This window comes from Burkholderia sp. EMB26 (assembly GCF_024730645.1).
GTDB classification, from domain to species: Bacteria; Pseudomonadota; Gammaproteobacteria; order Burkholderiales; family Burkholderiaceae; genus Burkholderia; species Burkholderia cenocepacia.
Window position 1 is genome coordinate 171649 of the sequence record NZ_CP078070.1, and the last position, 903631, is coordinate 1075279.

Genomic DNA, 903631 nt, shown 5'->3' on the forward strand with positions numbered 1-903631 from the left:
GGGTATTGCAGCAGCACGCCGAACGCGTTCGCCTGCGCGGCGTCGGCCGCCGGGCCCGTCTTGACTTCGATGCCGATCGGCAGCGCGCGCGTGCGGATCACTTCGAGCGTTTGCGGCAGCACGTCGTCGGCCACGTAGAACACGTTCGACTTCGGCTTGCCGGTACGCTGCAGCAGCGTCATCGCTTCGGCCGCGGCCGTCGCTTCATCCAGCAGCGACGCGTTCGAGATCGCGAGGCCCGTGAGGTCGGCCACCATCTGCTGGAAGTTCAGGAGCGCCTCGAGGCGGCCCTGGGAAATTTCGGGCTGGTACGGCGTGTAGGCCGTGTACCACGCCGGGTTTTCGAGCACGTTGCGCAGGATCACGGCCGGCGTGTGCGTGTCGTGATAACCCTGGCCGATATAGGAGCGGAACACCTGGTTCTTGTCCGCGAGCGCACGCAGCGCGGCGAGGGCTTCGGCCTCGCTCTTCGGCTGTGCGAACGGGCCGAGCGGCAGCGTTTCGGCGCGGCGGATCGAGGCCGGGATCACGGCGTCGATCAGGGCGGCGCGCGACGCGAAGCCGAGCGTGTCGAGCATGGCCTGCTGGCTGGCGGCGTCGGGGCCGATGTGGCGTTCGGCGAACGCGTCGTGCGTTTCGAGCGCGGCGAGCGAGAGGGGCGTGCGGTTCATCAGGCGGTCCGGGTGTTCGAGCTTCATGGCGTGACTCTGGTCCCGCGCGCGCCGAGGCCGGCGCCGCGCGGTTCGGGTAGGGAAATTAGTCGATCAGCTTGCTGTAGGCGTCGGCGTCGATCAGCTTGTCGGTCGACGCGCCGGCCGCGAGCTTGATCTTGAAGAGCCACACGCCGTACGCATCGCCGTTCACTTCTTCCGGCGCGTCGGTGGCTGCTTCGTTGATGGCGACGATCTCGCCGGACACCGGCGAGTAGATGTCGGAGGCCGCCTTCACCGATTCGACGACGCCGACGGCGTCGCCCGCGTTCACCGACTTGCCGACTTCGGGCAGCTCGAGGAAGACGATGTCGCCGAGCGTGCTCTGCGCGTGATCGGTGATGCCGACCGTCAGCGTGCCGTCCGCCTCGGTGCGGATCCACTCGTGTTCGTCGGTGTATTTCAGCTCGGCCGGGACGTTGCTCATCGGATGCTCCTGGATAAAAGGGTGTGTTCGTTCTGCTGGCGCGCCGCCATGGCACGCCGGATAGGGTTGCGCCGGGCGCCATCTCCCGGCTTGCCGGGAGGCGGCCCCGCGGCCGCTTCTCGGTCGTTACGCAGCGAGGACCTTGCCGTTGCGCACGAACGGCAGTTTTACCACGCGCGCGGGAAGATTCTTGTCTCGAATTTGCACCTGGACGGTGTCGCCGATCTGGACGGCCGCCGGCACCCGCGCGAACGCGATCGATTCCTGCATCGACGGCGAGAACGTGCCGCTCGTGATCTCGCCTTCGCCGTGCGGCGTGACGACCTTCTGGTGCGCGCGCAGCACGCCGCCCGCCTTGCCGTTTTCCTTCTGCAGGATCAGGCCGACGAACGCGGCGCGCGTGCCGTTGGCTTCGAGTGCGGCGCGGCCGACGAAGTCGCGCGGCGCGGCGAGGTCGACGGTCCATGCGAGGCCCGCGTCGAGCGGAGAGACGGTGTCGTCCATGTCCTGGCCGTACAGGTTCATGCCGGCCTCGAGGCGCAGCGTGTCGCGCGCGCCGAGCCCGCACGGACGCACGCCGTGTTGCTGCAGCGCATTCCACAGCACTTCGACGTGCGCGGCCGGGACGATCACTTCGAAGCCGTCTTCGCCGGTATAGCCGGTGCGGGCGATGGTGAGATCGCCGAACGGCGTGCCGGCGACCTGCGCGGCGTTGAACGGCTTGAGTTCGCTGGTGGCGGCGCGGACGGAAGGCACCGTCGCCCAGACCTTTTCGCGGGCGTTGGGACCCTGGACGGCGACGATCGCGAAATCGCGGCGCGGCGCGATCGTCAGGCCGTAGCCGCCTTGCTCGTTCAGCTGGTTGAACCACGCGATGTCTTTCTCGGCGGTGCCGGCGTTGACGACCACGCGGAAGAATTCTTCGGTGAAGTAGTAGACGATCAGATCGTCGATGACGCCGCCCTGCGGGTTGAGCAGGCACGAGTAGAGTGCCTTGCCGGGCGTCTTGAGCTTGCCGACGTTGTTCGCGATCGCATGCTCGAAGAACGCGCGCACGCGGCTGCCGGTGAAATCGACGACGCACATGTGCGACACGTCGAACATGCCGGCGTCGGTGCGCACGGCAGCGTGTTCTTCGATCTGCGAGCCGTAGTTGACGGGCATGTCCCAGCCGCCGAAGTCGACCATGCGGGCATTGAGCGCGCGGTGCGCGGCGTTGAGCGGGGTGTGATTCAGTGCAGTCATCGAGGCCTCAGGCAAGGCGCTTGCGCGCGGATCAGAACGGCCATGTGCCGACCGCCGCGGCCGATGGCCTCACGCGATCCGGTACATGCCCCTCTGTCCTCGATACCTGAGAGATTGCGCTGCGGGCCAAGCCCGGCGAACGCGCGCCCCTTCGGTGGGCAGCCTGCCCGCGCAGCCAATGCGCTGCGGGCTACTGCCGCTCTCCAGAGTGCGGGAAACGTATTGCTCGCGCGGTGCGCGGATGCGGTTTCCCGACGCGGTCGGTCCTTTTGCCTGAGAGTTTGCGGGTGTGCCCCTTCGGCGGCGCAACCGGTGTCGGAACAACCCGGTCACACGCTCTCCCGACGCGTGCGGGCGACTGTACGCGAGCAGGTGGGCATTGTCAATTTGAGCAAAAGAATGTCGCTTCGCGACAAGCGGCGGCGGCCGGCGCCGCCGCTTCATCCGCGCCGGCAGGTGCCGGCGCGTTACTCGCCGATCGCGCGCGCGGCCGTGTCGAGTTCCTGGTTCAGCACGCGCTGCTCGTCGCCGGACAGGCCGCCGTTGTGCTGGGCCGACATGTCGTTCGCTTCCTGGCGGATCACGTCGAGGCGATGGTGCAGCTGCGCGCCGTAGGGCGGCGGGTAGTAGCCGCCGTTCACGCGCGCGTCGATCCGGCGATGCAGGTTGTCGATCCGTCCCTGGACCTCCTGCATGCGGTCGTTCGCGACGACCTGCGGATTCGGTCGCGGCGGGGGCGCCTGCCGGGCCGGCCGCTGCGGCTGCACGATACACGCCGCGAGCGAGGAAACCAGGACGCAGCATGCCGCTGCGCGAATCAACCGTTGCATCACATTCTCCTGACGGATGGGTGTCGGATCGACTTTTTGAGAAACGCGTCAGACCGAACGACCGCTGACTTTCGTTCCCGCACCATTTGTAACGGAATGTTCGGCGCCGAGCGGGCGGGGCGGCACCGACCCGGCCGGCGGCGTCAGACCGGGCGGCGCACGAACGGCACCCGGCGGCCGTCGTGTTCGCTCTGCGCGGCGAGCTCGATGATCGTCATCACGTCGACCGCGTCCTGCGCGGTGACGGGGAACGGCGCGCCGTCGCGGATCGACGCGGCGAGCGCGCGGTAGAACTCCGCGTACTGGCCGTCGAGCGTCGGCACCGGCCGCTCGACCTCGACGTCGCCGTCGAGCACGCGCAGCAGGCCGGGCGGGTTGCCGCCACCGAATTCGACGTCGTCCGCGGTGAGGCCGGCCTTGAGCTGGTCTTCCTGCGTGTCGAGCCCGAACTTCTGGTAGCTGCCGCGCGTGCCGTGCAGCGTGAAGCGCGCGGGTTCGATCGCTGACAGCGCGCTCGCATGCAGCGCGACGTCCTTGTCCGGATAGCCGAGCAGCAGGTGCACGAAATCGGGCGCCGTACCGTGGTCGCGGCGCGTCTTGACGGTGGCGCTCACCGTTTCCGGCGTGCCGAACAGCGCGAGGGCCTGGTCGATCAGGTGCGGGCCGAGGTCGAGCAGCAGGCCGCCGCCGCGGGCCGGCTCCTCGCGCCAGCGCGTGCGCGGCGTCGGCCGGAAGCGGTCGAAGTGCGACGCGAAGTACGTGAGGCGGCCGAGCTCGCCCGATTCGACGATGCGGCGCACGGTGAGGAAATCGCCGTCCCAGCGGCGGTTGTGGAACGGCGCGAACAGCCGGCTGCGCGCGTTCGCGAGCCGCGCGAGCGCGAGCGCCTCGTCGGCGGTGAGCGTGACGGGCTTGTCGACCACTACGTGGCGGCCGGCTTCGAGCACCTGGCGCGCGAGCGCGAAATGGGTGTCGTTCGGCGTGGCGATCACCACGCATTCGATATCGTCGAGGCCGAGCAGCGTGTCGAGGTCGGGGACGATGCGCGCGCCCGGATACGCGGCCTGCGCGCGTTCCCCCTGGCCCGTCGCGATCGCGGCGACTTCAGTGCGGCCGCTCGTGGCGATCACGGGCGCGTGGAACGTCGCGCCGGCGAAACCGAAACCCATCAAACCAATCCTGAGCAATGACGACATGGCAATTCCTGGCTGCGAAGGAAACTAAAGGATGGCGCGCCGGAGCGGCGCGAAGACGACCGGCTATTTTGGCATGGCGCTGCCGCTTGCACAGACGCGTCGGGCGAAATGCACGGAGCGATGCGACGCTTGCGCAAGGAATACCGGCATTTTGCGCAGGAGCGGGGGCGCGCGGTGCGACTGTCGAACGCGCGGCACCCGGCTCTTGGCTCTTGGCGCCCGGCACCCGGCACCCGGCACCCGGCACCCGGCACCCGGCGCACCGCCCGGTGAGCCGGGGCGGCCAGCCGGCCTCGGCATGTGCCGCATCATCCGTCCATCCGCTGCCGCACCGCAGCCGCAACCTGCGCGGCCCACACCGCGCAGGCGGCTGCGCCGGGGTGGAAGCCGTCGGCGGCCATCAGGTGCCGTTCGAGCGGCAGGTCGACCCGCAGGAACGTGCAGTGCGGCTGCGCGCCCGCCCAGCCGGCGAGCGCCGTGTTGAGCCGTTTCGCGCGCCGCCCCAGATACCACGCGAGCGGCTGCGGCAGCGCCGGGAAGCGCTCCATCGGCGGCACCGCCGACAGGATCGCGTGCCCGACCTGGAAACGCGCGGCGAGCAGCCGCACCAGCTCGGTCTGCTGCGCGAGCCAGCGTGCGGGCGGCACGCCGCCCGTCACGTCGTTGACGCCGAGCGACGTCACGGCCACGTCGAACGGCTCGGTCGGCTCGGCGGCGAGCCAGTCGACGAGCTCGCGCGTGGTCAGGCCGGTGCGCGCGAGCAGTTTCCAGCGCACGCGGTGCGTGGCCGCCAGCGCGCTCGCCAGGTGCCCGGCGAGCGCGTCGTGCTGCGTCGCGACGCCGACCCCCGCGGCGGCCGAATCGCCGACCACCAGCACGCGCAGCGGCGGGCCGTTGCCGACTGAGCCGTCGCGCGGCCCGGCCGCTTCGGGCAGCCGCGGCGTGACGCGGCGCACGTAGCGCCCTTGCGCGAACAGCAGCGGGCCGAGGGCGGCGGTGGCGAACGGGTATCCCATGAGGTCGATCCGGCGGTGGTTGAAACGCATTGAAGCGGCCGGCGCGGGTGGCGCCAGCGGAGTGCGTATTGTGTCCGATCACGGCGCGGACCGGGCCCGATTGGCCGAACGGACGGCCACGACAACGCCGAACGGACGGGGGGCGCCCGCCCGGCAAGCCTGCGCGCCCCGTCCGGCGGCGCGCCCGAAATACCCGCCGCCGACGTGTTAACATGCGCGTCCTGCCTGCGTGTCCGCCTGCTTCGCCAGCCTGCCGCGCACGGCATCCTCCCGGCGTTCCGCCGTCAACCCGCAACACCATCCGCCATCATGTCAGCAGGCCTCAATCCCGCTCAGAACGAAGCGGTGCGCTACCTCGACGGTCCCTGTCTCGTGCTCGCCGGCGCGGGCAGCGGCAAGACCCGCGTGATCACGCAGAAGATCGCGCACCTGATCGAAGCGAAAGGTTTCGAGCCGCGCCACATCGCCGCCGTCACGTTCACGAACAAGGCGGCGGCCGAAATGCGCGAGCGTGTGTCGAAGCTGCTGGAAGGCAAGACGCTGACCACGCCGGGCAAGGAAGGCCGCAAGGTGCCCGTCAACCAGCTCACCGTCTGCACGTTCCATTCGCTGGGTGTGCAGATCCTGCGCCAGGAGGCCGAGCACGTCGGCCTGAAGCCGCAGTTCTCGATCATGGATTCGGACGACTGCTTCGGGATGATCCAGGAGCAGCTCGGCACGACCGACAAAGGGCTGATCCGCAAGATCCAGAGCATCATCTCGCTGTGGAAGAACGGCCTGATCATGCCCGACGAGGCGATGGCGATCGCGGCCAACGAGGACGAGCACCAGGCCGCGCTGGTCTACCGCAACTACGTGGCGACGCTCCACGCGTACCAGGCGGTCGATTTCGACGACCTGATCCGCCTGCCGGCCGAGCTGTTCGCGAAGAACGAGCAGGTGCGCGACCGCTGGCAGAACAAGCTGCGCTACCTGCTGATCGACGAATACCAGGACACCAACGCGTGCCAGTACGAGCTGCTGAAGCAGCTCGCGGGCCCGCGCGCCGCATTCACGGCGGTCGGCGACGACGACCAGGCGATCTACGGCTGGCGCGGCGCGACGCTCGAGAACCTCGCGCAGCTCGGCAAGGATTTCCCGAAGCTGCACGTGATCAAGCTCGAGCAGAACTACCGGTCGACGGTGCGGATCCTGACCGCCGCGAACAACGTGATCGCGAACAACCCGAAGCTGTTCGAGAAGAAGCTGTGGTCCGAGCACGGGATGGGCGATTCGATCACCGTCACGGCGTGCAACGACGAGGAACACGAGGCCGAGTCGGTCGTGTTCCGGCTCTCCGCGCACAAGTTCGAGCGGCGCGCGCAGTTCCGCGACTACGCGATCCTGTACCGCGGCAACTTCCAGGCGCGCATCTTCGAGCAGGTGCTGCGGCGCGAGCGGATTCCGTACGTGCTGTCGGGCGGCCAGTCGTTCTTCGACAAGGCCGAGATCAAGGATCTGTGCGCGTACCTGCGGCTGATCGCGAACGCCGACGACGATCCCGCGTTCATCCGCGCGGTCACCACGCCGCGCCGCGGCATCGGCAACACGACGCTGGAAGCGCTCGGCTCGTTCGCGGGGCAGGCGAAGGTGTCGCTGTTCGAGGCCGTGTACATGGGCGGGATCGAGGCGCGGCTGTCGGCGCGCCAGGTCGAACCGCTGCGGATGTTCTGCGACTTCATCCAGCGCCTGACCGAGCGCGCGGACAAGGAGCCCGCGACCGTCGTGCTCGACGACATGATGGAGGCGATCCACTACGAGGCGTACCTGTACGACGCGTTCGACGAGCGGCAGGCGCAGTCGAAGTGGCAGAACGTGCTCGAATTCCTCGAATGGCTGAAGCGCAAGGGCACGAAGCCCGAGACGGAGGCCGTCGACGGCGAGGCCGACGGTTTCCACAACGCGGACGGGCTCGCCGACACGGGCAAGAACCTGCTCGGCCTGATCCAGACCGTCGCGCTGATGTCGATGCTCGAGGGCAAGGACGAGGACCCGGACGCCGTGCGGCTGTCGACCGTCCATGCGTCGAAGGGGCTCGAGTATCCGCACGTGTTCCTGGTCGGCGTCGAGGAAGGCATCATGCCGCACCGCGGCGGCAGCGAGGACGACGGCCCGATCGACAACGAGCGGATCGAGGAGGAGCGCCGGCTGATGTACGTCGCGATTACCCGTGCGCAGCGCAGCCTGCACCTGAACTGGTGCAAGAAGCGCAAGCGGGCGCGCGAGACGGTCGTGTGCGAACCGTCGCGCTTCATCCCGGAGATGGGGCTCGACGAAGCGCCGCCGCCGACGCCGGAAGAGGCGCCGATGTCGCCGAAGGACCGGCTCGCGAGCCTGAAGGCATTGCTGCAGAAGTGACGCGGCGCCGCGCGCACGATGGCGCGGCGAACCGGCAACCCAAAAACGAAACCCCCGCGATGCGCGTGCGTCGCGGGGGTTTTTGACGGAGGGCCGGGCGACGTCGTTACTTCGCCGCGTTGACCATGTAGTCGACGGCCGCCTTCACGTCGGCATCCGACGCGTTCGACCCGCCCTTCGGCGGCATCGCGCCCTTGCCGTGCAGCGCGTAGTTGTAGACCGTATCCATCGAGTCCTTCAGGCGCGGCGCCCAGTCTTCCTTGCTGCCGAACTTCGGCGCGCCGAGCACGCCGGCCGCGTGGCAGGCCTGGCAGGTCGACGCGTACAGCGCCTTGCCGGCCGTTGCCGCATCGGCGCCGGCCGGGGCGGCCGCGGGCTTTTCGCCGGCCTTCGGGATCGCGGCGATCGCGGCCATGGCGGCCGCGGCCTGCGCGTTCGACGCATCGGCGCCCGACGCGGGCGCGCCGCTCGCGGGCTGCGCCGCGTTGGCGGCCGGCGCAGCCGGTTCGGGGAAGTTCGCGCCGTCGTTGTTCGCCATGTAGACGATCGCGCGGGCGATTTCATAGTCGCTGACGTCGTCGGGGCTCGTGCCGCCGCGCGCCGGCATCGCGCCCTTGCCCGCGAGGGCCGTCTTCAGCAGCGTGTCGAAGCCTTGCGAGATGCGCGGCGCCCAGTCGTCCTTGTTGCCGAACTTCGGCGCGCCGGCGGCGCCGGTGCCGTGGCAGGTCACGCAGACGGCCTTGTAGACTTCCTCGCCGGTCTTGTACGTGCGGGGCGCGTTGGCGTCCTTCACGTCAACCTTCGCGATCGGGGCGATCCGTGCGGCGACCTGCTCGTCGGATAGCGCGTCCGTGCCGGCGCCGGAACGGAACGCATGGTTCGCATAATTGGCGAACAGGACGATCAGGATGATCGGAATCGCGAACGACGCGATGATGACGGCAATCAACTGCCCGGGGGTTTTGACGGGAGATTCGTGGGGTGCTTCGCTCATGCTTGCCTCGTCTCCATGAATAGGAATTGTGAGCGCGGTGCAACGGCAAAATGGCAGTCCAATGAAGCACGGACGATTATAGACGGAACGTTTACATCACGGCGAGCGGCGCGATGGCGCGTGTTTACCCGCACGCAGCACGGCCCGGCGGCGATTCGGCAGGCAAGGTGGACGCGTCATGGGAAACCGGGTATCCTTGCCGTCTTGCCAATCGTGGGCGGCCTGTATATGGGGTCGCTTCACTGTCACACGCGCCCGTAGCTCAATGGATAGAGTACTGCCCTCCGAAGGCAGGGGTTGCTGGTTCGATCCCAGCCGGGCGCGCCAAGCCTGACAAGGCTTCCAGCGGTTTCGTTACTTCATCGTGTCCCCCCGTTACAGTGAAATTACAGTTAGCCGGCTGCGGTCAGCAGTGTGTCCGGCGGCGCTGACACTGTTTCGCGCGGCAGCTCGATCGCCTGCGCCACCGGCAAGTGCGGCTGCACCCATTGCGCCAAGTGCGCCGCCGACAGGTGCGCGTAGCGCTGCACCATTTCCAGTGTTTCCCATCCGCCCAGCTCCTTTAACACCTGTAACGGCGTGCCGCGCTGCACGTGCCAGCTCGCCCAGGTGTGACGCAGATCGTGCCAGCGAAAATCACTGATGCCGGCGCGTTTCAACGCCTTGCGCCAGGCTTCGGTCACGGTCTGATAGACCGGCCGGCCGTGGTAGACGAACACACTGTCGACGAACTCGGGGGCGCGCTTCTTCCCGCGCTGACGCAGCAGCACGGCGATCGCCGTATCTGAGAGCGGCACGGTGATCGCTTTTTTCGCCTTCGCCTGATCCGGATGAATCCAGGCGACACGCCGCACGATGTCGACCTGCGACCACTGCAACCCGGTCACATTCGAGCGGCGCAAGCCCGTCTCAAGCGCGAAGCGCGCCATGTCGGCCAGGTGGTCGGGCAACTCGGCGAGCAACCGTTCGGCCTGGGCCGGCGTGAGCCAGCGGATACGCTTCTGCACGACCTTCGTGCGCTTCGTGACCGGCACGCGGTCCAGCCATTCCCACTCGACGGCCGCGTTCAGCACGGCCTTCAGCACGCCGATGACGCGCGTCACGGTGCCGGCGCTGACGCACTCGCCGGTGGTCACGATCCCGTGCTTCGTGCGGATCACCTTCGGTTCCCTCCGTTTGGCGAGGGCGATCGCGTCGATGCGGTTGCGGTCGATGTCGGCCAGCGCGACGCCGGACAGGTGTTGGTCAAGCCAGCGAAGGTGCGTTTTCGACGTTTCCAAGCTCGACAGCCCCTCGCGGTCGCTGATGTAGCGCACGACGGCATCGTTCCAGGTGTAGCGCGGCTTGTGGCCGAGCCGCGCCTGGTTCCACAGATCGACTTTCAGCCGATCGTGCAGTTCTTTCGCTTGGGCTTTGTTGCTGGTGCCAGTGCTGCCTTGTACGACCGGACCGCCGCCAGGCGGGGTGAGCCGGTAATACCAGTTGGGACTGTTACTGCGTTTATAGAGCGACATGATTCAAATTTCTCCTGCGGGTCGCCCTGCACAACTCGCGGAATCCATTCTCCGGCGAGGTACCGCTGCAGGGCAACTGTCGAAAACATCCAGCGCTTGCCGACCTTGCGGCCGGGCAGCTCGCCGGCCTTCGCCTTCAGGCGCACCGTCTCTGGATGTGCGCCGAGTATCGCCGCCGCGCCGAGCAGGTCGACCGTGCTCGGCGAGGCCGTGCCCATGTCTCGCATGGGGGGAGCACACGCAGCGCAACTAGGGGATTGGGGGCTAACGCCGAATTCGCGCATAACTGATTGAATTTATTGGACATTACATGCCCCCATTTGCCCCGAATGAAGCTGGGCGCGCGTTTTAACTCGGGGCACAAAAAATGGGCAGCATCCGCAATTGAGGGCAAAACGGGCATGACTCGGGGCATTGCGTTCGAGTCGATTCCTTGCCTCTCTTCGTATTCTTTCTTCTTCTTTTTCAATGAATTAGAGAGAGAAGAGAAAGGGGCGACGGCGGCCGGCGCAAAAATTGAACTAGGGGCAAAATCACCCCGAATGGGGGCAAACGTGATGCCACACGGGGCGGGTGTCTTCTCAACAATCAATGACTTACAAGCGAAGAGGCCCAGAATCCCCGAGTTTTCTGCGCTGCCTGCCGGTTCCCTGTGGAAAAACGGGCCCGCGCGGCCCCGCTCCCTCAAGGGCGGCGTTGTTGCCCGGCCGTTTCGACTCGCGGGGGGTACGGGGGGAAGCGGACAGCACCGCGGCCGCGTGACGACGTGCGCCGATTGCTGCGCGCATCGGCGCACGCACCGGAAACCCGAATGCAGGGCCGCTGCGCGGCCGGAAAGAATGAGGGAAGGGGTACGGCCGCAGGGCGGCCGCATCAGCTGAGAGGGCGTCACGCTGCGGCCCCTTGCAGTGCGTCGGTGGCCAGGTCTTCCCGGATGGATACGTGCAGGCCGAACGCGGCCAGGCGTTCGAGCGAGATCGGCGTGAGGTAGCGCACGCGGCGCGTGTAGATCCGGCGCTCAACCTCCTTGTCGCCGACGATGACGCCGGCGTGCTTGAGCTGTGCCTTGAATACGCGATCGGATTTCACGGGCAGGCCGTTCCATTTGTCGCGCAGCGCGCTTGTGTGGGCGATGTGGTCCATCACGTGGCCGGTGTTGATGAGCAGGCAGAACTCGCCGTCGACGGTGTCGAAGGTGTACGGGTGCTTGTAGTTGCCGCAGTCCATTTCCGACAGCGCGGTTTCCATGATCCAGACCCACGGCTCGCGGTCGGCGCTCGTCTCGGCGATGTGGCCGTTCATTTCGGCGAGCAGGTCGCGTGGGAAGTCGCCTTCGCTCGGGTCCATGCCGGCGAACTCGCACAGGTAGCGCCAGGCGAGCGCGACGGCCGCGTAGTTGCCGGCCATGCGCTTGGCGCCGTCGTCCTCGCCACTCGCGCGGCAGTTGGCCAGCGCCTTGTCGCGCAGCGTCGCGTAGTGGTCGGCCACGGCGCGCTTGTCCAGGCCGGCGAGGAATTCGAGCCACTGCCGAACCGGGAAGCGCGGCAGATCGTCCGGCATCAGCGGGCCGCGCTTGCCAGTCAGCGTCGTGCGCACGAGCTTGCCGAGCAGGCTGCGCACGGGCACGTCTTCGCCGGCCAGCATCACGGGCGCGCACAACAGATATTCGGTCATGTCGGTGCCGCGACGTGTCACGGTGTATTGGTAGTTCTCCTGCAGCAGGCCGACCGCCTTGTCGATCACGTCCTGCCGGCGCGCGGACAGCTCTTCCCATCCGACCGGGTGGCTCGTGTGGCTGATGCTGGTCAGCAGGCGGAACTCGGTCTGCAGTGACTGCCCGGAGAACATCGTGAACGCGAGCGAGCGTTCAAGCCGCTTGATGAGCGTCGACTTACCGGCGCCCTTGTTCGCCTGGATCGTGATGTGCGGCCAGAAGCCGAGCAGTGCCTTCAGGTGGCCGCCGAGCGCCCACACGAGCGGGATCGTCGCCGCGTTCTGCTTGAACGTCGCCTGGTACGCGGCGATCACGCGGCGCGCGTCGCTGGCCGGGCCGGTCGGGAAGGTCAGGTTGTGATACGGGCACTGCTTGTCGGCTTCCGTGAAATAGCAGTCCGGCCCCTCGTTGACGATCAGGCGGCCGTCGCGCCAGGCGAGCCCGACGAAGTTCGCCGCCTGGCGCGCGCCGAGGTCGGCGCCGCGCTCCAGGATGTTCACCATGCGCTTGAACGGCGCCGGCGCCCAGATCGGGCCGAACTTGCCCCACTGGTCGACGTTGTGGAGCTGGTCGTCGAGCATGACGCGGCGCACGAGCTGCGCGCCGTGGCGCGGCGCCTGGACCGACACGGCGAAATAGACGGTGGGCGCCTGGTCGGCGTCGCCCGTCATCGTCGACGTCGCGCTCGCCACGGACACGCGGCTGATGCCGGCGATGCGGAAGCCGCACAGGTCAGTCATGACGGGCGTCTCGACGCCGCTTTCCTCGTTCTTGTCCATCTTCGTGATGTAGCTGGTGAAGTCCGGCCGAACGCGGAAACGCCAGTACTGCGCGAAGTCGTGCGACGGCAGGAAGATGCGCGGCCGGCCGCGACGCGTGGCGTCGCCGGCGAGGCCGGCGATGAGCCACGGCTCGAGCTGGTCGAGTGCGCGCTGCAGATCGGCCGGGCCGCGCAGTTGCAGATAGTCGTTCACGTCGTTGATCGGCTTGACGGCCTTCTCGCAGTCCGCGAGGTCGGCAAACCAATTCGCCTGGTCAACGAGCACGGCACTGATGTTCAGCGCCGTGAGCCGTTCGTAGAGCGCCCAGGCAGCTTCCGGCCCAGGGCGGCGGCCGGCGCGCGGGTGGCCGTCCGCGAACGGCTCGTCGTTGTCCAGGCAGATCACGACCTGTTTGCCGCGCAGGAACGCGAAGTCGATGCCGTCGACGTTCGCCAGGCCGCGCAGCGCGAGCGCGGCGGCACCAGGCATCGCGCAGGTGTCGATCGACAGCGCGTTGATCGCGCTTTCGACGATGAACACGCGCTTCGCCTTGTCGAGCCGGCGAGGATCGGCGGTCCAGCCGTAACCAGCTTTGTCGCCCTGGGTTTGCGTCTTGACGCCGCCGTTGAGCGCCGGATCGACATAGCGCATGTCGACGGCAACGACGCGGCCGTCGCCAGGCGCGCGCACGATGAACGCGGCGGCCGGGCCGGCGTGACCCACTTCGCCGGCCGCGACCTTCGAGCTGGTCCACGTGTTGAAGCCGAGCGAGCGCGCGGCGATCGCCGCGTCGATCGCGGCTGCGGAAATACCGCGGCCAGCGAGGTATTCGCGCACCTGGTCGCGCTCCGCGAAGCATCGATCGGCGATGTATTCGACGGTCGTTTTCTCTCGGCGCTCGGCCGGCGCCTGGCGGTCGAGCGGAATACCGTACGCGTCGTGCAGGTAGCGCACCGCATCGGCGACCGTGCCGCCGCGCGCGTGAATGACCAGGTCGATACACGAGCCGCCGACGTCGGCGCTGTGGTCGCGCCAGCCAGTGCCGTGCTTCGGGTGGTTCACGTAGATCGACAGGGACGGGCTCTTGTCGTCGTGCTGCGGCGAGTGGTACAGCGCGCGGTCGCCGCCGCGACCGCGCTTCAAGCCGAGGCGATCGGCGAGGTCGTGCAGGTCGATGCGTTGTTTCAGTTCGTCGATCGAGGCCATCGTTATTGCTGTTGCTGTTGATGCAGGGAGAGGGCGGCAGGGTTGCCGGGTGTCGCGGGGCTGTCGACGAGCGCACGGAGCGCGCCGGCGGACGCAGGGAAGGCAAGCGCCAGACGATCGCCGAGAACGCTGACGAACAGCGCGAGCACCGCGACGCGCTGCAGGCCGCCGGGTTCATGGTCGAAGCGAAGGGCGTCGGCGGCCGCCGCGATGGAAGCCGCGAGTGCGGCATCGTGAGGGGTAGTCGTGCGCGTCATGCTGCTGCACCTCCGAGGATGTCGTGATGGTTCTGCTGCAGGCGTTGAACGGCGTGCTGCAGCTCGTAGCGCGAGGTCATCGCCTGGTCGAGCGTGGCGCGCAGGCGGTCGCGGTTGCGATCGACGTTCGTCGTCGCGTTGGCACGCGCCGCGTCGTGCGTCACGCCGTGGCCGATGCGGATGCCCGAGGCGAGGTGGGTGACGACCCACTTTTCTGGATGGCCGTCGCGCAGGTGCGGCTCGACGTGGATGCCGAACGTGGCGCCGGCGTCGTTCGGGATGACGACGTGATCGCCGGCGACGGTGCGCAGGCCGGCCGGCGTCAGCAGCTCGTAGCGGATGGTGGGCTCGTTCGTCATCGTGTCAGCCCCGCGGCGGAACGGACCATGCCAGGGCCGCGACCAGGACGACCATCGCGACGACGCCGATCGCAAAAGCGATCGGCCGGGCAGGCCGAACGTCGAACAGGCGCAGCACGTCGGCGGCCAGGTAGTAGACGCCGGTGAGGGACAGGGAAAGCATCAGCAGCACGCCGATGCTGAAAACGTAGGGCTTCATGGTGTGGTTCCAGGCAAGTGCGCCGGCGGCCGGCGCGGATGGGTCAGTCGAAGTCGTTCGCGGCGCGGCGTTTCCCGTCAACGGCCGGCATCTCGACCACGGGCTCGCGATCGCGCCACACGTTCGCCGTGCACTCGAAGGCGTGACGGGCGGCCGGGCACAGGGCGTCGAAATTGCCGACCATGCGCAGGCGGCGCCACATCGCGCGCAGGTCGACGTCGGTGAGGGGCGCACGCATCGGATCAGTGCAGAACGATGGGCGTCAGGACGGGCATGCCGGCATCGGCGTCCCAATGACAGCCCAATGCGTAGCCGAGTCGGCGGGCGGTGCCGACGAACACGAACGGATCGATGTCGGCGCACCACAGTGCGCGCAGGTATTCGCGGCGCTTATCGAGCGACAGGCGGGCCGGATCGAACGGCATAACGACGGCGGCGGAAGCGAGGGTGGCCATGCTGATCTCCTTTTTTCGGGCAAAAAAAGCCCCTCGCGCCGCACAGGCACGATGCGAGGGAAAACAGGGGAAGGGGTTAGGTCGCTAGACGGGCAGTTCGAGCTGCTCGACAAGACGCTCGCGCACGTTCGGTGAGAGCGGCAGATGTAGCGACAGATTGGGGGTCGCGGACGGCGACAAGGTGCGGGCGAACTCCATGTTCACGATGTACGTGTGGCCGCACTCGACGTTGTTGCACTGGAAGGTGACTTCCCGGAAGGTCTGGGACATTTCGCGACTGCTGCGCGCGGTCGCGCGCGTGCGGCAGTGCGGGCAGCGGTTCAAGATTCGCATGTCGGCTTACTCCGGACGAGGTACAAGGCGCGACCGCGGCCGTTCATCTGCTTGGCGGTGCGGCGAAGGCGGCGCTTGGCGAGCCACTCGACTGTCGCTTCCAGGGAGGGCAGGTCGTGCAAGGTGCGCACGCGTTCCAGCACGTCGCGGTCGGCGTCCGAGAGGGCAATTTCCGTGCTGGTTTCGGGCATCGGTGGAGCTACTCATTGTTGGCGGTTCGGTGCCTTCGTTCAGGCGCCGGCGCGGTCCAGAATCGAGGTGTTGCGCTCGGCGAGTACAGCGGTCGCTTCGCGCATCACGATGTCGCGGATTAGCACGGCGAGCTGCTCGCCCTGGTAGTTCGCGAGCGCCGTGAGAACGGCCTGCTCGTAGTCATCGAAGCGGACGGTGTGCTTGTTGTTGCGGATGCGCTTGGGATCGGGATACATGCAGGCTCCTCAATTCACGAGCGGGCGGAACGGGAACGGGGGATGACGCGAAGTTGGCTCGCGCCGATGCGGATCAGCTCGCGCGCCATGCTGGAAATCGAGCGATTGCGCTGCACAGCGAGCTGTTCGAGCTCGTCGCGTTCGGTAGACGTGAGTCGGACGTAGACGGGCTTGTCCGACAGGGTGCCGCGTGGTGATCGGCGCGGGCCTTTGGCGGTGGTCATGGTCGGTATACTTTGATAGTTAGCCTTGCGTTACGGTTAGGCTAGTGTAATGGACACAAAAGTACACGTCAACAAAAATGGGTACAAATGGAAACTGTCGGTAAGCGCCTGCGTGAAGAGCGGCTGCGCATTGGTTTGAGCCAGGACGAGTTCGCCGCGATCGGCCAACTAGGGCGGAAGACATTGGCGTTCTACGAATCGGACGAAAGAGCGCCCGATACCAGCTTTCTTTTGGCACTGCGCTCGATTGGCGTCGACATCGTCTACGTGCTGACCGGCGAGAGATTGGAGATGGGGCGCCAGAGCGATGAGCGGCCAGAAACTGATGCAGAGGAGGCCGAACTCGTCGCCATATATCGGCAACTCAACGAAACAGGCAAAGCGACCCTGCAGTCGTTCATTGGTAGCGTTCTAAATCAGGCCGTGATGCTCAAGACTGGCGCGCCGCAGCGAGCTAAGCGGCTGCCGGAAAACCGGCGCGCAGCACTCGACGAACGCATGGCGGAGAACGTCGATCGTGCGATGGCGGAAATCGAACGCTTGCGCGCCGACCGGGCTGCCAAGGGCGGCAAGAAGTAGTCCAGGCGCGTCGTCGCGCGCCAGCCATTCTTCACACGAACACTGTATATCCATCCAGTATTGGGTTAGCATCCTGAAAGCCGGCGATGCTGGCGACGTGGGGTATTCCGAGGCAACCGCGTCGTGTTGAGTGCCGCCGGTCCGTGAACGTGTTTGTGAGGGACCAGAAGAATGAGCATCGACATGAAGCACAACAACCGCACGATCGGCGTATTGATGGCTGCTGACCGTCAGGTGAACACGCGCTGCCGAGGAATGGGCGGGGGACGATATCGTTTGGACCTGACCGGATGTCAGCGTGATGACCCGCGTGCTGCCATTGACGATGCCATGCAGTCGGTTGGCCAAGTGCTCGAAGTCGTACTTCAGGTGATGGGAGACCTGCGTACCGCCAGGGACGCTTTGACGCAGTCCTATCAGGATTCAGGAAAGGCTGGGAAGGCAGGCTGAGATTCTGCAACGCAGGCGAGGGTGTGCTACCTTCGACGCCTTCAATTTCCTAACAAAAACCAAGGATCAGAAATGGCCTGTTTCGGGGGACGCCGCGCGCGCGGCGCGTCTTTTGTTGCTCTCATTGCGTTGTCCGCTGCGCCGGGCGTTTTTGCTGCAGGTGACTATCGAATCGCCGTGAGCACTGACGAGTCGCGTTATCTAGCTGACCAAGGCTGTCTAGACGAGAGCGAATGTTACGGGCCGAAGCGCTTCCAACGCGATATCTTCAAACGGTACCCGGATGTTGCCCGAATCGGATATAAGCCCCTTCCCGTGGATGCCGACGACCGCGACACGGTGGCACTCAGGAAAGAGCAGTTTTACCAAGGACTCTATTTCGCAAAGCAAATAAAGCTTGCAAACGGGCAAAGCTTGTTTGATTTCATGCGCTCATGCAGCCGTGGCTTCACATCGCTTGATGGGGCAGAAGTGGGTTACGACGCAAACACGAAGGCGTCATACTTCGACTTGCGATATTTCCCGACGCTACGCCGAATCGATACGGGCGAGCCGGTGGAACTGCAGATTCTCTTCGAGCGTCGCGGCGACAAGCTGATTGCCGGAAGTGCATTCTTCACGTCGAACGCACTCCGCGATCCGGATTTTCTGAAGCGACACCGAGTGGCCTGTTGGAACAACAAATAGCGCTCGACTAACAGCTATTTTCCACGGCGGAAATGCGACCGGTGCCGGTCGGTCGTTGGATCATCACGCATTTCGAGGTCGAGCCCGGTCGTGAATCCGCCGTCACTGTCGATGGTGTGCGTCGCCTTCTTCACCAGCCACGCGGTGTCGTCGATTTCGGGCTTGAAGCCCGACAGCGTGACTGGCATTTCCGGGAACAGGTCGGCGCGGCCGCGCGCGAGCGAATAGCGCATCGTCGCCTGGCTGCGTTGCATGCGCTTGAACTCGGCTTGCGCCGCGGCTCGCGCTTCGGCTTCGTTCGCATAGTCCTCCGGCAGGACCTTCACATTCTTGTTGTTTTCCCCGCCGACAATCACCGACTTCCGCTTCGCCTTGCCGTTCGAATGGTAATGCGCGCGCACGGCCGAATAGTTCTCGCGTTCGGACACGTGGTACGCGTGTTGGTCGCCGCTCGCGCGCGTCAGGTTCAACACCTGGAACGACTTCCCGCTGACGGTCTTGCCGGTGCCAATCGGCGTGAAGAGCAACCGCAAATCCTTGACGTTCATCACGGCGTCGTAGCGCTTCGCCAGGCGCGTCAGAAACGACATGTCGCTTTCGTGTGTCTGGTCGATATGCGCGATCACGATCTTCGCCAGCGTGTCGGCGACGGCGGGCGTCAGCTTGTAGCGGCCGGCAATCGCGCGCACGATCGAGCCGATCGTCTGCTTGTGCCAGCTCTTCTCACGACGCTCCTGCATGCCGTTCGACATCGAGGCCGAGCGTGCGCGCACGGTCAGCGTGTCGGGTGCGCCGCTATGTTCGAACTCGGTCACGACGAACGTGCCCTTGTCGACGAGCTGCTCGCCGGCCCAGCCGATCGATACCTTGATTTCGTCGCCGCGCTTGGGCAGCGCCAGATCGCCGCGCGAGTCGTCGAGCACCAGGTCGACCGTATCCGCATCATCAGAGCGCGATTCCGTGAGGGTCAGCGATTCGAGCCGCGGCAGGAACCGCCGCGAGATGTCGCGGCCGCCGAGCGTGATGCGGTAGTCGGCCATCGGCTCGACACGTTCGAGCCGATACACGGCAGCGTTCGAGTGTTCGGTCGCGCGCGTCGTCATGCCTTCGGCTCCGCGTTCGCTGCATCATCGGCTTCCGCATCATCGACAAGCGCTGCATCCTGGTCGATGCGAAGCGCGTCGTCGTCGACGCATTCGAGCGTCAACGTGAATTCGATCCTGCGCGCCGTGCCTTCACGGGTGAAGTAACGTCGCGTCTCGTCGAGGCCCACGATGAGGTACGCGCCGTAGACGGTCCCGAGACCGTCGACCAACACGTACGCTTCGCCGATGTTCGCCATCTGCACGAGCTGGTCGAGCGACGCGCTCGTGCCGATTTGATCCGGCGCGATGAGGCCGTCGAGCGTGATGACATCGTCGCCCTGGCCGGTGTACTGGCGAGCATCGCGCGCGCCGATACGCGACTTCTTCGGATGCTTCCAGTTCCGGCGGCGCTTCAGCTCGTGGAAGGGGGCGGTAGTCAGGCTGAACACGAATTGATCCAGCGACAGCAACATGGGACAGATCCTCCGTGAATGTCAGTCGGACAGGCGCGAGCCGGCGCGCGCACGCTGCGCGCGTTCGCGCCGATCCAGCTCGGCGGTCACGGCGCGTGCGATCGCGCGCGGATCGTCGCCGGCCTGCGGGTAGATGTTGATGATGATCGACGCGGGAGCGGCGGCCGATGCAGACGACGCTGCGGCCGGACCCGATGCCGCGATCGGCGGCCGCCGATCGATTGGCACGAGCGGTGCGGCCGTCGACAGCGCGGGTGTACCGAACCCGGTTACGGCAGCCGTCGCGAGCCCGAGCGCCGCGCGCGCGACGCTCGGCGCTTCGCCCGCCATGCCGAGCGCCGCCCCCTCGCCGACGAAACCGCCCAGCTCGGCGAACACGCGACTCGGGCTGTGAATCCCGAGCTTCTCCTTGAACCACGTCACGGTCGAGTTCGCGACGTTCGTGATGGCTTCCTTCACCGCGCCCAGGCCGTTCGTGATGCCGTTGACCAGGCCGGAAATCAGATTGGCCCCGAATTCGGCCATCTTCTCGGCAACCTTGGCGGCCACGACGATGATGTTCGCGAGCCATTCGCCAAAGCCCCGGCCCGCGTTGCTGGCCTTGTCCAGACTTTCCTTGCTCGCGTCTACCGGCCCCAGGAGACGGGAAATCCAGTCCCACACGCCCTTGACTGCATCCATCAGCCAGTTGAACGCAGGCTTGAGCGGCTCGAACATCGCGCCGAGTACGCCGAATACGCGGCTGAAAATCGGCGCGAGCGGTTGCAGCCCATTGGTCAAGCCCTGCCAGAAGCCGGCGAAGAACGCCTTGATCGGCTCCCAATATCGAATGATGAGCAGCGCGGCTAGCGCGATCCCGGTGATGACGAGGCCGACCGGGTTCATGAGCGCGATGCGGCCGACGAACATCAGCATTTGCGCGAGCCCGCCCAGCGCGGCGCCGACGCCGTTGATTGCGCCGACCGCACCGCCCCTGATGAGACCGCCTGCACCCTTGAGCGCATCGACCGACATCCCGGCGACGCCGCGGCGGCCGGCGTACTGCCGGGCGGCGGTCCAGCGCGAGGCGACGGCCGCGCGCGACGCGGCCGCCTGAGCGGCGACAGCGCGCCACACCTGGGCGGTGTATTGCCGAGCGGCGACCAGGCCGTTTTTCATCGACGAGGCGGCCGCGCGGCCCCACTGCGCGACGGTCGACACGGCAGCTCGGCCGGCGGCCGGAATGCCTTCGCGCAGCGTCCGCGCGTAGCCGCGCAACGTCGCCCAGGCCGCGCGCGGAGACGAAGCCGACCAGGCTGCGGCCAGTGCGGTGCGCATGCGCGCGGCGGTTCCGGGCGCGGCGTTGCCGACGACCGAGAACCGGGACGCCGCACCGGACAACCGGCCGAAGCCTGCGGCGCTTGCGCCGAGCGTGCGCGCCAGGAACCCGCCCTGGATGCCGAGCGTCGCCATGCTGAATCGGACGAGCGCGAGCGGCCCGAGGATGCCCGCGAGTACGATCGTGAACGTTCCCATCACGACGAGCAGCGCGGCGAACGCGGCGAGCACGGACAGGATGACCTTCGCCGCGGCGCCGTGGCGCTGGATCAGGCCGATGAGGCCGCTGAGAATCTCGCGCGTCTTGTCGAGCGCCGCGTTGTACAGGGGGGCGATGCGCTCGCCGATCTCGCGGCGCAAGTCGCGACCCTTCGCGAGCAGGTCGTTCTCCTTGCCCTGGGTTTGCAGCGCGCCAAGTTTCGCCGCGTCGTCGATGCCGTACGCGCCGCGGTTGAGCTTTTCGTTCTTGTGAATCTGGTCCCGCTGCATGTACATGGTCGAGAACAGGTTCGCGGCCGTCCGGTTGGTGAAGATCGTCGAAATCATGTCTTTCACCTTGTCCGGATCGGTGATGCCCTTCTTCGCCATCTGCGGGAGCAACACCTTTTCCAGCCATTCGAGCGGCGACGCCTTGAACAGATCACCGCCGAGCAGCGCGCCCGGCTTGATCCGCTTGATCATCCCGATTTTGTTGTATTCGACGTTCTTCTTGTCGACCAGGCCGAGATTCATCATCTCCTGCGCCGCGCGCACGGTCGTCTTGCCCTGGTAGACGTTGCTGTACGCTGACATGAGGCCGGTGCCGACGCCATGGCCGCCCATTTCCTGAATCAACGGCTCCATCTGGTAATAGAACGCGTCCTGGCGCATCTGCTTTGCCGCGACGCCGCCGGTCTGGATGAAGTTGCGCCACTCGTCGCCGCCGACGCGACCGCCGGTCGCCGACAGCACTTTCTGCACCATGTTCGCTTCGTTCTTGAACGTCGCTTCGTCTTTCGTGCCGCCGCGCAGCTCGATCACCTTCAGCATGTTCATGAACTTCTCTTCGTTCGCGTGCGCGTCCTCCGCGCCGAACAGCGCTTCGTTGGCGAACTTCATTTTCGCGAGCGTCGGCATGACCATCTGCGCGTGATGCTCGTCCGCGAAGATCGACAACGCGTCGCGCATCAGCGTCATGTTGTCGGACGTGCTGACACCCATCATGTTCATCGCGCGCACGTACTTCTCGGCGTCTTGCGTCGCATGGTCGCCGAGGCCGAGCGCCGTGATGCGCGCGCGCTCGTTGGTCATTTTCTTGGCTTCGTCGAGCGTGCCGCCGAGGCCGCCGAGCATCCGCATGCCGGTCGAGCGAGCGGCGTAGCCGCCGATCGCCATCCCGCCGGCGACGCCCTGCATCGCCTGCATCTTGCCGCGCGCCGCGGCGAGCTTTCGATCGCGTTCAGTCAGTGCTTCGAGCTGGCGCGTCTGTGCCTGCATCGTGGCCGTTGTCGACGCGATGTTCGAGCGCAGCGAGCGCTCGTGCTGCGCGAGGTTGCGCGTCTCGATGCCGGCCTGCGCGAGACGGCCGCGCATCTCGTCGACGGCGGCCGCCTGCTTCTTCTGCTCGGCGCGCAGGCGCGACGCCGCCTGACGCGCGCGCGCCATATCGGCGACCATCTGCTTCGTGGGTGGGCCGAACGCGTGCAGCGAGCCGGCGAGCGCCTTCACGTTGGATTGCGCCGCGCCGAGCTTCTTCGTGGTGTCGGCGAGCCCGGCACGCATTTCGCGGAACGAGGCAACGGCCTTCTGTTGCTTGCCGAGTTCGGCAAGCTCGCCGCGCGTCGCCTTCAACGACTGCGCGAGCCCCTTGTTGCTGTTCAGCATGTTTCGCAAGGGCTTCGTCCAGTTGTCGACCATGTCGAACATGACGCGCAGTTTCAGTGCGTTGTCCATCGTTACTCGTGTCCGCTTCGTATCCGGGCGCGCTCGCGCCAATCCATCAGTTCGGTCAATGTGAAGGCGTCCATCATCGGTGGTGTCCAGCCAGTGAAAACCGCCGCGATGTCGGCCATCGCATCCTCTACGCGTTCGGGGATTCCATGCCCGCTTTCAGCGCCTTCGGCATCAAAAAACCGGCGAAGATACCTCCCAATGCAACGAGGTCGGCCGGGTCCATCAACGTGACATCCATCTCGGTCAGCGTTGGCGTGCTGATGCGCGGCAACACCTTGCGCAGCGCGTCCACGTCGAGGTTCACGAGCGCCGCGAGCGACGTGCCGCGCAGGGCGCCGGCGGACGGCTTCGCGAGCGTCACGTGCGTGATGGTCTGTTCGCCGCGCACGATCGGCGTGTCGAAGGTGTGCGTGTTGGCCGTGATTGCGTCGAGTACGGCGCCGCCGGTGGGGGTGTTGTCGGTGTCGATGGTCGTCATGTTGCGTGTCCTGATGATGATCTATAGGGGGATGCCCGCGGCAGGCGCGGGCGGGTGAGAACAAGCGGCTACAGGCCGATCGCCTGGCGCAGACCCGCGAGCAGGTCGTTGCCGTTGATCTTCTCGATCATGTTGATGAAATCCATCTCGATCAGATCCTGGCCGTTGATGGACAGCTTGTAGTAGCTGGCCGCCGTCGTGACCTTGAAATCGGTGTCTTCCTTCGGCTTGGCCGTGCCCATGTCGATTTCCTTGTGGCGGCCGCGCACGACGATTTCGACTGAATCGTAGGTCTTCGAATCCTCGCGCTGGTAGCCGCCCGAGAAACGGAGCTGCACGCCGTCGTGCGTGGTGATGCCGTACATGCGAATGACATCCTCCATGAAGCCGCCGCACGTCCATTCGAGCTGGATAGCCTCCTGGCCGAAGTCGATCGGGATCGGGCCACTCATGCCGCCGCCCTGGTAGTCCTCCATCTTTCGCGACAGCTTCGGGAGCTGGATTTCCTTCGTCTCGCCGACGAAGTTGGTGCCGTTGTGAAACAGGTTGAAGCCTTTCAGCTTGCGGGGCATACCCATGTGTGTGACTCCTGGTTAGGCCGACACGCGCGAGGCGAAATCGGCGAGATAGCGATCGGTGATGCGCTGGCGAAGCTTCAGGTTTTCGAGCGGCGGGACCGGCGTGTAGTCGTAGTCGATCCACGTGCCGCCCGACGTCAGCTCGTCGGTCGTGTTCGGCTCCGGGTCGTACCAGGCGCCGCCGCCGATCAGTTCGCCGACCGAGACTTCGCGGCGGAACCACGCGTTGATGTTCTCGATGATGTCGCGCGCGAGCGACGGGTTGAGCGGCCCGTCGACGACGCCCATCTGCGCTTCGGCAATCGTGTCGGCGATCACCTGCGCGGAACGCGTGTAGTTCTCGAAGAAGAACTTGCCGTCCGCGTCGCAGGTGCGCGAGCCCCAGAAGCGGAAGCCGTTCCGGTTGACGAGCGTGGTGACCTGGTTCTCGTTGAGATAGCCAGCGTCCGTCGCCGGGTCTTGCAAATCCCACGACACGTCCGCGCTGATGCCAGTCACGCCGTTGACGACGACGTTCGACAGCGTCTTGTGCCAGCCGATGTCGTTGTCGATCTTCGCGCGCAGGCCCGCCGCGATCGCCGGCGCCGGGATGGTGACGGCCGAGTTCGTTACGTCGTCCCAGCCGAGCCAATCCGGCCAGATCACCATGATTTCGCGCTGGCCGAACTGCTTGCGGTACGCGACCGCCTCTTCCTTCGTCTTGCAGCCGTGCGCGGCGACGTACACCATCGCGCGCAGCGACTGCGCGACGGTCGCGAATGCCGCGGCGACGGGCTGCGTGTCGAGGCCGGGCGCGACCAGGATGCGCGGCTTCACGGCGAGCTTCCCCTGCGCGGCCAGCAGCGCCTTCATGCCGGTGTATTTGCCGTCCGGCGTGACGGTGCCGATGACATTCGAGGTGGTCTCGGCTTCGTCCTTTCCTTCCGCGACGCGCACGACGACGGTGACGGGCTTCGTCTGCTTGCCGATCGCGTCGAGCGTGCGGCGCAGCGTGCCCTTCGTGCCGGCGCGGCCGACTGCGGCGATGACGTTCGTCAGCAGCACCGGCGTGTCGAGCGGGAACATCGTCGGGTCAGCGTCGGCGCCGGTGCAGACGATGCCGAGCACGGCCGTGGAGACCGTGCGAATCGGCCGGCCGCCTTCGTTGATTTCGATGACGCGTACGCCGTGGTGGTAATCCTGCGGCATGGTGTGCAGCTCCTATAGGTATACAGGTGAGAGGAAACGGGGGAACCCGTTGTCAGGTTGATGCGACGGGGGCCGTTTGTTGCGGTTCGATCGGCTCGCCCGGCGCAACGTATGGCGCGGGCGTCGCGGGCCACGCCACGGCGTCCGGAAACGTGTCGGCGTTGATCGCGGACACGAGCGCCATCTGGTACGCGGACCAGGCTTTGAAGTAGTAGGTGCCTTCGTCGTCGAGCAGGCCGGCGGCGTACGCGTCAGCTTTGCCCGCGTTCGCGCGGCGCGCGATGTCCATCCGCCGTTCGAATTCGGCCATTGCTGCGTCGCGCTTTTCGCGCGCGATCAGCTCGGGCGGCACCGTCCATGCACCGTCGATCCACGCATGACGCGGCGACGGTCGTGGCTCGGTCGTCAGTTCCAGATCGTCGGGTGTCTTGCCCGCGATCGCAATTTCGACGGGCTCGCCGGTGTCGGTGCGGTAGCAGACGCGTCCGCGGAAGTCCGGCAGCAGGAACCAAGCGCCGTCGCGATAGAACGGCCAGGTGGTCGGCGTGCGCGGCGGCGGCGCATCGATCGTCGCGGACGACGGAATGAGCCAGCGGCCGTTATTGCGCGGATCGGCGTCGGGCTGGCTGCTGGTCAGGTATTCGCCGGTCGACGGGCTGTAGTGGTGAATCAGCATGTTTCGAGGTCCGTAAGTTAGTAGGCGCGGATCATGGCGAGCAATGCGATGTTGCGCGGCCGCGCTTCGCTGCCGCCGTCCGCGTTGACGGTGATGCCGTGGCTGTGCCGACCGGCCCCGCCGATGCCGACGTTGTGGCCGTGGTTGCCTGCACCTTCCGTGTCGAATTGGTGGTTGTGATTGCCGGCTGGGCTGGTGAGGAACCATTTGTTGTCCCAGTCTTCCGTCGATGCCCCGAATCGGTTGTTCTCCCCATCAGTTCCCCACGGCGGAACAAACGATCGATCGTTTTGCCCGAATGGGACGATGTGCTGGTGGTCACCACTACTGGTGGTCCACCCGTGATGACCGTGCCAGCCTTGCGAATCCGTCCATGCCGAGTGCGCGTGATCGCCGACTTCGGATGCGCTTGCACCGTGCGCGTGCGAACGGTTCTGGTCACCTTGGTACGAGCCGATGGCGCGCTGCGGATCGATGTCGTCGCGGCCGTCCGCCCAACATCGGATGAACTCGCCGCGCATCTCGGGCAGGCGGAACGTCGACGCGCCGTCACCAGTCGAGAAGCAACCCCAGCGGCCGTTCATCCATTCGGCTTCGGACACGAGTGAGCCGCTCGCCTGGGCGTAGGCCCACAGCGCCGGATAGTCGGCGCGATTCACGAGGACGCCGTTGGCTTTCAGGAAGCCGGCACGCGCCAGCGTGCGGGGTTCGAAGACAATCTGGCCGACAGTCACGGTCGAAATTGCGGACAGCACCCATTCCGTCGTCGCCAGGCGCGTCGAGCGATCGCCCTGCGGCGGCGTCGGCCCTTGTACCGGCCTTTCGAAATTCGTACCGGTCGGAGTGAACGCCACCTGGGGGAGAGAATTGCACGTGATCCCGAACGATCCATCGCCGATGTGATAAAGCCCCGTATCCGGCGCTCCGTCGTTTTGGAACGTGAGCGAAGGAGAACCGGCACTACCTTCCGATAGGAAAATGCGCTTGCCTGGATCGAACCACACGTCCGCGGCCATCGTTCCGCCCTTCAGTCGATCGAGCGGCGTCACGTTGCCCGAGTGCCAGACGGGATTACCGTCAATGCGGAAGGTGCGATCGGCGATGTAATACTGGAACGCGCCCTGCGTCGGTGTCCACCATCCGTAGGTGTCTTTGTTCGAATAGAGGAAGCCATCGACGGGGCCGAGGCGAATTTCCCCCTGGTTCAGGCGGGTGCCGACCCACAGATTGCCGGCCACATTGGCATTACCGCCAAAGTCGACTCCCGCGCCGGTGCCGTCGATACTGACCTTGCCCGTATCGAGTGCCCACGAGAACGGACGCAGTGAATTCCATGATCCGTCCGGGTTGCCTTTGGCCGTCGTCAGAAACCAGGCGCGGTCGTCGTCGTTGCGCAGAATCACGCCGTAGTTCGACGCGCTTGCTCTGAACTGGGCTCCGCCGTTGTCGGTTCCTGCACTCTTGACGCCGGCCGAGGACGTGACCCTACCTTTGACCTGCACGGCATTCAAACCGTCGTCGTCGATATCGCCGACGACCAGGCGCTTCGCGAGCGAAAAGACCTGCGTGCTGCGGTCGACGCGAAACGCTGGGAACTGCGTGACGCCATCGTCGGCGAACGCGTTCAATCCGAAGTTGTTGCCGGCATTTCCGCCGGTGGCAGCGCCATCTCGCTTGAACAGAGACCAGCGAATCTTCCCGCCATCGGCAAAGAACAGCGTCGAGAAACTGCCGGCCCCGCCGTCGATCGAAACGGCCTTCGAATAGCTGGTGCCTTCGGTGACGGTATTGCCACCGACGAGCAGCCGTGAGCCGCCGTCGTCGTTCTTCACGTCGCCGATGAGAACGCGGCCGCCGTAGGTGATGCGCACGGCCCGCGCCTGGTTGGCGTCGGTCTGCGCGTCGTTGCCGGTCTTGTTAAGCCAGATATCGAGGTACTCGCGCCCCCACACACCACCGTCGAACCCGGAACGGAGGGTCGCGATCAGACGTGTGCCGGTGTCGACGGCGTTGCCGCCAAACGTGCCGTACAGGCGAACGCGACCCTCGCGGCCGGTCTTGCCGGACGGTGGGCGAATCGTGACGTGCGCAGCGTCCGGACCCGCGTCGAACTCCGCGACGACGGGGCCGGTGAATTTCGCGCCAGTCAGCGCGGCGTACCGGGCTGCGGCAGTCTTCGGCGTGATGGCGCGCGAGTCGTCCGCGCCCGCGTCGACTTCGGCCTGCGTGGCGAGTTCTACGACGCCCTTGCGTTCGGTCGTCGCCGGCGGGTTCAGAAACGTGGCCGGGCCGAACTGAAGCTGCGCCGCGTCGATCGAAGCGAACACGATATCGCTCGCGAGCAGCAACATGGCGGCCGGCGACTTTTCAAGAATGGGCGTGCTCTGCACGTAGACGCCGAACAGCACGCTGTTGTCCAGGTACAGGCCGAACGCGTACAACGTGTACTGGTCGTTCGTGTCGTCCTGGATGACGACGTGCACGGTGTCCGGCGCGACGTTTTCGCCGCCGAACGTCGTCACGCGCTTGCGCTCGTTCGGCAGGGTCTTCATGCCCTTGTCAAAGGTGAACGCCGCGGTGCCGAGACCGATTTCGGTGACGCGGCGGGCGACGGTGCCGGTATTGCCTGCTGCGACGAGCGCTGCGCGGCCGGCGTCGGTGATTTGGATGAGGTTTCCAGCCATGTTCAGGTATCCGAGAGGGACAGGCGGCAATAGACCGCGGCGCGCACTCCGGCGCCGACGCGCTGCGAGCCGGTCGCACCAAAGCCCTGCTTGAAGATGTAGTGCGCGGTACCGCGCTTCGCGCGATCGACTTCCGCGCGGATGTCTGCGACGTACTCGGCGGTCGCGGGCACGCCGTCGCGGCTACCGACCGTCAGCACGATTTCGAATGTGCCGGCCTTGCCGCGCGGCGTCATCTCGAACCACTCGCGCATCGCCACGTTCGCGCCGAACGACGCGCAGACCTGGCGCACGGCTTCGGCCGTGCCCTTGATCCGGGCGATGCGGATCGCGGTTTTCACGCGTGCGCGCTTGACCTGCTCGGGCCAGTAGTCCTTCCAGGTCTCGACGCCGACGTGCCAGGCGAGCCACGGCAGGAACACCAGCGGGATCGCGTCCGGGTCCATCAGCGTGCCGATGTCGACCGGGATGCCGCTGATACGCGCGTTGGTCTCGGCGAGCCGCCGCTCGAGCGCGGTCGCGTTCGGCGGCAGCAATGAGGGCATCGGCTTATTCATCCGCGACCCCGCCGTCGATCAGCTCGATTTCCGTGCAGTACGGCGCCTGCTCGCCCGTTACGGCGACACCGCCGGCCGGCGAGTCGAGCAATACCTTCTGCACGCCCGGCACGCGCATCGCCGCGTGCAGGCCGTCGACGGTCACTTCCATGCCGATGCGGTGCATGTCGGCGGCGAACTTCGCCGTGCGCTTGTTCGCTTCCGCGAGCGCGACGGCGCGATCCGGGCCGGAGAAGAAGCGCAGCGTCGAGCGGATCGCATAGCGCACGATCTTCGCGCTCTGCACGATCACTTCGTCGGTCTGCGGCCGCTTGCCCTCCAGATTCTTCTTCACGATCTTGATCAGCTCGTCGCTCGCCGTGCCGTCACCTTCACGCGACAGGATCGTGACGACCATCACGCACGGCTCCGGGCTGAACGCAGCGGCAGACAGCACGCGGCCATCGGCCGAACGCGCATGGAACACGTACGCCTCTTCAGGACCGGCGACGGAGAAACCGCGCGGCGCGAGCTGCACGCGCTCGCGCAGGCTGTCGTCGTCTTCGTAGACCGGATCGACACCGTTTTCAGGATCGCCGGCCGAGATGACCAGGCGCTCTACATCGAAGAGGGCGGCAATGTGTGCGAGCGTCGTGCCGCGTGCATACGCGAGCAGGATGCTCCGCGCCTTGTCGTTGATGAGCTGGCGCAGCAGCACTTCGCGGTAAGCGTTCTCCTGCAACGATCGCGTCAGCGGTTCGGATTCGAGCGCGAGCGTCGCGGCGATCTCGGCCCGTTGGTCGGCCGGGTACAGGGAAATGAGCCGCGCCTGGCGTTCAGCAAAAACCGTTTCGAAGTCGAGCGGGTCGACGATATCGGGTGCCGGCAGTTGCGACAGGTCGATCGGGGTCGTTCTCATGCGCCGACTCCGTTCGACACGGGCACGCGCAGCGATACAGGTTCGTCGCGCTCGTCGGTCCATCCTTCGATGTCGACGAGCTGGTGACCGGCGAACGCCTCGTCGGCACCCGCCACGAGCTGCACGCGCGTGACGGTCAGACGCGGCTCCCAGCGCATCAGCGCGGTAGCGGCGGCCGCATACAGGCGAATGCGCGTCGCGCCATTGGTCGGCGCGTCGATCAGGTCGGGCAGTTCCGAACCGAACGAGCGGCGCTGGATGCACGAGCCGAGCGGGGTCGTCAGAATCCGGCCGACCGACTGCGACAGGTGGTCGATGCCCGAAATCACCCGACCGGTGACCGCGTTCATACCCTTCATGCGCCACCCCGGATCGGCTTCGACGTAACGGCGAACTCGCCCTGCGCCTGGTGCGGGTGATTGATGAGGCTGACGCCGCCGGCGAGCACGTCGCCGGTGAAGTCGGCGCTACCGTCGATCTTCATCACGGCGCCGCCGTCGCCGCCCTTGCCGGTCATGCCGGATTCGAACGCGAACGGACCTTTCACGGTCAGCGATTTCGTCACGGTCGCGTCACCGTCGAGCAGGATGTTTTCGGCGTGTACCGTCGCATCCTTCGTTTGCACGACGACGGCGCCCGGTGCAACAACGCGCACGGTCGCGCCGGCCGGCAGCTCGGCCGTCAGCGCGTGCGCCGCATGGTCGTAGCTGACGCACGCGCCGTCCGCGTAGACGCGAGTGTGGGTGTTCGGGGAGTTGTCCGGCGCGGGCGCGGCGTCCGAGTAGATACCGCGCAGTGCGACGGCCTGCGCGAAGTCGCCCATCGGGCCGAGCAGCACGACCTGTTCGCCCTTCGTCGGCGGAAGCCATTCGCGTGTGCCGCCGGCCGCCGGCGTGAGCCAGGGAATCCAGTTGGTTTGCAGGCCGTCGTCGGCGGATTCGCCGACCGCGACGCGACAGAGGCCCGTGCCGTAGTCGACGTCGAGAATTGAGCCCTTGCGCACGGCGTTGCGTGCCTGCCGTTGAATTTCGTTCGCATCCATGCCGACCATGTTGCCGGTCGCCCTCGCGTGACGCGAGCGAATGCAAATGTCGTGCTCGCGGGTACAGCATGCTCGTCGCGCGCGCGAGCAAACGTGCGTCGACAATCGGCGTTACACGCTCAACGACGTGTGTCGCACACGTCGCGGGTGTCCCTTTCACGCTGCCTCTGAACCATGACGATTCACATTTCCGACGCCGCGCCCGCGGCCGACATTACCCCAATGCTCAACCGGCTTCATCGCGTCGACGCGCTCGCCTTGGCGCGCACGCTGCCGGATCAGTCCGTCGACCTGGTATTCACCGATCCGCCGTACGCGTCGGGCGGCCTGCACCTGTCCGCGCGAACGCGTGCGCCGAGCCAGAAGTACATCAACAGCGACACGAAGGCGGTCTATACAGACTTCGAAGGCGACAACATGGACCAGCGCGCCTGGGCGTTCTGGTGCCATGCCTGGCTGACTGAATGCCGCCGCGCGATGAAACCCGGCGCGCTGCTCGTTTGCTTCATCGACTGGCGCCAGCTCGCGACGTTGACGGACGTGGTGCAGGCGGCCGGCCTGACTCTGCGCGGTATCGCCGTATGGGACAAGACGCCGGGTCGTACGCGGCCGCGTCGAGGCGGGTTCGCGCAACAGGCTGAATTCATCGTATGGGCGAGCCGCGGACCGATGAACGACAGCGACGTGTACCTGCCGGGCGTGTTTCCGACGCGCCTGGCACTACCGAAGCAGCACGTAACGGAAAAGCCGATCGAGCTGGCGCGCGACGTGGTGCGTCTGGTGCCCGATGGCGGTGTTGTGTGCGACCTGTTTGCCGGTTCCGGGACGTTCCTGGTGGCCGCGCGCGAAGCCGGCCTGCAGTGGGTCGGATGTGAGACGAGCCAGGCGTATCACGCGATCGCGTCGACGCGCCTGGCTGCCGTAAATGATTCAGCGGTTGAGGTAGCGTAGTAGCCGGTCGCGCACGAGTTCGCGATCGGCCGAGCTAAAGCCGAGCACGACACGAACTGGATATTGCGCGAGCGGGCCGCCCGGTTCGACGGGGGCCTTCTGGCCTTCCTGGTGAACGCGCACGATGCGCGACAGGCGGTCGTCGAACCCGATCGCAAGCCCCGTGTCGTCGACATCGATCCTCAGATAGCGGGCGGTACGCAGCTTGCGAAACATCGCCTGCCGCTTGATGCGGCCGACCTTGGCGCGCAAGCCCTTGCCGCCCTTCTTGATCTTGCGCGGTACGTACGCGCTGCCGTCCGGGTTCTGCTGCGCGGCGACGCGCGACTGCTGCGCGCGACGCATATCGCGCCCCAGCTCGCGGAATAGTCGCCGGCGAGCTGCCGGCGCCAGCTTCGCGAGCAGCCCGCCGGCCCATTTCTCAAGCGCACGCAGATCGTTGTCCATCACGTCACCCATTGCTCGGCCGCGTCGTCGACGTGTTCGACCGTGAGGCGGCCGCCTGCGTCCGTACTGACCACAACGCTTTCCGTGAGCTTCAGTTTGATCGCGAGGTCGACGGCATCGTTTGCGAGGATGTCGGCGATGAACGTCATGCCGTCGCGGCGCTGGTCGGCGTTGGTTACGAGGTCGGGCTGGTTCGCGCGTGCCCATTCGACGACCGCGATCATCACGTCGTCGGCGCTGCCGATGAAGTCGCGAATGAGAATCTCGCATTCGTACCGGTATTCGAACGACGGCGTGCGGGTGCCGGTCGCAACGATGTGGCCGTCGTTGATGAAGACGACGAGCAGGTCGGGCGCAGCGGCGAGCTGCGGGAGCGCCGCGACGAGCGCGGCGCGTAGGCTGGTCGGCTTAATCATGGGCGGCCGCCTGCGGATTCGTCTGACTGCGCGCCTGGCACGCAGCAATCATGTCGACTTCGGCCGCACAGCGCGCCCATGCCGCCCGCGCGACGGTCAGCGCGTCGCTCAGATCACCGTTCGTCTGTGGATGCGTCTCGGGCAGGGTGCAGCGCGTCACCGTCGCGCACGCGTTGAGCGTAATCGTCGGCGCCGGCGAAGGCGGGGCTGCTGTGCAGGCGCACAACGTCGTCAGGCAGGCGAGTAGCAGCCCACGCGCGAACGGCTTCGTTCTCATCGATGAGTCTCCGGAGTTGCGATTGATACGCGGCGAGAGTCGTGTCGACCGCGCCGCGTGTGCGGTCGAGCTGCGCGCGCTGCTGGTCTTTCTCGCGGGCATCCGTGAGCAGCCGGCCGATGATCGCGTCACGCGCGCCTACGTCCTGTTTCGCTTGGCGGGCGGCATCCTGTGCCGTGGTGAGGCTTCCCTGCAGCGCGCGCACATACTGCGCGCCGGCGGTCGCCACGACGAGCGCCGCGAGCGCCAGCCAGAAGCGAAGGCCCGGCATACTCACGCGGCCGCCTTCGTGCCGGCGTAGCGCTCGTACGCCTGGGCGAGCTTCGCGTTGTAGAGGTTGCGGGCGTAGTCCGGGCCGTTGTAGCCCTTCGCGAACGCCGCCCACTTCCGGTTCTTCAGGGCGGACAGCAGCGACGAGTCGGCCGCGACGAAGCGCACAAACCCGTCGAGCTGGTCGCCCTCGCTCGTCTCCATCCGTGCGACGAACTCGTCGATGCTCGCGTAGCCGAGGCGCTTCCAGTGGTAGCCCATCACCTGGAACGCGCCCCAACTCGCCGATTCATATGCCGATGCCGCGTGGATGCGCGCGGCGGTGTCGAGCCGCACGTATTCGGCGCCGCCGCCCTGGTAGCCGCCCGGCTTCTGGCTGACGACGTTCGGAAACTGCGCGGCGTATCGGGCGGCGTCGTCCGCGCCGATGCTGTCGACGAGCTGCCGGTACATGACATGCCGCTCGAACAGGATCACGGGCCGACCGTCCGCCAGGAAACCTGAGCCGCGCGATTCGACTTCATTGACCGCGCGTACGCACGCGGGGGACACGCCGAGCTTGTCCGCGGCGCGCGCGATGTCCGCTTCCGTCAGGTGTTTGCGGTCGCGCTGGCCAGCCGACAGCACGGCATACGTGTTCGGCCCGGCGATCCCGTCTACGACGATCCCGGCCGCGGCCTGTAGCGCCTTCACGGCCTGCTCGGTCGCTTCGTCGTACAGGTGGGATACGTCGAGCGCGTAGCCGGCGCGCGCGAGACGTTGCTGCAGCAGGCCGACTTCGGCGCCGCGGTTGTTGAAACGGAGAATATTCATGATTCGGTGCTCCGAAGAAGGCGCGCGACGTTGCCGCGCGCGAGGTAGACGAACAGGGCCAGCAGCACGGCCTGCACGGCTTGGAAGAAGCCGACCGGCTTCGGATGGATGAGCAGCTCGATGGCTGAACCGCCGGAAATCGCGACGATCAACCAGGCGGTCCAGGCGACGTGCAAACGGTGCCGCGCGCCGTTCTTCCGGTAGGTCAGCACGCGCAGGATGACGGCGAGGTGCGCGGCGAGCGCGACCAGGGCAAACGACAGGTGCATGTCATTTCCCCCTGCGGATCAGCGCGCCGAAGTCGATGTCCTTCACGCGCTCCATCAGCGTCAGCGTGACCGTGATGACGAGCGCGGCGGCGAAGAACGCAGCGACGCCCGACGAGCGGACCGGCACGAGGTGGGTGATTTCCGGCGCGGTCAGATAGCCCATCACGAGCGAGATGAGCATGTACGCTGCGCGCCGGCCGATGCCGAGGTCTTTCGACGTGACGACGACGAGCGCCGCGCCGGCGAACGCGCCGATCAGCGCGTCGCCGTCGATGCCCGGCGCGATGCCGGCCAGGCCAATCGCGGCGGCCAGCGCTGCGGCGGTAGTGGTGTTCGGTTCAGCCATTCGGACAATTCCAGGTCAGTCAAACAGTTGCAGGAGGGTCTTCGTCTGCTCGATCGTGTTCAGTTCGGGCATGTCGACGACGATTCCCATCGGCAGCACGACGCCCAGCTCGGCGAGGCCGGGATTCATTTCCAGGACCGCTTCGACGGTGCCGGCCGTGCTGGCGTAGTGCCGCCAGCAAAGGGCGTCGAGCGTTTCACCCTGAAGCGTGGCGACCTTCATCAGATCAGCTCAACCGTCGAGCGCGCGACGCCCAGGATGTCGCTGATGGCCCACCGTGCGTTGCGGCGCGACTCGTCGGCGGTCACGGCCAGCTCGGCCGCCACCTGGCCGCCGCTCTTCGTCGAGTCGAAGCCGCGGTATTTCTCAGTCACGTCCGCGTGCGCCAGGTGGTAGACGGCGCGCCGGTAGCGGAACACGTGCACGGATTCGCCGTCGACGCGCTCGGCCGGCACGTCGGCGAGCGACGCGGCGCCCGCTGCCCGTTGCCGGGCGCGCCACGCGGCCAGCTCGTCGTTGACGGTCAGCATTGCGTCGCGCGCGGCGTGGTGCAGGCGCTCGCGCGTCACGGTGCCGTCCAGGCGCATCGCGTCGCGCAGCGCCGACAGGTCGATGTCCGGGAAGAATCCGTCGTTCGTCAGCGTGCCGTCGATCGGCGACGCCGCGACGGCAGGTGCAGCAGTGGCAACGAAACTGTTCATGGTCGATTCGGGGAGTGATGGCGGTGGACCGAAGGTCAGGACCTGTGTCCGTCAGGCGTTGGGCCGTGCCTTCGGTGCCGCCATGCCGGGGTGGGCTCTTTACGTGCCTTCGGTGCCGTCGCCCGGACGGCCCGCGGCTTCGATCAGCTTCGAGAGCCGATCGATGTCCTTTTTCACGCCGACGCGGTCGTTCAGCGACAGCGCGCGGCGCAGATAGTCGAGGGCGCGCGGCAGGTCGGCGTCCTGTACGGCGTAGCCGAGCGCCTTGCAGAGCTTCGCGCGCACCTGGTCGTGCATGTCCGCGTCGGCCGTCAGCTCGTCGACCAGTTGGAGGCTGGCGGCGTCGAATGTGCTGCGCTCCAGGAACGCGGTCAGCGCGGCATCGGCGAACTGCTCGGCGACGACGGAGGCGAGCGACCGTTCGAACTGGTCGGGTAGGGCGAGGCCGTGCGTGAGCGCGTAGGCGGCTATCGCGAGAGCGCCGTCATAGTCGCCGGCGTCGATGCGCCAGACCATGACGGTCACGAGTACGTCGTCCTGGGCGCCGCGGCCGCCGTTCAACACGCCCGCCACGTAGTCGGCATACTCCGGCAGCAACTTCCGCTTCAGTTCGACCTTGCGGGCGACCGACTGCACACCCTTCAGGGCGCGGCGGTCGGCCGCGAGCTTCGCGAGCATCAGCTCGTACGGCGTCGCGCCGGCCATCGTCTGGCCGGGCGCCGTCGCGGCCGCAGCGCGGGCGGCCGACACACGCGCGAAGTGCGCGCGAGCGGGCGTGTTGATCGTCATGCAGCCACCAGTTCGATGTTTTCCGCGACGCAGCCGCAACCGAAGTCTTCGACGACATACGCGTCGTTCGACGACTCGTAGTTTTCGATGCGGTCGCGTTCCGGCACTTCCTTCAACGTGCGCCGGCGTGCACCTTCCTGGTAGTAGATCGACAGATTCGACAGCTTCGTCACCATCAGGGTGCGTTTCGGGACGAATGGCACACGCACTGCAGGCAGGTTGCCGATGCGCTTCTGGCTGACGATCAGGTCGGCTGCGAGCCGCTCGGTCGGTGCCTGCGTCGCATTGACGATCGGAAAATACTTGTCGTGCAGCAGCTCGCGGCCGCAGATCACGACGAGCCCGGTGTCTTCCTGGAACCACGGGTCGATCATCGACGACACGATGTCCATCACGAGCGCGTCGATGTTCTCGTAGTCGCCGCCCTTGCCGACGACCACCTTGCCCTCCGTCTTGCCTTCGTGCAGCACGCGTTGCGCCGCGCGCTCGCGATACTGCTGCAGCCAGCCGATGTTCACGTCCTGCAACAGCGGGTTTGCCGTCTTGTCTGTGGTGGCCGCCGCCTTCACGCCGTTCCAGCCGATCATGATCCGGTCGAGTGCGGCCTGGTTCACGATCACATCGCGGATGCGCTGTTGGAAGTCGGGGAACTTCGCCCAGGCGTCGAGCTTGCGGTACGGGATGGCCGTGTCGTAGTCGGTTTTCTCGCAACGGTAGCGGTTGCTGTCGAGCGCCGTCGGGTCGACCGGCTGGCGCGCGGTCTTCGTGGTGTCGGTGCGGCTCGCGATCGGGCCGGATACCGACAGGCCGAGCTTTTCGCCTTCCAGCTCGGTCACGGGCAGGATGTTGATGCTCTTCAGGAACGCGCTCGATTCCTGGATTTTGGTTTCGAGCGTTTGCTGGACGGACGGTTCGACGGCGAACTTATTCGACACGTCGTCGGTGTCATTCAGCTTGGCGATTTGCGCGGCGTACTTCCGGTACGCCTGGCGCGTTTCCTTCTTCATGAGGTGGATTCTCCGGGGTGTAAGCGTGGAAGGGGTCAGCAGTCGGTCACGAGCTCTCCGGTCGAGCCGGTGGACGGCTGGCGCCGGGGCGCGCCGTTGTCGGTGGTAGAGAGCTTTGCGGTCAGCGCTTCGACGGCGGCGACCGCTTCGTCGGCGCGCTTCTGTGCGGCGGTGAGATCGACGCGCAGCGCAGCGATGTCGCGGCCCTGCTGGCTGGCGAAGCCAGCGACTTCTTCGACAGCGCGGCGCACGTCGGCGTCGCGCTGGTCGTCGGTGGTGCGATTGCGCGCGAACATGCCTTTCACGATGGACAGCAGGCTCGTCGATTCGGGCTCGCCTTCGAACTCGATCGCCGTTTCGCATGCGGCTGAGAAGAGGTTGTTTGAACGGCGTGCAGCGAATTGCAGGGCTTCGGTGCCGAGGCTTGCCGGGTCGTCGGTTGCGGCCAGGCCGACCAGATACGCTTCGCCGATGTCGGCGAAATCCGGGTTGACTTCGATCGACGTGAAAATCTTCTGCCGCTTCTTCGACAGCGCGACCAGTTCGTCGGTCGGATCGAGCTGCGCGTACAGCCCCATCTTGCCTTTCAGCGGGCCGTCTTCGATCTCGGTTGCCTTCAGCGCGATCACGTCGCCGTATGCGCCGAAGGGCGAATTCGTGGACATCGGTGCCCAGCCCTTGATGTGCTCGACATTCAGACGTGCGCCGTACAACTCGCGGTTGTAATTCTTCGCCATCTGCGTGAGCCATTCGCGCTTGATCTCGCGACCGTCGACGGTCGCGCCTTCGACCGCGACGCGGAAAAACTTCGTTTTGTTGGTTGCCATAGAGAGAGGTCGAACCGTGGGTCAGTGAATGTGGTTCTCATGTTCGACCTTCACGCGCTACGGCTCAACGAACGGCGTGTGTTGCTCGCACGGGTACGTAGTGCTTCGCGTGATCGCGCGCGCGCGTCGCCCTACGCTTGCCGCATGCTCGAAACGACCAATCCAATTCAACGCGAAGCGAATGTGCGCCAGATCGCGCGTTCGCTCTACTGGCAAGGCTGGCGCATCTCATCGATCGCGCGGCATCTCGAACTGAAGCCGGCGACCGTGGCGTCGTGGTGCCGTCGCGACAAGTGGAAAGAGGCGACGCCGATCGAGCGTATCGAGGTTGCGGCCGAAACGCGTCTGATGGTCCTGATTGCGAAGGACAAGAAGGACGGCGCGGACTACAAGGAAATCGACCTGCTCGGCCGACAGATCGAGCGACTCGCACGCGTGCAGAAATACGGAGAGACGGGGAAGGAAGCCGACCTGAACCCGAACATCGCGGCGCGCAATGCCGGGCCGAAGCGTAAGCCGCCGCGTAACGAGATCAGCGAGGAACAGCACGAGCGGATCGTGGCGGCGTTCCGCGAATCGCTGTTCGACTACCAGAAGGTCTGGTATCGCAACGGCGATCAGCGTACGCGCAACATACTGAAGTCGCGGCAGATCGGCGCGACCTGGTATTTCTCGCGCGAAGCGTTCGTCGACGCGCTCGAAACCGGCCGCAACCAGATTTTCCTGTCGGCCAGCAAGGCACAGGCGCACGTCTTCAAGCAGTACATCGCGCAGTTCGCGCGCGACGCGGCCGACGTGGAACTGACCGGCGATCCGATCATTCTGCCGAACGGTGCGATTCTGTATTTCCTCGGGACGAACGCGCGCACGGCGCAGTCGTATCACGGCAATTTCTATTTCGACGAATACTTCTGGGTTCCGAAGTTTCGCGAGCTGAACAAGGTCGCGTCGGGTATGGCGATGCACAAGCGCTGGCGCAAGACCTACTTCAGCACGCCGTCGAGTATCACGCACGAAGCGTACGCGTTCTGGAGCGGCGCGCACGCGAACCGCGGCCGCGCGGCCGGCGATCGCATCCAGATCGACACGAGTCACGAAGCGCTCGTGCGCGGCATGCTGGGCGCGGACGCGCAGTGGCGCCAGATCGTGACGATTCTGGATGCGATGGCGGGCGGCTGCGACCTGTTCGACATCGACGAGCTGCGCCGCGAATACAGTGCGGAGGAATTCGCGAATCTGCTGATGTGCGCGTTCATCGACGATTCGCTGTCGGTGTTCAAACTGGCCGACCTGCAGCGCTGCATGGTCGACTCGTGGGAGGAATGGGCCGGCGACTTCTCGCCGCTGCTGCTGCGTCCGTTCGGCTATCGCGAGGTATGGGTGGGCTACGATCCGGCGCTGACCGGCGATTCGGCAGGTCTCGTCGTCGTGGCGCCGCCGCGCGTCGAGGGTGGGGCGTTCCGCGTACTCGAGCGTCACCAGTTCCGCGGCAACGACTTCGAGGAACAGGCCGCGGCGATCGAGCAGATCACGCAGCGCTACAACGTCGGTTACATCGCAATCGACACGACAGGCATGGGGCAGGGCGTCTATCAGCTCGTGCGCAAGTTCTACCCGGCCGTAGTCGCCTTGAACTACTCGCCCGAGGTGAAAACCCGCCTCGTGCTGAAGGGGCAATCCGTCATCCGCAATGGCCGCCTGCAATTCGACGCGGGCTGGACCGACCTGGCCGCCGCCTTCATGGCGATCAAACAGACCATGACGCCGAGCGGTCGACAGGCGACATTCACGGCCGACCGAAACGACGAGACCGGCCACGCGGATCTAGCCTGGGCCTGCCTGCACGCGATCGACCGCGAGCCGCTCGCCGGCGGCGACATCAATTCTTCATCTTTCACGGAGTTCTATTCATGAGCAAGCGCCGATCGCGCGCGCCGCGCACGTTCGCGGCCGCGTCGGATTCGAGCGCCGCCGGTGTTGCGCCGGCGCGCGCCGAGGTCTTCACCTTCGACGATCCCACGCCGGTCATGAACCGGGCCGAGATTCTGGATTACGTCGAATGCTGGTCGAACGGCGATTGGTTCGAGCCGCCCGTCAGCTTCGCCGGCCTGGCGAAGTCGTTCCGCGCCAGCACGCACCACAGCTCCGCGCTGTACTTCAAGGCGAACGTGCTGGCGTCGACGTTCCGGCCTCACAGGTGGCTGTCGCGGCATGCGTTCGAGCGATGGGCGCTCGACTTCCTGACGTTCGGCAACGGCTACCTGGAACGCCGCCGCAATCAGCTCGGCGACACGCTGCGGCTGGAACCCGCCCTGGCGAAGTACACGCGGCGCAAGGCCGATTTCAGCGGCTTCGTGTACGTGAACGGCTGGCAGGACAAGCACGAGTTCGAGCCGGGCAGCGTGTTCCAGCTCATGCGACCGGACATCAACCAGGAGGTGTACGGCCTGCCCGAATATCTCAGCTCGCTTCATTCGGCCTGGCTGAACGAGTCGTCGACACTGTTCCGGCGGAAGTACTACGAAAACGGCAGTCATGCGGGCTTCATCCTGTACATGACGGACGCGGCGCAGAAACAGGAGGATGTCGACAACATGCGCACGGCGTTGAAGAACGCGAAGGGGCCGGGCAATTTCCGCAACGTGTTCATGTACGCGCCAGGCGGGAAGAAGGACGGCATCCAGCTCATTCCCGTGTCGGAGGTCGCGGCGAAGGACGAGTTCTTCAACATCAAGAACGTGACGCGCGACGACCTGCTCGCCGCGCATCGCGTGCCGCCGCAACTGCTCGGCATCGTGCCGAGCAACTCGGGCGGGTTCGGCACGCCGGACACTGCGGCGCGCGTGTTCGGCCGGAACGAAATCAAGCCGCTGCAGGCGCGCTTCGCCGAGCTGAACGACTGGATCGGCGAAGAGGTCGTGTCGTTCGACGATTACGAGATTCCGCCGGCGCCGGCGGCCGGGTAGCGCACTCGGCGATTCGAAGTCGTGCGGCAGGGCCGCGCACCGGGCAACCGGGCGCGGCCCTTTTTGCGTTTGGGGTCGGCGCGATCAGAGGCGCTACAGCGGGTTGGTCGGCGCGGGGTGCGTTAGGGTCGGACGCCGTCCGACGAGGGCCGCAGGGAGGCTGTCGTGCGGCCGTGCAGGGCGTCCGGCGGGGTGGGGAGGGGGCAGGGAAGCCCGCGCCGAGCCGGCCGCTGCGCGGTCCCCTCCCCGCCTGCGGGCTTCGCTTGACAGGGCGGTTTTAGTGCACTGGGCCGACCAGCTCGGCGGCCCTTGTGGTGTGGGGTTCCGGGAGATTCGCGGCGCGCCGAAATCGTGCGTTCTGGTGCGCGGCGATGCGAACTCATGCGCCGATGCGCGCAGTTGTGACCCCGCCCCCCTACCCGCAAAAATGAACGGCTTTTATGCATTCATGCGCTCGGCGCTCGGGGCCGCCGGGCGCGGGCTGCGTCGAGGCCAGCGGACCGATTCGTCTATGCAGTTTTATGCGCCTTGGTTATGCAACGTCGTGCGGATGCAAACTTCATGTACGCTCCAGCCATTCAAATACGTGCGGGGGGATTATGTTGGCAGCGTGCGAGGCGCAAGCCATTTATTTTGCATTGACCGGGCGTACGCCTGCGTCGGCGGTCACATTGGCAATCGGTCACTCGGACTTCACCGGAGCGGGAATGCCTGTGGCGCAATCCATCGGCTTTGAACTGGTGAAGGGGCTGCCGGCGGCAGTGGTAGCGCTACTCGCTGCCATCATCGGCGGACTGATTGCATGGCGGCAATATCGCGTCGCGAGGGCGAAATTGAACCTCGACCTGTTCGAGAAACGCTACGAACTCTTTATGGTCGTCTGGGCCTTTGCATCTACTGTCGTTCAAGGTGGGTGCGACCAGCTTCACGCACCGGAGCGGCGCGAGATGACGAACCTCATACCCAAGATCGAGTTCTTGTTCGGCCGAGACCTAGCGGAATACGTGCGCCATCTCAATGCCCAACACGCTTCCTTGTGGGCCATCCACCAGGAAGCGAAGACAAATAACAATGTCATCCCGCCTCAGCATATAGAAGCCCACAATGCCATCATGAAGTGGTTTGCTGACGAGGCATTGGAGGGCGTGAAGCAGAGGTTTGGCCTGTACCTGAATTTCGAACAGTGGCATTGAACGGGGCAGCGCCCCAGTATGCAATTACCCGCCCCGGTTAAGCGGGCCCCTGAGGTTGCGCGAAAATCATAATTTGCTGCTTTCGCGGGCAGATCGTATTGAGAGCCGTGTCTGCAGAAGCGGCCCCCACCTGAACGTCGGCGTGGACAGCAGGGCGTTGATTTGGCGGGAGTAGCGCAGCTCCAACAGCCTCATACGGCCGCACTCGGAGGCCTCCGACGTTTTTGCGTACTGCATCCACATGTTCTTGGGACGCCCCACGACGTGCGAGTTCCGTGCATACGGTTTCGCCCCACGCCACATTTGCTGGATCGGAGGGCCAATTTTGGTAGTTCACAAGCGGGATTGAAGCGGCCCGAAACACCTCCACAACAAAAGTCGTGCAGGTCAGCCCATCGCTACCTCGAGGCGGCTTATAAGAACCATTGGCGGAAAATGATCCTTTCGCTGCGATTGCTGCTAAGCCGTAGTTTATTTGCGGTTTTTTTTTGGATACTGCGCGGACGACGGCCACCAACTGCTTGGATGCGCTGGGCGGCAAGGTAACGGTCGCGCATGCCCAACAACCCTGTACTTCTTGCGGGATGGTGTCGACCTGCAATTGCTGATGCCAAGCAAGGTGTGTGACTTTGGGGCCGTCATGCGCGGAATGGAACGCGATACCAAGATGCCCGGTGCCAAACGCCCCCCGAGTAAAAGCGATCGCGACTTGATCCCTCGTAAAAGTGGCGCCCTGTAAGCTCTCAAATGGCATGCGGATTAAACGTTGATCAGACCATACAACGCATCTTCAGGCGGAACGCCCGAATTCCCAAGTGCAATGCGCGCGCTTTCCAGTGCCGCATGCCACCCAGCAATTTCGTCGCGCCATGGCGAAGTGGCGCGCAAAGCCGCAGCCAAATGCTCACCTTGAATCTTGGATGCATCCACATGCTCGAACGAAATTACTGAAGGTCCGAGCGTATCGATAGCTTCGTACACAGCGCTAACGGTTTCCGACAGATCGTCGACATCAACCGAAGCAGTCGGATCGAAAACGAACCGTTGCCATTTCTGCGTAACCGACAGGCGAACAGGCACTTCTACCACTTCGGCCAACATCGATTCGTCGAACGAGTCCGAAGTACCCTGCTCGAACGTGACCATCCAGTCAATGTGGTCCGTCCATATGGGCGCAGTAACAAATTGCCTCAATGAAATGTTAGGCCTATAGGCATTAGCAGTCTGCCGTGAACGCACATATTGAAGCGGTTGAGAATCACTTAGGTTGTGGGCTAAGAGCATCGTGTAATCTCCCCGTAATGCAGCGTCGGAACAAGGCGCCTGCGTTGTTATGTAGCTTTTCGAGCGTGTCTCGAATGACCGCGGAATCGCGAACCATATCCGCGCAAATTGCATCTTCGGTAAAGAAGTCGGCGTCAATCAGAAATGCACGACGCTGACGATCGATGGACCAAAGCATCGAACTCTGCAGCAGGAGCATGCAATCATCCAATCGGAGTATCGACTGGGAAAGCATGTTTCCTACATCGCCGTCATCAGGCGCAAACTCATCAACCAGTGCGTTGGGAGCCAACGGTCCAAGCAGGAATGGCTTCACCAACTCGTGCCATGGCACGCCGGCTAAATTCAAATTTTCTCTTTCTATCAAGTCCTTGTAACGCAGCCCGAGCCGCTTGGGGACCGCGTTCGGGTAACAGCTCGCGAGGATCGCAATTACTTCAAGAAGGCGAGGAAGAAAATCTTCCCAGCTTTCATACTTCGTCGTCGTAAGCGCCACGAAGTCCGAACATAGAGTTACTTTCGTAGTGCTGTCAGCGGTCGCGAAGTGATAGAGCTTCCCTGGTTGTGGCGGCAGGACAGGTACGTTTACCGGACCCGAAGTATGCAGCGTTAAGGCGAACGACTGTTCGATGCTTCGCTCAGGGTACGAACTGCTGGAGAGCGAGTTCTGAAATTCAACCGGTTCACGAGACTCCCAATCGGGAAGGCGATCGAACCGCAACTGACATACAACCTCCGCAAGGGGGTTGTTGGCATACCGAACCCTATCGGATCGAGCAATTTTCATTCTTGAATGTACGAAACCAAGGGGCGGGAAGGTGCGCAGAACGTCGTCTTCGACGCACACAGCATCAGATGTTACGAAAAATGTAGCACAAGTTCGCGACGATTTTAGTGCGATATCGGGCCAATCCTGCCTCCTTTTCGGAGGACTGCGGTCGGATTCGACGAATTCGGGCGTCCGTGAAGTACATATGTGGACGCAATCAACAAAAATATCCACTTTCGACGCGCGTGAATGGGAGAGCAGCGCGGCAGCGGCCTGGCGTCCAAGCGCTTAACACTACAGTCAAATTGCACCTTGGTTGAGCTCGATTGGCCTTGATTGACCTTGTGCAGCCTTGGGTTTGCAGTTTGCGAGTCGCGCAAGGCCTTGATTTTAAAGGGGGTGTTGTGCGCCGGTAGAGCTCCGAAGGCAGGGGTTGCTGGTTCGATCCCGGATGCGCTCGCGATTGCCGCACGGCGATTTTGCGTGGGCGTGCCGACGCATTTGCCGGTGTGCGAGAATCGCCCACAACGACCACTCCAAGCGTCGATCGCGGCGGCCGTCCGCGCATCGCGCCGACTCCCGATGGCTGCCATTCCGTCTACCTCGACCGCAGTCGCTGCCTGCCCGCTGACCGATGCGCAGCAGGCGCTGCTCGCGCGTCTGCACGCGTATTCCCCCGACGATCCCGACGCGCCGCTGCCGTACAGCCGGCGCCTCGCCGACGCCGAAGGCTGGTCGCACGACCACGCGCTGGCCGTGATCGACGAATACAAGCGCTTCGCGTTTCTCGCGCAGGTGGCCGGGCATCCGGTCACGCCGTCGGTCGCGGTCGATGCCGCGTGGCATTTCCATCTGCAATACACGCTCGAATACTGGGACGTGTTCTGCGCCGGCGTGCTGCGCGCGCGGCTGCACCACATGCCCGGCACCGGCGCGCCGGACGAGGCCGCCGTGTACGCGCAGCGCTATCGCGACACGCTCGACAGCTATCGCCGGCTGTTCGGCTGCGAGCCGCCGGCATCGATCTGGCCGCGTCCCGTCGACCGGGCAGTCGAGGGCGGGGCGGAGGTCGAGACGCAGCAGCCCGAGCGCATGGTCGCCGTGGCGCCGCGCCGTGCGTGGCGCGACCGTCTGCCGAAACTCGTGTGGCCGGCGGCCGCCGCCAGTGTCGCCGCGACCTGCGCATCGGCGCAGGATCTCGACGTGCTGGACTACACCGGGCCGCAGTTTCTCGCGTTTTACGTTCCGGCCTGCGTTGTCGCGTTGTTGTTGATCGTCGCGTTGCATGCCATCGAATTTCGCATCCGGCGCTGGGGCCGGCGCACGCGCAAGGCTTCGTCCGGGCTGAGCGCCGACGAAGTCGCCTATCTCACCGGCGGCGAAGCACGGGTCGCGCAGGTCGTGACGATGTCGCTCGCGCATGCGGGCGCGGTCGATCTGTGGAGCGTTCACCTGCAAGGCAGCTACGTGAAGATCGCGGATCTGGAACGCGCGGGTCGGTACGACGACTACTGCGCGTGGCTCAACGAGCAACCGTCCGGCACCGTGCGCTACGGCGTGTTTCGCGAGCGGCTCGCGAGGTATGCGCAGGAGGTCGTCGACGGGATGCGTGCGCAGGGCTGGTTCTGGGCGCCCGGCGAGTTGCGCGCGTCCCGGACGGCCGCGCGCGCGATCGCGCTGCTCGTGTTCGGCACGGGCGCCGCGAAGCTTGCGGTCGGTTTGAGCCGCGGGCGGCCCGTGCTGCTGCTGTGCATCTGCATGGCGGTGTTCGCGATCGCGTACCGGATCGTCGCTGGAAGGCTGACCGGCTTCCGGCGCGGCGGCCCAACGGCGGCCGGGCGCGCCGCGTTGCTCGAGCGCAGGAACGCGCACGATCCGCGGGCTGCGCGCGACGCGCGGCACGTACGCAGCGCGCAGGGAGCGTCCGGGACACGCGACGCCCAAGGTGACGATCCGGATCCGTTGCTGTGGACCGCAGCGCTGTTTGGCGCAGGCGCGCTGGCCGGTACCGTATGGTCGGCGTATGCAGGCCCGGTGCTGGCCGCGTCGCGGATGCCGTCGGTCGCCGCGGCGAAAGCGGGCGGTGGCACTTCGTTCGACTCGTCCGACGGCGGCGGCGCGTCGTCGAGCTGCAGTTCGTCGAGTTCGTGCAGTTCCAGCTCGTGCAGTTCGAGCAGTTGCGGCGGGTGTTCGTCGAGCTGAGCGGACGGCCGGTGTCGTTCAGCGAGGCCCCGCCACGCACGGGGTGACGGGGCCATCGCCCGAACAACCGCATGGAATGGGCTCAGATCGTCGCATCGCGTGCGTGCATGCTTCGGTAACCTGTCAATCGACGCTCTCCGTGCCGAAACGGTCGCCCGGGCGCGACACGCGTCGCGCATGCCGGGCTGCCGCCGTGGCGGCCGGACGCGATGACTGTCCGCCGCTTTGCCCAGCCCTCCATGACGACGCCAGCTTCCGACGTTTCCGCGTGCGTTCGACACGCCGCGACCTTGTGCCAGAACGGACAGTTTGCCGACGCACTGTCGCTTGTCGCGCCGCAGCTCGACGCGCCAGCGGTGGACGTCGCGGCGCTGCACGTCGCGGCCGTCTGCGCGCTCGGCCTGAACCATCTGGCGGACGCAGAAGCCTCGTGGCGGCGCGCGATCGATGCGATGCCGGCGTTCGAGCCCCCCTACGACGGCCTTCACGCGCTGCTGATGTCGCAGGGTCGCTTGCCCGACGCCGAAGTGATCCTGCGCCGGCAGCTTGCCTGCGTCGCGCCGTTGCGCGCGTCGCACCATCACCGGCTCGGCAAGGTACTCGAAGCGCTCGGCCGGCTCGACGAAGCCGAGCAGGCGTTCGGGCAGGCCCTGTCGATCGAGCCGCGGTCGCCCGACGTGCTGACCGATTTCGGCAACCTGCTTCGCGTCCTTGCCCGGTCGGCGGAGGCGGAACTCGCGTACCGGCTCGCGATCGCGGTTCGCGCCGACCACGTACTCGCGCACGCGAATCTCGGCGCGATCCTCGTCGACATGCAGCGGCTGCCGGAAGCGGAGGCGGCGAGCCGGCAGACCATCGCATTGTGTCCCGATCATCCGGAAGCGCATTACAACCTCGGCGTCGCGCTGCAGAACCTCGATCGCCTGCCCGAAGCGGAAGCGGCCTATCGCGACGCCATCCGCTGCCGGCCCGGCCTGCCGCAGGCGCACAATAATCTCGGCTGCGTCCTGCGTGCGCAGGGCCGCCACGACGAAGCGGCCGTCGCGTTTACCGACGCGCTGGCACTCGCGCCGCAGATGGCCGAGGTGCACTACAACCTCGGCACGACCTTGGCGCATGCGGGCCAACTCGACGAAGCCGAACGCGCATACCGTCGCGCGCTCGAACTGCGTGCCGATTATGACGACGCGCGCTTCGGGCTGGCGACGCTGCTGCTCAGCCGTGGACGATTCGAGGAAGGCTGGCGCCGCTACGAATCGCGCTACGAGCAGTCGACGTTCGTGCACCGACGAACCCGCGAGGTGCTGCGGTGCGCACAGTGGCGAGGCGAGCCGCTGGCCGGCAAGACGCTGCTCGTGTGGCAGGAGGACGGCCTCGGCGACATGCTGCAGTTCAGCCGTTATTTCGCGGAATTTCGCGCGCGGCAGGCGGCGCGGGTGGTGTTTGCGTGCCAACCGGCGTTGCATCGGCTGATGGAGACGGTCGATGGCGTCGACGCGGTGCTCGATCACGAGACGGCTACCGCGCAGGCCGCGCAATTCGATTACTGGACGAGCCTGTTGAGCGCGCCGATGCACGCGGGCACGACGCTCGACACGATCCCGCCACCGGTGCGGTTCGTACCCGATCCGGCGCGCGTCGCGCACTGGGGCGCGCGCCTCGATGCGCTGCCGCCCGGCCCGCGCGTCGGACTCGTGTGGAAAGGCAATCCGAAGCATCACAACGACGCGCACCGTTCGCTGCCTTCACTGGCATTGCTGACGCCGCTGTGGAGCGTGCCGGGCGTGAATTTCGTGAGTCTGCAGAAAGGGCAGGGCGAGGACGAAGCGCGCCAGCCGCCGGGCGGGCTGCCGTTGCTGCACCTGGGCTCGGAACTCGACGATTTCGCCGATACGGCCGCGATCGTCGCGCAACTCGATCTCGTGGTGTGCGTCGACACGTCGACCGCGCATCTGGCCGCATCGCTCGGCAAGCCCTGCTGGGTGCTGCTGCCGAATCAGGACGTGGACTGGCGATGGATGCACGACCGCGACGATTCACCGTGGTATCCGGGTACGGTGCGGTTGTTCCGGCGCGGGCGCGGCGACAGCTGGATTCAACTGGCCGAGCGGCTGCGGGCGGCGTTTGCCGCGCATTTCACGGAGCAGTTCGTAAAACCCGACGCCCCGTTGCCCGCGTCCGTCAGTGCGCGTCGAATGCCCATGGCATGCGTCGGCGGAAATGTCGGCGGAGACGGCTTGCGATAGCGTGGGCCGGTCAAGCTGTTGCTCGTGGTCGATGCACCCATCGACCTGTCGCGTCAGCGCACCTTCAACTGATAGACGCCGAGCCACGAGGCCGTCACGCCGATATGTCCGCGCGATACCCGCCACGCAACGTCGAGCAGCCGATTGTAGGTGCGTGTCAGTGCGCGTTTGACGCCGCCGCCGGTGTAGAACGATCGCCACATCCGGGTGCGGTACGGATCCTTGAAGAAATAGATGTCCGTCATTTCGAGCAACCCCGCCTCGCCAAACGAGATCGGCATTCCCGTCGTGCCGAATGCATGACGGAAGCTCTGCGGCAGATAGGGGCGCACGTGAGTGAAGTCGTGATAGAACCGATCGCCGGGGGTCGGGCTGACGACGATCAGTCGGCTGTCCCGGTGCATCAAAGCGCAAAGGCGCGGCACGAGCGCGAACAGCGCGTCCGGCGTGACGTGCTCGATGAGGTGACTCAGGAACACCACATCGAACGGTGCGTGCTCGGCGGCGAAAAAAGCCTCCGGCTCGTATGCCGCGAATCCATTGGCACGCGCGCGTTCGACGTAGTCGACGTTCGCGTCGACGCCAGTGACGGCGCAACCCAGCTTGCCGAAGCCGTCGAGAAATTTTCCGGGTCCGCAACCGTAGTCGAGTACGCGGAGCGCGCGCTGTCCTGGATGCTGGAGTTGCCGCATCAACGAAAGGATGCGGCCGTACTCGAGTGACTGGTAGTGAGCAGGGGTCTTCATTGGGCGTCTCGATTCGCGGCGAAGCGGCAGGGCACGCGTTCGGGTTGGACAATCGACGGGCGTATCGCCGCGCATGTGTGTCTGTTCTGGTTGCAGGCGGGTCGGATATCGCGATGCGTCATGTCGATTTCAGTGCTTGCCATTGATTCGGATTGCGCTTTCCCCGCCGAACATCGCGCCGTCCGGGTGGGCCGGAGGTTCGCCGATTTGGCCGATCGGGGCGATGGGCCGATTCGACGGCGCGTGGCGCGCGGTGCGCGGGTGCGCAAGCGAATCGGGAGATCAGAGCAGCGTTGTCCATGCGGACGCCTTTACCGGATGAGGAATTCGACGGAGTCGACGTCGAACACCGGCACCGCGCACTTGCGTGCGACAGCGAGCCGCTCGGGAAAGTGGTTGTCGATGAAAATCGAGCGCGGCGTCACGTGATCGGCCTTGGACTCGCCGTTACGCAGGACGATGATGCGATCGAACAGTCCGGCATCGATCCGGGCGGCGGCGAGCGTGCGCGCGACGTCGTGCGCATGGCGTGTCAGCAGGACGACCTGCTTGCCCGCCGCGACCGATTGGTAGAGAAACGCGATGGTCTGCGGGACGGCGTGGCCGTTCAGTATCAGCGTGTCGTCGAGATCGACGCAGACGGTGTCGTATTCCCAGTCGAGCGCTGCCCGTGTCGCGATGTTGCGATCGACGAGCGTGACGTGCGGGTTCGGCAGTGCAACGAGATCGCGTCCGAGGTAGTCCTGGATGGCCATCAGCGGCAGGTTGATGCCGGCCGCGCGTTGAGCGGCCATCGTGCCCGCGACACGACAGGAAATCTCCAGCAGCTTCCACGCACCGTGACGGTCGCGCTTCAGTTGAAAGAACCAGGGGCCTCGCAGGGGCATCCCGTCGTTGATCTGATGCGCGATTTCGGTGATGCGCGGAGACTGCGGCAGCAGGCGCGAGCGCATCGAAATCCCGGCCTTCACGCGCTCGCGCGTGCGCGGCCCGATCCACAGGAGGCGGCGCGAACGGTCGGTGAAGCAATCGACGGTCACTTCGTCGCCGGGCAGGTACTCGACGAGCAGCGGCTGTTCGACGCGCTGCATCGCTTCGGTGGCCTCACGCGCATCGTCGACGCGCGTCACGCCTTGACCGCCCTGGCCGAGATCGGGCTTCACGATCGCCGGCCACGCGTCGACGTCGTCGACCGATGCGTACACCCGCGGTACCCAGTCGCGATCGGCGAAATGGCGGTACGTCATGCTCTTGCGGCGGGCGATGGCCGCGCTTTGTGCTGCGCCGTTGATGAGCGTGATGCCCATCCGGGAAGCGCGCGTCGACAGATATTCGTGCACCGTGTCGTGTGTCGCAAACACGACATCGATTTCATGGCGCGCGACGAACCGGGCGAAGTCGGCATCGAACGTAGCGTCGGCGATCTTCGGTAGCCCGCCGACATAACGCGGGAAGCGGAAGCGGCCGTGATCGTCGACGCTCGATGCACCGATTAGCTCGACGTGCAGCGAATAGCGTAACGCCTGGTGGATTTCCGATGCGTTTTCGGATCCGCAGGGAAATACGAGTACGTTGATCTTGTCGTTCATGGTGGTGGACGCACGTGTCGGCGCGCAACGTGTGATGACGGAATCCATGGAGTAGTTACTCGTCCAGCACGCGTGCGACGACCTCGTCCAGCTGCGCGCGATCCAGCCGCTGATCGCACGGCAGGAACAGCGCGCTGCGCGCAAGCTGCGCGTCGAAGTCCGGCACGGTGTCGTCCGATGCGACCTCGGGCCAGTAGCAGGGGGTGTAGATGCGTTGCGCGATCAGAGCGGCCCGCGTGGCCGCGGTCGTGCCGAGGAACGGGTAGCACAGGGGCACGCTGGCGTGGTCGAGCGCGACGGGCAGGCGATTGCGCTCGCCGAGCCGATCGTGCAGATACGAGAAATTCGCGCGTCGCGCGTCGCGGACGGACTCATAGTCGATCGCTGCCAGCAGGCGTTGCGTGAGGAACGACATCCTGCGCGGCGGCTGCCGGTCGAGGCTCGCTTCGGCCGCTTGATAGTCGGCGAAGCCGGCTTCCGCTCCGGCAGCCAGGCGCTTGAGCAGGTGTGTCGTGCGCTGCAGCGATGCGTGGTCGGTTTCGTCGGGCAGCGCAACGGCATGATTCGAGATCAGGTACCCGCCGTCGGGCACGCCGACGAACTTTCGCGGCGAATACAGGTTGGCGAGACAGTCGCGCGGCGCGGCAAAGAACGCCTGCGCGTTGTCGATCACGACGCGCTCGCGCGGGTAGCGCTCGAGTACCGAATCGACATGGCGGTCGCAGACACCGAAATAGTTCACGTAGAGCAGCCACTCGCCGGGACCGAGTTCGATGTCCGGGCACCCGAAGTCCTGGCCGATCGCGTAGCGTCGGCATGTGACGCCCGATGCGTGAAGCGAGTCGGTCATGCTCTCGCAGAGATACCATGGCGCCCAGACGGCCGTGGGCCGACGATACTGCAGCAACGCCAGGAATGCGGCACGGGCGGACTGGAATCGCAGCGCATTTGCGTGAAATTCCTGTCCGTGCATCGGGAGTTCGAATCCGGCATAGCCGCCGATCGCGTCGGCGTTCATGCGACGGCTCCGGCATGCAACATGGCGCGCACCTCGTCGACGTGATTGAACATCAGCACGTCGAGAATCGACAGCCCCGGCACGAATGTCGCGCCGAATTGCCGATAGGCGGGCAGCGCGGGCTCGATGAATTCGAGGCGGAGCCCGGCTTCGGCGAATGCCGTTCGATCGTACAACGCTCGCCCTCCGGGCAAGTTGACATAGGTGCGCGCGCGTTCGCTCGCGCAGATGTCCAGCACACGCGCCTGTCCCTTGAGTGCGTTGTTGCCGTAGCCCGACGATGTCGCAACGAACTCGGGGCCGATGCCGACGAACCGACAGACTTCGGCGACGCTGTGTGCGGCGAGGCAGCCGATCGAATCAGTCTCGTACGACATGACGCGTTCGAACAGCGCGCTGATGCGCGGGTAGTGAGGCGCCCGCGCGTACGCATGACGCAGCGACTCGCGCAGCCTGGGTAGCCAGCGTTCGGACGGCTGCACGCGCACGTCGTCGATCCGCTGAGACGAACCGGCACCGGCGAGCGGTACGGTCAGGTAATGGGCACGCCCGTTCAGCAAGACGCGGTTGCGGTTGATCCAGCCGTTCTTGATGAACGCGACGTCGTCGTAGAACACGAACCTGTCGACCGCCGCGGCGAGCTGGAAATAGCCGACGTAAGGGAACAGGTACGGTTGCATGATCGCGAGCCGCATCTTACGGCTGTCGGATTACGTCGACGATGCGGCGCAGATCGTGCTCGGTCAGCGCCGGATACATCGGCAGGCACAGCACCTTGCGCGCGGCCTCGGCCGCGACCGGGAGGTTCGCACGGTTCGCGGACGGCAAGCCGCGGTACATCGGGAAATCCGAAATCAGCGGATGGAAATAGCGGCGCGCCCAGATGTTGTTTTCGCGGAACGCCGTGTACAGCTCGTCGCGGCCGAGCGGATAGTCGGATTCGACGAGGATCGGAAAGTACGCATGGTTGGCGGTGTAATCGGGCGCATCGTTGACGCAGCGGATGCCGGGAATGTCCCGCAGCAACTCGCGGTAACGTGCGTCGAGCGCCTTGCGGCGGCCGAGCGCGTCGTCGATGTGCTTCAGCTGCAGCATGCCGAACGCCGCATTGACCTCGCTCATCTTGCCGTTGATGCCGGGCGCGACGACGGTCACTTCGTCGACGAAGCCGAAGTTCTTCAGGTGATCGATGCGCTGCTTCGTTTTAAGGTCGGGGCAGATGATCGCGCCGCCTTCGAACGTGTTGAACACCTTGGTGGCGTGAAAGCTCACCACCGACAGGTCGCCGTGCCGCAGGAGGCTGCCCTCGTGCGTACGGACGCCGAACGCATGCGCGGCGTCGTAGATCACGCGCAGGTTGTAGTTGTCCGCGATTTTCTGGATCGCGTCGACGTTGCACGGGCGGCCGTAGCAGTGGACGGGCAGGATCGCGCTGGTCTGCGGCGTGATCGCCGCTTCGATCTTGGCCGGATCCAGATTCAGCGAATCGGGTTCGACGTCGACGAAGACCGGCTTGATGCCGTTCCACAGCAGCGAGTGCGCGGTCGCGACGAACGAGTAAGGTGTCGTGATCACCTCGCCGGTGATGCGCAGTGCCTGCAGCGCGGTGACGAGCGCCAGCGTGCCGTTCGCGAACAGCGACAGGTGCGGGACACCGAGGTATTCGCATAGTGCGCGCTCGAACTGCTGGTGAAACGGGCCACCGTTGGTGAGCACGCGGCTGTCCCAGATCTGCTGGAGATACGGCAGGAATTCGTCGAGCGGGGGCAGGTGCGGCTGCGTGACATAGATGTTCTCGCGCGGCAGTTGCGCGACGGACGACATGGGCAGGCTGGCGGTCATGGTGATTTTTCTCGCTATCGCGTGGAAATCAGGCCTCTACCGCGGCCTGTGCGGTCGCCGCGTCGTCGAACAACGGCGTGTCGAATGCGGTGGCAGGCTCGCCCGCGCACCAGCGTGTCCACATCGTGCGTAGTGCCGACGACAGTCCGGCTGCGACGATCTCCGGGCGGAATGCGGCCGATTCGGCGCAGCGCGCGCGCAGGCCGCTGCGCAGGGTTTGCAGCGCGGTGACGTCGCGGCCGAGCGTCAGTGCCTTCGCGACAAAATCGTTCTCGTCCGTCGCGATGTACGCGTCGAGTCCGACGTGCTGCTGCCAGGCCGCGCCGCCACATCCTGCCGGCGTCGCGCCGGCGATCGTCACGGTCGGTACGCCCATCCACAGCGCGTTCAGCGTGGTGGTCGAGCCCGCGTACGGGAACGTGTCTAGACAGAGGTCGACGCCGTGATGCTGCTGCATGTAGAGCGGAATGCTCGAGCGCCGGTGAAACGTCAGGCGGCCGGTGTCGACACCCGCGGCGGTAAACCATTCGATCAGCGTACGCTGATCGTCGTCGTTGCCGATCGCACCCAGCGCCATGCGCGCGGTCGGATCCGCGTGCAGCACGCGGGCCCAGGCTGCGATGACCTCCGGGCTCAGCTTGTTCAGGCGGTTGAAGCTGCCGTAGGTCGTGTAGCCGTTGTACAGCGCAGGCAGCCCGTTGACGGGCGGGCAATGCGGCGGCGGCATGAACGTCGCGATCGCGGGTAGCCGCACGATCTGCTCGACGAACTGGTCGTCGAATTTGCCATGCGGCGTGACGAATCGGTCCGACAGGTAGTAGTCGATTGCGGCAACGCCCGTCGTGGCCGGGTAGCCGATCCACGAAGCCTGTACGGGAGCCGCGCGCTGCGCGAGCGCTACCAGCCGGTTGCGGCCCGTGTGGCCGGACAGATCGATCACGATGTCGATCTGGTCGTTGCGCACGCGCTCGAGAAATGCGCGATCGTTCAGGCCGGTGATGTTGCACCAGCTGCTCGCGTATGCCTTGACGCGTTCGGAGACCTGATCTTCCGCGAGGTGATTGTGATAGAAGTACATCGCGATGCCGGGATCCGTCGCGAGATGTTCGATCACGGGTACCGCGTAGGACGCGACCGCGTGGTTGAACAGGTCACCTGACACGAAGCCGACACGAAGCTGGCGCGCCGGGTCGCGCGTGTTCGTGAACGCGGCCGCCCGTTTGCGGTTACCGTAGCGCAGGCCGAACGCGCGATGCTGGTCGACGAGCGATTGCGGGTCGGCGTCGGCGCTGTGCGCGAGGCAGAACAGCATGTTGCTGTGGGCCACGCTGTCGGTCGGATCGAGTTCGAATGCGCGTCGCAGCCAGCCGAGCGCTTCCTGGGTGGCGCCCTGTTCGAGCAGGATGAATCCGAGCGTGCTGTTCACGGCGGCACTGCCTGGCGCAAGCTCGACCGCGCGCCGGCAGGCGGCGTTCGCTTCGGCAGTTCGACGTAGCGCAAGCAGCACCTGGCCGTGGATTCGCAATCCTTCCGGGTGATCGGGTTGAAGCTGGAGCAGGCGGCGGCATTGTTCGTCCGCTTCTTGGAAACGCAGTGCCGCGCGTAGCGTATCGGCGAGCAGGATACGCACGAGCACTTCGTCTGGCAGCAGCTCGACCGTACGCAGCCCCGCATCGATCATCTCCGTATAGCGGCCTTGCTTGTGCAACGACGCAGACAATGCGCGCCAGCACGCGCCGTCTTCCGGATAATCAGCTGTAAGTCGCTTTGCGAGTGCGGTGCATTCGGCGTACTTGTTTTTCTGGAACAGCGCCGCATGCCTTTGCAACAGATGCGGGTGAGCCCGGCGGGCTGGCTTGCCGGGATGATCCCGCTCGGTCGAGCCGGTGGCGGTTTCGGCGACAATCTGTGCATCGATGCCGCTCGATACGACGGCGGTAGCCGGGGCCGTTGCGAGCACGACGTCGGGCATCGACATTTGCGTAATCAGCCCGTCCAGTGCGGGGCCATGTACGCCGCGTTGCTGCGCAATTTCGACGGCGATCCAAGCGGCGGGCGTTTGTCCGCTGTGGTGCAGTGCGTGGATGTAGCTGACCCAGTAGTAGCCGTTGGCCGGGTTCACGCCGAGAGCGGCCTCGAAATGCGGCAGCGCATCGGTCGGCCGGCCTGTATCGACCATCAGCACCGCGAGGTTGTAGTGCGCATCCGCATGCGTGGGCATCGCGTCGACGATCGCCTCGTACAGCGCCCGCGCGTCGTCGAATGCGCCGCTGTGCTGGCGTTCGAGCGCACTTTCCATGACGAGCGCAATGTCCTGCGCGAACTGCTGTTCAGGCGTAAGCACGGCGGGATCGGGCGATTCGGACGGGAGCATGATGAAATCTGCGGAAAGTCGGTCGATACCATTATGGGTAGCGGGCCGTCGCGCCGATGCCGCGAGGTGACGGGAAAAGCCCGGTCAGTTTGGTCGATTGACCGGTCGGCCGACGGAGGGGCGGTGCGGCTGGCGACACCCCAAAAAAACGCCCGCACGAGGCGGGCGGGGAGGCGAACGAGCACGCCCTCACATCAGCGTGTAGTTCTTGTTGTCGGGTTGGCGGCGCGCATTGCGGCGCGCGGCCGGATGCGGATCAGCGGTTCGCGATGCTCTGGTACTGGCCGACGGCCTGCACGCGGGTCATCGCCGCCTGGTATTCGTCGGTCAGCTCCTGCTGCGCGCGTTGCGCGTCGGCGAAGATACGGTCGTTGCTGGCCTGCATGCGGCGGATCGCCGCGATGCCGACGGGCGGCTGGTCGGTCAAGAGCAGTGCGACGAGCGACCAGCGCGCATCGACGAGGCGTACGGCCTCGGCCCAGTCGGCCATCGCGGCCGCATGTTCGATCCCGTCGGTGAGCGCATCGATCTGCGCAATCAGTTCGGTCTGTTCCATCGGTGCTCTCCGGTCCGGCCAGCGATCAGCCCTTGTTGTTCGACATCGCGCCGGCGCTGTTCGCGCCGCCGAACAACTGGGTCAGGTATTGCGAGTTGCTGTTCATCGTCGCCATCAGCGTGTTGAGCGCGGTGAACTGCGCCTGGTACTGGCTCGTCAGCTGGGCTGCGTAGTTGGACAGCGTCGTCTGCTGCTGCGCGACGTTTTTCAGATCGTTGCTGAGCGCGGTCGTGCGCGCGGCGATCAGTCCGTTCGTCTTCGTGTAGTTCGTGATGTTCGTCGTCAACTGCTCGCCGATCCCGTTCTTCGAGTTGAACAGGGACGCGACGCCCGTCGGGTTGTTCTGCAGTGCGCCGTTGAGCGCCGTGCTGTCGACCTTCAGCGTGCCGTCGGCCTGCAGCGTGACGCCGATCGACGCGAGGTTGACCGTCGAGCCGTTGCTGTTCACGCCGCTCGCGACGATCGATGCGAGTGCGTTCTTGATCGTGTTCAGCGTCGAGTCGCCGAGCAGCGGGCCTTGCGACGACGCTCCGGACGTGAAGCTCGACAGCGAGCCCATCGTCGTGACCAGCGTGTTGTAGAGCGTCGCGAAGTTGTTGATCGCGGTGGCCTGGGATTTCGTGTCGGTCGCGACCGTCAACGTTTGCGGCTGCGTGGCGCTGACGGCGGCGCTGGTCAGGTTCAGCGTGACGCCGGTGATCGCGCTCGTCACGGTGTTGCTCGCGCTGGTGCCGGCGATTCCGTTGATCGTGAACGCGGCGTCCTGCGCGGCGGTGCTCTGCTTCCACGCGGCGCTGCCGTTCGCGGACGTGATCGTCGACTGGCCGCCCGTCGTGCTGGGCGTCGACGTGACGCCGAGGCTGGACAGGCCGTTGTCGCCGGCGACGTTGCTGAGCGCGACGCCGATCGTGTTCGCCGCGCCGGTCGGCGTCGAGCTGAGCACGAGGTGCGCGCCGTCGCTGCCGTTGACGACCGATGCGACGATGCCCGGGTTGCCGGTCGCGGTATTGATCGCGGCGGCGATGCCGGACAGCGTGTTGTTGGTGCCGTTCACGTCGACGGTGAACGACTGGCTGCCGAGCGACAGCGTCATCGTGCCGGTGCCGAGCGCGGTCGACGCGCCGAACGCGGCCGACGACAGCGACTGCGACGTCGCGATCTGCGTGACGCCGACCGAATAGCTGCCGGCTACTGCGCCGGCACCCGCGGTCGCGGTGAGGCCGGTGCCGCTCGCGGTCGCGGTGAAGGTGTTCTGCAGCGAGCCGTTCGACAGCGTGGTGAGGCTGGCCTGCAGTGCGCTCAGCGCGGCCGACAGCGCGCCGTACGCGGAAATCTGGGTGTTGTCGCTGCTTTGCTGCGCGTTGAGCGCGGCGGCCTGGCCGGCGGTTTTCGCATTGACGAGTGCCGTCACGAGCGAGTTGACGTCCATCGACGAGTTGCCGGTCGAACCGCTGATGATCGATTGGGCGGCTTGCTGCAGCGCGCTGTTGGCCGAGTTGTTGGCGGCGGTGACGGCGGGATTGATCGTCGACATCGTGTTGCTCCGTGCGGCGGGTGATCCGGGAAGTTCTGGATGAAGACCTGGCGGCGGAGCAACGCCCCGCGCGCCAAGTGACTGCGGCCGGGCCGCGCGTTACGCGGGGCCCGGCCGTCGGTTGCTACGCGATTACTGCAGGAGCTTCAGGACCTGCTGCGGCAGCGAGTTCGCCTGTGCGAGCACCGAGATGCCTGCTTGCTGCAGCACCTGGTTCTTCGACATGTTCGCGGTTTCCTGCGCGAAGTTCGCGTCGGTGATCTGCGACTGTGCCGACGACAGGTCGGTCGATTCTGCCTGCTGCGCCGTGGCGATTGCCGTGAAGCGGTTTTGTGCCGCGCCGAGTGCCGCCTGCACGTTGTTCACCGTCTGCAGCGCGTTGTCGATCGACACCATCGCGACGTTCGCCCCGCTGACCGTGCTGATGTCGAGGTTCGACACGGTAGCCGGCTTGTTGACGGCGTTGATCTGAGCGATTGCGTTGGTGATTGCGGTCTGTTGCGCGGCGGTGGTGCCCGCGCCCGTCACGCCCGAGCCGAGCACCAGAGCTGCGACCGGCGTACCCGTGCCGGACGTTGCGCCCGAGCCGAACACGGCCGTTGCAGCACTCCCCGAAATGCCCTGACCGTTCTGATCCGTGAACGTGTAACCGCCCTTGCCGTCCGAAATGACGTTGATCGCGGTGATCGTTGCGCCCGAACTGGCGTACGCGCCGTTGTTGTCGAGCGACAGACCCGTCACCGTACCGACCGTCTGGCCCTTCTGCACCAGGCCGCCGCCAATCTTCGCAGCCGACATGCTTTGGCTCAGGTCCAGCGAAATCGTCTGGCCGACGTTCGCGCCGACCTGGAACGACACGATGCCTGCCGAGCCGTCGAGAATATTCGTGCCGTTGTACGTCGTTTGCGACGCGATACGGTTCACTTCCTGGATCTGCTGCGAAACTTCCTGCTGCAGTGCGGCCTGGTCGGTCGTGGACATCGTGCCCGTCGACGCCTGGACGGCCAGCTGGCGGATACGCTGCAGGCTGTTCGTCAGCGACGACAGTGCGCTCGAAGCCGTCTGGATCATCGACACGCCGTCGTTCGAGTTCGACACGCCCTGGTTCAGACCGTTGATCTGGGTCTGCATCCGGGTCGAGATCGCGAGGCCTGCTGCGTCGTCCGCTGCGCTGTTGATGCGCTTGCCCGACGACAGGCGCGTGATGGCCTGGGACAGGGCGTTTTGCGAGCCGTTGAGGTTCTGCTGTGCAACCAGCGAGTTGATGTTGCTGTTAATTCCGAGCATGGAAAAATCTCCTGTATAAGCCGAAAGCCCTGGAAAGCCGTTTTGGCGTCGGCGGAAGCACTCGTTCATTGCTGGCCGCCTCAGAGCAGGATTTCGGCGCACCAAAACAAAACTTGAGGGGCACGTGGAGATTCGGCCCGATTTTTTATCCTTCTTTGTCATTTCGGACCGGCCCGGCACGGCGCCGGATTAAACGGGGGCAGAAACCGGCCCGATGCGGCTCCGGCACTCAGTCGTGACGCTGTGCACACACAACCGACAAAAGGGTGGTTTTGTCTGTGATTCCCTGCTATGATGGCGGGCTGAATTGAGATTTTCTGTCACGCCTTTGCCGGTTTCGGCATGTCTGCTGGCAGTCAAACGCGGCGCTGCACGCGGTTGTGAAGCGTACTCGCGGTGCTTTCCGCCTCTCTTTTCCGGCCTCCGAGGCCGTATTTCCGCTCGTTTCGCCTGTTGTGGGGACGCTCGGATGGCCGGTGCGTGGCGCTTGGCCGCTACGTTTTTGACCGTTTAAGCAATTTAGGAACGACATGACGACGATTCTTCTGAAAGAAAACGAGCCGTTCGAAGTGGCGATTCGCCGCTTTCGTCGCGCTATCGAAAAAAATGGCCTGATCGCTGAACTGCGTGAGCGCCAGTCTTACGAAAAGCCGACTGCAGTCCGCAAGCGCAAGAAGGCAGCAGCCGTCAAGCGCCTGCACAAGCGCCTGCGCAGCCAGATGCTGCCGAAGAAGCTTCACTAAGCGCGTCTGACGGTTCGCCGCGAAACGGCGGAGTGTGCCTCGAAAGAGGCCGCTCCGCCGTTTTGCTTTGGCGGGCCGGGAAAATCCCGAGGCCATTGCGGCGCGGGTGTTCCCGCCAGCTGGCGAGACCCGGCGGCCAGCGGGTTGCGGCCGCCGGCCGCGGCGTTCAGAAATCGATCTTCGCGCTCAGGCTCACCGTGCGCGGGTCGCCCGGCTTCACGTAGTCCGCGTACTGGTATTCCCAGTAACGGCGGTTCAACACGTTGTCGATCGATGCGCGCAGCGTCACGTCGTGCCGTCCGACCCGCGTCAGGTAACGCGCGCCCGCGTTGACGACGAGAAAGCCCGGTGCGTCGAGGCCGCCGGCCGCGCGCAGCGGCGTCGCGCCGGTGAATTTCGCGTCGACGCCGAGCGTCAGCCCCGGCACGCCCGGCACCGCATAGCCGAGGTCGCCGGCGAGCACGAAGCGCGGCGCGCCGGCCACGCGGTTGCCGTGGTTGCCGATCCCGTTCGCGTACCACGCGTCGAGCAGCATCGCGTCGACGCCCGCGTTCCAGTGCGCGCCGAATTTCGCGCGCGCGCCGACCTCGATCCCCTGAATGATCGATTCGCCATCCTGCACGTAGACGTTCGCGGCGTTCGCGTATTCGGCGCTGCGCTCGATGCGGAACAGCGCGGCCGTCGCGCTCCAGCGCGCGCGCTCGCTCTTGATCCCCAGCTCGTACTGCTTGCTGCGCAGCGGCTTGAGCACCTGGCCCGCGTTCGCGTAGACATCGTTCACGCGGCTGCCGGGCTCGAGCGACTCGGCGTAGCTCGCGTACGCGGTGGTCGTCGGCGCGAGCTTGAACATCACCGCGAAGGTCGGCGTCACCACGCCGTTCTGGCGATAGCCGGGGTCCTCGGCGCCGCTCGCCTGGAACGCGCGCTGCGCGTAGTTCATGTAGCGCACGCCGGCCAGCACCGACCAGCGCTCGGTCAACTGCACGGTGTCGCTCGCGAACAGCGATTTCTGCACGATCTCGCTCGTGCGGTACTGGATGAAGCCGTGCGGACTCTCGTAGCGGTATGGATTCGGCGCATAGAGGTTGCCGGCGCCGAGCGGCACGAACACGCTGTTCGCCGAATAGTCGTTCGCCTGCTTCTGCCACGACGCGCCGAACACGATCTGGTGGCTGAACGGGCCCGTGCGCACCTTCCCCTCGACCATCGCGCGCCACTGGCTGAAGCGGTGATCCTCCATGCCGACGTAGCGGCTGTCGGTGTAGTTGCCGGCCGCGTCCTGCAGGTAGAGCGTGCTTTCGTTACGCCGGCGCGTCGCCTTGCTGTAGCTGTACGCGACGTCGAGCTGCCAGTCGGGCGCGAGCTGGTATTGCAGCCCGGCCGTATAGAGCTGCAGGTTCGTGTTCAGGTACTGGTCCTTGCCGCCCAGGTTCGTCGACCCGCCGCTGATCGTCGCGGGTAGCGCGCCGCCCGGATAGCTGCCGGTGAAGATCGACGGCGTCTGGCCGGTCGTGCGGCGGTCCTGGTACAGCGCACCGAACGACACGGACAGGTCGCGCGTCAGGTTCGCCTGCAGCGCGAGCGACACGCTGTCGCGGCGGATGTTGCCGTCGTTGTACGTCTTGCCTTCCTCGTGCGTCGCATTCAGCCGCGCGCCGAACATGTGGTCGGGACCGAAGCGCTGGCCGAGATCGACATGCTCGGTCCACACGTTGGTGCTCCGGTAGCCGATGTCGACGCTGCGCACCGGTTCGGCGCCCGGCTGCTTCGTCACGTAGTTGACGACGCCGCCCGGCGTCACGAAGCCATACAGGAAGCCGCCGAGCCCCTTCAGCAGTTCGACGCGATCGAGCTGCTCGTACGGCATCGTGATGCCGTACGTGACGAACGGCAGTCCGTCGATCTTGTAGCCGTTCTGCCAGTCGAGCTGCATGCCGCGCACCGTCATGTAGCTGGCCCAGGCGCTGTAGGCGCCGCTGTTGTCCGACACCGACGCGTCGTTCGCGAACACGTCGCCGAGCTTGTACGGCTGGCGGGCCTCGAGCTCTTCCGACGTGACGATGGTGGTCGAGAACGGCGTGTCGAGCTGGCGGCGGGTGCCGAGCGCACCCGTCGAGATCGTGTCGGTCAAGTGTTGCGGCGAATCATGCGCGGCCGTGATGTTGAGGGCGGGCAGTACCGCGGCGTCGCCGGGCGAATCGTCCGCATGCGCGAGCGACGCGGCAAGGCAGGCGAGGGCGGCGGCCACGCGGCGTGGACGGACAGGCGGGCGGGCGAGGCAGACGGTCATGGCGAGCGAGTAAAAAATGCGAGTAAGAATCATTCGCATTGCGTTAAAATGTCGCGCATCGTATCAAAACCCGCCAACCGCGCAACAATTCCATGCCGCGTACAAGGGCATCCGGCCTCGCCGGGCCCGACCGGGAGACCGTTGCGCGGTGCTCGACATCAAATGAACTGCATCCCGTCGAATCGGGGCCGCCGCTCGTGCCGGCCCGCCTTCCTTTCGCTGCGCACGCGATGAATGCGTTCCTGCGACCGTTTCTCGTGCGCCTGCACCGCTGGTTCGGGCTCGCCATCGCGCTGTTCCTGTTCGTCGCGGGGCTCACCGGCGCATTGATTGCGTGGGACCATGAGCTCGACGCGGTGCTGAACCCGGATTTCTACACCGCGCGCAGCGGCGCGGCGCCGCTGGCGCCGCTCGAACTCGCGGCGCGCATCGAGGCCGCCGATCCGCGCGTGCAGGTGACTTATCTGCCGCTCGCGATCGAACCGGGACACACGCTGCAGGCGGGCGTGATGCCGCGTACCGATCCGGCGACCGGCCAGCCGTACGCACTCGGTTTCAGCCAGATCGCCGTCGATCCCGCGACCGGCGCGGTGCAGGGCCGCCGCGAATGGGGCGCGCTGTCGCTCGCGCGGCTCGACCTGATGCCGTTCATCTACCGGCTGCATTACTCGCTGTTCCTGCCCGTGTACGGCGGGATCAACTTCGGGTTCTGGGTGATGGGCGTCGTCGGCATCGTGTGGGCGATCGACAGCCTGATCGCGCTGGTGCTGGCGTTTCCTAACGTGAAAAGCTGGCGCAAGTCGTTCGCGTTCCGCGTGCGGCGCGGCGGCTACCCGCTCGTGTTCGACCTGCACCGCTCGGGCGGCGTGTGGGTGTGGGGGCTGTTGCTCGTCGTTGCGATCACATCGATCTCGATGAACCTCGCCGTTCCGGTCGTGCGCCCGCTGGTCTCGCTGGTGTCGCCGCTTGCCGAAACGCCGTATACGAATCCGGAGCATTTCCCGCCGGCCCCGCCGGGCAGCCAGATCCTGCCGCGCGAGCGGATCGTCGAGATCGCGCGCTCGGCCGGCCGCGACGCAGGGATCGCCGCGCCGCCGGGCGCGCTGCTGTTTGCGCCGGGGATGAACGCGTATGCGGTCGGGTTCTTCACGCCGGGCAACGACCATGGCGACGTCGGACTCGGCAATGCGTGGCTGTACTGGAATGCGGTGACCGGCAAGCCCGTCGCGGCTCAGGTGCCGGGCCGCGGTTCGGCCGGCGACCTGTTCATGCAGGCGCAGTTTCCGCTGCACTCGGGGCGAATCGCCGGTGTCGCCGGACGTGTCGCCGTGAGCGTGCTCGGCATCGTGATCGCGATGCTGAGCGTGACGGGCGTGTGCATCTGGGTGAAGAAGCGCGGCGCACGCGGGCGGGCTGCGCGGAGCGCGCGACCGGCCGTGCCGGCATCGTCGCGCGCCGCGCGATAAGGACCGCGGGGCAAGCAGCAAGCAGCAGGCGGCAAGCGGACGGCGCAACCGCCGCCGGGCAGCGGCGCGGCACCCGCGCCGGGTGTGCGCCCGCGCCGTCAGCCCGCCTTGCGCCGGCGGGCCGGCTGCTTGCCGCCGAGCGCCGCGCATCGCGCGTGGCACGGGCAGCCGGCTTCGTGATCGTTGACCATGCCGGTTGCCTGCATCAGCGCATAGCAGATCGTCGAGCCGACGAACTTGCAGCCGTACGCCTTCAGCGCCTTGCTGAGCGCGTCGGACTGCTCGGTCGAGGCGGGCGCGTCGCGGTACGACTGCCACGCGTTCTGGACCGGCGTGTCGCCGACGAACGACCACAGGAACGCGGCGAGCGACCCGTGCTCTTCGCGGATGCGCTGCACGGCGCGCGCGTTGGTCACCGCCGATTCGACCTTCGCACGGTTGCGCACGATGCCCGGGTTCTCCAGCAATTTCTCGATGCGCGTGGGCGTGAAGCGCGCGACGGCATCGACGTCGAAATCGGCGAACGCTTCGCGATAGCCCGCGCGCTTGTTCAGGATCGTCGACCACGACAGCCCGGCCTGCGCGCCTTCCAGAATCAGCATTTCGAACAGGTGGCGATCGTCGTGCGAGGGCACGCCCCACTCGGTATCGTGATAGTGAGCGTCCGCTTCCGTCTTCACCCAGTTGCACCGCTGCGACATCGTCTGCCTCGTTTTCAGTGTCGATTCGATCGCGCCAGCATAGCGGAAGCCCTTTTGGCGGGATAGCCGGCCGAACGGCAGATGGGCGCGCGGCGCCGATCCGGTTAAGCTTGGCGCCTGTTCGAATCAGCGGGATGAAGCATGGCGGCATTACTTTTTGCGATCGGCATCGACGGCGGCGGCACGGGCACGCGCGCGGTACTGGCCGACCGGGACGGGCGCGAGCTGGCGCAGGGGCGCGGCGGCCCGTCGGGGCTCGGTCTCGGCATCGAGCGGGCATGGGCGTCGATCGGCGCGGCGTGCGCGGACGCGTTCACGCAGGCCGGTCTCGCGTTCGACTGGTCGCAGTGCACGCTCGGCTGCGGGCTGGCCGGCGTCAACAACGCGGCGTGGCTCGCCGCATTCCGCGCGCAGGCGCCGCTCGGCGCGCTGGCGATCGAAAGCGACGCGTATACGACCGTCGTCGGCGCGCACGGCGGCGCGCCGGGGCTCATCGTCGCGCTCGGCACCGGCAGCATCGCGGCGGCGCTCGACGCGGCCGGCGCGTGCCGGATCGCGGGCGGCTTCGGCTTTCCGTCCGGCGACGAGGCGAGCGGCGCGTGGCTCGGCGTGCGCGCGCTCGCGTATGCGCAACAGGCGCTCGACGGCCGCGTGCCGCGCGACGCGTTCGCCACGGCGCTGCTCGCGGAAACCGGCGCGCACGATCGCGATGCGCTCGTCCAGTGGTCGTGCGACGCGAACCAGACGATCTACGCGCGTCTCGCGCCGATCGTGTTCGCGCACCGCACGCATCCGGTCGCGCGCGCGCTGATCGCGCAGGCTGGCGACGAGATCGGCAAGATGATCGACGCGCTCGATCCGCAGCACGCGCTGCCGGTCGCGCTGTGCGGCGGGCTGGCGGACGCGCTCGCGCCGGCCGTGCCGGCGCGGCATGCCGCGCGGCTGCGCGCGCCGCTCGACGATTCGGCGCATGGCGCGCTGCGGCTCGCGCTCCAGGCGTTGCGGGCGGCGGAGGGAGCCTAAGCCGAGTGGAGCGCGCGCGGCGAATGCCGCATCGCAGCAGCGCCGCAGGCGGCGCCCGGCCGGTAACCGCGAGGCAACCACCCGGCAACCGCCCGGCGCGCTGCCGGGCCCGACGTTAAAATGACGCTTCCTCCGTGCCCCGAGCGTCACTCTCCCGTCCCATGTACAAAGTCATCGCCACCGATCTCGACGGTACGCTGCTGAACAGCGACCACCAGCTCGACCCGTACACGATCGACACCGTTCGCCGGCTCGACCGCGACGGCGTGCAGTTCGTGATCGCCACGGGGCGCCACTATGCGGACGTCGCCGGCATTCGCGACGTGCTCGGCATCCGGCCGTACCTGATCACGTCGAACGGCGCACGCGTGCATGCGCCGGACGACACGAAGATCCACGGGCAGGACATCGACGCAGCGATCGTGCGCAGCCTCGTGCAGCCGGAAGTCGTCGGCGCGCACGGCCGCGTGATCGTCAACCTGTTTACCAACGACGGCTGGCTGATCGACCGCGAAGCGCCGCACCTGCTCGAATTCCACCAGGATTCGGGCTTCCGGTACGAGGTGATCGACATGGCCGCGCACGACGGCGCCGATATCGCGAAGGTGCTGTATATCGGCGAGCCGGCCGATCTGGCGGTCGTCGCCGAGCAGATGCGCGTGCAGTTCGGCGATACGCTGTACGTCACGTACTCGCTGCCCGACTGCCTCGAAGTGATGACCGCGAACGTGTCGAAGGGCCGCGCGCTGCGCACGGTGCTCGCGCGGCTCGGCGTCGACACCGGTCACTGCATCGCGTTCGGCGACAACATGAACGACATCGACCTGCTCGAAACGGCCGGCCATGCATTCATGATGAACAACGCGAACCCCGACCTGATCGCGCGGCTGCCGCACGTCCCGCGGATCGGCAACAACTTCGACGCGGGCGTCGCCCGCCACCTGCGCACGCTGTTCTCGCTGGAAGACGACGTCGTCGCGTCCTGAGCGTCCTGAGCGCCCGCCCGGGCGCGTATTCCGCGCGGAAATGAAAAACGGGCGCCAGGGGCGCCCGTCGAAATTGCCTGCCTCGATGTTCTTCGACAGCGTGAGGCTCGCTGCTCTGCTCGCTTGACCCCGTAGTGTTTTATTCGCTTGTGCGAGCGGATGCCGGCAGCAGGTCGACGGCGTCGTCACGCCCGGCGACCAGCGGGTAGATGATCCCCGCGAGTACCGCGCCGATCAGCGGCGCGACCCAGAACAGCCAGAGCTGGCCGATCGCGTCGCCGCCCACGAACAGCGCCGGGCCGGTCGAGCGCGCCGGGTTCACCGACGTGTTGGTGACCGGAATCGAGATCAGGTGGATCAGCGTCAGGCACAGCCCGATCGCGATCGGCGCGAAGCCGGCGGGCACCCCGCGCTTGTCGGTCGCACCGAGGATCACGAACAGGAAGAAGCCCGTCATCACGACTTCGCAGATGAACGACGCGGCGAGCGAGTAGTGGCCGGGCGAGCGATCGCCGAAGCCGTTCGTCGCGAAGCCGCTGCCGACGACGTCGAAACCCGGCTTGCCGGTTGCGATCAGGTACAGCACGAATGCGCCGAGCGTGGCGCCGACGACCTGCGCGACGATGTACGGCGCGAGGTCGCGTGCCGGGAAGCGGCCGGCAACCGTCAGGCCGACGCTCACCGCCGGATTCAGGTGGCAACCCGAGATGTGGCCGATTGCGAATGCCATCGTCAGCACGGTCAGGCCGAAGGCGAGTGCGACGCCGGCAAAGCCGATGCCGAGGCCCGGAAAGGCGGCGGCCAGCACGGCGCTTCCGCACCCGCCGAGCACCAGCCAGAACGTGCCGAATACCTCTGCAGCGAGACGCTGAGAAAGATTCATGTAAGGACCTCGTCCAAGTGGGTTGAAGACCCCGGCCGACGCAACGGATTTATTTCGTCGTCCGGAATTGGTCTGGATTATAGGAAATGAATCGGGTCCGGGAGGGTAAACGATTGTTAAATTTGAATGGCTGACGAATGCCTTTTATTAGAATAAGTCCGCATTCTCGATATAGACGATTCGGTTAAAGATGGCAGCATTAATTTCGAAGGGCAGGGCGGCAGTGCAGACGACGTAACGGATGTTGGTGTCCCGGCCGGATTCGCCGGGGCCGCATCATCGAAAAGGGGAGTCGAAAAATGTCTCAATACGCGAAACTCAAGGCGCAGATCGCCGATCTGCAGGCCCAGGCGGACGACGTGCGCCGCCAGGAAGTGGCAGCGGTGATCGCCGATGTCCAGCGAATGATTGCCGAATATGGCCTGACGGCCCAGGACCTGGGCTTCGCGGAACGGGCACGGCGCGGGCGTCCGCCGAAGAAGGCGCCGTTGCCGCCTAAATACCGCGATCCGAAGTCGGGTGCAACCTGGAGCGGGCGTGGCAAGCCGCCGAATTGGATCGTCGGCAAAAACCGCGATCGTTTCCTGATCGAGTGACCGAAAGCCCAATAGAAAGAGCCGCATCGACGATGCGGCTCTTTTGTTTTGCGCGCCGATTTCGGCGCGGATTTTACGGTCTATTTCGGCGCGGATTTCCGTGTCAGGCGCCCGCGACCCGGCGCAATGCCGGTTGCTTGGTTGCCGCGCAAAGCGATTCGTAAGTTTCGACGTAACGCCGCGCCATTGCCTTCGAGCTGAAACGCGTGTCGAAACGTTCGCGGATCGCGGGGCGCGACAGGCTGTCGATCCGGTGCAGCGCGCCGACCGCGCCCTGCACGTCTTCGACGATGAAGCCGGTCACGCCGTCCTCGATCACTTCCGGCACCGAGCCGCGGTTGAACGCGACGACCGGCGTGCCGCAGGCCATCGCCTCGATCATCACCAGGCCGAACGGCTCCGGCCAGTCGATCGGGAACAGCAGCGCCTTCGCGCCGGACAGGAACGCGGGTTTTTGCGCTTCGTTGATCTCGCCGATGAATTCGACATGCGCCTGGTCGAGCAGCGGCTCGATCACTTCCTTGAAGTAGTCGGCGTCGGCCTTGTCGACCTTCGCGGCGATCTTCAGCGGCAGCCCGCTTTGCGCGGCGATCCGGATCGCGGTGTCGACACGCTTTTCGGGACAGATCCGGCCGAGGAACGCGAGGTATTCGGGCTTCACGTCCGGCTGCGGCGTGAGCAGCGTGTCGGGCAGGCCGTGGTACACGGTGCCGGCCCACGCGGCCTGCGGCAGCGGCTTGCGCTGGTTGTTCGAGATCGACACGACCGGCGAATCGGGGAACGCGTCGAACACGGGCTGCAGTTCCGGCAGGTCGAGGCGGCCGTGCAGCGTCGTCACGTACGGCGTGTCGAGGCGCGACATCAGCGGGAACGGCAGGTAGTCGAGGTGGAAGTGCAGCACGTCGAATTCGTGCGCGACCCGCGCGACCTGCTCGAGGAGCCGCATATGGGGCGCCATCGAATCGCGGACCGACGGGTCGAGCCGCAGTGCGCGCGGCCAGGCCGCCTCGAGACGGGCCGACGTGACGGAGTCGCCGCTGGCGAACAGCGTCACGTCATGGCCGAGTTCGACGAGCGCCTCGGTGAGGTAGGACACGACACGCTCGGTGCCGCCGTAGAGTTTCGGCGGGACGGCTTCGTAAAGCGGCGCGATCTGGGCAATTCGCATGGGTGTTCTCCTGTGTCGATCCATGGGCGCGACGGCGCCGATGCGGATCCCGTACAAGGTTGCGGAACTTGCCGACACACGCGGTTGGCGGTACGTGGCCGGGCCCTGGGCGGATGCGCGGAGCGCCGGACGGCAAGCTGCGGGGCGGGCCGGCACGGCTCGCGCCGCCGCCCATTGGAGTCCATTATCGATATCGCCCTGAGGGGTTCGAGTGTTTTTTCAAACACTTAAGGCTTGTTACACGATGAAATACGCAAAAACCCCGAGAAAAAGGGCGCGGAATCGTGAATCGAGATGGCCACAACTATTGTTGCGCTATCGTGAAAAAGCACTATAATTTTTACCGATCCGATTGCCGGCAGCCTTGCCGGCAAGCCTTCCACGCCTGGTGCGACGGCCGTCGGGCGTCTCGCAACCGAATCCGCGTTGCAACCCGTTTTTCCGAATCCCCTTTCAATCCGCCTTGTCGGAAAAATTCCTACACGGTTTACAGACAAATCCTGCACGGCATACGCCACTTCGCTGATACCGGCATAAATGCCGTTTGGCCAAAATTCGCCCTGTAAGACTATAAACGAGCCGGCTGAGCGTCCAGTGCGCACTGACCGAGCAAACGTTTTCATAACATGAATGGCCAAAGCAAAGCTCTTTAACGGGGGAATCATGAGCGCTACCAGCGAAATGCTCAGTGAGATCAAAGAGGTCAACCTGTCGTACCTCCTCCTCGCGCAACGACTGCTGCGGGAAGACAAGGCGATGGGTATGTTCCGCATGGGCATTTCCCAGGAACTCGCCGACGTGCTCGCCAACCTCACGCTCGCGCAGACCGTGAAGCTGGCCGCGTCCAACCAGATGCTGTGCCGCTTCCGCTTCGATGATCACGCGCTGCTGTCGTCGCTCGCCGACAAGGGCCGCAGCGACGTCGTCGCGCACGCCCACTCGGCCATCCTGATGGCCGGGCAGCAGGTCGAAGGCGTCCGCTGATCCATCCCGCCTTGCGTCTGTCCCGGCGTGTCGCGCCGGCCGGCGGCGTATTGGCCATTCATTCGAATAACGTCAAGCGGACGGTTATCACCATGGCAAGCAAAAGCGTCGTGATCGAGGTGAAGGAAATCACCCTCGCCATCGAACTGATCGAACTGGGCGCCCGGCTGCAGCTGCTGGAGGCGGAGACGAGCCTGTCGCGGGACCGTCTGATCAAGCTGTACAAGGAACTGAAGGGCGTGTCGCCGCCGAAGGGGATGCTGCCGTTCTCGACCGACTGGTTCATGACGTGGCAGCCGAACATCCACTCGTCGCTGTTCTACAACATCTACCGGTTCATGCAGGACCACGGCCGCTGCGAGCCGATCCAGTCGATCGTGAAGGCGTACCGGCTCTATCTGGAGCACGTGAACCTGTCCGGCGACGAGGCTGCGCTGAGCCTCACGCGGGCATGGACGCTGGTGCGCTTCTTCGATTCGGGGATGCTGCAGATGACCCCGTGCACGCGCTGCGGCGGCCATTTCGTCGCGCATGCGCATGATCCGCATCAAGGTTTCGTGTGCGGCCTGTGCCAGCCGCCGTCGCGCGCCGGCAAGACCCGCAAGGCCGCCGCCGCGCGCGCCGAACTGGCTGCCGCCGTGGCCTGAGCGCCCGCCGGGCAGGGCCGGACGGGGCGCGAGCGGCGCCCCCGGGGCCGCACGAATCGTCTGCGCATTGCTGGTAAACACCGTCGGGCCGCCGCCGGGCGGCCGCGAAAGTTTTCCTGCCGACTGCCGTAAACCTGTTTAACGGCGGTCTCCCCGCCGGTCTTTCGTGAGGGACAGGCAGTGCTGATTATCGTGGGAACACTCGTGACGCTGTTGTCCGTCTTCGGCGGTTATGCGCTGGCAGGCGGGCATCTGGGCGCCTTGATCCAGCCCGTCGAGATCCTGATGATCGCGGGCGCCGGCGTCGGCGCGTTCATCCTCGGCAACGGCGGCAAGACCATCAAGGCCACGCTGCGCGTGCTGCCGACGCTCTTCAAGGGCTCGAAATACACGAAGGATGTCTATATGGAGCTGATGGCGCTTCTTTACGTGCTGCTCGCGAAGGCACGCAAGGAAGGCACGCTGACGCTCGAGGCCGACATCGACGATCCGCAAAAGAGCCCGATCTTCACGCAATACCCGAAGATCCTCGCCGATCACCACATCGTCGAATTCCTGACCGACTACCTGCGCCTGATGGTGGGCGGCAACATGAACGCGTTCGAGATCGAAAGCCTGATGGACGAGGAGATCGAGACGCACCACGCGGAAGGCGAAGGCCCGGCGCACGCGCTGATGCGCGTCGGCGACGCGATGCCGGCGTTCGGGATCGTCGCGGCCGTGATGGGCGTCGTGCACACGATGGCCTCGGCCGACAAGCCGCCGGCGGTGCTCGGCGCGATGATCGCGCAGGCGCTGGTCGGCACGTTCCTCGGCATCCTGCTGTCGTACGGGCTGATCGGGCCGCTCGCGAGCCTCGCGGAGCAACGCGTCGCCGAGTCGACCAAGATGTTCCAGTGCATCAAGGTGACGATCCTCGCGACGCTGAACGGCTATGCGCCGGCGATCGCGGTCGAGTTCGGCCGCAAGGTGCTGTTCTCGACCGAGCGCCCGTCGTTCTCCGAGCTCGAAGAGCACGTGCGCCGCGTGAAGGCGAAGTGACGCGGAGCGACCGATGAGCAAGAGCAAGGATCGCGCGATCGTCGTCAAGCGGGTGGCCCCGGCGAAGAAGGGCCACCACGGCGGCGCATGGAAGCTCGCGTACGCGGACTTCATGACCGCGATGATGGCGTTCTTCCTGCTGATGTGGCTGCTGAGTTCGGTCACGCCGGTGCAACTGAAGGGGATCGCCGAATACTTCAACATGCCGCTGAAGGCCGCGATTCTCGGCAGCGGCGATCGCAGCTCGCAGGATTCGAGCATCATCAACGGCGGCGGCCGCGACCTGTCGAGCGTCGACGCCGGCACGCTGCGCCGCACCGACGGCACGACCTCGCTCGCCGAGCGCCTCGCGAAGGCGGGCGACGAAAATTCCCGGTCGCAGGCCCAGGGCGCGCAGGACCGGCTCGAGCAGACGCGCCTGCACGATCTGCAGATCAAGCTGATGGCCGCGATCGAGGCCAATCCGACGCTGCGCCAGTTCAAGCAGCAGATCCGCATCGATTCGACGCTGATGGGGCTGCGCATCGAGATCGTCGATACGCAGAAGCGGCCGATGTTCGCGATGTCGAGCGATCGCGTCGAGCCGTACATGCGCGACATCCTGCGCGAGATCGGCAAGACGCTGAACGACGTGCCGAACCGGATCATCGTCCAGGGCCACACCGACGCCGTGCCGTACGCGGGCGGCGAGGGCGGCTACAGCAACTGGGAGCTGTCGGCCGACCGCGCGAACGCGTCGCGCCGCGAGCTGATCTCCGGCGGCATGGACGAGGCGAAAGTGCTGCGCGTGCTGGGCCTCGCGTCGACGCAGAACCTGAACAAGGCCGATCCGCTCGATCCGGAAAACCGCCGGATCAGCGTGATCGTGCTGAATCGCAAATCCGAAGAAGCGCTGATGCGCGACGATGCGACGACGACGACGTTGTCCGCCGACGCGGCCGGTTCGAAGCTGCTCGCGCAGCAGCTCGGCGGCCCGACGCCGGCGGTGCGTCCGGTCGTGGCGAGCGCCGTCGCCGTGGCGCCGAAACCCTGACGTTTCCAAGATTCCGAGACAGACATGATCCGAACCATTCTCGCCATCGACGACTCCGCGACCATGCGTGCGCTGCTGCAGGCCACGCTTGCGCAGGCCGGCTACGACGTGACGGTGGCGCCGGACGGCGAAGCCGGCTTCGACATGGCCGCGACGGCGCCGTACGACCTGGTGCTGACCGACCAGAACATGCCGCGCAAGAACGGGCTCGAGGTGATCGCGGCGCTGCGCAAGCTGACCGCGTACGCGGACACGCCGATCCTCGTCCTGACGACCGAGGGCAGCGATGCCTTCAAGGACGCCGCACGCGACGCCGGCGCGACCGGCTGGATCGAAAAGCCGATCGATCCGGGCGTGCTGGTCGAGCTGGTCGCGACGCTGTCCGAACCGGCTGCCTCCTGACATGAACGCGACGAATTCAACCGGTGACCGGGCATGACTCTCGACATCACTCAGTTCTACCAGACCTTTTTCGACGAAGCCGACGAGCTGCTCGCGCAGATGGAGCAGCTGCTGCTGAACCTCGACGTCGATGCGCCCGATCCCGAGGATCTGGCGGCGATCTTCCGCGCCGCGCACTCGATCAAGGGCGGCGCGGCGACGTTCGGCTTTTCCGCGCTGACCGATACGACGCACATCCTCGAATCGCTGCTCGACCGCGCGCGCAACCATGAGCTGACGCTGACCAAGGACATGGTCGACGCGTTCCTGGAAACCAAGGACGTGCTGTCCGACCAGCTCGTCGACTACCGCGCGAGCGCCGAACCGGACGCGGCCGCCGCCGCGGCGATCTGCGCGAAGCTCGAACGGCTGAAGGCCGAAAGCGGCGCGGGTGCGCCTGCCGCCGCCGAGGCCGCGCCGGTTGCGCCGGTCGCCGCCGCGGCCGTCGCGCCGGCTGCCGAACCCGCCGCTGCCGGCGACCGTGCGCCCGATCACGTGGTCGAACAGGCCGTCGCGGCCGCGCATCCGGCGGCCGACGCCGGCGCCGGCGGCCCGCACCTGAAGATCACGCTGGTCGGCGTCGATGCGAAGGACCAGGCGCTGCTCACCGAAGAACTCGGCAACCTCGGCCGGATCGTCGGTCGCGAGGAAGCGGGCGCGGATCTGTCGCTGTGGGTCGAATCGGACGTCCCGTCGGACGACATCGTCGCCGTGTGCTGCTTCGTGATCGACGAAAGCCAGATCCGCGTCGCGCACGGCACGGCGCCGGCCGCGCAGGCGGCACCGGCCGCCGCGCAGGACGCGGCCGCCGCGGTGGCCGCCGAACCGGCCGCCGCCCCGCCGCCCGCGCGCGTCGAGGTGTTCGCGCCGCAGGCCGCCGCCGCGCAGCCGGTTGCTTCGGCGCCGGCCGAGCCGGCGGCCGCAGCCGCCGCGCAGCCGCAGCCGCCGTCGCAACAGCACGCGCAACCGCAGCCCGCCGAGCACGCGGCGCCGGCCGCCGCGCATCACGACGACAAGCGCGCGCGCCCGGCCGCCGCGGCCGCGGCGGGCGCCGAAGGCAGCTCGATCCGCGTCGGCGTCGAGAAGGTCGACCAGCTGATCAACCTCGTCGGCGAACTGGTGATCACGCAGGCGATGCTGGCCGAGACGGCGAGCGCGTTCGATCCGGCGCTGCACGACCGCCTGTTCAACGGGATGGCGCAGCTCGAGCGCAACGCGCGCGACCTGCAGGAAGCGGTGATGTCGATCCGCATGATGCCGATGGACTACGTGTTCAGCCGCTTCCCGCGGCTCGTGCGCGATCTCGCCGGCAAGCTCGGCAAGCAGGTCGAACTGGTCACGTTCGGCCAGGCGACCGAGCTCGACAAGAGCCTGATCGAACGGATCATCGATCCGCTCACGCACCTGGTGCGCAACAGCCTCGACCACGGCATCGAAACCGTCGACAAGCGCGTCGCCGCCGGCAAGGACGCGGTCGGCCAGCTCGTGCTGTCGGCCGCGCATCACGGCGGCAACATCGTGATCGAGGTGAGCGACGACGGCGCGGGCCTGAACCGCGAGCGGATCCTCGCGAAGGCCGCGAAGCAGGGCATGCAGATCGCCGAGAACATCAGCGACGACGAAGTCTGGCAACTGATCTTCGCGCCGGGCTTCTCGACCGCCGAGACGGTGACCGACGTGTCGGGCCGCGGCGTCGGCATGGACGTCGTGAAGCGCAACATCCAGTCGATGGGCGGCCACGTCGAGATCACGTCGCTGGCCGGCCGCGGCACGACCACGCGGATCGTGCTGCCGCTCACGCTGGCGATCCTCGACGGGATGTCGGTGAAGGTGGGCAGCGAGATCTTCATCCTGCCGCTGAACTTCGTGATGGAGTCGCTGCAGCCGTCGAACGACGACATCTACACGGTCGGCAACGGCGAGCGCGTGGTGCGCGTGCGCGGCGAATACCTGCCGCTGGTCGCGCTGCACGAGGTGTTCTCGGTCGAGGACGCGCGCACCGACCCGACGCAGGGGATCGTCACGATCATGGAAACCGAGGGGCGCCGCTTCGCGATGCTGATCGACGAGCTGGTCGGCCAGCAGCAGGTGGTCGTGAAGAACCTCGAAACCAACTACCGCAAGGTCCATGGCATCTCGGCGGCGACCATCCTGGGCGACGGCAGCGTCGCGCTGATCGTCGACGTCGCGGCGCTGAACCGCGAAACCCGTGCGACGCACGGCGCCCGTGCCGGCGCCGAGCTCGCCGTCTTCTGACTCTCGCCATCAACCGATTGGGGGCAAACGTGTCTGCTGAAGTCCAAATGATCAATCCGGCCGCGGCGAACGCGGCAACCAGCCGCCGCGACGCGGAACAGGGCGACGCGACGGGCCAGGAATTCCTCGTGTTCACGCTCGGCGACGAGGAATACGGGATCGACATCCTGAAAGTGCAGGAAATCCGCGGCTACGACAGCGTCACGCGCATCGCGAACGCGCCGGAGTTCATCAAGGGCGTGATCAACCTGCGCGGGATCATCGTGCCGATCGTCGACATGCGGATCAAGTTCCACCTCGGCCGGGTCGAGTACGACCACCAGACCGTCGTGATCATCCTGAACGTGTCGAACCGCGTGGTCGGGATGGTGGTCGACGGCGTGTCGGACGTGCTGACGCTGCAGACCGACCAGATCATGCCGGCGCCGGAATTCGGCGCGACGCTGACGACCGAGTACCTGACGGGCCTCGGCACGGTCGACGGCCGGATGCTGATCCTGATGGACATCGAGAAGCTGATGTCGAGCCGTGAAATGGCGCTGATCGAGACGCTCGGCGGGTAAGCGCGCCGCGCGCGCAGCAATTTCGGGAGAATCTGCAATGTTGCATAACTGGTCGATCCGCACGACGCTCACGGCGGTCGGACTCATCCTCGTGTGCCTGGCCGCCGCGGTCGGCGGGCTCGGCCTCTACGCGCTGAATCACGCGAGCCGTTCGCTCGACGAGATCGCGCACGTCGACCTGCCGGCGATCCACACGCTGGACGACACGGCCGCGTACCTGCTGCGCTCGCGCGTCGCGCTCGATCGCTTTCGTACGCTGACCGAAGCCGGCAATGCGGCCGACGCGGCGAAGGTGCTCGATCGCGCGCAGGAGCTGTATGCGAAGTCGAACCAGAACTGGCAGACGTTCCAGTCGACGCCGAAGCTCGGCGTCGAGCAGGCGCTCGTCGACGAGCTCACCGCGCGTTACACGACGATCATGAAGGAAGGCGTCGAACCGGAATTCGCCGCGGCACGCGCGGGCGACATGGCCGCGTACCACGCGATCGCCGACGCGAAGATCAGCCCGATGTTCGTCGCGTTCGACCAGACGGCGGCAGCCGTGATCGCCGCGCTGCAAAAGCGCGCGGAAGAACGCCAGGCCGCGACGCAGTCGCAGATCTCGATGATGATCGCGCTGATCGCGGCCGGCATCGCGATCGCGTTCGTCGTCGTGATCGCGATCCGCTTCGCGCTGCGCGGGCTGATCGTCAAGCCGCTGGAAGATGCGATCGCGCACTTCGAGCGCATCGCCGGCGGCGACCTCACGCAGCCGGTGAACGTGTTCAGCACCAACGAGATCGGCCGCCTGTTCGGCGGCATCAAGCGGATGCAGGACGCCGTCACGACGATGGTGCAGGCCGTGCATCGCGGCACCGAATCGATCGACGTCGGCGCGCGCGAGATCGCGACCGGCAACATCGACCTGTCGCAGCGCACCGAGGAGCAGGCCGCGTCGCTGCAGGAAACCGCGTCGAGCATGGAGCAGCTGACCGGCACCGTGCGGCAGAACGCGGAAAACGCGCGGCAGGCGAGCCAGCTCGCGGTGAACGCGTCGGACATCGCGACGCAGGGCGGCGACGTGGTCGGCCAGGTCGTATCGACGATGCAGGACATCGCGGCCAGCTCGGGCAAGGTCGTCGACATCATCGGCACGATCGAGGGCATCGCGTTCCAGACCAACATCCTCGCGCTGAACGCGGCCGTCGAAGCGGCGCGGGCCGGCGAGCAGGGCCGCGGCTTCGCGGTGGTCGCGGGCGAGGTGCGCTCGCTCGCGCAGCGCAGCGCGAGCGCCGCGAAGGAAATCAAGCAGCTGATCGGCGATTCGGCCGAGAAGGTCGACAGCGGGTCGGCGCTCGTCGCGCGCGCCGGCGCGACGATGGAAGAAATCGTGCAGGCCGTGCGCCGCGTGACCGACATCATGGGCGAGATCAGCGCCGCGTCCGACGAGCAGTCGACCGGCATCGAGCAGGTCAACCGCGCGGTCGGCCAGATGGATGCGGTCACGCAGCAGAACGCGGCGCTCGTCGAGCAGGCGGCCGCCGCGGCCGCGTCGCTCGAGGAGCAGACGCGCCAGATGAAGGCGATCGTGTCGGGCTGGCGCGTCGCGGGCGGCATCGTGCTCGCGCCGGCGCGCAGCGTCGCGCGGCCGGTGGCCCATGAACCGGCGGCGCTGCCGTCGGACGCGCGCCACGACGCGCCGGTCGCCGCGCTGCCGGCGCCGCAGGCCGCGGCCCAGCCGGCGGCACGGCGTGCCGCGCCGGCGTCGCGCGCGGCCGCCGCGGGCGCCGACCACGAACCGAAGCGGGCGGCCGACGCCACTGCGCGTACGCAGAAGGACGCACCGGCTTCCCGCGGCGGCGCCGCCGCAGGCGGCTACGGCCCGCGTCTGGCGAAGACCGCCGCAGCGGCGGACAAGCCGGCCGCGAAACCCGCGCTCGTGCGCCCGGCGCTGAACGGCGAGAAGCCGGCGCTGGCGGCCGCCGGCACGTCCGACGACGACTGGGAGACCTTCTAAGCCATGCAGCACGCGCGTGCGCCGTTTCGACCCGATGCACCGGATGCCTCGCCTCGCGCGGGCGAGCCGGGGCGCGACTTCGCGTTCACCGGCGCGGATTTCGCACGCATCCGCGCGCTGATCCATCAACGCGCGGGCATCTCGCTGTCCGAGCACAAGCGCGACATGGCGTACAGCCGTCTCGCGCGACGGCTGCGGGCGCGCGGCCTCGACACGTTCCGCGACTACCTCGACCTGCTCGAGCAGGAAGACGATCCGCTCGAGTGGGAAGCGTTCACCAACGCGCTGACGACCAACCTGACCGCGTTTTTCCGCGAGTCGCACCATTTCCCGATCCTGTCGGAATTCGTGAAGGGGCGGCCGGCGCCGGTGTCGGTCTGGTGCTCGGCGGCGTCCACCGGCGAGGAGCCGTACTCGATCGCGATCACGCTGATCGAGGCGCTCGGCGAAACGGCGGCGCGCAGCGCGTCGATCCTCGCGACCGATCTCGACACGCAGGTGCTCGCGAAGGCCGAAGCCGGCATCTATACGTACGACCAGGTCAAGCACCTGTCGCCGGAGCGGCTCAAGCGCTTCTTCCTGAAGGGCACGGGCGCACAGGCCGGCCGCGTGAAGGTGCGCCCCGAGCTGCGCGCGATGATCCGTTTCGAGCAACTGAACCTGACCGATGCCGACTACGGGATCGGCAAGCCGTTCGACGCGATCTTCTGCCGCAACGTGATGATCTATTTCGACAAGCCGACGCAGGGGCAGGTGCTGTCGCGCTTCGAGCCGCTCGTGAAGCCGGGCGGCCTGCTGTTCGCCGGCCATTCGGAGAATTTCACGTACGTGACGCAGGCGTTCCGGCTGCGCGGGCAGACGGTGTACGAACTGACGCGCGACGCCGCTCAGGGCGCACGGTCGCGCGGCGCACAGGCGAGCACGGCGGCCGCGACGTCGTCGCCTGTGCGTGCGCGGGCCGCGGGCAGCGCGCCCGCCTATGGAGAGCGCGGATGAGCGCACTGCCGATCGCGACCAATCGCTACTTCGACAACCACTTCGAGCGCCCCGGCGTGAAGCTGTTGCCGAACGAGTTCTACACGACGTCCGAGGACATGGTGCTGATGACCGTGCTCGGCTCGTGCGTCGCCGCGTGCCTGCACGACCCGTATGCGGGCATCGGCGGGATGAACCACTTCATGCTGCCGGACGACGGCGCCGATCCGGGCGCCGCCGCGTCGGAATCGATGCGCTACGGCGCATATGCGATGGAAGTGCTGATCAACGAGCTGATCAAGGCCGGCGGGCGCCGCGAGCGCTTCGAGGCGAAGGTGTTCGGCGGCGCGGCCGTGCTGGCCGGGATGACGACGATCAACATCGGCGATCGCAACGCGGATTTCGTGCGCCGCTATCTCGCGCTCGAGCGCATCCGCATCACCGCGGAAGACCTGCAGGGCGTGCATCCGCGCAAGGTCGCGTTCATGCCGCACAGCGGGCGCGCGATGGTGAAGAAGCTGCGGCTGCAGGTGCCGGGCGTCACCGAGCGCGAAGCCGCGCTCGCGCGCGAGGCCGATCGCCTCCGCACCGCACGCACGCGTGCGCACGTCGAGCTGTTCGCCGCGAAGCGGCCTGCCGCGCCGCAACCGGCGCGCCCGCGCATCGAGCTGTTCGGCGCGCGTGGCGCCGCGCCGGCCGGCAGCGGCGGTGCGCGGACGGCTGGCCCGCAAGGGAGCCCGTACGCGGCGAACCTATCAAGAAAGCAGGAGGCATGACCGCAGTGCAGAAGATCAAAGTATTGTGCGTCGACGATTCGGCGCTGATCCGCAGCCTGATGACCGAGATCATCAACAGCCAGCCCGACATGACGGTGGTCGCGACCGCGCCCGATCCGCTCGTCGCGCGCGAGCTCATCAAGCAGCACAACCCCGACGTGCTCACGCTCGACGTCGAAATGCCGCGCATGGACGGGCTCGACTTCCTCGAGAAGCTGATGCGCCTGCGGCCGATGCCGGTCGTGATGGTGTCGTCGCTGACCGAGCGCGGCTCGGAAATCACGCTGCGCGCGCTCGAACTCGGCGCGGTGGATTTCGTCACGAAGCCGCGCGTCGGGATTCGCGACGGGATGCTCGACTACGCGGAAAAGCTCGCCGACAAGATCCGCGCGGCGTCGCGCGCGCGCGTGCGCCAGGCGCCGCAGCCGCAGGCCGCCGCGCGCACGGCGGACAGCGCCGCGGCCGCGCCGATGATCAACAACCCGCTCGTCAGTACCGAGAAGCTGATCATCATCGGCGCGTCGACGGGCGGCACCGAGGCGATCCGTGAAGTGCTGACGCCGCTGCCGCCGGATGCGCCGGCCGTGCTGATCGCGCAGCACATGCCGCCGGGCTTCACGAAATCGTTCGCGCAGCGACTGAACGGCCTGTGCCGGATCGCGGTGAAGGAAGCCGAGCATGGCGAACGCGTGCTGCCGGGCCATGCGTACATCGCGCCGGGCCACGCACACCTGTTGCTCGCGCGAAGCGGCGCGAATTATATTGCGCAACTGTCGGACGAGCCGCCGGTGAACCGGCACCGCCCGTCGGTCGACGTGCTGTTCCGCTCGGCGGCGACGCATGCGGGCAAGAACGCGATCGGCGTGATCCTCACCGGGATGGGCCGCGACGGCGCGGCGGGCCTGCTGGAAATGAAACGCGCGGGCGCCCACACGTTCGCGCAGGACGAAGCGAGCTGCATCGTGTTCGGGATGCCGCGCGAGGCGATCGCGCTCGGCGGCGCGGACGAGATCGCGCCGCTCGCCGACATGAGCCGCCGCGTGATGGCGCGCCTGGCGACGATGGGCGACCGCGTGCAGCGCGTGTGAATGGAATGTCACGGGGCGCGTGCCACGATACGCGTCCCGACGGAAACGAATCTGGAAAGGAACGACGATGGACAAGAGCATGAAAATCCTGGTGGTGGACGATTTCCCGACGATGCGCCGGATCGTCCGCAACCTGCTCAAGGAACTGGGCTATTCGAACGTCGACGAGGCCGAGGACGGCCTGGCCGGACTCGCGCGGCTGCGCGGCGGCGGCTATGACTTCGTGATCTCGGACTGGAACATGCCGAACCTCGACGGCCTCGCGATGCTGAAGGAAATCCGCGCGGACGCGACGCTCACGCACCTGCCGGTGCTGATGGTCACGGCCGAGTCGAAGAAGGAGAACATCATCGCGGCCGCGCAGGCCGGCGCGAGCGGCTACGTCGTGAAACCGTTCACGGCCGCGACGCTCGACGAGAAGCTGAACAAGATCATCGACAAGATGGCCAAGGCCGGGAGCTGAACGTGAACGAGCCGATCCATGCGGCGCTCGCCGGCGCGGCGATCAACGCCGACGGCCATGCCGAAGGCGCCGATTACGCGAGCGACCGGATCCTCGCGCGCATCGGCCACGTCACGCGCACGCTGCGCGATTCGATGCGCGAGCTCGGGCTCGACAAGCACGTCGAGCGCGCGGCGGAAGCCGTGCCGGATGCGCGCGACCGGCTGCGCTACGTCGCGACGATGACCGAGCAGGCCGCGGTGCGCGTGCTGAATGCGATCGAGATCGCGAAGCCGATGCAGGAGCGCATCCAGAACGAGGCCGAGGCGCTCGACGTGCGCTGGGCGCAGTGGTACGCGGCGCCGATCGAGCACGCGGAAGTGCGCGAGCTGATGGACGATACGCGCACGTTCCTGCGCACGCTGCCCGAGTCGACGTCGGCGACTCGCGCGCAGCTGCTCGAGATCATGCTCGCGCAGGATTTCCAGGATCTGACCGGCCAGGTGATCAAGAAGATCATGGACATGGTCTACCTGATCGAGCAGCAGCTCCTCACGGTGCTCGTCGAGAACATCGCGCCGGAGCGGCGCGAGCAGTTCGCGGCCACCGCCGCCGCGTTCGCGGCCGAGCAGATGAGCGCGACCGGCAGCCCCGAATCGCTGCTGAACGGCCCGCAGATCGCGCCGGAAGGCAAATCCGACGTCGTCCAGGACCAGGGGCAGGTCGACGACCTGCTCGCCAGCCTCGGCTTCTGACCCGGTCGCCACGCATCGGCGCGCCCCCTTCCGCGGGGGCGGCCGATGCGCGCATTCCCCGTTCCCGCCGCGTTTTCCCGTGTCCGCCGCCGATGCGCCGCGCGGCGTGATCCTGCGTCGAATTGACACGTGGCCACACTCAGCAGGCATACTACGCGTCAGCAGCAACGTAGCGTCATTCGTAAGATTCATAAGTTGGCAGGCGGCGGGGGCCGACGGCGGCGCCGTCGGCAACGAAGCCAGTCCCTTGGGGGGGAACGTGAAGCTGAAACGCTTGGGCTGGACCGTCGCGCACGCGACGGCTGCAATGAGTGTGCTGTGGGCCGTCCACGCACATGCGGAACTGGGCGGCGCACCGATGTCGCCGCCGGCGGACGATCAGGCCGCCACCGTGCGGGCGCTGCAGCGCGCGATGCGCTCGGCGGACGGCGTGCAGACGAGCACGGCCGCCTATACCGTCCGCGAGATCACGCTCGGATCGGGCACCGTCATCCACGAATACACGTCGGCCGCCGGCAGCGTGTTCGGCCTCGCATGGCGCGGGCCGACGATGCCGGATCTCGCGTCGCTGCTCGGCAGCTATTTCCCGCAGTACACCGCCGGGGTCCAGGCGGCGCACCAGGCGCGCGGCTGGCGCGCGCCGGTGGCCGTCGAGACGAGCGGCCTCGTGATCCGGACGGGCGGCCACATGGGCGCCTTCTCCGGCCAGGCATGGCTGCCGTCGGCGCTGCCTGCCGGCGTGGCCGGCACCGATATCCAGTGACAGCGGGAGAGCGACCTTGAGCATTCCTCGTACATTCAAGCGCTGGCTCGGCGTGCTGGGCCTCCTGGCCGCGACGGCCGTACTCGTGACGGCATGCGGCGGCGGCGATGGCGGCGGCGGCAGTGCGGGCAACGGCGGCAATACGGGCGGCAACGGCTCGGGCGGGTCCGACGGCAACAGCGGCAACACGGCCGTCATCACGGTCGGCGCCGGCGCCGCGAACGTGATCAACATCCCGACCATCAGCTTGAAGGTCTGCGTGCCGGGCACGTCGAACTGCCAGATCGTCAACAACGTGCTCGTCGATACCGCGTCCTACGGGCTGCGGCTCGTCGGCAGCGCGGTGGCGGGCGTGCACGACAGCCTGCCGCAGGTGACGAGCGGCGGCGCGCCGGTCGCCGAATGCGGCAAGTTCGTGTCGAGCTACACGTGGGGCTCGGTGCGCACCGTCGACCTGTCGATCGGCACCGAGCAGGCGAGCTCGCTGCCCGTGCAGATCATCGGCGACCTCGGCACGACCAACGTGCCGAGCTCGTGCACGAACGGCGGCGCGTCGGCCAACTCGACCGGCGCGCTCGGCGCGAACGGGATCCTCGGCATCGGGCCGGCGCCGTACGACTGCGGCACGACCTGCGCGACGTCGACGTCGACGAGCAACAACTACTACGCGTGCCCGAACGGCGACAACGCAAGCTGCACGGTCGCGCTCGTGCCGCTCGCGCAGCAGGTGGCCAACCCCGTGCATCGGTTCGCGAACAGCGACGGCGTGAGCGTGCAGATGCCCGACATCTCGTCCAGCGGGCAGGGGAGCGCAACCGGCACGCTGACGTTCGGCCTGCCGAACCTGAGCGGCAAGACGGTGATGACGTCGACCACGACCGGCGACGTCAGCGCGACGTTCCAGGGGCGCAACGTGACCGCGTTCTTCGATACGGGCTCGAACGCGTATTTCTTCAACGATTCGGCGCAGACGGTCTGTTCGAGGAACACGGAGTTCTACTGCCCCGCGACCACGACCTCGTACTCGGCCACGCTGAGGGGCCAGAACGGCGCGTCGGGTACCGTGTCGATGCCGGTCGCGAACGCGGATTCGCTGTTCTCGAACCCGTCGACGTTCGCGTTCAACGACATCGCGGGCCCGTTCGGCTCGTCCAGCTGGCTCGACATCGGCATGCCGCACTTCTACGGCAAGACGATCTACTTCGGGATGGACAAGACCGCGAGCGGCGGCGCGCAGCCGTTCGTCGCGTTCTGACGCGGCACGGCCGGACGCAGGAACGAAGGGGGCGAGCGATCGCCCCCTTTTTTTATCCGGCGTGCGGTGCGCGCGCTACGAGCCGGCGCGCCGCCAGGCGCCGGCGCAGCGGCTACGATGTAAGACCGGCACCGGTGCCGGCACGACATCGAGGAGACAGCGCCATGACCCAGCGTATCCAGCGCATCACGCCGTTCCTGTGGTTCGACCGCGACGCCGAGGCGGCGGCCGCTTTTTACGTATCGGTGTTCGACAACGCGCGCATCGTGCACGTCGCGCGCTACGGCAAGGCTGGCGCGCACGCGTCCGGCAACGCCGAGGGCGCGGTGATGACCGTGGCGTTCGAGCTCGACGGGCAGGCGTTCGTCGCGCTGAACGGCGGCCCCGTGTTCCAGATGACGCCGGCCGTGTCGTTCGTCGTCAACTGCCGCGACCAGGACGAGATCGACCGTTACTGGGCGCGCCTGTCCGAAGGCGGCGACGAGCGCGCGCAGCAATGCGGCTGGCTGCGCGACCGCTTCGGCGTGTCGTGGCAGGTCGTGCCGGTGCAGATGGCCGAGCTGATGACGGGCGACCCGGCCCGCGCCGAGCGCGTGATGGCGCAGGTGATGACGATGAAGAAGCTCGATCTCGACGCGCTGCAGCGGGCGGCGGCTGGCTAGGGCCTGTTCACGCCAATAACGGGCTTGCGCTGGCCCCGGAAAGGGCCGGGCGCAAGGATTGCGACGAAGCGAAGACTCGACGTATTCGCGACGAGCATGACGTGGCGATCGGCCCGTCCGGGGGCCGTTGCGTCGGGGCCCGCTTTCCCCGCCTCTTCCCGTTTTCCCGCCCGTCGTTTCACCGTCCCCCCGCACTCAGCCGGTGCCGTCCCGCCTGCGAGCGCCGCCGCCCCCATGCGCCGGCCGGCCGGTTTTTCCGCCGCGCCGCGCATCGTTCCGCCCCCGCTCCGGCCGCGTTCGCGGCGGCTCGTCCGATTCCCCGAAATACCCCCCTTTCCCGGCTTTGCTCGACCGATCGGCGTTTGACGCCTCCATGAATAATCGGTGTCACTGGAAAACGGCATTCCGCCGTAGCCGACTGGAGGCCCCGTGGCAGACGAGAGCGATCTCGACAAGACCGAAGCCGCCACTCCCAGGCGCCGCGAGAAGGCGCGCGAGGAGGGGCAGGTCGCGCGTTCGCGCGAACTGGCTTCGTTCGCACTGCTCGCGGCGGGGTTCTACGGCGCATGGCTGCTCGCGGGCCCGTCGGGCGCGCATCTGCAGGCGATGCTGCGCGGCGCGTTCACGTTCGATCGCGCGACCGCGTTCGACACCCACCGGATGCTGTCGGCGGCCGGCAGCGCGAGCCTCGAGGGCTTCGCCGCGCTGCTGCCGCTTCTCGCGCTCACCGGCGTCGCCGCGCTGCTCGCGCCGATGGCGCTCGGCGGCTGGCTGATTTCGCAAAAGACGTTCGAGCTGAAGTTCGACCGGCTGAACCCGATCTCGGGCCTCGGCCGGATCTTCTCGATCCAGGGGCCGATCCAGCTCGGGATGTCGATCGCGAAGACACTGGTGGTCGGCGGGATCGGCGGCATCGCGATCTGGCGCAGCAAGGACGAACTGCTCGGCCTCGCGACCCAGCCGCTCGGCGCGGCGCTGCCCGATGCGCTGCATCTGGTCGCCGTGTGCTGCGGCACGACGGTCGCCGGGATGCTGGTGGTCGCCGGGCTCGACGTGCCTTACCAACTCTGGCAGTACAACAAGAAGTTGCGCATGACGAGGGAAGAAGTGAAGCGCGAGCATCGCGAGAACGAAGGCGATCCGCACGTGAAGGGGCGCATTCGCCAGCAGCAGCGCGCGATCGCCCGCCGCCGGATGATGGCGGCCGTGCCGAAGGCCGACGTGGTCGTCACGAACCCGACCCACTTCGCGGTCGCGCTGCAATACACGGATGGCGAGATGCGTGCGCCGAAGGTCGTCGCGAAGGGCGTGAACCTCGTCGCGGCGCGCATCCGCGAACTCGCGGCCGAACACAACGTGCCGCTGCTCGAAGCGCCGCCGCTCGCGCGGGCGCTGTATCACAACGTCGAACTCGAGCGCGAGATCCCCGGTTCGCTGTACTCGGCGGTCGCCGAAGTGCTCGCATGGGTGTACCAGCTCAAGCGTTTCCGCTCGGAAGGCGGCGCGTTCCCGGCGGTGCCGGTCGATCTCGACGTGCCGGCCGAACTCGACAAGGGCACGTCGGTCGCCGCCGACGACGAACGTGAAGAAGCCGAGGACACGCTCGGCAAACGAGGGACCGCGGCATGAGCACCCCGACCACCGGCCTGTTCGCGAAGCGCCCGAACCTGCTGGCAGGCACGAACCTGCGCGCGCTCGCGGGCCCGATCCTCATCTGCATGATCCTGGGGATGATGATCCTGCCGCTGCCGCCGATGCTGCTGGATCTGCTGTTCACGTTCAACATCGCGCTGTCGGTGATGGTGCTGCTCGTCAGCATGTACACGATGAAGCCGCTCGACTTCGCGGCGTTCCCGAGCGTGCTGCTGTTCTCGACGCTGCTGCGCCTGTCGCTGAACGTCGCGTCGACGCGCGTCGTACTGCTCGAAGGCCATACCGGCCCGGACGCGGCCGGCCAGGTGATCGAGGCGTTCGGCCACTTCCTGGTCGGCGGCAACTTCGCGGTCGGCATCGTCGTGTTCGTGATCCTGATGATCATCAACTTCATGGTGATCACGAAGGGCGCGGGGCGGATCGCCGAAGTGTCCGCGCGCTTTACGCTCGACGCGATGCCCGGCAAGCAGATGGCGATCGACGCCGACCTGAACGCGGGCCTCATCAACGAGGAACAGGCCCGTAAGCGGCGCCTGGCCGTGTCGCAGGAAGCGGAGTTCTACGGGTCGATGGACGGCGCGTCGAAGTTCGTGCGCGGCGACGCGATCGCCGGCCTGATCATCATGGCGATCAACGTGATCGGCGGGCTGATCGTCGGGATGGTCCAGCACGACATGAGCTTCGCCGCGGCCGGCACCAACTACACGCTGCTGACGATCGGCGACGGCCTCGTCGCGCAGATCCCGTCGCTCGTGATCTCGACCGCGGCCGGCGTGATCGTGTCGCGCGTCGCGACCGACGAGGACATCGGCACGCAGATCACCGGCCAGCTGTTCACGAACCCGCGCGTGCTGACGATCACCGGCGCGATCATCGTGCTGATGGGGCTGATCCCGGGGATGCCGCACTTCGCGTTCCTCGCGCTCGGCGGCGGCGCGATCTGGCTGGCGCGCACGCAGACCAGGCGCGCGGCGGCCCGCAAGGCGGCCGGCGACGTGACCGACATCGCACCGCCCGCCGTGCTGCCGGCCGACAGCCACGAAGCGACCTGGGACGACGTGCAGCTGATCGACCCGCTCGGCCTCGAAGTCGGCTACCGGCTGATTCCGCTCGTCGACAAGAACAGCGACGGCGAGCTGCTCAAGCGCATCAAGAGCATCCGCAAGAAATTCGCGCAGGAAATCGGCTTCCTGCCGCCGGTGATCCATATCCGCGACAACCTCGAGCTGCGGCCGAACGCGTACCGGATCGCGCTGAAGGGCGTCGAGATCGGCGCGGGCGAAGTGTTCCCGGGCCAGTGGCTCGCGATCAACCCGGGCCAGGTGACGGCCGCGCTGCCGGGCGCCGTCACGCAGGACCCCGCGTTCGGGCTGCCGGCCGTGTGGATCGACGTCGCGCTGCGCGAGCAGGCGCAGGTGTACGGCTACACGGTGGTCGACGCGAGCACGGTCGTCGCGACGCACCTGAACCATCTCGTCGTCCAGCACGCGGCCGAGCTGCTCGGCCGCCAGGAAGTGCAGGCGCTCGTCGAACGCACCGGCAAGGATGCACCGTCGCTCGTCGAGGACCTCGTACCCAAGACGATCTCGCTCACCACGCTGCAGAAGGTGCTGCAGAACCTGCTCGAGGAAGGCGTGCCGATCCGCGACATGCGCACGATCCTCGAGGCCGTGTCCGAGCATGCGGGCCGCGGCGACGCGTTCGAGATCACCGCCGCGGTGCGCCTGTCGCTCGGCCGCGCGATCACGCAGCAGTGGTATCCGGGCAACGGCGAAATGCAGGTGATGGGCCTCGACGCGAACCTGGAGCGCGTGCTGTCGCAGGCGCTCGCCACCGGCGCGAACCCGGGCCTCGAACCCGGCCTCGCGCACAACCTTCTGACCGGCACGCAGCAAGCGATGCTGCGTCAACAGAATCTCGGGCTGCCGCCGGTGCTGCTGGTGCAGCACGCGCTGCGCGCGATGCTCGCGCGCTTCCTGCGCCGCAGCCTGCCGCAATTGAAAGTGCTGTCGTATGCCGAAGTGCCGGACACACGCACGATCAAAGTCGTTAACGTCATCGGGGGTTCCGCTTGAACATTCGCAAATTCACCGGCGCAACGAGCCGCGACGCACTTCGTCTCGTGCGCGAGGCGCTCGGCGCCGACGCGGTCGTGCTGTCGAACCGCACGCTCGATGACGGCAGCGTCGAAATCGTTGCACTCGCCGATTCGGAGCTCGCCGCGGTGGCGCCGCCGGCCGCGCGTCCGCGCGTCGCCACGTCGCGCGTGCCGGAGTCGGTGCCGGCCGCCGCCGTGCCGGGCATCGTGTCGCGCCCGGGCATCGCACCGCGCCCGGGCATCGCACCGCGCCCGGCCGTCAATCCGTACGCGGCCGGCGAAGGCGGGCTGCCGGACGTGTTCTCGTCGGTGTTCGGCGCGAGCGCCGACGCGCACGACGCGGATGCGCATTCTCCGTCGAGCGATGCGGACGCGCCCGCCGCGACAGCGCCGTCGATCGCCGCGCCGGCCGCCGGTACGCCCGCGCCCGGATCGCCGGCCGCCCCTTCCGAACCCGCACCGTGGCTGGTCGAGCACGCGAAGCGCCTCACGCAGCAGCGCGACGCGCTGATCGCCCGGGCGCAGGCGCCGGCCGAGCCGCAGCCGAGCGCGCCCGCGCCGCGCGCCGCGGCCAGCGCGACGCCGCCGGACTGGGCGCGCGACATCGTCCGCGACGCCGAACGCCGGATGCCGGCCGCCGGCGTGACGGCCGCGGGATCGCCCGCCGCCGGATCGCCGGCCGCCGCGAAGCGCGTACCCGACACGGGTGCCGCGTACGCCGGCAGGGCGACGGAACGCACGCGCCTGTCCGCCGACACCGCCGCCGCGGTGGCCGATGCGGTGAAGTCGCGCCTCGAGCGGATCGTCAACGACACGGTGATGCAGGAGCTGGGCGAGCTGCGCGGGATGATGCAAGAGCAGTTCGACAGCCTGATGTGGCACGACCGCCAGCGCCGCAGCGCCGTCCACGGCGCGCTGACGAAGCACCTGTTCGCGGCCGGCTTCTCCGCGCAGCTCGTGCGGATGCTGGTCGACAACCTGCCGTCCGGCGACGGCGCGCAGACCTTCGGGCAGGCCGCGGAATGGGCGCAGTCGGTGCTTGCGTCGAACCTGCCGGTGCTCGACAGCGAGGACGCGCTGATGGAGCGCGGCGGCGTGTTCGCGCTGATGGGGCCGACGGGCGTCGGCAAGACGACCACCACCGCGAAGCTGGCCGCGCGCTGCGTGATGCGCTTCGGCGCGAGCAAGGTCGCGCTGCTGACCACCGACAGCTACCGGATCGGCGGCCACGAGCAACTGCGCATCTTCGGCAAGATCCTCGGCGTGCCGGTGCACGCGGTGAAGGATGCGGGCGACCTCGCGCTCGCGCTGTCCGAGCTGCGCAACAAGCACATCGTGCTGATCGACACGATCGGCATGAGCCAGCGCGACCGCGCGGTGTCCGACCAGATCGCGATGCTGCACGGCGCGAACGCACCGGTGCAGCGCCTGCTGCTGCTCAACGCGACGAGCCACGGCGACACGCTGAACGAAGTCGTGCAGGCGTACCGCAGTGCTGGCGAGCATCCCGACCTGGCCGGCTGCATCCTCACCAAGCTCGACGAGGCGACCCACCTCGGCGGCGTGCTCGACACGGTGATCCGCTACAAGCTGCCGGTCCACTACGTGTCGACCGGCCAGAAGGTGCCGGAGAACCTGTACGTCGCGTCGACCAAATTCCTGCTGAAGAGCGCGTTCTGTGTGCCGCGCGACGGCTCGCCCTTCGTGCCGCAAGACGAGGACATGCCGACGCTGCTTTCCGCACTGACCGCACGTTCCACCGCCGAGCTGCACGAGGTGCGATTTGGATAAACGGATCATCGATCAGGCCGAAGGGCTGCGGCGCCTGCTGGCCGGGCGCGCGTCGCGCATCGTCGCGGTGACGGGCGGGCCGGCGGGCGTCGGCTGCACGTCCACCGTGGTGAACCTCGCGGCGGCGCTCGCGTCGCTCGGCAAGGACGTGCTCGTCGTCGACGAGCGCGCCGACGTGCACTCGGCCAGCGCGACGCTCGCGGGCGCGTGGCTGCGCGACGGCGAACGCACGCGGGTGGCGGCCGGCTTCGGCCTGTGCGGCGCCGCGCGGCTCGCGCGCGCCGGCTACAGCGACGCGCAACTGAGCGACTTCATCGACGGCCCGGCCGACATCGTGCTCGTCGACGCTCAGCTCGGCGCCGACGGCTCGTTCTCGGCGCTCGCGCGCGAAGCGCACGACGTGCTGGTCGTCACGCGGGTCGCCGCGCAGGCGATCACCGAGGCATACGCGTGCATGAAGCGGCTGCATTTCGCGCACGCGTTCGCGCAGTTCCGCGTGCTGACCAATCAGGTCGGCAGCCACGCGGACGCGAAGACGGCCTTCGACAACCTCGCGGGCGTCGCAAGCCGCTACCTGACCGTGTCGATCGCCGATGCGGGCTGCGTGAGCGCCGATCCGCTCGTCGAGCACGCCCGCGACCTGATGCATGCGGTGGTCGACGCGTTCCCGTCGTCGCCCGCCGCGCGCGACTACCGGCAGATTGCCGCCGACCTGTTGTACTGGCCGATGCGCCCGCGTTCGGGTGCGGGCCGGGCGGTCCACGCCGGCGGCAAGCCGTCGTACGAGGCGGGCGCGGCACACGCCGCGTGAGCGCCACCCGAAGGAGAGAGCCATGATGTACAACGCTCAAGGAAAGATGTCCCAGGCCGACGTGCTCGCGCAATATGCGCCGCTCGTGCGCCGCCTCGGGCTGCAACTCGTCGCGAAGATGCCGGCGAGCGTCGATCTCGACGACCTGATCCAGGCCGGCATGATCGGCCTGATGGACGCGGCCGGCCGCTACAAGGAAGACCAGGGCGCGCAGTTCGAGACCTATGCGACGCAGCGCATCCGCGGCGCGATGCTCGACGAGCTGCGCAGCAACGACTGGCTGCCGCGCAGCCTGCGCAAGACGTCGCGCGAGGTCGAGCACGCGGTGCACCAGGTCGAGCAGCACCTCGGCCGCTCGGCGAGCGAGACCGAGATCGCGCAGCACCTGAACATGCCGCTCGACGAATACCAGGGGATGCTGCAGGACCTGCACGGCAGCCAGCTCATCTACTACGAGGATTTCGACCGCGCGGCCGACGACGAGCCATTCCTCGACCGTTATCGCGTCGATCACGCCGATCCGTTGTCGGCGCTGCTCGACGAGCACCTGCGCGAGGCGCTGGTCGAGGCGATCGAGCGGCTGCCGGAGCGCGAGAAGCTGCTGATGTCGCTGTACTACGAACGGGGTCTGAATCTGCGCGAGATCGGCGCGGTGCTCGAAGTGAGCGAATCGCGCGTGTGCCAGCTGCACAGCCAGGCCGTCGCGCGCCTGCGCGCGCGGCTGCGCGAACAGGCGTGGGTCGGCGCCGAGTCCTGACCCCTTGTCGACGGCCGCGCGCGCCGGCGCCGCGCGCCCGTGCCGCGCTCGTGTGCGGGTCCTTGCGCATTCCGCGCGCCGATTTGCTACAATCCCCTCCGTTTTCCGAGGAGCGTTGCGACGGACCACCAGCGTCCGCCAGGCTCGGAGAGCTTCACCAAGCAGCCGTGCGGCGATTTTTTCGCGCCGGCCCCGCTTCCTGAACGGCGCTCACGTCACCAATCTAGAAACTTTTTAGAAAGGAGGGCGTGATGAACGCCATTATCGATTCCAAGGCATCCACCGATTACGTCGTCGCCGACATGGCGCTGGCCGGCTGGGGCCGCAAGGAACTCAACATCGCCGAGACCGAAATGCCGGGCCTCGTGCAGATCCGCGACGAATACAAGGCGCAGCAGCCGCTGAAGGGCGCGCGCATTGCCGGTTCGCTGCACATGACGATCCAGACGGGCGTGCTGATCGAGACGCTGAAGGCGCTCGGCGCGGACGTGCGCTGGGCATCGTGCAACATCTTCTCGACCCAGGATCACGCGGCGGCCGCGATCGTCGAAGCCGGCACGCCGGTGTTCGCGTTCAAGGGCGAATCGCTCGACGAATACTGGGAGTTCTCGCACCGCATCTTCGAATGGCCGAACGGCGAATTCGCGAACATGATCCTCGACGACGGCGGCGATGCAACGCTGCTGCTGATCCTCGGCTCGAAGGCCGAGAAGGACCGTTCGGTGATCGCGAAGCCGACCAACGAGGAAGAAGTCGCGCTGTACAAGTCGATCGCGAAGCACCTCGACGTCGACGCGACCTGGTACTCGAAGCGCCTCGCGCACATCAAGGGCGTGACCGAAGAAACCACGACCGGCGTGCACCGCCTGTACCAGATGGAAAAGGACGGCCGCCTGCCGTTCCCGGCGTTCAACGTGAACGATTCGGTCACGAAGTCGAAGTTCGACAACCTGTACGGCTGCCGCGAGTCGCTCGTCGACGGCATCAAGCGCGCGACCGACGTGATGATCGCGGGCAAGGTCGCGGTCGTCGCGGGCTACGGCGACGTGGGCAAGGGCTGCGCGCAGTCGCTGCGCGGCCTCGGCGCGACCGTGTGGGTCACCGAAATCGATCCGATCTGCGCGCTGCAGGCGGCGATGGAAGGCTACCGCGTCGTGACGATGGAATACGCGGCGGACAAGGCCGACATCTTCGTGACGGCGACCGGCAACTATCACGTGATCAACCACGATCACATGAAGGCGATGCGCCACAACGCGATCGTCTGCAACATCGGTCACTTCGACTCGGAAATCGACGTCGCGTCGACGCGCCAGTACCAGTGGGAAAACATCAAGCCGCAGGTCGACCACATCATCTTCCCGGACGGCAAGCGCGTGATCCTGCTGGCCGAAGGCCGCCTCGTGAACCTCGGCTGCGCGACCGGCCACCCGTCGTTCGTGATGTCGAACTCGTTCGCGAACCAGACGCTGGCGCAGATCGAGCTGTTCACGCGCGGCGAGCAGTACGAGAACAAGGTGTACGTGCTGCCGAAGCACCTCGATGAAAAGGTCGCGCGCCTGCACCTCGCGCGCATCGGCGCGAACCTGTCGGTGCTGTCGGACGAGCAGGCCGCGTACATCGGCGTGCAGAAGGACGGCCCGTTCAAGCCGAACCACTACCGCTACTGATACTGATGCGCGGCCGCCGCCGTGCCGTGCGCGCCCGTCGCGGGCGCACGGCGCGGCGGCGCTCACCGATCGTACCGATCGACAACCGAACCGGAGCACTCCATGAGCGTCATCCTCACCTGGGTCATCAACGCGCTGGCGCTGCTGATCATCACGTACCTCGTGCCGTCGATCCACATCAAGAGCTTCGGCACCGCGCTGATCATCGCGGTGGTGCTCGGGCTGATCAACACGGTGATCCGGCCGGTGCTGATCCTGCTGACGCTGCCCGTCACGATCGTCACGCTCGGGGTGTTCATCCTCGTCGTGAACGCGCTGTGCTTCTGGTTCGCGTCGTCGCTGCTGAAGGGCTTCGAGGTGTCGGGGTTCTGGTCCGCGTTCTTCGGTTCGATCCTGTACAGCATCGTGTCGTGGCTGCTGTCCGCCCTGATCTTCGGCCAGCGCGACATCGGCTGAGGGCTGGCGGGCGCAGGCCCAACCCCATCGAATCATGAAACCGATCGAACTCTCGTTTGAATTCTTCCCGCCGAAGACGGCGGACGGCGTCGAAAAGCTGCGCGCCACGCGCGCGCAGCTGCTGCCGCTGAAGCCGAAATTCGTCTCCGTGACGTTCGGCGCCGGCGGCTCGACGCAGCAGGGCACGCTCGATACCGTGCTCGACATGCAGAAGGACGGCCTCGAGGCCGCGCCGCACCTGTCGTGCATCGGCTCGTCGCGCGACAGCCTGCGCGCGATCCTCGACCAGTACCGCTCGCACGGCATCCGGCACATCGTCGCGCTGCGCGGCGACCTGCCGTCGGGGATGGGCGAGGTCGGCGAGCTGCGCTATGCGTCCGAACTCGTCAGCTTCATCCGCGCCGAGCATGGCGACTGGTTCCACATCGAGGTCGCCGGCTACCCGGAGTACCACCCGCAATCGCGCTCGCCGAAGGCCGATCTCGAGAATTTCGCGCGCAAGGTGAAAGCCGGCGCGAATTCCGCGATCACGCAGTACTTCTTCAATGCGGATGCGTATTTCCGCTTCGTCGACGATGCGCGCAAGCTGGGGGTGGACGTGCCGATCGTGCCGGGCATCATGCCGATCACGAACTTCTCGCAGCTGATGCGCTTCTCCGAGATGTGCGGCGCCGAAGTGCCGCGCTGGGTCGCGCGCCGGCTCGAGAGCTTCGGCGACGATCGCGAGTCGATCCGCGCGTTCGGCGCGGACGTCGTCACGAGCCTGTGCCAGCGCCTGATCGACGCGGGCGTGCCGGGGCTGCATTTCTACACGCTGAACGCGGCGACCGCCACGCGGACGATCTGCGAACGGCTCGCGATGTAAGCGCCGTCACGCAATTGCATGCGTGAAAGCCCCGCCGGTTTGCGCCGGCGGGGCTTTTTTTATCGTGAAGCGCCGCGCATGCCGCGTGGCGGAAGCCGCTGAATCAGCGCTGCGCCTGCATCAGCGGCGGGCGGCGGTCGAACCACGGCCGCGCCTGTTCGAGCTGCCGCGCGAGCTTCAGCAGCAACGCTTCGTCCGCGTGGCGCGCGGCGAACTGCACGCCGATCGGCAGCCCGCGCGCGTTCCAGTACAGCGGCACCGACATCGCCGGCTGGCCGGTCAGGTTGAACAGCTCGGTGCAGCCGGCCCACGCGAACGCCTTCTCCGACGACTTCGCGAGCATCTCCTTCAGCAGCGGCTTCACCGGCAACGCGGCGACGAGCTTCATCTGCGCGGATTCGAACGGCGTCGGCTGCAGCTCGCCGATCTTCACCGGCGGCCCCGCGAGCGAGGCGCACAGGATCGCGTCGTAGCGCGACACGAGACCGGCGACCTGCACGGTGAGCTGGCGCTGCCATTCGAGTACGTCCGGCAGGCGCGTGCGCGCGAGGCGGCGGCCGACCACGGCCATCGCCCACGTCGCGGCCTCGAATTCGCCGCGCCGCGGCGTGCGCCCGGTCAGCTCGCGCGCGCCGAGCACCATTTCTTCGGCGATCGTCGCCCACAGCGTGAGGAAGGTTTCGGCCGCGCGCGCATAGTCGATCTGCAGCGTCGTCGGCTCGACGTGATGGCCGAGCGATTCGAGCAGCGCGGCCGCGTCGTCGAGCGCCGCGCGCGTGTCGTCGGCGAGCGCCGGCGCGAGCATCGGATCGACGACGAGGCCGATCCGCAACGGGCCGGGCGGCGTATCGAGCGCGCCGAGGAAGGTGCCGGGCGCGCCGGGCGGCAGCGTCTGGCCGGTCGTCACGTCGAGCAGCAGCGCACTGTCGCGCACGCTGCGCGACACCGCATGCTGGACCACGAGTTCGCCGTTCGACGGCAGGTCGACCAGCACCGGGTTGCGGCTCGGCTTCAGGCCGAACAGCCCGCAGCACGACGCCGGAATGCGGATCGAGCCGCCGCCGTCGGACGCATGCGCGAGCGGCACGATGCCGGCCGCGACGGCCGCCGCCGCGCCGCCGCTCGAGCCGCCGGGCGTGTGGTCGAGATTCCACGGGTTGCGGCACGCGCCGAACAGTTCGGGTTCCGTGTACGGCATCTGGCCGATCTCGGACGTGTTGGTCTTGCCGAACACGTTCAGACCCGCCGCGCGGCTGCGCGCGATCACCGGCGAATCGTCGGCCGGCACGAAGTAGCGGTAGTGCCGGCTGCCCATCGACAGCGGCAAGCCGGCGACCGCCGCGCCGAGATCCTTGACGAGATACGGCACGCCCGCGAACGGCGTGGCGGCGCCCGGTTCGGGCGCGCTCGCCGCACGCTGGCGCGCGGCTTCGTAGTCCTGCAGCACGATCGCGTTGATCGCGCCGTTGACCGCTTCGGCCTGGCCAATCGCGGCGTCGAGCAGTTCGCGCGGGCTGGCCTGGCGGTCGCGCACGAGCGCGGCGAGTCCGATGGCGTCATGCGCGAGATAGTCCGAGTGCATCGCGGTCACCCCCGTTGTGACTCATGGCGATGGTGCGAGCATAACGCGGGCCCGGCGTGGCGGGCCCGCGGCCGGCGCTTTTAGAGGTGCTCGGCGAGGAACGTCAGCGTGCGGCCGTGCGCGAGCGCCGCGGCACGCTGGTTGTACGACGCGCGGTCCGTGCAGTTGAAGCCGTGCTCGGCGCCCGGGTACACGTGGAACGACGCATGGCCGTGGCCGGCGAACGCGGCCTTCACCTGGTCGACCGCGGTGAGCGGAATGCCGTGGTCGTTTTCCGCGTAGTGGAACAGGATCGGCTGCGTGACCTGGCCGGCGAGGTCGAGCGCGTTCTGGATGCCGCCGCCGTAATAGGACACCGCCGCATCGAGCTTGCCGGTTGCGGCCGCGCGGTACGCGAGCTGGCCGCCGAAGCAGTAGCCGATCGCGGCGAGCTTGCCGTCCACTTCGGGGCGGGCGCGCAACGCGTCGGCCGCCGCGCCGATGTCCGCGACCGCGAGCCCCACGTCGGTCTTTTTCATCAGCTCGATGCCCTTGTCGCGATCCGCGCCTTCGTAGGTCAGCTCGACGCGCGGCTGCGTGCGCCAGAACACGTCGGGCGCGAGCGCGACGAAGCCGTCGGCCGCGTACTGGTCGGCGACCGCACGGATGTGCGCGTTCACGCCGAAAATCTCCTGGATGATGATGACGGCAGGGCCCTTGCCGCGCTTGGGCAGCGCGAGATAGCCGCCGAAGCTGTCGTTACCGGTCGGGATGTCGATCCATTGGGCAGTCACGTTCTGAACTCCTGGCGTGCGGGGTGCGCAATGCGCGCCCCCAGGGTGAAAAGAGGGCGGCCTAGTGTGCCACCAATCGTTCGATGCTGCAGTGCACGCGCCCGTTTCTCGCGCAGCGATCGTTTCGATCTCGATTATTCATTTTTCGGCGCCGCGCCGCTTCGATAGAGTCGATGTGTCGGCCTTTACAAAGCGCTTTCGCGCATCGTCATCGAAGGATTCGCCATGTCTGCCCGCTCGTTGTCCACCCCCTTTTCCGAACGCTTCGGCCTGCGTCTGCCGCTCGTGCAGGCGCCGATGGTCGGCGCGACCACGACCGCGATGGTCGCCGCCGCGTCGAATGCCGGTGCGCTCGGCAGCCTCGGCGCCGGCGCGCTCGCGCCCGAGCGCATCGAGGCCGAAGTCGCCGCGATCCGCGCGGCGACCGATCGCCCGTTCGCGATCAACCTGTTCGTGTTGCCCGATGAAGCCGCGCCCGATGCGGCGACCGTCGCGCGTGCGCTGGCCGCGATCGACCCGCTGAACGCGACGCTCGGCTTGCCGCCGGGCACGGCGCCCGCGCGCTATGCGCCCGATTTCCGCGCGCAGCTCGATGCGCTCGTTGCGCTGCGCGTGCCGGTCGCGAGCTTCACGTTCGGCGTGCTCGACGCGGCCGACGTCGCCCGCCTGAAAGCCGCCGGCACTTATGTGATCGGCACCGCGACGCACGTGGCCGAAGGGCTCGCGTGGCAGGCGGCCGGTGCCGACGCGCTGTCCGCGCAGGGCGCCGAGGCCGGCGGCCATCGCGGCACCTTCATCGGCTCCGCCGACGACGCGCTGATCGGCACGCTCGCGCTCGTCCCGCAACTCGTCGACGCGACGGGGCTGCCCGTGCTGGCCGCGGGCGGCATCATGGACGGCCGCGGGATCGCGGCCGCGCTCGCGCTCGGCGCGCAGGCCGCGCAACTCGGCACCGCGTTCCTCACGTGCGCGGAAAGCGCGATCGCCGCGGACTGGAAGGCGCGTCTGCTCGCGAGCGCCGATACGTCGACGCAGGTCACGCGCGCGATCACCGGCCGTCACGCACGCGGGCTGCGCAACACGCTGATGGCGCGGCTCGGCGAGCACGTGGTCGACGCGGCACCGTATCCGGTGCAGAACGCGCTGACCCAGCCGCTGCGCCAGGCCGCCGCGCGCGCGAACGACGGCGACTATCTGTCGCTGTGGGCCGGGCAGGGCGCACCCCTCGCGCGGCGGCGCGGCGACACGCTGACGACGTCGCAACTGGTTGCCGCGCTCGACGCCGAATGGCGCGCCTCGGCCGCCTGAACCCCGCATCGGCCGCCAGAAATCGTTCATGTCGGACGACGAAACGCGTGTGCCGTCACACGCGTTTCATTCAACGATCCCGGGCACAAAATACCGAATCGAAATACCCCGGGAATGCGTTGAAACGACCTTTCAAAAGATCGCCGGGAATTAGCGGAAACCCTTATCCGGCGGGGCTTGCGGCGATATTCGAGTCCTCCTTCCAAAGCGCGCGTATCGGTAGTGTTACCACTACCCCAAAAAAGTCCCACAAATTAATTTGATCACCTACACTTGCGCGCAAGTACGGGCGGGTGGCCGCTAAAAGCGGCTGTTTTCACGTGCTTGAGGCCAAGTGCATGAACGATGCAACCGGCGAATCGTCCAGTGATTGCAAACACGGGGATGGCAGCGGGGCACCGGGCGATGGCGTTTATTGGGACCGAACTGGAGACTTACATGAATATCAAGATGCAAAAGCTGTTGCCGATCACCGCCGCGGCGATGCTGTGTGCTGCAGCTGCAAGCAACGCGTCCGCCGATCAAGTCGTCAAGATCGGCCACGTCGCGCCCTTGACGGGCGGCATTGCACACCTGGGCAAGGACAACGAAAACGGCGCACGTCTCGCAGTCGAGGAGATCAACGCGAAGGGTCTCACGATCGGCGGCCAGAAGATCACGCTGCAACTGGACCCGCAGGATGACGCCGCCGACCCGCGGCAGGCGACGCAGGTTGCGCAGAAGCTCGTCGACGACAAGGTCGTCGCGGTGGTCGGCCACCTGAACTCGGGCACGTCGATCCCGGCCTCGAAGATCTACAGCGATGCGGGCGTCGTGCAGATCTCGCCGTCGGCGACCAACCCGGCTTACACGCAGCAGGGCTTCAAGACCACGTATCGCGTGGTCGCGACCGATGCGCAGCAGGGCCCGGCACTGGCCGACTACGCGCACTCGAAGGGCATCAAGAGCGTGGCGGTGGTCGACGATTCGACCGCGTACGGCCAGGGTCTCGCGAACGAATTCGAGAAGAAGGCGAAGGCGCTCGGCCTGAAGGTGATGTCGCATGACGCGACGAACGACAAGGCAGTCGACTTCCGCGCGATTCTGACCAAGATCAAGGGCGAGAACCCGGACGCGATCATGTACGGCGGCATGGACGCTACCGGCGGCCCGTTCGCGAAACAGGCGAAGCAGCTCGGCCTGCGCGCGAAGATTTTCGCGGGCGACGGCGTGTGCACGGAAAAGCTGGCCGACCTGGCCGGCGACGCGACCGACAACATCGTGTGCTCGGAAGCCGGTGCTTCGCTCGAGAAGATGCCGGGCGGCGCGGCGTTCAAGGCGAAGTACGAGAAGCGTTTCGGCCAGCCGATCCAGATCTACGCACCGTTCACGTATGACGCCGTGTACATCATCGCCGACGCGATGAAGCGCGCGAACTCGACGGACCCGGCGAAGATCCTCGCGGCGATGCCGGCGACGAAGTACACGGGCGTGATCGGCACGACGACCTTCGACTCGAAGGGCGACCTGCAGCACGGCGTGATCTCGCTGTACAACTACAAGAGCGGCAAGAAGTCGCTGCTCGACGAAGTGAAGATGTAACGCGACAAGCGGTCAACAGAAGGGGTGAAAGCGCGCATGCGGCAACGCATGCGCGTTTTCTTTTTGGGCCGGCGTGCGCCGCCGTGCCGTCAGATCTTCAGGTGCGACAGCACCTTCGGCGCGACGAGCGCAACGAGCGCCGCGCACAGCGCGACGACCGACAGGCCGATCGTCAGGTTCGCGGCCTGCGCGACCGCGCCGATCACGACCGGACCGAACAGCAGTCCGAAATACGCGAGCCCGGCCACGTGCGCGAGCCCTTCGGCCGCGTGGATGCCTTTCACGCGCGCGGCGGCCGCGAACAGCACGGGCATCATGTTGGCCAGCCCGAGACCCATCAGCGTGAAGCCGGTCAGCACCGCGGCCGGATACGGCAGCAGCAGCGCGCCGATCATCCCCGCGCACGCGAGCGACGCGCTCGCGAACACGAGCTGCGGCGCGCCGAAGCGGGCGCGCACGGCGTCGCCCGCGAAGCGCGCGAGGGCCATCCCGCCCGAGAACGCCGCGTACGCGGCGCTCGCGAGCGCCGGGCTCGCCGCGACGACGTCGCGCATGTAGACCGTCGCCCAGTCGTACATCGCGCCTTCGGCGATCAGCGCGATCAGTGCGATGCCGCCGAGCATCCACAATGCGGGCGAGCGCCAGCGGTTGCCGCCGCCGTGCGCCTGTTCGTGGTGCGGCACGTGCGGCAGCACGGCCGGGCTCGCGGCCACGAGCACCGCGGCGCTTACCGCCGCCGCGAGCGCGAGATGCGCGACCGGCGCCATGCCGGCCGACAGCAGCGCGCCGCCGGCCGCTGCGCCGGCCATCCCGCCGATGCTGAACATCCCGTGCAGCGACGACATGATCGGCTTGCCGAGCGCGATTTCGACCGCGCTGGCCTCGGCATTCATCGCGACGTCGAGTGTCGCCATCGAGAAGCCGAACAGCGCGAGCACCGCGAGCAGCATCCAGTAGTCGGGCACGACGAGGATCAGCGCCGCGCACGCCGACATCACGAGCCCGCCGGCGAGGCACGCGGTGCGCGAGCCGACGCGCGCGATCCAGCGCGCGATGGTCAGCATCGCGGCGATCGACCCGCCGGCGACCGCGAACAGCGCGATCGACAGCAGCCCGGGGCTCAGCGCGAACTTGTCGCGCACGGTCGGCACGTGCACGCCCCACGACGCGTACATCATGCCGGCGACGAAGAACAGCGCCATCGACGCCGTGCGCGCACGCTGGCGGGCCGGCAGCGGCAGCACGCGGTGCGCGTCGGGCGGCGCGGCGAACGGGGACGACGATTCGGGGGAGGAGGATTCGGACACGGGAAGGCTCGTCAGGAAAATGCGCGGGCGCACGCGGCGCCCGTCGGACCTGTCCGATTCTATCGAACCGCTTACGATCCTGCCGGGCGATGGCCGTTCGGTCGATGCGCTGGAGAGCGGGTCGTCTCGCGGTGGCGCCCCGGTGACGGACTGGCCGTTCGGCCGATGCGCGGCACGCGGCGTGCGCGGGTAACATCGAAACCGATGCGCCCTTTCGACCGCAGGAGTCCCCTTGAACATCGATCCCGCCTTCGCCCTGCATCTGCTGCACCGCTGCGCGCTCGGCACGCTCGCCACCCATGCGCGCGAACCGCTGGGCTTTCCGTATCCGACCGTCGTGCCGTTTGCACCCGATGCGAGCCATCGGCCCGTGATCCTGGTGAGCGGCCTGGCCGAGCACACGCGCAATCTCGTCGCCGATCCGCGTGCGGGTTTCCTCGTCGTCGATGCCGGCGACGGCGACGTCCTGAACGCCGAGCGCGCGACGCTGTTGGGCCGGTTCGTGCCGCTCGGCGACGATCCGCACGTCACCGCGCGCTACCTGCGCTATGAACCGGACGCCGCACGCTATCTCGCGCTCGGCGATTTCGCGTTCTGGGCGCTCGAGATCGAGCGGCTGCGCTACATCGGCGGGTTCGGGCGAATGGGCTGGGTCGACGGCACGCAGCTCGATGCGCTGCCGCCGCTCGCGTTCGACGACGAGCAGGCGCTGTGGCACGCGTACGAGGCGGGCGACGCACGCCGCGACGGGCTCGACCTGCTCGGCGTCGATCGCCATGGCGCGGACTGGCGATGCGACGGCCGCCGGGTGCGCACGCCGTTCGACGCGCCGTCGGCCGACATCGGTGCGCTGCACGACCGGCTGATCGCCTGCGCACAGGATGTGACGTGACGTCGCGGGTCAGTGATGAGTCCGTTTAGCAAACCGCGTCATGTGGTTTTCGCAAAACTGTCGTCCGATGAAAGCTTTGATTTTTTCGAATGCAGGGTAATTGCGTATGTTGATAGACCTAATAGTCAATCGCTAATGTCCTAATCTCTGTGTAGGAGCGTAAAAATTTGAGAAAAGGCCGCGGCCGGTCAAAATGACATGTGTGAATTACAATGGGTCTCGGTATTTTCATGAATCTCGCTTCTATCAAATCTTTTTTGTGCTAATCTCTGCCTTCGAAAATCCGAGGCACATATATTTCATGAATGGTGAGCTGGCTGCAGACCGGCGCCATTGGTCAGATAGAAAGGGAAACTATGTCTTCTTACAAGGACCTGCTGGCCCAGCGGGAGAAGCTGGAGAAGCAAATCGAAGAAGCGAAGTCGCGTGAATACGCTGAAGTGCTGAATGACGTGAAGCAGAAAATTGCCGACTACGGCTTTTCGCTCGCCGAACTCGGTCTCAGCCGCGCGAAGGCCGGCAAGGTCGGTCGTCCGCGCGCAGGCGTGGCGGCAAAATACCGCGATCCGGAAACGGGCGCGACGTGGTCGGGCCGTGGCAAGCCGCCGCGCTGGATCGCCGGCAAGAACCGCGAACAGTTTGCGATTTAAACGTTCGTTTAGGTTGCCCGCTCTTCAAAAGAGCCGCGTGTCCGTCGAGGAGCGCGGCTTTTTTGTTTTCCGGGCGCCGGCGGCCCGCTCGACGCCGTCATAAAAATGTAAGAAACGCCGTGTGAATGAAAATGCGACACGTTCGTATAAGCGGTTGATTTAAATGAGAAATTTGTGGGTATTGGAAGGGCTTGCGGGGCGCTTTTGATAGAATTGCGTATCGCACACCGATGCGCACACCGATATCTCATATTTCATGTCTACGTTTTCCGGCGACGCGCAGAGCGCAGATAAGCACGCAGTTGCGCGCAAGAGCACGCTCGTCAGTATTGTCCTGAATGTCGTGCTTGCGACATTTCAGATCGTCGTCGGCGTGATTGCGCATTCGCAGGCATTGATTGCTGACGGTGTGCATTCGATTTCCGATTTGATCTCGGATTTTGTCGTGCTGGTTGCGAATCGGCATAGCGGTGCCTCGCCGGATGCCGACCACAATTACGGCCATAGCCGCTACGAGACGGTCGCGTCGCTGTTTCTCGGCGCGATCCTGATTGCAGTCGGTATCGGCATGCTCTGGCGTGCCGGCGATCGCCTCGTTAATCTCGAAAACATTCCGGCCGTGCATTTTTCCGCGCTGATCGTTGCGCTGACGGTGCTCGTGTCGAAGGAAGCGCTGTTTCGCTACATGCTGCGCGAAGCGCGGCGCGTACGCTCGGCGATGCTCGTCGCCAACGCGTGGCATGCACGTTCGGATGCCGCGTCGTCGCTCGTCGTCGCGATCGGCATCGTCGGCAGCCTGGCCGGCGTGCGGTTGCTCGACCCGATCGCGGCCGCGATCGTCGGCTTCATGGTCGCGCGCATGGGCTGGACGTTCGGCTATGACGCGTTGCAGGACCTCTCCGACCGCGCGCTCGATACGGCCGACACGGCCGAGATCCGCGCGCTGCTCGCCGCGACGCCCGGCGTGCGCGACGTGCACGACCTGCGCACGCGCAAGATGGGTGATGCCGCGCTCGTCGATGCGCACATCCTCGTTGATCCGAAGATCTCCGTCTCCGAAGGGCACTACATAGCCGAGACCGCGCGGGCGCGCGTGCTGTCCGACCCGCGCGTGCTCGATGCGCTGATCCACGTCGACCCGGAGAACGATGCGGCGCGCCGTCCGGCGCTCGCGCTGCCGCCGCGCGGCGAGCTCGCGGCGCGGCTCGAGGCCGCGCTCGCGCAGCGCGGCCTGCGCGCGGCGGCGATCAACCTGCATTACCTGAGTACGGGGCTCGAGGTCGACGTGACGCTCGACAGCGATCCGCACGACACCGATGCGGCGCTGGCCGGCCGGCTCGACATCGAGACGCTGAAGCGCGAATTCGGCGCGCGCCGGATCGGCTTCACGCGCACGTTGCCCGCGCGGACGTGACCGGCAACCGGCAACCGTGAACGCGGCCCGCCGCGGGGGCGGGCCGGCGCGTTACAGCGGCAGTTGCGTGTCGAACTTGATTTCGCGCAGCACGACGCTCGTGCGCACCTGCGACACGGCCGGGATCTTGAAGATGCGCTCGTGCAGGAACACGTCGTAGGCCTTGATGTCCGGCGCGACGATCTTGAGGATGTAATCGGCTTCGCCGGTCGTGCTGTAGCACTCGGTGACTTCCGGGCAGGTCGCGATCTCGCGCTCGAACTGCTCGACGCCGCCTTCGTTGTGGCGCGTCAGGTGCACGTGCGCGAGCGCGCAGACGTGCAGGCCGAGCTTCTCGCGATCGAGCAGCGCCGTATAGCGCTGGATCACGCCCGACTGTTCCATGTCCTTGATGCGGCGCCAGCACGGCGTGCTCGACAGGCCGACCTGGTCGGAGATTTCCTGAACGGAACGGCGCGCGTCGAGCTGCAACAGGCGAAGGATTTTTTGCGAAAAGGAATCGAGCGTCACCTGCGCCTCCATGCGGCAGCTACAACACGCTGAATGTTAGAGGGCCGGGAAAGGAAAGGCAATCTGGCGACGCGCTGTTGAGCGAGATTCGCTAATTTGCCCGCGGATCCGTGGGATTTTGTCCTGCCCCCGCGCTTTCCGACCGATCGGTATCCGACACGGCCAGGCCCGCCAGCGCGGCCTGCTGCCGGCGCAGGTCGGCGAGCATGTTGCAGAACAGCGCGCCTTGCTCGATCGCATCGTCGAGCGCGACGTGCGTGTGCGGATGATCGTCGAACCAGTGCTTCGGAAAGCGCGGCTTGATCGCCTTGCGGTACGGCAGGCCGGTCATCGCGAACGCGAGCGTCTTGATGTCGAGCGCCGACCACGAGAACGGGCAGCGCCCGGCGAAGCGCATCATGTACCAGAACATGAACGTGAAATCGAAGCCGGCCGGCATCGCGACGAACACCGGCTTGCCAGGCAGCGCCTCGACCCATTCGACGTAGGCGACCAGCGCCGCCTCGGGCGTCTGCAGATCGCGCCGGCACGCGGCCCAGGCTTCCGGCTCGGTCTTCCACCACGCTTCCTGCACCGGGTGCGCGTGCGCGCCGGGCAGCGTCTCGAGGTTCGCCGAGAACGTCGCGATCAGCTGCTTGTCCTCGGTATAGGCGGCCGACGCGAAGCTCAGCATCGAGTGCGGACCGGGAATCGGGCCGTCGGCCTCGACGTCGGTGCTGACGTAAATTTCGGGGATGGCGGTCTGGTTCATCCGAATACCTTGTCGGACACGAACGGATTCGTGCGGCGCTCGTCGCCGAACGTCGACACCGGGCCGTGGCCGGGGACGAACGTGACGTCGTCGCCGAGCGGCCACAGCTTTTCCTTGATCGAACGGACGAGGTCCTCGTGATTGCCGCGCGGGAAATCGGTCCGGCCGATCGAGCCCGCGAACAGCACGTCGCCGACGATCGCGATGCGATGCGCGCGGCTGAAGAACACGACGTGGCCCGGCGTGTGGCCCGGGCAGTGATAGACCTCGAGCGTCTCGTCGCCGAACCGCACGGTGTCGCCGTCGTTCAGCCACTGGTCGGGCTCGAAGCTGTCGGCGGCCGGGAAGCCGAAGCGCTCGCTCTGCATCGGCAGCTTCTCGATCCAGAAGCGCTCTTCTTCCTGCGGCCCTTCGATCGGCACGCCGTAGTGCGTCGCGAGCGTCTTCGCGCCCGCGCAGTGATCGATGTGCCCGTGCGTGAGCAGCACCTTCTCGACCTGCACGTTCTGCCGCGCGACTTCCTGTTCGATCCGGTCGAGATCGCCGCCCGGATCGACGACGGCCGCGCGGCCCGTCTTCTCGCAGACGAGCAGCGAGCAGTTCTGCTGGAACGGCGTGACCGGAATGAGCGTGACTTTCATGGGGGCACCGGCGGCTAAAAGGAGCGATTGTACCGGTCGCGCGTGCGGGCTGCCGGGCGTGCGATGCATGCCGTGGCGCGCGGATGCGGGCATTCCCGGAGCATGTCGATTGTTACAGCCATAGCGAGAATCAATGGTGCGTCGGGGGTGCTTTTCGAGACAAGGTTTTGATTTATGTATAATGCGCCCCATTGCGCGTGAATTTCACGCAATTCGCTGGTGTTTCGGCCCCGTTAAATGAGGCGTCCGATTCACCGTCAAGCATCGGCCGCCGGGGAGTCCGGCGGTGTATCCAGCACCGAGCATTCGGTGCTCACGTCTTGTCCGGCCGGGTGCTGCGCGCCCGCCTGCGGCCCTGCTGCCGCGCCGCCGGATGAGGCCTGTGCCGCCGTTCCTGTGCGTTGGTCGTATCGACGCGCGCGAACGTGAAGCCATGTTCGATGGCGGCATGTGGGGTCTGGTCAGGCTGTTGGGGACAGGTTGCGCCAGACGTGAAAACTAATCAGGACGGTTGCGGCCTAGACGAACGCCGCGCCCATGCTAGCCGCCTGCTCGCCTTCGAGCGGGGCGTGCACGCATTTGCCGTCCGGGCCGCATCTCTGCGTTGTGTAGCAGCGTTGTATCGATGCGGCCCGAACCAGAAGGCGACACGTCGATGAATTTACGTTTTCCGAGCCGATTCGGAACCATTGCATTGTTTTTTGCGCTGACGGGCTGTGCGGTGCCACCCAGCCAGACCACCGGCAGCGTGAACCAGAAGAAGGCGGTCGACAAGACGGCCGCTGCCGCGAAGGCGGACGACGACAAGCAGCCCCTCAGTTTCGATTCCGCGCTGGCATCGATGCCGGCGGCCGACAGCAAGGACGCGAAGAAGTCGTCGCTGGCGGACGCCGAGCCGATCGACGGCAAGGATGTATCCGATTTCCGCCAGACCGGTCGCGCATCGTGGTACGGGCGGGACTTCCACGGCCGCCGCACCGCGAACGGCGAACGCTTCAACATGAACGCGTTTACCGCCGCGCACCGCACGCTGCCGCTGTCGTCGTACATCAAGGTGACCAACGCATCGACCGGCAAGTGGGTCGTCGTGAAGGTCAACGATCGCGGGCCGTTCAAGCGCGGTCGCGTGCTCGACCTGTCGTACGCGGCGGCCAAGGTGATCGGCCTCGTGCACGCCGGCACGGGCCGCGTGAAGATCGAAGGGTTGTCGCCGCAGGAAGCACGCGAGGCCCGCGACGAAATGTTCGCGTCGATCTCGGCGAAGTAACGCGGCCAATCGTCCGCTCATGTACAAAGGGCTGCCTTCCGGCAGCCCTTTGTCGTTTCCGCGCGGCGGCGGTGCGCGTCAGCCTTCCGTGCCTTCCTTCAGCACGAGCGCACGCGCATACAACGCGTTGCGCGATGCGCCCGTCAGCGCGGCCGCGAGCTTTGCCGCGCTTTTCACCGGCACCTCTTCGAGCAGCAGCCTGAGCAGCGCGTCGTGCGCGGCGTCGTCGGCTTCGCCGCTTGCCGCCGGCGCACCTTCGACGACCAGCACGAACTCGCCGCGCTGCCGGTTCGCGTCGCCGGCGAGCCAGCCCTGTCCTTCGGCCAGGGTGCCCTGGAACAACTGCTCGTGTAGCTTGGTGAGTTCGCGCGCGATCAGCAGCCGGCGCGCGGGGCCGAATGCGTCGGCGAGCGCGGCGACGGTTTCGGCGATCCGGTGCGGCGCTTCGTAGAACACCAGCGCGTACGGGTGCGACACCAGCGCCTGCAGCGCGCTCGCGCGCTGTTTCGCCTTCGGCGGCAGGAAGCCCGCGAACGTGAACGCGCCGGCCCAGTCGCCGGCCACGCTGAGCGCGGTCACGGCCGCGCTCGCGCCAGGCAGCGGAACCACCGCGAAGCCGGCCGCGCGCACGGCGTCGACGAGCCGCGCGCCGGGGTCCGAGATGCCCGGCGTGCCGGCGTCCGACACATAGGCCACGCGTTCGCCGCCGCGCAGCAGCTCGATCACGCGCTGCGCGGCTTCGCGTTCGTTGTGCTCGTGCACGGCGACGAGCGGTTTCGAGATCCCGTAGCGGGCGAGCAGCTGGCCCGTGTTGCGGGTGTCTTCGGCCGCGATGCGGTCGGCGAGGCCGAGCACGTGCAGCGCGCGCAGCGTGATGTCGGCCGTATTGCCGATCGGCGTGGCGACCACGTAGAGCGTGGCGTCCGGGTAGTGCTGCGTATGCGCGAGTTCGAGGAGGGCAGTCATGGCAGGCAATGCACGCAATCGCGGCACGAGCGGAACAAGGACGGCATTGTGCCACGCGGCGCCGGCGCGGCCGGAGGGCGCGCGCGGTCGGCCGCGTTCGGGCGACAACTTTTCCGGCGCGGCGCGATCCAAACCGGTCGGCGCCGCGTTCGAGCAGCGCGCGCGGCAGTTTCTCGAGCGTCACGGTCTGGGGTTCGTCGCCGCGAACGTGACGATGCGCGGCGGCGAGCTCGATCTCGTGATGCGCGAGCCCGACGGCATGCTCGTGTTCGTCGAGGTGCGCGCGCGGCGCAGCACCCGGCATGGCGGCGCGGCCGCGAGCGTCGGCTGGCGCAAGCGGCGGCGTCTGGTCGCGGCCGCGTTGCAGTTCTGGTCGCGGCACGGCGCCGGTGCCGCGTGCCGTTTCGACGTCGTCGCGTTCGAGGCCGGCCGGCTTGCGTGGCTGCGCGACGCATTTCGTACCGACGACGCGTAGCGGCGAGCTGTGACGAGATGTAAAGAGTTCTTGCCGGACCCCCGGAGAGGGCGCCGGAGTACGGTAAACTCGCCGCACCCACGATGTCGCGCGAGTGGTGCCACGCGCCCAGTTCACCAGGAATCGATGTCAGTCGAACGTATTCAGCAACAATTCCGCGACAGCGCCGCGCTTCATGCCGAAGCGGCCGACGCGCTGTCGCTGCCGATCGCAGCCGCGGTCGATGCGATGTTCGCCGCGCTGGCGAACGGCAACAAGATCGTCGCGTGCGGTGACGGCCCGTCGGCCGCCGCCGCGCAGTACCTCGCCGCGTCGCTCGTCGGCGGTTTCGAGCGCGAGCGTCCGGGCCTGCCCGCGATCGCGCTGGCCACCGACGCGTCGCAGGCCGGCCTCGCCGGCGCGGCCGCCGCCGAGCAGTTGTTCGCGCAGCAGGTGCGCGTGCTGGGCCAGACGGGCGACATCCTGCTGGTGCTCGATGCGGGCGGCGCATCGCCGCGCGTGCTTGCGGCGATCGATGAGGCGCACGAGCGCGAGATGACCGTCGTCGCATTGACGGGCGGCAACGACCACACGGTCGCGGCCGCGCTGTCCGACACCGATATTCCGATCAGCGTGCCCGCCGTTCGCGCGGCGCGCATCCACGAAGTCCATCTGCTGACCATCCACAGCCTGTGCGACGGCATCGACGCGATGCTGCTGGGTGAGGATTGAACGAAGGAGAGCCGTCGATGAATCAAAGCCGCGTCAAACAGACGCTCGTCAGAACCACGCTGCTTGCTGCGCTGACGGCGGGCCTCGCCGTGTCGCTGCAGGGCTGTGTGCTCGGGGTCGTGGGGGCCGCGGCCGGCGGCGGCGCGCTGATCGCGACCGATCGCCGCACGCTCGGCGCGCAGACGGAGGATCGCGAGATCCAGGTCAAGTCGCTCACGCAGATCAACAACGGGCTGCCGGACCAGTCGCACGTGAACGTGACGGTGTTCAACCGCCGCGTGCTGCTGACGGGCGAAGTGCCGAACGATGCGTCGAAGCAGCGCGCCGAGGAAATCGTGCGCGGCATCAACAACGTGAACGGCATCGTCAACGAGCTGTCGGTCGAGCCGGCGTCGTCGCTGTCGTCGCGCGCGAACGACTCGTACCTCGAAGGGCGCGTGAAGTCGGAGCTGATTGCGACGAAGGGCATCTCGGCGAACTACTACAAGGTCGTCAGCGAACGCGGCAATCTTTACCTGATGGGCCTCGTGACGGTGGACGAAGGCAATCGCGGCGCGGAAGCCGCGAGCCAGGTGCCGGGCGTCGAGAAGGTCGTGAAGGTGTTCCAGTACGTGAAGCCGCAGGACGCGCAGGCGCTGCAGGACGCGTCGCCCGCGAGCGGCGCCTCCGGCGCGCAGGCGGCTGCCGCACCGGCGGACAACGCGACGGTCGGCGCGGTGCCCGACGCGTCGGTGCAGTCCACGCCGCTGCAGCCGCCCGCGCCGATCTCGAATTCGTCGAGCGTGCATCCGGGCAATCCGAAGGCGAAGGCGCAATGACGGGCATGCAGATCAAATCGATGAAACGCCGGATGGTGCAGGGCGCCGCGGCCGCGGCGCTCGTGGCCGGCACGCTGGGCGCCGCGCATGCGGACGTCGGCGACGGCCTGAAGGTTGCGCGCAGCAACGCGTGCATGGGCTGCCATGCGGTGGACCGCAAGCTCGTCGGCCCGTCGTTCAAGGATATCGCCGCGCGTTACAAGTCCGATCCGCAGGCCGTCGCGAAGCTGTCGAAGAAGGTGAAGGACGGCGGCTCCGGTGTGTGGGGCGCGATTCCGATGCCCGCGCATCCGCGCATGAGCGACGCCGACGTCCGGTCGGTGGTCGAATGGGTGCTGGCTGGCGCGCCGTCAAAGTAACGCGTCGGGGGTGACGTAACCCCTATTGCCAAGCGCGGAAATGCGTGTGTATGATGATTGACTGTTGGGGCGGTAGCTCAGCTGGGAGAGCGTCGCGTTCGCAATGCGAAGGTCGGGAGTTCGATCCTCCTCCGCTCCACCAACGGAATTCGAAAGGCCCGATCGCGAGATCGGGCCTTTTGTTTTACCGTGGCGACCGCGGCCTGTTGCTCGACCGTCTCGCCACCCCGCCCTAGACCCGCCCCAAACTCGGCCGCTTCGGGTCATACGTCCACCCCGGCACCAGATACCGCATCGCGACCGCATCATCGCGCGCCGTACCACCCACCGCGTTGTACAGCGCATGCGCGGCCTCGACCTGCGCGATGTCCAGCTCGATGCCGAGCCCCGGCCGTTCGGGCACGGCCACCTTGCCGCCGACGATCGCGAGCGGTTCGCGCGTGAGCCGCGCATCGCCTTCCTGCCAGATCCAGTGCGTATCGATCGCGGTGATCGTGCCGGGCGCGGCCGCCGCCGCATGCGTGAACATCGCGAGCGACACGTCGAAGTGGTTGTTCGAGTGCGAACCCCACGTGAGTGCCCAGTCGCGGCACAGCTGCGCGAGCCGCACCGAGCCCTGCATCGTCCAGAAATGCGGATCGGCGAGCGGGATGTCGACCGCCTGCAGCCGCACCGCGTGATCCATCTGTCGCCAGTCGGTCGCGATCATGTTGGTCGCGGTCGGGATCCCCGTCGCGCGGCGGAATTCGGCCATCACCTCGCGGCCCGAATAGCCGCCTTCCGGCCCGCACGGATCTTCCGCGTACGCGAGCAGGTGGCCTTGCCCGCGGCACAGCGCGACGGCCTCGTCGAGCGACCACGCGCCGTTCGGGTCGAGCGTCGTGCGCGCGTCGGGAAAGCGCGTCTTGATCGCCGCGATCGCTTCCATCTCGTCGGCGCCGGCCATCACGCCGCCCTTCAGCTTGAAATCGGCGAAACCGTAGCGCTCGACCGCGGCTTCGGCCTGCCGCGCGATCGCGGCCGGCGTGAGCGCCGCCTCGTTGCGCAGCCGGAACCACGGGTCCGGCGCCTGCGCCTCGTCGCGATACGGCAGATCGGTGCGGCGCCGGTCGCCGATGTAGAACAAATACGCGAGCATCGGCACCGCGTCGCGCTGCTGACCTTCGCCGAGCAGTGCCGCGACCGGCACGTCGAGGTGCTGGCCGAGCAGGTCGAGCAATGCGGCTTCGATCGCGGTGATCACGTTGTCGAGCCGCAGGTTGATCTCGTGCGGCTGGCGCAGCACTGCCGCCTCGCCTGCCGACGTCACTTCGTGGCGGATCGTGCGGCCGGCACCGGCGCCTGCGCCGGACAGCGCCGCGCGCACCGCGTTGAGCGTCGCCTGGTAGCGCCCGATCGACTGGCCGACGACGAGATCCGTCATGCGTTCGAGCGCGTGGCGGATGCCTTCGCCGCCCGGTACTTCACCGACGCCCGTGTGCCCGCTGCTGTCGTCGAGGATCACGAGGTTGCGCGTGAAGTACGGCGCATGCGCGCCGCACAGGTTGAGCAGCATGCTGTCGCGGCCGGCGACGGGAATCACCTGCATGCGCGTGACGCGCGGGGTGCCGGCACGGCTCGGTTCGGACATCGGTTCGCTCCTGGTTTCGGTGGCGTGCGGGCCGCCGGACCCGCCGGCGCGGCCCGCGCCGTTCATTGAAGCTCGACGCGGCGGATCTCGCCGACGACGAACAGGTAGCAGATCACGGCGACGAGCGCGTGCGCGACGACATAGACGAGCGCGCCGTTGAACGAGCCGCTGCGGTCGACGATATAGCCGATCGCGATCGGCGTCGTGATGCTGGAAAGGTTGCCGCAGGTGTTGAGCAGCGCGCCGCTCAGGCCGGCGATCTGGCGCGGCGCGGTGTCGGCGTTGACGGCCCAGCCGAGCGCGCCGAGCCCCTTGCCGAAGAACGACAGCGCCATGAACACCACGACGAGCACGTGCGAATCGGTGTAGTTGCAGACGATCATCGACATCGACAGCAGCATGCCGATCACGATCGGCACCTTGCGCGCGACCGACAGCGACCGGCCCTGCCTGAGCAGCGCATCGGACACGACGCCGCCCAGAATCCCGCCGAGGAACCCGCACACGGCCGGGATCGACGCGACGAGCCCCGCGTTGAGGATCGACATCCCGCGCGCCTGCACCAGATAGACGGGAAACCACGTGATGAAGAAGTAGGTGAGGGCGTTGATGCAGTACTGCGCGACGTACACGCCGACCAGCATCCGGTTTCTCAGCAGCGCCTTCACGTGATGCAGCGACGGGCCGCCGTCGCGTCCGCCGATCGCCTGGTCGATGTTCACGAGCGCGCCGCCTTCGGTGAGATAGTCGAGTTCCGCGCGATTGATGCCCGGATGATCCTTCGGGTCGTACATCGTGCGGTTCCACACCAGCACGAGCGCGAAGCCGAGCACGCCCATCACCGCGAACACCGACTGCCAGCCGAACGCGTGCACGAGCCAGCCCATCAGCGGCGCGAACACGACGGTCGCCGCGTACTGCGCGGCGTTGAAGATCGCCGACGCGGTGCCGCGCTCGGGCGCGGGGAACCAGGTCGACACGATCCGGCTGTTGGCCGGGAACGACGGCGCCTCGGCCGCGCCGACCAGGAAGCGCAGCCCGAACAGCAGCGCGAACGCGGCTGCACCGCCGAAGAAGCCGATCCCGCCCTGCAGCAGCGTGAACAGCGACCAGAAGAAGATGCTGAATGCGTAGACGATGCGCGATCCGAAGCGGTCGAGCAGCCAGCCGCCCGGCAGTTGCGCGACCACGTACGACCAGCCGAACGCGGAGAAGATGAAACCCATCTGCACATGCGTCAGGTGCATCGAGCGGGCCAGCGCCGGGCCCGCGATCGCGATGGCCGCACGATCCGCGTAGTTGATCGTCGTGACCGCGAACAGGACGGCCAGCACGAGCCAGCGCACGCGGGTGCGCCGGGCCGTTGCCGACGCGGACGCCGGCAGCGCGTGAAGCGGATTCATGACTCGTCTCCTCCGAAGGGCGGAAGGTGCCGTCGTGCGGCACGCGCGTCGGTGCGCGCGTTGTGTGTATCGATGCCGCCGGCGGGAGACCGGGCACCGGACGCCGAGGCAGGCGGGGCGTCCGGGCCATTCTGTCATGTCGAAATTTGCGCTTTCATGCCAATTGCTGACTTGATCGATTCAGCATTTGAATCGATCGAATGGACGCATGCGGTCACGCGCGCGCGTCGTCCGGGCCGCTGCCGTGGTGACGCGCCACGTGCTGCGCGAGAAACTCGACGGCGGCGCGCACGCCGGGCAGCTGGCCGCGCCGGTGCGGCATCAGCAGCGTCGTCGTGACGGTGCCGGCGCACCAGCCGGGCAGCACGCGCACGAGCGTACCGGACGCGAGCGCGGCGCCGGCGATCCAGTCGGGCAGGCACGCGAGGCCGAGGCCGGCCGTCGCCGCCTGCAGCAGCAGCGTCGATTCATCGGCCTGCAGCCGCAGGCGCGGCGTCACGTCGACGGCGTCGCCGCCGCACTGCAGCCGCCACGGCTGCGGGCCCGGGTGGAGCCCGTCGTGCTGCGCGAGATCGGCCGGCGTGTCGGGCGTGCCGGCCCGCGCGAGATAGGCCGGCGCGGCCACGACGACGATCGGGGACGCCGCGAGCGGCCGTTGCACGAGCGCGGAATCGGGCAGCGGCGCGAAATGGCTGCGCACCGCGATGTCGAAGCCTTCCTGCGCGATGTCGACGAGTCGGTCGCTCGCATGAATCTGCAGCAGCAGCTTCGGGTGCGCGATCGCCAGCGCCGGCAGGCACGGCGCGAGGATGTGCTGCGCGACCGGCACCGAACTCGTGATCCGCACGACGCCGGCCGGCTCGGCGGCCTGCCGCAGCACCGCGTCGCGCGCGCTGTCGGCCTCGATCACGGCCGCGCGCGCATGCTCGAAGAATTCGGCGCCGACCGGCGTGAGCCGGAAGCTGCGCGACGTGCGATGCACGAGCCGCGCACCGAGCGTGCGCTCGAGCTCGGCCACGCGCTTGCTGACCGTCGATTTCGGCAGGTCGAGCCGGCGTGCGGCCGCCGACATGCTGCCGGCATCCACCGCCTGCACGAACAGGTAGAGATCGTTCAGATTCACTTCCAGCGTCCACATGAAGAAACGAAGGGTTTCGATTTTAGCGGCTACTGCGTCATCGTTCGTCATGGGAGCATGACGGCTCGTTCAACTTTCACGGAATGTCCCGATGTCTCCGATCCTTCTCTACGGTATTCCCGCCGGCTGCTCGTTCGGCTCGATCGTCGCGCTCGAATGGACCGGCCGCCCGTACCGGCTGTCGCGCATCACGATGCCGGGCGCCGTGACGAGCGACGCGTTCCTCGCGCTGAACCCGGTCGCCGAAACGCCGGCGTTCGTCACCGCGAACGGCGACGTGCTGACCGAAAGCATCGCGATCCTCGGCCATATCGGCGCGCAGGCGCTCGACAGCGGCCTCGCGTTTCGCCAAGGCAGCGCGGCGTTCGACCGGCTGAACCGGATGCTGGCGTGGCTGAACACGACGTTCTTCAACGCGTTCGGCGCGCTCTGGTACGTGTACGAACACGACACCGAAGGCGCCGAGAAAGCGGCGCTGCAGGCGTACGGTCGCGGCAAGGTGCTGAAGGCGCACCGTCAGCTCGAAGCGCTGCTCGAGCGCGGCGAAGGCCCGTGGCTGCTGGGCGCGCGGCGCACGCTGGCCGATGCGTACTTCACCGGGATCGCGCGCTGGGCCGACTATCACGCGGTGTTCGAGCCTGATGCGTTCCCGCGCGTCGCCGCGCTGCGCGCGCGGCTCGCCGACGATGCCGGCGTGCAGTTCGCGCACGCGATCGAGGAAAACCTGCCGCCGCCGGCGTCGTCGGCGTTCGAAGGGCATGTGTCGCTCGACGACGCGCTGGCCAGCGCGCGCGGCATCGTGGTGTCGGCGCGGGCAGCCTGACAGGCGGCACCGGCCACGCGCGCGGCCCGGCAGGGTGGAATCCCGAGGCAATATTTCTACCCGGATAATATTGACATCCAATTAATACCCGGATAAAAATAGCGTCATTCCGATTCCAGCCTGCGGGCGACCACGATGACCTCTTCCACACTCCTTCCTTCGTACACGGCCTTCGACGGCCACCGGCGGCTCGCGTCGGGTCCGCTCGCGACGGTCGCGCTTGCCGTCCGGCAGGCGGCCGGCGACGCGATGCCCGGCACGATCCTGATCTTCGACGACGCGACGGGCCGCTCGATCGACCTCGACCTGCGCGGCACGGCGGACGACATCCGCGCGCGCTATGCGGCACCGGCGGCCGACGCGTCCAGCGGCGCTGGCGAACCGGCAGGCGCTGGCGCTGCCGAACAGCGCGGCCGCGGCCGGCCGAAGCTCGGTGTGGTGTCGCGCGAGGTCACGCTGCTGCCGCGTCACTGGGAATGGCTCGGCGCACAGCCGGGCGGCGCGTCGGTCGCGCTGCGCAAGCTCGTCGAGGACGCGCGGCGCACGCACGCGGCGGCCGACCGGCAGCGCGACGCGCAGGCGCGCGCGTATCACTTCATGTCGGCGATGGCGGGCGACCTGCCCGGTTTCGAGGAAGCCGCGCGGGCGCTGTATGCGAACGATGCGGCGCGGCTGGCCGAGCTGATCGCCGGTTGGCCGGACGACGTGCGCGACCATGCGCTCGCGCTGGCGCGCGGCGATCTGCCGCCGGCCGCCGAAGACTGCTGACGGAGCGCCGACGCGATGACCGTATTCGACCTGAACCGCGGCGCGCTCGCGCCGGTCGCCGACGAAGTGGACGTCGTCGAGCTGCGCGTGACGGGCGCCATTCCGCGCGAACTCGACGGCACGTTGCTGCGCAACGGCCCGAACCCGCCGGGCGGCCGCTTCGACGGCAACGACATGCTGTCGTGGTGGCCGGAGGCCGCGATGCTGCATGCGATCGCGTTCGACGACGGCCGCGCGGCCGGCTACCGGAACCGCTGGGCGCGCACGCGGCGCTGGGCGGCCGTCCACGCGCCCGGGCAGGCGCCGCAGCTGCCCGACACCAATCCGAACGTGAACGTGCTGCAGCATGCGGGCGAACTGCTCGCGCTGGCCGAGGGCGGTGCGCCGCTCGCGATCACTGCCGCGCTCGATTCGTTCGGCGCGCCGACGCGGCACGCGGGCATCGACGGCGGGATGACCGCGCATCCGAAGGTCGACCCGGTGACCGGCGAGCTGATCCTGTTCCGTGCGGACTGGCGCGCACCCTGGCTGCGCTACGGCGTGATCGACGCGACGGGGGTGACGCGCGTCGACGTCGAGATCGAACTGGGCGCGCCGGCGATGATGCACGACCTCGCGATCACCGAAACCCGCAGCCTGCTGCTCGACCTGAACGTCGGCTACGACTTCTCGCTGCTGCAGCGGGGCCACCGGATGCCGCTGCGCTGGCACGACGACCGGCCCGCGCGCATCGGCGTGCTGCCGCGCCACGGCGGCGACGTGCGCTGGTTCGGCGTCGAGCCGTGCTTCATCCAGCACGTCGTGAACGCGTACGACTGCGACGCGTCGTGCATCGTGCTCGACGCGGTGCGCTATCCGTCGTTCCTGCGGCTCGACGCGCGCACGGGCCGCTTCGCCGACAACCCGGTCGGCGAGCTGTGGCGCTACGTGATCGATACCGCGAACGGGCTGATCGACGAAGGGCCGCTCGCCGACGGCGGCATCGAGCTGCCGCGCATCAACGAAAGCCGCACGGGGCGCCGCTACCGCTATCTGTACGCGGTCGAGCAGCCGAACAACGCGGAAATGCGCGGCGTGATGCGCTTCGACCACGCGCGCGGCACGACGACGCACTACGCGGTGCCGGCCGGCGACCAGAACGGCGAGCCGGTGTTCGTGCCGCGCCCGGGCGGCGCCGACGAGGACGACGGCTGGCTGCTGGTGATGGTCTACCGCGCGGCGACGGATACGAGCGACGTCGTGATCCTCGATGCGCGCGCGATCGACGCGGGGCCGGTCGCGACCGTGCACCTGCCGCGTCGCGTGCCGGCCGGGTTCCACGGCGCGTGGGTGCCGCGCGAACGTCGAGCGTGAGCGGCGGCGCGCGTCACTGCGCGCGCAGCGCGTCGACGATCTTCAAGCGCGCGGCGCGCATCGCCGGCAGGAACCCGCCGACGAGCCCCATCACGAGCGAGAACACGAGCGTCTTCACGACGATCGCGGGCGTCAGCACGAAGCGGAACGACAGATCCGAGAAGGTCTGGAAGTTGGTCGTCGAGAACGACGCGAACTGCATCAGCGACGCGCACGCGAGCCCCGCGACGCCGCCGACGAAGCCGAGCAGCAGCGCCTCCAGCAGGAACGCGACGAGCACGCTGGTGCGCTTGAAGCCGAGCGCGCGCAGCGTGCCGATCTCGGCCACGCGGTTCGCGACCGACGCATACATCGTGATCATCGCGCCGATCATCGCGGCGATCGAGAAGATCGTCGACAGCGTGATGCCGAGGATGTTGATGAAGGTCGACAGCGCCTTCGACTGGTCGCCGTAGAAGGTCTGCTCGCGCTTCGCCTCGTCGGTCAGCCGCGGGTCGACGTCGATGTCGGCCTTGAAGCGCGCGAAGCCGTCCGCGCTCGGGATGCGCAGCACCATCGACGAATAGCTGGTGCGCCGGAACGACTGCATCAGCTGGTCGACGTCGCCCCAGATCTCCGAATCGAAGCCGCTGCCGCCCGCATCGAAGATGCCGACGATGGTCCAGTCGCGCTGCGCGAAATGCAGGCGGTCGCCGAGCTGCGTGCCGCTGAAGCCTTTCGCGATCGCGCTGCCGACGACGATTTCCGACGAGCCGGGCGCGAACGGGCGGCCGGCCACGAGCTTCACGTGCGGACGCAGCGCGAGGCCGGCCGGCGATACGCCGCGGATCACGACGTTCGACGGCTTGCCGGTCGACGTCTTCACGAGCGAGATCAGCACAACGGCTTCCTTCGACACGAGCGGCCGGCCGTCGGGGCCGAGCGCGACGGCCGGGTGCATCTCGAGCGCGTTGGCCTGCTGATGGTCGATCGAACTCTGGATCTCGGTCTCGGCGCCCTTGCGGATCACCACCGCGTTGTCCGGTTCGCCGGTCGACACGAGCGTTTTCGTGAGTCCCGCATCGAGCATCTGCACCGTCGCGAACACGAAGATCACGAGCGCCATCCCGCCCGCGGTGAGCGCGGTGGTGAGGCGCCGGGTCCACAGGTTGCGCGCGATGTAGGTGAGCGGGATCGCCATGCGCGCCTCTAGCCGATCGCCCGCAGGCCTTCGACGACGCGCACGCGCGCGGCCTGCCACGCCGGCACGAGCGCGGCCGCGAGGCCGACCGCGACCGAGCACGCGGCCTGCAGCGCGATCGTCTCGGTCGACACCTTGAACACCGGGAAGATGCCGCCGGCCGCCTGCTTGAACAGGCTCGCGGCGGGCGGCGTCGCGAGGATGCCGAGCCCGCCGCCGGCCACCGCGATCACGACCGATTCGCCGAACACGATCAACGCGAGGAACCCGGGGCCGAAGCCGAGCGCCTTCAGCGTCGCGTATTCGGCCGTGCGCTCGCGGGCGCTCATCGCCATCGCGTTGGCCATCACGGCCATGATGATCAGAATCACCACGTACGACACCAGGCGGATCGCCGCGATGATCTGGTTCGACATCGCGACGAAGCCGAGCTGGAACGCCTGCTCGGTCTCGGTCAACGTTTCGGCGAGCGAGTTCCTGAACACCGCGTCGACGTTGCGCGCGATCGACGCGCCGTCGTCGGGGTTCGCGACGCCGAGCACGAACACGCCGACCTGGTCGGCCTGCCTCGGCGTGCGCTTGCGCACCGTCTCGTTCAGGTAATCCCAGTGGAACACCAGCTGGCGCGTGATCGTCGAATCGTCGCGGCCGTCGAGAATGCCGCGCACGACGAAATCCCACGTGCCCGGATAGATCGTGCCCTTCAGCGGAATCACGTCGCCGACCTTGAAGCCGAACTGCGTCGCGAGCTGGCGGCCGACGAGGCAGCCGCGGCGGTCGCGGTTGTAGTCGGCGCGCTGTTGCGCCGGCAGGATGAATTCCGGGTACAGGTCGAGATAGTTCTCCGACACCGCGAAGCTCGCGAAGAAGTTCTTCGGGTCGCGATAGATGCCGCCGAACCAGTTCGAGCGGACCACGGCCGTCACGCCGTCGACGCCGCGGATGCGGTTCTCGTAGCTGACCGGCAGCGGAAACACCAGCGAGATCGCGTTGCGCGTGACGAGCCGCCCGCTGGACGCGGCCGCCGCGCCCGCGTACCACGCGTCGACGACGGTGTGCAGCAGCCCGAACGCGAGCACTGCGATCGTGAGCCCGAGCACGGTCAAGAGCGTGCGCAGCCGGTGCCGCAACGCGTTGCGCGCGATCAGCTTCAGCACATACATCGCGCGCGCTCCCGCCGCCGGTCAGCCGGCGTGCCCATCGATCAGCTCCCCTTTTTCCAGATGGACGAGCGAGCGCGCGGCGCCGGCCGCATGCGCGTCGTGCGTCACCATGATGATCGTCTTGCCGAGTTCGGCGTTCATCCGCTGCAGCATCGCGAGCACGTCGGTGGCCGACGCGCGGTCGAGGTCGCCGGTCGGCTCGTCGGCGACGATCAGCACCGGATCCGTGATCAGCGCGCGCGCGATCGCGACGCGCTGCTGCTGGCCGCCCGACAGCTCGGACGGGTAATGGCTCGTGCGATCGCCGAGATTCACCATGTCGAGCACCAGCTCGACGCGTTCGCGCCGCTCGCGGCGCGACAGGTGTGTGAGCATCAGCGGCAGCTCGACGTTCTCGAACGCGGTGAGCACGGGCATCAGGTTGTAGAACTGAAAGATGAAGCCGACGTTCGCCGCGCGCCATTCGGCCAGTTGCGCCTCGGCGAGTTGCGAGATGTCGAGGCCGCCGACGCGCAGCTCGCCGCTGTCCGGCCGGTCGATGCCGGCCACGAGGTTCAGCAGCGTGCTCTTGCCGGAGCCCGACGGCCCCATCAGCGCGACGAAATCGCCTTCGCCGATGTCGAGCGTGATGTCGGTCAGCACCGGCACGATCTGGTTGCCGCGCCGGTACGACTTCGCGACGTGGCTGAGCTCGACGAGGGGCGGCGGGGCGTCGTTCACGCGCGCTACTTCTTCGCGACGGTCACTTTCGCGCCGTCCTTCAGCTTCGCGTCCGGCGCGAGCACGACCGTGTCGCCCGGCTTCACGCCGCGCACCGCGACCAGCTCGCCGATCCGCATGCCGTGCGTCACGGCCACCGCGTGCGCGCTGTCGTCCTTCACGACGAACACGACCGGCCGGCCGTCGCGCTCGACCACCGCGCTCGCCTGCACGGCCGTCACCGGCTGCCGGTCCTGCGGTGTCGCGGGTTTCGACAGGAATGCGATCTTCGCGCTCATGTCGGGCAGCACGCGCTCGTCGCGGTCGACGAAGCGCACCTTCACGAGCACGGTGGCCTTCGAGCGGTCGACGGTCGGCACGATGCGCGACACGCGGCCCGCGAAGCGCATGTCCGGCAGCGCGTCGAGCTGGATCTCGCACGGCTGCTCGGCGCGGATTTTCGCGATGTTCGATTCGGCGACGTCGGCCTCGACCTCGAGCGTGTCCATGTCGGCGATCGTCACGACCGCGCCCTTGCTGTCCGACGCGGACGAGAACGGCGTGATGTTGTCGCCGACGTTCGCATGCTTCGCGAGCACGATGCCGTCGAACGGCGCGCGGATCACCGTCTGGTCGACCGCGACCTGCGCGGCCTGCGCGTTCGCTTCGGCCGACACGATCGCGGCCTGGTCGCTGGCGAGCGTCGCGCGCGCCTTGTTCACGCGGGCCGTGTCGGTGTCGAGCTGCGCGGCCGGCACCGCGCCCTTCGGCGCGAGCGCGGACGTGCGGCGCAATGCGATCTCGGCGTCCTTCAGTTCGGCCTGCGCGACGCCGAAGTTCGCGCGGGACACCTGCACCTGCGCGCGCGCCTGCGCAAGCGACGCTTGCACGTCGTTGCTTTCGAGCCGCGCGATGATCTCGTCCTTCTTCACGCGTGTGCCTTCGAGCACGCCGAGCCATTCGACGCGGCCCTGGCCCTTCGACGCGACCGCGGCCTTGCGCTGCGGCACGACGTAACCGGTCGCATTGAGTTGCGTGTCGTTCTGGTACGGGTAGGCGGACGTGACGGAGGTGGTGTCGACGGTCGGCCGGCCGGTGAGGGCGAGGCCGGCGACGATCGCGACGACGATCAGCGCGGCGGCGACCGCATAGCGCGCCCAGCGGCGCCGGCGCGGCACCGGGGCGATCGGACGCCGGTCGATTTTCAGTTTGTCCAGATTGTGGTCGGGCAATTTGAGCGCCTCGAGACGGCGGGGGTCGTGTGACCGGCCGCGATCCGGTTTCCGGGAAAGGGACGGATGGACGCCAGTATAAGCGTCGCTCCGGCGCCGCGCGAGCCGGTTTGCGGCGCCGTGCGGCGGCGGCCCGTTGGGCCGGCCGGCGCCGGCCGACAAGCCCGCCCCCGGGGAAACCCGAGGACGCAAGCAACGTGTCAACTTGCCGCGAAGGCGGTGCGTTATGGAACCAGTGCGTCAGGTTTTGTCGCGACGGCACGGCGCAAGCCGTGCCATGCGGCCTGGGGCTCCGATGCGAATGCCTCGCATCTTTAATTACCGGTACGTTTGATTTTTTCTCCGCTAAAGGAAGAACAATGAAGAAGACGCTCGCTTCGATCATCGCCGCAGCATTCGCTCTCGCATCGGTTTCGGCATTCGCACAGGCGTCCGCGCCGGCAGCCGACACGTCGGCCGCCGCTCCGGCACCGGCCAAGAAGGATCACAGCAAGCCGAAGCACCAGCTGAAGCACCACGGTTCGAAGAAGGGCCAGGCGAAGGCTGCAGCCGCATCGGCCGCCGGCACGAACGACGCAGGCACGCAGAACTAAGCGGTTCTGCCGCCACGGCCGGCGTTGCCGGCCATCGGTCGGCCAGCCCCGCATGCTTCGGCATGCGGGGTTTTGTTTTTTCAGGCACCGGATTCACCCGGTTCGTCGGCCCGGACGGGCGGCGGCGCGCGCATCGCGTCGACCACCGCGCGCATGCGCCGCCAGTGCGAGCCTTCCCAGAACACGCGCCGGCACACGTCGCACGCGGCGAAGCGCCGGTGCCGCAGCCGGACGCCGGCCGGCACGCGCGGCGCGGCGGCGGCTGCATCGAGCGGATGCAGCGGCGCGTTGCAGCGCAGGCACAGCCGGAACGGTCGCATGTGCGGCGCGAGATCGAGCCGCTCGAACAGCTCGTGCAACTGGTCGGCCGGCCGCTGCGCATGCAGGTAGCAGCCGCGCACGACCGCACGCCGCTTGAGCAGCTCGCGGTCGCGCGTCAGCACGATCCGGTTCTCCCGCTCGGCGAGCGCCGCGAGTTCGTCGTCGCGGTAGTGGTTGTCGTAGCAGGTGTCGAACCCGGCGAGGCGCAGCAGTTGCGCGAGGCCGCCGAGATGCGCGTCGGCGACGAAGCGCCATGCCGCCGGTGGCGGCCCCGTTGCACCGTGGGCCGCCGGCCCGGCGCGTTCGGGCAGGACTTCGACACGGTCGCCGTCGTCGAGCGGCCGGTCGAGTGCGGCCGGCGCGTCGTTCACGTACAGCCGGCCGATTTCGGTGTGCGGGACGCCGAGCGCCTCGATCGCATGCTTGACCGTCGCGTCGCGGGCGCATGCGTGCGCGAACGCCCGGTCGCGCTGCGGGCGCGCGAGAAAGGCGTTCAGTTCGCCGTGAAAGCGGAAGGTCGCGGTCGCCATCCGTGCAGTATCGCACCGCGCCCGGCCGGCGGCAGGCGCTGCAGACCGCCGGCATCTGTGTTTAACTCGCGGCTTCACGGAGCGAAGGAGCAGGACATGGATCTCGGGTTTATCGGGCTGGGCGAAATGGGGCAGGCGATCGCGACGAACCTGCTGAAGGCGGGTCACACGGTGCGGGTCTGGAACCGGTCGCGCGAGCGGGCCGAGCCGCTCGCGGCATTCGGCGCGCAGATCGTCGACACGCCGGCCGACGCGTTTCGCGGCGACGCCGTGTTCTCGATGCTCGGCGACGATGCGGCCGCGCGCGCGGTGTTCGACGATGCGCTGCTGGCCCAGGCGCCGCGCGGGCTGATCCACGTGAACATGGCGACCGTGTCGGTCGCGCTCGCCGAATCGCTCGCGCACGCGCATGCGTCGCGCGGCATCGACTATGTCGCCGCGCCGGTGATGGGCCGGCCCGACGTCGCGGCCGCCGCGCGCCTGACCATCATGGCCGGCGGCCCGGCCGAGGCGATCGACCGCGTGCAGCCGCTGTTCGACGCGATCGGCCAGAAGACCTGGCGCTTCGGCTCGCTGCCGCAGCACGCGAACGTCGCGAAGATCGCCGCGAACTTCACGCTCGCGTCGGCGATCGAGACGCTCGGCGAGGCGTCCGCGCTGCTCGGCGCGCACGGCGTCGCGATGCGCGATTTCCTCGACGTGATCACCAGCAGCGTGTTTCCGGGGCCTGTCTACGAAGGCTACGGCGCGATGATCGCCGAGCGGCGCTACGAGCCCGCGCGCTTCAAGGCGCGGCTCGGGCTGAAGGATGTTCGCCTCGCGCTGGAGGCGGGCGACGCGACGTCGGTGCCGCTGCCGGTGGCGAGCGTCGTGCGCGACAGTCTGCTCGACGCGCTCGCGCATGGCGGCGGCGACCAGGATTTCGCGGTGCTCGGCGAGGCCGCGCTGCGCCGCGCCGGCCGCTGACCCGCGACAGGAACGCGGTGCGCACGGCATAATCGCGTTCGGTTTTCCTCCATTCATTTCAGGCAGAGGCAGTCATGAATTTGCATACGTGGTGGCTTTTCGTGGCGACGGTGTTCGTCGTGTCGGCGATTCCGGGCCCGAACATGCTGCTCGTGATGACGCACGGCGCGCGGCACGGGCTGCGGCGCTCGTCCGCGACGATGGCCGGCTGCCTGAGCGCGCTGGTGCTGATGCTCGCGGTATCCGCGGCGGGCCTCGGCGCGGTGCTCGAGGCATGGCCGGCGATGTTCAATGGGTTGCGCTTCGCGGGCGCGGCCTACCTGATCTATCTCGGCGTGAAGGCATGGCGCGCCCGCGTGGACGACACGCCGGCGGCCGACGTCGATGCCGTGTCGCACGGGGCGTCGGCGTCGCGCGCGGTGCTGTTCCGCAATGGCTTCCTGGTCGCGGGCAGCAACCCGAAGGCGATCCTGTTCGCGGCCGCGCTGCTGCCGCAGTTCATCAACGCGGCCGAGCCGACGCTGCCGCAGTTCGGCATCCTCGTCGTCACGTTCGCGGTGATCGAGGTGAGCTGGTATCTCGTCTACGCGTCGTTCGGCACGCGTATCGGCGCCACGTTGAAGAGCCAGAGCGTCGCGAAGGTGTTCAACCGGCTGACGGGCGGGCTGTTCGTCGGCTTCGGCGCGATGATGGCGCTGGTCCGTCACTGATTCCCGGCCGGCTCCGGCGTACCGAACGCCCCGTCCCTTGCAAGAGGGCGGGGCGTTCGGCTTTTGGAAGCCGCTTCACCGCGTTGCCTGCTCACGCACGCGGCCGATCCAGCGCCGCCGCGCCGGCCCCGCGTCCAGCCACCAGCCCGAACACGGCGTCGCGCCGGCGAACGCGAACCCGACACCGCATACCGCGCTCCAGCCGCCCCATGCCCATGCACTGCCCGCGAGCGCCGCACCCATCGCGCCGCCGCAGAAGAACAGCCCGACGAATAGCCCGTTCAGGCGTCCGCGCGCGGCCGGGTTCAGCAGGTTGATCTCGCGGCGGCCGATCGTCTGGTCGACGATGACGCCCGCATCGAGCAGCGCCGCGCCGCCGGCCAGCAGCGCGAGCGCGACGCCGCGATGCGCATGCGCATCGAAGCCGAACCAGCCGGCGCCGGCGACGCCGAGCACGACGAGCGCCGCGAGCATCGTGCCGTGCGCGAGCCGCTGCGCGGCCGGGCCGTGGCCGCGGTCGCCCGCGCGGCCGGCGAGCGGCGTGACGATCGCGCCGCTCGCGCCGGCGAACGCGAACAGCGCAATGCCGTGCAGGTCGAGCGCGAACGGCGGCTGCGCGAGCCGCAGCCCGACGGCGGTCCAGAACGCGCTGAACGCGGCCATCGCGAGCGCGGCCGACAGCGCATGCCGGCGCAGCACCGGCTCGTCGGCGAGCAGGCGCCCCATCGACGCGAGCAACGCGCGGTAGCCGGCCGTGATCGACGGCGTGCGCGCCGGCAGGCGCAGCGCGAGCACGACGGCGATCGCCGCGTTCGCGAGCGCGGCCAGCAGATAAAACGCGCGCCAGCCGGCCGACCCGGCGATCAGGCTCGCGAGCGGCCGCGACAGCAGGATCCCGAGCATCAGCCCGCTCATCACGTTGCCGACCGCGCGGCCGCGCTGCGCTTCGGGCGCCATCGACGCGGCCATCGGCACCAGCATCTGGATCACGCTCGACGCGGCGCCGGCCACGAGCGTCGCGAGCAGGAACACGGTGCCCGACTGCGTGAACGCGGGCAGCGCGAGCGCCGCCGCGCAGACGGCGAGCGTCGCGACGATCAGCCGGCGGTTCTCGAGCAGGTCGACCAGCGGCACGAGCAACGCGAGTCCGGCCGCGTAGCCGAGTTGCGGCAGCATCGCGACGAGGCCGGCGAGACCGGGCGGCAGGTGCAGGTCCGCGCTGATCGGGCCGGTCAGCGGTTGCGCGGCGAACAGGTCCATCACGATCACGCCGACCGTCGCGGCGAAGAACAGCGTCATGCCGGTGCTCAGCGCGGGCGGCGCGGCGACGGACGGGGAAACGGGGGCGGAGCAACGGTGGGCAGGGCAGTTCATCGGAAGCCTGGAAGGAGATCGAAGGAACTCCCATCGTAGGTGCCCGATGTTTATGCGACAATTGAAATATGTCTAACATGATTATGCGAGTTTGTTTTGAATACGCGTGATCTCCAGGCGTTCGTCGCGGTCGTCGACAGCGGGTCGATGGTCGCCGCGGCCGCGAAGCTCCACCTGACGCAGCCGGGCCTGACGCGGCGCGTGCAGAACCTCGAAACGCTGCTCGGCGTGCCGCTGCTCGAACGGCAGAGCAAGCCGCTGAAGCCGACCGCGGCCGGGCGCGACGTCTACGCGCTCGCGCGCAACGTGCTCGGCGCGGTCGACGAGCTGATGGCGGCGGGCGCGCCGGACAGCGAGCCGTCGGGCGAGCTGCGCATCGGCGTGCCGCCGTTCCTGTCCGAGCTCGCGCTGGAGCGGCCGATCGACCGGCTGCGCGATGCATTCCCGCGCCTCACGCTGCGCGTGACGGCCGGCTGGTCGCCTGCGCTGGTGCAGGGCATCGAGCGCGGCGCGCTCGACGTCGCCACCGTGATGGTGCCGGCGAGCGCGACGCTGCCCGACGCGCTGACCGCGACGCTGCTCGCCACGCAGCCGACGGTGCTCGTCGCCGCGCGCGATTTCCCGCTGCCGGACGGCCCGCTGTCGCTCGACACGCTGTCGGGTTTTCCGTGGGTGCTGAGCCAGGACGGCTGCGGAATGCGCTCGGCGCTGAGCCGCGCGCTCGGCGCGGCCGGGCTGCCGTTCGACGTCGCGGTCGAGGCCTTCGGCTCGGAGCTGCAGTTGTCGCTCGTCGCGCGCGGCGCCGGCATCGGCATCGCGCCGCCGAACGCGCTGGCGCGCAGTGCGCATCGCGATGCGCTGCGGGTCGTGGAAACGGCGGGGCTGGAAACGCGAATCAACGTATGGATTGTGCACGGCACGTTACCGGGCCGGCTGATGCGGCCGGTCGCGCTGCTGCGCGACGCGCTGGGCGAGGTGCTCGAGCGGGAGAATGGAACGGGGTCAGGTGCCGTTACGGCGGACTAGAGGCCGCATTCGAGGGAAAATCCTTATTTTCTCTACGGAAATGTTGCATTGCGGAAACCGATTCGATATGATTGGAACTGTCTCCTCCATGTCTCCTCTGATATGGATTCAGCCCGCCACTTAGGCGGGCTTTTTTTTGCGTGCGATTTTGTCGCGGCGCTTCCGTTGCCGACTGTCGCCGCGCTCAGAACTTGTACGTCATCCCGACGTAGCTGATGATCGGGTCCGCCTTCAGGTCCGATTTCGACTCGGCGAGCACCGAGCCGTCGGCCGCCTTGATCGTCACCGTCGACGTCGTCTTCAGCGGGATGTAGGTGACCGACGCCACCAGCCCGAAGTGTTCCGTCATGTTGTACTGCAGGCCCGCGTTGAACACCGGCTGCCAGGACGACGACGCCTTCGCTTCCACCGAGGTCGTGCCCGGCTTGCCCGCGCCCGCCGCGAGAATCGCGCCGAGGTTGTCCTGCGTCTGCTTGATGAAGTTCGTGTTGAGCTGCAGGTCGCTGAACCAGTTGTACGACACGCCGAGGCCGAGGAACGGCCGGAACTTCGCGGTGGCCTGCCCGAAGTAGTACTGCAGGATCACCGCGGGGCTCCACTGCCGCACGCTCTTCACGATCGGGTTGACCGAGCCCAGCCCGATGTTCTGCGTGCCGAGCGCGCCGGCCGGGCCGGGCGGCTTGATCGTGCCCTGGCCCGACACCTTGAACACCGGCGGCACGCCGGCCACCGACGTGACCGCGATGTGGTCGGTCAGGAAGTGGCTGACCGTCAGGCCGACGGTGTCCGCGCCGCTCGTGTGCAGCCCGGTGCCCGGCGACGTGAACGACGGCGGCAGCCGCAGCGGCGTGTTGATCGGCGTCGGCGCGACGTTGGTCGTCATCGGCGTGCTGCTCTGCTGCGGCATGATGTGGAACCAGCCCAGCGTGACGACGTTGCTGCCGGCGCTCTGCGCGTGCGCCGCGAGCGGCGCCACGGCGGCGGCGCCGGCCGCCGCGCAGAGAAGGGTTTTCTTCATCACGGCTTTTCCCTCCGCTTACTGGACGAATGCGCCGATCGTGAAATACGGCGTCGATCCCGCGTTGTCGAGGAAACCGAACACGCCACCCGTGAAGATGAACTTGCCGGTCGGCGACGTGCTGCCCGAACCCGTGTGGATCGTCGTGACCGTGCCCGGCACCTTCTGCGTGTAGTCGAGATCGAGCGCGGTCGCGAGCGACGCCTGCGACGGCTGGAACGGATCGAGCAGCGTGGCCTGCTTGTCGATCAGCGCGGTGGTCCGGTAGTCGAACTGGCTGTCGACGCCGATGTACTCGCCGTTCTGCGAACCGGCCGCCACCGCCGTCTGCGGCGCGAGGATCGAGATGCTCGATTCGTCGTCGGCTGTCAGGCCCGGCACGCCGTTGCTGTCCGGCGTCGGGTTCGGGTTCGCGACACCCGTGCGCACGAGGATCGGCACGAGCTGGTTGCGCAGCTTGCCGACGATCATGAAGCCCTTGCCCTGCGGCGTGGCCGACAGCGTCGGCTTCAGCTGGCTCCGGTAGTTGTTCGACTGGAACGCGCCGCTGCCGTCGGCCGACTGCACGAAGTTCGTGCCTTGCTGCACGCACGCGCCGCCCGCGAACTGGCCCGTCGTGTCGCACTTGGTCCACGTGCCGTCCGCGTTGATCGTCACCTTCGCGTCGATCGACGCCGGCGCGAATTTCTGCGACGGCACTTCGCCGAAGCCGATGTGGCTGTACGTGCCCGCGACCTTCGTGATGTCGGTTTCGATCGACGAGAAGCCGATGAACGGGTAGTACGGGAATTTCGTGTCGGGCACCGCCGCCTGGCCGAGCACGCCGTCGAACTGGATCTCCTTGCCGGGAATCGTGCCGCCCGCGACGCCGAAGCCGACGAAGATGCGCGCCGGACGCGACGCGTCGAGGCTCGCGCCGTTCAGGCGGAACGCGCACTGGTTCAGCTTGTTGGTCGGCAGCAGCGTTTCCTGCGTGAGCGTGCCGCTGTCGACGGTGCCCGCGCGGGTCGGCACGACGGTGCCCGTCTTTTGCGGCACCGGCGATTCGACATAGGTGACCTGCCAGGTCATCTTGGTCGTGTCGAGCTGCACCTTCGCGAGTTCGCCGCTGCCCGCGCCGCCCGTGAACACGGTGTTGTAGTCGAGCGTGGCCGGGCAAAGCCGGTCTTCGACGAGCGGGGGCGGATTGTCGCTGCCGCCGCCGCAAGCCGAAAGAAGGGGGGCGGCAAGGGCCGCCGCCAGAATGAGGTTGCGCTTCATGTTGCTCCTCCAGATTTGTCTTTGTGCGGCGGCCAGCTCCCTGTCGGCCGCTTCTGTTGGTCGTGCTCGTCCTGCTTGCGCCGTGCCGAGCGCCTTCGTGCCTTCCCTGCAATGCGCGGCGGCGGGCCGGCCGCCGCGTCCTCGATCGCTACTTGCTGATCTGCGCGCCCACGCCGAAGTACGGGGTCGACGACGTCGTCGAATTCGCCGACGTCGGCGTGACGCCGCCGTTCACCGTGCCCTGGATCAGCGCCGCATACAGGCCGCCCGTCGCGATCACCACGCCCGATGCGGACGGGTAGCTCGCGCCGCTCGGCGGGGTAGTCTTCGCGTTCAGCAGGCCCGGCGTCGCCTGGCTGTAGTCGAGCGTGAAGCCGTCTTCCTCGGCCTGCGTGGACGGGTTGATGAACGACGCGTTGCTGCCGCGGATCAGCGCAGCCGTGTACTTGAAGTTCGAGTCCGCGCCCGCGTAGCCGCCGTCGATCGCGCCCGACGTGATCGCCGTCGCCGCGCCGAGCACCGCGATGCCCGATTCGTCGTCGACCTTTGCGTCGGTGTGCAACGGCGGCGTGCCGAGGTTCACGTAGCCGGTGCGCACGATTACCGGCACCGTCGCGCCGTTGAGCTGGCCGATCACCATGTGCGCGGTGGCCGACTTGCCGGTCGCGCCGATCAGGGGCAGCTTCGTTTGCGGCAGGATCTGCGGTGCCTGGGTGCTGTCGAAGTAGCCGCCGTTCGCGCTCGTCTTCCATGGATCGCCGGTGGTCTGGCAGCCGCCCGAACCGCTCGACGTGCACGCGCCGTTCGCATCGAACGTCTCGCTGGAGTTGACGCCCTTCGTTGCATAGTTGCCCGACGGCACGAGGTGATAGAGCAGCGCGTTGTACGTGCCCGGCAGCTTCGTGAGGTCGGTCGTCGTGTTCGCGAAGCCGAGGAACGGGTAGAAGTCGAAGTGGCGATTGGGCACCTGGCCGACGTTCTGGAATACGGGGAGGCCGATCACGCTGATCGTCAGCCCGTCGTACTGAACCGTCGCGCCGGGAATGCCACCGCCCGCCACGCCCATGCCGACCAGCAGCATCGGCGGGTTCGCCTGGTTGAAGTCGGCGGCCGTCGAATAGGTCGAACCGTCCGGCGCGGTGCCGGTGCCCGGCGTGAGGACGAACGCGCAGCGCGTCTGCTCGGCGGTCGGCAGCGTGCCGGTCGGCGGATGGACGACCTTGCCGGTGATCGTCGTGCCGGCGCGGCTCGGCGTGACGGTGCCCGTCTTCAGCGGAATCGGCGATTCGAGCCACTTGAGCGTGTACGTCATCGCGACCGCGTCGATGTTGACGCTGACGATCTCGCCGCTGCCCGCGCCGCCGAGATACGTGCTCTTCACGATATCCGCGTTGGCCGGGCACAGTGCGCCGTTGATCGGCTGCGAAGGCGGCGGCCCTTGCGTGCCGCAGCTCGAGCCGGAACATTGGGGCGCATCGATCGGCGCGAGCGCGCCGCCAGAGTCCCCCCCACCACATGCAACCAGGAAAGGGGCAATGGCAAAGGCCGTTGCCACCCCCTTCGATAAGGCGTGCGACATGCCGCTGTCTCCAATCGTTTAATTGTGCGAGCTAATGTCGCTGCCTGGATTTTTGCTGTCAATTGATGAACCCGTCTAAAAAAGGCGATTGAAACGGGATCGGCAATTTGAATCCTTGCCCGATAAGGCGGTTGGTAAGAATTAAAACGCGCGGCGGGCCGTCGAAAGCTGCCGGAGTGGGGGCTGCGCGACGCCTGGCACGCTCGCGCCGCGCCTTCCTGCGTATAACGGCAGCGTTTAAATCGACGGTATCCGGTTTATCCCTATTCGGGATTGACTGGATAAAGAACAGGCTGGATTAATTCACTGGTAATCGCGCAATGGAAAGCTTGTAAATATTTGTAAATGCGCGATCCGGTGTTTTTATATTGCCTGATACGGGTAAATAAAAAGCCGGCCAGTGGCCGGCTTTGCATGGCATGCGATGCTGAATCAGCGTTTGAGACCGGCGTCCTCGGCCGCGCCGATGTTGAGGTTCATGCACTGGATCGCGGCGCCCGACGCGCCCTTGCCGAGGTTGTCGAGGCGCGCGACCGTGACGAAGCGCTCCGCGTTGCCGAACACGAACAGGTCGACGCGGTTCGTGTCGTTGTTCGCCTGCACGTCGAAGAAGCCGCTGTCGAGGTTCGCATCCGCGTCGAACGGTGCGACGCGCACGAACGCTTCGTCCGCGTAGTACTCGGCGAACACGCGCTGCACGTCCTGCGGCGTCGCGCGCTTCGCGAGCTGCCCGGGCGTGAAGTAGGTCGTCACCGCGAGGCCTTTCAGGAACGGGCCGACGATCGGCGTGAAGATCGGTGCGTTCGCGAGGCCGGTGTGCGCGGCCATTTCGGGCAGGTGCTTGTGCGCGAGGCCGAGCGCATACGGGCGCGGGCTCGCGAGCTTGCCGCCCGGCGCGGCGCTTTCGTACTCGGCGATCATCGACTTGCCGCCGCCGCTGTAGCCGGTGATCGAGTAGCTGTGCGCGGCGAACGTCGGCGCGACGATGCCCGCATCGACGAGCGGCCGCATCGCGAGCACGAACGCCGATGCGTGGCAGCCGGGCACCGCGATGCGCTTCGACGTACGAATCTTCTCGCGCTGCGCGCGGGTCAGCTCGGGCAGGCCGTAGGCCCAGTCGGCATGGGTGCGGAACGCGGTGCTCGCGTCGATCAGCGTGGTGTTCGGGTTCTCGACGAGCGACGCGGATTCGCGCGACGCGACGTCCGGCAGGCACAGGAACGTGACGTCGGACGCGTTGATCAGGCGACGGCGCTCGTCGACGTCCTTGCGCTTCGCTTCCTCGATGCGCAGGATCTCGATGTCGCTGCGTGCCGACAGGTATTCGAAGATCTTGAGGCCGGTCGTGCCTTCCTGGCCGTCGACAAAAACTTTGGTGCTCATTTCGCTCTCACTGAATGAAACGGGAGCCGCGGCGCCCTGAAACCGCCATTTTAAGACGTCATCCGGCGGGCCTGTACCGCACGGGGCGAAAAAAAGACGGCCCGCGGGCCGTCTTGTGTCCCTTTGGTGCACCCCCACGCTGCGCGGCCACGCCAGCGGCCGGTGCGAGCGGGCGGGTGCCCCGGGCGCGCTCAGCGGCCGCCGGCCACCCAGCGCGCCGTCGCTTCGGCGACGCGCCGGCCGAACGCCTTCGCGGTATCGAGGTCGCCGGGCAGCGGGCCCTCGTCGGGCGTCGCGTCCGCCGGCGACTGCGCGAGCAGGCCCGTGAAGCCGCCGACGTAGTTGATGTCGTTGCGCGTGGCCGCCTTCGAGTTGGCCGGCATCATGCCCGTGCCGACCCACACCATCCCATGTTGCATCGCCAGCGTGACGAAATACTGAATCGTCGAGAACTTGTCGCCGTTCATCGTCGCGGAGTTCGTGAAGCCCGCGGCGATCTTGTCCTTCCATTTCTGCGTAAACCACGGTTTCGAGGTCGCGTCGGCGAATTGCTTGAACTGCGCGGACGGGCCGCCCATGTAGGTCGGCGCGCCGAAGACGATCGCGTCCGCCGCGTCGAGCGCGGCCCAGCCCGCGTCGTCGAGCTCGCCGACGGCGAGGAGGCGTGCGGCGGCGCCGGCATCCTGCGCACCGGCGTGCACGGCCTCGGCCAGTTTCTGCGTGTGACCGTAGCCGCTGTGATAGACGATGACGATGTTCGACATGAAGCGTTCTCCGGAAAGGGACGGGAACGGCGGCCCGCAGGCTCGCCGCGACACGCGCCGCAGTTGGGCGGCGCGACGGATGCGCGGCGGGATGCCGCGACCGGTGCAGCCGAGTCTAGCAAGCCGAAATGACCGGAAGAAAGCGCGCAGGCCGCGCACAGAAATTCGCGGGCGCGGGCAATCGCGACCGCCACGGGCGGCGGCGCGCGCTTACCTACTGCCCGTAAGTGACCGTGAGTCGCGCGGTGCCGATCGCGAGCGTGCCGATCTCGTGCTCGAACATCGGCGCGGGGCGGCCTTGCGAGATACGCAGGTCGGTGCCTTTCAGCGCGTAGACGGTGATCACGTAGCGATGCGGTTTGCCGGGCGGTGGGCACGGGCCGCCGTAGCCGTCGATTCCGAAGTCGTTGCGCGCCTCGCTCGCGCCGATGCGGCGCAGGAAGCCGGACGCGCTCGCATCGGCCGGCAGGCTCGTGACGGTCGCCGGGATGCCCGCGACGGCCCAGTGCCACCAGCCGTGCCCCGGCGCGTCGGGATCGAAGATCGTGACCGCGTAGCCGCGCGTGCCCGGCGGCGGGTTGTGCCATGCGAGTTGCGGCGAGCGGTTCGCGCCCTTGCAGTCGCCGCGGTCGAACACGTTCGCGGGCCGCACGCGGGCGCCCGCCGTCAGGTCGTCGCTCGTCACGGTGAACGGGCCTTCCGCATGCGCGGGCAGCGCCGCGAAGACGGCGGCGCACAGGAGGGCGGAGAAACGGAGCGGAGAAGGGCGACCCGATGGCGCAGGCGGAGTGATCCGGCGATCCACACGCATATGGCGCTTCTCCCGTCACGTGGGCCGGGCCGAGGCTCCCGGCATTGTTGGCGTTGTATGTTGCCCGCGCAGCTGAGGGCGGCGATGGATCAAGTCTAGCATTAGGGTTCGATGAGCGACGCACACCGGCGCCCGCGATTGCGCGCGGTCGGCGCGCAACGCGACGGACGAAAAAAAACCGCCTGCGATGAAGCAGGCGGCTCGTTCAGCCAGTGCGCCGGCATGCGTGCCGGCGGGGCGTCATTCCTTCGGGGCCGTCGCGCCGCCGTGCGCGGCCGACCATTCGGCCGGTGCGTGCAGGAATTTCTCGACTTCGTCGAGCGTCTTCGTCTCGAAGTAGCCCGACGCCTTCGCGACGCGCAGCACGTCCCACCACGTCGCGAGCGCGTGCAGGTCGACGTCGATGTCCTTCAGGACCGACACGCTTTCCTTGAAGATGTTGTAGTGGAACAGCACGAAGCAGTGGTTCACCGTCGCGCCCGCGGTGCGCAGCGCGTTGACGAAGTTGATCTTGCTGCGGCTGTCGGTGGTCAGGTCTTCCACCAGCAGCACGCGCGAGCCTTCCTCGAGATGGCCTTCGATCTGCGCATTGCGGCCGAAACCCTTCGGCTTTTTGCGCACGTACTGCATCGGCACCATCATCCGGTCCGCGATCCATGCCGCGAACGGGATGCCGGCCGTCTCGCCGCCCGCCACCGCGTCGATCTGCTCGAAGCCGATGTCGCGCGTGATCGTCGTTTCCGCCATTTCCATCAGCGCACGGCGCACGCGCGGATACGAGATCAGCTTGCGGCAGTCGATATAGACGGGGCTTGCCCAGCCGGACGTGAAGATGAACGGTTTTTCGGCATTGAAGTGCACCGCCTGCACTTCGAGCAGGATTTTGGCGGTCGTATCCGAGATCGACTGACGATCGTAGCCTGTCATGGGCATTCCTTGGGTGATGAGCGAGGAGCGGGCGCGGGCCCGGTGGCGCAGCAAGGGGAACCTGCCCGAAGGGCCGGGGTGCGATCGGCGGGCCGATCGCATCGCTGCGCGCGTAGCCCGCTATTTTACCCGATTCAGGCAGGTTTTCGGCGGAATTCGCGCGGGTTCGCTGCCCGGCTCACCACCGGCGAAACAAACGGGGGCAGACCGTCCCGGCGCTGATGCCGGAGATGCGGCGTCGCAGCAACGGACGTCATTTAGGGGGTGTACACTAGGCGACCCTTAGAAATCGTTCAGTACTTTGTACTTTCCTCTTGCCATCCGCCAAGGTTCGATGGCGTGCCGATCCGGTGCGTCGCGGGCCGTCTCGCAGTCGACCATCCCCTCGATTCAAGCAGACGCGGCCGAAGGTGCTGTGTACTGAGTCGTCAATATTCCGCATGTCTCTCGCAGGTCAATCATGGACGAACAACTGAAGCAGGCCGCTCTCGCTTATCACCTGAACCCGAAACCCGGCAAGATTTCGGTCACCCCGACCAAGCCGCTGTCGAACCAGCTCGATCTGTCGCTCGCGTATTCGCCGGGCGTCGCCGCCGCGTGCGAGGCGATCCACGCCGATCCGCTCGACGCGCAGAAGTACACGTCGCGCGGCAACCTCGTCGGCGTCATCACGAACGGCACCGCCGTGCTGGGTCTCGGCAACATCGGCCCGCTGGCCGCGAAGCCGGTGATGGAAGGCAAGGGCTGCCTCTTCAAGAAATTCGCGGGCATCGACGTGTTCGACATCGAACTGTCGGAGTCCGACCCCGACAAGCTCGTCGAGGCGATCGCGATGCTCGAGCCGACGCTCGGCGGCATCAACCTCGAGGACATCAAGGCGCCGGAATGCTTCTACATCGAGCAGAAGCTGCGCGAGCGAATGAAGATTCCGGTCTTCCACGACGACCAGCACGGTACCGCGATCATCGCGTCGGCCGCGATCCTGAACGGCCTGAAGGTCGTCGGCAAGAAGCTGTCGGAAGTGAAGCTCGTGTGTTCGGGCGCGGGCGCGGCGGCGATCGCGTGTCTGGACTTGCTGGTGAATCTCGGCCTGACGAAGTCGAACATCCTCGTCGCCGATTCGAAGGGCGTGATCTACGAAGGGCGCGGCAACCTCGATCCGTCGAAGCAGCGCTATGCGGCCAACACCGACGCGCGCACGCTCGCCGACGCGATCGTCGGCGCGGACGTGTTCCTCGGCTGCTCGAGCGCGGGCGTGCTGAAGCAGGACATGGTCAAGACGATGGGCGACAAGCCGCTGATCCTGGCGCTCGCGAACCCGGAACCGGAAATCCGCCCGGAAGACGCGAAGGCCGTGCGCCCGGACGCGATCGTCGCGACCGGCCGTTCGGACTACCCGAACCAGGTCAACAACGTGCTGTGCTTCCCGTTCATCTTCCGCGGCGCGCTCGACGTCGGCGCGACCACGATCACGGAAGAAATGAAGCTCGCGTGCGTGCGCGCGATCGCCGAGCTGGCCGAGGAAACCGACCAGAGCGAGGAAGTCGCGAAGGCGTATGAAGGCCATTCGCTCGAATTCGGGCCGGACTACCTGATCCCGAAGCCGTTCGACCCGCGCCTGATCATCAAGATCGCGCCGGCCGTCGCACAAGCCGCGATGGATTCGGGCGTCGCGACGCGCCCGATCCAGGACATGGACGCGTACCGCGAGCAGCTCGGCGCGACCGTCTACCGTACCGGCATGGTGATGCGCCCGGTGTTCGCGGCGGCGAAGCAGAAAGAGGCCCGCATCGTGTTCGCCGAAGGCGAGGACGAGCGCGTGCTGCGCGCCGCGCAGTTCGTGCTGCTGGAAAAGATCGCGAAGCCGATCATCGTCGGCCGTCCGTCGGTCGTCGACATGCGCTTGCAGAAGATCGGCTCGAAGCTGAAGGCCGGCGTCGATTTCGAGATCGTCGATCCGGAAGACGATGCGCGCTACCATCGCTACTGGCAGGCGTATCAGGAGATCGGCGCGCGCGACGGCGTGACGCCGGAAGTCGCGAAGGCCGCGATGCGCAAGTTCAACACGCTGATCGGCGCGATGCTCGTGCATCTGGGCGATGCGGACGGGATGATCTGCGGGATGATCGACACGTTCCACAGCCACCTGAAGTTCATCGAGCAGGTACTGGGCCGCGCGAAGGGCGCCGAGCACTTCGCCGCGATGAACCTGCTGATGCTGCCGGGCCGCAACCTGTTCGTGTGCGACACGTACGTGAACGAGCTGCCGAGCGCCGACCAGCTCGCCGACATGACGATCCAGGCCGCGGCCGAGATCGAGCGCTTCGGCATCGCGCCGAAGGCCGCGCTGCTGTCGAACTCGAACTTCGGCAGCGCGCCGTCGGCGTCCTCGCGCCGGATGGCCGAGGCCCGCAAGCTGATCGTCGAGCGTGCGCCGAACCTCGAAGTCGACGGCGAAATGCACGGCGACGCGGCGCTGTCGGAACTGATCCGCAAGCAGGCGTTCCCGGGCACGACGCTGTCGGGTGAAGCGAACCTGCTGATCATGCCGAACGTCGAAGCGGCGAACATCGCGTACAACCTGCTGAAGATGGTCGGCGGCGAAGGCGTGACGGTCGGCCCGTTCCTGCTCGGCGCCGCCAAGCCGGTCCACATCCTGACGCCGGCCGCGACCGTGCGCCGGATCATCAACATGACGGCCGTTGCCGCCGCGAACGTGAACACGAAGTAAGTCCACGCCCGCGTGTGCCGCGCGTCAGGCGCGGCGCAATGAAAAACGCCACGGAACCTGGGTTCCGTGGCGTTTTTTTTGCGTGAACCGCGACGGGCGGCGGCGCGGGCGGGCGTTCCTGCTTCGAACGCCGCGCCGCGACCGCGCGTTACGCGACCTGCTGGTGCGACTGGCCGCCTGCCGGCGAACGCCACTTCGCGAGCAGCGTGTCCCACTTCTGGCGTACCGCGCGCAGGTTGTTCTCCTTCACGTGGCCGTAGCCGCGAATGCCGTCCGGCAGCGCCGCGAGTTCGAGCGCGAGCGGCCGGTTGGCCGCGTTCAGCCTCGCCAGCACCTCGCCGATCAGCGCTTCGTACTCGCCGATCAGCGCGCGCTCGGTGCGGCGCTCCGCGGTGCGGCCGAACGGATCGAGCGCCGTGCCGCGCAGGAACTTCGCCTTCGCGAGCAGCCGGAACGCCGACATCATCCACGGGCCGTACGCCTTCTTCACGAGATGGCCGTGGGCGTCCGTCTTCGCGAACAGCGGCGGCGCGAGGTGGAATTTCAGCTTCCAGTCGCCTTCGAACTGCGCGCTCAGGCGCGCGAGGAACGCGGGGTCGGACTGCAGCCGCGCGACCTCGTACTCGTCCTTGTACGCCATCAGCTTGAACAGGTTGCGCGCGACCGCTTCGGTCAGCGGTTCCTGCACCGTGTCGCCGTCCGCCAGTGCGCGCTCGGTGGCGCGCACCTTGTCGACGAACGCCGCATAACGCGACGCGTACGCGGCGTTCTGGTACGCGCTCAGGAATTCGACGCGCTTCGCGATCAGCGCGTCGACCGCCTTCTTCGTGTGCAGCGAGATCACCGTGGCGCCTTGCGCGGGCCGGGCGTCGCCGGCCGCCGCCTGCTTCACGCTGGCCAGGTCGTACGCGGCGCGGCGGCCCCAGTCGAACGCCGCGCGGTTCTTGTCGACCGACACGGCGTTCAGCTCGATCGCGCGTTCGAGCGACGCGAGCGTCAACGGCAGCCAGCCCTTCTGCCATGCGTAGCCGAGCACGAACGGGTTCGTGTAGATCGCGTCGCCGAGCAGCGCGACCGCGAAGCGGTTCGCGTCGATGAAGTCGACCGCGACACCGGCCGCCGCGCGGATGTCGTTCTCGGCGGACAGGCCCGGGAACGCCCAGTTCGGGTTCTTGATGAACTCGGCGGTCGGCGTCTGCGCGCTGTTGACGACCACCCGCGTCGTGTCGTGCCGCATCCGCGACGTGCACTCGTCGCCGGCCGTGACGATCGCATCGCAACCGATCACGAGATCGGCTTCGCCCATCGCGATCCGCGTCGCGTGGATGTCGGTCGGCGCGTGCGAGATCTGCACGTGGCTCATCACGGCGCCGCCTTTCTGCGCGAGGCCGGTGACGTCGAGCACGGTCACGCCCTTGTTTTCCAGATGCGCGGCCATCCCGAGCAGCGCGCCGATCGTCACGACGCCCGTGCCGCCCACGCCGGTGACGAGCACGCCGTACGCGCGATCGATCGCCGGCAGCGTCGGTTCCGGAATCGGCGGCAATGCGCTGCCGTCGACCGACACCGCCTTCGGCTTCTTCAACTGGCCGCCCTCGACCGTGACGAAGCTCGGGCAGAAGCCCTTTACGCACGAAAAGTCCTTGTTGCAGCTCGACTGGTTGATCTGGCGCTTCGTGCCGAATTCGGTTTCCAGCGGCTCGACCGACAGGCAGTTCGACTGCACCGAGCAGTCGCCGCAGCCTTCGCACACCGCGTCGTTGATCACGACGCGCTTGGCCGGGTCCGGATACGTGCCGCGTTTGCGGCGGCGGCGTTTCTCCGTCGCGCAGGTCTGGTCGTAGATCAGGATCGTCGTGCCTTCGATCTCGCGCAGCTCGCGCTGCACGTCGTCGAGCTGGTCGCGGTGATGGATCGTCACGCCGGGCGCGAGCAGCGCCTTCTGGCTGTCGTACTTCTCCGGCTCGTCGGTGACGATCACGATCTTCTTCGCGCCTTCGGACGCGAGCTGGTGCGTGATCTGCGGCACCGTCAGCACGCCGTCGACCGGCTGGCCGCCCGTCATCGCCACCGCGTCGTTGTAGAGGATCTTGTAGGTGATGTTCGCCTTCGACGAGATCGCCGCGCGCACCGCGAGCAGGCCCGAGTGGAAATAGGTGCCGTCGCCGAGGTTCGCGAACACGTGCTTCTCGTCGGTGAACGGCGCCTGGCCGATCCACGGCACGCCTTCGCCGCCCATCTGGCTGAAGGTGCTCGTGCTGCGGTCCATCCACACGGTCATGTAGTGGCAGCCGATGCCGGCGATCGCGCGCGAGCCTTCCGGCACGCTGGTCGACGTGTTGTGCGGGCAGCCCGAGCAGAACCACGGCTTGCGCTCGGTCTGCACGTGCGGCTTCGCGAGCGCCATTTCCTTCGCGTTGATCACCGCGAGCCGCGCGGCGATGCGCGCGCGCACGTCGGACGGCAATTCGAACTTCTCGAGCCGCGTCGCGATCGCCTTCGCGATGATCGCGGGCGACAGCTCGTAGTGCGCAGGCAGCAGCCAGTTGCCCATCGGCACCGACCATTCGCCGCCGGCGCCATCCTTCTCGTCGAACTTGCCGAACACGCGCGGGCGTTGCGCGTCGGGCCAGTTGTACAGCTCTTCCTTGATCGCGTATTCGAGGATCTGGCGCTTTTCCTCGACCACCAGGATTTCGTCGAGGCCGCGCGCGAACGCCTGCGCGCCCTGCGCTTCGAGCGGCCACACGCAGCCGACCTTGTAGAGTCGGATGCCGATCCGCGCGCAGGTTTCGTCGTCGAGGCCGAGGTCGGTCAGCGCCTGGCGCACGTCGAGATACGCCTTGCCGCCGGTCATGATCCCGAAGCGCGCGTTCGGCGAATCGATCTCGATCCGGTCGAGCTTGTTCGCCCGCACGTACGCGAGCGCCGCGTACCACTTGTAGTCGAGCAGCCGCGCTTCCTGCACGAGCGGCGGATCGGGCCAGCGGATGTTCAGCCCGCCTTCCGGCAGGATGAAATCGGTCGGCAGCACGATCTCGGTGCGATGCGGGTCGATGTCGACCGACGCCGACGATTCGACGACGTCGGTCACGCACTTGAGCGCCACCCACAGGCCCGAGTAGCGGCTCATCGCCCAGCCGTGCAGGCCGAAATCGAGATATTCCTGCACGTTCGACGGGAACAGCACCGGCAGCCCGCAAGCCTTGAAGATGTGTTCGGACTGGTGCGCGAGCGTCGACGATTTCGCCGCGTGGTCGTCGCCGGCGAGCACCAGCACGCCGCCGTGCTGCGACGAGCCGGCCGAGTTCGCGTGCTTGAAGACGTCGCCGGTGCGGTCGACGCCCGGGCCCTTGCCGTACCACATGCCGAACACGCCGTCGTATTTCGCGCCGGGGTACAGGTTCACCTGCTGGGAGCCCCACACGGCGGTGGCGGCGAGATCTTCGTTGAGGCCGGGCTGGAACACGATCTGGTGGGCGGCCAGGTGCTGCTTGGCTTTCCAGAGCGACAGATCGAGGCCGCCGAGCGGCGAGCCGCGATAGCCGGAGATAAAGCCGGCCGTATTGAGACCGGCGGCGCGGTCGCGTTCCTGCTGGAGCATCGGCAGGCGCACGAGGGCCTGGATGCCGCTCATGTACGCGCGGCCGCGTTCCAGTGTGTATTTGTCGTCAAGCGTGACGGACTTCAGCGCGGCTTCTAGCGACGCGCGTTGGTCTGCGTCTAGCGGGGCATTCATTAACTGTCTCCTCCACCCGGTCTGGGATCACCAAAACTTCGGTTGCGTCGGCATCTTTTGGACGCGTCTGCAGTGGCCGGCATGTTCGCCGGTTTTAAGGGATGGTAGCACTGGGGCAAACCCGCCGCCCATCGGTTGCAACGCGGGGAATGCGCGGCGGCGCCCCGCGAAAACGGGGCGGATGATGCGTTACATCATGTAAAAGCATGTAAAGCCGCGTTGATCTTCGGGCAAATGCCGTTAATCTTGTCGGCCTGCCGGAGGTGCCCGGCCGCGTGGGTTCGTTCCGACGCAGTCGGGGAGGCGCCGGCAGTTTTACAGGAGGTGCAATGAACACACGTCATATCCAGAGTTTCCTGATCGTGTCCGCCGCGTTTTTCTCGATGACCGGCCCGGTGCACGCGCGAGGCGCGAGCGCACTGGCGGCAGCCGGCGCGCAGATGCAGCAGATCGTGCCGGCCCAGGACGCCGCAGCCCAGCCGTCGGCCGAGCGTGCCGCCGAGTCGAAGGCGAACGTGCGTTGATGCGATCGCGCGGCTTGCGGGCCGCGCCGAAATACAAAAGGGCGGGAATCCGAGGATTCCCGCCCTTTTTCTTTGTGCGGCCGGATCGCGCGGGCGGCCCGGCTGCCGAGCCGCTGCCGCGCGGTGCAAGCGTCAGGCCTTGTCCTGCACGACGCCGCGGCGGATCTGGTCGAGCTCGATCGATTCGAACAGCGCCTTGAAGTTGCCTTCGCCGAAGCCCTGGTTGCCCTTGCGCTGGATGATCTCGAAGAAGATCGGCCCGATCTGGTTCTCGGTGAAGATCTGCAGCAGCAGGTCGTCGCGCGCGCCGTCGATCAGGATCTTGCGTTTCTTCAGCTCGGCCAGCGATTCGCCGTGGTTCGGCACGCGGCGGTCGACCAGTTCGTAATACGTGTCGATCGTGTCGAGCAGCTTCACGTCCTTGCTGCGCAGCCCGTCGACCGCCTGGTAGATGTCGCTCGCGCCGAGCGCGATGTGCTGGATGCCTTCGCCGTGATACGCGTCGAGGTATTCCTGGATCTGGCCGGCCGTGTCCGAGCCTTCCTCGTTGATCGGGATGCGGATCTTGCCGCACGGCGACGTCATCGCCTTCGACTTCACGCCGGTCACCTTGCCTTCGATGTCGAAGTAGCGCACTTCGCGGAAGTTGAACAGGCGCTCGTAGAACTCGGCCCATTCCTGCATGCGGCCGCGATGCACGTTGTGCGTCAGGTGGTCGATGTAGGTGAGGCCGTGCCCGACCGGGTTCGGGTTCGCGCCGGGAATCGGCTCGAAGTCGACGTCGTAGATGCTGATGTCGCCGATCGCGCCCGGCTGCGCGCCGTTCTTGCCGCGCCAGCGGTCGACGAAATAGATCAGCGAATCGCCGATCCCCTTGATCGCCGGGATGTTCAGCTCCATCGGGCCCGTCTTGTTGTCGAAGCCCCACGCGCCGAGTTCCAGCGCACGCTGATACGCCTTCGCGGCGTCCTGCACGCGGAACGCGATCGCGCAGATCGACGGGCCGTGCAGGCGCGCGAAGCGTTGCGCGAACGAATCGGGTTCGGCGTTGATGATGAAATTGATGTCGCCCTGGCGGTACACCGTCACGTCCTTGTGGCGGTGGCGCGCGATCGCGGTGAAACCCATCCGTTCGAACAGGTGTCCGAGCGCTTTCGGGTCCGGTGCCGTGTATTCGATGAATTCGAAGCCGTCGGTGCCGACGGGGTTGTCCCAGGTGGGGATCTGCATGTCGTGTCTCCTGTGCGGGGCGATCGGCCGGGGCGGCGTGCGCGTGCTCGGCCTGGTTCGATGTCGACGGCCGCCTCCGCAATGAGCGTGTGCGGCGCGTCGAGACATGCGACAGAGTGTAGCGGGCGGCCGCGAGCGGAAACTTGCGAACTTGATCGCCCGCGCCTACGATGGCGCAATTTCCAGTCTCAAAATAATCAACGGAGGGCAGAAGATGGCGCAAGCCGAATTGGATGCCATCGATCGGCGAATTCTCGCGATTCTTCAGGAGAACGGGCGCCTGTCGAACCAGGAGATCGCCGAGCGCGTGAACCTGTCGCCGAGCCCGTGCCTGCGGCGGATCCGGCGGCTCGAGGACATCGGCGTGATCACCGGCTACGTCGCACTGCTGAATCCGCAGAAGCTCGGGCTCGACCTGCTCGCGTACGTGAGCGTGCGGCTCGAAAAGCGTGGCGGCCTCGCGCCGGTCCGGGTCGACGAGACGTCGGCGCGCGCGGGCGCGACGCACGCGGAGCTGTTTCGCGCGGCCGTGCAGGCCTGGCCGGAAGTGGTCGCGTGCCACGCGATGACGGGCGACATGGATTACCTGCTGCGCGTGCAGGTCGAGGACATGGCGCATTTCTCCCGCTTCGTGCAGGAGCATCTGCTGCATCACCCGTCGGTGATCGACGTGAAGACGAGCTTTTCGCTCGACTGCTTCAAGGAAACGACGGCGTTGCCGATTCGGTCGGTGCGCTAGCGGGCGGGGAAAGGAGGGGAGCCGGGTGCGCCACAGGCGCGGCCCGGCTGGCCGACGCCGTCGACGTCAGGCCGTCAGTGCGGCGGGTATCAGCGATTCGATGAACTTCGTCGTGCGGCGCGCCTGGCGCTTCATCGCGTAGTCGAACACCGCGGCCTGTTCCTGCAGCATCTCGGCGATGATCGTCGAGTGGTCGGCGGGCGGCAGCGACAGGTACGCATCGGCTTCGCCGTACGCGTACTCGATCCGCATCCCGGATTTCTTCGCGATGTGCATCATCGTCGCGTTACGCGACAGGCAGTGCATGTACAGCATCGTCACGTGCGTGTTGCGGCTGCGGATCGCCGCGCGCTCGAACAGCTTCGAGCCGACGCCGCGGCCGCGTGCGCGTTCGAGCACCGACACGCCGAATTCGGCCGTGCGCTTGTCGCCTTCGGCCGGCAGATAGGCCAGGTGGCCGACGCCGATCAGTTCGAGATCGTGGTCGAACACGCCGAATACGGTATCGCGACCGAAATCGATCGTGCGGACATAGTTCTCGATCACGTGGTCGGGCACCATCTGGCCGAAGCGCAGCAGGCGGTCCTCTTCGTCGAGCGAGAGAAAGTGGGTGAGCATCTGCTCACGGTCTTTGGAAGCCAGTTCCCTGACGAGAACCGGCGCAGTACCGGCGTGGCCGACAGCATCGGCACGGCGGTTGGATCGCGTGTTCATCGTGGGTTCCTCAGTGTGTGGCTGCACAAGCGGCTTGTGCAATGCAACAGCATTCTACCCGACCGAGGTAAGGGAAAACCCGCATTTGACGTTATTTGTGCCGAGGGTGAATTCTAAATCCGCTTAATTATTCGTCTATCTATTTGATTTTTAATGGATTTAAAATTCATCATATGAAACGCGCGACGGGCGGTCGCACTGTGCCCGCCGCGCAACGCATGCTGCAGCGCGGCATCAGGCCGCTGTCGACAGCCCGCGTTCGATCAGGTCGATTACCTGTTCGGCGAAGTCGCGGTAGCCGAGGCGCCCGCCCGGCTTCAGCCATGTGAAGGTCCAGTTGATCATCCCGAACACCATCATCGTCACGGAGGTCTGGTTTTCCTTCGAGATGCGGTCGGGATACGCGCGCGCGAGCTGCCGCGTGAACGCCGCGACGATGTCGCGCTGGCGGTCGAGCACGATTTCGCGCTGCGCATCCTCCAGATACTTCACGTCGTTGAGCAGCGCGACGTGGCGGCTGTGCGACGTCTCGTATTCGGCGAGGAACGCGCGCACGAGCTCGGCGAACGCGTCGCGCTCGCTGAGGCCGCGCCGCTGGCTCGCACCCTCGACCTCGGCGATGATCAGCATCAGCCGTTTGGTGTAGCGATCGAGCAGGTCGAACAGGATCGCTTCCTTGCTCTCGTAATAGTGATAGAGCCGCGCCTTCGACGTACCGCTCGCGGTCGCGAGATCGGACATCGACGTGCTCGGGTAGCTCGTCTGCGCGAATTTCTCGGCGGCCAGGTCGAGGATCTGCTCGCGCTGGGATTCGTGGTCGGGCGCTCGGGTTCGGGCCATGGTCGAAGGAAGATTAGCGGTGCGCGGCGGCCGGGGCCGCGCGCACCTGCGTGGAAGAGAGGGCCGCGGGCGCGTCGTCCTGCAGCTCGAGTCGGCCGGTGGCCGCGAGTTCGCGGCAGCGCCACCACGCGATCGAGTCGCTGACGAACAGCCCGCCGCGGTCGGCGGCGGCCATGATGCTGCCGACGAGGCGCCGCGCGGGCTGCCAGTCGGTTTCCGCGCGCGCGACGATCAGCGCGTCGAGATCGGCGTAGTGGCCGCTCTTGATCGTGTTGCTGACCCAATAACGCAGCTCGGCGTTCAGGTGCTTCGCCTCCTGCCACTCGAGCGCAAGGCGGCCGATGCGCAGGACCGAGATCGGCGCGGCCACCGGCCGCTTGCGCGCCAGTTCCGCGGGCGAGAACATCCCGGTCGCGCAGGCCTGGTCGGTACGCGACAGCGATGCGCGCTGCGCGGCGTCGAGGTCGGCGGCCGACAGCCGTACCTCGTTCAGGCGCTGCGGCACGTTGCGCAGGTGATAGGCGACGCGGCGCAGCAGCAGCTTGTCGCCGACGCTCGGCGCATGCCACACGACGACCTGGCCGGTATCCATCGCGAGCTGGTCGAGGCGGGCGAATTCGCCTTCGATTTCCGCGTTCCAGTCGGGAATCTGGTCGCCGAGCACGTGCTGCCAGAAAGCGGCGCGCGTGTCGGGCGTCTCGTCGGCGCCCTTCAGTGGCCCGACGCCGAGATCGTCGAGCAAACCGACGACGCGCTCGTCGCGTCCGGCTTGCACGAGAGCCTCGCGCAGCGACGCGGCGGCGGTGCCGCCCTGAATCACATGAATGGTACTCATCGGCCTGTCGTCAACAAAAGAAAACCGCCGACGGGCGGACGTTGCGATGTCCAGCCGGCCGGCGGCCCCTAGTGTAAGCGAGATGTGTGACGGCGAGAAACCGTCGGGCGCCGCGACGCGATGCCGCTCAACGTTCGTCGAAGCTCACGACGACCTTGTCGCTGATCGGGTGGCACTGGCACGTCAGCACGAAACCATCCTTCACCTCGTGCTCCTCGAGCGTGTAGTTCTTCTCCATCCGCACTTCGCCTTCGACCACCTTCGCGCGGCATGTGCAGCACACGCCGCCCTTGCACGCATACGGCAGCGCGAGGCCCGCGCGCAGGCCCACGTCGAGCAGGCTCACGCCTTCGTACGGCAAGCGCAGCTTGCGCTTCTTGCCGTCGAGCACGATCTCGAGATCGGCGGCCGGCGTCTGGTCGGTGATCTCGACGACCGGTGCGCCGGCCTGCGGCAGCGGCGTGCCGAAGCGCTCGACATGCACCTTCGCCTGCGGCACGCCGGCCGCCTTCAGCGCGGCTTCGGCGGCGTCCATCATCGGCGCCGGGCCGCAGATGAACGCCTCGTCGATCGCGTCGGCCGGTGTCAGCGTGGCGAGGAATTCCGCGCATTTCGCCTGGTCGAGCACGCCGTTGAACAGCTCGACGTCCTGCAGATCGTCCGACAGCACGTGGTAGAGGACGAAGCGGTTCATGTAGCGGTTCTTCAGGTCCTCGAGCTCCTCCGCGAACATGATCGCGTCGACGCTGCGGTTGCCGTAGATCAGCGTGAACGTGCTGCGCGGCTCGAGTTCGAGCGTCGTCTTCACGATCGCGAGCACCGGCGTGATCCCCGAGCCGCCCGAAAACGCGACGTACTGCTTGCCGTGGTCGGCGTTCAGGTGCGTGAAGAAGCGGCCATCCGGTGTCATCACGTCGATCATGTGGCCGGGCTTCAGCGTATCGAACGCGAAGTTCGAGAAGCGGCCGCCGCGCACGCGCTTGATGCCGATGCGCAGTTCGCCGTCACGGTCGTAGTCCGTCGTGCCGACGCAGATCGAATACGAGCGGCGCGTCTCCTCGCCGTCGATGTGGGTCTTCAGCGTGACGAACTGGCCCTGCGTGAAGCGGTACGCGTCGCGCAATTCGGGCGGCACGTCGAACGAGACGGTCACGGCGTCGGCGGTCTCGGGCCGCACGTCGCGGATACGCAGCGGGTGAAATTGCGGGGTCGCCATATTCAGTAGGGTTTGAAGTAGTCGAAGGGTTCGCGGCAGTCGACGCAGCGATACAGCGCCTTGCAGGCCGTGGACGCGAATTGCGCGAGACGTTCGGTGCGCGCAGAGCCGCAGCGCGGGCAGGTGGGTGCCGCGACCGGCCGCGGCACGAAGCGCACGACGTTCTCCCGCGGCGCGGCGCTGCCGCACTGGCCGACCGGCGGCGCGATACCGTACGCGCGCAGCTTGTCGCGCGCTTCCTGCGTAATCCAGTCGGTCGTCCACGCGGGAGCGAGCACCGTCTCGATCCGGTGCGGCGGCAAGTCGGCGGCCTGCAGCGCGGCGGCGATGTCCTCGGCGATCTGCGACATCGCCGGGCAGCCCGAGTAGGTCGGCGTGATCACGACTTCGAGCTGGCCGTCGTCCGCGCGGCGGACGTCGCGCAGGATGCCGAGCTCGCGGATCGACACGACCGGGATCTCCGGATCGGGCACGGCTTCGAGCACGTCCCACGCGCGGGCGAGCAACGGATCGTCGCGGTGCGCGGCGGGGGCAGGGGCGGCGGTCTGGGCGGACATCGTCGGGCTCCGTGGCGTGGGCCGGTTACCAGCTCGCGCCGGGATGCTGGCGCGCGAGGCTCTGCATTTCGGCGAGGAGGTAGCCCATGTGCTCCGAGTGCTCGCCCTGCTTGCCGGTCGTCACATGCTTCACCGGCGCCGGCAACGCGAGCGTGGCTTCCGCGAGCGCGTCATCCACGTCCGCGCGCCACGCGGCCTCGATCGCGGCCGGCGCCGGGCCGATGCCCGGTGCGACGATCGCGTCGTCGATCGCATCGGCGGCGAAAAATTCGCGTGTGTACGGCATCAGGTAGTCGAGCGCGGCCTGCGCGCGGCGGTGCGATTCGTCGGTGCCGTCGCCGAGGCGCACGAGCCACTCGCGCGCATGCTGGACGTGATAACGGGTTTCCTTCACCGATTTCGCGGCGATCGCCGCCAGTTGCGTGTCGGTCGACGTCTCCAGCGCGCTCCATACGTGCAGCATCAGCGCCGCGTACAGGAAGTTGCGCACGATCGTCACCGCGTAGTCCTTGTCGGCGTGCGCGGTGCCGGAGACCGGGCCGTAGTGCGGCAGTTCGGCGAGCGTGAAGTTCGCGAACTCACGCTCGGTGCGGAAGTACGCGTAGTCGTCCTCGGTCTTCGTCGCGCCGGTGAGCTGGCGCTCGAGCTCGGCCGCGTGCGTGTACAGCATGCGCGCCTGGCCGATGAGGTCGAGGCTCATGTTGGTGAGCGCGATGTCTTCCTCGAGGATCGGGCCGTGGCCGCACCATTCGGCATTGCGCTGACCGAGGATCAGCGCGTTGTCCGCGAGGCGCAGCACGTAGGAGAGGTGTTCGGGCGTGATCGTCATGGCGCGGGCGTTACATGTGGTTGACTTCGTCGGGCAGCGTGTAGAACGTCGGATGACGGTAGATCTTGTCGCCCGCCGGTTCGAACAGTTCGGCCTTCTCGCTCGGGTCCGACGCGGTGATCGCCGACGACGGCACCACCCAGATGCTCACGCCTTCCTGGCGACGCGTGTAGACGTCGCGCGCCATGCGCAGCGCCATCGTCGCGTCGGCCGCGTGCAGGCTGCCGCAATGCTTGTGGTCGAGGCCCTGCTTGCTGCGCACGAACACTTCCCAGATCGGCCATTCCTTGTTCATCGTTTTCTCCTGATTCCTGAATTCGAGGGGGCCGCTCAGGCGGCCTGCTGTTCGGCGCGGGCGCGGCGCTTCGCTTCGTGCGCGAGCGCGGCTTCGCGCACCCAGGCGCCATCCTCGTGGGCTTTCACGCGCGTCGCGAGGCGTTCCTTGTTGCACGGGCCGTCGCCGTTGACCACGCGCCAGAATTCGTCCCAGTCGATCGCGCCGTAGTCGTGGTGGCCACGCGCTTCGTTCCATTTCAGGTCGGGGTCGGGCAGCGTCACGCCGAGCACCTTCGCCTGGTCGACCGTCGCGTCGACGAATTTCTGGCGCAGATCGTCGTTCGAGATCCGCTTGATGCCCCATTTGGCGGACTGGCTGCTGTGGACCGAATCGGCGTCGCTCGGGCCGAACATCATCAGCACCGGCCACCACCAGCGGTTCACGGCCTGCTGGACCATCGCGCGCTGCGCGTCGGTGCCCTTCATCATCGACAGCAACGCGTCGAAACCCTGGCGCTGATGGAACGACTCCTCCTTGCACACGCGAATCATCGCGCGCGCGTACGGACCGTACGTGCAGCGGCACAGCGGGATCTGGTTCATGATCGCGGCGCCGTCGACCAGCCAGCCGATCACGCCGACGTCGGCCCAGGTCGGCGTCGGGTAGTTGAAGATGCTCGAGTATTTCGCCTTGCCGGCGTGCAGCGCGTCGATCAGCGAATCGCGCGATACGCCGAGCGTTTCGGCCGCGCTATAAAGATAGAGGCCGTGGCCGGCTTCGTCCTGCACCTTCGCGAGCAGGATCGCCTTGCGCTTCAGGCTCGGCGCGCGCGAGATCCAGTTGCCTTCCGGCAGCATGCCGACGACTTCGGAGTGCGCGTGCTGCGAGATCTGGCGCACCAGCGTCTTGCGATACGCGTCGGGCATCCAGTCCTGCGGTTCGATCTTGCCGTCCGCGGCCATCACCGCATCGAACCGCGCCTGTTCGGGCGACTCGGCTGCGGCGTCGAGCGGCGCGACGTTGCCGGGGATGTCGAGGGATTGCGTGTACATGGCGAAGGCTCTCGTCCGGTTGAGTGTGTGCGAAGTATAAACCAACCGACCGGTCGGTTAATAAATTTCTTGTGGATTTGCGGCGGGACTCGGGTAAACGAGGGACATCGGGGCGCGATCAAGCGGAGCAAGTGCGGCCCCGCACGTGGGGCCGGCATCTTCTGCGGCACAATGCCCGCTTTCCGATGAGGATTTTGCCGATGTCATTTCGAAGCAATTTCGCCGCGGCTGTGCTGGGTGCGGCCGTTCTCGTGTCGCCGCTTGCAGCGTCGGCCGCGCCGGCCGGGTGGGTCGCTGCGTGGGCGACCGCGCTGCAGCCGATTCCCGACCTCGCCGCACCGCCGCCGCTCTACCGCGCGCCAGACGTGGCCGGGCGAACCGTGCGTCAGATCGTCTACCCGACCGTGTCGGGGCGGGCGGCGCGGATTCGCGTGAGCAACGCATACGGTCGCGCGCCGCTGGTCGTCGAGGCCGCGAGTCTCGCGCGCGCCGGCGAAGGGGCCGCGCTCGCCGGTGGTGCGGCGGTGCCGGTCCGGTTCGGCGGCAAGGCGTCGGTGACGCTCGCGCCGGGCCAGGAACTCGAAAGCGACCCGGTGGCGATCGGCGTGACGGCCGCGCAGCCGTATGCGATCAGCCTCCAGATGGGGCCGAACCAGCGGATGACGGTCTGGCATCGCGTGTCGAACCAGTTCAACTATGTGTCCGGGCCGGGTGATCACGTGAACGATCCGGGCGCCGCGACGTTTCGCACCCGCTTTACCCAATATGCGTGGGTGACCGAACTGGCCGTCAAAGCTGGTCCCGCACACGCCAGCGTCGCGGCGATCGGCGATTCGATCACCGACGGGCTGCGCTCCAGCGTGAACCGGAACCGCCGCTGGCCCGACGCGCTCGCACGCCGGCTGGCGGCAGCGGGTGCCGATTCGGTCGGCGTCGTGAATCTCGGCATCAGCGGGAACCGGCTGCTCAGCGATTCCGCGTGTTACGGCACGTCGCTTGCGTCGCGGTTCGAGCGTGACGCGCTGTCGCGATCGGGCGTGAAGGCGGCGATCGTGCTGATCGGGATCAACGACATCAATTTCGCGGCGATGCCGCCGCGCGCGGGGCTCGATTGCGATCACCCGCATACGCCGGTGACGGCTGCATCGCTGATCGATGGCTATCGCCGGCTGATCGAGACGGCGCACCGACAGGGCGTGAAGGTCTTCGGCGCGACACTCACGCCGGCGGCGCTGCCGGCCGGGCGCGAGGCGATCCGGCTCGAGGTGAACCGGTGGATCCGCAGCGGCGGCGGGTTCGACGGCGTCGTGGACTTCGACGCGGCGCTGCGCGATCCGGCGCGCCCGAGCGTGCTGCAACGCCGATACGATAGCGGCGACGGTATCCATCCGAGCGACGCCGGCTACACGGCGATGGCCGACGCGGTGCCGGTCGAGCGACTGCAGGCTGCTGCGGGCGGCAGCTGACACGCTCTATATATAGAAGGGAACGTTGCCGACGGCTGGTGGATCGTCCGCGCTTCCCGGCCCGTCGAGCCCAAAGCCTCCGTGCGCGTGAGCGCACGGAGGCTTTTTCAAACTTTCTTCACAAAGCGCTTGCATGGATGGGGACAGGTGCTTAGAATCACGCCTCTTTCGCGCTAACGGAAACGCGGCGCGGAAGGAAGGGAAGCGGTGCTGTTGGGGTTCGGAAGTAGCGAGCCTCGGCGGTACGGAAGTTGAGCCCCGCAGTCGCAACGAAGTCGTTCAGAAAGTTGTTGACGAATTGCGAAACACGGTTCATAATCTCGCTTCTCTGCTGCTGAAAACGCAGCGCTGCTGAGGGGTTCAAGATCCCTCGCAGACATGCTCTTTAAAAATTAACAGCCGATAAGTGTGGGCGCTTGATGGCAGCGAGCTGATCCTCGGATCAGATGGCAAAAGTATCAAGAGTCTCACACTAAAGTAAGTCAGGTTTATGAAGTGATTCATATTCCTGTCAGCTTTGAGTGAGCGACCGGTTCTTAACTGAACCGAAAACAGTAACAGGTTTGAACTGAAGAGTTTGATCCTGGCTCAGATTGAACGCTGGCGGCATGCCTTACACATGCAAGTCGAACGGCAGCACGGGTGCTTGCACCTGGTGGCGAGTGGCGAACGGGTGAGTAATACATCGGAACATGTCCTGTAGTGGGGGATAGCCCGGCGAAAGCCGGATTAATACCGCATACGATCCACGGATGAAAGCGGGGGACCTTCGGGCCTCGCGCTATAGGGTTGGCCGATGGCTGATTAGCTAGTTGGTGGGGTAAAGGCCTACCAAGGCGACGATCAGTAGCTGGTCTGAGAGGACGACCAGCCACACTGGGACTGAGACACGGCCCAGACTCCTACGGGAGGCAGCAGTGGGGAATTTTGGACAATGGGCGAAAGCCTGATCCAGCAATGCCGCGTGTGTGAAGAAGGCCTTCGGGTTGTAAAGCACTTTTGTCCGGAAAGAAATCCTTGGCTCTAATACAGTCGGGGGATGACGGTACCGGAAGAATAAGCACCGGCTAACTACGTGCCAGCAGCCGCGGTAATACGTAGGGTGCAAGCGTTAATCGGAATTACTGGGCGTAAAGCGTGCGCAGGCGGTTTGCTAAGACCGATGTGAAATCCCCGGGCTCAACCTGGGAACTGCATTGGTGACTGGCAGGCTAGAGTATGGCAGAGGGGGGTAGAATTCCACGTGTAGCAGTGAAATGCGTAGAGATGTGGAGGAATACCGATGGCGAAGGCAGCCCCCTGGGCCAATACTGACGCTCATGCACGAAAGCGTGGGGAGCAAACAGGATTAGATACCCTGGTAGTCCACGCCCTAAACGATGTCAACTAGTTGTTGGGGATTCATTTCCTTAGTAACGTAGCTAACGCGTGAAGTTGACCGCCTGGGGAGTACGGTCGCAAGATTAAAACTCAAAGGAATTGACGGGGACCCGCACAAGCGGTGGATGATGTGGATTAATTCGATGCAACGCGAAAAACCTTACCTACCCTTGACATGGTCGGAATCCTGCCGAGAGGCGGGAGTGCTCGAAAGAGAACCGGCGCACAGGTGCTGCATGGCTGTCGTCAGCTCGTGTCGTGAGATGTTGGGTTAAGTCCCGCAACGAGCGCAACCCTTGTCCTTAGTTGCTACGCAAGAGCACTCTAAGGAGACTGCCGGTGACAAACCGGAGGAAGGTGGGGATGACGTCAAGTCCTCATGGCCCTTATGGGTAGGGCTTCACACGTCATACAATGGTCGGAACAGAGGGTTGCCAACCCGCGAGGGGGAGCTAATCCCAGAAAACCGATCGTAGTCCGGATTGCACTCTGCAACTCGAGTGCATGAAGCTGGAATCGCTAGTAATCGCGGATCAGCATGCCGCGGTGAATACGTTCCCGGGTCTTGTACACACCGCCCGTCACACCATGGGAGTGGGTTTTACCAGAAGTGGCTAGTCTAACCGCAAGGAGGACGGTCACCACGGTAGGATTCATGACTGGGGTGAAGTCGTAACAAGGTAGCCGTATCGGAAGGTGCGGCTGGATCACCTCCTTTCCAGAGCTATCTCGCACAAGTTGAGCGCTCACGCTTATCGGCTGTAAATTAAAGACAGACTCAGGGGTCTGTAGCTCAGTCGGTTAGAGCACCGTCTTGATAAGGCGGGGGTCGTTGGTTCGAATCCAACCAGACCCACCATTGTCTGGCGGTAGGTACACCTGAGGCAAGTCTGTACATGGGGGCATAGCTCAGCTGGGAGAGCACCTGCTTTGCAAGCAGGGGGTCGTCGGTTCGATCCCGTCTGCCTCCACCAATCCTCAATGACAAACATTCGAATGACGATTGTTCGAGTCTTTGTCATTGGCGATTGAGCCAGTCAGAGCGGTACGAAAGTATCGGCTGTCGTTCTTTAACAATCTGGAAGAAGTAAGTAATTTGGATAGCGGAAGCGTCTTGAGATGGACGTGGAAACTATCCGGGTTGTGATTGTATCGATGTATCTCAAGATGATTCGAACTTAATGTTCGGCTCAATTGGAATACGGCACAACGCGAGAACTCAACCTGTAACGAGACAGACTCGTTATAGGGTCAAGCGAACAAGTGCATGTGGTGGATGCCTTGGCGATCACAGGCGATGAAGGACGCGGTAGCCTGCGAAAAGCTACGGGGAGCTGGCAAACGAGCTTTGATCCGTAGATGTCCGAATGGGGAAACCCACTCCTTTTGGAGTATCCATGGCTGAATACATAGGCCATGTGAAGCGAACGCGGTGAACTGAAACATCTAAGTAACCGCAGGAAAAGAAATCAACCGAGATTCCCAAAGTAGTGGCGAGCGAAATGGGATGAGCCTTGCACTCTTTATTTGTATTGTTAGCCGAACGCTCTGGAAAGTGCGGCCATAGCAGGTGATAGCCCTGTAGGCGAAAACAGTATGAAAGAACTAGGTGTGCGACAAGTAGGGCGGGACACGTGAAATCCTGTCTGAAGATGGGGGGACCATCCTCCAAGGCTAAATACTCGTGATCGACCGATAGTGAACCAGTACCGTGAGGGAAAGGCGAAAAGAACCCCGGGAGGGGAGTGAAATAGATCCTGAAACCGCATGCATACAAACAGTCGGAGCCTCGCAAGGGGTGACGGCGTACCTTTTGTATAATGGGTCAGCGACTTACGTTCAGTAGCAAGCTTAACCGTATAGGGCAGGCGTAGCGAAAGCGAGTCCGAATAGGGCGTTCAGTTGCTGGGCGTAGACCCGAAACCAGGTGATCTATCCATGGCCAGGATGAAGGTGCGGTAACACGTACTGGAGGTCCGAACCCACTAACGTTGAAAAGTTAGGGGATGAGCTGTGGATAGGGGTGAAAGGCTAAACAAACCTGGAAATAGCTGGTTCTCTCCGAAAACTATTTAGGTAGTGCCTCGTGTCTCACCTTCGGGGGTAGAGCACTGTCATGGTTGGGGGGTCTATTGCAGATTACCCCGCCATAGCAAACTCCGAATACCGAAGAGTGCAATCACGGGAGACAGACATCGGGTGCTAACGTCCGGTGTCAAGAGGGAAACAACCCAGACCGCCAGCTAAGGTCCCCAAATATAGCTAAGTGGGAAACGAAGTGGGAAGGCTAAAACAGTCAGGAGGTTGGCTTAGAAGCAGCCACCCTTTAAAGAAAGCGTAATAGCTCACTGATCGAGTCGTCCTGCGCGGAAGATGTAACGGGGCTAAGCTATATACCGAAGCTGCGGATGCGTGCTTAGCACGCATGGTAGGAGAGCGTTCCGTAAGCCTGCGAAGGTGCCTTGTAAAGGGTGCTGGAGGTATCGGAAGTGCGAATGCTGACATGAGTAGCGATAAAGGGGGTGAAAGGCCCCCTCGCCGTAAGCCCAAGGTTTCCTACGCAACGTTCATCGGCGTAGGGTGAGTCGGCCCCTAAGGCGAGGCAGAAATGCGTAGCTGATGGGAAGCAGGTCAATATTCCTGCACCATTGTTAGATGCGATGGGGGGACGGATCGCGGAAGGTTGTCCGGGTGTTGGAAGTCCCGGTCGCTGCATTGGAGAAGGCGCTTAGGCAAATCCGGGCGCAGGATTCAAGGGTGTGGCGCGAGCTCCTTAGGGAGCGAAGCAATTGGAAGTGGTTCCAAGAAAAGCCTCTAAGCTTCAGTCTAACGATGACCGTACCGCAAACCGACACAGGTGGGCGAGATGAGTATTCTAAGGCGCTTGAGAGAACTCGGGAGAAGGAACTCGGCAAATTGGTACCGTAACTTCGGGATAAGGTACGCCCTTGTAGCTTGACTGGCCTGCGCCAGGAGGGTGAAGGGGTTGCAATAAACTGGTGGCTGCGACTGTTTAATAAAAACACAGCACTCTGCAAACACGAAAGTGGACGTATAGGGTGTGACGCCTGCCCGGTGCCGGAAGATTAAATGATGGGGTGCAAGCTCTTGATTGAAGTCCCGGTAAACGGCGGCCGTAACTATAACGGTCCTAAGGTAGCGAAATTCCTTGTCGGGTAAGTTCCGACCTGCACGAATGGCGTAACGATGGCCACACTGTCTCCTCCCGAGACTCAGCGAAGTTGAAGTGTTTGTGATGATGCAATCTACCCGCGGCTAGACGGAAAGACCCCATGAACCTTTACTGTAGCTTTGCATTGGACTTTGAACCGATCTGTGTAGGATAGGTGGGAGGCTATGAAACCGGAACGCTAGTTTCGGTGGAGCCGTCCTTGAAATACCACCCTGGTTTGTTTGAGGTTCTAACCTTGGCCCGTGATCCGGGTCGGGGACAGTGCATGGTAGGCAGTTTGACTGGGGCGGTCTCCTCCCAAAGCGTAACGGAGGAGTACGAAGGTACGCTAGGTACGGTCGGAAATCGTGCTGATAGTGCAATGGCATAAGCGTGCTTAACTGCGAGACCGACAAGTCGAGCAGGTGCGAAAGCAGGTCATAGTGATCCGGTGGTTCTGTATGGAAGGGCCATCGCTCAACGGATAAAAGGTACTCTGGGGATAACAGGCTGATACCGCCCAAGAGTTCATATCGACGGCGGTGTTTGGCACCTCGATGTCGGCTCATCTCATCCTGGGGCTGTAGCCGGTCCCAAGGGTATGGCTGTTCGCCATTTAAAGAGGTACGTGAGCTGGGTTTAAAACGTCGTGAGACAGTTTGGTCCCTATCTGCCGTGGGCGTTGGATATTTGAAGGGGGCTGCTCCTAGTACGAGAGGACCGGAGTGGACGAACCTCTGGTGTACCGGTTGTCACGCCAGTGGCATCGCCGGGTAGCTATGTTCGGAAGAGATAACCGCTGAAAGCATCTAAGCGGGAAACTCGCCTTAAGATGAGATATCCCTGGGGACTAGATCCCCTTGAAGGGTCGTTCGAGACCAGGACGTTGATAGGTCAGGTGTGTAAGCGCAGTAATGCGTTCAGCTAACTGATACTAATTGCCCGTAAGGCTTGATCCTATAACAAGTCTGCCTTGTAGATCGGCGCCGTGCGCAAGCACTGGCCGCGATCCAGAGCGACAAGTTGGATTCTCGTGTGTGATACACACAACCTAAATTACTGCTTCTTCCCAGATTGGTTCTGTTGGCCACGCCAGCAGAACAACCCCCTTTGCCTGATGACCATAGCGAGTCGGTCCCACCCCTTCCCATCCCGAACAGGACCGTGAAACGACTCTACGCCGATGATAGTGCGGATTCCCGTGTGAAAGTAGGTAATCGTCAGGCTCCCTAAGCCAGAAACCCCCGCCCGAAAGGCGGGGGTTTTTGCATTGGCGCGCCAGAAAAGCGTGCGGCGAAGCGCCGTGTGGCACGAGTTGGGTGTCGAAGGCGTTGGCTCAAATCGAAATCGTCTCCTCGAGATTGGCCAAATGCATCTCGCCCGTCGGGATGCCTGTACGCCAGCAACTAATGTTGCTGAAATCACGAACCTTCTATTTTTCGTTTGTGTCGGCGGCCATCAGGGCCGCGGCGAGAAATCGCCTTGGACAACTTCGCCAGAGTAATCTTCCGGCCGGCCTTGTTCGACACAGGCGCCCGCCAGGTCTGGCTACCCCACGTCACCCGATAATCGATCAACGCGCCTTGATCGCCGGTGTATCGAGCGCGTCTTCTGCCTCGGTGCGCTGCGCATATCGCGTGGCAGCGGGTGCGCCCTGCGCTCGCTCTATCTCCCGCGGGTTGGTGGCAAGAACGGGTGGGATGTCCGCGCTTCCGGCTCTCTTGTCGCAAGTGCCAAATGTGCGTGCGTTCCTCGCGAAACCACGCGACCGAGCTGCGTCCCGCCAGGGAGGCGCGGCGTTGCTATTAGGCGACATTTCCGTTCTAACTCGCTATATCTTCGCCTGAAATAGCCCTATCGGGCCGCGATCTACGCTTGAGTCGCGGTCGACGGTCCGCCGAGCCGTGTGCGTATCGCGGGGCCAAAGAAGATCAAAAAGCGGTGCGATTCCTCTCGACGGCCGCCCGTTGACCGTTCCGTAACGCGTAAATTTCGCCGATGAGCGGATAGGTAGCCTCACCTCCGTGGCCTAGGCCTTTTCCCATCGATGTGAAGGATGTGCTGTCGGCGTCGACGCCTAGAGCGCGTTTTGTGCGACCGTATTCGGATCGCCGGGCAGAGAGTCTCCTGCAGATGGAGACTGCGGTGCCGTGTTCCGGTCGTGAGTCCGGGGCAGCTCGAACACTGCCGGGCAGCGCACTTCGGATGTCGACGCTCCTGCGCCATCTATACGCTTTCCACTGTCTTTGGGCGCGTGTGGCGTGACGGCGGCTCATCCGTGGAGCGCGGCGCCGAAATTGGGAGCGCAGCTGGACGTGGCGGGCACCATACGAACAGTTGTGATGTCTCGGTGTACGCCGAAGATTCGCCGCGATGCCGATTCGATGCTGACGCTGAGCGGTTTGCACGACGAGACACAGCGATGCCGGCCGGCGGAACGTTCGACGCGGCGGTAGCAAGGCCAGAGAGAGGCCTGGACCAGGGCGCGCGTCGCCAGCAGTGCCCGCAAGCAGGGCAGCGGGACGTGCAGAACCGTCGCGTTCATCGCTCGAGACGGCATCGAGCCATCGCTTCCCGATTCCGCTGTTGTGCCGCGAGAGAGCCGGCGCGTGCCGACCCACACATCAAGGAATCGAGCGCGGGCTGCAATCGTTGATGCTCCCCAACCGCGGAGCACGGCGCCGGTAACGGCGGTGCAGCCGAGAGTCATGCTGGCTGTCGAATCGTCCTGATCGACCTCGAGCGGCACCAAGAGTCTGCCGAAGCCGCGGCATGTCGCTGCACCACAAAGGAATGCCGTTACAGAGCAAGCGCGGCATATGAAGGAAGCAGGCTGGCGCGTGGAGATGGGCACCGGAGGGAGGCCGGCGATTCGGGACGATATCGTGCCCCCGGGAAAGTCGTCGAACGCAACAGGGTGATCGAATTCGGCAATGAGGCCGGTTCGCCCCGATTGCGGAAGGGGGCGCGAAAGCATTTGTCCCCATGTTGGCCTGGATCGGGGCGGGCAGCCTGCAGTGCCCGCTGCAAAGCCGCTATTTCCTGCAAGAAGCGCTGACGAACCTCCCGTGAACCCCCGACGCCCTGCTGGCCGAACACGCCCGGCACGAAATTTGCCGAAATTTTGTGTCTACCCGCTTGGCATTGTGCGAAAGAGGCCGTATGATGGCGGTCTTTCGTTTTTAGCGCAGATGCAGATCCGCGCTGAAGGCGGAGTCTGACGAAGATGTGGCGCCGGTCGGCAACATCTCGCGCTTGCCTTAGCCGGGCAAGGGCGGGGATCGGCGGGAAGCAGGAGTCGGGAAGAAAGTGAAAATAATCTTCCGGATATGCTTGACAGGAGTGCGATGCACCCCCATAATCGTCAGTTCTCTACGGAGGGGTGCCCGAGTGGCTAAAGGGGGCAGACTGTAAATCTGTTGGCTTACGCCTACGTTGGTTCGAATCCAACCTCCTCCACCAAGATATCAGCGCAGTGAGCGGCAAGGAATCGTTAGTGGCCCGTGCGGGTGTAGCTCAATGGTAGAGCAGAAGCCTTCCAAGCTTACGACGAGGGTTCGATTCCCTTCACCCGCTCCAGACCGCTAAGTTGAAGCGTAGCGCCCATGTGGCTCAGTGGTAGAGCACTCCCTTGGTAAGGGAGAGGTCGGCAGTTCGATCCTGCCCATGGGCACCAGCAGTAAAAAGTCAGTGTCTTGTTTGCGCGCGGCGCAACCTGTGAAATTCCTTTTGGGAGTTGAAAATGGCCAAGGAAAAGTTTGAGCGGACCAAGCCGCACGTGAACGTTGGTACGATTGGTCACGTTGACCACGGCAAGACGACGCTGACGGCAGCGATCACGACGGTTCTGACGAAGAAGTTCGGCGGCGAAGCGAAGGCATACGACCAGATCGACGCGGCACCGGAAGAAAAGGCGCGCGGCATCACGATCAACACGGCGCACGTCGAGTACGAAACGGCTAACCGCCACTACGCACACGTCGACTGCCCGGGCCACGCTGACTATGTGAAGAACATGATCACGGGCGCGGCGCAGATGGACGGCGCGATCCTGGTTTGCTCGGCAGCAGACGGCCCGATGCCGCAAACGCGTGAGCACATCCTGCTGGCGCGTCAGGTTGGCGTTCCGTACATCATCGTGTTCCTGAACAAGTGCGACATGGTGGACGACGCTGAACTGCTCGAGCTGGTCGAGATGGAAGTTCGCGAACTGCTGTCGAAGTACGACTTCCCGGGCGACGACACGCCGATCGTGAAGGGTTCGGCGAAGCTGGCGCTGGAAGGCGACACGGGCGAGCTGGGCGAAGTGGCGATCATGAGCCTGGCCGACGCGCTGGACACGTACATCCCGACGCCGGAGCGTGCAGTTGACGGCGCGTTCCTGATGCCGGTGGAAGACGTGTTCTCGATCTCGGGCCGTGGTACGGTGGTGACGGGTCGTGTCGAGCGCGGCATCGTGAAGGTCGGCGAGGAAATCGAAATCGTCGGTATCAAGCCGACGGTGAAGACGACCTGCACGGGCGTTGAAATGTTCCGCAAGCTGCTGGATCAAGGTCAGGCAGGCGACAACGTGGGTATCCTGCTGCGCGGCACGAAGCGTGAAGACGTGGAGCGTGGCCAGGTTCTGGCGAAGCCGGGTTCGATCACGCCGCACACGCACTTCACGGCTGAAGTGTACGTGCTGAGCAAGGACGAAGGCGGCCGTCACACGCCGTTCTTCAACAACTACCGTCCGCAGTTCTACTTCCGTACGACGGACGTGACGGGCTCGATCGAGCTGCCGAAGGACAAGGAAATGGTGATGCCGGGCGACAACGTGTCGATCACGGTGAAGCTGATCGCTCCGATCGCGATGGAAGAAGGTCTGCGCTTCGCGATCCGCGAAGGCGGCCGTACGGTCGGCGCCGGCGTCGTCGCCAAGATCATCGAGTAAGCCAGTTATTCGTTGATCGACAGTTTTGGGGCTGGCATCAGCCGGCCCCAACATGGTTTAGGGGTATAGCTCAACTGGCAGAGCGTCGGTCTCCAAAACCGAAGGTTGGGGGTTCGATTCCCTCTGCCCCTGCCAAAAATCGCCACGTGTCCCACGTGGCATTTGTTTTAAGGTGTTATGGCGAATCCATCCGTCGAAACTGTAAATACCTCCGGCGATAAGCTGATGCTGGCCCTGGGCGTATTGCTGGTGTTGGCCGGATTCGTGGGCTTCTTCTGGCTGGCCAATCAGCAGTGGTATGTCCGCGGTGCCGCGTTGGCGGTAGGTATCATCGCCGGCGTGGCCGTCGGGCTGATGTCCGCCCCTGGCAAGAGCCTCATCGCGTTTGCCAAGGATTCGTACAAGGAAGTCCGGAAGGTCGTATGGCCCACCCGCAAGGAAGCAACGCAAACCACACTCGTCGTGTTCGGTTTCGTGCTCGTGATGGCGATTTTCCTCTGGTTGAGCGACAAATCGATCGAATGGGTGATTTTCTCGGCGATTCTGGGTTGGAAATGATATGAGCGATACTCCGGCATCCCCGAGCGGAAAGCGTTGGTACGTCGTGCACGCCTACTCCGGTATGGAGAAGAGCGTGCAACGCGCGCTTCAGGAGCGCATCGAACGTGCTGGCATGCAGGACAAATTCGGTCAGATCCTGGTCCCGACCGAAGAAGTGGTCGAAGTCAAAGGCGGCCACAAGGCAGTGACCGAGCGTCGTTTCTTCCCCGGCTACGTGCTCGTGGAAATGGAAATGACGGACGAAACGTGGCACCTCGTGAAGAACACGGCGAAGGTCACCGGTTTCGTCGGCGGTGCGCGTAACCGCCCGACTCCGATTTCCCCGAAGGAAGTCGAGAAGATCATGTCGCAGATGCAGGAAGGCGTCGAAAAGCCGCGCCCGAAGACCCTGTTCGAAGTCGGCGAGATGGTGCGCGTCAAGGAAGGCCCGTTCACGGACTTCAACGGCACCGTCGAAGAAGTCAACTACGAAAAATCGCGTGTGCGTGTGTCGGTCACAATTTTTGGCCGATCCACCCCGGTCGAACTCGAATTCGGCCAGGTCGAAAAAGTTTGATCCCGATTCGGTGGGCAGCCTCGGCTGCCCACCTTCGCGCTTACGGCCCGCGTCATGGCCGTTGAGGAGCGTCAGTAGCCAGCGGCGAAAGCGCGTTATCACTCACCGAACGCCTTCTCCGGCGTTCCAATGAGGTTTCAAATGGCAAAGAAGATTATCGGCTTTATCAAGCTGCAGATCCCTGCAGGTAAAGCCAACCCGTCGCCGCCGGTCGGTCCGGCACTGGGCCAGCGCGGCCTGAACATCATGGAGTTCTGCAAGGCGTTCAACGCGCAGACTCAAGGCATGGAGCCGGGTCTGCCGGTGCCGGTGGTCATCACGGCATTCGCTGACAAGAGCTTCACGTTCGTGATGAAGACGCCGCCGGCGACCGTCCTGATCAAGAAGGCGGCGAAGGTGGACAAGGGCTCGAGCAAGCCGCACACCGACAAGGTCGGTTCGATCACGCGCGCTCAAGCCGAAGAAATCGCGAAGACCAAGATGCCGGACCTTACGGCAGCTGATCTGGACGCAGCCGTTCGCACCATCGCTGGTAGCGCACGCTCGATGGGTATCACTGTGGAGGGCGTGTAAATGGCTAAGATCTCCAAGCGCCGTCAGGCATTTGCCGCCAAGGTCGACCGTCAGAAGCTGTACGCGATCGAAGACGCACTGAGCCTCGTGAAGGAATGCGCGAGCGCGAAGTTCGACGAGTCGATCGACGTCGCAGTCCAGCTCGGCATCGATGCGAAGAAGTCGGACCAGGTCGTTCGTGGTTCGGTCGTTCTGCCGGCAGGTACGGGCAAGTCGGTTCGCGTTGCCGTGTTCGCGCAAGGCGAAAAGGCCGAGCAGGCTCGTGCAGCAGGCGCGGAAATCGTCGGTATGGAAGACCTGGCTGAGCAGATCAAGGCTGGCCAGATGGACTTCGACATCGTGATCGCTTCGCCGGACACGATGCGTATCGTCGGTACGCTCGGCCAGATCCTCGGCCCGCGCGGCCTGATGCCGAACCCGAAGGTCGGTACGGTCACGCCGGACGTCGCCACCGCCGTCAAGAACGCGAAGGCTGGTCAGGTGCAATTCCGTGTCGACAAGGCCGGTATCATCCACGCGACCATCGGCCGTGCATCGTTCGAGCCGACCGCGCTGCGTTCGAACCTGTCGGCGCTGATCGAAGCGCTGCAGAAGGCAAAGCCGGCAACGAGCAAGGGCGTGTACCTGCGCAAGATCGCACTGTCGAGCACGATGGGCGTCGGCGTGCGTGTCGACCAGGCTACGCTGGCAGCACAGTAAGCAAGTATTCGGGCCGTTTCGTTCGCGAAGCGGCCCACATGGGCTTTGGGCGGTTGTTCGCGCAGCAGGGCGGACAACCGGTTATCAAAGACCGTTGGTGGGGCGCAGCAGTCGGGTGATCCCCTTAATTCAAGCCAACGCAGATGGCGAACCCGAAAAAGTTTTGCAGTGGTGAAGCCGCAGGCCGCGAAGCGATTCGCGGCGTGAGGTGGAAATACTCCTAACGAGGTCGGACGCCGTTGTTGAACGAGGTACGTGAGGTTTCGGCCATGCCGGCCATGCCGAACGTATCGTTTCTGGAGGCTAACCGTGCCGCTTAATAGAGAAGACAAGCAAGCCGTCGTCGCTGAGGTTTCCGCGCAAGTCGCGAAGGCCCAGACCGTTGTGCTGGCTGAGTATCGTGGAATTGCGGTTGGCGATCTGACCAAGCTGCGCGCGCAAGCGCGTGAGCAAAAGGTTTACCTGCGCGTGTTGAAGAACACGCTGGCGCGTCGCGCCGTCGAAGGTACGCCGTTTGCTCCGCTGGCAGAGCAGATGACTGGTCCGTTGATCTACGGCATCTCGGAAGATGCAATTGCTGCTGCTAAGGTCGTCAACGACTTCAGCAAGAGCAATGACAAGTTGGTCATCAAGGCTGGTTCGTTCGATGGCAAGGTGATGGACAAGGCTGGCGTGCAAGCGCTGGCAAGCATCCCGAGCCGCGAAGAACTGCTCTCGAAGCTGCTGTTCGTTATGCAAGCGCCTGTTTCGGGCTTCGCGCGTGCTCTGGCCGCGCTGGCCGAGAAGAAGCAAGCGGAAGCTGCATAAGCGAACGTGCATCAGCGTTACTGATCGCTGGCTGTATCCGAATTCAATTTAGGAGTATTTCAAATGGCAATCGCAAAAGAAGACATCCTGGCAGCAGTCGAAGGGATGACCGTTCTGGAACTGAACGAACTGGTCAAGGCGTTCGAAGAGAAGTTTGGCGTGTCGGCAGCTGCAGTGGCAGTCGCTGGCCCGGCAGGCGGCGGCGCTGCTGCTGCTGCAGAAGAGAAGACCGAATTCACGGTCGTCCTGGCTGAAGCCGGCGCCAACAAGGTTTCGGTCATCAAGGCCGTTCGCGAACTGACGGGCCTGGGCCTGAAGGAAGCGAAGGACCTGGTTGACGGTGCACCGAAGCCCATCAAGGAAGGCGTCGACAAGGCTGCTGCTGAAGAAGCCAAGAAGAAGCTGGAAGAAGCTGGCGCGAAGGTCGAAGTCAAGTAAGTTTCGGCGCGCTGTGCGAAGGCTGGCGGTATTTTCACCGCCGGCCTTTTTGTGCTTTGTGGGGACGTTATTCTGGCACTCATTCGGGAGCCCGAATAATCGGCCCCAGAAGCCAAAGAAAACCGCCTGATCGTTGTGATGAATCACGCACGATTGGCGGTTCTCTTTGTCTTCTGAAGCGACTGCAGAAGGCAAGTTTGGTCGGGTAGCGGGCAACACAGGCATCCGCTGCCGTCAGCCAGCGGTTGGTAGCGGCCAACCACCAAGCTTCTCGGCTCGTTCAAGCCGTCGAACGGCCATCGGGTCTCAGTCGGTGAACACTCGGGTTTGAAACGTCCAGGTATTCCGCCTCGATAGCACCCGCCGTGATTCGGAGATCGTATGCAATATTCCTTCACCGAGAAGAAGCGCATTCGCAAGAGTTTCGCGAAGCGCCCCATCGTTCACCAAGTTCCGTTCTTGCTGGCTACTCAGCTTGAATCATTCAGCACGTTTCTGCAAGCCGATGTGCCCGCGACGCAACGTAAGCCTGAAGGTTTGCAGGCGGCGTTCACATCGGTATTTCCCATTGTTTCGCACAACGGTTTCGCGCGCCTCGAGTTCGTGAGCTATGCGCTGTCCTCGCCGGCATTCAACATCAAGGAATGCCAGCAGCGAGGCCTGACGTACTGCTCCGCGCTGCGCGCGAAGGTCCGCCTCGTCATCCTCGACAAGGAATCGCCGAACAAGCCGGTCGTCAAGGAAGTGAAGGAGCAGGAAGTGTACATGGGCGAAATTCCGCTCATGACGCCGACGGGCTCGTTCGTCATCAACGGCACCGAGCGTGTCATCGTCTCGCAGCTGCATCGTTCGCCTGGCGTGTTCTTCGAACACGACAAGGGCAAGACGCACAGCTCGGGCAAGCTGCTGTTCTCGGCACGGATCATTCCGTACCGCGGTTCGTGGCTCGACTTCGAATTCGATCCGAAGGACATCCTGTACTTCCGCGTCGACCGTCGCCGCAAGATGCCGGTCACGATCCTGCTGAAGGCCATCGGCCTGACGCCGGAACAGATCCTCGCGAACTTCTTCGTGTTCGACAATTTCACGCTGATGGACGAAGGCGCGCAACTCGAGTTCGTGCCCGAGCGCCTGCGTGGTGAAGTCGCGCGTTTCGACATCACGGATCGTGATGGCAAGGTCATCGTCCAGAAGGACAAGCGGATCAACGCGAAGCACATTCGCGACCTCGAAGCCGCGAAGACCAAGTTCATCTCGGTGCCGGAAGACTATCTGCTCGGCCGCGTGCTGGCGAAGAACGTCGTCGACGGCGACACCGGCGAAGTGATCGCGAGCGCGAACGACGAAGTCACGGAAAGCGTGCTCGAGAAGCTGCGCGAAGCGGGCATCAAGGACATCCAGACGCTCTACACGAACGATCTGGATCAGGGCCCGTACATCTCGTCGACGCTGCGTGTCGACGAAACGACCGACAAGACGGCCGCGCGCATCGCGATCTACCGCATGATGCGTCCGGGCGAGCCGCCGACCGAAGAAGCGGTCGAGGCCCTGTTCAACCGTCTGTTCTACAGCGAAGAAGCGTACGACCTGTCGAAGGTCGGCCGCATGAAGTTCAACCGCCGCGTCGGCCGTGACGAGATCGTCGGCCCGATGACGCTGCAGGACGACGACATCCTCGCGACGATCAAGATCCTCGTCGAGCTGCGCAACGGCAAGGGCGAAGTGGACGACATCGACCACCTCGGCAACCGTCGCGTGCGTTGCGTCGGCGAACTGGCGGAAAACCAGTTCCGCGCCGGTCTCGTGCGTGTCGAGCGCGCGGTCAAGGAACGCCTCGGCCAGGCCGAAAGCGAAAACCTGATGCCGCACGACCTGATCAACTCGAAGCCGATTTCGTCGGCGATTCGCGAGTTCTTCGGCTCGTCGCAGCTGTCGCAGTTCATGGACCAGACCAACCCGCTGTCGGAAATCACGCACAAGCGCCGTGTTTCCGCACTGGGCCCGGGCGGTCTGACGCGCGAACGCGCAGGCTTCGAAGTCCGCGACGTGCACCCGACCCACTACGGCCGCGTGTGCCCGATCGAAACGCCGGAAGGTCCGAACATCGGCCTGATCAACTCGCTCGCGCTGTACGCGCACCTGAACGAGTACGGCTTCCTCGAGACGCCGTACCGCAAGGTCGTGGACAGCAAGGTGACCGATCAGATCGACTACCTGTCGGCGATCGAGGAAGGCCGCTACATGATCGCTCAGGCGAACGCCGCGATCGACGAAGACGGCCGACTCATCGACGAACTCGTGTCGTCGCGCGAAGCCGGCGAAACGATGATGGTCACGCCGGACCGTATCCAGTACATGGACGTCGCGCCGTCGCAGATCGTGTCGGTGGCCGCATCGCTGATTCCGTTCCTCGAGCACGATGACGCGAACCGCGCGCTGATGGGCTCGAACATGCAGCGTCAGGCCGTGCCGTGTCTGCGTCCGGAAAAGCCGGTCGTCGGTACGGGCATCGAGCGCACCTGCGCGGTCGACTCGGGTACGACGGTCCAGGCGTTCCGCGGCGGTGTGGTCGACTACGTCGACGCAGGCCGTATCGTGATTCGCGTGAACGACGACGAAGCAGTCGCGGGTGAAGTCGGTGTCGACATCTACAACCTGATCAAGTACACGCGTTCGAACCAGAACACGAACATCAACCAGCGTCCGATCGTGAAGATGGGCGACAAGGTCTCGCGCGGCGACGTGCTGGCCGACGGCGCCTCGACGGACCTGGGCGAGCTCGCGCTCGGCCAGAACATGCTGATCGCGTTCATGCCGTGGAACGGCTACAACTTCGAGGATTCGATCCTGATCTCGGAGAAGGTGGTCGCGGACGATCGCTACACGTCGATCCACATCGAAGAGCTGAACGTCGTTGCACGCGACACGAAGCTCGGGCCGGAAGAAATCACGCGCGACATCTCGAACCTGGCGGAAGTCCAGCTCGGCCGTCTCGACGAATCGGGCATCGTGTACATCGGTGCTGAAGTCGAAGCAGGCGACGTGCTGGTCGGCAAGGTCACGCCGAAGGGCGAGACCCAGCTGACGCCGGAAGAGAAGCTGCTGCGCGCGATCTTCGGCGAGAAGGCTTCGGACGTGAAGGACACGTCGCTGCGCGTGCCGTCGGGCATGAGCGGCACCGTGATCGACGTCCAGGTGTTCACGCGTGAAGGCATCCAGCGCGACAAGCGTGCGCAACAGATCATCGACGACGAACTGAAGCGCTACCGTCTCGACCTGAACGACCAGCTGCGCATCGTGGAAGGCGACGCATTCCAGCGTCTCGCCCGCATGCTCGTGGGCAAGGTCGCGAACGGCGGTCCGAAGAAGCTCGCGAAGGGCACGAAGATCGACCAGGCTTACCTGGAAGATCTCGACCACTACCACTGGTTCGACATCCGCCTCGCGGACGACGAAGCAGCGGCATCGCTCGAAGCGATCAAGAACTCGATCGAAGAGAAGCGTCACCAGTTCGATCTCGCGTTCGAAGAAAAGCGCAAGAAGCTCACGCAAGGCGACGAACTGCCGCCGGGCGTGCTGAAGATGGTCAAGGTGTACCTCGCGGTGAAGCGCCGTCTGCAGCCTGGCGACAAGATGGCAGGCCGTCACGGTAACAAGGGTGTCGTGTCGAAGATCGTCCCGATCGAAGACATGCCGTACATGGCCGATGGCCGTCCGGCAGACGTCGTGCTGAACCCGCTCGGCGTGCCGTCGCGGATGAACGTGGGTCAGGTTCTGGAAGTGCACCTCGGCTGGGCCGCGAAGGGCCTCGGCTGGCGTATCGGCGAAATGCTGCAGCGTCAGGCGAAGATCGAGGAACTGCGCACGTTCCTGACGAAGATCTACAACGAGTCGGGCCGCCAGGAAGATCTGGAAAGCTTCACCGACGACGAGATCCTCGAACTCGCGAAGAACCTGCGCGAAGGCGTGCCGTTCGCGACGCCGGTGTTCGACGGTGCGACCGAGGAAGAAATGGGCAAGATGCTCGACCTCGCGTTCCCGGACGACATCGCCGAACAGCTCGGCATGAACCCGTCGAAGAACCAGGTCCGTCTGTACGACGGCCGCACGGGTGAAATGTTCGAACGTCGCGTGACGCTCGGCTACATGCACTACCTGAAGCTGCACCACCTGGTCGACGACAAGATGCACGCGCGTTCGACCGGCCCGTACTCGCTCGTCACGCAGCAGCCGCTGGGTGGTAAGGCGCAGTTCGGTGGCCAGCGTTTCGGTGAAATGGAAGTGTGGGCACTCGAAGCGTACGGCGCGTCCTACGTGCTGCAGGAAATGCTGACGGTGAAGTCGGACGACGTGACCGGCCGGACGAAGGTGTACGAAAACCTCGTCAAGGGCGACCACGTGATCGATGCAGGCATGCCGGAATCCTTCAACGTGCTCGTGAAGGAAATCCGCTCGCTCGGTATCGATATCGATCTCGACCGCAATTAATCGGACTACGGAGAGAAAGCAATGAAAGCTCTGCTCGATCTATTCAAGCAAGTCCAACAGGAAGAAGTTTTCGACGCGATCAAGATCGGTCTGGCCTCGCCCGACAAGATCCGTTCGTGGTCGTTCGGCGAAGTGAAGAAGCCGGAGACCATCAACTACCGTACGTTCAAGCCGGAACGCGATGGTCTGTTCTGCGCGAAGATCTTCGGGCCGATCAAGGACTACGAGTGCCTGTGCGGCAAGTACAAGCGCCTGAAGCACCGCGGCGTGATCTGCGAGAAGTGCGGCGTCGAAGTGACGCTGGCGAAGGTGCGTCGCGAACGGATGGGCCACATCGAGCTGGCCTCGCCGGTCGCGCACATCTGGTTCCTGAAGTCGCTGCCGTCGCGTCTGGGCATGGTGCTCGACATGACGCTGCGCGACATCGAACGCGTGCTGTACTTCGAAGCGTACGTGGTGATCGAACCGGGCATGACGCCGCTGAAGGCGCGGCAGATCATGACCGAGGAGGATTACTACAACAAGGTCGAGGAATACGGCGACGAATTCCGTGCCGAAATGGGCGCGGAAGGCGTGCGTGAACTGCTGCGCGCGATCAACATCGACGAGCAGGTCGAGACGCTGCGCACCGAGCTGAAGAACACGGGCTCGGAAGCGAAGATCAAGAAGTACGCGAAGCGCCTGAAGGTCCTCGAGGCATTCCAGCGTTCGGGCATCAAGCCCGAGTGGATGATCCTCGAAGTGCTGCCGGTGCTGCCGCCGGAACTGCGTCCGCTCGTGCCGCTGGACGGCGGCCGTTTCGCGACGTCGGACCTGAACGACCTGTATCGCCGCGTGATCAACCGTAACAACCGGTTGAAGCGTCTGCTCGAGCTGAAGGCGCCTGAAATCATCGTCCGCAACGAAAAGCGGATGCTGCAGGAAGCCGTCGACTCGCTGCTCGACAACGGTCGTCGCGGCAAGGCGATGACGGGCGCGAACAAGCGTCCGCTGAAGTCGCTCGCCGACATGATCAAGGGCAAGGGCGGTCGTTTCCGTCAGAACCTGCTGGGCAAGCGCGTCGACTACTCGGGCCGTTCGGTCATCGTGGTCGGCCCGACGCTGAAGCTGCACCAGTGCGGCCTGCCGAAGCTGATGGCGCTCGAGCTGTTCAAGCCGTTCATCTTCAACAAGCTGGAAGTGATGGGGGTAGCTACGACCATCAAGGCTGCGAAGAAGGAAGTCGAGAACCAGACGCCGGTGGTGTGGGACATCCTCGAAGAGGTGATCCGCGAGCACCCGGTGATGCTGAACCGTGCGCCGACGCTGCACCGTCTCGGTATCCAGGCGTTCGAGCCGGTGCTGATCGAAGGCAAGGCAATCCAGCTGCACCCGCTCGTCTGCGCGGCGTTCAACGCCGACTTCGACGGTGACCAGATGGCCGTTCACGTGCCGCTGTCGCTCGAAGCGCAGATGGAAGCGCGCACGCTGATGCTCGCGTCGAACAACGTGCTGTTCCCGGCCAACGGCGATCCGTCGATCGTGCCGTCGCAGGATATCGTGCTGGGTCTGTACTACGCGACCCGCGAAGCGATCAACGGCAAGGGCGAAGGCCTGTCGTTCACGGGCGTGTCGGAAGTCATCCGCGCGTACGAGAACAAGGAAGTCGAGCTGGCCTCGCGCGTCAACGTGCGGATCACCGAAATGGTCCGCAACGAGGACACGTCGGAAGGCGCGCCGGAATTCGTGCCGAAGATCACGCTGTACGCGACGACCGTCGGCCGCGCGATCCTGTCGGAGATCCTGCCGCACGGCCTGCCGTTCTCGGTGCTGAACAAGCCGCTGAAGAAGAAGGAAATCTCGCGCCTGATCAACACGGCATTCCGCAAGTGCGGTCTGCGCGCGACGGTGGTGTTCGCCGACCAGCTGATGCAGTCGGGTTTCCGTCTCGCAACGCGTGCCGGCATCTCGATCTGCGTGGACGACATGCTCGTGCCGCCGCAGAAGGAAACGATCGTCGGCGACGCCGCGAAGAAGGTGAAGGAGTACGACCGCCAGTACATGTCGGGTCTCGTCACCGCGCAGGAACGCTACAACAACGTGGTCGACATCTGGTCGGCGACGTCGGAAGCGGTCGGCAAGGCGATGATGGAGCAGCTGTCGACGGAGCCGGTGATCGATCGCGACGGCAACGAGACGCGCCAGGAGTCGTTCAACTCGATCTACATGATGGCCGACTCGGGCGCCCGGGGTTCGGCGGTTCAGATTCGTCAGCTGGCTGGTATGCGAGGCCTGATGGCGAAGCCGGACGGCTCGATTATCGAGACGCCGATTACCGCGAACTTCCGCGAAGGTCTGAACGTGTTGCAGTACTTCATCTCGACCCACGGTGCACGTAAGGGTCTGGCTGATACGGCACTGAAGACCGCGAACTCGGGTTACCTGACGCGTCGTCTGGTCGACGTCACGCAGGATCTGGTCGTGGTGGAAGACGATTGCGGCACGTCGAACGGCGTGGCGATGAAGGCGCTGGTCGAAGGCGGTGAAGTCGTCGAAGCGCTGCGCGACCGTATCCTCGGCCGCGTCGCGGTCGCGGACGTCGTGAATCCGGAAACGCAGGAAACGCTGTACGAATCGGGCACGCTGCTCGACGAAACGGCGGTCGAGGAAATCGAACGCCTCGGCATCGACGAAGTGCGCGTGCGCACGCCGCTGACCTGCGAAACGCGTTACGGCCTGTGCGCAGCCTGCTACGGCCGAGACCTCGGCCGCGGCTCGCTCGTGAACGTCGGCGAAGCAGTCGGCGTGATCGCGGCGCAATCGATCGGTGAACCGGGCACGCAGCTGACGATGCGTACGTTCCACATCGGTGGTGCGGCATCGCGTGCGGCAGTGGCTTCGTCGGTCGAAGCGAAGAGCAACGGTATCGTCCGCTTCACGGCGACGATGCGCTACGTCACGAACGCGAAGGGCGAGCAGATCGTCATTTCCCGTTCGGGCGAAGCGATGATCACCGACGACTTCGGTCGCGAGCGCGAGCGTCACAAAGTGCCGTACGGCGCGACGCTGCTGCAGCTCGACGGCGCGACCATCAAGGCCGGCACGCAGCTCGCCACGTGGGATCCGCTGACGCGCCCGATCATCACCGAGTACGGTGGTACGGTGAAGTTCGAGAACGTCGAGGAAGGCGTGACCGTCGCGAAGCAGATCGACGACGTGACCGGCCTGTCGACGCTGGTCGTGATCGACGTGAAGCGCCGCGGTTCGCAGGCTTCGAAGAGCGTGCGTCCGCAGGTGAAGCTGCTCGACGCGAACGGCGAGGAAGTGAAGATTCCGGGCACGGAGCACGCAGTGCAGATCGGCTTCCAGGTCGGCGCACTGATCACCGTGAAGGATGGTCAGCAGGTGCAGGTCGGTGAAGTGCTCGCACGTATCCCGACGGAAGCGCAGAAGACGCGTGACATTACCGGCGGTCTGCCGCGGGTGGCGGAACTGTTCGAAGCGCGTTCCCCGAAGGATGCCGGCATTCTCGCGGAAGTCACCGGTACGACGTCGTTCGGCAAGGACACGAAGGGCAAGCAGCGTCTCGTCATCACGGACCTCGAGGGCAACCAGCACGAGTTCCTGATCGCGAAGGAAAAGCAGGTTCTGGTTCACGATGCACAGGTCGTCAACAAGGGCGAAATGATCGTGGACGGTCCGGCCGATCCGCACGACATCCTGCGTCTGCAGGGTATCGAGGCGCTGTCGCGCTACATCGTCGACGAAGTGCAGGACGTGTACCGTCTGCAGGGCGTGAAGATCAACGACAAGCACATCGAGGTGATCGTTCGCCAGATGCTGCGTCGTGTGCAGATCACCGACAACGGTGATACGCGCTTCATCCCGGGCGAACAGGTCGAACGTTCCGACATGCTGGACGAGAACGATCGCATGATCGCCGAGGGCAAGCGCCCGGCTTCGTACGACAACGTGCTGCTCGGTATCACGAAGGCATCGCTGTCGACCGACTCGTTCATCTCCGCGGCATCGTTCCAGGAAACGACCCGCGTGCTGACCGAAGCGGCGATCATGGGCAAGCGCGACGATCTGCGCGGCCTGAAGGAAAACGTGATCGTCGGCCGTCTGATTCCGGCCGGTACGGGTCTCGCGTTCCACAAGGCACGCAAGGCGAAGGAATCGTCGGATCGCGAGCGTTTCGACCAGATCGCAGCGGAAGAGGCATTCGACTTCGGCACGCCGAGCGCGCCGGCGGAAGAGCCGCAACACCCGGCAGCCGAGTAAGCGCGGGGCGGCGCAAGCCGCGTTGCCTTGCTATCATCGCTGTCACCGAAACCGCCCGGTTCTGCCGGGCGGTTTTTTTTCATCCTTCGTTCACGCGCATCACGTGCCTGCGCAGCGCCGCGGCACATGCCCGGCGATCGCGTCCGATCCGGCCGCGGCAGGCCCGTGATGCACGCGAACGAACCCTGACCGAACGGCCAACATCGCGCGATTCGCCACGCGTCGCGCGAGCGGGTTGTTAAAATTGCGGTCATCGCTTAGCCGTCCCAGTTCTCATTCATGTCCCGCGCCCTCGAAATACTCGACGAAGTCTTTGGTTATTCCGCGTTTCGCGGCCAGCAGGGCGAGATCGTCGAGCACGTCGCCGGCGGCGGCGATTGCCTCGTGCTGATGCCGACCGGCGGCGGCAAGTCGCTGTGCTACCAGATTCCCGCGCTGCTGCGCCGCGAGGCCGGGCAGGGCGCCGGCATCGTCGTGTCGCCGCTGATCGCGCTGATGCAGGACCAGGTCGCCGCGTTGAGCGAAGTCGGCGTGCGCGCGGCCTACCTGAATTCGACGCTGTCGGGCGCCGAGGCCGCGGCCACCGAGCGCGCGCTGCGCGAAGGCGAAATCGACCTGCTGTACGTCGCGCCGGAGCGCTTGATGACGGGGCGCTTCCTCGAGCTGCTCGAGCGCGCGAAGATCGGCCTGTTCGCAATCGACGAAGCGCACTGCGTGTCGCAATGGGGGCACGATTTCCGCCCGGAATACATCCAGCTGTCGGTGCTGCACGAGCGCTTCCCGTCCGTGCCGCGCATCGCGCTGACCGCCACGGCCGATGCGATCACGCGCGACGAGATCATCCATCGTCTCGCGCTCGACGACGCGCGCGTGTTCGTGTCGAGCTTCGACCGTCCGAACATCCGTTACCGGATCGTCGAAAAGGACAACGCGCGCGCGCAGCTGCTCGACTTCATCCGCGCCGAGCACACGAATGCCGACGGCACGACCGATGCGGGTGTCGTCTATTGCCTGTCGCGCCGCAAGGTCGAGGAAACGGCTGAATGGCTGAAGGCGCAGGGCGTGCGCGCGCTGCCGTATCACGCGGGGATGGAATTCGAGGTGCGGCAGAAGCACCAGGAAATGTTCCAGCGCGAGGAAGGCATCGTGATGTGCGCGACGATCGCGTTCGGCATGGGCATCGACAAGCCCGACGTGCGCTTCGTCGCGCACCTCGATTTGCCGAAGAGCGTCGAAGGCTATTACCAGGAAACCGGCCGCGCCGGCCGCGACGGGATGCCCGCGAACGCGTGGATGGCGTATGGGCTGGGCGACGTCGTCCAGCAACGCAAGATGATCGACGAGTCCGATGCGGACGACGCGCACAAGCGCGTGCAGACGTCGAAGCTCGATGCGCTGCTCGGGTTGTGCGAGACGATCTCGTGCCGCCGCGTGCGGCTGCTGAACTACTTCGGCGAGGCGAGCCAGCCGTGCGGCAACTGCGACACGTGCCTCGAGCCGCCCGCGTCGTGGGATGCGACGCGCGAGGCGCAGATGGCGCTGTCGTGCGTGTTCCGCGCGCAGCGCGCGAGCGGCTTCAATTTCGGTTCGAGCCACCTGATCGAGATCCTGCGCGGCGGGCGTACCGAAAAGGTGTTGCAGCGCGGCCACGACCAGCTCAGCACGTTCGGCATCGGCGCGGCGCTGTCCGAACCCGAGTGGCGCGCGATTTTCCGGCAGCTCGTCGCGTACGGCTACCTGGCGGTCGACCATGGCGGCTTCGGCGCGCTGATGCTGACCGAGGCCGCGAAGCCCGTGCTGAAGAACGAGGAAAAAGTCACGCTGCGCCGCTACGTGAAGCCGCAGCGCACCCGCCAGTCGTCGAGCCGCAGCGGCACGCGCGTCGACCCGACGGCCGGCATGGGCGCCCGCGAGCGTGCGCGGTGGGACGCGCTGCGCGCATGGCGCGCGGAAACCGCGAAGACGGACGGCGTGCCGGCCTACGTGATCTTCCACGACGCGACGCTCGCCGAAATCGCACGCAACGCGCCGGAGACGATCGACGACCTGCGCCACATTCCCGGCATGGGCGTGCGCAAGCTCGAGCGCTTCGGCGACGAGATCATCGACGTCGTCGAATCGGCCTGACACAGCGTTCCGACCCCTCACGTAAACCGCGCGATCGGCCGGCAGATCACGCAAGCCGTTGACTTAGTTGGCATTTCCGGAATATCATGCTGGGTTCCGGTATTCGGTGGGCCGAGTCGCGTTCAATAGTTCGCGCCCGATTCGCCGGTTCGGAAGTCAACTGTGCGTCGATTCTCGCTTTGCCCGAAATCGGCGTGCAGATTTTGTTCAATTTCAGGAATAAACAATGCCAACCATCAACCAACTGGTTCGCAAAGGCCGTCAGTCGGAAACGACGAAGAGCAAGAGCCCGGCCCTGCAGGACTGCCCCCAGCGTCGCGGCGTGTGCACCCGTGTGTACACGACGACGCCGAAGAAGCCGAACTCGGCACTCCGTAAGGTCGCCAAGGTTCGTCTGACGAACGGCTTCGAAGTGATTTCGTACATCGGCGGTGAAGGCCACAACCTGCAGGAACACTCGGTTGTGCTGATCCGCGGCGGCCGTGTGAAGGACTTGCCGGGTGTGCGTTACCACATGGTTCGCGGCTCGCTGGATACCCAGGGCGTCAAGGACCGTAAGCAAGCGCGCTCGAAGTACGGCGCGAAGCGTGCAAAGGCTGCCAAGTAAGCAGTTTTTGATCAGGGATCGCCGCAGGGCGGTCAAGGCGGGAGTGCCGGATTGCCGGTGCTGTCGAGTAAGTGGTCACCCGGCCAAGCTGGTTAGTCGTGAAGATGTGATCGGGTTTGTTGGTGGCCGCGGAGCTGAATCCAGCTCCAACTGAACAAGTAAAGGAAGAATCATGCCGCGTCGTCGCGAAGTCCCCAAGCGGGAAGTGTTGCCGGATCCGAAGTTCGGCAACGTTGATGTTGCCAAGTTCATGAACATGCTGATGCTGTCCGGCAAGAAGTCGGTCGCAGAGCGCATCGTTTATGGCGCATTCGAACAAATCCAGACCAAGGGTGGCAAGGACCCGCTGGAAGTGTTCACGGTTGCGCTCAACAACGTGAAGCCGGTGGTCGAAGTGAAGAGCCGTCGCGTTGGTGGTGCCAACTATCAAGTTCCGGTCGAAGTGCGCCCGTCGCGTCGTATGGCATTGGCGATGCGCTGGCTGCGTGAGGCTGCGAAGAAGCGTAGCGAGAAGTCGATGGCCCTGCGCCTGGCAGGTGAACTCTCCGAAGCGGCCGAAGGCCGTGGCGGCGCGATGAAGAAGCGCGACGAAGTTCACCGCATGGCAGAAGCCAACCGCGCGTTCTCGCATTTCCGTTTCTAAGCGCCTGGCTGGGCTGTTTGCGGAAATAAATTCCGGGCGGGTGCGCTTTTCAGGCGCCTCGCCCGTTTGTGTTGAGGCGTGATGCAGCAGGGCTGCGTCACGTCATCCCAGTAGAGGATCAAAGTGGCTCGCAAGACTCCTATCGAGCGCTACCGCAATATCGGTATTAGCGCTCACATCGACGCCGGCAAAACGACGACGACCGAGCGCATTCTGTTTTACACCGGTGTGAACCACAAGATCGGTGAAGTCCACGACGGCGCAGCCACGATGGACTGGATGGAGCAGGAACAGGAACGTGGCATCACGATCACGTCCGCTGCTACCACGGCCTTCTGGAAGGGCATGGGCGGCAACTATCCGGAACACCGCATCAACATCATCGACACCCCGGGCCACGTCGACTTCACGATCGAAGTGGAGCGTTCGATGCGCGTGCTCGACGGCGCGTGCATGGTGTACTGCGCAGTGGGCGGCGTGCAGCCGCAGTCGGAAACGGTGTGGCGTCAGGCGAACAAGTACAAGGTGCCGCGTCTCGCGTTCGTCAACAAGATGGACCGTACCGGCGCGAACTTCTTCAAGGTCTACGACCAGCTCCGTCTGCGCCTGAAGGCGAACCCGGTTCCGGTCGTGGTGCCGATCGGCGCGGAAGAGAACTTCAAGGGCGTCGTCGACCTGATCAAGATGAAGGCGATCATTTGGGACGAAGCGTCGCAAGGCACGAAGTTCGACTACGTCGACATCCCGGCCGAGCTCGCGGAGACCTGCAAGGAATGGCGCGAAAAGATGGTCGAAGTGGCTGCCGAAGCCAGCGAAGACCTGATGAACAAGTACCTGGAAGAAGGCGATCTGCCGGAAGCCGACATCGTCAAGGCGCTGCGTGATCGTACGATCGCGTGCGAAATCCAGCCGATGCTGTGCGGTACCGCGTTCAAGAACAAGGGCGTGCAGCGTATGCTTGACGCCGTGATCGACTTCCTGCCGTCGCCGGTCGACATCCCGCCGGTCAAGGGCGAACTCGAAAACGGTGAAGAAGCAGAGCGCAAGGCATCGGACGAAGAGAAGTTCTCGTCGCTCGCGTTCAAGATCATGACCGACCCGTTCGTCGGCCAGCTGATCTTCTTCCGTGTGTACTCGGGCGTCGTCAACTCGGGCGACACGCTGCTGAACTCGACCAAGGGCAAGAAGGAACGCCTCGGTCGTATTCTGCAGATGCACGCGAACCAGCGTGAAGAAATCAAGGAAGTCCGCGCAGGCGACATCGCTGCTGCGGTCGGCCTGAAGGAAGCAACCACGGGCGACACGCTGTGCGACCCGGCGAACCCGATCGTTCTCGAACGCATGGTGTTCCCGGAGCCGGTGATTTCGCAGGCGGTCGAGCCGAAGACCAAGGCTGACCAGGAAAAGATGGGCCTCGCCCTGAACCGTCTGGCTCAGGAAGACCCGTCGTTCCGCGTGCAGACCGACGAAGAGTCGGGCCAGACCATCATTTCGGGCATGGGCGAGCTCCACCTCGAAATTCTGGTCGACCGGATGAAGCGTGAATTCGGCGTGGAAGCGACCGTCGGCAAGCCGCAGGTTGCGTACCGCGAAACGATCCGTTCGACGGCGAAGGATGTCGACGGCAAGTTCGTCAAGCAGTCGGGTGGTCGCGGCCAGTACGGTCACGCGGTCATCACGCTCGAGCCGAACGAACAAGGCAAGGGCTACGAGTTCTTCGACGAGATCAAGGGTGGTGTGATTCCGCGTGAATACATCCCGGCGGTCGACAAGGGTATCCAGGACACGCTGAAGTCGGGCGTGCTGGCTGGCTTCCCGGTCGTCGACGTGAAGGTTCACCTGACGTTCGGTTCGTACCACGACGTTGACTCGAACGAAAACGCGTTCCGCATGGCCGGTTCGATGGCGTTCAAGGAAGCGATGCGCAAGGCGAATCCGGTCGTCCTCGAGCCGATGATGGCTGTCGAAGTCGAGACGCCGGAAGACTACATGGGCAACGTGATGGGCGACCTGTCGGGCCGTCGCGGTATCGTCCAGGGCATGGAAGACATGGTTGGCGGCGGCAAGATCGTTCGCGCCGAAGTGCCGCTGTCGGAAATGTTCGGCTACTCGACGTCGCTGCGCTCGCTGACGCAAGGTCGTGCAACGTACACGATGGAGTTCAAGCACTACGCTGAAGCTCCGCGCAACGTTGCCGAAGCGATCATCAGCGCGAAGTCGAAGTAAATCTGTAGCTACCAACTGATTATTTTTTGAAAGAAGAGAATCATGGCAAAAGAAAAGTTTGAGCGGACCAAGCCGCACGTGAACGTTGGTACGATTGGTCACGTTGACCACGGCAAGACGACGCTGACGGCAGCGATCACGACGGTTCTGACGAAGAAGTTCGGCGGCGAAGCGAAGGCGTACGACCAGATCGACGCGGCACCGGAAGAAAAGGCGCGCGGCATCACGATCAACACGGCACACGTCGAGTACGAAACGGCTAACCGCCACTACGCACACGTCGACTGCCCGGGCCACGCTGACTATGTGAAGAACATGATCACGGGCGCGGCGCAGATGGACGGCGCGATCCTGGTTTGCTCGGCAGCAGACGGCCCGATGCCGCAAACGCGTGAGCACATCCTGCTGGCGCGTCAGGTTGGCGTTCCGTACATCATCGTGTTCCTGAACAAGTGCGACATGGTGGACGACGCTGAACTGCTCGAGCTGGTCGAGATGGAAGTTCGCGAACTGCTGTCGAAGTACGACTTCCCGGGCGACGACACGCCGATCGTGAAGGGTTCGGCGAAGCTGGCGCTGGAAGGCGACACGGGCGAGCTGGGCGAAGTGGCGATCATGAGCCTGGCCGACGCGCTGGACACGTACATCCCGACGCCGGAGCGTGCAGTTGACGGCGCGTTCCTGATGCCGGTGGAAGACGTGTTCTCGATCTCGGGCCGTGGTACGGTGGTGACGGGTCGTGTCGAGCGCGGCATCGTGAAGGTCGGCGAGGAAATCGAAATCGTCGGTATCAAGCCGACGGTGAAGACGACCTGCACGGGCGTTGAAATGTTCCGCAAGCTGCTGGATCAAGGTCAGGCAGGCGACAACGTGGGTATCCTGCTGCGCGGCACGAAGCGTGAAGACGTGGAGCGTGGCCAGGTTCTGGCGAAGCCGGGTTCGATCACGCCGCACACGCACTTCACGGCTGAAGTGTACGTGCTGAGCAAGGACGAAGGCGGCCGTCACACGCCGTTCTTCAACAACTACCGTCCGCAGTTCTACTTCCGTACGACGGACGTGACGGGCTCGATCGAGCTGCCGAAGGACAAGGAAATGGTGATGCCGGGCGACAACGTGTCGATCACGGTGAAGCTGATCGCTCCGATCGCGATGGAAGAAGGTCTGCGCTTCGCGATCCGCGAAGGCGGCCGTACGGTCGGCGCCGGCGTCGTCGCCAAGATCATCGAGTAATATCGACGATCCGCGGATCCCGGTGGGGTCCGCGATTCCCGCGGTACGCCGTTGTACCGCCGAAACCGGGTGCCCAGCTTGTGCTGGCGCCCGGTTTTGTTTTTGCGGCCGCGCGTTGCGCGGGCCGAGAAACACGCCACACTGCTCCAGAATTTCGTGTAGAATCGCGGGCTTAGCAGTGGAAGTACCGTCCGGAACCTGATGCTTCGCTCCCCGCTGGTGTCATGTTTCACGTTCTTTTAGTGTCCGGCGATGCAATATCGCCTCGCTCTTTTCAAGGAATTGTCATGCAGCAACAGAAAATCCGCATTCGCCTGAAGGCTTTCGACTATCGTCTGATCGATCAATCGGCTGCCGAAATCGTCGATACCGCGAAGCGGACTGGCGCAATCGTCCGTGGCCCGGTGCCGCTGCCGACGCGCATCCAGCGTTTTGACATCCTGCGTTCGCCGCACGTCAACAAGACGTCGCGCGATCAGCTCGAAATCCGTACCCACCAGCGCCTGATGGACATCGTCGACCCGACGGACAAGACCGTCGACGCGCTGATGAAGCTCGACCTGCCGGCTGGCGTCGACGTGGAAATCAAGCTGCAGTAAGGCTTTCGGCGCCGACCGGCGTGCCGGATGGCGCTAAGTCTTTGTATTGCTTGCGGAAATCGAGAAGTCGGGCTATACTGCTTGGCTTTTCGCGTATTCGCGTAAAAAAGTTGGGCCTTGCGTGCCCGGCATTTTGTAAATCAGCCCCGACCAATCGCAGTCGGGAATGGAGAAAATGATGAGCCTTGGACTCGTAGGTCGCAAGGTTGGCATGACCCGTATCTTCACGGCGGAAGGGGATTCGATTCCCGTCACCGTGCTGGACGTGTCGGACAACCGCGTGACGCAGATCAAGACTGTTGAAACCGACGGCTACACGGCCGTGCAGGTTGCATTCGGCTCCCGCCGCGCATCGCGCGTGACGAAGCCGCTGGCAGGTCATCTCGCCAAAGCCGGTGTCGAAGCCGGTGAAATCCTCAAGGAATTCCGCATTGACGCGGCCAAGGCAGCCGAGCTGTCGAATGGCGCCGTGGTTGGTGCAGATCTTTTCGAAGTGGGCCAGAAGGTCGACGTGCAAGGCGTGTCGATCGGTAAGGGCTACGCCGGTACGATCAAGCGTTACAACTTCTCCTCCGGCCGTGCCACGCACGGTAACTCGCGCTCGCACAACGTGCCGGGCTCGATCGGTATGGCGCAGGATCCGGGTCGTGTTTTCCCGGGTAAACGCATGACGGGTCACATGGGTGACGTGACGGTGACGGTGCAGAACCTCGAAATCGCTCGTATCGACGCAGAGCGCAAGCTGCTGCTCGTGAAGGGTGCGATTCCGGGCGCGAAGGGCGGCAAGGTCTTCGTGACGCCGGCCGTCAAGACCAAGGGGGCGAAATAATGGAACTCAAGCTCCTGAACGAAAATGGTCAGGAAGGTGCAGTGGTCAACGCATCGGACGTCGTGTTCGGTCGTGACTACAACGAAGCGCTGATCCACCAGGTCGTCGTCGCTTACCAGGCGAATGCTCGCCAGGGTAACCGCGCACAGAAGGACCGTGAGCAAGTCAAGCACACGACCAAGAAGCCGTGGCGCCAGAAGGGTACGGGCCGCGCTCGTGCCGGTATGTCGTCGAGCCCGCTGTGGCGTGGCGGTGGTCGTATCTTCCCGAATTCGCCGGAAGAAAACTTCTCGCACAAGGTCAACAAGAAGATGCATCGCGCAGGTCTCTGCTCGATCTTCTCGCAGCTGGCCCGTGAAGGCCGTCTGTCGGTCGTCGAGGACATCATCCTCGAAGCGCCGAAGACCAAGCTGCTGGCCGACAAATTCAAGACCATGGGTCTCGACTCCGTGCTGATCATCACCGACACGGTCGACGAGAACCTGTACCTGGCTTCGCGCAACCTGCCGCACGTGGCGATTGTCGAGCCGCGCTACGCTGACCCGCTGTCGCTGATCTACTTCAAGAAAGTGCTGGTCACGAAGGCTGCGGTCGCCCAGATCGAGGAGTTGCTGTCATGAGCGAGATTCGCAAGAACGATCATCGTTTGATGCAGGTCCTGCTCGCACCGGTGATCTCGGAAAAGGCGACGCTGGTTGCCGACAGGAACGAGCAAGTCGTGTTCGAAGTCGCACCGGATGCCACGAAGCAGGAAGTGAAGGCGGCTGTCGAGCTGCTGTTCAAGGTTGAAGTTGATTCCGTCAACGTGCTGGTTCAGAAGGGCAAGCAAAAGCGCTTTGGCCGTTCGATGGGCCGCCGCAAGGACGTGAAGAAGGCGTACGTCTGCCTGAAGCCCGGCCAGGAAATCAACTTTGAAGCGGAGGCCAAGTAATCATGGCAATCGTTAAAGTTAAGCCGACATCGCCGGGTCGCCGCGCGATGGTCAAGGTGGTCAACAAGAACCTGCACCAGGGCAAGCCGTTCGCGGCACTGCTCGACTCGCAGAGCTCGACCGCCGGCCGTAACAACAACGGTCGTATCACCACGCGTCACAAGGGTGGTGGTCACAAGCAACACTACCGTATCGTCGATTTCCGTCGCACGAAGGACGGCATCCCGGCAAAGGTCGAACGTCTCGAGTACGACCCGAACCGCAGCGCGAACATCGCGCTGGTGCTCTACGCAGACGGCGAACGTCGCTACATCATCGCCCCGAAGGGCCTGACCGTCGGCCAACAGCTGATGTCGGGTTCGGAAGCGCCGATCCGTGCAGGCAACACGCTGCCGATCCGCAACATTCCGGTCGGTACGACGATCCACTGCATCGAGATGCTGCCGGGCAAGGGCGCGCAAATGGCGCGTTCGGCTGGCACGTCGGCCATGCTGCTGGCGCGCGAAGGCGTCTACGCGCAGGTTCGTCTGCGTTCGGGCGAAATCCGCCGCGTGCACATCGAGTGCCGTGCAACGATCGGTGAAGTCGGCAACGAAGAGCACAGCCTGCGCCAGATCGGCAAGGCTGGCGCGAACCGCTGGCGCGGTATCCGCCCGACGGTGCGTGGCGTTGCGATGAACCCGGTTGATCACCCGCACGGTGGTGGTGAGGGCAAGACGGCTGCAGGTCGCGACCCGGTGAGCCCGTGGGGTACGCCGGCTAAGGGTTACCGCACCCGCAGCAACAAGCGCACGACGACGATGATCGTCCAGCGCCGTCACAAGCGTTAAGGAGTAGGCAATGGCACGTTCTGTTAAAAAAGGTCCGTTCTGCGACGCCCATTTGCTGAAGAAAGTTGAGGCGGCTGCAGCTTCGCGCGACAAAAAGCCGATCAAGACCTGGTCGCGTCGCTCGACGATTCTGCCGGATTTCATCGGCCTGACGATCGCTGTTCACAACGGCCGTCAACACGTTCCGGTGTACATCTCGGAAAACATGGTCGGCCACAAGCTTGGCGAGTTCGCACTGACCCGTACGTTCAAGGGTCACGCAGCCGACAAGAAGGCCAAGAAATAAGGGGCAATCAAGATGGAAGTGAAAGCAATTCATCGCGGTGCCCGCATCTCGGCGCAAAAAACGCGCCTTGTGGCTGACCAGATCCGCGGTTTGCCGGTCGACAAGGCGCTGAACGTTCTGACGTTCTCGCCGAAGAAGGCGGCTGGCATCGTGAAGAAGGTTGTGCTGTCGGCAATCGCGAATGCGGAGCACAACGAAGGCGCTGATATCGACGAGCTCAAGATCAAGAGCATCTACGTCGACAAGGCTGCATCGCTCAAGCGTTTCACCGCGCGCGCAAAGGGCCGCGGTAACCGCATCGAGAAGCAATCCTGTCACATCACTGTGACGGTCGGGAATTAAGGAGCCATACGATGGGACAGAAAATTCATCCGACTGGCTTCCGCCTGGCTGTCAGCCGCAATTGGGCTTCGCGTTGGTACGCGAACAACAACAATTTCGCGGCGATGCTGCAGGAAGACATCGGTGTTCGTGAATACCTGAAGAAGAAGCTGAAGAACGCTTCGGTCGGTCGGGTCGTCATCGAGCGTCCGGCGAAGAACGCGCGCATCACGATTTACAGCTCGCGTCCGGGCGTGGTCATCGGCAAGAAGGGCGAGGATATCGAACAGCTGAAGACGGAACTGCAACGCCGCATGGGCGTGCCGGTTCACGTCAACATCGAAGAAATCCGCAAGCCGGAAACCGATGCTCAGCTGATCGCTGACTCGATCACGCAACAGCTCGAGCGCCGGATCATGTTCCGTCGCGCGATGAAGCGTGCGATGCAGAACGCGATGCGTCTGGGTGCCCAAGGCATCAAGATCATGAGCGCAGGCCGTCTGAACGGTATCGAAATCGCTCGTACGGAGTGGTATCGCGAAGGTCGCGTGCCGCTTCACACGCTGCGTGCTGATATCGACTACGCGACTTCGGAAGCGAAGACGACTTACGGGATCATCGGCGTCAAGGTGTGGGTCTACAAGGGCGATACGCTCGGCCGCAACGACGCACCGGTGGTGGAAGAAGTAGCCGAAGACAAGCGTCCGCGTCGCAATGCGCGTCCGGGCGACCGTCGTCCGCGCCGTGACGGCGAAGGCGGCGCTCCGGGTGCTCGTCGTGGCGCACCGCGCCGTGGCGCCGGCAAGCCCGAAGACGGCAAGACTGGAGAATAACGATGCTGCAACCGAAACGCAGAAAGTATCGTAAAGAGCAGAAGGGTCGTAACACCGGCAAGGCGACGCGCGGCAACGCAGTGTCGTTCGGTGAATTCGGCCTGAAGGCGATCGGTCGCGGTCGTTTGACCGCACGTCAGATTGAAGCGGCGCGTCGTGCAATGACGCGTCACATCAAGCGTGGCGGCCGTATCTGGATCCGGATCTTCCCGGACAAGCCGATTTCGCAGAAGCCGGCCGAAGTGCGTATGGGTAACGGTAAGGGTAACCCGGAGTACTACGTCGCCGAGATTCAGCCGGGCAAGATGCTCTATGAAATGGACGGCGTAACCGAAGAACTGGCACGCGAAGCGTTCCGTCTGGCTGCAGCCAAGCTGCCGCTGAAGACGGCATTCATCGTGCGCCAGCTCGGCGCCTAAGGAGAAAACATGAAGGCTTCCGAACTTCTCCAGAAAGACCAGGCCGCGCTCAACAAGGAGCTGGCGGACCTGCTGAAGGCGCAATTCGGCCTGCGCATGCAACTCGCGACCCAGCAGCTCACGAACACGAGCCAGCTGAAGAAGGTTCGTCGCGACATCGCACGTGTGCGGACCGTCATGACTCAGAAGGCGAACCAGAAATGAACGATAGCGTGAAAACCTCGCTGAAGCGGACGCTGGTCGGTCGGGTCGTCAGCAACAAGATGGACAAGACCGTCACCGTGCTGATCGAGCACCGCGTCAAGCACCCGATCTACGGCAAGTATGTCGTGCGTTCGAAGAAGTACCACGCGCACGATGAAGCGAACACCTACAACGAAGGCGATCTCGTCGAAATTCAGGAAACGCGTCCTGTTTCGAAGACGAAGGCCTGGACGGTGTCGCGCCTCGTCGAAGCCGCTCGCGTCATCTAAGCGGGCAGCGCAGTAGGCAGTAACGGGCACTTCTCCACGAAGTGCTTGAAATCGCAAAGTTTTTGCTTGCGTGACCGGGATTATTTGTTATAATCCCGGTCTTCCCTCTTTATGGGAGCCCCGTCGCGGGCGAAGTTGGTGGGGGAAGCGGACTGGCGCCTGCCTGTCCGAAAGATTCACCGAATTGCGATGGCGGGTTTCGTTTGCCGTCGCTGCTGTTCCAACCCAAGCAGCCGATTGGCTGACGGGACCAAGACTGACCGAATGCATCATGGTGGTGCATCCGGATTAAGTTGGGAAAGACAAACCATGATCCAGACCGAATCTCGGCTCGAAGTAGCCGACAACACGGGTGCACGTGAAGTCCTGTGCATCAAGGTGCTCGGCGGCTCGAAGCGTCGTTATGCCGGCATTGGCGACATCATCAAGGTGAGCGTCAAAGAGGCAACGCCGCGCGGGCGCGTGAAGAAAGGCGAAATTTACAACGCCGTGGTGGTCCGCACCGCCAAGGGCGTGCGCCGTCAAGACGGCTCGCTGATCAAGTTCGACGGCAACGCCGCTGTGCTTTTGAATAACAAGCTCGAGCCGATCGGCACCCGTATCTTCGGGCCGGTGACGCGTGAGCTGCGTAGCGAACGATTCATGAAGATCGTTTCGCTGGCGCCGGAAGTGCTGTAAGGAGTCGCGATGAACAAGATTCGCAAAGGTGACGAAATCATCGTCGTCACTGGCAAGGACAAGGGCAAGCGCGGCGTCGTGCTGGCTGTCGGTGCTGAACATGTGACGGTTGAAGGTATCAACCTCGTCAAGAAGCATGTGAAGCCGAACCCGATGAAGGGTACGACGGGCGGCGTGGAAGCGAAGACGATGCCCCTGCATATTTCGAACGTCGCACTGGTCGACGCGAATGGCAAGGCGTCGCGTGTTGGCATCAAGGTCGAGGAAGGCAAGAAGGTTCGCTTCCTGAAGACGACCGGTGCCGTACTGAGCGCCTGACGCAGCGGAGTAAAAAATGGCTCGTTTTCAAGAGTTTTACAAAGAAAAGGTTGTGCCCGGCCTGATCGAGAAGTTCGGTTACAAGTCGGTCATGGAAGTGCCGCGCATCACCAAGATCACGCTGAACATGGGTCTTGGCGAAGCGATCGCTGACAAGAAGATCATCGAGAACGCCGTTGGCGACCTCACGAAGATCGCCGGCCAGAAGCCGGTCGTCACGAAGGCCCGCAAGGCAATCGCAGGCTTCAAGATCCGCCAGGGTTACCCGATCGGCGCGATGGTGACGCTGCGTGGCCGCGCGATGTACGAATTCCTCGACCGTTTCGTGACGGTTGCCCTGCCCCGCGTGCGTGACTTCCGCGGCGTGTCGGGTCGTGCTTTCGATGGCCGTGGCAACTACAACATCGGTGTGAAAGAGCAGATCATTTTCCCCGAAATCGATTACGACAAGATCGACGCACTGCGTGGGCTGAACATCAGCATCACGACGACTGCGAAGACCGACGACGAAGCAAAGGCTCTGCTCGCCAGCTTCAAGTTCCCGTTCAGAAACTGAGGTTACCGTGGCTAAACTGGCACTGATCGAACGTGAAAAGAAGCGCGCCCGCCTGGTCGCGAAGTTCGCAGCAAAGCGCGAAGCGCTGAAGGCGATCGTCGAAGACCAAAGCAAGTCGGAAGAAGAGCGCTACGAAGCACGCCTGGAGCTGCAGCAACTGCCCCGCAACGCAAACCCGACCCGCCAGCGTAACCGCTGCGCGATCACGGGCCGTCCGCGTGGCACGTTCCGTAAATTCGGCCTCGCGCGTAACAAGATTCGTGAAATCGCATTCCGTGGCGAGATTCCTGGCCTGACCAAGGCGAGCTGGTAATAGGAGAAACGTAAATGAGCATGAGTGATCCTATCGCCGATATGCTGACTCGCATCCGCAACGCGCAGATGGTCGAGAAGGTATCGGTCGCGATGCCCTCGTCGAAGGTCAAGGTTGCAATCGCGCAAGTCCTGAAGGACGAAGGTTATATCGACGATTTCGCCGTGAAGGCGGAAGGTGCGAAGTCCGAACTGAATATCGCGCTGAAGTACTACGCAGGTCGCCCGGTCATCGAACGCCTCGAGCGCGTGTCGAAGCCTGGTCTGCGCGTGTACCGCGGCCGTAACGACATTCCGCAGGTCATGAATGGCCTCGGTGTGGCAATCGTGTCGACGCCGAAGGGCGTGATGACCGACCGCAAGGCGCGCGCTACCGGCGTCGGCGGCGAAGTCATCTGCTACGTCGCTTAAAGCCGAGGAGAGAGAAACATGTCTCGAGTAGGTAAGAGCCCGATCGCGCTGCAAGGCGCGGAAGTCAAGCTGGCCGACGGTGCAATCACCGTCAAGGGCCCGCTGGGCACCATCACGCAAGCGATCAATCCGCTCGTGAACGTGGCGAACAACGACGGCACGCTGAATCTGTCGCCGGTCGACGAAAGCCGCGAAGCAAATGCACTGTCGGGCACGATGCGCGCGATCATCGCGAATGCCGTGCACGGCGTGACCAAGGGTTTCGAGCGCAAGCTGACGCTGGTTGGCGTCGGTTACCGTGCGCAAGCGCAAGGCGACAAGCTGAACCTGTCGCTGGGTTTCTCGCACCCGGTGGTGCACCAGATGCCGGAAGGCGTCAAGGCTGAAACCCCGACGCAAACCGAAATCGTGATCAAGGGGATCAACAAGCAACAAGTCGGTCAAGTGGCTGCGGAAGTCCGCGGTTACCGTCCGCCGGAGCCGTACAAGGGCAAGGGCGTGCGTTATGCCGACGAGGTTGTGATCCTCAAAGAAACGAAGAAGAAGTAAGGGTGCGCAATCATGGATAAGACTCAATCTCGCCTGCGCCGCGCTCGCCAGACGCGTATCAAGATCGCTGAGCTGCAGGTCGCGCGTCTCGCCGTGCATCGCACGAACACGCACATCTACGCTCAAGTGTTCTCGCCCTGCGGCACCAAGGTGCTGGCCAGCGCGTCGACGCTCGAAGCGGAAGTGCGCGCAGAACTGGCCGACAAGTCGGGCAAGGGCGGCAACGTCAATGCCGCGACGCTGATCGGCAAGCGTATTGCCGAAAAGGCAAAGGCTGCCGGCATCGAATCCGTCGCCTTCGACCGCTCGGGCTTCCGCTACCACGGCCGCGTCAAGGCGCTGGCTGAGGCAGCTCGCGAAGCTGGGCTCAAGTTCTAAGGAAGGAATTCGTCATGGCAAAGATGCAAGCGAAAGTTCAGGCTGACGAGCGCGACGACGGCCTTCGCGAAAAGATGATTTCGGTCAATCGCGTGACCAAGGTCGTGAAGGGTGGCCGTATTCTCGGCTTCGCCGCACTGACCGTGGTTGGCGACGGTGATGGCCGCATCGGTATGGGCAAGGGCAAGGCGAAGGAAGTGCCGGTCGCTGTCCAGAAGGCAATGGAACAAGCTCGCCGCAACATGTTCAAGGTGCCGCTCAAGAACGGCACGCTGCAACACGAAGTGCACGGCAAGCACGGCGCATCCGCTGTCCTCCTCGCTCCGGCGAAGGCAGGTACGGGCGTGATCGCCGGCGGCCCGATGCGCGCAGTGTTCGACGTGATGGGCGTTCAGAACGTCGTGGCGAAGAGCCACGGTTCGACGAACCCGTACAACCTCGTTCGCGCCACGCTGGACGGCCTGCGCAAGCAGTCGACCCCGGCAGACATCGCGGCGAAGCGCGGCAAGTCCGTCGAAGAAATTTTGGGCTAAGCCCGGGTGGTCACCATGTCTGAAAAAACTGTCAAGGTTCAGCTCGTCAAGAGCCTGATCGGGACCCGCGAATCGCACCGCGCGACCGTGCGTGGCCTGGGCCTGCGCCGACTCAACTCGGTTAGCGAGCTGCAGGACACGCCGGCGGTCCGCGGCATGATCAACAAGGTCTCGTACCTCGTTAAGGTCATCGCGTAAGCGGCCCTACGGATCAAGGAGTTGATATGGAATTGAATAACCTGAAGCCGGCAGCTGGCGCCAAGCACGCCAAGCGTCGCGTCGGTCGTGGCATCGGTTCGGGCCTCGGCAAGACGGCTGGCCGTGGTCACAAGGGTCAGAAATCGCGTTCGGGCGGCTTCCACAAAGTCGGTTTCGAAGGCGGTCAGATGCCGCTGCAACGTCGTCTGCCGAAGCGCGGCTTCACGTCGCTGACGAAGGAATTCGTCGGTGAAGTGCGCCTGGGCGACCTCGAGAAGCTGCCGGTCGACGAGATCGATCTGCTCGCACTGAAGCAAGCCGGCCTGGTCGGCGAGCTGACGAAGAGCGCAAAGATCATCGCGACGGGCGAACTGAAGCGCAAGATCGTCGTGAAGGGTCTCGGTGCCACCAAGGGTGCGCGCGCTGCGATCGAAGCGGCTGGCGGTTCGTTCGCCGAGTGACACGCGTAGCGCGTCGTCACTTGCATTCATCGGAGAAGGTACTTGGCTAACAGCCCGAGTCTTGCAAAACCCGGTCGAAGCACGGCGAAATTCGGCGATCTGCGCCGGCGAGCGATGTTCCTGCTCCTGGCGCTGATCGTCTATCGCATCGGCGCGCACATTCCCGTGCCGGGCATCGATCCGGATCAACTGGCTAAGCTGTTCCAGAGCCAGGCGGGCGGCATCCTGGGCATGTTCAACATGTTCTCGGGTGGCGCGCTTTCCCGCTTCACGATCTTTGCGCTGGGGATCATGCCGTACATCTCGGCGTCGATCATCATGCAGTTGCTGGCGATCGTTTCGCCGCAGCTCGAGGCGCTGAAGAAGGAAGGGCAGGCAGGGCAACGGAAGATCACGCAGTACACGCGGTATTTCACCGTGGTGCTCGCGACCTTCCAGGCATTCGGTATCGCGGCTGCGCTGGAAAACCAGCCGGGCCTCGTCACCGATCCCGGCATGCTGTTCCGTCTGACGACGGTCGTGACGCTGGTAACGGGCACGATGTTCCTGATGTGGCTCGGTGAGCAGATTACCGAGCGTGGTCTGGGCAACGGTATCTCGATCATCATCTTCGGCGGGATCGCAGCAGGGTTCCCGAATGCCGTGGGTGGGTTGTTCGAGCTGGTGCGTACGGGTTCGATGAGCATCATTTCGGCGATCATCATCGTCGTTCTGATCGCCGCGGTGACTTACCTGGTCGTGTTCATCGAACGCGGTCAGCGCAAGATCCTCGTGAACTACGCAAAGCGTCAGGTCGGCAACAAGATCTACGGTGGGCAGTCGTCGCATCTGCCGCTGAAGCTGAACATGTCGGGCGTGATTCCGCCGATCTTTGCATCGTCGATCATTCTGTTCCCGGCAACGATTCTCGGCTGGTTCAGTACCGGTCAGCCGACAGGAAGCTGGATTTCCAATACGTTGCATAACGTTGCGGAAGCGCTGAAGCCGGGCCAGCCGGTCTATGTGCTGCTGTACACGCTGGCAATCGTGTTTTTCTGCTTCTTCTACACCGCACTGGTGTTCAACAGCAGGGAGACCGCAGACAACCTGAAGAAGAGCGGCGCGTTTGTTCCGGGCATCCGTCCGGGCGATCAGACCGCACGATATATCGACCGCATCCTCACGCGTCTGACGCTGGCCGGTGCGATCTACATCGTCTTCGTGTGTCTGCTGCCGGAATTCCTGGTGCTGCGCTGGAACGTGCCGTTTTATTTTGGTGGAACGTCGCTGCTGATCATTGTCGTCGTCACGATGGACTTTATGGCGCAGGTGCAGTCGTACGTTATGTCGCAACAGTATGAGTCACTGCTCAAGAAGGCTAACTTCAAGGGCGGCAACATCCCGATGCGTTGAAAGGACTATGGCCAAAGACGATGTAATCCAGATGCAGGGTGAGGTGATTGAAAACCTCCCGAATGCGACCTTCCGCGTGAAGCTGGAAAACGGCCATGTCGTGTTGGGGCATATTTCCGGGAAGATGCGGATGCACTACATCCGCATCCTGCCGGGCGACAAGGTGACGGTTGAATTGACGCCTTACGATCTGTCTCGTGCGCGGATCGTGTTCCGGGCGAAGTGATTTGAAAAAAGGGTATTATCATGAAAGTGATGGCATCGGTTAAGCGCATTTGCCGCAATTGCAAGATCATCAAGCGCAAAGGCGTCGTTCGCGTGATCTGCAGCTCGGATCCGCGCCACAAGCAGCGCCAAGGCTGACCGCGCGTTTGTTTGCGCTTTTTGTTTGAGGAAAAACAATGGCTCGTATCGCAGGGGTTAACATCCCGAATCACCAGCATACCGAGATCGGCCTGACGGCTATCTTCGGTATCGGCCGCACCCGTTCGCGCAGCATCTGCGTGGCAGCTGGCGTCGATTTTTCGAAGAAGGTCAAGGATCTGACCGACGCAGACCTGGAAAAGCTGCGTGAAGAAGTAGGCAAGTTTGTCGTCGAAGGCGATCTGCGCCGTGAAGTGACGATGAACATCAAGCGCCTGATGGACCTCGGTTGCTACCGCGGCGTCCGTCATCGCAAGGGCCTGCCGATGCGCGGTCAGCGTACGCGTACGAACGCACGTACCCGCAAGGGTCCGCGTCGTGCAGCGCAAGCGCTGAAGAAGTAAGCGGAACTGACAGTTACAGGAAAACGTAATGGCTAAGGCTTCGAACACCGCGGCGCAACGCGTTCGCAAGAAGGTTAAGAAGAACGTCGCTGAAGGCGTGGTTCACGTTCACGCGTCGTTCAACAACACGATCATCACGATCACCGATCGCCAAGGCAACGCTCTGGCATGGGCGACGTCGGGCGGTCAGGGCTTCAAGGGCTCGCGCAAATCGACGCCGTTCGCTGCTCAGGTCGCAGCCGAGTCGGCTGGCCGCGTCGCGATGGAATACGGCGTGAAGAATCTGGAAGTGCGGATCAAGGGCCCGGGCCCGGGTCGCGAGTCGGCAGTGCGCGCACTGCACGGCCTCGGCATCAAGATCACCGCGATTTCGGATGTCACCCCGATTCCGCACAACGGCTGCCGCCCGCCGAAGCGTCGTCGTATCTAAGGATGTGCTGGCACGTTCGTGCTAGCGCATTGCCTGTCGCCGCTCAGCGTCGACGGGCGTTGCTTTTTTGATTGACTAAGCCCACCGTTCGCCCCAAAGGGAGCGGACTAGCGCGGATTTCGATCCGCGTGACTGATTGATAAAGGAATGCAAAGTGGCACGTTATATCGGCCCCAAAGCCAAGCTGTCCCGCCGTGAAGGCACCGACCTGTTCCTGAAGAGCGCACGCCGCTCGCTCGCCGACAAGTGCAAGCTCGACAGCAAGCCGGGTCAGCACGGCCGTACCTCGGGCGCACGTACGTCCGACTACGGTACGCAGCTGCGCGAAAAGCAGAAGGTCAAGCGTATCTACGGCGTGCTGGAGCGTCAGTTCCGTCGTTACTTCGCCGAAGCCGATCGCCGCAAGGGCAACACGGGTGAAAACCTGCTGCAACTGCTCGAGTCGCGCCTCGACAACGTCGTGTATCGCATGGGCTTCGGCTCGACCCGCGCTGAAGCGCGTCAGCTGGTGAGCCACAAGTCGATCACCGTGAACGGCGTCGTCGCGAACGTCCCGTCGCAGCAAGTGAAGGCGGGTGACGTCGTCGCGATCCGCGAAAAGGCGAAGAAGCAGGCGCGTATCGTCGAAGCGCTGTCGCTGGCCGAGCAAGGCGGCATGCCGAGCTGGGTTGCAGTCGATGCGAAGAAGTTCGAAGGCACGTTCAAGCAAATGCCGGAACGCGCTGAAATCGCAGGCGACATCAACGAAAGCCTGATCGTCGAATTGTATTCGCGTTAATCCGATTGACGGCCGAGGTACCCCGATTGCGTTGCGCAAGGAGGGGCCTCGGCTGTTTATTTTCTGGTTGTTACCGGTCAGCCTTATCGGTGTAACGAGCCGAGGGTATTGAAAAGGAAAGCCCATGCAAACCAGTTTGCTGAAACCCAAGATCATCGCCGTGGAATCGCTGGGCGAGAACCACGCGAGGGTGGTCATGGAACCGTTCGAACGCGGTTACGGCCACACCTTGGGCAATGCGCTTCGCCGCGTGCTGCTATCGTCGATGGTAGGCTACGCGCCGACCGAAGTCACGATCGCAGGCGTGGTGCACGAGTACTCGACGCTGGATGGCGTGCAGGAAGACGTCGTCAACCTGCTGCTGAACCTGAAGGGCGTGGTGTTCAAGCTGCATAACCGTGACGAAGTGACGGTTACGCTGCGCAAGGAAGGCGAAGGCGTCGTGACGGCCGGCGATATCGAGCTGGCTCACGATTGCGAAGTCATCAACCCGAATCACGTGATTGCGCACCTGTCGAAGGGTGGCAAGCTCGACGTTCAGATCAAGATCGAAAAGGGTCGCGGCTACGTGCCCGGCAACGTCCGTCGCTACGGCGAAGACACGGCCAAGATCATCGGCCGCATCGTCCTCGACGCCTCGTTCTCGCCGGTTCGCCGCGTGAGCTACGCGGTTGAAAGCGCACGTGTCGAGCAGCGTACCGACCTCGACAAGCTCGTGATGAACATCGAGACGAGCGGCGTGATCACGCCGGAAGAAGCGATCCGCCAGTCGGCCCGCATCCTGGTCGACCAGCTGTCCGTGTTCGCGGCGCTGGAAGGCACGGAAACGGCAGCCGAAGCGCCGTCGCGTGCACCGCAGATCGATCCGATCCTGCTGCGTCCGGTGGACGATCTCGAGTTGACGGTTCGTTCGGCGAACTGCCTGAAGGCCGAGAACATCTACTACATCGGCGATCTGATCCAGCGCACGGAAAACGAGCTGCTGAAGACGCCGAACCTCGGTCGCAAGTCGCTCAACGAGATCAAGGAAGTGCTCGCTTCGCGCGGTCTCACGCTGGGCATGAAGCTCGAGAACTGGCCGCCGGCTGGTCTCGACAAGTAAGTCCGGTTGTTGCTGTAGTTGGCAAAGATGCGGATTTTCCTTTAAAATCCGCATCTTGCTTTTTTTCGTTACCGGCCCGTGCACCCTCCGAGGTGCGATAGAAGAGCTGGATCAAAACTTTGAATCAAGGAAACTGAAATGCGCCATCGTCATGGTCTGCGGAAACTGAACCGCACGAGCAGCCACCGTCTGGCTATGCTCCGTAACATGTCCAACTCGCTGATCGAGCACGAAGTCATCAAGACGACGCTGCCGAAGGCGAAGGAACTCCGTAAAGTCGTCGAGCCGCTGATCACGCTCGGCAAGAAGCCGTCGCTGGCAAACCGTCGCCTGGCGTTCAACCGCCTGCGCGATCGTGACTCGGTGGCGAAGCTGTTCGACGTGCTCGGTCCGCGTTTCGCGAACCGTCCGGGCGGCTACCTGCGCGTGCTGAAGTTCGGCTTCCGCGTGGGCGACAACGCACCGATGGCACTGGTCGAACTGCTCGACCGTCCGGAAGTCGACGAAACGGAAAACGTGCAAGAAGCAGAGTAAGCTTCCGGTACGCAGCAGGATCTGAAAGGGGCCGAGCGAATGCTTGGCCCTTTTTGTTTTTGGGATGTCGGCTGCGATCGATTGTCGCAGGCCGACGCCGGCAGCGTCGCGCGGGCTGCGCTACGATACGGGGCAACCGGTGCGGCCCCTGAACGGGGGTGACCGGCGCCGGCAGGAGCCGGCAGACCAGCGAGGAGGGCGCGGATGATAGTGGTGCTGATGCTGACGACGGTGCCCGATGCGGCGACGGCTGCGGCGCTTGCCGACGGCGCGCTCGACGCGCGGCTGGCCGCATGCGTATCGGAGCTCGGCACGATCAAGTCGCGCTATCACTGGCAGGGCAAGGTCGAAACGGCCGAAGAGATCCAGTTGCTGTTCAAGACGAGCCCCATGCGGGCGCTCGAACTGGAGCGATTTATTGTCGCGCATCATCCTTACGAGACGCCTGAAATCGTCTCGTGGCAAACGACGGCATCGGCCGCGTATGGCCAGTGGGTGACCAACGAAACTCAACGTCTATTTCATGTTTAACGGTATGGCGCTTTCGGTGCGCGTGCGCGCGCTGCGGTTTCTTGCGGTCCTGTTGTCGTTCGTGTTCGTGCTGGGCGGTCTGTCCGTCGCGCGCGCGGCCGACGATTTCCTCGATCCGTCGGTCGCGTTCAAGTTCAGCGCGAGCGAATCGCCGGGACAGGTGGACGTCCGCTTCAAGATCGCCAACGGCTATTACATGTATCGCGAGCGGTTCGCGTTCGCGGTGAAGAGTGGCCAGGCGACGCTCGGCGAGCCGCAGTTCCCGGCCGGCCACGTGAAGTTCGACCAGACGTTCCAGAAGGACGTCGAGACCTATCGCGACGAAGTCGTCGTTCACGTGCCGGTGAAGCAGGCGGCCGGGCCGTTCGAGCTCGCGGTGACGTCGCAAGGCTGCGCGGACGAAGGGATCTGCTATCCGCCGGCCGAGCACGTGATGAAGGTCGATGGCGCCGCGCTCGGCGCCGCATCGTCGTCCGGCGACACGGCTGCCGCGGGTAGCTGGTTCGACAAGGTCACGAGCGCCGATTTCGCGCAGTCGCTGCTCGAAGGCCACGGCTTCTTCACGATCGTCGCGCTCTACTTCGTCGCGGGCGTCGTGCTGAGCCTGCTGCCGTGTTCGTATCCGATGATTCCGATCGTGTCCGCGATCATCATCGGCCAGGGCACGCGCGCGACGCATGCGCGTGGCTTTGCGTTGTCGTTGACCTACGTGGTCGGCATGGCGCTGGTCTACACGGTGCTCGGCATCGCCGCCGCGCTGGTTGGCCAGAGCCTCGGCGCGTGGCTGCAGAATCCGTGGGTGCTTGGCGCGTTCGGCGTGCTGCTGACCGCGTTTGCAGTGTCGCTGATCTCGGGCAAGGACATCGCGTTGCCGGAGCGCTGGCAGAACGGCGCGGCCGAGGCATCGAGCGCGCGCCAGGGCGGCCACTTCGTCGCGGTCGCGGCGATGGGCGCGTTGTCGGCGCTGGTCGTCGGCGCGTGCATGACGGCGCCGCTGTTCGCGGTGCTCGCGTTCATCGCGCATACCGGCAACGCGTTGCTCGGCGGCGCGGCGCTGTTCGCGATGGGGCTCGGCCTCGGCGTGCCGCTGCTGGTGGTCGGCGTCGGGGCCGGGACGGTGCTGCCGCGCGCCGGCGCGTGGATGGACGGCGTGAAGGTGTTCTTCGGCATCGTGCTGCTCGCGGCCGCGCTGTGGATCGTGTGGCCGGTGCTGGCCGGCGGGCTGAAGATGGTGCTCGCGGCGTTGTGGCTGCTGATCGCGGCGGCGGCGCTCGGCCTGTTCACGCCGAACGCCGGCGCCGCGTCGATCTGGCGTCGCCTGGGCCGCGGCGTGGGCGCCGCGCTCGCGATCTGGGCCGCGACGCTGCTCGTGGGCCTGGCTGCGGGCTCGACCGATCCCGTCAAGCCGCTGGCCGTGCTGGCGGCGCGTACGGTGGCGTCCGGCGGTGCGGCGACGGCCAGTGCGGCGGCTGCGGACGGCTCCGCGTTCGCGCCGGTGCGCTCCAGCGGCGAGCTCGACGCGTTGCTGAAGACGTCGGGCCGGCCCGTGATGCTCGACTTCTATGCCGACTGGTGCGTGAGCTGCAAGGAGATGGAGCATCTGACGTTCACCGACGCGCGCGTGCAGGCGCGGCTCGCGCGGCTTCACCTCGTGCGCGCGGACGTCACCGCGAACAACCCGGACGATCAGGCGCTGCTCAAGCGCTTCAACCTGTTCGGGCCGCCGGGCATCATCTTTTTCGATCGCAACGGCAACGAGATCGGCCGGGTGGTCGGCTATCAGGCGGCCGACACGTTCCTGCGCAGCCTCGATCGGGCGGCCGTGCCGACGGTATGACGATGGCTTGCCGGGGCGAACCGGCGAATCGCAGATTCGGGCCGGCTGACAGCTTCGATCGGCGATAAACAAAAAACGGCGGGACACCGAAGTGTCCCGCCGTTTTTGCTGATGCGCGCCGGTGCGCGATCAGCGCTGCGCTTTCAGCAGACGCGCGGCATCGAGCGCGAAGTACGTGAGCACGCCGTCGGCGCCCGCGCGCTTGAACGCGAGCAGCGATTCGAGCACGACCTTGTCGTGGTCGAGCCAGCCGTTCATCGCGGCGGCCTTCAGCATCGCGTATTCACCGCTCACCTGGTACACGTAGGTCGGGAAGCGGAACTCGTCCTTCACGCGGCGCACGATGTCGAGATACGGCATGCCGGGCTTGACCATCACCATGTCGGCGCCTTCGTCGATGTCGAGGCGTACTTCGCGCAGCGCTTCGTCGCTGTTCGCCGGATCCATCTGGTAGGTCATCTTGTTGCCCTTGCCCAGATTGGATGCCGAACCGACCGCGTCGCGGAACGGGCCGTAGAACGCCGATGCGAACTTCGCCGAATAGGCCATGATCCGCGTATGGATATGGCCGTCGCTTTCCAGCATCTCGCGGATCGCGCCGATGCGGCCGTCCATCATGTCCGACGGCGCGACGATGTCGACGCCGGCTTCCGCCTGCGCGCGCGCCTGTTCGATCAGGATCTCGATCGTGTCGTCGTTGATCACGTAGCCGTTCTCGTCGAGCACGCCGTCCTGGCCGTGGCTCGTGTACGGATCGAGCGCGACGTCGGTCAGCACGCCGAGCTCGGGGAAGCGCTTCTTCAGCTCGCGCACGGCGCGCGGAATCAAGCCTTCGGGATTGGCCGCCTCGCGGCCGTCGGGCGTCTTCAGCGACGGCTCGATGGCCGGGAACAGCGACAGCACGGGCACGCCGAGTTCGACGCACTGCTCGGCGACCTGCATCAGCAGGTCGACCGACACGCGCTCGACGCCGGGCATCGACGGGATGGGCTGGCGTTGCTGGGTGCCTTCGACGACGAACACCGGGTAGATCAGGTCGTCGGTGGTCAGGCGGTTTTCGCGCATCAGGCGGCGGGAGAAGTCGTCGCGGCGCATCCGGCGCGGACGATGAAGCGGATGGAAGCTCATGGCGATTTGGCAGAAATCAGGGCAAGAAGACCTTACGGAACCCTTAGGTCATTTTCGAGATCGTTGGTATATGATAGCGATCGAGCGGCACGCGTTGCGTGCAGCTCCCCGCTTCTCCTCCCTGAGCGGGTGCCTGTCGTTTTTCGATTAGGCTGTTTGACCCGCCGTTCAACGGCGGGTTTTTTTATGAGCCGGCCGAATCCGCAGGTGCCGTCAGGTGCGCACAGCCGATCCCAGCCGCGCGTTGCCCGCTCATTGTGCTACAGGCTCGCTTTTTTCGTCGGCGACGGACGGCCGCAGCCAGCTCTCGATCAGTTCATGGGCCTCGTCGAGCCCCGTACGCTTCAGCGCCGAGAACAGCTGGACCGTCAGCTTGCCCTTCACGCCCTGGTCGCGATACGCGTCGAGCCCCTTCTGCGTGTTGCGCAGCGCATTGATGCTTTCCTGGCGCGTCAATTTGTCGCACTTCGTCAGCAGCGTGTGGATCGGCTTGCCGGTCGGCGCGAACCACTCGATCATGCGTCGATCGAGATCGGTCAGCGGACGGCGCGAATCCATCATCAGGATCAGGCCGCAAAGCTGCGAGCGCGTCGCGAGGTAGGACGACAGCAGCATTTCCCAGTGCGCCTTCGCGGCACCGGGCACTTCCGCGTAGCCGTAGCCGGGCAGGTCGACGAGGTTCGCGACGGGCTCGGCGGCGGGGCCGACGGAGAAGTAGTTGATATGCTGCGTGCGGCCGGGCGTCTTGGACGCAAAGGCCAGCCGCTTCTGGTTGCACAGCACGTTGATCGCCGTCGACTTGCCGGCATTCGAGCGGCCCGCGAACGCGATTTCCGGCTGGACCGTCGGCGGCAGGTCGCGCAGATGGTTGACGGTCGTGTAGAAGCGGGCTTGATGGAGCAGAAAGGCCATGGGAACCGGAAGGACGGGCGGCGCGAGCCGCTTGGTGGAGGCGGGGTAGCCCCGATAGGCGCGGGAGCTTTCAGCACGATATTGTACAATACGGCGGTTTTACCGAAGGCCAACGGGCGCCTGCCTCGCGCTTTTATGTGGCTTCTGCGGTAGACTGAACGCCGTCGTTTTTTGCAGAACCTCAAATTCCCACAAGACGAAACAGGGTGTGCGAATGAATCGACTGTGCAAGTCTCTGATGGTGCTTCAGGTTGCAGCAGGGTTCGTAGGTTTCGTAGCGGAGGCAAACGCGGCAGATGCGGCGAAGCCGGATCTGGACCGCGGCAAGGCGATTGCCGGGCAGGTCTGCGCGTCGTGTCACGGCGCCGACGGCAATAGTGCGTCGGGCAGTTTCCCGAAGCTTGCCGGCCAGCATCCCGAATATCTGGTCAAGCAGTTGAACGACTTCAAGACGCAGCCGGGCGCGAAGGGGCCGGTGCGTAACAACGCGGTGATGGTCGGATTCGCGAGCGCGTTGAGCGCGGACGACATGCGCAACGTCGCCGCGTACTACGGGTCGCAGACGACGAAGCTCGGTACCGCACGCAATGCGGCGACCGTGCCGGTCGGCCAGAAGATCTATCGCGGCGGCATCGCGGAGAAGGGCGTACCAGCCTGCGCGAGCTGCCACGGGCCGACGGGGCAGGGGATCCCGGTCCAGTACCCGCGTCTGTCGGGGCAATGGGCCGATTACACGGTCGCGCAGTTGACCGCGTTCCAGCAGGGTGCCGGCGCGCGCAACAACAACGAGGCGATGCATCAGATCGCGTCGCGGCTGTCGGATACCGAGATCAAGGCCGTCGCCGATTACATCGCGGGTCTGCGTTGAGCGGTCAACCGCGCATGGAATGACCGGCCGCCCGAAGGGCGGCCGGAGTCAGAACAAGAAAAGGGTGGGGCGCCGCTGTTCGCGGTCGCCTTGCCCTTTTTTGTTGGCACTCGCCGGGCCGTCCCGAGCGTGCCGATCGCCCGTTGGGGCGCAGCGAACATAGTGAGTGTGGGGGCTGTTTCCCCTGAGTCGGAGTTTGAATGAGCGTTACCACGTCGGGGTTGCAGTCGAAGTCGAGTCAGGGTGCGTCGAAACGCGCGGTCGAGCTGCTCAGCTCGATGCGCTTCGCGATCGCGCTGCTGGTGGTGCTGTCGATCGCGAGCATCATCGGCACGGTCCTGACCCAGGACGATCCGTATCCGAACTACGTGAACCAGTTCGGGCCGTTCTGGGCGGACATCTTCCGCTCGCTGGGCCTGTACAACGTGTACAGCGCGTGGTGGTTCATGCTGATCCTGATCTTCCTCGTCGTGTCGATCTCGCTGTGCGTGATCCGCAATGCGCCGAAGATGCTCGCCGATGCGAAGAGCTGGAAGGACAAGGTCCGCGAAGGCAGCCTGCGCGCGTTCCACCACAAGGCCGAGTACACGGCGTCGGGCACGCGCGCGACGGTCGCGGCGACGCTCGCCACGTTCGTCACGAAGGCCGGCTACAAGCACGTCGTGCGTGAAACCGACGGCGCGACGCTGATCTCCGCGAAGCGCGGCGCGATGACCAAGTGGGGCTACATTTCCGCCCACCTCGCGATCGTCGTGATCTGTATCGGCGGCCTGCTCGACAGCAACCTGCCGATCAAATTCCAGATGTGGATGTTCGGCAAGAGCCCGGTCAACACGAGCGCGACGATCAGCGAGATTTCGCCCGACCATCGCCTGTCCGCGTCGAACCCGACGTTCCGCGGCTATGCGTGGGTGCCGGAGGGCCAGTTCGTGTCGACCGCGATCCTGAACCAGCCGAGCGGCTCGTTGATCCAGGATCTGCCGTTCTCGATCCAGCTCGACAAGTTCATCGTCGATTACTACACGACGGGCATGCCGAAGCTGTTCGCGAGCGACATCGTCGTGATCGATCGCGAGACCGGCCGGAAGATCCCGGCGCGGGTCGAGGTCAACAAGCCGTTCACGTACAAGGGCGTGTCGATCTACCAGTCGAGCTTCCAGGACGGCGGCTCGCAAATGCAGATGACGGCCTACCCGATGACGGGCAGCCATGCGGCGACCGTTCCCGTGAAGGGCACGATCGGCAGCTCGGCGCCGCTGCAGGTCCCGGGCGCCGACGGCGACACGATCGAATTCTCCGATTTCCGCGCGATCAACGTCGAAAACATGGCCGACGCGAACGGCAAGCCGGACGTGCGCGGTGTCGCGACGACCAGCTCGCTGAAGGAAGTATTCGACGAGCGGCTCGGCTCGGGTGCGAAGACGTCGAAGCCGACGCAGCTCCACAACATCGGCCCGTCGGTGCAGTACAAGATTCGCGGCAAGGACGGCCAGGCGCGCGAATTCAACAACTACATGCTGCCCGTCGACATGAACGGCGAACGCGTGTTCCTCGCCGGCGTGCGCGCGAGCCCGAACGATCCGTTCCGTTACATGCGGATCCCGGCCGACAGCCAGGATTCGATCGGCGAATGGATGCGCCTGCGCGCCGCGCTCGAGGATCCGGCCGTGCGCACCGAAGCCGCCGCGCGCTTCGCGCAGCGCTCGCTGCCGGGCGACGCGTCGCTGCGCGGCCGCCTGCAGGACAGCGCGTCGAAGGTGCTGACCCTGTTTGCGGCGAGCGACGACAGCGTCGGCCGCGGCGCGGATGGCCAGCCGGTCGGCGGCTTTCAGGCGGTGGCGACCTTCATCGACCGCTCGGTGCCGAAGGGCGAGCAGGAGAAGGCCGCGAGCCTGCTGCTGCGGATGCTCGAGGGCTCGATGTGGGAGGTCTGGCAGATCGCGCGCGAGCGTGCCGGCGAGCCGGCCGCGCAGCAGGGCACCGACACGATCCGCTTCGTGCAGAACGCGATCAACGCACTATCCGACAGCTTCTTGTATGGATCGCCGGTCTATTTGCAGCTTGATTCCTTCAAGCAGGTGCAAGCTTCGGTATTTCAGCTGACGCGCGCACCCGGCAAGAATCTGGTGTATCTTGGCAGCCTGCTGCTGGTCGCCGGCATCTTCTCGATGTTCTACGTGCGCGAGCGGCGACTCTGGTTCTGGCTGAAGGACGCCGGTTCGGGCGTCGATGTGGTGATGGCAATGTCCACGGCCCGCAAGACCTTCGATTTCGAGAAAGAATTCGTGCAGACGCGCGACGCGGCCGGCGCCGCCTTGCGCGCCGCACCTCGCGATGCCGCGCCCGCCGGTGCGGCTTCGACGGCCCGCCCGCCTGTCGGCGGCGGTTCCGATTCCGAGAATTCCACCCGGTAACATCATGGATCTCACGCAAGTTTCCTCTTCCCGTACGGCGTCGGCCCCGGCGCCGGCATCGTCGCCGTTGTTCGACGAGCGTCCGTTCCTCGCGCGCCTGTCGCTGTTCGACTGGCTGTTCGCCCTGGCGCTCGTGGCGGGCGCGGGCTATGCGCTCGTGCACTACAACGCGCACATGGATTACTACGACAAGGCAGTGATGATCGGCACCGTGCCGGCGCTCGTCGCGCTCGGCTGGCGCTGGAAGCCTGCGCGGCTGATGATGGCGTCGATCGCCGTGCTGTCGCTGTTGTCGATCCAGATCTACCAGGGCGATCTCGCCCGCGCCGATTCGGCGTTCTTCCTCAAGTACTTCCTGTCGAGCCAGTCGGCGATCCTGTGGATGAGCGCGATGTTCGTGCTCGCGACGATCTTCTACTGGATCGGGCTGCTCGCGCGCGCCGAAACGGGCGCCGCGATCGGCCAGAAGCTCACGTGGGTCGCCGTGCTGATGGGCTTCACGGGGCTGATGGTGCGCTGGTACGAGTCCTACCTGATCGGTGCGGACGTCGGGCACATCCCCGTATCGAACCTCTATGAAGTGTTCGTCCTGTTCAGCCTGATCACGGCGCTGCTTTATCTGTATTACGAAGGCCACTACGGCACGCGTTCGCTCGGCGCGTTCGTGCTGCTGGTCATCAGCGCGGCGGTCGGCTTCCTGATGTGGTACTCGGTCGCGCGCGATGCGCAGCAGATCCAGCCGCTCGTGCCGGCGCTGCAAAGCTGGTGGATGAAGATCCACGTGCCGGCGAACTTCATCGGCTACGGCAGCTTCGCGCTGTCGGCGATGGTGTCGGTCGCGTACCTGATGAAGGAGCGCGGGATCCTCGCGGATCGCCTGCCGACGCTGGAGGTGCTCGACGACGTGATGTACAAGTCGATCGCGGTCGGTTTTGCGTTCTTCACGATCGCGACGATCCTCGGCGCGCTGTGGGCGGCCGAAGCGTGGGGCGGCTACTGGAGCTGGGACCCGAAGGAAACCTGGGCGCTGATCGTGTGGCTGAACTACGCGGCGTGGCTGCACATGCGGCTGATGAAGGGCCTGCGCGGCGCGGTGGCCGCCTGGTGGGCGCTCACCGGCCTGCTGGTCACGACGTTCGCGTTCCTCGGCGTCAACATGTTCCTGTCCGGGCTGCACAGCTACGGCAAGCTGTAAGATTTCCGCCGCTCGTCCGACCATAGACCGCCGGTGCACTGCGTGCCCGGCGGTTTTCTTTTGTAATGAGCGGGCGAACCGGGCGTCGAACGGCGCGCGACGGGCCGGGTCGAACGCTGATGAAGCATGCGCGTCGCGCATGCGGGAGGAACTGCACGATGTGGATCAAACGCCCTTTGCGTAACGTACTGACCGGCGCGGATATCGCGCCGAGCGAGATCACGCCGCGCGCGGTATTCGAGAATCGGCGGCGCGTGTTGCAGGCGGCCGGCCTCGCGGCCGCGGGCGGCCTGTTCGGCACCAGCGGCGCGGCGCTCGCCGCGTATGCGTCACCCGACGCGCGGGCGGCGAAGCTCGCGGCAAAAACCAACCCGACATTCGTCGCCATCGACAAGGTGACGCCGTTCAAGGACATCACGTCCTACAACAACTTCTACGAATTCGGCACCGACAAGAGCGATCCGGCGCAGAACGCGGGCACGTTGCGGCCGCGCCCGTGGCGCGTGAGTGTCGAAGGCGAGGTGCAGCACCCGAAGGTGTTCGATCTCGACGAGTTGCTGAAGCTCGCGCCGCTCGAGGAGCGCGTGTACCGGCTGCGCTGCGTCGAGGGCTGGTCGATGGTGATCCCATGGATCGGCGTGCCGCTGTCCGAGCTGATCAAGCGCGTGCAGCCGACTGGCAACGCGAAATACGTGCAGTTCATCACGCTGGCCGATCCGTCGCAGATGCCGGGCCTGTCGACGCCCGTGCTCGACTGGCCGTATTCGGAAGGGCTGCGCATGGACGAGGCGATGAATCCGCTGACGCTGCTGACGATGGGCGTCTACGGGCAGGTGCTGCCGAACCAGAACGGTGCGCCGGTGCGGATCGTCGTGCCGTGGAAATACGGGTTCAAGAGCGCGAAGTCGCTCGTGAAGATCCGCTTCGTCGACAAGCAGCCGAAGACGAGCTGGAACACGTACGCGGCGAACGAGTACGGCTTTTATTCGAACGTGAACCCGAACGTCGATCATCCGCGCTGGAGCCAGGCGACCGAGCGGCGCATCGGCGAGGACGGCTTCTTCACGCCGAAGCGCAAGACGCTGATGTTCAACGGCTACGGCGACTTGGTCGCATCGATGTATCAGGGCATGGACCTGAAAAAGAATTTCTGAGCGCGACCGTGAGAAACGACATGCATCCTTCGACGCTCACACCCGCGCGCGCCGCGGGCGCCGGGCAGGCTGCCCGCACGGCGCGTGCCGGGGCGAACCGTCCTGCCGCGCCGCGCTGGCTCGCGCCGGCCAAGGTGCTGGTGTTCGCAGCCGGCCTCTACCCGCTCGCACGCATCGTGCTGTTCGGGCTGACCGACCGGCTCGGCGCGAACCCGATCGAATTCATCACGCGTTCGACCGGTTTGTGGACGCTCGTCCTGTTGTGCATCACGCTGGCCGTTACGCCGCTGCGGCGCATCACGGGCTTCGCGCCATTGCTGCGCTTTCGTCGGATGATCGGGCTGTTCGCGTTCTTTTACGCGACGCTGCACTTCACGACCTACCTGTGGTTCGACAAGTGGTTCGACGTCGTCGCGATCCTGAAGGATGTCGGCAAGCGCCCGTTCATCACGGTCGGTTTCGCGGCGTTCGTGCTGTTGATTCCGCTCGCCGCGACGTCGCCGCGCGCGATGGTGCGCCGGCTCGGTCGCCACTGGGCGACGCTGCACAGCGCAATCTACGCGATCGCGCTGTTCGGCGTGCTGCACTTCTGGTGGATGCGGGCGGGCAAGCACGATCTGGCGCAGCCGAAGCTCTACGCGGCGATCGTCGCCGCGCTGCTCGGCTGGCGGCTGGTGACGTGGGGCTGGCGGCGCGTGCGCGCGTGACGGCGCGGCCGCTGAAAAACAAAAGGCGATGACCGGGAAGTCATCGCCTCGTTTCGTGCGCCGCGCGGGCGGCAGTGCGTCGTTACTTCGTCGCGGCCGGGCCCGATGCCGGGGCGGGCATGGTCGATGTGCTCGACAGTTCGGGCGACAGCGTGAGCGGCGAGCCGGACGTGTCGGGCGACTCGTCGGACGACGCGTTTTCGTCGGTCGGTTTCACGTCCGACGGCGGCGTATTCTGCGGCTGGATCGGCTTGGGCATCGGAGGCACGGTGGGCAGATAGAGCGCGCCGCTTTGACCGCAGCCGGCAAGAATCGCCAAAGCCGCTACAATCGCGCTCATCCGGAAAACGACTCGCATGATCGTCCCTGAACAATTTAACCGATAGAGTTTAGCATGTCCGATACTGAATACCTGGCCCGTGCAGAGGCCGTGCTGGCGGCCGTCGAGCGTACCGTGGACGTCGCGAACGACGGCGATCACGACATCGATCTGGAACGCAATGGCAGCGTGCTGACGCTGACGTTCGAGAACGGCTCGAAGATCATCGTCAACCTGCAGCCGCCGATGAAGGAGGTGTGGATCGCCGCGAAGGCCGGCGGATTCCACTACCGTTTCATCGACGGCGAATGGCGCGATACGCGCACGGGCACCGAGTTCTTCTCGGCGCTCACCGACTACGCGACCCAGCAGGCCGGCTTGCCGATCACGTTCAGCGCGTAACGGCGGGAGCGCAGCGCTCCGCGCGTCGTGCCCAAAGAAAAAGCGCCCCGCGGGGCGCTTTTTTCATGGCCGGGCCGCGGGTCAGTGGCCGCGGAACAGGTTCATGATGTCCTGCTTCTCCTGCTCGTCGACGTGCGGCACGGCCTCGTCGACGTTCTGCGCAGCGGGCGCCTGCGGCACGCCGACCGTCGACACGAAGCCGTGGCCCGGCGTGAACTCGGTGAAGTACAACTCGCCGCCGAGCGATTCGACGCCTTCCGGCACCGTCGGCTTGAATTCCGGCACGCCCTTCAGCGCAGCGCCCATGTAGTCGATCCAGACCGGCAGCGACAGGCCGCCGCCGGTTTCGCGATCGCCGAGGCTGCGCGGATTGTCATAGCCGATCCATGCGATCGCGGCGAGCGTGTGCTGGTAGCCGGCGAACCACGCGTCGTGCGAGTCGTTCGTCGTGCCGGTCTTGCCCGCGAGATCGGTGCGCTTCAGCACGTTGGTCCGCGCGCCCGTGCCGCGCTGCGCGACGCTCTGCAGCAGGCTGTTCATCACGTAGGCGTTGCGCGCGTCGATCGCGCGCGGCGCGTTCTGCTCGGCGACGAGCGGCTGCGCGCGCGCGACGACCGCGCCGTTCGGATCGGTGACTTCGGCGATCAGGTACGGATTGACGCGATAGCCGCCGTTCGCGAAGACCGAATACGCGCCGGCCATCTGCAGCGGCGTGACCTGGCCGGCGCCGAGTGCCATCGGCAGGTAGGCCGGATGGCGCTCGGCGTCGAAGCCGAAGCGCGTGATGTATTGCTGCGCGTATTTCGTGCCGATGTGATTCAGGATCCGGATCGACACGAGGTTGCGCGAGCGCTGCAGCGCGGTGCGCATCGACATCGGGCCTTCGAAGCCGCCGCCGTAGTTCTTCGGCTCCCACGGCTGGCCGCCGGTTTCCGCGGCGCTGAAATACAGCGGGCCGTCGTTGATCACGGTGGCGGGCCCGAGGCCCTTGTCGAGCGACGCCGAGTAGATGAACGGCTTGAACGACGAACCGGGCTGCCGCCACGCCTGCGTGACGTGGTTGAACTTGTTCTTGTTGTAGTCGAAGCCGCCGACGAGCGAGCGGATCGCCCCGTCCTGCGGGACGATCGACAGGAACGCGCCTTCGACCTGCGGCAACTGCGTGATCGACCATTTGCCGGCGTCGTTCTTCACGACCCGGACGATCGCGCCGGGGCGGATGCGCCGGTTCGGCTGCGCGTTGGCCGACAGCGCGCCCGACGCGAAGCGCAGGTTGTCGCCCTCGATCGTCGCCGTGCTGCCGTCGATGAACGCCACCGTGATCTGGCGCGGGCTCGCGGCCGTCACGACCGCGGCGATCAGCTCGCCGTTGTCGGGATGCTCGAGCAGCGCGTCGTCGATCGCCTGTTCGCGATCGTCGGCGCCGGCCGGCAGTTCGATGAAGCCTTCCGGCCCGCGATAGCCGTGGCGGCGCTCGTAATCCATGATGCCCTTGCGCAGCGCGGTGTACGCGACCTGCTGGTCCGCGGAGTCGATCGTCGTGACGACGTTGAAGCCGCGCGTGTAGGTTTCCTCGCGATACTGCGCATACATCATCTGTCTGACCATTTCCGCGACGTACTCGGCGTGCACGCTGAAATCGCGGCCCGGACCCTTGACGACGAGCGGCTGCGCGGCGGCTTCGTCGTACTGTTCGCGCGTGATGAAGTTCAGCTCGAGCATCCGCTGCAGGATGTATTCCTGGCGCACCTTCGCGCGCTTCGGATTCACGACCGGGTTATACGCGGACGGCGCCTTCGGCAGCCCCGCGAGCATCGCGGCTTCCGCGAGCGTGATGTCCTTCAGATCCTTGCCGAAATAGACGCGCGCCGCGCTCGCGAAGCCGTACGCACGCTGGCCGAGATAGATCTGATTCATGTAGACCTCGAGAATCTGATCCTTCGTCAGCGCGCGCTCGATCCGGTACGCGAGCAGCATTTCGTAGATCTTGCGCGTGTAGGTCTTCTCGCTCGACAGGAAGAAGTTGCGCGCGACCTGCATCGTGATCGTGCTCGCGCCCTGCGACGCGTGGCCGTTCGTCAGCGCGACGAAGCCGGCGCGGATGATGCCGGTGAGGTCGACGCCGCCGTGATCGTAGAAGCGCGCGTCCTCGATCGCGAGGATCGCCTTCTTCAGCGAGTCGGGCACGTCCTTGAAATGAACGACGTCGCGGCGCTCCTCGCCGAATTCGCCGATCAGCACGTGATCGGACGTATAGATGCGCAGCGGTACCTTCGGCCGATAGTCGGTCAGCGCGTCGAGCGACGGCATGTTCGGCCAGGCCACGACGAGCGCATAGCCGAGCACGAGGCCGCCGGCCACGACGAGGGCCACGCACATCGCGGCGAAGCCGAGCAGGACTTTTTGCCACCAGGGCCGCTTCTTCGGCTCCGGGGCGGGAGGCGGGGACGTAGGAGTCGTGGATTGCATAGGCATACCGGAAAACAGTCCCGCGATTATAGCTGCCCGGTAAGACCGGTCCTGACGCGGGGGCCGCCCGTCGGAGAACCGCGGGTCGGCGTGCCGTCAGCATAGTCCGCGCATGGCCACCGCGAGCGGATGCTGGCCGTTTGGCCGACTGTCGGCCGCATGCGTCGCTTTGCAGAATCAGGTCTCGGAAACGCGGCGTGGGCCGCGACGATCTCGGGAGGCTGGGATGGCAGGACGATGGGTGGCGCGGTTTGCACAGGGCAGGCACCGGTCGACGGGAATCGACGTCGGTGCGCACGAGGTGAGGGTGGCCGTGCTGAGCCGGCGCGGCAGGGACGCGGACGTGCGCGTCGAGGGGCTCGAGCGGGAGCCGGTCGGGTTGGCGGGCGGGCCGGAAGACGCACGCTGGGCGGCGGTCGCGCGATCGCTGGCGGCGGCCGTGTCGCGGCTGTCGGCGGCCGAGGTGCGGTGCGACGCGTGCGGCGTGATGGCGCTGCACGATGACGAGATGCGCACCGCGACGCTCGATCTGGCCGGGCGCGGCGACATTCCGGACGCCGCGCGGCAGGCGGCCGAACGCATCTCGGGGCTGGCGCCGGACAGTCTCGCGTTCGACTGGCGGCACTACGGCGGCGTGCGATCCGGCGAGATCGCGGTGGCGGTGGCGCCGCTGGCGTTGCTCGAGCGGCGCATCGACGTGGCCGCGCAGGCCGGTATCGACCTGACCGTGATCGACGGCGAGTCGGCCGCCGTGCTGCGTGCGCTGCGCTATGCCGCGCAGTTCGAACTCGACGCGCAGGGTGCCTACGCCGCGCTGTGGTTCTGCGACGCGGGCGTGCGCGGCTGGCGAATCGAGGGTTCGTCGGCTATCCCGGTGCTGACGCTGTCCGGCACGTTGCCGGAAGCACTGCCCGATGCGTTGCGGCGGCGCGCGCTCGGGGCCGTGCATTGCGTATTCGTCGCCGGGGACGAGCGATGTATCGCCCGCTTCGACACGTCCGTCGCCGAGATCGGCGACGTGCTCGGCACGGCGGTGGTCCCGTTCGACTGCACGGGCTGGGACGGACAGCCGTGCGCGCGCGCCGGCATGCCGGGCGGCCCGGCGTTTGCCGTCGCATTCGGGCTGGCGTTGCGCGGGGTGTGGGAATGACGGCCGCTCACGTGTCGGCAAGCGAAGGCGCGGCGGCGGCCGAGCAGGCGATACTCGGCGACTTCAACCTGCTGCCGTACCGCGAGCGATTGGCGCAGGCGTTGCGGCGTCGCCGGGTCGCGCAGTGCGGTGTGGCGATGCTGCTCGGCGTGCTCGGTGCGGGGCTGTGGACGGGCGCCGCCGTGTTGTCGCGGTGGCGGGTGGATGCCGAGCGCGCCAGCGTGGAGACGCGGCTGCGGCAGTTGCAGCCCCAGGTGGCGGCTGCGACGCGTGCGGTCGATGCCGCCGCCGCCATCGCGCGACGCGACGCACAGGCGGCTGCGCTGGCCGCGCCTTACCGGCGCATGGCAGGGCTGTTGGCGACCTTGAAGCAGGTGCGTGCCGATCGTATCCGGCTCGACGCGCTGCGCATGACGTCGACCGGCGCGGTGCTCGAAGCGCGCGCCGAGAGTTACCGGGCCGCTGCGCGATGGCTCGCCGCGATGGCGCGCGAGCAGCGCGACTGGCGGATCGATATAGAGACGTTGAAGCCGGCCTCGGATGCGCCGGCTCCCACGGCCGGGATGCCGTTCCGCTTCTCGGTGCAGTTGCGCTGGCACGACCCGACGGCGTCGCGGACGATGTCGGGAGGCGGCGCATGACGACGCTCGTGCATCGGCCGGCGCTGGGTGGCGGCGTCGGGCCAGGCGGCATGCCGCGCGTGTCGCCGGCGGCCGCGCATGCCGCGGGTTGCGTGCTGGCATTCGCGGCCGTGCTGGGCGGCGGCATTCATCTGGCGAATGCGGCCGACTGGAGCGGGCTTGCCCATAGTCGCGCGTTGCTCGCCGCAGCGCAGGCGCGCGCGGCCGACGCGCAACGCGTGCTCGCTTCCACTGGACAACGACGCGACGGGCATCGTGCGTCGACGCGCGACGATCGTTCGCCGCATGCGCCGGAATGGGCCGCGCTGATGCTGGAACTGGCCGATCTCGCCGCGTCGAGCGGGCTGAGCGGCGTATCGGTCGAACCGCAGCGCGCCGATGGCGCGGCACCGGACGGCCGGCGCACCGTGCACATCGCCGCCGATGGTGGTTTTCGCGCGCTGCTGCACATGGTTGGCGGCCTGGCGCGGTTCCCGGTGCTGGCCGTACCGTCGGCGCTGCGTATCGAGCGTGGCACGTCGGCGGCGCGGGTCGACATGTCCGTCGACGTGTTTCCGGCGCTGCCGGCGACCACGACCGCGGACGGCAACACGACGGTTCGCGTCGCTGCGCCCGACGCCGATCCGTTCGGCGACGCCGGCGCGGCCGAAGCGGCGGGTCACGCAGCCCGCTTCGCCGGCACGATTCGCGACGCGCGGGCCGGCCTCGCGTTGTTCGACGACGGCGACGGCGCGTTCACGGCCGTCGCGCCTGGCGACGTACTGGGTGCCGCGCGCGTGGTGCGCATCGATCGCGCGGCCGTGACGCTTGCGACGGCGGACGGCTCGCAGCGGCTCGTCCTGGACGACGGAGGTCGGCCATGACGAAACACCGTTGTTGGGTGCTTGCCCTCTGGGCCGGCGTGACGGCGGCCGGCGCAAGCGCGTCGTTGCCGCCGCTGCCGGCGGTCTGGCCCGCCGGGTCGACGGATGTGTCGGTGCCGGGTCTGCCGCTGCGTGTGGCCGACGGCGTGGATAGTGCGGCAACGGAAGACGCCGGCCCGCCACCGTTCAATCATGCGGCGCGCGCGGCACGGCAGACGGAAACCGCCGCACCGGGCCCCGCGCTGGAGGGACCGCCGATCCCGCTGGCGCCGCCGGCCCGGATGAGCGACGCCGCAGCCCGCCAACCGGGCGATGCGGACGACGCACGGCGGATCTCGCTGAATCTGCAGGGCGTCGGGCTCGCGGCGGCATTCGACGCGATCGCGCGGTTCACCGGGCTCAATATCGTCGTCGGCGAGCAGGTGCGCGACACGGTCACGTTGCGTCTGAACAATGTTCGCTGGCGCGAGGCGTTCGACACGCTGCTCGACATGCACGGGCTTGCGATGTCCCGGCGCGGCAACGTGATCTGGGTCACGCCGGCAGCCGAGCTGGCTGCGCGCGAACGCGAGCGCTTCGACATGCACGCGCGGGCCGCCGATCTCGAGCCGCTGGCGAGCCGTACCTTCATGCTGCACTATCCGCGCGCGCAGGACGTACAACGGCTGCTGGCCGGCGCGACCGGCCAGCGCCTGCTGTCGAAGCGCGGCGCCGCAGCGGCCGATCCGCGTACCAACCTGCTGTTCGTCACCGATCTCGCACCGCGTATCGTGCAGATCGCCGGCCTGATCGACGCGATCGACCGGCCGTCGCGGCAGGTCCGGATCGAGGCCCGCATCGTCGAAGGCGAGCAGGGTTTCTCGCGCAACCTCGGCGCACGTGTCGCGCTGCGTGCGCAGGGGCGGCCGCCGTCAGCCGAGGGCACGTCGTTCACGGCGGACGCGCGCAACGCGCTCGACCTTGCCGCGCGGCCGCTCGGCGGTTTCGACGCGGCCACCGCCGGCTTCACGCTGTTCGCCGCGCCGCTCAGCCGCGTACTCGACATCGAGCTCAGCGCGCTGGAGGCGCAGGGCCGGGGCCAGATCGTTTCGCGTCCGCGGGTGGTCACGGCCGATCGCGTCAAGGCCATCGTCGAACAGGGTTCCGAGCTGCCGTACCAGGCGAAGGTCGGCAATGGCATGAGCGGCGTGCAGTTCCGCCGCGCGACGCTCAAGCTGGAGGTCGAGCCGCAGATCACGCCGGACGGGCGCGTGGTGCTCGATCTCGACGTGACCAAGGACAGCGTCGGCGAGCCGACCGCGGCCGGCCCCGCCATCCATACGAAGCATGTGCAGACGCGCGTCGAGGTCGAGAATGGCGGGACGGTCGCGATCGGCGGTATCTATGAACAACTGAACCGGAACGATGTGACGCGCGTGCCGCTCTTGGGCAAAATACCCATTCTGGGCGCGTTTTTCCGGCACCGCGCGCAGCGCGACCAGCGCAACGAACTGGTCGTCTTCATCACGCCGACCGTCGTCGATCCGCGGTGCGGCGCACCCGGCGCGGGCGACGAGGATGCCGAGAAAACGGGGCCGGAAGCCGCCGGCGCAGGCTCGACAAGGCAGCCGCTTTGCCAGTAAGCTGCGCCACACACCAGCAAGATTGAAGCAGAGGAAGCCGTTGCAAGCGCGGGACCCACATGCAAACGTATTTTTCGTCGGCCTTATGGGAGCGGGTAAGACCACCGTGGGCCGTGCGGTCGCGCGTCGTCTCGACAGGACGTTCTTCGACTCCGACCACGAAATCGAGGCCCGTACGGGCGCGCGCATCCCGGTGATCTTCGAGCTGGAGGGCGAGGCCGGGTTTCGCGACCGCGAAACGCAGGTGATCGCCGATCTCACGCAGCGCGAGAACATCGTGCTCGCGACGGGCGGCGGCGCGGTGCTGCGCCCGGAAAATCGCGACAGCCTGAAAACCAACGGCATCGTCGTCTACCTGCGCGCCAATCCGCACGATCTGTGGCTGCGCACGCGCAAGGACAAGAATCGCCCGCTGTTGCAGACGGACGATCCGAAGGGGCGTCTCGAAGCGCTGTACGAAGTGCGCGACCCGCTGTACCGCGAATGCGCGGATTTCGTCATCGAGACCGGCCGTCCGTCGGTCAACGGTCTCGTCAACATGGTGCTGATGCAACTCGAACTGGCCGGCGTCATCGCCAAGCCGCTACAAGCATGATTACTGTCAACGTCGATCTGGGCGACCGCGCCTATCCGATTCATATTGGCGCCGGCCTGATCGGCCGCACCGAGCTGTTCGCGCCCCACATCAAGGGTTCGTCCGTCACGATCGTCACGAACACGACGGTCGATCCGCTCTATGGCGACGCGCTGCGCGCGGCGCTCGCGCCGCTCGGCAAGCGCGTGTCGACGGTCGTGCTGCCGGACGGCGAGGCGTACAAGAACTGGGAAACGCTGAACCTGATCTTCGACGGCCTGCTGACGGACCACGCCGATCGCAAGACGACGCTCGTCGCGCTCGGCGGCGGCGTGGTCGGCGACATGACCGGTTTCGCCGCCGCGTGCTACATGCGCGGCGTGCCGTTCATCCAGGTGCCGACGACGCTGCTGTCGCAGGTCGATTCGTCCGTCGGCGGCAAGACGGGCATCAACCACCCGCTCGGCAAGAACATGATCGGCGCGTTCTACCAGCCGCAGGCCGTGATCGCGGACATCGGCGCGCTGACGACGCTGCCCGATCGCGAGCTGGCGGCCGGCGTCGCCGAAGTCATCAAGACCGGCGCGATCGCCGATGCCGAGTTCTTCGACTGGATCGAGGCGAACGTCGAGGCGCTGAACCGTCGCGAGCCCGCCGCGCTCGCGCATGCAGTGAAGCGTTCGTGCGAGATCAAGGCGAGCGTCGTCGCGGCCGACGAACGCGAAGGCGGCCTGCGCGCGATCCTGAACTTCGGCCACACGTTCGGCCATGCGATCGAGGCCGGGCTCGGCTACGGCGAATGGCTGCACGGCGAAGCGGTCGGCTGCGGGATGGTGATGGCGGGCGACCTGTCGGTGCGGCTCGGCCTCCTCGACGAAGCATCGCGGCAGCGCCTCGATGCGGTGATCGCGGCCGCACATCTGCCGACCCGCGCGCCCGCGCTCGGCGATGCGCGCTACATGGACCTGATGCGCGTCGACAAGAAGGCCGAGGCCGGCGCGATCAAGTTCATCCTGCTGAAGCGATTCGGCGATACGCTGATCACGCAGGCGCCGGACGAAGCGGTATTCGCTACACTGGCGCAGACGACCCGCTAACGGCGGCCCGGATGCGCCGGCGCCCCTGACATGGAGGAGACGTGAGCGAGACATCCAGCAGCACATTGCCCGAAGCCAGCCGCGCATCCGCTGCGCCGGTGGCCGAGCCGCCGACGCTGGCGGCGCTGGAAGCCCATCTTGCTCCGTATGCCGCGCACGCGTCGCAGTCGCGCGGCCGCCGCTATCCTGAAACGCCGCCGGCGGCGCGCACCGAATTCCAGCGTGATCGCGATCGGATCGTCCACTCGACCGCGTTTCGCCGGCTCGAATACAAGACGCAGGTCTTCGTCAATCACGAAGGCGACCTGTTCCGCACCCGCCTCACGCACAGCCTCGAAGTCGCGCAGATCGCGCGCTCGGTCGCGCGCAACCTGCGCCTGAACGAGGATCTCGTCGAAGCGATCTCGCTCGCGCACGACCTCGGCCATACGCCGTTCGGCCATGCCGGGCAGGACGCGCTGAATGCGTGCATGCGCGAGCACGGCGGCTTCGAGCACAACCTGCAGAGCCTCGCCGTGGTCGACGAGCTCGAGGAGCACTACGGCGCGTTCAACGGGTTGAACCTGTGCTTCGAGACGCGCGAAGGCATCCTGAAGCACTGCTCGCGCGAGAATGCGCGCAAGCTCGGCGCGCTCGGCGAGCGCTTCCTGCAGGGCCGCCAGCCGTCGCTCGAAGCGCAGCTCGCGAACATCGCCGATGAAATCGCGTACAACAACCACGACGTCGACGACGGCCTGCGCTCCGGCCTGATCACGATCGAGCAGCTCGCGGAGGTCGAGCTGTGGCAGCGTCACTACGAAGCGGCGCTCGCCGAATTCCCGCACCTCGAAGGCCGCCGTCTCGTGCACGAGACGGTGCGCCGCATCATCAACACGCTGATCGTCGACCTGATCGACGAGACGACGCGCAATCTTGCCCGCGTCGCGCCCGCATCGCTCGACGACGTGCGCGCCGCGCCGCCGCTCGTGTCGCACAGCCCGGCAGTCGCCGCGCAGGCCGCCGCGCTCAAGCGCTTCCTCTTCAAGAACCTGTATCGCCATTACAAAGTGATGCGCATGGCGAGCAAGGCGCAACGCGTCGTCACGGGGCTGTTCGACGCGTTCATCGACGATCCGCGCCTGCTGCCGCCGCCGTACCAGTCCGACGACGCGGCGCAGCAGCCGCGTCTCGTCGCGCACTACATCGCCGGCATGACCGACCGCTTCGCGCTGAAGGAATATCAGCGCCTGTTCGTCATCAGCGACAACTGACTGTCATAAACGATCACTAGACTTCGCCGGTTCAATGGCGACGGGAATGTTGCACACGCTGTTGGTAACGTTTTCATAGGAGAGGTCGATGAAGAAGAAGCCTGCGGGGACACTGGTTCGTTCGATCGCGCTCGGCGGCGCGCTGATGTTCGGGGCGCAGCACGTCGCGCTCGCCGCGACGGAAATTCAGTTCTGGCATGCGATGGAGGCTGCGCTCGGCGAGCGGGTCAACGCGATCGCCGACCAGTTCAACGCGTCGCAAAGCGACTACAAGATCGTGCCGGTCTTCAAGGGCACTTACGACCAGGCACTCGCGGCGGGCATCGCGGCCTATCGCAGCGGCAACGCGCCGGCGATCCTCCAGGTCTACGAAGTCGGCACGGCGACGATGATGCAGGCGAAGAAGGCGGTCGTGCCGGTCTACGACGTGTTCAAGCAGGCGGGCGTGACGCTCGACGAGAAGGCGTTCGTGCCGACCATCGCGAGCTACTACAGCGATGCGAAGACGGGCCACCTCGTGTCGATGCCGTTCAACAGCTCGACGCCGGTGCTGTACTACAACAAGGATGCGTTCAAGAAGGCGGGCCTCGATCCGAACCAGCCGCCGAAGACGTGGGCCGACGTGAAGGCCGATGCCGAGAAGCTGCGCAAGGCGGGGATGGCGTGCGGCTTCACGACCGGCTGGCAGGGCTGGATCCAGCTCGAAAACTACAGCGCGTGGCACGGGCTGCCGTTCGCGAGCCGCAACAACGGCTTCGACGGCACCGACGCCGTGCTCGAGTTCAACAAGCCGCAGCAGATCGCGCACCTCTCGTTCCTCCAGCAGATGGCGAAGGACGGCACGTTCACGTACGCGGGCCGCAAGGACGAAGCGTCGGCGAAGTTCTACAGCGGCGACTGCGGGATCCTGACGACGTCGTCCGGCGCGCTCGCGAACGTGCAGAAGTTCGCGAAGTTCAGCTACGGCACGGGGATGATGCCGTACGACGCGAACGTGAAGGGCGCGCCGCAGAACGCGATCATCGGCGGCGCGAGCCTGTGGGTGCTGGCCGGCAAGGATCCGGCGACCTACAAGGGCGTCGCGAAATTCCTCGCGTACCTGGCTTCGCCCGCCGTCGCCGCGAAGTGGCATCAGGACACCGGCTACCTGCCGGTCACGACCGCCGCGTACGACCTGACGCGCCAGCAGGGCTTCTATGCGAAGAACCCGAGCGCCGAAACCGCGATCAAGCAGATGCTGAACAAGCCGCCGCTGCCGTACACGAAGGGGCTGCGCCTGGGCAACATGCCGCAGATCCGCACGGTCGTCGACGAGGAGTTCGAACAGGTCTGGGCGCAGAAGAAGGCGCCGAAGGACGCGCTCGATTCGGCCGCGTCGCGCGGCGACGAACTGCTGCGCCGCTTCGAGAAGTCGGGCGGCTGAGCGCGCATCGCTGCGTGCCGCCGGCGGTGTCGCGCGCCAGCGCGTGCCGTCCGGCGGTGCGGTTTCCTTTCCGTTTCGCCTGACCGGATATCCGCGATGCAATCCCGTTCCCGTTTCGGTACGAGCCCGGTGCCGTACCTGCTGATCGCGCCGCAGCTCGCGATCACCGCCGTGTTCTTCCTGTGGCCGGCCGGCGTCGCGCTGTGGCAGTCCACGCAGATGCAGGACGCGTTCGGCACGTCGAGCGAATTCGTCGGCTTCGCGAACTTCACGCACCTGTTCGCCGATCCGCTGTATCTCGATTCGTTCCGCACGACCCTCGTGTTCAGTTCGCTCGTCACGGTGAGCGGGCTCGTCGTGTCGCTGCTGCTCGCCGCGTGCGCCGACCGCGTGATCCGCGGCGCGCGCGCGTACCGCACGCTGCTGATCTGGCCGTACGCGGTCGCGCCGACGATCGCCGCCGTGCTGTGGGCGTTCCTGTTCAACCCGAGCATCGGCCTGATCACGTATGCGCTCGCGAAGGGCGGCATCGTGTGGAACCACGCGCTGAACGGCGGGCAGGCGATGTTCCTCGTCGTGCTGGCGTCGGTGTGGAAGCAGGTGAGCTACAACTTCCTGTTCTTCTACGCGGGGCTGCAGGCGATTCCGCGCTCGCTGATCGAGGCGGCGGCGATCGACGGCGCGGGGCCGGTGCGGCGCTTCTTCAACATCGTGCTGCCGCTGCTGTCGCCGACGAGCTTCTTCCTGCTGGTCGTGAACCTCGTCTACGCGTTCTTCGACACGTTCCCGGTGATCGACGCGGCCACCGGCGGCGGCCCGGCGCAGAGCACCAAGACGCTGATCTACAAGATCTTCGCGGAGGGCTTCCAGGGGCTCGACATCGGCAGTTCGGGCGCGCAGTCGGTCGTGCTGATGATCATCGTCGTGGGGCTTACGGTGATCCAGTTCCGCTTCGTCGAACGCAGGGTGCAATACGCATGATCGAGAATCGCAAGGGCTTCGACCTGTTCTGCCACGCGGTGCTGATCGCGGGCGTCGTGCTGATCGTGTTCCCCGTCTACGTCGCGTTCTGCGCGGCGACGATGAACGCGCAGGAAGTGTTCACGGTGCCGCTGTCGCTGGTGCCGAGCACGCACCTGTTCGAGAACATCGCGTACATCTGGGGGCACGGCAGCGGCGGCACGACGGCGCCGTTCGGCCGCCTGCTCGTGAACAGCTTCGCGATGGCGCTCGGCATCGCGGTCGGCAAGATCGCGGTGTCGATCCTGTCCGCGTATGCGATCGTCTACTTCCGCTTTCCGTTTCGCAACACGGCGTTCTGGCTGATCTTCGTCACGCTGATGCTGCCGGTGGAAGTGCGGATCTTCCCGACCGTGCAGGTCGTGTCGACGCTGCACCTGACGAACACCTACGCGGGGCTCACGATGCCGCTGATCGCATCGGCGACCGCGACGTTCCTGTTCCGCCAGTTCTTCATGACGCTGCCCGACGAGTTGATGGACGCGGCGCGCATCGACGGCGCGGGGCCGCTGCGCTTTTTCTGGGACGTGGTGCTGCCGCTGTCGAAGACGAGCATCGCCGCGCTGTTCGTGATCACGTTCATCTACGGCTGGAACCAGTATCTGTGGCCGATCCTGATCACGACGGAGGCGTCGCTGTCGACGGCGGTGGTGGGCATCAAGACGATGATCGCGAGCGGCGACGCCGCGACCGAATGGCAATACGTGATGGCGGCGACGCTGCTGGCGATGCTTCCGCCGCTTGTCGTCGTGCTGGCGATGCAGCGCTGGTTCGTGCGCGGCCTCGTCGATTCCGAGAAATGAACGACCGACGTAACCGGGAGAAGGACCAGGTATGGCTGCGCTGAGCTTGAAGGGCGTCAGGAAATCCTACGACGGCAAGCAGCACGTGCTGCATGGCATCGACGTGGAGATCGCCGACGGCGAATTCATCGTGCTGGTCGGCCCGTCGGGCTGCGGCAAGTCGACGTTGCTGCGGATGATCGCGGGTCTCGAAACCGTGACGGACGGCGAGATCGCGATCGGCGACCGGGTCGTCAACACGCTGGAGCCGAAGGACCGCGACATCGCGATGGTGTTCCAGAACTATGCGCTGTATCCGCACATGACGGTCGCGCAGAACATGGGCTACGGGCTGAAGATCCGCGGGATCGAGCGCGCGACGATCGATGCGCGGGTGGCGGCGGCCGCGAAGATCCTCGAGCTCGAGCCGCTGCTCGCGCGGCGGCCGCGCGAGCTGTCGGGCGGCCAGCGGCAGCGCGTCGCGATGGGGCGCGCGATCGTGCGCGAACCGTCGGTGTTCCTGTTCGACGAGCCGTTGTCGAACCTCGACGCGAAGCTGCGCGTGCAGATGCGGCTCGAGATCCAGCGGCTGCACGCGCGGCTCGCGACGACGAGTGTGTACGTGACGCACGACCAGATCGAGGCGATGACGCTCGCGCAGCGGGTGATCGTGATGAACCGCGGCTACGCGGAGCAGATCGGCGCGCCGGTCGACGTGTACGAGAAGCCGGCGACCGTGTTCGTCGCGGGCTTCATCGGCTCGCCCGCGATGAACCTGATGCACGGCCGGCTGTCGGAAGACGGCGCGACCTTCACGGTCGCGGGCGGCGGCCCCGCGCTGCCGGTCGCCGGCGCACCGGGCATCGGCAGCGAGATCGCTACCGGGCGCGACTGGGTACTCGGCGTGCGTCCCGAACACATGACGCCGCAGCCGGGCGTCGCGCAGGCGACGCTGCCGGTCGATTCGTGCGAGCTGCTCGGCGCGGACAATCTCGCGCACGGCCGCTGGGGCAATCACGACGTCGCGGTGCGCCTGCCGCACGCGGACCGCCCGGCGCGCGGCACGGCGCTGGCGGCGGCGCTGCCCGCGCACCGGCTGCATTTCTTCGATCCCGAAACCGGCAAGCGGGCCGGCTGAAACCGTTTGACTGCGGGAGACCGACGATGACGATCCGTACCGACTGGCCCTATCCGCGCGTCGTCGCCCATCGCGGCGGCGGCACGCTCGCACCGGAGAACACGCTGGCCGCGCTCGACGAGGGCGCGCGGCGCGGTCACCGGATGGTCGAGTTCGACGCGAAGCTGTCGGCCGACGACGTGACCTTCCTGCTGCACGACGACACGGTCGACCGGACCTCGAACGGTCACGGAGCGGCGGCGGGCATGCGTTATGCGGCGCTGGCCGCGCTCGATGCGGGCGCGTGGCGCGACGCGCGTTTCGCGGGCGAACGGATGCCGACGCTCGAGGCGGCGGCGGCGCGCTGCATCGCGCACGGGCTGGCCGCGAACGTCGAGATCAAGCCGTGCCCGGGGCGCGAGCGCGAAACCGGGCAGCGCGTGGCGGCCGATGCGGCCGCGTACTGGCGCGATGCCGCCGTGGCGCCGCTGCTGTCGTCGTTCTCGTTCGACGCGCTGCGGCAGGCGCGCGCGACGGCGCCGGCACTGCCGCGCGGGATGCTCTACGAAGTCGTGCCGGACGACTGGCATGCGCAGGTCATCGATGCGCTCGACTGCGTATCGTTGCATGCAGACCACACTCGGCTCGACGAATCCCTGGTGCGTGCGATCAAGGCCGCCGGATTGCGCATCCTGGTTTACACGGTGAATGACCTCGAACGGGCGCGCGAACTGGCGCGTTGGGGCGTCGACGCGGTCTGCACGGACCGCATCGACCTGATCGCGCCCGACGCGCTGGACGATATCGACGTCGTCTGACGGCCACGGCCGCGGCGGCGTCCGGTAAAACCCTTGCGCCGAACGTGCCTGACGCGAAAAAACGACGCCCCGACGGGATTTCCGTCGGGGCGTTTTGCATCGTGGAGACGTTACGCCAGGAAAAATCCGCTACAAATTGCAGCAGGATTAACCATTCCCCAAATATTCGACTACGCTTAGAAGCGGTAGCCGACGTTCAGGTACGTCACGATCGGGTTCAGCGAGATGTGGGCCTTCGACGTTTCCGTCAGCGTACCGACCGGGGTCCGGCGCGCCGTCGTGAAGGTCGCGGTCACGCTGACCGGGATGTACGACATCGAGAAGCCGGCGAACCAGTGCTTCGTGAAGTTGTACGTGAAGCCGGCGTTGAACACGGGCGCCCACTGGTTGCTGGTCGTGGCGCTGGTCGGGCCGCCGAGCACGCCGTTCTCGAACGTGCTGTTCGTGATCTTCGCGCCGGTGAACCAGATATACGTCGCGCCGACGCCGACATACGGACGGAACTTCGCGTTGGCGTCGTTGAAGTAGTACTTGAGGAGGAGCGCAGGGCTCCACTGGTACGCGCGGCCAAGCGTACCGAACTTCGAGAACTGGCCCTTGCCGGTGATGTCGAACTTCGGCGGGATGCCGGCGATGAACTCGGTGGCGATATGGTCGGTCACGAAGTAACCGGTCGCCAGCGCGAGCGTGTCGGCATCGCTGATGCCGGCGCCGGTGTTGGGAATCGACTGATTGACGGGCGTGCCGCCTACGCCGTAGACGAACAGCGGGTCGCTGCTGTCCTGCGGCGCAAGGTGCAGCCAGCCGGTGCTGACGTAGAAATCACCTGCGGATTGTGCATGTGCCGTACCGCCCGCGAACGTGAATGCGAGCGCTGCGGCCCCCGTAATGGCCAGTTTTCGTTTCATTGTGTCTCCTCCGATCAAAGGCGTGCTCATTATGACGACTGCGTTTAAAACCAAACAAGCTCGTAAGTTAGAGTTTTCTCCCTAGGATTCGCACGACCGTACGCTTACGCGCGCCGCTGGGGCAGGCATTCTACGCAGGTGCGCATTTTCGGACCTCCGGGTATTTCCTAACGCGTTCAAACGGACATTCAGCATGGCACGGTTAGCACGACTCTACGTTCCCGACCAGCCGCAGCACGTGATACTGCGCGGCCTGGATCAGCAACCCGCGTTCGTCGACGACCAGGACTACGAACTCTTCATCGATTGCCTGAAGGCCGCCGCACGCGATCATCACCTGGCGGTACACGCCTACGTGCTGCTGCCGCGCCAGGTGCAACTCCTCGTGACACCGAGCGACGAGGCGAGCCTGCCGAAGGCGATGCAGGCCGTCGGCCGTCGCTACGTCGCGCATTTCAACCGGCGCTATTCGCGGCGCGGCACGTTGTGGGAAGGCCGCTATCGCGCGACCGTGATCGAAGGCGAGCGCTATTTCCTGCTCGCGAGCCGCGTGGTCGAGATGAGCCCGGTGCGCTCGCAGCTCGTCGCGACGCCCGAGGCCTATCGCTGGTCGAGCTACCGGCATCACGTCGGGCTCACCGTCGACAGCCTGATCACCGACCATCCGCTCTACTGGGCGCTCGGCAACACGCCGTTCGACCGCCAGCGGGCGTACAAGGAGCTGTGCGAACAGCCGCTCGACGAGCGGCAGGCCGATCAGCTGCAGCAGGCCACGCTGAAGGGGTGGGTGCTCGGCGGCGAGAATTACCGCGAGTGGGCGGCGCGCACCGCGAACCGGCGCGTCTCGCCGTTGCCGCGCGGGCGCCCCAGAAAGGTGCGTGAAAACACGCCGCCGATCCAGCAGTAACGCCGGAAAGGCGGGCCAGAAGCGGCGCGGCGGGCGCCGCTTCTTTTTGCACCAAAACGATACGGCCCCAATAAAACAGCACCAGATCGAGGCATTCGTTTAATTGGGGTTCGATCAAGCGGTTTTTGTTGCTATTCCCTTGATTCGTCGCGTATATTCCGAATTCCGGTGGCCCGGGCGAAGCCTGCCCAACCACTGTCGGCCGTGCCGTCTCCTGTCGGGAGCGGGCTCGACGGCAACAAGAAAACGGTTCAACGGCCTCCAGGCCCCCTTTACGACGGTGTCCCCATGAACGACCACCAGCAGCCGCTCGCCGCGGTGCCCGCCGCACAAGGTCTGTACGACCCGCAAAACGAACACGACGCCTGCGGCGTCGGCTTCGTCGCTCACATCAAGGGCAAGAAGAGCCACGAGATCATCCAGCAGGGTCTGAAGATCCTGGAGAACCTCGATCACCGCGGCGCGGTCGGCGCCGATCCGCTGATGGGCGACGGCGCGGGCATCCTGATCCAGATTCCGGACGCGTTCTATCGCGAGGAAATGGCGAAGCAGGGCGTGAACCTGCCGCCGGCCGGCGAATATGGGGTCGGGATGATCTTCCTGCCGAAGGAGAACGCGTCGCGTCTCGCGTGCGAGCAGGAGCTCGAGCGTACGGTGAAGGCCGAAGGCCAGGTCGTGCTCGGCTGGCGCGACGTGCCGGTCGACCATGCGATGCCGATCTCGCCGACGGTCAAGGCGAGCGAGCCGCTGATCCGCCAGATCTTCATCGGTCGCGGCAAGGACATCATGGTGACGGACGCGCTCGAGCGGAAGCTGTACGTGATCCGCAAGACCGCGAGCCACCGCATCCAGGCGCTGAAGCTCAAGCACGGCAAGGAATACTTCGTGCCGTCGATGTCGGCGCGCACCGTCGTCTACAAGGGGCTGCTGCTGGCCGGCCAGGTCGGCGTGTACTACCGCGACCTGCAGGACGAGCGTGTCGTGTCGGCGCTCGCGCTCGTGCACCAGCGCTTCTCGACCAACACGTTCCCGGCGTGGGAACTGGCTCACCCGTACCGGATGATCGCGCACAACGGCGAGATCAACACCGTGAAGGGCAACGTGAACTGGCTGAACGCGCGTACCGGCGCGATCGCGTCGCACGTGCTCGCCGACGATCTGCCGAAGCTGTGGCCGCTGATCTACCCGGGCCAGTCGGATACCGCATCGTTCGACAACTGTCTCGAACTGCTGGTGATGGCAGGCTACCCGCTCGTGCACGCGGTGATGATGATGATCCCGGAAGCGTGGGAACAGCACACGCTGATGGACGAGAACCGCCGCGCGTTCTACGAATACCACGCCGCGATGATGGAGCCGTGGGACGGCCCGGCCGCGATCGCGTTCACCGACGGCCGCCAGATCGGCGCGACGCTCGACCGTAACGGCCTGCGCCCGGCGCGCTACATCGTCACCGACGACGACCTCGTCATCATGGCGTCGGAAGCCGGCACGCTGCCGATCCCCGAATCGAAGATCGTCAAGAAGTGGCGCCTGCAGCCGGGCAAGATGTTCCTGATCGACATGGAACACGGCCGCATCATCGACGACAAGGAACTGAAGGACAACCTCGCGAACGCGAAGCCGTACAAGAGCTGGATCGACGCGGTGCGCATCAAGCTCGACGAGATCGAGCCGAAGGCCGAGGAAGTCGCGGCCGGCCGCACGCAGGGCGCCGCGCTGCTCGACCGCCAGCAGGCGTTCGGCTATACGCAGGAAGACCTGAAGTTCCTGATGGCGCCGATGGCGGCGCAGGGTGAGGAAGCCGTCGGTTCGATGGGCAACGATTCGCCGCTCGCGGTGATGTCGAACAAGAACAAGACGCTCTATCACTACTTCAAGCAGCTGTTCGCGCAGGTCACGAACCCGCCGATCGACCCGATCCGCGAGAACATGGTCATGTCGCTCGTGTCGTTCATCGGCCCGAAGCCGAACCTGCTCGACACCAACAACATCAACCCGCCGATGCGTCTCGAAGTGTCGCAGCCGGTGCTCGACTTCAAGGACATCGCGAAGATCCGCGCGATCGACCAGTACACGGGCGGCAAGTTCAGCGCGTACGAACTGAACATCTGCTATCCGGTCGCGTGGGGCAAGGAAGGCATCGAGGCGCGCCTCGCGTCGCTGTGCGCGGAAGCCGTCGACGCGGTGAAGTCGGGCTACAACATCCTGATCGTGTCGGACCGCAAGACGGACGCCGAGCACGTCGCGATTCCGGCGCTGCTCGCCACGTCGGCGATCCACACGCACCTCGTGCAGCAAGGGCTGCGCACGAGCACGGGCCTCGTCGTCGAGACGGGTTCCGCGCGTGAGACGCACCACTTCGCGCTGCTCGCGGGCTACGGCGCGGAAGCCGTGCACCCGTACCTCGCGATGGAAACGCTCGCGAAGATGGCCGAAGGGCTGCCGGGCGACCTGTCGCCGGAGAAGGCCGTCTACAACTTCACGAAGGCGGTCGGCAAGGGCCTGCAGAAGGTGATGTCGAAGATGGGCATCTCGACGTACATGTCGTACACGGGCGCGCAGATCTTCGAAGCGCTCGGCCTGTCGAGCGACCTCGTCGAGAAGTACTTCAAGGGCACCGCGTCGAAGGTCGGCGGCATCGGCCTGTTCGAGGTCGCGGAAGAAGCGATCCGCCTGCACCGCGACGCGTTCGGCGACAACCCGGTCCTGCGCGACATGCTCGACGCGGGCGGCGAGTACGCGTACCGCGTGCGCGGCGAAGACCACATGTGGACGCCGGATTCGATCGCGAAGCTGCAGCACGCGACGCGCAGCAACTCGTACCAGACGTACAAGGAATACGCGCACCTGATCAACGACCAGACCAAGCGTCACATGACGTTCCGCGGCCTGTTCGAGTTCAAGGTCGAGCCGACCAAGGCGATCCCGATCGACGACGTCGAGCCGGCGAAGGAGATCGTCAAGCGCTTCGCGACCGGCGCGATGTCGCTCGGGTCGATCAGCACCGAGGCGCACGCGACGCTCGCGATCGCGATGAACCGGATCGGCGGCAAGTCGAACACCGGCGAAGGCGGCGAGGACGAGAAGCGCTATCGCAACGAACTGCGCGGCATTCCGATCAAGTCGGGCGAGACGCTGAAGTCGGTGATCGGCGACGAGATCGTCAGCGACATCGCGCTGAAGGACGGCGATTCGCTGCGCTCGAAGATCAAGCAGGTCGCGTCGGGGCGCTTCGGCGTCACCGCCGAGTACCTGGCATCGGCCGACCAGATCCAGATCAAGATGGCGCAGGGCGCGAAGCCGGGCGAAGGCGGCCAGCTGCCGGGCCACAAGGTGTCGGAATACATCGGCAAGCTGCGTTACTCGGTGCCGGGCGTCGGCCTGATCTCGCCGCCGCCGCACCACGACATCTACTCGATCGAGGATCTGGCGCAGCTGATCCACGACCTGAAGAACGTGAACCCGAGCGCGAGCATCTCCGTGAAGCTCGTGTCGGAAGTGGGCGTGGGCACGGTCGCGGCCGGTGTCGCGAAGGCGAAGGCCGATCACGTCGTGATCGCCGGCCACGACGGCGGCACGGGCGCGTCGCCGCTGTCGTCGGTCAAGCACGCCGGCACGCCGTGGGAACTCGGCCTCGCCGAAACGCAGCAGACGCTGGTGCTGAACCGCCTGCGCGGCCGCATCCGCGTGCAGGCCGACGGCCAGATGAAGACGGGTCGCGACGTCGTGATCGGCGCGCTGCTCGGCGCGGACGAATTCGGCTTCGCGACGGCGCCGCTCGTCGTCGAGGGCTGCATCATGATGCGCAAGTGCCACCTGAACACGTGCCCGGTCGGCGTCGCGACGCAGGATCCGGTGCTGCGTGCGAAGTTCAAGGGCCAGCCCGAGCACGTCGTGAACTATTTCTTCTTCGTCGCCGAGGAAGTGCGCGAGATCATGGCGCAGCTCGGCGTCGCGAAGTTCGACGACCTGATCGGCCGCGCCGATCTGCTCGATACGCGCAAGGGCATCGAGCACTGGAAGGCGAAGGGCCTCGACTTCTCGCGTGTGTTCTACCAGCCGGAAGAGTGCGAGGACGTCGCGCCGCGTCACGTCGACGTGCAGGATCACGGCCTCGAGCGCGCGCTCGACCACGTGCTGATCGAGAAGGCGAAGGCCGCGATCGAGAACGGCGAGCATGTGTCGTTCATCCAGCCGGTGCGCAACGTGAACCGCACGGTCGGCGCGATGCTGTCGGGCGTGATCGCGAAGAAGCACGGCCACGACGGCCTGGCCGACGACGCGGTGCACATCCAGCTGAAGGGCACGGCCGGCCAGAGCTTCGGCGCGTTCCTCGCGAAGGGCGTGACGCTCGACCTCGTCGGCGACGGCAACGACTACGTCGGCAAGGGCCTGTCGGGCGGCCGGATCATCATCCGTCCGACCAACGACTTCCGCGGCAAGTCCGAGGAAAACATCATCTGCGGCAACACGGTGATGTACGGCGCGATCGAAGGCGAAGCGTTCTTCCGCGGCGTCGCGGGCGAGCGCTTCTGCGTGCGCAACTCGGGCGCGACGGCGGTCGTCGAAGGCACGGGCGACCACGGCTGCGAATACATGACGGGCGGCACGGTCGTCGTGCTCGGCGAGACGGGGCGCAACTTCGCGGCCGGCATGTCGGGCGGCCTCGCGTACATCTACGATCCGGAAGGCACGTTCGCGGCCAAGTGCAACAAGTCGATGGTCGCGCTCGAGCCGGTGCTGCAGCAGGCCGAGCAGGAGCGCACGGTCGACCGCGCGCTCTGGCACGCCGGCACGACGGACGAAGCGCTGCTCAAGGGGCTCGTCGAGCGTCATTTCCAGTTCACGGGTTCGCCGCGCGCGAAGTCGCTGCTGGAAAACTGGGACGCGGCGCGCCGCCAGTTCGTGAAGGTGTTCCCGCACGAATACAAGCGCGCGCTGGGCGAGATCGGTGCGAAGAAGGCGGCGAAGGAAGTGCTGGCCGCCTGAGCGACGAACGACATAGCGAATGCCGCGCGCGCCTGATGGCCGCGCGCGGCTCCCCCACCCGATACACCGAACAGAAGAGCACCTTATGGGCAAGGCAACCGGTTTTCTGGAGTTCGAACGCCGCCACGAGGCGTACGAAGCACCGCTCACGCGCGTGAAGCACTACAAGGAATTCGTCGCGGCGCTGACCGACGCGGACGCGAAGGTCCAGGGCGCGCGCTGCATGGATTGCGGCATCCCGTTCTGCAACAACGGCTGCCCGGTCAACAACATCATCCCGGACTTCAACGATCTCGTTTACCGCCAGGACTGGCAGCAGGCGATCGAAGTCCTGCACTCGACCAACAACTTCCCGGAATTCACGGGCCGCATCTGCCCGGCGCCGTGCGAAGCGGCCTGCACGCTCGGGATCAACAACGATCCGGTCGGCATCAAGTCGATCGAGCACGCGATCATCGACAAGGCCTGGGCGGAAGGCTGGGTGAAGCCGCTGCCGGCCGAACACAAGACGGGCAAGAAGGTCGCGGTCGTCGGTTCGGGCCCCGCGGGCCTCGCTGCCGCGCAGCAGCTCGCGCGTGCGGGCCACGACGTGACGGTGTTCGAGAAGAACGACCGCATCGGCGGCCTGCTGCGTTACGGGATTCCCGACTTCAAGCTCGAGAAGTGGCTGATCGATCGCCGCATGCGCCAGATGGAAGCGGAAGGCGTGACGTTCCGTACCAGCGTGTTCATCGGCAAGGAGCCGCTGCCCGAATCGATCGGCAGCCTCGCGAAGGAAACCATCTCGCCGGACACGCTGAAGGAAGAATTCGACGCGGTCGTGATCGCCGGCGGTTCGGAAACGCCGCGCGACCTGCCGGTACCGGGCCGCGAGCTCGCGGGCGTCCATTTCGCGATGGACTTCCTGCCGCAGCAGAACCGCGTGAACGCGGGCGACAAGCTCGCCGACCAGCTGCTCGCGAAGGGCAAGCACGTGATCGTGATCGGCGGCGGCGATACGGGTTCGGACTGCGTCGGCACGTCGAACCGTCACGGCGCGAAGCAGGTCACGCAGTTCGAGCTGCTGCCGCAGCCGCCGGAAGAGGAAAACAAGCCGCTCGTGTGGCCGTACTGGCCGATCAAGCTGCGTACGTCGTCGTCGCACGAGGAGGGCTGCGAGCGTGACTGGGCGGTCGCGACGAAGCGTCTCGAAGGCAAGAACGGCAAGGTCGAGAAGCTGATCGCGGTGCGTGTCGAGTGGAAGGACGGCAAGATGCAGGAAGTGCCGGGTTCCGAGTTCGAGATGAAGGCCGATCTCGTGCTGCTCGCGATGGGCTTCACGCAGCCGGCCGCGCCGGTGCTCGACGCGTTCGGCGTCGCGAAGGATGCGCGCGGCAATGCACGCGCGACGACCGAAGGCGACCGTTCGTACTACACGTCGGTCGACAAGGTGTTCGCGGCAGGCGACATGCGTCGCGGCCAGTCGCTCGTGGTGTGGGCGATCCGCGAAGGCCGCCAGTGCGCGCGCTCGGTCGATGCGTACCTGATGGGCCATTCGGAACTGCCGCGCTGAGCTGAATCGCGCGAGCGGGTTTCGACCAAAGCCGGGCGTCCGAGAGGGCGCCCGGTTTTTTTATGGCTGCGCGCGGTCGATGTCGTTGCCGCGGCGTCGGCCCGGATGGTCGGGGCGCAAGCATTCGAAGCGCCCTGACGCTCACCGGCGGGTGCCGGGCGAGCGTGAACCGGTCGGCCGGGCCCGCAGCGGCGCCGCATCGTCGCCCCGCATTTTCGCGAAGCGTCGTCTAACCTGATGACATTCGGCCTCGATTTTTCGTCATCTCAATTCCTTTCGTTTTGTAATAATCCTTGAAAACTGTCATATCATGTCGCCCCTCGGGCCGCGTTCGCGGTCGCCGCACATGACTGACCCTATTTACAAGGACTCTGGATGGAAGCATTCGTGCATGGGCTGATCGACGCCGTCAATGGCGTGTTGTGGAACTACGTGCTGATCGCGCTGCTGCTCGGCGCCGGTGCGTGGTTCACGTTGCGGTTCCGGATGATCCAGCTGAAGGCGCTGTTCCTCAGCATGAAGCTGGTCGGCAGCAAGGGCGAACCGGGCAGCATCTCGTCGTTCCAGGCGTTCGCGACCGGGCTCGCGAGCCGCGTCGGCACCGGCAATATCGCCGGCGTCGCGGTCGCGCTGACGGTCGGCGGGCCGGGCGCGATCTTCTGGATGTGGATGACCGCGCTGGTCGGGATGTCGTCCGCGTTCGTCGAGGCTACGCTCGCGCAGATCTTCAAGGTATCGCACCCGGACGGCAGCTATCGCGGCGGCCCCGCGTACTACATCCAGACGGGCCTGCGCTCGCGCGGCTTCGGTGTGCTGTTCTCGCTGTCGCTGATCCTCGCGTTCGGCTTCGTGTTCAACGCGGTACAGGCCAATGCGATTGCCGATGCATTCCATACGTCGTTCGGCTGGCGTCGCGAGACGGTCGGCCTCGGTCTCGTGCTGCTGTCCGCGCCGATCATCTTCGGCGGCATCCGCCGCATCGCGACGGTCGCGCAGGTGATCGTGCCGCTGATGGCGATCGGCTACCTCGCGCTCGCGGTCTACGCGGTCGCGACGCACATCACGCTGGTGCCCGGCGTGATCGCGTTGATCGTGAAGAGCGCGTTCGGCCTCGAGCAGGCGGCCGGCGGCCTGACCGGCTACGCGGTCAGCCAGGCGATCGCGATCGGCGTGAAGCGCGGGCTGTTCTCGAACGAGGCGGGGATGGGCAGCGCGCCGAACGCGGCCGCGACCGCGAGCACGCGCCATCCCGTCACGCAGGGGCTGATCCAGATGCTCGGCGTGTTCGTCGACACGATCGTGATCTGCAGCGCGACCGCATTCGTGATCCTGCTGTCGGGCCAGTACGAACTCGGCACCGGGATGGAGGGCGCGGCGCTCACGCAGCGCGCGATCTCGAGCCACGTCGGTGACTGGGGCGGCATCTACATGGCCGTCGCGATCTTCTTCCTCGCGTTCTCGTCGGTGATCGGCAACTACGCGTATGCGGAAGGCAACGTCGAATTCATCACGAAGCGGCGCGGCGTGCTGCCGCTGTTCCGCATCGCCGTGCTCGGCATGGTGATGTTCGGCAGCGTCGGGCAACTGCCGCTCGTGTGGGCGATGGCCGATACGAGCATGGGCTTGATGGCGATCATCAACCTGATCGCGATCCTCGCGCTCGGCAGGTACGCGCACGCCGCATGGGCCGACTATCGCCGCCAGCGCGCGGCCGGCGTCGCCGATCCGGTGTTCACGCGCAACACGATCCCCGAACTCGCGCGCGTGCTGCCGGCCGACGTGTGGGGCGAGCACGGCCCGCTGCCGCAGCGTCCGCCGTCGGCCGACGCGGTGGCCGAAGTGCGCGTGACGGTGCGCGAGTCATGAACGGCGACCGGCTCCGTGCGTTCGTCGCGCTGATGCCCGATGCGGCATCGCGCGACGCGCTGCACGCGTTGCCGGTCACCCGTGGCGCGCGGCGCCCGCCGCCCGCGCAACTGCACATGACGCTCGCGTTCATCGGCGCAATCGAGCGGGAACGGTGCGACGCGCTGGCCGCGCACCTGCCGGCGCTCGCGGCCGCGCATGCGTTGCCGCCGATGCCGGTCGAGCGGATCGCGTGGTGGCCGAGCCTGCCGCGCGCGAGGCTGATCGTCGCGGAACTCGCGGTCGATGCTGCGTGCGTCGCGTTGAATGCGGGACTGGCCGCGCTGCTGCGCGAACTCGGCGTGCCGGCCGACCGCCGGCCGTTCCGGCCGCACGTGACGCTCGCGCGGTTGCCGCACGATGCGGTCGGCCAGCCCGCGCACGGCGGCGCGCCGGGGCGGCCCGTCGACGTGCGTGTCGAAGCGCTGACGCTGTTCGAAAGCCGGCTGTCGCATGAAGGCGTGTCGCACCGGCCGATCGTGTCGGTGCCGATCGCGCGTGCGGACGACAGCGTCGGCGCGTAGGGCGCGTCCGCAAGCCTGTCCCTGGCGCGGCCCTAGCGGTCGTAGCGCGCGAGCGTCAGGCCCGCCAGATCGATCTCCGGCGCGCGCCCGGTGACGAGATCCGCGACCACCTTTCCCGAACCCATCGACATGGCCCAGCCCGTCGAGCCGTGGCCGACGTTGAGCCAGAGGCCGTCGATGCCGCTCGCGCCGAGCAGTGGCGGTCCGTCGGGCGTCATCGGCCGGCGGCCGACCCAGAAACGCGCCGACGCGCGATCGGCCGCATGCGGGAACCAGTCGTCGAGCACCTTCATCAGCGTGTCGAGCGCCTGCTGCCGCAGCGCCGCGTGGCGGTTGCCGAGCTCCGCGGTGCCGGCGACGCGCAGCGTCGGGCCGAAGCGCGTGATCGCCGTCTTCAGCGATTCGTCCATCAGCGCGGCGCATGGGGCCTTTTCATCGTCGACGACCGCGAGCGTGGCCGAGTAGCCCTTCACCGGATACAGCGGCACGTCGATGCCGAGCGGTCGCAGCAGGCCCGCGCTGTCGACGCCGAGTGCGACGACGATCGCATCGGCGGCGAGCAGCGCATCGCGTCGGGCGGCGGCGCCCGCGTCGAGCGAGTCGATCCGCACGCCGCGCACCTCACCGCCCGCGACATCGAGCGCTCGAATCGCGGTGCGAAACCGGAACGTCACGCCGTTCGCTTCGCACCGCGCCCGCAGTTCTCGCGTGAAGCGTGCGCAGTCGCCCGCTTCGTCGTCGGGCAGGTAGATGCCGCCGACGGGCGCCTGCCGCGCCCAGCGCAGGCCTGGCTCGATCGCGGTGCAGCCGGCCGCGTCGAGTTCGCGAAACGCGATGCCGGCATCGCGCAGCACCTTCAGCGCGGGCTGCACCATCTCGACGTCGAACGCGCTGCGCAGCAGTTGCAGGTAGCCGCGGCTCGCGCCGTAGTCGAACGGATAACGGTCGCGAAACGCATGCAGGCACGCGCGGCTGTAATACGCGATGCGCTGCATCCGCTGCTTGTTCACGCGGAACCGCTCGAATTCGCATTCGCGCAGCCAGCGCGCGATCCAGCGCCACTGCGCGGCGTCGAGCGTCGGCCGGAAGATCAGCGGCGACGCAGGCTTGAACAGGTACTTGAGGATCTTGCCGGGCATCCCGGGCGCGGCCCACGGCGTCACGTAGCCGGGCGCGATCACGCCCGCGTTGCCGAGGCTCGTCGCTTGCGCGACGTCGGCCTCGCGTTCGATCACGGTGACGTCGCAGCCTGCTTCGCGCAGGTGCCAGGCGGTGGTGACGCCGATCACGCCGGCGCCGAGAACGATCACGTGCATGCGGTGTCCGGAACGGGGCGGTGGCTCACGACGCGATGGCCGGATCGTCGGCGAGCGACTTGCCGCGCGTTTCCGGCAGCACGAGCGCCGCGACGATCACGAGCAGGTAGCCGCCGCCCGCGACGAGGCCGATCGCCTTCACGAGCGACATCGATTGCGACAGCGCGCCGACGAGGATCGGGAAGAACGAGCCGAGCCCGCGGCCGAGGTTGTAGCAGAAGCCCTGGCCCGAGCCGCGGATCGCGCCCGGATACAGCTCCGACAGATACGCGCCGACGCCCGCGAAGATGCCCTGCACGACGATGCCGAGCGGAAAGCCGAGCAGCAGCATCGCGGTATCGGTGATCGGCAGCATCGTGTACGCCATGCCGAGCGAGAACGAGCCGACCGCGAACAGGATGAACGACGCACGGCGGCCGAGCCGGTCAGAGAGCATCGCGCCGACCACGTAGCCGACGAACGAACCGACGATCAGCACGACCAGATAGCCGCTCGTGTTGAACACCGACAGATGGCGCACGGTTTTCAGATAGGTGGGCAGCCACGTCGTGATCGCGTAGTAGCCGCCGAGCATGCCGGTGCACAGCGCGCTGCCGAACAGCGTCGCGCGCAGGTGCGGCGGCGAGAAGATCTCGAGGAAGTGGCCCGACACGCGGCCTTCGTCGCGCGCGCGGCGGGTGGCCGTATAGATGTCGGGATCGCTGACGTTGCGGCGGATGTACAGGATCCACAGGGCGGGCACGATGCCGATCCAGAAGCACGCGCGCCACGCGATCTGCTCGGGCAGCAGCGCGAAGAACGCCCAGTAAAGGATCGCGGCCGCGCCCCAGCCGAACGACCAGCTGCTCTGCACGGTGCCGACGGCCTTCGCGCGATGCTCGGGCGAGCGGATCGTCTCGGCCATCATGATCGTCACGACCGACCATTCGCCGCCGAAGCCGAAACCCTGCAGCGTGCGCGTCGCGAGCAACTGCCAGAACGAATGCGTGAAGCCGGACAGGCACGTGAACAGCGCGAACGTCGCGATCGTCCACTGCAGCATGCGCACGCGGCCGTAGCGGTCGGCGAGGATGCCGGCGACCCAGCCGCCGATCGCCGACGAGATCAGCGAACTGGTCGCGATCATCCCGGCCTCGCTCTTCGTCATGCCCCAGGTGGCGATCAGCGTCGGAATCAGGAACGAATAGATCATGAAGTCGAACGCGTCGACCGCATAGCCGCCGAATCCGGCGTACAGCGTCCGGCGCTCGCGCGTCGACAATTCGTTGAACCACTGGAATGCCTGCATGCTTGTCGCCCCCTCTCGTCTTGTCTCGTCCCGCGCTGCCGCGTCGCGGTTATTTTACGGGCGCGCTCGCGCACGCCAAAAAGGCGGATGCAGGTTCGTGCGGAACGGCAGGCAGACGGGGCGACGCATCAGAGCGTCAGGCCGCCGTCGACGTGGATGACCTGGCCGGTGATCTGTCGCGCCGCGTCCGACAGCAGGAACGCGATCAGCGCGGCGACGTCGTCGGGTTCGGCGATCCGGCCGAGCGGCGTCGCCTGTTCGGCCTGCGCCCAGGCCGCGGCGTTGCCGGCGCTCGGGCCGTGGTCCTTGCGCGTGAAGCCCGGCGCGACCGCATTGACGGTGATGCCGCGCGCGGCGAATTCGGCGGCGGCGGTACGCACCAGCGATTCGAGCGCGGCTTTCGCGGCGGCGGTCGCCGCGAACGGCGCATCGGCGCGGTAGCGGTGCGCGACGAACGAACTGACCGCGACGATCCGCGGCGCGATCGATGCTTCGAGCAGCGGCCGCGCGCGGCCCGCGAGCGCGGAGAACGCACCGGGCATCGCCGCGAACGCGGACGCGAGCGCATCCGCCGAGAGTTCGGAAAAGGATTGCCGCGCGGCGAAGCCGGCGTTCGCGACGAGCTGGTCGAGCCCGCCGAAGCGGGTGGCGACGGCATCGACGAGCGTGGCAGCCACGCCGGGCTCAGCGAGATCGCCGGTCAACGTCACGCATTCCGCGCCGGCCGCCGTGCACGCCTGGGCGACTGCTGCGAGCCGCGCGCGTGCCGCATCGTCCGCGCCGCGCGCATGCAGCGCCAGCGCGACGCCGGGCGCCGCGAGCCGCCGCGCGAGCGCCGCGCCGATCCCCGACCCCGCGCCGGTGATCAGCGCGATCCGGGCGACGTGCGCGGCGCGTGCGTTCACGCGGCGACCTTGTCGTCGCTGCTCACGCGCTCGACGTTGATCGTGCCGACGTGGAACGCGGCCAGCGATTCGCGGTGCGCGATGCTGACGATCGCGGCCTTCGGCAGCCGTTCGGCGAACAGGTGATAGAGGCGGGCTTCGTTGTCGGCGTCGAGCGCGCTGGTCGCCTCGTCGAGGAACAGGAAGTCGGGCTTGTGCAGCAGCACGCGCGCGCCGGCCAGACGCTGCTGTTCGCCCGGCGACAGCACGCGGGTCCAGTGCGCGGTTTCGTCGAGGCGCTCGACGTAATCCTCGAGACGGCACGCGCGCAGCGCATCGCGGCATGCTTCATCGCTGAACGTGTCGGGCGTCGCCGGGTAGGTGAGCGCGGCCTTCAGCGTGCCGATCGGCAAATAGCTGGTTTGCGGCACGAACATCATCCGCGCACCGACCGGCGCGTCGATCGCGCCGTCGCCGAACGGCCACAGCCCCGCGAGCGCGCGCATGAACGTGCTCTTGCCGGAACCGGACTTGCCGACCACGAGCCAGCGCGAGCCGGGCTCGATCGTGACGTCGCCGATGTTCGCGAGCGCGTTGCCGTTCGGCAGCGCGAGCTTGAGCGACGACGTGGACAGCTTCGCGGCGTCGATGTAGTGCAGGTTGATGCCGCCGTGCTCGGTCGCGGGCGACAGGCTTTCCTTCAGGTGCGACGTGCCCATCACGCGCTTGAATTCGCGCAGACGGTTGACGGTGGCGCGCCATTCGACGAGGGTCGAGTAGCTGTTGATGAACCACGAGAACGAATCGCTGACGGTGCCGAACGCGGACGAGATCTGCATCAGCACGCCGAACGAGAACGCACCGGCAAAGTAGCGCGGCGCGGCGACGACGAGCGGGAAGATGATCGCGATCTGCCCGTAGAAGCTCAGCACGAACGTGAGCCGCTTCGTGTACTTCATCACGCGCCACCAGTTGTCGCGGATGCGCATGAAGAGGCTCTGCGCGTTGCCGGCCTCGGTCTTCTCGCCGTCGTAGAACGCGATCTGCTCGGCGTTCTCGCGCACGCGGATCAGCCCGAAGCGGAAATCGGCCTCGACGCGCTGCTGCTGGTAGTTGATCGACACGAGCGGATGACCGACCTTCTGGATGATCAGCGAGCCGATCACCGCGTACAGCGCGGCCGCCCACACCATGTAGCCGGGAATCGCGATCGGCGTCGCGCCGAGCGTGAACGTCAGCGCGCCGGCGAGCGACCACAGGATCGTGATGAACGACACGAGCGTGACGACCGTCGACAGCAGGTCGAGCGACAGCGCGAGCGTCGTGGTCGCGAACGACTGGAGGTCGTCGGTGATCCGCTGGTCGGGGTTGTCGGCGAGGCGGTCACGCTCGATCCGGTAGAACGCGCGATCGCCGAGCCACTGGCCGAGAAAGCGGTCGGTGAGCCACTGGCGCCAGCGGAAGCCGAGCATCTGGCGCAGGTAGCGGCCGTAGACGGCGAGGATGATGAAGCCGAACGCGAGCGCGGAGAACTGCATCAGCAGGTTCGGGAAGTCGTGGACGTCCTTCGACTGCAGCGCGTTGTAGAACTGCGCGTTCCACTTGTTCAGCTTGACGTTGATCCAGACCACGCAGAGGTTGATCGCGATGATCGTGACCAGCAACCCCCACGCGATTTTCCATTCGGACGATACCCAGTAGGGCTTGATGAGGCTCCATGCGGATACCGGGCGCTCGTCCTGCGGCGCGTCGGAGGCGGAGCGGACGGGATCGATCGATTGGGTCATGTGCTTCCTGATGATGAGCCGGCGCGCGGGCCGGGCGAAACCGGGCGCGCGCCGCGATACGGCATGCCGGGGCGCGGCGCCGACGGACGGCGGGCGTCCGGATGGTCGCCCGTGCGTCTTAAACGGCACTTAAAAACCGGCGGTGACGCGGCAACCGGCCGCTCGCGCGGCCGGCCTGCGGGCATTGTGCCAGAGCGGCGCGGCGCGCCGGCGAATTTGCCGCAAGGGGGACAGTTTGCGGCGCTTTCCGCTTTTATGGTCTAATGGCCGACGACGAAACAGGGGTGCTTCGTGGCGCGGCCGGCAGATGTTCCGGGCAGCGCGGCGAGGCTGAGAAAGACCCTTCGCACCCGATCCGGGTAATACCGGCGAGGGAAGTTTCTGATCCCGCCGGGCCGCGCTGGCCGCCATCCCACATGGTCAGCGCCCGAGTCCCGCCCGGCCGGCCTTTGCTGCCGGTTTCGTCCTTTTGGGTACGCGCATTGCGCGTTACGGAAGGAATGATGACCGCACAATCTTCAGTCTTTTGCATGGCTCCCGGCCCGATGTCGCGTGCGTTCGCATGCGGTGGCGCGTGCACGTCGACGCTCGTCGCGCGTGACCGCGCGGAGGGCGCGCGATGAACGTCCGGGATGCACGACCCGATTTCGCGGTACTCGGCGGCGGCCTCGCCGGCCGCCTGATCGCGTGGCGGCTCGCGGGTGACGGGCATCGCGTCGCGCTCTACGAGCGCGGCGGGCCGGACGGCGAGCAGTCGGCCGCGTGGATCGCGGCCGCGATGCTCGCGCCGCTCGCGGAAGCGGCGAGCGCGGAGCTGCTGATCACCGAGCTCGGCGCCGCGTCGCTCGCGCGCTGGCCGCAGTGGCTCGCGGAACTGCCCGAACCCGTCTTCTTCCAGCATCGCGGCACGCTCGTCGTCTGGCATCACGCGGACCGCGCGGAGGCGCCGCTGTTCGAGCGGCGCGTGCGCGCGAACGCGCCGGCCGAGTTGTTCGACGGCGGTTTCGTGACGCTGGCCGGTGCGCAGGTCGACGCGGCCGAACCCGCGCTCGCGGGCCGCTTCGCGCGCGGGCTGATGCTGCCGCGCGAAGGCCAGCTCGACAACCGCCAGGCGCTGCGCGCGCTCGCCGCGGGCCTCGCCGAACGCGGCGTCGCGCTGCACTGGCACGCGGCGGTCGACGACGCGAACCTGCCCGCCGCGCATGTCACGATCGATTGTCGCGGGCTCGGCGCGAAACCCGCGCTGCCTGCGTTGCGCGGCATCCGCGGCGAAGTCGCGCGCGTGCGCGCGCCCGGCATCGGGCTCACGCGGCCCGTGCGGCTGCTGCATCCGCGCTACCCGCTGTACATCGCACCGAAGCAGGACGATCTCTATGTGATCGGCGCGACCGAGGTGGAGGGCGAGGACATGTCGCCCGTGAGCGTGCGTTCCGCGCTCGAACTGCTGAGCGCGGCGTTCTCCGTGCATCCGGCGTTCGGCGAGGCGCGCATCCTCGAACTCAACGCGCAGTGCCGGCCGACGCTGCCCGATCATCGTCCGGCGGTGATCTGGGACGGCGCGTCGACGCTCGCCGTCAACGGCCTGTACCGGCACGGCTTCATGATCGCGCCGGAAGTCGCGCAGGCGGCCGTCGCGTGCGCGCAGGCCGCGCTCGGCGGCACGCTCGGCGATCCCGACGCATTTGCCGCATGGCGCGCCACCGCGCGCTGGCCGACGCTTCTCCATCACCGCAACGACGCGCACCAGCCGGCCTGACGCGCGCCGCCGACCGAATTCGACCCAGCCTCATGGATATCCAGATCAATCAACAGACCCTGACGTTGCCCGACGGCGCGACGGTGGCCGACGCGCTCGCCGCGTACGGCGCGCGTCCGCCGTACGCGGTGGCGCTGAACGGCAATTTCGTCGCGCGTACGCAGCATGCGGCGCGCGCGCTCGCGGCGGGCGACCGGCTCGACGTCGTGCACCCCGTCGCGGGCGGCTGAGCGCCGCCGGTTCGTCCCCGCTCTTCCAGGAAAACGACATGACGTCCCCCACCTCCGCCGACACGCTGACGCTGTACGGCGAAACCTTCGCAAGCCGCGTGCTGCTCGGCACGTCGCGCTATCCGTCGCTGCAGTCGCTGTCCGATTCGATCGCCGCGTCGCGCCCCGGGATGGTGACGGTCGCGCTGCGCCGCCAGATGACGGGCGGCACGGCCGAAGCCGGCTTCTTCGACCTGCTCAAGCGCCACGCGGTGCCGCTGCTGCCGAACACGGCCGGCTGCCAGACCGTCGCCGAAGCCGTGACCACCGCGCACATGGCGCGCGAGGTCTTCGGCACCGACTGGATCAAGCTCGAGCTGATCGGCGACGACTACACGCTGCAGCCCGACCCGGTCGGGCTGATCGATGCCGCCGCGCAACTGGTCAAGGACGGGTTCAAGGTGCTGCCGTACTGCACCGAGGATCTCGTGATCGGCCGGCGCCTGCTCGACGTCGGCTGTGAGGCGCTAATGCCGTGGGGCGCGCCGATCGGCACCGGCAAGGGCGTCGTGAATCCGTACGGCCTGCGCGTGCTGCGCGAACGGCTGCCGGACGTGCCGCTGATCGTCGACGCGGGGCTCGGCGTGCCGTCGCACGCGTGCCAGGTGATGGAGTGGGGTTTCGACGGCGTGCTGCTGAATACGGCCGTGTCGCAGGCGACGCACCCGGAGATCATGGCGCGCGCGTTTGCGCAGGGCGTCGAGGCCGGCCGTGCCGCGTATCTCGCCGGCCCGATGGATGCGCGCGAAACCGCGCACGCGAGCACGCCGGTCGTCGGGATGCCGTTCTGGCACCAGGACGGAGGCGGCGCATGAGCGCGCGCTTCGCCGATGCGTTCTGGCCGCCGGCCGACGAGCTGGCCGAAGCGGCCGAGCGGATTCGCGCGCGGCTCGGCGACTGGCCGGACGGCGCGGCGCCGTGGCGGCTCTGCGTGGCGGCGCCCGACGTGCCGGCCGATGGCGACGTGCTGATCGTGTCGGCCGGCGATCGCGCCGCGCAGGCGCGTGCGTCGGCCGTGTCGCGGCCAGCGTCGCCCGATGCGGTGGCGATCGAATTCGACGAGCGCAGCGCCGTGCTGCATGCGGCGGGCGTGCGCTACGCGCTGGACGCCGCGCATCCGCTCGCGGACGACTGGATCGCGGCGCTTGCCGCATTCCTCGATTGCGGCTTCGCACCGGTCGACGCGCTGGTTCTCGCGCTGGCGTGGCGCGACGGCGACGAGACGCACGCCGCCGACGCATGGCCGGTCGATGCCGAGCGATTCCCGCGCGTCGCCGGGCTGCCGCCCGCGCCGGAGCCGGCGTTCCCGCCGTGCCCCGCGCAACTCGGCCTCTATCCGGTCGTGCCGAGCGCCGAATGGGTCGAACGCGTGCTCGATGGCGGCGCGCGAACCGTGCAATTGCGCGTGAAAGATGCGACGCCGGACGCACTCCGTCAAGAAATCGCGCGCGCGGTCGCGGCCGGGCGCCGCTATCCCGATGCGCGCGTGTTCATCAACGATCACTGGCAGATCGCCGCAGAAGAGGGGGCGTACGGGGTACATCTCGGTCAGGAGGACCTCGAAACGGCCGATCTGGCCGCGATCGCGCGCGCGGGCCTGCGGCTCGGACTGTCGAGCCACGGTTATTACGAGATGTTGCGGGCGCTGCACGAACGGCCGAGCTACCTCGCGCTCGGCCCCGTGTACGCGACCGCGACCAAGGCCGTCGCCGCGCCGCCGCAGGGTTTGGCGCGGATTGCCCGCTACGCGCGCTTCGCCGGCGCGCGGGCGCCGCTGGTCGCGATCGGCGGGGTGGGGCTCGACCCGCTGCCGGCCGTGCTGGCGACGGGCGTCGGCAGCGTCGCGGTGGTCAGCGCGGTCACGGGCGCGGCCGACTATCGGACGGCGCTTATTGCACTGCAGCAGTGCTTTGCCGGACAATTTGACAATCGTTGACCGGAGGGCCCGGAACGGCGTCACGACATCATTCCAATGCAGGCCCTATAATTCGGCGTTCTGCGTAAAAGGACTGTCAGCTCCGTGAGCCCCACTCCTACCGAGACCCTGCTGGAACTTCGCGACGTCGACTTTGGCTACGGCGACCGCCTCGTCCTGTCCAACCTGAACCTGCGCTTCGGGCGCGGGCAGGTCGTCGCGGTCATGGGCGGCTCGGGTTGCGGCAAGACCACCGTGCTGCGCCTGATCGGCGGCCTCGTGCGCGCACGCCGCGGCCAGGTGCTGTTCGACGGCGCCGATGTCGGCGCGCAAACGCGCGACGGGCTGTATGCGTTGCGCCGCAAGATGGGCATGCTGTTCCAGTTCGGCGCGTTGTTTACCGACATGTCGGTGTTCGAGAACGTCGCGTTCGCGCTGCGCGAACATACCGATCTGCCCGAAGACCTGATCCGCGACCTCGTGCTGATGAAGCTCAACGCGGTCGGGCTGCGCGGCGCGCGCGACCTGATGCCGTCCGAGGTGTCGGGCGGGATGGCGCGCCGCATCGCGCTGGCACGCGCGATCGCGCTCGATCCGCAGCTCATCATGTACGACGAGCCGTTCGCGGGCCTCGATCCGATCTCGCTCGGCATCACCGCGAACCTGATCCGCACGCTGAACCAGGCGCTCGGCGCGACGTCGATCCTCGTCACGCACGACGTGCCGGAATCGTTCGCGATCGCCGATTACGTGTATTTTCTGGCCAATGGCGGCGTACTCGCGCAGGGTACGCCCGACGAGCTGCGCGCGTCGACCGATCCGAGCGTGCGGCAATTCATCGACGGCGCGCCGGACGGCCCGTTCAAATTTCATTACACGAGCCCGCCGCTCGCGGCGGATTTCGGGCTCGGCGGAGGGCGCGCATGATCAGCGCGATCGGACGTTACGTCATCGGCGGCCTCGAGCGTGCGGGCTACGGCACGCGCCTGTTCGTGCGCCTCGTGCTGGAATTCTTCCCGCTGCTGCGCCGGCCGCGGCTGGTCACGAAGCAGATCCACTTCCTCGGCAACTATTCGTTCGTGATCATCGCCGTGTCGGGGCTGTTCGTCGGCTTCGTGCTCGGGCTGCAGGGCTATTACACGCTGAACCGCTACGGTTCCGAGCAGGCGCTCGGCCTGCTGGTCGCGCTGTCGCTCGTGCGCGAGCTCGGGCCGGTCGTCACCGCGCTGCTGTTCGCGGGCCGCGCGGGCACGTCGCTCACGGCCGAGATCGGCCTGATGAAGGCCGGCGAGCAGCTCACCGCGCTCGAGATGATGGCGGTCGACCCGATCAAGAACGTGATCGCGCCGCGCATGTGGGCGGGCATCATCGCGATGCCGCTGCTGGCCGCGATCTTCAACGCGGTCGGCGTGCTCGGCGGTTATTTCGTCGGCGTCGTGCTGATCGGCGTCGATCCGGGCGCGTTCTGGTCGCAGATGCAGGGCGGGGTCCAGGTCTGGGCCGACGTCGGCAACGGCGTGATCAAGAGCATCGTGTTCGGCTTCGCCGTGACCTTCATTGCGCTGTACCAGGGGTATGAAGCGAAGCCCACGCCCGAGGGCGTGTCGCGCGCGACCACCAAGACGGTCGTGTTCGCGTCGCTCGCCGTACTCGGCCTCGATTTCCTGCTGACCGCGCTGATGTTCAGCTAAGCCTCAGCCAAGCCAAATTTTGGGATGACGATGAAAAAGACTGCTCTCGACTTCTGGGTCGGCCTGTTCGTGGTGGTGGGCTTCCTTGCGGTGCTGTTCCTGGCGCTGAAGGTCGGCAACATGAGCTCGCTGTCGTTTCAGCCGACCTACTCGGTGAGAATGAAATTCGACAATATCGGCGGGCTGAAGCCGCGCGCGGCCGTGAAGAGCGCCGGCGTCGTGGTCGGCCGCGTGAAGTCGATCGGCTTCGACACGAACACGTACCAGGCGCTCGTCACGATCGACGTCGACGGCCAGTACCAATTCCCGAAGGATTCGTCGGCGAAGATCCTGACGTCGGGCCTGCTCGGCGAGCAATATATCGGCCTCGATCCGGGCGGCGACACCGAAATGCTGAAGGCGGGCGATACGATCACGATGACGCAATCGGCGATCGTGCTCGAGAACCTGATCGGCCAGTTCCTGTACAGCAAGGCCGCCGATGCGGGCGGTGCGAAGCCGGCAGCCGGCGCATCGGCCGCGCCGGCCGCGCCTGCGCCGGTGGCGGTGCCGGCGTCGGCGGTGTCCGGTTCAGCCGGCCAATAACCACACGAGAGAAAACAAGAGGGTAATGACCATGCACACGATCCGCATCAGGCGCGCCGCGCTGGCGGTAGCGGCAGTCGCCGCGTTGAGCGGCTGCGCGACCGTGCAGACGCCGACCAAGGGCGATCCGCTCGAAGGCTTCAACCGGACGATGTACAAGTTCAACGACACGGTCGACACGTACGCGCTGAAACCGGTCGCGAAGGGCTACCAGTACGTGGTGCCGCAGCCGGTGCGCGACAGCGTGACGAACTTCTTCTCGAACATCGGCGACGTCTACATCGCGGCGAACAACATCGTGCAGCTGCGCATCGCGGACGGCGTCGGCGACATCATGCGCGTCGTGATCAACACGGTGTTCGGCGTCGGCGGTCTGTTCGACGTCGCGACGATCGCGAAGCTGCCGAAGCACACGGCCGACTTCGGGATCACGATGGGCCGCTACGGCATGCCGTCGGGCCCGTATCTCGTGCTGCCGCTGCTCGGCCCGAGCACGCTGCGTGACACGGCCGGCCTCGGCGTCGACTACGTCGGCAACCCGCTTACCTACGTGAAGCCGGATGGCCTGAGCTGGGGCCTGTTCGGCGTGAACCTCGTCAACACGCGTGCGAACCTGCTCGGCGCGGGCGACGTGCTGGACGCCGCGGCGCTCGACAAGTATTCGTTCGTGCGCAACGCGTACCTGCAGCGCCGTCAGGCGCTGATCAGCAACGCCCGCGGCGAGGCCGCCGTAACGTCGAACAACGACGCGCTGCCGCAGTACGACCTGCCGGAAGACGGCGCGGCACCGGCGGCAGCCGGCGCGGCCGGTACCGCGGGTGCGGCGGCGGTGGGCGGTGCGGCGCCGGCGGGCGCATCGGGCGCGGCGGTTGCTGCGCCGGCGTCGGGCACGGCCGAATCGCCGAACCCGGCCAGCGAGACGAACGTGCCGGCGATGCAGGTGGCGCCGCCGTCGCCGGGCGGGTTCCGGTTCCCGAGCATCCGGCTGCACTGACGGACTTACATTCGTTACAGCCGGAAACGATTCAGTCGGTAGCGTACGCGAACTTGCGCGTAAGCTACCTGCTCCAACCTTCGCATCGACTCATTCATGCAGGCCACTATGATGAAAAAACTGTTCCTGATCCCCGTTTTCGCGGCGCTGTTCTCGTTCGGCAGCGCAGCTCACGCGCAAGTCGACCAGTCGAACCCGCAGGCGCTGATCAAGACGGCGACGCAGCAGGTGCTCGACGAAGTCAAGCAGCAGACGATCAAGCAGGGCGACACCAACCGCATCATCTCGATCGTCAACAAGGACATCCTGCCGTACACCGATTTCCGCCGCACCACGCAGCTCGCGATGGGCCGCAACTGGCGCACGGCGACGGCCGAGCAGCAACAGCAGGTTCAGGAGCAGTTCAAGCTGCTGCTGATCCGCACGTATTCGGGCGCGCTCGCGCAGCTGAAGCCGGACCAGCAGATCCAGTACCCGCCGTTCCGTGCGGATCCGGCCGATACCGACGTCGTGGTCAAGACGGTCGCGATGAACAACGGCCAGCCGGTCCAGATCGATTACCGCCTGTACAAGACGGCGAACGGCTGGAAGGTGTATGACCTGAACGTGCTCGGCGCATGGCTGATCCAGACCTACCAGCAGCAGTTCAACGAGAAGATCCAGCAAAGCGGCGTGGAAGGGCTGATCCAGTTCCTGACGCAGCGCAACCAGCAACTTGCCGCCGGCAAGCAAGCGTCGTGAGCGGCTTCGAAGCCGGCTCCTCGCTGACCGTCGCGAGCGCGAAGTCCGCGCTCGCGGCCGGTCTTGCGCGCATCGGTGCGGGCGCAACCGCCGTCGATTGCGCGGCGCTGACGCAGTTCGACTCGTCCGCGCTCGCCGTGCTGCTCGCATGGCAACGTGCCGCCAAAGCGCGCGGCGCGACCCTCGACATCCTCAATCTCCCTCCGAAGCTCGCCAGCCTCGCGCACGCCTACGGCGTCGACGCGCTCATCGAAGGCACCGGGCGACATTGATCCTGTCCGACCGAAGCCTGCCGCGCCAGCCGGCGCGCGCATGCTTCAGGCCGCGCGCCCTCGGCGCCGGCTCCCCCAGCCGGTTTGCCCTATAATCAAGCGTTTTGCGGGGCAGCCAATCGGCGTCCGGCCCCCATTTTCTTTCGCAGCAAGCACAGAATAGGCGTCGCGGCCCTGGCGTCGCGCACAGTCATGTCAGCCATAGAAATCCGTCACGTCAAGAAGCGCTACAAGTCGCTTCAGGCGCTCAAGGGCGTCAGCCTGTCGGTCGAGGAAGGCGAGTTTTTCGGTCTGCTCGGCCCCAACGGCGCAGGCAAGACCACGCTCATCAGTATCCTCGCCGGGCTCGCCCGGGCCGACGAAGGCAGTATCTCGGTGCGCGGTCACGACGTCGTCCAGGACTTCCGCAATGCGCGCCGCGCGCTCGGCGTCGTGCCGCAGGAACTCGTTTTCGACCCGTTCTTCACCGTCCGCGAGACGCTGCGGATCCAGTCCGGCTACTTCGGGCTGCGCCGCAACGACGACTGGATCGATGAAGTGATGGCCAATCTCGATCTCACCGAGAAAGCCGACGCGAACATGCGCGCGCTGTCGGGCGGGATGAAGCGCCGCGTGCTCGTCGCGCAGGCGCTCGTGCACCGGCCGCCGGTGATCGTGCTCGACGAGCCGACCGCCGGCGTCGACGTCGAATTGCGCCAGACGCTGTGGAAATTCATCTCGCGCCTGAACCGCGAGGGTCACACGATCGTGCTGACCACCCATTACCTCGAGGAAGCCGAGTCGCTGTGCGACCGCATCGCGATGCTGCGCCGGGGCGAAGTCGTCGCGCTCGACCGCACCGACGCGCTGCTGCGCCGGTTCGCGGGCCTGCAACTGTACCTGCGGTTCGCGACCGGTGCGCTGCCGGCCGAGCTGCGCGGGCTGGAGACCGATCCGGCCGCGCGCGCGCCGGGCGAGCACCTGCTGCGTCTCGGGAGCTACGACGAGGTCGAACGCATCCTCGCGCAATGCCGCGCGGCCGGTTGCACGTTCGACGAGATCGAGGTCCGCAAGGCCGACCTCGAGGATGTGTTCGTCCAGGTGATGAACGGGGCCGAGGTGATCGAGGGGCTGGCATGAATCAACACTCCCCACGCGAACTGCGTTCGCTGACGTCCGAGGGGACGGCCCGGCGCGTGCCGGGAAGCGGGTTTCGCACGCTGTTCTACAAGGAACTGCTGCGTTTCTGGAAGGTGTCGTTCCAGACGGTGCTCGCGCCGATCGTCACCGCGCTGCTGTACCTGACGATCTTCGGCCACGCGCTGTCGGGCCGCGTCGAGGTCTATCCGGGCGTCGAGTACGTGAGCTTTCTCGTGCCGGGCCTCGTGATGATGAGCGTGCTGCAGAACGCGTTCGCGAACAGCTCGTCGTCGCTGATCCAGTCGAAGATCACCGGCAACCTCGTGTTCATGCTGCTGCCGCCGCTGTCGTACCGCGACATCTTCGGCGCGTACGTGCTCGCGTCCGTGGTGCGCGGGCTCGCGGTCGGCACCGGCGTGTTCGTCGTGACGATCTGGTTTATCCCGATGCACTTCGCGGCGCCGCTGTTCATCATTGCGTTCGCGCTGCTCGGCTCGGCGATCCTCGGCACGCTCGGCCTGATCGCCGGGATCTGGGCCGAGAAGTTCGACCAGCTCGCCGCGTTCCAGAACTTCCTGATCATGCCGCTGACGTTCCTGTCCGGCGTGTTCTATTCGACGCACTCGCTGCCGCCCGTGTGGCGCGAAGTGTCGCGTCTCAACCCGTTTTTCTACATGATCGACGGCTTCCGTTTCGGGTTCTTCGGCGCGTCCGACATCAACCCGTTCGCGAGCCTCGCGATCGTCACCGGTTTCTTCGTGCTGCTCGCGCTGATCGCGATGCGGCTGCTCGCGACCGGCTACAAACTGCGTCATTGATATCGTCAGGCCGCGGCCGCCCAGGGCGGCGCGCGCCACAGGAGCCTTACACCATGTTGCCGACTCCCGAACAGGTCAAGCAATACATCGCCGGCGGTCTCGCCTGCACGCATCTGGAAGTCGAAGGCGACGGCCAGCATTTCTTCGCGACGATCGTGTCGGCGGCCTTCGAAGGCAAGCGGCCGATCCAGCGGCACCAGCTCGTCTATGCGGCGCTCGGCGATCGCATGAAGCAGGAAATTCACGCGCTCAGCATGAAGACGCTGACGCCCGCCGAATGGCAGAACGCATAAACGGAAATCACTGAGTGCAAGTCACCGTCAACGAGCGCGACGCCGTCCAGAGCGTCGCCACGGCACACCCGGCCGCCAACGGGGAATCGCAGGGACAGGGGATGGACAAACTCGCGATCGAAGGCGGTCGCCGCCTGTCCGGCGAGATCGTCGTGTCGGGCGCGAAGAACGCCGCGCTGCCGATCCTGTGCGCGGGACTGCTCACCGCCGACCCGGTCGATCTCGACAACGTGCCGAACCTGAAGGACGTGCGCACGACGCTGAAGGTGCTGAACCAGATGGGCGTGAAGAGCGAGACCGACGGCTGCCGCGTGCAGCTCGACGCGTCGCGCGTCGACAACCTCGTCGCGCCGTACGAGCTCGTGAAGACGATGCGCGCGTCGATCCTCGTGCTCGGACCGCTGCTCGCGCGTTTCGGCGAGGCGAAGGTGTCGCTGCCGGGCGGCTGCGCGATCGGCGCGCGACCGGTCGACCAGCACATCAAGGGCCTGCAGGCGATGGGCGCCGAGATCAGCATCGAGCACGGCTTCATCGAGGCGCGCGCGAAGCGCCTGAAGGGCGCGCGCATCGTGACCGACATGATCACGGTGACGGGCACGGAAAACCTGCTGATGGCCGCGACGCTCGCCGACGGCGAGACGGTGATCGAAAACGCCGCGCGCGAGCCGGAAGTGAGCGATCTCGCACACTTGCTGGTCGCGATGGGCGCGAAAATCGACGGCATCGGCACCGATCGCCTCGTGATCCAGGGCGTCGAGCGGCTGCACGGCGCGCGTCATTCGGTGATCCCCGACCGGATCGAGGCCGGCACGTTCCTGTGCGCGGTCGCGGCGGCCGGCGGCGACGTGATGCTGACGGGCGTGCGCCCGCACATCCTCGACGCGGTGATCGACAAGCTGCGCGAAGCCGGCGTGTCGATCGAGGAAGGCGACAGCTGGCTGCGCGTGAAGATGGATCGCCGCCCGTCGGCGGTGACGATCCGCACGTCGGAATACCCGGCGTTCCCGACCGACATGCAGGCGCAGTTCATGGCCCTCAATACGGTTGCGACGGGCACCGCGCAGGTCGTCGAGACCATTTTCGAGAACCGCTTCATGCATGTGCAGGAGCTGAACCGGCTCGGCGCGAACATCACGATCGACGGCAACACGGCGCTCGTGACGGGCGTCGACAAGCTGTCGGGCGCGAACGTGATGGCGACCGACCTGCGTGCGTCGGCGAGCCTCGTGATCGCCGGGCTGCGCGCCGACGGCGAAACGCTCGTCGACCGCATCTATCACCTGGACCGCGGCTACGACCGCATGGAAGCCAAACTGACCGCCGTCGGCGCGAACGTGCGCCGCCTCTCCGGGAGCCAAGCATGACCGCGCCGCTGACCCTCGCCCTGTCGAAGGGCCGGATTTTCGAGGAAACCCTGCCGCTGCTGGCCGCCGCCGGCGTGCAGGTGGCCGAGGACCCGGAAACGTCGCGCAAGCTGATCCTGCCGACGACCGATCCGAACCTGCGCGTGATCATCGTGCGCGCGAGCGACGTGCCGACCTACGTCGAATACGGCGCGGCCGATTTCGGCGTGGCCGGCAAGGACGTGCTGGTCGAGCACGGCGGCTCGGGCCTGTACCAGCCGATCGATCTGAACATTGCGCGCTGCCGGATGTCGGTGGCCGTGCCGGCCGGCTTCGACTACGCGAACGCAGTGCGCCAGGGCGCGCGCCTGCGGGTCGCGACCAAATACGTCGAAACGGCGCGCGAACACTTTGCCGCGAAGGGCGTGCACGTCGACCTGATCAAGCTGTACGGCTCGATGGAGCTCGCGCCGCTGGTCGGGCTGGCCGACGCGATCGTCGACCTCGTCAGCTCGGGCGGCACGCTGAAGGCGAACAATCTGGTCGAGGTCGAGGAGATCATGGCGATCTCGTCGCGCCTCGTCGTGAACCAGGCCGCGCTGAAGCTGAAGCGCGCGGCGCTCAAGCCGATCCTCGACGCGTTCGAACGCGCGTCGCAGAATGGCGGTTGAGCGCATCACCGTAACGGAACTCCCATGTCCATCACCATCCGCAAGCTCGATTCGACGAACGAAGGCTTCGGCGCCGCGCTGCGCGCCGTGCTCGCGTTCGAGGCGAGCGAAGACGAAGCGATCGAGCAATCGGTCGCGAAGATCCTCGCCGACGTGAAGTCGCGCGGCGACGCCGCGGTGCTCGAGTACACGAACCGCTTCGACCGGCTGAGCGCGAACAGCGTCGCCGCGCTCGAATTGCCGCAGGACGCGCTGCAGACGGCGCTCGACGGCCTCGCGCCGAAGGCGCGCGCGGCGCTGGAAGCGGCCGCGGCGCGGGTGCGCGCGTACCACGAGAAGCAGAAGATCGAGTGCGGCACGCATAGCTGGCAGTACACGGAAAGCGACGGCACGGTGCTCGGCCAGAAGGTCACGCCGCTCGACCGCGTCGGCCTGTACGTGCCGGGCGGCAAGGCCGCGTATCCGTCGTCGGTGCTGATGAACGCGATTCCCGCGCGCGTCGCGGGGGTCGGCGAGATCGTGATGGTCGTGCCGACGCCGGACGGCGTGAAGAACGACCTCGTGCTGGCCGCAGCGCTGCTCGGCGGCGTCGATCGCGTGTTCACGATCGGCGGCGCGCAGGCGGTCGGCGCGCTCGCATACGGCACCGAGACGGTGCCGGCCGTCGACAAGATCTGCGGCCCCGGCAACGCGTACGTCGCGTCGGCGAAGCGCCGCGTGTTCGGCACGGTCGGCATCGACATGATCGCCGGGCCGTCGGAAATCCTCGTGCTGTGCGACGGCACGACCGATCCGAACTGGGTCGCGATGGACCTGTTCTCGCAGGCCGAGCACGACGAACTCGCGCAGTCGATCCTGCTGTGCCCGGACGGTGCGTTCCTCGATCGCGTCGAAAAGGCGATCGACGAGCTGCTGCCGACGATGCCGCGCCAGGACGTGATCCGCGCGTCGCTCGAGGGCCGCGGCGCGCTGATCAAGGTGCGCGACATGGCCGAGGCGTGCCGGATCGCCAACGACATCGCGCCGGAACACCTCGAAATTTCGGCGCTGGAGCCGCAGCAATGGGGCCAGCAGATCCGCCACGCGGGCGCGATCTTCCTCGGCCGCTACACGAGCGAGAGCCTCGGCGACTACTGCGCGGGCCCGAACCACGTGCTGCCGACATCGCGCACCGCGCGCTTCTCGTCGCCGCTCGGCGTGTACGACTTCATCAAGCGCTCGAGCCTGATCGAGGTCAGCGCGGAAGGCGCGCAGACGCTCGGCGAGATCGCGTCCGAGCTCGCTTACGGCGAAGGACTGCAGGCGCACGCAAGGAGCGCCGAGTTCCGGATGAAGGGCTGACCGCGCATTTTTGGAGCGGGGCAGGAGACGAGTGCAGGGCGGCAGCCGCCGCCCTGCCGACCCTTTGACGCCGGCGCGACGCACGCCGGCTTGAGACCATGACGACGCCACAAGACATCATCCGCCGCGACGTGCTCGCGATGACCAGCTATCCGGTGCCGGACGCGAGCGGGTTCGTGAAGCTCGACGCGATGGAGAACCCGTATCCGCTGCCGGCGCCGCTCGCCGCGGCGCTCGGCGAGCGGCTCGCGCAGGTCGCGCTGAACCGCTACCCGGCGCCGCGCCCGGCCGCGCTGCTCGACAAGCTGCGCCACGCGATGCGTGTGCCGGCCGGCTGCGACGTGCTGCTCGGCAACGGTTCCGACGAAATCATCAGCATGATCTCGGTCGCGTGCGCGCAGCCGGGCGCGAAGGTGCTCGCACCGGTGCCGGGCTTCGTGATGTACGAACTGTCGGCGAAGTTCGCGCAGCTCGAATTCGTCGGCGTGCCGCTGCGGGCCGACCTGACGCTCGACGTCGACGCGATGCTCGCGGCGATCGCCGAGCACCGGCCGGCGATCGTCTATCTCGCGTACCCGAACAACCCGACCGGCACGCTGTACGACGATGCCGACATCGAACGGATCGTCGCGGCCGCGTGCCACAGCCTGATCGTGATCGACGAGGCGTACCAGCCGTTCGCCGAGCGTTCGTGGCTGCCGCGCGCCGCCGAGTTCGACAACGTCGTCGTGATGCGCACGGTGTCGAAGCTCGGCCTCGCGGGCATCCGCCTCGGCTATCTCGTCGGCTTGCCCGCGTGGCTGAACGAGTTCGACAAGGTGCGCCCGCCGTACAACATCAACGTGCTGACCCAGGCGACCGCCGATTTCCTGCTCGATCACCTCGACGTGCTCGACGCGCAGGCGGCCGAATTGCGTGCGGAGCGCGCGCGCCTCGCGCAGGCGGTGACCGCGCTGCCCGGGGCGACGGTGTTCCCGAGCGCCGGCAATTTCCTGCTGGTACGTGTGCCGGACGCGGCCGTCGTGTTCGATGCGCTGCTCACCGAGCGGGTGCTGGTCAAAAACGTGAGTAAAATGCATCCATTACTGGCCGAATGCGTGCGGCTGACCGTCGGTTCTCCCGACGAAAACGCCCGCCTGCTGGCCGCCTTGAAACTCGCGCTGCCCGGTTGAGCCCAGGGCGCGGCGGCGCGCGATGATCAATCCCCATTTACATCAGACTCAATCAAGGAATTGCCATGCGTGTGGCGGAAGTCGTTCGCAATACCAGCGAAACGCAGATCCGTGTGAAGCTCGATCTCGACGGCACCGGCCAGCAGAAGCTGGCCACCGGCGTGCCGTTTCTCGACCATATGCTCGACCAGATCGCGCGACACGGTCTGGTCGATCTCGAGGTCGAAGCGCATGGCGACACGCATATCGACGATCACCACACGGTCGAGGATGTCGGCATCACGCTCGGTCAGGCCGTCGCGAAGGCGATCGGCGACCGCAAGGGCATCCGCCGCTACGGCCATTCGTACGTGCCGCTCGACGAGGCGCTGTCGCGCGTCGTGATCGACTTCTCGGGCCGGCCGGGCCTCGAATTCCACGTGCCGTTCACGCGCGCGCGGATCGGCACGTTCGACGTCGACCTGTCGATCGAGTTCTTCCGCGGTTTCGTGAACCACGCGGGCGTCACGCTGCACATCGACAACCTGCGCGGGATCAACGCGCACCACCAGCTCGAGACGGTGTTCAAGGCCTTCGGCCGGGCGCTGCGCGCGGCGGTGGAGCTCGACGAGCGGGCGGCGGGGCAGATTCCGTCGACCAAAGGCAGCCTCTAACTTCCGAACGGACGACGCCAAGGACGACCTCACGGCTTCGGCGCGGCGCGCCGGCGTGCGATGGATCTGCTCAAATCGTTCATTTCGCTGCTCGCGCTGATCAACCCGGTCGGCGCGGTGCCGTTCTTCCTGAGCCTGACGGCGCAGCAGACGGACGACGAGCGGCGGCGCACGATCCGGATTGCATCGGTGTCGGTGTTCTGCGTGATGACGGTGACCGCGCTGCTCGGGCAGCAGATCATCAACTTCTTCGGCATTTCGGTCGGGTCGCTCGAAGTGGGCGGCGGGATCATCATGCTGCTGATGGCGATCAACATGCTGAACGCGCAGATCGGCAATACGCGATCGACGCCGGAGGAGCGCCACGAAGCCGAGCTGAAGGACAACATCGCGGTCGTGCCGCTGGCGATTCCGCTGCTCACGGGCCCCGGCTCGATCAGCACGGTGATCATCTATGCGGCGAACGCGCATCACTGGTATGAACGGGCCGGGCTGGTCGCGATCGGCGCGGTCCTGGCTTTTCTGTGTTTCGTCGCGATGCGGCTCGCCGAGCCGATCGCGAACTGGATCGGCCGCACCGGCATCAACATCGCCACACGGCTGATGGGTCTGATGCTGTCGGCGCTGGCGGTGGAATTCATCGTCAATGGACTGAGGGCGCTACTGCCTGCACTGAGATGAAAACTTCGATTGCGATTGTGGATTATGGGATGGGCAACCTGCGCTCGGTCGCGCAGGCGCTCAGGAAGGCCGAACCGGCCGCCGACGTGGCGATCGTCGACACGCCGGCCGCGATTCGCGCGGCCGACCGTGTCGTGCTGCCCGGCCAGGGCGCGATGCCCGACTGCATGCGCTGCCTCGGCGAATCGGGCCTGCAGGAGGCCGTGATCGAGGCGTCGCGCACGAAGCCGCTGCTCGGCGTGTGCGTCGGCGAGCAGATGCTGTTCGACTGGAGCGCGGAAGGCGACACGAAGGGCCTCGGCCTGTTGCCCGGCAAGGTCGTGCGCTTCGCGCTCGACGGCCGCGTGCAGGACGACGGCTCGCGCTTCAAGGTGCCGCAGATGGGCTGGAACCGCGTGCGCCAGGCGCAGCCGCACCCGCTGTGGGACGGCGTGCCCGACGACGCGTATTTCTACTTCGTGCACAGCTATTACGTGACGCCGGACAACCCGGCGCACACGGTCGGCGAAACGGCCTACGGCGCGCCGTTTACGTCCGCGGTCGCGCGGGACAACCTCTTCGCGACCCAATTCCACCCGGAGAAAAGCGCGGAGGTCGGGTTGCGTCTGTATCGCAACTTCGTACACTGGAAACCGTAAACGTGGTGCGCGAGCCACAGTCGCCCTGGCCGAAAGGCCTGTCGCACGGGGCTTGCCCGCCTAAGCGCCGAAAGAGTTGTACTAAACTAGCGAGACGGCGCGGCACCGGTTTGGCCGGTACGCGCCGGATTCTTTTCTTTTTCCACGACGACACCCGATTGCTATGTTGCTGATTCCGGCCATCGACCTCAAAGACGGTCAGTGTGTGCGCCTCAAACAGGGCGATATGGACCAGGCCACGATTTTTTCCGAGGACCCGGCGGCGATGGCCCGCAAGTGGGTCGATCTCGGCGCCCGGCGGCTCCATCTCGTCGACCTGAACGGCGCATTCGCCGGCAAGCCGAAGAATCTCGAGGCGATCGAAGCGATCCTCGACGAAGTCGGCGACGAAATTCCCGTCCAGCTCGGCGGCGGCATCCGCAGCCTCGAGACGATCGAGAAGTATCTCGACGCCGGCCTGTCCTACGTGATCATCGGCACGGCGGCCGTGAAGAACCCGGGCTTCCTGCAGGACGCGTGCACCGCGTTCTCCGGCAGCATCATCGTCGGGCTGGACGCGAAGGACGGCAAGGTCGCGACCGACGGCTGGAGCAAGCTGACCGGTCACGAGGTGATCGATCTCGCGAAGAAGTTCGAGGATTACGGCGTCGAATCGATCGTCTACACGGACATCGGCCGCGACGGGATGCTGCAGGGCATCAACATCGACGCGACGGTGAAGCTCGCGCAGGCGGTCGGCATCCCGGTGATCGCCAGCGGCGGCCTGTCGAACCTCACGGACATCGAGAGCCTGTGCGAAGTGGAAGAGCACGGCGTCGAAGGCGTGATCTGCGGCCGTGCGATCTACTCCGGCGATCTCGATTTCGCGGCCGCGCAAAAGCGCGCGGACGAACTGAACGGCGAACTCGACAACGCGTAACCGCGGTTGTCCCGTTCGCCGGGGCTGCCCGCAGGCGGCCCCGACCGGAAGCCTCGCGCGAGGCTTCCGCAACCGGCCGTCCCAGCGCGGCATTTGGCGCAACATCATGGCTCTAGCTAAACGCATCATCCCCTGCCTGGACGTGACCGCCGGGCGTGTCGTCAAGGGCGTCAATTTCGTCGAGCTGCGCGACGCCGGCGACCCCGTCGAAATCGCCCGCCGCTACGACGACCAGGGTGCCGACGAACTGACCTTCCTCGACATCACCGCGACGTCCGACCAGCGCGACCTGATCCTGCCGATCATCGAAGCCGTTGCGTCGCAGGTGTTCATTCCGCTGACCGTCGGCGGTGGCGTGCGCGCCGTCGAGGACGTGCGGCGCCTGCTGAACGCGGGCGCGGACAAGGTCAGCATGAATTCGTCGGCGGTCGCGAACCCGCAGCTCGTGCGCGACGCGGCCGACAAGTACGGCTCGCAGTGCATCGTCGTCGCGATCGATGCGAAGCGCGTGTCGGCCGACGGCGAGGCGCCGCGCTGGGAAGTGTTCACGCACGGCGGCCGCAAGAACACGGGCCTCGACGCGATCGAATGGGCGCGCAAGATGGCCGAACTCGGCGCCGGCGAGATCCTGCTCACGAGCATGGACCGCGACGGCACGAAGTCGGGCTTCGACCTCGCGCTCACGCGCGGCGTGTCGGATGCGGTGCCGGTGCCGGTGATCGCGTCGGGCGGCGTCGGTTCGCTGCAGCACCTGGCCGACGGCATCAAGGACGGCCGCGCCGACGCGGTGCTGGCCGCGAGCATCTTCCACTACGGCGAGCACACGGTCGGCGAGGCGAAGCGCTTCATGTCCGACCAGGGCATCGCGGTGAGGCTGTGATGAATACGGAAACGAAATCCCTGCCCGCGTGGCTCGACAAGGTCCGCTGGGACGACAACGGCCTCGTGCCGGTGATCGCGCAGGAAGCGTCGACCAACGACGTGCTGATGTTCGCGTGGATGAATCGCGAGGCGCTCGCGAAGACGGTCGAGACGCAGCGCGCGGTCTACTATTCGCGTTCGCGCAAGCGCCTGTGGTTCAAGGGCGAGGAGTCGGGCCACGTGCAGCACGTGCACGAAGTGCGGCTCGACTGCGACGAGGACGTCGTGCTGCTGAAGGTCGAGCAGGTGTCGGGCATCGCATGCCACACCGGCCGGCATTCGTGCTTCTTCCAGAAATTCGAAGGCAACGTGGACAGCGGCGACTGGGTCGCGGTCGAACCGGTGCTGAAAGACCCCGAACACATCTACAAATGACGCAATCGACCGAAGACACGCTGCTGCGCCTCGCGGCCGTGATCGATAGCCGCAAGGGCGGCGACCCCGACCAATCGTACGTGTCGCGCCTGTTCCACAAGGGCGACGACGCGGTGCTGAAGAAGATCGGCGAAGAGGCGACGGAAGTCGTGCTGGCCGCGAAGGACGTGCGCCAGGGCGGCGCGCCGACCGCGCTCGTCGGCGAGGTGGCCGACCTGTGGTTCCACTGCCTCGTGATGCTGTCGCATTTCGACCTGAGCCCCGCCGACGTGATCGCCGAACTCGAGCGTCGCGAAGGCTTGTCGGGCATCGAGGAAAAGGCGCTGCGCAAGCGTCGCGAGCGCGAGGAAAACGGCGGGTGACGGGCACGCCCCGCCGCGGTGGCAACAGTGCGGTAAGCTGTAAGAATTGTCATCTAACGGGGGTAGCATCATGAACGATACGTCGAACCAGTTTCCGACGCCGGCGGTGCCGGGAGCCGCGGATGCCGAACGCCTGAACGGGCTGCGCACGCTGACCCACGTGCTGTACGGCCTCTATGCGATTCACTGGCTGACGGGTGGCGTCACGGGCATCATCGCGATCATCATCAACTACGTGAAGCGCGGCGACGTGGCCGGCACGCCGTACGCCGATCACTTCGAGTGGCAGATCCGCACGTTCTGGCGCGCGCTGATCGCATACGTGATCGGCATCGCGCTGCTGTTCGTGGGGGTGGGATTCGTGATCATGTTTGTCACATGGATTTGGACGCTGTACCGTATCATCAAGGGTTGGCTGTACCTGAACGACAACAAGGCGCTCGATCCGCAGGCATGGTTCTGACCGGCCGCGCGCGGGCGTCTGCAGGAGCAACATGAGTCACGATCCGAATTGCCTGTTCTGCAAGATCGCGGCAGGCGAGATCCCGAGCACGAAGGTGCACGAGGACGACGAATTCGTCGCGTTCCGCGACATCCGCCCGGCGGCCGACACGCACGTGCTCGTGATTCCGCGCCAGCACCTGCCGACGCTGTCGGCGGCGAGCGACGCCGATGCGCCGATGCTCGGCCGGCTGATGCTGCTCGTCGCGCGTCTGGCCGACCAGCTCGGCGTCGCGTATACGGGCGGCGAAACCGGTTTCCGTACGGTGATCAACACGGGCCCGGGCGGCGGGCAGGAGGTCTACCACCTGCACGCGCATATCCTGGCCGGCCCGCGCCCGTGGCAGCGAATGGGTTGACGCAGCGGGGCGTTTCCCCGCATCGATAGTCGAAGCCGGCGTGCCGCCGGCGATTTGCGCCGCGACGCGGCGTGGTTGAGGAGAGGTTTCATCATGGGTGGATTGAGCATTTGGCACTGGCTGATCGTGCTGCTGATCGTCGCGCTGGTTTTCGGTACGAAGAAGCTGCGCAACATCGGCAACGACCTCGGCAGCGCCGTGAAGGGTTTCAAGGACGGCATGAAGGAAGGCGAAACGCCGGCGGATGCGCAGCAACTGCCGCGTTCGGGTGCGGTCGACGTCAACGCGAAGGAAACGACGCGTTCCGATTCGAACAAGGCGTAACGCCGGCACGCTGACAGGCATTCGCGATGCTGGATCTCGGTCTTTCGAAGATGGCGCTGATCGGCGTCGTCGCGCTCGTGGTGCTCGGCCCCGAGCGCCTGCCGCGCGTCGCGCGCACGGCAGGCGCGCTGTTCGGCCGCGCGCAGCGGTACATCAACGACGTGAAGGCCGAGGTCTCGCGCGAAATCGAACTCGACGCGCTGCGGACGATGAAGACCGATTTCGAATCGGCCGCGCGCAATGTCGAGACGACGATTCACGACAACTTGCGCGAGCACGAGAAGGCACTGAACGACACGTGGCATTCCGCGGTCGGCGGTCTTGACGGGGCTGCCGGCGACGCCGGGTCCGTCGGCTCCGCTGGTTCCGATACGCCCGCGGCGCCGTCGTGGCGCGGCAGTTCGGCCGCGCTTGCGCCGAAGCGCCGCAACTGGCGCATCAAGCAGGCGGCGGCGCCCGTCTGGTACAAGCGCGCGACGACCCGTCGCACGCACGTGCAGTCGGGCGCCGCGCGTGTCGCGCGTCATCAGCCGGCCAGCCTGCGCCGGCCGACGCGCTTCTTCTGAGTCGAGCGCATGCTCGCTCGTCAATCCTACCGAGGGCCGGTGTGAGCGACCCCCAGCAGAACCCGGGCGACGCCCCGGAAGAAACCTTCATTTCCCATCTCGTCGAGCTTCGCGATCGCATCATTCGCGCGGGGTTGGCCGTGATCGTCGTGTTCCTCGGGCTCGTCTACTGGGCGCCGGACATCTTCAAGCTGCTCGCGCGGCCGCTGATGGACAACCTGCCGAAAGACGGCAAGATGATCGTCACCGACGTCACCGGCTCGTTCTTCGTGCCGATGAAGGTCACGATGCTCGTCGCGCTCGTGATCGCGCTGCCGATCGTGCTGTACCAGATCTGGGCGTTCGTCGCGCCGGGGCTGTACCAGCACGAGAAGAAGCTCGTCGCGCCGCTCGTCGGCAGCAGCTACTTCCTGTTCCTGTGCGGGATGGCGTTCGCGTACTTCCTCGTGTTCCCGACGATCTTCCGCGTGATGGCGCACTACAACGCGCCGCTCGGGGCCGAGATGACGACCGACATCGACAACTACCTGAGCTTCGTGCTCGGGATGTTCATCGCGTTCGGGGTCACGTTCGAGGTGCCGATCGTCGTCGTGCTGCTCGTCCGGATGGGCGTGCTGTCCCTGAAGAAGCTGAAGGAGATGCGGCCGTACGTGATCGTCGGCGCATTCGTGGTCGCGGCGGTCGTCACGCCGCCGGACGTGTTTTCGCAACTGATGCTGGCGCTGCCGCTCGTCGTGCTGTTCGAGATCGGGCTGCTGGCCGCACGGTTCTTCGTGCCGAAGAAGCCGGCCGAAGAGGGCGAGGCGGGGAACGGCGAAGCCGCGGGTTGACGGCGCGGCGCCGGGCGGCTTTCCGGTCAAGCTGGAGGGGCCGGTACCTGCTGCGGTTGGCTCCGGCCAGCGCGTGCCCACGCCGCCTTCGCGGCACCCGACATCGTTTTGAAGCAAAGCAAAAGGGCAGCCAGCCGGCTGCCCTTTTCCATTTCCGCGGCGCATCACGACGCGTCGCAACCGGCAGGCGGCGCGCCGCCTGCCCAGCCTCATTCGCTATCGCTGTCCTGCTCGTCGAGCGTCTGCTTCGGCGGCGGCGGGCGCTTGCCGATCACGACGTTCACGTCGAACTGCTTGCCCTTGCGTACGACGTGCACCTTGGTCGGCGTGCCCGGCTTGATCTGCGCGACGACGTTCAGCAGCTTCGTGGTGTCGGTGATGTCCTCGCCGTTGACGCTCACCAGGATGTCGCCCGGCTTGATGCCGGCCTTGTCGGCCGGGCCGCCCTGCAGCACGCCCGCGACGATCGCGCCCGATTTCTGCTGGAGCCCGAACGACTCGGCGATCTCCGGCGTGACGTCCTGCGGCTCGACGCCGATCCAGCCGCGCGTGACCGAGCCCGTCGTGATGATGCTTTCGAGCACCGTGCGCGCGGTCGAGACCGGAATCGCGAAACCGATGCCGAGCGAGCCGCCGGAGCGCGAGTAGATCGCCGTGTTGATGCCGAGCAGGTTGCCGTTCACGTCGACCAGCGCGCCGCCGGAGTTGCCGGGGTTGATCGGCGCGTCGGTCTGGATGAAGTTCTCGAACGTGTTGATGCCGAGGTGGTTGCGGCCGAGCGCGCTGATGATCCCCATCGTGACCGTCTGGCCGACGCCGAACGGGTTGCCGATCGCGAGCACGACGTCGCCGACGCGCGACTGGTCGGAGCGGCCGAGCGTGATCGTCGGCAGGTTCGTCATGTTGATCTTGAGCACGGCGAGATCGGTTTCGGGATCGCTGCCGATCACCTTCGCGGTGGCCGTGCGGCCGTCGGCGAGCGCGACTTCGATCTGGTCGGCGCCGTCCACGACGTGCTGGTTCGTTAGAATGTAACCTTCCGGGCTCACGATAACGCCCGAGCCGAGGTTGGCGGCCGGCTCGTCCTGCTGCTTGCGGGCGTTGCGGTCGCCGAAGAAGTAACGGAACAGCGGATCCTTCGCGCGCGGGTCGGGCGGCAGCGAGCCGTCCTTGCTGGAGAACACGTTGACGACGGCCGGCATCGCCTTCTGCGCGGCTTCGGCATACGACGTGGTCGCCGGTGCGCCGCCGATGCCCGGCGCGACTTCCCGCAGCGCGACGATCGGCGTGGCAAGCTGCTTGCCGAGCTGTCCTTGCCGTTGCAGCCATTGCGGCTTGAGCGTCACGACGATGAACATCAGCGCGAGCAGTACGGTCACCGCCTGCGCGAAGAACAGCCAGAAGCGTCTAAGCATCTGAATGGATTAGAGGTTTATATGGATCGGATCGAACTTGAATTGTACTTGAACAATACCCTTGAAACCGCGCGCTTCAAGGACTATTGCCCGAACGGCCTGCAGGTCGAGGGGCGCCGCAAGATCGAGAAGATCGCCACCGGCGTGACGGCGTCGGTCGCCTTCCTCGAAGCCGCGCTCGAATGGGGTGCGGATGCCGTGCTCGTCCATCACGGCTATTTCTGGCGCAACGAGGCGCCGCAGATCACCGGCCGCAAGTATCAGCGCCTGAAGCTGCTGCTCGCGAACGACCTGAACCTGTTCGCGTTCCACCTGCCGCTCGACGCGCATCCCGAATTCGGCAACAACGCGCAGCTCGGCGAAAAGCTCGGCCTGATCGGCGAGCAGCGGTTCGGCGAAGGCGATCTCGGCTGGATGGCGACGCTGCCGATGCCCGTCACGCTCGAGCACTTCGTCGCGAAGGTCGAGAACACGCTGGGCCGCACGCCGCTCGTGCTCGGCGATCCGGACACGCAGTTGCGCCGCATCGCGTGGTGCACGGGCGCCGCGCAGAGCTATTTCGACGCGGCGATCGACGCCGGCGCCGACGTGTTCCTGACCGGCGAGGTGTCCGAGTCGACCACCCACGCGGCGGCGGAGAGCGGCGTCGCGTTCGTTGCGGCGGGGCACCATGCGACCGAGCGCTACGGGATCCAGGCGCTTGGGCGCCACTTGTCCGAAGAATTCGATCTCGAACACCTTTTTATCGATATTCATAATCCGGTCTGAGCGCCGGATTTGCGGCAGTGCATCGAAATTTCACAATGTAGCATCCGCTTAAAAGTGAAATGATTTAATCGCTCCGATAGTGGGGGATAACCCTTAACTATCAATCACTTCGAAGGGATTTTCATCTCCGGGCCTTGTAAATGGCGACTCCATTCGAGCAAACTAGCGGCGGAATGGAAAGTCGTGACGGAAAATCCAACTCAGAAGTGGGGCGTGTGATGCGAGACAAGGAAGAGAAACGCGTCGACAGCGGCCGCCGTACCTGGCTGATTGCGACATCCGTAGCAGGTGGCGTAGGAGGCGTAGCCACCGTCATACCTTTCGCGGCGTCGCTTGCGCCGTCCGCGAAAGCGAAAGCGGCCGGTGCGCCGGTCGAGGTCGACATCAGCGGCCTGAAGCCCGGCGAAATGGTCACCGTGCCGTGGCGCGGCAAGCCGGTCTGGATCCTGAATCGCACCGATTCGATGCTGGCCGACGTGGTCAAGGCCGACAAGGAAGTGGCCGATCCGGCCACGAAATCCCCGTATTCGATGCCGTTGCCCGCGTATTGCGCCAACGAATATCGGTCGCGGGCCGATCGCAAGAACATTCTCGTCGTGATGGCCGTGTGTACGCACCTCGGCTGCACGCCTAGCCAACGCTTCACGCCGGGTCCGCAGCCGAACCTGCCGGACGACTGGCCGGGCGGTTTCCTGTGCCCGTGCCACGGTTCGACCTACGACCTCGCCGGCCGTGTGTTCAAGAACAAGCCGGCGCCTCAGAATCTCGACATCCCGCCCTACATGTTCACGTCGGCGACGACCCTCGTGATCGGCAAGGACGAGAAAGGAGAAGCGTGATGGCCGCCGACAACAAGGAAGTCTCCACCACAGGTTTCACCGGCTGGATCGACCAGCGCTTCCCGCTCACGTCCACCTGGAAGAAGCACGTATCCGAGTATTACGCGCCGAAGAACTTCAACTTCTGGTACTTCTTCGGCTCCCTCGCGCTGCTGGTGCTCGTCAACCAGATCGTCACGGGCATCTTCCTGACGATGAACTACAAGCCCGACTCGATGCTCGCGTTCGCGTCGGTCGAGTACATCATGCGCGAGGTGCCGTGGGGCTGGCTGATCCGCTACATGCACTCGACCGGTGCATCGATGTTCTTCGTGGTCGTCTACCTGCACATGTTCCGCGGGCTGCTGTACGGTTCGTACCGCAAGCCGCGCGAGCTCGTGTGGATCTTCGGCTGCGCGATCTTCCTGTGCCTGATGGCCGAAGCGTTCTTCGGCTACCTGCTGCCGTGGGGCCAGATGTCGTTCTGGGGCGCGCAGGTGATCGTGAACCTGTTCTCGGCGATCCCGTTCGTCGGCCCGGACCTGTCGCTGTGGATTCGCGGCGACTACGTCGTGTCCGACGTCACGCTGAACCGCTTCTTCGCGTTCCACGTGATCGCGATTCCGCTGGTGCTGGTCGGCCTCGTCGTCGCCCACCTGGTCGCGCTGCACGAAGTGGGGTCGAATAACCCCGACGGCATCGAGATCAAGGCGAAGAAGGACGAGAACGGCATTCCGCTCGACGGCATCCCGTTCCACCCGTACTACTCGGTCCACGATTTCCTCGGCGTGTGCGTGTTCCTGATGGTGTTCGCGCTGATCGTGTTCTTCTCGCCGGAGATGGGCGGCTACTTCCTCGAGGCGAACAACTTCGTCCCGGCGAACCCGCTGCAGACGCCGCCCGAGATCGCGCCGGTCTGGTACTTCACCGCGTTCTACGCGATGCTGCGCGCGACCACCGACCCGTTCAAGATCGTGCTGATGATCGTGATCGCGCTGCTCGGCGTGCTCGCGCTGATCCGCGCGCGCGGCAAGTGGAAGGTCGGGCTGCCGGTGCTGGCGGCCGCGATCGTCGTGTTCATGTACCTGACGGAGTCGAAGTTCTGGGGCGTCGTCGTGATGGGCTCGGCGGTGATCTCGCTGTTCTTCCTGCCGTGGCTCGACCGCAGCCCGGTGAAGTCGATCCGCTACCGGCCGCTGTTCCACAAGGTGTTCCTCGGGATCTTCGTCGCGGCGTTCCTGACCCTCGCGTTCCTCGGCACGCGGCCGCCCTCGCCGGCGGCGACGCTGATCGCGCAGTTCTGCGCGTTGATCTACTTCGCGTTCTTCCTCGGCATGCCCGTCTGGACGCCGCTTGGCACGTTCAAGCAGCCGCCGGAGCGGGTGCGCTTCAAGCCCCATTAACGTGAGCGAGGAGAGAACGACATGAAGAAACTGCTTTCGACACTCGCGCTGATCGGGGCGACCGCCTGTGCGCTGCTGGCGGCGCCGGCCGTGCGGGCGGAGGGTAATTTTCCGCTCGACCGGGCGCCCGATAACACGGAAAATCTCGTTTCGCTTCAGCACGGCGCGCAATTGTTTGTAAACTATTGCCTGAACTGCCACAGCGCGAACCTGATGCGCTACAACCGTCTGACGGATCTGGGCATATCCCAGAAGGAGATCGAAACGAATCTCCTGTTCACGACCGACAAGGTCGGGAACACGATGTCCGTTGCGATGCGGCCCGACGACGCGAAGAACTGGCTCGGCACCACGCCGCCCGACCTGTCGGTCGAGGAGCGCGCGCGCGGCCGCGACTGGCTGTACACGTATCTGCGGAGCTTCTACCGCGACGATACGCGGCCGACCGGCTGGAACAACGCGGTGTTCGAGAACGTCGGCATGCCCCATGTGTTGTGGCAGCTGCAGGGGCAGCGCGTTGCCAAATTCGAAGACAAGACGGACGAGGAGACGGGCGAGCAGGCCCACGTGCTCGTCGGCTTCCAGCAGGTCACGCCGGGCACGCTCTCGTCGCCCGACTACGATGCTGCGGTCGCCGACCTGGTGGCCTATATGACATGGATGTCCGAGCCGGCCCAGCAGACCCGCAAGCGCCTCGGCGTGTGGGTGCTGATCTTTCTCGGTGTCCTGACTTTCCTGGCCTGGCGGCTGAATGCCGCGTACTGGAAAGATATCAAGTAAACACGCCTGACCGGCGTGGGGCCGGCGCAAGGCGGAACCCGTGAAAGGGGTTGCGCCGCGTGCCGGCCCTCGGCTTTTTTGAGGAAACGCAAATATGATGGTTCTGTATTCCGGCACAACTTGCCCGTTCTCCCAGCGTTGCCGGCTGGTGCTGTTCGAGAAGGGCATGGACTTCGAAATCCGCGACGTCGACCTGTTCAACAAGCCGGAAGACATTTCGGTGATGAACCCGTACGGTCAGGTGCCGATCCTGGTCGAGCGCGACCTGATCCTGTACGAATCGAACATCATCAACGAGTACATCGACGAGCGCTTCCCGCATCCGCAACTGATGCCGGCCGACCCGGTGCAGCGCGCCCGTGCGCGCCTGTTCCTGCTCAACTTCGAGAAGGAACTGTTCGTCCACGTCAGCACGCTCGAGAACGAGAAGGGCAAGGCGGCGGAGAAGAATCACGAGAAGGCCCGCCTCGCGATCCGCGATCGCCTGACGCAACTCGCGCCGATCTTCGTGAAGAACAAGTACATGCTCGGCGAAGAGTTCTCGATGCTCGACGTCGCGATTGCACCGCTGCTGTGGCGCCTGGATCACTACGGCATCGAGCTGTCGAAGAACGCCGCGCCGCTGATGAAGTACGCCGAACGGATCTTCAGCCGTCCGGCCTACATCGAAGCACTGACGCCGTCCGAAAAGGTCATGCGTCGTTAATGTTGCAATGAAGGCATGACGGAGCGGGTGGCGCGGCGTGCCGCGCGCCCGCTCCGGGTTCGAGGATTGTGATGCAAGAGATTTCAACGAAGCCTTATCTGCTGCGCGCGTTGTACGAGTGGTGCACCGATAACGGTTACACGCCGCATATCGCGGTGAGGGTCGACAACTCGACGCGCGTGCCGCGTCAGTTCGTGCGTGACGGCGAGATCGTGCTCAACATCAGCTTCGAGGCGACGAGCCAGTTGCAGATGGGCAACGAGTGGATCGAGTTCACGGCCCGGTTCTCCGGGAAGGCGCACAAGATCGAGATTCCGGTGGCCAACGTGCTCGCGATCTATGCGCGCGAGAACGGGCAGGGCATGGCGTTCCAGGTCGATGCGGTCGCGGGCGAAGGCGAGGATTCGGGCGCGTTCGACGATGATGCCGCGCAAGCCGATGACGCGCAGCGTGACGAGTCCGTCTCGCCGTTGGCGCCGGTCACCGATAGCGGTGCGAACGAGGAGCCGTCCGAAGGGGCCGACGAACCGCCGAAAACCGACGGCGACGGCTCGAAAGGCGGCAGCAGACCTCGCCTCAAGATCGTGAAATGAGGTAGAATCTCGCGCTACGCCGGCTTAGCTCATCTGGTAGAGCAGTTGATTTGTAATCATCAGGTGGCGGGTTCGAGTCCTGCAGCCGGCACCAAACACTAGTATCAAGTAGTACCGGGAAGTCCCAAAACCCGCGTCCGGCCTAGCGCTGACGCGGGTTTTTTGTTTCTGGAAGTGCCGAGTGGAACCGGTGCATCCCGAAAATTTGGGGGTAAGATTCGGGGTATGACTTCCCGGATTTGGGGGTATGCCGTACCCCCGACGAATAATGAAAACCAAACCTCTTACCGACGCCAAGTGCCGCAACGCTAGATTCGATGAGGCCGGGGGAAACAAACTCTTCGACGGTGGCGGCCTGTATCTCGATCTGCGCTCCAGTGGTTCGAAGAAATGGCGGCTCAAATACCGGTTCAATGGCAAAGAAAACCTGCTGACGTTCGGCGACTATCCCGCGACGTCGCTCGCTGATGCTCGGTCGAGGCGTGACGAAGCGAAGCGGCTGTTAGCGGAAGGGAAGAACCCTGCGTTCGAGCGTGACGTCGAGAAGCAGACTCGCGCCATTGCCGCACAGAACACCTTCGAGGCCGTCGCGCTGGAGTGGTACGAGGCGCAGCAAGCGACATGGAGCGCTTCGCACGCGAACCGAGTCAAGAAACAGCTCGATCGCGAGGTGTTTCCCCTGATCGGCCAGCGCCCGATTTCTTCGATCGGCGCCCCGGATTTGCTCGCGGTCATTCGACGAATCGAAGGACGAGAGGCGTTCGAGACGGCGCGCAAGACGTTGCAGACATGCGGCCAAGTCTTTCGCTATGCCGTTGCAACGAGCCGTGCCGAGCGAGATCCGTCGCCGGACCTGCGAGGCGCATTGAAGGCGGTGCCCGTCAAGCATATGGCGCGAGTCGGTGAAAGCGAGCTGCCGGAGTTGCTTCGCTCGATCGCTTCCTATGAAGGCGAGCCCGAGACCCGGCTCGCTCTGCGATTCCTGGCATTGACGTTCGTTCGCACCATCGAGCTGCGGCAGGCCGAATGGACGGAGATCGATTTGGAGCGCCGAGAGTGGCGCATTCCGGCCGAGAAGATGAAAATGCGCCGCGTGCATATTGTGCCGCTCGCCGAGCAGACGATCGCGCTGCTTTCCGAGCTGCACGCGCTGACGGGCCACCGTCGCTGGCTGTTCCCGAACAGCCGCAGACCGTTGCAGCAGATGAGCGAGAACACGATTCTGTATGCTCTATACCGGATGGGCTATCGCAGTCGCATGACCGGACACGGGTTCCGCGGCCTTGCCTCAACGATCTTGAACGAGAAGGGCTTCAATTCCGACTGGATCGAGCGTCAGCTCGCGCACTCCGAGCAGGACGGTGTGCGGGCGGCATACAACCACGCGGAGTATCTGTCCGAGCGCCATCGCATGATGCAGTGGTGGGCGGACTATCTCGACAAACAGGGCGGGGCGAAGATCATCTCTATCGCGGCGGCAAGATAGAACCGTGCCCCCACGCGTATGACCCCCTTCCCGGGCACCTCCCACCGATTTTTCAGAGTTGGCACCGCACTGCCCACTCCCTGCAATTCGGTATGAATATGACCCCCCTTGGGGTGTCGCGGCTAGAGAGAAAACGCGGGTGTGAGCCCCCGCGTCTTTGCCCTAGACGCAGGGTCCCCCGCTTTCTGGCCGCCCTGACACTTGCGGCAGGTGCAACAATGCCCGATCGGGGCGCATCGCGGACACCCCCCTCGAAAACGCGTCTCCTACACCCGTCGATTCCCGGAGAGCCGCACCCCGTCTAACTTCGCGGTCGACGCAGACGGTCGACGCCTGTCCGCTCAGTGCAAAACAAGTTGGAGATTTGGAGATAAACGCCTGAATCGGCCGCAAAGCCTTGTGGGGTAAGGCTTCGTGTGTCTCCAAACGATTTGGAGAACGCTGGAGATACTGGAGATAAGCCGGGCTGGATTGTTACGGCTGAGGCAAGATTCGCGGCAGCCGCCCGCCCGGTTCCATCTGGAGCGTATCGCTCAAAGTAACTTTGACGCACGGGCCAAAAATGCCGCGCAAAGGAATGCCCGCCACCGCCCTCCCGGACGGCGGCGGCGCTTTCACAGCTCAAGCGTGAAGATGGACGGCAGCACGCGGTAGACCATGAACTTGCCGTGGCCGGGGATGTATTCCTGCCGGTACGGATAGCCATCGCTACGCGGCATCAGCACGCCGCGCTTCATCAGTGCCTTGGCAACGATCTTGTGATCGAAGCCGGCGCACACGTCCTTGCGAAACACGGCCGCTTCGATCAGGTACTCCGTCTCGACGCTTTCGGCATCGTCGGCGCTCATCTTGCCGCCGAACTCGGCGTAATACTCGCGATCGGAGGCGATGGGCGTGCGGCGCTCGTCGCGTTTCACGTGCTGCTTGAAGCCCGCTCGATGCGGCACGTTCGGTCGATGGTCGTCCTGCGCCCGGTTCATCCACACGAAACGGTTGTCGCCGTGTGCGGCGAGGAAATGCTGTACCTGCCGCACGGCTTCGGCCTCGTCCGAGTTGCCCGTGCCGCCGCGCAGTTCGAGCCAGCCTTCGAAGCAGCGACGCGCAGCCTCGACCGCTTCGCCCTGCGGCCAGCCGGTCAGTCCGTGCGCCGTCGCCAGCTCGCCGGCCACCGCAACGAGGCAGAACCGTTTGGCGACGCGCGCGACCTGCGAATGCGAGCCGTCCGGCACCCATTGCCCGACCAGCTCATCGACACGCATGCGCAGATGCTCGGCCAGCTCGCCGGCCTGCGACGACGCCCACTCGATGAACGCGGGGCCGGCCGTGCCGTAGTGCATGCCGGTGTGCCGCTCTAGATGCTCGATCAGCGCGGCCGGCGTCGGGAAGCCGTGCAGCTTCTCCACGACGCCCATTTCGCCGACCTCGGCGGGGATCGCGGGCAAGCGCACCTCGATACCGCCTTTCATCGGCTTGTTGCCCTCGGCCATCAGCGCGGACACGCTCTTTTCGCCGTTCGACAGGAACAGCAGACGCCACGTGAGCACGGGCTTGGCCGAGCCGCTACGCGACGCGCGGGCCTTGCCCGACTCGTTCGCGAGCATGTAAATCACATCGCCGACCAGACGCGGCTCGACCTGCCCGATTTCATCGAGGATCAGCAGGGCGTCGCTATGCTGCGTGGCGACGGCTTCGAGGGCGTTGTCGGTCGCTTTCCAGCTCCGCACGTAGTCCGGCGAGCCGAACACGGACGCCGCGATGACGCCGCCCGTCGACTTACCCTTGGACGTCGTGCCGAGCAGGTGGAAGCCGCCCGACTGAAGCCCGGAGAAGTGCAGCAGCGGGCCAGCGAAGGCGGTAGCGACGCAGAACGCCAACCGGCTATTTCCGACGCAGTACGCCGCGACCTCGCGTCGCCAGTCGTCCAGCGTGCCGCGCTCCTTGAACTGACTCTGGATCGGCGTATCGGCCTGATAGATCAGCGCCTCTTTGCCGGTGCCGATTACGCGATCGGGCAGCACGAACGCGCCGTGATGCCAGCCGACGCGCGGCACGCAGCGCACGCGCTCGTCCGGCTGCGCCATCTGGATATAGTTGGCGATCTGCGTGCGGGCGATCTGCGTCACGCCAAGCTTCACGCCCATATCGAGCAGCATCCGGCGCAGCTCCGTGCCGTCGCCGGCAAAGAGGCCGGCCGGCACCGCCCACCGCTTCAGGATGCCGTCGCGGTCCGTGAATTCGAGCAGGTAGCCCCACTCGCTGTTCATCTCGTTGCGCGTCTCTGCGATCACGTCGATACGTGTGCTGACCCAATGCGGCGGCAGCGGATCGCCCTGATTGTTGAAGCCGTGAAACCACACGCCCTTGTCGTCGACGACGAACCGCGACTTGCCGTCCTGCGCGCGGGCTGTTTTCGGGCGCTTGGCGGGCTTCGCGGCGGCTGGAGCAGCCTTGCCCTTGCCGGCATCCGACGACCCGGCCGGCGCGAGCGCAGCGCGCACGGCGGCGGCCACCGCATCCGGACCGAGGTGCGCAGCCAGGTCGTTGAAGTCGGTGCCGGCTGCCGGGCGGTTCGGACCGAAGTCCGGCACGGCGACGATGCCGGCGATGGCGTCGGCCGCCGCGCGGGCCTTCGTCACTCCCGGATTGCCCTTCGTCGTGTGGTCGTCGTCCGCGCATACGACGATACGGGCGTCCGGATACTGGCTGCGCAGTGCCGTCGCCACGGCGTGCAGGTTGCCTGCATCGAACGCGACGGCGACCGGATAGCCCGTCGCGGCCGCGAGCGTTGCGCACGTGGCGTAACCCTCGCCAATCAGCAGCGTGGCCGGCGCGGAAGACAGCGGGCCGCCGATCAACGAGAAGCAGCCCGCCTTGCGGCCGTTTGGCAGATAGCGTTTCTGGCCATCCGTGAGGATGAATTCCAGCGTCCACAGCTTGCCGTCCGCGTCGCGCGCCGGGATGGCGAGCGCACCGTCGCATGCGGCCGTGCCGATGCACAAGCCGCCGCGATAGACGCGCAGCGCGTCGACCGGGATGCGCTTGCGAACGAGGTACGGGTGATCGGCCGGCGCGGGCTCGGCCGCCGACCAGATCGACTCAGCGAGCGCCGACGCGGCTTGCTGCTTCTCGGTCAGTTCGGCCAGCTCGGCCGCTTCGCGTGCCGCACGCTCGGCCTTCTGCCGCTCGCGCTCCGCTGGATCGATGGGCTTGGCTCGATGCGCACGCGGATCGAAGCCGCCGAGCTTGGCGAGGTGAAACAGCGTGTTGATGGTGATCTTGCCGCCCTTGAACGACTTCCACACATCGCGCGCGTCCTTGCCGTTGTAGTTCTGCGCGCCTTGGCTCCATTCGTTCCAGAGGGCGAAGCCCTCCTCGCCAAACTCGGCCTTGAGCGCCATTCCCACCTGACGCCACGTGTCGCGGTCGTCGGGCGGAACATAGCCGAGCGCGACTCTCGCCCGCTCGAATTCGGACATGGGTGCGTTACTCATAGGTTCCCACTGGACGCGCGTCGGTCGGCTTCCGATTAGTAGTCCATATCGGGAAAGCAGCTACCCGACGCGCGAAGAATTGAATGATGCGATGATGCCTAGCGGCGCAGCGTCAGCCGGCCGCGCGAGGCACCGACAAAACCGCACCGCCCGCCGTGACGTCGTTGCTGTAGACGTAGCGGCCGAGCCGCGACTCGCCAAGGGCGTCGTTCGCTGCCTCCAGCGCCGCGCCGATCGACGGCAGGGACGCGCGGAACAGGCTCAGCACAAGCCAGTAATCGTCATCGGACATGGCTTTGTCGGCCGCCCAATGCAGGCTGTCCAGCAGCTCCATGGCGTCACTGATTCGCGTCCCGATGCGGTTGCGATCGGGGCGGTTCACCTCGGCCACGAAGTGCGACGCGAGCGGTTGCACGGCATTCTTGTTCGTCTTTGCCATGACCGCCCCTCAGTGCGTCGTGCGTGGTTCGCGCGTGACCAGACCGAGCGCCGCGAACAGGTGCTGTTGCACGCGTCCCATCAGGCCGGCCGCGAATGCTTGGCGGCTGATCGTCACGCGATGCGCGTCGACGTCGCCCGCATCCTGCATGGCAGCTTCCATGCCGCGCGCGAACGCGGCGGCTTGATGCGCCGCATAGTCGTGCAGCCGCACGTCGCCTTTCAGGTCGAGCCATGCGTCGGCGCAGATCGCGCCCAGGTCGACAGCGAATTGCAGCTCGATCGGTGCGCCGGTATCCAACGGCGGTGCGTTGTCGAATCCGTCGACAACCGCGGTTCGGATGCGCTGGTCAGTCATGGCACACCTCCGGCTGCGCGGTACGGCGCATTTCGGCCGAATACCGGCTTGCAACGCTTTGCCCCATGTCGACGAGCGCGCGCTCGTAGGTACCCTCAGCAAGATGCGAACGGACGGCATCGAACAGGGCTTCGAGCTGGGCGAACTGATGGGCCGCACACATGGCGATCATCGTGACTTCGTTCGGCAGGCGGTATTTAGACATGGCGCACCTCCAGAATCGACGCGAGGAGTTGCCCGATGTCGATCGTGCAATCCAGCTCCGCTTCGCCGCGAATCGGCGTGAGGTTCCAGTCGTGGACGGCTGCGTGCGTGAATTCGCCGGACCGCCGACCGTAGACACTGCGCCCCGTGACGGGACCGCCCAAGATCCGCACGCGCCAATCGTGATCAGGCGTCGGACGAGCCGATGCGACCTCAACCAGCATGCCGATACGCGTGCGAGCATCGCACTGCGTGACGATCGCCAGATCGCCGATCTTGCAGCGCAGCTCAGCCATGACGCACCTCCGCACGGACGAGCGCGGCGATTGCGGCCAATGCTGCGCCGGTTGCATCGAGCGCGTCTTGGTACGTGTTGGTCGTTGCTGCGTCGCGCAGTGCTGCGCGGACGATGGATTGAATGAGGCGGGATTGCTGCCCGGTATGGGCGTGCATGGACTGGCGCATGGATTGCGACCTCCTCTGGTGGGTTGAACCACCCGGACCTCAACGCCAATTGAGGTGGCCGGGCGCATGGCGGCGTTGGCGTACCGGACCCAGAGGAAACCGGCGAGCGCGAGCGCTCCACCACCAAGGCCCGACCGTAGAAGGCGCTTAGTGTGCGGACGTAAAAAAACCGCGCTGAGGCGGTCATCCGCCTCTGGAGATTGCCGGACGCCAATCCGGGTCGCTGTTGTCTCAGCGACGCGCACAGGATACCGCGCGATGCTGGACGACGCAAATCGCGACGCCCCTCGCCGCGTATTGCCCAGTGCAAAGTGACTTTGGGGGAGCATCAGACCGCCTCTCCCTTGAGCACGGCGGTCGCCAGCTTGAGCTGTTCGATATCCAGTCGCGAGCTGCCCTGCGCCAGTGATTGGCCGAGCGCGACGCCCCGCAGCAGGGCGCTAGCTTCCAAACGGCGCGTCCCGTCCGTGCACTGCGCATCGATGTCGTTGTAAAGCGCACGATAGGCTTTCCGCAGCTGTCGATACTGCCGACGACGATAGTTGGCCGAATCCTCTTCAGCGGCGGCGATCGCCTGGACGAACTTCTCGCAGGCGGTGCCAAGTTGCTTTGTCGTCAGGTGCGGGGCTTCGAGCGCGAGCGTCGAGGCGAGCGTGACGGCGATCGCGACGAGCTTCCCGGCGTCGTCGCCACGGTTCCAGAAGCAGCCCTCGATGTCATCGAGGATTCCTGCGAGCTTGCGGAGTCGGGCGTCGCGGCAACGCACGAACGCGGCGTCGCGGGCCGTGACGGCTGCGCCCATCGCGCGACCATACGGGCCGCCGCGATCGATCGTAAGGGAGGGCGCGCTCATGCTTGCTCCCGCGTCGATTGGCGGGATTCGACCCAGTTCTGGACGTCTTGCGCGCGCCAGCCGACGCTCCTGGCACCCAACTGGACCGGCGCTGGAAACTTGCCTTCACGAATCCAGCGATACAGCGTCGTTTTCTTGACGCCGACGCAATCCAGCACACCAATAAGTCGAAGAATCTTAAGAGCCATTTTCTGTTCAGAAATGGCCTGTTCCGCAAGAAGGTGGAAAGCGGCGGCAATAAACCACGCCGTACTATCAAAGTACGGGCGCAATGAAGTTCGGGGGAGACGCGCAAAGTAACTTTGCAAAGTTACTTTGCACGGCGCGCCGCGCGCGGTATCATTCGTCCTAACAAGAGCTATGCGTTTCCTAGGCGCGGTGGCTCTTGTGGTTCCTCCAATTATGGAACAGGCAGCCAAGCCAAAAATCGCCGGCGGGATGTGTTGGTAGCACACCCCCGGCACCCTCTCGTCAGCGCGACGAAATATGCTCAACGATTGAGCATTCCCCGCCTTTTTCCTTGCATCGCCCACAGATTCCTAGAACCGTGTTCGATTAGGTGCTAACAAGCACCGCAATTATATCGAAAGGTCTGCCCCCATAAAAGGTTTCTCTCGGATTATCTAAAACTGCAATATGTGGCGCCACTGTTCAGCCACTAACGGTCGCCTGATCCAGCGATGTCTTTGACTCTGAAGAGTCAGTAAACGGCGCAACCAATCATTCGCTGTTACCAACTTCAACTGCCATCGAGTGTGGATCACGCAAGTACCCGGCTTATGCGGTCCGCCAGTCGCCGATGCCTCCTGATCGCACCGCGCGTAGGCGAAAACCTATAGCTACGGCTCGCGCCTTCGGTTTGAAAACGATTTGACGGCTACGTAAGTGGCATAATGACCGCGCAGTTGCAGCCGCCGACAGCGCTTACGGCAACTTGTCGAACATGAAGCGGCGCTAGCGATTCCAGTAACGGGGGGGCGACCATGGATAGCGATGTAGAGAATCTGGTTCGATCGATCGGCTTGCCGGCAAAACGAGCAATGATCCCGTTGTTCGAAGCTGTTTCAAACAGCATGCACGCGATCGAAGAGCGCTTCAACGGCGACACGCGGCAGGGTGTTATCGAAATCGAGATATATGAACGCCGCGATTTATTTGACGCTCCTGAAGCGGAAGGCGTCGCGTGGCCGGTTGATGGACTTGCCATTGTCGACAATGGCTCGGGTTTTCATGCTGATAACCTAGCATCGTTCACGAAAGTGTACAGCAATCGCAAACTTGGAATCGGCGGGAAAGGGTTCGGGCGGTTCACGTTTCTGAAAGTGTTCGCCGATGCAAGAGTTGAGAGCGTATACGCGGTTGAGGATCAATCCTATGAGCGTATCTGCTTTACCTTCGACGCTGCCAGCGAAGTCCAGATTGAGTCAAAGGCAACGCACGTTGGTCAACATCAGACTGTCGTCCACCTGCGAGGAGCTCGCGAAACGTACATTAAGTATCTAACGTCGGATCCTATGGTAGTAGCGGAGCGCATTATTGAACACTTCTTGCCGCTATTCGCTCTGGGCAGAATACCAAAGATCTCAGTGCGCTGTGGTGGTAGAACGGTGGATTTACGCGCATTGTATGAGGAGAGCATTGGTTTACGTACGGCGCGGGATACGATCAACTACTTAGGGCATCCCTTCGAGCTAGCTTACATCCGGAATTACCGAGCCAACGCCGTTCCGCGCATCGTACTCTGCGGAAATGGGCGCGCTGTAATCGAAGACGAACTGGGCAAGATCGCTACGGAGATGCCGGAGCGTTTGCTTGATGAGGACGGCAAGCCGTATGGACTTCGCGTGTTGGTAAGTGGTGACTATTTGGATCGCCACTTGGACCTAACGCGGACGAGTGTTATTTTCCAGAGTGACGATGGTGATCTTGAAGACGAGCAGCTGATTAACAAGGCTGATCTTTTTGAGAAGATTGGCACGGCGGTGCGCGACAGATTCAGCAAAGAAATCGGTGAGACCGTTGCCAAACGGGAGGCCCAGCTCCATGAGCTTGTCCGTGACATGCCGGAATATCGAATCCTGACCCATACGAAATACCGCGACCGTGTTCTTCGACGGGTGCGTTTCAGCGGCGGGAAAAACGCCATTGATGCAGAACTATGGCGCGAACTTCGCGAGATTGAATCCGAGCACCGTGTGGAAGGTTCGCGAATTCGCAAGCTGCTAGACGATGGCCTGGAGGCAGAATATCGCCAGCGGATTGAAGAGTATACAGAAACTGAAAACGAGCTTGGCAAGTCGCAGTTAGCCAAGTATATCGTGCACCGCCGCGTAATCCTGGATCTCCTGGAGCGCTCGTTACAAAAGCTGGCCGGCGACGAAAGCTATGCGCTGGAGCAAGACCTGCACAACCTTGTGTTCCCCATGGGCAAGACGTCTGTCGACATATTCCGAGACCAGCAAAATTTGTGGGTGATTGACGAGGGTCTTAGCTTCCATTCGATTCTCGCGTCAGACAAGAAGATGAAGTCGATTCCTGGACTCGAAAGCAATTCGAACAAGGAGCCGGACATTATTGGTTGCTTTTACGACAGGGCGATTACGGTTGGACCGGATTCAGATGACGCGACAGGTGCCGCCGTCGTAATCGAATTCAAGCGGCCGAAGCGGGACGATTTTTCGACTACTGATCCCTTGCGGCAGATTACGGATCGATTCTTTGAGTTACGGGAAGGATCCGTAACTTCAGTGACAGGCCGTCAGATCAACGGCAAGAATTTGAGGTTCGTCGGTTATTTCATCGCTGACCTGACACCGTCCCTTAGGCGATGCTTGCGGAGCTTCGCTCACGAGACGTTCGATGGAGAGGGATATTATTTTCAGCCGCCTAACCTGCCCGCATACATTGAGGTTATCTCGTACGATCGACTGCTGCGAAACGCCCAGCGGCGCAATCGCATTCTCTTTGACAAGCTGGGGTTAGGTGGGTAACTCGCGATCGCTTCGCATCACCAGTCAGGGGGAAGCGGCTTCGTCGCCCGGGAACGGTGCATTCCATTTGTTCGCCGTGGTTTGCCAAGAACCGCTGACTCTTCGTTTCGCCGCCTCGGAACCGGCGTCGCAGGACTAGCCGAAGTCAACGGCGGAAATCGGCTGCGGAAGCTGCTGTTTATGTCAGGGCGGGTTGGCCGGCCGAAATGGCTCGACACGCGCTTCCGCCAGTCCAAGCGTAACGTCGTCGTCGTTGGGCCGCGTTCGGCCGTCTACGCCCGTTCGCTCGCGCTTCCGCGCGCGCATTCGAGCGGTGCCAACGCGCCAGATACTAGAACATTGAGGTACAAATTAGATCCGGCAAATCGTCTGCCGGAGCACTCACAGCTTTGTGCCGTCAACGATATTCCCGATACGCTGAGTCAGCTTGGAGACCTCGACTGAGAGAAGTCGATACTCATCAGTGACTTGTTCCTGACTTTTGTTTGCCAAGAAAAAGAGTTTTTCGGCCGATTCGAAGACAGTGCACGCAAGTTCGGCGGACGGGTCAATTCCGTTAACTCGGATCCAGCGGTCGATCGCCCCTTTAGAGAGGCCGTATAACTCCTCGTTCCAACGTTTGCCATTGACTAGGCTTAGAATAACGCGTTGCGCATCAATGCGATTGTTGAACTCGCTCATATCAGCCTCTGATTTTTTAGCGCTTCCATCCATTGAGGGACGATCGCAGCTGCTTTAACGGCAATGGATATCTCTTCGGGTAGGATGCTCTCTCCGTAGCCTCGTGTCGACAACAACCGAGCACGTGTCAGGATCGAGAACGCTCTAGGATCTATGTGAAGACATGGATTCACCATTAGAGGAGAGTTTCTCGAGAAGATAGGGTGTCCGAGTGAAAGCGAATGACAGGTCGCATAATTTCGGATCGCTAAAAACATGCATGACAGATGAAACACTGCGCTGTTGGACGAAAGTTCTAACTCTCGATAAGATCGATCAAATAGTTTTTTGAACTTATCGCAATCAGCAACGACGCCGCTATAGTGTGCAGGCTTTCCAAGGCTGGCCAGAAAATCGGAGCCATCCCATGAGAACAGCAACTTTGATTCCAGATACAGGTGCCAGGCGAAGGGGTTGCCGTCTTCCCACAGAGTCTGTAGCCGCTCGTATCGATAAATGGAATACTTCTCCGGATCAATCTGAGGAGAGAGCCCCTCGACGCATGCTAGCAGGTCGACATCAGACCCGCGATCGATCTCGCCGCGGCATACGGATCCAAAGGCGTAGATATGCATTTTCATCTCCGCCCAAACCGCTTGACGAGAATTGCTGTGAGGAAGGCGAATCCGACCAGACGAGTAGCGGCGATGATGGAAGAGAGCCAGATTGGATACGGGTGTGGGCTAGCGATTCCGAAGAATACTCCGGGTGATGCGGCTAAGCTCGCGAGATAGTTGTTCAAATCCCACACGTTGCCAAATCGGCCTGTATCATATAAGGCGATTAGAATGTGAGCCACGAAAATAGTGCGCATTAACTTAAGAGTGCTTTCCCCGTTGCCCCATATAAAATCTAATATCTTGAACTCAACCCACTTAAAAAACTGAGGCAATTTTTTCCAGCCGGGATATTTTTTCTGATAATACGTCTCTTTTGAGGACCAAGACTTTTTCAAATATCTTTCGGTGGCTTCAAGCTCCAGTGAGATGGCGCTATTGACAGCCTTCGCGTCGCCGATTTGCTGGAAGTTCATTCTCAGCGATCTGGCAAATCGCATTTTCAGATTTTCCTCGTTCGGAGCTTCTCGTTGCAGAATGTCGTCGTCGATCTGGCAGCGTTCAAAAACCGCGTACTTGAAATTGCAGCCGGAAAACGCGGACTGGTGAAAATTGCAGCCAACGAACCGGCAGCCGGTGAAGTCGCAGGAATCGAAAGAGCAGCTGTTGAAGTAGCAACCTTCGAATACACTGTGCTGGAAAGAAACCTTCCGGATCGTCTGCTTCCTGCCATTTAATCGGACGTAAACCTTGAACGCATAATCATTGGGTTTGTTCTCAATAGCGTCGCCGATATAAAGGTCAGTGATTACTTCACGGTTGCCCGGCAATAGTTCTTTGCGAGGCCTTTCCCCTTGGCTACCGAAGGTCTCCGCCGAGGTCTCTAACCGCGTGGGTGAGTTATCGTTCGTCATTTTTTGCTTATGTAGCTTGAGGTAAGCAACCAGCAGTATATTGATCGAATATCAAACGGTCTTCAATGGCAATTTGAGTGAACATTGGGTTCGATAAAACGTTGCACTGACGCACTGGATCCGCAGTCTGCGAAGTCTAGCACTCCATCGCTCACGCATCAGTTTCGCACTGGGCGCACTTTAGCGTGGCCCCTCGTGCTCTGGGTCTGCTTACGCAAGCATACATTCGAACGCATCTCTGAGTAGGGGCGGCGACGCCCGCTCTTGGCGATGACCTAGCGAAGGACTCGAAGGAACGAATAAATTCAAAACCTGCCATTAATGTGTAGTAGGTTCCGGTGACCCGATTGGGTCGGTCGTTGTCGTTCGAATTGTGGCGCCCTCCTGTCTGTCCCAGCGACCGACCAGAAGGCAATCGGCCTCCAATCAAATTGCGCCTGTCCGAAACCGATCCCTTGCGGACATGGGAGCTCAGTCATGTCCGAAAATAAGGCTTTCATACTTCCGGACATGCGGTATGATTCGGACATCCTTTTCGAACATATTGAGAGTGCAGCATGTCCCGGACCTTCGCATACGCCCGCGTCAGCACGACCGACCAAACAGCAGCTAACCAACTCCTTGAGATCGAGGCGGCCGGCTTTGCGGTCGACAAGCGTCGGGTGGTTACGGAGAGCATTTCCGGTAGCGTCAGTGCGCAACAGCGCCCGGGGTTCGCCGAGTTGCTTCTCAAGATGGAAGAGGGGGATGTGTTGATCGTGACCAAGCTGGATCGACTCGGTCGGAACGCGATGGACGTGCGGGAGACGGTTGAAGTGTTGGCAGATCGCGGCATTCGGATTCACTGCCTTGCACTGGGCGGCGTTGACCTGACAAGCGCGGCCGGCCGTATGACGATGCAGGTCTTAAACGCTGTTGCGGAGTTTGAACGCGATTTGTTGATCGAGCGAACGCAGGCCGGCATCGCGCGCGCAAAGGCGGAAGGCAAGGCGATGGGCCGCCCGTCCGCACTGAGCAAGCAACAACAGGACGAAGTGCGCCAGCAGTTGAGCCAAGGTGCGAGCGTCGCGAGTCTCGCGAAGAGCTATGGCACGAGCCGCCAGACGATCATGCGGGTGCGCGACGCAGTCTAAGCGGCGAACACCGTTCAACTCACGACCTGCTAGAGCCCGGCTCGCTCGGTGGTGGCGGAGCGAGCAGCTTAAAGGCGCGAGGAGGTGCATGCACGGTTCCGGGCTGGATGTCGGTCCGCATTGCCCAAATGGCCGCACTCAAAAGTGCGTCATGCCTCTCGTCGCTTCGCTCGGTGTTGCGGTAGGAGATCTCGCGTTGAAACGCTTGGACGGCATCCAAGACGGTCGGGGATGCGACCAACGTCAAAGCATTCACCGCGTCAGCGTAGCGCTCTTGCGCAGCGGGTGTTGATCGGCCTGAGACAATAGCAGACAGCGCGGCCATGTACTCTTGGTACCGATCTATCTTCACTTGCCGCCAATCGGACGCGTGCTCGCGCTTTTGAGCAAGTGTCGACGTAACTACCACACCGACTAGGGCGAATAAGCCGGATGCGAGCGCGGCGAGCACCGCCGATACCACTGCGGTGTTTGTCATGGTCAGCCCCCGAATTAACAATCACGTCGCGATTATGCCGCAGTCACTTGTGCCAATCAGCGGCACCATGGGGCGATGGCAAAGTAACTTTCTTGGATTACGGTACCGGAAGCTGTAGAGGCGCGTGCGCCGCCATGTGCATGCCGTCCGGCCGCCCTACGGCGTCAGCGATACGTGTACCGATGCGGTTACGTCCCGGTCCTAGGTCGGGTGCCAACGTAGCGTTACACAAGCGATTGAGCAGCATTCTTGTCTTCTCCGCCTCGTCCGACTCTCGCCGCGTTATTCGTGGCTTTTGCGTTAACTGCCCGAGCGCTGCAGCAGATACTACTTTCGCGCCTCGTTACGCCGGCCGCGAACACTTGAGGAATGATCCTGACGAGATTCGCATGCTACTAGCTGCGACGTGCCGTTATCGATCGCGTCCTGAATAAATGATCGTCGCTGCCATCAATCTGTCATGCATTCGGCGAACGATTGCCATTCAAGGTGGGTCGTTGGAGCGTGATCATGCAGCACTCGCTAGCGATTGAAGAAGAGAGCGCGGACAGACGGATTCCAGTCGCGCAGTACACGCGTATGTCCACCGAGCATCAGCGGTACTCGACTGAGAATCAGGCGCAATTCATTGCCGAGTTTGCTAGTACGCACGGAATGGATATTGTCCGGTCGTACCAGGACGACGGAAAGAGCGGACTGAATATCGAGGGCCGGCAAGGGCTCCGAAGTTTGCTTCAGGACGTACAGAGCCGAAACACAGATTTTGTTGCAGTACTCGTCTACGACGTCAGTCGTTGGGGGCGTTTCCCTGATCCGGACGAAGCTGCTGTTTATGAACAAACATGCAAGCGCAACGGCGTCCAAGTCATCTATTGCGCGGAGCAGTTTGGAAGCGATACGTCGCTCGGTTCCACCTTGCTCAAGAGCTTGAAGCGGAGCATGGCTGCGGAGTATAGCCGCGAACTTTCCGTCAAAGTATTCGCCGGCCATCGCAACCTGGTTCAACGCGGCTATAGGCAGGGAGGCATTCCGGGCTTCGGTCTGCAACGGCAGTTGATCGATGAGAATCACGTCGTCAAGGGGCTACTACATCACGGCGAGAAGAAGAGCATTCAGACCGATCGCATAGTGCTGGTGCCTGGGCCTGCGGAAGACATTGCCACGGTACATCGTATCTATCGGCTCTTTCTTGACCAAGGTATGCCCGAACGCGTAATCGCCTCGCACATGAATCGCGAAGGCGTTTTGAACCACTGCGGCCGACCGTGGACGCGGGGAACGATTCATCAGATTTTGACGAACGAGAAGTACATCGGAAACAACGTATACAACCGCACGTCGTTTAAGCTCAAGATGCAGCACGTGCGGAATCCGCCGGAGCAATGGATTAGGAAGGATGGGGCGTTCGACGCTATTGTCCCCGCTGACTGGTATTACAGGGTACAAGCCATCATCGCGAACCGCTCTCGTCATCTGGATGACGGCGAAATGCTTGCGGCGCTTGCAAGCATTCTGGACAAGTACGGCGCCTTGTCTGGATTGATCATCGACGAGGAAGACAACGCACCGTCAAGCGCGGCATATCGCTCCCGCTTTGGCAGCCTTCTACGGGCATACAGCCTCGTGGGTTTTATGCCCCGACGTGATTATTCGTATCTGGAAATAAACCGCGTACTTCGGCAACGCTATCCCGCTGTGCTCAACGAGATCCAGGTAGGCATCGAAAAGTCAGGCGGATTCTCGCGTCGCGACGGTGAAACGGATCTTCTCGACGTCAACGGCGAATTCACCGTGTCGCTTGTGATAGCGCGATGCAAGGTGACGCCCGCTGGAAGCTATCGCTGGCGTGTCCGCCTTGATACGAGTTTATCGCCGGACATCACGATTGTTGCGCGCATGAACCACGACAACACGAAGCCATACGATTTCTATCTGCTGCCATCGATCGATTTCACCCCAGCTTTGTTGCCTTACGCGGAGTACAACGGTTTTGCCTTGGACGTGTACCAGTTCGAGACGCTTGATATGTTCTATCGAATCACGGCCCGACTGCCGCTTGCGGAGGCGATATGAGCGACGCGACCGGAGAAGTTGTGATGATTCCCGTCGAAGCAATCGTAGTCGTCAATCCCCGAATACGGAACAAGAAAAGCCATCGCGACATCACGGAGAACATTCAGCGGATAGGGCTAAAGCGTCCGATTGAGGTAAGGCGCATGCCCGGCGAACCGGGGAAGTATGCTCTGGTGTGCGGCCAAGGCCGGTTGGAGTCCTTCAAAATTTTGGGGCAGAGGGAGATCCCAGCGATTGTCCTAGATGTTGATGAAGACACGGGCCTGATTATGGGCATTGTGGAGAACGTTGCTCGGCGCAATCCTCTGGCGAGCGAGATGCTGGCTCAGGTCGACATACTGCGAAAGAAGGGATATTCGGATGCCGAGATAGGGAAGAAGATTGGCTATACAGCATCGTGGGTGAACATGGTTGGCACACTGCTGGAAAAAGGAGAGAAGCGTCTGCTTGTCGCAGCGGAGGCCGGGCATATTTCACTGCACTTAGCTATAGAAATTTCGCGTGCATCCGATTCGGAGGCCCAGCATTTGTTGCTCGCCGCAGTGAACAGTGGCGAGATCAAAGGGAAGAAGGTGGCAGTGATTCGACGTATTCTCGAGCAGCGATCACTGACTGGTAAGGCACCTCATGACGCAACCAGTCGCAGCACTAAGCGGAAGAAGCTCAGCTCTGAGGATCTGATGCGTCTGTATCAGCGAGAAGCTGATCGGCACAAACTCATTCAACTGAAGGCGGAACGTGTAAGCACGTCGTTGTTAGTCGTCAATGAAATTTTCAAGGACTTGTTTGCCGACGCAGAATTTGTCGATCTGATCAGGGATGAGGGACTTGTAACCGTTCCACAACCACTGGCCGCCACTGCCAGCCGCGGAGGGTTGATCTGATGGAAAGACTACGCGCCAAAGTCGTCGACAGCGGCTTCAACCACGAATGGTTCGACGTGCCGCTCGCGGTACTGCATCCATCGAAAGCGCTGCCGCCCAAAGTTAAGGAAAGTGCGAAATACGTTCAGATCCGATCATCGGTGAATGTCGTCGGCCTTGTTGAGCCGGTAATCGTCGTCCCGCATTCGTCGATTCCCGGGCACTTCTCGATTCTCGACGGTCATCTTCGAGTCGAAGCGTTGATGGAGCTCGGACGAGGGCACGCTCGATGTTTGATCGCAAAAGACGACGAAGGACTCACATACAACAAGAGAATCAGTCGCGTGACTGCAATTCAAGAGCACAACATGATTCTGAAAGTGTACGAAAGCGGGGTGCCGATCGAACGTTTGGCGGCGGCGCTTGGTCTGACAGCGGCAACGATCCGAGCTAGGTTTCGGATGCTGGACGGAATTTGCGACGAGGCAATCAAGTTGCTGGCCGACAAGCGAGTGCCATGCCGCGTTTTTCCGATCCTGCGGCAGATGAAGCCATTTCGTCAGATTGATGTCGCGCTAGCAATGAACAACCTCGACAACTACTCAGGAAAGTTTGTGCTAGCAATGCTAGAGACGACCCCAGATGACCAGCTAGTTGACGGTCCTAGGGACCACGCAACGAAGCCTGGAACGTTCGAAGCTGTCCGGCGTTTGGAGCGAGAGTTGGCCGTTCTACAGGCCGATACCAAGGTTATCGAGGAAAATTACGGCCCAGACAGTTTGAAGCTGGTCGTCATTAAAACCTACATCACCAGTCTTCTAGATAACGCGCGAGTCGTTCGATGGCTGGCTCAGTTTCGGCCGGACTACCTCAAGCAACTGCAGGCAATTGGTGAGGTGAAGGCACTGACGCCGGCAAATGCAGAAGGGAAGGCTGCGTGACGGACGCGGTGCACATGTTGGGGGCAATCGCATCGTATTCGTCACGTTATGCCGTGTTGCCATGCAGCTTTGGCGTTTTGTGCAGCTCGATCCAGATGCTGTTGAGTTGGTCATCTTGTACGGTGAGCCGACGCAGCCAACCTTCGGTCGCTACGACCGTATTTAGCAGGGGCGCGGTACTGTCCAGTGTCCCGTCTTGCAGCGTATCGACCTCATCCGCGATGATCGGCCGCAACGCGCGGTTCAGAATGACGTACGCGGCGGGTGGAGATACGGGAATGCCTGGTCCATTGGATACGCCGGCCTGCGGCGCGACGCCGGCCTGAATAATCAAGCCCCCGTTCCCCAGGGGAATACGGGCGAACCAATCTGGCGGAAGTCCGAGCGCCGATGCACCACCAACAGCCGCGACCAAGTCCGCATCGAGCGCGTTGAGCCAGTCAACGGTCTTGATCTTCGTGTAAAGCTTACGAACGGTGGAACGCATTGGATCGCCGACGTCGATGCCAGGCCCGAAACGGCGCGCGTAGAAATACTCGCTGGCTTCGTTTGGTCGCCGCCCCATTGGAGGCACGTTCACGGCCAGCCCGCCGTGACCGCTAACTATCGGCAACGCTTCTGCGAACGCGCGGAACATCGCCTCGAACACGCCGGGGCGGTGGGCGATAAACGCACGCGGTACCGTGAAGACCAGTCCGTCGAGACCGCGTTTCCGTGCAGCCTTCTTTTCGCTAAGCGCGAACACCGTGAATTCATAGAAACCGGTCGCGAGCTTGTGCTCGGCGCTGGTGATCGCGACCGCAAGGGTCTCGTCGGAGGGAACGCTCGTCGCGAGACTTTCGAATCCCGGAGACTTGTCGTACTGGATCGGTTCTTCTCCCTCGGAATAGAACCAGCGCAGCGGCCCGGACTTCGACGGCGTCTGGCCGGCCGCCACTTCGAGCGCGTGTTGATATTCCTCGATCGCCGCGTTGTACTGCTTGAAGCAGCCCACCAGCGCTTGCCGAACCTCCGACGTGAAACCGTTGCGGAAGTAAAGCACGCCCCGCACTACAAGGGCGGCACCCGTGATCCCTTTTTGGTGCGTGGGCTCGTAAAGCCCGAAAGGCATGGTGTCCGCACGGCGCGGATCTTTGGCCCAAGCTTCAATTTCGTCGTTCGTCATGGCGTCAAAGCGGGAGCGGGAATGCAGGTGGCGGCAATGAGGGCGCGGTCGGGAGCGGTGGGCCTCCGGGCGCGGTGCTATTCCCGCCGAACAAGTCGTCAAGCTCGGATTGTCGCGCGGATTGCTTCGAGCGCGAAGTTTCCTTCTGGCCGTCGTCGTCGCCGCATCCGCAATCAGCCGCGCCGAGGTGAACAAACTTCGACGGGCCGCCCGCGATTTCGATGTAGTCGTCTTCCTGATCAGGGCCGTATCGATCGCCTGGGAATTTCATTTCCACGACGGTCTTGATATTCGATTGCTCCGGAGGTTTCGACGGGTCGTTCACGATGACGACGTCAGGGCGGCGGACATCGCCTTTCTCGTATTTCCTGCCCTTGCTGGGCCACACATCCTTGATCCACTGGCGAATGCCCGAATTGGGCTCCAGCGGATCTTCGTAGTCCATGATCGGTTGGGGTGGATTCGTCGTCATATCGTACGGTTGCTCCGGCCGGTATTCCGTTGGAACGCCCGTCTGCATCTTCGACACCTCATTGGGTAGCCCGAGGCGCATTTCGACGCAGCGCTGCCGCTGGATTGTTCCGGCTTTCGTCGCGACGCCGATCCGACGGCACTCGCAGAACGTGTGACACAGAACTTTCCGATCCTTCGGGGAGAGTTTGGAGGCGCTTAAACCTACCTGCGTTGTCTGACCGGCCGAGCTTGAGCCCCCAGTCGACGACCCAGGGGAATAACCACCGTTCCCCGGAGAATAATCGCCACTCACGCGTCGCTCCCTGGCTGACTGAACGATAGCGACGAGGCTTGTTGACTGCTGATCCAATCGGTGTGGCCGCTCGCGTCCGTCGTGCCTTGAATCGTTTGACCGTCCGCTGACGTGACCGTGTATGGGTGATTCGGGATCGGCGCGCGTGTCTTGTCGTCGACGAGCTGGAAGCGGCCGCGATATGTGCCATCGTCTTGCGCGGCCGTCTGCGTGACTACACTTTTGCCTGCGCCAACCGAGCCGCCTGCGCCGGAGGTCGGCTCTACCGTCGCCATGCCTTGCGATGCTATCAGCGTCGCACCGCATGCAGTCTTGTCGCCTTCGGTCGCAACAGCCCGGCCGCCAAATGTCATGCTGCGAACGCGGACGCCGATGATTGGGTAGACGCCGCTGCACTTGGGACACGACACCATGTCGCCTTCGAGCGCAAGTGGCTTGCCGAAGACGATGTTGGTAGACGTGCAGGCGAGCACCCGGCCACCGTGCGAAGTCGTATCGCCTTCCCGAATGAACGCAGAACTCATGCCGAATCCTCTGTTGAAATTTTGCGAGGACTGTAGCACGCACCGAATACGGGTAACTACCCTGTCAAAGTTGCCGGGAGGCTTCGCAGGTGAATGGCGTGGTGCAATTTTTGCCCGCCCAAAGTCACTTTTCATTGAACACAAGGCCAGCTTTTGCCGTTGCCTCGGGGAGGGCTGCGGGACGGGAGTTTCTTTGCGCGCTGCGTTCCAGACCGCAGGGTGCTTCTCGACACGGCTGGCGTCATGCGGCGTATTTGCCGGCTGTCTCCAACTTTGTCTCCAAGTAAATGAGTGTTTTGGAGATACACTTGGAGATAGCCGGACCCTTGACCAGTAAGGCTTCTGGGGGGGAATCGAGCATATATCTCCAAATCTCCAGAAGTTTTCTGTTCGGGCGGCCGGCACTCGGCGACTTACGCCACAATTTTTCGCGCGGTGGCCTCATGCACATGGGCGCAACCGATTGGGGGTATGTTTGGGGGTTCAGATTCCAATCGCCGATTCAATTTTCTTTTTTAATCAATAGATTGGATAAGGATTGTTGATCCTGCAGCCGCACCAAATCCGAAAAAGGGTTACGGAGTTTTCCGTAACCCTTTTTTCGTTCATGGAGTCGCGCGCCGCGATGGCGCGGGCGCCATCGCCATCCCCATCCCCATCCCCATCCCCCTTTTCTCGTCACACCCGCGTCACGCTGCACCGCTAACGTTGCACGCTCCCGTCGCGGCAGTATTGTCGCGATCGGGGTGTACGTGACCGCGTCCGACGCCGTGCCCGCGTCGCGCAGGCTCACCCGGGATCTCGCTCCCGTCAGCGCATTGGCTGCTGCCTCGCATCCATTCCATTCGAAAACGCGATCGACGTCGATCAAACTGCATCGCGTACGGTCAGGAGACACGAACCATGCTGAGCCCGCATGAATTCTCGATGCTGTTGCGCATTGCGCGTGCGCCCGACAGTGTCGACCTCGCGAACCCTGCCTTTGCCGTGCTCGTCGAAAAGCGGCTGGTCGACGACGCGCAGGTGCGCATGAATGCGATAGCGGCGCGCCCGGCGCTGACGCCGATCGGCCAGTTGCTGCTCGCCCGCTTCGACGAGGCGGCCTGAAGGAAAAAGGAAAAGGGGAAGAAGGGAAGAAGGCGAGGAGAACGCTGCAACTGCGCGTCACGCCTTCGCCGCAGCGAAAACGTGACGCATTGAACACGCGCCGAACCGCTTACTGCGCGACCGGCACCGTCACGTCGCTGCCGAACCAGTGCGTCGAGATCTTCTTCAGCGTGCCGTCCTTGCGCAGCGACTCGAGTGCGTCGTTGATCGCCTTCTCGAACTTCGGATTACCCTTGCGGAACGGGATCGCCATTTCCTGCTTGCCGCCGTTCAGCACCGCCCCCGCGCGCAGCGGCAGGTTCGACGTCTTGATCATGTACGGCAGCATCAGGCGGTCGTCGAGCGTCGCCTCGATCCGGCCCGCGGCGAGGTCGCGCAATTTCTCCGGTGCGCCCGGATACGTCTGCACCTCGATGCCGGGCACGGTGCGCGCCATCTGGTCGTAGTTGGTGCCGAGCGTCACGCCGAGCTTCTTGCCCTTGAAATCATCGAGCGACTTGAAGTTGCGCGTGTCGTCCTTGCGCTGAATCAGTTGCGCGGCCGAGTACGTGTACGGCTCGCTGAAGTCGAGCGCTTCCTTGCGCTGCGGCGTGATCGTGACCTGGTTGACGATCACGTCGAACTTGCCGGCCTGCAGCCCGGCGATGATGCCGCTCCATTCGGTCGGGATGAACTGCGTCTTCACGCCGAGCTTGCCGGCAACGGCGTTCGCGACGTCGACGTCGAAGCCCTCGAGCTGGCCAGACGTGCCGCGCGAGTTGAACGGCGGATACGTGCCTTCGAGGCCGACGCGCAGCACGCCGGCTTTCTTCACGGAATCGAGCAGGTCTTCCGCATGGGCGGCGACGGCCGTGAAGCCGAGGGCCGACGCGAGCAGGAGGCCCGACAGCAGGAACTTCGAACGTTTCATCGCAGATCTCCAGGGTTCAGTATCGTGGGGTGGGCGCCGGGTATCGGTCGGACCCGGGGCCGGCCGGAATGCGGGCACGTAGACACTACTCGCAACCGCGCCGCGCCGGAAGTCGAATTGGCCCTGATTGCAATCGATTTCACCGCGAACGAGTGACGCGATGCGTCATCTGACGCGCGCCGGGAGGCGGGCGGGCGAGGAATTGGCATAATCACGGCCTGCCGCGGGTGGCTCGCGGCCGATGCAACGCAATCATCAATCCGGATCCCACCGCAATACTCATGTCGACCGACTCCCCGACCGCAGCGTCGCTCCACCATATTCTCGAACGTCCCGGCGATTTCTCCGGGTGGCTTTACCTGCCGCCGATGCCGTGGACGCTCGACACCGAGGGGGCGTTCCTCGAAGACGCCGATGACGCGGAAGCCGACGTTGCGCCCGCCATCGCGGCCCAACCCGGCTGGAAAGCCACGCTCGACAGCGCGACGATCGAGGACATCGTGATCAACGCACACGATCAGGTCGACGAGCCGAGCGTCGCACAATTGCTGGACGCGTTTGTCTTCTACGTCGAGAACGACGCGTTTATCCTGTTCTGATGCTGCGCCGCCGGCACGGCGCCGATCCACGGTTATGCTGGCAACCTGGCTGACTCGCTGCACGGCAGAAAGGAAATGAACATGGCCGACGATCCGGCAGCATTGCGCACGCAACAGGAAGCGCTTTGCGCACGCTACGGCCTGCAGGCCGTCGAACCCGAAGAGATGGTTGCCGTCGCGATGTCGACGCTCCGACGGATGCCCGTTTATGGCACGCGTATCGCGCTGTCCGAAGGCGACAACGTCAGCTGGTTCTTCCACTGCGGCGAATACTCGGACGCCGACGATTTCTATCAGCCGCTGCATGCGGCGCACCTGTCGACCTATTTGCCGTCGGTTCTGCCTTATCTGCGGCTGCCGCCCGGCGCACGCTTCATCATCGACGACGCCGGCTATGAAGACATCTGGATGGCGTGACGCGTTGGCACACCATCGATCTTTTTCAGTTGTCCGGAGGAAGCGCGCAAAAGCAGAAAAGGACCGCCAGGCGGTCCTTTTCTCGTGAAGCGGCGTTCGAAAAACGCGCGCCTGTTTACGGCAACGAGATCGTCAGGTTGGCCGACTCCGGCCCGACCTTGATCACCTGCGAATACGGCGAGAGCGCTTGCAGCGTCTTGTCCTTCAGGTACGTGTTGAGCCCGAGGTACCCGAGCAGCGCCACCAGCGCGAACACGGTCCCGATCGCCCACACCGGCACCTCGCGCTTCAACCGGTGCGCGATCTGGTCCGGCAGCGGCCAGTGCGGCGCGAACGGCGCGCGCTTGCCCTTCATGTGCGCGATCTCGTCGCCCAGCCGCGCGGTCAGGTAAGCGAGCTTTTCCGGCCCTTCGAGCAGGTACTTGCCCTGGAACCCGAGCAGCAGGCACATATGGAACACCTCGAGCGACTGCAGCCGTGCCGCACCCTGCGCACGACCTTCCTCGAGATACTGGAAGAACTTCTCGCCGGCGAGCTGCTCGCCGAACAACACGAGCTGCAGCGGCCGGCGTTCCCAGTCCGCGCGGATCTTGAACTGCGACGACAGCACCATCTCGTCGATGGCCGCGCAGAACGCGAACTTCGCGCCGTACACGTCCTCGGCGGCGATATTCAGCTTCTTCGCGCCGCGCTCGAAATCCGACAGGAATTCCTGGATCCGCGTGCTGAACTCGCTGGCGCTGTCCGGCTCCCGTCCGTTCTTGAGCAGGAACAGCATGAAGAACCCGTCGTACAGCAAATCGAGCAGCGAACGGGCCTGGAACGCGGAGTCCGTCGACGCCGGGGTGTGCAGCGGTGCCGGCGCGTTGTCGCCGAACAAGGAAGGCGCGTAGCTCATGATGTGACCGCGATCAGTTCGAATTTCAGGTCATTGATACCAGTCGGCGCGTAGATCATCGCGGACTGGGCCTGCAGCATGCGCTCGTACAGCGGGCTGCGCGAATCGAGCGCGAAGTAGCACGCGCCGGGGCGCACCGGAATCGCGGGCGGCACCTGCGGCGTGTACGACAGCCGCACGCCGGGCATTGCCGACAGCACGAGCTTGTCGACGTCGTCCGGCGCGCCGACCTTGAAGCGGGCCGGCACCGCATCGACGAGCTCGACGCTCGGCATGTCCGCGGACACTGCGAGGTAGAACTCGGTCTTGTCGTCGATCTTGCCGGAATCGAGGCGGCCGAGGTGGAACGACGGGCGCACCTCGTCGAGCGTGATCGCGAAATAGCGCGTCGAGATCACGGTGTCGAGCAGTTCGCGCAGCATCAGGTCGAGACGCGCGAAGCTCGGGCCCGGATCGTCGTGGCGGTACACGGGCAGGTCGGCGAGCGTATAGCCCTTCGAGAACGTCATCAACTGGCCGGCGAGGCGCAGCAGCTCCTGGAACAGCCGCTCCGGATGCAGCGCCGCATGCTGGTGCAGGTGCGCGAGCGTCGCGAATGCGGCGTTCGCCGTGTGCAGCAGCCAGAACGACGCGATGTCCCCCGAGCGGAACTCGATGATGTTCTTCGACGGCTCGCGGTGAAAGCCGTACAGCGCGTTCACCTTCGCCTGCAGCGCGTCGACCAGCTGGCGCAGCCGCTGGTGCAGGATCGGCGACGCTTCGATCGCGAGGCACGGCGGCACGAAGCTGTCGTCGATCTCGAAGCCGGACGTCGCGGTGCGGCGCACGCGTACGAGCGGCACCGACAGCAACTGGTCGCGCGGCTCGCTGTGTGCGATCAGCTTGACCTGCGTCTTCAGGAACGTGATGTCGGCTTCGGCGGCGTCGGTGAAGTTGTCGGCGACGCTCGTCTGCTCGCTGACGAACCGCGTCATGAAGCCGGCGGCCGGATCGTCGCTGTAGTTGGTGCCGTTCTCGCGCAGCGGGTGCAGCGCGAGATAGAACACGAATTCGTTGATGCCGTCGGGCAACGTATCCAGTGCGATCGGCGGCGGCAGGTCGTCGGCCTGCGGCGCGGCATACAGCGCGCCGTCCGGGAACACGAGCGCGAGTTCGGCCACCCGCAGCACGTTGCTGCCGAGCGCGTCGCGGTCGATGCGCACCGAGCGCACGCCCCAGTTGTATGGCTGGATCGCCTGGATGGACTCGAACAGGCGCGCCTCGTGGTACGCGTCCTGCCGCTGAAAGTGTTGAGGCCGGAGGAACAGCCCTTCCCCCCACAGCACCTTGGCCGAATAACTCATGTCAAATCCGGTTAATGTGGCGTTTGCGATGTAATCGATTTGGTCGTGCCCGAATTAAATCGCCAAGTGTGTTAACTCTTGTTAATTGACATTCGTGCGTCATGTTTAACCGCAGGAGACCGAAGACAGCATATTCAGCGGTTGCGAAGGCGCACCCTGTTGCGGTGCGATGACCGTGCCGTCGGTGACCGTCATCGCGCAATTATGCAGGCCGATGATTATGCCGGATTTCTCCGACTTCACCGGATCGAACGTCAGTTTCCAGCGTTGCAGTGCGGGATCGCGGAACAGCGCGACAATGCCGAATGCCTGCGCTTCGCGCGATACCTTCTCGGTTGCCGTATAGCGCTGGCCCGGAATCAGCGTGATTTCACGCACGTTCAGCAGATCGGCGCCGAGTGCGGTTTTTTCCTTGGCCGGGTCGGTAAATGCGTCGAACGGCGCTTGCTGGAACGAGGTCGGGTCTTTCAGCGCATAGAGGCGCACGACGAGCGCGAGCGGCTTGTTGTCGGTCGCGGCATTCAGGTTCGGTGCGGCGGCCAGCGTGAGGCCGATGTTGCGCGGCGGCTTCTGCGCGTCGGGCACCTCGGGCTTGCCGATGCCGGCCGCGGACATCACGGCGCTCGCGGCCGAGCCGAGCAGCGGAGCGGCCGCGCATCCGGCCAGAAGGGCGCACGCAAGCAGCGGCAGCGCGTAGCGAATCATGGACGATCTCATCGTTTTTTCCGGCGTGCCGCCTTTATCCCTGTCAAAACTGCCGGGATATTGCCGCGTTCGCTGCGTATCCCCCGACATTGCACCGTTCAACTATTAAGCACGCCCGCGTCAGGCGAGCATCCGGAAATTTTTTCCGCCATCCGGGCGGCGCGTCGTGCAACCAGTAAAACTTGCGCATTCCGGTCGAAAGCAAAACCGCTGCGAGCCCGCAGCGAGCGGCCATTCGAGGGGGTGGCGCCCGGTTTTAAAAGGAATTACTCTTCACACGACGATTGAATTATGAAAAATTGATCGGTACTATACCCGCGCGCTTCTTGCAAAGCAAAAGAACCAGATTCTCAACGATTTAAAACTCACGCGCCGGTGGATATAACGATGAAAGACCGTCTCTTCGCAAAACTGTCTGGGGTAGTGGTGGCTTGCGGCGTGATCGCCGGTTGTGCGAGCCAGCCTCCCGCGCCGCCGACTGCGGAAGTGTTCAACAAGTCGCTGGCCGATGCAGACGCCGTCGCGAAGGCGGGGGACCAGGACAAGGCGCTCGGCCTGTACCAACAGCTCGCGAAGTCGGACCCGACGCGCGAGGAACCGTGGTCGCGCATCGCGCAAATCCAGTTCGCACAAAACCATTACGGGCAGGCGATCGTCGCTGCCCAGGAAGCGCTGCAGCGCGACGCGACCGATCGTCAGGCGAAGAGCGTGCTGGCCGTCGCCGGCCTGCGGATCGCGACGCAGTCGCTCGGCGAGCTGCGCCAGGATGCATCGCTCGCGGGCGATGCGAAGTCCGACGCGCAGGCGCTCGCGAAGCAGTTGCGCGACACGCTCGGCGAATCGGCGCTGTTTCCGCCAGAAACCAAGATCGCGAAACCGCGCCCGCCGCGCCGCGTCGTCCATCGTGCGAAGGCCGCGGCCGCACCGGCGGCCGAAGCGGCCGCGAGCGCCGCCCCGACGCCGCCCGCGGCGCAAAAGGGCAGCGCGGATCCGTTCGGCGCACTGCGCAACTGAAACCGCAACTGACGCGATAACCACAACTAACCTGGGAGCCGTCGAGATGGCCAAGAAAGAAAGCATTCAGAAAAGCTTGCAGAAAATACGGCCGCCGCGCGTCCAGCTGACCTACGAGGTCGAGAAGGGCGATGCGATCGAGGTGAAGGAACTGCCGTTCGTCGTCGGGGTCGTCGGCGATCTGGCGGGCCAGTCCGAAATCGAGCAGCCGAAGCTGCGCGACCGCAAGTTCGTCAATATCGACCGCGACAATTTCGACGACGTGATGAAGGCGATCGAGCCGCGCGCCGCGTTCCAGGTGGAAAACCGCCTGAGCCCGGAAGGCGGCAAGTTCGCGGTCGACCTGAAGTTCCGCTCGCTGTCGGATTTCAGCCCGGACGAAGTCGTCGAACAGGTCGAGCCGCTGCGCCGCCTGCTCGAGGCGCGCTCGAAGCTCGCCGACCTGCGCAACAAGCTTGCCGGCAACGACAAGCTCGAGGATCTGCTGTCCGAGGTGCTGAAGAACACGCAGCAACTGCAGGAGCTCGCGAAGGGCACCGGCGGCGACAAAGACGGCGAATGACGACGGAGTGTTGAGATGAACCAGCAAACGGCTGCGGCCCAAGCGAGCGGCGCGGAATACGCCGCCGGGACTTCGTTGCTCGACGACATCGTCGAGAAGAGCAAGGTCGCGAAATCCGATTCCGAGCATGCGCGCGCGAAGGACCTGATCGGCGAACTCGTGCACCAGGTGCTCGACGGCACGGTGATCGTGTCGGACAACCTGTCGGCCACGATCGATGCGCGCGTCGCGGAACTCGACCGCCTGATTTCCACGCAGCTTTCCGCGGTGATGCACGCGCCGGAATTCCAGCGCCTCGAAAGCACGTGGCGCGGGCTGGACTATCTGGTCAAGGAAAGCAACACGGGCCAGACGATCAAGATCAAGGCGCTGCACGCACCGAAGCGCGACCTCGTGCGCGATTTCAAGGGCGCGAGCGAGTTCGACCAGAGCGCGCTGTTCAAGAAGGTCTACGAAGAGGAATTCGGCACGTTCGGCGGTTCGCCGTTCGGTGCGCTGATCGGCGATTACGAGATCTCGCGCCAGCCGGAAGACATGTATTTCATCGAGCAGATGTCGCACGTCGCGGCGGCCGCGCATGCGCCGTTCATCGCGTCGGCGTCGCCGGAGCTGCTCGGCCTCGAGTCGTTCTCCGACCTCGGCAAGCCGCGCGACCTCGGCAAGGTGTTCGACACCGTCGAATACGCGAAGTGGAAATCGTTCCGCGACGCCGAGGATTCCCGCTACGTCGGCCTGACGCTGCCGCGCTTCCTCGGCCGCCTGCCGTTCAATCCGAAGGACGGCCAGACCGCGGAGAACTTCAACTTCGTCGAGGACGTCGACGGCACCGACCACGACAAGTACCTGTGGTGCAACGCGGCATGGGCCTTCGCGGCACGCCTGACGGCCGCGTTCGACGACTTCGGCTGGTGCGCGGCGATCCGCGGCGTCGAAGGCGGCGGCCTCGTCGAGGATCTGCCGACCCACACGTTCAAGACCGACGACGGTGAAGTCGCGCTGAAGTGCCCGACCGAAATCGCGATCACCGATCGCCGCGAGAAGGAGCTGAGCGACCTCGGCTTCATCCCGCTCGTCCATTGCAAGAACTCAGATTACGCCGCGTTCTTCGCTGCGCAGTCGGTGCAGAAGCCGAAAAAGTACAGCACCGACAGCGCGAATGCGAACGCCGTCCTGTCCGCCCAGCTTCAGTACATCTTCTCGGTATCGCGCGTCGCGCACTACCTGAAGGCGATGATGCGGGACAAGATCGGCAGCTTCGCATCGGCGCAGAACGTGGAGACTTTCCTCAACCGGTGGATTTCGCAGTACGTCCTGCTCGACGACAACGCCTCGCAGGAACAGAAAGCGCAATTCCCGCTGCGCGAGGCATCCATACAAGTGTCGGAGATTCCGGGCAAGCCGGGCTCGTATCGTTCGGTCGCGTTCCTGCGTCCGCACTTTCAGCTCGACGAACTCTCGATTTCTCTGCGACTTGTCGCTGATCTGCCCAAACCGGCAAATTCATAAGCGAGTAAATCGCCCGGGCGGGCCGCCTGGGTAGGACGTTAAAACCACCTCTTTGGGGAGTCGAAGGGCCATGTTACATATGCACTTGCAGTTTGGTAGTCCCGCGGTGAAGGGCGAATCCGCGGACAAGGACCATCAGGGCTGGATCGAACTGAAATCGTGGGATCACTCGATCGTTCAGCCGCGTTCGGCAACCGCATCGACCGCTGGCGGTCACACGATGACGCGTTGCGAGCACGGCGACATGATCTTCACGAAGGAAATCGATTCGTCGAGCCCGCTGCTGTACCAGCACGCTTCGGGCGGTACCACGTTCGACGAAGTGACGGTCCATTTCTCGCGCGCGGACGGTGAAGGCAAGCGCGTGCAGTATCTGGAAGTCAAGCTCAAGTACGTGATCATCTCGAGCATCGCCCCGAGCGTCCGCGAGGAAGGTCTGCCCCTCGAGACGTTCTCGCTGAAGTACGCAGCCGTGCAGTGGAAGCAAACCCAGCAGAAGATCGGCGGTAACCAGGGCGGCAACACGCAAGGCGCCTGGAGCCTGACGAAGAACGACAAGACCTACGCGGTCTAAGGTCGGTTGCGGCAACGGGGCGCTCGGCGTCCCGTTGCCGTTTTCGCTGTCAACACCGGCCGATGAAACGATTCGAACCCAGTTTTCTCGACAAGCTGTTCGACGACGAACCGCATCTGCCGGCCTCGGCCGCGATGCGGCAATTGTCGCTGGACGAGCTCAAGAACACGGTCGCCCGCGACGTCGAGGCGATCCTCAACACCCGTATCGCGCATACCGAGAACGAGCTGGCCGCGCTGCCGGAATGCCAGAAATCGGTGCTGACCTACGGGCTGAACGATTTCGCGGGGCTGAGCCTCGCGAGCCACTACGACCGCGCATTCATCTGCAAGTCGATCCAGCAGGCCATCGCGCGCCACGAGCCGCGCCTGCAGCAGGTGCAGGTGACGTTCGAGCTGAACGAGCAGGCCACCAACGCGCTGTACTTCGCGATCCAGGCGCTGCTCGTCGTGCACCCGGCCGAGGAGCCGGTGAGTTTCGACGCGATGCTGCAACCGTCGACGCTGCAGTATTCGGTCACGCGCGCACGCGCGGCACGCATGCAGTAAATCAAGCCGCCGAGCGGGCCGGACCGCCCGGTGGTGAATCAGGTCCGGCAGGAAATATTGAGGTTCGGGGTCGTCGATGGAAGAATTGCTGCCGTATTACGAACGCGAATTATCGTTTTTGCGGCGCTATTCGCGAGATTTCGCCGAACGCTATCCGAAGATCGCCGCGCGCCTTGCGCTGTCCGGCGAGCATTGCGAGGATCCGCACGTCGAGCGGATGATCGAGTCGTTCGCGCTGCTCGGCGCGCGCATCAACAAGAAGCTCGACGACGACTACCCCGAATTCACCGAAGCGCTGCTGGAAGTGCTGTATCCGCACTACCTGCGGCCGTTCCCGTCGTGTTCGATCGCGCAGTTCACGCCGGCTTCGCCCGGCCAGCAGACCGAACCGGTCGTGATCGAGCGCGGCACCGAGCTGAAGAGCCGTCCGATCCGCGGCGTGCAATGCCGGTTCCGTACCGCCTACGACGTGACGCTCGCGCCGATCCGCATCTCGGAAGCACGCTATACGCCGGTCGCGCTCGCGCCGAGCGCGACGGTGCTGCCGTCGAACGCGACGGGCGTGATCTCGATCACGTTCGAATCGCTCGCCGCGCAGCTCGATCTCGGCGCGCTGAAGCTGTCGACGCTGCGCGCGCACCTGCACGGCGAGCAGTCGTTCGTCGCCGCGCTCACCGACTGCCTGTTCGTCAACGTGCTCGGCGCGTACGTCGAACCCGAACGCAACGGCCGCTGGACCGCGCTGCGCAAGCTGCCGATCGCGCAGGCCGGCTTCGCCGAGGACGACGCGCTGATCGACTATCCGGCGAAATCGCATCCCGCATACCGGCTGCTCACCGAATACTTCGCGTTCCCCGACAAGTTCGATTTCGTCGACTTCGACCTCGCGGCGATCGCGCGCGCGTCGGGCCGCTGCCAGCGCGCGACGCTGCATCTGGTGCTGCAGGACGTGCGCAGCGATTCGCATATCGCGCGCCTGCTCGAATTGCTGACGGCGAGCCATTTCCGGCTGTTCTGCACGCCGATCGTGAACCTGTTCCGCCAGCACGGCGAGCCGATCCGCATCACGCACCGCGCGGTGTCGTATCCGGTGATCGCCGAGGCGCGGCGCGCGTTCGCGTACGAGGTGTACTCGATCGACTCGGTGAAGCTCGTCCGGCAGCAGGCGCACGAGGAATCGGTGATCGAGTTTCGGCCGTTCTATTCGCTGCATCACGGCGAAGCGGCGCGGATCGGCCACTACTGGTTCGCGCGGCGCAACGACTGGGTCGCGCAGAAGAGCCCCGGCTACGAAACCGAGATCTCGATCGTCGACATCGACTTCGAGCCGACGTCGCCGCAGACCGACACGCTGAGCCTCGATCTCACCTGCACGAACCGCGACCTGCCTGCCATGCTGGCGTTCGGCCTCGAAGGCGGCGACCTGTTCCAGGAAGGCGGCGCGCAGACGAGCGGCATTTCGCTGCTGCGTCGCCCGACGCAGAGCGTGCGCTTCGAGCGCGGCCGCGCCGCGCACTGGCGGCTCGTGTCGCACCTCGCGCTCAACCACGTATCGCTCGTCGCGCACGGCCTCGCACCGCTGAAGGAAATGCTGACGCTGTACGACCTGCGACGCACGGCGGTGTCGATGCGCCAGATCGACGGCCTGGTCGGCGTCGAGCAGCGCGGCGCCGTGCAGTGGCTGCCCGGCAAGCCGTTCGCGACCTTCGTGCGCGGCATCGAGATCCGGCTGACGATCGACGAGGAACACTTCGTCGGCGCGAGCCTCGCGTCCTTCGTGCGCGTGCTCGACAGCTTCTTCGGGCTGTACGTCCACCTCAACAGTTTCGTTCAATTGGTCGTCGTGTCGAAGCGCACCGGCGAGGAGATCATTCGATGCAAGCCCCGAACCGGCGAATCGATCCTGGCGTAGTCGACGCGCTGCTCGACGAGCCGCACCGCTTCGAGTTCTTCCAGGCGGTGCGCGTGCTCGAAGGGCTGTTTGCGCGGCAGGCGTCGGATGCGCCCGGCGCGTGGCGGCAGGGCGACGTGGTCGCGCAGCGCATCGCATTCCGCAACACGCTGTCGCTCGGCTTTCCGCCGAGCGAGATCGAAGGCGCGCGCTCGTTCGACGACGACGGCGCGTCGCTGAGTTCGGGCGAGCAGCGCGGCGCCGCGCTGGCCGCCGGCGAGCTCGGCCGCGTCGAACTGACGCCCGCGTTCTTCGGGCTGCTCGGCGGGCAGGGCGCGCTGCCGCTGCACTACACCGAGCAGATCGTCGCGCGCGAGCATCTGCGGCGCGACCATGCGGCGCGCGCGTTCTTCGACGTGTTCTCGAACCGCGCGACCGCGCTGTTCTACGCGGCGTGGAAGAAATACCGGCTGCCGTTCCACTACGAGCTCGACCGCGACGAGCGCTACCTGCCGCTGTTGCTCGCGATCGCGGGCGTGCCGAGCGACGAGGTGCGCGACAGCCTCGCGGCCGGCGCGGGCGGCGTGCTCGACGAGGCCGTGGCCGGCTACGCGCTCGCCGCGCGGCACCGGCCGATGTCGGCCGCCTACCTGCAGCGCACGCTGTCCGATTACTTCCGCGTGCCGGTGAAGATCGACCAGTTCGTCGGCAAGTGGTACGACGTGCCGCCCGATCAGCTGAGCGTGCTCGGCGAAGTCAATGCGGTGCTCGGCGCGACGGCGCTCGTCGGCGAGCGCGTGTGGCAGCGCGACATGCGCGCGCGAATCGTCGTCGGCCCGCTGTCCAAGCGCGACTACGAGGCGTTCCTGCCCGGCGGCGCGCAGGCCGTCGCGCTCGAGCGGATGCTGACGCTGCTCGCCGGCGTCACGCTCGAATACGAGGTGAAGCTCGTGCTGAAGCGCACCGAGGTCGGCGCGAGCGTGCTCGGCGCGGGCTCGCGGCTCGGCTGGGATGCGTTCCTGTGCACGCGCGACGCGGCCGAGGACCGTTCGGACGCCCGCTACGAACTGCACGTGATTCACTGAGACCCTAACAACAACACGCAATCGAACCTGAGATCGACGCCATGAGCACGCCTCTGAAGACCCTGATCACGAAACTGAACCCGCTGTGCCGCCACGCGACCGAGCGGGCGGCGAGCGCGTGCCTGGCGCGCGGCCACTACGAGGTCGATCTGGAACACCTGTTCCTCGCGTTGCTCGACGAGGCGACGGGCGACCTGCCGCTCGCGTTGCGCGCGAGCCGCGTCGATCCGCATGCGCTGCACGCCGATCTCGAACGCGAGCTCACGCGCCTGAAGACCGGCAACACGCGCACGCCGGTGTTCTCCGTCCATCTGATCGCGCTGTTCGAGCAGGCGTGGCTGATCGCGTCGCTCGATTCGCAGCTCGGCCGCATCCGGTCGGGTCACCTGCTGCTCGCGCTGCTGACCGCGCCGGATCTCGCGCAGTTCGCGCAACGGATGTCGTCGCGCTTCGCGGAAATGAACGTGACGGACCTGAAGCACAAGTTCGACGAAATCATGGCCGGTTCGAGCGAAGCCGAGCCGCGCCAGACGGACGACGAGGGCAGCGACGTCGCGCCCGCCGCCGACGGCATGGCACCCGCGGCCGGCCCGTCGAAGACGCCCGCGCTCGACACGTACACGACCAACCTCACGCAGCGCGCCCGCGACGGCAAGATCGATCCGGTGATCGGCCGCGAAGCGGAGATCCGCCAGGCGATCGACATCCTGATGCGCCGTCGCCAGAACAACCCGATCATGACCGGCGAGGCCGGCGTCGGCAAAACGGCGGTCGTCGAAGGGCTCGCGCTGCGGATCGCGGCCGACGACGTGCCGCCGCCGTTGCGCGGCGTCGCGCTGCACGTGCTCGACATGGGGCTGCTGCAGGCCGGCGCGAGCGTGAAGGGCGAGTTCGAGAACCGGCTGAAGAGCGTGATCGACGAGGTGAAGAAGAGCGCGCATCCGATCATCCTGTTCATCGACGAGGCGCACACGATCATCGGCGCGGGCGGCCAGGCCGGCCAGAACGACGCGGCGAACCTGCTGAAGCCGGCGCTCGCGCGCGGCGAGCTGCGCACGATCGCCGCGACGACGTGGAGCGAATACAAGAAGTATTTCGAGAAGGATGCGGCGCTCGCGCGGCGCTTCCAGGTCGTGAAGGTCGAGGAGCCGAGCGAGCCGCTCGCGGCCGCGATGCTGCGCGGGATGTCGGGCCTGATGGAGAAACACTTCAACGTGCGGATTCTCGACGACGCGATCACCGAGGCCGTGCGCCTGTCGCATCGCTACATCAGCGGCCGTCAGCTGCCGGACAAGGCGATCAGCGTGCTCGACACCGCGTGCGCGAAGGTCGCGCTCGCGCACAGCGCGACACCGGCGGCAATCGACGACACCAAGAAGCGCATCGAGCGGATCGATGCGGAAATCGCGTCGCTGGAGCGCGAAGCGGCGGGCGGCGCGGCGCACGACGAGCGGCTCGGCGAGCTGCGCGGCGCGCGCGACACGGCGCTCGAACAACTGGCAAAGGACGAGGAACGCTACGAAGCCGAGCGCGTGATCGTCGCCGAGATCACCGAGCTGCGCGATGCGCTCGACCGCGCACGCGGCCCGTCGGAAGACGGCCAGCCGGTCGACGTGCAGGCCACCCGCGACAAGCTCGCGGAGTGCGTCGCGGCGCTGCACGCGCTGCAAGGGGGCGAGCCGATGGTGCCGCTGCAGGTCGACGGCCACGTGGTCGCCGAGATCGTCGCCGCGTGGACCGGCATTCCGCTCGGCCGGATGGTGAAGGACGAGATCGACACCGTGCTGAACCTGCAGCCGCTGCTGACCGCGCGCGTGATCGGCCAGGACCATGCGCTGGAGGCGATCGCGCAGCGCGTGCGCACCGCGACCGCGAACCTCGAGGATCCGAACAAGCCGCGCGGCGTGTTCATGTTCGTCGGGCCGTCGGGGGTCGGCAAGACCGAGACGGCGCTGGCGCTGGCCGACATCCTGTACGGCGGCGAGCGCAAGATGGTCACGATCAACATGAGCGAGTACCAGGAAGCGCACAGCGTGTCGGGCCTGAAGGGCTCGCCGCCGGGCTACGTCGGTTACGGCGAAGGCGGCGTGCTGACCGAGGCCGTGCGCCGCAACCCGTATTCCGTCGTGCTGCTCGACGAAGTCGAGAAGGCGCACCCCGACGTGCTCGAAATGTTCTTCCAGGTGTTCGACAAGGGCACGATGGACGATGCGGAAGGGCGCGAGATCGACTTTCGCAACACGCTGATCATCCTGACCTCGAACGTCGGCTCGGCCGCGGTGATGCAGGCGTGCCTGAACAAGCCGGCCGAGGAACTGCCCGACCCGGACACGCTCGCCGAGACGCTGCGTCCGCAGCTGTACAAGACTTTCAAGCCGGCGTTCCTCGGCCGGATGAAGGTCGTGCCGTACTACCCGATTTCCGACGACGTGCTGGCCGAGATCATCGAGCTGAAGCTCGAACGCATCCGCCGCCGGATCGAAGCGAACCACAAGGCCGCGTTCGAGTGGGACGAGTCGCTCGTCGACGCGGTGCTCGCGCGCTGCACCGAGGTCGACTCGGGCGCCCGCAACGTCGACCACATCCTGAACGGCACGCTGCTGCCGGAGATCGCGGGCCACGTGCTGGGCCGGATCGCCGACGGCGCGGCCATCGCGCGCATCGCGGTGCGCGCGGACGAGGCCGGCGAATTCGCGTACACCGTCGAATGAGTCCCCGCACGCGACATCTCATGCATCAACGGATTCACTGAACCATGCCGATCAATCTCCCCGAGCTGCTGACGCCGATCAGCGAGGCGTCGCCCAGCGGCGACGACCTGCTGTTCTCGAACGAATTCGACGCGATCCAGGACGCGCGGCGCTACGACGACCCGACGCTCGACCAGGGCGAATGGGTGACCGAGATCAAGGAGGCCGACTGGGGCTTCGTCGTCGACCATGCGGGCGAGCTGCTGCGCACGCGCACGAAGGACCTGCGGCTCGCCGTGTGGCTGACCGAGGCGCTCGCGCTCGAGGACGGCATCACCGGCCTCACCGAAGGCTATGCGCTGCTCGAGGGTCTGTGCCGCGAGTTCTGGGACACCTTCCACCCGCTGCCCGAGGACGACGACATCGAGCACCGGCTCGGCAACGTCGCATGGCTGTCCGGTCGCACGGCCGAGCTGCTGCGCGCGGTGCCGCTGACCGACGGTGCATCGAATGCGTTCAGCACGCTCGACTGGGAAGTCGCGCAGCACGTCGCGCAGTCGATCAAGCGCGACCCCGAGCATGCGGACGACATCGCGCGCGGCAAGCCGTCGATCGAGCAGATCGACGCGTCGCGGCGCGTGACGTCGATAGCGTTCTACACGGCGCTGCTGGCGAACCTGAAGGCGTTCGAATTCGCGCTCGATGCGTTCGAGGAGCGGCTCGTCGAGCGCGCGGGCGATTCGGCGCCGAGCTTCCGGCAGGCGCGCGACGCGTTCGAGACCGTGTACCGGCTCGCCGAGCGCTTCGCGCGCGAACAGGGCTATACCGGCAGCGCGCCGCACACGCAGGCGGCGCAGCAGGCCCAGCCCGAGCGCATCGAGCCGGTGTTCGGCCAACCGATCCAGACCGAGGAGACTCACGTGCAGCAGCAGACCGCTTCGCGTCCTCCGGTGACGCAGACGATCGCCGGCATCCAGAACCGTGCGCAGGCCGTCGACCAGTTGCGTGCGGTGGCGCGCTATTTCCGTCAGACCGAGCCGCACAGCCCGGTCGCGTATCTCGCCGACAAGGCGGCCGAATGGGCCGACATGCCGCTGCACAAGTGGCTCGAGAGCGTCGTGAAGGACGACGGCTCGCTGTCGCATATTCGCGAACTGCTGGGCGTGCGGCCCGACGAGCAGTCGTAAACGCAAGACGGGCGGTGCATCGCTGCCGCCGCCCGTCGTATGCCGTGCCGCCGCCGCGCTCCGTCATGGAGACGGCGGCCGGTCGAGGTCCCGTTACTGCCCGACGCGGAATTCGATCCGCCGGTTCCGCGCCCGCCCGTCGGCCGTATCGTTCGGCGCGATCGGCTGATCCGGCCCGACGCCCGTCGTCGTCATCTGCTGCGGCGGAATGCTCTTCGTGATCAGGTAGCCCTTCACCGCATCCGCGCGCGCCTGGCTCAGCGCGATGTTCGACGTCCGGTTCCCCGAGTTGTCGGTGTGGCCGATGATGTCGACCGTGCGGTTCTGCATCTTCGCGAGCGCGGCCGCCATCTGGTCGAGGATCAACTTGCCCTGCGGCGTCAGCGTCGCGCTGCCGGTCTCGAACTCGATCGTCCGGTTCGCGAGCGTCTGGTCGAGCACGCCCTGCTCGGACGCCGACACGCGCAGCCCGTTCTTGATCGTGTACGTCGGGTTCAGCGTGTTCGCCATGTCGCTCGCGAGCTGCTGGCGCTGCGCCTCGTTGTGCACCTCGCCCTTCATCTCGATCTGCGTGCCGTTGATCTTCAACTGGCCCTTGCTGATCTGCTTGAGCTGCGCGCCGAGCAGTTTCTGCACGTTCGCGCTCCAGTTCGGCGGCGTCGCGACGTCGCCCACCTCGATCTGGTCGACGACGTTCGTCGCGCCGTAGGTATCGCGCAGCTTCTGCAGCACGGCGGCCTTGGTCGCCTCGTCGGGCACCTTGCCGCCGACCACCACCTGGCCGGGCGCCGCGTTCGCGGGCGGCGGCGTGAGCGTGCCGGCGGTGCCGTGCACCACCGTGCCGGACGCGCCGCCGGCGTTGGGGTTGGCCTGCGGCAGCGCGGTCGTCGCGACCGTGCCGTTGCCGACCGGCGTGACGGTCGCGCCGGTGTTCTGCGCGAAGGCCGCGCCGCTCGCGACGAGGCCGGCCGCGAACAGCGCGGCGAGGGTGGGCGAGACGGCGGCCGACAAGCGTGCGCGCCGGACCTGAATCGTGCGATGCATGCGGTCAGCCTCCGATGAACGCTTCGCGGAACGCGTCGATGGCGACGCGCAGCGAGAGTTGCGGTTGGTCGAGGTAGCTGACGAGCTTGCTGATCTGGTGATCGTTTTGCGCATGGGCGTCGATCCACTCGGGATCGTCGATGTCGATGTTGTGGGCGGCGTAGGTCTGCGGGTCGACGACGCTCAGCAGCGTCTTCGCCGACGCGCCGTTGAAGCCGATGACGAGCCGTTCGCGTTCGGCGATCGTGCCGATGAAGATCGCGAGCTCGAAGTCGGCCTGCGCGACGAACGGCGCGATCAGCTCGAGCCAGAACGCGGCGACGAGGCTGCGGTAGAACGGATCGACCGGCAGCGGCAGCGTGAGGCCGCGTTCGATGTGCGACGAACCGCTCTGCATCACCGGCCGCAGCAGCGAGCCGAGCGCGAGCATCGCGCCGCGCAGCCGCACCGGATGACCGCTTTCGAGCAGCATCTCCTGCAGGCCGTGCAGCGTCTGGTGTTCGACGAAATCGTTGAAGGTGCCGTCATGCGACGTGCCGGGGCCGCCGATGTCGATCGGCACCTGCGTGTCGCCGAGCGCCTGCAGCGCGCCGGGCGGCTCGTCCTTGCCGAGCAGCGGCGGGATCTGCGCGGCGACGCGCGACCACAGCCGCGCGAACGCGAGCGGGCTGCGCGCGAGGAACGCGACCGGCCGGTCGACCTCCAGCGCGGTGGCGCCGAGGAACGGGAAGCGGCGCATCGACACGTCGTGGCTCGCGACCATGTGGCCCGCGATCGCGAGCTTGCTGCGCGAGCCGAGGAACGCGAAATGCATCGGCTTCGCATCCTCGTAGACGATCTTCCAGCGCGGATCTTCCGCGAGCAGCTCCAGCGCCTGTGCGATCCAGCGATCGAGCGTCTGCAGCAGTTGCGGATTGTGCGCGCTCTTCACGAAGTCGCCGCGCGACGGAATCTTGCCGAAGTAGGCGATTTGCGCCTGTACGGTTTGCGTCATTGCGCCCTCTGTGCATTCGTTGCGTTGGCGGCCGCGACCGCCGGCGCGGCGCCCGGCGTGCCGGTGCCGGCTTGCGTCGCGTTCTGCGCGGCGCCCGCGCTCGCGTCGGCGACCGACGACGGCAGCTGCAGGCCGCGCAGGCTTTGCTGCTGCGGCTGGTCGCCGCCACCGGCCGACGGTTGCGACGTGCTGATGATGCGCATCGTCACCGACACGTTCACGCTGCCCTGTGCCCACGTCAGGTCGAAGGTGCCATCCGGACGGCGCTTGCGCTGCGCCGAGTTGATCAGCTTCTCGAGACCGTAGCGGCCCGGCTCGTTGACGAGCTGCACCGTGCGGCCGTCGAAGGTCGTCGCGGACAGCGTCGCGCCCGGCGAACCCTGCGGGTTCGGCCACACGAAGTTGGTCCACTGCGGCGGCGTGTTGCGGTAGCGCAGCTGCTGGCCGTCGATCGCGATCGTGTATTCCGTCGTGCCCGTGCTCGGTTGCGGCAGGATCTGGAACACGGTCTGCGGCTCGGCCGACGCGGCTGCGCTGCCGGCCGCGCCGCCCGCGAGCGGCGCGACCCAGCGGGCGAAGCCGTTGGTGAAGTCCGGCGTGAGTCCGATGCCCATGTCGCCCCACGTGCGGGCGGCGAGCGTGTCGCCGCGGCGCACCGCGAGCGGCCCGAGCGTCGTCCCGACGAACTTCGCGATCGAGCCGTCCGGACCGAACACCTGCGCGATCTCGCCGGCGCCGGCCTCGACCTTCGCGTTCGCGGCGAACGGGTACTTCGTCGCGAGCGAGCTCTGGAACGGCTGGTAGACCTGCGCGTTCCACACCTTGTTGACTTCGGCGCTGGCCGGCTGGATCACGACCGCGAACGCCTGCATCAGCGGCCGCACCAGCAGCGGACGCAGCGACTTGCGTTGCGAATCGGTCAGGCCCGTCAGCATCTGCTCGTCGACGAGCTTCAGCGAATCGGCGAGTTCCGAACCGCTGCCGTCGAGCGTCTGCTGCATCAGCTGGCGCGCGCCCGGCCCCGGGTCGCCCTGATTCTTGATCACGTTGAAGCGCGTGCGGACCTTCGACAGCGACTCCATGTAGCCCTTCAGCATCGACGTGCCGTCGTGCGTCGCGACGATCCGCGCGAGCCCGACGAACTCCTGGCCGATCGGACCCATCGGCACCTCGGCCGGATTGCCGTTGATGTCGATGTTGGCTGCCGCCACCTGGCCGGCCTGCGAGCGCGAGAACAGCTGCTTGACCCAGTTCACGACGCCCGTCTGCGCCTTCTTGATCGTCACGTTCGCGAGCGACGGGTTGTCCCACGACGTCTGGTCGTACGCGGTCTCGAGGATCTTGCGGATCGGCGAATCCTGCGGGTCGCCGAGGCGGTTCATCCCGTCGACGGCCTGGCCGAAGCTGGTGAAGCCCTGTACCGCGATGCCCTGCATGAACTTCTGCCAGTGCTGCGCGTACTCGGTCTTGTACATGCCGACGAGCGTCTTCTGGATCTGCTCGGGGCTGCCCTCGAGCGTCAGGTCGTCCTGCGTCGACGTGTTGAGCACCCAGTCCTTCGCCTGCAGCTCCTTGGTCGCCGCATCGCGGATCGCCGGCTGCACGTAGTCGAACCACGCTTCACGCGTGAACGTGCCCGGAATCGCGTAGCTGCCTGCCACGAGCCCCTGGTTGCCGTCGCCGACGATGCGCGCGATGGTCATCGGCGCGAAGCGGGTCGACGCGCGGGCCTTGATTTCCTCGTAGACGCGCTGGCGGGCCGGCATGCCGCGCACCACGCGGCGCAGGTTCTCGCGGGTCTGGTCGACGAGCGCGAGGTTCGCGTCGATCATCGGCCAGTCGTTGTCGTTCACGCGGGACAGGTAGAACGAGATCATCCGCTCGGCGCTCCGGATCATCTCGTCGCGCGGCATGTTGCCGCGATTCGTCTCGAGCCAGCCGCGCCAGAAGCGGGCGAGCTGGTCGGTCAGGTGCGCCTGTTCGACGTGACGCTTGTCGGACAGCATCAGGTACGTCTTGAGCGCGTTGTACGCATCCTGCACGTTGGTTGGCGACGCGTCGCTGTAGAGGCCGCCTTGCGGGGCCGCCGCCTGTTGCGGTGCGGTGGCCGGCGCGGTGCCGGACGCGGCCAGCGCGGCGCCCGGCTGCGGGGCGGCGCCTGCCGCGTTCGTCGAGACCGGTATCGTGCCGCCCTGCACGGCGCCCGATTCGGGCGGGCGCGTCATCGGCACGAGCTGCTCGGGGTGCGCGTTCACGTCCTTCATGAACGACGCGAGGTTTTGCGAGACCGGCGCGAGCAGGATCTGGCGCACGCCGTTGTAGTACTCGGTCAGCAGATGCTGCTCGAGCCGGTCGCCCTGGTACAGGCCGAGCGACACCGACATCGGCTTGTCGCGGCGGAACTGTTCGAGCTGCTCGATCCGGTCCTCGAGGATGTCCATCGCCTGCAGGCGCGACTGCAGGTCGTTGCGGCCCTGCTGCAGGCGCGTGACGTTGTCGAGGTCGGCCTGCACGTTCGCGACCAGCTGCTGGTTGCCGATCGTCGACCAGGTCCAGCCGCCCAGCGCGAGCGCGAGCGCCGCGACGAAGCCGAAGAAGGTCGCGTAGCGCAGCCGCGTCTTGGTCGGGCTCGCGAACTGGCGCACCGTCTGGCGGTCCGCGAAGATCACCTTCGAGAACAGGTCACGCAGGAAGAAGCCGTTCTTCGAGAACGCGCTGTGCGGTTTCGGCAGCGCATTCCCGTCGAGGCCGAAGCGGTGCGCGATGCGCTGCGCGGCCGCGCTGTTGGTTTCGCCTTCCTGCAGCGCGCTGGTGAAGTAGAAGCCGCGGAAGATCGGCTTGTACTGGAACGGGTTGTTCTCGAACAGCGTCGCGAGGAACGCGCGCAGCGACGGCTTGATCGTCGAGAATTCGAGCGGGAAGCTCAACTGGCCCGGCGACAGCTGGTTGCCGCGCGACAGCGACAGCTGCGCGACGCTGATTTCCTTCAGCCCTTCGTAGAGTTCCTCGAAGTGCGTGTCGAACTGCGCGACGACGTCGCGCTTGTCGTCGGGCTCGTAGGGCAGGGTGGCGCCCCACACGCGGTCGTACTCGTGCTTGTCGCTGCTGCTGAAGAATTCGGTGAAGCCGGTGATCAGGTCGGCCTTCGTGAACATCACGTAGACCGGCGCGAACACTTCCAGCTTTTCCGTCAGCTCCTGAACGCGCTGACGGAGGTTTTTCGCGAGGTTGATCGCGAATTCGGGGCGGTTGCCGGTGAGTTCGGCGATGCTGGCCGTGACGATGATGCCGTTGATCGGCGCCTTCGGACGGTAGCGCTTGAGCAGCCCGAGGAAGCCGAGCCACTCGCTGCGGTCTTCCTCGTGCACCGAATAGCGGCCGGCCGTGTCGAGCAGGATCCCTTCGGTCGTGAAGAACCAGTCGCAGTTGCGCGTGCCGCCGATGCCGTGGATCACGGCGCTGTTCTTGTCCGCGAACGGGAACTGCAGGCCGGAATTGAGCACGGCGCTGCTCTTGCCCGCGGCCGGGTTGCCAATCACGATGTACCACGGCAGTTCGTACAGCGCGGAGCCGCCCGACACCTGGCCGATCTTCGACGTCTTGATCGTCTTCACCGCATCCGACAGGCGCGTGCGCAGCACGTCGAGGTCGGCGGTCTTCGCGTCCGGTGCGAGCGCGGCAGCGGCCGGCGCGGCGATCTTGCCGGTTTCCGCCTGCTCTTCCAGCACCTGGCCGAGCTGCTGGTTCGCACGCTTCACGCGCCAGCGGCGCCACAGCGCGACCACGAGCCACAGCGCGAGGATCGCCGCGAACGCGGTCGCCGCCCACAGGAGCGGCAGCTGCAACATGTCGGCGACGATGAACAGAATGGCCGCTAGCGCGACGATCCCGACGATCGAGAGCGTACGCGGATGAGTCAGCACGTTGAGGATGCGTTGCATAGGACGTTCAGGTTCCGGTGCGATTCGGTGAGGCGACGCAGGCGCGTCGAGCGGCAAGGGTGGCGCCGCGATGTGTCGCCATGCTGTCAAACGGGATGAAGGGGGCTGGCATCAATGCGCCCGCGGCATCGGAGAAGGCGCGCGCATTAACGAAAGGACGCTGTGAGATTTAAAACGGAAGCGGCGGCCGGAAAAAATCGCGCACCGGAATGCCCGATTTTCTGCGTCGCCCATATCGTTTCCTGCCGGGATATTAAAAAGCCCCATGCCGCCCTCATTATTTCCTGTCCGGCAGCCCTGGCTAGCTGCCGCGTCCCAGTTTAAAACCGGGTTTATGGTATTCCACGTGCCCGAGATCCATCATTTTCCATCGGCCGCCCCAGGTCAGGCCGACTTGTTCGGCGACCTGGCCGTACAACTGGTAGCCGCGCATCGCCCACGGATCTTTCTCGGAAATGACCAGCTTGCCGTCGCGCAGGAATGCGTTATCGGCCGCCAGCCCGAATTGGTGATAACTCTGGAAGGCTGCCGCGTTGGTCACGTTGCTGCCCATCTGCGCCAGCCGGTTCTGCCGTTCCGGGCTCCGGTAACCTTCCAGCAACGCCATTTCATAACCGTGCTGTTCGTGCATGATCTTGTAGACCAGCAGCAAACGCGTACGGAAATCCGGATCCAGCAGGTTCCAGTCGCGGCTCGCATCCTTCAGCGCCGGGCGGACCTGTTCGACTTCCTTGGTGGCGAAGACTTCCGGCGGCAGCGGCGGGGGCGGCACGAGTTGCTCGCCCTGCAGCAGCGCGGCGATCTTCTCGTCGGGCACGCGCGCCGTGTCGTCGTACTGGAACAATTGCCGGCCGCGTAACGCAATGGCGACCAATGGCGGCGTCGCAAGAATACCTGCCGATACCATAATCATCAAGCGCCGCCGAACCAGTAAATTTTGCACATCGTTTAATGCGCCGCGCGTAACGCTTGCCGATTTAACAATCTGACTCCGCGTGCGCGCGGCGCGATCGTTCGCACGGCGGGTAAGACGGCCGTGAAACTGGGCAACGGATTCGAAAACGGTCGCGCGGATACCCGGTAAAAGCAACAGTGCCGCAACGGCGACGGCAAGGGCGAAATAGGCGACGAGTGCGACGGCAATCAACGATATCCCCGGAAATTGGAATTGATTGTGTTTTGCAATGCTTGCTCTTAGAATCAGGCTGCTTCGAGAGGCCGGGCTATATTATCGCGGTGAATTAAACCAGGATTCAATGAGACGCTGAATGAGTGCGCCGGAAAATTCAAATTCGAAAACTCCGCCCAGCCTGCTGTCCGATACTAAACCGGCGGGCGAGGGAGGGCCACGGCAGTCGCGCATTCTCGCGGATCTGGAAGGGCGTGTCACGCCGCCCGCCGAGCCGCCGCGCCGTTCGCTGAAGGCGCCGATCGCCGCGGTCGTGGCGTTGGTCGTGGCCGTCGGCGGCTGGGGCGCGTGGCGCATGCAGCAGTCGTCGGGCGAGCAACCCGCGGTCGTCGCGGCCGCGACGGCACCCGCGGCGGCTGCGCCGGACAAGGTCGCGCCGGCCAGCGGCGCCGCCGCGCAGGTCGCGCAGAACGGGGCGTCCGCTGCGTCGGCCGTGCAACCGGCCACGATCGTCAACGACGATTCGGCGTCCCAGGCCGTTGCATCCGCATCGGCTTCCGCCGCCTCCGCGGCGGACAACAGCCGGCTGTCGCGCGCGCTCGCCAACGGCGCCGAAGAGGGCTCGGGCGGGGCGGCCGCGGCCGGCGTCGCCGCCACTGCGGCCGCCGCAGCGGCGACGTCCAAGACCGCGAAGGCCGACGCGTCGAAGAGCACGAAGGTCGCGGCTCACGGCAAGACCGACACGAAAACCGAGGCGAAGGTCGACACGAAGGCCGAAGCCCGCAAGCATCGCAAGGAACAGCAGGCCGAGCTCGCGCAGGCGAAGAAGCGCCGCGAAGCGACGTCCACCCGAACCGCGAAGGCGGCCGGGAAGGACGATCCGGATGCCGATCTGCTCGCGGCGCTCGTCGCGCGCACGAAGCCGGCCGACAAGAAACTCGCCGCGCAGAAGGGGCAGGCCGTGCCGACCAAGACGGCGGCAACCACCGGCGGCTCGCTGGCGTCGCGCGTGAAGGAGTGTTCGGAGCGCGGTTTCTTCGAGGATCAGCTGTGCCGCTGGCGCGTGTGCGACGGCCACTGGGGCAAGGACCCCGCGTGCCCGAGCGCCGCGCAGTCGGAGACGCGGCAGTAACGCGTGCCGCGCCCGTCACGAGGTCTTTCCGGTCAGCGCCGCCCATCGGGCGGCGCGTTGTTTTTGGGGCAGGAGAAGCTGCCGGTATGATGTCGCGTGACACTGTCACGCGCGCGTCACGCCCGTCGGGCATACGTCTCCTTTCCTTACCCGGCGCGGGCCCGCGACCCGCGATGTGCGGCGCGCCGCGTGCCGCACCCCCCTTCGACACGATGGACCTGATCGTACAGACTTACGGCGCCGATACCTCCGGCATGGTGTGCGGATTCCGCTTCGATCCGGGCGGCGCTGGCGCGCTGCTCGATGCCGACGCGGCCGCCGCATGGCTGCGCACGTGCCGCGAGCACGGCGCGGCCGCATCGGGCGATTTCGTCTGGCTGCATTTCAATCTCGCGCACGGCGCGAGCGAGCGCTGGATGCGCACGCATCTCGGGTTGCCCGACAGCTTCTTCGAATTCCTGCACGAAGGCTCGCGCTCGACGCGCATCGAGCAGGAAGACGGCGCGTTGCGCGCGATCGTCAACGACGTGATGTTCAACCTCGAACTGACGCCGTCGGAGATCGCGACGCTGTTCGTCCACGTCGAGCGGCGCATCATGGTGACCGCGCGGCTCAAGCCGCTGCGCTCGGTCGACACGCTGCGCGCGTGCGTGCGCGACGGCGAGCAGTTCCGCTCGCCCGCGGAGCTGCTCGTGCACCTGTTGCGCGACCAGGCCGACCTGCTGATCCAGATCATGCGGCGCACGAGCATCGACGTCGACCGCATCGAGGATCGCTTCCTGTCGCAGCGGCTCACGTCGAGCCGCATCGAACTCGGTGCGATGCGCCGCACGCTGACGCGCCTGCAGCGCATGCTCGCGCCGGAGCCCGGGTCGATCTTCCGGCTGCTCGCGAAGCCGCCCGCGTGGCTGCACACGGAAGACGTTCAGGAGCTGCGCGAGTCGACCGAGGAATTCTCGCTGGTGCTCGCCGATCTGGCGGGGCTCAACGAGCGCATCAAGCTGCTGCAGGAAGAGATCGGCTCGCGCCTCGACGAGCAGAACAACCGGACGCTGTTCACGCTGACGCTCGTCACCGTGATCGCGCTGCCGATCAACATCGTCGCCGGCTTCTTCGGGATGAACGTCGGCGGCGTGCCGTTCTCGGAGAACAAGCACGGCTTCTGGCTGATGGTGCTGCTCGTTGCCGGCTTCACCGCGCTGGCCGCGTGGTGGGCGTTCCGGCGCCGCGACGATCGTTAGCGCGGCATCGGGCGTTGCATCGACGCATCAACGCAGCAGCGCGATCGCGCGTTCGCCGATCACCATCCCGAGCAGGCCGACGAGCGCAACGAGCGGCGGGGCCGGCGAGCGCACGTGCAGCAGCGCGTACAACACGCCGACACCGACGCCCACCGCGAGCGAGGTCACGTAATCCATCATGGCGGTCTCCCGTGGGGCCGGTGTCAGGGCTTGAGGATGACGCGCTCGCGCGCGCCGGCCAGCACCGCGCGATACGCGTCGTGCGCACGCTCGAGCGGGTACACGTAGTCGTCACCGATCGGGAACGGGCGCAGCGTGCCGTTGCCGAAGCCGGGCGCGAGCGTATCGAGGATCTGCGCGACCGCGGCCGCGCCGAGCTGCAGCGAATCGATGCCCACGAACGTGTGCTGGCCGCGATAGAACGCGAAGATGTCGAACGGCACGCTGCGCTCGATCGTCGAGATGAAGATCTGTCGCGCGCCGATCGCCATCGACGCGTTCGCCGCTTCGAAATACGGGCTGCCGACCGTGTTGTAGACGATGTCCGCGCCGTGGCCGCCGGTCAACTCGCGTACCGCGTCGGCCACCGTCCGGCTCGATGCGTCGATCATGGGGACGTCGCCCGACGCATGGCCGCGATAGGCGCCGGGCCCGCGCTCGACGCCGATCACGGTCGCGCCGCGTGCGGTGGCGAGCTGGATCGCGGCCTGACCGACCTTGCCGTTCGCGCCGAACACGAGCACGACGTCGTCGGCCGTCGGCATGCCGGCCCGGCGCAGGCCTTCGTACGCGGTGACGAACGGCACGCCCACGCCGGCCGCCTCGTCGAGCGTCAGCACGCCCGGCTTGCGGCGCACGTGCGCGGCGTCCAGTACGAGCCATTCCGCATGCGAACCGTCGCGCCCGACGCCGAGATCGCCACCCGAGCCCCACACCGGCGCGCCGATCCAGTTGTCGGGGCCGCTGCGCACGATGCCGGCCCAGTCGCGCCCCGGCGTGCGCGGCCACACCGCATGCGGCATGCGGCCGAGCGCGGCCTTCACGTCGCTCGGGTTCACGCCGGCCGCGCGCACCTCGATCAGCATCTGGCCGTCGGCCGGTACGGGCGGGGCGATGTCCCGGACCCGCGCGTCGAGCGACTCGATGTCGGCGGCGGGGCTGTCGAAGCGGATGCTGCGCATGATGATCTCCGTGAACGATGGCGGCTGCCCGGCCCGGCGGGCCGGCGCGTGCGGTGGATGAAACCGGTCAATGCAGTCTAGTGGGCCCGGTTTGACGCGGAAACGTGCAAAGGCGGATGATTGTTTTGCGTATTCCGCATAGCCCATCCACAGGCTCACGAATGAACGACTTCCTTTCCCCGCACCTCGCGCTGTTCGTCGACGTGGTCGACCAGCAGAGCTTCTCGGCGGCCGCGCGCCGGCTCGGCGTCGCCGCGTCGTCGGTCACGCGGCGCATCGACCGGCTCGAGACGCAGCTCGGCATCCGTCTCCTGCATCGCACCACGCACGCGCTGCGGCCGACCGAGGCCGGGCAACTGCTGTACGGGCGCGCGACCCGGATGCTGGCCGAGCTGCGCGGATTGCAGGAAGACCTGCACAGCCAGCACGACGAACCGGGCGGGCTGCTGCGCGTCGACTGCCCGGCGCCCTTCGGCCGGCGGCACCTGATGGCCGCGCTGGCCGCGTTCATGCAGCGCTATCCGGCGCTGCAGGTCGACCTCGTGCTGACCGACAGCATGGTCGACCTGCAGGGCGCGCGGCTGGGTTCCGACGTCGATCTCGCGGTGCGCATCGGCCCGCTCGAGGACACGCGTTTCGTCGCGACGGTGCTGGCGCCGCAGCGGCGCGTGCTGTGCGCGAGCGCGGCCTACCTCGCCCGGCGCGGCGAGCCCGCATCGCCCGACGCGCTCGCCGGCCATGACTGTCTCGCATGGCATGGCGCGCCGCCGCCCGGCGCGTGGCGCTTCGGCGAGCGCCGTCACGTGCCGGCGCAGCCGCGGTTTCGCAGCAATCATTCGGAAGCGTTGCTCGAGGCGGCCATCGACGGGCTCGGTCTCGCGCACCTGCCGACCTGGCTCGCGGCGGACGCGCTGCGCGACGGACGGTTGCGCGCGCTGCTGCCGCAGTACGCGGCGGCGCCCGAGCCGGCGACGATCCACGTGCTGCGTCAGCAGGCGCGCGGCAGTGCGCGCACGTCGCGGCTCGTCGCGTTCCTCGCCACGTGGTTCGCGCAGCCGGCGTGGGACGCCGCGTGGGCGTGACGACGGGCGAACGTCGCGCCCCATGAAAAAAGGGCCTCGCATGCGAGGCCCGTCAACAGGTCGGAGAAACCGGTACGCCGGCCGGCGCCGCGGGTCGCGCGGCACCGGCCGGACGCGCACCGTTACTGCGTGACTACCTTGCGCGGCTTGAAGATGCCCTGGTATTGCAGGGCCGGGCGTTGCTTCGTCACCGGTTCGATGCCGCCGAAGCTCGGCGTCTGGCGCAGCTTCATCGCGGCCGGCGAAGCGACCGAACCGATCGACGTCGAGCGCGAAGCCGGCGCGAGGTTGTTCGCGACGAGCAGCGCCGCTTCGCTCTTCAGGTTCGCCAGCAGCACCGGATCGGTGGAGCTGTTGATCTGCGTGAGCAGCCCGCTCCAGGCCGCGTCGCTGTAGTTCACGACGTAGTAGTCGAGACCGCTCGGGTCGGCGACCACGCCCGTGCAGCCGTCGATCCGCGTCTGCGTCTGCGTGTCCTTCAGCGCGAGCGTCGTGCGTTTCGCGAGACCCTGGCCGTACGCGAGCGTGAGCGGCACCGTCCACTGCAGGCCCGGATACGCGTTCTTGTTCGGGAACGGCTGCTGTTTCAGCGTGACGACCGTCTGGTTCTTCGTCAGGTCGCATTGCGTGTCGAGCGAGATCAGCGGCACGCCGGTCTGGCGCACGTAGCTGTCGCCGATCGGGCCGACCGCCTGGCCGCTTTCCTTCGACAGCGCATCCCACAGACGCTTCGGCGTCCCGTTGCCGAACGAGTAGTCGACCAGGTACTGCTGCAGGCCCTTACGCAGCGTCTGCTCGCCGAGATAGTTCTCGAGCGTCTTCAGCACGTGGCCGCCCTTGTCGTACGTGAACGCGCTGGCGCTCAGCACGAAGTCGTTCGACGCCCAGTCGTTGAAGTTCGGCGCGACCGGGAATGCGTTCGGGCCGATGTCACGATTGATCACGCGATACTTGTTCTTCACCTGGTCGAGCCAGCTGAACTCGTCGGGGAAGAACTGGATCGTCGTCTTCGTCTCGAAGAACGTCGCGAACGATTCGTTGAGCCACACGTTGTCCCACCAGTCGGTGGTCACGAGATCGCCGAACCACTGGTGCGCCACTTCGTGCGTCAGCACTTCGTTGCCGTAGTGCGACATCGGCTGACCCGGCTGCGGCAGGATGTCGTCGGCGAACTCGAGGATCGAGCCCCAGTTCTCCATCCCGCCGAAGTTCAGGTCCTTCTGCTCCTTGAACGCATCGTTCGCGGCCACCGTGTCGAACTTCGTGAGCGGCAGCGGGATGCCGGTGTAGCGGTAGTAGTAGTCGAGCGCCTGCTTGGTGCGGTCCATCGCCGGCTTCGCCCACTCGCTCATGCCCGGCGGCGTGAACACGCGCAGGTGCAGGCCGCCCTTGCCGCCCGGCAGCGGGCTCGTGAAGTCGTCCTCGTAGGTGTCGAACATGCCGCCGCCGAAGAACAGCAGGTACGACGGCATCGGCGGGGTCTTCTCGAACTGCACGAGCTTGTAGCCGCCGCCGACGTTGGTCGACGGCTTCTCGGCCGCGTTCGACACGACGCGCCAGCTTTGCGGCACTTCGGCCGTCACTTCATAGGTCGGGCGGAACGCCGGCTCGTCCCAGCCGGGGAACCACTGGCGCGACAGGTTGGTTTCGCCCTGCGTCAGGATCGCGCCGCTCGTCTTGCCGTCGGTGCCCTTCAGGTCGACGCGGAACACGCCTTCCGCGGCCGAGCAGCCCGGATACGGATCGTCGCCGCAGCTGCCGCCCGTGTGGTTGACCGGATCGTCATACGACTTGAAGTTGATGATGCCCGACCACTCCATGTGCAGCGAATAGTTGCCCGGCGAGATCGAGCCGCTCACGGGGCGCAGCTGATAGAAGTCGCCCTTGTCCTGCGGCGTCGCGATCAGCTGGATGTTGCCCGGCTGCAGCGTGATGCGGCCGTTGGTGAACTTGATCCGGTGGCCGGCGATCACGATGTTGTTGACCGGCTTGAGCACCTTGATCTCGACGTCGGCGCGGCCGTCGAACGCGTTCAGCGCTTCGTTCGGGCGGAACCACAGCCGGTAGTTCACGGGCACCACGGTGTCCGGCAATTCGACGGGCGAGACGCTCTTGTCGACGTTCGATGCGCTCGGCGGCGCGGCGACGGTGGGCGACGAGCCCGTATGCGGCGCGCCGGCGGAGCTGAGCGCGGAAGCGGAGCCCGCACCGCCGTCGTCGCCGCCGCACCCGGCGAGCGCGAGTGCGGCGACGAGCGGCAGATAACGCATCTTGCGAATATGGATCGACATGACTGAAACCTCGATTGTTGAAAGAATCGTTCAGTGCTGCGAAAACGCCGGCAAAAGCAATCCCCTCGCCGTTTAATCAACAGCGAAAAATGCCAATGACGGATTATTCGAAAAGACGGCGGCCGACTACGTGAAGGTAATCATGGTTTACTGCCCCCTCTGGATTTCCGGATGTCGGTTAACTTGCCGGTTCAAAATGGCCGGGCGCGTGTTGTACTGAATTGATTTCGCGCGCACGACACGGGGCAGCACGCCCGGCGCAGGCGCGCAATCCCTTTGAACCGACGACCTACGGGGCTGGCCGGGCCAGGCCGCAGGACGGAAGGACAGCGTGTCGCCGTCCCGTAAATTCGCCGTCATGCGGCTTCAAGGTTTGTCGGCTTGCTCCAAGGATGCGTAAATATACTTGATGGTTTTGGGTAAAGGAAACGAAAAATTTAGAAAGAGCATCTATTGAATTCCGAGCGCTTCATTGAATGCTGAAAGTCATTAATGCGCTTTCCGTTTAGCCGGAAATTTCGTAGTTTTAATCTATTAACGATCTGCCGGTGCCATGAAAACTACGAAGTCCGGCGAGAGGCTGCATGGTCGGTACAATGCGTCGACGACCCGTTCACCGATCGCCACGAGGAGGCCTCCCCATGCCACGCGCCCTGTTCCGTATCGCGCCGCTGCGCGCCGTGCTGCTGCTGTTCGCGACCGTGTTCGTGCTGGGCGGTTGCGCGGCGCTCACGCGCGAGCCCGTGCGCGTGTCGGTCGCCGGACTCGACCCGCTGGTCGGGCAGGGTCTCGAGATGCGCTTCAGCCTGAAGTTGCGCGTGCAGAATCCGAACGACGCGCCGATCGACTACGACGGGATCTCGGTCGCGCTCGACCTGAACGGCGCGCCGTTCGCGAGCGGGGTCAGCGACCGGGCGGGCACCGTGCCGCGGTTCGGCGAGGCCGTGCTCGACGTGCCCGTGTCGGTGTCGGCTTTCGCTGCCGCACGGCAGGCGTGGAACCTGCCCGGCGCGGCCGCAAACGGCGAGCTGCCGTATGCGTTGCGTGGCCGGCTCGCCGGCAGCGTGCTGGGCACGGTGCGCTTCAACGACGCGGGCACGCTGCGCCTGCCGACCATGCCGGGATGGGGCGGCTAGATCGTTCGGCCGGATTCAACGTCGGTCAAAGATGTCTGAAAATTCACCATTTGACAGTCTTTAACGCTTATCTCCGCGAAATGTCGATTTTTGTCGGCATGCCCCTTACACTTGCCGATGTCCGAGGGTCGGACATTTTTTTAGGGGAACGCCATGGCGGCAAAATTCGAACTCAAGAAGGCCACGAACGGCCAGTACTACTTCCACCTGAAGTCGGCGAACGGCGAGATCATCCTCGCGAGCGAGCGGTACGAGGAGAAAAGCGGGGCGAGAAACGGGATCGCGTCCGTGCGGGAAAACGCGCCGCTCGACGAGCGTTACGAACGGAAGCTCGCCCACAACGGTGAGCCCATGTTCAATCTGAAGGCGGCCAACCACCAGGTCATCGGCACGAGCGAGACGTACAGCAGCGTGCAGGCTCGCGAGAACGGCATCGCGGCCGTCAAGCGCGATGCACCCATTGCGGAAACCGTCGATCTCGCCTGATTGACGAGATTGCGCCGCGATGAACGCTTCCGGGCGATTGTCGCGGCGCCTGTTTTGCCGGGTCGGGCAAAGCGCGGTATGGTGTGGTCCGCGCGGCGAATTCTCGCTGCCGCTGAGCCAACCGTAACCGAGTTCGCGTGACCGATTCCCCCGTTTTCCACTGGACCGACGCCGACGGCGTCGATCATGCCGTGCGCTGGCGCTCCGAAGCCGGCGTGCAACCGCCGAAGCGCGCGGTGCCCGCCGACGACCGCCTGCCCGCCGACGCGGCCTACCGCCTCGCGTGCGAGGGCACCGCGCTCGTCTGGCAGGGCGACTTCCAGAATGCACGCCAGCTCGTGCAGGCGATGGCGCGCCGTGTCGAACGCAAGCCGAAGAAGGCGAAAGCCGCGGCCGGCGTCGATGCGTTCAACCTGCATCGTCTCGCGCAATCGCAGCGCGCCCGCACGCTTGGCATGCTGCTGATCCCGCTCGACGCCGATTACACGATCCCGCTGCGCCGCGCGCCCGACGTGCGCGCGGCCTGCGAGGAAGCGTACGGCCCCGGCGGCGCGCCGTCGGTGGTGTCGCTGCGCGAACTGCTCGGGCTCGTCGGTGCGCATGAGTGGCGCAAGAAGGGCGTGCCGATCCCGGCGCTCGGCGGCGCGCCGATCCACCCGCATTACGGCGTGTTCTCGCCGGTGCGCGGCGAATACGTCGAGCTCGTCGCACGCGCGCCGCTGCCGGCGACGTCGCTCGCATTCGACATCGGCACAGGTACCGGCGTGCTGGCCGCGGTACTTGCCTCGCGCGGCGTCGAGCATATCGTCGCGACCGATCAGGATCCGCGTGCGCTCGCTTGCGCGCGCGAGAACGTCGCGCGGCTCGGTCATGCGGGCCACGTCGATATCGTCGAGGCCGACCTGTTTCCCCCCGGCCGTGCGCCGCTCGTGGTCTGCAACCCGCCATGGGTGCCGGCCCGGCCGAGCGCGCCGATCGAATACGCGGTCTACGATCCGGACAGCCGCATGCTGCGCGGTTTCCTCGCGGGGCTGGCCGCGCATCTGGAGCCGGGCGGCGAGGGCTGGCTGATCCTGTCCGATTTCGCCGAGCATCTCGGCCTGCGGCCGCGTGAAACCCTGCTGCAATGGATCGACGAAGCCGGCCTCGTCGTGCTCGGCCGCGACGACATCCGTCCCGCGCACCCGAAGTCGACGGACGCCGACGATCCGCTGCATGCGGCGCGTCGTGCCGAGATCACGTCGCTGTGGCGGCTCGGCGCCCGGGCCTGACCGCGTATTTTCGGTAAACTGTCGCCATTCCTCACGAATTTCCGCCGCCGGGCCGTGGTCGACCGACCGTGGCCCGGCGGCGCTTCACGATGTCGAACAAGACCCACGAAATCCGCCCGGAGCAGTCCGTCGAGCTGCTGAAGGAACTGCACATCCTCACCCGCGACGGGAAGCTGAACCAGGACAGCCGCCGCAAGCTGAAGCAGGTCTATCACCTGTTCCAGTTCATCGAGCCGTTGCTCGCCGGCGTGCAGGCCGACAAAGGCCATGTGACGCTCGTCGATCACGGCGCCGGCAAGTCGTATCTCGGCTTCATCCTGTACGACCTGTTCTTCAAGCAGCAGCCGGGGCACGGCACGCCGGCGTTCGCGTCGCACGTGTACGGCATCGAGACGCGCGAGGAACTCGTCACGCGCTCGACCGAGCTCGCCGTCCGGCTCGGGTTCGGCGGCATGTCGTTCCTCAACCTGTCGGTCGCCGATTCGATCACGTCGCCGCAATTGCCCGACACGGTCGACGTCGTCACCGCGCTGCACGCGTGCGACACGGCGACCGACGACGCGATCCGCTTCGCGCTCGCGAAGCGCGCGCAGCACATCGTGCTGGTGCCGTGCTGCCAGGCGGAAGTCGCGGGCGTGCTGCGCAAGAACAAGGGCAAGTCGCTCGCGAATGCGCTGACCGAGGTGTGGCGCCATCCGCTGCATACGCGCGAATTCGGCAGCCAGATCACCAACGTGCTGCGCTGCCTGCAGCTCGAAGCGCACGGCTACCAGGTCAGCGTGACCGAACTGGTCGGCTGGGAGCATTCGATGAAGAACGAGCTGATCATCGCGCAGTACAAGAACCTGCCGCGCCGGCGCCCCGGCGAGCGGCTGAACGAGATCCTCGGGATGTTCGGGCTCGCCGAGCTGAACGAGCGCTTCTTCGTCGCGCAAGCCGCTCCGGCGAGCGACGCCGCCGTCGAGCCGGCCGAAGGCTGACGGCGCGCGTGCGCGGGCATGGCGCCCGCGCGGCACGTTGCACGCCGCACGTGACACGCCGCGTCACACGTCGTCGCCCGGCCGGCGCATCCATTCGCGCCAGCCTTCGTGGCCGAGGCGGCGCAGCGTTTCCTGATTCTTTTCGTAGATCGCGGACGCGTCCGGAAACGCGTCGACCGCGCGCGCGATGCTGTCCTCGCGCAGCAGGTGCAGGATCGGATACGGCGCGCGGTTCGTGTAGTTCTCGATGTCGTCGGGTTCGGTGCCGTCGAACCGGTATTGCGGATGGAAGCTCGCGATCTGCAGCACGCCGTCGAGCCGCAATTGCTGAACGAGCCGCTCGGCGAAGAACAGCGCATCGTTGTAGTCGACGAAATCGGCGAACGCATGCGGGTAGATCACGAGCGTCGTATCGATCTGCTGCGGGTCCGCCGCGTCGAGCAAGCGCAGCTCGGTTTCGAGTTCGGCGAGCGCATCCTCCAGGGTCGTCGCTTCGCTGATCGCGTAGCGCACCTGTTCCTTCACGTAGACGCTTTTCGCGAACGGGCACAGATTGAGCCCGATCACCGCGCGCGCGAGCCAGTGCCGCGTGGCGGCGAGGATGTCGTCGTGCGAGTCGGGGCGGGTGTCGGTCATCGTGATACCAGTCGGGCGGAGGAGCGGCGAGGGCCGCATTGTAGCGGGCACGCCGGCGACGGGCGGGCGCGGCCCGTCACGCGCAGGCGGCTTCGATCAGCTGCGTGACGAGCGCGGGCGCGGTGCCGATCGGCGTTTCGCCGTGCCGGTAGGTCTGGCTCGCCGCATAAATGCCTTCGACCACCAGCGCGAGCGCATCGGCGAGCGCCTTCGGCTGCCGCGCGCCGGCGCCTTCGCACAGCGCGACGAGCCGTTTCATCAGCTGTTCCTTGTTCTGCGCGACGCGTTCGCGCGCCGGATGCGACGCATCCGGGAATTCGGCGGCCACGTTGACGAACGGGCAGCCGCGATAGTCCTTTTGCGTCGCGCGTTCGGCGAGATCGACGAAGTACTGGATCAGCTGCGCCTTCGGCTGCCCCGGATGCTTCGCGGCGCTCGTGTCGAGCCGCTCGAAGAAGCACGCGTCCATCCGTTCCAGATACGCGAGGATCAGCTCGTCCTTCGACGAGAACTGGCGGTACAGGCTCATCTTGTTGACGCCCGCGCGCTCCACCACCGCCTCGACGCCGACCGTTCGCACGCCTTCCTTGTAAAACAGCTCCTCGGCGGCGCGCAGCAGGTGCTCCTGCGCGGTGGCGCCGTCGATCGGCCGGCGCGTGCGCCGTGCCGGCGGTTTGGCGACCTCGATGCCCGACATGATGACCCTCGACTTCGTGGTGAATTGCTTGACATGTTACCGACTGGTCACTACGATCGCAACACACTTGTGACCGGTCGGTAACAATCGCGGCCGGATCAACAGACGAATGCCAAGCGTCGGCCCGGGTCAGCCGATGTTGAAATGCGCGGCGGAGGTGGCCTGGTTGGGACGGAGCGGGTGCGACGACACCGGAACCGTCAACTGGAGAACATGAAGATGAACTGGGCAGTGACACGAATCGGCGGGCGCTTCCATTACGGATGGCTCGCGGCGGCGGTGGTATTCCTGATCCTGCTGGCGGCAGCCGGCACGCGCGCGACGCCGAGCGTGCTGATGGTGCCGCTCGAACGCGAGCTCGGCTGGAGCCGCGCGGCGATTTCGCTGGCGATTTCGGTGAACATCGCACTGTACGGCCTGACGGGCCCGTTCGCGGCCGCCGCGATGCAGCGCTTCGGGCTGCGCCCGACGATCCTCACCGCGCTCGTGACGATGAGCGCGGGAGTCGCGCTGTCGTCGATGATGACGCAGAGCTGGCAGATGGTCGTGATCTGGGGGCTGATGGTCGGCTGTTCGACGGGCGTCGTCGCGCTGACGCTGTCCGCAACCTTCGTCACGCGCTGGTTCCACGCGCGGCGCGGCCTCGTGATGGGGATCCTGACCGCGAGCACGGCCACCGGCCAGCTCGTGTTCCTGCCGATGCTCGCGGCGATCGCGCAGCGCCACGGCTGGCGGCCGGTCGTGCTGGTCGTCGCGGTGGCGGCCGCGATCGTGATTCCGCTCGTCGCGTTCCTGCTGCCCGAGCGGCCGGCCGACGTGCGGCTGCGCCCGTACGGCGAGCCGGCCGATGCGCCGCCCGCGCCGGACGCGACGAAGGAGAATCCGCTCGCGGTCGCGTTCCGCACGCTGCTGATGGCGAGCCGCTCGCGCGATTTCTGGCTGCTGTTCTTCAGCTTCTTCATCTGCGGTGCGAGCACCAACGGCTATGTCGGCACGCACCTGATCGCGATGTGCAGCGACTACGGGATGACCGAGGTGCAGGGCGCGTCGCTGCTCGCGGCGATGGGCGTGTTCGACCTGTTCGGCACGACGTTGTCGGGATGGTTGTCGGACCGTTACGACAATCGCGTGCTGCTGTTCTGGTACTACGGGCTGCGCGGGCTGTCGCTGATCTACCTGCCGCATGCGTTCGGGATCGATTTCTTCGGGCTGCCGTTGTTCGCGATGTTCTACGGGCTCGACTGGATCGCGACCGTGCCGCCCACCGTGCGGCTCGCGACCGACGTGTTCGGCAAGGCCGCGGCGCCGGTCGTGTTCGGCTGGATCGTCGCCGGCCACCAGCTCGGCGCGGCATTCGCGGCGCTCGGCGCCGGGCTGCTGCGCGCGAGCCTCGGCACCTACACGATCGCGTCGATGATCTCGGGCGGGTTGTGCATCGTCGGCGCGCTGATCGTGCTGCGGATCAACCGCGGCCCGTCGCGCGCGGCCGCGCAGGCGGCCTGATCGCGGCGGACCGGCCGGCCGCACCGCCGCGGCCGGCCATTGCACGCACGCAGATTTGCATAGCGCGGCGGGATCGGGCGCGCTGTCGCTCAAGCGGGTATGCTTGCGGTTCGCCGGGCGTTCGCGCCCCTTCATCGATGTCAGCGAGGAACCGCATGTCCGTCAAACCTGCTCCCACCACTGTTTCGATTCACGATCTGATCGCGGGCCGCTGGAGCCCGCGCGCGTATTCGGATGAGCCCGTCAGCGCCGGCGATCTCCACGCGGTGCTCGAAGCGGCACGCTGGGCCCCGTCCGCGTACAACGCGCAACCGTGGCGTTTCATCGTATTCGATCGCACCCAGGACGAAGACGCGTTCAAGCGCGCATTCGCGACGCTGGTGCCGTTCAACCAGGGCTGGAATGCACCGGCGCCGGTGCTGATCGCGGTCACCGCGCACACGCTCACGCCGAAGGGCGAGCCGGCGCCGACCGCGCTGTACGACGCCGGCGCCGCCGCGATGTCGCTGGTGCTGCAGGCGCACGCGCTGGGCCTCGCCGCGCACCAGATGAGCGGTTTCGACCCGAAGGCATTCCGCGACGCGTTCGCGATTCCGGCGGACGTCGCGATCGTGTCGATCATCTCGCTCGGCCACTACGGCAACGTCGACAAGCTCGATCCCGTGCTGCGCGATCGCGAGAAGGCGCCGCGTACGCGCCATGCGATCGGCGAAGTCGTCTACGCCGGTGCGTGGAAGAAGAGCTTCGACGCGGCAGCCTGATCCTGCGGGCGGGCAGGCTGCGTCGCGCATCCTGTCCGCGCATGTTCGCGGCGCGCCACGGCGCGCGCCGTCGCCACCGGGCGCCCGTTGCGCGGCGCCGCTGGCCGGCCCCGGTTGTGATCCCGCGGGCTTCATGTTAAAAAGCCCGTCCTTTCCGTTTTCGCGCCGGCCCTGCTGCGGCAATTTCCCATGACTTACTGCGCGATCGATTTCGGCACGTCCAATTCCGCCGTGGCGCTGCCCGACGGCGATGGCATGCGCCTCGCGCCCGTCGAGGGCGACCACCTGACGCTGCCCACCGCGATCTTCTTCAACAACGACGAAGAGACGGTCGAATACGGCCGGGCGGCGCTGGCCTCCTATATCGACGGTTTCGACGGCCGGCTGATGCGCTCGATGAAGAGCATCCTCGGCTCGCCGCTCGCGGAAACGACGACCGATCTCGGTGACGGCAGCGCGATCGCGTACACCGACATCATCGCGCGCTTCCTGACGCACCTGAAGCGCAAGGCCGAAGCGCGCGCGGGCGCGCCGATCGGCCGCGCGGTGCTCGGCCGGCCGGTGTTCTTCGTCGACGACGATCCGCGCGCCGACCGGCTCGCGCAGGATCAGCTCGAGGCGGCCGCGCGCTCGGTCGGCTTCGCGGACGTTCACTTCCAGTACGAACCGATCGCCGCCGCGTTCGACTACGAGTCGCGCCAGCAGGCCGAGCGTCTCGTGCTCGTCGCCGACATCGGCGGCGGCACGTCCGACTTCTCGCTGGTGCGCGTCGGCCCGCAGCGGATGGCGCGGCTCGAACGCAAGGACGACGTGCTGGCGCACCACGGCGTGCACGTCGCGGGCACCGACTACGACCGGCGGGTCGAGCTGGCGGCGATCCTGCCCGCGTTCGGCTACCGTTCGCTCGACCCGGAAGGGCGCGAGCTGCCGAACAAGATCTACTTCGATCTCGCGACCTGGCACCTGATCAATACCGTCTACACGCCCAAGCGCGTCGGCGAGCTGAAGCTGATGAAGCACCTGTACCAGGATGTGCGGCAGTACGACCGGCTCACGAGCGTGGTCGAGCAGCGGCTCGGGCATGCGCTGATGGCGCGCGCGGAAGAGGCGAAGATCGGTGTCGCGGCGGGCGGGGAGACGATGATCGACCTGAACGACGTGGAAGAGGATCTGCTGATCGCGTTCGACGCGGATCGCCTCGTCGACGCGAGCCAGGACGATACCGCGCGCATCGTCGATGCCGCACGCGAAACGGTGCGGCTCGCGGGCGTCGCGCCGCGTGACGTCGGGGCGCTGTATTTCACCGGCGGTTCGACGGGGCTCGCGTTCCTATCGGGTGCGCTCGCCGGCGCGTTTCCGGATGCGCAGCCGGTGTTCGGCGATCGCTTGGCGAGTGTCGCGACGGGGCTCGGCATTCACGCGCAGCGCCTGTTCGGCTGAGCGGCGCGGGCGGCTATAAGCCGCCATGCCGGACGAGCGGCGCGCAAAAACAAAAAGCCCCGCCGAAGCGGGGCTTTTTTACACGAATTATCGCGCCAAGCTTAGACCGGACGGATGTTCGCAGCTTGCAGACCCTTCGGGCCCGTCTTCACTTCGAATTCAACCTTCTGGTTTTCTTGCAGCGTCTTGAAGCCTTCGACGCGGATTTCCGAGAAGTGCGCGAACAGATCGTCGCCGCCGCCTTCCGGGGTGATGAAGCCGAAGCCCTTTGCGTCATTGAACCACTTGACGGTACCGGTTGCCATGTTACTTGTTCCTAAAAAGATAAAACGGGGCCGAAGCCCATGGGGTGCGGAAAATCAAGGAAGGGGTAATAGGACCAACCGGAGTACCGTTGATGGGCGAACTACGAAAGAACCAATTCACTCGCCACTTGAAATCCTGCGAAGTCCTTTATACGGCTAATCGGTCTGATGGTCAACCGTATTCCCATGCTCTCAGGGTTATTGCGGAGATCGGGTTTACAAAGCTTGCAAGCGATGCGAATTTTTTGTAGGGGCCGATCGATTTTGGCGCCACGTTCGAGGTGCAACCGTTAAACTACGCGCCGCGTGGACGGGTTGCCCCGATCGGGTTGACCGTCCCCCCAAGAATGCGTGCGCGGTGCTGTCCGAGCCGATCCCGGACCGCAGGCCGACCATGCTTTTTGAGACACAGGAGAGGATGTGAAGAGTTCTATTCAACGGAACATCGGCCCGTTTGCATTGATGCTGACGGGGCTGGGTTCGATTATCGGCTCGGGCTGGCTGTTCGGTGCCTGGAAAGCCGCGAAGATCGCCGGTCCGGCGGCGATCTGCGCATGGATCATCGGCGCGGTCGTGATTCTGGCGATTGCGCTGACGTATGCGGAACTGGGCGCAATGTTCCCCGAGTCGGGCGGCATGGTGCGTTACGCGCGGTACTCGCACGGTTCGCTGGTGGGTTTCATCAGCGCGTGGGCCAACTGGATCGCGATCGTATCCGTGATCCCGATCGAGGCGGAAGCGTCGATCCAGTACATGAGCACGTGGCCGTATCCGTGGGCGCATGCGTTGTTCGTGAATGGCGAATTGCAGACTCTCGGTCTGCTGCTGTCGGCCGTGCTGGTCGTCGTCTACTTCCTGCTGAACTACTGGGGCGTGAAGGCTTTCGCGCGGGCGAACACCGCGATCACGATCTTCAAGTTCCTGATTCCGGGCCTCACGATCCTCGGCCTGATGCTGACGAGCTTCCACGCGGAGAACCTCGGCACCGCGTCGAATACGAGCTTCGCGCCGTATGGCTGGTCGGCCGTGCTGACCGCGGTCGCGACGAGCGGCATCGTGTTCGCGTTCAACGGCTTCCAGAGCCCGGTGAACCTGGCCGGTGAAGCGCGCAATCCGGCGCGCAGCGTGCCGTTCGCGGTGATCACGTCGATCCTGCTCGCACTCGTGATCTACGTGCTGCTGCAAATGGCGTATATCGGCTCGGTGAACCCGGCCGACGTCGCGAAGGGTTGGGCGCACTTCAACTTCTCGTCGCCGTTCGCGGAACTCGCGATCGCGCTGAACCTGAACTGGCTCGCGATCCTGCTGTACGTCGACGCGTTCATCAGCCCGAGCGGCACCGGTACGACCTACATGGCGACGACCACCCGCATGATCTACGCGATGGAGCGCAACAACACGATGCCGAAGATGTTCGGCAACGTGCACCCGATCTACGGCGTGCCGCGCCAGGCGATGTGGTTCAACCTGCTCGTGTCGTTCATCTTCCTGTTCTTCTTCCGCGGCTGGAGCTCGCTCGCGGCAGTGATCTCGGTGGCGACGGTGATCTCGTACCTGACCGGCCCGATCAGCCTGATGGCGCTGCGCCGCTCGGCGACCGACATCGAGCGCCCGCTGTCGATTCCGCTGATGAAGCTGATCGCCCCGTTCGCGTTCGTGTGCGCGTCGCTGATCCTGTACTGGGCGAAGTGGCCGCTGACGGGTGAAATCATCCTGCTGATGATCGTTGCGCTGCCGGTGTACTTCTTCTTCCAGGCGAAGTCGGGCTGGACCGGCTGGGGCGCCGACCTGAAGGCCGCATGGTGGCTGGTCGCGTACCTGCCGACGATGGCCGTGCTGTCGCTGATCGGCAGCAAGGAATTCGGCGGTTATGGCTTGCTGCCGTACGGCTGGGACATGCTGGTCATCGCGGCGATCTCGCTGGTGTTCTACTTCTGGGGCGTGAATACCGGTTACCGGACCCAGTATCTCGACGAGCGCGAGTCGCACGACGAGATCCTCGAAGGGGTCGGTGCCTGACGCCCGACCTGCCGCCGGATTCGGCGGCGGCAGGATGCAGCGAAAAAAGCCCGCCCGAGCGATGCTCGGGCGGGCTTTTTACTGGCCCGGCGGTGGCGCCCCCGTTCAGGTTCAGGCGCCGGCGCTCGCGAACACGTAGTTCGTCATCGCGAGCACGCGCTGGTAAGTGCCGAGCGACTGGATGCCGAGCCGGTAGTCGTCGTCCGCCGCGCCGAGCGCCGTGAAGACCGGCAGCAGATGTTCGTCGGTCGGATGCATCAGCGCCGCGTGCGGCGCCTGCCGGCGGTAGTCGAGCAGCGCGTCGACGTCGCGTGCGGCCAGTTTCGCCTCGAACCAGTCGGTGAATTCCGCGACGCGCGGGTCCGCATCCTCGGGCGCGGCGCCGAAATCGGCGGCGCGCAGGTTGTGCGTGATCTGCCCCGAACCGATCACCATCACGCCTTCGTCGCGCAGCGGCCGCAGCGCGCGGCCGAGCGCGAAGTGATGCGCGGCGTCCGCGCGCGGCTGGATCGACAGTTGCGCGACCGGCACGTCGGCTTCCGGAAACATCAGCAGCATCGGCACCCACGCGCCGTGATCGAGGCCGTGTTCGGTCGTCGCGGTCGCGATGCCGGCTGCGTTGAGCAGCGCGGCCGCGCGTTCGGCCACGTCGGGCGCGCCCGGCGCCGGATAGCGGATGTCGTACAGCGCCTGCGGGAAACCGTAGAAGTCGTGAATCGTGTCCGGATGCGCGGCGACGCTCGCGACTGGCCGCTGCGTGCCCCAGTGCGCGGACAGCATCAGTACCGCGCGTGGGCGCGGCAATTCGGCACCGAGGTGCGTGAACGCGCCGGACGGCAGCGCCGGGTCGATCGGCAGCGTCGGGGCGCCGTGGGACAGGTACAGCGAAGGCAAGCGGTTCATGGTGGTGACCTGCGAAAGAGTTTGCCTGTGACTATAGGCGCGCACCACGCATTGATAAATCGGCACGCTGGAATTTGATTGACGCCTGATTGTTGATAATCGTGGCGATAGCGGGCTTCCGACTGCCGACTGGCATCGGAAGGCGTGGAATCGACGGAGTTGTGGTGAGGATCGGTGGAGATGCGCGCAGAAGAGGCGTGACTTACTGCGCGTGCCGGATGCCGGCCCACGGTGTCGTGAGCGGCGCGCTGAGCGCGAACAGGTCGAGCACGCGCGTGACGGTCTGATCGACGAGTTCCTCGATCGTCTTCGGCATCGCATAGAACGCCGGCAGCGGCGGAAAGACGATGCCGCCCATTTCGGTGACGGCGGTCATGTTGCGCAGATGCGCGAGGTTGAACGGCGTTTCGCGCACCATCAGCACGAGACGGCGGCGCTCCTTCAGCGTGACGTCGGCCGCGCGCGTGATCAGGTTGTCGGACAGCCCGTGCGCGACGCTCGCGAGCGTCTTCATCGAGCAGGGTGCGATCACCATGCCATCGGTCGCGAACGAGCCCGACGCAATCGTCGCGCCGACGTCGCGCACCGAATGCACGACGTCCGCACGGCTTTCGACGTCGGCCTTCGGCAGCTTCAGTTCATGCTGGATGTTGAGCCAGCCGGCGTTCGAAATCAGCAGGTGTGTTTCGACGCCGCCGGCGGCGCGCAGCAGGTCGAGCAGCCGCACACCGTAGATCGCGCCGGTGGCGCCGGTGATCGCGACGATCAACCGGCGTGGCGGCGCGCTGGAAGATGCCATCGAAAGGGGGACGGGTGCCGCGTGTTACGCGGCGGCGAACAGTTGCTGCAGTTCGCCCGACTGGTACATCTCCATCATGATGTCCGAGCCGCCGATGAATTCGCCCTTCACGTAGAGCTGCGGGATGGTCGGCCAGTTCGAGAAGGCCTTGATGCCCTGGCGGATTTCGTCGTCCTCGAGCACGTTGACGGTCTTGAACTGGTCGACGCCGCAGGCCTTCAGCACCTGCACGGCGCGGCCCGAGAAGCCGCACATCGGGAATTGCGCGTTGCCCTTCATGAAGAGCACGACCTGGTTTTCGTCGACGATTTGCTTGATACGTTGTTGGGTGTCCATGACTGACCTTGCGTTTGCGGGGCGTTAGATCGAAATGATAGCGGATTTCAACCGGGCGGGCCGGGCATCAGCCCGGCAGGCGGCCGCCGGTCGTGCGTTCGATGGCGGCGAGATCGGTCAGCGATTCGACCGCGACGAAGCCGTGCGACACCAGGATCGCGCGCACGGCTTCGGCCTGGTCGTAGCCGTGCTCGATCCAGAGCGTGCCGCCCGGCTTCAGATGGGCGCCGGCGCCCGCGACGATCGTGCGGATCGCGCTGAGGCCGTCGGCGTCGTCGGTGAGCGCGCCGCGCGGCTCGAAACGCAGGTCGCCCTGGGCGAGATGCGGATCGTGCTGCGCGATGTACGGCGGGTTGCTGACGATCGCATCGAACGCGAGCGCGGGATCGAGCGCCGCGTACCAGTCGCTCTGCAGCCAGTGCAGCGGGCCGCCGGGGCGCTGCGCGTCGAGCAGCTTGTCGGCGTTGCGTTGCGCGACCGCGAGCGCGGCCGGCGAACGGTCGAGCGCCCACACGCGCGCATCGGGGCGCTCGGCCGCGATCGACACGGCGATCGCGCCGCTGCCGGTGCCGAGGTCGAGCACGGCCGCGTGCGGCAGCCCGTCGATCGCATCGAGCGCGGCTTCGACGAGCAGCTCGGTTTCGGGGCGCGGGATCAGCACGTCGGGCGTCACGTCGAACGGGCGGCCGAAGAACTCGCGCATCCCGACCAGTTGCGCGACGGGTTCGCCGGCGACGCGGCGCGCTTCGAGTGCGCGGTAGCGTTCGACCGCGGCCGCGTCGAGCGGCGCGTCGCCGCGCGTGATCAGCTGTGTGCGGGTCCAGCCGAGCGCGTGCGCGAGCAGCACGCGTGCATCGACCGGGTCGAGCGGCGAGGCGCGCAGCAGGGCGTCGGCGGTGGTGTCGGGCATCGTGGCCTCAGTCGGCTTCGCCGAGCGACGCGAGCAGCTCGGCCTGGTGCTCGGTGACGAGCGCGCCGATCAGTTCGTCGAGATCGCCGTCCATGATCGCCTCGAGCCGGTACAGCGTCAGGTTGATCCGGTGGTCGGTCATCCGGCCCTGCGGGAAGTTGTACGTGCGGATGCGTTCCGAACGGTCGCCGGAGCCGATCAGGCTCTTGCGCGTCGCGGCTTCCTTCGCATGCTGCTCGTGATACTGCTTGTCCTTGATGCGCGCGGCGAGCACCTTCAGCGCGCGATCCTTGTTCTTGTGCTGCGAGCGATCGTCCTGGCATTCGACGACGATCCCGGTCGGGATGTGCGTGACGCGCACCGCCGAATCGGTCTTGTTGATGTGCTGGCCGCCCGCGCCGGACGCGCGGAACGTGTCGATGCGCAGGTCGGCCGGATTGATTTCGACCTCGCCGATCTCGTCGGCTTCCGGCATCACCGCGACCGTGCACGCGGACGTATGGATGCGCCCCTGCGTCTCGGTGGCCGGCACGCGCTGCACGCGATGGCCGCCCGATTCGAACTTCAGCCGCGAATACGCACCCTGGCCCGCGATCCGCACGATCACTTCCTTGTAGCCGCCGAGATCCGACGCGCTCTCCGACATCATTTCGACCTGCCAGCGCTGGCGTTCCGCGAAGCGCAGGTACATGCGCAGCAGGTCGCCCGCGAACAGCGCCGATTCGTCGCCGCCCGTGCCCGCGCGGATTTCGAGGAAGATGTTGCGGTCGTCGTTCGGATCCTTCGGCAGCAGCATCTTCTGCAGCTCGGTCTCGAGGCGCGCCATGCCCTCGCGTGCACTGCGGATTTCGTCTTCCGCGAAATCGCGCATCGACGGATCGGCGAGCAGTTCCTGCGCGGCCGCCTCGTCGCTGCGCGACTGGCGCCATAACGCGTATTGCTCGACGACCGGGCCGAGTTCCGCATGTTCGCGCGTCAGCTTGCGGTACTGGTCGAGGTCGGCCGTGACGTTTTCGCGGCTCAGCAGGTCGTTCAGTTCGGCCAGCCGTGTGGACAGCTGGTCGAGCTTGCGTTGCATGCTCGTCTTCATGGTGTGGAGCGGCGCTCCCGGGCAAGGGTATTCGGAAAGGATAGGCCGGCGGCAGGGCAATGCGCGGCCGCCGGCAGGGCGACCGGCCGGCGCTAGTGGCCGGACTGGTCGTTCGAACGCGGCGCGTGCTGGTAGAAGCCGCGCATCAGGTCGATCAGCGAATCGCGATCGGCGCCGTTGACGCGGTTGAGCGCGCTCGTCGGGCCGTGGATCAGCTTGTTGGTCAGCGCCTGCGACAGGGCTTCGAGCACGGCGGCCGGATCGTCACCGCGTGCGAGCAGCTTCTGTGCCTTCTCGACTTCGGCGCGGCGCAGCGCGTCGGCCTGCGTATGCATGTGACGGATCACCGGCACGACGCTGCGCGTGTCGAGCCATTGCATGAAATTCTGCACGCGGGTTTCGATGATCGCTTCGGCCTGCGCGACCGCGGCCTGACGCGACGCGTTGCCTTCGCGCACGATCGCGCCGAGATCGTCGACGGTGTACAGGAACACGTCCTTCAGCTTGCCCACTTCGGGCTCGATGTCGCGCGGCACCGCGAGGTCGACCATGAAGATCGGCCGGTGGCGACGCGCCTTCACCGCACGCTCGACCGCGCCGAGGCCAATGATCGGCAGCGTCGACGCGGTGCACGACACGATGATGTCGAATTCGTGCATGCGGGTGGGCAGGTCGGCCAGCGGCATTGCGCGGCCGTTGAAGCGTTCGGCGAGCCGCTGGCCGCGTTCGGCCGTGCGGTTCGCGACGACGAGTTCGCGCGGGCCTTGCGCGGCGAAGTGCGTCGCGCACAGCTCGATCATTTCGCCTGCGCCGATGAACAGCACGCGCTGATCCGACACCTTTTCGAAGATGCGCTGCGCGAGGCGCACCGCGGCCGCGGCCATCGACACCGACTGCGTGCCGATTTCGGTCGTGCCGCGCACTTCCTTCGCCACCGCGAACGTGCGCTGGAACAGCTGGTTCAGATAGGTGCCGAGCGCGCCGGCTTCCGTCGCGGTGCGAACGGCATCCTTCATCTGGCCCAGGATCTGGGTTTCGCCGAGCACCATCGAATCGAGGCCGGAGGCGACGCGGAACGCGTGCCGGACCGCTTCCGACTGCGGCAGCGCATAGACGTGCGGCGCGAGTTCGTCGACCGGAATCCGGTGATACTCCGACAGCCAGCGGAGCGCGCCTTCGCGGGCCGCGCGATCGTCGGTCGCGCAATACAGTTCAGTGCGGTTGCAGGTCGAGAGGATCGCCGCTTCGGGCGTATTGGGCGCCTGCGGGCCGAGAAACACGTTCTTGAACGTGACGAGAGCCGGTTTGATTTGCTCGAGCGGAAACGCCACGCGTTCGCGCAGGGCGACAGGCGCAGTGTGGTGGTTGATTCCGATCGTGAGGAGTTGCATATCGAGGGCTATCGTTTAGCCCCATATTATAGCGTTTCAGCGATTTCCTCACTCGCCGCATACCGGGCATCAGCGTGGCGGGGGCGCGAATTTGGGGGCTCGATCGGTACGCGGTCAAGCTGGTAGCCGAAGCCGTAGAGCGGCAGCAGTCGGTAGCCGCGCTCCGGAAGCAGCTGCAATTTGCTGCGCAGCCGCGACGCGTGGGTATCGAGCGTGCGCGACTTCATGTCGCGGCGGCGCGCCCATACCGTTTCGAGGATATGGGCGCGCGACACGGGCCGCGACAGGTTCGTGAACAGCAACTGCGCGAAACGGAACTCCTTCGGCGTAAGTGAAACGATTGCGTCGCCGAAACGCACGAGGCAGTGTGTGGCGTCGAACGCGTATTCGCCGTACATTTCGCGCGAGCGGGTGGGCGGCCGGCGAACGCCGGCGCGCCGGCTCAGCGCGTTGACGCGCGCGAGCAGCTCGGGCCCGCTCACGGGGCGCACGAGGCAATCGTCGGCGCCCGCGTGCAGGCACGAGACGATTTCGCTTTCGCGTGCCGACTGCATCACGGCGATGGCCGGCAATCCCGGCAGGACCGCCTGCGCGCGCGGAATGACTTCCTGCGCCGGCTGATCGCCGGCCCAGTGGCCGGTGACCAGCATGTCGCAGGTGTTGTCGGCGGCGAGCCACTCGAAGAAAGCGGCGCTGGATGGAAAAGCATGGCACACGTGACCGCCGGCAAAGAGCAGGCGGTTCAGGAGTGCGGTGTGACGCGACTCCGGATCGATCAGCGCGATTCGCATGAGAATTTCTTCAATACGGCAGCCGGTGTGCGCTTGCCATAACGTCGAGTCGGCCCCTACACTCGAATGTTCGCGGCGCCCGGCTGGTCTCGGGTTCGATGGATGAATCGATGCTAGCCGCTGGCAACGTTCACGCCTATGGGACGAATCTGAATTTATAGAAGGCGTCGAATGAACTGGTTTGGAATCCTTGTCCTGGGAGCGGCCGTCGGGTTGTTCGGCCGCTGGCTGCATCCGATGCGGCGCACGGGCCGGCCGGCGTGGTGGATCGCGGTGCTCGTCGGCATCGTGGGCGCGGCCGCCGCCCGCATGGTCGGCAATCTCTCGGGACTGTTTTACGATGGCGAGACGCTCGAATGGCCGGTCTGCACCGGCGTCGCGTTCCTCGCCGTAGCCGTGACGGTCGCGCTGTCGGCCCGTCGCTGAATGCTCTCAGGTGAAATCATGAATGCCCGTCTCCCCGAAGTCTCGCCGGTGCCGGCCCGTCTCGCGCTATTGCGCGACGCCATGGTCCGCGAGAACCTGGCCGCCTATCTCGTGCCGTCCGCCGATCCCCACCTGTCCGAATACCTGCCCGAACGCTGGCAGGCGCGCCGCTGGCTGTCCGGCTTCACGGGTTCGGTCGGCACGCTGGTCGTCACCGCGGACTTCGCGGGGTTGTGGGTCGACAGCCGCTACTGGGTGCAGGCCGACGCCGAACTGGCGGGCACGGGCGTGCAACTGATGAAGATGACGGGCGGGCAGCAGAGCGCGCCGCACGTCGACTGGCTCGCGCAGAACGTGGCGGCGGGCGCGACGGTCGGGGTCGACGGCGCCGTGCTCGGCGTCGCGGCCGCGCGCGGGCTGACGGCCGCGTTGAGTGCGCGCGGCATCGCGCTGCGTACCGACGTCGACCTGCTCGATGCGATCTGGCCCGAGCGGCCGGGGCTGCCCGGCGATGCGGTGTTCGAGCACGTGGCGCCGCAGGCCGACACGACGCGCGCGAGCAAGCTGGCCGACGTCCGCCGCGCGATGCACGCGCAAGGCGCGCAGTGGCATTTCGTGTCGACGCTCGACGATCTCGCGTGGCTGTTCAACCTGCGCGGCGCCGACGTCAACTTCAATCCGGTATTCGTTGCGCACGCAATGATCGGCACCGATCGCGCGACGCTGTTCGTCGCCGACGGCAAGGTACCGCCGGCGCTGGCCGCGTCGCTCGCGCAGGATGGTGTCGACGTCCGCGCGTACGACGCCGCGCGTGCGTCGCTCGCGGCGCTGCCGGACGGCGCGACGCTGCTGATCGACCCGCGCCGCGTGACGTTCGGCACGCTCGAGGCCGTGCCGGCCGGCGTGAAGCTCGTCGAGGCCGTGAATCCGTCGACGTTCGCGAAGTCGCGCAAGACGACCGCCGAGATCGAGCACGTGCGCGTGACGATGGAGCATGACGGTGCCGCGCTCGCCGAATTCTTCGCGTGGTTTGAACAGGCCGTCAATCGCGAAACGATCACCGAGCTGACGATCGAGGAGAAGCTCACGGCCGCGCGCGCGCGGCGCCCCGGCTATGTGTCGGCGAGCTTCGCGACGATCGCCGGCTTCAACGCGAACGGCGCGATGCCGCACTACCACGCGACGCGCGAGTCGCACGCGACGATCGCCGGCGACGGCCTGCTGCTGATCGATTCGGGCGGCCAGTACGTGACGGGCACGACCGACATCACGCGCGTCGTGCCGGTCGGCACCGTCAGCGACCTGCAGCGGCGCGATTTCACGATCGTGCTGAAGTCGATGATGGCGTTGTCGCGCGCCCGCTTCCCGCGCGGCATCCGCTCGCCGATGCTCGACGCGATCGCGCGTGCGCCGATGTGGGCGGCCGGGCTCGACTACGGCCACGGCACCGGGCATGGCGTCGGTTACTTCCTGAACGTGCACGAAGGCCCGCAGGTGATCTCGCACTACGCGCCGGCCGAGCCGTACACGGCGATGGAAGAGGGGATGATCACGTCGATCGAGCCGGGTGTGTACCGTCCGGGCCAGTGGGGCATCCGGATCGAGAACCTGGTCGTGAACCGCGCGGCCGGGCAGACGGAATTCGGCGATTTCCTCGCGTTCGAGACACTGACGCTGTGCCCGATCGACACGCGCTGCGTGCTGATCGAGATGCTGCACGACGAAGAGCGCGCGTGGCTGAACACGTATCACGCGACGGTGCGCGAGCGCGTCGGCCGGCATGTGAGCGGCGACGCGAAGGCGTGGCTCGACGCGCGCACGCAGCCGATCTGACGCAACGCGCGGCAGGGCCGGATAGCGGCTGATCGCGATCGGACAGCGATCGGATAGCGATCGAACGACGGCCGGACAATAACAGCGAGGGCAGGCAATGGCGGACACTGCGGTGATCGTGGTCGACATGCAGCGCGGGCTGGTGGAGCGGGCGCGGCCCGCGTACCGGCTCGACGACGTGGTGTCGGGCATCAACCGGTTGACGGCGGCGGCGCGCGCGGCGAACGCGCCGGTGTGCTTCGTGCAGCACGACGGCGACGCGGACGACGACGTCGTGCCCGGCACGCCGGGCTGGGAACTGCATGCGGGGCTGGTCGTCGGTCGCGACGACTGGCGCGTGCGCAAGCAGGCGAGCGACGCGTTTCACGACACGCCGCTCGCGGCGCAGCTCGATCGCCACGGCATCCGCTCGGTGCTGATCTGCGGCTATGCGACCGAGTTCTGCGTCGATTCGGCCGCACGCCGCGCCGCGTTGCTCGGCTACCGGACGACCGTCGTGTCCGACCTGCACACGACGAACGAGCGCGTCCACCTGTCGGCGGCGCAGATCGTCGCGCACCATCACTTCATCTGGAACAACAATTCGCTGTCGGGCAACGCGGTGACGCCGCGTCCGCTCGCGGACGTGCTTGCTACGGAGTTCGCATGACGATCAAGGCAGTGGTGTTCGATTTCGGCGGCGTGCTGATCGACTGGAGCCCCGAGTACCTTTACCGTGAACTGATTCCCGACGACGCCGAGCGCCGCTGGTTCCTCACGCACGTGTGCGCGATGGACTGGGTGGTCCGTCAGGACGGCGGGCAGACGATCGAGGAAGGCACGGCCGAACTCGTCGCGAAGTTTCCCGAGCACGAAGCGCTGATCCGCGTGTTCTATGCGCGCTGGCACGAGATGATCGGCGGCGTGCTCGAAGAAGGCGCGGACCTCGTCGACCGGCTGGACGCGCAGGGAATGCCGCTGTTCGGGCTGACGAACTGGTCCGCGCAGACGTTTCCGTATGCATGGGACAACTTCCCGGTGCTGCGCCGGTTCAAGGACATCGTCGTATCGGGCCGCGTGAAGCTCGTGAAACCCGATCCGGCGATCTACCGCGAGATGCATGCGCGGATCGAGCCGCACCTGCCCGGCATCGCGTCGCACGAACTCGTGTTCATCGATGACAACGCGAAGAACGCGGCGGCCGCCACGGCGCTCGGCTGGCACGGCATTCATCACACGAGCGCGGCGGCGACCGAGGCGCGGCTGCGCGAGCTGGGCGCGCTGGTGTAAGCGGCGGGACGAGCGCCAGGCGAAAAAAAGCGGGCCATGGGCCCGCTTTTTCGTTGTGCCGTTCCGGATGCGGCCTCCTTCGATCACCTTCGGCGTCCAGCCCCGCGTGAGCGCGAGGCCGGATGCCCGGGCCGCGCCGGTCAGCGGCTGATCGGCTTGTAGCGCAGTCGCTTCGGCTTCGCGGCTTCCTCGCCGAGGCGCGCGCGCTTGTCGGCTTCGTACTCCTGGTAGTTGCCGTCGAAGAACGTGACCTGCGAATCGCCTTCGAACGCGAGGATGTGCGTCGCGATCCGGTCGAGGAACCAGCGATCGTGCGAGATCACCATCACCGAGCCCGCGAATTCGAGCAGCGCGTCTTCCAGCGCGCGCAGCGTTTCGACGTCGAGGTCGTTCGACGGTTCGTCGAGCAGCAGCACGTTGCCGCCCGAGATCAGCGTCTTCGCGAGGTGCAGGCGGCCGCGTTCGCCGCCGGACAGGTTGCCGACGATCTTCTGCTGGTCGCCGCCCTTGAAGTTGAAGCGGCCGATGTATGCACGCGACGGCGTTTCGTACTTGCCGACCGTCAGCACGTCGGCGCCGCCCGAGATTTCCTCGAACACCGTCTTCGAACCGTCGAGCGCGTCGCGGCTCTGGTCGACGTACGCGAGCTTCACCGTCGGGCCCATTACGACTTCGCCCGAATCCGGCTGTTCCTTGCCGGTCAGCATCTTGAACAGCGTCGACTTGCCGGCGCCGTTCGGGCCGATGATGCCGACGATCGCGCCGGCCGGGATCTTGAAGCTCAGGTTGTCGATCAGCAGGCGATCGCCGAACGACTTGCTGACGTTCTTGAACTCGATCACTTCGTTACCGAGGCGTTCGCCGGCCGGAATGAAGATTTCCTGCGTTTCGTTGCGCTTCTGGTATTCCTGGCTGCTCAGCTCCTCGAAGCGCGCGATACGCGCCTTCGACTTCGCCTGACGCCCCTTCGGGTTCTGGCGCACCCACTCCAGTTCTTTCTTGATCGCCTTCTGGCGTGCCGATTCCGACGCTTCTTCCTGCTTCAGGCGCTCTTCCTTCTGGTCGAGCCAGCTGCTGTAGTTGCCCTTCCACGGAATGCCGTGGCCGCGGTCGAGTTCGAGAATCCACTCGGCCGCGTTGTCGAGGAAGTAGCGATCGTGCGTGACGGCGACCACGGTGCCCGGGAACCGCACCAGGAACTGCTCGAGCCAGTCGACCGATTCGGCGTCGAGGTGGTTGGTCGGTTCGTCGAGCAGCAGCATGTCGGGCTTCTCGAGCAGCAGCTTGCACAGCGCGACGCGGCGCTTCTCACCGCCCGACAGGTGCTCGATCTTTGCGTCCCACGGCGGCAGGCGCAGCGCGTCGGCGGCCACTTCGAGCTGCTGCTCGGGGCTGCCGCCGTCGCTCGACGCGAGGATCGCTTCGTATTTCGCCTGTTCGGCCGCGAGCGCGTCGAAGTCGGCGTCCGGTTCGGCGTAGGCCGCGTAGATTTCTTCCAGCTTCTTGTTCGCCTGGAACAGGTCGCCGAGGCCTTCCTCGACGGCTTCGCGCACAGTCTTCGTCGGGTCGAGCTGCGGCTCCTGCGGCAGGTAGCCGATGTTCAGGTTCGGCATCGGCGTGGCTTCGCCCTCGATGTCCTTGTCGACGCCCGCCATGATGCGGATCAGCGTCGACTTGCCCGAGCCGTTCAGGCCGAGCACGCCGATCTTCGCGCCGGGAAAGAACGACAGCGAGATGTCCTTCAGGATCTGGCGCTTGGGCGGCACAATCTTGCCGACCCGGTTCATCGTGAAAACGTATTGGGCCATTTCGGTGTGAAAGTCAGAAGTGGTTGAGACGGCCGCGCAGCGCGCGCGGGCGTGGCGGCGTCGGGTGATTCGGTACGGAGCGTGCCGCGCGGGGCGCGGCGGTGCGAGCGCGTATTGTACTTCGCCGCCGGCTGCCGCTGGCACCGCGCAGGCCATTCGGCCGACCCGCGCTCACAGCCACGCGGCGACGCCGCCATGCCCGGAGCAGGTGCCGCGCCGGTGGCGGCTGAAGCTATACGTGCCGTCTCGGCAGCGCGCGCTCGCGCCGTCCGGCACGCGGCCCGATTTCGAATGCGCGGGCGCATGCACGGTTTCGCCGTCGCGGTTGCGATAGGTGTCGTGACGGTCGAGATCGGCTTCGTCGCCGTAGCCGGGCGACGCGCGATAGGCGTGCGCGGCAGGCGGCAACGCGGTGCACGCGACGAAAAGCGCGGCGGACAGGGTCGCGACGTGGGTCGCGCGGCGAAGCAGGGCACGCATGGTCTCTCTCGTTCTGTTCGTTGTTATCGATGTCGGGCCGACGGCCCGCGCCGCATGTTAGCGGATCGGCGCCGGGGCGCCGCGCGACGCTACGCCGCGCCGGCCATCGACGCCGCGCCGTCGGCCTGCGCGGCATCGAGAATCCAGCGACGGAACGCGGCAACCTTCGGCCGTTCCGCGTGATGCGGCGGATAGACGAGGTAGTACGCGAAATCGTCGAGCCATGCGACGTCGGCAAGCTGCACGAGCCGGCCGCTCGCCAGTTCGCCGCGCACCATCGCCGCCGGCAGCAGCCCGGCGCCCTGGCCGGCGACGATCGCCTGCAGCAGCAGGCCAGAGTCGTCGAACGCGGGGCCGCGCGGCGGGCCGAAATCGTCGATTCGCTGCGCGCCGAACCAGATGTGCCAGCCCTTGCGTTCGGCGTCGTGCAGTTGAGGCCAGCCGACGAGCTCGGCCGGCGTCGCCGGCATGCCGAGCCGCGCGACGAGGTCGGGCGACGCGAGCGCGACGATTTCCACCGTCAGCAGCCGTTCGCTGCAGAGCCCGATGTAGCGCCCGAGGCCGTGACGGATCGCGACGTCGACGCCGTCGCGCGCGAAATCCGCGAGCGCGTGGCTCGTGACGACCTGCAGGTCGACGTCCGGGCAAGCCTGCCGGAACTGCGCGAGGCGCGGGACGAGCCACGCGGATGCGAAGAACGGCGTCACGCTCACGGTCAGCACGCCGCTGTCGGCGGCGCCCGACACGCGCTGCGACGCGTCGGCGATCTGCCGGAACGCGTTGCGCACGGGCGGCAGGTAGTCGCGGCCGGCGGCCGTCAGCAGGATGCCGCGGTTCACGCGCTCGAACAGCTGCACGCCGAGATGCGTCTCGAGCGTGCGGATCATCTGGCTCACCGCACCGGGCGTGACCGACAGCTCCTCGGCCGCCGACTTCACCGACAGGTGGCGGGCGGCGGCTTCGAAGGCGCGCAACGCATTGAGCGGCGGCAGGCGCGAACGGTTCATTCAGTTTTTCTAAAGCGAAAGGTCGACGAAATATCGTTTGAGACGACGCGTACGCGCGAGTACCGTTGACGCATCGGATCGCCCGTTTCACGGCTGCCCGCCGGCGGCCGATGCGATCAACATAGTTCAACTATATCCACGAGGCAATCCGGACGCCGCCCGGCAGCCGGTGGAACCCGAAAGGAGCATCGTCATGAACCGCCCGGGCGCATCGCGCCTTTTCTACGGCTGGTACGTGGTGGCGGCTGCGTTCGCCGTCACGTTCGTCGGATTCGGCAGCGCGTACACGTTCAGCGCGTTCGTCGAGTCGCTGCAGCGGGATTTCGCCGCGTCGCGTGGCCAGATCTCGCTCGTGTTCTCGCTCGCCGGCTTCCTCTACTTCGGCTTCGGCATCGTCAGCGGGCCGCTGGCCGATCGTTTCGGCTCGCGGCGGCTCGCCGTGCTCGGGATGTTGCTGACCGGCGCGGGGCTCGCGGCCGCCGGCGCGGCGCGCACGCTGCTGCAGGTCTACGTCGCGTACGGGCTCGGGGTTGGGTTCGGCGTCGGCTGCGCGTACGTGCCGGCCGTCGGCGCGGTGCAGCGCTGGTTCGTGCGTCGGCGCGGGTTCGCGTCGGGGCTCGCGGTCGCGGGGATCGGCGTCGGCACGCTGGTGATGCCGCCGCTCGCTTCCGCGCTGATCGCGCAGGTTGGCTGGCGCGGCGCGTATTTCACGCTGGCCGCGATCGCGCTCGTGCTGGGGGCCGGCATGTCGCTGCTGATCGAGAACGACCCGCGCGGGCGCGGATTGCTGCCGGACGGCAAGGTCGCCCGTGACGGCGGCGGCCGGCATGCCGGTGCTTCCCCGGCCGCCCCGAACGCGCCAGCCGGCGCGACGGTGCGCGAAGCCGTCACGTCGCGGCCGTTCGCGAGCCTCTACGCGGCCTGCCTCGTCTGCTCGTTCGGCGTGTTCGTCCCGTTCGTTCACCTTGTGCCGTACGCGCTCGATCATGGCGTCGCGCCCTCGACGGCCGTGCTGTTGCTCGGCGCGATCGGCGTCGGCAGCACGGCCGGCCGCTTCTTCCTCGGTGGCCTCGCCGACCGCTTCGGTCGCCGCGCGTCGCTGCTCGCGATGTTCGCGGGCATGGCCGTCGCGCTGGTCGCGTGGGCCGGCGCCGGCACCGTTGCGACGCTCGCTGCGTTCGCGCTCGTGTTCGGCGTGTTCTACGGCGGCTGGGTCGCCGTGCTGCCGGCGGTCGTGATGGACTATTTCGGCGGGCGCAACGTGAGCGCGATCATCGGCATCCTGTACACGAGCGTCGCGTTCGGCACGCTGGTCGGGCCGGCCGCCGCCGGCTTCGTCTACGATGCGGGCGGCGGCTATCTCGTGCCGATCCTCGCGAGCGCCGCCGCGAATGCGATCGCGTTCGCGATCGTCGCGACCACCGGGCGTGCGCCGGCCGCCGCCCGCGCGGCCGGCGGATAGCGCCGCGAGGCTGGGTGCGTCGCGCGATTTCCGGTAGGGTGGCCGGATCGTCAACCATCGACGCATGGTCGGGGAGGCATCGTGACATTCGACGAAGTCCGGCAGATCGCACTGGCGTGGCGCGGCGTCGAGGAAGGTACGTCGTACGGCACGCCCGCTCTCAAGGTGAAGGGCAAGCTGCTCGCGCGGCTGCGCGAGGACGGCGACACGCTCGTCGTGAAGGGCGTCGGCCCCGACGAGCGCGCGTGGCTGATCGAATCGGCGCCCGACGTGTATTACGTGACCGATCACTATGTCGGCTGGCCGATCGTGCTGGTGCGCCTGTCGGCTGCGCATCCGGACGCCGTGAAAAACCTGCTTCTGCGAGAATGGCACGCAATCGTGCCGGCGCAGTGGCGGAACGAAGCCGCCGCCCGCGACGCGAACTGAACGGCGCGCCCGGCGCGCGAGGCGCGGCCGAACCGGAGCAAGCGTTGCATCGGTTCGCATCGATGCAACGAGTGGTTCCATCGAAATGCTTCAATTGGTTCTTAGTGAAGAACCGTTTGATGCTTACACTCCTTCGCTTCGAAGGCGGCTGACGACAGCCGACGGAACGGGCGTACGCGATGCGCCGGCGCCCGGTGCGCCGCATCGCACCCGCAGCTTCGCAGACTGCGCGGACGACCCGGCCGGAACGGCCCCATCCGGCCCATGCCCGCGTGCGACGCACGCGCGGTCGCAGCCGGATTCAAGAACGACAACTCCCCGCGCCGCCTTCACGCGACACCCGGTCGTATCGGAACCGTTTTTTGGAGAGAGACAGATGAGTGGAAGCAACACAGGCCTCGGCACCGGCCTGAAGCAGCGTCACGTGACGATGATGTCGATTGCCGGCGTCATCGGCGCGGGCTTGTTCGTCGGCTCCGGCCACGCGATCGCGGAAGCCGGGCCGGCATCGATACTCGCGTATGCGATCGCGGGCGTGCTGGTCGTGCTGGTGATGCGCATGCTCGGCGAAATGGCCGTCGCGCATCCGGACAGCGGGTCGTTCTCGACCTATGCCGATCGCGCGATCGGCCACTGGGCCGGCTTCACGATCGGCTGGCTGTACTGGTGGTTCTGGGTGCTGGTGATCCCGATCGAGGCGACCGCCGCCGCGACCATTCTCAATGCGTGGTTCCCGGGCATCGCGACGTGGATCTTCGCGCTCGGCATCACGCTGCTGCTCACCATCACCAACCTCTTTTCCGTCAAGAACTACGGCGAATTCGAATTCTGGTTCGCGCTGATCAAGGTCGTCGCGATCGTCGTGTTCCTCTGCATCGGCGGCGCGGCGATCGTCGGCATCATTCCTGCGCCGTCCGTGTCGGGCGTGTCGAACCTGTTCGTGCACGACGGCTTCATGCCGCACGGCGCGAGCGCGGTGCTCGCGGCGATGCTCACGACGATGTTCTCGTTCCTCGGCACCGAGATCGTGACGATCGCGGCCGCCGAATCGGACAACCCGCAACGCCAGATCGTGCGCGCGACGAACTCGGTCATCTGGCGTATCACGCTGTTCTATCTCGGCTCGATCCTCGTCGTCGCGGCCATCGTGCCGTGGAACGACCCGCTGCTGCCGAAGCACGGCTCGTATCAGCGCGCGATGGAGCTGATCGGCATCCCGAACGCGAAGGCGATCATCGACGTGATCGTGCTCGTGTCGGTCGCGAGCTGCCTGAATTCGGCGCTGTACACCGCGTCGCGGATGCTGTTCTCGCTGTCCCGGCGCAAGGACGCGCCGGCCTTCCTGCATCGCACCGATTCGACCGGCACGCCGCGCGCGGCCGTGCTCGCGTCGACCGCGTTCGGTTTCCTGACCGTGATCGCGAACTACCTGATGCCGGAGCAGGTGTTCGGCTTCCTGCTCGCGACGTCGGGCGCGATCGCGTTGCTCGTGTATCTCGTGATCGCGATCTCGCAACTGCGGATGCGCAAGACGCTCGAAGCGGGCGGCGCCGACCTGACGCTGCGGATGTGGCTGTTCCCGTGGCTCACGTGGGCCGTGATCCTGTTCATCTGCGGCACGCTGACCGTGATGTTCGTCAGCGAGGAGCACCGGATGGAAGTCGGCGCGACGGCCGTGCTCGCGTTGATCGTGCTGTTCGCTTCGTGGCTGAACAAGCGTGGGCGCGATGCGCAGGCGAACGCCGGGCGGCGGGTGTCGGCGACGTGAGCGCGCGAGCGGCCGGATGCGATAGCACCTGAGTGATACGGCCCGGAAGTATCGTGGCCCGACCGGCGTGTGCCGGCCGGGCTTTTTTTGTTCATCAAGGATTACCGGGTAACGGCCCGGCCGGCGTCCGCTCAGACGGCCGCGTCGCGGTCGATTCATTCCTGTTGGGAGATAAATCATCGACAAGCGGGATATTTGTTACCGAGACAGTTTCATTTATTCTACGGGCTCACCACCAATCAAGAGTCCGACCATGTCGATCCGTCATCTGTTTTCTTCCGCACTCGCGGCGACTGCGCTGCTCGGCGCCGCATCCGCAAGCATCGCTGCCCCGCTGACCGTCGATGTCTACAATCCGGGCGCGCATGCGATCTTCCCGGTTTCGTCCGAAATCGTTTCGGGCAAAACGGAGGCGATTCTGATCGACGCCCAGTTCCAGCGCAACGATGCGCAGGCGCTGGTGAGCCGGATCAAGGCGAGCGGCAAGACGCTCAAGGCCGTCTACGTGAGCCACAGCGACCCCGACTATTACTTCGGGCTGGAAACCATTCACGCGGCGTTCCCGGATGCGAAGATCGTCGCGACGCCGCAGACCGTTGCCGCGATCGAGGCCAGCAAGGACGGCAAGCTCGCCTACTGGGGCCCGATCCTGAAGGACAACGCGCCGGCTTCGGTGATCGTGCCGCAGCCGCTCGACGGCAATACGCTGCGCGTCGACGGCGAGCCGCTGCGCATCGTCGGGCTCGACGGCCCGACGCCCGATCGCACGTTCGTGTGGATTCCTTCCGCGCGGACCGTGGTCGGTGGCATCCCGGTCGCCGCGAACATTCATGTCTGGATGGCCGACACGCAGACGCCGCTGTCGCACGCGAACTGGCTGGCGACGCTCGACCGGATCGATGCGCTGAAGCCGGCGCGCGTCGTGCCCGGCCATTTCCTGCCGAATCGCGACGGCGGCCAGCCGTTCACCACGGGCGTCGCGTTCACGCGGAATTACGTGAAGGCGTTCGACCAGGAAGCGGCGCGCGCGAAGGATTCGACGACGCTGATCGCGGCGATGGAGGCGCGCTACCCGGATCTCGGCGAGAAGCCGTCGCTCGAGCTGAGCGCGAAGGTTGCCAAGGGCGAGATGCAGTGGCCCGCGCCGGCGCCGTTCCCCGCGGCGGGCAAGACGGTGCGCGTGCAGTTCGGCGCTACCGCGTTCGACCTGAACTTCAAGGACGACAAGACGATGTCGTTCGTCGGCACGGCCGGCCAATTCAAGGGCGTGACGGATACGGTGCAGTACACGGCGCGCGAGGTCCGTCCGCAGGTGTACATGGTGTACTGGCATGAGCCGTCCACCGGCTCGAACGTCGTGCACGTCGAGGATTTCGAACGCGGTGCGGTGGATACGAACATCGCGATGAAGGATGGACAGTTCCTGCATCTGTCCGGGACGCTGAAGGTCGTCGGTCGGGAATGAGTCGGTCTTCCGCCATCGAAAAGAAAAAGCCCGCATTCAGCGGGCTTTTTTACGCTCGATGCGACAGCAACGCTCAGACGTTGAACAGGAAGTTCATCACGTCGCCGTCGTGCACAACATATTCCTTCCCTTCCGCACGCATCTTGCCGGCTTCCTTCGCGCCTTGCTCGCCCTTGTACGTGACGAAGTCGTCGAACGCGATCGTCTGCGCGCGGATGAAGCCGCGCTCGAAGTCGGTGTGGATCACGCCCGCCGCTTGCGGCGCGGTATCGCCGATGTGGATCGTCCACGCGCGCACTTCCTTCACGCCCGCGGTGAAGTAGGTCTGCAGGCCGAGCAGCTTGAAGCCCGCGCGGATCACGCGGTCGAGGCCCGGCTCTTCCATGCCCATGTCGGCAAGGAAGGCTTCCTTGTCCGCGTCGTCGAGATCGGCGATTTCCGCCTCGATCGCCGCGCATACGGCGACCACCGGCGCGTTTTCGCTTTCCGCGTACTTGCGCACCGCCTCGAGGTGCGGGTTGTTCTCGAAGCCGTCGTCCTTCACGTTGGCGACGTACATCGCCGGCTTCGCGGTGATCAGGCAGAACGGCTTGATCAGCGCCTGTTCGTCGTCCGACAGCGCGAGGCCGCGCACGGCCTTGCCCTGGTCGAGCTGCGCGCGCACCTTTTCGAGCACCGCGACGAGCTTCGCCGCTTCCTTGTCGTTGCCCGACTTCGCCGCCTTCGAATAGCGCGTGAGCGCCTTCTCGATGGTGCCGAGGTCGGCGAGCGCGAGTTCGGTGTTGATCACTTCGATGTCGTCGATCGGGCTGACCTTGCCGGCGACGTGAATGACGTTCTCGTCCTCGAAGCAGCGCACGACGTGCGTGATCGCGTCGGTTTCGCGGATGTTCGCGAGGAACTGGTTGCCGAGGCCTTCACCCTTGCTCGCGCCCGCGACGAGGCCCGCGATGTCGACGAACTCGACGACGGCCGGCACGACACGCTCCGGCTTGACGATCTCGGAGAGCGCTTTCAGGCGCGTATCCGGCACTTCGACGATGCCGACGTTCGGCTCGATCGTGCAGAACGGGTAGTTCTCGGCGGCGATGCCGGCCTTGGTCAGCGCATTGAACAGGGTGGACTTGCCGACGTTGGGCAAGCCGACGATGCCGCATTTGAGACTCATGGAATCCTTCGGACGGGTGAGGCGGCGCGGCCGGACAAGGCACGGCGGCGCGGGAAAAAAGGGCGGCCGGCGCGTGGAGCGCGGCGGGCCGACGGTCAAAGACGCTATTGTACCGTGCCGGCGGCCCGGATTCCGGGCTGGCGCCGAACGGCCGATGCGGCGGGCCGCCGCGCCGGCGCACCGGGCTGCGATTCTGCTGATTTCCCGCAAAGTCCGGCCGCGTAAGGGTTTGGCCCCGCGGCTATAATGCCCGCCATGACTGCCCACCACTCCTTCGACGTCGCCGTGGTCGGCGGCGGGCTCGTCGGCAAGACGGCCGCGCTCGCGCTGACCCAGTCCGGCTACAAGACCGCGTTGCTCGCCCAGCCGGCCACGCCGCGCCCCGCGGATCTCGCGTTCGACACGCGCGTCTACGCGCTGTCGTCCAGCTCGCAGGCGTTGCTCGAGCGGCTGCGGGTCTGGCAGGCGCTCGACCACAGCCGGCTCGCGCCCGTCTACGACATGCGCGTGTATGGCGATGCGCATGCCGAACTGCATTTCTCCGCGTATCAGGCGTCCGTGCCGCAGCTCGCATGGATCGCCGAATCGTCGCTGGTCGAGGCGTCGCTCGACGCCGCGCTGCGCTTCCAGCCGAACCTGACGTGGTTCGACGCGCGTGCGCAGGGCTTCGACGTGCGCGACGACGCGGCCGTGCTCACACTGTCGTCGGGACAGGTGCTCGAAGCCGATCTCGTCGTCGGCGCCGACGGCGCGCATTCGTGGGTGCGCTCCCAAATGGGGGCCAGGGTAGAGCGGCGCGACTACCGGCAAACGGGCGTCGTCGCGAATTTCAAGGCATCTTTGCCGCACCGCGAGACCGCGTACCAATGGTTTCACGAAGGCGAGATCATCGCGCTGCTGCCGCTGCCGGACGGCCACGTGTCGCTCGTGTGGTCCGCGCACACCGCGCACGCGGACGCACTGCTCGCACTCGATCCGGCGCAGCTCGCGGCGGAGGTGGAGCGCGTGTCGCACGGCCAGGTCGGCGCGCTCGAATGCGTGACGCCGGCCGCCGGCTTCCCGCTGGCGCTGCAGACGGTCGACAAGCTGATCGCGCCGCGCGTCGCGCTGGTCGGCGATGCCGCGCACCTGATCCACCCGCTCGCGGGGCAGGGGATGAACCTGGGATTGCGCGACGTCGCCGCGCTCGCCGATGCGATCGCGGGCAAGGAAAGCTTCCGCAACCTCGGCGATACGGTGCTGCTGCGCCGCTACGAGCGTTCGCGTCGCGAGGACATCCGCGCGCTGATGGTCGCGACCGACGGCCTGCAGCGGCTGTTCGCGGTGCCGGGCTCGCTCGCGAAGGCGGTGCGCAATGCGGGCATGGCGTTCGTCGGCGCGCAGCCGCTCGTGAAGCGCTGGCTCGTGTCGGCCGCGCTCGGCTGAGCGAACCTTCCGCCACCGCGCCGGTCGGAGACGGTTCCGTTACGGCGTACACTGTGCCGTGCACTCCGATTGAGCTGAAGGAAGATTTCAATGAAAAAAACGATCCGCATCGCATCGCTGGCGCTGGCCGTCACGATGGCGACGCTTGGCTGCACCGCGCAGGCCGACCAGACCACCGACAAGCTGAAGGCCACGCTGCAGGCCCGGCTGGGCAACGACGCGCCGATCAAGAGCGTGTCGAAATCGCCGGTTGCAGGCCTTTACGAAGTGAACCTCGGCTCGCAGATCATCTATAGCGACGCGGCGGGCGACTACGTGCTGCTCGGCGATCTCGTCGACGCGAAGACGCACAAGAACCTGACCGACGCCCGCCTGTCCGAAATCAACAAGATCGACTTCGCGAGCCTGCCGTTCGCGAATGCGATCAAGGTCGTCAAGGGCAACGGCGCCCGCAAGATCGCGGTGTTCTCCGATCCGAACTGTCCGTACTGCAAGAAGCTCGAGACGACGCTGCAGTCGGTCGACAACGTGACCGTCTACACGTTCCTGTATCCGGTGCTGTCGCCGGATTCGACCGCGAAGTCGAAGGCGATCTGGTGTGCGACCGACCGCGCGAAGACGTGGGAAAGCTGGATGCTCGACCACCGCGCGCCGTCCGGCGCCGGTACCTGCGATACCAGCGCGCTGGACAAGAACCTCGCGCTCGGCCGCGGGATGAACGTCACAGGTACGCCGACGATCTTCCTGCCGGACGGCCGCCGCCTGCCGGGCGCGGTATCGGCCGACCAGCTCAACCAGGCGCTCGCCTCGAGCAAGTAACCGACTGCACGCCGGGCGCATGGCCCGGCCAGCGAGGGGCGCCCGCATGATCTGCCGGCGCCTCTCTTCGTTTTCGCCGCCGTATTCGACCGACCGATTGCCACGATGACCCAGCCGATCCGCTATTCGATTGTCCCGAAAGATCTTGCCGCGCACCTGTTCGAAGTGACGGTGACGGTTGCCGATCCCGATCCCGAAGGCCAGCGTTTCTCGCTGCCGGTATGGATTCCGGGCAGCTATCTCGTGCGCGAGTTCGCGCGCAACATCGTGACGCTGCGTGCGTTCAACGACGCGGGCCGCAAGGTGCGCATCGCGAAGACCGACAAGCACACGTGGCAGGCCGCGCCCGTGACCGGCGCGTTGACGCTGCGTTACGACGTGTATGCATGGGACCTGTCGGTGCGCTCCGCGTATCTCGACGAATCGGGCGGCTTCTTCAACGCGACGGCCGTGTTCCTGAGCGTCGCCGGTCGCGAGGACGCGCCGTGCGAAGTCGATATCGCGAAACCGGCCGGCGCGGCGTTCCGCACCTGGCGCGTCGGCACCGCACTGCCCGAAGCGGGCGGCACCCGGCGCTACGGTTTCGGCGCATATCGCGCGGCCAACTACGACGAGCTGTCCGACCATCCGGTGACGATCGGCGAATTCGCGCTCGCGACGTTCGACGCGCACGGCGTGCCGCACGACATCGTGATCGCGGGGCGCGTGACGCAGCTCGACCTGGAGCGGCTGCGCAACGACCTGAAGCGGGTGTGCGAGGCGCAGATCGCGTTGTTCGAGCCGAAGTCGAAGAAGGCGCCGATGGACCGCTACGTGTTCATGACGCTCGCGGTCAGCGACGGCTACGGCGGCCTCGAGCATCGCGCGTCGACCGCGTTGATCTGCAACCGTACCGACCTGCCGGTGAAGGGGCGACCGGAAACGACGGAAGGCTATCGCACGTATCTCGGCCTCTGCAGCCACGAGTATTTCCACACGTGGAACGTGAAGCGCATCAAGCCGGCGGCGTTCGTGCCGTACGACCTCACCCGCGAGAACTACACGTCGCTGCTGTGGCTGTTCGAGGGCTTCACGTCGTATTACGACGACCTGATGCTGGTCCGCAGCGGGCTGATGTCGCAGGACGACTATTTCGCGGCGCTCGGCCGCACCGTGGGCGGCGTGCTGCGCGGCACGGGCCGGCTCAAGCAGAGCGTCGCGGAAAGCTCGTTCGACGCGTGGATCAAGTACTACCGTCAGGACGAGAACGCGACCAACGCGATCGTCAGCTATTACACGAAGGGCTCGCTCGTCGCGCTGGCGTTCGATCTCGCGATCCGCGCGCAGACGCGCAACCGCAAGTCGCTCGACGACGTGATGCGCCTGCTGTGGCAACGCTACGGCCGCGACTTCTATCGCGGCCAGCAGGCGGGCGTCGAGGAAAACGAAGTCGAGACGCTGATCGAAGAGGCGACGGGCGTCGCGCTCGGCCGCCTGTTCGCCGACGCCGTGCACGGCACGCGCGACCTGCCGCTCGCCGAACTGCTCGCGCCGTTCGGCGTGACGCTGACGCCCGATGTCGCGACCGGCGCGGCCGCGAAGCCGACGATCGGCGCGCGCCCGCGCGGCGGCGCGGACTGCACGTTGGCGGCGGTCTACGAAGGCGGCGCCGCGCATCGCGCGGGGTTGTCGGCCGGCGACACGCTGATCGCGGTCGACGGCCTGCGCGTGACGGGTACGAACCTCGATGCGCTGCTGGCCCGCTACCGGCCGGGCGACAAGGTCGAGGTTCACGCGTTCCGCCGCGACGAGCTGCGTACCGCGAAGCTGAAGCTCGACGGCCCGGAAGTCACCCGCTACCGGCTGACGGCGGCCGCGAAGCCGGCTGCGGCCACGAAGGCCCGCGAAGCCTGGCTGAAGGGGTAAGCGGACGCACGCGGGTATCGGGGCGCGATCAAGGATTGTTCCGTTGCTGCAACAATCCGTCGCCCTGAACCCGCTTTTTCGCGGTCATATGGCCACGCACAATGGCGTCACTCGCGCTACCGAAGCGCAACCCCACTGGAGCCTGACATGACGACCATTCTGCAAATCAATTCCGCCGCGCGTTCGCAAGGTGCGCAATCCACGCTGCTGGCCAACGAACTGACGGCAAAGCTGCAACAATCGAATCCCGGCGCGAACGTCGTGGTTCGTGACCTGCTGGCCGATGCGCTGCCGCACCTCGACGAATCGGTGCTCGGCGCGTTCTTCACGCCGGCCGACAAGCGCACCGCGGAACAGAATGCGATCGTCGCGAAGAGCGATGCACTGATCGCCGAACTGCAGGCTGCCGACATCATCGTGATCGGCGCGCCGATGTACAACTTCGGCGTCTCGTCGCAACTGAAGACGTATTTCGACTGGATCGCCCGCGCAGGCGTCACGTTCCGTTACACCGAGAACGGTCCGGAAGGCCTGATCAAGGGCAAGAAGGTTCACGTCGTGACGGCCCGCGGCGGCAAGTACCTCGGTACGCCGAACGACAGCCACACGCCGTACCTGCGTTCGTTCCTCGGCTTCATCGGCCTGACCGACGTGAATTTCATCCATGCGGAAGGCCTGAACCTCGGTCCGGATGCGCAAAGCGCCGCACTGGCCAGCGCACGCGAAGCGATCGCCGCCGCGTGACGCGCAAGCTCGACGCGGGTGCGACGCACCCGCTGCGTCGCCCGATAAAAAAACGCCGCGCCCCGAAAGGGACGCGGCGTTTTTGCATGCGGTGGGGTAGCTGGCGAACCGGCTGCCGAGGCCGTTACGCGAACGTTTCGGCCACGTCCGGCAGGCGCCAGTCGATCGGTGCGCGGCCCGCGCCGACCAGATAGTCGTTCGCGAGCGCGAAATGGCGGCAGCCGAGGAAGCCGCGGTGCGCGGACAGCGGCGACGGGTGCGGCGCCTCCAGCACGCAGTGTTCGCTCGGATCGAACAGCGCGCGCTTGGCCTGCGCATGTGCGCCCCACAGCATGAACACGAGCCCGCGATGGCGGTTGGCGAGTTCGCGGATCAGCGTGTCCGTGCATTGTTCCCAGCCGCGCTTCGCGTGGCTCGCGGCCGCGCCGCGCTCGACCGTCAGCACGGTGTTGAGCAGCAGCACGCCCTGCCGCGCCCACGTATCGAGGCAGCCGTGGCGCGGCGTGTCGTGACCGAAGTTCGCGGCGATTTCCTTGAAGATGTTGCGCAGCGACGGCGGCGTGCGCACGGCCGGCGGCACTGAGAACGCGAGGCCGTGCGCCTGCGGCGTGCCGCGATCGTCGCCGTGGTACGGGTCCTGGCCGAGGATCACGACCTTCACGTCGTCGGGATGCGTCAGGCGCAGCGCGCGAAACACGTCGGTCGGGTAGACCGTCTTGCCGGCCGCGCGCTCGTCGTCGACGAAGCGGCACAGCGGCGCGTACGCGTCGCTGTCGATGAACGGCTTCAGCACGTCGCGCCAGACGGCCGGCAGCGCGTCGAATTGCGCGGCGAGATGCGGTACGTCGGCGGCAACGGACTGCGGTGCCGCGGCGGCCGGGGCCGGCGCGGACGCCGGTTCGGCGGTTTTCTTTGCGGTTTTGCGCGCGGCCGCGGGTGGCTCGGAAGCCGGGGACGGAAGATCGGCCGGTGCCGTTTCCGGCACGGGATCGTCGAACAGCGACGCCTGTTGCGGCGCGCGGGAAGTCTTGCGGGTTGCCATGCGTGATGCGTGTTTATTGCGCGCGCAGCCGGTAGCCGCGCTGCGCCTTGCTGATATTTTCGGGAACGAGGCCCGGCAGCGCCTGCTGCAGTTCGGCGGCGAGCGTCGCGAGCGCCGTTTCCGGGCCGTCGATCAGTTCGAGTTCGATTTCGCTGATCGGTTCGCGGCGCGTGTCGCGCTCCGCCTGGACGACGATCTCGCCGAGGTCCACCGCGGCTTCGACGGTTGCGCCGCCGATTGCGATGCGCCACAGCGTACGCGAAAAATCCGTGCGGAACAGCGCGTACAGGGCGCCGGCCGCGTCATTCAGCGCGGCGGCGGCTTCCGGCACGTCGCAAGCCGCGACGAGCGCGTCGATTTCGAGCGCGTCGCCGGCGACCGGCAGTTCCCATTCGTGGCGGCTATGCAGGCCGCCTTCCGCGCTGCCGACGGTCTTGAACGTCTGCAGCCAGCCGTCCGGCGTGCGGCGCACGCGCACGGCGCTCTTCGAGCGCGCCAGCGCGAGATCGGGCGTGTCGTAATAGACGTTCGCGAGCGTGATCGCGTGGCCGGGTTCGCCGGTCAGCGTCTCGAAGAAGCGGCGCGCGGCGTCGGCCTGGCCGGCCGGCAGCGCGAGCTTGATTTCCTTTTCGATCGCCATCAGAAGAACATCCGTGCGAGTTCCTCGCCCGGCTGGTCGGCGCGCATGAACGCTTCGCCGACGAGGAACGTGTTCACGTTCGCCGCGCGCATCGTGTCGACGTCGGTGCGCGACAGGATGCCCGATTCGGTCACGACGATGCGGTCCGCCGGAATCATGTCGAGCATGTCGAGCGTGGTCTGGATCGACGTCTCGAACGTGCGCAGGTTGCGGTTGTTGATGCCGAGCAGCGGCGTCTTCAGCGTCAGCGCCTGTTCCATCTCGTGGCGGTCGTGTACTTCGACCAGCACCGAGAGCCCGAGCGAATGCGCATACGCTTCGAGATCCTGCATCAGCGGCGTGTCGAGCGCGGCGGCGATCAGCAGGATCGCGTCGGCGCCCATCGCGCGGGCTTCGACGATCTGGTATGCGTCGACGATGAAGTCCTTGCGCAGCACCGGCAGCGAGCAGGCCGCGCGCGCTTCCTCGAGATAGCGCACGCCGCCCTGGAAGAACTGCTCGTCGGTCAGCACCGACAGGCACGCGGCGCCGTGCGCCGCATACGAACGCGCGATGTCGGCCGGCACGAAATGCTCGCGCAGCACGCCTTTCGACGGGCTCGCCTTCTTGATTTCGGCGATCACGGCGGCGTTGCCGGCCGCGTGCTTCGCCCGCAGCGCGCCGACGAAGTCGCGCAGGTCGCGCGCCGATGCGTCGAGTTTCAGTGCCTCGAGGGGCGTGCTGCGCATGGCCGCCGCGACTTCTTCGCGCTTGACGGCGATGATTCGGTCGAGAATGTCGCTCATGTGGGTTCCTGCTGGATTCGTAAGAGGGTCAGCGCTTGAACTGCTGCGTGAAGCGCACGAGTTCGTCGACTTTCGCGCGGGCCTTGCCGCTCGCGATCGCTTCGCGGGCGAGCTGGATGCCGTCCGCGATCGATTCGGCGACGTTCGCCGCATAGAGCGCGGTGCCCGCGTTCAGCGTGACGATCTCGCGCGCGACGCCCGGCTGGTTGTCCAGCGCGCCGAGCAGCATCGTGCGGGATTCGTCGGCATTTTCCACCTTCAGCGTGCGGTTCGACACCATCTGCAGGCCGAAGTCCTCCGGATGGATCTCGTATTCGTGCACCTTGCCGTCGCGCAATTCGCCGACGAGCGTCGCGGCGCCGAGCGATACCTCGTCCATCCCGTCCTTGCCGTACACGACGAGCACGTGCTGCGCGCCGAGGCGCTGCATCACGCGCACCTGGATGCCGACGAGGTCGGCGTGGAACACGCCCATCAGCTGGTTCGGCGCGCCGGCCGGATTGGTCAGCGGGCCGAGGATGTTGAAGATCGTGCGCACGCCGAGCTCGCGGCGCACGGCCGCGATGTTCTTCATCGCCGGGTGATGGTTCGGCGCGAACATGAAGCCCATGCCGGTTTCGGCGATCGACGCGGCGACCTGGTCCGACTGCAGGTCGATGTTCACGCCGAGCGCCTCGAGCACGTCGGCGCTGCCGGACTTGCTCGATACGCCGCGGTTGCCGTGCTTCGCGACCTTCGCGCCCGCGGCCGCCGTGACGAACATCGACGCGGTCGAGATGTTGAACGTGTGCGAGCCGTCGCCGCCGGTGCCGACGATGTCGACGAAGTTCGAGTTGTCCTGCACCTCGACGTGGTTCGCGAATTCGCGCATCACGGTCGCGGCGGCGGCGATCTCGCCGATCGTCTCCTTCTTCACGCGCAGCCCGGTGATGATCGCGGCCGCCATCACGGGCGACAGGTCGCCGCGCATGATCAGCCGCATCAGGTGCAGCATTTCGTCGTGGAAGATCTCGCGGTGCTCGATCGTGCGTTGCAGCGCTTCCTGCGGGGTAATCGTCATCGTGAGGCTCCCGTCAGGCGGTGGGCGCGGCCGCGCGGGCCGCTCCGCGCGTCTGCTTCAAGAAATTCTCGAGCAGCGCATGGCCGTGCTCGGACAGGATCGATTCCGGGTGGAACTGCACGCCTTCGACCGGCAGCGTCTTGTGGCGTACGCCCATGATTTCGCCGTCGTCGGTCCACGCGGACACCTCGAGGCAGTCCGGCAGCGATTCGCGCTCGATCGCGAGCGAGTGGTAGCGCGTCACGTCGAAATGCTTCGGCAGGTCGGCGAACACGCCGCGGCAGTCGGTTTCGATCCGGCTTACCTTGCCGTGCATGATGGTCTTCGCGCGCACCACGCGGCCGCCGAATGCCTCGCCGATCGCCTGGTGGCCGAGGCAGACGCCGAGGATCGGCTTCTTGCCCGCGAATTCGCGCAGCACCTCGAGCGTGATGCCCGCGTGCTGCGGATTGCTCGGGCCGGGCGACAGGCAGATCGCGTCGGGGTTCAGGCGCGCGATGTCGTCGAGCGTGATTTCGTCGTTGCGGTAGGTACGCACGTCCTCGCCGAGTTCGCCGAAGTACTGGACCAGGTTGTAGGTAAACGAGTCGTAGTTGTCGATCATGAGCAGCATGGTCAGTCTCCGGTCAGAAGTCGCTATCGAGGCCGTCCTGGACCTGTTCGGCCGCACGCAGCACCGCGCGCGCCTTGTTCTCGGTCTCTTGCCATTCGGATTCGGGCACCGAATCCGCGACGACGCCGGCCGCCGCTTGCACGTACAGGTTGCCGTTGTGGATCAGGCCCGTGCGGATCGCGATCGCGAGATCCATCTCGCCCGAGAACGACAGATAGCCGACCGCACCGCCGTACAGCCCGCGCTTGACCGGCTCGAGCTCGTCGATCAGTTCCATCGCGCGCACCTTCGGCGCGCCGGACAGCGTGCCGGCCGGGAACGTCGCGCGCAGCACGTCGTAGTTCGTCATGCCGGGCTTCAGCTTGCCTTCGACCGAGCTGACGATGTGCTGCACGTGCGAGTACTTCTCGATGACCATCTGGTCGGTCACCTGCACCGAGCCGATTTCCGCGATGCGGCCGACGTCGTTGCGCGCGAGGTCGATCAGCATCACGTGCTCGGCGATCTCCTTCGGGTCGTTGAGCAGCTCGGTCGCGAGTTCCGCGTCGCGCTCGGGCGTGTTGCCGCGCGGGCGCGTGCCGGCGAGCGGGCGGATCGTGACGATCTGGTCTTCGCCGCGCTTTTCCTGGCGCACCAGGATTTCCGGCGATGCGCCGACCACGTGGAAATCGCCGAAGTTGTAGTAATACATGTACGGCGACGGATTCAGCGAACGCAGCGCGCGGTACAGCGACAGCGGATTGTCGCGGTACGGCTTCGTCAGCCGCTGGCCGACCTGGATCTGCATCAGCTCGCCGGCGGCGATGTATTCCTTGGCCTGGCGCACGGCGGCCAGATAGTCGTCCTTCTTGAATTCACGGAACGTCTCGGTGCGCACGCTCGCCGACGTGACGGGCGGCTGCACGGTCGTGCGCAGGCGCTGCTTCAGTTCGCGCAGGCGCTGTTTCGCCTTCGCGTACGCTTCGGGCTGGCCCGGGTCCGCGTAGATGATCAGGTAGAGCTTGCCGGCGAGGTTGTCGATCACCGCGACTTCCTCGGTCAGCAGCAACTGGATGTCGGGCAGGCCGAGATCGTCGCGCGGCGCGGTGTTCGCGAGCTTCTTCTCGATGTAGCGCACCGCGTCGTAGCCGAAGTAGCCGGCGAGGCCGCCGCAGAAGCGCGGCAGGCCCGGGCGCTGCGCGACCTTGAAGCGCGCCTGGAACGATTCGATGAACTGGAACGGGTCGCCGTCGTGCGTCTCGACGACCTGGCCGTCGCGCACGACTTCCGACACGCCGTTGCGGGTGCGCACCAGCGTGCGGGCGGGCAGGCCGATGAACGAATAGCGGCCGAAGCGTTCGCCGCCGACCACCGATTCGAGCAGGAACGAGTTGGCGCCCGCGCGTTCGGGCTGGGCCAGCTTCAGGTAGAGGGACAGCGGCGTTTCGAGATCGGCGAGGGCTTCCGCGATCAGCGGGATGCGGTTGTAGCCTTCGTTCGCGAGCGATTGGAATTCGAGTTCGGTCATGTTCCGGTCCTGTTCGGGACGAGCGGCGCGTGCGCCAGGGATCACTTGACGCTGCGCGGGTGGCCGTCGGCGAAAGGGCGGTCGATCGAGAAGTGCCTGTTGCCGGCCGGCACTCCGGGCGTGAACGTCGCGAGCCTGCGGCCGGTCCTGAACGCGAGCGTTCGGACGCGGTGGAACTCGAGGTGGTGCGACGGTCGGCGCGCGGATGCGCAGCGAGATAAAAAACGGCGCTGAAGACGTGCTTCAGCGTACCTCATCGAAGAGGTTAGCGCGACCAGCGACGCCAGGGCCAGGCTCCCCGGTCGATGCTGCTCAGACTCCGTTTTTTATTCAGAAACATGCGGATGGAAGAAATAATCAGATGGTTGGCCGGCCGGCGTTGTGCGCGGAAATTGTGCGAGCCGCGACCAGCAACGAATCGACTATACCATCCGAATTTATCGTTTGTATAGCTTTGCCGTGGTTGTAGCCGTACGGCACCGTCAGCGTCGCCATCCCGGCCGCGCGGCCCGCCAGCGCATCGTTTTCCGAGTCGCCGATCGCGACCGCGGCGTCCGGCGCGACGCCGAGCGCGTCGCAGGCCGTCAGCATCGGCAGCGGGTCGGGCTTCTTGCGCGCGACGCTGTCGCCGCCCAGCACGATGCCGAAGCAGCCGGCCAGCCCGTATTGTTCGAGCAGCTCGACCGCGAAGCGGTGCGGCTTGTTCGTCACGCACGCGAGCCGGATGCCGGCCGCGCGCAGTGCATCGAGGCCGGCTGCCACGTCCGGATAGAGGCGCGTGTGGCGGCCGTTGATCTTCGCGTATTCGCTCTGATAGATCGCCAGTGCGTCGTCGAAGCGCGCGTGCGCTTCGTCGGCCGGGAAGCGCGGCTTCAGCACGCTCTGGATCAGGTGTTCGGAGCCCTTGCCGACGTAGCCGATCACTTCGTCGCGCGACGTGGCCGGCGCGCCGAGCTGCGCGAGCATCCCGTTCAGGCCGGCCGTGAAATCGTCGGCGGTATCGACCATCGTGCCGTCGAGGTCGATCAGCGCGGCGTCGATGCGCGGCGCGGCAAAGCGGATCGGGGCCGCGTCCGTGGCGGCCTCGGCCGGCGCGCGGCCGGCGAACGACGAGTCGGCCACGGCGTCAGCTCCGTTCGACGGTCGCGAGCGCCGCGCGCATCTCGTCGATCACCTTGCGGTAGTCGGGCTTGCCGAAGATCGCCGAACCCGCGACGAACGTGTCCGCGCCGGCCGCCGCGATTTCCGCGATGTTGTCGGCCTTCACGCCGCCGTCGACCTCGAGCAGGATCTCGCGGCCCGTGCGCTCGGTGTACGCGTCGATGCGCGCACGCGCCTCGCGCAGCTTGTTCAGCGTTTCCGGAATGAACGACTGGCCGCCGAAGCCGGGGTTCACCGACATCAGCAGCACGAAGTCGAGGCGGTCCATCACGTGGTCGAGGTAGTTCAGCGGCGTGGCCGGATTGAACACGAGACCGGCCTTGCAGCCGTGGTCGCGGATCAGCGACAGCGTGCGGTCGATGTGATCGGAGCCTTCCGGGTGGAAGCTGATCAGGTTCGCGCCGGCCTTCGCGAAATCGGGCACGATCCGGTCGACCGGGCGCACCATCAGGTGCACGTCGATCGGCACCTGCACGTGCGGGCGGATCGCCTCGCAGACGAGCGGGCCGATCGTCAGGTTCGGCACATAATGGTTGTCCATCACGTCGAAGTGAATCCAGTCGGCGCCGGCGGCGACCACGTTGCGGACTTCTTCGCCGAGCCGTGCAAAGTCGGCCGACAGGATGCTGGGAGCGATGCGGAATTGAGTCATGACAGGGGAGCGGGGGACGTTGCGGCGCAAAACCGTCATTCTACCGTCCGGCGACCCGGCGCGCGGCGGCAGGCCGTGCGGTTGCGGCCCGATTGCGCATAGAATGCCGAACCAATGCGGCGCGCCCGCGGCCCGGCCGCTCGAGTCGGCGCGCGCGGTTACCTAGAGCGGACACACCATGAGTCAGTATCAGTTCACCGTTTCGGTGAAAACCAGCTACTTGCCGGAACAATCCGACCCCGATCACCGTCAATACGCATTCGCGTACACGCTGACGATCCGCAATACCGGACAGGTCGCGGCGCAACTGATCGCCCGTCACTGGATCATCACGGACAGCGAGAGCCACGTGCAGGAAGTGAAGGGGCTCGGCGTCGTCGGGCACCAGCCGCTGCTGCAGCCGGGCGAGCATTTCGAATACACGAGCTGGGCCGTGATCGCGACGCCGGTCGGCACGATGCGCGGTGCGTACTTCTGCGTGGCGGAAGACGGCGAGCGTTTCGAGGCGCCGGTCGACGAGTTCGCCCTGCACATGCCGCGCACGCTGCATTGAGCGTGCAGTGTGCGACGGGCGTCAGCGCGGCTGGCGGTCGTTGTGGCGGGCCTGCTTCTTTCTGCCCGACGACGTCCACACGACGATGAAGATCAGCAGGGCAAGCGCTACGAAGGCTTCGAGCGCGAAGATGAGCATCGGATATTGGTCGAGAAAATCTGACATGGCGGTTTCCATCAAGAACGGACATTGTATGTGGTTTGGGCCCCGGCTGGCCGGGTGGATGGCCGCCGCCGCGGCGGCGGCGCTGCTCGCGGCGTGCGGTGGTGCGCCGACGCGGACCTCCGCGCTGAAGCCGCCGACCGGCGCGGCGATCGTGCCGGGGCAGGTCGCCGCGAAGCGGCTCACGCCGGTCGCGTGGCAGCAGGTGCCGGGCTGGCAGGACGATTCGTTGATCGGCGCGACGGCCGCGCTGCGGCAGAACTGCGCGCGGCTCGCGCGCCAGCCGGCCTGGGCGCGCGCTTGCGCGGCCGCCGACCGGCTCGACGAACTCGACGTCAGCAGCGCCCGCACTTTCTTCGAAACGTATTTCACGCCGTTCCAGCTCGCGAATACCGACGGTACGCTCGACGGGCTCGTGACCGGCTATTACGAGCCGCTGCTGCACGGTTCGCGCGTGCGCCGCGGCCCGTATCAGTACGCGCTCTATCGCTGGCCGGCCGGCTATCGCGCGGGCGCCCCGCTGCCGGCACGCGCGCAGCTCGAGCGCGCCGGCATCCTGAACGGCAACGAACTCGTGTGGGTCGACGATCCGATCGAGGCGTTCTTCCTGCAGGTGCAGGGCTCGGGTCGCGTGCTGCTCGACGACGGTTCGGTGATGCGGGTCGGCTTCGGCGGCACCAACAACCAGCCGTACCGTTCGATCGGCAAGTGGCTGCTCGATCGCGGCGAGCTGACGCCCGCGCAGGCGACGATGCAGGGCATCAAGGCGTGGGCGAAGGCGAACCCGACGCGCGTCGACGCGCTGCTCGACACGAATCCGCGCTTCGTGTTCTTCCGCGACATGCCGACCAAGGAAGATGCGCCGCATGGCGGCGCGGACGGTCCGATCGGCGCGCTCGGCGTGCCGCTGACGCCGGAGCGCTCGATCGCGGTCGATCCGTCGTCGATCCCGCTCGGCACGCCGGTGTTTCTGCAGACCACGCGTCCGCTGACGAATACGCCGATGAACCGGCTCGTGTTCGCGCAGGATACGGGCTCGGCGATCAAGGGGGGCGTGCGGGCCGACTATTTCTGGGGGCTCGGCGACGATGCGGGTGATCAGGCTGGCCGGATGAAGCAGGTCGGCCGGATGTGGCTGCTGTTCCCGAATTCGTGATTCGGGATGACGCGGGCTGCACGGAGGAGGCGGTCTGTGCATGAGCCGCGGGGTTCGTGGCGTGTCTCGGGTGCGTGGCGCATGCCGACGGTCTGATCGCGGGTGTGGCCCTGGATTTAGGTTCGCGTGATGCAGCGATGTCGCGTCGAACGACGCTTTGGAATTGAAACAGCCCGATCGGTGTTGGCCGATCGGGCTGTTTCATTTGCCGGCACGGATTCGCCGTTGGGCGACGTACAGGTGGCGAGCGACCTCAGCCCTTGCGCTTGTCGACGACCCGGCGCGCCTTGCCGACCGACCGCTCGATGCCGTTCACGGGCAGCACGTTGATCACGGCCGTCACGCCGATCAGCGACTTGATGTCGTACGCGAGCGCCTGTTTTGCCACCTGGATCGCCGCGGTGTCGGGCGCGGTTTCCGGGCAGGGTTCGACGTTGAGCGTCAGCACGTCGAGCGGGCCTTCCTTCGTCAGCACGATCTGATAGTGCGGCGCGAGCGCGCGCTGCTTGAGCAACTGTTCCTCGATTTGCGTCGGGAACACGTTGACGCCGCGCACGATCATCATGTCGTCCGACCGGCCGGTGATCTTCTCCATCCGGCGCATCGTCCGGGCGGTGCCCGGCAGCAGGCGCGTGAGGTCGCGCGTGCGATAGCGGATGATCGGCAGCGCTTCCTTCGTCAGCGACGTGAACACGAGCTCGCCGAGTTCGCCGTCCGGGAGCACTTCGCCGGTTTCCGGATCGATGATTTCCGGATAGAAGTGATCTTCCCAGATGGTCGGGCCGTCCTTGGTCTCGACGCATTCGGACGCCACGCCGGGGCCCATCACTTCGGACAGTCCGTAGATGTCGACTGCGTCGATGCCCATCCGCTGTTCGATGGCGACGCGCATGTCGTTGGTCCACGGCTCCGCGCCGAAGATGCCGATGCGCAGCGAGCTTTGCACGGGATCGAGGCCCTGGCGCTCGATCTCGTCGGCGATCGACAGCATGTAGCTCGGCGTGACCATGATGATGTCGGGCCGGAAATCCTGGATCAGCTGTACCTGCTTTTCGGTCTGGCCGCCGCCGAACGGGATCACGGTGAGGCCCGCGCGTTCTGCGCCGTAGTGCGCGCCGAGCCCGCCCGTGAACAGCCCGTAGCCGTAGCTGACGTGCACCTTGTCGCCGCGGCGCGCGCCGGCGGCGCGGATCGAGCGGGCGACGAGATTCGCCCACGTATCGATGTCGGCAGCCGTATAGCCGACGACCGTCGGCTTGCCGGTCGTGCCCGACGACGCGTGGATGCGCGAGATCTGGTCCTGCGGCACCGCGAACATCCCGAACGGATAGCTGTCGCGCAGGTCGCCCTTGGTCGTGAACGGGAAGCGCGACAGGTCGGCGAGCGTCTTCAGGTCGTCCGGATGCACGCCGGCTTCGTCGAACTTGCGGCGATAGACGGGCGAGTGATCATACGCATGCCGGAGCGACCACTTGAGGCGCTCGAGCTGCAGCGCGGTCAGCTCGTCGCGTGAGGCGGTCTCGATCGGCTCGAGCGGTAGCGGGGTAGTCATGCATGTCTCCAGTGTTTGTTATGGGCGAGCCGTCGACGTCAGCGGTCTTCCGGGATGACCGTGCCCTTGATCTGGGCGGATTTGCCGCGAAACATCGCGACCGTGTCGCCTGTCTGGTTCGTGACGCGGATGTCGTAGATGCCGTGGCGGCCGGCGCGCGCCTGCTCGATCGCCTCGGCCGTCAGCACGTCGCCGCCGTGCACGGGGCGCAGGAATTCGATCGAGCAGCCGGCCGCGACCGCATTCAGGTTGTACGAGTTGCACGCGAACGCGAACGTCGAATCGGCGAGCGTGAAGATGATCCCGCCGTGGCAGGTCTGGTGCCCATTCAGGAATTCGGGTCGCACGCGCATCTGCAGGCGGGCGTAGCCCGCGCGTACTTCGGCGATCTCCATGCCGAACGCGCGGCTGCAGGCGTCGGCGTCGTACATGGCCTGCGCGGTTGCGCGGGCGAGCGCATCGGGGGCGAGCGTGGCGGTGGCGTTCGTCATGTCAACGTCCCTCGAAGCGCGGTGTGCGCTTCCGGATGAAGGCCTGCACGCCTTCCGCATAGTCGTGCGACTGGCCGAGCTTGCGCTGCAGGTCGCGTTCCAGGTCGAGCTGCTGATCGAGCGTGTTCGTGACGCTGTCTCGCATCGACTGCTTGATCGATGCGATGGCGAGCGTCGGCTGCTGCGCGAGCTGGGTGGCGAGCTGGCGGGTTGTCGCGACGAGCGCTTCGTCGTCGACCGCACGCCAGATCAGACCCCACTGTTCGGCCTGTTCGGCGCCGAGCTTGTCGCCGGTCAGTGCGAGCCCCAGCGCGCGTGCCATGCCGACGCGTTGCGGCAGGAACCACGTGCCGCCCGAATCGGGCACAAGCCCGATCTTGACGAAGGCCTGGATGAAACTGCTCGAACGGGCGGCAAACACCAGATCGCACGCAAGTGCGAGATTCGCGCCGGCGCCGGCGGCCGTGCCGTTGACGGCCGCGATCACCGGAATCGGCAGACGCTGCAGGCGGCGGATCAGCGGATTGAAATGCTCGTCGATCAGCGTGCCGAGATCGGTGGACGCGCCCGGCGTGAAGTCGAGGTCGGCCAGATCCTGGCCCGCGCAAAAGCCGCGGCCCGCACCCGTCAGAATCAGCGCACGCGCGCTGGTCGCCTCGACTTCATCGAGCGCCGACTGCAGTTCGCGATGCATCGCCCGCGTGAAGCTGTTCAGCTTGTCGGGCCGGTTGAGCGTGATCGTGGCCACGCCCGCGGCCTGATCGATATCCAGCTGGATCGCCTGATAGGACATGCAGTGTCTCCTTCATGATTTCGTTATAGGCGGACGGTGCGTGGGTTACACGCGTTCGATCGCGATCGCGATGCCCTGGCCGACGCCGATGCACATCGTACAGAGCGCGAACCGGCCGCCGGTGCGCTCGAGTTGATGGAGCGCCGTGGTGACGAGCCGGGCGCCCGATGCGCCGAGCGGGTGGCCGAGCGCGATCGCACCGCCGTTCGGGTTCACGCGCGGATCGTCGTCGGCGACGCCGAGCATGCGCAGCACGGCGAGACCTTGCGACGCGAACGCCTCGTTCAGTTCGATCACGTCGAACTGGTCGATGCGCATCCCGAGCTGGTGCAGGAGTTTCTGCGTGGCCGGCGCGGGACCGATGCCCATCACGCGCGGCTCGACGCCGGCGGTCGCCATGCCGACGACGCGCGCGCGGCGGCGCAGGCCATACTGGTCGGCCGCCTGCGCATTGGCGAGCAGCAGCGCGCAGGCGCCGTCGTTCACGCCCGACGCGTTGCCGGCCGTCACCGAGCCGTCCGGGCGCACGACGCCCTTCAGCTTCGCAAGCGCCTCGAGCGACGTTTCGCGCGGATGCTCGTCACGCGACACGACGATGGCATCGCCTTTCTTCTGCGGAATCGTGACCGCGACGATTTCTTCGGCGAGCGTGCCGTCCTGCTGCGCCCGCGCGGCTTTCTGCTGGCTGCGCAGCGCGAACAGGTCCTGATCCGCGCGGCTGATGCCGTAGTCGAGCGCGACGTTCTCGGCCGTCTCCGGCATCGAATCGACGCCATACAGCTGCTTCATCAGCGGATTGACGAAGCGCCAGCCGATCGTCGTGTCGAAGATGTCGGTCTGGCGCGCAAACGCGCTCGCGGCCTTGCCCATCACGAACGGCGCGCGCGTCATGCTCTCGACGCCGCCAGCAATCATCAGACGTGCTTCACCTGCCTTGATCGCGCGCGCGGCCGTGCCGACCGCGTCCATCCCGGAGCCGCACAGCCGGTTCAGCGTCGTGCCGGGCACGGCAGTGGGCAGGCCCGCCAGCAGCGCCGACATGCGTGCCACGTTACGGTTGTCCTCGCCGGCCTGGTTCGCGCAACCGTAGATCACGTCGTCGATCGCCGCCCAGTCGACGTCGCGGTTGCGCTCGATCAGCGCCTTGAGCGGCACCGCGCCGAGGTCGTCGGCACGGACATCTTTCAGGGCGCCGCCGTAGCGGCCGATGGGGGTGCGAATCGCATCGCAGATGTAGGCGTCTGTCATGGGCGTATCGATGAGTGACGAACCCGCCGGGTGGCGGATTCGTTCATGGTAGAGAACATGGCGGCGTTTGCACGTCGGCCAATCGGGTTATGCCGTCTGGCCGGCTTCCGCAGGTACCGCCTTCGGGGCAACATGGACGCGGCTTTGCACCACGCGGAACCGGTTGGCGACGAATGCCGGATCGGCCAGCGCGGCGTTGGCCGCCGGGTTCGCGCCCGTGCCGTGGAAGTCGGAGAACGCGGCCGACTGGTTGACGAATACGCCGCCCGTGAGGTTGATCGACAGCGCGACGCCGCCACGCACCGCCGCCTCGTGCGCGGCGTCGACGATCGCGTCGTCGGTGCTGTAGACGGAGAGGGTCAGTGCGCCATGCTCGGCGGCGATTTCACCGGCCAGGTCGAGCGACTGGGCGGTCGAGTCGGTCGAGATCACGAACGAGATCGGGCCGAACCACTCCTGCGTGAATTTCTCGCGGTCGGCCACGTCGAGCTGCAGCACGAGCGGCGTGCGCACGCGCGCATCGGGGAACGCGGGGTGCTGGAGGGTCTGGCTGTCGGCGAGCACGCGGCCGAGCTTGCGTGCGTCGTCGATGCGCGCGGTCACGCCGTCGTTCTGGATCGCGCCGATCAGTTCGACCGAGCGTGCCGGGTCGCCGGTGAGTTTCTGCACGGCAACCGCGATGGCTTGCGCGACTTCGTCGAAGCTCGCGTGGCCGTCGGCCGTCCGGATGCCGTCGCGCGGCACGTAGATGTTCTGCGGTGCGGTACACATCTGGCCGGAGTACAGCGCCAGCGAGAACGCGATGTTCTTGGCGGCGGCCTTCAGATCGTCGGTCGAGTCGATCACGATCTGGTTGACGCCGGCTTTTTCGGTGTAGACCTGTGCCTGATGGGCATGGCGTTCGAGCCACGTGCCGTTCTGCGTGCTGCCGGTGAAGTCGATCAGCTTGATCTCGGGGCGCAGCGCGAGCTCCTGGACCAGCGCGCCGTCGTTGGGCTCGGTCGCGAGCAGCGTGACGACGTTCGGATCGAACCCGGCTTCGCGCAGCACGTCGCGGGCGATCCGCACCGTGATGGCGAGCGGCAGGATCGCGCCCGGGTGCGGTTTGACGATCACCGTATTACCGGTTGCCAGGTCGGCGAACAGGCCGGGGTAGCCGTTCCAGGTCGGGAACGTGCAGCAGCCGAGCACGAGGCCCGTGCCGCGCGGCACGATCGTATAGCGCTTGTGCATCGCGAGCGGCGGGTTCTTGCCTTGCGGCTTTTCCCAATGCGCATCGGCCGGGATGCGGCGCAGCTCGTCCCACGCATAGGCGACCGCCTCGAGGGCGCGGTCCTGCGCGTGTGGGCCGCCGGCCTGGAACGCCATCATGAAGGCTTGCCCGGTGGTGTGCATCACGCTGTAGGCAATTTCGAAGCTTGCGCGGTTCAGGCGCGCCAGGATTTCGAGGCTGACGCCGACCCACGCGCTCGGGCCAGCTTCGCGCCACGTGCGTTGCGCGGCGGCGGCGGCGGCGATCAGTGCGTCGGGCGTCGATTTCGGGTACCGGACGCCCAGCGCGATGCCGTACGGCGAGCGCTCGGCGCCGACCGTTTCACCGGTCGCCGGCTGGTCGAGTACGAAGGTCGTGTCGAGGTGCGACTTGAACGCGGCCTCACCGTCCGCGCTTGCGCTTTCCCCGTACACTTTGGGGCTCGGCATTTCGGCGAACGGGCTCCAGTACCCGCGGCTCTCGATGGCGGCGAGTGCGTGTTTCAGCGTGTCTTCGTGCTTCGTGAACAGGGCATGGGTCATGGCGGCGGCCTGATGAACGTTGAGAGGGATTGGATCGATTAATTAACCGACCGGTTGGTCGGAGAATGGTAGCATCAAACTATTCGCATGTGCGAGGCGTTTCTCATTTCATTGATCGAGGAGAAATAGATGGCTTACGAGAACATCCTGGTGGAGACCCGGGGGCGTGTCGGTCTGGTGACGCTGAACCGTCCGAAGGCGCTGAATGCGCTGAACGATGCTCTGATGGATGAGCTGGGCGCCGCGCTGAAGGCGTTCGATGCGGACGACGACATCGGCGCGATCGTCGTGACCGGGAGCGAAAAGGCGTTCGCGGCCGGTGCGGACATCGGCATGATGGCGACCTACTCCTATATGGATGTCTATCGGGGCGACTACATCACGCGCAACTGGGAGACGGTCCGCGAGATCCGCAAGCCGATCATTGCCGCGGTTTCGGGCTTTGCGCTGGGCGGTGGCTGCGAGCTGGCAATGATGTGCGACATCATTTTCGCGGCGGACACGGCCAAGTTCGGTCAGCCGGAAATCAAGCTGGGCGTCATGCCGGGGGCGGGCGGCACGCAGCGTTTGCCGCGCGCGGTATCGAAGGCGAAGGCGATGGACATGTGCCTGACCGCGCGCTTCATGGACGCTGTCGAAGCGGAGCGTGCCGGGCTCGTGTCACGCGTGCTGCCCGCCGACAAGCTGCTCGACGAGGCGATTGCCGCCGCCACCACGATCGCCGAGTTTTCGTTGCCGGCAGTCATGATGGTCAAGGAGTCGGTGAACCGCGCGTACGAGACGACGCTGGCTGAAGGCGTTCACTTCGAGCGCCGGCTGTTCCATTCGCTGTTCGCAACCGAAGATCAGAAGGAAGGGATGGCGGCATTCGTCGAGAAGCGGAAGCCGGTCTTCAAGCACCGCTGATCGACTGGCGTCGGTCGGGTGTCCGGTGGCTGGCCTGCACCGGTTGTCGGCGTGATCGCCTTGCCCCGTTCATCAAAAGCCTCCGTGCGCGTGAGCGCACGGAGGCTTTTTCAAACTTTCTTCACAAAGCGCTTGCAAGGATGGGGGCAGGTGCTTAGAATCACGCCTCTTTCGCGCCAACGGAAACGCGGCGCGGAGGGAAGGGAAGCAGTGCTGTTGGGGTTCGGAGGTAGCGAGCCTCGGCGGTACGGAAGTTGAGCCCCGCAGTCGCAACGAAGTCGTTCAGAAAGTTGTTGACGAACTGCGAAACACGGTTCATAATCTCGCTTCTCTGCTGCTGAAAACGCAGCGCTGCTGAGGGGTTCAAGATCCCTCGCAGACATGCTCTTTAAAAATTAACAGCCGATAAGTGTGGGCGCTTGATGACAGCGAGCTGATCCTCGGATCAGATAGCAAAAGTATCAAGAGTCTCACACTAAAGTAAGTCAGGTTTATGAAGTGATTCATATTCCTGTCAGCTTTGAGTGAGCGACCGGTTCGAAAGAACCGAAAACAGTAACAGGTTTGAACTGAAGAGTTTGATCCTGGCTCAGATTGAACGCTGGCGGCATGCCTTACACATGCAAGTCGAACGGCAGCACGGGTGCTTGCACCTGGTGGCGAGTGGCGAACGGGTGAGTAATACATCGGAACATGTCCTGTAGTGGGGGATAGCCCGGCGAAAGCCGGATTAATACCGCATACGATCCACGGATGAAAGCGGGGGACCTTCGGGCCTCGCGCTATAGGGTTGGCCGATGGCTGATTAGCTAGTTGGTGGGGTAAAGGCCTACCAAGGCGACGATCAGTAGCTGGTCTGAGAGGACGACCAGCCACACTGGGACTGAGACACGGCCCAGACTCCTACGGGAGGCAGCAGTGGGGAATTTTGGACAATGGGCGAAAGCCTGATCCAGCAATGCCGCGTGTGTGAAGAAGGCCTTCGGGTTGTAAAGCACTTTTGTCCGGAAAGAAATCCTTGGCTCTAATACAGTCGGGGGATGACGGTACCGGAAGAATAAGCACCGGCTAACTACGTGCCAGCAGCCGCGGTAATACGTAGGGTGCAAGCGTTAATCGGAATTACTGGGCGTAAAGCGTGCGCAGGCGGTTTGCTAAGACCGATGTGAAATCCCCGGGCTCAACCTGGGAACTGCATTGGTGACTGGCAGGCTAGAGTATGGCAGAGGGGGGTAGAATTCCACGTGTAGCAGTGAAATGCGTAGAGATGTGGAGGAATACCGATGGCGAAGGCAGCCCCCTGGGCCAATACTGACGCTCATGCACGAAAGCGTGGGGAGCAAACAGGATTAGATACCCTGGTAGTCCACGCCCTAAACGATGTCAACTAGTTGTTGGGGATTCATTTCCTTAGTAACGTAGCTAACGCGTGAAGTTGACCGCCTGGGGAGTACGGTCGCAAGATTAAAACTCAAAGGAATTGACGGGGACCCGCACAAGCGGTGGATGATGTGGATTAATTCGATGCAACGCGAAAAACCTTACCTACCCTTGACATGGTCGGAATCCTGCCGAGAGGCGGGAGTGCTCGAAAGAGAACCGGCGCACAGGTGCTGCATGGCTGTCGTCAGCTCGTGTCGTGAGATGTTGGGTTAAGTCCCGCAACGAGCGCAACCCTTGTCCTTAGTTGCTACGCAAGAGCACTCTAAGGAGACTGCCGGTGACAAACCGGAGGAAGGTGGGGATGACGTCAAGTCCTCATGGCCCTTATGGGTAGGGCTTCACACGTCATACAATGGTCGGAACAGAGGGTTGCCAACCCGCGAGGGGGAGCTAATCCCAGAAAACCGATCGTAGTCCGGATTGCACTCTGCAACTCGAGTGCATGAAGCTGGAATCGCTAGTAATCGCGGATCAGCATGCCGCGGTGAATACGTTCCCGGGTCTTGTACACACCGCCCGTCACACCATGGGAGTGGGTTTTACCAGAAGTGGCTAGTCTAACCGCAAGGAGGACGGTCACCACGGTAGGATTCATGACTGGGGTGAAGTCGTAACAAGGTAGCCGTATCGGAAGGTGCGGCTGGATCACCTCCTTTCCAGAGCTATCTCGCACAAGTTGAGCGCTCACGCTTATCGGCTGTAAATTAAAGACAGACTCAGGGGTCTGTAGCTCAGTCGGTTAGAGCACCGTCTTGATAAGGCGGGGGTCGTTGGTTCGAATCCAACCAGACCCACCATTGTCTGGCGGTAGGTACACCTGAGGCAAGTCTGTACATGGGGGCATAGCTCAGCTGGGAGAGCACCTGCTTTGCAAGCAGGGGGTCGTCGGTTCGATCCCGTCTGCCTCCACCAATCCTCAATGACAAACATTCGAATGACGATTGTTCGAGTCTTTGTCATTGGCGATTGAGCCAGTCAGAGCGGTACGAAAGTATCGGCTGTCGTTCTTTAACAATCTGGAAGAAGTAAGTAATTTGGATAGCGGAAGCGTCTTGAGATGGACGTGGAAACTATCCGGGTTGTGATTGTATCGATGTATCTCAAGATGATTCGAACTTAATGTTCGGCTCAATTGGAATACGGCACAACGCGAGAACTCAACCTGTAACGAGACAGACTCGTTATAGGGTCAAGCGAACAAGTGCATGTGGTGGATGCCTTGGCGATCACAGGCGATGAAGGACGCGGTAGCCTGCGAAAAGCTACGGGGAGCTGGCAAACGAGCTTTGATCCGTAGATGTCCGAATGGGGAAACCCACTCCTTTTGGAGTATCCATGGCTGAATACATAGGCCATGTGAAGCGAACGCGGTGAACTGAAACATCTAAGTAACCGCAGGAAAAGAAATCAACCGAGATTCCCAAAGTAGTGGCGAGCGAAATGGGATGAGCCTTGCACTCTTTATTTGTATTGTTAGCCGAACGCTCTGGAAAGTGCGGCCATAGCAGGTGATAGCCCTGTAGGCGAAAACAGTATGAAAGAACTAGGTGTGCGACAAGTAGGGCGGGACACGTGAAATCCTGTCTGAAGATGGGGGGACCATCCTCCAAGGCTAAATACTCGTGATCGACCGATAGTGAACCAGTACCGTGAGGGAAAGGCGAAAAGAACCCCGGGAGGGGAGTGAAATAGATCCTGAAACCGCATGCATACAAACAGTCGGAGCCTCGCAAGGGGTGACGGCGTACCTTTTGTATAATGGGTCAGCGACTTACGTTCAGTAGCAAGCTTAACCGTATAGGGCAGGCGTAGCGAAAGCGAGTCCGAATAGGGCGTTCAGTTGCTGGGCGTAGACCCGAAACCAGGTGATCTATCCATGGCCAGGATGAAGGTGCGGTAACACGTACTGGAGGTCCGAACCCACTAACGTTGAAAAGTTAGGGGATGAGCTGTGGATAGGGGTGAAAGGCTAAACAAACCTGGAAATAGCTGGTTCTCTCCGAAAACTATTTAGGTAGTGCCTCGTGTCTCACCTTCGGGGGTAGAGCACTGTCATGGTTGGGGGGTCTATTGCAGATTACCCCGCCATAGCAAACTCCGAATACCGAAGAGTGCAATCACGGGAGACAGACATCGGGTGCTAACGTCCGGTGTCAAGAGGGAAACAACCCAGACCGCCAGCTAAGGTCCCCAAATATAGCTAAGTGGGAAACGAAGTGGGAAGGCTAAAACAGTCAGGAGGTTGGCTTAGAAGCAGCCACCCTTTAAAGAAAGCGTAATAGCTCACTGATCGAGTCGTCCTGCGCGGAAGATGTAACGGGGCTAAGCTATATACCGAAGCTGCGGATGCGTGCTTAGCACGCATGGTAGGAGAGCGTTCCGTAAGCCTGCGAAGGTGCCTTGTAAAGGGTGCTGGAGGTATCGGAAGTGCGAATGCTGACATGAGTAGCGATAAAGGGGGTGAAAGGCCCCCTCGCCGTAAGCCCAAGGTTTCCTACGCAACGTTCATCGGCGTAGGGTGAGTCGGCCCCTAAGGCGAGGCAGAAATGCGTAGCTGATGGGAAGCAGGTCAATATTCCTGCACCATTGTTAGATGCGATGGGGGGACGGATCGCGGAAGGTTGTCCGGGTGTTGGAAGTCCCGGTCGCTGCATTGGAGAAGGCGCTTAGGCAAATCCGGGCGCAGGATTCAAGGGTGTGGCGCGAGCTCCTTAGGGAGCGAAGCAATTGGAAGTGGTTCCAAGAAAAGCCTCTAAGCTTCAGTCTAACGATGACCGTACCGCAAACCGACACAGGTGGGCGAGATGAGTATTCTAAGGCGCTTGAGAGAACTCGGGAGAAGGAACTCGGCAAATTGGTACCGTAACTTCGGGATAAGGTACGCCCTTGTAGCTTGACTGGCCTGCGCCAGGAGGGTGAAGGGGTTGCAATAAACTGGTGGCTGCGACTGTTTAATAAAAACACAGCACTCTGCAAACACGAAAGTGGACGTATAGGGTGTGACGCCTGCCCGGTGCCGGAAGATTAAATGATGGGGTGCAAGCTCTTGATTGAAGTCCCGGTAAACGGCGGCCGTAACTATAACGGTCCTAAGGTAGCGAAATTCCTTGTCGGGTAAGTTCCGACCTGCACGAATGGCGTAACGATGGCCACACTGTCTCCTCCCGAGACTCAGCGAAGTTGAAGTGTTTGTGATGATGCAATCTACCCGCGGCTAGACGGAAAGACCCCATGAACCTTTACTGTAGCTTTGCATTGGACTTTGAACCGATCTGTGTAGGATAGGTGGGAGGCTATGAAACCGGAACGCTAGTTTCGGTGGAGCCGTCCTTGAAATACCACCCTGGTTTGTTTGAGGTTCTAACCTTGGCCCGTGATCCGGGTCGGGGACAGTGCATGGTAGGCAGTTTGACTGGGGCGGTCTCCTCCCAAAGCGTAACGGAGGAGTACGAAGGTACGCTAGGTACGGTCGGAAATCGTGCTGATAGTGCAATGGCATAAGCGTGCTTAACTGCGAGACCGACAAGTCGAGCAGGTGCGAAAGCAGGTCATAGTGATCCGGTGGTTCTGTATGGAAGGGCCATCGCTCAACGGATAAAAGGTACTCTGGGGATAACAGGCTGATACCGCCCAAGAGTTCATATCGACGGCGGTGTTTGGCACCTCGATGTCGGCTCATCTCATCCTGGGGCTGTAGCCGGTCCCAAGGGTATGGCTGTTCGCCATTTAAAGAGGTACGTGAGCTGGGTTTAAAACGTCGTGAGACAGTTTGGTCCCTATCTGCCGTGGGCGTTGGATATTTGAAGGGGGCTGCTCCTAGTACGAGAGGACCGGAGTGGACGAACCTCTGGTGTACCGGTTGTCACGCCAGTGGCATCGCCGGGTAGCTATGTTCGGAAGAGATAACCGCTGAAAGCATCTAAGCGGGAAACTCGCCTTAAGATGAGATATCCCTGGAGGCTAGACCTCCTTGAAGGGTCGTTCGAGACCAGGACGTTGATAGGTCAGGTGTGTAAGCGCAGTAATGCGTTCAGCTAACTGATACTAATTGCCCGTAAGGCTTGATCCTATAACAAGTCTGTTTCGCGCTACAGAGCGCGTCGGACGGTTGGATTCTCGTGTGTGATACACACAACCTAATTACTGCTTCTTCCCAGATTGGTTGCGCTGCGAAGCAACGCAACAACCCTCTTTGCCTGATGACCATAGCGAGTCGGTCCCACCCCTTCCCATCCCGAACAGGACCGTGAAACGACTCTACGCCGATGATAGTGCGGATTCCCGTGTGAAAGTAGGTAATCGTCAGGCTCCCCTCAAGCCAGAAACCCCCGCCCGACAAGGCGGGGGTTTTTGCATTGGTGCGCCAGAAAAGCGTGCGGCGCAACGGTGCCAAGGCTACGTCCACGGCCTCCCGCCCGCCGAAACCTGCCACTACCACCCAGTCTTCCATCAGGTCGTCCAAAAACGCTGTGAAATGAACGCGTTATTCGGCGTGGTCCACGTAAAATTTGCGTACCCCCATCTCAGCATTCAAAACGATGAACGCCGTCACCCAGGTAGCCCGGGCCGTTTGCCCGCATGATTGTCCGGACACGTGTGCAATGCGCGTGACCGTCGAGAACGGCAAGGCAATCAAGGTCACGGGCGATCCCGACCATCCGCCGACACAGGGCGTCTTGTGTACGAAAGTCAGCCGATACGCGGATCGCGTTCATCATCCCGATCGCCTTACTGTCCCGCTCAGGCGTATCGGCGCAAAAGGGGAGGGGCGCTTCGTGCCGATCAGTTGGGACGAGGCGTTCGACGAGATCGGGCGTCGCCTCGGTGAGATCGCCGCGCGCGCGCCGGAAGCGATCGTGCCGTACAGCTATGCGGGAACGATGGGACTCGTACAAGGCGAGGGCATTGCCCAGCGCTTCTTTCACAAGCTCGGTGCGTCGCGGCTCGAGCGTGCGATCTGCGCGGCGGCCGGTGCCGCGGGGCTGCGATACACGTATGGCGGCAGTGTCGGCATGCACCTCGAGCACTTCGAGGAAAGCGAACTGATTCTGATATGGGGCGCGAATCCGATCGCATCGAGTCTGCACTTCTGGACCCGCGCGCAGGAAGCGAAGCGCCGTGGTGCGCGTCTTGTCGCGATCGACCCGTATCGTTCGCTGACCGCGGAGAAGTGCCATCAGCACATCGCCCTGAAGCCCGGTACCGATGGCGCGTTTGCGCTCGGCATGATGCATGTGCTGATTACCGAAAACCTGCTCGATCACGACTACATCGCCGACCATACGCTCGGCTTCGACGAACTGAAGGCGCGTGCCCTGACCTATCCGCCGGAACGCGTCGCGCAGATCTGCGGCATCGACGCGTCGGAGCTGGTCGATCTTGCCCGTCGCTACGGCGCCACCCGCAAGGCATCGATCCGCCTCAACTACGGCATGCAACGCGTTCGCGGCGGCGGCAATGCCGTGCGCGCGATTGCCAGCCTGCCGGCGTTGACGGGGGCGTGGCGCGATCGGGCGGGCGGCTTGCTGCTCTCGTCGTCGGAGTCCGCGCCGGTCAACCAGGCCGCGCTGCTACGTCCGGACCTGATGCCGGGTTGGCCGAACAAGTTGCCGCGCATCATCAACATGAACGCGATCGGCGACGCGCTGCTGCATCCGGGCGATGCGACGTTCGGGCCGAAAGTCGAAGCGCTGATCGTGTACAACTCGAATCCGGTGGCGGTCGCGCCCGATTCGTCGAAGGTCGCCGCGGGCTTCGCGCGCGACGATCTGTTCACGGTCGTTCTCGAGCACTTCAAGACAGATACGGTCGATTTCGCCGACATTGTATTGCCGGCAACCACGCAGCTCGAACATCTGGATATCCATAAGTCGTACGGCCATACCTATGTGATGGCGAATCTGCCGGTGATTCCACCGGTGGGAGACGCGCGGCCGAACACGGAGATCTTTCGCGGGATCGCGCGCAGCATGGGACTCGACGAGCCCGCGCTCTATCACAGCGACGAAGCGGTCGCGCGCGCAGCGCTTCGCTGGGACGATCCGGTGCTCGACAGCGACTGGGACACGCTAAAGCAGGCCGGCTGGCTGAAACTCAAACTGCCGGAGGCGCCGTTCGCGAATGGCGGTTTCCGCACGCCATCGGGCAAGTGCGAGTTCTACAGCCCGCGGCTCGAGCAGATGGGCATGGACCCCGTTCCCGACTATCTGCCGCCGTTCGAATCAGTCGAAGCCGCGCCCGAACTCGCCGCACGCTATCCGCTGGCGATGATTTCGCCGCCGGCCCGTCACTTCCTGAACAGCACGTTCGTGAACGTCGACAGCCTGCGTTCGACGGAAGGCGAGCCGCACCTCGACATGCACCCGTCCGACGCCAGCGCGCGCGGCATCGCGGAGGGCGACGTCGTCCGTATCTTCAACGATCGCGGCTCGATGCAGGCGCTTGCGCGTATTACCGATCGGGCGCGCGCCGGGCTGGTCGTCGGATTGTCGATCTGGTGGAAGAAGTTGTCGCCGGACGGCAGGAACGCGAACGAAGTGACGAGCCAGGCACTGACCGACCTTGGCAATTCGGCGACGTTTTACGATTGTCTTGTGGAAGTTGAGCGCATTTGATCGAATATCGCCGTATGATCAGACGAAATTGATATGGAAGTTCGAAGTGGACATCTAACCCTGTTGTCTCGGGGCGGGGGAGCCGTTACGATGCGTTTTAGCACGACCATTCGAAAATCTGTGAGGAGACGCGCGGCATGGACAAAATTTGGCTGAAATCGTACCCACCCGGCGTTCCAGCCGAAATTGACTCCTCTGCTTATCCGTCCGTCCCGGACCTGCTCGACGAGAGCTTCCGGCAGTATCGCGACCGTACCGCGTTCGTCTGCATGGGCAAGGGCATCACGTATGGCGAACTGGACAAGCTGTCGCGCCAGTTCGGCGCGTGGCTGCAATCCCGCGGCCTGGCGCGCGGGGCGCGCGTCGCGATCATGATGCCGAACGTGCTGCAGTACCCGGTGACGATCGCCGCGGTGCTGCGCGCCGGCTACACCGTCGTCAACGTCAACCCGCTCTATACGCCGCGCGAGCTCGAGCATCAACTGAAGGACAGCGGTGCGGAGGCGATCGTCATCCTGGAGAATTTCGCGTCGACACTGCAGGCCGTCATCGCCAATACGGCCGTCAAGCACGTGGTCGTCGCATCGATGGGCGACCTGCTGGGCATCAAGGGATGGCTCGTCAATTACGTCGTGCGCAACGTGAAGAAGATGGTGCCCGCGTGGCAGTTGCCGTCGTTCACGCGCTTCAAGGCCGCGCTGTCGGAGGGCGCGCGACAGGCGTTCAAGCCGCAGAAGATCGGTCCCGACGACGTCGCGTTCCTGCAGTACACGGGCGGTACGACCGGCGTCGCGAAGGGGGCGACGCTGCTGCACCGGAACATCGTGTCGAACGTGCTGCAGGCCGGCGCGTGGCACCACCCGGCTCACGAGAAGTATCCGGAGGTGGAACAGTTCGTGACGGTTGTCGCGCTGCCGCTGTATCACGTGTTCGCGCTGACCGTCTGCGGTTTCCTGACGATGCGCACGGGCGGCATGGGCATCCTGATCCCGAATCCGCGCGACATCGCCGGCATGATCAAGGAGTTGAAGGGTTACCGGATCTCGACGATTCCTGCGGTCAACACGCTGTACAACGCGCTGCTGAACCATCCCGAGTTCGGTCAGCTCGACCTGTCGAAGCTCGTGATCGCCAACGGCGGCGGCATGGCGATCCAGGAGGGCGTCGCGAGGCGCTGGTATGAAAAGACCGGGACCGCGATCATCGAAGGATACGGGCTGTCCGAAACGTCGCCGGTGGCGACCTGCAACCCCGTGACGGCGACCGAATACAGCGGGACGATCGGCCTGCCGCTGCCGTCGACCGAAGTCGCGATCCGCGACGATGCAGGCAACGACGTCGCGCTCGGCGAGCCCGGCGAGATCTGCATCCGCGGGCCGCAGGTGATGGCCGGCTACTGGAACCGGCCGGACGAGACCGCGAAGGTCATGTTCGCGGACGGCTTCTTCAAGACGGGCGACGTCGGCGTGATGGATGCGCGCGGCTACGTGAAGATCGTCGATCGCAAGAAGGACATGATTCTCGTGTCTGGCTTCAACGTGTATCCGAACGAAGTCGAGGACGTGGTGGCGTCGCATCCGGGCGTGTTCGAGGTCGCGGCGGTCGGCGTGCCCGACGAGCATTCCGGCGAAGCCGTGAAGCTGTTCATCGTGAAAAAGGATCCGGCGCTGACCGACAAGGACATCCTCGCCTACTGCAAGGAGCGGCTCACCGGGTACAAGCGGCCGAAGCTGGTCGAGTTCCGCACGGAGCTGCCGAAGACGAACGTCGGCAAGATCCTGCGGCGCGAACTGCGTGACGGACGCGCGTAACGCACGCAACGAGACGGTTGAACGAAAAAGCCCGGCCCATGCCGGGCTTTTTGTTTGCGGCTGCGGGTGGATCGGCCGGGGGGCACGGGTTTCGTGCGCGAGCCGGTGGCAGTTCGTGCATTTCGACCTGACGGCTGGCGTCGGCACGCTGCGACGCGCGTCTGCATGTCGATCCACCGACCCACCGCCCCCAAAAAGAAAAAGGCGCCCGAAGGCGCCTTCAAGATGCTGCGGCTTGTCAGACAAGCTGATTAGAACTTGTGACGGATACCGACGCGTGCTGCGACCTGGTTGCTGGTGCTCGAACCTGCGAGACCGTTGATCGCTGCCGTTGCCTTCAGGACGTTGCCGTTCGAATCGAGCACGTTGCCCGATGCGTGCTGGTACACGCCGATCGCGTAGACGTCGGTGCGCTTCGACAGGAAGTAGTCGACGCCCAGCGAGCCCTGGTGGTACTTGGCTGCCGAGTTGCCGTCGATCTTGCTGCCTTGCGTGTAGTCGTACGCCGCGCCGAGGATCAACGCCGGGGTCAACTGATACTTGAAGTTGATTTCGCCGTTGTTGAACGTCGCGGTCTGGTTCACGAACGGGCCTGCCGAGAAGCCCTTGAACTTCGTGTTCGAGTACGTCGCGCCGATCGTCGCTGCGCCGAACGTGTACGCGCCGCCTGCGCCGATGACCTGGTACGTGTTCGCGTTGTTCGCGTACGCGCCGTAGATCGGCGACGAGACCGACGACGACGTCGAACCGTTGTTGAACATGCCGCCGAACTGGTTCGGCGTGCGTGCGTTCAAGTAACCGACGCCGAGGACCAGCGGGCCGTTGTTGTAGCCTGCGCCGAGCGACCAGACCTGGTTCTTCGCGAACTGGCCTGCCTGGCCGCCGAAGCTGTACAGGCCGCCGAACGTGAAGCCGCCGTAGCTCTGGCTCGTGAACTTGACCGCGTTGTTCACGCGATACGCGTTGTTGAAGTTGTCGAGGTCGCCCGGGTGAGCGGCGATGTAGCCGCCCCACTGGTCGCCTGCCTCGAGCGGGCCGACGAAGTCGACGACGGAGTCGTACTGACGACCCAGCGTGACCGTACCGTACTGGCTCGACAGGCCGACGTAAGCCTGACGGCCGAACATCAGGCCGCCCTGACCGAGCTTGCCGCTGTTCACGTCGAAACCGTTTTCGAGGGTGAAGATCGCCTTCAGGCCGCCACCGAGGTCTTCGGTGCCGCGCAGACCGAAGCGGCTGCCTTGCATCACGCCGCTGGCCATGCTGTACAGGTGCTTGCCGCCGGCGTTGTTGTTGAAGAGCAGGCCTTCATCGATGATGCCGTAAAGCGTCACGCTGCTTTGCGCATGGGCAGCGCCAGCGAACGCGCCCAGCGCGACGAGCGCGAGAAGCGACTTTTTCATTAACGGATCTCCAAGAATCACTGAATTTTTTTGGCGGGGCGGATAGTTATGTTCTGTTGACGGGCCCCATCAACTTCGCAAGAAGTCGCACGTAATGTAGCAAAGCCGATTTTTGCCACAAAGCGAAATGCTGCAGCTCAACGCCGCCATGTTTCCTTTATGCAACAATGGTTAAAATCACGGGTTAACCGCAATTTCCGCTGAATAATCAAGTCGGTTACGCAGCGGACTTGTGCCCTTGCCGCGTGCAGCGGCACCTGCAGCCAGGAGAACAGGATGGTGTTGGATGAACTGATCAGCGAATTCGATCGCGGCCTGCGATCGCTGACCGGCATTAGCCGCATGAGCCGGCCGGTGCCCGCGCCGGCCGATGCGCCGGACGTCGAGCTGACGCCCGCCGAGCGCACGCACGCGGCCGGCCTGATGCGCGTGAATCACGTCGGCGAGGTCTGCGCGCAGGCGCTCTACCAGGCGCAGAAGCTCACCGCGCGCACGGCGTCGGCGAAGGCGATGTTCGAGGAGGCCGCGCGCGAGGAGGAGGATCACCTCGCGTGGACCGCGCACCGCCTGAAGGAGCTCGACTCGCGCCCGAGCCTGCTCAACCCGCTGTGGTATGCCGGCGCGCTCGCGATCGGCGTGGCGGCTGGTGCGCTCGGCGACAAGGTCAGCCTCGGCTTCATGGCCGAGACGGAGCGGCAGGTCGAGAGCCATCTCGAAGGCCACATGTCCGAGCTGCCGGCGACCGACACCGCGTCGCGCGCGATCGTCGACCAGATGCGGATCGACGAGGTGAAGCACGGCAAGGCCGCGACCGACGCCGGCGGCATCGAGCTGCCGCTGCCCGCGCGGATGCTGATGCGCGCCGCGTCGAAAGTCATGACGAGCACTGCGTACTATCTCTGAGATTGGCGCCGGGGTGGCGTGGGACGCCGCCCCGGTTCACCGCCCCCGATACCGCCCGCTCACTCCTCGTTTTCCCGCCCCCGAAAGCCCCGTCCGCACGCCCGTCTGGGCCGTCTTTCTCACGTATCACCTTCACAAGTTGCACTAGCTCATTCATTTATAACGGTTTTTGGAATGAGGGGTCGCATGAGCATGTGCGCGTAAGTCCTTGTTCTAACTAACAAAATTCGTCAAAAAAGCGGGCCGCTCCCTTGACCGTGCCACACCCTTCCTCTAAAGTGGGAGACAGTGTGAGAAAGTGTATTTTTGTGTGATTTAGCAGGCTATTCCGGCTAAATTCTCAGCATTGAGCGGGTGCTTCGGTGCCCTGAACGGGAGAGCGGAAAGTGTTCCAAGGGGCGTCGGCGCTGACGCTCGATGCGAAAGGGCGGATGTCGGTGCCGGCTCGCTATCGCGAAGCGCTGCAAGGACAGGCAGAAGGACGGGTGACTGTGACCAAGCACCCGGACGGCTGCCTGTTGCTGTTTCCGCGCCCCGAATGGGAAGTGTTCCGCGCCAAGATCGCCGCGTTGCCGATGGACGCGCACTGGTGGCGGCGAATTTTTCTCGGCAATGCGATGGACGTCGATCTCGACAGCGCGGGCCGGATTCTCGTATCGCCCGAGCTGCGCATGGCAGCCGGACTGGAAAAGGAAGTCATGTTGTTGGGAATGGGTAGTCACTTCGAGCTGTGGGATTCGCAGACCTACAACGCGAAGGAGCAGGCAGCGATGGCGCAGGGCATGCCCGACGCGCTGAAGAATTTCACGTTCTGATTGCGGTGACGGAGACGCCCGCGATGGGAAATGAATTGCGGCATCGGACGGTGCTGTTGGATGAGGCGGTCGAGTCGCTCGTGACGCGGCCGGACGGCGTGTACGTCGACGGCACGTTCGGGCGCGGCGGCCATAGCCGCGCGGTGCTCGCGCGGCTGGCGCCGGCCGCGCGGCTGATCGCGTTCGACAAGGATCCGAGGGCGATCGAGACGGCGCAGGGCATCGAGGATGCGCGCTTCTCGATCGTGCATGACAGCTTTGCTTCGATGCGCGACGCGCTTGCGGCGCGCGGCGTCGAGAAGGTGTCGGGGGTGTTGCTGGACCTGGGCGTGTCCTCGCCGCAGGTGGACGATCCGGCGCGCGGCTTCAGTTTCCGCGCCGATGGTCCGCTGGACATGCGAATGGATCCGACGCGCGGCGAGTCGGCGGCCGAATGGCTCGCGCGGGCTTCGGTGCAGGAATTGACGGAGGTGATACGGGATTATGGGGAAGAACGGTTTGCTTTTCAGATTGCAAAGGCGCTTGTTGCTCGCCGGGCAGAGTCCGACCGTCTTGGGCCTCTCGACACCACGGGCGAGCTTGCCCAAATCGTGGGTCACGTCGTCAAAACCCGTGAGAAGGGCAAGGATCCGGCAACCCGCACCTTTCAGGCTATACGGATTCACGTCAATCAAGAGCTTGCGGACCTGCAAGTCGTACTAGACGCGGCATTGTCGTTGCTGGAGCAAGGGGGGCGGCTGGTGGTCATCAGCTTTCATTCACTCGAGGACCGGATCGTCAAACGATTCATGCAGGCGCACGCGAGTGCGCCTGCGGTCGATCGTCGCCTGCCGATCCGCGCCGTCGACCTCCCGAGCCCGCCGCTCAAGATCATCAGCCGCCAGTTTCCGAGCGAAGCGGAAGTCGCCGCGAATCCGCGCGCCCGCTCGGCCGTGATGCGCATTGCGGAGCGCGTCACGCCATGAGCCGCCTCAATATCTTCCTGCTGATCATCGTGATGGGTTGCGCGCTGTCGGTCGTCAACTCGACGAACCAGCAACGCCAGATCTTCATCCAGCTGCAGCGCGCGCAGTCGCAGGAGCGCCAGCTCCAGCAGGACTATGCGCAGCTCCAATATCAGCAGAGCGCGCTGTCGAAGACGTCGCGCATCGAGCAGCTCGCGAACGATTCGCTGAAAATGCAGCCGATCTCGACCGGCCGCACGCAATACCTGACGCTGCCGCCGGGCGCCGCGAAGGCGATCGACGCGCCGATCCCGGCGTCGGCCGACACGGCCGGCAAGGGCAAGGGGGGCGCGCGATGAAGCCGTCCCAGAAGCGCCAGAACGTGAAGTTCTCGTCGAGCCCCGTGCTGGGCGTGCATCTGCCGATGTGGCGCTCGAAGCTCGTCGTGTTCATGCTGTTCATGGCGTTCGTCGCGCTGGCCGCCCGGGCGTTCTGGATCCAGGGTCCCGGCAACGCGTTCTATCAGAAGCAGGGCGAAAGCCGCTACCAGCGCACGATCGAACTGCCCGCGACGCGCGGCAAGATCCTCGATCGTAACGGGCTCGTGCTCGCGACGAGCCTGCCCGTGCGCGCGATCTGGGCGATTCCCGATGCGGTGCCGGACGACCTCGACGCCGACAAGATCAACCAGCTCGGCAAGCTCCTCGGCATGACGTCGAAGGAACTGCGCGTGAAGCTGTCGGAAGACAAGGGTTTCGTCTACGTGAAGCGCCAGGTGCCGATCGACGTCGCCGACAAGGTCGCCGCGCTCGACATCCCCGGCATCTATCAGCGCAACGAATACAAGCGCTTCTACCCGGAAGGCGAGATCACCGCTCACCTGATCGGCTTCACGAACGTCGAGGACGAAGGGCAGGAAGGCGTCGAACTGGGTGACCAGAAGATGCTGTCCGGCACATCCGGCATGCGCCGCGTGATCAAGGACCGGATGGGGCACATCATCGAGGATGTCGCCGAGCAGATTCCGCCGCACAACGGCACCGACGTCGACCTGTCGATCGACAGCAAGATCCAGTACATCGCGTACGCGAACCTGAAGGCCGCCGTCGAGAAGTTCAAGGCGAAGGCCGGCGCGGCGATGGTCGTCGACGTGCGTACCGGCGAAGTGCTCGCGCTCGTCAACTACCCGACGTACAACCCGAACGACCGCTCGCGCATGACCGGCGAGCAGTTGCGCAACCGGATCATGACCGACGTGTTCGAGCCGGGCTCGATCATGAAGCCGTTTACGGTATCACTCGCGCTCGACCTGCATCGCGTGACGCCGAACACGCTCGTCGAGACGGGCAACGGGCATTTCGTGCTCGACGGCGCGCCGATCACCGACGACGCGGGTTTCGGTACGCTGACGGTCGGCGGCGTGATCCAGAAGTCGAGCAACATCGGCGCGACGAAGATCGCGATGACGATGCGGCCCGAGGAAATGTGGAATATGTATACGAGCATCGGCCTCGGCCAGGCGCCGAAGGTCGGGTTCCCCGGCGCGGTGGCCGGCCGCCTGCGTCCGTGGAAGAGCTGGCGCCGCATCGAGCAGGCGACGATGTCGTACGGCTACGGCCTGTCGGTGTCGCTGTTCCAGCTCGCCCGGGCGTACACGGCGATCGCGCACGACGGCGAGCTGATGCCCGTGACCATTTTCAAGACCGACCCCAATCAGCCGATCGCCGGCACGCAGGTGTTCAACCCCACCACCGCGCGGGAAGTGCGCGCGATGCTCGAGACGGTGGTCGCGCCGGGCGGCACGTCGCCGGATGCGGCCGTGCCGGGCTATCGCGTCGGCGGCAAGAGCGGTACCGCGTACAAGCACGAAGGTCACGGCTATACGCGCAAGTACCGCGCGTCGTTCGTCGGAATGGCGCCGATGCCGAATCCGCGCGTCGTGATCGCGGTGTCGGTGGACGAGCCGACGGCCGGCAGCCACTTCGGCGGCCAGGTGTCCGGCCCCGTATTCTCCGCGATCGCCGGCGACACGATGCGTGCGCTGAACGTGCCGCCGAACATGCCGATCAAGCAGCTCGTCGTGTCCGACGATTCGCCGGAATCGCCTGCCGCCAAGGGCCCGCAAAAGCTGGCCGCGGGTAGCGGCGCAAAGCATATGATCGTGTCCAGCACGACGCGTAATTCACCAGGAGTAGTTCGATGAGCGCCGCCCGCAGTTCCCATCCGGCGCATCAGCAGATCGCAGCCGCGCTCGCGTGGCTGCGTCAGCATGTGGCCCCCGCGGCGCAACTGCATGCCGACACGCGCAGCCTCCAGGCTGGCGACGTGTTCGTCGCGTATGCGGTCGACGGGGCGGATAACCGCGCTTTCATGGCCGACGCCGTCGCGCGCGGTGCGGCCGCCGTGCTGTATCAGCCGGACGGGCTGACCGATGCGCCGGCCGTCCCCGTCGCCCTCGCGGTGCCGGCGCTCGACCAGCTCGCGGGCGAGATCGCCAGCGGCTGGTACGGCGATCCGAGCGACAGCCTGCTCGCGGTCGGTGTCACGGGCACGAACGGCAAGACGTCGTGCACGCAGTGGATCGCCACCGCGCTGACGGCGCTGCATCAGCCGTGCGCGGTGATCGGCACGCTCGGCACCGGGATGCCCGGCCAGCTCGTGCCGACCGGCTTCACGACGCCCGACGCGCCGCAACTGCAGCGCAGCCTCGCGCAATTGCGTGCGGCGGGCGCGCAGGCCGTGGCGATGGAAGTGTCGTCGCATGCGCTGCACCAGGGTCGCGTGAACGGGACGGCGTTCGACATCGCGGTGTTTACGAACCTCACGCAGGATCACCTCGACTATCACGGCACGTTCGACGCGTACGAGGCCGCGAAGGCGAAGCTGTTCGCGTGGCGCGGTCTGCGCGCGGCGGTGATCAACCGCGACGATGCGGCTGGCCGCCGCCTGCTCGAGAAGCTGGCCGGCCGCGTGCGCACGATCGCGTACGGGATCGGCGACGCACCGGCGCCCGACGCCGATCGCGAACTGGTCGCGCTCGACGTGCGCGCCACCGCGACGGGTACCGCCTTCCGCCTGCGTTCGTCGTGGGGCGACGCGGACGTCGAGGTTGGCACGCTCGGCACGTTCAACGTCAGCAATCTGCTCGCCGTGCTCGGCTCGCTGCTCGCGGCCGACGTGCCGTTCGACGCGGCCCTCGCCGAGATCGAGCGGCTCGAGTCGGTCAATGGCCGGATGCAGCGGCTCGGCGGCCGGCTGCAGAACGACGAACCGCTCGTCGTGATCGATTACGCACATACGCCCGACGCGCTCGACAAGACGCTCGACGCGCTGCGCCCGATCGCCGCGGCGCGCGGCGGCCGGCTCGTCTGCATGTTCGGCTGCGGCGGCGATCGCGATGCGACGAAGCGCCCGCTGATGGGCGCGATCGCGGAGCGGCTCGCCGACGAAGTCGTCGTCACGAGCGACAACCCGCGCAGCGAAGATCCGCAGCACATCATCGACCAGGTCATCGCGGGCATGACCGCGCCCGAGCGTGCACGCCGTATCGAGGATCGCGCGAGCGCGATCCTGCAGGCGGTGCGCGGCGCCGCACGCGAGGATGTCGTCGTGCTGGCCGGCAAGGGCCACGAGGCTACGCAGGAAATCATGGGCAAGAAGCGCACCTTCTCCGACCAGGATCACGCGCGGCTCGCGCTTGCAGCGCGCGCCACGCACGGCAAGGGAGGCGCCGAATGACGATGCTCAGTCTCGGCGAAGCCGCCCGCCTGATTCCCGGCGCCACCGTCCACGGCGACGCGGGCGTCACGTTCGACCGCGTGTCGACCGATAGCCGCACGGTCGGCCCGGGCGACCTGTTCGTCGCGCTGAAGGGCGAGCGCTTCGACGCGCACGACTTTCTCGGCGACGTCGCCGCGCGCGGGGCCGCTGCGGCGCTCGTCGCGCACGCGCCGGCGGGCGTCGCGATGCCGATGATCGCCGGCGGCGAAACGCGTGCCGCGCTCGGCGCGCTCGCGCACGGCTGGCGGATGCGATTCCCGCTGCCGGTCGTCGCGGTGACGGGCAGCAACGGCAAGACGACCGTCAAGGAAATGATCGCGTCGATCTTCGCGGCGGCGGTCGGTGCCGACGCGCGGCTCGCGACGGCCGGCAACCTGAACAACGATGTCGGCCTGCCGCTGACGCTGCTGCGCCTGTCGGCCGCGCATCGTCTCGCGGTGATCGAGATCGGCATGAACCATCCGGGCGAAACCGAAGTCCTCGCGCGCCTCACCGCGCCGACGGTCGCGCTCGTCAACAACGCGCAGCGCGAGCACCAGGAATTCATGGCGACGGTCGAAGCCGTTGCGCTCGAACACGCGGCCGTGATCCACGCGCTGCCGCCGGACGGCGTCGCGGTGTTCCCGGCCGACGACGCGTACGCGGGCATCTGGCGCGTCGCGGCAACCGGCAACCGGATCCTCGATTTCGCGCTGCACGACGCCGAACGGCAGAACGACGCACAGATCGTCGGTCGCATGCACGGCGGCGAACTCGCGATCGATACGCCGGCCGGCGCCGTCACGGTGCGGCTGCGTGCGCTCGGCGAGCACAACGCGCGTAACGCGCTGGCCGCGACGGCCGCGGCGCTCGGCGCCGGCGTCGCGCTGTCGGCGATCCGGCAGGGTCTCGAAGCGTTCGAACCGGTCAAGGGCCGGCTGCAGGTGAAGCCCGCGAGCGTCGGCAGCCTCGCGGGCGCGACGGTCGTCGACGATACGTACAACGCGAACCCCGATTCGATGCGTGCGGCGATCGACGTGCTCGCCGCGCATCCGGCGCCACGTGTGCTGGTGATCGGCGACATGGGCGAAGTCGGCGACGAAGGGCCGGCATTCCACCGCGAGATCGGCGCGTACGCGCGCGAACGCGGGATCGACGCGCTGTTCGCGCTCGGCGACGCGTCGCGCGACGCGTGCACGGCCTACGGCGACACTGCGCGCCATTTCGACGACGTCGGCGCGCTCGTGTCGGCGCTGCTCGCGGCCGGTTACGGCGCGCAGGCGACGGTGCTCGTGAAGGGCTCGCGGTACATGAAGATGGAGCGCGTGGTCGACGCGCTGACGAACCAACCCGCGGCGGGCACCGTGCCCGCCGCACACTGAGTAGAAGGAAGGAAGCATGCTGCTGGCGCTGGCGCAATGGCTGCAAGGAGACGCAAGCTTTTTGCGCTTGTTCACGTACCTCACGTTCCGTGCGGTGATGGCCACCATCACCGCGCTGGGGATCGGGCTCGTGTGCGGACCGTGGGTGATCCGCAAGCTGACGCAAATGAAGGTCGGGCAGGCCGTGCGCAAGGACGGCCCGCAGACCCACCTCGTCAAGTCCGGCACGCCGACGATGGGCGGCGTGCTGATCCTGATCGGCATCGCGGTCGCGACGCTGCTGTGGGGCGACCTGACGAACCGTTTCATCTGGATCGTGATGCTCGTGACGTTCGGTTTCGGCGTGATCGGCTGGGTCGACGATTACCGCAAGGTCGTCCACAAGGATCCGCGCGGGATGTCGTCGCGCGAGAAGTATTTCTGGCAATCGGTGATCGGGCTGTTCGCGGCCGTCTATCTCGCGTTCAGCGTGTCCGAGGCGAACAACGTGCGCGTGTTCGACCTGTTCATGGCGTGGGTGCGCAGCGGCCTGTCGATGGGGCTGCCGGCGCGCGCCGACCTGATGCTGCCGTTCCTGAAGTCGATCAGCTATCCGCTCGGCGTGTGGGGCTTCATCGTGCTGACCTACTTCGTGATCGTCGGCGCGAGCAACGCGGTGAACCTGACCGACGGGCTCGACGGCCTCGTGATCATGCCGGTCGTGCTCGTGGGCGCGTCGCTCGGTGTGTTCGCGTACGTGATGGGCAGCGCGGTCTATTCAAAATACCTGCTGTTCCCGCACATCCCGGGCGCGGGCGAACTGCTGATCTTCTGTTCCGCGATGGGCGGGGCCGGGCTCGCGTTCCTCTGGTACAACACGCACCCCGCGCAGGTATTCATGGGCGACGTCGGCGCGCTGGCGCTCGGCGGCGCGCTCGGCACGGTCGCGGTGATCGTGCGCCAGGAAATCGTGCTGTTCATCATGGGCGGCATCTTCGTCGCGGAAACGCTGTCGGTGATGCTGCAGGTGTCGTGGTTCAAGTACACGAAGAAGCGTTACGGCGAAGGGCGGCGCCTGCTGAAGATGGCGCCGCTGCATCACCATTTCGAATTGTCCGGCTGGAAGGAAACGCAGGTGGTCGTGCGTTTCTGGATCATCACGCTGATGCTGTGCCTGTTCGGTCTGACCACCCTCAAGCTGCGGTAAAGGAAAGGTAACAAGGATGTCTGGCGAGATGTTTGGAGATCGGCAACGGCCGATGGTGCTCGTACTGGGGCTCGGGGAATCGGGTCTCGCGATCGCGCGATGGTGCGCGAGGCACGGGTGCCGGCTGCGTATTGCCGATACCCGCGAGGCGCCGCCGCACCTTGCCGCGCTGCAGGCCGAAGGCATCGATGCGGAATTCGTCGGCGGAGCGTTCACGCCCGCGCTGCTCGACGGCGGTGTCGAGATCGTCGGGCTGAGCCCCGGCCTGTCGCCGCTCGAACCGGCGCTCGCCGCGCTGCTTGCCGCCGCGCACGAGCGCGGTGTCGCGGTATGGGGCGAGCTGGAATTCTTCGCGCAGGCGCTGCGCGCGCTCGGCACGAGCGGCTACCAGCCGAAGGTGATCGCGATTACCGGCACCAACGGCAAGACCACGACGACGAGCCTCACGGGCCTGCTGTGCCAGCGTTCGGGCAAGAAGGTCGCCGTCGCGGGCAACATCAGCCCGGCGATGCTCGACCGGCTCGCGAGCGCGATCGACGACACCGCGCTGCCCGACGTATGGGTGCTCGAACTGTCGAGCTTCCAGCTCGAGACGGCACGCACGTTCGCGCCCGATGCGGCCGCGATCCTCAACATCACGCAGGACCACCTCGACTGGCACGGCAGCTTCGACGCGTACGCGCAGGCGAAGGGCCGGATCTTCGGCGCGACGACGACGCGCGTGCTGAACCGCGACGACGCGGCCGTGATGAAGTTCGCGCCCGCCGCCGGCGCGGCCGACGCGCCGCGCACGGTCACGTTCGGTCTGAACGAACCGACGCAGGACGGCGACTACGGGCTGTCGCGCGACAACGGCATCGCGTGGCTGGTGGAAGCCGTCGATCGCGACGCGCCGGATGAAGCGACGACGACCCGCCGGCGCAAGCGCGACGCCGCGCATACGCCGGACATCGCGCAAAAGCGCCTGATGCCGGCCGACGCGCTGCGCATCCGCGGGCTGCACAACGCGGCGAACGCGCTGGCCGCGTTCGCGCTCGCACGCGCGATCGACCTGCCGGCAGCGCCGCTGCTGCACGCACTGCGCGAATACCGCGGCGAAGCGCATCGCGTCGAAGTGATCGCGACGATCGACGACGTGGACTACGTCGACGACAGCAAGGGCACGAACGTCGGCGCGACGGTGGCCGCGCTCGACGGGCTCGCGCAGAAGATCGTGCTGATCGCGGGCGGCGACGGCAAGGGGCAGGATTTCGCGCCGCTGGTCGCGCCGGTCGCGCGCTGGTGCCGGGCGGTGATGCTGATCGGCCGCGACGCGCCGGCGATCCGCGACACGCTCGCCGAAACCGGCGTGCCGCTCGTGGACCACGCGACGCTCGAAGGCGCGGTGCACGCGGCGGCCGACCTGGCCGAGCCGGGCGATGCGGTGCTGTTGTCGCCTGCATGCGCGAGCCTCGACATGTTCAGGAACTACGCCCATCGCGCGGAAGTGTTCCGCGCGGCGGTCGACGAAATCGCCATCGACAAAGGAGCGACGCCATGAGCTGGTCCGATCGCCTCGTCTCCCGTTTCAACGACCGGCGCGACACCGGCGGCAATGCCGCGGGCGGCCGCGTCGCGTCGGCCACGCGCGCCGCGACGGGCGGCCTCGCGAGCGTCGTCAACGGCGTGCGCCCGAGCCGTTCGCGGATGCTCGATTTCGACTATTCGCTGCTGTGGGTCGCGATCGCGCTGCTGGGGCTCGGCGTCGTGATGGTGTATTCGGCGTCGATCGCGATGCCCGATTCGCCGAAATACGCGTCGTATCACGACTACGCGTTCCTGATGCGCCACTGCGTGTCGCTCACCGTCGCGTTCATCGCGGCGGTGCTCGCGTTCCGCGTGCCGGTGTCGACCTGGGACAAGTACGCGCCGCATCTTTTCCTGATCGCACTGGTCGGCCTCGTGATCGTGCTGATCCCGCACGTCGGCAAGGGCGTGAACGGTGCGCGCCGCTGGATTCCGCTCGGCATCACCAACATGCAGCCGTCGGAAATCATGAAGCTCGCGGTGACGATCTACGCGGCGAACTACACGGTGCGCAAGCAGGAATACATGCAGAGCTTCGCGAAGGGCTTCCTGCCGATGGCGTTCGCGGTCGGCCTGGTCGGCGCGCTGCTGCTGCTCGAGCCCGACATGGGCGCGTTCATGGTGGTCGCCGCGATCGCGATGGGCGTGCTGTTCCTCGGCGGCGTGAACGGCAAGCTGTTCGGCGGCCTCGTCGCGACGGCGGTCGGCACGTTCACGATGCTCGTGTGGCTGTCGCCGTGGCGTCGCGAGCGGATCTTCGCGTATCTCGATCCGTGGGACGAGCGCTATGCGCAAGGCAAGGCCTACCAGCTCACGCACTCGCTGATCGCGTTCGGCCGCGGCGAGTGGTTCGGCGTCGGCCTCGGCGGCAGCGTCGAGAAGCTGAATTACCTGCCGGAAGCGCATACCGACTTCATCCTCGCGGTGATCGGCGAGGAGCTCGGCTTCGTCGGCGTGCTGGTCGTGATCCTGCTGTTCTACTGGATCGTGCGCCGCGCGTTCGAGATCGGCCGCCAGGCGCTCGCGCTCGATCGCACGTTCGCGGGCCTGATGGCGAAGGGCATCGGCATCTGGTTCGGCGCGCAGACGTTCATCAACATGGGCGTGAATCTCGGCTTGCTGCCGACCAAGGGCCTGACGCTGCCGCTCGTGAGCTACGGCGGCTCCGGCATCCTGCTGAACTGCGTCGCGCTCGCGGTGTTGCTGCGGGTCGACTACGAGAACCGGGTGCTGATGCGCGGAGGGAAGGTATGACCGCGTCGCAACGCACGCTGATGGTGATGGCAGGCGGCACCGGGGGCCACGTGTTCCCGGGGCTCGCGGTCGCGCACCGGATGGAAGCGGCGGGCTGGCGCGTCGTATGGCTTGGCAATCCGGCCGGGATGGAAGCGACGCTCGTGCCGAAGCACGGTATTCCGATGGAGTACGTGCGGTTCGGCGGGCTGCGCGGCAAGGGCCTGAAGACCAAGCTGACGCTGCCGGTCAACCTGCTGCGCGCATGCTGGCAGAGCCTCGGCGCGCTGCGCCGCGTGCGGCCCGACGTCGTGCTCGGGATGGGCGGCTACATCACGTTTCCGGCGGGCGTGATGACCGCGCTGTCGGGGCGTCCGCTCGTGCTGCATGAACAGAATTCGATCGCGGGCCTCACGAACAAGGTGCTCGCGAAACTCGCGAAGCGCGTGCTCGTCGCGTTCCCCGGCGCGCTGCCGCACGCGGAATGGACCGGCAACCCGATTCGCGCGGAACTCGCGCACACGGAACCGCCCCAGGCACGCTATGCGTCGCGCGGCGGCCCGCTGAACGTGCTGGTCGTCGGCGGCAGCCTCGGGGCGGCCGCGCTGAACGAAGTCGTGCCGCGCGCGCTGGCGCTGCTGGCGCCGGGCGAGCGTCCGCGCGTCGTGCACCAGGCCGGCGTGAAGCACATCGAGGCACTGAAGGCGAATTACGAAGCGGCCGGTTTCGCGGCCGGCGAGGACGTGCGGCTCGTGCCGTTCATCGACGACATGGCGGCCGCGTATGCGGCGGCGGATCTGGTGATCTGCCGGTCGGGCGCGATGACGGTGTCGGAGATCGCGGCGGTGGGCGTGGCGGCGCTGTTCGTGCCGTTCCCGCATGCGGTCGACGATCACCAGACGACCAACGCCGCGTTTCTCGCCGATGCGGGCGCGGCCGTGCTGGTGCAACAACGCGACCTGTCGGCGGAACTGCTCGCCGACTGGCTGCGCGGCCAGTCGCGGGCCTCGCTCGCGGACATGGCGGAACGTTCGCGCTCGCTCGCGAAGCCCGAGGCTACCGACGAAGTCGCGCGCGTCTGCGCGAAGGCGGCCGGCGCGAACCTGGAACAACTGCAATGAAACACATCGTCAAACACATTCATTTCGTCGGGATCGGCGGCGCGGGGATGAGCGGCATCGCCGAAGTGCTGGCCAACCTCGGCTACGCGGTCAGCGGCTCGGACCTGTCGCGCAATGCGGTGACCGACCGGCTCGAAGCGCTGGGCGCGCGGATCGCGATCGGTCACGACGCGGCGAACATCGAGGGCGCGAACGCGGTCGTCGTGTCGACGGCCGTGCGCTCCGACAACCCGGAAGTGCTGGCCGCGCGCGCGAAGCGCGTGCCGATCGTGCAGCGCGCGGTGATGCTGGCGGAGCTGATGCGCCTGAAGCAGGGAATCGCGATCGCCGGCACGCACGGCAAGACCACGACGACGAGCCTCGTCGCGAGCGTGCTCGCGGCGGGCGGGCTGGACCCGACCTTCGTGATCGGCGGCCGGCTGATCAGCGCCGGCGCGAACGCGCGGCTCGGCACGGGCGACTTCATCGTCGCCGAGGCCGACGAGTCGGATGCGTCGTTCCTGAACCTGTATCCGGTGATCGAAGTCATCACGAACATCGATGCCGACCACATGGACACCTACGGCCACGATTTCGCGCGGCTCAAGCAGGCGTTCATCGAATTCACGCAGCGCCTGCCGTTCTACGGCAGCGCGGTGGTGTGCGTCGACGATCCGAACGTGCGGCAGATCATCCCGTTCATCTCGAAGCCGGTCGTGCGCTACGGCCTGTCGCCGGACGCGCAGGTGCGCGCGGAAGACATCGACGCGCGCGACGGCCGGATGCATTTCACGGTGATCCGCGAAGGGCGCGCGCCGCTCGCGGTGGTGCTGAACATGCCGGGCCTGCACAACGTGCAGAACGCGCTCGCGGCGATCGCGATCGCGACCGATCTCGGCGTGTCGGACGACGCGATCCAGCTGGCGCTGGCGGAGTTCAACGGTGTCGGCCGGCGCTTCCAGCGCTACGGCGAGGTGCCGAGCGCGGACGGCGGCCAGTACACGCTGATCGACGACTACGGTCATCACCCGGTCGAGATGGCGGCGACGATCGCGGCCGCGCGCGGAGCGTTCCCGGGCCGCCGCCTCGTGCTGGCGTTCCAGCCGCACCGCTATACGCGCACACGCGACTGCTTCGACGATTTCGTCAACGTGCTGTCGACCGTCGATGCGCTGGTGCTGACCGAAGTTTATGCGGCCGGCGAGGCCGCGATCCCGACGGCCAGCGGCGACGCATTGTCGCGCGCGCTGCGCGCGGCGGGCAAGGTTGACCCGGTGTTCGTCGCGACGGTCGACGACGTGCCGGACGCATTGGCGAAGGTCGCCCGGAACGGCGACGTGGTGATCACGATGGGAGCGGGTTCGATCGGCGGCGTGCCGGCGAAGCTCGTGCAACACATTCAACAGAAGGCATGACATGAGCGGGATCGATCCGAAACGTTTCGGCAAGGTGGCAGTGTTGTTCGGCGGGGAATCCGCCGAGCGCGAGGTGTCGCTCACCTCGGGCCGCCTCGTGCTGCAGGGCCTGCGTGACGCGGGCGTCGACGCGCATCCGTTCGACCCGGCCGAGCGGCCGCTGTCGGCGCTGAAGGACGAAGGCTTCGTGCGCGCGTTCAACGCGCTGCACGGTGGCTACGGCGAGAACGGCCAGATCCAGGGCGCGCTCGATTTCTACGGGATCCGCTACACGGGTAGCGGCGTGCTCGGGTCGGCGCTCGGCCTCGACAAGTTCCGCACGAAGCTCGTGTGGCAGCAGACGGGCGTGCCGACGCCGCCGTTCGAGACGGTGATGCGCGGCGACGACCTGGCCGCGCGCGCGACCGACATCGTCGCGAAGCTCGGTCTGCCGCTGTTCGTGAAGCCGGCGAGCGAGGGCTCGAGCGTCGCGGTGCTGAAGGTGAAGACGGCCGACGCGCTGCCGGCCGCGCTCGAGGAAGCCGCGACGCACGACAAGATCGTGATCGTCGAGAAGAGCATCGAGGGCGGCGGCGAATACACCGCGTGCATCGCCGGCGATCTCGACCTGCCGCTGATCAAGATCGTGCCGGCGGGCGAGTTCTACGACTACCACGCGAAGTACGTCGCCGACGATACGCAATACCTGATCCCGTGCGGCCTGCCGGCGCAACAGGAAGCGGAACTGAAGCGCATCGCGCGCCGCGCGTTCGACGTGCTCGGCTGCACCGACTGGGGCCGCGCGGATTTCATGCTCGACGCGGCCGGCAATGCGTATTTCCTGGAAGTGAACACGGCCCCCGGGATGACCGACCACTCGCTGCCGCCGAAGGCCGCGCGCGCGGTCGGCATCAGCTATTCGGAGCTGGTCGTGAAGGTGCTGTCGCTCACGCTCAACGACTGACGCAGGAACGGAACGACGTATGTGGAACAACGTTCGCCAACTCAACCTTGCCGCCAGCGCGCTGTACGCGCTGCTGCTGCTCGTGTTGGCGGCGGCCGGCTGCTACTGGCTGATCCAGCGCCCGACGTTCGCGCTGCGGGAAATCCGGATCGATGGCGACACCGAGCACATCAACTCGCCGACGGTGCGCGCGGGCGTGGTCGGCCGGCTGAAGGGCAATTTCTTCACGGTCGATCTCGATACGGCGCGCGCGGCGTTCGAGCAGATGCCGTGGGTGCGTCACGCGAGCGTGCGCCGGGTGTGGCCGAATGCGCTGGCTGTCACGCTCGAGGAGTACAAACCGCTCGGGACCTGGGGCAGCGATCAGCTGGTGAGCGTCGACGGCGAGCTGTTCACCGCGAACCAGGGCGAGCTGGAGCAGGAACTGCCGGCGTTCGACGGCCCGGAAGGCAGTGCGAAGGAAGTCGTCACGCGGTATCGCGACTTCGGGAAATGGTTTGCGCCGCTGAAGGCGGCGCCGGAAGAAGTGACGCTGTCGGCGCGGTACGCGTGGACGGTGAAGCTGTCGAACGGCATGCAGGTGGAACTGGGCAAGGAACGCAACAGCGACACGCTGCATGACCGGAGCCAGCGCCTGGTCGCCGCGTGGCCGGCCGTCACGGAGCGTTGGGGCAACGACATCGAGTACGCGGACCTGCGTTATCCGAACGGATTCGCGATTCGCGCGGCAGGCATGCGGTTCCTGACCGATACCGACAAGCGCAAGAAGTAACGAGAGATCACACGCAAGAGCACTTTATGAGCAAAGACTACAAGGATCTGCTGGTTTCCCTCGACATCGGCACGTCGAAGGTGGTGGCCATCGTCGCCGAGCTGAAGGGCGAGGGTCACTACGAGGTGATCGGTCTCGGCCAGAGCGAGTCGAAGGGTCTGAAGAAAGGTGTGGTGGTCAACATCGAGGCCACCGTGCAGTCGATCCAGCGCGCGCTCGAGGAAGCCGAGCTGATGGCCGACTGCAAGATCACCAACGTGTTTACGGGGATCGCGGGCAGCCACATCCGCAGTTTCAACTCGAGCGGGATGGTCGCGATCAAGGACAAGGAAGTCACGCAGACGGACGTCGCGCGCGTGATCGAGACCGCGAAGGCGATCAACATCCCGACCGACCAGCAGGTGCTGCACATCCTCACGCAGGAATTCATCATCGACGGCCAGGAAGACGTGCGCGAGCCGATCGGGATGAGCGGCATCCGGCTGGAAGTGAAGGTGCACATCGTGACGGGCGCGGTGAGCGCCGCGCAGAACATCGTCAAGTGCGTGCGCCGCTGCGGGCTGGAAGTGAACGACCTGATCCTGCAGCCGCTCGCGTCGTCGCTGGCGGTGCTGACGGAAGACGAGAAGGATCTCGGCGTGGTGCTGGTCGACATCGGCGGCGGCACGACGGACATCGCGATCTTCGCCGAAGGCGCGATCCGCCACACGGCGGTGATCCCGATCGCCGGCGACCAGATCACGAGCGACATCGCGATGGCGCTGCGCACGCCGACGCCGGACGCGGAAGACATCAAGGTCGGCTACGGGATCGCGAAGCAGGCGCTCGCCGATCCGGACGAAATGGTCGAAGTGCCGGGTCTCGGCGAACGCGGCCCGCGCACGCTGTCGCGCCAGGCGCTCGCGGCGGTGATCGAGCCGCGCGTCGAGGAACTGTTCTCGCTCGTGCAGCAGGTCGTGCGCGAGTCCGGTTATGAAGAACTCCTGAGCTCCGGCGTGGTCATTACCGGCGGTGCCTCGATGATGCCGGGCATGGTCGAGCTCGGCGAAGACATTTTCCTGAAACCGGTGCGCATCGGCGCGCCGGAATACGCAGGCGGCCTGTCCGACGTCGTGCGCAATCCGCGCTACTCGACGGCGATGGGGCTGCTCGTCGAAGGCAGTGCGCAGCGCATGCGCGGCCGCAAGGTCGCCGTGCAGTCCGGCAACGCGGGGCAGGTGTTCTCGCGGATGAAGGAATGGTTCCTGAGCAACTTCTGACAAACCGAATCGAAATTCGCGCTGGTGCCGGCGGCTGGCGCGCGACAGGGGGTTGCCCGATCTCCTGCCGAATAACGGCCGAGTAGCAGTCATTCTCTTGACGGAGGCAACAATGGAATTCGAAATGCTGGAAACCGAGACCAACGGCACCATCATCAAGGTGGTCGGCGTTGGCGGCGCTGGCGGCAATGCCGTCCAGCACATGATCAACCGCGGCGTGCAGGGCGTCGACTTCATCGTGATGAACACGGACGCCCAGGCGCTGTCGCGTTCGCGCGCATCGTCGGTGATCCAGCTCGGCAACACGGGTCTGGGCGCCGGTGCGAAGCCGGAAATGGGTCGTGCGGCGGCGGAAGAAGCGCGTGAGCGCATCGCCGACGCGCTGCGCGGCGCGCACATGGTGTTCATCACGGCCGGCATGGGCGGTGGCACGGGTACGGGCGCGGCGCCGGTGGTTGCGCAGATCGCGAAGGAGATGGGCATTCTGACGGTCGGTGTCGTCAGCAAGCCGTTCGAGTTCGAAGGCGGCAAGCGCATGCGCGTCGCCGAAGCAGGCTCGCAGCAACTGGAGGATCACGTCGACTCGCTGATCGTCGTGCTGAACGACAAGCTGTTCGACGTGATGGGCGACGACGCCGAGATGGACAAGTGCTTCCAGTGCGCGGACGACGTGTTGAACAACGCGGTGGCAGGCATCGCGGAAATCATCAACGTCGACGGCCTCGTGAACGTCGACTTCGAAGACGTGAAGACGGTGATGGGCGAGCAGGGCAAGGCGATGATGGGCACGGCGACGGTCGCCGGCGTCGATCGCGCGCGCCTCGCGGCGGAACAGGCCGTGGCGAGCCCGCTGCTCGAAGGCGTCGATCTGTCGGGCGCGCGCGGCGTGCTGGTCAACATCACGTCGAGCCGTTCGCTGCGTCTGTCGGAAACGCGCGAAGTGATGAACACGATCAAGAGCTACGCGGCGGAAGATGCGACGGTGATCTTCGGTGCGGTGTACGACGACGCGATGGGCGATGCACTGCGCGTGACGGTCGTGGCGACGGGTCTGGGCCGTGCGGCGAAGAAGCAGCAGTCGGCACCGATGACGCTGCTGCGCACGGGTACGGACAACCAGCCGGTCAGCGCGGTGTCGCACGGCTACGCGCCGGCGCAGCACGTCAGCACGGCCGACTACGGCGCGCTCGATACGCCGGCGGTGTGGCGCAATTCGCGCGAAACCGCGGCATCGCACGTGCAGGCGCTGCAGGAGAAGGGTGTCGACACGTACGACATCCCGGCTTTCCTGCGCAAGCAGGCTGACTGACGCAAACACAGGCGAAGCCGCGGCGCAGTCGTTGAGATCGCCGCGGTATCGCCGGCGTGACGGATGCTACGGACCCAGACAGGCCGCGTCGGATGCGACGCCGGGCCGGGAAAGGTGCCCTCTTCGCTCGAGCGAAGCGGGATGGGCCGGGCTGTCCGCAACACGCTGAAAAACCGTATCGCTATGAGGGACCAGCCATGATTCAAGTGGGCGACGCGCTGCCCGACGCGCAATTGTTCGAGTTCATCGACGACGCGCGCGAAGGGTGCACGCTGGGGCCGAACGCCTGCAGCGTGCGCGACCAGGTGGCGGGAAAGCGGGTGGTGATCTTCGGATTGCCGGGCGCTTTCACGCCGACCTGCTCGGCGCAGCATGTGCCGGGCTACGTCGAACACGCCGAGCAATTGCGCGCGGCGGGGATCGACGAGATCTGGTGCGTGTCCGTCAACGACGCATTCGTGATGGGCGCATGGGGACGTGATCTGCACACCGCGGGCAAGGTGCGCATGATGGCGGACGGCAGCGCGGCTTTCACTCATGCGCTGGGGCTGACGCAGGATTTGTCCGCGCGTGGCATGGGAATTCGTTCCCTGCGCTACGCGATGGTGATTGACGGCGGTGTGGTCAAGACGCTGGCCGTCGAGGCGCCGGGCAAATTCGAAGTGAGCGATGCGGCGAGTGTTCTCGCGACGTTGACGTCCTGATCGTGCGGTGCGCCGTTGCCTTCCGGCAACGCTGCTCACCGGCCTCAGGGCAGTTGTAACACGGGCTGATGACCGGAAACGCCTCCGTTCCGGGCATCGGCCCGTCCCGTATCGGCACGGGTAAACTGTCGAAACAGATTGATACGCAGTTTCAGACAGCGTTGAATAGGGAATTACGCTATAATCCCGCCTATCGAATATAACTCCTGATTGATATCTTCAATCAAGACGAAGAAGACCATGTTGAAGCAGCGCACCATCAAATCCATCGTGAAGACCGTGGGTATCGGTGTCCACTCGGGCCGCAAGATCGAGTTGACGCTCCGTCCCGCCGCGCCCGGCACGGGCATCGTCTTTTCACGCGTCGACCTGCCCACGCCGGTCGACATTCCCGCATCGGCGATGTCGATCGGCGACACGCGGCTCGCGTCGGTGTTGCAGAAGGATGGCGTGCGCGTGTCGACGGTCGAGCACCTGATGTCCGCGTGTGCGGGTCTCGGCATCGACAACCTGTATGTCGATGTGACGGCCGAGGAAATCCCGATCATGGACGGCAGCGCCGCCACGTTCGTGTTCCTGATCCAGTCCGCCGGCATCGAGGAACAGAACGCGCCGAAGCGTTTCATCAAGGTGAAGAAGCCGGTCGAAATCCGTGACGGCGACAAGTTCGCGCGGCTCGATCCGTATTTCGGCTTCAAGCTGAAGTTCTCGATCGACTTCCGTCACCCGGCCGTCGACAAGACGGGCCAGGAACTCGAGGTCGATTTCGCGACCACGTCGTACGTGCGCGAGATCGCGCGTGCGCGCACGTTCGGTTTCGCGCACGAAGCCGAGATGCTGCGCGAGATCGGCCTGGCGCGCGGCGGCAGCATGGACAACGCGATCGTGCTCGACGAGTACCGGATCCTGAACAACGACGGGCTGCGCTACGACGACGAGTTCGTGAAGCACAAGATGCTCGACGCGATCGGCGATCTGTACGTGATCGGCCATCCGCTGCTGGCGTCGTACACCGCGTACAAGTCGGGCCACGGCCTGAACAACGCGTTGCTGCGCGAACTGCTCGCGCACGAAGACGCGTACGAGATTGTGACGTTCGACGATCCGCAGGCTGCACCGAAGGGGTTCGCGTTCGACGCGCAGACGGCCTTCGCGTGACCGGCGTTCAGCGCAAGCGATAAAAAAAGCGACCCTCGGGTCGCTTTTTTGTTGGCTGGCGGCCGCCGATGACCGGTGCGGTCAACGCGGCTTCGCGCCGTGTCGTGCCGCCATCCGCGCGAGCGCGGCCTGCAGCGGCGACGGTTCCAGGTGGTCGGCGAGGTCGCGCAGCGCGGCGGCGCCGGCCGAGGTCATCCGAGCCTGCTTCACGTGCGGCGGCTCCGGCGCGTCTTTCGGCCGCACGCGCACGCGCAGCGTCGTCACGGGCCAGCCGCGCTTCTGGAGGTCGCCGAGCAGCCGCACCTCGACCTGTCGCAGCCGTGCTGCCAGCGCATTGTGCGCGGCAAAGAGGGTCAGGGTGCCGTCCTTGATGAAGCCCGGTTCGACGTGATTCGCCAGATAATCGGGCAGGCAAGCGCCCAGGTCGCGCTGCAGCGACGCGATCTGCTCGACACCGGCGCGCAGCGCCGCGAATGCGTCGGTACGACCGAGCACTTCGGACACGGGTTGCGGACGATAGGCGGCGAGCGGGCCGAAACGCTTGGAAAATCGGTTCATCGAGGCTTTATTCGAGCGCGCACGCGCGCGGACGTTGCAGCCGATTGTACCCGTGCCGGCCCGCGCACGGGCGGCTTTCGCCCCTGTCCGCCCGGCCCCGGCGCGCCATGCCCGTGCGGCCGGGACGCAGGCGCACGCGTCCCCGCGTGCTAAAATTCGACGTTTGAGTCCACTAATTCGCTAAGCCGCCGAGGCTCGGGCGCCGGGGCGCGCAACACGCGCCGGGCGCCGGTGCTGCGACGCAGGATCCGATCCGATGACAACCGGTTTTCTCCAGAAAATTTTTGGCAGCCGCAACCAGCGGCTCGTCAAGCAATACCAAAAGACCGTCGCGACGATCAATGCGCTCGAAACGCAGATCGAGAAGCTGACGGACGACCAGTTGCGCGGCAAGACGGACGAATTCCGCCAGCGGGTCGCGGCCGGCGAGTCGCTCGACAAGCTGCTGCCCGAGGCCTTCGCGGTGTGTCGCGAGGCGAGCCGTCGCGTGCTGAAGATGCGGCACTTCGACGTGCAGATGATCGGCGGCATGGTGCTCCACTACGGCAAGATCGCGGAAATGCGCACCGGCGAGGGCAAGACGCTCGTCGCGACGCTGCCCGTGTACCTGAACGCGCTGGCCGGCCGCGGTGTGCACGTCGTGACCGTCAACGACTACCTCGCGCAGCGCGACGCCGAATGGATGGCGCGCCTCTACAACTTCCTTGGTCTGTCGGTCGGCATCAACCTGTCCGGCATGGAGCACGACCAGAAGCAGCAGGCCTACGCGGCGGACATCACGTACGGCACGAACAACGAATTCGGCTTCGACTACCTGCGCGACAACATGGTCTACGAGACCGACGCGCGCGTGCAGCGGGCCCTGAACTTCGCGGTCGTCGACGAAGTGGACTCGATCCTGATCGACGAAGCGCGTACGCCGCTGATCATTTCGGGCCAGGCCGAGGATCACACCGAGCTGTACGTGCGGATGAACGCACTGCCGCCGCTGCTCGAGCGCCAGATCGGCGAAGAGAAGGCCGACGGCACGGGCGTCGAGAAGCCGGGCGACTACACGCTCGACGAGAAGGCGCGCCAGGTGTTCCTGACGGAATCGGGCCACGAGAAGGCCGAGCGCCTGCTTGCCGAATGGGGCCTGATCGGCGAGGGCGAAAGCCTGTACGCGCCGCAGAACATCACGCTGATGCACCACGTGTACGCGGCGCTGCGCGCCCATACGCTGTTCCACAAGGATCAGCACTACGTCGTGCAGAACGGCGAAGTGGTCATCGTCGACGAATTCACGGGCCGCCTGATGGCCGGCCGCCGCTGGTCCGACGGGCTGCACCAGGCCGTCGAGGCGAAGGAACACGTGAAGATCCAGAGCGAGAACCAGACGCTCGCGTCGATCACGTTCCAGAACTACTTCCGGATGTACGCGAAGCTGGCCGGCATGACCGGCACCGCGGACACCGAAGCGTACGAATTCAACGAGATCTACGGTCTCGAGACGGTCGTGATCCCGACCAACCGCCCGCCGAAGCGGATCGACAAGCAGGACCAGATCTACAAGACGGCCAAGGAGCGCTACGACGCGGTGATCCGCGACATCCGCGACTGCTACGAGCGCGGCCAGCCGGTGCTGGTCGGCACGACGTCGATCGAGAACTCCGAACTGCTGTCGCACCTGCTGAAGCAGGCCGGGCTGCCGCACGAAGTGCTGAACGCGAAGCAGCACGAGCGTGAAGCGGCGATCGTCGCGGAAGCTGGCCGTCCGAAGCGCATCACGATCGCGACCAACATGGCCGGCCGCGGTACCGACATCGTGCTCGGCGGCAATGCGGAGAAGCAGGCGGCGTTCATCGAGGCCGACGATTCGATCCCGGCCGACGAAAAGGCGCGCCGCATCCAGAAGCTGCACGACGAGTGGGAAACGCTGCACGAGGAGGTGAAGGCCGCGGGCGGCCTGCACATCATCGGCACCGAGCGCCACGAATCGCGCCGGATCGACAACCAGCTGCGCGGCCGTGCAGGCCGTCAGGGCGATCCGGGCTCGTCGCGCTTCTACCTGTCGCTCGACGATCCGCTGCTGCGCATCTTCGCGGGCGATCGCGTGCGCTCGATCATGGATCGCCTGAAGATGCCGGAAGGCGAGGCGATCGAAGCCGGCATCGTCACGCGGTCGATCGAATCGGCGCAGCGCAAGGTCGAAGCGCGCAACTTCGACATCCGCAAGCAGCTGCTCGAATACGACGACGTGTCGAACGACCAGCGCAAGGTGATCTACCAGCAGCGCAACGAGCTGCTCGAAGCACACGACATCACCGAGACGATCACCGCGATGCGTCACGGCGTGATCACCGAAGTCGTCCGCCAGTTCGTGCCGGAAGGCAGCATCGAAGAGCAGTGGGACGTGCCCGAGCTCGAGGAAGCGCTGCGCAACGACTGGCAGCTCGATCTCGCGATCCAGGAAATGGTGAACGAGTCGTCGTCGATCACGGCCGAGGAGATCCTCGACGCGGTGACGACGGCCGCCGACGAGCAGTACGAGGCGAAGGTCGCGATGGTCGGTCGCGAGTCGTTCAGCGCGTTCGAGCGCTCGGTGATGCTGCAGACGGTCGACCGCCTGTGGCGCGAGCACCTCGCGGCGCTCGACCACTTGCGCCAGGGCATTCACCTGCGCGGCTATGCGCAGAAGAACCCGAAGCAGGAGTACAAGCGCGAGGCGTTCGAACTGTTCGCCGCGATGCTTGACGCGATCAAGCAGGAAGTCACGCGCATCGTGATGAACGTGCAGATCCAGTCGCCGGAGCAGCTCGAGGAGGCGGCCGAGCAGATCGAGGAGCGCGGCGGTCATCTCGAGAACGTCGAATACCAGCACGCCGACTACGCGGACGCCGGCGCCCCGGTGGCGAACGTCACGACTGCTGCTGCGGCGGCCACGGCGACGGCCGACATGGTCGGCAGCGCGATGACGCACGGCGGCCCCGGCGGCGAAATGCCGAAGGTCGGCCGCAACGACCCGTGCCCGTGCGGCAGCGGCAAGAAGTACAAGCAATGTCACGGGAAGCTGTCATGATCGGCGGCGGCGCGCGTCACGCGTGCCGCGTCGTTCGCAGCTTCGAGTCAGTGATGTGAGTTGTGGCGGCCCGCGCGTGCGGCCGCCGGTTCTTCCAATCGATGCCGGCGCGTGCCGGCATTTTCCATCCGGCAGGTGTGCCCCATGGCAGTCAATTTTCCGTCGATCGATCCCGCCCAACTGCATCCCGTCGCCGGCGTCACGCTCGGCTGGGCGGAGGCGAACATCCGCAAGCCGAATCGCAAGGACGTGCTGGTCATTTCCGTCGACGAAGGCGCGACGGTCGCGGGCGTGTTCACCGAAAACCGTTTCTGCGCAGCGCCGGTCACCGTCTGCCGCGAGCATCTGGCGAAGGTGCGTGCGGGCGGCGCGGGCATCCGCGCACTGGTCGTGAATACCGGCAATGCGAACGCGGGCACCGGCGAGCCGGGCCTCGTGAACGCCCGTGAAACGTGCACGGAACTCGCACGCCTCGCGGGCATCGAGCCGGCGCAGGTGCTGCCGTTCTCGACCGGCGTGATCCTCGAGCCGCTGCCGATCGACCGCCTGAAGGCCGGTCTGCCGGCCGCGCTCGCGAACCGCAAGGCCGCGAACTGGTTCGACGCCGCGCAGGCGATCATGACGACCGACACGCTGCCGAAGGCGACGTCGCGCCAGGTGACGATCGACGGTCACACGGTCACGCTGACGGGCATCAGCAAGGGCGCGGGCATGATCAAGCCGAACATGGCGACGATGCTCGGCTTCCTCGCGTTCGATGCGAACGTCGCGCAGCCGGTGCTCGACACGCTCGTGAAGGAAGTCGCCGACCGCTCGTTCAACTGCATCACGATAGACGGCGACACGTCGACGAACGACTCGTTCATCCTGATCGCATCGGGCAAGAGCACGCTGCCGGCCATCACGTCGACCGATTCGCCGGCCTATGCGGCGCTGCGCGACGCGGTGACGGAAGTCGCGCAGGTGCTGTCGCAACTGATCGTGCGCGACGGCGAAGGCGCGACGAAGTTCATGACGGTGCAGGTCGAAGGCGGCAAGAGCGTCGCCGAATGCCGCCAGATCGCGTACGCGATCGGCCACTCGCCGCTCGTGAAGACGGCCTTCTACGCATCCGACCCCAACCTGGGCCGGATTCTCGCGGCGATCGGCTATGCGGGCGTCGCGGATCTCGACGTCGGCAAGATCGACCTCTATCTCGACGACGTGCTCGTCGCGAAGGCCGGCGGCCGCAACCCGGCCTACCAGGAAGAGGACGGCCAGCGCGTGATGAAGCAGAGCGAGATCACGATCCGCGTGCTGCTTGGCCGTGGCGACGCGCAGGCCACCGTCTGGACGTGCGACCTGTCGCACGATTACGTGAGCATCAACGCGGATTACCGCTCCTGATCGGGAGCGCTCGAACGACATGGACAAGCTTGAACAGTTTCTGACGCGCGCGGAAGCGCTGCTCGGCCGTCTCGAAGGGATGCTGCCGCCCGCACCGGCGGCCATCGACTGGAACGCGGCGCACGCGTTCCGCTGGCGCAAGCGCCAGGGGCGCGGTTACCTGCAGCCGGTACCGGCCGTGTCATCGATCACGCTCGGCGACCTGCACAACATCGACCGCCAGAAGGCGCTGATCGACCAGAACACGCGGCAGTTCGTGCAGCGCAAGCCGGCCAACAACGTGCTGCTGACCGGCGCGCGCGGTACCGGCAAGTCGTCGCTGATCAAGGCGTGCCTGAATGCGTACGCGAACGACGGGCTGCGCCTGATCGAAGTCGACAAGGACGACCTGCACGATCTCGGCGACATCGTCGACCTGATCTCGCAGCGTCCGGAGCGGTTCATCGTGTTTTGCGACGACCTGTCGTTCGAGGACGGCGAATCGGGCTACAAGGCGCTGAAGGTCGCGCTGGACGGGTCGATCGCCGCGCAGTCGGACAACGTGCTGATCTACGCGACGTCGAACCGTCGCCACCTGCTCCCCGAGTACATGAGCGACAACGAGTCGTACAAGCATCTTCCTGACGGCGAGATTCACCCCGGCGAAGTCGTCGAGGAGAAGATCTCGCTGTCGGAGCGCTTCGGCCTGTGGGTCAGCTTCTATCCGTTCAAGCAGGACGACTACCTCGACATCGTCGCGCACTGGCTGCGCCACTTCGGCTGCCCGGAGACGGAGATCGACACGGCACGCGGCGACGCCCTCGTGTGGGCGCTCGAGCGCGGCTCGCGCTCGGGCCGCGTCGCGTGGCAGTTCGCGCGGGACTGGTCGGGCCGCAAGGAGCAGGCATGAGCGCGGATCTGGCACAGGGCGCCGTGCGGGCGCCGGACGGCCGCAAGGTGACGGAAGTCGCGGTCGGCGTGATGGTGCAGCCGGACGGTCGGTATCTGCTCGCGCAACGCCTGCAGGGCAAACCGTATGAAGGTTACTGGGAGTTTCCGGGCGGCAAGCTGGAGGCCGGCGAAAGCGTCGAGGATGCGCTGGCGCGCGAGCTGCACGAGGAACTCGGCATCGAGGTCACGGCCAGCCACCGCTGGCACACGCTCGAGCACGATTATCCGCACGCGTACGTGCGGCTCTATTTCTGCAAGGTGACGGGCTGGACGGGCGAGCCGCACAGCAAGGAAGGGCAGGCGTTCGTATGGCAGCAACTGCCGGTCGAGGTCGCGCCGCTGTTGCCGGCGGCGCTGCCGGTGCTCGAACTGCTCGAGAAGGAAGCGGCGTCGCAATGACGCCGTGGCGGCCCGCCGGAAACGCGGGCCATATCGGCGGACGGCGGCGCCGCGCGCCGCTCAGCTGTCGCGGCGGTTGTCCGTGCCGTCCTCTTCCGACGACGGGCCCTCGTCGGAGGCGCCGCCGATCCGATACTTTTCCGCGGCCCATGCGCCAAGGTCGAGCTGCTTGCAGCGGGCCGAACAGAAGGGACGGAACTTGTTTTCAGGCGTCCAGCGCACTTCTGCGCCGCACGACGGACATTTCACAACGGTAGTCATACGAAAGCGTTGAACCGGCACGCGGCCGTTACAGATTACACAGGGTCAGATGGAACGGCACGTCGATGTCCACCGCACGCGGCCGCACGTCGCCGTCCTGCATGGTGAACCGTACCCACAGCATGTATTTGTTGGCGCTCGCTTCGGGAATGACGCGCAGCTCCGGCGCTACCCGCACCTGCATCAGTTGATAGGTGCGGCCGGACAGCATCTGCTGGTAGCTGCCCTGCATCGCCATGACCTTCGACGCCTGGCCTGATTCGCGCGCAAGCCGCAGCACGATCGCCGCGGCGTCGCGCAACGGCAGCATCGGCAGGACCCACTTCGCGATGTCCTGGCGCCGCTGCTCGGCGGGCCATTGCTGCCACGCGTAGTACGACGGCAGGTCGAACTTGCATGTCCCGCCCGGAATCACCGCGCGGCTGCGGATGCTGGCGAGCCACTCGTTGTCGACGAGGTGCTGGCCGGTCTTGCCCTGCATCTGCGCAAGATTCGCGAGCGTTTGCTCGATTTCACCGAGCACGGCTTCGAGCGCGTTCTGCTCGATGCCCGGATTGCCGCGAAAGGGGGCGAGCGTCTGGCGCTGACGTTCGAGCTCCTTCATCAGATCCGATTTCAGGTCCGCGCGGCCCGTTACCTCGGCGATTTCGAACAGCGTCGTCAGCGCGACGTGGTGTTCACGCGGGTCCTCCTGAGCCAAAAAGAACGCGAAGCGCTCGAACAGATCTTCGAGACGCAACAGCGTGCGAATTCGCTCGTTGAACGGATACTCGTAAAGAATCAAGCGCGCTCGCCTCTTGGGTAGGGATTGAAACAATGAAGGACATTCTAATGCCCCCTCTCTACCCTAGCAACGCGCCAATTTCGTACACCATCACGATTGCGCGCGATGCTCAGTGCGCGGCGGCCGCGAACGCGACGTAGCGTTGGTGCAGTGCATCGACCTGCGCGTCGAGCGCGTCGGGCGTGACCGCGTCGTTGACGATCACGTCGTCGGCCGCCGCGAGGCGGGCCTCGCGCGTCGCCTGTCGCGCGATGATCGCTTCGACCTGTTCGCGCGTGAAGCCGTTGCGCCGCATCACGCGTGCGATCTGCGTTTCGACCGGACAGTCGACGACCAGCACGCGATCGCTGCGCGCCTTCCACGTGCCCGACTCGACGAGCAGCGGCACGACGAACATCACGTACGGGCCCCGGGCCTCGCGCGCCTCGCGATCGGTCTCCGCACGGATCAGCGGATGCGTGATCGCTTCGAGGCGCCGGCGCGCGTCGTCGTCGCTGAAGATCAGTGTGCGCATCTTCGCGCGATCGAGCGAGCCGTCGGCGGCCACGAAGCCGCGACCGAAAGCGTGCTCGATAGCCGGCATCGCGAGACCGCCCGGCGCGGTGATGCGATGGGCAATCAGGTCGGTATCGACGAGCGATGCGCCACGGGCGCCGAACAGGTCGGCAACGGTCGTCTTGCCGCTGCCGATGCCGCCCGTGAGTCCTACTGAAAACATGTCAGCCTCCGAGCGCCGCATAGAAAGGGGTGCCGAAAAACAGCGTGGCGACGCCGCCGGCCGCGAGGAACGGGCCGAACGGAATCGGCTCCTCGAAGCGCATGCGGCCGCGCCAGGTCGCGACGAGCCCGACGACCGCGCCGGTCACCGCCGCGAACAGTACGACCTGCGGCAGTGCGGCCCAGCCCATCCATGCGCCGAGCGCGGCAAGCAGCTTCAGGTCGCCGAAACCGATGCCCTCGATGCCGCGCAGCCATTTGAACAGCCAGTAGATCGACCACAGGAACAGGTAGCCGGCCATCGCGCCGATCACGGCCGAGCGCAGCGAAGCGAACGTGCCGCCGAGGTTCAGCACGAGCCCGGCCCACAGCAGCGGCAGCGTCATCGAATCGGGCAGGTAGCCGGTCCGGATATCGATCGCGCTCATCGCGAGCAGCGCCGCGCACAGCGCGAACGCGGCAAGCGCGGCGACGGTCGGGCCGAACGCCGCGAGCGAGCCGGCCGCGAGCCCTGCGCACGCGAGCTCGACGAGCGGATAGCGGATGCCGATCGCATGGCCGCAGCGCCGGCAGCGTCCGCGCAGCATCAGGTAGCTGACGACCGGGATGTTCTCCCATGCGCGCAACACGTGGCCGCAATGCGGGCAGGCGCTGCGCGGGCGCCACAGATCGTAGCGCGGCGGATAACCATCGTCGGGCGGGGTGCTTGCGGCGCCCGTCGCTTCGGCGATCTCGGCCTGCCACGCGCGCTGCATCATCACGGGCAACCGGTGCACGACCACGTTCAGGAAGCTGCCGATGCAAAGGCCGATGACGACCGCGAACGCATACTGCAGCGCGGGCGGCAGCATCGCCAGCGCGAGCAGCGTGCTCTCGGGCGAATCGGAAACGGCGGACAGGGGCGCTGGCGTCATGAGGCTCAAGGTTCGGACTAAAAGGCGAGAGAATCGGTTGCGATGCTACACCACGTTGCCGAGCTGAAGGATCGGCAGGTACATCGCGATCACGAGGCCGCCGACGAGCGCGCCCAGGACGATCACGATCAACGGTTCGCCGAGCGCCGCGAGCGCATCGAGACGCGCGTCGAGCTGGCGTTCGCACAACGCGGCGATGTCGCCGAGCATCGAGTCGAGCGCACCGGTTTCCTCGGCGACGGCGATCGGTTGCACGACGTCGTCCGGAAAGCAGCCGGCCGAATGCATCGCATCGGCCAGACGGACGCCGCGCAACACGCGTGCGGCGATGTGCGCGGTGGCGTGCGCGAACACCGGGTGGCCGGCCGTGCGCTCGAGCGTGGCGAACGCATCGGCGAGCGGCACGCCGGCGCCGAGCAGGGTCGCCAGCGAGCGGCACCAGCGCGCGGCCGCGAACCGTTCCAGCGCGCTGCCCGCGAGCGGCGCGCGCAGCAGGCGCCGCGCGAGCGCATGACGCAGCGCGACCGAGCGCCGCAGCGCATGCTGCGCGGCCAGCGCTATGGCGGCCGCACCGGCCAGCAGCACACCGCCCCACGCCGACAGTGCCGAGGACAGCGCGAGTAGTGCGCGGGTCGGCGCGGGCAGGGCGGCGCCGAAACCGTCGAAGATCTGCCGGAAGGTCGGCACGACCCACACCATCAAGGCTGCCGAGATCGCGAGCGCGAACAGGATGACGGCGGCCGGATACGCGAGTGCGGCGCGCAGCTTGCGCCATTGCGCATCGGCGCGCTCGCGATGTTCCGCGACCCGGGTCAGCACGATGCCGAGCGACCCGGACGCCTCGCCGACCTCGATCAACTGGCGATACAGCGTGCCGAACTGCGATGGATAGCGTGCGAGCGCATCGGCAAAGCGCCGGCCGCCGACGATTTCACGGGCGAGTCCCGCGGCGATGCGCGGCACGCCGTCGCGCGTGCGGGTGCGGGCGAGCATCTCAAGCGACGGCGCAAGCGGCAGGCCGGCCTGCAGCAGACTTGCGAGCTGGCGCGTGAAGCGCGTGATGTCGCGTGCGGCCGCCGCGGGCGGACGGGCCGGCCCGCGGCCGTCGAGCGACAGTACCGCGATGCCGTCGCGTGCGAGCGTGGCGCGCGCGGCCGCGGCGTCGAAGGCGACGACGATCCCGCGGCGCGGCGAGCCGTCGCGATGGCGGCCGCGCCATGCAAAGCGGGTTTCGCGCGGTGGCGTGCGCATACTTATGCTCATGCCGCAGGTGTGGCCGCGACGGCTTCCGCGATGCTCGTCGTGCCGTCCAGGACGCGGGCGAATGCCGCGTCGCGCAGGCTGCGAACCCCCTCGGCCGCCACGCATTGCGCGAGTTCGCCGACGCTCGCCCGCGCGACGATGCGCTCCGCCAGCGCGGGCGATACCGGCATCGTCTGATGCAGGCCGATGCGGCCGCGATAGCCGATGCCGTGACAGGCGGAACAGCCACGCGCGACGAACGGCCGCCATCCGGCTGCCAGCGCCGCCGGGTCGCAGCCGGCTTCCCGCAGCGCACGCACCGATGCGTCCGAATGCACGCGGCAGGCGACGCACAGGCGCCGGACGAGACGCTGCGCGGTGACGAGATGCAGCGCGGCCGCGAGGTTGTACGGCGCGACGCCGATATCGAGCAGCCGCGCGACGGCGGCCGGCGCGTCGTTCGTGTGCAGCGTCGACAGCACGAGGTGGCCGGTTTGCGCAGCCTTGATCGCGACATCGGCCGTCTCCGCATCGCGAATCTCGCCGACCATGATCACGTCCGGATCCTGCCGCAACAGCGCCCGCAGCGCGGTCGCGAACGTGAGCCCCGCCTTGTCGGCGACCCCGACCTGGTTGATCCCGTCGAGCTGGATCTCGGCGGGATCCTCGACCGTGCAGACGTTGTGTGCGTCGCGATCGAGCATCTGCAGCGCGCAGTAGAGCGACAGGGTCTTGCCGCTGCCGGTCGGGCCCGTGACGAGCACGAGGCCGTGCGGCGCGCGGATCGCGGCCTCCATCGCGGCGGCCTGCCGCGCGTCGAAGCCGAGGTTGGCAAGCGAGAGATCGGGCGGCAGTGTTTCGAGCCGCCGCAGCACGAGTTTTTCGCCGAACAGCGTGGGCAGTGAACTGACGCGGTAGTCGCCGCGCGTGCCGCCGTCGATCGCGATGCGCAGCCGGCCGTCCTGCGGAAGCCGCCGCTCGGCGATGTCCATGCGCGAGAGCACCTTGATCCGCGTGACGAGCGCATCGCGCAGGTGTAGCGGCGGGCGCGCATGTTCGTGCAGCACGCCGTCGATGCGAAGACGGATGCGCCAGCCGGCTTCGAATGGCTCGACGTGGATGTCCGACGCGTCGCGCAGGCGCGCCGCATGCAGCGTGTCCGTCAGCAGCCGTACGGCGGGAGCATCGTCGAGCTGGGCCGCATCGAGTGCGTGGGGCGCGGTGGGCGGCGCGCCGGCGTGCGCGGGCGACGACTGCGGGTGCAGCGGCGCCCCGGAGGAAGGGAAATGCATGTGAGCCGGCACGCGGGCCGCCTGTTGTCCGTGATGCGCAGATGATCGCGCGCCGCGGGCGGCGCCGGCAGTCGGCCGTTCGGCTAGGGCCAGCGCAAGCCCGTTATTAGCGCGAACAGGCCCTAGCGCGCGGCGGTGCGTCCGGTGCGCGCGCCGCGCGGCTTGAACAGCTTGACGGTGCGCACTGCCTGATCGTCGCTGCGCATCACTTCGAGCATCACGTCGCCGATTTTCAGGCACACGTCGTCTTCCGGAATTTCCTCGAGGATCTCGAGTACCAGCCCGTTCAGCGTCTTCGGCCCGTCGGTCGGCAGTTTCAGGTGCAGCCAGCGGTTCAGTTCGCGCAGCGGCATGCTGGCCGAGACGATGCATTCGCCGTTCTCGTCCCAGCCGCCCGCGCGTTCGCTGCGCGGCATCGACGTCGTGAATTCGCCGATCAGTTCCTCGATGATGTCCTCGGGCGTGACGAGCCCTTCGAGTTCGCCGTATTCGTTGACGACGAGCGCGGTGCGATGCCGGGTTTCCTGGAAGAACTGGAGCTGCTGGACCACCGGCGTGCCCGACGGCACGTAGTACGGTTCGGTGAGCAGCGAGCGCAGCGTCTCGCGGTCGAAATCCTGGTTGTGCAGCGCGGTGAGCGTCTTGCGGACGTGCAGCACGCCGAGCACCTTGTCGATGTCGCCTTCGTAGACCACCAGCCGGTTGTGATAGCAGGTTTCGAGCTGATGGAGGATGTCGTCGAGCGGCGCGTAGAAGTTGAGCGACTCGATCTGGCGACGCGGCACCATCACGTCGTCGACCGTGATGTTCTCGAGGTCGAACAGGTTGAGCAGGATGCTGCGGTGTTTGGTCGGCATGAAACTGCTCGATTCGAGCACGATGGCCCGCAGCTCGTCGGCCGACATCCGCTGGTCGCGGCCCTTCTTCGTGTTGATGCGCAGCACCCACAGCACGCCGTTCGCGAGCGCATTGACGAACCAGACGACCGGCTTGAACACGCGCATCAGCGGGGCGATCACGAGGCTCGCGGGCAGTGCGATGCGCTCGGGGAACGTCGCGCCGACGATCTTCGGCGCGATTTCCGCGAACACGATGATCAGGAACGCGACGACGCCGGTCGCGATCGACAGCGCGAGATTGTTGCGGCCGAACGTATGGAGCGCGAGCGACGTCGTGAGGACGGGGATGATCGTGTTGAACAGGTTGTTGCCGATCAGGATCACGCTGAGCAGCAAGTCAGTGCGCGTGAGCAGCCCCTGCGTGGTTTTCGCGCCGAGTGCGCCCTGGCCGGCGAGATGCTTCAGCCGATGGCGATTGAGCGCCATCATCGCGGTCTCGGAAATGGAAAAGAAGCTGGAACAGAGGAGAAGCAGGAAGACGGCGCCGATTTGCGCCCATAAGGGAATTTGGTCCACGCGTTGGAAAGGGCAGTGAAGGACAGGGATGGGGGAAATATAGCAGAGGCCGGCGACCGCGATGTGTCGCGCGCGACACGAGGGGCTCGCGGCGGCCGGACGAAAAAAAAACCGTGCACACGGTGCACGGTTTTTTTAAATCTGGTCGGGGTGAGAGGATTCGAACCTCCGGCCTCTACGTCCCGAACGTAGCGCTCTACCAGGCTAAGCTACACCCCGATTTTTGCTCTTCGGACTTCGCTGTCTTCGTGAAGATCGCTGCGTCGTCTCAAGCAAGAACGTAACTATAACGATGTTTTTTCTAAAAGGGAATACTTTGATGAAGAAATTTTTCGGGACAAGGCGCCGCGTCCCGTTCGCGGCGTGTTCATGACTGCCGCGACGTCGAGTACGAGCACAACCCGAGCAGGCTTTCCTTGTAGATCGAATCGGGGAACGCGGCAATCGCCGCTGCCGCGGCCTGCGCTTCCTGGCGTGCGCATTCGAGCGTGTGATCGAGCGCGCCCGAGCGCGTGATCGCTTCGAAAATCGTGTCGAAGCGATCGGTGCCGCCCTGTTCGATCGCCTCGCGTGCGAGCGCCGACTGTTCGGGCGTGCCGCGCTCGATCAGATAGATGAGCGGCAGCGTCGGCTTGCCTTCGCGCAGGTCGTCGCCGGCATTCTTGCCCATTGCCTCGGCGGTGCCCGCATAGTCGAGCCAGTCGTCCATGATCTGGAACGCGGTGCCGATCCGGCGGCCGTATTCGGCGGCGGCGGCCTCGGTCGGCGCATCGGCGCCCGCGAGCACCGCGCCCAGGCGCGCCGACGCCTCGAACAGCTTGGCCGTCTTGTAGCGGATCACCTGCATGTAGCGCGTTTCGTCGACGTCCGCGTCGTGCATGTTCAGGAGCTGCAGCACCTCGCCTTCCGAAATGATCGTCGTCGCTTCGGACAGGATCTCCATCACGCGCATCTTGCCGACGCCGACCATCATCTCGAACGAGCGCGAGTAGAGGTAATCGCCTACCAGCACGCTCGCCGCGTTGCCGAACAGCGCATTGGCGGTCTGGCGGCCGCGGCGCAGCTCGGATTCGTCGACGACGTCGTCATGCAGCAGCGTGGCCGTGTGGATGAACTCGACGACGGCGGCCAGCACGTGCCGCTGGTGCGACGTTTCGCCGAGCGCGCCGGCGACGAGCAGCAGCAACGCCGGACGCAGCCGCTTGCCGCCCGCGCCGATGATGTACTCGGCGATCTGGTTGATCAGCAGCACGTCGGACGCGAGGCTTTGCCGGATAACGCGATTCACCTGCTCCATGTCGCTGGTGATCGGGGCGAGCAGGTGGGCGGCGCTGAGGGTGGGGGAGGCGGTGGACGACGACATGATGATGGAATTGGGTGATGCGGCGGATTATAAGTCGAATCCGCGATATGCCGGTCTGTCAGACGTACCGGCAGCGCGATTTTGGCCGTCTGGCCGAGGCCCGCGCGCGGTAATCGTCGATCGGTTTTGACTTCGGTGCTAACCCCATGTATAATCACGTGTTTTCCGCGCGTGGTGTGCGGAAAAATTGGATCCAGAGTGAGGTTCTCAATGTACGCGGTCATAAAAACCGGCGGCAAGCAGTACAAGGTTGCCGTTGGCGAAAAACTCAAAGTAGAACAGATACCGGCTGACATTGACGCTGAAATCACGCTCGACCAGGTTCTCGCAGTGGGCGAAGGCGAATCGATTAAGTTCGGTACGCCGCTGGTCAGTGGGGCTTCCGTCAAGGCCACCGTTGTGTCGCACGGTCGTCATGCCAAGGTCACCATCTTCAAGATGCGTCGCCGGAAGCACTACCAAAAGCACGGCGGCCACCGCCAGAACTACACTGAGCTGCGCATCGACGCGATCAACGCGTAAGCGCCTCGGTAAAGGAGCAATCAGATGGCACACAAAAAGGCAGGCGGCTCTTCCCGGAACGGCCGCGACTCCGAGTCGAAACGTCTCGGCGTGAAAGTGTACGGCGGCCAGGCAATCAATGCCGGCGGCATCATCGTGCGTCAGCGCGGTACGCGCATGCACGCTGGCGAGAACGTCGGCATGGGCAAGGATCACACCCTGTTCGCGCTGGTCGACGGTCACGTCAAGTTCGCGACGAAGGGCGCGGACAAGAAGCATCTGGTCATCGTCGTCCCGGCGGCTGCCTAAGTCAGGCACCCACGGGCTTCGTAGCCGAAAGGCCCCGCAGTCTTCGCGGGGCCTTTTTTATTGGGTCGCCGCCTGCAAATGCGGGCCGGCGACCCTCGCGCGACCGGCGTACGATCGGCCGAACGGCAGATTGTTCAAGCGTGCCGGCGCGCGGCACAATAGCGGAAATACTGGGCGGAGTGACGAATGAAGTTCATTGACGAAGCACGAATCGAAGTCATCGCCGGCGACGGAGGCGATGGCAGCGCGTCGATGCGCCGCGAGAAATTCGTCCCGTTCGGCGGGCCGGACGGTGGCGACGGCGGCCGCGGCGGTAGCGTTTACGCGATCGCCGACCGCAACATCAACACGCTGATCGACTACCGTTACGCGAAGAAGCACCTCGCGCGCAACGGCGAAAACGGTCGCGGCTCGGATTGCTACGGCAAGGGCGGCGACGATGTCACGCTGCGCATGCCGGTCGGCACCATCATCAGCGACATGGACACGGGCGAGCTGATCGCCGACCTGACCGAGCACGACCAGCGGGTGATGCTCGCGCAGGGCGGCGCCGGCGGCCTCGGCAACCTGCATTTCAAGTCGAGCACGAACCGCGCGCCGCGCCAGAAGACGGACGGCAAGCCGGGCGAGCGGCGCATGCTGAAGCTCGAGCTGAAGGTGCTCGCCGACGTCGGCCTGCTCGGCATGCCGAACGCGGGCAAGTCGACCTTCATCTCGTCGGTGTCGAACGCGAAGCCGAAGATCGCCGACTACCCGTTCACGACGCTCGCGCCGAATCTCGGCGTGGTGCGGGTCGGTCCGAGCAAGAGCTTCGTGATCGCCGATATCCCGGGGCTGATCGAAGGCGCGGCCGAAGGCGCGGGCCTCGGGCATCAATTCCTGCGCCACCTGCAGCGTACCGGTGTGCTGCTGCATCTGGTCGATCTCGCGCCGTTCGACGAAAGCGTCGATCCGGTCGCGGAAGCGACGGCGATCGTCGGCGAGCTGCGCAAGTACGACGAGGCGCTCTACGAGAAGCCGCGCTGGCTCGTGCTCAACAAGCTGGACATGGTGCCGGAAGACGAGCGCGAGGCGCGCGTCGCGGATTTCCTCGACCGCTTCGGCTGGGACGGCCCCGTGTTCGAGATCTCGGCGCTGACGGGCCAGGGCTGCGAAGCGCTGTGCTACGCGATCTACGACTACCTTTCCGAGCATTCGGACGCGCATCGCGCGGCGGAGGCGGAGGATCTCGCGGCCGACGTGCGTTTCCGCGATGCGCCGCCGGCGAAGGGCGGTGCGACGCCGGGCGACGACGCCTGAGCGTTCGCCAACGCGCCGGGCGTGCCGCCCGGCGTTGGCGTTCAATCGCGCCCGGCCGGGCAGGCATCAGATACAGGAGACAGTGCAGGATGCGTTCGATCATCGCGGATTCGAAGCGATTGGTGGTGAAGGTGGGCTCCAGCCTCGTGACCAACGACGGCAAGGGGCTCGATCATGCTGCAATCGGCCGCTGGGCGGCCCAGATCGCTGCGCTGCGTGCGCAGGGCAAGGAAGTCGTGCTCGTCAGTTCGGGCGCGATTGCCGAAGGTATGCAGCGGCTCGGCTGGAGCAAGCGGCCGCGGGAAATCGACGAGCTGCAGGCCGCCGCCGCGGTCGGCCAGATGGGGCTCGCGCAAGTCTACGAAAGCCGCTTCACCGAGCACGGCATCCGCACTGCGCAGATCCTGCTCACGCATGCCGATCTGGCGGACCGCGAGCGCTACCTGAATGCGCGTTCGACGCTGCTCACGCTGCTGCGGCTCGGCGTCGTGCCGATCATCAACGAAAACGACACGGTGGTCACCGACGAAATCAAGTTCGGCGACAACGACACGCTCGGCGCGCTCGTCGCGAACCTGATCGAAGGCGATGCGCTGATCATCCTCACTGACCAGTCGGGGCTGTTTACGGCCGATCCGCGCAAGGACCCGAATGCGACGCTCGTCGGCGAGGCCAATGCGGGCGCCCCCGAGCTCGAGGCGATGGCAGGCGGCGCGGGTTCGAGTCTTGGTCGCGGCGGGATGCTGACGAAGATCCTCGCGGCGAAGCGTGCGGCGCACAGTGGCGCGAATACCGTGATCGCGAGCGGCCGGGAGGCCGACGTGCTCGTGCGTCTGGCGGCCGGCGAGGCGATCGGCACGCAACTGATCGCACGGACCGCGCGGATGGCGGCACGCAAGCAATGGATGGCCGACCATCTGCAGGTCCGCGGCCACGTCGTGATCGACGCGGGCGCGGTCGAGAAGCTGACGGCCGGCGGCAAGAGCCTGCTGCCGATCGGCGTGATCGACGTGCAGGGCGCATTCGCGCGCGGCGAAGTCATCGCATGCGTCGGCCCGGACGGGCGCGAGGTGGCGCGCGGGCTCACGAACTACAGCAGTGCGGAAACGAAGCTGATTCACCGCAAGCCGAGCGGCGAGATCGAGACCGTGCTCGGCTACATGCTGGAGCCCGAACTGATTCATCGCGACAACCTCGTGCTGGTGTGATCGCCGGCCGGGTGCCGTCGTTCAAATGAAAAAGCCCGCGCAATGCGGGCTTTTTCGTGCGGCGGGACGATGCGGGCGGCCCGCATCGCGTACCGTCAGCGCAACTGCGTCATCGCGGTGCGGTGGAACCGGATGTTTTCGAGGATCTGCCGGGTCGAGCCCTGCGGCATCTTGTTCGCGCAGAAGTAGTCCTGGTAGAGCGCGGAGTGGTAGGCGTTCAGCTCGCCGTTCTCGATGCGCCGCCAGTCGTTCTCGACCGTGCGATCCCAGCCGTTGTGGTCGGCGTTCAGGCCCGCGTACTGGCGCCATTCGTAGGTGTCGCAGCGGATGCCTTCGTAGTTCACGTTGCGGGCACCGGCCGGGCTCGTGATGACGACTGCGTAGCGCACGACGCCGTCGGTGCCGACGTCGAGCGACTTCGCATCGACGAAGAACTTGAGCGGCGTGTTCTGCGACACGTTGAACGGCAGCAGATCGCCTGTTTGCGGCAGCGGCGGCAGCGTGTCGACGGTATTTTCCTTCCAGCTTCCCTGACGGTCGAGCAGGTACACGAACTCGCTGTCATCCTTGTTGGACGGCGCTTTCGAGTTCGCGCAGCCGGCCAGGGCGGCCAGCGCGGCGATCGATGCGAGCGCGAGAGCAATCGCTTTCAATATGCATTCCTCGTAAAAAAAGGGCGCGACACAAGGTCGCGCCCGGTCATGCAGTCCGACTCGTCATTTGCCGACGATCACGCGGGGCGGCATCTCGTCGAGCGTGCTCGCCTCCACTTCGATCTCCGAACAGACTACCGATGCGTCGACAATCGTCAGCGTCTGGGCCTGTGCGCCGATGACGCGCGGATAGCGCGACACACGCGGCCCGCGCGGCTTCTCGGCTCGCTGCGCCGGGCGGCGCAGGAAGCGCGACAGTTCCGTCAGCGCCAACTGATAGACATCCCGCTTGAACTCGATCACCGCATCGAGCGGCACCCAGTACTCGTTCCAGCGCCACGCATCGAACTCCGGGTGGTCGGTCGCGCGCAAGCAAATGTCGCAATCGCGTCCAACCATCCGCAGCAGGAACCAGATCTGCTTCTGGCCGCGGTAATGACCGCGTACTTCGCGTTTGATGAACTTGTCAGGCACCTCGTAACGCAACCAGTCGCGAGTGCGGCCGATTATCTTGACGTGTTCCGGATGCAGGCCCGTTTCCTCGTGCAGTTCCCGGTACATCGCCTGCATGGGGGTCTCGCCGTACTTGATCCCACCTTGAGGAAACTGCCAGGAATGCTCGCGGAGCCGCTTGCCCCAAAACACCTCGTTGCGCGCGTTCAAGAGGATGATGCCGACGTTCGGGCGAAAGCCTTCACGATCCAGCATACAACCACCTTCGAATCCTTTAAAATTGCTTTGATTATAAACAGATAACGGGCGCTGCGCACCGTGACGGAGCGAATCCGCGCGGGGTACGCCGGCTGAATTGTCCCTGATTAGTCTGCTACGTCGTCTGCGCCATCGTCGTCCCTCGTTGTTCGCCGCGCGCAGCTTTTTCACCTTGAAACTTTTTCGGGCGCCCCGCCTGGGGGCGCCGTTTTTGGAACCGTCCGCATGAAAGCTTCCCGTTTCTTTATCGGCACCCTGAAAGAGGCACCCGCCGACGCAGAGATCGTCAGCCACAAGCTGATGGTCCGCGCCGGCATGATCCGTCGCGTCGCCGGCGGCATCTACAACTACCTGCCGGTCGGCCTGCGTTCGATTCGCAAGGTCGAGGCGATCGTGCGCGAGGAAATGAACCGGGCGGGCGCCATCGAGCTGCTGATGCCGGCCGTGCAACCGGCCGAGCTGTGGCAGGAGTCGGGCCGCTGGGAGCAGTACGGCCCCGAGCTGCTGCGCTTCAAGGACCGCAAGGACAACGATTTCGTGATCGGGCCGACGCACGAGGAAGTCGTCACCGACATCGCGCGCAACCAGATCAAGAGCTACCGGCAGATGCCGGTGAACTTCTACCAGATCCAGACGAAGTTCCGCGACGAGATCCGCCCGCGCTTCGGCGTGATGCGCGGCCGCGAATTCATCATGAAGGACGCGTATTCGTTCGACAAGGATGCGGCCGGCCTGAACGAGTCGTACCGCAAGATGTACGACGCGTACGTGCGCATTTTCTCGCGCCTCGGCCTCGAGTTTCGCGCGGTCGCGGCCGACAGCGGCTCGATCGGCGGCAACTTCTCGCACGAGTTCCACGTGATCGCCGACACCGGCGAGGACGCGATCGCGTACTGCCCGACGTCCGAGTTCGCGGCGAACGTCGAGGCGGCCGAAGCGCTGCCGCTGATTGCCGAGCGCGCGGCGCCCGCCGAAGCGATGGAAAAGGTCGCGACGCCCGGCAAGGCGAAGTGCGAGGCCGTCGCCGAACTGCTGTCGATCCCGCTCGAGCGCACGATCAAGTCGATCGTGCTCGCGACCGACAACGAAGGCGCCGAGCCGACCATCTGGCTCGTGATGCTGCGCGGCGACCACGACCTGAACGAGATCAAGGTGTCGAAGCTGCCGGGCCTGAAGAACCACCGCTTCGCGACCGAACAGGAAATCGTCGAGTGGTTCGGCACGCCGCCGGGCTATCTCGGCCCGGTCGGCACGAAGAAGCCGGTGAAGGTGATCGCCGACCGCACGGTCGCGAACATGAGCGACTTCGTCGTCGGTGCGAACGAGGTCGACTATCACATCGCCGGCGTGAACTGGGGCCGCGACCTGCCGGAGCCGGACGTCGCCGACGTGCGCAACGTGAAGAAGGGCGATCCGTCGCCGGACGGCAAGGGCGTGATCGACATCTGCCGCGGCATCGAAGTCGGCCACGTGTTCCAGCTCGGCACCAAGTACTCGGAAGCGATGGGCGCGACGTTCCTCGACGAGTCGGGCAAGCCGCAGCCGATGCTGATGGGCTGCTACGGCGTCGGCATCACGCGTATTCTCGGCGCGGCGATCGAACAGAACTTCGACGACCGCGGCATCATCTGGCCGGAGTCGATCGCGCCGTTCGAGGTCGTGCTGTGCCCGATGGGCTATGACCGCAGCGACCTGGTGCGCGAGACGGCCGACAAGCTGTACGCGGAACTCGTCGCGGCCGGCATCGACGTGATCCTCGACGATCGCGGCGAGCGCCCGGGCGTGATGTTCGCCGACTGGGAACTGATCGGTGTGCCGCATCGTCTGGTGATCGGCGAGCGCGGCCTGAAGGAAGGCAAGATCGAGTACCAGGGCCGCCGCGATGCCGAAGCGACGCTGCTGCCGGCCGACACGGCCGCGGCGACGGTCGCCGAGAAGATCCGCGCCGCGCTCGCGCACTAAGCGCGGCGACCGGGGGACACGATGGAATACACGTTCCTGTCGGCCACCGTGCTCCTCGTGCTGATCACGGATCCGCTCGGCAACATCCCGCTGTTCATTTCGGCGATGCGGGATGTGCCGCGCGAGCGGCGCGTGAAGCTGATCCTGCGTGAAGTGGGGATCGCGTTCGTGATCCTGCTGTTCTTCATGGTGGTCGGCGACCGCTTCCTGCGGATGATGAGCCTCACCGACCTGTCGCTGCGGCTCGGCGGCGGGATCGTGCTGTTCCTGATCGCGCTGCGGATGATCTTCCCGCATCCGGACGGCGCGCTCGGCAGCGATCCGCGCGCGGGCGGCGAGCCGTTCATCGTGCCGCTCGCGATTCCGGCGCTGGCCGGGCCGTCCGCGCTCGCGACGGTGATGCTGCTGACGTCGCAGGCGCCGGGCAAGATGTTCGAGTGGGTCGGCGCGCTGACGGTCACGATGATCGTCTGCGCGATCACGCTGGTGCTGGCCGAAAGGATTCAGGCGTGGCTCGGCGAACGGACCGTCGCGGCGTTCGAGCGGCTGATGGGCCTCGTGCTCGTCGCGATCTCGGTCGAGATGCTGCTCGCGGGCATTCGCGCGTTCGTGCACCAGTTGCAGCCGTAGCGCGGGCGGGCGGTCGACGAAAAAAAGCGGCGCGCCGGGAAACCGGCGCGCCGCTTTCTGTTTATATGGCGAGCAGGGCGGCGATCAGACGTTCGCGGTCAGCGCGCGGATCGTCGGCAGGTTGCGCCAGTAGCCCTTCGCGTCCATCCCGCAGCCGAACACGTAGCGGTCCGGCACCGAGAAGCCGCAGAAGTCCGGGTGCAGCGGTTTCGCCTTCGCGAGCGTCTTCTCGCACAGCACGGCCGACATGAAACGCTGCGCGCCCATGTCGAGGATGCGGTCGCGGATCGCGGCCATCGTCTCGCCTTCGTCGAGGATGTCGTCGAGTACGAGCACGATGCGGTCCTTCACCGATTCGCGCGGCGCGACGCGCCAGTGCATCTCCGGGCTGCCCTGCGTCGTGTTGCGGTAGCGGGTCAGGTGGATGTAGTCGAATTCGAGCGGGAAATCGAGATGCGGCAGCAGCATCCCGGTAAACACCGCGGCGCCGCCCATCACCGAGAGAACGAGCGGGAACGCGTCGCCGATCTCGGCGCGGATCGCGTCGGCCATCTTCGAGATCGACGCGTTGACGGCGTCGGCCGAGACGATCTCTTCGGAGTGGTCGAAAATGTGGAGGGCTTCTTCGCGGTTCATGTGTTCTGGCGGGCAGTCGGTATACAAATAAGAATGAAGCAGAACGGCAGGCGCGCGCTACGGCAAAAACCCGCGCGCCGGCCGACGGGCGAAATCAGCGCATGCCGGGCATCATGCCCTTCAGGCCGCGCATCATCTTCTGCATGTTGCCGCCCTTCAGCTTCTTCATCATCGTACGCATCTGGTCGTACTGGTTCAGCATCCGGTTGACTTCCTGCACCGGCACGCCCGCGCCGGCTGCAATGCGGCGCTTGCGCGTCGCCTTGATGATTTCGGGTTTAGCGCGCTCGGCGGGCGTCATCGAGCTGATGATCCCTTCCATCCGGCGGATCGACTTCTCGGCCTGGCCCATGTCGGCGCCGGCCGCCGCCTGCTGGAACTGCGCGGGGAGCTTATCCATCAGCGACGACAGGCCGCCCATGTTCTTCATCTGCGAGATCTGCGCGCGGAAATCGTTCAGGTCGAAATCGCCGCCTTTCTTGACCTTGTCGGCGAGCTTCTGCGCGGCCTGGACATCGACGCCGCGCTGCGCCTCCTCGACGAGCGCGAGGATGTCGCCCATGCCGAGGATCCGGTTCGCCATCCGGTCGGGGTGGAACACCTCGAGGCCGTCGAGCTTCTCGGCGACGCCGACGAACTTGATCGGCTTGCCCGTGACGTGACGCACCGACAGCGCGGCGCCGCCGCGCGAGTCGCCGTCGAGCTTGGTCAGCACGACGCCGGTGAGCGGCAGCGTGTCGTTGAACGCCTTCGCGGTGTTGACCGCGTCCTGGCCGAGCATCGCGTCGACGACGAACAGCGTTTCGGCCGGCTTCAGCGTGCCGTGCAGCGCGGCGATTTCCTGCATCATCGCCTCGTCGATGCCGAGGCGGCCGGCCGTGTCGACGAGCAGCACGTCATGGTAGTGGCGCTTCGCCCAGTCGACGGCGGCGAGCGCGATGTCGACGGGCTTCTGGTCCGGCGTGGACGGGAAGAAGTCGGCGCCGACCTGCTCGGTCACCGTTTTCAGCTGCATGATCGCAGCCGGGCGATACACGTCGCACGACACGGTCAGCACCTTCTTCTTGTACTTCTCGCGCAGCAGCTTCGCGAGCTTGCCGACGGTCGTGGTCTTGCCCGCGCCCTGCAGGCCGGCCATCAGGATCACGGCGGGTGGCGTGACCGCGAGGTTCAGCTCGGCGGCCTTGCCTTCGTAGTCGCCGCCGATCACGGCGGTCAGTTCCTTCTGGACCACGCCGACGAGCGCCTGGCCCGGCGACAGGCTGCTGATCACTTCTTCGCCGAGCGCCTTTTCCTTGACCTTGGCGATGAATTCGCGAACGACCGGCAGCGACACGTCGGCTTCCAGCAGCGCGAGACGCACCTCGCGGAGCATCTCCTGCGTGTTCGCCTCGGTGAGCCGGGCCTCGCCGCGCAGCGTCTTGACGACGCGCGCCATCCGTTGAGTGAGATTGTCGAGCATGGGGAGCGATGGACAGTGGGGCCCGAAGGCGCGGCGGAACCGAACAAAGGGAGCCGTCGCGGGAAGGGGGCCTAGTGTAAACTTCGAACATGGATATTGTACTGTATGCCCTCACCGCATTCCTGTACGGCGGCCTCGCCGTCGCAGGCTGGCGCTCGCACCGCCAGGGCGCGACGCCGCTCGTCGCGAGCGTGCCGGCCGTGCCGGTTCCGGCGTCCGCCGCGTCCGGGATGAGCGGGGCCGGCCGCGCGCTGCTGTTCGCCGCGCTGGTCGCGCACGGCGTGCTGCTCCACATGACGATCTTTCCGAACGACGCGATGGTGTTCGGCTTCGCGTTCGCGCTGTCGGCGATGTTCTGGCTCGGCGCCGGCATCTACTGGATCGAGAGCTTCTTCTTCCCGCTCGACAGCCTGCGCCTGCTGGTGCTGCCGCTCGCGTGCGGCGCGTCGCTGCTGCCGCTCGTGTTCGGCGGCGTGCGGGTGCTTCCTTATGCCGCAGCGCCGCTGTTCAAGCTGCATTTCCTGATCGCGAACATCGCCTACGGGCTGTTCGCGATCGCCGCGCTGCACGCGATCCTGATGCTGATGGTCGAGCGTCGCCTGCAGTCGCTGAGAAGCGGTGGGCGCGACGGCTCGACGGGCTGGATCGCGAGCTGGCTCGAAACGCTGCCGCCGCTGCTCACGCTCGAGAAGCTGCTGTTCCGCCTGATCGGCGCCGGCTTCGTGCTGCTGACGCTGACACTCGCGTCGGGCATCCTGTTCAGCGAGCAGGTCGACGCGCGCATGTTGCGGCTCGACCACAAGACGGTGTTCGCGATCCTGTCGTGGCTGATGTTCGGCGGCCTGCTGGTTGCCCGCAAGACGTCGGGCTGGCGCGGCCGCGGCGCCGCGCGCTGGGTGCTCGTGTCGTTCGCCGCGCTGCTGCTCGCGTATGTCGGCAGCCGGTTCGTTTTCGAGGTGCTGCTGCACCGCTCCGTGGTTTGACCGCAGGTTTCCGATGCGACAGATTCTTCTCCTGATCCTTCTCTTCTTCGCGGGTTCGTGGCTCGCGCGCAAGCTGCGCCACGCGCAGGAACAGGCGCAGGCGCGCGCCGGCCGCGGCGCCGGTTACGACGGTGCGCCCGGTGCTGGCGCCGGCGCGGCGCGCCCGAGCGGCGACGCGCGGTCGCTGCCGGAACCGATGGTGCGCTGCGCCGAATGCGGCGTGCATGCGCCGAAGGGCGACGCCGTGGCCGCGAGCGGCGAATACTTCTGCAGCGTCGAGCATGCGCAGCGCCACGCCGCGCGCGTGAACGGCCGCGACGCGCGATGAGCGACGCGCCGGCGTTGTCGGTCGACGCGAACGGCTGGGTGCGCGAAGCGCGCCATGCGCCGTCGCCGAACTTCGAGATGCGGCCCGCGGGTGCGGTGCCGACGCTCGTGGTCGTCCACAACATCAGCCTGCCGCCCGGCGAATTCGGCGGCGACGCGATCGAGGCGCTGTTCCTGAATCGCCTCGACTGCGATGCGCACCCCTATTACCAGAGCCACCTGCGCGGCGTGCGCGTGTCCGCCCATTTCCTGATCCGCCGCGGCGGCGAGCTCGTGCAGTTCGTGTCGTGCGACGAGCGCGCGTGGCACGCGGGCGCGTCCGAGTTCTTCGGCCGCACGCGCTGCAACGACTTCTCGATCGGCATCGAGCTCGAGGGCGCGGACGACGTGCCGTTCGACGAGGCGCAATACGCGGTGCTCGCCGCGCTCTCCCGCGCGCTCGCCGCGCGCTACCCGGTCGACGCGTTCGCCGGGCATTCGGACGTCGCACCGGGCCGCAAGACCGACCCGGGCCCGCATTTCGATTGGCAACGCTTCGCGAGCGATGCCGGTTTTTCCGCCGAATACTTTCCTTTCCGTCAGCACTGATCGCGGGGTTTTTTGAGCGGAGAAAGTTTTTTCTCCGACCAATGCCTTGCCGTGTCTGCGCGTGAGCGATGTCAAGACCTCTATCGCAAATTATCCGTTTGGACGTCCTCCGAATGTCCACTATACTTGGTGCCAGTTGAGCAGTTCTGTACTAGATATAGTGTGTGTCGCAGGGGAAAACCCGAGCGGCACCGGCCGGCGGCCACGCTGGCGGACAGGGTTCTCAGGGCGGCGCGTCAGGCCGGGCGGTCCGGGCGTCGCGATCAGCGCAGCGAACATCGACGGGGCAGGGTATACATGACGAAGCACACGACCGGTTTGGTTGTCGCGCATCGACCGAACCGGCTTCCCCGGCGCATCGCTCGCCTCTTACCGCTCGCGCACCGCATTGCGCAGCGTTCGTTTTAATCCGCGGTTCTCTCCGCACCATCCAACACCAGGAGCTTTGCACATGCAAACCACCGACAACGCGACGTCCCAGTACGAGAGCGCCTCGAGCCGTCCGCTCGGCGGGACCGAACAGGGCGCGAAGGCGCTCGCGCCGCAGGCCACGTTCGCCGACTACAAGGTGATCCGCCGCAATGGCAGCGTGGTGTCGTTCGAACCCTCGAAGATCGCGATCGCGGTGACCAAGGCTTTCCTGGCCGTCAATGGCGGGCAGGGCGCGGCATCGGCGCGCGTACGCGAGCAGGTCGAACAACTGACGCACAACGTCGTTCGCGCGCTCGTGCGCAGCCGCCCGAACGGCGGTACGTTCCATATCGAAGACATCCAGGACCAGGTCGAACTCGCGCTGATGCGCGGCGGCGAGCACAACGTCGCGCGTGCGTACGTGCTGTATCGCGAGAAGCGTCACCTCGAGCGCCAGCATGCGGGCGAGGAAGCGGCGGCCGCGGGCGGCGAGTCGACCACCGGCATCAACGTCGTCGACAACGGCGTCACGCGCCCGCTCGACCTGAACGCGCTGCGCGCGCTGATCGTGTCGGCGTGCGACGGCCTCGGCGCTGCGGTTAACCCTGACCCGATCGTCGCGGAGACGGTGAAGAACCTGTACGACGGCGTGCCGATGAGCCAGGTCTACGACTCGGCGATCCTCGCGGCGCGCACGATGATCGAAAAGGATCCGGCATACAGCCAGGTCACGGCCCGCATCCTGCTGCACACGATCCGCCGCGAGATCCTCGGCGAGGAAGTCGTGCAGGCCGAGATGTCGACCCGCTACGCCGAATACTTCCCGCAGTTCCTGAAGCGCGGCGTCGACGCCGGCCTGCTCGACGACAAGCTGCTGCAGTTCGACCTGAAGCGCCTCGGCGAAGCCCTCGACGCGAACCGCGACCTGCAGTTCGGCTACCTCGGCCTGCAGACGCTGTACGACCGCTACTTCCTGCACGTCGACGGCACCCGCATCGAAATGCCGCAGGCATTCTTCATGCGCGTCGCGATGGGCCTGTCGCTGAACGAGATCGACCGCGAAACGCGCGCGATCGAGTTCTACAACGTGCTGTCGAGCTTCGACTTCATGAGCTCGACGCCGACGCTGTTCAACTCGGGCACGCACCGCTCGCAGCTGTCGTCGTGCTACCTGACGACGGTCGCGGACGATCTCGACGGCATCTATGAAGCGCTGAAGGAGAACGCGCTGCTGTCGAAGTTCGCGGGCGGTCTCGGCAACGACTGGACGCGCGTGCGCGCACTCGGCTCGCATATCAAGGGCACGAACGGCAAGTCGCAAGGCGTGGTCCCGTTCCTGAAGGTCGTGAACGACACGGCCGTCGCGGTGAACCAGGGCGGCAAGCGCAAGGGCGCGGTCTGCGCGTACCTGGAATCGTGGCACCTCGACATCGAGGAGTTCCTGGAGCTGCGCAAGAACACCGGTGACGACCGTCGCCGTACGCACGACATGAACACGGCGAACTGGATTCCCGACCTGTTCATGAAGCGCGTGATGGAAGGCGCCGACTGGACGCTGTTCTCGCCGTCGACCTGCCCGGACCTGCACGACAAGTTCGGCGCCGATTTCGAGAAGGCTTACACGGCTTACGAAGACAAGGTCGCGCGCGGCGAGATCAAGCTGTTCAAGAAGATCCCGGCGCAGCAGCTCTGGCGCAAGATGCTCGGCATGCTGTTCGAGACGGGCCACCCGTGGATCACGTTCAAGGATCCGTGCAACGTGCGCTCGCCGCAGCAGCACGTCGGCGTCGTCCACTCGTCGAACCTGTGCACGGAAATCACGCTGAACACGAGCGACACCGAAATCGCGGTGTGCAACCTCGGCTCGGTGAACCTCGTCGCCCACCTGGTGAAGCAGGCCGACGGCAGCTACGCGCTCGACCACGACAAGCTGAAGCGCACGATCAGCGTCGCGATGCGCATGCTCGACAACGTGATCGACATCAACTACTACGCGGTGCCGAAGGCGCGTAACTCGAACCTGAAGCACCGCCCGGTCGGCATGGGCATCATGGGCTTCCAGGACTGCCTGCACCTGCTGCGCACGCCGTACGCGTCGGAAGCGGCGGTCGAGTTCGCGGACCGTTCGATGGAAGCCGTCTGCTACTACGCGTACTACGCGTCGACCGAGCTGGCCGAAGAGCGCGGCCGCTACTCGAGCTACCGCGGTTCGCTGTGGGATCGCGGCATCCTCCCGCAGGACACGCTGAAGCTGCTGACGGAAGCGCGCGGCGGCTACGTCGAGGTCGACACGTCGGAATCGCTCGACTGGACGGCGCTGCGTTCGCGGATCGCCGCGCACGGCATGCGCAACTCGAACTGCGTCGCGATCGCGCCGACGGCGACGATCTCGAACATCATCGGCGTGTCGGCCTGTATCGAGCCGACCTTCCAGAACCTGTACGTGAAGTCGAACCTGTCGGGCGAATTCACGGTGGTGAACGAGTATCTCGTCCGCGACCTGAAGGAACGCGGCCTGTGGGACGAGGTGATGGTCGCCGACCTGAAGTACTTCGACGGCATGCTGTCGCGCATCGACCGCATCCCGGCCGACCTGCGCGCGATCTACGCGACCGCGTTCGAGGTCGACCCGACGTGGCTGGTCGAAGCGGCGTCGCGTCGCCAGAAGTGGATCGACCAGGCGCAGTCGCTGAACATCTACATGGGCGGCGCGTCGGGCAAGAAGCTCGACGAGGTCTACAAGCTCGCATGGCTGCGCGGCCTGAAGACGACCTACTACCTCCGCACGATGGCGGCGACGCACGTCGAGAAGTCGACGGTCGCACACGGCGCGCTGAACGCAGTGCCGACGGGCGGTGCAGGCAGCGGCGGCTCGGGCAGCGGCGGCGCGCAAGGCGCGGCGGGCGGTTTCGGTGCGGCAGGCGGCGATGCATCGTCGGGCGCGATCAACGCGGCGCCGGCACTCGCGCCGGTCGAAGCGGACGGTCCGGTGTGCACGATGCGTCCGGGCGATCCCGGCTTCGACGAATGCGAAGCGTGCCAGTAACGCAGTGCGCCTGACCTGAGAAGCAGGCCTGCGCGGCGCACACGACGACCGATCGAGGTTGCAGTGTGCGCCGCTCTCAACTAAAAAAATGATAAGGAATCTGTAACGCGACACCTGCGTTGCAGGCAGTGACAAGCGATCGAAACAGCCCCGACGGCGTCGCGTTTCGATCAGCGTTCGATGCGTCGAGCGCACCTCGCGATACAAGCGCGACTCACATCGCGCGCTGCATGAACGACGATGCGTTGCTCAAAGTGTTGTATCGAGGTCGCAACGCGAATCGAAAAAAGGATTTTTCGTGAGCGAACCCTTTTATCGCTCAGGAAAAGATGGTACAAACCGTTCTAAATTGATGGTGAGAATTTATGCTCAACTGGGATGACGAGAAGACTGCCGTAACCCCCGCGAGCGGAGCGCAGCAAAACGCGATGCGCACCTCCGCCGGGATGGCTGTCGGAATGCAGGCTGCAACGCCTGCCGCCCATCAGGTCCGTGACATTTTCGAAGGCGATCTTGCGGTGCCGCCGCAAGCATCGGCTGTTCCCGCCGGTGGTACGGAAGCGCGGGTCAATGTCGCCGACAAGCGCATCATCAACGGCCAGACTGACGTCAATCAGCTGGTGCCGTTCAAGTACAAGTGGGCGTGGGAAAAGTATCTGGCCGGTTGTGCGAACCACTGGATGCCGCAGGAAATCAACATGTCCCGCGACATCGCACTGTGGAAGGACCCGAACGGTCTGACCGAGGACGAGCGCCGCATCGTGAAGCGCAACCTCGGCTTCTTCGTGACGGCCGACTCGCTCGCCGCGAACAACATCGTGCTCGGCACGTACCGCCACATCACGGCGCCCGAGTGCCGGCAGTTCCTGCTGCGCCAGGCGTTCGAGGAAGCGATCCACACGCACGCGTACCAATACATCGTCGAATCGCTCGGCCTCGACGAAGGCGAGATCTTCAACGCGTATCACGAGGTCACGTCGATCCGCGCGAAGGACGAATTCCTGATCCCGTTCATTCATACGCTGACGGACCCGGCCTTCAAGACCGGCACGCTCGAGGCGGATCAGAAGCTGCTGAAGTCGCTGATCGTGTTCGCCTGCATCATGGAAGGCCTGTTCTTCTATGTCGGGTTTACGCAGATTCTCGCACTCGGCCGCCAGAACAAGATGACGGGTGCTGCAGAGCAATATCAGTACATCCTGCGCGACGAGTCGATGCACTGCAACTTCGGCATCGACCTGATCAACCAGATCAAGCTCGAGAACCCGCATCTCTGGACCGCGGAATTCCGCGCCGAGATCCGCGAGCTGTTCAAGCAGGCTGTCGAACTCGAATACCGCTACGCCGAGGACACGATGCCGCGCGGCGTGCTGGGTTTGAACGCGTCGATGTTCAAGAGCTATCTGCGCTTCATCAGCAACCGCCGTTGCCAGCAGATCGGCCTCGATCCGCTGTTCCCGAACGAGGAAAACCCGTTCCCGTGGATGAGCGAGATGATCGACCTGAAGAAGGAACGCAACTTCTTCGAGACGCGTGTGATCGAGTATCAGACGGGGGGCGCGCTGTCCTGGGAATAACCCGCAGCAGCGAACCCGTTACATGATGGAGCAGCCGGTGGCCTCTCGGCCCCGGCCCAAGGTTTAGGAGCAAGAACGCCTGATGCAAAGCATGCCCGGTGCCTTAACGGCCCAACGATACGACAGGCACTTTGCGAACCCTTCAGTGGGATGGGCAAACTTCCCTCCGGAAAAAGCGGACGGCCATGTGGCGGTCCGCTTGATCAAGCGATTAGGGGTAGCGGCGCGAGGTGCGCCGGCTACCGACTTGATTTGGCGCGCGAGGCCGGGTGGTCACGCGCGCCATACCGTATTCATTAGCGTAAGCGCGCGGTATCTGCGTACGCCGATGAATAGCCCGCTTCGAAGCGCACGTCCTGAACAGCGTCCGCGGGAAGCGGGTTTTGACGAAGGGTGTAGTTTGAACTGACTCTCATCTGAACCTGAAGGAGAACAACATGGCTACTGCCAAGAAGAAACCGGCTGCTAAGAAAGTTGCTGCCAAGAAGACCGTTGCGAAGAAGGCTGCTGCTCCGGCGAAGAAGGCCGCAGTGAAGAAGGTTGCTGCGAAGAAGGTCGCGGTGAAGAAGGTTGCCGCGAAGAAGGCAGCACCGGCGAAGAAGGCCGCTGCGAAGAAGGTCGCAGCCAAGAAGGTCGCAACGAAGAAGGTTGCAGCCAAGAAGGTCGCCGCGAAGAAGGCAGCACCGGCTAAGAAGGCCGCTGCGAAGAAGGTTGCCGCCAAGAAAGTCGCAGTGAAGAAGGTTGCTGCGAAGAAGGCCGCACCGGCGAAGAAGGCTGCTGCGAAGAAGGCCGCACCGGCGAAGAAGGCTGCTGCGAAGAAGGCCGCGCCGGCGAAGAAGGCTGCAGCGAAGAAGGCCGCGCCTGCGAAGAAGGCTGCAGCGAAGAAGGCTGCGCCCGCCAAGAAGGCTGCCCCTGCGAAGAAGGCTGCCGCACCGGCGAAGAAGGCTGCTGCTCCGAAGAAGGCCGTCGTGAAGAAGGCTGCACCGGCAACGACCGCGTCGACCGCATCGGTTGCGCCGGCATCGGGCGTGAAGACCGCGCTCAACCCGGCAGCGGCATGGCCGTTCCCGACCGGCAGCCGTCCGTAATCGCGGCTGAGCAGCATCACCCGGGCACTCACGTGGTGTCCGTGGGTTGAGTAGCGCTACTCAATCAATCCCGCCATCTGGCTCAGGTGGCGGGATTTTTTTCGTCCGCATGGATCATCGATCGGCTGGCCGACGCGTGCGTGGACGAAAGCGCGCGGACGAAAAAAAACGCATGTGCGGCTTCGCACATGCGTTCGACCGCGGCTTGCGCCGCGTGCTGAGGATGCCGGTTAGTGCGTGACGCGCGTGACGCCACCGCTCGACAGCAGGCGCACGCGCTCGCCGGCGCGGAACGCTTCGCCGCTTGCCGCCTGCGTGATCGAGCGCAGATCGCCGTTGTCGAGGCGCACGGTGATTTCGACACCGTTCGCGGTGCTGAGGTTTTCGCCGACTGCGTTACCCGCGACCGCACCGACGAGGCCGCCGGCGATCGCCGTCAGGATCGAGCCTTTGCCGCCGCCGATCGCGCTGCCCGCGACCGCGCCGAGGGCGCCGCCGCCGAGCGTGCCGATCGCGCTGCCGCCGCCGTCGGACTGGATGCGCACCGCGCGGACGCTTTCGACCGTGCCCATGCGGACCGTCTGTTCGCGCTGCGCCTGGCCGACGCTATAGACATCCGCCGAGCCGGGTGCCGTGAAGCAGCCGGCGAGGGTCAGCGTGGCCGTCAGCATGGCCGCGAGCGTGAGGGTTTTTTTCGTCAACATCTTTGCTCTCCCACAATATTCATTTGAGACTGTAACCGAATGCAGTCTCGAAGCGTGCGTCGATTTCGGCGCGCGTCAGTACGTAAGTCTGGGGCCCTTGATGGGCGATCTTGAGCGAGCCCATCAGGCTCGCGAGGCGGCCGGTGGTTGCCCAGTCGAGGCCGTGCTCGATGCCGTACAGCAGGCCGCCCCGGAAGGCGTCGCCGCAACCGGTCGGATCGGCGATGCGCTCGGCCGGTACGACCGGAATCTGCTCCGCGCCCTGCTTGTGGCGGATGGTCGCGCCGTGCTCGCCGCGCGTGATGACGAGGGCGTCGACCCGGCTGGCGATTTCATCTTCGGACCATCCCGTCTTGTCGCTCACCAGCTTGGCCTCGTAGTCGTTGACCGCTACGTAGGTCGCAAGTTCAATGCTGCGGCGCAGCGTCGCACCGTCGAACAGCGGCAGACCCTGGCCCGGATCGAACACGAACGGCACACCGGCCTTGGCGAGCTCTTCCACGTGCTGGACCATCCCGTCGAAGCCGTCCGGGCCGACGATCGCCAGCTTGATGTCCGGCGCGTCGCCCGCATGGTTCAGGTGCGACTGCATCATCGCGCCCGGGTGGAACGCCGCGATCTGGTTGTTGTCGAGATCGGTCGTGATCATCGCCTGCGCGGTGTACGTATCGGGCAGCACGCGAACGTGGTCGCGGCGCAGGCCGAGCTGGTCGAGCCGGTCGAGATACGGCTGCGCATCCAGCGCGCCCATCGTGCCCATGATGCGCGCATCGCCGCCGAGCAGGTGCAGCGCGTACCCGATGTTGCCTGCGCAGCCGCCGAATTCGCGGCGCATCGTCGGCACGAGGAAGCTCAGGTTGATGAGGTGCACCTGGTCGGGCAGGATGTGCTCGCGGAACCGCCCTTCGAAGGTCATGATGGAGTCGTAGGCGATCGAGCCGCAAATCAGCGTAGCCAAGGTGTGCGTTCCTGTAGAAATGAGGGGCCCTGCGCGACAACGCCGCGCGAAGGGCGCGGCGCGGCAGGGGAAAGCGGAAGAAAGCTTACTTCAGTGCGGCGAGCGCTGCATCGTAGTTCGGCTCGTCCTTGATTTCGCCGACGAGTTCCGCGTGGATCACCTTGTCCTGCGCGTCGAGCACGACCACCGCGCGTGCGGTCAGGCCGTTCAGCGGGCCGCTCGTCACGTCGACGCCGTACGCGTTCGCGAACGCGCGGCCGGTGCGGAACGTCGATGCCGTCACGACGTTCGCGAGGCCTTCGGTCGTGCAGAAGCGCGTGGCGGCGAACGGCAGGTCGGCGGACACGACGATCACCACGGTGTTGTCGAGCGACGACGCGGCTTCGTTGAACTTGCGGGTCGACGTCGCGCAGGTCGGCGTGTCGAGGCTCGGCACGATGTTCAGCACCTTGCGCTTGCCGGCGAAGCTGGCGAGCGACAGGTCGGCGAGGTCCTTGCCGACCAGCTTGAAATCGGCGGCTTGCGCGCCGACGGCCGGGAACGTGCCGGCGAGATCGATCGGGTTGCCACCCAGCGTAACTTTGCTCATGTTCGTGCTCCGAAATAGCGCGCCGCTCGGGCGCGCGGGTTGAGACGGGCGCGCAAGCGCGCCGCGGCGCGTCACGGATAGAAGATCTGGACGCGGAAATTCGAGGCGGGCGTGCCGTTCGTTTCGAGGCGGACGACCATCGTCTGCGTCGTGCCGGGCGGTAGCCCGGCGTCGATCGGCGTGCCCGGGCGCACGTAGTCGCGCGGCGCGAGCACGCGGCGCACGGTGACGTGATTGGTATCGTCGAGCAGCGTGAGTTCGAGCGACGGGTACGCGAGCGCGACGCGGTAGCGGTTCGTCAGCGGCACCTTCAGTTCGAGCTCGCGCGGGCCGTCGAGCTGGCGCAGGTCGGTCGCGTCGAGCCGCAGGCCGTCGATCGCGCGCGGCGGCGTGACCGTGCAGCCGAGCGGCGCGCAGGCCTGCCGGAACCAGCCTTGCGTGACGGGCCAGTAGATCATCAGCGTTTCGCGCTGCCACCACGCCAGTTGCACGGCGAGCAGCCCGACCAGCGCGGCCGCGATGAGGCCGCCGACAAAGCCGCCGAGCATCCCGCGTCGCTGCGGCGCGCGGGTCTCGCGCGTGACGGCGAAGTGTGGACGATCGTCATCGGCCAGTGCGGCGGGGAACGGGACGGCCGGTTGGACGGCCGGTTGGGCGGCCGGCCGGGCTGCCGGTTCATCGGCCGCTGCCGCGGTCGGGCTGGTGTCGTGCCGGGTGAAGGTATCGGGTTCCGATGCGGTTTCGGCTTCGCTGACGGCCGGTGCGGGCGTGAACGCAAAACGCGGTTCGCGCGGCGCGTGTTCGTCGTCCGGCGCGGCGAAACGCGCGTGACCGACAGGTTCGGCGGGTTCAGCCGCGGTGTCCGCTTCTGACGGAGGACGAGCGACGAAGCGGGGCTCGCGCGGATCGCGCTCGACGGGCGCGGGCGCAGCCGCTTCGGGTTCATGCGGTTCGTGCCGCGTGTGCGGCGAATGCGGTTCGGCCGGTTGCTCGACGGTAGTCGACGAATCCAGATCGGCCGGCGAGGACGCGAACGGTGCGGGCGTACCCGACAGATGAACGACGCCGGCTTCCGTGGACGGAAGCGCGACCGGTATCAGCGGCTCGGTGCGCACGGTCTCGACGCTGTGCTGCAGCGACGGATCGACGCCGGCGTCGAGCCACGGCGCCCACATGTCCCAGCCTTCCGGCTTGTAGTCGGTGCCGGTCGGCAGGCCGGAAGGCGGTGCGTCGGCGGCGAACAGCCGGGCCGGCACGGCCTGCGGCTGCGCCTCACTGTCGCTCGGCGCGGCAGCCGGTTCGGTCAACGCTGGCTCGGGCTGCTGCGCGTACTCGGGAACGAGCGATTCGGAGGCGTTGAAGACTTCGTGGCAATGCCCGCAGCGCACGAGCCCCTGATGCAGCGCGAGCTGTTCCTGCTGCAGCCGGAAGACGGTTTCGCAATGAGGGCAGCGCGTCGCAAGAAGCATGTCGAGCCGGGCGGCCTGCTGGCCAGAGTGAAGGACAGCGCTATTCTAATGGCTTTCGCGGCGGGTTCCGGCAAGGCATACCCAGCCTTCGTGTTCGCGCCAGACCGAGATGTCGACGTAGCGCGCATAAACGGCCGCGACTTCGTCCGCCTGGCGCGCGAGCACGCCCGACAGCGCGATGCGCCCGCCCGGCTTGACCTTCGATGCGAGCATCGATGCCATCAGCTTCAGCGGGTTCGACAGGATGTTCGCGACGACGATGTCGAATTCGCCGTCCGGGCATGCATCGGGCAGGCCGTACGTGACCTCCGCACGGTTGCGTTCGCTGTTCTGGCGCGCCGATTCGACCGCCTGCGGATCGATGTCGATGCCGATCACGGGGTTCGCCCCGCATTTCTTCGCGAGGATCGCGAGAATGCCCGAGCCGCAGCCGTAGTCGAGCACCGACTGGCCGGGCTTCACCGACTGCTCGAGCCACTCCATGCACAGACGGGTGGTGGGGTGGCTGCCGGTGCCGAATGCGAGACCGGGATCGAGTTCGAGGACGAGCGCATCGGGGTCGGGCGCATCGTGCCACGACGGCACGACCCAGATCCGTTCGCCGATCGGGATCGGCTCGAACTGCGACTGCGTGAGCCGCACCCAGTCCTGCTCCTCGACTTCGCGCACGACGAACTGCGGCGTTTCGGCGAGGCCGATCTCGTTCGCGGCCGCCGCGAGCAGCACGGCTGGCTCATGGTCGGCCGACAGCAGCGCGACCACGCGCGAGTGCTGCCACGCGGTGCGATCCGGCACCAGGCCCGGCTCGCCGAAGAGCGGCTGTTCGTCGGGCGTGTCGGCGTCGGCGTCTTCGACGGACACCGACAGCGCGCCGAGATCGAGCAGCGCGTCGGACAGGGCCTCCGCATGCTCGCGGGCCAGTTCGACGACGAGTTCGCGATAACTCATGCTTACGCTTCTTCCGGTGCGACCTGCTGCTTCTGCGCGAGCCGGTTTTCGAGGTAATGGATGCTGGTGCCGCCTTCGACGAACTTCGAGTCGATCATCAGCTCGCGGTGCAGCGGGATGTTGGTCTGGATGCCTTCGACGACCATTTCCGACAGCGCGATGCGCATCCGGCGGATCGCCTGTTCGCGCGTCGCGCCGTAGGTGATCAGCTTGCCGATCATCGAATCATAGTTCGGCGGCACGAAATAGCCATTGTAGGCGTGCGAATCGACGCGCACGCCCGGGCCGCCCGGCGTATGCCACGACGTGATCCGGCCCGGCGACGGCGTGAACTTGAACGGATCTTCGGCGTTGATCCGGCATTCGATCGCGTGTCCGCGGAACTGGATGTCGCGCTGGCGCAGCGTGAGCTTCTCGCCGGCCGCGATGCGGATCTGTTCCTGCACGATGTCGACGCCCGTGATCAGCTCCGATACCGGGTGCTCGACCTGCACGCGCGTGTTCATCTCGATGAAGTAGAACTCGCCGTTTTCGTACAGGAATTCGAACGTGCCCGCACCGAGGTAGCCCATCTTCTTGCACGCGTCCGCGCAGCGGTCGCCGATACGGTCGATCAGGCGGCGCGGAATGCCTGGCGCCGGCGCTTCCTCGATCACCTTCTGGTGGCGGCGCTGCATCGAGCAGTCGCGCTCGCCGAGCCAGATCGCGTTCTTGTACGCGTCCGACAGCACCTGGATCTCGATGTGGCGCGGGTTCTCGAGGAACTTCTCCATGTACACCTGCGGGTTGCCGAACGCACGGCCGGCTTCCTCGCGGGTCATGTTGACCGCGTTGACGAGCGCGGCTTCGGTGTGCACGACGCGCATCCCGCGCCCGCCGCCGCCGCCGGCCGCCTTGATGATGACCGGATAGCCGATCGTGCGCGCAATCTTGACGATCTCCTTCGGATCGTCCGGCAACGCGCCTTCCGAGCCCGGCACGCACGGCACGCCGGTCTTGATCATCGTCTGCTTCGCGGTGACCTTGTCACCCATCATGCGGATCGTTTCCGGGCGCGGGCCGATGAACGTGAAGCCCGACTGCTCGACGCGCTCCGCGAAATCGGCGTTCTCCGACAGGAAGCCGTAGCCGGGGTGGATCGCCTCGGCATCGGTGACTTCCGCGGCGCTGATCAGCGCCGGCATGTTCAGGTAGCTCAGGTTCGACGGGGCCGGGCCGATACAGACGGCTTCGTCCGCGAGGCGCACGTACTTGGCTTCCTTGTCGGCTTCCGAGTAGACGACCACCGTCTTGACGCCGAGTTCGCGGCACGCGCGCTGGATGCGCAGCGCGATTTCACCGCGGTTGGCAATGAGGATTTTTTCAAACATAGCGAGTATTCGTCTCTTCGAGGGGCGCGCGAACGGCGCCTGGCGAGCATCGGCGGCGCGCGGCCGGCAGGGCCGCGCGGCGGGCTTAGCCGATCACGAAAAGCGGCTGGCCGTATTCGACGGCCTGGCCGTTCTCGACGAGGATTTCCTTGATCACGCCGGCCTTGTCCGACTCGATCTCGTTGAGCAGCTTCATCGCTTCGATGATGCAGATCGTCTGGCCTTCCTTGACCGTGTCGCCGGCCTGCACGAACGGGTCGGCGCCCGGCGACGGCGCGCGATAGAACGTGCCGACCATCGGCGACGTCACGACGTGGCCCTGCGGAGCGGCCGGTGCGGCGGCGGCGCCGGCGGCCGGCGCGGCAGCGCCTTCGGTCGGCAGCGCGACCGACGGAGCGGGCGCGCTGACTTGCGGGGCATACCCAGCCGTCGGCTGCACGTAGACCGGCGGCGCGTTCTTGACGATACGCACCTTGCCTTCGCCTTCCGTCACTTCCAGCTCGGAGATGCCGGATTCGGAAACGAGGTCGATCAGAGTTTTCAGCTTACGAAGATCCATCGGGAATTCCCCTTTCAATACGTGAAAGCGCCGGTTAGGGGCCGGCGCTGAATCTAGATCGCGAAATCAGCCGCGCGACGTGCCTTGCAGCTTGTCCAGCGCGTACTCGAGCGCGTACAGATAACCTTTCCAGCCGAGCCCGCAGATCACGCCTTCGGCCTGGTCGGAAAAGTAGGAGTGGTGCCTGAACGCTTCGCGGCGATGCACGTTCGACAGGTGAACCTCGACGAACGGGATGCCAACACCGGCGATCGCGTCCCGGATCGCAACGCTCGTGTGCGTATACGCGGCCGGATTGATCAGGATGAAATCGGTCTGTTCCTCCCGCGCGGCCTGGATGCGGTCGACCAGCGCGCCTTCATGGTTGCTCTGGAACGACGACAGTTCGGCGCCGGCTTCCCGGGCGCGCGCGGCAAGCGCCTGATCGATCTGCGCGAGCGTGACGCGGCCGTACACCTCCGGTTCCCGGGTGCCGAGAAGGTTCAGGTTGGGGCCGTGCAACACCAGCAATCGTGTCATGGTCGCTTCTATTTCTGCGGAATTGCGCGAACTTTAGCGCTATTTAGAGAAATTTGTCTAGTTTTGCCGAACGGCCAGACGCGTCGGACCTGCAAGAATTACCGGTGCGAACGCAAAGTATCGGCGAATTCCCGCGAAATTGCGGCGATCGACCTGCAAATCGCCGGCAACGCGCGGGCCGCTGTCCGGGCCGATTACAGCGCGTCGAGCGTCTTTTTCAGCTCGGCCGGCTGGATTTGTCCTAATTTTGTCTCGCGGATCTTGCCGGTTTCGTCGATGACGACGGTAAACGGCAGCGCGCCGGCGGTATTCCCGAAATTACGGGCCAGATCGGCGCCCGCGTAGCCGCTGACGAACACCGGATAGTCGACCTTCACCTTCTGCAGGAAGTTCTTCACGTTCTGCTCGGAATCGACGCCGATCCCGACGAAACGGATGCCTTTCTGCTTGTACTGGTGCGACAGCGCGACCAGCTCGGGCATCTCCTCGACGCACGGGCCGCACCACGACGCCCAGAAATTGACGACGACCTTCTGGCCCTTGAAGGCGGTCAGCGTCGCCGGCTTGCCGTCGACGCCGGTGAGCGACGACGCCCACAGCTGCTCGACCGGATTGCCGTGGGCGGTCGGCGCGGCGACGGCGACACCGTCGTCGGCCGTGCCGCGGAACCAGTGACCGGCGGCGATCCCGCCGGCGACGGCGGCGGCCGCGACCACCGCGAGCGCCAACATGCGTTTCATCATCATCGTTGAATCATTCCGGTTCGGAAGGGGCCTGGCCTGCCGCGACGAGCGCGCGCAGCGCGGCGGCGTCCGCGCGGGCGACGCGGCCGCGCGCGTCGGCCTTCACCGCGCCGCGCAGGTCGTCGCTCGCATACAGCGCGAGATGGATGCCGATCGCATCCACGTCGCGCCGCGGGCGCCACAGGAAACTGAGCGTCTCGACGTCGCCGCGGCCCGCGAAATGCCGCGTCTCGGATACGTCGTACTGGACGTTCTGGTTCAGCAGGTAGATCGCGACGTCCTTCGGGTTGTCGGTGAATGCCTGCAAATGGATATCCGAATGCGCGTTCGCGGTGCCGTTCAGCACGGCGCCCGTCACATAAGGATGGAACTCGGCGAGCCGGCGCATCCAGTCGAGCGCGATCTCGCGCAGGCGGCGCAGTTCGTCCGGCTGCGTGTCGCTCTGGAACAGCGCGAGGTACTCGCGCAATTCTTCCTCGATCTGGTCGTTATCCGGCAGCCATTCGCCGGCAACGCGCGAATCGCCCAGCAACTGGCGCGCGGCCTTGCGTTTCGCGCCGGCGTAGTCCAGGCCGTCCTCCGCGATCAGGCGGGCGGCGGACTGGGCGACTTCCTCGCGGACGCGCCGCGGATCGACAAGAGGTTTGCGAGACATGATCCGGCAATCATACTCGATCGTCGCGGCGCCCGAGCACGGGTGCGGCGGCCCGCCGCCCGAGGGCGCCGGCGCCGCTCGCGCGCATCGTTCGGGTCGCCGGGCATCGCAGGCCGTCAGTTACAATAGTGTCCTTTGTGTCGCGGCAAAGTCGTGGGCCGGGCGCCGGCCGCACGGCCCGTCCGGCGCGACGCACACGCATCCTTTCCGAATCGACGGCGCCCGGCGGCGCGAAAGCATTCATCTATGCACATCCATATTCTTGGCATCTGCGGCACCTTCATGGGCGGTCTCGCCGTACTCGCACGCGAGGCGGGCCACACGGTGACGGGTTGCGACGCGGGCGTCTATCCGCCGATGAGCACGCAGCTCGAGGCGCAGGGCATCACGCTGATCGAGGGCTACGGCGCCGAGCAGATCGACCTGAAACCGGACCTGTTCGTGATCGGCAACGTCGTCACGCGCGGCAACCCGCTGATGGAGGCGATCCTCGATCGCGGCCTGCCGTACGTGTCGGGCCCGCAGTGGCTCGGCGAGCACGTGCTGGCCGGCAAATGGGTGCTCGCGGTCGCGGGCACGCACGGCAAGACGACCACGTCGTCGATGCTCGCGTGGCTGCTGGAGGACGCCGGGCTCAACCCGGGCTTCCTGATCGGCGGCGTGCCGCTGAACTTCGGCGTGTCCGCGCGGCTCACCGATTCGAGCTTCTTCGTGATCGAGGCCGACGAGTACGACACGGCATTCTTCGACAAGCGCTCGAAGTTCGTCCACTACCGGCCGCGTACCGCGGTACTGAACAACCTCGAATTCGATCACGCCGACATCTTCCCCGATCTCGCCGCGATCGAGACGCAATTCCATCATCTGGTGCGCACCGTGCCCGGGGTCGGCCGGATCGTCACGAACGGCCGCTCGGATGCGCTCGAGCGCGTGCTGGCGCGCGGCTGCTGGAGCGAGGTCGAGCGTTTCGGCGTCGACGGCGGCTGGCAGGCGCTGCCGGCCGAGGACGGCGTGCCGGTCGACGAACGCTTCGCGGTGTATTCGCACGCCGAGCGCGTCGGCGAAGTCGCGTGGCAGGTGCAGGGCGACCACAACCGGATGAACGCGCTCGCGGCGATCGCCGCCGCGCGCCACGTCGGCGTGCCGCCCGCGCAGGCGGCCGTTTCGCTCGCATCGTTCCGCAACGTGAAGCGCCGCATGGAAGTGCGCGGCAGCGTCGACGGCGTGACCGTCTATGACGATTTCGCGCACCATCCGACCGCGATCGACACCACGATCGCCGGCCTTCGTGCGCGCATCGGCCGCCAGAATGCCCGCATCCTCGCCGTGCTCGAGCCGCGCTCGAACACGATGAAGCTCGGCGTGATGAAGTCGCAATTGCCGGCGAGCCTCGCCGATGCCGATCTCGTGTTCGGCTACGGCGCGCCGACCGGGCGCGACGCGCTCGGCTGGAATCTCGCCGAAGCGCTTGCGCCGCTCGGCGACCGCGCGCGCGCATTCGACGATCTGCATCTGCTGGTGAAGGCGGTGGTCGAGGCCGCGCGTCCGGGCGACCACGTGCTCGTCATGAGCAACGGCGGCTTCGGCGGCGTGCACCAGAAGCTGCTCGATGCGCTCGGGAGCCGCACGTGATCCTGTATCTGCACGGCTTCCGGTCGTCGCCGGAATCGCAGAAGTCGCGGCTGCTCGCCGCGCGCATGGCCGAACTCGGCCGCACCGGCGAGTGGCGGTGCCCGTCGCTGTCGGTGTCGCCGCTCGAGGCGATCGCCGTCGCGGAAGCCGAGGTCGCGGGTGCCCGCGACGTCACCGTGATCGGCAGCTCGCTCGGCGGTTATTACGCGACATGGCTCGCCGAAAAGCACGGCTGGAAGGCCGTGCTGCTGAATCCGGCGATCGTGCCGCAGCGCGATCTCGAGCAGCATCTGGGCGAACAGCCGCTGTGGCACGGCGGCGGCACGATCGTCGTCGAGCGCCGGCATCTGCACGAACTCGACGCGCTGCGCGTGCCGGCGATCACGCGCGCCGACCGCTACTATTTGTTCGCGGCGACCGGCGACGAAGTGCTCGATTACCGCGAGATGCTGGCCCATTACCCGGGCGCGAAAACCCGCGTGATCGACGGCAGCGATCACGGGATCAGCGAATTTGCCGACTATGTCGACGACGTTCTCGCGTTTTGCGACGGAAAGACGTCTTAACCGGCCGCGTGCCGATCGAATCCCCATCATCATGCGGCGCCGCCGACGCGGCGCCCGGCAGTCTGAACGAGAGTACTGAGTGAACGTTTTCTTCGAGGAATCGGGCAGTTTCAAGGCGGGCAGCGTGCTGTCGCGCCAGGGCGACGCATTTCAGGTCGAGTTGCCCGGCGGGCGGCGTGCGAAGGTGCGCGCGAAAGACGTGCTGATCGAATTCGACAAGCCGGCCGCGGGCGAACTGATGCAGGAGGCCGACACGGCCGCGCAGCAGATCGATCTGGACTTCCTGTGGGAATGCGCGCCGGCCGACGAGTTCGCGTACACGGCGCTGGCCGCCGAGTACTTCGGCGCGACGTACGGCCCGGTCGAGCGCGCGGCGCTGGTGCTGCGGCTGCACGGCTCGCCCGTCTACTTCCGTCGCAAGGGGCGCGGCCAGTACCAGCGCGCGCCGGAAGAGCAGCTCAAGATGGCGCTCGCGTCGCTCGAGCGCAAGCGCCAGCAGGCGCTGGTGCAGGCGCAGTATGAAGAGGAGCTGAAGGCCGGCAAGCTGCCGGAAGCGTTCGCGGGCAAGGTGCTCGGGCTGCTCACGCGGCCGGACAAGAATTCGATCGAATACAAGGCGATGGAAGCGGCGGCCGGCGCGCGCGGCGTGTCGCCGGCGCGGCTGATGCTCGACTGCGGCGGCATCGAGTCGCCGCGTGCGCTGCACGAAGCGCGCTTTCTCGCGGAATTCTTCCCGCACGGCACGGGCTTTCCGCCCGTCACGGTCGGCCCGCTGCCGGACGATCTGCCGCGCGCGGACGTCGAGGCGTTCTCGATCGACGACATCACGACCACCGAAATCGACGACGCGTTCTCGGTCGAGCACCTGGCCGACGGCCGCGTGCGGATCGGCGTGCACATCGCGGCGCCGGCGCTCGGCATCGTGCGCGGCGACGCGGTCGACGCGATCGCGCGCGCGCGCCTGTCGACCGTCTACATGCCGGGCGACAAGATCACGATGCTGCCGGACGACGTCGTCGACGTGTTCACGCTGAAAGAGGGCGATTACCGCCCGGCGCTGTCGCTGTACATCATCGTCAACCGCGACACGCAGGACATCGTCGCAAGCGAGACGCGCGCCGAGCTCGTGTTCGTGAAGAGCAACCTGCGCCACAACACGCTCGACGAGCTCGTCAACGAAGAGACGCTCGCGGCCGGCACCGGCGACTACCCGCACAAGGACGACATCGCCGTGCTGTGGCCGCTCGCGCAGGCGCTGTTCGAGAAGCGCCAGGTCGCGCGCGCGGGCTACGGCCTGAAGCGCGAGGTGCAGCGCAACACCGACTACAACTTCTACGTCGAAGGCGAGCACGTGACGATCACGCCGCGCCGCCGCGGCTCGCCGCTCGACCTGATCGTGTCGGAGCTCGCGATCCTCGCGAACTCGACCTGGGGCGCGTTCCTGCACGACCACACGGTGCCGGGCATCTACCGCTCGCAGCGCGGCTTCGGCGCACCGGGCCCGAAGCGCACGCGGATGCAGACGACGGCCGCGCCGCACGAAGGCCTCGGCGTCGCGCAGTACGCGTGGAGCACGTCGCCGCTGCGCCGCTACGTCGACCTCGTGAACCAGTGGCAACTGCTCGCGTGCGTGCAGCACGGCGTCACCGCGAAGCTCGCCGCGCCGTTCAAGCCGAAGGACGCCGATCTCTACGCGGTCGTGCAGGGCTTCGACGATACGTATACGGCCTACGCCGACTACCAGCGCCGGATGGAGTACTTCTGGTGCCTGCGCTGGCTCGCGCAGGAACAGAAGAAGCAGGTGGTCGCGAGCGTCGTGAAGGGCGATCTCGTGCGCCTCGAGGAAATCCCGCTGCTGCTGCACGTGCCGGGGCTCGGCGTGCATGCGCGCGGCACGCGCGTGCTGCTCGACGTGATGTCGCTCGACGAGCTGACGATCGAGGCGTCGGTGCGCCTCTTGAACGTGCTCGACGCGCCGACCGTGACGAGCGGCGACGCGGCCGACGAAGAGGACGACGCCGAAGGCGGCGACCACACGCTGGTCGACGCGGAAGACGCGTCGGCGGAAACCGAGGCCGAAGCGCTGGCCGAGGCAGACGGCGCGGCGGCCGACGGCGGCGAAGCCGCGAGCGGCAACGACGGCGAAGAGGGGCGCGCATCATGAGCGCAGCTGCGTCGACGAGCGGCGCCGACCGCTATGTCGTGTTCGGCAACCCGGTGGCGCACAGCAAGTCGCCGTTCATCCACGCGCAATTCGCCGCGCAGACCGGCGAGCCGATCGAATACACGCACCGGCTCGCGCCGATCGACGGGTTCGAGGCAGCCGTGCGCGCGTTCGTCGCCGAAGGCGGGCGCGGCGCGAACGTGACGGTGCCGTTCAAGCTGGACGCGCATGCGCTCGCCGACACGCTGTCGGCGCGCGCGGCGGCGGCAGGCGCGGTGAACACGCTGCGCATCGACGCCGACGGCCGCCTCCACGGCGACAACACCGACGGCGTCGGCCTCGTGCGCGACATCGAGGCGAATCTCGGCGTGTCGCTTGCCGGCGCGCGCATCCTGCTGCTCGGCGCGGGCGGCGCCGCGCGCGGTGTCGTGCTGCCGCTGCTCGATCGTGCACCGCTGTCGATCGGAATCGTGAACCGCACCGCGAGCAAGGCCGAAGCGCTCGTCGGCCAGTTCATGCAGGCCGCGCACGACGCGGGCTGCACGCTCGCGGGCGGTGGCCCCGGCGTCGTGCGGGCCGAGCCGTACGACGTGGTGATCAATGCGACGGCCGGCAGCCTCGACGCCGCGCTGCCGGAATGCGACCCCGCGGCGTTCGGTGCCGGCACGCTCGCGTACGACATGATGTACGGCGCGCAGCCGACCGTGTTCATGCAGCACGCGGCGTCGCTCGGCGCGCGCACGGCCGACGGCCTCGGGATGCTGGTCGAGCAGGCGGCCGAATCGTTCTTCATCTGGCGCGGCGTGCGGCCGGACGGCGCGCCGGTGCTGGCCGCGCTGCGCCAGGCGCTCGCGGCGAGCTGAACGGAGCGCGGCACGTGGTGGCGGTGAGCGGCACGCAGCGCACGCGGACGGTGAGCCTCGCTCGCTGGGCCGTCTACGCGGGATCGGTGTTCGCGGGCGCGTGGCTCGCGACGCAATTGTTCTATCTCGCGCAGATCGCGCTGTGGTCGTTCGTGAATCCGGGCTCGACCGCCTTCATGCGCACCGACGCGTGGTGGCTGTCGCGCGACACGCCGCCCGCGCAGATCCGGCACCAGTGGGTGCCGTACGACCAGATCTCGCGCAACCTGAAGCGGGCGCTGATCGCGTCCGAAGATTCGACCTTCGCGACCAACAACGGCTACGACGTCGACGCGATCCTGCAGGCGTGGGAGAAGAACAAGGCGCGCGGCAGGATCGTCGCGGGCGGCTCGACGATCACGCAGCAGCTCGCACGCAACCTGTTCCTGTCGCGCGAGAAGAGCTACATCCGCAAGGGCCAGGAGCTGATCATCACGTGGATGCTCGAAACGGTGCTCGACAAGGAGCGCATCTTCGAGATCTACCTGAATTCGGTCGAATGGGGGCGCGGCGTGTACGGCGCCGAAGCGGCAGCGCGCTATTACTACAAGATTCCCGCGAGCCGGCTCGGCGCGTGGCAGTCCGCGCGTCTCGCGGTGATGCTGCCGAAGCCGCGCTGGTTCGATGCGCATCGCGGCTCGGCCTATCAGGCGCAGCGCGCGGCGGTCATCGCGCGCCGGATGGGCGCGGCCGAACTGCCGCAATCGGAGTGAGCGGCGCGCCCGCGCTGCTGCGTTGTCCATTCCGTCGTCGACGCGCGATTGGTGCGCTGCAGCGCATCCGTGTCGCCGCCATTTCGGGCCACATCCTTTAGACGAATCCGTCTATTTCGCTTTACTGAGCAATACCGATAAGTGCGCGATTTTGTTGACCGACATCGCACGAAATCCGTGCTTTTTTAGCCGCCGCGGGTAAACGCGAAAGTCGCTGAAAGCGCCGTGAAATGCAACGTTTCGCGAATCGAAGCATTCCTGAAAGGTGTGCGCTGCACCGCTTGCGCGCCAAATATTTCAAAATTTTTCAAAGCTGACGGGCTCGCGTATATTGGCCAGCGCCTCGGCTTATCGGCCGCAATCGAGGCGGGGGGTGGCTTATCCGGCCGCTCGACACAAAAAACATCCGAGAGAAGGAACGCAACGATGCCAGCGAGCAAAGCGAAGCTGTTGTTGGGAGTGGTGTGTTCTTCGCTGATTCTGACGGCCTGCAACGACGACGTGACGTCGTCGTCTGCCGCGAGCGTCGCGAATTCAGCCGATCCCGCCGGTCAGGTCGACCGCGCGTACAACGATCCGAACAGTTATTCGTCGAGTGCAAACGCGTCGCTCGACGCGTCCGCCGCGGTCGAGAAGGCCGCCGTCACGCACCATCAGATCACGCTGAACGGCAAGACGATCCGGTACACGGCCACCGCCGGCCACCTCGTCGCCCGCAATCCGCAGACGGGCGCGCCCGAAGCATCGTTCTTCTACGTCGCCTACACGGCCGACAACCAGCCCGCGGCGAAGCGGCCCGTCACGTTCCTGTACAACGGCGGCCCCGGCTCGGCGTCGGTGTGGCTGCACCTCGGCTCGTTCGGCCCGCGCCGGATCCAGACCGGCGACCCGAACGCGAACACGTCGACGTTCCCGTTCGTCGACAACCAGGAAACCCTGCTCGACACGACCGACCTCGTGTTCGTCGATGCGATCGGCACCGGCTTCTCGGAAGCGGTCGCGCCGAACACGAACCAGACGTTCTGGGGCGTCGACCAGGACGCCGGCGCGTTCCGCGATTTCGTGACGCGCTACCTGAGCGTGAACCAGCGCAGCGCTTCGCCGAAGTACCTGTTCGGCGAGTCGTACGGCACGCCGCGCACCGACGTGCTCGCGAACCTGCTCGAGACGGCCGGCGTGAAGCTCGACGGCATCGTGCTGCAGTCGTCGATCCTGAACTACAACACGAACTGCGACATGGCGAGCGACTATGTCGGCAACTCGAACAGGGGCGCGAGCCCTGTGAGCTGCGCGGGCTTCGTGCCGTCGTACGGCACGGTCGGCGCGTACTATCAGCTCGACAATCCGAACCCGTCGAACCTGCCGCAGTATGCGGACCAGATGCGCCTGCTGACGGCCGGCAGCTACGCGCCGGCCGTGAACGCGTACCTCGCGAGCCACACGCCGCCGCCGCCGAATCTCGTCACGACGATGGCGAATTCGACCGGCGTGAAGCAGGCGTTGTGGAATGCCGACTTCAACGTGGTCCCGACCTTCTTCGACAACAGCTTCCAGCTGTCGCTGATTCCGGGCACGCTGATCGGCCGCTACGACGCACGCGTGAACGTGCCCGTGTCGAGCCCGCTCGCGGCCGACGGCGATCCGTCCAGCTCGTTCATCACGAAGCCGTTCGCCGACACGATCGGCAGCTACCTGCCGAACGAGCTGAAGTACACCGCGCAGTCGGCCTACTCGGTGAGCAGCAATGCGATCAACACGTGGGACTGGACGCACGACGGCCTCGCGATGCCCGACACGATTCCCGATCTGGCCGCGGCGCTGACGCTGAATCCGCAGTTGAAGGTGCTGTCGCTGAACGGGTATCACGACATCGCGACGCCGTTCTACCAGACCGAGCTCGACCTTGCGCGACTCGGCACGCAACCGAACCTGACGATCAAGGACTATCAGGGCGGGCACATGGTCTATCTCGACGATACGTCGCGTCCGCAGGAGAAAGCCGATCTCGTGACCTTCTACGGCGCGGCCGCGCACTGATGCGATGCGTGAGGCCGGCGACAGGCGCCCCAGGTGGCGCTGCTCGCCGGCCGTCGACGACCTCATTCCAGACTGGAGCCTGACATGAAGAATCGTTTCATCGTCGTTGCCGCGGCGCTCGCATGCGCCGGCGCCGCAACATCCCTCTCCGCGTTCGCGCAGGCGAGCGACGCCGCCGCACCGGCGCGCGCGCGCCAGGCGCAGCTCGGCGACCCGTACGTGCCGCCGGCCGCGCGCCACGCGACCGCCGGCACGCAGACGACCGGCGCCGCGCTGCACGCGCAGGTGGTGCGCAAGCTCGCGCGGCAGTTCAGCGCGGCCGACACGCAGAACACGGGGTCGATCACCGAGGCGCAGGCGCGCGCGGCCGGCCTCGGCTATGTCGCGAACCATTTCCGGCAGATGGATGCCGCCGGTAGCGGCCGCGTGTCGTTCGCGGACGTACAGCGCTACATGCAGGCGCGCAGCAGCACGAGCCAGCAGTAAGCGCGGCACGCGGCGAACAAACGGGGGCGGAACCTGCGGAACGGCGGGTTCCGCCCCCGTGCGCATGGCGCGGCCGGGGATACCGGGCTCGCCGTGGATTTAGCCGGGATTCTCATTATCTGGGCAACGCATTCAAATATTGGAGACGAATGCGTGCGCTCCTACAATCCGAAGCACATCGACAGCTTCGGACCCACGCATCGCGCGGCGCCCGTCGCACACGGAGACACCTTCCATGAAGTTCGCCGGGCGCTTTACTCGGTGCATCGACCGCCGCCACGCCGCCGCATCGGACGCAGTTCCGGCGCCGCGCGGGCGGCTTCACCGATTCCGTTGAAGAAGCCCCGCCCCATGACCAAGATGCCAGACTCCCTTGCCCTCGACGCCCGGCGCGCGATGCCGGACGATGCGTCGCTGACCGACAGCATCGGCGCGACCAGCACGCCGCTCGACCTCGCCGCGCAGCAGGCCGGCACGCAGACGCTGCTGCGCGGCCTCGCGATCCTCGAGGCGATCGCCAACGGCGCGCGCGACATGCGCGCGATCGGCGCCGCGCTCGGCACGACGCGCAGCACGACGCACCGGCTCGTCAGCAGCCTCGTGCAGGCGCGCTATCTGCGCCAGGTGCAGGGCGGCTACCTGCTCGGCCCGAAGCTGATCGAGCTCGGTACGATCGCGCTCGAGCAGATGCCGCTCACCGCGGTGGCGCGGCCGCATCTCGAGGCGCTCGCGGAAGCGACGCTCGACACGATCCATCTCGGCGTGCGCGACGGCGACGACGTGTTGTACATCGACAAGATTCCCGGCACGCGCGGCCTCGAGATGCGCTCGCGCGTCGGCCACCGGATGCCGCTCGCGTCGACGGGTATCGGCAAGGCGATGATGCTCGACCTCGATCCGGACCTGTGGCGCTCGCTGTTCGAGGCCGCGCGGCGCGCGCTGGCCGGCGTCAACTTCAAGCCCGACAACCGGCCCGAGACGAGCGCGTTCCTGCAGCGCATGGCCCATTACGCGGTCGGCGGCTATACGTTCGATCTCGAGGAAAACGAGGCGTCGATCCGCTGCGTGGCCGCGCCGATCCGCGACGCGTCGGGCGCGATCGTCGCGGCGGTGTCGGTCGCGAGCACGATTCCGTACATGCCGCACGACCGCATGGACGAACTGATTCCGCTCGTGCAGCGCGAAGCGCGAGCCATTTCCGCGGAACTGGGCTGGAGCCCGCCGCAGGGTACCCGCAGGATCAAACGATGACGACTTCGACCCGGCCCGCTCCGGATGCCAGTTCCGCTTCCCCGTCGCTGATCGCGCTCGACTGGGGCACCACGTCGCTGCGCGCGTATCTGTACGACGCGCACGGCGTGCCGATCGACACGCGCAGCCGGGCGGCCGGCGTGATGCACGTGCCGGGCGGCGGCGCGCGCGCGTTCGACGCGGTGTTCGAGGAAGCGTGCGGCGACTGGCTCGACCGTACGCCCGGCCTGCCGGTGCTCGCCGCCGGGATGGTCGGCAGCGCGCAGGGCTGGCGCGAAGCGCCGTACGTCGCGGTGCCGGCCGGCGCCGACGCGCTCGTCGCGGGGCTCATCACCGTGACGACGTCGCGCGGCGCGACGGTCTCGATCGTGCCGGGCGTGATCGCGACGGGCGAATTGCCCGACGTGATGCGCGGCGAAGAAACGCAGATCGTCGGCGCGCTCGCGAGCGATCCCACGCTTGGCGCCGATCGTTCAGGGGTACTGATCGGCTTGCCGGGCACGCATGCGAAATGGGCGTGGGTGAAGGACGGGCTGATCGAACGCTTCCAGACCTTCATGACCGGCGAGCTGTTCGCGGTGCTGCGCGATCACACGATCCTCGGCCGCACGATGCGCCCGGGTGCGTCGCCCGACCGCGACGCGTTCGTGCGCGGCGTATCGGTCGCACGCGGCGCGCAGCACACGGGGCTGCTCGCGACGATTTTCAGCACGCGCACGCTGGGGCTGACCGACCGGCTCGCGCCCGATGCGCAGGGCGACTACCTGTCGGGCCTGCTGATCGGTCACGAGCTCAATGCGCTCGACGCGATGCTCGCGGAGCGTGGCATCGCGCTCGCCGATCAGCCGCTGCTGCTGATCGGCGACGACGGCTTGTGTTCGCGTTACGTCGACGCGCTCCAGGTATTCGGCCATGCGCATGCGCGCGTGGCCGCGCATGCGACCGAGCTGGGCCTGTGGCGGATCGCGTCGCGTGCCGGGCTCGTGCGCGCGGACGGCGAGCCCGTCTGCGCGGATCAATGAACTGCTTGCGGAGGAACTTTCGATGTCGTCCGACCTGACACTGCCCGCGCCATACACGCCCCACGCCGCGCTGATGCGCGCGTTCGATGCGTGCCCGCTGATCGCGATCATGCGCGGCATCACGCCCGCCGAAGCGGCCGACCACGGCCGCGCGCTCTACGAAGCCGGCTTCCGGATCGTCGAGGTGCCGCTGAACTCGCCGGAGCCGTTCGACAGCATCGCGGAGCTGCGCCGCGCGTTGCCCGACGACATGATCGTCGGCGCGGGCACGGTACTGCGCGCCGAGTACGTGGACCGCGTGCAGGATGCGGGCGGCGCGCTGATCGTGATGCCGCACAGCGACGCGGCCGTGATCCGCCGCGCGCGCGAGCGCGGGCTGGCGAGCGCGCCGGGCGTCGCGACGCCGACCGAAGCGTTCGCGGCGCTGACGAACGGCGCCGACGTGCTGAAGATGTTCCCGGCCGAACAGCTCGGCGTGAGCGTCGTGAAGGCCTGGCGCGCGGTGATCGACCGCGCGGTGCCGCTGATTCCGGTCGGCGGGATCGCGCCGGACAACATGCGGCCGTTCCTCGACGCCGGCGCGAACGGCTTCGGGCTTGGCTCGGCGCTGTATCGCCCGGGCCAGTCGGCCGACGCGACCGCGGCGAACGCGCGCGCGTTCCAGGTCGGCTTGCGCGCGGCGCGCGGCGGAGCCGCATGATGGGCCGCCTCGCGGGCAAGGTCGCGATGGTGACGGGCGCGGGCCGCGGCATCGGCGCCGCGATCGCGCGCGCGTTCGTGCGCGAAGGCGCGGCCGTCGCGCTCGTCGATCTCGACTTCCCGCAGGCGCAGCACACGGCCACCGCGATCGCGCACGAATGCGACGGCGCGCGCGTGCTGCCGCTGCAGGCGGACGTCGCGCGGCAGCAGGCGGTGCGCGAGGCGCTCGCGCAGGCCGAAGCGGCATTCGGCCCGCTCGACGTGCTCGTGAACAACGCGGGCATCAACGTGTTCGCCGATCCGCTGACGATGACCGACGACGACTGGCGGCGCTGCTTCGCGGTCGATCTCGACGGCGTGTGGCACGGCTGCCGCGCGGCGCTGGAGGGCATGGTCGAGCGCGGTCGCGGCAGCATCGTGAACATTGCGTCGACGCATGCGTTCAGGATCATCCCGGGCTGCTTCCCGTATCCGGTCGCGAAACACGGCGTGCTCGGCCTGACGCGTGCGCTCGGCATCGAATACGCGGCGCGCAACGTGCGCGTGAACGCGATCGCGCCGGGCTACATCGAGACGCAACTGACGCGCGACTGGTGGGACGCGCAGCCCGATCCGGCCGCCGCGCGCGCGGAGACGCTCGCGCTGCAGCCGATGAAGCGGATCGGCCGCCCGGAGGAGGTCGCGATGACGGCCGTGTTCCTGGCGTCCGACGAGGCGCCGTTCATCAACGCCGCGTGCATCACCGTCGACGGCGGGCGCGCGGCGCTGTATCACGACTGACGCAACTGACGTAACGATTCGAAAGACCGCACGTGCGACGGCCGCGCGCACGCTGCGTCGAAACCAACAAGCGGCTGCATCCTGTTCGATGAAAACAAGGAGACACTGGAGATGAAACGCAGAACGTTCGTAACGCTGGCCGCTGCGGCCGCGGTGGTGATGGGCAGCCCGGTCGCGCACGCGGCCGACCCGGTCAAGATCGGCTTCCTGGTGAAGCAGCCTGAGGAGCCGTGGTTCCAGGACGAATGGAAATTCGCCGAGATCGCCGCGAAGCAGAAGGGCTTCACGCTCGTGAAGATCGGCGCGCCGTCCGGCGAGAAGGTGATGAGCGCGATCGACAACCTGTCCGCGCAGAAGGCGCAGGGCTTCATCATCTGCACGCCCGACGTGAAGCTCGGGCCGGGCATCGTCGCGAAGGCGAAGTCGCACAACCTGAAGATGATGACGGTCGACGACCGCCTCGTCGACGGCGCGGGCAAGCCGATCGAGTCGGTGCCGCACATGGGGATTTCCGCGTACAACATCGGCAAGCAGGTCGGCGACGGCATCGCGGCCGAGATCAAGAAGCGCGGCTGGGACATGAAGGACGTCGGCGCGATCGACATCACCTACGAGCAGTTGCCGACCGCGCACGACCGCACGAGCGGCGCGACCGACGCGCTGGTCGCCGCCGGCTTCCCGAAGGCGAACGTGATCGCGGCACCGCAGGCGAAGACCGACACCGAGAACGCGTTCAACGCGGCGAACATCGCACTCACCAAGAACCCGCAGTTCAAGCACTGGGTCGCGTACGGCCTGAACGACGAGGCCGTGCTCGGCGCGGTGCGCGCGGCCGAAGGGCGCGGCTTCAAGGCCGACAACATGATCGGCATCGGCATCGGCGGTTCCGATTCGGCGTTGAACGAGTTCAAGAAGCCGCAGCCGACCGGCTTCTACGGCACCGTGATCATCAGCCCGAAGCGCCACGGCGAGGAAACCTCGGACCTGATGTACGCGTGGATCACGCAGGGCAAGGCACCGCCGCCGCTGACGCTGACGACGGGCATGCTCGCGACGCGCGACAACGTGGCGAAGGTGCGCGAGGAGATGGGGCTCGCGTCGAAGTAAGCGGCCCGCCGGCTGCCGCGGCGATGCGGCGGCCGGCGGTCGATCGATTCTGAAGTGGAGAGACGACGTGTCAGCGGCACTGCGTTTTGACAATATCGGCAAGGTGTTTCCTGGCGTGCGCGCACTCGACGGCATTTCGTTCGACGTGCATGCGGGCGAGGTGCATGGCCTGATGGGCGAGAACGGCGCGGGCAAGTCGACGCTGCTGAAGATTCTCGGCGGCGAATATCAGCCCGATGCGGGCAGCGTGCTGGTCGACGGCCAGCCCGTGCAGTTCGCGAATGCGGCCGCGTCGATCGCGGCCGGCATCGCGGTGATTCACCAGGAATTGCAGTACGTGCCCGACCTGACGGTCGCGGAAAACCTGCTGCTCGGCCGCCTGCCGAACGCGTTCGGCTGGGTGAGGAAACGCGAGGCGAAGCGTTACGTGCGCGAGCGGCTCGCCGAGATGGGCGTCGATCTCGATCCCGATGCGCGGCTCGGGCGGCTGTCGATCGCGCAGCGGCAGATGGTCGAGATCTGCAAGGCGCTGATGCGCAACGCGCGCGTGATCGCGCTCGACGAACCGACGAGCTCGCTGTCGCATCGCGAGACGGAAGTGCTGTTCAAGCTGGTCGACGACCTGCGTGCGCAGGGCCGCGCGCTGATCTACATCTCGCACCGGATGGACGAGATCTACCGGCTGTGCGATGCGTGCACGATCTTTCGCGACGGCCGCAAGATCGCGTCGCACGAAGCGCTGGCCGACGTGCCGCGCGAGCGGCTCGTCGCCGAGATGGTCGGGCGCGAGATCGCGGACATCTACCATTACGCGCCGCGCGCGCTCGGCGACGTGCGGTTTTCCGCCGAAGGCATCGACGGGCCGGCATTGCGCGAACCGGCGAGCTTCTCGGTGCGCGCGGGCGAGATCGTCGGCTTCTTCGGGCTCGTCGGCGCGGGTCGCAGCGAGCTGATGCGGCTCGTGTACGGCGCGGACCGCCGGCGCGCGGGCGTGCTGACGCTCGACGGCGCGCGCATCGACGTGAAGCGCACGGGCGACGCGATCCGCCACGGCATCGTGCTGTGCCCCGAGGACCGCAAGGAAGAAGGGATCATCGCGATCGCGTCGGTCGCGGAGAACATCAACATCAGCTGCCGCCGCCATTCGCTGCGCGCGGGTCTGTTCATCAACGGCAAGGCCGAGAGCGAAACGGCCGACCGCTTCATCCAGCGGCTGAAGATCAAGACGCCGAACCGGCGCCAGAAGATCCGCTTCCTGTCGGGCGGCAACCAGCAGAAGGCGATCCTGTCGCGCTGGCTCGCGGAGCCCGACCTGAAGGTCGTGATCCTCGACGAGCCGACGCGCGGCATCGACGTCGGCGCGAAGCACGAGATCTACGACGTGATCTACCGGCTCGCGGAGCGCGGCTGCGCGATCGTGATGGTGTCGTCGGAACTGCCGGAAGTGCTCGGCGTGTCCGACCGCATCGTCGTGATGCGCGAAGGCCGGATCGCCGGCGAGCTGCCGCGCGCGCAGGCGAACGAGCACGCGGTGCTGAACCTCGCGCTGCCGCAGACGAGCGCGGCCGAGGCGGCCTGACGCGGCATACGACATTCGAATCGAACACGCGCGGCGCGGGCCGCGCGATGCAGGAGCAGGAGACACATCATGCAAGTCAACGAAAACCTGGCCAGCGCCGCCGTGAAGCCGTCGGCCGACGCGCTGGTTCCGCAGCAGAGCGACCGCCAGAAGTGGTGGCAGCATCTGACCGAATACAGCCTGATCGCGATCTTCGCGGTGATGTTCATCACGATGTCGCTGACCGTCGATCACTTCTTCTCGATCGACAACATGCTCGGCCTCGCGCTGTCGATCTCGCAGATCGGCATGGTCGCGTGCACGATGATGTTCTGTCTCGCGTCGCGCGACTTCGACCTGTCGATCGGCTCGACCGTCGCGTTCTCGGGCGTGCTGTGCGCGATGGTGCTGAACGCGACCGACAACACGTTCGTCGCGATCGTCGCGGCGGTCGCGGCCGGCGCCGCGATCGGCTTCGTGAACGGCGCGGTGATCGCGTACCTGCGCATCAACGCGCTGATCACGACGCTCGCGACGATGGAGATCGTGCGCGGGCTCGGCTTCATCGTGTCGAAGGGGCAGGCGGTCGGCGTGTCGTCGGATACCTTCATCGCGCTCGGCGGGATGTCGATGTTCGGCGTGTCGCTGCCGATCTGGGTCACGCTGCTGTGCTTCATCGGCTTCGGCGTGCTGCTGAACCAGACCGTGTACGGCCGCAACACGCTCGCGATCGGCGGCAATCCGGAAGCGTCGCGGCTCGCGGGGATCAACGTCGAACGCACGCGCGTGTACATCTTCCTGATCCAGGGCGCGGTCACAGCCCTCGCGGGCGTGATTCTCGCGTCGCGCATCACGTCGGGCCAGCCGAACGCCGCGCAGGGCTTCGAGCTGAACGTGATCTCCGCGTGCGTGCTCGGCGGCGTGTCGCTGATGGGCGGCCGCGCGACGATCTCGGGCGTCGTGATCGGCGTGCTGATCATGGGCACCGTCGAGAACGTGATGAACCTGCTGAACATCGACGCGTTCTACCAGTACCTCGTGCGTGGCGCGATCCTGCTCGCGGCCGTGCTGCTCGACCAGCTGAAGAACCGCGGCGTACGCGACTGACCGACCTGTTTCCACGGAGACGATCCGCATGACCATCGATACTTCCGCGCCGGACTCGCACGCCGCGAGCGACGCGCGCTTCGCGCGCTACCCGAGCCTCGAGGATCGCGCGGTGCTGATCACGGGCGGCGCGACCGGCATCGGCGCGTCGTTCGTCGAGCACTTCGCCGAACAGGGCGCGCGCGTCGCGTTCGTCGATCTCGACGCGGCGGCCGGCGCCGCGCTGGCCGAACGCCTCGCGCACGTGCGCCATGCGCCGCTGTTCCTGCCGTGCGACCTGACCGACATCGATGCGCTGCGCGGGGCGATCGACGCGATCCGCGCGCGCATCGGCGCGATCGCGGTGCTCGTGAACAACGCGGCGAACGACACGCGCCACGCGATCGGCGACGTGACGCCCGCGTCGTTCGACGCGGGCATCGCGGTGAACCTGCGTCACCAGTTCTTCGCCGCGCAGGCGGTGATCGACGACATGAAGCGGCAGGGCGGCGGCGCGATCATCAATCTCGGCTCGATCAGCTGGATGCTGAAGAACGGCGGCTATCCCGTCTACGTGATGGCGAAGGCGGCCGTGCAGGGCCTGACGCGCGGCCTCGCGCGCGATCTCGGCCCGTTCGGCATCCGCGTGAATTCGCTGGTGCCGGGCTGGGTGATGACCGACAAGCAGCGCCGGCTGTGGCTCGACGACGCGGGCCGCGCGGCGATCAAGGCCGGCCAGTGCATCGACGCCGAACTATTGCCGGCCGACCTCGCCCGGATGGCGCTGTTTCTCGCGGCCGACGACAGCCGGATGATCACCGCGCAGGACGTGATCGTCGACGGCGGCTGGGCCTGACCGTTCGCACCGACCTGCATCGTTTCTTCGACGAAGGAAAGGAGCTCACCATGACCGCCACGTCCTCGCGCGCATCGTCGTCCACCAGCCAGTCGCGCCGCGCGCGCCTGGCCGCCGCCGCCCAGCCGGTCAGCCCCGGCCCGCAGACGGCCGTGTTCGCGCAGGGCGTCGGCGCCGCGCATGCGGCGGCCGTCACGCTGTCGAACGCGTCGCTGCGGCTCGACGTGCTGCCGCACCTCGGCGGCGGCATCGCGCGCTTCGACTGGCGCGGCGAGAACGGCGCGCTGGTGCCGGTGTTCCGCCGTTGCGAGCACCCGGAGACGGCGACCGACCCGAACGAGCTCGCATGCTATCCGCTGCTGCCGTATTCGAACCGGATCGGCGACGGGCGCTTCGAATGCGACGGGCGCAAGGTCGCGGTGCCGCGCAACCGTCGCGACGAGCCGCTGCCGATCCACGGCGACGGCTGGCTCGCGCCGTGGCAGGTCGACGATGCGACCGACACGTCGCTGCAACTGTCGCTCGACCGGACGGCCGGCGCGCCGTATGCATTCCGCGCGATCCAGTCGTTCGAGCTCGACGACGCGACGCTGTCGATCGCGCTGACGATCGAGAACGCGGGACGCGCGCGGCTGCCGTTCGGGCTCGGCGTGCATCCGTTCCTGGTGCGCGATGCGGCGACCGAGCTGGCCGCGGCGGCGGGCGGCCTGTGGCTGTCGGGCGCCGATTTCCTGCCGGTGCGGCACGTCAGCGTGCCGCCGGCCTGGCAGTTCGGCGTCGCGTATCCGCTGCCGGCCACGCTCGTCAATCACGCGTTCACCGGCTGGGGCGGCCACGCGACGGTGAGCTGGCCGCGCCGGCGGCTGTCGCTGACCGTCGCGGCCGACGCCGACGCATACGTGCTCTACACGCCGCCGGGCGAGGATTTCTTCTGCTTCGAGCCGGTCGATCATCCGATCAATGCGGTGAACCTGCCGGGCGGCGCGGCCGCGCACGGGATGACGCTGCTCGCGCCCGGCGAGCGGCTCACGCGGCGTTTCGCGTTCACCGTCGAGCGCGCCGATGCGCGCAGCAATGCCGCGACACACGAGGGGCGCCGGCGACGCGGGTAAAATACGCGGTCTACCAACGGTTTGCCGCGAGTACCCGCCATGTCTTCCCCGCTTACTTTCATCGAATCGCTGCGCGCCGCGTGGCAACGCACGAATTCGCTGCTGTGCGTCGGCCTCGACCCCGAGCCGTCGCGCTTTCCCGTGCAGTTCGACGGCCAGCCCGACGCGATCTTCGAATTCTGCCGGCAGATCGTCGATGCGACCGCGCCGTACGCGAGCGCGTTCAAGCCGCAGATCGCCTACTTCGCCGCGCATCGCGCGGAAGACCAGCTCGAACGTCTGATCGCGCACATCCATCTGCAGCATCCGGGCCTGCCCGTGATCCTCGACGCGAAGCGCGGCGACATCGGCAGCACGGCCGAGCAGTATGCACGCGAGGCGTTCGAGCGCTATCGCGCGGACGCCGTCACCGTGAATCCGTACATGGGCTACGACTCGGTCGAGCCGTACTTCGAGCATGAAGGCAAGGGCGTGATCGTGCTGTGCCGCACGTCGAACCCGGGCGGCTCGGACCTGCAGTTCCTCGACACGAACGGCCGGCCGCTGTACCAGGTGGTCGCCGACCTCGCGGCGAACAAATGGAACGCGAAGAACGGCCAGCTCGGCCTCGTGGTCGGCGCGACGTTCCCGAAGGAGATCGAGATCGTGCGCGGGATCGTCGGCGACATGCCGCTCCTGATTCCCGGCATCGGCGCGCAGGGCGGCGACGTGCTGGCGACCGTCAACGCAGGCCGCACGGCGGACGGCACCGGGATGATGATCAACTCGTCGCGCGCGATCCTGTACGCGAGCAAGGGCGAGGATTTCGCCGAAGCCGCGGCGCTCGCCGCGCAGAAGACGCGCGACACGATCAACGCGCATCGCTGATCGTTCGCACCGGTGGTCCGGGCCGGCGCCAGCGCCCGCCCGGGCAGCCGGCGCCGGCGTGCTCCCACGCGCGAGCCCGCCGCTTCCCTCCCGTTTTTCCGCTCCTCTGCCGGCCCGGCGCGCGCTGGCGCACGCGGACAACTTCCCGTCGCTTCCGCACCGCATCCCCGCGCACCAATCGCGCGATGCTGCGGCTTGTCATCGATCCGTCACGAAAACGTCAAGAAAGGGAGCGACGCCATGCCCAAGCTGTCCCGCCGTCTTCTGAGCGCGTTCGCCGCGTCGCTGTGCATGACGTTCGCCCATGCGGCGGATCTGTCGCACTGGCCGGCCGACAGCGCGAAGGCGCTGAACGCGATGATCGCCGCGCACGCGAACCGCGGCGACTACGCGGTGTTCGACGCCGACAACACGACCTACCGCTACGACCTCGAGGAATCGCTGCTGCCGTACCTCGAGAACCGCGGCGTGCTGACGCGCGACGCGCTCGACCCGTCGCTGAAGCTGATCCCGTTCAAGGATTCCGCCGACTACAAGGAGTCGCTGACGAGCTACTACTACCGGCTGTGCGAGATCGACGATCTGGTCTGCTATCCGTGGATCGCGCAGGCGTTCGCCGGCCAGTCGCTCGCCGACCTGAAGCGCCACGTCGACGCGATGCTCGCCGACGGCAAGCCGATCCCGATCCGCTATTGGCAGGGTGACAAGGTGGTCGACGGCACGGTCAATCCGCCGCGCTTCTTCCGCGGGATGCAGGAGCTGTACAACGCGCTGCGCGAGAACGGTATCGAGGTCTACGTGATGACGGCCGCGCACGAGGAGCTCGCGCGGCTCGTGCTGGCCGACCCGAAGTACGGCTACAACGTGAAGCCGCAGAACGTGATCGGCGTGACGACGCTGCTGCGCAATCCGGCGACCGGCGCGCTGACGACGTCGCGGCTGCAGATCAAGGCCGGCAAGTACGACGAGGCCGCGAACCGCGCGCTGGTGATCACGCCGTTCCTGATGAACCCGATGACGTGGTACGAAGGCAAGCTCGGTTCGATCGTCGGCTGGATCGACCAGTGGAAGAAGCCGGTGCTCGTCGCGGGCGACACGCCGACGTCCGACGGCTACATGCTGCTGAACGCGACCGACGTCGCGCGCGGCGGCGTGCGCGTGTGGGTCAACAAGAAGGACAAGCAGATGGCGCAGATCCGCGCGTGGTCGGACGAATCGGCCGCGAAGCAGAAGTCGCTCGGCCTGCCGGTGACGGCGGACAAGAACTGGATCGTCGTGAAGCCCGACGCGATTCAATAACCGAACAGGGGCGCGGCACGCGCCCGGGCCGGTCAGCCTTCGCGCTCGTCGAGCAGCTTCAGCAGCCCGCGCAGTGCATGCGCGGCTGCCTGCGTGCGGATCTGTTCGCGATCGCCCTTGAACACGAGCGTCTCGACATCGGTATGCAGCCGGTTGCTCCAGCCGAACGACACGGTGCCGACCGGCTTCTTCTCGCTGCCGCCGGCCGGGCCCGCGATGCCGGTGACGGACAGCGCGACCTGCGCGCGGCTGTTGCGCAGCGCGCCTTCGGCCATCGCGCGCGCGACGGGCTCGCTGACCGCGCCGTGCTTGTCGATCAGGTCGGCGGGCACGCCGATCATCTCGATCTTGGCCTGGTTCGAATAGGTGACGAAGCCGCGCTCGAACCACTGGCTGCTGCCGGAAATGTCGGTGATCGCCGTGGCGATCATCCCGCCGGTGCAGGATTCGGCGGTGGCGAGCGTGAGGTGCTCGTCACGCAGCTTGTTGCCTGCGCGGATCGCAAGCTGATGGACGACGGAATCGGTTGGCATGCGCGTCGGGAAACGGGAGTCGGGAAATCGGTCAGCCGCCGACGGAGCGCCACAGCGCGATCACGAGCAACGTCATGAACGCGGCGACCAGGTCGTCGACCATGATGCCGAGCCCGCCTTTCAGGCGGCGGTCGAAGTAGCGGATCGGCGGCGGCTTGAGCATGTCGAAGAAGCGGAACGCGACGAACGCCCACAGCTGACCGACGAAGGTCGCGGGCGTGACGAACAGCATCACGAGCCAGATCGCGACGATCTCGTCCCAGACGACGGCGCCCGGATCGGCCACGCCGGCCTTCCTCGCGGTGAAACCGGTGACCCACGCGCCGGCCACGAAGCCGACGGCGATCAGCGCCCACCATTCGGGCACCGTCAGGTAGCGGTTGAGCACGACGAACGTGAGCCAGCCGAACAGCGAGCCGAACGTGCCGGGCATGATCGGCGCGAGGCCGCTGCCGAAGCCGAGCGACACGAGATGCGCGGGGTGCGACAGCATGAAGCGGGCCGTCACGCGGGTCGGCGCGGGTGGCGCGGCGCCGGGCTCGGCCGCGGCGCGCGCGGGCGTCGGATCAGTCTGCATGGAAGTGGTCGAAGCCGTGCAACGTGAGAGCGAGGGGCGCGCCGGCGGCGTCGCGCCACGCGATGGCGGGGTGCGCCGACGGCGCGGACAACGCGCGTATTGTACCGATTCGCGTGACCGGCACGCCGGCCGTGGCGCCCGCCGCTTCGACCGCCGCGCGGGCTGCCACCGGCGCGGTGAAGCACAGTTCGTAGTCGTCGCCGCCCGCCAGCGTGCAGCGGCGCTGCACGTCGGCCGGCAGCGTCGCGAGCGCAGCCGAGCGCGGCACCGCGTCGGCGTCGATCTCGGCGCGTACGTTCGAGCGCGTCAGGATGTGCTGGAGATCGCCGGCCAAGCCGTCCGACAGGTCGAGCGCCGCGTGCGCGACGCCCGCGAGCGCGAGTCCGAGCGCGACGCGCGGTTCGGGCCGCTCGAGCGCGTGCCGGAACGCGGCGGCTTCGTCCGCGCCGGCCGTCCACTCGCCGCGGGCGACGCCGAGGCCCGCGCGCGCGTCGCCGAGCGTGCCGGATACCCACACGTCGTCGCCGTCGCGCGCGGCATCGCGCCGCAGCGCCGCGTCCGGCGCGACTTCGCCGAACACGGTCACGCACAGGTTCAGTGGCCCGCTCGTCGTGTCGCCGCCGATCAGCTCGCAGCCGTATCGCTCGGCCAGCGCGAACAGCCCGTTGCTGAAGGCCTCGAGCCACGCCGCATCGGCGCGCGGCAGCGCGCATGCGAGTGTGAACGCGCGCGGCTCAGCGCCCATCGCGGCGAGATCCGACAGGTTGACCGCGAGCGTCTTGTGACCGAGCGCGTCGGGCGCGACGTCGGGGAAGAAATGTCGGCCTTCCACCAGCATGTCCGTCGAAATGGCCAGCAATTTCCCGGATCGGGGCGCAATCAGTGCGCAATCGTCGCCGATGCCGAGCGTCGACGCGCGCGCGCCCTGCGCGGCGCGGCGCGTGAAGAAGCGTTCGATCAGCGAAAACTCGGAGAGGGCGGCTGGCACGGCGGGCGATCCGAAACGGTGAAAGGAACGGCATTGTACGAGGCGAGTGGCGGCGCTCCTGCACTATCCAGTACATTTTTGTCGCGGCTGTTGCACCCGAATCGCCGGTCTGGCGGCCGATGATTGGCGCTACAATGCCGTCGAACAGTTATTCTAATCCGCCCGTCACGAGACACATGTCCACCCAAGCCTCCTCCAAAGCCAAGCTGCGCGAAGCCGCGCTCGACTATCACGAATTTCCGACCCCCGGCAAAATCGCGATCGCCCCGACCAAGCAGATGATCAACCAGCGCGACCTCGCGCTCGCGTATTCGCCGGGCGTGGCGTACGCGTGCGAGGAGATCGTCGAGAATCCGCTCAACGCGGCGCGTTTCACCGCGCGCAGCAACCTGGTCGGCGTCGTGACGAACGGCACGGCGGTGCTCGGTCTCGGCAACATCGGCCCGCTCGCGTCGAAGCCGGTGATGGAAGGCAAGGCCGTGCTGTTCAAGAAGTTCGCGGGCATCGACGTGTTCGACATCGAGCTGAACGAGTCGGACCCGCACAAACTCGTCGACGTGATCGCCGCGCTGGAGCCGACCTTCGGCGGGATCAACCTCGAAGACATCAAGGCGCCGGACTGCTTCATCGTCGAGCGCGAAGCGCGCAAGCGGATGAAGATCCCGGTGTTCCACGACGACCAGCACGGCACCGCGATCGTCGTGGCCGCGGCCGTCACGAACGGCCTGAAGGTCGTCGGCAAGGACATCAAGAAGGTCAAGCTGGTGGCGTCCGGTGCGGGCGCTGCCGCGCTCGCGTGTCTCGACCTGCTGGTCGACATCGGGCTGCCGCTCGAGAACATCACGGTGACCGACCTGGCCGGCGTGGTCTACAAGGGGCGCGCAGAACTGATGGATCCGGACAAGGAGCGTTTCGCGCGCGAGACCGACGCGCGCACGCTGGCCGAGGTGATCGACGGCGCGGACATCTTCCTCGGCCTGTCGGCCGCCGGCGTGCTGAAGCAGGAGATGGTGAAGGGTATGGCCGAGCGCCCGCTGATCCTCGCGCTCGCGAACCCGACGCCGGAAATCCTGCCGGAGCTCGCGCTCGAAGTGCGCCCGGACGCCGTGCTGGCCACCGGCCGCACCGATTACCCGAACCAGGTCAACAACGTCCTGTGCTTCCCGTTCATCTTCCGCGGCGCGCTCGACGTCGGCGCGACGACGATCACGCGTGAAATGGAGATCGCGGCCGTCAACGCGATCGCCGAGCTCGCGCAGCACGAGCAGAGCGACATCGTCGCGACCGCATACGGTATCCAGGATCTGTCGTTCGGGCCCGAATACCTGATTCCGAAGCCGTTCGATCCGCGCCTGATCGTGAAGATCGCGCCGGCCGTCGCGCAGGCCGCGATGGACGGCGGCGTCGCGACCCGCCCGATCGAGGACATGGAGGCGTACCGCGTCCACCTGCAGCAGTTCGTGTATCACAGCGGCACGACGATGAAGCCGATCTTCCAGATCGCGCGCGCCGCGCCGGAAGAGAAGAAGCGCGTGGTGTTCGCGGAAGGCGAAGAAGAGCGCGTGTTGCGTGCCGTTCAGATCATCGTCGACGAAAAGCTCGCGAAGCCGATCCTGATCGGCCGCCCGTCGGTGATCGAGCACCGTATCCAGCGCTACGGCCTGCGCCTCACGCCCGGCACCGATTTCACGGTCGTCAACACCGAGCACGACGAGCGTTACCGCGACTTCTGGCAGACGTACCACAAGATGATGGCGCGCAAGGGCATCAGCGAGCAGCTCGCGCGCGTCGAAATGCGCCGCCGCACGACGCTGATCGGCTCGATGCTGGTGAAGAAGGGCGAAGCGGACGGGATGATCTGCGGCACGATCAGCACCACGCACCGCCACCTGCACTTCATCGACCAGGTGATCGGCAAGCGTCCGGGCTGCAGCGTGTACGCGGCGATGAACGGCCTCGTGCTGCCGGGCCGCCAGATTTTCCTCGTGGATACGCACGTGAACGTCGATCCGACCCCGGAAGAACTGGCCGAGATCACGATCATGGCCGCGGAAGAAGTGCGCCGGTTCGGCATCGAGCCGAAGGTCGCGCTGTTGTCGCACTCGAATTTCGGCACGAGCAACGCACCGTCGGCGAAGAAGATGCGCGATACGCTCGCGATCCTGCAGGAAACCGCACCGGAACTGAAGGTCGACGGCGAGATGCACGGCGACGTCGCGCTCGACGCGGCGCTGCGCAAGGAGATCCTGCCGGAATCGACGCTGGAAGGCGACGCGAACCTGCTGATCCTGCCGAACATCGACGCCGCCAACATCGCGTACAACCTGCTGAAGACGGCCGCCGGCAACAACATCGCGATCGGGCCGATCCTGCTGGGCGCCGCGCAGCCGGTGCACGTGCTGACCGAATCGGCGACCGTTCGTCGCATCGTCAACATGGCGGCGCTGCTGGTCGCCGACGTGAACGCCGCGCGCTGAGCCAGAACGAACGCGCCACCCGGTCGAACCGGCGTGGCGCGCCCGGGAAAATTGTAAACAAAAGCAAAAAGAGGCGTGCCCGCAACGGGCACGCCGCCGGGCAGGGCGCACACACGCTTCCCGCAAAGCAACAGCAGCATCTCTCCACTCCAGGCAGCGAGCGAGGCAAGGAGGCAGTTCTTGCCCACCGAGAGGTGCCGCACGCATTCTATCTTATGTAAGATAAATGTAGTGCGATTTCGGTAAAAAATGCGGAATTCGCGGCATCGCGAGGCTTTCGATTCCCAAACGGACATTGATTCGCGCGGCCAATAACGCTACGCTAACGCCTTTGTTGGTCGTCAACTACTTGATTTAACAGCGGGAACCCTGGTTCATGGCACGCAAGTGGCTCCGCAACGGCGCGCTCGCGTCCGTCTTCGCGATGTTCGCGATGGGTATCGTCGGCACGCCGACGGGCAGTCTGGTTTCCGCCGCTTACGCACGGGAGGCCGTTCCGGCCGACGTGGCTGCCAGCGGGCTCGATACGATCCCGACTGCCAGTCTTCCGCGCGAGGCCGTGACCACGCTAAGCCTGATCGCCGCCGGCGGCCCCTATCCGTACGAGAAAGACGGCGTCGTATTCGGCAATCGCGAGCGGATCCTGCCGAAGGCGAAGCGCGGCTACTACCATGAGTACACGGTGCCGACGCCGCGTGCGCGCAATCGCGGCGCGCGCCGGATCGTCTGTGGCGGTCCGTTGCGCCGGATCGACAACTGTTATTACACGGGCGACCACTACAACAGTTTTAAACGTATTGTTGAATGACTTCGGGACGAATGGCATGAGCGACTCCATCTACGCGCACGATACGGCGGCGGCGGAACTGTTCGCGGCCGGCGACGGCAATCTGTTTCAGCGTGTGATTCAGCTGCACGCGGCGGCGCAGGCCGGCGGCACGCCGGAGCAACAGGAAGCCGAGCCCGGGCTTTCATCGAACGAGGAGCCTATGAGCCTTTTCACGACCGTGCGACCCAATCTCGTGCAGTCGATCCGCGCGTTCCGCGTGCAGGATCTCGCCGACGAAGCCGGTCGGCTCGGCCAGCATTTCCTGTATGCGTATTGCGGCGCCGCGCAGTCGAAGCAGGAAGTGATGGAAACGATCGCGACCTCGTTCCTGTTTCCGAAGCATTTCGGGAAGAACTACGACGCGCTGTACGACTGCCTGACCGACCTCGTTGCGAAGGCCGGCGCGCAGCCCGGCTTCGTGATCGTCCTCGAAGGGCTGCCGATCGCGCAGAAATTCGACAAGGAAGGGCGCGAAACGCTGCTCGACGTGTTTCGCGAGGCGGCCGAATTCTGGGCCGAGCGCAAGGTCGCGTTCCGCGTGTTCTACTCGTTCGCGTAAGCGCATCGGTCCGCGTGGCCGATTCGCCGAACGACCCGTCAAAAGCCCGCTTCGAGCGGGCTTTTTTGCGTCTGCGATTCGCGTCCGGCTGCAGGGCGTGGCGCGCGAAGCACGGTGTGGGGCGAGCCGTTGAACGCGGCGCGCCGACGCGTTTTTACCACCCGCCCCAGCGCGCCGCCAACGCCGCGAGCACGGCCGCGCCGGCCGTCTCGGTACGCAGCACGCGCGGCCCGAGCGACAGCGCGGTGAACCCGCGTGCGCGAGCTGCATTTTCCTCGTCGGGCGACAGCCCGCCTTCGGGTCCGATCAGCAGCGTGACGGCGGCCGCGGGCGGCGCGTCGGGCAGCGACGCGAACGGGATGCTCGCGCGCGGCGACAGCAGCAGCCGCAGTTCGCCGTCGGCCGGCGCGGCCGGCAGCGCGTCGAGCCATGCACTGAAGCCGATGACCGGCGCGACGTCGGGCACGCGGTTGCGGCCGCATTGCTCGCACGACGCGCGCACGACGCCGCGCCAGTGCGCGACGCGCTTGTCCGCGCGTTCGCCGGACAGCTTCACGACGCCACGCGCGGTCGACAGCGGCACGACCGCTGCGACGCCGAGCTCGACGGCCTTCTCGATCACCCAGTCCATCTTGTCGCCGCCGGCGATCCCCTGCGCGAGCGTCACGCGATAGGGCGGCTCGGCCTCGGCGGGCTCGAACGAATCGACCTGCACGAGCGCGCTGCGCTTGTCGACCTCGACGAGCCGCGCGCGGTACTGGCCGCCCGTGCCGTCGAACAGCGCGAGCACGTCGCCGGGCTGCAGGCGCAGCACTTGCACGTGGCGCGCGACGTCGGCCGGCAACGCGAGCGTGGCGTCGGCGCGCAGCGCGGCGTCGACGAAAAAGCGCGGCACGGCCGCGGTGGTGGTGGCTTCGGTCATGCGTGTGGCGGTTTCGGTCATGCGTCGAGACGGCACCCGAGCGCCCAGCGGTAGCCGTCGAGATCCTCGATCTGCGCGAACCGGTCGCCCCAGAACTGATCCTGCGGCGCGCTCAGCGATTTCGCGCCCGCGTCGAGCGCGCGCTGCCAGGTGGCGTCGACGTCGTCGACATACAGATAGAACGATTGCGGCGCGGTGGCGTTCGCGTGCTTCGGCGTGAGCGCGGGCGAGCCGAACGCGCCTTCGGGCGCGAACATCACGATCAGCTGGCCGCGATAGGCCATCTCGACGTGCATGATCGCGCCGTCCTCGTCGTGCACGTCGCGCACCGTGAAGCCGAATGCGGCCTGGAAGAACTCGATGGCCGCGCGCGCGTTGCGCACGGCCAGGTAGGGCGTCAACCAAGGCACGTTGGCCGGACGTGGATCGGTCATGAAAATCTCCTGTTGCACAGTGTCGGCGCTTCTCGCGCCTGCGCCGGTCTCATGCTGGAACAACGGAACGTTGCGGCCGTCCGGATGTTCAGCGGCGAACGCCCAGTGTATCGCGCAGCGCGCGCGGCAGGGCAAAGAGGGACGCATGCAGTCGCGCATCGTAGTAGCGCAGGCCGTGGACGCGGCGGGCCGCGAGCCGTTCGTCGACGTCGTGCGCGAACAGCGCGGCCGCATCGAGCGTGTCGCTCGCGATCGCCATCAGCCATTGCGAGCCGTACAGCGGCACGTGCGCGGACAGCGGATCGACGACCGCGAAGCTCGCGCGCAGGTCGTCGAGCAGCGCCGCGATGCGCGCGGCGTGGAACACCGGCGAGCCGAGATGCATCGAGATCGCGCCGCAGCGCGTGAGGATCCGCTTGAGCCGCGCGTAGAACGCGCGCGTATAGAGGCCGGACGCCGGCGAATCGGGCGGCGTGAGGTCGAACACGACGAGATCGAAATGTTCGATCGTCGCCTCGACGAAATGCGCGGCGTCGCCGATCACGACCTCGACGCGCGGGTCGTCGAGCGCACCCTGGTGCACGTCGTCGAGATAGCGGCGCGCCATCCCGACCACCTCGTCGTCGAGTTCGGCGATCACGATCCGTTCGATGCACGCGTGCTTGAGCAACTGACGCGCGGCGCCGCCGTCGCCGCCGCCGAGCACGAGCGCCTTCTTCGGCGACGGATGCGCGAGCGCGGCCGGGTGCGTCATGCACTCGTGATACACGTACTCGTCGCCGACCGACGTCATCGGCCGGCCGTCCAGCGTGAACAGCCGGCCGAGCTGCGGGGTTTCCCAGACTTCGATCTGCTGGTGCGGGGACGCGACGTGCGCGAGCCGCCGCGCATTCGGGAAGCCGTAGGTGGCGTCGGGCGTAGGGTGAAAGAGAAGGGTCGTGCTCACGGGCGGGCCGCTGGGGCGGGCAGTTCCGACGCCTGAATTATAGGAGGCGGGCGGTTTGGTGGAAAACCGTGCCGGAACACGATGCGCCGACAAGGGAAATGTCAGCCCATCTGTTAAAATGACGAGCTTTGCAGCCCCGTCCGTTGGCTCCGTCCGCTTCGCGTCCGTCAGGCGCCGCACCGCGCGCCGGGAACGATTGACGCTCGAGCTTCCGGATGCCGCCGTGCCCCCGTTTCCTCGACTCGTTCTCCGGACTCGACATGACGACTTCGTCTCCCGCCTCCACCACCCTGATGGCCAACGCGATCCGTGCGCTCGCGATGGACGCCGTCCAGCAAGCGAACTCCGGCCACCCCGGCATGCCGATGGGCATGGCCGAAATCGGCGTCGCGCTGTGGTCGCGCCATCTGAAGCACAACCCGACGAACCCGCACTGGGCCGACCGCGACCGTTTCGTGCTGTCGAACGGCCATGGCTCGATGCTGCTGTACTCGCTGCTGCACCTGACCGGCTACGACCTGCCGATCGAGGAACTGAAGAATTTCCGCCAGCTGCACTCGAAGACGCCGGGCCACCCGGAATACGGGATCACGCCGGGCGTCGAGACGACCACCGGCCCGCTCGGCCAGGGTCTCGCGAACGCGGTCGGCATGGCGCTCGGCGAAGCGCTGATGGCCGACGAGTTCAACCGTGACGGCGCGAAGATCGTCGATCACCACACGTACGTGTTCCTCGGCGACGGCTGCCTGATGGAAGGCATCTCGCACGAGGCCTGCTCGCTCGCGGGCACGCTGAAGCTGAACAAGCTGATCGCGCTGTACGACGACAACGGCATCTCGATCGACGGCGACGTCGTCAACTGGTTCCACGACGACACGCCGAAGCGCTTCGAAGCGTACGGCTGGAACGTGATCCCGAACGTGAACGGCCACGACGTCGATGCGGTCGACGCGGCCATCGCGAAGGCGAAGCTGTCGGACAAGCCGACGCTGATCTGCTGCAAGACGGTGATCGGCAAGGGCGCGGCCACGAAGGCCGGCGGCCACGACGTGCACGGCGCGGCGCTCGGCGCGGAAGAAATCGCGAAGACGCGCGAAGCGCTCGGCTGGAAGTGGGAGCCGTTCGTGATTCCGCAGGAAGTCTATGCGGCCTGGGACGCGAAGGAAGCCGGCAAGCGCGCCGAGTCCGAATGGGACGCGACGTTCGCCGCTTATCGCGCGAAGTTCCCGGCGGAAGCCGCCGAATTCGAGCGCCGGATGGCGAACAAGCTGCCGGCCGACTGGGCCGAGAAGGCGGCAGCGATCATCGCCGGCGCGAACGAGCGCGCCGAGACGGTCGCGACCCGCAAGGCGTCGCAGCAGGCGATCGAAGGGCTGGCCGCCGCGCTGCCCGAACTGCTCGGCGGCTCGGCCGACCTGACCGGCTCGAACCTGACCAACTGGAAGGCGTCGAAGGCGGTGCGCGCGAATCCGGAAGGCGCGGGCGTGCTGCTCGGCAACCACATCAACTACGGCGTGCGCGAATTCGGCATGAGCGCCGCGATCAACGGCCTCGCGCTGCATGGCGGCCACAAGCCGTTCGGCGGCACGTTCCTGACGTTCTCCGACTACAGCCGCAACGCGCTGCGCGTGGCCGCGCTGATGAAGGTGCCGTCGATCTTCGTGTTCACGCACGATTCGATCGGCCTCGGCGAAGACGGCCCGACGCACCAGTCGATCGAGCACGTGTCGAGCCTGCGCCTGATTCCGAACCACGACGTATGGCGTCCGGCCGACACGGTCGAGACGGCCGTCGCCTGGACTCACGCGGTCGCCGCGGATCGTCCGTCGAGCCTGATCTTCAGCCGCCAGAACCTCGCGTTCAACGCGCGTACCGATGCGCAGATCGCCAACATCGAGAAGGGCGGTTACGTGCTGAAGGACTGGGACGAGGAAATCGTCGCGCGCAAGATCATCCTGATCGCGACGGGCTCGGAAGTCGAACTCGCGATGAAGGCCGTCGAGCCGCTCGCGCAGCAGGGCATCGCGGCCCGCGTCGTGTCGATGCCGTCGACCAACGTGTTCGACCGCCAGGACGCCGAGTACCGCGAACGCGTGCTGCCGCACGGCGTGCGCCGCGTCGCGATCGAAGCGGGCGTGACGAGCTTCTGGCACAAGTACGTCGGCCTCGAAGGCGGCGTCGTCGGGATCGACACGTTCGGCGAATCGGCGCCGGCCGGCGTGCTGTTCAAGTACTTCGGCTTCACCGTCGAGCACGTCGTCGAGACCGCGAAGGCCGTGCTGGCCTAAAAGCATACGCGACGCGCGCCACCCCTCGCGCGCGTCGCACCGTGAAGCTGCACGAAACGAATTTTTTCAGCCATCAGGAGATAGACCATGACGATTCGCGTCGCAATCAACGGCTACGGCCGTATCGGCCGCAACACGCTGCGCGCGTTCTATGAAAACGGCAAGAAGCACGATCTCGAGATCGTCGCGATCAACGACCTGGGCGATGCGAAGACCAACGCGCACCTGACCCAGTACGACACCGCGCACGGCAAGTTCCCGGGCGAAGTGTCGGTCGACGGCGACTACCTCGTCGTGAACGGCGACAAGATCCGCGTGCTCGCGAACCGCAACCCGGCCGAACTGCCGTGGGGCGAGCTGGGCGTCGACGTCGTGATGGAATGCACGGGCTTCTTCACGACGAAGGAAAAGGCGAGCGCGCACCTGAAGGGCGGTGCGAAGAAGGTGATCATCTCGGCGCCGGGCGGCAAGGACGTCGACGCGACGATCGTCTACGGCGTGAACCACGACGTGCTGAAGGCCGAGCACACGGTCATCTCGAACGCATCGTGCACGACGAACTGCCTCGCGCCGCTCGTCAAGCCGCTGAACGACAAGATCGGCCTCGAAACCGGCCTGATGACGACGATCCACGCGTACACGAACGACCAGGTGCTGACGGACGTCTATCACGAAGACCTGCGCCGCGCGCGTTCGGCCACGCACAGCCAGATCCCGACGAAGACGGGCGCGGCATCGGCCGTCGGCCTCGTGCTGCCGGAACTGAACGGCAAGCTCGACGGTTACGCGATCCGCGTCCCGACGATCAACGTGTCGATCGTCGACCTGTCGTTCATCGCGAAGCGCGACACGACGGTCGAGGAAGTCAACGCGATCATGAAGGAAGCATCGGAAGGCGCGCTGAAGGGCATCCTCGGCTACAACGACGCACCGCTGGTGTCGATCGACTTCAACCACAACCCGGCTTCGTCGACGTTCGACGCGACGCTGACCAAGGTGTCGGGCCGCCTCGTGAAGGTCTCGAGCTGGTACGACAACGAGTGGGGTTTCTCGAACCGCATGCTGGATACGGCTGTCGCGTTCGCGAACGCGAAGTAATCCCGCATGTCGCGCGGCCGCCGCAACGCGGCGGGCGTGGCGAACGAGCCCGGCCCGGGGTTTCCCGGCCGGGTTTTTTATTGCCCGGCGTTCGCCGTCACGTGCTCGATCGCATCGACGAACGCGCGCTTCAGCGGGCTGTCGAGATCGGCCCACGCGAGCCCGATGCCGCTGCGATGCCCGGCCAGGTCGAGCGGCCGCGCGAGCACGTTCGGCGGCAGCGCGCTGGCCGCTTCCGCCGGAATCAGCCCGATCCCCATTCCCGCCGCGACGAGCGCGAGCATCGTCGTGAATTCGCCGAACTCCTGCGCAATGTCGAGCGTCGTGCCCGCGCGGCTCAGCGCGAGCAGCATGTCGTCGTGAAAGCCGGGCGCGTAGCGGCGCGCGAGCACGAACACGGGCTGACCGCGCAGTGCGGCTGCCGAAACCGTGTGGTGCGCGGCGAGCGGATGGTCGAGTGGCAGCGCGACGACGAACCCTTCCTCGAGCACCACGCGCGTGTCGATGCCCGCATACGCGGCCGGCAGCCGGATCATCCCGAAGTCGATCCGGCGGTCGCGCAGCGCGGCGACCTGGTCGGGCGTCGGCATGTCCTTCAGTTCGAGCGTGATCAGCGGGTAGCGCTCGCGCATCGTGCGCAGCACGGCCGGCAGCAGCGCCGGCAACACCGACGACACGAACGCGATCCGCAGCGTGCCGATTTCGCCGCGGCTCGACAGCCGCGCGATCTGTTCCGCGCGCGCGGCCTGCTGCAGCGTCGCCCGCGCTTCCGGCAGGAACACGCGCCCGGTGTCGCTCAACTCGACCTTGTGCCGGTCGCGCTCGAACAGGCGCGCGCCGAGTTCCGCCTCGAGCGCCTTGATCTGCATGCTCAGCGCGGGCTGCACGATGAATAGGCGCTGCGCGGCGCGCCCGAAATGCAGCTCTTCCGCGAGCGTGACGAAGGCGCGCAATTGCTTGAGTTCCATGGGTGGCGGGGACGACGCGACGGTAATCAGTTTTCATGATAACCGGATCAAAAAAGACCATTGGCGCGGGCCGGGCCGGCGGCCGAAGATATCGTGAACACGAGACCGGGCGCGACGGGCGGCCGGCTCGATTGGCACGAGGAGACATCCATGACCCATGCGCTTGACCGGTTCCGCCTCGACGGCCGCCGCGCGCTGATTACCGGTTCCGGCCGCGGGATCGGACTGACGCTCGCCCGCGGGCTCGCGGAAGCCGGCGCGGCGATCGTCATCAACGATCGCAATGAAGAGAAGGCCGCGACGCTCGCGCGCCGGTTTCGCGACGAAGGCTTCGTGGCCGACCATGCGGTGTTCGACGTGGCCGAGCACGCGCAGGTCCGTGCGGCGATCGACGAGTTCGAGGCGCGCGTCGGCGCGATCGACATCCTCGTGAACAACGCGGGCATCCAGCGCCGCGCGCCGCTCGACGCTTTCGACCCGGACGACTGGCATGCGCTGATGCGCGTGAATCTCGACGGCGTGTTCAACGTCGCGCAGGCCGTCGCGCGGCACATGATCGCGCGTGGCCACGGCAAGATCATCAACATCTGCTCGGTGCAGAGCGAGCTCGCCCGGCCCACGATCGCACCGTATGCGGCGACCAAGGGCGCGGTGCGGATGCTGACCAAAGGGATGTGCGCCGACTGGGCGCGCCACGGCATCCAGGCGAACGGCCTCGCACCCGGCTATTTCGAAACCGAACTGAATCGCGCGCTGGTCGACGACGCGGCGTTTTCTGACTGGCTGTGCAAGCGCACGCCGGCCGGCCGCTGGGGGCAGGTCGACGAGCTGTGCGGCGCGGCGATCTTCCTCGCGTCGGCCGCGTCCGATTTCGTGAACGGCCAGACGCTGTTCGTCGACGGCGGGCTGACCAGTGCCGTCTAACCAGGAGCGCGTCATGCGGTTGCGTTGCATGTGTGTGGTGATCCACGGGCCGAACGACCTGCGGGTCGAGGAGCAGGACGCGGGCGAGATCGGCCCGGGCCAGGTGCGTGTCGACGTCGCGATGGGCGGCATCTGCGGCTCGGACCTGCATTACTTCCGGCATGGCGGCTTCGGCGCGATCCGGTTGCAGCAGCCGATGGTGCTCGGCCACGAGGTCGCGGGCACGGTCGCGGCAGTGGCGCCGGACGTGACGTCGGTGAAGGTCGGCGATCGCGTCGCGGTCAATCCGAGCCGGCCGTGCGGTGTGTGCCGCTACTGTCTCGAAGGGCTGCCGAACCAGTGTCTCGACATGCGTTTCTACGGCAGCGCGATGCGGATGCCCCACGTGCAGGGCGCGTTCCGCAACGCGCTCGTGTGCGACGCGGTGCAGTGCGTGAAGGTCGCCGATCACGTGCCGCTGTCGCTCGCGGCGCTCGCCGAGCCGTTCGCGGTCGGGCTGCATGCGGTGTCGCGGGCAGGCCCGCTGATCGGCAAGCGCGTGCTCGTATCGGGGTGCGGGCCGATCGGCGTGCTGGCGGTCGCGGTGGCGCGCGTGCACGGCGCGGCGGAGATCGTCGCGACCGACGTCGTCGACGCGCCGCTGGAAATCGCGAGCGCGCTCGGCGCGGACCGCACGATCAATGCGGCGGCCGATGCCGGCTGGGTCGAGCGCTACGGCGCCGGCAAGGGCACGTTCGACGTGATGATCGAGTGTTCGGGCAATGCGCGCGCGCTGCGCGACGGGCTGGACGTGATGCGCCCGCGCGGCATCGTCGTGCAGCTCGGGCTCGGCGGCGACGTGAGCCTGCCGCAGAACGTCGTGGTCGCGAAGGAGCTGTCGATCTGCGGCTCGTTCCGCTTCCACGCGGAATTCGCGCTGGCGGTGCAGTTGATCAACGCGGGGCGCGTCGACCTGCGGCCGGCCGTCACGCGCGTGTTCCCGATGCGCGACGCGAACCTCGCATTCGAACTGGCAGGCGACCGCCAGCGGGCGATGAAGGTGCTGATCGATTTCGCGAACGAGGCCGCGTGACGGTGCGGCGCTGGCGCGTCGAGACGGCAGTGACGCCCCTGGCACAAAGGCACGCCCGCGATGCGCGGCGCGTGCCTTTTTCGTCGTGCGGCGCAAACGAATCGCTGGATTGCCGCTCTACCGCCTCATTGCGTGACCTGCCGCGAACCGACGCGTTGCGACGCGAGCCACAGCGCGATCAGCACACCCGATAGCGCGGCACCCGCGATACATACGCCGCGCCAGCCGTCGAGGCCGTACGCGACGCTCGCCGCGAACGAGCCGAGCGCGCCGCCGATGAAGTAGCTCGTCAGGTAGATCGTCGTCACGCGGCTGCGCGCATGGCCGGCCAGCGCATAGATCACGCTCTGGTTCGAGATGTGCATGCCCTGCACGCCGACGTCGAGCAGCAGGATGCCGGCGATCAGCGCCGCGAGCGAATGCGCGCCGGTCGCGATCAGCGAGAACGAGCCGAGCACGGCCGCCGCGAACAGGCCGGTGGCGGCATTGCCGTGGCCGCGATCGACCAGCCGGCCGGCCGACGTCGCCGCGAGCGCACCGACTGCGCCGACGATGCCGAACAGGCCGATCTGTCCTTCGGAATAGCTGTACGGCGGCTGGCTCAGCAGGAACGTGAGACCCGTCCACAGCAGGCTGAAGCACGCGAACACGAGCGCGCCGTAGGTCGAGCGCAGCGCGATCAGCGGCTGCGCGCGCACCAGCGCGACGAGCGACTTCATCAGCGCCGCATAGTCGAGCCGCGCGTCGCGCCGATCCTTCGGCAGCTTCACGGCGAGCACTGCGGTCAGCGCGAGCACCAGCACCGCGGCGATGCCGTACACCGCGCGCCAGCCGAACCCGTCGGCGATCGCGCCGGCCGCGACGCGCGCGAGCAGGATGCCGAGCAGGAGCCCGCTCATCACGGTGCCGACCGCGCGGCCGCGCGAGCGCGCATCGGCGAGCGACGCCGCGAACGGCACGAGCAGCTGCGTCGAACAGGTGACGAAGCCGACCGCGACGTTCGCGACGACGAACATCGTGAAGTTGGTGCTGAACGTGACCGCGACCAGCGCGACGACGTTCAGCATCAGCAACCGCACGATCAGCGTATGGCGATTGACCGCATCGCCGAGCGGCACGATCAGCAGCAGGCTGGCCGCATAGCCGAGCTGCGTCAGCGTGACGAGATAGCCGAGCTCGGTCGGCGCGCGGCCGAAGCTGTGCGCGATCGCGGCGAGCAGCGGCTGCGCGTAGTAGATGTTGCCGATGACGATGCCGCACGCGCACGCGAACAGCAGCGTCATGCCGCGGGTGAGGGGAGGGTGGTTGTCGTGATGCGGTTCCATGATCGCGAAAAACGGCGGCGCCGGCCGGCGGCACGGGGCCGTCGGCTGCGCGGGGTGACGGAAATCGGGGCCGGCGTCGACGGATCGGCGGTGAGCCGATGCGCGCCGGGCGGATCGCGGCCGGGCCGGGCGGCCGGCGGATCGTCGTGCGGCGGGCGGCAGGGCAGGCCCGGGCGTGCCGCTCCGGTGCGCCGGCAGCGGCGGTGCGCGGAAGCGGATGTGCGTATGATGCGGGAATCGACCCATAGCGTCCAAGACTGGATCGTTATGGTCTCTATTGGCAAAACCAATACGTTGGCCGCGATGCTTCTCCGCCACATCCGCTATTTCCTGGCCGTCGCCGAGCAGCGCAGTTTCACGCGCGCGGCCGACGCGCTGCACGTGTCGCAGCCGACGCTGTCGCAGCAGGTCCGCCAGCTCGAGGAAACGCTCGGCGTGCAGCTGTTCGACCGCTCGGGCCGCACGGTGCGGCTCACCGAATTCGGCGAGGTCTATGCGCGCCATGCGCGCGCGGCGCTGCACGAGCTCGATACCGGGCAGCGCGCGCTGCACGATGTCGCGGATCTCGGCCGCGGTTCGCTGCGGCTCGCGATGATGCCGACTTTCGCGGCCTACCTGAGCGGCTCGCTGATCGACGCGTTCCATGCCGACCATCCGAACGTCGCGCTGACGATCGACGCGATGCCGCAGGAACGCATCGAGGCGCTGCTCGCCGACGACCGGCTCGACGCCGGTTTCGCGTTCATGCCGCCGCGCGCGCCGGACATCGACGCGCTGCCGCTGTGGGACGAGCCGCTCGCGCTGGTGACGGGCCGCACGCATCGGCTCGCGCGCCATCGCCGCGCGCTCACGCCGGCCGAACTCGGCGGCGAGCCGCTGGTGCTGCTGAGCCGTGCGTTCGCGACGCGCGAGCGGATCGACCGGTATTTCGTCGAGCACGACGCGCGACCGTTGATCGCGATCGAGACGAATACGGTCAGCGCGGTGCTGGCGCTCGTGCGGCGCGGCCGGCTCGCGACGGTGCTGCCCGACGCGGTCGCGCGCGAGAGCGGCGACCTGTGCGCGCTGGAGATCGATCCGCCGCTGCCGACGCGCACGGCCGCGCTGCTCACGCGCAAGGGCGCATACCGCAGCGTCGCGGCCCGCGCGTTCATCGAGCGCGTGCGCGCGTATCGCGATCGGTCGGAACGGTGACCGGACCGGCCGGGCGGCGGCGCGGGAGGATTACGCGCCGGGCGTCGGGAAGAAGATGCCCGCGCGCTGCGCGGCGTTCGCGATGTGCGTTTCGATCGCGGTGCCGGCGGCCGCCGCATCGCGCGCGATCAGCGCGTCGACGATCGCGCGGTGCTCGTGCCACGTCGACAGCAGCAGCTCGCGCCGGTAGAACGGCATGCGCTGGCTTTCCTTCATGATGTCCGCGCTGCTGCGCAGGATGGACTCGATCGCCGCGTTGCCGGCCAGATGGATGATCCGCATGTGGAAGTCGAAATCGAGCCGCGACGCCTCGTCGAGCGCGCTTTCGGTCAGCGCGACGTGCAGGTCGGCGAGATTGTCCTCGAACCACGCGATGTCGGCGTCGCTGACCACGTGCGCGGCCATTCGCGCGGCGAACCCTTCGAGCGCATAGCGCATCTGGTAGGTATCGGGCGGCGACGACTGCTCGGCGAATTGCCACGGATGCGCGGCCGACGCCTGCGCGCTTTCGACGTACACGCCCTTGCCCGCGCGGATGCGCAGCATCCCGAGCGCCTCGAGCGTCGACAGCGCCTCGCGCAGCGACGCGCGGCTGATCTCCAGCTCCTCGGAGAGCTGGCGCTGGGCCGGCAGCAGGCTGCCGACCGGATACACGCCTGCCTCGATCCGGTCGCGGATCGTTGCGATGGCGGCGTCGGTCACGGTATGCGGAACATTTTTCATGATGTGAACGATGGCCGGTCTGACCGGCATTGTAATCCGCACGCGGGCGGTGCACGACGGCCCTACGGGAAAGCCACGATCCGCCCCTTTCCGATGCGCCGGCGGTGCGCGCGCAGGGGCGGGAAATCCCTATTTTGTCCGTCCTTGACGCCACTATATCGGCTTCCTACTATCCACCATAACATCACTGGTCTTACCAGTATGAACAGACGAAACTGCAACCGTTGGATCGGGAGAGCGCCGTGTCGAAATTCCTCAATTCGCTGTTTGGCCGGGTAGTCGTCGCATTGATCCTGGGGGTCGCGCTAGGCGCGTTCTTCCCGCATTTCGCCGAGTCGCTGCGACCGCTCGGCGACGGCTTCCTGAAGCTCATCAAGATGGTCATCGGCCCGATCGTGTTCTGCGTCGTGGTCAGCGGGATGGCCAATGCGGGCGACCTGAAGAAGGTCGGCCGGGTCGGCCTGAAAGCCGTCGTCTACTTCGAGGTGATGACGACGCTCGCGCTCGGCATCGGGCTCGTGCTCGCGTGGCTCACGCGCCCGGGCGTCGGGATGAACATCGACCTGCGCTCGCTCGACGCGGCGTCGCTGTCGACGTACGCGAAGAACGCCGAAAGCCTGAAGGACACGGCCGGCTACCTGATGAAGATCATTCCCGAGACCGCGATCGACGCGTTCGCGAAGGGCGACATCCTGCAGATCCTCGTGTTCGCGGTGCTGTTCGGCTCCGCGCTGTCGCTGCTCGGCGACAAGGCGCAACGCGTCAATTCGCTGATCGAGGAACTGTCGCACGTGTTCTTCCGGATCATCGGCTTCATCATCAAGCTCGCGCCGCTCGGCGTGCTCGGCGCGATCGCGTTCACGACCGGCAAGTACGGCGTCGCGTCGCTCAAGCAGCTCGGCTACCTGGTCGCGGTGTTCTACCTGAGCTGCTTCGTGTTCGTCACGGTCGTGCTCGGTGCGGTGATGCGGCTCGCGGGCTTCTCGGTGTTCAAGCTGATCCGCTACCTGCGCGAGGAACTGTCGATCGTGCTCGGCACGGCATCGTCGGACGCGGTGCTGCCGCAGGTGATGAGCAAGCTCGAATACATGGGCATCAAGGATTCGACCGTCGGCCTCGTGATCCCGACCGGCTATTCGTTCAACCTCGACGGCTTCTCGATCTACCTGACGCTCGCCGTGCTGTTCATCGCACAGGCCACCAACACGCCGCTGTCCACGCACGACCTGATCGTCGTGCTGCTCGTGTCGCTCGTCACGTCGAAGGGCGCGCACGGCATCCCCGGCTCGGCGATCGTGATCCTCGCGGCGACGCTGTCGGCGATTCCCGCGATTCCGGTGCTCGGCCTCGTGCTGATCCTGCCGGTCGACTGGTTCGTCGGCATCGCCCGCGCGCTGACCAACCTGATCGGCAACTGCGTCGCGACGGTCGTCGTCGCGGTGTGGGAGAACGACATCGACCGCGCCCGCGCGAAACGCGTGCTGAACCGCGAGCTGCGCTACGTGGCCGACGCGCCGGGCAGCGCCGCACCGGTCGCCGGCGACCAGGCCCACGCGCTCTGAACGCGACTCCCGCGCGGCGCGGCGCCCCTGGCCGCCCCGCGCGACCGAACTTCATGCGACCGGTGCGATGACGTGCCGGCGCTTCTCAACATGATGGAGACGACATGGCAGCCCCCATTCTCGATCCGAACGCGCCGGCTTTCACGCGGCGCTACATGAACCTCGCCGACCCGCGCCTCGGGGCGCAGGCGCTGTTCGCCAGCGACGAATTCTTCGCGCCGAAGGAGCGCATGCTGAATCCGGAGCCGGCCGTGTTCATTCCCGGCAAGTACGACGACCACGGCAAGTGGATGGACGGCTGGGAAACGCGCCGCAAGCGCACGACCGGCCACGACTTTTGCGTGGTGCGTCTGGCGCGGCCGGGCGTGATTGTCGGCGTCGATCTCGATACGAGCCACTTCACCGGCAACTTCCCGCCGGCCGCGTCGATCGAGGCCTGCGCGGTGGACGGCGACACGCCGCCCGACGACGCCGAGTGGCGCACCATCGTCCCCGCGACGACGCTGCAGGGCAATTCGCATCACTACGTGAGCGTCGACGATGCGCGGCCGGTCACGCACCTGCGCGTGAACCTGTATCCGGACGGCGGGCTCGCGCGGCTGCGCGTGTACGGCCAGCCGCAGCGCGACTGGCGTCACGTGCCGGCCGGCGAGCTGGTCGATCTCGCGGCGATCGAGAACGGCGGTTATCTGGTGGCCGCGAACAACCAGCACTTCGGCCCGGCCTCGCAGATGCTGATGCCGGGGCGCGGCGTGAACATGGGCGACGGCTGGGAAACGCGGCGCCGCCGCGAGCCCGGCAACGACTGGGCGATCGTCGCGCTCGCGCGGCCGGGCATCATCCGGCGCGTCGAGGTCGACACGGCGTTCTTCAAGGGCAATTTCCCCGATCGCTGCTCGCTGCAGGCCGCGCACGTCGCGGGCGGCACCGACGATTCGCTCGTCACGCAGGCGATGTTCTGGGCCGAACTGCTCGGCGAGCAGAAGCTGCAGATGGATCACGTGCACACGTTCGACCAGCTCGCGGCGCTCGGCCCCGTCACGCACGTGCGGTTCAACATCTTCCCGGACGGCGGCGTGTCGCGCCTGCGTCTGTGGGGCGAGCCGGCTTGAAGGAGGGCAGCGGCATGAGCGGAACCCCGATCCTGCGCGTCGAGCGCCTGACCCGCGAAGCGTTCGCGCCGTTCGGCGACGTGATCGCGCTCGAAGGCGCGCGGCATTTCCCGATCAACGGCGGCACGACCGAGCGCTTTCACGATCTCGCGACGATCGACGTCTGCGCGGACGGCGGCCGGCCGCTCGTCAGCGTGTTTCGCGCGCAGCCGCGCGCGGTGCCGGTCGCGATCACGCTGATGGAGCGTCATCCGCACGGCAGCCAGGCGTTCATCCCGCTCGCGGCGGTGTCGCGCTACGCGATCGTCGTCGCGCCGGCCGGCGAATTCCGGCCCGACGCGATGCGCGCGTTCCTGGCCGAGGGCTGGCAGGGCGTCAATTATGCGAAGGGCGTCTGGCACCATCCGCTGCTCGCGCTCGACGCGGTCAGCGATTTCGTGATCGTCGATCGCGGCGGGCCGCAGCCGAATTGCGACGAGATCCCGCTGGAACGTGCGTGGGCGCTCGAGTTCGAGCCGGCCTGCGCGGGCGCCGAAGGGCTTTCGTAAGCCTTCCCGGCGCGCGGCAGCGTCCCCGGAAAAAGCAGACGGCCCGGGCGGCGAGATGCCGGCCGGGCCGTCTTGCGTGCGCGGGTGGCGCGCTTCAGTGCTTGCGGTGCGGGCAGTTCTCGGTCGTGCACGAACCGTACATCGCGAGCGAGTGCTCCTGGAGCCGGAAGCCGCGTTCCTTCGCGATCGCCTGCTGGCGGCTCTCGATCTCGGCGTCGAAGAATTCCTCGACGCGGCCGCAATCGAGGCACACGAGGTGGTCGTGGTGCGAACCTTCGTTCAGCTCGAACACCGCCTTGCCGGATTCGAAGTTGCTGCGCGACAGCAGGCCGGCCTGCTCGAACTGCGTCAGCACGCGATAGACGGTGGCGAGCCCGATGTCGAGCTGCTCGTTGAGCAGGTTGCGGTAGACGTCTTCGGCCGTCAGGTGGCGCACGGGGCTCTGCTGGAAGATCTCGAGAATCTTGAGGCGCGGTAGGGTGGCCTTTAGCCCGATATTCTTGAGATCCGTCGGATTGGTCATGGCTAGGCATCCCTAGAGTACAATGCAGGGCTTCAATGTTACCGGCTTTTCGCCGTTCCAGATATACGCGCGGCCTGCACGCGGGCCAGCACGGTGAAGGAAATGATCCCAGAATCGCTTTCGCACTTTCAGAGGAGTCGCATGCGGAGTGCCATCATCGCTGCCGCCGCCGTTGTCGCGCTGGCGGGTTGTTCGTCGTACGACAGCGTGACGCAGCGCATTGCGCAGAGCATCACGCCGTATCGGATCACCGTCGTGCAGGGCAACTTCGTGTCGCAGGAGAAAGCCGCACAGTTGCAGGCCGGCATGACGCGCGAGCAGGTCCGCGCGCTGCTCGGCACGCCGCTGCTGGCGGACATGTTCCACGCGGATCGCTGGGATTATCTCTTCTACTTCAAGCGCGGCTCGACGTCGATCGTCCAGCAGCGCGACCTCGTGGTCAACTTCTCGGGCGATCGCGTCACGAGCTGGACCGGCGCCGACAACCTGCCGTCCGAGCTCGACCTGCTGGCCGACATCGACGGGGACCGCGGCGGCAAGAAGGCGAAGGCCGCTGCCGCGGCGAAGAAGGCTTCCGAAGCCGCGGCCGCCGCGAGCGCCGCGCAGGCTGCCGCTGCGGCGAGCCCGGCCACCGTGCCGGCATCCGGCGCGGCGGTCGACCAGGATGCGAACGCCCAGGCGGCGCGCGCGGCGAACCGCGCGACCAACCAGGTGTCGGGGCAGGGTTCGGGTTCGCGTCGGTTCACGCCGGCCGCGCAGGCCTCGGGCGGCGCGCCGGTGCCGGGCGGCCAGCCGCCGGGCGCCGCGCCGGCGATCCAGCCGCAGTTCCAGTTCCATCGTCCGCCGCCGCCGAACGTGTCGAACGAAGCGTCGCCGCCCGTCGGCCCGCAAGGCTCGGACAACCTGCAGAACCAGCCGCTCACCGCACCGGCGCAGTAAGCGGCCGGCGTGCGGAAACGGGGCGGCATGCGCCGCCCGCCTTTAGACCTGTCGTGTAGAAAGCCATGAAGATTGCGATTGCCGGCGCATCGGGCCGAATGGGCCGGATGCTGATCGAAGCCGTTCTCAACGATGCCGACGCGCAGCTCGTCGGCGCGCTCGACCGCGCCGGTTCGCCGTTCCTCGGCCAGGACGCCGGTGCGTTCCTCGGCAAGGACACCGGGATCAAGCTGACCGACGATCTCGACGCCGTGTTCGCGCAGGCCGAGTACCTGATCGATTTCACGCGTCCGGAAGGCACGATGGCCCATATCGCGGCCGCGCTGCGCCACGACGTGAAGCTCGTAATCGGCACGACCGGCTTCACCGCCGAGCAGAAGGCCGAGCTGCAAGCCGCGGCGGGCAAGATCGGCATCGTGTTCGCGGCGAACATGAGCGTCGGCGTGAACGTCACGCTGAAGTTGCTCGAATTCGCGGCGAAGCATTTCTCGCACGGCTACGACATCGAGATCATCGAAGCGCATCACCGCCACAAGGTCGACGCGCCGTCGGGCACCGCGCTGATGATGGGCGAAGCCGTCGCCGGCGCGCTCGGCCGCTCGCTCGACGACTGCGCGGTGTACGGCCGCCACGGCGTGACGGGCGAGCGCGATCCGTCGTCGATCGGCTTTGCCGCGGTGCGCGGCGGCGACATCGTCGGCGATCACACCGTGCTGTTCGCCGGGATCGGCGAGCGCATCGAGATCACGCACAAGTCGTCGAGCCGCGTGTCGTACGCGCAGGGCGCGTTGCGTGCGGTCCGCTTCCTGTCGGCGCGCGGCGCCGGCTTGTTCGACATGCAGGACGTGCTCGGCCTGCGCTGACACCGCGAGGAAACTCCGATGGCGATTCCCACCGGCGTTGTCCACTACCTCGAAAGCGGCGATGCGATCACGCACGCCGTCTCCTATGTGCTGCTGGCGATGTCCGTCGCCAGCTGGTGCTTCCTCTTCATGAAAGCCTGGCTGCTGGTCCGCGCGAAGCGGCAGGGGCCGCGCGCGCTCGCCGCGTTCTGGCGCGCGCCGTCGCTCGACGCGGGCATCGCCGCGCTGGCCGGCGCCGATCGCGAGCGCGTGTTCGTGCCGCTCGCCGAAGCCGCGCGCGATGCGGCCGACGACCACGACCCGGCCGCGCTGGCCGCGCGCGTCGAGCGCAGCGAACGCGTGCTGCGCGCGTTGCGTCACGCGATGCTGCGCTCGCAGCGGCGTCTCGAATTCGGCCAGGTGCTGCTCGCGTCGATCGGCAGCACCGCGCCGTTCGTCGGGCTGCTCGGCACCGTGTGGGGCATCTATCACGCGCTCGGCAGCATCGCCGCGAGCGGGCAGGCGCAGATCGAGAACGTCGCGGGGCCGGTTGGCGAGGCGCTGATCATGACCGCGTTCGGGCTGGTCGTCGCGATTCCCGCAGTGCTCGCGTACAACATCCTCGGCCGGCTCGTCCGGCAGCTCGCCGAGGAACTCGACGGCTTCGCGCGCGATCTGCACGTCTTCGTGTGCGCGCAGGGCGCCTGACGCGCCGGTTCCGGAGGAACGACCATGGCATTCGGCGGGCTCGAGCACCACAAGACGTCCGCGCCGATGGCGGAAATCAACATGACGCCGCTGATCGACGTGATGCTCGTGCTGCTCGTCATCTTCATCATCACCGCGCCGCTGATGACGCACGCGATTCGGCTCGACCTGCCGAAGGTCGCGGCGAGTGTCGCGCGCGACACGCCGCAATCCGTCACCCTGTCGATCGACGACGCGGGCAAGCTCTATTGGGACGACGCACCTGTGGCGCTCGACGCGCTGCCGGCGCGGTTCAAGGCCGCTGCCGCGGGCGCCGCGCCGCCCGAGCTGCGGCTGCGCGCGTCGCGCGCGACGCGCTACGACGTGATCGCGCAGGTGATGGGCGCCGCGCAGGCTGCAGGCCTCACGCGGATCGGCTTCGTGACCGACGTGCCGCCGGCTGGGAGCGCGGCCGCGCCGGCCGCCGCCGGCGCGAAACCCTGATACGCCTGATACGCCGTCGCTGCGGGCCCCGGCGCGCGCTCCCCGGTTTGGAAAAATTCATTCCGGGGGCCGGCGCAAGCCCGTTATTGGCGTGAACGGGCCCTGGCCCGCGCGACCGGCCGTGCGGGCCCGCACGGGCGGTATAATCGACGTTTTTCCCGGCGCGGAACCGGTCAGCCCGTTCCCGCGCCGGGCACGCACGATTTTCGATCCAATCCTGCGCGCGAGCCGTCGCGCCGCTTAAAGCCTAGCCCGAACCACACCATGCACGAGAGATACGTACCCGCCGACGTCGAAGCCGCCGCCCAGGGCGACTGGCGCGCAGCCGATGCCTACAAGACGAAGGAAGATTCGCAGAAGCCGAAGTTCTACTGCGTATCGATGCTGCCGTACCCGTCCGGCAAGCTGCACATGGGTCACGTGCGCAACTACACGATCAACGACGTGATGTACCGCTATCTGCGGATGAACGGCTACAACACGCTGATGCCGATGGGCTGGGATGCGTTCGGGATGCCGGCCGAGAACGCCGCGATGGCGAACGGCGTGCCGCCCGCGAAGTGGACCTACGACAACATCGACTACATGAAGGGCCAGATGCAGTCGATGGGCCTCGCGATCGACTGGTCGCGCGAAATCGCGACGTGCAAGCCCGACTACTACAAGTGGAACCAGTGGCTGTTCCTGAAGATGCTCGAGAAGGGCATCGCGTACAAGAAGACGGGCACCGTGAACTGGGACCCGGTCGACCAGACCGTGCTCGCGAACGAGCAGGTGATCGACGGCCGCGGCTGGCGCTCGGGCGCGCTCGTCGAGAAGCGCGAGATCCCGATGTACTACCTGCGCATCACGCAGTACGCGGATGAGCTGCTGAACGATCTCGACGGCCTCGGCTGGCCCGAGCGCGTGAAGATCATGCAGCAGAACTGGATCGGCAAGAGCTTCGGCGTGAACTTCGGCTTCCCGTATGAACTCGACGGCGAGCAGAAGCTGCTGCGCGTGTTCACGACGCGCGCCGACACGATCATGGGCGTCACGTTCTGCGCAATCGCGGCCGAGCACCCGCTCGCCACGCGCCTCGCGCAGGACAAGCCGGAACTGCTCGCGTTCATCGAAGAATGCAAGCGCGGCGGCGTCGCCGAGGCCGACGTCGCGACGATGGAGAAGAAGGGCGTCGCGACCGGCTTCTCGGTCAAGCACCCGCTGACCGGCGAGCCGGTCGAGGTGTGGATCGGCAACTACGTGCTGATGAGCTATGGCGAAGGCGCGGTGATGGGCGTGCCGGGCCACGACGAGCGCGATTTCGCGTTCGCGAAGAAATACGACCTGCCGATCAAGCAGGTGATCGCGAGCGAGGGGCAGACGTACTCGCTCGACGCATGGCAAGAGTGGTACGGCGACAAGGAAACCGCGGTCTGCGTGAACAGCGGCAAGTACGACGGCCTGCGCTACGCGGAAGCGGTCGACGCGGTCGCGGCCGACCTGAAGGCCGGCGGCTTCGGCGACAAGCAGGTCACGTGGCGCCTGCGCGACTGGGGCGTGTCGCGCCAGCGCTACTGGGGCACGCCGATCCCGATCATCCACTGCCCGTCGTGCGGCGACGTGCCGGTGCCGGAGCAGGATCTGCCGGTCGTGCTGCCGGAAGACCTCGTGCCGGACGGCACGGGCAACCCGCTCGCGAAGTCGGAAGCGTTCCTGAACTGCACGTGCCCGACATGCGGCGCGGCGGCGAAGCGCGAAACCGACACGATGGACACCTTCGTCGATTCGTCGTGGTACTTCTCGCGCTACACGGCGCCGGACGCCGAGACCATGGTCGACGCGCGCACCGATTACTGGATGCCGATGGACCAATACATCGGCGGCATCGAGCACGCGATCCTGCACCTGCTGTATTCGCGTTTCTGGACCAAGGTGATGCGCGACCTCGGCCTCGTGAAGTTCGGCGAGCCGGCGAAGAACCTGCTCACGCAGGGGATGGTGCTGAACGAGACGTACTACCGCGAGGACGCGGCAGGCAAGAAGACCTGGTACAACCCGCTCGACGTGACGGTCACGCACGACGACAAGGGTCGCCCGGTCGGTGCGACGCTGAACGCGGACGGCCAGCCGGTCGTGCTCGGCGGCATCGAGAAGATGTCGAAGTCGAAGAACAACGGCGTCGATCCGCAACTGCTGATCGACCAGTACGGCGCCGATACCGCGCGCCTGTTCACGATGTTCGCGGCACCGCCCGAGCAGCAACTCGAGTGGTCGGGCGCGGGCGTCGAAGGCGCGAGCCGCTTCCTGCGCCGCGTGTGGAGCTTCGGCTACGGCAACCGCGAAGCGCTCGCCGCCCGCGCCGGGATCGACGCAGCGACGCTCGGCGACGCCGACAAGGCGCTGCGCCGCGAGATCTACAGCGTGCTGAAGCAGGCCGATTTCGACTACCAGCGCCTGCAGTACAACACGGTCGTGTCGGCCGCGATGAAGATGCTGAACGCAATCGACGGCGCGAAGGGCGCGACGCCCGCCGTGCTGCGCGAGACGTACGGCGTGCTGCTGCGCGTGCTGTACCCGGTCGTGCCGCACGTCACGTTCGAGCTGTGGAAGGCGCTCGGCTACGCGGACGAATTCGGCCCGCTGCTCGATGCGCCGTGGCCGAAGGTCGACGAGGCCGCGCTCGAGCAGGCCGAGATCGAACTCGTGCTGCAGGTGAACGGCAAGGTGCGCGGTGCGCTGAAGGTCGCGAAGGATGCGAGCCGCGACGCGATCGAAGCGGCGGCGGTCGCCGACGAGGCATTCGCGAAGTTCAGCGACGGCAAGCCGGCGAAGAAGATCGTCGTCGTGCCGGGCCGCCTCGTGAACATCGTCGTCTGACGGCCGCCGGCCGTCGGACGTACCCAGAAGGAGCGAAGGTGATCCGCAGATCGTTTTTGATGCTCGTCGGCAGCGCGGTCGCGCTGTCGGCATGCGGCTTCCAGTTGCGCGGCCAGCAGGACTACGCGTTCAAGCACCTGTTCGTGGCCGGTGCGCCGGCGCCCGTCGAGGCGCGGCTCACGCGCCTCGTCCAGGCCGGCAGCGACACGAAGATCGTCAAGTCGGCGGACGACGCCGACGCCGTGCTGCGCATGTGGGAGTCGCGTGGCCAGAACACGCTGACGCTCAACAAGTACGGCTCCGCGCAGGAATACGCGCTGTTCTACACGCTGAACTACACGCTGACGAGCAAGGACGGCACCGTGCTGATCCCGCCGAGCGCGATCGCGCTGAACCGCGCGATGACGTACAGCGACCAGTACACGAACGCGAAGGCGCAGGAAGCCGACATCCTGTACGGCGACATGCAGAACGACGCGGTCGACCAACTGATGCGGCGCCTCGCGATCGTCCACTCGCTGACGCCGGCGCCGGAGGACGTGGTGCCGGGCGTGGCGCCGCGCGCGCCGCTGCCGCCGCCGCCGCTCTGATCGCGGGCGCACGCAGCGATGCAATTGCGACTTGATGCGCTGGAGCCGCACCTCGCGAAGGGGTTGGCCGGGCTTTATACCGTCTACGGCGACGAGCCGCTGCTCGCGCAGGAAGCGTGCGACCGCATTCGTGCGGCCGCACGCGCGGCCGGCTTCACCGAGCGGTCGGTGCATACGGTCGAGCGCGGCTTCGACTGGAGCGTGCTGCTCGGCGCGACCCAGGCGATGTCGCTGTTCGGCGAGCGCCAGCTGATCGAACTGCGCATTCCGTCGGGCAAGCCCGGCAAGGAAGGCGCCGACGCGCTGAAGACGCTCGCGGCCACGCCCAACCCCGACGCGCTGATGCTCGTCACGTTGCCGCGCCTCGACGCGGCCACGCAGAAATCCGCATGGTTTACCGCGCTGCAGAACGGCGGCGTCGCGCTGAAGATCGATCCGGTCGACCGTGCGCAACTGCCGAACTGGATCGGCCAGCGACTCGCGATGCAGGGCCAGCGCGCCGCGCCCGGCGAGGACGGGCGGCGCGCGCTGCAGTTCATCGCGGAGCGCGTCGAGGGCAACCTGCTCGCCGCGCACCAGGAAATCCAGAAGCTCGGGCTGCTGTATCCGCAGGGCGCGCTGTCGTTCGAGCAGGTGCACGACGCGGTGCTGAACGTCGCGCGCTACGACGTGTTCAAGCTGAACGAAGCGATGCTCGCCGGCGACGCCGCGCGGCTCGCGCGGATGATCGACGGGCTGAAAGGCGAGGGCGAGGCGATCGTGCTCGTGATGTGGGCCGTCGTCGAGGAGTTGCGCACGCTGCTGCGGATCAAGCGCGGCACGACGGCCGGCAAGCCGCTCGCGACGCTGCTGCGCGAGAACCGTGTGTGGGGGCCGCGCGAGCGGCTGATCGCGCCCGCGCTGAACCGCGTGTCGGAGGCGGTGCTCGAAAAGGCGCTCGCGTTCGCCGCGAAGCTCGATCGGCAGGTCAAGGGGCTGACGGCCGTCACGCCGGGCCGCCGCACGCAGGACGAACCGCCGCCCGATCCGTGGGACGGGCTGTTCCAGCTCGCGATGACGGTCGCGGGCGCCCGCGGCGAGCGACCGCCGACCGCGGGTCGCGTGCGACGCTAAGTCCCGTTCGTGCCTTCAGCGCGCGCTGCGCAACCCGCTTACAATGCTTCGATAGCTGGCGCGGCATATCGGCCGCTGCCCTGCACGGACGGTTGTCCCGCGAATCGTCACTCCCGGACGGCCGTCCTGGGTGGCCGTCCCCGGGTGGCCGTCCCCGGGTGGCCGTCCCCCGCTTCCCCACGAATTCATGCCGCTCCGCGCGGCTCGCTTCTCGAGTCACACGATGGATATCGATCAGTACATGACCGACCTGGGCCGCCGCGCCCGGCACGCTTCCCGCGCGATGGCGCGCGCCAGCACGGCCGCGAAGAACGCGGCCCTCGACGCCGTGGCCCGCGCGATCGAGCGCGACGTGCAGGCGCTGAAGGAGGCGAACGCACGCGACGTCGCCCGCGCCCGTGAAAAGGGGCTCGATGCGGCGTTCGTCGACCGCCTGACGCTGTCGGACAAGGCGCTGAATACGATGGTCGAAGGGCTGCGCCAGGTCGCGTCGCTGGCCGATCCGATTGGCGAGATCGGTAATCTCAAGTTCCGCCCGAGCGGAATCCAGGTCGGCCAGATGCGCGTGCCGCTCGGCGTGATCGGCATCATCTACGAGTCGCGCCCGAACGTGACGATCGACGCGGCCGCGCTGTGCCTGAAGTCCGGCAACGCGACGATCCTGCGCGGCGGCTCCGAAGCGCTCGAATCGAATGCGGCGCTCGCGAAGCTGATCGGCGAAGGGCTCGAGGCGGCAGGCCTCCCGCAGGACGCGGTGCAGGTCGTCGCGACGGCCGATCGCGCGGCGGTCGGCAAGCTGATCACGATGACCGAATACGTCGACGTGATCGTGCCGCGCGGCGGCAAGAGCCTGATCGAACGGCTGATCAACGAGGCCCGCGTGCCGATGATCAAGCACCTCGATGGCATCTGCCACGTGTACGTCGACGATCGCGCCGATCTCGACAAGGCGCTGGCCGTCTGCGACAACGCGAAGACGCACCGCTACGGCACCTGCAACACGATGGAGACGCTGCTCGTCGCGAGCGGCATCGCGGCGAAGCTGCTGCCGCCGCTCGGCAAGCTGTATCGCGACAAGCAGGTCGAACTGCGCGTCGATGCCGCCGCGCGCGCGGTGCTCGCCGATGCGGGCGTCGGCCCGCTCGTCGACGCGACGGAAGCAGACTGGCACACCGAATATCTGGCGCCGGTGCTCGCGATCAAGGTCGTCGACGGCCTCGACGCCGCGATCGAGCACATCAACCATTACGGCTCGCATCACACGGACGCGATCGTCACCGAGGATCACGACCGTGCGATGCGGTTCCTGCGCGAAGTCGATTCGGCGAGCGTGATGGTCAACGCGTCGACGCGCTTCGCGGACGGTTTCGAATTCGGCCTCGGCGCGGAAATCGGCATCTCGAACGACAAGCTGCACGCGCGCGGCCCGGTCGGCCTGGAAGGGCTCACGTCGCTGAAGTACGTGGTGCTCGGGCACGGCGAAGGCCGTCAGTAAGTCAACAGCGAGGCGCACAACCGATGGCAATGCTCTGGGTCAAGACGTTCCATGTCGTTCTGATCGCCGCGTGGTTCGCGGGGCTGTTCTACCTGCCGCGCATCTACGTGAACCTGGCCATGGAGACCGATCCGGCCGCGGTGCGGCGCCTGCTGCTGATGGCGCGCAAGCTGTTCCGTTTCATGACGATGATCGCGGTGCCGGCGCTCGCGTGCGGGCTGTGGCTGTGGCTCGTGATCGGCATCGGCCAGGGGCAGGGCTGGATCCACGCGAAGGTGACCGTGGTGCTGCTGCTGATCGTCTACCACGCGTATTGCGGGCACCTGCTGCGGGTGTTCGAGCGCGGCGAGAACCGCCGCACCGACAAGTGGTATCGCGTGTTCAACGAGCTGCCGGTGCTCGGCATGCTCGCGGCGGTCGCGCTGGTGGTGATCAAGCCGTTCTGAGCGGCGCGGCCGGCGGCGGCGCCGCGGCCGGCGGTACGTCACCGCCGAATCGTGCGCAACGGCGCCCCTCGGGGCGCCGTTGTTCGTTTACGCGCGGCGTCGCCGCGACCGCTACTCCTTCGTCGGGTCGTCGATCCGGCGCCGCGTGATCGCTTCCTTCGCGCGGCCGACGCGCTCCATCAGCGCCGGCCCGCGCGACAGCGCGACGCCGACCGCGAGGATGTCGCCGATCGCGAGATGCGACATCCGCGACGTCATCGGCGAGAACACGTCGGTTTCCTCGGCGACGTTCGACGCGAGGCTGACCGTCGCGAGCTTCGCGAGCGGCGAATGGCTTTGCGTGATCGCGACGACTTTCGCGCCGCACGCGAGCGCGGAGCGCGCGGCGTCGACGATGTCGCGCGTGCGGCCGGTGTTCGAGATCGCGACGACGACGTCGTGCGGCCCGAGCAGCGCCGACGACATCGAGAACGTGTGCGGATCCGAATACGCGACGCTCGGCACGCCGAGCCGGAAGAACTTGTGCTGGATGTCCTGCGCGGCGATGCCCGAGCCGCCGGCGCCATAGAACTCGATCCGCGACGCGTTCGACAGCAGCGCGATCGCGTCGGCGACGCTGCCCGCCGACAGGCTGTTGCGCACCTCGATCAGCGCGCCGATCGTGCGGTCGAACACCTTGCCGATGATGCCCGGCGCGGGTTCGTCGGGCTCGACGTCGCGGTACACCGACGACACGCCTGGCGCGACGCTCTGCGCGAGCCGGATCTTGAATTCGCGAAAGCCGCTGCAGCCGAGCGCCTGGCAGAAGCGCGCGATCGTCGGCTGGCTGACGCCGGCGCGGGTCGACAGCTCGGTCATCGCGAGGTCGAGCACCTCGCGCGGCGCGGCGAGGATGTAGTCGGCGAGCTTGCGCTCGGACGGGCGCAGCTCGGGGCGGATCGCTTCAATGCGGGGCAGCATGGGACGGCACGTGGAAATCGGGTTCGGATGCGGGAGTGTATCGCAATCGAATTGTAGAAAATCTACATAAAAATACTAGCGATATTGCAGAAGTTTCGGCGTGGGTCGAGTAAGGTGGATTAGGGTTTTCACTGATTAAAGCCTTGCTGGTGGCGGGAATAACGGTTGCGAGGGCGCGAAACCACATTGCGTGCTTGTAGTTTTTCTACTAGACTGCCTTCGTTCGATCGACGAAGCTCGACCGTCCCCACGATTCCAACCGCCGGTGTCGGCCGGCATACAGGAGCGCCCAGCATGACGTCGCTGCACCCCACTCTGGCGAAGGTCACCGAACGCGTGATCGCCCGCAGCCAATCGACCCGTTCCGCCTATCTGCAGCGCATCGACGGCGCGCAAGGCAAGTTCCCGGCACGCGGCGCGCTGTCGTGCGCGAATCTCGCGCACGGCTTCGCGGGCCTCGAGGGTAACGACAAGTTCGCGATCAAGGCGATCCGCGAGCCGAACATCGGCATCGTGTCCTCGTACAACGAGATGCTGTCCGCGCATGCGCCGTACAAGGACTTCCCCGACATCATCAAGGCCGCCGCGCGCGAGAACGGCGGGGTCGCGCAGTTCGCGGGCGGCGTGCCGGCGATGTGCGACGGCGTCACGCAGGGCAACCCGGGGATGGAGCTGTCGCTGTTTTCGCGCGAAGCGATCGCGATGGGCACGGCGATCGCGCTCACGCACAACATGTTCGACGCGGCGCTCTGCCTCGGCATCTGCGACAAGATCGTGCCGGGCCTCCTGATCGGCGCGCTGCAGTTCGGCCACCTGCCGACGATTTTCGTGCCGGCCGGCCCGATGACGAGCGGCCTGTCGAACGACGACAAGGCGAAGATCCGCCAGCAGTTCGCGACCGGCCAGGTCGGCCGCGACGCGCTGCTCGAAGCCGAATCGGCCGCGTATCACGGCCACGGCACCTGCACGTTCTACGGCACCGCGAACAGCAACCAGATGCTGATGGAGCTGATGGGGCTGCACCTGCCGGGCTCGGCCTTCGTTCACCCGCACACGCCGCTGCGCACCGCGCTGACGGCCGAGGCCGCGCGCCGCGTACTCGACCTGACCGTCGAGCGCGGCCACTACACGCCGATCGGCCATGTGATCGACGAAAAGGCGATTGTCAACGGGATCGTCGCGCTGCTCGCGACGGGCGGCTCGACCAACCACACGCTGCACCTCGTCGCGATCGCGCGCGCGGCCGGCATCCTGATCGACTGGAACGACTTCGACGAGCTGTCGGCCGTCGTGCCGCTGCTCGCGAAGATCTATCCGAACGGCAAGGCCGACGTGAACCATTTCCACGCGGCGGGCGGTGTCGCGTTCCTGGTACGCAACCTGCTCGAAGGCGGGCTGCTGCACGAGGACGTGACGACGGTCGCAGGCAAGGGGCTTGCACACTATACGAAGGAGCCGAAGCTGATCGACGGCAAGCTGACGTGGGTCGACGGCGCGGCCGAGAGCCACGACACGAAGGTGCTGCGCGGCATTCGCGAGCCGTTCCAGCCGGACGGCGGCCTGCGCCTGATGCAGGGCCGGCTCGGCCGCGGCGTGATCAAGATCTCGGCGGTCGCGCCCGAGCACCGCAAGGTGACGGCGCCCGCGATCGTGTTCGACTCGCAGGAAGCCGTGCAGGAAGCGTTCGATCGCGGCGAGCTGAAGCGCGATTTCGTCGCGGTGGTGCGCTTCCAGGGCGCGCGCGCCAACGGCATGCCCGAGCTGCACCGTTTGACGCCGCTGCTCGGCGTGCTGCAGGATCAGGGCTTCCACGTCGCGCTGGTCACCGACGGCCGCATGTCGGGCGCGTCGGGCAAGGTGCCGGCCGTGATCCACGTGTCGCCGGAAGCGTTGCTGGCCGGCCCGATCGGCAAGGTCAAGACGGGCGACGTGCTCGTGATCGACGCGGAAGCCGGCGTGCTCGACATCGAGGTCGACGACGCCGAGTGGCACGCGCGCCCGGTCGCGCAGCCGCGCCACCAGGCCGACAACGAAGTCGGTTTCGGGCGCGAACTGTTCGGCGTGTTCCGCGCGGCCGCGGCGCCGGCCGAGCAGGGCGCATCGGTTTTCGGGACGCTGGTCGGCGAAACGGCCGTCAGCGTCGCCGCATGAATTTCAAGGAGCCAATTCAATGAAGACGATTGCTGAAATCGTGAAGCTGGGCCCGGTCATTCCGGTGCTCGCATTCGACTCGGTCGAGCAGGGCGAAAACGTGTCGCGTGCATTGCACGCGGGCGGCGTGAAGGTGCTCGAGATCACGCTGCGCACGCCGGCCGGCCTGGAGGCGATCCAGCGCGCGAGCCAGCTCGCGGACGACATCGTCGTCGGCGTCGGCACGATCACGAAGCCCGAGCACTGCGCGCAGGCGAAGCGCGCGGGCGCCACGTTCGGCGTGTCGCCGGGCCTGACGAAGGAACTGCACCTCGCGTCGCTCGACGCGGGCCTGCCGCTGCTGCCGGGCGTGATGACGCCGAGCGACATCATCCAGGCGCTCGAATTCGGCTACGACATCGTGAAGTTCTTCCCCGCGCAGCAGGCGGGCGGCGTGCCGATGCTGCAGGCGTTCCACGGTCCGTTCCCGGCGCTGAAGTTCTGCCCGACGGGCGGCATCACGGTCGATACCGCGCCGAACTTCCTGAAACTGCCGAACGTCGTGTGCGTCGGCGGCTCGTGGCTCACGCCGAAGGCCGCGCTCGCCGCGCAGGACTGGGCCGAAGTCACGCGCCTCGCGCAAGCGGCGAGCCAGCTGCCCCGTTAATACTTGTATGAAATGAAGAATCAGCCCTCGGAAAGCGAGCGTTAGTGCTTGTTTTACCGAGGGTTTTTGCTGATGGAACCGGTTCTATCCGCGGATCGCAAAGATAAGTAAAATTCAGCGTCCTGACGGGGTGGGTACCCCCCGTGTTTCGGAGACCTGCATAGCCGGGCATACTCGCAACGACTCGCCCGGTTCGAACAATTCTAGGAGGAGTGCCACATGGGGGCCGTCCAAGGCAGCATGCTGCTCGTATTCACGCTGATCGCGATTGCCGCGCTGATCCTGATGATCGCGCGCTACAAGATCTACCCGTTCCTGGTGCTGATCATCGTCTCGCTCGGCCTCGGTCTCGTCGTCGGCATGCCGATGGACAAGATCGTCAAGTCGTTCGAAACGGGCACCGGCGGCACGCTCGGCCACATTGCGATCGTCGTCGGCCTCGGCACGATGCTCGGCAAGATGATGGCCGAATCGGGCGGCGCCGAACGGATCGCGACCACGCTGATCGACTGGTTCGGTGAAAAGAACATCCACTGGGCGATGATGTTCGTCGCGATCATCGTCGGCCTGCCGGTGTTCTTCGAAGTCGGCTTCGTGCTGCTGATCCCGATCGCGTTCAACGTCGCGAAGCGCACCGGCAAGTCGCTGCTCGTCGTCGGCCTGCCGATGGTGGCCGGCCTGTCGGTCGTGCACGGGCTGATCCCGCCGCACCCGGCCGCGCTGCTGGCCGTCCAGCAATACGGCGCCGACATCGGCAAGACGATCGCCTTCGGTCTCGTCGTCGGCGTGCCGACCGCGATCATCGCGGGCCCGCTGTTCGCGCTGACGATCTCGAAGTTCGTGAAGCTGCCGGAAAACAACCCGCTCGCGTCGCAATTCGTCGATTCGAACGCGGATGGCCGCAAGCGCGAACTGCCGAGCTTCGGCATCACGCTGTTCACGATCCTGCTGCCCGTCGTGCTGATGCTCGTCGGCAGCTGGGCCGACCTGGTGTTCGCACCGAAGTCGCTGCCGAACAACCTGCTGCGCTTTGCCGGCAACTCGGACGTCGCGCTGCTGATCGCCGTGCTCGTGAGCTTCTTCACGTTCGGCAAGCTGCAGGGCTTCAACCGCGACCAGATCCAGAAGTTCTGCGGCGAGTGCCTGGCGCCGATCGCCGGGATCACGCTGATCGTCGGCGCGGGCGGCGGCTTCGGCGGTGTCCTGCGCGACAGCGGGATCTCGCAGCAGATCGTCGAGACCGCCAAGCATGCGCACCTGTCGCCGCTGCTGCTCGGCTGGTTCGTCGCGGCGCTGATGCGTCTCGCGACGGGTTCGGCGACGGTCGCGATGACGACGGCCTGCGGTATCGTCGCACCGATCGCGGCGGCGTCGGGCGCGTCGGTCAGCCCGGAGCTGCTGGTGCTCGCGACGGGCTCGGGCTCGCTGATCTTCTCGCACGTGAACGACGGCGGGTTCTGGCTGATCAAGGAATACTTCGGGATGACGGTGGGTCAGACGTTCAAGACCTGGTCGCTGCTTGAAACCATCATCTCGGTGCTCGGTCTCAGTTTCACGTTGCTGCTGAGCATGGTTCTGTAACAAGGGGTAGTCAATGATTCTGATCGCAATGGGCGTGTCGGGCGCCGGCAAGTCGCTGATCGGCGAAATGCTGGCGGAACGCCTGTCGTGCAGCTATACCGATGGCGACGCGTTTCACAGCGCGGCGAACAAGGAAAAGATGCACCACGGTATTCCGCTGACCGATGAAGACCGCTGGCCGTGGCTGCGCACGATTCGCGCGGCCATCGAGGAAAAGCAGCACGCGGGCGAGACGGCCGTGTTCACGTGCTCGTCGCTGAAGCGGTCGTACCGCGACGTGCTGCGCGGCGCCGACACCGACGTGCGGTTCGTGTATCTGAAGGGTTCGTTCGAAGTGTTGCAGGAGCGCCTGAAGAGCCGCACCGGCCATTTCTTCGATCCGTCGCTGCTGAAGAGCCAGCTGGACACGCTCGAGGAGCCGGGCCCGGACGAGGCGATCGAGGTCAGCATCGAGCTGACGCCCGAGCAGATCGTCGATCAGGTCATGCTGAAGATCGGTCTCGCGCAGCAGCACTGAGCGCGGTCCGCGGCCATCGTCATGGAAAAGGCGCCTTCGGGCGCCTTTTTCGTTTGCGATGCGCGGGCCGGTCAGGCCGTGCGCGCGCGTTGCGCGATCCCGTCGAGCAGCACGTCGAGCATCGTGTCGTGCACGACGGCCGGATCGAGTTGCGCATAGAGCGGGGCGGCCGACTTGACGAGCGGATGCCCGGCGTCGGACAGCGCGTGCATTTCCGCGAGTTCGACGTCGTTCGCGGCACGCGTGAGGCCGCCCGTTTCGGCGGCGGCGAGGCCGATCACGCTCGCGTACCAGCCGACGCATACCGCCGGCAGCGCCGCACGCGGGATGCCGGCGTCGGTCAGCGCGCGATGCACGGCCTCGATGTGCGCGAGATCGGCCGGCCCCGTGCTCATGTGCCGCTGCAGCAGCGCGAACGCGGCGGGGTAGCGCAACGCGAGTGCGCGGTACTGACGCGCGAGGTCGCGCAGCCGTTCGCGCCACGGCAGGGAAGGATCGACCGGCACGAGCGAGCGCGACAGCGCATTCGCGATCGCGCGGCTCAGGCCTTCCTTCGACTTGAAGTGATACAGCACGCTCATCGGGTCGCAGCCGACCGACTGCGCGAGCTTGCGCACGCTGAACGCGGCTTCGCCGACGTCTTCGAGCAGCGCGAGCGCGGCCGCGACGATCGCGTCCTTGTCGAGGCCGCGCGGCCCCTGGGCAGGTTTGTCTTTCATCGAGACGGGCTGGCAGGCCGGCACGGCGCCAGTTGTAAACTTGACGAAAGCTTATTCTACACTGTAGAATTATTTCTGCGGTGTAGAAATTGGGTGTCCCGGCACCTTTCAATACGTGCTTTCGCACAGTCCGGGATCCAGGCGGCACGAGCGTGCCCGCCGTCAACACGGGCCATCGCGCCCCCTTTCTCGTTGACACCCATGTGGAACCGGCTGCCCCCACCCGCGAAGCCAGCAGGCTCATCGACAGGCGGCCCAAGACCATGCAAGTGCAATCATGACGTCCAACAACAAACCCCTGATCCAGGGAGAAGCGCGTTTCGAGCAAACGCAACTGAACATCGAAAAAGACAACTGGAACTGGTGCGATCCGGCCCGCTACGACGGCGAGCATCCGGCGAACTGGTACGAAGCGTCGCTGTCGCGCCATGAAAACAGCGCGCCGCTCGCGCATGACATCGTGTGCGACGTGCTCGTGATCGGCGCGGGCTTGCTCGGCGCGTCGGCCGCGCTGCATCTCGCGCAAGCGGGCGTCGACACGATCCTCGTCGACAAGCATCACGTCGGTTCGGCCGCGTCGGGCCGCAACGGCGGCCAGCTGACGCCCGGCCTCGCGCGCTGGGAAGCCGCCGACATGATCGACCACCTGGCGCACGACGACGCGAAGCGGCTGTGGCGCTTCGCGTCGGCCGAGTCGATGGACCTGATCGACGAGATCGGCGCGCGTTACGCGCTCGATCTCGACCGCAAGCGCGGCCACGTGACGGCGGCGGTTCACCCCGGCCACATGAGCGCGCTGCTCGACGGCGCGGATGCGCGCCGTCATCTCGGCGATGCGGGCGTGACGCTCGTCGGCCGCCATCAGCTGCACGACGAATACGTGCGCTCGGGGCTGTACCACGGCGCGGCGATCGACGCGATCGGCGGGCAGATCCATCCGCTCGCGCTGGTGCGCGGCCTCGTGCACGGCTTCCGGCTGAACGGCGGCGCGCTGTACGAGGGCACCGAAGTGCTCGAGCTCGACGAGACGCCAGCGGGCGTCGTCGCGACGACGCCGGGCGGCACGATCACCGCGCGTCGCGGCGTCGTGCTCGCGCTGCACAACACGACGTTCCGGCTGCTCGACGACGGCGCGGCGACCACCGTGCCGTTCTTCACCTACGTGAGCGTGACGGCGCCGCTCGACGTCGACGTTGCGACGCTGATGCCGGCCGGGATGCCGGTGTACGACACGCAGTTCCAGATCGACTACTACCGGCCGGTGCGCGGCAACCGGCTGCTGTTCGGCGGGCAGGGCACCGGCACCTGCTGGGCGCAGCCCGACGTCAACGCGTATCTGCTGACGCGGCTGAACACGGTGTTTCCGCAGCACGACGGCCGCTTCGCGCTCGACTACTGCTGGAGCGGCGTCAGCGACTTCACGCTGAACGGCGCCACCGACAGCCGCAAGACCGACGGCCGCGTGCCGATGTACATGGTGCAGGGCTGGAGCGGGCACGGCGTCGCGCAGACGGTGCGGATCGGCAAGGCGATCTGCGACGATTTCGTCGGTCGCAACGACGATTTCTCGATGCTCACGGGCATCGACCATCGCGCGATTCCGCTTGGCCGGCAGTTGTCGCCGATCGCGATTCCGGCCGCGAAGGCGGCGATGAGCGTGATGAGCGCGCTCAACCCGGGGCGGATGATTTCGTTCTGATCGTTCGACAAGCAAAAAGCCCGATGCGATTGCTCGCATCGGGCTTTTTTTCGTCAGGCGGCGGCGCTTACGCGATCCGCTTCGCGAGTTCGACGGCCTTGCCGATGTAAGACGCCGGCGTCATCGCGAGCAGGCGCTCCTTCGCATCCTGCGGGATCGCCAGCGTGCCGACGAATTCCTGCAGCGCCTCGCGCGTGATGCCCTTGCCGCGCGTCAGCTCCTTCAGTTGCTCGTACGGGTTCTCGATGCCGTAGCGGCGCATCACCGTCTGCACCGGCTCGGCGAGCACTTCCCAGCAGTTGTCGAGATCTTCGTTCAGGCGCTGCGGGTTCACTTCGAGCTTGTCGAGGCCGCGGATCAGCGAGTCGTACGCGAGCAGCGAGTAGCCGAGCGCGACGCCCATGTTGCGCAGCACCGTCGAGTCGGTCAGGTCGCGCTGCCAGCGCGATACCGGCAGCTTGTCGGCGAGGTGGCGCAGCGTCGCGTTCGCGAGGCCGAGGTTGCCTTCCGAGTTCTCGAAGTCGATCGGGTTGACCTTGTGCGGCATCGTCGACGAGCCGATTTCGCCGGCTTTCGTCTTCTGCTTGAAGTAGCCGACCGAGATGTAGCCCCACACGTCGCGGTCGAGGTCGAGCAGGATCGTGTTCGCGCGGGCGACCGCGTCGAACAGTTCGGCCATGTAGTCGTGCGGCTCGATCTGGATCGTGTACGGGTTGAACGTGAGCTTCAGGCGGTTTTCGATCACGTCGCGCGAGAACGCTTCCCAGTCGAATTCCGGATACGCGGACAGGTGCGCGTTGAAGTTGCCGACCGCGCCGTTCATCTTGCCGAGGATCTCGACCTTCTCGATGCGCGTGATCGCGCGGGCGAGGCGGGCCGCGACGTTCGCGAGTTCCTTGCCGAGCGTCGTCGGGCTGGCCGGCTGGCCGTGCGTGCGCGACAGCATCGGCTGTTCGGCGTGGGCGTGCGCGAGCGCGACGAGGCGCTGGTAGACCGTGCGCAGCGCCGGCAGGATCACGTGTTCGCGCGCGCCGGCGAGCATCATCCCGTGCGACGTGTTGTTGATGTCCTCGGACGTGCACGCGAAGTGGATGAATTCGCTCGCCTTCTCGAGTTCGGCCTGGCCCTTCACCGATTCCTTCAGCCAGTATTCGACGGCCTTCACGTCGTGATTCGTCACGCGCTCGATTTCCTTGATGCGCGCGGCGTCGTGCGCGGTGAAGCGCTCGGCGAGCTGCAGCAGGAACTGTTCCGACGCATCGGAGAAGCGCGGGACTTCCGCGAAGCCGGCGCGCGACAGCGCGATCAGCCAGTGCACCTCGACGGTGACGCGGTGGCGCATGAAAGCGGCTTCGGAGAGCCAGTCGCGCAGCGCTTCGGTCTTGCTGGCGTAGCGGCCGTCGATGGGCGAGAGCGCGGTGAGGGCGAAAAGCGTATCGGGACGAGTGTCGGACATGATCGGGCGGGCCTTGGGGCCGGGTCGAGCGAGGGGAAGGAGAATCCGGCATTTTACCATTGGCGCGGGCCGATCCCGGCCGAACCGGTCCGGCCGCGGTGGCCGCGGGCGCGCGACGCCCGGGCGGCGCCGCAGCGACGCGCCAATGGCCGGCCGGCGGGCGCCCGCGCCGGCTCGCCGGGCCGCGCTCGACACCGCCGGCCGGGTCCGCCCGCCGGTAGAATGCAGGCTTCTTCCCGACCGCCGCCCGCCTGCATGGAACTGAAATGGCTCGAAGACTTCGTCTCCCTCGCGGAAACGCGCAGCTTTAGCCGGTCCGCCGAGCTGCGGCACGTGTCGCAGCCGGCGTTTTCGCGGCGTATCCAGGCGCTCGAGGCGTGGCTCGCGACCGAGCTGATCGATCGGTCGGTCTATCCGACGCGGCTCACGCAGGCCGGACAGATCTTCTACGAGCAGGCGCTGACGATGCTGTCGCAGGCGCACGAGGCGCGCACGCTGCTGCGTGGCCACGTCGGCGCGCCGGTGCCGACGATCGAATTCGCGGTGCCGCACACGCTGTCGCTCACGTATTTCCCGCGCTGGCTGCAGCGGATCGAGGCGAAGATGGGCCAGGTTCACACGCGGCTGCGCGCGCTGAACGTGCACGACGCGGTGCTGTCGCTCGTCGAGGGCGGCTGCGATCTCGTGATGGGCTACCACCACCCGAGCCACCCGGTCGCGCTCGACCCGGCGCGCTACGACATGCTGATCCTCGGCAGCGAGCCGATCAGCCCGTTCTCGGCGCCCGGCCGCGCGGGCCGGCCGCGCCATACGCTGCCGGGCGCGGCCGACGCGCGCGTGCCGTACCTGTCGTATACGCCGAACGCGTATCTCGGCCGGATGACCGAAGTCATCATCGCGAATGCGCCGACCCGGCTGTTCCTCGATCGCGTGTACGAAACCGACATGGCCGAAGGGCTGAAGGCGATGGCGCTCGCGGGGCACGGCGTCGCGTTCCTGCCGCACAGCGCGGTCGACGATGCGGTCGCGGGCGGCCGGCTGATCCGGCTCGACCGGTCGGCGCGCGGCGCGCATCCGTTCACGCTGACGATGGAGATCCGGCTGTACTGCGACAAGCTCGCGCTGCAGGGCGACGAGCCGCGGCAGAAACTGGTGCGCGCACTGTGGGACGTCGTGCGTGACGAACTGCGCGACACAGCCGGCGACACGGCGGATTAACCGCCGGCGGTTAATCCGCCAACCGGGCCCGGCCGGCCAACGGCGGCCTTGCGGCGCCTGTCGGACGGCGGTCCGGCGGGCGGCATGCATCCACGCCATCCGATTTTTCGCGAACGCGATGCACGGCCGATCGCGGCCGTTCTTGCGCAAATCGACCGCGGATTTGCGAAAAATCGCGATCATGCAAGAAACGCATAATCGAATAAACAAACGGCATTGGATAAAAAAAACGGGTTTTTCGACAATGTGCGCAATCCGTTGAACGTTGGAGCATCCATGTCTTCGCAACAGCAGTCCATCCCGTCCTACCTGCACGCCGACGATCTCGGCCCGTGGGGCAACTACCTTCAGCAGGTCGATCGCGTCGCGCCGTACCTCGGTTCGCTGTCGCGCTGGCTCGAAACGCTGAAGCGCCCGAAGCGCATCCTGATCGTCGACTGCCCGATCGAGCTCGACAACGGCACCGTCGCGCACTTCGAAGGCTATCGCGTGCAGCACAACGTGTCGCGCGGCCCGGGCAAGGGCGGCGTGCGCTACCACCAGGACGTGACGCTGTCGGAAGTGATGGCGCTGTCGGCATGGATGTCGGTGAAGAACGCGGCCGTGAACGTGCCGTACGGCGGTGCGAAGGGCGGCATCCGCGTCGACCCGCGCAAGCTGTCGCGTGGTGAGCTCGAGCGCGTGACGCGCCGCTACACCAGCGAAATCGGCATCATCATCGGGCCGAACACCGACATTCCGGCACCGGACGTCAACACCAACGAACAGGTGATGGCGTGGATGATGGACACGTACTCGATGAACCAGGGCCAGACGTCGACCGGCGTCGTGACCGGCAAGCCGATCTCGCTCGGCGGTTCGCTCGGCCGCAAGGAAGCAACGGGCCGGGGCGTGTTCGTCGTCGGTTCGGAAGCGGCGAAGAAGAAGGGCCTCGAGATCGAAGGCGCGCGCATCGCGGTGCAGGGCTTCGGCAACGTCGGCGGCATCGCGGCGAAGCTGTTCCAGGAAGCGGGTGCGAAGGTGATCGCGGTGCAGGATCACACGGGCACGATCTACCAGCCGGCCGGCCTCGATTCGAACAAGCTGCTCGACCACGTCGCACGCACGGGCGGCGTCGCGGGCTTCGAAGGCGCCGAGCCGATGCCGAACGACGAGTTCTGGACGGTCGAGACCGACATCCTGATCCCGGCGGCACTGGAAAACCAGATCACCGAGAAGAACGCGGCGAAGATCCGCACGAAGATCATCGTCGAAGGCGCGAACGGCCCGACGACGACGGCGGCGGACGACATCCTGAGCGCGAACGGCGTGCTGGTGATCCCCGACGTGATCGCGAACGCGGGCGGCGTGACCGTGTCGTACTTCGAGTGGGTGCAGGATTTCTCGAGCTTCTTCTGGACGGAAGACGAGATCAACCATCGTCTCGAGCGCGTGATGCGCGAAGCGTTCGCCGGCGTGTGGGCGGTCGCGGAAGAGCACAAGGTGACGGTGCGTACGGCGGCGTTCATCGTCGCGTGCAAGCGCATCCTGATGGCGCGCGAAATGCGCGGCCTCTACCCCTGATCGGGCGTCCCTAACCGGGCGTCCCTAATCGTCGACTATGATCGATTCATGACGCAATCCACCCGATTGCGGATATGAACCCTCGCGGGCGGTGCCGGATCCGGCATCGCCCGCGCGCGCATTCGGAGCGCCCGAAGCCTGGAGGAAGGCTTCGCACAGGGCGATTCGTAGTGCGGTAAACAACCAGTACTTTCAAAAATATTACTTTGATACACTGGCGCGGGTTTTAGCCAAGGAGATGACCAAAATGAAATTCCACAAGGCAGTCCTGACGGTCGCGGCGCTTTGCGCGTTCGCAAGCGGCGCGCATGCTCAGGAGACGGGCACGCTGAAGAAGATCAAGGACACGGGCGTGATCGCGCTGGGCCACCGCGAATCGTCGATTCCGTTCTCCTATTACGACCAGAACCAGCAGGTGGTCGGCTATTCGCGCGAGTTCCAGCTGAAGGTGGTCGACGCGGTGAAGAAGAAGCTGAACCTGCCGAACCTGCAGGTGAAGAACATCCCCGTCACGTCGCAGAACCGTATTCCGCTGGTGCAGAACGGCACGGTCGACATCGAGTGCGGCTCGACGACCAACAACCTCGAGCGCCAGCAGCAGGCTGCGTTCTCCGACACGATCTTCGTGATCGGCACGCGCCTGATGACGAAGAAGGATTCGGGCGTCAAGGATTTCGCCGACCTGAAGGGCAAGACGGTCGTGACGACGGCCGGCACGACGTCGGAGCGCCTGCTGCGCAAGATGAACAACGACAAGCAGCTCGGCATGAACATCATCAGCGCGAAGGATCACGGCGACTCGTTCAACACGCTGGAATCGGGCCGCGCGGTCGCATTCATGATGGATGACGCGCTGCTCGCGGGCGAGCGCGCGAAGGCGAAGCAGCCGGGCGAATGGGTGATCGTCGGCACGCCGCAATCGGAAGAGGCTTACGGCTGCATGATGCGCAAGGGCGACGCCGACTTCAAGAAGGTCGTCGACGACGCGATCTCGCAAGTCGAGAAGTCGGGCGAAGCCGCGAAGATCTACGCGAAGTGGTTCGAGAACCCGATCCCGCCGAAGGGGCTGAACCTGAACTTCCCGCTGTCCGATTCGATGAAGAAGCTGTACGCGAACCCGAACGACAAGGCGCTCGACTGACCACACGGCCGTTGATGCAGAAATGACGCTACTGAAACGGAAGAGGCCACGCTTCTTCCGTTTCTTTTTGCTGGAGTCTTGCCCATGTCTTACCACTGGAACTGGGGCATCTTTCTGAGCCCCGTGTCGACCGGCGAGCCGACGACTTATTTCGGATGGCTGATGTCCGGCTTCTGGGTGACGATCGAAGTGTCGCTCGTCGCCTGGGTCATCGCGCTGATCGTCGGGTCGCTGTTCGGCGTGCTGCGCACCGTGCCGAACAAATGGCTGTCCGCGATCGGTACCGTGTACGTGTCGATCTTCCGGAACATTCCGCTGATCGTGCAGTTCTTCGTCTGGTATCTCGTGATACCCGAGTTGCTGCCTGCGTCGATCGGCACCTGGATCAAGCAGTTGCCGCCGACCACGCAGTTCTTTACCGCGTCGATCGTCTGTCTCGGCCTGTTCACGGGCGCACGCGTGTGCGAACAGGTGCGTTCGGGGATCAACGCGCTGCCGAAGGGCCAGCGCGCGGCCGGCCTCGCGATGGGTTTCACGCAATGGCAGACGTATCGCTACGTGCTGCTGCCCGTGGCATACCGGATCATCGTGCCGCCGCTCACGTCGGAATTCCTGAACATCTTCAAGAATTCCGCCGTCGCGTCGACGATCGGTCTGCTCGACCTGTCCGCGCAGGCGCGCCAGCTCGTCGACTACACCGCGCAGACCTACGAGTCGTTCATCGCGGTCACGCTCGCCTACGTGCTGATCAACCTCGTCGTGATGGCGTTCATGCGCTGGATCGAAGGCCGTACGCGGCTGCCCGGCTATATCGGAGGCAAGTGATGCATCAGTTCGACTGGAGTAGTATTCCCGGCGCGCTGCCGACGCTGTGGTCGGGGGCGGTCGTCACGTTCAAGATCACGCTGATCGCGATCGTGGTCGGGATCGTCTGGGGCACGCTGCTGGCGCTGCTGCGGCTGTCCGGCGTCAAGCCGCTCGCATGGTTCGCGAAGGCGTACGTGACGGTGTTCCGCTCGATCCCGCTCGTGATGGTGCTGCTGTGGTTCTTCCTGATCGTGCCGCAGGTGCTGCAGGGCGTGCTCGGGCTGTCGCCGACGATCGACATCCGCCTTGCCTCGGCGATGGTCGCGTTCTCGTTGTTCGAAGCCGCGTATTATTCCGAGATCATCCGCGCCGGCATCCAGGCGGTGCCGCGCGGGCAGGTGAATGCCGCGTTCGCGCTCGGCATGAACTACGCGCAGGCGATGCGCCTCGTGATCCTGCCGCAGGCGTTCCGCGCGATGGTGCCGCTGCTGCTCACGCAGGCGATCGTCCTGTTCCAGGATACGTCGCTCGTGTACGTGATCAGTCTCGCGGACTTCTTCCGCACGGCCGCCAACATCGGCGATCGCGACGGCACGACCGTCGAGATGGTCCTGTTCGCCGGCGCATGCTATTTCGTGATTTGCTCGTTGGCGTCTGCTCTCGTCAAGGGTCTCCAGAAAAAGGTCACAAGATGATTTCCATCAAGAACGTTTCGAAGTGGTACGGCCAGTTTCAGGTCCTCACCGAATGCACGACCGAGGTCAAGAAAGGCGAGGTGGTCGTCGTGTGCGGGCCGTCGGGCTCGGGCAAGTCGACGCTGATCAAGACCGTGAACGGCCTGGAGCCGTTCCAGCAGGGCGAGATCCTCGTGAACGGCCAGTCGGTCGGCGACAAGAAGACGAACCTGTCGAAGCTGCGCTCGAAGGTCGGGATGGTGTTCCAGCATTTCGAGCTGTTCCCGCACCTGTCGATCACCGAGAACCTGACGCTCGCGCAGATCAAGGTGCTCGGCCGCGGCAAGGACGAAGCGGCGGAGAAGGGCATGAAGCTGCTCGATCGCGTCGGCCTGAAGGCGCATGCGCACAAGTATCCGGGCCAGTTGTCGGGCGGCCAGCAGCAGCGTGTCGCGATCGCGCGCGCGCTGTCGATGGACCCGATCGCGATGCTGTTCGACGAGCCGACGTCCGCGCTCGATCCCGAGATGATCAACGAAGTGCTCGACGTGATGGTCGAACTCGCGCAGGAAGGGATGACGATGATGGTCGTCACGCACGAGATGGGCTTCGCGAAGAAGGTCGCGCATCGCGTGATCTTCATGGACAAGGGCGCGATCGTCGAGGACGACCGCAAGGACGATTTCTTCTCGAATCCGAAATCGGAACGCGCGAAGGACTTCCTCGCGAAGATCCTGCACTGATGAGTGTTCGCGCGTTTTGGCGCGCGACCATGCGAAAACCGCCCGGCAGGCAGCCGGGCGGTTTTTTTTCGTCCGCCGCCGGGCGTTACCAGCTGTACCGGTAGCCGACCTGCCCGACGATCCCGCGCCGGTAGTCACCGCCGATGTTGCGCGCGATCTTCGCGTTCGCGTACAGCTCGCCCGACTTGCCGAAGCCGGCGGTCACGCCGACGCCGAGCTCGTACCAGGTGCGCCCGAGATGCGTGGCGAACGGCGTGCCGCCGACGACGGTCTGCCCCGGCGACAGGAAGTCGTGCAGCACGTCGGCCGTGAAGTACGGCGTCGCGGCGCCGCCGCCCGCGTCCGACTGGAGGTTCGGCCGGAAGATGCGCACGCCGACGCGGCCGCGCAGCGCATTCGTCGTCGTGCCCGATACGGCCGACACGTTGTCGTTGAACCCGTTCAGCTTCAGGTATTGATACATCAGCTGCGCCTGCGGCTCGATCGCGACGGGGAACGTGCCGATCGCGAACGGCTTGCCGACTTCCTGCGACAGCGCGACGCCGAAGCCGTTCTGCGACGCTTCGTTGCCGTAGCTGTCGCGATAGCGGTTGCCGTAGTGCGTGACCTGCCCGACGCTGTCGAAGTAGGTGCCGTCGGACAGGTAGCGGGTCCAGTAGCCGCCGACGCTCTGTGCATGCATCTCGACCGAGCCCGTCGACGTCGACAGGTTCGGCGAGCCGGCGCGCGCCATGTCGCTGAAGCTCGCATTCGACACGCCGATGCTGGCCGTCACGCCCGCATGCGTGCTGCCGGCGCCGCCCGGTGCCTGGTCGAGGGTCCAGTCCTTGCCGAACTGCGCGAAGAACGTGCGTTCGTCGGCCGAGAAGCGACCCGCGTTCGCATCGAGACTCTGGCCGCCGATGCGCCCCCACACGCCGTCGCGATTGCCGGGCTGTTGCTTCTCGACGTTGTAGAGGTCGCCGACGCGCTCGTGCAGCCTGCCGAGCGTCGAGAAGCCGTAGTCTGCGTTCAGCAGCGGCGTCATCGCGTAGCCGGAGACGCCCGGACGATACGCGAGCGCGCCGCCGTTGCCGTTGCCGTTTCCATTCCCGTTGCTGCCGCCGTCGCCGCCGCCGGACGGGTGGATCGGGTCGACCGGGTCGGTCGGGTCGAGCTGCGAACGCAGGTACCAGCCGTTCGCATCGCCTTGCCCGCCGCGATAGAGCCGGTATTCGTACGCGCCGGCCTGTACCGGGCCGGCGAGATGGAACGCCGACGCGGTGGTCGTGCCGCCGTTGGCCGTGACGACCACGGCAATCCCGTCGCCGGTCGTCTGCGCGCCGGCGCCGGCCGTGTTGGCGATCTTCAGGCCGGTCGTGCCGGTCGCCGCGCCGCCGTTCACGATCAGCCGGTCGGTCGGCGATGCGTCGGCGCCGAGATACGTGTTCAGCGCGATCGTGCCGCCGTTGCCGACGTAGCCGCCGGTCGTCAGCGTCTTGTAGCTGCCCGTCAGCGTCGGCGAGCCGGTCGGCGCGGCGAACGCGACGAGGCCCGCGTTGGTCAGGCTGCTCAGCACCGAGCTGCCCGTCATGCGCCACGTGCTCGTGCCGTCGACGGTCAGTGCGACCGGGTCGATCTTGCCGGTCAGCGTGGTGCCGTTCGCGAGGAACACGTTGCCGGTGCTCGACGCGTCCGACACGATGTCGCCCGCGAGGTTGACCGCCGATGTGCTGAACGTGACGTTGCTGCCGTTCGCGAGATTCAGCAGCGTGCCATTGCCGGCCGTCACGACCGTGCCGTTGCGCACCGCGATGTCGGCCGTGCTCCCGCGCGCGGCGAACGCCGGCCCGGTGGCGGACGTCACGCTGCCGCCGTCGACGAGCACCGAGCTGGTCGCGCCGTTCGCGAGCGTGTCCGACGTCAGCACGCCGGCCGTCGCGCCCGTGAGCGCCGTGCCGGTCAACGCGAGCACGCCGCCGCTGTTCGCGGTGGCGCCGCTGCCGGCCGCGCTGGCGAGCGACGAACCCGTATCGGCGATGCGGCCGCCGTTTTGCGCGACGATGCCGTCGGCCGCGTTGCCCGACGCGGTGACTTTCGCGCCCGACAGCAGGGCTGTCGCGCCACCGTCCATGATGATCGCATGCGCGTTCGCGCCGGTCGTCGCGATGGTCGTTCCATTGGCTGTAAGCGCGGAATCGGCACCCGACACGGACACGCCGCGCGCATCGGCCCCCGCCGTGCGGACGACCGTGGCCGCATCGGTCGCGATGCGCGCGCCGGCGCCGGTCGACGTGAGGCCGTCGGCGCCGTTGCCGGTCGTGGCGACCTGCGTGCCGGACAGCGCGATCGTTGCATTCGCACCCAGGTTGCGGACCCCGCTGCCCGAGCCGCCGACCGCAATCGACGTCGCGCCGGCCGCGATGCCGCCGCCCGTGACGGTCGAGTCGATCAGCACGCCGTCGGCGTTGCCGTTCGCGATGACGGTGCCGGCGCCCGACAACGCGACCGAAGCGCCGGCCCCCGTCAGACGCACGCCCGCGACACCGTCGTCGGCTTCGATCGAACCCGCATTGGCGAGCGTGGCCGACGCACCCTGCACGAGCGCGCCGGTGCCGTTGGTCACGCGGATCGTCGACGCGTTGTTCACCGTGCCGAGCGTGCCGGCCACGACGCCCGTCGAGCCGGCGCCGGTCAGCAGCACCGTGCTGCGGTTCTCGAGCGTGCCGAGATTCTGCGCGATGAAGCCGGTCACGCCGGCGGTCGACGACGTGACGGCCGCGTGGTTGGTCAGCGTCGTCGCGACCGGCGCGCCGGCATTCGCGCCGGCGAGGTCGTGCGCCTGCCCGTCGACGACGCCCGCGGTCGCGCCGGCCGCGTTCAGGTTGATCGTCGCGCCGGCGTCGATCGTGCCCTTCGCGCCGCCTTCGACCGCGATCGCGATGCCGTTCGCGCCGTTGACGTCGTAGACCGCGTTGCCGGTCGACAGCGTGGTGCCGGCGTCGGTTGCGAGTACGCCGCGCGAGCGCTGGCCGTTGACGTCGGTCGTCAGCGCGCCGGCCGTCGATGCACCCGTGTAGGCCGCGCCACCCGCGACGCGGAACAGCGTCGAATCGTCGGTGTCGACGCTCAGGTGCTGCCCGGCGACGTTGATTTTCGAGCCCGCGCCGTAGGCGTAGAAGCCGATCTGGTTGGTGCCGGACATGAAGGCCGGCACGGCGTTCGCGCCGACGTCGATCGTCGCGCCCGAACGCGCATGCACGCCGATCGCGCCCGCGCCCGTCAGGTTCAGCGCGCCGTCGAGCGTGGCCTTCGCGAGCGGCCCCTCGGCCCAGACGCCATAGTTGCGCGTGCCCGACGCCGGATCGAGGCCGCCGGCCACGTTGATCGTGCCGGTCGACGTCGCGGCCGTCGCGTTCGTGCCGGTGCCGACGACCATCATGCCGATGCCGTTCACGCCATTCAGCGTGATCGTGCCCGTGTTGGTCACGGTCGCGGCGGTGTTGGCCGCCAGCATGCCGACGTTGGCGAGCGGCGTGCCGGCCGCGGCGCCGTTGACGACGATCGCGCCCGCGTTGGTCAGCGTGCCGGAAGTCGAGCCGATGCTCGCCAGCGCGGCGCCGTTCTGGGTCTGCGTGCCGATCACGATCGTGCCGAGATTGCTCGCGGTGCCCGACGCGCCGAGCAGGATGCCGTACGCGTGCGCGGCGAGCGCGACGTCGTTCGTGGCTTCGGGCGCGGCGACGTCGTACTGCGCGGCGCGGCCGAGATAGATCATGCCGCCGGCTTCGTTCGTGAAGCTGCCGCCGGCGACGAGGCCGCCGATCACCTGGCTGTCCAGCGTCGTCGCGTTGACGCCGACGTTGATCGTGCCGGCGTTCGACGCGTGCGCGCCGTCCGTCGCGGCCACCGCGTAGTTCTGCAGGTCGAGCCGGTTGCGGGTGAGATCCCACGCGCCGACGTTCATCACGCCGTTGTTGACGAACGTGGTGCCCGTGCCGTTCGCATACACGCCGCTGCCTTCGACATACGTGCCGAGCCCGAAGTTGTCGGGCCGGGCGGTGCCCGTGTCGACGTTGTCGCCGGCCGTGTAGCCGGATGAGATCGTGCCGTTGTTGACGCCGCTCGCGCCGCTCAGCAGGCGCACCAGCGTGAAGTCGCCCGACAGGCGCCCGTCGTTGACGAAGTGCGCACCGTTCTCCGCGACGACCGCCGCGCTCGCGTCGATCGTGTTGGAGCCGCGGAAGTCGATCTGGCCGTCCTTGCCGATGTGCAGCGTCGCGTTTGCGCCCGTGCCGTGCATCGCGGACGGGTAGTTCCGGGGCAGCGCGTTCTTGTCGCCGGGCGACACGTTGTTCGCATACTCGAAGGTCTGCGGGGAGAGCGTCACGGCCTGGCCGAATGCGTTGTCGTAGGCGGTCTGCGAGCCGAGCGCGCCGTTGCGGACCGAACGCACGAGAAAGTCGTTGTACGCGGCGAGCGACGCGGCATCGGTGACGGTCCACGTGCTGCCGTCGAACGCGGTGAAGGTGCCGGCGTAGGTCGGCACGTCGAGCTGGATGCTGCCGACGGGGCCGCCGCTCGCGAGATAGTCGCCGGTGATGAACCAGATCTGGTTGCGCGAATTCCAGTTGATGACGCTCGGGACCGAGCCGGTGCCGTCCGCGTAGGTGAGATCGCTCTGCTTGGCCGCGATCGTCATTACGTTGCCGGTCGCCGCGGGCGCGTTCGCCGCGTTGCCGATCGAGACGTCGAGCGTGCCGCCCGAGCTTGCGACCGTGCCGATCCGCGTGTTCACGTACTGGTCGCCGTTCACGTCGTGGTACACCTGCACGACGGTCGAGCCGGCGTTCGACGACACGAACGCGGACGAGTCGTAGGTGGCGACGGACGTGCGACCGCCCGTGATCGAATCGGGGGTGCCGACGCTTTGCGTCTTGCCGCCGAGCGTGACCAACGGCTGATTCGAGTTGCCCGAAATGATGGACGTGTTGGCGAGCGGCATCGGCGTGTAGCCCATGTCGCCGGTCGCGCCCGTCCAGGCGCCCGTCAGGCCGACCCGGTCGCCGCCCGACACGGTCGTGGCGCCGACGAGGTCGTTGTTGACGGTCGGGTTGAAACTGTCGAGCACGCAGGTGCCGCCGCTCGCGATTGCGGCGCCGTTGCCGCAGGTCGACGCGTGTACGGTGCCGACCGACAGCGCGGCCAGGGCGGCGCCGAGCGCCGCGACCCGCAGTGGCGACCGGCGCACGGCGTGACGCGTTGCCTCGTGCGCGGTGCGGCGACTTGCCCCCGACGCGCTGCCCGAGCGCTTGCCGCGCGCCCGGGTCGTTTCCGCCACCGCGACCCAGCAGCCGGCGGCCTCGCTCCATATCGATCGAAATGAGTGATTCACGACATACCCCTCTTTCTTCTTTTGACGTGGCATTCGCCGCCATTCGGCGAATTCGCATTCCGCGGTGGGGAAATAATCCGAAGGGGCGTGCGGCGGCTATGGCTGCGTGTCGCGCCAATCGTGTTTAGTTACACCGTGGATGGGCGGAGTCTACTGATTCGAATGGGCGTCGATTATCGATAAGCTGGAAACTGTAATGATGCGAACCGTAGTGCGTGGTATTTTTGATTTGTGTGGGTAATCGAACCGAAAGCTATGGTGGAGGCGGGTTTGGGCGGTGGGTGTGAGAATCCGGGAGGGTGGTCGGAGTGGGTGGGATAGCGCACGGTTCCGGCAGGCGTGGCGCGTTAAAATGCAGGTCCGGGATTTTGGTTTTGATTGGTGATTATCTTGTTTGCTGCATCTTTTATTTATTTTCGCTTGTAATTTAATAAAATAAAGCGAATGTTGCGTGGCATCGATTGATTGCGCCGACTGGTGCTCAAAATGGAACCCGATTGGCTGGAGCCGAGCGATTTGCGCCGACGACGCGCGTCGTCGACAGTGCGGTATGACGCCCGCGCAGCCAGCAGAAAATGAGCAGAAAGCGGGCGCAGCCGATGCCGCGCCGGGCGTCAGAAATCGATCGCGTCGTCGGAATCGCCGTCGGCCGCGGTGGCGAGCGCTTCGCGAACCACCGCGCGCGGCGCGGACGCCGACGCGTCGAGTGACGGGTTGCGCAGCTTCTCGAGCACGCGCTCGGGCACCGGAATCCGCATCCGCGCGGCGACGTCGCCGCACTGGAACATGATCAGCTCGCCCGGCTCGAACGCGGTCCAGACTTCGTTGTCGGTGAGCGGCTGTGTCGCGATCACCGCGACGCGATCCTCGGGCGTCGTGTATTTGGCGAAGTCGATCGACAGGTCTTCGTCGACGAGATGCGCGGTCGAGAACGGCCAGCGCCGCACGAGGTAGTGCAGTCGCGTCGAGCAGTGCGCGAAGAGCGCCTGGCCGTTCGACATCAGGAAGTTGAACACGCCGTGATCGGTGATGCCGCGCGTCAGTTCGCCGACCCGCTCGAACAGCTCCGGCAGCGGCGGCTGCGCGCCGGGAAAGGCTTCGCGCAACCCCTGCATCAGCACGCAGAACGCCTGTTCGCTGTCGGTCGTGCCGACCGGATGGTAGACGCTGCCGTCCATGTCCGGCGCGTAGTCCTGCAGGTCGCCGTTATGCGCGAAGATCCAGTGCCGGCCCCACAGTTCGCGCATGAACGGATGGCTGTTCTCGAGCAGGATGTGCCCCTGCGTCGCCTTGCGGATGTGCGCGATCGTGTTCTTGGACTTGATCGGGTAGCGCTTCACCATTTCGGCGATCGGCGACGTGGCCGATGCCTGGTGATCGATGAAGAGGCGGCAGGCCTTGTCTTCGAAGAACGCGATGCCCCAGCCGTCGGCATGGTGATCGGTGAGCCCGCCCCGGGCCGCGAAACCTGTGAAGGAGAATGTGACGTCCGTCGGCGCGGCGCAGTTCATTCCTAGGAGTTGGCACATTTTACGTGGGGCGGCAGACTGAAGCAGGGGGTAACGAACCGGGCGAACCCCGGTACAATGCGGCTTCTAGCATATCACCGAGCCCTGAGCGGTAAAAAGCGGATTCCGCTGGCCAAAGGCCCCGTGTTGCGGTTTGCCGTCAGTCGGCCCGCGCACGTGCGTTCCGGCCCCGCCGATGGCACGCCCGTTCCTCACGACGCCTCCTATGACTGCCTCGAACGCTTCTTCCCCGGCGACGCTTTCGCTCGCCCGTCCCGACGACTGGCACCTGCACCTGCGAGACGGCGACATGCTCGCCGCCGTGCTGCCGCACACCGCCCGCCAGTTCGGCCGCGCCATCGTCATGCCGAACCTGAAGCCGCCGGTCACGACCACCGCGCAGGCGCAGGCGTATCGCGAGCGCATCCTCGCCGCGCTGCCGGCCGGGATGACGTTCGAGCCGCTGATGACGCTGTACCTGACCGACAACACGCCGCCCGACGAAATCCGCCGCGCGCGCGAAAGCGGCTTCGTGCACGGCGTGAAGCTGTATCCGGCAGGCGCCACGACGAATTCCGACCATGGCGTCACCGATCTCGCGAAATGTGCGAAGACGCTCGAGGCGATGCAGGAAACCGGCATGCCGCTGCTCGTGCACGGCGAGGTGACCGATGCGTCGATCGACCTGTTCGACCGCGAGAAGGTGTTCATCGACCGCGTGATGACGCCGCTGCGCCGCGATTTCCCGGGCCTGAAGGTCGTGTTCGAACACATCACGACGAAGGACGCGGCCGACTACGTGCGCGATGCCGACGCGGCGCCCGGCCTGCTCGGCGCGACGATCACCGCGCATCACCTGCTGTACAACCGCAACGCGCTGTTCGTCGGCGGGATCCGCCCGCATTACTACTGCCTGCCGGTGCTGAAGCGCGAGACGCATCGCGTGGCGCTGGTCGAGGCCGCGACGTCGGGCAACCCGCGCTTCTTCCTCGGCACCGACAGCGCGCCGCACGCGCGCGACGCGAAGGAAACCGCGTGCGGTTGCGCGGGCTGCTACACGGCGCTGCACGCGCTCGAGCTGTACGCGGAAGCGTTCGACACGGCCGGCGCGCTCGACAAGCTGGAAGGGTTCGCGAGTTTCTTCGGCGCCGATTTCTACGGGCTGCCGCGCAGCGCCGAGACGGTCACGCTGCGCCGCGAGCCGTGGGAACTGCCGCGCGAGATCTTCGCGGGCGAGACGCCGGTCGTGCCGCTGCGCGGCGGCGAGACGATCGGCTGGAAACTGGCGTGAACTGCGCGCCACCGCGCGAACCCGGCCCCGCGGCCGGTCGCGCGGCGGCGGATTTCGCGCGGATCGACTGGTCCGCGCCGTGGCTCGCGCCTTACGCGGAGCCGGGCCGCGCGTGGCAGGCGGCTGCCCGTGCGCGCGCGGCCGCGCTGCTCGATGCGTTGAACGGCGCGTTGGATCGCGTATCGCGAGGCGGCGATCGCGTCACCGGTCGCGGCAGGCCGCTGCGCTTCGTGCCGCAGGCCGAACTGCCGCCCGGCGTCGCGTACGAGACCCATATTGCCGACACCGGGCGGGTGCCGACCCGCCACCATCTTCACGACTTCTTCAATGCGCTCGTCTGGTTCGCGTACCCGCGCACCAAGGCCGCGTTGAACGCGCGCCAGGCCGCGGCGATCGACGCGGCGGGCGGCGTCGGCCCGGTGCGCGGCACGTTGCGCGATGCGCTCACGTTTTTCGACGAGAACGGCGCGCTGTTCGTCACCGCCGACCGCGCGCTCGCCGACGCGCTGCGCGGCTTCGACTGGCCGCGGCTGCTGGTGAGCTCGCGCGATGCGTGGGGCACGCGTTGCGAAGCGCGGCTCGTCGGCCATGCGCTGCTCGAACAGCTCGTCGCACCGTACAAGTCCTGCACCGCGCACGCCTGGATCGTCGAAGTGAGCGCCGACTATTTTTCATGGCCCGACGCGCGACGGATCGCGCATGTCGACGCGCACATCGCCGCCGAACTGGCGACGCGCGCGCTGACGAGCCGCGACTTCGCGCCGCTGCCGGTGCTCGGCGTACCGGGCTGGTGCGCGGCGAACGCCGACGCCGCGTTCTACGACGATCCGGCCGTGTTTCGCCGCGGCCGCCGCTCGCGCGCTGCCGACGGCGGCGCGCAGTGCTAGAATGCGCGTCGCAAAGCAGGCCAGGCAGTCGCGGCCTCGCCGCCTTCGGGCGCGCGGGGGCGAGGAAAGTCCGGACTCCACAGGGCAGGGTGATGGCTAACGGCCATCCGTGGCGACACGCGGAACAGGGCAACAGAAAGCAAACCGCCGATGGCCCGGCGCAAGCCGGGATCAGGTAAGGGTGAAACGGTGCGGTAAGAGCGCACCGCGGCGACGGCGACGTTCGCCGGCACGGTAACCTCCACCCGGAGCAATTCCAAGTAGGCAGGCGCGCATTTTCGGATGCAGGACGGGGCCCCCGTCTCGTCTGCGGGTAGGAAGCTTGAGCGCGTCAGCAATGGCGCGCCTAGAGGAATGACTGCCACGCGTTGCGTGCTTCGGCGCGCGGCGTGCACAGAATCCGGCTTATCGGCCTGCTTTGCCGTTCGAATGCGAAAGGGCCGGCGTCTCCTTGCGGAGCGCCGGCCCTTTTTTCTTGCGCGCCGTGCGGTCAGGCCGCGACGATGTCGAACGAATGCGTGAGTTCGGCCGTCTTCGCGATCATAATCGACGCGGAGCAGTACTTGTCGTGCGACAGGTTGATCGCGCGCTCGACCGTGGCCGGGTTCAGGTTGCGGCCCGTGACCGTGAAGTGGAAGTGCACCTTCGTGAACACCTTCGGATCTTCGCTCGCGCGCTCGGCCTTCAGCGTAACCGAGCAGCCGGTGACTTCCTGGCGGCTCTTCTTCAGGATCAGCACGACGTCATAGGCCGTGCAGCCGCCGGTGCCGAGCAGCACCATTTCCATCGGACGCGGCGCGAGGTTGTGGCCGCCGCCTTCCGGCGCGCCGTCCATCGTGACGAGGTGCCCGCTGCCGGTCTCGGCGGAAAACGCCATGCCGTCCTGGCCCATCCAGCTTACTTTGCATTCCATGCTTGCACTCCAGCGTTGCCTGATTCGGATTCGATCCGGCATTGTAGCCCGCGGTGCAACGATCGGCTGATGCGCTGCACGACGCGCCATGCCGGCGCCGCGCGAGCGGGGTGCCGGCCGATGATTTCCCTGTCGGATTTAGGGGTTTTGCTCTAGGCGAGGACGGTTTCAGGTCGTGTGAGAGGTGGTTATGTACCTGATTTAAAACAGAAAGTAGCCTCCTTAAGCTTGCCGGTCGAAATCCCGCATCATGAGATTTGATTTCGCAATGCAAATTTTCTTGTGAAGTCGGCGGGGCATTCGTATAATGAGCCTCATTGGTTGTCGCGCTGCGGCAACCTCCGAATGTCTCCTCCACCCTCCTCCTAAGGTGGATTAAGCCCGAACCAGCCGTTCGGGCTTTTTTTCGTCCCATGCAAACATCGGCGCGCGGCTTGCGCGCATCGGCACCGTTACGCCGGCTGGCGCGCAGCCGGCTGCGAGGTCGCGTCGGGCGGCGTGCCGCGCGAGCCGGCATCGGGCGCCGGCGCATGGGCGGCCGATGCGTGGCCGTGGCCGCGCGCGCAGAAGTGGCGGACGCGTTCGCGCACCGCGCGCAGGCGCGCGATACGATCTTCGGCATGGGCGGTTCGGGCCTCGGCGATGCGCGCATCGAGCGCGTCGAGCTTGGCTTCGCAGCCGGAGCGGGCGGCGACGGCGGGCGCCGCGGCGGCCAGCAGGGCGGCCGCGACGAAGGGCGTAAGTCGTTGTTTCATCATGCTGGTTTGTTGTTTTTCGGGTTCGGCCGGTCGGCGCGGCAAGGTCATGTGCCGCGCGTCGAGGGGTGCCGCCGCAGGCGCTCGGTTCGCCTGGCTTGTCGGGGCACGACCGAATTTTGGCCCATTTCGGCCGCCGCGAACACCGGACGTGGATTCTCTTTGACCACGCAACCGTATTTCCTTTATAATTCAGGGCTTTTCCGCATTCATGCCCACGGAAAAAGAACAGGGAGAGCCTGCACCGCGCCTCGAAGCGCACACAGACAAGCAGGAAGAACACATCGGGCAAAGCATTTTTTTTGGATCGATCATGAAGACGTTTTCCGCAAAAGCCCATGAGGTGACGCGCGAATGGTACGTGATTGACGCGACGGATAAGGTTCTCGGCCGTGTTGCCAGCGAAGTGGCACGCCGTCTGCGCGGCAAGCACAAGCCTGAGTTCACCCCGCACGTCGACACTGGTGATTTCATCATCATCATCAACGCGAGCAAGTTGAAGGTCACGGGCAACAAGACGCTGGACAAGAAGTACTACCGTCACTCGGGCTACCCGGGCGGTATCTATGAAACGACGTTCGGCAAGATGCAGGAACGCTTCCCGGGCCGCGCGCTCGAGAAGGCGGTCAAGGGCATGCTGCCGAAGGGCCCGCTCGGCTACGCGATGATCAAGAAGCTGAAGGTCTACGCAGAAGCGACGCATCCGCACTCGGCTCAACAGCCGAAGGCGCTCGAGATCTAAGGGGAGCCCACATGATCGGTAACTGGAACTACGGCACGGGCCGCCGCAAGAGCGCTGTCGCACGTGTCTTCATCAAGGCTGGCAAGGGCGACATCATCGTCAACGGCAAGCCCATCGCTGACTACTTCTCGCGCGAAACGTCGCTGATGATCGTGCGTCAACCGCTGGAACTCACGAACCACGGCCAGACGTTCGACATCAAGGTGAACGTCAACGGCGGCGGCGAAACGGGTCAGGCAGGCGCAGTGCGCCACGGCATCACCCGTGCACTGATCGACTACGATGCGACGCTCAAGCCGTCGCTGTCGAGCGCAGGCTTCGTCACGCGCGATGCGCGTGAAGTCGAGCGTAAGAAGGTCGGTCTGCGCAAGGCACGCCGCGCAAAGCAGTTCTCGAAGCGTTAATTCCGCTTCATGGCCTCGCCGCTTTCGGGTGGCGTCCGCCGGAAAAACCGCCAGCTTTCACGCTGGCGGTTTTTTTATGCGCGCTGTTTCCCGCGCCCGGGCCGCTGCGGCGGCCGCCCGCGCGGGCACGCTTGATGAAATCGACAAGAACCTATTGATTTCATGGACTTCGGCACGATCTTCTGATCGGCCCTACAATAGCGGCTAAAGCTTTTTGGAGAGTTCGAATGAACGCTGTTACCGAAACCGCAGCAACGACGACCGATATGCCGCTGCCGTTCGTCTTCACCGACGCCGCGGCCGACAAGGTCAAGCAACTGATCGACGAAGAGGGCAATCCCGACCTGAAGCTGCGCGTGTTCGTGCAGGGTGGCGGCTGCTCCGGCTTCCAGTATGGCTTCACGTTCGACGAGGAAGTCAACGAGGACGACACCGTGATGAACAAGAACGGCGTCCAGCTCCTGATCGACTCGATGAGCTACCAGTACCTGGTCGGCGCCGAGATCGACTACAAGGACGACCTCAACGGCGCCCAGTTCGTGATCAAGAACCCGAACGCGACCACCACCTGCGGGTGCGGTTCGTCGTTCTCGGTCTGAGCGGCGACAGATTCGCGCCGGTTCGCCGGAATGAAAAACGGGGCTTCATGCCCCGTTTTTTTATGCGCGCTCGCGCTGCAGCGCTCGCCGCGCGGCGGATATCGCGTCAGCGCGGATAGAGCGCGCCCAGCACGCGGTTGCCGGCTGCGCCGGTGACCGTCGCGAGATTGCCGGGCTGGCGCGCGGTGAAGCGGTACGCGAGCCACGCGAACGCGAGCGCTTCGACCTGCTGCGGTGGCACGCCGAGCGCGGCCGTCGTATCGACGGTGGCCGGCACGCCGGCTTCACGCAGCGCGTGCCGGAGCGCGTCGAGCAGCACCGGATTGCGTGCGCCGCCGCCGCATACGAACACGGCCTTGCAGCCGGGTGCGTGCTGCGCGACTTCGCGCGCCACCGACGCGGCGGTGAGCGCGGTGAGCGTCGCCTGCACGTCCTCCGGTGCGACCTGCGAGAACGCGGCGAGTTTCGCATCGAGCCACGCGGGATTGAACAGGTCGCGTCCGGTGCTTTTCGGCGGCGGCGCGGTGAAATACGGTTCGTCGAGTAGCGCAGCGAGCAGCGCCGCGTGGACGGTGCCGCGGGCGGCGAACTTGCCGCCGTCGTCGTACGGCTTGCCCAGATGGCGGGTCGCCCATGCGTCGATCAGCGCATTGGCGGGGCCGCAGTCGAAGCCGCGCACGTCGCCGCCCGCGCCGGGCAGGATCGTGATGTTGCTGATCCCGCCGAGATTGCAGACGACCCGCGTTTCGCCCGGTGCGCCGAACACCGTCGCATGGAACGCGGGCGCGAGCGGCGCGCCGTGACCGCCGGCGGCCACGTCACGGCTGCGGAAATCGGCGATCACGTCGACCTGCGTCAGTTCGGCGAGCAGCGCCGGATTGTTGAGCTGGCGCGTATAGCCGCGCTCGGGGCGATGGCGCACCGTCTGGCCGTGCACGCCGATCGCGCGGATCTCGTCGCGCGACAGGCCGGCCGTGCGCTGCAATTCATGACAGCACACTGCATAGCGCGTGACGAGCGCATTCGCCGCGAGCGATTCGCGGTCGATCTCGTTGTCGCCGGGCTGCTGCAGCGCGAACAGCGCGTCGCGCAGCGATTGCGCGAAGCCGACGAACGCTTCCGCGAGCACGACCGGCGCGCGGCCGGCCTCGAAACGCACGGCGACGCCGTCGACGCCGTCCATGCTGGTTCCCGACATCAGCCCGAAGTAGATGCCGTCTGCCGGATGGGCAGGCTGCGGCTGTCGTTGCGGCACGTTGGGTTCTCCTGGATCGTGCGGCGCGGGCCGGTGCCGCGCGCCTTGCGCCCGATTATCCGCGTAACGTGACGCGTCGTTAAGCGATGCGCGCGCAAGTTATGGGAAAATCCCTGTTTTTGCGACATTCTTCCTGGCACCGATGAGCACCGAACCCAGTTCCAAGCCCGTTTTCCCGATCACCGACGAAGTCCGGCATGCGCTCGCCGTCACGAAGCGCGGCGTCGACGAGCTGCTGATCGAGGAAGAGTTCGCGCAGAAGCTCGCGCGCAGCGCAGCCACGGGCACGCCGCTGCGCATCAAGCTCGGCCTCGATCCGACCGCACCGGACATCCACATCGGCCATACGGTCGTGCTGAACAAGATGCGCCAGCTGCAGGATCTCGGCCATACGGTGATCTTCCTGATCGGCGATTTCACGTCGCTGATCGGCGATCCGTCGGGTCGCAACGCGACGCGCCCGCCGCTCACGCGCGAGCAGATCGAATCGAACGCGAAGACCTACTTCGAGCAGGCCGCGCTCGTGCTCGATCGCGACAAGACCGAGATCCGCTACAACAGCGAATGGTCGATGCCGCTCGGCGCGGACGGGATGATCAAGCTCGCGTCGCGCTACACGGTCGCGCGGATCCTCGAGCGCGAGGATTTCACGAAGCGCTTCCAGGGCGGCGTGCCGATCTCGATCCACGAATTCCTGTACCCGCTGATGCAGGGCTACGATTCGGTCGCGCTGAACGCGGATCTCGAACTCGGCGGCACCGACCAGAAGTTCAACCTGCTGGTCGGCCGCGAACTGCAGAAGCAGTACGGCCAGGAACAGCAGTGCATCCTGACGATGCCGCTGCTCGAAGGCCTCGACGGCGTCGAGAAGATGTCCAAGTCGAAGGGCAACTACGTCGGCATCAGCGAGAAGCCGACCGACATGTTCGGCAAGCTGATGAGCATCTCGGACACGCTGATGTGGCGTTACTTCGAGCTGCTGTCGTTCCGCAGCCTCGACGAGATCGCCGGCTTCAAGCGCGAGGCCGAAGGCGGTCGCAACCCGCGCGATTTCAAGGTGCTGCTCGCGCAGGAAATCGTCGCGCGGTTCCACTCGCAGCCCGACGCCGAGCGCGCGCTCGAGGACTTCAACCACCGCGCGAAGGGCGGCGTGCCGGACGACATTCCGTCGGTCACGCTGGCCGGTGCGCCGCTGGCGATCGGGCAGTTGCTGAAGCAGGCGGGCCTCGTGCCGTCGACCAGCGAAGCGCTGCGCAACATCGAGCAGGGCGGCGTGAAGATCGACGGCGCGACCGTGTCGGACAAGGGCCTGAAGGTCGAGGCCGGCGAGTTCGTCGTGCAGGTCGGCAAGCGCCGCTTCGCACGCGTCACGCTGACCGCATGATCGCGCTGATCCAGCGTGTGACGCGCGCCGACGTGCGCGTCGGCGGCCGGACGACGGGCGAGATCGGCGCGGGCCTGCTCGCGCTGGTCTGCGCGGAGCGTGGCGATACCGAGGCCGCGGCCGACAAGCTGCTCGCGAAGCTGCTCGGCTACCGCGTGTTCAGCGACGCAGCCGGCAAGATGAACCTCCCGGTATCGAACATCGACGGCGAAGGCCGCGCGGGCGGGCTGCTGCTCGTGTCGCAGTTCACGCTGGCAGCCGATACCAACAGCGGACTGCGTCCGAGCTTCACGCCGGCCGCGCCGCCCGACGAAGGCGCGCGGCTGTTCGACTATTTCGTCGCCGCCGCGCGGGCGCGCCATCCGGTCGTCGAGACGGGCGAGTTCGGCGCCGACATGCAGGTGTCGCTCGTCAACGACGGCCCCGTGACGTTCTGGCTGCAAGTGCGGCCCTGATTCTTCCCCGGAGATTCGCCGCGATGGCCACCGCGCAGATTCTTTTCATCCGCCATGGCGAGACGGCCTGGAACCGCATCAAGCGTATCCAGGGGCATATCGACATCCCGCTGGCCGACACCGGGCTCGAGCAGGCGCAGCGGCTGGCGGCGCGGCTCGCGAGAGAGGCGCGCGACGGCGCGCGGATCGACGCGGTGTATTCGAGCGACCTGATGCGCGCGCAACAGACCGCGCAACCGTTCGCCGATGCGCTCGGGTTGCCGCTGCTGCTGCGCGAAGGGTTGCGCGAGCGTTCATACGGCGCATTCCAGGGGCACGACAGCACCGAGATCGAGGCGCTGTTTCCGGACGCGTATGCGGCCTGGCAGACGCGCGACCCGGGCTTCGCGCCGGAGGGCGGCGAGTCGCAGCGTGCGTTCTATCACCGCGTGCTGCATGCGCTCGAACCGATCGTCGCCGCGCATCCGGGCGGCCGCATCGCGTGCGTCGCGCACGGCGGCGTGCTCGATTGCGTGTATCGCTTCGCGAACGGGATCGAGCTGTCGGCGCCGCGTACCTATCAGCTGCTCAACACCAGCATCAACGTCGTCGATTACGTGGATGGTCGTGCGCAGGTCGTGCGGTGGGCCGACGTGTCGCATCTCGAAGCCGCGAGCGACGACGACGGGTACCGCAAGGTGCTTTGAGCGCGCCACCCCCGTCCGGCATGGCCGGCCCGGGGTGCCCTTTCTTCCTTTCGGTGTGATGCTTACTGCGGCAGCCCGTGACGCGTCTTGTAGTCGAGCGCGTACGCGATCTTGCCGGGCTTGTCGGCCGTGATCGGCTGGCGCAGCTTGTCGAATTCCCCCTTGCTGTATTTCTTCCCGCCGTTGATCGCATCGGCGCGCCCGAGGTCGGCGCCCGTCTTGCCGTCGATCACGGGGTCGGTGGCCGCGACCATCCGCGTCGATGCGTTCCAGACCGCATTCAGGTAGCCGGTGTCGGCCTTCGCCGGGTCGGGATCGGTCGTGCCGCCGCGCGTGAGGTCGTAGCTCGCCAGCGCGAACGTGCCGGGCTGCGCGCGCAGCCAGTCGGCCCAGTAGAACTCGAGGTAGTCGGTCGCTTGTGCGGGCTTGCTGTAGCCGATGTCGCGCGTGAAATAGACGAGCGAGCGGTAGCGGTCGTTCGTCATCCCGAGTGTCAGGCCGAGGCCGGTCGGCAGTTGCGCGGTCGTGATCGGCTTGCCTTCGCCGTTCTTCAGGCGCAGGTAGCCGCGGCTTTGCATCTGCTGCCAGAACGCGTCGCCCGAGTAGTCGCTGAGGTTGTCCTTGACGACGACGTGCACGTGCAGCGCCGGGCCGCCGTCGGGCGTCTCGTAATAGGTCGACAGGCCGTGGTGGCCGTCGGTCAGGTACAGCGCGTCGCCGTTCGGGCCGATCACGACGGGGTTCAGCACCGAGCGGTCGCGGGCGTTCGCGTCGGTCGTTGCGCACGTGTAGCTGGCCGGCTCGCGCAGCGACGATCGGGCCGTGTAGCCGCTCGACGCGACGCCGCCGAGGCCTTCGTCCGCGCAGAAGTCGTCGAACTTCTTGTCGGGCTGCAGTTCATAGCGGCCGAGCTTGTAGTAGATCTGGTCGTAGCCGATCGCACCCTGCGTCGGATGGAGATCGCCGAGCGTGGCGTCGATCAGGTCGCCGGCGCGGGCCGCCTTCCACTTGCCCGGTGGCGGGGTGGTCGTGGCGGGCGGCGTGGGAGCCGGCGTCGTCGTGCCGCCGGATGGCGGTTGTGCGTCCGTGCGTGCGACGGCGACGACATCGTCGCCGCCGCACGCGGCGAGGGCGAAGAGGGTGGACAGGCTGGCGGCAAGGGCGAAACGGATCGGCAGGCGTGGCATCGCGGGCATCGGGTGTCGGTAGCGGGTGGCGGGACACCGCGCGGGCCACGGGTGTGCGTGACAGGCAGGACGTGCGACCGTGCGCGGGTGCAAGCCCGTCAGCTTGTCACAGGTATTTGACAGTAAATTGAAATAATCAGAACAAGCGGATCGTCAGGCTGGCGGAGTGTCGTCGGACGGGGTGGCCGTCGCGCGGCGGCGCGCACGCTTCGACGCGCCGTTGACGAGCGCCCAGCGCAGCACGGGGGCGACCGCGCGGATGCCGGGCCGGACCACCGCGCGCCGCAACGGCGCGAACGTCGACACGCCGAGCATGCGCTGCGCCCACGGCGGCAGCAGGTCGATCCCGGCATGCATCACCAGCGACGCGGCAGGCCGCAGCGCGGGCCTCGCGACCGGCACGTTCAGCAGGATCGACATCACGTCGAAGGTACGCGGCCCGGCTTCGAGTTCGGGCAGCATGCGCGCGAGATAGGCCGCCACCTCGGCGCGTGAACGAGGAACCTCATCGGCGCCGAGCAGCTCGGCGATCAGTGCCGTCTCCGCGTAGTAGCGGTCCTGCAGTTCGCCCGGCAGCGCCGGATTCACGTAACGCAGATGCGCGGCGAGGAAGCTCGACACTTCCGCGACATGCACCCAGGTCAGCAACGCGGGATCGTCGGCGCGGTACGGCCGGCCATCCGGCGCACTGCCCGTGACGCGCGCATGGATCGCTTTCACGCGCTCGATCAGCGCGAGCGCGTCCGCGCGGCTGCCGAACGTCGTCCCCGTGATGAACGTGGCGGTGCGCCGCAAGCGGCCGAAGATGTCGGTGCGGAACGACGAATGATCCCAGACGCCCGCGAGCGCGAGCGGGTGGAGCGCCTGCAGCAGCAACGCGGCGATGCCGCCCGTCATCATCGACGTGAAATCGGCATGCACGCGCCAGCAGACGGCGTCGGGGCCGAACAGCCCCGGGTCTCCGGGCGGAGAGGAGAGATCGATCGACGGGCCACCGCCGCCGGCCGTCAGGTGCGTGATGCCGGCCACGAGCCGCTTGCGGATCGGCTCGGCCCAGCGCGGGCCCGGCGCGGGCGCGGTGGGGTGGCGGCTGGGCGGCGTCGTCATGGCGGTGCGGCTCGGGCGACGGATTACTTCCCGTCGGGGGTATCCCACTCGTCGCGTTCGGGGCGGCGCGCGTCGGGTACCGACAGCCCGAAGTGGCGATACGTGAGCAGCGTCGCGACGCGCCCGCGCGGCGTGCGCTGCAGGAAGCCCTGCTGGATCAGGTACGGTTCGAGCACGTCCTCGATCGTGTCGCGCTCCTCGCCGATCGCCGCCGCGAGGTTGTCGATGCCGACCGGGCCGCCATCGAACTTGTACAGGATCGCTTCCAGCAGCTTGCGGTCCATCAGGTCGAAGCCGACCGGATCGACGTCGAGCATCGCGAGCGCGGCGTCGGCAACCGCCGCGGTGATCTGGCCGTCGGCCTTCACTTCCGCGAAGTCGCGCACGCGACGCAGCAGCCGGTTCGCGATCCGCGGCGTGCCGCGCGAGCGTTTCGCGATTTCCAGCGCGCCGTTCGGATCGATCTGCGCATTCAGCAGCGACGCCGAGCGCCGTACGATGCGCGACAGTTGATCGGCGTCGTAGAACTCGAGGCGCGCGACGATCCCGAAACGATCGCGCAGCGGGTTGGTGAGCATCCCCGCGCGGGTGGTCGCGCCGACCAGCGTGAACGGCTGCAGGTCGAGCTTCACGCTGCGCGCGGCCGGGCCTTCGCCGATCATGATGTCGATCTGGTAATCCTCGAGCGCCGGATACAGGATTTCCTCGACGACCGGCGACAACCGGTGGATTTCGTCGATGAACAGCACGTCGTTCGCTTCGAGGTTCGTCAGCAGCGCGGCGAGATCGCCCGCGCGCTCGAGCACGGGGCCCGACGTCTGGCGCAGGTTCACGCCCATCTCGCGCGCGATGATGTGTGCGAGCGTCGTCTTGCCGAGACCCGGCGGCCCGAACAGCAGCACGTGGTCGAGCGGCTCGGAGCGGCGCTTCGCGGCTTCGATGAAGATCTCGAGCTGGCCGCGCACCTTTTCCTGGCCGACGTAGTCGTCGAGCTGGCGCGGTCGCAACGCACGTTCGAACACCTCCTCGTGCGACGAGGCAGGTGTGGCGGCGATGATCCGCTGCTCGGTGGCGAGTTTGTCGGTTTCAATCATGCGGCCATTGTACCGCGCGACGCAGCCCGGGCCACCTGGCCGAACGGCCGACTGGCGAGCGCCGCGCGGCGGCGCGACACTGGCTTCGACGGCCGGATCGAACGCGCGTTACGCCTTCGACAATGCCTTCAGCGCGAGCTTGATGCCTTCGGACACGCCGGTGCCGGCCGGTACGTTCTTGATCGCGGCAAGGCCTTCCTTCTCGGAGTAGCCGAGCGCCAGCAGTGCGTTGAGGATGTCGGTCGCGTGGTCGGACGGCGACGCGGCGCCGGCGAGCGCGCCGAGGTCGGCGCCGAGCTTGCCCTTCAGTTCGAGCAGCAGGCGCTCGGCGGTCTTCTTGCCGATGCCGGGCAGGCGCGTGAGGCGGGCGGCGTCCTGCATCGTCACGGCCTGCGCGAGTTCCTGCACGCTCATGCCGGACAGCACGGCGAGCGCCATGCGCGCGCCGATGCCGGTGATCTTCAGCAGTTCGCGGAAGGTCGTGCGCTCCTGCTGCGTCAGGAAGCCGTACAGCAGGTGCGCGTCCTCGCGGACGATCTGCTGCGTGAGCAGCACGACGCGTTCGCCCGTTTGCGGCAGGTTGTAGAAGGTGCTCATCGGCACGTCGATTTCGTAGCCGACGCCGTTGCAGTCGACGAGCAGATGAGGCGGGTTCTTTTCGAGCAGGATGCCGGCGATGCGACCGATCATGGAGGACGGGATGCGAGGAAGAAAGCGCGAGTGTAGCGCACGCGCGGCGCAATGCCGATGGGCGCGGCCGTCAGGCCGAAGCGGCGCGGGTCGCGCGCATGGCGGGCGCGGGCAAACCGGGCAAGGCGGCCAATGCAGTCGAGCCGACGTGCCGGGCCGCGGTGTGCAGCGGCGTCAGCCGACCAGTCTGCCGCGCCGCACCCGCAGCCCTTTCTGCGCGAGCGCCGGCGCGAGGCCGCCCAGCGTGCTGAGCGTGTTGCCGCCGTGCGCATGGCAGATCGCCATGCCGAGCGCGTCGGCCGCGTCGGAGCCGGGCTGGCCGGACAGGTTGAGCAGCCGTGTGACCATTTCCTGCATCTGCGTCTTGGTCGCGCGGCCATAGCCGACCACGGCCTGCTTGAGCTGCAGCGCCGTGTATTCGGCGACCGGCAGGCCACCCGCGACGAGGCCGCAGATCGCGGCGCCGCGCGCCTGGCCGAGCAGCAGCGTCGACTGCGGGTTCACGTTGACGAACACCTTTTCGATCGCGGCCTGGTCGGGCGCGTGTTCGCGCACGATCGTCGACACGCCCTGGAAGATCGTGCCGAGCCGGGTGGCCAGGTCGGCCGTCGGCGTGCGGATCACACCGCTCGTGACATAGGCGAGCCGGTGGCCGCTGACGTCGATGACGCCGAAGCCGGTGACGCGCAGGCCGGGGTCGATGCCGAGAATTCGCATGAGTGAGGAGAGTGGCGTGATGCAGCGATACTACAACGAATGGTGCGGCCAACCGGTCGCCCGGTCGTGCGCGAAGGCGTCGCGCAATAAAAAACCCGGCGGGGATGATGCCGCCGGGTTCCGGTGCAGCGGCCGCGCGGGCCGCGTGCGGCGATCAGTGACGGAAGTGGCGCACGCCCGTCAGGATCATCGCGATGTTGTGCTCGTCGGCTGCCGCGATCACTTCGTCGTCGCGCATCGAGCCGCCCGGCTGGATCACGCAGGTCGCGCCGGCCGCCACGACGACGTCGAGGCCGTCGCGGAACGGGAAGAACGCATCCGACGCGACGGCCGAGCCGGTCAGCGTCAGGCCGGCGTTCTGCGCCTTGATGCTCGCGATGCGGGCGGAATCGACGCGGCTCATCTGGCCGGCGCCGACGCCGAGCGTCATGCCATTGCCGCAGAACACGATCGCGTTCGACTTCACGTACTTCGCGACGCGCCATGCGAACAGCAGGTCGTCCATTTCCTTCGGCGTCGGGTGCCGCTTCGTGACGACGCGCAGCTCGTGCGGCTGCACGTTCTTCGAATCGAGCGACTGCACGAGCAGGCCGCCGCCGACGCGCTTCAGGTCGAATGCGTTATGGCCGTCGCCCAGCGCGATTTCGAGCAGGCGCACGTTCTGCTTCGCGGCGAACACCTGCTTCGCGGCGTCGGAGAACGACGGGGCGATCAGCACTTCGACGAACTGCTTCGCAACGGCTTGCGCGGCCGCTTCGTCGACTTCGCGGTTGAACGCGATGATGCCGCCGAATGCCGAGGTCGGGTCGGTCTGGAAGGCCTTCGCGTACGCGTCGGCCGAGTCGTTGCCGACCGCGACGCCGCACGGGTTCGCATGCTTGATGATCACGCAGGCCGGCGCGTCGAACGTCTTCACGCATTCCCACGCCGCGTCCGAATCCGCGATGTTGTTGTACGACAGTTCCTTGCCCTGCAACTGGCGGTAGTTCGCCAGCGCGCCGGCCGGCGCCGCGAGGTCGCGGTAGAACGCCGCGCTCTGGTGCGGGTTCTCGCCGTAGCGCAGGTCCTGAACCTTGTCGAACGCCAGGTTCAGCGTGGCCGGGTACGCGCTGCGCGATGCGTGCTTCAGCTCGTCGGTCAGGCTCGTCAGGTAGTTCGTGATCGCGCCGTCGTATTGCGCGGTGTGCGCGAACACCTTCGTCGCGAGGCGGAAGTTGGTCGGGTAGCCGACCGTATTGCCGTTCGCCTTCATTTCATCGAGCACGACCGCGTAGTCGGCCGGATCGACGACGACCGTCACGTCGCGGTGGTTCTTCGCGGCCGAGCGCAGCATCGTCGGGCCGCCGATGTCGATGTTCTCGATCGCGTCGGCGAGCGTGCAGTCGTCCTTCGCGATCGTCGCGACGAACGGATACAGGTTCACGACGAGCAGGTCGATCGTCGGGATGCCGTGCTGTTCGAGCGCCTGCATGTGCTCGGGCAGGTCGCGGCGCGCGAGGATGCCGCCGTGCACCTTCGGGTGGAGCGTCTTCACGCGCCCATCGAGCATTTCCGGGAAGCCCGTGTAATCGGCCACTTCGGTCACGGGCAGGCCCGCGTCGGCGAGGAGTTTCGCGGTGCCGCCCGTCGACAGCAGCTTGACGCCGAGGTCGGACAGCGACTTCGCGAAGTCGACGATGCCGGTCTTGTCGGAAACGGAAATGAGCGCTTGCTTGATCATGATGGAACCACCAATAGCCAGGGAAACGGGGACGGGACGGCCGCCTACAGCAGGCCGTGCTGCTGCAGCTTCTTGCGCAGCGTATTGCGATTGATGCCGAGGTACTCCGCGGCGAGCGACTGGTTGCCGCCGGCCTGTACGAGCACGACCTCGAGCATCGGCTTTTCGACGCAGGACATCACCATTTCATAGACGTCGTGCGGATTGGAGCCGTCTAGATCCCGGAAATACACGTCCAGGCTCTCGCGGACACATTGTTCGATGTTGTGCTTGCTCATGCTGCTAACTGGTTATGGTCGTCCGACTCGCCCTGGCCGTTTTCCTCTTCGTCGTCGACGTAGACGAGGTGGTCCGACAGCGCCTTTTGCGCCTCGAAGAATGCATTGACGGCGGCGAGTTGCTCGCGGGTGGAATCGAGCGTGTTCATTCGGTGCCGGAACCCGTTGGCACCGGAAAGGCCGCGAGTGTACCAGCCGATGTGCTTGCGCGCAGTACGGACGCCGGTGAATTCGCCATAGAAAGCGTAGTGGTCTTCCAGGTGTTCGTTCATCACGTGCTGGATCTCGTCGATCCGCGGCGGGGGCAGCAGCTCGCCGGTTTGCAGGAAATGATCGATTTCGCGGAACAGCCACGGCCGGCCTTGCGCGGCGCGACCGATCATCAGCGCGTCGGCGCCGGTTGCATCGAGCACGGCCTTCGCCTTGGCGGGCGACGTGATGTCGCCGTTCGCGACGACCGGAATCCGCACGGCCGCCTTCACGGCCGCGATCGTGTCGTACTCGGCGTCGCCCCGGTACAGGTCGGCGCGCGTGCGGCCGTGCACGGTCAGCATCGAGATGCCGGCCGCCTCGGCCAGGCGCGCGACCGTGATCGCGTTCTTGTGCTCGCGGTCCCAGCCGGTGCGGATCTTCAACGTGACGGGCACCGCATCGGGCCCGGTACCGACCGCCGCGACGACCGCCTCGACGATCCGCTGCACGAGCGGCTCGTTCTGCAGCAGCGCGGAGCCGGCCGCGACGTTGCAGACCTTCTTCGCCGGGCAGCCCATGTTGATGTCGATGATCTGCGCGCCGTTGTCGACGTTGTAGCGGGCCGCTTCGGCCATCATCGCCGGATCGGCGCCGGCGATCTGCACCGCGATCGGCTCGACTTCGCCTTCGTGGTTCGCGCGCCGCATCGTCTTCGCGCTTTTCCACAGCTGCGCGTTCGACGCGACCATCTCGGACACGGCGTAACCGGCCCCCAGCCGTTTGCACAGCTGGCGGAACGGACGATCCGTCACCCCGGCCATCGGGGCGACGAACAGGTTGTTACGCAATACGTGAGGGCCGATAACGGGCATCGCAATGGCGCCGCCCGCGGCACGCGCGGGCAGGGGAAGGGAAGACGGAAAACGGGCATTTTACCGTATTCCCATGCCCCGCCGATTTGACCCGGTTTGCCTGGAGAGGCGGTGCGGCGCGCCGCGTGTCAGTTGCGCTGGCCGAACATCATCTGGCGTGCGATCGCCTTCTTGAGCGGCGGCACGAATTCGAGCGCGGTGAGCGCCGCGCCACGCAGCAGCGGCAGCGGGCCCGCATCGATCGTGAACAGGCGCGCCAGCGTGTCGGTCGCGCCGATCGTGAAGCGCCGGTCGAGCGCGCGGCGCGCGTTGAAGGTCGCGAGCGCGGTCGCTTCGAAGCCTTGTGCGGACAGTGTGTCGACGAGCGTGTGTGCATCGCGCAGGCCGAGGTTGAGCCCCTGGCCTGCCACCGGATGCAGCGTTTGCGCGGCATTGCCGACGATCGCGATGCGGCCGTTGACGAGCGTCTGCGCGGCGTTCAGGCCGAGCGGGAACGACGCGCGCCCGGCGATCGCGACGAATTCGCCCATGCGTTCGCCGAACACGCTGCCGAGCTCGCGCAGGAATGCATCGTCGGGCAGCGCGGCCCGTCGCGCCGCTTCGTCGGGCGTACAGCACCAGACGAGCGAGTAGTCGGCCTGACGCGGCCCGCCCAGCGGCAGCAGTGCGAGCGGGCCTTCGTGCGTGAAGCGTTCCCACGCGACGTTCGGGCGCGGCGCCGATACCGTGACCGTGCCGACGAGCGCGGTCTGGCCGTAGTCGCGGCGATGCTTGCCCGTATCGGCCTGCTGCTGGTGGAACAGCCCGCCTTCGGCGTTGATGACGATGCGCGCACGCAGCGTGCGTTCGCCTTGCGGGCCGTCGAGCGTCAGCGTGACGCCGTCGGCATCCTGCTGCGGCGTGTGCGCGGTGGTCGACGTGAGCCAGTCGACGCGCATGCCGCGTACGGCGCCCGCGAGCGCCTGCACGATCGAGCCGTAGCGCACCACGTAGCCGAGCGCCGCGAGCGCGTGTTCGTCGCGGTCGATCAGCGTGCGGCCGAAATGGCCGCGCTGCGACACGTGGATATGTTCGATCGGCGTGGCGTCGGCGGGCCATGCGAGCGTATCGAGCAGCACGCGGCTGCCGTGCGACACGGCGATCGCGCGCGGGTCGTTCGCGCTCGCGGCCGGTTCGCGCGCATCGATCAGCGCGATCGACGCGTGCTGCGTCGCGCTGCGGCGGGCGAGCCAGCCGGCGAGCGCGAGCCCGACGGGGCCCGCGCCGACGATGGCGAGGTCGTAGTCCGGCGTGGCCGGGGAGGAAGCGGTCGTCATCTTGATTCGTGAAACGGAGGGTACGGTCGGCGGCCGGTCATGCGTCCGCGCGCATCAGCGCCTCGATCTCGTCGGCCGCGACCGGCACGCCGCGCGTGATCAGTTCGCAGCCGTGTTCGCGCACGATCGCGTCGTCCTCGATGCGGATGCCGATGTTCCAGTACTCGGGCGGCACGTCGTCGGCCGCGCGCACATACAGGCCGGGCTCGACGGTGAGCGTCATGCCGGGCTTCAGCGTGCGCCACGGCAGCGCGCCGTTGGCGTCGCGCGCGGCGAGCCGCTCGCGGTAGTCGCCGCAATCGTGCACGTCCATGCCGAGCCAGTGGCCGGTGCGGTGCATGTAGAAGCGCGTGTACGCACGCTCGGCGATCACGTCGTCGACGTTCGAGAAGCGCGTTTTCGGGATGATGCCGGTGTCGAGCAGCCCCTGGGCGAGCACGCGTACGGCCGCGTCGTGCGGCGCCTCGAACGGCACGCCCGCGCGCGTCGCGTCGATCGCGGCCTGCTGCGCGGCGAGCACGATGTCGTACAGCGTGCGCTGCGCGGGCGAGAAGCGCCCGTTCGCCGGGAACGTGCGGGTGATGTCGGATGCATAGCCGTCGAGTTCGCAGGCGGCGTCGATCAGGATCAGGTCGCCGTCCCGCGCGGCCGCGTTGCCGGCCGGGTAGTGCAGCACGCACGCGTTCGCGCCGGCCGCGACGATCGAGCCGTACGCGGGCGCCTGCGCGCCGTGCTTGCGGAACAGGTACAGCAGCTCGGCCTCGAGCTCGTATTCGCGGATGCCGGGGCGGCACACCTGCATCGCGCGGCGATGCGCGAGCGCGGAGATGTGCGCGGCGCGCATCATGATCGCGAGTTCGTGTTCGTCCTTCACGAGCCGCATGTCGTCGAGCAGCGGCGTGAGATCGAGCAGCGCGTCCGGCGCGGCGACGCCCGCGCGTGCCTGCGCGCGCACCGCGTCGAGCCAGCCGGCGAGCTGGCGCTCGAAGTCGGCCGATGCGCCGAACCGGTAGTGGACGGTGCCCGCATCGGCGAGCAGGCGCGGCATCTCGGTGTCGATCACGTCGACCGCGAACGCCACGTCGAAGCCGAACGCGTCGCGCGCGGCCTCGGGCCCGTAGTGGAAGCCTTCCCAGATCTCGCGGTCGACGTTCTTGGCGCGGCAGAACAGGATCGATTCCGGCGCGCCGTGCGGCGCGGCCGCGTTCAGCACGAGCACGGCATCCGGCTCGGTGAAGCCCGTCAGGTAATGGAAGTAGCTGTCGAACCGGTACGGGTAGGCCGTATCGCGGTTGCGCAGCATTTCCGGCGCGGTGGGGACGATGGCGACGCCGCCGCCCGCGGCACGCAGTGCGGCAAGCACGCGTTCACGGCGCTGGCGGTAGACGTCGACGGCGATGGCGGTATCGAGGGGCGCGTTCATTCGTGCGATTGTAGCGCCGCGTGACGCCGTGCGTGAGAGTGGGGCCGGAAGCCGCACCGACTGGGCCCGCGCGGCCGCTGTTGCAAACCATCCACAGGCCGGACGGGCGATTTTCTACCCGGCTGCACCGGCCGGTTATGATCGACGGCAACGTATACTCTCGGCGGTTCCCTTAAAAAGGCAGATGATGAAATTAATCGGTTCGCTCAGCAGCCCGTACGTCCGAAAGGCGCGGATCGTGCTTGCTGAAAAGAAGATCGACTACAAGCTGGAGCTCGAGAACGTGTGGGCGCCGGAGACGGATATTCATGCTTCGAATCCGCTCGGCAAGGTCCCGTGCCTCGTGATGGAGGATGGTGCCGCGGTGTTCGATTCCCGCGTGATCTGCGAATACGTCGATACGCTGTCGCCGGTCGGCAAGCTGATTCCGCCGTCGGGCCGCGAGCGCGTGGAAGTGCGCTGCTGGGAAGCACTGGGCGACGGCGTGCTCGACGCGGCGGTCGCGATCCGTCTCGAACACACGCTGCGCGAAGAAGGGCAGCGCAGCCCGAGCTGGATCGCGCGCCAGCAACGCAAGATCGACGATGCGCTCGTCGCGATGTCGCAGGGGCTCGGCGGCAAGACGTGGTGCGTCGGTAATCATTACACGCTCGCCGACATCGCACTCGGCTGCGCGCTCGGCTACCTCGACTTCCGGATGCCCGAGCTTAACTGGCGCGATCGCCACCCGAACCTCGACAAGCACTTCGTGAAGCTGCAGCAGCGACCGTCGTTCGCCGATACGCTGCCGCAGAACTGAGCCGTGGCCCGGTCCGCACGCATTCGGCAGACGAAAGAAAAGCGCCCCACGGGGCGCTTTTCTTTTTGTCGCGAGGGCCGCCGGAGTGTAGCGGCCGCGTGCGTCACTCGATCGATGCGTACACGGCTTCGCCGAGCGTGAACGAATCGCTGCGCGCGATCGGCCACCACTTGTCGTACAGCGAGAAGCCGCAGGTCTGGCCGTCGAGCAGCGCACCGGGCTTCAGGTACTTCAGCAGTTGCGACATCAATCGCACCTCGTGCGGCGCGACCCGCTGCACGATGTGATGCGCGCGCAGCTCGGACGGATGGGCGAGTCCGGCCGCCTGCACGAGTTCCTGCAGCGCATGCAGCGTGTTGCGGTGGAAGTTGTACACGCGCTCGGCCTTGTCGGGCACGACGAGCGCGCGCTGGCGCACCGGATCCTGCGTCGCGACGCCGGTCGGGCAGCGGTCGGTGTGGCAGTGCTGCGCCTGGATGCAGCCGACCGCGAACATGAAGCCGCGCGCCGAGTTCACCCAGTCCGCGCCGATCGCGAGCGTGCGCGCGATGTCGAACGCGGTGATGATCTTGCCGCTCGCGCCGAGCTTCACGCGATCGCGCACGCCGATTCCGACGAGCGTGTTGTGCACGAGCAGCAGCCCTTCCTGCAGCGGCACGCCGACGTGGTCGGTGAATTCGAGCGGCGCCGCGCCGGTGCCGCCTTCCGCGCCGTCGACGACGATGAAGTCGGGCACGATGCCGGTCTCGAGCATCGCTTTCGCAATCCCGAAGAATTCCCACGGATGGCCGATGCACAGCTTGAAGCCGGTCGGCTTGCCGCCGGACAGCGTGCGCAGCCGCTCGACGAATTCGAGCAGTCCGCGCGGCGTCGAGAATTCCGAATGCGTCGCGGGCGAGATGCAGTCCTTGCCCATCGGCACGCCGCGCGTCTCGGCGATCTCGGGCGTGATCTTCGCGGCCGGCAGCACGCCGCCGTGGCCGGGCTTCGCGCCCTGCGACAGCTTCACCTCGATCATCTTGACCTGCGGATCGGCGGCCTGCTTCGCGAACTTGTCCGGATTGAACGTGCCGTCGTCGTTGCGGCAGCCGAAGTAGCCGGACGCGATTTCCCAGATGATGTCGCCGCCGTGCTCGCGGTGGTACTTCGACAGCGAGCCTTCGCCGGTGTCGTGCGCGAAGCCGCCTTTCTTCGCGCCGAGGTTCAGCGAGCGGATCGCGTTCGCGGACAGCGAGCCGAAGCTCATCGCCGAGATGTTGAAGATCGAAATGTCGTACGGTTGCGCGCGACTCGCGCCGACGCGGATGCGGAAATCGTGGTTCGGCAGCTTCGTCGGCGCGAGCGAATGGCTGATCCATTCGTGCGCGACGGCCTTCACGTTCAGCTCGGTGCCGTACGGGCGGTTGTCGGCGACGTTCTTCGCGCGCTGGTAGACGAGGCTGCGCTGCGCACGCGAGAACGGTTTCTCGTCGGTGTCGTCCTCGACGAAGTACTGGCGGATTTCAGGTCGGATGAATTCGAACAGGAAGCGGAAGTGGCCCCAGAGCGGGTAGTTCCGCAGGATCGCGTGGCGGTCCTGGTTCAGGTCGTACAGGCCGAGCGCGACGAGGGCGACGGGGAGGGTGATCCACAGCCACGAAAGCACGTGGATCGACGCGAGTGCGGCCGCGGCGATGAGCAGCAGGACAGCACACCACATCGCGAGGTAGCGTCTTGAAAGCATGGGGACTCCGTAAGAATCTTGAAATACCGCCATGCGTACGCTGCGCGGCGGCGCGCCGGCCGCGGCGGAATCGTGTTCCGCCGGGCGCGACGTGCCGCAAGTCTAAACCGAATGGATGTCAGCGTGCTTCGGCGAGTGCCGGCGCGTGGCCCGCCGACGTGGCCTGACCGGGCTGGCCGGTGGCCGCGGATTCGATGATGCCGCCGCCGAGGCAGATCTCGCCGTCGTACAGCACGGCCGACTGGCCGGGCGTGACGGCCCACTGCGCGTCGTCGAACGCGAGCGAGAAGCGCGCTTCGCCTGCCGGGCCGGCGGCCTCGGCGCCTGTCGCGGCCCGCCCGAATACGCACGCCGCGTCGGCCTGCCGGTAGCGCGTCTTCGCGCCGCACGCGAAGCCGTCGGCCGGCGGCTCGCCGGCGACCCAGCTCACGTTGCCGGCGACGAGCTCGCGCGACAGCAGCCACGGATGATCGTGGCCCTGCACGACGTACAGCGTGTTCGACGCGATGTCCTTCGCGGCGACGAACCACGGCTCGCCGCTGCCGCTCTTGCTGCCGCCGAGGCCGATGCCCTTGCGCTGGCCGAACGTATAGAACGCGAGGCCGATGTGCTCGCCGACCACCTTGCCGTCGGGCGTCTTCATCGGGCCCGGCTTGGTCGGCAGGTAGCGATTCAGGAAATCGCGGAACGGCCGTTCGCCGATGAAGCAGATGCCGGTCGAATCCTTCTTCTTCGCATTCGGCAGCCCGATCTGCGCGGCGATCTCGCGCACCTTCGTCTTCGGGATCTCGCCGAGCGGGAACATCGTCTTCGACAGTTGCGCCTGGTTCAGCCGGTGCAGGAAGTACGACTGGTCTTTCGTATGATCGAAAGCCTTCAGCAGTTCGAAACGCCCGTCGCGTTCGCGCACGCGTGCGTAGTGACCGGTCGCGATCATTTCCGCGTCGAGCGACATCGCGTGGTCGAGGAACGCCTTGAACTTGATCTCGGCATTGCACAGCACGTCGGGGTTCGGCGTGCGGCCGGCCGAGTATTCGCGCAGGAACTCGGCGAACACGCGATCCTTGTATTCCGCGGCGAAGTTGACGGCCTCCACGTCGATGCCGATCAGGTCGGCCACCGACACGACGTCGATCCAGTCCTGGCGCGTCGAGCAGTACTCGCCGTCGTCGTCGTCTTCCCAGTTCTTCATGAACAGGCCGACCACGTCGTAGCCCTGTTCCTTCAGCAGCCACGCGGTCACCGACGAATCGACGCCGCCCGACATGCCCACCACTACACGGCGCTTGCTCATTTGCTGACCGCCTGACGTTCGAATGCCTCGGGGCGCGGGGCGACCGAATGCGTGTGCACGAAATCGAGCGGGATGCGCCGCCCGGCGAGATAGTCGTCGACGCAGCGCATCACCGCGGGCGAACGATGGCGCTCGCTGCACGCGCGCAGCTCGTCGGCCGTCATCCACAGCGTGCGCACGATGCCGTCGTCGAGCACATGGCCCGCGATCGGCTCGCCGGCCGTGCCGCAGAACGTGAAGCGCAGGTAGGTCGCGCCGGCGCTGCCGGGGCGCTCGTAGTGCGCGAGATAGACGCCGACGAGCGCGTCGGGCGTGAACGGGTGCGCGGTTTCCTCGAGCGTTTCGCGGATCACGGCGTCGGCCAGCGTTTCGCCGGCTTCAAGATGACCGGCCGGCTGGTTGATGCGCAGGCCCGTCGAGGTTTCTTCCTCGATCACGAGAAAGCGGCCGGCGCGCTCGACGAGCGCGGCGACCGTCACATGCGGGGTCCAGAGTTCGGGTTTCATGGTTCGGCATTTTACCGGTTGCGCCCGAACGCTGCCGGCCGTCTGGTTAGACGAATCCGACCCCGGCAGATCGTCCGTGCCGGGGATGCGTGACGGCACGGGTCAAGCGCATGTCGCATTCGAGCACGGTCGTGCGGAAAGTGCTGGCGGGGCCATCGCTTTCGGTTAAAGTGCAGCGTGAAAGCCGTTGCTCGTGAGCCGGTAAGTCAGCCTGTCCGGCTCGTTGCGCAGTAAAAATCGCAAGAAAAGAAATACTGACAATGACTGGAGGAACTGACGATGCATATTGGAGTGCCTGCTGAAACGCGGGCCAACGAGGCGCGTGTGGCTGCGACGCCGGAAACCGTGAAGAAATACGCGGCGGCCGGCCATCGCGTCAGTATCGCGAAAGGGGCCGGCAGCGCAGCCAGCTATCCCGATGAAGCCTATGTGGCCGCCGGTGCCGAATTGACCGACCAGTCGGCCGCTTTTGCCGCCGACCTCGTGCTGAAGGTCCAGGCGCCCACCGACGCCGAACTGCCGTTGCTCAAGCGCGGCGCCGTGCTGGTCGGCATGCTCGAGCCGTTCAACGGCGAGCAGGCGGCGAAACTCGCCGCGGCCGGCGTGACCGGTTTCGCGCTCGAGGCCGCGCCGCGCACCACGCGTGCGCAGAGTCTCGACGTGCTGTCGTCGCAGGCGAACATCGCCGGCTACAAGGCCGTGCTGGTGGCCGCATCGCTGTATCCGCGCTTCATGCCGATGCTGATGACGGCCGCAGGCACCGTGAAGGCGGCGCGCGTGCTGATTCTCGGCGCGGGCGTCGCGGGCCTGCAGGCGATCGCAACCGCGAAGCGGCTGGGCGCGGTGATCGAGGCGTCCGACGTGCGGCCGGCCGTGAAGGAGCAGATCGAGTCGCTCGGCGCGAAATTCCTCGACGTCCCGTTCGAAACCGACGAAGAGCGCGAAGCCGCGCAGGGCGTCGGCGGCTATGCGCGCCCGATGCCGCCGTCATGGCTCGGCCGCCAGGCCGCGCTCGTGCACGAGCGCGCGAAGCAGGCCGACATCGTGATCACCACCGCATTGATTCCCGGGCGTCCGGCGCCGACGCTGATCTCGGTCGACACCGCGCAGTCGATGAAGCCCGGCTCGGTGCTCGTCGATCTCGCGGCCGGCCGCGGCCCGGAAATCGACGGCCGCAAGGGCGGCAACTGCCCGCTGACCGTCGCCGACCAGGTGATCGTGCACCACGGCGTGACGATCGCCGGCTACACGAACCTCGCATCGATGGTCGCGTCGGACGCGTCGGCGCTGTACGCGCGCAACCTGCTGGACTTCATGAAGCTGATCGTCACGAAGGAAGGCACGCTGAACATCGACCTGACCGACGACATCGTCGCCGCGACGCTGCTGTGCCGCGACGGCGAGCTCGCGCGCAAATAACGGAGGAGACCATGGAAGTCATCAATCACACGGTGATCAACGTGATCATCTTCGTGCTGGCGGTGTACGTCGGCTACCACGTCGTCTGGAACGTCACCCCGGCGCTGCATACGCCGCTGATGGCCGTGACCAACGCGATCTCGGCGATCGTGATCGTCGGCGCGATGCTCGCGGCCGCGCTCACCGTCGGCGCGACCGGCAAGTTCTTCGGCACGCTCGCGGTCGCGCTCGCGGCCGTCAACGTGTTCGGCGGCTTTCTCGTGACGAGGCGCATGCTCGAGATGTTCCGCAAGAAGGAGCCCAAGCGTGTCGAGGGCGGCAAGGAGGGCGCGCGATGAGCATGAACGTCGTTACGCTGCTGTACCTCGTCGCGTCGGTGTGTTTCATCCAGGCGCTGAAGGGCCTGTCGAACCCGAAGAGCGCGCGGCGCGGCAACCTGTTCGGGATGGTCGGGATGGCCATCGCGATCCTCACGACGATCACGCTGATCGTCAAGCAGGCCGCGTGGCTCGGCGCGAACCTGCCGCTCGGCCTCGCGCTCGTGCTCGGCGCGCTGATCGTCGGCGGGGGCGTCGGCGCATTCGTCGCCGCGCGCGTCGAGATGACCAAGATGCCGGAACTCGTCGCGGCGATGCACTCGCTGATCGGTCTCGCGGCCGTGTGCATCGCGTATGCGGTGGTGTCGGAGCCGGAAGCGTTCGGGCTCGTGCCGCAGGACGCGGTGTCGTCGAGCTTCATCCCGTACGGCAATCGCGTCGAGCTGTTCATCGGCACGTTCGTCGGCGCGATCACGTTCTCCGGTTCGGTGATCGCGTTCGGCAAGCTGTCGGGCAAGTACAAGTTCCGGCTGTTCCAGGGCGCGCCGGTCGTGTATGCCGGCCAGCACCTGATCAACCTGATGCTCGCGATCGCGATGCTCGGCTTCGGCATCCTGTTCTTCATCACGCAGGCGTGGCTGCCGTTCATCATCATGACGGCGATCGCGTTCGTGCTCGGCGTGCTGATCATCATCCCGATCGGCGGCGCGGACATGCCGGTGGTCGTGTCGATGCTGAACTCGTACTCGGGCTGGGCGGCGGCCGGCATCGGCTTCTCGCTGAACAACGCGATGCTGATCATCGCCGGTTCGCTGGTCGGCTCGTCGGGCGCGATCCTGTCGTACATCATGTGTCACGCGATGAACCGCTCGTTCTTCAACGTGATCCTCGGCGGGTTCGGCGGCGAAGCGGCGGCCGGCGGTGCGGCGGGCGCGCAGGAGCAGCGGCCGGTGAAGTCGGGTTCGGCCGACGACGCGGCGTTCATGCTCGGCAACGCGGAATCGGTCGTGATCGTGCCGGGTTACGGGCTCGCCGTCGCCCGCGCGCAGCACGCGCTGAAGGAGCTGACCGACAAGCTGGTCGAGAAGGGCATCGACGTGAAGTACGCGATCCATCCGGTCGCGGGGCGGATGCCGGGGCACATGAACGTGCTGCTCGCGGAAGCGGAAGTGCCGTACGAGATCGTGCACGAGATGGAGGACATCAACGGCGAATTCGGCCAGGTGGACGTGGTGCTCGTGCTCGGCGCGAACGACGTCGTGAACCCGGCTGCGAAGAACGATCCGAAATCGCCGATCGCGGGGATGCCGATCATCGAGGCGTACAAGGCGCGCACGGTGATCGTCAACAAGCGTTCGATGGCGGCCGGCTACGCGGGCCTCGACAACGACCTGTTCTACATGGACAAGACGATGATGGTGTTCGGCGATGCGAAGAAGGTCATCGAGGACATGGTGAAGGCCGTCGAGTAACGCCCGCCCCGGCTACGCGGCGCCCGCTTCGATGCGCGGACGTCGCGCCTCCGGACAGGCCCGACCGGTGCAAGCCGGCCGGGTCTTTTTTCATGGTGCGACGCGTTGCGCGATGCAAGCGGCGATCGCGTCGCGTACGCGCACGATCGCCGGGTCGCGCTGCGTGCTCGTGCGCCAGCCGATTTCGACCGGATAGCGCGGCAGGTCGACCGGGCACGCGAGCGCGCGCAGCGCGGTCGATTGCGCGATCGCACGCGCCGCATGCGCGGGAATCGTCGCGACCGCGTCGGAGCCGGCGAGCAGGTACGGCAGCGCGGCGAAATGCGTGGTCGACGCCGCGACGCGCCGCTTGTGGCCGAGCGCGGCCAGCGCCTCGTCGACGATGCCGATCACGCCGCCCGACGACACGAGCAGGTGGTCGCGCCGCAGGAACTCGGCGAGCGTCAGCGTGCGCGGCGTCCGTGCGCGGCCGGCCGGATCGATCAGGCACGCATAGCCGCCGGTGGCGACCGCGCGCCTGCTGAGGCCGTTCGCCGAGAATCCCCCCGACGCGATCGCGAGATCGACGCCGTGCCGCAGCAGCGCGTCGCCGGCGATGCCGCTGTGCGTCTGCCGGAAGATCAACCGGATGCCGGCGGCTTCGTGCGTGACCGCATCGATCAGCGCGCGGCCGAGCGCGATCTCGAAATCGTCGGACAGCCCGATCGAGATCGTGCGGCCAACGCGCTCGCCGCCGTCGGCCGCGATCGCGAGGCTTTCGCGGCAGCGGTCGAGCGCGTCGGACAGGATCGGCTTCAGTTCGTCCGCGCGCGGCGTCGGCGCGAGCCCGCGGCCGGTGCGCACGAACAGCGGATCGGCGTAGATCACGCGCAGCCGCCCGAGTGCCGCGCTGACCGCCGACTGCGTGAGATCGAGCCGCAGCGCCGCGCGGCTCGCGCCGCCTTCCTCGTACAGCGCCTCGAACACCTTCAGCAGGTTCAGGTCCAGGCTGGCGATATCATCTGCATTCATGTCAGTTATCGTTGTATCGATTTGATCGATGAAATGATATCGACAAAGATGGCGTCATCCCATTCACCGCATTCACCGGAGACGCCTTCATGTCCACCTCAGTCATCGCCGCGCTGCAGATCGGCGCATCGCCCGCCGGCACGCGCGCCACGCTCGACACGATCCTCGGCTACGAAACCGCGATCCGCGACAGCGGCGCGTCGCTGGTCGTGCTGCCCGAGGCCGTGCTCGGCGGCTATCCGAAAGGCGAAATCTTCGGCACGCGGCTCGGCTACCGGTTGCCCGAAGGGCGCGACGCGTATGCGCGCTACGCCGCGCAGGCGATCGACGTACCGGGGCCCGAAACCGACGAACTGGCCGCGCTGTCGCAGCGCACCGGCGCGAGCCTCGTGGTCGGCGTGATCGAGCGCGGCGGCAGCACGCTGTACTGCACGGCGCTGTTCTTCGATCCGCGCGACGGGCTCGTCGCGAAGCACCGCAAGCTGATGCCGACCGGCACCGAGCGGCTGATCTGGGGGCAGGGCGACGGCTCGACGCTGCCCGTCGTCGAGACGGCCGCGGGCCGCGCGGGCGCCGCGATCTGCTGGGAGAACCACATGCCGCTGCTGCGCTGCGCGATGTACGCGAAAGGCGTGCAGATCTGGTGCGCGCCGACCGTCGACGAGCGCGACGTGTGGCAAAGCTCGATGCGGCACATCGCGCACGAAGGGCGTTGCTTCGTCGTGAGCGCGTGCCAGGTGCAGCCGTCGCCGCGCGCGCTCGGCATCGACGTGCCGGGCTGGGACCCCGAGCGGCCGCTGATCCGCGGCGGCAGCGTGATCGTCGGGCCGCTCGGCGACCCGTTGACGGAGCCGCTGATCGGCGAGGCCGGGCTCGTCACCGCCCGTATCGACACCGACGAGCTCGTGAAGGCGCGCTACGACTTCGACGTCGTCGGCCACTATGCGCGTGCGGACGTGTTTTCACTGCACGTCGACGAGCGGCCGAAGCGGCCCGTGGTATTCGGCGGGTAGCGAAAGCGGAGGTGGGCGCCACACGGCGCGCGGAAAACGAAGGGCGGCGGCGGGTGTCCGCCACCGCGTCGCGTCAGCGCATCGGCGCTTCCGCGATCCGCATGTAGTCGGCGATCCGCCGGCCTTCCATGTCCGGAAACTGCTCGTGCACGGTGATGTCGCCCATCCGCGCGATGTCGAAGGTGCGGAAATCGTCGCGCAGCTCGCACCACGCGCCGATCGTCCAGCGCCCGCCCCAGTAGACGAGCCCGAGCGGCCATACGCGGCGCTGCGAATGCGCGCCGAGCCGGTCGCGATAGTCGAAGCTGACGATGTGGCGCGTGTCGATCGCCTGGTGGATCGCGTCGACCTTCGCGCAAAACGTCTCGTCGATGTGGAACGACGGCGCGAACACGGGCAGGCGGTCGAGCGCCGTGCGCTTGTCGGCCGGCATCGCCGACGCGATCTTCGCGAGCGCCGAGCGTGCGCCGCTCGCGAAACGCGCCCCGCCCCAGGTCTCGAGCATGCGCGCGCCGGTGGCGAGCGCCGCCAGCTCCTCGGCCGTGAACGTGAGCGGTGGCAGGCTCGCGTTGCGGTTCAGCCGGTAGCCGATGCCGGCCTCGCCTTCGATCGGGACCCCTGACAGTTGCAGGTCGCGCACGTCGCGATAGACCGTGCGCGGCGACACCGACAGCCAGTCGGCCAGTTGCTGCGCGGTCGTGAGGCGACGCCCGCGCAACAGCTCGGCGATCTGGAACAGGCGGTCGGCACGGCGGGTCATGACAGCACCTCGATTCCTCTGGCTACGGGGACTTCGCGATGATAGCGCCGCGCCGGCCCGCTGAGCGCCGCGCTCAGTGGCATTTCGGCGCGTGCAGGCCGACGCGGTTGCCTTCCGTGTCGATCAGGTAGCCGACGTAGCCGTAGTTGTTCGGCAGCTCGACGACCGAGCCCTGCACGACGCCGCCCGCGCGCTTCGCGCGTTCGAGTGCCGCGACGACCGATTCGCCGGCGTTCAGGTAGACGAGCACGCCGTTCGCGCTCGGCTTCATCTGCTGCGGATCGAACACGATGCTGCCGCCCGTGCTCGACGCGTCGCGATCGAAGGTCGCCATCGGCACGCCGCCGATGATTTCGCGCTGCAACGTGGTTTGCAGCACGGTTTCGTAAAAGCGGATCGCGCGGTCGAAATCGAGGGACGGAATGTCGAACCAGGCGATCGCGCGTTCCAGGGTGGCAGTAGCGGTTGCTGACGTCATGACGAGCTCCTTGTTGCGTTGTTTGCGTTGTTATGCGGATTCGGTGTGGAAACCAGCCTGCATTGCGCCGGGATTGCAGTGTGATCGCGGGCTGCTGACACCGTATTGTCAGTAGAGTTGTCACCCTTGACATGCAACCATTTGGTTGCATAATGAGGTCATCGACCCGGGAGCGGCATGGACCTCGTTTTCAAGGCGCTGGCCGACGCCACGCGCCGTCAGTTGCTCGACCTGCTGCATGCGAAAAACGGCCAGACGCTGTCCGAGCTGTGCGACGGGCTCGCGATGAGCCGGCAGGCCGTCAGCAAGCACCTTGCGCTGCTCGAGGCCGCGAATCTCGTCGCGACGACGTGGCGCGGCCGGGAGAAGCTGCATTACCTGAATCCGGTGCCGATCCATGACATCGCGGAACGCTGGATCGGCAAGTTCGAGCGTCAGCGCCTGCAGGCGCTGGCGGATCTCAAGCGCGGGCTGGAAGCGCCCCGCGACACAGGAGATGACGATGGGTAATCCCGCCTTTGTGTACGTGACCTTCATCGCGGCCACGCCCGAGCGCGTGTTCGATGCGCTGACCAACGCCGAGCTGACGAAGGACTACTGGGTGCGGCATCGCAACGCGTCGCCCGACTGGCGGCCGGGGTCGCGCTGGGAACATCAGGACTACGACGATCCGTCACGGGTCGACATCGTCGGCGAAGTGGTCGAGAACGATCCGCCGCGCCGGCTGGTCGTCACGTGGCGCACGCCGTCGGGGGAGGGCGAGGAATCACGCGTGACCTATCTGGTCGAGCCGTACGAGGGCGTCGTGAAACTGACCGTCACGCACGACGGGCTGGTGCCCGGTTCGGAGATGGATCGCGGGATTCGCGGCGGCTGGCCGGTCGTGCTGTCGAGCCTGAAGACGCTGCTCGAGACCGGGCAGGCGCTGCCGTTCACGATGGCGCGCTGGTCGAAGTCGAAGCACTGACCGGCCGCGCAAAAGCACAGGGGCCGCGATGGCGGCCCCTGGACGTCGTTGCTCGTGACAGCGGACGGCTGGCTTACGCGTCGCCTTCCGCGGCCGCCGGGCGCGCCTTCACGCTGCCGGCGATCAGGTCGAAGCGGAACAACCGGCATTCGAGCGCGCCGTTGAACAACGGCGTCTTGGCCGATTCGCGCAGGCGCAACTGGCCCGGCAGCGAACGGTCGGACGTCAGCAGGAACGCCTGCCAGCCCGTGAAGCGCTGCTTCAGCGCATCGCCGAGCGCGTTGAAGAACTCGCTGTCCGGCGCGTCGGTGTGCGTGCGGCGGAATGCGTCGTCGTTGCCGCGGTTGCGGCCGGTTTCGCGCACCTCGCCGCGGGCGCTGCGGCCGCGCACTTCGATCCGCTCGCCGTACGGCGGGTTCGCGAGGAGGATGCCCGGCCCGTCGGACGGCGGCGTCATCCCGCGCGCGTCGACCTGCTTGAGCCACACCGACGGCACGCCCGCGCGTTCGAGGTTCGCGCGCGCCTTCTCGAGCATGTCGCCGGAAATGTCGCTGCCGTACACGCCGAGCGCTTCGCCGCGCCTGGCGCGCGCCGCGCGCTTCGCGTCGAGCGCGGGGACCTTCAGCCCCTGCCACGCGGTGATGTCGTACTGCTTGAGCTTTTCGAAGCCGAACCGGCGCTCGACGCCGGGCGCCACGCCGAGCGCGATCTGCGCGGCTTCCGCGAGGAACGTGCCGCTGCCGCACATCGGGTCGTACAGTGCGGTGCCGGGCGTCCAGCCCGTCAGGCGCAGGATGCCGGCCGCGAGGTTCTCGCGCAGCGGCGCCGCTCCCTTGTCGAGACGCCAGCCGCGCTTGAACAGCGGCTCGCCCGACGTGTCGAGGTACAGCGTGCATTCGTTGGCCGTCAGGAACGCGAACACGCGCACGTCCGGCGCACCGGTGTCGATGCTCGGGCGCGCGCCGGTTTTCTCGCGCATCCGGTCGCAGATCGCATCCTTCACGCGCAGCGTCGTGAATTCGAGGCTCTTCAGCGGCGACTTGATCGCGGTGATGTCGATGCGCAGCGTCTGCGTCGACGCGAACCAGCGCTCCCACGGCTGCTCGAGCGCGAGCGCGTAGACGTCCTGCTCGTTGCGGTACGGGCCGTGCGCGATCTTCAGCAGAATGCGGCTCGCGATCCGCGAATGGAGGTTCGCGGCCATGCCGGCGGCCCAGCCGCCGCTGAAATGGACGCCGCCCGGCACCTGCGCGCCTGCGGTGAACGGCGCGCCGTTCAGGTGGCGGCCGGCGATTTCGGCCAGCTCGGCGGCAAGCGCCGCTTCGAGGCCGCGCGGGCAGGGGGCGAAGAATTCGAACAGGGTGGGCGAGGACATAAGGCGGGTGAGGACGTGCAAAAGTCCACTATTGTACGCGGCGCGGACGACCGGGGCCGGCGTTTCGGCGCGGCGGCGCCGGCGCGACGGTCATAGGCGCGTGCCGGAAAGGCGGCGCGGCGGCGCCCGGCCGCCTCGCACCCCGCCGCAGGTCAGTGCGCGCCCGGCTGGCCGGCGCGCGCGGCGGGGTTGCCCGCCGGCCAGAACAGCGCGAGCGGATTCGACAGCACCGTGCGGACGATCGCCGCGACGAGCGCGCGCACCTTGGTCGGGCGCAGGCTGCGCGAGCGCACGGCCATCGTGAACGCGAGCGCGAAGCTCACGAGCACGTTGAGGATCGCCATGCTCAGCACGCCGGCGCCGGCCCACCACAGTTCGGGCGTACTGAGCGCACCCTTGCCCAGCACGCCGAGCGCGATCCCGATCGAGCCGGCCGACAGCGTCACGTGCCGCACCTCGAACGGGAACATGAACACGGTGACGATCGCCGGGATCAGGCCGAGCATCAGGCCGAGGCCGACGTTTGCGACCACGCCGGCGACGTTCGAACGACAGAAGTGCGCGAGCTTCGCGGCACCGGCCGCGCCGAGCGTCAGGCGCAGCCGGCGGTTGTACGCGAGCGCGTCGCCGACCCGGTGCAGCACGAACCAGTTGTCGGCCCAGCCGGCGAGCAGGCTCGACGCCCACAGCAGCACGCCGGTGAGCGCGGCGTAGAACGGCGTCGGGCCGAGCAGCGAGAACGAATGCAGCGTCGCGTGCGCCTTCTCCGGCGAGATCAGGTTCGCGTGCAGCACGTTGCTCGCGAACAGCTGCACGAGCAGGCACACCGGCAGCACGACCAGCACGTTGCCGGAAATCGCGGCCGCCTGCGTGCGGATCAGCGCGATCACCGACGCGACGAACGCCTTCACGCCTTCCTCGTGGCCGGTGTCGTCGAGTTCGCGCGCGAGCGTCGGCGCGGTCATCGCGGGCTGCTTGGTCGCGAGCGTGAAGTGCAGGAAGTGCATCAGCATGAAGCTGGCCGCGTAGTTGATGCCCGCGAGCAGCCCTTCGAGCATCGACTGCAGGTGCGCGCCCGTGATCGCGAACTTCACGCACACGGTCACGACGGTGACGAGGCCGCCGCCCGCGGCCATCCGCAGCATCTTCAGATACTCGGCGCGGCCGCGCGAGATGTAGTGCTCGCCGGTGTCCGCGTTGGTCTCGACGAGCTTGCGCGCGAACAGCGAGAAGTTGCTGCGCACGAGGTGCGCGACGCTCTGGCTGTTCTGGTTCGCGTCGACGAGCTCGGCGGTCAGGTGCGCCATCCCGTGCAGGTCGTCGCGCGCCATCCATGCGTTCAGCAGCGTTTCGGCGCGCAGGATGCGCATGCGCATCCGCTCGACCTGGAACACGATGTCGACCGACACGCCGTTGCGGTACAGGTGCGCGAACACGTCGTCGACGGCGATCCGGCATTCGTCGAGCAGCACGCGCAGGTAGTTCACCTCGTGCAGCAGCTTGCTCGGGTCGCCGCCGTCCTCGACGGCCGCATGCGCGGTCTCGACCGCGAGCATCGCGCGCGTGAGGCGGTAGAACGGCTGCGATTCGAGCGGCTTGCGCGCATCGTCGTCGGACAGCCGGCTGCGCACCGTCTGCGACAGGCCCGTCGAGCTGATCTGGCAGGTCAGGTTGTGCAGCGCGGCCAGCAGGTCGCGCGAGAACGAGCCGGGCTCGTGGCGCTCTTCTTCGGTGACGTCGAACGAGATCAGCTCGGCCAGGCGTGCGAGCAGGTCGTCGGGCAGCGCGTCGATCCATTTCGCGTCCTCGGGCGTCGGGAACATCAGCGTGAACAACGCCGACAGCTCGCGGCGGTTCGGCGCGGGCGGGATCAGCGACGAGTCGATCCGCTCGAACAGCGCGCCGAAGAAGCCCGAATGCACGGGCATGCCGGCATCGCACAGCAGCGAGATGCCGTCGCACTCGCGCAGGATGCCGCGCAGGATGCGTGCGGCGTGCGCTTTCCACGCGGGATTGCGGTCGAGCACGTGGAACAGGTAGCGCAACCGCGCATGGGCCGGATACGCGCGCGTGTCGGCGTCGCGTTCGGCCTGCGCGTCCTGCACCGTGCCGTTGCGGCGCAGCCAGTGCGCGAGCTCGATCAGCCATTCGCTGCGCTCGGCGTACGACGCGTCGGCATCGGCGTGCGCGAGCAGCGCATCGAGCTGGTGACCGGCATTGCGCGACGCGCGCCACTTCTTGATCAGGGTCGTCAGGGAACGAAACATAAACGGAATAGCGAAAGCCCGGGACGGGCGGGTTCGGGATGCCGGCCGGAGCAACGGCGCGGCGCCGGTGAGAACGGGTGAGACGGGGCCGGTGCCGGACGACGGGCGGCGACCCGCGATGCGGCTGCCCCGCTGCGATGCACGCGATTCGCGTGCGGGCGCCGGGAGGCATGGCGGTCGGGCCGAACGCGGCCCGGCGCCGCTGGCTGGTGCGCACGGCGAACGGCGCGAGCCTGAAAGTGCGTAGGATCGTCAATCGGGCCGGAAAACGCAAGCCGACCGCGTTGCATGGCGCGGGTTCCGGCGGCTTTGACAAAGAATGTCAACGACCGCTTGGCCAATGACGGCGATCGGCGAAGCCGGCTGCAGCGGCGTGCGGCCGACGATACTCGGCGGGCACGGCCGAGCGGGCGGCGCCATTCGACACCGCGCAGTCGCACGTCGTGTCGAACGTTCGCCCGCGCGCCGTCCGCGTCCGCTTATGCGCCGGACTTGCCCGTCGCGCCGGCATCGCCGCCGGACGTCGGGCTGGCCGGGCACGGCACGACCGGCGCGGCGGCCGTCTTGCCGCCGGCCGTGGGCGTGGCCGTCGCCGCCGTGCCGCGGCGTGCGGCCATCGCGCGCACGCCGGCCGCGGCTTGCGAGGCGATCACGTCGAGCGCGCGCCGGTGGCCGGCGACGAGCGCGTCGTAGCCGTCGGCGACCGGTTCCGCGACGCTCGTGCGGCAGGTCATCACGGCCTGCGTGGCGAGCGAGCGCACGCTCCACACGGCGTCGACCGCGGCGCGCCTGCCCGGCCACGACTCGAAGCGCTGCACGTTCACGCTGATGCGGTACACGGGCACGCCGGGCGGGTAAGCGGAATTCGCGACGTCGATCGTGCCGAGCTGTGCGGCGAGATCGTCCGACAGCGCGCGGCGGATCTCGTCGGCGGGCGGCGACGCCCAGCGTTCCTGCTCGAGCACGTCGACCTGCGCGGCGTTCTTCTGCACGACCAGCTGGCTCTTCGCGACCTGCTCGGGCACGCCGACCGACGGCACCTCGATCAGGAACGCCGGATTGGCCGGCGCGGTGCGCAGCGGCGCCGCGGCGTCGGCCGGGCTGAGCGTGTAGAACCGTGCGGGCGGCGAGCTGCACGCGGCGAGCGCGAGTACGGCGAGCGCCGTCGCCGCGCCGCTCGCGAAACCGTTCACGCGTGTCGTCATTGTTTATCTCCTGGCTTGCCCTTGAGCAGCGATTCGGGGTGGCGCTCCAGATAGTCGGCGAGCGCGTTCAGCGATTGCAGTGTGCGCGTGAGTTCCTTCAGCGCGCCGCGCACGTCGGACTGCAGCGGCGAATCCTGCTGCAGCGTCGCCTCGGCGGTCGAGAAGGTCTGCTTCGCGGCCGACAGCGTGTCGCGCGCTTCCGGCGCGACCTGCGTGTCGAGCTGCTTGAACAGCTTGTCGGCGTTCGCGAGCGCGCTGTTCAGGTTCGCGCCGATCTGGTCGAACGGCACCTTGTCGAGCTTCTTCGCGATGTCGGCGACCTGCAGCTGCAACTCGTCGAGCGTATTCGGCACGGTCGGCAGCTCGAGCGGCAGGCGGCTCGTGTCGATCTTCACGGCCGGCGCCTTCGGGAAGAAGTCGAGCGCGACGTACAGCTGGCTCGTCAGCAGGTTGCCGGTGCGCAACTGGCCGCGCAGCCCGTGCTGGACGAGCCGCTCGACGATCTCGCGGCGCGCCGGTTCGCCCTTGCTCTCGATCGTCTCGCGGAAGCGGCGGCCGAGGCGTTCCGGATACACGTTGATCGTCACCGGCATCAGGAAGTTCTTCGTCTTCGGATCGAAGTCGATGCCGATGTTCGTCACTTCGCCGAGCACGATGCCGCGGAAGTCGACCGGCGCGCCGACGGCGAGCCCGCGCAGCGACTGGCTGAAGTTCATCACGACCTGCAGCGGCTGGCCGTCCGGGTCGCGCATCGCGTCGCCCTCGTCGGAGCCGAGGCGGAACGTCGTGTTGTTCGGTGCGGTCGCGCCGCTGCCCTGGTTCGGCGGCGTCTGGAACGCGATGCCGCCGAGGATCACCGTCGCGAGCGACTGCGTGTTCAGCTTCAGGCCGCTCGAATCGAGCCGCAGGTCGACGCCGCTCGCCTGCCACCAGCGCGAGTTCAGGCCGACGTACTGGTCGTACGGCGCATTGACGAACACGTTGAACGTGACGCCCGTGCCGTCCTTGTCGAGCGAGAAGCCGACCACCTGGCCGACCTGGACGCGGCGGTAGTAGACCGGCGAGCCGATGTCGACCGAGCCGAGCGAATCGCCGCGCAGCACGTATTGCGTGCCTTTCTGGTCGCCGGTGACGGCGGGTGGCGTCTCCAGGCCGGTGAAGTCGGTCAGCGTGTCCTGGCCGTGACCGGCGTCGACGCCGATGTACGCGCCGGACAGCAGCGTGCCGAGCCCCGACACGCCGGTCGCGCCGACGCGCGGCCGCACGATCCAGAAGCGCGAACCCTGGACCGCGAAGTCCTCGGCTTCCTTCTTGAGCTGCACCTGGACCAGCACGCGCGACAGGTCCTTCGACAGCTTGATCGTCTTGACCATGCCGATCTCGACGTCCTTGTACTTGACCTGGGTCTTGCCCGGCTCGAGCCCTTCGGCGCTGTGGAAGCTGATCGTGATTTCCGGGCCGCGCTCGCGCACGGACTTGATCACGAGGCCGATGCCGATCAGCGCGGCGATCAGCGGCACGAGCCAGACGAGCGACGGCAGCCAGCCGCTTTTCGTCGAGATCGCCGGATCGGGCGGCCGGGGCGCGTCGTGCTGCGGGCCTTGTGGACTATTCATGGTGATTCCCTGAGGTTTCGACTGGATCCCAGATCAGGCGGGGATCGAACTGCATCGACGCGAGCATCGTCAGGATCACGACCGAGCCGAACGCGAGCGCGCCGGGGCCGGCCGTGATGACGGCGAGCGAACGGAAATGGACGAGCGCGACGGTCAGCGTCACGACGAAGATGTCGAGCATCGACCAGCGGCCGATGCGCTCGACGATCCGGTAGAGGCGCGTGCGCTGCAGCGGTCGCCACGCGGCGCGACGCTGCGCGCTGGTGACGAGGATCGTCAGCACGCCGAGCTTGAGCATCGGCACGAGAATGCTGGCGACGAACACGACCACGGCGAGCGGCCAGTCGCCGGACGTCCAGAAATAGATGACGCCGCTCATGATCGTGTCCTGCTGCGACCCGACGATCGACGACGTGCGCATGATCGGCAGCAGGTTCGCCGGAATGTAGAGGATCGCGGCCGCGAGCAGCAGCGCCCACGTGCGCATGATGCTGTTCGGCGTGCGCACGTGCAGCGCGCTGCCGCAGCGCGCGCAATGCGCGTGCGGCCGGTCGATCGTCTGCACGAGCCCGCACGCGTGGCAGCTGGCGTAACCCTCGCGGGCGGCGGTCGGCATGGGCCTCGTCATCGGCGGGGTGCGTCCGGCAGCGGCGCGGCGGCGTCGGGCCGCTCCGGCGCGCGGCCGGCGCGCAGGTCGTCGGCGATGTCCCACAGCGTGCGCGGGTCGAACATCAGCACGACGGCGGTCATCAGCGTGAGCGCGCCGAACGCGAACAGCGCCGCGTCGGGCACGACGCGCGCGAGGCTCACCATCTTCACGATCGTGACCAGGATGCCGAGCATGAACACCTCGATCATCCCCCACGGCCGCACGAGCTGGATCGTGCGCAGCACGAGGTTCAGCCCGGGCGGCACGATGCCGCGCCGGATCGGCAGCAGCACGTACAGCAGCGCGGCCATCTCGACGAGCGGGAACAGCACGGTCGAGCAGAACACCATCACGCCGACGATCGCCATGTCCTGACGCCACAGCGCGTCGATCGCGCCGATCAGCGTCGTCTGCACGCGCGTGCCGTTCAGGTCCATTTCCAGGATCGGGAACGTCTGCGCGATGATGAACGTGACGAGCGCGGCGACCGCGAGCGCGGTGATGCGCTCGATCTGCGTGGTGCTGTTGCGATAAAGCAGCGCGTCGCAGCGCGGACAGCGCGCGATCTCGCGGCCGCTCAGGCGCGGTTTATGCAACAGTGCGTCGCATTCGTGGCAGGCAATCAGGTCGTATCGTTGCATGGAAAAGGCGGTGTCGCGACGGCTGGGGGAACGCGTCGACGGGGCCGGAACCCGCGCCAATCTTACCAAAAGGGCTTTTTCGATGCGTCAAGGATCGTGAGTTTCGTGACCGGTCGGTAACATGGCGGGAAGCCGTCAGCCGGCTGGCGCGCCTGTTCTCGGAGTCCGCGCACGTCAAAAGGTTGCGGTAGCATGGCGCCCTTGACATGCGTCGGACGAATTTACCGGCGCAGCCGTTCGCTGAACTGAGGAATCCAAGATGGCATCGAAATCGCCGCCGGCCGCGCCGGCACGGTACGCACACACCGCGATCGCCTTGCACTGGCTGATCGCGCTGCTGATCGTCTGCGGCTTCGCGCTCGGCTGGGTGATGACGGACATCCCCGGCTTCACGCCGACCAAGCTGAAGTACTTCTCGTGGCACAAGTGGATCGGCGTGACGGTGTTCGCGCTGGCCGTCGTGCGCGTGCTGTGGCGGGCGACCCACGTGCCGCCGCCGCTGCCGGGCGACACGCCGGCGTGGCAGCGCGCGGCATCGCACGGCGTGCACATGCTGCTGTACGTGCTGATGATCGTGATCCCGGTGACGGGCTACCTGTACAGCTCGGCGTCGAACATCCCGGTAGTCTATCTCGGCATCGTGCCGCTGCCGCGCCTGATCGATCCCGATCCGGCGCTCAAGGAAACCTTCAAGACGCTGCACGTGTCTTTGAATTACATTCTGCTTGCGCTCGTCGCGATGCACGTGCTCGCGGCGCTCAAGCACCAGCTGTTGGACCGCGACGGCCTGCTGTCGCGCATGCTTCCCTTTGCCAAATGAAGGATCCCATGAAAGTGTCTTTCTCCCGCTCCATGCTGACCGCGTTCGCCGCGGCGGCGCTTGTCGCGTCGGGCGCGGCGCATGCCGACGTCGATCTCGCGAAGAGCAAGGTGTCCGCCGTGTCGAAGCAGATGAACGTGCCGACCGAAGGCGCGTTCAAGAAGTTCTCCGCGCAGGTGAAGTTCGACCCGGCGAAAGCCGCGCAGGGCAGCGCGCAAATGACGATCGACGTCGCGAGCTTCGACCTCGGCGACAAGATGTACAACGACCAGGTCGCCGGCAAGGACTGGTTCGACGCGAAGACCTATCCGCAGGCGACCTTCGTGTCGTCGGCGATCGCGCCGGCCGGCGGCAACAAGTACAACGTGACCGGCAAGCTGACGATCAAGGGCAAGGCCGAGACCGTCACGGTGCCCGTCACGGTCGCGCAAAACGGCGCGACGCAGACGTTCGACGGCGTGCTGCCGATCAAGCGTTCGGCCTTCAACGTCGGCACCGGCGAGTGGAAGGACACGTCGATCGTCGCGGACGAAGTGCAGATCAAGTTCCATCTCGTCGCCACGAAGTAAGCGGCGGGTTGTTGCCTCAACTGAATGCCGCGCGAGGGCGCGGCGCCGTTTCCAGGAGAAAAGGTTTGAAAAAGCATCTGATCATCGCCGCCGGCGCGCTGGCCGCTTCGCTGTCGTTCTCGGCTTTCGCCGAAAGCGCCACCTACCAGTTCGACCCGAGCCACACGTACCCGAGCTTCGAGGCCGACCACTTCGGCGGCCTGTCGGTCTGGCGCGGCAAGTTCGACAAGTCGAGCGGCACCGTGACGCTCGACCGTGCGGCGAAGACCGGCACGGTCGACGTGACGACCGACATCGCGTCGATCCACACGGGCAGCGCGAAGCTCGACGAGCACCTGCAGACGGCCGAGTTCTTCGATGCGGCGAAGTTCCCGCAGGCGAACTACAAGGGCACGATCAAGTTCGACGGCGACAAGCCGGTGTCGGTGGTCGGCAACCTGACGCTGCATGGCGTCACGAAGCCGCTCACGCTGAAGATCGATTCGTTCAAGTGCATGCCGCACCCGATGCTCAAGCGTGAAGTGTGCGGCGTCGACGCGGTCGGCGAATTCAGCCGCGACGATTTCGGCCTCGACTACGGCAAGCAGTACGGCTTCAAGATGAAGACGAAGCTGCTGATCACGGCCGAAGCGGTCAAGCAGCAGTAAGGCTTCCCGGCACGGCCGGCCATCGTGCCGGCCGCCGCGGATCAACCGCCGCGTTCCCGTTACCGGGGCGCGGCGGTTTTTTTGCGCGCCTATAATCGCCCGAGCGCCGCATGTGGCCATGCGGCGCCGGGCAGGCCGACGGCGCGACGGCGGCCGCCTCGAACAGAACGTACAACGACAAGGAGATCGCCGATGCATGCCGTCACGCAGTCCAGCTCCATTGCCTCGTCGCCGCGCGTGTGGCGCGCGGTGGTCGCCGCGTCGATCGGCAACGCGCTCGAGTGGTTCGATCTCGTCGTCTACGGCTTTTTCGCGGTGACGATCTCGAAGCTGTTCTTCCCGGCCGGCAACGACACCGTGTCGCTGCTGCTCACGCTCGGCACGTTCGGCGTGTCGTTCTTCATGCGGCCGCTCGGCGCGATCGTGCTTGGCGCGTATGCCGACCGCGCCGGTCGCAAGGCCGCGCTCACGCTGTCGATCCTGCTGATGATGGCCGGCACGCTGATCATCGCGGTGCTGCCGACCTACGAGACGATCGGTGTCGCCGCGCCGGTGATCCTCGTCGCCGCGCGGCTGATGCAGGGCTTCTCGGCCGGCGGCGAGTTCGGCAGCGCGACCGCGTTCCTCGCCGAGCACGTGCCCGGCCGGCGCGGCTTCTTCGCGAGCTGGCAGGTCGCGAGCCAGGGGCTCACGACGCTGCTCGCCGCGGGCTTCGGCACCGTGCTGAACGCGCAGCTGTCGGCCGCGCAGATGGCGTCGTGGGGCTGGCGCGTGCCGTTCTTCTTCGGGCTGCTGCTCGGGCCGGTCGCGTACTACATCCGCACCAAGGTCGACGAGACGCCCGAATTCCTCGCGGCCGAAGGCACCGCGAACCCGCTGCGCGATACGTTCGCGTCGCACAAGGCGCGCCTCGTCGCGGCCATGGGCGTGGTCGTGCTCGGCACCGTCGCCACCTACCTCGTGCTGTTCATGCCGACCTACGGCGTGAAGCAGCTCGGCCTCGCGCCGTCCGCCGCATTCGCCGCGATCCTCGTGGTCGGCGTGATCCAGATGGCGTTCGCGCCGCTCGTCGGCCACTGGTCGGATCGCTACGGCCGCGTGCGCGTGATGATCGCGCCGGCCGTCGGCATCCTCGTGCTGATCTATCCGGCGTTCGCGTATCTCGTCGCGCATCCGGGCTTCGGCACGCTGATCGCGCTGCAGGTGCTGCTCGCGTTCCTGATGACCGGCTACTTCGCGGCGCTGCCGGGGCTGTTGTCCGAGGTGTTTCCGGTGCAGACGCGCACGACCGGGATGTCGCTCGCGTACAACGTCGCGGTGACGATCTTCGGCGGCTTCGGGCCGTTCATCATCGCGTGGCTGATCCGCGAGACCGGGATGAAGACCGCGCCGAGCTTCTACCTGATGTTCGCGGCCGTGTTGAGCCTCGCGGCGCTGGTCGTGCTGCGGCGGCGGTTCGGATTCCGCTGAAACGGGGCGGGCGGCGGCTCAGTTGCCGCCGCGCTCGCAGACCGGCTGCGCCGGCATCAGTTGCGCGGGCGCGGCGATGGTCTGCACCGGGCGGCCGGCTAGGGCATCGAGCGCCTGCCGGAGCTGCCAGTCGGCCGCCGTGCCGAATGCGCGCTGCGGCAGCGCCGCGCTCCGCGCCGTATCGACCTTCGCGCGCACGCGCTCGTCGCGCAGCTTCTGGCGGGCCTTGCGCACCTGCGCGAACGGGTCGGGCGCCTGCCGGTCCGCATACGGGGCGCGGGCGAGATCGACTTCCCGATACCACAGCAGCACGCCGTCGACGTCCGCATCGCGGCGCGGCGGCACGAGCCAGTCCGGCACGACGCCGTAGCCGTCCATCGGGCAGCCGTTCGGCCGCAGATTGCGCGCGAACGTGAAATTCAGGCGCGTGCCGTCGATCAGGTCGACGCCCGTCTGCGCGAGCCCTTTCCCGTAGGTCGGCATGCCGAGCAATTTGGCGCGGCCGAGATCCTTCAGCGCCGCCGCGGTCGCTTCTGCAGCCGACGCGCTTTGCCCGTCGACGAGCACGACGAGCGGCACGGTGCGCCACCAGTCGTCGGCCTGCAGCGGCGCGAGCGGATCCTGGCCGTGCATGACGGGCAGTTCGTAGTCGGGCCAGTTGGTCGTGTAGCGGCGGCGATGCGTGTCGCCGCGCTCGACCGTCACCATCGCGGTGCGGTCGCGTCCCGCGAACAGCGCGGTGATGCCGATCGCCGCATTGAGCGCGCCGCCGCCATTGATGCGCAGGTCGAGGATCATCTGCTTGACCGGCGGCCCCGCGCGACGCGCGGCCTGCACCGCATCGATATAGTCGCCGACCGCCGGCTCCGGAAAACTCGACAGCCGCGTGTACAGGATGTCGCCGTCGAGCCGCTTCACGGTTGCCGGGCGCGGCTTGACGATCGCCCGCACCGGCGCGAAGGTCAGCACCGCATGCTTCGGGCCGCGCTGCACCGTGAGCTTCAGCGGCACGCCCGCGTCGCCCTTCGCGAGTTTCATCAGCTCGCCGCCGTCGATGCCCACGACGCTCCGGTCGTTCATCGCGACGACGAGATCGTCGGGCCGTACGCCGGCCTTTTCCGCCGGCGCATCGGGAACCACGTCGATGATGTGCAGCCCGTCGGGCCGCGTTTCGAACACGATCCCGATGCCCGGCGTGCCGTCGCGGGCGCGCCGCTCGTCGTCGCGCCGTTCCTGCTCTTCCTTCGCGTTGAAGAAGCGCGCGTACGGCAGCGTCTTGATCCCGTCGTGGGTCGCGGCGTCGAGCAGCGCGCCGATGTCGACGTCGGTCAGGTGCTGTTGCTTCAGCACATCGACGGCCGCCTTCAGTTCGCAGATCTGCGGCTCCCAGTCGGGCGGGCAGGGCGATGGCGGTGGGGCGGCGGGCACCGGAGCGGCGGCGGGTGACACGGCTGGCAGCGCAGCGGCGGCCGGCACGGATGCCGGTTGCGCACCGACGAGCGGCGCATACGGGAACGCGGCCGCGACGGCTGCGCAGACGGCGAGGCGACGAACGACACGCATGGGAGGCATCATCGGGACCGCACGTTCGGACGGGTGAAGAGGGGGCCTGCCCGGTCCACGCGCGCGGCCGGCAGGCGGCGGGGCAGGGCGGTGACGATTGTAGCCGACACCCGCGACGATGCAGGCCGGGCCGTCGGCATGCCGCATCGTGGCGGCCCGCGCATAAAAAAACCGGCCCAGAGGGCCGGCTTTGCTTCGATGCCGAAACGGCGTGGCGCTCAAACCTGCGCGCCGGCGTTCGGATCGTCCGGATCGTGCGCGGTCTTCTTTTCCTTGATCAGGTCTTCGCGCTTGATGCCGAGCCACATCGCGAGCGAGCCCGCGACGAACACCGACGAGTAGATGCCGAACATGATGCCGACCGTCAGCGCGAGCGCGAAGTAGTGCAGCGTCGGGCCGCCGAAGAAGAACATCGACAGCACCATCATTTCCGTCGACGTGTGCGTGATGATCGTGCGCGACATCGTGGTCGTGATCGCGTGGTTGATCACTTCCTGCACGCTCATCTTGCGTTCGCGGCGGAACGTTTCGCGGATCCGGTCGAAGATGACGACCGACTCGTTGACCGAGTAGCCGAGCACCGCGAGGATCGCCGCGAGCACCGCCAGCGAGAACTCCCACTGGAAGAACGCGAAGAAGCCGAGAATGATCACGACGTCGTGCAGGTTGGCGATGATGCCCGCCACCGCGTACTTCCATTCGAAGCGGAACGACAGGTAGATCACGATGCCGATCACGACGCACGCGAGCGCGAGCAGACCGTCGGTCGCGAGCTCGCGGCCGACCTGCGGGCCGACGAACTCGACGCGCTGCAGCGTGACGTCCGGGCTCTGCGCCTTCAGCGCGCCCATCACCTGGTCGCTCTGCTGCGCGGACGTGAGGCCTTCCTTCAGCTGCAGGCGGATCAGCACGTTGCGCGACGTGCCGAAGTTCTGCACCTGCGCGTCGGCATAGCCGAGCTTGCCGAGCGTCGCGCGCACGGGTTCGAGCTCCGCGGCCTGCTGGTACTGCACCTCGATCACCGTGCCGCCGGTGAATTCGACGGACAGGTGCAGCCCGCGGTGGAACAGGAAGAACACGGCGGCGAGGAACGTGACCAGCGAGATCACGTTGAACACCAGCGCGTGCCGCATGAACGGAATATCTTTACGGATGCGGAAAAATTCCATGGCTTCGTCTCCGGGGCCTTATTGGGTCGAGCCCGGTTTCTTCGGCGACACGCCTTGCTGCGCGCGGTTGCGCAGCTGCGGCTTGCCGGCGCGCGGCGCGTTGCCCTTCGCCGGGGCGGCGAGCTTCGCGGCGCGCGCGGTGTCGGTCGATTCGTCCGCGTCGGTGAACGACGCGGCGGCAGCGGCGCCTTCCGGCTTCCACACCTGGCCGATCGCGAGCGACTTCAGCTTCTTGCGGCCGCCGTACCAGAGGTTGACGATCCCGCGCGAGAAGAACACCGCGGAGAACATCGACGTCAGGATACCGAGGCAGTGCACGATCGCGAACGCGCGAACCGGGCCCGAGCCGAACGCGAGCAGCGCGAGGCCGGCGATCAGCGTCGTGACGTTCGAGTCGAGAATCGTCGCCCACGCGTGTGCGTAGCCGGCCTGGATCGCGAGCTGCGGCGGCTGGCCGGCGCGCAGTTCTTCACGCACGCGCTCGTTGATCAGCACGTTCGAGTCGATCGCCATACCGAGCGCGAGCGCGATGGCCGCGATACCCGGCAGCGTCAGCGTCGCCTGCATCAGCGACAGCACGGCGACGAGCAGCAGCAGGTTCACCGACAGGCCGATCACCGACACCACGCCGAACAGCATGTAGTACGCGATCATGAACACGGCGATCGCACAGAAGCCCCAGATCACCGAGTGCACGCCCATCTTGATGTTGTCGGCGCCGAGGCTCGGGCCGATCGTGCGTTCCTCGATGATGTCCATCGGTGCGGCGAGCGAACCGGCGCGCAGCAGCAGCGCGAGGTCGGCCGCGGCCTGCGGCGTCGGCTGGCCCGTGATCTGGAAGCGGTCGCCGAGTTCGGACTGGATCGTCGCGACCGTCAGCACTTCGCCCTTGCCCTTCTCGAACAGCACCATCGCCATCGGCTTGCCGATGTTGTCGCGCGACACCGTGCGCACCGCGCGGCCGCCCGCCGAATCGAGGCGGATGTTGACCGACGGACGCTGGTGTTCGTCGAAACCGGCCGATGCGTCGATGATGCGGTCGCCGGTGAAGATCACGTCCTTCTTCAGCAGCACGGGCGCCTGGATGCCCTGCGTGAACAGCTCCTCGCCCGGCGGCACGGGGTCGTTCGGGTTCGGGTGCGTGTTGATCGGGTCGGCGAGGCGCGCCTCGAGCGTCGCGGTGCGGCCGATGATGTCCTTCGCCTTCGCGGTGTCCTGCACGCCCGGCAGTTCGACGACGATGCGGTCGCTGCCTTGCTGCTGCAGGATCGGCTCGGACACGCCGAGTTCGTTCACGCGGTTGTGGAGCGTCGTCAGGTTCTGCTTGAGCGCGGCGTCCTCGACGGCCTTCTGCACGGCCGGCGTAAACGTGCCAACCACCTGCGTGCCGCCGCCGCCGGGCTGGGTCGCCCATTGCAGCTCGGTGATCGACGCGGCGAGCACCTTGCGGGCGTCTTCCGCCGTCTGCGCATCGCTGAAGTTGACGACCACGGACTGCTCGACGCGGCTCACGCCGCCGTCGCGGATGTTCTTGTCGCGCAGCAGCGAGCGCGCGTCGGAGGCGTCGGAGTCGAGCTTCTTCGTGAGCGCGCCCGTCATGTCGACCTGGAGCAGGAAGTGCACACCGCCGCGCAGGTCGAGGCCGAGATACATCGGCAGCGCGTGCAGGGCGGTCAGCCAGCGCGGCGACGCGCTCTGCAGGTTCAGTGCGACGACGTACTGCGGATCGTTCGGGTCGGCGTTCAGCGACTTCTGCAGCAGGTCCTTGACGCGCAGCTGCGTATCGGTGTCCTTCAGGCGCACGCGGATGTTCGCGTTGGTCGCCGTGTTCTCGAAGGTGACGTCGTCCGGCTTGATCTGCGCGGATGCGAGCGCCGATTCGACCTGGGTCAGCGTGGTCGAGTCGAGCTTGACCGTGGCCTTGCCGCTCGACACCTGCACCGCCGGCGCTTCGCCGAAGAAGTTGGGCAATGTGTACAGAAGGCCGATGGCGAGCGCCACGACCATCACGACATATTTCCAGAGTGGATAACGATTCATGAGGGGGCCGAACGGGTGGTTGGCGTGAAAGCGTCGCGTCCGGCGCCGCGGCGGCCCGCTCTCTCAGGCGGGCACGGCGCGGGGAGCCGGACGCTCGGTGAAAGCCTTACAGCGACTTGATCGTGCCCTTCGGCAGAATGGTCGTGACGGCAGCCTTCTGCACGGTGATTTCGGTGCCTTCGGCGATTTCGACGCCGATGTAGCCTTCGGTGACCTTCGTCACCTTGCCGACGAGGCCGCCGCTCGTGACGACTTCGTCGCCCTTCGCCATGGCCGCGAGCATGTTGCGGTGTTCCTTCTGACGCTTCATCTGCGGACGGATCATGATGAAGTACAGCACCGCGAACATCAGGATGAGCGGCAGGAAGCTCATCAGGCTCGATTCGGCGCCACCGGCACCTTGCGCGAAGGCATTGGAAATGAACGGCACGTTGGTCTCTCCGTAGGGGAAGATCGAAAAATAAGCCGGTTATTCTACCACCGGCCCCATGCGCAGACGGATCGGCAAATGCGCTTTCGGATCAAGCTGTTAAAGCGCGAACCGACACCGTTGCGACTTGTTTGGAAAGGTAATTGTAATGTTTGGCGGTCGCGACCGGTGATTTGATCAGGCCAATTAGTACACGTCCTATGTGACTGGCCGCGATGCGGGCCGCCGGCCCGTCAGTCGACCCCTCTCGCGCGATCCTCCGCGAAGCGTTGCCGGAATGCGTCGAACGTGTGCGTCTCGATTGCCTCGCGAATCTCGCTCATCAGCTGCAGGTAGTAGTGCAGGTTGTGGATCGTGTTCAGCTGCGCGCCGAGGATTTCGCCGACCCGGTGCAGGTGATGCAGGTAGCCGCGCGAGAAGTTCTGGCACGTGTAGCAGGTGCAGGTCGAATCGAGCGGCTTCAGCGAGTTCTTGTGCGTCGCGTTGCGGATCTTCACGTCGCCGAAGCGCGTGAACAGCCAGCCGTTGCGCGCGTTGCGGGTCGGCATCACGCAGTCGAACATGTCGACGCCGTTCGCGACGCCTTCGACCAGGTCCTCCGGCGTGCCGACGCCCATCAGGTAGTGCGGCTTGTTGGCCGGCAGCTTCGGGCCCACGTGGCGCAGCACGCGCATCATGTCTTCCTTCGGCTCGCCGACCGACAGCCCGCCGATCGCGAGGCCGTGGAAACCGAGTTCCGCGAGGCCCGCGAGCGATTCGTCGCGCAGGTCCTCGAACATCCCGCCCTGGACGATCCCGAACAGCGCGTTCGGGTTGCCGAGCCGGTTGAACTCGTCGAGCGAGCGCTTCGCCCAGCGCAGCGACATGCGCATCGAGTCGGCCGCTTCCTGGTGCGTCGTCGGCACGCCGTTGGTCGCGTACGGCGTGCATTCGTCGAACTGCATCACCACGTCGGAGTTCAGCACCTTCTGGATCTGCATCGACACTTCCGGCGACAGGAACAGCTTGTCGCCGTTGATCGGCGACGCGAACGTGACGCCGTCCTCGGTGATCTTGCGCAGGTCGCCGAGCGAGAACACCTGGAAGCCGCCCGAGTCGGTCAGGATCGGCTTGTTCCAGCCCATGAAGCCGTGCAGGCCGCCGTGCGCGTCGATCGTGTCGAGGCCCGGGCGCAGCCACAGGTGGAACGTGTTGCCGAGGATGATCTGGGCCTTGATCTCGTGCAGCTCGCGCGGCTGGATCGCCTTCACGGTGCCGTACGTGCCGACCGGCATGAAGATCGGCGTTTCGACCGTGCCGTGGTTGAGCTTCACGCGGCCGCGGCGCGCGTGGCCGTCGGTCGTCAGCAGTTCGAATTCGAGCCCGTTGGCCGGGCGGTCCTGCACGGGGGCGTGCGTATCGTGGGATGAACCTTCGGTCATCGTGTCGTGCTCCTCGCTACCGGAAAACAGTCCGGCGCATGTTGGAAACGCCGCCGGGAAGCCCGGCGGCGGTGAAAAAACGGGTGACGCACCAGGCGGACGAGCCGCCCGCGGAGCTTACGCGCCCGGCGCCTCCGGCGTGTCGCGCCGCGTGAGCAGCATCGCGTCGCCGTAGCTGAAGAACCGGTAGCGTTCTTCGATCGCGTGCCGGTACGCGGCGCGGATCGTCTCGACGCCCGCGAACGCGGACACCAGCATCAGCAGCGTCGATTTCGGCAGGTGGAAGTTCGTCACGAGCCGGTCGACCACGCGGAAACGGTAGCCGGGCGTGATAAAGATGTCGGTCTCGGCCTGCGTCGCCGCGAGCGGGCGGCCGGCTTCGTCGGCCGAGCGCGCCGCGGCTTCGAGCGCGCGCATCGACGTCGTGCCGACCGCGATCACGTTGCCGCCGCGCGCGCGGGTCGCGGCGATCTTGTCGACGAGCGACTGCGGCAGGTCGTACCACTCGCTGTGCATCTTGTGCTCGGCGATGTTGTCGACGCGCACCGGCTGGAACGTGCCGGCGCCGACGTGCAGCGTGAGCGTCGCGCGCTCGACGCCCAGCGCATCGAGCTGCTCCAGCAGCGGCTGGTCGAAATGGAGCCCGGCCGTCGGCGCGGCGACCGCGCCCGGGTTGCTCGCATAGACGGTCTGGTAGCGCGTCTCGTCGGTCGCATCGGGATCGTGCTCGATATACGGCGGCAGCGGCAGGCGGCCGTACTGTTCGATCAGGTCGAGGCACGGCGCGGGGAAGTGCAGCGTGAAGAACGGCTCGACGCGCTCGCCGACCGTCACGTCGAACGCGTCGGCCAGACGCAGCGTCGTGCCGGCGCCCGGCGACTTGCTCGCGCGGATCTGCGCGAGCGCCGTGTGCGTGCCGGTCACGCGCTCGATCAGCACCTCGATCTTGCCGCCGCTGGCCTTCTGGCCGAAGAAACGCGCCTTCAGCACCTTGGTATCGTTGAACACGAGCAGGTCGCCGGGCGCGATGCACGACGGCAATTCGGCGAAATGGCGGTCGACGAGGCGTGCGGGCTCGACGCTGCGGTCGACCTCGAGCAGGCGGCTCGCGGTGCGATCGGGCAGCGCGGTTTGTGCAATCAGCTCGGGCGGCAGATTGAAATCGAAATCGGAAAGCGTGAACATGCGGGCTGGTTCGAAGCGGCCGGCGGGCGTCGCCGGCAGGGCGGAAACGCGTAATCGGGGCGCGCGAGCCGCTATGATGACGGGATGCGCGGCCTGGCCGGCGTCGTTCGTTCGGACGACGTGAAAGCCGCTATTGTACTTGCCTTGCGAAGCACCCAGACGATCCGATGCCTGTGTCACCACGCCGTTCTCCCGCCGCCGTTGCCGATTCCGCCGATCCGTTCGACGCGGACGATGCCGCGTCGCCCGCGCCGTTCGCATCGGGCTCCGGTACGCGTCGCGCCGGCCCGAAGCGCGGCGCCGACGGCCGGCTCGCGCAGCCCGCGGCCGCCGCGCCCGACGCCGACGGCGCCGCCGCGAGCGACGAGGCAGGCGCGGCCGGTGCGAAGCGCAAGAAGAAGCCGGCCGCCGACAAGCCGGTGAAAACCGCCGACAAGCTCGCGAAGCTCGGGCTCACGCGTTCGATCGATCTCGTGCTGCATCTGCCGATGCGCTACGAGGACGAAACCACGCTCACGCCGATCGGCGAATTGCTGCCGGGCGGCATCGCGCAGACCGAAGGCGTCGTGTTCGACAACGAGGTCGCGTACCGGCCGCGCCGCCAGCTCGTCGTGAAGATCCGGGACGACGACGGCGAGCAGCTCGTGCTGCGCTTCCTGAATTTCTACGGGTCGCAGGTCAAGCAGATGGCCGTCGGCCAGCGGCTGCGCGTGCGCGGCGACGTGCGCGGCGGCTTTTTCGGGATGGAGATGGTGCATCCGGCCGTGCGCGTCGTCGAAGCGGATGCGCCGCTGCCGCAGGTGCTCACGCCCGTCTACCCGAGCACGGCCGGCGTGTCGCAGGCGTATCTGCGCAAGGCGATCGAGAACGCGGTCGAGCGCACGCCGCTGCCCGAACTGCTGCCGCCGGAGATCCAGCGCGATTACCTGAAGCCGCTCGACGTGCCGACGCTCGAGCAGGCGGTGCGCATCCTGCACCACCCGCGCGTCGATTCGGACGAAGCCGCGCTGATGGACGGCTCGCATCCGGCGTGGACGCGCATCAAGTTCGAGGAACTGCTCGCGCAGCAGCTGTCGCTCAAGCGTGCGCACGAGGAGCGCCGCACGCGCGCCGCGCCCGCGATGCCGCGCCGCACCGCGCGCGATGCCGACGCGCTGACCACGCGCCTTTACGCGGCGCTGCCGTTCACGCTGACGGGCGCGCAGGCGCGCGTCGTCGACGAGATCGCGCACGACCTCACGCTCGCGCACCCGATGCAGCGGCTGCTGCAGGGCGACGTCGGCAGCGGCAAGACGGTCGTCGCGGCGCTGGCCGCCACGCAGGCGATCGACGCCGGCTACCAGGCTGCGCTGATGGCGCCCACCGAAATCCTCGCGGAACAGCACGCGCGCAAGCTGCGCGCATGGCTCGAGCCGCTCGGCGTCACGGTCGCGTGGCTCGCGGGCAGCCTGAAGGCGAAGGAGAAGCGCGCGGCGATCGAGGCGGCCGCGCTCGGCACCGCGCAGCTCGTGATCGGTACGCACGCGATCATCCAGGACACGGTCGAATTCGCGCGGCTCGGCCTCGTGATCGTCGACGAGCAGCACCGCTTCGGCGTCGAGCAGCGTCTCGCGCTGCGTGCGAAGGCCGCGAACGCGGCCAACGGCGCGCGCGACTTTCAGCCGCACCAGCTGATGATGTCGGCCACGCCGATTCCGCGCACGCTCGCGATGACGTACTACGCGGATCTCGAAGTGTCGACGATCGACGAGTTGCCGCCCGGCCGCACGCCGGTGCTGACGCGCGTCGTCGGCGACGCGCGGCGCGACGAGGTGATCGCCCGCGTGCGCGAGGCCGCGCTCACCGGGCGCCAGGTGTACTGGGTGTGCCCGCTGATCGAGGAGAGCGAGACGCTGCAGCTGCAGACGGCCGTCGAAACCTACGAGACGCTGGCCGCGGCGCTGCCCGAGCTGAAGGTCGGGCTCGTGCACGGCCGGCTGTCGCCGGCCGACAAGGCGGCCGTGATGGAGGCGTTCACGCGCAACGAAGTGCAGCTGCTGGTCGCGACGACGGTGATCGAGGTGGGCGTCGACGTGCCGAACGCGTCGCTGATGGTGATCGAGCACGCGGAACGTTTCGGCCTCGCGCAGTTGCACCAGCTGCGCGGCCGGGTCGGGCGCGGCACCGCGGCGTCGGTGTGCGTGCTGCTGTACAGCGGGCCGCTGTCGCTCACCGGCCGCGAGCGGCTGAAGACGATGCGCGAGACGACCGACGGCTTCGAGATCGCGCGGCGCGACCTCGAAATCCGCGGCCCGGGCGAATTCCTCGGCGCGCGCCAGTCGGGCGCGGCGATGCTGCGTTTCGCGAACCTCGAGACCGACGGCTGGCTGATCGACCCGGCCCGCGAGGCCGCGGCGCGGCTGATTGCCGCGTACCCGGAGGTCGTCACGCAGCATCTCGCGCGCTGGCTCGGCGCGCGCGAACAGTACCTGAAGGCCTGATCGAGCGGCTCGGGGCCGGATCGAAAGCCGCCGATCGACGCCAATCGACGCCTCGCGATGCAGAGAAACTTGGCGAACCGGTGCCAACAGGTGTATAAATTAAACCTATCGCCTGTATATCTCTGATTGACCCACAATGACGCTGACTGAATTGAAATACATCGTCGCGGTTGCGCGCGAGCGGCATTTCGGCCGCGCGGCCGAAGCGTGCTTCGTGAGCCAGCCGACGCTCTCGGTGGCGATCAAGAAGCTCGAAGACGAGCTCAACGTGCAGATTTTCGAGCGCGGCGCGAGCGAAGTGAGCGTGACGCCGATCGGCGACCAGATCGTCACCCAGGCGCAGCGCGTGCTGGAGCAGACCTTCGCGATCAAGGAGATCGCGAAGCAGGGCAAGGACCCGCTCGTCGGCCCGTTCCGCCTCGGCGTGATCTACACGATCGGGCCGTACCTGCTGCCGACGCTCGTCAAGCAGATGATCCAGCGTGTCCCGCAGATGCCGCTGATGCTGCAGGAGAACTACACGCTGAAGCTGCTCGAACTGCTGAAGCAGGGCGAGATCGACGCCGCGATCATGGCGCTGCCGTTCCCCGAAACCGGCCTGATGGTGCGGCCGCTGTACGACGAGCCGTTCGTCGTCGCGCTGCCGGCGGGCCACCCGTGGGAGAAGCGCGACGAGATCGACGCCGAGGACCTGAAGCAGGAAACCATGCTGCTGCTCGGCAACGGCCACTGCTTCCGCGATCACGTGCTCGGCGTGTGTCCGGAACTGATGCGCTTCTCGCAGACGGCCGACGGCATCCAGAAGACCTTCGAGGGCTCGTCGCTCGAAACCATTCGCCACATGGTCGCGAGCGGCGTCGGCATCACGGTGCTGCCGCGAATGTCGGTCGCCGAGATCGGCCCGCGCGCGAACGGTCCCGATGCCGAACTGCTGTCGTACGTGCCGTTCAACGAACCGGTGCCCGATCGGCGTGTGGTGCTCGTATGGCGCAAGAGCTTCACGCGGATGCCCGCGATCGACGCGATCAGCGACGCCATCTCTGCCTGCGAGCTGCCCGGCGTCGCGAAGCTCGACATGCCGGCCACGATGAATTGACGCACCCGCGCATGCGGGTGTGGCGGCATGATGAACGGGGCCTTGCGGCCCCGTTTATTTTTCCCTATCGCATAGATGAAATTTATCAAATTCAAATAATTGATAGATGTAGATAGAATCCTCTACATGGATCGGCGTCGTAGCCGACGTGCGGGATGCACGTTGAATGCAAACGTCAAAGGAGGATGTCATGATGCGGTCGGTATTGCAGCACGCGCAACGGAACATCCCGTCGCGCGACATGGTCGTACATCGCGCCAGGGCGGCGGTTCGCGGCCTGCGTCCGATTGCGTTCGCGTACCTGGCGGACCGTGTGTATGGCGGATGAGTGCCGCCGCGCACCGGTCCTGTGTTCCCCCGATTCACCCGCCGTCAAGCCATGAGGGAGCATTGCATGTCCGATACCCGAAAAACCACCCGCCGCGCCGGCATGACGACTGCCGGCCGCCGCGTCCCCGAGCGCCCCGCCTGCGGCGCGTTGCAGCGGGAACGCGTGCCGAAGGCCGCGCACGACATCCCGTAGTACGACAGGAGAAGCCGCCTGTTCCGTTTCTTACCCCCCGCAATGCTCCACGAACCGCGCCCGGCACGTGGGGGCCTACGAGCAAGTAAAGGAGAAAAAGCATGTCGAACGAAACCAAGTGCCCGTTCAACCACACCGCAGGCAGCGGCACGACGAACAAGGACTGGTGGCCGAATCAGCTGAACCTCAACGTCCTGCATCGGCATTCGGCGCTGTCCGATCCGATGGACCCGGATTTCGACTACGCCGAGGCGTTCAAGAAGCTGGATCTCGCCGCGGTGAAGCAGGACCTGCACGCGCTGATGACGACGTCGCAGGACTGGTGGCCGGCCGACTTCGGCCACTACGGCGGCCTGTTCGTGCGCATGGCGTGGCATAGCGCGGGCACGTACCGCACGGCCGACGGCCGTGGCGGCGCGGGCGGCGGGCAGCAGCGCTTCGCGCCGCTCAACAGCTGGCCGGACAACGTGAGCCTCGACAAGGCGCGTCGCCTGCTGTGGCCGATCAAGCAGAAGTACGGCCGCAACATCTCGTGGGCCGACCTGCTGATCCTGACCGGCAACGTCGCGCTCGAATCGATGGGCTTCAAGACGTTCGGCTATGCCGGCGGCCGCGTCGACACGTGGGAACCGGACGACGTCTACTGGGGCTCGGAAAAGATCTGGCTGGAACTGAGCGGCGGCCCGAACAGCCGCTACACGGGCAAGCGCGAGCTCGAAAGCCCGCTCGCCGCGGTGCAGATGGGCCTGATCTACGTGAACCCGGAAGGTCCGGACGGCAACCCCGACCCGGTCGCCGCCGCGCACGACATCCGCGAGACGTTCGCGCGGATGGCGATGAACGACGAGGAAACCGTCGCGCTGATCGCGGGCGGTCACACGTTCGGCAAGACGCACGGCGCCGGCCCGGCCTCGAACGTCGGCCCCGAGCCGGAAGCCGCGGGCCTCGAGGAGCAGGGGCTCGGCTGGAAGAGCACCTTCGGCACCGGCAAGGGCAAGGACACGATCACGAGCGGCCTCGAAGTCACGTGGACCTCGACGCCGACGAAGTGGAGCAACGACTTCTTCAAGCACCTGTTCAGCTACGAGTGGGAGCTCACGAAGAGCCCGGCCGGCGCGCACCAGTGGGTCGCGAAGGATGCGGACGAGGTGATTCCCGATGCGTACGACGCGTCGAAGAAGCATCGCCCGACGATGCTGACGACCGACCTGTCGCTGCGTTTCGACCCGGCCTACGAAAAGATCTCGCGCCGCTTCCACGAGAACCCGGCCGAATTCGCCGACGCATTCGCACGTGCGTGGTTCAAGCTGACGCACCGTGACATGGGTCCGCGCTCGCGCTACCTCGGCCCGGAAGTGCCGGCGGAACACCTGCTGTGGCAGGACCCGATCCCGGCCGTCGATCATCCGCTGATCGACGACGCCGACGTCGCCGCGCTGAAGGCGAAGGTGCTGGCCACGGGCCTGTCGGTGTCGCAGCTCGTGTCGACCGCCTGGGCGTCCGCGGCGACGTTCCGCGGGTCGGACAAGCGCGGTGGCGCGAACGGCGCGCGCATCCGCCTCGCGCCGCAGAAGGACTGGGAAGTGAACCAGCCGGCGGCGCTCGCGGCGGTACTCGAAGCGCTCGAAGGCGTGCAGAAGGCGTTCAACGATGCGCAGACGGGCGGCAAGAAGGTGTCGCTGGCCGACCTGATCGTGCTGGCCGGTGCGGCCGGCGTCGAGCAGGCGGCGAAGAACGCGGGCGTCGCGATCACGGTGCCGTTCGCGCCGGGCCGGATGGATGCGTCGCAGGAAGAAACCGACGTCGACGCGATGGCCGTGCTCGAGCCGCTCGCCGACGGGTTCCGCAACTACCTGAAGCACCCGTACAAGACGCCGGCCGAGGCGCTGCTGGTCGACAAGGCGCAACTGCTGACGTTGACGGCGCCGGAGATGACCGTGCTGGTCGGCGGCTTGCGCGTGCTCGGCGCGAACGTCGGCGACTCGAAGCACGGCGTGTTCACCGATCGTCCGGGCACGCTGTCGAACGACTTCTTCGCGAACCTGCTCGACATGCGCACGGAATGGAAGCCGGTGTCGGCCGCGAACGACGTGTTCGAAGGGCGCGATCGCGCGACGGGCGCGGTCAAGTGGACGGGCACGCGCGTTGACCTGATCTTCGGCTCGCACTCGCAACTGCGCGCGCTGGCCGAGGTGTACGGCAGCGCGGATGCGCAGGAGAAGTTCGTGCGCGACTTCGTCGCCGCCTGGAACAAGGTGATGAACCTCGACCGCTTCGACCTCGCATGAACCCGGTCGTGATGCGGTGATGCAGTAAAGCAGTGATGCAGTAACCTGAAACGGCCGGTCGAACGACCGGCCGTTTCTTCTCTGAACGATGTCTTGTCGAAGGAGTGACCATGACGCAAATGATGCTCAACATGCGTGCCGCCGCGTCGCCCATTCTGCGCTCGCCGGTCGAACTGGCGCGCTACGCCGTCGGCTTCGCGATCGTCGTCGGCGGGGCGGTGGAGCTGGTCTCGCAGGCGCTGCACGCGCTCGCGCCGGTCGTGTCGGCCGCAGGCGGCTGACGACAACGATGGCAGCGACGATTTCGCGACGCTAGACTGGCGAGTCGCGAACGGATGCCGCGCGACGCGGCATGCGGATTGCTCGACGCATTTTCGCCGGTTCAACATTTCGAATGAGGAGTCCCGAAGATGGCCAAGAAAGGCAACGCCACGCAGATCAACATCGGTATCAGCGACAAGGACCGCAAGAACATCGCGGACGGCCTGTCGCGCCTGCTCGCCGATACGTTTTCGCTGTACCTGAAGACCCACAATTTCCACTGGAACGTGACCGGACCGATGTTCAACACACTGCACCTGATGTTCGAGGAGCAGTACAACGAACTGTGGCTCGCGGTCGATTCCGTCGCGGAACGCATTCGCACGCTGGGCGTCGTCGCGCCCGGCACGTTCGGCGAGTTCGCGAAACTGTCGTCGGTGCCGGAAGCGAAGGGCGTGCCGGCCGCCGAGGAAATGATCCGTCAGCTCGTCGAAGGGCACGAGGCGGTCGTGCGCACCGCGCGTGAAATCTTCCCCATCGCCGATGCGGCGAGCGACGAGCCGACCGCGGACCTGCTGACCCAGCGCCTGCAGACGCATGAAAAGACCGCATGGATGCTGCGGTCGCTGCTCGCGTAAGCCGCACGCGGCCGGGGACGGCAGGCCGGCCTGCTTCTGAGCGGCTTTGCATCTGTCCCCGGATTGATGCGCGCCGCTGCGTGGCCGCGCGTAGCGGGTCGCGGCGGCCCGCCGGCCCGCTGCGGTCACCGGCCGCGCGGCGCGCCGACATGACGCGAAGCACCGCTCGGCTCTAAAATGCCGGGATTCTCTTCCCGGTGCTTCGCCATGCTTGCCCGCTTTCCCCTGTATCTGCGGCTCGTCCGGATGGACAAGCCGATCGGCAGCCTGCTGCTGCTGTGGCCGACGCTCAACGCGCTGTGGATCGCGTCGGACGGCCACCCGCGCTGGCCGCTGCTCGTGATCTTCACGCTCGGCACGCTGCTGATGCGCTCGGCCGGCTGCGCGATGAACGACTACGCCGACCGCGATTTCGACCGTCACGTGAAGCGCACGGCCGACCGGCCGCTGACGTCCGGCAAGATCCACGCATGGGAAGCCGTCGCGATCGCGGTCGGGCTGTCGTTCATCGCGTTTTTGCTGATCCTGCCGCTCAATACGCTGACGAAACAATTGTCGGTCGTCGCGCTGTTCGTCGCCGGCTCCTATCCGTTCATGAAGCGCTTCTTCGCGATTCCGCAGGCGTATCTCGGCATCGCGTTCGGCTTCGGCATCCCGATGGCGTTCGCGGCCGTGCAGGATACGGTGCCGATGCTGGCGTGGGTGATGCTGGTCGCGAACATCTTCTGGTCGGTCGCGTACGACACCGAATATGCGATGGTCGATCGCGACGACGACATCAAGATCGGCATCCGCACGTCCGCGCTGACGTTCGGCCGTTTCGACGTCGCGGCCGTGATGACGTGCTACGCGATGACGCTCGGCATCTACGTGTGGATCGGCGTGACGCTCGGCTTCGGTCCCGCGTACTGGGTGGGCTGGGCGGCGGCGCTCGGCTGCGCGTTGTATCACTACACGCTGATCAAGGACCGCGAACGGATGCCGTGCTTCGCGGCGTTCCGCCACAACAACTGGCTGGGCGGCGTGCTGTTCGCGGGCATCGCCGCGCATTACCTGCTGGCGGGCAACTGAACGACACACCGCGCGCTCTTTCTCGCGGCGCCAACGAAAAAGCGACCTGACGGTCGCTTTTTTTACATCCGGCGCCGGCATGACCGGCGCCGCCGTCACGCTTACGCGCGGCCGAGCTCGTCGCCCATTTCCTTCGCGCGTGCTTCGGCCGCGAGCGCGCCGCGCACGATCGCTTCCTTCACGCCCTGCGCGTCGAACGCCGCGAGCGCGGCGGCCGTCGTGCCGCCCTTCGACGTCACGCGTTCGCGCAGCACGCTGGCCGGCTCGCCCGACTGCGCGGCCAGTTGCGCGGCGCCGGTGAACGTCGCGACCGCGAGCGCGCGGCCCTGCTCGTCGTTCATGCCGAGGCGGCGCGCGGCTTCCTGCAGCGCTTCGATGAAATAGAACACGTACGCGGGGCCGCTGCCCGAAATCGCGGTGACCGCATCGAGCTGCGCTTCGTCGTCGAACCACACGATCTCGCCGACCGCGCCGAGCACGTTCGACGCGAGTTCGCGGCCGGCGGCGTCGACGCCCGGCAGCGCGGCCAGGCCCGTCACGCCCATGCCGACCAGCGCGGGCGTGTTCGGCATCGTGCGCACGACGCGCGCGTAGCCGCCGAGCCAGCGGGCGAGATCCGTGCCGCGGATGCCGGCCGCGATGCTGATCACGAGCTGCGACTTCAGGTGTGGCGCCAGCGCCTGCGCGACGTCGTGCAGTACCTGCGGCTTCACCGCGAGCACGATCGCGTCGTAATCGGCGAGCGTCGCGTCGATCGCCGCGCCGGTGCGCACGCCGAATTGCTGTGCCGCGCGCGCGCGGACTTCTTCGTTGACGTCGATGGCATACAGGCCGTCCGCGGCGACGCCGCGCTTGATCAGGCCGCCGATCAGGGCCGCGGCCATGTTGCCGCCGCCGATGAATGCGATTTTCATGATGTCGGGAATGAGCGAGTGAGTGAACGGAAAGGCGGAAAAGGGCGCGGCGTTCAGTGCGAGTAATCGCGCGCGCCGAAGATCGCGGTGCCGACGCGCACGATCGTCGCGCCTTCGAGCACGGCGGCATCGAGATCGGCGGACATGCCCATCGACAGCGTGTCGAGCGGCAGGCCGCCGGCGCGCAACGTGTCGAACAACGCGCGCAGCGCGCGATGCGGCGCGCGTTGCGCGTCGGGGTCGTCGGCCGGTTCGGGAATCGCCATCAGGCCGCGCAGCCGCAGCGACGGCAGCGCGGCGACCGCCCGCGCGACTTCGGCCACGTCGGCCGGCGCGACGCCGCTCTTCGACGCCTCGCCGCTGATGTTCACCTGCACGCACACGTTGAGCGGCGGCAGGTGCGCGGGGCGCTGTTCCGACAGGCGCTGCGCGATCTTCAGCCGGTCGACCGAATGGACCCAGTCGAAGCGCTCGGCGACGGGGCGCGTCTTGTTCGATTGCAGCGGGCCGATGAAATGCCATTCGAGGCTCGCGCGCAGGTCGGCGAGCGCGTCGATCTTGTCGATCGATTCCTGCACGTAGTTTTCGCCGAAGGCGCGCTGGCCGGCCGCATGCGCGGCGCGCACGTCGTGGGCCGGAAACGTCTTCGACACGGCGAGCAGCGCGACGGTGGCGGGATCGCGGCCGGCCGCGCGGGCGGCGTCGGCGATGCGGCGGTGAACGGAGTCGAGACGGGCGGCGAGATCGGACATGACGGGCACGGAAGCAGGCACGGGAGCGGCACGGAAGCGGGCATGAAGCCGATGCGTCGCGATCCGCGGCGCATCGATCCGCTCATTATACGGACGCCGCGCGCGCCCGTTACGAGCGCGAACAGCCCCTAGCCGTACAGCAGATGCTCGACGAGCTGGACCCAGTGGGCGACCGGCACCTGCGTGCCGCTTTGCAGGTGCGCGATGCAGCCGACGTTGCCGGACACGATCATCTGCGGCTCGAGCGCCTGGAGCTTCAGCAGCTTCTGCTTGCGCAACCGGTACGACAGCGACGGCTGCGTCAGCGAGTAGGTGCCGGCCGAGCCGCAGCACAGATGGCTGTCGGCCGGCAGCCGCACGTCGATGCCGAGCGTCTCCAGCAGGCGCTCGACCTTGCCGCGCGATTGTTGACCGTGCTGCAGCGTGCACGGCGGGTGGTAGGCGACCGTATGGATCGCGCGGCGCCGCGCGATCGTCGCGAGTTCGGCCTCGAACGCGAGCAGCACGTCGGAGATGTCGCGCGTCAGCGAAACGATGCGCTGCGCCTTCTCCGCGTAGGCCGGATCGTCGCGCAGCAGGTGCGCGTACTCGAGCACCGTCGCGCCGCAGCCCGACGCGTTCATCACGATCGCCTCGGCGCCCTGTTCGACGTGGGGCCACCACGCGTCGATGTTGCGACGTGCGTCGTCGAGCGCTTCGTCGTGATAGTTCAGATGCAGGCGGATCGCGCCGCAGCAGCCCGCGTCCGGCGCGACGACCGTCTCGATGCCGAGCGCGTCCAGCACGCGCGCGGTCGCGATGTTGATGTTCGGCAGCATCGACGGCTGCACGCAGCCGCCGAGCATCAGCATCTTGCGCGGATGCGTGCGGTGCGGCCATTCGAGCAGCCGCGTGCGCGGCGGCACCTTGTCGCGCAGCCGCTTCGGCAGCAGCGGCCGCACGTGCTGGCCGAGCCGCATCATCGGCGAGAACAGCGCGGCGTTCGGCACGACGCTCGCGAGCATGCGGCGCATCAGCCGCTGCTGCGCGGGGCGCTCCACCTGAGCTTCGACGTGCTTGCGGCCGATCTCGACGAGCCGGCCGTACTGGACGCCGGACGGGCAGGTCGTCTCGCAACTGCGGCAGGTGAGGCAGCGGTCGAGATGCTGTTGCGTGCTGCGCGTGACGGGTGCGCCTTCGACCATCTGCTTGATCAGGTAGATGCGGCCGCGCGGGCCGTCGAGTTCGTCGCCGAGCAGTTGATAAGTCGGACAGGTCGCGGTGCAGAACCCGCAGTGCACGCACTTGCGCAGGATCGCGTCGGCCTCGTCGCCGTCGGGCGTATTGCGGATGAAATCGGCGAGATTCGTTTGCATCCAGCCCTCAGAGCTCAGGGTAAAGCCGGCCGCGATTGAAGATGCGCGCGGGATCGAACGCGCTTTTCAGCCCGCGGTGGATCTTCATCATCGGCGCCGGCAGCGGCGTGAACACGCCCGCGCTGCGGTCGTAGGTGTCGCCCGCGCGGAACAGCGTCGCATGGCCGCCGGCCTGCTTCGCGCTCATGCGCACGGTTTGCGCGTCGGCGTCGGTGATCCACCAGCGCTGCGCGCCGCCCCATTCCATCAACTGGGTGCCCGGCAGGTGCATCGGTTCGGTGATCGACGGCAGCGACAGGCGCCACAGCGCGTAGCCGGGCGGGATGCCGTTGAAGAACGGGTCGGTGTGCTCGCGCAGGCCGGACCAGAAACGCTCGGCCTCGACCGCGTCGACGACTTCGCCGCCGAGCAGCGTTTTCGCGGATTTGACGGCGGCTTCCGCGCCCGACAGGCGCAGCACGAGCGTGCCGTTGCGCCACGCGCTCGCGCTGACCGGCAGCGGATGGCCGCCCCATTCGTTGAGCTTGCGCACCGCGTCGGTCGCGGTCATCTCGAACTTCAGCGTGACTTCGGCGACGGGCATCGGCAGCACCTTGATCGACAGGTCGAGCATCAGCCCGAGCGTACCGAGCGCGCCGGCCATCAGCCGCGACACGTCGTAGCCGGCGACGTTCTTCACCACCTGCCCGCCGAAGCGCAGCATCTCACCGCGGCCGTTCATCAGCGTGGTGCCGAGCACGAAATCGCGCGGAGCGCCGCAGGTGGCGCGGCGCGGGCCCGCGAGACCGGCTGCGACGCAGCCGCCGACGGTGGCCGCGCGCCCGAAATGCGGCGGTTCGAACGGCAGCATCTGGCCGCACTCGGCGAGGACGGTTTCAAGCTGCGCGAGCGGCGTGCCCGCGCGGACCGTGACGACGAGTTCGGCCGGGTCGTACGACACGACGCCCTGAAACGCGCGCGTGTCGAGTATTTCGCCCTCGAGCGCCTGGCCGTACCAGTCCTTGGTGCCGCCGCCGCGAATCCGCAGCGGCCGGCCGTCGGCACTGGCGGCGCGGATGCGCTCGGCCCATCCGGCGACGATGTCGTCCTCTTCCATGTTCCGTTGCTTTCTCGTCTCGTTGTCCGGTCGATTGTACCGGGGTGGCGCGATTCCACATCGCGACTATCCCTAAGCCCCGTATCGCGTGCGGCAGGCTCGCGCCGGCGCGCGAACGCGCCGCGCGGGCGCGGCAGACCCGCGGACCGCGGCCACCGGTGCGGGCCACGGCCCGCACGCCGCTCAGAAGCGCGGCAGGTCGGGGTGCGGCAACAGCCCGCCGCGCACGTGCTGGCGACCGTATTCCGCGCAGCGCGCACGGGTCGGGATGCCCTTGTCCGGGTTCAGCAGCCCGGCCGGATCGAACGCGCGCTTGACCGCGAAGAACGCGTCGCGCTCCTGCGGCGAGAACTGCACGCACATCGAATTGAGTTTTTCGATGCCGACACCGTGCTCGCCCGTCACGCTGCCGCCGAATTCCACGCAGCATTCGAGGATTTCCGCGCCGAACTGCTCGGCGCGGTGCAGCTCGTCCGGATCGTTCGCGTTGTACAGGATCAGCGGATGCATGTTGCCGTCGCCCGCATGGAACACGTTGATGCAGCGCAGCCCGTAGCGCGTTTCGAGCTGCTCGATGCGCGCGAGCAGCGGGCCGATCGCGCGGCGCGGCACGGTGCCGTCCATGCAGTAGTAATCGGCGGAAATGCGCCCGGCGGCCGGGAACGCGTTCTTGCGGCCGGACCAGAAGCGCAGCCGTTCATGTTCGTTGCGCGACACCTGGATGCGCGTCGCGCCGTGTTCGCGCAGCACGGCCGTCATCCGCACGATTTCCTCGGCGACTTCTTCCGGCGTGCCGTCCGATTCGCACAGCAGGATCGCCTTCGCGTCGAGGTCGTAGCCCGCGTGCGTGAACGCCTCGACGGCCTGCGTGGCCGGCTTGTCCATCATCTCGAGCCCGGCCGGGATGATGCCCGACGCGATGATCGCTGCCACCGCCTCGCCGCCCTTGACGACGTCGTCGAAGCTCGCCATCACGAGCTGCGCGGTCTGCGGCTTGGGGATCAGCCGCACCGTGACCTCGGTGACGATCGCGAACATCCCTTCGCTGCCGATCATCACCGCGAGCAGGTCGAGGCCCGGCATGTCGAGCGCGAGCGAGCCGAATTCGACGACCTCGCCGTCGATCGTCACCGCGCGCACGCGCATCACGTTGTGCACGGTCAGCCCGTATTTCAGGCAGTGGACGCCGCCGGAGTTTTCCGCGACGTTGCCGCCGATCGTGCACGCGATCTGCGACGACGGATCGGGCGCGTAATACAGGCCGTACGGCGCGGCCGCTTCCGAGATCGCGAGGTTGCGCACGCCGGGCTGCACGGTCGCCGTGCGCGCGTACGGGTCGACTTCGACGATGCGCGTGAAGCGCGCGAGCGACAGCACGACGCCGAGCGCGATCGGCAGCGCGCCGCCCGACAGGCTCGTGCCGGCGCCGCGCGGCACGATCGGCACTTCCATGCGGCGGCAGATCTGCACGATCCGCTGCACTTGCGATTCCGTCTCGGGCAGCGCGACCGCGAGCGGCAGCCGGCGGTACGCGGACAGGCCGTCGCATTCGTACGGCGCCGTGTCCTCGTCGCGGTACAGCAGGCAGTGCGTCGGCAGCACGGCCATCAGCGCCTGCACGACTTCGCGCTGGCGCTGCGCGCGTGCGGCGCTCGACAGTTCGACGGGAGCGTTCATGAAGTCTCCTGCGTGAGGCGCGAGCTCGCGCCGCCGGTCAGCACGTGAAAATCTTGCCTGGATTCATCAGGTTGCGTGGATCGAGCGCGAGCTTGATCGCGCGCATCGTGTCGATCGCGTTGTCGCCGTGCTCCTTCGGCAGGAAGCGCATCTTGTGCAGCCCGACGCCGTGCTCGCCCGTGCAGGTGCCGCCCAGGCGCAGCGCGCGCTCGACGATCCGGTCGTTGATGTGTTCGGCTTCGGCGAGTTCCTCGGGCTTGTCGGGATCGATCAGGATCGCGACGTGGAAATTGCCGTCGCCGACGTGGCCGACGATCGGACAGGGCAGCGACGACGCGCGCAGGTCAACCTCGGTTTCCTCGACGCACGCGGCGAGCTGCGAGATCGGCACGCACACGTCGGTCGTCACCGCGCGGCAGCCGGGCTTCAACTGCAGCATCGCGAAGTACGCGTTGTGGCGTGCGGACCAGAGCCGCGTGCGATCCTCGGGACGGGTCGCCCATTCGAAGCCCTGGCCGGCGTTCTGGCCGGCGAGCGCCTGCACGAGTTCGGCCTGTTCCTTCACGCCGGCATCGGTGCCGTGGAACTCGAAGAACAGCGTCGGCGCCTCGGTCAGCGTCAGGTTCGAGTGACGGTTGATCGAGCGCACCGCAAGCGCATCGACGAATTCGACGCGCGCGATCGGCACGCCGATCTGGATCGTCTCGATCACCGTGCGCACCGCGTCGCCCATCGTCGGGAACGTGCAGATCGCGGCCGACACGGCCTCGGGCAGCGGGTGCAGGCGCAGCGTGATCTCGGTGATCACGCCGAGCGTGCCTTCGGACCCGACGAACAGGCGCGTGAGGTCGTAGCCGGCCGACGACTTGCGCGCGCGCGAGCCGGTTTTCACCACGCGGCCGTCCGCGAGCACCGCGGTCAGGCCGAGCACGTTCTCGCGCATCGTGCCGTAGCGTACGGCGTTGGTGCCCGATGCGCGGGTCGCGGTCATCCCGCCGATGCTGGCGTCGGCGCCCGGATCGATCGGGAAGAACAGGCCGGTGTCGCGCAGCGCTTCGTTGAGCGCCTTGCGCGTGATGCCCGGCTCGACCGTCACGGTCAGGTCTTCGGCGTTGATCGACAGCACGCGGTTCATTTCGGACAGGTCGAGCGACACGCCGCCGCGCACCGCGAGCAGGTGGCCTTCGAGCGACGAGCCGGCGCCGTACGGAATCAGCGGCACGCTGTAGAGCGAGCACAGCGACACGACCTCGCGCACGTCGTCGGTGCTGTGCGCGAACACGACGGCGTCGGGCAGTTGCGGATCGAACGGGGATTCGTCGCGGCCGTGATGGGCGCGGACCGCGTCGGCGGTCGACACGCGCTCGCCGAAGGCGGCGCGCAGTGCATCGAGCATGGCGGGGGGCAGCGGGCGGCGCGTGGCGGCCGGCGGGGCAGGGTGATTCACGAATGTCTCCTGACTGCTTGTCGAACTGTCGGCCCATTCTACGCTGTAACGTCCGCTGCGCCTGCCGCCGCGGGCTGCGATAATCGCGTTCCAGCCAACCGGGCCGCGTGGCGGCCGCGCACGAGAGGACATTCGCATGGGCAACCGCTTGAGCAAGATCGCGACGCGCACGGGCGACGACGGCACCACCGGCCTCGGCGACGGGCGGCGCATCGGCAAGGACGACGCGCGGATCGCCGCGATCGGCGACGTCGACGAACTGAACTCGAATCTCGGCGTGCTGCTGGCCGAGACGCTGCCGGACGACGTCCGCACGGCGCTCGTCACGATCCAGCACGACCTGTTCGATCTCGGCGGCGAGCTGTGCATTCCCGGCCACGCGGTGCTCGACGACACGCATCTCGCCCGGCTCGACCGGTGGCTTGCCGACTACAACGCGACGCTGCCGCCGCTGAAGGAATTCATCCTGCCGGCCGGCTCGCGCGCGGCGTCGCTCGCGCACGTCTGCCGCACCGTGTGCCGCCGTGCGGAGCGCTCGATCGTCGCGCTCGGGCGTAGCGACACGCTCAATGACGCACCGCGGCGGTACGTGAACCGGCTGTCCGACCTGCTGTTCGTGCTGGCGCGCGTGCTGAACCGCGCGGGCGGCGGCGCCGACGTGCTGTGGGAGCGCGGGCGCGTCCGCTAGCCCGCCGTCGCGTTTTTGCGCACTGCGACAATTTGCCCGGGGGACGTCCGTTTTTAAACATGTATTGTTTATGCATGTTTAACGGAGAACGAACATGACCCACATCACCGCTGACCAGATGGCCCGTGTGAAGGCCACCGCCCCCGTCCTCGCCGAGCACGGCGCGACGATCACGAAGCACTTCTACCAGCGCATGTTCGCGCGTCATCCGGAACTGAAGAACCTGTTCAACCAGACGCACCAGAAGACCGGCAGCCAGCCCGAGACGCTCGCGAAGGCCGTCTACGCGTATGCGGCGAACATCGACAACCTCGGCGCGCTGGGCGGCGCGGTCTCGCGCATCTCGCACAAGCACGCGAGCCTGAACATCCGCCCCGAGCATTACCCGATCGTCGGCGAGAACCTGCTCGCATCGATCGTCGAGGTGCTCGGCGACGCGGTCGATGCCGACACGCTCGAAGCCTGGCGCGTCGCATACGGCCAGCTCGCGCAGATCATGATCGGCGCCGAGGCCGATCTGTACGCGAACGCCGCGTGGAGCGGCTTCCGTCCGTTCAAGGTCGCGCGCAAGGTGCGTGAAAGCGACGAGATCACGTCGTTCTACCTGACGCCCGCCGACGGCGGCGAAGCGCCGACGTTCGAGCCGGGCCAGTACGTCACGGTGAAGCGCTTCGTCGGCGAGCTCGGCGTCGACCAGCCGCGCCAGTACAGCCTGTCCGATGCGCCGCACGGCCAGTGGCTGCGCATCTCGGTGAAGCGCGAGGCCGGCAAGCCGGAAGCGATTCCGGCCGGCAAGGTGTCGACGCTGATGCACGATGGCGTCGAAGAGGGCGCGATCGTCGAAGTCACCGCGCCGATGGGCGACTTTTCGCTGAAGCGCGACGTGGATACGCCGGTCGTGCTGATCTCGGGCGGCGTCGGCATCACGCCGATGATGTCGATGGCGTCGACGCTGATCGCGGCGGGCAGCCCGCGCGACGTGCGATTCATCCACGCCTGCCGTTCGGGCGCGGTGCACGCGTTCCGCGACTGGCTGAACGACACCGTCGGCGAACACGCGAACGTCAAGCGCACGGTGCTGTACGAACTGGTCGGCCCGAACGATCGCGTCGGCATCGACCACGACCTCGAAGGGCGCCTCACGCCGGAGCGCGTGCAGCAGTACGCGCTGGTGGCGGACGCCGATTACTACATCTGCGGGCCGGTCGCGTTCATGAAGGCCCAGCGCGACGCGCTCGTCGCGCTGGGCGTCGCGCCGGAGCGCGTGAATACCGAGATCTTCGGTTCGGGCGCGCTCGAGTGATGCGCGCACCGATGGTCTCCGGCCAATAAAAAAGCCCGGCGCGAGCCGGGCTTCTTCGTTGCGGATGGCGCGTCAGGCGCGCAGCATCAAGGTGGGGTGATAGCGCCACACCTTGGCATCGGCGCTGATCAGCGGTGTCCCTTCATGGAGTGCCTGCGCGACCATCATGCGGTCGAATGGATCGGCATGATCGGGAAAGTCGGGCAGTACGGCGACGCCTTCGACGTGATCGCTGCTGATCGGCAACTCCGCAAAACCCGCAAGCCGAAAGGCCGAACGTGCATCTCTCGGATGGACGGGCAGATTGCCTGTGCGGTATTTGATCGCGATTTCCCAAATTGACGCGGCGCTGACGTACAGCGTGTTTTCGGGATGTTCGATCAACGCGGCCGCGGTTGCCGACAGTTGCGGCGCGCCTTCAGCCGCCCAGAGCGCGATGTGCGTGTCGAGCAGCAGCTTCACGGCGCGAGCCCGTGATCCGAGCTGGCATCGAAGTCGGCGGCGATCGATTCATCGCCGGCATTGAATGCGTCGACGCTTGTCGGGATATTCAATCCGGCCAGCAACTGACGGGCTGCGCCGATCCGCTTCGGCGCGGCGTAAGGAACGATCCGGGCGACCGGATGCCCATTGCGGGCGATCACGACTTCGGACTCCCGCCCCAATTCAAGCGCTTCGACGAGGCTCGAAAGCCGCGACTTGGCATCGTGCATGTTGACGGTCGGCATGGTCGGCCTCTGATTAGCTAGGTAGTGTTAGCTAGTCTGGCAGGGCGACACGCCGACCGCAGGCTGGCCGGGTGGCCAATCTGCCGCCAGGCGAGGCCGTACGCGTCCTTCAGTTGCCGCTGCCGCGCGCGACGCGGCGCGCCTTTACCGATTCCGCGAGGCCTTCGAGCACCTTCACGCTGTCGTCCCACGCGATGCACGCGTCGGTGATGCTCTGGCCGTAGGTCAGCGCGCAGCCTTCCTTCAGGTCCTGACGGCCCTCGACCAGGTGCGACTCGATCATCACGCCGACGATGCGTTCGTCGCCGGCCGCGACCTGGCGGCCGATGTCGGCGCACACGGGAATCTGGTTCTCGTGCTTCTTCGAGCTGTTCGCATGGCTCGCGTCGATCATCAGACGCGCGGCGAGGCCGGCCTTGCCGATGTCCGCGCACGCGGCATTCACGCTGTCCGCGTCGTAGTTCGGCGCCTTGCCGCCGCGCAGGATCACGTGGCAGTCCTCGTTGCCGGCCGTCGACACGATCGCCGAATGGCCGCCCTTCGTCACCGACAGGAAATGGTGCGGCTGCGACGCGGCCTTGATCGCGTCGACCGCGATCTTCACGTTGCCGTCGGTGCCGTTCTTGAAGCCGACCGGGCACGACAGCCCCGACGCGAGTTCGCGGTGCACCTGCGACTCGGTCGTGCGCGCGCCGATCGCGCCCCACGAGATCAGGTCGGCGATGTACTGCGGGCTGATCATGTCGAGGTATTCGGTTGCTGCCGGCAGCCCCATTTCGTTGATCTGCAGCAGCAGCTCGCGCGCGGTGCGCAGCCCTTCGTTGATCTTGAAGCTATTGTCGAGGTGCGGATCGTTGATGAGCCCCTTCCAGCCGACCGTCGTGCGCGGCTTCTCGAAGTACACGCGCATCACGATTTCGAGTTCGCCCTTGAAGCGCTCGCGTTCCTTCACGAGCCGGCCCGCGTATTCGATCGCCGCCTTCGTGTCATGGATCGAGCACGGCCCGATCACGACGATCAGCCGGTCGTCCATCCCGTGCAGGATGCGGTGCATCGACTGGCGCGAGTGGTAGATCAGCTCGGACGCGGCTTCGGAGCACGCGAATTCGCGGATCAGGTGGGCGGGCGGCGTCAGTTCCTTGAGTTCGCGGATGCGGACGTCGTCGGTGTTGTGCGGGGGCATGCTGTTTCTCCTCATTTTCCGGGCGCCGTTCGGTCAGTGGGCGTGCGGCAGATTCATCGATTCGGGCGATTCAGTGGTGTCGGTCGGGGCTGCTGAACGGCTGCGGCGGCGACCGGCTGGCGAAGGGCGAAAAAAAACCGCCGGGTTCGCCGGCGGTTTTTTCGGGAATTTCGGTTGCGCTTTACGCGCCATCAACCCTCTCGATCCGCCAGCGGTCTGAGATACCAAAAAAAGTAAAAGTAAAACTTGGCGGACATGACGGAAATTCGGCTCGTCAAAAAAGTTGATTCGGAATTTATACCCCGTCCCCGTCCGGCTGGCAACCGGGAACCGTCGAAAATGCGGACAATCCGCGCGTTTTCGTCAAACTGCGCGGATTGTCTGCGCCGCGATGCGGTTATGCCGTACCGCCGACCGTCATCTTGTCGATCCGCAGGGTCGGCTGGCCGACGCCGACCGGCACGCTCTGGCCTTCCTTGCCGCATACGCCGACGCCCGTGTCGAGCGACATGTCGTTGCCGATCATGCTCACGTACTTCAGCGATTCCGGGCCGCTGCCGATCAGCGTCGCGCCCTTCACCGGGTAGGTGATCTTGCCGTTCTCGATCATGTACGCCTCGGACGCCGAGAACACGAACTTGCCGTTCGTGATGTCGACCTGGCCGCCGCCGAAGTTCACCGCGTACAGGCCGTTCTTCACCGACGCGATGATTTCCTGCGGATCCTTGTCGCCGTTCAGCATGTAGGTGTTCGTCATGCGCGGCATCGGCAGCGCCGCGTACGACTCGCGCCGCGCGTTGCCCGTCACCGGCATCTTCATCAGGCGCGCGTTCAGCGTGTCCTGGATGTAGCCCTTCAGGATGCCGTCCTCGATCAGCGTCGTGCACTGCGTCGGGTTACCCTCGTCGTCGATGTTCAGCGAGCCGCGGCGGTTCGGCAGCGTGCCGTCGTCGACCACCGTCACGCCCTTCGCGGCGACCTGCTCGCCGATCCGGCCCGCGAACGCGGACGAGCCCTTGCGGTTGAAGTCGCCTTCGAGGCCGTGGCCGATCGCCTCGTGCAGCAGCACGCCCGGCCAGCCCGGCCCGAGCACGACCGTCATCGCGCCGGCCGGCGCGGGACGTGCATCGAGGTTGACGAGCGCCGCGTGCACGGCGTCGTCGACGTAGCGCGACAGCACGTCGTCGGTGAAGTAGCCGTAGTCGAAGCGGCCGCCGCCGCCGCCCGAGCCGATCTCGCGACGGCCGTTCTGCTCGGCGATCACCGTCACCGACACGCGTACGAGCGGGCGGATGTCGGCCGCGAGCGCGCCGTCGCTGCGTGCGACCAGCACGACGTCGTATTCGCCGGCGAGGCCCGCCATCACCTGCGTGATGCGCGGATCGCGCCCGCGCGCCATCTGCTCGATGCGTTCGAGCAGCTTGACCTTGGCCGTCGCGTCGAGCGACGCGAGCGGGTCGGACGGCAGGTACAGGTCGCGGCCCGAGATGCCCGTCAGCGACGTGGCTGCCTTGATCTTCTGGCGGCCGCCGCCGGCCGCCGCGATCGCCTTGGTGGCGGCGGCGGCTTGCGCGATCGCTTCGGGCGACAGGTCGTCCGAGTACGCGAACGCGGTGCGGTCGCCCGCGACCGCGCGCACGCCGACGCCCTGGTCGATGCTGAAGCTGCCCGATTTGACGATGCCTTCCTCGAGGCTCCACGCTTCGCTGCGGGTTGCCTGGAAGTACAGGTCCGCGTAGTCGACGCGATGCGTGAAGATGTCGGCGATCGTGCGCGTGAGCAGGCTTTCGTCGAGGCCGTACGGCGTGAGCAGGATGTCCTTCGCCAGCGCGAGATTGCGGATGCCGGGTTCGATGATGTTCATGCGGATATCGGGGTTTCTCAAAAAGTTGTCGGGTGCTGCCGGGCAGATGGGTGGGCCGCGCGGCGTTTCAAGCGGTGCGGCGGATTCAGGTCAGCACGCGGTGCCGCCACGCAGGCAGGCTCTGGCGTACGTCGGCGATGCGTTGCGGATCGATCGCGCCGAGCACGACGCTGGCGCCCTCGTCGCGCACCGCGACGATCTCGCCCCACGGGTCGATCAGCATGCTGTGGCCCCACGTGCGCCGGCCGTTCTCGTGCTTGCCGCCCTGCGCGGCCGCGAGCACGTAGCACTGGTTCTCGACGGCCCGCGCGCGCAGCAGCGTTTCCCAGTGTGCGCGGCCCGTCGTATACGTAAACGCCGACGGCACGACCATCAGCGCGCAGTCGCCCATGCGGCGATACAGCTCCGGAAAGCGGAGATCGTAACAGACCGACAGGCCGACCTGCCCGAACGGCGCGTCGAACGCGACGACCGTGTCGCCCGCGCGGATCGTGCGCGCCTCGTCGAACGATTCGTCGCCTTTCTCGAAGTTGAACAGGTGGATCTTGTCGTAGCGCGCGGCTTCGTTGCCGGACGGATCGAACACGAGCGTCGTGTTCAGCACGCGATCGGGTTCGGGCGCCTTCAGCGGCAGCGTGCCGCCGATCACCCAGATGCCGTGGCGGCGCGCGGCGTCGGCGAGGAACTGCTGGATCGGGCCGTCCCGGTACGGTTCGGCGAGCGCGAGCTTGTCGGTGTCACGGTGGCCCATGAAGCAGAAATACTCGGGCAGCAGCACGAGCTGCGCGCCTTCGCCGGCGGCTTCCGCGATCAGGCGGCGCGCTTCGGCGAGATTGCGTGTGACGTCCGGCGTGCTCACCATCTGCAGCGCGGCGACCTGGAAGGGCGTGGCGGAACGGGCGTGGTCGGTCATCGCGGAATCGGTTGCGTCATAAATGGGGTGCGGCCCCGCGCCCTGCGTGGTGCGATGCGCGCTCAATGGCTCGCCGCATCGGCCGGACCGTGATTCATCTTACCCTGATCGCTCCGCACCCGCTCGATGTGCGGGTGCGCCCACGAGCCGGTGATCGCGTAGTCGAGCGCGAACGCGCGCGACAGCGTCTCGGACAGCGCGTAGTTCGCGGCCAGTACGCCGACGCCGAGCAGTGGGTTGATGATGGCCGCGCCGATCGCGGCCGCGCCCGCGCTGATTTTCGGCGCGACGTGCGCATGCAGGTCCTGTGTCTCGGTGCCGAGATCGACCGCGCCGCGCACGGTGACGTTCGCGGGCCCCGTCATCATCGAGAAATCGTCGGTGCGCGCGATCCCGTTCGAGATTCGGCCGGTGCCGGTGATCTTGTCGAACGGCAGCCCCTTGCCGACCACGTCGCGGAAGTTCAGCGTCAGGAAGCGCGCGAGGCTCTGCAGGCTCAGCACGCCGAGGAGTTTCGCCGCGCCCGGATCGACCTTCAGGATCTGCCCGTGTTCGAGGTCGAGCGCGACCTGCCCGCCGAGCGACGGGAAGTCGAGCGCGGTCGGGCCGCCGCGCCAGCCGACCTTGCCCGTGACCGAGCCGTGACCGTCCGCGAGCGTGCGCGGCAGGCCGACGCGGTCGAGCAGCGCGCCCGCGTTGTCGATGTCGAGCTTGAAGTCGAACACGGTCCGGCGCGGCGCGTCGTTTTCGTCGACGCCGCGGGCCAGTGCGCGGAGCGAGGTGCGCCAGTTGCCGGTCGCCGTGAGCTTCGCGGCCGGGTTCGACAGTTCCAGCTTGTCGAGCTGCCACACCGGCGTGCCGTCTTCGTCAATGTTGCGCGCGTTGACGACGAGCCGGCCGATGTCGTGATCGCGCGCGACGACCTGGTCGACGATCAGGTCGATCGACGGCATCGGCCGGTCGGTCGGCGTCGGCAGGTTCATCGCGCGGCCGACGAGGTCGTGCTGCGAGCTCTGCGGCACGACCAGCTTCGCGAGCCGCGCGTTCAGCACGCCCGCGCCGTTGTGACCGCCGCCCGGCGCCCACGACAGGTAGCCCGACACCTGGTTCGACGCGATGTTGGCCTGCCACAGGTCGTCGACGTGCGACGCGCCGACGATCACGTTCTCCCAGTTGCGCTTGAGCAGCTTCAGCGTGCCGAAGTGGAACGCGAAGCGCTTCGGCGCGAAGCTCGCGAAATCGACGCGCGGCGCGGCTTGCGGTTCCGGCGCCCGCGGCGTGTCGGGCTGCAGCGTGTGGGCGAGGGCGAGCCACGCGTCGGCGTCCAGCTCGGTGACGTCGACGGCCGCGCTCACGCCGTCCTGCGGCATGTCGGGCATCCGGTGGATGCCCATCGCGCCGCGCACCGCGCGCAGCGGCTGGCCGCGCGTCGCGTCGAGCAGGTAGGTCGCGGACACGGGGCCGAGCGTCAGGTCGGCATGTTCGAGGCGTTTGCCGTCCGCCTGCGGCGCCGGCTGCAGCGTGAAGCGGAACGGCATCGGCGTGCCGGCCGGTTTCGCGAACGGCGCCGGGAAGTTCAGCGCGACGCCGGTCAGGTCGGATTGCGCGCTGACGTCGGGCAGGCGGCCCGGCGTGCCGCGCACCGCGACCTTGTACGGCGCGTCGCCGACCACGTGTTCGAGCAGCGCGGCGGCCGCGCCGTGCAGGTTCAGGCCGCGCGCGGCGTCGAGCGCGAGCCGGCCGTCGACGTCCACCGCATACGGGCCGTGTGACTGGAAGGTGCCGTTCGCGCGCACCGGGCCGCCGAGGAAGCGCCCCGACAGCGCGTGCAGCGACGCGCCCGCCTCGGTGAAGCGGACGCTGCCGCGCAGCGCCGACAGCGGCGGCACGCCGCTCGTCGACAGCGTGTTGCCGCCGAACCCGAGCGCGCCTTCGATGTGCGTGTGCGGATGGGCGACGTGCTGCGGAATCGTGATCTTGAGCGCGAGCGACGCGGGGCCCTGCGCGTCGATCCGCTGGCCGATGTGGTTGCTCATCGTGCCGAGCGAGCTGTTGTCCGCGTAGTCGATCAGGTCGGCGAGCGGGCCCTGCGCATGGCCGTCGATGATCAGCGGCGAGTGCGACGGATTGCCGAGGTCGTCTATGCGGCCCGCGACCTTCGTCAGCGCGACGCGCTTGTAGTGTGCACGGTCGATGTCGAAACGCAGCTTGTTCTGCGCGAGCTCGAACACGCCGTCGATTCCGTCGAGCGCCGGCCAGACGCTCGGCGTGCCGTTCGCAAGCTTGCGCGGCGGGTACGGCGTCGGCTCGAAGCGGCCGCCGGTGAACGGCGCGACGATGTGGAACACGCCGGCGTCCGGCTCGTGTTCGAACGGGAATTTCTCGAGCGGGCCGCGCGCGACGATCGATGCGCCCTTGGTCACCTTGCCGTCCTGCAGCGCGTGGCCGAGATAGTCGCGCAGGTGCTCGGACATCCCGGTCGGCAGGTAGCGCGGAATGCGCGCGACCGACGCGCGCGCGAAATCGGCGCGCAGGTCGAGCGAGCCGCGGCCGTGGCCGGGGTTCGTGTACGACCCCGACACCGCGATTTCGGCATCCGGGTTCGACACGAGCAGGTCGGGCAGCGACACGTCGACGCGCGCGTGCTTGTCGCCGGGCGCGGGCGTGATCGTCCATTTGGCATTGCCGCGCAGCCGGTCGAACGTCAGGCGCGGCTCGTCGAATTCGCCGGGCACGGTGACGGCCGCGTTGACCGTGTCGATATGCGCGGCGCCGCCGGTCTCGTTCGCATCGACGCGGCCCCACAGGTTCTCGACGCCCGGCCAGCCGGCGCGCGGGTGGCCGCGCGGCGAGAGCCCGGGCGGCGGCTCCTGCGCGGCGAAGCTGATGCCTTGCAGATCGCCGAGGAAGCGGTAGCGGACGATCGGTGCGGCGCCCATGCGCCGCTCCTCGTCGGCGAGATCGGGGTGCGCGGGTTTCGCGCGCTCGACCTCGATGTGATAGTTCGACACCATCCCGCGCGGGTCGATCTTGATCAGCTCGTTGCGCAGGCGCGCCGGCAGCGGCAGCCCGCGGATGAATTCGCTGAGGATGCCGAGATCGACGCGGTCGCCGACCACGCTGAGCAGTTGCCCCTGGTTCGCGGTCGGCACGCGGTAGCGCGCCGTCAGCGTCGACAGCGCGAGCGAGCGCGCGAGCGGCGTGCCGTCCGGCAGCGGCGGCTGGCCGAGTTCCGCATTGAAGCGCGTCAGGTGCAGCGTGTAGTCGTGGCCCGCGTCGAGCACCATGTCCCAGCCGAAGCCGACCGTCGGCACGTCGAGCCGCGGTTGCGTCGGGCGCACGCGCAGCGCGACGTCGGCGCCTTGCAGGTCGCCGCCCGCCGAGCGCAAGTGGCCGTCGCCGAAGGTCGCCCAGATCGCGTTGTCGATCCGCCCCGCGTGGATCGTGAGCGGCACGTCGAGATAGCGCGTGAGCGTCTGCAGGTCGACGGGGCCGGTCGACAGGTACGCGTCGCCGGTCCAGTTCGCCGGCTTGCCGATCGGCGCGAGCGGCTTGTGTCTGAAGCGTGCGCGGAAATCGAGCGGGCCGAGCAGCAGCGTGCCGTTGGCCGGCGCCTGCAGCGCCGCCTTGTGCACGCGGCCGTCGTTGAGCACCGCGAGCCGGATGCCCGACAGCACGAGCTCCGGTGCGTCGTGCTGCGCGTCGCGCCAGCGCAGCGTGCCGCCGCGCAGCACGATCGCCTCCTGCTTCAGCAGCCAGGTGCCGAACGTGTCGTTGCCGCCGTGGGTGGTGGCCACGCCGACGCCCGCGACGCTCAGCGAGCCGTCGGCCGCCCGCGCGACGACCAGGTCGGGCTGGTCGACGATCAGGCTCGACAGCGCGGGCGACAGCCGCAGCAGCGACATCCACGACAGCGCGGCGGTCGCATGCGGCACCGACAGCGCGACCTTGCCGTCACGGCCGCGGATCGTCAGGTTCGTGAGTTCGACGCCCGGCTGCATGCCGGACCAGTTCGGGGAAAGCTTGCCGATCGAAAGCTGCGCGTGGAGCTTGTCGGACACCGCGCGCTCGATGCGCGGGCGGAATTCGTCGATGCGGGGCAGCAGCACGTAGCGCAGCCCGAGGAAGGCGCCGGACGCGACGAAGTAGGTGCCGATCCCGACTGCCAGCGTCACCCTGAACACGCGACGCAGGACCGGATGATCGTGCTTCGGAGGTCCCGCTTCGGGCGCAGCTACGGCGGATTCCTGACGGTCGGACATGCGGCGGACGGGCGGCGATATGGTAGTTTTGCAGACTGACGTTGAAATGTATCACACGGGTTCGTGCCGGCGGCCGTTGGGGCAGCACGGCACGGGCTTTCCGGCGCGCGGTGTCGCGACGGGCGCGCGGGCGTCCGGCGGGTGCCGCGCCGAGTCCATGGGGCCGGTCGGCAGCGGGGCGCGTACGCGCCGGCCCGCAGCCTGCCGGCCTTTTCGCCAGGCCCGCTTCTCGATGACCGACGCTTCCGCCCTGATCAGCACGTCCTATTCCCGATACCTTGCCCGCGCCGCTGCCGCGCGGCCCGCGCTGGCCGAGCAGATCGCCGCGTGGGCGGCCGCGCCGCTCGGCCGCGCGCAGCTCGACGCGCGCCTCACCGAGCTGCTCGCGACACCCGCCGGCACGGCGGCGCCGGGCGAGGAGCAGTTGAAGCGCGCGCTGCGGCAGTTGCGCGCCGAGGCGTTCGGCGCGGTCGCGGAGCGCGACCTGCGCGGGCTGGCCGACGTCGCCGAGGTGACGGGCGCGATGACCGACCTCGCCGAAGTGGCCGTGCAGCGCTCGCTCGCGCTGCTGTCGGCCGAACTCGAGGCGCTGTACGGCGAGCCGCGCGGCGCCGACGGCCAGCGCGTCGTGCTCGGCGTGGTCGGGATGGGCAAGCTCGGCGGCCGGGAGCTCAACGTGTCGTCGGACATCGACCTGATCTTCGTCTACGAGGACGACGGCGAGACCACCGGCGGCGCGCGTTCGCCGCTGTCCACGCAGGAATACTTCACGCGGCTCGGCCGGCGCCTGATCGGCGTGCTGTCCGAGGTCACGGCCGACGGTTACGTGTTTCGCGTCGACATGCGGTTGCGGCCGAACGGCGATTCGGGGCCGCTCGTCTGCAGCATCGGGATGCTCGAGGAATATTTCTACGTGCAGGGGCGCGAATGGGAGCGCTATGCGTGGATCAAGGGGCGGCTCGTGTCGGAAGGCGACAGCGACGCCGCGCAGCGGCTCGCGGCGCAGCTCGAATCGATCGTCAAGCCGTTCGTGTACCGCCGCTATCTCGATTTCGGCGTGATCGGCGCGATCCGTTCGCTGCACCAGCAGATCCGGCAAGAAGCCGCGCGCCGCGCATCGATGCGGCCCGACAAGGCCGACGACATCAAGCTCGGGCGCGGCGGGATCCGCGAGATCGAGTTCAGCGCGCAGGTGTTCCAGTTGATCCGTGGCGGCCAGGATGCGGAATTCCGCGTGCGGCCGACGCTCGCGGTGCTGCGACATGCGCAGGCGCGCGGGTTGATCGGTGACGACGTATGCGCGCGGCTGACCGACGCCTACAATTTCCTGCGCACGCTCGAGCACCGGTTGCAATACCGCAACGACGCGCAGACGCATGCGATGCCGGTCGAGCCCGACGAACGTGCGGCGCTTGCCGCGTCGCTCGGGTTTGCCGACTATGCGGCGCTGATGACGGTGCTGGACGGCCACCGCACGTTCGTCGAAACGCAGTTCGACCAGATTTTTGCCGACAAGGCGAACGGCGCGCCGTGCGCGGCCGGCGACGACACGGCCGCCGCGTGGATCTGGAGCGGCGCGCTGGCCGACGACGGCGAGGACGACGCGCTGGTCGCGCGCCTCGACGGCCTGGGTTTCACCGATCCGGCCGCCGTGCTCGCGCGGCTGCGCGCGATCTGGCAATCGTCGCGCTACACCGGGCTGCCGGAAAAGAGCCGGCAGCGCTTCGACAGCGTCGCGCAGCGGGCGCTCGACGCCGCGCCGAAGATCGACGCCGCGCGCCGCGACGACACGATCGTGCGCCTGTTCGACCTGCTGGAGACGGTGAGCCGGCGCGGCGTCTATCTCGCGCTGCTGACCGAATACCCGGCCGCGCTCGACCGCGTGCTGTCGGTGCTCGGCGCGACGCGCTGGGGCGGCGGCTACCTGATCCGCCACCCGCAACTGCTCGACGAATTGCTCGACGACGAGGCGATCGCGAGCCCGTTCGACTGGCCCGCGTTCAAGGATGCGCTGCGCGCGCGGCTCGCGGCGGCCGACGGCCCCGAGCAGCAGATGGACCTGCTGCGCCACGCGCAGCACGCCGAGGTGTTCCGGATTCTCCTGATCGATCTGGCCGGCCAACTGTCGGTCGAGCATGTGAGCGACCGGCTGTCCGAGCTGGCCGACGCGGTGCTCGACGTGACGATCGAAGTCGTCTGGTCGCAGCTCGCGAAGCGCCATCGCGACGTGCCCAAGTTCGCGGTGATCGCGTACGGCAAGCTGGGCGGCAAGGAGCTCGGCTACGCGTCGGATCTCGACCTGATCTTCCTGTACGACGATCCGGACGAACGCGCGGCGGACGTCTACACCACCTTTACGCGGCGCCTGATCACCTGGCTCACGACGGCGACCGGCGCGGGCGCACTGTTCGACATCGACCTGCGGCTGCGGCCGAACGGCGAGGCCGGGCTGCTCGTCACCGATCTCGACGCGTTTCGCCGCTATCAGCTGCGCGAGGGCGATGCGGCGAATACCGCGTGGGTGTGGGAGCACCAGGCGCTGACGCGCGCCCGCTACAGCGCGGGCGACGCGCAGATCGGCGCGGATTTCGAGGCGATCCGCCAGCAGGTGCTGACGACGCCGCGCGACGGCGGCGTGCTCGCGAAGGAGATCGTCGACATGCGCGGCAAGGTATTTGCCGGCCACCCGAACCAGACCGAGCTGTTCGACCTGAAGCACGATCGCGGCGGGATGGTCGACATCGAGTTCATCGTCCAGTACTGGGTGCTGCTGCATGCGTCGAGCGACGCCGAGCTGATCCGCAACACCGGCAACATCGCGCTGCTGCGCGAGGTCGCGCGCTTCGGGCTGATGGGCGAGGACGAGGCCGAGCGCGTCGGCGCGGCGTACCGCAAGTACCGGAAGCTGCAGCACAAGCTGCGGCTCGACGGGATGGAGAAGGCGCGCGTCGACCCGGCGGTGGTGGCCGACGAGCGGGCGGCCGTGACGGCGTTGTGGACACGCGTATTCGGTGCGGTTGAAACGGCCGTTTGAAGAAAGCAGGGCGGGGCGCGGCATCGATCCGCGTACCGCCCTGAATCGAAGGGGCGAGCCCGTTCGGCTTGCGCGGGACGGGCCGCTCCCGCCTCGCATCAGGCCGCCAGCATTTCCTTCGCGTGCTTGCGTGTGGTGGCCGTGATTTCGAGCCCGCCGAGCATCCGCGCGACTTCCTCGATCCGGTTCGCGCGGTCGAGTGCAACAACGGTCGATACCGTGCCGCCGCGCTCGTCGGCGCCCTTCGCCACCTGGAAATGATGGTCGCCGCGCGCGGCGACCTGCGGCAGGTGCGTCACGCACAACACCTGGCGGTCGCGCCCGAGCTGGTGCAGCAGGCGGCCGACCACTTCGGCGACGCCGCCGCCGATCCCCGTGTCGACTTCGTCGAAGATCAGCGTCGGCGTCGGGCTCGCCGCGCTGGCGATCACCGCGAGCGCGAGGCTGATCCGCGCGAGCTCGCCGCCCGACGCGACCTTCGCGAGCGGCCGCAGCGGCACGCCGGGGTGCCCGGCCACCCGGAATTCGACCTGTTCGAGCCCGTGCGGGCCGCCGTCGGCGAGCGGCACGAGCGCGACCTCGAAGCTTCCGCCCGCCATCGACAATTCCTGCATGCCGGCCGTGACGGCCGTGCCGAGCGCCTTCGCGGCCTGCGCGCGCGCTTTCGACAGGCGTTTGGCGTCGGCGAGATAGGCTTCCCGCGCCTTCGCCTGCGCGGCCTCGAGCGCGCCGAGATCGGCGGCCGCGTCGAGCGCGGCGAGCTGCGCGCGGCGCGCCGCATGCTCTTCGTGCAGCGTATCGGGCGGCAGCCGGAACTTGCGGGCGGTCGAGTGCAGCGCGTCGAGCCGCGCTTCGACCTGCGCGAGCCGCTCCGGGTCGAGATCGACGCGCTGCGCGTAGTGCGACAGCGAATAGACGGCTTCCTGCAACTGGATCTCGGCCGGCTCCAGCGACGCCAGCGCATCGCCGAGCGCGGTGTCGTAGTCGGCCAGGCTGCGCAGCTTCGACACGATCGCGCCGAGCTGCGCGAGCATCGCGTCGTCTGACTCGGACAGCGCGTTGAGCGCGCCGCGCACGCCTTCGATCAGGTTCGCCGAATGCGACAGGCGCTTGTGTTCGTTGCTGACTTCATCCCATTCGCCGGCTTGCGGCGCGAGCTTGTCGAGCTCGGCGAGCTGCCACGCGAGCTTTTCGCGTTCGAGCTGCAATTCGCGCTCGTGCGCCTTCGCGGCATCGATCGCCTGCGTCGCGTCGCGCCACACGCGCCATGCGCGCGCGACGTTCGCGGCATCGGCGACGAGCCCCGCGTGCGTGTCGAACAGCTCGCGCTGCGCGTCGGGCCGCATCAGCAGCTGGTGTGCGTGCTGGCCGTGGATGTCGACGAGCATCTCGCCGAGCTCGCGCAGTTGCGCGAGCGTCGCGCTGGTGCCGTTGATGAACGCGCGCGACCGGCCGTTCGCGTCGATCACGCGGCGCAGCATCACGGTGTCCTCGGCGTCGAACGCGTGTTCGTCGAGCCAGCGCGCGACGCGGTCGTGCGGCGTGAATTCGGCCGTGATGTCGGCGCGGCCGCAGCCGGTGCGCACGACGCTCGCGTCGGCGCGTTCGCCGAGCGCGAGGGCGAGAGCGTCGATCAGGATCGATTTGCCGGCGCCGGTTTCGCCGGAAAAGACGGAAAAGCCGCTGTCGAATTCGAGATCGAGCGCGGCGACGATGACGAAGTCGCGGATCGAGAGGTGGCGGAGCATGGTGTCGGGAGCAGCGGCGTCAGGACGCCTTGTCGTCTTCGTTCGATGCGTGTTCGTTCCAGTGCAGCTTCTTGCGCAGCGTCGTGTAGTAGCTGTAGCCGATCGGGTGCAGGAACGGCACCGTGTGCTTCGAGCGGCGCACCTCGATCGTATCGTTCAGTTCGAGCGACGTGAACGACTGCATGTCGAAGTTCACGTTGACGTCGCGGCCGCCGACGATCTGGATCGCGATCTTCGAATCGTCGGGCAGCACGATCGGCCGGTTCGACAGCGCGTGCGGCGCGATCGGCACGAGCACGATGCCCGCCAGCTGCGGATGGAGGATCGGGCCAGCCGACGACAGCGCATACGCGGTCGAGCCAGTGGGCGTCGCGACGATCAGCCCGTCCGAGCGCTGGTTGTACATGTAGCGGCCGTCGACCGACGCGCGCAGTTCGACCATCCCGGAGAAGCCGCTGCGGTTCACGACGACGTCGTTGAAGGCGAGCGCGTGGTAGATCGGTTCGCCGTCGCGCACGATCCGCGCCTCGAGCAGCGAGCGCTCCTCGCGCTCGAACTTGCCGGCCAGCATCACGGGGACGAGCGCCTGCATGTCGGATGCCGCGATGTCGGTGATGAAGCCGAGCCGCCCGTGGTTGATCCCGATCAGCGGTGTCCGGTACGGCGCGAGCTGGCGGCCGATGCCGAGCATCGTGCCGTCGCCGCCGAGCACGATCGCCACGTCCGCTCGCGCCCCGATTTCGGCCGGGGTGAGCGCCGGGTAGCCGGCGATGCCGATTTCCCGCGCGGTATCGCCTTCGAAGACAACCTCGAAGCCGAGCGTGGCGATGCTGTCCGCCAGCGTGGCGAGCGGCTCGGCGATGCCGGGCGTGTTGCTCCGGCCGACGAGCGCGACAGTATTGAACTGATTACCGGTTTTCATGCCGGCATTACACCATAGCTCGTTGACGAAAAGAACCGGCTGTGCGCCGACGGGGCCGGATCGGGCCGGCCCGCGCAACGGTGGCGGACGGTACTCGCCGCGGTCGCGCGGTTGCGCTAAAATTTTCCACCATGCTAGATCCTCGCGCACGAACCCTCCTGAAAACCCTGATCGAACGGTATATCGCCGACGGTCAGCCAGTCGGATCGCGCACGTTGTCCCGTTACTCCGGGCTCGAGCTGAGCCCGGCGACGATCCGCAACGTGATGTCCGACCTGGAGGAGCTCGGCCTCGTGTCGAGCCCGCACACGTCGGCCGGCCGCATTCCGACGCCGCGCGGCTACCGGCTGTTCGTCGATACGATGCTGACGGTCGAGGCGCCGATCGACGCCGAGGCCGTCGCGCGCCAGGTGCAGAACACGCTGCAGGCCGGCGAGCCGCAGCAGCGGGTGGTCGCGGCCGCCGCGAGCGTGCTGTCGAACCTGTCGCAGTTCGCGGGCGTCGTGCTGACGCCGCGCCGCAGCCACGTGTTCAAGCAGATCGAGTTCATGCGCCTGTCCGACAAGCGCATCCTGCTGATCATCGTCACGCCCGAGGGCGACGTGCAGAACCGCATGCTCGCGACGCCGCGCGACTATTCGCCGTCGCAGCTGACCGAGGCGTCCAACTACATCAATGCGCATTTCGCCGGCCTGTCGTTCGACGAGGTGCGCCGCCGCCTGCGCGACGAGATCGACCAGTTGCGCGGCGACATGACGACGCTGATGCACGCGGCCGTGACGGCCAGCACCGAGGTGCCCGACACCGAGGACACCGTGCTGATTTCCGGCGAGCGCAACCTGCTCGAAGTGGCGGACCTTTCGTCCGACATGGCGCGGCTGCGCAAGCTGTTCGACGTATTCGACCAAAAGACGGGCCTCCTGCAACTGCTCGACGTATCGAGCCACGCCCAGGGCGTGCAGATCTTCATCGGCGGCGAATCGACGCTCGTGCCGATCGAGGAAATGAGCGTCGTGACCGCACCATACGAGGTGAACGGCAAGATCGTCGGCACGCTCGGCGTGATCGGCCCGACCCGCATGGCGTACAACCGCGTGATACCGATCGTCGACATCACCGCGCGCCTGCTGTCGCTCACGCTGAGCCAGCAATAACCCGCGATCGCCGGCGATTGCAGGCAATCACCGGCCCGATCCCGCCCCGCTATCGTGCCGCGGCGCCGCTCGCGGCGACAGTCGGCCGAACGGCACGGGGCGGCCCGCTATAATTGAGGGCCGTCCGGTCCCGTGCCCCGAGCACGTTCTTGCCCATGCGTTTCGATCTTGAGCCGCCTTCGAGCGTCGCGGCCGCCCACCGCATCGGTGTGTTGCTGATCAATCTCGGCACGCCCGACGCGCCCACGCCGCGCGCGGTGCGGCGCTATCTGGCCGAATTCCTGTCGGATCCGCGGGTCGTCGAAATCCCGCAGGCCGTCTGGCAGGTGCTGCTGCGCACGCTGATCCTGCCGCTGCGCGGCCGCGCGTCCGCGAAGAAGTACGCGGCCGTCTGGATGCCCGAGGGTTCGCCGCTGCGCGTGTACACCGAACGCCAGACCGACAGCGTGCGGCATCTGCTCACGTCGAACGGCTATCACGTGACGGTCGACTACGCGATGCGCTACGGCAGCCCGAACATTTCGCACGCGCTTGCCCAGTTCAAGCGCGCGGGCGTCGAGCGCGTGCTGTTGATGCCGATGTATCCGCAATACTCGGCGTCGACCACGGCCACCGCATTCGATGCCGCGTTCGACGCGCTCGCGCGCATGCGCAATCAGCCGGAAGTGCGCACGGTGCGGCACTATGCCGACCATCCGGCCTATATCCACGCGCTGGCCGAGCAGGTGCGCCAGTACTGGGCGCAGCACGGCCGACCCGATTTCGCGGCCGGTGACAAGCTGGTGCTGAGCTTCCACGGCGTGCCGAAGCGCACGCTCGACCTCGGCGATCCGTATCACGACCAGTGCCAGCAGACGGGCGCGTTGCTGATGGCCGCGCTCGGGCTGTCGACCACCGAGTGCCGCGTCACGTTCCAGTCGCGCTTCGGCAAGGCCGAATGGCTGCAGCCGTACACCGCGCCGACGCTGCGCGAATTCGGCGAGGCCGGCGTGCGGCGGGCCGACGTGTTCTGTCCCGGCTTCACGGCCGATTGCCTGGAGACGATCGAGGAAATCGGCATGGAAGTGCGCGACGAGTTCCTTGCGGGCGGCGGCAAGACCTTCCACCGCATTCCGTGCCTGAACGGCGCGTCCGCATGGGTCGGCGCGCTCGGCGAAATCGTCGCGGAGAATCTGCAGGGCTGGCCCGTCAAGGCTGCGCAGCCCGAACCGGTCAACTGATCATGAACTACAAGATTTCCACCGAGCCGGGCGCGAAGCTGCGCATCGACAAATGGCTGTGGGCGGCCCGGTTCTTCAAGACGCGCTCGCTCGCGACCGACGCGGTCGACAAGGGCCACGTGAAGATCGGCGGCGCGGCGGTCAAGCCGGCGAAGGACGTGCGGGTGGGCGACGAGGTCGAGATTGCGATCGACGGCATCGTCTGGCACATTGCCGTGCTGGGCGTATGCGACGTGCGCGGGCCCGCGAGCGTCGCGCAGACGCTCTACGAGGAAACGGAAGCGGGGCGGGCCGCGCGGCTCGCCGAACTGGAGCGGCGCCGCACGTATCGCGAGCCGGCGGCCGAACTGCACGGCCGGCCGACGAAGCGCGACCGGCGCATCATCGACAGATTTTCTGGTGGGAGCTGAACATCTGGTCGAACGTCGCCCGCGCGCTTCCGTACTCGGTCGTGCGGTCGGTGACGGCTCCCGACAGGCAGATGGTGGTGGTGCCGGCAATGAGTACCAGCGCGACCACCGATATCGCAAAGGTCAGTTTCACGGTACTCCCCTCGAGAACAAGGGTGAAAACGGCGCCAGGTGGATGTCAGGCGGCGGTCAGCTCAGGGTAAACACGCTTTCCGACGCTTGAATGGAGTGTAGTGCAGCCGGCCTGTGCGGAGCTAGTCCTTGCCGGGTAAGCGTTGTTACAGGCCGTTTCGCCCGATCCGGCGGACTATGCGACGCCTGCACCGGAAAATGCGCGGTTGTTTCGCGGCATTGGCGAATGCCGGCGAATGACCCTCTTGAAATCGCAGTTTTCGCCCTTATTTGCACCAGTAATGTGCGGTGCCGCCGGGTATACGTCCGGCGGTTGCCGATTTGGCTTCAACCTCTAATCGACTTTCAGCGACATGGAAAACACGCAAGAGAACCCGGCTACCCCATCGGCCGAAGACATCGGCAGCGAGAAGCAGGCGGCGCAAGGCGCCGCACCCGCCGCCGAAGCCGCCGACGCGGCGCTCGCGGAGGCTCAAGCCAAGGTCGCCGAGCTCCAGGAAAGCTTCCTGCGGGCGAAGGCCGAGACCGAGAACGTGCGCCGCCGCGCGCAGGACGACGTGTCGAAGGCGCACAAGTTCGCGATCGAGAGCTTCGCGGAGCACCTGCTGCCCGTGCTGGACAGCCTGGAAGCAGCCGTCAACGATACCTCCGGCGACATCGCGAAGGTGCGCGAAGGCGTCGAGCTGACGCTGCGCCAGTTGACGAGCGCGCTCGAGAAGGGCCGCGTCGTCGCGATCAACCCGGTCGGCGAGAAGTTCGATCCGCACCAGCACCAGGCCATTTCGATGGTGCCGGCCGAGCAGGAGCCGAACACCGTCGTCACCGTGCTGCAAAAGGGTTACATGATCGCCGACCGCGTGCTGCGCCCGGCGCTCGTCACCGTCGCGCAGTCGAAGTAAGGCAGCGGAAATGGTGCCCGCCGGCGTCGATCCGGCCGCGTTCGACGCGTTCGACATGCACGCGCTCGACGCCGGCACGTTCGACGCGGCCGTTGGCGGCGCGGGCGATGCGCTGGCCGTGGTGTTCTTCTGGGGCGTCGACTGCTTCAACTGCGAGATCGCGAAGAAGGCGATGCTCGCCCAGCCCGACGCGATCCGTGCGCTCGGCCTGAAGTGGTTCCATTGCAACGTGTACGAACATCGCGAGCTGGGGCGCCGCTTCGGGCTGCACGGCGTGCCGACGTGGTTCTTCTTCCACCGCGGCAAGCGGCTCGGCCGCGCGACGGGCTGGCATGGCCTCGCGCAGTTCCAGGCAGCCGTCGCGGCGGCACGCGCGAAGATCGCCGCGGCGGCCGGTGCGCCGGCCGGCGACGGCACCGATGGCCCACACGATCCGCTATCCGGCGGCGATTGAAAAAATTTAATATCCGCATCGCTCGTCCGGTCTTGAAAACGGATCGGACGGACGCATTTCGGGAACAGAGTTGAATTCTGGCGTGCGAAACCGCCCAAAAACGCGGCGTTTCGCGCAGCAAACAAGCATTTCTGGAGATTAGGAAAAAATGGGAAAGATCATCGGTATTGACCTCGGCACCACGAACTCGTGCGTCGCCATCATGGAAGGCAACCAGGTCAAGGTCATCGAGAACTCGGAAGGTGCGCGCACCACGCCGTCGATCATCGCGTACATGGACGACAACGAAGTGCTCGTCGGCGCGCCGGCCAAGCGCCAGTCGGTGACCAACCCTAAGAACACGCTGTTCGCGGTGAAGCGCCTGATCGGCCGCCGCTTCGAAGAGAAGGAAGTCCAGAAGGACATCGGCCTGATGCCGTACTCGATCATCAAGGCCGACAACGGCGACGCATGGGTCGAGGCGCACGGCGAAAAGCTCGCGCCGCCGCAGGTCTCGGCCGAAGTGCTGCGCAAGATGAAGAAGACCGCCGAAGACTACCTCGGCGAGCCGGTCACGGAAGCCGTGATCACGGTGCCGGCGTACTTCAACGACAGCCAGCGCCAGGCGACCAAGGACGCCGGCCGCATCGCGGGCCTCGAAGTCAAGCGGATCATCAACGAGCCGACCGCGGCGGCGCTCGCGTTCGGCCTCGACAAGGCCGAGAAGGGCGACCGCAAGATCGCCGTGTATGACCTCGGCGGCGGTACGTTCGACGTGTCGATCATCGAGATCGCGGACGTCGACGGCGAAATGCAGTTCGAAGTGCTGTCGACCAACGGCGACACGTTCCTCGGCGGCGAAGACTTCGACCAGCGCATCATCGATTACATCATCGGCGAGTTCAAGAAGGAGCAGGGCGTCGACCTGTCGAAGGACGTGCTCGCGCTGCAGCGCCTGAAGGAAGCCGCCGAAAAGGCGAAGATCGAGCTGTCGTCGGGTCAGCAGACCGAAATCAACCTGCCGTACATCACGGCGGACGCGTCGGGCCCGAAGCACTTGAACCTGAAGATCACCCGCGCGAAGCTGGAGGCGCTGGTGGAAGATCTCGTCGAGCGCACGATCGAACCGTGCCGTATCGCGATCAAGGACGCAGGCGTCAAGGTGTCGGACATCGACGACGTGATCCTGGTCGGCGGCCAGACGCGCATGCCGAAGGTCATGGAGAAGGTGAAGGAGTTCTTCGGCAAGGATCCGCGCCGTGACGTGAACCCGGACGAAGCCGTCGCGGTCGGCGCGGCGATCCAGGGCCAGGTGCTGTCGGGCGACCGCAAGGACGTGTTGCTGCTCGACGTGACCCCGCTGTCGCTCGGTATCGAGACGCTCGGCGGCGTGATGACGAAGATGATCAACAAGAACACGACGATCCCGACGAAGCACGCCCAGGTGTACTCGACGGCGGACGACAACCAGGGCGCCGTGACGATCAAGGTGTTCCAGGGCGAACGCGAAATGGCAGCGGGCAACAAGCTGCTCGGCGAGTTCAACCTCGAAGGCATCCCGCCGGCACCGCGCGGCGTGCCGCAGATCGAAGTGACCTTCGACATCGACGCGAACGGCATCCTGCACGTCGGCGCGAAGGACAAGGCGACCGGCAAGGAAAACAAGATCACGATCAAGGCGAACTCGGGCCTGTCCGAGGCTGAAATCGACCAGATGATCAAGGACGCGGAAGCGAACGCAGCGGAAGATCACAAGCTGCGCGAGCTGGCCGATTCGCGCAACCAGGGCGACGCGCTGGTGCACAGCACGAAGAAGGCGCTGACCGAGTACGGCGACAAGCTGGACGCGGGCGAGAAGGAAGCGATCGAAGCCGCGCTGAAGTCGCTCGAGGACGTGTTGAAGGACACGTCGGCCGACAAGGCGGCGATCGACGCGAAGGTCGAGGAGCTCGGCAAGGTCTCGCAGAAGCTCGGCGAGAAGATGTACGCCGACATGCAGGCCCAGCAGGCGGGTGCCGCCGGCGCGGCCGGTGCAGCGGAAGGCGCGGCCCATGCGGGCGGTGCGCAACAGGCTGCCGACGACGTCGTCGACGCCGAGTTCAAGGAAGTGAAGAAGGACTAAGCCGGGTTGCAATGGCACCGTACGCCGCGCGCGAAACGCGCGCGGCGCGGCTGACAAGCGGTCTGTCTTTCCTTCCGGATGGCCGGATCGACTCCACGCCTGGCGGGCCTTGCGGCCCTCCGGGCACATTTGTTTTTTGGCGGGTGCTGCGCGAGCCGTCCGCGGACGGTGCAGCGCCAGACGAGTCGAGAGACTTTACTGCGGGCGAAAGGAGCCGCCGCGTGCGCGATGCGTGGCGGCACAGTGAATCGATATGGCGAAACGGGATTACTACGAGGTTCTGGGCGTCGCGAAGAATGCGAGCGACGACGAAATCAAGAAGGCATATCGCAAGCTTGCGATGAAGTATCACCCTGACCGCAATCCGGACAGCAAGGATGCGGAAGAGCATTTCAAGGAGGCGAAGGAAGCCTATGAAATGCTGTCGGACGGCCAGAAGCGGGCGGCGTACGACCAGTACGGCCACGCGGGCGTCGATCCGAACATGGGCGGTGCGGGCGCACAGGGCTTCGGCGGCTTCGCGGATGCCTTCGGCGACATCTTCGGCGACATCTTCGGCCAGGCCGCGGGTGGCGCCGCGCGCGGCGGCCGCGGCGGCCCGCAGGTGTATCGCGGCGCCGACCTGCGCTACAGCATGGAAATCACGCTCGAGCAGGCCGCGCACGGCTACGACACGCAGATCCGCGTGCCGAGCTGGGTGTCGTGCGAAGTCTGTCACGGGTCGGGGGCGAAGCCCGGCACGAAGCCGGAAACCTGCCCGACCTGTCACGGCCAGGGCACGGTGCGCATGTCGCAGGGCTTCTTCAGCATCCAGCAGACCTGCCCGAAGTGCCACGGCACGGGCACCTACATCCCCGAGCCGTGCGCGCATTGCCACGGGTCGGGCAAGGTGAAGGAAACCAAGACGCTCGAAGTGAAGATCCCGGCCGGGATCGACGACGGGATGCGGATCCGTTCGGCCGGCAACGGCGAGCCGGGCATCAACGGCGGGCCGCCGGGCGACCTGTACGTCGAGATCCACATCAAGCCGCACTCGGTGTTCGAGCGCGACGGCGACGATCTCCATTGCCAGATGCCGATCCCGTTCACGACCGCCGCGCTTGGCGGCGAGATCGAGGTGCCGACGCTGGCCGGGCGTGCGTCATTCCCGGTGCCGGAAGGCACGCAGTCGGGCAAGACGTTCCGCCTGCGCGGCAAGGGCATCAAGGGGCTGCGCTCGAGCATTGCGGGCGATCTGTACGTGCACGTGCAGGTCGAGACGCCCGTGAAGCTGACCGACCAGCAGCGCGATCTGCTCAAGCAGTTCGAGAAGTCGCTGGCCGAGGGCGGCGCGCGTCACAGCCCGCAGAGCAAGAGCTGGTTCGACCGTGTGAAGAGCTTCTTCGAGTAAAGCATGACTGAAGGCAACGAGAGCGCGTCGTTCGCGCTCTTGGACGATTGCGACTCGACCGCGTCCGCGCGGTCGAGTCGTTTGTATTCGGGCTTCGTGCGCGAGCGCGTGTGCACGGACCCGGCGCAGCTCGACGCGGTCGATGCGGCGCTCGCGCAGGATCTGCGCGACGGGCTGCATGCGGTCGTCGTCGGCGATTACGCATTCGGACGCAACCTGCAACGGGCGCAGCCGGGCGATGCCCCGCTGCGCTTTTTGCTGTATGCGCGCTGCGAGCGGCTGTCGCGCGACGAAGTCGATGCGTGGCTCGCGCAGCAGGACGGCGGCGGCACGCCGTCGATCGCCGGTGTCGCGCATGTCGCGAAGAGTGTGTCGCGCGATGCGTTCGACGCGGCGATCGCCGCGGTGCACGACGCGTTGCGCGCAGGCGATTCGTATCAGGTCAATTACACGTACCGGCTGAATTTCGACGTGTTCGGCACGCCGCTCGCGCTGTACCGGCGGCTGCGCGCGCGTCAGCCGGTGCGCTACGGCGCGCTGATCGCGCTGCCGGGCGGCGCATGGGTCGTATCGTGCTCGCCCGAACTGTTCGTCGAGAAGCACGGCGACGTGCTGCGTGCGCGACCGATGAAGGGTACCGCGCCGCGTTCGGCCGATCCGCGTGAAGACACGGCGGCCGCCGCGTTCCTCGCGAGCGATCCGAAGAACCGCGCGGAAAACGTGATGATCGTCGACCTGCTGCGCAACGACGTGTCGCGGATCGCGCGCACGGGCACCGTCAAGGTGCCGGCGCTGTTCTCCGTCGAGCCTTATGCGTCGGTGTGGCAGATGACGTCGACGGTCGAAGCCGGCTGGCGCGACGGCACGACGTTCGCGCAGATGCTGCGCGCGCTGTTTCCGTGTGGGTCGATCACCGGTGCGCCGAAGTACAAGACGATGCAGCTGATCGACACGATCGAGTCGACGCCGCGCGGGCTCTATACGGGCGCGATCGGCTGGCTCGATGCGCCGCAGGACGAGGCCGCGCCGACAGGTGCTGCAGCGCCCGACGGCGCGCCCGGTTGCGGCGATTTCTGCCTGTCGGTCGCGATCCGGACGCTGACGCTCGAGGCGGTCGCAGCCGATGCCGTCGCGACGAGCGCCACGCGCGACGCGGCAACGGCGATTGCCGGCCGGCGGCGTGGCACGATGGGCGTCGGCGCGGGCATCGTGCTCGACAGCGTCGCGGCCGACGAATATGCGGAGTGCGAATTGAAAGCGCGATTCCTGACGGATGCCGATCCCGGCTTCCAGCTGTTCGAAACGACGGCCGCCACGCGGGCGGACGGCATCCGCCATCTCGATCGCCATCTCGCGCGGCTGCAGCGCAGCGCCGATGCGTTCGGCTTCCGCTTCGACGCCGATGCGCTGCGTCGCGAGATCGATGCACGCTGCGCGGCGCTCGGCGGCGACGGCGCGTACCGGATGAAGCTCACGCTGGCGAAGGACGGCACGATCGAGATCGTTGCGGCGCCGCTCAAACCGCTGCCGGCAGGGCCGGTCGGCGTGCTGCTGGCAGCCGCGCACGGCTTCGCGCCGACCCGCGCGAGCGATGCACTGCTGCTGCACAAGACCACGCGCCGGGCCGAATACGACCGCGCGTGGCAGGCGGCAGAGGCGCTCGGCGGGTTCGACATGCTGTTCGTCAACGAGCGCGGCGAGGTGACGGAAGGCGGGCGCTCGAACCTGTTCGTGAAGCTCGACGGCCAGTGGGTGACGCCGCCGCTGGCGTCCGGCGTGCTGCCGGGCGTGATGCGTGGGGTGCTGCTCGATGATCCCGCATTCGGGGCCGTGGAGCGTGTCGTGACCCGTGACGACCTGGCACGCGCGCAAGGGCTGCTGCTGACCAATGCGCTGCGCGGTGCGCTCGACGCGGTGCTGAAGTGACGAGGTGACTGAGGGGGCGTCGTATGCCTGCTCCGGTGCCACGAACCCGTTCATCCACGCGGCGCACAAACGAAAAAGCGCGGCGCCCCGCAAAGGGCGCCGCGCTTTTTTACATCCGCTCTTCCACGTCAGAACGAGTGTTCGGGGCCGGGGAACGACCGATCCTTCACCGCGCGCACGTAGGCTTCGACGGCCGCCTGAATGTTCGGCTGCCCCTGCATGAAATCCTTCACGAAACGCGGCCGCTTGCCGGGGAACACGCCGAGCATGTCGTGCAGCACGAGCACCTGCCCCGAGCAGTCGACGCCCGCGCCGATGCCGATCGTCGGAATCTTCAGCATGTGCGTGACTTCGGACGCAACGAGCGTCGGCACGGCTTCGAGCACGACGAGTTGCGCGCCGGCATCCTCGATCGCGCGCGCATCGCGCAGCAGCTGCGCGGCGCCGGCTTCGGTCTTGCCCTGGACCTTGAAGCCGCCGAACGCATGCACCGATTGCGGCGTGAGGCCGAGGTGCGCGCAGACGGGCACCGAGCGCTCGACGAGGAAGCGGATCGTATCGGCGAGCCATTCGCCGCCTTCGAGCTTGACCATCTGCGCGCCGGCGCGCATCAGCTTGACTGCATTCGCGAACGCCTCGGCCGGCGTGCCGTACGTGCCGAACGGCAGATCGGCGACGACGAGCGCGCGCGGCTGGGCCCGCGCGACGCACGCGGTGTGGTACGCGATGTCGTCGAGCGACACCGGCAGCGTGGTCGTGTGGCCCTGCAGCACGTTGCCGAGCGAATCGCCGATCAGCAGCACGTCGGTGCCGGCGCGATCGAGCAGCGCGGAGAAGCTCGCGTCGTAGCAGGTGAGCATCGCGATCTTCTCGCCGGCGTCGCGCATTGCCTGCAGCTTGGGTACCGTCACGGCAGGCCGGCTCGATTCCTGGAGATAGGTCATGGGAAATCCGGGTCGATGGGTGAAGAGCGACAGGCGGGACGCGTCAGCGCGTCGTCTCGCCCTTGACGAAGAATTCCTTGCGGCCGCGCATCGTCTCGATGCGCTCGACCAGCAGGGCGAGATCTTCGGGGGAATCCAGCGGGTTCAGGTGTTCGGCTGCGACCGTCAGCACCGGCGTGCGGTCGTAGTGGTAGAAGAATTCGTTGTACGCGTCGACGAGCGAGCGCAGGTACGCGTCGCTGATCTGCAATTCCATCGGCAGCCCGCGCTTCTGGATGCGCGAGAACAGCACTTCGGGGCTCGCCTGCAGATAGACGACGAGATCGGGCGACGGCGCCTGCGGCACGTCGACGTGCGTGGCGACCGAGCGATACAGTTGCCACTCGTCTTCCGGCAGGTTCAGCCGCGCGAAGATGTCGTTCTTCTGCGGCATGAAATCGGCGATGACGGGGCGGCCCGTGTCGAGCGCGCCGATCAGCTCGCGCGCCTGCTGCGCGCGCTGCAGCGCGAACGACAGCTGGACCGGCAGCGCGTAGCGCGCGGTGTCGCGGTAGAAGCGTTCGAGGAACGGGTTGTCCTGCGGGCGCTCGAGCAGCGTCTGCATCGACCAGCGCTCGCCGAGCAGGCGCGCGAGCGTCGTCTTGCCGACACCGATCGGGCCTTCGATCACGAGATAGCGATGCGGGGCGCGCAGGTCGGGCGCGGTGACGGTCAGCGGAGTGGCGTTCATCGGCAGCGGGTCTTGTCGGCGTCTTCGCCGGCAGCGAGCGCCTTTTGCATCAGGCACTGGCAGGTCTGCACCTTTTCGACGCGCTGATCCGCGACGGCGGCGAGAAAGGCGTCGGCCCGGCCGCGCGCGGGGATGTCGAGCGCCGGCTCGATCTCGACGAGCGGCACGAGCGCGAACGCGCGGTCGGTGAGGCGCGGGTGCGGGACGATCAGGTCGGGCTCGTCGATCGAATCGGCGCCGAACAGCAGGATGTCGAGGTCGAGCGTGCGCGGCGCATTGCGATACGGGCGCTCGCGGCCGAAGTGATGTTCGATCTTCTGGCAGAGCGCGAGCAGCTCGCGAGCCGACAGCGTCGTGTCGAGCTTGACGACGCAGTTGTAGTAATCGTCGCCGCCCGCTTCGAAGGGCGCCGTGCGATACAGGCTCGATTTGCCGAGGATCGAGATGGTGCGCTGCTGTGCGAGGCACACCACCGCGTCCTTCAGGGTCTGGCGCGCATCGCCGAGATTCGCCCCCAGTCCGATATATGCAACCGTCATGGCATCACTTCCTACGTCGTTCGCCGGCGCGCGCGTCAGTCGTCGGAACCGCTCGCGGTATCGCCCGCGGTATCCGGTGCCTGCTCGGCGGCACCTTCACCCGGCTTGCGGTTGCGCGCCCCGCCGCGGCGGCGCCGCTTGCGGGGCGATTTTTCCTTCGAGCCGCCCTGCGTGAGCAATGCCTCGCGAGCGGCCGCGTCGCCTTCGATGAAATCCGTCCACCACTGTCCGACTTCCGCATCGAGCTCGCCGGATTCGCAGCGTAACAGGAGGAAATCATACCCCGCTCTAAACCTTTGGTGTTCCAGCAGCCGCATCGCGCTGCGGCCCGAGCGTTTCTCGAGGCGCAGCTGCAGGCCCCAGATCTCGCGCATGTCGGCCGAGTAGCGCTTGTGGATCGCGAGCTTCTCGGTCTGCATGTCCAGCACGTCGTCCATCGCGCGATGGAGCGCCGGCACCGGGATTTCGCCCGCGGCCGTGTATTGCTCGAAGCGCTGGCGCATGTCGTGCCACAGCAGCGTCGCGAACAGGAAGCCCGGCGACACCGGCTTGCCGGCGCGCACGCGCGCGTCGGTGTTGTTCAGCGCGAGCGTGATGAACTTCTCGCCCTGCGGCTGTTCCAGCACGACGTCGAGCAGCGGCAGCAGCCCGTGGTGCAGCCCTTCCTTGCGCAGCCGCTGCAGGCACGCGAGCGCGTGGCCCGACAGCAGCAGCTTCAGCATTTCGTCGAACAGGCGCGCGGCCGGCACGTTGTTGATCAGGTCGGCGAGCGCGTGGATCGGCTCGCGCGTATGCGGTTCGATCTCGAAGCCGAGCTTCGCCGCGAAGCGCACGACGCGCAGCATCCGCACCGGATCCTCGCGGAAGCGCGTGGCCGGATCGCCGATCATCCGCAACAGGCGGGCGCGCACGTCGGCCATCCCGTCGTGGTAGTCGAGCACCGTCTGCGTCGACGGGTCGTAGTACATCGCGTTGATCGTGAAGTCGCGGCGCGCGGCGTCCTCGTGCTGCTCGCCCCACACGTTGTCGCGCAGCACGCGGCCGCTCGCGTCGACCGCGTGCGTGCGGCGATCGAGTTCGTCGCGCTTCAGGCGCTTCGGCGGTTCGGCCGTGGCCGCCTCGGGCGGCGCGTCGACCAGCGCGCGGAACGTCGACACCTCGATCAGTTCCTGGCCGAACTGCACGTGCACGATCTGGAAGCGGCGGCCGATCAGGCGCGCGCGGCGGAACAGGCGCTGCACCTCGGTCGGCGTCGCGTCGGTCGCGACGTCGAAGTCCTTCGGCGCGATGCCGAGCAGCAGGTCGCGCACGGCGCCGCCGACGATGAACGCGCGAAAGCCCGCCTGCTGCAGCGTGTCGGTCACGCGCACCGCGTTCTTCGAAATCAGCGCCGGGTTGATGCCGTGCACGCTGGCCGGCACGACGGTCGGCTCATGGTTGCTGCGCGGTTTCTTCGCGCCACCGCCGCGGGCGCCCTTCGGGGTGCGCGGGGCAGCAGGGGCCGCTGCGTCGGCCGGGGCCGCGGCGGGAGGCGTTTGCTCGGTTTCGTCCTGGCCGAGCAGCTTGCGGATGAATTTTTTGATCACGACGTTCAGAAGAGATCGAGGATACGCCAGCCGCGGTTGCTTGCATGCGCGCGCAGCGTGTCGTCAGGGTTGGTCGCGATCGGGTCGGTGACTTTCTCGAGCAACGGGATGTCGTTGTGCGAGTCGCTGTAGAAGTAGCTGTGTTCGAAGTCGTCCCAGTGCTTGCCGAGCGACGCGAGCCACGCTTCGGTCCGCACGATCTTGCCTTCGCGATAGCTCGGCGTGCCGGTCGGGCGGCCCGTGTACGGGGAATCGGGGTGGCCGTCGGTCGTCTCGACCTCGCAGGCGATCAGCGTGTCGACGCCGAACGCGGTCGCGATCGGGCGCGTGATGAATTCGTTGGTCGCCGTCACGACGCAGCACAGGTCGCCCGCATCGAGGTGCCGGCGCACGAGTTCGAGCGCGGCGGGCGTCATCGCGGGCCGGATCACCTCGTGCATGTACTGCTCGTGCCATTGCGCGAGCTGCGCGCGCGAATACTTCGCGAGCGGCGTGAGCATCGCGCACAGGTACGCGTGGATGTCGAGCTGGCCGGCCTTGTAGTCGGCGAAGAACTGGTCGTTCTGACGCGAGAAGCTTTCCGCGTCGACGATGCCGAGCTTCACCATGAAGCGACCCCATTCGTGGTCGCTATCGGTCGGGATCAGCGTGTGATCGAGGTCAAAGAGTGCCAGATTAGTCATGGAAGCGCATTTTACTCGAAGCGGTTCGGGCCCGTGCCCGGTGGTGTGATGTCGTCGCCGGGACGCGCGAGCATCCGGCGCAGCAGTGGCAGCGTGACCGCGCGTTTCTGCTCGAGCGAGAAGCGGTCGAGCGCGTCGAGCAAGGCCATCAGGCTCGGCATGTCGCGGCGGAAATGGGTCAGCAGGTACGCGGCGATGTCGTCGGTCAGCGCGATCCCGCGCTCCTTCGCCGCGAGCTTGAGCACCGCGATCTTGCCGGCGTCGGACGGCGGCGACAGGTGGAACACGAGCCCCCAGCCGAGCCGCGTGCGCAGATCCTCGCGCACGTCGAGCGCAAGCGGCGCCGCCGGGCCCGCGGCGACGAACGCGCTCGACGGGTGCGCGCGCACTTCGTTGAACAGGTTGAACAGCGCGACCTGCTGCGTGTCGCTCATCCGGTCGCAGTCGTCGATCGCATAGATGCCGATGCGCGGGTCGAACGTGAACGCGCCGAGCGGGCTCTGCGGCGTCAGGTAGCGCGCATAGCCGTACGACGCGTCGCTCACGAGCGCCTGCAGCAGGTGGGTGCGGCCGCTGCCGGGCTCGCCCCAGATATAGAACGACCGGTCCGGCACGGGGCCGGCCGCGAGCGCGAGATCGAGCTTCTGCAGGCGCGAGACGAGCTCGTCGTTCTCCTCGTTCATGATGAAGTTGTCGAACGTGGCGGGCGGCGGCGTGCCGAGATCGAGCGTCAGTTGACGGGACACAACAGTCACAATGCAGATCGGTTGGAAAAACGCGTGCCGTACGCCGGGCGCGCGCGGGGGAGGGCTCCGGTGCTCGACCACGCGGCCGCACGCACGGCGGCGCGCGGGTTCCGGCGCGGCTCGCGTGGCGAAGAAAACGGGGACGTGTCGACCAAGATGCAATCCCTGACGATTCGGTGCTGGGAATTCCGGCCAACGGGCCGGCTTCGGGTAAAATCGCATTTTACCGACCTTCTCGCATTCCCCCATGAATCCTCCGAAATCCGCTCCCGACGCTCAGGGTCTGTCCTATCGCGACGCAGGTGTCGACATCGACGCCGGCGACGCGCTCATCGACAAGATCAAGCCTTTTGCGAAGAAAACCCTGCGCGACGGCGTGCTCGGCGGCATCGGCGGGTTCGGCGCGCTGTTCGAAGTGCCGAAGAAGTACAAGGAGCCGGTGCTCGTGTCGGGCACCGACGGCGTGGGCACCAAGCTCAAGCTGGCGTTTCATCTGAACAAACACGATACGGTCGGCCAGGATCTCGTCGCGATGAGCGTGAACGACATCCTCGTGCAGGGCGCCGAGCCGCTGTTCTTCCTTGACTACTTTGCGTGCGGCAAGCTCGACGTCGACACGGCCGCCACCGTCGTCAAGGGCATCGCGCAGGGCTGCGAACTGTCGGGCTGCGCGCTGATCGGCGGTGAAACGGCCGAAATGCCGGGCATGTACCCGGACGGCGAATACGACCTGGCCGGCTTCGCGGTCGGCGCGGTCGAGAAGAGCAAGATCATCGACGGCAGCACGATCGCCGAAGGCGACTTGGTGCTCGGCCTCGCATCGAGCGGCATCCACTCGAACGGCTTCTCGCTCGTGCGCAAGATCATCGAGCGCGCGAACCCGGACCTGTCGGCCGATTTCCACGGCCGCTCGCTCGCCGACGCGCTGATGGCGCCCACGCGCATCTACGTGAAGCCGCTGCTCGCGCTGATGCAGAAGCTGTCGGTGAAGGGCATGGCGCACATCACCGGTGGCGGCCTCGTCGAGAACATCCCGCGCGTGCTGCGCGAAGGCCTCACCGCCGAGCTCGACCAGCACGCCTGGCCGCTGCCGCCGCTGTTCAAGTGGCTGCAGGAGCACGGCGGCGTCGCCGACGCGGAAATGCACCGCGTGTTCAACTGCGGGATCGGCATGGCCGTGATCGTGTCGGCGGCCGATGCCGACGCGGCGATCGCCGACCTGACCGCCGCCGGCGAACAGGTGTGGAAGATCGGCACCGTGCGTGCGACCCGCGAAGGCGAGGCGCAGACGGTCGTGGTCTGACGCGCATCGCAGCAGCAGAATGCAGCACGGAAAGCCGCCCGGTATCGCACCGGGCGGCTTTTTTTTCGGGCGCCGCGTCTGTATGGACGCAGGCCGATGAAGGAGGGGCGACGATGACCGAAGACGAACGCGCGATCCGCGAACTCGTGGACAACTGGTTCGTGTCGAGCCGGCGCGGCGATCTGGCGACGGTGCTGGACCTGATCGCCGACGACGCGATCTTCATGGTGGCCGGCAAGCCGCCGTTCGACAAGGCGGCGTTCGCGGCCGCGTCGCGCGACGCGAACGCCGGCGCGGAGCACGCGCCAAAGATCGACGGCCGCTACCGGATCGACGAACTGCGTGTGATCGGCGACTGGGCGTACCTGCGCAATTTCATCGAGATCGACGCGACGCCGCCGGGCGGCGAGACGATCCGCCGCTCGGGCCACACGCTGACGATCTTCCGCAAGGCCGGCGGCCGCTGGCAGCTCGTGCGCGACGCGAATCTCGTCACGCTCGCGGGCTGAACGCGACGGCGCGCGCCGACGCTCACGCGGATGCGCGCGGCGCGTTCGCCGGGCGCGCGCCGGCCAGCAACGGCGGCACGAGCAGGTACAGCAGCGCGGCGGCAGCCCAGACGAGCCCCGGCCACGTCGCGCGCGTCGCCGCGTAGGTCGCGGTGACGACCAGTGGCCCCGCGACGCCGATCAGGCTCGCCACGCTCGCCAGCGTGCCCTGCAGTTCGCCCTGACGCGTATTGTCGACCTGCCGTGCGAGCATCGCCTGCAATGCCGGCAGCGTCATGCCGCCGGCCGCGAACAGCGGCAGCAGCGCGAACGGCACCCACGCGGCGGTCGCGAACGCGATGACCGCCAGCCCGAGTGCATCACCTGCAAGGCCCAGCGCGAGCGCGCGCCGCTCGCCGAGCCGCGCGATCAGCGGCCCGATCGCGAACGCTTGCGCGAGCGCGTGGCACGCGCCGTAACCGGCGAGCGACAGCCCCGCGACCGGCGTCGACCAGCCGAAATGTTCCTGGCCGTACAGGATCCACAGCGTCGCGGGCGCCTGCGACACGAGTGCCACGATCACGTAGATGCCGACCAGCGGCGCGAGCGCGGGCGCGCCGCTCAGCCGGCGCAGGTTCGCGAACGGGTTGAGCGCGCCAGCCGTGCGGCCGCCCCCGGCCGAGCGCGGCCGCGATTCCGGCAATACGCGCCACACGAGCACGAGATTCAGCGCGTTGAGCAACGCGGCCGCGACGAACGGCGCACGCAGGTGCAGCGCGCCGAGCAGCCCGCCGATCAGCGGGCCGGCGATGAAGCCGATGCCCATCATCGCGCCGAGCTGGCCGAAGCGCCGCGCGCGGTCGGGTTCGGCCGTCACGTCGGTCACGTACGCGGTCGCGACCGCGACGTTCGCGCCGGTGACGCCCGCGATCAACCGCCCGACGTAAAGCCATGCGAGCGTCGGCGCGAGCGCCATCAGCAGATAGTCCAGCGCGGCGCCCGCGAGCGACGCCAGCAGTACCGGGCGGCGGCCGAAACGGTCGCTCAGCGCGCCAAGCAGCGGCGCACACAGGAACTGCGCGAACGCGTACAGCGCGAGCAGGACGCCGTAATGGGTGTCGGTGCTGCCGGTGGCGGCGAGCGAGCGCAGCAGCCCGGGCAGGATCGGCATCACGACCCCGACGCCGATCGCGTCGAGCAGCACCGTGGCCAGAATGGCAATCAGGGACGGATTCAAGAGGATGACTCTATCGATGATAGAGTGAGGATTATTCCACAGTTTCCCTATCGGTGATAGAGATGAAGGACACAGGGGCGCGACTCACGCGCGACACGGTATTGCGCGCGGCGCTCGACCTGCTGGATGAAGTGGGGATCGATGGACTGTCCACCCGGCGGCTCGCCGAGCGGCTCGGCGTGCAGTCGCCGACGCTTTACTGGCATTTCAGGAACAAGGCCGAGCTGCTCGACGCGATGGCCGAGGCGATCATGCTGGAGCGCCACGGTGCGTCGCTGCCGGAGCCGGGCGAAGTATGGGATGCATGGCTCGCGGAGAATGCGCGCAGTTTCCGCCGCGCGCTGCTCGCTTACCGCGACGGCGCGCGCCTGCATGCCGGCACCCGGCCGCGCGCGCTGCATTTCAGTTCGATCGAACGCAAGATCGCGCTGCTCGGTGAAGCGGGGTTCAAGCCGGACGAAGCGGTCGACGTGATGGTCGCGATCGGGCGCTTCGTGGTCGGCTGGGTGCTGGAAGAGCAGGCGCGGCCGGACGGCGACGCCGATGCGCTGCTGCCGGATGCGGCCGAGTATCCGTTGTTCGCGCAAGGCTGGGCCACGCTGCGCGAGCGCAGCGGCGACGAAGCGTTCGAGCGCGGCATCGCATGGATCGTCGACGGCGCCCGCGCGCGCCTGGCGGCGCGTCGGGCCGGCTGACGCATCAGCCCGGTGTGCGGCCGTCGAGGACGCGTTCGAGCGCGTCGAGCGCGCGGGCCGTCGAATCCGGCGCGACGCAGTCGACCACGATCCGCTCCGGCATCGCGCGCAGCCACGTGATCTGGCGCTTGCACAGCTGGCGGGTCGCGAAGATGCCCTTGTCGCGCATCGTCCGGTAGTCGGTATCGCCGTCGAGGAATTCCCACGCCTGCCGGTAGCCGACGCAACGCATCGACGGCAGGTCGGGATGGAGATCCTCGCGGCGCCGCAGCCGTTCGACTTCGTCGATGAAGCCCGCGTCGAGCATCGCATCGAAGCGCTGCGCGATCCGCGCGTGCAGCACCGCGCGATCCGACGGCTCGAGCGCGACCGGCACGAAGCGGTACGCGGCGGCCGCATCGTCGGTGCGGCGCGGCGCGGCGAGCAGCACCGACATCGGCTGCCCGCTCAACATGAAGATTTCCAGTGCCCGCTGGATCCGCTGCGAATCGTTCGGCGCGAGCCGCGCGGCCGTGTCGGGATCGACCTGCGCGAGCCGCGCGTGCAGCGCGGGCCAGCCGTCGCGCGCGGCGTCGGCGTCGAGTGCCGCGCGAATCTCCGGGTCCGCGCCCGGCAGGTCGTTGAGCCCGTGCGTGAGCGCCTTGTAGTACAGCATCGTGCCGCCCGCGAGCAGCGGCGTGCGGCCGCGCGCGACGATCTCGCCGATCAGCCGCAGCGTGTCCGCGCGGAATTCCGCGGCCGAATACGCGTCGGCCGGGTCGATGATGTCGATCAGGTGATGCGGCACGCTCGCGCGCTCGTCGCGCGACGGTTTCGCGGTGCCGATATCCATGTCGCGGTAGACGAGCGCCGAATCGACGCTGACGATCTCGATCGGGCGGCGCGCGGCGAGCGCCAGCGCCGCGGCCGTCTTGCCCGAAGCGGTGGGGCCGAGCAGGCAGGCGATCGTCGTCGGGGTGGACTGCGAAGAAGCGCTCATTGCCCGCGCATGAAGAGGCGGTCGAGATCGTTCAGCGTGAGCTGATACCAGGTCGGCCGGCCGTGATTGCACTGGTCCGCGCGCTCGGTCGCCTCCATCTGGCGCAGCAGCGCGTTCATCTCGTCGAGCGTCAGACGCCGGTTCGCGCGCACCGCGTGATGGCATGCGAGCGTGCCGAGCAGTTCGTGCTGGCGCTCGGTGAGCACCCGCGAGCCGCCGAACGCGTGCAGGTCGGCCAGCACCGCGCGCGCGAGCGACTGCAGGTCGGCATCCTTCAGCAGCGCCGGCACCGCGCGGATCGCAAGCGTCGTCGGCGACAGCACCGCGAGGTCGAAGCCGAGCGATTCGAGCGTGTCGCGCTCTTCCTCGACCGTGCCGATCTCGACCGGCGTGGCCGTCATCGAGATCGGCAGCAGCAGCGACTGCACGGCGACCGTGCGATCCGCGAGCGCGTTCTTGAACTGTTCGTACAGGATTCGCTCGTGCGCCGCGTGCATGTCGACGATCACGAGACCGTACGCATTCTGCGCGAGCACGTAGATGCCGTGGATCTGGCCGAGCGCGAACCCGAGCGGCTGGTCGTCGTGCGCGCCGGCGGCGAGCGGCGACGCGGCGAAGCCCGGCAGCGGCGCGGCCGGTGCGTCGGTCGAATCGGCCGAATCGCGCGCGATGAGCGTCGTGCCGTCCGGCGTGCCGGCGCCGCTGTCCTTGCGGCCGAACAGCGCGTCGTAGAGCGCGAGCGGCTGCGCGACGGGCAGCGTGCCCTGCGTCATCCGCGCCTGGCGCATCCACGTGTTGCCCGCCGATGATGAAGACGACGGCGGCGAGAAGCCGCTGCCGCCGCTACCGCCAATGCCGCCGGCGCCGCCCGGACTCTGGCCGAGCGGCGTGCCGAGGAACGACGCCGGCCCGCGCGGGGCGGGCTCGATATGCGCGGCATGGCCGCCCGCGGTGGTTTCCGGCGACGCGCCCGCGTGGCGCGCGAGCGCCCGCTGGACCGCGTGGAACACGTACTGGTGGATCGAGCGCGAATCGCGGAACCGCACTTCGATCTTCGACGGATGCACGTTCACGTCGACGGCTTCGGGCGGCAGGTCGAGGAACAGCACGTACGACGGATAGCGGTCGCCGTGCAGCACGTCCTCGTAGGCCGCGCGCACCGCGTGCGTCAGCAGCTTGTCGCGCACGAAGCGGCCGTTCACGAAGAAATACTGCTGGTCGGCGCGCCCGCGGCTCGCGGTCGGCAGGCCGGCGCAGCCGTAGACGGCGAGCGGGCCGGCCTGCTCGTCGAGCGGCAGGTGCGCGGTCGCGAAGCCGTCGCCGAGGATCTTCGCGACGCGCTGCGCGGGCTCGGTCGCATTCCAGTGCTCGACGGCCTTGCCGTTGTGCAGCACCGAGATCGCGACGTCCGGCCGCGCGAGCGCCGCGCGGCGGATCATTTCCAGGCAGTGGCCGAATTCGGTCTGCTCGCTCTTCAGGAACTTGCGCCGCGCGGGCGTGTTGAAGTACAGCTCGCGCACCTCGATCGTCGTGCCGACCGAGCCGGCGGCGGGCGACAGCACGCCTGTCTGCGCATCGATCTTCATCGCATGCGCGGCATCGGCCGTCCGGCTCGTGATCGACATCTCGGCGACCGACGCGATCGACGCGAGCGCTTCACCGCGAAAACCCAGCGTCGCGACCGCCTCGAGTTCCTCGAGCGAGCGGATCTTGCTGGTCGCATGGCGCATCAGCGCGAGCGCCAGTTCGTCGGGCGGAATCCCGCAGCCGTCGTCGGTGATCGAGATGCGCTTGACGCCGCCTTCTTCCAGCACGATGCGCAGCGTCGTCGCGCCGGCGTCCATCGCGTTCTCGAGCAACTCCTTGACGACCGACGCCGGGCGTTCGACGACCTCGCCGGCGGCGATCTGGCTGATCAGCTGGTCGGGCAGGGGCTGGATTGCGCGCAGCGGGCGCGCGGCGGGGGCGGGCGCGGCGCCCGCGGCCGTTTCGGTGATATCGGACATGGCCGAATTATAGCGAGGCGGCGAACGCGTGCCGGGGCAGCCGGCCGTTACGTTTTTTCACGGAGCCTTAAGGTAGTTTCGGTATCATCGCTGGGTTGCACGCGCCGCCTTGGCTGGCGGGCGCCTCGGCCATGTCTGGCCGGTTCCGGCCGTTCCGGCCCCATCGCCTTCGAGGAATCGCATTTGGATACGCTGCTTCATTTCGTCAATCTTGTCCTGCATATCGACGCTTTCCTCGGCGATTTCATCCGGCAGTACGGCGCGTGGGTCTATCTCGTCCTGTTCCTGATCGTGTTCTGCGAGACGGGGCTCGTCGTGTTCCCGTTCCTGCCCGGCGATTCGCTGCTGTTCATCGGCGGCGCGTTCGCGGCGACGGGCGAAATGAACGTCGGCCTGCTGATCGTGCTGCTGCTCGTCGCGGCGATTTCCGGCAACACCGTGAACTACCTGATCGGCCGCTGGATCGGCCCGAAGGTGTTCAATACGCATATCCCGGTGCTCGAGCGCTTCCTCGATCGCGCCGCGCTGCAGAAGACCCACTCGTTCTACGACAAGCACGGCGGCAAGACGATCGTGCTCGCGCGTTTCATCCCGGTCGTGCGTACGTTCGCGCCGTTCGTCGCGGGGGCGTCGTCGATGAGCGTGGCGCGCTTTCAGTTGTTCAACGTGATCGGTGCGCTGGTGTGGGTGCTACTGCTCGTGCTGCTCGGCTATTTCTTCGGCAACATTCCGTTCATCCGGCAGTACCTGAACGTGATCGTGCTGGTCGGGATCGGCGCGGCGATCGTGCCGGTCGCGCTCGGCGCGGTGTGGAAGCTGGTGCGCGGGCGGCGCTCGGGGGGGGCGCCGAAGGCGGGCGGGCGCTGAGCGGGGGCTTCGTTTTCGAAGCAATAAAAAAGCGTGGCGGCTGCCACGCTTTTTTTTTGTTCGTGCGGCTCGGGCGCCGCTTCCGTCACGCGTTGCGTTGCGAGACCGGGGTTTCCGGCGTCGGATAGCCGGCCTCACGGAACGTGTCGAGGATCACGCGGTTGGTGTCGCAGTACACCTGCCAGTAGTTCTCCGGCTGAGTCGAGGGGCGCACGAACAGCAGCGGACCTTCCGGCGTGAATTGCAGCACGCCGATGTCCGGCGCCGGCACTTTCAGCACGTTCGGCACCAGCTGGATCTGCGTCTTCAGGCGGTTGATCGCATCGGCCGCGTCGACGCTGTGCGCGATCTTCGCGGTCAGGTCGACGCGACGATGCGGCGTCGCGCTGTAGTTCGCGATGTTGTCCGAGAAGATCTTGTTGTTGCCGACGATCGTCACGATGTTGTCGGCGGTGATGATCGTCGTGCCGAACAGGCCGAGCTCCTTCACCGTGCCCGTGACGCCGCCCGCACTGATCACGTCGCCGATCTTGAACGGGCGCAGCACCTGCATGAACACGCCGGCGGCGAAGTGTGCGAGCAGGCCGCCCCAGGCAGTGCCGATCGCGAGGCCGAGGCCGGCGAGCAGTGCGGCGAACGACGTGGTCTGCACGCCGAAGATCTGCAGGATCGCGAGGATCAGCAGGATCGTCAGCAGCACGCCGACGACCGAGGTCAGGTAGTCGGTGAGCGTCGGGTCGACTTTGCCGCTGCGGCGCACGACCTTGCCGAGCAGGCGGGTACCGATGCGGATCGCCCAGCGGCCGACGAACCACAAGACGATCGCGGCGAGGAGGTTGAGGCCGAAGTCGAGGCCGCGGGTCATCAGGAATTGCTGGGCGGTGGCGAGATCGATCATGCGTTCTCCGAAGTCAGGGGTAAAGGGGCGGCGCATGCACCGGAATGGGAGGCGCTTTTATAACCTGACCTGTGAAGGGCGGGCAACCGGCCTGACATTGGTTGACGTAATGAAAAACGGTCAGGACGCTTGTGCGTGCTGCCCATGGTGCGCGCCGATTTCGTGAAAACGGCGTCTGAGGTGGCTCAGACAGGTTGTTCCGGACGATTCGGCGAACGAGTATCGATCGTCGTCAACGCGTCGCTCGATCGCGAAAATATTGCCGTCCTTGCCAACCGGCATAACGCATCGCATTGCGAGTCCAGCGTATCGCCTTGACGAGCGGGCGCGCACGGTTGCCGCGAATTTTCTCGAGCGGTCGAGCTGCATTCGGCGCGAGTTGCCGGGCGATAGCCTCGGGCGTCGTGAACAGCGAGAGTTGCCAGTCCCAATAGATTGCGTAACGGAGCAGTACCCCCGCCGTCAGCATGTCGAGCGATAGCCGGCGCTCGCGCCACGGCTGTTCCAGCGCATCGTGCGTCAGTCCCCATCCGGCGTAAAAGGGCAGACCGTATGTATGAACTTCCTTCCCGCGCAATAACGCATCGAAGCCGGCGAGCGATGAGAGCGTATGCAACTCGTCCGCCACGTCGATCAGAGAAATGAGATCCGCATGCGTATCGACGACATCGGCGAGGTGTTCCGCATCGACGAGTCCGGCGCGATTGCCGGACAGCACGTCCGGATGCGGCTTGTAGATGATAAATGCGTCCGGTCGGCGTGCACGCACTTCCTGCAGCAATGCTTCCGACGTGGCAATCGTGCCTGTTCCCAGGCGAATCGACGCATCGTCCGCAACCTGGCCGGCGACGAGCACGATTCGCTTGTCGTGGGGGACACGCCACGACGGTGCCTGACGGCCGAGATTGTATTTCGTAAGGCCGTGCCGCACGATTTCCCGCCTCAGCGCTGCCGCACGCTGCAATTCCGGTTCGTCGAACGTGGTCTCGTTCAGAATGACGGTCAGGTCACTTGGGCGGCTCGCGTCGAAATACAGGCCGCGGCGATCGATTACCTGGCTGCACGGCGGCGACATGTCCGAACCGAGCCCCGTCGAATGGATGAAGCCGTCTTCGATCCGCACGCGTGCCGCTCCGTTCGGCAGGCCTTCTGCCGAACGTCCACCCCATATCGCCGCGTGTTCGTCGGCGCGGGTTTCGCGCGGATCCGCCAGCCAGCGTAACGTCCCGCCCCCTGCAGACAAGTACGGTGTGGCGTATGGTCGCTTCCACCATTGGAATCGTATGCCGGCTACCCGGCCGAGGTCGGCGTAGCGGGCGGCGACGGCATGCTGCAGCTCGATGCAGTCGAGGGCGCCTTCGAGCGTGCCTTGGGCGCCGTGTACCGGATCGAGGTAATGCGCGAGTTGCAGGAACGCGGCGTCAAATAGCGCAAACACGGACGGACGGGCTCGGCGCTCAGGCATCGCAGTGCGATCCTGCGTCAGTCCCCAGCCGGCGTAATACGGTGTGCCGAACACATGAACCGGCACGCCGGCCAGAAGTGCGGCCATCCCTTCGGATGCTCCGAGGACATAGACGGTATCGGCAAGTCGAAGGATGTCACGCAGGGAATGCGTGACGTCGAGGATTCGAGCATTTTCAGGCAGTTGCGTTTTGTTTGACAGCCAATCGCCGGCACCCGCATCGGCAGAGCGCAAGATCCAGAAGTCGGCGCCGGGGTGTGCGTGGCGCGCTGCATCTACCATCGCAGCAAAGTTCCCGCGGCGGTGCCCGGCCGGCGTACAGACGTCGGTATGCGATGTTTCTCTTTCGTCAATCAGCACGATACGCTTGTCGCGGTCGGATGTATGCCATGCATCCGGCAATTCGGTCACCCGACGCCGAACATGCAACGCATCGCTGTCGAGGACGCGGTGAATCAGACCGCGACATCGCGCATCCGCGTCGGTGATGGGGGAAGTCTGGAGCGCGCGGTCGAGTGCGGCGACCAGTCCGCCGTGCGCAATCAGATCCGGCGGAATGCGGAACCACGAAAGAGGCGGCGCGTGCCGGACGAAGACGGGGCCGGGGCAGACCGGGTAGACGGTACGTCCGAGCGATGCGGACGTTCGGGCAAGTGCGACGCCGAGCCGCGAATCGACCCACACGAACGGTGACTTTCTGGTCGGCCAGTTGCCCCAGCGCTTGCAGGGCACAATCTCGGTTGCGTCGAATGGCTGGATTTCGGGCGTCATCGAAGATTCAGTCGGTGCCGGATTCATTTACCGGAGCGATTCGAGAAAGCCGTCGATTCGTTCAAAGTGCTCGGCCCACGTCGGCGCTCGAAAGCGTTCGATTCGCGCGATCTGATCCGCTCGTTCGGTGCTGTCCGACCGGGCATACGCGCGAATCCGCGCGAGCCATCCTGGCCCGTCGAGCGGGTCGAGATAGTCGGGAATGTCCGACGCGATCTCGTGAAAGACCGGCAAGTGGCTGGCGAGCACCGGCACGCCCAGCATCAACGCTTCGACGAGCGGCATGCCGTAGCCTTCGGTGAACGACGGGAACACGAGCGCACGCGCATGCTGCAACCAGGCGTGCAGTTGATCGTCGCTGCAATCCGATTCTTCGATGACCGCACCGCGAATCGTGGTGCACCGCTCCAGCATGTCGACGACGTTCTCGCATTCCCAGCCGCGTCGGCCGATGACGACGAGCTTGGGGGCGTCGTCGCCCATCTGTTCGACCAGGTGCCGCCATACGTGCAGGATGAACCAGTGGTTCTTGCGCGGTTCGATCGTGCTGAGCATCACGAAATAGGGCGCTGCGATCGGCGGCGGGCTCGGCGGATGAGGCTCCACTGCGGGTGCGAGTGGCGCGACGACGACCGGCGGAAGCGGCAGCGACGCTTGCCGCGCCTCGTTCGCCAGTTCGTCATAGGTCGCCTGTGAGTTGCTGATCAAGCCGCTCGCGTGCCGTAGCGCGGTATGGATGCGAGCGCGATGCGATGCGTCCACGCCCGGGCGGCAGTACTCCGGGTGCGTCAACGGAATGAGGTCGTGGACCATGAAGACCGAGCGCGCGTTGCGTTGCGCCATCGCCCGATAGTACCGGGGGAACTCCATTCCGTTGTGACTTGTATGCAACAAAATTGCGCGATCGAATCGCTGCGGATAAAGCTGGTTCAGCAACGCAGAAGCAATAATCTTGCGTAGCGCCCATCGATCGCGACTGGACGACAGCAGCAACGCAAATATTTTTCGCGAGTCTTTTTCCGTTAAAACGGTCGAAAAGCCGCGTTCGCTCAGGACTGCACGTGCGCGATCGCCATATCGGCGGATGTAAGCCAGTCCTACTCTGTCTACCCCGGTGGGGATCAGGCCATCACAAAAGCGGGTGGCAAGACGAGTGACGTCCAGAAGTATTTTTGTCACGCAGGTGCAATGTTGTTGGGTGCACGGAAATGAAAGATGTTTCTGTTTGCCGAAGCCTGATGGCTCATGCAACAATTCCGCCGGGTAATTCTATGGTATCTCGCATGGCTGGACAATTCGCGCGTGCGCGTCTTTTGGTCAGCACAAATGCCGAGCGTGCCAAACAATTGAAGCTTGATGTCAGATTTACCGATCCGCTTGCGTCCGCGCGCGCGGTAGCAATGGACTGTTGAGCCCGCCCCTATTTGCACCAAACCGGTTCACGCCTTATGGGGCAAGGGATTGGGCTGCGCGTAAGCCGGAGTCGCTGGACCGCGAGAAGCCGACGGAACCTCTGGGTTGCTCATCGGCGTTTCGGATGCGCCACGCCGGGAATTTTTCCGGTACATCTTACATTGTGCGGTAAAATCCGGCGGCCTTTGAATGACTGGATTGTTAAATGCAGAGTTTAAATCGCAGTGTATGGTTGGCTGCTGCCATCGGCGGTGCCATTGGGTTGGCTGCGTGCGGTGCCATTCCCACGTCTGGACCGAGTCGCTCCGAAATTAATGCCAGCAGTGGTGGCGCGAATCAGGTCAGTTCGCAAGGAATCCAGGTCGTTGACGTGACCGACCAGATTGCGCGACAACTCTATACAGGTCGTAAAAGCACGGATTTTGCCTCGGCACTAGGCGACAACTCCGCGTTTCAGCAACAGTTGGGCGTCGGTGACGTGGTGGAAGTATCGATCTGGGAAGCACCGCCTGCGACTCTGTTTGGCGGCGGTACAAGCGACGCCCCGACGCCTAGCGGTGTGCCGACCGGCGCACGGCTGACCAAGTTGCCGACGCAAGTGATCGATGGCAATGGCAACATCCATGTGCCGTTCGTCGGCGCTATCAAGGCACAGGGTCGTACGCCAAGCCAATTGCAAGCATATATCGCGGCACGCCTCAAGAATATCGCGCATGACCCACAGGTTTTAGTGCAGTTGGCGCGTAACGAAACCTCATATGTCACGGTGGTGGGAGACGTATCCAGCAGCACGCGTATGCAGTTGAGTGCGCGAGGTGAGCGTGTGCTCGATGCGCTAGCCGCGGCCGGGGGCGCAAAGCAGCCGATCAGCAAGACTATGATCCAGGTGACGCGGGGCGACATCGTTGCGCTGGAGCCGCTGGACACGGTGATTCGGGACCCGCGCCAGAACGTACCGCTGAAAGCGGGTGATGTTGTCACCGCCCTGTTTCAGCCGTACAGCTTTACCGCGTTTGGAGCGACTGGCAAGAACGAGGAAATCAATTTCGAGGCCCAAGGCATTACGCTGGCGCAGGCATTGGCGCGTGCGGGTGGCCTGCAAGACTCGCGTTCAGACGCACAGGGTGTATTCATTTTCCGGCTGGAAGATCAGCAGGCACTCAAGTGGCCTAACCAGCCCGTGCGAACGACGGCAAACGGCAAAGTCCCCGTCATTTACCACATTAATCTGAAAGACCCGGATTCGTTCTTCGTGGCGCAGAGCTTCATGATGGACAACAAGGACGTCCTCTACGTCTCTAATGCGCCGGTGGCAGAACTGCAAAAAGTGCTGAACCTGGTGTTCTCCGTAGCTTACCCGATCGTGTCTGGTGTTCAGACGTTCAAATAATTATGAAATTCCTGAAGCGAATTAACCGTTTGTTTCTGATGACGGTGGTCATACCTACCGGTATTGCGATTATTTATTTCGGAATTATTGCTAGTGATGAGTATACCTCTGTCAGCAGTTTTTTGATTCGCAGTCCGCAGCAGACCAATGCTTCAGGGCTGGGCGGATTGTTGAAGGGGGTTGGGGGATTTTCGCAGCCGGAAGGGAGTGCGTATACGGTCCAGAAGTACATTCTCTCTCGTGACGCAATGATGGTGCTGGATCGAGAACAGAAAATCAAATCGAAGTTTCAGAGTGGATCGATCGATTTTATTAATCGATTTTCTTTGTTTGGGTTGAATGATAGCCTCGAAGAGTTCTATCTTTACTATGGCAAGAAAATCGTTGATGCAAAGGTCGACACTGATTCTCCAATTGTGACGCTGAACACCAACGCGTATGATGCGCATCTTGCTTGGAGCATGAATAAGCGTCTGCTGGAGTTGGGTGAGCGGATTGTCAATCAAATGAACGCACGAGCCCGGGCGGATCTGATTAATACTGCTCAGCATGATGTCGACGTTGCGAAAGAAAATGACCGTATCGCTACATTGGCGTTGGCGCGCTATCGGAATAACGCGGGTGTTATCGACCCTGAGCGCCAGTCCAACATTCCGTTGCAGCAGGTTGGAAAGCTTCAGGACGATCTAATTGCTACCCGTGTGCAGATTGCTCAAATGGAGAGGCTGTCGCCGGCCAACCCGGGGCTGCCGACTCTGCGCGATCGCGCCAAACTGCTGCAACAAGCGATCGATCAGGTGAGCCAGCACGTTGCCGGTTCGCCGGGGGGCTCATTGGCCAGCAAGGCCGCAGAGTTTCAGCGCCTGACGTTGGAGAAGGACGTTGCCGACAAGATTCTTGCGGGCGCTATAACGTTGTTGGATCAGGCGCGTGTCGAGGCTGAGCGTAAGCAACTCTACCTTGAGCGCATTGCCGAACCGAGCCTGCCTGATTATGCGATGAGCCCGCGCCGCGGGCGAGCCATCCTTGCTACTTTCCTGCTCGGTTTGATTTTGTGGGGCGTATTGACCATCGTTATCGGTGGAGTGAAAGAGCACTATGACCGCTGATTACCGTCCTCCGACGTTCCGGGAGCAATTGGGCATCCAGGTCAGAGTTGTCTGGGCGCTCATCATGCGCGAGATGATTACTCGTTTTGGTCGAGAGGGGCTTGGCGTATTGTGGATAATGGCCGAACCTGCGATGTTTGTTGTCGGAGTGATGGTCATCTTCAGTAATACGGAAACGACGGCCAAGTATCCGGTTGCAGAATACCTGGCGGTCAGTTATCCGACTCTGCTGTTTTGGCGCAATGCGACGAACCGAGTGATCAAAGCGATCGACTTCAATCGTGCGTTGCTGCACTACAAGCCGATCCTTCCGATGGACATACTGTACTCGCGAATCATTCTCGAATTTGCAGGCGCTACAGCGTCGTTTCTTGTTTTGTTTGTCGTATTGATCGTGATTGGTATTTGCCAGATTCCGGCTGATCCACTTACGATGATATTGGGATATTTCCTGGTAATATGGTTCTCGTTTGATTTTGTTTTGATTATGGCGGCGTTGTCTGAGCTAAGTGAGTCGATCGAGCGAGTTTCACACGTAATTCTCTATCTGATGATGCCGGTATCGGGGGTTTTTCTGCCGACGTACGTTTTGCCTCCACGGCTAGCTGAGATGATGACGTATTTCCCGTTAATCGATGCGGTCGAGTATTTTCATCACGGATACTACGGAGACCGTATGCCAACACTCTACCACATTGATTACACGGTGTTCGCGTTGTCATTTTTCACTTTGTTTGCACTTTCACTTGTCCATTACGCCATTCGGCGAGTGCAACTAAACTGAGGTCGAATGTGATTGAGTTGCGGAATGTATGCAAGCGCTATCCGATTCATCACGGCCGATCGCACCGGGAGATACTCAAGGGTATCAACCTGCGCGTTCAGCCAGGCGAACGATGGGGCATCCTCGGACGCAACGGTGCGGGGAAATCGACGCTGATTCGCATTATCAGTGGCGCGGACCGTCCACATTCCGGCGAGGTCATTAAAACCATGTCGGTGTCGTGGCCCTTGGCGTTTGGTGGCACGTTTCAAGGCAGTCTGACCGGCAAAGACAACGTGCGTCTGGTTTCTCGCGTATACAACATCGACTATCGCAAGGCTCTCAAGCTTGTCGAAGATTTTGCAGAACTCGGACCCTATCTTGATGAACCGGTCAAATCATATTCGTCTGGCATGACATCGCGCCTGGCATTTGCGATCTCGATGTCGATTGAGTTTGATTGCTTTTTGATCGACGAAGGGATGGCGGTTGGTGATCATCGCTTTTATCAGAAGTGTAATGTCGAGTTGTTCGAGAAGAGGGGTGATCGCGCCATGATCATTGTTGCACACCAGACAGAGTTGATTCGTAACCACTGTAGTCATGCCGCTGTCCTGGAGGATGGTGTGCTCACGGTTTGTGATAAGGTCGAAGACGCGATTCGAATTTACGAATCCATGTGATCGATAGATAAAATTCGCGCCTTTAATTTCCGAGGCCCAGCGACAATTATAAATAAACAGTGAATGGGCGTTTAATAAACTTAAATACTGTGAAAAATAATGTACACGCTTTGTGAGTTTATCGTAGAGAAAGCTGATGTGCTTCGCCAGGAAGTCGGCACGATCCTCGTTTCGCATGCTTTAACGGGGGAGGCGCCGCGACAGGCGCATGGTTTCACGGTATTTTCGCGAGATCGGAAAGGGCGCCGGTTTCAGAAACTGCAGGATCTGGCACTTGATGGGAGTTCCGAGCCTGATCAGCGCATTTCGCCAAATTTGGTGGCGGTTGTCGGTGCCGATTTTGATGGATGGGGTGAACTGCAGGCCCTGCTGCAGCGGATCGGTGCAGGCGAAAGCGGTAGCGTCATCGTTCTCGTGCCGGCGGGGCAGGATGCGATGTCACAGGCCAGTCTTTCACAATTTGTCGCAGAATGCGCCATTCGAACGCAGGCTTTTGGCTTCTCCGGTGAGGTCCGTATCGCTGCGCAGTGCGGCACAACGGAACTCGGCTCAGTCGTGTTGGAGCGGTTGTGTCCTGCGACATCGCTGGGTAAGGTTTTGGAAAGTCTCTCGCCTGGCGACGGAGGAAGGGTTGCTGTCCTGACGATGGATGCGCGTGCTTCGGAGATGGGGCGGAGCGTGACGCGTGAGCCGTTGTTCACCGTGCTGACGCGCACACAAGGCTCGCGCATGGAGACGTTGAGCGAGGTGTTCCTGTGCCTTTCCGCGCAGACCATCAACGATTTCGAGCATCTTGTCGTCGCACACAATGCGGCACCCGAGGCGGTCAGCGAGATTCGTGCATTGATCGATAGCCAGTCGGCAACGATGCGCGAGCGTATTCGATTCGAAGAAGTGATCGGAGGCACCCGGACTACGCCGCTTAATGCGGGGTTCGGGATGGCGCGTGGCAAATATGTCATCATCCTCGACGACGATGACATCGTGTTTGCGAACTGGTTGGAGACGTTCAGAGCGATTGCGCGCGAGAAACCGGGTGCGCTGCTAAGGGCGACTGCGGTGCGTCAGGAATTTACGTGGGCGTATGTCGAAGGCAAGCGAGCAGCCCGGGCGATCAGTGCAATGCACCGGGATTACGCATCGGAGTTCGACTATTTTGAACATCTCGAGGTGAGCCAGACGCCACCGGTTTCAATTGCCTTTCCACGCAACGTATTCGAAAACTACGGCCTGCGTTTCGATGAAACGCTCACGACGACCGAGGACTGGGACTTCATCATGCGTTGCGCGTCGCGAGTCGGCGTGGGCAGCTCCGACGAGATCACTTGTATATATCGGTGGTGGAGCGAAGCGGAGAGTTCCAGGACCATTCATTCCCAGTCGGAATGGGTCGATAACCACGCCCGTATCCAGGACAAGATCGACGCTGAGATTAATCTTATGGAAGCCGGTAGCATGCGCAAATTCCGTGAGATCTCTGAAAAGATGGACGAGTATCTGCGCTGGGCGAACAAGATGCATCACGATCTGATCGATCTTCAACTGGCTACGAATTCGAACAATGTCGAAGAGATCAAGCAGAAGATCGCAGCCATCTCCGACGACGTTCAGCACGAGCTTGTGGTCATGTCGGGCGATAGTTTGCCTGATGTGCTGTATTCGCCGCCGCAGCAAGACCTCCTGCCGCCGCCGCGTGTGCCGTTTTGGAAAAGGATGCTTTCGGGGCCTCGTGCAATGGCGCAGATGCGCGCCAGCCAGCGTCGCAAGATCATCGAGGCATCCGGTATTTTCGACGCAAGCTGGTATCTCTCGACCTACCTTGATGTTGCAGAGCAAAAGGTGGATCCGCTCGTGCACTTTATTCAATTCGGTAGCCGTGAATTGCGTAGTCCGTCGGCGCAATTCAATGCGCGCAGTTATTACATTGATAATGTAGACGTGCGTGATCAAAAGATCGAGCCAGTTTTTCACTTCCTGCTTTTCGGTAAGCGAGAAGGGCGACGTCATCAGGAGCACGTTTGAGGTAGCGTATCGGAGCTTTCTTTGTTGCGATGTGCCGTTGTTCGATTATTTTGAGGCTCGCTGATTTAATGTCGGGAACGCGCTTGTAGCGATTCTTATCGGTGACAGCCGCTATGCGGCAATCGCAACGGCTGCGCAGGGAGCGTTGGCTTCTACGTCGGAAAAATGTGGCTGCGATCGAATCGAGCAAGAAGGGCTTCGACGAAGATATTAGCCGACGCCAATAAGGATATGCGGTAATGCGATATCCATGTCCGTGTGTCATTGAAGGAGCAGGAGTACATGAAAGTATTGATTACGGGTGGGGCCGGGTTTATCGGCGCGGCGCTCGCGCAGGAATTGATTGGGCGGCGTAATGCACAGGTTGTCTCGGTGGATAATCTGCTTCCTCAGGTGCACGAAGACGGCGTGCTCCTGAAGCGCTATCCGGCGACTGCGAAACTCGTGCGCGGTGACGTGCGCAACGGTGAGCTTCTTGATTGTGTGCTGCATGATTTGCAACCGGATTATGTCGTTCACTTTGCCGCGGAGACGGGGACCGCGCAGTCGATGACGCACTCCAGCCGTCACGCGAGTGTCAACGGCGTGGGCACGACCGAATTGCTGGACTCGCTTCGCCGCGCGCAATGTCGCCCACGCCGCATTCTGCTGTCATCGAGCCGCGCCATCTATGGCGAAGGCGCATGGCAGGCGGAAGACGGCAATCTGTTCTATCCCGGTATTCGCAGCCGTGGCCAACTTTCGGCGGGCGATTGGGATTTCCGCGGGGCGGATGGAAAGCCGGCGGTTGCAATGCTGCACAATGCAGCCACCGTGCTGCCTAACCCCACCAGCATTTACGGCGCGACCAAGCTGGTTCAGGAACATTTGCTCAAGGCATGGTGTGCGGCAAACGAGGTTCCGTATCACATTCTGCGCTTTCAGAATGTCTATGGCATCGGTCAATCACCGTCAAACCCCTATACGGGGATCATTAATATTTTTCACCGGATCGCTCGGCGCAAGGAAGTTATTCCTGTCTACGAGGATGGTGAAATCGGCCGCGATTTTGTCTGGATCAGTGATGTCGTCGATGCTTGTCTCGCTGCGCTGCTCGATCAAAGCGAAGGCTGTGGAACTTACGACGTGGGGAGCGGTGAGGCAACGACCGTAGCGCAAGCCGCCGCTGTCGTCGCGGCACTTCACGGTGCTCCGAGCCCGCGTGTCACGGGCCAGTTCCGCGAGGGGGATGTTCGTTGGGCGGTTGCCGACGTCAGCGCGCTTAAGGCAGATCTCGGTGTGGTGCCGAAGGTCTCGTTCGAGGAGGGTGCTGCGCGCGTCGGAGAGTGGCTCTTCGACGGGACGCAAGTCTAAAGATATCTACCGTTGGCAGCAAATATCAGGTAATCCGATGACCGCGATCAAAATTCAAGTCCAAAGCATTCTTTTCAATAACGAACCTGCGGATATCAAGCGTGCCCTTGAGGCAATCAACAGGGCAGCGCACATTCTCCGCGGCAAGCGCGATGTCGTTGTTGATGTCGCGTACGGTGACTGTTCTCCAGGTCAGGCTTGCCTGTCTCCGGGGGATGTCCGAGAGATGGGGGCCATGCTCACGTGTGGCGTCTTTCACTACACCTATTTCAACGCCAATCTCGGGTCGGCGGAGGGGCACAACAGACTGGCGGCAGGCGTCAAGGATGGATACCTGCTTATCCAGAACCCCGATGTGATCGGCGAGTCCAGCTATCTGATCCACTTGCTCGAAGCTTTCGATGACCCCGAGTGCGGGATGTCTGAAGCTCGCCAGTTGCCGATCGAGCATCCGAAGGACTACGATTCGAAGACGGGGAACACGTCGTGGGCAACCACGGCTTGTGCGTTGATACCGGTGGAGCTTTTCGTCAAAGTGTCCGGGTTCGACTCGAAGGTGTTTTTCCTGTATTGCGACGATGTCGATTTTTCGTGGCGTGTTCGTCTGGCCGATCGCAAGGTCGTCTTTCAGCCCGCGGCGGTTGTGTTTCACGACAAGCGTCTCAAGAAAGACGGATCATGGAATCCATCGAATGCCGAGCGCTATTATTCGATCGAAGCTGCTTTGCTAATGGCGCACAAATATTCTCGTCCGCAACGAGTAGAGGAAATCCTCCAGATGTGCGACCATCTTTCGTCTGACGATGTATTTTCCAAGGCGGCAGCGCGTTTTCGCGAACTGCGACAGAATGGAAAGTTGCCGCAAGCACTTGATCGCGAGCACCGCGTTTCCGAGTTTTACGGGGATGATTACGCCCGTCATCGATTCGTTATCTAATCTGGTTCAAAATTCGCCAGGAATCGATCGTCGACACGGTCAGCTCAAAGCGCCGGTTGATCCACGGTGCCGTCTAGGCGAGAACCGGTATCGTGTCAGAATGGTGGCTCGTCGATCGATGGTTGGGCCGTTCGAGAGGTTCTCCCGACGCGGTCCGGTGTTTGGGAGTGCATCATTCGCGTAATTTTTGCGGTCGCATCGACGCAAGGCGCTGTTTCCTCGGAAGTGGCGAAGCAGCATGTCCCGCACTGTCCGGGGCGGGGGCGGGGCGAGCAACCGGTGAAGCAATACGATTGATCTCGTGCGTTGTATTTCCTTGATTTACTTACACAAAATTCTGCACGCGCTTAGTCCGGGCTGCCGATAGTCTGAAACTTATAAAGGTAGTTGCAAATGTTGCTTATTGCTGGTGGAGCTGGTTTCATCGGTGGAAACTTTGTTCTCGACTGGTTCGCCGGTTCCGATGAACCCATCGTCAACCTCGACAAACTGACCTACGCGGGGAATTTGGACACGCTGAAGTCGCTGGACGGCGATTCGCGACATCATTTCGTGCGTGGCGACATCGGTGATCGTGCGCTTGTTTCGAAGTTGCTCTCGGAGTTCCGGCCGCGTGCGGTAGTCAATTTCGCTGCAGAGTCGCACGTTGACCGGTCAATTTACGGTCCCGGTGAATTCATTCAAACGAACGTCGTCGGTACGTTCAATCTGCTCGAATCGGTGCGGGCCTACTGGTCCGACCTCGCGGAAGAAGAGCGCCGTGCATTTCGCTTCCTGCATATTTCCACGGACGAAGTGTTCGGCACGCTCGATGCGAACGATCCACCGTTCACGGAAACCAACGCATACGAGCCGAACAGTCCGTATTCAGCGAGCAAGGCCGCATCGGATCATCTGGTCCGTGCTTGGCACCATACATATGGGTTGCCGGTGGTGACCACCAATTGTTCGAACAACTATGGCCCGTATCATTTTCCTGAGAAGCTGATTCCACTGATCATCCTGAACGCGCTCGCCGGCAAGCCGTTGCCGATCTACGGCGACGGTCAGCAGATCCGTGATTGGCTCTACGTCAAGGATCATTGCTCGGCAATCCGAACAGTCCTGGCAAACGGCTCGCTGGGTGAGACTTATAATGTCGGTGGTTGGAACGAAAAACCGAACATCGAAGTTGTGCACACGATCTGTGCGATCCTGGATGAACTGCAACCGCGTGATGACGGGAAGTCGTATGTGGAGCAGATCAACTTTGTACAGGATCGCCCCGGCCATGACCGCCGTTATGCGATTGACGCTCGAAAGCTCGAGCGCGAACTTGGCTGGAAGCCCGCTGAGACCTTTAATACTGGTATCCGCAAAACGGTTGAGTGGTACCTAGCAAATCAGGATTGGGTGAATAACGTCACGAGCGGCCAGTACCGTACGTGGATCGAACGCCACTACGGAGAATGATGATGCCGCGCATCCTGATTACGGGTTCGAATGGGCAGGTCGGCTTCGAATTGCGACGTGCGCTTGCACCGCTCGGAGAGGTGATCGGATTGACTCGCCGCGACATGGACCTGGGTGATCCCGCGAGCATTGTTGCTGCGCTGGATCGTCATCAACCGGATCTGATCGTCAATCCTGCCGCCTACACGGCCGTGGACAAGGCCGAGAGCGAGCCGGAATTGGCCCGGGCCGTCAATGCAGTAGCGCCCGGCGTGATGGCCCAATGGGGAGCAGTGCGCAATGTGCCACTCGTCCACTATTCGACCGATTATGTATTCGAAGGCACCGGTGTGACGTCGTACCGCGAAGACGCATCGGTTAATCCGCAATCGGTTTATGGGGCGACCAAGTGTGATGGCGAGAGTGCGGTTCGACAGGCCTTCGCGAAGCATCTGATTCTTCGAACGAGCTGGGTCGTTGGCGCGCACGGCAGCAATTTTCTGAAGACGATTCTGCGTCTTGCTCGGGAAAGGGACCAGCTTCGAATCGTGGCCGATCAGACGGGCGCTCCCACGTCGGCTGCGCTGATCGCCGATGTGACGGCACATCTCGTTGCCCGTTATTTTGCCGATCGCGAGCACTTTGCATTCGGTACATATCACCTCGCAGCATCCGGCGAGACAAACTGGTGCGAGTATGCGTGCCACGTCGTGGCACTTGCGGAAGCGCGAGGCATTGATCTCAAGTTGCGCTCGATCGATATCGCGCCAATCGCGACGCACGAGTATCCGCTTCCGGCAACGCGACCCATGAATTCCCGCCTCGATTGCAGCAAATTGATGTCGACGTTCGGAATAACGCTCCCCGATTGGCGAAGCGGCGTTGATTACGTTTTCGATCAACTGCACGACTGATACGGAAAAATAATAAGCATGAAGCGCAAAGGCATAATTCTCGCGGGAGGGTCGGGTACCCGTCTCTATCCAGCGACACAGGTAGTCAGCAAGCAACTGCTCCCGATTTACGACAAGCCGATGATTTATTATCCGTTGAGCACGCTGATGCTGGCGGGGATTCGGGATATTCTGATCATTTCGACACCGCAGGATACGCCTCGTTTCGAGCAGTTGTTGGGTGACGGATCACAGTGGGGAATCAGGCTGCAATACAAGGTGCAGCCCAATCCGGACGGGCTTGCACAAGCGTTTTTGCTGGGTGAGTCGTTCATCGATGGTGACCCTTCCGCGCTGATTCTCGGCGATAACATCTTCTATGGTCATGATCTCGGCGGTCTTTTGAAGGGGGCGGCCGACAAAACCTCGGGTGCGCAGGTCTTCGCCTACCATGTCCAGGATCCGGAGCGATATGGCGTTGTCGAGTTCGACTCGACCGGTAAAGCAATCAGCATCGAAGAAAAGCCCGAGGTTCCGAAATCGCATTACGCGGTGACCGGGCTCTATTTCTACGACGAGCAGGTGGTGGACTTTGCGAAATCGTTGAAACCGTCGCGGCGCGGCGAACTGGAGATCACCGATCTCAACGCGCTGTACCTGAAGGATGGCTTGCTCAACGTGCAGACCATGGGGCGCGGTTTTGCCTGGCTCGATACCGGCACGCACGATTCGATGCTGGAGGCCTCGCACTTCATCGCAACGATGGAGCATCGGCAAGGGTTGAAGATCGCATGCGTCGAAGAGATTGCATATCGGTTCGGCTATATCGACGATGAACAACTTGAACGTCTCGCTCAGCCACTCAGCAAAAACGGCTATGGCCGTTACCTGCAGAATATTCTGAAAGAAGGAAAATCCCGGTGAACGTTTTAGCGACCGCCATTCCCGACGTAAAGATTTTCGAACCGAAAGTGTTCGGCGACGCGCGTGGTTTCTTCTTCGAGAGTTTCAGCTATCGCGTGTTCGAAGAAGCGATTGGGCATTCCGTCGAATTCGTGCAGGACAATCATTCGAAATCGGCGAAGAACGTTGTTCGAGGGCTGCACTATCAAATCAATCACGCACAGGGGAAACTGGTTCGGGTAGTCGCCGGGGAGGTGTTCGATGTCGCGGTCGATATTCGTCGCGATTCGCCGACGTTCGGTCGGTGGGTCGGTGTCGTGCTGTCGGCGGAGAACAAGCGGCAGCTGTGGATTCCGGAAGGTTTTGCACATGGCTTCGTCGTCGTTTCCGACACAGCGGAGTTTTTGTACAAGACCACCGATTACTGGTATCCGGACGCCGAACGAGCGATCCGTTGGGACGATCCGACGCTCGCGATCGAATGGCCCATCTCCGGTGAGGCGCTGGTGTCCGGCAAGGATGGCGCTGCGCCCGCTTTCAAAGATGCCGAGTACTTTTGAGCTGCTTCCCGCAAGTCCATGTTTGACTTCAACGCCTTGCGCCTGACGTGGGGGATGCCGTTTCTGGTCGAGCGGTCCGATGCCGCGTCGCACGCGTCGGCAGATCGACCGGGATCCCGGGTGTATTGGGTCAACGTCCAGTTGCTACCGGGTTGGTACATGATCGAGCTTCGCATGAGCGGTCATGCGGCGCAGTCGCGAGCCCGGTTGCGGATGCTCGGCAGGGCATCGTCTGCGACGCTCGCGATGGAGCTCAGCGCACGGCAGGTGAGCAAGCGGCTTGTCCATCTTCCGGCGCGCGGAAAGATCGAAATCGAGATTGATTGCGGCGATCAGGCGGTCGATCGAATCGAAGCGTTCCGCCTTGTCAGGGTCACGACACGATTTGCGCACTCGCGCATCATGACCAAGCTCGGTGCGGCGCACCCAAGGTACAAACCATGCGGCGACGATTATGACCTGACTGATCGCGGTCATGGTCGTGCCGACATGGCGCAAGCATGGCGCGATTACTGTTGCCTGTTCGACGAATCGGAATCCCTGGTCGGATACCCGGACTGGGTCCGGCACTTCGATACGCCGAGCCCCAACACGTACAGCGTGATGCGGGACAACCTGCGCTACTTCGACGGCGGCCCGCTGTTCGCGATCGGCATGGAGGTGTCCGGCGCAACTTCGCCACACTGGGAAACGGCAATCCGCTCGATCGCTGCGCAGATTTACCCGCACTGGCAACTTCTGATCGTCGATCGACGTTCCGGCTCCGATCGCACTGCATTGATTCCCAGGGACCTGCTTGCGGATACGCGCATCCGTGTCATTTCGGGCAGCTCTTCCGCCGAAGCGCATTCAGCGCTTGATCGGGCGCTCGCCGAAAGCGGCCGTTGGGTCATGTTCGTCGGGCCACACGACGAGCTGCCTCGGCACGGCCTGTACGTCGTGGCTGACGCGATCAGCCGCCACCCCGATGTCGACTTAATCTATGCGGACGAAGACAGTATCAGCATCGACGGCGTTCGCCACAGCCCACGCTTCAAGAGCAACTGGAGCGAGGATCTGATGCTCTCGTCGAATCTGTTCACCGGTCTTGGCGTCTACAGGCCTGAAGTATTCGCGTCATCCGGTGGGCGGGACCATCGCCATGGAGTCGCGTCGTGTTATGACATGACGCTTCGCTGTCTCGCGTATACCGGTCCCGACAGGATCCTGCACATCCCTCGTGTGCTTTACCACGTACGCACCCAATCCGAAGCTACCCGGGAACCGGGGGCGCAACACGATGCGCGCGATGCAAGCCGGATGGCGGTCGTACGTCACCTGTCGCGGATGGGAGTCCGGGCAACGGTCTCGTCGACGGAGCATGGCCGTCACATTCGGTATCCGTTGCCGGAAATGGCGCCGCTCGTCACGCTCGTCATCCCGACTCGCAACGGGTTTGCGCTGCTCAGTCGTTGTGTCGATTCGATTATCGAGAAGACACGCTATCGCGCCTTCGAAATCATCGTTGTCGATAACGGATCCGACGACCCGGAAACCCTCGACTACATGGAGCGGCTTTCAGTCGATCACGGCGTACGCATCCTCCGGGACGATCGTCCGTTCAATTATTCCGCGCTCAACAATCGCGCGGTCGAACTGGCGCAAGGTGAGTTCGTCGCACTCGTCAACAACGACGTGGAAATCATCGATGGAGACTGGCTCGACGAGGTGATGGGACATGCGTTGCGTCCGGAGGTCGGCGTCGTCGGTGTCAAACTGCTTTATTCGAACGGAACCGTACAGCATGCGGGTGTCATCGTCGGGCTCAGCGGCTGCGCCGATCATCTGCATCGCGGGCTGGGGCGCGACGAGCCCGGATATCTGGCGCGCGCGGTAACGACACAGTCCATGTCCGCCGTAACGGGTGCATGCCTCGTCGTACGGCGATCCCTGTATCGGCAACTGGGTGGACTGAACGAACGCGATCTTGCCGTTGCATTCAACGACGTCGATTTCTGCCTTCGCGTCCGGCAAGCGGGTTACGCGGTGCTCTGGACGCCGCACGCCGTGCTGTATCACCACGAATCCGCCACGCGAGGTCGCGATGATACTGAAGAGAAGATGGCCCGTGCCACTCGCGAAATCGAGTACATGCGTGAACATTGGCGTGACCTGATCGCGAACGATCCGGCTTATAACCCGAACCTGTCGCTCGATCGATTCGATTGTCAGCTTGCTTGGCCGCCGCGTGTCGCGTCTCTCAGGCGTCTCGCCCTCGATGTGTCCGGAGCGGTGGCTTCTTGAGTGCAGTATGTGCAGATACCTGGCAAGCAACTCGTTCAATGCTTACCTTGAGCTGATTCACCCGATCGTCGTTCGTTCGTGCAAGTGCGAGACGGGAACGGTTGCAAGATAGTGTGTGTAGGCTAGCGAGTGGTGCCGGCGGGCCCATCGTGATTTCGCTGTTCGGGATGGCGCGACTCTGCAGTCTGTTTCAGCGGGTCGTCTTGCGCCTTCGTAAGAATTTCCTCCGTGGGGTGGGCCGGGTTCGCGTGTCTGCTCGTCATGTCGTCGATCCGGATCCATCCATTTGCGATCAATATGAAAGATTTTCTCCTGTCGATAGTTCGTCGAGCCGTTCGATTCAAGGTCAATCCGGTCCGGGATCTCGCCTTGTCGGGAGCGACGCCTTTCGACTGGACGTCGACGGGAGACCATCCGGTTTTCGACCTCGAGCCGGAGGGCTGGGGGGAGGTTGTGCCTTCCGGCTGGGTCTATGTCGAATCCAGGATGATTCGACGGGGCGCGCACCTGGTGGCCCGGCTTTATGTGGATACAGGCTCGGGTTTTTCGGATGTGGAATTCTTTGTCATCCCCGCGGCCCGCTCGGGAAATATCAAGCAGGTCATCAGGATTCCGCGCAATACGCGCCGTTTGCGCCTGTCACCAATGCAGGGTGAGGGGGCTGTCAGGCTGGAATTTTTTCGAATAACAAAAATTTCAAACGTGGAAAGAGTTGTCAGAATGGTCGAATGGACCATTGGGGACATAATAAAATTCAAAGATACCGGGCGCGCGAGAAAATACAATATCACTTTGGGTCGTTTGTTGACGGACCTGAGTGGGGTGTATGCCGATTGTGCAAAATTGCGGTTCCATTCTGTGCCTTTGGATTACAGGGCATACGTGGAAAAATTCGATGTGCTGCGTCAATCGGATATTGCCTCGATTCGACGACACATGGATTCATTTAAGAAGCGGCCGTTGATTTCCATTCTGATTCGGGTGCGTGGAGCATCTCTCGGGTATCTTGAGTCTGCCATCCAGTCAGTTTTTACGCAAATTTACGGGAACTGGGAGCTGTGCATTGCTGTCGATGACGTCGATGTATCAGAGGTCGCTGGGTTTTTGAAGTCCATTTCTGAAAAAGACGATCGAGTGAAGATCGTCTTTATGAATTCCGGTGGATATGCATCGATTGCTGCGAATGCTGTACTGGACCTGGCGGCTGGAGAGTTTTCTACGACTCTCGGTCAGAATGACGTTCTTTCGCCTCATGCACTCTATCTCATTGCCTTGAAAATCAATGAGGTTGATGATCTTAATATCATATATTCCGATAGTGACGAAATAGACGAGCACGGCATTCGGGGCAACGTACGATTCAAGAGTTCGTGGAATCCGGATTTATTTTTTTCTTGTGACATGATTTCTCGTTCGGCTGCTTATAGAACGTCGCTCCTGCGCGAGATAGGTGGATTTCGGGTTGAGTATGAGGGTGGTCAGGATATTGATATCGCGCTCAGGTGCGTGAAAAACAGCACGCCGTCGCAGATTTGCCATGTTCCGCGCGTGCTCTATCATTTTCGTCAGTTCGGTGAGTCTGGTTTGACCGATACCGATGCAGAAGGTGATGCGTGCAACGCGAAAGAAAGAGCACTTTCCGAATTTTTCGAGGGGCAGCCTGGGGTGAAGGTCTCGCGCGGCGAACTCACTGGAACCTATCGGGTGCGATACCCGATACCCGCTCCCGCACCCAAGGTCACCGTCATCATTCCGACCCGAGATGGCGGGCCGTTGCTGAAAAAATGCATCTTCAGCATATTCGATGGAACCACCTATGAGAACCTGGAAATCGTTGTTGTAGACAATCAAAGCAAGGACCGGGAGACAGTCGATTTTCTGCAATCGTTGTCGCGGAGAGGCAATGTCACCGTATTGAAATACGATTTTCCTTTCAATTATTCAGCGATTAATAATTTTGCGGAAAAGCATGCGTCTGGCGATGTGTTGTGCTTTCTCAACGACGATGTCGAGGCAATCGAGCCGGATTGGTTGAAGGAGATGGTTTCGCACGCGCTGCGCCCGGATATCGGCGCCGTGGGGGCAAAGCTCCTTTACGCCGATGGGTTCGTCCAGCATGCAGGCGTCGTGATGGGGATCGGGGGCTTCGCGAGCCACGCGCACCGGTTATATCCGTCGACGCACCCGGGATATGCCGGAAGAGCCGCACTTGTTCAAAATTTTTCGGCGGTCACGGGAGCCTGTCTGGTCATGCGTCGGGAAGTGTTTCGTGCGGTCGGTGGTTTTGATGAAGAAAATCTTCCCGTTGCATTTAATGATGTGGATTTATGCCTCCGGGTACGAGAGGTGGGCTACAGGGTGGTATGGACGCCATACGCAGTCCTGCATCATTTCGAGTCCTACAGCAGAGGAGACGATCAAATGTCCGCCGAGAAGCGTGCCAGATTTAACAGGGAGAAGAGATTTATGCTTTCGCGGTGGAAGACCGATCAACTGAATGATCCGTACTACAATCAGAATTTGACGCTCGATCGAGAGGATTTTACTATCGCCGATTTTCCGAGAATGTACGCTCCATGGAGCGCCTGGATGGCATAAGTTCTACTGTGATTCCCGTTTATGTTGTGTGACAGGAATGTGGCGCTCATGGGGGGAGGATTGAGCTGTTCCGTGGTCTCTTTGAGGTGTCTCGAGGTAGACCGAATAAAGTAACGCGGAAGGAATATTCATGGATGTAAAAAAACGCCTGCTGCCGGGCATTCCACTGATTGAGTCGCCACTTTTCGATACCGAGGTTGCCGAGGCGGAACTGACGCCTGACGAGCGTGAAATCGCGGTTGCGCTGAACCGGAATGGTTATGCCGTGATCGACTTTCCCGATCCAGAGCTAGACGCCAGAATTACACGAATCCGGGACCGTCTGGCACCGCTGTTTAATGACACGGGATCTAGCAGTGATGGCGTGTACTATGCAGCAGGGCGCATCCAGGACGCGTGGATCAACGATCTTGATGTCAAGGCGATCGCCACCAATCGTCAGATGCTGGATTTGCTTGGGCGCTTGTATGGCCGCGCTGCATTTCCATTTCAGACGCTCAATTTTCGAGTTGGAACGCAGCAGAAATTGCATACGGATGCCGTGCATTTCTCGTCAATTCCTCCGCGATTCATGTGTGGGGTATGGGTTGCGCTGGAAGACATCTCGCCGGAGGCGGGACCACTTCAGCTGGCTCCCGGATCGCACAATTGGCCCATGATCGATAACGCAACGGCTGGTCGGCGTGGGTTTGGGGTGTCCAGCGAGTCGGCACAATTGCCGTATCAGGAAATCTGGGATGCGATGGTGGAGGCAAAGGGCGCCAACATCAGAACGTTCGAGGCACGTAAAGGGCAGGCATTGATCTGGTGCGCCAATCTGCTGCACGGGGGGAGTCCCCAAATCAACCCTGCGTTGTCTCGCTGGTCGCAGGTGACGCATTATTTTTTCGACGATTGTATCTACTATACACCTGCATTCTCGGACGAATATCTGGGGCGCCTGCAGCTTCGTGATCTGGTCAACATCGTCGACGGCACACGAAAACGTAATTCCTATTTGGGTGAGGAGGTCGTGTCGCCAGCTTCGCGTGCACGTGCGTCGCGAACCCTGGCGGGAAGGTTGCGCAAGTGGGTTCGCTCCTTTTGAGCCAATTCGTATGATCGGGCAATTGGAAATGTTACTCTCAACCCTTGAAAGCCACCGGTTTTGTGGGCGAAGCGCATTCCTTGGCGTAGGGGCACAAGGGGCGCAGGTTGGGTTGTGACGACGCAGCGCTCTACGACTGTGTTGTCGATTCCTGGAACGGGGGGCGTGAGTAGCGGATTTCACGCGGGGTTGATTGGACCTATCCGTGATTTCGTGGGCGAGGCATATCATGAGGTGTAAAAGTCATGGATATGCCAATGAAGAAGAAAAGGCAAACTGTAGCGCGTCAGGCAGCGGCCCGCGGGCCGCTGCCTGAACTGCCCAAGGAACTGCTGGACAAACTGGTCAAGGGGCCGATGACGCCGGTCGAGGACCAGGATTTGATGCTGGCGTTCAGCAAAGCAGTCATCGAACGCGCAATGGGTGCCGAGATGAATCTGCATCTGGGCTACCCGTCGGGCCAGTCCAAGCCGGCCGGGCAAGCCAACGAGCGCAACGGCGCCAGCGGAAAGACCGTCATCACCGATCGGGGCCCGGTTCGGGTCGAAGTCCTCCGCGATCGCGACGGCAGCTTCGAACCGATCCTGATTCCAAAGCATGAGCGCCGCTTCACCGGCTTCGACGAACGCATCATCGCGATGTACGCCCGCGGCATGAGCGTGCGCGAGATTCAGGCCTTTCTGGCTGAGAGCTACGGCACCGAGGTATCTCCCGACTTCATCAGTTCGGTCACCGACGAGGTGATGGCCGAGGCGCTGAGCTGGCAGAGCCGCCCGCTTGAAACGATGTATCCGGTCGTGTTCTTCGATGCACTGCGGGTCAAGATCCGCGATGACGGCGTGGTCAGCAACAAGGCCGTGTATCTGGCCTTGGGTATCCAGGCCGATGGCCAGCGCGACGTGCTGGGCCTCTGGATCGAGCAGACCGAGGGTGCCAAGTTCTGGCTCAAGGTGTTCAACGAACTGAAGACTCGCGGCTGCCAGGACATCCCGATCGCCATGGTCGACGGCCTGAAGGGGCTGACCGAGGCGATCGGCACTGCCTATCCCAAGACGACTGTCCAGACCTGCATCGTGCACCTGATCCGCAACAGTCTCGAGTACGCTAGCTACAAGGACCGTAAGGTACTCGCCGCAGCACTGCGCCTGATCTACGCGGCCGCCAGCGAAGACGCCGCGAGACAGGCGTTACAGGACTTCGCTGACGGCCCCTGGGGCGAGAAATACCCGACCATCGTGCAATCGTGGCAGCGTGCATGGGAGCACGTCGTACCGTTCTACGTGTTCCCGCCAGAGATTCGACGGGTCGTGTACACCACGAACGCCATAGAAAGTTTGAATATGCAGCTGCGCAAGATCATCAAGACGCGCGGCCACTTCCCCAATGACGAGGCGGCGATCAAGCTGCTCTGGCTGGCGCTGCGCAATGTGCTGGCCAAAACGGTACGCACTGCCTTCGACTGGAAATCAGCGATGAACCAGTTTGCTATCCTGTTCGGCGAGCGGTTTACGCAGGCGCGCGGATAACCTGTTGTTCAACCGCCTCGCCCAACCGCCTCGCCCACAAAAATGCGGACAGGTTCGGTTGATTCTATTGCCGGCGCCCGATCACCGCTTCGCTCTCTTGGCCCGCGCACGGTTGGACCAGCGAGCGGGCGATCCTCGCGCATGTCTCGCTCCTACGGACGCACCTCATCCGAAGCGTGATCAACGAAATATATGCCAGCCACGCGTGCGGCGGCTCGATGCCGATTCCGCTCTCCGTACGTTCTTCTCTGTTCAACACACGCCTTCTTTTGTGCGAGTGCCCGGCACATCGTATGGCTCGTGTGCCGACGTCGGACGCAAGCACATCCGGTGCATCTCGCTCTCGCCAGCGCTCACCATACGTGGCATGGCCGCATACAGTTCCATCCATGTCCTCGTGCGCTTGTCCGGTAAGCATCGGAAATGTCGAAATTGAACAATTCGGTTTCCATCTGACAGGGCAGCGGTGTTTAGCATGAAAGCGAGCGAAACGAGTCGATCCTGACTGATGCTCCTAGTCATTTCAGGGCACGGCTTTGCACCTCAAAGGTCGTTGCCGCAAATGCAAGAATCAAGCATATTGATGCTGCAATCCTGCGATTTCCGATGAGGGTTGGATGGGTCTGAAGGCTTCAGTAAGCGAGAGAGATTTGTTTCGGCACCCGCCGTGCAAGCAGATCCACCTAAAGTGCCCACTTGTGCGTCTGGGTGGTCTGATCGACTGGGTCCGGTTGAGCGCTGCGATGCGCGCGAGCTGCGTGCTCAAGTATGGCCGCTCGGCTACGTCACCGCGCCCGATCGCCTGCTTGGTGTATTTGCAACAAACCTTTGGCGTGTCCGACGAGGAAGTGATCTGGCAATCGGTTGAGAACCCACACTGCCAGGTGTTCACGGGCGAGGCGTACCTGCAGAACGAGTTGCCAATCGCTGACGCACTGGTGCAGGCGCCTGAGAGAAGCCGGCATGGAAGAGATGTTGGCCAAGACGATCGCGGCAGCCAAGCGCCCAAGCGTGCTCGGGCCATTCAGCATCAAACGCGTGATCGCCGACACGCCGGTGACGGAGATAGCGATCGCGCATCCAACCGATTCGCGACTTTTGGAACGTTGTCGCGAACAACTGGTGAAGCGGCGGCACAATAGGGTTTGACGCTACGGCAGAACTTCATCTGCGTGCTTAGGTTGGCCAGCCAGATGGTCCGCTATCCTGCGCACACTAAGCAACGCAAGCGCATGAGGCGCGCGCTGCGCACCTGTGCTCACGGGGGGCCTGATGTTCGACGTCGAACGACGCCTCGCCTTGGCGGCAACGCGAAGCCGCGCAGCGCTGGAAGATCTGATTAATCGCACCAGGCGGATTCTGTCGCAGAGGCCGAAGGACAAACACAAATCCTATGCGTAACGCGCGCCGGAAGTCGAGTGCCTGGCGAAGGGCAAAGCGTGCAAGCCATACGAGTTCAGCGTGAAGGTGTTGACCACGACTACGCACATGGAAATGCTGGTGCTGGGTGTGCTCGATGCAAGGCAATCCATACGATGGGCGTACGCTGGAAAAGGCACTGGAGAAGGCAGGGCGCCTGAGCGAAGTGAAGCCGGTGGTGGTAGTGGTTCAAGGGTAACGGGGCGTGGCGATCCATGGGATGAAGATCTACCCTGGTGTTTGAGGTGCGGGATCACGCGGATATTGAGAGCAATGTTCAAGCGACAAAGCGCGATCGAGCCGGAGATTGGCTATATGAGGGTGGAAGGCAAACTCGTACGCAACTGGCTGAAGGACAAGCTTGGCGATGCGTTGAACGTGATGCTATGCAGTGCAGGCTACAACGTGCGGATGATCCTGAGGAAGCTGCGGCTCTTTTGCATCCTGATCCTGGCTGCGGTCAGGGGCGAAAACCCAGTGCTGACCGTGTGGGCATTGCGCCGCCAACGAGCAAAAACGAATTGTTCAGAATTGACTGCGTACTTCCGACGCGCTTGTGCAGACGAGCGTGTCGAAATATTCAATTGCAAGACTCTCGTTATGAATGAGAATCTTGCTAGGGGTAGGTTAGGAGCAGGTCGCATGATATGATAATAAGCCGCTTTGTGCATATCGCCATATCTGTGTTTATATAGGCACTCGAATAAAGAGAGTATATTTATATGAAGCAATTTGCTAACGTCGATTTCAAGCATGATGGGACGGCATATCGCTGCCCAACCGATCTGTCGATATCGAGCGGATCCCTTCAGCGGGTTTTGGTTATTGGGCAGTGTACGGCAGACCATATTCGCGGTTTCTTGGTGGAAGATGGCGTACATTGTGATTTTGTTCATATACAGTCCTTGATGGACCCGTTATTTCAGCCGCCGCAGCCGATCGAAACCTACGATTTGCAAATTGTCTTTCTTCCAATGGATAGGATAATACCAGATTATACCTATTTCCCCCTTTCGTATGCGGACATTGATGCCGAAGAAAAAAGATTCATCCAGGCGGAGCGGACGACGCTTGACCTTCTAGATATTGCCACACGTTGGTTAAAGAGCCACAAAATTCTCACCTTCGTTGGTAATTTTCTTGTGCCTCAGCAGAATCCGGTTGGGCGATTGCTGCCTCGGTATGATTTGCGCAACCCATGTTACTTCATGGAGAAGATCAACGAGAGCCTTTCTCGCCAAGTTGATACGATGGACAATGCGTACATCATCGACATGGATGGCGTGTCCTCGACATTTGGGAAAAAATATCTTAATGACGATTCAATCTGGTCATTGAGTCACGGTGGCTTTATTCAAAATATTGAATACGAGCATTACGAATCAAATCGGCAGGATAGCCAAAAGCGATTGGAGGATCTGGGTCCGGTAACCGAATATTATTCGGTAAGGACAGATGACGGGTACCGCGCTTTGCGTGATGAAATTCTATCGATGTACCGTATCGTTCGACAGGTTGATGCGGTGAAAATCGTGATTATTGATCTCGATGACACTGCATGGCGTGGGGTTGCGGCAGAGGAAGACAATTCTCGTGAGTTTATGACGATTGGTTGGCCACTCGGGTTTGTCGAAGCGCTCATGTTACTCAAGCGCCGCGGTATTCTGTTGGCGATCATCAGCAAGAATGAGCACGAGAATGCTGTTGGAGCGTGGGAGCGAAATTATGGAAATATCTTTCCGATCAGTAACTTTGTGTCGGTAAAGGCAAATTGGCTTCCAAAGCACGAAAATATGCGTCAGATTCTGCAGGAGACGAACCTGCTCGCGCAGAATGCGATCTATATTGATGATAATCCTGCTGAGCGCGAAATTATTCAGTCGATGTTCCCCGACATACGCGTTATCGGATCAAATCCTTATTATACTCGCCGTATCTTGCTGTGGTCTTCCGAGACCCAGGTTCCATTTATTTCTAGCGAATCTTCGTCGCGAACCGAATCGATCAAGGGCGTTATTCAGCGTGAAAGCGATCGATTGTCAATGGATCATGATGAATTTCTTAAATCTCTGAATATTAAGGTTCGATGCAATGTTGTTTCTGATTCGTCCGATGGGCATTTCAAGCGGTGTCTCGAATTAATCAATAAAACAAATCAATTTAACACGACTGGGAGGCGCTGGACTGTTGAGGAGATAAGTCTTGAAATGAGTCGCGGTTTAAAAATTTTCGCATTCGATGTTGATGATCGATTTACGCAGTATGGTATTGTTTGCGTTGCGCTCGTTAAAGGAAATTCAATTCTCCAATTTGTGATGAGCTGCCGAGTTATTGGTCTTGGTGTGGAGATGGCCGCAATCGGCGTCATTATGAACTCCATGCTGGACGAGGGACTGAATTCGGCCATGGGAATTTCCCAGGAAACCGAAAAGAATATTCTGTCTCGTGACTTATATGTGCGAGCGGGGTTTCAGGCAGCGGACAAAGGTATGTGGAATTGCGACCTAAGTTCCGAATTCGCTATTCCGCAACACATGCAACTTGACGTGCATCAGTAATTGTTTCCGGCCAGAGGCGGAGTCTTGCTCCTTCTGATCTTCTCCTGCTTCCACCTCTTGCAAGAATGAGAGATCTGATGCGTCATCGGCCGGGGGTAACCCCGGCCGTGAGGCTGGCCCAATTTCCGTCCCGGTCTTAGTTGGAAAATTCCGGCTCTTTAGGGTGGGCCGGATCGGCCCGATCGGTGCACTGGCGGGCGAATTCCGCCGGCGTCATCCACTGCAGCGCAGAGTTAGGACGCGCCTCGTTATAGTACTCGCGCCAGGCTTCGATTTTGCGTCTAGCGTCCTCAAGCGACAAGAGCCAATGTGCGTTGAGGCATTCCTCGCGCAAGCGTCCGTTGAAGGATTCATTCTTCGCATTGTCGGTCGGCTTGCCTGGGCGCGAGAAGTCAATTTCTACGCCATTCTCGTACGCCCATTTGTCGAGCGCCTTCGAAGTGAATTCGCTGCCATTGTCTGCCTTGATATAGCGGGAAAGCGGACGCTTGCTGCGCAAGCCGGGGCAGTGCGGCGACAACGTGTTCGCCACGCAATGAGCCGTCGACTTCTATGGCCAGACATTCCCGCGTGTAGTTGTCCACGATCGTGAGTGTACGTAAACGACGGCCGTCGAACAGCGTGTCAGCGACGAAGTCCATGCTCCAGATTTCGTTGATTGCGCTTACTGACTGCTTTGGCTGGCGGCGCCGGGCCGACTTGTTTCGACGGGGTCGCTTGTTGCGCAACGAAAGGCCCAGTTCGCGATACGCGCGTTCTACTCGCTTATGGTTGTCTCTCCGGCCTTCCCGGCTAAGCATCACGTACACGCGAGGCGCGCCGTAATGCACCCGCACTTCCGTGATCTCCTTGATGGGCATTTCCAGTGCACTTTGATCCCGCGCGACTGACTCGTAACGATAGACCGTGCGAGATAGCTGAACAACGCGCAGGTCCGCCGCTGGCTTGCGCCGAAACGTTGCATCAAGTCCGTAACAAGCTCACGGCGCCGAGAAGGCTTCAGAGCTCTTTTGACAGCATGGCCTTGTCCAGCGCCAGATCGGCCACGAGTCGCTTGAGCTTCACGTTCTCTTCCTCGAACTGCTTCAGACGGCGCAGCTCCGGGGGGGCGACAGCCAGCCGTACTTCGTCCATATATGTAAAACGTCGCGTCGCTGATCCCCATCTTACGACAGACCTCCGTGACAGGCGTGCCCCAGCTCGGCCTGCTTCAATGCGTATGCGATCTGCTCTTCGGTGAACTTGCTCTTCTTCACGGCATGACCTCCTGGTCTCGATGGCAACGTCATGCCGGAATTTTCTACTTCCAAATGGGACAGTTTTGTGGGCTAGGATCAAGCGCCGCGAATTTGGTTTCTGTACAGCGGGTGGTTTCCGGAGTCGTAGCATTTGCGCAAGAAATGAAACCAAATGCTATCTAGTAAGGGCTAGCTAATGGCAGTGCCATGTAATTGAAGGTAATAAAGAGGTGCTTCTTTGAGCAACGCAGCGCAGGTGGAGATGTGTATAAGTTGACGGCCGTGTGGATCGACCGTGAAATTCCACGGGAGCACGTTAATCTTAAATCTCCCTCGGCATGTCAAGGGGAGTCGTGGAAATTTCGCTCAATTGTTGTTGAATAGCAACGAAATGTTGAATTTTGTCCAGGATTGTTTCCTCCTTGTCAGGAGGAGTCAATCTGATGTGTCAATATGTATGAATTGTAAAGTTTTCCGTATGGAAAATATAAGCTATAGGTAACCGGTTTGTCGGGCGACCGGGAGGCTACGGCAGTCGAACGAGGGCGAAACGTAGCGTCCTGCTCTAGCCGGCGCGATCGTGAGAACCAAGAAATCATGAGTATCAGGGAAATTTTTCAAGTAATTGGGGCCGACGTCACCGAGGGTGGACAGGTTCCGGTCTCGGCCCTGCAAAAACCTAAAATATTGAGCATCGGGGGATGTGTCACCGAAATTCTCGCTGGAAGAATGAATCGCTTGGCGGATGTTACACATCTGTGGCGCGTAAGTGTGCCTTGTATGATGTCCAAGAAAATAGAGGGGCGCACTTATTTTGAATCGGATGACAATAAATTGTCCGATCGCATAAATTTTGAGTTGACAAAACAGGCGCTGCGAAAACTCAAGGCAGGGGGGTACGCGTTTTTAATTTTCGATCCAACTAGCGATTTCACCAACGATTATTACGAGAAAGATGGCTGTATTATTTCCGACATGGAGTCGCCGATGCTGGCGCCAAATTGGAAATGGCCAAGTGGATTTATAGAGAGTGGATGGGGCAGGATCTCGCCAAGAAGTCATCAATATTTGGAAATTTACTTATTCTATCTAAAGGAATTGGTAAAATTGTCCGAAGAGATTGGTGTTCCGCTTGTTATCATGAGAAGGCGGGCATGCGCCAATACAATAACTCGCGACGGTGTGGTGGGGTTGGGTGATTCTGATTCGCCTGAAATAAATTGGTGGGTCGATTTGCTTTGGGAGAAGATTGGCGGTCTGCTGGGGAAGTTGAATGTTCTTGATTTGAATGGCCGCTTTTCTGTTACGTCTTTTGATGCGCCGTATGGTGAGGCAAAATTCCATCCGATCGAAGAATTTTATGACTATGCGGCATACAAGTTAATGGGGCTGATGAGATTCAGCGATGATCTGATATCGGAAGTTGCGTTCAATGTATACCGAGAAAGAGCAAGCCGTCGTCTGGCTATTCACTCCGAGCGTGAGGGGCTGATCCACGAGCGAGACGGGCTGCTTCATGAGCGGGATGGCCTGATTCGTGAGCGAGATGGATTGACTCAAGAGCGAGATGGCCTAGTTTGTGAACGAGACAGATTGGTTCACGAGAGGGAGTATCTAATTCAAGAGCGGGACAATTTGAGGCATGACCGGGACGAACTTCGTTTGTCTCTTGATAACCTTGCGGTGGAGCAAGAGTGCATACAAGCTCGCGAGATTGAGAAGGCACGCATTGCAAATGAGTGTCACAGGCGGGAGCTCGCGGTGTTCTCAGAAGCTCAAGAGGCGGCTTCTGCGGAAAATGCTGCCAATCTCCTGGCGTTGAAGACGTTGCAGGAAAATTTCGAGGATCTGTCGCGCAAGCATAATGAACTGTGTGCTCAACAGAGCCGTCTCTTTAACGAATTGCGGTTGGAGGGCGGGCCGATGGCATTACGTGACGTGCTTCCGCTTGCTAGGGCATGGCGGCCGATAATCAGGATAATAGGGAGGGTCAAGCGATTCTGCCGCCGATCGATTGGTGGGCAGGCGACGGATTGCGGCAAACTCCATGGGCAGTAAGGAGGGGGTTAAATGAAATATAGTGAGCCGTTGCTCGCCGAACCAGATGAATGCACGCGTGCGTTTCGTTGGAGGTGATGCTCGCAATCGACGAGCGGACCCGGGTTTGGTTGGGAATCTGCGGGGAACTGTGGGTGCGTGAAGCCATGCCCATAGAGCTTCAACGGATGAACTTGTGACATGCTGGCATGTGTTTCGGCGTATTGGCGCCGATGGCATCGCGGTTTCGCGTGTATGTGTAGTGATGGCGGGGCGCTCTGCGGCGTGCCGTCGCCCGTCAACGCTCAGACTGATCGGTTGACGCTGGTCGATTCGGTCTCGATTGGCATGTCGGCTTCGCCAAGGCGAGAGGCCGCAAGTGCGTGATCCCATAAGACGCGAGACGGCGGAGGAGGGGCGCATGAGGGGTGACTGGCGTAGATGCCAGCTCGACGTCGAGCGGGCTGACCCGCAAGAATGTGACGAACGGACGAAATCCCCTTTTGGCGGACGAGATATGTCGTTTTTTTGACGATGACAGATATTTCTCGTTTGTAATGCAATGAGGTATCCTCCACACCTCCGGCAGTCATTGTCGCCTCATACAGCCAGAGAGTCTGGCACGAAGCTTTGTGTTCATCACGCAATACTTACAAACACATTACGTCAATATTTCGTGCTTTCCGGGCTTCCATACAATTACCTAGATGCCGCGCTCGTTTCTCGTGCTGCAAGGCACTGCCTCGCTTTTTTTCTATCGGCTTTCACGCGCGCTCCAGGACAAGGGGTTTGCCGTCTATCGTGTCAATTTTTGCGGTGGGGACTTGCTGTATGGTGGGGTGGGGACCGTCTTGAATTATAGTGGTGAGGTTGGGAATTTACCGCAATGGTATGACAATATCGTGCGGCGAGAAGCGATCACCGACGTCATCATGTTCGGTGACTGCCGTGATATCCATCGCGAGATGCTGTCGGTCTCGACAGCACACGGCCTGCGCGTCCATGTATTCGAAGAAGGCTACGTCCGTCCGCACTGGATCACGCTGGAGCGACATGGCGTCAACGGGCGCTCGCTGCTGCCGCGTGACCCCGCATGGTATCTGCGGCAACGCAGCGTGACGCCGCCTGCCAAGCAATGGCGGGCCACCGGCTATAACCTGTACGAGCGCGCGTTTCACGACATCACGTATCGCTTTGCGAACACGGTATGCTGGCCCCGGTTTCCGAAGTACCGCAGTCACCGACCGAAGAACGGTTTTCTCGAATATTCGGGACTCGCCGTTCGGATGCTGCTGCAGCGCAAGCATCGACGTGAAGCGGAGATGGTTACACGCGAATTGATCGATGGGGAGCGGATTTACTACTTGTTTCCGCTGCAATTGAATTCGGATGCGCAAATCGTCGTGCATTCATCTTTTGATGGAATTCGCGCGGCGATCCGTCATGTTTTGGAGTCGTTCGCGCGACATGCCCCGCAGGATGCGTTGCTGGTCATCAAAAATCACCCGCTGGATACGGGGCTGATCGAATATCGCAATTTTTCGCTTAAAATTGCGCGTGCCGCAGGCATGGAGAATCGGATCCGTTTCATCGATGCCGGCCATCTTCCGACATTGCTCGACCGCGCGCGCGGGGTTGTGGTTATCAACAGCACAGTTGGTCTGTCTGCGCTGCACCACAAGCGGCCGCTGGTTGCACTCGGCTCGGCTATCTACAATTTCAGCGGTCTGACCTGGCAGGGTGATCTCGATGACTTTTGGCTTGGAGGCGTCCCGCCAGATATGGACCTCTATCACGCGTTCCTCGACTACGTGATGCATCACACGCAGATCAACGGTGATTTCTACACCCGGACCGGTATTACGATGGCGATTGCCGGCGCGGTTGCACGGCTAGAGCATACGGATGACTAAGTCGCCAGTGCGACACGTCGTTGTCACCGGCGCGAGCGCGGGCATCGGCCGCGCTTTGGCGCTCGCATATGCGCAACCCGGTACCGTGCTGGGCATCGTTGGCCGGAACGAAGCGCAGCTCGAATCGACTGCGGTGGCGTGCAGGACGCGTGGTGCAAATGTGATCGTCGGCATCGTCGACGTCCGAGAGTCCGATTCGATTCGCGAGTGGCTACATCGTTTCGACGATCGGTATCCGATCGACCTGTTCATCGCCAACGCCGGTGTCGCGAGCACGCTGTCCTCCGCATCAGACTGGGAGGACCTCGACCGTATCACCACCGTCGTCGATACGAATTTCTACGGTGCGATGCATACGATCCTCCCGGTTGTCGAGCTCATGCGTGCCCGCAAGCACGGCCGCATCGCCGCAGTCAGTTCCCTCGCCGCGCTTCGCGGCATGGCGATTTCGCCTGCGTACTGCGCAAGCAAATCGGCAATCAAGGCTTATGCCGATTCCGTTCGTCCGCTGTTGAAGCGCGACGGTATCGGTGTCTCGGTCATTCTTCCCGGTTTCGTCAAGACGTCGATGAGCGACGTTTTCCCCGGCGACAAGCCGTTCATGTGGACTGCTGATCAGGCCGCCGCATACATCCGCAGGAAGCTCGATGCCGGCCGTGCAGAAATTGCATTCCCGGGGCTGCTTGCGTTCGGCATGCGCATCCTGACCGTGTTGCCCATCACGCTGGCCGATGCGATTCTCGACAAGCTTTCGTATCTGCCTGGCAAGGAAGACATAAATTGACGGACGCTATCTGGCTCGCGTTCGCCGTTGCGGCAGGCATATCGTTTCTGCCGGACCTGATCGCAGTTCCACGTGCGTCGTTGCGGCGTCGCGCAGATGCGCTGCTGTTGCACGTGGCTTCCATCGTGTTCCTTGCGGCGCTGATGCTGCTTGCCACCGCGCGTCCGATCTTTTCGTCGTCTGTCGCGGTCGCGCTGGTCGGGCTCGTCGCGGTCGTCAGCAACGCCAAATATGAATCCCTGCGCGAACCGTTCGTCTTTACCGATCTCAGCCTCTTCAGCCAGTTGTTCTCGCACCCACGACTCTATCTGCCGTTCCTGAGCGCGGGCAAGGTCGTGGCGATCGGCGCAGGGATCGTGCTCGTCGTCGCAGGCTTTCTCGCCGAGGCGCCCGTCACGCCGCGTCCGGTGCTCGCGCTGGCGGCCGTTGTTGCTTTTACATTCTTACTGGCGCGATACATTGCAGCTCGCCTCCCATTGGCGCTCGACGCCGAGGAAGATCAGCGCCGTCACGGTTTTTTCGCAGTCTTCATCGCATACTTGCTGAACGGCATGCGTCCCGCGACATTCGAAGCCTTCCGGCGCGTGGTCGAAGCGGGGCCCTTCGTCTCAGGTACGTCGGTGCAACGCCCCGACGTCATCATGATCCAGAGCGAATCGCTCTTTGACGTGCGACGCATTTCACCAGCGATTGCGCCTGCCGTGCTCTCCCAATTTGATCGGGCGAGACGCGAAGCGATCTGCTATGGCGAGCTTTCGGTGCCGGCATGGGGCGCAAACACGATGCGCACTGAATTCTCGATGCTGACCGGTCTGCCGTTCGACCGCCTCGGCTACGCGCGCTTTTATCCGTATGCGTTCATGCGCCGTGCGTGCGCGTCGATCGCAAGCTGGTTCGGTCGCGGCGGTTACGAAACGCTGGCGATTCATCCGTACTACGCCGATTTCTTTGGTCGCAATCGTGTCTTTCCGTTGCTCGGATTCAACACATTTCTCGACATCGAATACTTTGCCGACGCGCCGCGCGCTGGCCCGTATATCTCCGATGCAGCCGTGCTCGACGCTGTGATCGCCGCGCTGGAAAGCAAGTGCGACAAACCGCGCTTCATCTTTGCGATGACGATGGAAAACCACGGCCCACTGCACCTGGAGAAGGTATTACCGGAGGAATCGCGTTCAAGGCATACTCTTGGCGAAGACGCATCCTGGCGCGACCTGACAGCCTACTTGCGGCACATTGAAAACGCAGACGCAATGATCGGGCGCCTGCTCGATCATTTGCGCAGCAGCGATCGTGAAACAGTCGTTTGCTTTTACGGCGACCACGTTCCAGCTCTACCGCACGTATTCGATAAACTGGGCGTTTCTCCCCAAACCAGCGACTACTTCATTTGGCGAAATTACGGCACAGATACTCCCGAATGCCGGAATTTGGCAGCCGAAGAGCTTGGGGCGGCGCTGCTGCATGTGGTACAAGATGACGGAAATCGCGCGGAACAGCCGCACGCATCCGAGAAAGCGACATAAAAGATGAACAGTAAGATTGCAATAATTGGGATGGCTTGTCGGTTTCCCGGGGGCGCGAACAATCTTGGCGACTTCTGGCAACTGCTGCGCGACGAACGCGACGCAGTGACCGAAATCCCCGCCGACCGCTTCGGTACCGATTTCTACCAGCACCCGTCCAAACGCGAACCGGGCAAGAGCTACACGTTCGCGGCCGGCGTGCTCGACAACGTCGCCGGCTTCGACGCCGCGTTCTTCGGCATTTCGCCGCGCGAAGCGGCCCAGATGGACCCCCAGCAACGCCTGCTGCTCGAACTCGCATGGGAAGCGTTCGAGGACGCCGGCGTGCGCCCGGCCGATATGCGCGGCAGCAACTGCGGCGTGTTCGTTGGCGTGGCCGGCACGGATTACGGCAACCGCAACATGGACGATCTGAACGTGATCGATCCGTATTCGGCGACCGGCAATACGCTGAGCATCGCGTCGAACCGCGTGTCCTACCTGTTCGATCTGCGCGGCCCGAGCATGTCGGTCGACACCGCCTGCTCGTCGTCGCTCGTCGCCCTCCATCAAGCCGTCAAGGCGCTGCAGTCCGGTGAAGCCGACGTGGCGCTCGCGGGCGGCGTCAACCTGTTGCTGCATCCGTTCGGCTTCGTCAGCTTCTCCAAGGCGTCGATGCTGTCGCCGCGCGGTCGTTGCCGCGCATTCGACGCGACCGGCGACGGCTACGTGCGCTCGGAAGGCGGCGCATTCGTGCTGCTCAAGCCGCTCGATCGCGCGCTGGCCGACGGCGACACGATCCACGCAGTGATCGCCGGTTCCGGCGTGAACTCGGTCGGCCACTCGCCGGGCGGGATCAGCGTGCCGGGCGCGGCCGCGCAGGCGTCGCTGCTGCGCAGCGTGTACGCGCGCGCCGGCATCGATCCGCAGTTGCTCGCCTATCTCGAGGCGCACGGCACCGGTACGGCAGTGGGAGACCCGATCGAGGCACGCGCGCTGATCGACGTCGTGTCGGGCGAGCGCCCGGCCGATCGTCCGCTGCTGATCGGGTCGGTGAAGACCAACATCGGGCACCTCGAGACGGCGTCCGGCATGGCCGGTTTGCTGAAGGCCGTGCTGTGCCTGAAGCATCGCGCGGTGCCGCGCTCGCTGCACTTCGTCACGCCCAATCCCGGGATCGATTTCGACGGCGGCCGTCTGCGTGTCGTCGATCGCTACATGCCGCTCGACGCGGGCGGCGCACCGCTGACGGTCGGCGTCAACTCGTTCGGCTTCGGTGGAACGAACGCCCACGTCGTACTGACCGAGGCGCCGGTCGCAAACGACGTGCCGACGGCAGCGCCCGAGCCGGCTCATGCACAACCGTCGCCGCTCGTCCTGACCGCTCGCAGCGCGAATGCGCTCGCGGCACTCGCAGGCCGCTATCTGGCCGTGCTCGAGAACGGCGGCGACTGGCAGGCGCTGGCCGCCGCGGCCGCCCGTCGTCGCCAGTGGCTCGAACATCGCGCGATCGTCGCGCCGGTCGATGCAACCGAAGGCCGCGCGGCGCTGGCGGCACTGGCCCAGCCGGCACAGGAAGGGCTGCCGGCCTGCGTGGCAACCGGCCAGGCGCCCGCGGACGCGCTGCGTACCGCACTCGTGTTCTCGGGCAATGGTTGCCAGTGGGTCGGGATGGGCAACGAACTCTATGCGGAGAACGCGGTTTTCCGTGCGGCGCTCGACGAAGTCGACGCGCTGTGGTGCGAGGACGGCAGCCCGTCGCTCGTCGACGTGATGCGCGGCGGCCCGGGCGCGGAATGGCTGGCCGGCGCGGGCGCCGAATGGCTCGCCGCGACGGAGAACGCGCAGCCGCTGCTGTTCGCGATCCAGGTCGGCATGATTCGTGTGATCGACGCGCGCGGCATGCGCTACGACGCGGCGATCGGCCACAGCGTCGGCGAAATTGCAGCGGCGTGGGTGACGGGTGCGCTGTCGCTCGCCGACGCGGTGCGCGTGATCAAGATCCGCAGCCGCGCCCAGGCGATGACGCGCGGCAGCGGCCGGATGGCGGCCGTTGGCATCGGCGAGGCGGCCGCGCGCGAGCTGATCGCGCGCCACGGACTGGTGCGCCGGGTCGAGGTGGCCGGCATCAACAGCCCCGACGCGGTGACGCTCGCGGGCGAGCTGCAGGGCTTGCAGGCGCTGGAGGCGGCGCTGCGCGGCAGCGGCAAGTTCTTCCAGATGCTCGATCTCGACTATGCGTTCCACAGCAGCCACATGGATCGCATCGAGCCGGTCGTGCTCGCCGAACTGGCCAGCTTGCGGCCGCAACCGGGCAACGGCACGTTCGTATCGACCGTGACCGGCGGCGCGCTCGCGGGCAACGAACTGGATGCGCGCTACTGGTGGCGCAATATCCGCGAGCCCGTGCGCTTCGGCGACGGCATCGCGCACCTGATCGAGCAGGGCGTCCGGTTGTTCGTCGAAGTGTCGCCGCATTCGATCCTGCGCACCTACGTGAAGCAGGCGTTGACGGCCGCCGGCGTGACCGGCGCGGTGCTGCCGACGCTCAAGCGCGACCACGGCAGCGCGGCGACGCTGCGGCAGGCGATTCTCGCGGCGATCGCGCACGGCGCGAACGTCGATCCCGACCGCTTCGCGCCCGGCGCGGCGCGTGCGGCGTTGCCGTCGTATCCGTGGCAGCGCGACCGCTTCTGGCTGACGCCGACCGTCGAGGGCTATGGTCTCGTCAATCGCCGCCGCGAGCATCCGCTGCTCGGCTATCGGCTGCACGAACACGCGTTCGGCTGGGAAAACCAGCTCGATCCGGCGAAGCTGCCGATGCTGGCCGATCACGTCGTCGACGGCGGCGTGGCATTCCCGGGCGCCGGCTACGTGGAAATGGCGCTCGCCGCGGCGCGCACCTTCTTCGATACGCCGGATGCGGCGCTCGAAAACGTCGAGATCCGCACGCCGGTCGTGTTCCAGCCGCAGCAGGCGAAGCTGTTCCGGCTCGTGATCGAGCCGCGCACCGCGACGTTTACGATCGAGACGCGCGACCGGATGTCCGACGGCGCATGGACGCTGAACGTGACGGGACGGATGCTCGAAAGCGGTAACGCGCTCGGCGCCGCGAGCGTCGTGCCGGCCGCGACGCTCGAGCACCTGCTCGCGCTGCCGGCCGCCGACGGCGACACGCTGTATGCGAATACGGCGGCGATCGGCCTCGGCTACGGGCCGGCGTTCCGCTGGGTGCGCACCGTGCGGGTCGCCGCGGACGAGGACGCCGCGCTGGCCGACATCGCCGCGCCGGCCGAGTGCGGCGATGCGCGGGCGCTGTCCGCCTATCTGCTGCATCCGGCGCTGATGGACAGCGGATTTCATCCGCTGTTCGCCTTGCTGGCGGCGCATGCACGCGATGGCGAGCACCCGGCCTACGTGCCGGTGCAGATCGGCCGGGTCGACTACCTGCGCGGCGACACGGTCGCCCGCGTGCTCGCGCGGATCGATCGGCGTAGCCCGCATTCGATCGTCGCGCAGTTCGAATTCCTCGATGCGCAGGGCGCGATCGTCGCGCGGCTCGGTGGCTGCCGGTTCCGGCGCGTGGACCTCGTCGGCCGCCGCCAGAACCTGCCTTCGCGTTTCGTCTACCGCCTCGAAGAGATGCCGTTGCCGACCGACGTCGATGCGGCCGCGTTGCCGGCGCCCGACACGTTGCTCGCGCAAGCGGTCGCGCGCGTCGATGCCGCGGGGCTCGACGGCCGTCGGACGCAGCATTTGACCGAGATCCTGCCGCTGCTCGACGTGCTGGCAAGCCTGTACGTGCTCCGTGCGTTCGATGCGCTCGGCGTGTTCGCAGGCACGTGGCAGCCCGCACCGGAGCGGGCGGCGCTGGCCGCGCGTCTGGCGGACATGCTGGTCGAGGACGGTCTTGCCGTGCGTGACGGCGCGCGTCTCGTTCGCGACGACGCGGCGTGCGCGGCGCTGCCGCCGCTCGACGACCTGTGGCGCGGGCTGCTGGCCGAATCGCCGGGGCACGTGGCCGAGCTGACGCTGCTTGCCCATTGCGGCGCGGCGTTGCCCGACGTGCTGAGCGGCGCGAAGGACGATGCACGCTGGCTGTCGCCGACCGGTCACAGCCTGGTCGAACAGTTGCTTGCCGCATCGCCGACCTGGCAGCACGTGCATGCGCTGCTGGCGGCCGGTGTCGAGCAGGCGGTCGACGCGTGGCAACCGGCGCGCCGGCTGCGGGTGCTCGAATTGGGCGCGACGGACGGCGACGTGCTGCAGACGCTCGGCATGCATCTCGCCGCCGCGCGCTGCGATCACACGATCGCCGCGACGGCCGGCCAATTGGCCGGGTTCGATACGGATGAGCAAGCCGCGGTGCGTACGGTCGCGCTGCAGCCGGGCGAACGGCTGTCGCTGTCCGCCGACGATGCCGGGCCTTATGACCTGATCGTCGCGAACCGCGCGCTGAGCGGGCGGCATGATCTGGCCGATGCACTGAATGCGATGCGCTCGTGGCTCGCGCCGGGCGGCTTGCTGCTGCTGGCGGAGTCGCGTCGCGGCCGTTTCTCCGACATCGTGTTCGCCCCGCAGGCGGTATTGACGGAAGCTGACGAACCCGCCCCGCTGGCGCCGACCGATCTCGAGGCGGCGCTCGCGCGTGCGGGCTTTGCCGACGTCGTGCGGCATGTCGAGCAGGCGCTGGATCTGGACGGCACGCCGACGTTCGTCGTCGCGCGCAACCCGGCGAGCACGTCGGCCACGCAGCGCGGCAGCGACGCGAGCGATCTCGATACGCTCGCCCGCAGCGAACAATGGCTCGTGATGCACGCCCCGGCCGAGGCCGGCGGTTTCGGCGGGAAACTGGCCGATGCGCTCGCGCACGCCGGCTATCCGGCCGACATCGTCGACTTCACGCACGCAGCCGATGCGATCGCGTCGTTGCCGGTCGGGCAGCCCGCGCATGTCGTGTTTTGCGCACCGGAAACGCCGCTTGCCGATACGACGACCGGAGACGTCCTGATGGCGGCGCTGCGTCACGGCGTGATCGCGCTGGCGGCGCTGGTGCGCGCGCTCGGTGCGCAGCCGAACGCGGCCACGCGGCTGACCGTCGTCACGCGCGGCGGCGCGCCGTTCGCCGGCGCCGCGAACGCGCATCCGGAACAGGCGACGCTGTGGGGCCTCGGTCGCGTGCTGGCGAACGAGCATCCCGAACTCGCGTGCCGCCTGATCGACGTCGACCCCGCGGCGAACGGGATTCCCGATGCGCTGATTCGCGAGCTGACCGGCGCGGCGGTCGAGGAAGAAGTCGTGCTGAGCGCGCACGGGCGGCTGGTACCGCGCATGCTGACGGCCGCACAGGCCGCGGCGCGCAGCGACGGCGCGATTGCACGCGCGTCGGTGCTGGCATTCGACGCACCGGGCTCGTTGCGCAATCTCGAATGGTTCGCGCTGCCGGAAAGCGCGCTGGGCGACGACGAGGTGGAGATCGAGCCGGTGGCCACCGGCCTGAATTTCCGCGACGTGATGTATGCGATGGGGCTCCTGTCCGATGAGGCGGTCGAGACCGGCTTCGCGGGCGCGACGATCGGCATGGAATTGTCGGGCCGCGTCGTCCGGGTGGGCAGGGCAGTGACGAAGTTCGCCCCGGGCGATGCGGTGCTCGGCTTCGCGCCGGCGTCGTTCGCGACGCGTGTCAGGACGCGCGCGCAGGCCATCGCGCCGAAACCCGAACGCCTGTCGTTCGAGGAAGCGGCGACCGTGCCGACGACGTTCTTCACCGCGTACTACGCACTCGTCGAACTCGCGCGGCTGCGCCGCGGCGAGCGCGTGCTGGTGCACGGCGGCGCGGGCGGCGTCGGGATCGCCGCGATCCAGTTGGCGCGCCACTTCGGCGCGGAAGTGTTCGCGACGGCCGGTAGCGACGAGAAGCGCGAGTTCGTGCGCCTGCTCGGCGCCGATCACGTGCTCGATTCGCGCAGCCTGGCGTTCGCGGACCAGATTCGCGCGATGACGGGCGGCGAGGGCATCGACATCGTGCTGAATTCGCTCGCCGGCGAAGCGATGGTGCGCAGCATCGATACGCTGCGTCCGTTCGGCCGTTTCCTCGAACTCGGCAAGCGCGATTTCTACGAAAACAGCCATATCGGGCTGCGGCCGTTCCGCAACAACATCAGCTATTTCGGCATCGACGCCGACCAGTTGATGGGTGCGTTGCCGGAGCTGACCGCGCGGCTGTTCGGCGAAGTGATGGCGCTGTTCTCGGCAGGCGTGCTGCATCCGTTGCCGTATCGCGCGTTCCCGGCCGAGCGGGCCGAGGATGCGTTTCGCTACATGCAGCAGGCGCGCCAGATCGGCAAGGTGCTCGTGACCTATCCGTCGGGCACGCCCGCGCCGACGCGCGGCGTCGCGCGGGCAGAAGCGCTCGCGCTCGATCCGCATGGCGCTTACCTGGTGGTCGGCGGCACGGGCGGCCTGGGCTTCGCGAGCGCGCGCTGGATGGTCGAGCACGGCGCACGCCGGTTGACGCTGGCGAGCCGTTCCGGCGAACTCGCCGCCGCGGCGCGCGAGGAGGTGGCGCGCTGGCGCGACACGCTCGGTGTCACCGTCGACGTCGTGTCGTGCGATGTGACCGATGCGGCGGCAGTCGACGCGATGGTTGCCGCGATCGCCCGGCGCGCCCATCCGCTGAAGGGCGTGCTGCATTCCGCGATGTCGATCGACGACGGCCTCGTGCGCAATCTCGACGACGCGCGGATGGCCGCGGTGCTCGCGCCCAAGGTGGCGGGCGCGTGGAACTTGCATCGCGCGACGCGCGGGCTGCCGCTCGACCTGTTCGTCGTCTATTCGTCGGCGACCACCTATCTCGGCAATCCGGGGCAATCGAACTACGTCGCGGCCAATACCTTCCTCGAGGCACTGGTCGAACATCGCCGCGCGACAGGCTTGCCCGGCACGTTCATGGCGTGGGGGCCGCTCGAGGATGTCGGCTTCCTCGCACGCCACGCCGATACGCGCGAAGCGTTGCAGTCGCGGATCGGCGGTGCCTCGATTACGTCCGACGAGGCGATGGCCGCGCTCGAGCGCGTGCTGGTGGCGGGTGCGGCCGGCGAAGCGGTGGTGCGGCTCGACTGGCACGCGGTGGCGCGCGGAATGCCGGCCGCGAAGGCGCGCCGGTATGCGCTGCTGCAATCGCAGGCGAAGGGCGGCGATGCACGCGAAGGCGGCACGCAACTGCGTGAAGAAGTGCTCGCGTTGCCGCGCGACGAAGCGATCGCGCTGGTGGCGCGAACGCTGCAGGCGCAGATCGCGCGGATTCTGCACATGACGCCCGATCGCATCGCGCTCGACAAGTCGGTGCTCGACATGGGCATGGATTCGCTGATGGGGATGGAGCTCGGCCTTGCGGTCGAGGAAGCGTTCGAGGTCAAGCTGTCGGTGATGGCGATCGCCGAAGGCGCGTCGGTGACGACGCTGGCCGGCCGCATCGTCGATTCGATCGGCGCGTCGGCCGATGCCGGCTGCGATGTCGCGTCGGCGGCCGATGCCGCGCAGGAGGCCGTCGCGGCACTCGCCGCGAAGCATGCGATCGACGGCGAAGCGCGCGCGATGCTCGATGCGCAGCCGGCGCCGGTTGCCGAGCAGGTATCGCCGTCGCTGGAGGTGGCGCGGTGAGCGCGCCGACCGGCTGGGCGACGCGGCAGGGCACGCTGGCGCGCCCGCTGACGATCGACGGGCACGGCTTGCATACGGGGCGCCGGGTCGGCGTGCGGATTCTGCCTGCGCATCCGGAAGACGGCGTGACGGGCATCGTGTTCCGTCGGGTCGAGCACGGGCGCACGCTCGCAACGTTGCCGGTCGACCCCGCGCTGCGCCGCGCGCAGCCGCTCTGCACGATGCTGCGCAATGCTGATGGCATCGGCGTGCGCACGATCGAGCACCTGCTCGCGTCGCTGCTCGCGTGCGAGATCGATCACGCGATCGTCGAGCTCGACGCGGAAGAGGTGCCGATTCTCGACGGCAGCGCCACACCGTGGGTGGACGCGATCCGCGCGTGCGGCCGCGTCGCGCTCGATGCGCCGAAACGCTTCATCCGCGTGCTGCGGCCGCTCGTCGTCACGGACGGCGACGGCAACCAGCGGCGCGAGATGCGGATCGAGCCGGCGCCGCGTTATGAACTGAGCGTGCGCAACGACCTGCGCGGTTTCGGCGACATGCACTGGGACGGCGCGCTGACGCCGGCCGCGTTTGCGACCGACATCGCGCCGTCGCGCTCGTACGGGCGCGTGAAGTGGGCCGTGCCCGCGATCGTCGCCGGCTATCTTCGTGGTGTGCCGATCCTGCGCGGCGCGCGGCCGTCGTGCACCGCGTCGATCGTCGGCAATCGCGTGCTGGGCGGGATGCGGCTGCCGGAGGAATTCGTCCGGCACCGCGTGCTCGACCTGATCGGCGATCTCGCGCTCGCCGGTGCGCCGCTGCTCGCGCGCGTGAGCGCGCTGCGGCCGAGCCACGAGATGAATTTCCGGCTGGTCGATGCGCTATTGGCCGCGCCCGATGCATGGCAGTGGGCCGAGTTTTCCGACGCGTGACACCACGCTTTTTAAAAATACGCGGCGTAACATAGCGGCTTTTCGAGATAAAGCGAAGGAAGCAATGGCACTGGGAGAGCATCTTCGCCAGCAACTGGCGGCGAAAGCGCTGAAACGGCAACTGGAGCGCGCGACCGACGCCGCGGCGGCGCCCGGCGTGCCCGGCACGTCGGCGGCGCAGACCGCGTCGGCACGCAGCCGCTTCGAATCGATGCCGCAGTATCAGCAGGTCCGGATCATGCGCGAGATGGGCGAGAAACTGCGGGTCGAGTCGCCGTTTTTCCGCGTGCACGACGGCGTCGCCGGCGCGACCACGCAGATCGGCGGCCGTGAATACCTGAACTTCGCAAACTACAACTATCTGGGCCTGGCCGGCGATCCGGCGGTGTCCGCGCGCGCGAAAGCCGCGATCGATCGCTATGGCACCTCGGCCTCGGCGAGCCGGATGGTCGCGGGCGAGCGTCCGGTGCAGCGCGCGCTCGAGCGTGCGCTGGCCGCGTTCTACGAGACCGACGATTGCGTCGCGTTCGTGAGCGGCCATGCGACCAACGTGACCGTGATCGGTGCGCTGTTCGGCCCAGGCGATCTGGTGGTCCACGATGCGCTCGCGCACAACAGCATCGTGCAGGGCGCGCAGTTGAGCGGCGCGAAGCGGCTGAGCTTCCCGCACAACGACTGGCAGGCGCTCGACGAACTGCTGTCGCGCGTGCGCCGCGAATACCGGCACGTGCTGATCGCGATCGAGGGGCTGTACAGCATGGACGGCGATTTCCCCGACCTGCAGCGCTTCGTCGACGTGAAGGCGCGCCACGGGGCGTTCCTGTTGGTCGACGAGGCGCATTCGCTCGGTGTGCTCGGCGCGACCGGCAAGGGCATCCGCGAGCATTGCGACGTCGCGCCCGACCAGGTCGACATGTGGATGGGCACGATGAGCAAGACGCTCGCCGGCTGCGGCGGGTTCATCGCCGGTTGCCAGCCGCTCGTCGACATGCTGCGCCATCTCGCGCCGGGTTTCCTGTACAGCGTCGGGCTCGCGCCGACGCTCGCCGAAGCGTCGCTGGCCGCGCTCGAACGCCTGCAGGCCGAGCCGGAGCGCGTCGCGCGACTGCAGGCGCGCGGCCGGCAGTTCCTGACCGAGGCGCGTGCCGCCGGGCTGAATACGGGCACGAGCGCCGGCTACGCGGTCGTGCCGGTGATCACGGGCAGTTCGCTGAAGGCCGCGCAGTGGGCGAATGCGATGTTCGACGAAGGAATCAACGTGCAGCCGATCTTCTATCCGGCCGTCGAGGAAAAGGCCGCGCGCCTGCGCTTTTTCATCTGCTCGACGCATGAGCCGGAGCAGATCAGCCGGACGGTGGGCGTGTTGTCGCGCCTTGCGGGGCGCGGCGCGTGACGCAGGTCGCTGCGGTCGCGCACGCGGTTCCACGCGCCGGCGAGCCGGCGCGGTGTCGCGCGGCCGGTGCGGATGACGCGGCCGCGTGCGCGCCGCTTGTGTTCGCGTCCGGCGTGGCCGAATTCGGCTTCTTTCTCGGCGAAAGCGACGCGCGCTGCATCGCGTTTCTGAAGCAGGCGTTCCGGTCGCACCACGGACGTTTCTCGTGGCGCCGGCATCGCGTCGCAGTGGCCGACGATGGCGCGGTGCTCGCGGTGATGGCGATTCACGACGGGCGGCGAACGGCGTTCGACGACGTGCACATCGTATGGGCGCTCGTGCGCTTCTTTGGCGTGCGCCGCACGATCGGCCAGTTGCTGCGCGGGCTGATCCTCGAAACGGAACTCCCGGCGCCGAAGCGTTCGCAGATCCTCGTCGCGCATTGCGCGACGGATGAACGTCAGCGCGGCACCGGCGTTTTCAGCGCGCTGTTTCGCGATGCGCTGGATACCGGCGCGTTGCCGGCCGATGGCGGCCGCGATGTCGTGCTCGACGTGCTGACGCGCAACGTGCGCGCGCGGGCGCTGTACGAACGCCTGGGGTTCGTCGCGCTGCCGCGACGGCGCGCGCGTTCGCGCAGGTTGCCGGGTGAGCTTGATTCGGTTCGGATGAGGTTTGCGGGCCGAGGCTGATGGCGCGATTGGCGTTGACCGCTTCTGCACATGGGTGGCACGCGCGGAAGTGCGTGCCGTTCCCTTCGCAGCGAGCCGACAACCATGTAGCGATGGCCATCTCGACGGCGTCAGTTGTCGAGCGGCAGTTTCCGAAGGATCGCGTCCACGCACTCTGAACGACTGGCCTCGGCCGTTCGGACGTGCACGTCAGGTGATCGCGGCCGTTCATAGGTGGAATCGATGCCGGTAAACTGGCGAATGGTGCCTTGTCGGGCCTGCGCGTAAAGTCCCTTGGGGTCGCGTGCCTCGGCGATGTCCAGTGCAACGTCGACAAAGACCTCGACAAACGTGCCGGCGTCGAAGCGAGCACGGGCCTTCTCGCGTGCTTCCTGAAACGGTGAGATCAGCGCGGCGATGACGATGAATTCGGCATCCACCAGCAATTTGGCCACTTCGGCGGTCCGTCGGATATTTTCATGGCGGTCGGCGTCACTGAATCCGAGATCCCGGTTCAGTCCCTCACGCAGACGATCGGCGTCCAGTAGATACGTGCGAAGCCCGCGCGCATCGAGCTGTTCCTTTAGCAGATTCGCCAGTGTCGATTTGCCTGCGCCGGAGATTCCGGTCAGCCACACCACGAAGGCTCGATGCTGTTTCAGACGAGGATGTGTGGATTCATGGTCCGCCATCATGGCGAATGGCTGATTTCTGGAATCTTGGATCATTTCCGATGGGAGGTGCGGACGTCGTGCAGCGGTTTTGTGCGAACTTCGTTAACTGCTGTTGACAATTGTAACGCGCCGGAAAGTTTGCAATCCGCTCTTTTTTCACGAATTCGTTCCCCCGCATACGTTTGGCTTCTCCATTCGACGCGATCAACGGCGCGGCCGCTACTTGTGCCGCGGCGCGAACGGTCGCTGCTGCACATCCGCGCCATGCGCGACGATCGCCATCCCTTCCGGCACTTCCTCCCACGCGCCACGCAGGTCGACGAGCGGTTCCGACACGACCATGAACGCATCATCGCCGGCTTCGGCGATACGCGGGTTGTGCGGATACAGTTCGTGCAGATGCTTGAACGACGTGCTGTGGAACAGCGAGCGCGATTGCCGCTCGCTCGAGTAACGCACCGCGACGATCCGTTCGCCGTCGGTCGCGCAGATCGTCATGTTGAGCGGGTCCGCCACGCGATGCCGCGCGGCGGTTTCCTCGACCACACCGACCATTCGTTCGAGCGCGGGCAGCGGCGCCTGCTCGAGGCCGTACGTCAGCGCGAGGCGAAACATCAACTCGGAATCGGTCGAGCCTTCGAGCGTCGGGAACAGCGCGGGATCGACCTTCATCGTCAAGTCGCGGCGCAGCTTGTGAAAATCGCGGATCAGCCCGTTGTGCGCGAACAGCCAGCGGCCGTGGCGGAACGGATGGCAGTTGGTTTCCTGAACGGGCGTGTCGGTCGCCGCGCGAATATGCGCGATGAACATCCGCGAGCGGATCGCACGCGCGGCTTCGCGCAGGTTGCGGTCGTTCCACGCGGGATGCACGGAGCGATAGCGGAACGGGAGTTCGTCGGGATGCCCGTACCAGCCGATGCCGAAGCCGTCGCCGTTAGTGGTCGTGGCGCCCAGCTCCGAATGCAGGCTCTGGTCGATCAGCGAATGCTTCGCGCGGAACAGCACGGTTTCCAGATGGATCGGATTACCCGTATAGGCGAGCCAGCGGCACATGAAGCGCTCCTTCACGATGTATCGTTCGCGCATGGTAGCCGACTCCGCGACGCAGGCGCGTCCAGGCAAGTCGCCCACAATCGTCATACGTGGCGGGCCCGTACGCGCGATGCGCAGCCGCCCGGCCATGCGGCCACGGCACCACGCAACGCCATACGATGCAATGCGGTGCGGCACGCTGATCGTGCCGCACCCGCCGGCTCAGTCGCCGAGCGCGTCCATCACTCGCGCCGAATAGACGAGCGCCGCGCCGGCATTCAGCGCAATCGCGACGCCGAGCGCTTCCGCCACTTCCTCCTTGGTCGCGCCATGCTTGGCCGCTTCGGCCGTGTGCACGGCGATACAACCGTCGCAGCGTGTCGTGACGGCCACCGCGAGCGCGATCAGCTCGCGCGTCTTCGCGTCGAGATGGCCGGTCTTGGCCCCGGCGCCGGACAGCGTCTTGTAGCCGGCCAGCGTATCGGGCGACAGCCTGGCGATGTCGCCGATACGCGTCGAGAGTTCCTTCCGGTATTCGTTCCAGTTCAGCATGATGCGTCCTTGTCGAGAAGAGTGAGGAGGGCGGCGGGTGCCGCGATCTCGTGCGATGCAACGCTATTCTGATCGCTCGCGCTGAGGGTTTCGATACGTTAGAGTGTCAATTTTTAGCGCAATCGTCTCATGGATGCATTGAGTCAACTGCTGTCGCTGGGGCGCAGCCATGTCGAGCTCGACGTGCGGTGCTTGCTCGACGGCCCGTTCGCGATGCCGCACGATCCGCTGCCGCCCGGCGAGGCGGCGTTCCACCTGGTGCTGGCTGGAACCTGCCGGCTGCGCGCCGCCGACGGGCGCACGCTGCAACTCGCCGACGGCGATTTCGTGCTGCTGCCTGCAGGTGGCGCGCACGACCTGCTCGACGCAGCGGGCCACCGGTCGAAGCCGCTCGCGCCGCTGCGCGATTCGGGGGCCGGCGACGGTGCGGTGCTGCCGGTCAAGTCGAATGTCGATCCGGCCGCAACGGGCAACGCGAGCGTGGATCTGCTCTGCGGGCGGTTCGTCTATGCACGCGGCGCAGGCGAACTGCTGATGCGTACGCTGCCGCAGGTATTGCACGTCGGGCTGCGCGACACCTCGGGGGCCGTGCCGCTGCAACTGCTGACGAGTGTGCTGCGTACCGAGGCGTCGAATGTGCAGCCGGGCGCTGGCGCGATCGTGAATGCGCTCGGGCAGGCGCTGCTCGCCTATGCGTTGCGCGCATACGGTCGCGGCGCGCGCGTGCCGTCCGGCTGGCTCGCGCTCGCGGCCGATGCGCGGCTCGGCCCGTCGGTCCAGGCCGTGCTGCAGGCGCCGGCGCAACCGTGGACGGTCGAATCGCTCGGCGCCGCGGCGGCGATGTCGCGCGCGACCTATGCGCGGCATTTCCGCGAGAAGGCGGGGATGAGCGTCGGCGCGTTCGTCGCGCAGATCCGGATGATGCATGCGTGCGCGCTGCTGCAGGACACGCAGCGCGGACAGGCGGAAATCGGCCAGGTGGTCGGCTACCAGTCCGAGGCCGCGTTCGGCAAGGCGTTTCGCGCGGTGCTCGGCACGACGCCGGGGCGCTGGCGGCGCGCGCGGCGCGAAACGTAAGCGTGCAAACACGGCCGTCGGGACACGCGCCAAAGCTGCTACCATGCGCGAAACGCAGTTCAACGAAAACGATTTCGAACAACAAGAAAGAGAGGGCAAAGCAATGAACCAGACCACCATCCAGCAACCGTCGTTCGCATTCGTGGCCGCCTCGTGGGCCGCGCTGCTCGCCGGTTTCGCGGCATTCCTGATCGGGCTCTGGAACGCCGGCATGCAGCTCAACGAGAAGGGTTACTACTTCACCGTGCTGGTGTTCGGCCTCTATGCGGCGATCTCGCTGCAGAAGAGCGTGCGCGACCGCGCGGAAGGCATTCCCGTCACCGGCATCTACTACGGCCTCAGCTGGATCGCGCTGCTGCTGTCGATCGCGCTGCTGATCGTCGGCCTTTTCAACGCGACGCTGCAATTGAGCGAGAAGGGCTTCTACGCAATGTCGTTCGTGCTCGCGCTGTTCGGCTCGGTGGCCGTGCAGAAGAACACGCGCGACCTGCAGAACGCGAAGCCGCGCTACGCCGACGCCGATTCGGCGCCGTCCATCCAGGAGTGAGGGTGCGCGGGGCGGGCCGTTGCCGAGGCCGCCCGCTGCGCGATGATGTCCGCGGCGTCCGTATTAGCCGGCGTGCCGCGGGCCACCTGCCGTTCTTTCGTTTCGTGCATGCCGTTGCGCATGACGATGGAAATATTACGGATATCGAATCTCACAGAAACCGCGGCACGAACGCGTGCGGACGGCAATCTGCTCGGTGCCGCCGTCGACGAAGGGATCGTGCGGTTGCGCTGGCGACGTCGGAAGAGACCGTGGAGGTAAACGTGCGATAGCCGTGTTGGGCACGACGTCGATACGAGCGGGCGTACTCTCATCGGCGCGCTCGTTGGGACAGGGAAGGACGTGCGTTGCGGCAAAGCGCCAGACGCAAAAAAGCCTCCGCGAGGGAGGCTTTTTGCACTATCGAAGATAGTTGGTAGGGTGGGAGGGACTCGAACCCTCGACTCTCTGATTAAAAGTCAGATACTCTAACCAACTGAGTTACCACCCCACGTTCTTGAAACTTGTTTTGGTTCGTTGCTTCAACAACTTGGGCAACGACCCAAAGAGCAAAAGATTATAGCGACGGGTTGCAGGGCTGTCAACAACCCGTCACGATAATTATTTGATCGTTTCCAGCTTGCCCTGCGCCGTCTGCGCCGCATTCGAACCGGCGTACTGCGACACGACCTGCTCGAACGTCTTCTTCGCGGCCGCCTTCTGGCCTTGCTCGAGCTGGTTCGTGCCGATCGCCACGAGGGCGTCGGCCGCGCGCGGGTGTTGCGGGAACTTGCTGACGATCCCTTGCCACGTCGCCGTCGAGCCGCGGTAGTCGCGCAGCGCGTATTGCGCGTTGCCGTACCAGTACTGCGCGGTCGGCTGATAGGGACTCTGCGGATACTTCGCGATGAACGCGCGGAACGAAGCCGCGGCCGCCTTGAAGTTGCCGTTGCGGAACTGCTGCTGCGCCGCGCTGAGCGCATCCGTTTCACCCGGCTGCACGGTGCCTTCGACACCATCGATCGTCGCCTGCTGCGGCTCGAACTTCTTGAGCCGCGTGTCGAGATCCTGGTAGTACTCCTTCTGCTGCCGCTCGAGCGTCGTCAGCCGGTTCGTCAGATCCTCGTTCTCGCCGCGCAGCGTCGCGACCTGCTGGTTCAGCTGGTCGATACGGCCGGATTGATCGAGGATCGTACGCTGGGCGGCCGACAACTGGCTCGACAGGTTGTCGCTCTTGCTGCGCAGATCGAGCACGGCACGGCGCGCTTCGTTGTCGTCGAACATGCCGGCGTGCGCCGGCGCGGCCGACCACGCCGCGCCCGCGACGCAGAATGCTGCGGCAACGCGCAGCCAGGTTGAACGGTGCGTCATACGGCGATTCTTCCGTTACTTACTGTTGGTAGACGAGGTCGGCGCGACGGTTCTGCGCCCACGATGCTTCGTCGTGACCCGTTGCTTGCGGCTTTTCCTTGCCGAGGCTCACGGCTTCCATTTGCGAATCGTTCACGCCGAGCAGTGCCATCGCGCGGCGGACGGCTTCCGCACGCTTCTGGCCCAGCGCGAGGTTGTACTCGCTCGTGCCGCGTTCGTCGGTGTTGCCCTGGATCAGCACGTGGCGCTGCGGGTGGCTCTTCAGGTACTGCGCGTGCTGCTGCATCAGCGGCTGGTACTCGTCCTTCACCGAATAGCTGTCGAAGTCGAAGTAGATGCTGCGCTTCGCGAGCGGGCTGTTCGGGTCGTTCAGCGGATCGACGTTCACTTGCGCGACGTTGTCGGCGCTCGGTTGCGTGCTGACTGCGCCCGCGTTGTTTGCCTTGTCGTCGAGCTTCACGCCCGACTTACACGCTGCGAGCGCGCTGATCATCATCACGGCCAGGGCCAGACGAGCTTTATTCGACATCATGGTTACTCTCCTTGTGGTCATTGCATGAAGGGCCCCCACGACGGCTCGCGAACGGAGCCGCCCTGGACGGACAGGATCTGCGGCGGCGCGCTGCCGTCGGAGGGCACTGCAGCCAGAACGTTGCGACCACCCGACTGGGTAGCGTACAGAAGGTACTGGCCGTTTGCCGCGAAGCTCGGCGATTCGTCGCGATTGGTATTCGTGATGGCGTTCGCCGCGCCAGTCTGCAGATCCTGAACGTACAGCTTGAAGCCCCCGCCCGTGCGGGAGATGTAAGCGAGCAGCTTGCCGTCCGGGCTCACGCGCGGGCTGGTGTTGTAGCTGCCGGTGAAGGTCACGCGCTGCGCGGCACCGGCGCTTTCACCCTGCGCGGGCATCCGGTAGATCTGCGGCGCACCGCCACGATCGCTCGTGAAGTAGATCCAGCGGCCGTCCGGCGAGTAGAACGGTTCGGTGTCGATCGAGCTGCTTTGCGTGAGACGGCGCAGGCCGCCGCCGTTCGCGTTGACCGTATAGATTTGCGTATTGCCCGTCAGCGACAGCGCGACGGCGAGCGTGTTGCTGTCCGGCGACCACGCCGGTGCGCTGTTGTTGCCCTTCTGGTCGGAGACCATGTAGCGGCGGCCGGTCGGCAGGTCGTGGATGTAGACGATCGGCTTCTTGCGCTCGAACGATACGTACGCGACCTTCGTGCCGCTCGGCGACCAGGCCGGCGAGATGATCGGCTCGGTGCTCGACAGCGCGATGCGCGCGTTCTGGCCGTCCGAATCGGAAATCTGCAGCTGGTAGCGGTTACCGGTCTTGATCACGTACGACAGGCGCGTGGCGAATACGCCGCGCACGCCGAGCAGCTTCTGGTAGATGTAGTCGGCGATCTTGTGGCCGGCCGTGCGCAGCGTGGTGTCGGTGGCCGTCAGCGACAGGCCGCCGAGGCTTTGCTGCTTCACGGTGTCGTACAGGATGAAGTTGACCTTGTACTGGCCGTTCGCCTCGCGGTTCACGCTGCCGGCGACGAATGCATTCGCCCCCTTGGCCTTCCATGCGCCGAGATCGACCGATGCGGTCTCGGGCACGGGCGTGCTGCCTGCGTCGATGTTGGTGAACTTGCCGCTGCGGGCGAGGTCGGCGCGGACGATCGACGTGACCTGCTGCGGCAGGTTCGCCTCGTTCGTGAAATTGGCGGTGGCAATGGGGAACTGGGTCGACCCGACACCGGTGATCAGCACGTTGACCTGGGCGTTAGCGGCGCTGCCCGCCGTAATCAGACACGAGGCCACGAGTGCCCTGAAACCTAGCTTTGTCATCAAACTCATGCTTCTTGCTTCCCGTATGGCTTGGATCGCTGCGCAACCGCAGAGACAGTAAAAATACCCGATTCGTTCCCGCCTGACAGCGACGCCCGGAGTGTAAGCGCATTTCCTTTCACTCCGCCGCCTTGAAGGTAATCGTAATGTCAGACGGGGTACGACCGTTAGAATCGGGCGGCAACGGGACCGATGCGTGGATCGCATTGACCACGGCTTGATCCCACCCCGAATTCCCGCTCGAGCGGGAGACCGATGCGCTCAATACGTCACCGGACGGCGTGCACCGAATCTTGACGACGGTGGTCAGGCCTGCCCGCTCGCCGCCCCAAACGATGTTCGGCTTGACGCGGCGGCGCACCTTGTCGGCATAGCCGGGCGTGGCGGCATTGCCGCCGGAACCCGTACCCGTGCCGCTTTTCGCGAGGCCTTCGCCGCCGCCTTCGCCGGCGCCGGACAGGCCCTGCAACTGCGCGAGGCGCGCACTGCGCTCGCGGTCGAGCTTCGCGTTCGCCGCCGCGCTGGCCTTCGCGCGCGCCGCGGCTTCGGCCTTCGCCTTGGCCTGGGCTTCCGCCTTGGCCTTCGCGGCCGCGTCGGCCTTCGCCTTCGCCGCCTGCTGCGCTTCGAGTTGCGCCTGCTTTTGCTGCTGGAGTTTCTGCTGCTCGAGCTTCTGCTGCTCGGCGAGCTGCTGTTGCCTGAGTTTCTCGGCCTGCTTCTGCTTGTCGCGTTCCGCGGCTTTCTGTGCGGCGAGCGCGGCGGCCTGTTGCGCGGCGAGCTGCGCGCGCCGGGCTTCCTCTTCCTGCTGGGCCTTCAGTTGCTGCGCACGGCGCTGCTGTTCGAGCAGCGCTTCGCGCGCGGCCGCTTCCTGCTGACGCTTCTTCTGCTGCAGCGCGATGTCGGCCTGCTCGTCGCGCACCGGGGGAGGGGGCGGCGCGACCTTGGCGGGCGGCGCGGGCGTGACGACGGGCCGCGGCGCGGGGACGTCGGGCACTTCGGTCCACAGCTCGGCCTCGGCGCCGGCCGGCGTGCTGTTCTGCCACTGCACGCCGTGATAGAGGAACAGCGCAAGCAGCACATGCATCAGCGCGGCGAGCGCGAACGCGCGCCACGTCCCGCGCTCGCGGGGCGGCTGGAGCGGGTAGGCGGATCTGCGCGTGGATTGCTGCCGGTTCATTGCGATTTGACGAGGAGGCCGACGCGCTTGACGCCGCGCGCCTTCAGATCGGACATCACGGTCATGACGGCATCGTACTGCACCGTCTTGTCGGCTGCGATCACGACCGGCTGGTCGGGGTGGTCGGCCTGCCGGGCCGAAATGAAACTGTCGAGCTCGGCCTTCGTCATCGTGTCTTCCTGGGTCGCGCCCGAGTCGCCCTTGTACTTGACGCTCATCGTGCGGTCGGCCTTGATGTTGACGACGACGGGCGGCGTCTGCTCCTGCGGCGCCGCGTTGCCGACGGTCGGCAGGTTGATGATCGACGGGGCGACGAGCGGTGCGGTGACCATGAAGATCACGAGCAGCACCAGCATCACGTCGATGTACGGCACGACGTTGATGTCGGCCATTGCGCGGCGCGAGTGGCCGCCGCGCATGCTGGATCGGATGGGGCTTCCTGCCATGGCGCGCTCCTTACTGGGCCTGACGCTGCAGGATGTTCGAGAACTCTTCGATGAAGGTCTCGAAACGGATCGCGAGGCGGTCGATGTCGTGCGCGTAGCGGTTGTATGCGACCACCGCGGGAATCGCGGCGAACAGGCCGATCGCGGTGGCGACGAGCGCCTCGGCGATGCCCGGCGCGACGTTCGCGAGCGTGGCCTGCTGCACGTTCGCGAGGCCGCGGAACGAGTTCATGATCCCCCAGACCGTGCCGAACAGACCGATGTACGGGCTGACCGAGCCGACCGACGCGAGGAACGCGAGGTTGGCTTCGAGCACGTCCATTTCACGCTGGAACGATGCGCGCATCGCGCGGCGGGCACCGTCGAGCACGAGGCCCGGATCGCTGAGGCGCTTTTCCTTCGCCTTCAGGAATTCGCGCATCCCCGATTCGAAGATCCGCTCGAGCGCGCCGATCGTGTGGCGGTTGTTCGCCGCGCTCTGATACAGCGCCTGCAGGTCGCCGCCCGACCAGAAATCCTTCTCGAAGCGTTCGGTTTGCGCGCGTGCGCGGCGGATCGCGAACCACTTGCGGAAGATGAAGGTCCACGACATCAGCGACAGCAACAGCAGCAGTCCCATCACGGCCTGGGCCAGCACGCTCGCGTTGAGGACGAGGGAAATGATCGACAGGTCTTGAGAAGTGTTCATAGAGGTTTGAGTAACGTCCCTTCGGGGGTGCCCGGCAAGGGTGTCCGGCGTGCGTGCGGCGCGGCGCGCCGGCCATGCCTGACGCCGAACCTTGCTTAGTATCGAATCAGAACGGCAAGTTCATAGGCTTTGTCTAAACGGCGCTCATGCGCGCTTCGTTGACAATACAGTCTGCCCGGCGTCGATGACGGGCCCGCGTTGCAGCGCGTCGAGCACGGCCGGCGGGATGGCCGCGGGCCGGATGCCGTGACGGTCGACGCAGCCGAGGCGGATGTGCCCCGCCACGAGCAGCGTGTCGCCACACCAGGCTTCCTGCGTGAATTCCACCGACGCGCGGCCGATGCGTCCGGGCCGGCTCGTGATCGTCAGCGTGTCGTCGAGTCGCGCCGGCGCGCGGTAGTCGAGCGACGTGCTGCGCACGATGAAGATCGCACCGGTATCGTCGGCGAGCTGGCGCTGGTCGACGCCGCATGCGCGAAGCCACTCGGTGCGGGCGCGCTCGAAGAACTTCAGGTAGTTGGCATAGAAGACGATGCCGCCTGCATCGGTATCCTCGTAGTACACGCGCACCGGCCAGGTAAAGCCGGAGGGCGCTTCCGGGGAGCGGGTAGGCTGAGTCATGGCGCGCATTCTACCGGAAGGCAAAGACCCGATTCGTAACCGATTCGTAACGGAATGTAGTGCGTCGTGGCACACCGCGGGCCGGCCCGGGGCCGGCCCGCGGGGTTTCAGCCGCGGTGGACGGTCGGGCCGCCGGGCGCCTGCGCGATCGGCATCAGCTCGATCGTGTTGACGTTGACGTAGGCCGGGCGCGTCGCGATCCAGTAGATCGTATCGGCGATGTCCTCGGGCATCAGCGGCTGGACATTGTTGTAGACGTTCGCCGCCTTCGCGTCGTCGCCGCGATAGCGGACGTTCGAGAACTCGGTGCCGCCGCACAGGCCCGGCTCGATGTCGGTGACGCGCAACGGCGTGCCGAGCAGGTCGGCGCGCAGGTTCAGGCTGAATTGCCTGACGAAAGCCTTGGTCGCGCCGTAGACGTTCCCGCCCGCATAAGGGTACGAACCCGCAACCGAGCCGATATTGAAGATATGACCGCGACCGCGCTCGACCATGCCGGGCAGCAGCGCGTGCGTGACGGTGACGAGGCCCGCGCAGTTCGTGTCGATCATCGTCCGCCATTCGTCGAGGCTGGCCTTGTGGGCCGGCTCGACGCCGAGTGCGAGGCCGGCGTTGTTGACCAGTACGTCGAGCGCCGCGAATTCGGCGGGAAGGGCGGCCGGCACGGCCTCGACGGCCGCGCGGTCGCGCACGTCGAGCTCGAGCGGCAGAAGGGCGTCGCCGAGTTCGGCGGCGAGCGCATCGAGACGATCCTTGCGGCGCGCGGTCGCGACGACGCGATGGCCTCCCTTGACGAAGGCTCGGGAGATGGCGGCGCCGAAGCCGGCGGACGCGCCTGTGACGAACACGATCATTGCTGCTCCTAGTCGGTAACGTGATAGCGGGTGGAATCCCGCAAGCCTACTGAGAATGCCGCACCGCGGCAAGGCGGCAAAGCGTTTCGGCACGGGCGCGTAGAGTCTGGCCCCAATTGATTCGGGCGCACTGCCGTGCGGTTGCCTATTCATGACGCATCCAATACACTAATGCGCTCATCACCCCTGCGTGACTGGCGATAGAACCCTTCGGGTTCAAGGTGGAGCATCCCACCGTGAAGCGCGGGGCGCCGTTTTTGCCGTTCGCCTGGGCAGCCGTTGTGCGCCGTCGCGTGCATCGCCGGTGGCTGTCCTGCCTCGCGTCATACGGATTCCTCCGCCACGTCGAGCTGGTCCCGCCAGCAGCGCACCGTACTCGGCCACTCCGGTCAACCTGTACACACTTAACGGAAACCGTATGTTTGACAGAGCCCAAAGCACCATCGCGAACGTCGATCCCGAAATCTTTGCAGCGATCGAGCAGGAAAACCGCCGCCAGGAAGATCACATCGAGCTGATCGCGTCGGAAAACTACACGAGCCCGGCCGTGATGGCCGCGCAGGGTTCGCAGCTCACGAACAAGTACGCGGAAGGGTATCCGGGCAAGCGCTACTACGGCGGTTGCGAGTACGTGGACGTGGTCGAGCAGCTGGCGATCGACCGCGTGAAGCAGCTGTTCGGCGCGGAAGCCGCGAACGTGCAGCCGAATTCGGGTTCGCAGGCGAACCAGGGCGTGTTCTTCGCGATGCTCAAGCCGGGCGACACGATCATGGGCATGAGCCTCGCGCACGGCGGCCACCTGACGCACGGCTCGCCGGTGAACATGTCGGGCAAGTGGTTCAACGTGGTGAGCTACGGCCTGAACGAGAACGAAGACATCGACTACGACGCGGCCGAGAAGCTGGCGAACGAACACAAGCCGAAGCTGATCGTCGCGGGCGCATCGGCATTCGCGCTGAAGATCGATTTCGAGCGTCTGGCGAAGATAGCGAAGTCGGTCGGCGCATACCTGATGGTCGACATGGCGCACTACGCAGGCCTGATCGCGGCGGGCGTGTACCCGAACCCGGTGCCGCACGCGGATTTCGTGACGACGACGACGCACAAGAGCCTGCGCGGCCCGCGCGGCGGCGTGATCCTGATGAAGGCGGAATACGAGAAGCCGATCAACTCGGCGATCTTCCCGGGGATCCAGGGCGGCCCGCTGATGCACGTGATCGCGGCGAAGGCGGTGGCGTTCAAGGAAGCGCTGTCGCCGGAGTTCAAGGAATACCAGCAGAAGGTGGTCGAGAACGCACGCGTGCTGGCCGAAACGCTGGTCAAGCGCGGGCTGCGGATCGTGTCGGGCCGTACGGAAAGCCACGTGATGCTGGTGGACCTGCGCGCGAAGCACATCACGGGCAAGGCGGCGGAAGCGGCGCTCGGCGCGGCGCACATCACGGTGAACAAGAACGCGATTCCGAACGACCCGGAAAAGCCGTTCGTGACGAGCGGCATCCGTCTCGGCTCGCCGGCGATGACGACGCGCGGCTTCGGGCCGGCGGAAGCCGAGCAGGTCGGCAACCTGATCGCCGACGTGCTGGAGAACCCGGAAGACGCAGCGACGATCGAGCGCGTGCGCGCGCAGGTCGCCGAGCTGACCAAGCGTTTCCCGGTCTATCGCTGATCGCCGATGCGCTGCCCGTTCTGCCGGCATGACGACACGCAGGTCGTTGACTCGCGCGTGTCCGAGGATGGCGCCGCGATCCGGCGGCGCCGTCGCTGCTCGGCTTGCGACAAGCGCTTCACGACGTACGAGCGGGTCGAGTTGTCCCTGCCGTTCGTCGTGAAGAAGGACGGCAGCCGCACCGAATTCGACCGTCGCAAGATCGTCGCCAGCATGCAACTCGCGCTGCGCAAGCGGCCGGTTGCCGCCGACGCGATCGACGCGGCGGTCGCTCGCATCGAATATCAACTGCTCGCGACCGGCGAGCGCGAAGTGCGTAGCGAGAAGCTGGGCGAGCTCGTGATGAACGAGTTGCGCGGCCTCGATACGATCGCCTATGTCCGCTTCGCATCGGTGTATCGCCGGTTCGAGGACGTTTCCGAATTTGCCGACGTGATCGAAGAGTTCCGTCGCGCCTCTCCCGCCAAGACCCCACGTAAGCGCTGACGCGCTGCGTCCGTTCATCGTCTGCTCCGTTGGTTCGATTCGCGCCGATTGTGTCGGTCGCGATCGCATGTCGCCAGTCGGCCGTTCGGCAAATGGCGCGCGTTTGCACGCGCCGCTACAGTCGTCGCATCACCGTGGCGGAGGACGATTGCGATGGAACGGGGCGCTCAACCCTTGAAGAATGTGGTGCAACGAGCGGGCGGATTCACGCTCGTCGAGTTGATGGTCGCCATGTCGCTGGCAGCGGGGCTTGCGCTCTATGCGGTGCCCACGTTCGACCAGTGGCGCATGCGCGAACGCGTGGATGCCCGCTCGCGCGCGCTGCTCGGTGCGCTGTCGTTTGCGCGTACCGAGGCAACGCGTCTCGGCGCGCGCGTCACGTTGTGCCGCGCGGGGCGCGACGGCGCCTGTCTGCGGGCCGGCGAGCGATGCGATCCGGCCGAATGGTCGTGCGACTGGATCGTCAGCGGGCAGATCGACGGGCGCTCGCGTGTGCTGCGCCGCTATCCGCGCGATGCCGAAGTGGCCGTCACGGGCGCGGCGCACGAGCTCGCGTTTGCGCCACCGGCCGGTCAATCGATCGGCGGAATCCGGCGTTTCGAATTGCGCCCGCGGCGCGGTGTGTCCGCGGCCGACGATACGCGCGTGTCGCGTTGCGTGCGGATTGCTGCGGGCGGCCGCGCGCGGATGGTCGCCGGCCGCTGCGACGCGGCGTGATCGCCATGCGCAATGCCATGCGCGGTACATCGTTGATCGAGGCGACACTGGCCATCGCGCTGCTCGTGACCGTGATGTTGGCCGTAGTCGGCAGCCAGCTCGCGATGGCGCGCGCGCAGCGTGCGACGATCTGGCGCGAACGCGCGCTGTGGCTGGCCGATGCACGTATCGAGCGTCTGCATGCCGCGGCGGCCGCCGACGACGGCCTCGCGGCGCTGGCGGCGGCATCGTTGCCGGGTGGCGCGATGACGCTCGATGGCGGGCCGGGTGCCGTCCGTTACGCGGTTGTCGGCTGGCGTGGCGGAAATGGAGGTGCGTCGTCGCGCTGCGAGGCGACGGGGACGTCGACGCAGCCGCCATCGTGTGTCCGGATGCCGTTTCGCGACGGGCTAGCCGATGAACGCTGATCATCGTACGCGCGGCCATACGCTGCTCGAAGTGCTGATCGCGATGACCGTCGGGCTCCTCGTGCTTGCGGCGGCCGGTGCGCTGTACCACGCGCAGCGCATTGCGCAGCGTCGCGCGGAAGACGGGTTCAGGATGCGCGACGCGGCCGCGACCGCGCTGATGCTGATCGGTCAGCATGTCCAGATGGCCGGATTCCGGCCGCTCGATGCCGAAGCGACATCCTCGTCGTTGCCATCGGTGTTCGGCTGCTCGATGGCGCGCGTGCGCGGTAGCGGCGCACAGGTGCGCTGCGAGCCCGCGCGTCTGTCGTCGGACGCGTTGCTGGTCCGGTATGTCGGCGATGCCGTCTCGACGTGGACGACGGTGAGCGGTCAGGCGTCGGATTGCCTTGGGCAGGGTGTCGGTGTGCCGGGTGAACCTGCGCCGGTGGAGAATCGCTTCGACGCGCATGTCAGCCCGTCGACGGGCGAGCCCGAACTGTATTGCGAAGGAAGTGGCCGTCCGGGTACGCCACAGCCCGTGGTGGCCGGAATCGATCAGTTGCGCATCCGCTATTTGCGTCGCGACGCCATGCGGTTCGTCGATGCCGATGCGATGCGTGCCGACGACTGGCGCGATGTCGTGGCCGTGCATGTCTGCGTGCGGGCGCGCGGCGAACCAGTGCGCGAACCGACGCCGCATATCGACTGTGACGGTCGCGTGGCCGTTGCACCGGACGGCCACGCACGTTTGACGCTCGATCGCATCGTCGCGGTGCGGAACGTCGCTGTCGCGTCCGATGCTGCGTTGCATGACGCAACTCAAGCAAGCGAGGCGGCGCGATGAGCGGAGCAGCGCAGCACGCGCGGGACGACCTCTCCCGGCGCACGAAGGCCGGCCACGCCCATGAGCGCACCGCCGCAAATGACGACGAACGGCAGCAGACCGCGTGCGTTGGCGTTCCGGCGGCGAGCCCGCGCGAGCCGCACATGCGTCTCCGACCCGCCCGCCGCGCCGGGCGTCGCGATGCGGGCCTTGCGTTGCCTGCGGTGATCGCGGTCGGCGCAGCGGTCGCGGCACTGACCGGCACATGGTTCGACGCCGCGCTGACGGAGTCGCGCCGCACACGCGCATTGTCGGATCGATTGATCGCGTTCCACGCGGCCGATGCCGCGCTTGCCGCGTGCACCGCGCGATTGCTGCGCGGCTCGGCGCCTTATATGAACGAAAGCGAATCGCACGCGGAGCCCGACGCATGGCGGCGCATGCCGCCGCTGGCGGCTCCCGAGGCGTTCGCGCCATTTGCCGGCTGGCCGATGGCCGCGCAGCCGCCGCGATGTCTGATCGAGGCATGGCGGCGTCCGGCAGGGCAGGCCGGCGGCCGCGCTTACTTGATTACCGCGCGTGGCGTCGGCGCGCACGCATCGAGCGCCGTGTGGCTGCAACACCAGGTTGCGATACGCGACGGCCATATCGTCGGGCTGCATTGGCGTCGTGTCGCGACGGTGCTCCGATGAGCGGCCGCCTGCCTATCTGCCGCGCGGCAGGGTTCACGCTGATCGAGCTGATGATCGTGCTTGCGATCGTCGCCGTGCTGGCCGGATGGGGTATCCCGTCGTATCGCGAACATGTCGTGCGCGTTCACCGCGCGTCGGCGGTGTCCGCGCTGTACCGTGCGGCCCAGTATCTTGAAACGTTGGACGGTGCGCCGCCTGCGGCGTTGCCGGACGCGCTCGCACACGCGCCGCCGGACGGGCACGCCGTGTATCGATTGACGCTCGGACGGCCGGACGGCGACGGTTCGCCGGTGAGCTATGAACTGACGGCGACGCCGCTCGACACCGGGCCGATGCGCGACGATGCATGCGGCACGTTCACGTTGCGCTCGGACGGAACGAAAGGCAACGCAGGAAGCGATGGCGCCGACGAACCGGGTGCTGCGTGCTGGGGCGTGCGCTGAGCTCGCAAGAAAGGCGCGCAGCGGCGCATGGCCGTGCGCGCGAAGTGCCGACGATCAGTCGTCGTGTGCGTCGAGCCCGCGCTCGTCGCGGGACTGCTTCCAGATCCGGTAGACCTCCCATGCGGCGAAGCCGAGCGTGCCCCACTTCAACGCGGGGCCCGCGCTCGCGCGCAGCAGCGAGCGGACGGGCTTCGCCAGCACGAGCGACGCGAGCGAACTCAGCATCGGATACTGGTTGACGAGCTGGCCGAGGCTTGCGTTCAGGTTCTTGGCCGACTGGCCGAACTTGTGCGAGGACAGGCCGGGGATGAACACCTTGAGCCAACTGAAGCGCGTGACGGCCTGACGCATTTCGGCGGCGGCTTCCGCGAGTTCGAGCCGCTCGACTTCGGATCGCAGGATCAGCAATTCCTTGCGGAGCGCGCGGTGCTGCGACGCACTCCAGTGCGATCGCGACGAATGGGAGCGGGATGGATTGCCCGTGATGTTCTGGCTCATGGCGCGTCGGCGAAGTAGGTGAGAGGGATGAGCGCGAGGGCGTTCACGGCTTGCCGCGGAACAGGTCGCGGTCTTTCTCGAGTTCGGCGAGCGTCGCCTCGAACACGGTCGGCGCGTCGCGCAGGCCCGAACGCGCCTTCAGCGCGCATACGATGCCGCCAACGGCATACAGTGCGGTGATCGCGGCGAGCGCCTGCCAGCGGTAGGTATCCCAGAACGCGATCGCGATCAGCACGGTCAGGCTGATGAGCGCCATCGTCGCGAGCATCATCGCGGCGAGACCGAGGAACAGCACGCCCATCAGGCGCTCCTTCTCCTCGGCAAGCTCGATGCCCACCAGTTCGAGGCGCGTCTGCAGAAGGCCGATGGCGGAGCCGACGAGGCGGCGCAGCGGTCCTTGACCGGACGGCTGCGAGTGGGTGTCTGTCGTCATGGATGAGGTGCTTGCGCGTGCAGTGAGCAGCTAGGACAAAGCCGGCCGGCGCAGACCGGCAGGCTTCGACGCCCGCGGGCCGCACATGCGGCCTGCGGGACGAAACGGCGCAGAGCGCGTTACTTGCGGTTGATCAGCAGGCCGATCAGCACGCCGACGCCGGCGGCCACGCCGATCGACGTCCACGGATGCTCGTGCACGTAGTCGTCGGTCGCGCGCGCGGCCTTCTTGCCTTTCTCGACCACCACGACCTGGACGTCGGCTGCCTTTTCCTTGGCCTGCTTGAGGCGCGACATGGCCTTCTCGCGCAGCTCGGCCGCACGGTCGCCCGTGCTGCTCGCAGCTTGCTTGAGCAGGTCTTCGGCGTCCGAGAGAACGGTTTTGATATCCGACATCAGTTTCTCCTTGTTGATTTCCGACATTGCAACTCCCTTCGTGCTGTCATGCTGCAGGTTCACATCGTAGCGAAACCCCTGCCTGCTGGCGAGCCGGGAAGACACACGGCGGCAGCGCAAGACTGCATGGTAAACGACTTGTAATCATGAACAGAGCGGCAAACGGGTTGAAAAGTTTCCTCTCCAGCCCGCCGTCCTGCCACGACGCCGGGTAAAAATGACAAAAAAGTATGAATATCAAACGGAATAATCGTTCGCACGGCCCATTGCTTCCCGTAAGCTGATGGACTGCCCCGCGCTGTCCAGCGCGCGGTTTCAACCAGCATCGTTCGAGGAGGGAACATCATGAGTCTGCGTCTTGGCGACATCGCACCGGATTTCGAGCAGGAATCGAGCCTGGGCACGATCAAGTTTCACGAGTGGCTCGGCAACAGCTGGGGTGTCCTGTTCTCCCATCCGGCCGACTACACGCCGGTGTGCACGACCGAACTCGGGCTGACCTCGAAGCTGAAGGGCGAATTCGAGAAACGCAACGTGAAGGTGATCGCGCTGTCGGTCGACGGCGTCGAATCGCACAAGGGCTGGATCAACGACATCAACGAAACGCAGTCGACGGTCGTGGGCTTCCCGATCATCGCCGACGCGGACCGCAAGGTGTCGCAGCTGTACGACATGATTCACCCGAACGCGAACGAAACGCTGACGGTGCGTTCGCTGTTCGTGATCGACCCGAACAAGAAGGTCCGGCTCACGATCACCTATCCGGCCAGCACGGGGCGCAACTTCGACGAAGTGCTGCGCGTGATCGATTCGCTGCAACTGACCGACAATTACAAGGTCGCGACGCCCGGCAACTGGAAGGATGGCGACGACGTCGTGATCGTCCCGTCGCTGCAGGATCCGGAAGAACTGAAGAAGCGCTTCCCGAAGGGCTTCAACGCGGTGCGTCCGTATCTGCGCCTGACGCCGCAGCCGAACAAGTAAGCATCGGCGGCCCGCAGCCGCGGCTCCGCTGAAAAAAGCCCGCCCGGCAGCGATGCCGGGCGGGCTTTTTCCTTGGCGGCGTGCGCGTGCGCGGCAACGCTGCCGCGTGCGTCATGGCCGGATCATCAGAAGAATGCCTGGATGCCCGTCTGCGCGCGGCCGAGGATCAGCGCGTGGATGTCGTGCGTGCCTTCGTACGTATTGACCACCTCGAGGTTCACGAGGTGGCGCGCGACGCCGAATTCGTCGGAGATGCCGTTGCCGCCGAGCATGTCGCGCGCGAGGCGGGCGATGTCGAGCGCCTTGCCGCACGAGTTGCGCTTCATGATCGACGTGATCTCGACGGCGGCCGTGCCTTCGTCCTTCATCCGGCCGAGGCGCAGCACGCCTTGCAGGCCGAGCGTGATTTCGGTCTGCATGTCGGCGAGCTTCTTCTGGATCAGCTGGTTCGCGGCGAGCGGCCGGCCGAACTGCTGGCGGTCGAGCACGTACTGGCGCGCGGTGTGCCAGCAGGACTCGGCGGCGCCGAGCGCACCCCACGCGATCCCGTAGCGCGCCGAGTTCAGGCACGTGAACGGGCCGCGCAGGCCGCTCACGTTCGGCATCAGGTTCTCGTCCGGCACGAACACCTCGTCGAGGACGATCTCGCCGGTGATCGAGGCGCGCAGCCCGACCTTGCCGTGGATCGCCGGCGCCGACAGGCCCTTCCAGCCCTTCTCGAGGATGAAGCCGCGGATCGCGTCCTTGCCGTTCTCTTCGAGCTTCGCCCAGACGACGAACACGTCGGCGATCGGCGAGTTGGTGATCCACATCTTCGCGCCGGACAGCGAATAGCCGCCGGGCACCTTCTTCGCGCGCGTGACCATGCTGCCGGGATCGGAGCCGTGGTTCGGCTCGGTCAGGCCGAAGCAGCCGATCCATTCGCCGCTCGCGAGCTTCGGCAGGTATTTCTGCTTTTGCGCGTCCGAGCCGAATTCGAAGATCGGCACCATCACGAGCGACGACTGCACGGACATCATCGACCGGTAGCCGGAATCGACGCGCTCGACTTCGCGCGCGATCAGCCCGTAGCTCACGTAGTTGAGGCCGGGGCCGCCGTATTCCTCGGGAATCGTCGGGCCGAGCAGGCCGACCTCGCCCATCTCGCGAAAGATGGCCGCGTCGGTGCGTTCGTGGCGGAACGCTTCGGTGACGCGCGGCGCGAGCTTGTCCTGTGCGTACGCCTGCGCGGCATCGCGAACCATCCGCTCTTCCTCGGTCAGTTGCTGGTCGAGCAGCAGCGGATCGTCCCAATGAAAAGTTGCAGCACTCATCGTCTCATCTCCTGTTGGTCCGGTCTTCGAGCCGGCCCCGTGTCAAAGTTTGCTTGACTCGCGTTCCGCTGTGCGGAACAATGTTTTGCAAATCGAACCCAGTGTAGCACCGGATGACACTTTCAACCATCGACGACACCACGATCGACGAGCGCAAGTTCGTCGTCGCGCTCGCGCGCGGGCTCGACCTGCTGCGCGCCTTCCGCCCCGGCGAGACGATGCTGGGCAATCGCGATTTCGCGGAACGCACGGGGCTGCCGAAGGCGACGGTGAACCGGCTCGCCTATACGCTGACCGTGCTCGGCTATCTGCGCTACGACGAGACGCTCGGCAAGTATGCGCTGGACGCCGGCGTGCTGTCGCTCGGCTACGCGCTGCTGTCGGGCTCCGGGACGATCGATCTCGCGCGGCCGCACATGCAGGCGCTCGCGCGGGAGATCGGCGCGGCCGTGTCGCTCGGCTGCCGCGACGGGCTCGACATGATCTATCTGGAGACGATCCGCAGCGAGACCGCCTTGACGCTCGGGCTCGCGCCCGGTTCGCGGCTGTCGATGCTGACGAGCTCGATGGGGCGCGCGTACCTGGCCGTGCAGCCGGAGGACGTGCGCCGCGCGCTCTATGCCGAGCTGCACCGTGCGGCCGGCGGCGCGGCCGACGCCGATGCGCTCGTCGCCGCCGCGCAGCAGGCGGTGGCCGAATTTTCGTCGGGCGGGTGCTGTTATTCGTTCCGTGCGTGGCACATGGACGTGAACGCGGCGGCCGTGCCGTTTCGCGAGCCGCGCGAGGGACGCTGGCTGATCCTGAGCTGCAGCGGCCCGGCGTCGTCGATGGACGAGGGCGTGTTTCGCACGCAGGTCGGGCCGCAACTGAAGGCGCTCGCGCAGCGGCTCGGCCAGACGGTCTGAGCCACGCGTGCGTGGGCTGTTGCCGCCGCGCGGCAATCGGCTCGTGCGCGGCGGATGGAGAGGCGGCGCGGTGGCGTATTGCGCGACGGGCGAACCGCGCTCATCATCGTTCGCCTGCTTACCGACGACGAGGTCTGCGATGGCGCGCCCCGAACCGATGGAAGGCGGATGCGCGTGCGGCGCGATCCGCTACCGTATCGCCGACGTGCCGACCGATGCCGGCTTCTGCCACTGCCGGCTCTGTCAGCGCACGACCGGCGCGGCGGTCGTCGCGTCGGCAACGGTGCCGATCGACGCGTTCGAATACCTGCAGGGCGAACCGACCGTCTACGCGTCGAGCGCATGGGGCGAGCGGCGTTTCTGCGGCCGTTGCGGCGCGCAACTCGAATACCGGCGCGCCGACGCGCCGCAGACGGTCGAGATCAACTACGCGACGCTCGACGAACCGTCGCGGTTGCGTCCGGCGTGGCACGTCTGGTATCGGGATCGTTTGCCGGGTGTCGAGATCGGCGACGATTTGCCGAAGTACGACGACGGTGGAAGAGAATAGGCGGCTCATCCGCGCCGATACACCGGTGTCGATCGCGCGCGCAGGCACGGTCGATCTTTCTGCGTGAACGAACAGCGAACCGGCCGGCGTCGAGCGACGCCGCGTGCTGAAACCCGCTTCCCGAAGCAGCACGACTCCGGAATCCGCGATCCAGCGTGCCGCTCCCCGCGCGCGCCTTCCGCGCGAATCGCTCAGGCCGTCACGACCTTCGCGAACACCGGCCCCTGCATGAACCGCACGTCGTGCTGGCGCAGCAGCTCGCACTGCGTCTCGTCGACGACGCCGTCGAAGATCAGCGGGATCCGCACGCGCTGCGCATAGGCGACGAGCGCCTTGACCATCCCGTCGCGCAACGCGATGCCCGCATCCATCTTGATGTAGTCGGGGCGCGCCATGTCCGATTCGACCGCGAGGATGCGGCCCGGGTCCGGCAGCTTGTCCGCGACCTTGAAACCGTGATGCTGGTAGCTGCGCGTCAGGTAGCCGAGGAACGTCTTGTGGGCGACCGCGACCGCCGGCAGCTCGATCACGATCCGCTCGGGCGGCAGCCCGAAGCGCTGCAGCACCGATGAGAAATGCTTGCCGTGGTCGTACTTCACGCTCTTGAGCAGCCGCTCGTGCACGCGCAGGAACAGCAGCCCGTGGCGTTGCGCGCCGAAGAAATTGATCGCATGCAGCGCGCGCGACAGGCGGTCGATCGCGACCAGTGTCTGGTCGTCGACGGCCGCGTCGACCGGATCGTGCTGCGCCCCCGTGACCAGTGTGACGGCCTGGAAGCCGAGCTCGTCGCCGTAGCGCTCGATCGCGTCGGCGAACGACGTCGATTGCGGCGCGCCGGGCATCGTCACGTCGTAGATCGGCTCGTACGCACTGGCGAGCGTGCGCTCGGGCAGATTCGCGCACGCGGTGCCGCCTTCGGCTAGCGCGAGGTGTTCCCGCAGATACGGCAGTTGCCCGGCACGGCTGACCAGCTCGGGGATGGTAGGCGGAATCATCGGCGTGAGAAGGAAAAATGGCGGCCGAAAGGGCCGCCTCATGACTTGATATTAGCAGCGCGCGCCGCGCTCGGCTTGGCGTTTCACTCATATGGTTATCCCGTCCTCGCGCCAACGCCTAGGGTTTACGTTGATTTCACTATTCGTAATTGGTTTTACTATTCGTAAATCCAGGGATTTGTCGCCGATCAAGAAATGCGGCATGCGGGCGCCGCGAAACGGCGCCGTTCACGAATCAACAGGAAGCAAGGAGCGAGACGTGGCGGTTGACAGGACAGGCGGGCGGGCGCGCCGGCAGGAGACGGACGGGACGACGGGCGCGGCGGTGCGCGCACGGCGGGGTTGACGCGCGGATGGCGACCATGAGCATCGATTACCAGACGCTGAAGTTCGAGTACCGCGCCCGCGCACACGACGCGGCCGTCCACCCGGTGATCGTCGTCGGCGCGGGCCCGGTCGGCCTCGCGGCCGCGATCGACCTCGCGCAACAGGGCGTGCCGGTCGTGCTGCTCGACGACGACGACACGTTGTCGACCGGCTCGCGCGCGATCTGCTTCGCGAAGCGCACGCTGGAGATCTTCGACCGGCTCGGCTGCGGCGAGCGCTTCGTCGACAAGGGCGTGAGCTGGCACGTCGGCAAGGTGTTCCTGCAGGACGAGCAGCTTTACGCATTCGACCTGCTGCCCGAGGAAGGGCATGCGCGCCCGGCGTTCATCAACCTGCAGCAGTACTACGTCGAAGGCTATCTGGCCGACCGCGCGTTCGAGCTGCCGAACATCGACATCCGCTGGAAGCACAAGGTGACGGGCGTTGACCAGTCGGCCGAACATGCGGTGCTGACGATCGAGACGCCGGACGGCGTCGCGACGCTGCGCGCGCAGTACGTGATCGCGGCCGACGGTTCGCGCAGCCCGATGCGCACGATGATGGGCCTCGAGAGCCGCGGCCGCACCTTCAAGGACCGCTTCCTGATCGCCGACGTGAAGATGAAGGCGGAGTTTCCGACCGAGCGCTGGTTCTGGTTCGACCCGCCGTTTCACCGCAACCAGTCGGTGCTGCTGCATCGTCAGCCGGACAACGTGTGGCGCATCGACTTCCAGCTCGGCTGGGATGCCGATCCGGTCGCCGAGAAGCAGCCGGAGCGCGTGATCCCGCGCGTGCGCGCGCTGCTCGGGCCAGACGTCGAGTTCGAGCTCGAGTGGGTGAGCGTCTACACGTTCCGCTGCCAGCGGATGGAGACGTTCCGGCACGGCCGCGTGCTGTTCGCGGGCGACTCCGCGCATGGCGTGTCGCCGTTCGGCGCGCGCGGCGCGAACAGCGGCGTGCAGGACGCGGACAACCTCGCGTGGAAGCTGAAGCTGGTGCTCGACGGCCGCGCGCACGACCGCCTGCTCGATACGTATGCGAGCGAGCGCGAGTTCGCGGCCGACGAGAACATCCGCAATTCGACGCGCTCGACCGACTTCATCACGCCGAAAAGCGCGGTGTCGCGCGTGTTCCGCGATGCGACGCTGAAGCTCGCGCGCGACTGCGAGTTCGCGCGCAAGCTGGTGAACAGCGGGCGCCTGTCGGTGCCGGCCGTGCTGGCCGATTCGCCGCTCAACACGCCGGACCGCGGCGGCGACGCATTCGCGTGCGCGATGCGGCCGGGCGCGGCGGCGGCCGATGCGCCGGTGCGTGCGCAGGGTGCGCCGGGCTGGCTGCTGCAGCATCTGCGCGACGGTTTCACTGGCGTGCTGTTCGGATTGCCGGGCGATGCGGCCGCGCTGGCGCAGGCCGTCGACGGGCTCGCGCTGCCGGTGCGTCCCGTGCTCGTCGTGCCGGCCGGGCACGCGCAGCCGGTCGCCGGCGTCGACGTCGTGGAGGACGTCGACGGGCTCGCCGCGCGGCGCTACGACGCGCAGCCTGGCACGTTCTACCTGCTGCGTCCCGACCAGCACGTCTGCGCCCGCACGCGCACGCTCGACCGTCAGGCGATTGCCGACGCACTGGCGCGCGCGACCTGCGCACGCTGATACGACCAAGACACCGGAGACACCGTCATGCCCTCACTCGACACCCGCCCGCGCCTGGCCGATCCCGACGCGTTCTACGAAGCGCTGATCGACATGCATCGCGACCTGTCCGACGCCGACAGCCAGCTCGTCAACGCGAAGCTGATCCTGTTGCTCGCGAACCAGGTCGGCGACGCCGACGTGCTGCGCGAAGCGATGGCGCTCGCACGCCAGGGCGTGACGCCGCCCGTGCATCCGGCCGCCGAGGTGGCGCAATGAGCGCGGCGCCGGCCGACGCGCGCGTGCTCGAAGTCGAGCGCGTGATCGACGAGACTCATCGCCCCGGGTTTCACTGGATGCTGCTCGCGCTGTGCGGGCTGTGCCTCGTGATCGACGGTTTCGATGCGCAGGCGATGGGCTACGTCGCGCCGAGCGTGATCGCCGAATGGGGCGTGCCGAAGCAGGCGCTCGGGCCCGTGTTCAGCGCGAGCCTGTTCGGGATGCTGCTCGGCGCGCTCGGGCTGTCGGTGCTCGCCGACCGGATCGGGCGGCGCCCGGTGCTGATCGGCTCGACGCTGTTCTTCGCGGTGACGATGCTCGCGACGCCGTTCGCGGGCTCGATCCCCGTGCTGATGGCGTTGCGCTTCGTCACGGGGCTCGGCCTCGGCTGCATCATGCCGAACGCGATGGCGCTGGTCGGCGAGTTCAGCCCGGCCGCGCATCGCGTGAAGCGGATGATGATCGTGTCGTGCGGCTTCACGCTCGGCGCGGCCATCGGCGGCTTCATCAGCGCGGCGCTGATTCCGGCGCTCGGCTGGCGTTCGGTGTTCTTCGTCGGCGGCGCGGTGCCGCTCGTGCTGACGATCGCGATGGTCGCGCGGCTGCCGGAGTCGCTGCAGTTCCTGGTGCTGAAAGGGCGTGTCGTGCAGGCGCGCGACTGGCTCGCGCGGTTCGCGCCGGAAGCCGGCATCGATGCGAACACGCGGCTCGTCGTGCGCGAACGCGCGGCAAGCGGCGCGCCGGTCGCCGAGCTGTTCCGCCATGGCCGCCTGCCGGTCACGCTGCTGCTGTGGTCGATCAGCTTCATGAACCTGATCGATCTGTACTTCCTGTCGAACTGGCTGCCGACCGTGATGCGCGACGCCGGCTATTCGCCGGGCACCGCGGTGATCGTCGGCACGGTGCTGCAGACGGGCGGCGTGATCGGCACGCTGTCGCTCGGCTGGTTCATCGAACGTTACGGCTTCGTGCGCGTGCTGTTCGCGTGCTTCGCGTGCGCGGCCGTGTCGGTGGGGCTGATCGGCTCGGTCGCGCATGCGCTGCCGTGGCTGCTGGTCGTCGTGTTCGCGGGCGGGTTCTGCGTGGTCGGCGGGCAGCCGGCCGTGAACGCGCTCGCGGGCCAGTATTACCCGACGTCGCTGCGCTCGACGGGCATCGGCTGGAGCCTCGGCATCGGCCGGATCGGCTCGGTGCTCGGGCCGCTCGTCGGCGGACAACTGATTGCGCTCAACTGGTCGAACGGCGCGCTGTTCCATGCGGCCGCGGTGCCCGTGCTGTGCTCGGCGCTGTTCGTGCTGGGCCTCGCAGGCGTCACGCGGCGCAGCGGCGCGCAGGCGCCGAACACCGTGATGAATTGATGGAGAAAGGAAACGATGACGCTTGACCTGTCGAAACCGGCAACCGCCGGCTACCTGAGCGGTTTCGCGAACGAATTCGCGACCGAGGCACTGCCCGGCGCGCTGCCGCACGGCCGCAACTCGCCGCAGCGCGCGCCGTACGGGCTGTACGCGGAGCAGCTGTCGGGCACCGCGTTCACCGCGCCGCGCGGCCACAACCGCCGCTCGTGGCTGTACCGGATTCGCCCGGCCGCCGTGCACCGGCCGTTCGAGCCGTATGCGGGCCCGCAGCGGCTCGTGTCGGAGTTCGGCGATTCGGCCGACGTGCCGCCGACGCCGCCGAACCAGTTGCGCTGGGATCCGCTGCCGATGCCGGTCGAGCCGACCGATTTCGTCGACGGCCTCGTGACGATGGCCGGCAACGGGTCGGCCGCCGCGATGAACGGTTGCGCGATCCACCTGTATGCGGCGAACCGCTCGATGCAGGACCGCTTCTTCTACAGCGCCGACGGCGAGCTGCTGATCGTGCCGCAGCAGGGGCGCCTGTTCATCGCGACCGAATTCGGCCGGCTCGACGTCGAGCCGTTCGAGATCGCGGTGATCCCGCGCGGCGTGCGTTTTGCCGTCGCGCTGCCGGACGGCGACGCGCGCGGCTACATCTGCGAGAACTTCGGCGCGCTGCTGCGCCTGCCGGATCTCGGCCCGATCGGCTCGAACGGGCTCGCGAACCCGCGCGACTTCCTGACGCCGCAGGCCGCCTACGAAGACCGCGAAGGCGCGTTCGAGCTGATCGCGAAGCTGAACGGGCGCCTCTGGCGCGCGGACATCGGCCATTCGCCGCTCGACGTCGTCGCGTGGCACGGCAACTACGCGCCATACAAATACGACCTGCGCCTGTTCAACACGATCGGCTCGATCAGCTTCGATCATCCCGATCCGTCGATTTTCCTCGTGCTGCAGGCGCAGAGCGACACGCCGGGCGTCGACACGATCGACTTCGTGATCTTCCCGCCGCGCTGGCTCGCGGCCGAGGATACGTTCCGCCCGCCGTGGTTCCACCGCAACGTCGCGAGCGAGTTCATGGGCCTCGTGCACGGCGCGTACGACGCGAAGGCCGATGGCTTCGTGCCGGGCGGCGCGAGTTTGCACAACTGCATGTCGGGCCACGGACCCGATGCGGACACGTTCGAGAAGGCGTCCGCGAGCGACACGACGAAGCCGCACAAGGTCGACGCGACGATGGCGTTCATGTTCGAAACCCGCACGCTGATCCGGCCGACGCGCTACGCGCTCGACACCGCGCAGCTGCAGGCCGATTACTTCGAATGCTGGCAAGGCATCAAGAAACACTTCAATCCGGAGCAACGATGAGCGACACCCAAGACTGGCGCGCGACGCTCGACCCGGCTCGCAAGAGCTGGATCGAGACCGCGAACGATCCCGCCTGCGATTTCCCGATCCAGAACCTGCCGTTCGGCATCTTCAGCGATGCGAAGGGCGCGCGCCGCCCGGGCGTCGCGCTGGGCGACCAGATCGTCGATCTCGCGGCGCTCGCGCGTGCGGGCCTCGTCACGCTGCCGGCCGGCGCCGACGTGTTCGCCGCGCCGACGCTCAATGCGTTCATCGCGCTCGGCCGCGACGCGTGGCGCAGCGTGCGCGTGCAGCTGTCGGCGCTGTTCTCGCGTGACGACGCGACACTGCGTGACGATGCGGCGCTGCGCGCGCAGGTGCTCGTCGCGCAGCGCGACGCGACGCTGCATCTGCCGGTCGAGATTCCCGGCTACACCGATTTCTATTCGTCGAAGGAACACGCGACCAACGTCGGCTCGATGTTCCGCGATCCGAAGAATGCCCTGCTGCCGAACTGGTCGGAGATGCCGATCGGCTACAACGGCCGCGCGTCGTCGGTGGTCGTGAGCGGCACGCCGGTGCGGCGCCCGAACGGGCAACTGAAGCTGCCCGACCAGGAGCGCCCGGTGTTCGGCGCGTGCCGCAAGCTCGACATCGAACTGGAAACGGGCTTCATCGTCGGCAAGGGCAACGCGCTCGGCGAGCCGATCGCGTGCGAGGACGCGGAAGCGCATATCTTCGGGATGGTGCTGCTGAACGACTGGAGCGCGCGCGACATCCAGCAGTGGGAATACGTACCGCTCGGCCCGTTCAACTCGAAGGGGTTCGCAACGACGATCTCGCCGTGGATCGTCACGCTCGATGCGCTCGAACCGTTCCGCGTCGCGCAGCCCGAGCAGTCGCCGCAGCCGCTCGCGTATCTGCGGCATGCGGGCAAGCATGCGTTCGACATCGCGCTGGAAGTGACGCTGCGCGCCGAAGGGGCGGCCGAGGCCACGTCGATCTGCCGCACGAACTTCAGGCACATGTACTGGACGATGGCGCAGCAGCTCGCGCATCACACGGTCGCCGGCTGCAACACGCGCGTGGGCGACCTGATGGGTTCGGGCACGATCAGCGGGCCGACGAAGGATTCGTTCGGCAGCCTGCTCGAACTGACGTGGAACGGCAAGGAGCCGGTCGCGCTGAACGGCGGCGGCAGCCGCACGTTCATCGAGGACGGCGACGAGCTGACGCTCGCCGGCTGGTGCCAGGGCGATGGGTATCGCGTCGGCTTCGGCACGTGTGCGGGCAGGATCTTGCCGGCGCGGAGTGCGTGACGGATCGCGGCGCGAAACGTTACGCGTAGGTCACGTGTAGATCACGCGTAGTCCGGAAGGACAGGGCGGCCCGCATTGCGCGGGCCGTTTTTCGTTTACCGGAGGAGGGGGCGCGAGCGGGCCGATGCGTATCGGTGATGCCGCGCGCCAACGCCAACGCCAACACCGAGCGACGTCAGACCGCGCGTTGTACTGCGGCGCGCCGCTCCCACAACGCCGCCGCGACGAACGCGGCGACGCAAGCGACCAGCACGCCGACCAGCGCATTGCTGCCCAGTTGCTCCATCAACGCGCCCGCCACCAGCGGGCCGCCGAAGCTCGCGGCGCTCCACGACGCCGACACGAGCGAACTCGCGGTGACGAGCGCCGCGCCGCGGAAACGTTCGCCGCACGCGACGAGCGACAGCGTATAGATGCTGCCGGCCGCCGCGCCGAGCACGAACAGCAGCGGCCAGCACAGCCACGGATTCGCGATCACGAACGGCAGCAGCGGCAGGCCGGCCAGCACGATCCAGCCGGCGCCGAGGTGCACGCGCTCGCGGCCGAGCTTGTCCGCGAGCCAGCCGATCGGGAACTGCATCGCGGTATCGCCGAACAGCATGATCGACGCGAGCAGCACGGCGGTCGCGCTCGCGACGCCGTGATCCATCGCGTAGAGCGGCAGCAGCGACAGCGCGAGCGTATCGAACAGCGCGAAGAAGCCGGTGCCGATGATCAGCGCGGGCATGCGCGGCAGCACGTCGAGCCAGCGGCCGTGTGCTTCGTGATGCGCGTCGTCGCCGGCGAGCGGCGCACGGCGGATCGTCGCGAGCGTCGGCAGCGCGAGCAGGAACAGCGCGCCGCACAGCGCGAAGCGGATGTGCGTCGCGCCGGCGATCTGGCTGACGAGCACCGGGCCGGCCATCTGGAACAGCGTGAAATTGGTCGCGTAGATCGCGACGACGCGCCCGCGCGTCGCATCGTCGGCGAGCTGGTTGACCCACGCTTCGCCGATCGTGAACAGCAGCATCAGCGCGGCGCCGCACAGCACGCGCAGCACGCCCCACAGGATCAGGTTCGACGTGAACTGCATCAGCGCGGTGGCGGCCGCGAGCAGCACGACCGACACGACGATCGCGCGGCGCGCGCCGATGTGCCGCGCGAGCGCGGTGACGAACGGGACGATCGCGAGGCCGCCGAGGGCCTGCGCGGCCGTCAGCATGCCGACGACGTTGGTGCCGTGTCCGGCTTCGGTGAGCGCGAGTGCGGTCAGCGGCAGCGTGGCGCCGGTCCCGAGGCCGACGACCGCGACGCTCAGGATCAGCGCGAGGAAATCGCGATTGAGAATGGCTTTCATCGGCCGCGATGCTACACCGCGACCGTTGAAAGGTCCATGAAGGCCGTCACGTTCGAATGGAGTTGCGTACGCAACGATCGCGGCAGGGCCGCGTCACACGTATTCGGTCGGCACGGCCACCGGGCGGCGTTCGAGCGACGCCGACCACAGCGTGAGCGCGAGCGCGGCGACCGCCATCGCGACGCCGACCCACGGCAGGCTCACGAGCGACACGCCCGAGCCGATCGCCATCCCGCCGAGCCATGCGCCGGTCGCGTTGCCGAGGTTGAACGCGCCCTGGTTCAGCGTCGACGCGAGGTTCGGCGCGTCGCTCGCGCGGTCGACGATCATGATCTGCAGCGGCGGCACGATCGCGAACGCGAGGATGCCCCACACGAAGATCGTCGCGAGCGCGGCGAACGGCAGATGCATCGTGCCCGCGAACAGCGCGAGGATGATGCCGATCAGCGCGAGCGTCGCGATCAGCGACGGCATCCGCCGCCAGTCGGCGAGCTTGCCGCCCAGCGTGCCGCCGACCGTCAGGCCGAGGCCGAACAGCAGCAGCACGTAGGTGACCTGACGCGGCGAGAAGCCCGTCACGTCCTCGAGGATCGGCGTGATGTACGTGAACACGCTGAACAGGCTCGCGGACGCGAGCACGCTGATGCCGAGCACCATCAGCACCTGCGGGTGCTTCAGCACGCTGAATTCGCGCGTGATGCTGGTGTCGGGCATCGCGAGGTTTTTCGGCAGGCACACCGCGAGCGCGGCGGCCGCGGCGATGCCGATGCCGGTGACGGCCCAGAACGTCGCGCGCCAGCCGAACGCCTGGCCGAGCGCAGTGCCGAGCGGTACGCCGAGCACGTTCGCGAGCGTGAGCCCGGTGAACATCAGCGCGATCGCCTGCGCGCGGCGGTTCGGCGCGACGAGGTTGCTGGCCACCACCGAGCCGATGCCGAAGAACGCACCGTGGCAGAACGCGGTGACGACGCGCGCGGCCATCAGCACCGCATAGCCGGGCGCGATCGCGCAGAACAGGTTGCCGGCGATGAACAGCCCGATCAGGGCCATCAGCGCACGCTTGCGCGGCATCTTCGCGGTGACGATCGCGAGGATCGGCGCGCCGATCGTCACGCCGAGCGCGTAGCCCGACACGAGCATCCCGGCGGCCGGGATCGACACGCCGAGGTCGCGCGCGACATTGGGCAGCAGGCCCATGATCACGAATTCGGTGGTACCGATTCCAAATGCGGCGACGGCAAGGGCGAAAAGAGGCAGGGGCATCGCGGTAGGCTCGGGAAAAGATGCCGCTCGAGCCAGGCGCAGGATGCGCGGGACGGGCGGGGGTGAGGCGAAGGTCAGCCGCGATTCTACTTCAGTGAAAACCCCTATGCTTGGGGCCAGAGCGCTTGTTGCCGGCGTGCGACGAGGCGGCGACCGGGATGCTCACAGTGTGGGATTTGGGCGGTGTCAGGGCCGGGATGATGGCGACCGCCGGCCGTGGATCACGCGATGCGTTCGGACGACCGGTCGGGCATCGCGTCCGGGGTGTGCTTCGTTTCGCTGTCCGGGCCTGCGGGCGACGCAGCCGAATCGGCCCCATCGATGGCCGCCGGAGCGTCCCAGCCGTTCTCGAACAGGCACGCTTCGATCGGCATCCGCGCGGCCCAGCGTTCTTCCTCGAGCATCGGCTTCGCATAGAACGCGTCGACGTGCCCGACGCACAGCACGGCGATCGGCTTCGCGCCGTCGGGCATCCGCAGCAGCGTGCGCACCGCATCGACGTCGAACAACGACACCCAGCCCATGCCGAGCCCTTCCGCGCGCGCGGCGAGCCACATGTTCTGGATCGCGCACGCGGCGGAGGCCAGATCCATCTCCGGCAGCGTGCGGCGGCCGAACACGTGGCGTTCGCGGCCGTCGGCGAGCGCGACGACCAGCAGCTCGCCGCATTCGCGCACGCCCTCGACCTTCAGTCGCATGAATTCGTCCTGGCGCTCGCCGAGCGCGTCGGCCGTCGCGCGGCGCTCGGCCTCGACCAGCGCGTGAATCGCGGTGCGCAAGGCGGGATCGGTGATGCGGATGAAGCGCCACGGCTGCATGAAGCCGACGCTCGGCGCGTGGTGCGCCGCGCGCAGCAGGCGCGCGAGCACGGCCGGATCGACGGGCGCCGGCGTGAAGTGGCGCATGTCGCGCCGTTCGAAGATGGCGCGGTAGACGGCGGCGATGTCGGAATCGTCGAAACGCATGAGCGGCGAAGGCAGGGATGACGTCGGCGCAACGATAGCAGACGGCGCGCGCGAAACGTTACTTCATTCGAAACAATGCGCGGAATTGTTGACGAAGAAAGGGGTGGTGCGCGGCATGGGGCGCAAGCAAACGATTGCGGATGCGCTGCGGGCCGTCGAATTGGCCGTTTCTCAGCGATTTGCCGTCACGACGTTCTGCGGCGCGCCCGCATGCCACGCCTCGATGTTCAGCAGTGTCGTGTGCGCGATCTCGGCCAGCGCCTCGCGCGTGAAGAACGCCTGGTGCGACGTGACGATCACGTTCGGGAACGTCAGCAGGCGCGCGAGCACGTCGTCCTGCAGCGGCAGGTCGGAATGATCCTCGAAGAACAGCCCGCTTTCCTCCTCGTACACGTCGAGCCCGAGATGGCCGAGCTGGCCGCTCTTGAGCGCGTCGACCAGCGCCTGCGCATCGACGAGGCCGCCGCGCCCGGTGTTGATCAGCATCGCGCCGTGCTTCATTCGCGCGAGCGTCCGCTCGTTGATCAGGTGGTGTGTCGACGGCAGCAGCGGGCAATGCAGGCTGACGATGTCGGCACGATGCAGCAGTTCGTCGAGCTCGACGTAGCGCGCGCCGAACGCGATCAGCTCGTCGTTGTACGGCCGCACCGAGTGCGCGAGCACGTGCATCCCGAAGCCCATCATGATCTTCGCGAACACGCTGCCGATGATGCCGGTGCCGATCACGCCGACGGTCTTGCCGTGCAGGTCGAAGCCGAGCAGGCCGTTCAGCGAGAAGTCGCCTTCGCGGGTGCGGGCGACGGCGCGCGGCAGGCGGCGGTTGAGCGCGAGGATCAGTGCGACCGCGTGCTCGGCGACCGCGTGCGGCGAATACGCGGGCACCCGCACGACCGCGATGCCGAGCCGTTCGGCGGCGGCGAGGTCGACATGGTTGAAGCCCGCCGAGCGCAGCGCGATCAGCCGCGTGCCGCCGTCGGCGAGCCGTTCGAGCACGGCCGCGTCGACGGTGTCGTTGACGAACGGGCAGACGACGTCATAGCCGTGCGCGAGGATCGCGGTTTCCGCGTCGAGGTGCGACGGCTGGAAGTGCAGCCGATAGCCGAACGGCCGGTTGGCGGCGGTGAACGAATCGTCGTCGTACTGCCGGCTGCTGAACAGGATCACGCGCACGCTGCACCTCCGATGGCTGACGCGCGCAGTTTACTGCAGGCCCGTGACGATGTCGGAACGTTCGGGGCCGCGCACCGGCCGCAGGAAGCCGTAGTCGGTGTGGTCGCGGGCGGACGGCGCGCTGAAGTGCTCGAGCGCGTGCTCGACGAAGCTGCGCGTGCGGGCCGGCACGTACTGGCGGTTCGGATAGACGAGCGACAACTGCGCGTCGGGATCGTCGATCCGGTAGCCGGCCATCAGCCGCACGAGCGTGCCGTGGTTGAGGGCATCGGCCACGCACGGCTCGGGCAGGATCGCGATGCCGGCGCCGGCCACGGCCGCCGCCTGGACGAGCGCGAGCTGGTTGACGGTGCAGGCGGGGCGCACCGTGACCGAATGGGCGACGCCGTCGTGGCCGACCAGTTGCCACGTCGGCGCGTGCTGGTGCGGCGCGAGCGTGACCCAGTCGTGGCCCGGGAGGTCGTCGGGCACGCGCGGCTCGCCGCGGCGGTCGAGATAGGCCGGCGCCGCGCACGCGACGAACGGGTTCGGCGCGAGGGCATGGCCGATCAGCGACGGGTTGCCGTCGAGCCGGGTGCCGGTGACGATGCCGACGTCGTAGCCCGAATCGAGCACGTCGAGCGGCCCTTCGGCGACGGTCAACTGCACGCGCAGCTCCGGGTAGCGGTGCCGGAAGCTGCTGACGAGCGGCGTCAGCGCCAGCGGCGACAGCAGCCCCGACGCGACGACGCGCAGCGTGCCGGCCGGCTCGCGCACGGCATGCGCGACGGACGATTCGAGGTGATCGAATTCCTCGAGCAGCGCGCGGCAACCATCGAGGTAGCGCACGCCGGCCTCGGTGAGCGACAGGTTGCGCGTGGTGCGATGGATCAGCCGTGTGTTCAGGTGGCCCTCGAGCATCGCGATCGAACGCGTGACGAGCGCATTGGACACGCCGAGATGGTGCGCCGCGCGCCGGAAGCTTTGCTGCTCGGCGACGCAGACGAATACACGCATGGTCTGAATCTGGTTCATGGCTTGCGTATTTCTGGCCCGGTTGATTGATTTTGGTTGTGATTTTTTGCCACGCAACGTCGAAAACGCATCGCGCGGCCCCAGTTCGCTCTCGTATCGAAAATGAGATTTTCGATTCCGCAGACAATTGTTAAATGCGGAACCGATATCCGTCAACCTGAGAAAACGGGCGGCTTGCGTAAAATCGAAATCGCGGGTACCGGTTTAAGGTTGCAATGCAGCAAGGACGTGCGCTGGAAAACCGTCGCGGTATTCGAATATGCGTCGCTGTTTCGAGGATTCCATATTCCAATCAATGGGTTGGGGTAAATTGCGGCGCGCCGGGGCACGGCGAATTCGGGAGTCGTTCCCCAATACATACCGCAATGGTGGATGTTTTTTCCACGTTCGGATTTTGTGTATCGAATTCGCTCCGCGATTTGTATCAGGTGGTCGGTGTATTTCGTTCGGTCCACGAAAGGCGCTGAACCACCGGTTTCGAAGAATCGTTTCGATATTGGCCGAGAAAATCGCGCGTCCGGAACCCGAATGGAACCGTTTCGCACCCGGCAGCCAATCGTTTTTTCAATCCGGAAGGCCATCGCGCGCGCGGTGCGCGGCCGGCTGGCCCGGTCCGGCGACCGGGCCAGCGTCGCGCTGTCCGCACGTGCGTGCCTCTTGCGCGAGGCGGCGGAACGCGGAATGATCGATCAGTTCGCTGCGCCGTGCCACGGGCGCGGTGCTGCGGGCGCAGTGCCGCGGCGCGTCCGGGCACTTCCTTTCCTCATCTTTTTCCAGCCATGTCCATCGATTACTCGCCGATTCCCTGTCCCGTCGTCGTGCCGCTCGACGCGATCCTGCCCGAAGAACCGCTGCTGATGATGGGGGCCGGCCCGGTCCCGATCCCGGCCGCGGTGGCCAAGGCGAACACGATCGTGATCAACCACCTCGGCGCGACGATGGCGAAGATCATCGAGCAGGTGAAGGAGATGGCGCGTTACGTGTTCCAGACCCGCACGAAGTGGGTGCTCGGTGTCGCGGGCCCCGGTTCGGCCGCGATGGAAATGGCGATCTCGAACCTCGCATGGCGCGGCACGCGCGTGCTGTCGATCCGCAACGGCTTCTTCAGCGCGCGGATGGCCGAGATGGCCACGCGCGTCGGCGCCGACGTCGCGACGCTCGAAGTGGCCGATCGCGCGGTCGCGAGCCTCGACGAGATCGCCGACGCGATCGCGCGCGAGCGGCCCGAGATCGTCACGATCGTGCAGGGCGAGACGTCGAACACCGTGTGGAACCGCGACCTGCGCGACATCGCGGCGCTCGCGAAGGCGGCCGGCGCGCTGGTCGTCGTCGACGCGGTGTGCACGCTGTCGACGATGCCGCTCGAGATGGACGCATGGGGCATCGACGCGGTGATCACCGGCGGCCAGAAGGGGCTGTCGTCGATCCCGGGCGTGTCGCTGATCGCGTTCTCCGACGCCGCGTGGGAGCGCATGAAGAATCGCCCCGAGCCGAATGCGCACTGGTGCCTCGACATGGCGCTCGCGGAGAACTTCTGGCACAACGCCGGCTATCACTACACGGCGCCCGTGTCGGGCGTGCTCGCGCTGCACGAGGCGCTGCGGCTCGTCTGCGCGGAGACGCTCGAGAGCCGCTTCGCGCGCCACCTGCGCTGCTCGCTGGCGCTCCAGGCGGGCGTCGAATCGATGGGGCTCAAGCTCTATGCGCCGAAGGACTGCCGGCTCAATTCGGTGGTCGGGATCGAGACGCCGGAAGGGCTCACGCCCGGGATGGTCTGCGGCCATATCTCGAAGCAGTACCAGGTCGAGATCTCGGGTTCGTTCGGGTTGCCGATCGTGCGGATCGGCCAGATGGGCGAGCAGTGCCGCGAACACAACCTGTTCCGCACGCTGCATGCGTTCGGCCGCACGATGGTCGACCTGAAGGTGCCGGTCGACCTGCCGGCCGGCGTCGCGGCGCTCGAGCAGGAACTGTCGCGGCGCGGCGCGTAAGCGCGACGCCGCGACGAAACGAGGAAGCGGGCCGCGCTCAGCGGCCCTGCATCGCGCGCCGGTACGTATTCGGCGTCGTGCCGTGCGCGTCGCGAAAGCGATGGCTGAAGTGGCCGGCGTTCGCGTAGCCGCAGGCGGCCGCGATCTGCGCGAGCGGCAGTGCCGTCGTGCGCAGCAGCTCGCGGGCGCGGGCGAGCCGTTGCTCGGCTACCCACGCGTGCGGCGCGCGGCCGAACGACAGCCGGAACATCCGCGAGAAATGGTATTCGGACAGCGCGGCGACCTCGGCGAGTTCGCCGAGCGTCAGCGGCTGCGTGAGATACGTGTCGATGTAGTCGCGCACGCGGCGGCGCACGGCCGGCGCGAGCCCGCCGCGGAACGACGTATCGGTGCGCGTCGTGCTCTGCCCGCGCAACAGCAGGCTCAGCACGTCGTGCGCGGTCTCGTTCACGCGCAGCCGCTCGTCGGCATCGTCCCAGCCCTCCAGCGCGAGCGAGCGCAGCAGCGCGGCGACCCGGGCATCCTCGAAGTAGGTGCGATCGGCGAGCTTCAGCTCGCGTGGCTCGCGATCGAGCTCGCGGATCGCGCGCTGCGTGAAGTGCTCGGGCAGGAAATACAGGTGGACGAAATGCATTTCGCCGCGCACCCACCAGCGCGATTCATGGTCGCCCGGCAGCGCGCACAGCAGGCTCGGCGCGCCGTAGCGCGGCACGCGCTGGCGCTCGGTCCGGTAGCCGCCGTCGAGATAGCACGACAGCGTGTGGTGGCCGGGCTGCTCGTAGACCGTCTCGCTTTCGTCGGTGATCCGCGTCCATTCGGCGATCGCGAGATGGTCGCCGAGCCACGCGAAGCGCTCGAGCGTCGCGTTGGCGTCGGCGAGCGTGTGGCAGACCGATTGCAGGCCGAACGGCAGATCGCCGCCGGCCAGGGCGGCGGCGCGGTCGATGGGCGGGGCGCAGAGGGAGAAACTCATGATGCGCCGAGTATAAGCGGGCGCGCGGCGGCGCGTGCGGCGCGCCGAAAAAGACCGCAATTCCGGACAATCGGCACGCGCCGTGCGGCGGCATAGTCGGGATCCCGATTCACCCGATTTTCCGGATTGCCGCCATGAACCTGTCGCTTTATTTCGTCACCGTGCTGATCTGGGGCACCACCTGGATCGCGATCAAGTGGCAACTCGGCTCGGTGCCGCCGCCCGTATCGATCGCGTGGCGCTTCTGGCTCGCGGCCGCCGTGCTGTTCGCGCTGCTGCGCGTGATGCGCCGGCCGGCGCGCCCGCCGCGCGAAGCGTGGCGCTTTCTCGTCGCGCAAGGCTTCGCGCTGTTCTGCCTGAACTTCCTGTGTTTCTACTACGCGGAGCAGGTCGTGCCGAGCGGGCTCGTCGCGGTGATCTTCTCGACCGCGCCGCTGCTGAACTCGATCAACGGGCGGCTGTTCATGGGCCGCCCGCTGCGGCCGTCGGCGATCGCCGGCGCGCTGCTCGGCCTGACCGGCATCGCGTGCCTGTTCTGGCAGCAGATGGCCGGCCATCTCGACGACCACGCGACCTGGACGGGGCTCGCGATCGCGTTCGCCGGCACGATGTGCTTCTCGGCGGGCAACCTGCTGTCGAGCCGGATGCAGTCGATGGGGCTGCACCCGCTCGCGACCAACGGCTGGGCGATGCTGATCGGCGCGGCGATCCTGACCGGCGGCAGCGCGCTGGCCGGGATGCCGTTCACGCCGGACATGAGCCCGCGCTATCTCGGCGCGCTCGTGTACCTGGCCGTGCCGGGCTCGGTGATCGGCTTCACCGCGTACCTGACCCTCGTCGGCCGGATCGGGCCGGAGCGCGCCGCGTACTGCACGGTGCTGTTCCCGATCGTCGCGCTGGCCGTATCGACGGTGTTCGAGGGCTACCAGTGGTCGCCGCTGGCGGTGATCGGGCTGCTGCTCGTGGTGGCCGGCAATCTCGTCGCGTTCGACCTCACGCGCCGGCTGTTTCTGCGCACGGCCTGATCGGGTCGCGCGGCCGCCGTACCCGGTCGACGGATGACGAAACGCCCGCATCGCGCGGGCGTTTTCTTTTGGCGCGGCGGTGGTGCGACGTTCGCGACCGGCCGCCGGGCTGCCAGGCACGGTGCTGGCGGGATCAGGCCGCCGCGCCGCTGCCCGCCACGCGCGCCTGTCGCTGGTACAGCATCATCGACAGCGCGACGCCCGCGGCGGCGGCCACCGCCGCGAACAGGAACACCTGCGGATAGCCGAACGCGCCCGCGACATAGCCGGCGAGCGGGCCGGTGATGCCGAGCGACAGGTCGAGGAACACCGAGTACGCGGACAGCGCCGCGCCGCGGCTCGCGGGCGGCACGAGCGCGACGGCTTCGACGCCGAGCGCCGGGAAGATCAGCGCGAAGCCGAAGCCCGTGAGCGCCGCGCCGACGAGCGCGACGTGCGGCACCGGCGCGAGCCACAGCAGCACGAGGCCCGAGCATTCGAACGCGAACGACACGATCGCGACGCGGAAGCCGCCGTAGGTCTTGATCGTGTTCGCGAACAGCAGGCGCGCGCCGATGAACAGCGTGCCGAATACCGTCAGCGACAGTGCGGCGTTCGGCCAGTGGCGCGCCGCGTAGTACAGCGTGACGAAGGTGGCGATCGAGCCGAAGCCGGCCGACCCGAGCGCGAGGCCGAGGCCGTGCGGCAGCACGCGCGTGAACACGCTCGCGTACGACATCCGTTCGCCGTGCACGAGCGGCACCGGATCGATCAGGCGGGCGAGGTAGAAGCCGAGCGCGGCCAGCGCGATGACGATCACGCCGATCAGCGCCGGATTCAGCGTATGCGCGATCGCGACGCCGACCGGCGCGCCGAGCGCGAGCGCGCCGTAGGTCGCGATGCCGTTCCACGAGATCACCTTCGCGTTGTGCGCGACGCCGACCCGGCCGATGCCCCACAGGATCGCGCCGGTGCCGCACAGGCTTTCGCCGACGCCCAGCACGAGCCGGCTCGCGACCAGCAGCACGAGGCTCGCGACCGGCCAGTGCGCGAGCAGCAGCGCGACGAGCAGCAGCACGCCCGACGCGCCGCAGCCGATCAGCCCGCGCAGCACCGTCTGCTTCGGCCCGAGCGTATCGGCGAGGCGCCCGGCGAGCGGCCGCGACGCGAGCGTCGCGAAGTACTGGACGCTGATCGCGCCGCCCGCGACGATCGCGGAAAAGCCGAGGTCGTCGTGGACGAAGCCCGGCAGCACCGCGAGCGGCAGGCCGATGGTCAGGTAGCAGATGAACGTGAAGCAGACGACGGACACGATTTGCAGCGTGACCGCGAGCCCGCTGCGCGGCGGTGTGGCGGAATCGGTTGACATGGGGTCGGAACGAATGGTGAAACGAACGGAAAACGGCGGAAAAGGGAATCGGGATTTTCCCATGGAACCGGTTTTCCCGCAGGTACCATTTAGTTAATCGAACCTTGTTCTGGCGGATCACGGACGGTCGCGGGCGACCAGGGCGGGCCCGGGCGCACCGTGCGACAAGGCTGTCGGCCGGCGCGGTGCGCATATCGCGGCAGTTATATGGGCCGCATGCGTGATGGGCTATGGGTTGCGGAATTTGACGGTGATAGCGTGCAAACTGTCAGAAAAACGTCGGTCGAGCGCTCCGCGCAGGCCGCCTTGCCCCCCATTTGAAGAACCATCGAGACATGAGTGAGCCGATCCGCTTCTACCATCGTCACGCGATCCGCGAAGTCAGCGGCGCGGACGTGACCCGCACCGTGCTGCAATACCTGCGCGAGGACGCGCATTGCACCGGCACCAAGGAAGGCTGCGCGGAAGGCGACTGCGGCGCGTGCACGGTCGTCGTCGGCGAGCTGACCGACGCCGGCGCGGTCGAGTTCAAGGCCGTCAACGCGTGCATCCAGTTCCTGCCGACGCTCGACGGCAAGGCGCTGCTGACGGTCGAGGACCTGCGCCAGCCGGACGGCACGCTGCATCCGGTGCAGCAGGCGATGGTCGATTGCCACGGCTCGCAATGCGGGTTCTGCACGCCCGGCTTCGTGATGTCGATGTGGGCGCTGTACGAGAAGCACGGCCACGAAGGCTGCGGCAGCGCGTGCGCGAAGGCGAAGGACGTGCCGACGCGCACCGAGATCGCCGACGCGTTGACCGGGAACCTGTGCCGCTGCACCGGCTATCGTCCGATCGTCGATGCGGCGGTGCGGATGTTCGATGCGGCCGGCGAAGGCGCGGCCGGCGAAGGTGCGACCGGCGAAGGTGCGGCCGGCGAAGGTGCGACCGGCGAAGGTGCGGCCGGCGAAGGTGCGACCGGCGAAGGCGCGCCGGCCCCGTCGTCGCCGGTCGACACGGCCGCGCTGGCCCGCACGCTCGCGTCGCTCAAGCGCGACGACACGTTCGACTACACGACGGTCGACGGTGCACGCTTCACGGCGCCGCGCACGCTCGACGCGCTGGCCGCGCTGAAGGCCGAGCGTCCCGACGCGCGCATTCTCGCCGGCAGCACCGACATCGGCCTGTGGGTCACCAAGCAGATGCGCCGGCTCGACGACCTGATCTACGTCGGCCAGATCGCCGAACTGCAGCGGCTCGCGGAGCGTGGCGACTGGATCGAGATCGGCGCGGGCGTGACGGTCGAGAAGGCCTATGCGGCGCTGGCCGGCACGTATCCGGAGCTGACCGAGATGTGGAAGCGCTTCGCGTCGCTGCCGATCCGCAACGCGGGCACGATCGGCGGCAACGTCGCGAACGGCTCGCCGATCGGCGATTCGATGCCGGGACTGATCGCGCTCGGCGCGCGCGTGGTGCTGCGCGGCGGCGACACGGTGCGCGAGCTGCCGCTCGAGGCGCTCTACACGGGCTACCAGCAGAAGGACATGGCGCCGCACGAATTCGTCGTCGGCCTGAAGGTGCCGACCCGCACCGGCGCGCGCGAACAGCTGCAGTTCCGCACCTACAAGCTGTCGAAGCGCTTCGACTCCGACATCTCGGCCGTGTGCGCGGCATTCGCGTTCATCGCGGACGGCGACACGATCCGCGAGCCGCGCATCGCGTTCGGCGGGATGGCCGCGACGCCCAAGCGCGCGACCCACACGGAGGCGGTGCTCGACGGCGCGCAGTGGCACGAAGCCACCGCGCAGGCCGCGATGCAGGCGCTCGAGCGCGACTACCAGCCGCTGTCGGACATGCGCGCGACGAGCGCGTATCGGCTCGATACCGCGAAGAACCTGGTGTACCGGTTCTGGCTGGAGACGCGTCCGCACGACCCGCTGCCGCCGCAAGCCCTGAACGTGCGTGAAGTGGCCGCCGAAGCCGGCGCCGACGTTGCCGATGCATCGGCGCGCGTCTGAAGACGGAGAACACCGAACATGAACCAGCAAGCAGAACCGTTCCTGAGCACCCTCGACCTGCAAGCCGACGCCGCGCAGGTGCACGTGTCGCGCGCCCACGAATCCGCCCACCTGCACGTGAGCGGGCGCGCCACCTACACCGACGACATTCCGATCGTCGCCGGCACGCTGCACGCGGCGCTCGGGTTGTCGGCGAAGCCGCACGCGAAGATCGTGTCGATGAACTTCGACGCGGTGCGCGCGACGCCGGGCGTGGTCGCCGTGTTCACGGCCGACGACATTCCGGGCGTCAACGATTGCGGTCCGATCATCCACGACGATCCGGTGCTCGCGAAGGGCGTCGTGCAGTTCGTCGGCCAGCCGATGTTCATCGTCGTCGCGACGTCGCACGACATCGCGCGGCTCGCCGCGCGCCGTGCGCAGGTCGACTACGAGGAGCTGCCGGCGATCCTGACCGCGCAGGAAGCGCGCGCGGCCGAAACCTACGTGATCCCGCCGCTGAAGCTCGCACGCGGCGATGCGGCCGCGCGGCTCGCGGTCGCGCCGCACCGCGAGTCGGGCGAGATGCTGCTCGGCGGGCAGGAACAGTTCTATCTGGAAGGGCAGATCGCGTACGCGGTGCCGAAGGACGACGACGGCATGCACGTGTATTGCTCGACGCAGCACCCGAGCGAGATGCAACACCTCGTCGCGCACGTGCTCGGCGTCGCGTCGCACAACGTGCTGGTCGAATGCCGCCGGATGGGCGGCGGGTTCGGCGGCAAGGAATCGCAGTCGGGCCTGTTCGCGTGCTGCGCGGCGCTCGCCGCGTGGAAGCTGCTGTGCCCGGTGAAGCTGCGCCCGGACCGCGACGACGACATGATGATCACCGGCAAGCGGCACGACTTCCATTACCGCTTCGACGTCGGCTACGACGACGACGGCCGCATCGACGGCGTCGCGCTCGACATGACGTCGCGCTGCGGCTTCTCGGCCGACCTGTCCGGCCCGGTGATGACGCGCGCGGTGTGCCACTTCGACAACGCGTACTGGCTCGGCGACGTCGACATCGCCGGCTACTGCGGCAGGACCAACACGCAGTCGAACACCGCGTTCCGCGGCTTCGGCGGCCCGCAGGGCGCGTTCGCGATCGAATACATCCTCGACGACATCGCGCGCTCGCTCGGCCGTGATCCGCTCGACGTGCGCTACGCGAACCTGTACGGCAAGACCGAACGCAACGTGACGCCGTACGGGCAGACGGTCGAGGACAACGTGCTGCAGGAGCTGCTCGGCGAACTCGAGACGACGAGCGACTACCGTGCGCGGCGCGCGGGCGTGCGCGCCTTCAACGCACGCAACACGGTGCTGAAGAAGGGCATCGCGCTCACGCCGGTGAAATTCGGCATCGCGTTCAACGTCACGCACTTCAACCAGGCCGGCGCGCTGGTGCACATCTACACCGACGGCTCGGTGCTCGTGAACCACGGCGGCACGGAGATGGGGCAGGGGCTCAACACGAAGGTCGCGCAGGTGGTCGCGCACGAGCTCGGCATCCGCTTCGGCCGGATCCGCGTGACGGCGACCGATACCAGCAAGGTCGCGAACACGTCCGCGACCGCCGCGTCGACCGGGTCGGACCTGAACGGCAAGGCCGCGCAGGATGCGGCGCGCCAGTTGCGCGAGCGGCTCGCGGTGTTCGCGGCGAAGCAGTTCGGCGACGGCAAGGTCGATGCGGCCGACGTGAAGTTCGGCAACGACGTCGTGTGGGTCGGCGGCCATGGCGTGCCGTTCGGCGAAGTGATCGCGAAGGCGTACCTCGCGCGCGTGCAGCTGTGGTCCGACGGCTTCTATGCGACGCCGAAGCTGTACTGGGACCAGTCGAAGCTGCAGGGCCGGCCGTTCTACTACTACTCGTACGGCGCGGCCGTGTCGGAAGTGGTGATCGACACGCTGACGGGCGAGATGCGCACGCTGCGCGTCGACGCGCTGCACGACGTGGGCGCGTCGCTGAACCCGGCGCTCGACATCGGCCAGGTCGAAGGCGCGTTCATCCAGGGGATGGGCTGGCTGACGACCGAGGAGCTGTGGTGGAACCAGGGCGGCAAGCTGATGACGCATGCGCCGTCGACGTACAAGATCCCGACGGTGAACGACACGCCGCCCGAGTTCAACGTGCGGCTGTTCCAGAACCGCAACGTCGAGGACAGCATCCACCGTTCGAAGGCCGTCGGCGAACCGCCGCTGCTGCTGCCGTTCTCGGTGTTCTTCGCGGTGCGCGACGCCGTGGCCGCGGTCGGCGACTACCGGGTGAACCCGCCGCTCGACGCGCCGGCCACCGGCGAGTCGATCCTGCGCGCGATCGGCGCGGTGCGGGCGGCGAGCGCCGCGCGGGCAGGCTGACGTGAACGGGCCCGCTCGTCCACCGCATCCCGCGTCCCACGCGTCCGCCGCTGGCTGCGACGGCGCGTGCGGCAACGCGCGGCCGTCGAACCCGCCGTTCGCGCAAGGCACCGGCCAGCGCAACCGCGCGACCGGCGCGCCGGCGCCGATGCACGTCGTGCTGTTCGGCGCGGGACACGTCGGCCACGCGCTCGTCACGTTGCTCGGCGCGCTGCCGTGCGTCGTGCAGTGGGTCGACACGCGCGACGAGCTGTTCCCGGACGAATGTCCGCCGAACGTGCAGCCGGAGCCGACCGACACGCCGGAGGCCGTCGTCGACGCGGCGCCGCCCGGCGCGTACTTCCTCGTGATGACGCACAACCACGCGCTCGACTTCTCGCTCGCCGCGCAGATCATGCGGCGGCGCGACTATGCGTACTTCGGGATGATCGGCTCGCGCACCAAGCGCGTGAAGTTCGAGCGCCGGCTCGCCGCGCGCGGCGTCGATCCCGCGCGGCTCGTGGAGATGGTGTGCCCGATCGGCGTCGCGGGCATCGTCGACAAGGCGCCGGGCGCGATCGCGGTGGCCGTCTGCGCGGAGCTGCTGCAGGCCCGCTCGGGCATGCCGGTGGCCGCTGCGAAGGCAGTTGCGGCCGGGCGCGCACGCGACGATGTGAGTTGCATGCGATAAGACGCCGACCCCGCGCGGCCGGCGCACGGCCGCGCGTTTTTGCCTACACTGCACGACAACGCGCGGCAGCGGGCCGCGCTTCATCTCAACGTGCACGCGCCCATGTCCGATCACTCCGTCTATCTCGACGCGCTCGACGCGAGCCTCGTCGCCATCGAGCGCTGGCTGTCCGGCGTCGATACCGCGCCGGCGGCGCTCGACGCGCTGCTCGCGGCGTTTTCCAGTGAATTCACGATGATCCTGACCGACGGCCGCGTGGTCGACCACGACGGCACGCGCGCGCTGTTCGCGAAGCTGGCGGGCGCGAAGCCGGGGCTGCGCATCACGCTGTCGGAGATCCGCGTGCTCGCGGCCGACGCAGCGCATGCGGTGCTCACCTATCTCGAAGCGCAGCACGCGGCAGCGGGCGAGCTGCCTGCGCGCCGCGCGACCGCCGTGTTCACGCGTGATGCGGCGGGCGTCGTGCGCTGGTCCCATCTGCAGGAAACCTTCTGCACGGCCTGAGCGGCCGCGCTGCCTGAACAGCCGCGCTTCACGCCGGCCGCGGCGTCAGCGCTTGCGCGTGCGGACGACCGTCAGCTCGTCGGACACGCTCTGCATCAGCGCGCACAGCCACGCGATGTCGGTCGGCCGATCGGGTTGCGGGTGCGTGAGCAGGTAGCTCTTGATGCGCGGGAACGGCACGGGCGGCGTGGCGACGACGAGCGGCAGCAGTTGCGCATAGTGGGTCGCGAAGCGGCGCGTCGTCGTGAAGATCAGGTCCGACTGCAGCAGCACCTGCGGCACGATGCCGAAGTACGGCAGCGTCGTCACGATGCGCCGCGTGAGGCGCGCGCGTGCCAGGCCGATCTCGATCGCGTTGCGCTTGTCGCCGGTGTACGGCGTCGGCGCGACGTGCGCGGCCGACGCGTACGCTTCGCGTGTGAGCGGTGCGCGGGCGAGCGGATGCGCGTCGCGCATCAGGCACACGATCGTGTCGGAGAACAGGTCCTGGCGCGCGAACTGCGGGTCGGGCTTCGGCCAGTTGCCGATCACGAGATCGAGCGCGCCCGATTCGAGCGCGCCCGCGTGGTCGAGCGCGGGATTCAGCGAATCGATTTCCAGATGGGCATGCGGCGCCGCGTCGCGAAAACGCTCGATCAGCGTCGGCATGAAGAAATCGTTCAGGTAGTCGGGCGCGGCGACGCGGAACGTGCGCCGCGCGGACGACGGATCGAAGTCGCCGTGCGGCGTCGCGATGAAGTCGACCTCGCGCAGCGCGCGCGACGCGGCTTCGAGCAGCGATGCGCCGTATTCGGTCGGCACCATGCCCGACTTGCCGCGCACGAGGATCGGGTCGTTCAGCGTCTCGCGCAGCTTGCGCAGCGCGGTGCTGATCGCGGGCTGGGTCTGGTTCAGCCGCAGCGCGGCCTGCGTGACGCTGCGCTCGAGCAGCAGCGTGCGCAACACGCGCACGAGCCAGATGTCGAGCGAGGCGGTACGGTCGTCGTCCATTCGTGGAGGGTGATTCGGGTGACGCGTAACCTTACCGCAGCCGCGCGTTGCCGTGCGTGATACCGGCCATCACGCACGTCCCTTCGGCAGCGTGCTGATCCGCTTGACCTCGCGCGATTCGAGCCAGTTCGGCGTGCGTGCGCAGTACAGCACCATCGGCAGCGCGTCCTCGCCCCAGAACAATTGCTGGTTCATCCAGAACGTCGGTACGCCGAACACGCCGAGCGCGATCGCGTCGGCCGTGTTGCGCGACAGCTGCGCAGCGGTTTCCTCGAATTCGATCAGCTCGTCGCCGTGGCCGACGCCGACGCGTTCGCACAGCGCCGCGAAGCCTTCCGGCGTCGACGGATCGTTGCCTTCGCGCCAGATGAAACGGAACATTTCCAGCACCGTGACGATATCGGCGCGCAGCGCGATCGCGAGGCGCAGCACCTTGTCGGAATCGAACGGGTGCGCGGGCGGCATCTTGAAGCGGATGCCGAGCTGTTCCGCGCGGAACAGCGCGTGGCGGTACGTGAACACGCGCTTGGCCGGCACGTCGGCGCTCGAGCGCTGGCCCCAGTGGCGCTGCAGGTCGGGCAGCGACACGGCCACCGGGTCGAACGGCACGTCCGGCCATTTGTCGTGCTGCTCGAGCAGCAGATACGAGAACGGCGACACGAAGTCGAAGAACCAGGCGGGTTGGGCGGTATCGAGGCCGGTTGTCATGTCGTTCTCCAGAAGGTGGGGCGTGCGGCGCCTGGCGGCGGCCTCCATGTTACGCGGCGGCACGCGCATGCAGCAATGATCGCGGATCGTCCGCTCACGCGGAACCGGGAGTCGCCCGGGGGGCGTCGCCGGCCGGCGGCGCGGGGTCGGTGCGCCCCTGCGGCGCGCTGCCGGCGCCGGGCGGGCCCGCCGGCGCGTCCTGGTCGTGCGCGGTGAGCCGTTCGCGCACGAAGCCGATGTGCTCGCGCAGCACGTAGAACTGTCCGGCGTACGCGAGCGGCATCTTCATCCGGTTCACGGCTTCCTCGATGTCGTCGAGCTCGTCAAGCAGCTGGACGCGCTCCTCCGCCGTATGTTCGCCGAGCGCGCTGCGCTCGAGCGCGATCAACGCGCCGTACCACCGGTAGATGCGCGAGCGCACGCGCCAGCCGTACAGCGACGGCACGAGCCGCAGCCCCGGGATCAGCACGACGATCAGCGGCACGACCACCACCAGCAGCCGGTCGACGAGGCTCGCGACCCAGAACGGCAGCCGCCGGTACAGGAAGGTCTTGCCCGACTTGTAGTAGCGCGCGGCGTCGTCCGACAGCGGGAAGCCGCGCGTGACGGACGACGGGAATTCACCGGCATGCTGCAGGATCGTCGCGTGGCCGTGCACTTCGCGCGCGGCCTCGATCAGCAGGTCGGACAGCGCGGGGTGAAGCGAGTCGCGCGCGACGAGTTCGATCGTCGGCGCGACCGTGTGGATGTCGGCGGGCGGCAGGTTGCGGCCGAGGTCGTAGACGCCCATCGGCAGCGTGATCGCCGTCAGGTACGGAAAGCGCCGCGCATAGGCCTCGGCCTGCGTGAACGAATACACGTGCACGCCCGGCGCGCGGAACAGCTTCGCCATCACCGGGATCTGCGTCGAGTCGCCGGACAGGAAGGCCGCGTCGATCTTGCCGTCGAGCAGCGCGGTCGCGGCGTCTTCGCCGGCGGTCGGCAACAGCTCGGTCGGGCCGCCCGGCACGATGCCGTTCATCTTCAGCAGCGCGAGGCTCAGTTCGCGCGCGCCGCTGCCTTCCGCGCCGAGCGCGAGCCGCTTGCCCTTGAAGTCGGACAGGCGCGCGACGACCGGGCCGCGGTACATGATCGCGAGCGGCACGTAACCGATGCTGCCGAGCGACACGAGATGCTCGTCGCGCTCCTTCGGGCCGATGCCGCTCTGCACGAAACCGACGTCGACCGGCGCGTTCGGGTTCGACAGCCGCGCGAGGTTCTGCGCGGAACCTTCGGACGATTGAACGTCGAGCGTGACGCCGTTTTTTGCGAGGATCGCCTTGTATTTCTGCGCGGCGTTCCAGTACGTGCTGCCGGGCGGCCCGGACGAGATCACGAGCGTGGACGGCGGCGCCGGCTGGATCAGCTTGACCGCGAGCCAGACGGCCGCGCCGGCGAGCAGCACGGTCGGGCCGATCGACAGCGCGAGGTCGCGCCACGAGACGGCGACGAAGCGGGCGAGGATGCGGCGCGGCGGGCGAGGGCGGGCAGGCTTCATGGGATCGGCGGATGACGCTGGCGTGACGCATCGGTGACGGTCGTCGCGGGACGACGCGGATTCTCGCGGCGATGGTAACCGGTTTCCCCGCGCATGCGCGAGTCGGGCGGGCTCGCGCGGCTGCGCGGCGACGGCGGCGGGCGCCGCCGCGTCAAAAGCTTTGCGCTTCCGCGGGCGCTGGATTACATTGTGCGACGCAGCCGCGCCCGATTCGCGCGCGACCCGGCACGTGATGAGACCGGGCGCGTCCGGCCGGCGGCTGTCCGGCCCGGCCGGCCCGCTTTCGCGTGCGCCGGCCGCCGGCCCGTGACGCCTCTCTCGTATCGCCGTGGAAAACACCGGCTGTCCCGCCCGTTCGCGCGCGGGCCGGCTGTTTTTGGGGGTATCCGGCCGTACTGTGCACGGCCGTTCCGGAGTGATAAGGAGATAGCATGAAGTCGATCGTGTTGAGAGCGTTGGGCGTCGCCGCCGTGGCGGCCTGTCTGTCGGGCAGCGTGTATGCGCAGTCGAGCGACGCAGCGGCAACGGAAGCGCCGGCGGCCGCGACGAGCGCGCCGAAGGCCGCCGCGAAAACCGCGAAGAAGGCGAACCGCAAGCTCGGCTACGCGGTGCGCAAGGCCATTACGAAGGCCGGCGGCATCGACGTGGCGAACATCGTCGTGCGCTCGAAGGGCGGCGCGATCTCGCTGGAGGGCACGGTGCCCGACCAGGCACAGATCGACAAGGCGGAAGAGGCGGCCAAGAGCGTGAAGGGCGTGACGTCGGTCTCGAACAAGCTGACGGTGCAGCAGCAGTAACGCCGGGCGGCGGCGCGCGAGCGCCGCGCACGCCCGTTCCAGGCGGGCCCCGGCATGCCGGGGCCCGTTTGCGCTTCAGAGGCCGAAAGCCGCGCGACGCGGCGGCGGACCGATAACGATATCGAGAGGGCGGCGATGACGAAGCTCGGGTGGGGCAGGCGGGTGGTGTGGGGAGCGGCGCTGGCCGCGGTCGCGATGCTCGGCGCCTGCAACGGCGACGATTCGGCCGAGCGCAACCGGTTGCCCGGCTTCGTGGCCGGCAGCGTGCGCACGACGGCCTACGACGGCGCGAGCGACGACCTGCTGACGGCCGGCCTCGGCAAGACGGGCCTTGCCGCGGCGAGCGCGCCCGGCTTCGCGAACCCGGCGCGGCCGACCAGCGCGGAATTGCGCCGCCTCGCGATCTGGTCGAACTACCGCGCGCTCGTCGACATGAGCGCGAACGGCGGCTACGGCCGCTTCTGGGGGCCGAACGTCGACCTCGACGGCAATGATACGCTCGGCGAAGGCAAGATCGCCGGCACCGAATATCTCGCGTACGCCGATGATGGCAGCGGCACGAAGAACGTGACGCTGCTCGTGCAGGTACCCGCCCGCTTCGATCCCGCGCAGCCCTGCATCGTCACCGCGACGTCGTCCGGCTCGCGCGGCGTGTACGGCGCGATTTCCGCGGCCGGCGAGTGGGCGCTCAAGCGCGGCTGCGCGGTGGCCTACAACGACAAGGGCGGCGGCAACGGCGCGCACGAGCTCGGCTCCGACACCGTCACGCTGATCGACGGCACGCTCGCCAACGCGGTGCTGGCCGGCACCGCGAGCCTGTTTACCGCGAACGTGACGAGCGGCGATCTCGCCGCGTTCAACAGCCGTTTCCCGAACCGCTACGCGTTCAAGCACGCGCATTCGCAACAGAATCCCGAGCAGGACTGGGGGCGCGCGACGCTGCAGTCGGTCGAATTTGCGTACTGGGCGCTCAACGAGCAGTTCGGACCGGTGATCGACGGTACGCATCACGGCGTGCGTTATCGAGCGGGCGACATCACGACGATCGCCGCGTCGGTCAGCAACGGCGGCGGCGCGTCGCTCGCGGCGGCTGAGCAGGACAGCCGCGGCTGGATTACCGCGGTCGTGGTCGGCGAGCCGCAGATCAACGTGCGGATGGCGCCGAATGCGGTGGTCCGCGCGGGTGGCCAGCCGGTGCCGTCGTTCGGCCGGCCGCTGGCCGATTACGCGACGCTCGCGAACCTGCTGGAACCGTGCGCGGCCGCGTCGGCGTCGCTCGCCGGCGCACCGTATCTGAGCGCGCTGCCGGCCGCGACCACGCAGTCGATCCGCACGCAGCGCTGCGCGACGCTCGCCGCGGCCGGGCTGGTGGCGGGCGCCGACACGCAGAGCCAGGCGGCCGACGCGCTCGCGCAGCTCCACGCGGCCGGCTATCTGGCCGATTCCGACCTGCTGCAGGCGTCGATGTGGGATTCGCAGGCGATTCCCGCGATCGCGGTCACCTATGCGAACGCGTACACACGCTCGCGCGTCACCGACAACCTGTGCAACTTCAGCTTCGCGACGACGAACCCGGCGACGGGCGCGGTCGCGCCACCCGCCGCGTCGCCGATGCCGGCCGTGTTCGGCGCCGGCAACGGCGTGCCGCCGACGGCCGGCATCAATCTCGTGTTCAACAACGGCGCCGGCGTCGACCACCGGCTCGCGACGCCCGATGCGAGCTTCGCGGGCGCGCTGTGCCTGCGCCAGCTGTGGACCAACGGGATGCTCGGGATGCCCGCGAACGTCGATACAGTGCGCGTGAACGCGAACCTGCACGGCAAGCCGGCGATCATCGTGCAGGGCCGCAGCGACGCGCTCGTACCGGTGAACCACGCGTCGCGCGCGTACGTCGCGCAGAACGGCATCAGCGAAGCCGGGCGCAGCCAGCTGGTGTTCTACGAGGTGACCAACGGCCAGCACTTCGACGCGTTCCTGTCGGTGCCGGGCTTCGACACGCGCTTCGTGCCGGTTCACTACTACAACGTGCAGGCGTTGAACCTGATGTGGCAGCACCTGAAGAACGGCGCGCCGCTGCCGCCGTCGCAGGTGATCCGCACGGTGCCGCGCGGCGGCACGCCGGGCGCCGCGCCCGCGCTGACGAGCGCGAACCTGCCGCCGATCTCGGCCGCGCCGGGCGCGAACGCGATTTCCGTCGGCGCCGGCACGATCGACGTGCCGCTCTGACGGCCGCGTCGCGCCCCCTCCCGTCAGCCGGACAGCCGTCCGGCTTTTTTATCGACGTCGCCTGGAATCGGTCCCGTACCGCCTTCCATCCGAATGGCGAGCGCTGTAACAAATTATTACTTTACGGCGATAAATCCGGAACCTAATATGCGCCGATATTTTCACTTAATTTAATAAATTACTGATACGAGAATATTCCTTTCCGTTTGGTTAATCGATCCTTTCGATTTTATTCAATCTGCTCGAGTCGCGATTGATCGCCGTTTCGCGATTAATCGGTGTCTCGCCGACGGGAATCGTTCGTCCGTTCGAAGTGAAGGTGCCCCGGTGGGCGGGCTTCACGGGGTGATTCTTTGTCATCGATTTCGTGCGCGTGCGAAATCGTGAAATGAATTCATATTGCCGCGAACCGTTGAATGGTCGTTTGTAATGGAATTGATTCCATTGTGCGGTTGAATAAACATGGGTGGGGGTAAATCGTGCCGGTCGGTATGCGCCGATCCGGTAAAAAACTCGGAGTGCGTCGCATAACGAATGCATTCCTGGTGCGGAGCGCCGGCGCAAATGATCCTTTGCGACCGGCGGTATTTATCGTTCTGTTCGAGAGGCAATAATGACGACACGGAAGTCCTTGAAAGACGGTTTCGCGCTATTCGGAACGACCTTGAGCGTACCGCTCGCCGCCGCGGCGGCCGCGGCGCTGCTCGTCACGGGGTGCGGCGGCGACGACGGGCCGAGCCCGAGCGCGGCGGCCGCCACCGCGGCCGCGACGTCCAGCGGCAGCACGTCGGCCACCGCCGACGCCACGACCGCCACCGCGGCCGACCAGCCGTACGTCGACACCGACGTGTACGGCACCGGGCCGAACGACGCGGTCACCGACTCGACGGAAGGCGCGGCGGTCGTGCACCGGCAGGTCGCGATCGGCGGCAAGACGATCAAGTACACGGCCACCACCGGCCACCTGACGACGATCGATCCGATCACGTCGGCGCCGAACGCGAAGATGTTCTACGTCGCGTACACGCAGGACAATCCGGACTCGTCGAAGCCGCGCCCGGTCACGTTCTTCTACAACGGCGGCCCCGGCTCGTCGTCGGTCTACCTGCTGCTCGGCTCGTACGGGCCGAAGCGCCTGCAGTCGTCGTTCCCCAACTTCACGCCGCCCGCGCCGTACAAGCTGCTCGACAACCCGGACAGCCTGCTCGACCGCACCGATCTCGTGTTCATCAACCCGGTCGGCACCGGTTACTCGACGGCGATCGCCCCGGCGAAGAACAAGGACTTCTGGGGCACCGACCAGGACGCGCGCTCGATCGACCGTTTCATCCAGCGCTACCTGACCAAGTATTCGCGCTGGAATTCGCCGAAGTTCCTGTACGGCGAGTCGTACGGCACCGCGCGTAGCGCGGTCGTGTCGTGGGTGCTGCACGAGGACGGCATCGACCTGAACGGGATCACGTTGCAGTCGTCGATCCTCGACTACGCGAACGCGCTGTCCGCGCCGGGCACGTTCCCGACGCTCGCGGCCGACGCGTTCTACTGGAAGAAGACGACGCTGAACCCGACGCCGACCGATCTCGACGCGTACATGGTCCAGGCCCGCAACTACGCGGACAACACGCTCGCGCCGCTCGCGCAGAAGCCGAACCCGCAGGACGGCGGCTTCGTGAACGTGCGGCTGAACCTGAAGCTCGCGACCGCGCAGCAGATGGGCGCGTACATCGGCACGGACCCGACGTCGCTGATCCAGACCTTCGGCAACCCGGCCGCGCTCGGCAACGTGCCGTCGTCGGACGACAACCCGCCGTACACGTTCTTCCTGACGCTCGTGCCGGGCACGCAGATCGGCCAGTACGACGGTCGCGCGAACTTCACGGGCAAGGGCATCGCGCCGTACATCCTGCCGAACTCCGGCAGCAACGATCCGTCGATCACGAACGTCGGCGGCGCGTACACGGTGCTGTGGAACAGCTACATCAACACCGACCTCAAGTACACGTCGACGTCGTCGTTCGTGGACCTGAACGACCAGGTCTTCAACAACTGGGACTTCAGCCATATCGACCCGACCGGCGCGAACAAGGGCGGTGGCAATACGCTGTACACGGCCGGCGACCTGGCGTCGACGATGAGCGTGAACCCGGACCTGAAGGTGCTGTCGGCGAACGGCTATTTCGACGCCGTCACGCCGTTCCACCAGACGGAGCTGACGCTCGCGCAGATGCCGCTCGATCCGACGCTCAAGGCGCAGAACCTGACGATCAAGAACTACCCGTCGGGCCACATGATCTACCTGAACGACGCGTCGCGGACCGCGCTGAAGGGCGATCTCGCCAGCTTCTACGACGGCATCCTCGCGAACCGCACCGCGCTGCAGCGCGTGCTGAAGCTGCAGGCGCGCACGCAGCAGTTGAAGCAGCAGAAACTGCAGCAGCAGGGGCAGTAAGCGCGGCGGGCGGCGGAGGCCGCCCCGGATGGACGACAGCCCGATCGGCGCGGGCCGGTCGGGCTGTTTTGCTTGGATAGCGGATGATCGCTCGGTGTGTCGGACGCGCCGGCCGGGAGCGGCGTAACCGTGAGGCTGGGCGGAGCGACGCGCCGTTACGCCAGCACGAGCCGCACGCCGACCGCGACGAGCGTCGCGGCGAGCAGGTTGCGCAGCAGCCGCTCGGGCGCGCGCGCCGACAGCAGGCTGCCGAGCACGATGCCGGGCAGCGAACCGAGCAGCAGCGACAGCAGCATCGACCAGTCGACCGAGCCGAGCAGCCAGTGGCCCATGCCCGCGACCAGCGTGAGCGGCACCGCATGCGCGATGTCGGAACCGACGATGCGGGTCGTCGCGAGCAGCGGATACAGCAGCAGGAGCACGGTCACGCCGATCGCGCCGGCGCCGACCGACGTCATCGACACGAGCACGCCGAGCACGGCGCCCGTCAGCACGGTCGACCACAGTGTGCGCGCGGGGCTCGGCGCGAGCGGGTTGCGCGCGGCGAATGCCGTGAGCTGCGGCCGGAAGATCAACGCGAGCGACGTGAGCAGCAGCGCGATCCCGAGCACGAGCTGGATCATCCGCGCGGTGCCCGGCGTGTTCATCCCGTGCGTGTGCAGCCACCACAGCGTGAGCGCCGCGGCCGGCACGCTGCCCGCCGCGAGCCGGCCGGTGATGCGCCAGTCGATCGAGCCTTTCAGGCCGTGGACCAGCGTGCCGGTGGCCTTGGTCGCGGCCGCGTACAGCAGGTCGGTGCCGACCGCCGTCGCGGGGTGGACGCCGAACAGCAGCACGAGAATCGGCGTCATCAACGAACCGCCGCCGACGCCCGTCAGGCCGACGAGAATGCCGACGAACAGGCCGGACAGGGAGTACAGCAGATCGATATGGGGAAGCGACATCGGAAGCAGGCGGTTATGCGGCGTTCGGCGACGGCGCGCGGCCGCGGCGGCGCGCATCAAAGTCCGCCATTGTCGCAAAAGTGGCGCGTCAATGTACGACCGCGTTAAAAATCGGCCGGGAAGGCTCGCGCGGGCGGCGGCCGGCGGGATGTGAAACGGGCGTTTGAGCCGGGGGCGAGGATCGTCGTCAGCCTGACAGGTATGACGAACCGCGCGCCTCCGCTGCGCGCAAAAAAGGGCGCGACACTGCGCGCCCTGATTCGATGCAGGCTCCCGGTTCGGCTGCCGACGGTCAGTGCAGCGCCGGGCCGGCGCCTTCGACCGCGCGTGGCGGCCGGATCCGCAGCGCGAACCCGATCAGCGCGGCCACGGCCGCGAACGCCGCGCCGAATGCGAAGGCCGCGTGGTAGCCGCCGTTCAGCGCGTCGAGCGGCGCGGCCCGCGCCGCCGCGAGCGCGTCGGTGCGGGCGCCGGCGAGACTCGCGAGGACCGCGAGCCCGAGCGCGCCGCCCATCATGAACGCGGTGTTGACGATGCCCGACGCGAGCCCGGAATCGGCCGGGTCGACGTCGCTCATCGCGGCGAGCAGCATCGGATTGAACGCGACGCCCGCGCCGATGCCGAGCAGCGTCATGCCGGGCAGCACGTGCCACACGAAACCGCCGTCGACCGGCGCGCGCGAGAACAGCGCGAGTCCGCATGCCGCGATCAGCAGGCCGGCGGCGATCGGGCCGCGGATCCCGAAACGCATCACGATCCGGGCCGACAGCCCGAGCGAGAACGCGGCCATGATCAGGTTCGCCGGCAGGAACGCGAGGCCGACCTGCAGCGGCCCGTAGCCGAGCACGCGCTGCATGTACAGCGCGGACAGGAAGAACCACGCGAACATCGCGGCCGCCCACAGCACGGCGATCGTGTTCGCGAGCGCGACGTTGCGCGCCGCGAACAGCGTGAGCGGCATCAACGGATGCGCGACGCGCGACTCGATCGCGATGAACAGCGCGAGCAGCACGACGGCCGCGCCGATCAGCGCGACGGTCTGCGTCGACAGCCAGCCGGCCTCGTTGCCGCCGACGATCCCGTAGACGGCCAGCATCAGCGACGCGGTCACGGTGATCGCGCCGGCGACGTCGAGCCGCGCCGTGCCGGCCGGCGCACGCGTGCGCGGCAGCAGCGCGACGCACATCGCGTAGACCGCGACGCCGATCGGCAGGTTGACGAGAAAGATCCAGTGCCACGACAGCGAGCTCGTCAGCAGCCCGCCGAGCAGCACGCCGATGCTGCCGCCGCCCGCGCACACGAAGCCGTAGACGCCCATCGCGCGGGCGCGTTCGCCGGGTGCCGTGAAGAGGTTCATGATCAGCGACAGCGAGACGGCCGACACGACCGCGCCGCCGAGCCCCTGCACCGCGCGCGCGGCGATCAGCATCGCCTGCGATTGCGCGAGGCCGCAGGCGAGCGACGCGAGCGTGAACACGACGAGGCCCGCGAGGAACATGCGTCGCTGGCCGTACAGGTCGCCGAGCCGGCCGCCGAGCAGCAGGCAGCCGCCGAACGTCAGCAGGTATGCGTTGACGACCCACACGAGGGCCGTTTCGGTGAAGTGGAGGTCGGTGCTGATCGACGGCAGCGCAACGTTCACGATCGTGCTGTCGAGCACGATCATCAGCACGCCGAGACAGAGCACGATCAGCGCGTACCAGCGCTTCTCGCCGTGAATCCCGTGGGTCATGGGCCTGCAGCCTTCTGATAGTTATTTGAAAGGATGCATTGTAGACGTCGACGGCGCGGGCTTCCTGCCGGTTTGTGGCAGGAGCGTCGCGTAGTGGCGCCCGGCCCGGCGCGCGTGCAGCGGGCGGCGCGTTACGACCGGGGCAATTCGCAGCCGTCGGGGCCGCAGGCGGCCGCGTCGCTGCCGCCGAGTTCGACGATGCCGTCGCGCCACGCCCGGTCGAGCGCCTGCGCGAACGCGTCGGCCGGCTGCGCGCCGGACACCGCGTAGCGGCCGCCGAACACGAACAGCGGCACGCCGCGCCCGCCGATCTGCGCGGCACGCGCGATGTCGGCCTCGACTTCGTCGCGGTGCGCGTCGCTGTGCAGCACCGCTTCGACGGCCGAGCGCTCGAGCCCGGCTTCGACCGCGAATTCGGTCAGCGCGGCATGATCGAACAGCGAGCCGTGTTCGCAGAAATACGCGCGATACAGCCGCTCGGTCAGCGCATGCGCGCGACCCGTGGCTTCCGCGAGCTTGACGAGCCGGTGGCCGTCGAGCGTGTCGCCGACGAGCGTGCCGGGCAGGTCGTAGCGCAGCCCGACGCTCGCCGCCGCCTCGGTCACCTGGCGCAGCATCTGGTCGACCTGCGCGGGCGACATCCGGTACTTGCCCGCCAGCATCGCCTCGACCGGCTCGACGGGCTGGCCGGGCATCAGCCGGTATGCGCGCAGCGCGACGTCGACGCGGTCGGCGTGCGCGAACGCGGCCAGCGCCTCGTCGAAGCGGCGCTTGCCGATCCAGCACCACGGGCAGATCAGGTCGGACCAGATTTCGACGGTCAGGGTCGGGCGGGCAGTCGGGGCAGGAGCGGTCGTCATGGGCGGTCCGGGGCGGCAAAAAGTGTAACCGAGACTATATCACTTTATGTTTCGACGTTTCGTCGTCCGGGGGACCGTGCGGAAGGGGCCGCGCCCGCCTGTCGCGAAGCATGGACGCGAAACCGGCAGTCCAGCCCGGTACCGATGACCGGGCCGGCCGTCATTACGCTCGCCGCGTCGCGTTCAGGCGTCGCCTTGGGTTTCCTTCAGATGCTTGAGGTGCTTGTAGACCGTCGCGCGCCCCATCCCGAGCACGTTTGCGACGTAGTTCGCCGCGCTCTTGCCGCGGAACGCGCCTTCCGCGTACAGCGCCTCGACGAGCTCGCGCCGGTGTTCGCGCGTGAGCCCGTTCAGCCCGACCTGGCGCTCGCGCAGCCAGCCGTGCAGGAATGTGTTGATGCGCTCCTGCCAGTCGTCGCGGAACAGCTCGTCGGGCTGCGCGACGACGCCCGCGCCCTTGATGAAGAGGTCGAGCGTCGCGCGTACCTCGTCGAACACCGCGATGTTGAAGTTGATGCACATCATCCCGGCCGCCCGGCCTTCGTCGTCGAACAGCACGTTGCTGACGCAGCGCATGCGCCGGCCGTCCCAGTTCAGCTTCTCGTACGGCCCGATCACGCGCTCGCGCGCCGAATGATCGATTTCCTCGAGCGCCGAATCGTCGCCGACCTCGCGCTTGGACAGGTTGTTCGCGAGATACAGCACGGTCTGGTCGTGCAGGTCGTGGATCACGACTTCCGCGTACGGGAAGAACAGCGCGGCGATACCGTCGGCGATCGGCGCATAGCGGGTGAGCAGCAGGTCTTTGACGGGAGATTTCTTCTTGCGCATCGGTGTCGCGATCTCGGGTGGGCGGGCGCCGGGCAGCGTGCCGGGCCGGCGAGCCGGCGTACCGTCGGTCGGCATGCCCGTGCGCGCGCGCGCGGCCGCCGCGGCGGTTGCGCCATTGTATCGGCCCCGCGTGCGCGTGCCGCTCATGCGCGCGTCAGATGCGTGTACAGCGCGTGCGCGATCGCGATGTCCTCGAGCCCGAGGCCGATCGAGCGAAAGAACGCGTGACGCGTGCGCGATGGCGCGGCGCAACTGCCGGCGACGAGCGCGGGCAGGTCGCCGACGATCCGGCCGGCATCCCAGCCGTGCTCGGCCGCGGCGATCTGCATCTCGCCGGCGCTCGCGGGCGTCGTGTGCCGGTAGTCGCAGTAGACGTCCATGTCCGGCAGCCACGCGGGCGGGATTTCGTGCGCGCGCGCGACGTTCGTGCTGATCGACGTGACGAGCGCGGGGCGCGTGAGCATTCCGTCGCCGAGCACGGGCGTGCCCGACGACGTGCACAGCATCACCACGTCCGCGTCGCGCACGCAGGCCTCGACGCTCGCCGCCGCGCGTGCGCGCGGGTCGAGCGCGGCGAGGCCCGCCCGCAGCGCCGCGTTGCCGGCCAGCGCGGGCGAGTACACGCGGATCGTGTTCCAGTCGCGCAGCGCCGCCGTGTGCTTCAGGTGCGCGAGGCCGACCGCGCCCGCGCCGACGATCGCGAGACGGCGCGCGTCACGCGGCGCGAGGCAATCGACCGCGAGCGCCGTCGTGCCGGCCGTGCGCTCGACGGTCAGCAACCCGGCGTCGCACCACATCAGCGGCTGGCCGGTTCGCATCGACATCAGCGCGGTCCACGCGGTGACGATCGGTTTGCCGTCGGGCTTGCCGCCCGTCACGACGTACGGCGACAGCTTCGCGCCGAATACCTGTGCGTCGGCGAGCGCGCCGAGATACGTGATGAAGTCGCCGGCCTGGTCGGGAAACAGCGTGAGCGTCTGCGGCGGCTGCACCGCGCGCGCCGCGGCGAGCGACGCGAACATGCGGCGCAGCGTGCCGAGCACGTCGAGCGACGGCAGCGCCGCGCGCACCGCGGCCTCGTCGACGGTCAGCGGCAGAGTAGGGACGGTTTGCGTCATGAGGACATCTCCGGTTCGGGCTGGACAGAAAGTCTCGAAAGACGGCGTCCGGTGGGGTTCGTGATGGACGAAAAGTCTAATATAGACAAACGAAATCTGGAGGATTTTTATTTTCGGGACAGAGATTCTTTGCCATAGTCATGAAAAACACCATGAAATCAACGGCATTCCGAGCGGGTGACGAAATTTCGACGTGAAGCAGCAGCGCGATCTCCTCGTATCCCCTATGGTCTATAGTAGACTTTAAGTCTATATTTCTGCGTGCGGGACCCGACACGTCGCCATGCGGCGGCCACCTGCGTCGAATGCCGACCCGGCGCCCGACCCGGCGCGCCGTACGACCCGATCTTCATCGCCACACTCCAGAACAGAAGGACCGTCATGAACTGGAAACTTTCCCTCTGCGCCGCTGCGGCGCTCGCGTGCGCGGCCGTCACGGCCCATGCGGAAACCACGTTGCGCTTCGGGATCGAAGCCGCCTATCCGCCGTTCGAGAGCAAGACGCCGGCCGGCCAGTTGCAGGGTTTCGACGTCGACGTCGGCAACGCGGTGTGCGCGAAGCTGAACATGAAGTGCGTGTGGGTCGAGAATTCATTCGACGGGCTGATCCCGGCGCTGCAGGCGCGCAAGTTCGACGCGATCAACTCGGCGATGAACATCACCGCGAAGCGCAAGCAGAGCATCGATTTCACGCCGGCGATCTACGTGGTGCCGATCGTGATGGTCGCGAAGCACGGCTCGCCGCTGAAGCCCGACGTCGCGAGCCTGCGCGGCAAGCACGTCGGCGTGCTGCAGGGCTCGTCGCAGGAGGATTTCCTGAAGGCGCACTGGGCCAATGCGGGCGTGGCCGTCGTGTCGTACCAGGATCAGGACCAGATCTATGCCGATCTCGTCGCGGGGCGTCTCGACGCGGCCGTGCAGGAAGCGCAGACCGCGCAGGACGGGTTCCTCGACAAGCCGGCCGGCCGCGACTACCAGATCGTCGGCGAGCCGCTGAAGGATCCGGCGACGCTCGGCGAAGGCACCGGCTTCGGGATGCGCAAGAACGACAAGGCGCTGCAGGCGAAGATCGTCGGCGCGCTCGACGCGCTGAAGAAGGACGGCACGCTGAGCGCACTGTCGCAGAAGTACTTCAAGCGCGACATCATCGCGAAGTAAGCGCCGCCGCGTGCCGGCCGCGGGGCCGGCGCACGGCGCATCCCATCTCGACGCAGTGCGGGGAACCATGGATTTCGACGTGATCGTTCTGGGGGCCGGCATCGTCGGCGTGTCGTCGGCGCTGCATCTGCAGGATCGCGGGCTGCGCGTCGCGCTCGTCGACCGGCGCGCGCCCGGCGAGGAAACCAGCCACGGCAATGCGGGACTGATCGAGCGCTCGTCGGTCGTGCCGTATGCGTTTCCGCGCCGGCTCGGCACGCTGCTGCGCTATGCGCGCAACCGCTCGGTCGATCTCTATTGGGACTACCGCGCGCTGCCCGCGTATGCGGGCTGGCTCGCGCGCTTCTGGCGCGAATCGTCGCCGCAGCGGCTCGCGGCCGCCGCGCGCGACCTGCTGCCGCTCGTCGCGGCGAGCGTCGTCGAGCACGATGCGCTGCTCGCGCGCACCGACGCGCAGCCGCTCGTGCACGACGGCGGCTGGATCGAGGCGTTTCGTTCGCCCGCGTTGTTCGACGCGGAAGCGCGCGCGCAGCAGCGCGTGGCCGACGCGCACGGGCTGCGGATGACCGTGCTCGACGCGCGTGCGCTGCGCGCGCGCGAGCCCGGTATCGGCGACGCCTTCTGCGGCGCGTTTCACTGGCAGGACCCGAAGACCGTGTCGAGCCCGGGCGGGCTGACCAAGGCCTATGCGCGGCTGTTCGAGCGTGACGGCGGCACGTTCGTGCGCGGCGACGCGACGACGCTCGTGCAGGTGGATGACGGCTGGCAGGTCCGGACCGAACACGGGCCGCTCGTGGCACGCTCGGCCGTGGTCGCGCTGGGCCCCTGGTCCGATCAGGTGTTCGCGCCGCTCGGTTACCGGATTCCGCTGCGCGCGAAGCGCGGCTATCACATGCATTACCGGCCGACGCGCACGCCGCTGAACGTGCCCGTGTGCGATACCGAGGCAGGCTTCGTCGTCGCGCCGATGGAGGGCGGCCGCCTGCGGCTCACGACGGGCGTCGAGATCGCGCTGCCCGACGCGCCGCCGACCGGCGTGCAGCTCGCGCGCGCCGAGCCGCTGGCGCGCGACGCGTTCGGCATCGGCGAGCGGCTCGACCCGGAGCCGTGGCTCGGGATGCGGCCGTGCACGCCCGACATGCGCCCGGTGATCGGGCCCGCGCCGCGCCACCGGCATTTGTGGTTCGCGTTCGGTCATTGCCATCACGGACTCACGCTCGGGCCCGCGACCGGCCGCCTGCTCGCCGAAATGATGACGGGCGCGCCGACCTATATCGATCCCCATCCGTACCGGCCCGCACGCTTCGGCTGAGCCTGCGGCGTGCAGATGCGGCTTCGGCCGCCGGCACGCGCCGGTGGCCATGCGCACGCTTCACAGTTTTTCATTCTGCTATCCGGGTTATCGAAATCCACGCAATCGTAAATGATCTGCGTAATCGATAAGAAAGAAAATCGCGCGATAAAAGAAAATCAGCAAATTCGCGATTTATCAATGCATTTTCATATTGCTGAAATGCGTAATGGGCAGTCCGTCATGGCGGTATGGGGTCTCATCGTGATCGCGTGTTTCGACGTTACGCGGAATGTACCGGAACACGTTACTACGGGGCTCGCAAACGTTACGTTACATCCGCGTTCCGGCGACCTTTTTCATCAGACGATTCGGGCTCCGCAATTCAGGAATTTCGCCTGAAATCGATTAAAAAACGTTATTACCGGTCATTAGGCAGACGAATCAATCCCGTTTTTTGAATTGGCACGCTTCGTGCAATCCGTCCCCATGCTTTGTCAACGTAGTGCCAACCGAGATGGGGAAAATAAAGATGGGACAGAATTTTAAATTGACGGGTGTGGCGCTGTCGGTCGCGACGGTGTTCGGGGTGCTGGCTTCGGGTTCCGCGATGGCGGGGGCGCTCGACTCGCTGCCGATCCCGCAAGTGATCGTCAATCCGCCGACGAACAGCGTGTCGGTCGGGCTGGTCGCGACGGGCACGTCGCCGCTGGGCTCGGTCACCGTGACGGCGGGCGGGTCGGGGGCGATTCAGACGTCGCTCGGTGACCCGGGACACGTGCTGTCCGGCGCCGTGGGGGCGGTGACGGGCGCACTCGGCGGTGGCGGCGGGGTGCAGCCGCTGGCGCCGGTGCAAGGCGTGGTGAATCAGGTGACCGGGGCGCTCGGCGGTGGCAACCCGGCAGGCGCGCTGACCGGGGCGCTGAATACGGCGACGGGCGCGCTGAGCAATGCGGTTGGCACGGCCACGGGTGCGCTGGGCGGTATCGGCGGCGGTGCGAATCCGCTGGCGCCGGTTCAGGGTGTGGTGAATCAGGTGACGGGTGCGCTCGGTGGCGGCAACCCGGCAGGTGCGTTGAGCGGTGCCGTGGGTACGGTCACCGGCGCGCTGGGCGGCATCGGTGGCGGCGCGAACCCGCTGGCGCCGGTTCAGGGTGTGGTGAATCAAGTAACGGGTGCATTGAGCGGCGGCAACCCGGCCGGGGCATTGACCGGCGCGCTGAATACGGCAACCGGCACGCTGAGCAACGCGCTCGGCACCGCAACGGGCGCACTGGGCGGCATCGGTGGCGGCTCGAACCCGCTGGCGCCGGTTCAGGGTGTGGTGAATCAAGTAACGGGTGCGTTGAGCGGCGGCAACCCGGCTGGCGCGCTGACCGGCGCGCTGAACACGGCAACCGGTACGTTGAGCAACGCGCTCGGTACGGCAACGGGTGCGCTGGGCGGCATCGGTGGGGGCTCGAACCCGCTGGCGCCGGTTCAGGGTGTGGTGAATCAAGTAACGGGCGCCCTGAGCGGCGGCAACCCGGCCGGTGCATTGACCGGCGCGGTGAATACGGCAACCGGCACGCTGAGCAACGCGCTCGGCACCGCAACGGGCGCGCTGGGCGGCACCGGCGGCGGCTCGAACCCGCTGGCACCGGTTCAGGGTGTCGTGAACGGGCTCACGGGCACGATCGGCGGTGGCGATCCCGCCGGCGCACTGACCGGCGCGCTCGGCACGGTGACGGGCGCATTGGGTGGCGTTGGCGGCGGCAACCCGGCAGGCGCGTTGACCGGTGCCCTCGGTACGGTAACCGGCGCACTGGGCGGTGTTGGCGGCGGCAATCCGGCAGGCGCGTTGACCGGTGCCCTCGGTACGGTAACCGGCGCACTGGGCGGCGTTGGCGGTAATCCGGCAGGCGCCTTGACCGGTGCCCTCGGCACGGTAACCGGCGCACTGGGTGGCGTCGGCGGCGGCAACCCGGCAGGCGCACTGACCGGTGCCCTCGGCACGGTAACCGGCGCACTGGGCGGCATCGGCGGCGGCAACCCGGCAGGCGCGTTGACCGGTGCCCTCGGTACGGTAACCGGCGCACTGGGCGGCATCGGCGGCAGCAACCCCGCAGGCGCACTGACCGGCGCCCTCGGCACCGTAACCGGCGCGTTGGGCAACCTCGGCGGCGGCGCAAACCCGATCACCCCGATCCAGAACGTCGTGAACCAGGTCACGGGCACGCTCGGCAGCGGCAACCCGGCCGGCGCACTGAGCAACGCGGTCAACACGATCACGGGCACGCTTGGCAACGTCGGCGGCGCCGGGAGCCCGCTCGCGCCGGTGCAAGGTGCTGTCACGCAGCTCGCCGGCACGCTCGGCAACGGCGATCCTGCCGGTGCGCTGACGAACGCGCTGAACTCGGTGACGGGCGCGCTCAGCGGCGCGAACCCGCTGGCGCCGGTGCAGGGTGTCGTCAACCAGGTTGTCGGCACGCTGTCCGGTGCGGGCGGCGGCAGCCCGATCACGCCGATCACGAACCTCGTCAACGGTCTGCAGAATGCGCTGCCGGGCGGTAATCCGGCCGGCGCGCTGACCGGCGCACTCGGTTCGGTGACGGGCGCGCTCGGCAATCTCGGCGGCTCCAACCCGCTGGCGCCGGTGCAAGGCGTCGTGAACCAGGTCGTCGGCACGCTGGGCGGCAGCAACCCGGCCGGCACGCTGAGCAACGCGATCGGCACGGCCACGGGCGCCCTCGGCAACGCGGTCGGCTCGGCGGCGGGCGCGCTCGGCGCACTGGGCGGCACGAACCCGCTGGCGCCGGTGCAGGGTGTCGTGAACCAGGTCGTCGGCACGCTCGGCGGCGGCAATCCGGCCGGTGCACTGACGGGCGCGCTGAACTCGGTGACGGGTGCCCTCGGCAATCTCGGCGGCTCCAACCCGCTGGCGCCGGTGCAAGGCGTCGTGAACCAGGTGGTCGGCACGCTGTCCGGCGCTGCGGGCAACAGCCCGATCGCGCCGATCACGAACCTCGTGAGTGGCCTGACGGGCGGCGGCAACCCGGCCGGCGCACTGACCGGTGCGCTCGGTTCGGTGACGGGCGCACTCGGATCCGGCCCGGCGGCACTCGGCCAGGCGGCCGGCGCGCTGTCGGGGGCGGCCGGTTCGACGGCAGCGGCGGGCGGCAGCCTGCTCGGCGCGGGCGCGAACGCGGCCGGCGGTACGGCCGGCGCGGTCGGTTCGCTGCTGACGACGGGGGCCAACTCGACGGCGACGGTCGTCAACGCGGTCGGCACGTCGGTGGGCACGGCGCTCGGTTCCGCGCCGAGCCTGTCGGTGACGCCGCACTCGGGCAACAGCTCGCCGAACAACCCGCTCGCACCGGTGACGACGCTGCTCCAGTCGCTGACCGGCGCACTGCCGAGGTAAGCGGCCGAAACTGCACGACGGCGCTGCATCGGCCGTCGTGCGAAACGGACGTGCAATACGGGCCGTGCAATACGGTCGCGCAACGCGGCATGACAGCGATGTCATGCCGCGTTGTCGTTTGCGGGTTCCCGGTTTCTTTCGTCGCATGAACGATCGTCGCCGCTCGTCGCGCTGCCGGATGGAATAACCGGCCGTCGCCGTCCGTTTACATACCGAGTTCCGGCACCGCCGGCCGGCGGGATAATGATCGCGACGCAGCCGATCGTCCCGTCCGGCGGCACCGTGTCGCGACACGACGCCAAGGAGAACGGGAATGAAACGGATGATCTTCGCTGCCGCGCTGACGGCGGCGATCGCGCGGCCGGCGGCCGCCGAACCGCCACAGGCCGGCGACGGGAAACTGGTCGACGAAGCGCACATGACGCTGTACGTATTCGATCGCGATGCGCCGGGCAAGAGCATGTGCGACGGCACGTGCGCGGCCAACTGGCCGCCCGCGCTCGCCGACGCGTACGACAAGGCGTCGGGCGCGCTGAGCCTCGTCGCCCGCGACGACGGCAAAAAGCAGTGGGCGTACCGCGGCCGCCCGCTGTATCGCTGGAAGATGGACCACAAGGCCGGCGACGCGGGCGGCGACGGAATCGGCGGCATGTGGCACGTCGCGCGGCCATGACCGCGCGGCGAGGCGCGAGGCATCCCGATGAGCTATGAGTCGGACCTGCTGGTGTGGCTCCCGCATCTCACGCGCTATGCGCGTGCGCTGACGGGCGAGCGCGCATGGGCCGACGACCTCGTGCAGGACACGCTCGAGCGTGCGCTGAACCGGCCGCCGCGCGACGGCGGCCACCTGCGCGCATGGCTGCTGACGCTGTTGCGGCACCGCTTCATCGACCAGTTGCGCGCGCGGCACGAGATCGCGGTCGACGACGCGACGGCGCCGTGGCAGACGATGGCCGCGCCTGCGGGCGCGGTCGGCGGGCTGGAGTTGCGCGACGTGCAGCGCGCGCTGTACCGGCTGCCGGTCGAACAGCGCGAGGTGCTGCTGCTGGTCGCACTCGAGGAGCTGAGCTATCGCGATGCCGCGCAGGTGCTCGGCGTGCCGGTCGGCACGGTGATGTCGCGGCTCGCACGGGCGCGCGCGCAGATGCGCGCGTTGCTGTCGGACGCGCCGCCGGCGCACGGCACGGCCACGTTACGGGTGATCGGGAAGCCATGATGGACGATCCGCGCAAGCCTTCGAACCAGCAGGACGACGATGCATCGGCGCAACTGCTGTCCGCGTTGCTGGACGGCGAATTGTCCGGGCACGAACGCCGCGAGATGCTCGAGCGCCTGCAGTCCGATCCGCAGGAAGCCGAACGATTTGCGCATTACCGTGCGCAGCGCGATGCGCTGAAGGCGCTGTTCCCGTTGCCGGGTGCCGCGCCCGCGTTGTTCGTGCAGCGCCGCGCGCCGCGCTGGCGCGCCGTCGCGCATGCATTCGCGGGGCTGGCGGCCGGCCTGCTGATCGGCGTCGCGCTGCATGCGGGCTGGGCGGCATTCGGCCGCGCACCGGCGTTCGCCGCGCGCGCCGATGTCGCGTACGCCGTGTACGCCGCCGACCGCGAGCATCCGGTGGAAGTGGGTGCGGCCGATCCCGCCCGTCTCGCCGCGTGGCTGTCGGCGCGCATCGGCCGGCCGGTGCGCGCGCCGTCGCTCGACGAATACGGTTACGCGCTGCTGGGCGGCCGGTTGCTGCCCGGCGACGCGGGGCCGGCCGCGCAGCTCATGTACCAGCGCGCGGACGGCGCGCGCGTGACGCTGTACATGACCGCATACGATGCGCGCCGCCTCGCGCCGCGGGCGATGTCGGCCGACGGTCGCTACACGTATTTCTGGTCGGATCGCGGCATGGGTTATGCGCTGTCCGGTCGCGGCGACGAACGGCGTCTGCGCGAACTCGCGATCGACGCATGCGGTGCGCTGGGCGGCCCGACCGACGCGTGGAAGGGATGACGCGCGGCGCCCGCAGGGAGCAGGCAATGAAGACGGCGATGATGAAGGGGCTCGTGCTGGCGGCGTGCGTCGCGGGCACGATGCTTGCGCGAGCGCAGGGCGATGCGCCGGTGCACGTGCCGGTCGATGCCGATGGCGTGCAGCGGGTGACGATCGTCGGCGGCAGCTATTTCTTCCGGCCCAACCACGTGATCGTCCGCGCGCACGTGCCGGTCGAGCTGACCGTATCGGCCGAACCCGGCGTCGTGCCGCACAGCTTCGAGATCGACGCGCCGCCGCAGGCGGGCATCGCGGTGCATACCGAACTCGGCACGACGCCGAGAACGTTTCGTTTCACGCCGCAGCAGCCGGGGCGGTTCGCCTACTATTGCACGCACCGGCTGCTGTTTTTCGGCAGCCATCGCGCGCGCGGAATGGAAGGCGTGCTCGATGTCGAGGCGGCGCCATGATCGCCGCGTTGCTGGCCGCGAGCCTGATAGGAGCGAGCATGACAGCCGATCCCGTGACCGTCGCGCAGGCGCATTTCGACCACGTCCGCTCGTACCGCGCGACGATCCGCTCGTCGGCGCGCGACGGCGAGCACACCGAAATCCGCTACGCGTACCTGAAACCGGGCTTCGTCCGGATGGATTTCGTGTCGCCGCATCGCGGCGCGGTGCTCGCGTACGATCCCGGCGACGGCAAGGTGCGGCTGCGCCCGTTCGGCACGCATGCGCCGCCCGCGTTGACGCTGTTGCCGTCCAATCCGCTCGTGCGCGACCGCACCGGCCACCGGGTCGACCGCTCGGACGTCGGCGAACTGCTGCGCAACGTGCATGCGCTGCAGCAGGGCGGCGCGACGGTGACCGAAGGCGAGGAGGCCGTCGGCGGCCGGACCGCGCTGCGCGTGCTGGTCACGGGCGCGCCCGCGCACGCGGTCGACGGCGTGCATCGCTACCGGCTGTGGCTCGACGCCGCGGACGGTTTTCCGCTGAAGGTCATCAGCTACGCGAACGATGACGACACGCCGCTCGAAACCGTGACGCTCGACGACGTGGAGATCGACGTCGCGTTTCCCGAGCGTTTCTTCGCGCCCTGACGGCGCGCCATCCGCGTTCTTGACGCGCATGCCGGGGAGGCTGCATGGCGGAGTACCGGTTTTCGACGACCTGGCGGGTGGACGCGCCGCTCGCGGCGGTCTGGGACGCGATCTACCAGGTCGACCGCTGGCCCGACTGGTGGAAGGGCGCCGTGCGTACCGTCGAGCTCGAGCCCGGCGACGCGCGCGGCGTCGGCGCGCTGCACCGGTATACCTGGAAGGGCGCGCTGCCGTACCGGCTGACCTTCGACATGCGCGTGCGGCGCGTCGAGCGGCCGCATGCGCTCGAAGGCCGTGCGAGCGGCGCGATCGAGGGCGACGGCCGCTGGTCGTTCGTCGCCGACGGCGCGCGCACCGTCGTGCGCTACGACTGGCACATCCGCACGCACGTGCGCTGGATGAACTGGCTGGAACCGCTCGCGCGGCCGCTGTTCCGGTGGAATCACGACGTCGTGATGCGCGAAGGCGCGAAAGGGCTCGCACGGCGGCTCGGTGCGGCCGTCGAGACGGACGGCCGGACCTTTCGGCCGCTGTCGGGCGCGGACTGCGCCGATGCGTGAGGATCGGCCCGGCGAAGCCGAGTGACGGACGCGTCGCGACGGACGAAATCGGCGTCCGCGCGGTTTTTTCGATGCGATGTCAGCGGTCTCGGGAACTCCGGGCTTACCCGGTGTCCAAACGGGGCTGGATGAGATGCGCGGGCCGCACGAGCCCGCGGGCGGAGCCGGATGTGTTCGGTTTGTCTTTGTTTTAAAAGGGTTTTTTGTCGCTTTTGTCTGTTTTCCCCGCTGCGCCGCCGCCCCGAAAATTCCTCCGGTTCCCCTTCTTGAATTTGTCAAAACCCGTCCATATAATTAGCACTCGCTGCACGAGAGTGCTAACAATTCTCTGCCGGGCGATGAGCCGGGCAGATTCCCTAAGCGTTCTTCAATCTCAGTCAAGAGAGGAGTGAATATGAACCTTCGTCCTTTGCACGATCGCGTGATCGTCAAGCGCCTGGATCAGGAAACCAAGACCGCCTCGGGCATCGTGATCCCCGACGCCGCTGCTGAAAAGCCGGATCAGGGCGAAGTCCTGGCCATCGGCCCGGGCAAGCGCGACGACAAGGGTGCGCCGATCGCGCTCGACGTGAAGGTCGGCGATCGCGTCCTGTTCGGCAAGTACGCAGGCCAGACCGTGAAGGTCGACGGCCAGGAACTGCTGGTCATGCGCGAAGAAGACATCATGGCCGTGGTCAACGCCAAGTAAGCGTCATCCGACGGTACATATTCCCAAGAATTCAAGGAGTTAGAAGATGGCAGCTAAAGACGTCGTATTCGGCGATTCCGCCCGTTCGAAGATGGTCGAAGGCGTGAACATTCTCGCCAACGCAGTCAAGGTCACGCTGGGTCCGAAGGGCCGCAACGTCGTGCTCGAGCGCAGCTTCGGCGGCCCGACGGTCACCAAGGACGGTGTGTCGGTCGCGAAGGAAATCGAGCTGAAGGACAAGCTCCAGAACATGGGCGCGCAAATGGTCAAGGAAGTCGCTTCCAAGACCAGCGACAACGCAGGCGACGGCACGACGACGGCAACCGTCCTCGCGCAATCGATCGTTCGCGAAGGCATGAAGTACGTCGCATCGGGCATGAACCCGATGGACCTGAAGCGCGGCATCGACAAGGCAGTCGCAGCGGCTGTCGAAGAGCTGAAGAAGATCAGCAAGCCGTGCACGACCAACAAGGAAATCGCACAAGTCGGCTCGATCTCGGCGAACAGCGATTCGTCGATCGGCGATCGCATCGCTGAAGCGATGGACAAGGTCGGCAAGGAAGGCGTCATCACCGTCGAAGACGGCAAGTCGCTGGCCGACGAACTCGACGTCGTCGAAGGCATGCAATTCGACCGCGGCTACCTGTCGCCGTACTTCATCAACAATCCGGACAAGCAAGTCGCCGTCCTCGACAACCCGTTCGTGCTGCTGCACGACAAGAAGGTGTCGAACATCCGTGATCTGCTGCCGGTGCTCGAGCAAGTCGCGAAGGCTGGCCGTCCGCTGCTGATCATCGCAGAAGACGTCGAAGGCGAAGCGCTCGCGACGCTGGTCGTCAACAACATCCGCGGCATCCTGAAGACCGTTGCGGTCAAGGCGCCGGGCTTCGGCGATCGTCGCAAGGCGATGCTGGAAGACATCGCGATCCTGACCGGCGGTCAAGTCATCGCGGAAGAAACCGGCCTGACGCTCGAGAAGGCAACGCTGGCGGAACTGGGCCAGGCGAAGCGCATCGAAGTGGGCAAGGAAAACACGACGATCATCGACGGCGCAGGCGAAGCTGCAAGCATCGAAGCACGCGTGAAGCAAGTGCGCGCGCAAATCGAGGAAGCGACGTCGGACTACGACCGTGAAAAGCTGCAAGAGCGCGTGGCCAAGCTGGCAGGCGGCGTTGCAGTGATCAAGGTCGGTGCTGCGACCGAAGTCGAAATGAAGGAAAAGAAGGCACGTGTCGAAGACGCACTGCACGCAACCCGCGCAGCTGTGGAAGAAGGCATCGTGGCCGGTGGCGGCGTTGCGCTGATCCGTGCACGCACCGCGATCGCAGGCCTGACCGGCGCGAACGCCGACCAGAACGCCGGCATCAAGATCGTGCTGCGCGCGATGGAAGAGCCGCTGCGCCAGATCGTCACGAACGGTGGCGAAGAAGCGAGCGTCGTGGTGGCGGCAGTTGCAGCAGGCAAGGGCAACTACGGCTACAACGCAGCAACGGGCGAGTACGTCGACATGGTGGAAGCCGGCGTCGTCGACCCGACCAAGGTCACGCGTACCGCGCTGCAGAACGCAGCTTCGGTGGCAGGCCTGCTGCTGACGACCGACGCAGCTGTCGCAGAACTGCCGAAGGAAGACGCACCGATGCCGGGCGGCATGCCGGGCGGCATGGGCGGCATGGGCATGGACATGTAATCGACTTCGGTCGACGGTGTCCGGGGCGCGCAGCGATGCGCGTTCCAGCCAAAAGAAAAGACCCGCAGCGATGCGGGTCTTTTTTTATGTGCGCGCGGTTTTCGATGCGTACGCGAGGCGGCCGGATACGCCACGCCTCAAAGCGTCGAGGCGCGGCGTGCGACGGCGGGGCCTGCCCGCCGCGTCGCGACTCAATGCCGGTGCGACGTCCTCGGCGCCGGGTCGGCCTTCACGGCCGGCGGCGTATCCGAATCGTCGTTGCTGCGCGCCCAGAAGAACCGGTCGGGCAGGTACGCGCCCATGCCGGGCCGGAACGCGTCGCGCACGGCCTGGTACAGGTATTCCTGCGCCTCGCGCACGGCTTCGGGCGGCTCCTGGCCGTTCGCGAGCAGCGCCGCGATGGCCGCGCCGAGCGTGTCGGTGATGCCCATCAGCCGGTGCGGCGAGCGATCCCACATGTCTTCGCGCAGCTGGCCTTCTTCGCCGTACAGCGTATTGACGAGCCGGTGCGAGCCGGTTTCCGACGACAGGATGTATTCGCAGCCCTGCGACAGCAGGTGCGATACGGCCGCGTCGAGATTCGGCGCTTCGGCATCGCCGTCCGGCTGGGCGAGCGCGATCAGCGTCGCGTGGTCGGCGACCAGCAGGGTGGTTTGCGGCGCCAGCAGGTCGGCGATCGATTCGCGCAGGTCGTCGGCGGCGAGCACGTGCTCGTCGTCGAGCGTGAAGTCCGGGGCGAGCACGAGCGGCACGCCGTCGTAGTCGGCGACGACTTCGGCGATCGCGCTCACGACTTCTGCACGCGTCGCCGCGCCGATCTTGAACGCGGCAACCGGCATGTCTTCGAGCAGCATGCGCGCCTGCGCGGCGACGACGTCGGGATCGAGGCCCGTGACTTCATCGCAGGCGGCCGAGTCGCGCACGGTATAGCCGGTCAGGACGGACACGCCGTGACAGCCCATGCTCGCCAGGGTCATCAGATCGGCTTGGAGGCCGGAGCCGCCGGTGGGATCGGACAGGCCGAAGGTGAGGACGATCGGAGGGGCGTTGCTGGACATGTAAAAATGGGGCAAGAGAAAAACGGACAAGCGACGGAAATGCGGACGGCGAGGCGAATGGGCTTTTTTTGCCCTGTGTTGCCCGGCAGGCCGCACTTTTCAACCATTATGCGGTGGAATCCGGCCGGTACGACGGAATTTTTAGCGCAGCGCAACGTAGTTGCCGTCCTCCAGCGCGATTGCTAGGCAGTCCGGCCCCGACACGGTACCATCATGGCTCCCGAATTTACCGACTTTTCCCCGACGCGGCTTAAGATGGAATACAAGAGCTGGATGTGCCTGATTTGTGGCTGGATTTACGACGAAGAAGCCGGGCTGCCGGAAGAGGGCATCGCCCCGGGCACGCGCTGGGAAGACGTCCCGATCAATTGGACGTGTCCCGAATGCGGTGCCCGCAAGGAAGACTTCGAGATGGTCCAGATCTGACCGGGCCGCTGGCCCACGGACACTCCGCTCAGGCCTCGCACCGGCCCGGCGCTCGCGCGCCGCGGTTCGCGCGAGCGACTTGACGATGACAGGCGCGCGTGTCCATGACGTCCGATCCGGCGAACGTTCCCCACCCTGACGCATTGCCCAACCCGCGTGGCGGAGCCGTGCGCGCGGCCGACGCGTGGCTGGCGGCGGCCGCCGACGCATTCGAGCGGCGCGACGACGCAGCGGCGCCGCTTTCCGCGGCCGCGGCCGTGCTGGCGGAAGCCGGCTGGTTGCCGGCCGCACGGTTTGCCGGGCAACTGTCGGCCGCCGTGCCGCTCGTCGCCACCGAGCCGACCTCGGCCGGCTGGCGCGCCGCGCTGCGCGATTTTCGTGCGGCCGTCGGACGCCACAACCTGCGCGAGCTCGCGTGCTCGCCCGTTCTCTTCGAGCATTTCCGTGCGTTGCGCGCGCAAAGCGCCGCCGACCTGCGCACGCGCACGCCGCCCGATGCGCTCGCGCTGGTCGGCCGCGCGGTGCCGCCTGCCACGCTGCGCGCGTTGCCCGACGCATTCGCGCCCCGGATTCGCGCCCGTTACGAGCAGGCGCTGCTCGGCGTACTGCGGGCCGAACACGGCGCACCGGGCGCCGCACTCGACGAACTCGACGCGCTGCTCGCCGCGCTCACCGACGACGGGCCGTACGATTTCTGGCGGCTCGCGGCCGCGTGTACGCGCGCGCTGCGCGCAAGCGGCGCGCCCGAGCTGAAGCGCTTTCTCGCGCGGACCAACCTGCTGCTCGGCGAACACGCGCAGGGCCGACGCAGCGCGCCGCCCGAATTGGTGCGCGAGACGGTGGCGCTGCTGTGGCGCGATTTCGCGCTGTTCGGCGCCGCGGCCGAGGACGTCGCGCTCGTCGACGTATTGCACGACTACGGATTGACGGTCGACTGGCACGTCGCCGGCACGCCCGCGTCCGAAGCGTTGTGGGAGGCCGATGCCGCGCGGGCCGAGCGCGATGCGGTCGCGGCCGCGCCCACTCGCGCGCTCGGCGTCGTGACCGTCAACGCGCATGCCTATGAGGATTTCCTGCAGACCGCCGATGCGTCGATGGCCGATCTGGCGGCCGACCCGGCCACGGCCGACGCCGGCGCCGCGTGGCACGCGTCCGGCGCGGCCTATCGGGTCGGCACGGCCGCATGCGCGCTCGGGCTCGGCCACGCGGCGCTGCTCGCCGACACGCTCGGCCTGGCGTGGCGCCGCGCGGCGCACGGCGTGCCGCTCGCCGACGGCGGCCTCGACGCGCACCGCCACGCGTCCGACATGCTGCGCGCGGCGCTCCTGAAGATCGCGGCCGGGGTCGCGCCGCCGGATCTCACCGCGGCGTCCGCAGCGCTCGGTACGGCGCTCGGCCGGAGCTGACGAACAAGGGGACGGACACGCGACGGCGGCCCTTGTCGCGCGGGCCTGCAACACGCTGCCGACAGCGCCCGCGCGCGTGTTAGAGTGCCGTGTGATCCGCGCGCGCCGTTGCCAGCGTGGCGCGGCGTTGCTTGTTGATCGCGGCCCGGTCAGGTCGCGGCGTCTTTGCTAAAATTCAAACCATGTCAAAGCCTTCCGATCGCATCAATCTCACCAACCAGTTCCTGATCGCCATGCCCAACATGGCCGATCCGACGTTCTCGGGAACGGTGGTCTATCTTTGCGATCACAGCGAGCGCGGTGCGCTCGGCCTCGTCATCAATCGTCCTACCGACATCGACCTCGAATCGCTGTTCAACCGCATCGACCTGAAGCTCGACATCGAGCCGCTGCTGCACATTCCCGTGTACTTCGGCGGCCCGGTCCAGACCGAGCGCGGCTTCGTGCTGCACGAGCCGGTCGAGGGCGCGAGCTACAACTCGTCGATGTCCGTCGACGGCGGGCTCGAGATGACGACGTCGAAGGACGTGCTCGAGGCGGTCGCGACGGGCACCGGCCCGAAGCGCTTCCTGCTGACGCTCGGCCATGCAGGCTGGGGGGCAGGGCAGCTCGAGGAAGAAATTTCCCGCAACGGCTGGCTGACGGTCGCCGCCGATCCGCGCATCGTGTTCGACACGCCGGCCGAAGAGCGCTTCGAAGCCGCGCTCGGCCTGCTCGGCGTCAGCTCGTCGATGCTGTCCGGCGAAGCAGGGCACGCATGAGTGGCGCGAGCGCGCGCGATGCGACGCTCCTGGCGTTCGACTACGGCGAAAAACGGATCGGCGTCGCGATCGGCAACGCGCTGACGCGTTCGGCCCGCGCGCTCGTCGTGATCCAGAATTTGAACCGCGAACACCGCTTCAAGGCGGTCGGCGACCTGCTGGCCGAATGGCGGCCGGACGCGCTCGTCGTGGGCCTGCCGATGCATCCGGACGGCACGCCGCACGACATGACGCAGCAGGCGAAGCGCTTCGGCAACCAGCTGAACGGCCGCTTCGGGCTGCCCGTCACGTGGGTCGACGAGCGCTATTCGTCGGTCGAGGCCGAGGCCGGACTGCGCGAGCGCAACGTGCGCGGCCGCGCACGCACCGACATGCTCGATGCCGAAGCCGCGCGCGTCATCCTTCAACAGTATCTCGATCAATTGTCCGACCATGAGCACCATTGACGCCGAGGCGCTTTACCGCGTCCTGCTCGACCAGATCCGCGCCGCGTACGGCACGACGTTCGCCGCACCGGGCGGCCCGCGGCTCGCCGGCATTCACAGCGGCGGCGCGTGGCTCGCCGAGCGCCTCGCACGCGATCTCGGCGCACCGGCGTTCGGCGTCGTCAACGTCGCGCTGCATCGCGACGACTACGCGAAGAAGGGGCTGCACAGCCAGGCCAGCCCGACGTCGCTGCCGTTCGAGATCGACGGCGCGCGCATCGTGCTCGTCGACGACGTGCTGTACACCGGGCGCACCGTGCGCGCGGCGCTCAACGAGCTGTTCGACTACGGCCGTCCGGCCGCGGTCGAGCTCGCCGTGCTGGCCGATCGCGGCGGCCGCGAGCTGCCGGTCGCTGCGCGCTTCGCGGGCGGCGCGCTCGACGTGCCGGCCGACGCGACGCTCGTGCTCGCGCGCGACGATGCGCGATTCACGCTGCGTATCGAGGCCCAGAGCGAGTCGCACGGCGCCTGAACGACACGCGAACCGTATCCCGGGCCGCTGGTTTGCACCGCGGCCCGTTTGCATAGTTGGAATCACGCACACCATGACCACCGACACCACTGGCCGCACCGGCAATCCCGCGGCGGCCGCGAGCCCCGACCGGTTTCGCTACGGGTTCCTGAAGGGCAACCCGCAGCTCACGAAAAACGGCGAGCTGAAGCATCTGCTGTCGATCGAGGGCCTGCCGCGCTCGATCGTCAATCACATCCTCGATACGGCCGAGCAGTTCGTCAGCGTGACGGACCGCGAGGTGAAGAAGGTGCCGCTGCTGCGCGGCAAGTCCGTGTTCAACCTGTTCTTCGAGAACTCGACGCGCACGCGCACGACCTTCGAGATCGCCGCGACGCGCCTGTCGGCCGACGTGCTGAACCTGAACATCAACGCGTCGTCGACGAGCAAGGGCGAATCGCTGCTCGACACGATCAACAACCTGTCGGCGATGCATGCCGACCTGTTCGTCGTGCGCCACGCATCGAGCGGCGCGCCGTACCTGATCGCCGAGCACTGCGCGCCGCACGTGCACGTGATCAACGCCGGCGACGGCCGCCACGCGCACCCGACGCAGGGCCTGCTCGACATGTACACGATCCGTCACTACAAGCGCGACTTCACGAAGCTGCGCGTGGCGATCGTCGGCGACATCCTGCATTCGCGCGTCGCGCGCTCCGACATCCACGCGCTGACCACGCTCGGCGTGCCGGAAGTGCGCGCGATCGGCCCGCGCACGCTGCTGCCGGGCGGCCTCGAACAGATGGGCGTGAAGGTGTTCCACAACCTCGACGAGGGGCTGAAGGGCGTCGACGTGATCATCATGCTGCGCCTGCAGAACGAACGGATGAGCGGCGCGCTGCTGCCGTCCGCGCAGGAGTATTTCAAGACGTGGGGCCTGACGCCCGAGCGCCTCGCGCTCGCCGCGCCCGACGCGATCGTGATGCACCCGGGGCCGATGAACCGCGGCGTCGAGATCGATTCGCAGGTCGCCGACGGGCCGCAGTCGGTGATCCTCAACCAGGTCACGTTCGGCATCGCGGTGCGGATGGCGGTGATGGGCATCGTCGCCGGCAACAGCGACTGAGCCCGCTTTCGCGCCTCCTCGTTCAGGCATTCAACGCAATCAACGCATTCACAGACAGCGCATGAAGATTCATATCAAAGGCGGCACGCTGATCGACCCGGTCGCCGGCACCGAAGGGCAGGCCGACGTATTCGTCGCGGACGGCAAGATCGCCGCGCTGGGCAGCGCGCCCGCCGGTTTCAACGCGGACAAGACGATCGACGCGTCGGGCCTGATCGTCGCGCCCGGCCTCGTCGACCTGTGCGCGCGGCTGCGCGAGCCCGGCTACGAACACAAGGCGACGCTCGCGTCCGAGATGGCCGCGGCCGTCGCGGGCGGCGTCACGACCCTCGTGTGCCCGCCGGACACCGATCCCGTGCTCGACGAGCCGGGCCTCGTCGAAATGCTCAAGTTCCGTGCGCGCAACCTCCACCAGGCGAACGTGCATCCGCTCGGCGCGCTGACGGTCGGCCTCAAGGGCGAGGTGATCACCGAGATGGTCGCGCTGACGGAATCCGGCTGTGTCGGCTTCACGCACGCCAACGTGCCGGTGCGCGACACGCAGGTGCTGCTGCGCGCGCTGCAGTACGCGAGCACCTATGGCTACACGACGTGGCTGCGTCCGCTCGACGCGTTCATCGGCCGCGGCGGCGTGGCCGCGAGCGGCGCGCTTGCGTCGCGGCTCGGGCTGTCCGGCGTGCCGGTCGCGGCCGAGACGATCGCGCTGCACACCATTTTCGAACTGATGCGCGTGACGGGCGCACGCGTGCACCTCGCGCGGCTGTCGTCGGCGGCCGGCCTCGCGCTCGTGCGCGCGGCGAAGGCGGAAGGGCTGCCCGTGACCTGCGACGTCGGCGTGAACCACGTCCACCTGATCGACGTCGACATCGGCTACTTCGATTCGCAGTTCCGGCTCGACCCGCCGCTGCGCAGCGAGCGCGATCGCGAAGCGATCCGCGTGGCGCTCGCCGACGGCACGATCGACGCGATCTGCTCGGATCACACGCCGGTCGACGACGACGAGAAGCTGCTGCCGTTCGGCGAAGCGACGCCGGGCGCGACGGGGCTCGAACTGCTGCTGTCGCTGACGCTGAAGTGGGCGGACGAGACGCGCACGCCGCTCGCGCAGGCGCTGCGCCGCATCACGTCCGCGCCGGCCGACGTGCTGCAACTGCCGGCGGGCCGCCTCGCCGAAGGCGGCGCGGCCGACCTGTGCGTGTTCGATCCGCGCGCGCACTGGCGCGTCGAGCCGCGTGCGCTGAAGAGCCAGGGCCACAACTCGCCGTTCCTCGGCTACGAACTGCCGGCCACCGTGCGTACCACGCTCGTGGCCGGGCAGGTCGCGTTCGAGCGCCACTGAACCTCGCCGGACCTTCGCCATGATCGCCTTTCGCAAGCTGCGTCTCGTCTTTCACCTGTTGCGCGGCATGGTGATCGTCGCGCTGCGTTTTTCGCATGTCACGCCCGCGCGCCGCGCCGAGATGACGCGCCGCTGGTCGATCAAGATGCTGCGGATCTGCGGGATGCGCCTCGTCGTCCACAACGACGGCGCGCGGCTCGACGCGAGCGCGCTCGTCGTCGGCAACCACGTGTCGTGGCTCGACATCTACGCGGTCAACGCGTGGCGGCCGACGCCGTTCGTGTCGAAGGCCGAGGTGCGGCAATGGCCGGTCGTCGGCTGGCTCGCCGAGAAGCTCGACACCGTGTTCCTGCAGCGCGAGAAGCGCACCGAGGCGATGCGGATCATGCACGAGATGGCCGAGCGCCTGCGCACCGGCGGGCTGATGTGCGTGTTTCCGGAAGGGACGACGTCCGATGGCCAGGAGCTGCTGCCGTTCCATGCGAACCTGTTCCAGGCCGCGGTCTCGGCCGGCTGCGCGGTGCAGCCGATCTGCCTGATGTACGAGGACGCGAGCGGGCGACAGTCGGTCGCGCCGGCCTACACGGGCGACCTGTCGCTCGGCAAGTCGCTCGACATGGTGCTGCGCGGCGGCCCGCTCGTCGCGCATCTGTACGTGTGCGAACCGATCGCGCCGGGTGGCGACCGTCGCGCGACGTCCGCGGCGGCGCGCGACGCGATCGCCGCTGCACTGGCGACGCTGCAGGAGAAGGTCGGCAAGCCGACGGCCGAATCGCTCGCCGAATTGCAGAAGCATGCGTATCCGGCGACCGAGCTCGGTGCCGGTGCGGCGGGCGAGGCGACGACGGACGCGCCCGTGCCGGGGCGCGAGGGCTGACGCGCCGCCCGGCCGGGGCCGGCCAATCAGCGTGCCGTCACTCGCCGCCCGGCGAGCGGCACGCTTCGCACTGCACCTGCGTGACCGTGCGCTGCGCCGGATCGGCCGTGAGCCGCACGGCCGACAACTGGTTTCCCCATACGCATCCCGAATCGAGCGCGACGACGTTGTCGCGCAGCATCAGGCCGAGCGCGGCCCAGTGCCCGAACACGACCGTCACGTCCTCGGTGCGGCGCCCGGGCACGTCGAACCACGGCAGGTAGCCGGGCGGCGCGCTGTCGGGGCCGCCGTTCGCCTTGAACTCCATCGCGCCGTCGGGCGTGCAGAAGCGCAGGCGCGTGAACGCGTTGAACGCGACGCGCATCCGGTCGCGTTTTTTCAGGTTCGGACTCCATTGATTCGGCTCGTTGCCGTACAGGCCTTGCAGCGTGTCGCGCCAGTCGGGCGCACGGAGCGCGCGCTGGAGCTCGTCCGCCAGCTCGAGCACGAGCGTGGCATCCCATTGCGGCAGCACGCCCGCGTGCACGAGCAGCATTCCGTGCTCCGCATGCACGAACGGGCGGTGGCGGACCCAGTCGAGCAGCGCGTCGGCGTCGGGCGCATCGAGGATCTCGCCGATGGTGTCGCCCGGGCGTTCGGTGCGCAGCCCGGCGGAAACCGCGAGCAGGTGGAGGTCGTGATTGCCGAGCACGACGGTCGCGCGCGGGCCGAGGTCGACGAGCGCACGCAGTGCGGCGAGTGAGCCGGGGCCGCGGTTGACGATGTCGCCGGCGATCCAGAGCGGCGTGTCGGCGGGGGGCGAGAGCTTGTCGAGCAGCGACTGGAAAGCGGTGTGACAGCCTTGGATGTCGCCGATGGCGATGGGGGGCGGGGGCATGAGGGTCATGGGGCAGCGGGCTTTGCGAGCAACGGTAGAGCGCGGAAAATCATCCATTTGACGCGGCTTTGCGCAAAATTTATTCCGCAATGGCTGATCGACATGGCAAGAAATTTCACGTTCCGAAAGGGTTCGAGCCGCTGTATCAAGTTGTTAGCGGCATGGCTTTTGCAGAGGGCGGCTCCCTATAATTGTCGCTGGCCCCAACAAAATTAGCATTTCATGACTTTGGAGACCATGTCGACCGGTTAAAATTCCCGGTCTCATGTAGCGGTCACCCGCTACTGGCAGTTGAGAATCTGATGCGGCGAGGGCCTTCAGGGCGTTCGCCGCGAATTACTTGAGGGAGCCTCATGATCCTGGTTACGGGCGGCGCAGGTTTTATCGGTGCTAATTTTGTACTCGACTGGATGCGCGCGTCCGATGAAGCCGTGCTCAACGTCGACAAGCTGACGTATGCAGGGAATCTGAGGACGCTCCAGTCGCTGGACGGAAATCCGAAGCATGTATTCGCACGTGTCGATATTTGCGACCGTGGCGCGCTCGATGCGCTGCTTGCCGAGCACAAGCCCCGTGCCGTACTGCATTTCGCCGCGGAAAGCCATGTCGATCGCTCGATTCACGGCCCCGCGGATTTCGTGCAGACCAATGTCGTCGGTACGTTCACGCTGCTCGAGGCCACCCGTCAATACTGGAACGGGATGACCGACGCGGGCAAGGCTGCGTTCCGCTTCCTGCACGTGTCGACTGACGAGGTATTCGGTTCGTTGTCCGCCACCGATCCGCAATTCTGCGAAACGACCGCGTACGCGCCGAACAGCCCGTATTCCGCGACGAAGGCCGGCTCCGATCACCTGGTGCGCGCGTACCACCATACGTACGGGCTGCCGGTACTGACAACGAACTGCTCGAACAACTACGGCCCGTACCAGTTCCCCGAGAAACTGATCCCCCTGATGATCGCGAATGCGCTCGCGGGCAAGCCGCTGCCGGTGTACGGCGACGGCCAGAACGTACGCGACTGGCTATACGTCGGCGACCACTGCAGCGCGATTCGCGAAGTGCTTGCGCGCGGCGTGCCCGGCGAGACGTACAACGTCGGTGGCTGGAACGAGAAGAAGAACCTCGAAGTCGTGCATACGCTCTGTGACCTGCTCGACACGGCGCGTCCGAAGGAGGCCGGTTCGTATCGCGACCAGATCACCTACGTGACGGATCGCCCCGGTCACGATCGTCGTTACGCGATCGATGCGGGCAAGCTGGAGCGGGAACTGGGCTGGATGCCGGCCGAGACGTTCGAATCGGGGCTCGCGAAGACTGTACGGTGGTATCTCGACAACCAGGCGTGGGTGGACGACGTCGTGTCGGGCGAGTACCGCAAATGGGTTGAGACCAACTACGCGCAACGCACTTGAGGGCTTCCGGGATGGCACGCAAGGGCATCATTCTCGCCGGCGGTTCCGGCACGCGGCTGTATCCGATTACCCACGCGGTGTCGAAGCAGCTCCTGCCGGTGTACGACAAACCGATGATCTACTATCCGTTGTCGACGCTGATGATCGCAGGTATTCGCGACGTGCTGATCATCTCGACGCCGCAGGACACGCCGCGCTTTGAGGCGATGCTCCGCGACGGCAGCCAGTGGGGGATGAACATCCAGTACGCGGTGCAGCCGTCGCCGGACGGCCTGGCCCAGGCGTTCGTGATCGGCCGGAACTTCATCGGCCGCGATCCGTCCGCGTTGATTCTCGGCGACAACATCTTTTACGGCCACGATCTCGTGAAACAGCTCGATCGTGCGAGCGCGAAGGCGTCGGGTGCGACGGTATTCGCCTATCACGTGCAGGATCCGGAGCGTTATGGCGTCGTCGAATTCGACGGTGCATTCCGCGCGCTGTCGATCGAGGAGAAGCCGACGCAGCCTCGGTCGAACTACGCGGTGACCGGACTGTATTTCTACGACAACCGCGTGTGCGACATCGCAGCCGAAATCACACCGTCGGCGCGCGGCGAACTGGAAATCACCGACGTGAATTCACGCTACCTCGCCGACGGCGTACTCGACGTCGAGATCATGGGGCGGGGCTATGCATGGCTCGATACCGGAACGCACGATTCGCTGATCGATGCGGCGCTGTTCATCGCGACACTGCAGAAGCGGCAGGGGCTCGTCGTCGCGTGCCCGGAGGAAATCGCCTTTCGTCAGCAATGGATCGATGGCGACCAGCTGCACAAGCTCGCGGCGCCATTGTCTAAGAACAGCTACGGGCGCTACCTCCAACAGATTTTGTCGGACAGGATTGCATGACCATTCAGATAACGGCAACGGCGTTGCCGGAAGTCAAGATCATCGAGCCGAAGGTGTTTGGCGATGCGCGCGGCTTCTTCTACGAAAGCTTCAACGCGCGCGCGTTTGCCGAACACGTCGAGCAGGGCGTCGTGTTCGTGCAGGACAATCATTCGCGCTCGGTGAAGGGCGTGCTGCGCGGCCTGCACTATCAGATCGAACATGCACAGGGCAAGCTCGTGCGCGTGATCGAAGGCGCCGTGTTCGACGTGGCCGTGGACATCCGTCGCGACTCGCCGCGGTTCGGACAATGGGCCGGCGTGGTGCTGTCCGCCGAGAACCGGCGGCAGATGTGGGTGCCGCCGGGTTTTGCCCATGGCTTCCTGACGTTGTCCGATGCAGCGCAGTTCCTCTACAAGACGACCGACTACTGGTATCCGGAATTCGAGCGCAGCATCCTGTGGAGCGACGCCGAGATTGGCATCGAATGGCCGATCGACGGTGAACCGATACTGGCGGCGAAAGACGCGGCGGGCAAGTGTCTGGCGCAGGCGGAGGTCTATTCGTGAAGGTGCGGGTATGAATGCAGCGACCGGCGATCGCCCGCGGATCCTCGTGACGGGTTCGCTCGGGCAACTCGGGTTCGAACTCGTGCGAACGCTGGCACGTCACGGGCACGTCGTTGCGGCGGACCGCACGGTCGTCGACCTTGCGGATCTTGACCGACTGCGCAGCGTGATCCGTGACCTCCGCCCTGACCTGATTGTCAATGCGGCCGCTTATACGGCGGTGGACAAAGCGGAAAGCGAGCCCGATCTCGCGATGCGGATCAATGGCGAGGCGCCGGGCATCATTGCCGACGAGGCAGCGCGGGCAGGCGCGATGGTGATCCATTATTCGACCGACTACGTGTTCGACGGCCGAAAGGACGGACCTTACGTCGAGACCGATCCGACCGGGCCACTGAATGTGTACGGCCGGACCAAGTTGGCTGGAGAGCATGCGATCGCACGGGCAGGCGGCAAGCATCTCGTGTTTCGGACGAGTTGGGTCTACGGCACGCGAGGGAAGAATTTCCTGTTGACCATGCGAGCGCTGGCGGAGAAGCACGATACGTTGCGCGTCGTCGCGGATCAGATCGGTGCGCCGACGTGGTCGGAAACGCTGGCCGATCTCACGTCTCACGTCGTGGCGCAGTTGTTCACGCAGCAGCGAGACGATTCGCAGTGGTGGGCGGCGAATTCGGGCGTCTATCACATGACGGCGGCCGGCGACACGAGTTGGGCCGGGTTCGCCGACGCGATATTTGCGGAAAGCCGGCGTGCTCGCCGGCCGCTGGTGGTGCCGATACCGTCCGACGAGTATCCGACGCCTGCCGCACGGCCACGCAATTCGCGACTGTCTAACGCGAAGCTCGAGCGTGCGTTCGGCATGCGCGTGCCGCGGTGGCATGACGCGTTGACGAAGTGCTGTCGACGTCTCGATACAGAGGATAGTCTCATCCGCGCATGAGCGCGGTGCGAGAAGGGACGTTGTCCCGATCGACTCAAGGAATGGTGTAGTACTCATGGATTCAAGCAATCGTCATCCTGACGCCGAAGCGAAGCAGGCGCATCTTGCCGATGCCGAAGCGTTGCGCGCACGCATTGCGGAGCTCGAGGCGGAATTCGAGCGAGCGCAGGCGCTGGCGCGTGACACTGCTGCTCGCCTTCGTCGCACGAGCTACGACGTGTCGGTGGCGCAGGCACGTGCGGACGCGGCCGAGCGACAGTTGAGCGACGTGCTGTCGAGCACGTCATGGAGGGTCACGGCGCCATTGCGCGGCGCCGTACGCGTCGCGCAATCAGCCATCAGGTTCGCGCGTGACCCATCGTGGGTGGTACTGAAGCGGCGTGGCATGACGGCGCTTCGCGAGACCGCGCGACGGAGCACACTCGCACGCAAATTGGTGTTCTGGGTTCGCGACAACCACCCGGGGATCTGGGCGCGTGTGGCGCATCTCGCGGCTCCCCGTTTTGCCGGCACGCAGACCATTTCCGTTACACGCTGGAAGGAAGGGAGCGTATCGCGTCGATACTACGCAGAGCGCATGGCCGCACGCGTGCCGCATTGCGACCGCGCGACCGTCGAAGGTTTCCTCGATGCGCGGGTGGTCGGTGTCGATACCCGCAAGCTCGCCGCGCGGCTGACCGAGATCTGCGCGACGGCGGTACCTGCGCGCGACGACGATGCGTCCGGGCGTTGAGCATGCCGGCGCGGAATTCAGCCTGAACCTTATGCACAACGGAGCAACTGCCGCCGTGGCTTCCCCAAATATCGCACTACAAAGCACGTCCGACGCAACGAATTCACGGCAAGGCCCTCATTCAAGACGCGTCCGGGCGATCAACCAGTTTCATTCCGGAAGCGCGATTGCCGACGCGGTGACGAACAGCATGTTCATGATCCAGGCGCTGTTGCGCGAGCTCGGTTTCGAATCCGAGATATTCGCGGAACATGTTGCTCCGGAACTGGTTGGCCGCATTCGCTACTTCCGGGAATACGACGGATCGGCGGACGACGTGATGCTGCTGCATCACTCGATGGGACACGATCAGGATGAGTGGATTCTGAGTCTTCCGTGTACTACGGTCCTCATCTATCACAACATCACGCCTGAATCGTTCTTCGACGAAAGGTCGCCGTTCCGGCATTACTCGGTGAAAGGACGTGCGCAACTCGATACGTTTCGCGAGCATTTCGCTGCGGCGATAGCGGTGTCCGATCTGAATGCCCAGGAGCTTCGCGAGCGCGGTTACGAGAAGGTCGAAACGATTCCGCTGCTGATCGATGCCGCGCGCATCCGCACGACCGAGTGGAACGATGCGCTGGTCCAGGAGCAGTCGCAAGTTTCGACCATCCTGTTCGTTGGGCGCGTCTCTCCGAACAAGGCACATCGAGACATCGTCGAGGCGGCTGCCCAGTTGCGCGCCATTATGCCGAGTCCGTTTCAGGTCACCTTCGTCGGCGGATACGGCGAAGAGGAACCTTACTATCTCGAATTGCGCAAGCTGATCGATGAACTCGAGCTGGGCGAGATTGTCCGCTTTGCGGGGAAGGTGTCGGACGCCGATTTGTACGGCTGGTATCGCTCCGCAGCACTGTTTCTGTGCCTGAGCGACCACGAGGGGTTCGGCGTCCCGCTGATCGAAGCGATGACCTTCGATGTTCCGGTGATTGCTTACGCGAGCAGCAACATCGAATCGACGCTCGGCGGCGCAGGATTGTTGGTACACGACAAGCATCCGCAGGCTGTCGCTGCGCTCGCACGTGCGGTGCTGGAGGATCGCGCGCTGCGTCGCGCGGTGATCGTCGAGCAACGCAAGCGGGTTCGGCAGTTCGAACGCCCCACACTGCTCGATCAGTTGCAGCGCTTTTTGCGCAAGGAGGGCATCGAGATCCCCCGGCCGATTGCTGCAGAAACCGCGGACGGCGGCGTGCCCGCGTTGCGCTATCAGGTCGAGGGACCGTTCGAGACGTCGTACAGTCTTGCGCTCGTGAACCGCGAACTGGCATTCGCGCTCGACCGCGCGAATCCCGGCGAAGTTGGTTTGTTCGCGACGGAAGGGCCGGGCGACTACGCGCCCGATACGCGGCGGATCGCCGCCATTCCGGGGTTGCCGGATCTGGTCGCGCGCGGAAGCAAGCGCAGCGGCGCCGACGTCGTCATTCGCGATCTCTATCCGCCGCGAGTGCACGACATGGACGGGCTGTTCAACTTTCTGCACTTCGCGTGGGAGGAGTCGGAGTTGCCTGCCGCGTGGGTCGCGTCGTTCAACGAGAATCTCGACGGTATCGCTGCGACGTCGGCGTTCGTCGCGAAGGTCGCGCGCGACAACGGTTTTGCCGGCACGATTGCAAACGTCGGTCTCGGCCTCGACCATGTCGCACGCACGCCACGTCGCGAGTACCGCGGCACGCTCGGCAAGGGTTTCCGTTTCCTGCACGTGTCGTCGTGTTTCCCTCGCAAGGGCGTCGACGTGCTGCTCGATGCGTTCGCGAAAGCGTTTACGGCGCGCGACGACGTGTCGCTGATCATCAAGACGTTCCCTAATCCGCACAATACGGTAGCCGAACAGATCGCCGCGTTGCGCCGGCGCTATCCCGACTGCCCGGAAATCGTACTCATTGACGCCGATCTCGACGCCGGCGAGATAGTCGATCTGTATCACCGCTGCCACGCATTCGTTGCGCCGTCGCGAGGCGAGGGCTTCGGGTTGCCGATGGGCGAGGCGATGTGGTTCGGGTTGCCGGTGATCACGACGGCGTTCGGCGGTCAGACCGATTTCTGTACCGACGAAACCGCATGGCTCGTCGACTATACGTTCGAGGGCGCCAAGTCGCATCTCGGCCTGTTCGACTCGGTCTGGGCCGAGCCGAGCGTGGACAGCCTCGCTGCCCAATTGCGGGCGGTACATGCTGCAACGGATGACGTGCGCCGCGCGAAGGCGGAACGCGGCCGCGCATTGCTTGAAGCAGCGTTCACCTGGGATCGCTGCGCTGCGCGTTTTGCGGCACTGGAGACTGCGGTCGGCGCCATCGAACCGGCTTCGTCGGGCCGCACGCGGCTGGCATGGATCTCGTCGTGGAACACGAAGTGCGGGATCGCGACGTATTCATCGTTTCTGGTCGCGGGCCTCGATCCGGCGCAATTCGACGTGCGCGTCCTAGCGTCGCGCGATCCGGCCGTCATCGTCGCCGACGGCCCGGAGGTGACCCGCTGCTGGACGGACCAGCGCGGGCGCGTCGACGAACTGATTGCCACGCTTGCGCAGTGTCAGCCGGACGCGATCGTGCTGCAGCACAACTACGGTTTTTTCAGCATGGAGTCGACCGCCCGGATCGTCGAGTACGCGCATGCGCATGCGATCCCGATCGTGGTCACGTTCCACTCGACGAAGGACGTCGACACGCCGGAGTTGCGTGCATCGCTGTCGGAGATCGTCGAGGCGCTGCGCCTCGCGGATCGCTTGCTGGTACACGGCCTCGAAGATCTGAACCGGTTGCGGGCGCTCGGGCTGGCCGGCAATGCCACGCTTTTCCCGCACGGCGTGCATGCGCGGGAGGCGACGGACCGGCTCGCCAGCCGGGCGGCGCTGAATCTTCCGGCAGACGCGCCGGTGATTGCGACCTATGGGTTCCTGTTGCCGCACAAGGGGCTCGAGGAGGTCATCGATGCGTTTGCGCTGCTGTTGCCGGAGATGCCGGAGGCACGACTGCTGATGGTGAACGCGCTCTATCCGGTCGCGGATTCCGAGACTGTGGCGCAACGCTGCAGCGAGCGGATCAAGACGCTCGGTCTGGGCGACAGCGTCCGGATGATCACGGAGTTCCTGCCGGATCGCGAAAGCTTCGCCTATCTGGACGCGGCGGATTTGATCGTGTTCGCGTATCAGGATACGGCCGAGTCCGCGAGCGGCGCCGTGCGATATGGCATCGCGGCCAATCGGCCGGTCGCTTGTACACCGATCCCGATCTTCGACGATCTCGGCGAGATGGTGCATCGCTTTTCCGGTACGGATGCACATGCGATTTCGGATTCGCTCGGTGAACTGCTCCGCGATCGGGCTTTGCTTGGCAGCAAAGCCGAAGCGCAGGCGGCGTGGATCCGGGCGCGCTCGTGGGACGAGATGTCGGCGCGGTTGGGCGGGATGGTGCGGGGGCTCGTTATCGAGCGGTCGATCGATCAGGACGGGCTGATAAAATGACGCGGATACACCAGTTGAACGAGCACCGAAGCAGCATCCCGCGTGGTTTGGCGACTACGGATGCGTCCGGCTTGGTGCATCGGATGTCAACATCGCTCCCTTTCGCGGAAGCGCATGCGAACTCTGGCGATCGGCAGCGAGGCCGGGATATGGACCATCGTGCCGATCCGCATGGTGGAAAAGGGAAGCAGGCGCGTGTGTTCGTCTCGCCGCATGTGTGACTCGGCGCATGTCATTTGAGTCTACGTTCAACGGAACTCCAATTTAGTAGGTATTGAAAACCGATGCAGGAAAAATCACATCACTCCAGCGCGAGTTCACTGAGGTTGGCGTGGATGCTGGCAAAGCGAGATCTGAAGAACCGCTATGCGAGTTCCTATGCAGGTACGGCATGGAACGTCGGGGTGCCGCTGCTCTACTCGCTGATCAACGTTGTCGTGTTCTCGATCCTAATGCGGGGACGAATGGGAGCGCAGTACGGAGACATTCCGTTTGCGCTTTTCTATTTCGTTCCGTTCTCGCTGTGGACCGTCTTTACAGAAGTCACAGGGCGGAGCACTGGCATTTTGCGCGAGTACAGTTATCTGATCAGCAAGATCGCGTTTCCCGTATGGGTCTTGCCGTTGATTCCGTTGACTTCCGCGTTGATCAGTCAGGGCATCATTTTCGTGTTCGTCATCGGTCTGCTGATTATCAAGGGCGTCGTGCCGGGAGCCATGATTTGGATGTTTCCGGTGATCTGGGCGCTGTCGCTGGCAATTTCGATCGGCTTCGCGTACGGGATTTCGGCAATTTCTGTCTATGTTCCGGATATGGTGCCGATCGTACCGCTTTGCACGAACATTGTTTTCTGGCTCACCCCGATCCTGTACCCCGCCACGATGGTCGAAGCGTCACGCATGATCTGGATGCGCAATATCGTCATGACACTCAATCCGTTTTACTACATGGTCGAGACTTCGCGACAGGCCGTTTTCCCAGGTATTCCGTTCAATTGGGAATATATCGGGGTGCTTGTTATCGTGGCGGCGGCCACGCTGGCGATCGGCGCATTCATTTTTCGCAAGCTGAAGCCTGGCTTCGCGGATGTTCTTTAAGGCTGAAGAGTTAGCTCATGTCGACACAAGATCGCTCAAAGGTTATAGAGCTGAACAACATCAGCAAGATCTACCGTTCATATTCTTCGCCGCGCCATCGTCTGCTCGAACTGATGTCGGCGGGCAAGCGACAGTATTTTCGCGAGACGAGAGCACTGGACGGCGTTTCCTTCTCGCTCGAGAGAGGTGACAGGTTCGGTGTGGTCGGCGAAAACGGCAGCGGCAAGAGCACGCTGCTGAAGATTCTGGCAGGCGTGTTGAACCCGAGTACGGGGATGGTCAATGTCTCCGGTCGAGTATCTGCGCTGCTGGAACTGGGAGCCGGTTTCAATCCCGAGCTTTCAGGCCGCGAGAACATTGTTCAGTTCTGCATGCTGCATGGAATGCTTCAGGAGCAAGCCATCGCAGCGCAACCTGAAATCATCCGCTTCAGCGAGCTGGGCGACGCGGTCGATCATCCAGTCAAGACGTACAGTAGCGGGATGGCCGTCCGATTGGGGTTCGCCTGCGCAGTTTACGTGCAACCCGATATCCTGATTGTCGATGAAGCGCTGAGCGTCGGCGATGCATATTTCCAGAACAAGTGTCTGCACAAAATTCGCACGATGCTTGATGAGGGAACGACTTTTATCTACGTCACGCACGCGGCGGATTCGGTTCGTGCGCTATGTAATCGAGGCCTGTGGCTTGAGAAAGGGCGCGTTCGTCTGCTGGGCAGTTCGAAGCAGGTCGGCGCCGCGTACCAGAGCGAAGTGTTCAGTCGAATGGTACGAGCCGGGATCGATGTGACGGAGATTGACGATGACGACGATCCGGCCGATACGCCGGCGACCGCGGGCAATGCGACTAACACGGCCGACGCATCGACGGCGGTTGCTCACATGCGTCCGGACAAGGCGCGTACCCGTGCCTTCTCATCTCGTGTCGAACCACTGCGTACAGGTACCGGCGAGATTCGAATCGACGACATCAGCGTGATCGATCCGGACGGCAACGAATGCGATACGGTCGATATCGAGAAGACGCTGCGCGTTCGCGTGTTCTTTCATGTTGAATCGCCGCCGCCGAAAAAGAGTTCTCTGGCGCTCGGTATCACGGATTCGTCGGGCCGGCAGATTCTGCATTTCAGTTCGGAGGTACAGGATGTTTTTCCGTCAGAAGCGGCCCCGCACATTCAGCACATGATCGAGTTTTCGTTTGCCAATCCCCTGTGTCCTGGCGAATACGGTTTGATCGCGGGCGTCGGTGTGACGACAGAACACCCGGAAAACCGCGGGCAGAGTCTCGTTACGAACGTGATCGACTATTGCGTGGGTGGAGCGCGGTTCGCCGTGCGGTTCCCGGATGAAGTCGTGAAGCGTGATCTGTGGGGTATCGTGCACGTGAACTACGCGGTCTCGATGCATTCACTGGACTGATCGATCGTACCCATATCACCCGGACATTCGCATGTTTCAGCGTCTTAGGACAAAGATCCGCGATCGCCTGACGGAAGCCGTGACCGAGCGCGTGGTCGCCCGGCTCGGCCAGTCGCCGGAATTCGCGGACCGTATTGCGCGGCAAGTTGTGGCGAATCAGTCGGCCGACATACTGGGATCCGATGTTTTCATCGAGCGTCTCGTCGACCGCATGACGCCGGCAATCGCGCAGCGACTCGTGATGACACCGGTTCTCTTCGGAGGCGACTGGGGACGCGTCACGCTCGGAGACGGTGTGCAGTTGGTCAACACATTGATGAACGTGTCGTCGGGACGCATCGTGATTGGCGATCAAACGTTCTTCGGCCACAACGTCAGTCTGATTACGGGAACGCATCCGGTGACGGAAAAAATGTCCGCCCGACACGACTATCCGCGTGATGGACGTGACATCGTGATCGGACAAGGCGTCTGGATCGCATCCAACGCGGTCGTTGCGGGGCCTTGCACGGTTGGTGACCATGCCGTCATCGCCGCGGGTGCGGTTGTGACGTGCGGCCAGGTCGACGCCGGCTGGTTGTATGGCGGCGTTCCGGCACGAAAAATCAGGAAGTTGGTTTGAGTCCGGCCCCTGTGAGTGCCATTCGTCGCACGGCCATAACACGCGGTAGAAGTTTACCGAGCGAATTTGAGAGTTGAATGAAATGAAGGCAGAAATCAGAAAGGCGGTCCGCGTCGTTGCGGACTTGCCGGTAGTGGGTCGGCTGGTGCGCATCGTGGTCGCGGCGATTCGGTTGCCCGAATTCCGCGCCGACGTGATGCGCCGTCAGGAAGTGTACGAGAAGGATCAACTGCCGATGCTCTTGCGAACGCTGTCGGAGTTGAACGATCGTCAGCGATTGCTCGACAACGACCAAGACAATCTTGTCCGTTCGGTACCCGTTGCTTTGCGACGGCTTCATAACGACGTCAAGCAACTGAAATCGCTGATTGAGGAAGGCGAGGCGTTCGGCCGCGAGAACCAGCAGAAGCTGGATGAACGCGTGGGTGAGCAACTGTCGCAAGCTACGACGCTTGTCGGTCAGGTGAACGATCGTCTGAACGGCATGGACGATTCGGTCCGGTATCTGCTCGGACGCGTTGAGTTCGTCCGCCGGGAACTGATGTTCGAAATGCGTTACGGCGCATCGTCGCCCGGTGAGCACGACGATACGCTCAAGGCGAAGACCGAAATCATTGCGAAAGAGAAAGTGGCGGCCGCTGCCGGCAATGGCGAGTTGCGACTCAATCTGGGGTGCGGCCATATCGCACTGGATGGCTATCTGAACGTGGACCGTCGCGCGCTGCCTGGCGTGGACATCGTGTCGGAAGTCGACGAGTTGCCGTTCAAGAGCGGGGAGTTGTCCGAGATTTTCTCGGCTCACCTGCTCGAGCACTTTCCGCAGGAACAGATGGTCCGCGAGTTGTTGCCGTACTGGTTCGACCTCCTGAAACCGGGCGGCGAATTTCATGCGGTTGTGCCGGACGCGCAAGCAATGATGAAGAATTACATCGATGGTGACTACCCCTACGCTTACTTGCGCGAAGTCACGTTCGGTGGTCAGGACTACGACGGCGATTTTCATTTCAACATGTTCACGCCCGAATCGATGTCGGCAATCCTGACAGAAGCAGGGTTTGTCGACATCTCGCTGGTGGAGGCAGGGCGCCGCAACGGAAACTGCTACGAATTTGAAATTGTCGCGAAGCGCGCGGCGAAAGCCTGACGCGACGGCCTGCGTATCCGCTTCCTTCGTCCGAAGGGGGCGTGACGTGACGACGCGACGCATGTGGCGAACGACAACATGTCGCGCGCAGTGTCGTTTCACCATTAAATACTGTACCGATAGATCGAGGTAACCCATGTTGAGCTTTTCGATTGTCATAAATACGCTCAATCGTGCAGGATTATTGCAGAAGACCTTGGAGAGTTTTCGCTGGATTCGGTACGCTGGTGACTTCGAAGTCATTGTAGTCAACGGCCCATCGACTGACGCATCGGCGGAAGTGATTGAGTCCTGGGCCCCTTTCGTTCGCGCCGGAACCTGTCCGGTCGCAAATCTGTCGGTCTCCCGGAACGTCGGTATCTGCATGGCGGAAGGCGACGTGGTGGCCTTCATCGACGATGACGCGATACCCGAGCCGGAATGGCTGACCCAGCTCGCTGCGGCATACGACTCCCCGGAGATCGGCGGTGCGGGCGGCCTGGTGTTTGATCAAACTGGTTATACGTACCAATACGAATACAGTACGGCCAATCGACTCGGTAATTCAAACTGGGCAGCGAAGAAAAGCGCAGAGCACCTGTGTTTTCCGGGGTCCTACGAATTTCCGTACCTTCAGGGAACGAACGCATCGTTTCGTCGTTCGGCCCTGATGGAAGTCGGTGGCTTCGACGAGGAGATCGAGTATTACCTTGATGAAACGGAGCTGTGTTGCCGACTGGTCGATGCGGGATACGTCATCCGCCAATTGCCGAACGCATATGTGCATCACAAGTTCGCGCCGAGCCATGTGCGGGATGATCACAAGATCACGCGATACCGGTATCCGGTCATCAAGAACAAGATCTATTTTTCGCTCAAGCATGCGCGCAAGTATCTGCCGCTGGACGAGATCTTCGATGACAATCGAAAGTTCTCGCAAGGGCACGAGAACGATATTCGCTTCCATATCGACGGAGGGCGTCTTGACACGTCCGAGCTCGAAAAATTCAAGGAGGAAAGCACCAGGGCCTGGGATACGGGCGTCGAGCGGGGCCTGCGCGGGCACGCAGAGTTGATCACCGCAGAAAAGAAGGCGCGCGTTGCCGGCCAGTTCAAGAAGTTCGAGACGTTCGGCGATCCGGATCAGGACGCGATCGTATTGATCGCGCGCGACTATGCACCGGCGCAGTCCGGCGGGATTGCTACCTTCAACAAGGATCTGGCCGAAGGATTAGGGGCCGAGGGACGCATTGTCCATGTGATTACGCAAAGCCCGGATTTCAATCGGGTGGATTTTGAAAACGGTGCATGGATTCATCGCATCGTGACGAAAGAATCGGTGCTTCCTCCGGCTGCAGTCGAACGGAAGATTCCGGCTCACATCTGGAACTGGTCGGCCACAGCGCTCCAGGAGGTCAAGCGTATCGCATCGCACCGCAAGATCGGCGTCATCGAGGCGCCGATCTGGGATTGCGAGGGATGTGCGTTCCTGTTTGACGGTACTTGGCCGGTAGTGACCAGCCTGCATACAACACTGCATTTCTGGATTCAGACGCACCCCGAATATGCGGCCGACGCGGAGTGGATGAAGTCGTTTGGCAAGCCGATGCTCGCGTTGGAAACCGAAATGATGACGCGTTCTGATGCGGTGCGAGCGAATAGTCGCGCGATCGTGAGCGAAATCGAGAGCGCGTATGGATTCAGGTTCGATCCGCAGAAGACGGTCGTGGTCCCGCATGGGCTTGCGGCCAAGGCGGTTACCGTGGAAGGCCAGTCCGCGGCGAAGTCCGATTCGGTAACGTTGTTGTTTGTCGGTCGACTTGAGCCGCGCAAGGGTATCGACGTACTGCTGGAAGCGTTGCCAGAGGTCATGGCCGATATACCCAGCCTGAAGGTACGGGTGATCGGTGACGATACGCTTCCCGGGCCGGGCGGGCGCACGTTCAAGGACGCGTTCGTCGATTCGGACGCAGGCCGCAAGTGGGGCGATCGCGTGTCATTCGAAGGCCGGGCGCCGGACGCAGTCGTACGTGCGGCTTATGCAGAGTGCGATATTTTTGTCGCGCCGAGCCGATTCGAGTCGTTCGGCCTCGTTTTTCTCGAGGCGATGCGCGAAGGCAAACCGGTCATCGGATGCGCTGCAGGCGGGATGCCGGAAGTCGTTTCACATGGCATTTCAGGACTGCTGGCGACGCCGGGCGATTCGAAATCACTCGCACAAGCGATCCGGACGCTCGCGAATTCTCCGGAGTTGCGTGCACGCATGGGTGCAGAAGGCAAGCGGTTGTTTGAAGAACGATTCACTGCAACACGCATGGCGTCCGAGAGTTCGGCGCTCTACGCGCTTGCGATTCGCAACCAGCTCGAGCCCGTCACACAATGAAGATTTCCTATGTGAACGGAATTTGCGTCAAGAACGACGCGATCTCGAACAGCATTCGTGACGAGATTCGTGCTTTACGCGAGAGCGGCATCGACGACATTCGCCTGTTCGCCTATGTATGTGAACATGATGACCTTCCATCGAAGGTCGTCAGCAATGTCGCGGATATCGCGTACGACGCTCACTTCCTTGAAAGCGACGTCGTGATATTTCATTTCGGCATTTATTACCCGCTGTTCGATTTGCTGTCGATCGTTCCGGCCCGAGCGAAGCGAGTCGTGGTGTTCCACAACGTCACGCCTCGTGAGTTCGTAAAGCCCGAAAGCCGTTCATTGATCGATCAATCCTTCTCGCAGATGTCGAACATCGCGTGGGCCGATCATGTCATCTGTGTGAGCGACACGAATCTGGACGTGCTGCGCGAAGCCGGTATCAACACGCCTGCAACGGTGTTGCCGCTGGCCATTCATTCGATGTCTAAGGCACCCACGAAAAAGCCGAGTGTCGATGACGATACCGTCCGCATGGCGTTCATCGGTCGATTCGTCAAATCGAAGGGGCCGCATGAGTTGTTGATGGCACTCGGCAACGTGCTTGAGTCGAACCGGACGTGTCGACTCAGGCTAGACATGGTCGGCAACCTGCTGTTCTCCGATCCGGAATTGCTGGCACAGATCGAGGTCATGATGGCGTCGCTGATGCAGCAATACGGCCATCGCATTTCATTGAAGATTCACGGCAATGCGTCCGAGGCACAGAAGCACGAGATTCTCCAGGACGCGGATCTGTTCGTGTTGCCGACCTATCACGAAGGATTCGGTGTTCCGATTGTCGAGGCCATTTCGAACGGCTGCTACATCATTGCCTACGACAACTCCAATGTCCCGTCCGTAACCAATGGATTCGGGCAACTTGTGGAGACCGGCAGCTTGGAAGGCCTTTCCTCGGAACTTGGCCGGGCGGTCGAGCGGATGACTTCTCCAACGTGGCGCGGCAAGGAAGATGGAAGTTACGCGTCGTTCGTCAAGCGCGCGTCTCGATATGCCGAAGACTTCTCTCCGAGCAAGGTTGCGCGACGGTTCGTCAATCTCGTCAACAACATCCAGTAATTCAAGGGTGCACGCTCGCGTGCGACGTGTTTTACCAAGCGGGCAACAGCGACGCACCTTATTTCGCAGATATCTAACAATGGCACGTGAGAAGACAGCCTACTTTCCGTATATCGACGGCTTACGCGCACTCGCGGTGCTGTCCGTCATGCTTTTCCACCTGAATGCGCACTGGCTTCCCGGCGGCTTTTCGGGGGTCGACATCTTCTTCGTGATATCTGGATTTGTGGTCAGTTCGTCTGTCGCGAACCTCGGTTCGGTATCGCCCGGGCGGCTCCTGCTGCTCTTCTATGCACGAAGAATGCGGCGGATCCTGCCTGCACTGATCGTGGTGTTGCTGGTGACCGGTCTCGTGTCGGCACTCGTCATTCCGTCGTCCTACCTGAGCGACAAGAGTCAGAAGACCGGGCTGTATGCGTTCTTCGGGTTGAGCAATTTCATTCTGGGCGCCGGCGGCAACGACTACTTTTCACCGACTGCTGAATTCAATCCGTACACGCATACGTGGTCGCTTGGTGTCGAGGAGCAGTTCTACCTTGCTTTCCCGTTTCTCTTCTGGGCCTGGCTTGCGCGCAAGAACTGGCGGCATCTGTCCGTCATCCTGATTGCGGCGGGATTGGGTGCTTCGTTGGCCTGGGGGCATTGGCTGGGGCAAACCAATCAGACGCAAGCGTTCTATTTCATTTTTGGCCGGTTCTGGGAATTGGCCGCGGGTGTTCTTCTTTACCAATGCTTCGCGCTTTCCGGATTCGTCACGACCGAATCGACGCATGCTCCTGCCACGACGTGGACCAGGATAGGCGCTTGGCTATCGGCACTTGTCGTGCTGGTCGGGCTCGTGATTTCGAAATCGGATCATTATCCGTTTCCCGGTGCAATTCTGCCGGTCGTCGGCACGGTCGGGCTGTTGGGGTTTCTCTATGGCCGGCAGCACGCGGGCCTGATTTCCACACTTCTCGAAAGCGCTCCCGCTCGCTTCATCGGCCGGATTTCCTATTCGCTCTATCTTTGGCATTGGCCGATATACGTCGTGTCGCGCTGGACGACCGGGCTTGAGTCGCCGGTCGCGATTGTTTGCGCCGTCGTGTTGACCTTTGCATTTGCGATCGCTTCATATCGTTTCATCGAGGAGCCGTTCCGTCATGGATTGTCCGCGGCTGGAATTCCGCGTCTGATTGTCGTTGCACTCGGATTGTGTTTAATGGGCGGGGGCGCGTGGGTTTCGGCGAGGATGGCCGAAGCTCAGCCGAGGTTTTCGCTCAGCACCGTCACTAGGAATGGGAATGACTGGTATCCGTACGGGACCGACACGAATCCCTCATTCCCCGGGTGTCATACCGACGTTGCACAACAAGATGTGCAAGGCGGCCAGCTCTGGACCTACTCGCGCAAGAATTGTGATCTGCCCCAGAAGAGTCAGCATCGCATTTTCGTGATCGGTGATTCGCATGCGATGGCCTATTCCGGCATGTTCAAGCAGTTTGTGGTTCAAACTGGCGTCACCGTATATGCATACAACAATGCCGGTTGTCCATTTCTCAGCTTGCAGCCCTGGCGAGAGAGCGGCAATCCCGTTTGCCATCAATACGGCGATTCGGCGTTGAAGGACATGCTGACCAAACTGCAACCGGGGGACGTTGTTTTTCTGCCCTCTCTGCGCTTGCCCCGCATGATCGATCAATGGGCGTATTTCGGTGACGAAACCGCGAGAAAGCAGCTGTTCGGTGACGAGGCAGACAAAGGCCGGGACCAGGCTGTCCAGGAAGCCATTCCGAAGCTACGCGATATCGAGACGCGTGGTGGCAAGGTCGTCCTGGAGGCACCGAAGCCGATTTTCCGAATGGTTCCGTATCGTTGCTCCGATTGGTTCAATCGACATAACCCGATTTGCGAACGGGGGGCGATAATCAGCCGAAGCGAAATCGACGAAATGCGGACGCCGATTCTGAAAGCGTATTCACGGATGGAAGCGGCAGTGCCTGGCGTGTATACGTGGGATCCATTGCCGTCATTGTGCTCGGACAAAACGTGCTCGGCATACGAAGGCCGCCGGCCGCTGTTTTTTGATGGCGACCATATCAGCGGATACGGGAATCTGCAAGTCTTGCCGAGTTTCGAGTCGTTCATGTTGAAACTGCTGTAAGACGCAGGCAAAGGAAAAATACAATACACGGCATGGATTGTGGGGTCGCAATCCATGCCGTGTACTACAAAAGGAATCCATACGCCATTCCGCAGGGGTTGCGGTTTCGTCGCGTTTGGACATGTCGTGTGCCGGGGACAATTTTCGAGGGGCCGCATGATTGGGGGGCGCCCCGCAGAATGAGCCTGCCGAATGATGGGGCTTGCTCGCTACACCAGGATTATCAGTTGTTCGAGTCGCTCGCGATCTTTGCCGCGACCGTGTTTACGCGCGTTTACGAGCCGAAGACATATTCGTATTGCCGATTTATGATGTGAGGTCCGGTCGGCCGTGATTACGGTGGGCCGCAACGTCTACGTGCGACGATTCGAATCGTCGTCAGTCCACGGACGTGGTGTTGCAGGTGCAAGGTGCCCATGCGTAGCCTGCGACGAATTTGCGCTAACGCGGAGGTTAAGCACGTTTTCGTCGGACCGGTAACGGGTTCGACGGTGAGATGATCGCCGCGTATCGTGTGCCGGTGCGAAGCATAAGTGTGCCTGTCGGGGGCTGTCGTCATAACGGCAGCGGCGGGATCGGCGTGCAGCGAGGGCGATGGGTTTGATTATTCTTTTTTATAGCGTTGTGGTCAGATGAAAGAACAACTTAGAAAAGTTGCCCGCGAAGTAGCTGGCTGGCCCGTAATCGGACGATTGGTTCATATTGGCGTCGGGATCGTTCGCCTGCCGCAGATTCGTGAATCGGTGGCGAGCATCAACCATCGTCAGCACGTATTCGAGGCCGACCAGTTGCCGGCGCTGCTGCGCGCGCTGTCCGCTGCAGATGATCATCAGGTCGATCTCGACAATCTCGTGCATGCGATACCGATGACGTTGCGAAAGCACACGCGGGATATCGATGAACTGACGGCGAAGGTCGATGCACTTCTCTCGGACGTGTCGGCCTTGCGAGACCGGATGGGGTTTGGTGAATCGGCGCTGGCTGACCGCACACAGTCTATCAATTACTTGCTTGGCCGGATCGAGTTCGTACGCCGCGAGCTGATGTTCGAAATGCGTTACGGGGCACGGGAAGTCCAGCCAGACGGCGACGCGATCGGAGTCAAGGCCGAAGTCTTGTCGCAGGACAAGCTGGAAGTCGCGCGTCGCGATGGTATTCGCCTGAATCTCGGCTGTGGCCACATTCCGCTGAATGGCTACCTGAACGTGGACCGACGTGCGCTGCCAGGTGTCGACGTCGTGTCGGAGGTCGATGGGTTGCCGTTTGAGAAGGGCGAATTGACCGAGATCTTCTCGGCGCACCTGCTGGAACATTTTCCGGAGGAGCAACTGCGTCGCGAGTTGCTGCCATATTTCTTCGGGCTGCTCCGGACGGGAGGGGAACTGAAGGCGATCGTACCCGATGCAGAGGCGATGATTCGCGAATACTCGAATGGCACGTATCCCTACGAGGACTTGCGTGAAGTGATGTATGGCGGGCAGGACTACGATGGGGATTTCCATTTCAACATGTTCACGCCGGATTCGATGATCAAGCTGCTGACCGAGGCGGGCTTCGAGACACCGACGATTGTCGATCGTGGTCGCAAGAATGGTCGATGCTACGAGTTTGAGATTACGGCGAAAAAGCCGGTGGCGCACATGCTGGCAGCCTGAGGTTTTGGCCGTGTATCCACGTATCTCCATTGTCGTCAACACGTTGAATCGGGGGCCGGTCCTCCGGAAGACGCTCGAGAGTTTCCGGTGGCTCAGGTACCCGGGCGAATTCGAGGTCATCGTTGTCAATGGGCCGTCAACCGACAACTCGGACGAAGTCATTGCGTCGTGGCTGCCGAAGATCCGTGCCGGAAAATGTGACGTCGCAAATCTATCGGTCTCGCGCAACGTCGGGATATGTATGGCACGGGGCGACGTCGTGGCGTTCATCGATGACGATGCAATTCCGGAGCCCGAGTGGCTGATGCAGCTTGCCGAACCGTATCTCGATCCTGAGGTCGGTGCGGTTGGCGGTTTCGTCTATGACCACACGGGCTACGCTTTCCAGTACAAGTACGCAGTTGTTGACCGCTATGCGCACGCCTATCTGCACATGATGAAGGCGTCACCCCATCTTTCGTTTCCGAAGAGCGTGCGCATCCCGCACTTGCTGGGCTGCAACTCATCGTTCCGGCGCTCGGCGCTATTGCGAATCGGCGGGTTCGACGAGGAGTTCGAATACTTCCTGGATGAAACGGATGTTTGCGTGCGAATCGTGGACGCTGGCTACCTGATCGCACAACTGCCGTGTGCGTACGTGCATCACAAGTACGCACCCAGCAACCTTCGTGGCGAAAACAAGGTGGTGCGCAACCGCTATTCCGTCATCAAGAACAAGGTCTACTTCTCGTTGAAGCATGCGCGCGAATTTTTCCCGACCGAGCGCGTGATGGAGGAGCTCTCCAAGTTCGTCGACATGCAGCGCAGGGAAGTCGTCTGGGCCGAAGGCGAGGGCCTCCTGACCCGCGCCGATGTCACGAAATTCGAGGAAGACGTCGTGCGCGCATATGACACGGGCGTGCAACGAGGCTTCGAAGGCGTCAAGCCCGATGCGATGATCGACGCGCACAAGCTCGAGCGCTATGCCGGTGAATTCCTGCCGTTCGAGACCTTCAACAACGGTCGCACGGTCGTGCTGACTTCGCGCGATTTTCCGCCGAATCACGGCGGCGGCATCGCGACGTTCACGAAGGACCTGGCCGAAGCACTTGCCGCGCAGGGCAGCATGGTGCACGTCGTCACGCAGAGTCCCGATACGAATCGGGTCGACTTCGAAAACGGCGTCTGGGTTCACCGGCTCGTGACTCGCGAAATCGACCGGACGCCAGCGGCCGTCGAACGGAATATCCCGCAGCACATCTGGAACTGGTCGGCGACCGCGCTGGCGGAAGCCCGCAGGATTGCCGAGCATCGCGACATCGACGTCATCGAGTCTCCGATCTGGGACTGCGAGGGCATCGCGTTCCTGCTCGACGGAAAGTGGCCGCTCGTCACCAGCTTGCATACGACGCTGCACTTCTGGCTCGAATCCCATCCTGAACATCGGCAGGATGCGGAATGGATGGCGTCGTTTGGCATGCCGATGCTCGCGCTCGAACGCGAGCTGATGACGAAGGCCGATGCGGTACGGGCGAACAGTCGCGCAATCGTGCGCGAGATCGAACGCCTGTACGCCATCACGTTCAATACGGCGAACACGCGCGTCGTTCCACATGGAATGGCGGAGCCGGTCGGCATTCGGGCGGACGGGAAACGGGCTGCTGGCATCGAAGTCCTCTTCGTTGGCCGGCTGGAGCCGCGGAAGGGGATCGACGTATTGTTTCAGGCGATACCGGTCGTGCTCGACGCGGTACCCGACGTCCGGTTCCGGATCGTCGGCGACGATTCGATGAAGCTGCCTGATGGCCGAACCTACAAGGAAGCGTTCGAGAAGCAGCACGGGAATTCGCGGTGGCGCGATCGGATCAGGTTCGACGGACGCATCGGCGACGATGCATTGCACGAGGCCTATGCGACTTGCGATGTATTCGTTGCGCCGAGCCGGTTCGAGTCCTTCGGTCTCGTATTCCTGGAAGCGATGCGTGTCGGCAAGCCGGTGATCGGATGCTCGGCAGGCGGGATGCCGGAAGTCATCGAGCATGACGCCAACGGGTTGTTGGTGCCGCCCGGCGACGCCGATGCGCTCGCGCAGGCGATCTTGCGTCTGGTGCGTGATCCTATCAGGCGTACTGCGATGGGTGAGCGTGGCCGGCAGATCTTCGAGACGCGGTTTACGGCGGGCGAGATGGCTGGCAAGAGTGTGGAGCTGTACGAACTTGCAAGTGCCCGCGCCGCTGCACGCGCGGCCTGACATGCGTTTTGCCTGCCGCTCGCGGCAGGTATCCGATGCCACGATGCGGGCGCCCCGGCCTCACGGCTGCGGCGCCCGGGCCATTACTGGTCTTCGTTGCCGCGCCACCGGCGGTTGCCGAAGAAATCGACCCAGCGATCGAGATCGGCCGTAAGCACTCGACCAGCACCGTAGCGTAGATCGTTGACGACGGGAGCGCGATGCTATCGGATAGGCTCGACGCGGGCAGTAGAGGGCAACGACGACGCCACGTTCCACGGTAACAACTCGTCGATGCGGTTGATCGGATGGTCAGCGACGCGCTCAAGCACGTAGGCGAGATACGCCTCGGGATCGATGCCGTTCAAGCGCGCCGTGCCAATCAGGCTATACATCGCGGCGGCACGTTCGCCACCGGAGTCGGCGCCGGCGAACAAGTAATTCCGTCTGCCGAGTGCAACGCCGCGCAGTGCTCGCTCGGCGATCAGGTTGTCGATTTCCGCACGCCCGTCGCTGCAGTAGTAGATGAGCGCCGGCCAGCGATTCAGCGCGTACTGAATCGCCTTGGTCGTGTCGGATTTTGCAGAGAGCGTGGCGAGCGTTGCTTCGAACCAGCGTTTCATGTCGTCGAGCAGCGGCACCGCTCGCGCCTGGCGCACACTGTGCCGCTCATCAGGTGGTTTGCCACGGATCTGCTCCTCAATCTTGTAGAGCGCGCCGATCCGGTGCAGCGCTTCCTCCGTTAACGCATTGGGGCGGACGGCATGTAGATCATGGATCTTTCGGCGAGCGTGGGCCATGCAGGCAGCTTCCTGGATGGTGCCGCCGCGATACAACTCGGCATAGCCGGCAAACGCATCGGCCTGCAGCACGCCGGTGAAGTCTGCAAGATGCTGCTGGGGATGCTCGCCCCGTCGATCGGGCGTGTAGGCGAACCAGACTGATGCCGGCTCTTCGGAAGCGCTCGGCCGATCATCGCGCACGTAGACCCACAGGCGTCCTGTCTTTGTGCGACCGTTGCCGGGCGCCAGCACTGGCAGCGGCGTGTCGTCCCCGTGAACCTTGCCGCCGGCTAACGTGTATAGGCGGACGGTGTTGACCAGCGGTGCAAGCAGCGCCGTGATGCTCCCCATCCAATACCCCATCGCACCTGGATCGATCTCGACGCCGTCGCGCGCGTACATGACTGCCTGGCGATGCAGCGGGATGTGGTACGCGAACTTCGACACGGCGATGTGCGCGAGCAGCGCCGGACCCGGGATGCCACGATCGATCGGTCGACTCGGTGCCGCGGCCTGCACGATGCGATCGCAGCATGCGCAGGCCAGCTTCGGACGGCGGTGGCGAATCACGCGGAAGTGCGCCCGGACGTATTGGAGCTGTTCCGCGACGTCTTCGCCCAGCGGTTTGAGTTGCCCGCCGCAATCGGGGCAGTCATCATCGGCGGGCAGATGGATGCGCTCTTCGCGCTCAAGGTGATCGGGCAACGGCTTGCGCCCGACACCTTCGCGACTCGGCCGTTTCACTGCAGCAACCGCGGCCATATCGACCGAGCCTTCATCGGCCTGCAGGTCTTCCAGCCGCAATTCAAGCTGTTCGATCTGGCGATCCAGCTTCTCCGATTTTCGGCCGAACTGCATCCGGCGCAGCTTGGCAATCGTCAGCTTCAGATGTTCGATCTCGATCGCGCGCGACGAGAGCTGCTCGCGCAAGCTGGCGACCATCGCCTTCAGCGCTTCAATGTCGTCGGGGAGATCGGTGGGAGCAGCGGACATGCGGTGAGCTTACACGACGCCACCCACAAGCTCTCCACGCGTAATGAACGTTTACAATGCGCTTCGCGGGCGTACCGCATCGATCGGCTGCCGCCAATCGAAACCTTCGAGCAAGAGCGCGAGCTGAGCGGTCGTCAGCGCAACAACACCGGCATCGGCGCGCGGCCACGCGAAACGTCCTTTCTCGAGGCGCTTCGAGAGCAGGCACAGGCCACCGTCGCACCACCACAAGCACTTCAGCAAGTCGCCGCGCTTACCCCGGAACACGAACACGTGCCCGCTGTAGGGATCCTTCTCCAGCACGGTTTGCACCTTCGCGGCCAATGAGTTGAAGCCGGAACGCATGTCTGTGACGCCCGCCGCGATCCAGATTCGCGTGTTCGGCGGGATCACTTCAGACAGTCTCGCAAATACTGTTCGGCGAACTCCTGCGACACACCGCGGATACGAATACGTCGTTTGCCGACCTCGATCTCGATTTCACAGCCTGGCGGCATCGCCGGGCTCGCCGACACGTCCGGCGTTTGCGGCAGAGCGTGATGTGGGATGTCTTTCGCAGGCAGATCGACCACATCAACCGGTAGCAGCGCGATGTTTGGTACTGACGGTGCAGGTTGCGTATCGAGTAAGCTTCTTCGCCACTGCGCGACCATATTGGCGTTCAAGCCGTGTGCACGCGCTACCTCGGCAATCGAGCGATTCGGATCGTTCGCTTCGGCAGCAACCGCTTCCCGAAACTCCTTCGTGTAGTTCTTCGATCCCGGTTGTCTTCCATGCACCACTGGCTTCATCAATCTGATTCCCATTACATCTGATGGGAATCAGATTGCCGGTGCCGCGCCCTCATGAACAGACGGTACGTGTCGAGCGCTTACGATCGGCCCCATATGTTGCACGATTGTCCCGGCGGCCGATCGCGAGGAAATCTGCGGTAAACCGATCCCGGATGGTTTCGTACAGGTCGGCGAATCGATTCGAAATCTTGTTCAGGCCACCGGTTCGGGTCAATTGAACGCCGGCCAGCCGATCGGCTGGCAGACCCAGATGCGCAGCAATCGAGTCGAGCAGCTGTGACGGCGCATCGGACAGCGCTTCATAGCTCGTACGCAGCGGCTGGATGCCCGTCTTGCGAAAATACGCGTCCCAGTTTGCTTCGTGCGACTGCAACATCATCAATTTCGCAAGGATGGCGAGGAAGTCATAGCGGACGTCGGGCTCTGGGGCGTTGGCATCGGCAGGCAGATGCCATGTGCCGGTTTCGTCCGCGATGAATAGTGACACGGCTTGCGCGATCGAATCGTCGCGGCGCACATAGATCCAGCGATGATTCGGCAGTATGTCATCGAGGGTCGTGTAGCCGGCCACGCTGCTTTCGAGCCAGTCGTCGAGGTGAGCGCGGTGGTCGTGCATGATCTTCGCGCCGAAGATGGCGTTCGCGCTCTGCTCTCGAACCAGCGCTTCGAGGTCGCGGCTGAAATCATCGGACGGCGCGCGCCTGAACGGTGACTGCGCATCGTACGGGTACTGGAAATACTCGGTCGGTTGACCTATGCCGGCGTGACTCAGTGCATTCGACAGGGCCGTGCTGCCGCAGCGCGGCGTGAACGCAATGGTGTAAGAGCGCTGGATACCCGCTTGTTCGAGGCGGGCGCGCAGCGTGGCGGTATCGGTGAACTGCGACATGTCGTGCAATGAAAAAGGGCTGGAACAGCGCGGCGCGTTGCCATCAACTGTCCAGCCAATGCGCGATACGCGCTACGTCCGGTCGTTTCTGGCCAGTCGACGGTAGAGGTCGACGTAGCGTTCGATCATCTGGTCGGACGTCAGGTTCCGTTCGAATCGGGCGCGTGCATTACGGCCCAATACAGCGGCGCGTTCGGGGTCGTCCCACAGCGTCGTCATGGCACCGCGAAATGCGGCGGGATCTTCGGGCGGCACGATGAGTCCGGTTTCGTTCGCGATGTTGACGAACGATGTGCCGGTGCCGATTTCGGTGGAAATCAGCGGCTTGCCAAACATCGCGCCCTCGACGAGCGAGATCCCGAACGCTTCCGCGCGCAGGTGCGAGGGGAACGTCAGTCCATGGCACAGGCTCAGCAGTGCGACCTTGTCTTCGTCGGGAACGGCGCCGACGAAAATTGCGCGATCGCCGAGCGCGAGTCGCGCGGCTTGCGCCTTCAGGTCGTTCTCGACCGGACCGGCACCGATGATCACCGCTTTCATCGACGAGCCGGAGAGCGCGTCGAGCAGCACATGCAACCCTTTGTAGTAGCGCAAGTTGCCGACGAAGAGAAAGAACTTCGGCCCTACACGATCGCGCCAGTACGCAATGCGTGCGGGATCGGGAGCAGGGTAGCGGCGCTCGTCGAGGCCGATCGGGATGACCTCGACCTTGTCCTTGTATTGCCGGAGTACCGGGCTCGTCTCGAGATAATTCGGTGATGTAGCGACGATGCGGTCGACGTCGCTCAGGAAGCGACGCTGCAATGGCTTATACGCCTGGAGCAGGAATTTCTGCCGCGTGATATCGGCGTGATAGGTGACGAGCGCGGGCTTGCCGGAGTGGGTCGCGAAATGCACGACGTCCATGAATGGCCACGGGAAGTGGTAGTGGATGACGTCGGCTCGCTTCGCGAGGTCGGCGAAACGACGGAACGCGGCCATCGAGAACGGCGACGACGCGACCTGGAGATCGACCTTTGCCCGGTGGTGAACGTGATCGCCGAAATCGACGGAGCTCGTGTCGGTACTGACCGTCAGGACTTCACTCGTGACGCCGCGCTTGCTCGCCCCCGAGCAGACCTGGCCGATGAGTTCTTCGACGCCGCCCATCGAGTCCGGGCGATAGGTCTTGTAGAAATGTAAAACGTGCATAGGGCTTCAGATTGCCGGGCCGACGCGGGCGAGACAGGGAAGGGGCGGCTGTGCCGCCCCGGTTTTTTCTGCCTGTCCGCGATCAGGCGGCAGGGGCGCGGCCATAGACGTCCTCGAAGCGGACGATGTCGTCTTCGCCGAGGTATTCGCCGCACTGCACTTCGATCAGGACCAGATCCACGACTCCGGGATTGATCAGGCGGTGCTTGTGGCCGGCCGGGATGTAGGTCGACTCGTTCGGCTGCAGCGAAATGATTTGCTCGCCATTGACCACATCGGCGCAGCCGCGCACGACGATCCAGTGCTCGCTGCGGTGATGATGCATCTGCAGCGAAAGTGACGCGCCGGGTTTCACGACAATTCGCTTCATCTTGAAGCGGTCGCCTTCCTCGAGCACGGTATACGTGCCCCATGGGCGATGTACGGTGCGATGCACGCGATAGGCGTCGTGATTCGTCAGCTTGAGTTGAGACACGATCTGCTTGACGTCCTGCGCGCGGTCGCGTTTCGCGATCAGCAGGGCGTCGGGCGTATCGACGACAACCAGGTCTTCAACGCCGACTGCGCCGATCGTCCGCTCGTCGGAGCGGAAATAGCAATTGGACGTGTCGTGTAGCAGCGCCGCACCTTCGATCCGGTTGCCTCGCGCGTCGGGTTGCGTCAGGTCGCTGATAGCGAGCCACGAACCGATGTCGCTCCAGCCGATGTCGCACGGGACGACGGCCGCGCGGTGCGTGCGCTCCATGACCGCGTAGTCGATCGAGATGTCCTTCGCGGTGGCAAACGCGGCAGCCGCCAGCTCGACGGCGTAGTCGTCGTTGACACTCGACCAGCTTCCGGCGGGAATGGCCTGTTGTACCGGGCCCGCGACTTCAGGCGCGTGCACGTCCATCTCGTCGAGCATCGTCTGGGCTGCGAAGCAAAAAATCCCCGCATTCCACGCGTGCTTCCCGTCGACTGCGAGTCGGGCCGCCAATTCGGGATTCGGTTTTTCGACGAAGCTCACGATGTCATGGGCGCTGGCGTTGTCACCGCCCTGTTCGTATTGGATGTATCCGAAGCCCGTTTCCGCGCGCGTGGGCTTCACGCCGAACGCGACGACCTTGCCCGCAGCTGCAGCCTGCGTGGCCCGAAGGACTGCCGCATTGAACGCGTCGAGATCGTTGATCAGGTGATCGGCGGGCATCACGAGCATGACCGCTTCCGGCCCGTGCCGCTCCCGCACGACCGCTGCCGCTGCCTCGATCGCCGCCGCCGTGTTGCGGGAAACGGGCTCGAGGACAAAGCCCACCCGCACATCGGGCTGCCGAACTTCTGCACAGTCGTCTTTCGTCAGGAAGTAGGTATCGCGATTGGTTACGAAGAGGACTTCGTCGACGCCCGGGATGCCGCAGGCGCGCAAGTAGGTCTTCTGAAGCAGCGACTGGCCGTCGGCCAGCTTGAGCAACGGCTTCGGAAACGCTTCGCGGGACACCGGCCAGAGGCGGGTGCCTGCGCCCCCGCAGATGATGACAGGAATAATGTTCATGAGACTGAGCGGCGCCATTCAATAAGCCAAACGGCAATTTTAGCCGAATTCCCTGCCCCGGAATTCCGTTCGAGTACATATGGTTACCGAATTTGCACGGTTGCCTGTCGGTCGCGCCCCATTATTTCGGCACCGCGCGGGGTACCGGCTGCGAGCATGGTTTTTGCCGGCGTTTGTCGTCATAATGGCGGCACTTTCACGCGGGTATCCCGGCGCGGCGCCCGTCGGGTGGGCCATCGCCGTGCGCCGACGCTGCATGTGGACGGGCGACTTTTCCAGAGGTCCTGGCCGGCGTCCGCAGCCGCACCGTCGAATCGACGGGGCGCTCCCCGCGGCACGCACGGGCCGCCGTGCCCATTGCCGATTTTCACCCTACGCTTGTGCGCCGACTGCATGAAGTTGCTTTTTGACCTGAATTCCCTGCGGCCGCCGCGTAGCGGCGTCGGCTATTACACACAGCATCTGCTGGAAGGTTTGTTGCAGCGGCCCGACGTCGACGCGCTGGCCGGATGGGTTGGGGCAGCCATCCACGAGAATGGCGGATTGCAGGCGTTGCTTCACGACGAAACAGTGCCCGTCACGCGCGCTGCCCACAGGCCGCTGGCGGCCGCGATCCGTGCCGCGCGCAACATCCCGGGCGCCTATCAGGCGCGCACGTTCTTGCGCGATCGTTCGTCCGCGCGTCTGCGCGACGACTTCGCGCGCCGCGGCTATCTGTACCATGAGACCAATTTCATCGCGTCACGCTACCGGGGGCCGACGGTCGTGACGATTCATGATGTGTCGCACCGGCCGCATCCGGAGTTCCATCCGCGGGAGGCCGTCAGGTATCTTGACGGCGGTCTCCCGCGCACGCTCGCGCAGGCGCAGACGGTGATCGCGGTGAGTCACTACACGAAGCGAGCGCTTCATGACCTGTTCGGGCTGCCCGACGAGAAGGTGGTCGCGATCCACCTCGGCGTCGACCCGTTGTTCCGTCCATACGATGCGGCCGACTGCGGGGCCGTGCTGGCGGCGCATGGCCTGCGCCATCGCGGCTTCATCCTGTCGGTATGCACGCTGCAGCCGCGCAAGAACCTGCCGCGGCTCGTCGAGGCGTTCTGCCGGATGCCGGCCGGCGTGCGCGAGGCGTTTCCACTCGTGCTGATCGGTGCCGACGGCTGGATGAATTCGACGCTGATGCGCGCGATCGCGCCGCTCGTCGCGGCCCGACAGGTGATCGTGCCTGGCTACGTGTCCCGCCACGATCTGGCCCGCCTGTTCGCGTCGGCTGCGCTGTTTGCCTATCCATCGCTCTACGAGGGCTTTGGCCTGCCGGTGCTCGAGGCTATGGCAAGCGGCACACCGGTGCTGACGTCGAACGTGACATCGCTACCGGAGGTGGCAGGCGGTGCCGCACTGGAGGTCGATCCGCGCTCGATCGACGCGATCGCCGACGGGCTTTCGCGTCTGGCCGACGATGCCTCGTTGCGTGACGTACTCGGGGGGAAGGGGCTGCTGCGGGCGGCCCAATTCACCTGGGCGTCAACGGTAGAGAAAACGTGCGACGTTTACCGTTCTCTGGGCGCCTGAAGGCTGTTGGACGATCGCATGTCGCGATCGCGCGGTAAATCGAACGAATGACTGGATGAATATGCGAATCGCGATCAGCGGTGCGAATGGTTTTGTAGGACGGGCCGTCAGTGCGCGGTCGATTGAACGCGGACACGATGTGGTCGCGCTCGTGCGTCGCACCGGTACCAGTGATCGGCGTGCGCGTGAATGCGTGATCGGAGACGACAACTTTGCCGGTATCGCGGCCGATATGGCCGAGCGTGTCGGCAGGTGCGATGCGTTTATCCATCTGGCGGCTCGGGTTCACGTGATGCACGACCGGGCGGCCGATCCGCTCGCCGCGTTCCGTACGGTGAATGTCGACGGTGCGTTGAATGCGGCACGCGCCGCATCGCAGGCCGGCGCGCGCCGCTTCGTCTTCGTCAGTAGCGTCAAGGCGCTGGGCGAGACGGATCCGGGCAGGCCGTGGCGCGAGAACGATCCGCCGGCACCGGTGGATCCATATGGCGTGTCCAAGCTCGAGGCGGAAGCCGCATTGCGCGCGTTCGGTCGCAGTCACGGCATCGCGGTGACGATCGTTCGTCCGCCGCTCGTCTATGGTCCTGGTGTCGCAGCCAATTTCCTTGCATTGATGCGGGCGGTGGACAAGGGGCTGCCGCTTCCTCTCAGCGCCATTTCGGCCCGCCGTAGCGTCGTATACGTCGAGAATCTCGCGGATGCATTGCTGCGGTGCGCGATCGATTCGCGTGCCGACGACGACTGCTTTCACGTTGCCGACGACGATCCCCCGACCGTGCCCGGTTTGCTGCGCATGACGGGCGTCGCGCTCGGCAAGCGTGCCCGTCTGTTCCCGGCGCCGGTCGCTGCGTTGCGATTGGCCGGTGCGCTGACGGGCCGCAGCAGCGCGATCGAGCGTCTGACGGGCGATTTGCGGCTCGATACCCGTCGCATCGATGAGGTGCTCGGCTGGCGGCCTCCCCACACGACCGAAGAGGGGCTCGAGGCGACAGCCGTGTGGTATCGTTCGCGCGATACTCGACGATAAACACATGCACCTCGCAATCACGACGTGGACGGCGGCGGTGGCGGTGGCGCTGGTCGCCGGTGCCGTTTCGGCCGCGATCCTGCACACGCTGCTGGCGACCGGACTCGCATGGCGGCTTGCCACCGATATTCCGAACGATCGTTCGCTTCACTCGCTTCCCACCCCCCGCGTCGGTGGCTGGGGCATCGTCCCGGTCTGCGTAATTGCATTGGCGTGGCTTGCTCCCGGAATGTGGCTGCTCGCGATCAGCGTCGCCTGCTTGGCGGCAATGTCGCAGATCGACGATCGCCGCGGGCTGCCTGCCAGGGTCCGCTTTGCGGTACATGTGCTTGCGGTCGCCGTGCTGATCGTCGCCTACCCGGCCGATGCCCCATGGTGGGCACTGGCCGTGATCGGTTTCGTGATGGTCTGGCTGACCAACCTGTACAACTTCATGGACGGCTCTGATGGGCTGGCCGGCGGGATGGCGCTGTTCGGATTCGGTGCGTTGGCCGCCGCATCGTTGTCCGGCGCGCACCCGTCGCCCGACCTCCTGGCGGGCGGTGCGGCGGTCGCCGGCGCATCGCTCGGCTTTCTTCTGCTGAATTTCCATCCGGCGCGACTGTTCCTTGGCGATGCCGGCTCGATTCCACTTGGCTTCATGGCCGGCGCATTCGGCTACTGGGGCTGGCGTGGCGGTGTCTGGCCCGTCTGGTTCCCGGCAATGGTGTTCTCCCCCTTTATTGCAGATGCATCTGTAACACTCCTGAGACGTTTGTTACGTGGGGAAAAGTTTTGGCAGGCGCACCGGGAGCATTATTATCAGCGCATGGTCCGTTCCGGCATCGGTCATCGGCGTACCGCCATTTACTGGTACCTCGTGATGCTCGGGGGCATAATCCTGGCCATGTGGGCATTGAGTCGCCCGGCAATGCAGCAGTGGGGGCTGTGCGCCGTCTGGTGTGGCGTTCTTGCGTGTATCGGATGCGTGATCGACGCACGCTGGCGCCGGGTTGGACCGGTCGCCGAAAACAATTCTTGAGGTCTCCCGCCGATGTTGCGATCCAAAGCATCTTGGCTGTCACTGAGTGCTTTCCTGTTCGACCTGACGGCGGTTGTCGCCGCATGGTTATTCGCCTATCTCGTCCGTTTCAACGGCAGCGTTCCGCATGACTTCTTGAGCGGTGCGTTGATGGCGCTGACTTGGGTGCTACCCGTCTATGCACTGATGTTCCACGGGTTCGGCCTGTATCGCGGGCTGTGGGTATTCGCGAGCCTGCCCGACCTGATGCGTATTTCGAAGGCGGTGGCCGGCGGCGGCATAATCGTGATGATCGGTGCCGTGATGTTCCAGCCGCGGCCAATCATCCCCCGCTCGGTGCTGCTCGTGTCGCCGCTGATGCTGTTCCTGGCGATGGGCGGCGCGCGCGCACTGTATCGCGCGACGAAGGAGTACTACCTGTACGGCGGGCTTGTCGGCAAAGGCAAGCCAGTGCTGGTGCTCGGCGCCGGCACGGCCGGCGCGAGCCTCGCGCGGGAACTGTCACGCTCCGGCGAGTGGCGCCTCGTCGGGCTGCTCGACGACGACGTCACGAAGCAGGGCCGCGAAATCTACGGCTACAAGGTGCTCGGCTCGTTCAACGACCTCAAGCACTGGACCGATGCGATGAAGGTCGAATACGCGATCATCGCGATTCCGTCGGCATCGGTCGAGGTGCAGCGTCGCGTCGCGACCCTGTGCGTGCGGGCCGGCGTGAAGGCGATGGTGCTGCCGTCGCTGACCGCGCTGATGCCGGGGCAGGGCTTCCTGTCGCAGGTACGGAACATCGATCTCGAGGATTTGCTCGGCCGCGAGGCCGTGACGATCGATACGCCGCACGTCGAAGCACTGCTGCGCGGCCGCGTCGTGATGGTGACGGGCGCGGGCGGCTCGATCGGCTCCGAGCTGTGCCGGCAGATCTTGCGCTTCGCGCCTGCACAGCTCGTTGCGTTCGACCTCTCGGAATACGCGATGTACCGGCTGACCGAGGAATTGCGCGAGCGCTTTCCGGATTTGCCCGTGCTGCCGATCATCGGCGACGCGAAAGATTCGCTGCTGCTCGATCAGGTGATGTCGCGCCATGCGCCGCACATCGTGTTCCATGCGGCCGCCTACAAGCACGTGCCGTTGATGGAAGAGCACAACGCATGGCAGGCGCTGCGCAACAACGTGCTCGGCACCTATCGCGTGGCGCGGGCGGCGATCCGCCACGACGTGCGTCACTTCGTGCTGATCTCGACCGACAAGGCCGTCAATCCGACCAACGTGATGGGCGCGAGCAAGCGTCTCGCCGAAATGGCCTGCCAGGCGTTGCAGCAGACGAGCGGGCGCACGCAGTTCGAGACGGTGCGCTTCGGCAACGTGCTCGGCAGCGCGGGCAGCGTGATTCCGAAGTTTCAGCAGCAGATCGCGAAGGGCGGCCCGGTCACGGTCACGCACCCGGAGATCACGCGTTTCTTCATGACGATCCCGGAAGCGTCGCAGCTCGTGCTGCAGGCGTCGAGCATGGGGCACGGCGGCGAGATCTTCATTCTCGACATGGGCGAACCGGTGAAGATCGTCGATCTCGCATGCGACCTGATCCGCCTGTACGGTTTCTCGGAAGAACAGATCCGGATCGAGTTCACCGGGCTGCGGCCGGGCGAGAAGCTTTACGAGGAACTGCTCGCGGACGACGAGGCGACGACGCGCACGCCGCACCCGAAACTGCGGATCGCGCGGGCGCGCGAAGTGCCGGACAATTTCCTCGACGAACTGCTGCCGTGGCTGATGCAGCATCGTGTGCTGTCGGATGACGAAGTGCGGCGCGACCTGCGGCGCTGGGTGCCGGAATACCAGACGGCGGTTGCTCCCGTGTTGCAGAGTGTGCCGTCGGTGCGCGTCGCATCGAACGGGTGACGTGGCTCCAGGCCGGAACCCGAGTGGTAAAAAAAGCGCCCGGCTGGGCGCTTTTTTGTTCGGAAGCGAACGTATCGCTCAACGGCTCTGTCGATGCTTCCTCACCACCATCCACCTCGGCGCCTTGAACCGCACGATGCTGAGATAAAGCCACACATAAGTCACCGCGAACAGCACGACGAACGCGAACAGGTGCACCGTATGCCGCCAGAACAGCGTCGCCGGTATCACCGCGACGAGGCACAGCAGCCACAGATAAGGTGAAGTCAGCGAATTGCGCCGCGTCAGGTCGTGCGCATGCTTCGTGCCGACGGCCCAGCGCATCAGCCGCTTGTACACGAGCATGTGCAGATGCACGCCGTCCGGAATCCCTGGTGACATCCCGCGAATGAACTTCTTCCGGTAGATCGAGAAGCAGGTCTCGAAGATCGGATACATGAACAGCAGCACCGGGTACCACGCGGACACTTCGCGGTTGCGCATCACGAGCATGATCGCGAGTTCCGCGAGCATGAAGCCGATGAAATACGCGCCGCCGTCGCCGAGGAAGATCAGCCCGGCCGGGAAATTCCACAGGAAGAAGCCGAGCACCGCGCCCATCATGATGATCGACGCGGACATCACGACCGGGTCGTTGACGTGGAACGCGACATACGCGAGCGACGCGAACATCATGAAGCTGACCATCGACGCGAGCCCGTTGAAGCCGTCGATGATGTTGATCGCATTCGCGAGCGCGGCGACCGCGAGCACGGTGACGAACGCCGAGATGGCGACGTAGCCGAGCAGGAAGTCGAGCGGCGGCACGCTGATGCGCGTGACCGCGATGTGCATCAGCCAGAATGCGAGCGCGGCCGCGCCCATCGTGCAGAGCAGCCGCGCGCGCGGCGACACGCGCTTGGTCAGATCCTCGACGAGACCGGACAGGAAAGCCGGCATCCCGCACGCAACGATCCCGAGAATGCTGCCGGAGATCGTCGGATAGCGCCGGAACAGCACCAGCGCGGCAACGACGACCCCGGCGAGGATCCCGATGCCGCCCACCCGCGGCACCGGCCGCACATGGAATTTCTGCACGCCGGCCAGGTCGCTGTCGATCGAGAATTTCTCGTGAAGGTGCGCGTAGCGCACGATGAACAGCGTGACGAGCAGGGAGACGATGAAGCCGGACGCGAAGCTGAGCATGGGACCGCTCGGAAAATGGACAGCGGATTATACAAAACCGCGCGGGTTCCCCTCCTGCCATCGCCAGTGGTCGGCACACATTTCCTCGATGCCGAGCGTCGCGCGCCAGCCGATGATGTCGGCCGCAGCCTGCGGGTTCGCATAGCACTCGGCGATGTCGCCCGGGCGGCGCGCGACGAGTTCGTACGGCACCGGGCGACCCGACGCCTTCTCGAACGCGCGCACCACTTCGAGCACGCTGTAGCCTTGCCCGGTGCCGAGGTTCACGACGAAGCTCGCGTCGCGCTTCGCGAGCGCGTCGAGCGCGGCGATGTGCCCCTTCGCGAGATCGACGACGTGGATGTAGTCGCGCACGCCGGTGCCGTCCGGCGTCGGGTAGTCCGAGCCGAACACGCGCAGCTTTTCCAGCTTGCCGACCGCGACTTGCGCGACATACGGCATCAGGTTGTTCGGGATGCCGGCCGGATCCTCGCCGATCAGCCCGCTTGCGTGCGCGCCAACCGGGTTGAAGTAGCGCAGCGTCGCGATTCGCCACGACGGGTCCGAGACTTCGAGATCGCGCAGGATCTGCTCGGCGATCAGCTTCGACTGGCCGTACGGGTTCGTCGCGGACAGCGGGAACGATTCGTCGATCGGCGAGCGCTCGGGCACGCCGTACACGGTCGCGGACGAGCTGAACACGAACTGCCTGACGTTGCGCTCGCGCATGACCTTGAGCACGGCGAGCAGCCCGCCGATGTTGTTCTGGTAGTACTCGAGCGGCTTCTCGACCGATTCGCCGACAGCCTTGAGCGCCGCGAAATGAATCGTGCCGGTGATCGGATGCGCGTCGAACACTTTCGCGAGCGCGGCTTCGTCGCACACGTCGACCTGGTGGAACGCAGGCGTCTTGCCCGTGATCCGCTCGATCCGGCGCACCGATTCGGCCTTGCTGTTGACGAGGTTGTCGACGATCACGACGTCGTAGCCGTTGTCGAGCAGCTCGACGGTCGTGTGCGAGCCGATATAGCCGGCTCCGCCGGTGACGAGGATGGTGCCTTTAGCGGTCATTGCTGATGCGCTCCTTCAGAGGGTGATACCGGTTAACGAGTGGATGGTACGCCGGTAGCGTTCGACGACCTGCTGTTCGTCGAATTCCGCCGTGACCTTCTGCCGGCCGCGCGCGCCCATCGCTTCGCGTCCGGCCGTTCCGAGTTCGATCATGCGATTCAATTGCTCCGCGAGGCTCGCGCTGTCGCGTACGCGGCAAAGGTAACCCGTGTCGCCGTCGGCGACGACGTCGCGGCAGCCCGGCACGTCGGTCGCGACGATCGGGCGGCCCATCGCCGATGCTTCCATCAGCGTGCGCGGCACGCCTTCGCGGTACGACGGCAGCACGACGCAGTCGGCCGCCGCGATGTGCGGTCGCACGTCGTGCGCTTCGCCGAGATATTCGACGATGCCTTCGTCGACCCACGCGTCGACATCCGCGCGGCCGATCGCGCTCGGATTGTCGACGCCGAGCGGCCCGAGCAACTGGAAGCGCGCGTTCGGGAAGCGCTCGCGCACGAGACGCGCGGCCTCCACGTATTCGCGCACGCCCTTGTCCCACAGCAGCCGGCCGATCAGGATGAACACGGGCGCGTCGCCGGCGGGCAGCGGCACGGGCGCGAACTGTTCGAGATCGACGCCTTCGCCGTGCAGCAGCCGTGCGCGATCGGGGTGCGCGAGCAAGCGCTCGTCGGTGAAGGTCGCGAGATCGTCGCGGTTCAGGAACCACACTTCACGCGGGAAGCGGAACGCGAACCGGTACAGGCGCTTCGCGACGCTCGCCGCGCGGCTCTTCTGGATGAAGACGTAGCCGAGGCCCGTCGTCACCGCGATCGACGGCACGCGCGCGAGCCACGCGGCCACCGAGCCGTAGATGTTCGGCTTGATCGTGTAATGGAACACGAGGTCGGGCCGCAGCGCGCGATAGTGGCGCACCAGCGCGGCGAGCGTGCCGAGATCCTCGCGCGGGCTCGTGCCTTTCGACGCGACCGCGAGCGCCACGTAGCGGCAGCCCATCCGCTCGAGCAACGGCACGGTGCGGTCGTGCGGCGCGATCACGACGACCTCGGCGCCGCGCGCGACGAGCGCACGGATCAGCCCGTGGCGATACGTATGGATCGCCCAGGCCGTGTTGCAGACGAGCGCGATGCGCAGCGGGGAGGTGGCGGACATGAAAAAAAGAAAAAATAAAGCGTCGAAATTGCCGAACGGGCCGGATGCACGTCAGGCGGACGGCCGCGCGGCGAACAGCGTCTGCTTGATGCGCTGCAGCGTACGGTACGGCGTCACGAAATGCAGCAGGTTCTTGGCGAGGCCGGCCCAGTCGTACGGGTTCAGCACGTTGAAGTGGCGCAGCAGCAGCGTGAGCGTCGACACCAGCTGGCGCCGGCGTTTGGTCGCGCTGATCCCGCCCTCGTTAAGCTCGTAATACAGGCCGAGTTCCGGCAGGTTCGCGCAATCGTAGCGTTGCATTAACCGTAAAAAAAGATCGAGATCCTCGGCCGCGCGGTACTTTGCCCGATAGTTGCCCACTTCGCGCACGGCGTCGATGCGCAACATCACAGATGGATGCACGAGCGGCGAGCGCAGGAAGCGCGTGCGGCGCAGCGTGCGCGGATCGGCGGCCGGCGTCAGCATGAAGCGCGGCTCGCCGGCGCGCGACACGACCTGCGTCCACATGCCGACGCAGGCTACGCGCGGATGGGTGCCGAGATAGGCGCGCTCCTTCGCGAGGCGCTGCGGCGCGGCGAGATCGCCGGCGTCGATACGGGCCGCGTAGCGGAAGCCGCGCGCCGCGAGCGCGTCGATGCCGGCCGCCAGCGCGCGTTCGATGCCGCCGTTCCGGGGCATGCGCAGCACGTCGATCGACAGGCCCGGCAGATCGGGCGCGACGATCGGCGGCGTGCTGCCGTCGTCGACGATCAGCACGTGCACGGGCGCGTCCTCGCGAAACGACGCGAGGGTCCGGACGACGTCGTCGTGCCCGTTGTAGGCCGGCATCAGCACGGCCACGTCGTCGAGCGGGGTCGGGCAAGCAGGGGACGTCATGTTCGCAGCTTGAAACGGATGTAATAAAAGTTGACGGCGGCCGCGGCCAGGTAGCCGGCCGCCAGCCCGACGAGCGCGCCGTACAGGCCGAGCCGCGGGATCGCGAACAGGTTGACGATCGCGGCGATGGCCAGCGCGAGCAGCCATTTCGACAGCAACACGAATTTTGCTTGATATTTGAGAACGATAAGATTGCCTATCGCCTCGATGCCGGCCGGCACGGACAGCCAGACGGCCCAGCGGAAGATGTCGACCGACGCCTCGTAGCCGCGGCCGAACACCTTGCCGACGATCAGCGGGGCGGCGGCGTCGAGCACGAGCGCGCCGGCCGTCATCAGGCCGGCCGTCATCGCGATCAGCCGGACGATGTTGCGGCGCAGCCGCGCGACGTCCTGCACGCGGTAGACGAAGGCGGGCGCGATCGTCTGCGCGAGCATCAGCGCGAGCGTGATCCAGTTCTCGTTGAGCTGCTGCGCGGCCGAATAGCGGCCGAGATCGGCGAACGACGCGTGGCGCTCGAGCATCAGGCGGTCGAGCTTCAGGAACAGGTACATGCAGATGAGGCCGAGCCAGAACACGGTGCCGGCCGTTGCAAAGTGCCGGAACAGCGGCTTGTCGAACGTCCAGCCGAGCGCACCGCCGTTACGATGGCGGTAGTACAGCAGCAGCGCGAAGCCGATCGCGGCGGCTTCCAGCGCCCACAGCCACGCGAAGCGGGCGGGGCCGGCGGCCGCGCGGACCAGCAGCCAGACGAGCAGCGCCTTGGCGAGCGCGGTGACCATGCTGGTGACGAGCTGCGGCTTGCTGTAGGTCATGCTCTGCAGCCACGCGTTGATCACGCCGACGAACGGCTCGCGGAACACCATCGTGACCGCGAGGCCCGCGAGCATCGCGCCGACCAGCGGGTCGAAGGCGCCCGCGGCGATCGCGATCCAGGTCGCGGCGAGCGCGGCGGCCGACACGGCGATGCGCAGCACGAACGCGCTGCCGAGCACCGCGCCGAGCTGCGCGGGCGGGCGCTGGACGATGGTCGGGACGAGGATTTCCGCGCCGCACACCCAGGTGAGCGGCGCCAGTACCAGGAGAAGCGTATTCGCATACTGCCATTTGCCGAACACATCTGGCCCGAAATAACGGGCCAGCAGGCCGCTGATCGCGATCGCGACGCCGATCTGGGTGAGCCGTTCGAGCCCCAGCCAGACGAGGTTCGCGACGGCCTTCGCGACGTCCGGGTTGCCGAAGCGCTTCAGCATGCGCGGCAGCGGCGGCGCGCGCGAGGGGCGGCCGGAGGCGGCAGGTGGGCGGCGGCGGGGCGGCTAGGCATTAAAATGGGCGACATGCGCGTCATCGAAACCCGCGATTATAAGTGGGATCGCGGCCGCTCCAGCCGTTGCGCCCCGTGTTCCGCCGGCAGGCATGTATCATGCGCGGCACCCGCGAGCGGCGGCCGCGCAAGCCAGACAATTTTTCATGCACGCAACCGAGAGAAGAGAATCGATGATCTCCCAATCCATCTTCAAGGCATATGACATTCGTGGCGTGGTCGGCAAGACCCTCGACGTCGACACGGCGCGCGGGATCGGCCGGGCATTCGGCAGCGAAGTGCGTGCGCAGGGCGGCGATGCGGTCGTCGTCGCGCGCGACGGCCGCCTGTCCGGACCGGAGCTGGTGGGCGCGCTGGCCGACGGCCTGCGTGCGGCCGGGGTCGACGTCGTCGACGTCGGCATGGTGCCGACGCCGGTCGGTTATTTCGCGGCGAACGTGCCGCTCGCGCTGAAGGGCGGCGAGCGCCGCGTCGATTCGTGCATCGTCGTCACGGGCAGCCACAACCCGCCCGACTACAACGGCTTCAAGATGGTGCTGCGCGGCGCCGCGATCTACGGCGAGCAGATCCAGGCGCTGTACCGCCGCATCGTCGACGAGCGGTTCGAGACGGGCAGCGGCACGTATGAAGCAATCGACGTCGCGGATCAGTACATCGCGCGCATCGTCGGCGACGTGAAGCTCGCGCGGCCGCTGAAGCTCGTCGTCGACGCCGGCAACGGCGTCGCGGGCCCGCTCGCGACGCGCCTGTTCAAGGCGCTCGGCTGCGAACTCGTCGAGCGCTTCACCGACATCGACGGCACGTTCCCGAACCACCACCCCGATCCCGCCCACCCGGAAAACCTGCAGGACGTGATCCAGGCGCTGAAGGACACCGATGCGGAGCTCGGCTTCGCGTTCGACGGCGACGGCGACCGTCTCGGCGTCGTCACGAAGGACGGCCAGATCATCTATCCGGACCGCCAGCTGATGCTGTTCGCGGAAGAAGTGCTGTCGCGCAACCCCGGCGCCCAGATCATCTACGACGTGAAGTGCACGCGCCACCTCGCGCAGTGGGTGAAGTCGAAGGGCGGCGAGCCGCTGATGTGGAAGACCGGCCATTCGCTCGTGAAGGCGAAGCTGCGTGAGACGGGTGCACCGCTCGCCGGCGAAATGAGCGGCCACGTGTTCTTCAAGGATCGCTGGTACGGCTTCGACGACGGCCTGTACACGGGCGCGCGCCTGCTGGAAATTCTCGCGAAGACGGCCGATCCGAGCGCGCTGCTCAACAGCCTGCCGGACGCGATGAGCACGCCGGAACTGCAGCTCTGGCTCGACGAAGGCGAGAATTTCCGCCTGATCGAGCAGTTGCAGAAGGAAGCGAAGTTCGACGGCGCCGACGAAGTCGTGACGATCGACGGCCTGCGTGTCGAGTACCCGGACGGCTTCGGCCTCGCGCGTTCGTCGAACACGACGCCGGTCGTCGTGATGCGCTTCGAAGCCGAGACGCAGGAAGGGCTCAAGCGCATCCAGGAAGACTTCCGCCGCGTGCTGACGGCCGCGAAGCCGGACGTCAAGCTGCCGTTCTGAGCGCCGGCGGCCGGCGGGTCGCCCGTACGACGGCCGGCTCATCGGCCGGGTTTATCTTGAAAAGCGGCGCGCGCCCCGGGTGCGTGGCCGCTTTTTGTCTGTCCGGCCCTCCGGGCGGGATAAAATCCCCCCTTTATGTCTGTCGCCGGCTGCCAGCCGGCGTTTTTTCAGCGTGCAAAAGATCCTGATCGTGCGTGTGTCGTCGCTGGGCGACGTCGTGCACAACATGCCGGTGATCGCCGATATCCGGCGCCGCCACCCCGATGCGCAGATCGACTGGCTCGTCGAGGAAAGCTTCGTCGACCTCGTGCGGCTCGTCGACGGCGTGCGCAACGTGCTGCCGTTCTCGCTGCGCCGCTGGCGCAAGAAGCCGTTCTCGGGGGCGACGTGGCGCGAGATCCGCGCGTTCCGCCGGCGCCTCGCGGCCGAGCAGTACGACCTCGTGATCGACTGCCAGGGCCTCATCAAGACCGCGTGGGTCGCGAGCTGGGCCCGCGGCCCGCTCGTCGGGCTCGGCAACCGCACCGACGGCGCCGGCTACGAGTGGCCGGTGCGCTTCTTCTACCGCAAGCGCGTGCCGATCGCGCCGCGCACGCACGTCGTCGAGCGCTCGCGCCAGCTGGTCGCGGCCGCGCTGGACGACCCGGCGCCGACCCCGGCCGACCCCGTCGAGTTCGGCCTCGACACGCGGGCGGCAGCGCTCGCGGTGGCCGCGCTCGGCCTGAACCTGCCGGTGCCGTACGTCGTGTTCGTCCACGCGACGTCGCGCGCCGACAAGCAGTGGCCGGACGCCGCGTGGATCGAGCTCGGCCAGGCGCTGGTGCGGCGCGGCGCGTCGCTCGTGCTGCCGTGGGGCAACGACGCGGAACGCGCGACCAGCGAGCGGCTCGCGAAGGAATTCGGCGCGGCGGCGATCGTGCCGCCGAAGCTGTCGCTGCCGGCCGTGGTCGGGCTGATCGACGGCGCGGCCGCGACGGTCGGGGTTGATACAGGTCTGGTTCACATCGCGGCCGCGCTGAAGCGCCCGACGGTCGAACTGTACAATTTCGCGACGGCCTGGCGGACCGGCGGCTACTGGTCGCCGAACGTCGTCAATCTCGGCACGGCGGGGCAGCCCCCGTCGATCGCGCAGGTGAAGTCGGCGCTCGCGGGCTTCGGCCTCCTGTAACGCTGTCCACACGCGAACCGATCATGAGCGAATCCCAGATCATCGAAGTCCCGTCCGCCGACTGGAGCGGACACAACCTGTCAGCGCCGCGCGAGCAGTTGCTGGCCGCGGTCGAGGAAGGCAAGGTGCTGTATTTCCCGCACCTGCGCTTCGCGATCGAAGGCGGCGAGGAAGCGCTGCTCGATCCGGCGCTCGCCGATCCGAAACGCAAGAACATCAGCCTCGCGCCGAACGGCGGCGCGCTCGCCGGCGTGCTCGGCGACAGCGTCACGCAGTCGGCCGTGCGCGCGCTCGTCGCGCGCTTCCAGCAGCAGGCCGGCACGCTCGTCGACGGCCTCTTTCCCGAATACCGCGGCAAGCTGCGCGTCGCGCCGACGAGCCTGCGGCTGATGCAGGTCGAAACGCGCCAGACGTCGTGGCGCAAGGACGACAGCCGGCTGCACGTCGACGCGTTCCCGTCGCGGCCGAACTACGGCGAGCGCATCCTGCGCGTGTTCACGAACGTGAACCCGGCCGGCGCGCCGCGCGTGTGGCGTGTCGGCGAGCCGTTCGAGGACGTCGCGAAGCGCTTCCTGCCGAAGATCCGGCCGCAGTTCCCGGGCTCGGCGTGGCTGCTGAACCTGCTGCACGTGACGAAATCGCCGCGCAGCGCATACGACCACCTGATGCTGAACCTGCACGACGGGATGAAGGCCGATCTCGACTACCAGAAGACGTGTCCGCAGCAAACGATGCCGTTTCCGCCGGGCAGCGTGTGGATATGTTTCTCCGATCAGACTTCGCACGCTGTGATGTCGGGCCAGTTCATGCTCGAGCAGACCTTCTTCCTGCCGGTCGACGCGATGGTTCGCCGCGAATGCGCGCCGCTCGGCATTCTCGAACGCCTGACGGGCAGGGCGCTGGTTTGAGCGCGCCCCTGCTTCGACGCAATACCCGGGCGGCCGCATGCTGAGGGCGATCTATCGCGCGCTGTGGTGGCTCGTCGCGCCGGCCGCGGTCATCCGGCTCTACGTGCGCTCGCGCAAGGAGCGCGGTTATCGCGAGCATATCGCCGAGCGCTTCGGTCACGTCGCGGGCCGCTCGCGCGACGACCGCGCGCCGCTGATCTGGGTGCATGCGGTGTCGGTCGGCGAGACGCGCGCCGCGCAGCCGCTGATCGATGCGCTGATGCGCGCGCGCCCCGATGCGCGCATCCTGCTCACGCACATGACGCCGAGCGGCCGCGCGACGGGCGAACAGATCTTCGGCGATCGCGTGCTGCGCTGCTACCTGCCGTACGACATGCCGGGCGCGGTGCGGCGCTTCCTGCGTGCATGGCGGCCGACGCTCGGCCTCGTGATGGAAACCGAGGTGTGGCCGACGCTGATCGACGAGTGTCGCCGCGCGGACGTGCCGCTGGTGTTGACCAATGCGCGGATGTCCGCGCGTTCGTTCCGGCGCGCGGCGAAGTTCGGCGCGGCGACGCGCGACGTGTTCGGCGGCTTCTCGCGCGTGCTCGCGCAGAGCCCGGCCGATGCGGAGCGGCTGACGTCGCTCGGTGCCCGCAACGTGACCGTGCTCGGCAACCTGAAGTTCGACATGACGACGCCGCCGGAACTCGCGGCACGCGGCCATGCGTGGCGCGACGCGATCGGCGCGCGGCCGGTATGGGTCGCCGCCAGCACGCGCGAGAACGAAGAGGCGCTGGTGTTGCAGGCGTTCGCGGAAATGCGCACGCCCGGCGCGCTGCTGGTGCTCGTGCCGCGTCATCCGCAGCGCTTCGCCGAGGTCGAGGCGCTCGTCGCGCGCGGCGGGCTCAAATGCGTGCGGCGCTCGGTGTGGGCGGCCGACGCGGCCGCGCTCGCAGCGGGCCGGCCGGGGGCCGACCCGCTGCCGGACGACGTCACGGTGTTGCTCGGCGATTCGATGGGCGAGCTCGGTGCGTACTACGCGGCGGCCGACATCGCGTTCATCGGCGGCAGCCTGCTGCCGCTCGGCGGGCAGAACCTGATCGAAGCGTGCGCGGTCGGCGTGCCGGTGCTGATCGGGCCGCACGTGTTCAACTTCACGCAGGCGACCGCCGATGCGGTCGCGGCCGGTGCGGCGATGCAGGTCGAGGATCCGCTCGATCTCGCACACGTGCTCGACGCGCTGTTCGCCGACAACGCGCGGCGCATCGCGATGGGCGCGGCCGGCGCGGCCTTCGCATCGCGTCACCGCGGCGCGACCGCGCGCACGGTCGACGTGCTCGCCGCGCTGTTGCCGCCTGCCGCAACCGGCGCGCGTGCGCTGCCGGACGTGCAGGACGCTCCGGACGACGACGCATAGACGGCGCGGGCGGCGCGATGCCGCCCGGACTCGCGTGGCGGCGTCGCAGGGCGCCGCCGCGCCGCTCACACCGTCAGCAAACCCTTCTTCTCGATGAACGCGATCACGTCCGCGACGCCGTCGAGCGCCTTCAGGTTCGTCATCACGTAAGGCCGCTCGCCGCGCATCTTCCGCGTGTCGGAGGCCATCACGTCGAGGTTCGCGCCGACCAGCGGCGCGAGGTCGGTCTTGTTGATCACGAGCAGGTCGGACTTCGTGATGCCGGGGCCGCCCTTGCGTGGAATCTTCTCGCCGCCGGCGACGTCGATCACGTAGATCGTCAGGTCCGACAGCTCGGGGCTGAAGGTCGCCGCGAGATTGTCGCCGCCGGACTCGATGAACACGATGTCGGCATCGGGAAAGCGCGCGAGCATCCGGTCGACGGCTTCGAGGTTGATCGATGCATCTTCCCGGATCGCCGTGTGCGGGCAGCCGCCCGTCTCGACGCCCATGATGCGTTCCTCGGGCAGTGCGCCCGCGACCGTCAGCAGTCGCTGGTCTTCCTTCGTATAGATGTCGTTGGTGATCGCGACGAGGTCGTAGCGGTCGCGCATCGCCTTGCACAGCATTTCGAGCAGCGTGGTCTTGCCGGAGCCGACGGGGCCGCCGATGCCGACGCGCAGCGGCGGCAGTTTCTTCGTGCGGCGGGCGGGGGAGGGAGCGGGTGCGTTCATGGTCGGGCGAAGAGGTTCAGGAGCGGAACAACCGCGAATATTGGGTTTCGTGCCGCGCGGACAGGATGCCGAGCTGCGGCGCGAACGTGTTGACGGCGTCGGGCGGTGTCGCGAGCGCGCGGCGCACGGCCGCGTCGATCGCGCCGCGCAGCGCGACGATGATGCGTTGCCCGGCGAGCTGGCCGAGCGGTACGGCCTTCAGCGCGGCGGACGTCTGGTTCTCGACCCAGCCGAACGCATACGCGGCGAGCGTCGCGTCGGCGCTGGCATCGTGTGCGGCGGCCGCGTACGCGAATGCGGTCGGCAGCGCGATCGGCGACAGCGACGCGAGCGTCGCGCGGCGTGCGGCGTCGCCCCATTCGAGCGACGCGCACAGCTGCGCGAGCGACCAGCCCATCTGTTCGGTTTCGCGGCGCAGTTCGGCCGATTCCCGGCTCGCGACGAACCACGCGTTTTCGGCGGCGAGCGCGTGCGTGTCGTGGGTCTGCCAGCGCGCGAGCTGGTGTGCGAGGAACGGCAGTTCGCCGTGCGCGAGCACGTCGGTCAGGCCGCTGGCAATCCAGTCGCGCGCGGAATCGGCATCGCGGATCAGGTTCGCGTCGAGCGAGGCTTCGAGGCCCTGCGAATAACTGTATGCGCCGATCGGCAAAGCCGGCGACGCGAGGTGCAGCAGTGCGACGAGTTCAGTGGTGGTCATGACCGTGGTGGCCGTGCGTGCAGCCGGGACCATGCTGATGATCGTGATCGTGATCGTGATCGTGATCGTGCGAATGCGCATGCCCGTGATGTTCGCCGAACACCTGCTGCGCGAGCGCGTAATCCTCGGCGAACGTCGCGTCGTGCCCGTGCTTGTGGCCGCCGCCGTACGCACCGGCTTCCGGCTGGAACGGCGCGCGTGCCTCTTCGACCCGCGTGCCGAGCCGGCGCAGCATGTCCGCGAGCACCGGATCGGCTTCGAGCTTCAGGTAGCCGTCGCCGATCTCGACCGGCGTGTGACGGTTGCCGAGATGGTACGCGGCGCGCATCAGCGTGAGCGGGTCGGTCGCGCGCACGAGCAGCACGGTTTCGGACGCCGCGGCGATGCGCACGAGCGCGCCGTCGTCGGCGACGAGCACGTCGCCGTCGCGCAGCACGGTGCCGCGCGGCAGCAGGACCGCGACGTCCTCGCCGGTATCGAGCGTCGCCGCGAGGCGGCTCTTGCAGCGGGCGTCATAGGCGAGCGTGAGCGTCGGCGCGCGCGCGACGAGCGACGCGGCGAGTTTCACGTTCGGGGCAATACGTTTGTCGAGGGTGCGCATGAAACCGAGGATCTCGAATCAGAACAGGAAATAGCGCTGCGCCATCGGCAGCACGGTCGCCGGCTCGCAGGTGAGCAACTGGCCGTCGGCGATCACGTCGTAGGTTTCCGGGTCGACGCTGATCGACGGACGCCAGGCGTTGTGAATCATGTCGGCCTTCGTCACGTTGCGGCAGTTGCGCACCGGCACGATCCGCTTCGCGAGGCCATAGCGTTCCGCGATGCCCGCATCGGCCGCCATCTGCGACACGAAGGTCAGCGACGTGCGCGCGAGCGCCCCGCCGCGCGTCGCGAACATCTCGCGATAGTGAACCGGCTGCGGCGTCGGGATCGACGCGTTCGGGTCGCCCATCTGCGCGAGCGCGATCATGCCGCCCTTGAGGATCATCGACGGCTTGATCCCGAAGAACGCAGGCTCCCACAGCACGAGGTCGGCCCACTTGCCGGGCTCGATCGAGCCGACTTCATGCGCGATGCCGTGCGTGAGCGCCGGGTTGATCGTGTACTTCGCGACGTAGCGCTTCGCGCGGAAGTTGTCGTTGCGCGCGGTGTCCTCCGGCAGCGCGCCGCGCTGCACCTTCATCTTGTGCGCGGTCTGCCAGGTGCGGATGATCACTTCGCCGACGCGGCCCATCGCCTGCGAATCGGACGACAGCATCGACAGCGCGCCGAGATCGTGCAGGATGTCCTCGGCCGCGATCGTCTCGCGACGAATGCGCGATTCGGCGAATGCGAGATCCTCGGCGATCGACGGATCGAGGTGATGGCACACCATCAGCATGTCGAGATGCTCGTCGAGCGTGTTGATCGTGTACGGGCGCGTCGGATTGGTCGACGACGGCAGCACGTTCATCTCGCCGCACACCTTCAGGATGTCGGGCGCATGGCCGCCGCCCGCACCTTCGGTGTGGTACGTGTGGATCGTGCGGCCCTTGAACGCGGCGACCGTCGATTCGACGAACCCGGCCTCGTTCAGCGTGTCGGTGTGGATCGCGACCTGCGTGTCGGTGTCGTCGGCCACCGACAGGCAGTTGTCGATCGCGGCGGGCGTCGTGCCCCAGTCCTCGTGCAGTTTCAAACCGATCGCGCCGGCCGCGATCTGCTCGACGAGCGGCTGCGGCAGGCTCGCGTTGCCCTTGCCCAGAAAGCCGAGATTGATCGGCCAGCCGTCGGCGGCCTGCAGCATCCGCTCCATGTGCCACGGGCCCGGCGTGCAGGTCGTCGCGTTGGTGCCGGTGGCCGGCCCCGTGCCGCCGCCGAGCATCGTCGTGACGCCCGACGCGAGCGCCTCGTCGATCTGCTGCGGGCTGATGAAGTGGATGTGCGTGTCGATGCCGCCCGCGGTCACGATCAGCCCTTCGCCGGCGATGACTTCGGTCGCGGCGCCGATCGCGATCGTCACGCCCGGCTGGATGTCGGGGTTGCCGGCCTTGCCGATCGCGGCGATGCGGCCGTGCTTGATCGCGATGTCGGCCTTCACGATGCCCCAGTGATCGAGGATCACCGCGTTCGTGATGACGGTGTCGGGCACGTCGGCGGCCACGCGCTGCGACTGGCCCATCCCGTCGCGGATCACTTTTCCGCCGCCGAATTTCACTTCCTCGCCGTACGTGGTGAAGTCGCGTTCGATCTCGATCAGCAGTTCGGTATCGGCGAGCCGGACGCGGTCGCCCGTCGTCGGCCCGAACATTTCCGCGTACGCGCGGCGGCTCAAGCGTAGTGTCATGTTGCTGTTCCTGAAGAGCGGGGCGCGGCTTACAGCGGCCCCATCACCTTGCCCTGAAAACCGTAGACGGCGCGCTCGCCCGCGAGCGCGACGAGCTCGACGGTGCGCGTCTGGCCGGGCTCGAAGCGCACGGCCGTGCCGGCCGCGATGTTGAGCCGGAAGCCGCGCGCGGCCGCGCGGTCGAACGACAGCGCGTCGTTGACTTCGAAGAAGTGGTAGTGCGAGCCGACCTGCACCGGGCGATCGCCGGTGTTCGCGACGACGAGCGAGCGCGTCGCACGGCCCGCATTCAGTTCGTGTTCGCCGTCGTCGGTGAGGATTTCGCCGGGGATCATGCGGGGCCTCACGGAATCGGGTGATGGACGGTCACGAGCTTCGTGCCGTCGGGGAAGGTCGCTTCGACCTGGATGTCGGGAATCATTTCCGGCACGCCGTCCATCACGTCGTCGCGCGTGAGCAGCGTCGTGCCGTAGTGCATCACCTCGGCCACCGTCCTGCCGTCGCGCGCGGCTTCCATCAGCGCCGCGGTGATGAAGGCGACCGCCTCCGGATAGTTGAGCTTCAGGCCGCGCGCACGGCGGCGTTCGGCGAGCAGCGCCGCCGTGAAGATCAGCAGCTTGTCCTTTTCGCGGGGAGTCAGTTTCATGAAGGCAGACGTTCAGGAAAACGTAATTTTTATCGGTGCGCACGCAACGGGCGGGCGCGCGGTTCATCGTAGCACCGCGCTGTTTTGCGTGCGTCGTGTATCGCTTATGTAAGGAGCAAGGTGCGTGCCATGTGCATCGCACGCGGTGCGATGCGCGTTCGTGGTGCGTGATGCATGGAGAGGGTGCGGCGCGTGTCGCGCGCTGCGCCGAAACGGTGCGTGATGCGCGCGTTCAGGTTTGCCAGAGACGCAGCGGCCGCGCGTCGACGCCGTGCACGATCGGCCGCAACTGCAGCCAGCAGTCGGTGAAGTGGCGCTGCAGCGCTTCCATCGACGTCGCGAGCGCACGCACGAGCACGACGCCGGGCGTCACGCAGGTGGCGCCCGCGCGCAGCGTGTCGTCGAACGGCATGCGCGCGGCAAGCGCTTCGGCGAGCGCCGCGTCGCACGCGGCGCCGGCGGCCCACAGCGTGCCGTAGACGGGAAAGCCGGCGAGGCCCTGCAGCGCGCCGCGCAGCGGGTCGCGCGCGTCGAGCAGCGTGCGCTCGGTCCACAGCGGCCGGCCGTCGGCATCGACGAGCGCCGAGGTCGACGCGATGCGTCCCGCCGACCAGGTTTCGCCGGCCGCCTGCCGGCCGAGCTGCGTCGCGTCCCAGCCGATCGCGCTCGCGCCTGCGTCGAGCGTCACCGTGAAGTCGAGCGCCGCGTGCGCCGCGTCGAAGAACAGGTTGTTCTGCGGCAGCCAGTCGAGCTTCGCATGCGCGCCGAGCGCGATGCCGATACGCTGTGTCGCGTCGAGGCCGTTCGACTTGTACCACTTGGTCGCGCCGGGCGTCGTCAGCACCGCGTGCGTGCCGTCGCCGAGCGCGATGTCGATGTCGAGCCGGTCGCCGCCCGCGACGCCGCCCGGCGGATGCACGATCACCGCGTGGCAGATCGCGCCGCCTTCCGGGTACAGCGGCCGCTGCACGCGCAGCGGGCCGTCGTGCAGCCGGTGCGCGAGCGTCGTGCGCGCACCATGCCGCTCGAAGCCGAGTTCGAGGCGGCCGCGCCACGACTTGGCGACGGCGGGGCGGGACAGCGAGGCGTGCGAATCGGGGGCGGACATCGGCGGCGAACGGGAAACGAGGAAGCGGGTGCGAAGAACGTGGATGCTACCGGAACAATAATGCAGATGCCGCGTTCGTAGGAAGCGCCGCGTGCGCGCGTCCCGCGAGCCGACCGTACGTGTCCCTCGCCGTGCCTACCGCGGTGCCTACCGCCGTGCCTACCGCGGTGCCGCCCATCACACCGCGATCAGCTCCCGCACCCCGTTCGTCTCCATGTCCTGTGCTTCCCCGCCCGCGACGATCTCGCCACGACTCATCACCCAGTACCGGTCGGCGATCGATTGCGCGAAATCGTAATACTGTTCGACGAGCAGCACGGTCATCCGCGATTCGTCGACGAGCTGGCGCAGCGTGCGGCCGATGTCCTGGATGATCGACGGCTGGATGCCTTCGGTCGGCTCGTCGAGGATCAGCAACTGCGGCTCGCTCATCAGCGCGCGGCCGATCGCGAGCTGCTGCTGCTGGCCGCCCGACAGGTCGCCGCCGCGCCGTGCGCGCATGTCCTTGAGTACCGGGAACAGGTCGTAGATGCGATCGGGCACTTTCGACGGCGCCTTGCGGCTCGCCGCGCCGACGAGCAGGTTTTCCTCGACGGTGAGCCGCGGAAAGATGTCGCGGCCCTGCGGCACGTACGCGAGCCCCGCCGCGACGCGCGCATACGGCGGCAGTGCGCCGAGCGCGGTGCCGCGCCACGACACGCTGCCGCTTTTCGCGGCGACGACGCCCATCAGGCAGCGCAGCAGCGTGCTCTTGCCGACGCCGTTGCGGCCGAGCAGCACGGTGAGCTTGCCGTCGTCGGCGACGAGGTTCACGTTGCGCAGGATATGGCTGCCGCCGTAGTACTGGTTCAGCGCTTCGATTTTCAGCATCGCATCATCGTCCGAGGTAAGACTCGATCACCGCGTCGTCGCGCTTGACCTGGTCGAGCGTGCCGTGCGCGAGCACCGCGCCTTCGGCCATCACCGTCACGCGTCCCGTGTCGCCCGCGAGCGCCGCGACGAATTCCATGTCGTGCTCGACGACCATCATCGAGCAGGTGCCGCGCAGCGTGTTCAGCAGCTCGGCGAGTTCCATCGTCTCGTGGTCGGTCATCCCGGCCGCCGGCTCGTCGAGCAGCAGCAGCGCGGGGCGCTGCATCAGCAGCATGCCGATTTCGAGCCGCTGCTTCTGGCCGTGCGACAGTTCGCCGGCCGCGCGATACGCATGGCTTTCGAGGCCGATCAGTGCGAGCGTCTCCTCGATCTTCGCCTGCGCGGTGCGGTCGAGCCGCGCGCGCAGCGACGCGAGCCAGCCCTTGTCGGTCTGCATCGCGAGTTCGAGGTTTTCCCATACCGGATGCTGTTCGAACACGGTCGGCTTCTGGAACTTGCGGCCGATGCCCGCCCGCGCGATCTCGGGTTCGTTCATCCGCGCGAGGTCGATCGTCTGGCCCAGAAACACCTTGCCCGCATCGGGCCGCGTCTTGCCGGTGATGACGTCCATCATCGTCGTCTTGCCCGCGCCGTTCGGGCCGATCACGCAGCGCAGCTCGCCCGCGTCGATCGACAGCGACAGCTTCTTCAGCGCGCGAAACCCGTCGAAGCTCACCTCGATGTCCTCGAGATAGAGAATCGTGCCGTGCGACGTATCGATGCCGTCCGGCACGACGCGCCCCATCGACGCGCTGCCGCTGACGGTCAGCTCGTCCTCGGGGGGCGGCGTGAACTGGTAGAGCGCCGTTCCATTCATGCGCGTTTCCCCTTCGCGAGCACGGTTTCGACGAGGCCCATGATCCCGCGCGGCAGCAAGAGCGGCACGAGCACGAAGATCAGACCGAGGAAGAACAGCCAGTATTCGGCGAAGTACGCGGTGAAGACACTCTTCGCGCCGTTTACCGCGAACGCGCCGACGATCGGCCCGATCAGCGTGCCGCGTCCGCCCACCGCGACCCAGATCGCCATTTCGATCGAGTTGCCGGGCGACATCTCGCCGGGATTGATGATGCCGACCTGCGGCACGTACAGCGCGCCGGCGATGCCGCACAGCACGGCCGACACGGTCCACACGAACAGCTTGTACGCGAGCGGGCTGTAGCCGAGGAACATCAGCCGCGTCTCGCCGTCGCGTACCGCGGTCACCACGCGCCCGAGCTTGCTCGTGACGATCGCGCGCGCGGCGATGAACGCGAGCACGAGGGTCGCGAACGTCAGCAGCAACAGCACCGTGCGCGTGCCCGGCGACGTGATCGCGAAGCCGGCGATGCGCTTGAAGTCGGTGAAGCCGTTGTTGCCGCCGAAGCCCGTCTCGTTGCGATAGAACAGCAGCATCGCAGCGAACGTCAGCGCCTGCGTGATGATCGACAGGTACACGCCCTTCACGCGCGAGCGGAACGTGAAGAAGCCGAACACCCACGCGAGCACGGCCGGCACCAGCACGACCAGCGCGAGCGCCCACGCGAGATGCTGCGTGCCGCTCCAGTACCACGGCAACTGGTGCCAGTCGAGGAACACCATGAAGTCGGGCAGGTCGCTGCCGTACTTGCCGTCGCGGCCGATCTCGCGCATCAGGTACATGCCGATCGCATAGCCGCCGAGCGCGAAGAACAGGCCGTGGCCGAGGCTCAGGATGCCGCAGTAGCCCCACACGAGGTCGAGCGCGAGCGCGGCGATCGCGTAGCACATCAGCTTGCCCGCGAGCGTCATCGCGTACGCGGACAGGTGGAACGCGCTGGCTTCGGGCGCGACGAGTGCGGCGAGCGGCACGCCGATGCCGATCGCCACGCACAGCGCGACGAGCGCGAGCCATGCGCGGCGCGACAGCAGCGCGGGGCGGGGCGGCAGGCCGAGCGCGAAGCCGTCCGCCGCGCGTCCGGCGGCAGCGGGCTTCGACGTGTCGGCGACCGGGTTCGATATCGAATCGGTGAATGAAGTCACGTCAAGCCTCCGCGCTGCGGCCCTTCGGGGCGAACATGCCCTGCGGGCGTTTCTGGATGAACAGCACGATCATCACGAGCACCGCGATCTTCGCGAGCACGGCACCCCAGAACGGTTCGATCGCCTTGCTCGCGAGGCCGAGTCCGAAGCCGCCGAGCACGGTGCCGGCGATCTGCCCGACACCGCCGAGCACGACGGCCATGAACGAGTCGATGATGTAGTTCTGGCCGAGATCGGGGCCCACGTTGCCGATCTGCGACAGCGCGCAGCCGCCGAGGCCGGCGATGCCCGCCCCGAACGCGAACGCATACGCGTCGACCCGCGCGGTCTTCACGCCGACGCAGGCGGCCATCCGGCGGTTCTGCGTGACCGCGCGCACGAACAGGCCGAGCCGCGTCTTCGTCAGCACGGCCCACGCGACGACCACCACCGCGAGCGCGAACGCGAGGATCGCGAGCCGGTTGTACGGCAGGATCAGGTTCTGCATCACCGTCACGCCGCCACTCATCCACGACGGGTTCACGACCTGCACGTTCTGCGCGCCGAACAGCATGCGCGTCGCCTGGATCAGGATCAGGCTCACGCCGAAGGTCGCGAGCAGCGTTTCGAGCGGGCGGCCGTACAGGTGCCGCAGCACGAGCCGTTCGAGCACGATGCCGACGAGCGCGGCCACCGCGAACGACACCGGCACGGCGACGAGCGGATACCAGTCGAATGCGCCGGGCGCGTAGCGCTGGACCAGCGTCTGCACGACATAGGTTGCGTACGCACCGATCATCAGGAATTCGCCGTGCGCCATGTTGATCACGCCGATCAGCCCGTACGTGATCGCGAGGCCGAGCGCGGCGAGCAGCAGCACGCTGCCGAGCGACAGGCCGGCGAACACCGTGCCGACGATTTCGCCGCGGCGCTGCAGCGCGTGCAACGTATCGAGCCCGTGTTGCGCGGCGTCGCGCACGCGCGCGTCGGGCTCCGCGTAGCTGCCGTCCGCGTTTTTCGCGACGAGCGGGCGCAGTTGTTCGATCATGTCGAGGTCGCTGCGCGCGGCCACCACCTGCACGGCTTCGAGGCGCTTCGCCGGATCGGGATCGTGCAGTGCGGCGATCGCCCACAGCGCATCGAGGCGGCGTTTCAGCGCCGGATCGGTTTCCTTGGCGCGGGCGCGGTCGATCATCGGCTTGAGCGCCGGGTCGGGCGACTTCAGCAGCGCGTCGATCGCGTCGCGGCGCGCGGCCACGTCCGGCGACGCGAGCGCGAGGCCCGATAGCGCACCGGCGATCTTCGTGCGCAGCAGGTTGTTCAGCATCACCGGCTGCGCGTCGCCGGCCGGCGTCGCGGCCTGCGTGAGCGCGTCGTGCGCGGTGTCGCCGGCCTGGATCAGCAGGCGGCCGTCGCCGGTCGCGAGCGCATCGCCGCTCGACAGTGCGTTGAGCACCGCAACGGCGCGCGGATCGGTGTCGGCGGCGAGCCGTTCGATCGCGGCCGTCTTCGCGTCGAAGTCGTCGCCGGCGAGCGCGGCGGTATCGGCCGCCGTCAGCGCGAACGCGGCGTGCGGCAGCAGGCCCGCGAGGGCGGCGCATGCCGCGATCGCGCGGGCGGCTCGGCGAAAGCGTGTTGGCATCGGGAAATCCTGTCGGGCGTGGGGAAGCGGAGTGGGGCGGCGCTGCGCCGTTGCCGACGGTCCGTCACGGCAAGCGTGGCCGGCGCATCGGCAGCGGGCGGGCGGCACGTCGCACACGAAGCGCGACGCGCCGCTCGACGTCAGGCCAGCGCGGCGCGCTGCCGGCGCAGGAACGCCGGAATCGAGCTGACGACGTCCGGCTTGCCCTGGTTGCCCGCGATGAACGGGCTCCACGGTTGCGCGCGCACGGCCGTCTTCGTCTTCCACACGACGTTGAACTGCCCGTCGCCACGGATCTCGCCAATCATCACCGGCTTGTGCAGGTGATGGTTGCCGTCCATCGCGAGCGTGAAACCCGACGGCGCGGCGACCGTCTGGCCGATCATCGCGACGCGCACCTTGTCGACGTCGGTGCTCTTCGCCTTCTCGACGGCCTGCTTCCACATATGGATGCCGACGTAGGTTGCTTCCATCGGATCGTTGGTCACGCGCTTCGCGCCGCCCGGCAGGTTGTTTGCCTTCACCCACGCGGCGAACTGGTCCTTGAATTTCGTGTTGGTCGGGTTCTTCACCGACATGAAGTAGTTCCACGCGGCGAGGTGGCCGACCAGCGGCTTCGTATCGATCCCGCGCAACTCTTCCTCGCCGACCGAGAACGCGACCACCGGCACGTCGGTCGCCTTGATCCCCTGGTTGCCCAGCTCCTTGTAGAACGGCACGTTCGAGTCGCCGTTGATCGTCGAGACCACGGTCGTCTTGCCGCCCTGCGCGAAGGTCTTGATGTTCGCGACGATGGTCTGGTAATCGCTGTGGCCGAACGGCGTGTAGACCTCCTGAATGTCGGCGTCCTTCACGCCCTTCGATTTCAGGAACGCGCGCAGGATCTTGTTGGTCGTGCGCGGATACACGTAGTCGGTGCCGAGCAGGAAGAAGCGCTTCGCGCCGCCGCCTTCCGCGCTCATCAGGTACTCGACGGCGGGAATCGCCTGCTGGTTCGGCGCGGCGCCCGTGTAGAACACGTTGCGCGACATTTCCTCGCCTTCATACTGCACCGGGTAGTAGAGCAGCCCGTTCAGCTCCTCGAATACCGGCAGCACCGACTTGCGCGACACCGACGTCCAGCAGCCGAACACGCACGCGACCTTGTCCTGCGTGAGCAGCTGGCGCGCCTTCTCGGCGAACAGCGGCCAGTTCGACGCCGGGTCGACCACCACCGGTTCGAGCTTGCGGCCCATCACGCCGCCGCTCTTGTTGATGTCGGCGATCGTCATCAGCGCGGTGTCCTTCAGCGACGTCTCCGAGATCGCCATCGTGCCCGACAGCGAATGCAGGATGCCGACCTTGATCGGGCCGGTGCCCGCATCGGCCGCGTGCGCGAACGGGCTCTTGCCCGCCAGCGCGAGCGCGCCGGCCATCGAACCGAACTTCAACAGACTGCGACGTTTCATCGGGATCCCCTTGTCGTGTTGGATGTGCGTGCGCCGTGGCGGCGCCGGCCATCGTGTAACGCAAGGCATGTGCCAGTCGCGCGGATGCACGTCCGGCGTGCCTGCGCGGGGCATCGGCGGGCATCGGGGCGGTGCGGATGACGCGTCGTGCAGCATGCGCGGTCCGTTGCGGTGCAGACGCGCGGGCGCAAATGGTGCACGGCGGTGCCGCGGCGCCGCGACGCGGGAAACGACGGAACGGCGCGCGGAAAAGAGAAACGGGCGCGCAATGCGCGCCCGTTCGGCGGATCGGTGCGGCCGGCGGCGGGGGCCGGGCGGCGCGGCCGCGCGTGATGCGCGGCCGGAAGGATCGGTCAGTAGCGCGGCACGGACGGATCGACGTCGCGCGACCACGCGTCGATCCCGCCTTGCAGGTTGTACAGCTTGGTGAAGCCGCGCGATTCGAGGAACATCGCGACTTGCGCGCTGCGCATCCCGTGATGGCACACGCAGACGATTTCCGCTTCGTCGTCGAGCTCTTCGCTGCGCGCGGGAATCTGCTGCATCGGAATCGACACGCTGCCGGCGATCTGCGCGGTCGCGATTTCCCACGGCTCGCGCACGTCGAGCACGACCGGCGCGGGGCGCGCCGTGTCGCCGAGCCATTCCGCGAGCATCGCGGGCGTCAGGATCTGCATGGAGGCCCCGCCGCTCAGAACTTGAAGCGCGACGGCTCGATCGCGTTGACGAGATGGTCGATGTACGTTTCGAACACGTCGGCCACGCGGTACTGCTTGTCGTCGATGCGCGTGATGATCTGCGCCTTCATCACCGGACGGCCGCCGACGAACGCCGACAGGCGGCCGCCGACCTTGAGCTGTTCGAGCATTTCCTGCGGCACGACCGGCAGGCCGCCCGCGACGCAGATCACGTCGTACGGCGCCTTCGCGGCCCAGCCGCGCGAACCGTCGCCGAGCACGACCTCGGCGTTGGTCACGCCGTCGTTGCGCAGGTTGTCTTCCGCGAATTTCGCGATCGCCGGATCGATCTCGACGGCCGTCACGTGCTGCGCGCGATGCGCGAACAGCGCGGCGAGGTAACCCGACCCCGCGCCGATCACCAGCACGTTCTCGTGCTTCTTGACGCCCAGCTCCTGCAGCACGCGCGCTTCGACGCGCGGGAACAGCATCTTGCTGGCGCCGCCGGGCAGCGGCAGCTCGAGATCGGCGAATGCGAGATCGCGGTATTGGGCCGGAACGTAGTTTTCACGCTTGACGATCGACAGCAGGCCCAGGACATCCAGATCCAGCACGTCCCACGGACGGATCTGCTGTTCGATCATGTTGAAACGCGCGTTTTCGATATTCATGGTGTGGTCACGCAGCCAGGTCGGCCATCAGCGGGGATAGAGAAACTTCGTGATTGTACCAAAGGGCACGGCCGCGAAGCCTTCAGGCGGCCTGCAACAGACCTTTACCCCTTGCTCTTCTTGATCTGCGCCTCGAACGCGAGGTCGAGCTTGCTCGCCTTGCGCGGTTTTTTGGGGCCGAATTCGTCGACGAACTTGACGAATTCGTCGAGCGGCAGCGGCTCGCAGCGCTTCTCGGCGGTGCCGCCCGAGCGGTCGACGAGATAGAACAGGCCGCCCGCCATCGCGACGGCCGCGAATTGCGGGTTGCCGGAGCGGGTCTTCAGGCGTTCGACCGCGTGGGTCGCTTTGGTGGTGCGCATCTTGGGGGCTGGCGAAGCGGGTGTAAGCCTCACACTGTATCAAACCGGCCGCCTGCTTGCGGCCGGCGGCCCGCCCGTGGCCGGCGCGAACCGGCCCTAAACCGTGCGCGAGTAGCGCTGCCGCGGCGTCTGGCCGAGGTACGCATCGAACGCCATCGCGATGTTGCGTACGACCATCCGGCCGGCCGGGTGGATCGTCAGGCGGTCGCGCGCGATCGTCAGCAGCCCGTCGCGCTCGAACGGGCGCAGCGCGTCGAGCTCGCGTGCGAAATGATCGGCGAAGCGGATGCCGTGCGCGGCCTCCACATGCGAGAACGGCAGTTCCAGGTTGCACATCAGTTGCGTGATCACGTCGCGGCGCAGCCGGTCGTCCGGCGTGAGCCGCACGCCGCGCGCGATCGGCAGCCGGCCCGCGTCGAGCGCGGCGCCGTACGCGGGCAGGTCCTTCGCGTTCTGCGCGTAGACGTCGCCGACCTTGCCGATCGACGACACGCCGAAGCCGATCAGGTCGGTATCCGCACGCGTGCTGTAGCCCTGGAAATTGCGCTGCAGCGTGCCGTTGAGCTGCGCGCGCACCAGCTCGTCGGACGGCCGCGCGAAGTGGTCCATCCCGATGTACACGTAGCCGGCCGACGTCAGCATGTCGATCGCGAGGCCGAGCAGCGCGATGCGCGTTTCGGGCGGCGGCAGCGTCGTGTCGTCGATCTGCCGCTGCATCTTGAACAGGTGCGGCATGTGCGCGTAGCCGAACACCGACAGCCGATCGGGCGCGAGTTCGATGATCGTCTCGAGCGTGCGCGCGAACACCGCGACCGTCTGGTGCGGCAGCCCGTAGATCAGGTCGACGCTGACCGAATGAAAGCCCGTCGCGCGCGCGGCGCCGAGCAGGTCGGCGGTCATCGCGAGCGGCTGGATGCGGTTGATCGCCTGCTGCACGACCGGGTCGAAATCCTGCACGCCGAGGCTCAACCGGTTGAAGCCAATCGTGCGCAGGTGCACGAGCGTGGCCGGCGTGACCGTGCGCGGGTCGATCTCGATCGAGAACTCGGCGTCGGTATCCGGCGCGAGCGAGAAATGCTCGCGCGTGGCCGCCATCAGCTCGGCCGTTTCGTCGTCGGACAGGAAGGTCGGCGTGCCGCCGCCCCAGTGCAGTTGCGTGACGGGGCGGGACGGATCGAACAGCGCGGCCTGCAGCGCCATTTCGCGCTTGAGCTGGTCGAGATACGGGCGCGCGCGGCGGCGGTTGTTGGTCGCGATCTTGTTGCAGCCGCAGTAGAAGCACGCGGTGTTGCAGAACGGGATGTGGAAGTACAGCGACAGGTCGCTCGACGATGCGCCGGGGTCGCGCGCCGCGCGACCGTAGTCGGCCGGGTCGAAATCGTCGCGGAACTGCAGCGCGGTGGGGTACGACGTATAGCGCGGCCCGTTCGCGCCGTATTTCGCAAGCAAATCGGGACGGAACATCGTGTCGGCAGAACCAGAATGCATGACGGTCTCGCGCTTTTTTAGATGCTTTCGAGTATATGAACGCGCGATCGGGCCGCATTGTGTAATAACGTCGCAGCCGGCGATGGCACAATGCGGGGTGGGGCTGCCGGACGCCGCGTCCGGTTGCCGCACCGTTTTTCGTTGTTCGTCGAGAGAGCCGAGTGTCCGTCGAAATGCCTGTCCGCCCGGTGCCCGCCGAAGCCCTGCCGCCGCATGCGTGCCGCGAGGGCTGCGGCGCGTGCTGCATCGCCCCGTCGATTTCCAGCCCGATTCCGGGCATGCCCGACGGCAAGCCGGCCGGCGTGCGCTGCGTGCAGCTCGGCGACGACCTGCGCTGCATGATCTTCGGCCGGCCCGAGCGCCCCGCGTGCTGCTCCGGGCTGCAGCCGTCCGCCGACATGTGCGGCGCGTCGCGCGACGACGCGCTCGCGTGGCTCACGCGCCTCGAGGCCGCGACGCGGCCGGCGCATCCAGGAGAGAGTTCAGCATGACCGTTGCTCGCGCGCCCGGCCGGCGCCGTTTTCTCGCTGCCGCCATCGGCGCCGTCGGCGTGTGCGTATCGCTTGCCGCCTGCGCGTCGACGTTCCCGTTCATTCCCGATCACTACACGTTCTCGCGCGGCGACGTGCAGAAGGCCGTCGCGCGCAAGTTTCCTTACCAGAAGACGGTCGCGCAGGTGGTCGACGTGTCGCTCGCGAACCCGGCCGTCAACCTGCTGCCCGACCAGAACCGCGTCGCCGTGCAGCTCGACGCCCATTTCGCGAGCCCGTTCCTGCGCGGGCCCGTCAGCGGCAAGTTCACCGTGTCGGGCCAGCTCGCGTACGACGCGCCGAGCCGCTCGGTCGTGCTGAAGGCGCCGGCCGTCGACAGCCTCGTGCTCGACGGCGATGCGCAGATGTACGCGCAGCAGGTCGGCGCGGCCGCCGGCCTGCTGGCGACGCAGCTGCTGACCAACTATCCGATCTACACGTTCAAGCCCGAACAGCTGCAATTTGCCGGGGTGAACTACGAACCCGGTACAATTACGATTCTTACAAACGGCATACGCGTGGCGATCGTCGAAAAGTGACGACGGCGCGCGCACGGCCGGGCGGGCCGCGCGCGCAAGAGTGGCCTTTTCTTTCGACCATTTCGGAGTTGGGCCACGGATGGACTGGATCCTGATCTGCAAGGCATTGATCCTCGGCGTCGTCGAGGGGCTGACGGAATTCCTGCCGGTGTCGAGCACCGGTCATCTGATCGTCGCGGGCAGCTTCCTGAATTTCAACGATTCGCACGCGAAGACGTTCGACGTCGTGATCCAGTTCGGCGCGATCCTCGCGGTCTGCTGGGAATACCGGCAGCGGATCGTGTCCGTCGTGTCGGGGCTGCCGAGCCGGCCGGATGCGCAGCGCTTCACGCTGAACGTCGTGATCGCGACGATTCCCGCGATCGCGCTCGGTCTCCTGTTCGAGAAGAAGATCAAGGCCGTGCTGTTCTCGCCGGTGCCCGTCGCGTTCGCGCTCGTCGTGGGCGGCGCGATCATCCTGTGGGCCGAGGCGCGGCAGCGCGAACGCAGCGAGCCGCCGCGCGTGCTGTCGGTCGATGCGCTGACGCCGCTCGACGCGTTCAAGGTCGGGATCGCGCAGTGCTTCGCGCTGGTGCCCGGCATGTCGCGCTCGGGCTCGACGATCATCGGCGGGATGTTGTTCGGGCTCGACCGCCGCGTGGCCACCGAATTCTCGTTCTTTCTCGCGATCCCGATCATCTTCGGCGCGACGCTGTACGAAACCGTCAAGGACTGGCAGGCGTTCACCGTCGATTCGCTCGGGCTGTTCGCGCTCGGGCTCGTCGCGGCGTTCGTCAGTGCGTTCGTGTGCGTGCGCTGGTTGCTGCGCTACGTCGCGACGCACGACTTCACGGTATTTGCGTGGTACCGGATCGCGTTCGGGTTGTTCGTGCTGCTGGTGGGTTACAGCGGGTGGTTGAACTGGGCGTGATGCCGAGCATGGGCCGACGCGCGGGCCCATGAAAAAGCCCGACCGGCGCGAGATGCCGGTCGGGCTTTTTTATTTTGCGTGGGGCGAAGCCGCTCAGCTTGCGCGCTTGCGGAACACCAGGTCCCACACGCCGTGGCCGAGCCGCAGCCCGCGCCGTTCGAATTTCGTCACCGGACGGTAGTCGGGGCGCGGTGCGTAATCGGCGGCGGTGTTTTCGAGCGTCGGCTCCGCGCCGAGCACGTCGAGCATCTGCTCCGCGTAGTTTTGCCAGTCGGTCGCGCAGTGCAGGTACGCGCCGGGTTTCAGGCGCGATGCGAGATGCGCGACGAGCGGCGGCTGGATCAGCCGGCGCTTGTGGTGACGCGCCTTGTGCCACGGATCGGGGAAGAAGATGTGCACGCCGTCGAGGCTTGCCGGCGCGATCATGTGCTCGAGCACCTCGACCGCGTCGTGCTGGATGATGCGGATGTTCGACAGATCCTGCTCGCCGATCAGCTTCAGCAGCGCGCCGACGCCCGGCTCGTGCACCTCGACGCCGAGGAAGTCGTCGCCCGGGCGGTGCGCGGCGATTTCCGCGGTCGACGCGCCCATCCCGAAACCGATCTCGAGGATACGCGGTGCGCTGCGGCCGAAGATCGCGTCCCAGTCGGGCAGCTCCGGCGCATACGGGACCACGAAGCGCGGGCCGAATTCGTCGAGCGCACGGCGCTGGCCGGTCGACACGCGGCCGGCGCGCGTCACGAAGCTGCGGATACGGCGGCGGTGCAGCGGGTTGACTTCGTCGGCGCCTTCGGCGGCTTGGTCGGCTGCGTCGGGAATGGCGTCGTCGTGCGGCGGCAGGCCGGCTTCGTTCGGATCGTCGTGCATCATCGGTACAGAGAAAGGCTCGGTTCGGGCGAGGGCATCGGGCGCGCGGGAAGCGCCGGCGCGGTACAAAAAAGCCGCCTTCGACGAGGCGGCTGGCGCGCGGTTGCGGAACGTGGCGACGGGAGCGGCGATACGCCGTCAAGCCGTTGATCCTTAAGGATTTCCCGTTCAGCCAACCGGAAAGAGCCGGATTATGGACTGGTTTGATCGGGCTGGCAAGGTTGTGCGGGTCGCCGCCGGCGCGCCACTCGCCCGGCCGGGCGCGCTCCGGGCCGGGGTCAAATGGCCCGAGGGCCGACGCGCATGCCGCTTCGGCCCTCGTTTCCGCGACCGGGCACGGCGTGCGTCACGCGACGCGCTGATCGAGCCGGCGGCGCGTGATCGCCTTGATCTGGTTCAGCGCGTAGTCGAGTTCGAAGGCGGTGTCGCGCGCCACCCGGCTTTCCAGTTCGAAGAAGATGCCGGCCTTCGTGTAGTGGCGCACGCAGATGATGAACGGGAAACCGTGTTGCTCGCGATACGCGCGGTTCATCCGCTGCAGGCGGATTTCCTCGTCGTCGGTCAGCGCGTCGAGACCGGCGCTCGTCTGTTCGCTGACCGATGCGTGCGTCAGTCCGCCGCCGCGTACCGCCTGTGCCGACAGCTCCGGATGGCGATCGAAGAACGCCTTTCTCGCGTCGATGCTGCGCGCGCGGATGCTGGCCATCATCGCGTCGTGCAGCGCGTCGACCGACGCGAACGGGCGCGCGGCCCATGCGGCTTCGGCGACGTCCGGCGAGTGCTCGAAGATGTCGCCGAGGGCTTGAACGAACTGGTCCTTCGTCATCGCGTTGAGCGCGGCGAGGTGGGTGGTGTCGAGTGGAGTCGAGGACATCGTCTGCAGGAACCTTCGAGCGGGAATGGAGGTTCCGAGTATAGGAATCGCGCCGGTCCGACCAGAAGTGGGCAAGACCTATTGGCCGTATACCAGTCGACGCATCGACCCCGCATGCCGGCCGTTGCAGGCCTGCCGCGTGGTGCGCGTCACGCGGTGCCGGCGATCGACGTCAGCCGCTCGCCGCTGTCCGACAGCAGCCCGCGCAGCCACGCGTGCGCGTTCGAGCGATGCTTGTTCGGATGCCACAGCACGTAGAAGCGCATCAGCGGAAAGTTGAACGGCGCGGAGCGGATCAGCAGCGGCAGGCGGCGCGCGTAGTAGGCCGCGAAATGCCGCGCGGTGGTCAGGATCAGGTCGGACTCGCTGACGAGGTACGGCGCGAGACTGAAGTACGGGCACGACATCTGCCGGCCGCGGCTCAGGCGCAACGTCGCGAGCGAACTTTCCACGACGCCGCGCTGCGAGCTCGAATAGGGCAGCGGCACCAGGTGCGACGCGTCGATATAGCTTTCGGCGGTCAGCCTGCCGGGCTTCGCGAGCGGATTGTCCTTCGACATCAGGCAGACGATTTCGTCCTCCAGCAGCACGTTCATGTGCAGATGCTCGGGCGGCGTCGGCCAGTTGCCGATCACCACGTCGACCTGTCCTTCCGCGAGGGCTTTCTCGTAGTCGTAGTCGGTCCCCATCGGCAGCGTCACGAGCTTCGCGTTCGGCGCGTGCTGGCGGAACCGCCGCGCCAGGTCCGCGAAGAACGGCGGTGCGAGGTAGTCGGGCATCGCGATCGTGAACGTGCGGTCGGTGCGCTGCGGATCGAAGGCGTCGTCGGCGCTGAACATCTTGTCGAGCGCGTTGAGCGCGACCCGCGCGTCCTGCGCGAGCTGCAGCGCGCGCTCGGTGGGCACCATCTCGTTCTTTTCGCGCGTGAGCAGCGGATCGTCGAACAGCTTGCGCAAGCGTTTCAGCGCGCTGCTGAGCGCGGGTTGCGACTGATTCATCCGGATCGCCGTGCGCGACACGCTGCGTTCCTCGACCAGCGTGCAGAGCACGCGAAGCAGGTAGGTGTCGAGCGGGTCGTCGTGGCGCATGGTGATTTCGGGTTCGTTGAGCGGCTCCACTTTGCCGTCGAGTGCCGAACGGCGTCAACGGGGCGTGCGGCAATGGCGAGATGGCAGGGAGCGGCGCCGAGCCGGGCGAAACGATCGCCGCGCATGACGGGTGACGCCCCGCGAAGCGGTACGGGGCGGCCAGCAGCGCGGTTTGCTATGGGGCCTATAACAACCCGCGCCTGTCTGCTGCGGGAGCCCTGCGATATGGTCGGGCTTCACAACAAGATCACGGCCTTGCAAGCCGCCGATGCTCGACCCGATCCGCCGCATGGCATGGCCGCGGGACGGGCGGTCGCGTCGCCGGTGCAGCGCGGCCGCGTCATTTCAGGAGACACCTGTGTCGGTCACGGAACAGCATTCGTCAGTCTATTCGGCGGTCGAGCCGACGCTCGAGGAGCACGTCTACCGCAAGGTGTCGTGGCGCCTTCTGCCGTTTCTCTGCGCTTTGTGGGTGCTCGCGTGGCTGGACCGCGTGAACATCGGCTTCGCGAAGCTGCAGATGCTCGATACGCTCAAATTCAGCGAGGCCGTCTACGGGCTCGGCGCCGGCATCTTCTTTCTCGGCTACTTCTTCTTCGAAGTGCCATCGAACGCGTTGCTGCAGAAGATCGGCGCGAAGAAGACCATCATGCGCATCACGATCGGCTGGGGGATCATCTGCATCCTGCAGTCGTTCATCAAGACGCCGACGCAGTTCTACATCCTGCGCTTTCTGCTCGGCGCATTCGAAGCCGGCTTCTACCCCGGCATCATCCTGTACCTCACCTACTGGTATCCGAGTTCGCGGCGTGCGAAGGCGTTCGGCACCTTCATGTCGGCGTCGGCGATCGCCGGCGTGCTCGGCGGCCCGCTGGCCGGCAGCATCATGACGTCGCTCGACGGTGCGCACGGCTTCCACGGCTGGCAATGGCTGTTCGTCATCGAGGGCATCCCGTCGGTGCTGGCGGGCGTCGTCGCGTACTTCTACATGACCGACCGGCCCGAGCAGGCGACGTGGCTGTCCGTTGCCGAGCAGCAGGTCGTGCGCAACGCGCTGGACGCGGACAAACGCGAGCTCGGCGAGCGCGGCCACGACTGGCGCACGCTGTTCCGTAATCCGAAGGTGTGGCTGCTGATCGCGATCTTCTTCTGCCTGCTGTGCGCGAACTCCGCGCTGACGTTCTGGATTCCGACGATCATTCGCGACTCGGGCTTCGGTGCGACGGTGGTGATCGGCTGGATCGCCGCGCTGGCTTACGTGTTCGGCGCGGCGGGGATGATCCTGAACGGCGCGCGTTCCGACCGGAACCAGGAAGTGCGCTGGCATTTCGCGGTGCCCGCCGGATGCGGCGCACTGGCGATGGCGGCGATGGCTGTGCTGCTCGGGATGCCCGGTGTCGCGCCTGCGTTCACGATCGCCGCGATGATCATCGCGCTGGCCGGCACGATGAGCGCGATTCCGGTGTTCTGGCAATTGCCGAACCTGTATCTGGCGGGCAGTGCGGCGGCGATCGGCGTCGCGCTGATCAATTCGGTATCGAACCTCGCCGGCTTCGGTGCGCCGTACGTGCTCGGGCTCGTCAAGAGCGCGACCGGCAGTCTCGCGCCTGGCCTCTACCTCGTCGCGGCGATCGAGCTGATGGCCGCCGTCCTGGTCGTGACCGCCATCGTGCAGTCCCGAAAGTCGAAGGAGTCCTGACCATGAGCGACATCATCAAGCGTGAGCGCCGGCAGTTCGTGATGGCGTCGATGGCCGCGGCCGGCGGCGTGCTGCTGGCCGGCCGTGTACAGGCCGCGACGCTGCCGGCGGGGCAGGGCGATGCCTTGCAACCCGCGCAGGCTGCCGATCCGATTTCGCAGCATGGCGCGAGCCCGCGGCTGACCATCCACCTGCTCGATACCTACCATGGTGCGCCGGCAGCCGGCATGCACGTCGAGTTTTCGCGGATCGAGAAGGGCGAATCCGTGTCGATCCGCACCGCAGTCCTCAACCGGAGCGGACGGACCGACGCACCGTTGCTGATCGGCAATACGTACGTGGCCGGCGACTACGAGCTGCTGATGCGTGTCGACGATTACTTCCGGACGAAGGGCGTGCGGTTGCCGTCGCCGGCGTTCCTGTCCGAGGTGCCGATCCGCTTCCGCATCACCGATGCATCGGTGCGGCTGCATCTGCCCGTGCAGTTTGGGCCGTGGAACTACACGTACTACCGCGGCAGCTGAGCGGCAGGTTCTTTGCGGATACCCCCGACCCGAATTGGAGCAAGCGAATGGCTGGCATCAGCACCCATGTTCTCGACCTGACGACCGGCAAGCCGATCGGCGGCGTGCCGATCGAGCTCTACGACCTGAGCGTGACGCCGCCGCGTCTGCTGAAGCGGACGGTCAGCAACGCCGACGGGCGCACCGACGCGCCGATGTTGAGCAGCGAAGCAGCCCGGGCCGGGCAGTTCGAACTGCGTTTCTCGATCGGCACGCATTTCAACGACGCGAGCGCGCTGTCCGACGTCGTGCCGATCCGTTTCACCGTATTCGATCCGGCACAGCACTATCACGTGCCGCTGCTCTGCTCGCCGTGGTCGTTCTCGACGTACCGCGGCAGTTGACCTCACCTGAATGGAGAAGCCGATGTCTCATACCGAAACCTACCTCGTCGATTCGATCCGTCTCGCGATGGAGAACGTGCGCGAACGCAAGACCTGGCCGTTCGGCGCCGTGCTCGTGCGCGACGGCAAGGTGCTCGCGCGTTCGGTCAACGAAGTGGAGGCGACGTGCGACCCGAGCGCGCATGCCGAGATGCAGGCCGTGCGTGCCGCCAGCAAGGCGCTCGGCAGCACCGATTTGAGCGGCGCGGTGATGTACGCGAGCGGGTATCCGTGTTCGATGTGCCTGTCGGCGATGTATCTGGCGGGCGTCAGCGAGGTGTATTACGCGTATTCGAACGAGGACGGCGAGCCGTACGACCTGTCGGCCGCGCGCGGGTATGTAGAGATTGCGCGGCCGCTGCATGAGCGCGAGATGAAGCTGGTTTATCACCGTGCGCGTGATGACGGGCCCGATCTGTACGAGGCCTGGCAAGTGGCGCAGGGTAGCTGAGCGATCGGCTCGCGCGACGCAAGGTTGACCGGTGCCGGCGCTGACGGCGCACTCCCTGGCACTGGTTTTAGGACACGCTTTCCCGGTGACGGAGGGCGTGTCCTTTTTTCTTGGTGCGGACCGTGAGTGCACGGCCATGTCTCGCTGCGGGGCGATTGAGTAGAATCGCTGACGCAGCCGGCATGGCTGGACGTGTCAGACGCGCGCGCAGCATGATGACAATGAACCGTGCGCGTTTTCAGTTCAACTGGAACGACAAGAAGCGGTAACGGCCGACATGGCGCTTCATGTTCCTCCGGTGGTTGCTTTCGCAACGGTCGTGAGAAATGATGCGTCGGCTTGAACCACGATCAATGGCGTTTGGAGAGAAAAGCCATGAGTGAAACGATTTCCGTGCGCCGCAAGGTCGGCAGCAGCCCGGCCATGCTCGCGCTGGCCGAGTGCGTGATCGCCGGTATCGCCGGCATGTCGATCGTGAATGATTCGGGGAGCTTTGCCGGTTCGTCGGGATTCGGCGCGATCGGCGCGGCGCTGGCGGTCGTGGCCCTGTGCGGCGTCGTTTCGCTCGGTGGGCTCGTTTGGGCGATAGGTGCGTTGCTCCACGCGAACGGCGATGCTGGAGCGGATGCAAGGCCGGCGTATTGCGCGATCGTGCTTCACGGTTTGCTGTGTCTGCCCATTCTCGTCGTGATTCTTGCTGCAAGGTAGAGGCGGCGTGCGCGAGGCGGCTGGAGCAGGCGCCGGATTTTTCGTCACGAACGAGCGATTGGGTGATCTTGCGACGGACGAGCGACGGAAATGCTTCGCCACTCACATTCAGGGGCGGATATCGCTGGAAGGGGGGAGATTCGGCGGCTGCCGGAAACCCAGTGAGCTTTGCGCGGCAAGGGTTTGAGAAGGACTGGAGCGGGCGATGGGAATCGAACCCACGTCATCAGCTTGGGAAGCTGAGGTAATGGCCATTATACGACGCCCGCAGAACGCGTAATTCTACAAGGATTCGAGTCGATATGGCAAGCGGGGAGTTTCGGCTGACGGTATCGAATCGAGTCCGGATCCGGGGCGGAGCGGTGGCATCGATGTCGGATTTCATGGCCGAGTCGCCAGCAGAGGCCCGGGCATTCTTCCCGGCAGAGCGCGAACGATCGGCCAAGATCAGGCGACAGGCCCACGCGCGGCGAGCGGTGGCTCATGCCGGCAAAGAGGCCACGGGCGGACAGGTTCCATGATGTTGAATGCATTGACGATCACTCCCGAGCAGGAACACGAAGCGCGGGCGAAGGCGTTCTATCTGCTCAAGCAATGGACGAGCTTCACGTTCCTCGAGTACGCCGTTGGTCTGTATCGGGATTTCCTCGGCGCGTACGCCAAACAATTGAACACACCGAGCCCAAATCAGGCAGAGCTGGAGGCCGCGTATACGCACGATTTCCTGGCGGCACTCGCGCAAATGGAGCGGGGCATTGACGCATTACGCCGAGGTCTCGACAAACGAGCGGCATACGACGCGCTGCTTGCAGGAAGTCAGCAAGGCGGCGACCTGTTGTTTGGACGGAGCGCACTTGAAATCGGCCGGAAATACGATCCGTTTTTCCATTCGCTGGGACTGAAGGACACCAGCTTCGCGGATCCCGTGTATGCCACCGGGTTCGCGGAGGGCGTATGGATCGAGAGATTGATTTGCTACGCGCTCAAGTGCACGGTCGGATCCGGTTTTACCGGGATGCTTGCATACGGAACGCGTGCGGATGGCGGAACCCGTGTTTTCGAGCACTGGACCTATGAATCCATGTTCGCGGACGCGCCCCTTCCTGCGTGGCGCTATTGGCCTCTCGGTCGTGCATATCCGGCATCGCTTCCTCCGTGTCCGCCCAGGAACGAATCCGCAAGCGGCGAGATTTGCAGCGATCGGGAGATCCCTGTCGACGGTATCTGGGAGCCATGGTTTCCGGGCGGCAAGGTCGGTTGTCCGAGCTACTTCCTCGAGGGCAGCGTGGCTCACAAGTACCTGCTGGAAGGTACCAACGACGAATATGCGGTGCGCTGGCGACTGCTGTGGGAAGACATGCGTTACCGGGATGGCAGCTTTCCGACAGAGGAGGAAACCTGCCTTCCTTTGCACGCAAGCCCATGTCGAAAATAGACGAGTCGGTGTCGGAAGCATACAAGTCGCGACAACGCTTTCGAACTAACGTGACAAGCCTCTTACACGATCGTCAGTCTGGAGCCGACATGTCCGATTTCATCACCGTTCTGCGCAAAACCTGCCCGACGCCTGTCCTCGATGCGACCAAGTGGAGGCGCATTGGCGGCGATCCGCATACCGTCAACCTCAACGCGTACGTCTCGAAGGACGGCAGCAAGATCATGGGCACCTGGATCTGCACGCCGGGCAAGTTCGAGGTGAACTACGAAAAATGGGAGTACTGCCACTTCCTCGATGGTTACTGCATCATCACGCCGGAAGGCGAGGAGCCGCAGCACCTGAAAGCCGGTGACGTATTCGTGATCGAACCCGGCATGAAAGGGACATGGGAAGTGGTGGAGACGGTGCGCAAGTACTTCGTCTTCGCCTGAGCGGGCTGGTCGATCCAAGCATACCGTCGTCGCTCGACATCCTTCCGGTTCACGGAGCCGGGAGGGCAAGCGGCGGATGCCGGTTCAATCGGACTCGATCCGGTTCGAAAAATGGCGCGCCGAGCATGGTCACCCGCTCGGCGGCTCTCGCTATCCGACCGTACCCGGTGCTGAATTCAACGCGCGGTTGTCCGGCGGCGACACGATGACGCTCGCCGGTCGTGCACGCGGTCGCGCAAACCCCTAAGATGCAGCGATCCGTCCACCGTTTCCGCTGCAGCGCACGAATCTCCCGCCTGCGCCGGACGCCCCACCGGAACCCCGACCATGCGCATCACCGCGATCCACGAACGCGCGATTCCCGTATCCCGCTATGCCGATCCGGCGATCCCGTCCGGCGGCCTGACCACGAGCGTCGTCGCGGTCGTCACCGATGTCGTGCGCGCCGGCCGCCCGGTGACGGGCTACGGCTACGCGTCGATCGGCCGTTTCGCGCAGGGCGGCCTGATCCGCGAACGCTTCGCGCCGCGTCTGCTCGCCGCCGCCGATACGCTCGCCGACGAAGCCGGCACGAACCTCGACCCGTTCCGCGCGTGGCGCGCGATGATGGCCGGCGAGAAGCCGGGCGGGCACGGCGAACGCTGCGTTGCGGTCGGCACGCTCGACATGGCGATCTGGGACGCCGCCGCGAAGATCGCCGATCTGCCGCTGCATCGCTTTCTCGCCGATCGTCTCCAACGCACGGCAGCACCACGCGTGCGCGTCTACGCGGGCGGCGGCTACCGCTATCCGCATGACGATCTCGCGCGCCTGTCGGACGAGATACGACGGATCGTCGATCTCGGCTACACGCACGCGAAGATCAAGATCGGCGGCGCGGATCTCGATCAGGACCAGCGCCGCATCGACGCCGCGGCCGCGCACCTTGCCGGCCCTTCGCATCTCGCGGTCGACGCGATGAACACGTACGACGCGACGACCGCCCACGAGGCGGCCGACATGCTCGCGCCGTTCGGCCTCTGGTGGTTCGAGGACATCTGCGACCCGCTCGACCTGCCGCTCCAGGCAGACGTCGCCACGCGATACGCACCGCCGATCGCAGCAGGCGAAGCGCTGTTTTCGCTCGCGGAAGCGAAGCTGCTCGACCGCTACGGCGGCCTGCGTGCCGACCGCGACGTGCTGGTGTTCGATCCCGTGCACAGCTACGGGCTGCCGGGCTATCTGCAGATCGTCGATCACTTCGTGTCGCGCGGCTGGCGGCGTGACGCGTTCTGGCCGCATGGGGGCCATCTGTTCTCGTTGCACGTCGTCGCGGCGCTCGGGCTCGGCGGCGCGGAAGTCAGCCCGTTCGCGTTCCAGCCGTTCAGCGGACTGGCCGATGGCGAAATCGTCGACGCGGGATACGCGCGCGTGCCGCAGGCACCGGGTATCGGATTCGAGCTGCATGCCCACGCGCACGACGCGTTCCGCGCGATATCGCTATCGGGCTATCGGGCCGCTGACACCTAAAGCGCGTCGATCGCGAAACGCACCGCGAAGCCGAGCATCATCACCGCGACGAAGCCATCGAGCACGCGCCACGCGAGCGTACGGGCGAACCACGCACGGCACGCGCGTGCGCCATAGGCGAGCATCAGGAACCACGCCAGCGAAGCAGTCATCGCGCCGATCGCAAACGGTGCGCGGGCAGACGGCGCGTGGCTCACGATCACGGTCCCGAGCAGCAGGACCGTATCGATCCATGCATACGGATTGAGCAGCGAAACCGCGGCGGTCGCGAGCAGCGTGCGCGACCGCATGGGTTCGCTAGCGACGCATGAGCCATCTACATGCTCAGGCTCCCGTCCGACGATCGCCGAGCGCAGCGCGAGCAGGCCGTAGCCGGCGAGATACGCGATACCGGCCCACAGCGCGGCTGCCACCACGGCGGCATGGCGCGACAGCAATGCCGACAGCCCGTGCGCGCCGAGCACGATCAGCAATGCGTCGCTGCCTGCGCAGACGAGGGCGATGGAGAGCAGGTGAGGGCTCGAAAGCGAGCGCTTGATGACGAAGGCGTCCTTGGGACCGACCGACGTGAACAGGCCTGCGCCAAGCAGCAGGCCTTCGAGGAAGGCAGAGGTGTCGAGCACGAGCGGGCCGACAACCTCTTAAGCTGAACCGGTGATGGTTACGATGGAGCCACGTTAAGGGGCGCCGGGGGGCGTTGTCAATGCCCGGCCGGCCGCCCATTCCGGCCGCTGCCCGAGCGTGTCGAACAGCCGGACGATTTCGCCCTTCACCTTCTGCACCGCGTTGCTGACGAGCGCCGTGTCGTGCCAGCACAGCGACAGGTCGCGCGCGAACAGCCGGTGCGCGACCGTCGACAGCTTCAGCTTGCGCTCCTCGATCTCGACGTGCGCGGCCGTCCACGGCAGGATCGTCACGCCGAGCTGCGCCATCACGGCCGCGAACAGCAGCCCGGTCGAACTTGCCTCGAAGCTGATTTCATACGACAGGCCGGCCTCGCGCATCGCCCAGTCGACGCGGTTGCGGATCGTGTTCGGCGCGCTCGGCAGCACGAGCGGCATCCGCGCGATCGCGTCGAGCGGCACGGGGTCGTCCGGCACCGGGAATTCGGGCCACGTGATCAGGTACAGCGTTTCCGTCAGCAGCCGGTGGATCGCGATCCCGCGCGTACCGACCGCATCGACGACGATCGCGAGATCGAGCCGCGCGCGCTCGAGCAACGTGTCGAGATCGGCGCTCGGCGCTTCGATCAGCTCCAGCATGATGCCGGGAAAGCGGTCGCGCACCGCGCGCGCGAGCGGAATGGCCAGCACGCGCGCGGTGCTCGACGGCATGCCGACGGTCACGCGGCCCTGCGGCGTATCGGCGTCGCGGCGCAGCAGCTCGCGCGTGCCGTCGGCCTGGCGCAGCAGTTCGAGCGCGTGCTGGTACAGCGTGCGGCCGGCGGCGGTCGGCGCGACGCCGCGCACGCTCCGTTCGAGCAGCTGCATCCCGAGATCCTGCTCGAGATTGCGCATCTGCTGGCTCACCGCCGGCTGCGCGACGTGCAGCGCCTCGCTCGCATGCGTGACGTTGCCGCATTCGACGACCTTCACGAAATAGCGCAACTGTCTCAAGTCCATCGCCGCCGTCTCCCCGATTCACGCGCGTTTCGAGCCATAAGCCAATTCGATCGAACAAGATGAATATCATATTTTTCAGCGATCGATGGCGTTTCTATACTCGTCTCACAAAAGAGCCCGACTGCCGGCCATCCCGGACCGGACGCGGCGACGGAGCCGGCCCCGCCGGCAAGGAGACGAAGATGTTCAAGGCGATCGACGCGCCGGCGGCCGGCGCGAAGCCGCGGCGCACGCCGCTCACGCGCGAGCAGGTCAAGGGCTTCTGGGCCGTGTACGCGGGCTGGGTGCTCGACGGCGTGGATTCGGTGATCTACGCGCTCGTGCTGATTCCCGCGCTGACCGAATTGCTGCCGGCCTCCGGCATCGCGGCGACGCCCGCGAACCTCGGGATGTACGGCTCGATCCTGTTCGCGCTGTTCCTGATCGGCTGGGGGCTGTCGTTCATCTGGGGGCCGCTCGCCGACCGCTTCGGCCGCGTGCGCACGCTCGCCGCGAGCATCCTGATCTATTCGGTGTTCACCGGCGCGGCCGCGTTCGTGCACGACGTGTGGGCGCTGGCCGCGTGCCGCTTGATCGCCGGGATCGGCGTCGGCGGCGAATGGGCGCTCGCCGGCACCTACGTCGCCGAGAGCTGGCCGGAAGACCGCCGCAAGATGGGCGCCGGCTACCTGCAGACGGGCTACTACTTCGGCTTCTTCATCGCGGCCTGCCTGAACTACACGATCGGCGCGACCTACGGCTGGCGCGCGATGTTCCTGTGCGGGCTGGCGCCCGCGCTGCTCGCGGTGTTCACGGTGATGCGCGTGAAGGAGCCGGGGCAGTGGCGCCGGCACGATGCGCGCGACGGCGACGTGGCCGACACGCGGCGCGCGCATCCGCTGCGCGAGATCTTCGCGCCGGCGTTCCTGCGCCGCACGCTGACGAGCGCGAGCCTCGTCGGCGTCGCGATCGTCGGGCTGTGGGCCGGCTCCGTCTACGAGGCGAGCGCGGTCACCACGCTGGCGGCGCGCGCGGGCATCGATCACGTCGGCGCATTGCGGCTTGCGTCGATCGGCGCGGCGATCCTGTCGTGCGCGACGATCGCCGGCTGCCTGGCGGCGCCGTGGCTGTCGGAACGGCTCGGCCGGCGTACCGCGCTCGGCGTGTATTTCGCGGGGATGGCCGGCTCGATCGTGTTCGCGTTCGGCTGGGCGTTCTACCAGCCGAACGGGCTCGCCGCATTCATGGTGTCGCTCGCGTTCCTCGGCTTCTTCGGCGGCAACTTCGCGATCTTCTCGCTGTGGCTGCCCGAGCAATATCCGACGCGCGTGCGGGCCACCGCGTTCGCGTTCAACGCGTCGGTCGGCCGCTTCATCGGCGCGGGCGTGAACTTCCTGCTCGGCGCGGCGATACACGGTTACGGATCGCTCGGCGTGCCGGTCGCGTGGACCGCGGCCGTGTTCGGGCTCGGCATCCTGATCCTGCCGTTCGCGGTCGAAACGCGGCATCAGACGCTGCCCGAATGAACGGCGCGGCAGTCGTTCGCAAGCAACACACATCTCGTCATCCCTATCAGGAGTCCGGAATGCAGGCATTAACAGGAATCAGGGTCGTTGATCTGAGTCGCGCGCTGTCGGGGCCGTTCTGCTCGATGGTGCTCGCCGATCTCGGCGCCGACGTGATCAAGGTCGAGTCGGGGCCGCACGGCGACATGAGCCGCGCGTGGGGGCCGTTCGATCGCGGCGTGAGCACGTACTACCTGTCCTGCAACCGCAACAAGCGCGGCATCTGCGTGGACTTCCGGCAGCCGGCCGGCCTCGACGTCGTGCGGCGGCTGATCGCGCAGGCCGACGTCGTGATCGAGAATTTCAAGGCGGGCACGATGGACGCGATGGGGCTCGGCTACGAAGCGCTGAGCGCGCGCGACCCGCGGCTCGTGATGGGCAGCGTCACCGCGTTCGGCCCGCGCGGCCCGCTGCGCGACTGGCCGGGCTTCGACCAGATCGCGCAGGGCTATGCGGGGCTGATGAGCGTCACCGGCTTCCCGGACGGCGAGCCGACCCGCACGGGCACCGCGATCGGCGATCTCAGCTCGGGGATGTGGGTCGCGACCGGCGTGATGGCCGCGCTGTTCGAGCGCGAGCGTACCGGGCGCGGCCAGCATGTCGGCACGTCGCTGCTCGAAAGCCTCGTTGCGTTGCTGAGCGTGCACGGACAACGCTACCTGAGCCTCGGCGACGTGCCGCGCCGCACCGGCAATGCGCATGCGGTGATCGCGCCGTATGGCGTGTTCGAGACGGCCGACGGCCCGCTCAATCTCGCGCCGATCACGACCGACATGTGGTTGCGGCTGTGCCAGTTGCTGGACCTGCCCGAGCTGCCGAACGATCCGCGCTTCGCGACCAACGACGCGCGCGTCGCGCATCGCGATGAACTCAAGGCGCTGCTCGAAAACCGGCTGCGCACGCGCGGCAAGCGCGACTGGACGCAGCGGTTCGTCGAGGCCGGGCTGCCGGCCGGGCCGATCCATACGCTCGACGAAGTGTTCGACGATCCGCAGCTCGCGCATTGCGGGCTGGTCGAGCCGGTCGCGCATCCGACGCTCGGTACGCTGCGCCAGGTCGTCACGCCGCTCGGCGGGATGGGCGACGACGTGCCGGCGCCGCGCACGCGCCATGCGCCGCCGCTGCTCGGCGAGCATACGGTCGACGTGCTGCGCGAAGCCGGCTACGGCGACGAGGCGATCGACGCACTGCTGGCCGCGCGCGCGATCTTCCAGGCGGATGCGGTGGCGGAGGCCGTGCAATGACCGACATGACGAAACACGACGCGGCGTCGACCGTGACGGTGGACCTGATCGGCGAGCGGATCGCGCGCGTGCGGTTCGCGAATCCGGCGCGACGGCATGCGCTCGACGCACCGTTGCTCGATGCGCTCGTCGCGCACCTCGATGCGCTGGCCGCACGCCGTCCGCCGCCCGTCGTGATCCTGTCGAACGACGGCAGCGGCGACGTGTGGAGCGCGGGGCACGACCTGCGCGAGCTGGCCGACGACCGCGATCCGCTCGCGTACGGCAAGCCGCTCGAACGCGCGCTGCGGCGCGTGCGGACCTATCCCGGCGCGGTGATCGCGGCGGTGGCGGGATCGGCATGGGGCGGGGCGGTCGATCTGGTGATGAGCTGCGATCTCGTCGTGGCGGCGCGCGACGCACGCTTCGCGATGACGCCGGCGAACATCGGCCTGCCGTATTCGACGAGCGGCCTGCTGCGCTTCTACGACAACCTGCCGATCCACGTGCTGAAGGAGATGTTCTTCTGCGCGCAGCCGCTCGATGCGGAACGCGCCGCGCATCACGGGCTCGTGAACCGGCTGGCAGACGCCGGCGGGGTCGACGACGCGGCACTCGACGTCGCGCGCACGATCGCCGCGAAGGCGCCGCTCGCGGTGCACGCGGTGAAGGAGCAGTTGCGCGTGCTGCAGGATGCGCGGCCGTTGCCGGCCGATGCGTTCGAACGGATCGCCGAGTTGCGCCGGCACGCGTGCGAAGGCGCGGATTTCGACGAAGGGCTGCGTGCGTTCGCGGAACGCCGCGCGCCGGCGTTTCGCGGGATTTAGGCGGACCGGCGGGGTTTCGGTGTGACGATGGCGGCACGCGTTATGCGCCGCCGAGTATGCGCACGCCGAGGGCGATCAGCGGTCGCGCCTGAACGCGCGCGTATCGATCACGCACCGTGTCGACGCATTCGCAGTTCGATTGCGCGGGCGGCCCGCCTGTACCGCGCGCTACGCGCGCACCACCGTCACGCCCGCGGCCTCGATCGGCTTCGTCAGCGCGGCGTCGGTTTCCTGTTCGACGACGACCGTCTGCGCGAGCGTGATGTCACCGATCACGAACTGCGACGCCGCACGCAGTTTCGACTGCGACGCGAGCACCACCGTCTCGGCCGCGCGTTCGGCCAGCGCGCGCTTGATCGCCGCTTCCTCGAAATCGCCGGTGCTCAGGCCGGCGACCGGATGCACGCCCGTGACGCCCATGAAGTACAGGTCCGCATGGATGCGCGCGATGCCTTCCATCGCCGCCGCGCCGACCGCGACGATCGAGTGCTTGTAGAGCCGCCCGCCGATCAGGATCACGTCGATCGACGGATGTGCGGCCAGCGCCACCGCGACGCTCGGGCTGTGCGTGACGATCGTCGCGCGCAGGTCGGCCGGCAGTTGGCTAACGAGCAGCGCGGAGGTCGTGCCGCCGTCGACGATCGCCACCTGCCCGGGCGCGATCATCTGCGCGGCCCGCCGTGCGATGCGCCGCTTCTCCTTGGCTTCGAGCGCCTCGCGCTGCGCGAACGGCGCGATGGCCGGCGACGCCGGCAGCGCGCCGCCATGCACGCGCTGCAGCAGCCCTTCGGCCGCGAGTTCGCGCAGGTCGCGGCGCACCGTGTCTTCGGATACGCCGAATTGCACGCTCAGCTCGGCGGCCAGTACCTGGCCGTCGCGTGCGAGCGCACCGAGGATCGCTTTCTTGCGTTGCGTCGTCAGCATCGTGATTGCACGAAAATTCTTGAAATTGCACGAATCTGCACGTTACCATGGACGCCGTCCTTTGTCGAACCGGAGGCTGCAATGGCTGCAACGCGGGAACGGGTGCGCATCGTCGATACGACGGTGCTGTCCGACGACTGGTATGTGCTGCGGAAGGTGACGTTCGATTTCCTGCGCCGCGACGGAACGTGGCAGCGCCTGAGCCGCGAGACCTACGATCGCGGCAACGGCGCGACGATCCTGCTGCGTCAGGCCGAGACGGGCGACGTGCTGCTGACACGGCAGTTCCGGATGCCGGCGTTCGTGAGCGGGCACGACGGCATGCTGCTCGAAGCGGCCGCCGGGCTGCTCGACGACGCCACGCCCGAAGCGCGCATCCGCGCGGAAGCCGAGGAAGAGACCGGCTACCGCGTGCGCGGCGTGCGCAAGGTGTTCGAGGCGTTCATGAGCCCGGGTTCCGTGACCGAGAAACTGCATTTCTTCGTCGGCGAATACGATGCGTCGCTGCGCACCGGCGCGGGCGGCGGCGTCGCGGCAGAGGGCGAGGATCTGGAGGTCGTCGAGATGCCGCTGCAGGCGGCGCTGGACGCGGTCGAGCGCGGCGAGATCGTCGATGCGAAGACGATCATGCTGCTCCAGTACGTCGCGCTGCGGGAAACCGCGGGCGCACGCGCCGCATGACGCCGCAACTCGTGCTGGTCGCCGGCCCTTATCGCAGCGGCACGGACGGCGACCCCGCGCGCATCGCCGCGAACCTGCACCGGCTGGAAGCGGCAGCGCTCGCCGTGTATCGCCGCGGGCACGTGCCGATGATCGGCGAATGGCTGTCGTTGCCGCTCGCGGCCGCGGCCGGGTCGACGCAGGTCGGCGACGCGATCGGCGAAACGTTCCTGTATCCGGCCGCGCACCGGTTGCTGCGCCGCTGCGATGCGGTGCTGCGCATCGACGGCGCGTCGCGCGGCGCGGATGCGGACGTGGCGCTGGCGCGGCAACTCGGCAAGCCGGTCTATTTCTCGGTCGGCGAGATGCCGGTCGCGCAGGACGGTGCGGCTGACTGAGCAAGCGTGGGCGCCGGGTCGCGGCATCGCCGGTGCGGTGCTTGCGGACAGCCGGCGGTCGCATTGCCGGTAGCCGTACGCGCGCGGCGTCACGCGATTGCTGGGTCGATGCAGCGCGACGCCCGAACCGGCGTATGATCGCGACGCCACTCGCGCAACGTTCGACGCCACCGCTTCTCCATCATGCCGTTTTCCGATCCCGCCGATTCCGACGCCGCCGCCGCGTCGCTTCCCGCCGCTCTCGTCGCGTCCGCCGTCGACGCGCTCGCGCGCGCCGACGCCTTGCTCGTCACGGCCGGCGCGGGCATCGGCGTCGATTCCGGGCTGCCCGATTTTCGCGGTACGGACGGTTTCTGGCGTGCGTATCCGGCACTGCGCCACGAGTGTTTCGAGTTCCACGAGATCGCGTCGCCGCACGCGTTTCGTGCGCGTGCGCCGCTCGCATGGGGGTTCTACGGGCACCGTCTCGCGCTCTACCGCGCGACGGTGCCGCACGCGGGCTTCGCGATCCTGCGTCGCTGGATCGACGCGATGCCGAACGGCGGCTTCGTGCTGACGAGCAACGTCGACGGCCAGTTCCAGAAAGCCGGCTTCGATCCGGCGCGCATCGCCGAGATCCACGGTTCGATTCATGCGATGCAGTGCCTGCGACCGTGCACGGACGACACGTGGAACGCGGCGCCGTTCGTGCCGGTGGTCGACGAAGCGACGTGCCGCCTCGTGGGCGACATGCCGCGCTGCCCGCACTGCGGCGGGCTCGCGCGGCCGAACATCCTGATGTTCGGCGACACCGGCTGGCTCGGTGCGCGCTACGACGCGCAGGAGCGCGCGCTGGAAGACTGGATCGCGCAGGCGGGGCGTGTCGCCGTGGTCGAGATCGGCGCGGGCACCGCGATTCCGACCGTGCGCCTGCTGAGCGAACGGCTCGGTGCCGACGTGATCCGCATCAACGCGCGCGAAGCGCATGCGCGCCGCGCGGACGTGATCGGGCTGAAGGGCGGTGCGCTGGCGACGCTGAACGCGCTCGATCGCGCGTGGCGCGGCGGCTGAGCACCGCGCCTCGTATCGATTGGCCGACGTCGCGCGATTGCGGCCGCGCGACGAGCGCCTGCACGAGCGCCGGCGCGCTGCCTGCCGGTTCGGGCCGCCGGCATTGCCGGTGCGGCGCGATTCCGCATACAGTTCAGCGTAGGCCGCGTCCGCCGCGCGGCGCCGTCAGTGAGGAGTGCCCTTGTTCTATTCGATCGTCGCGATCTTCGTCGGCGCCGGGCTCGGCGCGTTGCTGCGCTGGTGCCTGAGTCTCACGCTCAACGCGTTCTTTCCCGCGGTGCCGCTCGGCACGCTCGCGGCGAACCTGCTCGGCGGCTACGTGATCGGCGTGGCTGCGGTCGTATTCACGGTTCGCGTCGGGTTGCCGCCGGAGTGGCGGCTGTTCGTGATCACGGGCTTTCTCGGCGGTCTCACGACGTTCTCGACCTATTCGGTCGAAGTGATGACGCACGCGCTCGAGGGCGAATTCGGATGGGCGTTGGCGGTGGCTGCCCTACACTTGACTGGATCGTTCGCGCTGACGGCGCTCGGCATGTGGACCGCGCGCGCGTGGCTGGCTGCGGCCTGAGCGGGGCCGCCATCGGAGGGAGCGATGGACGGGGTCTTGTTGCGCTTCTATGTGCACGAGCAGCACCGGCTGCACTGGAAGCCGCTGTGGGAATGGCTGCTGGAAGAGGCGAACCGGATGGGCGTCGCGGGCGGTTCCGCGTTTCGCGCGATGGCCGGTTTCGGCCAGCATCGCGTGCTGCACGAGGATCGCTTCTTCGAACTGCAGGGTTCGCTGGCGGTCGAGGTGGAATTCATCGTCACCGAGGACGAAGCGCAGCGGCTGCTCGAGCGGCTGTCGCGCGAGAAAGTGCGGGTGTGCTACGCGATGATGCCCGCGCAGTTCGGCGTGATCGACACGCTCGGCGCACCGCCAGCGCAGGGGCCGGCGGCGTAGGGCGTCGCGCCGATCAGATGCCGAACATCGTCAGCGACACGGCGGCGCGCGTGACGATCATCAGCAGCACCTGCACGATCACGAACAGCAGGATCGGCGACAGGTCGATGCCGCCGAGATTCGGGATCACGCGGCGCAGCGGGTTCAGGAACGGCGCGGTGAGCTGGTAGAGGATCGGCATCGCCGGCGAGCGCGGGTTGAGCCACGACAGCAGCGCCATCAGGATCGTCATCCAGATCACGAGGTTGAGCGCCCACTTCACGACGGTGAGCAGCGCGACCACGACGAGCGTCGCGATCACGGCGGCCGGATCGAAGCCGGCCATCACGACCATCAGCACGACGTAGACGAGCGCGGTGAGCAGCGCGGCGACGACGCTGGCCCAGTCGATGCCGCGTACGCCCGCGATCACGCGGCGCAGCGGCAGCACGAGCCAGTTGGTCGCCTGCAGCACGGCTTGCGTGACGGGGTTGTACGGCGGCACGCGGACGGCCTGCATCCAGACGCGCAGGATCAGCGCGGCGCCGAATAGCGTGAAGACGGTATTGAGCAGAAAACGGGCGATCTCGCCGAACATCGTTGGCATCCTTTTTATACAGTCAGTAGCGTGCGGCCGCCAACGCCGGTTGGCGGCGCATCGGCCGACACCTTATCACGCCTCGTCGCGCGACGGGGAGGGGCGCGCGGCCACCCGTGCGAGCGAGGTTTCGACGGCTTCGGCCAGCGCCGGCAACGACACCGGCGGCGTCGCGCGCTTCGCCGCGAGCGCGACCGCGCGGCGCGTCAGCAGCGCATACAGCGCCGCGTGATCGCCGCCGCGCGCCTCGAGCAGCGCGAGCTGGCGCTCGACGATGCCCGTGTCGCCGCGCGACACCGGGCCCGACAGCGCATTCGCGAGCCCCTTGTCGCGCGCGGTCTCGATCGTGCCGGCGAGCATCGGCAACAGCGCACGCAGCGCGGCGTCCTCGTCGAACCCGAGGCCGCGCCACAGCTCGACCGCTTCCGACAGCCCGCACAGCGCGAAGCTCGCCGCGTAGTGCGCGGCCGCGTGATACAGCATCCGGCCGCCGGCCGGGATCGACAGCGGATGGCAGCCGAGCGCGGCGGCAAGTCGCATCAGCGCCGCGTGCAGCGCGCCGTCCGCTTCGATCGTGACCGAGCAGCCGTCGATGCGCGCGAGGTCGGCGTCGGTGCCGCCGAACAGATAGAGCGGATGAAAGCCGCCCGTGGCCGCGCCTTGCTGCTTCGCCGGATCGAGCAGCGCGACCGCCGACGCGCCGCTGCAATGGACGAGCGCCTGACTGGCGGCGCGCGATGCGTCGAAGCGCAGTGCGGCGGCGCTCGACGCGAGATGATCGTCGGGCGTCGTCAGGAAGATCAGGTCGGCGGCGTCGACCACCTGCTGCGCGGTGTCGACCGCGCGGCAGCCGTCGATGCGCGCGGCGAGGCCGGCGGCCGACGCGGGTGTGCGGCTCGCGATCGCGACGACCGGGAAGCCGGCCTGCGCGAAGCGCTGCGCGACACAGCGCGCGAGGCGGCCGGCGCCGATGAAGCCGAGGCGGGGTGGGTCCGGAAGGGGCATGGCAGCGGATGTAAGCAAAAACGAAGCAACCGCCAGTATCGCAGGAATGACGGCGGTGTCGTGGAAGGCCGGTTGCGGAGCGGTCGCATGTATGAATTACCGGTAGGCGCGGCGATCTCTACGCAGGCCGACGGCCGATATCGCAGCGGCATCAGGATCATGGAATCCGACCCCGAAATGCCGCGCGCCTGCCTCCCGCTTGAAACGTCGGCATCTTGTCTCGAATTTGTAATCGTTCATTACGCATGCCGGCCGGTTGCACGCGCCGGATCCGGTAAGACTGACCGGCCGTCGTGTCGCGACCCGACTCCTCGGACGGAATCGCGCGACCCGCAAGGGTCATCGCCCGCACCGGGCGCCGCGCCGCGCGGCGGCTCCGGCCGCGTGCAATTGCAATTTGCAACAAATGCACGATACGCGCGGGGCGGGTTTTCGCTACATTGCTTGCATGCGACGTGCATGCCCGCCGTTGCCGACAGGAGCGCCTAAAATACCGCTCCAGCAGGAGAATCGAAGTGAAAAAGCTCATTCCGTTCATCGCCGCCGCCGCGCTGGGCCTGGGTGCCGCAAGCGCCGCGCAGGCTCACGTGTCGATCGGGGTCGGCATCGGTATCCCGGTCGCACCCGCGTATCCCGTCTATGCACCGCCGCCGCCCGTGTACTACGCGCCGCCGCCTCCGCCCGTGTACTACGCGCCCGCGCCGGCCTACTATGCGCCGCCGCCCGCCGTGGTCGTCGGCGGTTACTACGGTCGCCCGTACTGGCGCCATGGTTATGGCGGCTGGGGCCATCACGGCTACTGGCGTCGCTGATTCGCCCCGCGCGGCCTGACCGCGCGTGGCAAAACGGCGCAACGTCCCGCGAGGGGCGCTGCGCCGTTTTTCTTTGGGGGCTGCGATACCGTGCCCGGCTCGCGCAGGGCGGCCGCGATTACACCGCGTGCACGATCAGGTCGCGGTAGCCGCCGACGATCACGCTGTACGAGAAGTACGCGAACAGCAGCGCGGACGCGATGTGGCAGGCCCGCATCAGCCCGGCGCCCGCGCGCTTGCGGCCCTGGCTCGCGAGCGTGCACATGAACAGCGTCCATGCGAGGCCGCCGAGGAAGAAGCCCGACAGGAACACCGACGCGGTCGCCGGGGTGGTCGCACCGGCTTTCGCGATCAGCGCGCCGCCGACCGCCGCGAACCACAGGATCGCGCTCGGCGACGACATCGCGAGCAGCATCCCGCGCAGAAAGCTGCGCCGCGCGCTCGCCCGCGGCTGGGGGGCGTCGTCTGCTTCGTCGCCAGCCGCCTTGACCGGCGTCAGCGCTTCACGCGCCATCTTCCACGTGAGGAACAGCAGCACCGCGCCGCCGCCGATCCACACGATCCAGCGCACGGGTTCGAACTGCAGCAGCACGGCCATTCCCGCGAGCGCGAGCGCCGCATAGACGAGATCGCCGACGCACGACCCGAGGCCGAGCCAGAAGCCCGGCCGGAAGCCGTGCGATAGCGTGAGCGACAGCATCGCGACGTTCACGAGGCCGATGTCGAGACACAACGATAGCGACAGAAAGAATCCGTCGGACAGCATGGACGCGGGCGGAAAGCTCATCTTCTGGGTGCTTGCGGCGATTGCGATGCGCGAGCCGGCGGGCGCCGGCCGCCTGGCGTCAGAGGCCGATCTCCTGCCACAGCCGGTCGACACGCGCCTTCACGGCCGCGTCCATCTCGATCGGGCGGCCCCATTCGCGGCTGGTTTCGCCCGGCCACTTGTTGGTCGCGTCGAGCCCCATCTTCGAGCCGAGTCCGGCCACCGGCGACGCGAAGTCGAGATAATCGATCGGCGTGCTGTCGACCATCACAGTGTCGCGCACGGGGTCGACGCGCGTCGTGATCGCCCAGATCACTTCCTTCCAGTCGCGGATGTTCACGTCCTCGTCGACGACCACGATGAACTTCGTATACATGAACTGCCGCAGGAAGCTCCACACGCCGAACATCACGCGCTTGGCATGGCCCGCGTAGCTCTTCTTCATCTGGACGATGGCCATCCGGTAGCTGCAGCCTTCGGGCGGCAGGTAGAAGTCGGTGATTTCCGTGAACTGCTTCTGCAGCAGCGGCACGAACACCTCGTTGAGCGCGACGCCGAGCACCGCGGGTTCGTCGGGCGGCTTGCCCGTGTAGGTCGAATGGTAGATCGCGTCGCGGCGCATCGTGATGCGCTCGACGGTGAACACCGGAAACCACTCCTGCTCGTTGTAATAGCCGGTGTGGTCGCCGTACGGCCCTTCGAGCGCGTGCTCGTACGCGGCCGCCGCGTTGCCGGCCGGGCGCGGCGGCGCGCCGGCCGGAGCGGGGGCAGGGGCGCCGTCCTGCGGATGAATGAAGCCTTCGAGCACGATCTCCGCGCGCGCGGGCACCTGCAGCGTGTCGACGCCGGGCGTCAGGCACTTCGTGAGCTCCGTGCGACTGCCGCGCAGCAGGCCGGCGAACTGATACTCGGACAGCGAATCGGGCACCGGCGTCACCGCGCCGAGCGTGGTGGCCGGATCGGCGCCGAGCACGACCGCGACCGGATACGGCTTGCCCGGATTCTGCAGCGCGAACTCGCGGAAATCGAGCGCGCCGCCGCGGTGCGCGAGCCAGCGCATGATCAGCTTGTTGCGGCCGATCAACTGCTGGCGGTAGATGCCGAGGTTCTGGCGCGACTTGTTCGGCCCGCGCGTGACCGTCAGGCCCCACGTGACGAGCGGCCCCGCATCGCCGGGCCAGCAGGTCTGGATCGGCAGCTTGTTCAGGTCGACGTCCGCGCCTTCCCAGACGATCTCCTGGCACGGCGGCGACGACACCGACTTCGGCGCCATGTCCCACACCGCCTTCGCGAGCGACAGCAGCTTGCCGGCATCCTTCAGGCTCTTCGGCGGATCGGGTTCCTTCAGCGCGGACAGCAGGCGCCCGAGGTCGCGCAGCGAGCCGAGCGCGGCATCGTCGCCCGCATCGACGCCCATCCCGAGCGCGACGCGGCGCGGCGTGCCGAACAGGTTGCCGAGCACCGGGAATGCGTTGCCGGGCGGCGCGTTGAACAGCAGCGCGGGGCCGCCGGCGCGCAGCACGCGGTCGCACAGCTCGGTCATTTCGAGCACGGGCGACACGGGCTGCGTGACGCGCCGCAGTTCGCCGAGCGCCTCGAGGCGCTGAATGAAATCGCGTAAGTCTTTGTATTTCATGAAGAAGGTCCGGGCCGCCCGTATGCACGGGCAGCGATGGGCGGGCGCAGCGGCCGGCTGCGACCCCGAATCGACCGACGATTTTACCCGGGCAGCCGCGCGACCGCCCGGCGGAGAAAAAAGTCGACCGCGCGCAAACCCCCTACGGCACGGGGCTTGCGTTCTGAAGAGGGGTTTTAAATTACTTTTTGTTATAATTTCGAGGTTTTATAGTGTTGACGATCTATAAAACCCTGCTAGAATCCGCTCACATTGGTTGCAGGGTAAAAGGCTTCGAGCCGCCAATCACCGATCTTTGACGCAGCGCGTCACCGTCCGCCGAATCCTGCACGGCGTCTTCGACGGCCTTTGTCGTAGTCCCAGCCAGCGCCACCAGACGCTGGTTTTTTGCGTGGGTGCCACCGCGTATGCCCGCCTCGCCCAGTGTGCGAAGGCGCCGGCCCTCTTACACCGTGGCCTCGAACGGTACTTATACCGTTTCCCCGATGCTTGCGCGTCCCAACCAAGGCGTGCGGCGTCGTGATTCCGCGGCGCGTTTTCTGTCTCGCCATCGAGCTGAGCGAGCCGCACGAGTCATGTTCATGGGAGATGATCTGAATGAACGCTTGGTTATCGTGGCGTCCCACTGAGCAGCATGCGCAAATCGTGCGCAACTTGCTGCGTCGCGGGACGCGTGTCAGTCACCATCTATTCAGCGTTGTCGGCTGTTTCGCTGTCGCGGTTGCGCTTGCACTGTGGCTGCTGCCAACCGTCCGCGGCACGCTCGCCGCGAAGCTGATGCCGGTCGTATCCGCGGCCGTGCAGGCCGGTCCGGCCCGTCTGCTGTCCGGCCATCCGCTGCCGAACTTCGCGCCTGCCGGTGCGCAGCCGCAGCAGGACGACGCGCCCGAAACGGATGCGCTTGCGGTCGGCCTCGATGTCGCACCGGAAGCCGCCGCGCAAGGCGTCCAGGGTGATGCGTCCGATCCGGCCCGCAACGGTCCGTCGCCGGTCGCACTGGCCAAGCTGATTCCGATCCAGCGCGTGGCGGCCGATGCCCGCGACGATCGCGCGCTCGCGTCGAACCGGGAACAGGCGCTCGTCGCCACGTATTTGTCGCGCCGTTACCGCGTCGCCCAGGAGCCGCTCGGCCAGCTCGTCAAGGCGGCGTTCCAGACCGGTCGTGACGTCGGCCTCGATCCGCTGCTGCTGCTGTCCGTGATGGCGATCGAGTCGGGCTTCAACCCGTACGCCGAAAGCGGCGTCGGCGCGAAGGGCCTGATGCAGGTGATGTCGAAGGTCCATTCCGACAAGTTCGAGTATTTCGGCGGCACCGACACCGCACTGCAACCGCTCGCGAACCTGCAGGTCGGCGCACTCGTGCTGAAGGACTGCATCGCGCGCGGCGGCTCGCTCGCGAACGGCCTGCGCCTGTACAACGGCTCGACGAATCCCGACGACAACGGCTACGGTTCGAAGGTGATGGCCGAGCGCGGCCGCCTGCGCGACGTCGCGCGTGGCCGCAGCGTGCCGATCAACGCACCGCAGGCGCCCGCGCAACCCGCGAAGCCGATCGTCACCGCCGCAGCCGTGACGGCCGCGGCAGGCGGCGCGAAGCGCGTGCATGCGACGCTCGACGGCGCGACGACGGTCAAGGCAGCGCCGAAGGAAGCGGCCCCGCAGGACGACGCGAGCGTCGATACCGCGAAGCAGTCGCACGGCGATCATTCGGAGCTCGGCGCGTAACGTCGCGTTCCGGGCGGCTCCGGTTGGCGCAGATGAAGCGCAGGTGAAGAAAAGGCACCCGATTCGGGTGCCTTTTTCTTTTGCGGTGCGGGAAGCGGCCGGCGTGCTCGCCGCGGCGTCAATGCTCGCCGAACAGCGTCGCGAGCCGGTCGACGGCCTCTTCGAGCCGCGAGTAGGCCGTCGCATAGGACAGGCGGATATAGTCGCGCGGGGCATGGACGCCGAAGTCCATGCCCGGCACCAGCACCACGCCTGCGTCGTGCAGCATCGCCTGCGTGAGCGCGGCGCTGTCGCCGGCCGCCGGGTGGGCGACGCCGCCGCAATGCGCATACACATAGAACGCGCCGTCCGGCATCACCGGCACCGTAAAGCCGAGCCGCTCGAGCGCCGGTGCGATGAAATCGCGGCGGCGCTTGAATTCGAGCCGGCGCGTTTCGTAGATGTCGAGCGTGGCCGGTTCGAAGCAGGCGAGCGCCGCGTGTTGAGCGAGGGCGGACGGGCAGATGAACAGGTTCTGCGACAGCTTCTCGAACGTGCCGACGAGGGCGGGCGGCACGACGAGCCACCCGAGCCGCCAGCCGGTCATGCTGAAATACTTCGAGAAGCTGTTCACGGTGATCACGTCGTCGCCGAACGACAGCGCCGACACGGGGGCGGCGTCGTAGCTGAGCCCCTGGTAGATCTCGTCGACGATCGTGAAGCCGCCGCGTGCGCGCACTGCTTCGACGATCCGCTTCAGTTCGTCCGGTTCGAGCGACGTGCCGGTCGGGTTCGACGGCGACGCGAGCAGCACGCCGCGCGTGCGCTCGTTCCAGTGCGTGCGGACGTCGTGCTCGGTGAGCTGGAAGCGCGCGTCCGGGCCGCTCGGCACGAGCACCGGACGGCCTTCGGCCGCCGCGACGAAGTGCCGGTTGCACGGGTATGACGGGTCGGGCATCAGCACTTCGTCGTCGCGGCCGACCAGCGCGAGGCACGCGAGCAGCAGCGCGGCCGATGCGCCGGCCGTCACGACGATCCGCTCGGGGCTGATCGTGAGGCCGTACGCGTGTGCATAGTGCGCGGCGATCGCCTCGCGCAGCGGCGCAATCCCGAGCGCGCTCGTGTATTGCGTGACGCCGCGGCGCAGCGCGGCCGCCGCGGCCTCGACCACCGGCTCCGGCGCGGTGAAATCCGGCTCGCCGATGCCCATGTGGATAACATCGCGCCCCAAGGACTCGAGCCGCTGTGCCTCCTTCATCAGTTCCATCACATGAAAGGGCTGGATCGCGTCGACGCGTGCGGCGAGCGTGACGAGCGAATCGGCGGTGGTATTCATCGGCGGGCAGGGCGGAGGGAGAAAGGAATGAAAAACGGGCGCTTGCGCGCCCGTGGACCAACCAACGGTATCAGCCGTTGCGACGCGCCTGCGTTTCGGCGGGGCGCAGCTTCGCGGCCAGCTTGTCGAGCACGCCGTTCACGTACTTGTAGCCGTCGGAGCCGCCGAACGTCTTCGCGAGTTCGACGGCTTCGTTGATGATCACGCGGTACGGCGTTTCGACGTGGTGCGTGAGCTCGAACGTCGCGATCAGCAGCACCGCGCGTTCGACCGGCGACAGCTGATCGATCGGACGGTCCAGCGACGGCGCCAGCGCTTCGACGAGCGTCGCATGCTCGCGGATCACGCCGTGCAGGATCGCTTCGAGCAGTTCCTTGTCAGCCTTGTCGTAACCGAGCGCGCCGCGCAGTTGCGCGTCGATCTCGCCGGAGGGCGCGTTCGACAGCAGCCACTGATACAGGCCCTGCGTCGCCAGCTCGCGCGATTGTCGGCGGGCGCTCTTCTTCATGCGCGCTCCTCTTCGTCGTCTTCGTCTTCCTCTTCGTCCTCGTCGTCGCCGAGCTGGTCGAGCGCCATCGTCAGGTTGGCCATCTCGACGGCCACGCGTGCGGCGTCACGACCCTTTTCGGTCATGCGCGCGACGGCCTGCTCGTCGTTTTCGGTGGTCAGGACCGCGTTCGCGATCGGCAGGTTGAAGTCGAGGCCGATGCGGGTGATGCCCGCGCCGCTCTCGTTCGACACGAGTTCGAAGTGGTAGGTCTCGCCGCGGATCACCGCGCCGAGCGCGATCAGCGCGTCGAACTGGCCGCTTTCGGCGAGCTTTTGCAGCGCGAGCGGGATTTCCAGCGCGCCGGGCACCGACACGAGCAGCACGTCTTCACCGGTGACGCCGAGGCGCTCCAGTTCTTCGACGCACGCGTCGGCGAGGCCGTTGCACACGGGTTCGTTGAAGCGCGATTGCACGATGCCGATACGCAGGCCGTCGCCTTCGAGATTCGGTTGGTATTGTCCGATTTCCATGATCTGGTCCGTGGTGTGGATGAACGGTTATAGGGCGAAAGCGCCGTGGCGGGTTACGCGTGGGACGCCGGGCAGGACTTGGCTTCGCCGCCGGGCATCGGAATGAAGCCCGTGACTTCGAGGCCGTAGCCGGACATGCTGCCCAGCTTGCGCGGATTCGACAGCACCTGCATCTTGCCGACGCCGACATCGCGCAGGATCTGCGCGCCGATGCCGAACGTCTTGAAATCGACCGGCCGGCGCTTGAGCGCAGCGGCCTTTTCTTCCTCGTCGAACGCCTTGAAGACGTCGATCAGGTGTTCCTTCGTATCGCCGCAATTGAGCAGCACGATCACGCCGAGGTCGCGCTCCGCGATGTCGCGCATCGCGGCGTCGAGGGTCCACGAGTGGGTCGACACGCCCGTTTCGAGCAGGTCGAGCACCGACAGCGGCTCGTGCACGCGCACCGGCGTATCGACGTCGGGCGACGGGGCGCCGCGCACCAGCGCGATGTGCGGCGAGCCGCTCGGCTGGTCGCGGTACAGCACCGCGCGGAACGTGCCGTGCGCGGTCTGCATCGTGCGCTCGGCGATCCGCTCGATGATCGATTCGGTGCGGCTGCGGTACTGGATCAGGTCGGCGATCGTGCCGATCTTCAGGTTGTGTTCCTTCGCGAATTCGATCAGGTCCGGCAGGCGCGCCATCGTGCCGTCGTCCTTGATGATCTCGCAGATCACCGCGGCCGGCGTGAGGCCCGCGAGCGCGGTGAAGTCGCAGCCGGCCTCGGTGTGGCCGGCGCGCACGAGCACGCCGCCCGGCTGCGCCATGATCGGGAACACGTGGCCCGGCTGCACGATGTGCTCGGGGCGCACGTCGTGCGCGACCGCCGTGGCGATCGTGTGCGCCCGGTCGGCGGCCGAGATGCCGGTCGTCACGCCTTCGGCCGCTTCGATGCTGACCGTGAACGCGGTGCCGTACTGCGTGCCGTTGCGGTAGGTCATCAGCGGCAGGTGAAGCTGCTTGCAGCGTTCCTGCGTCAACGTCAGACAAACCAGGCCGCGGCCGTACTTGGCCATGAAGTTGATCGCTTCCGGTGTGACGAATTCGGCGGCGATCACGAGGTCGCCCTCGTTTTCGCGGTCTTCTTCGTCGACCAGGATCACCATCCGGCCGGCTTTCAGCTCGGCGATGATGTCGAGCGTGGAGGCGAGCGTCATAAGGGGGCGAGAAAGAGGAAAGTGCGTATTTTACGCCAGCCGGACGGCGTTTCGGCTGGCGCGGGCCGCGCGGGGCCCGCGCGTGCTCCGGAAAGCGCTGCGGCCGGCCTGCGCGCGGGCGCGGACGGTTGCGGGCCGGGCGTCACGCTTGCTCGTTGCGCCCGCCGAGGTAGTCCAGCTTGCCGAGCTCGACGCCGCTGTGGCGCAGGATGTCGTACGCGGTCGTCACGTGGAAGAAGAAGTTGGGCAGCACGAAGTTCAGCAGGTACGACTGGCCGGTGAACTCGATCGGGCCGACGCGCATCTTCAGCACGATCTGGCGCGTCTCGCTGCCGTCGATCTGTGCGGCGTCGAAGCTTTTCAGGTAGTCGATCGTCTTCTGGATGCGCGCATGCAGCTCGTCGAAGCTCTGCTCGACGTCCGGGTAGCTCGGGATCTCGGCGCCGGCGAGCCGCGCGGCGCAGCCCTTCGCCGTGTCGGTCGCGATGTAGACCTGACGGACGAGCGGCAGCATGTCCGGGTAGAGGCGTGCGCCGATGAATACCGACGGGTCGATCTGCTTTTCGGCCGCATGCGCCTGCGCCTTGCCGAGGATGTGCTGCAGGTTGGTGAGGCCGCGGATCAGGACGGGCAGCGAAGCCTGGTACATCGAGATGGACATGGGGACGAACTCCTGTGGGAAGAGGCGCGGCCGCGATGCGGCGCGTCGTGCGTGGCGGCGTGGAAACCGCTGTCGACGCATCTTAGCGCGACGGCATGACCCGTGCGCGTCGTTGGCTGTTCGGCCAGGTGTCGGCTGGCCCGACGGCCATCGACCGGACGCGATTCCGATGCAAGCGTGTCGGATGGCCGGCGACGGAGTGGCACGGCACGAAGTAGGGCGGGATCCCTGCTCGGCGCGGCCTGCTCGGCCGACGCCGACGATTGATGCGGCGGCCGGCCGCACCGTCGGCCGTCATTCCCTGTACAGGACGCGGCGGCGCTGCCCGGTCAGTCCTGATGCACGCCCTGCGACGCCGACAGCATCCGCTCCACATAGCGCGCGATCATGTCGACTTCGAGGTTGACCTTGTCGCCGGCCTTCACGTGGCGCAGCGTCGTGACGTCGACCGTATGCGGAATCAGGTTGATCGAGAATTCGCAGCCGTCCGCGCGATCGTCGACCGCATTCACGGTCAGGCTCACGCCGTTCACCGTGATCGAGCCCTTGTACGCGAGATAGCGGCCGAGTTCGCGCGGCGCGACGATTCGCAGTTCGTGCGACTCGCCGACCGGCGCGAAGCGCGACACGGTACCGAGTCCGTCCACATGGCCCGATACGATATGCCCGCCAAGGCGGTCGTGCGCGCGCAGCGCCTTCTCGAGGTTCACCTCGCCGGGCTGCGCGAGGCCGACCGTCCGGTTCAGGCTTTCGCGCGACACATCGACGTCGAACGTGGTGTCGGTCTTCTCGATCACCGTCATGCATGCGCCCTGGATCGCGATGCTGTCGCCGAGCACGACATCGGCCAGGTCCAGCCCGCCGGCCTGCACGGTCAGGCGCACACCGGCGTCGGCCGACGTGCCGAGCGGGGTGATCGATTCGATGCGGCCGACGGCCGCGACAATTCCGGTAAACATCGTGACGATTCCGTTCAGTGAGAGGCGTCGGGCGGCGCGATACGCGCGAGGATCCGCAGATCGTCGCCGATCCGCTCGATACCGTGGAACGACAACCGGGTACGTGCATCGAGACTGGCCGGCGCGGCGAGATCGAACATGCCGGCCGCGTCGGCGCCCAGCAGGCTCGGCGCCAGATACACCAGCAATTCGTCGACGCACCGTTCGCGCAGCAGCGAACCGTTCAGCTTGTGGCCGGCCTCGACGTGCAGTTCGTTGACGCCGCGCGCGCCGAGCGCCGCCAGCATCGCGGGCAGGTCGACCTTGCCGTGCGCATTCGCGAGCGGCACGATTTCCGCGCCGCGCGACTTCAGCACGTTCGCGCGTAGTTCGCCTGCGGCGTCGAGCCGGCCGCAGAAGATCAGCAGCGGCGCGCCTTCGAGCAGCCGCGCGTCGAGCGGCAGGTCGAGGCGGCTGTCCACCAGGATGCGTTGCGGCTGACGCGGCGTGTCGATGCCGCGCACGGTCAGCAGCGGATTGTCCTCGCGCACGGTGCCGATGCCGGTGAGGATCGCGCACGCGCGGGCGCGCCATGCGTGGCCGTCGAGGCGCGCGGCCTCGCCGGTGATCCACTGGCTTTCGCCGGACGGCAGCGCGGTGCGGCCGTCGAGCGACGCGGCGGTCTTCATCCGCACCCACGGGCGGCCGCGCGTCATCCGCGACACGAAGCCGATGTTCAGTTCGCCGGCCTCATGCGCGAGCAGCCCGCAGCGCACGTCGATGCCGGCGTCGCGCAGCATTCCGAGGCCGCGCCCCGACACCTGCGGGTTCGGGTCTTCCATCGCCGCGACCACCTTCGCGACGCGCGCGTCGATCAGCGCGTTCGCGCACGGCGGCGTGCGGCCGAAATGGCTGCACGGTTCGAGCGTCACGTAGACGGTCGAGCCCGCGACGTCGTAGCCGCGCGAGCGCGCGTCCTTCAGCGCCTGGACTTCCGCGTGGTCCTGGCCGGCCGGCTGCGTGAAGCCTTCGCCGATCACGTCGCCGTCCTTGACGATCACGCAGCCGACGCGCGGATTCGGCGCGGTCGTGTACATGCCGCGCGCGGCGAGCGCGAGCGCGCGCTGCATGTGGGCGAAATCGGTATCCGAGAACATGCGCGCGGCCTCGGGTCAGGCGGCGAGGGCCGCGAACGCGCGGCGCGCGGCCGCGAGCGTCGCGTCGATCACCGCGTCGTCGTGCGTGCTCGACACGAAGCCGGCTTCGTACGCGGACGGCGCGAAGTACACGCCCTCGTCGAGCATCAGGTGGAAGAAGCGGTTGAAGCGCGCGACGTCGCTCTTCGTGACTTCCGCGAAGCTGGTCGGCACGCGCTCGGCGAAGTACAGGCCGAACATCGCGCCGATCGAGTCGGCCGCGAACGGCACGCCGGCCGCGCGCGCTTCCGCCGCGAGGCCGGCGGCGAGCCGCTTCGTCTGCGCGGTGAGCGCGTCGTAGAAGCCGGGCGCCTGGATCAGTCGCAGCGTCTTCAGGCCCGCGGCGACCGCGATCGGGTTGCCCGACAGCGTGCCGGCCTGGTAGACGCCGCCGAGCGGCGCGAGGTGGGCCATGATGTCGCGGCGGCCGCCGAACGCGGCGGCCGGCATCCCGCCGCCGATCACCTTGCCGAGGCAGGTGAGGTCGGCCGCGATGCCGTAGTACGCCTGCGCGCCGCCGAGCGCGACGCGGAATCCGCACATCACCTCGTCGAAGATCAGCACGGCGCCGTGCTTCGTGCACAGCGCGCGCAGCGCGTTCAGGAATTCGGGCGTGCCGCGCACGAGGTTCATGTTGCCGGCGACCGGCTCGACGATCACCGCGGCGATCTCGTCGCCGAACGCGCCGAAGGCTTCTTCCAGCGCGGCGACGTTGTTGTATTCGAGGACGGTCGTGTGCTTCGCGATGTCGGCGGGCACGCCGGCCGACGTCGGATTGCCGAACGTCAGCAGGCCCGAGCCGGCCTTGACCAGCAGGCTGTCCGCGTGGCCGTGGTAGCAGCCTTCGAACTTGACGATGCGGCTGCGGCCCGTGAAGCCGCGCGCGAGACGCAGCGCGCTCATCGTCGCCTCGGTGCCGCTCGACACCATCCGCACCTGCTCGATCGACGGCACGAGCTTGCAGATTTCCTCCGCGATCTCGATCTCGGCTTCGGTCGGCGCGCCGAACGAGAAGCCGTCGGCGAGCACGTTCTGCACGGCCGACAGCACTTCCGGATGGACGTGGCCGACGATCATCGGGCCCCACGAGCCGATGTAGTCGATGTACTGCTTGCCGTCGGCGTCCCAGAAATACGGGCCTTGCGCACGCGCGACGAAGCGCGGCGTGCCGCCGACCGAACGGAAGGCGCGCACCGGCGAGTTGACGCCGCCGGGAATGGTCTTCTGGGCGCGTTCGAAGAGGATCTGATTGTTGGACATGGGCGAAACCTGCGAGAGAAGGGCGCGGAGGCCTGTGCACGGGCCGCGGCGCCTGGGCGGAACGATCGTCCGATTGTACCGGAGACACGCGTGGCAGGCCCGCGGGCCGGTCTGCGGCCTTTCGGCGCGCGGGGAGTCGGCCGCGCGAAAAAGGGCGCGCGGGATTCGACCCGGTTTTTGGCTATCGCGGCGGCTTGCGCTTGCCGGTCAACTCGGCCCAGCGCTTTTCGAGCGGACCTTCGACCATCGGCTTGATCGACGTGCCGGACGTCTGTGCATCCCAGGTCTGTACCGAATACGGGTGAACGCGCAGCGCGTCGCGCGCGATCACGACGTCCTGGTGCGCATCGACCAGCCAGTCGTACACGAAGTCGATGCACAGCCGGTAGCCGCGCTTCGTCGACGGATCGGGCACCTCGTACGGCGCGCGCGTCACGTAGCCGGAGCCGAATACACCCTTGGGCTCCTTCGCGACGCGGTGCAGGAACACGCGGTCGCCCGGCAGGATGCCGCGCGCGAAGCCGCAACCCCACACGTCATGCACGGCCTCGCCGGCCTTCACGCGCGCGGCGACGTCGGGCAACTCGGGCCACGGCCATTTCTTGGGGCTCCAGATCAGCAGGAAAGCGGTCATCGGTTCGGTCGTACGTCGAATGGGTCAGACAAGAGAAACGAGCAGCAGCAAGCTTAATCGAATCCGCCCGCGCGTTCGTCCGGCAAACGGCAGGCGTGGGCGTCGCCGCGCCCGCCGCCGGACGCGGCCCGAGGCAGGCAAAAAAGTTGCGCGTACAATCATGGGCCTGAACGCGCCGCTTGCGGCGCGGCTTCCCGTCTTCACCGCCACGCGCGCCCCGATGCGCGCGGGCTCCCATTCCGGATACCCATGTCCCACGTCGTCCGGCGCCGGCCCGATGCCCGGCTGATCCTGTTGCTCGGCGCGCTCGCGGCCTGCGGGCCGATCGCCACCGACATGTACCTGCCGAGCCTGCCGTCGATCGCCGGCAGCTTCTCCGTGAGCCCCGGCGCCGCGCAGCGCACGCTGACCAGCTTCATGGCGGGCTTCTCGATCGGCATGCTGCTGTACGGCCCGCTGTCCGACACGTGGGGCCGCCGTCCCGTGCTGCTCGGCGGGATCGCGCTGTTCACGCTCGCGAGCATCGGCTGCTTCGTGTCGGGTTCGATCGACATGCTGATCGTCGTGCGCTTTCTGCAGGCGCTCGGCGCCGGTGCCGCGTCGGTGCTCGCGCGGGCGATCGCGCGTGACGCGCACGAGCCGAGCGACGCGGCGAAGGTGTTGTCGATGGTCGCGATCGTCACCGCGGTCGGGCCGCTGCTCGCGCCGCTGATCGGCGGCCAGATCCTGCGCTTCTCCGGCTGGCGCGGCGTGTTCGTCGTGCTGGCCGTGTTCGGCGCGATCTGCGCGACGACCGCGTACTTGCGCGTGCCCGAAACCTGGCCGAAGGAGCGGCGCAAGAGCGCGGCCGTGCTCGCGTCGTTCGCGTCGTACGGGCGCATCCTGTCCGACCCCGTCGCATGGGGGCACATGCTGTGCGGCGGGATGGCGTTCGCGTCGATGTTCTCGTACATCACCGCGACGCCGTTCGTGTACATCGAGTATTTCCACGTGTCGCCGCAGCACTACGGGCTGCTGTTCGGCCTGAACGTCGTCGGGATCATGATCGGCAACTTCGCGAATACGCGCCTCGTCGGCCGCATCGGTTCGCTGCGCATCATCGCGGCCGCGTCGCTCGTGAGCTGCATAGCGTCGCTCGCGGTCGCGCTCGTCGCGCTGACGGGGTGGGGCGGGCTGTGGTCGATCGTCGTGTGCCTGTTCTTCGTCGTCGGCGTGGTCGGGATCCTGTCCGCGAACTGCACGACCGACCTGATGCACCGCTATCCGCACAACGCGGGCGCGTCGGCGGCCGTGTTCGGCGCGATGCAGCTCGCGCTCGGTGCGCTGGCGAGCATCGCGATCGGCGCGCTCGCGGACGGCACGCCGTTCGCGATGGGCGTGACGATCGGCGTTTGCGGCGTGCTGTGCTTCGCCGGGCGCTATCTCGTGCTGCGCTGGCACGGCCGGCCGGTGAAAGCGGGCGCCTGAGCCGCATCGCCCGGCGGGCCGCACGATGAAAAACGCCACCGCGCGCGATGCGCCGGTGGCGTTGTTCGTCGGGACGCGTGAAGCGGCGGACGCCGCGCGATGCGTCAGTCCCGCGCGACGTCCTTCGCCGCCGGCGACGCGCCGTGGCTCAGCCAGTCGAGCACGTCGGCCGTTTCGTCGTCGCTGGCGCGCGCCTTCGCCTGGGCAACGGCCTCGGGCAGCTCGCCGTTCGTCGACGCGCGACGGATCGCGACGCCGACCGCGAGGATGTCGATCATCAGCAGATGCAGGATCCGCGAGATCATCGACAACTGCGACTCGCGCATCTCGATGTGGTCGGTCTCGAGCGCGACGGTCGCGCGCTTCGCGAGCGGCGTGTTGCTCGACGTGATCGCGATCACCTTCGCGCCGGCCTGCATCGCGACGTCGAGCACGCGCAGCAGCTCGGGCGCGCGGCCCGACTTCGACACCGCGACGATCACGTCGCCCTTGCCGAGCAGCGCGGCCGACGCGGCCTGCATGTACAGGTCGCCGTACGCGATCGTCGGAATCCCGAAGCGGAAGAACTTGTAGTGCGCGTCCTGCGCGACGATGTTCGAGTTGCCGAGCCCGTAGAACTCGATGCGGCGCGCGCCGTTCAGGATCTCGATCGCGTTCTCGACGTGCTCGAAATTCAGGTGCTCGCGCAGTTGCAGGATCGCGGACACCGTGTTGTCGAGCACCTTCGCGCCGAAGTCGGTGGCCGTGTCGCCGAGATGCACCTGGCTGTGGCTCATCGGGATCGTGCCGGTGAGCCCGGTGGCGAGCTTCAGCTTGAAGTCCGACAGCCCCTGGCAGCCGAGCGAGCGGCAGAAGCGGATCACGGTCGGCTGGCTCACGTCGGCCTTGCGCGCGATGTCGACGATCGGATCGTTGATGATCGAGCGCGGATGGTTCAGCGCGAGATCGGCCACGCGGCGCTCGGCTGGCGTCAGCGCGTCGCGCATCTGGCGGATCCGCTCGAACACGGCCGACGACGCACCGCCGGAGCGGTTCGACAACTGCTCCGCGAGAATCGCCGACACGCCGAGGAACGCCGGGTATTCGGCGGTGATCAGGTAGGTCGGGATGTTCTCGAGATAGTGCGTGAAGCGACCCTTCGCCTCGAAGCGCGCGCGGAACGACGAGCGCGTGAACAGCTCGCCCAGCTTCAGCGCGACGCCGCCGCCGATGTACACGCCGCCGAGCGCGCCGAGCGTCAGCGCGACGCTGCCCGCGAACGCGCCGAGAATCCCGCAGAAGCATTCGACCGTCTCGAGCGCGAGCGCGTCGCCCGCATGCGCGCGCTCGACGATCTCGACCGTGTCGACGGTCGCGGCGACACGTTTCTTGTCGCGCGCGGCGAGCGCGCGATAGATGATCTCCATGCCGGGGCCCGCGCACACGCGTTCGAACGACACGTGCGGAAACTTCTTGCGCGCGTACTGCAGCACCAGATCCTCGCGCTCGTCCTGCGGCGCGAACGATGCGTGGCCGCCTTCGCTGCCGAGCGCGATCCAGCGGTCGTCGGCCGGAATCAGCCCCGACACGCCGAGCCCGGTGCCCGGCCCGAGCAGGCCGATCACGCTGTTCTGGCGGCGCGTGCCGCCGCCGATCTGCACGCGCTGCGCGTCGGTCAGGCCCGGCAGCGCCATCGCGAGCGCGGTGAAGTCGTTGACGACCAGCAGCGTGTCGAAGCCGAGCGCGCGGCGCGTCGCCTCGATCGAGAAGCTCCAGTCGTGGTTGGTCATCGTGACCTGGTCGCCGTCGACCGGATTTGCGATCGCGATCGCCGCGTGGTTCACGCGGCTGATCTTCACGTCCTTCAGGTATTTGCGGATCGCGTCGGTGAGCGTCGGATAGTCGGCGCCGGGATAGACGCGGATCTGCGTGATCTCGCCGGGGCCGGTTTCCAGCGCGAAGCGCGCGTTGGTGCCGCCGACGTCCGCGAGCAGGCGCGGGCCGTCGGCATGCTGACCCGCGACGACCGCCTTACTTTGCGCACCAGTAGACATCGAGCTGGGTCCCCTTGTCGTTGGCCAGTTGGGAAATCGCGTTCTTTTGCAGCGACGCGGCCGCGGCGTCGAGCACGTCGCGTTTGCGGGCGCCCGCGATCAGCAGGAACAGCCGGTCGACGCGCTTGAGCGCATCGAGCGAAAAGCTCACGCGGGCATGCGGCGCCGCGCCCGGATGCACGGCGACGAAGCGCTCGGGCGTCGTGATCGCGTGGTCCCATTCGGGTGCGTCGGCGAAGATCGACGCGGTGTGGCCGTCCTCGCCCATGCCGAGCACGGCGACGGACGGCACGCGGTAGTCGGGGTTCGCGTTCAACGCGGCGACGTGCGCGTCGAGCGTGCTGCGCGTGTCGACGAGCGGCAGGAAGCGGGCAGGGGCCGCCGCGTGCTGCAGCAGCGTGTCGCGCACGAGTTGCGCATTGCTGGCCGCGTCGTCGTCCGGCACCCAGCGGTCGTCGACCAGCGTGACGTCGACGCCGGCCCAGTCGAGCGCCGCATGCGACAGCGTGTGCAGGAACGGGCGCGGGCTGGTGCCGCCGGACACCGCGAGCGTCGGGCGCGCGGGGCCGGCGAGCGCCGCGCGCAGCGCGTCGCCGACGGCGCGCGCGAGCGCTTCGCTTTGCGCTTCCTGGGTGTCGAAAGCGTGGATCTCGATCACATCTCCTCCGGACTGCTTTGTCTGTTCAAATCGTACGAATCGTGGGGCACGTTGCCGCGTACGGTGGCGTACGCGGCAACGGTCTGCATCAGTTTTCTTCTTCGAGCCAGCAGGTGTCGTGCTGCGCGAGCATCGCGCTCGACGCGGCCGGCCCCCACGTGCCCGCCGCGTACGGCTTCGGCGGCTTCAGCGTGCGCGCCCATTCGTTCAGGATCGGCTCGACCCACTGCCATGCGGCCTCCTGTTCGTCGCGCCGCACGAACAGGGCGAGCCGGCCGTTGATCACGTCGAGCAGCAGGCGCTGGTACGCCTCCATCTGCCCTTCCTTGAAGAACTGGTCGAACGCGAGGTCGAGGTGCACGCTCGCGAGGTTCATCCCTTCGCCCGGCTGCTTCGCGAGGCAGTACAGGCGGATCGTCTCGTTCGGCTGCAGCCGGATCACGAGACGGTTCGAACCGGGGCGCAGCGCGGTCGGGCCGAGCGCCGAATGCGGCACCGGGCGGAAGTTGACGACGATCTCCGCGACGCGGTCGGCCAGACGCTTGCCGGTGCGCAGGAAGAACGGCACGCCGGCCCAGCGCCAGTTCTCGATCTCGACCTTCAGCGCGACGAAGGTCTCGGTCTGGCTGTCGGGCTTCACGCCCGGCTCGGTCGCGTAGGCCGGCACCTGCGCGCCCTTGATCACGCCCGCATGATACTGGCCGCGCACCGCGACCTTGCCGATGTCGCGCGGATCGACCGGCTTCAGCGCGCGCAGCACGCGCAGCTTCTCGTCACGCACCGAGTCGGAATCCATCGAGTGCGGCGGCTCCATCGCGACGATCGACAGCAGCTGCAGCAGGTGGTTCTGCACCATGTCGCGCAGCGCGCCCGTATTGTCGTAGAAATCGCCGCGCGCCTCGACGCCGAGCTCTTCCGCGATCGTGATCTGGATGCTCTCGACCCATTCGCGGCGCCACAGCGGCTCGAACAGCGCGTTGCCGAAGCGCAGCGCGAGCAGGTTCTGTACCGGCTCCTTGCCGAGGTAGTGGTCGATCCGGTAGATCTGGCCTTCCGCGAAGATCTCGCCGACCGCGTCGTTGATCGCGTTCGACGACTTCAGGTCGTAGCCGAGCGGCTTCTCGAGCACGATGCGCGAGCCTTCGTTCAGGCCGACCGACGCGAGCGCCTTGCAGATCGGCACGAACAGCGACGGGCCGGTCGCGAGATAGAACACGCGGATGCCGGGCAGCGATGCGATCGCGTCGCGCAGCACGACGTAGTCCTCCGCACGGCCGAGATCGAGCTTCACGTATTCGATGCGCTCGAGAAACGACTTCCATGCCGCGTCGTCGAACGCGTTGCCGGCCGCCTTCGCCGCATGCGGCTTCACGTGCGTATCGACCCATTCGAGATAGCCTGCCCGATCCGATTCGTGCCGCGCGACGGCCACGATCCGGCCGCCGTCCGCCAGCATGTTCGCGCGGTGCGCTTCGAACAGCGCGGGCAGGATCTTGCGCATCGACAAATCGCCGGTGCCGCCGAAAAGTACGAAGGTAAAGCTGGAATCGGTATGCATGTGTCTCCGCCGTGTTGGGGGTGCTGGGAAGCGATCCGTAGTGCGATAAAAATATTTTTGACACTGAATTGTAGTTTAACTACAATCCGCCGCAAGGGGTAGCACCTGGGTGAAGAAAAAAAGAAGTGCGGTCGATGAACTGCGCGAGCTTCGCCTTCGGGAACGCCTTGTGCCGAATGGTATCGGACATTGACGGAGCGCATCATCGCGCGCCGTCGCCCCCGGGCTCGCGCCGCGGCATCGCGGTGGGCCAGAAACACAAAGAGGAGACACGCCGTTGAATCTCGATTCACGCTTTCTGTAAGAGCCCGGCCGGTCATCGGCCCCGTACGCTGCATGCGTCCCGCGGCTCGATTTCCCCGTCGTTTATCAAGAAGCCGGTTCCCCGTCGGGGAACCTCACGAGTTGATTCAGTCTGGAGGAGATAAGTAATGAAAGTTCGCTCGATCATGGGCGCGCTCTGCGCCGCGGGTCTGATGGCTGGCGCCGTGGCGGCGCAGGCAGCCGAGAACGTAACCGTGCTGCACTGGTGGACCTCGGGCGGCGAGTCGAAGGCCGTCGGCGTGCTGAAGGACGACCTGCAGAAGCAGGGCTACGTGTGGAAGGACTTCGCGGTCGCGGGCGGCGCTGGCGCCGCGGCGATGACCGCGCTGAAGACCAAGGTGATCAGCGGCGATTCCCCGTCGGCCGCGCAGATCAAGGGCCCGCTGATCCAGGACTGGGCTGACCAGGGCGTGCTCGTCAACATTGATTCGGCCGCCGGTGACTGGAAGCAGAACCTGCCGCCGGAAATCGACAAGATCATCAAGTACAAGGGCCATACGGTCGCCGCGCCGTTCTCGGTGCACCGCGTCAACTGGCTGTACATCAACAAGGCCGCGCTCGACAAGGTCGGCGCGAAGGTGCCGACCACCTGGCCCGAATTCTTCGCGGTGGCCGACAAGCTGAAGGCCGCGGGCATCCAGCCGGTCGCGATGGGCGGCCAGCCGTGGCAGGACCTGACGCTGTGGGAAGACGTCGTGCTGTCGCAGGGCCCGGCGTTCTACAAGAAGGCGCTGGTCGACCTCGACCAGGCGACGCTGACGTCGCCGCAGATGCTGTCGGTGTTCGACACGGTGCGCAAGATCCAGGGCTACTTCGACACCGGCCGTAACGGCCGCGACTGGAACCTCGCGACCGCGATGGTCATCAACGGCAAGGCCGGCATGCAGTTCATGGGCGACTGGGCGAAGGGCGAGTTCGAGAACGCCGGCAAGAAGGCGGGCAAGGACTACGTCTGCGCGCCGGTGCCGGGCACCGCGAATTCGTACACGTTCAACGTCGATTCGTTCGTGTTCTTCCAGCAGAAGGGCGAGAAGAACGCGACGCCGGGCCAGCTCGCGCTCGCGAAGACGATCATGACGCCGGACTTCCAGGAGCAGTTCAGCCTGCTGAAGGGCTCGGTGCCGGTGCGTCTCGGCGTGAAGATGGACAAGTTCGACGACTGCGCGAAGAAGTCGTATGCCGACGAGCAGACCGCGATCAAGTCGGGCGGCTTCGTGCCGTCGCTCGCGCACGGCATGGCGCAAGGCGACGCGACCGCCGGCGCGATCACCGACGTCGTGACGAAGTTCATGAACTCGCAGCAGGATTCGAAGAGCGCGGTCGCCGCGCTCGCGAAGGCCGCGAAGGTCAAGTAACGCGCGCCAGGCGCCCGGCCGGACACGCTTCATCGGCCGGGCGTTTTTGCATGTGCAGCAAACGGGCTCGCCCGCGGGTCCGTGCCGTACCCGGCGCCGGCCCGGCCTGCGCCGCCCTCGTTCCAGGAGTCGAATCAAGTGGCTGCCCCTCTTAGCGGAAACGGATCCGGCGCTGCCGCCGCACGGCGTACGTCGCCGATGTCGGCCTTCGCCGATCGCTGGATCCCGAAGCTCGTGCTCGCGCCGAGCGTCGCGATCGCCGTGGTGTTCATCTACGGCTTCATCCTGATTACCGGCTATCTGTCGCTGACCCGCTCGCGGCTGTTGCCCAACTACGAATTCGACGGCTTCGGCCGTTACACGGACCTGTTCCAGAACGACGTGTGGTGGACCTCCGCCGCGAACCTCGGCTGGTTCGGGATTCCGTTCATCGCGATCTGCGTCGGGCTCGGGCTGTTCCTCGCGATCCTGCTCGACCAGCGGATCCGCAACGAAGGCGCGCTGCGCGCGATCTTCCTGTACCCGATGGCGCTGTCGTTCATCGTCACCGGCACCGCGTGGCAGTGGATCCTGAACCCGGGCCTCGGCCTCGAGAAGGTGATGCACGACTGGGGCTGGACGAGCTTCTCGTTCGGCTGGCTCGACGATCCGGACAAGGCGATCTTCTGCGTGGTGATCGCGGCCGTGTGGCAGTCGACCGGCTTCGTGATGGCGCTGTTCCTCGCGGGGCTGCGCGGCGTCGACGGCGAGATCTTCAAGGCCGCGCAGGTCGACGGCGCGACGCTGCCCACCATCTACCGCAAGATCGTGATCCCGAGCATGCGCCCGGTGTTCTTCTCGGTGCTGCTGATCCTCTGCCACATCACGATCAAGACCTTCGACCTCGTCGTCGCGCTGACCGCGGGCGGCCCGGGCACGTCGTCGTCGCTGCCGGCCATGTTCATGTACACGTTTTCGTTCAACCGCGGCCAGCTCGGGCTCGGCGCGGCGTCCTCGGTGATGATGCTCGCGACCGTGGTCGCGGTGCTGGTGCCGCTGATGTATATGGAATCGAGGAGCACCCGCAATGCAGCCTAAGATGACGATCAGCCGGGCAGTGATCTATGCGGCACTGATCCTGTTCGCGCTGTATTTCCTGTTTCCGATCTACGTGATGCTGTCGACGTCGTTCAAGGACCTCGACCAGCTGCGCACCGGCAACCTGCTGACGCCGCCCACCACGTGGACCGTCGAGCCGTGGGTGAAGGCCTGGAGCGGCGCCTGTACCGGCGTGCGCTGCGACGGGATGAAGCCGTTCTTCCTGAACTCGCTGCAGATGGTGATCCCGGCCGTGCTGATCTCGTCGCTGATCGGCGCGTTCAACGGCTACGTGCTCACGCACTGGCGCTTTCGCGGCGCGGACGCGCTGTTCACGATGATGCTGGTCGGCTGCTTCATTCCGTTCCAGGTGATCCTGCTGCCGATGGCGCGCCTGCAGGGGATGCTCGGCCTCGCCAACACGATTCCGGGCCTCGTGTTCGTGCATGTCGTGTACGGGATCGCGTTCACGACGATGTTCTTCCGCAACTTCTACGTGAGCGTGCCGGCCGAACTCGTGAAGGCCGCGCGCATCGACGGCGCGGGCTTCTTCACGATCTTCACGAAGATCCTGCTGCCGGTGTCGCTGCCGATCTTCATGGTGTGCCTGATCTGGCAATTCACGCAGATCTGGAACGACTTCCTGTTCGGGATCGTGTTCTCCGGCGTCGATTCGATGCCGATCACGGTCGCGCTGAACAACCTCGTCAACACGTCGACGGGCGTGAAGGAATACAACGTCGACATGGCCGGCGCGATCATTGCCGCGCTGCCGACGCTGCTCGTCTACATCGTCGCCGGCCGCTACTTCGTGCGCGGGCTGACGGCAGGCGCGGTGAAGGGGTAAGCGCGGCTTCATCCGATACGACGAACCGGCCGCGCAGGACGCGCGGCGCATCGAAACGAACCCGACGCGGCGCCCGAGCGCGCCGCGCGAGACGAGACAGAGGATTCACAGCATGGCAAGCCTTTCCATCCGTGACGTGTACAAGACCTACCCGAACGGGGTGCCGGTCCTGAAGGGTGTCGACATCGAGATCGAGGACGGACAGTTCCTGATCCTGGTCGGCGGCTCGGGCTGCGGGAAATCGACGCTGCTCAACATGATCGCCGGGCTCGAGACCGTCACGAGCGGCGAGATCTGCATCGACGGCAAGGTCGTCAACGACCTGTCGCCGAAGGATCGCGACATCGCGATGGTGTTCCAGTCGTACGCGCTGTATCCGTCGATGACGGTGCGCGAGAACATTTCGTTCGGGCTGAACATCCGCAAGGTGCCGAAGAGCGAGCAGCAGCAGATCGTCGACCGCGTGTCGGCGATGCTGCAGATCCAGCACCTGCTCGACCGCAAGCCGGGCCAGCTGTCGGGCGGCCAGCGGCAGCGCGTCGCGATGGGCCGCGCGCTCGCGCGCGATCCGTCGCTGTTCCTGTTCGACGAACCGCTGTCGAACCTCGACGCGAAGCTGCGCATCGAGATGCGCGCGGAAATCAAGCTGCTGCACCAGCGTCTCGGCACGACGATCGTCTACGTGACGCACGACCAGATCGAGGCGATGACGCTCGGCGACCGGATCGCGGTGATGAAGGACGGCGTGGTCCAGCAGTTCGGCGCGCCGCAGGAGATCTACGATTCGCCGTCGAACCTGTTCGTCGCGGGCTTCATCGGCGCGCCGCCGATGAACTTCATCAACGGCAAGCTGGTCGAGCAGGGCGGCGGAATCGCGCTCGAGATCGACACGGGCCTCGCGCGCAGCGCGCTGATCCTGCCGTTCGACGCGGCGAAGCTGAAGTCGCACGTCGGCCGCGAGGTGATCCTGGGCCTGCGTCCGGAACGCATCACCGACGCACGCAACGCGCACAACGGCGAGGCGTCGAACCTGCAGCCGATCGACGTGCGCGTCGACGTGACCGAGCCGACCGGGCCGGACACGCACGTGTTCGCACAGGTGAACGGCAAGCGGATCGTGAGCCGCGTGCATCCGGCCGCGAACCCGCAGCCGGGGCAGACGCAGTCGCTGCTGTTCGACGTGTCGAAGGCCGTGCTGTTCGATCCGGCATCGGAAGAGCGGATCGCGTGACGCGGCGCTTGCGTTGAACGAAACAGAAAGGGGCCGTATCGAACGGCCCCTTTTTTCGTTTCGGCGCTGCGGCTGACGCGTCCGCGGACGCGTCGGTCAATGCGGCAATCGCACGTCGAACTTGAACGTCGCGAGCCGCGCGACGAGGATGAAGCCGGTCGCGAGCAGCACGCTGTACACCGAGTCGAACTGCAGCCACACGAGCAGCAGGTAGAACCAGCAACCGACGAACGCGCAGGTCGCGTACGGCCGCGAATCACGCAGGATCAGCGGAATGTCGTTGCACAGCACGTCGCGGACGATCCCGCCGACCACGCCGGTAATCACGCCCATCATCACCGCGATGAAGCGCGGCATCTCGGCGTCGAGCGCGATCGCCGTGCCCGAGATGCTGAAGATGCCGAGCCCGATCGCATCGGCGATCAGCAGCAGCCGTTCGGCCGACAGCCGCGACAGCATGCGCAGCACGAACGGCGCGAACAGCGCGAGCACGAAGATCGCGATCACGTAGTCGTCGTGCACGACCCAGTAGAACGGCCGGCGCTCGAGCAGGATGTCGCGCAGCGTGCCGCCGCCGAACGCGGTCGCGAGCGCGACGACGAACGTGCCGACCGAATCGAGACGGTTCTTGCGCGCCTCGATGAACCCCGAAATCGCGAAGGCCAGCGTGGCGATCGCCTCCAGTACCGCGATCGCGAGCGTCAGCCTAGGATGCGGCACGCGGCCCCCGGTCGGCCGGCGCCGCGTGCGGCTGCAGCAGCACGAGCACCGCGCCCGCGCCGCCGTCGTGGCCGCGCGCCTCGCAGAATGCGATCACTTCTTCCTTCTGCACGAGCCATGCGCGCACCTTGCCCTTCAGCACGGGTTCCTTGCCGATCGAGCCGAGCCCCTTGCCGTGGATCACGCGCAGGCAGCGCAGCCCTTTCTTGCCGGCTTCGCGGATGAATTCGGCGAGCGCATCGCGCGCCTCGTCGCGCCGCATCCCGTGCAGATCGATCTGCGCCTGCACGATCCACGCACCGCTTCTCAGCTTGCGCACGACGTCGCGGCTGATGCCGGGGCGGTGGTAATACAGCGAGTCGTCGCTGTCGAGCAGCGTCTCGGGATCGAATTCGTCGGACAGCGTCGCGTTCAGCACGGCTTCCTCGTCGCGCTGCGTCTGTTTCGGCACCGGGTCGGGCGGCATGCGGCCGGACGACGCGCGCGGCGGCGCGTTCAGCGGCCGGATCGTGCCGATTTCGTTGCGGAACAGGTTCGCGTCGGCTTCCGCCTTGCGCTCGGCCTGCGCGGCTTCGATGCGCGCGCGTTCGCGACGGTCGGCTTCGCCTTGCAGCGACTTGCGCAACGCGCCGAGGCCCGCGAGGCCCTGGCCGCGCAACGCGGCCGCATCGAGGGCGGGCGGCGGCGCCTCGGGCGCCGGGGTCACGGGACGGGCAGCGATCTTCCGCTTCGCGGGATCGCTCGGATGGGGCTGGTTCTTCGCCATGATTCGATAACAGGGCAGGCGCGTTCGGGCGCGCGGGCACAAAAAAGCCGCTGCGCGGCGGCAGCGGCTTTCCGGTCGAGCCCGCTTCGCGGCAGCGGACGCCATTGTAGCGCCCGCCGCGAAAAGGCTTCCGGCTTACTTCTTGTCGTGCAGGCTTTCGAGGTAGCGCTGCGCGTCGAGCGCGGCCATGCAGCCCGTGCCCGCGCTGGTGATCGCCTGGCGGTACACGTTGTCCTGCACGTCGCCCGCGGCGAACACGCCCGGCACGCTCGTCGACGTCGCATTGCCCTGCAGGCCGCTCTTCGTCAGGATGTAGCCGTCCTTCATCTCCAGCTGGCCCTGGAACAGGTCGGTGTTCGGCTTGTGGCCGATCGCGACGAACACGCCCTGCACCTGCAGGTCTTCCGTCGCGCCGGTCTTCACGTTCTTGATGCGCAGGCCCGTGACGCCCGACTCCTCGCCCGTCACCTCGTCGAGCACGTGATCCCACTTGATGTCGACGACGCCTTCCTTTTGCTTCTCCAGCAGGCGGTCGATCAGGATCGGCTCCGCGCGGAACTTGTCGCGGCGGTGGATCACGGTGACCTTCTTCGCGATGCCGGTGAGGTAAAGCGCTTCCTCGACGGCCGTATTGCCGCCGCCGATCACCGCGACTTCCTGGTTGCGATAGAAGAAGCCGTCGCAGGTCGCGCAGGCCGACACGCCCTTGCCCATGAATGCTTCCTCGGACGGCAGGCCCAGATACTGGGCGGACGCGCCGGTCGCGATGATCAGCGAATCGCACGTGTACTCGCCCGAGTCGCCGATCAGGCGGATCGGCTTTTCGTGCAGTTTCGCGGTGTGGATGTGGTCGAAGACGATTTCGGTGTTGAAGCGCTCGGCGTGCTCCTGGAAGCGCGCCATCAGCTCCGGACCCTGCACGCCTTTCGCGTCGGCCGGCCAGTTTTCGACGTCGGTCGTGGTCATCAGCTGGCCGCCCTGCGCGATGCCGGTGATCAGCACCGGGGACAGGTTGGCGCGTGCCGCGTAGACGGCAGCCGTGTAGCCGGCGGGGCCGGAACCGAGAATCAGGACTTTGGCGTGTTTGGGCGTGGACATGTGCGAATCCGTAAAAGGCGGCCGCGGCGGGCGGGGTGGGGCTCGCCGTACGATCCGGGATTGACCGGGATGCCGTCATAGATGGGTATCAGACGCGCATTATAAAGGCCCCGTTGCTGCGCTGCCGAACGAGAGTTTCAATCGTGCCGATAGCGTTTCGCGGCGCCTCGCCCACACGGGGCCGCGGGCCGGACGGCAGGCGGCCGGGGTGGCGGCGCGTTGCCGCACGCGCGGACATCCGGCCGGCTTGCGGCCGTCGGCGGCGCCGGTTCGGCGCTCCGTCCCCGTGATGTAACCGTCATTTACACTTGGCGGCGCGGTGCAGCGTTTACAATAAGCGCGATCGAACGACAGGCGGGCGCACGGCCCGTCCTCTTTATACGGATTCATGGCAAAAGCTCCTTATTCCGCCCAGGCACAGGCGTTGCCGCACCGGATGTCGAAGCTCCTCACGGAGATCCGCTGGATTCTCCAGGTCGCGCTCTGCGCCTTTCTGGTGATGGCCCTGCTGAGCTACAGCCGGCGCGATCCGAGCTGGACGCACGCCGCCCAGGTCGATCACATCTCGAACTGGGCCGGCCGCGTCGGCGCGTGGACGGCCGACATCATCCTGCTGCTGTTCGGCCTGTCGGCCTACTGGCTGATCGTGCCGCTCGGGCGGCGCATCGCCGTCAACTACCGCCGCATCACGCGCCACGAGGCGATTCCGGACGAACCGGAGCGGCCGATCGGCTGGCTCACCGAAATCTTTGCGTTCGTGCTGGTCGTGCTCGCGTGCGACGGCATCGAGGCGCTGCGCATGTGGTCGCTGAAGGTGCAGTTGCCGCGTGCGCCGGGCGGCGTCGTCGGCGAAGCCGTCGCGGGCGCGATGTCGCATGCGTTCGGCTTCACGGGCGGCACGCTGTTGCTGCTGATCGCGCTCGCGATCGGCCTGTCGCTGTATTTCCGCTTCTCGTGGCTGTCGGTCGCCGAGCGCGTCGGCGGGGCGATCCTGTCCGCCGTCAACGTCGCGAAGCTGCGCCGCGAGGCCGAGCGCGACCGCAAGCTCGGCGAGGCCGCGGCGGTGCGCCGCGAAGGCAAGGTCGAAGAGGAGCGCGTGCGCATCGAGGACCACGAGCCGGTGACGATCGTGCCGCCGGTCGTCACGCCGGCGAAGTCCGAGCGCGTCGAGCGCGAGCGCCAGGTGCCGCTGTTTACCGACCTGCCGGGCGATTCGACGCTGCCGCCGGTGTCGCTGCTCGACCCCGCGCCGAAGACGCAGGAAGCGATTTCCGCCGATACGCTCGAATTCACGTCGCGCCTGATCGAGAAGAAGCTGAAGGACTTCGGCGTCGAGGCGAGCGTCGTCGCCGCGTATCCGGGCCCGGTCGTCACGCGCTACGAGATCGAGCCGGCCACCGGCGTGAAGGGCAGCCAGATCGTCAACCTCGCGAAGGATCTCGCGCGTTCGCTGTCGCTCGTGTCGATCCGCGTCGTCGAGACGATTCCCGGCAAGAACTACATGGCGCTCGAGCTGCCGAACCAGCGCCGCCAGACGGTGCACCTGTCCGAGATCATCGGCTCCGAGGTGTATGCGGCCGCGTCGTCGGCGCTGACGCTGAGCCTCGGCAAGGACATCGGCGGCAAGCCGGTGTGCGCGGATCTCGCGAAGATGCCGCACCTGCTGGTGGCCGGTACGACCGGCTCGGGCAAGTCGGTCGGGATCAACGCGATGATCCTGTCGCTGCTGTACAAGGCCACCGCCGAACAGGTGCGCCTGATCCTGATCGATCCGAAGATGCTCGAAATGAGCGTCTACGAAGGCATTCCGCACCTGCTGTGCCCGGTCGTCACCGACATGCGCCAGGCCGGCCATGCGCTGAACTGGACCGTCGCGGAGATGGAGCGCCGCTACAAGCTGATGAGCAAGCTCGGCGTGCGCAACCTCGCGGGCTACAACAACAAGATCGACGACGCGGCGAAGCGCGAGGAGAAGATCCCGAACCCGTTCAGCCTGACGCCGGAAGATCCCGAGCCGCTCGGCCGCTTGCCGAACATCGTCGTCGTGATCGACGAGCTGGCCGACCTGATGATGGTCGTCGGCAAGAAGGTCGAGGAACTGATCGCGCGGATCGCGCAGAAGGCACGTGCGGCCGGCATCCACCTGATCCTCGCGACCCAGCGTCCGTCGGTCGACGTGATTACCGGCCTGATCAAGGCGAACGTGCCGACGCGGATCGCGTTCCAGGTGTCGTCGAAGATCGACTCGCGCACGATTCTCGACCAGATGGGCGCCGAATCGCTGCTCGGGATGGGCGACATGCTGTACCTGCCGCCGGGCACCGGGCTGCCGGTGCGCGTGCATGGCGCGTTCGTCGCCGACGACGAAGTGCATCGCGTCGTCGAGAAGCTCAAGGAGCAGGGCGAGCCGAACTACGTCGAGGGCCTGCTCGAAGGCGGCACCGCCGACGGCGACGAGGGCTCGGCCGGCGCGGGAACCGGCGAAGGCGGCGGCGAGTCTGATCCGCTGTACGACCAGGCGGTCGAGATCGTCATCAAGAACCGCCGCGCGTCGATCTCGCTCGTGCAGCGTCACCTGCGGATCGGCTACAACCGCGCGGCGCGGCTGCTCGAGCAGATGGAGCAGTCGGGGCTCGTGTCGGCGATGTCGTCGAGCGGCAACCGCGAAATTCTTGTGCCGGCGCGCGACGCGGAATGAGTCCGCGGCGCCCGCAGCGCCGGCCACCCAGGGAGAAAACCGCAATATGCAGCAACTTTCGTTCGTCCCTTTCCTTCGTTCGACGCGGCGCTGGCTCGGCGCGGCGCTCGCCGGCGCATCGCTGATGCTCGCGGCGACGCACGCGTTCGCGGGCGGTACCGAGCAACTGAAGGCCTTCGTGTCGCAGGTGCGTTCGGCGAAGGGCGATTTCACGCAGCAGATCGTCAAGGCGCCGGCCAAGGGCGCGAGCGCCGCGCAGGCCGCGCCGAAGCCCACCGACAATTCGAGCGGCACGTTCGTGTTCGCGCGTCCGGGCAAGTTCATCTGGACGTACCAGAAGCCGTACCAGCAGGTGCTGCAGGCCGACGGCGACAAGCTCTACGTGTACGACCGCGACCTGAACCAGGTCACCGAGCGCAAGCTGAACGGCGCGCTGGGCGCGAGCCCCGCCGCGATCCTGTTCGGCAGCAACGATCTCGACAAGAACTACACGCTGCGCGATGCCGGCGAGAAGGGCAGCATCGAGTGGCTCGAGATGCTGCCGAAGGCGCAGGACACGCAGTTCCAGCGGATCGGCATCGGCTTCCGCAACGGCACGCTCGCCGCGATGGAGCTGCACGACGTGTTCGGCAACGTCACGCTGCTGACCTTCACGAACATCCAGACGAACCCGGCGCTGAAGGGCGATACGTTCAAGTTCGTCGTGCCGAAGGGCGCGGACGTGATCAACGGCTGACCGGCGCCGCGCGCCGTTCTCCTGCAACGGGCCTGCCGGCGACGGCAGGCCCGTGTCGTTTCCGGGCGCGGGTAACAGGCGTGGGCACCCCCGGGCCCGGCGGCGCGCTCGCGCGGCTGTCATAATGTCGGGTCCGGCGGCCGGTTCGGCCGCTATCGTTTGATGTGGAGCGAGGGTTCATGTCCGACCTGTTTCAAGTCGAGCCGCGCCGCCCGCTCGCCGAGGCGCTGCGGCCCAAAACGCTCGCCGAGGTGATCGGCCAGACGCATTTGCTGGGCGAAGGCAAGCCGCTGCGGCTCGCGTTCGAATCGGGCAAGCCGCATTCGATGATCCTGTGGGGGCCGCCCGGCGTCGGCAAGACGACGCTCGCGCGGCTCACCGCGCTCGCGTTCGACTGCGAGTTCATCGCGCTGTCCGCGGTGCTCGGCGGCGTGAAGGACATCCGCGAGTCGATGGAGCAGGCGAAGGACACGCTGAACCGCACCGGTCGCCACACGATCCTGTTCGTCGACGAGATCCACCGGTTCAACAAGGGGCAGCAGGACGCGCTGCTGCCGTTCGTCGAGTCGGGTCTCGTCACCTTCATCGGCGCGACGACCGAAAACCCGAGTTTCGAAGTCAATTCGGCGTTGCTGTCGCGCGCGCAGGTGTACGTGCTGAAATCGTTGAACGACGACGAGATGCGTCAGTTGCTCAAGCGCGCGCAGGAAATCGCGCTCGACGGCCTCGCGTTCGACGACAAGGCGATCGACACGCTGGTCGGCTACGCGGACGGCGACGCGCGCCGCTTCCTGAACCTGCTCGAACAGGCGCAGACGGCGGCGACGTCGGCCGGGGTCGCGACGATCGATGCCGATTTCGTCAGCAGCGCGATGACGCTGAACGCGCGGCGCTTCGACAAGGGCGGCGACAACTTCTACGACCAGATTTCGGCGCTGCACAAGTCGGTCCGCGGCTCGAGCCCGGACGGCGCGCTGTACTGGTTCTGCCGGATGATCGACGGCGGCGCGGATCCGAAGTATCTCGCGCGGCGCATCGTGCGGATGGCGTGGGAAGACATCGGGCTGGCCGACCCGCGCGCGTTGCAGGTGGCGAACGACGCGGCCGAGACCTACGAACGGCTCGGCTCGCCGGAAGGCGAACTTGCGCTCGGGCAGGCCGTGATCTATCTCGCGTGCGCGGCGAAGAGCAACGCCGGCTACAACGCGTTCAACCAGGCGATGGCGTTCGTGAAGCAGGACAAGTCGCGCGAGGTGCCCGTGCACCTGCGCAATGCGCCGACCAAGCTGATGAAGGAACTCGGCTACGGCCACGCGTATCGTTACGCGCACGACGAGCCGAACGCGTACGCGGCCGGCGAGACGTACCTGCCGGACGGGATGCGCGAGCCGCGCTGGTATCAGCCGGTGCCGCGCGGGCTCGAATCGAAGATCGCCGAGAAGCTCGCCTGGCTGCGCGAGCTCGATCGCGAAGCCGGCAAGAAGGACTGACGGGGCCGCGCGGGCCGGTTCGGCCTGCGCCTCGCGGACGCGTCAGCGCTTGCGGCCCGGCTGCTGCTTCCAGTATTCGAACGGTTCTTCGTGGCATTCGATGTCGAGTTCGGCGATCCGCGCGTGCAGGCGCTCCTGCGCGTCGGCGATCGCGAGGTTGTAGATCGCCGGCGCGATTTCCTGGACGAAGAAATGCAGCAGCGCGCCGGCCTGGATGTTGCCGATCGGCTCGTCCATGTTTTCTGTGAAATAACGTTGCAGCGACGCGATCGCGCGGTCGCGTACATCCTTGTCGAGTTCGATGGTCATCGGATTCCCTGGCGTGCTGTGATACGGAGCCGGCGCGCCGCCTGAATCGGTTGGCGCCAGCCGGCGCGGGCGGTTTGCGATCCGCCATGGCGCGTCGCGCGGCAATTCGCCGGCCGCCGACGCGCAGACCGGCAATGCGATACTGCCATGCTCGCTCCATTTGCGGCATTGTCCGTCCGGACGGTGCCGTGGCGGCCGCGCGGTGCGTTAGAATTCCCGTCTTACACAACGATTTTCCAAGTCCTCCCATGCTCGACATCCAGTTGCTGCGCAAAGACCTCGACGGCGTCGCCAAGCGCCTCGCCGATCGCGGCTACACCCTCGACGTCGCCGCGTTCTCCGCACTCGAAGCGGAACGCCGCGCGATCCAGACCCACACCGAAGAGCTCCAGGCGCGCCGCAACAGCCTGTCGAAGCAGATCGGCGCGATGAAGGGGAAGGGCGAGGACACGTCGGCCGTGATGGCCGAAGTCAGCGGGATCGGCGACGACATGAAGGCGTCGGAAGCCAAGCTCGGCGAGATCCAGGCGCGCCTGTCCGACCTGATGCTGGGCATGCCGAACGTCGCGCACGAAAGCGTGCCGGTCGGCAAGGACGAGGCCGGCAACGTCGAGGTGCGCCGCTGGGGCACGCCGCGCCAGTTCGACTTCGAGGTGAAGGATCACGTCGACGTCGGCACGCCGCTCGGCCTCGATTTCGAGACGGGCGCGAAGCTCGCCGGTGCGCGCTTCACGATGCTGCGCGGCCCGATCGCGCGCCTGCACCGCGCCCTCGCGCAGTTCATGATCGACACGCACACGCAGCAGCACGGCTATACCGAAACGTACACGCCGTACATCGTGAACCCGGAGATCCTGTACGGCACGGGCCAGTTGCCGAAGTTCGCGGACGACATGTTCCGCGTCGAGAAGGGCGGCGCGGAAAACACGGTCACGCAATACCTGATCTCCACGTCCGAGATTTCGCTGACGAACACCGTGCGCGAGTCGATTGTCGACGGCGCCGCGCTGCCGATCAAGCTCACCGCGCATTCCCCGTGCTTCCGCTCGGAAGCCGGTTCGTACGGCCGCGACACGCGCGGGATGATCCGTCAGCACCAGTTCGACAAGGTCGAGATGGTGCAGGTCGTCGCGCCGGAAACGTCGTACGCGGCGCTCGACGAGATGGTCGGCCACGCGGAAGCGATCCTGCAGAAGCTCGGCCTGCCGTACCGCGTGATCACGCTGTGCACGGGCGACATGGGCTTCTCGGCCGCGAAGACGTTCGACCTCGAGGTGTGGCTGCCCGCGCAGAACACCTATCGCGAGATCTCGAGCTGCTCGAACACCGAGGCGTTCCAGGCGCGCCGGATGCAGGCGCGCTTCCGCAACGCGCAGGGCAAGCCGGAGCTCGTGCATACGCTGAACGGTTCGGGTCTGGCGGTCGGCCGCACGCTCGTCGCGGTGCTGGAGAACTACCAGAACGCGGACGGCTCGGTCACGGTGCCGGAAGTACTGCGTCCGTACATGGGCGGCATGGAGCGGATCGACGCGCCGGCACAGACGTCGTAACGCGGGTCTTTCGAAGCCCTCGCAAAAAAATTTGCAGAAAGGGCTTGTCAGCCGCGAAGTGATCGTCTTATAATCTTTTTCTCGCGGAAACGACCAGCCGCGAAATGCAGTAAGGAAGGAGAGGTGGCAGAGTGGTCGAATGTACCTGACTCGAAATCAGGCGTACGGTTTCCCCGTACCGTGGGTTCGAATCCCACCCTCTCCGCCAAAATACGAAGCCCCTTGATCCGGCAGGATCAAGGGGTTTTTCGTTTTGGGCCGGCGGCGCGCCCGGATCGGGTCGCATCTTCGATGCAGCCCGGCTGCATGATGAACACCATCGCCCCGTGACGAACCGGTCGTCGGAAGTCCTGACAGTCGTTGCATGGCTGCCGCACCGCGCACGCGTGCAAAACCGGCAGCCGGTGCGCCCACCAGTTTCTACGCAGCCCTCACAGAACCATCACGCCGCCGCCGGATACTGCGCCAGCACCCTGTCGCGGATCGACGGCTTGATGTTCGACTGCGCCATGTCGCCGCGATAGTGGGCGACGACGCGCGGGTTCATCACGCGATACCAGAGCGGCGGCACGTACGCGAACAGGATCATCGTCGCGTAGCCGGCCGGCAATTGCGGCGCATCGTCGAAGTGGCGCAGCGCCTGGTACGAGCGCGTCGGATTCGCGTGATGGTCGGCGTGTCGCTGCAACTGGTACAGGAACAGGTTCGTGACGACGTGATTGCTGTTCCACGAATGCTGCGGCGTGCAGCGTTCGTAGCGGCCGCTCGGCAGCTTGCGACGGCCCAGCCCGTAGTGCTCGACGTAGTTCACGACTTCGAGCAGCGACGCGCCGTAGACGGCCTGGATCACGAGGAACGGAATCACGACCTTGCCGGCCATCGCGATCGCGATGCCCCACACGACGGCGGTCATCGCCCACGCGTGCAGCACTTCGTTGCGCCAGGTCCACGGCGATTGCCCGAGCCGTTCGAGGCGCGCCTTTTCGAGCCGCCACGCCGAGCGGATGCTGCCGGTCACCGTGCGCGGCAGGAACGCCCAGAACGACTCGCCGTAGCGCGCGCTCGCCGGATCCTCGGCCGTCGCGACGCGCACGTGATGGCCGCGGTTGTGCTCGACGTAGAAGTGGCCGTACGCGACCGGCGCGAGCGTGATCTTCGCGAGCCAGCGTTCGAAGCGGTCGGTCTTGTGCCCGAGTTCGTGCGCGGTATTGATCGAGATCCCGGTCGCGGCGCCGAGCGACAGCGCGAAGCCGACATAGTCGTACCACGCGAGCGCATGCGTGCCGACGATCCACACGCACATGAAGAACGCGACGTATTCGACGAAGGTCGCGAGATAGACGATGTACCGGTAATAGCGCTCGCGTTCGAGATGCGGCACGACGGCCTCGGGCGGATTGTCGCGATCGTCGCCGATCAGCGTGTCGAGGATCGGGATCACGCCGAACGCGAACAGCGGGCCGAACCACCAGAACACATGCAGGCCCGTCGACAGCGCGAGCTGTGCAGCGAGGATCGGCAGCGTGATCGTCAGCGCGCCGAGCAGCCACAGGTAACGCTTGCCATCCGACCAGCCCGAAGCCGATTCGTCGGTCATTGCCATTGTCTCCCTCCAGTCGGCCGGCCCGCGGGCGGCCGCATGCAAGATTGTTCGAATCCTCGTGGTCCGCGACGTGCGCGGCGGCCTCCGGATCGTCGCCCGGTTCTGCCTGTTATACGACCGGTGCGCGCGCTTGCCAAACGCCGGCGCTAGGCGCGGCGCTCCAAACGGCGGGGTGCGCGCACCGCGCGCCGGGAAGGGCCGACACGCGCCGATTGAAACATGCAGGCGAGGGCGGATCGACCCGCACGGAGCGTCGCGTTCGTCGGATGAATGGCCCGGCGCGCGGCGAACGCATGCCGGGTGATGGGGCTGCAACAAATGTTGCGTCGCAATAAAGACGGTGACAAAGGATTGGCACAGCGTGTTTTTCGTTTGCTTATATTACGCAGCATTACGGCCGCCGCGCGGCCATTCAGCGCGACTTGAAACCGGGTGGCCATGCATGGCAAGGAGAACGAGGCGATGCGCCAAGCGAGGGCGGCACGTTCACCGTCCGACCGCCTGCGTCGATGCACCGATGCTGCACCTGCACACCGATCGGCGCGTGTCGTCGCTGATGACACTTGCTGCCTTTCGATCCGCGCCGCCATTTGAAAATTACGATTTGACTCATGCCCCGCTTTCGGTTGAAGCTAATAGCTTGCTGTCCGAAGGGGGCTGTGCCTGCATGAGTTCGACCTTGACCGTTCGTCGTATCGCTGCCGATCAGGGCGGCGTGTATCGCGAACTCCGCGCTGCATCGCTGCGTGAGCCCTACGCGCCCGGCGAAGCGCCGGAGGCCGAATTGCTGACCGTCGAAGCGGACGCAGCGTCGGCGATCGCCGCGCAGCGCGCCGTGTCCGACGAGTCGACGACTTTCCTGCTGTACACCGAAGGCCATCCGGCCGGCATGATCGGCGCGTATTTCGACAACACGCCCGATCGGCGCGCGTTCGTCAGCGAACTGTGGGTCGCGCACGCGGTGCGTCACCTGCGCGGCGGCGTGCTGCTGCTGGAGACGGCCACCGCGTGGCTCGCCGAGCGCGGCGCCACCGACGTCTACGCATGGATCGCCGATGCGAACCGCAACGCGATCCGCTTCTACGAGCGCGCGGGTTTCGGCAACACCGGCGAACATGCGCCGATCGCCCGGATGCCCGGCGCGATGAAATCGCTGTTCGTATCGCAGGTGAAGCACTGACGCGACGGCGAAACGCCAGCCGCGCGGCGCGATGACAGCCCGGTCGCCCGCCTGCCTGCCCCCTGCCGGTCGCGCGTCCGCCCGGGCCGGCGCGACCCCGAGTCCCAAAAATAATGGCCGCACGCGTGGACGCCTGTAAAATACGCAAAAATTTTTTGCAGAGTGTCCATGTCGCTTAAAAAATCGCCATTCTTCGAGCTGCGCAGCGGATCGGTCGATACGTTGCTGTTCACCGTGAAGACGACCGATCTCGATGCGTTGCGTACCGAACTGGTCAAGCGCTTCGAAGCGACTCCCGAGTTTTTCGCCGACGATGTCGTCGCGATCGACGTCCGCCGCCTGGCTGACGGCGAACGCGTCGCGCTCGCGGACATCCGCCAGATGCTGAACGACGTGCGGATGCGTCCGGTGGGCGTCGTCGCACTGGCAACGCAGGGCTGGGCGGGGGAAGCCGGCCTGCCGTTGCTGGAGGCGCGCGATCGTCGCGCGCCGGCCGCGAAACCTGCGGACGAAGCGGAACCGGCGGCTGTGCCAGCCGTCGAGGCCGCCGCCGCTCCGGCAGCCGCAGCGGCGCCCGAACAGTCGTCGGATCCCGCGCCGACGCTCTTGCAGGCCGGTGGCCAGACGCTGGTGATCGATCGGCCGTTGCGTTCGGGGCAGCAGATTTACGCGAAAGGAGACCTCGTGGTGCTCGCGCCGGTCAGTCACGGCGCGGAAATCATCGCGGAAGGCAATATCCACATCTACGCGCCGTTGCGCGGCCGCGCCCTCGCGGGCGTGCACGGCAATCACGACGCGCGCATTTTCTGCACGTGTCTCGAACCGGAACTGATTTCGATCGCGGGTATCTATCGAACGACCGAGAACCCGCTGCCCGCCGACGTACTGGGCAAATCGGTGCAGATCCGGCTCGAAGAGGAAAAACTGATGATCGAACCGCTGCGCCTGACGTGATTCACGCGGTGCGCTCCGGATCGGTCGGCTCTCATTGACGAACACAGGGTATTGGGTAAATGGCAAAAATCATCGTGGTGACCTCGGGCAAGGGCGGCGTGGGCAAGACGACGACGAGCGCGAGCTTCGCGTCGGGTCTCGCGCTGCGCGGCCACAAGACGGCCGTGATCGACTTCGACGTCGGCCTGCGCAACCTCGATCTCATCATGGGCTGCGAGCGTCGCGTCGTGTATGACCTCGTGAACGTGATCCAGGGCGAAGCGAACCTGAACCAGGCGCTGATCAAGGACAAGAAGTGCGAGAACCTGTTCATCCTGCCGGCGTCGCAGACGCGCGACAAGGATGCGCTGACGCGCGACGGCGTCGAGAAGGTGCTGAACGACCTCGTCGCGATGGACTTCGAATACATCGTCTGCGATTCGCCGGCCGGTATCGAGGCCGGCGCGCTGCACGCGATGTACTTCGCCGATGAAGCGCTGATCGTCACGAACCCGGAAGTGTCGTCGGTGCGCGACTCGGACCGCATTCTCGGCATCCTGTCGTCGAAGACGAAACGCGCGACGGAAGGCAAGGAGCCGATCAAGGAACACCTGCTGATCACGCGTTACAGCCCGAAGCGCGTGAGCGAAGGCGAGATGCTGTCGCTCGAGGACATCAGCGAGATCCTGCGCATCAAGCTGATCGGCGTGGTGCCCGAGTCGGAAGCCGTGCTGCACGCGTCGAACCAGGGTCTGCCGGCCGTGCATATCGACGGCACCGACGTCGCGGAAGCGTACAAGGACGTCGTCTCGCGCTTCCTCGGCGAGGACAAGCCGCTGCGCTTCACCGATTACCAGAAGCCGGGCCTGCTGCAGCGCCTCTTCGGCAGCAAGTAACGGAGGCCGCCCATGTCCATCCTTTCGTTTCTCCTCGGCGAGAAGAAGAAGTCCGCATCGGTCGCGAAGGAGCGCCTGCAGCTCATCATCGCGCACGAGCGGGTCGGCGGCCGGCCGCCGGCCGATTACCTGCCGGCGCTGCAGAAAGAGCTGGTCGCGGTCATCTCGAAGTACGTCCATATTTCGAACGATGACATCCGCGTGAGCCTCGAGCGCCAGGACGATCTCGAAGTCCTCGAAGTGAAGATCGAGATCCCGCAAGCCTGACGCTTGGCGCGTGCCCCTCCGCACGGCGGCGTCCGCCGCCGTGCGCGTCTTACGCCCTGTTGCACTTTCGGGCACGCCGTAACACGGCGCCTGTCGGCCGTAATCGACCTTCCCGCATTGAACGAATACGCTCGCGTGACTTGTTCAACCAGGAGGTTCCGATGGCTGTCCCTACCGTTTCCCGTCGTATCGTTTCGCTCGCGCTGTTCGCCGCGGGCCTGTCGGCCGTCGTCGCCCCGTTTGCCGCGCAGGCCGACGAGATTCTCGTCGGCACGCCCGTGGTCGCGCCGCAGGGCCGCATGGTGATCGCGGAGCCGGTCGCCGTGCGCACCGAGGAAATCGTCGTCGTCGCGCCGAATGCGCCGCCGCCCGTGCGCTACGAGGTCGTACCGGCCATGCGCGTGGGCTATGTGTGGGAGCGCGGACACTGGCGCTGGGATCATGGCCGCTATGTCTGGATCGGCGGCCACTGGGAAACCGAGCGCGTCGGCATGCAATGGGTGCCGGGGCATTGGGACCAGCGCGGTCCGAACTGGTTCTGGACGCGTGGCCACTGGGCCTGATGGAGGCGCGCGATGAAAAGAACCGCAATTGCCATCGCGCTCGTCGCGATCACGCTGGCCGGGTGCATCGTCGTGCCGGCGCGGCCGGTCTACTACCGGCCGGCGCCCGTCGTGATCTATTGAGCGTCGCGCGGGCCGTGCTGTTGCGCCGGACCGTTCGCGTCGGTCGCAGCCGGTCCGGCATCGTGCGGCGCCGGCGCATGCGCGGCGCTGTCGGCTGCCGCAGCGGCGGCCGGCTCGCTGCCATCTTCGTCGCGCAGCGTGTCGAGCGGATCGGCGGGGGCCGCGTTCGCGTCCTGGGGTTCGGTCACATCGGTCACGTTGCTCGCAGCGGTTGCCGCGGCCGGTGCGACGGCCGGGACGGGCGGCGCGAGATAGCGCTGCGCGAGCGTTTCGTAGAGCGGCGGCGCGAAAAAGCGCGAGACGCGGCTCGATACCAGTGCGGTCGCCATCAGCGAAATCACCAGCGCATGACCGTTGATCATTTCCATCACGATCACGAACGACGTGATCGGCGACTGCGTGACGGCGGCCAGATAGCCGACCATCGCGAGCGCGATCAGCATCGGCAGGCTCATGTTGGTGAACACCGCATGCAGCAGATTGCCGAAGCCGGCGCCGATCGACAGCGACGGCGCGAAGATCCCGCCCGGGATGCCCGGCAGGTACGACGCGACCATCGACACCATCTTCAGGAACGGATAGAACACCGACAACTGCTGGCTGCCGTCGAGCAGGCCGCGCGCTTCGGCGTAGCCGCTGCCGAACGTCGTGCCGCCGGACACGAGCCCCACGACGGCGATCGCGAAGCCGCACAGCGCGGCGAACGTGACCGGCCGCTCGCGATACAGGCCCAGCAGTTGCCCGGGCAGCCAACGCCCCGTGTTGAGCAGCAGCCAGCAGAACAGGCCGCCCGCGATGCCCGTCACGATCGCGGTGACCAGCACCGCGACCGCCAGCAGTTTCGGGAAATGGAGGCCCGTGTCGATGGTGCCGAAATACGTGTAGTTGCCGTTCAGGCCGAGCGCGACCACGCCGGCGAGGATGATCGCGGTGATCAATACGCCGCTGGCGCGCGCGGAGAAGCTGCGGGTCAGCTCCTCGATCGCGAACACGATGCCGGCGAGCGGCGTATTGAATGCGGCCGACAGCCCGGCCGCCGCGCCGGCCAGCACCAGCTGGCGTTCGATCTGCGCGTTCGAGCGCGGGTAGAAGCGCCGCAGGTTGAACATCAGCGCCGCGCCGACCTGCACGGTCGGCCCTTCGCGACCGATCGTGAAGCCGCCGAGGATGCCGAGGAACGAGATCAGTACCTTGCCGAACAGGATGCGCAGCGTCAGCAGCCGGGCGCCGAATGCGCTCGGGCGCGCATGCAGCGTCGCGATCACCTGCGGGATGCCGCTGCCCTCGGCGCCGCGGAAGAAACGGCGCGTGACCCACACCGACATCGCGGCGATCGCCGGCGTCAGCAGCAGCGGCAGCCAGACGGCGTGATCGCGCATCGCGCGGAAAGTCTCGTAGCCCCAGTCGATCAACCGGGCGTACAGTACGGCGGCGAGGCCGACGACGATCGCGCCGAGCCAGAAAACACCATATTGGCGCCAGATTCGCAGCGAGCGGCGGGTGAGGGCGGGGAACAGCGAGGGAAGGGCGGGGCGCGGCATTGGCTCGGGCCGGAGGCAAAGAATGAATTATAAAAAGAACCGGATGCCAGCGGGGACGACAAACGCCCGCAAGGCGCGACAAAAATTCACAAAAGAGATGCAATTTGTTGCAAATGTAATGTTGACGTAATGTATGCGCACCGCAACCGTCGTTAGCATGCCGAATGGCCAGTCAGGAATACCCGCACATCGTGAAACGCATTCTTATCGTAAAAGTGACGTCGCTCGGCGACGTCGTCGAGACGCTGCCCGTCGTCGCCGACCTGCATCGCGCCTTTCCCGGCGTGTCGGTCGACTGGGCCGTGGACGAATCGTGTGCGGAGATCGTGCGCTGGCATCCGGGAGTGAGCACCGTCCTGTGCGCGCCGCTGCGTCGCTTCAAGAAAATGCGCAACGCCGGCGACCTGAAGGCGATCTCGGCCTCGATCGGTGCGCTGCGTGCGCACCGCTACGACGCGGTCATCGATCTGCACGGCGTCTACAAGAGCGCGATCATTGCGGCGCTGGCGCGCGCCGGGCGCCGCGTCGGTTACCGGACCCCGGATCTTGGCGAGACAGGGGCGCGTTTCGCGTATTCGCATCGTTTTGGCCCGAAGCCTGCATGCGATGCGTGGCACGGCATGCGCATCAGCGCGGGCGAAGCGCTCGGCTATGCGCCCGAGGGTATCGCCTCGTACGGGATCGAACCGCCCGACGTCACGTTGCCGCCCGCAGTTACCGAGGGTGCGCCGTTCATGCTGCTGTTCCACGCGACGTCGAATTCCGACAAGAAATGGCCGACCGGCCATTGGGTTGAACTGGCTACCCGGATGATGGCGCGCGGCTTGCGCGTGCTGCTGCCATGGGGCTCGTCGTCCGAGCATCGCGACGCGCAGGAGATCGCGATGCAGGCGCCTGGCGCGGTCGTGCTGCCGGCCATGTCGCTGGGCGAACTCGCCGCGACGATGAGCCGGGCGGCGCTGGTCATCGGTGTTGATACGGGGATGGTGCATCTGTCGCACGCGCTGCGGCGTCCGACGGTGATGATTTTCGTGGCCACCTCGCGCGCCCACTTCGGCATCGGCGGCGCACCGCACGCGCTGTCGATCGGTGAGTCCGGCGCCGCGCCGAGCGTGGACGACGCGATGAAGGCAATCGATACCGTGGGACCGGTCTACGACGTGTTGCCGGTGCGGGCGGTAGCCTGACGGCTGCCGGGCGGAGTTACGCCAGCAGCGCCTCGACCGTGACGACGGCGGCGATCGCCGCCAGATTCGCCAGCAGCGCCTCGAACACGAGGCCGCGCCAGGTCTTTGGCCGGAACCGCAGCGCGAGCAGCAACGCGCCACCCAGCGCGAGCGCGAGGATCAGGACGAGGTCGGCATTGGCGAGGCGGATATTCATCGCGGCGGCTCCTTGTCGGGGCGGGACCGGGCGCGCGACGACGCGCCCAGGATCGAGTATAGGCATCGCCCGCCGCCCTGCAACCCGGATCGCCCCGGAGGGTCAGACGAGCGACGCGTCGCGCGTTTCGCGCATCAGCAGTACGCCGATCAGGCTGATCGCCGCCGCGACCGACACGTAACCGCCGACCCACGACAGGCCGCCGCGCGCAGCCAGCAGTTGCGCGATATACGGTGCAATCGACGCGCCGAGAATCCCGCCGAGGTTGTACGCGACGCCCGCGCCCGTATAGCGGACGTTGGTCGGGAACAATTCCGGCAGCAGCGCGCCCATCGGTGCGAACGTCACGCCCATCAGGAACAGCTCGATCGTCAGGAACAGCGCGACGAGCGGCATCGACCCGCTGCCGAGCAGCGGCTCCATCGCGAAACCCGACAGCAGTGCGGCGATCGCGCCGACGACCAGTACCGGCTTGCGGCCGAAGCGGTCCGACGCCCATGCGGACAGCGGCGTCGCGAGCCCCATGAAGACGACCGCGAAACACAGCAGGCCGAGGAAGCTCTGGCGCGGAATATGCAGCGCCGACACGCCGTACGACAGCGAGAACACCGTCGAGATGTAGAACAGCGTGTAGCAGACGACCATCGCGAGCGCACCGAGCAGCGTCGGCTGCCAGTGCTGCGTGACGAGCGTCGCGACCGGCACGCGCACGCGCTCGTTGCGCTCGAGGGCCGCCTGGAACGCGGGCGTTTCGGTGATCTTGAGCCGCACGTACAGCCCGAGCGCGACGAGCACCGCGCTGACGAGGAACGGAATGCGCCAGCCCCAGCTGCGGAACTGCTCGTCGGACAGCGACAGCGCGAGCGCGAAGAACAGGCCGTTCGACATCAGGAAGCCGACCGACGGCCCCAGTTGCGGGAACATCCCGAACCAGCCGCGCTTGCCCTGCGGCGCATGCTCGGTCGCGAGCAGCGCCGCGCCGCCCCATTCGCCGCCCAGGCCGATCCCCTGACCGAAGCGCAGCACGCACAGCAGCACCGGCGCGAGCGCGCCGATCGCGTCGTAGCCGGGCACGAAGCCGATTGCGGTGGTGGACACGCCCATCACGAGCAGCGATGCGACGAGCGTCGACTTGCGGCCGATACGGTCGCCGAAGTGCCCGAACAGGAACGAGCCGATCGGGCGTGCGATGAACGCGATGCCGAACGTGACGAATGCGGACAGCGCCTGCGCCGTCGCGGAGCCGTGCGGGAAGAACACGGGGCCGATGACGAGCGCGGCGGCCGTCGCGTACACGTAGAAGTCGTAGAACTCGATCGCGGTGCCGATGAAGCTCGCGAACACGATGCGCCGGTGGCTGACGGCGCCGGCCGAACCGGTTGCGTGTGCAACGGCCGGGGGGGATGCGGACATGGATGTCTCCGTTTTGTCGTTGGGGCGGTCGGCTGAGCGTGCGTTCGGGCAGGCGACGGCCTGCCGGGTGCAGCCGAGCAGAGGATGATGCGGATGACGCGGTGGCGGCGTGGACGCGCGCCGTGGCGCGGACGTCACCCGCCGGTCGACGATGGAGACGGGTACGTCGCCGCCGCCCGGTGCCGGCGTGGTCGGCTCGCTTGCCGGGTGGGGCGCGCGAACGCACGCGCGGCGTGATGGCCGCGCGAGTGCGGAAAATTATAGCCAGCGCCGCCGCTCACCGGCAATCGGGCTGCGGCGGCGCGTCAATCGATCGATTGCGCCTGCGCGGAGGCGGTGCTTTGCAGCTGGAAGTGGCCGTCGTCGTTGAAGAGCCAGCCTTCCATCAGTTCGAGCCGGCCGTTGCCGTCGAGCAGCCGCGACGGCGGGGCCGGCAGCGGTGCCGAGCGGCGCAGCGACGCGAGCGCGAGCGCTTCCGCTTCGCTGTCGCCGTTGCTGCGGTAGACGGATGCGTTCACCACGCGGCCGCTGCCATCGACGGTGAAGGCGACGACGACGAGCGAACGCAGCATCGCCTGCGGTGTGCCGTGCAGCATGCCGGACGGATTGCGTTCGGCGACACGATGGGCAACCTCGACGCGATACTGGTCGAGGCTGCCGCTGCGGGTGACCGACGGAATCGTCAGGACCGAGCGTAGCGACGAGGGCGGCGTGATCGTGCACGCGGCAAGCAGCGCGACGACGGCCAGCGTCGCAACACGAAGCCGCGCGACGCGCGGACGGAGAAGGGGGCGCATGAGGTGATGGCCAGGAGGGACGATAAAAAAATGATAGGCGTACCGGCGCGCGGCGATATGGGGAGAAACGCATAACGCGCGGGACCGGTCGCTGCTATTGCTGATGATGACGGCCGGGTGCCGCGTCGTACCTTGCACATCGCGATGTGACGCGACAGGTGACAGCGTGCGCGGTGGACGCGCCTGTTGGAAGATTGAAAGCGATGGCGTGCAGCGTTCGTCCGGCCGGGCGACGCGGTCATCTGATGCGGCAACCTCGGCTTGCCGCGCGCACGCTGGCAAGCGATGCCGGCCGGCTCAGAAGCCGTGCGTGACGAGCGACAGTACCGACAGGTCGGGATGCGTGCCGTCGATGATGCTCTTGCCGATGTGCACGGCTTCGCGGGTGGCCTCGTCGAGGCTCGCGAAGCTTTCCTCGCCGTCCGCGTGGAACGGCACCGCATGGCCGGGCAGCGCGGGATTCACGCCCGGATGGCACACGTAGCCGGTGTAGGTATAGCGCGTGTCGCTGCCGGGCATCGCGGCCGGCACGACATGGATCTCGAAGCCTTCGTAATCGACGGGTTTCGTCGCGCTCGACAGGTCGGTCATGGCGATCTCCGCGTGCCGCGCGCAGGGTGGCGCGTGCGGCATCGAATACGCGGCGGCGTTCGTGTCGCCGTGTTGAACGAATTCTAGGCGATGGCGGGGCGGGCCGGGAGGCGTCCGGCGCGGTGCGACGCAACGACGGGCCGCTGCCGGGCCCGTGGCTCAGATGCCGCGCGAGGTTCGGCACGAACGCGCGTGCCGTTCCGATGGACGGGTTCGCGCGCCGCGCTGCGTCATTGTTTGCAGCGCGCGTTCTTGCGCTGCACGACGATGATCACCGGGTATTTCTGGCCATGATCGAGCTCCACGCGCGCCACGACGGTCAGCGTCGCGGGATCGGAATCGTCGTACACGCTGACCTGTTCGTTGCGCAGATAGGTCACGCCGGTGCAGTTCGACGTGCGTCCGTCGTCGCCGACCTTGCACTGGAGGTCGTTGTCCTTCAGGTAGTTGTAGGGCGACGGGCTCGCGAGGTATTCGCTCAGGCCGCGCGGCGAGCCGCCGACGCCGGTCACGTACGCGATCGCGCACGACGCCTGCGCGTCGCTGCCGGAGGCGGTGTCGGCCGCTGCATGCATGCTGGCGGCGGCCAGCACGGCGACGAGCGACGAGACGAGGAAGGGCTTCATGACGTGGATTTCCCGTTTCGCGAATCGGAGCGCCGGATTGTAACGGCATCCGGCGGGGCGCGTCGGGAAGTGCGGGGCGCACGCGCGCGGACAAACAAAAACCCCGTCATTCTGCGAATGGACGGGGTTCGGCGAACTTCCTGGCGGAAGCGGTGAGATTCGAACTCACGGACAGTTTCCCGTCGCTGGTTTTCAAGACCAGTGCCTTAAACCGCTCGGCCACGCTTCCACACGAGGCGGCATTGTAACCGAAATGCCGCCTCGTTCATTCGTTCAGTCGTCGCGCAGGAACAATTCCTGCAGGTCGTTGAGGAAACGCTGGCCAAGCGGCGTCGGCGCGATTCGCGTGAAATCGCGCGTGATCAGTCCGCGCCGCTCCGCTTCCTTCAGCGCCGGCTCGATCGTGCTCATCGGCAGGCCGGTGCGTTCCGCGAAGCTGTGCACGGGGAAGCCCTCGACGAGCCGCAGCGTGTTCAGCATGAATTCGAACGGCAGGTCGCGCGCGCCGACTTCACGCTCTTCCTGCACGGCCGCGCCGGCCTTCGCCTGCTCGATGAAGGTCGCCGGATGCTTGTAGCGTGCCTGCCGCAGGATCCGGTTCGGGAACGACAGCTTCGTATGGGCGCCCGCGCCGATGCCGAGATAGTCGCCGAAGCGCCAGTAATTCAGGTTGTGCTTGCACTGATGATTCGGCTTCGCGTACGCGGACACTTCGTAGCGCCCGTAGCCGGCTTCGGCCGTGCGCGCATGGATCCATTCCTGCATGTCGGCCGACGCGTCGTCGTCGGGGACCACCGGCGGGAACTTCGCGAACAACGTATTCGGCTCGAGCGTCAGGTGATACAGCGACAGGTGCGGCGGCGCGAACGACAGCGCGGTCTCGATGTCGGTGCGGCATTCGTCGAGCGTCTGGTTCGGCAATGCGAACATCAGGTCGAGGTTGAAGTTGTCGAAGTTCTTCGCGGCGATCTCGACGGCCGCGCGTGCCTGCGCGGTGTCGTGAATCCGGCCGAGCGCCTTCAAATGCCCCTCGTTGAAGCTCTGGATGCCGACCGACAGGCGGTTCACGCCGCTTGCGCGGAACTGCGCGAACTTCGCGGCTTCGAATGTGCCCGGATTCGCCTCGAGCGTGATCTCGGCATCGGCATCGAGCGGCAAGAGCGCGCGCACGTCGGACAGCATCCGGTCGAGACCGGCCGCCGACAGCAGGCTCGGCGTGCCGCCGCCGATGAACACGGTATGCACCTGCCGGCCCCACACGAGCGGCAGCGCCTGCTCGAGATCGGCGCGCAACGCGTCGAGATACTCGGTTTCCGGAAACCGCTCGCCTTTCCATTCGTGCGAGTTGAAATCGCAGTACGGGCACTTGCGCACGCACCACGGGAAATGCACGTACAGCGCGAGCGGCGGCAGCGACGTGAGGCGCACCTGGCCGGGCGACGTGAAGGTCGCGACGACGCGCGCGCCGGTTTCCGCGGCCTGGCTCATGCGACCTCCCGCAGCGAATGGGTGTCGGGTACGGTCATGCTTCCTCCGCGAGCCGCGCGAGCAACGCCTTCAGCGCCAGCGCGCGATGGCTGTGCGTGTTCTTCACGGCGGGCTCGAGTTCGGCGGCCGTCGCGCCGAGCGACGGCAGATAGAAATACGGGTCGTAGCCGAATCCGTGTTCGCCGCGCGGCGTGTCGACGATCTCGCCGGCCCAGCGACCTTCGGCGAACAGCGGCTCCGGGTCGTCCGCATGGCGGACGAGCGCGAGCACGCAACAGTAGTATGCGCGCCGGTCGTCGATGCCGCGCAGTTGCTCGACGAGATACGCGTTGTTCGCCGCGTCGCCCTTGTCGCGGCCCGCGCGCTGCGCGTAGCGGGCCGAATAGACGCCCGGCGCGCCGCGCAGCACGCGCACGCACAGGCCCGAATCGTCGGCGATCGCCGGCAGCCCGGTGAGCCGCGACGCGTGTCGCGCCTTGGTCAGCGCGTTCTCGATGAACGTGCCGAACGGCTCTTCCGCCTCGGGCACCGCGAGGTCGCCCTGCGGGACGATCTCGATGCCGACCGTCGAGAACAGCGCGGTGAATTCGCGCAGCTTGCCCGGGTTGTTCGACGCGAGAACGATGCGCGACAGCGGCGCGACGGTGCGGTCGTCAGGCATGGCTCGCACCCAGGACGTCTTTCTGCAACCGCACGAGCTCGGCGATCCCGCCCTGCGCGAGGTCGAGCAGCGCATTCATCTCGGCGCGCGAGAACGGCACGCCTTCGGCCGTGCCCTGGACTTCGACGAAGCCGCCCGCGCCCGTCATCACGACGTTCATGTCGGTGTCGCAGCGCGAATCTTCCGCGTAGTCGAGGTCGAGCACCGGTGCGCCTTCGTACACGCCGACCGAAATCGCGGCGACGTGATCGGTGATCGGCGAGCGCGTGAGCTTGCCGGCCGCGATGAGCGTCGACACGGCGTCGTGCGCAGCGACGAACGCGCCGGTGATGCTGGCCGTGCGCGTGCCGCCGTCGGCCTGGATCACGTCGCAGTCGATGTGGATGGTGCGCGGGCCGAGCGCCTCGAGATCGAACACCGCGCGCAGCGCGCGGCCGATCAGGCGCTGAATTTCCTGGGTGCGGCCCGTCTGCTTGCCGCGCGCGGCTTCACGGTCGCTGCGCGTGTGGGTCGCGCGCGGCAGCATCCCGTATTCGGCGGTCAGCCAGCCTTGCCCGCGCTCGCGCAGGAATTCGGGCACGCGCTCGGCGACGCTCGCGGTGCAGAGCACCTTGGTGTCGCCGAATTCGACCAGCACGGAGCCTTCGGCGTGTTTCGTGTAGTGGCGCGTGAGGGCGACCTTGCGCAGTTCGTCGGCGCGGCGGCCGCTCGGGCGGGAAACGGAAGACGTCATGGGGAAATCGCGGAAGAAGAGGAAACCCCGATTTTAGCGCCGAACGGCGGGCGCGCCCGGCGGGGTGGTCCGCAAAAATGGGATAATGCGCGCTTGCCGCCCCGCGCTTTCCGACGCGCCGGGCGCCTCGACATATCCCCCCCGCCCGCGAGGGCACCAGACGGCGAGACGAACCATGATCTACAGCATGACGGGCTACGCGAGCGCGACGCGCGAACTCGTGACGGCCACCGGCAACGGCGGCACCAGCGTGTCGGTCGAACTGCGCACCGTGAACTCGCGCTTCCTCGATCTCAATTTCCGGATGCCGGACGACGTGCGCGCGTGCGAACCCGCGCTGCGCGAAATGCTGATGAACAAGCTGTCGCGCGGCAAGGTCGACGTGCGCATCAACCTGCAGCGCGGCGAGCAGAGCATCGGCGCGGGCGCGCTGAACCAGTCGGCGCTCGGCCAGCTTGCCGAGCTCGAGCGCGCGGTGCTCGATTCGTTCCCGGGCGTCGGCCGCCTGCGCGCGGGCGAAATCCTGCGCTGGCCCGGCGTGCTCGCCGAGAGCGGCGTGTCCGCGGAAGCGATCCGCGACGCGGTGCTCGCCTGCGGCAAGGAAGCGATCGGCGAGCTCGTCGTCGTGCGTTCGCGCGAAGGCGCGCAACTGGCGACGATGCTGCTGTCGAACGTTACCGAGATGGAGGCGATCGTCGCGCGCATCACGCCGCTCGTGCCGGAGCTGATCGCGAAGCATCAGCAGAAGATCGTCGAGCGGCTGCAGGAAGCGCTCGGCCTCGCGGCGCCGGAAGGCGGCTCGACGGTCGTCACGCGCGAGGAAGCCGCGGAGCGCATCCGTCAGGAAGTGACGATGTACGGGATCCGGATCGACATCGCGGAAGAGCTGTCGCGGCTCACCGCGCACCTGAACGAAACGCGTCACGTGATCGAGAAGGGCGGCCGCGTCGGCAAGCGTCTCGACTTCATGATGCAGGAACTGAATCGCGAAGCGAACACGCTCGGCTCGAAGGCGGCGGCGAAGGAACTCGCCGATGCGTCGATGGCGCTGAAGCTGCTGATCGAGCAGATGCGCGAGCAAGTGCAAAACCTGGAGTAACAGCAACATGACCGACCTTAACCGCGACGGCCACGCGTCGCATTCGCTGCATGGCGGCGTCTATCCCGGCAACCTGTTCATGGTCGTCGCGCCGTCGGGCGCCGGCAAGTCGACGCTCGTGAACGCGCTGCTGTCGAAGGACAGCGACATCTGCCTGTCGATCTCGTACACGACGCGCAAGCCGCGCCCGGGCGAGCAGGACGGCCAGCACTACCACTTCACGACCGTCGAGGATTTCCGCGCGCGTCACGCGGCGCACGAATTCCTCGAGAGCGCGGAAGTGCACGGCAACTACTACGGCACGTCGCGCGTCTGGATCGAAGAGCAGATGAAGAACGGTCACGACGTGCTGCTCGAAATCGACTGGCAGGGTGCGTTGCAGGTGAAGAAGCAGTTCCGCAACGCGGTCGGCATCTTCATCCTGCCGCCGTCGCTCGACGCCCTCGAGGAGCGCCTGAAGAAGCGCGGCCAGGATGAACCGAACGTGATCACGCGACGCCTGCTGGCCGCCGGCAGCGAGATCGCGCACGCGTCGGAAGCGGAATACGTGGTGATCAACGAGAATTTCGAGCGTGCGCTCGCGGAACTCGAATGCATCGTCGCGGCGACGCGCCTGCGTTTTGCTTCGCAGTACGCGCGACACACGGAGCTGTTCATCGACCTCGGCGTCCATCTGCCCCACGCGGAATGACGCGGGGCACGAGGGACATAAGGTAGAATAAGGACTATATTCAGAAGGAATTACCAACATGGCTCGCATTACCGTCGAAGACTGCCTGAAGCAAATCCCGAACCGCTTCGAACTGGCGCTCGCCGCCACCTATCGCGCGCGGCAGCTCGCGCAAGGCCATACGCCGAAAATCGAAAGCCGCGACAAGCCGACCGTCGTCGCGCTGCGCGAAATCGCTGCCGGCCAGGTCGGCGTCGAGATGCTGAAGAAGGTGCCGGTGTAACGCGCATCCGGCCCGTTCCAGCCATGTAGTCCACGCGCGCAACGACTCGACCTGGAGGCGAATATGAGCACCACCCCATCGTCCGCCTCCGCGGATTCGACCACCGAAGCCACGGCCCAGTCGCCTGCGCGCCAGTACATCGACGCGGTCCTCGAACAGTCCTTCCGGCATCTGTTCGGGCCGACCGCCACGCCGGAGCAGCCGCGCAAGCACGGCGTCGTTTCGATCGCGAAACTGACCGCCGCGCTTGCCGAGTATCTCGGTCCGGACGAAATCAAAGAGGTCAAGGCGGCGTTCCACTTCAGCGACGAAGCCCACCTCGGTCAATATCGCCAGAGCGGCGAGCCCTACATCACCCATCCCGTCGCCGTCGCGGAAATCTGCGCCGGCTGGAAGCTCGACGCGCAGGCCGTGATGGCCGCGTTGCTGCACGACGTGATGGAAGACCAGGGCGTGACCAAGAACGAGCTGGCCGAGCGATTCGGCCCGAAGGTCGCCGAGCTGGTCGACGGCCTGTCGAAGCTCGACAAGATGGAATTCCGCAGCCGCGAGGAAGCGCAGGCGGAAAACTTCCGCAAGATGCTGCTCGCGATGGCGCGCGACGTGCGCGTCATTCTCGTCAAGCTCGCCGATCGCCTGCACAACATGCGTACGCTCGGCGCGGTGCCGATGGAAAAGCGCCGCCGCGTCGCGCGGGAAACGCTCGACATCTACGCACCGATCGCGCACCGGCTCGGCTTGAACAACACGTATCGCGAGCTGCAGGACATGAGCTTCGCGAACTTCAACCCGCATCGCTACGCGACGCTCGAGAAAGCCGTGAAGGCCGCGCGCGGCAATCGCCGCGAAGTGATCAGCAAGATCCTCGAGGCCGCGCAGCGCGCGATGGCCGACGCGAAGATCGACGCTGAGATCACCGGCCGCGAGAAAACCATCTACAGCGTCTATCGCAAGATGCGCGACAAGCAGTTGTCGTTCTCGCAGGTGCTCGACGTGTACGGCTTCCGTGTCGTCGTCGACAGCCCGCTCGACTGCTACACGTGCATCGGCGCGCTGCATGCGCTGTACAAGCCGGTGCCCGGCAAGTTCAAGGATTACATCGCGATCCCGAAGATCAACGGCTATCAGTCGCTGCACACGACGCTCGTCGGCCCGTTCGGCGCGCCGATCGAGTTCCAGGTGCGTACGCGCAAGATGCACGAGATCGCCGAGGCGGGGGTCGCCGCGCACTGGCTGTACAAGAACGGCAGCGCGGATCTCAGCGACGTGCAGAAGCGCGCGCACCAGTGGCTGAAGTCGCTGCTCGACATCCAGAGCGAGGCTGGCGATTCGAGCGAATTCCTCGAGCACGTGAAGATCGACCTGTTCCCCGATGCGGTCTACGTGTTCACGCCGAAGTCGAAGATCATGGCGCTGCCGCGCGGCGCGACGGCGCTCGATTTCGCGTATTCGATCCACAGCGATCTCGGCAACCAGTGCGTGGCCGTGAAGATCAACAACGAGCTGCTGCCGTTGCGCACCGAGCTGAAGAGCGGCGACATCGTCGAGGTGATCACCGCGCCGTATTCGAAGCCGAACCCCGCGTGGCTGGGCTTCGTGCGTACCGGCAAGGCGCGCTCGGCGATCCGTCACTACCTGAAGACGATGCGCCTGAACGAGTCCGTGCAACTGGGCGAGCGGCTCGTCGACCAGAGCCTGAAGGGCTATGGTCTCGCGCTGGCCGACGTCGAGCCGGAAGTGTGGGAGAAGCTCGTGCAGTGGACGGGCAACAAGAGCCGTCAGGAAATCTTCGCGGATATCGGTCTCGGCCGTCGCGTCGCCGCGGTGATGGCCAAGCGCATCGAGGTGCTGATGAGCGGCCGCGATGCGGACGACGATCTGCCGAAGTCCGAGCGGCATCCCGCGCATCATGCGCCGCCGGTCGTGATCACCGGCACCGAAGGGATGTCCGTGCAGTTGTCCGCATGCTGCCGGCCGATTCCGGGTGATGCGATCATGGGTTACATCGGCATCGGTCTGGGCATGGCGATTCATACGACGGATTGCCGGGTCGCGCAGCGCATCCATCGCCGCGATCCGGGCCGCTGGATCGACGTCGAATGGGCGCCGCAGCCGGGCCGTCTGTTCGATGTCGCGGTGAAGGCGCTCGTGAAGAATACGAAGGGCATCTTCGCGCGCGTCGCCGCGGACATCACGTCGGCCGACGCGAACATCGTCCATATTGCGATGGACGAGGATCTGACGCACGAATCGACGGTGCTGCGCTTCGTGATCCAGGTCAGCGACCGCGTGCACCTCGCGAACGTGATGCGGCGCGTGAGAACCAATCCGGACGTGATGCGGATCATGCGCGAGCGCTCGACCGACGACGGTGCGCATGCGCGCCATGACGGCGGGATGCGAATCGAGCGCGAGCGGCAGGATTACTGACGCTGACGCGCACCCTCGCGGGTGAATGCGTTGATCGACGGACGGCGGCCGATGGCCGCCGTTTTCATTGGGGCCGGCGAAAGCGCGCGCGACGTTGCCGGCGCTTTGCCCAAGGCGTGCGGATGATGGCGCGAACGAAGGAGGGGGCGCAAAAAGAAAAAGGGCTTTCCCGGAGGAAAGCCCTTTTAAGGTGGCGCGGCTGGCAGGATTCGAACCCACGACCCCTTGGTTCGTAGCCAAGTACTCTATCCAACTGAGCTACAGCCGCACGCAAAACGGTACTGCTTCAACTGTCGGAACCTTCTGCGATGGGAAGGCCCCCAAAAAAGTGGCGCGGCTGGCAGGATTCGAACCCACGACCCCTTGGTTCGTAGCCAAGTACTCTATCCAACTGAGCTACAGCCGCACGCAACAACAAACTTCTACTGCTTCGAACTGAAAGGGCCTTCGGTTGGGAAGGCCCTCGAAAAAGTGGCGCGGCTGGCAGGATTCGAACCCACGACCCCTTGGTTCGTAGCCAAGTACTCTATCCAACTGAGCTACAGCCGCACGCAGAAGCGGAAGTATAGCAGAGTCGTATAAAAAGGGAAGCCTTATTCGCGAATTAGGGTGCATGACCTTGGCCGGCCCCCTTCGTGTACCCTTGGGGGGATCAGTCATCCACGTTGAATCTGCATCATGAACAAGGCGTTTGTCAAAGAGTCGGACGGTGACGACGACGATCTCGACCCGGCTCAACCCGCGATTCCGGCGGGCGCGAAGAACTACATCACGCCGGCCGGCCACAAGCGGCTGAGGGACGAGCTGCTGAACCTGATCGACGTCGAGCGTCCCGAAGTCGTGCGGCTCGTGTCGTGGGCCGCATCGAACGGTGACCGGTCGGAGAACGGCGACTACATCTACGGCAAGCGGCGGCTTCGCGAGATCGATCGCCGCATCCGCTTCCTGACGAAGCGGCTCGACCTCGCGGAAGTCGTCGACGCGAGCCGCCAGGAGAATGTCGACCAGGTGTTTTTCGGCGCGACGGTCGATTACGAGACGCCGGACGGCGAGGATCATACGGTGACGATCGTCGGGATCGACGAGGTCGATCTCGACCGCGGCTGCGTCAGCTGGATTTCGCCGGTCGCGCGTGCGCTGATCAAGGCGAAGATCGGCGATACCGTCACGCTGATGACGCCGGCGGGCCCCCAGCCGATCGACATACTCGACGTCCGGTATCCGGCACGGGGCGACGCCTGAGCGTCGGCGGTGCGGCGCGGCAAAGAAAAAGCGCCCCGACGGGGCGCTTTTCCGTTCCGGTGTACGGTGCGGTGCCGGTCGCTCAGAAACGGTGACGCAGGCCGGCGGTCACGGCGATCTGCTTGTTGCTCGACGAAGCGCCACCGAGGCCATTGACATAGGCGCCGATGCCCAGGCCGTCCGTGCTGACGCGCTGATACACGCCTTGCACATACACGTCGGTCCGCTTGGACAGCGCATAGTCGGTCTGCAGGTTGAATTGATTCCAGCCCGGATGACGGCCGTCCAGGAAGCCCGCGGTGTACGTGTACGACCCGGCCAGCGACAACGCCGGCGTGAGCGCGTAGCGCGCGTTCACTTCGTAGTTGTTGAAGCGGGCAAACGTGCCGTTGAGACCCAGGCCGGTCGACACGCCCGACGCACCGGCAGAGATGCCGAGCGCCCGGTTCACGCGCGATTGCGTGAAGACGAAGCCGGCCGTTGCCGGACCGAACGTGTAGTTCAGGCCACCGCCGAACACGCGCTGACGCTTGCCGACGAACGTGTTGTCGCCTGCCACCGCGCCGGCGCCGTTGGTGACCGCGGCCGACGTGAGCCCCGAGATGTCGTTGTTCAACTGCAGATAGCCGGCGCCGATATTGAAGCCGGCGTAGGTGTACGACACCCCCGCGCTGTATGCACGGTTGTTCGAGAACTGGCTGCTGTTCGAGAAGCCGTACAACGCGCCGAACTTCAGCCCGCCGAAATTGACGCTCGTATATTTGACGGCGTTGTTGATCCGGAACGAATTGTTCAGGTTGTCGTTGTCGAACGGGTGGGCAAACTGGGTGCCGCCGAATTGCGTGCCGGTCAGCGACAGCGGGCCGATATAGTCGACGACGCTATCGTATTGGCGACCGAGGGTGATGGCGCCGAACTGCTCCTGCGACAGGCCGACGAATGCCTGGCGGCCGAACTCGCGGCCATTCTGGCCGAGCGTGCCGTTGGCGATGTTGAAGCCGTTTTCCAGCACGAAGATCGCTTTCAGGCCGCCGCCGAGATCTTCCGTGCCGCGCAGACCCCAGCGGCTCCCGTTGATCTGGCCGCTGCGTTCGGACCACGAGCTGTGGCCGCCCTGATTGTTCGTATAGGTGATGCCTGCGTCGATCAGGCCGTACAGCGTAACGCTGCTTTGAGCATGGGCTGCGGTAACGAATACACCCGACAACGCGGTGACGATCAGGGTTTTTTTCATGGATCTGTCTCCAAACAGGATGATGTCGATCGAACCTGCGGCGGACTGGCCGCGTTTTGCTTGACGCTGTAGCCGGTCCCGCAGAACGGCGGTGCGCTTATCAGAAAGCCATGTGCAGTGTACGGAGGGCGCGAAGCGGGGACGGCTCACACTTTAAGAAACAATGTATTTTGGAATCCGCAAAAATCGAAAAAAGCGCGCAAACGGTTGCTCCGCAAGGGTTTGTCGCAGTGCAGCGAAATGAAATGGAACTCAGGACTACGTAACGGGCGTTGCGCGATTGCGACAGACGGTCAGCAACGGGCGGCGGCAGCTATAGCGCGATTATTGACACATCGGCAATAGAGGTTTGTGTGGAGCATGGATAATGAAAGGTAGTTCTCTCGTTATACTGCGATCTCTGCTTTCCGAAGCAGACTTTTTCGTTGACGGAAAAGATCTCCAAACCTTTGTCGGCGCGACTTCCCAGTCGCGCTTTTTTTTGCCCTGCTGCCCGGTGCGCTACTGCGTGTACGAGCGGCGCTTGCGCTTGCCCGCGGGCACGGCTTCTTCTGCCTCGATCGGCGGCGGCGTGTAGGTCCAGTCTTCCATCACGTAGTGACGGGCATCGAGAGGCGATGCGAGCAGGTTCTGCCAGTGATCGCCGTGCCACGTCATATCGAATTCGGTGTCGCACGGCGCTTCGCGCGCGGACTCGGCCAGGGCGCGGGACTTGCGACGTACGCGTCCGAGCCGGCTCGCGAAGCGCTTGATTCCGTCCAGCCACATGACCCTCTCCTTCCTTCCGGTGTTGATTCAGGATCGCAACGTCCCCGCATTTCTGCAACCCGGAAAAAACCCGAGGATTTTACCGAATCGATTTGTCCCCGGTAGGAATTTCACGCCCCGGATTATTGGCGATCCGGTCCCGGTAATATTGACAGGTTTTTGATGCGAATCAATTAATCAAAGGCGATGGTGTACCGATTCCAGTGCTATTAGCGTCTTTTCGATAAAACGGTCGCCAAAAATTTTCTTGACGCACCCGGATTGTCCAATTTATAAAGTCAGCACTCCGTCCTCGGGCGGCGTGCAGGTGCGGGTGCTGGCGCAATGTTTCGGGATTTCGGGTAACGGCTATAAAAATAGCTTTTTTGATCTTATCGAGTGGGGAACGAAGACATGGATACCGGTATCGTGAAATGGTTTAACGATGCTAAAGGTTTTGGCTTTATTACGTCGGACAATGGCGGTGAAGATTTGTTTGCGCACTTTTCCGAAATCCGGATGGACGGCTTCAAGACGCTGAAGGAAAACCAGCGTGTCTCGTTCGACGTCAAGGTCGGCCCGAAAGGCAAGCAGGCAGCGAATATCCAGGCGGTCTGACGCGCCACGCATCGCCGATCACGTCCGGCCCCCGCATCGCGGGGGCTTTTTGTTTTCCGGGGACGGAACCAGCCGGTCCGGGCTGGCCGCGAGTACGCCCGCCGGTGCATACTCACGGAAGCATCGTTTCCCCGTCTTTTCATGTCCGATTCCCGTCCGTCCGATCCCGCCAGCGAACAGCCGCTCGTCTTCGTCGACCTCGAAACCACCGGCGGCTCGTCCGCCGACCACCGCATCACCGAAATCGGCGTGGTCGAAATCGGACCGCTCGGCGTGTCGACGTGGACGAGTCTCGTCAATCCGGGGCAGGCGATCCCGCCGTTCATCCAGCAACTGACGGGCATCTCGGACGCGATGGTGCGCGACGCGCCGACGTTCGCGTCGCTCGCGCCGGCGTTGTTCGAGCGGCTCGACGGGAAGCTGTTCGTCGCGCACAACGCGAGCTTCGACCGAGGTTTCCTGCGCGCCGAGTTCGAGCGCGCCGGGCTGGCCTTCAATCCCGATGTGCTCTGCACGGTGCGGCTGTCGCGCGCGCTGTTTCCGCGCGAATCGCGGCACGGGCTCGATGCGCTGATCGAACGGCATGGGCTCGTTCCGGCCGCGCGCCACCGAGCGCTGGCCGATGCCGACCTGCTCTGGCAGTTCTGGCGCCAGTTGCACGAGATCGTGCCGCTCGAGCGGCTGCGCGACCAGATCGCGCGGACGACGCGTCACTTCCGTCTGGGCGGCGATCTGACCGAGGCGTGGCTGGATACCGCGCCGGCAGGGTGCGGCGCGTATGCGTTGTTCGGGGAGCGTGACGAAGCGCTGTATGTCGGCCGCAGCGTGCGCGTGCGGCAGCGGCTGCGCGCGCTGTTGACCGGCGAACGCCGGTCGTCGAAGGAAATGCGGCTGGCGCAGCAGGTGCGCCGTGTCGAATGGCGCGAGACCGGCAACGAGCTGGGGGCGATGCTCGCCGAAGCGCAATGGATTGCCCGGTTGCGCCCGTCGTACAACCGGCGCCCCACGGCCGACGCTACCCGCGCGGGTGGCGCGCCCTGGCCGTTCGAAGGCGCCGTCGCGTTCGAGGCGAACGGCGAGCGCCGCCTGTTTCATGTGATCGACGGCTGGTGCTATCTCGGTTCGGCGGAATCGCTCGATGCGGCCGCGCGGCTCGTGGCCGACGCGGCGGCCAGTGTGTTCGAACCCTTCACCCATCGCCTGCTGCAGACGCATCTCGCGCGCGGCCTGCAGGTGATTCCGCTCATGGCGCTCACGCCGGCGGATTGAGCGCCACGGCGCGTCAGCCGATCGCGCTGGCTCCGCCGGCGGAGCAGACGTGCGACAGCGCGGTATCGAGTGCCTGCGTCTGCGTGGAATCGTAGCGGGTGAGCGTCTTCCAGTTCGCGATACTGCGCGCGAGCCGCGCCTGGCAATCGGGCGCCTCGCGTAGCGGGGCGACCTGCGCGAGACCGGTCAGCATTTTCTGCGTCAGCCGATCGAGCGCCGGCCGCGTGCTGGCGGCGAGATCGGGCGGTGTGCCTTCCGGCGGCCGCGTCGTGCGCCAGGTCGCGAACAGTGCATTCTGCACGTCCTTGCTCGCCGTGATCTGGTCCTCGAAGAACGTACGGGCGAACGCGGGATCGATGCCGGCCTGAACGGCGCGCTGTTCGACCGCCGTGAGCAGGGCCGCTTCGCGCGGCCGGTCCTCGATGGCCTTGTGATTCGCCCATTTCCAGCGCGCGACCGGTTCGGCGAGCGCGAGGCGCTGCGACGCGAGCGCCACGATGTTGGTGAGGGCGGTGTCGTCGCCGTCTGCCCGGGCGGGATGCGGAGACGAAAGGAGGGCGACGCCGAGCGCGGCGACAGCGAGGCTGGCACGAATGGCTTGCTTCATCGGAACGATCGGGAGACCCGGGCGGGCCGGACGTGGAAAACCAGAAGGATAGACGAAGACAGTCGCGCGGCGTAGCGTCGCGACAGGAGAATCAGCAGGCGAGCTGATCCGGCACCGTCAGGCTGTTGCGGCCCGGGTGCGAGGCGAATTGCGCGCGAAGCGCACGGATGAACCGCACGATAGCGATGATCGACACGTGGCGGTTACAGAACCGAACTGACGTTCACTTCGGCGAGTACAGCTTGTGCTGCTCGTCGAAGAATGCCCGAACGTGCTCGGGCAGCTCGGCGAGGAATTCCACGCCGACGGGTTCCGGATCCGGGCTCATCACTTGCTCGGGCGGTGGCATGCGAGTGGGTCTTTCGTCCATGATCGTTTCTCCAGCAGGTTCAATGATTATCAACCTCGCGCTCGGATTTATGCCAGCGGCGAATCGTTAGATTTTGTCTCTGTTGTATTAACGGCACATGCGCTCCGGCGCGCGGTGCGATGCCCGGTATTGCACGCTGCACGATCGGCAACAATCGGGCCGCTTGTTATACTTGCGCGCACTTTTTCCTGGACCGCGATGAGACGAACGACGCGATGGATCGGCCTCGTATGGCTGGCGCTGGTACTGAACGTACTGTCGCCCGTCGTCGGCTACGCGCGTCTCGCGTCGAGCGGCTCCGGCGCACTCACGCTCGAGTTGTGCAGTGCAGCGGGCGCCCGTCAGGTCGTGCTCGCACAAGCGGGCGACGACCGCGACACGTCGTCGTTCGACCATGCCGGCGTCCCGCACTGCGTGTACTGCCCCGGCTTCGCGGCGAACGTCGCGCTGGGCACGAGCCAGCCCGCGATGCCGGGCTTCGTGCGGACGTTCGCGTATCGGGTGGCCGCGCCGGTCGTTCCCGATGTACCCCGCAAGGGCATCCGTCTCGCGCAGCCGCGCGCCCCGCCTGAAAACCTCCCGATCTGATTGATGTCGTCCGCGCGCCCTGGTGGCGCGCGAGCCGCCCGTGGCCCCGGTCCGCGCGTCGCGTCGTTCGTGCGCGGCTCGCGCACCCGTGTCCAGCGGCGTCCGATCACGTTTTCAGGAATTCACTCATGTCGTCTACCTTTGCCGCGCGGCCGTCGCGCGGCCGGCTCGCGCTCGCATGCGCGACCGCTTTCGCATGGCCGGCCGCTCACGCGGCTTCGACCGACGATGCACGCGCCGAGGCCGCCCGCGGCGGCGGCGCCGATCGTTCCGCCATCGCCACGCCGGCTTCCGCCGGTGTCGCGGCATCGGCCACACCGGCCGGCGACACGCTGAGCGCCGTCAGCGTGACCGCGCAGCGGCAACCGGTCGACCCGGATACGCCGGCCGTCGTCACGTCGATCACCCGCGAGCAGATCGATGCGCACACCAACGTCACCACCGAGGACGCGCTGAAGTACGCGCCGAACCTGATGGTCCGCAAGCGCTACATCGGCGACCGCAACAGCATCTTCGCGGGCCGCGACTTCAACGAACTGCAGAGCGCGCGCGGGCTCGTCTATGCCGACGGCGTGCTGCTGTCGAACCTGCTCGGGTCGAGCTACGCGTACCCGCCGCGCTGGTCGCTGATTCCGCCCGACGACATCGCGCGCGTCGACGTGCTCTATGGCCCCTTTTCCGCGCTGTATCCGGGCAATTCGATCGGCTCGACCGTGCTGCTCACCACGCGCCGCCCGGAACAGCTCGAGGCGTCGCTGTCGACGCAGTTTTTCACGCAGCGCTACCACGACGGCTACGGCTTTGCCGATAGCCTCGGCGGCAATCATCAGACCGCGCGGATCGCGAACCGCGTCGGCCGGTTCTGGTTCGCGCTGTCGCTCGACCGGCTGGAGAACAACGGCCAGCCGATGCAGTATGCGAGCCCCGCTTCGGCCTACAACCCGAGGCTGGGCGCCGCCGTGCCCGTGACCGGCGCCGCGACCGACATCGGCCCCAACGGCAAGCCGCGGACCATCGTCGGCGCGCAGACGATCGAGCGGACCGAGCAGCTCAACGAGACGGTCCGGATGGGCTATGCGTTCACCGATCACGTCGATGCGACGCTGACGCTCGGGCATTGGGAGAACCATTACCGGCAGCACGGCGAGACCTTCCTGCGCGATGCGACGGGCAATCCGGTCTACGGCGGCAACGTGTCGATCGGCGGGCAGAACATGACCGTCGCGCCGAACGCGTTCGCGCCGCAGCGTGGCGACCAGGAGAACTGGCTGTACGCGCTCGGGCTGAACGGCCGGCTCGATTCCGGCTGGCGGTTGTCGGGCGTGGTATCCGCGTACGACGTGTCGCGCGACGTGCTGCGCGCGGCCTCGACCGTGCAGGGTGGGGCCGGCACGCTGTTCCAGGGCGACGGCACCGGCTGGCGCACGCTCGACCTGAAGGCCGAGGCGCCGGAAGTGAAAGGCCATACGTTCACGTTCGGCTATCACTACGACAACTACTTCCTGCGCAACGTCACGTACAACACCGCCGACTGGCTGGCCGGGCCGACCACGTCGCTCGCGAGCGTCTATCGTGGCGACACGCGCACGCAGGCGCTGTTCGGGCAGGACGCGTGGCGCTTCGCGCCGGGCTGGCTCGCGACGCTCGGGCTGCGCTACGAGCGCTGGGATGCGTACGGCGGCGCGCTCGGCAATGCGAAAGGCACGTTCGGCTATGCGGACCGGAGCGCGAATGCGCTGTCGCCGAAAGTCGCGCTGCAGTGGGACGCGACGGAAGTCTGGCGCTTCCGGCTGTCGTTCGCGACCGGCACGCGGTTTCCGACGGTCGGCGAGCTGTTCCAGGGCACGATTTCGAACAACGCGATCGTCAACAACAATCCGAACCTGCGGCCCGAAAAGGCGATCGACTGGGATTTCACGGCCGAACGCGACGTGGGCGTCGGCGTCGTGCGCGCCAGCGTGTTCCAGAGCGACCTGCGCGATTCGATCTACAGCCAGACGACGGCGTCGGGCGCGACGACCGTCACCAACATCTCGAACGTCGACCGCGTGCGCGTGCGTGGCGTCGAGCTCGCGTTCAGCGGCGAGAACGTCGGGCTGCGCGGGCTCAACCTCGACGCGAACGTGTCGGCGAGCAACGCGCAGATCCTTGCCGACGCCGCGAACCCGGCCTACGTCGGGTCGCGTTTCCCGCGTATTCCGCGCATGCGCGCGAACCTGCTCGCGTCGTATCGCTTCGACGAGCACTGGCTCGCGAGCGTCGGCGTGCGCTACTCGGGCCGCCAGTACAACACGCTCGACAACAGCGACGTGAATCCGGACGTCTACGGCGGCACGAGCTCGTTCACGGTCGTCGATCTGAAGGCACGCTACCGCTTCGATCGTCACTGGACCGCGTCGGCCGGCATCGACAACCTGACGGACCGCCGCTACTACACGTTCCACCCGTATCCGGGCCGCACTTTCTATGGAGAACTGAAATGGTCGCTGTGAGATCGTTCGCGGCGGGCTGCGCGCTGTGGCTCGCGGCGCTCTCGACCGCCGGCGCGCATGATGCGTCCAGCGTGGCGAAAGCCGCCGATCCGCACGCCGCGCACACGAGCATGCAGGCGACGCCCGCGCAGCAGAAGCAGCCGCTCGCGACGGGCGCCGCGTTCGATACGCGTCATCGGCTGTGGGTCGCATGGGTCGAAGGCGCGCATGTCGTCGTCGCGCATTCCGACGACGCCGGGCGCACGCTGTCCGCGCCCGTCACCGTCAATGCGATGCCCGAGCCGATCTACACGAGCGCCGAGAATCGCCCGAAGCTCGCGACGAGCCCGGACGGGCGCGCGGTGTACGTGTCGTGGTCGATGCCGCTCGATGCGCCGTACACCGGCATGGTGCGCTTCTCGCGCTCGCTCGACGGCGGCGCGACGTGGAGCGTGCCCGTGACCGTGCATCGCGACCGGCAGGCGATCACGCACCGCTTCGACATGATGGCCGTCGATCCCGCCGGCAACATCGCGATCGCATGGATCGACAAGCGTGATCTCGTCGCGGCGAAGGCGGCCGGGCAGACGTACGAAGGCGCGGCCGTCTACTACGCGGTGTCACGCGACGGCGGCGCGTCGTTCGACCCCGAGCGCAAGGTGACCGACCACACCTGCGAATGCTGCCGGATCGCGATGGCGATCGATCCGGCCGGGCGCATCGAGGCCGTGTGGCGCAACGTGTTCCCGGGGCAGATCCGCGATCACGCGCTCGCGGTGCTGCCCGTATCGGCGTCCGAGCCGGTCCTGCCGATACGCGTGACGTTCTCGAACTGGCACGTCGAGGCGTGCCCCGAACACGGGCCGGCGCTCGCGATCACGCCGGACGGCACGCGACATGTGGCGTGGTTCGGCGTCGTCGACGGTCGCGCCGACGTGTTCTATTCGCGCATCGGCGCCGATGGCCAGCCGCGCGGTACACCGTGGGCATTCGGCGCGAATCCCGCGGTGCCCGGCGAGCAGGCGTCGCATGCGGCGCTCGTCGCGCACGGCGACGTCGTGTGGCTCGCTTGGAAGGCGTTCGACGGCGACACGATGCAGATCAAGCTGCGTCGGTCGGATGACCGCGGCGAGCACTGGTCGGCGCCGCGCGTGATCGCGTCGACGGCGGGCGCGAGCGACAACCCGCAATTGCTCGACGATGCGGGCCGCATCTACCTGTCGTGGCGCACGCGCAACGACGGCTATCGGCTGATCGCCGTGGAGGGGGCGCAATGAAGCGGCTGATGGCATGGCTCGGCATCGTGCTCGCGAGCCTGCCCGCATGGGCGGGCGGCGGTGCATTGCAGCCGTTGCGCGCGGCGGACGTCGCGCGCCTGTACGCGGCGGCGCGCGAGCGGCCGCTGGCGGTCGAGATCTGGTCGCTCGATTGCGGATACTGTCGCGAGAACGCCGCGCATCTGGTCGCGTGGCAGCGCCGTCATCCGGACGTGCAGCTCGCGATGGTCGCGATGGATGCGTACGACGACAACGGTGCGGCGATCGCGCAGGCGCTGGCGCAGATGAACCTGCCGCCGCAGGTCGCGCAGTATGCGAACGCGGAGCCGATGCCCGAGCGGCTGCGAACGGCGCTCGATGCGGGATGGCGAGGGGAGATGCCGCGCACCGTGTGGATCGGGCGCGAGGGCGTGCGTGACGCGCGCAGCGGCTTGCTGACGGCCGACGTGCTCGACGGCTGGCTGCAGTACGCGAAGCGGTGACGCAGCAGGCGGCGCGCGGCGAACCGGCCGCGCGCCGGCCCGATGCGAAAACGCGCCCGAAGGCGCGTGGAGAGAAACGTCAGGCCGCTCGCCTGAATAGCCGGATCACGAACAGCAGGATCACCGCGCCGATGACCGCGACGATCACCGAACCGATGAAGCCGCTGCCGATGCTGATGCCGAGCAACCCGGCAAGCCAGCCGCCGATCACCGCGCCGACGATCCCGACGATGATGTCGACGATCAGCCCGAAGCCGCCGCCCTTCACGAGCAAGCCGGCAAGCCAGCCGGCGATCGCGCCGATGATGAGCCACATAATCAAGCCATGAGTCATGGTGGTCCTCTCCTTGGGTTGAGTCGAAATGACCGCGTACCGGCCGCCGCGCGCCGCAAACTGGTTGAAAGCGGCTGCGACCGCCGCGCCGCCCACGCAATGTAACGCGATAGACGGGTCAGAATCGTTAAGTAATGTTATGCACCCTTAAGCAGATTTTCCAGGTGATTTGTCTGCGTACGGCACGATTCGTGCGCACGAGACGCATGGCGAAATGAATTTGTAAGAATCGGGTTGCCGCTGCGGTTGATCGGTCGAACGCGTTATCTCTCGTGCGTCGTCGTAGGCAGGGTGGCCTCCGGCAGTCCGTCGGCTGCGTCGGCGATCAGTCGCGCGACGGTCGCGGCATCGTCGATCGCCTCGATCGACAGCAGCGCCAAACGGGCGAGGAAGAGCGACGCATCGGCTTCACCGATCCGGGTCATCGTGTGGCACAGATCGGTGTAGAGCGTGTCGCGTTCGGTGTCCGTCATCATGCGGTCTCCTGAAGATCGGTTTCGATCGAAGCGTGCGGATGGAGCGCGCGATCGAGTGCGGCGCTCACGTCGTCGGCCCGCGCATCGTGCCAGCGACCGAGCACGTGCCCGTCCGGACGCACGAGATAGACGGTGCCGTCGCGTGCGCCGTACATGTCGAACAGCCGCCCGTCGTCGTCGTGGCCGCGGCAGGCCGGATGCCGTACGGTCGCCGCATGCCGGGCGAGCGTGACGAGCGCGAACGGTATGTGCGCTGCCTGCAGGCGTGGCTCGAGCGCGGCGAGCGATGGATCGGGCACGCCGTCCGCCGTGAAGCAGAACGCGGTGAAGCGCGGCGCGACGAGATCGGTCAGGTGGCCGCGGTGCGTATCGTCGCCATGCGCCCCGTACAGCGTCAACGGACACTCGGGGAGCACCGTGCCGGGCGCCGGGCCGGCCGCGAAGGTGTCGCGTTCGGCCGTGTTGAGCGGCGACCTGGCATACGCAATGGCCGATGTCTGGCGCGGGTTGATCAGCGAACGCAGTGCCGGATGCCGCACCGCGAGCGTCAGCACGGCCTTGCGCATCAGCGCGAACGCAAACGACGGCGGCGCCATGAACTCGGTGCTCTTCGTGCCGTAGCGCAGGTTCTCGTGCGCCGCGAACACGCGCTCGTCCGAGTAGCTGTCGAGCAGCGCGTCCGACGCGATGCCGCGGATCACGTACGCGAGCTTCCACGCGACATTGTCGGCATCGTCGATACCCGAATTCGCGCCACGCACGCCGAAGATCGGCACGAGATGTGCGGCATCGCCGCAGAACAGCACGCGGTCGTGCCGGTAGCGTTCGAGCGTCAGCGCGTTCGCCTTGTAGATCGTGATCCAGATGGGCGACCACGCGCCGCGCTCGCCCATCATGTCGAGCAGGTCCTGCACGCGCGGGATCACGTTCTCCGGCTTCACGGCCGCTGCGGGATCCTCGTCGTCACGCAACTGGTAGTCGATCCGCCATACGTTGTCGGGCTGCTTGTGGACGAGCACGGTCGAGCCCGGATTCGACGACGGATCGAAGTAGGCCAGGCGTTCGGTCGGCCGGTCGCTGTCGAGCGCGATGTCGACGATCACGTAGCGGCCCTCGTAGGTCGTGCCGCGCAGCGACAGGCCGAGCGCGTCGCGCATCGTGCTGCGGCCGCCGTCGCACGCAACGACCCAGTCGGCATCGAATGCATAGCCGCCGAGCGGCGTGTCGACGTCGATGCGCACACCGTCCGGCAGCCGCGGCGCGCCGGTCACCTTCGTCTGCCAGCGGATCTCGATCAGGTCGGGCTGGCGCAGCGCGGCATCGAGCAGGAATTGTTCGATGTGATATTGCGCGAGATTCACCATCGGCGGCAGCTTCTGGTTCGCGTCCTGCGGCATCGTGAAATGCAGCACTTCGTCGCGCCGGTAGAAACTGCGGCCGCCGGTCCATGGCAGCCCCGTGCGCAGGAAATCGTCGAGCGCGCCGAGCCGCTCGACGATCTCGAGGCTGCGGCGCGAGATGCAGATGGCGCGGCTGCCGTGGCAGACCGAATCGTCGGCTTCGATCAGCACGCTGCGGATGCCGTGATTCGCGAGGCCGAGCGCGACGGCGAGGCCCACGGGGCCGCCGCCGACGATCGCGACGCGATGCCGGCGCGTGTCGATGCCGCCGTCACGCTCCGGCAGATGCGCGGGATGGCGCTCGGCGACGAACGGGTAGGGCTTGAAGTCGATATCCATCGTTGGCTTCCAGGGTGGTCCGGTTCGACGTGCCCGCATCGGTGAAGCGATGTGGGCAGCTGGTCGATCCAGTATGGAAGCCGGTCGTGCCGCCGTTGTCCCCATTTCGGGTACGGCGGCGGTCGCGCTACGCCCGGTGCGAGCCGACGCGTTTCAGGGCTGCATGCACAGCGCGAACAGTTCTCGCTGGCTCGAAATGCCGAGGCGCCGATACGCGCGTTTCTGATAGGTCACGACGCTCGACGCCTTTACGCCCATCGTCTCGCCGATGTCATGCGCGGTCTGGCCTTCGAGCACGCCGCGCAACACGTCGAGTTCGCGCTTCGACAATGCCGGGCACGCATGGCGCAGTCGCGCGAGCATGCGTTGCGGGATGCCGATCTGCGCCGCGCCGGCCAGCGCGTAGTGATGCTTGGCGGCCTGCGCGATCAGCGGCGCGAGCGCCTCGATCGTCGCGATCTCGCGCGGCTGGAATGCGCCGCTGCGATGCGCGCGATACAGGTTGATCGACAGCCAGGTTGCATCGTCGGGCTGCATCAGCAACGCGAGCCGGTCGGACACGTCGGGGCCGCGATAGCACGCCGCGCGATACGCTTCGTGATCGATCTCGTCGCCGGCCTGCTGGTGCAGCAGCACGCCGTGCCGGTGCGTGCCGCGCCGGGCGGCCGAGACGATCGGCTGGTTGCCGTCGAGTGCGTAGAAGTGTCGCGCGTACGTGTCGGCGACGTCGCGCAGATAGCGGCCGCCGCGATGATCGGCGACGGACAGCGTGCGCGGGCGGTTGCCGAACTCGTACGCGAAGATCGTGCACTGCGTGATCGACAGTGCATCGTCGAACAGCCTCAGGATTTCGCCGGCGAACGCGTCGGGCTCGTTGCCGCCGATCGCGGCGACGAGGCGCGTCGCGCGGGACACGTCCAGTTGCGCGGAGAAAGCCGGTCGCTCGAGACGCCAGGTGCGCATGGTGCGGGGAGAGGGCGGAATGGTCCGGCGATTGTAATCGGCGGGACGCGGCGCGGGAGTCGGGAGATGCCCGCAAACGAGGGTGAGTCGGAAAGCGGACGGGCGCACGATTTCGGCGCCGGAAAAGAGAAAAGGTCTGACAAGCGACGCTTGTCAGACCTTTATGTCTTGGTGCCGGAGATAGGAGTCGAACCTACGACCTTCGCATTACGAATGCGCTGCTCTACCAACTGAGCTACACCGGCAGCAGAGAAATGAAATTATATGGTGAAATCCGCGATCTTGGCAATAGGTTTTGCGAAATTTTTTCAGCTTGCTGCGGCTGCTTCGCGAAACCCTCGATCCGGCGGACTTTCCGCTTTCACTTCACTGCGATGCAACCCGTTAGGGCCACATCGCGAAGGCGCGATTGTACTGATGTCTCGCACCCTCGTCCAGTGCTGCAGTGCAATTATTTTGCTTCGTCGTGATAGCCGGTCACGCGCTCGACTTCGTTCTTCGAACCGAGGAACACGGGCACGCGCTGGTGCAGGCCGGTCGGCTGAACTTCCATGATGCGCTGCGTGCCGGTCGTCGCGGCGCCGCCTGCCTGTTCGACGATGAACGACATCGGGTTCGCTTCGTACATCAGGCGCAGCTTGCCCGGACGATCGGGCGTGCGCTTGTCGGCCGGGTACATGAAGATGCCGCCGCGATTCAGGATCCGGTGCACGTCGGCCACCATCGACGCGATCCAGCGCATGTTGAAGTTGTCGCCGCGCGGGCCGTCCTTGCCGGCGTTCAGCTCGTCGACGTAGCGCTTGACCGGGTCGTACCAGTGGCGCGCGTTCGATGCGTTGATCGCGTATTCGCGCGTGTCGGCCGGGATCTGCATGTTGCTCTGCGTGAGCACCCACGAGCCGACTTCGCGGTCGAGCGTGAAGCAGTTCACGCCGTTGCCGGTCGTCAGCACGAACACCGTCTGCGGGCCGTAGACGGCGTAGCCGGCCGCGACCTGCTGCGTGCCGGGTTGCAGGAACGATTCCTCGGTCGCCTGCTTGCCGTCCGGGCAGCGCAGCACCGAGAAGATCGTGCCGATCGACACGTTCACGTCGATGTTCGACGAGCCGTCGAGCGGATCGAACACGAGCAGGTATTCGCCGCGCGGGTAGTTCGCCGGGATCGGGAAGAACGTTTCCATTTCTTCCGACGCCATCGCGGCGAGGTTGCCACCCCATTCGTTCGCGTCGAGCAGGATTTCGTTCGACAGGATGTCGAGCTTCTTCTGCACTTCGCCCTGGACGTTCTCGCTGCCGGCGGTGCCGAGCGCTTCGCCGAGCGCGCCCTTCGACACGTTGTAGCTGATCGCCTTGCACGCGCGGGCGACGACTTCGATCAGCAGGCGCAGGTCGGCGGGGAGGTTGTTGGTCTCACGTTGCTGTTCGATCAGGAACTTCGACAGCGTGGTGCGGCGGGCAATGGACATGACAGACTCCGAAAGGCCAAAGAATCCTTGAATGGCCGCAATTTTACCCGTCGCGCCTCCGGTGCCGCCGGCTTTTTTCGTCCGGTTACATGGCCGGGTGGCCGAAGCGGCGCGGTATCGGGCGGCGACGCCGGGCGGGGTGCGCCTCGCCGCGGTGGCCGCCCGAGCGGTCCGACCCCGCGAGCGCGTGCGGTTGCAGCCGTGCTCGTGCAATAAAAAAGCCGGCGCCGCGTGAGGCGGCACCGGCTCGATCGCGCGGACGCGACAGGTCGAACGCGCAAGTTACGCGAGCGCCTTCTCGACGATCTCGCGCACGTCACGCGATTTCGCGCCGGCCGCGACCTGTTCGAGCGCTTCGCGCATCCGGTCGCGCAGCGCCGGCGTGAAGCGGCGCCACAGTTCGAGCGAGCGCGCGAGGCGTGCGGCGACCTGCGGGTTGATCGCGTCGAGCGCGAGCACCTGTTCGGCCCAGAACGCGTAGCCCGAACCGTCCGCCGCGTGGAATTGCGCGGGATTGGCCGCGCAGAAGCTGAAGATCAGCGAGCGCGCGCGATTCGGATTCTTCAGATTGAACGCCGGGTGCGCGAGCAGCTTGCGCACCTTCGCGAGCGTCGGCTGCGCGGGCGTACCGCGTTGCGCCGCCTGCATCGCGAACCACTTGTCGATCACGAGCGCTTCCTTCTCGAAGCGGCGGTAGAAGTCGTCGAGCGCGTGCTCGGCCGGCCCGTTCGCGCCCGCGGCGGCCGCGGACAGCAGCGCGCCGAGCGCAGCCGCGCGATCGGTCATGTTGTTCGCCGCGTCGTACTGGGCCGTGGCGAGGCGTACCGCATCGGCCGGATCGTCGAGTTCGGCCAGATACGCGAGCGCGAGGTTCTTCAGCGCGCGGCGGCCCGACGCGTCCGGGGTCGGCTCGTAGGCGCCGGGCGTCTGGTGCTGCTCGTACGTAGCGAGCCAGTCGGCGCGCAGCGCGGTCGCGAGCTGGCGGCGCACGAACTGGCGCGCGCGATGCACGGCGGCCGGATCGGCCTCGGCCATCTGATCGGCGAGATAGGTTTCCGACGGCAGTGTCAGCGCGAGTTCGCGGAACGCCGGCGACAGGCTTTCATCGGTCAATACGCGGCGGAACGCGGCGACGAAGTTCTCGCCGAGCGTGAGCGGCGCGTTGGCGGCCGCCCGCGCGGCGAGCGTCAGCAGCGCGCGCGTCGCGAGGCGCTGGCCGGCCTCCCAGCGGTTGAACGGATCGCTGTCGTGCGCGAGCAGGAACGCGAGATCGTCGTCGCTGTAGTCGTACTCGACGATCACCGGCGACGAGAAGTTGCGCAGCAGCGACGGCAGCGGCGCTTCCGGCACGTCGACGAACGTGAAGGTCTGCTCGGTGTCGGTGAACTCCAGCACGCGCGTCGTGCCCGATGCGGCGGCTTCGCCGTCGAGACGCAGCGGCAGGTCACGGCCGTCGCGGCCGATCAGGCCGATCGCGAACGGGATCAGGAGCGGCCCCTGCTGCGTTTCGCGCGCGGCCGGCGACGCGTCGCCGTAGCCCTGCGCGAGCGTGACCGTATAGCGGCGTGCGGCCGCGTCGTACGCGGTGCGCACCGACACGCGCGGCGTGCCGGCCTGGCTGTACCAGCGCTCGAACTGCGCGAGGTCGCGCCCGTTCGCGTCGGCCATCGCGTGACGGAAGTCATCGCAGGTCACCGCGTGGCCGTCGTGGCGCTTGAAGTAAAGGTCCATCCCCTTGCGGAAGCCGTCGCGGCCGAACAGCGTCTGGTACATCCGCACGACTTCCGAGCCTTTCTCGTAGACCGTCATCGTGTAGAAGTTGTTGATCTCGACGTAGCTCTCCGGGCGCACCGGGTGCGCCATCGGGCCCGCGTCCTCCGCGAACTGCAGCTGGCGCAGCACGCGCACGTCCTCGATGCGCTTGACCGCGCGGGCCGCCGATTCGACCGCGTCGCCCGCGGCCATGTCGGCCGAGAACTCCTGGTCGCGGAACACCGTCAGGCCTTCCTTCAGGCTCAACTGGAACCAGTCGCGGCAGGTCACGCGGTTGCCGGTCCAGTTGTGGAAGTACTCGTGGCCGACCACCGACTCGATGTTCGCGAAATCGGTGTCGGTCGCGGTCTCGGGGTTCGCCAGCACGTACTTCGTGTTGAAGATGTTGAGCCCCTTGTTTTCCATCGCGCCCATGTTGAAGTCGCCGACCGCGACGATCATGAAGCGGTCGAGATCGAGCTCGAGGCCGAAGCGCTTTTCGTCCCAGCGGATCGAGTGGATCAGCGAATCCATCGCGTGACGCGTCTTGTCGAGATCGGCCGGTTCGACCCACACCTGCAGCAGCTTTTCCTTGCCGGAGCCGGTGGTGATCGTTTCCTCGATCGCGACGAGCTTGCCCGCGACCAGCGCGAACAGATAGCTCGGCTTGCGGAACGGGTCTTCCCATTTCGCGAAGTGGCGGCCGTCGGGCAGGTCGCCCGAATCGACGAGGTTGCCGTTCGACAGCAGCACCGGGTACGCGGCCTTGTCGGCACGCAACGTGACGACGTACGACGCCATCACGTCGGGGCGGTCGAGGAAGTAGGTGATGCGGCGAAAGCCTTCGGCTTCGCACTGCGTGAAGAAGTTGCCGCTCGACACGTAGAGGCCCGACAGCGTCGTATTCTGGTCGGGGGCGCACGCGCTTTCGAGCGTCAGCTCGAACGTGTCGGGTACGTTCTCGACGGTCAGCCCGTGCTCGTGCGCGCGCACCGCGCCGTGCGGTGCGCCATCCAGCCGCGCGCCGAGGAATTCGAGCGCCTCGCCCATCAGTTCCAGGTGCGGCGCGGGCGCGGCATCCGGATTGCGGCGCACGCGCATCGTATTCCTGACGATCGTGCGGGCCGGCGCGAGATCGAATTCGAGTGCGACGGAATCGATGAGGAAGGCCGGCGGCGTGTAGTCGGCGCGGCGGATCACGGTGGAGGAGGCGTTGTCGGACATGGTCGTCGAGATCGGTGGAGTGGGGGACGGGCCCGTCGCGCGGGCCAGGCGAACCGGGCCATTGTACAAAGGCTTGCGGCTGCGTGTCGGGCGAACTTTTTACCGCTTCCGCCAGTCCGCGTATTATCGGCATCCCGTTGTGGTTCGCGCGGTGCGACGAACGGGTGACGGATCGACGAGGATCAACATGAAACGCGATTGGATTTTTCGCGGTGCGGGCTGGGCGGCGGCGCTGTGCGTCGCGCTGCTGACCGGCTGCACCAGCTACGTGACCACCCAGGTCACGGCCTTCTCCGACTGGAGCGGCAGCGACGCGACGCGCACCTATGCGTTCACGCGCACGGACGCGCAGAAGAACAGCATCGAGCAGTCGACCTACGAGCCGATCGTCGCGAACGAGCTGTCCGCGTACGCGTTCCGGCAGGTGCCGCAGTCGCAGGCCCGCTATCTCGTCGGGCTGACCTATGCGGTCGGCAGCGATCTCGTGACGGTGCCGCAGCCGGTCTACTACGATCCGTGGTTCGCGCCCGGGCCGTACTGGCGGCGCGGGCCGTGGAATCCCTGGGGCCCGTGGGGGCCCTGGGGGCCGATGCCGGCCGGCTATGTCGCGCAGACGTACCAGGTGTTCGACTACATGCTCGGTATCCGCATCACCGAGCGCGCGACCGGCAAGGAGGTCTACAACGTGTCCGCGCGCACGACCGGCGACAACGGCACGCTGCTGTACGCGATGCCGTTCCTCGCGCGCAGCGCGCTCGCCGATTTCCCGTTGTCGAACGGCGCGGTCCGCTCGGTTCGGCTGCCGGTCGACAAGCGCGGCGGGCCGGCGGCGCCGGCCGCCAACGAGCGCGCGGTGCCGGCGGCGCCCGCCTCGGGCGCGGCCGTCGCGAAGTAAAGCGGCATCCACTCCGGCGCGGCCGCCCGGCCGCGCCAGCCACTTTCCTTTCCGTCAGACCCCGATACCCAGCAGCGCCAGCGCGCCGAGCACGACGAACAGCACGGCTGCGATCCCGTGCACGAGCTTCGTCGGCAGACGGTGCGCGAAGCGGTCGCCGAGCAGGATCGCCGGCACGTTCGCGAGCATCATCCCGAACGTCGTGCCGGCCACGACACCGATGTAGTCCTGGAAGCGCGCGGCCAGCGCGACGGTCGCGATCTGCGTCTTGTCGCCCATTTCCGCGAGGAAGAACGCGACGAGCGTCGCGCCGAACACGCCGAGCCGCGAGCGGGTCGCATTGGCTTCGTCCTCGTCGAGCTTGTCCGGTACGAGAATCCACAGCCCCATCGCGATGAACGAGAACGCGAGCGCCCAGCGCATGATCGACGGCGTGACGAGCGCGCCCAGCCATTCGCCGAGCGCGCCGGCGAAACCATGGTTGACGAGCGTCGCGACGAGCACGCCGAGAATGATCGGCACCGGCTTGCGATAGCGCGCGGCCAGCACGAGGGAAAGCAGTTGGGTCTTGTCGCCGATTTCAGCGAGGGCGACGGCGCCGGTGGAGATCAGGAAGGCTTGAGACACGAATGGGGTTCCGCGGGCCGTTGTTGTGCGTGCGAGCGACGATCCACCGCGCGCCGGGCCCTGATGCGGCGCGCAGTGAACCATCGGTCTCGCCAGGCCAACGTGGCTGCGTCCGCCATGGCCGAACGGCCAAGTCTGTTGACGGACGCCTCCGTCACGATGCACGCCGGGGGCGCGGGACATCGAGCGGAGCGGCTACTCCCCAATGAGCGGCGCATTCTAGCACGGCGCGTTGCGCGCCGGAAAGCAGCCGGGCCGCCGTGCGGCGCACTGAAGCGGCTTCGATTGCCGACATGCACGGCGGCGAAGCTGCCGCGCGTGTCGGAACGTGCCGGCCGCGGGTCGTTACGCGGCGGCCGGGCGGCGCGCGGCGCCGCGTTCGTGCACGAGTTCGCCGGCCGCGTAGGTGCGGTATACCGCGCGGTCGTCGCCGAGCAGCGCGAACGCGAACAGCAGTTCCTCGAGCGACTCCGCGCGCTTCGTACGGCGCGCGAGCAGCGGCGTCGCCTGCGGATCGAGCACGACGAAGTCGGCTTCGGTGCGCGGCTTGAGCGTGCCGACCGTGTCGGCGAGGTCGAGCGCCTGCGCGGCGCCGGCCGTCGCGAGCCAGAACATCCGCGTGGCGGTCAGGTGGTGGCCCGACAGCCGCGCGACCTTGTGCGCCTCGTTCATCGTCTGCAGCATCGAGAACGACGTGCCGCCGCCGACGTCGGTCGCGAGCGTGACGGGCACGTCGTGTTCGCCGGCCTTGTCGAAGTCGAACAGCCCGCTGCCGAGGAAGAAGTTCGACGTCGGGCAGTGCGCGACGACGGTGCGCGTCTCGGCCATCCGGCGGCGATCCTCGTCGTCGAGGTGGATGCAGTGACCGTACACCGCGCGCGGACGCAGCAGCCCGTAGCGGTCGTAGATGTCGAGATAGCTGCGATGGCCGGGGAACAGCTCGGCCACCCATTTCACCTCGTCGACGTTTTCCGCGACGTGGCTCTGCACGAACACGTCCGGATGGCGGCGCGCGAGTTCGCCGCACGCCTCGAGCTGCGCCTCGGTCGACGTCGGCGCGAAGCGCGGCGTGAGCGCGTACATCTGGCGGCCCTTGCCGTGCCAGCGGTCGATCAGCTCGGCGCTGTCGTCATAGCCCGACTGCGCGGTGTCGCGCAGGAATTCGGGGCAGTTGCGGTCCATCAGCACCTTGCCCGCGATCATCCGCAGGTCGCGCGCGTCGCTTGCGGCGAACAGCGCATCGGCCGATTGCTTGTGCACCGTGCAGTAGACGAGTGCGCTCGTCGTGCCGCACGCAAGCAGTTCGTCGACGAAGAAGTCGGCGACTTCACGCGCATGCTCGGGGTCGCCGAACTGGCGCTCGGTCGGGAACGTGTACTTGTCGAGCCACGGCAACAGGCCCGGCGCCGGCGACGCGATCATGTCCGTCTGCGGATAGTGGATGTGCGTGTCGATGAAGCCGGGCACGATCAGCTTGTCGCGCAGGTCGTGGACCACCGCATCGCGCGCGAGCGTCGCGGCGAGCGCCGCATACGGGCCGATCGCGAC

Annotated in this window: 833 protein-coding genes, 20 tRNA genes, 6 rRNA genes, 1 other RNA gene, 5 pseudogenes and 6 riboswitches (2 of these 871 running past the window's edge); of the genes and pseudogenes, 495 read left to right on the forward strand and 370 right to left on the reverse strand. The window is 66.2% G+C overall.

Annotated features, from left to right (window positions below; all coding sequences use genetic code 11):
- The 6 genes from gcvP to KU887_RS00795 form a co-directional block, all read right to left on the reverse strand.
- Window positions 1-698, reverse strand: the 5' end (the start) of a protein-coding gene (gene gcvP, locus KU887_RS00770; RefSeq protein ID WP_258251964.1) for an aminomethyl-transferring glycine dehydrogenase. Its footprint begins 2230 nt before the window's first position; only the first 698 of its 2928 coding nucleotides appear in the window; its start codon is at window positions 696-698; the stop codon falls past the left edge of the window.
- A 58-nt stretch (window positions 699-756) separates the two neighbouring features.
- Complete coding sequence (gcvH, locus tag KU887_RS00775) at window positions 757-1137, reverse strand: glycine cleavage system protein GcvH (RefSeq protein ID WP_006485673.1); 381 nt, start codon at window positions 1135-1137, stop codon at window positions 757-759.
- A gap of 126 nt (window positions 1138-1263) precedes the next feature.
- Window positions 1264-2382, reverse strand: a complete 1119-nt coding sequence (gene gcvT, locus KU887_RS00780; RefSeq protein WP_258251970.1) for a glycine cleavage system aminomethyltransferase GcvT — start codon at window positions 2380-2382, stop codon at window positions 1264-1266.
- An 83-nt stretch (window positions 2383-2465) separates the two neighbouring features.
- Window positions 2466-2599: riboswitch (glycine riboswitch) on the reverse strand.
- 33 nt (window positions 2600-2632) lie between these two features.
- Window positions 2633-2736: riboswitch (glycine riboswitch) on the reverse strand.
- Between the two features lie 113 nt (window positions 2737-2849).
- Window positions 2850-3212, reverse strand: coding sequence for a hypothetical protein (locus KU887_RS00785; protein ID WP_006485676.1), 363 nt, complete (start codon window positions 3210-3212; stop codon window positions 2850-2852).
- A gap of 143 nt (window positions 3213-3355) precedes the next feature.
- On the reverse strand, window positions 3356-4408 hold the full coding sequence (locus tag KU887_RS00790; RefSeq protein WP_006485682.1) for an oxidoreductase: 1053 nt from the start codon (window positions 4406-4408) through the stop codon (window positions 3356-3358).
- A gap of 308 nt (window positions 4409-4716) precedes the next feature.
- A complete protein-coding gene (locus tag KU887_RS00795; RefSeq protein ID WP_105866240.1) occupies window positions 4717-5424 on the reverse strand; it encodes an SGNH/GDSL hydrolase family protein in 708 nt (235 codons plus the stop codon).
- Window positions 5425-5733: 309 nt separating this feature from the next.
- Between KU887_RS00795 and KU887_RS00800 the strand changes: the two genes are divergently transcribed.
- The gene (locus KU887_RS00800; protein ID WP_034195655.1) at window positions 5734-7821 is read left to right on the forward strand and encodes a UvrD-helicase domain-containing protein; all 2088 of its coding nucleotides are present in this window, start codon (window positions 5734-5736) and stop codon (window positions 7819-7821) included.
- Between the two features lie 106 nt (window positions 7822-7927).
- Here KU887_RS00800 and KU887_RS00805 read toward each other — a convergent pair whose 3' ends face one another.
- Window positions 7928-8815, reverse strand: a complete 888-nt coding sequence (locus KU887_RS00805) for a cytochrome c5 family protein (protein WP_006496275.1) — start codon at window positions 8813-8815, stop codon at window positions 7928-7930.
- Window positions 8816-9066: 251 nt separating this feature from the next.
- On the opposite strand from KU887_RS00805, the gene KU887_RS00810 reads away from it, so the two are divergent.
- Window positions 9067-9142 (forward strand) — tRNA-Arg (locus KU887_RS00810).
- A 65-nt stretch (window positions 9143-9207) separates the two neighbouring features.
- Here KU887_RS00810 and KU887_RS00815 read toward each other — a convergent pair.
- The 12 genes and pseudogenes from KU887_RS00815 to KU887_RS00870 form a co-directional block, all read right to left on the reverse strand.
- On the reverse strand, window positions 9208-10329 hold the full coding sequence (locus KU887_RS00815) for a site-specific integrase (RefSeq protein ID WP_258251984.1): 1122 nt from the start codon (window positions 10327-10329) through the stop codon (window positions 9208-9210).
- A 113-nt stretch (window positions 10330-10442) separates the two neighbouring features.
- Window positions 10443-10613, reverse strand: a pseudogene (locus tag KU887_RS34565) (hypothetical protein); the annotation flags it as partial.
- A gap of 604 nt (window positions 10614-11217) precedes the next feature.
- A complete protein-coding gene (locus KU887_RS00825) occupies window positions 11218-14010 on the reverse strand; it encodes a toprim domain-containing protein (protein ID WP_258251985.1) in 2793 nt (930 codons plus the stop codon).
- Window positions 14011-14012: 2 nt separating this feature from the next.
- The gene (locus KU887_RS00830; RefSeq protein WP_258251987.1) at window positions 14013-14267 is read right to left on the reverse strand and encodes a hypothetical protein; all 255 of its coding nucleotides are present in this window, start codon (window positions 14265-14267) and stop codon (window positions 14013-14015) included.
- On the reverse strand, window positions 14264-14626 hold the full coding sequence (locus KU887_RS00835) for a hypothetical protein (protein ID WP_059882258.1): 363 nt from the start codon (window positions 14624-14626) through the stop codon (window positions 14264-14266). The genes KU887_RS00830 and KU887_RS00835 overlap by 4 nt, the downstream gene beginning before the upstream one ends.
- A gap of 4 nt (window positions 14627-14630) precedes the next feature.
- Window positions 14631-14825 (reverse strand): hypothetical protein, encoded by a 195-nt coding sequence (locus tag KU887_RS00840; protein WP_258251993.1) that lies wholly within the window; start codon window positions 14823-14825, stop codon window positions 14631-14633.
- Between the two features lie 43 nt (window positions 14826-14868).
- Window positions 14869-15063, reverse strand: a complete 195-nt coding sequence (locus tag KU887_RS00845; protein WP_258251994.1) for a hypothetical protein — start codon at window positions 15061-15063, stop codon at window positions 14869-14871.
- Between the two features lie 4 nt (window positions 15064-15067).
- The gene (locus KU887_RS00850) at window positions 15068-15280 is read right to left on the reverse strand and encodes a hypothetical protein (RefSeq protein WP_258251996.1); all 213 of its coding nucleotides are present in this window, start codon (window positions 15278-15280) and stop codon (window positions 15068-15070) included.
- An 84-nt stretch (window positions 15281-15364) separates the two neighbouring features.
- Window positions 15365-15613: an ogr/Delta-like zinc finger family protein gene (locus KU887_RS00855; RefSeq protein WP_059882251.1), complete on the reverse strand. Its 249-nt coding sequence runs from the start codon at window positions 15611-15613 to the stop codon at window positions 15365-15367.
- Window positions 15601-15804, reverse strand: a complete 204-nt coding sequence (locus tag KU887_RS00860) for a hypothetical protein (protein ID WP_059882249.1) — start codon at window positions 15802-15804, stop codon at window positions 15601-15603. The genes KU887_RS00855 and KU887_RS00860 overlap by 13 nt, the downstream gene beginning before the upstream one ends.
- A 39-nt stretch (window positions 15805-15843) precedes the next feature.
- Entirely contained in the window at window positions 15844-16041 is a 198-nt protein-coding gene (locus KU887_RS00865) for a hypothetical protein (protein ID WP_059882247.1), read from the reverse strand.
- 14 nt (window positions 16042-16055) lie between these two features.
- A complete protein-coding gene (locus tag KU887_RS00870) occupies window positions 16056-16265 on the reverse strand; it encodes a hypothetical protein (RefSeq protein WP_081069778.1) in 210 nt (69 codons plus the stop codon).
- Window positions 16266-16352: 87 nt separating this feature from the next.
- Between KU887_RS00870 and KU887_RS00875 the strand changes: the two genes are divergently transcribed.
- The 3 genes from KU887_RS00875 to KU887_RS00885 all read left to right on the forward strand — a co-directional run bounded on the left by KU887_RS00875 (window position 16353) and on the right by KU887_RS00885 (window position 17981).
- Window positions 16353-16844 carry a helix-turn-helix domain-containing protein gene (locus KU887_RS00875; protein ID WP_212268132.1) on the forward strand — a complete coding sequence of 164 codons (492 nt, stop codon included), beginning with the start codon at window positions 16353-16355 and terminating at the stop codon, window positions 16842-16844.
- A 183-nt stretch (window positions 16845-17027) separates the two neighbouring features.
- The gene (locus KU887_RS00880) at window positions 17028-17294 is read left to right on the forward strand and encodes a hypothetical protein (protein WP_249214489.1); all 267 of its coding nucleotides are present in this window, start codon (window positions 17028-17030) and stop codon (window positions 17292-17294) included.
- 72 nt (window positions 17295-17366) lie between these two features.
- On the forward strand, window positions 17367-17981 hold the full coding sequence (locus tag KU887_RS00885; protein ID WP_249214490.1) for a hypothetical protein: 615 nt from the start codon (window positions 17367-17369) through the stop codon (window positions 17979-17981).
- Between the two features lie 14 nt (window positions 17982-17995).
- Here the strand turns inward: KU887_RS00885 and KU887_RS00890 are convergent, their stop codons facing one another.
- From KU887_RS00890 to KU887_RS00950, 13 genes are all read right to left on the reverse strand, one after another.
- Complete coding sequence (locus tag KU887_RS00890) at window positions 17996-19084, reverse strand: phage late control D family protein (RefSeq protein ID WP_212268135.1); 1089 nt, start codon at window positions 19082-19084, stop codon at window positions 17996-17998.
- Window positions 19081-19539 (reverse strand): phage tail protein, encoded by a 459-nt coding sequence (locus KU887_RS00895; RefSeq protein WP_212268137.1) that lies wholly within the window; start codon window positions 19537-19539, stop codon window positions 19081-19083. Before KU887_RS00895 ends, KU887_RS00890 begins: the two co-directional genes overlap by 4 nt.
- 21 nt (window positions 19540-19560) lie before the next feature.
- Window positions 19561-22788: a hypothetical protein gene (locus KU887_RS00900; RefSeq protein ID WP_258255514.1), complete on the reverse strand. Its 3228-nt coding sequence runs from the start codon at window positions 22786-22788 to the stop codon at window positions 19561-19563.
- A 2-nt stretch (window positions 22789-22790) separates the two neighbouring features.
- On the reverse strand, window positions 22791-22907 hold the full coding sequence (locus KU887_RS00905; RefSeq protein WP_174524923.1) for a GpE family phage tail protein: 117 nt from the start codon (window positions 22905-22907) through the stop codon (window positions 22791-22793).
- 8 nt (window positions 22908-22915) lie between these two features.
- Entirely contained in the window at window positions 22916-23266 is a 351-nt protein-coding gene (locus KU887_RS00910; protein WP_258252020.1) for a phage tail assembly protein, read from the reverse strand.
- 68 nt (window positions 23267-23334) lie between these two features.
- A complete protein-coding gene (locus tag KU887_RS00915) occupies window positions 23335-23844 on the reverse strand; it encodes a phage major tail tube protein (protein ID WP_059882236.1) in 510 nt (169 codons plus the stop codon).
- A gap of 15 nt (window positions 23845-23859) precedes the next feature.
- The gene (locus KU887_RS00920) at window positions 23860-25032 is read right to left on the reverse strand and encodes a phage tail sheath protein (protein ID WP_258252024.1); all 1173 of its coding nucleotides are present in this window, start codon (window positions 25030-25032) and stop codon (window positions 23860-23862) included.
- Window positions 25033-25084: 52 nt separating this feature from the next.
- Window positions 25085-25708 carry a tail fiber assembly protein gene (locus KU887_RS00925; protein ID WP_258252026.1) on the reverse strand — a complete coding sequence of 208 codons (624 nt, stop codon included), beginning with the start codon at window positions 25706-25708 and terminating at the stop codon, window positions 25085-25087.
- 17 nt (window positions 25709-25725) lie between these two features.
- The gene (locus tag KU887_RS00930; RefSeq protein ID WP_258252028.1) at window positions 25726-28392 is read right to left on the reverse strand and encodes a phage tail protein; all 2667 of its coding nucleotides are present in this window, start codon (window positions 28390-28392) and stop codon (window positions 25726-25728) included.
- Between the two features lie 2 nt (window positions 28393-28394).
- Complete coding sequence (locus KU887_RS00935; protein ID WP_258252029.1) at window positions 28395-28949, reverse strand: phage tail protein I; 555 nt, start codon at window positions 28947-28949, stop codon at window positions 28395-28397.
- Window positions 28942-29847: a baseplate J/gp47 family protein gene (locus KU887_RS00940; RefSeq protein ID WP_258252032.1), complete on the reverse strand. Its 906-nt coding sequence runs from the start codon at window positions 29845-29847 to the stop codon at window positions 28942-28944. The genes KU887_RS00935 and KU887_RS00940 overlap by 8 nt, the downstream gene beginning before the upstream one ends.
- Window positions 29844-30206, reverse strand: coding sequence for a GPW/gp25 family protein (locus KU887_RS00945; protein WP_258252034.1), 363 nt, complete (start codon window positions 30204-30206; stop codon window positions 29844-29846). The genes KU887_RS00940 and KU887_RS00945 overlap by 4 nt, the downstream gene beginning before the upstream one ends.
- Window positions 30203-30889: a phage baseplate assembly protein V gene (locus tag KU887_RS00950; protein WP_258252036.1), complete on the reverse strand. Its 687-nt coding sequence runs from the start codon at window positions 30887-30889 to the stop codon at window positions 30203-30205. Before KU887_RS00950 ends, KU887_RS00945 begins: the two co-directional genes overlap by 4 nt.
- 174 nt (window positions 30890-31063) lie before the next feature.
- On the opposite strand from KU887_RS00950, the gene KU887_RS00955 reads away from it, so the two are divergent.
- Window positions 31064-31840, forward strand: coding sequence for a site-specific DNA-methyltransferase (locus KU887_RS00955; RefSeq protein ID WP_258252038.1), 777 nt, complete (start codon window positions 31064-31066; stop codon window positions 31838-31840).
- Here the strand turns inward: KU887_RS00955 and KU887_RS00960 are convergent.
- The 12 genes from KU887_RS00960 to KU887_RS01015 form a co-directional block, all read right to left on the reverse strand.
- On the reverse strand, window positions 31820-32287 hold the full coding sequence (locus KU887_RS00960) for a phage virion morphogenesis protein (RefSeq protein ID WP_258252040.1): 468 nt from the start codon (window positions 32285-32287) through the stop codon (window positions 31820-31822). The two genes, KU887_RS00955 and KU887_RS00960, sit on opposite strands and share 21 nt — an antisense overlap.
- Window positions 32287-32703 carry a phage tail protein gene (locus KU887_RS00965; RefSeq protein ID WP_258252043.1) on the reverse strand — a complete coding sequence of 139 codons (417 nt, stop codon included), beginning with the start codon at window positions 32701-32703 and terminating at the stop codon, window positions 32287-32289. Before KU887_RS00965 ends, KU887_RS00960 begins: the two co-directional genes overlap by 1 nt.
- Window positions 32696-32929: an Rz1-like lysis system protein LysC gene (gene lysC / locus KU887_RS00970; protein WP_258252045.1), complete on the reverse strand. Its 234-nt coding sequence runs from the start codon at window positions 32927-32929 to the stop codon at window positions 32696-32698. The genes KU887_RS00965 and lysC overlap by 8 nt, the downstream gene beginning before the upstream one ends.
- Window positions 32817-33257, reverse strand: a complete 441-nt coding sequence (gene lysB, locus KU887_RS00975; RefSeq protein WP_258252047.1) for an Rz-like lysis system protein LysB — start codon at window positions 33255-33257, stop codon at window positions 32817-32819. Before lysB ends, lysC begins: the two co-directional genes overlap by 113 nt.
- Window positions 33254-34063, reverse strand: coding sequence for an N-acetylmuramidase family protein (locus KU887_RS00980; RefSeq protein WP_258252048.1), 810 nt, complete (start codon window positions 34061-34063; stop codon window positions 33254-33256). Before KU887_RS00980 ends, lysB begins: the two co-directional genes overlap by 4 nt.
- A complete protein-coding gene (locus tag KU887_RS00985) occupies window positions 34060-34332 on the reverse strand; it encodes a phage holin family protein (RefSeq protein WP_258252050.1) in 273 nt (90 codons plus the stop codon). Before KU887_RS00985 ends, KU887_RS00980 begins: the two co-directional genes overlap by 4 nt.
- A 1-nt stretch (window position 34333) precedes the next feature.
- Window positions 34334-34678 (reverse strand): phage holin family protein, encoded by a 345-nt coding sequence (locus KU887_RS00990; protein ID WP_258252053.1) that lies wholly within the window; start codon window positions 34676-34678, stop codon window positions 34334-34336.
- Window positions 34679-34693: 15 nt separating this feature from the next.
- Window positions 34694-34900, reverse strand: coding sequence for a tail protein X (locus KU887_RS00995; RefSeq protein WP_258252054.1), 207 nt, complete (start codon window positions 34898-34900; stop codon window positions 34694-34696).
- Complete coding sequence (locus tag KU887_RS01000) at window positions 34900-35379, reverse strand: head completion/stabilization protein (protein WP_109342956.1); 480 nt, start codon at window positions 35377-35379, stop codon at window positions 34900-34902. Before KU887_RS01000 ends, KU887_RS00995 begins: the two co-directional genes overlap by 1 nt.
- A 99-nt stretch (window positions 35380-35478) precedes the next feature.
- A complete protein-coding gene (locus KU887_RS01005; RefSeq protein WP_258252057.1) occupies window positions 35479-36168 on the reverse strand; it encodes a terminase endonuclease subunit in 690 nt (229 codons plus the stop codon).
- Complete coding sequence (locus KU887_RS01010) at window positions 36165-37175, reverse strand: phage major capsid protein, P2 family (protein WP_258252058.1); 1011 nt, start codon at window positions 37173-37175, stop codon at window positions 36165-36167. The genes KU887_RS01005 and KU887_RS01010 overlap by 4 nt, the downstream gene beginning before the upstream one ends.
- Window positions 37176-37210: 35 nt before the next feature.
- The gene (locus KU887_RS01015) at window positions 37211-38002 is read right to left on the reverse strand and encodes a GPO family capsid scaffolding protein (RefSeq protein ID WP_212261542.1); all 792 of its coding nucleotides are present in this window, start codon (window positions 38000-38002) and stop codon (window positions 37211-37213) included.
- Window positions 38003-38146: 144 nt separating this feature from the next.
- On the opposite strand from KU887_RS01015, the gene KU887_RS01020 reads away from it, so the two are divergent.
- The 3 genes from KU887_RS01020 (at window position 38147) to KU887_RS01030 (ending at window position 42161) form a co-directional block, all read left to right on the forward strand.
- A complete protein-coding gene (locus tag KU887_RS01020) occupies window positions 38147-39916 on the forward strand; it encodes a terminase ATPase subunit family protein (RefSeq protein WP_258252060.1) in 1770 nt (589 codons plus the stop codon).
- A complete protein-coding gene (locus KU887_RS01025) occupies window positions 39913-40968 on the forward strand; it encodes a phage portal protein (protein ID WP_258252062.1) in 1056 nt (351 codons plus the stop codon). Before KU887_RS01020 ends, KU887_RS01025 begins: the two co-directional genes overlap by 4 nt.
- Before the next feature lie 707 nt (window positions 40969-41675).
- The gene (locus KU887_RS01030; RefSeq protein ID WP_258252064.1) at window positions 41676-42161 is read left to right on the forward strand and encodes a hypothetical protein; all 486 of its coding nucleotides are present in this window, start codon (window positions 41676-41678) and stop codon (window positions 42159-42161) included.
- 759 nt (window positions 42162-42920) lie between these two features.
- On the opposite strand, the gene KU887_RS01035 is transcribed toward KU887_RS01030, so the two are convergent.
- Window positions 42921-43307, reverse strand: a complete 387-nt coding sequence (locus KU887_RS01035) for a hypothetical protein (protein WP_258252066.1) — start codon at window positions 43305-43307, stop codon at window positions 42921-42923.
- A 112-nt stretch (window positions 43308-43419) separates the two neighbouring features.
- On the reverse strand, window positions 43420-44232 hold the full coding sequence (locus tag KU887_RS01040; protein WP_258252068.1) for a TIGR04255 family protein: 813 nt from the start codon (window positions 44230-44232) through the stop codon (window positions 43420-43422).
- 564 nt (window positions 44233-44796) lie between these two features.
- Between KU887_RS01040 and KU887_RS01045 the strand changes: the two genes are divergently transcribed.
- On the forward strand, window positions 44797-46416 hold the full coding sequence (locus tag KU887_RS01045) for a TIGR04222 domain-containing membrane protein (RefSeq protein WP_062911075.1): 1620 nt from the start codon (window positions 44797-44799) through the stop codon (window positions 46414-46416).
- 239 nt (window positions 46417-46655) lie between these two features.
- The gene (locus tag KU887_RS01050; protein ID WP_258252072.1) at window positions 46656-48662 is read left to right on the forward strand and encodes a tetratricopeptide repeat protein; all 2007 of its coding nucleotides are present in this window, start codon (window positions 46656-46658) and stop codon (window positions 48660-48662) included.
- Between the two features lie 53 nt (window positions 48663-48715).
- Here the strand turns inward: KU887_RS01050 and KU887_RS01055 are convergent, their stop codons facing one another.
- From KU887_RS01055 to KU887_RS01095, 9 genes are all read right to left on the reverse strand, one after another.
- Window positions 48716-49408 (reverse strand): bifunctional 2-polyprenyl-6-hydroxyphenol methylase/3-demethylubiquinol 3-O-methyltransferase UbiG, encoded by a 693-nt coding sequence (locus tag KU887_RS01055; protein ID WP_034201126.1) that lies wholly within the window; start codon window positions 49406-49408, stop codon window positions 48716-48718.
- 311 nt (window positions 49409-49719) lie between these two features.
- Window positions 49720-50997, reverse strand: a complete 1278-nt coding sequence (locus KU887_RS01060; protein ID WP_034201125.1) for an ATP-grasp domain-containing protein — start codon at window positions 50995-50997, stop codon at window positions 49720-49722.
- A gap of 55 nt (window positions 50998-51052) precedes the next feature.
- Window positions 51053-51847 (reverse strand): hypothetical protein, encoded by a 795-nt coding sequence (locus KU887_RS01065; protein ID WP_226245311.1) that lies wholly within the window; start codon window positions 51845-51847, stop codon window positions 51053-51055.
- A gap of 164 nt (window positions 51848-52011) precedes the next feature.
- The gene (locus KU887_RS01070) at window positions 52012-52710 is read right to left on the reverse strand and encodes a WbqC family protein (RefSeq protein WP_034201123.1); all 699 of its coding nucleotides are present in this window, start codon (window positions 52708-52710) and stop codon (window positions 52012-52014) included.
- A gap of 1 nt (window position 52711) precedes the next feature.
- Window positions 52712-53857, reverse strand: a complete 1146-nt coding sequence (locus tag KU887_RS01075; protein ID WP_034201122.1) for a DegT/DnrJ/EryC1/StrS aminotransferase family protein — start codon at window positions 53855-53857, stop codon at window positions 52712-52714.
- A gap of 28 nt (window positions 53858-53885) precedes the next feature.
- Window positions 53886-56231, reverse strand: coding sequence for a glycosyltransferase family 41 protein (locus KU887_RS01080; protein ID WP_258252086.1), 2346 nt, complete (start codon window positions 56229-56231; stop codon window positions 53886-53888).
- Window positions 56232-56487: 256 nt separating this feature from the next.
- Complete coding sequence (locus tag KU887_RS01085; RefSeq protein ID WP_124633807.1) at window positions 56488-56787, reverse strand: flagellar protein FliT; 300 nt, start codon at window positions 56785-56787, stop codon at window positions 56488-56490.
- Window positions 56788-56812: 25 nt separating this feature from the next.
- Window positions 56813-58321 (reverse strand): flagellar filament capping protein FliD, encoded by a 1509-nt coding sequence (gene fliD, locus KU887_RS01090; RefSeq protein WP_062911072.1) that lies wholly within the window; start codon window positions 58319-58321, stop codon window positions 56813-56815.
- 132 nt (window positions 58322-58453) lie between these two features.
- The gene (locus KU887_RS01095; protein WP_258255515.1) at window positions 58454-59608 is read right to left on the reverse strand and encodes a flagellin; all 1155 of its coding nucleotides are present in this window, start codon (window positions 59606-59608) and stop codon (window positions 58454-58456) included.
- Window positions 59609-60138: 530 nt separating this feature from the next.
- On the opposite strand from KU887_RS01095, the gene rpsU reads away from it, so the two are divergent.
- Window positions 60139-60351, forward strand: coding sequence for a 30S ribosomal protein S21 (gene rpsU / locus KU887_RS01100; protein ID WP_006401410.1), 213 nt, complete (start codon window positions 60139-60141; stop codon window positions 60349-60351).
- A gap of 166 nt (window positions 60352-60517) precedes the next feature.
- Here the strand turns inward: rpsU and KU887_RS01105 are convergent, their stop codons facing one another.
- The gene (locus KU887_RS01105) at window positions 60518-62641 is read right to left on the reverse strand and encodes a TonB-dependent siderophore receptor (RefSeq protein WP_258255516.1); all 2124 of its coding nucleotides are present in this window, start codon (window positions 62639-62641) and stop codon (window positions 60518-60520) included.
- 230 nt (window positions 62642-62871) lie between these two features.
- Between KU887_RS01105 and KU887_RS01110 the strand changes: the two genes are divergently transcribed.
- The gene (locus KU887_RS01110; protein ID WP_062911070.1) at window positions 62872-64107 is read left to right on the forward strand and encodes a PepSY domain-containing protein; all 1236 of its coding nucleotides are present in this window, start codon (window positions 62872-62874) and stop codon (window positions 64105-64107) included.
- A 98-nt stretch (window positions 64108-64205) separates the two neighbouring features.
- On the opposite strand, the gene KU887_RS01115 is transcribed toward KU887_RS01110, so the two are convergent.
- Window positions 64206-64808 carry a DNA-3-methyladenine glycosylase I gene (locus tag KU887_RS01115; protein ID WP_034201116.1) on the reverse strand — a complete coding sequence of 201 codons (603 nt, stop codon included), beginning with the start codon at window positions 64806-64808 and terminating at the stop codon, window positions 64206-64208.
- A 141-nt stretch (window positions 64809-64949) separates the two neighbouring features.
- On the opposite strand from KU887_RS01115, the gene KU887_RS01120 reads away from it, so the two are divergent.
- Complete coding sequence (locus KU887_RS01120; protein WP_062911069.1) at window positions 64950-65831, forward strand: BadF/BadG/BcrA/BcrD ATPase family protein; 882 nt, start codon at window positions 64950-64952, stop codon at window positions 65829-65831.
- A 161-nt stretch (window positions 65832-65992) separates the two neighbouring features.
- A complete protein-coding gene (locus KU887_RS01125) occupies window positions 65993-66817 on the forward strand; it encodes a Cof-type HAD-IIB family hydrolase (RefSeq protein WP_006489316.1) in 825 nt (274 codons plus the stop codon).
- A gap of 139 nt (window positions 66818-66956) precedes the next feature.
- Here the strand turns inward: KU887_RS01125 and aqpZ are convergent, their stop codons facing one another.
- Window positions 66957-67700: an aquaporin Z gene (gene aqpZ, locus KU887_RS01130; protein WP_006489324.1), complete on the reverse strand. Its 744-nt coding sequence runs from the start codon at window positions 67698-67700 to the stop codon at window positions 66957-66959.
- A gap of 299 nt (window positions 67701-67999) precedes the next feature.
- Between aqpZ and KU887_RS01135 the strand changes: the two genes are divergently transcribed.
- Window positions 68000-68296 (forward strand): H-NS histone family protein, encoded by a 297-nt coding sequence (locus KU887_RS01135; protein ID WP_006489320.1) that lies wholly within the window; start codon window positions 68000-68002, stop codon window positions 68294-68296.
- A 103-nt stretch (window positions 68297-68399) separates the two neighbouring features.
- Here the strand turns inward: KU887_RS01135 and KU887_RS01140 are convergent, their stop codons facing one another.
- Complete coding sequence (locus tag KU887_RS01140) at window positions 68400-69464, reverse strand: glycosyltransferase family 4 protein (protein ID WP_006489318.1); 1065 nt, start codon at window positions 69462-69464, stop codon at window positions 68400-68402.
- A gap of 663 nt (window positions 69465-70127) precedes the next feature.
- Between KU887_RS01140 and flhD the strand changes: the two genes are divergently transcribed.
- The 24 genes from flhD (at window position 70128) to metF (ending at window position 95242) form a co-directional block, all read left to right on the forward strand.
- Complete coding sequence (flhD, locus tag KU887_RS01145) at window positions 70128-70448, forward strand: flagellar transcriptional regulator FlhD (RefSeq protein WP_011350590.1); 321 nt, start codon at window positions 70128-70130, stop codon at window positions 70446-70448.
- Between the two features lie 92 nt (window positions 70449-70540).
- Complete coding sequence (flhC, locus tag KU887_RS01150; RefSeq protein ID WP_006493184.1) at window positions 70541-71095, forward strand: flagellar transcriptional regulator FlhC; 555 nt, start codon at window positions 70541-70543, stop codon at window positions 71093-71095.
- A gap of 180 nt (window positions 71096-71275) precedes the next feature.
- Complete coding sequence (gene motA, locus KU887_RS01155) at window positions 71276-72136, forward strand: flagellar motor stator protein MotA (RefSeq protein ID WP_006482649.1); 861 nt, start codon at window positions 71276-71278, stop codon at window positions 72134-72136.
- 13 nt (window positions 72137-72149) lie between these two features.
- A complete protein-coding gene (motB, locus tag KU887_RS01160) occupies window positions 72150-73169 on the forward strand; it encodes a flagellar motor protein MotB (RefSeq protein WP_006482647.1) in 1020 nt (339 codons plus the stop codon).
- 24 nt (window positions 73170-73193) lie between these two features.
- Window positions 73194-73571, forward strand: a complete 378-nt coding sequence (locus KU887_RS01165; protein ID WP_006482646.1) for a response regulator — start codon at window positions 73194-73196, stop codon at window positions 73569-73571.
- Between the two features lie 33 nt (window positions 73572-73604).
- On the forward strand, window positions 73605-75866 hold the full coding sequence (gene cheA / locus KU887_RS01170; RefSeq protein WP_105866223.1) for a chemotaxis protein CheA: 2262 nt from the start codon (window positions 73605-73607) through the stop codon (window positions 75864-75866).
- 47 nt (window positions 75867-75913) lie between these two features.
- Entirely contained in the window at window positions 75914-76429 is a 516-nt protein-coding gene (gene cheW, locus KU887_RS01175; protein ID WP_006486165.1) for a chemotaxis protein CheW, read from the forward strand.
- A gap of 37 nt (window positions 76430-76466) precedes the next feature.
- The gene (locus tag KU887_RS01180) at window positions 76467-78425 is read left to right on the forward strand and encodes a methyl-accepting chemotaxis protein (protein ID WP_258252361.1); all 1959 of its coding nucleotides are present in this window, start codon (window positions 76467-76469) and stop codon (window positions 78423-78425) included.
- A 3-nt stretch (window positions 78426-78428) separates the two neighbouring features.
- Window positions 78429-79421 (forward strand): CheR family methyltransferase, encoded by a 993-nt coding sequence (locus KU887_RS01185; RefSeq protein WP_058901983.1) that lies wholly within the window; start codon window positions 78429-78431, stop codon window positions 79419-79421.
- Window positions 79418-80176: a chemoreceptor glutamine deamidase CheD gene (gene cheD / locus KU887_RS01190; protein WP_006497454.1), complete on the forward strand. Its 759-nt coding sequence runs from the start codon at window positions 79418-79420 to the stop codon at window positions 80174-80176. The genes KU887_RS01185 and cheD overlap by 4 nt, the downstream gene beginning before the upstream one ends.
- Entirely contained in the window at window positions 80173-81264 is a 1092-nt protein-coding gene (locus KU887_RS01195) for a chemotaxis response regulator protein-glutamate methylesterase (RefSeq protein ID WP_012492268.1), read from the forward strand. The genes cheD and KU887_RS01195 overlap by 4 nt, the downstream gene beginning before the upstream one ends.
- 67 nt (window positions 81265-81331) lie before the next feature.
- Complete coding sequence (cheY, locus tag KU887_RS01200; protein ID WP_006485893.1) at window positions 81332-81727, forward strand: chemotaxis response regulator CheY; 396 nt, start codon at window positions 81332-81334, stop codon at window positions 81725-81727.
- Window positions 81728-81729: 2 nt separating this feature from the next.
- A complete protein-coding gene (gene cheZ / locus KU887_RS01205) occupies window positions 81730-82461 on the forward strand; it encodes a protein phosphatase CheZ (protein ID WP_077056049.1) in 732 nt (243 codons plus the stop codon).
- A 259-nt stretch (window positions 82462-82720) separates the two neighbouring features.
- The gene (locus KU887_RS01210; protein WP_012492269.1) at window positions 82721-83224 is read left to right on the forward strand and encodes a DUF2844 domain-containing protein; all 504 of its coding nucleotides are present in this window, start codon (window positions 82721-82723) and stop codon (window positions 83222-83224) included.
- 16 nt (window positions 83225-83240) lie between these two features.
- Window positions 83241-84479, forward strand: coding sequence for a DUF3443 family protein (locus KU887_RS01215; protein ID WP_006497451.1), 1239 nt, complete (start codon window positions 83241-83243; stop codon window positions 84477-84479).
- 164 nt (window positions 84480-84643) lie between these two features.
- Entirely contained in the window at window positions 84644-85141 is a 498-nt protein-coding gene (locus KU887_RS01220) for a VOC family protein (protein WP_006485888.1), read from the forward strand.
- Between the two features lie 429 nt (window positions 85142-85570).
- Window positions 85571-86770, forward strand: a complete 1200-nt coding sequence (gene flhB, locus KU887_RS01225; protein ID WP_258252381.1) for a flagellar biosynthesis protein FlhB — start codon at window positions 85571-85573, stop codon at window positions 86768-86770.
- The gene (flhA, locus tag KU887_RS01230) at window positions 86767-88869 is read left to right on the forward strand and encodes a flagellar biosynthesis protein FlhA (protein WP_006485892.1); all 2103 of its coding nucleotides are present in this window, start codon (window positions 86767-86769) and stop codon (window positions 88867-88869) included. Before flhB ends, flhA begins: the two co-directional genes overlap by 4 nt.
- Window positions 88866-90683: a flagellar biosynthesis protein FlhF gene (gene flhF, locus KU887_RS01235; RefSeq protein WP_258252388.1), complete on the forward strand. Its 1818-nt coding sequence runs from the start codon at window positions 88866-88868 to the stop codon at window positions 90681-90683. The genes flhA and flhF overlap by 4 nt, the downstream gene beginning before the upstream one ends.
- On the forward strand, window positions 90676-91494 hold the full coding sequence (locus KU887_RS01240) for a flagellar biosynthesis protein FlhG (RefSeq protein WP_006491878.1): 819 nt from the start codon (window positions 90676-90678) through the stop codon (window positions 91492-91494). The genes flhF and KU887_RS01240 overlap by 8 nt, the downstream gene beginning before the upstream one ends.
- Before the next feature lie 22 nt (window positions 91495-91516).
- Window positions 91517-92251, forward strand: a complete 735-nt coding sequence (locus tag KU887_RS01245; protein ID WP_006484033.1) for an RNA polymerase sigma factor FliA — start codon at window positions 91517-91519, stop codon at window positions 92249-92251.
- A gap of 101 nt (window positions 92252-92352) precedes the next feature.
- A riboswitch (S-adenosyl-L-homocysteine riboswitch) is annotated at window positions 92353-92470 on the forward strand.
- Between the two features lie 32 nt (window positions 92471-92502).
- Window positions 92503-93921: an adenosylhomocysteinase gene (gene ahcY / locus KU887_RS01250; RefSeq protein ID WP_006484031.1), complete on the forward strand. Its 1419-nt coding sequence runs from the start codon at window positions 92503-92505 to the stop codon at window positions 93919-93921.
- A 102-nt stretch (window positions 93922-94023) separates the two neighbouring features.
- Window positions 94024-94377: a phage holin family protein gene (locus KU887_RS01255; protein WP_006477367.1), complete on the forward strand. Its 354-nt coding sequence runs from the start codon at window positions 94024-94026 to the stop codon at window positions 94375-94377.
- A 34-nt stretch (window positions 94378-94411) separates the two neighbouring features.
- On the forward strand, window positions 94412-95242 hold the full coding sequence (gene metF / locus KU887_RS01260) for a methylenetetrahydrofolate reductase [NAD(P)H] (RefSeq protein ID WP_124476712.1): 831 nt from the start codon (window positions 94412-94414) through the stop codon (window positions 95240-95242).
- Window positions 95243-95345: 103 nt separating this feature from the next.
- On the opposite strand, the gene KU887_RS01265 is transcribed toward metF, so the two are convergent.
- Window positions 95346-96824: an amidase gene (locus KU887_RS01265; protein ID WP_060263639.1), complete on the reverse strand. Its 1479-nt coding sequence runs from the start codon at window positions 96822-96824 to the stop codon at window positions 95346-95348.
- Window positions 96825-96904: 80 nt separating this feature from the next.
- On the reverse strand, window positions 96905-97597 hold the full coding sequence (locus KU887_RS01270; RefSeq protein WP_006484034.1) for a dienelactone hydrolase family protein: 693 nt from the start codon (window positions 97595-97597) through the stop codon (window positions 96905-96907).
- Between the two features lie 225 nt (window positions 97598-97822).
- On the opposite strand from KU887_RS01270, the gene KU887_RS01275 reads away from it, so the two are divergent.
- Entirely contained in the window at window positions 97823-98905 is a 1083-nt protein-coding gene (locus KU887_RS01275; RefSeq protein ID WP_062911063.1) for a nitronate monooxygenase family protein, read from the forward strand.
- Window positions 98906-99343: 438 nt separating this feature from the next.
- Window positions 99344-100486, forward strand: coding sequence for a branched-chain amino acid ABC transporter substrate-binding protein (locus KU887_RS01280; protein WP_006491874.1), 1143 nt, complete (start codon window positions 99344-99346; stop codon window positions 100484-100486).
- Between the two features lie 89 nt (window positions 100487-100575).
- Here KU887_RS01280 and KU887_RS01285 read toward each other — a convergent pair whose 3' ends face one another.
- On the reverse strand, window positions 100576-101793 hold the full coding sequence (locus tag KU887_RS01285) for an MFS transporter (RefSeq protein ID WP_060213145.1): 1218 nt from the start codon (window positions 101791-101793) through the stop codon (window positions 100576-100578).
- A 232-nt stretch (window positions 101794-102025) separates the two neighbouring features.
- On the opposite strand from KU887_RS01285, the gene KU887_RS01290 reads away from it, so the two are divergent.
- From KU887_RS01290 to KU887_RS01300, 3 genes are all read left to right on the forward strand, one after another.
- A complete protein-coding gene (locus tag KU887_RS01290; RefSeq protein WP_258252410.1) occupies window positions 102026-102685 on the forward strand; it encodes a HugZ family protein in 660 nt (219 codons plus the stop codon).
- Between the two features lie 356 nt (window positions 102686-103041).
- Entirely contained in the window at window positions 103042-103335 is a 294-nt protein-coding gene (locus KU887_RS01295; protein WP_006491875.1) for an H-NS family nucleoid-associated regulatory protein, read from the forward strand.
- Between the two features lie 256 nt (window positions 103336-103591).
- Window positions 103592-104749 (forward strand): cation diffusion facilitator family transporter, encoded by a 1158-nt coding sequence (locus KU887_RS01300; protein ID WP_006497446.1) that lies wholly within the window; start codon window positions 103592-103594, stop codon window positions 104747-104749.
- Between the two features lie 51 nt (window positions 104750-104800).
- Here the strand turns inward: KU887_RS01300 and KU887_RS01305 are convergent, their stop codons facing one another.
- The 3 genes from KU887_RS01305 to KU887_RS01315 form a co-directional block, all read right to left on the reverse strand.
- Window positions 104801-105271: an Lrp/AsnC family transcriptional regulator gene (locus KU887_RS01305; RefSeq protein ID WP_006477376.1), complete on the reverse strand. Its 471-nt coding sequence runs from the start codon at window positions 105269-105271 to the stop codon at window positions 104801-104803.
- A gap of 79 nt (window positions 105272-105350) precedes the next feature.
- The gene (locus KU887_RS01310) at window positions 105351-106010 is read right to left on the reverse strand and encodes an exonuclease (RefSeq protein WP_006483674.1); all 660 of its coding nucleotides are present in this window, start codon (window positions 106008-106010) and stop codon (window positions 105351-105353) included.
- On the reverse strand, window positions 106007-106651 hold the full coding sequence (locus KU887_RS01315) for an MBL fold metallo-hydrolase (RefSeq protein WP_006483678.1): 645 nt from the start codon (window positions 106649-106651) through the stop codon (window positions 106007-106009). Before KU887_RS01315 ends, KU887_RS01310 begins: the two co-directional genes overlap by 4 nt.
- A 655-nt stretch (window positions 106652-107306) precedes the next feature.
- Between KU887_RS01315 and KU887_RS01320 the strand changes: the two genes are divergently transcribed.
- Window positions 107307-107918, forward strand: coding sequence for a septal ring lytic transglycosylase RlpA family protein (locus KU887_RS01320; RefSeq protein ID WP_006483675.1), 612 nt, complete (start codon window positions 107307-107309; stop codon window positions 107916-107918).
- A gap of 78 nt (window positions 107919-107996) precedes the next feature.
- Here the strand turns inward: KU887_RS01320 and rsmI are convergent, their stop codons facing one another.
- A complete protein-coding gene (rsmI, locus tag KU887_RS01325; RefSeq protein WP_006483673.1) occupies window positions 107997-108884 on the reverse strand; it encodes a 16S rRNA (cytidine(1402)-2'-O)-methyltransferase in 888 nt (295 codons plus the stop codon).
- Between the two features lie 46 nt (window positions 108885-108930).
- Between rsmI and KU887_RS01330 the strand changes: the two genes are divergently transcribed.
- From KU887_RS01330 to KU887_RS01350, 5 genes are all read left to right on the forward strand, one after another.
- On the forward strand, window positions 108931-109359 hold the full coding sequence (locus tag KU887_RS01330; RefSeq protein ID WP_012492275.1) for a YraN family protein: 429 nt from the start codon (window positions 108931-108933) through the stop codon (window positions 109357-109359).
- 126 nt (window positions 109360-109485) lie between these two features.
- On the forward strand, window positions 109486-110070 hold the full coding sequence (locus tag KU887_RS01335) for an SIS domain-containing protein (RefSeq protein ID WP_006497445.1): 585 nt from the start codon (window positions 109486-109488) through the stop codon (window positions 110068-110070).
- Window positions 110071-110087: 17 nt separating this feature from the next.
- A complete protein-coding gene (locus KU887_RS01340; protein WP_006483342.1) occupies window positions 110088-110888 on the forward strand; it encodes a BON domain-containing protein in 801 nt (266 codons plus the stop codon).
- Window positions 110885-111247: a c-type cytochrome gene (locus tag KU887_RS01345; protein ID WP_006497443.1), complete on the forward strand. Its 363-nt coding sequence runs from the start codon at window positions 110885-110887 to the stop codon at window positions 111245-111247. The genes KU887_RS01340 and KU887_RS01345 overlap by 4 nt, the downstream gene beginning before the upstream one ends.
- 66 nt (window positions 111248-111313) lie before the next feature.
- Window positions 111314-111389, forward strand: a tRNA-Ala gene (locus KU887_RS01350).
- Between the two features lie 90 nt (window positions 111390-111479).
- On the opposite strand, the gene KU887_RS01355 is transcribed toward KU887_RS01350, so the two are convergent.
- From KU887_RS01355 to KU887_RS01365, 3 genes are all read right to left on the reverse strand, one after another.
- Window positions 111480-112877, reverse strand: a complete 1398-nt coding sequence (locus KU887_RS01355) for an enolase C-terminal domain-like protein (protein ID WP_034201874.1) — start codon at window positions 112875-112877, stop codon at window positions 111480-111482.
- Window positions 112878-112939: 62 nt separating this feature from the next.
- The gene (locus KU887_RS01360) at window positions 112940-114280 is read right to left on the reverse strand and encodes an MFS transporter (protein ID WP_006497441.1); all 1341 of its coding nucleotides are present in this window, start codon (window positions 114278-114280) and stop codon (window positions 112940-112942) included.
- A gap of 214 nt (window positions 114281-114494) precedes the next feature.
- Window positions 114495-115469, reverse strand: coding sequence for a LysR family transcriptional regulator (locus KU887_RS01365; protein WP_124633764.1), 975 nt, complete (start codon window positions 115467-115469; stop codon window positions 114495-114497).
- 40 nt (window positions 115470-115509) lie between these two features.
- Between KU887_RS01365 and KU887_RS01370 the strand changes: the two genes are divergently transcribed.
- The 3 genes from KU887_RS01370 to KU887_RS01380 all read left to right on the forward strand — a co-directional run bounded on the left by KU887_RS01370 (window position 115510) and on the right by KU887_RS01380 (window position 118362).
- The gene (locus KU887_RS01370) at window positions 115510-116241 is read left to right on the forward strand and encodes a glutathione S-transferase family protein (RefSeq protein WP_034201105.1); all 732 of its coding nucleotides are present in this window, start codon (window positions 115510-115512) and stop codon (window positions 116239-116241) included.
- A gap of 135 nt (window positions 116242-116376) precedes the next feature.
- A complete protein-coding gene (locus KU887_RS01375; protein WP_006497438.1) occupies window positions 116377-117009 on the forward strand; it encodes a DUF2239 family protein in 633 nt (210 codons plus the stop codon).
- A 15-nt stretch (window positions 117010-117024) separates the two neighbouring features.
- On the forward strand, window positions 117025-118362 hold the full coding sequence (locus KU887_RS01380) for a carotenoid oxygenase family protein (protein WP_080323087.1): 1338 nt from the start codon (window positions 117025-117027) through the stop codon (window positions 118360-118362).
- A 13-nt stretch (window positions 118363-118375) separates the two neighbouring features.
- On the opposite strand, the gene KU887_RS01385 is transcribed toward KU887_RS01380, so the two are convergent.
- From KU887_RS01385 to KU887_RS01400, 4 genes are read right to left on the reverse strand one after another with little or no spacing between them, the layout of a single operon-like run.
- Window positions 118376-119542 (reverse strand): ABC transporter permease, encoded by a 1167-nt coding sequence (locus KU887_RS01385; protein WP_006497436.1) that lies wholly within the window; start codon window positions 119540-119542, stop codon window positions 118376-118378.
- Window positions 119543-119550: 8 nt separating this feature from the next.
- The gene (locus KU887_RS01390) at window positions 119551-120705 is read right to left on the reverse strand and encodes an ABC transporter permease (RefSeq protein ID WP_212268167.1); all 1155 of its coding nucleotides are present in this window, start codon (window positions 120703-120705) and stop codon (window positions 119551-119553) included.
- A gap of 21 nt (window positions 120706-120726) precedes the next feature.
- On the reverse strand, window positions 120727-121425 hold the full coding sequence (locus KU887_RS01395; protein ID WP_006484506.1) for an ABC transporter ATP-binding protein: 699 nt from the start codon (window positions 121423-121425) through the stop codon (window positions 120727-120729).
- 5 nt (window positions 121426-121430) lie between these two features.
- Window positions 121431-122636, reverse strand: coding sequence for an efflux RND transporter periplasmic adaptor subunit (locus KU887_RS01400; RefSeq protein ID WP_258252441.1), 1206 nt, complete (start codon window positions 122634-122636; stop codon window positions 121431-121433).
- Window positions 122637-122995: 359 nt separating this feature from the next.
- Here KU887_RS01400 and KU887_RS01405 point away from each other — a divergent pair, with 359 nt between their 5' ends.
- Window positions 122996-123229, forward strand: a complete 234-nt coding sequence (locus tag KU887_RS01405) for a hypothetical protein (RefSeq protein WP_006494172.1) — start codon at window positions 122996-122998, stop codon at window positions 123227-123229.
- An 80-nt stretch (window positions 123230-123309) separates the two neighbouring features.
- Here the strand turns inward: KU887_RS01405 and KU887_RS01410 are convergent, their stop codons facing one another.
- Window positions 123310-124080: a Mut7-C RNAse domain-containing protein gene (locus KU887_RS01410; protein WP_034201101.1), complete on the reverse strand. Its 771-nt coding sequence runs from the start codon at window positions 124078-124080 to the stop codon at window positions 123310-123312.
- 96 nt (window positions 124081-124176) lie between these two features.
- On the opposite strand from KU887_RS01410, the gene KU887_RS01415 reads away from it, so the two are divergent.
- A complete protein-coding gene (locus tag KU887_RS01415) occupies window positions 124177-125046 on the forward strand; it encodes an NAD(P)-dependent oxidoreductase (RefSeq protein ID WP_006489509.1) in 870 nt (289 codons plus the stop codon).
- Between the two features lie 74 nt (window positions 125047-125120).
- Window positions 125121-125756: a LysE family translocator gene (locus KU887_RS01420; protein ID WP_006489505.1), complete on the forward strand. Its 636-nt coding sequence runs from the start codon at window positions 125121-125123 to the stop codon at window positions 125754-125756.
- 91 nt (window positions 125757-125847) lie between these two features.
- On the opposite strand, the pseudogene KU887_RS01425 reads toward KU887_RS01420, so the two are convergent.
- Window positions 125848-127130 (reverse strand): annotated as a pseudogene (locus KU887_RS01425) (MFS transporter).
- 96 nt (window positions 127131-127226) lie between these two features.
- Between KU887_RS01425 and KU887_RS01430 the strand changes: the two are divergent.
- Window positions 127227-128156 (forward strand): LysR family transcriptional regulator, encoded by a 930-nt coding sequence (locus tag KU887_RS01430; protein ID WP_006497430.1) that lies wholly within the window; start codon window positions 127227-127229, stop codon window positions 128154-128156.
- Between the two features lie 184 nt (window positions 128157-128340).
- Here the strand turns inward: KU887_RS01430 and KU887_RS01435 are convergent, their stop codons facing one another.
- The 7 genes from KU887_RS01435 to KU887_RS01465 all read right to left on the reverse strand — a co-directional run bounded on the left by KU887_RS01435 (window position 128341) and on the right by KU887_RS01465 (window position 135898).
- Entirely contained in the window at window positions 128341-129174 is an 834-nt protein-coding gene (locus KU887_RS01435; protein ID WP_006491960.1) for an OmpW family protein, read from the reverse strand.
- 18 nt (window positions 129175-129192) lie between these two features.
- Complete coding sequence (locus KU887_RS01440) at window positions 129193-130434, reverse strand: DUF2957 domain-containing protein (RefSeq protein ID WP_006481600.1); 1242 nt, start codon at window positions 130432-130434, stop codon at window positions 129193-129195.
- A 148-nt stretch (window positions 130435-130582) separates the two neighbouring features.
- Window positions 130583-132013, reverse strand: a complete 1431-nt coding sequence (locus KU887_RS01445) for a DUF2957 domain-containing protein (RefSeq protein ID WP_258252454.1) — start codon at window positions 132011-132013, stop codon at window positions 130583-130585.
- A 432-nt stretch (window positions 132014-132445) separates the two neighbouring features.
- Window positions 132446-133396 (reverse strand): N-acetyl-gamma-glutamyl-phosphate reductase, encoded by a 951-nt coding sequence (gene argC, locus KU887_RS01450; RefSeq protein WP_006497427.1) that lies wholly within the window; start codon window positions 133394-133396, stop codon window positions 132446-132448.
- A 191-nt stretch (window positions 133397-133587) separates the two neighbouring features.
- On the reverse strand, window positions 133588-134160 hold the full coding sequence (locus KU887_RS01455) for a flavodoxin family protein (RefSeq protein ID WP_006497426.1): 573 nt from the start codon (window positions 134158-134160) through the stop codon (window positions 133588-133590).
- A 214-nt stretch (window positions 134161-134374) separates the two neighbouring features.
- On the reverse strand, window positions 134375-134971 hold the full coding sequence (locus KU887_RS01460; protein ID WP_006482912.1) for a YbhB/YbcL family Raf kinase inhibitor-like protein: 597 nt from the start codon (window positions 134969-134971) through the stop codon (window positions 134375-134377).
- Window positions 134972-135211: 240 nt separating this feature from the next.
- Window positions 135212-135898: an orotate phosphoribosyltransferase gene (locus tag KU887_RS01465; RefSeq protein ID WP_006482887.1), complete on the reverse strand. Its 687-nt coding sequence runs from the start codon at window positions 135896-135898 to the stop codon at window positions 135212-135214.
- A 460-nt stretch (window positions 135899-136358) separates the two neighbouring features.
- Here KU887_RS01465 and KU887_RS01470 point away from each other — a divergent pair, with 460 nt between their 5' ends.
- The gene (locus KU887_RS01470; RefSeq protein ID WP_006482927.1) at window positions 136359-138629 is read left to right on the forward strand and encodes an NADP-dependent malic enzyme; all 2271 of its coding nucleotides are present in this window, start codon (window positions 136359-136361) and stop codon (window positions 138627-138629) included.
- Between the two features lie 148 nt (window positions 138630-138777).
- Here the strand turns inward: KU887_RS01470 and KU887_RS01475 are convergent, their stop codons facing one another.
- Window positions 138778-142368 carry an indolepyruvate ferredoxin oxidoreductase family protein gene (locus KU887_RS01475; protein ID WP_258252464.1) on the reverse strand — a complete coding sequence of 1197 codons (3591 nt, stop codon included), beginning with the start codon at window positions 142366-142368 and terminating at the stop codon, window positions 138778-138780.
- Between the two features lie 329 nt (window positions 142369-142697).
- Here KU887_RS01475 and KU887_RS01480 point away from each other — a divergent pair, with 329 nt between their 5' ends.
- Window positions 142698-142892, forward strand: a complete 195-nt coding sequence (locus KU887_RS01480) for a hypothetical protein (protein ID WP_006482893.1) — start codon at window positions 142698-142700, stop codon at window positions 142890-142892.
- Window positions 142893-143024: 132 nt separating this feature from the next.
- On the opposite strand, the gene hppD is transcribed toward KU887_RS01480, so the two are convergent.
- A complete protein-coding gene (hppD, locus tag KU887_RS01485; protein ID WP_258252468.1) occupies window positions 143025-144122 on the reverse strand; it encodes a 4-hydroxyphenylpyruvate dioxygenase in 1098 nt (365 codons plus the stop codon).
- Window positions 144123-144336: 214 nt separating this feature from the next.
- On the opposite strand from hppD, the gene KU887_RS01490 reads away from it, so the two are divergent.
- Window positions 144337-144861, forward strand: coding sequence for an Lrp/AsnC family transcriptional regulator (locus tag KU887_RS01490; protein WP_006482889.1), 525 nt, complete (start codon window positions 144337-144339; stop codon window positions 144859-144861).
- 66 nt (window positions 144862-144927) lie between these two features.
- Here the strand turns inward: KU887_RS01490 and KU887_RS01495 are convergent, their stop codons facing one another.
- The 8 genes from KU887_RS01495 to paaA all read right to left on the reverse strand — a co-directional run bounded on the left by KU887_RS01495 (window position 144928) and on the right by paaA (window position 151181).
- Window positions 144928-145575 carry a GNAT family N-acetyltransferase gene (locus KU887_RS01495; RefSeq protein WP_258252474.1) on the reverse strand — a complete coding sequence of 216 codons (648 nt, stop codon included), beginning with the start codon at window positions 145573-145575 and terminating at the stop codon, window positions 144928-144930.
- 234 nt (window positions 145576-145809) lie between these two features.
- Window positions 145810-146415, reverse strand: a complete 606-nt coding sequence (locus tag KU887_RS01500; RefSeq protein ID WP_006482923.1) for a TetR/AcrR family transcriptional regulator — start codon at window positions 146413-146415, stop codon at window positions 145810-145812.
- 13 nt (window positions 146416-146428) lie between these two features.
- Window positions 146429-147250, reverse strand: coding sequence for a DUF1835 domain-containing protein (locus KU887_RS01505; RefSeq protein WP_012492290.1), 822 nt, complete (start codon window positions 147248-147250; stop codon window positions 146429-146431).
- A gap of 127 nt (window positions 147251-147377) precedes the next feature.
- Window positions 147378-148466, reverse strand: coding sequence for a 1,2-phenylacetyl-CoA epoxidase subunit PaaE (gene paaE / locus KU887_RS01510; RefSeq protein ID WP_048992256.1), 1089 nt, complete (start codon window positions 148464-148466; stop codon window positions 147378-147380).
- A 2-nt stretch (window positions 148467-148468) separates the two neighbouring features.
- Window positions 148469-149023 carry a 1,2-phenylacetyl-CoA epoxidase subunit PaaD gene (paaD, locus tag KU887_RS01515; RefSeq protein WP_006482879.1) on the reverse strand — a complete coding sequence of 185 codons (555 nt, stop codon included), beginning with the start codon at window positions 149021-149023 and terminating at the stop codon, window positions 148469-148471.
- Between the two features lie 25 nt (window positions 149024-149048).
- The gene (paaC, locus tag KU887_RS01520; protein WP_060263596.1) at window positions 149049-149852 is read right to left on the reverse strand and encodes a 1,2-phenylacetyl-CoA epoxidase subunit PaaC; all 804 of its coding nucleotides are present in this window, start codon (window positions 149850-149852) and stop codon (window positions 149049-149051) included.
- A gap of 10 nt (window positions 149853-149862) precedes the next feature.
- The gene (gene paaB, locus KU887_RS01525; RefSeq protein WP_006482881.1) at window positions 149863-150147 is read right to left on the reverse strand and encodes a 1,2-phenylacetyl-CoA epoxidase subunit PaaB; all 285 of its coding nucleotides are present in this window, start codon (window positions 150145-150147) and stop codon (window positions 149863-149865) included.
- Between the two features lie 35 nt (window positions 150148-150182).
- Window positions 150183-151181, reverse strand: coding sequence for a 1,2-phenylacetyl-CoA epoxidase subunit PaaA (gene paaA / locus KU887_RS01530; protein ID WP_034201096.1), 999 nt, complete (start codon window positions 151179-151181; stop codon window positions 150183-150185).
- A 200-nt stretch (window positions 151182-151381) separates the two neighbouring features.
- On the opposite strand from paaA, the gene KU887_RS01535 reads away from it, so the two are divergent.
- The 55 genes from KU887_RS01535 (at window position 151382) to dsbD (ending at window position 198639) form a co-directional block, all read left to right on the forward strand.
- Complete coding sequence (locus KU887_RS01535) at window positions 151382-152647, forward strand: SGNH/GDSL hydrolase family protein (protein ID WP_060263595.1); 1266 nt, start codon at window positions 151382-151384, stop codon at window positions 152645-152647.
- Window positions 152648-153212: 565 nt separating this feature from the next.
- Window positions 153213-154745: ribosomal RNA gene (locus KU887_RS01540) — 16S ribosomal RNA — on the forward strand.
- 64 nt (window positions 154746-154809) lie between these two features.
- Window positions 154810-154886, forward strand: a tRNA-Ile gene (locus tag KU887_RS01545).
- Between the two features lie 39 nt (window positions 154887-154925).
- A tRNA-Ala gene (locus KU887_RS01550) sits at window positions 154926-155001 on the forward strand.
- Window positions 155002-155276: 275 nt separating this feature from the next.
- Window positions 155277-158158: ribosomal RNA gene (locus KU887_RS01555) — 23S ribosomal RNA — on the forward strand.
- Window positions 158159-158312: 154 nt separating this feature from the next.
- Window positions 158313-158425, forward strand: a 5S ribosomal RNA gene (gene rrf / locus KU887_RS01560).
- Together the 16S, 23S and 5S rRNA genes with 2 tRNA genes alongside form the textbook arrangement of a ribosomal RNA operon.
- Before the next feature lie 2150 nt (window positions 158426-160575).
- Window positions 160576-160661 (forward strand) — tRNA-Tyr (locus KU887_RS01565).
- 43 nt (window positions 160662-160704) lie between these two features.
- Window positions 160705-160778, forward strand: a tRNA-Gly gene (locus KU887_RS01570).
- Window positions 160779-160800: 22 nt separating this feature from the next.
- A tRNA-Thr gene (locus tag KU887_RS01575) sits at window positions 160801-160875 on the forward strand.
- A gap of 66 nt (window positions 160876-160941) precedes the next feature.
- Window positions 160942-162132, forward strand: a complete 1191-nt coding sequence (gene tuf / locus KU887_RS01580) for an elongation factor Tu (protein ID WP_006482910.1) — start codon at window positions 160942-160944, stop codon at window positions 162130-162132.
- 59 nt (window positions 162133-162191) lie between these two features.
- A tRNA-Trp gene (locus KU887_RS01585) sits at window positions 162192-162267 on the forward strand.
- A 42-nt stretch (window positions 162268-162309) separates the two neighbouring features.
- Window positions 162310-162690 carry a preprotein translocase subunit SecE gene (gene secE / locus KU887_RS01590; protein WP_006482892.1) on the forward strand — a complete coding sequence of 127 codons (381 nt, stop codon included), beginning with the start codon at window positions 162310-162312 and terminating at the stop codon, window positions 162688-162690.
- 1 nt (window position 162691) lies between these two features.
- Complete coding sequence (nusG, locus tag KU887_RS01595) at window positions 162692-163249, forward strand: transcription termination/antitermination protein NusG (protein WP_006400672.1); 558 nt, start codon at window positions 162692-162694, stop codon at window positions 163247-163249.
- A gap of 141 nt (window positions 163250-163390) precedes the next feature.
- Window positions 163391-163822, forward strand: coding sequence for a 50S ribosomal protein L11 (gene rplK / locus KU887_RS01600; RefSeq protein WP_006477201.1), 432 nt, complete (start codon window positions 163391-163393; stop codon window positions 163820-163822).
- A complete protein-coding gene (rplA, locus tag KU887_RS01605; protein WP_006482906.1) occupies window positions 163823-164521 on the forward strand; it encodes a 50S ribosomal protein L1 in 699 nt (232 codons plus the stop codon).
- A gap of 309 nt (window positions 164522-164830) precedes the next feature.
- On the forward strand, window positions 164831-165328 hold the full coding sequence (gene rplJ / locus KU887_RS01610) for a 50S ribosomal protein L10 (RefSeq protein ID WP_006482916.1): 498 nt from the start codon (window positions 164831-164833) through the stop codon (window positions 165326-165328).
- Window positions 165329-165391: 63 nt separating this feature from the next.
- Window positions 165392-165766, forward strand: coding sequence for a 50S ribosomal protein L7/L12 (rplL, locus tag KU887_RS01615; RefSeq protein WP_006482911.1), 375 nt, complete (start codon window positions 165392-165394; stop codon window positions 165764-165766).
- Window positions 165767-166147: 381 nt separating this feature from the next.
- Entirely contained in the window at window positions 166148-170254 is a 4107-nt protein-coding gene (gene rpoB / locus KU887_RS01620; RefSeq protein ID WP_006482874.1) for a DNA-directed RNA polymerase subunit beta, read from the forward strand.
- 21 nt (window positions 170255-170275) lie between these two features.
- Window positions 170276-174517, forward strand: a complete 4242-nt coding sequence (gene rpoC / locus KU887_RS01625; protein WP_006482896.1) for a DNA-directed RNA polymerase subunit beta' — start codon at window positions 170276-170278, stop codon at window positions 174515-174517.
- A 279-nt stretch (window positions 174518-174796) separates the two neighbouring features.
- The gene (gene recQ, locus KU887_RS01630; protein WP_006493356.1) at window positions 174797-176644 is read left to right on the forward strand and encodes a DNA helicase RecQ; all 1848 of its coding nucleotides are present in this window, start codon (window positions 174797-174799) and stop codon (window positions 176642-176644) included.
- Window positions 176645-176870: 226 nt separating this feature from the next.
- Window positions 176871-177251 carry a 30S ribosomal protein S12 gene (gene rpsL, locus KU887_RS01635; protein WP_006400662.1) on the forward strand — a complete coding sequence of 127 codons (381 nt, stop codon included), beginning with the start codon at window positions 176871-176873 and terminating at the stop codon, window positions 177249-177251.
- Between the two features lie 172 nt (window positions 177252-177423).
- Window positions 177424-177894: a 30S ribosomal protein S7 gene (gene rpsG / locus KU887_RS01640; protein ID WP_006477195.1), complete on the forward strand. Its 471-nt coding sequence runs from the start codon at window positions 177424-177426 to the stop codon at window positions 177892-177894.
- A gap of 123 nt (window positions 177895-178017) precedes the next feature.
- Complete coding sequence (gene fusA, locus KU887_RS01645) at window positions 178018-180120, forward strand: elongation factor G (protein WP_006482929.1); 2103 nt, start codon at window positions 178018-178020, stop codon at window positions 180118-180120.
- A 42-nt stretch (window positions 180121-180162) separates the two neighbouring features.
- Complete coding sequence (gene tuf / locus KU887_RS01650; RefSeq protein WP_006482910.1) at window positions 180163-181353, forward strand: elongation factor Tu; 1191 nt, start codon at window positions 180163-180165, stop codon at window positions 181351-181353.
- Between the two features lie 287 nt (window positions 181354-181640).
- Window positions 181641-181952: a 30S ribosomal protein S10 gene (rpsJ, locus tag KU887_RS01655; RefSeq protein ID WP_004199280.1), complete on the forward strand. Its 312-nt coding sequence runs from the start codon at window positions 181641-181643 to the stop codon at window positions 181950-181952.
- Window positions 181953-182130: 178 nt separating this feature from the next.
- Complete coding sequence (gene rplC, locus KU887_RS01660) at window positions 182131-182781, forward strand: 50S ribosomal protein L3 (protein WP_006482922.1); 651 nt, start codon at window positions 182131-182133, stop codon at window positions 182779-182781.
- The gene (rplD, locus tag KU887_RS01665; RefSeq protein ID WP_006477192.1) at window positions 182781-183401 is read left to right on the forward strand and encodes a 50S ribosomal protein L4; all 621 of its coding nucleotides are present in this window, start codon (window positions 182781-182783) and stop codon (window positions 183399-183401) included. The genes rplC and rplD overlap by 1 nt, the downstream gene beginning before the upstream one ends.
- On the forward strand, window positions 183398-183712 hold the full coding sequence (gene rplW, locus KU887_RS01670; RefSeq protein ID WP_258253570.1) for a 50S ribosomal protein L23: 315 nt from the start codon (window positions 183398-183400) through the stop codon (window positions 183710-183712). Before rplD ends, rplW begins: the two co-directional genes overlap by 4 nt.
- 2 nt (window positions 183713-183714) lie before the next feature.
- Window positions 183715-184542, forward strand: coding sequence for a 50S ribosomal protein L2 (rplB, locus tag KU887_RS01675; protein ID WP_006482900.1), 828 nt, complete (start codon window positions 183715-183717; stop codon window positions 184540-184542).
- 10 nt (window positions 184543-184552) lie between these two features.
- A complete protein-coding gene (rpsS, locus tag KU887_RS01680; RefSeq protein WP_004199273.1) occupies window positions 184553-184828 on the forward strand; it encodes a 30S ribosomal protein S19 in 276 nt (91 codons plus the stop codon).
- Window positions 184829-184840: 12 nt separating this feature from the next.
- Window positions 184841-185170, forward strand: a complete 330-nt coding sequence (rplV, locus tag KU887_RS01685; protein WP_004199272.1) for a 50S ribosomal protein L22 — start codon at window positions 184841-184843, stop codon at window positions 185168-185170.
- An 11-nt stretch (window positions 185171-185181) separates the two neighbouring features.
- Window positions 185182-185982 (forward strand): 30S ribosomal protein S3, encoded by an 801-nt coding sequence (rpsC, locus tag KU887_RS01690; protein WP_006482899.1) that lies wholly within the window; start codon window positions 185182-185184, stop codon window positions 185980-185982.
- 2 nt (window positions 185983-185984) lie between these two features.
- The gene (rplP, locus tag KU887_RS01695) at window positions 185985-186401 is read left to right on the forward strand and encodes a 50S ribosomal protein L16 (protein ID WP_006482873.1); all 417 of its coding nucleotides are present in this window, start codon (window positions 185985-185987) and stop codon (window positions 186399-186401) included.
- Window positions 186402-186410: 9 nt separating this feature from the next.
- Window positions 186411-186605 (forward strand): 50S ribosomal protein L29, encoded by a 195-nt coding sequence (gene rpmC / locus KU887_RS01700; protein ID WP_006400652.1) that lies wholly within the window; start codon window positions 186411-186413, stop codon window positions 186603-186605.
- Window positions 186602-186874 (forward strand): 30S ribosomal protein S17, encoded by a 273-nt coding sequence (gene rpsQ / locus KU887_RS01705; RefSeq protein ID WP_006477189.1) that lies wholly within the window; start codon window positions 186602-186604, stop codon window positions 186872-186874. The genes rpmC and rpsQ overlap by 4 nt, the downstream gene beginning before the upstream one ends.
- 309 nt (window positions 186875-187183) lie before the next feature.
- Entirely contained in the window at window positions 187184-187552 is a 369-nt protein-coding gene (rplN, locus tag KU887_RS01710; protein WP_006482918.1) for a 50S ribosomal protein L14, read from the forward strand.
- A 9-nt stretch (window positions 187553-187561) separates the two neighbouring features.
- Window positions 187562-187870: a 50S ribosomal protein L24 gene (rplX, locus tag KU887_RS01715; RefSeq protein WP_175222801.1), complete on the forward strand. Its 309-nt coding sequence runs from the start codon at window positions 187562-187564 to the stop codon at window positions 187868-187870.
- A gap of 16 nt (window positions 187871-187886) precedes the next feature.
- On the forward strand, window positions 187887-188426 hold the full coding sequence (rplE, locus tag KU887_RS01720; RefSeq protein ID WP_006482882.1) for a 50S ribosomal protein L5: 540 nt from the start codon (window positions 187887-187889) through the stop codon (window positions 188424-188426).
- A gap of 7 nt (window positions 188427-188433) precedes the next feature.
- The gene (rpsN, locus tag KU887_RS01725) at window positions 188434-188739 is read left to right on the forward strand and encodes a 30S ribosomal protein S14 (RefSeq protein ID WP_006482884.1); all 306 of its coding nucleotides are present in this window, start codon (window positions 188434-188436) and stop codon (window positions 188737-188739) included.
- A gap of 14 nt (window positions 188740-188753) precedes the next feature.
- Window positions 188754-189149, forward strand: a complete 396-nt coding sequence (gene rpsH / locus KU887_RS01730) for a 30S ribosomal protein S8 (RefSeq protein ID WP_006477185.1) — start codon at window positions 188754-188756, stop codon at window positions 189147-189149.
- Between the two features lie 18 nt (window positions 189150-189167).
- Entirely contained in the window at window positions 189168-189698 is a 531-nt protein-coding gene (rplF, locus tag KU887_RS01735) for a 50S ribosomal protein L6 (RefSeq protein WP_006477184.1), read from the forward strand.
- Window positions 189699-189710: 12 nt separating this feature from the next.
- Window positions 189711-190076 (forward strand): 50S ribosomal protein L18, encoded by a 366-nt coding sequence (gene rplR / locus KU887_RS01740; RefSeq protein WP_006477183.1) that lies wholly within the window; start codon window positions 189711-189713, stop codon window positions 190074-190076.
- Between the two features lie 14 nt (window positions 190077-190090).
- On the forward strand, window positions 190091-190609 hold the full coding sequence (gene rpsE / locus KU887_RS01745; protein WP_006482895.1) for a 30S ribosomal protein S5: 519 nt from the start codon (window positions 190091-190093) through the stop codon (window positions 190607-190609).
- A 15-nt stretch (window positions 190610-190624) separates the two neighbouring features.
- Window positions 190625-190807 carry a 50S ribosomal protein L30 gene (gene rpmD / locus KU887_RS01750; RefSeq protein WP_006400644.1) on the forward strand — a complete coding sequence of 61 codons (183 nt, stop codon included), beginning with the start codon at window positions 190625-190627 and terminating at the stop codon, window positions 190805-190807.
- 26 nt (window positions 190808-190833) lie between these two features.
- The gene (rplO, locus tag KU887_RS01755) at window positions 190834-191268 is read left to right on the forward strand and encodes a 50S ribosomal protein L15 (protein ID WP_006482880.1); all 435 of its coding nucleotides are present in this window, start codon (window positions 190834-190836) and stop codon (window positions 191266-191268) included.
- Between the two features lie 42 nt (window positions 191269-191310).
- Window positions 191311-192660 carry a preprotein translocase subunit SecY gene (gene secY, locus KU887_RS01760; RefSeq protein WP_006482915.1) on the forward strand — a complete coding sequence of 450 codons (1350 nt, stop codon included), beginning with the start codon at window positions 191311-191313 and terminating at the stop codon, window positions 192658-192660.
- 7 nt (window positions 192661-192667) lie between these two features.
- A complete protein-coding gene (infA, locus tag KU887_RS01765; RefSeq protein ID WP_004521905.1) occupies window positions 192668-192886 on the forward strand; it encodes a translation initiation factor IF-1 in 219 nt (72 codons plus the stop codon).
- A 20-nt stretch (window positions 192887-192906) separates the two neighbouring features.
- Window positions 192907-193023: a 50S ribosomal protein L36 gene (rpmJ, locus tag KU887_RS01770; protein WP_004199844.1), complete on the forward strand. Its 117-nt coding sequence runs from the start codon at window positions 192907-192909 to the stop codon at window positions 193021-193023.
- Window positions 193024-193061: 38 nt separating this feature from the next.
- Window positions 193062-193427 carry a 30S ribosomal protein S13 gene (gene rpsM / locus KU887_RS01775; RefSeq protein ID WP_006400641.1) on the forward strand — a complete coding sequence of 122 codons (366 nt, stop codon included), beginning with the start codon at window positions 193062-193064 and terminating at the stop codon, window positions 193425-193427.
- 28 nt (window positions 193428-193455) lie between these two features.
- Window positions 193456-193857 (forward strand): 30S ribosomal protein S11, encoded by a 402-nt coding sequence (gene rpsK / locus KU887_RS01780; protein WP_004197937.1) that lies wholly within the window; start codon window positions 193456-193458, stop codon window positions 193855-193857.
- A 154-nt stretch (window positions 193858-194011) separates the two neighbouring features.
- On the forward strand, window positions 194012-194635 hold the full coding sequence (rpsD, locus tag KU887_RS01785; RefSeq protein ID WP_006477177.1) for a 30S ribosomal protein S4: 624 nt from the start codon (window positions 194012-194014) through the stop codon (window positions 194633-194635).
- A 124-nt stretch (window positions 194636-194759) separates the two neighbouring features.
- The gene (locus KU887_RS01790; RefSeq protein ID WP_006477176.1) at window positions 194760-195737 is read left to right on the forward strand and encodes a DNA-directed RNA polymerase subunit alpha; all 978 of its coding nucleotides are present in this window, start codon (window positions 194760-194762) and stop codon (window positions 195735-195737) included.
- A 138-nt stretch (window positions 195738-195875) separates the two neighbouring features.
- Window positions 195876-196271 (forward strand): 50S ribosomal protein L17, encoded by a 396-nt coding sequence (gene rplQ / locus KU887_RS01795; protein ID WP_006477175.1) that lies wholly within the window; start codon window positions 195876-195878, stop codon window positions 196269-196271.
- Between the two features lie 204 nt (window positions 196272-196475).
- Window positions 196476-196802: a divalent-cation tolerance protein CutA gene (gene cutA / locus KU887_RS01800; protein WP_034201091.1), complete on the forward strand. Its 327-nt coding sequence runs from the start codon at window positions 196476-196478 to the stop codon at window positions 196800-196802.
- The gene (dsbD, locus tag KU887_RS01805) at window positions 196795-198639 is read left to right on the forward strand and encodes a protein-disulfide reductase DsbD (RefSeq protein WP_258253834.1); all 1845 of its coding nucleotides are present in this window, start codon (window positions 196795-196797) and stop codon (window positions 198637-198639) included. Before cutA ends, dsbD begins: the two co-directional genes overlap by 8 nt.
- Before the next feature lie 129 nt (window positions 198640-198768).
- On the opposite strand, the gene hemB is transcribed toward dsbD, so the two are convergent.
- Both hemB and yihA read right to left on the reverse strand, forming a co-directional pair.
- On the reverse strand, window positions 198769-199767 hold the full coding sequence (gene hemB, locus KU887_RS01810; protein WP_006482872.1) for a porphobilinogen synthase: 999 nt from the start codon (window positions 199765-199767) through the stop codon (window positions 198769-198771).
- 252 nt (window positions 199768-200019) lie between these two features.
- The gene (gene yihA, locus KU887_RS01815; protein ID WP_006477171.1) at window positions 200020-200679 is read right to left on the reverse strand and encodes a ribosome biogenesis GTP-binding protein YihA/YsxC; all 660 of its coding nucleotides are present in this window, start codon (window positions 200677-200679) and stop codon (window positions 200020-200022) included.
- A 214-nt stretch (window positions 200680-200893) separates the two neighbouring features.
- Between yihA and KU887_RS01820 the strand changes: the two genes are divergently transcribed.
- The 5 genes from KU887_RS01820 to msrQ all read left to right on the forward strand — a co-directional run bounded on the left by KU887_RS01820 (window position 200894) and on the right by msrQ (window position 207017).
- The gene (locus KU887_RS01820) at window positions 200894-201547 is read left to right on the forward strand and encodes a cytochrome c (RefSeq protein ID WP_012492295.1); all 654 of its coding nucleotides are present in this window, start codon (window positions 200894-200896) and stop codon (window positions 201545-201547) included.
- A gap of 200 nt (window positions 201548-201747) precedes the next feature.
- Complete coding sequence (locus KU887_RS01825; RefSeq protein ID WP_006494455.1) at window positions 201748-203961, forward strand: cytochrome c biogenesis protein ResB; 2214 nt, start codon at window positions 201748-201750, stop codon at window positions 203959-203961.
- A 4-nt stretch (window positions 203962-203965) separates the two neighbouring features.
- Complete coding sequence (gene ccsB / locus KU887_RS01830; protein WP_006494454.1) at window positions 203966-205156, forward strand: c-type cytochrome biogenesis protein CcsB; 1191 nt, start codon at window positions 203966-203968, stop codon at window positions 205154-205156.
- A gap of 158 nt (window positions 205157-205314) precedes the next feature.
- The gene (gene msrP, locus KU887_RS01835) at window positions 205315-206310 is read left to right on the forward strand and encodes a protein-methionine-sulfoxide reductase catalytic subunit MsrP (RefSeq protein ID WP_060214790.1); all 996 of its coding nucleotides are present in this window, start codon (window positions 205315-205317) and stop codon (window positions 206308-206310) included.
- A gap of 20 nt (window positions 206311-206330) precedes the next feature.
- Window positions 206331-207017, forward strand: coding sequence for a protein-methionine-sulfoxide reductase heme-binding subunit MsrQ (gene msrQ, locus KU887_RS01840; RefSeq protein ID WP_006482924.1), 687 nt, complete (start codon window positions 206331-206333; stop codon window positions 207015-207017).
- An 82-nt stretch (window positions 207018-207099) separates the two neighbouring features.
- Here the strand turns inward: msrQ and KU887_RS01845 are convergent, their stop codons facing one another.
- The gene (locus KU887_RS01845; protein WP_006491729.1) at window positions 207100-207375 is read right to left on the reverse strand and encodes a lipoprotein; all 276 of its coding nucleotides are present in this window, start codon (window positions 207373-207375) and stop codon (window positions 207100-207102) included.
- Between the two features lie 36 nt (window positions 207376-207411).
- Between KU887_RS01845 and cyaY the strand changes: the two genes are divergently transcribed.
- The gene (gene cyaY / locus KU887_RS01850) at window positions 207412-207738 is read left to right on the forward strand and encodes an iron donor protein CyaY (RefSeq protein WP_006482891.1); all 327 of its coding nucleotides are present in this window, start codon (window positions 207412-207414) and stop codon (window positions 207736-207738) included.
- A gap of 81 nt (window positions 207739-207819) precedes the next feature.
- On the opposite strand, the gene KU887_RS01855 is transcribed toward cyaY, so the two are convergent.
- The gene (locus KU887_RS01855) at window positions 207820-210213 is read right to left on the reverse strand and encodes a penicillin-binding protein 1A (RefSeq protein WP_034201087.1); all 2394 of its coding nucleotides are present in this window, start codon (window positions 210211-210213) and stop codon (window positions 207820-207822) included.
- 220 nt (window positions 210214-210433) lie between these two features.
- Here KU887_RS01855 and KU887_RS01860 point away from each other — a divergent pair, with 220 nt between their 5' ends.
- The 12 genes from KU887_RS01860 to ugpQ all read left to right on the forward strand — a co-directional run bounded on the left by KU887_RS01860 (window position 210434) and on the right by ugpQ (window position 222564).
- Window positions 210434-211357, forward strand: coding sequence for a competence protein ComA (locus tag KU887_RS01860; protein WP_077176558.1), 924 nt, complete (start codon window positions 210434-210436; stop codon window positions 211355-211357).
- Window positions 211354-211998, forward strand: coding sequence for a fimbrial protein (locus tag KU887_RS01865; protein ID WP_077188922.1), 645 nt, complete (start codon window positions 211354-211356; stop codon window positions 211996-211998). Before KU887_RS01860 ends, KU887_RS01865 begins: the two co-directional genes overlap by 4 nt.
- Window positions 211995-212861, forward strand: a complete 867-nt coding sequence (locus KU887_RS01870; protein ID WP_077188923.1) for a pilus assembly protein — start codon at window positions 211995-211997, stop codon at window positions 212859-212861. The genes KU887_RS01865 and KU887_RS01870 overlap by 4 nt, the downstream gene beginning before the upstream one ends.
- Window positions 212858-214483: a type IV pilus secretin PilQ gene (pilQ, locus tag KU887_RS01875; RefSeq protein WP_258253835.1), complete on the forward strand. Its 1626-nt coding sequence runs from the start codon at window positions 212858-212860 to the stop codon at window positions 214481-214483. Before KU887_RS01870 ends, pilQ begins: the two co-directional genes overlap by 4 nt.
- Before the next feature lie 40 nt (window positions 214484-214523).
- Entirely contained in the window at window positions 214524-215078 is a 555-nt protein-coding gene (gene aroK / locus KU887_RS01880) for a shikimate kinase AroK (RefSeq protein WP_034201082.1), read from the forward strand.
- Window positions 215075-216154, forward strand: coding sequence for a 3-dehydroquinate synthase (gene aroB / locus KU887_RS01885; RefSeq protein ID WP_006481864.1), 1080 nt, complete (start codon window positions 215075-215077; stop codon window positions 216152-216154). The genes aroK and aroB overlap by 4 nt, the downstream gene beginning before the upstream one ends.
- Before the next feature lie 41 nt (window positions 216155-216195).
- Complete coding sequence (locus KU887_RS01890) at window positions 216196-217404, forward strand: deoxyguanosinetriphosphate triphosphohydrolase (protein WP_077055994.1); 1209 nt, start codon at window positions 216196-216198, stop codon at window positions 217402-217404.
- 88 nt (window positions 217405-217492) lie between these two features.
- Window positions 217493-218827, forward strand: a complete 1335-nt coding sequence (ugpB, locus tag KU887_RS01895) for a sn-glycerol-3-phosphate ABC transporter substrate-binding protein UgpB (protein ID WP_006481865.1) — start codon at window positions 217493-217495, stop codon at window positions 218825-218827.
- 96 nt (window positions 218828-218923) lie between these two features.
- On the forward strand, window positions 218924-219808 hold the full coding sequence (gene ugpA, locus KU887_RS01900) for a sn-glycerol-3-phosphate ABC transporter permease UgpA (protein WP_006481867.1): 885 nt from the start codon (window positions 218924-218926) through the stop codon (window positions 219806-219808).
- A complete protein-coding gene (gene ugpE / locus KU887_RS01905) occupies window positions 219805-220650 on the forward strand; it encodes a sn-glycerol-3-phosphate ABC transporter permease UgpE (RefSeq protein WP_034201080.1) in 846 nt (281 codons plus the stop codon). Before ugpA ends, ugpE begins: the two co-directional genes overlap by 4 nt.
- 31 nt (window positions 220651-220681) lie before the next feature.
- Window positions 220682-221767, forward strand: a complete 1086-nt coding sequence (locus tag KU887_RS01910; RefSeq protein WP_006481861.1) for a sn-glycerol-3-phosphate import ATP-binding protein UgpC — start codon at window positions 220682-220684, stop codon at window positions 221765-221767.
- 26 nt (window positions 221768-221793) lie between these two features.
- Complete coding sequence (gene ugpQ / locus KU887_RS01915) at window positions 221794-222564, forward strand: glycerophosphodiester phosphodiesterase (RefSeq protein ID WP_006491785.1); 771 nt, start codon at window positions 221794-221796, stop codon at window positions 222562-222564.
- A 176-nt stretch (window positions 222565-222740) separates the two neighbouring features.
- Here ugpQ and KU887_RS01920 read toward each other — a convergent pair whose 3' ends face one another.
- Window positions 222741-223472 carry an OmpW family protein gene (locus KU887_RS01920; protein WP_006490624.1) on the reverse strand — a complete coding sequence of 244 codons (732 nt, stop codon included), beginning with the start codon at window positions 223470-223472 and terminating at the stop codon, window positions 222741-222743.
- Between the two features lie 193 nt (window positions 223473-223665).
- Between KU887_RS01920 and KU887_RS01925 the strand changes: the two genes are divergently transcribed.
- From KU887_RS01925 to thpR, 5 genes are all read left to right on the forward strand, one after another.
- On the forward strand, window positions 223666-224379 hold the full coding sequence (locus tag KU887_RS01925; protein WP_006494443.1) for a transposase: 714 nt from the start codon (window positions 223666-223668) through the stop codon (window positions 224377-224379).
- Window positions 224380-224667: 288 nt separating this feature from the next.
- Window positions 224668-229371 (forward strand): glutamate synthase-related protein, encoded by a 4704-nt coding sequence (locus KU887_RS01930; protein ID WP_006490631.1) that lies wholly within the window; start codon window positions 224668-224670, stop codon window positions 229369-229371.
- 85 nt (window positions 229372-229456) lie between these two features.
- Window positions 229457-230923, forward strand: coding sequence for a glutamate synthase subunit beta (locus KU887_RS01935; RefSeq protein ID WP_060214769.1), 1467 nt, complete (start codon window positions 229457-229459; stop codon window positions 230921-230923).
- A gap of 375 nt (window positions 230924-231298) precedes the next feature.
- Window positions 231299-232789: a sodium:alanine symporter family protein gene (locus KU887_RS01940; RefSeq protein ID WP_006490627.1), complete on the forward strand. Its 1491-nt coding sequence runs from the start codon at window positions 231299-231301 to the stop codon at window positions 232787-232789.
- Window positions 232786-233352, forward strand: a complete 567-nt coding sequence (gene thpR / locus KU887_RS01945; protein WP_048986853.1) for an RNA 2',3'-cyclic phosphodiesterase — start codon at window positions 232786-232788, stop codon at window positions 233350-233352. The genes KU887_RS01940 and thpR overlap by 4 nt, the downstream gene beginning before the upstream one ends.
- Window positions 233353-233384: 32 nt before the next feature.
- Here thpR and KU887_RS01950 read toward each other — a convergent pair whose 3' ends face one another.
- From KU887_RS01950 to KU887_RS01965, 4 genes are all read right to left on the reverse strand, one after another.
- The gene (locus tag KU887_RS01950; protein WP_006482643.1) at window positions 233385-234668 is read right to left on the reverse strand and encodes a D-amino acid dehydrogenase; all 1284 of its coding nucleotides are present in this window, start codon (window positions 234666-234668) and stop codon (window positions 233385-233387) included.
- 25 nt (window positions 234669-234693) lie between these two features.
- A complete protein-coding gene (locus tag KU887_RS01955) occupies window positions 234694-235956 on the reverse strand; it encodes an MFS transporter (protein ID WP_006482644.1) in 1263 nt (420 codons plus the stop codon).
- Window positions 235957-236084: 128 nt separating this feature from the next.
- Entirely contained in the window at window positions 236085-236861 is a 777-nt protein-coding gene (locus KU887_RS01960) for an SDR family oxidoreductase (RefSeq protein WP_012492303.1), read from the reverse strand.
- Window positions 236858-238627, reverse strand: coding sequence for an ABC transporter ATP-binding protein/permease (locus tag KU887_RS01965; RefSeq protein ID WP_006488528.1), 1770 nt, complete (start codon window positions 238625-238627; stop codon window positions 236858-236860). Before KU887_RS01965 ends, KU887_RS01960 begins: the two co-directional genes overlap by 4 nt.
- Window positions 238628-238897: 270 nt before the next feature.
- Window positions 238898-239021, forward strand: a riboswitch (TPP riboswitch).
- 225 nt (window positions 239022-239246) lie between these two features.
- Between KU887_RS01965 and KU887_RS01970 the strand changes: the two genes are divergently transcribed.
- The 29 genes from KU887_RS01970 to tatC all read left to right on the forward strand — a co-directional run bounded on the left by KU887_RS01970 (window position 239247) and on the right by tatC (window position 260736).
- A complete protein-coding gene (locus KU887_RS01970) occupies window positions 239247-240383 on the forward strand; it encodes an FAD-dependent oxidoreductase (RefSeq protein ID WP_077055993.1) in 1137 nt (378 codons plus the stop codon).
- A 32-nt stretch (window positions 240384-240415) separates the two neighbouring features.
- Window positions 240416-240613 carry a sulfur carrier protein ThiS gene (thiS, locus tag KU887_RS01975; protein WP_006488534.1) on the forward strand — a complete coding sequence of 66 codons (198 nt, stop codon included), beginning with the start codon at window positions 240416-240418 and terminating at the stop codon, window positions 240611-240613.
- 38 nt (window positions 240614-240651) lie between these two features.
- Entirely contained in the window at window positions 240652-241467 is an 816-nt protein-coding gene (locus KU887_RS01980) for a thiazole synthase (RefSeq protein ID WP_006488530.1), read from the forward strand.
- The gene (gene thiE, locus KU887_RS01985; RefSeq protein ID WP_258253869.1) at window positions 241464-242588 is read left to right on the forward strand and encodes a thiamine phosphate synthase; all 1125 of its coding nucleotides are present in this window, start codon (window positions 241464-241466) and stop codon (window positions 242586-242588) included. Before KU887_RS01980 ends, thiE begins: the two co-directional genes overlap by 4 nt.
- An 84-nt stretch (window positions 242589-242672) precedes the next feature.
- Window positions 242673-243494: an ABC transporter ATP-binding protein gene (locus KU887_RS01990; protein WP_006477138.1), complete on the forward strand. Its 822-nt coding sequence runs from the start codon at window positions 242673-242675 to the stop codon at window positions 243492-243494.
- A complete protein-coding gene (gene mlaE, locus KU887_RS01995) occupies window positions 243491-244258 on the forward strand; it encodes a lipid asymmetry maintenance ABC transporter permease subunit MlaE (RefSeq protein ID WP_006486220.1) in 768 nt (255 codons plus the stop codon). Before KU887_RS01990 ends, mlaE begins: the two co-directional genes overlap by 4 nt.
- Before the next feature lie 24 nt (window positions 244259-244282).
- Window positions 244283-244843, forward strand: a complete 561-nt coding sequence (gene mlaD, locus KU887_RS02000; protein WP_006486221.1) for an outer membrane lipid asymmetry maintenance protein MlaD — start codon at window positions 244283-244285, stop codon at window positions 244841-244843.
- A 31-nt stretch (window positions 244844-244874) separates the two neighbouring features.
- A complete protein-coding gene (locus tag KU887_RS02005; RefSeq protein ID WP_258255521.1) occupies window positions 244875-245837 on the forward strand; it encodes a VacJ family lipoprotein in 963 nt (320 codons plus the stop codon).
- Window positions 245838-245948: 111 nt separating this feature from the next.
- Entirely contained in the window at window positions 245949-246578 is a 630-nt protein-coding gene (locus KU887_RS02010; RefSeq protein WP_012492305.1) for a phospholipid-binding protein MlaC, read from the forward strand.
- Entirely contained in the window at window positions 246575-246850 is a 276-nt protein-coding gene (locus tag KU887_RS02015) for a lipid asymmetry maintenance protein MlaB (protein ID WP_006485329.1), read from the forward strand. The genes KU887_RS02010 and KU887_RS02015 overlap by 4 nt, the downstream gene beginning before the upstream one ends.
- 192 nt (window positions 246851-247042) lie before the next feature.
- Window positions 247043-247969: an ABC transporter ATP-binding protein gene (locus tag KU887_RS02020; RefSeq protein WP_006485348.1), complete on the forward strand. Its 927-nt coding sequence runs from the start codon at window positions 247043-247045 to the stop codon at window positions 247967-247969.
- On the forward strand, window positions 247966-248787 hold the full coding sequence (locus tag KU887_RS02025; protein ID WP_006485346.1) for an ABC transporter permease: 822 nt from the start codon (window positions 247966-247968) through the stop codon (window positions 248785-248787). The genes KU887_RS02020 and KU887_RS02025 overlap by 4 nt, the downstream gene beginning before the upstream one ends.
- Window positions 248788-248840: 53 nt before the next feature.
- Window positions 248841-249080 (forward strand): BolA family protein, encoded by a 240-nt coding sequence (locus tag KU887_RS02030; RefSeq protein WP_006477131.1) that lies wholly within the window; start codon window positions 248841-248843, stop codon window positions 249078-249080.
- Window positions 249081-249094: 14 nt separating this feature from the next.
- Entirely contained in the window at window positions 249095-250444 is a 1350-nt protein-coding gene (gene murA / locus KU887_RS02035) for a UDP-N-acetylglucosamine 1-carboxyvinyltransferase (protein WP_048986840.1), read from the forward strand.
- A complete protein-coding gene (hisG, locus tag KU887_RS02040; RefSeq protein WP_006477129.1) occupies window positions 250441-251094 on the forward strand; it encodes an ATP phosphoribosyltransferase in 654 nt (217 codons plus the stop codon). The genes murA and hisG overlap by 4 nt, the downstream gene beginning before the upstream one ends.
- 24 nt (window positions 251095-251118) lie before the next feature.
- Window positions 251119-252435 (forward strand): histidinol dehydrogenase, encoded by a 1317-nt coding sequence (gene hisD, locus KU887_RS02045; protein WP_006494431.1) that lies wholly within the window; start codon window positions 251119-251121, stop codon window positions 252433-252435.
- A 98-nt stretch (window positions 252436-252533) separates the two neighbouring features.
- Window positions 252534-253607 carry a histidinol-phosphate transaminase gene (gene hisC, locus KU887_RS02050; RefSeq protein ID WP_058902243.1) on the forward strand — a complete coding sequence of 358 codons (1074 nt, stop codon included), beginning with the start codon at window positions 252534-252536 and terminating at the stop codon, window positions 253605-253607.
- Window positions 253608-253672: 65 nt separating this feature from the next.
- The gene (hisB, locus tag KU887_RS02055; protein WP_006477126.1) at window positions 253673-254260 is read left to right on the forward strand and encodes an imidazoleglycerol-phosphate dehydratase HisB; all 588 of its coding nucleotides are present in this window, start codon (window positions 253673-253675) and stop codon (window positions 254258-254260) included.
- Window positions 254261-254320: 60 nt separating this feature from the next.
- Complete coding sequence (locus KU887_RS02060; RefSeq protein WP_006485349.1) at window positions 254321-254941, forward strand: YchE family NAAT transporter; 621 nt, start codon at window positions 254321-254323, stop codon at window positions 254939-254941.
- Window positions 254938-255579 (forward strand): imidazole glycerol phosphate synthase subunit HisH, encoded by a 642-nt coding sequence (gene hisH, locus KU887_RS02065; protein WP_258253928.1) that lies wholly within the window; start codon window positions 254938-254940, stop codon window positions 255577-255579. Before KU887_RS02060 ends, hisH begins: the two co-directional genes overlap by 4 nt.
- Before the next feature lie 163 nt (window positions 255580-255742).
- Entirely contained in the window at window positions 255743-256498 is a 756-nt protein-coding gene (gene hisA / locus KU887_RS02070; protein WP_006477123.1) for a 1-(5-phosphoribosyl)-5-[(5-phosphoribosylamino)methylideneamino]imidazole-4-carboxamide isomerase, read from the forward strand.
- 106 nt (window positions 256499-256604) lie between these two features.
- Complete coding sequence (hisF, locus tag KU887_RS02075) at window positions 256605-257378, forward strand: imidazole glycerol phosphate synthase subunit HisF (protein WP_006485327.1); 774 nt, start codon at window positions 256605-256607, stop codon at window positions 257376-257378.
- Entirely contained in the window at window positions 257378-257794 is a 417-nt protein-coding gene (gene hisI, locus KU887_RS02080; protein WP_006494429.1) for a phosphoribosyl-AMP cyclohydrolase, read from the forward strand. Before hisF ends, hisI begins: the two co-directional genes overlap by 1 nt.
- Window positions 257791-258156, forward strand: coding sequence for a phosphoribosyl-ATP diphosphatase (locus KU887_RS02085; RefSeq protein WP_006485344.1), 366 nt, complete (start codon window positions 257791-257793; stop codon window positions 258154-258156). Before hisI ends, KU887_RS02085 begins: the two co-directional genes overlap by 4 nt.
- A gap of 70 nt (window positions 258157-258226) precedes the next feature.
- Entirely contained in the window at window positions 258227-258619 is a 393-nt protein-coding gene (locus tag KU887_RS02090; RefSeq protein ID WP_006485332.1) for a membrane protein, read from the forward strand.
- A gap of 31 nt (window positions 258620-258650) precedes the next feature.
- A complete protein-coding gene (locus tag KU887_RS02095; protein WP_006485352.1) occupies window positions 258651-259016 on the forward strand; it encodes a histidine triad nucleotide-binding protein in 366 nt (121 codons plus the stop codon).
- Window positions 259017-259109: 93 nt separating this feature from the next.
- The gene (gene tatA, locus KU887_RS02100) at window positions 259110-259340 is read left to right on the forward strand and encodes a Sec-independent protein translocase subunit TatA (protein WP_006477115.1); all 231 of its coding nucleotides are present in this window, start codon (window positions 259110-259112) and stop codon (window positions 259338-259340) included.
- Window positions 259341-259366: 26 nt separating this feature from the next.
- Entirely contained in the window at window positions 259367-259906 is a 540-nt protein-coding gene (gene tatB / locus KU887_RS02105; RefSeq protein WP_058902245.1) for a Sec-independent protein translocase protein TatB, read from the forward strand.
- A gap of 41 nt (window positions 259907-259947) precedes the next feature.
- Window positions 259948-260736 carry a twin-arginine translocase subunit TatC gene (gene tatC / locus KU887_RS02110; protein WP_006485341.1) on the forward strand — a complete coding sequence of 263 codons (789 nt, stop codon included), beginning with the start codon at window positions 259948-259950 and terminating at the stop codon, window positions 260734-260736.
- A gap of 209 nt (window positions 260737-260945) precedes the next feature.
- On the opposite strand, the gene KU887_RS02115 is transcribed toward tatC, so the two are convergent.
- Window positions 260946-262151: a Do family serine endopeptidase gene (locus KU887_RS02115; protein WP_006494427.1), complete on the reverse strand. Its 1206-nt coding sequence runs from the start codon at window positions 262149-262151 to the stop codon at window positions 260946-260948.
- 21 nt (window positions 262152-262172) lie between these two features.
- Here KU887_RS02115 and KU887_RS02120 point away from each other — a divergent pair, with 21 nt between their 5' ends.
- From KU887_RS02120 to KU887_RS02155, 8 genes are all read left to right on the forward strand, one after another.
- Complete coding sequence (locus tag KU887_RS02120) at window positions 262173-262919, forward strand: Nif3-like dinuclear metal center hexameric protein (protein WP_006485336.1); 747 nt, start codon at window positions 262173-262175, stop codon at window positions 262917-262919.
- Between the two features lie 218 nt (window positions 262920-263137).
- Window positions 263138-263758: a ubiquinol-cytochrome c reductase iron-sulfur subunit gene (gene petA, locus KU887_RS02125; RefSeq protein WP_006491868.1), complete on the forward strand. Its 621-nt coding sequence runs from the start codon at window positions 263138-263140 to the stop codon at window positions 263756-263758.
- The gene (locus tag KU887_RS02130; protein ID WP_006485333.1) at window positions 263758-265140 is read left to right on the forward strand and encodes a cytochrome bc complex cytochrome b subunit; all 1383 of its coding nucleotides are present in this window, start codon (window positions 263758-263760) and stop codon (window positions 265138-265140) included. Before petA ends, KU887_RS02130 begins: the two co-directional genes overlap by 1 nt.
- Window positions 265141-265161: 21 nt before the next feature.
- A complete protein-coding gene (locus tag KU887_RS02135) occupies window positions 265162-265920 on the forward strand; it encodes a cytochrome c1 (RefSeq protein WP_258253946.1) in 759 nt (252 codons plus the stop codon).
- Window positions 265921-266014: 94 nt separating this feature from the next.
- On the forward strand, window positions 266015-266626 hold the full coding sequence (locus tag KU887_RS02140) for a glutathione S-transferase N-terminal domain-containing protein (protein WP_006400565.1): 612 nt from the start codon (window positions 266015-266017) through the stop codon (window positions 266624-266626).
- Window positions 266627-266697: 71 nt separating this feature from the next.
- Complete coding sequence (locus KU887_RS02145) at window positions 266698-267219, forward strand: ClpXP protease specificity-enhancing factor (RefSeq protein WP_258253978.1); 522 nt, start codon at window positions 266698-266700, stop codon at window positions 267217-267219.
- 18 nt (window positions 267220-267237) lie between these two features.
- Window positions 267238-267313: transfer RNA gene (locus KU887_RS02150), tRNA-Thr, on the forward strand.
- 174 nt (window positions 267314-267487) lie between these two features.
- Complete coding sequence (locus tag KU887_RS02155) at window positions 267488-268705, forward strand: integrase arm-type DNA-binding domain-containing protein (RefSeq protein ID WP_258253985.1); 1218 nt, start codon at window positions 267488-267490, stop codon at window positions 268703-268705.
- A 614-nt stretch (window positions 268706-269319) separates the two neighbouring features.
- Here KU887_RS02155 and KU887_RS02160 read toward each other — a convergent pair.
- The 8 genes from KU887_RS02160 to KU887_RS02195 all read right to left on the reverse strand — a co-directional run bounded on the left by KU887_RS02160 (window position 269320) and on the right by KU887_RS02195 (window position 274786).
- A complete protein-coding gene (locus tag KU887_RS02160) occupies window positions 269320-272181 on the reverse strand; it encodes a DUF927 domain-containing protein (protein ID WP_258253990.1) in 2862 nt (953 codons plus the stop codon).
- A gap of 127 nt (window positions 272182-272308) precedes the next feature.
- Window positions 272309-272635 (reverse strand): hypothetical protein, encoded by a 327-nt coding sequence (locus KU887_RS02165; protein WP_004556769.1) that lies wholly within the window; start codon window positions 272633-272635, stop codon window positions 272309-272311.
- 9 nt (window positions 272636-272644) lie between these two features.
- Entirely contained in the window at window positions 272645-272992 is a 348-nt protein-coding gene (locus tag KU887_RS02170; RefSeq protein ID WP_009908645.1) for a hypothetical protein, read from the reverse strand.
- A complete protein-coding gene (locus KU887_RS02175; RefSeq protein WP_006765346.1) occupies window positions 272985-273197 on the reverse strand; it encodes a hypothetical protein in 213 nt (70 codons plus the stop codon). The genes KU887_RS02170 and KU887_RS02175 overlap by 8 nt, the downstream gene beginning before the upstream one ends.
- Window positions 273190-273492 carry a hypothetical protein gene (locus KU887_RS02180; RefSeq protein WP_258253996.1) on the reverse strand — a complete coding sequence of 101 codons (303 nt, stop codon included), beginning with the start codon at window positions 273490-273492 and terminating at the stop codon, window positions 273190-273192. Before KU887_RS02180 ends, KU887_RS02175 begins: the two co-directional genes overlap by 8 nt.
- A complete protein-coding gene (locus KU887_RS02185) occupies window positions 273485-273661 on the reverse strand; it encodes a hypothetical protein (RefSeq protein ID WP_212226119.1) in 177 nt (58 codons plus the stop codon). Before KU887_RS02185 ends, KU887_RS02180 begins: the two co-directional genes overlap by 8 nt.
- A gap of 328 nt (window positions 273662-273989) precedes the next feature.
- Entirely contained in the window at window positions 273990-274514 is a 525-nt protein-coding gene (locus KU887_RS02190) for a hypothetical protein (protein WP_212226121.1), read from the reverse strand.
- Window positions 274511-274786 carry an AlpA family transcriptional regulator gene (locus tag KU887_RS02195; protein ID WP_230941575.1) on the reverse strand — a complete coding sequence of 92 codons (276 nt, stop codon included), beginning with the start codon at window positions 274784-274786 and terminating at the stop codon, window positions 274511-274513. The genes KU887_RS02190 and KU887_RS02195 overlap by 4 nt, the downstream gene beginning before the upstream one ends.
- Window positions 274787-275497: 711 nt before the next feature.
- On the opposite strand from KU887_RS02195, the gene KU887_RS02200 reads away from it, so the two are divergent.
- Entirely contained in the window at window positions 275498-277504 is a 2007-nt protein-coding gene (locus KU887_RS02200) for a hypothetical protein (protein WP_063807445.1), read from the forward strand.
- 381 nt (window positions 277505-277885) lie between these two features.
- Here the strand turns inward: KU887_RS02200 and KU887_RS02205 are convergent, their stop codons facing one another.
- The 3 genes from KU887_RS02205 to KU887_RS02215 are packed head-to-tail and all read right to left on the reverse strand — an operon-like array spanning window position 277886 to window position 279695.
- Entirely contained in the window at window positions 277886-278185 is a 300-nt protein-coding gene (locus KU887_RS02205) for a hypothetical protein (RefSeq protein WP_060285957.1), read from the reverse strand.
- Window positions 278182-278799 (reverse strand): nucleotidyltransferase domain-containing protein, encoded by a 618-nt coding sequence (locus KU887_RS02210; RefSeq protein WP_258253999.1) that lies wholly within the window; start codon window positions 278797-278799, stop codon window positions 278182-278184. The genes KU887_RS02205 and KU887_RS02210 overlap by 4 nt, the downstream gene beginning before the upstream one ends.
- A 2-nt stretch (window positions 278800-278801) precedes the next feature.
- A complete protein-coding gene (locus tag KU887_RS02215) occupies window positions 278802-279695 on the reverse strand; it encodes a pentapeptide repeat-containing protein (RefSeq protein WP_258254000.1) in 894 nt (297 codons plus the stop codon).
- A gap of 557 nt (window positions 279696-280252) precedes the next feature.
- Between KU887_RS02215 and KU887_RS02220 the strand changes: the two genes are divergently transcribed.
- From KU887_RS02220 to KU887_RS02235, 4 genes are all read left to right on the forward strand, one after another.
- The gene (locus KU887_RS02220; RefSeq protein ID WP_111442232.1) at window positions 280253-280828 is read left to right on the forward strand and encodes a recombinase family protein; all 576 of its coding nucleotides are present in this window, start codon (window positions 280253-280255) and stop codon (window positions 280826-280828) included.
- A gap of 988 nt (window positions 280829-281816) precedes the next feature.
- Window positions 281817-283379, forward strand: a complete 1563-nt coding sequence (locus KU887_RS02225; protein WP_258254001.1) for a recombinase family protein — start codon at window positions 281817-281819, stop codon at window positions 283377-283379.
- A complete protein-coding gene (locus KU887_RS02230) occupies window positions 283376-284263 on the forward strand; it encodes a ParB/RepB/Spo0J family partition protein (protein ID WP_048986012.1) in 888 nt (295 codons plus the stop codon). The genes KU887_RS02225 and KU887_RS02230 overlap by 4 nt, the downstream gene beginning before the upstream one ends.
- Window positions 284263-285183 (forward strand): plasmid partitioning protein RepB C-terminal domain-containing protein, encoded by a 921-nt coding sequence (locus KU887_RS02235; RefSeq protein WP_258254006.1) that lies wholly within the window; start codon window positions 284263-284265, stop codon window positions 285181-285183. The genes KU887_RS02230 and KU887_RS02235 overlap by 1 nt, the downstream gene beginning before the upstream one ends.
- A gap of 46 nt (window positions 285184-285229) precedes the next feature.
- Here KU887_RS02235 and KU887_RS02240 read toward each other — a convergent pair whose 3' ends face one another.
- From KU887_RS02240 to KU887_RS02255, 4 genes are all read right to left on the reverse strand, one after another.
- Window positions 285230-286348, reverse strand: a complete 1119-nt coding sequence (locus KU887_RS02240) for a DUF3396 domain-containing protein (protein ID WP_258254008.1) — start codon at window positions 286346-286348, stop codon at window positions 285230-285232.
- 4 nt (window positions 286349-286352) lie between these two features.
- A complete protein-coding gene (locus tag KU887_RS02245; protein WP_048986016.1) occupies window positions 286353-287114 on the reverse strand; it encodes a VRR-NUC domain-containing protein in 762 nt (253 codons plus the stop codon).
- Window positions 287111-287638 (reverse strand): PAAR domain-containing protein, encoded by a 528-nt coding sequence (locus KU887_RS02250; RefSeq protein ID WP_258254012.1) that lies wholly within the window; start codon window positions 287636-287638, stop codon window positions 287111-287113. Before KU887_RS02250 ends, KU887_RS02245 begins: the two co-directional genes overlap by 4 nt.
- Before the next feature lie 502 nt (window positions 287639-288140).
- Window positions 288141-288509: a hypothetical protein gene (locus tag KU887_RS02255; RefSeq protein ID WP_258254013.1), complete on the reverse strand. Its 369-nt coding sequence runs from the start codon at window positions 288507-288509 to the stop codon at window positions 288141-288143.
- Window positions 288510-288541: 32 nt separating this feature from the next.
- Here KU887_RS02255 and KU887_RS02260 point away from each other — a divergent pair, with 32 nt between their 5' ends.
- On the forward strand, window positions 288542-288745 hold the full coding sequence (locus KU887_RS02260; protein WP_006485326.1) for a hypothetical protein: 204 nt from the start codon (window positions 288542-288544) through the stop codon (window positions 288743-288745).
- A gap of 109 nt (window positions 288746-288854) precedes the next feature.
- On the opposite strand, the gene KU887_RS02265 is transcribed toward KU887_RS02260, so the two are convergent.
- Window positions 288855-289655, reverse strand: a complete 801-nt coding sequence (locus tag KU887_RS02265; RefSeq protein ID WP_006485337.1) for a transporter substrate-binding domain-containing protein — start codon at window positions 289653-289655, stop codon at window positions 288855-288857.
- Between the two features lie 281 nt (window positions 289656-289936).
- Between KU887_RS02265 and KU887_RS02270 the strand changes: the two genes are divergently transcribed.
- Both KU887_RS02270 and KU887_RS02275 read left to right on the forward strand, forming a co-directional pair.
- The gene (locus KU887_RS02270; RefSeq protein ID WP_006485338.1) at window positions 289937-290254 is read left to right on the forward strand and encodes a hypothetical protein; all 318 of its coding nucleotides are present in this window, start codon (window positions 289937-289939) and stop codon (window positions 290252-290254) included.
- 81 nt (window positions 290255-290335) lie between these two features.
- Window positions 290336-290671 (forward strand): hypothetical protein, encoded by a 336-nt coding sequence (locus KU887_RS02275; RefSeq protein ID WP_060214786.1) that lies wholly within the window; start codon window positions 290336-290338, stop codon window positions 290669-290671.
- 115 nt (window positions 290672-290786) lie between these two features.
- Here KU887_RS02275 and icmH read toward each other — a convergent pair whose 3' ends face one another.
- From icmH to tssJ, 3 genes are all read right to left on the reverse strand, one after another.
- A complete protein-coding gene (icmH, locus tag KU887_RS02280) occupies window positions 290787-291569 on the reverse strand; it encodes a type IVB secretion system protein IcmH/DotU (protein ID WP_006494424.1) in 783 nt (260 codons plus the stop codon).
- Window positions 291566-292912, reverse strand: a complete 1347-nt coding sequence (gene tssK, locus KU887_RS02285; protein WP_006477098.1) for a type VI secretion system baseplate subunit TssK — start codon at window positions 292910-292912, stop codon at window positions 291566-291568. The genes icmH and tssK overlap by 4 nt, the downstream gene beginning before the upstream one ends.
- A gap of 105 nt (window positions 292913-293017) precedes the next feature.
- The gene (gene tssJ / locus KU887_RS02290) at window positions 293018-293617 is read right to left on the reverse strand and encodes a type VI secretion system lipoprotein TssJ (protein WP_006485335.1); all 600 of its coding nucleotides are present in this window, start codon (window positions 293615-293617) and stop codon (window positions 293018-293020) included.
- 387 nt (window positions 293618-294004) lie between these two features.
- On the opposite strand from tssJ, the gene KU887_RS02295 reads away from it, so the two are divergent.
- The 9 genes from KU887_RS02295 to tssA all read left to right on the forward strand — a co-directional run bounded on the left by KU887_RS02295 (window position 294005) and on the right by tssA (window position 304674).
- A complete protein-coding gene (locus KU887_RS02295) occupies window positions 294005-294631 on the forward strand; it encodes a M48 family metallopeptidase (RefSeq protein ID WP_043204524.1) in 627 nt (208 codons plus the stop codon).
- 46 nt (window positions 294632-294677) lie between these two features.
- Window positions 294678-295193, forward strand: coding sequence for a type VI secretion system contractile sheath small subunit (tssB, locus tag KU887_RS02300; protein ID WP_006484395.1), 516 nt, complete (start codon window positions 294678-294680; stop codon window positions 295191-295193).
- Window positions 295194-295208: 15 nt separating this feature from the next.
- The gene (gene tssC / locus KU887_RS02305; RefSeq protein ID WP_006484397.1) at window positions 295209-296699 is read left to right on the forward strand and encodes a type VI secretion system contractile sheath large subunit; all 1491 of its coding nucleotides are present in this window, start codon (window positions 295209-295211) and stop codon (window positions 296697-296699) included.
- Window positions 296700-296769: 70 nt separating this feature from the next.
- Window positions 296770-297273: a type VI secretion system tube protein Hcp gene (locus KU887_RS02310; protein ID WP_006477093.1), complete on the forward strand. Its 504-nt coding sequence runs from the start codon at window positions 296770-296772 to the stop codon at window positions 297271-297273.
- Between the two features lie 62 nt (window positions 297274-297335).
- Window positions 297336-297821: a type VI secretion system baseplate subunit TssE gene (tssE, locus tag KU887_RS02315; protein WP_006477092.1), complete on the forward strand. Its 486-nt coding sequence runs from the start codon at window positions 297336-297338 to the stop codon at window positions 297819-297821.
- A gap of 76 nt (window positions 297822-297897) precedes the next feature.
- Window positions 297898-299733, forward strand: coding sequence for a type VI secretion system baseplate subunit TssF (tssF, locus tag KU887_RS02320; RefSeq protein ID WP_048986026.1), 1836 nt, complete (start codon window positions 297898-297900; stop codon window positions 299731-299733).
- On the forward strand, window positions 299697-300797 hold the full coding sequence (gene tssG / locus KU887_RS02325) for a type VI secretion system baseplate subunit TssG (protein WP_058901209.1): 1101 nt from the start codon (window positions 299697-299699) through the stop codon (window positions 300795-300797). Before tssF ends, tssG begins: the two co-directional genes overlap by 37 nt.
- Before the next feature lie 41 nt (window positions 300798-300838).
- Window positions 300839-303508: a type VI secretion system ATPase TssH gene (gene tssH, locus KU887_RS02330; RefSeq protein ID WP_258254051.1), complete on the forward strand. Its 2670-nt coding sequence runs from the start codon at window positions 300839-300841 to the stop codon at window positions 303506-303508.
- A gap of 44 nt (window positions 303509-303552) precedes the next feature.
- The gene (tssA, locus tag KU887_RS02335; protein ID WP_006494418.1) at window positions 303553-304674 is read left to right on the forward strand and encodes a type VI secretion system protein TssA; all 1122 of its coding nucleotides are present in this window, start codon (window positions 303553-303555) and stop codon (window positions 304672-304674) included.
- Between the two features lie 93 nt (window positions 304675-304767).
- Here tssA and KU887_RS02340 read toward each other — a convergent pair whose 3' ends face one another.
- From KU887_RS02340 to KU887_RS02355, 4 genes are all read right to left on the reverse strand, one after another.
- On the reverse strand, window positions 304768-305718 hold the full coding sequence (locus tag KU887_RS02340; RefSeq protein ID WP_080330987.1) for an OmpA family protein: 951 nt from the start codon (window positions 305716-305718) through the stop codon (window positions 304768-304770).
- Window positions 305719-305722: 4 nt separating this feature from the next.
- Window positions 305723-306712, reverse strand: coding sequence for a type VI secretion system-associated protein TagF (tagF, locus tag KU887_RS02345; protein WP_006483243.1), 990 nt, complete (start codon window positions 306710-306712; stop codon window positions 305723-305725).
- Window positions 306709-310653, reverse strand: a complete 3945-nt coding sequence (gene tssM / locus KU887_RS02350) for a type VI secretion system membrane subunit TssM (RefSeq protein ID WP_059723929.1) — start codon at window positions 310651-310653, stop codon at window positions 306709-306711. The genes tagF and tssM overlap by 4 nt, the downstream gene beginning before the upstream one ends.
- Window positions 310654-310954: 301 nt before the next feature.
- Window positions 310955-311800, reverse strand: a complete 846-nt coding sequence (locus tag KU887_RS02355; protein WP_006488977.1) for a M15 family metallopeptidase — start codon at window positions 311798-311800, stop codon at window positions 310955-310957.
- A gap of 121 nt (window positions 311801-311921) precedes the next feature.
- Here KU887_RS02355 and KU887_RS02360 point away from each other — a divergent pair, with 121 nt between their 5' ends.
- A complete protein-coding gene (locus KU887_RS02360) occupies window positions 311922-312914 on the forward strand; it encodes a phage tail protein (RefSeq protein ID WP_080330985.1) in 993 nt (330 codons plus the stop codon).
- Window positions 312915-313126: 212 nt separating this feature from the next.
- The gene (locus KU887_RS02365) at window positions 313127-314155 is read left to right on the forward strand and encodes a transporter (protein ID WP_006481924.1); all 1029 of its coding nucleotides are present in this window, start codon (window positions 313127-313129) and stop codon (window positions 314153-314155) included.
- A gap of 30 nt (window positions 314156-314185) precedes the next feature.
- On the opposite strand, the pseudogene KU887_RS02370 reads toward KU887_RS02365, so the two are convergent.
- Together KU887_RS02370 and KU887_RS02375 are read right to left on the reverse strand one after the other, a co-directional pair.
- Window positions 314186-314332: pseudogene (locus KU887_RS02370) on the reverse strand (DUF1427 family protein); the annotation flags it as partial.
- Window positions 314333-314358: 26 nt separating this feature from the next.
- Window positions 314359-315336, reverse strand: a complete 978-nt coding sequence (locus tag KU887_RS02375; RefSeq protein ID WP_034201070.1) for a zinc-binding alcohol dehydrogenase family protein — start codon at window positions 315334-315336, stop codon at window positions 314359-314361.
- 161 nt (window positions 315337-315497) lie between these two features.
- Between KU887_RS02375 and KU887_RS02380 the strand changes: the two genes are divergently transcribed.
- A complete protein-coding gene (locus tag KU887_RS02380; RefSeq protein WP_077188949.1) occupies window positions 315498-316418 on the forward strand; it encodes a LysR family transcriptional regulator in 921 nt (306 codons plus the stop codon).
- Between the two features lie 122 nt (window positions 316419-316540).
- Here the strand turns inward: KU887_RS02380 and KU887_RS02385 are convergent, their stop codons facing one another.
- The gene (locus KU887_RS02385) at window positions 316541-318709 is read right to left on the reverse strand and encodes a M1 family metallopeptidase (protein ID WP_006481916.1); all 2169 of its coding nucleotides are present in this window, start codon (window positions 318707-318709) and stop codon (window positions 316541-316543) included.
- A gap of 641 nt (window positions 318710-319350) precedes the next feature.
- On the opposite strand from KU887_RS02385, the gene KU887_RS02390 reads away from it, so the two are divergent.
- From KU887_RS02390 to KU887_RS02405, 4 genes are all read left to right on the forward strand, one after another.
- Window positions 319351-319845: an LEA type 2 family protein gene (locus tag KU887_RS02390; RefSeq protein ID WP_258254068.1), complete on the forward strand. Its 495-nt coding sequence runs from the start codon at window positions 319351-319353 to the stop codon at window positions 319843-319845.
- 153 nt (window positions 319846-319998) lie between these two features.
- Entirely contained in the window at window positions 319999-320331 is a 333-nt protein-coding gene (locus KU887_RS02395) for a YegP family protein (protein ID WP_034201067.1), read from the forward strand.
- Window positions 320332-320468: 137 nt separating this feature from the next.
- Window positions 320469-321602 carry a class I SAM-dependent methyltransferase gene (locus KU887_RS02400; protein WP_060263507.1) on the forward strand — a complete coding sequence of 378 codons (1134 nt, stop codon included), beginning with the start codon at window positions 320469-320471 and terminating at the stop codon, window positions 321600-321602.
- Between the two features lie 89 nt (window positions 321603-321691).
- Window positions 321692-322582, forward strand: coding sequence for an SAM-dependent methyltransferase (locus KU887_RS02405; protein WP_058902251.1), 891 nt, complete (start codon window positions 321692-321694; stop codon window positions 322580-322582).
- 63 nt (window positions 322583-322645) lie between these two features.
- On the opposite strand, the gene KU887_RS02410 is transcribed toward KU887_RS02405, so the two are convergent.
- Window positions 322646-323218 (reverse strand): DUF1415 domain-containing protein, encoded by a 573-nt coding sequence (locus KU887_RS02410; protein WP_048991979.1) that lies wholly within the window; start codon window positions 323216-323218, stop codon window positions 322646-322648.
- A 76-nt stretch (window positions 323219-323294) separates the two neighbouring features.
- Window positions 323295-323915: a TetR/AcrR family transcriptional regulator gene (locus KU887_RS02415; RefSeq protein WP_006481919.1), complete on the reverse strand. Its 621-nt coding sequence runs from the start codon at window positions 323913-323915 to the stop codon at window positions 323295-323297.
- A 219-nt stretch (window positions 323916-324134) separates the two neighbouring features.
- Between KU887_RS02415 and KU887_RS02420 the strand changes: the two genes are divergently transcribed.
- The 3 genes from KU887_RS02420 (at window position 324135) to KU887_RS02430 (ending at window position 327619) form a co-directional block, all read left to right on the forward strand.
- The gene (locus tag KU887_RS02420) at window positions 324135-325418 is read left to right on the forward strand and encodes an MFS transporter (RefSeq protein WP_012492315.1); all 1284 of its coding nucleotides are present in this window, start codon (window positions 324135-324137) and stop codon (window positions 325416-325418) included.
- A gap of 155 nt (window positions 325419-325573) precedes the next feature.
- A complete protein-coding gene (locus tag KU887_RS02425) occupies window positions 325574-326179 on the forward strand; it encodes a nitroreductase family protein (protein ID WP_006482064.1) in 606 nt (201 codons plus the stop codon).
- A 189-nt stretch (window positions 326180-326368) separates the two neighbouring features.
- Window positions 326369-327619 (forward strand): Hsp70 family protein, encoded by a 1251-nt coding sequence (locus KU887_RS02430; protein ID WP_006494125.1) that lies wholly within the window; start codon window positions 326369-326371, stop codon window positions 327617-327619.
- Window positions 327620-327720: 101 nt separating this feature from the next.
- Here the strand turns inward: KU887_RS02430 and KU887_RS02435 are convergent, their stop codons facing one another.
- Entirely contained in the window at window positions 327721-327924 is a 204-nt protein-coding gene (locus KU887_RS02435) for a cold-shock protein (RefSeq protein ID WP_006477070.1), read from the reverse strand.
- A 420-nt stretch (window positions 327925-328344) separates the two neighbouring features.
- On the opposite strand from KU887_RS02435, the gene KU887_RS02440 reads away from it, so the two are divergent.
- Window positions 328345-329943 (forward strand): APC family permease, encoded by a 1599-nt coding sequence (locus tag KU887_RS02440; protein WP_258254085.1) that lies wholly within the window; start codon window positions 328345-328347, stop codon window positions 329941-329943.
- Window positions 329944-330054: 111 nt separating this feature from the next.
- Here the strand turns inward: KU887_RS02440 and KU887_RS02445 are convergent, their stop codons facing one another.
- The 7 genes from KU887_RS02445 to KU887_RS02475 all read right to left on the reverse strand — a co-directional run bounded on the left by KU887_RS02445 (window position 330055) and on the right by KU887_RS02475 (window position 336163).
- Window positions 330055-330846 carry a class III extradiol ring-cleavage dioxygenase gene (locus KU887_RS02445; protein ID WP_006494408.1) on the reverse strand — a complete coding sequence of 264 codons (792 nt, stop codon included), beginning with the start codon at window positions 330844-330846 and terminating at the stop codon, window positions 330055-330057.
- A gap of 202 nt (window positions 330847-331048) precedes the next feature.
- Window positions 331049-331645, reverse strand: coding sequence for a UbiX family flavin prenyltransferase (locus tag KU887_RS02450; RefSeq protein WP_006482052.1), 597 nt, complete (start codon window positions 331643-331645; stop codon window positions 331049-331051).
- 24 nt (window positions 331646-331669) lie between these two features.
- Entirely contained in the window at window positions 331670-331981 is a 312-nt protein-coding gene (gene grxD, locus KU887_RS02455; RefSeq protein ID WP_006477066.1) for a Grx4 family monothiol glutaredoxin, read from the reverse strand.
- Between the two features lie 67 nt (window positions 331982-332048).
- A complete protein-coding gene (gene prmC / locus KU887_RS02460; protein ID WP_048986034.1) occupies window positions 332049-332891 on the reverse strand; it encodes a peptide chain release factor N(5)-glutamine methyltransferase in 843 nt (280 codons plus the stop codon).
- A 7-nt stretch (window positions 332892-332898) separates the two neighbouring features.
- Entirely contained in the window at window positions 332899-333981 is a 1083-nt protein-coding gene (prfA, locus tag KU887_RS02465) for a peptide chain release factor 1 (protein WP_006494405.1), read from the reverse strand.
- 92 nt (window positions 333982-334073) lie between these two features.
- The gene (gene hemA / locus KU887_RS02470; protein WP_006482047.1) at window positions 334074-335372 is read right to left on the reverse strand and encodes a glutamyl-tRNA reductase; all 1299 of its coding nucleotides are present in this window, start codon (window positions 335370-335372) and stop codon (window positions 334074-334076) included.
- A 26-nt stretch (window positions 335373-335398) separates the two neighbouring features.
- Window positions 335399-336163, reverse strand: coding sequence for a response regulator transcription factor (locus KU887_RS02475; protein WP_006494404.1), 765 nt, complete (start codon window positions 336161-336163; stop codon window positions 335399-335401).
- Window positions 336164-336334: 171 nt separating this feature from the next.
- Between KU887_RS02475 and KU887_RS02480 the strand changes: the two genes are divergently transcribed.
- The 4 genes from KU887_RS02480 (at window position 336335) to KU887_RS02495 (ending at window position 339691) form a co-directional block, all read left to right on the forward strand.
- Window positions 336335-336589, forward strand: coding sequence for a hypothetical protein (locus KU887_RS02480; RefSeq protein ID WP_006477062.1), 255 nt, complete (start codon window positions 336335-336337; stop codon window positions 336587-336589).
- Window positions 336590-336607: 18 nt separating this feature from the next.
- On the forward strand, window positions 336608-338422 hold the full coding sequence (locus KU887_RS02485; protein WP_034201063.1) for an aminopeptidase P family protein: 1815 nt from the start codon (window positions 336608-336610) through the stop codon (window positions 338420-338422).
- A 97-nt stretch (window positions 338423-338519) separates the two neighbouring features.
- Window positions 338520-339071: a cysteine hydrolase family protein gene (locus KU887_RS02490; protein WP_006482082.1), complete on the forward strand. Its 552-nt coding sequence runs from the start codon at window positions 338520-338522 to the stop codon at window positions 339069-339071.
- A complete protein-coding gene (locus KU887_RS02495) occupies window positions 339068-339691 on the forward strand; it encodes an HAD family hydrolase (RefSeq protein ID WP_006482054.1) in 624 nt (207 codons plus the stop codon). The genes KU887_RS02490 and KU887_RS02495 overlap by 4 nt, the downstream gene beginning before the upstream one ends.
- A 140-nt stretch (window positions 339692-339831) precedes the next feature.
- Here the strand turns inward: KU887_RS02495 and ettA are convergent, their stop codons facing one another.
- The 3 genes from ettA to gcvA all read right to left on the reverse strand — a co-directional run bounded on the left by ettA (window position 339832) and on the right by gcvA (window position 342986).
- A complete protein-coding gene (gene ettA / locus KU887_RS02500) occupies window positions 339832-341499 on the reverse strand; it encodes an energy-dependent translational throttle protein EttA (protein WP_006494122.1) in 1668 nt (555 codons plus the stop codon).
- A gap of 171 nt (window positions 341500-341670) precedes the next feature.
- Window positions 341671-341979, reverse strand: a complete 309-nt coding sequence (locus KU887_RS02505; RefSeq protein ID WP_006482070.1) for a DUF3761 domain-containing protein — start codon at window positions 341977-341979, stop codon at window positions 341671-341673.
- An 89-nt stretch (window positions 341980-342068) separates the two neighbouring features.
- Window positions 342069-342986, reverse strand: a complete 918-nt coding sequence (gene gcvA / locus KU887_RS02510; RefSeq protein WP_006482065.1) for a transcriptional regulator GcvA — start codon at window positions 342984-342986, stop codon at window positions 342069-342071.
- Between the two features lie 193 nt (window positions 342987-343179).
- Between gcvA and KU887_RS02515 the strand changes: the two genes are divergently transcribed.
- The 4 genes from KU887_RS02515 to KU887_RS02530 all read left to right on the forward strand — a co-directional run bounded on the left by KU887_RS02515 (window position 343180) and on the right by KU887_RS02530 (window position 348110).
- On the forward strand, window positions 343180-344448 hold the full coding sequence (locus KU887_RS02515) for an MFS transporter (RefSeq protein ID WP_258254100.1): 1269 nt from the start codon (window positions 343180-343182) through the stop codon (window positions 344446-344448).
- Window positions 344449-344529: 81 nt separating this feature from the next.
- On the forward strand, window positions 344530-344877 hold the full coding sequence (locus KU887_RS02520; protein ID WP_006482050.1) for an MmcQ/YjbR family DNA-binding protein: 348 nt from the start codon (window positions 344530-344532) through the stop codon (window positions 344875-344877).
- Between the two features lie 376 nt (window positions 344878-345253).
- The gene (gene gabP / locus KU887_RS02525; RefSeq protein ID WP_006482059.1) at window positions 345254-346645 is read left to right on the forward strand and encodes a GABA permease; all 1392 of its coding nucleotides are present in this window, start codon (window positions 345254-345256) and stop codon (window positions 346643-346645) included.
- A gap of 253 nt (window positions 346646-346898) precedes the next feature.
- Window positions 346899-348110 (forward strand): MBL fold metallo-hydrolase, encoded by a 1212-nt coding sequence (locus tag KU887_RS02530; protein ID WP_258254104.1) that lies wholly within the window; start codon window positions 346899-346901, stop codon window positions 348108-348110.
- Window positions 348111-348183: 73 nt separating this feature from the next.
- On the opposite strand, the gene ychF is transcribed toward KU887_RS02530, so the two are convergent.
- Window positions 348184-349278: a redox-regulated ATPase YchF gene (gene ychF, locus KU887_RS02535; protein WP_006482062.1), complete on the reverse strand. Its 1095-nt coding sequence runs from the start codon at window positions 349276-349278 to the stop codon at window positions 348184-348186.
- Between the two features lie 246 nt (window positions 349279-349524).
- Between ychF and KU887_RS02540 the strand changes: the two genes are divergently transcribed.
- From KU887_RS02540 to KU887_RS02555, 4 genes are all read left to right on the forward strand, one after another.
- Window positions 349525-350703, forward strand: a complete 1179-nt coding sequence (locus tag KU887_RS02540) for a UbiH/UbiF family hydroxylase (protein ID WP_034201059.1) — start codon at window positions 349525-349527, stop codon at window positions 350701-350703.
- 90 nt (window positions 350704-350793) lie between these two features.
- Window positions 350794-351522 (forward strand): DsbC family protein, encoded by a 729-nt coding sequence (locus KU887_RS02545; RefSeq protein WP_006482072.1) that lies wholly within the window; start codon window positions 350794-350796, stop codon window positions 351520-351522.
- Window positions 351523-351627: 105 nt separating this feature from the next.
- Window positions 351628-353427 carry a M61 family metallopeptidase gene (locus KU887_RS02550; RefSeq protein WP_258254116.1) on the forward strand — a complete coding sequence of 600 codons (1800 nt, stop codon included), beginning with the start codon at window positions 351628-351630 and terminating at the stop codon, window positions 353425-353427.
- Window positions 353428-353574: 147 nt separating this feature from the next.
- Window positions 353575-354171: an FMN-dependent NADH-azoreductase gene (locus KU887_RS02555; protein WP_006482079.1), complete on the forward strand. Its 597-nt coding sequence runs from the start codon at window positions 353575-353577 to the stop codon at window positions 354169-354171.
- 124 nt (window positions 354172-354295) lie between these two features.
- Here the strand turns inward: KU887_RS02555 and KU887_RS02560 are convergent, their stop codons facing one another.
- The 8 genes from KU887_RS02560 to rpe form a co-directional block, all read right to left on the reverse strand.
- Complete coding sequence (locus KU887_RS02560; RefSeq protein WP_062884137.1) at window positions 354296-355213, reverse strand: uracil-DNA glycosylase; 918 nt, start codon at window positions 355211-355213, stop codon at window positions 354296-354298.
- Window positions 355214-355226: 13 nt separating this feature from the next.
- Entirely contained in the window at window positions 355227-355853 is a 627-nt protein-coding gene (locus KU887_RS02565; RefSeq protein ID WP_077055972.1) for a CYTH domain-containing protein, read from the reverse strand.
- The gene (gene trpC / locus KU887_RS02570) at window positions 355853-356638 is read right to left on the reverse strand and encodes an indole-3-glycerol phosphate synthase TrpC (protein WP_258254119.1); all 786 of its coding nucleotides are present in this window, start codon (window positions 356636-356638) and stop codon (window positions 355853-355855) included. The genes KU887_RS02565 and trpC overlap by 1 nt, the downstream gene beginning before the upstream one ends.
- A gap of 28 nt (window positions 356639-356666) precedes the next feature.
- Window positions 356667-357698, reverse strand: coding sequence for an anthranilate phosphoribosyltransferase (trpD, locus tag KU887_RS02575; protein ID WP_006482067.1), 1032 nt, complete (start codon window positions 357696-357698; stop codon window positions 356667-356669).
- Window positions 357699-357711: 13 nt separating this feature from the next.
- Window positions 357712-358311: an aminodeoxychorismate/anthranilate synthase component II gene (locus tag KU887_RS02580; protein ID WP_006494392.1), complete on the reverse strand. Its 600-nt coding sequence runs from the start codon at window positions 358309-358311 to the stop codon at window positions 357712-357714.
- A gap of 13 nt (window positions 358312-358324) precedes the next feature.
- The gene (trpE, locus tag KU887_RS02585) at window positions 358325-359818 is read right to left on the reverse strand and encodes an anthranilate synthase component I (RefSeq protein ID WP_006482077.1); all 1494 of its coding nucleotides are present in this window, start codon (window positions 359816-359818) and stop codon (window positions 358325-358327) included.
- A gap of 357 nt (window positions 359819-360175) precedes the next feature.
- Complete coding sequence (locus tag KU887_RS02590) at window positions 360176-360940, reverse strand: phosphoglycolate phosphatase (RefSeq protein WP_124633418.1); 765 nt, start codon at window positions 360938-360940, stop codon at window positions 360176-360178.
- A 4-nt stretch (window positions 360941-360944) separates the two neighbouring features.
- On the reverse strand, window positions 360945-361631 hold the full coding sequence (gene rpe / locus KU887_RS02595; protein ID WP_006482066.1) for a ribulose-phosphate 3-epimerase: 687 nt from the start codon (window positions 361629-361631) through the stop codon (window positions 360945-360947).
- A 178-nt stretch (window positions 361632-361809) separates the two neighbouring features.
- Here rpe and apaG point away from each other — a divergent pair, with 178 nt between their 5' ends.
- Window positions 361810-362184 carry a Co2+/Mg2+ efflux protein ApaG gene (gene apaG / locus KU887_RS02600; protein ID WP_006477037.1) on the forward strand — a complete coding sequence of 125 codons (375 nt, stop codon included), beginning with the start codon at window positions 361810-361812 and terminating at the stop codon, window positions 362182-362184.
- Between the two features lie 21 nt (window positions 362185-362205).
- Here apaG and KU887_RS02605 read toward each other — a convergent pair whose 3' ends face one another.
- Window positions 362206-362349, reverse strand: coding sequence for a hypothetical protein (locus tag KU887_RS02605; RefSeq protein ID WP_006482075.1), 144 nt, complete (start codon window positions 362347-362349; stop codon window positions 362206-362208).
- 28 nt (window positions 362350-362377) lie between these two features.
- Here KU887_RS02605 and KU887_RS02610 point away from each other — a divergent pair, with 28 nt between their 5' ends.
- Window positions 362378-363502 carry a murein transglycosylase A gene (locus KU887_RS02610; RefSeq protein WP_049126219.1) on the forward strand — a complete coding sequence of 375 codons (1125 nt, stop codon included), beginning with the start codon at window positions 362378-362380 and terminating at the stop codon, window positions 363500-363502.
- Window positions 363503-363755: 253 nt separating this feature from the next.
- On the opposite strand, the gene paaK is transcribed toward KU887_RS02610, so the two are convergent.
- From paaK to paaN, 5 genes are all read right to left on the reverse strand, one after another.
- Complete coding sequence (gene paaK, locus KU887_RS02615) at window positions 363756-365054, reverse strand: phenylacetate--CoA ligase PaaK (protein WP_006494386.1); 1299 nt, start codon at window positions 365052-365054, stop codon at window positions 363756-363758.
- A gap of 38 nt (window positions 365055-365092) precedes the next feature.
- Complete coding sequence (gene paaI / locus KU887_RS02620) at window positions 365093-365545, reverse strand: hydroxyphenylacetyl-CoA thioesterase PaaI (RefSeq protein ID WP_034201056.1); 453 nt, start codon at window positions 365543-365545, stop codon at window positions 365093-365095.
- Between the two features lies 1 nt (window position 365546).
- Window positions 365547-366338 carry a 2-(1,2-epoxy-1,2-dihydrophenyl)acetyl-CoA isomerase PaaG gene (gene paaG / locus KU887_RS02625; RefSeq protein WP_258254157.1) on the reverse strand — a complete coding sequence of 264 codons (792 nt, stop codon included), beginning with the start codon at window positions 366336-366338 and terminating at the stop codon, window positions 365547-365549.
- A gap of 45 nt (window positions 366339-366383) precedes the next feature.
- Window positions 366384-367586: a 3-oxoadipyl-CoA thiolase gene (gene pcaF, locus KU887_RS02630; RefSeq protein WP_084749856.1), complete on the reverse strand. Its 1203-nt coding sequence runs from the start codon at window positions 367584-367586 to the stop codon at window positions 366384-366386.
- Window positions 367587-367673: 87 nt separating this feature from the next.
- A complete protein-coding gene (gene paaN / locus KU887_RS02635; protein WP_006494382.1) occupies window positions 367674-369380 on the reverse strand; it encodes a phenylacetic acid degradation protein PaaN in 1707 nt (568 codons plus the stop codon).
- A gap of 129 nt (window positions 369381-369509) precedes the next feature.
- On the opposite strand from paaN, the gene KU887_RS02640 reads away from it, so the two are divergent.
- From KU887_RS02640 to KU887_RS02675, 8 genes are all read left to right on the forward strand, one after another.
- Window positions 369510-370286 carry an enoyl-CoA hydratase gene (locus tag KU887_RS02640; RefSeq protein ID WP_006491102.1) on the forward strand — a complete coding sequence of 259 codons (777 nt, stop codon included), beginning with the start codon at window positions 369510-369512 and terminating at the stop codon, window positions 370284-370286.
- A 566-nt stretch (window positions 370287-370852) separates the two neighbouring features.
- Window positions 370853-372385 (forward strand): 16S ribosomal RNA (locus tag KU887_RS02645).
- Window positions 372386-372449: 64 nt separating this feature from the next.
- A tRNA-Ile gene (locus KU887_RS02650) sits at window positions 372450-372526 on the forward strand.
- Window positions 372527-372565: 39 nt separating this feature from the next.
- Window positions 372566-372641 (forward strand) — tRNA-Ala (locus KU887_RS02655).
- A gap of 275 nt (window positions 372642-372916) precedes the next feature.
- Window positions 372917-375798 (forward strand): 23S ribosomal RNA (locus KU887_RS02660).
- Between the two features lie 126 nt (window positions 375799-375924).
- Window positions 375925-376037: ribosomal RNA gene (gene rrf, locus KU887_RS02665) — 5S ribosomal RNA — on the forward strand.
- A 230-nt stretch (window positions 376038-376267) separates the two neighbouring features.
- Window positions 376268-378343, forward strand: coding sequence for a molybdopterin-dependent oxidoreductase (locus KU887_RS02670; RefSeq protein WP_212150371.1), 2076 nt, complete (start codon window positions 376268-376270; stop codon window positions 378341-378343).
- Window positions 378344-378480: 137 nt separating this feature from the next.
- On the forward strand, window positions 378481-380154 hold the full coding sequence (locus KU887_RS02675) for a long-chain fatty acid--CoA ligase (protein ID WP_006493337.1): 1674 nt from the start codon (window positions 378481-378483) through the stop codon (window positions 380152-380154).
- A gap of 251 nt (window positions 380155-380405) precedes the next feature.
- On the opposite strand, the gene KU887_RS02680 is transcribed toward KU887_RS02675, so the two are convergent.
- The gene (locus KU887_RS02680; RefSeq protein WP_006487141.1) at window positions 380406-381557 is read right to left on the reverse strand and encodes a porin; all 1152 of its coding nucleotides are present in this window, start codon (window positions 381555-381557) and stop codon (window positions 380406-380408) included.
- A gap of 276 nt (window positions 381558-381833) precedes the next feature.
- Here KU887_RS02680 and coq7 point away from each other — a divergent pair, with 276 nt between their 5' ends.
- From coq7 to lpxC, 18 genes are all read left to right on the forward strand, one after another.
- A complete protein-coding gene (gene coq7 / locus KU887_RS02685; RefSeq protein WP_006496778.1) occupies window positions 381834-382460 on the forward strand; it encodes a 2-polyprenyl-3-methyl-6-methoxy-1,4-benzoquinone monooxygenase in 627 nt (208 codons plus the stop codon).
- Between the two features lie 386 nt (window positions 382461-382846).
- Complete coding sequence (gene mraZ / locus KU887_RS02690) at window positions 382847-383275, forward strand: division/cell wall cluster transcriptional repressor MraZ (protein ID WP_006487094.1); 429 nt, start codon at window positions 382847-382849, stop codon at window positions 383273-383275.
- A 23-nt stretch (window positions 383276-383298) separates the two neighbouring features.
- On the forward strand, window positions 383299-384240 hold the full coding sequence (rsmH, locus tag KU887_RS02695; RefSeq protein WP_006496776.1) for a 16S rRNA (cytosine(1402)-N(4))-methyltransferase RsmH: 942 nt from the start codon (window positions 383299-383301) through the stop codon (window positions 384238-384240).
- Window positions 384237-384578 (forward strand): cell division protein FtsL, encoded by a 342-nt coding sequence (gene ftsL / locus KU887_RS02700; protein WP_006487110.1) that lies wholly within the window; start codon window positions 384237-384239, stop codon window positions 384576-384578. The genes rsmH and ftsL overlap by 4 nt, the downstream gene beginning before the upstream one ends.
- The gene (locus KU887_RS02705; RefSeq protein WP_006487157.1) at window positions 384575-386422 is read left to right on the forward strand and encodes a penicillin-binding protein 2; all 1848 of its coding nucleotides are present in this window, start codon (window positions 384575-384577) and stop codon (window positions 386420-386422) included. The genes ftsL and KU887_RS02705 overlap by 4 nt, the downstream gene beginning before the upstream one ends.
- Window positions 386419-387957: a UDP-N-acetylmuramoyl-L-alanyl-D-glutamate--2,6-diaminopimelate ligase gene (locus tag KU887_RS02710; RefSeq protein ID WP_069352531.1), complete on the forward strand. Its 1539-nt coding sequence runs from the start codon at window positions 386419-386421 to the stop codon at window positions 387955-387957. Before KU887_RS02705 ends, KU887_RS02710 begins: the two co-directional genes overlap by 4 nt.
- Window positions 387954-389360, forward strand: a complete 1407-nt coding sequence (murF, locus tag KU887_RS02715; RefSeq protein WP_006496774.1) for a UDP-N-acetylmuramoyl-tripeptide--D-alanyl-D-alanine ligase — start codon at window positions 387954-387956, stop codon at window positions 389358-389360. The genes KU887_RS02710 and murF overlap by 4 nt, the downstream gene beginning before the upstream one ends.
- Window positions 389361-389376: 16 nt before the next feature.
- Entirely contained in the window at window positions 389377-390546 is a 1170-nt protein-coding gene (gene mraY / locus KU887_RS02720; protein WP_006477019.1) for a phospho-N-acetylmuramoyl-pentapeptide-transferase, read from the forward strand.
- Window positions 390547-390574: 28 nt separating this feature from the next.
- Complete coding sequence (gene murD / locus KU887_RS02725) at window positions 390575-392086, forward strand: UDP-N-acetylmuramoyl-L-alanine--D-glutamate ligase (protein ID WP_084750961.1); 1512 nt, start codon at window positions 390575-390577, stop codon at window positions 392084-392086.
- Window positions 392083-393366, forward strand: a complete 1284-nt coding sequence (gene ftsW / locus KU887_RS02730; RefSeq protein ID WP_006487115.1) for a putative lipid II flippase FtsW — start codon at window positions 392083-392085, stop codon at window positions 393364-393366. Before murD ends, ftsW begins: the two co-directional genes overlap by 4 nt.
- Window positions 393363-394466 (forward strand): undecaprenyldiphospho-muramoylpentapeptide beta-N-acetylglucosaminyltransferase, encoded by a 1104-nt coding sequence (murG, locus tag KU887_RS02735; RefSeq protein WP_006487111.1) that lies wholly within the window; start codon window positions 393363-393365, stop codon window positions 394464-394466. Before ftsW ends, murG begins: the two co-directional genes overlap by 4 nt.
- Entirely contained in the window at window positions 394463-395860 is a 1398-nt protein-coding gene (murC, locus tag KU887_RS02740; RefSeq protein ID WP_006487095.1) for a UDP-N-acetylmuramate--L-alanine ligase, read from the forward strand. The genes murG and murC overlap by 4 nt, the downstream gene beginning before the upstream one ends.
- Before the next feature lies 1 nt (window position 395861).
- The gene (locus KU887_RS02745; protein ID WP_006487105.1) at window positions 395862-396803 is read left to right on the forward strand and encodes a D-alanine--D-alanine ligase; all 942 of its coding nucleotides are present in this window, start codon (window positions 395862-395864) and stop codon (window positions 396801-396803) included.
- A gap of 19 nt (window positions 396804-396822) precedes the next feature.
- Window positions 396823-397575 (forward strand): cell division protein FtsQ/DivIB, encoded by a 753-nt coding sequence (locus tag KU887_RS02750; protein WP_006477014.1) that lies wholly within the window; start codon window positions 396823-396825, stop codon window positions 397573-397575.
- A 26-nt stretch (window positions 397576-397601) separates the two neighbouring features.
- Window positions 397602-398834 carry a cell division protein FtsA gene (ftsA, locus tag KU887_RS02755; RefSeq protein ID WP_006487138.1) on the forward strand — a complete coding sequence of 411 codons (1233 nt, stop codon included), beginning with the start codon at window positions 397602-397604 and terminating at the stop codon, window positions 398832-398834.
- A gap of 112 nt (window positions 398835-398946) precedes the next feature.
- Entirely contained in the window at window positions 398947-400143 is a 1197-nt protein-coding gene (gene ftsZ / locus KU887_RS02760) for a cell division protein FtsZ (protein WP_006487140.1), read from the forward strand.
- A gap of 197 nt (window positions 400144-400340) precedes the next feature.
- The gene (locus KU887_RS02765) at window positions 400341-400847 is read left to right on the forward strand and encodes a peroxiredoxin (RefSeq protein WP_012492974.1); all 507 of its coding nucleotides are present in this window, start codon (window positions 400341-400343) and stop codon (window positions 400845-400847) included.
- Window positions 400848-401087: 240 nt separating this feature from the next.
- Complete coding sequence (lpxC, locus tag KU887_RS02770; protein ID WP_006487145.1) at window positions 401088-402005, forward strand: UDP-3-O-acyl-N-acetylglucosamine deacetylase; 918 nt, start codon at window positions 401088-401090, stop codon at window positions 402003-402005.
- A gap of 81 nt (window positions 402006-402086) precedes the next feature.
- Here the strand turns inward: lpxC and KU887_RS02775 are convergent, their stop codons facing one another.
- Window positions 402087-402563, reverse strand: coding sequence for a DUF721 domain-containing protein (locus tag KU887_RS02775; RefSeq protein ID WP_006487136.1), 477 nt, complete (start codon window positions 402561-402563; stop codon window positions 402087-402089).
- Window positions 402564-402819: 256 nt separating this feature from the next.
- Between KU887_RS02775 and secA the strand changes: the two genes are divergently transcribed.
- The 4 genes from secA (at window position 402820) to KU887_RS02795 (ending at window position 408336) form a co-directional block, all read left to right on the forward strand.
- Complete coding sequence (gene secA / locus KU887_RS02780; RefSeq protein ID WP_006493335.1) at window positions 402820-405621, forward strand: preprotein translocase subunit SecA; 2802 nt, start codon at window positions 402820-402822, stop codon at window positions 405619-405621.
- 144 nt (window positions 405622-405765) lie between these two features.
- Window positions 405766-407007 carry a bifunctional glutamate N-acetyltransferase/amino-acid acetyltransferase ArgJ gene (gene argJ, locus KU887_RS02785; protein ID WP_006496770.1) on the forward strand — a complete coding sequence of 414 codons (1242 nt, stop codon included), beginning with the start codon at window positions 405766-405768 and terminating at the stop codon, window positions 407005-407007.
- 19 nt (window positions 407008-407026) lie between these two features.
- Window positions 407027-407896, forward strand: a complete 870-nt coding sequence (locus tag KU887_RS02790; RefSeq protein WP_006487097.1) for an ATP-binding protein — start codon at window positions 407027-407029, stop codon at window positions 407894-407896.
- A complete protein-coding gene (locus KU887_RS02795; protein ID WP_006487137.1) occupies window positions 407893-408336 on the forward strand; it encodes an NUDIX domain-containing protein in 444 nt (147 codons plus the stop codon). The genes KU887_RS02790 and KU887_RS02795 overlap by 4 nt, the downstream gene beginning before the upstream one ends.
- A gap of 60 nt (window positions 408337-408396) precedes the next feature.
- Here KU887_RS02795 and KU887_RS02800 read toward each other — a convergent pair whose 3' ends face one another.
- The 9 genes from KU887_RS02800 to KU887_RS02840 all read right to left on the reverse strand — a co-directional run bounded on the left by KU887_RS02800 (window position 408397) and on the right by KU887_RS02840 (window position 416324).
- On the reverse strand, window positions 408397-408597 hold the full coding sequence (locus KU887_RS02800; RefSeq protein ID WP_011544509.1) for a DNA gyrase inhibitor YacG: 201 nt from the start codon (window positions 408595-408597) through the stop codon (window positions 408397-408399).
- A 28-nt stretch (window positions 408598-408625) separates the two neighbouring features.
- A complete protein-coding gene (gene zapD, locus KU887_RS02805) occupies window positions 408626-409381 on the reverse strand; it encodes a cell division protein ZapD (RefSeq protein ID WP_006487143.1) in 756 nt (251 codons plus the stop codon).
- A 109-nt stretch (window positions 409382-409490) separates the two neighbouring features.
- Entirely contained in the window at window positions 409491-410099 is a 609-nt protein-coding gene (gene coaE, locus KU887_RS02810) for a dephospho-CoA kinase (RefSeq protein ID WP_058901238.1), read from the reverse strand.
- A 1-nt stretch (window position 410100) separates the two neighbouring features.
- Entirely contained in the window at window positions 410101-411012 is a 912-nt protein-coding gene (locus KU887_RS02815; RefSeq protein ID WP_006496767.1) for an A24 family peptidase, read from the reverse strand.
- Window positions 411013-411057: 45 nt separating this feature from the next.
- Window positions 411058-412263 (reverse strand): type II secretion system F family protein, encoded by a 1206-nt coding sequence (locus tag KU887_RS02820; protein WP_006496766.1) that lies wholly within the window; start codon window positions 412261-412263, stop codon window positions 411058-411060.
- An 8-nt stretch (window positions 412264-412271) separates the two neighbouring features.
- Window positions 412272-413546, reverse strand: coding sequence for a GspE/PulE family protein (locus KU887_RS02825; protein ID WP_258254262.1), 1275 nt, complete (start codon window positions 413544-413546; stop codon window positions 412272-412274).
- 122 nt (window positions 413547-413668) lie between these two features.
- Window positions 413669-414961, reverse strand: coding sequence for an HlyC/CorC family transporter (locus tag KU887_RS02830; RefSeq protein ID WP_006489250.1), 1293 nt, complete (start codon window positions 414959-414961; stop codon window positions 413669-413671).
- Between the two features lie 142 nt (window positions 414962-415103).
- Window positions 415104-415180 (reverse strand) — tRNA-Pro (locus tag KU887_RS02835).
- 148 nt (window positions 415181-415328) lie between these two features.
- The gene (locus KU887_RS02840) at window positions 415329-416324 is read right to left on the reverse strand and encodes a polyprenyl synthetase family protein (protein ID WP_011544516.1); all 996 of its coding nucleotides are present in this window, start codon (window positions 416322-416324) and stop codon (window positions 415329-415331) included.
- A 210-nt stretch (window positions 416325-416534) separates the two neighbouring features.
- On the opposite strand from KU887_RS02840, the gene rplU reads away from it, so the two are divergent.
- From rplU to proB, 4 genes are all read left to right on the forward strand, one after another.
- Complete coding sequence (gene rplU / locus KU887_RS02845) at window positions 416535-416846, forward strand: 50S ribosomal protein L21 (RefSeq protein WP_006025184.1); 312 nt, start codon at window positions 416535-416537, stop codon at window positions 416844-416846.
- Window positions 416847-416870: 24 nt separating this feature from the next.
- The gene (rpmA, locus tag KU887_RS02850; RefSeq protein ID WP_006476999.1) at window positions 416871-417134 is read left to right on the forward strand and encodes a 50S ribosomal protein L27; all 264 of its coding nucleotides are present in this window, start codon (window positions 416871-416873) and stop codon (window positions 417132-417134) included.
- 186 nt (window positions 417135-417320) lie between these two features.
- On the forward strand, window positions 417321-418433 hold the full coding sequence (gene obgE / locus KU887_RS02855) for a GTPase ObgE (RefSeq protein WP_006489254.1): 1113 nt from the start codon (window positions 417321-417323) through the stop codon (window positions 418431-418433).
- A gap of 89 nt (window positions 418434-418522) precedes the next feature.
- Window positions 418523-419641 carry a glutamate 5-kinase gene (gene proB, locus KU887_RS02860; RefSeq protein ID WP_006476997.1) on the forward strand — a complete coding sequence of 373 codons (1119 nt, stop codon included), beginning with the start codon at window positions 418523-418525 and terminating at the stop codon, window positions 419639-419641.
- 95 nt (window positions 419642-419736) lie between these two features.
- Here the strand turns inward: proB and KU887_RS02865 are convergent, their stop codons facing one another.
- Complete coding sequence (locus KU887_RS02865) at window positions 419737-420294, reverse strand: CNP1-like family protein (RefSeq protein ID WP_006489238.1); 558 nt, start codon at window positions 420292-420294, stop codon at window positions 419737-419739.
- Window positions 420295-420357: 63 nt separating this feature from the next.
- Entirely contained in the window at window positions 420358-421002 is a 645-nt protein-coding gene (locus KU887_RS02870) for an RNA pyrophosphohydrolase (RefSeq protein WP_006496762.1), read from the reverse strand.
- A 228-nt stretch (window positions 421003-421230) separates the two neighbouring features.
- Between KU887_RS02870 and KU887_RS02875 the strand changes: the two genes are divergently transcribed.
- Window positions 421231-422967 carry a proline--tRNA ligase gene (locus KU887_RS02875; protein WP_006489236.1) on the forward strand — a complete coding sequence of 579 codons (1737 nt, stop codon included), beginning with the start codon at window positions 421231-421233 and terminating at the stop codon, window positions 422965-422967.
- 21 nt (window positions 422968-422988) lie between these two features.
- A complete protein-coding gene (locus KU887_RS02880; RefSeq protein WP_006496761.1) occupies window positions 422989-423597 on the forward strand; it encodes a MarC family protein in 609 nt (202 codons plus the stop codon).
- 84 nt (window positions 423598-423681) lie between these two features.
- On the opposite strand, the gene KU887_RS02885 is transcribed toward KU887_RS02880, so the two are convergent.
- Window positions 423682-424233, reverse strand: a complete 552-nt coding sequence (locus KU887_RS02885) for a hypoxanthine-guanine phosphoribosyltransferase (protein ID WP_006489240.1) — start codon at window positions 424231-424233, stop codon at window positions 423682-423684.
- 94 nt (window positions 424234-424327) lie between these two features.
- Window positions 424328-425695: a signal recognition particle protein gene (gene ffh / locus KU887_RS02890; RefSeq protein WP_006476982.1), complete on the reverse strand. Its 1368-nt coding sequence runs from the start codon at window positions 425693-425695 to the stop codon at window positions 424328-424330.
- Window positions 425696-425784: 89 nt separating this feature from the next.
- On the opposite strand from ffh, the gene KU887_RS02895 reads away from it, so the two are divergent.
- The 7 genes from KU887_RS02895 to KU887_RS02925 all read left to right on the forward strand — a co-directional run bounded on the left by KU887_RS02895 (window position 425785) and on the right by KU887_RS02925 (window position 433715).
- The gene (locus tag KU887_RS02895; protein WP_006489256.1) at window positions 425785-426678 is read left to right on the forward strand and encodes an inner membrane protein YpjD; all 894 of its coding nucleotides are present in this window, start codon (window positions 425785-425787) and stop codon (window positions 426676-426678) included.
- 13 nt (window positions 426679-426691) lie between these two features.
- Window positions 426692-427006 carry a PP0621 family protein gene (locus KU887_RS02900; RefSeq protein WP_006491491.1) on the forward strand — a complete coding sequence of 105 codons (315 nt, stop codon included), beginning with the start codon at window positions 426692-426694 and terminating at the stop codon, window positions 427004-427006.
- Entirely contained in the window at window positions 427003-427593 is a 591-nt protein-coding gene (ampD, locus tag KU887_RS02905; protein WP_006490721.1) for a 1,6-anhydro-N-acetylmuramyl-L-alanine amidase AmpD, read from the forward strand. The genes KU887_RS02900 and ampD overlap by 4 nt, the downstream gene beginning before the upstream one ends.
- A gap of 451 nt (window positions 427594-428044) precedes the next feature.
- Complete coding sequence (locus KU887_RS02910) at window positions 428045-431050, forward strand: ribonucleoside-diphosphate reductase subunit alpha (protein WP_058901239.1); 3006 nt, start codon at window positions 428045-428047, stop codon at window positions 431048-431050.
- A 365-nt stretch (window positions 431051-431415) separates the two neighbouring features.
- The gene (locus KU887_RS02915; RefSeq protein WP_006476978.1) at window positions 431416-432627 is read left to right on the forward strand and encodes a ribonucleotide-diphosphate reductase subunit beta; all 1212 of its coding nucleotides are present in this window, start codon (window positions 431416-431418) and stop codon (window positions 432625-432627) included.
- Window positions 432628-432709: 82 nt separating this feature from the next.
- Window positions 432710-433036 carry a hypothetical protein gene (locus KU887_RS02920; RefSeq protein ID WP_077021886.1) on the forward strand — a complete coding sequence of 109 codons (327 nt, stop codon included), beginning with the start codon at window positions 432710-432712 and terminating at the stop codon, window positions 433034-433036.
- Window positions 433037-433064: 28 nt separating this feature from the next.
- The gene (locus KU887_RS02925; RefSeq protein ID WP_006490719.1) at window positions 433065-433715 is read left to right on the forward strand and encodes a histone H1-like DNA-binding protein; all 651 of its coding nucleotides are present in this window, start codon (window positions 433065-433067) and stop codon (window positions 433713-433715) included.
- A gap of 230 nt (window positions 433716-433945) precedes the next feature.
- Here KU887_RS02925 and KU887_RS02930 read toward each other — a convergent pair whose 3' ends face one another.
- From KU887_RS02930 to KU887_RS02975, 10 genes are all read right to left on the reverse strand, one after another.
- Window positions 433946-434419, reverse strand: a complete 474-nt coding sequence (locus KU887_RS02930) for a glycine zipper 2TM domain-containing protein (RefSeq protein WP_006476977.1) — start codon at window positions 434417-434419, stop codon at window positions 433946-433948.
- A 19-nt stretch (window positions 434420-434438) separates the two neighbouring features.
- The gene (locus tag KU887_RS02935; RefSeq protein ID WP_006490717.1) at window positions 434439-435377 is read right to left on the reverse strand and encodes a carbohydrate kinase family protein; all 939 of its coding nucleotides are present in this window, start codon (window positions 435375-435377) and stop codon (window positions 434439-434441) included.
- Between the two features lie 85 nt (window positions 435378-435462).
- Complete coding sequence (gene tpx / locus KU887_RS02940) at window positions 435463-435966, reverse strand: thiol peroxidase (protein ID WP_006476975.1); 504 nt, start codon at window positions 435964-435966, stop codon at window positions 435463-435465.
- 71 nt (window positions 435967-436037) lie between these two features.
- A complete protein-coding gene (locus KU887_RS02945; protein WP_258254442.1) occupies window positions 436038-437435 on the reverse strand; it encodes a DUF3426 domain-containing protein in 1398 nt (465 codons plus the stop codon).
- A gap of 45 nt (window positions 437436-437480) precedes the next feature.
- Entirely contained in the window at window positions 437481-438383 is a 903-nt protein-coding gene (gene prmA, locus KU887_RS02950) for a 50S ribosomal protein L11 methyltransferase (RefSeq protein ID WP_006496752.1), read from the reverse strand.
- A gap of 2 nt (window positions 438384-438385) precedes the next feature.
- Window positions 438386-439753 (reverse strand): acetyl-CoA carboxylase biotin carboxylase subunit, encoded by a 1368-nt coding sequence (gene accC / locus KU887_RS02955; protein ID WP_006490723.1) that lies wholly within the window; start codon window positions 439751-439753, stop codon window positions 438386-438388.
- A gap of 85 nt (window positions 439754-439838) precedes the next feature.
- Window positions 439839-440312 carry an acetyl-CoA carboxylase biotin carboxyl carrier protein gene (gene accB, locus KU887_RS02960; RefSeq protein ID WP_006496751.1) on the reverse strand — a complete coding sequence of 158 codons (474 nt, stop codon included), beginning with the start codon at window positions 440310-440312 and terminating at the stop codon, window positions 439839-439841.
- Between the two features lie 66 nt (window positions 440313-440378).
- Entirely contained in the window at window positions 440379-440831 is a 453-nt protein-coding gene (gene aroQ, locus KU887_RS02965) for a type II 3-dehydroquinate dehydratase (RefSeq protein WP_011350880.1), read from the reverse strand.
- A gap of 194 nt (window positions 440832-441025) precedes the next feature.
- A complete protein-coding gene (locus KU887_RS02970) occupies window positions 441026-441577 on the reverse strand; it encodes a TlpA disulfide reductase family protein (protein WP_058901242.1) in 552 nt (183 codons plus the stop codon).
- Window positions 441578-441584: 7 nt separating this feature from the next.
- Window positions 441585-442229 carry a UDP-N-acetylmuramate--alanine ligase gene (locus KU887_RS02975; protein WP_258254443.1) on the reverse strand — a complete coding sequence of 215 codons (645 nt, stop codon included), beginning with the start codon at window positions 442227-442229 and terminating at the stop codon, window positions 441585-441587.
- A gap of 246 nt (window positions 442230-442475) precedes the next feature.
- On the opposite strand from KU887_RS02975, the gene mpl reads away from it, so the two are divergent.
- The 18 genes from mpl to KU887_RS03065 all read left to right on the forward strand — a co-directional run bounded on the left by mpl (window position 442476) and on the right by KU887_RS03065 (window position 462366).
- Window positions 442476-443861, forward strand: a complete 1386-nt coding sequence (mpl, locus tag KU887_RS02980) for a UDP-N-acetylmuramate:L-alanyl-gamma-D-glutamyl-meso-diaminopimelate ligase (protein WP_006489410.1) — start codon at window positions 442476-442478, stop codon at window positions 443859-443861.
- The gene (locus tag KU887_RS02985; protein WP_006489407.1) at window positions 443858-444427 is read left to right on the forward strand and encodes a YqiA/YcfP family alpha/beta fold hydrolase; all 570 of its coding nucleotides are present in this window, start codon (window positions 443858-443860) and stop codon (window positions 444425-444427) included. The genes mpl and KU887_RS02985 overlap by 4 nt, the downstream gene beginning before the upstream one ends.
- Window positions 444428-444506: 79 nt before the next feature.
- The gene (locus KU887_RS02990) at window positions 444507-446591 is read left to right on the forward strand and encodes an RNB domain-containing ribonuclease (protein ID WP_258254444.1); all 2085 of its coding nucleotides are present in this window, start codon (window positions 444507-444509) and stop codon (window positions 446589-446591) included.
- Window positions 446588-447454, forward strand: a complete 867-nt coding sequence (gene aroE / locus KU887_RS02995; RefSeq protein WP_006496745.1) for a shikimate dehydrogenase — start codon at window positions 446588-446590, stop codon at window positions 447452-447454. Before KU887_RS02990 ends, aroE begins: the two co-directional genes overlap by 4 nt.
- A 14-nt stretch (window positions 447455-447468) precedes the next feature.
- On the forward strand, window positions 447469-448206 hold the full coding sequence (gene mtgA, locus KU887_RS03000; RefSeq protein ID WP_006484660.1) for a monofunctional biosynthetic peptidoglycan transglycosylase: 738 nt from the start codon (window positions 447469-447471) through the stop codon (window positions 448204-448206).
- A 426-nt stretch (window positions 448207-448632) separates the two neighbouring features.
- The gene (locus KU887_RS03005) at window positions 448633-450243 is read left to right on the forward strand and encodes a S10 family peptidase (protein ID WP_258254445.1); all 1611 of its coding nucleotides are present in this window, start codon (window positions 448633-448635) and stop codon (window positions 450241-450243) included.
- Between the two features lie 84 nt (window positions 450244-450327).
- Window positions 450328-450729: an EF-hand domain-containing protein gene (locus KU887_RS03010; RefSeq protein WP_006496742.1), complete on the forward strand. Its 402-nt coding sequence runs from the start codon at window positions 450328-450330 to the stop codon at window positions 450727-450729.
- Window positions 450730-451080: 351 nt separating this feature from the next.
- The gene (locus KU887_RS03015; protein ID WP_258254446.1) at window positions 451081-451980 is read left to right on the forward strand and encodes an IclR family transcriptional regulator; all 900 of its coding nucleotides are present in this window, start codon (window positions 451081-451083) and stop codon (window positions 451978-451980) included.
- Window positions 451977-453002 carry a 2-dehydro-3-deoxygalactonokinase gene (locus tag KU887_RS03020; protein ID WP_006496741.1) on the forward strand — a complete coding sequence of 342 codons (1026 nt, stop codon included), beginning with the start codon at window positions 451977-451979 and terminating at the stop codon, window positions 453000-453002. The genes KU887_RS03015 and KU887_RS03020 overlap by 4 nt, the downstream gene beginning before the upstream one ends.
- 22 nt (window positions 453003-453024) lie before the next feature.
- Window positions 453025-453702: a 2-dehydro-3-deoxy-6-phosphogalactonate aldolase gene (locus KU887_RS03025; RefSeq protein WP_034201041.1), complete on the forward strand. Its 678-nt coding sequence runs from the start codon at window positions 453025-453027 to the stop codon at window positions 453700-453702.
- On the forward strand, window positions 453702-454481 hold the full coding sequence (locus tag KU887_RS03030; protein WP_043205483.1) for an SDR family oxidoreductase: 780 nt from the start codon (window positions 453702-453704) through the stop codon (window positions 454479-454481). The genes KU887_RS03025 and KU887_RS03030 overlap by 1 nt, the downstream gene beginning before the upstream one ends.
- A 111-nt stretch (window positions 454482-454592) precedes the next feature.
- Entirely contained in the window at window positions 454593-455588 is a 996-nt protein-coding gene (locus KU887_RS03035) for an arabinose ABC transporter substrate-binding protein (protein ID WP_006491025.1), read from the forward strand.
- Window positions 455589-455655: 67 nt separating this feature from the next.
- Window positions 455656-457167 carry an L-arabinose ABC transporter ATP-binding protein AraG gene (araG, locus tag KU887_RS03040; protein WP_034201039.1) on the forward strand — a complete coding sequence of 504 codons (1512 nt, stop codon included), beginning with the start codon at window positions 455656-455658 and terminating at the stop codon, window positions 457165-457167.
- 69 nt (window positions 457168-457236) lie between these two features.
- The gene (gene araH / locus KU887_RS03045; RefSeq protein WP_006491027.1) at window positions 457237-458253 is read left to right on the forward strand and encodes an L-arabinose ABC transporter permease AraH; all 1017 of its coding nucleotides are present in this window, start codon (window positions 457237-457239) and stop codon (window positions 458251-458253) included.
- Between the two features lie 28 nt (window positions 458254-458281).
- Window positions 458282-459088: an SDR family NAD(P)-dependent oxidoreductase gene (locus KU887_RS03050; RefSeq protein WP_006491029.1), complete on the forward strand. Its 807-nt coding sequence runs from the start codon at window positions 458282-458284 to the stop codon at window positions 459086-459088.
- Between the two features lie 50 nt (window positions 459089-459138).
- Entirely contained in the window at window positions 459139-460200 is a 1062-nt protein-coding gene (locus KU887_RS03055) for an aldose 1-epimerase (RefSeq protein WP_034201038.1), read from the forward strand.
- Between the two features lie 39 nt (window positions 460201-460239).
- Complete coding sequence (pyrF, locus tag KU887_RS03060; protein WP_058901251.1) at window positions 460240-461067, forward strand: orotidine-5'-phosphate decarboxylase; 828 nt, start codon at window positions 460240-460242, stop codon at window positions 461065-461067.
- A 240-nt stretch (window positions 461068-461307) separates the two neighbouring features.
- Window positions 461308-462366: a hypothetical protein gene (locus tag KU887_RS03065; protein WP_006496736.1), complete on the forward strand. Its 1059-nt coding sequence runs from the start codon at window positions 461308-461310 to the stop codon at window positions 462364-462366.
- A 32-nt stretch (window positions 462367-462398) separates the two neighbouring features.
- On the opposite strand, the gene KU887_RS03070 is transcribed toward KU887_RS03065, so the two are convergent.
- Genes KU887_RS03070 through thiL form a run of 3 tightly spaced genes read right to left on the reverse strand, consistent with a single transcriptional unit; the run spans window position 462399 to window position 464464 of the window.
- Window positions 462399-462899, reverse strand: a complete 501-nt coding sequence (locus KU887_RS03070) for a CinA family protein (protein ID WP_006488662.1) — start codon at window positions 462897-462899, stop codon at window positions 462399-462401.
- 31 nt (window positions 462900-462930) lie between these two features.
- A complete protein-coding gene (locus KU887_RS03075) occupies window positions 462931-463476 on the reverse strand; it encodes a phosphatidylglycerophosphatase A (protein ID WP_059721666.1) in 546 nt (181 codons plus the stop codon).
- The gene (gene thiL / locus KU887_RS03080; RefSeq protein WP_058901252.1) at window positions 463466-464464 is read right to left on the reverse strand and encodes a thiamine-phosphate kinase; all 999 of its coding nucleotides are present in this window, start codon (window positions 464462-464464) and stop codon (window positions 463466-463468) included. The genes KU887_RS03075 and thiL overlap by 11 nt, the downstream gene beginning before the upstream one ends.
- Before the next feature lie 134 nt (window positions 464465-464598).
- Between thiL and KU887_RS03085 the strand changes: the two genes are divergently transcribed.
- From KU887_RS03085 to KU887_RS03095, 3 genes are all read left to right on the forward strand, one after another.
- Window positions 464599-466941 carry an NADP-dependent malic enzyme gene (locus KU887_RS03085; protein WP_034178301.1) on the forward strand — a complete coding sequence of 781 codons (2343 nt, stop codon included), beginning with the start codon at window positions 464599-464601 and terminating at the stop codon, window positions 466939-466941.
- A 376-nt stretch (window positions 466942-467317) separates the two neighbouring features.
- The gene (locus KU887_RS03090) at window positions 467318-467749 is read left to right on the forward strand and encodes a ribonuclease domain-containing protein (protein ID WP_006490731.1); all 432 of its coding nucleotides are present in this window, start codon (window positions 467318-467320) and stop codon (window positions 467747-467749) included.
- Window positions 467750-467765: 16 nt separating this feature from the next.
- Complete coding sequence (locus KU887_RS03095; protein ID WP_006476945.1) at window positions 467766-468329, forward strand: barstar family protein; 564 nt, start codon at window positions 467766-467768, stop codon at window positions 468327-468329.
- Window positions 468330-468483: 154 nt separating this feature from the next.
- Here the strand turns inward: KU887_RS03095 and KU887_RS03100 are convergent, their stop codons facing one another.
- The 3 genes from KU887_RS03100 to speE all read right to left on the reverse strand — a co-directional run bounded on the left by KU887_RS03100 (window position 468484) and on the right by speE (window position 470631).
- Entirely contained in the window at window positions 468484-469251 is a 768-nt protein-coding gene (locus tag KU887_RS03100) for a 16S rRNA (uracil(1498)-N(3))-methyltransferase (protein ID WP_006493615.1), read from the reverse strand.
- A 17-nt stretch (window positions 469252-469268) separates the two neighbouring features.
- The gene (locus KU887_RS03105) at window positions 469269-469685 is read right to left on the reverse strand and encodes a glyoxalase/bleomycin resistance/extradiol dioxygenase family protein (RefSeq protein WP_006485715.1); all 417 of its coding nucleotides are present in this window, start codon (window positions 469683-469685) and stop codon (window positions 469269-469271) included.
- 88 nt (window positions 469686-469773) lie between these two features.
- Window positions 469774-470631: a polyamine aminopropyltransferase gene (gene speE, locus KU887_RS03110; protein ID WP_006496731.1), complete on the reverse strand. Its 858-nt coding sequence runs from the start codon at window positions 470629-470631 to the stop codon at window positions 469774-469776.
- A gap of 215 nt (window positions 470632-470846) precedes the next feature.
- Between speE and tkt the strand changes: the two genes are divergently transcribed.
- On the forward strand, window positions 470847-472919 hold the full coding sequence (gene tkt / locus KU887_RS03115; RefSeq protein ID WP_258254447.1) for a transketolase: 2073 nt from the start codon (window positions 470847-470849) through the stop codon (window positions 472917-472919).
- A gap of 87 nt (window positions 472920-473006) precedes the next feature.
- Window positions 473007-474017, forward strand: coding sequence for a type I glyceraldehyde-3-phosphate dehydrogenase (gene gap, locus KU887_RS03120; protein ID WP_006485712.1), 1011 nt, complete (start codon window positions 473007-473009; stop codon window positions 474015-474017).
- Window positions 474018-474094: 77 nt separating this feature from the next.
- Here the strand turns inward: gap and KU887_RS03125 are convergent, their stop codons facing one another.
- A complete protein-coding gene (locus tag KU887_RS03125; protein ID WP_258254448.1) occupies window positions 474095-474985 on the reverse strand; it encodes a LysR family transcriptional regulator in 891 nt (296 codons plus the stop codon).
- Between the two features lie 150 nt (window positions 474986-475135).
- On the opposite strand from KU887_RS03125, the gene KU887_RS03130 reads away from it, so the two are divergent.
- On the forward strand, window positions 475136-475909 hold the full coding sequence (locus KU887_RS03130; RefSeq protein ID WP_258254449.1) for an SDR family NAD(P)-dependent oxidoreductase: 774 nt from the start codon (window positions 475136-475138) through the stop codon (window positions 475907-475909).
- Between the two features lie 13 nt (window positions 475910-475922).
- Entirely contained in the window at window positions 475923-476981 is a 1059-nt protein-coding gene (locus KU887_RS03135; protein WP_258254450.1) for an L-idonate 5-dehydrogenase, read from the forward strand.
- 125 nt (window positions 476982-477106) lie between these two features.
- On the opposite strand, the gene KU887_RS03140 is transcribed toward KU887_RS03135, so the two are convergent.
- Entirely contained in the window at window positions 477107-478306 is a 1200-nt protein-coding gene (locus KU887_RS03140) for an MFS transporter (RefSeq protein ID WP_258254451.1), read from the reverse strand.
- A gap of 303 nt (window positions 478307-478609) precedes the next feature.
- Here KU887_RS03140 and cynR point away from each other — a divergent pair, with 303 nt between their 5' ends.
- Window positions 478610-479500, forward strand: coding sequence for a transcriptional regulator CynR (cynR, locus tag KU887_RS03145; RefSeq protein WP_124633629.1), 891 nt, complete (start codon window positions 478610-478612; stop codon window positions 479498-479500).
- Between the two features lie 30 nt (window positions 479501-479530).
- Here the strand turns inward: cynR and KU887_RS03150 are convergent, their stop codons facing one another.
- Entirely contained in the window at window positions 479531-480253 is a 723-nt protein-coding gene (locus tag KU887_RS03150) for a FadR/GntR family transcriptional regulator (RefSeq protein ID WP_006484666.1), read from the reverse strand.
- A gap of 212 nt (window positions 480254-480465) precedes the next feature.
- Here KU887_RS03150 and KU887_RS03155 point away from each other — a divergent pair, with 212 nt between their 5' ends.
- The 3 genes from KU887_RS03155 to KU887_RS03165 all read left to right on the forward strand — a co-directional run bounded on the left by KU887_RS03155 (window position 480466) and on the right by KU887_RS03165 (window position 483445).
- A complete protein-coding gene (locus KU887_RS03155) occupies window positions 480466-481785 on the forward strand; it encodes a C4-dicarboxylate transporter DctA (RefSeq protein ID WP_006484664.1) in 1320 nt (439 codons plus the stop codon).
- A 104-nt stretch (window positions 481786-481889) separates the two neighbouring features.
- Window positions 481890-482897, forward strand: coding sequence for an allantoicase (gene alc, locus KU887_RS03160; RefSeq protein WP_060263315.1), 1008 nt, complete (start codon window positions 481890-481892; stop codon window positions 482895-482897).
- 14 nt (window positions 482898-482911) lie between these two features.
- Window positions 482912-483445, forward strand: coding sequence for an ureidoglycolate lyase (locus KU887_RS03165; protein ID WP_059721692.1), 534 nt, complete (start codon window positions 482912-482914; stop codon window positions 483443-483445).
- A gap of 94 nt (window positions 483446-483539) precedes the next feature.
- On the opposite strand, the gene fur is transcribed toward KU887_RS03165, so the two are convergent.
- A complete protein-coding gene (fur, locus tag KU887_RS03170; RefSeq protein ID WP_006400349.1) occupies window positions 483540-483968 on the reverse strand; it encodes a ferric iron uptake transcriptional regulator in 429 nt (142 codons plus the stop codon).
- A 141-nt stretch (window positions 483969-484109) separates the two neighbouring features.
- On the opposite strand from fur, the gene bamE reads away from it, so the two are divergent.
- From bamE to KU887_RS03215, 9 genes are all read left to right on the forward strand, one after another.
- A complete protein-coding gene (bamE, locus tag KU887_RS03175) occupies window positions 484110-484907 on the forward strand; it encodes an outer membrane protein assembly factor BamE (protein ID WP_006496725.1) in 798 nt (265 codons plus the stop codon).
- Between the two features lie 65 nt (window positions 484908-484972).
- Complete coding sequence (gene dapB / locus KU887_RS03180; protein WP_006485630.1) at window positions 484973-485770, forward strand: 4-hydroxy-tetrahydrodipicolinate reductase; 798 nt, start codon at window positions 484973-484975, stop codon at window positions 485768-485770.
- Window positions 485771-485788: 18 nt separating this feature from the next.
- Window positions 485789-486457 (forward strand): MotA/TolQ/ExbB proton channel family protein, encoded by a 669-nt coding sequence (locus KU887_RS03185; RefSeq protein WP_058901257.1) that lies wholly within the window; start codon window positions 485789-485791, stop codon window positions 486455-486457.
- A gap of 24 nt (window positions 486458-486481) precedes the next feature.
- A complete protein-coding gene (locus KU887_RS03190; protein ID WP_006496723.1) occupies window positions 486482-486940 on the forward strand; it encodes a biopolymer transporter ExbD in 459 nt (152 codons plus the stop codon).
- A gap of 264 nt (window positions 486941-487204) precedes the next feature.
- Window positions 487205-489799 (forward strand): leucine--tRNA ligase, encoded by a 2595-nt coding sequence (gene leuS, locus KU887_RS03195; RefSeq protein WP_080331131.1) that lies wholly within the window; start codon window positions 487205-487207, stop codon window positions 489797-489799.
- Window positions 489800-489837: 38 nt separating this feature from the next.
- On the forward strand, window positions 489838-490389 hold the full coding sequence (gene lptE / locus KU887_RS03200; RefSeq protein ID WP_006483412.1) for an LPS assembly lipoprotein LptE: 552 nt from the start codon (window positions 489838-489840) through the stop codon (window positions 490387-490389).
- Between the two features lie 18 nt (window positions 490390-490407).
- Window positions 490408-491502, forward strand: coding sequence for a DNA polymerase III subunit delta (gene holA / locus KU887_RS03205; RefSeq protein WP_006483419.1), 1095 nt, complete (start codon window positions 490408-490410; stop codon window positions 491500-491502).
- Window positions 491503-491725: 223 nt separating this feature from the next.
- Complete coding sequence (locus KU887_RS03210; protein ID WP_258254452.1) at window positions 491726-492997, forward strand: glutamate-5-semialdehyde dehydrogenase; 1272 nt, start codon at window positions 491726-491728, stop codon at window positions 492995-492997.
- Between the two features lie 23 nt (window positions 492998-493020).
- A complete protein-coding gene (locus KU887_RS03215; protein ID WP_089434541.1) occupies window positions 493021-493443 on the forward strand; it encodes a CopD family protein in 423 nt (140 codons plus the stop codon).
- Between the two features lie 111 nt (window positions 493444-493554).
- On the opposite strand, the gene KU887_RS03220 is transcribed toward KU887_RS03215, so the two are convergent.
- Window positions 493555-494403 carry a MurR/RpiR family transcriptional regulator gene (locus KU887_RS03220; protein ID WP_006483414.1) on the reverse strand — a complete coding sequence of 283 codons (849 nt, stop codon included), beginning with the start codon at window positions 494401-494403 and terminating at the stop codon, window positions 493555-493557.
- Between the two features lie 294 nt (window positions 494404-494697).
- Here KU887_RS03220 and edd point away from each other — a divergent pair, with 294 nt between their 5' ends.
- The 4 genes from edd to KU887_RS03240 all read left to right on the forward strand — a co-directional run bounded on the left by edd (window position 494698) and on the right by KU887_RS03240 (window position 499298).
- The gene (edd, locus tag KU887_RS03225; RefSeq protein WP_034201028.1) at window positions 494698-496554 is read left to right on the forward strand and encodes a phosphogluconate dehydratase; all 1857 of its coding nucleotides are present in this window, start codon (window positions 494698-494700) and stop codon (window positions 496552-496554) included.
- Window positions 496555-496573: 19 nt separating this feature from the next.
- On the forward strand, window positions 496574-497200 hold the full coding sequence (gene eda / locus KU887_RS03230; protein WP_006483410.1) for a bifunctional 4-hydroxy-2-oxoglutarate aldolase/2-dehydro-3-deoxy-phosphogluconate aldolase: 627 nt from the start codon (window positions 496574-496576) through the stop codon (window positions 497198-497200).
- Between the two features lie 219 nt (window positions 497201-497419).
- Window positions 497420-498781: a GntP family permease gene (locus tag KU887_RS03235; RefSeq protein WP_006483417.1), complete on the forward strand. Its 1362-nt coding sequence runs from the start codon at window positions 497420-497422 to the stop codon at window positions 498779-498781.
- Window positions 498782-498794: 13 nt separating this feature from the next.
- A complete protein-coding gene (locus KU887_RS03240) occupies window positions 498795-499298 on the forward strand; it encodes a gluconokinase (RefSeq protein WP_059721659.1) in 504 nt (167 codons plus the stop codon).
- 71 nt (window positions 499299-499369) lie between these two features.
- On the opposite strand, the gene KU887_RS03245 is transcribed toward KU887_RS03240, so the two are convergent.
- Window positions 499370-500017: a TetR/AcrR family transcriptional regulator gene (locus KU887_RS03245; RefSeq protein WP_006483411.1), complete on the reverse strand. Its 648-nt coding sequence runs from the start codon at window positions 500015-500017 to the stop codon at window positions 499370-499372.
- A gap of 277 nt (window positions 500018-500294) precedes the next feature.
- On the opposite strand from KU887_RS03245, the gene KU887_RS03250 reads away from it, so the two are divergent.
- Entirely contained in the window at window positions 500295-501716 is a 1422-nt protein-coding gene (locus KU887_RS03250) for an FAD-binding oxidoreductase (RefSeq protein ID WP_048989326.1), read from the forward strand.
- 67 nt (window positions 501717-501783) lie between these two features.
- Here KU887_RS03250 and purB read toward each other — a convergent pair whose 3' ends face one another.
- Window positions 501784-503172, reverse strand: a complete 1389-nt coding sequence (gene purB / locus KU887_RS03255; protein ID WP_006483408.1) for an adenylosuccinate lyase — start codon at window positions 503170-503172, stop codon at window positions 501784-501786.
- Between the two features lie 255 nt (window positions 503173-503427).
- On the opposite strand from purB, the gene KU887_RS03260 reads away from it, so the two are divergent.
- The 6 genes from KU887_RS03260 (at window position 503428) to KU887_RS03285 (ending at window position 509318) form a co-directional block, all read left to right on the forward strand.
- Window positions 503428-504390 carry a LysR substrate-binding domain-containing protein gene (locus KU887_RS03260; RefSeq protein WP_006483851.1) on the forward strand — a complete coding sequence of 321 codons (963 nt, stop codon included), beginning with the start codon at window positions 503428-503430 and terminating at the stop codon, window positions 504388-504390.
- 276 nt (window positions 504391-504666) lie between these two features.
- Window positions 504667-505953 (forward strand): Glu/Leu/Phe/Val dehydrogenase, encoded by a 1287-nt coding sequence (locus KU887_RS03265; protein WP_006483853.1) that lies wholly within the window; start codon window positions 504667-504669, stop codon window positions 505951-505953.
- Window positions 505954-506200: 247 nt separating this feature from the next.
- Window positions 506201-507094, forward strand: a complete 894-nt coding sequence (locus KU887_RS03270) for a glutamate/aspartate ABC transporter substrate-binding protein (protein ID WP_006483860.1) — start codon at window positions 506201-506203, stop codon at window positions 507092-507094.
- 84 nt (window positions 507095-507178) lie between these two features.
- Window positions 507179-507919, forward strand: coding sequence for an amino acid ABC transporter permease (locus KU887_RS03275; protein WP_006483858.1), 741 nt, complete (start codon window positions 507179-507181; stop codon window positions 507917-507919).
- Complete coding sequence (gene gltK / locus KU887_RS03280; RefSeq protein WP_006483854.1) at window positions 507919-508596, forward strand: glutamate/aspartate ABC transporter permease GltK; 678 nt, start codon at window positions 507919-507921, stop codon at window positions 508594-508596. Before KU887_RS03275 ends, gltK begins: the two co-directional genes overlap by 1 nt.
- Complete coding sequence (locus KU887_RS03285; protein ID WP_006492344.1) at window positions 508593-509318, forward strand: amino acid ABC transporter ATP-binding protein; 726 nt, start codon at window positions 508593-508595, stop codon at window positions 509316-509318. The genes gltK and KU887_RS03285 overlap by 4 nt, the downstream gene beginning before the upstream one ends.
- A gap of 85 nt (window positions 509319-509403) precedes the next feature.
- Here the strand turns inward: KU887_RS03285 and KU887_RS03290 are convergent, their stop codons facing one another.
- Window positions 509404-514692 carry an autotransporter outer membrane beta-barrel domain-containing protein gene (locus tag KU887_RS03290; protein ID WP_258254461.1) on the reverse strand — a complete coding sequence of 1763 codons (5289 nt, stop codon included), beginning with the start codon at window positions 514690-514692 and terminating at the stop codon, window positions 509404-509406.
- A gap of 614 nt (window positions 514693-515306) precedes the next feature.
- Window positions 515307-516221 (reverse strand): class II glutamine amidotransferase, encoded by a 915-nt coding sequence (locus tag KU887_RS03295; protein ID WP_258254462.1) that lies wholly within the window; start codon window positions 516219-516221, stop codon window positions 515307-515309.
- 205 nt (window positions 516222-516426) lie between these two features.
- Here KU887_RS03295 and pyrC point away from each other — a divergent pair, with 205 nt between their 5' ends.
- The 3 genes from pyrC (at window position 516427) to rnpB (ending at window position 518802) form a co-directional block, all read left to right on the forward strand.
- Entirely contained in the window at window positions 516427-517491 is a 1065-nt protein-coding gene (pyrC, locus tag KU887_RS03300; RefSeq protein ID WP_006492342.1) for a dihydroorotase, read from the forward strand.
- A complete protein-coding gene (locus KU887_RS03305; protein WP_258254463.1) occupies window positions 517488-518378 on the forward strand; it encodes a DUF3025 domain-containing protein in 891 nt (296 codons plus the stop codon). The genes pyrC and KU887_RS03305 overlap by 4 nt, the downstream gene beginning before the upstream one ends.
- Before the next feature lie 12 nt (window positions 518379-518390).
- An RNA gene (gene rnpB, locus KU887_RS03310) (RNase P RNA component class A) lies at window positions 518391-518802 on the forward strand.
- A 66-nt stretch (window positions 518803-518868) separates the two neighbouring features.
- On the opposite strand, the gene KU887_RS03315 is transcribed toward rnpB, so the two are convergent.
- Complete coding sequence (locus KU887_RS03315; protein ID WP_012492957.1) at window positions 518869-519333, reverse strand: OsmC family protein; 465 nt, start codon at window positions 519331-519333, stop codon at window positions 518869-518871.
- A 410-nt stretch (window positions 519334-519743) separates the two neighbouring features.
- Window positions 519744-520049 carry a DUF1090 family protein gene (locus tag KU887_RS03320; protein WP_012492956.1) on the reverse strand — a complete coding sequence of 102 codons (306 nt, stop codon included), beginning with the start codon at window positions 520047-520049 and terminating at the stop codon, window positions 519744-519746.
- Window positions 520050-520359: 310 nt separating this feature from the next.
- On the opposite strand from KU887_RS03320, the gene rplM reads away from it, so the two are divergent.
- The 3 genes from rplM (at window position 520360) to erpA (ending at window position 521791) form a co-directional block, all read left to right on the forward strand.
- Window positions 520360-520788, forward strand: a complete 429-nt coding sequence (rplM, locus tag KU887_RS03325; protein WP_009687896.1) for a 50S ribosomal protein L13 — start codon at window positions 520360-520362, stop codon at window positions 520786-520788.
- Between the two features lie 11 nt (window positions 520789-520799).
- Window positions 520800-521192 carry a 30S ribosomal protein S9 gene (gene rpsI / locus KU887_RS03330; RefSeq protein WP_006476904.1) on the forward strand — a complete coding sequence of 131 codons (393 nt, stop codon included), beginning with the start codon at window positions 520800-520802 and terminating at the stop codon, window positions 521190-521192.
- A gap of 227 nt (window positions 521193-521419) precedes the next feature.
- The gene (gene erpA, locus KU887_RS03335) at window positions 521420-521791 is read left to right on the forward strand and encodes an iron-sulfur cluster insertion protein ErpA (protein WP_006476903.1); all 372 of its coding nucleotides are present in this window, start codon (window positions 521420-521422) and stop codon (window positions 521789-521791) included.
- A 106-nt stretch (window positions 521792-521897) separates the two neighbouring features.
- Here erpA and KU887_RS03340 read toward each other — a convergent pair whose 3' ends face one another.
- On the reverse strand, window positions 521898-523046 hold the full coding sequence (locus KU887_RS03340; protein ID WP_006497527.1) for an anhydro-N-acetylmuramic acid kinase: 1149 nt from the start codon (window positions 523044-523046) through the stop codon (window positions 521898-521900).
- Window positions 523047-523188: 142 nt separating this feature from the next.
- Between KU887_RS03340 and tyrS the strand changes: the two genes are divergently transcribed.
- The 3 genes from tyrS to KU887_RS03355 are packed head-to-tail and all read left to right on the forward strand — an operon-like array spanning window position 523189 to window position 525571.
- Entirely contained in the window at window positions 523189-524430 is a 1242-nt protein-coding gene (gene tyrS / locus KU887_RS03345) for a tyrosine--tRNA ligase (protein ID WP_006483424.1), read from the forward strand.
- Window positions 524427-524885: a D-aminoacyl-tRNA deacylase gene (dtd, locus tag KU887_RS03350; protein ID WP_006483442.1), complete on the forward strand. Its 459-nt coding sequence runs from the start codon at window positions 524427-524429 to the stop codon at window positions 524883-524885. Before tyrS ends, dtd begins: the two co-directional genes overlap by 4 nt.
- 23 nt (window positions 524886-524908) lie before the next feature.
- The gene (locus KU887_RS03355; RefSeq protein ID WP_258254488.1) at window positions 524909-525571 is read left to right on the forward strand and encodes a histidine phosphatase family protein; all 663 of its coding nucleotides are present in this window, start codon (window positions 524909-524911) and stop codon (window positions 525569-525571) included.
- A 62-nt stretch (window positions 525572-525633) separates the two neighbouring features.
- Here the strand turns inward: KU887_RS03355 and KU887_RS03360 are convergent, their stop codons facing one another.
- From KU887_RS03360 to KU887_RS03405, 10 genes are all read right to left on the reverse strand, one after another.
- The gene (locus tag KU887_RS03360; protein WP_258255522.1) at window positions 525634-526758 is read right to left on the reverse strand and encodes a ParB/Srx family N-terminal domain-containing protein; all 1125 of its coding nucleotides are present in this window, start codon (window positions 526756-526758) and stop codon (window positions 525634-525636) included.
- Between the two features lie 153 nt (window positions 526759-526911).
- On the reverse strand, window positions 526912-527865 hold the full coding sequence (locus KU887_RS03365; RefSeq protein ID WP_006497524.1) for an oxygenase MpaB family protein: 954 nt from the start codon (window positions 527863-527865) through the stop codon (window positions 526912-526914).
- 23 nt (window positions 527866-527888) lie between these two features.
- Entirely contained in the window at window positions 527889-528959 is a 1071-nt protein-coding gene (ruvB, locus tag KU887_RS03370; RefSeq protein WP_006483430.1) for a Holliday junction branch migration DNA helicase RuvB, read from the reverse strand.
- A gap of 108 nt (window positions 528960-529067) precedes the next feature.
- Window positions 529068-529649 carry a Holliday junction branch migration protein RuvA gene (ruvA, locus tag KU887_RS03375; protein ID WP_006483429.1) on the reverse strand — a complete coding sequence of 194 codons (582 nt, stop codon included), beginning with the start codon at window positions 529647-529649 and terminating at the stop codon, window positions 529068-529070.
- A gap of 174 nt (window positions 529650-529823) precedes the next feature.
- A complete protein-coding gene (gene ruvC / locus KU887_RS03380) occupies window positions 529824-530366 on the reverse strand; it encodes a crossover junction endodeoxyribonuclease RuvC (RefSeq protein ID WP_006476894.1) in 543 nt (180 codons plus the stop codon).
- 154 nt (window positions 530367-530520) lie between these two features.
- Window positions 530521-532086, reverse strand: a complete 1566-nt coding sequence (purH, locus tag KU887_RS03385) for a bifunctional phosphoribosylaminoimidazolecarboxamide formyltransferase/IMP cyclohydrolase (RefSeq protein ID WP_006483450.1) — start codon at window positions 532084-532086, stop codon at window positions 530521-530523.
- A gap of 44 nt (window positions 532087-532130) precedes the next feature.
- Window positions 532131-532364, reverse strand: coding sequence for a Fis family transcriptional regulator (locus tag KU887_RS03390; RefSeq protein WP_006476892.1), 234 nt, complete (start codon window positions 532362-532364; stop codon window positions 532131-532133).
- Entirely contained in the window at window positions 532361-533428 is a 1068-nt protein-coding gene (gene dusB / locus KU887_RS03395) for a tRNA dihydrouridine synthase DusB (RefSeq protein WP_006497523.1), read from the reverse strand. The genes KU887_RS03390 and dusB overlap by 4 nt, the downstream gene beginning before the upstream one ends.
- 128 nt (window positions 533429-533556) lie before the next feature.
- On the reverse strand, window positions 533557-534744 hold the full coding sequence (locus tag KU887_RS03400) for a UbiH/UbiF/VisC/COQ6 family ubiquinone biosynthesis hydroxylase (RefSeq protein ID WP_077189450.1): 1188 nt from the start codon (window positions 534742-534744) through the stop codon (window positions 533557-533559).
- Between the two features lie 37 nt (window positions 534745-534781).
- Window positions 534782-536167, reverse strand: a complete 1386-nt coding sequence (locus KU887_RS03405) for an aminopeptidase P N-terminal domain-containing protein (protein WP_062884112.1) — start codon at window positions 536165-536167, stop codon at window positions 534782-534784.
- A 184-nt stretch (window positions 536168-536351) separates the two neighbouring features.
- Between KU887_RS03405 and KU887_RS03410 the strand changes: the two genes are divergently transcribed.
- The gene (locus tag KU887_RS03410) at window positions 536352-536966 is read left to right on the forward strand and encodes a glutathione S-transferase family protein (protein ID WP_034178360.1); all 615 of its coding nucleotides are present in this window, start codon (window positions 536352-536354) and stop codon (window positions 536964-536966) included.
- 103 nt (window positions 536967-537069) lie between these two features.
- Here KU887_RS03410 and KU887_RS03415 read toward each other — a convergent pair whose 3' ends face one another.
- The 3 genes from KU887_RS03415 to KU887_RS03425 form a co-directional block, all read right to left on the reverse strand.
- On the reverse strand, window positions 537070-538689 hold the full coding sequence (locus KU887_RS03415) for an FMN-binding glutamate synthase family protein (RefSeq protein WP_034201020.1): 1620 nt from the start codon (window positions 538687-538689) through the stop codon (window positions 537070-537072).
- A 118-nt stretch (window positions 538690-538807) separates the two neighbouring features.
- Window positions 538808-539983 (reverse strand): tRNA 2-thiouridine(34) synthase MnmA, encoded by a 1176-nt coding sequence (gene mnmA, locus KU887_RS03420; RefSeq protein WP_006497521.1) that lies wholly within the window; start codon window positions 539981-539983, stop codon window positions 538808-538810.
- Entirely contained in the window at window positions 539980-540489 is a 510-nt protein-coding gene (locus KU887_RS03425; RefSeq protein WP_006493325.1) for an NUDIX hydrolase, read from the reverse strand. Before KU887_RS03425 ends, mnmA begins: the two co-directional genes overlap by 4 nt.
- A gap of 279 nt (window positions 540490-540768) precedes the next feature.
- Between KU887_RS03425 and KU887_RS03430 the strand changes: the two genes are divergently transcribed.
- From KU887_RS03430 to KU887_RS03440, 3 genes are read left to right on the forward strand one after another with little or no spacing between them, the layout of a single operon-like run.
- The gene (locus tag KU887_RS03430; RefSeq protein WP_012492952.1) at window positions 540769-541908 is read left to right on the forward strand and encodes a Re/Si-specific NAD(P)(+) transhydrogenase subunit alpha; all 1140 of its coding nucleotides are present in this window, start codon (window positions 540769-540771) and stop codon (window positions 541906-541908) included.
- 11 nt (window positions 541909-541919) lie between these two features.
- A complete protein-coding gene (locus KU887_RS03435; RefSeq protein WP_006476884.1) occupies window positions 541920-542246 on the forward strand; it encodes an NAD(P) transhydrogenase subunit alpha in 327 nt (108 codons plus the stop codon).
- A complete protein-coding gene (locus KU887_RS03440) occupies window positions 542243-543697 on the forward strand; it encodes an NAD(P)(+) transhydrogenase (Re/Si-specific) subunit beta (protein ID WP_062884110.1) in 1455 nt (484 codons plus the stop codon). The genes KU887_RS03435 and KU887_RS03440 overlap by 4 nt, the downstream gene beginning before the upstream one ends.
- 90 nt (window positions 543698-543787) lie before the next feature.
- Here KU887_RS03440 and KU887_RS03445 read toward each other — a convergent pair whose 3' ends face one another.
- Window positions 543788-544708 carry a LysR family transcriptional regulator gene (locus KU887_RS03445; RefSeq protein WP_034201019.1) on the reverse strand — a complete coding sequence of 307 codons (921 nt, stop codon included), beginning with the start codon at window positions 544706-544708 and terminating at the stop codon, window positions 543788-543790.
- Between the two features lie 89 nt (window positions 544709-544797).
- On the opposite strand from KU887_RS03445, the gene KU887_RS03450 reads away from it, so the two are divergent.
- The gene (locus tag KU887_RS03450) at window positions 544798-545721 is read left to right on the forward strand and encodes a carbon-nitrogen hydrolase family protein (RefSeq protein ID WP_006483427.1); all 924 of its coding nucleotides are present in this window, start codon (window positions 544798-544800) and stop codon (window positions 545719-545721) included.
- 73 nt (window positions 545722-545794) lie between these two features.
- Here KU887_RS03450 and KU887_RS03455 read toward each other — a convergent pair whose 3' ends face one another.
- Complete coding sequence (locus KU887_RS03455; protein ID WP_006497518.1) at window positions 545795-546481, reverse strand: YafY family protein; 687 nt, start codon at window positions 546479-546481, stop codon at window positions 545795-545797.
- 73 nt (window positions 546482-546554) lie between these two features.
- A complete protein-coding gene (locus KU887_RS03460; RefSeq protein ID WP_006483432.1) occupies window positions 546555-546959 on the reverse strand; it encodes a VOC family protein in 405 nt (134 codons plus the stop codon).
- A 177-nt stretch (window positions 546960-547136) separates the two neighbouring features.
- Between KU887_RS03460 and KU887_RS03465 the strand changes: the two genes are divergently transcribed.
- Together KU887_RS03465 and KU887_RS03470 are read left to right on the forward strand one after the other, a co-directional pair.
- The gene (locus KU887_RS03465) at window positions 547137-547469 is read left to right on the forward strand and encodes a helix-turn-helix transcriptional regulator (protein ID WP_006483451.1); all 333 of its coding nucleotides are present in this window, start codon (window positions 547137-547139) and stop codon (window positions 547467-547469) included.
- Window positions 547462-547926: an SRPBCC family protein gene (locus tag KU887_RS03470; protein WP_006493327.1), complete on the forward strand. Its 465-nt coding sequence runs from the start codon at window positions 547462-547464 to the stop codon at window positions 547924-547926. The genes KU887_RS03465 and KU887_RS03470 overlap by 8 nt, the downstream gene beginning before the upstream one ends.
- A gap of 73 nt (window positions 547927-547999) precedes the next feature.
- Here the strand turns inward: KU887_RS03470 and KU887_RS03475 are convergent, their stop codons facing one another.
- From KU887_RS03475 to KU887_RS03500, 6 genes are all read right to left on the reverse strand, one after another.
- A complete protein-coding gene (locus KU887_RS03475; protein ID WP_006483445.1) occupies window positions 548000-549301 on the reverse strand; it encodes a class I SAM-dependent RNA methyltransferase in 1302 nt (433 codons plus the stop codon).
- Between the two features lie 152 nt (window positions 549302-549453).
- Complete coding sequence (locus tag KU887_RS03480; protein ID WP_006493515.1) at window positions 549454-551568, reverse strand: site-specific recombinase; 2115 nt, start codon at window positions 551566-551568, stop codon at window positions 549454-549456.
- Window positions 551569-552047: 479 nt separating this feature from the next.
- On the reverse strand, window positions 552048-552773 hold the full coding sequence (locus KU887_RS03485) for a membrane integrity-associated transporter subunit PqiC (RefSeq protein WP_212136708.1): 726 nt from the start codon (window positions 552771-552773) through the stop codon (window positions 552048-552050).
- On the reverse strand, window positions 552770-554389 hold the full coding sequence (locus KU887_RS03490; RefSeq protein WP_006482664.1) for an intermembrane transport protein PqiB: 1620 nt from the start codon (window positions 554387-554389) through the stop codon (window positions 552770-552772). Before KU887_RS03490 ends, KU887_RS03485 begins: the two co-directional genes overlap by 4 nt.
- Entirely contained in the window at window positions 554382-555005 is a 624-nt protein-coding gene (locus KU887_RS03495; protein WP_006497515.1) for a paraquat-inducible protein A, read from the reverse strand. The genes KU887_RS03490 and KU887_RS03495 overlap by 8 nt, the downstream gene beginning before the upstream one ends.
- A gap of 8 nt (window positions 555006-555013) precedes the next feature.
- Window positions 555014-555679 (reverse strand): paraquat-inducible protein A, encoded by a 666-nt coding sequence (locus KU887_RS03500; protein WP_012492950.1) that lies wholly within the window; start codon window positions 555677-555679, stop codon window positions 555014-555016.
- 259 nt (window positions 555680-555938) lie between these two features.
- On the opposite strand from KU887_RS03500, the gene KU887_RS03505 reads away from it, so the two are divergent.
- From KU887_RS03505 to KU887_RS03520, 4 genes are all read left to right on the forward strand, one after another.
- On the forward strand, window positions 555939-556499 hold the full coding sequence (locus tag KU887_RS03505; protein WP_006482464.1) for a cytochrome b: 561 nt from the start codon (window positions 555939-555941) through the stop codon (window positions 556497-556499).
- 8 nt (window positions 556500-556507) lie between these two features.
- On the forward strand, window positions 556508-557068 hold the full coding sequence (locus tag KU887_RS03510; RefSeq protein WP_006482463.1) for a YceI family protein: 561 nt from the start codon (window positions 556508-556510) through the stop codon (window positions 557066-557068).
- 65 nt (window positions 557069-557133) lie between these two features.
- Window positions 557134-557715 carry a YceI family protein gene (locus KU887_RS03515; RefSeq protein ID WP_006476873.1) on the forward strand — a complete coding sequence of 194 codons (582 nt, stop codon included), beginning with the start codon at window positions 557134-557136 and terminating at the stop codon, window positions 557713-557715.
- Window positions 557716-557907: 192 nt separating this feature from the next.
- On the forward strand, window positions 557908-559185 hold the full coding sequence (locus KU887_RS03520) for an MFS transporter (RefSeq protein WP_006482466.1): 1278 nt from the start codon (window positions 557908-557910) through the stop codon (window positions 559183-559185).
- Window positions 559186-559203: 18 nt separating this feature from the next.
- On the opposite strand, the gene KU887_RS03525 is transcribed toward KU887_RS03520, so the two are convergent.
- From KU887_RS03525 to queA, 6 genes are all read right to left on the reverse strand, one after another.
- On the reverse strand, window positions 559204-560748 hold the full coding sequence (locus KU887_RS03525; RefSeq protein ID WP_206532985.1) for a S41 family peptidase: 1545 nt from the start codon (window positions 560746-560748) through the stop codon (window positions 559204-559206).
- A gap of 218 nt (window positions 560749-560966) precedes the next feature.
- Window positions 560967-561917: a protein translocase subunit SecF gene (secF, locus tag KU887_RS03530; protein WP_006482457.1), complete on the reverse strand. Its 951-nt coding sequence runs from the start codon at window positions 561915-561917 to the stop codon at window positions 560967-560969.
- A gap of 18 nt (window positions 561918-561935) precedes the next feature.
- Complete coding sequence (gene secD, locus KU887_RS03535) at window positions 561936-563957, reverse strand: protein translocase subunit SecD (RefSeq protein WP_006482461.1); 2022 nt, start codon at window positions 563955-563957, stop codon at window positions 561936-561938.
- A gap of 106 nt (window positions 563958-564063) precedes the next feature.
- Window positions 564064-564387, reverse strand: a complete 324-nt coding sequence (gene yajC, locus KU887_RS03540; RefSeq protein ID WP_006476868.1) for a preprotein translocase subunit YajC — start codon at window positions 564385-564387, stop codon at window positions 564064-564066.
- Between the two features lie 233 nt (window positions 564388-564620).
- The gene (gene tgt / locus KU887_RS03545) at window positions 564621-565808 is read right to left on the reverse strand and encodes a tRNA guanosine(34) transglycosylase Tgt (protein ID WP_006497510.1); all 1188 of its coding nucleotides are present in this window, start codon (window positions 565806-565808) and stop codon (window positions 564621-564623) included.
- A 117-nt stretch (window positions 565809-565925) separates the two neighbouring features.
- Window positions 565926-566993 carry a tRNA preQ1(34) S-adenosylmethionine ribosyltransferase-isomerase QueA gene (queA, locus tag KU887_RS03550; RefSeq protein WP_006482460.1) on the reverse strand — a complete coding sequence of 356 codons (1068 nt, stop codon included), beginning with the start codon at window positions 566991-566993 and terminating at the stop codon, window positions 565926-565928.
- Window positions 566994-567160: 167 nt separating this feature from the next.
- On the opposite strand from queA, the gene recG reads away from it, so the two are divergent.
- From recG to ubiA, 7 genes are all read left to right on the forward strand, one after another.
- A complete protein-coding gene (recG, locus tag KU887_RS03555; protein ID WP_034201006.1) occupies window positions 567161-569473 on the forward strand; it encodes an ATP-dependent DNA helicase RecG in 2313 nt (770 codons plus the stop codon).
- Window positions 569474-569609: 136 nt separating this feature from the next.
- On the forward strand, window positions 569610-570569 hold the full coding sequence (locus KU887_RS03560; protein ID WP_006483664.1) for a LysR substrate-binding domain-containing protein: 960 nt from the start codon (window positions 569610-569612) through the stop codon (window positions 570567-570569).
- A gap of 394 nt (window positions 570570-570963) precedes the next feature.
- On the forward strand, window positions 570964-571092 hold the full coding sequence (locus tag KU887_RS03565; RefSeq protein WP_006483667.1) for a hypothetical protein: 129 nt from the start codon (window positions 570964-570966) through the stop codon (window positions 571090-571092).
- Between the two features lie 101 nt (window positions 571093-571193).
- Entirely contained in the window at window positions 571194-573380 is a 2187-nt protein-coding gene (gene katG / locus KU887_RS03570; RefSeq protein WP_258254515.1) for a catalase/peroxidase HPI, read from the forward strand.
- A 110-nt stretch (window positions 573381-573490) separates the two neighbouring features.
- Window positions 573491-573661, forward strand: coding sequence for a hypothetical protein (locus tag KU887_RS03575; protein WP_006483662.1), 171 nt, complete (start codon window positions 573491-573493; stop codon window positions 573659-573661).
- Between the two features lie 129 nt (window positions 573662-573790).
- Entirely contained in the window at window positions 573791-574279 is a 489-nt protein-coding gene (gene dpsA, locus KU887_RS03580) for a non-specific DNA-binding protein DpsA (RefSeq protein WP_006483665.1), read from the forward strand.
- Window positions 574280-574486: 207 nt separating this feature from the next.
- Window positions 574487-575350 (forward strand): 4-hydroxybenzoate octaprenyltransferase, encoded by an 864-nt coding sequence (gene ubiA / locus KU887_RS03585; RefSeq protein WP_006497506.1) that lies wholly within the window; start codon window positions 574487-574489, stop codon window positions 575348-575350.
- Between the two features lie 101 nt (window positions 575351-575451).
- Here the strand turns inward: ubiA and proC are convergent, their stop codons facing one another.
- The 6 genes from proC to KU887_RS03615 all read right to left on the reverse strand — a co-directional run bounded on the left by proC (window position 575452) and on the right by KU887_RS03615 (window position 582591).
- Complete coding sequence (proC, locus tag KU887_RS03590; protein ID WP_006497505.1) at window positions 575452-576264, reverse strand: pyrroline-5-carboxylate reductase; 813 nt, start codon at window positions 576262-576264, stop codon at window positions 575452-575454.
- 53 nt (window positions 576265-576317) lie between these two features.
- Window positions 576318-577016: a YggS family pyridoxal phosphate-dependent enzyme gene (locus KU887_RS03595; protein WP_059721650.1), complete on the reverse strand. Its 699-nt coding sequence runs from the start codon at window positions 577014-577016 to the stop codon at window positions 576318-576320.
- A 128-nt stretch (window positions 577017-577144) separates the two neighbouring features.
- A complete protein-coding gene (gene glcF / locus KU887_RS03600) occupies window positions 577145-578371 on the reverse strand; it encodes a glycolate oxidase subunit GlcF (protein ID WP_059721649.1) in 1227 nt (408 codons plus the stop codon).
- Between the two features lie 7 nt (window positions 578372-578378).
- On the reverse strand, window positions 578379-579467 hold the full coding sequence (gene glcE, locus KU887_RS03605) for a glycolate oxidase subunit GlcE (protein WP_006488938.1): 1089 nt from the start codon (window positions 579465-579467) through the stop codon (window positions 578379-578381).
- 183 nt (window positions 579468-579650) lie between these two features.
- A complete protein-coding gene (locus KU887_RS03610) occupies window positions 579651-581144 on the reverse strand; it encodes an FAD-linked oxidase C-terminal domain-containing protein (protein ID WP_006497501.1) in 1494 nt (497 codons plus the stop codon).
- A gap of 37 nt (window positions 581145-581181) precedes the next feature.
- Entirely contained in the window at window positions 581182-582591 is a 1410-nt protein-coding gene (locus tag KU887_RS03615; protein ID WP_034201002.1) for an FAD-binding oxidoreductase, read from the reverse strand.
- 136 nt (window positions 582592-582727) lie between these two features.
- Here KU887_RS03615 and KU887_RS03620 point away from each other — a divergent pair, with 136 nt between their 5' ends.
- Both KU887_RS03620 and hmpA read left to right on the forward strand, forming a co-directional pair.
- Window positions 582728-583279, forward strand: a complete 552-nt coding sequence (locus KU887_RS03620) for a cob(I)yrinic acid a,c-diamide adenosyltransferase (protein WP_058902154.1) — start codon at window positions 582728-582730, stop codon at window positions 583277-583279.
- A gap of 94 nt (window positions 583280-583373) precedes the next feature.
- Window positions 583374-584582: an NO-inducible flavohemoprotein gene (hmpA, locus tag KU887_RS03625; protein WP_058902155.1), complete on the forward strand. Its 1209-nt coding sequence runs from the start codon at window positions 583374-583376 to the stop codon at window positions 584580-584582.
- A 72-nt stretch (window positions 584583-584654) separates the two neighbouring features.
- Here hmpA and KU887_RS03630 read toward each other — a convergent pair whose 3' ends face one another.
- The 3 genes from KU887_RS03630 to aroG all read right to left on the reverse strand — a co-directional run bounded on the left by KU887_RS03630 (window position 584655) and on the right by aroG (window position 586493).
- Window positions 584655-585044 (reverse strand): type II toxin-antitoxin system VapC family toxin, encoded by a 390-nt coding sequence (locus tag KU887_RS03630; protein ID WP_062884106.1) that lies wholly within the window; start codon window positions 585042-585044, stop codon window positions 584655-584657.
- Window positions 585041-585310 carry a type II toxin-antitoxin system Phd/YefM family antitoxin gene (locus tag KU887_RS03635; RefSeq protein WP_006489304.1) on the reverse strand — a complete coding sequence of 90 codons (270 nt, stop codon included), beginning with the start codon at window positions 585308-585310 and terminating at the stop codon, window positions 585041-585043. Before KU887_RS03635 ends, KU887_RS03630 begins: the two co-directional genes overlap by 4 nt.
- 109 nt (window positions 585311-585419) lie before the next feature.
- Window positions 585420-586493, reverse strand: coding sequence for a 3-deoxy-7-phosphoheptulonate synthase AroG (gene aroG, locus KU887_RS03640; protein WP_006489288.1), 1074 nt, complete (start codon window positions 586491-586493; stop codon window positions 585420-585422).
- On the opposite strand from aroG, the gene KU887_RS03645 reads away from it, so the two are divergent.
- Window positions 586492-586713: a hypothetical protein gene (locus tag KU887_RS03645; RefSeq protein WP_006497499.1), complete on the forward strand. Its 222-nt coding sequence runs from the start codon at window positions 586492-586494 to the stop codon at window positions 586711-586713. The two genes, aroG and KU887_RS03645, sit on opposite strands and share 2 nt — an antisense overlap.
- Window positions 586714-586890: 177 nt before the next feature.
- On the opposite strand, the gene tldD is transcribed toward KU887_RS03645, so the two are convergent.
- From tldD to KU887_RS03660, 3 genes are all read right to left on the reverse strand, one after another.
- On the reverse strand, window positions 586891-588357 hold the full coding sequence (tldD, locus tag KU887_RS03650) for a metalloprotease TldD (RefSeq protein WP_006489294.1): 1467 nt from the start codon (window positions 588355-588357) through the stop codon (window positions 586891-586893).
- A gap of 85 nt (window positions 588358-588442) precedes the next feature.
- A complete protein-coding gene (locus KU887_RS03655; protein ID WP_034200997.1) occupies window positions 588443-589270 on the reverse strand; it encodes a carbon-nitrogen hydrolase family protein in 828 nt (275 codons plus the stop codon).
- Between the two features lie 62 nt (window positions 589271-589332).
- Complete coding sequence (locus tag KU887_RS03660) at window positions 589333-593532, reverse strand: YhdP family protein (protein ID WP_258254527.1); 4200 nt, start codon at window positions 593530-593532, stop codon at window positions 589333-589335.
- Between the two features lie 232 nt (window positions 593533-593764).
- Here KU887_RS03660 and glnE point away from each other — a divergent pair, with 232 nt between their 5' ends.
- Window positions 593765-596566: a bifunctional [glutamate--ammonia ligase]-adenylyl-L-tyrosine phosphorylase/[glutamate--ammonia-ligase] adenylyltransferase gene (gene glnE, locus KU887_RS03665; RefSeq protein WP_062911002.1), complete on the forward strand. Its 2802-nt coding sequence runs from the start codon at window positions 593765-593767 to the stop codon at window positions 596564-596566.
- Window positions 596567-596664: 98 nt separating this feature from the next.
- Here glnE and recN read toward each other — a convergent pair whose 3' ends face one another.
- A complete protein-coding gene (recN, locus tag KU887_RS03670; RefSeq protein WP_006484926.1) occupies window positions 596665-598314 on the reverse strand; it encodes a DNA repair protein RecN in 1650 nt (549 codons plus the stop codon).
- 19 nt (window positions 598315-598333) lie between these two features.
- Complete coding sequence (locus KU887_RS03675; RefSeq protein ID WP_006492558.1) at window positions 598334-599236, reverse strand: NAD kinase; 903 nt, start codon at window positions 599234-599236, stop codon at window positions 598334-598336.
- Between the two features lie 131 nt (window positions 599237-599367).
- On the opposite strand from KU887_RS03675, the gene hrcA reads away from it, so the two are divergent.
- The 3 genes from hrcA (at window position 599368) to KU887_RS03690 (ending at window position 602020) form a co-directional block, all read left to right on the forward strand.
- Window positions 599368-600390 carry a heat-inducible transcriptional repressor HrcA gene (gene hrcA, locus KU887_RS03680; RefSeq protein ID WP_006484956.1) on the forward strand — a complete coding sequence of 341 codons (1023 nt, stop codon included), beginning with the start codon at window positions 599368-599370 and terminating at the stop codon, window positions 600388-600390.
- A 155-nt stretch (window positions 600391-600545) separates the two neighbouring features.
- Window positions 600546-601610, forward strand: a complete 1065-nt coding sequence (hemH, locus tag KU887_RS03685) for a ferrochelatase (RefSeq protein ID WP_163122704.1) — start codon at window positions 600546-600548, stop codon at window positions 601608-601610.
- 2 nt (window positions 601611-601612) lie between these two features.
- Window positions 601613-602020 carry an RNA-binding S4 domain-containing protein gene (locus tag KU887_RS03690; protein ID WP_006484997.1) on the forward strand — a complete coding sequence of 136 codons (408 nt, stop codon included), beginning with the start codon at window positions 601613-601615 and terminating at the stop codon, window positions 602018-602020.
- On the opposite strand, the gene KU887_RS03695 is transcribed toward KU887_RS03690, so the two are convergent.
- Window positions 601992-602153 carry a hypothetical protein gene (locus KU887_RS03695; RefSeq protein WP_006476841.1) on the reverse strand — a complete coding sequence of 54 codons (162 nt, stop codon included), beginning with the start codon at window positions 602151-602153 and terminating at the stop codon, window positions 601992-601994. The two genes, KU887_RS03690 and KU887_RS03695, sit on opposite strands and share 29 nt — an antisense overlap.
- Window positions 602154-602505: 352 nt before the next feature.
- Here KU887_RS03695 and grpE point away from each other — a divergent pair, with 352 nt between their 5' ends.
- From grpE to KU887_RS03720, 5 genes are all read left to right on the forward strand, one after another.
- Complete coding sequence (gene grpE, locus KU887_RS03700) at window positions 602506-603051, forward strand: nucleotide exchange factor GrpE (protein ID WP_258254530.1); 546 nt, start codon at window positions 602506-602508, stop codon at window positions 603049-603051.
- Between the two features lie 10 nt (window positions 603052-603061).
- Window positions 603062-603505 (forward strand): thioredoxin family protein, encoded by a 444-nt coding sequence (locus tag KU887_RS03705; RefSeq protein ID WP_258254531.1) that lies wholly within the window; start codon window positions 603062-603064, stop codon window positions 603503-603505.
- 148 nt (window positions 603506-603653) lie between these two features.
- A complete protein-coding gene (dnaK, locus tag KU887_RS03710; protein WP_006484920.1) occupies window positions 603654-605606 on the forward strand; it encodes a molecular chaperone DnaK in 1953 nt (650 codons plus the stop codon).
- 253 nt (window positions 605607-605859) lie between these two features.
- Window positions 605860-606996, forward strand: a complete 1137-nt coding sequence (gene dnaJ / locus KU887_RS03715; RefSeq protein ID WP_006476837.1) for a molecular chaperone DnaJ — start codon at window positions 605860-605862, stop codon at window positions 606994-606996.
- A gap of 3 nt (window positions 606997-606999) precedes the next feature.
- Window positions 607000-608922, forward strand: coding sequence for a chorismate-binding protein (locus KU887_RS03720; protein ID WP_062884101.1), 1923 nt, complete (start codon window positions 607000-607002; stop codon window positions 608920-608922).
- A gap of 128 nt (window positions 608923-609050) precedes the next feature.
- Here the strand turns inward: KU887_RS03720 and panB are convergent, their stop codons facing one another.
- The 6 genes from panB to hda are packed head-to-tail and all read right to left on the reverse strand — an operon-like array spanning window position 609051 to window position 614150.
- Entirely contained in the window at window positions 609051-609866 is an 816-nt protein-coding gene (gene panB / locus KU887_RS03725) for a 3-methyl-2-oxobutanoate hydroxymethyltransferase (protein ID WP_006485002.1), read from the reverse strand.
- Window positions 609867-609909: 43 nt separating this feature from the next.
- Window positions 609910-610596 (reverse strand): deoxynucleoside kinase, encoded by a 687-nt coding sequence (locus KU887_RS03730; RefSeq protein ID WP_006484932.1) that lies wholly within the window; start codon window positions 610594-610596, stop codon window positions 609910-609912.
- A complete protein-coding gene (folK, locus tag KU887_RS03735) occupies window positions 610593-611135 on the reverse strand; it encodes a 2-amino-4-hydroxy-6-hydroxymethyldihydropteridine diphosphokinase (protein ID WP_006476832.1) in 543 nt (180 codons plus the stop codon). Before folK ends, KU887_RS03730 begins: the two co-directional genes overlap by 4 nt.
- Before the next feature lie 35 nt (window positions 611136-611170).
- Entirely contained in the window at window positions 611171-612721 is a 1551-nt protein-coding gene (gene pcnB, locus KU887_RS03740) for a polynucleotide adenylyltransferase PcnB (protein ID WP_006484964.1), read from the reverse strand.
- Window positions 612722-612726: 5 nt separating this feature from the next.
- Complete coding sequence (locus KU887_RS03745; protein WP_006484935.1) at window positions 612727-613404, reverse strand: HAD family phosphatase; 678 nt, start codon at window positions 613402-613404, stop codon at window positions 612727-612729.
- Window positions 613405-613415: 11 nt separating this feature from the next.
- A complete protein-coding gene (gene hda, locus KU887_RS03750) occupies window positions 613416-614150 on the reverse strand; it encodes a DnaA regulatory inactivator Hda (RefSeq protein WP_034200992.1) in 735 nt (244 codons plus the stop codon).
- A gap of 247 nt (window positions 614151-614397) precedes the next feature.
- Between hda and purM the strand changes: the two genes are divergently transcribed.
- Entirely contained in the window at window positions 614398-615453 is a 1056-nt protein-coding gene (purM, locus tag KU887_RS03755; protein ID WP_124637217.1) for a phosphoribosylformylglycinamidine cyclo-ligase, read from the forward strand.
- A gap of 113 nt (window positions 615454-615566) precedes the next feature.
- Window positions 615567-615962, forward strand: coding sequence for an SgcJ/EcaC family oxidoreductase (locus KU887_RS03760; protein ID WP_034200991.1), 396 nt, complete (start codon window positions 615567-615569; stop codon window positions 615960-615962).
- 22 nt (window positions 615963-615984) lie between these two features.
- Here KU887_RS03760 and tet read toward each other — a convergent pair whose 3' ends face one another.
- The gene (tet, locus tag KU887_RS03765; RefSeq protein WP_063822417.1) at window positions 615985-617178 is read right to left on the reverse strand and encodes a Tet(A)/Tet(B)/Tet(C) family tetracycline efflux MFS transporter; all 1194 of its coding nucleotides are present in this window, start codon (window positions 617176-617178) and stop codon (window positions 615985-615987) included.
- A gap of 62 nt (window positions 617179-617240) precedes the next feature.
- Here tet and tetR point away from each other — a divergent pair, with 62 nt between their 5' ends.
- Entirely contained in the window at window positions 617241-617873 is a 633-nt protein-coding gene (gene tetR, locus KU887_RS03770; RefSeq protein ID WP_034200989.1) for a tetracycline resistance transcriptional repressor TetR, read from the forward strand.
- Window positions 617874-617877: 4 nt separating this feature from the next.
- Here tetR and miaA read toward each other — a convergent pair whose 3' ends face one another.
- Entirely contained in the window at window positions 617878-618852 is a 975-nt protein-coding gene (gene miaA, locus KU887_RS03775) for a tRNA (adenosine(37)-N6)-dimethylallyltransferase MiaA (RefSeq protein WP_060268423.1), read from the reverse strand.
- Window positions 618849-620858 (reverse strand): DNA mismatch repair endonuclease MutL, encoded by a 2010-nt coding sequence (gene mutL / locus KU887_RS03780; RefSeq protein ID WP_060213951.1) that lies wholly within the window; start codon window positions 620856-620858, stop codon window positions 618849-618851. Before mutL ends, miaA begins: the two co-directional genes overlap by 4 nt.
- 183 nt (window positions 620859-621041) lie before the next feature.
- Here mutL and KU887_RS03785 point away from each other — a divergent pair, with 183 nt between their 5' ends.
- Entirely contained in the window at window positions 621042-621725 is a 684-nt protein-coding gene (locus tag KU887_RS03785; RefSeq protein WP_058902161.1) for a DedA family protein, read from the forward strand.
- Window positions 621726-621810: 85 nt separating this feature from the next.
- On the opposite strand, the gene KU887_RS03790 is transcribed toward KU887_RS03785, so the two are convergent.
- The 3 genes from KU887_RS03790 to KU887_RS03800 form a co-directional block, all read right to left on the reverse strand.
- The gene (locus KU887_RS03790; RefSeq protein WP_077019944.1) at window positions 621811-622623 is read right to left on the reverse strand and encodes a mechanosensitive ion channel family protein; all 813 of its coding nucleotides are present in this window, start codon (window positions 622621-622623) and stop codon (window positions 621811-621813) included.
- Between the two features lie 232 nt (window positions 622624-622855).
- On the reverse strand, window positions 622856-624859 hold the full coding sequence (locus KU887_RS03795) for a capsular polysaccharide biosynthesis protein (RefSeq protein WP_258254538.1): 2004 nt from the start codon (window positions 624857-624859) through the stop codon (window positions 622856-622858).
- Between the two features lie 27 nt (window positions 624860-624886).
- On the reverse strand, window positions 624887-626038 hold the full coding sequence (locus KU887_RS03800; protein ID WP_258254539.1) for a glycosyltransferase family 1 protein: 1152 nt from the start codon (window positions 626036-626038) through the stop codon (window positions 624887-624889).
- A gap of 439 nt (window positions 626039-626477) precedes the next feature.
- On the opposite strand from KU887_RS03800, the gene KU887_RS03805 reads away from it, so the two are divergent.
- The 17 genes and pseudogenes from KU887_RS03805 (at window position 626478) to KU887_RS03885 (ending at window position 649787) form a co-directional block, all read left to right on the forward strand.
- On the forward strand, window positions 626478-627662 hold the full coding sequence (locus KU887_RS03805) for a polysaccharide biosynthesis/export family protein (protein ID WP_080323905.1): 1185 nt from the start codon (window positions 626478-626480) through the stop codon (window positions 627660-627662).
- A gap of 2 nt (window positions 627663-627664) precedes the next feature.
- Complete coding sequence (locus tag KU887_RS03810) at window positions 627665-628771, forward strand: hypothetical protein (protein WP_080323904.1); 1107 nt, start codon at window positions 627665-627667, stop codon at window positions 628769-628771.
- Window positions 628761-629555, forward strand: coding sequence for an ABC transporter permease (locus tag KU887_RS03815; RefSeq protein WP_080323903.1), 795 nt, complete (start codon window positions 628761-628763; stop codon window positions 629553-629555). Before KU887_RS03810 ends, KU887_RS03815 begins: the two co-directional genes overlap by 11 nt.
- Before the next feature lie 8 nt (window positions 629556-629563).
- Window positions 629564-630217, forward strand: coding sequence for an ABC transporter ATP-binding protein (locus KU887_RS03820; protein ID WP_080323902.1), 654 nt, complete (start codon window positions 629564-629566; stop codon window positions 630215-630217).
- Window positions 630218-630316: 99 nt separating this feature from the next.
- Window positions 630317-632239, forward strand: coding sequence for a glycosyltransferase family 2 protein (locus KU887_RS03825; RefSeq protein WP_080323901.1), 1923 nt, complete (start codon window positions 630317-630319; stop codon window positions 632237-632239).
- Window positions 632240-632521: 282 nt separating this feature from the next.
- Window positions 632522-633592: an NAD(P)-dependent oxidoreductase gene (locus tag KU887_RS03830; protein WP_080323909.1), complete on the forward strand. Its 1071-nt coding sequence runs from the start codon at window positions 632522-632524 to the stop codon at window positions 633590-633592.
- A 37-nt stretch (window positions 633593-633629) separates the two neighbouring features.
- Window positions 633630-634529, forward strand: a complete 900-nt coding sequence (locus KU887_RS03835; protein WP_256870252.1) for a glycosyltransferase family 2 protein — start codon at window positions 633630-633632, stop codon at window positions 634527-634529.
- A 393-nt stretch (window positions 634530-634922) separates the two neighbouring features.
- Window positions 634923-635981, forward strand: a complete 1059-nt coding sequence (rfbB, locus tag KU887_RS03840) for a dTDP-glucose 4,6-dehydratase (RefSeq protein WP_080323900.1) — start codon at window positions 634923-634925, stop codon at window positions 635979-635981.
- A gap of 2 nt (window positions 635982-635983) precedes the next feature.
- Window positions 635984-636874, forward strand: a complete 891-nt coding sequence (gene rfbD / locus KU887_RS03845; RefSeq protein WP_080323907.1) for a dTDP-4-dehydrorhamnose reductase — start codon at window positions 635984-635986, stop codon at window positions 636872-636874.
- 18 nt (window positions 636875-636892) lie between these two features.
- Window positions 636893-637777 (forward strand): glucose-1-phosphate thymidylyltransferase RfbA, encoded by an 885-nt coding sequence (gene rfbA / locus KU887_RS03850; protein WP_179148696.1) that lies wholly within the window; start codon window positions 636893-636895, stop codon window positions 637775-637777.
- Entirely contained in the window at window positions 637768-638316 is a 549-nt protein-coding gene (gene rfbC / locus KU887_RS03855; protein ID WP_080323898.1) for a dTDP-4-dehydrorhamnose 3,5-epimerase, read from the forward strand. Before rfbA (KU887_RS03850) ends, rfbC (KU887_RS03855) begins: the two co-directional genes overlap by 10 nt.
- Window positions 638317-638334: 18 nt before the next feature.
- Entirely contained in the window at window positions 638335-640599 is a 2265-nt protein-coding gene (locus KU887_RS03860) for a glycosyltransferase family 2 protein (protein ID WP_258254550.1), read from the forward strand.
- Between the two features lie 297 nt (window positions 640600-640896).
- Window positions 640897-643197 (forward strand): glycosyltransferase family 2 protein, encoded by a 2301-nt coding sequence (locus tag KU887_RS03865; RefSeq protein WP_258254551.1) that lies wholly within the window; start codon window positions 640897-640899, stop codon window positions 643195-643197.
- A gap of 130 nt (window positions 643198-643327) precedes the next feature.
- Complete coding sequence (locus tag KU887_RS03870; protein ID WP_080324052.1) at window positions 643328-644284, forward strand: phytanoyl-CoA dioxygenase family protein; 957 nt, start codon at window positions 643328-643330, stop codon at window positions 644282-644284.
- Window positions 644285-644535: 251 nt separating this feature from the next.
- A complete protein-coding gene (locus KU887_RS03875) occupies window positions 644536-645810 on the forward strand; it encodes an IS256 family transposase (RefSeq protein WP_375167899.1) in 1275 nt (424 codons plus the stop codon).
- A gap of 617 nt (window positions 645811-646427) precedes the next feature.
- A pseudogene (locus KU887_RS03880) lies at window positions 646428-647697 on the forward strand (IS5 family transposase); the annotation flags it as partial.
- Between the two features lie 254 nt (window positions 647698-647951).
- On the forward strand, window positions 647952-649787 hold the full coding sequence (locus tag KU887_RS03885) for an HAD-IIIC family phosphatase (RefSeq protein ID WP_080324050.1): 1836 nt from the start codon (window positions 647952-647954) through the stop codon (window positions 649785-649787).
- A gap of 136 nt (window positions 649788-649923) precedes the next feature.
- On the opposite strand, the pseudogene KU887_RS03890 reads toward KU887_RS03885, so the two are convergent.
- A pseudogene (locus KU887_RS03890) lies at window positions 649924-651043 on the reverse strand (IS3 family transposase).
- A 579-nt stretch (window positions 651044-651622) separates the two neighbouring features.
- Between KU887_RS03890 and KU887_RS03895 the strand changes: the two are divergent.
- The 8 genes from KU887_RS03895 to KU887_RS03930 all read left to right on the forward strand — a co-directional run bounded on the left by KU887_RS03895 (window position 651623) and on the right by KU887_RS03930 (window position 667904).
- Window positions 651623-653083: a hypothetical protein gene (locus KU887_RS03895; RefSeq protein ID WP_232542488.1), complete on the forward strand. Its 1461-nt coding sequence runs from the start codon at window positions 651623-651625 to the stop codon at window positions 653081-653083.
- Window positions 653084-653769: 686 nt separating this feature from the next.
- Entirely contained in the window at window positions 653770-654975 is a 1206-nt protein-coding gene (locus KU887_RS03900) for a capsule biosynthesis protein (RefSeq protein ID WP_080324048.1), read from the forward strand.
- Window positions 654968-655759, forward strand: a complete 792-nt coding sequence (locus KU887_RS03905) for an SDR family oxidoreductase (protein WP_080324047.1) — start codon at window positions 654968-654970, stop codon at window positions 655757-655759. Before KU887_RS03900 ends, KU887_RS03905 begins: the two co-directional genes overlap by 8 nt.
- Window positions 655756-657285 (forward strand): LTA synthase family protein, encoded by a 1530-nt coding sequence (locus KU887_RS03910; RefSeq protein WP_258254557.1) that lies wholly within the window; start codon window positions 655756-655758, stop codon window positions 657283-657285. Before KU887_RS03905 ends, KU887_RS03910 begins: the two co-directional genes overlap by 4 nt.
- Window positions 657286-657288: 3 nt before the next feature.
- The gene (locus tag KU887_RS03915) at window positions 657289-664926 is read left to right on the forward strand and encodes a type I polyketide synthase (protein ID WP_258254558.1); all 7638 of its coding nucleotides are present in this window, start codon (window positions 657289-657291) and stop codon (window positions 664924-664926) included.
- Window positions 664923-665840, forward strand: a complete 918-nt coding sequence (locus tag KU887_RS03920) for a UDP-3-O-acyl N-acetylglycosamine deacetylase (RefSeq protein WP_258254560.1) — start codon at window positions 664923-664925, stop codon at window positions 665838-665840. The genes KU887_RS03915 and KU887_RS03920 overlap by 4 nt, the downstream gene beginning before the upstream one ends.
- A 64-nt stretch (window positions 665841-665904) precedes the next feature.
- Window positions 665905-667233 carry an aminotransferase class I/II-fold pyridoxal phosphate-dependent enzyme gene (locus tag KU887_RS03925; protein WP_258254563.1) on the forward strand — a complete coding sequence of 443 codons (1329 nt, stop codon included), beginning with the start codon at window positions 665905-665907 and terminating at the stop codon, window positions 667231-667233.
- A complete protein-coding gene (locus KU887_RS03930; protein WP_258254564.1) occupies window positions 667230-667904 on the forward strand; it encodes an N-acetyltransferase in 675 nt (224 codons plus the stop codon). Before KU887_RS03925 ends, KU887_RS03930 begins: the two co-directional genes overlap by 4 nt.
- Window positions 667905-668014: 110 nt before the next feature.
- On the opposite strand, the gene cysC is transcribed toward KU887_RS03930, so the two are convergent.
- From cysC to KU887_RS03945, 3 genes are all read right to left on the reverse strand, one after another.
- Window positions 668015-668578 carry an adenylyl-sulfate kinase gene (gene cysC, locus KU887_RS03935; RefSeq protein ID WP_258255528.1) on the reverse strand — a complete coding sequence of 188 codons (564 nt, stop codon included), beginning with the start codon at window positions 668576-668578 and terminating at the stop codon, window positions 668015-668017.
- Window positions 668579-668776: 198 nt separating this feature from the next.
- On the reverse strand, window positions 668777-669610 hold the full coding sequence (locus KU887_RS03940; RefSeq protein ID WP_034200961.1) for a class II glutamine amidotransferase: 834 nt from the start codon (window positions 669608-669610) through the stop codon (window positions 668777-668779).
- A gap of 201 nt (window positions 669611-669811) precedes the next feature.
- Complete coding sequence (locus tag KU887_RS03945) at window positions 669812-670141, reverse strand: carboxymuconolactone decarboxylase family protein (RefSeq protein ID WP_258254565.1); 330 nt, start codon at window positions 670139-670141, stop codon at window positions 669812-669814.
- 129 nt (window positions 670142-670270) lie between these two features.
- On the opposite strand from KU887_RS03945, the gene KU887_RS03950 reads away from it, so the two are divergent.
- Complete coding sequence (locus tag KU887_RS03950; protein ID WP_124674555.1) at window positions 670271-671218, forward strand: AraC family transcriptional regulator; 948 nt, start codon at window positions 670271-670273, stop codon at window positions 671216-671218.
- A 103-nt stretch (window positions 671219-671321) separates the two neighbouring features.
- A complete protein-coding gene (yiaA, locus tag KU887_RS03955; protein WP_043205738.1) occupies window positions 671322-671765 on the forward strand; it encodes an inner membrane protein YiaA in 444 nt (147 codons plus the stop codon).
- Between the two features lie 413 nt (window positions 671766-672178).
- Here yiaA and KU887_RS03960 read toward each other — a convergent pair.
- From KU887_RS03960 to KU887_RS04000, 9 genes are all read right to left on the reverse strand, one after another.
- Window positions 672179-672255: transfer RNA gene (locus tag KU887_RS03960), tRNA-Lys, on the reverse strand.
- A 110-nt stretch (window positions 672256-672365) separates the two neighbouring features.
- Entirely contained in the window at window positions 672366-673115 is a 750-nt protein-coding gene (ybgF, locus tag KU887_RS03965) for a tol-pal system protein YbgF (RefSeq protein ID WP_006484965.1), read from the reverse strand.
- A 19-nt stretch (window positions 673116-673134) separates the two neighbouring features.
- Window positions 673135-673647: a peptidoglycan-associated lipoprotein Pal gene (gene pal / locus KU887_RS03970; protein ID WP_006484980.1), complete on the reverse strand. Its 513-nt coding sequence runs from the start codon at window positions 673645-673647 to the stop codon at window positions 673135-673137.
- 17 nt (window positions 673648-673664) lie between these two features.
- Window positions 673665-674960, reverse strand: a complete 1296-nt coding sequence (gene tolB / locus KU887_RS03975; protein WP_012492927.1) for a Tol-Pal system beta propeller repeat protein TolB — start codon at window positions 674958-674960, stop codon at window positions 673665-673667.
- A gap of 109 nt (window positions 674961-675069) precedes the next feature.
- Window positions 675070-676125 carry a cell envelope integrity protein TolA gene (tolA, locus tag KU887_RS03980; protein ID WP_058902190.1) on the reverse strand — a complete coding sequence of 352 codons (1056 nt, stop codon included), beginning with the start codon at window positions 676123-676125 and terminating at the stop codon, window positions 675070-675072.
- Window positions 676122-676571: a protein TolR gene (gene tolR / locus KU887_RS03985; protein WP_258254569.1), complete on the reverse strand. Its 450-nt coding sequence runs from the start codon at window positions 676569-676571 to the stop codon at window positions 676122-676124. The genes tolA and tolR overlap by 4 nt, the downstream gene beginning before the upstream one ends.
- A 10-nt stretch (window positions 676572-676581) precedes the next feature.
- Entirely contained in the window at window positions 676582-677259 is a 678-nt protein-coding gene (gene tolQ, locus KU887_RS03990; protein ID WP_006484959.1) for a protein TolQ, read from the reverse strand.
- A 144-nt stretch (window positions 677260-677403) separates the two neighbouring features.
- Window positions 677404-677889 carry a tol-pal system-associated acyl-CoA thioesterase gene (gene ybgC, locus KU887_RS03995; protein WP_034200954.1) on the reverse strand — a complete coding sequence of 162 codons (486 nt, stop codon included), beginning with the start codon at window positions 677887-677889 and terminating at the stop codon, window positions 677404-677406.
- A gap of 98 nt (window positions 677890-677987) precedes the next feature.
- Window positions 677988-678734 (reverse strand): SDR family NAD(P)-dependent oxidoreductase, encoded by a 747-nt coding sequence (locus KU887_RS04000; RefSeq protein WP_006497456.1) that lies wholly within the window; start codon window positions 678732-678734, stop codon window positions 677988-677990.
- Window positions 678735-678914: 180 nt separating this feature from the next.
- Window positions 678915-679015, forward strand: a riboswitch (ZMP/ZTP riboswitch).
- Window positions 679016-679152: 137 nt separating this feature from the next.
- Between KU887_RS04000 and glyA the strand changes: the two genes are divergently transcribed.
- The 7 genes from glyA to KU887_RS04035 all read left to right on the forward strand — a co-directional run bounded on the left by glyA (window position 679153) and on the right by KU887_RS04035 (window position 683950).
- Window positions 679153-680400, forward strand: coding sequence for a serine hydroxymethyltransferase (gene glyA, locus KU887_RS04005; protein ID WP_006485003.1), 1248 nt, complete (start codon window positions 679153-679155; stop codon window positions 680398-680400).
- A 6-nt stretch (window positions 680401-680406) separates the two neighbouring features.
- Window positions 680407-680886 carry a transcriptional regulator NrdR gene (gene nrdR, locus KU887_RS04010; protein WP_006476792.1) on the forward strand — a complete coding sequence of 160 codons (480 nt, stop codon included), beginning with the start codon at window positions 680407-680409 and terminating at the stop codon, window positions 680884-680886.
- 153 nt (window positions 680887-681039) lie between these two features.
- On the forward strand, window positions 681040-681603 hold the full coding sequence (locus tag KU887_RS04015) for a GspH/FimT family pseudopilin (protein ID WP_043205464.1): 564 nt from the start codon (window positions 681040-681042) through the stop codon (window positions 681601-681603).
- A 17-nt stretch (window positions 681604-681620) separates the two neighbouring features.
- A complete protein-coding gene (locus KU887_RS04020; RefSeq protein WP_258254578.1) occupies window positions 681621-682010 on the forward strand; it encodes a hypothetical protein in 390 nt (129 codons plus the stop codon).
- A complete protein-coding gene (locus KU887_RS04025; RefSeq protein WP_258254579.1) occupies window positions 682000-682836 on the forward strand; it encodes a PilW family protein in 837 nt (278 codons plus the stop codon). Before KU887_RS04020 ends, KU887_RS04025 begins: the two co-directional genes overlap by 11 nt.
- Before the next feature lie 143 nt (window positions 682837-682979).
- On the forward strand, window positions 682980-683507 hold the full coding sequence (locus KU887_RS04030) for a pilus assembly protein (protein WP_185716422.1): 528 nt from the start codon (window positions 682980-682982) through the stop codon (window positions 683505-683507).
- Window positions 683504-683950, forward strand: coding sequence for a type IV pilin protein (locus tag KU887_RS04035; RefSeq protein ID WP_006496711.1), 447 nt, complete (start codon window positions 683504-683506; stop codon window positions 683948-683950). Before KU887_RS04030 ends, KU887_RS04035 begins: the two co-directional genes overlap by 4 nt.
- 54 nt (window positions 683951-684004) lie before the next feature.
- On the opposite strand, the gene KU887_RS04040 is transcribed toward KU887_RS04035, so the two are convergent.
- The 3 genes from KU887_RS04040 to KU887_RS04050 form a co-directional block, all read right to left on the reverse strand.
- Window positions 684005-684448 (reverse strand): DUF3318 domain-containing protein, encoded by a 444-nt coding sequence (locus tag KU887_RS04040; protein WP_006484985.1) that lies wholly within the window; start codon window positions 684446-684448, stop codon window positions 684005-684007.
- A gap of 43 nt (window positions 684449-684491) precedes the next feature.
- On the reverse strand, window positions 684492-684881 hold the full coding sequence (locus tag KU887_RS04045) for a phage holin family protein (protein WP_006476790.1): 390 nt from the start codon (window positions 684879-684881) through the stop codon (window positions 684492-684494).
- Between the two features lie 119 nt (window positions 684882-685000).
- Entirely contained in the window at window positions 685001-685303 is a 303-nt protein-coding gene (locus tag KU887_RS04050) for a YqjD family protein (protein WP_006494044.1), read from the reverse strand.
- A gap of 318 nt (window positions 685304-685621) precedes the next feature.
- On the opposite strand from KU887_RS04050, the gene KU887_RS04055 reads away from it, so the two are divergent.
- Window positions 685622-686260 (forward strand): peroxiredoxin, encoded by a 639-nt coding sequence (locus KU887_RS04055; protein ID WP_006476788.1) that lies wholly within the window; start codon window positions 685622-685624, stop codon window positions 686258-686260.
- 125 nt (window positions 686261-686385) lie between these two features.
- Here the strand turns inward: KU887_RS04055 and KU887_RS04060 are convergent, their stop codons facing one another.
- A complete protein-coding gene (locus tag KU887_RS04060) occupies window positions 686386-687573 on the reverse strand; it encodes an acyl-CoA dehydrogenase (protein ID WP_006484906.1) in 1188 nt (395 codons plus the stop codon).
- 113 nt (window positions 687574-687686) lie between these two features.
- Here KU887_RS04060 and KU887_RS04065 point away from each other — a divergent pair, with 113 nt between their 5' ends.
- Window positions 687687-688478 (forward strand): IclR family transcriptional regulator, encoded by a 792-nt coding sequence (locus tag KU887_RS04065; RefSeq protein WP_006496710.1) that lies wholly within the window; start codon window positions 687687-687689, stop codon window positions 688476-688478.
- Between the two features lie 139 nt (window positions 688479-688617).
- A complete protein-coding gene (locus KU887_RS04070) occupies window positions 688618-689028 on the forward strand; it encodes a GFA family protein (protein ID WP_258254582.1) in 411 nt (136 codons plus the stop codon).
- Window positions 689029-689219: 191 nt separating this feature from the next.
- Here the strand turns inward: KU887_RS04070 and KU887_RS04075 are convergent, their stop codons facing one another.
- Window positions 689220-690023: an EAL domain-containing protein gene (locus KU887_RS04075; protein ID WP_006484944.1), complete on the reverse strand. Its 804-nt coding sequence runs from the start codon at window positions 690021-690023 to the stop codon at window positions 689220-689222.
- Window positions 690024-690376: 353 nt separating this feature from the next.
- Between KU887_RS04075 and KU887_RS04080 the strand changes: the two genes are divergently transcribed.
- From KU887_RS04080 to fahA, 5 genes are read left to right on the forward strand one after another with little or no spacing between them, the layout of a single operon-like run.
- Entirely contained in the window at window positions 690377-692038 is a 1662-nt protein-coding gene (locus tag KU887_RS04080; RefSeq protein ID WP_080484110.1) for an FAD-dependent oxidoreductase, read from the forward strand.
- A 27-nt stretch (window positions 692039-692065) separates the two neighbouring features.
- The gene (locus tag KU887_RS04085) at window positions 692066-692296 is read left to right on the forward strand and encodes a DUF2783 domain-containing protein (RefSeq protein ID WP_006484941.1); all 231 of its coding nucleotides are present in this window, start codon (window positions 692066-692068) and stop codon (window positions 692294-692296) included.
- On the forward strand, window positions 692293-693654 hold the full coding sequence (locus tag KU887_RS04090; RefSeq protein WP_196432888.1) for an MFS transporter: 1362 nt from the start codon (window positions 692293-692295) through the stop codon (window positions 693652-693654). The genes KU887_RS04085 and KU887_RS04090 overlap by 4 nt, the downstream gene beginning before the upstream one ends.
- A 15-nt stretch (window positions 693655-693669) precedes the next feature.
- Complete coding sequence (gene hmgA / locus KU887_RS04095; RefSeq protein WP_124674549.1) at window positions 693670-695004, forward strand: homogentisate 1,2-dioxygenase; 1335 nt, start codon at window positions 693670-693672, stop codon at window positions 695002-695004.
- A complete protein-coding gene (fahA, locus tag KU887_RS04100) occupies window positions 695001-696302 on the forward strand; it encodes a fumarylacetoacetase (RefSeq protein WP_048986333.1) in 1302 nt (433 codons plus the stop codon). Before hmgA ends, fahA begins: the two co-directional genes overlap by 4 nt.
- 175 nt (window positions 696303-696477) lie before the next feature.
- Here fahA and KU887_RS04105 read toward each other — a convergent pair whose 3' ends face one another.
- The 5 genes from KU887_RS04105 to KU887_RS04125 all read right to left on the reverse strand — a co-directional run bounded on the left by KU887_RS04105 (window position 696478) and on the right by KU887_RS04125 (window position 702050).
- A complete protein-coding gene (locus KU887_RS04105) occupies window positions 696478-697638 on the reverse strand; it encodes an MFS transporter (RefSeq protein WP_062910972.1) in 1161 nt (386 codons plus the stop codon).
- A 93-nt stretch (window positions 697639-697731) separates the two neighbouring features.
- Window positions 697732-698901, reverse strand: coding sequence for an MFS transporter (locus KU887_RS04110; protein WP_258254589.1), 1170 nt, complete (start codon window positions 698899-698901; stop codon window positions 697732-697734).
- Window positions 698902-699122: 221 nt separating this feature from the next.
- On the reverse strand, window positions 699123-699866 hold the full coding sequence (gene bluB / locus KU887_RS04115; protein WP_006484990.1) for a 5,6-dimethylbenzimidazole synthase: 744 nt from the start codon (window positions 699864-699866) through the stop codon (window positions 699123-699125).
- A 171-nt stretch (window positions 699867-700037) separates the two neighbouring features.
- A complete protein-coding gene (locus KU887_RS04120; RefSeq protein ID WP_006496703.1) occupies window positions 700038-701036 on the reverse strand; it encodes a 2-hydroxyacid dehydrogenase in 999 nt (332 codons plus the stop codon).
- Window positions 701037-701066: 30 nt separating this feature from the next.
- Entirely contained in the window at window positions 701067-702050 is a 984-nt protein-coding gene (locus KU887_RS04125; protein WP_006484979.1) for a LysR family transcriptional regulator, read from the reverse strand.
- Window positions 702051-702829: 779 nt separating this feature from the next.
- Here KU887_RS04125 and KU887_RS04130 point away from each other — a divergent pair.
- Window positions 702830-704041: an alanine--glyoxylate aminotransferase family protein gene (locus KU887_RS04130; RefSeq protein WP_006484921.1), complete on the forward strand. Its 1212-nt coding sequence runs from the start codon at window positions 702830-702832 to the stop codon at window positions 704039-704041.
- Window positions 704042-704078: 37 nt separating this feature from the next.
- Here the strand turns inward: KU887_RS04130 and KU887_RS04135 are convergent, their stop codons facing one another.
- Window positions 704079-705014 carry a helix-turn-helix domain-containing protein gene (locus KU887_RS04135; RefSeq protein WP_258254590.1) on the reverse strand — a complete coding sequence of 312 codons (936 nt, stop codon included), beginning with the start codon at window positions 705012-705014 and terminating at the stop codon, window positions 704079-704081.
- A gap of 134 nt (window positions 705015-705148) precedes the next feature.
- Here KU887_RS04135 and KU887_RS04140 point away from each other — a divergent pair, with 134 nt between their 5' ends.
- The gene (locus KU887_RS04140) at window positions 705149-706039 is read left to right on the forward strand and encodes a DMT family transporter (protein WP_077055909.1); all 891 of its coding nucleotides are present in this window, start codon (window positions 705149-705151) and stop codon (window positions 706037-706039) included.
- 133 nt (window positions 706040-706172) lie between these two features.
- Here KU887_RS04140 and KU887_RS04145 read toward each other — a convergent pair whose 3' ends face one another.
- Entirely contained in the window at window positions 706173-707387 is a 1215-nt protein-coding gene (locus KU887_RS04145; protein ID WP_048986320.1) for an MFS transporter, read from the reverse strand.
- Window positions 707388-707722: 335 nt separating this feature from the next.
- On the opposite strand from KU887_RS04145, the gene xdhA reads away from it, so the two are divergent.
- The 4 genes from xdhA to KU887_RS04165 all read left to right on the forward strand — a co-directional run bounded on the left by xdhA (window position 707723) and on the right by KU887_RS04165 (window position 712940).
- Window positions 707723-709384, forward strand: coding sequence for a xanthine dehydrogenase small subunit (gene xdhA, locus KU887_RS04150; RefSeq protein WP_258254591.1), 1662 nt, complete (start codon window positions 707723-707725; stop codon window positions 709382-709384).
- Between the two features lie 18 nt (window positions 709385-709402).
- Entirely contained in the window at window positions 709403-711766 is a 2364-nt protein-coding gene (gene xdhB / locus KU887_RS04155) for a xanthine dehydrogenase molybdopterin binding subunit (protein ID WP_258254593.1), read from the forward strand.
- Between the two features lies 1 nt (window position 711767).
- Window positions 711768-712436, forward strand: coding sequence for a xanthine dehydrogenase accessory protein XdhC (xdhC, locus tag KU887_RS04160; protein ID WP_060213827.1), 669 nt, complete (start codon window positions 711768-711770; stop codon window positions 712434-712436).
- A gap of 102 nt (window positions 712437-712538) precedes the next feature.
- Window positions 712539-712940, forward strand: coding sequence for a hypothetical protein (locus KU887_RS04165; RefSeq protein ID WP_006496695.1), 402 nt, complete (start codon window positions 712539-712541; stop codon window positions 712938-712940).
- A gap of 45 nt (window positions 712941-712985) precedes the next feature.
- Here the strand turns inward: KU887_RS04165 and KU887_RS04170 are convergent, their stop codons facing one another.
- From KU887_RS04170 to KU887_RS04180, 3 genes are all read right to left on the reverse strand, one after another.
- Window positions 712986-713930: a LysR family transcriptional regulator gene (locus tag KU887_RS04170; RefSeq protein ID WP_006484931.1), complete on the reverse strand. Its 945-nt coding sequence runs from the start codon at window positions 713928-713930 to the stop codon at window positions 712986-712988.
- A gap of 69 nt (window positions 713931-713999) precedes the next feature.
- The gene (locus KU887_RS04175) at window positions 714000-714638 is read right to left on the reverse strand and encodes a DsbA family protein (RefSeq protein ID WP_006496694.1); all 639 of its coding nucleotides are present in this window, start codon (window positions 714636-714638) and stop codon (window positions 714000-714002) included.
- A 94-nt stretch (window positions 714639-714732) separates the two neighbouring features.
- The gene (locus KU887_RS04180; RefSeq protein ID WP_258254596.1) at window positions 714733-716175 is read right to left on the reverse strand and encodes a TAXI family TRAP transporter solute-binding subunit; all 1443 of its coding nucleotides are present in this window, start codon (window positions 716173-716175) and stop codon (window positions 714733-714735) included.
- 431 nt (window positions 716176-716606) lie between these two features.
- On the opposite strand from KU887_RS04180, the gene KU887_RS04185 reads away from it, so the two are divergent.
- From KU887_RS04185 to KU887_RS04195, 3 genes are all read left to right on the forward strand, one after another.
- A complete protein-coding gene (locus KU887_RS04185) occupies window positions 716607-716972 on the forward strand; it encodes a BON domain-containing protein (RefSeq protein ID WP_006489437.1) in 366 nt (121 codons plus the stop codon).
- Window positions 716973-717107: 135 nt separating this feature from the next.
- Window positions 717108-719198 (forward strand): D-(-)-3-hydroxybutyrate oligomer hydrolase, encoded by a 2091-nt coding sequence (locus tag KU887_RS04190; protein ID WP_080324030.1) that lies wholly within the window; start codon window positions 717108-717110, stop codon window positions 719196-719198.
- Window positions 719199-719811: 613 nt separating this feature from the next.
- Window positions 719812-721647, forward strand: coding sequence for a S10 family peptidase (locus KU887_RS04195; RefSeq protein ID WP_258254598.1), 1836 nt, complete (start codon window positions 719812-719814; stop codon window positions 721645-721647).
- Between the two features lie 155 nt (window positions 721648-721802).
- On the opposite strand, the gene KU887_RS04200 is transcribed toward KU887_RS04195, so the two are convergent.
- The 5 genes from KU887_RS04200 to KU887_RS04220 form a co-directional block, all read right to left on the reverse strand.
- Entirely contained in the window at window positions 721803-722591 is a 789-nt protein-coding gene (locus tag KU887_RS04200) for a sulfite exporter TauE/SafE family protein (protein WP_258254599.1), read from the reverse strand.
- Window positions 722592-722883: 292 nt separating this feature from the next.
- Window positions 722884-724323, reverse strand: a complete 1440-nt coding sequence (locus KU887_RS04205; protein WP_258254600.1) for a DHA2 family efflux MFS transporter permease subunit — start codon at window positions 724321-724323, stop codon at window positions 722884-722886.
- A gap of 131 nt (window positions 724324-724454) precedes the next feature.
- Window positions 724455-725183, reverse strand: a complete 729-nt coding sequence (locus tag KU887_RS04210) for a DsbA family oxidoreductase (protein WP_048991768.1) — start codon at window positions 725181-725183, stop codon at window positions 724455-724457.
- A gap of 183 nt (window positions 725184-725366) precedes the next feature.
- A complete protein-coding gene (locus KU887_RS04215) occupies window positions 725367-726161 on the reverse strand; it encodes a transcriptional regulator (protein WP_006496684.1) in 795 nt (264 codons plus the stop codon).
- Window positions 726158-727132: an ornithine cyclodeaminase family protein gene (locus KU887_RS04220; RefSeq protein ID WP_258254602.1), complete on the reverse strand. Its 975-nt coding sequence runs from the start codon at window positions 727130-727132 to the stop codon at window positions 726158-726160. Before KU887_RS04220 ends, KU887_RS04215 begins: the two co-directional genes overlap by 4 nt.
- A gap of 381 nt (window positions 727133-727513) precedes the next feature.
- Here KU887_RS04220 and KU887_RS04225 point away from each other — a divergent pair, with 381 nt between their 5' ends.
- The 11 genes from KU887_RS04225 (at window position 727514) to groL (ending at window position 738992) form a co-directional block, all read left to right on the forward strand.
- Window positions 727514-728290 (forward strand): ABC transporter substrate-binding protein, encoded by a 777-nt coding sequence (locus KU887_RS04225; protein WP_006496681.1) that lies wholly within the window; start codon window positions 727514-727516, stop codon window positions 728288-728290.
- A 67-nt stretch (window positions 728291-728357) separates the two neighbouring features.
- On the forward strand, window positions 728358-729602 hold the full coding sequence (locus KU887_RS04230; protein ID WP_258254606.1) for an FAD-binding oxidoreductase: 1245 nt from the start codon (window positions 728358-728360) through the stop codon (window positions 729600-729602).
- A gap of 511 nt (window positions 729603-730113) precedes the next feature.
- Window positions 730114-732984, forward strand: coding sequence for a hypothetical protein (locus KU887_RS04235; protein ID WP_258254607.1), 2871 nt, complete (start codon window positions 730114-730116; stop codon window positions 732982-732984).
- A gap of 313 nt (window positions 732985-733297) precedes the next feature.
- The gene (locus tag KU887_RS04240) at window positions 733298-733657 is read left to right on the forward strand and encodes a hypothetical protein (RefSeq protein WP_034200933.1); all 360 of its coding nucleotides are present in this window, start codon (window positions 733298-733300) and stop codon (window positions 733655-733657) included.
- 27 nt (window positions 733658-733684) lie between these two features.
- The gene (locus tag KU887_RS04245) at window positions 733685-734200 is read left to right on the forward strand and encodes a sigma-70 family RNA polymerase sigma factor (protein ID WP_006496678.1); all 516 of its coding nucleotides are present in this window, start codon (window positions 733685-733687) and stop codon (window positions 734198-734200) included.
- Window positions 734197-734979, forward strand: coding sequence for an anti-sigma factor (locus KU887_RS04250; protein WP_060213797.1), 783 nt, complete (start codon window positions 734197-734199; stop codon window positions 734977-734979). Before KU887_RS04245 ends, KU887_RS04250 begins: the two co-directional genes overlap by 4 nt.
- 26 nt (window positions 734980-735005) lie before the next feature.
- Window positions 735006-735428, forward strand: a complete 423-nt coding sequence (locus tag KU887_RS04255; protein WP_062911448.1) for a hypothetical protein — start codon at window positions 735006-735008, stop codon at window positions 735426-735428.
- The gene (locus KU887_RS04260) at window positions 735425-736057 is read left to right on the forward strand and encodes a DUF1571 domain-containing protein (protein WP_258254611.1); all 633 of its coding nucleotides are present in this window, start codon (window positions 735425-735427) and stop codon (window positions 736055-736057) included. Before KU887_RS04255 ends, KU887_RS04260 begins: the two co-directional genes overlap by 4 nt.
- A 44-nt stretch (window positions 736058-736101) precedes the next feature.
- Window positions 736102-736617: an SRPBCC family protein gene (locus KU887_RS04265; protein WP_006496674.1), complete on the forward strand. Its 516-nt coding sequence runs from the start codon at window positions 736102-736104 to the stop codon at window positions 736615-736617.
- Window positions 736618-737011: 394 nt separating this feature from the next.
- Complete coding sequence (gene groES / locus KU887_RS04270; protein WP_004186661.1) at window positions 737012-737305, forward strand: co-chaperone GroES; 294 nt, start codon at window positions 737012-737014, stop codon at window positions 737303-737305.
- 46 nt (window positions 737306-737351) lie between these two features.
- Window positions 737352-738992, forward strand: a complete 1641-nt coding sequence (groL, locus tag KU887_RS04275; RefSeq protein ID WP_006485462.1) for a chaperonin GroEL — start codon at window positions 737352-737354, stop codon at window positions 738990-738992.
- 191 nt (window positions 738993-739183) lie between these two features.
- Here groL and KU887_RS04280 read toward each other — a convergent pair whose 3' ends face one another.
- Entirely contained in the window at window positions 739184-740050 is an 867-nt protein-coding gene (locus tag KU887_RS04280; protein ID WP_012492910.1) for a hydroxymethylpyrimidine/phosphomethylpyrimidine kinase, read from the reverse strand.
- A 255-nt stretch (window positions 740051-740305) separates the two neighbouring features.
- Between KU887_RS04280 and KU887_RS04285 the strand changes: the two genes are divergently transcribed.
- The 8 genes from KU887_RS04285 (at window position 740306) to KU887_RS04320 (ending at window position 746921) form a co-directional block, all read left to right on the forward strand.
- Window positions 740306-740476: a rubredoxin gene (locus KU887_RS04285; protein ID WP_004186709.1), complete on the forward strand. Its 171-nt coding sequence runs from the start codon at window positions 740306-740308 to the stop codon at window positions 740474-740476.
- A gap of 104 nt (window positions 740477-740580) precedes the next feature.
- Window positions 740581-741882 (forward strand): hypothetical protein, encoded by a 1302-nt coding sequence (locus KU887_RS04290; RefSeq protein WP_205670341.1) that lies wholly within the window; start codon window positions 740581-740583, stop codon window positions 741880-741882.
- A 182-nt stretch (window positions 741883-742064) separates the two neighbouring features.
- Window positions 742065-742643: a YqgE/AlgH family protein gene (locus tag KU887_RS04295; protein WP_006491354.1), complete on the forward strand. Its 579-nt coding sequence runs from the start codon at window positions 742065-742067 to the stop codon at window positions 742641-742643.
- Entirely contained in the window at window positions 742640-743089 is a 450-nt protein-coding gene (gene ruvX / locus KU887_RS04300) for a Holliday junction resolvase RuvX (RefSeq protein WP_006476737.1), read from the forward strand. The genes KU887_RS04295 and ruvX overlap by 4 nt, the downstream gene beginning before the upstream one ends.
- Entirely contained in the window at window positions 743076-743600 is a 525-nt protein-coding gene (pyrR, locus tag KU887_RS04305) for a bifunctional pyr operon transcriptional regulator/uracil phosphoribosyltransferase PyrR (protein ID WP_006493013.1), read from the forward strand. Before ruvX ends, pyrR begins: the two co-directional genes overlap by 14 nt.
- Window positions 743601-743673: 73 nt before the next feature.
- Entirely contained in the window at window positions 743674-744705 is a 1032-nt protein-coding gene (locus KU887_RS04310) for an aspartate carbamoyltransferase catalytic subunit (protein WP_006476735.1), read from the forward strand.
- Window positions 744706-744766: 61 nt separating this feature from the next.
- Complete coding sequence (locus KU887_RS04315) at window positions 744767-746044, forward strand: dihydroorotase (RefSeq protein ID WP_080322917.1); 1278 nt, start codon at window positions 744767-744769, stop codon at window positions 746042-746044.
- A 19-nt stretch (window positions 746045-746063) separates the two neighbouring features.
- Entirely contained in the window at window positions 746064-746921 is an 858-nt protein-coding gene (locus KU887_RS04320) for a 1-acyl-sn-glycerol-3-phosphate acyltransferase (protein WP_006485105.1), read from the forward strand.
- A gap of 37 nt (window positions 746922-746958) precedes the next feature.
- Here the strand turns inward: KU887_RS04320 and KU887_RS04325 are convergent, their stop codons facing one another.
- Complete coding sequence (locus KU887_RS04325; RefSeq protein ID WP_058901970.1) at window positions 746959-747798, reverse strand: symmetrical bis(5'-nucleosyl)-tetraphosphatase; 840 nt, start codon at window positions 747796-747798, stop codon at window positions 746959-746961.
- Window positions 747799-748151: 353 nt separating this feature from the next.
- Here KU887_RS04325 and rfbB (KU887_RS04330) point away from each other — a divergent pair, with 353 nt between their 5' ends.
- The 15 genes from rfbB (KU887_RS04330) (at window position 748152) to KU887_RS04400 (ending at window position 769612) form a co-directional block, all read left to right on the forward strand.
- Window positions 748152-749213, forward strand: coding sequence for a dTDP-glucose 4,6-dehydratase (gene rfbB / locus KU887_RS04330; protein ID WP_077019979.1), 1062 nt, complete (start codon window positions 748152-748154; stop codon window positions 749211-749213).
- Between the two features lie 11 nt (window positions 749214-749224).
- Window positions 749225-750106 (forward strand): glucose-1-phosphate thymidylyltransferase RfbA, encoded by an 882-nt coding sequence (gene rfbA, locus KU887_RS04335; RefSeq protein ID WP_034200926.1) that lies wholly within the window; start codon window positions 749225-749227, stop codon window positions 750104-750106.
- Window positions 750103-750654, forward strand: a complete 552-nt coding sequence (gene rfbC, locus KU887_RS04340; protein WP_060213773.1) for a dTDP-4-dehydrorhamnose 3,5-epimerase — start codon at window positions 750103-750105, stop codon at window positions 750652-750654. The genes rfbA (KU887_RS04335) and rfbC (KU887_RS04340) overlap by 4 nt, the downstream gene beginning before the upstream one ends.
- A 10-nt stretch (window positions 750655-750664) precedes the next feature.
- Window positions 750665-751597 (forward strand): dTDP-4-dehydrorhamnose reductase, encoded by a 933-nt coding sequence (gene rfbD / locus KU887_RS04345; protein ID WP_258254773.1) that lies wholly within the window; start codon window positions 750665-750667, stop codon window positions 751595-751597.
- A 55-nt stretch (window positions 751598-751652) separates the two neighbouring features.
- A complete protein-coding gene (locus KU887_RS04350) occupies window positions 751653-752330 on the forward strand; it encodes a hypothetical protein (protein ID WP_077019982.1) in 678 nt (225 codons plus the stop codon).
- Window positions 752331-752520: 190 nt separating this feature from the next.
- A complete protein-coding gene (locus KU887_RS04355; protein ID WP_258254774.1) occupies window positions 752521-755832 on the forward strand; it encodes a glycosyltransferase in 3312 nt (1103 codons plus the stop codon).
- Window positions 755833-756116: 284 nt separating this feature from the next.
- Complete coding sequence (locus tag KU887_RS04360) at window positions 756117-756929, forward strand: ABC transporter permease (RefSeq protein ID WP_080322913.1); 813 nt, start codon at window positions 756117-756119, stop codon at window positions 756927-756929.
- A 17-nt stretch (window positions 756930-756946) separates the two neighbouring features.
- On the forward strand, window positions 756947-758347 hold the full coding sequence (locus KU887_RS04365) for an ABC transporter ATP-binding protein (protein WP_080322912.1): 1401 nt from the start codon (window positions 756947-756949) through the stop codon (window positions 758345-758347).
- Between the two features lie 31 nt (window positions 758348-758378).
- Window positions 758379-758969, forward strand: coding sequence for an acyltransferase (locus tag KU887_RS04370; protein ID WP_258254775.1), 591 nt, complete (start codon window positions 758379-758381; stop codon window positions 758967-758969).
- An 82-nt stretch (window positions 758970-759051) separates the two neighbouring features.
- Entirely contained in the window at window positions 759052-760113 is a 1062-nt protein-coding gene (locus KU887_RS04375; RefSeq protein WP_194131135.1) for a hypothetical protein, read from the forward strand.
- A gap of 136 nt (window positions 760114-760249) precedes the next feature.
- A complete protein-coding gene (locus KU887_RS04380; protein ID WP_080322909.1) occupies window positions 760250-762475 on the forward strand; it encodes a glycosyltransferase in 2226 nt (741 codons plus the stop codon).
- Window positions 762472-763584 carry a glycosyltransferase family 4 protein gene (locus tag KU887_RS04385; RefSeq protein ID WP_080322908.1) on the forward strand — a complete coding sequence of 371 codons (1113 nt, stop codon included), beginning with the start codon at window positions 762472-762474 and terminating at the stop codon, window positions 763582-763584. The genes KU887_RS04380 and KU887_RS04385 overlap by 4 nt, the downstream gene beginning before the upstream one ends.
- A 79-nt stretch (window positions 763585-763663) precedes the next feature.
- On the forward strand, window positions 763664-765727 hold the full coding sequence (locus KU887_RS04390; protein WP_258254778.1) for an acyltransferase family protein: 2064 nt from the start codon (window positions 763664-763666) through the stop codon (window positions 765725-765727).
- 632 nt (window positions 765728-766359) lie between these two features.
- A complete protein-coding gene (locus KU887_RS04395) occupies window positions 766360-767382 on the forward strand; it encodes a hypothetical protein (RefSeq protein WP_143262335.1) in 1023 nt (340 codons plus the stop codon).
- A 10-nt stretch (window positions 767383-767392) separates the two neighbouring features.
- A complete protein-coding gene (locus KU887_RS04400) occupies window positions 767393-769612 on the forward strand; it encodes a glycosyltransferase (protein WP_258254780.1) in 2220 nt (739 codons plus the stop codon).
- Window positions 769613-769815: 203 nt separating this feature from the next.
- Here KU887_RS04400 and KU887_RS04405 read toward each other — a convergent pair whose 3' ends face one another.
- The 6 genes from KU887_RS04405 to KU887_RS04430 all read right to left on the reverse strand — a co-directional run bounded on the left by KU887_RS04405 (window position 769816) and on the right by KU887_RS04430 (window position 775768).
- Window positions 769816-771366 carry an IS66 family transposase gene (locus tag KU887_RS04405; RefSeq protein WP_258254781.1) on the reverse strand — a complete coding sequence of 517 codons (1551 nt, stop codon included), beginning with the start codon at window positions 771364-771366 and terminating at the stop codon, window positions 769816-769818.
- Window positions 771367-771417: 51 nt separating this feature from the next.
- Complete coding sequence (gene tnpB / locus KU887_RS04410) at window positions 771418-771759, reverse strand: IS66 family insertion sequence element accessory protein TnpB (protein ID WP_036047966.1); 342 nt, start codon at window positions 771757-771759, stop codon at window positions 771418-771420.
- Entirely contained in the window at window positions 771756-772157 is a 402-nt protein-coding gene (locus tag KU887_RS04415; RefSeq protein WP_211145382.1) for a transposase, read from the reverse strand. Before KU887_RS04415 ends, tnpB begins: the two co-directional genes overlap by 4 nt.
- Before the next feature lie 52 nt (window positions 772158-772209).
- Complete coding sequence (locus KU887_RS04420; RefSeq protein WP_258254786.1) at window positions 772210-773049, reverse strand: Stf0 sulfotransferase family protein; 840 nt, start codon at window positions 773047-773049, stop codon at window positions 772210-772212.
- Window positions 773050-773121: 72 nt separating this feature from the next.
- Window positions 773122-774198, reverse strand: coding sequence for a glycosyltransferase family 4 protein (locus KU887_RS04425; RefSeq protein ID WP_269781035.1), 1077 nt, complete (start codon window positions 774196-774198; stop codon window positions 773122-773124).
- A gap of 124 nt (window positions 774199-774322) precedes the next feature.
- Window positions 774323-775768 carry a mannose-1-phosphate guanylyltransferase/mannose-6-phosphate isomerase gene (locus KU887_RS04430; RefSeq protein WP_077020317.1) on the reverse strand — a complete coding sequence of 482 codons (1446 nt, stop codon included), beginning with the start codon at window positions 775766-775768 and terminating at the stop codon, window positions 774323-774325.
- A gap of 393 nt (window positions 775769-776161) precedes the next feature.
- Here KU887_RS04430 and KU887_RS04435 point away from each other — a divergent pair, with 393 nt between their 5' ends.
- From KU887_RS04435 to KU887_RS04450, 4 genes are read left to right on the forward strand one after another with little or no spacing between them, the layout of a single operon-like run.
- Window positions 776162-777340 (forward strand): glycosyltransferase family 1 protein, encoded by a 1179-nt coding sequence (locus KU887_RS04435; protein WP_034200918.1) that lies wholly within the window; start codon window positions 776162-776164, stop codon window positions 777338-777340.
- A gap of 55 nt (window positions 777341-777395) precedes the next feature.
- A complete protein-coding gene (locus KU887_RS04440; RefSeq protein ID WP_077019991.1) occupies window positions 777396-778367 on the forward strand; it encodes an NAD-dependent epimerase/dehydratase family protein in 972 nt (323 codons plus the stop codon).
- Window positions 778368-778371: 4 nt separating this feature from the next.
- Window positions 778372-779388, forward strand: coding sequence for a glycosyltransferase family 4 protein (locus KU887_RS04445; RefSeq protein ID WP_112751053.1), 1017 nt, complete (start codon window positions 778372-778374; stop codon window positions 779386-779388).
- Window positions 779389-779400: 12 nt separating this feature from the next.
- Window positions 779401-781284: a nucleoside-diphosphate sugar epimerase/dehydratase gene (locus tag KU887_RS04450; RefSeq protein ID WP_080322900.1), complete on the forward strand. Its 1884-nt coding sequence runs from the start codon at window positions 779401-779403 to the stop codon at window positions 781282-781284.
- Window positions 781285-781362: 78 nt separating this feature from the next.
- On the opposite strand, the gene KU887_RS04455 is transcribed toward KU887_RS04450, so the two are convergent.
- From KU887_RS04455 to KU887_RS04475, 5 genes are read right to left on the reverse strand one after another with little or no spacing between them, the layout of a single operon-like run.
- Window positions 781363-782469 carry a glycosyltransferase gene (locus KU887_RS04455; RefSeq protein WP_006485106.1) on the reverse strand — a complete coding sequence of 369 codons (1107 nt, stop codon included), beginning with the start codon at window positions 782467-782469 and terminating at the stop codon, window positions 781363-781365.
- Between the two features lie 27 nt (window positions 782470-782496).
- Window positions 782497-783519 carry a UDP-glucose 4-epimerase GalE gene (gene galE, locus KU887_RS04460; protein WP_006485111.1) on the reverse strand — a complete coding sequence of 341 codons (1023 nt, stop codon included), beginning with the start codon at window positions 783517-783519 and terminating at the stop codon, window positions 782497-782499.
- Between the two features lie 15 nt (window positions 783520-783534).
- Window positions 783535-784671, reverse strand: a complete 1137-nt coding sequence (locus KU887_RS04465) for a glycosyltransferase family 4 protein (RefSeq protein ID WP_062884037.1) — start codon at window positions 784669-784671, stop codon at window positions 783535-783537.
- Window positions 784672-784722: 51 nt separating this feature from the next.
- Complete coding sequence (locus tag KU887_RS04470) at window positions 784723-785547, reverse strand: glycosyltransferase (protein WP_077190964.1); 825 nt, start codon at window positions 785545-785547, stop codon at window positions 784723-784725.
- A complete protein-coding gene (locus tag KU887_RS04475; RefSeq protein WP_258254794.1) occupies window positions 785544-786800 on the reverse strand; it encodes a lipopolysaccharide biosynthesis protein in 1257 nt (418 codons plus the stop codon). The genes KU887_RS04470 and KU887_RS04475 overlap by 4 nt, the downstream gene beginning before the upstream one ends.
- Window positions 786801-787044: 244 nt before the next feature.
- Between KU887_RS04475 and KU887_RS04480 the strand changes: the two genes are divergently transcribed.
- From KU887_RS04480 to waaA, 4 genes are all read left to right on the forward strand, one after another.
- Window positions 787045-788439 carry a phosphomannomutase/phosphoglucomutase gene (locus KU887_RS04480; protein ID WP_006496638.1) on the forward strand — a complete coding sequence of 465 codons (1395 nt, stop codon included), beginning with the start codon at window positions 787045-787047 and terminating at the stop codon, window positions 788437-788439.
- Window positions 788440-788611: 172 nt separating this feature from the next.
- Window positions 788612-789607: a lipopolysaccharide heptosyltransferase I gene (waaC, locus tag KU887_RS04485; protein WP_006485129.1), complete on the forward strand. Its 996-nt coding sequence runs from the start codon at window positions 788612-788614 to the stop codon at window positions 789605-789607.
- A 23-nt stretch (window positions 789608-789630) separates the two neighbouring features.
- Window positions 789631-790515 carry a Kdo hydroxylase family protein gene (locus tag KU887_RS04490; protein ID WP_006485119.1) on the forward strand — a complete coding sequence of 295 codons (885 nt, stop codon included), beginning with the start codon at window positions 789631-789633 and terminating at the stop codon, window positions 790513-790515.
- A gap of 37 nt (window positions 790516-790552) precedes the next feature.
- Window positions 790553-791914: a lipid IV(A) 3-deoxy-D-manno-octulosonic acid transferase gene (gene waaA / locus KU887_RS04495; protein ID WP_258254797.1), complete on the forward strand. Its 1362-nt coding sequence runs from the start codon at window positions 790553-790555 to the stop codon at window positions 791912-791914.
- Between the two features lie 65 nt (window positions 791915-791979).
- Here the strand turns inward: waaA and ureG are convergent, their stop codons facing one another.
- The 16 genes from ureG to hemN form a co-directional block, all read right to left on the reverse strand.
- Entirely contained in the window at window positions 791980-792627 is a 648-nt protein-coding gene (gene ureG / locus KU887_RS04500) for an urease accessory protein UreG (RefSeq protein ID WP_058901948.1), read from the reverse strand.
- Window positions 792628-792643: 16 nt separating this feature from the next.
- Complete coding sequence (locus KU887_RS04505; RefSeq protein ID WP_111441548.1) at window positions 792644-793324, reverse strand: urease accessory protein UreF; 681 nt, start codon at window positions 793322-793324, stop codon at window positions 792644-792646.
- Window positions 793311-793925, reverse strand: coding sequence for an urease accessory protein UreE (gene ureE, locus KU887_RS04510; RefSeq protein ID WP_258254799.1), 615 nt, complete (start codon window positions 793923-793925; stop codon window positions 793311-793313). Before ureE ends, KU887_RS04505 begins: the two co-directional genes overlap by 14 nt.
- Before the next feature lie 18 nt (window positions 793926-793943).
- A complete protein-coding gene (gene ureC / locus KU887_RS04515; protein WP_006491061.1) occupies window positions 793944-795650 on the reverse strand; it encodes an urease subunit alpha in 1707 nt (568 codons plus the stop codon).
- A 29-nt stretch (window positions 795651-795679) separates the two neighbouring features.
- Window positions 795680-795985: an urease subunit beta gene (locus KU887_RS04520; RefSeq protein WP_006491066.1), complete on the reverse strand. Its 306-nt coding sequence runs from the start codon at window positions 795983-795985 to the stop codon at window positions 795680-795682.
- Between the two features lie 8 nt (window positions 795986-795993).
- Entirely contained in the window at window positions 795994-796296 is a 303-nt protein-coding gene (locus KU887_RS04525; RefSeq protein WP_006491064.1) for an urease subunit gamma, read from the reverse strand.
- Window positions 796297-796528: 232 nt separating this feature from the next.
- The gene (locus KU887_RS04530) at window positions 796529-797404 is read right to left on the reverse strand and encodes an urease accessory protein UreD (protein ID WP_258254803.1); all 876 of its coding nucleotides are present in this window, start codon (window positions 797402-797404) and stop codon (window positions 796529-796531) included.
- Window positions 797405-797581: 177 nt separating this feature from the next.
- On the reverse strand, window positions 797582-798274 hold the full coding sequence (gene urtE, locus KU887_RS04535; RefSeq protein WP_006488540.1) for an urea ABC transporter ATP-binding subunit UrtE: 693 nt from the start codon (window positions 798272-798274) through the stop codon (window positions 797582-797584).
- A 4-nt stretch (window positions 798275-798278) separates the two neighbouring features.
- The gene (urtD, locus tag KU887_RS04540) at window positions 798279-799133 is read right to left on the reverse strand and encodes an urea ABC transporter ATP-binding protein UrtD (protein ID WP_062884724.1); all 855 of its coding nucleotides are present in this window, start codon (window positions 799131-799133) and stop codon (window positions 798279-798281) included.
- Window positions 799130-800317 carry an urea ABC transporter permease subunit UrtC gene (gene urtC / locus KU887_RS04545; protein WP_048986242.1) on the reverse strand — a complete coding sequence of 396 codons (1188 nt, stop codon included), beginning with the start codon at window positions 800315-800317 and terminating at the stop codon, window positions 799130-799132. The genes urtD and urtC overlap by 4 nt, the downstream gene beginning before the upstream one ends.
- Window position 800318: 1 nt before the next feature.
- Window positions 800319-801938, reverse strand: a complete 1620-nt coding sequence (gene urtB, locus KU887_RS04550) for an urea ABC transporter permease subunit UrtB (RefSeq protein ID WP_058901943.1) — start codon at window positions 801936-801938, stop codon at window positions 800319-800321.
- Window positions 801939-802078: 140 nt separating this feature from the next.
- Complete coding sequence (gene urtA, locus KU887_RS04555) at window positions 802079-803386, reverse strand: urea ABC transporter substrate-binding protein (protein WP_006496630.1); 1308 nt, start codon at window positions 803384-803386, stop codon at window positions 802079-802081.
- Window positions 803387-803739: 353 nt separating this feature from the next.
- On the reverse strand, window positions 803740-804063 hold the full coding sequence (locus KU887_RS04560; protein ID WP_006488544.1) for a rhodanese-like domain-containing protein: 324 nt from the start codon (window positions 804061-804063) through the stop codon (window positions 803740-803742).
- A gap of 14 nt (window positions 804064-804077) precedes the next feature.
- Entirely contained in the window at window positions 804078-804734 is a 657-nt protein-coding gene (locus tag KU887_RS04565; RefSeq protein WP_006488564.1) for a protein-L-isoaspartate O-methyltransferase, read from the reverse strand.
- A 104-nt stretch (window positions 804735-804838) separates the two neighbouring features.
- Entirely contained in the window at window positions 804839-805096 is a 258-nt protein-coding gene (locus KU887_RS04570) for a hypothetical protein (RefSeq protein WP_006488573.1), read from the reverse strand.
- Window positions 805097-805192: 96 nt separating this feature from the next.
- Window positions 805193-806584: an oxygen-independent coproporphyrinogen III oxidase gene (hemN, locus tag KU887_RS04575; RefSeq protein ID WP_258254812.1), complete on the reverse strand. Its 1392-nt coding sequence runs from the start codon at window positions 806582-806584 to the stop codon at window positions 805193-805195.
- Between the two features lie 173 nt (window positions 806585-806757).
- On the opposite strand from hemN, the gene KU887_RS04580 reads away from it, so the two are divergent.
- The 3 genes from KU887_RS04580 (at window position 806758) to KU887_RS04590 (ending at window position 808563) form a co-directional block, all read left to right on the forward strand.
- Window positions 806758-807075, forward strand: coding sequence for a YkgJ family cysteine cluster protein (locus tag KU887_RS04580; protein ID WP_080330737.1), 318 nt, complete (start codon window positions 806758-806760; stop codon window positions 807073-807075).
- Window positions 807072-807653, forward strand: coding sequence for a DUF1439 domain-containing protein (locus KU887_RS04585; RefSeq protein ID WP_006496624.1), 582 nt, complete (start codon window positions 807072-807074; stop codon window positions 807651-807653). The genes KU887_RS04580 and KU887_RS04585 overlap by 4 nt, the downstream gene beginning before the upstream one ends.
- 79 nt (window positions 807654-807732) lie before the next feature.
- Entirely contained in the window at window positions 807733-808563 is an 831-nt protein-coding gene (locus KU887_RS04590) for an undecaprenyl-diphosphate phosphatase (RefSeq protein ID WP_006488560.1), read from the forward strand.
- Window positions 808564-808656: 93 nt separating this feature from the next.
- On the opposite strand, the gene trmB is transcribed toward KU887_RS04590, so the two are convergent.
- From trmB to KU887_RS04605, 3 genes are all read right to left on the reverse strand, one after another.
- Entirely contained in the window at window positions 808657-809433 is a 777-nt protein-coding gene (gene trmB / locus KU887_RS04595; RefSeq protein WP_258254814.1) for a tRNA (guanosine(46)-N7)-methyltransferase TrmB, read from the reverse strand.
- A gap of 343 nt (window positions 809434-809776) precedes the next feature.
- A complete protein-coding gene (uraD, locus tag KU887_RS04600; RefSeq protein WP_006488536.1) occupies window positions 809777-810304 on the reverse strand; it encodes a 2-oxo-4-hydroxy-4-carboxy-5-ureidoimidazoline decarboxylase in 528 nt (175 codons plus the stop codon).
- Between the two features lie 149 nt (window positions 810305-810453).
- Window positions 810454-811392: a LysR substrate-binding domain-containing protein gene (locus tag KU887_RS04605; protein WP_060213986.1), complete on the reverse strand. Its 939-nt coding sequence runs from the start codon at window positions 811390-811392 to the stop codon at window positions 810454-810456.
- A gap of 358 nt (window positions 811393-811750) precedes the next feature.
- Between KU887_RS04605 and KU887_RS04610 the strand changes: the two genes are divergently transcribed.
- The 5 genes from KU887_RS04610 (at window position 811751) to KU887_RS04630 (ending at window position 815196) form a co-directional block, all read left to right on the forward strand.
- Complete coding sequence (locus KU887_RS04610) at window positions 811751-813091, forward strand: MFS transporter (protein WP_006496622.1); 1341 nt, start codon at window positions 811751-811753, stop codon at window positions 813089-813091.
- Between the two features lie 2 nt (window positions 813092-813093).
- The gene (gene uraH / locus KU887_RS04615) at window positions 813094-813615 is read left to right on the forward strand and encodes a hydroxyisourate hydrolase (RefSeq protein WP_196433368.1); all 522 of its coding nucleotides are present in this window, start codon (window positions 813094-813096) and stop codon (window positions 813613-813615) included.
- A 47-nt stretch (window positions 813616-813662) separates the two neighbouring features.
- The gene (gene uraH / locus KU887_RS04620; RefSeq protein WP_006488577.1) at window positions 813663-813998 is read left to right on the forward strand and encodes a hydroxyisourate hydrolase; all 336 of its coding nucleotides are present in this window, start codon (window positions 813663-813665) and stop codon (window positions 813996-813998) included.
- Between the two features lie 22 nt (window positions 813999-814020).
- Window positions 814021-814488, forward strand: a complete 468-nt coding sequence (locus KU887_RS04625; RefSeq protein ID WP_006488558.1) for a nucleoside deaminase — start codon at window positions 814021-814023, stop codon at window positions 814486-814488.
- Window positions 814489-814863: 375 nt separating this feature from the next.
- A complete protein-coding gene (locus KU887_RS04630; protein WP_006496619.1) occupies window positions 814864-815196 on the forward strand; it encodes a hypothetical protein in 333 nt (110 codons plus the stop codon).
- A 194-nt stretch (window positions 815197-815390) separates the two neighbouring features.
- Here KU887_RS04630 and KU887_RS04635 read toward each other — a convergent pair.
- Window positions 815391-815465: transfer RNA gene (locus KU887_RS04635), tRNA-Gly, on the reverse strand.
- A 248-nt stretch (window positions 815466-815713) separates the two neighbouring features.
- Here KU887_RS04635 and KU887_RS04640 point away from each other — a divergent pair.
- From KU887_RS04640 to KU887_RS04650, 3 genes are all read left to right on the forward strand, one after another.
- Window positions 815714-816631, forward strand: a complete 918-nt coding sequence (locus KU887_RS04640) for an Imm72 family immunity protein (protein WP_058901936.1) — start codon at window positions 815714-815716, stop codon at window positions 816629-816631.
- 89 nt (window positions 816632-816720) lie between these two features.
- Complete coding sequence (locus KU887_RS04645) at window positions 816721-817065, forward strand: cupin domain-containing protein (protein WP_006488545.1); 345 nt, start codon at window positions 816721-816723, stop codon at window positions 817063-817065.
- A gap of 327 nt (window positions 817066-817392) precedes the next feature.
- Entirely contained in the window at window positions 817393-818574 is a 1182-nt protein-coding gene (locus KU887_RS04650) for an enolase C-terminal domain-like protein (protein ID WP_196433366.1), read from the forward strand.
- Here KU887_RS04650 and KU887_RS04655 read toward each other — a convergent pair.
- Together KU887_RS04655 and KU887_RS04660 are read right to left on the reverse strand one after the other, a co-directional pair.
- A complete protein-coding gene (locus KU887_RS04655) occupies window positions 818571-819197 on the reverse strand; it encodes a LysE/ArgO family amino acid transporter (protein WP_196433365.1) in 627 nt (208 codons plus the stop codon). The two genes, KU887_RS04650 and KU887_RS04655, sit on opposite strands and share 4 nt — an antisense overlap.
- A gap of 54 nt (window positions 819198-819251) precedes the next feature.
- Window positions 819252-820196 (reverse strand): LysR substrate-binding domain-containing protein, encoded by a 945-nt coding sequence (locus KU887_RS04660; protein ID WP_006496614.1) that lies wholly within the window; start codon window positions 820194-820196, stop codon window positions 819252-819254.
- 182 nt (window positions 820197-820378) lie between these two features.
- On the opposite strand from KU887_RS04660, the gene KU887_RS04665 reads away from it, so the two are divergent.
- From KU887_RS04665 to scpB, 3 genes are read left to right on the forward strand one after another with little or no spacing between them, the layout of a single operon-like run.
- Window positions 820379-821701, forward strand: a complete 1323-nt coding sequence (locus KU887_RS04665) for an MFS transporter (protein WP_006488552.1) — start codon at window positions 820379-820381, stop codon at window positions 821699-821701.
- Window positions 821702-821760: 59 nt separating this feature from the next.
- Window positions 821761-822984, forward strand: a complete 1224-nt coding sequence (locus KU887_RS04670; RefSeq protein WP_077190928.1) for a CaiB/BaiF CoA-transferase family protein — start codon at window positions 821761-821763, stop codon at window positions 822982-822984.
- Window positions 822981-823790, forward strand: coding sequence for a methylmalonyl-CoA decarboxylase (gene scpB / locus KU887_RS04675; protein WP_006496612.1), 810 nt, complete (start codon window positions 822981-822983; stop codon window positions 823788-823790). The genes KU887_RS04670 and scpB overlap by 4 nt, the downstream gene beginning before the upstream one ends.
- Before the next feature lie 168 nt (window positions 823791-823958).
- On the opposite strand, the gene KU887_RS04680 is transcribed toward scpB, so the two are convergent.
- Window positions 823959-824714, reverse strand: coding sequence for a DeoR/GlpR family DNA-binding transcription regulator (locus tag KU887_RS04680; RefSeq protein WP_212253195.1), 756 nt, complete (start codon window positions 824712-824714; stop codon window positions 823959-823961).
- An 81-nt stretch (window positions 824715-824795) separates the two neighbouring features.
- On the opposite strand from KU887_RS04680, the gene KU887_RS04685 reads away from it, so the two are divergent.
- The 5 genes from KU887_RS04685 to KU887_RS04705 all read left to right on the forward strand — a co-directional run bounded on the left by KU887_RS04685 (window position 824796) and on the right by KU887_RS04705 (window position 827765).
- The gene (locus tag KU887_RS04685; RefSeq protein ID WP_212150320.1) at window positions 824796-825395 is read left to right on the forward strand and encodes an NUDIX domain-containing protein; all 600 of its coding nucleotides are present in this window, start codon (window positions 824796-824798) and stop codon (window positions 825393-825395) included.
- Window positions 825392-825772: a DUF4406 domain-containing protein gene (locus KU887_RS04690; RefSeq protein WP_258254828.1), complete on the forward strand. Its 381-nt coding sequence runs from the start codon at window positions 825392-825394 to the stop codon at window positions 825770-825772. Before KU887_RS04685 ends, KU887_RS04690 begins: the two co-directional genes overlap by 4 nt.
- A 183-nt stretch (window positions 825773-825955) precedes the next feature.
- A complete protein-coding gene (locus tag KU887_RS04695; protein WP_258254829.1) occupies window positions 825956-826822 on the forward strand; it encodes a Sir2 family NAD-dependent protein deacetylase in 867 nt (288 codons plus the stop codon).
- Between the two features lie 181 nt (window positions 826823-827003).
- Complete coding sequence (gene crcB / locus KU887_RS04700; RefSeq protein ID WP_006488542.1) at window positions 827004-827390, forward strand: fluoride efflux transporter CrcB; 387 nt, start codon at window positions 827004-827006, stop codon at window positions 827388-827390.
- 24 nt (window positions 827391-827414) lie between these two features.
- Complete coding sequence (locus KU887_RS04705) at window positions 827415-827765, forward strand: DUF190 domain-containing protein (protein WP_258254830.1); 351 nt, start codon at window positions 827415-827417, stop codon at window positions 827763-827765.
- Window positions 827766-827778: 13 nt separating this feature from the next.
- Here the strand turns inward: KU887_RS04705 and KU887_RS04710 are convergent, their stop codons facing one another.
- Window positions 827779-828342, reverse strand: coding sequence for a YggT family protein (locus KU887_RS04710; protein WP_006488584.1), 564 nt, complete (start codon window positions 828340-828342; stop codon window positions 827779-827781).
- A 75-nt stretch (window positions 828343-828417) separates the two neighbouring features.
- A complete protein-coding gene (locus KU887_RS04715) occupies window positions 828418-829347 on the reverse strand; it encodes a Rossmann-like and DUF2520 domain-containing protein (protein ID WP_080330726.1) in 930 nt (309 codons plus the stop codon).
- A gap of 515 nt (window positions 829348-829862) precedes the next feature.
- On the opposite strand from KU887_RS04715, the gene KU887_RS04720 reads away from it, so the two are divergent.
- Window positions 829863-830159 carry a hypothetical protein gene (locus tag KU887_RS04720; protein ID WP_006488565.1) on the forward strand — a complete coding sequence of 99 codons (297 nt, stop codon included), beginning with the start codon at window positions 829863-829865 and terminating at the stop codon, window positions 830157-830159.
- Between the two features lie 118 nt (window positions 830160-830277).
- On the opposite strand, the gene KU887_RS04725 is transcribed toward KU887_RS04720, so the two are convergent.
- Window positions 830278-830946: a LysE family translocator gene (locus KU887_RS04725; RefSeq protein WP_048985380.1), complete on the reverse strand. Its 669-nt coding sequence runs from the start codon at window positions 830944-830946 to the stop codon at window positions 830278-830280.
- Window positions 830947-831004: 58 nt separating this feature from the next.
- Window positions 831005-832561 (reverse strand): UbiD family decarboxylase, encoded by a 1557-nt coding sequence (locus tag KU887_RS04730; protein ID WP_258254835.1) that lies wholly within the window; start codon window positions 832559-832561, stop codon window positions 831005-831007.
- 597 nt (window positions 832562-833158) lie between these two features.
- Between KU887_RS04730 and KU887_RS04735 the strand changes: the two genes are divergently transcribed.
- Window positions 833159-834286, forward strand: a complete 1128-nt coding sequence (locus KU887_RS04735) for a lytic transglycosylase domain-containing protein (RefSeq protein ID WP_006484250.1) — start codon at window positions 833159-833161, stop codon at window positions 834284-834286.
- A gap of 118 nt (window positions 834287-834404) precedes the next feature.
- On the opposite strand, the gene KU887_RS04740 is transcribed toward KU887_RS04735, so the two are convergent.
- From KU887_RS04740 to KU887_RS04780, 9 genes are all read right to left on the reverse strand, one after another.
- A complete protein-coding gene (locus KU887_RS04740) occupies window positions 834405-835601 on the reverse strand; it encodes a pyridoxal phosphate-dependent aminotransferase (protein ID WP_258254837.1) in 1197 nt (398 codons plus the stop codon).
- A gap of 70 nt (window positions 835602-835671) precedes the next feature.
- Entirely contained in the window at window positions 835672-836109 is a 438-nt protein-coding gene (gene nusB / locus KU887_RS04745; protein WP_006476662.1) for a transcription antitermination factor NusB, read from the reverse strand.
- Window positions 836106-836621, reverse strand: coding sequence for a 6,7-dimethyl-8-ribityllumazine synthase (gene ribH / locus KU887_RS04750; protein WP_006476661.1), 516 nt, complete (start codon window positions 836619-836621; stop codon window positions 836106-836108). The genes nusB and ribH overlap by 4 nt, the downstream gene beginning before the upstream one ends.
- 53 nt (window positions 836622-836674) lie before the next feature.
- Window positions 836675-837817 (reverse strand): bifunctional 3,4-dihydroxy-2-butanone-4-phosphate synthase/GTP cyclohydrolase II, encoded by a 1143-nt coding sequence (ribBA, locus tag KU887_RS04755; protein ID WP_006496602.1) that lies wholly within the window; start codon window positions 837815-837817, stop codon window positions 836675-836677.
- 142 nt (window positions 837818-837959) lie between these two features.
- A complete protein-coding gene (locus KU887_RS04760) occupies window positions 837960-838478 on the reverse strand; it encodes a DUF1993 family protein (protein WP_006484244.1) in 519 nt (172 codons plus the stop codon).
- A 329-nt stretch (window positions 838479-838807) separates the two neighbouring features.
- Complete coding sequence (locus KU887_RS04765) at window positions 838808-839437, reverse strand: riboflavin synthase (RefSeq protein WP_258254841.1); 630 nt, start codon at window positions 839435-839437, stop codon at window positions 838808-838810.
- Window positions 839438-839451: 14 nt separating this feature from the next.
- Window positions 839452-840573, reverse strand: coding sequence for a bifunctional diaminohydroxyphosphoribosylaminopyrimidine deaminase/5-amino-6-(5-phosphoribosylamino)uracil reductase RibD (ribD, locus tag KU887_RS04770; RefSeq protein ID WP_006496600.1), 1122 nt, complete (start codon window positions 840571-840573; stop codon window positions 839452-839454).
- A 15-nt stretch (window positions 840574-840588) separates the two neighbouring features.
- The gene (gene hemL / locus KU887_RS04775) at window positions 840589-841872 is read right to left on the reverse strand and encodes a glutamate-1-semialdehyde 2,1-aminomutase (protein ID WP_200061512.1); all 1284 of its coding nucleotides are present in this window, start codon (window positions 841870-841872) and stop codon (window positions 840589-840591) included.
- 181 nt (window positions 841873-842053) lie between these two features.
- Window positions 842054-842506 (reverse strand): hypothetical protein, encoded by a 453-nt coding sequence (locus tag KU887_RS04780; RefSeq protein ID WP_006484248.1) that lies wholly within the window; start codon window positions 842504-842506, stop codon window positions 842054-842056.
- Window positions 842507-842755: 249 nt separating this feature from the next.
- Here KU887_RS04780 and KU887_RS04785 point away from each other — a divergent pair, with 249 nt between their 5' ends.
- Window positions 842756-843973, forward strand: a complete 1218-nt coding sequence (locus KU887_RS04785; RefSeq protein WP_069352422.1) for a Bcr/CflA family multidrug efflux MFS transporter — start codon at window positions 842756-842758, stop codon at window positions 843971-843973.
- A gap of 104 nt (window positions 843974-844077) precedes the next feature.
- Here the strand turns inward: KU887_RS04785 and KU887_RS04790 are convergent, their stop codons facing one another.
- From KU887_RS04790 to zwf, 3 genes are all read right to left on the reverse strand, one after another.
- Window positions 844078-846006, reverse strand: coding sequence for a bifunctional transcriptional regulator/glucokinase (locus KU887_RS04790; RefSeq protein WP_006484254.1), 1929 nt, complete (start codon window positions 846004-846006; stop codon window positions 844078-844080).
- Window positions 845984-846664, reverse strand: coding sequence for a 6-phosphogluconolactonase (pgl, locus tag KU887_RS04795; RefSeq protein ID WP_060266543.1), 681 nt, complete (start codon window positions 846662-846664; stop codon window positions 845984-845986). Before pgl ends, KU887_RS04790 begins: the two co-directional genes overlap by 23 nt.
- 88 nt (window positions 846665-846752) lie before the next feature.
- Window positions 846753-848222: a glucose-6-phosphate dehydrogenase gene (zwf, locus tag KU887_RS04800; RefSeq protein ID WP_006491174.1), complete on the reverse strand. Its 1470-nt coding sequence runs from the start codon at window positions 848220-848222 to the stop codon at window positions 846753-846755.
- A 431-nt stretch (window positions 848223-848653) separates the two neighbouring features.
- Between zwf and KU887_RS04805 the strand changes: the two genes are divergently transcribed.
- The 4 genes from KU887_RS04805 to KU887_RS04820 all read left to right on the forward strand — a co-directional run bounded on the left by KU887_RS04805 (window position 848654) and on the right by KU887_RS04820 (window position 853056).
- The gene (locus tag KU887_RS04805; protein ID WP_006491170.1) at window positions 848654-849901 is read left to right on the forward strand and encodes an ABC transporter substrate-binding protein; all 1248 of its coding nucleotides are present in this window, start codon (window positions 848654-848656) and stop codon (window positions 849899-849901) included.
- A gap of 138 nt (window positions 849902-850039) precedes the next feature.
- Window positions 850040-850978 (forward strand): carbohydrate ABC transporter permease, encoded by a 939-nt coding sequence (locus KU887_RS04810; RefSeq protein WP_011544827.1) that lies wholly within the window; start codon window positions 850040-850042, stop codon window positions 850976-850978.
- The gene (locus tag KU887_RS04815; RefSeq protein WP_006496594.1) at window positions 850968-851825 is read left to right on the forward strand and encodes a carbohydrate ABC transporter permease; all 858 of its coding nucleotides are present in this window, start codon (window positions 850968-850970) and stop codon (window positions 851823-851825) included. The genes KU887_RS04810 and KU887_RS04815 overlap by 11 nt, the downstream gene beginning before the upstream one ends.
- A 112-nt stretch (window positions 851826-851937) precedes the next feature.
- Window positions 851938-853056 (forward strand): ABC transporter ATP-binding protein, encoded by a 1119-nt coding sequence (locus tag KU887_RS04820; protein WP_006496593.1) that lies wholly within the window; start codon window positions 851938-851940, stop codon window positions 853054-853056.
- 96 nt (window positions 853057-853152) lie between these two features.
- Here KU887_RS04820 and KU887_RS04825 read toward each other — a convergent pair whose 3' ends face one another.
- The 3 genes from KU887_RS04825 to trxB form a co-directional block, all read right to left on the reverse strand.
- Window positions 853153-853776 (reverse strand): trimeric intracellular cation channel family protein, encoded by a 624-nt coding sequence (locus tag KU887_RS04825; protein WP_006491172.1) that lies wholly within the window; start codon window positions 853774-853776, stop codon window positions 853153-853155.
- Window positions 853763-854542, reverse strand: a complete 780-nt coding sequence (locus tag KU887_RS04830) for a Smr/MutS family protein (RefSeq protein WP_006496592.1) — start codon at window positions 854540-854542, stop codon at window positions 853763-853765. The genes KU887_RS04825 and KU887_RS04830 overlap by 14 nt, the downstream gene beginning before the upstream one ends.
- Window positions 854543-854677: 135 nt before the next feature.
- Window positions 854678-855640, reverse strand: a complete 963-nt coding sequence (gene trxB / locus KU887_RS04835) for a thioredoxin-disulfide reductase (protein ID WP_006491171.1) — start codon at window positions 855638-855640, stop codon at window positions 854678-854680.
- Between the two features lie 388 nt (window positions 855641-856028).
- Between trxB and KU887_RS04840 the strand changes: the two genes are divergently transcribed.
- From KU887_RS04840 to KU887_RS04850, 3 genes are all read left to right on the forward strand, one after another.
- Complete coding sequence (locus KU887_RS04840; RefSeq protein WP_006486612.1) at window positions 856029-858338, forward strand: DNA translocase FtsK; 2310 nt, start codon at window positions 856029-856031, stop codon at window positions 858336-858338.
- Window positions 858339-858384: 46 nt separating this feature from the next.
- Window positions 858385-859074, forward strand: coding sequence for an outer membrane lipoprotein chaperone LolA (lolA, locus tag KU887_RS04845; RefSeq protein WP_258254857.1), 690 nt, complete (start codon window positions 858385-858387; stop codon window positions 859072-859074).
- 179 nt (window positions 859075-859253) lie between these two features.
- Window positions 859254-860564, forward strand: coding sequence for a replication-associated recombination protein A (locus tag KU887_RS04850; protein ID WP_006486630.1), 1311 nt, complete (start codon window positions 859254-859256; stop codon window positions 860562-860564).
- 42 nt (window positions 860565-860606) lie between these two features.
- Here KU887_RS04850 and KU887_RS04855 read toward each other — a convergent pair whose 3' ends face one another.
- The gene (locus tag KU887_RS04855; RefSeq protein ID WP_006486638.1) at window positions 860607-860873 is read right to left on the reverse strand and encodes a DUF2164 domain-containing protein; all 267 of its coding nucleotides are present in this window, start codon (window positions 860871-860873) and stop codon (window positions 860607-860609) included.
- 248 nt (window positions 860874-861121) lie between these two features.
- Between KU887_RS04855 and serS the strand changes: the two genes are divergently transcribed.
- Together serS and KU887_RS04865 are read left to right on the forward strand one after the other, a co-directional pair.
- Window positions 861122-862423, forward strand: a complete 1302-nt coding sequence (gene serS, locus KU887_RS04860; protein WP_109341669.1) for a serine--tRNA ligase — start codon at window positions 861122-861124, stop codon at window positions 862421-862423.
- Window positions 862424-862540: 117 nt separating this feature from the next.
- Window positions 862541-862631 (forward strand) — tRNA-Ser (locus tag KU887_RS04865).
- Between the two features lie 234 nt (window positions 862632-862865).
- Here the strand turns inward: KU887_RS04865 and KU887_RS04870 are convergent.
- Window positions 862866-864026, reverse strand: coding sequence for an alkane 1-monooxygenase (locus KU887_RS04870; protein ID WP_006496590.1), 1161 nt, complete (start codon window positions 864024-864026; stop codon window positions 862866-862868).
- 556 nt (window positions 864027-864582) lie between these two features.
- Here KU887_RS04870 and KU887_RS04875 point away from each other — a divergent pair.
- The 5 genes from KU887_RS04875 to KU887_RS04895 all read left to right on the forward strand — a co-directional run bounded on the left by KU887_RS04875 (window position 864583) and on the right by KU887_RS04895 (window position 867865).
- Complete coding sequence (locus KU887_RS04875) at window positions 864583-865206, forward strand: GNAT family N-acetyltransferase (protein ID WP_226244688.1); 624 nt, start codon at window positions 864583-864585, stop codon at window positions 865204-865206.
- 168 nt (window positions 865207-865374) lie between these two features.
- Window positions 865375-866160 carry a septum site-determining protein MinC gene (gene minC, locus KU887_RS04880; RefSeq protein ID WP_006496586.1) on the forward strand — a complete coding sequence of 262 codons (786 nt, stop codon included), beginning with the start codon at window positions 865375-865377 and terminating at the stop codon, window positions 866158-866160.
- 59 nt (window positions 866161-866219) lie between these two features.
- On the forward strand, window positions 866220-867035 hold the full coding sequence (gene minD, locus KU887_RS04885) for a septum site-determining protein MinD (RefSeq protein WP_006486674.1): 816 nt from the start codon (window positions 866220-866222) through the stop codon (window positions 867033-867035).
- 12 nt (window positions 867036-867047) lie between these two features.
- Window positions 867048-867302 carry a cell division topological specificity factor MinE gene (gene minE, locus KU887_RS04890; protein WP_006486661.1) on the forward strand — a complete coding sequence of 85 codons (255 nt, stop codon included), beginning with the start codon at window positions 867048-867050 and terminating at the stop codon, window positions 867300-867302.
- A gap of 161 nt (window positions 867303-867463) precedes the next feature.
- Entirely contained in the window at window positions 867464-867865 is a 402-nt protein-coding gene (locus KU887_RS04895; RefSeq protein ID WP_006486632.1) for a YXWGXW repeat-containing protein, read from the forward strand.
- A gap of 116 nt (window positions 867866-867981) precedes the next feature.
- Here the strand turns inward: KU887_RS04895 and KU887_RS04900 are convergent, their stop codons facing one another.
- The gene (locus KU887_RS04900) at window positions 867982-869529 is read right to left on the reverse strand and encodes a chloride channel protein (protein WP_258254870.1); all 1548 of its coding nucleotides are present in this window, start codon (window positions 869527-869529) and stop codon (window positions 867982-867984) included.
- A gap of 191 nt (window positions 869530-869720) precedes the next feature.
- Between KU887_RS04900 and waaC (KU887_RS04905) the strand changes: the two genes are divergently transcribed.
- Window positions 869721-870716 carry a lipopolysaccharide heptosyltransferase I gene (waaC, locus tag KU887_RS04905; RefSeq protein WP_034201852.1) on the forward strand — a complete coding sequence of 332 codons (996 nt, stop codon included), beginning with the start codon at window positions 869721-869723 and terminating at the stop codon, window positions 870714-870716.
- A 16-nt stretch (window positions 870717-870732) separates the two neighbouring features.
- Here the strand turns inward: waaC (KU887_RS04905) and KU887_RS04910 are convergent, their stop codons facing one another.
- The 9 genes from KU887_RS04910 to rph all read right to left on the reverse strand — a co-directional run bounded on the left by KU887_RS04910 (window position 870733) and on the right by rph (window position 877221).
- Complete coding sequence (locus KU887_RS04910) at window positions 870733-870912, reverse strand: hypothetical protein (RefSeq protein ID WP_006486620.1); 180 nt, start codon at window positions 870910-870912, stop codon at window positions 870733-870735.
- A 102-nt stretch (window positions 870913-871014) separates the two neighbouring features.
- Window positions 871015-872325, reverse strand: coding sequence for an MFS transporter (locus tag KU887_RS04915; protein WP_006486616.1), 1311 nt, complete (start codon window positions 872323-872325; stop codon window positions 871015-871017).
- Window positions 872326-872630: 305 nt separating this feature from the next.
- Window positions 872631-873122: an energy transducer TonB gene (locus KU887_RS04920; protein WP_006486614.1), complete on the reverse strand. Its 492-nt coding sequence runs from the start codon at window positions 873120-873122 to the stop codon at window positions 872631-872633.
- Window positions 873123-873419: 297 nt separating this feature from the next.
- Complete coding sequence (locus KU887_RS04925) at window positions 873420-873713, reverse strand: hypothetical protein (RefSeq protein WP_258254872.1); 294 nt, start codon at window positions 873711-873713, stop codon at window positions 873420-873422.
- Between the two features lie 230 nt (window positions 873714-873943).
- Entirely contained in the window at window positions 873944-874339 is a 396-nt protein-coding gene (locus tag KU887_RS04930; RefSeq protein WP_006486642.1) for a hypothetical protein, read from the reverse strand.
- A gap of 141 nt (window positions 874340-874480) precedes the next feature.
- A tRNA-Ser gene (locus KU887_RS04935) sits at window positions 874481-874568 on the reverse strand.
- Between the two features lie 44 nt (window positions 874569-874612).
- Window positions 874613-875827 carry a radical SAM family heme chaperone HemW gene (gene hemW / locus KU887_RS04940; RefSeq protein WP_111441513.1) on the reverse strand — a complete coding sequence of 405 codons (1215 nt, stop codon included), beginning with the start codon at window positions 875825-875827 and terminating at the stop codon, window positions 874613-874615.
- A 34-nt stretch (window positions 875828-875861) separates the two neighbouring features.
- Window positions 875862-876488, reverse strand: a complete 627-nt coding sequence (gene rdgB / locus KU887_RS04945; RefSeq protein WP_006496578.1) for an RdgB/HAM1 family non-canonical purine NTP pyrophosphatase — start codon at window positions 876486-876488, stop codon at window positions 875862-875864.
- Entirely contained in the window at window positions 876481-877221 is a 741-nt protein-coding gene (gene rph / locus KU887_RS04950; protein WP_048985365.1) for a ribonuclease PH, read from the reverse strand. Before rph ends, rdgB begins: the two co-directional genes overlap by 8 nt.
- Window positions 877222-877396: 175 nt before the next feature.
- Here rph and KU887_RS04955 point away from each other — a divergent pair, with 175 nt between their 5' ends.
- The 4 genes from KU887_RS04955 (at window position 877397) to KU887_RS04970 (ending at window position 881703) form a co-directional block, all read left to right on the forward strand.
- Window positions 877397-878320, forward strand: a complete 924-nt coding sequence (locus tag KU887_RS04955; RefSeq protein WP_006486665.1) for a YicC/YloC family endoribonuclease — start codon at window positions 877397-877399, stop codon at window positions 878318-878320.
- Between the two features lie 7 nt (window positions 878321-878327).
- On the forward strand, window positions 878328-879011 hold the full coding sequence (gene gmk / locus KU887_RS04960) for a guanylate kinase (protein WP_006486663.1): 684 nt from the start codon (window positions 878328-878330) through the stop codon (window positions 879009-879011).
- A 58-nt stretch (window positions 879012-879069) separates the two neighbouring features.
- Window positions 879070-879273, forward strand: coding sequence for a DNA-directed RNA polymerase subunit omega (gene rpoZ / locus KU887_RS04965; protein ID WP_006025620.1), 204 nt, complete (start codon window positions 879070-879072; stop codon window positions 879271-879273).
- 63 nt (window positions 879274-879336) lie between these two features.
- A complete protein-coding gene (locus tag KU887_RS04970; protein ID WP_006496576.1) occupies window positions 879337-881703 on the forward strand; it encodes a bifunctional (p)ppGpp synthetase/guanosine-3',5'-bis(diphosphate) 3'-pyrophosphohydrolase in 2367 nt (788 codons plus the stop codon).
- Window positions 881704-881894: 191 nt separating this feature from the next.
- On the opposite strand, the gene KU887_RS04975 is transcribed toward KU887_RS04970, so the two are convergent.
- The 3 genes from KU887_RS04975 to KU887_RS04985 all read right to left on the reverse strand — a co-directional run bounded on the left by KU887_RS04975 (window position 881895) and on the right by KU887_RS04985 (window position 882252).
- Window positions 881895-881971: transfer RNA gene (locus KU887_RS04975), tRNA-Arg, on the reverse strand.
- Window positions 881972-882032: 61 nt separating this feature from the next.
- Window positions 882033-882109 (reverse strand) — tRNA-Arg (locus KU887_RS04980).
- Window positions 882110-882175: 66 nt separating this feature from the next.
- Window positions 882176-882252, reverse strand: a tRNA-Arg gene (locus KU887_RS04985).
- Window positions 882253-882381: 129 nt separating this feature from the next.
- Here KU887_RS04985 and greB point away from each other — a divergent pair.
- Window positions 882382-882945, forward strand: a complete 564-nt coding sequence (greB, locus tag KU887_RS04990) for a transcription elongation factor GreB (RefSeq protein ID WP_006486618.1) — start codon at window positions 882382-882384, stop codon at window positions 882943-882945.
- Between the two features lie 82 nt (window positions 882946-883027).
- On the opposite strand, the gene KU887_RS04995 is transcribed toward greB, so the two are convergent.
- Together KU887_RS04995 and KU887_RS05000 are read right to left on the reverse strand one after the other, a co-directional pair.
- Window positions 883028-884179 carry a porin gene (locus KU887_RS04995; protein ID WP_006486676.1) on the reverse strand — a complete coding sequence of 384 codons (1152 nt, stop codon included), beginning with the start codon at window positions 884177-884179 and terminating at the stop codon, window positions 883028-883030.
- A 501-nt stretch (window positions 884180-884680) separates the two neighbouring features.
- Window positions 884681-884947: a hypothetical protein gene (locus tag KU887_RS05000; RefSeq protein WP_006486644.1), complete on the reverse strand. Its 267-nt coding sequence runs from the start codon at window positions 884945-884947 to the stop codon at window positions 884681-884683.
- A 393-nt stretch (window positions 884948-885340) separates the two neighbouring features.
- Between KU887_RS05000 and KU887_RS05005 the strand changes: the two genes are divergently transcribed.
- Both KU887_RS05005 and KU887_RS05010 read left to right on the forward strand, forming a co-directional pair.
- Window positions 885341-885544 carry a cold-shock protein gene (locus KU887_RS05005; RefSeq protein ID WP_006476615.1) on the forward strand — a complete coding sequence of 68 codons (204 nt, stop codon included), beginning with the start codon at window positions 885341-885343 and terminating at the stop codon, window positions 885542-885544.
- A gap of 141 nt (window positions 885545-885685) precedes the next feature.
- The gene (locus KU887_RS05010) at window positions 885686-886813 is read left to right on the forward strand and encodes an exonuclease domain-containing protein (protein WP_006496574.1); all 1128 of its coding nucleotides are present in this window, start codon (window positions 885686-885688) and stop codon (window positions 886811-886813) included.
- A 13-nt stretch (window positions 886814-886826) separates the two neighbouring features.
- Here KU887_RS05010 and KU887_RS05015 read toward each other — a convergent pair whose 3' ends face one another.
- A complete protein-coding gene (locus KU887_RS05015; protein ID WP_006496573.1) occupies window positions 886827-887420 on the reverse strand; it encodes a chorismate mutase in 594 nt (197 codons plus the stop codon).
- 223 nt (window positions 887421-887643) lie between these two features.
- Window positions 887644-887748 (reverse strand): chorismate mutase, encoded by a 105-nt coding sequence (locus KU887_RS05020; protein ID WP_162484450.1) that lies wholly within the window; start codon window positions 887746-887748, stop codon window positions 887644-887646.
- A gap of 240 nt (window positions 887749-887988) precedes the next feature.
- Between KU887_RS05020 and KU887_RS05025 the strand changes: the two genes are divergently transcribed.
- The 4 genes from KU887_RS05025 to KU887_RS05040 all read left to right on the forward strand — a co-directional run bounded on the left by KU887_RS05025 (window position 887989) and on the right by KU887_RS05040 (window position 892608).
- Window positions 887989-888378, forward strand: coding sequence for a DUF2946 domain-containing protein (locus tag KU887_RS05025; RefSeq protein ID WP_006496571.1), 390 nt, complete (start codon window positions 887989-887991; stop codon window positions 888376-888378).
- 128 nt (window positions 888379-888506) lie between these two features.
- Window positions 888507-890870 carry a TonB-dependent receptor gene (locus KU887_RS05030; RefSeq protein ID WP_112751077.1) on the forward strand — a complete coding sequence of 788 codons (2364 nt, stop codon included), beginning with the start codon at window positions 888507-888509 and terminating at the stop codon, window positions 890868-890870.
- A complete protein-coding gene (locus KU887_RS05035) occupies window positions 890858-892126 on the forward strand; it encodes a sialidase family protein (protein WP_258254934.1) in 1269 nt (422 codons plus the stop codon). The genes KU887_RS05030 and KU887_RS05035 overlap by 13 nt, the downstream gene beginning before the upstream one ends.
- On the forward strand, window positions 892123-892608 hold the full coding sequence (locus KU887_RS05040) for a TlpA disulfide reductase family protein (protein ID WP_258254935.1): 486 nt from the start codon (window positions 892123-892125) through the stop codon (window positions 892606-892608). Before KU887_RS05035 ends, KU887_RS05040 begins: the two co-directional genes overlap by 4 nt.
- Before the next feature lie 79 nt (window positions 892609-892687).
- Here KU887_RS05040 and KU887_RS05045 read toward each other — a convergent pair whose 3' ends face one another.
- From KU887_RS05045 to pepN, 7 genes are all read right to left on the reverse strand, one after another.
- Window positions 892688-892942: a GlsB/YeaQ/YmgE family stress response membrane protein gene (locus tag KU887_RS05045; protein ID WP_006476609.1), complete on the reverse strand. Its 255-nt coding sequence runs from the start codon at window positions 892940-892942 to the stop codon at window positions 892688-892690.
- A 263-nt stretch (window positions 892943-893205) separates the two neighbouring features.
- On the reverse strand, window positions 893206-893418 hold the full coding sequence (locus KU887_RS05050; RefSeq protein WP_058902077.1) for a hypothetical protein: 213 nt from the start codon (window positions 893416-893418) through the stop codon (window positions 893206-893208).
- Window positions 893415-895157, reverse strand: coding sequence for an FAD-dependent oxidoreductase (locus KU887_RS05055; protein WP_258254940.1), 1743 nt, complete (start codon window positions 895155-895157; stop codon window positions 893415-893417). Before KU887_RS05055 ends, KU887_RS05050 begins: the two co-directional genes overlap by 4 nt.
- 153 nt (window positions 895158-895310) lie before the next feature.
- Window positions 895311-896120: a LuxR C-terminal-related transcriptional regulator gene (locus KU887_RS05060; protein WP_058902079.1), complete on the reverse strand. Its 810-nt coding sequence runs from the start codon at window positions 896118-896120 to the stop codon at window positions 895311-895313.
- Between the two features lie 169 nt (window positions 896121-896289).
- Window positions 896290-896365, reverse strand: a tRNA-Thr gene (locus KU887_RS05065).
- A 206-nt stretch (window positions 896366-896571) separates the two neighbouring features.
- Entirely contained in the window at window positions 896572-897585 is a 1014-nt protein-coding gene (locus KU887_RS05070; protein ID WP_006485729.1) for a class 1 fructose-bisphosphatase, read from the reverse strand.
- Window positions 897586-897867: 282 nt separating this feature from the next.
- The gene (pepN, locus tag KU887_RS05075; protein ID WP_111441519.1) at window positions 897868-900561 is read right to left on the reverse strand and encodes an aminopeptidase N; all 2694 of its coding nucleotides are present in this window, start codon (window positions 900559-900561) and stop codon (window positions 897868-897870) included.
- 187 nt (window positions 900562-900748) lie between these two features.
- Between pepN and KU887_RS05080 the strand changes: the two genes are divergently transcribed.
- A complete protein-coding gene (locus KU887_RS05080) occupies window positions 900749-901456 on the forward strand; it encodes a DUF4136 domain-containing protein (protein WP_012492880.1) in 708 nt (235 codons plus the stop codon).
- 54 nt (window positions 901457-901510) lie between these two features.
- Here KU887_RS05080 and KU887_RS05085 read toward each other — a convergent pair whose 3' ends face one another.
- Together KU887_RS05085 and guaD are read right to left on the reverse strand one after the other, a co-directional pair.
- Window positions 901511-902083 carry a TMEM165/GDT1 family protein gene (locus KU887_RS05085; protein WP_006482044.1) on the reverse strand — a complete coding sequence of 191 codons (573 nt, stop codon included), beginning with the start codon at window positions 902081-902083 and terminating at the stop codon, window positions 901511-901513.
- A gap of 78 nt (window positions 902084-902161) precedes the next feature.
- Window positions 902162-902302: riboswitch (yybP-ykoY riboswitch) on the reverse strand.
- Window positions 902303-902428: 126 nt separating this feature from the next.
- Window positions 902429-903631 carry the 3' portion of a guanine deaminase gene (gene guaD, locus KU887_RS05090; protein WP_062884693.1) on the reverse strand. The gene runs 117 nt beyond the window's last position, so the window shows 1203 of its 1320 coding nt (coding positions 118-1320); the start codon falls outside the window, past its right edge — the gene reads right to left on this strand; it ends in the stop codon at window positions 902429-902431.

What these genes read in the sequence shown, in the direction of transcription:
- KU887_RS00900 (WP_258255514.1), bottom strand. Translation starts at nt 22,788, where the DNA reads ATGGACAACGCACTGAAACTGCGCGTCATGTTCGACATGGTCGACAAC.
- hemB (WP_006482872.1), bottom strand. Translation starts at nt 199,767, where the DNA reads ATGAGCTTCCATCCGCTTCATCGTCCGCGCCGGATGCGCCGCGACGAC.
- KU887_RS02880 (WP_006496761.1), top strand. Translation starts at nt 422,989, where the DNA reads ATGGAATACACGTTCCTGTCGGCCACCGTGCTCCTCGTGCTGATCACG.
- KU887_RS01870 (WP_077188923.1), top strand. Translation starts at nt 211,995, where the DNA reads ATGACGACGCTCGTGCATCGGCCGGCGCTGGGTGGCGGCGTCGGGCCA.
- KU887_RS04250 (WP_060213797.1), top strand. Translation starts at nt 734,197, where the DNA reads ATGATGGACGATCCGCGCAAGCCTTCGAACCAGCAGGACGACGATGCA.
- KU887_RS03405 (WP_062884112.1), bottom strand. Translation starts at nt 536,167, where the DNA reads ATGAACGCGCCCCTCGATACCGCCATCGCCGTCGACGTCTACCGCCAG.
- KU887_RS02215 (WP_258254000.1), bottom strand. Translation starts at nt 279,695, where the DNA reads ATGACGAACGATAACTCACCCACGCGGTTAGAGACCTCGGCGGAGACC.
- KU887_RS01275 (WP_062911063.1), top strand. Translation starts at nt 97,823, where the DNA reads ATGTCTGCCCGCTCGTTGTCCACCCCCTTTTCCGAACGCTTCGGCCTG.
- coaE (WP_058901238.1), bottom strand. Translation starts at nt 410,099, where the DNA reads ATGTTTTCAGTAGGACTCACGGGCGGCATCGGCAGCGGCAAGACGACC.
- KU887_RS03940 (WP_034200961.1), bottom strand. Translation starts at nt 669,610, where the DNA reads ATGTGCCGCTGGCTCGCCTATACGGGTAATCCGATCCATCTGGAAACC.
- thiE (WP_258253869.1), top strand. Translation starts at nt 241,464, where the DNA reads ATGAGCGCGCGCTTCGCCGATGCGTTCTGGCCGCCGGCCGACGAGCTG.
- KU887_RS04565 (WP_006488564.1), bottom strand. Translation starts at nt 804,734, where the DNA reads ATGAATATCGAAAACGCGCGTTTCAACATGATCGAACAGCAGATCCGT.
- flhC (WP_006493184.1), top strand. Translation starts at nt 70,541, where the DNA reads ATGGCAAGCAAAAGCGTCGTGATCGAGGTGAAGGAAATCACCCTCGCC.
- KU887_RS00840 (WP_258251993.1), bottom strand. Translation starts at nt 14,825, where the DNA reads ATGAAGCCCTACGTTTTCAGCATCGGCGTGCTGCTGATGCTTTCCCTG.
- galE (WP_006485111.1), bottom strand. Translation starts at nt 783,519, where the DNA reads ATGACCGCTAAAGGCACCATCCTCGTCACCGGCGGAGCCGGCTATATC.
- KU887_RS04315 (WP_080322917.1), top strand. Translation starts at nt 744,767, where the DNA reads ATGAAGATTCATATCAAAGGCGGCACGCTGATCGACCCGGTCGCCGGC.
- KU887_RS00905 (WP_174524923.1), bottom strand. Translation starts at nt 22,907, where the DNA reads ATGGCCGACATCGCGGCGGTTTTCACTGGCTGGACACCACCGATGATG.
- KU887_RS00960 (WP_258252040.1), bottom strand. Translation starts at nt 32,287, where the DNA reads ATGGACAACGATCTGCGTGCGCTTGAGAAATGGGCCGGCGGGCTGCTC.
- KU887_RS03245 (WP_006483411.1), bottom strand. Translation starts at nt 500,017, where the DNA reads ATGAAAGACAAACCTGCCCAGGGGCCGCGCGGCCTCGACAAGGACGCG.
- tssK (WP_006477098.1), bottom strand. Translation starts at nt 292,912, where the DNA reads ATGAGTTATTCGGCCAAGGTGCTGTGGGGGGAAGGGCTGTTCCTCCGG.
- erpA (WP_006476903.1), top strand. Translation starts at nt 521,420, where the DNA reads ATGAACGCTGTTACCGAAACCGCAGCAACGACGACCGATATGCCGCTG.
- KU887_RS03185 (WP_058901257.1), top strand. Translation starts at nt 485,789, where the DNA reads ATGGCGATTCCCACCGGCGTTGTCCACTACCTCGAAAGCGGCGATGCG.
- KU887_RS01955 (WP_006482644.1), bottom strand. Translation starts at nt 235,956, where the DNA reads ATGCAGGCATTCCAGTGGTTCAACGAATTGTCGACGCGCGAGCGCCGG.
- dtd (WP_006483442.1), top strand. Translation starts at nt 524,427, where the DNA reads ATGATCGCGCTGATCCAGCGTGTGACGCGCGCCGACGTGCGCGTCGGC.
- rpsC (WP_006482899.1), top strand. Translation starts at nt 185,182, where the DNA reads ATGGGACAGAAAATTCATCCGACTGGCTTCCGCCTGGCTGTCAGCCGC.
- rfbB (WP_080323900.1), top strand. Translation starts at nt 634,923, where the DNA reads ATGTTGCTTATTGCTGGTGGAGCTGGTTTCATCGGTGGAAACTTTGTT.
- KU887_RS01385 (WP_006497436.1), bottom strand. Translation starts at nt 119,542, where the DNA reads ATGGCGATCCCGCTCACCTACATCGCGCGCAACCTGTGGACCCGGCGC.
- rpsS (WP_004199273.1), top strand. Translation starts at nt 184,553, where the DNA reads ATGGCACGTTCTGTTAAAAAAGGTCCGTTCTGCGACGCCCATTTGCTG.
- paaN (WP_006494382.1), bottom strand. Translation starts at nt 369,380, where the DNA reads ATGACCCATGCCCTGTTCACGAAGCACGAAGACACGCTGAAACACGCA.
- KU887_RS05060 (WP_058902079.1), bottom strand. Translation starts at nt 896,120, where the DNA reads ATGCGCACCTGGCGTCTCGAGCGACCGGCTTTCTCCGCGCAACTGGAC.
- KU887_RS04190 (WP_080324030.1), top strand. Translation starts at nt 717,108, where the DNA reads ATGACGAAGCTCGGGTGGGGCAGGCGGGTGGTGTGGGGAGCGGCGCTG.
- KU887_RS01925 (WP_006494443.1), top strand. Translation starts at nt 223,666, where the DNA reads ATGGCACGGTTAGCACGACTCTACGTTCCCGACCAGCCGCAGCACGTG.
- KU887_RS02555 (WP_006482079.1), top strand. Translation starts at nt 353,575, where the DNA reads ATGACGACCATTCTGCAAATCAATTCCGCCGCGCGTTCGCAAGGTGCG.
- tldD (WP_006489294.1), bottom strand. Translation starts at nt 588,357, where the DNA reads ATGAACATCATCGAACCCGGCATCCGCAATCTCGCGCTGGCGAAGGAC.
- KU887_RS03240 (WP_059721659.1), top strand. Translation starts at nt 498,795, where the DNA reads ATGATTCTGATCGCAATGGGCGTGTCGGGCGCCGGCAAGTCGCTGATC.
- msrQ (WP_006482924.1), top strand. Translation starts at nt 206,331, where the DNA reads ATGCATCCTTCGACGCTCACACCCGCGCGCGCCGCGGGCGCCGGGCAG.
- KU887_RS02675 (WP_006493337.1), top strand. Translation starts at nt 378,481, where the DNA reads ATGGACAAAATTTGGCTGAAATCGTACCCACCCGGCGTTCCAGCCGAA.
- KU887_RS02495 (WP_006482054.1), top strand. Translation starts at nt 339,068, where the DNA reads ATGACGATCAAGGCAGTGGTGTTCGATTTCGGCGGCGTGCTGATCGAC.
- KU887_RS01080 (WP_258252086.1), bottom strand. Translation starts at nt 56,231, where the DNA reads ATGCTCCCGTCCGAATCGCCCGATCCCGCCGTGCTTACGCCTGAACAG.
- KU887_RS04685 (WP_212150320.1), top strand. Translation starts at nt 824,796, where the DNA reads ATGGCTGCAACGCGGGAACGGGTGCGCATCGTCGATACGACGGTGCTG.
- tssA (WP_006494418.1), top strand. Translation starts at nt 303,553, where the DNA reads ATGCCGATCAATCTCCCCGAGCTGCTGACGCCGATCAGCGAGGCGTCG.
- KU887_RS00855 (WP_059882251.1), bottom strand. Translation starts at nt 15,613, where the DNA reads ATGCGAATCTTGAACCGCTGCCCGCACTGCCGCACGCGCGCGACCGCG.
- KU887_RS02020 (WP_006485348.1), top strand. Translation starts at nt 247,043, where the DNA reads ATGTCAGCCATAGAAATCCGTCACGTCAAGAAGCGCTACAAGTCGCTT.
- proC (WP_006497505.1), bottom strand. Translation starts at nt 576,264, where the DNA reads ATGAAAATCGCATTCATCGGCGGCGGCAACATGGCCGCGGCCCTGATC.
- mraY (WP_006477019.1), top strand. Translation starts at nt 389,377, where the DNA reads ATGCTGCTGGCGCTGGCGCAATGGCTGCAAGGAGACGCAAGCTTTTTG.
- KU887_RS01365 (WP_124633764.1), bottom strand. Translation starts at nt 115,469, where the DNA reads ATGACGAACGATGACGCAGTAGCCGCTAAAATCGAAACCCTTCGTTTC.
- KU887_RS04490 (WP_006485119.1), top strand. Translation starts at nt 789,631, where the DNA reads ATGAGCGAATCCCAGATCATCGAAGTCCCGTCCGCCGACTGGAGCGGA.
- aroQ (WP_011350880.1), bottom strand. Translation starts at nt 440,831, where the DNA reads ATGACACGATTGCTGGTGTTGCACGGCCCCAACCTGAACCTTCTCGGC.
- KU887_RS03865 (WP_258254551.1), top strand. Translation starts at nt 640,897, where the DNA reads ATGAAAGATTTTCTCCTGTCGATAGTTCGTCGAGCCGTTCGATTCAAG.
- KU887_RS01440 (WP_006481600.1), bottom strand. Translation starts at nt 130,434, where the DNA reads ATGAAGCGCAACCTCATTCTGGCGGCGGCCCTTGCCGCCCCCCTTCTT.
- KU887_RS03260 (WP_006483851.1), top strand. Translation starts at nt 503,428, where the DNA reads ATGGAACTGAAATGGCTCGAAGACTTCGTCTCCCTCGCGGAAACGCGC.
- KU887_RS02270 (WP_006485338.1), top strand. Translation starts at nt 289,937, where the DNA reads ATGTCGACCGACTCCCCGACCGCAGCGTCGCTCCACCATATTCTCGAA.
- motB (WP_006482647.1), top strand. Translation starts at nt 72,150, where the DNA reads ATGAGCAAGAGCAAGGATCGCGCGATCGTCGTCAAGCGGGTGGCCCCG.
- KU887_RS04260 (WP_258254611.1), top strand. Translation starts at nt 735,425, where the DNA reads ATGATCGCCGCGTTGCTGGCCGCGAGCCTGATAGGAGCGAGCATGACA.
- KU887_RS04185 (WP_006489437.1), top strand. Translation starts at nt 716,607, where the DNA reads ATGAAGTCGATCGTGTTGAGAGCGTTGGGCGTCGCCGCCGTGGCGGCC.
- KU887_RS04895 (WP_006486632.1), top strand. Translation starts at nt 867,464, where the DNA reads ATGGCTGTCCCTACCGTTTCCCGTCGTATCGTTTCGCTCGCGCTGTTC.
- KU887_RS03610 (WP_006497501.1), bottom strand. Translation starts at nt 581,144, where the DNA reads ATGAACGCTCCCGTCGAACTGTCGAGCGCCGCACGCGCGCAGCGCCAG.
- rdgB (WP_006496578.1), bottom strand. Translation starts at nt 876,488, where the DNA reads ATGCCTGACGACCGCACCGTCGCGCCGCTGTCGCGCATCGTTCTCGCG.
- hppD (WP_258252468.1), bottom strand. Translation starts at nt 144,122, where the DNA reads ATGCAGATCCCCACCTGGGACAACCCCGTCGGCACCGACGGCTTCGAA.
- secF (WP_006482457.1), bottom strand. Translation starts at nt 561,917, where the DNA reads ATGGAATTTTTCCGCATCCGTAAAGATATTCCGTTCATGCGGCACGCG.
- secE (WP_006482892.1), top strand. Translation starts at nt 162,310, where the DNA reads ATGGCGAATCCATCCGTCGAAACTGTAAATACCTCCGGCGATAAGCTG.
- aroE (WP_006496745.1), top strand. Translation starts at nt 446,588, where the DNA reads ATGAGCGCAGCTGCGTCGACGAGCGGCGCCGACCGCTATGTCGTGTTC.
- coq7 (WP_006496778.1), top strand. Translation starts at nt 381,834, where the DNA reads ATGGTGTTGGATGAACTGATCAGCGAATTCGATCGCGGCCTGCGATCG.
- uraH (WP_196433368.1), top strand. Translation starts at nt 813,094, where the DNA reads ATGAGCGACATCATCAAGCGTGAGCGCCGGCAGTTCGTGATGGCGTCG.
- KU887_RS01035 (WP_258252066.1), bottom strand. Translation starts at nt 43,307, where the DNA reads ATGGTCACGTTCGAGCAGGGTACTTCGGACTCGTTCGACGAATCGATG.
- KU887_RS04730 (WP_258254835.1), bottom strand. Translation starts at nt 832,561, where the DNA reads ATGAAATACAAAGACTTACGCGATTTCATTCAGCGCCTCGAGGCGCTC.
- KU887_RS03595 (WP_059721650.1), bottom strand. Translation starts at nt 577,016, where the DNA reads ATGTCCGATCTCGCCGCCCGTCTCGACTCCGTTCACCGCCGCATCGCC.
- KU887_RS04235 (WP_258254607.1), top strand. Translation starts at nt 730,114, where the DNA reads ATGGGACAGAATTTTAAATTGACGGGTGTGGCGCTGTCGGTCGCGACG.
- KU887_RS02385 (WP_006481916.1), bottom strand. Translation starts at nt 318,709, where the DNA reads ATGTCGATCCATATTCGCAAGATGCGTTATCTGCCGCTCGTCGCCGCA.
- KU887_RS05070 (WP_006485729.1), bottom strand. Translation starts at nt 897,585, where the DNA reads ATGTCCATTGCCCGCCGCACCACGCTGTCGAAGTTCCTGATCGAACAG.
- araH (WP_006491027.1), top strand. Translation starts at nt 457,237, where the DNA reads ATGCAAGTCAACGAAAACCTGGCCAGCGCCGCCGTGAAGCCGTCGGCC.
- KU887_RS04390 (WP_258254778.1), top strand. Translation starts at nt 763,664, where the DNA reads ATGGCACGTGAGAAGACAGCCTACTTTCCGTATATCGACGGCTTACGC.
- gcvA (WP_006482065.1), bottom strand. Translation starts at nt 342,986, where the DNA reads ATGAACCGTTCGCGCCTGCCGCCGCTCAATGCGTTGCGCGCCTTCGAA.
- KU887_RS04785 (WP_069352422.1), top strand. Translation starts at nt 842,756, where the DNA reads ATGTCCCACGTCGTCCGGCGCCGGCCCGATGCCCGGCTGATCCTGTTG.
- mnmA (WP_006497521.1), bottom strand. Translation starts at nt 539,983, where the DNA reads ATGAGCAAGCGCCGTGTAGTGGTGGGCATGTCGGGCGGCGTCGATTCG.
- KU887_RS04360 (WP_080322913.1), top strand. Translation starts at nt 756,117, where the DNA reads ATGCAGGAAAAATCACATCACTCCAGCGCGAGTTCACTGAGGTTGGCG.
- KU887_RS00890 (WP_212268135.1), bottom strand. Translation starts at nt 19,084, where the DNA reads ATGACGACGCGCGCGACCGAACACTCGAACGCTGCCGTGTATCGGCTC.
- KU887_RS04140 (WP_077055909.1), top strand. Translation starts at nt 705,149, where the DNA reads ATGAACCTGTCGCTTTATTTCGTCACCGTGCTGATCTGGGGCACCACC.
- KU887_RS02565 (WP_077055972.1), bottom strand. Translation starts at nt 355,853, where the DNA reads ATGGCGATCGAAAAGGAAATCAAGCTCGCGCTGCCGGCCGGCCAGGCC.
- KU887_RS04110 (WP_258254589.1), bottom strand. Translation starts at nt 698,901, where the DNA reads ATGCCCCTGCCTCTTTTCGCCCTTGCCGTCGCCGCATTTGGAATCGGT.
- KU887_RS04560 (WP_006488544.1), bottom strand. Translation starts at nt 804,063, where the DNA reads ATGCAGATCCTGACGCCCGCGATGCTCGCGGAATGGCTCGGCGACACG.
- KU887_RS02545 (WP_006482072.1), top strand. Translation starts at nt 350,794, where the DNA reads ATGAAAAAAACGATCCGCATCGCATCGCTGGCGCTGGCCGTCACGATG.
- KU887_RS01280 (WP_006491874.1), top strand. Translation starts at nt 99,344, where the DNA reads ATGAATATCAAGATGCAAAAGCTGTTGCCGATCACCGCCGCGGCGATG.
- KU887_RS01340 (WP_006483342.1), top strand. Translation starts at nt 110,088, where the DNA reads ATGAATCAAAGCCGCGTCAAACAGACGCTCGTCAGAACCACGCTGCTT.
- rplN (WP_006482918.1), top strand. Translation starts at nt 187,184, where the DNA reads ATGATCCAGACCGAATCTCGGCTCGAAGTAGCCGACAACACGGGTGCA.
- KU887_RS03815 (WP_080323903.1), top strand. Translation starts at nt 628,761, where the DNA reads ATGACCGCTGATTACCGTCCTCCGACGTTCCGGGAGCAATTGGGCATC.
- KU887_RS03805 (WP_080323905.1), top strand. Translation starts at nt 626,478, where the DNA reads ATGCAGAGTTTAAATCGCAGTGTATGGTTGGCTGCTGCCATCGGCGGT.
- KU887_RS04135 (WP_258254590.1), bottom strand. Translation starts at nt 705,014, where the DNA reads ATGAGTTTCTCCCTCTGCGCCCCGCCCATCGACCGCGCCGCCGCCCTG.
- ftsZ (WP_006487140.1), top strand. Translation starts at nt 398,947, where the DNA reads ATGGAATTCGAAATGCTGGAAACCGAGACCAACGGCACCATCATCAAG.
- KU887_RS02970 (WP_058901242.1), bottom strand. Translation starts at nt 441,577, where the DNA reads ATGATGATGAAACGCATGTTGGCGCTCGCGGTGGTCGCGGCCGCCGCC.
- KU887_RS03760 (WP_034200991.1), top strand. Translation starts at nt 615,567, where the DNA reads ATGACCGAAGACGAACGCGCGATCCGCGAACTCGTGGACAACTGGTTC.
- KU887_RS04420 (WP_258254786.1), bottom strand. Translation starts at nt 773,049, where the DNA reads ATGTCGCAGTTCACCGATACCGCCACGCTGCGCGCCCGCCTCGAACAA.
- KU887_RS04145 (WP_048986320.1), bottom strand. Translation starts at nt 707,387, where the DNA reads ATGTCAACCGATTCCGCCACACCGCCGCGCAGCGGGCTCGCGGTCACG.
- rplD (WP_006477192.1), top strand. Translation starts at nt 182,781, where the DNA reads ATGGAACTCAAGCTCCTGAACGAAAATGGTCAGGAAGGTGCAGTGGTC.
- greB (WP_006486618.1), top strand. Translation starts at nt 882,382, where the DNA reads ATGAACAAGGCGTTTGTCAAAGAGTCGGACGGTGACGACGACGATCTC.
- ffh (WP_006476982.1), bottom strand. Translation starts at nt 425,695, where the DNA reads ATGCTCGACAATCTCACTCAACGGATGGCGCGCGTCGTCAAGACGCTG.
- tpx (WP_006476975.1), bottom strand. Translation starts at nt 435,966, where the DNA reads ATGAGCAAAGTTACGCTGGGTGGCAACCCGATCGATCTCGCCGGCACG.
- groL (WP_006485462.1), top strand. Translation starts at nt 737,352, where the DNA reads ATGGCAGCTAAAGACGTCGTATTCGGCGATTCCGCCCGTTCGAAGATG.
- KU887_RS04570 (WP_006488573.1), bottom strand. Translation starts at nt 805,096, where the DNA reads ATGCGCACCACCAAAGCGACCCACGCGGTCGAACGCCTGAAGACCCGC.
- infA (WP_004521905.1), top strand. Translation starts at nt 192,668, where the DNA reads ATGGCCAAAGACGATGTAATCCAGATGCAGGGTGAGGTGATTGAAAAC.
- KU887_RS04585 (WP_006496624.1), top strand. Translation starts at nt 807,072, where the DNA reads ATGACCGTTGCTCGCGCGCCCGGCCGGCGCCGTTTTCTCGCTGCCGCC.
- KU887_RS03655 (WP_034200997.1), bottom strand. Translation starts at nt 589,270, where the DNA reads ATGACCGACCACGCCCGTTCCGCCACGCCCTTCCAGGTCGCCGCGCTG.
- KU887_RS01475 (WP_258252464.1), bottom strand. Translation starts at nt 142,368, where the DNA reads ATGAATGCCCCGCTAGACGCAGACCAACGCGCGTCGCTAGAAGCCGCG.
- edd (WP_034201028.1), top strand. Translation starts at nt 494,698, where the DNA reads ATGACGTCGCTGCACCCCACTCTGGCGAAGGTCACCGAACGCGTGATC.
- KU887_RS02775 (WP_006487136.1), bottom strand. Translation starts at nt 402,563, where the DNA reads ATGAACCGATTTTCCAAGCGTTTCGGCCCGCTCGCCGCCTATCGTCCG.
- rplR (WP_006477183.1), top strand. Translation starts at nt 189,711, where the DNA reads ATGGATAAGACTCAATCTCGCCTGCGCCGCGCTCGCCAGACGCGTATC.
- KU887_RS01495 (WP_258252474.1), bottom strand. Translation starts at nt 145,575, where the DNA reads ATGAACACGCGATCCAACCGCCGTGCCGATGCTGTCGGCCACGCCGGT.
- KU887_RS01040 (WP_258252068.1), bottom strand. Translation starts at nt 44,232, where the DNA reads ATGAAAATTGCTCGATCCGATAGGGTTCGGTATGCCAACAACCCCCTT.
- KU887_RS03235 (WP_006483417.1), top strand. Translation starts at nt 497,420, where the DNA reads ATGGGGGCCGTCCAAGGCAGCATGCTGCTCGTATTCACGCTGATCGCG.
- purB (WP_006483408.1), bottom strand. Translation starts at nt 503,172, where the DNA reads ATGTCCGACACTCGTCCCGATACGCTTTTCGCCCTCACCGCGCTCTCG.
- KU887_RS04060 (WP_006484906.1), bottom strand. Translation starts at nt 687,573, where the DNA reads ATGAGTGCTGCAACTTTTCATTGGGACGATCCGCTGCTGCTCGACCAG.
- KU887_RS04650 (WP_196433366.1), top strand. Translation starts at nt 817,393, where the DNA reads ATGCGCATCACCGCGATCCACGAACGCGCGATTCCCGTATCCCGCTAT.
- KU887_RS03140 (WP_258254451.1), bottom strand. Translation starts at nt 478,306, where the DNA reads ATGGAACCGCATCACGACAACCACCCTCCCCTCACCCGCGGCATGACG.
- KU887_RS01455 (WP_006497426.1), bottom strand. Translation starts at nt 134,160, where the DNA reads ATGTCGAACATCGTCATCGTCTATCACAGCGGCTACGGTCACACGCAG.
- KU887_RS04815 (WP_006496594.1), top strand. Translation starts at nt 850,968, where the DNA reads ATGCAGCCTAAGATGACGATCAGCCGGGCAGTGATCTATGCGGCACTG.
- KU887_RS01930 (WP_006490631.1), top strand. Translation starts at nt 224,668, where the DNA reads ATGAACGACCACCAGCAGCCGCTCGCCGCGGTGCCCGCCGCACAAGGT.
- ureG (WP_058901948.1), bottom strand. Translation starts at nt 792,627, where the DNA reads ATGAACGCACCCGCTCCCTCCCCCGCCCGCCGCACGAAGAAACTGCCG.
- KU887_RS01410 (WP_034201101.1), bottom strand. Translation starts at nt 124,080, where the DNA reads ATGGCGACCGCGACCTTCCGCTTTCACGGCGAACTGAACGCCTTTCTC.
- rpe (WP_006482066.1), bottom strand. Translation starts at nt 361,631, where the DNA reads ATGACTCAATTCCGCATCGCTCCCAGCATCCTGTCGGCCGACTTTGCA.
- KU887_RS04910 (WP_006486620.1), bottom strand. Translation starts at nt 870,912, where the DNA reads ATGAATATCCGCCTCGCCAATGCCGACCTCGTCCTGATCCTCGCGCTC.
- KU887_RS01910 (WP_006481861.1), top strand. Translation starts at nt 220,682, where the DNA reads ATGGCTGCGCTGAGCTTGAAGGGCGTCAGGAAATCCTACGACGGCAAG.
- KU887_RS03870 (WP_080324052.1), top strand. Translation starts at nt 643,328, where the DNA reads ATGGATGTAAAAAAACGCCTGCTGCCGGGCATTCCACTGATTGAGTCG.
- KU887_RS04625 (WP_006488558.1), top strand. Translation starts at nt 814,021, where the DNA reads ATGTCTCATACCGAAACCTACCTCGTCGATTCGATCCGTCTCGCGATG.
- KU887_RS02540 (WP_034201059.1), top strand. Translation starts at nt 349,525, where the DNA reads ATGCCCGCCATGACTGCCCACCACTCCTTCGACGTCGCCGTGGTCGGC.
- pal (WP_006484980.1), bottom strand. Translation starts at nt 673,647, where the DNA reads ATGATGTCGAATAAAGCTCGTCTGGCCCTGGCCGTGATGATGATCAGC.
- paaG (WP_258254157.1), bottom strand. Translation starts at nt 366,338, where the DNA reads ATGTCCTATCAGGCGATCCAGCTGGATATCGATCAGGCCGCGGGCGTG.
- purH (WP_006483450.1), bottom strand. Translation starts at nt 532,086, where the DNA reads ATGATCAAGCAAGCGCTCATTTCCGTTTCCGACAAGACCGGCATCGTC.
- minD (WP_006486674.1), top strand. Translation starts at nt 866,220, where the DNA reads ATGGCAAAAATCATCGTGGTGACCTCGGGCAAGGGCGGCGTGGGCAAG.
- KU887_RS04870 (WP_006496590.1), bottom strand. Translation starts at nt 864,026, where the DNA reads ATGGCAATGACCGACGAATCGGCTTCGGGCTGGTCGGATGGCAAGCGT.
- rplE (WP_006482882.1), top strand. Translation starts at nt 187,887, where the DNA reads ATGGCTCGTTTTCAAGAGTTTTACAAAGAAAAGGTTGTGCCCGGCCTG.
- serS (WP_109341669.1), top strand. Translation starts at nt 861,122, where the DNA reads ATGCTCGACATCCAGTTGCTGCGCAAAGACCTCGACGGCGTCGCCAAG.
- mlaD (WP_006486221.1), top strand. Translation starts at nt 244,283, where the DNA reads ATGACGATGAAAAAGACTGCTCTCGACTTCTGGGTCGGCCTGTTCGTG.
- KU887_RS03430 (WP_012492952.1), top strand. Translation starts at nt 540,769, where the DNA reads ATGCATATTGGAGTGCCTGCTGAAACGCGGGCCAACGAGGCGCGTGTG.
- KU887_RS02295 (WP_043204524.1), top strand. Translation starts at nt 294,005, where the DNA reads ATGAAAGACCGTCTCTTCGCAAAACTGTCTGGGGTAGTGGTGGCTTGC.
- KU887_RS04325 (WP_058901970.1), bottom strand. Translation starts at nt 747,798, where the DNA reads ATGCCCCCGCCCCCCATCGCCATCGGCGACATCCAAGGCTGTCACACC.
- KU887_RS01820 (WP_012492295.1), top strand. Translation starts at nt 200,894, where the DNA reads ATGAATCGACTGTGCAAGTCTCTGATGGTGCTTCAGGTTGCAGCAGGG.
- ribH (WP_006476661.1), bottom strand. Translation starts at nt 836,621, where the DNA reads ATGGAAATCGGACAATACCAACCGAATCTCGAAGGCGACGGCCTGCGT.
- KU887_RS04210 (WP_048991768.1), bottom strand. Translation starts at nt 725,183, where the DNA reads ATGACGACCGCTCCTGCCCCGACTGCCCGCCCGACCCTGACCGTCGAA.
- tolQ (WP_006484959.1), bottom strand. Translation starts at nt 677,259, where the DNA reads ATGAACACTTCTCAAGACCTGTCGATCATTTCCCTCGTCCTCAACGCG.
- KU887_RS02410 (WP_048991979.1), bottom strand. Translation starts at nt 323,218, where the DNA reads ATGACCGACACCCGCCCCGACTCGCACGACGACATCCTCGCCGCCACG.
- rpsI (WP_006476904.1), top strand. Translation starts at nt 520,800, where the DNA reads ATGATCGGTAACTGGAACTACGGCACGGGCCGCCGCAAGAGCGCTGTC.
- KU887_RS01110 (WP_062911070.1), top strand. Translation starts at nt 62,872, where the DNA reads ATGAATGCGTTCCTGCGACCGTTTCTCGTGCGCCTGCACCGCTGGTTC.
- KU887_RS03365 (WP_006497524.1), bottom strand. Translation starts at nt 527,865, where the DNA reads ATGACGACGCCGCCCAGCCGCCACCCCACCGCGCCCGCGCCGGGCCCG.
- KU887_RS00845 (WP_258251994.1), bottom strand. Translation starts at nt 15,063, where the DNA reads ATGCGTGCGCCCCTCACCGACGTCGACCTGCGCGCGATGTGGCGCCGC.
- KU887_RS03220 (WP_006483414.1), bottom strand. Translation starts at nt 494,403, where the DNA reads ATGCTGCCCCGCATTGAAGCGATCCGCCCCGAGCTGCGCCCGTCCGAG.
- KU887_RS04030 (WP_185716422.1), top strand. Translation starts at nt 682,980, where the DNA reads ATGCGTCTCCGACCCGCCCGCCGCGCCGGGCGTCGCGATGCGGGCCTT.
- rpmJ (WP_004199844.1), top strand. Translation starts at nt 192,907, where the DNA reads ATGAAAGTGATGGCATCGGTTAAGCGCATTTGCCGCAATTGCAAGATC.
- rplF (WP_006477184.1), top strand. Translation starts at nt 189,168, where the DNA reads ATGTCTCGAGTAGGTAAGAGCCCGATCGCGCTGCAAGGCGCGGAAGTC.
- KU887_RS04090 (WP_196432888.1), top strand. Translation starts at nt 692,293, where the DNA reads ATGAGCGCGGCGCCGGCCGACGCGCGCGTGCTCGAAGTCGAGCGCGTG.
- KU887_RS02915 (WP_006476978.1), top strand. Translation starts at nt 431,416, where the DNA reads ATGCTCAACTGGGATGACGAGAAGACTGCCGTAACCCCCGCGAGCGGA.
- KU887_RS03520 (WP_006482466.1), top strand. Translation starts at nt 557,908, where the DNA reads ATGCATGCCGTCACGCAGTCCAGCTCCATTGCCTCGTCGCCGCGCGTG.
- rfbC (WP_060213773.1), top strand. Translation starts at nt 750,103, where the DNA reads ATGACCATTCAGATAACGGCAACGGCGTTGCCGGAAGTCAAGATCATC.
- ftsL (WP_006487110.1), top strand. Translation starts at nt 384,237, where the DNA reads ATGAGCCGCCTCAATATCTTCCTGCTGATCATCGTGATGGGTTGCGCG.
- KU887_RS02550 (WP_258254116.1), top strand. Translation starts at nt 351,628, where the DNA reads ATGACCCAGCCGATCCGCTATTCGATTGTCCCGAAAGATCTTGCCGCG.
- tyrS (WP_006483424.1), top strand. Translation starts at nt 523,189, where the DNA reads ATGAGCACCGAACCCAGTTCCAAGCCCGTTTTCCCGATCACCGACGAA.
- KU887_RS04445 (WP_112751053.1), top strand. Translation starts at nt 778,372, where the DNA reads ATGCACCTCGCAATCACGACGTGGACGGCGGCGGTGGCGGTGGCGCTG.
- KU887_RS02190 (WP_212226121.1), bottom strand. Translation starts at nt 274,514, where the DNA reads ATGAGCGCGCCCTCCCTTACGATCGATCGCGGCGGCCCGTATGGTCGC.
- rfbA (WP_179148696.1), top strand. Translation starts at nt 636,893, where the DNA reads ATGAAGCGCAAAGGCATAATTCTCGCGGGAGGGTCGGGTACCCGTCTC.
- KU887_RS02250 (WP_258254012.1), bottom strand. Translation starts at nt 287,638, where the DNA reads ATGAGTTCTGCGTTCATTCGGGAAGGCGATACGACTTCGCACGGTGGC.
- dsbD (WP_258253834.1), top strand. Translation starts at nt 196,795, where the DNA reads ATGTTTAACGGTATGGCGCTTTCGGTGCGCGTGCGCGCGCTGCGGTTT.
- pepN (WP_111441519.1), bottom strand. Translation starts at nt 900,561, where the DNA reads ATGTCCGACAACGCCTCCTCCACCGTGATCCGCCGCGCCGACTACACG.
- KU887_RS00910 (WP_258252020.1), bottom strand. Translation starts at nt 23,266, where the DNA reads ATGACGACCATCGACACCGACAACACCCCCACCGGCGGCGCCGTACTC.
- KU887_RS03015 (WP_258254446.1), top strand. Translation starts at nt 451,081, where the DNA reads ATGACCAAGATGCCAGACTCCCTTGCCCTCGACGCCCGGCGCGCGATG.
- KU887_RS02435 (WP_006477070.1), bottom strand. Translation starts at nt 327,924, where the DNA reads ATGGCAACCGGTACCGTCAAGTGGTTCAATGACGCAAAGGGCTTCGGC.
- KU887_RS03480 (WP_006493515.1), bottom strand. Translation starts at nt 551,568, where the DNA reads ATGTTTCGTTCCCTGACGACCCTGATCAAGAAGTGGCGCGCGTCGCGC.
- ugpQ (WP_006491785.1), top strand. Translation starts at nt 221,794, where the DNA reads ATGACGATCCGTACCGACTGGCCCTATCCGCGCGTCGTCGCCCATCGC.
- KU887_RS04350 (WP_077019982.1), top strand. Translation starts at nt 751,653, where the DNA reads ATGGATTCAAGCAATCGTCATCCTGACGCCGAAGCGAAGCAGGCGCAT.
- KU887_RS00870 (WP_081069778.1), bottom strand. Translation starts at nt 16,265, where the DNA reads ATGACCACCGCCAAAGGCCCGCGCCGATCACCACGCGGCACCCTGTCG.
- KU887_RS04820 (WP_006496593.1), top strand. Translation starts at nt 851,938, where the DNA reads ATGGCAAGCCTTTCCATCCGTGACGTGTACAAGACCTACCCGAACGGG.
- tssG (WP_058901209.1), top strand. Translation starts at nt 299,697, where the DNA reads ATGCAAGCCCCGAACCGGCGAATCGATCCTGGCGTAGTCGACGCGCTG.
- KU887_RS02365 (WP_006481924.1), top strand. Translation starts at nt 313,127, where the DNA reads ATGGACCTGATCGTACAGACTTACGGCGCCGATACCTCCGGCATGGTG.
- KU887_RS01920 (WP_006490624.1), bottom strand. Translation starts at nt 223,472, where the DNA reads ATGAAACGAAAACTGGCCATTACGGGGGCCGCAGCGCTCGCATTCACG.
- KU887_RS03210 (WP_258254452.1), top strand. Translation starts at nt 491,726, where the DNA reads ATGGATATCGATCAGTACATGACCGACCTGGGCCGCCGCGCCCGGCAC.
- KU887_RS02115 (WP_006494427.1), bottom strand. Translation starts at nt 262,151, where the DNA reads ATGCTTAGACGCTTCTGGCTGTTCTTCGCGCAGGCGGTGACCGTACTG.
- hisG (WP_006477129.1), top strand. Translation starts at nt 250,441, where the DNA reads ATGACCGCGCCGCTGACCCTCGCCCTGTCGAAGGGCCGGATTTTCGAG.
- pcaF (WP_084749856.1), bottom strand. Translation starts at nt 367,586, where the DNA reads ATGACAGACGCCTACATCTGCGATGCGATTCGCACCCCCATCGGCCGC.
- KU887_RS04215 (WP_006496684.1), bottom strand. Translation starts at nt 726,161, where the DNA reads ATGAGCGGCACGCGCACGCGGGGCCGATACAATGGCGCAACCGCCGCG.
- KU887_RS03215 (WP_089434541.1), top strand. Translation starts at nt 493,021, where the DNA reads ATGGCAATGCTCTGGGTCAAGACGTTCCATGTCGTTCTGATCGCCGCG.
- KU887_RS05055 (WP_258254940.1), bottom strand. Translation starts at nt 895,157, where the DNA reads ATGGATATCGACTTCAAGCCCTACCCGTTCGTCGCCGAGCGCCATCCC.
- KU887_RS03860 (WP_258254550.1), top strand. Translation starts at nt 638,335, where the DNA reads ATGTTTGACTTCAACGCCTTGCGCCTGACGTGGGGGATGCCGTTTCTG.
- KU887_RS01055 (WP_034201126.1), bottom strand. Translation starts at nt 49,408, where the DNA reads ATGAAGACCCCTGCTCACTACCAGTCACTCGAGTACGGCCGCATCCTT.
- KU887_RS03790 (WP_077019944.1), bottom strand. Translation starts at nt 622,623, where the DNA reads ATGATCGATCTCGCCACCGCCCAGCAATTCCTGATGACCCGCGGCCTC.
- KU887_RS03690 (WP_006484997.1), top strand. Translation starts at nt 601,613, where the DNA reads ATGAACTACAAGATTTCCACCGAGCCGGGCGCGAAGCTGCGCATCGAC.
- KU887_RS01460 (WP_006482912.1), bottom strand. Translation starts at nt 134,971, where the DNA reads ATGCGTGTGGATCGCCGGATCACTCCGCCTGCGCCATCGGGTCGCCCT.
- gcvH (WP_006485673.1), bottom strand. Translation starts at nt 1,137, where the DNA reads ATGAGCAACGTCCCGGCCGAGCTGAAATACACCGACGAACACGAGTGG.
- KU887_RS02610 (WP_049126219.1), top strand. Translation starts at nt 362,378, where the DNA reads ATGTGGTTTGGGCCCCGGCTGGCCGGGTGGATGGCCGCCGCCGCGGCG.
- KU887_RS00990 (WP_258252053.1), bottom strand. Translation starts at nt 34,678, where the DNA reads ATGGCTGAACCGAACACCACTACCGCCGCAGCGCTGGCCGCCGCGATT.
- tssC (WP_006484397.1), top strand. Translation starts at nt 295,209, where the DNA reads ATGAACCAGCAAACGGCTGCGGCCCAAGCGAGCGGCGCGGAATACGCC.
- rsmI (WP_006483673.1), bottom strand. Translation starts at nt 108,884, where the DNA reads ATGACTGCCCTCCTCGAACTCGCGCATACGCAGCACTACCCGGACGCC.
- tolA (WP_058902190.1), bottom strand. Translation starts at nt 676,125, where the DNA reads ATGAACCGGCAGCAATCCACGCGCAGATCCGCCTACCCGCTCCAGCCG.
- KU887_RS01295 (WP_006491875.1), top strand. Translation starts at nt 103,042, where the DNA reads ATGTCTTCTTACAAGGACCTGCTGGCCCAGCGGGAGAAGCTGGAGAAG.
- KU887_RS01950 (WP_006482643.1), bottom strand. Translation starts at nt 234,668, where the DNA reads ATGCACGTGATCGTTCTCGGCGCCGGCGTGATCGGCGTCACCACCGCC.
- hisB (WP_006477126.1), top strand. Translation starts at nt 253,673, where the DNA reads ATGCGTGTGGCGGAAGTCGTTCGCAATACCAGCGAAACGCAGATCCGT.
- KU887_RS04195 (WP_258254598.1), top strand. Translation starts at nt 719,812, where the DNA reads ATGACGACACGGAAGTCCTTGAAAGACGGTTTCGCGCTATTCGGAACG.
- KU887_RS04015 (WP_043205464.1), top strand. Translation starts at nt 681,040, where the DNA reads ATGGAACGGGGCGCTCAACCCTTGAAGAATGTGGTGCAACGAGCGGGC.
- KU887_RS03095 (WP_006476945.1), top strand. Translation starts at nt 467,766, where the DNA reads ATGAGCGACTCCATCTACGCGCACGATACGGCGGCGGCGGAACTGTTC.
- KU887_RS03460 (WP_006483432.1), bottom strand. Translation starts at nt 546,959, where the DNA reads ATGACGTCAGCAACCGCTACTGCCACCCTGGAACGCGCGATCGCCTGG.
- urtB (WP_058901943.1), bottom strand. Translation starts at nt 801,938, where the DNA reads ATGCCAACACGCTTTCGCCGAGCCGCCCGCGCGATCGCGGCATGCGCC.
- KU887_RS04055 (WP_006476788.1), top strand. Translation starts at nt 685,622, where the DNA reads ATGAGTCTGCGTCTTGGCGACATCGCACCGGATTTCGAGCAGGAATCG.
- paaD (WP_006482879.1), bottom strand. Translation starts at nt 149,023, where the DNA reads ATGTCCGCCCAGACCGCCGCCCCTGCCCCCGCCGCGCACCGCGACGAT.
- ychF (WP_006482062.1), bottom strand. Translation starts at nt 349,278, where the DNA reads ATGAGTCTCAAATGCGGCATCGTCGGCTTGCCCAACGTCGGCAAGTCC.
- KU887_RS03435 (WP_006476884.1), top strand. Translation starts at nt 541,920, where the DNA reads ATGGAAGTCATCAATCACACGGTGATCAACGTGATCATCTTCGTGCTG.
- KU887_RS01105 (WP_258255516.1), bottom strand. Translation starts at nt 62,641, where the DNA reads ATGACCGTCTGCCTCGCCCGCCCGCCTGTCCGTCCACGCCGCGTGGCC.
- alc (WP_060263315.1), top strand. Translation starts at nt 481,890, where the DNA reads ATGGCAGCCCCCATTCTCGATCCGAACGCGCCGGCTTTCACGCGGCGC.
- KU887_RS03125 (WP_258254448.1), bottom strand. Translation starts at nt 474,985, where the DNA reads ATGGAACTCAAGCAATTGCGCGCCTTCGTCACGCTCGCGGAAGAGCTG.
- KU887_RS05040 (WP_258254935.1), top strand. Translation starts at nt 892,123, where the DNA reads ATGAAGCGGCTGATGGCATGGCTCGGCATCGTGCTCGCGAGCCTGCCC.
- KU887_RS03410 (WP_034178360.1), top strand. Translation starts at nt 536,352, where the DNA reads ATGATGAAATTAATCGGTTCGCTCAGCAGCCCGTACGTCCGAAAGGCG.
- KU887_RS02200 (WP_063807445.1), top strand. Translation starts at nt 275,498, where the DNA reads ATGGATAGCGATGTAGAGAATCTGGTTCGATCGATCGGCTTGCCGGCA.
- KU887_RS04505 (WP_111441548.1), bottom strand. Translation starts at nt 793,324, where the DNA reads ATGACCACCACTGAACTCGTCGCACTGCTGCACCTCGCGTCGCCGGCT.
- KU887_RS00790 (WP_006485682.1), bottom strand. Translation starts at nt 4,408, where the DNA reads ATGTCGTCATTGCTCAGGATTGGTTTGATGGGTTTCGGTTTCGCCGGC.
- argJ (WP_006496770.1), top strand. Translation starts at nt 405,766, where the DNA reads ATGGCAGTCAATTTTCCGTCGATCGATCCCGCCCAACTGCATCCCGTC.
- KU887_RS04365 (WP_080322912.1), top strand. Translation starts at nt 756,947, where the DNA reads ATGTCGACACAAGATCGCTCAAAGGTTATAGAGCTGAACAACATCAGC.
- KU887_RS03355 (WP_258254488.1), top strand. Translation starts at nt 524,909, where the DNA reads ATGGCCACCGCGCAGATTCTTTTCATCCGCCATGGCGAGACGGCCTGG.
- KU887_RS00825 (WP_258251985.1), bottom strand. Translation starts at nt 14,010, where the DNA reads ATGGCCTCGATCGACGAACTGAAACAACGCATCGACCTGCACGACCTC.
- KU887_RS01095 (WP_258255515.1), bottom strand. Translation starts at nt 59,608, where the DNA reads ATGCTCGGAATTAACAGCAACATCAACTCGCTGGTTGCACAGCAGAAC.
- KU887_RS01195 (WP_012492268.1), top strand. Translation starts at nt 80,173, where the DNA reads ATGACCGCAGTGCAGAAGATCAAAGTATTGTGCGTCGACGATTCGGCG.
- KU887_RS04295 (WP_006491354.1), top strand. Translation starts at nt 742,065, where the DNA reads ATGTCAAAGCCTTCCGATCGCATCAATCTCACCAACCAGTTCCTGATC.
- KU887_RS01465 (WP_006482887.1), bottom strand. Translation starts at nt 135,898, where the DNA reads ATGACAGGCTACGATCGTCAGTCGATCTCGGATACGACCGCCAAAATC.
- tssE (WP_006477092.1), top strand. Translation starts at nt 297,336, where the DNA reads ATGAAACGATTCGAACCCAGTTTTCTCGACAAGCTGTTCGACGACGAA.
- KU887_RS04850 (WP_006486630.1), top strand. Translation starts at nt 859,254, where the DNA reads ATGTCCGACCTGTTTCAAGTCGAGCCGCGCCGCCCGCTCGCCGAGGCG.
- cheY (WP_006485893.1), top strand. Translation starts at nt 81,332, where the DNA reads ATGGACAAGAGCATGAAAATCCTGGTGGTGGACGATTTCCCGACGATG.
- KU887_RS02605 (WP_006482075.1), bottom strand. Translation starts at nt 362,349, where the DNA reads ATGTCAGATTTTCTCGACCAATATCCGATGCTCATCTTCGCGCTCGAA.
- KU887_RS04380 (WP_080322909.1), top strand. Translation starts at nt 760,250, where the DNA reads ATGTTGAGCTTTTCGATTGTCATAAATACGCTCAATCGTGCAGGATTA.
- msrP (WP_060214790.1), top strand. Translation starts at nt 205,315, where the DNA reads ATGTGGATCAAACGCCCTTTGCGTAACGTACTGACCGGCGCGGATATC.
- KU887_RS00835 (WP_059882258.1), bottom strand. Translation starts at nt 14,626, where the DNA reads ATGACGAACGAGCCCACCATCCGCTACGAGCTGCTGACGCCGGCCGGC.
- purM (WP_124637217.1), top strand. Translation starts at nt 614,398, where the DNA reads ATGAATCCTCCGAAATCCGCTCCCGACGCTCAGGGTCTGTCCTATCGC.
- KU887_RS01480 (WP_006482893.1), top strand. Translation starts at nt 142,698, where the DNA reads ATGAACACACGTCATATCCAGAGTTTCCTGATCGTGTCCGCCGCGTTT.
- KU887_RS04130 (WP_006484921.1), top strand. Translation starts at nt 702,830, where the DNA reads ATGTCCATCGATTACTCGCCGATTCCCTGTCCCGTCGTCGTGCCGCTC.
- KU887_RS02745 (WP_006487105.1), top strand. Translation starts at nt 395,862, where the DNA reads ATGAGCGGGATCGATCCGAAACGTTTCGGCAAGGTGGCAGTGTTGTTC.
- KU887_RS03620 (WP_058902154.1), top strand. Translation starts at nt 582,728, where the DNA reads ATGGGCAACCGCTTGAGCAAGATCGCGACGCGCACGGGCGACGACGGC.
- rplU (WP_006025184.1), top strand. Translation starts at nt 416,535, where the DNA reads ATGTACGCGGTCATAAAAACCGGCGGCAAGCAGTACAAGGTTGCCGTT.
- waaA (WP_258254797.1), top strand. Translation starts at nt 790,553, where the DNA reads ATGCTGAGGGCGATCTATCGCGCGCTGTGGTGGCTCGTCGCGCCGGCC.
- KU887_RS02825 (WP_258254262.1), bottom strand. Translation starts at nt 413,546, where the DNA reads ATGCATTTCCCTTCCTCCGGGGCGCCGCTGCACCCGCAGTCGTCGCCC.
- glcF (WP_059721649.1), bottom strand. Translation starts at nt 578,371, where the DNA reads ATGCAAACGAATCTCGCCGATTTCATCCGCAATACGCCCGACGGCGAC.
- tgt (WP_006497510.1), bottom strand. Translation starts at nt 565,808, where the DNA reads ATGACCGAAGGTTCATCCCACGATACGCACGCCCCCGTGCAGGACCGC.
- KU887_RS04070 (WP_258254582.1), top strand. Translation starts at nt 688,618, where the DNA reads ATGGCGCGCCCCGAACCGATGGAAGGCGGATGCGCGTGCGGCGCGATC.
- KU887_RS04695 (WP_258254829.1), top strand. Translation starts at nt 825,956, where the DNA reads ATGCCGTTTTCCGATCCCGCCGATTCCGACGCCGCCGCCGCGTCGCTT.
- KU887_RS02225 (WP_258254001.1), top strand. Translation starts at nt 281,817, where the DNA reads ATGCAGCACTCGCTAGCGATTGAAGAAGAGAGCGCGGACAGACGGATT.
- KU887_RS04255 (WP_062911448.1), top strand. Translation starts at nt 735,006, where the DNA reads ATGAAGACGGCGATGATGAAGGGGCTCGTGCTGGCGGCGTGCGTCGCG.
- rplP (WP_006482873.1), top strand. Translation starts at nt 185,985, where the DNA reads ATGCTGCAACCGAAACGCAGAAAGTATCGTAAAGAGCAGAAGGGTCGT.
- KU887_RS03105 (WP_006485715.1), bottom strand. Translation starts at nt 469,685, where the DNA reads ATGACCGATCCACGTCCGGCCAACGTGCCTTGGTTGACGCCCTACCTG.
- KU887_RS03950 (WP_124674555.1), top strand. Translation starts at nt 670,271, where the DNA reads ATGGATGCATTGAGTCAACTGCTGTCGCTGGGGCGCAGCCATGTCGAG.
- hemH (WP_163122704.1), top strand. Translation starts at nt 600,546, where the DNA reads ATGCGTTTCGATCTTGAGCCGCCTTCGAGCGTCGCGGCCGCCCACCGC.
- KU887_RS04470 (WP_077190964.1), bottom strand. Translation starts at nt 785,547, where the DNA reads ATGACGTCCCCTGCTTGCCCGACCCCGCTCGACGACGTGGCCGTGCTG.
- KU887_RS04430 (WP_077020317.1), bottom strand. Translation starts at nt 775,768, where the DNA reads ATGAACATTATTCCTGTCATCATCTGCGGGGGCGCAGGCACCCGCCTC.
- KU887_RS03025 (WP_034201041.1), top strand. Translation starts at nt 453,025, where the DNA reads ATGTCGTCCGACCTGACACTGCCCGCGCCATACACGCCCCACGCCGCG.
- KU887_RS05080 (WP_012492880.1), top strand. Translation starts at nt 900,749, where the DNA reads ATGAAACGCGATTGGATTTTTCGCGGTGCGGGCTGGGCGGCGGCGCTG.
- recQ (WP_006493356.1), top strand. Translation starts at nt 174,797, where the DNA reads ATGTCCCGCGCCCTCGAAATACTCGACGAAGTCTTTGGTTATTCCGCG.
- rfbD (WP_258254773.1), top strand. Translation starts at nt 750,665, where the DNA reads ATGAATGCAGCGACCGGCGATCGCCCGCGGATCCTCGTGACGGGTTCG.
- pyrR (WP_006493013.1), top strand. Translation starts at nt 743,076, where the DNA reads ATGAGCACCATTGACGCCGAGGCGCTTTACCGCGTCCTGCTCGACCAG.
- KU887_RS04580 (WP_080330737.1), top strand. Translation starts at nt 806,758, where the DNA reads ATGCCTGTCCGCCCGGTGCCCGCCGAAGCCCTGCCGCCGCATGCGTGC.
- KU887_RS04175 (WP_006496694.1), bottom strand. Translation starts at nt 714,638, where the DNA reads ATGACAACCGGCCTCGATACCGCCCAACCCGCCTGGTTCTTCGACTTC.
- KU887_RS01390 (WP_212268167.1), bottom strand. Translation starts at nt 120,705, where the DNA reads ATGTATGTGCTGAAGCTGATCGCGCGCAACGCGTTGCGGCACCGGCTG.
- tolB (WP_012492927.1), bottom strand. Translation starts at nt 674,960, where the DNA reads ATGAGTTTGATGACAAAGCTAGGTTTCAGGGCACTCGTGGCCTCGTGT.
- obgE (WP_006489254.1), top strand. Translation starts at nt 417,321, where the DNA reads ATGAAGTTCATTGACGAAGCACGAATCGAAGTCATCGCCGGCGACGGA.
- aqpZ (WP_006489324.1), bottom strand. Translation starts at nt 67,700, where the DNA reads ATGAATCTTTCTCAGCGTCTCGCTGCAGAGGTATTCGGCACGTTCTGG.
- KU887_RS04680 (WP_212253195.1), bottom strand. Translation starts at nt 824,714, where the DNA reads ATGCTGACGACGCAACGCAAGAAAGCGATCCTCGGTGCGCTCGCACGC.
- tssF (WP_048986026.1), top strand. Translation starts at nt 297,898, where the DNA reads ATGGAAGAATTGCTGCCGTATTACGAACGCGAATTATCGTTTTTGCGG.
- argC (WP_006497427.1), bottom strand. Translation starts at nt 133,396, where the DNA reads ATGAGCACCAAAGTTTTTGTCGACGGCCAGGAAGGCACGACCGGCCTC.
- KU887_RS04425 (WP_269781035.1), bottom strand. Translation starts at nt 774,198, where the DNA reads ATGGGCGGCGTCGAAGAACTCATCGGCCAGGTCTGCTCGGGGGCGAGC.
- KU887_RS01180 (WP_258252361.1), top strand. Translation starts at nt 76,467, where the DNA reads ATGTTGCATAACTGGTCGATCCGCACGACGCTCACGGCGGTCGGACTC.
- KU887_RS02670 (WP_212150371.1), top strand. Translation starts at nt 376,268, where the DNA reads ATGAACGCCGTCACCCAGGTAGCCCGGGCCGTTTGCCCGCATGATTGT.
- KU887_RS01255 (WP_006477367.1), top strand. Translation starts at nt 94,024, where the DNA reads ATGAGCGTCATCCTCACCTGGGTCATCAACGCGCTGGCGCTGCTGATC.
- KU887_RS02885 (WP_006489240.1), bottom strand. Translation starts at nt 424,233, where the DNA reads ATGAACCGCGAAGAAGCCCTCCACATTTTCGACCACTCCGAAGAGATC.
- KU887_RS02310 (WP_006477093.1), top strand. Translation starts at nt 296,770, where the DNA reads ATGTTACATATGCACTTGCAGTTTGGTAGTCCCGCGGTGAAGGGCGAA.
- KU887_RS01935 (WP_060214769.1), top strand. Translation starts at nt 229,457, where the DNA reads ATGGGCAAGGCAACCGGTTTTCTGGAGTTCGAACGCCGCCACGAGGCG.
- KU887_RS02490 (WP_006482082.1), top strand. Translation starts at nt 338,520, where the DNA reads ATGGCGGACACTGCGGTGATCGTGGTCGACATGCAGCGCGGGCTGGTG.
- KU887_RS01355 (WP_034201874.1), bottom strand. Translation starts at nt 112,877, where the DNA reads ATGTCCGAACCGAGCCGTGCCGGCACCCCGCGCGTCACGCGCATGCAG.
- rpsM (WP_006400641.1), top strand. Translation starts at nt 193,062, where the DNA reads ATGGCTCGTATCGCAGGGGTTAACATCCCGAATCACCAGCATACCGAG.
- KU887_RS02475 (WP_006494404.1), bottom strand. Translation starts at nt 336,163, where the DNA reads ATGCGAATCGCGCTGATCGATCCGGAGTCGCGTCACACCGCACTCCTG.
- KU887_RS05020 (WP_162484450.1), bottom strand. Translation starts at nt 887,748, where the DNA reads ATGAGCCCGGATCCGGAACCCGTCGGCGTGGAATTCCTCGCCGAGCTG.
- KU887_RS04050 (WP_006494044.1), bottom strand. Translation starts at nt 685,303, where the DNA reads ATGTCGGAAATCAACAAGGAGAAACTGATGTCGGATATCAAAACCGTT.
- KU887_RS02790 (WP_006487097.1), top strand. Translation starts at nt 407,027, where the DNA reads ATGGACAAGCTTGAACAGTTTCTGACGCGCGCGGAAGCGCTGCTCGGC.
- KU887_RS01030 (WP_258252064.1), top strand. Translation starts at nt 41,676, where the DNA reads ATGCCTGTGGCGCAATCCATCGGCTTTGAACTGGTGAAGGGGCTGCCG.
- leuS (WP_080331131.1), top strand. Translation starts at nt 487,205, where the DNA reads ATGCACGAGAGATACGTACCCGCCGACGTCGAAGCCGCCGCCCAGGGC.
- KU887_RS02180 (WP_258253996.1), bottom strand. Translation starts at nt 273,492, where the DNA reads ATGGCTGAGCTGCGCTGCAAGATCGGCGATCTGGCGATCGTCACGCAG.
- paaA (WP_034201096.1), bottom strand. Translation starts at nt 151,181, where the DNA reads ATGTACACGCAATCCCTCGACATCCCCGGCAACGTCGCGCCGCTCGAC.
- KU887_RS00945 (WP_258252034.1), bottom strand. Translation starts at nt 30,206, where the DNA reads ATGAAGGGTATGAACGCGGTCACCGGTCGGGTGATTTCGGGCATCGAC.
- KU887_RS03795 (WP_258254538.1), bottom strand. Translation starts at nt 624,859, where the DNA reads ATGACGCCCGAAATCCAGCCATTCGACGCAACCGAGATTGTGCCCTGC.
- KU887_RS03250 (WP_048989326.1), top strand. Translation starts at nt 500,295, where the DNA reads ATGACGTCCAACAACAAACCCCTGATCCAGGGAGAAGCGCGTTTCGAG.
- KU887_RS00965 (WP_258252043.1), bottom strand. Translation starts at nt 32,703, where the DNA reads ATGATTAAGCCGACCAGCCTACGCGCCGCGCTCGTCGCGGCGCTCCCG.
- KU887_RS03010 (WP_006496742.1), top strand. Translation starts at nt 450,328, where the DNA reads ATGAAGAATCGTTTCATCGTCGTTGCCGCGGCGCTCGCATGCGCCGGC.
- KU887_RS01980 (WP_006488530.1), top strand. Translation starts at nt 240,652, where the DNA reads ATGACGTCCCCCACCTCCGCCGACACGCTGACGCTGTACGGCGAAACC.
- flhD (WP_011350590.1), top strand. Translation starts at nt 70,128, where the DNA reads ATGAGCGCTACCAGCGAAATGCTCAGTGAGATCAAAGAGGTCAACCTG.
- glyA (WP_006485003.1), top strand. Translation starts at nt 679,153, where the DNA reads ATGTTTGACAGAGCCCAAAGCACCATCGCGAACGTCGATCCCGAAATC.
- rplO (WP_006482880.1), top strand. Translation starts at nt 190,834, where the DNA reads ATGGAATTGAATAACCTGAAGCCGGCAGCTGGCGCCAAGCACGCCAAG.
- KU887_RS04780 (WP_006484248.1), bottom strand. Translation starts at nt 842,506, where the DNA reads ATGACCGCTTTCCTGCTGATCTGGAGCCCCAAGAAATGGCCGTGGCCC.
- KU887_RS02815 (WP_006496767.1), bottom strand. Translation starts at nt 411,012, where the DNA reads ATGACGCCAGCGCCCCTGTCCGCCGTTTCCGATTCGCCCGAGAGCACG.
- KU887_RS02275 (WP_060214786.1), top strand. Translation starts at nt 290,336, where the DNA reads ATGGCCGACGATCCGGCAGCATTGCGCACGCAACAGGAAGCGCTTTGC.
- KU887_RS04080 (WP_080484110.1), top strand. Translation starts at nt 690,377, where the DNA reads ATGGCGACCATGAGCATCGATTACCAGACGCTGAAGTTCGAGTACCGC.
- KU887_RS03450 (WP_006483427.1), top strand. Translation starts at nt 544,798, where the DNA reads ATGTCCACCTCAGTCATCGCCGCGCTGCAGATCGGCGCATCGCCCGCC.
- KU887_RS04165 (WP_006496695.1), top strand. Translation starts at nt 712,539, where the DNA reads ATGTCCGATCACTCCGTCTATCTCGACGCGCTCGACGCGAGCCTCGTC.
- KU887_RS03275 (WP_006483858.1), top strand. Translation starts at nt 507,179, where the DNA reads ATGTCTTACCACTGGAACTGGGGCATCTTTCTGAGCCCCGTGTCGACC.
- KU887_RS01115 (WP_034201116.1), bottom strand. Translation starts at nt 64,808, where the DNA reads ATGTCGCAGCGGTGCAACTGGGTGAAGACGGAAGCGGACGCTCACTAT.
- KU887_RS02840 (WP_011544516.1), bottom strand. Translation starts at nt 416,324, where the DNA reads ATGTCGTCGTCCACCGCCTCCCCCACCCTCAGCGCCGCCCACCTGCTC.
- KU887_RS03575 (WP_006483662.1), top strand. Translation starts at nt 573,491, where the DNA reads ATGACGCAAATGATGCTCAACATGCGTGCCGCCGCGTCGCCCATTCTG.
- gap (WP_006485712.1), top strand. Translation starts at nt 473,007, where the DNA reads ATGACGATTCGCGTCGCAATCAACGGCTACGGCCGTATCGGCCGCAAC.
- KU887_RS01020 (WP_258252060.1), top strand. Translation starts at nt 38,147, where the DNA reads ATGCTCGAAACGACCAATCCAATTCAACGCGAAGCGAATGTGCGCCAG.
- KU887_RS00920 (WP_258252024.1), bottom strand. Translation starts at nt 25,032, where the DNA reads ATGCCGCAGGATTACCACCACGGCGTACGCGTCATCGAAATCAACGAA.
- KU887_RS03035 (WP_006491025.1), top strand. Translation starts at nt 454,593, where the DNA reads ATGAAACGCAGAACGTTCGTAACGCTGGCCGCTGCGGCCGCGGTGGTG.
- KU887_RS02795 (WP_006487137.1), top strand. Translation starts at nt 407,893, where the DNA reads ATGAGCGCGGATCTGGCACAGGGCGCCGTGCGGGCGCCGGACGGCCGC.
- rfbA (WP_034200926.1), top strand. Translation starts at nt 749,225, where the DNA reads ATGGCACGCAAGGGCATCATTCTCGCCGGCGGTTCCGGCACGCGGCTG.
- rpmA (WP_006476999.1), top strand. Translation starts at nt 416,871, where the DNA reads ATGGCACACAAAAAGGCAGGCGGCTCTTCCCGGAACGGCCGCGACTCC.
- KU887_RS01415 (WP_006489509.1), top strand. Translation starts at nt 124,177, where the DNA reads ATGGATCTCGGGTTTATCGGGCTGGGCGAAATGGGGCAGGCGATCGCG.
- KU887_RS02680 (WP_006487141.1), bottom strand. Translation starts at nt 381,557, where the DNA reads ATGAAAAAGTCGCTTCTCGCGCTCGTCGCGCTGGGCGCGTTCGCTGGC.
- KU887_RS02580 (WP_006494392.1), bottom strand. Translation starts at nt 358,311, where the DNA reads ATGCTGCTCATGATCGACAACTACGACTCGTTTACCTACAACCTGGTC.
- KU887_RS03945 (WP_258254565.1), bottom strand. Translation starts at nt 670,141, where the DNA reads ATGCTGAACTGGAACGAATACCGGAAGGAACTCTCGACGCGTATCGGC.
- KU887_RS03905 (WP_080324047.1), top strand. Translation starts at nt 654,968, where the DNA reads ATGACTAAGTCGCCAGTGCGACACGTCGTTGTCACCGGCGCGAGCGCG.
- murG (WP_006487111.1), top strand. Translation starts at nt 393,363, where the DNA reads ATGACCGCGTCGCAACGCACGCTGATGGTGATGGCAGGCGGCACCGGG.
- KU887_RS04280 (WP_012492910.1), bottom strand. Translation starts at nt 740,050, where the DNA reads ATGTCCAGCAACGCCCCTCCGATCGTCCTCACCTTCGGCCTGTCCGAT.
- KU887_RS02170 (WP_009908645.1), bottom strand. Translation starts at nt 272,992, where the DNA reads ATGACTGACCAGCGCATCCGAACCGCGGTTGTCGACGGATTCGACAAC.
- KU887_RS01015 (WP_212261542.1), bottom strand. Translation starts at nt 38,002, where the DNA reads ATGGCAACCAACAAAACGAAGTTTTTCCGCGTCGCGGTCGAAGGCGCG.
- tkt (WP_258254447.1), top strand. Translation starts at nt 470,847, where the DNA reads ATGCCGCCGTGCCCCCGTTTCCTCGACTCGTTCTCCGGACTCGACATG.
- KU887_RS04245 (WP_006496678.1), top strand. Translation starts at nt 733,685, where the DNA reads ATGAGCTATGAGTCGGACCTGCTGGTGTGGCTCCCGCATCTCACGCGC.
- KU887_RS02945 (WP_258254442.1), bottom strand. Translation starts at nt 437,435, where the DNA reads ATGCTTCTTGCGACGCGCTGCCCTCATTGCGAAACCGTCTTCCGGCTG.
- KU887_RS01050 (WP_258252072.1), top strand. Translation starts at nt 46,656, where the DNA reads ATGACGACGCCAGCTTCCGACGTTTCCGCGTGCGTTCGACACGCCGCG.
- KU887_RS03705 (WP_258254531.1), top strand. Translation starts at nt 603,062, where the DNA reads ATGGTGCCCGCCGGCGTCGATCCGGCCGCGTTCGACGCGTTCGACATG.
- paaK (WP_006494386.1), bottom strand. Translation starts at nt 365,054, where the DNA reads ATGACTACCCCGCTACCGCTCGAGCCGATCGAGACCGCCTCACGCGAC.
- paaB (WP_006482881.1), bottom strand. Translation starts at nt 150,147, where the DNA reads ATGAACAAGGAATGGCCGATCTGGGAAGTGTTCGTGCGCAGCAAGCAG.
- KU887_RS04995 (WP_006486676.1), bottom strand. Translation starts at nt 884,179, where the DNA reads ATGAAAAAAACCCTGATCGTCACCGCGTTGTCGGGTGTATTCGTTACC.
- fur (WP_006400349.1), bottom strand. Translation starts at nt 483,968, where the DNA reads ATGACCAATCCGACGGATCTCAAGAATATCGGGCTAAAGGCCACCCTA.
- KU887_RS01085 (WP_124633807.1), bottom strand. Translation starts at nt 56,787, where the DNA reads ATGGAACAGACCGAACTGATTGCGCAGATCGATGCGCTCACCGACGGG.
- KU887_RS03425 (WP_006493325.1), bottom strand. Translation starts at nt 540,489, where the DNA reads ATGAAACCCGAACTCTGGACCCCGCATGTGACGGTCGCCGCGCTCGTC.
- KU887_RS03190 (WP_006496723.1), top strand. Translation starts at nt 486,482, where the DNA reads ATGGCATTCGGCGGGCTCGAGCACCACAAGACGTCCGCGCCGATGGCG.
- KU887_RS02160 (WP_258253990.1), bottom strand. Translation starts at nt 272,181, where the DNA reads ATGTCCGAATTCGAGCGGGCGAGAGTCGCGCTCGGCTATGTTCCGCCC.
- aroB (WP_006481864.1), top strand. Translation starts at nt 215,075, where the DNA reads ATGATTACTGTCAACGTCGATCTGGGCGACCGCGCCTATCCGATTCAT.
- KU887_RS02030 (WP_006477131.1), top strand. Translation starts at nt 248,841, where the DNA reads ATGTTGCCGACTCCCGAACAGGTCAAGCAATACATCGCCGGCGGTCTC.
- KU887_RS02340 (WP_080330987.1), bottom strand. Translation starts at nt 305,718, where the DNA reads ATGCATCGCACGATTCAGGTCCGGCGCGCACGCTTGTCGGCCGCCGTC.
- KU887_RS03900 (WP_080324048.1), top strand. Translation starts at nt 653,770, where the DNA reads ATGCCGCGCTCGTTTCTCGTGCTGCAAGGCACTGCCTCGCTTTTTTTC.
- KU887_RS03265 (WP_006483853.1), top strand. Translation starts at nt 504,667, where the DNA reads ATGTCTTCGCAACAGCAGTCCATCCCGTCCTACCTGCACGCCGACGAT.
- KU887_RS03475 (WP_006483445.1), bottom strand. Translation starts at nt 549,301, where the DNA reads ATGTCCTCGCCCACCCTGTTCGAATTCTTCGCCCCCTGCCCGCGCGGC.
- KU887_RS05005 (WP_006476615.1), top strand. Translation starts at nt 885,341, where the DNA reads ATGGATACCGGTATCGTGAAATGGTTTAACGATGCTAAAGGTTTTGGC.
- KU887_RS01245 (WP_006484033.1), top strand. Translation starts at nt 91,517, where the DNA reads ATGATGTACAACGCTCAAGGAAAGATGTCCCAGGCCGACGTGCTCGCG.
- miaA (WP_060268423.1), bottom strand. Translation starts at nt 618,852, where the DNA reads ATGAGCGCTTCTTCGCAGTCCACCCCGACGACGATCGCCTGCCTGCTC.
- KU887_RS01505 (WP_012492290.1), bottom strand. Translation starts at nt 147,250, where the DNA reads ATGAGTACCATTCATGTGATTCAGGGCGGCACCGCCGCCGCGTCGCTG.
- KU887_RS03505 (WP_006482464.1), top strand. Translation starts at nt 555,939, where the DNA reads ATGGCATCGAAATCGCCGCCGGCCGCGCCGGCACGGTACGCACACACC.
- ugpA (WP_006481867.1), top strand. Translation starts at nt 218,924, where the DNA reads ATGCAATCCCGTTCCCGTTTCGGTACGAGCCCGGTGCCGTACCTGCTG.
- aroG (WP_006489288.1), bottom strand. Translation starts at nt 586,493, where the DNA reads ATGCCCCCGCACAACACCGACGACGTCCGCATCCGCGAACTCAAGGAA.
- KU887_RS02910 (WP_058901239.1), top strand. Translation starts at nt 428,045, where the DNA reads ATGCAAACCACCGACAACGCGACGTCCCAGTACGAGAGCGCCTCGAGC.
- KU887_RS04105 (WP_062910972.1), bottom strand. Translation starts at nt 697,638, where the DNA reads ATGAAAGCCATTCTCAATCGCGATTTCCTCGCGCTGATCCTGAGCGTC.
- gcvT (WP_258251970.1), bottom strand. Translation starts at nt 2,382, where the DNA reads ATGACTGCACTGAATCACACCCCGCTCAACGCCGCGCACCGCGCGCTC.
- KU887_RS04375 (WP_194131135.1), top strand. Translation starts at nt 759,052, where the DNA reads ATGAAGGCAGAAATCAGAAAGGCGGTCCGCGTCGTTGCGGACTTGCCG.
- hmgA (WP_124674549.1), top strand. Translation starts at nt 693,670, where the DNA reads ATGACGCTTGACCTGTCGAAACCGGCAACCGCCGGCTACCTGAGCGGT.
- cutA (WP_034201091.1), top strand. Translation starts at nt 196,476, where the DNA reads ATGATAGTGGTGCTGATGCTGACGACGGTGCCCGATGCGGCGACGGCT.
- KU887_RS01300 (WP_006497446.1), top strand. Translation starts at nt 103,592, where the DNA reads ATGTCTACGTTTTCCGGCGACGCGCAGAGCGCAGATAAGCACGCAGTT.
- KU887_RS01135 (WP_006489320.1), top strand. Translation starts at nt 68,000, where the DNA reads ATGTCTCAATACGCGAAACTCAAGGCGCAGATCGCCGATCTGCAGGCC.
- KU887_RS02205 (WP_060285957.1), bottom strand. Translation starts at nt 278,185, where the DNA reads ATGAGCGAGTTCAACAATCGCATTGATGCGCAACGCGTTATTCTAAGC.
- KU887_RS04265 (WP_006496674.1), top strand. Translation starts at nt 736,102, where the DNA reads ATGGCGGAGTACCGGTTTTCGACGACCTGGCGGGTGGACGCGCCGCTC.
- KU887_RS01045 (WP_062911075.1), top strand. Translation starts at nt 44,797, where the DNA reads ATGGCTGCCATTCCGTCTACCTCGACCGCAGTCGCTGCCTGCCCGCTG.
- KU887_RS03730 (WP_006484932.1), bottom strand. Translation starts at nt 610,596, where the DNA reads ATGAACGCCACTCCGCTGACCGTCACCGCGCCCGACCTGCGCGCCCCG.
- KU887_RS03470 (WP_006493327.1), top strand. Translation starts at nt 547,462, where the DNA reads ATGGGTAATCCCGCCTTTGTGTACGTGACCTTCATCGCGGCCACGCCC.
- rplA (WP_006482906.1), top strand. Translation starts at nt 163,823, where the DNA reads ATGGCTAAGATCTCCAAGCGCCGTCAGGCATTTGCCGCCAAGGTCGAC.
- KU887_RS00915 (WP_059882236.1), bottom strand. Translation starts at nt 23,844, where the DNA reads ATGGGTATGCCCCGCAAGCTGAAAGGCTTCAACCTGTTTCACAACGGC.
- KU887_RS03270 (WP_006483860.1), top strand. Translation starts at nt 506,201, where the DNA reads ATGAAATTCCACAAGGCAGTCCTGACGGTCGCGGCGCTTTGCGCGTTC.
- ccsB (WP_006494454.1), top strand. Translation starts at nt 203,966, where the DNA reads ATGGATCTCACGCAAGTTTCCTCTTCCCGTACGGCGTCGGCCCCGGCG.
- KU887_RS04930 (WP_006486642.1), bottom strand. Translation starts at nt 874,339, where the DNA reads ATGAAGCCCTTCCTCGTCTCGTCGCTCGTCGCCGTGCTGGCCGCCGCC.
- KU887_RS03830 (WP_080323909.1), top strand. Translation starts at nt 632,522, where the DNA reads ATGAAAGTATTGATTACGGGTGGGGCCGGGTTTATCGGCGCGGCGCTC.
- KU887_RS03500 (WP_012492950.1), bottom strand. Translation starts at nt 555,679, where the DNA reads ATGCAACGATACGACCTGATTGCCTGCCACGAATGCGACGCACTGTTG.
- KU887_RS02095 (WP_006485352.1), top strand. Translation starts at nt 258,651, where the DNA reads ATGAGTCACGATCCGAATTGCCTGTTCTGCAAGATCGCGGCAGGCGAG.
- KU887_RS04970 (WP_006496576.1), top strand. Translation starts at nt 879,337, where the DNA reads ATGAGCACCACCCCATCGTCCGCCTCCGCGGATTCGACCACCGAAGCC.
- scpB (WP_006496612.1), top strand. Translation starts at nt 822,981, where the DNA reads ATGACCGACATGACGAAACACGACGCGGCGTCGACCGTGACGGTGGAC.
- KU887_RS04075 (WP_006484944.1), bottom strand. Translation starts at nt 690,023, where the DNA reads ATGATTCCGCCTACCATCCCCGAGCTGGTCAGCCGTGCCGGGCAACTG.
- tatA (WP_006477115.1), top strand. Translation starts at nt 259,110, where the DNA reads ATGGGTGGATTGAGCATTTGGCACTGGCTGATCGTGCTGCTGATCGTC.
- KU887_RS00980 (WP_258252048.1), bottom strand. Translation starts at nt 34,063, where the DNA reads ATGAATATTCTCCGTTTCAACAACCGCGGCGCCGAAGTCGGCCTGCTG.
- KU887_RS03875 (WP_375167899.1), top strand. Translation starts at nt 644,536, where the DNA reads ATGCCAATGAAGAAGAAAAGGCAAACTGTAGCGCGTCAGGCAGCGGCC.
- panB (WP_006485002.1), bottom strand. Translation starts at nt 609,866, where the DNA reads ATGACCTATCTCCAGGAATCGAGCCGGCCTGCCGTGACGGTACCCAAG.
- KU887_RS02380 (WP_077188949.1), top strand. Translation starts at nt 315,498, where the DNA reads ATGAACGACTTCCTTTCCCCGCACCTCGCGCTGTTCGTCGACGTGGTC.
- accC (WP_006490723.1), bottom strand. Translation starts at nt 439,753, where the DNA reads ATGTTTGAAAAAATCCTCATTGCCAACCGCGGTGAAATCGCGCTGCGC.
- KU887_RS03915 (WP_258254558.1), top strand. Translation starts at nt 657,289, where the DNA reads ATGAACAGTAAGATTGCAATAATTGGGATGGCTTGTCGGTTTCCCGGG.
- rplL (WP_006482911.1), top strand. Translation starts at nt 165,392, where the DNA reads ATGGCAATCGCAAAAGAAGACATCCTGGCAGCAGTCGAAGGGATGACC.
- ureC (WP_006491061.1), bottom strand. Translation starts at nt 795,650, where the DNA reads ATGACACTACGCTTGAGCCGCCGCGCGTACGCGGAAATGTTCGGGCCG.
- KU887_RS02505 (WP_006482070.1), bottom strand. Translation starts at nt 341,979, where the DNA reads ATGCGTGCCCTGCTTCGCCGCGCGACCCACGTCGCGACCCTGTCCGCC.
- trmB (WP_258254814.1), bottom strand. Translation starts at nt 809,433, where the DNA reads ATGATGCACGACGATCCGAACGAAGCCGGCCTGCCGCCGCACGACGAC.
- paaC (WP_060263596.1), bottom strand. Translation starts at nt 149,852, where the DNA reads ATGACGATCACGCCCGAACACCTCTCCTACGTGCTGCGCCTCGCGGAC.
- zwf (WP_006491174.1), bottom strand. Translation starts at nt 848,222, where the DNA reads ATGCATACCGATTCCAGCTTTACCTTCGTACTTTTCGGCGGCACCGGC.
- rsmH (WP_006496776.1), top strand. Translation starts at nt 383,299, where the DNA reads ATGGGAAATGAATTGCGGCATCGGACGGTGCTGTTGGATGAGGCGGTC.
- KU887_RS02260 (WP_006485326.1), top strand. Translation starts at nt 288,542, where the DNA reads ATGCTGAGCCCGCATGAATTCTCGATGCTGTTGCGCATTGCGCGTGCG.
- KU887_RS04735 (WP_006484250.1), top strand. Translation starts at nt 833,159, where the DNA reads ATGAACGCTTGGTTATCGTGGCGTCCCACTGAGCAGCATGCGCAAATC.
- KU887_RS04760 (WP_006484244.1), bottom strand. Translation starts at nt 838,478, where the DNA reads ATGTCCATCTCGATGTACCAGGCTTCGCTGCCCGTCCTGATCCGCGGC.
- murC (WP_006487095.1), top strand. Translation starts at nt 394,463, where the DNA reads ATGAAACACATCGTCAAACACATTCATTTCGTCGGGATCGGCGGCGCG.
- KU887_RS02265 (WP_006485337.1), bottom strand. Translation starts at nt 289,655, where the DNA reads ATGAAACGTTCGAAGTTCCTGCTGTCGGGCCTCCTGCTCGCGTCGGCC.
- KU887_RS01305 (WP_006477376.1), bottom strand. Translation starts at nt 105,271, where the DNA reads ATGGAGGCGCAGGTGACGCTCGATTCCTTTTCGCAAAAAATCCTTCGC.
- KU887_RS02010 (WP_012492305.1), top strand. Translation starts at nt 245,949, where the DNA reads ATGAAAAAACTGTTCCTGATCCCCGTTTTCGCGGCGCTGTTCTCGTTC.
- KU887_RS04125 (WP_006484979.1), bottom strand. Translation starts at nt 702,050, where the DNA reads ATGAACCAGATTCAGACCATGCGTGTATTCGTCTGCGTCGCCGAGCAG.
- KU887_RS00795 (WP_105866240.1), bottom strand. Translation starts at nt 5,424, where the DNA reads ATGGGATACCCGTTCGCCACCGCCGCCCTCGGCCCGCTGCTGTTCGCG.
- KU887_RS03495 (WP_006497515.1), bottom strand. Translation starts at nt 555,005, where the DNA reads ATGCCGACCGCCGCCCGCGAGGGTTACGCCAGCTGCCACGCGTGCGGG.
- KU887_RS03135 (WP_258254450.1), top strand. Translation starts at nt 475,923, where the DNA reads ATGCGGTTGCGTTGCATGTGTGTGGTGATCCACGGGCCGAACGACCTG.
- KU887_RS02765 (WP_012492974.1), top strand. Translation starts at nt 400,341, where the DNA reads ATGATTCAAGTGGGCGACGCGCTGCCCGACGCGCAATTGTTCGAGTTC.
- dpsA (WP_006483665.1), top strand. Translation starts at nt 573,791, where the DNA reads ATGGCCAAGAAAGGCAACGCCACGCAGATCAACATCGGTATCAGCGAC.
- KU887_RS04765 (WP_258254841.1), bottom strand. Translation starts at nt 839,437, where the DNA reads ATGTTTACCGGAATTGTCGCGGCCGTCGGCCGCATCGAATCGATCACC.
- KU887_RS03320 (WP_012492956.1), bottom strand. Translation starts at nt 520,049, where the DNA reads ATGATGAAACAACGACTTACGCCCTTCGTCGCGGCCGCCCTGCTGGCC.
- KU887_RS04660 (WP_006496614.1), bottom strand. Translation starts at nt 820,196, where the DNA reads ATGGACTTGAGACAGTTGCGCTATTTCGTGAAGGTCGTCGAATGCGGC.
- bamE (WP_006496725.1), top strand. Translation starts at nt 484,110, where the DNA reads ATGCGGAGTGCCATCATCGCTGCCGCCGCCGTTGTCGCGCTGGCGGGT.
- KU887_RS01345 (WP_006497443.1), top strand. Translation starts at nt 110,885, where the DNA reads ATGACGGGCATGCAGATCAAATCGATGAAACGCCGGATGGTGCAGGGC.
- pyrF (WP_058901251.1), top strand. Translation starts at nt 460,240, where the DNA reads ATGTCTTCCCCGCTTACTTTCATCGAATCGCTGCGCGCCGCGTGGCAA.
- ubiA (WP_006497506.1), top strand. Translation starts at nt 574,487, where the DNA reads ATGCTTGCCCGCTTTCCCCTGTATCTGCGGCTCGTCCGGATGGACAAG.
- KU887_RS03485 (WP_212136708.1), bottom strand. Translation starts at nt 552,773, where the DNA reads ATGACGACACGCGTGAACGGTTTCGCGAGCGGCGCGGCGACGGCGCTC.
- KU887_RS03885 (WP_080324050.1), top strand. Translation starts at nt 647,952, where the DNA reads ATGAAGCAATTTGCTAACGTCGATTTCAAGCATGATGGGACGGCATAT.
- glcE (WP_006488938.1), bottom strand. Translation starts at nt 579,467, where the DNA reads ATGGAAGAGGACGACATCGTCGCCGGATGGGCCGAGCGCATCCGCGCC.
- KU887_RS02425 (WP_006482064.1), top strand. Translation starts at nt 325,574, where the DNA reads ATGTCCGTCAAACCTGCTCCCACCACTGTTTCGATTCACGATCTGATC.
- KU887_RS00925 (WP_258252026.1), bottom strand. Translation starts at nt 25,708, where the DNA reads ATGCTGATTCACCACTACAGCCCGTCGACCGGCGAATACCTGACCAGC.
- KU887_RS04310 (WP_006476735.1), top strand. Translation starts at nt 743,674, where the DNA reads ATGACCACCGACACCACTGGCCGCACCGGCAATCCCGCGGCGGCCGCG.
- KU887_RS05015 (WP_006496573.1), bottom strand. Translation starts at nt 887,420, where the DNA reads ATGAAGCAAGCCATTCGTGCCAGCCTCGCTGTCGCCGCGCTCGGCGTC.
- KU887_RS03525 (WP_206532985.1), bottom strand. Translation starts at nt 560,748, where the DNA reads ATGCGTGTCGTTCGTCGCCTCGCCGTCTGCGCAGCCGTCGCGGCCGCG.
- tagF (WP_006483243.1), bottom strand. Translation starts at nt 306,712, where the DNA reads ATGACGCAAACCGTACAGGCGCAAATCGCCTACTTCGGCAAGATTCCG.
- KU887_RS04740 (WP_258254837.1), bottom strand. Translation starts at nt 835,601, where the DNA reads ATGAATACCACCGCCGATTCGCTCGTCACGCTCGCCGCACGCGTCGAC.
- pyrC (WP_006492342.1), top strand. Translation starts at nt 516,427, where the DNA reads ATGACTGCCTCGAACGCTTCTTCCCCGGCGACGCTTTCGCTCGCCCGT.
- KU887_RS03085 (WP_034178301.1), top strand. Translation starts at nt 464,599, where the DNA reads ATGCCGTCGAACAGTTATTCTAATCCGCCCGTCACGAGACACATGTCC.
- hisF (WP_006485327.1), top strand. Translation starts at nt 256,605, where the DNA reads ATGGCTCTAGCTAAACGCATCATCCCCTGCCTGGACGTGACCGCCGGG.
- KU887_RS04520 (WP_006491066.1), bottom strand. Translation starts at nt 795,985, where the DNA reads ATGATCCCCGGCGAAATCCTCACCGACGACGGCGAACACGAACTGAAT.
- KU887_RS01970 (WP_077055993.1), top strand. Translation starts at nt 239,247, where the DNA reads ATGAACGTCCGGGATGCACGACCCGATTTCGCGGTACTCGGCGGCGGC.
- ftsA (WP_006487138.1), top strand. Translation starts at nt 397,602, where the DNA reads ATGAGCAAAGACTACAAGGATCTGCTGGTTTCCCTCGACATCGGCACG.
- KU887_RS01360 (WP_006497441.1), bottom strand. Translation starts at nt 114,280, where the DNA reads ATGAATCCGCTTCACGCGCTGCCGGCGTCCGCGTCGGCAACGGCCCGG.
- KU887_RS04020 (WP_258254578.1), top strand. Translation starts at nt 681,621, where the DNA reads ATGCGCGGTACATCGTTGATCGAGGCGACACTGGCCATCGCGCTGCTC.
- KU887_RS04405 (WP_258254781.1), bottom strand. Translation starts at nt 771,366, where the DNA reads ATGTCCGCTGCTCCCACCGATCTCCCCGACGACATTGAAGCGCTGAAG.
- rplK (WP_006477201.1), top strand. Translation starts at nt 163,391, where the DNA reads ATGGCAAAGAAGATTATCGGCTTTATCAAGCTGCAGATCCCTGCAGGT.
- xdhA (WP_258254591.1), top strand. Translation starts at nt 707,723, where the DNA reads ATGAGTGAGCCGATCCGCTTCTACCATCGTCACGCGATCCGCGAAGTC.
- KU887_RS04035 (WP_006496711.1), top strand. Translation starts at nt 683,504, where the DNA reads ATGAGCGGCCGCCTGCCTATCTGCCGCGCGGCAGGGTTCACGCTGATC.
- flhA (WP_006485892.1), top strand. Translation starts at nt 86,767, where the DNA reads ATGAGCACCCCGACCACCGGCCTGTTCGCGAAGCGCCCGAACCTGCTG.
- KU887_RS01865 (WP_077188922.1), top strand. Translation starts at nt 211,354, where the DNA reads ATGACGGCCGCTCACGTGTCGGCAAGCGAAGGCGCGGCGGCGGCCGAG.
- KU887_RS04415 (WP_211145382.1), bottom strand. Translation starts at nt 772,157, where the DNA reads ATGAAGCCAGTGGTGCATGGAAGACAACCGGGATCGAAGAACTACACG.
- KU887_RS01370 (WP_034201105.1), top strand. Translation starts at nt 115,510, where the DNA reads ATGTCTCCGATCCTTCTCTACGGTATTCCCGCCGGCTGCTCGTTCGGC.
- gabP (WP_006482059.1), top strand. Translation starts at nt 345,254, where the DNA reads ATGAGTGGAAGCAACACAGGCCTCGGCACCGGCCTGAAGCAGCGTCAC.
- thpR (WP_048986853.1), top strand. Translation starts at nt 232,786, where the DNA reads ATGAACGGCGACCGGCTCCGTGCGTTCGTCGCGCTGATGCCCGATGCG.
- KU887_RS03400 (WP_077189450.1), bottom strand. Translation starts at nt 534,744, where the DNA reads ATGACGACCGCTTCCTCCCCGGCCACGCCGGACTACGACCTCGCCATC.
- KU887_RS02430 (WP_006494125.1), top strand. Translation starts at nt 326,369, where the DNA reads ATGACTTACTGCGCGATCGATTTCGGCACGTCCAATTCCGCCGTGGCG.
- KU887_RS03635 (WP_006489304.1), bottom strand. Translation starts at nt 585,310, where the DNA reads ATGCCGACCGTCAACATGCACGATGCCAAGTCGCGGCTTTCGAGCCTC.
- KU887_RS00850 (WP_258251996.1), bottom strand. Translation starts at nt 15,280, where the DNA reads ATGGCCACCCTCGCTTCCGCCGCCGTCGTTATGCCGTTCGATCCGGCC.
- KU887_RS03510 (WP_006482463.1), top strand. Translation starts at nt 556,508, where the DNA reads ATGAAAGTGTCTTTCTCCCGCTCCATGCTGACCGCGTTCGCCGCGGCG.
- KU887_RS03925 (WP_258254563.1), top strand. Translation starts at nt 665,905, where the DNA reads ATGGCACTGGGAGAGCATCTTCGCCAGCAACTGGCGGCGAAAGCGCTG.
- uraH (WP_006488577.1), top strand. Translation starts at nt 813,663, where the DNA reads ATGGCTGGCATCAGCACCCATGTTCTCGACCTGACGACCGGCAAGCCG.
- rpoC (WP_006482896.1), top strand. Translation starts at nt 170,276, where the DNA reads ATGAAAGCTCTGCTCGATCTATTCAAGCAAGTCCAACAGGAAGAAGTT.
- KU887_RS04200 (WP_258254599.1), bottom strand. Translation starts at nt 722,591, where the DNA reads ATGTCGCTTCCCCATATCGATCTGCTGTACTCCCTGTCCGGCCTGTTC.
- KU887_RS04370 (WP_258254775.1), top strand. Translation starts at nt 758,379, where the DNA reads ATGTTTCAGCGTCTTAGGACAAAGATCCGCGATCGCCTGACGGAAGCC.
- KU887_RS03315 (WP_012492957.1), bottom strand. Translation starts at nt 519,333, where the DNA reads ATGCCGGATCGAATCCGAATCAGGCAACGCTGGAGTGCAAGCATGGAA.
- yiaA (WP_043205738.1), top strand. Translation starts at nt 671,322, where the DNA reads ATGAACCAGACCACCATCCAGCAACCGTCGTTCGCATTCGTGGCCGCC.
- KU887_RS03720 (WP_062884101.1), top strand. Translation starts at nt 607,000, where the DNA reads ATGACTGAAGGCAACGAGAGCGCGTCGTTCGCGCTCTTGGACGATTGC.
- cyaY (WP_006482891.1), top strand. Translation starts at nt 207,412, where the DNA reads ATGTCCGATACTGAATACCTGGCCCGTGCAGAGGCCGTGCTGGCGGCC.
- trxB (WP_006491171.1), bottom strand. Translation starts at nt 855,640, where the DNA reads ATGTCCACGCCCAAACACGCCAAAGTCCTGATTCTCGGTTCCGGCCCC.
- KU887_RS03465 (WP_006483451.1), top strand. Translation starts at nt 547,137, where the DNA reads ATGGACCTCGTTTTCAAGGCGCTGGCCGACGCCACGCGCCGTCAGTTG.
- ribD (WP_006496600.1), bottom strand. Translation starts at nt 840,573, where the DNA reads ATGTTCTCGGATACCGATTTCGCCCACATGCAGCGCGCGCTCGCGCTC.
- KU887_RS03100 (WP_006493615.1), bottom strand. Translation starts at nt 469,251, where the DNA reads ATGACCGAAGCCACCACCACCGCGGCCGTGCCGCGCTTTTTCGTCGAC.
- groES (WP_004186661.1), top strand. Translation starts at nt 737,012, where the DNA reads ATGAACCTTCGTCCTTTGCACGATCGCGTGATCGTCAAGCGCCTGGAT.
- KU887_RS02135 (WP_258253946.1), top strand. Translation starts at nt 265,162, where the DNA reads ATGAAGAAACTGCTTTCGACACTCGCGCTGATCGGGGCGACCGCCTGT.
- prmC (WP_048986034.1), bottom strand. Translation starts at nt 332,891, where the DNA reads ATGCCCGACACCACCGCCGACGCCCTGCTGCGCGCCTCGCCGCTCGAC.
- KU887_RS04955 (WP_006486665.1), top strand. Translation starts at nt 877,397, where the DNA reads ATGATCTACAGCATGACGGGCTACGCGAGCGCGACGCGCGAACTCGTG.
- KU887_RS02530 (WP_258254104.1), top strand. Translation starts at nt 346,899, where the DNA reads ATGTCGATCCGTCATCTGTTTTCTTCCGCACTCGCGGCGACTGCGCTG.
- rpsG (WP_006477195.1), top strand. Translation starts at nt 177,424, where the DNA reads ATGCCGCGTCGTCGCGAAGTCCCCAAGCGGGAAGTGTTGCCGGATCCG.
- KU887_RS04915 (WP_006486616.1), bottom strand. Translation starts at nt 872,325, where the DNA reads ATGTCCGCATCCCCCCCGGCCGTTGCACACGCAACCGGTTCGGCCGGC.
- KU887_RS03020 (WP_006496741.1), top strand. Translation starts at nt 451,977, where the DNA reads ATGACGACTTCGACCCGGCCCGCTCCGGATGCCAGTTCCGCTTCCCCG.
- KU887_RS01790 (WP_006477176.1), top strand. Translation starts at nt 194,760, where the DNA reads ATGCAAACCAGTTTGCTGAAACCCAAGATCATCGCCGTGGAATCGCTG.
- KU887_RS02445 (WP_006494408.1), bottom strand. Translation starts at nt 330,846, where the DNA reads ATGAACCGCTTGCCTTCGCTGTACCTGTCCCACGGCGCCCCGACGCTG.
- KU887_RS04690 (WP_258254828.1), top strand. Translation starts at nt 825,392, where the DNA reads ATGACGCCGCAACTCGTGCTGGTCGCCGGCCCTTATCGCAGCGGCACG.
- KU887_RS04180 (WP_258254596.1), bottom strand. Translation starts at nt 716,175, where the DNA reads ATGAAGCCTGCCCGCCCTCGCCCGCCGCGCCGCATCCTCGCCCGCTTC.
- icmH (WP_006494424.1), bottom strand. Translation starts at nt 291,569, where the DNA reads ATGAGCTACGCGCCTTCCTTGTTCGGCGACAACGCGCCGGCACCGCTG.
- KU887_RS04065 (WP_006496710.1), top strand. Translation starts at nt 687,687, where the DNA reads ATGACACTTTCAACCATCGACGACACCACGATCGACGAGCGCAAGTTC.
- secD (WP_006482461.1), bottom strand. Translation starts at nt 563,957, where the DNA reads ATGAATCGTTATCCACTCTGGAAATATGTCGTGATGGTCGTGGCGCTC.
- KU887_RS01855 (WP_034201087.1), bottom strand. Translation starts at nt 210,213, where the DNA reads ATGCCTATGCAATCCACGACTCCTACGTCCCCGCCTCCCGCCCCGGAG.
- recN (WP_006484926.1), bottom strand. Translation starts at nt 598,314, where the DNA reads ATGCTCCGCCACCTCTCGATCCGCGACTTCGTCATCGTCGCCGCGCTC.
- rpsH (WP_006477185.1), top strand. Translation starts at nt 188,754, where the DNA reads ATGAGCATGAGTGATCCTATCGCCGATATGCTGACTCGCATCCGCAAC.
- KU887_RS00950 (WP_258252036.1), bottom strand. Translation starts at nt 30,889, where the DNA reads ATGGATGCGAACGAAATTCAACGGCAGGCACGCAACGCCGTGCGCAAG.
- KU887_RS04395 (WP_143262335.1), top strand. Translation starts at nt 766,360, where the DNA reads ATGAAAGAACAACTTAGAAAAGTTGCCCGCGAAGTAGCTGGCTGGCCC.
- KU887_RS04710 (WP_006488584.1), bottom strand. Translation starts at nt 828,342, where the DNA reads ATGTTCGGCGAGATCGCCCGTTTTCTGCTCAATACCGTCTTCACGCTA.
- KU887_RS01375 (WP_006497438.1), top strand. Translation starts at nt 116,377, where the DNA reads ATGACCTCTTCCACACTCCTTCCTTCGTACACGGCCTTCGACGGCCAC.
- KU887_RS04830 (WP_006496592.1), bottom strand. Translation starts at nt 854,542, where the DNA reads ATGGCGAAGAACCAGCCCCATCCGAGCGATCCCGCGAAGCGGAAGATC.
- KU887_RS02820 (WP_006496766.1), bottom strand. Translation starts at nt 412,263, where the DNA reads ATGCGCACGCCACCGCGCGAAACCCGCTTTGCATGGCGCGGCCGCCAT.
- KU887_RS02005 (WP_258255521.1), top strand. Translation starts at nt 244,875, where the DNA reads ATGCACACGATCCGCATCAGGCGCGCCGCGCTGGCGGTAGCGGCAGTC.
- KU887_RS04630 (WP_006496619.1), top strand. Translation starts at nt 814,864, where the DNA reads ATGAGTGAAACGATTTCCGTGCGCCGCAAGGTCGGCAGCAGCCCGGCC.
- KU887_RS01860 (WP_077176558.1), top strand. Translation starts at nt 210,434, where the DNA reads ATGGCAGGACGATGGGTGGCGCGGTTTGCACAGGGCAGGCACCGGTCG.
- rpsK (WP_004197937.1), top strand. Translation starts at nt 193,456, where the DNA reads ATGGCTAAGGCTTCGAACACCGCGGCGCAACGCGTTCGCAAGAAGGTT.
- KU887_RS03165 (WP_059721692.1), top strand. Translation starts at nt 482,912, where the DNA reads ATGAGCGGAACCCCGATCCTGCGCGTCGAGCGCCTGACCCGCGAAGCG.
- murF (WP_006496774.1), top strand. Translation starts at nt 387,954, where the DNA reads ATGACGATGCTCAGTCTCGGCGAAGCCGCCCGCCTGATTCCCGGCGCC.
- petA (WP_006491868.1), top strand. Translation starts at nt 263,138, where the DNA reads ATGCGAGACAAGGAAGAGAAACGCGTCGACAGCGGCCGCCGTACCTGG.
- KU887_RS01140 (WP_006489318.1), bottom strand. Translation starts at nt 69,464, where the DNA reads ATGCGAATTGCCCAGATCGCGCCGCTTTACGAAGCCGTCCCGCCGAAA.
- KU887_RS02175 (WP_006765346.1), bottom strand. Translation starts at nt 273,197, where the DNA reads ATGTCTAAATACCGCCTGCCGAACGAAGTCACGATGATCGCCATGTGT.
- hisC (WP_058902243.1), top strand. Translation starts at nt 252,534, where the DNA reads ATGACGACGCCACAAGACATCATCCGCCGCGACGTGCTCGCGATGACC.
- KU887_RS00995 (WP_258252054.1), bottom strand. Translation starts at nt 34,900, where the DNA reads ATGAAGGTCGCCACGCTTCAGGGTGAAACGCTCGACGCCCTTTGCTGG.
- KU887_RS04900 (WP_258254870.1), bottom strand. Translation starts at nt 869,529, where the DNA reads ATGCCGCGCCCCGCCCTTCCCTCGCTGTTCCCCGCCCTCACCCGCCGC.
- KU887_RS02025 (WP_006485346.1), top strand. Translation starts at nt 247,966, where the DNA reads ATGAATCAACACTCCCCACGCGAACTGCGTTCGCTGACGTCCGAGGGG.
- KU887_RS02750 (WP_006477014.1), top strand. Translation starts at nt 396,823, where the DNA reads ATGTGGAACAACGTTCGCCAACTCAACCTTGCCGCCAGCGCGCTGTAC.
- KU887_RS03745 (WP_006484935.1), bottom strand. Translation starts at nt 613,404, where the DNA reads ATGACTAATCTGGCACTCTTTGACCTCGATCACACGCTGATCCCGACC.
- KU887_RS04355 (WP_258254774.1), top strand. Translation starts at nt 752,521, where the DNA reads ATGTTCATGATCCAGGCGCTGTTGCGCGAGCTCGGTTTCGAATCCGAG.
- xdhB (WP_258254593.1), top strand. Translation starts at nt 709,403, where the DNA reads ATGAACCAGCAAGCAGAACCGTTCCTGAGCACCCTCGACCTGCAAGCC.
- KU887_RS01500 (WP_006482923.1), bottom strand. Translation starts at nt 146,415, where the DNA reads ATGGCCCGAACCCGAGCGCCCGACCACGAATCCCAGCGCGAGCAGATC.
- KU887_RS01120 (WP_062911069.1), top strand. Translation starts at nt 64,950, where the DNA reads ATGGCGGCATTACTTTTTGCGATCGGCATCGACGGCGGCGGCACGGGC.
- KU887_RS00930 (WP_258252028.1), bottom strand. Translation starts at nt 28,392, where the DNA reads ATGGCTGGAAACCTCATCCAAATCACCGACGCCGGCCGCGCAGCGCTC.
- gltK (WP_006483854.1), top strand. Translation starts at nt 507,919, where the DNA reads ATGCATCAGTTCGACTGGAGTAGTATTCCCGGCGCGCTGCCGACGCTG.
- KU887_RS03055 (WP_034201038.1), top strand. Translation starts at nt 459,139, where the DNA reads ATGACCGCCACGTCCTCGCGCGCATCGTCGTCCACCAGCCAGTCGCGC.
- minC (WP_006496586.1), top strand. Translation starts at nt 865,375, where the DNA reads ATGTCGCTTAAAAAATCGCCATTCTTCGAGCTGCGCAGCGGATCGGTC.
- holA (WP_006483419.1), top strand. Translation starts at nt 490,408, where the DNA reads ATGCAATTGCGACTTGATGCGCTGGAGCCGCACCTCGCGAAGGGGTTG.
- KU887_RS04170 (WP_006484931.1), bottom strand. Translation starts at nt 713,930, where the DNA reads ATGGACGACGACCGTACCGCCTCGCTCGACATCTGGCTCGTGCGCGTG.
- KU887_RS04455 (WP_006485106.1), bottom strand. Translation starts at nt 782,469, where the DNA reads ATGCTCAGCTTCGCGTCCGGCTTCATCGTCTCCCTGCTCGTCACGCTG.
- lolA (WP_258254857.1), top strand. Translation starts at nt 858,385, where the DNA reads ATGCAGCAACTTTCGTTCGTCCCTTTCCTTCGTTCGACGCGGCGCTGG.
- KU887_RS01845 (WP_006491729.1), bottom strand. Translation starts at nt 207,375, where the DNA reads ATGCGAGTCGTTTTCCGGATGAGCGCGATTGTAGCGGCTTTGGCGATT.
- cynR (WP_124633629.1), top strand. Translation starts at nt 478,610, where the DNA reads ATGCTTCTCCGCCACATCCGCTATTTCCTGGCCGTCGCCGAGCAGCGC.
- KU887_RS00805 (WP_006496275.1), bottom strand. Translation starts at nt 8,815, where the DNA reads ATGAGCGAAGCACCCCACGAATCTCCCGTCAAAACCCCCGGGCAGTTG.
- KU887_RS01185 (WP_058901983.1), top strand. Translation starts at nt 78,429, where the DNA reads ATGCAGCACGCGCGTGCGCCGTTTCGACCCGATGCACCGGATGCCTCG.
- KU887_RS01825 (WP_006494455.1), top strand. Translation starts at nt 201,748, where the DNA reads ATGAGCGTTACCACGTCGGGGTTGCAGTCGAAGTCGAGTCAGGGTGCG.
- mpl (WP_006489410.1), top strand. Translation starts at nt 442,476, where the DNA reads ATGCACATCCATATTCTTGGCATCTGCGGCACCTTCATGGGCGGTCTC.
- ureE (WP_258254799.1), bottom strand. Translation starts at nt 793,925, where the DNA reads ATGCGCACCCTCGACAAACGTATTGCCCCGAACGTGAAACTCGCCGCG.
- KU887_RS01470 (WP_006482927.1), top strand. Translation starts at nt 136,359, where the DNA reads ATGGACGAACAACTGAAGCAGGCCGCTCTCGCTTATCACCTGAACCCG.
- urtD (WP_062884724.1), bottom strand. Translation starts at nt 799,133, where the DNA reads ATGAATGGAACGGCGCTCTACCAGTTCACGCCGCCCCCCGAGGACGAG.
- KU887_RS01060 (WP_034201125.1), bottom strand. Translation starts at nt 50,997, where the DNA reads ATGAACGACAAGATCAACGTACTCGTATTTCCCTGCGGATCCGAAAAC.
- KU887_RS02375 (WP_034201070.1), bottom strand. Translation starts at nt 315,336, where the DNA reads ATGCGCAGCATCCGCTTCGACAGCCCCGCCGCCGACATCGAGTCGCTC.
- ugpB (WP_006481865.1), top strand. Translation starts at nt 217,493, where the DNA reads ATGAAGAAGAAGCCTGCGGGGACACTGGTTCGTTCGATCGCGCTCGGC.
- tssM (WP_059723929.1), bottom strand. Translation starts at nt 310,653, where the DNA reads ATGCAACGCATCCTCAACGTGCTGACTCATCCGCGTACGCTCTCGATC.
- KU887_RS04875 (WP_226244688.1), top strand. Translation starts at nt 864,583, where the DNA reads ATGACACTTGCTGCCTTTCGATCCGCGCCGCCATTTGAAAATTACGAT.
- dusB (WP_006497523.1), bottom strand. Translation starts at nt 533,428, where the DNA reads ATGCCCGTTATCGGCCCTCACGTATTGCGTAACAACCTGTTCGTCGCC.
- nrdR (WP_006476792.1), top strand. Translation starts at nt 680,407, where the DNA reads ATGCGCTGCCCGTTCTGCCGGCATGACGACACGCAGGTCGTTGACTCG.
- rplB (WP_006482900.1), top strand. Translation starts at nt 183,715, where the DNA reads ATGGCAATCGTTAAAGTTAAGCCGACATCGCCGGGTCGCCGCGCGATG.
- folK (WP_006476832.1), bottom strand. Translation starts at nt 611,135, where the DNA reads ATGACGGTTGCATATATCGGACTGGGGGCGAATCTCGGCGATGCGCGC.
- KU887_RS04725 (WP_048985380.1), bottom strand. Translation starts at nt 830,946, where the DNA reads ATGAGCTTTCCGCCCGCGTCCATGCTGTCCGACGGATTCTTTCTGTCG.
- dnaK (WP_006484920.1), top strand. Translation starts at nt 603,654, where the DNA reads ATGGGAAAGATCATCGGTATTGACCTCGGCACCACGAACTCGTGCGTC.
- KU887_RS02240 (WP_258254008.1), bottom strand. Translation starts at nt 286,348, where the DNA reads ATGACGAACGACGAAATTGAAGCTTGGGCCAAAGATCCGCGCCGTGCG.
- KU887_RS02090 (WP_006485332.1), top strand. Translation starts at nt 258,227, where the DNA reads ATGAACGATACGTCGAACCAGTTTCCGACGCCGGCGGTGCCGGGAGCC.
- KU887_RS04645 (WP_006488545.1), top strand. Translation starts at nt 816,721, where the DNA reads ATGTCCGATTTCATCACCGTTCTGCGCAAAACCTGCCCGACGCCTGTC.
- hmpA (WP_058902155.1), top strand. Translation starts at nt 583,374, where the DNA reads ATGACCCACATCACCGCTGACCAGATGGCCCGTGTGAAGGCCACCGCC.
- KU887_RS01965 (WP_006488528.1), bottom strand. Translation starts at nt 238,627, where the DNA reads ATGACCCAATCGATCGATCCCGTCCGCTCCGCCTCCGACGCGCCGCAG.
- tssB (WP_006484395.1), top strand. Translation starts at nt 294,678, where the DNA reads ATGGCCAAGAAAGAAAGCATTCAGAAAAGCTTGCAGAAAATACGGCCG.
- rpsU (WP_006401410.1), top strand. Translation starts at nt 60,139, where the DNA reads ATGACGACGATTCTTCTGAAAGAAAACGAGCCGTTCGAAGTGGCGATT.
- KU887_RS03065 (WP_006496736.1), top strand. Translation starts at nt 461,308, where the DNA reads ATGCCCAAGCTGTCCCGCCGTCTTCTGAGCGCGTTCGCCGCGTCGCTG.
- KU887_RS02390 (WP_258254068.1), top strand. Translation starts at nt 319,351, where the DNA reads ATGCCACGCGCCCTGTTCCGTATCGCGCCGCTGCGCGCCGTGCTGCTG.
- ettA (WP_006494122.1), bottom strand. Translation starts at nt 341,499, where the DNA reads ATGGCCCAATACGTTTTCACGATGAACCGGGTCGGCAAGATTGTGCCG.
- KU887_RS02165 (WP_004556769.1), bottom strand. Translation starts at nt 272,635, where the DNA reads ATGGCAAAGACGAACAAGAATGCCGTGCAACCGCTCGCGTCGCACTTC.
- rfbD (WP_080323907.1), top strand. Translation starts at nt 635,984, where the DNA reads ATGCCGCGCATCCTGATTACGGGTTCGAATGGGCAGGTCGGCTTCGAA.
- ugpE (WP_034201080.1), top strand. Translation starts at nt 219,805, where the DNA reads ATGATCGAGAATCGCAAGGGCTTCGACCTGTTCTGCCACGCGGTGCTG.
- cysC (WP_258255528.1), bottom strand. Translation starts at nt 668,578, where the DNA reads ATGATGGCGGACCATGAATCCACACATCCTCGTCTGAAACAGCATCGA.
- tuf (WP_006482910.1), top strand. Translation starts at nt 160,942, where the DNA reads ATGGCCAAGGAAAAGTTTGAGCGGACCAAGCCGCACGTGAACGTTGGT.
- KU887_RS03825 (WP_080323901.1), top strand. Translation starts at nt 630,317, where the DNA reads ATGTACACGCTTTGTGAGTTTATCGTAGAGAAAGCTGATGTGCTTCGC.
- KU887_RS02185 (WP_212226119.1), bottom strand. Translation starts at nt 273,661, where the DNA reads ATGCGCCAGTCCATGCACGCCCATACCGGGCAGCAATCCCGCCTCATT.
- KU887_RS01310 (WP_006483674.1), bottom strand. Translation starts at nt 106,010, where the DNA reads ATGAACCAGACCGCCATCCCCGAAATTTACGTCAGCACCGACGTCGAG.
- KU887_RS03030 (WP_043205483.1), top strand. Translation starts at nt 453,702, where the DNA reads ATGGGCCGCCTCGCGGGCAAGGTCGCGATGGTGACGGGCGCGGGCCGC.
- rph (WP_048985365.1), bottom strand. Translation starts at nt 877,221, where the DNA reads ATGACGTCTTCCGTTTCCCGCCCGAGCGGCCGCCGCGCCGACGAACTG.
- KU887_RS01165 (WP_006482646.1), top strand. Translation starts at nt 73,194, where the DNA reads ATGATCCGAACCATTCTCGCCATCGACGACTCCGCGACCATGCGTGCG.
- KU887_RS03415 (WP_034201020.1), bottom strand. Translation starts at nt 538,689, where the DNA reads ATGCTTTCAAGACGCTACCTCGCGATGTGGTGTGCTGTCCTGCTGCTC.
- queA (WP_006482460.1), bottom strand. Translation starts at nt 566,993, where the DNA reads ATGTTCACGCTTTCCGATTTCGATTTCAATCTGCCGCCCGAGCTGATT.
- KU887_RS04205 (WP_258254600.1), bottom strand. Translation starts at nt 724,323, where the DNA reads ATGACCCACGGGATTCACGGCGAGAAGCGCTGGTACGCGCTGATCGTG.
- KU887_RS01025 (WP_258252062.1), top strand. Translation starts at nt 39,913, where the DNA reads ATGAGCAAGCGCCGATCGCGCGCGCCGCGCACGTTCGCGGCCGCGTCG.
- KU887_RS01490 (WP_006482889.1), top strand. Translation starts at nt 144,337, where the DNA reads ATGGCGCAAGCCGAATTGGATGCCATCGATCGGCGAATTCTCGCGATT.
- KU887_RS03005 (WP_258254445.1), top strand. Translation starts at nt 448,633, where the DNA reads ATGCCAGCGAGCAAAGCGAAGCTGTTGTTGGGAGTGGTGTGTTCTTCG.
- thiS (WP_006488534.1), top strand. Translation starts at nt 240,416, where the DNA reads ATGGATATCCAGATCAATCAACAGACCCTGACGTTGCCCGACGGCGCG.
- KU887_RS04230 (WP_258254606.1), top strand. Translation starts at nt 728,358, where the DNA reads ATGGATTTCGACGTGATCGTTCTGGGGGCCGGCATCGTCGGCGTGTCG.
- KU887_RS03660 (WP_258254527.1), bottom strand. Translation starts at nt 593,532, where the DNA reads ATGTCCGACCGTCAGGAATCCGCCGTAGCTGCGCCCGAAGCGGGACCT.
- nusG (WP_006400672.1), top strand. Translation starts at nt 162,692, where the DNA reads ATGAGCGATACTCCGGCATCCCCGAGCGGAAAGCGTTGGTACGTCGTG.
- KU887_RS05030 (WP_112751077.1), top strand. Translation starts at nt 888,507, where the DNA reads ATGTCGTCTACCTTTGCCGCGCGGCCGTCGCGCGGCCGGCTCGCGCTC.
- tatB (WP_058902245.1), top strand. Translation starts at nt 259,367, where the DNA reads ATGCTGGATCTCGGTCTTTCGAAGATGGCGCTGATCGGCGTCGTCGCG.
- rpoZ (WP_006025620.1), top strand. Translation starts at nt 879,070, where the DNA reads ATGGCTCGCATTACCGTCGAAGACTGCCTGAAGCAAATCCCGAACCGC.
- KU887_RS01445 (WP_258252454.1), bottom strand. Translation starts at nt 132,013, where the DNA reads ATGTCGCACGCCTTATCGAAGGGGGTGGCAACGGCCTTTGCCATTGCC.
- KU887_RS02415 (WP_006481919.1), bottom strand. Translation starts at nt 323,915, where the DNA reads ATGTCGGGCATCGAGGTCGCCAAACCGCCGGCACGGCGCACGCGCCGG.
- KU887_RS02420 (WP_012492315.1), top strand. Translation starts at nt 324,135, where the DNA reads ATGAACTGGGCAGTGACACGAATCGGCGGGCGCTTCCATTACGGATGG.
- minE (WP_006486661.1), top strand. Translation starts at nt 867,048, where the DNA reads ATGTCCATCCTTTCGTTTCTCCTCGGCGAGAAGAAGAAGTCCGCATCG.
- KU887_RS03150 (WP_006484666.1), bottom strand. Translation starts at nt 480,253, where the DNA reads ATGCCGGTCAGACCGGCCATCGTTCACATCATGAAAAATGTTCCGCAT.
- grxD (WP_006477066.1), bottom strand. Translation starts at nt 331,981, where the DNA reads ATGGACACCCAACAACGTATCAAGCAAATCGTCGACGAAAACCAGGTC.
- KU887_RS05010 (WP_006496574.1), top strand. Translation starts at nt 885,686, where the DNA reads ATGTCCGATTCCCGTCCGTCCGATCCCGCCAGCGAACAGCCGCTCGTC.
- nusB (WP_006476662.1), bottom strand. Translation starts at nt 836,109, where the DNA reads ATGAAGAAGAGCGCCCGCCGACAATCGCGCGAGCTGGCGACGCAGGGC.
- KU887_RS03835 (WP_256870252.1), top strand. Translation starts at nt 633,630, where the DNA reads ATGACCGCGATCAAAATTCAAGTCCAAAGCATTCTTTTCAATAACGAA.
- accB (WP_006496751.1), bottom strand. Translation starts at nt 440,312, where the DNA reads ATGGATCTTCGTAAGCTGAAAACTCTGATCGACCTCGTTTCCGAATCC.
- KU887_RS01420 (WP_006489505.1), top strand. Translation starts at nt 125,121, where the DNA reads ATGAATTTGCATACGTGGTGGCTTTTCGTGGCGACGGTGTTCGTCGTG.
- KU887_RS04040 (WP_006484985.1), bottom strand. Translation starts at nt 684,448, where the DNA reads ATGAGCCAGAACATCACGGGCAATCCATCCCGCTCCCATTCGTCGCGA.
- KU887_RS03440 (WP_062884110.1), top strand. Translation starts at nt 542,243, where the DNA reads ATGAGCATGAACGTCGTTACGCTGCTGTACCTCGTCGCGTCGGTGTGT.
- KU887_RS04000 (WP_006497456.1), bottom strand. Translation starts at nt 678,734, where the DNA reads ATGATCGTGTTCGTCACAGGCGCGTCCGCCGGCTTCGGCGCCGCCATC.
- KU887_RS04590 (WP_006488560.1), top strand. Translation starts at nt 807,733, where the DNA reads ATGGACTGGATCCTGATCTGCAAGGCATTGATCCTCGGCGTCGTCGAG.
- yihA (WP_006477171.1), bottom strand. Translation starts at nt 200,679, where the DNA reads ATGGCCTTTCTGCTCCATCAAGCCCGCTTCTACACGACCGTCAACCAT.
- hrcA (WP_006484956.1), top strand. Translation starts at nt 599,368, where the DNA reads ATGCTAGATCCTCGCGCACGAACCCTCCTGAAAACCCTGATCGAACGG.
- KU887_RS02230 (WP_048986012.1), top strand. Translation starts at nt 283,376, where the DNA reads ATGAGCGACGCGACCGGAGAAGTTGTGATGATTCCCGTCGAAGCAATC.
- KU887_RS02145 (WP_258253978.1), top strand. Translation starts at nt 266,698, where the DNA reads ATGCAAGAGATTTCAACGAAGCCTTATCTGCTGCGCGCGTTGTACGAG.
- metF (WP_124476712.1), top strand. Translation starts at nt 94,412, where the DNA reads ATGAAACCGATCGAACTCTCGTTTGAATTCTTCCCGCCGAAGACGGCG.
- KU887_RS02220 (WP_111442232.1), top strand. Translation starts at nt 280,253, where the DNA reads ATGTCCCGGACCTTCGCATACGCCCGCGTCAGCACGACCGACCAAACA.
- rpsJ (WP_004199280.1), top strand. Translation starts at nt 181,641, where the DNA reads ATGCAGCAACAGAAAATCCGCATTCGCCTGAAGGCTTTCGACTATCGT.
- KU887_RS02515 (WP_258254100.1), top strand. Translation starts at nt 343,180, where the DNA reads ATGAACCGCCCGGGCGCATCGCGCCTTTTCTACGGCTGGTACGTGGTG.
- KU887_RS01000 (WP_109342956.1), bottom strand. Translation starts at nt 35,379, where the DNA reads ATGAACAGTTTCGTTGCCACTGCTGCACCTGCCGTCGCGGCGTCGCCG.
- KU887_RS01265 (WP_060263639.1), bottom strand. Translation starts at nt 96,824, where the DNA reads ATGCACTCGGACTATCTCGCGCATGACGCCATCGGACTCGCCGCGCTC.
- paaE (WP_048992256.1), bottom strand. Translation starts at nt 148,466, where the DNA reads ATGGCGACCCCGCAATTTCACCCGCTGCGTATCCGCGACGTGCGGCCC.
- KU887_RS03090 (WP_006490731.1), top strand. Translation starts at nt 467,318, where the DNA reads ATGGCACGCAAGTGGCTCCGCAACGGCGCGCTCGCGTCCGTCTTCGCG.
- KU887_RS04285 (WP_004186709.1), top strand. Translation starts at nt 740,306, where the DNA reads ATGGAATACAAGAGCTGGATGTGCCTGATTTGTGGCTGGATTTACGAC.
- KU887_RS03895 (WP_232542488.1), top strand. Translation starts at nt 651,623, where the DNA reads ATGAGTATCAGGGAAATTTTTCAAGTAATTGGGGCCGACGTCACCGAG.
- ruvC (WP_006476894.1), bottom strand. Translation starts at nt 530,366, where the DNA reads ATGCGAATTCTCGGCATCGACCCCGGCCTGCGCGTCACCGGCTTCGGC.
- glnE (WP_062911002.1), top strand. Translation starts at nt 593,765, where the DNA reads ATGACCGACGCTTCCGCCCTGATCAGCACGTCCTATTCCCGATACCTT.
- KU887_RS00935 (WP_258252029.1), bottom strand. Translation starts at nt 28,949, where the DNA reads ATGAATAAGCCGATGCCCTCATTGCTGCCGCCGAACGCGACCGCGCTC.
- ybgC (WP_034200954.1), bottom strand. Translation starts at nt 677,889, where the DNA reads ATGCGCGCCATGACTCAGCCTACCCGCTCCCCGGAAGCGCCCTCCGGC.
- KU887_RS04450 (WP_080322900.1), top strand. Translation starts at nt 779,401, where the DNA reads ATGTTGCGATCCAAAGCATCTTGGCTGTCACTGAGTGCTTTCCTGTTC.
- rplX (WP_175222801.1), top strand. Translation starts at nt 187,562, where the DNA reads ATGAACAAGATTCGCAAAGGTGACGAAATCATCGTCGTCACTGGCAAG.
- uraD (WP_006488536.1), bottom strand. Translation starts at nt 810,304, where the DNA reads ATGTCCTCGACTCCACTCGACACCACCCACCTCGCCGCGCTCAACGCG.
- ftsW (WP_006487115.1), top strand. Translation starts at nt 392,083, where the DNA reads ATGAGCTGGTCCGATCGCCTCGTCTCCCGTTTCAACGACCGGCGCGAC.
- hemL (WP_200061512.1), bottom strand. Translation starts at nt 841,872, where the DNA reads ATGTCCAACAATCAGATCCTCTTCGAACGCGCCCAGAAGACCATTCCC.
- KU887_RS00860 (WP_059882249.1), bottom strand. Translation starts at nt 15,804, where the DNA reads ATGCCCGAAACCAGCACGGAAATTGCCCTCTCGGACGCCGACCGCGAC.
- ybgF (WP_006484965.1), bottom strand. Translation starts at nt 673,115, where the DNA reads ATGACGCACCGTTCAACCTGGCTGCGCGTTGCCGCAGCATTCTGCGTC.
- KU887_RS02800 (WP_011544509.1), bottom strand. Translation starts at nt 408,597, where the DNA reads ATGACTACCGTTGTGAAATGTCCGTCGTGCGGCGCAGAAGTGCGCTGG.
- KU887_RS00940 (WP_258252032.1), bottom strand. Translation starts at nt 29,847, where the DNA reads ATGAGAACGACCCCGATCGACCTGTCGCAACTGCCGGCACCCGATATC.
- rpmC (WP_006400652.1), top strand. Translation starts at nt 186,411, where the DNA reads ATGAAGGCTTCCGAACTTCTCCAGAAAGACCAGGCCGCGCTCAACAAG.
- KU887_RS01320 (WP_006483675.1), top strand. Translation starts at nt 107,307, where the DNA reads ATGAATTTACGTTTTCCGAGCCGATTCGGAACCATTGCATTGTTTTTT.
- murD (WP_084750961.1), top strand. Translation starts at nt 390,575, where the DNA reads ATGTTTGGAGATCGGCAACGGCCGATGGTGCTCGTACTGGGGCTCGGG.
- KU887_RS04705 (WP_258254830.1), top strand. Translation starts at nt 827,415, where the DNA reads ATGGACGGGGTCTTGTTGCGCTTCTATGTGCACGAGCAGCACCGGCTG.
- KU887_RS05000 (WP_006486644.1), bottom strand. Translation starts at nt 884,947, where the DNA reads ATGTGGCTGGACGGAATCAAGCGCTTCGCGAGCCGGCTCGGACGCGTA.
- KU887_RS05035 (WP_258254934.1), top strand. Translation starts at nt 890,858, where the DNA reads ATGGTCGCTGTGAGATCGTTCGCGGCGGGCTGCGCGCTGTGGCTCGCG.
- tuf (WP_006482910.1), top strand. Translation starts at nt 180,163, where the DNA reads ATGGCAAAAGAAAAGTTTGAGCGGACCAAGCCGCACGTGAACGTTGGT.
- rpmD (WP_006400644.1), top strand. Translation starts at nt 190,625, where the DNA reads ATGTCTGAAAAAACTGTCAAGGTTCAGCTCGTCAAGAGCCTGATCGGG.
- KU887_RS03560 (WP_006483664.1), top strand. Translation starts at nt 569,610, where the DNA reads ATGACGCTGACTGAATTGAAATACATCGTCGCGGTTGCGCGCGAGCGG.
- KU887_RS04670 (WP_077190928.1), top strand. Translation starts at nt 821,761, where the DNA reads ATGCAGGCATTAACAGGAATCAGGGTCGTTGATCTGAGTCGCGCGCTG.
- cheA (WP_105866223.1), top strand. Translation starts at nt 73,605, where the DNA reads ATGACTCTCGACATCACTCAGTTCTACCAGACCTTTTTCGACGAAGCC.
- urtE (WP_006488540.1), bottom strand. Translation starts at nt 798,274, where the DNA reads ATGCTGAAAATCGAAGCGCTGAACCAGTACTACGGCGGCAGCCATATC.
- KU887_RS00885 (WP_249214490.1), top strand. Translation starts at nt 17,367, where the DNA reads ATGGCCTGTTTCGGGGGACGCCGCGCGCGCGGCGCGTCTTTTGTTGCT.
- KU887_RS04045 (WP_006476790.1), bottom strand. Translation starts at nt 684,881, where the DNA reads ATGACGACAGACACCCACTCGCAGCCGTCCGGTCAAGGACCGCTGCGC.
- hisD (WP_006494431.1), top strand. Translation starts at nt 251,119, where the DNA reads ATGTCCATCACCATCCGCAAGCTCGATTCGACGAACGAAGGCTTCGGC.
- KU887_RS02395 (WP_034201067.1), top strand. Translation starts at nt 319,999, where the DNA reads ATGGCGGCAAAATTCGAACTCAAGAAGGCCACGAACGGCCAGTACTAC.
- KU887_RS03390 (WP_006476892.1), bottom strand. Translation starts at nt 532,364, where the DNA reads ATGAGCAAGCACAACATCGAACAATGTGTCCGCGAGAGCCTGGACGTG.
- KU887_RS02140 (WP_006400565.1), top strand. Translation starts at nt 266,015, where the DNA reads ATGATGGTTCTGTATTCCGGCACAACTTGCCCGTTCTCCCAGCGTTGC.
- KU887_RS02085 (WP_006485344.1), top strand. Translation starts at nt 257,791, where the DNA reads ATGACGCAATCGACCGAAGACACGCTGCTGCGCCTCGCGGCCGTGATC.
- KU887_RS03490 (WP_006482664.1), bottom strand. Translation starts at nt 554,389, where the DNA reads ATGAATAGTCCACAAGGCCCGCAGCACGACGCGCCCCGGCCGCCCGAT.
- KU887_RS02210 (WP_258253999.1), bottom strand. Translation starts at nt 278,799, where the DNA reads ATGCATATCTACGCCTTTGGATCCGTATGCCGCGGCGAGATCGATCGC.
- KU887_RS02120 (WP_006485336.1), top strand. Translation starts at nt 262,173, where the DNA reads ATGGATCGGATCGAACTTGAATTGTACTTGAACAATACCCTTGAAACC.
- tssJ (WP_006485335.1), bottom strand. Translation starts at nt 293,617, where the DNA reads ATGATTCGCTACGCGCTGCCGCTGCTTGCGTGCGCCCTTCTGGCCGGA.
- KU887_RS03455 (WP_006497518.1), bottom strand. Translation starts at nt 546,481, where the DNA reads ATGACCCGCCGTGCCGACCGCCTGTTCCAGATCGCCGAGCTGTTGCGC.
- KU887_RS04790 (WP_006484254.1), bottom strand. Translation starts at nt 846,006, where the DNA reads ATGTCTACTGGTGCGCAAAGTAAGGCGGTCGTCGCGGGTCAGCATGCC.
- rplQ (WP_006477175.1), top strand. Translation starts at nt 195,876, where the DNA reads ATGCGCCATCGTCATGGTCTGCGGAAACTGAACCGCACGAGCAGCCAC.
- rpsE (WP_006482895.1), top strand. Translation starts at nt 190,091, where the DNA reads ATGGCAAAGATGCAAGCGAAAGTTCAGGCTGACGAGCGCGACGACGGC.
- KU887_RS03565 (WP_006483667.1), top strand. Translation starts at nt 570,964, where the DNA reads ATGTCCGATACCCGAAAAACCACCCGCCGCGCCGGCATGACGACTGCC.
- mlaE (WP_006486220.1), top strand. Translation starts at nt 243,491, where the DNA reads ATGATCAGCGCGATCGGACGTTACGTCATCGGCGGCCTCGAGCGTGCG.
- hisH (WP_258253928.1), top strand. Translation starts at nt 254,938, where the DNA reads ATGAAAACTTCGATTGCGATTGTGGATTATGGGATGGGCAACCTGCGC.
- KU887_RS02450 (WP_006482052.1), bottom strand. Translation starts at nt 331,645, where the DNA reads ATGGCATCTTCCAGCGCGCCGCCACGCCGGTTGATCGTCGCGATCACC.
- cheD (WP_006497454.1), top strand. Translation starts at nt 79,418, where the DNA reads ATGAGCGCACTGCCGATCGCGACCAATCGCTACTTCGACAACCACTTC.
- lpxC (WP_006487145.1), top strand. Translation starts at nt 401,088, where the DNA reads ATGTTGAAGCAGCGCACCATCAAATCCATCGTGAAGACCGTGGGTATC.
- KU887_RS04225 (WP_006496681.1), top strand. Translation starts at nt 727,514, where the DNA reads ATGAACTGGAAACTTTCCCTCTGCGCCGCTGCGGCGCTCGCGTGCGCG.
- rplM (WP_009687896.1), top strand. Translation starts at nt 520,360, where the DNA reads ATGAAGACGTTTTCCGCAAAAGCCCATGAGGTGACGCGCGAATGGTAC.
- KU887_RS02895 (WP_006489256.1), top strand. Translation starts at nt 425,785, where the DNA reads ATGGATATTGTACTGTATGCCCTCACCGCATTCCTGTACGGCGGCCTC.
- KU887_RS01125 (WP_006489316.1), top strand. Translation starts at nt 65,993, where the DNA reads ATGTACAAAGTCATCGCCACCGATCTCGACGGTACGCTGCTGAACAGC.
- KU887_RS04855 (WP_006486638.1), bottom strand. Translation starts at nt 860,873, where the DNA reads ATGACCATCGAACTCGACAAGGATGTACGCGACCGCGCGATCGCGTCG.
- KU887_RS03050 (WP_006491029.1), top strand. Translation starts at nt 458,282, where the DNA reads ATGACCATCGATACTTCCGCGCCGGACTCGCACGCCGCGAGCGACGCG.
- KU887_RS03445 (WP_034201019.1), bottom strand. Translation starts at nt 544,708, where the DNA reads ATGAATGCAGATGATATCGCCAGCCTGGACCTGAACCTGCTGAAGGTG.
- tetR (WP_034200989.1), top strand. Translation starts at nt 617,241, where the DNA reads ATGAAGGACACAGGGGCGCGACTCACGCGCGACACGGTATTGCGCGCG.
- prfA (WP_006494405.1), bottom strand. Translation starts at nt 333,981, where the DNA reads ATGAAGACGAGCATGCAACGCAAGCTCGACCAGCTGTCCACACGGCTG.
- KU887_RS02485 (WP_034201063.1), top strand. Translation starts at nt 336,608, where the DNA reads ATGAATGCCCGTCTCCCCGAAGTCTCGCCGGTGCCGGCCCGTCTCGCG.
- KU887_RS00800 (WP_034195655.1), top strand. Translation starts at nt 5,734, where the DNA reads ATGTCAGCAGGCCTCAATCCCGCTCAGAACGAAGCGGTGCGCTACCTC.
- bluB (WP_006484990.1), bottom strand. Translation starts at nt 699,866, where the DNA reads ATGCGTTTCGACGATTCCGACATCGCCGCCGTCTACCGCGCCATCTTC.
- KU887_RS04640 (WP_058901936.1), top strand. Translation starts at nt 815,714, where the DNA reads ATGATGTTGAATGCATTGACGATCACTCCCGAGCAGGAACACGAAGCG.
- pilQ (WP_258253835.1), top strand. Translation starts at nt 212,858, where the DNA reads ATGACGAAACACCGTTGTTGGGTGCTTGCCCTCTGGGCCGGCGTGACG.
- KU887_RS03645 (WP_006497499.1), top strand. Translation starts at nt 586,492, where the DNA reads ATGCTGTTTCTCCTCATTTTCCGGGCGCCGTTCGGTCAGTGGGCGTGC.
- KU887_RS02405 (WP_058902251.1), top strand. Translation starts at nt 321,692, where the DNA reads ATGTCGAACAAGACCCACGAAATCCGCCCGGAGCAGTCCGTCGAGCTG.
- katG (WP_258254515.1), top strand. Translation starts at nt 571,194, where the DNA reads ATGTCGAACGAAACCAAGTGCCCGTTCAACCACACCGCAGGCAGCGGC.
- hisA (WP_006477123.1), top strand. Translation starts at nt 255,743, where the DNA reads ATGTTGCTGATTCCGGCCATCGACCTCAAAGACGGTCAGTGTGTGCGC.
- KU887_RS00785 (WP_006485676.1), bottom strand. Translation starts at nt 3,212, where the DNA reads ATGCAACGGTTGATTCGCGCAGCGGCATGCTGCGTCCTGGTTTCCTCG.
- tolR (WP_258254569.1), bottom strand. Translation starts at nt 676,571, where the DNA reads ATGGCAGGAAGCCCCATCCGATCCAGCATGCGCGGCGGCCACTCGCGC.
- KU887_RS04805 (WP_006491170.1), top strand. Translation starts at nt 848,654, where the DNA reads ATGAAAGTTCGCTCGATCATGGGCGCGCTCTGCGCCGCGGGTCTGATG.
- KU887_RS04925 (WP_258254872.1), bottom strand. Translation starts at nt 873,713, where the DNA reads ATGACCGACCTGTCGAGCGCGACGAAACCCGTCGATTACGAAGGCTTC.
- KU887_RS00815 (WP_258251984.1), bottom strand. Translation starts at nt 10,329, where the DNA reads ATGTCGCTCTATAAACGCAGTAACAGTCCCAACTGGTATTACCGGCTC.
- KU887_RS02930 (WP_006476977.1), bottom strand. Translation starts at nt 434,419, where the DNA reads ATGTTGACGAAAAAAACCCTCACGCTCGCGGCCATGCTGACGGCCACG.
- KU887_RS02925 (WP_006490719.1), top strand. Translation starts at nt 433,065, where the DNA reads ATGGCTACTGCCAAGAAGAAACCGGCTGCTAAGAAAGTTGCTGCCAAG.
- fliD (WP_062911072.1), bottom strand. Translation starts at nt 58,321, where the DNA reads ATGTCGACGATCAATCCCGCCGTCACCGCCGCCAACAACTCGGCCAAC.
- grpE (WP_258254530.1), top strand. Translation starts at nt 602,506, where the DNA reads ATGGAAAACACGCAAGAGAACCCGGCTACCCCATCGGCCGAAGACATC.
- KU887_RS04220 (WP_258254602.1), bottom strand. Translation starts at nt 727,132, where the DNA reads ATGACGCAAACCGTCCCTACTCTGCCGCTGACCGTCGACGAGGCCGCG.
- KU887_RS02705 (WP_006487157.1), top strand. Translation starts at nt 384,575, where the DNA reads ATGAAGCCGTCCCAGAAGCGCCAGAACGTGAAGTTCTCGTCGAGCCCC.
- KU887_RS01005 (WP_258252057.1), bottom strand. Translation starts at nt 36,168, where the DNA reads ATGACGATCAACACGCCCGCTCGCGCGCACTTCGCGCGTGTGTCGGCC.
- KU887_RS00830 (WP_258251987.1), bottom strand. Translation starts at nt 14,267, where the DNA reads ATGACGCGCACGACTACCCCTCACGATGCCGCACTCGCGGCTTCCATC.
- KU887_RS00865 (WP_059882247.1), bottom strand. Translation starts at nt 16,041, where the DNA reads ATGTATCCCGATCCCAAGCGCATCCGCAACAACAAGCACACCGTCCGC.
- KU887_RS04525 (WP_006491064.1), bottom strand. Translation starts at nt 796,296, where the DNA reads ATGAAACTGACTCCCCGCGAAAAGGACAAGCTGCTGATCTTCACGGCG.
- KU887_RS02235 (WP_258254006.1), top strand. Translation starts at nt 284,263, where the DNA reads ATGGAAAGACTACGCGCCAAAGTCGTCGACAGCGGCTTCAACCACGAA.
- KU887_RS02640 (WP_006491102.1), top strand. Translation starts at nt 369,510, where the DNA reads ATGGCTTACGAGAACATCCTGGTGGAGACCCGGGGGCGTGTCGGTCTG.
- KU887_RS00895 (WP_212268137.1), bottom strand. Translation starts at nt 19,539, where the DNA reads ATGTTGCTGTCGCTGGATCAATTCGTGTTCAGCCTGACTACCGCCCCC.
- KU887_RS00880 (WP_249214489.1), top strand. Translation starts at nt 17,028, where the DNA reads ATGAAGCACAACAACCGCACGATCGGCGTATTGATGGCTGCTGACCGT.
- KU887_RS01380 (WP_080323087.1), top strand. Translation starts at nt 117,025, where the DNA reads ATGACCGTATTCGACCTGAACCGCGGCGCGCTCGCGCCGGTCGCCGAC.
- rplW (WP_258253570.1), top strand. Translation starts at nt 183,398, where the DNA reads ATGAGCGAGATTCGCAAGAACGATCATCGTTTGATGCAGGTCCTGCTC.
- KU887_RS02900 (WP_006491491.1), top strand. Translation starts at nt 426,692, where the DNA reads ATGCGACAGATTCTTCTCCTGATCCTTCTCTTCTTCGCGGGTTCGTGG.
- secA (WP_006493335.1), top strand. Translation starts at nt 402,820, where the DNA reads ATGACAACCGGTTTTCTCCAGAAAATTTTTGGCAGCCGCAACCAGCGG.
- KU887_RS04920 (WP_006486614.1), bottom strand. Translation starts at nt 873,122, where the DNA reads ATGCGCCCCCTTCTCCGTCCGCGCGTCGCGCGGCTTCGTGTTGCGACG.
- KU887_RS04320 (WP_006485105.1), top strand. Translation starts at nt 746,064, where the DNA reads ATGATCGCCTTTCGCAAGCTGCGTCTCGTCTTTCACCTGTTGCGCGGC.
- KU887_RS03285 (WP_006492344.1), top strand. Translation starts at nt 508,593, where the DNA reads ATGATTTCCATCAAGAACGTTTCGAAGTGGTACGGCCAGTTTCAGGTC.
- rpoB (WP_006482874.1), top strand. Translation starts at nt 166,148, where the DNA reads ATGCAATATTCCTTCACCGAGAAGAAGCGCATTCGCAAGAGTTTCGCG.
- KU887_RS01065 (WP_226245311.1), bottom strand. Translation starts at nt 51,847, where the DNA reads ATGACCGACTCGCTTCACGCATCGGGCGTCACATGCCGACGCTACGCG.
- KU887_RS02870 (WP_006496762.1), bottom strand. Translation starts at nt 421,002, where the DNA reads ATGCTGGATCGTGAAGGCTTTCGCCCGAACGTCGGCATCATCCTCTTG.
- fahA (WP_048986333.1), top strand. Translation starts at nt 695,001, where the DNA reads ATGAGCGACACCCAAGACTGGCGCGCGACGCTCGACCCGGCTCGCAAG.
- KU887_RS04025 (WP_258254579.1), top strand. Translation starts at nt 682,000, where the DNA reads ATGAACGCTGATCATCGTACGCGCGGCCATACGCTGCTCGAAGTGCTG.
- KU887_RS03130 (WP_258254449.1), top strand. Translation starts at nt 475,136, where the DNA reads ATGACCCATGCGCTTGACCGGTTCCGCCTCGACGGCCGCCGCGCGCTG.
- hemA (WP_006482047.1), bottom strand. Translation starts at nt 335,372, where the DNA reads ATGCAACTCCTCACGATCGGAATCAACCACCACACTGCGCCTGTCGCC.
- KU887_RS03295 (WP_258254462.1), bottom strand. Translation starts at nt 516,221, where the DNA reads ATGTGCCAACTCCTAGGAATGAACTGCGCCGCGCCGACGGACGTCACA.
- urtA (WP_006496630.1), bottom strand. Translation starts at nt 803,386, where the DNA reads ATGAAACGTCGCAGTCTGTTGAAGTTCGGTTCGATGGCCGGCGCGCTC.
- KU887_RS02360 (WP_080330985.1), top strand. Translation starts at nt 311,922, where the DNA reads ATGAGTGCGCCGGAAAATTCAAATTCGAAAACTCCGCCCAGCCTGCTG.
- KU887_RS01435 (WP_006491960.1), bottom strand. Translation starts at nt 129,174, where the DNA reads ATGAAGAAAACCCTTCTCTGCGCGGCGGCCGGCGCCGCCGCCGTGGCG.
- KU887_RS01315 (WP_006483678.1), bottom strand. Translation starts at nt 106,651, where the DNA reads ATGAAAGTCACGCTCATTCCGGTCACGCCGTTCCAGCAGAACTGCTCG.
- KU887_RS01075 (WP_034201122.1), bottom strand. Translation starts at nt 53,857, where the DNA reads ATGACCGCCAGCCTGCCCATGTCGTCCGTCGCGCAACTGCCGCGCGAG.
- KU887_RS05050 (WP_058902077.1), bottom strand. Translation starts at nt 893,418, where the DNA reads ATGATGACGGACACCGAACGCGACACGCTCTACACCGATCTGTGCCAC.
- KU887_RS00875 (WP_212268132.1), top strand. Translation starts at nt 16,353, where the DNA reads ATGGAAACTGTCGGTAAGCGCCTGCGTGAAGAGCGGCTGCGCATTGGT.
- KU887_RS02975 (WP_258254443.1), bottom strand. Translation starts at nt 442,229, where the DNA reads ATGTCTCGCAAACCTCTTGTCGATCCGCGGCGCGTCCGCGAGGAAGTC.
- KU887_RS01535 (WP_060263595.1), top strand. Translation starts at nt 151,382, where the DNA reads ATGTCATTTCGAAGCAATTTCGCCGCGGCTGTGCTGGGTGCGGCCGTT.
- apaG (WP_006477037.1), top strand. Translation starts at nt 361,810, where the DNA reads ATGAGTCAGTATCAGTTCACCGTTTCGGTGAAAACCAGCTACTTGCCG.
- ruvX (WP_006476737.1), top strand. Translation starts at nt 742,640, where the DNA reads ATGAGTGGCGCGAGCGCGCGCGATGCGACGCTCCTGGCGTTCGACTAC.
- KU887_RS04435 (WP_034200918.1), top strand. Translation starts at nt 776,162, where the DNA reads ATGAAGTTGCTTTTTGACCTGAATTCCCTGCGGCCGCCGCGTAGCGGC.
- KU887_RS04665 (WP_006488552.1), top strand. Translation starts at nt 820,379, where the DNA reads ATGTTCAAGGCGATCGACGCGCCGGCGGCCGGCGCGAAGCCGCGGCGC.
- KU887_RS01010 (WP_258252058.1), bottom strand. Translation starts at nt 37,175, where the DNA reads ATGAAGAAGGAAACGCGCCAGGCGTACCGGAAGTACGCCGCGCAAATC.
- KU887_RS02875 (WP_006489236.1), top strand. Translation starts at nt 421,231, where the DNA reads ATGAAAGCTTCCCGTTTCTTTATCGGCACCCTGAAAGAGGCACCCGCC.
- gmk (WP_006486663.1), top strand. Translation starts at nt 878,328, where the DNA reads ATGACCGACCTTAACCGCGACGGCCACGCGTCGCATTCGCTGCATGGC.
- rplV (WP_004199272.1), top strand. Translation starts at nt 184,841, where the DNA reads ATGGAAGTGAAAGCAATTCATCGCGGTGCCCGCATCTCGGCGCAAAAA.
- KU887_RS00985 (WP_258252050.1), bottom strand. Translation starts at nt 34,332, where the DNA reads ATGCACCTGTCGTTTGCCCTGGTCGCGCTCGCCGCGCACCTCGCCGTC.
- rpsQ (WP_006477189.1), top strand. Translation starts at nt 186,602, where the DNA reads ATGAACGATAGCGTGAAAACCTCGCTGAAGCGGACGCTGGTCGGTCGG.
- KU887_RS02560 (WP_062884137.1), bottom strand. Translation starts at nt 355,213, where the DNA reads ATGGCAACCCGCAAGACTTCCCGCGCGCCGCAACAGGCGTCGCTGTTC.
- ruvA (WP_006483429.1), bottom strand. Translation starts at nt 529,649, where the DNA reads ATGATCGGTCGCATCGCCGGCATCCTGCTCGAAAAGAACCCGCCTCAT.
- trpE (WP_006482077.1), bottom strand. Translation starts at nt 359,818, where the DNA reads ATGACCGAACTCGAATTCCAATCGCTCGCGAACGAAGGCTACAACCGC.
- KU887_RS02920 (WP_077021886.1), top strand. Translation starts at nt 432,710, where the DNA reads ATGCAAAGCATGCCCGGTGCCTTAACGGCCCAACGATACGACAGGCAC.
- ribBA (WP_006496602.1), bottom strand. Translation starts at nt 837,817, where the DNA reads ATGACGCTCGCCTCCACGCTCGACATCATCGCCGAGCTGAAAGCCGGC.
- trpC (WP_258254119.1), bottom strand. Translation starts at nt 356,638, where the DNA reads ATGAGCGACATTCTCGACCGAATCATCGCCGTCAAGCGCGAAGAAGTC.
- KU887_RS02130 (WP_006485333.1), top strand. Translation starts at nt 263,758, where the DNA reads ATGGCCGCCGACAACAAGGAAGTCTCCACCACAGGTTTCACCGGCTGG.
- ampD (WP_006490721.1), top strand. Translation starts at nt 427,003, where the DNA reads ATGAGCGACGCGCCGGCGTTGTCGGTCGACGCGAACGGCTGGGTGCGC.
- KU887_RS02060 (WP_006485349.1), top strand. Translation starts at nt 254,321, where the DNA reads ATGGATCTGCTCAAATCGTTCATTTCGCTGCTCGCGCTGATCAACCCG.
- proB (WP_006476997.1), top strand. Translation starts at nt 418,523, where the DNA reads ATGCGTTCGATCATCGCGGATTCGAAGCGATTGGTGGTGAAGGTGGGC.
- KU887_RS04290 (WP_205670341.1), top strand. Translation starts at nt 740,581, where the DNA reads ATGACGTCCGATCCGGCGAACGTTCCCCACCCTGACGCATTGCCCAAC.
- hisI (WP_006494429.1), top strand. Translation starts at nt 257,378, where the DNA reads ATGAATACGGAAACGAAATCCCTGCCCGCGTGGCTCGACAAGGTCCGC.
- tssH (WP_258254051.1), top strand. Translation starts at nt 300,839, where the DNA reads ATGAGCACGCCTCTGAAGACCCTGATCACGAAACTGAACCCGCTGTGC.
- ruvB (WP_006483430.1), bottom strand. Translation starts at nt 528,959, where the DNA reads ATGATTGAAACCGACAAACTCGCCACCGAGCAGCGGATCATCGCCGCC.
- KU887_RS03810 (WP_080323904.1), top strand. Translation starts at nt 627,665, where the DNA reads ATGAAATTCCTGAAGCGAATTAACCGTTTGTTTCTGATGACGGTGGTC.
- rplC (WP_006482922.1), top strand. Translation starts at nt 182,131, where the DNA reads ATGAGCCTTGGACTCGTAGGTCGCAAGGTTGGCATGACCCGTATCTTC.
- rfbB (WP_077019979.1), top strand. Translation starts at nt 748,152, where the DNA reads ATGATCCTGGTTACGGGCGGCGCAGGTTTTATCGGTGCTAATTTTGTA.
- KU887_RS04605 (WP_060213986.1), bottom strand. Translation starts at nt 811,392, where the DNA reads ATGCGCCACGACGACCCGCTCGACACCTACCTGCTTCGCGTGCTCTGC.
- KU887_RS01940 (WP_006490627.1), top strand. Translation starts at nt 231,299, where the DNA reads ATGGAAGCATTCGTGCATGGGCTGATCGACGCCGTCAATGGCGTGTTG.
- KU887_RS01070 (WP_034201123.1), bottom strand. Translation starts at nt 52,710, where the DNA reads ATGCGGCTCGCGATCATGCAACCGTACCTGTTCCCTTACGTCGGCTAT.
- KU887_RS04385 (WP_080322908.1), top strand. Translation starts at nt 762,472, where the DNA reads ATGAAGATTTCCTATGTGAACGGAATTTGCGTCAAGAACGACGCGATC.
- trpD (WP_006482067.1), bottom strand. Translation starts at nt 357,698, where the DNA reads ATGACGATTACCCCGCAGGAAGCGCTGCAACGCACGATCGAGCACCGC.
- KU887_RS04465 (WP_062884037.1), bottom strand. Translation starts at nt 784,671, where the DNA reads ATGTCCGCCACCTCCCCGCTGCGCATCGCGCTCGTCTGCAACACGGCC.
- KU887_RS02710 (WP_069352531.1), top strand. Translation starts at nt 386,419, where the DNA reads ATGAGCGCCGCCCGCAGTTCCCATCCGGCGCATCAGCAGATCGCAGCC.
- KU887_RS01335 (WP_006497445.1), top strand. Translation starts at nt 109,486, where the DNA reads ATGTCAGTCGAACGTATTCAGCAACAATTCCGCGACAGCGCCGCGCTT.
- KU887_RS04840 (WP_006486612.1), top strand. Translation starts at nt 856,029, where the DNA reads ATGGCAAAAGCTCCTTATTCCGCCCAGGCACAGGCGTTGCCGCACCGG.
- KU887_RS04715 (WP_080330726.1), bottom strand. Translation starts at nt 829,347, where the DNA reads ATGCCCCTTCCGGACCCACCCCGCCTCGGCTTCATCGGCGCCGGCCGC.
- recG (WP_034201006.1), top strand. Translation starts at nt 567,161, where the DNA reads ATGCCTGTGTCACCACGCCGTTCTCCCGCCGCCGTTGCCGATTCCGCC.
- KU887_RS04530 (WP_258254803.1), bottom strand. Translation starts at nt 797,404, where the DNA reads ATGTCCGCCCCCGATTCGCACGCCTCGCTGTCCCGCCCCGCCGTCGCC.
- hemW (WP_111441513.1), bottom strand. Translation starts at nt 875,827, where the DNA reads ATGAGCCAGGCCGCGGAAACCGGCGCGCGCGTCGTCGCGACCTTCACG.
- eda (WP_006483410.1), top strand. Translation starts at nt 496,574, where the DNA reads ATGAAGACGATTGCTGAAATCGTGAAGCTGGGCCCGGTCATTCCGGTG.
- KU887_RS04480 (WP_006496638.1), top strand. Translation starts at nt 787,045, where the DNA reads ATGATCTCCCAATCCATCTTCAAGGCATATGACATTCGTGGCGTGGTC.
- KU887_RS01220 (WP_006485888.1), top strand. Translation starts at nt 84,644, where the DNA reads ATGACCCAGCGTATCCAGCGCATCACGCCGTTCCTGTGGTTCGACCGC.
- dapB (WP_006485630.1), top strand. Translation starts at nt 484,973, where the DNA reads ATGAAGATTGCGATTGCCGGCGCATCGGGCCGAATGGGCCGGATGCTG.
- KU887_RS01405 (WP_006494172.1), top strand. Translation starts at nt 122,996, where the DNA reads ATGAAGAAGACGCTCGCTTCGATCATCGCCGCAGCATTCGCTCTCGCA.
- paaI (WP_034201056.1), bottom strand. Translation starts at nt 365,545, where the DNA reads ATGACGAACGCCACCGCCACGCTCGCCCCCGATGCGCTCGCCCGCGCA.
- KU887_RS04440 (WP_077019991.1), top strand. Translation starts at nt 777,396, where the DNA reads ATGAATATGCGAATCGCGATCAGCGGTGCGAATGGTTTTGTAGGACGG.
- rpsL (WP_006400662.1), top strand. Translation starts at nt 176,871, where the DNA reads ATGCCAACCATCAACCAACTGGTTCGCAAAGGCCGTCAGTCGGAAACG.
- cheW (WP_006486165.1), top strand. Translation starts at nt 75,914, where the DNA reads ATGATCAATCCGGCCGCGGCGAACGCGGCAACCAGCCGCCGCGACGCG.
- KU887_RS00955 (WP_258252038.1), top strand. Translation starts at nt 31,064, where the DNA reads ATGACGATTCACATTTCCGACGCCGCGCCCGCGGCCGACATTACCCCA.
- KU887_RS04475 (WP_258254794.1), bottom strand. Translation starts at nt 786,800, where the DNA reads ATGCTGAAGCGCTTCGGCAACCCGGACGTCGCGAAGGCCGTCGCGAAC.
- KU887_RS04085 (WP_006484941.1), top strand. Translation starts at nt 692,066, where the DNA reads ATGCCCTCACTCGACACCCGCCCGCGCCTGGCCGATCCCGACGCGTTC.
- KU887_RS02155 (WP_258253985.1), top strand. Translation starts at nt 267,488, where the DNA reads ATGAAAACCAAACCTCTTACCGACGCCAAGTGCCGCAACGCTAGATTC.
- mutL (WP_060213951.1), bottom strand. Translation starts at nt 620,858, where the DNA reads ATGTCCGATATCACCGAAACGGCCGCGGGCGCCGCGCCCGCCCCCGCC.
- KU887_RS02480 (WP_006477062.1), top strand. Translation starts at nt 336,335, where the DNA reads ATGAACTGGTTTGGAATCCTTGTCCTGGGAGCGGCCGTCGGGTTGTTC.
- prmA (WP_006496752.1), bottom strand. Translation starts at nt 438,383, where the DNA reads ATGAGTTATCGCGAACTCGTCGTCGAACTGGCCCGCGAGCATGCGGAG.
- KU887_RS03075 (WP_059721666.1), bottom strand. Translation starts at nt 463,476, where the DNA reads ATGCAGACTGATCCGACGCCCGCGCGCGCCGCGGCCGAGCCCGGCGCC.
- KU887_RS04240 (WP_034200933.1), top strand. Translation starts at nt 733,298, where the DNA reads ATGAAACGGATGATCTTCGCTGCCGCGCTGACGGCGGCGATCGCGCGG.
- KU887_RS03360 (WP_258255522.1), bottom strand. Translation starts at nt 526,758, where the DNA reads ATGCCACGCCTGCCGATCCGTTTCGCCCTTGCCGCCAGCCTGTCCACC.
- KU887_RS05025 (WP_006496571.1), top strand. Translation starts at nt 887,989, where the DNA reads ATGAGACGAACGACGCGATGGATCGGCCTCGTATGGCTGGCGCTGGTA.
- KU887_RS03070 (WP_006488662.1), bottom strand. Translation starts at nt 462,899, where the DNA reads ATGCCAACCGATTCCGTCGTCCATCAGCTTGCGATCCGCGCAGGCAAC.
- ahcY (WP_006484031.1), top strand. Translation starts at nt 92,503, where the DNA reads ATGAACGCCATTATCGATTCCAAGGCATCCACCGATTACGTCGTCGCC.
- dnaJ (WP_006476837.1), top strand. Translation starts at nt 605,860, where the DNA reads ATGGCGAAACGGGATTACTACGAGGTTCTGGGCGTCGCGAAGAATGCG.
- hemN (WP_258254812.1), bottom strand. Translation starts at nt 806,584, where the DNA reads ATGCATTCTGGTTCTGCCGACACGATGTTCCGTCCCGATTTGCTTGCG.
- KU887_RS05045 (WP_006476609.1), bottom strand. Translation starts at nt 892,942, where the DNA reads ATGACTCATGGCTTGATTATGTGGCTCATCATCGGCGCGATCGCCGGC.
- KU887_RS03675 (WP_006492558.1), bottom strand. Translation starts at nt 599,236, where the DNA reads ATGAAAACCGGTAATCAGTTCAATACTGTCGCGCTCGTCGGCCGGAGC.